The following is a 922,746-nucleotide window of genomic DNA, read 5'->3' as shown; positions in this document are numbered from 1 at the left end:
GCGTGGCGTCGGGCAAGGATCCGGTCGGCCAGCTGGTACTGTCAGCGGCCCATCAGGGCGGAAACATCGTCATCGAGGTGAGCGACGACGGCGCCGGCCTGCGTCGCGAGAAAATTCTCGCCAAGGCGCTGCAGCAAGGCATGAACGTGTCCGACTCGATGCCGGACGAGGAAGTCTGGCAACTGATCTTCGCACCGGGCTTCTCGACCGCCGAAGCCGTGACCGATGTGTCGGGCCGCGGCGTGGGCATGGACGTCGTGAAGCGAAACATCCAGCAAATGGGTGGCCACGTGGAGATTCTGTCCACGCGCGGCAAGGGCACCACGATCCGTATCGTGCTCCCGCTCACGCTCGCGATTCTCGACGGCATGTCCGTCAAGGTCGGCCCGGAGATCTTCATTCTGCCGCTGAACTTCGTGATGGAGTCGCTGCAACCGCGTCGCGACGACATTCGCGCCGTGACCGGCGAGGGGCAGGTCGTGCTGGTGCGCGGCGAGTACCTGCCGCTCGTGGAGTTGTATCGCGCCTTCGACGTACCCGACGCACGTCTCGACCCGACGCAGGGCATCATCGTGATCCTTCAGGCCGAAGGCCGTCGTTTCGCGTTGCTCGTCGACGAGCTGGTCGGTCAGCAGCAGGTCGTGGTGAAGAACCTCGAAACCAATTACCGCCGTATTCACGGTATTTCCGCCGCCACCATCATGGGTGACGGCAGTGTGGCATTGATCGTCGATGTGGCGGCGCTCCAGCGCGGCCAGCGCTCGGCCGCTGCCACCATCTTCAACTGAAGTCGGAGACGCCTTAGATGGACAACCTTTCGCAAGAGCAGGCCGTGTCGCGCCACGCAGGCGCCATGCAGACCGATGGCGACGGTCAGGAATTTCTCGTCTTCACGCTGGGTGAAGAGGAATACGGCATCGACATTCTGAAGGTGCAGGAAATTCGCGGCTACGACGCCGTCACGCGCATCGCCAACGCGCCCGACTTCATCAAGGGCGTGATCAACCTGCGCGGCATCATCGTGCCCATCGTGGACATGCGCATCAAGTTCCGTCTGGGCCGCGTCGAGTACGACACGCAGACGGTCGTGATCATTCTGAACGTGGCGGGTCGCGTGGTCGGCATGGTGGTCGATGGCGTGTCGGACGTGCTCACGCTCGCGCGCGGCGAAATCAAGCCGGCCCCCGAATTCGGCGCACAACTGGCCACCGAGTACATCACGGGTCTGGGCACGGTCGAAGGCCGCATGCTGATCCTGATGGACATCGAGAAGCTGATGACCAGCGCCGACATGGCGCTCATCGAGCGTCTGGCGAGCTGATCCGACGACTTGACGCCATGACGCAAGACGGCGGGCCGGGACATCCGCCGCGTCGCTAACAGACCATAACCCATCCACCCCAGTCCACGGAGACCGAGCACGTGCGCGATAACCAGCCCGTTACCCAGAACGAATTCGTCATCGGCGAGCATCAGTACCTGATCTCTCGGACGGATCTGAAGGGTCGGATCACGTATGCCAATCCCGCCTTCGTGGAGGTGAGCGGCTATTCGCGTGACGAACTGCTGGGGGCGCCGCACAACATCGTTCGCCATCCGGACATGCCGTCCGAGGCGTTCGGCGATCTGTGGGAGACGATCAAGCGCGGCGACACATGGACCGGACTGGTCAAGAACCGCCGCAAGAACGGCGACTTCTACTGGGTGCTCGCCACCGTCACGCCGACGCTCGAGAACAATGCCGTGGTGGGCTACACGTCGGTGCGCGTGCGTCCGGCTGCCGGCGCCACGGCCCAGGCCGAGGAAATCTACGCGCGCTTGCGTAACGGACAGGCGGGCAACCTGCGCATTCGCGGCGGTCAGGTCGAGCGCGGCGGCATTGCGTCGCTGGCGCGTCGCATGCGTCTGGACACCCTGCGTGCGCGACTCACGGGCATCATCGTGCTCGGCGCGATCCTGCTCGCCATCGTCGGCGGACTCGGTCTGTGGGGCGTGTCGAGCAGCAATACCAAGCTGTTGCAGGTCTATCAGAACGGCATGGTGCCGGTGAGCACGCTGGGTGTCATCGGCCAGAAGCTCGACCGCGACGTGCTGCTCGTCGCCGAAGCCGTGGGCAGTCCCAACCTCGACGCGATGAAGCGGGCGGGTGACGAAATCGCGGGCAGCCTCGACGAGATCAACCGCCAGTGGGCGGAATACATGAAGACGGTCGACGCGAACACGCGCGCGCAAGCCGAGCGGTTCGACGTGATCCGTCAGCGTTTCACGGCCGACGGTCTGCAAAAGACGGTCGAGATGCTGCGTGTGGGCTCCGCCGAGGGCGCACAGCAGACGTACCTCGAAAAAGTGAAGCCGGCCTACGGCCCGATGCGTGACGAGCTCAATGCGCTCACGCGCCTCGAACTCACGCAGGCCACCGAGCTATATCAGCAGTCGCAGAAGGAGCACACGATCGTGCGTGCCGCCACCGTCGCGGCGGTGCTCGGCGGCATCGTGGTGCTGTTCCTGCTGGGCAGCATTCTGCGCCGCGCCATCAACCATCCGCTTCGCGTGGCGCTCGCCATGTCCAAGCAGATCGCGGCGGGCGACCTGACCGGCAAGGCCGAAGGCACCGGTCGCGACGAAATCGGCCAGCTGCTCTTCGGCCTCACGGTGATGAAGAACAGCCTGCTGTCCATCGTCTCCGATGTGCGCGAAGGCATTGAATCGATCAACATCGCCTCGCGTGAAATCGCCGCAGGCAATACCGATCTGTCGGCGCGCACCGAGCAACAGGCCGCGTCGCTCGAACAGACCGCCTCGTCGATGGAAGAGTTGACGGCGACCGTCAAGCAGAACGCCGACAACGCCAAGCAGGCGAGCGTGCTGGCCGTGAACGCCTCGGAGATCGCGGCGCGCGGCGGTCAGGTCGTGGGCAACGTGGTCGACACGATGCAGGGTATTTCGACGAGTTCGCACAAGATCGTCGACATCATCAGCGTGATTGAAGGCATTGCGTTCCAGACGAACATTCTCGCGCTGAACGCCGCCGTGGAAGCCGCGCGCGCAGGCGAACAGGGCCGTGGCTTTGCCGTGGTCGCAGGCGAGGTGCGCACGCTGGCGCAGCGCAGCGCGGCCGCTGCGAAGGAAATCAAGGTCCTCATCGAAGACTCCGTCGGTCGTGTCGAAAACGGCTCCGCGCTTGTGGCGCAGGCCGGCAAGACGATGGACGAGATCGTGCAGGCCGTGCAGCGCGTGACCGACATCATGGGCGAGATCTCGGCGGCGTCTGCCGAGCAGTCGAGCGGCATCGAGCAGGTCAACCGCGCTGTTACGCAGATGGACGAGGTCACGCAGCAGAACGCGGCGCTGGTGGAAGAAGCGGCCGCTGCCGCCGGCTCGCTGGAAGATCAGGCCCATCGCCTGCGCGACGCGGTCTCCGTCTTCCGTGTCGGCGACGCGTTCCAGGCCGCGGGCGCACCGAACGCCCGTCAGGCACACGCTCAGCAGAACACGATGGCCGTGCGTCAGGCAGCTGCGAAGTCCACGATGGCGACGGCGAGTGCCGCGCATGCCGCGCAGGCGTCGATGACGGCGACACCGACGGCGCAAGCCGCGACGGCGGGCGTCGCACCGGCGCGTGCTGCCGCAGGGGGCGCCACGCGCACGGCGACACGTCGCCCGCAGACAGGTGCGCCGGCGGCGGCGCCGAGCGCTCAGGAAGACGCCCGGGTGCTGCAACTTGCGGCGCGTCGTGGCAAGGCGCCGACTGGCGAACCGGCGGGAACCACGGCGGGCGCCAAAACCAGTGACCCGGGCGACTGGGAAGAGTTTTAACGAATCGCCGATGGCGAGCGTGCGATTCACGTCGAATCAACGTCGAGTCAACGTCGCGTCAGCGTCGAGATTGTTGTGATGGCTATACCGGCCGCGTGCCGGTCTTCACGGGGTAGAGGTCGTTATGTTCAAGAATGTCACCATCCGGGCGCGGCTCACGCTGGCGCTTGGACTCTTCATGGTGCTGCTGGTGATCGGCGCTGCCGTGGGGCTCGTTTCGTTGCGCCAGAGCAATGCGTCGTTGCAGGAGATTTACACCAACGACATGGCCTCGGCGCGCTTTCTCGCCCAGACCACGATTTCGACGCAGGCCGCGCGCGTGACGCTGTCGCGTATCGAGTTCATCGCCGATCCGACCGAAATCAAGTCGGCCATCGACAGCGTTCGTAACAACCTGAAAAAGGCCGACGACTCGTGGGCCAGCTACGCCGCCTTGCCGATGAACGACGGCGAGAAAGCGCTGGCCGATGCGGTGATTGCGGCGCGCAGTAAGGTCTCGAACGACGGCATTCTGCCCGCTCTCAAGGCGATCGAATCGGGCGACATTCCCGACTTCCACGCCAAGACGGTGATGGATGTGCCGCGGCTGTTCGCCGACTACACGAAGGCGATGACGGCGCTGGCGGACTTGCAGGTGAAGAACGCCGAAGAACGGTACCTGGCGGCGCAGGCACGCTACACGATGGTGATGTGGATGGTTGGCGTCGGTTTGGCGCTTGGCCTGCTCATCGGCATCGTCACGCAGATCACGCTCACGCGCGCCATCGTCGGCCCGATCAACGACGCCATCAAGCACTTCGAGAAGATTGCCGGCGGCGACCTCACTGCGCGCATCGACGTGTGGAACGACACCGAGACCGGTCGCCTGTTCAAGGGCGTGAAGCACATGCAGGACAGTCTGGTGCGTACCGTCGCCGAAGTGCGCTCGGGTACCGAGTCGATTACGTCGGCCGCGCAACAGATTGCCGCAGGCAACACCGATCTGTCGGCGCGTACGGAACAGCAGGCCGCGTCGCTGGAAGAAACCGCGTCGTCGATGGAGCAGCTCACGGCGACCGTGCGCCAGAACGCGGACAACGCGCGTCAGGCCAGCCAGCTTGCCGTGAACGCCTCGGAAATCGCCACGCGCGGCGGCCAGGTGTCGAGCCAGGTCGGCGAAACGATGGACGGTATTTCGACGAGTTCGAACAAGATCGTCGACATCATCAGCGTGATCGACGGTATTGCCTTCCAGACGAACATTCTCGCGCTGAACGCTGCAGTGGAAGCCGCGCGTGCCGGTGAACAGGGTCGCGGCTTCGCGGTGGTGGCGGGCGAAGTGCGTACGTTGGCACAGCGCAGTGCGGCGGCCGCCAAGGAAATCAAGGCGTTGATCGAAGACTCGTCGCGCCGTGTGCAGGACGGCACGGCGCTCGTGGCGCAGCAAGGCCACACGATGAACGAAATCGTACAGGCGGTAAAGCGTGTGACGGACATCATGGGCGAGATCTCGGCGGCATCGGCCGAGCAGTCGAGCGGCATCGAGCAGGTCAACCGCGCGATCACGCAGATGGACGAAGTCACGCAGCAGAACGCGGCGCTGGTCGAAGAAGCGGCGGCCGCGGCCGGTTCGCTCGAAGAGCAGGCCAACCGTCTGAAGTCGACCGTCTCGGTGTTCCGCGTAGAGGCCAGTCAGGCTGCCGCAGGGTACGCGGCGCCTGCGCTGGCAGCAGTGCCAGCGGCACGTCCGGCCGTCGCAAAGCGCACGGCTTCACCGTCCGCGTCGGCCCCCGCTGCGGCGCCGAAGGCATCGACGCCCGCAGCGCCTGCAGCATCTGCAGCGAGCGCAGCGGCGTTACGCAAGCCCGCACCGGCCGCCACGGCACCGGCCGCTTCGCGCACCGGCACCGACGACGCGAATGGTGATTGGGAAACGTTTTGAGCGTGCGTCGGAAATGAAGCAGGACGCATGACGCGCGGGTGGCGCGCTCGACACGAGCACCGCGACCGCTCGCGATAGCAGTACGGCAGCAACCTACAGGAACGGAGCACGCGCCTTTCCCGGCGAAAGCTTTACCGCCGGGAATTCAGGGCCGCGTGTCGGCAAGTCGCAACAATCGGTAAGACAAAAGTCGTCGCGCACACTGTCTCTCATGACAACGCCGCGTACGGCAGGTGGTGGAGGGCCCACGTCATGAAGCAGTTGAGTCTCAAGGCAAAACTCTGGTCGGCGCTTGCGCTGATGTGGCTGGGACTGTTGATCCTCGGCGGATGGGCTGCCTGGCACGAGCGCGGCACGATGATGTCGGAGCGGCGCGCGGCAGTGGAGAATGTCGTGAGCAGCGCGGACGGCATCGTGCGCGACTATGCAGCCCAGGCTGCCGCCGGCAAGATCGGCGTCGACGAAGCAAAGCAGCAGGCCATGGCGCGCCTGAAGGCCATGCGCTACGGCGACAACGGCTATGTCGTCATCTTCGACACCCGGCCGTTCGTGCTCATGCACCCCACGCTTGCCGATCTGGTGAACAAGGACGTCTCCACCTACAAGGACCCGACCGGCAAGGCGCACTTTGTCGAAATGGCCCGCGTGGTCAAGGACCAGGGATCGGGCTTCGTCGACTACTACGGGCGTGTGCCTGGCAGCGACAAGCGTCTGGCAAAGGTCTCGTACGTGAAGTACTTCGCCCCGTGGGACTGGGGCATGATGAGCGGCGTCTATGTGCAGGACGTCGACGACGCCTTCTACGCCTCGCTCGTGCGCATCGGCATTGCATTGCTGCTCGTCGGCGGCGTGGTGACGGTCGCTATGCTCATGATCATCCGCAACGTTCAGCGCAGCCTTGGCGGCGAGCCGGGGTACGCCTCCGACATCGCCCATCGCATCGCCAGCGGCGACTTGCACAGCCCGGTGAATCTCGCGCCCGGCGACACGCACAGCCTGCTGTATGCCATGCAGCGCATGCAGCACACGCTGGCCGGGACCATCTCGCAAATTCGTCAGGGCACCGAGTCCATCACCACGGCTGCCCATGAAATCGCAGCGGGGAATACCGATTTGTCGGCGCGCACCGAACAGCAGGCGGCGTCGCTCGAAGAGACGGCCTCGTCGATGGAGCAGCTCACGGCGACCGTGCGCCAGAACGCGGATAACGCGCGTCAGGCCAGTCAGCTTGCCGTGAATGCGTCCGAGATCGCCACGCGGGGTGGCGAGGTATCGGGGCAGGTGGGCGAGACCATGGACGGCATTTCGGCCAGTTCGACCAAGATCGTCGACATCATCGGCGTGATCGACGGCATCGCTTTCCAGACGAACATCCTCGCCCTGAACGCTGCGGTCGAAGCCGCGCGTGCCGGCGAGCAGGGCCGCGGCTTCGCCGTGGTCGCCGGCGAGGTGCGCACGCTGGCGCAACGCAGTGCGGCGGCCGCCAAGGAAATCAAGGCGCTCATCGAAGATTCGTCGCGCCGCGTGCAGGACGGCACGGCACTGGTGGCGCGTCAGCGACAGACGATGGACGAAATCGTGCAGGCCGTGAAGCGCGTGACGGACATCATGGGCGAGATCTCGGCGGCGTCTGCCGAGCAGTCGAGCGGCATCGAGCAGGTCAACCGCGCTGTTACGCAGATGGACGAAGTCACGCAGCAGAACGCGGCGCTGGTGGAAGAAGCGGCCGCAGCCGCAGGCGCGCTGGAGTCGCAGGCGCATGAGTTGCGCGCTGCGGTGTCGGTGTTCCAGACGGGCGAGGCGGGAACGATTGGCAACCCGAGCGCAGTGCCGGCCACGCGTCGCGAGCCGACGCCGCAGCCGCTCGCGCGCGCGGCATGAGCCCGGCAGCACGTTCGGCAATGGGTCTGGCAGTTGGGATGTCGGCAGTTGAGTAGTGGAATGGGGATCGGCAGGCAATGTGCGCCGTGACAAAGTGAGAAACCATGACTGATTCGCGCAACACCTCGCATCTGACGCGTCGCGGAGCCTCGGGCTCCGACGGCGACGCTGGCTCGCGCAGCGCGGATTTCGCGCGCGCAAGCGGAGCCGCCCTCTCCGGCGAGCGCGACTTTGCCTTCTCGCTGGCCGACTTCGGCCGCATTCGCAACCTGATCTATCAGCGTGCGGGCATCGCGCTGGCCGAACACAAGCGCGAGATGGTGTACAGCCGCATCGCGCGCCGCCTTCGTGCGCTTGGCATGACGAGCTTCACCGAATACCTCGACATGCTCGAAGCCGACACCGGCGACAGCGAATGGGAGTCGTTCACCAACGCGCTGACGACGAACCTCACGTCGTTCTTCCGCGAGTCGCATCATTTCCCGTTGCTTGCCGACTTCGTGCGCCATCGCGCCAAACCGATCTCGGTCTGGTGCTGTGCCGCATCGACCGGCGAAGAGCCCTATTCGATAGCGATGACGCTCGTCGACACACTCGGCTCGCGGCCCAATGCCACGGTGCTGGCGACCGACGTCGACACCCAGGTGCTCGCGCGCGCGTCGGCCGCCGTCTACAACGGCGAACAGACCGGCAAGCTCACACAGGAACAACTGCGCAAGCACTTCCTGCGCGGCACGGGCGCCAACTCGGGGAAGATCAAGGTGAGGCCCGAGCTGCAGCAACTGGTCACGTTCGAGCCGCTGAACCTGCTCGCGCCGTCGTGGCAGATCGGCGGCCCGTTCGACGTCATCTTCTGTCGCAACGTGATGATCTATTTCGACAAGGCCACGCAGGCGCGCATTCTGGAGCGTTTCGTCCCCTTGCTCAAACCGGATGGCCTGCTGTTCGCCGGTCACTCGGAGAACTTCACCTATGTGAGCCGGGCATTCCGGCTGCGCGGGCAGACCGTGTACGAACTGGCCAGTGCCGGTGCGCGGGGAGCGTGACATGACACAGCCACTGGCCGAAGCGCTGGCCACGAATCACTACTTCGACAATGCGTTCAACACGCAGGCGGTGAAGCTGCTGCCGTCCGAGTATTTCGTCACGACCGAAGACATCATGCTCGTGACGGTACTCGGCTCGTGCGTTGCCGCCTGCGTGCGCGACAACGTGACCGGCATCGGCGGCATGAACCACTTCATGCTGCCCGACGATGGCGAGAGTGAGCGCGATCGGCTACTCTCGGCGTCCATGCGCTACGGCGCCTATGCGATGGAAATGCTCATCAACGAGCTGATCAAGCTCGGCGCGCGTCGCGAGCGTCTGGAGGCGAAGGTCTTCGGCGGCGGCGCGGTGCTCGCGGGCATGACCACACTGAATATCGGCGATCGCAACGCGAACTTCGTGTTGCGTTATCTCGAGATGGAGCAGATTCGCGTGACGGCGCAGGATCTGCTCGGACCGCATCCGCGCAAGGTGTGCTTTTTACCGCGCACCGGGCGGGTGATGGTCAAGAAGCTGGGCGACCGGGGAGATCCGGCCATCGTTCAGCGGGAACAGGCGTACGCGCAGCGTTTGCGCGCACGCGAAGTACGGGGCTCCGTAGAACTCTTTGCGCCACCGGCCAGAAATGCCAAGCCTCGGCCGGGGCCTGACAACCGAAAAATGGAGGAGGCTTGAGCGAACCAATCAAAGTCCTGTGCGTGGACGATTCCGCACTCGTGCGCAGCCTGATGACCGAGATCATCAATGCGCATCCGGACATGACCGTAGTGGCGACCGCACCCGACCCGCTCGTGGCGCGCGACCTGATCAAGCAACACAACCCCGACGTGCTCACGCTGGACGTCGAAATGCCGCGCATGGACGGGCTGGACTTCCTCGAGAAGCTCATGCGTCTGCGTCCGATGCCGGTGCTCATGGTGTCGTCGCTGACCGAGCGCGGCTCGGAAGTCACGATGCGTGCGCTAGAACTCGGCGCGGTCGACTTCGTGACGAAGCCGCGCCTGGGGATTCGGGACGGCATGCTCGAATATGGCGAGATGATCGCCGACAAGATTCGGGCGGCTGCACGCGCCCGGGTGCGCAGCGCCCCGCCCAAGAGCGCCGCGCCAGCACCGGTCGAAGCCGCGCCGATGCTGCGCAACCCGCTCGTGTCGACGGAAAAGCTGATCATCATCGGGGCTTCCACGGGCGGCACCGAAGCGATTCGCGAAGTGCTCGTGCCGATGCCGCCGGACGCGCCGGCCATTCTGATTACGCAGCACATGCCGGCGGGCTTCACCAAATCGTTTGCGCAACGCCTGAACGGGCTTTGCCGCATTACGGTCAAGGAAGCCGAGCATGGTGAGCGCGTGTTGCCGGGGCACGCCTACATTGCGCCGGGCGGCGACACCCACTTGCAGCTCTCGCGCAGTGGCGCGAACTACGTGGCGGTGCTCGATCCCGCGCCGCCCGTGAATCGACATCGGCCGTCGGTCGATGTATTGTTTCGCTCCGCAGCCGTGCACGCCGGACGCAACGCCATTGGCGTGATCCTCACGGGCATGGGCCGCGACGGTGCGGCGGGTCTGGTCGAGATGCGCCGTGCGGGGGCGCACACGTTCGCCCAGGACGAGGCGAGCTGCATCGTGTTCGGCATGCCGCGCGAGGCCATTGCGATGGGCGGCGCTGAGGAAGTGGTGCCGTTGCACGAGATGGCCCGAAAAGTGCTTCATCAGGTCGCGAAATTCGGCGAACGCACGCAACGGGTATAGTTCGGTTTTTGGCGTTTTTTCGCCGTATGGTCCGCGACGGTTTGCGTCCACACTCAGGGCACTGAGTGACGGCGGAATTTGCCCCTGAATAGCGTCGGCCCCCTGCGGGGGGCCGGCAGAATTGGAGTGATGATGGTTGATAAGAACATGAAATTCCTCGTCGTCGACGATTTTCCGACGATGCGCCGCATTGTGCGAAATCTGCTCAAGGAGCTGGGTTTCTCCAATGTGGACGAAGCGGAAGACGGAGCGGCGGCGCTGGCCAAGCTGCGCGGCGGCAGTTTCGAGTTCGTGGTGTCCGACTGGAACATGCCGAACATGGACGGTCTGACGATGCTCCAGCAGATTCGTGCCGATCCGAACCTGAAGCACCTGCCGGTGCTGATGGTGACGGCCGAAGCCAAGAAGGAGAACATCATCGCCGCCGCTCAGGCCGGTGCGAGCGGGTATGTGGTCAAGCCGTTCACGGCCGCGACCCTCGATGAGAAGCTGGGCAAGATTTTCGAGAAAATGGAAAAAACGGGGGCCTGAACGTGACCCACGAGTCGAGCACGGAATGGCCGGATGAGCCCAACGGCGCTTATGTGACCGGCGAGGCGGATCCTGCAGAGCGCATGCTCATGCGCATCGGGCAGTTGACCCGCATGTTGCGCGACAACTTGCGCGAACTCGGTCTGGACAAGCAACTGGAACAGGCCGCCACCGCCATTCCGGATGCGCGCGATCGCCTGAACTACGTCGCTACCATGACCGAACAGGCGGCGGTGCGGGCATTGACGGCCATTGAACTGGCCAAGCCGATTCAGGATCGTCTCGAAGCGGACGCCACCGCCCTCGATGCGCGCTGGGCCAAGTGGTTCGACCAGCCGCTCGAACTCGAAGACGCGCGCCAGCTCGTCACCGAGACCCGCACTTACCTGCGCCGCGTGCCGGACGATACCCGCGCGACCAACAACCATCTGATGGAAATCATGATGGCGCAGGACTTCCAGGATCTGACCGGTCAGGTCATCAAGAAGGTCATGGATGTGGTGCAGGAGATCGAGAAGCATCTGCTCCAGACGCTGCTCGAGAACATCCCGCCCGAAAAGCGCAAGGAAGCCGAAGATTCCCTGCTCAATGGGCCGCAGATCAACAAGGAAGGCCGCACCGATATCGTGGCCGATCAGGGACAGGTCGACGACCTGCTCGCGAGCCTCGGTTTCTGACGTCTGGCCGAGTCGCGCAGCGTCCGTGCGACGCCGCTGTTTTCCCGCCGCCAGCTGCGAATGTCGGCTGGCGGTGTGCCGTTCGGCGAGGGCTTTTCCCCACGGCCACGGCCTGGCGGCGCACGCTGTCATGAATTACCGCCCAATCCCGCCTCTATTCCCCCCTTTGTGACTTGACGGTTACGGCCATAATCGGTCGCGATAGGGTGGGTTCGTCCGCCCGCTGTGGATAGGGCATGGCTGAGGAAAGCGATCTCGAAAAGTCGGAATCACCGACCCCCCGGCGCCTTGAAAAGGCGCGCGAGGAGGGTCAGGTCGCGCGTTCGCGCGAGCTTTCGACGTTCGCTTTGCTGGCTGCAGGCGTGGCCGGCATGTGGATGACGGCCGACCGTATCTCGCAAGGCTTTGCTCAGTTGATGCGCCACGGCATGCAGTTCGAGCCGGGCACGGCGCTCGATACGCATCGCATGCTCTCCTACGCCGCGCATTCGGGCGCCGACGCGCTCATGGTCGTCGCCCCGTTGTTCGGTGTGCTGGTGATCGCCGCGATCGTCGCGCCCATGGCGCTCGGCGGGTGGCTGTTCACGACCAAGTCGCTCGCGCCCAACTTCGGCCGCCTGAACCCGCTCAAGGGGCTGGGCCGCATGTTCTCGACGCAGGGCCTGATCGAGCTGGTCAAGGCGGTTGCCAAGACGGTGCTCGTGGGGGCGGTGGCCTACTGGGCCATTGCGCGCGACAAAGACGCCGTGATGGGGTTGATGACTCAGCCGCCGCGCGCGGCGTTGCCGTACGTCGGCGAGATGATCGTGGTGTGCTGCGCGTTCATTGTGGCGTCGCTGTTGCTGGTCGCGGCCATCGACATCCCGTTCCAGCTCTGGCAACACTACAAGAAGCTGCGCATGACCAAGGAGGAAGTGCGTCAGGAAAATAAGGAAACCGAGGGCGATCCGCACGTCAAGGCGCACATTCGTCAGTTGCAGCGTCAGGCGGCGCGCCGTCGCATGATGCAGGACGTGCCCAAGGCCGATGTGATCGTGACGAACCCGACGCACTTTGCCGTCGCCCTCGAATACAAGGACAACATGCGCGCGCCGCGTGTGCTCGCCAAGGGCACCGATCTGGTCGCGCAGCGTATCCGTGAGATGGCGGCGGAGCATCGCATTCCCATTCTCGAGGCCCCGCCGCTTGCACGCGCGCTGCACCGTCACGTGGAAATCGGGCATGAAATCCCGGCTACGTTGTACACGGCCGTGGCCGAAGTGCTGGCGTGGGTCTTCCAGCTTCGCCGCTGGCGTACCGAGGGCGGCGTCGAGCCGATGACCCCGTCGGATCTCCCGGTGCCGGCCGAGCTCGATGCGCCCAGGCGCCTCGGGCCGAAACGAGTGTAACGAATGAACCTGAACCCACGCGCGAACCAGCTGCTGCGCACCTCGCAGATGCTCCTTGGGGGCAATCTGAAGTCGCTCGCCGCGCCGGTGCTGATCATCATGATTCTGGGCATGATGATCCTTCCGCTGCCGCCGTTCATCCTGGATCTGTTGTTCACGTTCAACATTGCGCTGGCCGTGATGGTGCTGCTCGTGAGCATGTACACGCAAAAGCCGCTCGACTTCGCGGCGTTCCCGAGCGTGCTGCTGTTCTCCACGCTGTTGCGCCTGTCGCTGAACGTCGCCTCCACCCGTGTGGTCCTGCTCGAAGGGCACACCGGCCCGGACGCCGCAGGCAAGGTGATCGAGGCCTTCGGGCACTTCCTGGTGGGCGGCAACTACGCCGTCGGTATCGTGGTGTTCATCATCCTCGTGGTCATCAACTTCATGGTGATCACGAAGGGCGCCGGCCGTATCGCCGAAGTGGGGGCGCGTTTTACGCTCGACGCCATGCCCGGCAAGCAGATGGCCATCGACGCCGACCTGAACGCCGGTCTCATCGGTGAAGAGGAGGCGCGTAAGCGCCGCGCCGTGATCGCCCAGGAAGCCGACTTCTACGGGTCGATGGACGGCGCCTCGAAGTTCGTGCGCGGCGACGCCGTCGCGGGCCTGCTGATCATGCTGATCAACATCATCGGCGGGCTGATCGTCGGGGTGGTCCAGCACAATCTGGACCTCGGCACGGCCGCCAAGAACTACACGCTGCTGACCATCGGTGACGGGCTGGTGGCGCAAATTCCGGCGCTGGTGATCTCGACGGCCGCCGGTGTGGTCGTCTCGCGGGTGGCGACGGACGAAGACGTCGGCCAGCAAGTCGTCTCGCAACTGTTCAGCAACCCGCAAGTGCTCGGCATTACCGCCGCGATTCTCGGCCTCATGGGTCTGATTCCCGGCATGCCGCATTTCGCCTTCCTGGTGCTCGCGCTGGGCCTGGGCGCGCTGGCCCGTTGGCAGTTCCGGAAGGCCGCCGCCGCCAAGGTGCAGGCGGTGCGCCCCACGCCGGTCGCCGCAGCCGCGCCCGCCGAAGTGGCCGAAGCGTCGTGGGACGACGTGGCGCTGGTCGACCCGCTCGGACTGGAAGTCGGCTACCGCCTGATCCCGCTGGTCGACCGCAATCAGGACGGCGAGCTGCTCAAGCGTATCAAGGGCATCCGGAAGAAATTCGCACAGGAAATCGGCTTCCTCGCGCCAGTGGTGCACATTCGCGACAATCTGGAGCTCCGACCCAATCAATATCGCATCACGCTCAAGGGCGTGATCATCGGCGAGGGCGAGGCGTATCCGGGCCAATTGCTGGCGATCGACCCGGGGCAGGTGAGTGCGCCGTTGCAAGGCACGCCGACGCGCGACCCGGCGTTCGGGCTGCCCGCAACGTGGATCGACGTGGGCCAGCGCGATCAGGCGCAGGCTTACGGTTACACGGTGGTCGATGCGGGCACGGTGGTGGCGACCCACCTGAATCACCTGATCAACGCCCACGCGCACGAGTTGCTCGGGCGTCAGGAAGTGCAGCAGCTCATCGAGCGCATCGGCAAGGACGCGCCGAAGCTCATCGAAGACCTCGTGCCGAAGACCGTCGCGCTCACCACCTTGCAGAAGGTGCTGCAGAACCTGCTCGAAGAGCAGGTGCCGATTCGCGACATGCGTACCATCATCGACACCATCGCCGAGCATGGCGCGCGCGTGCAGGATCCGTACGATCTCACGGCGCTGGTGCGCCTGTCGCTCGGTCGGGCCATCACGCAGAGCGTGTTCCCGGGCAGTGGCGATCTGGAGGTGGTGGGGCTCGACGCCAATCTCGAAAGAATTCTTACGCAGGCGTTGTCCGCCGGCGGCGGCACCGGTCTGGAGCCGGGCCTCGCGGACACGTTGTTGCGTGAAACCCAGGCAGCGGTGGCGCGTCAGGAGCGCCAGGGCTTGCCGGCGGTATTGCTGGTTCAACATCCGCTGCGTTCGCTGCTCTCGCGCTTCCTGCGCCGCAGCCTGCCGCAGCTCAAGGTTTTGTCGTATGCGGAAGTGCCAGATACCCGTAACGTGAAAATGACGGCACTCATCGGAGGTCAAGCGTGAAGATTCGGAAATTCTTTGCGGGCACGTGCCGCGATGCACTGCGCCAGATTCGCGAGGAAATCGGACCCGATGCGGTCGTGTTGTCCAACCGTTCGGTCGCCAACGGCGTCGAAATCGTGGCGTTGGCGGAAGAGGATCTCGATGCGCTCGCCGGCGGCGACATGCCGACGCACCGTCCGCGCCCTCGTCCCGCCGCCACCGTGCCGACAGCGGTGCCGACGGCGGCTGCGCAGACGACGGCCGCCAACGACATGGCGGCGGCAAGCGCATTCGCACAGTCGATGATGGGCGAGCTGCAAAGCATGCGCGGATTGCTCGAAGAGCAGGTGGCAGGGCTGGTGTGGAACGACAAGCAGCGTCGTTCTCCCGCGCAGGGCGAAATCCTGCGCACGTTGCTCGCGGCGGGCTTCTCGGCGCAACTGGGTCGCGCGTTGCTCGAACATCTGCCCGAGGGCAGCGACCGTGACAGCGGACTCGACTGGGTCAGGAGTGCGCTCAAGCGCAACCTGCCCATCATGCCGAACGAAGACGAACTGATGGATCGCGGCGGCGTGTACGCCCTCATGGGCCCGACCGGCGTGGGCAAGACGACCACTACGGCCAAGCTCGCAGCGCGTTGCGTGATGCGTCATGGCGCGGAGAAGCTCGCGTTGCTCACGACCGACAGCTATCGTATTGGCGGTCATGAACAATTGCGCATCTACGGCAAGATTCTCGGGGTCACGGTGCACGCGGTGAAGGATGCGACGGACCTGCGTCTGGCGCTCACGGAGCTGCGCAACAAGCACATGGTGCTCATCGACACGGTCGGCATGAGCCAGCGCGATCGCACGGTGCCGGAGCAGGTCGCGATGCTGTGTGGCGCCGAGACACCGGTGCAGCGTTTGCTGTTGCTCAACGCGACTAGCCATGGCGACACGCTCAATGAAGTGGTGCATGCCTACCGCAGTGCCAGCGCCGAGGGCGGTGGCGATCTGGCCGGATGTATTCTGACGAAACTCGACGAGACGACCAATCTCGGGTCGGTGCTCGATACGGTGATTCGCCACCGTCTGCCGGTGCATTACGTTTCCACGGGACAGCGCGTGCCGGAGAATCTGCACGTGGCGGACCGGCAATTCCTGATCGACACGGCGCTGTCTGCGCCGGTGACGGGGTCGCCGTTCGTGCCATCCGAGGAAGATTTGCCGGCCGTGGTGCGCGGGGTCGATCCCAACTACAGCGGGCTGTTCGCGCCCGCTCAACCTTCAGGCGAGGCCTGCTTTGGTTAAACTCGTACTCGATCAAGCGGAAGGACTGCGCCGACTGGTGGCGCGCCATACCACGCGTATCGTCGCGGTGGTGGGGAGTGCGCCTGAAGCCGGTCAGACGAGTGTTGCCCTGAATCTTGCCAGTGCGCTGGCCCATCAGGGTCAGGATGTCGTGCTGGCCGACGAGAGCGGCCATGCGGCGCCGGCGCTCGGCCTGCCGCTGCGCGGCGACATTCACGACGTGATTGCCGGGCGCGTTTCGTCTGACATGGTGCGTGTGCAAACACGCGAGAACGTGGTGCTGGTGCCGGTGGCGCATCGCCATCCCGAGCGGATCGATCCGCAGCGTTCGTTGCCGTTGTTGACGGCGGGCGAGCCCGACGTCGTGATCGTCGACTGCACGCATGCGGGTGGCGTGTTGAGTCCGTTGGCAGCCCATGCGCACGACGTGCTGGTCGTGCTGGGTCGCGAGCCGGCGACGATTACGGGGGCGTACTCGTGGATCAAGCAGGCGCATTTCGAATATGCGCTGGCCCAGTTCCGGGTGGTCGTGAACCGGGCAGAGGATATGGAGGCACGTGTGGTGTGCCGCAATCTTGCCACGACGGCGAGCCGTTATCTGGCGGTGTCGCTGGAGCTGGCGGGTCATGTGCCGTCGGATCGTCAGGTCATGCGGGCGCGGCAACTGACGCGCACGGTGGTCGATGCCTTCCCGATGGCGCCGGCGGCAGTGGCGTATCGTCAATTGGCCGCGCAGGTAACACACTGGCCATTGGCGATTCGCGAGACGGGACCGTCGGGGATCGGCGATATCGGCGGTGATCGCGGTGGTGAGATGGCGCACGGCGTGAGCGCGATGAGCGCGCACACGGCCTGAGCGGCACGGTGCGCGTCCAGAGGAAGCGGAGGGAAACATGTATACCGCGCGCGGGAAGGTCGACACGAACGACACGCTGACCCAATACGCGCCGTTGGTGCGCCGCCTGGCGCTGCAATTGATGGCAAAGCTGCCGGCCAGCGTGGAGCTGGAAGACCTGATTCAGGCCGGCATGCTGGGGCTGCTCGATGCGGCGAACCGGTATCAGGAGACGCAGGGCGCGCAGTTCGAAACGTACGCGAGCCAGCGCATTCGCGGGGCGATGCTCGACGAATTGCGCGAGCTGGACTGGGCTTCGCGGGGTATTCGCAAAACGGCGCGCGAGATCGAGAAGGCGGTGCAGCGGCTGGAGCAGCGACTGGGGCGTGGACCGACTGAGAGCGAGATTGCGGGCGAGATGTCCATCGGGCTGACCGAATATCAGCAGATGCTGCAGGACGTGCACGGCTGCCAGCTGATCTATTACGAAGATTTCGAAGCGGCTGACGAAGAGCCGTTCATCGACCGCATCTGCGCGGATCCGGGCGCCGATCCCCTCACGATGTTGCTCGACGAGGGCCTGCGTGGCGGTGTGGTCGATGCCATCGATCATCTGCCGGAGCGAGAGAAGCTCCTGATGAGCCTGTACTACGAGCAGGGTCTGAACCTGCGCGAAATCGGCGCGGTGCTCGAAGTCAGCGAGTCGCGTGTATGCCAGTTGCACAGCCAGGCGATTTCACGCCTGCGTGCGACGTTGCGTGAGAAGGCTTGGACGTCGGCGAATTGAATATGCGCAGACGTCAGCGCACGACCGGCGACACGAGCCCTCGCTTCTTGTTGAGTTTTCTGTAAGCCTCTAAGCGCTTCGCGTATTTGGCTCTATATTCGTCCAACGGGGGCAGCATCATTCCGCCCCTTCCCAGTGCTTTATCCAAAGCTCATTTTCGAATCTGCGACGTAATGAATGAGCAGTTGGGTCGTTGTGGTGCCAAAATCAATCCGTGAAAAGTCCTACCACCGATCGGATTTTTCACGGAGTCCGCGGAATTCGAGAATCCTCTGCCTAGTCTTTTCCGTGGTTTCCATTGGCAGGCGGTCAAACGAGAACCACCCGATTTCGGCAATCTCCGCAGGATCGCCTACTTCAGCATTTCCCAAATAGTCTCTTGCGATGAAAAGAACGGGAAAATCATCCAAATTTTTCCACTTATTGAGGTAAATGTTGAATAGTTGTATTTCTCCGGAAAGTCTGAGTTTTGTTTCTTCGTAGACTTCCCTTCGAATGGCCTCAACTAAAGTTTCTCCGGAGTTGACGCCACCTCCGGGCGTATGCCATCCATTTCTATAAGTGTGCTTTACTAAAAGAACTCGGTTTGATTTATCGAGAATTAGCGCTCTTACGCCCACCGTTTTGGCACGCAAAAGTCGCTTCGCAAGATTGTCCAATCGGTCCAAAGTTCGCGAAAAATAGTTCATATTCCCTTTTAGTTGTTCTGGGTGGCGGGGCTCGTGGGAGTACAAGAGCCAGGTGCGTTACGACAACCACAACTGTAAGGAATGTCGGTCGAACTTCGTTTGGGCTAATTCTGAGAAAGTTCGCTGGGGCTGAACCGAGGGGGACATCTTAGATGAGGTCGTGACAGAAATAGATATGATCCGCGTCTCCGGATACGTGCCAATTGACCCGTGGCCGATTACCGAGGAGCAGACGCTAGACGCAAACGTAGGGATGAGTTTGGGTGAGTGCCCGCTCAAGGTGCGGGCTGCGGAGGGGATAGGCTCGTTATGACCCTGACTTGCCGATTCTCGGGAGGCGCTGCTTATTTGGTGGATCGATCGTTGCCCGAGCGCCAGTGGTGTCTGACGCGGTAAGCCTCATGTGCCCGATTATTCAAATTGGTGGCTAAGATGCGGCGGGTGAGACCGCAACATCATGCCCGCGCGCAGGCTCTGCCAATAGGTTCGAAGCGAGGAGCGGCGATTCGTTCGAAAGCGGGAGTGCTGACTTCGTTGGGTGGAGGCGTATGTTGCCAACCCACTGAATGAGGCTTAAGCCGTCACACTTCCACCACTGGAGCGCGGCGTGGTACGGCCGTCGGGACCGTAGAGCGGGGCGTTGTTGCCCGGGCCGTAGAGCACGTTCAAGGCTTGTTGCGTGTAGGTCAGACGCGTATTGATGAGCAGGCCGTTCGTGTCGTTCGCTCGCTTGGCTTCGCCGGCCGCCGCAAGGAGTGCCTTCCACGCGGTATCGATGCGGGAATCGGTCGCCGCGGCGGCCGCTGCACCCGCTTCGTCCGGGGTGAAGCCCAGCGCCTGCAACTGCGCATCGCGGTCGCGACCGAGTGCAGAAAGTTCGGCGACCGCGCGCCCCTTGCGCTCGGTCAGCTCCGGCAATGCATCCAGCGTGCCGCTCACCAAAGCCTGCTGTTCTTCCCCGAGCAATGCCGAAAACGTGCCAATGGCAGTCGTTTCCGCAGACAGGGCGTTCAACAGGGCTTCAGTGGTCATGGCTTACTTTGATTGCGCAGAGAGCAGATCGCGCGCGGTCGCAATGAGGCCGTCCGCAATCTTGGAGGGGTCGATCAGCAATTGGCGGTTGGCAATGGCCGCCTTGATCGACTCCACCTTGGCAAGGTCGATATCTGCCGCGCCCGTCTGTGCCAGCGCTTCCTGCAACGCGCGCATCTCCGACGACAGCGCGCTCGTGCTCACGCTCGCACCGCCGCCGACATTCGCAGTCGTTGCAGCATTCGAGTCGGCATTCACAGCGCCGGAAGTCGCGCGATCGGTCGCCGCCTTGCCCGCGCCGACGCCACTCAACGGATTGGCGGGTGGTTCGATTTTCATGTGCTTTCCCCAGAAACCTGTCTGTGTAACGGCATTATTCGCCATAACTTTAGGCAAGTAACATCCTGTTACCAGTTCAAGTGCCGGGTGATTTTAGCGGATATTTAACGATAGTGAGTAATCACTCATAGCGCAACTTCGACTTCGACGTTGCCATTTTTTCCTGTCTTCACCGTGCCGCTGACGACCTGTCCGGCGCGGGTGCGCACCTGCACGGGATCGCCCGCGCTCGCGCGCGTGAGCACCTGGCCTTCCGTGCTCACCTCGAATCCGGATCCGCGCGAGACGACCCGCACGGTTTGTCCCTGTTGCACGGCAATCGCGCTGCGCAGCAAGTCGGAGCGGATCGGCAGGCCGGAGGTAATGCGGTTGACCGCCACCGTGCCGACGATCTGGCCGGCATCGGTGGCCACCGTGCGCGGCAGCAGCGTGAGATCGCCCTGACGCGGCGACAGATCGGTCGCCGAAATTGTCTCGCCCGGATTGATCTGGCGGGCGGCGACGAAGTAGGTCGCGTTGATGCTCACGCGTGCTTGTAGATACAGCGTCCACGGCCGCTCGCCCGCACAACGCACGCCGACGCTCGTCGAGCCCCAGAGGCGCGCCCCCGGGGGCAGGAACGGTTCGAGCGCCGTACAGGCCGGCATGTGGTCGGAGACCGATTCGCCGACGGTAATGTTGACCTGTCCGGGCAGGCCGGTCGTCTGCTCGCGCAGGAAACGCTCGGCCGTCTGGCGGATGATCTGGGGATTCTGGTACTGGGAATTCTGAGCGCCGGCGCTCTGCAGGACCGGGGCGGCGGCCTGCTGTGAAGACGGCTGCGCCGACGCGTTCACCGTCGCTGCCGGACGCACCAGGTTCGGAACATTCGACGCGACACCGCCGGCGGCGGCATGGTTGCCGGGAATGACAATGGCGCTGGGGCCAAGCGTATTGCCGAGGTTCTGCGCGGCGGGATCGGTGGCGACGCCGGCATTCTGGGCGGCCGCCGAAGCCGACGGGGTAGAGACGAGCGTCAGACTCAAACCCAGGCCGAGGGTTGCGAAGGTGGCCGCCAGCAGTCCGGATCGAAGGCGCGCGCGCACGCCATGCCGCTGCACGCCATGCGTGCGCGGGGCATCGACGAGTCGGTCGCCGGATTTGCCTGCCATGCTCACTCTCCTTGCGGCCGTTGCCCGGGGGAACCACGGGGTAGCCGGCACTCAACCCACTTCAAGCTGTGAAGCCGACGACACCGGGCAGTGTTCCTTTGCCTGGGGGGCAAACCCCGCCCGATGCCGTCAGGAAGCCATTCTAGAGATGTCCGCGACAGGGCATGGCCCGAAATGGCGGTCAATCTCCTGCCTATTCCTCCGATTGAATCGTGGGGGGTACGCATACGATGCGAAGCATGCCAAAAGGTCCCTATTTTTTCCGGACCCGGCAGGAGATCCCGTCTGCGCACAGCGCGACGCCCGTCAGTCAAGGCGCCTCAGGGCGCCACGAGACTGAGCCGGGCACGGCGCGCGACCGCACGGGGCACAGCTTCTTGTGCATCACCCAAGTACCGGCATCAAGGCAAGCATCAGGCGAGACGAGATCATGGACAAACTGGACGCGGCATTGCGATTTTCTCAGCAGGCGCTGTCGATGCGCGCCTATCGCCAGGAAGTGATCTCGTCGAACATCGCCAACGCGGACACGCCGGGATACAAGGCGCGCGATCTCGACTTCAACAATGCCTTGAATCAGGCCGTCGAGCGCGGCACGCAGCCGCAGATCGCCAGCGAGTCGGGTGTATCGCTCTCACGTACCTCCTCGCGTCACATCGCCGCGCGCGCCGTGACTACGGCGCCGCCGATGGGCGGCCCGGAACTGCTTTACCGCGTGCCTTATCAGCAAAGCGTCGACGGCAACACCGTCGAGCTCGACGCCGAGCGTGTGAACTTCGCCGATAACGCCGTGCATTACCAGACGGGCCTCACGGTCCTGAGCAGCCAGATCAAGACGATGCTGACAGCCATCACGAATCAAGGGTAAGCGCCATGCCACTCATGAGCATTTTCGACGTCGCCGGCTCCGCCATGACTGCCCAGTCGCAGCGCATGAACGTGACGGCGAGCAACCTGGCCAACGCCGAATCGGTGACCGGTCCGGATGGTCAGCCGTACCGCGCCAAGCAAGTCGTGTTTCAGGTCAACCCGGTCACGGGCACCGACGTGGGCGGCGTGAAGGTCGCCGGCGTGGTGGAAGACCCGTCCCCGCTCAAGACGGTGTACGACCCGAAGAACCCGGCAGCGAACGCGCAGGGTTACGTCACCATGCCCAACGTGAATCCGGTGGAAGAGATGGTCAACATGATCTCCGCCTCCCGTTCCTATCAAGCCAACGTCGAGGCGCTCAACACCGCCAAGACGCTCATGCTCAAAACCCTCACGGTCGGCCAGTAAGGGGCCGCGCGGAGACCAGACAGATGGCCAGCATCAATACGTCGAACGCTGCGAACTTCTCGCAGAACTTCCTCGACTCGATCAACGGAACTGCCAACAGCAGCAGTTCGAAGTCGTCCGCCGGTAGCGCAGACGATCTGCAAAACAGCTTCCTCAAGTTGCTCGTCGCCCAGATGAACAACCAGGATCCGCTCAACCCGATGGACAACTCGCAGGTGACCTCGCAGCTCGCGCAGATCAGCACGGTCTCGGGCATCACCCAATTGAACACGACGCTCTCGTCCGTCACCTCGCAACTGAACTCGACGCAAAGCCTGCAGGCGGCGGCGCTGGTCGGCAAGGGCGTGCTGATCCCGGGCACCAACATCGGCGTGGGCAGCACCAAGGCCGACGACGGCACCGTCACGAAGACGGCCACGCCGTTCGGCTTCGAGCTGCCGAGCGATGCGGACACCGTGAAGATCGAGATCAAGGACAGCACCGGCAAGACGATTCGCACCGTCAACGCGGGCGCGCTGGATGCCGGCGTGCAGGCCCTTACCTGGGACGCCAAGGACGACGCGGGTGTCGACGTGGCCGATGGCAAGTACACGCTGAGCGTGACCGCAACGGCCAATGGCAAAGCCATCACGCCGACGCTGCTCTCTTACGCACAGGTGCAGAGCGTGGTGGCCAGCACGACTGGCTCGCCGTTGCTCAACGTCGGCACCGGCTCGAACATCAAGCTCTCCGACGTGCGCGAAATTCTCTGACCCGACACGACGCAAGCCCTTCTCGTTTTTGAATCGTTTTCGTCGCGACAGGTGTCGTCGACAACCGAATTTCAGGAGTAACACATGGCCTTTTCGACCGGATTGAGCGGCCTGAACGCCGCTTCCAAGGACCTGGACGTCGTCGGCAACAACGTTGCCAACGCGGCCACCGTCGGCTTCAAGCAGGGTCAGGCGCAGTTCGCCGACATTTACGCGAACTCGCTGTTCGGCGCAGGCAACAACACCGTCGGTATCGGCACGCGTGTGGCCGCCGTCGCCCAGCAGTTCACGCAGGGCGACATCACGGTCACGAACCGCCAGCTCGACCTGGCGATCTCGGGCAACGGCTTCTTCCGCGTCTCGAACAACGGCACCATTGCTTACTCGCGCAACGGCCAGTTCTCGCTCGACAAGAACGGTTACATCGTCAACTCGAACGGCGATCACCTGACCGGTTACCTGGCGGGCCCGAACGGCATCATCAACAGCGTCTCGCCGGTCGACCTCCAGATCCCGACGGGCGACCTGGCCCCCACGGCGACCTCGAAGATCACGGGTCAGTTCAATCTCGATTCGCGCAGCGCGGTGAACACCACCCCGTTCTCGATCACCGATCCGAACTCGTACACCAACGCCACGTCGCTCAAGGTCTACGACTCGCTGGGCAATTCCCACGACGTCAACCTGTACTTCAAGAAGACCAGCGTCGACACCACCACCAACAACGCCACGTGGACCGTGTACGCCTCGGTGGACGGTACCACCCAGGTCGGCGCCGGCCCGATCGGCACGCTCACGTTCAACTCGTCGGGCAGCCTCGTGTCGCAAACGGACTCGACCGGCGCCGCCGTGACCGGCCCGATCACGCTGCCGACGATCGCGTACGGTAACGGCGCGGCCTCCGGCAACATGACGCTGAACCTGACCGGCACCACGCAGTTCGGCAACAGCTACACGCCGAACACGCTCACGCAGGACGGTTACTCGTCGGGCCGCCTGACGGGCTTCACGTTCAACGCCGACGGCACGATCGTCGGCACGTACTCGAACACGCAGTCGATGGTGCTGGGACAGGTCGCGCTCGCCAACTTCAACAACGTGAACGGACTGATCCCGCTGGGCAACAACCTCTGGGCGGAATCGGCAGCCTCGGGCATTCCGATCGTCGGCGTGCCGGGCGGCACGAACCTCGGCAAGCTCCAGGCGGGCGCCGTCGAAGCGTCGAACGTCGACCTGACCGCCGAACTGGTCCACATGATCACCGCGCAGCGCAACTATCAGGCCAACGCGCAGACGATCAAGACGGAAGACCAGCTGATGCAGACGATGGTCAACCTGTAAGCACACGGGAGCGGCGCGTATGCGTAACTTGCAGGAGGGGCGTCGATGGATCGCGTGATCTATGTGGCCATGACCGGCGCGAAGCAGGCGATGGAGCAGCAATCGACCACCGCCAACAATCTGGCGAACGTCTCCACGCCGGGCTTTCGGGCCCAGCTCTCGGCGTTCCGTCAGGCGCCGGTGCGCGCCGCCGACGGCACGACCGGCACGCGTACGTTCGTCGCCACCTCGACGCCGGGCACGGACTTCACGCCCGGCGCGATGCAGCAAACCGGCCGTGCGCTCGATGTGGCCATTCAGGGACAAGGCTGGCTGGCCGTGCGCGACGCGCAGGGCCGCGAAGCCTATACCCGTGGCGGCAATCTCGAAATGACGGCCGACGGCCAGATCACGCTGCACGGTCTGCCCGTCATGACCGACGCCGGTCCGGCTGCCGTGCCGCCGGGGGCTGCGGTGACGATCGGCACCGATGGCACGATCTCCGCGCTGGGGCAGGGCGATCCGCCGAACTCCATCGCGGTGATGGGGCAGTTGAAGCTGGTCAATCCGCCCGAAGGCAATCTGGTGCGTGGCGACGACGGCCTGTTCCGTCGGGCCAACAACGCCCCCGCGCAGGTCGATCCGAATGTCGTAGTCGTGGCCGGTTCCATCGAGATGAGCAACGTCAACCCGGTGAGCGGCCTCGTGAACATGATTTCGCAATCGCGTGCCTTCGAGATGCAGATGAAGATGCTGCAAACCGCCGATACCAACGAACAAACCGCCAACCAGTTGCTGAACTTCAGCTAACGGGCGCCGGCTGCGGCGCTCCCGAAAGCGAGCACGCACCGCCACCGAACACGGGGAGAAACATCCAATGATCCGTTCGCTCTACATCGCTGCCACCGGCATGAACGCCCAGCAGACGAACATGGACGTGATTTCGAACAACCTGGCCAACACCAGTACGAACGGCTTCAAGAAGGGCCGTGCGGTGTTCTCGGATCTGCTGTACCAGACGCTGCGCCAGCCGGGCGCGCAGTCGTCGCAGCAAACGCTGCTGCCTTCGGGTCTGCAACTGGGCACGGGTGTGCGCCCTGCAGCCACCGAGCGCATCTTCACGCAGGGCAATCTGACGTCGACCGCCAACGCCAAGGACGTGGCCATCAACGGCGATGGCTTCTTCCAGGTCCTCATGCCGGACGGCACGACGGCCTACACCCGCGACGGCTCGTTCCAGGTGGATAACAACGGCCAGCTCGTGACCGCCTCGGGTTACCCGATCCAGCCGGCGATTACGATTCCGGCCAACGCGCTGTCGCTGACCATCGCGCGCGACGGCACGGTGTCGGTCACGCAGCCGGGCAATACCGCGAACGTGCAGATCGGCACGTTCCAGCTCGCCACGTTCATCAACAACGCCGGCCTGCAAAGCATGGGCGAGAACCTGTACGCCGAGACGGCCGCCTCGGGCGCGCCGAACGTCGCGCAGCCGGGCACCAATGGCGCGGGCGTGCTCAACCAGAACTACGTCGAAACGTCGAACGTGAACGTGGTCGAAGAGCTCGTGAACATGATTTCCGCGCAGCGCGCCTATGAAATCAACTCGAAGGCCGTGACCGCATCCGACCAGATGCTGCAACGTCTGACGCAGATGTAAGGCGCGGTTCGCCGCGAATGCCTCCAGTACTACGCACTTGGGAATGAACGTCGATATGTCCGCACGCAAGACCGAAACGCACCGCAGCGCAGGCCTCGCGCAGTTTCTGGCGCTCGTGGCCGCCGCTGCGCTGAGCGGTCTCGCAGGTTGCGCGTACGTGCCGCAGGAACCGGTCGTGAACGGGCCGACGACCACGCGTCCGCCGCCCCCGCCGGTGGCGGCTGACCCGGAAGGCTCGATTTACCGTCCGCTGTACTCGAATCGGCCGCTGTTCGAAGACCGCCGTCCGCGCAACGTGGGCGACATCCTCACGATCGTCATCAACGAAAACACGGCGGCGAGCAAGAACTCGGCGGCCAATACCACACGCTCGGGCAGCGGCAATCTGACGCTGAACCAGACGCCGGGCGTGATCGGCGGTGTGCTCAACAACCAGGCGCTCGATGCGAGCGGCGCGAACAAGTTCGACGCCAAGGGCGCGGCCAATGCCAACAACGTGTTCTCGGGGCAGATCACCGTGACCGTGATGGAAGTGCTCTCGAACGGCAACCTGGCGGTCGCGGGAGAGAAGCAGATCGCCATCAACCAGGGCACGGAATACATCAAGTTCTCGGGCATCGTGAGCCCGCAAACGATTTCGGGCGCGAACACCGTGCCCTCGACGCAGGTGGCCGATGCGCGCATCGAATACCGTGGCAAAGGCTATATCAACGAAGCCGAAACCATGGGCTGGCTGCAGCGCTTCTTCCTTAACGTTTCGCCATTCTGATGTCGATCATGCCGTTCCCGTCGCGCCGCGCGCCTTACCCCAGCTTCCTCCGCCAGCACATCGGCCGCGCGGTCTCCACGTTTGCCGTGGCCGTCGCGACGAGCGTGGCAGGCGCTGCCATGCTGCTCGCGCCCGGCGTGGCGCATGCCGAGCGTCTGAAGGAACTGGCGTCGATCCAGGGCGTGCGCGACAACCAGCTGATCGGCTACGGCCTTGTGGCCGGTCTCGACAACTCGGGTGACCAGACGACGCAGACGCCGTTCACCGTGCAGAGCATGACCAACATGCTCTCGCAACTGGGCATCACCGTCGCGCCCGGCACCAACATGCAGTTGAAGAACGTGGCCGCCGTGATGGTCACGGCCACGCTGCCGGCGTTCACGCGACCCGGTCAGGCCATCGACGTCGTGGTGTCGTCGATGGGTAACGCCAAGAGCCTGCGCGGCGGCACGCTGCTGATGACCCCGCTCAAGGGGCCGGACGGACAGGTCTACGCGCTGGCGCAGGGCAACCTGCTGATCGGCGGCGCAGGGGCTTCGGCCAACGGGTCGAGCGTGACCATCAACCAGCTGGCGTCGGGCCGGATTCCGAGCGGGGCCATCGTCGAGCGCGCCGTGCCGACCGCCATGGGCGGCCAGCCGGGGACCGTGCAGATGGAACTGAACGCCACGGACTTCTCCACCGCGCAGCGCGTGGTCGACGCGGTGAATCGCCGCTTCGGCTTCGGCACTGCGCAGGCGCTCGATGGCCGTGTGATTCTGTTGCGCACGCCGACCGATCCGGCCTCGCGCGTGCAGTTCCTCGCGCAACTCGAAAGTCTGGAAGTGCGCCCGGACAACACGGCCGCACGCGTCATCATCAATGCCCGCACGGGCTCCGTGGTGATGAACCAGAACGTGACGATCCAGCAGTGCGCCGTGGCGCACGGCAACCTGTCGGTCGTCATCGATACGCAGAACAATGTCAGCCAGCCGGCGCCGTTCTCGGGCGGTCAGACGGTCGTGGCGCCGAATTCGCAGATCTCCGTTCAACAGGAGAACAACGCGCTCAAGATGGTCAAAGCGGGCGCCAACCTCGCCGATGTCGTCAAGGCGCTGAACTCGCTGGGTGCGAGTCCGGCGGACCTGATGTCGATTCTGCAGGCCATGAAGGCCTCGGGCGCCTTGCGCGCCGATCTGGAGATCATCTGATATGGCCGACGGCAACCGCCTGACCGGTGCGGCGGGCAACCACCTGCCCGATCTGACGCAACGCGCTGCCTACGACACGCAAGGCCTCACGGCCCTGCGCGCGGCCGCACACCAGCAAACGCCGCAGGCCACGCAGCAGGCGGCCAAGCAGTTCGAGGCTGTCTTCACGCAGATGATGCTCAAGAGCATGCGCGAGGCCACGATGTCCGGCGGCCTGCTTGGCAGCGATCAGGAAAAGATGTTCAACGGCATGCTCGACGACCAGCTCGCCCAGCAAATGGCTTCGAACAAGGGCATTGGTCTGGCGGACCTGATGCTCAAGCAACTCGCCAAAACCGGGACGACCTTGCCGCCGGCGGCCATGGGGCGCCAGCAGCCGCTCGCCGGCCGCGCGTACAACGCGGCGGACGGCATCGGTGTGGCGGACGGCGCACCCGCCGCAGCGGGTGAATTCGTCGAGCGCATGGCCAACGCGGCGCAGAGCGCCAGCGCGAACAGCGGCATTCCGGCGCGCTTCATGCTGAGTCAGGCGGCGCTGGAATCGGGCTGGGGCAAGCGTGAGATCCGTCGCGCGGATGGCAGCACCAGCCACAACGTGTTCGGCATCAAGGCCGGCAAGAACTGGAATGGTCCGACCGTGGAAGTGGCGACCACCGAGTACGTCAACGGTCAACCGCGCAAGGTGATGGCGAAGTTCCGCGCCTACGGCTCGTACGACGAGGCATTCGCCGACTACGCCAAGCTGATTTCGAACAACCCGCGCTATTCGTCGGTCGTGGCCAGCGCCAACGACGCGGCCAGCTTTGCCAACAATCTGCAACGCGCGGGCTACGCGACGGATCCGCAGTACGCCAGCAAGCTCATGAAGGTCATGAAGCACTTCACCTGACGGGGAAGGCTCGCCGCCACCGGGTTTGCCGGGGGCCGCGACGGCGGGGTACGGGACGAAAACAAGCGCAGCGACGGCCTCAATTTTGTCGCCGGACTGCCGTAAACACATCGGTAACGGTGCGCGAGCGGGTTTTCGCCGCGGGGCGCGCCTCCAACATAAGCCGCGAGATCATGAGCCTAATCAATATTGGCATGAGCGGGCTGAACGCCGCCCAGTTCGCCCTCAGCACCACCGGCAATAACGTCGCCAACTCGGGCACGGCCGGTTACAACCGTCAGATCGTCGATTACGCCCAGGCCGCCAGCCAATACGCCGGTGTGGGCTATCTGGGCACCGGCGTGCTGGTCAACGACGTCTCGCGCGTGTACAGCCAGTTCCTGTCGAACCAGACGAATCAGGCGCAGACCCAGTACAGCCAGCTCGATACGTACTACCAGCAGATCTCGCAGATCAACAATGCGCTGGGCAGCTCCACGACCGGTCTGTCGGCCACGATGAGCCAGTTCTTCACGAACTTGCAGAACATCGTTTCGGCGCCGGCCAACTCCGCCACGCGCGCCACGGTCGTGTCCTCGGCGCAAACGCTCGCGAGCATGTTCCAGTCGCTCTCGGGCACGCTGTCCACGCTGCGCAGCAGCACGAACGCCAGCATTTCGCAGTCGACCGACCAGATCAACGTCTACGCCAAGCAGATCGCGGAACTGAACGACGCCATCGTGCAGGCGCAGGCCAACGGCGGCGGCGCGACCCCGAACGACCTGCTCGACCAGCGCGACCTCGCCGTCTCGCAGCTCAACGCCATCATTCAGACGAACGTGGTCAAGGCGTCGGACGGCTCGTACAGCGTCTTCGTCGGCAATGGCCAGTCGCTCGTGACGGGCAATTCGGCGTATCAGCTCACGACCGTGGCGTCGACCAACGACCCCTCCGAGCTGACCATCGCCTATGTGACGCCCAACGGCACCAAGGTGCCGGTGCCGGAATCGTCGATCACCGGCGGCTCGCTCGCCGGTCTGCTGTCGTTTCGCAGCGGCGCGCTGACGCAGGCGCAGAACGCGCTGGGCCAGATCGGTCTGTCGCTCGCGGGCACCTTCAACGCGCAGAACAAACTGGGTCTGGACCTGTACGGCCAGCTCGGCGGCAATATTTTCACCGTCCCGCAGCCGACCATCGTCGCCAATACGAAGAACTCCAACGGCGCGGTGCTCAATTCGACGATCACCGACGCCTCGAAGGTCACGGCCAGCGACTATAACGTGACGTTCGACGGCACGACCTACACCATGACCCGTTCGTCGGACGGTGCGAAGTGGACCGCCCCTGCGCCTGCCACCGCTGGCGCGCCGCTGGCGTTCACGGACAGCACCGGCGCGGCGTTCGATGACGGCTTCAACGTCACGGTCGGCACCAACGTCGCGGGCGACAGCTTCACGATCGAACCGACCCGCAATGCAGCGGGCAACATCGGCGTGGCGATCACCGACCCGGGCAAGATTGCGCTGGCCGCTCCGATCCTGGCGTCCACACCGTCGACCAACACCGGCTCGCTCAAGACCGACCAGGGTTCGGTCGATGCGAACTACCTGACGAATGTGCTGACCTCGCCGGTCAGTTTCACGTTCAGCAAGGATCCCACGACCGGGGCCATCACCCTGGTCGCGCCGTCGCCGATGACGGTGACGGTCAACGGCACGACCACCACGTATGCCGCAGGCGACACGGTGCCTTACGACGCCACGAGCGGCGCGAAGATGACGCTGGGCGGCATGACGGTCAACATCAGCGGCACGCCCGCCAATGGCGACAAGCTGACGATCGCGCCGAACAACGCCGGCGCCACCACGGATAACCGCAACGGTCTGGCCCTCTCGGCCCTGCAAAACGACAAGACCAAGGTCGGCGGCAAGGATTCGTACGCCTCCGCCTACGCCAATCTGGTCTCCTACGTCGGCTCGACCACGAACACCTACAAGGCGACGAGCGCCGCGCAGCAAACGTTGCTCAAGCAGGCGCAGACCGCCCAGCAGTCCAATTCCGGCGTGAGCCTCGACGAAGAGGCCGCCAACCTGATCAAGTTCCAACAGCTCTATCAGGCCAACTCGAAGGTCATCCAGACCGCGTCGCAGTTGTTCGACACGATCTTGCAGATGGTCAACTAAGGCTGAGGAGACGACACGATGCGCATCAGCACCAGCATGATTTTCGATCAGGGGTCGTCGGCCATGAGCCGTAACGTCGCCGATCTGCTCAACACGCAAGCGCAGCTCTCCTCGGGCAAGCGCGTGACCACGCCGAGCGACGATCCGCTCGCGTCTGCGCAAGCCGTGGCCATTTCGCAGGCCAAGGACATGAACGGCCAGTACGCGACGAACCGCGGGGCGGCCACAACGGCGCTCCAGCTCGAAGACCAGACCTTCGGCAGCATCATCAATACGCTGCAACACGTCATGTCGCAGGTGGTGGCGGCGGGCAGCGCCTCGCTCAACGACAACGATCGCTCGGCCATTGCGACCGATCTGCAATCGAGCTACCAGCAACTGCTCTCGCTGGCGAACACGACGGATGCGAACGGCCAGTACCTGTTCTCGGGGTTCATGGGCAACTCGGCTGCGTATGTCTCCACGCCGACCGGCGCCAGCTACGCGGGCGACACCGGCATTCGCTACGTGCAGGTCTCTGCCGGCCGTCAGATCGCGATCAACGACATCGGCTCGAACATTTTTCAGGCGATCCAGCCTGCCACGGCCAGCACGGTGATCAGCGGTAGCCTGTCGAACACCGGCACGGCCACGTTCACGCCCGTCTCGACGACGGACGTGACCAACCCCGGGGCGAATCACCAGTTCTCGATCGGTTTCGCGATCGACAACACGACCACGCCGCCGACCACGAACTACACGATCAAGGACCTGACGGACACCACGGTGCCGGACGTCACGGGCGTGTACACGTCGGGCCAGCCGATTGCGTTTGCGGGCAAGTCGGTAACGTTTACGGGCACGCCGGCCACGGGCGACGCCTACACGGTCGCTCCCGCGGGCAATTCGAATACGAACGTGTTCGACAACCTGCAAGCGCTGATCAATACGCTCAAGACCCCGGTGGGGTTGCAGGGACCGTCCGGCACGGCCAACCTGAGCAATGCGCTCACCACGTTCAACCAGATGTTCAGCAACACCTACGATAACGTGACCACTGTGCGCACGACCGTCGGCTCGCGCCTGAACGAATTGACGACGCTTGGCGACATCGGCAGCGCCAACGCTCTCGCGTATTCGTCCCAGTTGCAGGACTTGCTGGACGTGGACATCATCTCGGCGACGAGCCAGTTCGCGCAGCAACAGGCATCGCTGCAGGCCTCGCAGCAGACCTTCATTCAGACGCAGAAGCTCTCGCTGTTCAGCCTGCTCTGATATCGGCAGATGCAACGACGAACGGGCCACCTCGGGTGGCCTGTTTCGTTTTGGGCGCGTGATCTCGCGGGCAAGCCCGCGAGAATGTTGGCGAATTGATCGACAAAGCCGTCGTCGAAACCGGAAAAATACGACGAAGCGGCGTCGCTCAGGGCTTCGGCGCGAAAGCCGCAGTTGCCCGGACCATCATGTCGATGCCGATGGCGTTGAAATGGTCCATGACCGGTGCGATGCGCGGCATCATCAGTTCGAGCACCACCAGACCGACGCCCAGCGTCAGCGGAAAACCCACGGCGAAGATGTTCAGCTGCGGGGCCGCGCGATTCAGAATGCCCAGCGCCAGATTGCAGATCAGCAGGGCGGCAACGAGCGGCAATGACAACATGAGCGCCAGCGTGAACAACTGGCCGCCCAGCATGGCCAGATAATGCCATCCACCCACGGACAGCGGCGTGCTCGATATCGGCAACACGGCGAAGCTCTGGACCAGCGTGGCGTACATGACCAGATGCCCGTTGGTCGCGAGGAACACGAGCATGATGACCACGTTGAGCAGCATGCCGAGCACGGCGGTGCTGCCGTCGGCGTTGGGGTTGAGCAGCGTGGCGAAGGACAGACCCATTTGCAGACCTACGAAGTCGCCCGCCATGCTCACGGCGGAGAACACGATCTGCATGCACCAGCCGAGCGCTGCGCCGATCATCATCTGCTGCGTGAGGATCCACAGCCCCTCCCACGAGAAGGGGGAGACGGCGGGCGCCGGCGCGATCACCGGTGCGAGGGTGAGCGCGACGATCCCCGCGAGCCCGATCTTCACCGTGCCGGGCACACGCGAGTCGCCGAAAAGCGGGGCGGTCATCGACAGCGCGAGCAGACGCACGAACGGGTAGAGGAACGTCGCAATGACGCCGGAGAGCTGATCGTAGGTGAAACTGATCAAGGTCGAGACGGCTTACCCGACGAGGCCGGGAATGCCGGTGAGCAACTGACGCATGTAGTCGACCATGAGATTGAGCATCCACGGACCGGCGACCACCAGCGTAATGAACACGGCGAGCAGCTTGGGGATGAACGACAGCGTCATTTCGTTGATCTGCGTGGCGGCCTGAAACAGGCTCACCAACAGGCCGGACACGAGCGCGACGATCAGCAGCGGTGCGGCGAGCAGCAGGCAGACCTGCATTGCCTGATGCGCCAGCGCCATGACGGTTTCCGGAGTCATGTCGGTCGCCTCCGCGCTACATCGTGAAGCTCTGGGCGAGCGAGCCCAGCAGCAATTGCCAGCCGTCGACCACCACGAACAACATGAGCTTGAAGGGCAGCGAGACCGTGGACGGCGACACCATCATCATGCCCATGGCCATCAGCACGCTGGCGACCACCAGATCGATGATGAGGAACGGAATGAAGATCGTGAAGCCGATCTGGAACGCGGTTTTCAGCTCGCTCGTCGCAAAGGCCGGCACGAGAATGCGCATTGGCACATCTTCGGGGCCATTCATGGGCGGCGTCTTGGCGAGCTTGGCGAAGAGGGCGAGGTCGGCTTCGCGCGTCTGCTTGAGCATGAACGCGTGGAACGGCTTGGCGCCGGTATCGACGGCCTGCTCGAAACTGATCTTGTTCGCAGCGAACGGCTGGTAGGCGTTGGCGTAGACCTGATCGAACACGGGCGACATGACGAAGAACGTCAGAAACAGCGCCAGCCCGATCAGGATCTGGTTCGGCGGCGAGGTCGTCACGCCGATGGCATGACGCAGCAGCGAGAGCACGATGATGATGCGCGTGAAGGCGGTCATCATGAGCAACATCGCGGGCAGGAAGCCCAGCGACGTGAGCAGCAGCATCGTCTGCACGGACAGCGAATAGGTCTGTCCGCCGCCGGGCGCCGGTGTCGTGGTGAAGGCGGGCAGCGTCGCCTGCGCCAGGGCGGTGCCGGGCAATGCCAGACAGACGAGGCATGCAAGCGCCAGACCGAGGGCCAGGCTCAGGGACAGACCGGCCTTGCGTGCAGCAAAGCGGGCAGACGACACACCGCCGCGCGACATCAGGAATCCTTCTTCATGGACTCGCGCAACTTTTGCGCAAAAGCTTGCGCGGCGCGATTGGCCTGCGCACCCGGCTGGGCGACGGTCGGCGCGGCAGGCAGGTCGGCGACCCGGTCCGCGTCGATGACATGCAGGCTGCGCACCTGGCCGGGCGCCACGCCGAGCACCACCCAGTCGCCGGCGACCTCCACCACCACCACACGTTCGCGCTGGCCGACGGCCGCGCTTCCCACGATGCGCACGTTGCCCCCGCCAAGCGGGCGTTGCAGGCCGAAGCGCTTCGCGAGCCAGGCCAGCCCGAACAGCAGCGCGAGCACCAGAACCAGGCCGAAGCCCGTCTGGACGATGCCTGCGCCGCCAAGACTCGGGACCGCCGCGGCCTGCGAGGCCGCGCCTTGGGCGTAGGCACTGGACGCGCAAAGCCAGCCAAGCGCCACGCCGGTCACGCCAGCCAGACTGGTCGGGCGGATCGGTGCGGAGATCGGGGAGATCGGCGAACGGGACAGACGATGCGCCACGCAGTGCATGGCGCGAGCAGAGGCGGGCGCCGTGGCGGCGCTTGCCGCAGCACGCCGCACGGGCATGCCGCGGACTTTCGTTGCAATCATCGGTTGAGCTTACGGATGCGTTCGGATGGCGTGATGATATCAGTCAGGCGGATGCCGAACTTGTCGTTCACGACCACGACTTCCCCCTGCGCGATGAGGCAACCGTTGACCAGCACGTCCATCGGCTCGCCAGCCATGCCGTCGAGTTCCACCACGGAGCCCTGAGCGAGTTGCAGCAGGTTCTTGATGGCGATCTTGGTGCGGCCCAGCTCCACGGTCATCTGGACCGGGATGTCGAGAATCAGATCGATGTCGTTGTGCGTGGCCGTTGCGGGATTGCCGGCCGTGGCCGCGAGCGGCTGAAACACGGGGGCGGCCGGGGCCGTCTGGGCGAAAGCGGGTTGCGGTGCGGCAGCCGCCGGCTCGGCAGCGGTCTGCTCTGCCATGGCACTGGCCCACTCGTCCGCCATGGCCTGGGCGTCGTCACCGGGCGTTTGAGGGGTATCGCTCATCACTCGTTGTCCTTCGTGTAATCGCTGTGCGAATGGTTGATCATCTGGTTCACGCGCAGCGCGTATTGACCGTTGAAGACGCCGTAATTGCAGTGCATCACGGGCACGCCGTCGACCTTGGCTTCGAGCACCTCGGGCACGTCGAGCGGAATCACGTCGCCCACGCGCATGTTGAGCAACTGCGAGAGCGTCATGTCGACCTGCGCGAGGTTCGTCACGATCTCCACGTCGGCGGCCTGCACTTGCTGCGAGAGCAGCCGCACCCAGCGCTTGTCGACTTCCAGCGTCTCGCCCTGCAACGGGCTCGAGAGCTGGTCGCGCATGGGCTCGATCATCGAGTACGGCATGCAGATGTGGAATTCGCCGCCGACCGAGCCGAACTCGATGTCGAACGTGGTCGTGACCACGACCTCGTTGGGCGTGGCAACGTTCGCGAACTGCGTGTGCATTTCGGCGCGCACGTATTCGAATTCGACCGGATACACCGGTTTCCACGACGCGCCGTAGTTCTCGAACACCAGATCGAGCAGGCGCGCAATGATGCGCTGTTCGGTCTGCGTGAAGTCGCGTCCTTCGACGCGGGTATGGAACCGGCCGTCGCCGCCGAACAGGTTGTCCACCACGAGAAACACGAGGTTCGGATCGAACACGAACAGCGCCGTGCCGCGCAGCGGTTTGATGTGGACCAGATTGAGGTTGGTCGGGACGGGCAGATTGCGAATGAACTCGCTGTACTTCTGCACGCGCACCGGGCTCACCGAGATTTCGGCGCTGCGGCGCATGAAGTTGAACAGCGCAATACGGAATAGTCGCGAGAAGCGGTCGTTGATGATTTCGAGCGTGGGCATGCGCCCGCGCACGATGCGCTCTTGCGTCGCGATGTTGTATGGCCGGATGCCGGAATGATCTTCCGAATCGGACCGGTCATCCTGTTCGCCGGTGACACCCTTCAGAAGGGCATCGACTTCTTCCTGCGACAGGAACTCCTCATGCGCCATGAATCACTCACTGAATTACAAACGCGGTGAACAGGACGTCGCCCACGGCTTGCTGCGGCATGTTGGCGGCGAACGGCTGCGCGACCAACGAACGGATCTCGCTTGCCAGACGGCGCTTGCCATCGATGGAGGCGAGGTCCTGCGGCTGCTTCGACGACAGCAACAACAACACTCGACTACGCACTTCGGGCATGTGCTGCGTAATGCGGGCCTGCGTTTCGGCATCCGCCACCTTGAGCGAGAGGCCGATGTGCAGGTAGCGCTCGCCATCTTCGCCCGAAAGATTCACCGTGAACGCGTCCATGCTCACGAACACGGGCGGCGGGGGCGGCGGCGGTGCTTTTGCCGTTTCGTGACGTCCGGTCAGCAAATACACGGCCGTTGCGGCGCCGGCCGCTGCCATGAGCGCCACCGCCACGATCAACAGAATCCATTTGCGCATGCCCCCTCCGGGGGGAGCCGCGGCTTGTGTCGGTGCGGGATTTGCCATGTATTCGCCTGCTATTGGGTAGTGATTGTCGGCCAACCCGCCAACGGGTGATCGACCGAAAAGAAGGGACAATCGCGTCTAACTCGCGTCTTTGTCTTAACGGCAGAAAAACCCGCTTGCTTTAGGGTGCCGCGACCGGCGCCGCGACGGGTGTCGCGACTTCAGGCATCTCAGGCTGACTTACGCAAACGTGTCCACGAAGCCGTTGCTCGCGCGCACAGGCACGGTCACGGTGGCGGCAATGGCGCCCTCGTCGGCGCTCTGGCCGAAGCCTGGCGTGCCGCGTGCATTGCCATTGCCGGTACCGTTCCCGGCGCCGTTGCCGTTCGCGCCTTGTTGAGCGAAGGCTTGTTGCTGCGAGCTGTCGCTGCTCACGGTGGCGTTGCCCAGCGCGATGCCGTTATTGGCCAGGCTTTCGCGCAACTGCGGCAGCGCGGCCTGCACCGCGTCGCGCACGGCGGCGTGTTGCGAGACGAACATCGCCTGCGCCGAATCGTTCGCCACGTTCAGCACCACGTGCAGCGGGCCGAGATCCGGCGGGTTCAGGCTCAGCTGCGCCGTTTGGGCATGAGCGCTGGACAGCCACACCACTTGTTGCGAGAGCTGATGGTTCCAGTCCTGCGTACCCACGCGCGCGTTCAGGGCGAGCGCGGCGGGCAGATTGACCTGCGCTTGCAGTTGCGGCGAGGCGTCGACGGCAGGCGTTGACGTTTGCGCTGCCTGTGCAGCGGCCTGGGCCGCCTGTGTCGCTGTGGCAGCGGCTTGCGAGACCGCGTCGCGCTGGCCCTGCGCCTGTGCGAGCGCATCGGCCATGCGTTGTGCGTTCTGCGCGTCGGTGGCTGCGACCGGCGGGGTGGCCTTCGCGTCCGTCGCCACCGGTTGAGCGGTTGTGGGTGACGGGGTCGCGGCGGCATGCTTGGCCAGCGCGTCGAGCGAGATGCCACCCGTCGGGGTGGTCGTCGATGCGGCCGGCGTGACCGTGCCCTTGACCGGCGTACCCGCCGTGGCGGTGGTCGTTCCCTTGGCGTCGGCTTCGGCGGTGCCGGCGCCGACCGGCGGCTGCCCCGTCAGTTGTGCTGCGCCTGCGGCCTGCATGGCTCCCGTTACTGCGGCCGTGATGGCGGCGCCGACGCCGGGCTTGCCGTCGGTGACGGTCGCGTCCGCGTTCGCCGTGGTCGGGGCGGGTGCCGTGACCTGGAGCGGTGCGTTGTTCATGGCGGCGAGCGCGACGGCAAGCGCTGCGGCCGGATCGCCCGGGGCGGCAGCTGCCTGCGTTTCCTCCTCGTCGTCCTTGCCGTCGTCGGCGTTCGACTTCGAGGAGGTTTTCGAAGCGTTCGTTTGGTTGGTCTGGCCGCTTTGGCTGTTTTGGGCGCTTTGACCGCTTTGGCCCGCCTGCGTCGTCTGGCTCGTCGACGCGCTATCGGTCGATTTGGTCGATTTGGTGCTGTTCGAAGCGTCGGACGAACTCGTCTGGGTGCCCTGCGCGGCGTTGTTGTTCGTGGCGGCGGCGGGCTGCGCGGTCTGACGCGTTTGCTGCGAGAGCACGGCGGCGAAGGGCAGTGCGCTGCTGTCGTCGCCGTTCGACGAACCGGCGCGATTGTTGCCGCTCACGGCCTGTGTGGCAGCGCCGGCAGCACCGGCGGCATCGGTCAGGAAGCTCAGAATCGACATAGTGGGCTCACCTATTCCTTTAAATCGGGGACTCGGCACGACGGCGCAGACTGCGCGCGGCGTACTCGTCGTTTTCCTTCTGCTCGCGACGTGCGACGCGCACGGCGGTGCGAGCGGCGTCGCGCGAGGCGAGCGTGCCGAAGGAGTTCAGGCGGCGCTGCTGGGCCTGCCATTCGCGGCGCGCGGCCGCCAGGCGCTCTTCCGCTTGCTGGAGCAGCATGGCCTGCTGTCCGATGGCAGTGTCGAGCGTATCGATGAATTGCTGGAAGTTGCGCCAGTCGCACCCTGCCATGCCCTGAACCGTCGCCGTCTGCATGCGCGTGCGGTACTCGTGGCGATACTGGCGCAGCGCTTCGAGCTGACGCTCGACTTCGGCGCGTTGCGTCTGACGCTCGCCAAGCAGGCGCGCGGCTTCGTCCACGTCCTTTTGCGCGAGTTCGATGAGCAACTTGAGGGGCAGGGTGGAATTCATGGCCGCCTCCGGTTAGTGGAACAGCCCGCGCAACTGCTGCACGGCGTCCGGATAACTGGCCCGCTCGCGCATGCCCTGCTGCAGGAACGCTTCGAGACGGGGATAGAGCTCGATCGCCTGATCGAGCATCGGGTCGCTGCCCGGGGCGTACGCGCCCACATTGATGAGGTCGCGATTGCGCTGGTATCGGGAGAGCATTTGCTTGAAGCGGCGCACCGTATCGAACTGGCCGTCGTCGATGAGCGCGGCCATCGCACGGCTGATCGATTGCTCGATGTCGATGGCGGGGTAGTGACCCGACTCGGCGAGCTGACGCGAGAGCACGATGTGGCCGTCGAGAATGGCGCGTGCCGAGTCGGCAATGGGGTCCTGCTGGTCGTCGCCTTCCGTGAGCACGGTGTAGAACGCCGTGATCGAGCCGCCGCCGTCCGGGCCGTTGCCGGCGCGCTCGACGAGCGCCGGGAGCTTGGCAAACACCGACGGCGGATAGCCCTTCGTGGCAGGCGGCTCGCCGATGGCCAGCGCGATTTCGCGTTGTGCCATGGCGTAGCGCGTGAGCGAATCCATGATCAGCAGCACGTCCTTGCCCTGATCGCGAAAGTACTCGGCGAGCGTGGTGGCGTAGGCCGCGCCTTGCAGGCGCAGCAGTGGCGAGACGTCGGCCGGCGCCGCCACGACGACGGAGCGCGCCAGACCGTCCGGCCCGAGAATGTTCTCGATGAAGTCCTTCACTTCGCGGCCACGCTCGCCGATCAGCCCGACGACGATGACTTCGGCTTGCGTGAAGCGGGCCATCATGCCGAGCAGCACGCTCTTGCCCACGCCGGAGCCGGCGAACAGACCCATGCGCTGGCCGCGTCCCACGGTGAGCAGCGAGTTGATGGCGCGCACACCGACGTCGAGTACGGATTCGATCGGTGCGCGACCCAGCGGGTTGATCGGCACCGAGGCGAGCGAGGCGCTGTCGGTCATGCCGAGCGGGCCGAAGTCGTCCAGCGGGCGACCGGCGGCGTCCACCACACGGCCGAGCAGCGCTTCGCCCACGGGCAGGCGCTTGCCATTGTGACGTTGCGACGGCAGCGGGCCGTCGGCCGCAGGTTCCATCGGAAACACGCGTGCGCCGGGCAGCAGGCCCGCCACCTCGGTCTGCGGCATGAGGAACAGGCGGTCGCCCCCGAAGCCGACGACTTCGGCTTCCGCGGTAGCGGGTTCGCGCGACGCGTCATGCACGGGTAATTCGATCAGGCAACCGGCGCCGACCGGCAAACGCAGGCCCACGGCTTCGAGGACCAGACCGGCCGCGCGCGTGAGACGACCGCAGCGGCGCGTTGGTTCGACGGCATGCACGTGCGCAATGCGCTCGCGCAGCGTGTTCTGCCAACGGCGCAGATGCGCGTCACGCGAAATTTCGCGCGCATTCAGTGCATTGTGCGCGGCGTGGCCGGTGGGCTTGGGCGCGCTGGCAGCGCTTTCGGCGCCTTCGTTGCCTCCGTCACCGCCGTTGGCATGCTGCGTTTGACGGGCCGCGTCGTCGTCGCCGGAGGCAACGGGCGCTTCGTCTTGATCGTCATGATCGTCGGGCTGCAACGCCCCGGCCTGCGCCGTGTGCGCGTTCGTGTCGATCTCATCCCACAGCCGCACCGAAGGCGTGGTGCCGTCGTTGGCCGGCGCCGGTGTGGCCGGCGCTGCCGGCGCATGCGTGTTCTCGGTGCTGTGCAGCACCGGCGCATGTGCGGTGAGGGGAGTGAGTTCGGCGTTCACCACGGCAGATCCTTGCCGAGGGCGGCCATCACGCGCTGCCAGCGGGTGGCGACGGTGGCGTCGACTTCGCCGCTGGCGGCTTCGGCCTTGCACCCGCCGCGCCCGATCGACGGGTCGGCACGCACGGTCCAGCCAGCGGCGCGTAACTCCGCACCGACATGGGACTCGACGAGTTCGACGTCTTCCGGATTGAGCAGCAGGCGCGGGGAGCCCGTGAGCGGATCGTTGGTCAGCAGGTCGCGCACGATCGGCAGCAGCGTTTCCGGGTGGATCGAGAGCGTCTGGTGCAAGGCCTGACGTGCGATGTCGAGCGCGAGGCCGAGCAGCGGTTCGGCGACCTCGCGGTCGATGGCGTTCACCGCGTCGCCGAAACCATGTGCGATGTCGGCGAGTTGCGCAGCGCGCGTATCGACTTCGTGTTTTCCGGCGGCCTGACCGGCGGCATAACCTTCGGCATGTCCGGCAGCGTAGCCTTGTGCATGCCCTTCGGCGCGCGCTTCTTCGCGCCATTTGGCGATCTGCTGCACCAGCGCGGGATCGTCGAGCGGGTTGGGCGGTGCAGGTTCCGGCGGTGGCGGGGGCGGCGGCGGATCGAACGACGCCATCTCCCAGCGTTGCCAGGCGGAGAGGCGTTCTTTCGGAATGATGGTCGACATGCGCGCGGGCCCCGTTTCGTTACACGTACGCGTCGTCGCCGCGGCCGCCGATCATGATGGCGCCCTGATCGGCCAGGCGCCGCACCACTTGCAGCACCTTCTTCTGTTCGGCTTCCACTTCCGAGACACGTACCGGGCCGCGCGACTCCAGGTCTTCGCGCAACAGTTCGGCCGCGCGGGCCGACATGTTCTTGAAGAACTTTTCGCGCAGTTCGGAGGGGGCGCCCTTGAGCGCGATGATGAGCGACTCGGACTCGATTTCCTTGAGCAACACCTGGATGCTGCGGTCTTCCACGTCGAGCAGGTTCTCGAACACGAACATTTCTTCGACGATTTTCGCCGCGAGGTCCGAGTCGTAATTGCGCACGGCTTCGATGACCGATTCTTCGTGCACGCCGCCCAGATAATTGAGAATTTCCGCCGCCGTGCGCACGCCGCCCATCGGGCTGCGCTTGATGTTCTCGCTGCCCGAGAGGAGCTTGGTCAGCACGTCGTTCAATTCGCGAAGCGCGGCGGGCTGAATGCCGTCGAGCGTGGCGATACGCAACACCACGTCGTTACGCAGACGTTCGGTGAAGAGCGCGAGCACTTCCGACGCCTGATCGCGGTCGAGGTGCACGAGGATCGTCGCAATGATCTGCGGGTGTTCGTGGCGAATCAGTTCGGCGACGGCCGTGGAATCCATCCACTTCAGGCCCTCGATGCCGCTGGTGTCGCCGCCCTGCAGAATGCGCTCGATCAGGCCGGCGGCCTTGTCGTTGCCCAGCGCCTTGTTGAGTACCGAGCGGATGTATTCGGACGAATCGAGCGAGAGCGCCGAGTGCTGTTCGGCTTCGAGCACGAAGTCCTGCAGCACGTCGGCGATCTGGTCGCGCGTGACTTGCCGCAGCGAGGCCATGGCCGCGCCGAGCTTCTGCACTTCGCGTGGCGCGAGGTACTTGAAGACCTCGGCCGCTTCGTCTTCGCCCAGCGACATCAGGAGGATGGCGCTGCGTTGGAGTCCCTCAGCCGCGCTCATCGCCACCACCCACCCATGCTTTGACTACCGTTGCCACGATCTTCGGATCCTGTCGCGCCACTTGGCGTGCGTACTGCAAATTACGTTCGTAGGCGCTCAGTTCGCCTCGCTTGCCGGCTTCGCCGTCGGCATCTTCGCCTTCGGCGCCCTCGGTACCTGCGGCGGCGCCGGCAGCGCCCCCTGCACTCGCCAGCGACGGTTCGGCCGGCGGGGGCGGTGTCAGGTGCTTGCGAATGGCCGGACGAATCACACCGAACCACAGATACAGACCGATCAGGCCGATAAGCGCCCACTTGCCGACTTGCTTGGCCAGTTCGATGTTCTGACGCTGACGCCACCACGGCAGGTTGGCTTCCGGATCGGTTTCGACTGTGAACGCGCTGTTGACGATGTTGATCGTGTCGCCGCGCTGCCCGGAGAAGCCGATGGCTTCCTTGGACAGGTTCTGAATCTGGTCGAGTTGCGCCTGCGTGAGCGCCACCATGGCGGGCTTGCCCTTCGCGTCGGTGCCAGGACGATAGTTCACGACAATGGCTGCCGACAGGCGCTTGAGGCCACCGGTGGCTTGCTGCACGTGGCGGATCGTGCGATCGACTTCGTAGTTGACCGTGGCGTCCTTGCGATCGCTGCGCGGACCTTGCGGTGCGCTCGCCGCCCCCGGCGTCGCGGCGCCTTGCTGGGCGAACTGCTGCTGCTGCGTGATCGGCGCGGTGGCCTGTCCCGGCGGCTGGTTCGACAGCGCGCCCGGCACGCCGCCTGCGGCGTTGGCGCCGATCTGCGACGCTTCGCTGCTTTGCTGGCTGCGCACCGCCTGCTCGCCCGCGTTCGGCTTGTAGTTCTCCGAGGTCTGTTCGACCTGGTTGAAATCCACGTCGGCCGTCACCTGCGCGTGCACGTTACCGGGGCCGACGATCGGATTCAGGATCGCTTCGATGCGGCGTGCGTACGACTGTTCGAGCTCGCGAACGTATTTGAGCTGGCTGGCGTCGAGCCCCAGGGCATTGCCGCTTTGGGCGGAGAGCAGATTGCCGTTCTGATCGAGGACGGTCACGTTCTTGACCGGCAGCTCCGGCACGCTCGACGCGACCATATGCACGATGGCGCTGACCTGTGCGTCATCGAGCACGCGGCCCGGATAGAGCGTGACGAGCACCGAGGCGCTCGGCTTTTGCTGTTCGCGCACGAACACCGAGGGCTTCGGAATGGCCAGATGCACGCGTGCGGCCTGCACGGCGGAGAGCGATTCGACCGAGCGCGCGAGTTCCCCTTCGAGGGCGCGCTGGTAGTTGACCTGTTCGGCGAACTGGCTGATGCCGAACTTCTGGTTGTCCATCAGTTCGAAGCCGACCAGACCGCCCTTGGGCAGGCCTTGGGACGCCAGACGCAGACGCACGTCGTGCACCTGTTCGGCGGGCACCAGAATGGCGCCGCCGCCCTCGGCGAACTTGTACGGCACGTTCATCTGCTGGAGCGAGGTGATGATGGCGCCACCATCGCGATCGCCCAGGTTGCTGTACAGCACCTTGTAATCGGGGGCGCGGCTCCACAGGAAGACGGCGATCAGCAATGCGACGATGGCCGCGCCGCCAATGAGCAATGGCAGGCGCTCGCGGGAGCGCAACTGCGCGAGCAGGGGCGGCTTGGCGGCGACGTCAGCCGTCTGGGTGGCGGCATTCATGCGCGGCTCCACGCCAGAGGCATTGACATGACGGTCATCGCGGTGGAAGTGCTCACTAACATGCGACAGAATTCTCCGGATACGCGTGGCGTCGTGCGCGCATCCTTGGGGTATTAAGGATTGGTAAGACACTCGGTCATGGTGCGCACGATGCCGATGGTCCTGATTATTCGTTGGCGAATGTGGAATCGTTTCGAGGATTAGGCGGGTCTTTTACCGTTAATTAGGCTATTGAGGGCTTGTCAGGCGGTGGTAAGCTCCGACGTGACTGATAAAAGGCAAACCGGCGTGCCTCGTGCGAATGCATAGGGGGCCGGTGGCGTCATCGACACGAGCAAGGACAAGCATCATGGCCATTCCGGGAATCGAATCGGTACTGCAAAAGCTGGGCGGCGTTGCGGCGCAGGCGGCGGGCTCGATCATTGGCACGACCAGTGCCGGCGCGGGCGCCATGTCGAAGACAGGCGGGTTCGCCGCCGAACTCGAAGCGTCGCTCAAGCGTGTATCGGCGTCGCAAAACGGTGCGGAAGCACAGGCCCGCGCGTTCGAAATGGGCGAGCCGGGAGTGGCGCTCAACGATGTCATGGTCGACCTGCAGAAAGCCAACATCGGCTTCCAGATGAGTGTTCAGGTGCGCAACAAGCTCGTTTCGGCCTACACCACCGTGATGAATATGCAGGTCTGATGCCGAGTCGTTCGTCGACTGCATCGGTTCTGCGAGAAGCCCCGTCCGACGACGGGGCTTTTTTGTGGTTCATCGTGGATTGCCGGGGAAAGCTGCGCGGATTTTGAGGAAGAAATATTCCTCGTCACGGTAGCCGTATGCCCGGCGCTTGATGACCTTGATGGTGTTGTTGATGCCTTCAACGACGCTGGTGTTAAGTGGGTGTCGGCAGCGGGCCAGGATGCCGTGCCAATAGCCTTGCAGGCGCTGCGCAAATAGTTTCAGCGCAGCGATACCGCTGTCGTTGGCTTGAGTAATCCACTGCTCCCATGCCTTTTGCGCCCAAGCTGGCTTTCGGTAGAACCACAGTCGCTTGAGTTCGTCTCGTAGCAAATAGACGCACAACAGAGGCTGGTTGGCTTGCAGCAGCTCACTCAGGTGCACGGACTGTTCCGGCCGTAGATTCTTTTGATTGCGTAAGAGCAGCCAGCGGCTTGATTTGAGGACTTTGCGTGCTGGCCGGTCATCTCGGAGTCGGTTGGCCTGATCGACTCGGACCCGGTCGATCACTTCGCGTCCGTATTTGGCAACGACATGGAACAAGTCGTAGACGATTTCGGCTTGCGGGCAGTTCGCCTTGATTTCCAACTCGTAGGCCGTTGTCATATCGATGGCAACAGCCTCGATATGCTCTGCAACGCCCTCGGGAAGCTGGTCAAAGAAGGCTCGGGCAGTTTCACGCGAACGGCCATTCCCAATCCATAGCACCTGCCGACTGAGCGGCTCGACCACCACCGTGGCGTAACGGTGGCCCTTGTGCAGAGCGAATTCGTCCATCGCCAAATATCGAACCTGTGTCCAATCCGGCTCGGCGATGCTTGCTCGCAAACTCGCTTTGTCGATCGCTTTAACGGTATGCCAATCCAAACCGTAGAACGCTGCAACGGCCTGGACATTGGTCGACTTGAGCAGAATTTCACAGGCCTTGGCAAAGCGCGCTGTGACCCGTTGGTAGCGCCCGAGCCAGTCCAATTTCTCCAGCCTCGGGCCACCACAGTGCTCGCACCAAAGCCGACGACGCGGCACATGCAGCACCACTCGATATTCAAACAAGGGAAGATCCCGAACCCGGCGCACCGTCGTCTCGTGGATCTGCGAGCAACGCTTGCCGCATTGCTCGCACAGCATCACTCGGCTTAATGGCTTCAGATACAACGACAGTGTCCGACTGTCCTGCGAAGGCCACTCCACTCGCTCAACTCGGTATCCCGTCCAGCAACCGAGGGCTTCCAGCGCTTTTCGATCTAGCAATTGCTCCTCCGAACACCGTCTCTATTGGCGTCAGATTATCAATTGCCTTGAAAACCTCCACGGTTTTCCACGATGAACCTTTTTTGTACCTGCTGTGTTTGGTGCGCTGCGTGAATCCACTAGGCCGCGTCCGCTGGCGTCAACTCAGGCATGATTCGCTTCAGAAATTCATGGAAGCGCGGCACGCTGAATTCCGTTTCTCCAATCAGTGACTCGTGGAGCATGCCCTTGGCCACCAATGCTTCCCGGATGGGTTCCGTGACCTCCGCTGGTTCACCGAACTGCTTCGCAACGGTGTTCACGTCGTGAGGGCCCGCCCCAATTTCTGCCATAACACGTAGATAGCGCCGCTCCAGGAATGTCAGACGTTGGAAGCGAAGTCGGTAGAAATTCTTGTCCAGCGCCTCAATCGCAGAAGTCGATATCTGTCTGACGTGCTCATACGTAATCGGGCTTTCGTTGGCGGCCCTCCATGCAAGCTTCCCCCATTGCTGAAGGAAGTACGGATAGGCACCGGTCTGTGCAACGATTTCGTCCAGTGCGTCAGATGAAATCAGGACGCCTTCCCGCTCGGCGGGGATTGCGATGGCGTTCCGGGCATCGATGTCGGCGAGCGGGCCGATGTCGTGAATCTCGAACATGCGTTCCGCGTAAGACTTGGCGTCGCCGACTTTCTTGATCAACGGCGGCAAACCAGCGGCGACAAGCATGATGGGCAATTGATGCTGAGTACAACGATGAAGCGCGTAAAGCAGTGACGACAACTGCTGCTGGGGCATCCCCTGGAACTCGTCAATGAAGATCACGAGGGCAGTGCGCGCCAAACGCGCCGCACGTCCGGCCTCGACAAGGAGGGTGCACAGGTCAAGCTCAAGGTCGCCACAATCTGCCAGCCCCGGCTCCGGCGGGTAATCCAGACCCACCTCAATGTCGCCATATTTGACTCTCAGTCCGGCGACGAAGCCGGAAAGTGCGCGCAGTCCGCGAACTACCGCGTCTTTCGCCATTTGAACTTGGTTTATACGTAGTAAAGCGATTCGTATGGCGGGTGCGATGGAGGCCGGCAGCGACTTCACCTCCGGGGCTTCGAGATGAACCGTAATCGCGCCTTGCTGCTCAGCGTCATATAGCAACCGCTCAAGAAGTACTGTCTTACCCACGCCTCGGAGGCCAACGAGCAATTGCCCGTTGGCGTGACGTCCGTTTAGAAGCCGATCGATGCAGATTCGCACTTCCTCTCGTGTGTCATTGCGTCCGGATAGGACCGGAGGCACAGTGCCTGCGCCGGGATTGAATGGGCTTAGTTTTCCGTCCATTTTTTGACGAGATCGAAAGGGTAAGCAAGGGACGTGCGCGGATGTACGCTGCAACACGTGGCGAAAGAAGACATGCTATTGGCATCCCTTGCTTCGTGCGCGAGGCGAGCGGATGCGTCGCCGCGAGAACCGCCGCAGATACTTTCAATGGTGGGCTTCCGACGAATCAGGCGAGCGAACGACCAATCACGGAAATCGGACGGTTCACGCGATACACGCGTCTCGCGTGCATTGCATGACCTAGCGTCTGCGGTGTCAGGCGGACGGCGTTGGGGAGGGAGGGGTGGCGGGGCCGGCGGCGTCGGTCGGCGCTTCCGGTGCAACGATGCCCGGCGGCAGTGGTGGCGGGTTGCCGCCGCGACCCGCTTCGAGTTTGTAAAGCCAGGCCAGCAGTTCGGCGACCGCCTGATACAACTGCGCCGGAATGCGCTGGTCGAGATCGACCTGCATCAGCAGACTCACCAGTTCCGGCGACTCGTGCACGTACAGGCCATGCTCGCGCGCGGTGCGCACGATAGTCTCGGCGAGCAGGCCGTAACCCTTGGCCACTACGCGAGGCGCCGAGTCCTTCGCGCCATAGGCCAATGCGACCGCCGTGCGGCGCTCCGGTGGCAACGTCATGCGTCACCCCCGGTCGTCGGCGTGGGTCCATTCACAGGCGCGGGCAGTTCGGCAGTCTCGGTGTCGGACGAGGGTGAATTTAGCGCACCCTCGCTCCCGACCTGCGGCATCGGGGCGGCGCCTGCGAAGGCGCCTCCTTCATCCAGCGAACCCAGCGCACCGAACGACAACTGACTCGCAATGAGGCCGACCGCCGCCAGCCGCTGACGCAAATCCTCGCCCTCGTTGGACAGCGCTTGCGTGGCGTCGGTCGAGTCGGCCAGCAAACGGGCCTGCAATTGCTGCCCCGACAAGCCGAGCGTGACGTCGACAGTGCCCAGCGACGGCAGGGTCAAACGCAAATGCGTATGCCAGGTCGTTGGCGCCGCAGCCTCTCCCGGGGCCGGCTGCCCGGGGCGTTCCTCGACCTGCCACTCCATGGGTGCACCGGGCCACGCCATGCCGTTCCACTGAAACTGGGGATTGACGAGCATGTCGAGCTGCTGACGCACCAGCGTCACGCTCTCCGCCGGGGTGTTCGCCACGGCCGCCATCGCAGCGGCGGCGCCATGCGGCTGCGCCGCCGTTGCTGTCCCGCCTGCCGCCAGCGAGCCGTCGCCGCCGTCATGACCGGACGGCAGCACGTTGCTCGTCGTATGCGCCACGCTCGCCGCATGGGCCAGTGCATTTGCGGTATTCGGAAGGTTCGCGCTTGCCCGAAGTCCGCCATCGGCGCCGTCCGTCGTTCCGAGCTGCGCCGGTGTGCCGGACTGGGCGGTCGGGGCGGCTGACGGAGTGGGCGTTGCCGTCGGCAATGTCGAAGCCGCCAGAGCCGACGGCGTGAGCGTTGGCCAGCCCGTCGCCAGTGCGGCTTCGCCCCCGGCCGGGCCGAGCAGACGGGCGAGCGGCCCGGGCCCGGGTAGCGTGGCGTCGGCGCCGGCTGCACGCAATTGCGCAGCGAGATTGGCAGACGCCGGCCAGCGCAACTGTGGCTCCGCCTGCAATTGCTCGAACGAACGACTGCCCGAGGCCCATTGCGACAGATGCGATTCGTAGAAAAGCCCGCTCGTGGACAAGGCTTCCTTGAGCGCAGCGGCGACGAGCGGCGCCAACGCCGGCGCGCCGGTGCCGGGCGCAGCGGGCCACACCGGCGCGCTGGCCTGTACGGGACCGGGCGATTCGGGGGCGATACGCAGGATCGTGTCGATGGTGCGCGCAGCAGCGGAGAGCGTTGCCTGCTGAATCGGCGTGGGTGTCCGGGCGGCGCTTTGCGGTGTTGCGTTGCCGGGCGCTGCGGCCGTCGGCGACGTTCGGGTCGCGAGATCGCCAAGCGCGGCGGTCGCGTCGCCGGCAGGTTGCGAACCGGCTATCGCGGTGGGCGCGGTCGTCGAAGCGACACCTTGCCCAATGCCGAGCAACGAGTCGAGCCGCCGGGCGAGTGTCGTGGCCAGAACCGAGTCGAGACCGGCCATGCCTTACTCCGAGATGCGGACGATGTGACGCGCAGCGCGCGTCAGGCGCCCAGGTTCAGGCCGTAGACTTCGTGCAGGGCACGTTGACGGCGCGTGCTGTTGATCATGGCGTCGAGGTGCGCCAGATGAGGAACCGCGAGATCGCGAATGGCAGCGTCGTCGGCCAGAATGCGGCGAATGATGGCGTGCTTGCGCGAGCGCTCGTCTTCCGAGAGCGGCAGATCGGCGTCGAGCTGCTTGATCGCATCGACCTGCGCACGATACTGCGACTCAAGGTCGATCAGGGCATCCCAGTCGCCGTCGCGCGCCACGCCGAGCATGCGCTCCGTGAGGCCGGCAATACTTTCGTAGCAGTTCAGCAAGGTCGTCGCTTCATTCATAGCGCACTCCGGTGCCCGCCTGAACGGCGGGGGCACCCGTGCCGGTGCTCGGCGCGATCGCTCGCCAGGCCGATGCAATGGTGTCGAGCAGGGTGTCGACTTCTTGTACCTTGGCCACGTCGTTCTCAAGATTCGCTTCGAGCAGACGTCGCCCCATGTAGTCGTAGAGATCACGCAAATTGCGAGACAGTTCCCCACCGACTTCCATATTCAGGCCATCGCGCAACCCACCGATGATCTCGATGGCTTTCGAGATGGCCTGACCGCGTTCGGCGATGCGGCCGTCTTCGAAATGCACGCGCGCCTTGGTGAGCGCGGCCTTCGCGCCGTCGAAGAGCATCACGATGAGCTGATGCGGGCTGGCGGCGATCACGCCCGTTTCGAGACCGACCTTGCGATACGCGTTGGCGGCGTTTTGACCGTACATGACTTTCTCCGAAGCGCGTGGCCGATGTGCGTTGCGTACCTGCTGCGATTACTTCGACGACGAAGACGACGAAGACGATCCGCCCAGCACCTGCTTGAGGTAGTCGCTCGTGTTCTGCAGCTTGGCCATGGTCGCGTCGAGTGCCGTGAACTGCGCGAGATAGCGGCTCTGCATCTGCGTCATCTGGTCCTGCCAGTCGCTCTCCTGTTGCTGGATCTGCTTGATCGTGCTGTTCAGACTCGTCTTCGCGCTCGAAATGGCGCCCGTGGCGCCGAGGAAATCCGTCACCTGGTTATTGAGCAGCGACGCATAGCCCTGTGAGAACGCCACCGTGCCGCGACTGCCCGTGGCCGTGCCGCCGATCGTGAGCTTCAGGCCGTCGACGGCCGTCCCGGCGCCGCCCGTGAGCGTTTGACCGGAGCCGACGGCCAGCATGCCGCCGATCGTACCTTGGACATCGACGCCCGTCTTGAGCGTGTTGGTGCCGAACACCGCATCGAAAGCGGAGCCGCCGGTGACCTGAACGCGCGAGGCCGACCCGTAGCGGTTGGACGTGATGGTCAGAATGCCGCTTTTCTGGGCGACGCCCACGGCCGACCCTGCGGCAGAGAACACGCTGTTGCCGTTGATCGCCGACTGAATGGCCGTGGCGAGCTGGTCCGCCGTGTAAGTGCCGGCAGGGATCACCACGCTGGCATTGTTGCCGTCGAGCGTGATGTTCAGTTGATTGTTCCCGGCCGTGATCGTGGTGCTCGCAGGCAACGTGACGGAGCCGGTCGCGGTGCCCTGCGTGGCCGCCTGCGTGATGTTCACGGCGTAGTTGCCCGGCTGCGTCTTGCTCGACGAGCCGTTGTACGTCACCAGACTGTCGCTGCTGATGCCGTTGGTCGCGAGCAGCGAGGCCAGTTGCTGGAAGCCGTTGCCCGTCGTCATCGCCTTGTTCAGCGCGGTGGTGTCGACCGTCAGCGTGCCGTCGTTCTGGAAGTTCACGCCAATCTGGGCGAGCGACGTCAGGCCGTTGCCCTGCACACCCGGCAGGCGGCCGTTCAGAATCGTTTGCAGCTGCGTTTGCACCAGGTTCACCGTCGAGTCGCCGATCAGTGCGCCGGTCGCCTGACCCGTCGGATCGTACTTGGTGAGCGAGCTCATCGTGCTTTGCAGCGTGTTGTACGCCGTGGCAAAGCTTTGTACCGCCGAGGTGACCGCGCTGGTGTTGTTGCTCAGGGTGACGGTGGTCGTGCCTGCCTTGGCGAGCGACAGCGTCAGACCCTGCACGGCATTCTGGACGGTGTTCGTGGCGCTGGTGATCGCAAGACCGTTGACGGTGAGCTTGGCGTTTTGCCCGGCCGCCGTCTGCGTCAGGTTCTGCGTGCCGGTCGCGTCGTAGGTCAGCATGTTGGCGACCGTTGCATCGCCGCCGGCGGCCGCGCTGATGTTCATGCTCATCGCCTCGCCCGTCGTCTTCGACGTAAGCACGAGGCGGTACGGCGTGTTACTGCCGTCGTTGACGATCGTGGCATTGACCGGCGCGCCGGACGCGTTGATCGCGTCGCGAATGCCTTGCAGCGAGTTGTTGCTGCTGTCGATGGTGATCGTCACCGGTTGTTGCGAGGCGTTGGCCGTGAAGCCTGCGCCGGAATAGACACCGTCGGTGAGCGTGCCGCCGGTGATGGTGCCGAACGAGAAGGTCAGTTTGGTCGCCGTGCCGGAGCCGATGGCGCTCGTCTGATTGGTCACGCCGCTTGTCGTCAGGCTCTGTGCCTGCGCCAGTTGCGAAACGTTGACGCTGTACGAGCCGGCTGCCGCGCTCGTGCCGCTCGATGCGGTAAGAATCGTGTTGTCGCCGACGTTGGCCGACATTTGCAGATACTGCGACGCGCTCGACAGGGTCAGCAGCGACGCCTGGAACGCGGAGAGCGAGGATTGCAACTGACCGAGTGCGGAGAGCTTGGTCTGGTAGCTCGTTTCCTGGTTCTTCAGCAGCGTGAGCTTGTTGTTCGCTGGCTGCATCAGGCTCGTGACAAGCGCATTGACGTCCAGCCCCGAGCCGATGCCGGGAGAGGAAATGCTGCCAGTCGAAGACGTTGAAGTTGCCATGTTTTCTGCTCTCGCTTTGTTGAACTCGGGCTTCCTTGCCGACATGCCGCAACAGGTCGGTCTGTAAAGCTTAAGGCGGCGGCACCGCTTGATGCAGTGACGCCGCCGGCGGACCGCACGCTCGCGCGTGCGGTTTGACTTCAGTGCAGCTCCGGAATTACTGGAGGAGCTTGAGCACTTGCTGCGGCAGCTGGTTGGCTTGCGACAGCATCGAGATACCGGCTTGTTGCAGGATCTGCGAGCGGGTCAGGTTAGCCGTTTCCGCTGCGTAGTCCGTGTCTTGCACGCCCGAACGCGCCTGCGTCAGGTTTTGCGTCGTGGTCGACAGGCTCGAGATCGTCGACTGGAAGCGGTTTTGCGTAGCACCCAGCTTTGCGTTGAACGAGTCGACCGTGTTGATGGCTGCGTCGATCTGCGACAGCATCAACGTGGCGCTGTTGACCGACGTCACGTCTGCGGTCGCCAGGCTGCCCGACGTCGTGTACGTGCCGGCGGTCAGGCCGAGCTGCGTCAGGGTGCTCGGCGTGGCAGCGTTGGTCGACGAGATCTTGAACGACTGGCCCGAGCTGATGTGCATTGCGCCGGTCGTATCGATGAACGCGTTGATGCCGATGTTCGCCGAGTTGATCGCGGTGGCCAGGTCCGACGAGTTCTTGAACGTGCCGGTGATGTCGTGGGCAACGCCGTTGACCGTGAAGGTCAGGTCGCCGGTCGACAGCGTGGTCTGGAACTGCGAAGCCACACCGGTCGACGTGACCGCTGCACCGCCTGCGGCGATCGTAGCCGGCAGACCCAGGGTCGTTTGTGCCGTACCGCCGACGGTCAGGCCAGCGCCCGGATCCGTGTTGGCGATGACCAGCTGACCCGACGAGTTCACCGAAGCGATGTTCGCCGTGAAGCCTGCCTTGGCGCCGGCCGTGTTGATGGCGGCAGCCAGTTCGTTGGCGTTGTTGTACGTGCCGGCGGCAACGTTCTGTGCTGTGCCCGTACCGTCTTGAATCGTCAGGTCGCCAGCAGCGATCGTGAACGACAGCGGGTTGGTCGTCGAGTTGGCTTGAGCCACGGCGCCGATGCTTTGCGTGGTCATGCTTTGCGACAGGTCGACCGAGATGGTCTGGCCGGCGTTGGCGCCAACCTGGAAGTTCGCCACGCCCATCGTGCCGTTGAGCACCGACAGACCGTTGAACTGGGTTTGCGAAGCCGTACGGTTGATTTCAGCCAGACGCTGTTGGACTTCCTGGTCCAGTGCGGCACGGTCCGAATCCGAGTTCGTGGCGTTGGTTGCCTGAACGGCCAGCGTGCGGATGCGTTGCAGGTTGTCGGTGATCGACGACAGGGCGCCCGCAGCGGTTTGCACCAGCGAGATACCGTCGTTGGCGTTGCGCTGGGCTTGCGTCAGACCGTTGACCTGTGCCGACATACGGTCGGTAATGGCCAGACCGGCAGCATCGTCAGCAGCGCTGTTGATGCGCAGACCCGACGACAGACGCGTGATCGAGGTTTGCAGCGCGCCTTGCGACGAGCTCAGGTTACGTTGAGCAACCAGCGAGAAGATATTGGTATTGATGACAGATGCCATTTAGCAACTCCTTTCCCAAATTATTTGGCTCCGGCTTAAGCGCCGTAACTTTGGCTCACCAGCCAATCGCCGAAAGCCGCCGTTGTAGGGGATATCGGACGCGCTTTGGGAAAATTTAGGGTGGCTTTGCAAAATGCTTTCGCCACTTCCGTCGACTTGGCAGGTCGATGTCGGAAAAACGCTAGAAAGCCAGTCTACAAATTTCCTCCACGGTTGATCGGTCAAGGAAAGGGGCAATGTGCCGCCTATTCTTGTCCTGTAAGGCTCGGAGAGGTGCCGGGGTGGGGATGATCTGTGGCGTGCCGGACCGCAATTCTCAAGTCGTGGGGGCGGCCGCCGAGCACAGAAAAAAATTTTCCGGCGCCGTGAAAATTCTTCTCAATGACGTCGGTCGAGCTCAAAAATGCGCGTGGCCCGCATTGGCGGGCCACGAAGTGAGTACTTAGTTCTGATGATTCCCGAGGGAATCTTGCAGGAAATGTGGTGACGGTATCCGTGCCGAACGCGCTCAGGCGCAGACCGGCCCCATCTCGGCGCTGACCAGTCCGTGCTGCATCACGTAATACGTCAGCTCGGCGTTATTGTTAAGGCGCATCTTTTCCAGCAAACGGGTGCGATACACGCTTACGGTTTTCACCGAGAGGGACAGTGCGTTGGCGATATCCGTCAGGCGCTTGCCCGAGCCGATCATGCACAGCGTTTGGTATTCGCGGTCCGACAGGCGCTCGTGCGGCGGCTGGTCGGCGTCCGGGCCGAGATAGTCGGCCAGGGTTTCGGCGACCATCGGGCTCACGTACTTGCGGCCCGCGGCCACCTGCCGTACGGCCGAGACCAGTTGCTGGGCGTTCGAGCGCTTGCTCAGATAACCGGCGGCGCCGGCCTTGAGGGCACGCAGCGCGAACTGACCTTCGCCATACATGCTGAAGATCATGATCGGCAGACGCGGATGTTTGCGCCGCAACGTCTTGAGAATTTCCAGACCGTTCGTGTCCGGCAACGAGATGTCGAGCAGAACGATGTCCCATTGCGCGGCGTCGGTCATCTCCAGCGCTTCCGCGCCGCAGTCGGCTTCGCCAATGACGGCGATACTCCCGCTATCGGAGAGCAATTGCCGGACGCCCTGGCGCACGATGGCGTGGTCGTCGACGATGAGCACTCTAAGCGTCATGATGCGTATCCGTGAAGAGCAAGCGATTCCGGACCATGGTGGCCGGTCGGGGCAGACAGGATCTGATGCCAGGGAAGCCGTGCACTCACGAGCGTTCCCGATCCCTGAACACTGCCGATTCGTAATGTGCCGCCGAGCGCCGTGCAGCGCTCGCGCATGCCAACCAATCCGAAATGTCCCGGCTTGCGACGTGCGCCGCGGGCCAGCCCGCAACCGTCGTCGGAAATCGTGAGTTTGAGTGAGCGATGGCCGCCATCGAGCGCCACGACCACGCGCGTGGCGCGTGCGTGACGGGCGACGTTGGCGAGGGCTTCCTGCGCAATGCGGTACAAGGCCAGCACGGCGTCGGGTGTCAGGTTCGCAACGCGCTCGCGCGTCACGTCGTCGCAGCGCCAGATGCACGTGAGCCCGCTTTGCTCGCCGAAGCCGCGCACCCACGCGCGCAGCGATACGGCCAGGCCGGCGTCGAGCGCAGGCGGGCGGTTGCGGCCGACGAGCTGGTCGGCGGCGTCTCGCGCTGCGTTGGCTGCGTTTTGGATCTGGGCGCAGAAGGACTGCCATTCGGCGGCGCTCGTCGGCGCGCGATCGGCCAGGCGCGCCACCACCAGCTGCAACGCCGTGAGATGTGCGCCGAGCCCGTCGTGTATTTCCTGGGCGAGTCGCGTGCGTTCGGCTTCGCGAGCGGCGTCAATCCTGCGTGCGACGGACTGGGCGATCGATCGTGTCGACGCCGTGGCGGCGGTCCGCGCCGGGCGTGAGGCCGGCTCCACCGGGGGCACGTTCTCGCAGGCGGGCTGAACCATGTCCGAAGTCTGTGGCGTCGTGGCGCGCGCGTGCAACGCGTCGTCAATGGACGCGCGACGTCTCGCAGCCTGTGCGGCAGGATCGACGAGAAACGGCATGGAGGCAAATCCCTGAGAGAAAAAGTCCCGTGCCGCAACCCACGCGGCGAGACCCACATTCAATTTAACAAACTTTACATTTCGTCACAATTACACGCGGCGGGCACTCGCGTGGTTGACAGCGATGCGTAACTATTTGATTTGGATCAAGAAGTTTTCGCCTGCTTGAGGGGATTTCTGCGAAGACCCCGAATATATCAGGGTTTGTCCTAGCGCATCCAGTCGAGCGTATGTTTCAAACGACATTCTTGACCCAAGACAAGCATAACGCCTAAGTTCACGACGTTATTTCATACGGTTGTGATTTTCTTTCAGGCGGCGACACGGGTATACCACGCGCCCGCCAGCGGCTTATCGGTAACGTGCACCGCTTGACGCGACTCATAGGGCGTTGCTTTCGGTCTCCAAATCGACAGGGAGCGTGACAGTGACGATCAGGCCTCGACCGTCGTCGCCGGGCGCGAGCGTCACCGACCCATGGCTGGCCGTCGCGATCTCCCTGACGATGGCCAGGCCCAGACCGGTGCCGGGCTGCCCTGGCGGCGCATTGCGATAGAAGCGCTCGAACACGCGCTGACGCGCCTCGGCCTGAATGCCGGGCCCGTCGTCGATGACGCGCAGGCGGGCAGTGCCGTCGGGACAGTCGATCGCGACCGTCACGCGTCCACCCTCATGGATGTAGCGGATCGCATTGTCGACAAGATTCATGACCATCGCATGAAACAGTTCGCCGTTGCCCGCGACCCACACATGCGCTTCGGCGGTCTCCAGCCCCAGGTCGATGTCGCGTCGCTGCGCCAGCGCCACGAGTTCTTCCAGGACGCCGGCTGCCACGCTCACCAGATCCACACGCGTTCGCGAGAAGGCCGGGGTGTCCGCGGCCTCTGCCTGAGAGAGCAGCAACAACTTGTTGGTCAGGTCCGCGAGCCCCCGACTGCTGGTCTGCATCGCGGCGAGCACATCGGCAAGGGCCGCACGGTCGTCGAGCTGAGCGGCGAACTGCAACTGCGTATCGAGCAACGTGAGCGGCGTGCGCAACTGGTGTGCGGCGTCGGCCACGAAGCGGCGCTGTTGCTGCGCTTGCGCCGAGAGCCGCTGAATGCACAGGTTGATCGCATCGACGATGGGGCGCAGTTCCGTTTGCAACTGCCCGGCACGAATCGGCACCAGTTCCTGCGGCGCGCGTCCGGCGACCTCGTCCTTGAGCCGGATGAGCGGGTGGAGCTCGACCGTCAGGCCGATGAGCACCAGTACGGCGGCCAATGCGGCCATTGCGATCTGGCGGTGCAGCGACGGCTCCCACAACTTCGCCAGCATGTCGTCGCGCGCATGCATCGTCTCGGCCACCACGACCGCCACCCGGTGCGGCACGCCGGAGTCGTACATCGTGCGCACGAAGCTGATCGCGCGCAGCGGCTCGCCGTTCACGGTGACGTTCGAATAGGTGGGCACCGTCTGAGGAAACAGCGGCGGATGCGGAAAGTCGGGTGGCCCGGCGAGCAGCCGGCCGTCTTCCGTGATGACCTGATAGAACACCCGGTCGCGCGCGGGGGACGCGAACAACTCCAGCGCCGAGGGCGGCACACTCGCGCGCAGCGTGCCGTCGACCCAGGTCAGTTCGCCCGCAATCACCTGAGCGGACGTGAGCAGCGCGCGGTCCTGCACGAGTTCTGCCGTGTCGTGCGCGCTGCGATAGGACAGCCAGCCGCTCGCGCCGATGTACAGCGAGAGCGGCAGCATCAGCCACATCAGCAGCCGCACGCGCAGGCTAAGAAGCTCTAACAAAATGATTTCCTGAGATGGCGCCAGCAGATGATGCAACCAGCCATTTTCAGGAAGGCTTCGTGAATGATTGCGAGGCGCTCGAAGCGGACTCGCAATCGCTTGAAGTTGTGCAGCCACGCGATGGTTCGCTCGACAACCCAACGCGTCTTGCCAAGACCGCTGCCGTGAGGCTCGCCGCGGCGAGCAATCTCGGTGGCGATGCCGACGGCGTGCAGGGGCTTGCGGTACTTGTCGTGGTCGTAGCCGCGATCACCCTGAACGATGTGCGGTTTAGACAAGGGGCGACCGCGCTTGCCTCGAATCGGAGGAATCGCCTCGATCAGTGGCAGCAGTTGGGTAATGTCGTTGCGGTTGGCGCCCGTGAGTATCAGCGACAGTGGAATGCCTTGGGCGTCGGTCAGGACGTGGTGCTTTGAACCTGGTCGCGCGCGATCTGTGGGGTTAGGTCCTGTTTTTGACCCGACCCCACTGCCCGGATAGAAGAGGAATCGACGACTACACGAGACCAGTCGATGCGATCGGCCGCACGGAGCTTGGCCAGAAGTACCTCGTGCAGACGATCCCAGACGCCAGCCTTCTGCCAGGCATGTAGCCGTCGCCAGCAACTCATGCCTGAGCCGCAGCCCATTTCCTGCGGCAGCATTTCCCAAGGGATGCCGGATTGCAGAACGAACAGGATGCCCGTGAGCACGGCACGATCGTCCAGCGGCTTGCGCCCGGGATAGCGGGCGCGCCGAGGCTTCGGTGGCGGCAGCAGTGGCTGGATGATTGCCCACAGTTCGTCGTCGAGTATTGGTTTGGCCATGTCCTTTGCGCAGCGATGACTGCGCAAAGGTTAACAAAAATCACTTTGAGTTAACAGCCCCCGTAAACTCATTTTGTTAGAGATTCTAAGCATCTTTTTCGCGCAGCAAATAGCCGAGCCCGCGCAGGGTCATGATCGCCGCGCGGCTGGTCTCGAGTTTCTTGCGAAGACGATGGATGTAGATCTCGATGGCGTCCGCGCTGGGCTCGTCATCGAGACCGAAGACGCCATCGACGAGCGCGCTCTTGGCGACGGTCTTGCCCTGCTTGCGCATGAGAATTTCGAGCACGGCATGCTCGCGCGAAGGCAGCGCGAGCGGCGCGCCCCCAATGGTGAACTGGCGCGTGCCGGAGTGATATGTCAAATCGGCGCACACCAGATCGGCGCTTTGCTCCGGTGCGTGGCGGCGTGCGAGCGCTTTCACGCGGGCGATCAGCTCGCGCACTTCGAAGGGCTTTACGAGGTAATCGTCGGCCCCGGCCCCAAGGCAATCGACCTTCTCGTCGACCGAGCCACTGGCCGTGAGAATGATGACGGGCACGTTGTTGCGCCGCTCGCGCAGCCGTCGCAGCACGTGTTTGCCGCCGAGCTTGGGCAGCATCAGGTCGAGCAGCACGACGTCGTACGTTTCCGTTTGCAGCAGACGGTCGGCGGCGTCGCCGTCGCGCGCGGCATCGACAGTGAAGTTGTCGTCGCGCAGCATGCGGGCGAGCCAGTGGGCCAGCGTCTCGTTGTCTTCGATGAGCAGCAGTTTCATGACAGGAAAGCAGAATGCGACGCGAGTGTGCCCGGGGAACGACGGCGAGCCAACAGCGGGTAAACACCCATGAGGCGCCGCCGAAAACCTGCATATGGCGAAAGCTTGATGAAAGCTTCGGTTTTCTACAATTTGCGGCAAGGCAGGGCGAACGCATCGCAGGACCGCTGCCGTGGCCGCGTGAGACGCATCGAGTCCACGCCAGGCCGGCTGGCGCCGACCGACGATTCGGGCGGCCCGGGCCATTATCCCTAAAAACGATGGAGACACCACAATGCGAGCAAGCCCTGGCGTGCGTGCGCCGAAAGCCTTCGTGAAACCCATTCTGGCGGCCGTCCTCGGCGCGTCGCTGGCGTTGGCTGCGGCCCCCGGGTTCGCCGCCGACAGCGGCAAGGTCACGATCATGGTGGGCGGCATCACCAAGATGATCTATCTGCCGGCCAAGCTGGCCGAGCAGCTCGGCTACTTCAAGGAAGAGGGGCTGAACGTCGAGTTGCTGTCGCAGCCCGCTGGCGTCGACGCCGAAAACGAATTGCTCGCCGGCGCCGTTCAGGCCGTGGTCGGCTTCTACGATCACTCCATCGACTTGCAGAGCAAGGGCAAGGAAATCCAGGCGATCGTCATCTTCGGACAGGTGCCGGGTGAAGTGGAACTGGTTAACGCCAAGAGCAAGGACACCATCAAGAGCATGGCCGACGTCAAGGGCAAGACCCTTGGCGTGACCGGTCTCGGCTCGTCCACGAACTTTCTTACGCAGTACCTCGCGGCCAAGCACGGCCTGAAGTCGTCCGACTACTCGGTGCTGCCGGTCGGCGCCGACAACACCTTCATCGCCGCCATCAAGCAGAACCGTATCGATGCCGGCATGACGACCGAGCCGACCGCCTCGCAGCTCATCAAGACCGGCGACGCCGCCGTGCTCGTGGACATGCGCACGATGGAAGGCACAGTCGCCGCATTGGGCGGCGCGTACCCGGCGTCGAGCCTGTACGTGCAGCGCGCTTGGCTGGACAAGCACAAGCCCGAAGCCGCCAAGCTGGCCCGCGCGTTCGTGAAGACGCTCAAGTACATCAACACGCACTCGGCAGCCGAGATTACCGAGAAGATGCCGAAGGACTACTACGGCAACAACAAGGCGCTGTACGTACAGGCCCTGCAGAATTCGCTGCCGATGTATTCGCCGGATGGCCGCATGCCGAAGGGCGGGCCGGAAACGGTGCTCAAGGTCCTCTCCGCGTTCAATCCGAACGTCAAGGGCAAGCACATCGACCTGTCGAAGACGTACACCAACGAGTTCGTCGATCAGGTGAAGTAAGCCGGGTCGGGGGCGCGCTGCCGATGACGCGTGCACCCGTAGACCCTGCAGTCCCGCCGCACGGTCCCGACGACGCGCGGCCCATTTCCGCTTTTCGATGCAATGCCGAGCGCCCCTGACGAAAGTCCGGTGTGTGGGGGCGCTCAGCCAAAAGCAACCGTAACAACCGTTCCGACGCTACCAGGAGCCGGGCATGACCCAGACCCTTACCCCCACGGCACCGGCACGCGCAGCAAGCGCCGTGTCCCGCGATACGCCTGCCATCGAGTTCGACAATGTGTCGTGCCGCTTCATCTCGCCGGACGGCAAAGCCACCGTCGCGCTGCGCAACTTCAGCATGTCGGTGGCGCGCGGCGAGTTCGTCGCCATCGTCGGACCGACGGGTTGCGGCAAGTCGACCACGCTCTCGATGATTACCGGCTTGCTGCGCCCGACCGCTGGCAGCGTGCGGGTGATGGGCCAGCCCGTGAACGGCATCGACCCGCGCATCGGCTTCGTCTTTCAGAACGACGCCGTCTTCCCGTGGCGCAGTGTGCGCGAGAACGTGGCCGCCGGGCCGCTGTTCCGTGGCCAGTCGAAAGACGCCGCCTATGCGCTGGCGGACGAATGGATTCGCCGCGTGGGGCTCGACAAGTTCGGCAGCCACTATCCGCACCAACTCTCCGGCGGCATGCGCAAACGCGTGGCGCTGGCGCAGACGTTCATCAACAACCCCGAAATCCTGTTGATGGACGAACCGTTCTCCGCGCTCGACATGCAAACGCGCACGCTGATGCAGGACGAACTGCTGCAACTGTGGTCGTCGACCTCCGGCTCGGTGGTGTTCGTCACCCACGATCTGGAAGAAGCGATCGCGCTGGCCGACCGGGTGTTCGTGCTCACTGCGCGCCCGGCCACATTGAAGAACACGTACACGATCGATCTGCCGCGTCCGCGCGTGATGTCCGAGATTCGCTACGAACAGCGCTTCATCGACATCTCCCGCGAAATCTGGGCGGACCTGCGTGAAGAAGTGAAGATCGGCTGAGCAAGGACGAACAAGGAGTCATGGACATGAGCGAACAAGCTGTGGTGGCAGCAATGGCGGGCATCGGCGACGCCGATCTCGCCCGTGAGGAAGCGGCGGCGCAACGCCGTATCAAACAACGTCGCGCGCTGGTGGTGTTTCTGCGCGTGGCGATTCTGGTGCTCGGGCTGGGCGGCTGGGAATTGGCCGCGCGCCTGGGCTGGATCGATCCCTTCTTCTTCTCGCAGCCGACGCTGATCGTGCAGCAGATCTACGACTGGTGTGTCGAAGGCACGTCGCAGGGACCGCTGTGGACGCAGGTGCTCGTCACGCTCGAAGAGACGGTGCTGGGCTTTCTCATCGGCGGCGTGGCCGGCGTGATCTGCGGCATCGTGCTCGGGCGCAACAAGTTGCTTTCCGATGTTTTCAGTCTCTACATTCAGATCGCCAACTCGATTCCGCGTGTGGTGCTCGGCTCGATCTTCGTGATCGCGTTCGGTCTGGGCATGGCGTCGAAAGTCGCGCTGGCCGTCGTGATGGTGTTCTTCGTGGTGTTCGCTAACGCCTTCCAGGGCGTGCGCGAAGCCGATCGCTACATGATCGCGAATGCGCAGATTCTGGGGGCGTCGCGCCGTCAGGTGACGATGTCGGTCGTGATTCCGTCGGCGTTGTCGTGGATTCTCGCGAGTCTGCACGTGAGCTTCGGCTTCGCGCTCGTGGGTGCGGTCGTCGGCGAATTCCTCGGGTCGAAGCAGGGCATCGGGTTGCTGATCTCGACGGCGCAGGGGGCGTTCAACGCGAGCGGCGTGTTCGCGGCCATGATCGTGCTGGCGGTCGTGGCGCTGGGTGCGGATTGGCTGCTCACCTCGCTCGAGAAGCGTTTGCTGAAGTGGCGTCCGGCCGCCTTCTCGAACGAGTAAGCGCGTCGGATCGCTTTGCCGCCGGCATCGACAAAGCGGCGCCCCCTGTGAAGGGTGGCGCCGCTTTTTCCTTTGGAGACGACCCGGGTGGTCAGTCGTCAAACGTCAGTACGTCAGATCTTGAGCTTCGTGACCTTCGTGCCTTCGATGTTCAGGTTGGCCATGAGACCGGCGTTGGTCATCACGATCACCTCCACCGGCGAGGTGGCGGTGTTCAGATCGACCGCACCGTTCGCGCCGATCTTGACCACGGCCACCGAGGCGTCGGCACCTGCCGTCCAGCCGTCCGTGCGCTGGAATTTGTCGAGGGCGTCTTGTGTCATGAACAGGAAGATGACGGCCTTCGACTGGGCGCCGATTTGCAGGCCGAACGAGGCGGTCACGGTGTTGTAGTAACCCTTGGTGGCGCCGCCGACACGCAGCGCGCCTTCGCCGTATTCGCCACCCACGACGAAGCCGGCTTGCAGCACGGACGGGAACACCAGTACGCCATGCGCCTTGTTGACCAGCTCGCGCGAACCCTTCACGGACGCGTACATCTTGTCGAGCGCACCGCTCACGGCGGAATCGATTTCGCGACGCTTGTTGGTGTTGGCGCCGGCGGAGCTGTCGCTCTTGTCGGCTTGCGACGGCGTGGTGGTCGTGCAACCGGCCAGCGCAAATGCGGCGGCGGCGAGCGCGACGGAAGATTTCATCAGGAATTCGCGTTTTTGCATTTTCTCCCTCCGGAAAGCGTGTGCCGCGCGCAGAGCGTGACGGCGTGGATGCGGATAAAACGTCAGACCGATGAGGATGCTCCTGACGGAGCGAAGCCCAACGGCAATGAAGCGGATGATGAGGACGGTCGTTTTGGCATCCGTCGGATGCCGGTGACACCTTTCGAACCTTTACCGCAATCCGCGTGGATGCGGGTGACCGGCCAGAGAGCGTCGCGTGCCATCCGCTTTCATGATCGAGCCTCTTTCGAGCTTTTCGAGCATGGATGGCAATGCATCGGCGTGACGTCGATTATGCGGTCTCTGCCGGTATTGTCAAGAAAATCGCGCGATAAGTTCCGCTAACGTGCTGCTAACTTTCGCTAACTTGTAGGCGCCCGCCTACGTGCACTCGCGCATGTATTGCTCTTTGAGCGCTTTGCGCGGGTTCGTGCGTGTAGGAATGTCGACGCGATTGCCTGCGGGCGAGTCCACCCGTTGATCGCGGGTGTACACCGGCTTGTCCGGCGTGTTGGCGATCTTGTCGGCAAGTGCGCGGCAATGCTCGCGACGATTGGGTTCGGCAGCTGCGGCGGTCGCCGACTGCGCTGCGGCCTGATCGCGTGCGGCCTGGGAGCATTGCTCGGCGGGCAGTGCGCGACCGACGCTGTCGAAGCATACGGGCGTTTGTGCGAACGCAAAACCGCTGGCGCCGAGCAAGGCGGTGGCGGCGGCGATTTTCCACCGCGCGTGCAGGGACCGCCGAGCGGTTGGTTTGCCGTCAAACTCGGGACTGCCAAGTAAAGCGGGCGTGGCGCCGGAGGTTGCGCCGGCAGGTTTCGATGGCTCGGAACACAGGAACATCGGGGACAGCGTGGCGGTGCGGCGTGGCATCGACATTCTCCTCAATGGATCCCGCTTTGGCGCGGGTGCGCCTATTCTGGCATCGCCGCGCCCGGGTTGTCGATAGCCGCGACGTCACGTCGCGTCGCGAGCGCACCCGCACGGTCCGTGCGCAATTCGAGCCGGTACCCCACGCCGTAGATCGAGCGCACGATTTCTTCGTCCGGGCGGATCGCCTGCAACTTGCGACGAAGATTCTTGATGTGGCTGTCGACGGTGCGGTCCGCGACCACGCGATGGTCGTCGTACATGCGATCGAGCAGGTGGGCGCGTGGAAAGGTCTTGTCGGGATGGCTCGCCAGCGTGGCGAGCAGGCGTAATTCGACCGGGGTAAGGGGCAGTTCGTGTCCGTCGAGTCGGGCGTGATGGCGCACGGCGTCGATGACGAGCGCCGGCGTTTGCGGCGCGGTGCTGCTCGCGGCGGCGCCGGCCAGCACGGCGTTGCCCCGCACCCGACGCAGAATGGCCTTGACGCGCGCCACAACTTCCCGCGGGCTGAAAGGCTTGCAGATATAGTCGTCGGCGCCCAGTTCGAGCCCCAGCAGGCGGTCGGTCTCGGCCGCGCGGGCGGTGAGCATCACGATGGGCACCTCGGAGACCTCGCGCACTGCGCGGCACACCTCCAGGCCGTCCATACCCGGCAACATCAGATCGAGCAGCACCAGTCGTGGCTCGGTGACGCGCACGGCGGGCAGCACGTCCCGTCCGTCCGTCAGAATCCGACAGGGCATGCCGGCCACACGAAGGTACTCGGCGAGCAATGCCGCGAGCTTCGGTTCGTCTTCGACGATCAGGATCGGGGCGCTGTCGGCGAGCGTTGCCGCAGTGGGCGGCGCCGCGACGCCCGCCGGAGAAGAGGGAAGCGCAAGTGTGGACGAAATGCTCTGCGAGGATGTCGACGAATGCGTGTGCATGGCGGGTGAGCTCAACTCAGGGTCGTCAGGGTTTGCGTGCCGAAGCACGCGGTGGCCGCGCTCAGTGCACAGACCGATGAAGGGGAGATGAGGGCGGCCTCGTTCTGACGCGGCAGCGTGATCGACAGCGCCAGCCCCCCCAGCGGCGAATGCCGCGCGACGATCTGGCCGCCGTGCGCTTCCACGATGTGTTTGCACAGCGCCAGTCCAAGGCCGGCGCCGCCGCTGCGCCGACTGCGCGAGGCCTCCACACGGAAGAGTCGCTCGAACAGGCGGGGCAGCGCGTCGTTCGGCACGCCGGGCTCGGAGTCTTCGATTTCGAGACGCAAATGCGCGTCAGTTGCCGACAGATAAACGCTAACCGCGCCACCGCCGTCGGTGTAGCGCAACGAATTCTCAAGCAGGTTGCCGATCAGTTGGGTGAGACGGTGCAGGTCGCCGTCGACGACGAGCGTCTCGTCAGGCAGATGGACGTTCAGCGAAATGCCCTTCGCGTCGAACCAGTCGCGAAACGCGCTCACGGAGGTCGCCACACGTTCGGTCATGTCGACCGGCGCAAATTCGTAGGTAAGCGCGCCCACATCCGAGAGCGACAACTCGTACAGATCGTCGATCAGCTTCGATAGCTGGGAGATTTCCACGCGCAGCGAGGCGAGCGCGTCCTGCGTGAGCGGTCGCACGCCGTCCTCCATCGCTTCGATTTCACCCCGCAGGATCGAGAGCGGCGTGCGCAGCTCGTGCGAGATGTCGGCGAGCAGGTTGCGACGCAAGCGGTCGTTTTGCGCCAGCGTGTCGGCCAGCCGGTTCAGGTCGACGGCCAGCCGGGCAAGCTCGTCGGCGCCGGCGGTGGGCACGCGTACGCTGTAGTCGCCCGTGGCCATGCGGTGCGTGGCGTCGAGCAAGGGGGTGACGGGCACGAGCAGGCGCTGCGCGACGCGCAACGCGATGGCGCCCAGCAACGCGACGCCGAGGATCGCCAGATACATCAGGTTGTCGCCACGCAGCCAGTCATGCCCGCTCACGGCCGCGCGCACGACGACCGTGGTGGCCGCCATCGTGACGAGACCCGTCGCGAAGATCGCGAGGAACAGCTTGCGGGCGATGCCTGAGTTCATGCGTTGCGTGCGTCCGACTCAATGGATGGGAGAACCGGCTCGACGGGGACAAAGCCACGCGAGCGAAATGACTCGACCCAGTCTGGCGCGAAGGCGGCCTGGCCCGGGTCGGCGCGCCATTCTCTCAGCTTCGGCGGGCGGCGCGTCGGGCCTCCACAAATTTTCCTCTATTTGTGCGCAGTGGCTCCACCGGCGCTTCTTACTATGCCTCTCGAGGGCGGTAGCCGCGCCGTCGTCGTCGTGTTTTCGGGCGGTATCGCCGCCCATCGTTTCTCTCATTCTCGAAAGACATCCGGATGCGGTATCCGGGAACGGCGCGGGGGCGCCTCACCATGTCGAAACTCTCGATGCTGGCGCACATGGCTGCGCGTGTTCTGCGGCGCGCACCGGCGCGGGCGGCAATGTTTGCGGTGCTCACCATGACGGGCGGCGCGCTGGGCGGGTGTTCCAGTGCCCAGGTGACGACAACGCCCATGGCCGTGATGCCGATGCCGCGCGTGGCGAACGTGCAGACCGCAGGATCCATCTATCAGCCGACGACGGCGACGAACTGGTTCGAGACGCCGGTGGCGCACCGTGTCGGCGACCTGCTGACGATCGCCGTGTCCGAGAATTCGACCGGCGCGAGCAAATCGCAGAGCGATACCACGCGCAATGCGAGCGCGACGGCCAAGAGCGCCAAGGCCGACGGGGCCGATTCGGTGCTGGAGCGGTGGTTCAACATCGGTCAGCAGGCCAGCAGTTTCAAGGGAAATGGCAGCAATACGTCGAGCTCGGCGCTGACCGGCACCATCGCTGTGGCCATCGTGGAGGTGTTGCCCAACGGCGCCTATGTGGTGGGCGGTGAAAAGCAGGTCATGCAGGGACGCAACATGGAGACGTTCCGCTTCACCGGCGTGGTGAATAAATTCGATATTTCTCCGGCCAACGTGGTGGCCTCGAGCAAGGTCGGACAGGCCAGGGTCGCGCGTGTGGACGACGGCCAGGTCGCCAGCGGCGCCAGCGGCGGTTGGTTGCAATCGATTCTGCTCGACGTGTCGCCCTTCTGATGAAGCGCCTCGCGACGGTGCTGGCGCTGGCAGCGACGGCCAGCATGAGTCTGGGCGGTTGTTTCTTTGCGACGCCCGCACCTGTGATCGCGGCGCAGGTGGCGGCCACGATGGTGTCCACCGGCGTAGTACTCTCCGATCAGTTGCCGTCGGTGGCGCCGCCCACGCAGCCGGCTGCGCCCGAACTGCTCTCGCGCGGCATGTGCATCGAACTCTCGCCGGACGGCATTTCCGATCTGTTACCCGCGATTCAGGGTCGGCTGCGGGCGTATGGCATCGTCAGCACGATCTACAGCCCTGGCACCTGGCCAACGGGCTGTGTCGTCCTCAATTACACGGTGCGGCGCGCGTGGCGCAATTCGCTTTGGGGAAACTCGCCAAGCGAGTATCTGGCGTACGCCACGCTCACGCTCAGTCAGAACGGGGCCGTTATCAATACGGTGTACTTCGACGGGCGGTCGTCGACCGTGCAATCGTGGGCGGCGTCGAATTCGCGGATGGCGCAACTGGTGGATCGGCTGGTCGTTTTTTGACGTCGCCGGGACGGGACGGCGAGACCAGGCTGGCGTAAAGCCGATGCCGATGCGGCATGACATAGACGTTCACGTTCGATGGCTTCATGCGAGACAGCAGGGCGATGTCCTTCGCCGTGAGCTCGGGCCATCGCAACAGGTAAATGGCATGTTGCGTCTTGGTCGTGAAACGCTCGGCGGGGGCGAGCGCGAGAATCTCCTTCAACTTCGCGGGCAATTCCACGAAGTCCGTATCCGTACGCAGAACGTCCAGTCTGGCGCCCGACAGTCTGGCGAGGGCGTTCGTCGAAAGGGCGGGGTACAGCGCGTGAAGGCGACGTGCGTACGCCATGGTGCTTTCCCCCCGGTGCGGGGGGCGGCTTCGGGCGATATCGAGCAACGGGCCATATTGGTTGTCGCTTCCGATGCGCGGAATTCTGCATCGCAGGCTCGAATGCTGGACGTACGTACGTTCCCGAGTGGATAGCGATGGGTATGCCTGAAGGATTCGGCGTCGGTAAGCAGGGGTGAACTCGCCCTTTTCCCGCGGCAAGTCGTTAAGAATGCAGGCGATCGCCTGCGGTATCGGCCCGATGCGGTCGTGTCTGATCTGCGACAGCGAGGCCCCCGACGCCTGCGCGATCGCCGCTTCGTCGTACCACGGGTGCTGCAGGCGAAGTTGTCTGGCGATTCGGATCTTGAAGTGTCCCGCGTTGGGACGGTGGATGTGTTGACTCGACACGCTTTGGGTCGCTGCCTTGGCTGACAACGCATGTGCACGCAACGTCGACACGTTCGGGGGCGACAAGTGCGGCACCGGCCTGCCGGGCTGCCAGTCAGGATGCGCGTTCGGCGTCGTTTGCGTCAGCGCGAAGTCCGAGACGGGCGCTTGCCGGGCGACGCTCAGGTCCAGTGCCATCGCCTGCGCGGCAAGACAGTTGTCGGGGGGCGGCACGGGAGACGGAGGCCGAAGTTCCGACGGGGGCTGATACGGCAGCCAGTGGCGCGACGCATCCGTGCTGTGAGAGTGTCCGTTGATACACATGTTTCACGCTCCGACACAGCGGATGGCGCGCCGCATCTCATCAGTTTCGTCCCCAACGAATCGAATCGCCGGACCACCGACCTGTCGGCAAATCGTGGCACCCAAGGGGCGGGTCGACCTTCGAGATTCGCCCAATGGCCCGGACCGGCGGGAAAACGGGAAAAAGGAAGCGGGACCGAAGGGAAACGGAACGGCGAAAACCGGGGGGATGCTGTGCCGACGGAGGGCGACGCGGCGTGAACGGTGCTGATTGCAATTGGCGCGCCCGACTGGAATCGAACCAGTGACCCTCGGCTTCGGAGGCCGATACTCTATCCCCTGAGCTACGGGCGCTGTGCTGACCACCGGTAAAGAAGAATGCGCGAGCGCGCGACCGGCAGGCAAAGAGGTAGAAGCATAGCGGTTTTGCCGCGTGGCGTCCATGCCCCGTGCATTCGCGCGCCCCACAATGCGGCAATTCGCTGCCGGACGCCCGTCCCGCGCGGAATTGACGTGCATGCAGTGCGTCCGCACTTTGCGCACGAAGCACGCGGAACACCGCTTTGCCTTTCGCGTAAGTTAGGGAAAATACGGGACTTTTTGCGGCGTCTGCGCACTGCCTTGGCGTGTCATCGCCTGAAGGTTTGTTGCTACAATGGTTCGTTATTTTGACTGGATCATGCCAGCTTCTGGTGCGGGCTATCCGGTGTGATGCACTCGGTTTCCACAAAAACTATTGAGAGATCCGCATGAGTGAAGCACATAACGAGCACGAGTCCCTGATCAAAACACCCAAGCAGCTCATCGCCGCCGTCATTGCCGGCTTCCTCGTTCCCATCGTCATCATCGTCTTGCTGGTCAACTATGTGGGCAACAATGCCCTGACCGGTGCGGGCAGTTCCGCCATGACCGAAAAAGCCATCGCCGAGCGCATTGCGCCCGTGGCGCACGTCGAGGTCAAGGACGCCAACGCGCCGCGTGTCTACCAGACCGGCGAACAACTCTACAAGGCCGTTTGCGCAGCTTGCCACGCGTCCGGCGCCGCAGGCGCGCCGAAGCTCGGCTCGACGGAAGACTGGGCGCCGCGCATCAAACCCGGTTACGACGAAATGCTCAAGATCGCGCTGGCCGGCAAGGGCGCCATGCCCGCACGCGGCGGCACCAGCCCCGACGATGTGACGGATTACGAAATCGGTCGCGCCATCGTCTACATGGCCAACGCCTCGGGCGGCAAGCTGCAAGAGCCAGCCGAACCGGCGAAGCCGGCCGCGGGTGCTGCCGCCCCGGCGTCTGCGCCGGCTGCCGCGTCGGGCGCCGACGCCGGAAGCGCTGCCGCAGCGGCGGCGGCCATGGCCTCGCTCAAGACCGCCGCACCGGCTGCCGCCAGCGCCGGCGGTAACCTTGAGGCAGGCAAGAAGCTCTACGACACCGTCTGCATGGCTTGCCACGCCAGCGGCGTGATGAACGCACCGAAGTTCGGCGACAAGGCGGCATGGGCGCCGCGCATTGCCACGGGCATCGACACGCTGCACAATGCCGCCATCAAGGGGCTGAACGCCATGCCGCCGAAGGGCGGAGCCGCCAACGCGTCGGACGACGACGTCAAGGCCGCCGTCGACTATATGGTGAGCGCGGCCAAGTAAGCGCCTCGCACGCTCGGACGCTCCCATGAAAAAATCCCCGCTTCGGCGGGGATTTTGCTTTCTGCTCTCGGCCGCTGCGCTCGGCCATTTCGTCCTGCCGATGGCGACGAGGGGATCACACCTTCACCACCTTCTGCGGATCGAACGCCGGGTTCTCGACCCGCCCCTCGAAACAGTAGCCGCGCGGATTGCACAGCACCCGCGTGTGCCCGACGCGATAGTCGAACGAATCGTGCGTATGGCCATGGACCCACAACGCGGCGTCCGACGGCTCGATGAGCGAGGTCAAATCCGAAATGAACGCCGGATTGACGAGCGAGCCCGCAAAGCGCGGATGAATGCTCTGCGGTGTCGGCGCGTGATGAGTGACGACGACAGTCGGGCCGTCGTGCGGCGTGGCGAGCACGCGCGCGAGCCAGGCCACGTTCTCGCGACACAGCGCGGCGCAATCGTTGGGCGTGAAGAACGGCAAATCCGACCAGGGGGCGGCGGGGTCCCCGACGCGTATGCGCGTGAAGTCCCGAACGAACTTCTGCGATTCCTCGATCACTGCGTCATGCTTGCCTTCGGCGTCGTACAACGCGAAGTCGCTCCACAAGGTGGTGCCGACGAAGCGCACGCCGCCGATCACCGCGGCGCCGCGCTCCAGCAGATGGACGTTGCTACCGGCGGTGAGGCGTCGCAATTCGGCCAGTGTGCCGGCAAGCGTCGCGCCGTAAAACTCGTGGTTGCCGGGGACATAAATGACCGGGCGCGGCAATTGCTTCGCCCATTCGATGGCCTGAGCCGGACGGCCGATGTCGCCGGCAAGAATCGTGACATCGGCGTCCACGTCGGGAATGGCCAGCGGGGCCACGGACAAATGCAGGTCGGACAGGATATGCAGTCTCACGCACCACGCTCCACAAAGACTTGAGGCCGGTGCCGCACACGCGTCGCTGCGGTGTGCGTCGGAGATGACGCCTGACGTTGCAGGAGGGTGTGGGCATTGGACCGAAATCAACGCATTTCACGTATTGTTTCGCCCATTTTTTACCGACTATCGCCCGCGCAGCAGCGATGGTCAAGATATCTTTGTCTTCGAAAGGATGGGGTTCTATAGTGAAACCTCACCTGATTCCACCTGACGAGAGGAGGCGAGCCTATGCGGAAATTGATGGTTGCAGTCCTGCTTTGTTTGACCGGTCTGGCGGGAGTCGTCGTGGCGTCGAGCCCGGCCGCCGCATGTGACCAGACGTCTTCGGGTAGTGGCAAGTAGCAGTTCGAGCAGCAAGCCAGCATTGGCTTCCCGGCGAGCCTGCCGCCGCCGACAGCCCCGGTAAGGACGTCGCCGTTCCTCAGACCAGCCCCCGCCCGCGGGGGCTCTTCGTTTCAGGCGCCAGATCATTAGGCGCCAGATGCGCCCGGCGTCTTGTTCGCGCCGCCGGCGAGCATCGCCTTGAGGCTGGCGAGCCGGTCCTTGGGCGACATGGGGGCGTCTTCGGGCGGCGGAGGCGGCGCTTCGTCGAGTTGCATCTCCGGCACGAAACGCGACACTTCGCACGAATAGGTTTCCCGTGCGCGCTTACGCTTTTTGCACCACGACAATTGCAGCGTTCGCTGCGCGCGCGTGATGCCCACATACATCAGGCGACGTTCTTCCTCGATCTTCTCGGCGGTAACTTCCTCGTCTTCGCGGATGTGCGGCAGGATGCCTTCTTCCACGCCGACGAGAAACACGTGCGGATATTCCAGTCCCTTGGACGCGTGCAGTGTCGACAGCCGCACGGCGTCGGGGTCGTCGCCGTCGCGACCTTCGAGCATCGACATCAGCGCGATGGTCTGCGTCAGTTCCATCAGACTCTTGGCATCGTCGTCCTGCGCGTCGAGCGAATCGAGGCCCTCGGCCGTGGCGGACACCTCGCTGCGCGTGCCCTTGCGCTTCATCCATTCGAGAAATTCCAGCACGGTGGTCCAGCGCGATTGCGCCTGACGCTCGTCGAACGTGTCGTACAGATAGGCTTCGTAGTGGATGCCTTCCATGAGATCGTCGATGACCTCGTTGGCGGGGTCGCGCGCCGCGCGCGCCGCAATGCGCTGGATGAAGTCGCAGAACGCGCGCAGCGGGTCCAGCTGACGCGGTTGCAAGCGGGCTTCGACCGCGCCCATGTAGACCGCCTCGAAAAGCGACACCTTGGCCTGCCCCGCAAAGCTGCCCAGCACTTCGAGCGTGGTGCTGCCCACCCCGCGTCGCGGCGTGGTGACCGCGCGAATGAAGGCGGGATCGTCGTCGGGGTTGGCAAGCAGGCGCAGATAGGCGCAAAGGTCCTTGATTTCCGCCTTGTCGAAGAAGGACTGGCCACCGGAGAGCACATAAGGAATGCGTTCTCGACGCAGCACCTGTTCGAAGATGCGCGCCTGATGGTTGCCGCGATACAGGATCGCGTAGTCGCGAAATTCCGCGCGGCGCTCGAACTTGTGCGCGGACAGACGGAAGACGACGGACTCGGCCTCGTGCTCTTCGTCGTTCATGGCGGTCACCGTGATCGGATCGCCGAGACCGTGTTCGCTCCACAGCTTCTTCTCGAAGATTTTCGGATTCTTGGCGATGACGTTGTTTGCCGCTGTCAGAATGCGCGACGTCGAGCGGTAGTTCTGTTCGAGCTTGATGACCTTGAGCGTCGGGAAGTCGACCTGCAATTGCTTGAGGTTTTCCAGCGTCGCGCCACGCCATCCGTAGATCGCCTGATCGTCGTCGCCCACCGCCGTGAAGGCGGCGCGCGGGCCCGCAAGCAGCTTGAGCAGGAGGTACTGGCAGGTGTTGGTGTCCTGATACTCGTCAATGAGCAGATAGCGCAACTTGTTCTGCCAGCGGTCGCGCACTTCCTCGTCGCGCTCGAAGAGCTCTGCCGGCAGACGGATCAGATCGTCGAAATCGACAGCCTGATAGGCCTGCAACGTCGCCATGTAATTGCGATAGACGACGGCGGCCTGATGCTCGTCGGCGGTTTCAGCGGCGGCCAGCGCCACTTCGGGCGTGACCAGACCGTTCTTCCAGAGCGAGATGGCCGTTTGCACGCCGCGAATCATCGCCTTGTCGGTCGTGCCGAGCTGTTCCTGAATCAGGCCGAAGCAGTCGTCGGCATCGAGAATCGAGAATTGCGGCTTGAGGCCGACGTTCTCCGCCTCGCGCCGAAGAATCTGCACGCCAAGCGAGTGGAAGGTACAGATCGTGAGCTGATTGACGGGGACCTTGCGGCCTTCCTTGCCGGGCGTGGTCAGCGTTTTGCCTTCGAGCTGCTTGGCCACCCGCTCGCGCATTTCGGCAGCGGCCTTGTTGGTGAAGGTCACCGCCGCGATATGTTTCGGCTCGAAACCCTTCGCCTCGATGAGCCATGCGATCTTCTGCGTAATGACGCGCGTCTTGCCGCTGCCCGCACCGGCCAGCACGAGACAGGGGCCATCGAAATAATGCGTGGCTTCGTTCTGGGCAGGATTGAGCGGGAAGGACGACATGGTGTGAAGCGATGGGGATGAAGAGTGAAGACGAAAGCAATGGCCGCGTGCCGCCTGTCGGAAGGGGTTGCCATTCGCCCGGTCGATGCGTTGAGCGCGAGGGCGCATGCGTCGGGTGGTGGGCAAGTCTATCACGCACGAGGCGCGGGGCCGTGACACCCCGAGGGCGTTGCCAACGCCTGCGGCACACACTGTGGGGTCGACGCGACGCGTCGCCCCGCATGGGCGGGGACACGCTGGCGTCGACATCGAGCGGGTGCCTATAATGAAAAACATTGCCATCGTGGTGAGGTCGCCGTGCAATGTCCAACCTGTGGGACGAACAATGCGACGCGTGCTCTGCGCTGTGTGAAGTGCGGGGCGCCCCTCGCGGATGCCGAACCGGGTTTCCGGGATGACGCGCTGGCCGCTACGGCCGCTACGGCCGCTACGGCGGCCATGGCGGCCACCCCTGCCGCCGCATCGGACCCCGGCGTGGCCAATGCCGACGGCGCAGCCGCTGGGCTCGGGACACCTTCGTCCAATACGACGTCGTCGTCGGGAAAGCGCGCACGACGTGAGCGCAGGGGCGAGCCCGGGTGGCTCAACAGTGCGCTGGTGATCGGCACGGCGTTGTTCGCCGCCATTGCCCTGCTCGGCATCTGGTGGAATCTGCGCGCGCCGTACGTCGATCCGGTGCCCAAGCCGCCTGGCGGTCTTGCCGTCACGCCCTTTAACGCCGGCAACAGTCTCCCGCTGGCATCGACGCCATCGACGGCGGCCAATCCCGCCAATGAGGCGTCGGCCGCGCTTGCACGGGCACAGGCGCTCGCGGCGGTGGACGCTGCGGCGTCCGGTGCAGCCGCCGAAATCGCCGCCACCACGAACCCGGTCCCTGCACCGCTGAGCGCGTCGGCCGCAACGGCGGCGCTGACCGCTGCCGCGACGACGCTGCCGTCTTCTTCATCGGCTCCGACCTCCTCCACTACGCAGGCGACGACAAAGGCCGCGCCGGACGAAATGATGCAACTACTCAGTCGGCAAGGCAGCGCGGCGGCCAACGGCGGGGCGACGCGCCCGAGCGCCAACGCCGATCTGCCCGCGCATTACGATGGCAACGACATCGGCCCGCTTGCGGCCGGGGAGGCGCCGCAGCACCCGGGGTCTGCGCCGGTGGCGTCCTCGCCGGCGGCGGCCACCACGATTGCGGCGGCGCTCGCTCAGTGCGAGCGCTATCGCTGGTTCGAAGTGATACCGAAGCAGCGCTGTATCTGGGCCGTGTGCAACGGAAGATGGGGCAAGGACGGGTGTCCGGCGGGCACGAATCCGGGGGAGTCGCGCTAAGGCGCCAAGGGACTGAGCGGCGTGCGGCCGATATCGAAAAACGAGCCGGATTTACGTCAAATTGACAGCCCCCGGCTTTCCCCGTAAAGTGCGCGAGCGTGGTCGGGAGAGCGCACCGGGAAGCACATGCCGGCGCCGCCGAAGGGGTAATACCCACAAACTCTCAGGCATCAAGGACCGTCCGCGCCGAAGGCATTGCCTTCGATCTCTGGAGAGCGGTTGCAGCGTGCAAGGCGCGCGGGCAGCCCACCGAAGGGGCCGGTCACCACGTACCGGGCAATCTCTCAGGTACCAAGGACAGAGGGGTCATCTCGCCAACTGGCATTGCGCCGGGCAAGTGCATCAGCACGTGCCGCATGCGCCAAGTGCCGGTCGTCGAGATGACCCCTTTTTGCATTTTCGGACACAGCGCACGCGATGCGGCGACGTCGTCCGGAATTCACGAACCTTGACGCCTGACGGCCAGATGCCCCGATGACCGAACTCAAACGCACTCCGCTCAACGATACGCACCGCGCCGCCGGCGCTCGCATGGTCGATTTCGGCGGCTGGGACATGCCCGTGAACTACGGCTCCCAGATCGAAGAGCACAACGCCGTTCGCACCGACGCCGGCATGTTCGACGTCTCGCACATGTGTGTGGTCGACCTGCACGGTCCGAGCTGCCGCGAATTCCTGCGCTTCGCCGTCGCGAACAACGTCGACAAGCTCCAAACCCCGGGCAAGGCGCTCTACACCTGCATGCTCAACCCGGGCGGCGGTGTGATCGACGACCTCATCATCTACTTCATCGCCGAAGACTGGTTCCGCATCGTCGTGAACGCCGGTACCGCCGACAAGGATCTGGCGTGGATCGGTCAGCTCAACGCGCACGGCGACTACAGCCTGACGATCACGCCGCGTCGCGATCTGTCGATCGTCGCCGTGCAGGGCCCGAACGCACGCACCAAGGTGTGGCAGGCGGTGCCGGGTGCGCAGGCGGCGAGCGTTGCGCTCAAGCCGTTCAATGCTGCGTTCGCCAAGGACACCCCCTTCGGCGAGCTGATGATTGCGCGCACCGGTTACACGGGCGAAGACGGCTTCGAAGTTATCGTGAACGCCGACCACGTGGTGGCGCTCTGGAGCGCACTGGCCGCGGTCGGCGTGCGTCCGGCCGGTCTGGGCGCGCGTGACACGCTGCGCCTGGAAGCGGGCATGAATCTCTACGGGCAGGACATGGACGACGACGTATCGCCGCTCGACGCCGGCCTGGGCTGGACTGTCGAGAAGGACAGCGATCGCACGTTCGTCGGCAAGGATTCGCTGCTCTCGCGCGGCCAGACGTGGCGCTTCGCCGGTCTCGTGCTCGACGGCAAGGGCGGCGTGCTGCGCGCGCATCAGGTCGTGGTGACGGACGCGGGCGACGGCGAAATCACCAGCGGAACGTTCAGCCCGAGCCTCCAGCAATCCATCGCTTTCGCCCGTTTGCCCAAGGGCGTGCCGGACGGCGCCATCGTCCATGTGCAAATTCGCGACAAGCAATTGCCCGCACGTGTGGTCAAATTACCGTTCGTGCGTCACGGCAAGGCCGTGGTGGCCTGAGATCGGCGCCACGGTGCGGCGACACGAATTACCGAAAACCGAATACCCCAAACACTGAATCCCGGAGCGTCAACATGGCGAACATCCCCGATAACCTGAAGTACACCCAGTCCGACGAATGGGCCCGCCTCGAAGCCGATGGCACCGTGACGGTCGGCATTACCGACTTCGCACAGGAATCCCTGGGCGACATCGTGTTCGTGGAGCTGCCGGACGTCGGCCGCACGGTGGCGGCCGACGAAGCGTCGACCGTGATCGAGTCGGTCAAGGCGGCGGCTGACGTGCACTCGCCGGTCAGCGGCGAAATCATCGAGGTCAACGAAGAAGTGCCGGGCTCGCCGGACCTGATCAACGGCGATGCGTACGGCAACTGGTTGTTCCGCGTGAAGCCGTCGAACACGGCTGAGCTGGACAAGCTGCTCGACGCCGCGGGATACGCGACGAAGATCGGCGCCTGACGCCGATGTGCGACGTCGCGAGGGCTTCGGTCCTCACGGCGTCGTGTGCCCCCGGGGCGACCTTGTGCGCGCCGGGGAGCCGTACCTCCCCCGCCGTCACTTGCCGTGAACGAACGAGAGATCTGACCCATGAATGCCTTGACTGACCTGCAAGCCCCGCGCCGCTCGCTCGCCGAGCTGGAGCAGCGCGAGAACTTCTCCGCGCGCCACATCGGCCCGGACACCCCCGAACAACAGGCCATGCTCTCCGAGCTTGGCTACGCCTCGCGCGCCGCGCTGATCGACGCCGTCGTGCCCGCCTCGATCCGCCGTAACGGCGAGCAGTTTGCCGCGTCGCTCGGCCAGTTCGCCGCGGCCAAGACCGAATCGCAGGCGCTGGCCCAACTGCGCGCGCTCGCCGACCAGAATCAGGTATTCAAGTCGTTCATCGGTCAGGGCTACTTCAATACGTTCACGCCCGGCGTAATTCTGCGCAACGTGCTCGAGAACCCCGCCTGGTACACGGCCTACACGCCGTACCAGCCGGAAATTTCGCAGGGCCGACTCGAAGCGCTGCTCAACTACCAGCAGATGATCATCGACATGACGGGGCTGGCGATCGCCAACGCGTCGATGCTCGACGAGGCGACCGCCGCTGCCGAAGCGATGACGCTGGTCAAGCGCACCGGCAAGTCGAAGTCGAACACGTTCTTCGTGGCTGACGACGTGCTGCCGCAGACCATCGAGGTGGTGCAAACGCGTGCCAAACCGCTGGGCATCGAAGTGCAGGTCGGCCCTGTGGCCGCTGCCGCCGAAGTCGATGCGTTTGGCGTGCTGGTGCAATACCCGGGCGTGGGCGGCGATGTGCGCGACTACCGTGCACTGGCGGACGCGATCCACGCCAAGGGCGGCATGCTGATTGCCGCCGCCGATCTGCTCTCGCTCACGCTGCTCACGCCGCCGGGCGAGTGGGGCGCGGACGTGGCCGTCGGCAACAGCCAGCGCTTCGGCGTGCCGATGGGCTTCGGCGGTCCGCACGCGGCTTATCTGGCCACGCGCGACGAACTCAAGCGTTCGATGCCGGGCCGCCTGGTCGGCGTGTCGGTCGACTCGCAGGGCAAGCCGGCGCTGCGTCTGGCGCTGCAAACGCGCGAACAGCACATCCGTCGCGAGAAGGCGACCTCGAACATCTGCACCGCGCAGGCGCTGCTCGCCATTATGGCCAGCATGTACGCCGCGTATCACGGCCCGCAGGGGCTGCGCGTCATCGCCGAGCGAGTGCACCGTCTCACGGCCGTGCTGGCCGCCGGTCTTGCCGCCCTGGGCGCCGCACCGCGCAACGCCACCTTCTTCGATACGCTGACGGTGCCCGTCGCCGGCCGTGCCGACGCCGTGCACACCGTGGCTGCCGCGCGCCGCTTCAACCTGCGTCGTGAAGACGCCGACACCGTGGGCATGTCGCTCGACGAGACCAGCACGCGCGACGATGTGATCGCGCTTTGGGAAGTCGTCGCCGAGGGCCTGGGCAAGAGCGCCGTATCGCTCGACTTCGACGCGATCGAGGCCACCGTCTCGAACGGTTTCCCGGCGGCGCTCGCGCGCCAGAGCGCGTACCTCACGCACCCGGTGTTCAACCGCTACCACTCCGAGCACGAAATGCTGCGCTATCTGCGCAGTCTGTCCGACAAGGATCTGGCGCTCGATCGCACGATGATCCCGCTGGGCTCGTGCACGATGAAGCTCAATGCCACGTCGGAAATGCTGCCGGTCACGTGGCCGGAATTCGGTCAGATCCACCCGTTCGCGCCAACGGAGCAGACCGTGGGTTATCGCACGATGATCGACCAGCTGGAACAGATGCTTGTGGCGGCCACCGGCTACGCCGCCGTGTCGTTGCAACCGAACGCCGGTTCGCAGGGCGAGTACGCCGGTCTGCTGATCATTCAGGCGTATCACGCCTCGCGCGGCGAAGCGCACCGTGACATCTGCCTGATTCCGGCCTCGGCGCACGGCACGAACCCCGCATCGGCGCAGATGGCCGGCATGCAGGTCGTCGTCGTCGCCTGCGACGCCAACGGCAACGTCGATCTGGCCGACCTGCAAGCGAAGGCCGAGCAGCATCGCGACCGTCTGGCTGCGATCATGATGACCTACCCGTCCACGCACGGCGTGTTCGAAGCGGGGGCGCGTCAAATCTGCGAGATCGTGCATGCGAACGGCGGTCAGGTGTATGTCGATGGCGCGAACATGAATGCCATGGTCGGCCTGTGCGCACCGGGCGAGTTCGGCGGCGACGTCTCGCACCTGAACTTGCACAAGACGTTCTGCATTCCGCACGGCGGTGGCGGCCCGGGCGTCGGTCCGGTGGCGGTGGGCGCGCACCTCGCGCAATTCCTGCCGAACCAGCGCTCGACCGGTTATTCGCGCACGGGTAACGAAGGCGACGGCATCGGCGCCGTCTCGGCCGCGCCGTACGGTTCGGCGTCGATTCTGCCGATCTCGTGGATGTACGTCGCCATGATGGGCGCGCAGGGCCTGACGGCGGCGACCGAGACCGCGATCCTGAATGCCAACTACCTCGCCAAGAAGCTCGCGCCGCATTATCCGGTGCTCTACACGGGCCCGGGCGGGCTGGTCGCGCACGAGTGCATTCTGGACCTGCGTCCGCTCAAGGACACCAGTGGCATTACGGTCGACGACGTCGCCAAGCGCCTGATGGATTTCGGCTTCCACGCGCCGACGATGAGCTTCCCGGTGCCGGGCACGCTGATGGTCGAGCCGACCGAGTCGGAGTCGAAGCACGAACTGGACCGCTTCATTGAAGCGATGGTCACGATCCGCGAAGAAATCCGTGCGGTCGAAGAGGGCCGTGCCGATCGTGAAGACAACCCGCTCAAGCACGCGCCGCACACGGCCGACGTCGTGACGGCCGACGAATGGACGCACGCTTACGCACGCAGCCAGGCGGCCTATCCCGTCAAGGCCCTGCGCGAGCGCAAGTACTGGCCGCCGGTCGGACGTGCCGATAACGTCTACGGCGACCGGAACCTGTTCTGCGCCTGTGTGCCGATGAGCGACTACGAGTAACCAGCGTCGCGAAGTCTTGGCAAACGGGGGCCGGCAGAAACATTGCTGGCCCCTTTTTGTCTCTATGGATGTCACGCGAATGCGCCGGATCGGTCGCATTCGATACGTCACAAATACGTTTCAGAACTTCAGGAAAGTGCCATGGCCGTTTCAGTTTTCGATTTGTTCAAGATCGGTATCGGACCGTCGAGTTCGCATACCGTGGGGCCAATGCGTGCAGCGCTGATGTTCGTGCAGGGATTGGATCGCGACGGGCTGCTGCCGCAGGTGGCGACGCTGCGCGCCGAGTTGTACGGCTCGCTGGGCGCCACGGGCAAGGGACACGGCACCGACAAGGGCGTGCTGCTCGGTTTCATGGGCGAGGCGCCGGATACGGTCGATCCGTCGACGATCGGCGCACGTCTCGCGACGATGCGCAAGGACAAGGTGCTGTCGGTGCTCGGCAAGCACGAAGTGCCCTTCATCGAGAAGGAGCACATGGTGTTCTACCGTCGCGAGGCGATGGCCGAGCATCCGAACGGCATGAAATTCCACGCCTTCGATGCGACGGGCAACAAGCTTCGCGAAGGGCGTTACCTGTCCGTCGGTGGCGGCTTCGTGGTGACGGCCGGGGCGTCGAACGCCCAGGTGCTCTCGGCGCACGACCAATTGCCGTATCCGTTCCGCACCGGAAAGGAACTGCTGGAGATGTGCCGTGCGAGCGGCAAGACGATTGCGCAGTTGATGTGGGAGAACGAGCGCGTGTGGCATCACGGCGAGCATGCGGAAGAAGACATTCGCCGCGGCCTGCTCAATATCTGGAGCGTGATGCAGTCGTGCGTGACACGCGGTTGCGGCATCGGCAACGACGAAGCCGACGGCGAACTGCCCGGCCCCCTGCACGTGCGCCGCCGTGCGCCGGAACTGTATCGTCAGCTGACGCAACGTGCGGAGCGCACGCTGTCCGATCCGCTGTCGGTAATGGACTGGGTGAACCTCTACGCGATTGCCGTCAACGAAGAGAACGCTGCGGGCGGACGCGTCGTAACCGCGCCGACGAACGGTGCGGCGGGCATCATCCCCTCCGTACTGCATTATTACGACCGCTTCGTGCATGGCGCGAACGAGCAGGGCGTGATCGACTTCCTGCTCACCGCAGGCGCCATCGGTATTCTGTACAAGCTCAACGCGTCGATCTCCGGGGCGGAGGTGGGTTGTCAAGGCGAAGTGGGCGTGGCGTGTTCGATGGCGGCAGGTGCGCTCGCGGCGGTGCTGGGCGGCACGGTCGAGCAGGTGGAAAACGCTGCCGAGATCGGCATGGAACACAACCTCGGTCTGACATGCGATCCGGTCGGCGGCCTCGTGCAGATTCCGTGCATCGAGCGCAACGCCATGGCGTCGGTCAAGGCGGTGAATGCCGCACGCATGGCGCTGCGCGGCGACGGCGCGCACTATGTGTCGCTCGACTCCGTCATCAAGACGATGCGCGAGACCGGCGCCGACATGAAGACGAAGTACAAGGAAACGGCACGCGGCGGATTGGCGGTGAATATCGTCGAGTGCTGATGACCTGATCGTTTGATCGTTGCGTCTTTCCCTGAATCCACACGGTTCGCGCCGTGTGGATTTTTTGCTTTTTGTCACGCGCTTTCTGATTCCGCAAACACCGCTGCGCAAACTCGGGCGAATCCCAACCTCTTCGCTGACGCAACCGCCGAGAATGGCGAGTTTTGATGCTTTTGCTGCCACGCGCGATGCGGCGCAGGGCGGTGAGGCAAGACGAGGAAAAAGGGGGCGACGATGCGGAAGGCGCAATCTGGGATGTTCCTGATCTCGGCGGCGGTCGCGGTAGCGGTCGTGAGTCTGTTGATTTCGTTTTGGGGGCTCAATTATTCGAGACAACTGCGCGTCGAGAAGGCTGAGCGCGTCGGTGAAGCGCTGAAGGTGATGGGCGACCGGGTCCAGAGCTTCGTCGTGGAACATCACGACAAGATCGATGCGGTGCTACGCGATTCGACGAAGCCGTTCGCCGTGCAAGGTGTCGACTTCGGCGCGGCGACGGATGTGAACGGCAAGCCCTATCTGACGAATCTGTCTGCGAGTACGTTGATCAAGGCGACCCGTGCCACCGGGATCGGCGAGCGACCGCCGGGCAACGTCGGGGACTACGTCATTCGGGTGTACCACGAGTGCGGCGGCAGTCCATCCGTATGCAACGTCGAAACGCTGACGTATATCGACAAGCCGATGCCCCGGCGCTATTCCACCGACCCCGACATGGACGCCGCTGCGATCGCGGCGCGCCGGATTGGCGTGCTGGGGGGGGTGTCGACGACCGACAGCGGTCATCCGTTTCGGTTTATCGACGCGGCGGGAAGTGCCGCCACGGTGCCTAACCCGCATCCCGTGGCCGGACTCGTTGCCGTGCGGGGAGGATATGCGACGAGCGCCATGGACGTGTACGTTCGGCGCGACGGCTCACTTGGCATGACGGGGCCGCTGAACTTCAGACAGACGGATGGCCGCGCCGCGACGCGTCATAACATTGTGGGTGTGGGGGAGCTCGATGCGAGCAACGTTGGGGCGGATTCCGTCGTGGCGAGCGCCGTCACCGTTAACGGCGAACTCAAGGCCAGTAAAGTGGTGGCCGCAGATGGCCTGACGGCAGGCGACGCGACCATTACCGGCAAGCTTGAGCTGCGTTCGGACCTTGTCGGCGCCAGGGACATCGAGGGCACCGGGGAACTGCGTATGCCGAAAATAGACATCGCGAGCAAAGCCAAGGTGGGCCAGTTGGATGTGACGGGCAGCACCAGGCTCGGCGGCACGCTCGATATGAACAAGAAGGACATCGAGAATGCCGGCCGCGTGAAGGGAAAGACGTTGACGGCCGAGGAGGGCATCGTCGAGTTGAAGGAAGGGACTGTGCGAGGCCGAACATGTGACGTCTGGGGCGTGGCCCGGGACAGCGACGGCCGCTTGCTTTCGTGTCAGCGAGAAAAACCCGGCAGCAACAACTGGATATGGAAGCTCGCCAGCACACCCGGCAGCGTGAAGGAAGTGCCCGTCGAAATCGTCAAGGAGATCGTCAGGGAAATCAAAATCGGTGAGCAGTGGAAGGTGTCGACGTTCTCTTTGCTACCCACGCCGAGCGGGGTATCGCATGGGTCCGCGCTGTATTTTTACGTGGCGTCACATCGCGACGCCAAAGTCCTTGCGTGCACGATCACGAACACGAGATCGTCCGGTGCGGAGATGCGGGCCGCCAACAGGCAGGGGGACTACATCGTCACGCAGTCGGCGGACGGCAGCGAGGAATTGATGTGCTTGTCCAAGGGAAGCGGGAGTCCGACGGTCACCGAAAACGCCTGGTACTGGTGGGGCTGGCCCACCTTCGACGAACACGGCGGTTACCGGCGCCCGACGGCGAAAGCGGGCTGGGACGATATCTGGTATCAAAACGATACGGATAACAATACGATGCCGGACATCCATCATGCGGTGCGATATCCGGTTCGTGTCACCGACGACACGCAGGCGAGGTTCAACAACGAACTTCAACGTCTGTTTCTCACGTTCGGCATGTCGCGTCATGGGCCCAATCTGAATCACAGCGTGCTCATGGCGACATTCTCCGGAAGCCGTCGCACGATGGGCGCGGCATGGGGAATCGCCTACCGCCCCAAGAGCCTCATTTCATGCAAGTTCACTTCGAATATCTTTCGCGCCAGCATCGGATACGCCGCCGACAATGTTCGATGGTACTTGCCGGGGGGCGATTCGACCTACACCGTGCAGTGTTCGTTCAGCTTTCGGGGCGATCTGACCGGACACGGTTTCAGGATATGCCTCAAGGACTGCCCGTTCAAATAGTCCCCCCGCAAGACCCTCTCCCGCCATGCGACACCGAGACCCGTTACGTCGCTCGCTGCAACGCGCAGCGTCATATGACAGTCACATTCCCCGGTTACTCTACGTCCCGATGTCTCCTTGCCTTGTCTTTGAGCCGCCCGGCGAATGCCGTGCGGCTTTTTTATTTGCCGGTTTCCTTTGCGTCACGCGCGCATAGGAATAGACGCAAAACACAGCGACTTTCTGTCGAATTCGCCGAATCCTTGCGATTCTCCGTCCCTTGCCGCTCATTCCCGAGGGGCAGTCAGTGGTTCGATGATTGCGACAGGAGACGCTATCCATGGAGAGTTGGCTCAAATCGGCGGTCGACGCCATCGGCGGGGTGCTGGGCGGTTATCCCCTCGTGATTGCCCTGCTCGGCGCCGGGTTGTATTTCACACTTCGATTCGGCGGAATTCAGTGTCGTGCATTTGCACATAGCGTTGCGTTGTTGCGCACGTCCGGCGCCGCGTCCGGTATTTCGCCGTTTCAGGCGTTTGCGACAGGGCTGGCGAGCCGCATCGGAACCGGCAACATCGCCGGTGTCGCCATGGCGCTGACCATCGGCGGGCCGGGGGCGATTTTCTGGATGTGGATGACGGCGTTGCTCGGCATGGCGTCTGCGTTCGTCGAATCGACGCTCGCCCAGATCTTCAAGATCGCGCATCGGGACGACACGTTCCGGGGAGGCCCCGCGTACTACATTCAGCTCGGCCTCGGGTCGCGCAAATTCGGTGCAGTGTTCGCCGTCGCGTTGCTGTACACCTTCGGCTTCGCCCTGAACTCGGTGCAGTCGCACTCGATTGCGGAGGCGCTCGAAGCGTCGTTCGGCTGGGATCGTCAGTGGATCGGCATCATGCTGGTGATCGTCACCGCGCCGATCATCTACGGCGGTGTGCGGCGCGTGGCGCGGGTCGCGCAATGGATCGTACCGGTCATGGCGCTGGCTTATCTCAGCCTCGCCGCATTCGTTTGCATCGCTCACATGGACCAGATCCCCGGCATGATCTCGATGATATGGCGTCACGCTTTCGGACTGGAACCGGCGGCAGGCGGGATCGCCGGGTATGCCGTGAGTCAGGCGGTGCTCATGGGCGTGAAGCGCGGCCTGTTCTCGAACGAAGCGGGCATGGGCAGTGCGCCGAATGCGGCCGCGGTAGCGACGACGAAGCATCCGGTCCAGCAAGGGCTGATGCAGATGCTGGGGGTGTTTTTCGACACGGTCGTCGTTTGTTCGGCCACCGCGTTCATGATTCTGCTCTCGGGACAGATGACCCCCGGCGCGACGCCCGAGGGCGCGGTGCTCACCATGCATTTCGGCGACTGGGCCATCGTTTTCACCGGCATTACCGTGTTCGTTCTCGCGTATTCCAGTGTGCTTGGCAACTACGCTTACGCCGAAGTGAACATGGACTACATGACAAAGCGCCCGTGGTTGCTTCACATCTTTCGTGCGCTGGTATTGCTGGCGGTCATGCTCGGCGCGGTGGCGAGCTTGCCGCTGGTGTGGAGTCTGGCGGATGTCGGCACGGCATTGATGGCGTTCATCAACCTGACCGCCATTGGCCTGCTGACGAAATATGCGCTGGTCGCGTGGCGTGACTACCAACGTCAGCGCAAAGCGGGGGTGGCAGAACCTGTCTTCACGCGGGACGTGATGCCGCCCGAACTGCGCGAGCGGCTGCCCAAGGACGTATGGTGATGTGGCGGCACCGCGGTCCCTGCTGACCTTGCAAGTCGCGTCACGCCTGTCAGGCTGGCGCGGCTCGCCAACGCCGGGTGGCGATCGGGTTCCAAAAACAGAGGCACAAAACGCAAAGGCCGGTGAGCTACCTCACCGGCCTTTGTCGTTTGTGCCAGGGTTGCGGAAGCTATCGAAGGCTTACTTGCCGCCGACGGTCTCCAGCACGGTCCACTTGCCATCGGCCACCTTGTACAGCGTGATCGAGCCGTACTTCAGGTCGCCCGCCGCGTCGTAGGCGAGCTCACGCGTGGTGACGCCCGGCATGCTCGTCTTGGCCAGCACCGGCAGGTACTTTGCCGGATCGGTCGAGTTGGCCTTCTTCATGGCCGACATCATGGCCATGGCGCCGTCATAGGCGTAGGGCGAGTAGGTCTCCGGCGCGGCCCCGAACTTGGCCTTGTAGCGCGACTCGTACGCAGCCCCGCCCGGCATCTTGTCGAGCGGCAGACCGGCCAGCGAGACGACCGAACCGTTGGCGGCGTCGCCGGCGATCTTCAGGAAGGCGTCCGACTTGACCATTTCGCCGGCCATCAGCGTGGCCTTGATGCCCAGTTCGCGCATCTGCTTGGCGAGCGGGCCGGCTTGTGCGTCGGCACCGCCGTAGAACACGACATCCGGGTTGGAGCGCTTGAGGTTGGTCAGAATGGCGCGGAAGTCCACGGCCTTGTCGTTGGCGAACTCACGACGCACGATCTTGCCGCCGGCGGCCTTGGCGGCCTTTTCGAACTCGTCTGCCAGACCCTGACCGTAAGCGGTGCGATCGTCGACGATGGCGATGTTCTTGAAGCCCAGCTTCTTCACGGCGAACGTGCCGACGACCGAACCCTGCTGGATGTCCGACGTCATCATGCGGAAGGTCGTCTTGAAGCCTTGCTTGGTGTACTCCGGCGCCGTCGCCATGGCGATTTCGGGGATGCCGGCCTGTGCATAGATACGCGACGCCGGGATCGTGGTGCCCGAGTTGAAGTGACCGAGCATGCCCTTGATGCCGTTGTCGACCAGCTTCTGGGCGACGAGCGAACCCTGACGCGGGTCGGCCTGATCGTCTTCGGCTTGCAACACGAACTTCACCGGCTTGCCTTCGATGGTCGGCTTGGTGGCGTTGTACTCATCGACGGCGAGTTGAATGCCGTTCTGCATGTCTTTGCCGTAGTGGGCCTGTGCGCCCGTGAGCGGTGCGGCAAAGCCCAGCTTCACTTCCTGCGCCTGTTGCGCGTTGGCCGCGCCAAACGCGAGCAGCCCGGCGACTGCGACGGCGCTAGCCGTAAGCTTCGATTGCATCAACCCTCTCCTTGCATGTGTTTGTCGTTGAGTGGCGTGTCTGCGGGATCGCCGCAGCACGCCTATCTTGAAACGCCGTCTGGACCCGGCTGGTTGACCGGGGCGGCATTTATCATGTTCAAACGCAAAATGCGTCCGACGCGGCAGTATTGGATGGCTGCACGCGCCGGTCAAGAGGGAGAAATTCCGATAGGAGGTGCTACTCGCTTATGGCGAAGGTTGCGCCGTCGGCGTGTCGGTGTCACCGGTGGCCTCGGCGCCGGGCGTCTTGCCTGCCTGGATCTCCTTCAGGCGGGTCTCGGCGGCGGCGTAGCGGGCCAGTACTCCCGCGCTCGGCGCGCGATCCAGACGGCTCACGACATACAGCGCCAGTCCGCCCAGAGCGAAGCCCGGGACGATTTCATACAGATCGAACCAGCCGAACTGCTTCCAGATCAGCACGGTGGCTGCGCCGACCACGATACCGGCGAGCGCCCCGTTGCGCGTGACACGCGGCCACAGCAAGGTGGCGAGCACCAGCGGGCCGAAAGCGGCGCCGAACCCGGCCCACGCATAGCTCACCATGCCGAGCACGCGGCTTTCCGGATCGAGGGCGAGCAGCACGGCGACGACGGCCACGGCGAGCACCATGGCGCGACCGATCCATACGAGGCGACGCTGACTCACCGGGCCGCGAGCGAACGTCTTGTAGAGGTCTTCGGTCAACGCGCTGGAGCACACGAGCAACTGGCACGACAGCGTGCTCATCACGGCCGCGAGAATGGCGGCGAGCAAAACACCGGCGAGCCAGGGCGTGAAGAGTTGTGTGGTGAGCGCAATGAAGATCGTCTCCGAATTGGCATTGACGCCCGCGCCCAACTCAGGCCGTGCGCTGTAGTACGCCAGTCCGAAGAATCCGACAGCGACTGCACCGGTCAGGCACAGCACCATCCACGACATGCAGATGCGGCGCGCCTGCGGAATCGCGGCTGCCGAGCGCGCGGCCATGAAGCGCACGAGAATGTGCGGCTGACCGAAGTATCCGAGACCCCAGGCAAGCAACGACAGTACCCCGATCGGGGCAAGATCGCCGAACCAGTCGGTGTGAGCCGGGTGCAGGGCGGTGACGGCATCGATCGCCGTCGTCGGGCCGCCGTCGATGCTGATCACGGCAATCGGCGTGACGACCAGCGCCGCGAACATCAGCGAGGCCTGCACGGTGTCCGTCCAGCTCACGGCAAGGAATCCGCCGATGAATACGTACGCAATGGTGGCGACTGCGCCGATCCACAACGCCGTGTGGTAATCGAGACCGAACATCGTCTCGAACAGCCGCGCGCCCGCCACGACCCCCGATGCGCAATAGATGGTGAAAAAGATCAGGATCACGAGCGCCGTGACGATGCGCAACACGTGACTGCGGTCGTCGAACCGCTGCGTGAGGTATTCGGGCAGGGTGAGCGCGTTGCCGCAGACTTCCGTGTGAACACGCAGCCGCGCTGCCACCAGCCGCCAGTTGGCCCACGCGCCGAGCGCCAGTCCGATGGCGATCCAGACGCCCGACAATCCGCCCACGTAGATGGCGCCCGGCAGGCCGAGCAGCAGCCAGCCGCTCATGTCGGAGGCGCCTGCGGAGAGCGCTGTGACGAAGCTGCCGAGACGGCGTCCGCCGAGAATGTAGTCGGAAAGATTGTTGGTTTGCCGGTAGCCGAGCCAGCCGATGACCAGCATCAATAGCAAGTAGACGGTGAACGACACCGCCGTAGGGTTCCATACGGACATGTTGCCTCCTTGTGCGGCGCCCTCGTGCGTCGTGCGTGCTTTCGGCATGACGAAAGCGGTGCAACGCGTGCAGACGTCCGCGATGGCCAGCGATGCATGTCGCCGGCGCGGGTTAACCGCTCTATGACGGTGAGACGCGTTATATGTCGGGGGAGGGCGCGAAGATACTCCGAAATCGCTCAAATTGCGCATGTACGCATTTAGCGGTGCGGCAGCGGATCGGCGATTGGAGAAATGCTGCGCAGGTGTCGCAATGTGCGCTGAACACGCCCCTAACACGTCCCTAACACGCCTTGAACGCGCGCGGGACGTGAGGCGAGCCGCTCACCTGAAGGGGCGGACAACGTCCAAGCGCGGCAAGGGCGCGAGCGGGAGACGCGTGGAGCGAACCAGGAGAGAGGGCGAGAGAGAAGCGCAGAGAGGGGGCAGGGAGGAGAGACGATGGCGCTCGGCGCTTCGGCCGAGGAGGCGCCGTCGCCATCGCAATATGCGCCTCGAAGCGTGTGCTACGGGACCGCCGGATTTAGGACGATTCCGGGAGGAAACGTCGCCAAACCCGGCGAATGACCTCGAATCGCGAATCAGCCGATGGTCATGAGGTTGGCGTTACCGCCGGCTGCCGCCGTATTGACGGACACCGAGCGCTCGCACAGCAGACGCTCCAGCGCATAGTCGTCACCGGCCGCCAACGCTTCGGGCGAGAGGCCCTGCATCGACAGGATCGGGCCGTTGCGCGTGGCAATGCGGCGGTTCAGGGCACGCAACTCGTCGCTGTCGCCCTCGAACAGCACCGCAGCGAGCGACGGCTCGGCGGCCGCGTCCACACCTGCAGCGAGGACCGTGGCGCGACCCTTGAGCGACGCGGGCAACGCGCCCACCAGATCACGCGCGGCGACGCTATCCATGAAGACGGCATTGTTGCCGGTGGCCAGCACCGCAGCCAGTTGCGTGCGCGCGCCGAGGGTCGAGGCCGCTACGCACAGCACCGGGCCGCGCGGCTCGAGACCGTAAGTGTTGCGCTCGCCGGTCGGGCCGGGCAGCACTGCCGTCGCATCGAGGGCGGATGTCGCCAGATACCGGTCGACGCGATCGATCGCGGCGGCGCTATCCGGTTGCTGGCGCAGCCAGTCGCGATAGTTCGCGAGCGGCGAGAGTGCCGCCTCGTTGCGATTGAGTTCCGGCGCCAGCGCCGCCGGACGCGTCGCGAGCAGGCGCGGCAGATACATCGGCCCCCCCGCTTTCGGACCCGTCCCAGACAGACCCTCCCCGCCGAACGGCTGCACGCCGACCACGGCGCCGATCACGTTCCGATTCACGTAGACGTTACCGACATGCGCCCGCTCCGTCACGTAAGCGATGGTCTCGTCGATACGCGTATGCACACCGAACGTCAGGCCATAGCCGGTGCCGTTGATCTGATCGAGCAGCTTGTCGAGCTGCGCGCGCTTGAAGCGGATCACGTGCAGCACCGGGCCGAACACTTCGCGTTGCAGCGCCTTCAGGTCCGTCAGTTCGATGAGCGTCGGCGGCACGAAGGTGCCGTGACGGGCGGCGTCCGGCAGCGTGAGTTGCTCCACCGGGAAGCCCTTGCCGCGCATTTGCTCGATGTGACGATTGATGCCGTTCTGCGCTTCGGCGTCGATGACCGGGCCGACGTCGATGGACAACCGATCCGGGTTGCCGATGGCGAGTTCCTGCATCGCGCCCTTGAGCATGTGCAGCGTCTTGTCGGCGATATCGTCCTGCAGGCACAACACGCGCAGTGCCGAGCAACGCTGACCGGCGGAATCGAAGGCCGACGCGAGTACGTCGTACACGACCTGTTCGGGCAGCGCCGACGAGTCGACGATCATGGCGTTCTGACCGCCGGTCTCGGCGATGAGCGGAATCGGACGCCCGTTGGCGTCCAGCCGGTCGGCCAGCGTACGCGCAATGATGCGGGCGACTTCGGTCGAACCGGTGAACATGACCGCCTTGGTGCGCGCGTCGGCGACCAGCGCCGCGCCGACCGTCTCGCCCGTACCCGGGAGCAATTGCAGCGCACCGGCCGGAATCCCGGCGGCTTGCATCAGACGCACGGCTTCGGTGGCGATGAGCGGCGTTTGCTCTGCCGGTTTGGCGATGACCGGGTTGCCGGCAGCCAGTGCGGCGGCGACCTGACCGACGAAAATCGCGAGCGGGAAGTTCCACGGGCTGATGCACAGCACCGGACCGAGCGGGCGGTGCGTGTCGTTCGAGAAGCCCTGGCGAATCTGCGCGGCGTAGTAGCGCAGGAAGTCGACGGCTTCGCGCACCTCGGCCACGGCGTTGGGCAGCGATTTGCCCGCTTCACGAACGCACAGGCCCATGAGCGTGGGCATATGCGCTTCGAGCAGGTCGGCAGAGCGCATCAGGCAGTCGGCGCGCGCCTCGACCGGCGTGGCTTGCCAGATCGGTGCGGCGGCAACGGCGTGCGCCAGCGCGGCCTCCACGTCGGCCGACGTCGCTTCGATGACCTGACCGACCACGTCGCGCAGATCGGCCGGGTTGCGCACGGCACGGGGCGTGCCCGTAGTGCGCTCGCCGTCGGCCAGCATCGGCGCGGCGCGCCACGGCGTACCCGCGCTCGCGAGCAGGGCGGACGACAGCGAGGCGAGGCGGTGTTCGTTCGAGAGATCGAAACCGGACGAGTTGGCGCGCGACGTGCCATACAGATCGCGCGGCAGCGGAATCTTGGCGTGCGGCGCACCGAGCGGTTGCACCTTCTCGGCTTCCGAGACCGGGTCGGCGATCAGTTCGTCGACGCTGACGGTCTCGTCCGCAATGCGGTTCACGAACGACGTGTTGGCCCCGTTTTCCAGCAGACGGCGCACCAGATAGGCGAGCAGCGTTTCATGCGTGCCGACCGGCGCGTAGACGCGGCACGGCCGCGCCAGCTTGCCGGCGGCGATCGGCCCCACGACTTCCTCGTACAGCGGCTCGCCCATGCCGTGCAGGCATTGGAACTCGTACTGGCCGGGATAGTAGTTGTTGCCCGCGAGGTGATAGATCGCCGAGAGCGTGTAGGCGTTGTGGGTGGCGAACTGCGGATAGATCGCGTCCGGCACCGCGAGCAGCTTTTTCGCGCAGGCGAGATACGAGACGTCCGTATAGATCTTGCGCGTGTAGACCGGATAACCTTCCAGGCCGTCGACCTGTGCGCGCTTGATTTCCGTATCCCAGTAGGCGCCCTTAACCAGTCGCACCATGATGCGGTGACGGCTGCGGCGCGCCAGATCGATGATGAAGTCGATCACGAACGGGCAGCGCTTCTGATACGCCTGCACCACGAAGCCGATGCCGTTCCAGCCGGCCAGTTCCGGATCGAAGCACAGGGCTTCGAGCAGATCGAGCGAGATTTCGAGGCGGTCGGCTTCTTCGGCGTCGATATTCAGGCCGATGTCGTAAGTGCGCGCCAGCTTGGCGAGCGCCTGCACGCGCGGCAGCAATTCGGCGACGGTGCGCTCGTACTGGCTACGTGAATAACGCGGATGCAGCGCGGAGAGCTTGATCGAGATGCCCGGGCCTTCGTAGATGCCGCGTCCGGCCGAAGCCTTGCCGATGGCATGAATGGCTTGTTCGTAGCTTGCGTAGTAACGCTGGGCGTCTTCTTCGGTCGTCGCGGCCTCGCCGAGCATGTCGTACGAGTAGCGGAAGCCCTGCGCTTCGTACTTGCGGCTGTTGGCCAGTGCTTCGGAAATGGTCTCGCCGGTGACGAACTGTTCCCCCATCAGACGCATGGCGATGTCCACGCCCTTGCGGATGAGCGGTTCGCCGCCACGGCCAATCAGGCGGGTCAGCGCCTTGGTGAGGCCGGCTTCGCTGGTCGTCGTGACGAGCTTGCCGGTGATCATCAGGCCCCAGGTGGCGGCATTGACGAACATCGACGGCGAATTGCCCATGTGCGCGTGCCAGTCGCCCTTGCTGATCTTGTCGCGGATCAGGGCGTCACGCGTGGCCTTGTCGGGAATGCGCAGCAGCGCTTCGGCCAGACACATCAGCGCCACGCCTTCCTGGCTCGACAGCGAGAATTCGTGGATCAGGCCTTCCACGCCACCGCCGGTGCTCTTGCCGCGCAGCGCGACGACGAGCTTGCGCGCCAGATCGGAGGCTTGCGTGGCCGTGGCCGGGGCCAGCTTGGCCTGGCCGAGAAGCACCGGCACGCATTCCGGCTCGGGACGACGGTACGCGGCCGTGATTGCAGCGCGCAGCACCGATTGCGGTTGCACGTTCTGCGCGAATTCGAGGAACGGATGCGGGACGGTGTCGTCGCTGGCATGGCCATCGATGACCTCGGTGCCCGACTGGGTTGCACCGCTCAGTTCCGGCGGCAGTGCGCCGCTCTCGATGCGCTCCAGGTAGGCAAAGATCGCCTGTTTGATGAGCCAGTGCGGAGTGCGCTCGATTTGCTGGGCGGCCGTCTTGAGCCGGGTGCGCAGGACGTCGTCGACTTTGACGCCGAGAGTGGTGTTAGCCATGAGAAGGTTATCCGATGACGCGAAACGTGACACCCATAGCGGGTGAATTGTGCGGCATCGTAACCGGGTTTCAAAAGAGGTGCAACCAGAGTCAAAAATGCGGTTGCACCGTCGGTATCACTCCCGGCATTCCTTCCGATATTCCTCCCGGCGTCCCTTTACTTCGGGTCGGTCCCGTAAGTCATGTCGAGGGCGTAGGCCAGCACAGCGGCGAGGGTGCCCGACAGCCCGAGCACGAACGCGAGCGTTTTGCAGCGCGTGAATTTCGGATGATTCATGATCGTTCCCCCGCCTTATGCCGCTACCACACGCACGGATTCGACACCGTTGCGCATATAGCCGGCCGGATTCCACAAGGATTGCAGCGGCTGCGTCACGCCCGCGCGATTCGTTGCCCGAACTGATGCGCGGCAACGAGTTCTACGCTCGGGCCGAAGTCCTTCTTGAGCGAGGCAAGCGAGATATCAAGCGGTTTGGCGACGCTGCCGCCCACACGGGTTCATATTTCGAGTGGATCGACTTCCAGATGCCAGCGCACGGGCGCCTTAAGCGCGCGAAGTTCGCTCATCCATTGGGTGAGAAAGCGCTGAAGCGCGCCGCGATGCGGACTCTCGACGACGAGTTGAGCCCGGTCCGTCCCCGCGATGCGCACCATCGTCATGGGAACGGGGTCCCACAGGGAGATGCGCGGGTCGTGCAACGCCGGTTCGGCGGCGATTTCGCGGGCCTGCCGCAGGAACGTCATGGCGTCGTCAAGCTTGCGGGCTTCGGCGCGAAGCAACGCCTGATGTGTGTATGGCGGCAACAATGCCACACGCCGCTCTTCGAGTTGCTGGGCTGCGAAGCCCGCGTAGTCGTGGCGCATGAGCGACGCGAACAGCGGATGCGATGCGTAGCGTGTCTGGATCAGCACGTCGCCGGGGCCATCGGCACGGGCGGCACGTCCGGCGCGGCCCGCGACCTGCATCAGTTGGGCGAAGAGGCGTTCGGCCGCCCGGAAGTCATGCGAGAAGAGGGCGCTGTCGGCGTTCACCACGCCGACGAGCGTGACATTTCGGAAGTCATGCCCCTTGGCCACCATCTGCGTCCCGATGAGGATGTCGACCTCGCCGGCGTGTACCTGCGCGAACAACGCCTGCGCGCTGCCTTTACGGCGCGTGCTGTCGGCGTCGATGCGGGCGAGCCGCGCGTCGGGGAAGTGTTCGGCGAGCGCCTCTTCGATACGCTGCGTGCCACGCCCAAGCGGGGCGAGATCGAGGTTGCCGCAGTCGGGGCAGGCGTGCGGAATGCGCGATTCGGCGCCGCAGTGGTGGCAGCGCAGGCGTCGCTCGGGCTTGTGCAGCACCATGTGCGCGCTGCACCGGCGGCAGTCGCTGATCCAGCCGCAGGCGTCGCAGTTGAGCACCGGGGCGTAGCCACGACGATTCAAAAACAGCAGGCTCTGCTCACCGGCTTCGAGGCGCGCACGGATGGCTGCGAGAAGCGGTTGCGAAAGTCCTTCGTGCACGACGCGCTGACGTTTGCGCTCGATGTCCATGTCGATGAGCGACACGCGCGGCAGCACGGCGTCCGGTGTTGCGCGCTCCGGCATGGCCAGACGCACATAACGGCCTTGTTCAGCGCGATTCCAGCTATCGAGCGACGGCGTGGCCGAGCCGAGCACGACCGGGATACGCAGGCGGTTCGCCCGCCAGATCGCCAGATCGCGCGCCGAATATCGCAGGCCTTCCTGCTGTTTGTAGGACGGATCGTGTTCTTCGTCGACGACGATGAGCCGCAGGTGCGGCAACGACGCCATGACGGCCAGTCGCGTGCCGAGCACGATGCGCGCCTCGCCGCGATGCGCGGCAAGCCAGTGTCTGGCGCGCTCACCCTCGGCCAGGCCGCTGTGCAGCGTGACGAGTGTCTCGCGCGGAAACCGTGCACGGAAGACGCCTTCGAGTTGCGGCGTCAGGTTGATTTCCGGCACGAGCACGAGCACTTGTGCGTGCGCCGACTCGCGCGCATGCAGCGCTTCGGCCACCGCACGCAAATAGACTTCCGTTTTGCCACTGCCCGTCACGCCGTAGAGCAGGAAGGGCGGGCAGGCGGGAGAGGGCGGCGTGGCGGGAGCGGCGGAAGCGTGGGACGCGGCGGCCATTGCATCGCTCGCCCGCGCAGGTTCGAGACGTCGCGCGCCCGCGGCGATCAGGGCGTCGTGAATGGCCGCGACCGCATCGGCCTGTCCGGCGGTGAGTGTTTTCGTGCCGCCGTCGGCGTCGTCGAGTATGTCGGCCAGTGTGGCGGGCAACGCGTCGTTGCGCCCAGCGGTAGGGCGCTCGACGCCATCGTGTGCGTCATGCGTGGCCGCCGGGGCGCGCGGTTCATCCGCCTTCTCACCTTCGTGGCCTTCGTCGGCCCCATCGGATTCAAGCACCGCCTCGTGATACGGCACCGTCTCCACAACCACCCAGCCGGCGGCGGCCCACTGCTTGAGTACGTCGGCCGCTTTCGAGCATAGGGCGCGGGCTTCATCGGCGTCGAGTGTGCCGGCCTGGGCGAGACCTTCGGCCAATCGTCGCTGGGCGCGAAGACGGGACGGGACATTGTCCATCAGCGTGCTGAGCGCGCCCTGTGCGATGCGGTAGCGCTGTACACCGCGCTCGGCAAGCAGGCGCGGCCACCGCATCGGCGTGCGCAGGTGTGCGGGAAGCGCGGGGAGCGCGACTTCCCCGATACCGCGCTGGTAATAGCGCGCCGCGAACTGCATCAGGTCGCGCCAGTCGTCGGCGAGCGGGGGCAATTCATGCCACACGGACGTCACGTCGCGCAGCTTTTTCGGGTCGACTTCGCTGCGCTGCGTCAATTCCCAGACGATGCCCACGACCTGTCGTCGTCCGAACGGAACCTGCACCAGTTGACCAAGGCTTGCGGCTTGATCGAGACGGTAGTCGAACAGGGTGAGGAGCGGCGTGTCGAGTGCGACGCGAGCGATGGCGGGCACACCGGTGCGAGGCTCGGTCGCCGGAAAAAGCGCATCGTCGTTCGATGCGTTGGACAGGTCGGACGGATCGTCGGCTCGGGTCAAACTTAAAGTGAATCCTGAGAAGTGCCGGTAAACCCCGGATTTGAGTCGGCTTTCCGCCGACGTCGAATCGCTTGTGGATAACTATGTTGAGAACTGTGGGGATTATGGCTCGCGAGCCTCACCACACGGTCCTCGCGTCGCTCGTCGTCCTGACTTTTATCAGTTCAAAAATGCTTTTTGATCAATAGCTTATGAATGACGTCGACGGTACCCCCGCTTCGTCTCTCACTTGCGGCGGCGCAGCGAGAATTTGTGCATAAGTCTTCGGGACAACTCCGTAAATTGGAGGGGTTATTCGAACGCTAGTCCCTTGACATTCACCGTGTCGAACGACGGTTGGGTTTGCAGGGCGAAATGCCCCGCGAACCCGCATCGCTGCGTACGTGCGCGATAAATATTGTTGCTTTTGTCGTGCCTTTGCCTTGCTTATGCCGCGCGCCGAAGCGTTCGACTGTAGCTATGCACCTCATCCACGAGTGCTGCCACGTGTTCCGGGTTGGTGAATTGCGAGATGCCGTGCCCCAGATTAAAGACGTGTCCCGGCGCATTACCGTAGGCGTCGAGCAGGCGGCGGACCTCCGTGCGGATGGCGTCGGGCGCCGCGAACAGGGCTGTCGGATCGAAATTGCCTTGCAGTGCACAACGATCGCCTACGCGACGACGCGCGGCGGCGAGGTCGACGGTCCAGTCGAGACCGATGGCGTCCGGGCCGGTGTCGGCAATGGCTTCAAGCCACTGACCGCCGCCCTTGGTGAAGACGATGTGCGGAATGCGCACGCCGTCCCACTCGCGATGCACGCTGGCCAGCGCCTGCTTCATATAGGCAAGCGAGAAGCGTTGGTAGAGCCCGTCGGCCAGCGCGCCGCCCCAGGTGTCGAACACCATGATCGCCTGCGCACCGGCTTCGATCTGCGCGTTGAGATAGGCGGCGACGGCGCGCGCATTGGTCTCGAGGATGTGCGTCATCAGGTCGGGACGCTCGTACGCCATCGTCTTGACGGTGCGGAAGTCGGCCGAGCCGGCGCCTTCGACCATGTAGCAGGCGAGCGTCCACGGACTGCCGGAGAAGCCGATGAGCGGCACGCGACCGTTGAGCGCGCGACGGATTTCGCTCACCGCGTCGAAGACGTAGCGCAGGCTGTCGAGATCCGGCGCCTGAAGACGACGCACGTCGTCTTCGGTGCGCAGCGGATGCGCGAAGCGCGGGCCTTCGCCGGTTTCGAACGACAGCCCCAGACCCATTGCGTCGGGAATGGTCAGAATGTCCGAGAACAGGATCGCGGCGTCGAGCGCAAAGCGTTCGAGCGGCTGAAGCGTGACCTCGGTGGCATAGGCGGGATTCTTGGCCAGCGCCAGGAAACTGCCGGCCTTTGCGCGGGTGGCGTTGTATTCGGGCAGGTACCGGCCCGCCTGGCGCATCAGCCAGATCGGCGTGTACTCGGTCGGCTGGCGCAACAGGGCGCGCAGGAAAGTATCGTTTTGCAGAGCTTGGGACACGTCGCAGCGGGATGGGGTGGTTTTGGGCAAGCCGCCATTTTACTCGGGTATCCGGGGGGTGGTCGCGTGGCGGGCGGTTATGCCGCACATAAACGTCGGACATCAGGGTGACGGCCGCGCGCGGGGCGCTATTTTTGCGCGGGTTGGCGCGGACGCGGCCGATCAGTAGTATGAAGTCCCGCGTGCCGCCTCAGATGGCACAGGGCGTCGGTGCGTTGGTCGCGCCGACGACGCATTCATCAGCACGTCGATAGCACAACACGGAGACAAGCATGACAGTCATGAAGACGGCCGCGCGCGCGGCCTTCATGGCGGGGGCGGCGCTCGCCGTCACTCTCGCCACCGGCTTTTCGGCCAACGTCGCCCTGGCGCAGTCCGCCACGCCTGCGGTCCACTCGCGCCTCGACGACATCGTGAAGTCCGGCACCCTGCGCGCCTGCGCCACGGGCGACTACAAGCCGTACTCGTATCGCCGCCCGGACAGCCAGTTCGAAGGCATCGACGTGGATCTGGTCGCCTCGCTCGCCAAGTCGCTCGGCGTAAAACCGGTGATTGTGCCCACGACCTGGAAAGGACTGATGGACGATTTCACCGCCGGTAAATGCGATATCGCCGTCGGCGGCATTTCCGTGACCCTGGATCGCGCCGCTCGCGCCTATTACAGCAAGGTCGTCATGATCGACGGCAAGTCGCCCATCGTGCGATGCGCGGACGTGGCGAAGTACCAGACACTCGCCGACCTGAACAAACCCAGCACACGCGCCATCGCCAACCCGGGCGGCACCAACGAACGCTTCGCCCGCCAGTACCTGCCTAACGCCTCGCTCACGATCTACCCGGATAACGTCACGATCTTTCAGCAAATCGCCGACGGGAAAGCCGATGTCATGGTGACGGATTCCTCCGAAACGCTGCTTCAGCACAAAATCAACCCCACCCTCTGCCCGGTCAATCCCGACAAGCCGCTTCAGTTCGGCGAGAAGGCCTATCTGCTTCCCCGGGGAGACGATGTCTTCAAGCACTACGTCGATCAGTGGCTCAATCTCGCCCAGAAAACCGGGGAATATCAGGCGGTTGTCGATAAATGGCTGAAGTGATCCTGACGTGATCGTCGGCTAGCGCTGTCTGTTCGAGTCGTTCACGTAGTCCACGTCGCTCGCCTCGTTCTCCCACAACGCAACGACACCGAAACAAGGGGGGCGCTTCCCTCCGCTCCAACTTAAAGTCGCTGCGGTAAGCGCCCCCCTTGTTCCGGCCTGCTTTGCCCAGGGTTTCACCCCCTCGCTCTCTTCAGGTCGACTTCTTGACTTTCGCTCCCGTCATCCCAGCCACTCTCTGAGGCGCTGCGCTGCGTCGTGCATCACCATCCTCGCTTGCGGCACGAACGGCTGCAACCGCGCAAAGCTGTGCGTCAAACCCGTCGCCTCGATCACTTCCGCGCGCGCACCCGTCTGTGCGACGAACTTCGCATATTCCACCGCTTCGTCATGCAACGGGTCGTACTCCGCTGCGATGACCAGACTGTTCGGCAACGGATGACGCGGCGCCTCCGCCGTCAGATTCACCCGCACGTCGTTCGCCGCCGGCTCCACACCCGCCAGGAATTCCTTCCAGTACCAACGCATCTCATCGCGCGTGAGGCCAACGCCGTGCGCCAGGCGCTCGTAACTCGGCGTGTCGAAGCGGTACTGCACCACCGGATAGATCAGCAACTGCGCACCGACGATGCCCGGGTGCTGGTCGTTGAACCACGCCGCCGCCTGCGCCGCCAGATGGCCACCGGCACTGTCGCCGGCGACGCCAAGGCGATCCGGACTCAGGCCGAGGCGGGCGCGCTGCTCCGCCGCCCAGGCCAGGGCGTCACGGGCATCGTCGACCGGCGCCGGAAACGGATGCTCCGGCGCCAACCGGTAATCCACGCTCAACACGGCAACGTCGGCGTCCTGCGCCAGGAAGGCCGCCACGGTGCCATGCGTGTCGACATCCCCCACGACCCAACCCCCGCCGTGGAAGTACACGACCAGCGGCACCGTGCGACCGATCGGACGATAGAGTCGCGCGCGCAAAGTGCGACCGGGCAGCGGAATGTCGAACGTCTCGCTTCGCAACCCCGCCGGCAACGGACGCAAGGCCTCCACCGCCACGGTGGCGAATTGCGCCCGGACCTGCTGCGGGGTGGGCGCAGTAGCGTTTTCGGGAGTGGGGTACTTGCGCGCCATCAGGTCGTAATAGGCGAGCAGATCGGCGTCGATGGTCATGGCGGCGTCGGAGGTTATCGTTAGCGAGAGAAGAAGGTGTATTCGTGTTTCGGGACGTGGCGAAGCGGGGCCTTATTGCCCTTTATCGTCCTATATCGTCCTTTGTTGCTCTTTATCGTTCTTTAGCCGTCTTTGCATGTTTTCACTGGTCGTTGACCGGCTTCGGCAAGCCGCCGCCCTGCAGCAACCAGCGCTGATGCTCGATCTTGACGCACCGGTCCATCACGACGTCGAGCCCCGCAGCCAATGCCACGGCAGCCGCATCGTCGTTTTCGATGCCCAACTGCATCCACAAACTCGTCGCGCCAATGGCCACGGCCTCATCGGCGACCGGCGGAATGTCGGCGCTGCGGCGAAAGCAGTCGACCATCTGAATGCGCACGCCCTCCGCTCGGAGGGCGTCGGCAGCCTCGGTCAGGCTCGCGTAGACGGTCTCGCCCAATATTGTCTCGCCGGAGTCGGTAGCCTGCGGATTGATCGGCACGATCCGATACCCGTGCTGCTGCATGTAGCGCGATGTGGTGAAACTCGGCCGCTCAGGCCGGGGCGACAGGCCCACGACCGCAATCACCCGGTCGCGCGAAAGTATCCGACCCAAACGTTCAATGGTGTCCATTGCTCACTTTGTGTTCACTTTGTTGCCACGCACAAAGAATGAAGTTAGCACATTGCCGGGCGGTACGTTTGAGACGGGGGAAGTCTTGCCGGGCTTGGCGGCGACCTGCAACCGGATAGCGTGGGGCGAGCCACGGAGAGGTTTGGGCAGGGACCGACTAAGGCGAGCGCATCCATGGGCGACTGGGAGTCGCTGTTGAATTGTCGACCCCGCGTTGGCATGGCCATCGGCGAAGCGGGTCGCATTGACGCTCGGAAATGCTTCGTGCGGCGAGTTATTCAGGATGACGAATCAAATGACGATCGGCATCACCCGTCCGAAGTCCTTGCCGCACAAGGCGTGAAAGCGCTTCGAGAGGGCCGTGTGACACGCCAGGTGTTACAACCTGAAACACTTTGTTACCCCTCCGTCCATACGTTTCCACCACAATGCATCTCAACGCTGAAGTGCTTATCCCCCGGTAACGCGACAGCGCGGCTGTATCAGCAAAAGACGTCCCCCGGCGTCGTTTGCAAGCTGGTTCGATACAGTGCTCCGAATCTGGTCTCCTCGCGCTAACCCCGTAGCGTGTGGTTTTGGCGGGCCCGTGTGTCCCGCCATTTTTTTTGCCTGCTTCGTCCTACATCTTTCCTAAGCCTTTCTCCGACGCGCGCCTATTTGAAGGCCGAATTGTTTCGACGTCCGATTGAATTTCGGGCAACGATTCACGTGTGCGTAACTCCGTTCCGCAACGCGCGCTCACGTCGCATCTTCTCGTTTTGCTATTGGGTCGCTGTCGCCCTGAGCCACGGTTTGAGCCACCCCAGCCCCGAGCGCGTTGCGCCCTGAGGGCGATACTCGCACCCGACCCATCCGGCATACCCCAATTCGTCGAGCAGGCGAAACAGGAAGGGGTAATTGACTTCGCCCGTATCCGGTTCGTGACGTGCGGGCACGCCCGCGACCTGCACGTGACCGATGTTGGCAATGGACTGGCGCAATTTCATTGCCAGATCGCCCTCGACGATCTGGCAGTGGTAGGCGTCGAACTGAACCTTCAGATTGCTCGCGCCCACTGCTTGTCGAATGGCGTGCGCCTGATCCTGGCGCGTGAGGAAATAGCGCGGAAAGTCGCGCGGATTGATGGGTTCGATCAGGATGGTGACACCGTGAGCCGCTGCCTGCTCGGCCGCATACGCCAGATTCTCGAGGTACGTGGCGCGGCATTGTTCAGGCGACGCTGCGGCCTCGGGACAACCGGCCATCACATGCAACTGACGACAACCGAGCGCATCGGCGTAGTCGAGGGCAAGTTCGATGCCGTCGCGAAACTGCGCCTGCCTCCCGGGGAGTGCCGCAATGCCTCGCTCCCCGCTCGCCCAGTCGCCCGCCGGCGCGTTGAAGAGGACTTGTGTCATGCCCGTGTCGTCCAGCCGCTTGCGGATCTCCTGTGCCGGGTGCTCGTACGGGAATAGAAATTCGACGCCCCGGAAGCCATCGCTCGCCGCTTCGCGGAACCGGTCGAGAAACGGCACTTCCTGATAGAGCAGGGTCAGATTCGCAGCAAATCGCGGCATGGGAGTCTCCGTCGCCCAACGCGGGCCGATGCCCTCACGATATCACTGCCCGTCGATCTGCGGCGCGGCCACGCTGCGCAACTGGAATCGTCCGTCGTTGTTGAAGAGCCAGGTCTCGATGGCGCGCACGCGGCCGCTGCTGTCGACCAGCGCCCGGCTGGGCGCCGGTAATGGGCTGGCACGTCGCAGGCTGGCGATCGCAATGCGTTCGGCCTCGTGGTCGCCGTTGCTTCGGTAGAGCGCGACAGCCGTGATGTTGCCGTTGCGATCCACCCAGTATTCGAGCGACACGACCGAGCGCAGCATGGGTTGCGGGTTGCCCGGCGTGATCTGGCGGGCGTTGACCTCGGTCACGCGTTGCGCGGCCGCAATCTTGTATTGATCCAGCCCCGAGAGCGGTGGCTGGCCAGCCGGGAAATTGAGGAGGAGCGGTTTTTTGGGCTCGAAGTCCGGATTGGCGCAGCCGCTCACCATCAAGGTGCCGACGAGGCCGAGCGTGGCGGCGGCAATCGCCGCCGTGGCACGGGCGCCAGCGCAGGATGCGTGGACGGCATGCCTGCGCGGAGAAAGTTGCGTCTTCATGACGGGTCTCCCGCAACGTTTGCGACACGTCTTCTTGTTTTGACGGCTGGTTCTGGCCGGACCGTGCGATCGACGGGGCATCGTGCGCCGCCGCCCGGTCCGGTAGGTGGCGCGGGACTACTGCGCCCGGGTCCCGAACGACCAGTTCGGCATCAGGGTGTTGGACGCCAGATTCTCGTCCTGCAATTTGCGTGCGGTTTCGACGCCGGCTACCGGCAATCCTGTCGGGTCGAGCAAACCGATCTGCACGAGCACGCTCGCCTGATCCCAATATATGTGTTCGTGCTCCAGTTTGTCGCCCCGGAATCGCACGATGGCTACCAGAGGAATCTCGACGCGGCGTCCCGTTGGCGCCACGCCCGGCAACATCCAGTCCACGGGCGTCGTATGCGTGAAGCAGAACAGCAGTTCGTCAACCAGTTGGGTCGCGCCGATCGTGCGCGAAATGGGAATCAGTCGGGTGTCGGGCGGATTGCTGTTGACGAAGTGATTGCGATAGAAGTGCGCCAGTTGCTGATGCCCGACGCCGCCAGTCATCGTGGGGATGTGATTGACGTAGGGCTCGGCCACCATCGTCTTCATCAACGGATCGATTTCGCGAATGGCGAATTCGTAAGCGCAATGCGTCTCCCAAAGCGACGCGAAGTCGAAGTGCGGACCGACGACGCGGCGCAGGGCGCCGATGGTGCGCTGATGGGCGAGCTGGGTCGCGGCACGATTGAAGTGGTCGCCGGGGCGTGCGAAGGCGTGATCGGCGTCCGGGTACGTATACAGAGTGACGCTCGGATGCTTGCCGAGTCGTTCGGTCAGGGTGTCGCGCACTTCGGGCGGCGCGTACTTGTCGAGTTCGGCCACGTGCAGCACGAGCGGCGCGTGCTCGCCGGCGATCTCGTCGATATGCTGCTCCAGTCCCACGCCGTAATAGCCGATCGCTACGTCTGCGCTCGTGCGCGTGACCGATAGTGCCGCCAGCTTGCCGCCGAGGCAGTAACCGACCACCCCCACGCCGCCCACGCACTCGGGTAGCGCGCGCAACGCGTCGACGCTCGCGCCCACGTCTTCCATGCCCAGATCGACGTCGAAGCTCTGGAACAACGCAAATGCACGCTGCCAGTCGCCCGGCGAATAGCCCAGTTCGATGCCGGGCTCGATACGCCAGAACAGATCTGGCGCAAGCACGACGTAACCTTCTTCGGCATAGCGGTCGGCCAGTTCGCGAATGTAGGCGTTCACACCGAAGATTTCCTGACACAACACCAGTCCGGGCCCTTTGCCTTCGCTTGCGCCCTTGCTGTCCGGCGTTGCCAGATAGGCCTGAAAGGTTTTGCCGTCGCGCGACTTGATGCTGATGAAGCGTCCTGCCATGTCACTGTCTCCTGAGGGGGGAAGCGGATATCCGAGGATGTCCGAGGATGTCTGTGGGTAGCGGCTTCCGACGATACCATGCATACTCGGAGCGCACGTTCCAGCGGTGACGGGGCAGTCCGGTTATCGGCACGTCCTTTCCTGCCGGACGCTTTTTGAACGCATTGGAGTGACCATGATTACCGTGTATCACAACCCGCGCTGCTCGAAGTCGCGCGAAGCGCTGGCGCTGGTCGAGGGTTCCCCGGCCGGTGGCGATCTGCAAATCATCGAATATCTGAAGACACCGCCCACGCTGGCCGACCTCAAAGCGCTGCACAAGCTGCTGGGCGTGCCGGTGCGCGAGATGATCCGTAGCAACGAGACGGAATTTTCCGAACTGGGACTGGCCGACGCGACGCTCAGCGACGACGCGTTGCTCGCCGCAGTCGCCAAGCATCCGAAGCTGTTGCAACGGCCGATCGTGGTGAACGGCAAGAAGGCCGTGATCGCGCGTCCGCCTGAGTTGGCAAGCGACGTGTTGTAAGCCGGTCCGGGAGATCGGGTTGAGGCGGAATCGGCTCGAGACAAGGGCAGACAAGGGGCAGACAAGGGGCAGACAAGGGGCAGACAAGGGGGCGCGACGTCGAATACGTCGCGCCCTTGTCGTTTTGTCTGCCGTCGTTCGGGATCAGCCGTGTGCCGGGCTGTCCTTGCCGGGGCCGGTCTCGGGCGATTCGGCATCCGCTGCGCTGTCGGCGGCTGTGTTGATTCCGTCTGCCGCGGCTTTGGCTGCCGCCGTGCCGAACACCGGGGCATCGGCATTGGCCGTGAGCCCGGCGCCACGCCAGCCGGGCAAATCGGAGAGCGTCTGCTGTTGTTCGCGCAACTCGGCGAGCATGTTGCAGAAGAGGGCGCCTTGTTCGAGGGCGTCATCGAGCGCCACGTGCGTGTGCGGCAGCGGGTCGAGCCAGACTTGCGGCAGCCGCGGTTTGATGCACTTGCGGTAAGGCATGCCGGTCATGGCGAACGCGAGCGTCTTGATATCGAGCGCCGACCACGAGAAGGGGCAGCGACCCACGAAACGCATCATGTACCAGAACATGAACGTGAAATCGAAGCCCGCGGGGTACGCGACGAACACCGGCTTGCCGGGCAGCTTCTCCACCCACTTTACGTAGGCCTTGAGCGCCTTGGCCGGGTCTTCCGGATCGACACGGCAGGCGGCCCACGCCTCCGGCTCCGTCTTCCACCACTTCATCGTGAGCGGATGGCCCTTTGCGTCCGGCAGACATTCGAGATTGGCGCTGAAGGTGCCGATCAGCTCCTTGTTCGCCGTGTAAGCGGCCGAGGCAAAGCTGAGCATCGAGTGCGGGCCGGGAATCGGGCCGTCGGCCTCGACATCGGTACTGACGAAAATTTCCTCGTCGACGGGAATGATGCGCGACGGGGTCCGGGACATCGCCTCGCTCATGAGGCGCTCCGGGCGAGCACGGCATCGGCGACGTACGGGTTCGTCTGACGTTCCTGACCGAAGGTCGACACCGGTCCGTGGCCCGGAATGAACGTGACGTCGTCGCCCAGCGGCCAGAGTTTGTCACGAATCGATGCGATCAGGTCGGCGTGGTTGCCGCGCGGAAAGTCGGTGCGGCCGATGGAGCCGGCGAACAGCACGTCGCCCACGCTCGCCAGACGTTCGTCCTTCGAGAAGAACACCACGTGGCCCGGCGTGTGGCCAGGGCAGTGATAGACGTCGAGCGTGACGTCGCCGAACGAGACGGTGTCGCCGTCTCCCAGCCACCGATCGGGCGTGAACGGCTCGGGCTTGGGAAAGCCAAAGCGCGCGCTCTGCGCTTCGAGCTGGTCGATCCAGAAGGCGTCGTCGGGGTGGGGGCCCTCGATGGGAACGTTGTACTTTGCCGCCAGGGCGCCCGAACCACCGCAATGGTCCAGATGGCCGTGCGTGAGGAAAATCTTCTCGAGCGTGACCCCCTGGCGTTCGATCTCGCCCGCGATCCGGTCGATGTCGCCACCGGGATCGACCACGGCAGCGCGCTTCGTGGCATCGCATACGAGGAGGGTGCAGTTTTGCTGGAAAGGCGTAACAGGAATCAGGGTGACGTTCATGAGTGACCGGGGACGCAATTTTTGTCTATTGTATTCGGCCCGGCATGTCGCCGCCCGTAGCGCTGCATCAGGCGTTGCCGTACGCATTCGCGCACGCTTTCGGCAAACGCTCGTTGGACGCCAGCCCCTAAAGCGGGGTAACGCTTTGTAATCAAGTCCTGGCACGTAAGTGAACGCTCGCTGATAGGTGGACTTTGGCGTCGTGTTAGACTTGCAGGCTATGCGAACACGCGACATGCTCACACGGTTCGCGGTCTGCTGCGCCCTCGCCCTGACGTTGACAGCCTGCACAACGCCGCTCGAACCCCCCAGCCAGACGGCTGCCGCCACTTCGGCGACAGGCGCGCGCGCCCGTGCGCGCGAGGCCAATTCGCCGGTCGGATCCAGTTTCGATCTGCAATGGCCGGGCCGCTCCTTCCGCAATGAAGGCCTCAATCCCGGCGATCCGGATGCCCCGGAACGCGACGGTGAAGCGCGCTTGCGCGCCGACGCGGGTACCTTCTTCCAGACCGGCATGGCCTCGTGGTACGGCAAGAACTTCCATGGCCGGCGCACCGCCACCGGCGAAGCGTTCGACATGAACGAGCCGACGGCCGCGCATCCCACGTTGCCGCTGGGCAGCTTCGCGCTGGTGCGCAACATCAACAACAACAAGAGCGTCGTGGTGAAGATCAACGACCGGGGTCCCTACACGCGCAATCGCATCATCGATCTGTCCTTTGGCGCGGCCAAACAACTCGATTTCGTGCGCGCCGGGCACGCCAAGGTGGAAATCCGCCGCCTCTCGCGCAGCGAAGTCGCCGCCCTCGGGCTCGACGAGAGCCATAACGCGCCATAGCGCTCCATCACGTTTCGTGATTGCCCCCCGATAGGTCCCTGATCCTCTCTGACGGACATCTCGTCGTCCGCTGACGGTGCGACGACACCCGGCATGTACGCCGTTGCATGCACCATCATCACCGGTTCGATTTCCGAATTGCATTCGCTATTCGCGCCTGTACCCGCGTGAAAAATGGGACGCCGATCGCCCCATTTGTTGTGCAAAAAACGCTCATTCGGGGCGAATAACAAATGATTATTTCAGTTTTTGATGAATCTCATGGGTTGAACGCCACGCATGAACGTGCGCGGTTCGCCGCAATGAAGACCGAATCGACTATTTTTTTTCCGATTGCCGCATCAATCTGCCAGCCTTTGGGCGCAATCCGATGTTCGGCGGGCCTCGGCGGAAGTTGCGTTGGCAACCGTTGTTCGCCGACGGGGATGTGGGTAGACTGTGCCCCACGCGCAGGTGCACGCTTTGTGTGCATCCAAAGAACGCCCGCTGAGACCCGGGCTGGCGCACCAATCGCACCTGCTCACACCTAATTACACCTATTAAGCAACATTCCTGGAGGAGTTTCGATGTCGACGATGGGCAAATACGCCAAGCGCACCCTGTTGTGCGCGGTGGCCGCAACGTTGTTGGGGACGACCGGCGCGGCATTCGCGGCGGATACGAAGTCGGTGGCGGTGGTGGCGATCGTGGAGCACCCGGCACTCGATGCCATCCGCGATGGCGCACGCGACGAACTCAAGGCAGAAGGCTACGAGGTCGGCAAGAACCTCAAGTGGGAATATCAGAGCGCCCAGGGCAACACGGGGACCGCTGCGCAGATCGCGCGCAAGTTCGTCGGCGACAAGCCGGACGCGATCATCGGTATCGCGACCCCGACGGCACAAGCCGTGGCCGCCGCGACCAAGTCGGTGCCGCTCGTGTACTCGGGCGTGACCGATCCGGTCGCCGCGCAACTGGTCAAGAGCTGGGACGCCTCGGGCACCAACGTCACGGGCGTGTCGGACAAGCTGCCGCTGGACAAGCAGGTGGCACTCATCAAGCGTGTCGTGCCGAACGCAAAGACCGTGGGCATGGTGTACAACCCGGGTGAAGCCAACTCGGTCGTGGTCGTCAAGGAACTCGAGAAGCTGCTGCCGGCCGCCGGCCTGAAGCTCCAGACCGCCGCCGCGCCGCGCACCGTCGACATCAGCTCGGCAGCCAACAGCCTGGTTGGCAAGGTCGACGTGATCTACACCAACACGGACAACAACGTCGTGTCGGCGTACGAGTCGCTGGTCAAGGTGGCCAACGATCGCAAGATCCCGCTGGTCGCCTCGGATACGGACAGTGTGAAGCGCGGCGCCATCGCGGCGCTGGGCATCAACTACTACGACCTTGGCCGTCAGACCGGCAAGGTGGTCGGCCGCATCCTCAAGGGTGAGAAGCCGGGCGCCATTGCTTCGCAGACCAGCTCGAATCTGGAACTGTTCGTCAACACGGCCGCTGCCGCCAAGCAAGGCGTGAAGCTGTCGGACGATCTGGTGAAGGAAGCCAAGACGGTCATCAAAGAGTAACGAGAAGCCAGCACGCGAATCATGTGTGCGATGCGGGTGAAGCGGGCGACGCTCGCTTCGCCGGCAAGCGATAGGGCGGCGCCCGGACACGATCTGTCCCCGCCGCTCTTTTCCTATCGAACGGGCGAGATGGCTCCCCCCGGAAACGCGGTTGTACAACGACCGGTTATGACCTGAACTGGCCGACTCGGCCGTGCGGGCGCCGATGCCGAAACCCGGCATGGGCCGACTTGCGCAGTGGAATTACGAACATGTCCTTTTTCTCTCTGATGGGCGCACTGGAGATCGGCCTGATCTTCAGCCTCGTGGCGCTCGGGGTGCTGATCTCCTTTCGCATCCTCAATTTTCCCGACCTGACCGTCGACGGCAGTTTCGCGCTGGGTGGCGCCACCGCGGCCATTCTGATCGCGAACGGCGCCAATCCGTTTGCGGCGACACTCGCTGCCATGGCTGCCGGTGCGGTGGCGGGGTTCATTACCGGGTGGCTGAACGTGCGTCTGAAGATCATGGATCTGCTTGCCAGTATCCTGATGATGATCGCGCTCTACTCGGTGAACCTGCGCGTGATGGGCGCACCGAACGTGCCGCTGATCACGTCGCCCACCGTCTTCACGATGCTCCTGCCGGAGAATGCGCCGGCGTGGCTGCCGGATTATGTGCTGCGTCCGCTGATGTTGCTGGTGGTGGTCGTCGTGGCGAAGCTCGGTCTCGATTACTTCTTCTCGTCGCAGCAAGGTCTCGCCATGCGCTCGACCGGGGCGAACCCGCGCATGGCACGTGCGCAGGGCGTGAATACCGGTCGTGAGATTCTGGCGGGCATGGCGCTGTCCAACGCGCTGGTGGCGCTCGCTGGCGCATTGTTCGCACAGTCGCAGGGAGGCGCCGACATCTCGATGGGTATCGGTACCATCGTGATCGGTCTGGCGGCGGTCATCATCGGCGAGACGATCCTGCCGGCGCGACGCCTCATTCTCACGACGCTGGCCGTGGTGATCGGTGCGGTGCTGTACCGCTTCTTCATCGCGCTTGCGCTCAATAGCGATTTCATCGGTCTGAAGGCGCAGGACCTCAATCTGGTGACGGCATTGCTCGTGGCAGTGGCACTCGTGCTGCCTGCGACCCGACGCAAGCTGTTCGCCCGCAAGAACGGAGGTGCCTGATCATGTTGAGCGCAAAAGACCTCAAAATCACTTTCAACCCGGGCACGCCCATCGAGAATCGTGCCCTGCGCGGCATGTCGCTGGACATCCCGACGGGCCAGTTCGTGACCGTGATCGGCTCGAATGGCGCGGGAAAATCGACGTTCTTGAACGCCATTAGCGGTGACCTGTCGGTCGACTCGGGCACGATTTCCATCGACGGCAACGACGTGACGAAGAAGACCGCGTGGCAGCGTGCCAATCAGGTCGCGCGTGTGTTCCAGGATCCGATGGCGGGCACCTGCGAAGCGTTGACGATCGAGGAGAACATGGCGCTGGCGGTCAAACGCGGCGAGCGCCGCAGCTTCCGTTTCGCGCTGAACAAGGAACTGCGCGAGCGTTTTCGCGAGAAGCTGAGCCTGCTCAATCTTGGGCTGGAGAACCGTCTGTCAGACCGTATCGGCCTGCTCTCGGGCGGTCAGCGTCAGGCGGTGAGTTTGCTCATGGCGTCGTTGCAACCGTCGCGCATTCTGCTGCTCGACGAGCATACGGCGGCGCTCGATCCGAAGACGGCGTCGTTCGTGCTGGAGTTGACGGCGCGCATCGTCGAGGAGAGCAAGCTCACGGCGATGATGGTCACGCACAGCATGCGTCAGGCACTCGATTACGGCGAGCGTACGGTGATGCTGCACCAGGGCAAGGTCGTGCTCGACGTGGCAGGCGACGCCCGCAAGGGGCTGGATGTGCCGGACCTGTTGCAGATGTTCGAACGCACGCGTGGCGAGCAACTCGACGACGACGCACTCCTGCTGAGTTGAGCGACGTCGCAGCCATCTGAAGTACCGTTCGCATTTTTGGCGAAAGCGAAACCCCCGGCCTGCCGGGGGTTTTCTTTTTTGGGGCGCCTCCCGAAAAGTGAAAAGTGACGGGGCGCGCAGGCGCTTCCCGCAAGTCGCGATGCCGCTGCGCGCGAAAGAATGGGTTTGATGCCTCACACAGGAGCGCGCGATGCCCAGTATTTCCCCGTTCGTTAGCGCTGCGCCGCTAACGGTGCCGCCAATCGACACGGTGACCACGCACCATGACGCCGGCGTGGACGCCGCCGTCGACCGGTCGCTCGATCCGCCCGGCCTGCCGTGGCCGACAATAGCGCACGACGTGCTTGCGTGCCTTTCGGCACAGACGGGGACTGTCCAAGCCACGCTTGCCAATGCGTCGGTGGTCGGTTGCGCGATGGCCCTTGGCGGCCAGTTCTCGGGGTGGCTGCGCTGGGGGACACAATCGGCGCCGGCGCGCGATGCCACATTCCGCAAAGCCGTCGCCGAGCTGCGATTGGCCGGAGTGTCGCAAGAGGTGATCGACAAGTTGGCGAACATCAACGACGATGCCGTGGCGCAAGCTGCGCTGTTCCGGCAGTTCTTTCCGGAGATCTCCGATCGCGCGATGCTGGCGTGGCTACGTCATCGCGACCATCTCGACCCTCAGCGGCACATCGATTTCAGTCGGTTCGCCATCGCGCTCAGAGGGCGGCTGAATGCCGCGCCGCTCACCGCGCCCGATGAAGTCTTGCGCGCGTTGCAGGTCGACGAACTGTTGCGCGCCCTGGGGTGCGACGCCTGTCGCGCGTCGGACTCCCGGCGCGCCGATGGACCGATGTCCCTCTCCCGGGCGATTCGCGATATGAGCGCGTGGTTGCGCGGCAGCCGACCGGACGCGCTCGTGGATGCGCCGCCTGCACCGCCCCGGCGCTGCGAGCCCGGGCGTTGCGATGTGTTCGGCGCAGATGCGACGCTGCACTGGCCCGACAAGGCGAGCGAGAAGAAAAAGGTATGGAAGACGCTCATGCGCGAGGGCTTTTCGCCTGAGCAGGCGCTCGCCGCGCTGCGCGTGTTCCGCTTCGACAGGGCGGCTGCCGAGTATCTGGATAACTTCGTGTGCGCGGCGCCGGTGTCCGATGCCACACGAAGATGGATCGCCCGGGAGCGTTGGCTCACAGGTTTCACCTCGGAGCTTGCGCTGAAGTTCGTGCGCGATGCCGCTCGCCTGAAGGCTCGGGTGGCCGGCGCGCTGGAAAATACCGCGCTCTTCGGTCCGCCGCTGGCCGGTGGATTTCGTCTGGCATCGTTTCATCTGGACCCTTCCGGTCCGAAAGCGCGACGTCTGGCGCAAGCGTTCGTCCTCGAGCGTCAGGCGCCCGCATGGGCATTCGATCATGTGTCGCCCTCGTCGGTGCTCAAGTGGTACGGCCCGGATCGCGTTCCCGCCGATACGAAGCGGATACACGTTCTCGGACGCGCCGGGCGGCTGGTACTCCCGGAGCACATGCCGAATCTGGAGAGCCTGACCATCGAAGGCGACCTGGATATCACGTTGCCGAAGTGGATGCCAAGGCTCCGATCGTTCCACATCAAGTGTGTGAGGCTGGGCGATACGGTCGAGCTCCCGGCGATGCCCGCACTGAAAACGCTGCTGATCTACGGCGCCGACATGACGGCGTTGCGTCTGCATGGCGAATGCGCCGCGCTCGACGAGATACGGATCTATGGGAATCCGTCGCTGCGCAGCGTGGTGTTCGAACCGGGCGCCGACGATATGTCGCCGAACGAGCGACACAGCCCGTTGCGGACCATCACCGTCAGGGAAAACGTCCGCCTTCGGCATATTGCGTTGCCTCTCGATTTGCGCGCGTGCGAGCGGATCGACCTGACGCACAACGACCTCACCCGTGTGCCTCTAGGGCCAGCGCACCGCGTGGATAACCTCAGAAGGCTGTACCTCGCGAAGAATCGTCTCTCGACACTGAGCGACTTGCCGGAAATGCCGCGAATCGACTTCGTATCGCTCATCGCGAACGAGTTCCGTCATGTGCCGAACTGGGTGTTGCGCCTGCCGCCGAGCCGAGGGGGCGGGCCGGCAGGCGCGGCCGGCGTGATGGTGAACATCGAGGACAATCCGATTCCGGAGGCCATGGTGCGGGAGATCATGACGCTGGCGCAGCGCGAGCGCTGTGCATTGATCTTCTTTTCCATCTGGTGCGGCGAGCATGTGCCCGTGCGTGCGCTCCCCGACGCCGTTGCGGACTGGTTCGAGCTAAAGGATCAGCCTGCACGGGCGGCCGCGTGGGCGAAGTTCTCGAACGAGGATTGCGCCGAAGAGTTCTCCGCATTTCTGGACTACCTGCGTCGCACGGTGAATTACGGGAGCCAGACATTTCGCGAAGGCGTTGGACAGTGGCTTATGCGGCTGGAAGGCGACGACGCGCTTCGTGGCGACACACTGCCGCATAGCTACGGCTCGACACGCCGATGCGAGGACCGCGTGACATGGGCCTACGAGCAAATGAGACAACGGGCGTTGTGCGCCGATATTGCACGAGGCGACTACGACGATGATCTACCCGCCTTGAAAGCATTGATGCAGGGATGCTACCGGCGCTCCGTTCTCGCGCAAATTGCCTACGAGAAGGCGCGCACGCTCAAGTTCGTCGACGAGATCGAGGTGTACCTGGCGTACCAGATCAAATTGCGCAATGTACTGGGGCTGCCGTTGGACGCCGAGGACATGAGATTCTTCGGCGCGGCAGGCGTGACCGAGGAAGACCTCTCGAATGCGACGGTCCGGGTCTTGCGCGAAGAGCGCGAAGCGTTGGCGCCGTATCTCTCCAACGCCGCACCGGTGCAGGCGGCATTGCGGCGCGCGTTACCGCAAGCGTTCGCCGTGGCCGAGGCAAAGCTGCAAGCGATGTCGGACGTCGATGCTTTCAACGCGCTTGTGAAAACCTCCTTGCAACAGCGCCGCCTGGAGGTCAACGACACCATGATTCGCGAAGCCGGGCGTAGTGTTCTCCACGATCTGGTCCACGACTGCTACGGGCCGCTCGTCAAGGAATTGCTGGGTAGCGTGTGAGGGAGGGCGGGCGCTCTCGATTTGCCGAGAGCGTCCGATGGCGCCGCTGAGCGCTTCAGTCCGTTGGGGAATCGCCGAGAATCCCACCGGACTTTTCTGATTTTCAGTGCGTCGAATTGGCGGTGTCCGTCGAGCGATGCTCAGCCGTTCTTGAGGGCCAGCGCGCGTTCGTAAAGGGCGTTTTTCGGTGCGCCGGTGATGGCTGCCGCGAGTTTGGCGGCGCTCTTCGTCGGCAACTCGGCCGCGAGCAGGGCGAGCACGCGCTGTGCGTGTGCGTCCACACCATCGTCGCTCCCGGCGGACACCGCCCCGGAGATCGCCAGCACGAATTCACCGCGCTGCCGGTTGGCGTCCGCCTTCAGCCACGCCACACCTTCGCCCAGCGCGCACTCGTGAATGTCTTCGAAACGCTTGGTCAACTCACGTCCGATCAGCAGGCGCCGCTCGTTGCCCAGTCCCTCGGCCAGTGCCTCGACCGTCTCGACGATCCGGTGCGGCGCTTCGTAGAAGACCTGTGCAGACGTCGCGCCGGACAGCGCCGTGATCGCCTGCGCGCGCTGCTGTGCCTTCGACGGCAGAAAGCCCACGAACGTGAACGTCTCCACCCAAGCGCCCGCAGCCGAGAGCAACGTGGTCACCGCGCTCGCGCCCGGCACCGGCACCACGCCCAGGCCCGCCGCGCGTACCGCGTCCACCAGTCTCGCGCCGGGATCGGAAATGCCGGGGGTGCCGGCGTCGGAGATATAGGCGACTCGCTCGCCGCCGCGCAGACGCTCGACAAGGCGTGCGGCCGCTTCGTTCTCGTTATGCTGGTGGGCCGCAATCAGCGGCTTGTCGATGCCATACCGCTGCAACAACAAGGCGCTGTTGCGCGTATCTTCGCAGGCGATGGCGTCGACCATGCCGAGAACGTGCAACGCGCGCACGGTGATGTCGGCGGTGTTGCCCAACGGCGTGGCGACGACGTAAAGCGTACCGGTCGGGTAGTGCTGCCCCTCGGCGAGCGACATCAGACGATCATCCATCGCAGCGGGCTCCTGCAATCGAGGGCGTCGCGTGGCGGGGCGCGATGCACGTCGGGTCTGGAACGATGCCGGCATTGCCGGTCACGGAAAACTTCGGAACAACCATGTCGAATCAGCTAGGAGTGTCCTTCGAGAGCCGCGCGCAGATGTTGCTGGAGCGGCGCGGCTGGCGGCTCGTCGCCCGCAACTATCGGTGCCGGGGCGGCGAAATCGACCTCATTATGCGGGATCGGACCGGGGTACTGGTATTCGTCGAGGTGCGAGCGAGGCTGCGCAGCGACTTCGGCGGCGCGGCGCAGAGCATCACGCATGCCAAGCGGCGGCGACTCATGCTGGCTGCGCGGCACTATCTGCTGCGGCGTCCGGCGGCACGCTGTCGCTTCGATGTCGTGACCTTCGACGGACGTCCGCCCGTGGTGAACTGGCTGCCCGACGCCTTTCAGGCCGACGATCTCTGACGAAACCCGTGTCGGGCCACCCTGTTACACTTGCGAAATTGCCGTCCATTCATGTTGACGGCATCCGAGCGTCGGCCGGAAACTGCGTGTCCCCGGGGCATCAAGCGCCCCAGGACCCCCGCGAGGCCGGCAGCTTTGGCAATACCCTGGCAAACGACCATGAACGACCATGTCGATCGAACGAATTCAGAAACACTTCACGGATAGCGTCGAGACCAAGCTGGCGGCGCGCGACGCGCTTGCCGACCCCATCGCCGCCGCAGCGGATGTCATGGTCGAAGCACTGGCCAACGGCAACAAGATTCTCGCCTGCGGCAACGGTGGGTCCGCCGCCGACTGCCAGCATTTCGCAGCGGAGCTCGTCGGCCGGTTCGAGCGTGAACGCCCGGAACTGCCGGCCATTGCGCTGACCACCGATTCTTCCATCCTGACGGCCGTCGGCAACGACTACAACTTCGACGTCATCTTCTCGAAGCAGGTCCGTGCACTCGGACAGGAAGGCGACGTCCTGCTCGCCATCACGACGTCCGGCAACTCCGGCAACGTGCTTCAGGCCATCGAAGCGGCGCATGAGCGCGGCATGCACGTGATCGCCCTGACCGGCAAAGGCGGCGGCAAGGTCAATGCCGCCCTGGGCGAGCTGGACGTGCACATCTGCGTGCCGGCCGAGCGCACCGCCCGCATTCAGGAAGTTCACCTGCTCACCATTCACTGTCTGTGCGACCTGATCGACTCGATGCTGCTGGGCGACGAGTGAACCTATTGTCATCTTGAAGCGTCAAGATCATGTGACGGGCACCGGGTCGCGGGGGCGAGCGGTGCCGATTCGGCGCGGCGGGGGCCGTCCCGTTCGAATATCCAGGAAGGAGAAAGCCCGATGAGTTTCCGACGCGTCCAAGGCGTTGTTAAGCCGCTTGCTGCGGCAGCGTTGATTGCTGCAACCCTGGCCGGTTGCGCCCCCATCATTCTTGGCGGTGCCGCGACAGGCGCGCTCGTCGCCACCGACCGGCGCTCGGTCGGTGCGCAGACGGAAGACCGCGAGATTCAGGTCAAGGCCGAAGCCAACATCGCCAATACGCTGACCGACGACGCGGTGCACGTGAACGTGACCGTCTTCAACCGTCGCGTGCTGCTGACCGGCGAGGTTCCGAACGATGCCACCAAGCAGGCGGCCGTGAACATCGTCAAGCAGATCAGCAACGTGCGCGGCATCGTCGACGAACTGGCCATCGGGCCGAAGAGCTCCTTCGGCTCACGCTCGAACGACGCGTGGATCACCAGCAAGGTCAAGGCCAACCTGATCAACACCAAGGAGATCTCGGCCAACGTCTTCAAGGTGGTCACCGAACGCGGCGACGTCTATCTGATGGGACTGGTCTCCCAGGAAGAGGGCACCATCGGCGCCAATGTGGCGAGCCGGGTCGACGGCGTGCAGAAGGTCGTCAAACTCTACGAATACGTGAAGCCTGAAGAGGCGCAGCGCCTGTCGACGGAAGCCCAGAAGAATCCGGCGCCCGCACAGCCTGACGACCCCAACGCGGCAACGGTGACGACGACGCCGATCGGCAACGAGACGGTGACGGCGAAGCCGCTATCCTCGCCGGCGCCGATCAGCGAAGGCCCGGTCAAGCCGGGACCGTCGAACAAGACCGGTAACTGATCCACCCGGCGCCTCGGAATTTTCCTTGCGTACGCGCCAGGGCGATGGCCCCACAACGCACCGCCGCGATCGTTTGCGTCACCCCAAGGTGAGGCAGCCGTTCGCGGCGGTGTTCGTTTCCGTCACCGGGTCCATGGCCATCGGTATGGCCGCTGCGCAAACTTCCGAAGCCTCGGGCGTTCATGCGGCTTCACCCGTCTATCTTGCAAGGCCCCCGGCCGAATCGTCGCCGTCTCCCGGCTCGGACGCGCGGCCCCGTCACCCACCCGGCTTGCCGTCTGGCGGGCAAACGGACTGGCAGGCGCGCGACTGGGCGATGGCCTGCATGACTTGCCACAATGCGGCGGCGCCGGTCACGGCGGGCAAGCAGACGTTGTCGGTACTGGAAGGGCGGGCGGCAGCGCCACTGATGGCGTCGCTTGCCGCCATGCGCGACGGGCGACAGCCCGCCACGTTGATGCCGCAGTTGCTCAAGGGCTATCGCGAGGACGAACTGCAACGTATTGCTGCCTACTTCGCTTCGCAGCCCGGCGCCGGCGCGTCATCGTCTTCGAGAGCCGCACCGATGCCATCGGCCGTCGCGGTTCCCTCGGCACGACCGGACGCGTCACCCTCCGCGCAGCCGCCCGCTTCGCCATAGGCCGGACAGCATGCATCGTCGCCAATTTCTCCTCGGTCTGCGTTCGACGGCCGCGCTGTTCGGGATGTCTGGCATCTCGGGCATCTCCACGACCATGGCCGCCGCGCTCTGGCCGACGCCGGTCAAAGGGCGCGCGCGCGTTGTCGTGATCGGCGGGGGATTCGGCGGCGCCACGGCCGCGAAGGCGCTGCGTGTGCTCTCGGGCAACACCATCGAGGTCACGCTCGTCGAGCCGAACCCGGCGTTCGTGTCCCAGCCCTTATCGAATCTCGTGGTCGGCGGCAACCTGCGGGTGAGCGATCTGACGGTGTCGTATGACCGGCTCGTCGCCCGTCACGGCGTCGTCTGGCGGCGTACGCGCGCCGAGGCCATCGACGCCGAGCGCAAGCAAGTCCGCCTCGCTGACGGAGCGCGCCTTGCCTATGACAAGCTGATCGTCTCGCCGGGCGTGTCGTTGCACCGCGAGGCCATTGCTGGCCTGAACGATCCCAAAATTCGCGAGGCGCTTCCCGTTGGCTGGACCGACGCACGTGAGAGCGCCTTGCTGCATGCCCGGCTCAAGGCGATGCCCGAAGGCGGGGTGTTCGCCATCACGATTCCCGAGGCGCCATTTCGCTGCCCGCCTGCGCCCTACGAGCGGGCTTGTCAGGCGGCGGCGTGGGTGAAGCGGCACAATCCCCGGGCGAAAGTCCTTATCTTCGATGCCAACGCGCAGGTGCTGGCCGAGGCGGACCAGTTCCACGACGTGTGGCGCACGCAATTCGCCGGCATCGTGGAGTATCACCCGCAATTCAACTGCACGGCGGTCGCCATCGACGGCGCGCAGTCGATGGCGCATTTCGAATTGGGGGAGGAGGTGCGCGCCGACGTGCTGAACGTCATTGCGCCGATGCGTGCCGGTGATATCGCCGTACAGAGCGGTCTCGCAACGGCCAACGGGCGTTGGTGCGACGTCGACTTCCTGAGCTTCGCCTCACGCGCCCAGCGCGACATTCATATTCTTGGCGATGCCATCCAGATCGCCCCGCAGATGCCGAAGTCCGGCCACATGGCCAATCAGCACGGCAAGGTCTGCGCTGCGGCGATCGTGGCGACCCTGTCCGGTCGGCCGGTCAATCCCGAGCCGCTGTACAGCAACACCTGCTACACGTTCGTTTCGGCTACCGAAGCGATGCACGTGGCGAGCGTGCATCGCTTCGACGCATCGCAACGCACCATGATGCCGGTGCCGGGCACGGGCGGCGCGTCGCCACGCGCTACCCGGGACGAATTCGCCCTGGGGCTCGCGTGGGCGCAAGGTATCTGGGCCGACATGCTGGCGTAATGCGCATTTCGGCGACGCTTGCCGTCGTCGAATGGCGTTTGGAGGGGGCTCTCTAAGCGCGGCAACCTACGTGGGTCCGACACGCTTGTTCGCGGTGTTGTCAACGCGCTGCAAACCCCCGCTTTCCCCCGTTGACGGGGCATTACCCCTCGCGGTTACACTGGCTCAACGAAAAAATAAGCGTTGGGGGGCATGGGATGGCGCATCGCCAGGGAGAGTCCCGTCTTGCGTCACGCGTCGCGCGTGAGGGCTCGGTCAAGTCTGTTCGTAATCGCAGTGTCGTACGCGTAGTCGAGGTCGTCGCCGTATCGCTTTGTTCCCTGAGCCTGTTCGGCACGCAATACGCCTGGGCCGACGCCAGTCCGGTGCGGGGCGATCCGATGCAAAGCATTCCGAAGATCGAGGCGCCCAAGGCGCCGGCGCCAACGATTCATATTCAGCCGCCGACGCAGGAAGACGCTCTCAAGGCCCTGCTGGCTCGCAAGATTACACCCCAGCGTTTCGGTATCGAGGGCGTGAAATCATTACCGTTCGAGGAAATTGCGGGGCTGTTCGCGCCATTGGCCGGCAAGGAAGTGACCATCGGCGATCTGGTCGAGAAGGCCAATCAGGTCACGAAGATGTATCAGGATGCGGGTTATCTGCTGTCCTTCGCCTTCGTGCCCGCGCAGGATTTCGCCGATGGCTTCGTGCGCGTGACCGTCGTCGAAGGGTATATCTCCAGCACGAAGATCACCGGCACGCCCGGGCCGTCCGAGCAGCGCCTGCATGACATCGCTGCGCACATCGAGGCGGAGCGGCCTCTGAAGCGCGCGACGTTCGAGCGCTATCTGAACCTGCTCACGCTCGTGCCCGGCATGAAGATCAAGGCCGATGTGCAGCCGCCCACGCAGACCGATGGCGCGACCGAACTCTCGCTCGATGTGGCGCGTCAACCGGTTGCGTTGGGCACTTCGCTCTCCTATAACAATCCGGGCATCCGCGGCGTCTTTACGGTAACGAGCAATGCGCTCACGCCACTGGGCGAGCAGATTCAACTGACCGCTATCGCGCCCAAGGGGCATAACGACGAAGAGTTTTACGCGGCGTCGTATGTTCAGCCGCTCGGCTCCGACGGATTGCAGGCGCGCCTCGATGCGTCGCACTACCGCGGACAGCCGGACGATCAGGCGCTTGCCGGCCTCACGCGCCACCTCGACACCAAACGTGTGGCAGTGAGCGTGTCGTACCCGATCCTGCTCAACAATCAGCGTAGCCTGACCGTCAGCGGCGGCATGTACGGTGTGAATTCACGCGATCGCTATGAGGTGCCGAATTCGCCGAACAACATCAGTTCGAAAACGAACGTGCGCGCCGGGCAAGTGCAACTGGCGTACAACGAGGTCACCGAGAAGCAGACCCGCAGCGCCACGCTGGGCGTCTTCAAGGGTTTCAACGGAATGGGCGCGAGCCAGTCGTATACGACGCAACCGGCAGGCATTCAGCAGATTCTGGGACCGTACGATCTGTCGTTCTGGCGTTTCAATCTGGATGCGAAGCAGGGGGTGGTGCTGCCGTGGGAGTTCGGCGTCGTCGTCTCTGCCGGTGCGCAGTACAGCGGCAACACGCTGCCGACCTCCGAGCAGGCGACGTTCGGCGGTCAGCGCTTCGGTCTGGGCTACCCTGCCGGGGAAATTGCCGGGGACAAGGGCTGGGGCGCGTCCATCGAACTGAACCGGATGTTCCGCGCCGACTTCCGATATCTGAAGACGATCCAGCCGTATCTGATGCTCGATACGGCCAAGGTCTACCTGAACTACGGGCGGCTGTTTCACAACCAACTGGCCTCCGTAGGGCTGGGCGTGCGGATCTCCGACAGCAAGTATTATTCGCTCGACCTCTCCATCGCGAAGCCGATGGCCGATGCGCCGACCAATTCGCCGAACCGTCCGTTGCGGTTCAATGCCAACTGGTCTTATCAGTTCGAGTAACGTCGTGCGAGCAATCGGTATGCATCAAGCGATGCCATTGGCCTGAGGCGAGCACGATGGTCGCAATGCAGGGTTGAGGACGGCGGCCGTCGCGTTTGCCGTCCGCCCGTTTTCCACTCGCCGCCTGCGGCTCCTTCGCTGACTCAACGTTTGTTCGCTTTCCGCTTTCCCCCTTTCCGGGGCAAACTTGGCGATCAGCGCTTTGCAGAAATGCCGTCCTACCGTCATTTTTCTTATCAGGTTTTTCCCTGATGCCTCAAACCGCTTTGCGTTCATGCATGCCAACGGATTCGTTGACGCAGGTGCAGACTTGCACCGCGCAAGTGCATGACACGTGGTGCGCTATATCTCACGGTATACATGGGTTTGGCCATTTGCATGCCGCGCGGTGGCGCCGATCCGACGAAAGATCGGTCTCCGACGTGTTGCAGTGCAGCTTGATTCCGTCGCCCGTTATTTCGATTATCCGTATATGCGTATGTAGGCATATACGGAACTCTCTGTGCCTTCGCACGAACTTGAAGACTGACCGTCATGGAAGAACTCGATCGCGTATTCGAAAAGGTGTCGCACTACTTCAGCCTGCTCTCCGAGCCGACGCGGCTGCGGATCCTGCACGCGCTGTGCGGGGGCGAGCGTTCGGTGAACGAGGTGGTGACGGAGGTCGGTTCATCGCAGACGAACGTGTCCCGGCATTTGGGCGCGATGTACCAGGCGGGCGTGTTGTCCCGCCGCCGCGACGGGAATCAGGTGTATTACACGATCGCGGATACCGGCGTGGTCGAGATCTGTCGGGCGGTGTGCGTGCAGGTCGCGGGTCGCATCGAGGAGGAAGCGTTGCCGGAGCGTGCCGTCGACGGGTTCATGCCGCGCACGAACTAATACAAAAGCCGTAAGCCGCCAGTGTCCTCGCGATGCTGGCGAACGCCGCAAAACGCGAGGAGACAGGGGTGAGCGACAACGTATCGCCAGCCGGCCAATCAGGCCGATTGCGCCGGGCGCCGGAGCATTTCATCGACGGCACACTCGCCGCCGACATTACGCGCGACGGGCTGAATCCCTCGCGACGCGGATTCCTGCAACGCAGCTTTCTTGCCGCCGGCGCTGCCCTCGCGGGTGGCGCGGCGTTCGCCGCCGATGCGCCGCATGCCTCGAATGCCTCGAATGGGCTCGGCGCTGGCGACCCGATGATCCTCGAACCGCGCCCGTGGGCAACCTCGCTGGGTCAACCCGTGGCCGCGCGCCCGTACGGCATGCCCTCGAAGTTCGAGGCGAATCTGCAACGACGCCAGTCCCCGGGACTCACCCAGACCGCGCAAGCCTCGGTCGCGTTCACGCCGTTGCAAGGGCTCTTCGGCATCATCACGCCCAGCGGCCTGCACTTCGAGCGCCACCATCAGGGCTGGCAGGAAGTCGACCCGACGCAGCATCGTCTGATGGTGCACGGCCTCGTGCGTCAGTCGAAGGTGTACACGATGGACGACATCATGCGACTGCCATCGGTCTCGCGCATGCACTTCATCGAATGCGGTGCGAACACCGGCATGGAATGGGGTAATGCAGCCGTGCCGACCGTCCAGTACACCCACGGCATGCTCTCATGCTGCGAGTTCACGGGTGTGCCGTTGTCGGTGCTGCTCGACGATGTGGGCGCCGACACCCGGCGTGGCCAGTTCGTGCTCGCCGAAGGCGGCGACGGCTCCGGCATGACGCGCACGATCTCCATGGAAGCGGCCCTCTCCGACGTGCTGGTCGCCTGGGCAATGAACGGCGAGATGCTGCGCCCGGAGAACGGTTATCCGTTGCGTCTGGTGGTGCCCGGCGTGCAGGGCGTTTCGTGGGTGAAATGGCTGCGTCGCATCAAAGTGGGCGACGCACCGTGGAATACCAAGGATGAAACGAGCCACTACGTCGATCTGATGCCGGACGGCCAGCACCGTCAGTACACATCGATTCAGGAGTGCAAGTCGGTCATCACCTCGCCGTCGGGCGGCCAGGCGTTGCTCGATCGCGGCTACTTCAATGTGACGGGCCTTGCCTGGTCGGGACGTGGGCGCATCAAGCGGGTCGACGTGTCCACCGATGGCGGCAGGTCCTGGCGCGCGGCGCGGCTCGAATCGCCGGTGCTGCCCAAGTGCCTCACGCGTTTCAATTTCGACTGGCAATGGGACGGCTCGCCCGCCCTGCTGCAAAGCCGCGCCGTGGACGAGACCGGCTTCGTGCAGCCGCGCTACCGGCAACTGCGAGAGGTGCGCGGCACCAGGTCGATCTATCACAACAACGCGATTCAGACGTGGCAAGTGGCACAGAGCGGAGAGGTGACCAATGTCCACGTCGACTGAACGCAAGCTGATTCACAAGCCGATTCACAAGCCGAAGGCCGTGCGGCGGCATCGGACGCAGTCCGCAGTGATCGCCGGATTGTGGGCGGCGGCATTGGCCGTTGTCGGGCTGACGGTCGCGGCGTGGTTGGCGCCGACGGCGCTCGCTGCGCCTGCCACAAAAGCGGCGCAGCCAACCATGTCCACCGCATCCGCCATCAAGGCCCCGTCGGGCATTGGCCGTGACGCGAGCGCTGCGGAACTGAGCGCGTGGGACATCGACGTGCGGCCCGATTTCAAGGGCCTGCCCAGGGGGCAAGGTTCCGTGGCCGACGGGCAGAAGCTCTACGATGCGCGCTGCGCCTCGTGTCACGGCACGTTCGGCGAGAGTAACGAAGTCTTCAATCCACTGGTGGGCGGCACCACGGCAGACGACATCAGGACCGGCCACGTGGCGTCGCTGCGCGGCAATAACCAGCCGGTGCGCACCACGCTCATGAAGATCGACACGGTCTCGACGATGTGGGACTACATCCGTCGCGCCATGCCGTGGAACGCGCCTCGTTCGCTCACGCCGGACGAGGTGTACGCGGTGACCGCCTATATCCTCAACCTCGGCGAAATCGTGCCGGCGGACTTCGTGCTGTCCGACAGGAACATCGCCGAGGTACAGCAGCGCATGCCCAATCGCAACGGCATGACGCGCGCGCACGGCATGTGGCGCGTGGGCGACAAACCGGATACCCATAACAAGGCGTGTATGCAGGATTGCCCCGAGGCTGGTATCGTGACGTCCGCACTCCCTGCGTACGCCCGCGACGCACACGGAGATCTGGCTGCGCAAAACCGGGTCATCGGCCCGGTGCGTGGTATCGATACGAAGCTGCCGCCGCTGTCGGGCACCGCCGCGCAAAATGCGTCGGTGCGCAGGACCGCGGCCCTCGCCACGTTAGGCATGGCGAGTCCGGACGCGCCGGCCCAAACCGCCGCTGCGACGTCACCGGCAGCAACGCTTGCGGATAAGAACGGTTGTCTGGCCTGTCACGGCGTTACCGACAAGAAGATCGGGCCCGCCTTCTCGGAGGTCGCCGCCAAGTACCATGGGCAGTCGGATGCGACTGAAATACTGGTGGCGAAGATACGTGCCGGAGGTGCCGGTAATTGGGGCAGCATGCCAATGCCGCCGCAATCACAGGTTGCAGAAGCCGATATCCGTACGATGGTCGACTGGATGCTTCGTGGTGCACGTTGAGCGGGCAAGGGTGTCCGACGGATGCGCCGACGACAATGTCCGCGGCCGCCGCAGGACCCCGTCCCCTACATAAACCGAAGGAGCAACAATGAAGAAGATGCTGATCGCTGCGGCCATGCTGGCCGGCACCTCGCTGGCGCATGCCGGTGTCGACGTCGCCGCTGCGACCAAACTCGCCGGCGCCAACGCCTGTATGGGTTGCCACGCAGTGGACAAGAAGCTCGTTGGCCCGTCGTATCAGGAAGTCGCCGCCAAGTACAAGGGCGACAAGGATGCCGTGGCCAAGCTGGTCAAGAAAGTGAAGGGCGGCGGCTCGGGCGTCTGGGGTCCGATCCCGATGCCGGCGCACCCGAACTTGTCGGATGCCGACGCCAAGATCCTGGTGGACTGGGTGCTGGCCGGCGCCCCGGCGAAGTAAGTCCGGGGCAGGGGGCTCGCCGCAACATGGGGCGAGCGAACGGCGGCCGGTATCCGTCATGAAAGCAGCGCACGCGTACCGGCGGCCTTCAGGGAAGAGGAAACACACAGAGATGAACCAACAGCGACGCGACATGCTGCGGTTTTCCGCGGTAATGGGACTGGCGGTGGCCGCCGGGCTGATCAAGCCCGAAGAGGCCCGCGCGGCACAGGTGGAATGGAACAAGGCGGCGTTTGCCACCAAGAGCGTTGACGATACGGTCAAGGCGCTCGGCGGCACGAAAGCCAGCCCCAGCGACCTCGTCGTGCTGACGGCTCCCGACATCGCCGAGAACGGCGCGGTCGTGCCGGTGGCGGTTACCAGCAAGGCGCCCAATACGCAATCGATCGCCATCCTGATCGAGAAGAATCCGAATACGCTTGCGGCCGCGTTCGATATTCCGGACGGCACGGAGCCGTCGGTGACCACGCGCGTGAAGATGGGGCAGACCTCGAAGGTCTATGCGCTCGTCAAGGCGGACAACAAGTACCTCGTGGCCGAGAAGGAAATCAAGGTCACGCTGGGTGGCTGCGGCGGTTGAGCGACACATCGTATAAGGCTAGAGGAGCACAACATGGGTAATCCGATGCGCATTCGCGCAACCGAGGCCGGCGGTGTCGTCGAAGTCAAGGCGCTGATGAGTCACATCATGGAAACCGGCCAGCGCAAGGACGCTTCCGGTAACATCGTCCCCGCACACTTCATCCAGACGGTCACGGTCACCTGCAACGGCAAGACGGTGCTGACGGCCGAATGGGGTCCGGCAGTGTCGAAGGATCCGTTCATGTCGTTCAAGTTCAAGGGCGGCAAGAAGGGCGACAAGGTCGCCGTGACGTGGACCGACAACAAGGGCGACTCGCGCACCGACGAGGCCACCGTCGCCTGAGGGGCGATGCCGGGAAGCAGTGTGGCGGCGCTTGCAGGGGAGTTCTCTTGCCAGCGCCGATCAACCCACAACGAGGAGAGTCAGATGCTAGAGGCGCAACATAGCGCACGGGTGAGCCCCCCACGACAGGCGGCGTGGCTGCGTCGTTCCGTACTGGGCGGCTTGCTCGCCATCGCGGGCGCGAGCGCCCCCGTCGCCACGGCGCTTGCCGCCGACAATTCGACCGCGGACGCCATCGCGCAGTATCGCGAAATGCTTGCCGACGGCAATCCGGCAGAACTGATCGAGATGCGCGGCGAAGCACTCTGGAAGACGCCGCGCGGCCCGAACAACGTGTCGCTCGCGCAGTGCGACCTGGGACTCGGCCCCGGCGTGCTCAAAGATGCCTACGCACAACTGCCGCGCTACTTCCCGGATGCGAAACGTGTGCTCGACGCCGAGTCGCGCATCGTCGAATGCATGGTGAATCTGCAAGGCTTCAAGCGTGCGGATGTCATCAAGCAGCCTTTCTCGAAGGAAGGCCAGGACCCGACCGATCTCGAATCGCTCACCGCCTATGTGGCGGGTCAGTCGCGCGGTGCGCAGATTCGCGTGCCGCAGTCGCACAAGGAAGAGAAGGAAGCCTATGCGCGCGGCCAGAAGATTTTCTATTACCGCGCCGGCCCGTATGACTTTTCATGCGCGTCCTGCCACGGGTCGGACGACAAGCGCATTCGTTTGCAGGATCTGCCGAACCTGACCAAGCCCGCGGCTGCACGTCAGGCTTTCGCGACGTGGCCGGGCTATCGTGTCTCGCAAGGCGCGTTGCGCACGATTCAGTGGCGCATGTACGACTGCTTCCGTCAGCAGCGCATGCCCGAGCTGAATTATGGCTCGCAGGCGTCTGTCGATCTGATTACTTTCCTCGGTGTGATGGCCAACGGCGGCAAGATGGACGCCCCGGGCCTGAAGCGCTGATCGATCACGAGGCACACCCATGACATCATTCGCATTGCGCGCGACCGGGGTCGCGCTGAGCGCGGCCGGGGCTCTCGTCGTCGGCGCAGCGTTTGCTCAAGGTGAGGGCGCGAAGCCCGCCACCGGGACCACCGACGCGGCCGTCGTGCAGGAATTGCGCGACTCGTTCCGCGGTTCGGGCATCGCACAGCTCGATCGCATCGACCAGAGCGAATTGCAGAAGCTGTGCACGCAGTACGCGACCAAGCCGATGCCGGCCAAGATCGCGGAGCGTCTGCAAAAGGCCGAACTGGTGAGCGTGAAGGCGCCTGCCGACGGCAAGTATCTCGGCGACTGGAAGGAAGGCGAGAAAGTGGCGCAGAACGGGCGCGGCATGCAGTTCACCGACAAGGCCGATACCGTGAACGGCGGCAACTGCTACGCGTGCCATCAGCTGACCAAGAGCGAAATCTCGTTCGGCAACATCGGTCCGTCGCTGTACAACTACGGCAAGTTGCGTGGCGATTCGCCCGAAGTGGTCAAGTACACCTGGGCGAAGGTCTACGACTCGCACAGCTACATGGCCTGCTCCAATATGCCGCGCTTCGGTGCGGCAGGCATCCTGACGGAACAGCAGTTGAAGGACGTCATGGCACTGCTGCTCGACCCGGCCTCGCCGGTCAATCAGTAAGCGACAGCGAATGGTCCTGTGCGGCCAATGGCGGGTGAGCATTGGCCGTTCGTCCAACCGGGATCATCGTCGACATCCGGAGTGATTCAATGAATGCCGAGATCGGTGGGATGCGTCACGTCAGCACGCAGGCCTTGCGGGCCTTGCGAGCGTTGCGAGTGTTGGGCGTGTGGCGTGCTGCAATCAGCGTCGCGATGAGCGCGACGGCGCTGCTGGCGAGTGCGCCTGCGCCGGCCGTCGAGGTCGGAGATACCGTGACGTTGCCGCCGCTCACCCTGCTCGACGGCAAGACCCTGCCTGCAAGCGCATTCAAGGATCGTACGGTCATCGTCGAGTATTGGGCGTCGTGGTGTCCGTTCTGTGCGCAGCAGAACCCGCACCTGCAAAAGCTCTACGACGCCACGCGCGGCAAACCGATCCAGATCGTCACGCTGTCCATCGACAAGACGCCGCAGGAGGCCGTCGATTACGTCAAGGCACACAAGTACACGTTCCCGGCGGGCATGGAGACCGAAGCGTGGCGGGCGGCGCTGGGCAAGCGTCGCGGTTTGCCCGAACTGTACGTGATCGGACGCGACGGCAAGGTCCTTCGCAAGGAAGTCGGCGAGATGTTCGGCGAGGACGTGGCGGCGCTTGCCGATTACGCGGGACGGTGACCGCGTGCGCATTCATGCGCGGGCGTGAAGGCGCCGGGCAGGCGGGCGTGCGAATCGCCCGCGGTCAGGCAAGGTCATCGTGATATCCGATCGACGTATCAAGTCGACATATCAGGTCGACGTATAGGGTCGCTGTATAGGATCGAAGAATAAGGTCGACGAATAAGGCCAGTGTATAAGGCCGATGTCGTGCAGCGGCATCGGTGCGCAACCGAGAGAACATTGAGGCGGTGCGTCGCCAGATGCATGTGCCACGGAGACGAAATGAATCGACGCGAGTTCATGCAGGTGTTGGCAGTGGCGGCCGCCGGGGGGATGACGCTCTCGCATCACGAGACGGCGGCGGCCAAGGCGGCTGCGGCATTCTACGATCTGCCGGCGTTCGGCAACGTCCATCTGCTGCATTTCACCGACTGCCATGCGCAGCTGCTGCCGATTTACTTCCGCGAGCCGAGCGTCAATCTCGGGATCGGCGAGCAGGCGAACCGACCGCCGCATCTGGTGGGCGAGGCGTTTCTCAAGGCCTACGGTCTGCGTCCCGGCACGCAGGATGCCTATGCCTTCACCTATCTCGATTTCGCGGCGGCGGCACGCACGTACGGCAAGGTCGGCGGATTCGCGCATCTGGCGACGTTGGTCAAGCGCATGAAGGCGTCGCGCCCCGGTGCGTTGCTGCTCGATGGCGGCGACACGTGGCAGGGCTCGGGCACGGCCATGTGGACGAAGGGCCAGGACATGGTCGACGCCACGCTGGCGCTCGGCGTGGACGTCATGACGGCGCACTGGGAGTTCACGTATGGCGCCGAGCGTGTGAAGTCGGTGGTCGAGGAGCAATTCAAGGGCAAGATCGACTTCGTCGCGCAGAACGTGCAGACGAACGACTTCGGCGACCCGGTGTTCGCGCCGTACACGATCCGCACGATGAACGGCGTGCCGGTGGCGATCATCGGGCAGGCGTTCCCGTACACGCCGATTGCGAACCCGCGTTACTTCGTACCGGACTGGACCTTCGGCATTCAGGAGGACCGCTTGCAGTCGATGGTCGACGAGGTGCGCGGCAAGGGTGCGCAGGTCGTGGTCGTGCTGTCGCACAACGGCATGGACGTCGATCTGAAACTGGCGTCGCGCGTGCGTGGTATCGACGCGATACTCGGCGGTCATACGCACGACGGCGTACCGAAACCCGTGCTCGTGGAGAATGCCGGGGGCAAAACGCTCGTCACCAATGCCGGTTCGAACGGCAAGTTCCTTGCGGTGCTGGACTTTGACGTGAAGGGCGGCAAGCCGGTGGACTTCCGCTACAAGCTGTTGCCGGTGTTTGCGAATCTGCTGCCGGCGGATGCCCAGATGCAGGCGCTCATCGAGCGCGTGCGCGCGCCGTTTGCGGCGAAGCTGGCCGAGCCGCTGGCGGTCACCGAAGGCGTGCTGTACCGCCGGGGCAACTTCAACGGCACCTTCGATCAGTTGCTGCTCGACGCGGTGATGGCCGAAAAGGATGCCGAGATCGGTTTCTCGCCGGGTTTCCGGTGGGGGACATCGTTGTTGCCGGGCCAGGCGATCACCATGGAGCAGTTGCTCGATCAGACGGCGATCACGTATCCGTACACGACGCTCACGCCGATGACGGGCGAGACGATCAAGACGGTGCTCGAAGACGTGGCCGACAACCTGTTCAACCCGGATCCGTACTATCAGCAGGGCGGGGACATGGTGCGCGTGGGCGGCATGGATTACACGATCGATCCGATGGCGCCGATGGGGCAGCGCATCACGGAGATGCGCCTGAACGGCAAGCTCATCGAAGCGGGCAAGACCTACAAGGTGGCAGGTTGGGCACCGGTGGCCGAAGGCGCGCAGGGCGAGCCGGTGTGGGATGTCGTGGCCCGTTATCTCAGGGCGCAGAAAACCATCGTCGCGAAGGCCCCCAAGGTCCCGGCCATCAAGGGAATGAAGGGGAATCGGGGGGCGGTTTGAGACACACGGCGGCGCGCAAAGGTGGCATTCCCGAGCAATTTTGTCGGCTGCTCGCCCCGCCGGGAAAAATCGATATAATCAAAGCTTCGTGTGGGGCGGTAGCTCAGCTGGGAGAGCGTCGCGTTCGCAATGCGAAGGTCGGGAGTTCGATCCTCCTCCGCTCCACCAGAGAATATATGGGGCCCGCGGTGTCCATAAAAAAACCTCGACAGGATTACCCTGGCGAGGTTTTTTGCTTTCTGTGGGGCGGGGTGTTCCACCGCGATGGTGGACCTCGCCGGAGCATAGGAACAGCGCTTACGGTCGTTTGCTGTCCCATGCGGCCGGATAGTTACACCCTTGGCACTTGGCTTGTGCGATCTGCTCAAGATGGAACGAGATGCAGAAGAGCAATGCCAGCACCCAGAAACGCAGTGCAACCGGCGGGCGTTCACATGCGAATGTGAGCACAATCGCGATGAATACCGGTCCCAGCAACAGGTAATCGTACAAATAGGGATGAATGGCAACGGCCTGCGGCCACAGCAGGCTGGTCATCACATACTGAGCAAACAGCAGGTGATAGAACAGGCTGATGCCTGCGAGCGCGGGGGGAGTCGCGTGCGGCGTGGCGCCCGCCTGTGAATCCCGGCGCTCGGTCAGACGGAAATACGCCAGCTGTGTCAGCAGGAACAGAAGCGGTACGGCAATGGTGGGGAATGGTCGCGGGAAATAAGGAGCCAGCACCGATTTCAGCACGTTGCTGAAATACGTGGTGTCGCCGTCCAGACCGGCGCGCATTAGCCACCCACTATTGGACGAAGTGAACCCGAGCGCCTTCGACACAAGCGGCGACGGGAGGTAGAAGACGATACCGGCACCGATGGCCAGCACCGCCAGACGGCACATCCGCGCGTCGAGACCGTCGTTTCGGCATGCGCATACCAACAAAGCGAGTCCAAGTACGGCGGCGTAGATCGGACAAAACACGGCAAAAAGCACAATCCCGACGGCAAGCATGCCGGACCGCGCCGGATGCTTCCAGACGCAGAACGCGATCAGTGCCTGGAAGGCGAACACCAAAGGAAACGTATTGTCGACGTTGAATCTGGCCGAAGAGATCCAGAATCCGGGCATCGATAGCATGAACGCGACCGAAAGAAGCACCAGAAGCCCCTTGCCGAAGGACAGGCGCGTCTTGATCAATTGGGACAGGAAAAAGAACGTCACGCCTGCCAGCGAGACAATATTCGCGATGGCGCCGGTCACTCGCATCGGCAACAAATGCACGTGCATTTCCACCTTGTACAGAACGTACATGTAGAGCAGGTAGGCTGTGGAGTGGTTCGAATACGCAACCTTCTTTGCGAAGTCCTCCATCGAATAGAAGACGAGAAAACCGTGTTGCGAAAGGGGGTGCGAGTCCCAGATCGGGAAGGTGATGTCTCGCAGGCGCTCCGGAAATCCCGCCGTCTGGCGTGCGGCCTCGCCGAAACCCAGGGCGTACGCCATGCCGATGGTGACGAGGACCGTCAGGAAGTACAGGCAGGAGAACAGCTTGTAATTTCTTATAAAAGTCATCTTTGCCGGTATTGACAATGCGTTGGGTGAGACGAATGCCCCGGTAAGCGCTCCAACGCGTCTTTCGCTGCCAAACAAGGCAATACTAGGCAATTTTCCGCAAATCGGGCGCTAGTATAGTGCATCGACGCTTCCTCTTTTCTCGTTCAGGAAATCCTCGGAGCGGCATGGAACTCGCGTCCGGGCACCGACGGTCGAAAGGTATATTGATGCCGGAATCGGAACAATGTCGAACGGCCCGGTCCGTTGGTATATCAGGAGGCCGTGCTACTGCGGTGCCGCCATTAGCCTGCGATGGCAAACGGCCGTTTGCCGAGGTTTCTGTCGGCGGAAATTTGTAACGAAATAATTCGGTCAAGGTTGTGTCGGATTCGCTCGTGCGCGCCACTAGGCAAAATGCGCTGAACCACGTTCCCGGATTAAAAGCGTTACAAAATGAATCACCGATGTCTGCGCTGTTGCCATAACGTGAGCAAATGCGTCCAATTTGCTCTGGAAGGTGGTGTCGAGCGCGTATAATCGCTCTCCTTGTCGTTTATCCATCGCTTTAAATTATGGTCGAGACGACGGCCGCCAAGATAATGACGACTAATATTCTGGTCACCGGTGCAAGCGGGCTGGTGGGCGGGGCGCTCCTGTCCCATCTGAGCGCCCTGCGCGACGTTCGCGCATTTGGCGCGTATCGTACGAAACAGACGAACGACGAATTTTCCCGCGTTGCGGGAGACCTCGGTGCGGACACGGACTGGTCTGCAGCGCTGTCCGGCATCGATGTGGTCGTGCATTGCGCCGCGCGGGTGCACGTAATGAACGAAGCGGGAAACGACGTCGCCTTGGCGAAATTTCGGGATGTCAACGTGGCGGGTACAGCGCGTCTTGCGCGGGAATGCTTGCGTGCTGGCGTCCGGCGCCTGGTCTTTGTCAGCTCCGTCAAGGTAAACGGCGAGAGCACGACCGCGCGGGCGCCGTATCGCTATGATGACCCCCCCGCGCCACAAGATCCTTATGGCGTATCCAAATGGGAGGCAGAGGAAGCACTTTGGGAAATTGCTCGGGACGGACTTGAGGTGGTGGTCGTTCGCCCGCCCTTAGTCTATGGGCCCGGCGTGAAAGCCAATTTTCTGCGCCTGATGCAGGCGGTGGCAAACGGCAGGCCGTTACCATTCGGCGCGGTCAGAAACGGCCGCAGCATGGTGTACGTGGGGAATCTCGTCGACTTGCTGTCGACCTGTGCCACGCACCCGGCGGCTGCGGGTCAAACGTTCCTCGTCTCGGACGGCGCGGATCTGAGCACCGGAGACCTCGTCGGCGCGATTGCCGCCGCGTTGGGTTCGCGCCCGCGTCTGCTACGCGTGCCCCCGTGGTTGATGGAGTGTGCCGCCGGGCTGATCGGTAAGAAGGCGACGGCGGACCGGGTACTGGGTTCGTTGCAGGTCGATATTGCTCACACCTGCGACACGCTCGGATGGCGTCCGCCGTTCTCGGTGCAGGAGGGCATGCGTGCGACGGTGAGCGCGTGGCGCTCCCGTGACGCAATTGCATCATGATCGTCGGACCGCGAGTCTGACGGTAGTGAAATCCCGCGCTGTGTTTGTTCAATACCAATCATATGAAGCGATTTTTCGATTTTTCGTTCGCGCTGGTCGCTGCTGTCGTCTTTCTCATTCCGATCGCGATCGTTGCATTGGCAGTGAAGCTCACGTCGCCGGGTCCAGCCCTTTATTGGTCGGATCGCGTGGGCCGGGGCAATCGCATTTTCCGGATGCCCAAGTTCCGTTCGATGCGCGTTGATACGCCTGCGGTTGCGACTCACCTGCTTTCGGATCCGAAGTCCCATTTGACACCCATCGGCGGCTTTCTGCGCAAATCGAGTCTCGACGAGCTGCCGCAGATCTGGAGCATTTTGTGTGGTGATATGAGCCTCGTCGGACCTCGGCCGGCGCTGTTCAACCAACAGGACCTTATCGAATTGCGGACGCAATATGGCGTGCACGAACTGCGCCCCGGACTGACAGGCTGGGCGCAGATCAATGGACGCGACGAGTTGCCCATTCCCATCAAGGTCAAATTCGATACGGAATACGCGCAACGCAGATCTTTCCTGTTCGACCTGGAAATTCTGTTCAAGACGTTCGCGCGAGTGATGCGTCGCGATGGCGTGTCGCATTGATGGCGGAGGCCCGTGGAACCATGTTCAAGTTTGTGACCAATTTGTCGCGTACGGCAAAAAGCCTCGTGCTTCTGAGCATGGACGCAGTGCTGCTCCCATTTGCGTTATGGGCGGCCATTGGGTTGCGTCTGGACGTCTGGCATTTTCCGCAAATGCACGCGTGGTGGGTCTATTTCCTGACTTCCGTGGTGGCGATTCCGATCTTCATTCGCATTGGGTTATATCGTGCCGTCATTCGCTACATTGAAGCCCGCGCGCTCGTGATTGTCGTCGTGGGGGTCACGATCGCAGTGGGACTGTTTGCCGCCGTGCTGGTATTTTTGACGCAACCGCCGGTGCCGCGCGGCGCGATGCTGATCTACTGGATGATGGCCATTCTTTTCATCGGAGGGAGCCGTTTCCTCGCGCGCGCCTTGCTCCAGAAGGTGACGCAACCCGAGGCGCGCCATACGCGTCACGCCGTCGCTATCTACGGTGCGGGCAGCTCGGGCAGGCAATTGGCCGTGGCGCTGCGCGCCGGGCGCGATTTTCAGCCGGTGGTCTTCGTTGACGACGCGCAGGCCTTGCACGGCATGGAGATTCTCGGCCTGAAGACCCATTCTCCGGACGATCTTCCCGCGCTGATCGAACGCCTCGCGATTCGGCAGGTGTTGCTCGCCATACCGTCGGTTAGCCGGGCGCGACGACTTGAGATCATCGACCGACTCGAATCCCTCAAGGTCGAAGTGCGCGTGATTCCGGGAATGTCCGATCTGGTCGACGGCGTCGTCAAGGCAGAGGACATTCGCGAGGTCGAAATCGACGATCTGCTCGGCCGCGATATCGTGCCGCCTAATGGCGCGTTGCTCGATGCCAACATTCGTCACAAATGTGTGATGGTGACCGGCGCCGGTGGCTCGATCGGCTCGGAACTTTGTCGTCAGATTGTCATGGTACAGCCGCGCACTCTGGTGTTGTTCGAGCAGTCGGAGTACGCGCTGTACTCCATCGAGCAGGAACTTGAGCAGGTCATTCGCTCCAAACACCTCGCGGTGCAACTGGTGCCAGTGCTGGGGTCGGTACGCGACGAAACCCGCGTGCGACGGGTCATGGAGCGCTGCAATATTCAAACCGTTTATCACGCGGCGGCCTACAAGCACGTGCCGATTGTCGAGTTCAACCTGACCGAAGGGGTGTTGAACAATGCATTCGGCACATTGAGCACCGCGCGCGCGGCGATTGCCGCATCGGTTGAAACGATGGTGCTGATCTCGACGGACAAGGCCGTACGGCCGACAAATATTATGGGCGCGAGCAAGCGGTTCGCCGAGCTCACGCTGCAGGCGTTCGCGAACGACAGCAACGTTCATACCAAGTTCTGCATGGTCCGTTTCGGCAACGTGCTGGGTTCGTCGGGTTCGGTCGTGCCGCTGTTTCGCAAGCAGATCGTCGCTGGCGGGCCGGTAACCGTGACGCATCCCGACATTACCCGCTATTTCATGACGATCCCGGAGGCTGCACAGCTGGTCATCCAGGCCGGCGCAATGGGCAAGGGCGGCGAGGTATTCGTGCTCGATATGGGCGAGCCCGTCAAGATCTGGGACCTGGCGCGCCGCATGATACACCTGAGCGGCTTCTCCGTACGAGACGAAAGCACGCCGGACGGTGACATCGAGATCCGCTTCACTGGCCTGCGCCCGGGTGAGAAGCTTTATGAAGAATTGCTAATCGGTGAAGACGTCTCGGGGACGATGCACCCCAAGATCATGATGGCCACCGAGGATTTCTACACGCGCGAAGAGCTGTCGCCGATCATTGATCGCCTCGCGCGTGCATGCGAGCGCAACGATCACGACGCGATCGTAACGATATTGCGCGAGTGCGTGTCGGGCTTCCGAATGGTGACCAAAATTCAGGATCACCTGTATGGTCGGCCGTCGGGCCTTACTGGTGGCCCGGATCATCCGACGGTAGTTCATTGAGTGGCCGCGGTTCGAATCCCTCCATGAGTTACCATAACCGGTTTCCGGTGTTGGCCGGTGTGGCAAATACGCGCACGAGGCGTGTTTTCGTCAGACAGCTTCTCGACCCAATTCGATATGAATACCCTGATATTGCCAGTCGTACTGTCCGGCGGCGCCGGAACGCGGCTCTGGCCACTGTCCCGCAAGGCCCTGCCGAAGCAGTTCGTACCGCTGATTCCGTCCAGCGACGCAACGCGGACGAGCCTTCTCGCGACGACGCTTTCTCGCGCAAAGGCGCTCAGCGAAGACGTCATGGTGGTGGCATCGGACGAGCACAGATTTCTGGTTCAGGAGGCCGTAGAGGCCGCAGGGGTCAATGCAACGACGCTTCTTGAGCCGATGGGACGCGATACGGCAGCCGCCATTGCGGTCGCCGCGTTGAACGCCGAATCGGCACAGGTGCTTCTTTTCATGCCTGCGGATCACCATATCCCCGACGTTCAGGTATTTGCGCGTGCCATGAACAAGGGCGTGGAAGCGGCCCGCAACGGTTTCGTCGTCACGTTCGGCGTGGTGCCGAGCCATCCGAGCACTGCCTACGGATACATCCAGCGAGGTGAAGCGCTGCCCGGCGATGTGGCGAGCGTCAGCCGGTTTATCGAAAAGCCGCCGCTCGCCGACGCGCAGAAGATGCTTATGCAGGGCGGCTTTTTCTGGAATGCGGGCATCTTCATGGTGAAGGCTTCGGTCATGATCGAAGCGCTCGGCCGATTCGAACCCGACGTGCTCGCAGCGTGCCGAAACGCGGTTGCCGCGCAGAAAACGGATCGCAATTTCATTCGTCTGGGAAAGGACGAATTCGCGGCATGTCCGCGCATCAGTATCGACTACGCGGTGCTCGAGCGCCATGATCGCGTGGCCGTCGTGCCGTTCGAGGGGCAATGGAGCGATGTCGGTAGCTGGCGTGAAGTCGCCCGCCTGACCGAAGCCGACGAGGATGGTAATCGCTTCACCGGCGAAGTCGTCGGCATCGGGGCCACGAACACCTTCGTGCATGCGCCGTCGCGCCCGGTTGTCGCACTCGGCACGGACGGATTGCTGATCGTCGATACCAAAGATGCTCTGCTCGTCGCTCACGAGAGCCACAGCGAGCAGGTCAAGCAGGCCGTAGCGCAACTTGAGCAGAGGGGGGTGCCGCAGGCTGTCCAGCACCGGCACGTGGCGCGTCCGTGGGGCAGTTACGACAGCGTGGATATGGGGCCGCGCTTCCAGGTCAAGCGCATTACGGTCAAACCTGGCGCCGCGCTCAGTCTTCAGATGCATCATCATCGCGCCGAGCACTGGATCGTGGTCTCCGGCACGGCGAAGGTCACGCGGGGCACGGAGACGTTCCTGCTCACGGAGAACCAGTCGACTTACATTCCGCTCGGCGAGACGCATCGGTTGGAGAACTGTGGCAAGACGCCCCTGGAGATCATTGAAGTACAGTCCGGTAGTTATCTCGGCGAAGACGATATCGTTCGCTTCGACGATAACTACGATCGCGAAACTATTAATTTGACGGGTAGTGAGAATTCATGAACGACCGAAAAGTAGCTCTGATCACTGGCGTTACCGGGCAGGATGGCGCATACCTTGCTGAGTTCCTGCTGGGCAAGGGATATGAAGTACACGGCATCAAGCGCCGCACGTCGCTGTTCAATACCGATCGTATCGACCACCTTTTCCACGATCCGCACGAGACGGATGTGAAGTTCCATCTGCACCATGGCGACATGACGGATTCGTCGTCGCTGGTGCGCATCATCCAGCAAGTTCAGCCCGACGAAATTTACAACCTTGCCGCGCAAAGTCATGTGGCCGTGAGCTTTGAGGAGCCGGAATATACCGCCAACAGCGACGGTCTCGGCGCACTGCGTATCCTGGAAGCCATCCGGATTCTGGGCCTCGAGAAGAAGACCCGCTTCTATCAGGCATCGACGTCCGAGCTGTACGGCCTCGTGCAGGAAACTCCGCAAAAGGAGAGCACGCCGTTTTACCCGCGCAGCCCGTATGCCGTGGCAAAGCTGTATGCCTACTGGATCACGGTGAACTATCGCGAAGCGTATGGCATGTACGCCTGTAACGGCATTTTGTTCAACCACGAATCGCCGATTCGGGGCGAGACGTTCGTGACCCGCAAGATTACGCGTGCCCTCGCCCGAATCAAGCTTGGCATGCAGCCGCGGCTGTATCTGGGCAATCTCGACGCGCTGCGCGATTGGGGACACGCCCGTGACTACGTCGAAATGCAATGGCTGATGCTCCAGCAGGAAAAGCCGGAGGATTTCGTTATCGCGACCGGCGTGCAGTACAGCGTTCGTCAATTCGTCGACGCCGCGGCCAAGGAGCTTGGCATGTCCGTGACGTGGAAGGGCACGGGCGTGGAAGAAAAGGGCTACGACGAAACCGGCAACTGCATCGTCGAAGTCGATCCGCGCTATTTCCGCCCCACGGAAGTGGAGACCCTGTTGGGCGACGCCTCCAAGGCCAAGCGACTGCTGGGTTGGACGCCGAAGGTTTCGTTCGATGAACTGGTCGCCGAAATGGCGCGTGCCGACCTCGTGCAGGCCGAGTTTGACCTGAAGGTCAAGGCGCACGGCCACAAGGCGCTGCGTAACCAGAACTGATCGACATGGCCAAAGGACGCATCCTTCTTACCGGCGCACGGGGGATGGTGGGCAGAAATCTGCTCGACCACCCCGCAGCATCCGAGTGGGAATTCATCGCACCGGCGAGCACCGAACTGGATCTCACCGATTTCGACGCCGTGTCGACATTCATGCGCGAGGTGCGCCCGGACGTCGTCGTGCACGCGGCAGGCCGCGTGGGCGGCATTCAGGCGAACATTGCCAACCCGGTCGACTTTTTCTGGATCAACACGGTGTTGGGGCGCAATGTCGTGATCGCGGCGCGCGACGCGGGCGTCAAGCGATTGCTCAACCTCGGCAGCTCGTGCATGTATCCGCGCAACGCGCCGAACCCGCTGGCAGAGCCACAAATTCTCCAGGGCGAGCTCGAACCGACGAATGAAGGGTATGCGCTGGCAAAAATCGCCACACAGCGGCTGTGCGCCTACGTGCATCAGGAAGACGCGTCGTTCGACTACAAAACCTTCGTTCCGTGCAATCTGTACGGTCCCTACGATAAATTCGATCCTGCGAAGTCACACCTGATTCCCGCCATCATCCATAAGGTGCATATGGCCAGGGAGCAGGGAGACAGCGAGATCGAGATCTGGGGCGACGGTACCGCTCGACGCGAGTTCATGTATGCGGGCGACCTGGCGGACAGCATCATGATGGCCGTCGGGAAATGGGACGACACGCCCGCGCTGTTAAATATCGGGGTGGGCGCCGATCACTCGGTCAACGATTACTACGCGAGCGTGGCGCGCGTGATCGGCTGGCAAGGAACGTTCGTTCACGACCTGAGCCGACCGGCCGGGATGAAGCAAAAACTGCTGGACGTTACCCGTCAGACGGCGTGGGGCTGGCAGCCTAAAGTGAGTCTGGACGAAGGTATCGCCAGAACGTACGAGTTTTATTTGCGCAAGGGGCTCGCATGAAGTTCAAGTTTCCGTTGGCTACGACAACCTGGGATCAGGCGGAATACGCCGCAATGCAGGCGGTCATCGAATCGGGCATGTTCACAATGGGCCCGAAGGTTGCCGAGTTCGAAAAGCGCTTTGCGGAGTACCAAGGCAGCAAGTATGCCGTGATGGTGAATTCGGGGTCGTCGGCCAACCTGATCATGGTGGCGGCGTTGATGTACACGCGCGACGAGGCGCTGAAATTGTCGCCCGGCGACGAGGTCATCGTGCCGGCCGTGTCCTGGAGCACGACGTACTATCCGCTGTACCAGTACGGGCTGTCGATCAAGTTCGTCGACATCGATCTGAATACGCTGAATTACGATCTCGATGCGCTGGCCGGCGCCATCAGCGATCGCACGCGCGCGATCATGGCCGTCAACCTGCTGGGCAACCCGAACGATTTTGCCGCCATTCGTCACCTGATCGGCGAGCGCAACATCGTTCTGATGGAAGACAACTGCGAATCGATGGGTGCCGAGTTCGAAGGCCGCAAAGCCGGTTCGTTCGGTGTCATGGGCACGTTCAGTTCTTTCTTCTCGCACCACATCTCGACGATGGAAGGCGGGCTCATCGTAACGGACAACGAGGAGCTGTATCACATTCTGCTTTCGTTGCGCGCGCACGGCTGGACACGAAACCTGCCCAAGCATAACCACGTTTGTGGCGAGAAGAGTGACGATCCGTTCAAGGAGTCGTTCCGCTTCGTGTTGCCGGGCTTCAACCTGCGTCCATTGGAAATGTCGGGTGCCATCGGCATCGAGCAGGTGCGCAAGCTGCCGGAGCTCATTTCGCTGCGCCGCGTGAACGGCGCACACTTTCAGGAAGCGATGAGCCATCACCCGGACCTGCTGATTCAGCGCGAAACCGGTGCGAGCAGTTGGTTCGGCTTCAGCCTCGTGATCCGTCCGGGTTCGTCGCTCACGCGCGAGAAGTTGCTGGCGCGCCTGAACGATCTCGGTTTCGAAAGCCGCCCGATCGTCACGGGGAATTTTGCCAAGAACGAAGTGATCAAGTATTTCGACTACTCGATTCACGGACAACTGTCGAACGCGGACCATATCGACGCCAACGGCGTGTTCGTCGGCAATCATCACTACTCCATTCGCGAAGCCATCGACACTTTGCGAACGATCTGAGCCTGATGGCCACGCGCAAAATGTGCGTTGGCCAGCCCAGACGTCGGGATGCCGCGCGAGAACCCTCGCACGGCATCGTCGTTGGGTATCGCCCCGTTGGGCCGGTCGTGTGGCAAGGCCCGCTCCGGTGACGGCAGATCGTTGAATTCGGATCCGGGATCAAGATGCGCATTATCTATTCATTCAATAAACGCGGCTGGGAGGCTGACTACTGGCAGCGGGAAATCAGTGCAGCCTCGACGGACGACATCCAGTTCATTCCGTTCAATCACGAGCCGTACCAAAGCCCGTCCACATATGTGCGCGCGCAGCTCCTCGACAACCTCTACTACCAGCGCAACGAAGGCCTCATGCGCATGTATGAGGATGTTCGGGAGCTTATTCGCATGCATCGGGCCGATGTTCTGCTGGTGGACAACTGCCCGCCGTATCATCCGGAGTTTCTGCGCACGCTCGACATCTACAAGGCTCTGCGCATTTGCGATGGTCCTACGGCCGCCTATGATCGCGATTTCGCGTACGTCCACGCGTACGATCACATGCTCTATCACAGCCCGGCTTACAGCCGGGATCTGACGATGCCGGAGAAGCTGGCCTATTGTGGCGCGAAGCGCACGACGTTCTGGCCGCTGGCGCTGTTCGATGCGCTCTGCGATCCGACGTTGACCGAGGAGCAGGTCTTTTCGCGCGATCGTGACCTCGACGTCATATTCGTTGGTGCGCTATATGTCGACAAGATGCCGCTGCTCGGGGCGGTTAAGAAAGCCTTCGGGCGCCGCTTCAAGATCTATGGCCTCGCCAACTGGAAGCGCAACGCGTACTTCAACGTGAAGTACGGGTTCCCCGGCTGGGTGAAGCCGATCGCGTTCGATCAGTATGTGCCGCTATACCTGCGTTCCAAGATCGGCATCAACTCGCACTTGCGCGGCAAATACACCGTGGGCAGTTACCGAATGTTCGATCTGCCCGGTAACGGTGTCATGCAAATCACTGACGGGTCGGAGTTCGTCAAGGACTTCTACATTCCCGGCAAGGAAACGCAGACTTATGAGAACCATGACGAGCTGATCGAAAAGATCGACTACTACCTGACGCATCCGGCGGAGCGTGAGGCGATGGCGCGTGAAGGTTACCGTCGGGTGATGAACGGTCATCGCATTTCGCAGCGTCTTCAGCAACTGCGCGATGTTTTCGCGCCGGCGCTCGGCCGCTAAGGAGACGAGGCGTCGTGGCAATACTGAGCACGTTCAGGAAATACCTGTTTCGCGATCTCGTCTGGAGCATTTTGGCGGCGGTCTCGATGCAGGGATCTGTGCTGGTTTCCGGCATGCTCGCCGCACGTGTGCTCGGGCTTCCGGTATTTGGTAAGTACGCGTTGCTCGTCACGACCGTGACGACGGCGGCTGCCATCGCGCAAAGCGGTGCCGGATCTGTCGTCGCGAAGTTTGTGGCGGAGTATCGGGTATCCGATCCGGAGCGCATCGGGACTGTACTCTGGTTTTGCCGACGCGTGACCGTTGTCATGGGACTCATTGCTGTCGCTGCACTGCTGTTTGGCGCACCGGTATTTGCAAACTCGGTCTTCAAGCAGCCCGATCTGGAGCCGGTCATCCGGCTCGTGGCACCCGCCATCTTCTTTCAGGTGATGGTGACGTATCAGCAAGGGGCGCTGCAAGGATTTGCCGCTTTCAAGGCATTGGGGCGAATCAGCACCGTATCCGGCCTGGCGTTTCTGGTGCTCCCCCCGCTTGGCGCAAAGCTCGGCGGCCTGGACGGTGCCGCGCTTGGCTTCGTGGTCGCAAGTCTGGCGCGGGCGGTGTTCTTCTACGTTGCGCTGCGCACCACGGCACGAGACATGCTCGCCGGTGTTGCACTAACGGTGCGACGTGACGACATCGGGCGCCTGCTTCACTTCGGTATTCCCGCCGGCCTGTCGAGTCTGGTGACGCTGCCGTGCATCTGGCTGGTCAGCGTCTTTCTGGCACGCGCACCGAACGGCCTGGAGATGGTGGCCATCTTTTCCGTGGCCACGCAGTTGCGCATGGCCACGCTTCAGTTGCCCACCTTGCTCAACGGTGTGACGCTCTCGGTCATGAACACCCTGTTCGGGCAACGCTCGGCGCAGGAGTTTCGCAACGTCTTTCGCACCACACTCATCGCCAACGGCGTGTTTTCGACACTGGTTGTCGGGGTATTGGTGATGTGTTCCTCGTGGATTCTGGGGCTCTATGGCCACCGGTTCACCGACGGACGCGAGACGCTCATCTTGCTGTTGCTTTCGGTCATTCCCGAGATCCTCGCGGCGACCGTATATCACGTGATCAATACATTTGGCCGGATGTGGATGTCGTTGTTCTTCATCATCACCCCCGTAAATCTGTCGTACATGCTGATCGCCGCCTGGCTCATCCCGACGATGGGTGCGCAGGGCGCGGCGCTGGCTTACGTCGTCGCGCAGGTCCTGAATCTGATCACGACGGTCGCGATCGCCAGGCTGGCCGCCCGCGATCGGGTTTTACAAGATCGTCATCCGGGAGGCGCGGCGAACGGATGACATCGGATAACGTCGATATGAAACGGAGCACGACTGTCACGCGGGTATTGCATTTGATCCCGTCGTTCGGATCGGGGGGGGCGGAGCGCCAGCTGTCGCTGCTGGCGCCCGAACTGGCGCGCCAGGGCGTGGAATGCCACGTCGGCTACTTTTCCGAAGGGCCGAACCTTGATCGGCTACGCAATCAGCCCGGTGTCACGCTGCACCGGTTGGCGGCCAGCAGTACGCACGATCCCGCGATGTTTCTTCGCGTGCTGCGTCTGATTCGGCAGGTGCGTCCCCAACTCGTTCAGACTTGGGTGATCCAGATGGACGTGGTGGGCGGCGCCATGGCCTATCTGGCGGGCGTGCCCTATATCGTCAGTGAACGGTCTGCCGCCCAGTTGTACCAGCAAGGGTGGAAGTCTCGCGTACGTGCGTGGTTGGGTCGCCGAGCCGCGGCGGTCATTGCCAATTCGCAAGGTGGCATCGACTACTGGCATACCGAGCTCGATCACACGGTGCGGACGTACGTGATTCGCAATTGCGTCACGCCGACCGTGCCCGGATTGGTTTGGACCGGATCGAGTCGCCGCTACGAGGCCGGTGCCCGTGTGTTGTTTGCGGGCCGTCTGAGCGACGAGAAGAATGTGAACAAGTTGATCGAGGCACTCATTCGTGTCGTGGCCTCGCGAGCCGAGGTGAGCGTCGATATGTTCGGGGAGGGCCCGCTACGCGAACGACTGCGAACGCGTATCGACGCCGCAGGGTTTGCAAAGCGGATCGTGATGCATGGGTTTTCGACGAATCTGGCGGCAGAGATGGCGCGCGCCGATATCGTCATTTCGGTGAGCAGCTTCGAAGGCAATCCCAACGTCGTACTCGAAGCGGCAGCGATCGGATGCCCGCTCGTCATATCGGATATTCCAGCGCATCGCGAATTCCTCGGGGACGACGACGCGTGGTATGTCGATCACACTGACGTGACGAGCATCGAAGCCGGCCTGAGCGCGGCGCTTGACGATAGGGACCGAAGTGCAGCCAAAGCGGCGAGCGCAGCATCGAAGCTCAAGGGCGCCAGTGTAGAGGCGCTGGCCGCGCATTACCGGGCGGCCTATGAGGAAGTCCTGTCGACAGGGCCTGCGTGCCATGGCACCACATTGGCCGATGAACGCCACCATAACTGACGACATATGCGCCTACTGGTAGTGACTCAATATTTTCATCCCGAAGAATTTCCGATCAACCACGTATGCGAGGCGCTGGCCGCTCGCGTGACGTCGGTGACGGTGCTCACGGGGCAGCCGAACTACCCTGGCGGAACGGTTTTCGAGGGGTTTCGCGCGGCAGGATTCGGTGACCAGACTCTCGGCAAGGTATCGATTCTGCGGGTGCCGTTGATGCCGCGAGGCAAGGGCGGCGGCTTGCGCCTGATGCTCAACTACCTGTCCTTCATTGCGTCGGCCAGTCTGTTCGGGCCGTTGCGCTTGCGAGGCCAGTCGTTCGACGCCGTTCTTGTCTATGCGCCGTCGCCGCTGCTTCAGGCGATTCCCGCCGTTTTCATCAAATGGCTCAAACGTGCACCACTGTCAGTGTGGGTGCAGGACTTGTGGCCTGAGAGCCTGAGCGCAACCGGGTTCGTAAAGAACCGGACGATTCTCAGCGCAGTCGAGCGGTGCGTTCGCTGGATTTACCGCCACACGGATCTGGTGCTTGCGCAATCCGAGGAATTTGTGGCGGGCATTGCGCGCTACGCCCCTGGGCGTCCGATCGAGGTGCACTACAATTCGGTAGCGCCGGCGCTCATTGCAAATCCCCAGGCCGATGTCGGGGGATGCCCTGTGCCAGCGCTGACGGAATCGACGTTCAACGTGGTGTTTGCCGGCAATCTCGGCAAAGCGCAGGGGCTTGATGTCGTGCTGGACGCTGCGGCGCGGCTCAGGGACAACGCAGCGATTCGCATTTTCCTGATCGGGTCGGGCTCCGATAGTGACCGACTGGCCGCTCGCATTCGCGATGAAGGCCTGACGAATGTCGTGATGCCGGGCCGCTTCCCGTACCCGTCGATGCCGGCGATTTTTCAGCATGCGGATGCATTGCTCGTCGTATTGCGCAGTGACCCCGTGCTGGACTTGACGATCCCAAGCAAATTGGGCGTCTATCTGGCAACGGGCCGCCCGATCATTGCGTCGCTCAACGGTGCGGGGGCCAGAGTTGTGGCCGAGTCCGGTGGCGGTAGGGTGTGCGCCGCCCAGGACGCAGACGGTCTGGAAAAGGCCATATCGGACATGGCCTCTATGGCGCCGGATGAGCGCGCACAAATGGGAGTGCGGGGCCGCGATTACTATGCGCGTCGCTTCGAAGCAGGCAAACTCGCAGACGATCTGAGCCTCCGCCTGAGCAAATTGTCGGCGGACTATCGTGTTCGTGGCCCCGGAAAGTGAAGCAACGAGGATAACGATGAAAGTAATGATATTAGGCGCCTCGGGCATGCTGGGCAGCGCGGTGCTGCGGTTGGCAAACACGTGGCCGGACGTTGAGGCATGGGGAACGCTGCGTGGCGCAGGTGCAAAGCGCTATTTCGATACGGGGCTGCATGACCGGTTGCTTACCGGTGTGGATGCCGATCAGCCGGATACGTTGACCGAAGCGCTGAGCCAGGTTCGTCCCGATCTCGTGGTCAATTGCGTGGGCCTCATCAAGCAACTCGGCAACGCCAAGGATCCGCTTGCGGCCATTCCGCTGAACGCGGTGTTGCCGCATCGTCTCGCACGTTTGTGCGAGCTTGCCGGTGCGCGTCTGGTCCATGTCAGCACGGACTGCGTCTTTTCCGGGAGCAAGGGCGGATATGTCGAATCCGACCTTCCCGATGCAACCGATGTCTACGGGCGAACCAAGTTGTTAGGCGAAGTCGACTATCCGCACGCCATCACGTTGCGCACCTCGATCATCGGACGCGAATTGAGCGGTGCGAACGCGCTGGTCGATTGGTTCCTCTCACAGACGGGACCGATCCGCGGATTCCGGCGTGCCGTGTTTTCCGGCCTGCCGACGGTTGAGCTGGCACGCGTGATTCTTGAGTACGTCGCGCCTCGTCCCGAGTTGCACGGCCTTTACCACGTGTCGGCGGCGCCGATCAACAAGTTCGATCTGCTGAAGTTGGTCGGGAAGACGTTCGGCAAGGACATCGAAATCAACCCTGATGATGCGTTCGTGATCGACCGTTCGCTTTGCAGCACCCGCTTCTCGGAAGCGACCGGTTACGTAGCGCCAGATTGGCCGACGCTAATTGAGCGCTTGCACACATTTGGATAATTGAAGGAATCGAGCATGTTCGACGATAAGGTTTTAATGATTACGGGCGGCACCGGGTCGTTCGGCAACGCGGTTCTGAACCGTTTCCTGAGCAGCGGCGTTCGGGAAATCCGTATCTTCAGCCGTGACGAAAAGAAGCAGGAAGATATGCGCATCGCGCTTGCGCATCCGAAGCTCAAGTTCTACATCGGTGACGTGCGTAACCGCGATGCGGTGCGAGGTGCGATGAAAGGCGTCGACTATGTCTTTCACGCGGCCGCCCTCAAGCAAGTGCCGTCGTGCGAGTTCTATCCGATGGAGGCCGTTCAAACCAACGTGCTTGGTGCCGAAAATGTGCTCGATGCGGCGTCCTCCAGCGGCGTGTCTCGCGTTGTGATGCTCAGCACGGACAAGGCCGTCTATCCGATCAATGCCATGGGGCTGTCCAAGGCGATGATGGAAAAAGTCACCGTCGCGCGTTCGCGACTTCAGCAAGAAGGCGACACCGTGATGTGCTCGACACGCTATGGCAACGTCATGGCATCGCGCGGTTCGGTCATCCCGCTGTTCATCGGGCAGATCAAGGAAGGAAAGGACCTGACGGTGACCGATCCGACGATGACGCGCTTTCTGATGTCGCTGGACGAGTCGGTGGATCTCGTGCTGCACGCCTTCGAGCACGGTGAGCAAGGCGATATCTTTGTACAGAAGGCCCCGGCGTGTACTGTGGCGGTTCTGGCTCAGGCGTTGATCGAACTCTTCAACAGCAAGTCGAAGATCCGTGAGATCGGGACTCGTCACGGTGAAAAGCTCTATGAGTCCCTCGTTTCGCGCGAAGAGATGGCGCGCGTCGACGACATGGGCCGTTACTTCCGCGTGCCTGCGGACAACCGCGACTTGAACTACAACAAGTACTTCGTGCAGGGAGAGACGCGTATTTCGGCGTCCGAGGACTACACCTCGCACAACACGGAGCGCCTGGACGTGGAGGCCGTGAAGAAGCTGCTGTTGACGCTGGAATACGTCCGGGAGCAACTGAATGCGTAAAGTCATGACGCTCGTGGGAACGCGCCCCGAGCTAATCAAGATGAGCCGGGTCATCGCCCAGCTCGAGAAGCACACGCACCATGTGTTGGTACACACGGGGCAGAACTTCGACTACGAACTCAACCAGGTATTTTTCGACGATCTCGGTATTCGAAAGCCGGACTATTTCCTGGACGCAGCGGGAACGAATGCCGCCGAAACCATTGCCAGGGTTATTGAACGTTCGGACGAGGTGTTCGAGAAGGAGCGCCCGGATGCCTTGATGTTGTACGGCGACACGAACTCCTGTCTTGCCGTCATTTCCGCCAAGCGGCGCAAGATTCCGGTCTTCCATATGGAGGCCGGCAATCGCTGTTTCGACCAGCGCGTTCCCGAAGAGCTGAACCGCAAGGTGCTCGATCACCTGTCGGATATCAACATGGTGCTGACCGAGCATGCCCGTCGGTACCTGCTCGCGGAGGGAATCCGCCCCGAGACGATCATCAAGACCGGTTCGCACATGCGCGAAGTGCTTGATCATTACGCCGATGCATTCGAGGCGTCCGATGTGTTGGCACGTCAGCAGCTCAAGCCGCGGCAGTACGTGTTGGTGAGCGCTCATCGCGAAGAGAACGTGGATTCCCCCGAAGCGCTTCACGACCTGCTCGATACGCTCGAAGCGATTGTTCAGACGTACGGCATGCCGGTGCTCGTTTCCACGCATCCGCGTACGCGCAAGCGTCTGGACGCCCTCGGTCGTGCGATGCCGGAAACCGGCGTGACGTTTTCCAAGCCGTTCGGATTCATCGACTACATCAAGCTTCAGAAAGAGGCGTTTTGCATTCTCTCGGATAGTGGCACGATCACCGAGGAAGCGTCATTGCTTAACCTGCCCGCAGTTACGATTCGTAATGCACATGAACGTCCGGAAGGGATGGACGTCGGTACGTTGATCATGTCGGGATTGCGCCGTGAACCGGTGCTGGATGCGATGCGCGCGGTGACCGAGAATTTCGATCCGAATGTGCGCCGTACGCTGGCTGTGCCGGATTACGAGAACCCGTTCGTTTCGACGCAAGTGCTTCGGGTGGTGTTGAGCTACATTGATTACATTAACCGTACGGTCTGGCATAAGGGGGCGTAAGGCCCCGTCGCTGTATGCCTTCGTCGGGCGTTACGCAGCGGCCGCCAGTGGGCGGACCGCTGCGATGTCCTGTCCTAAGTGGTTGGCGTCAGCGATTCGCCAGCCAGGCTTGAAACATCAGCACGTTCCACAGATACGGGCTGCGGTCGTAGCTGCCTGACAGATGCTGTTGCCAGGTGCGTTCGACCTTCGTGGCGTCCAGGTAGCCTTGCGCGCGCAATTGAGACGTGGCGAGCAATGATTCGGCCCACTCGCGCAACGGTCCGCGCAGCCACTCTCCCAACGGAATTGAGAAGCCGGTTTTCGGTCGATCGATCAATTCGCGCGGCACGTAACGGTCCAGCACGCGCCGGAGTACCCATTTACCCACGCCGTCACGCTGGAGTACGCGATTAGGCATGGCGAACGCGAGTTCAGCGATGTGATGATCGAGCAGCGGCGCCCGTGACTCCAGACTTGCGCTCATGGCGGCGCGGTCGACCTTGACCAGCAGATCGTCTGGCAGATATTGACGCAGATCCCAGCGGCGCATTGCGTGCTGCAAGTCTGGCGATGTTGCCCAGACGTCCATCGGTGCGTCGCCATTCGAGGACGCTCCCAGGACCAGCCCATCTTCCGGCTGCCATTGCGACATCAGACGCGGATAGAGTTCGCCGATGGAGGGCGATGTGATCAGCCCGGCCAGGCGGTGCAACCGACGGCCGTTGACTTGCTGACGAAGATTTTGTGGTGCGAGGCGCAGCATGGCGTCCCACCCGCCGGGTGACGGAGCTCGCAACGCGCATGCCATGAGGCGGCGCAGCACGGCGGGTTGACCGTCGATGCGCTCCCATAGGCGCGACGTGATGTCATAGCGGGGATAGCCCGAGAACATTTCGTCGCCGCCGTCGCCGGACAGGGCCACGGTTACGTGCTTGCGAGTGAGATGAGATACGAGCGTCGTGGGAATTTGGGACGAGTCCGCGAACGGCTCGTCGTAAATCTGCGGCAGCGACGGTATCAGATCGGACGCCTGCTTAGCCGTAATGTAAAGCTCGGTGTGCGAGGTGCCGAGGTGCTTCGCGACAGCCGCCGCATACGGTGCTTCGTTGAATGCTTCTTCGTTGAAGCCGATGGTGAACGTGCGCACCGGTTGCGACGATTGGGCCTGCATCAGCGCCACGACGGTGCTCGAGTCCACGCCGCCGGAGAGGAATGCACCCAGCGGCACATCGGAGAGCATTTGGCCGGCGATCACCGCCTTGAGCTGGTCGTGCAACCGGTCGACGAGTACCGTATCGCTTTCGTCGACCAGCGAGCGGCGCAGTTCAGTTTGTTCAGGTGTATCGAGTGACCAGTACGCTTCAGGCACAGCGTCGCGATCGTTGGCCGACCGGAAGACGATGCGATGGGCTGCCGGCAATTTCCACACATTCTTGAAGATACTGCGCGGTGCCGGAATGTAGGCGAAGCGCATCATGGTGTCGAGGGCGTCGCGGTCGATTTCCAGCGGACGGTCAGCGCCGGCCTCGAGCGCTTTGAGTTCGGAGGCGAAGAGTAGCTTGTCGCCGACCCAGCCGTAATACAGTGGCTTCTCGCCGATTCGGTCGCGCGCGAGCGTCAACGTTCGTTCCTGGCGGTCCCAGAGTGCGATCGCGAACATGCCGGTCGCCCGCTTCAGCGTCGCTTCGATCCCCCAAGCTTCGAAACCTGCCAGGAGAATCTCGGTATCGGAGTGACCTCGCCAGACCGGTGCCTTGCCTTCACGCTCAAGCGCTTCGCGCAACGCCGGGAAGTTATATACCTCGCCGTTGTATGCGATGACGTAGCGGCCGCTTGCGGACGCCATCGGCTGATGACCGTGTTCGGACAGATCGACAATGGCCAGACGTCGGTGGCCGAACGCAATGCCGTTCTCCGCGTCCGCCCATGCGCCGCCATCGTCCGGCCCGCGGTGCAGAATTTTCTCCGCCATGCGTTCGGCCACAGGAATCAGCGAGCCCATCGAACGCCAATAGGCGATTCCGGCAATGCCACACATATTCAGTTTCCTTGAATCATGTTCCGGGGGCGCGGCCGGCGAGCGCCGTGCGCGATCCCAAATGAAGAATGCGCGCCGCAAGGCAGCGCAGTCTGCATCTCAGGTGCTTAAGATTTCCTTCCAAGTCGCCTGTGCGGTCTTCGACCATGCGAAGTCCAGACTGCGCTCGGCGGCGCGTTTGGCCAACGTCTCGGCCAACGCCGGCTCCCGTGCCATCCGCGCAATCGCCGCGGCGATGCTACCCGGATCGCCCGGCGCAAAGTAAAGCGCGGCGTCGGCAGCAAACTCGGGCATGGGTTCGATATCCGACGTGAGTGTCGGACGCCCCGCTCCGAGCGCTTCGAGCAGAATATTCGGGCAATTCTCGCACGATGAGGCAAACAGGATCATATCGGAATTGCGATAAGCGCCCGGCAGCGTTCCGTACTCGACACCGCCGATCACCCGGATCCGGTCACTCAGGCCTCGTTCGCGAATTTCACGCGCTACCCGTTCAGACTGAGGCGAGAGCGGTTCGCCCACCAGTATCAGGCGATATTCCTCTTGCAGCGCCTCCGGCAGCTGTGCATAACCCTGAACGACTTCGAGGTGATGTTTGTAAGGCTCGAAACGCGACACGTACAGAATGTACTTGCCTTCGGGGAGATAGGCCGGCTTCGGAAGTTCGATGCCTGCCGTCTTGAATATTTCGGGTACGCCGTGGGGGATCGTCACGCCGCGCGAAATGGGGATGAGCGATTCAACAACGCTCCGTGCGAAATGCGAGATAAAGATCACCAGATCTGCCCCGCGCATGCTGCGCAGCATCGCTCCCTTGAGCAGCAGGGTTCGCAATCGCAACAGCCCCCATGGAATGACCTTGACAGCCTCCGGGTCGAACGGCTGCATGTTGCGGAACATTGTGACGACCCGGCAGCCGGCCGGAACACGCGTGTTGACCAGTCCGCCGGGGCAGAACAGCAAATCGACGTGCTCGCGCTCGAGGACCCCGGGCAAGGTCAATCGCTCCCACACGAGCCGACGCAGCGGATTATTGGCCTCGGCATCAAGATTCCGACGCTCGATGCGCGGATCGAGCGGCAGATCGAGCGAAGATGGCGCGTAGATCAGGAGTTGCAGCGACGGATCGTCCGGCAGGTTGCGCAGCAGATTGATCAGGTAGGTTTTCCCTCCGCCGACTCGGGCGGAGAGCGCATTGATCAGTATTTTCATACGCTGGTGCGAGATGACCGTGACATGACGCCGAGATCAGCGCCGTGCAAGGGACATGTACCACGAGCAGGCGATTTCCAGGCCGGCATCAACGCGGTGCGTCGGCGCATAGCCAAGCAGCGACGTCGCCTTGCCGATGTCCGCTTGCGAGTGACGCACGTCACCCGCGCGGAAGTCGCGATACGTTGGCGTCGCATCGGCCACTTCAGGCATTTCGCGTGCGATCAGTGCGCGAATGTTGGCAAACAGTTCGTTGAGCGTCGTGCGGTCGCCGAGCGCAACGTTGTACACCTGGTTCGTGGCTTCCCGACTTTCCGGGAGGGACGCGAGGATGTTGGCCTGAACGACGTTCTGGACGAAACAGAAGTCGCGGCTGGTTTCGCCGTCGCCGTTGATGAACACGGTCTCGCCGTTGAGTAGCGCGTCGAACCACTTCGGAATCACCGCGGCATAAGCGCCCTTGGGGTCCTGGCGCGGACCGAATACATTGAAATACCGCAGTCCGACGCTGTTGAATCCGTAGCATCGCGCGAAGACGTCGGCGTACAGCTCGTTGACGTATTTCGTGACCGCATACGGCGAGAGCGGCTTGCCGATACGGTCCTCCACTTTGGGCAGCCCGGGATGATCGCCATACGTCGAGCTTGACGCGGCATAGACGAAGCTCTCGACCCCGGCGTCGCGTGCGGCGACGAGCATATTAAGGAAACCCGAGAGATTGGTCTCGTTGGTACGAATCGGATTTTCAATCGAGCGCGGCACGCTGCCGAGCGCTGCTTCGTGGAGCACGTGTCGCACGCCCTGCGTGGCGCGTTGGCATGTCTCGAGATCGCAGATGTCGCCTTCGATGAAGGAGAAACGCGCCCACTGTTCCGGGCTGACGAAAGACTTTACGAGATCGAGGTTGGCACGGTGGCCGGTAGCAAAGTTGTCCAGCCCCACGACCTGCTGATCGAGCCCGAGCAGCGTTTCTAGTAGGTTGGAGCCGATGAAGCCTGCAACCCCGGTAATCAACCACTTACGAGGCGTTTGTTGCAGCGATCGTTGGACATCGAGATACCGCGTCACTTTACTTTCCTTGGAGTTGCCGGCCACGAATCGACTGTGGCAAGTGAAGATATTGCCGGGCGGCGGGGAAGCCCCGCCTGTCCCGTGATGGTTGTCGCTGTTCGGGGCTGGCGGCTCAAAGGCGCCAGAGGTCCACGCCGGCGGCGGCGAATGCCGCACGGTCGTACATGCTCTTGACGTCGACGACGACGGGGTTTTCGGTGAGCAGCCCGAGAAGATCGCGCGGCGCCATCTGACGGAATTTGCTGTGCGCCACGGCCGCGACGAGCGCCTGAGCGGGTTTGAGCGAGCTGAGTTCGCAAAGCGCCACGCCATACTCGTGACGCGCTTCGTCCGGATCCGCTTCCGGATCGCACACTTGCACGTTCACACCGAACGATTCCAGCTCGCGAATGACGTCCACGACGCGCGAGTTGCGCAGGTCGGGACAGTCCTCCTTGAACGTGAGACCAAAGACGGTCACCGTTGCGTTGGCGACGTGATGCCCGGCCCGAATCATCTGCTTGATCGTTTGTTGTGCAATGTAGGCGCCCATGCCATCGTTGATGCGGCGACCCGAGAGAATGACCTGCGGGATGTAGCCGAGACGCTCGGCAATGTGCGTCAGATAGTAAGGGTCGACGCCGATGCAATGGCCGCCGACGAGGCCGGGCGAGAACTTGAGGAAGTTCCATTTCGTGCCTGCGGCTTCGAGCACTTCGCGCGTGTCGATGCCGATGCGATTGAAAATGATCGCCAGTTCGTTCATCAACGCGATGTTCAGGTCGCGCTGCGTGTTTTCGATCACCTTTGCGGCCTCTGCCACCTTGATCGAGGATGCGGCATATACGCCGGCCGTGACCACCGAGCTATAGACGTCGGCGACGATCTTGCTGGTCGCTTCGTCGCTGCCCGACACCACCTTGGTAATCTTGGTGAAGGTGTGTTCCTTGTCACCAGGATTAATGCGCTCCGGGCTGTAGCCGACGGTGAAATCGGTGCCGAACGTCAAACCGGACACCCGCTCGAGAATCGGCACACAGACGTCTTCGGTCACCCCCGGGTAGACGGTCGATTCATAGACGACGATGTCGCCACGCTTGAGCGCGCGGCCAACGGTTTCCGATGCTTTGATGACCGGCGTGAGATCCGGCTGATGTGCGTCGTCGACCGGCGTCGGCACTGCCACGATGTGAAAGTCGGCCTGGGCCAGTTCGGTCGTTTGGGCCGTCAGCAACAGATCGGCTTGTTTGAGATCTTCGGTCGCAACTTCGTTCGTGCGGTCGTGGCCCTGACGCAACTCTTCGAGGCGCGAAAGATTAATATCGAATGCAACGGTACGAGCGGATTTGCCAAATGCAACTGCAACGGGCAAACCCACATACCCGAGACCGACCACAGAAATTTTTCGCGTATGCATCAATTTAATAACCTAGTGTATCGACGTAACGTATTGCGACCCGCACTGAGAATTCCCGATGTCGAGAGCACAGCCATGATCGCCATAGACCATTTCATTAAGCCAATGAGACGGAAATGCGCATCGGGGCGCCAAAGCGACGGAATGCAGGCCAGATGAGCCCTTTGCCAGGATCAGGATTGTATCACTGAGCCCCACCGGGCAACCCGTTTGCGGCGATGGGCGTCAACGGTGCCGTCGCCGCCGAAATGTCGGCGCAGCCCCGTGATCAGGCGCTTTTGGGGCGCTCAGGTCGCCGACGTTTCGGCCAGGGAATGCTCGGGCGGCACTGATTTTACAAAACGTAAATTCCGATACGTTTTGTGTCGAAGCCGCGATGCCATGAAATGCAGGTAGATTGCCATCGGCAATACCTGAAACACATAACGGCCAAATAAAGTGAATGTCGTGTCGCGAACCGATTGATAGGACATGGCGAAAAGCCAGATGTAAGCGACGATTCGCATCGGCGTCACGCGCTCGCGCAGCAGGTGGTTCACCACGAACGCCGCCACCAGTCCGAGCAACATGCCGCGTACCAGCGCTTCCACGACACCGAATCCAACAAAGGACTCCGCGATGGCGCCGAAGGCAAGCCCGCCGCCCGCCTTCGCGAAGTCTGGATAGAACGTGGAGACGTACCAGACCGAGGGGTCCAGTTTGTCGAACCAGAGTAGTTGCTGCGGGATTACACGTGCGAGGTCCAGCGTATAAAGCGGGACGTCGAAGCTGCCTAATTCCTGCTTGCGTTTGATGATGTCCAGTGCGTTGATGAAGACGGACGTGAATTCGCCCGACTGGAGGCCGGCGATCGCTGCGGTGTCGGACACGCCGCCGCGAATCTGGCCTGCAAGCAGGAACAACGCGATGCCGACGAGGGACATCGTCACCCACGTCGACGGTTTGATGCGTCGCACCAAAATTGTGTAGCAAAGCAAATAGCTCACGGCACACAGCGCGGCGCCAGACCGGCTGCCGCCTACGGCGGCGGACTGCGCCAGAATCACGGCGACCACCACGATCCAAAGGCGGTGCGTGCTCGGCGCTCTGGCAATGCTAAATACCATCAGCGCCAGGAAGAACGTGAATTGCAGCCTTTCGGCGGTAGCGATGAGCTGCTGAAGGATCAGTGGCAGATCGCGCAGCACTGTGTAACTCTCGATGTAGGACGAGGCCACCGGCACGTTTGCCACGGTTCGTACGACGAAGTCGGTAAGAAAAACAAAGGCCAGGCCATAGCCGAGCGCGCGAATTTCCTTCTTTTCGGGGACACGGATGGTCTGGACCGCGACGCGATAGCGACGCGTCATACGGTAGGCGAAGGCAAAGCCGAGCAGGAACAGAAAGTACGCCAGTCCAACAGAGAACACTTCGTCGTCCGTATAGCCGCCGAATTCGTACCGGGTGTCCAGTATGTCGCCGATCCCCTGCCTGTGCAGATAAATGCCGAGAAACGGTAGCCATCCGTATAGTAGGACGAAGAATCCCAAAAAGACGCCCATATCGGGAATCGGGGTCGAACGATTCTTACGGCCGATCCACAGCGCAATCCATGGCAATGGGAACACTAGGAGCAGCAGTTCTGTCATTGGAGCTTCCCTTTTTACACTTTCGCTATAGCAGGACTCGATAATACCGCACTCACCTGGCGCCGAACGTGGTGTGGCGCGGCGGCGTTGCGCCGCGCGGGGCGAGCGCCTTGACTCTATTCCGACAGCGACTAGGCTTGATAAAGCGCCCTCGGCGCTGGAAGCCGGCTCCTGAGCCGGGTCATGTCATCGGAAATGGCCCTCCCGATCCTCCTGATCGTCGTTGTCGCCGCTGCGCTCGCGTTTCATTTCTGGAGTCCGTGGTGGCTGACCCCGCTGGCGTCGAACTGGCGTCAGATGGACGACACCCTCACCATTACGCTGGTGATCACCGGCGTGGCTTTCGTTGTCGTCAATCTTTTCGTCGCGTGGGCGATTTTTCGTTACCGGCATCGCGAGGGGCGCCGGGCGGCCTACGAGCCTCATAACCGACGCCTCGAAGCCTGGCTGATCGGCGTCACCACGGTCGGCATCGCCGCCATGCTCGCCCCCGGTCTTTTCGTCTACGCCAAACTGATCGATCCGCCGGACAACGCGCATGTCGTGGAAGTCGTCGGCCAGCAGTGGCAATGGCGCTTTCGCTTGCCCGGGCCGGACGGGCGTCTGGGAACGTCCGATCCGCGCTACGTGAGTGCCGACAACCCGCTTGGCCTGAACCCCAGGGATCCCGCGAATCAGGACAACCGGATCGTCGACGCCCCCGAGTTGCATCTTCTGGTCGGTCAACCCGTCAAATTGCTGCTGCGCGCGAAAGACGTGCTGCACGACTTCTACGTCCCGCCATTTCGCACCCGTATGAACATGGTGCCGGGGATGGTGACCCAAATGTGGCTCACGCCCACCCGTACCGGCCGCTTCGACATTCTGTGCGCGCAGCTCTGCGGCGTGGGACACGCCAACATGCGCGGCGTCGTGGTCGTCGACGACAAGCCGGCCTACGACGCCTGGGTCGCGAAGCTGCCGACCTTCGCCGCCTTGCAGGCGCAGCACGCCGGCGCGGCCGCCTCAGACCCGCTCGCGGCCAAGGGCAAACTGCTCGCACAGGCCAAGGGTTGCGCCGGATGCCACACAGTGGATGGCTCGCCCGGCGTCGGACCCACCTGGCACGGCCTTTACGGTAAGACGGAAACCTTCCAGGACGGCAGCTCCGCGCATGTCGACGATGCCTACCTTGCCTCGTTCATCCGCAATCCGACCGCACGCGTGCCCAAAGGCTTTGCGCCGATCATGCCCGTCGTGGAACTCAGCGACGACGAACTGAAGGCGCTGATCGCCTACATCCGGACGCTCGGCGGCAAGCCGGGTGTCCCGCCGCCGTCCACGCCATCTGTGCCATCTGCGCAATCCGCACGACGCATACCGTCGGCGCCATCAGCGCGCGCCGCACCCTCAGCCCAACGTTTTCCCCCCGAAACCGAAACCTTTCACCCGGCCGATATGACCCGCACCCTCCAACAAACCGCAGCGAGCGCCACGCTCGCGCTCGTTGCCGCAGCCGCCCCGTCAGCCGCATCGGCCGCACCGCAGCTCGCAACTCAGACGCGGGCGAGTGACGTCCTGCTCGCACAGAATTCGCTCCAGACGCCGCGTCCGCCCGCTCAGTACGCGCCGCTCGCCCCGTCGGCGCCAATGAATCAGGGAGTTCAGCCACCGTCCCAACCTTCGCGCAGATCCGGCGGCGCCCCCGGATTGCCGTTGCAGAATGACCCCCGGACGACCGCGCCGCCGCTGGCGATACCGCCCAGGCCATCCACTGGCCCGCAAGCGCCGGGGCCGGCGCAACCGAGCGTGCCGATGATTCGGCCCACGCCATAGCCCTGCATTGCATGCTGTGCGCGTCCGGCGTCGATCGGACCATGCGCGGCGCAGGCCGGGCAGACATAAAGGGAGACACGTCATGACAGGCAATGCCGGAAGCGACAGTTCCGCCCCAACAGGCGCGCATGGTCCCGATGGCCCCGATGGTCCTGATGGTCCGCATGGCCTTTATGGACACTCCGGCGCGCACGGCCCGCAAAGCTTCTGGACGAAGTACGTCTGGAGCCAGGACCACAAGGTGATCGCCGTGCAATACACCTGCACGGCCATCGCGGTGGGGCTGGTCGGTCTGGCGCTCTCGAACCTGATGCGCATGCAGCTCGGCTTTCCCGGCAAGTTCTCCTTCATCGACGCCAATCACTATTACCAGTACGTCACCATGCACGGCATGATCATGGTGATCTACCTGCTCACCGCATTGTTTCTCGGCGGCTTCGGCAATTACCTGATTCCGCTGATGGTCGGCGCGCGCGACATGGTCTTCCCGTTCCTGAACATGCTCAGTTACTGGGTATACCTGCTGGCCGTCATCGTGCTCATGGCGAGCTTCTTCGTGCCAGGCGGGCCGACCGGCGCGGGCTGGACCCTCTACCCGCCGCAGGCCATCCTGCCGGGCACGCCGGGCACCGAGTGGGGCATCGTGCTGATGCTCGTCTCGTTGCTGATCTTCATCGTCGCGGCGACGATGGGCGGGCTGAACTACGTTACGACGGTCCTGCAAGCCCGCACCGAAGGCATGACGCTGCTGCGCATGCCGCTGACCGTGTGGGGCATCGTGATGGCGACGGTGCTGGCGCTGCTCGCGTTTCCGGCGTTGTTCGTCTCCGGCGTAATGATGCTGCTCGACAAGACGCTGCACACGAGCTTCTTCATGCCCGCGCTCGTCTCGATGGGGCAGCCGCTCGACTATCGCGGCGGCAGCCCGTTGCTCTTCCAGCATCTGTTCTGGTTCTTCGGTCACCCTGAGGTCTACATCGTGGCGTTGCCCGCCTTCGGGATCGTGTCCGATCTCATCAGCGTGCACGCACGCAAGAACATCTTCGGCTACCGCATGATGGTCTGGGCGATTCTCGCCATCGGCGCGCTGTCGTTCGTGGTCTGGGCGCACCACATGTTCATCAGCGGCATGAATCCCTACTTCGGCTTTCTCTTCGCGACGACCACGCTCATCATCGCCATCCCCACCGCCATCAAGGTTTACAACTGGGTGCTCACGCTGTGGCGAGGCGACATTCATCTGACGGTGCCGATGCTCTTCGCCATCGGTTTCATCAGCACCTTCGTCATCGGCGGGCTGACAGGGCTGTTCCTCGGCAACGTGAGCGTGGACATGCCGCTGTCGAACACGTACTTCGTCGTGGCGCACTTCCACATGGTGATGGGCGTGGCGCCGCTGTTGACCATCTTCGGCGGAATCTACCACTGGTATCCGCTGGTCACCGGCAGACGTCTGGACGACCGGCTGGGACAGTGGCATTTCTGGATCACGTTTCTCGGCACCTACGCCATCTTCTTTCCGATGCATTACCTCGGCGTGCTCGGTATGCCACGACGCTACTACGAGTTCCAGAACTACAGCTTCATCCCGGACTCCGCGCATGCGATGAATGCCTACATTTCGGTCGCGGCGTTCATCGTGGCGATGGGACAGTTGCTGTTTCTGTTCAACCTCGCGTGGAGCGTGCGCCACGGCAGACCGGCGGGCGCGAACCCGTGGCGGGCGGCGTCGCTCGAATGGCAGACGCCCGACGTGCCACCCGCGCACGGCAATTGGGGACCGGTGTTGCCGATTGCGTATCGCTGGCCATATGAATACAGCGTGCCGGGCGACGTCGACGATGTCGTGCCGCAGAACCTCATGCCCGACCCGCGCCGCCCCGCTACGCTGGTCAATGGCGATTCGGCGGCGCTGCACCGGCAGGCCGCGCCACCGGCGCCGCCCAAGGCGCCACCCAACTCGCCGTCCTCCGGCGCACCCGAAGGATCAGCACCGGGAGCCACGCCATGAGACCCGTTCCGACCTGGCCACCCATGCCTCCCGGCGGCGCGCCCGTCGCCCAGCCGCGTCGGCGCGAAGCTTCACAGATTGCGCTGTGGTGGCTCATGGGCGTCATCGGCATGCTTTTCTCCCTCATGCTCGTCGCCTATGTGATGCGCATGAGCCTCGGCGACTGGCGCGCGTTGCCGCCGGTCAACGCGCTGTGGTTCAACACGGGAATCCTTGCGGCGGCGTGCATCGTGATGCAGTCCTCGGCATCGCAGGCAAGACGGGGCGAGTTGCGGCGCTCACGACGCGAGTGGCTTCTGGCGGGCGCCTTTGCGCTGGCGTTCGTGGCCGGACAACTCTGGGTATGGCGCGACCTGAGCGCGCAGCGCTACGATGTGAGCGGCAATCCCGCGAACAGCTTCTTCTTCCTGCTGACCGGGTTGCATGCGCTGCATTTGCTTGGCGGGGTGGTGGCGTGGGCGTTACTCGCGCCGCACCGCATGACCCATGCGACGCGTGCGAGACGCCTCTCGCTCACGGCGCAGTACTGGCACTTTCTGTTCGCCTTGTGGGTGGTGCTGTTCGCGGCCATCGTCAATCTCACGCCGGAGATCGCACAACGCCTGTGCGGCACCGGCGTCGGTCCCTGAGCGCCGCGTCGGCAAGCGAGGAGTCGCATCGTGAATACGTCATCGTCAGCCGCTGTCACCGCAACCCCTGTGCCCACGGCCACCGATCCGCCCGACGGATGGCGCGGCGTCGTTACCGACTGGGCCGGAGATCGCGCCACGTTCCGCGTGCCGTGGGGCAAGGCGATGATGTGGATCTTCCTGCTCTCGGACACCTTCGTGTTCAGCAGCTTCCTGATCGGCTACATGACCGTGCGCATGTCGACGACGGCGACATGGCCGAACCCGGCGGAGATCTTCGCGCTCAGTGTGAACGGCCATCCGGTGCCACTGTTGCTCATCGCCATCATGACGTTCGTGCTCATCACGAGCAGCGGCACCATGGCGATGGCGGTGAACTATGCGTATCGACGCGAGCGCGACAAGACTGCCGCCTGCATTCTCGCGACGGCCTACTTCGGTATCGCATTTGTGGGCATGCAGGCTTTCGAATGGACGAATCTGATCGTGCACGAGGGCATTCGTCCGTGGGGCAATGCCATGGGCGCGGCGCAGTTCGGCGCCTGCTTTTTCATGATCACCGGCTTTCACGGGCTGCATGTGAGCGCAGGCGTGATCTATCTGCTGACGGTCATGCGTCAGGTGCTCAACGGCACGCTGAAGCGTCACAACAAGTACGAACGTGTCGAGATCGCGGGCCTGTACTGGCACTTCGTGGATCTCGTGTGGGTGTTCATCTTCGCCTTGTTCTATCTCTGGTAAGGAGGCGTCATGGAAATGGAACCTTCCACGACCCCGATGGGGGCGCACTCGCCTGTCTCGTCGACGCGTCCCGATCACACCGGACAACAACACTCGGTGGGGCTATATCTGAAGGTTTGGGGCCTATTGTTCGTGCTCTCGACGTTCTCCTACCTCGTCGACTACGCGAATCTGCAAGGCTACCTGCGATGGGGACTGATTCTTGTGTTGATGGTCGCGAAGGCCGGACTGATCGTGGCGATTTTCATGCACATGCGCTGGGAGCGGCTCGCGCTCGTCTACGCCATTCTGGTCCCGCCGCTCGCGCTGCTCGTGCTGATGTCGTTGATGGCGTCGGAAGCCGACTTCACGTTCGTCACACGGCTGGCGCACTTCCGGTAAGGCGCTGCGGACTTCACAACAATTCCACCAGGCGGCGATCGCTCTTCTGGCAATACTCCGTGCATGCCATACGTGCGGCGGTCGCCGCGCCGTGAACGAAGAGCGGCGCATCGGCGCGCCGCGACATCGATACGACGATGGACGGCGGCGCTGGCTGCAAGGGCAGTTCCACGACCTCGCCGTTGGCGATCAACGTGTCGACGAACAGGCGCGGAATCGCGGCGACACCGAAACCGTCGCGCACCAACTGCACGATCACGGCAATCGACGGCGAACCGGTCACGCGCGTTTCCGACAGCGGCACGCCGTGCACGCCCGCGAGCTTCGCCACGATGTCTTCCAGCGCGCGATGCGGCGCGGTGCCGCGACCATATGTCAGGATCGGATGCTGAAGCACTTGCTTGGCGAGTCCGCTGCGCGTGTTCGGAAACATGCCCTTGCGCGCAATCCAATGCACGGGGTAGTTGGCCAGCGCGTTGCATACCACGCTGCTGTCGTCGCTGCCTTCCACGCGAATGATGAGATCGAGTTCATCTGCCATGAGACGCCGTTGCAACTGCACCGAGACGTCGACCGTCAACTCGACTTCGAGCGTGGGGTAGTCGGCAGCGAGGCGTCGCAGATAGTTCGGCAGCCAGCTGTGCACCACCGTCTCGATGACACCGAGGCGCAGGCGACCCCGCATGGTGCTCTCGCCGTCCGCCGCCGCTTGCAGACGCCGTGCCGCTTCCACCACGGCTTTCGCATAACCCAGCAAGTACTCGCCATTCGGCGTGAGGCGAAACTCCCGGCTTTCGCGATCCACGAGTTCGGTCTTCAACTCCTCTTCGAGCACCTTGAGCCGTTGCGAAATCGCAGCCGGCGTGGCGTGCAATGCCGCCGCTGTCGCACGAAAGTTGCGCAGCATGGCCAGCGTGACGAAGGTTTCGAGAAAGCGCGTATTCATGAGGGCGGGGTGGCTGGCCTGGCAGCGGGAGACTGCCCAAAATCGCTAACTTACCGTGAACGAGGCATGGACGGGGCAGTGAAAATTAATGCAACGAACCTCGGGAAAACCCGGGAAGTCGTTAAGAAATTCTATACGGCGGTGCGAACAAAAACTCGTTAGCGATAACTTTTTTTTCTTCCTATTCTTCTGGCTATCCGATGTCGCAATGGCATCTCACCCAAACGCCGGATCTGTCATGAACCATCGAGCCACCCCGCACGACTTCACTTCGCAGCGCGAGACCATCACGCCTTACGAATTTCGTCAGGCCGTGCGCTCGGCGCAGTTCCGGGGGCCGACCGCCGGCTACTGCGGCGACTTCGCGCAGGCCAACCTCGCGATTCTGCCGGTGGCCCATGCCCACGATTTCCTGCGGTTCTGTCAAAGCAATCCGAAGGCCTGCCCGCTGCTGGGTGTTGGCGAACCGGGCCAATGGCATGTGCCTTCGTTGGGCCGCGAGGTGGACATCCGCACCGACGTGCCAGGCTATAACGTCTATCGCGACGGCAAGCTCGCAGCGCAGGTCGATAACCTTGCCGAGTTCTGGCAAAGCGACTTCGTGGTGTTCGCGATCGGTTGCTCGTTCTCGTTCGAAGATATGCTCGCCAAGGCCGGTATCGGGTTGCGCCACGTGGAAGAGGGCTGCAATGTGCCGATGTACCGCACGAATATCGCGAATCAGCGCGCCGGCAAGTTCGGCGGTGAGCTGGTCGTGTCGATGCGTCCCATGAAGGGGGCCGACGCGATTCGCGCGGTGCAGATCACGTCGCGTTTTCCGGGCGTGCACGGCGCACCGATTCATATCGGCGACCCGTCGGAATTGGGCATCGCAGACCTGTCGAAGCCGGACTTCGGCGATGCCGTGACGATTCGCGACGGCGAACTGCCCGTGTACTGGGCTTGTGGCGTGACGCCGCAAACGGCGCTCATGGGCGCCAGGCTGCCGTTGGCCATCGGGCATCGCCCCGGCTACATGCTGATGACCGACATTCCGAACGCCACGCTGGCCGTCTTCTGAGACCAGCACGGCGTGCATTGACACGACGTATTCGACGCGCTGCTTTCACTTCGGGACATTCGTCTTCGCATCGCGCCAACCCCGCAGCACCCGCATCAACCCGTATCACGCAGTCAGAAAAGAAACCGCGCCATTGACGGCCGCGGCGGGCGTTCTATCGCCCGCCGGTGACCTCTCACGCCTGTTGGGAGCGCGCGGTCCCAGTGCACCACACGGCAAGACAGGACATCACCGGAGCCTTTTTCTCATGGAAAGCAAAACCCCACTCGCGGCCCCCGCAGCGACGAACTCCTCCGCCTCCGACGAGGCAGGCGGTAGCCTGTTCGGCTGGTACGGCGAGGCCACCCCGCGCGAGAAACGCGCGTTCTGGAGCTGCAAGGTCGGCTACATGCTCGACGGCATGGATACCCAGATGCTGAGCTTCGTCATTCCGACGCTGATCGCCACGTGGGGCATCAGCCTCGCCGACGCGGGCTTCATCGGTACGCTCACCCTGCTCGCCTCGGCGCTCGGCGGTTGGGTCGCCGGCATTTTGTCGGACCGCATCGGCCGCGTGCGCACGCTGCAACTCACCGTGCTGTGGTTCGCCCTGTTCACGGGGCTGTGCGGTCTCGCTCAGAACTACCACCAGCTGCTCGCGGCACGCGCTCTGATGGGTTTCGGCTTCGGCGGCGAATGGACGGCCGGCGCCGTGCTCATCGGTGAAGTGATCCGCGCCCGCGATCGCGGCAAGGCGGTCGGTCTCGTGCAGTCCGGCTGGGCCATCGGCTGGGGGCTGACGGCGATTCTCTACGCCGTGCTGTTCTCCCTGCTGCCGGGCGACATGGCGTGGCGCGCGCTGTTCCTCATCGGCTTGCTGCCTGCGCTGCTGGTGCTGTTCATTCGCCGGTACGTGCAAGAGCCGGAGGTGTATCAGAAAGAAAAGGCCAAGCAAGTGAAGTCCGAGGACGCACCGGGTCTGGCCGCCATCTTCAGTCCGGCACTGCTCTCGACGACGATTCGCGCTGCCCTGCTGACGACGGGCGCTCAAGGCGGCTACTACGCCATCACGACCTGGCTGCCCACGTATCTGAAAACCGAGCGTCACCTGACGGTCATGGGCACCGGCGGATATCTCGCGATGATCATCTTCGGCTCGTGGGTGGGCTATCTGGCCAGCTCGTATCTGACGGACCGTCTCGGTCGCAAGCCGAACTTCATTCTGTTCGCCGTGGGCTCGATGGTGATCGCCTTCTCGTACACGTCGCTGCCGTTGACCGACAGCGCCATGTTCTGGCTCGGCTTCCCGCTCGGGTTCTTCGCCTCGGGCATCTTCAGCGGCATGGGCGCATTCCTCACCGAGCTGTTCCCCACGCGGGTTCGCGGCTCCGGCCAGGGATTTTGCTACAACGTCGGCCGTGCCGTCGGGGCCCTGTTCCCGTTCCTGATCGGCATGCTCTCCAAGCAATATGGTCTGGGCACGACCATCGGTATCTTCGCCGGTGTGGCGTATGGGGTGCTGATTCTCGCCGCGCTCACGTTGCCCGAAACGCGTGGTCGCGAACTCGAATCGCTCGAGACGCGCACGGCCTGACGCCTTGCCTGCGAATGGCGCCCGGACTGCGACAGGCAGGACACGCAGGAACGGGCGCCCGCGAAACACCGCGGCAGCCGTCGCTGCCGCGCCCGACGACTCCGAACTTACAACTCCCGTTAGCCAAACCACCAGTGTGCGAACCGATCCGATCCTGTTCGGAAGGTCCGCGCCGGGATTCGTGCGTCCATCGGTTTGGACGACGAATTGATGCGACAAGCCGATGCATCGTGCGTCGTCCCATTCTTGATTCTCGTTTGACTATTGCTTTGCGAGTGACACCATGACGAACGCTCTCACGCCTTCCGCCCAACACCGCGCACCCGCGCATCAGACCGCTTCGCGCTGGCAGTTCTGGATCGACCGTGGCGGCACCTTCACCGATATCGTGGCGCGCCGCCCGGACGGCTCGCTCGTCACGCACAAGCTGCTCTCGGAGAATCCCGAGCAGTATCGCGACGCCGCGGTCGCCGGCATCCGCCACCTGCTGGGGCTGGCTGCCGGGGAGCCGATCACGCCCGATCGGGTCGACATGGTGAAAATGGGCACGACCGTGGCGACCAACGCGTTGCTCGAACGCAAGGGGGAACCGCTGGCGCTCGTCACCACGCAGGGTTTTCGCGATGCACTGCGTATCGCGTATCAGAACCGCCCGCGACTGTTCGATCTCGACATTGCGTTGCCGGAAGCGTTGTACGCCGAGGTGGTCGAAGTGGACGAGCGCATGGGCGCGCATGGCGAAGTCGTGCGCGAACTGGATATCGACGCCGCACGCGCGGCGCTCGAAGCGGTCTACGCCAGGGGCATTCGTGCGCTGGCCATCGTGCTGATGCACGGCTATCGATATCAACAGCATGAGAAGGCGCTCGCCGGGATCGCCGAGGATATCGGCTTCACGCAGATTTCCGTGTCGCATCAGGTCTCGCCGCTGATGAAGCTGGTCTCGCGCGGCGACACCACCGTGGTGGACGCGTACCTCTCACCCATCCTGCGACGCTATGTGGAGCAGGTCGCCAGCGAAATGCCCGGTGTGAATCTGCAATTCATGCAGAGCAGCGGGGGGCTCACGCGCGCCGATAACTTTCAGGGCAAGGACGCGATCCTGTCGGGCCCTGCGGGCGGCATTGTCGGGATGGTCCGGGCGTCGAGCGCTGCGGGCTTCGAGCGCGTGATCGGCTTCGACATGGGCGGCACGTCGACAGACGTCTCGCACTACAACGGCGAGTTCGAGCGTGTTTTCGAGACGCAGGTCGCCGGGGTGCGCATGCGTGCGCCGATGATGAGCATTCATACGGTCGCGGCGGGGGGCGGCTCGGTGTTGTCGTTCGACGGTACGCGCTTGCGGGTCGGCCCGGACTCGGCGGGGGCCAATCCGGGACCGGCCGCCTATCGCCGTGGCGGACCACTCGCCGTGACGGACTGCAACGTCATGCTCGGCAAGATTCAACCGGCGCATTTCCCGAAGGTGTTCGGCCCGAACGCCAACGAACCGCTCGATCGGGACGTCGTTGTCGCGAAATTCACCGCGCTGGCGGCCGAGATCGAGAAGGCGACGGGGCGTCGGCAGACGCCCGAAGCCCTGGCCGAAGGGTTCCTCGAAATCGCGATCGGGGCGATGGCCAACGCGATCAAGAAAATCTCGGTGCAACGTGGCCACGACGTGAGCCGTTACGTGCTGACGACGTTCGGCGGCGCGGGCGGTCAGCACGCCTGCGGTGTGGCCGACGCGCTGGGCATGACCCAGGTCTTCGCGCATCCGTTGGCAGGTGTTCTGTCGGCGTATGGCATGGGACTCGCCGACCAGACGGCGATGCGCGAGCGAATGATCGAAGCGCCGCTGTCGAACGACGGACTCGTGGCGCTCGAGGACACGCTTGGCGCGCTTGCCGACGAAGCCGTCAACGCGTTGTTGTCGCAGGGCGTACCGCCATCGCGTATCGAGACGGTGCGTCGCGTGCATGTGCGCTACGCGGGGACCGATTCGGCGATTGCCGTGCCGTTCGGCACCGTCGAGCAAATGCGCGCGGCCTTTGAAGCCGCCTATCGCCAGCGCTACTCGTTCCTGATGGACGGCGCGGCGCTGATCGTCGAAGTTGCGTCGGTCGAAGCCGTCGGTCTGTCGGATGCGCCGGTCGACATCGCCCCGCTTGCGCTGCGCACATCGGGTGTCCCGCAGGCCGTGGATCGGGTCAAGCTCTACGCCGCCGGCGTGTGGCATGACGCCTCGCTGTTCGAGCGCGACACGCTGCTCGCAGGCGACGCCATCGACGGGCCGGCCATCGTCGCGGAGAAGAGCGGCACCACGGTGATCGAGCCCGGTTGGCAGGCGAAAATGACGGCGCAAGGCAACCTGGTGCTCACGCGCGTGGCGCCCCGGCAAACGCAGCGCGGCCTTGGCACGCAGGCCGATCCGGTGCGCCTGGAGATCTTCAACAACCTGTTCATGTCGATTGCCGAACAGATGGGATTGCGTCTGCAAAATACGGCGTACTCGGTGAACATCAAGGAGCGGCTCGACTTCTCGTGCGCGCTGTTCGACCGGGACGGCAACCTCATCGCCAATGCACCGCACATGCCGGTGCACCTCGGGTCGATGGGCGAGAGCATCAAGACGGTGATCGAGCGCAATCGCGGCAAGATGCGCGATGGCGACGTCTTCATGCTCAACGATCCGTATCACGGCGGCACGCATTTGCCGGACGTCACGGTGATTACGCCCGTCTTCGTGGCGGGCGAGAGCGACGCCGATAGGTCGAACACGTCAACGATGGAGGCGCCGCTGTTCTACGTCGGCTCGCGCGGCCACCATGCGGATATCGGCGGCATCACGCCGGGTTCGATGCCCCCGGATTCGACCCACGTCGAGGAAGAGGGCGTGCTCATCGACAACTGGCAACTCGTGGCGGCCGGGGAATTGCGTGATTGCGAGACGCGTGAGCTGCTGGGCGGCGCGCGCTATCCGGCGCGCAACATCGACCAGAACATGGCCGATCTGCGTGCGCAGGTGGCCGCGAACCAGAAGGGCGTGGACGAACTGCGCCGCATGGTTGGCGCGTTCGGTCGCGACGTCGTGCTCGCCTACATGGGGCACGTGCAGGACAACGCCGAGTCCGCCGTGCGTCGTGTGATCGGGGCGCTGGCCGACGGTCACTACCGCTACCCGCTGGATAACGGCGCCGCGATCGAAGTGAAGATCCGTGTCGACAAGGCAACGCGCAGCGCGACGATCGATTTCACCGGCACGTCTGCGCAGTTGCCGAACAACTTCAACGCACCGCGCGCAGTCTGCATGGCGGCGGTGCTCTACGTCTTCCGCACACTCGTGGACGACGACATTCCGCTCAACGCCGGCTGCCTCAAGCCATTGACGGTGATCGTGCCGGAGGGATCGATGCTCAATCCGGTGTTCCCGGCAGCGGTGGTGTCGGGCAACGTGGAGACGTCGTCGGCGATCACCAACGCGCTTTACGGGGCGCTGGGGTGCGTCGCATCGAGCCAGGGCACGATGAACAACTTCACGTTCGGCAACGAGACGTACCAGTACTACGAAACGATCTCCGGTGGCAGCGGTGCGGGTCACGGGTTCCATGGCGCCGATGCCGTACAGACGCACATGACGAACTCGCGTCTGACCGATCCCGAAGTGCTGGAGTGGCGCTACCCGGTGCGGCTGGAAAGCCACCGCATTCGCGCGGGGTCGGGCGGCGAGGGCCGGTGGCAGGGCGGAAATGGCGCCGTGCGCCGCATTCGCTTCCTTACGCCGATGACGGCATCCATCCTTTCGAACAACCGTGTATACGCGCCGTTCGGCGCCCAGGGCGGCGGTGCGGGCGCGCTCGGTGTGAACTACGTTGAACGCGTAGATGGATCGCGTGAGGCGCTGGCGCATATCGGTCGCACGCAAATGCAACCGGGCGACATCTTCGTCGTCGAGACGCCGGGAGGGGGCGGTTTCGGTCGGGCATAAGCGACATCGTCCACACACGCTGGGAAATCCCTGAAGCGAGGCCGGTTCCCGGAAGGGATTGCGGACTTTGCAAAGGTGGCCGTGCAGCGCCTCCGTACGATGCGACATGTCTTGAATGACTGACCGCAACGTACGGAGGCGTTTTCATGTCTGACATGTCTGATTCGTCGCAACAGCCCGCACCGGCCGCACAGGCCGCACAGGCCACATCCACATCGGCCGGGCCGGAAGACATTCGCGCGCAATACGAACGCGCCTGTGCCGAAATGCGCGGTATTGGCCAGAAGCTGCACCGGCAAATGCAGGAGTATCAGGCGGTGCTCGAAGAGATTGCCCGGCTCGAAGCGAGCGACACGCCGCAAGCCGACGAGACGTTACGGCGACTCGAATCGCTGGTGCAAAGTGAAGCGTTTCGTCGGGACGAGCGGGAAATTCGCCGGATGTCCGCGGCCCTCGCGCATAGCCTCGAGCGCATGATGGCCGACGCGCCGCTCGCCAGCGCCGACGCCACGACCGGCTCACCCGCCAAGCGCTCGGCGGGCGTGCGCCGCACCTGCGCCTGAGGGGAGGTGACCATGAACTTCCGGTTGTCTTCACACGCGGCCCATACGTCTTTGCACGCACTGGGCGGCGTCGGACACAAGGCGGGAAACACGACGCAGAATGCGGCGAGCCTCGCCAACGCGCCCGTCTCTCCTTCGCCGTCATCCGACAATCCGATGCTCGCCACCATCGCCGTCGCCGATGCGCAACTGAGCGCGCTGCAGCGGCAAGCCGATGCGTGGCTTGCGAACGCGCAGGCGCGCATGAGCGTGGCTCGCGAGGCGAGCGACTTCGGCGCGCTGGTGGACACCCTGTCGAAGGACGCGTCCGAGGGTGGCATGTCTCGGACGTTGCCGTCGTCGCTGCAAGACTTTGCCGTTCGTCACGGACTATTGTCCGCACATGCGGCGCGCGCGCCGTTCGACGTCGCCGGTCTTCAGGCGCTCGGTGCAAGACTCCAGTCGCTCGCGATGAACGATGGGGCGTCGAGCACGAGCGAGCAGATCCAGCTCAAGCGTTTCGTCACGCGCTACGACAACACGCTCACGCTGTACAACGCGGTCATCTCCCGACTGGGCGAAATGATGAAACGACTCGTGAGCAGTCTTTGATACGCACTGCACTACGCCGGCGCAATCCGGCGCGTTCAGTGCAACGCCGCACCCATCCGTTCAATGAATGACAGGAACCCAACCCCATGACCACTCTTTACGGTGCCGGCGCCCCGTCGGGCGCTGCTTCGTTCCATAGCCCGCTGCGCGGCGGCCTGATCCGCGACGTATCCATTGGCGGCGTCATCGAGAAGCTCGATTTCCACGGGACGCTCGCCGCTTATGCCATGTTGATGATGGAGATGAACAACGGCGAAGCCCAGAACATGATTCAGGAGATGCAGAGCCGCCAGAAGGAAGGGCAGGAGGCGCGCGATGCGGCCAATCAGATCGAGTCGCTGATCAACGAGATCGGTTCCGACACGTCGAAGAAAGTCGCCCTCGGTGATGGCATCCGGGGTTTCTTCGACAAGCACAACCTCGAGATTTCCGTCGATCAGAACGGCACGAAGAAGACGCTGATGGAGTGGGAGGGGCGGGACAAGCGTGTCGGCGAGAGCGGTTACACGTCTCGCACGACGGCCGACTACACGGCCGCCAACCTTCGCTCGCTCAAGGCGGCTGCGGAAGGTTTCGTGGAGAAGGCGTCCGACAGCCGCACCGTCGACCAGATCAGGATCAACAAGAAGCTTCAGGAATACAACGGTGCATCGACCCTCGTGAATACGATTTATAGCTCGCAAGGCTCGCAGCTCAATCAGATCAACGGGTCGATGCGCACATGAGCGCGACGATGGTCCAGGACACCGGGGCGGCCGCAACTGCCGCGACATCCGTCGCTACGACGCAAGACGAGCCGGCCATTCTTTCGCGATTCTTCGAGCGTGGCGGCGCACTTCGCATGCTGGCCGACCTGTGCGAAACCGATCTCGAGATCGTGCGCGCCTATGCGGCCGAGCGATTCTCGCAGGGGCATGTCGCAGGGGCGCAGCGCGTCTACTTCCTGCTCGCGACGCTCGACCAATGGTCGTTCGAGGACTGGTACGGACTCGGGCTTTGTTATCAGCGACTCGGTCAGCACCGCGAAGCGTTGCCGTGTTTCGCGAAGGCGGGCGTGATTCGCGCATCGGACCCGCGCCCGCCGTATCTCGCCGGGATCAGCTACGAGCACATCGGCAACGTGGAATTCGCGGGCCGGTCGTACCGCGCCACGCTGCGTCTGTGCGCACAACTGCCGCAGCACGCATCGCTGGCTCGCTCGGCGCGGGCGCGGTGCGATGCCCTCCTTCGAAACTCGGAACGAAGAAAAACACCATGACCCTTATCGCATCCCGGGTGCAAGCCTACTCACCGCCCATGGGCGGTGTCGATGCCGCATCGATGGCGCGCATGCAGAGCGACGCACTCGAATCTGCCAACGCCACGCGTGCGGATCGCCAGCGTCGTCAACGCGCGGATTGGCTTCGCACCGAAGACTTTGTGCCGGACGCACCGGCCGGCGCCGACTGGCGCGAGGCGGACAGCGCCTTCTCACGTCTGCTCGATCGCCTGTTCGAGGTCGGCGCAGGGATGGCGGCGAAGGCCCTGCGATCGTCGAATACGGCAGGTGACGCGAATCTCGCCGCGCTGGAAAACGTCGATCCGTCGACGCTCGCGATGATGGCCTCGATGACCGCCATGGACTCGCTCGGCGACACGGCGAAGTCGACGCAACGTGCGCTGGAACTCCTCGCCGAGCGGCAGGACAAGCTGCGCCAGCAGGACATTCAGAAGTACCGCGAGCAGATGGACGCCAAGGCGGAGGATGCCAACAAAGCCCGTAAGGGCGGCATCTTCGGCGTGATTTTCGACTGGATCATCGCGGCGGTGGATGTCGTGGTCGGCGCCGTCAAGGTCGTCACCGGCGTGCTCACCATGAATCCGATGATGATCGCGGGCGGCGTGGCGGACGTCGGGGCGGGCATTGCGGGAATGGGGGCCGCGTATCACAAGACCATGGCGCTGGCCGATCCAAAGCACGCGGCGTATCACGAGAAGGAGGCCGCCAAGTGGGGACACGCCCAACTCGCGTTCCAGATGCTGGGCATGGTGGTCGGCTTTGGCTCGTCGGTAAAGGGGTTTCTCGCCAAGCGGGCAACGACCAAAGCTGCGAGCCGGGTGTTTAAGGCCGGGGCCGCCGAAGCACTGGAGCAGGCGGTGAAGTCTGGCGACAAGGCCGCCGTGAGCGCGATCAAGACGCGCGTCGTCTCCGAAATCGGTTACGTGGTCGGCAACGAAGTCGGCAAACGCGTGGGCCGATCATTGCTTCAGAGCGGCACGCAAAGCGCCCGCCGTTTGGTCAAGGCGGGCTTTAACCGCATGGCCGAGCAATTTACCCAGCAGATGATCGAGAAGATGGCTTCACGGGCATTCGACAAGGTAGCGAAGACGGCGGCCAAACAGGTCGCGCGCGGTAAGGCGGTCACGGCCAAAGGACTGACGAAGTCGTTCACGTCACGCATGAATACGCAGGGCTATTTCGCGCTGGCGCGCGGCAGCTGGTCACTGTCGCACGCCATTCGTGCAACGTTCGCAGGGGCCAATGGGCTGGGGCAGGGCATCGTGGGGGTGCAGCGCGCGAAGTTGCAGAACGAGGCCCGCGATCTTTCCGTCGACATGCTGTGGCTGCAGTTGCTGCTGGACATGAACGGCGACGACAAGAAGCGCACCGCCAAGCGGATGGAAACGCTCGTGGGGCAGCAAAACGACATCGCGCTCAGCGCCGGCGAACAGGTACAGAAGACTGGCGAGATGCGTATCCGGATGGCGGCATCGGCGGCGCGCGCCTGATGGCGCAGCACGATCCGAGTCCAACGGCACGGCGCAAGTCGTGCCACTTATTTTGGGAGCATATATGACGATGACACTGGGTATGGCCCACACAAGCCGCACGCTGGCGCAGCGCGCGGCAATCGGCGCGTCGCGCGATAGCGCACAGGCGCAGACGACGCGAAGCGCGCGCATCACCGAACAAATGGACGGCCTTCAGTCGGCGCAGACGCTCATCGCGCTGTTCCTCGCGATGCGCGTTGCCGAGCGCAATACCGACCAGGCATACCGCACCCGTCACGACGCGATGGTCTTCGAGCGCGGCGTGACGGCGCGCACCGAAAAGTACAACGCCAACCGGTCGCACTACAACGCCGGTCTGATGTCGGCGATTGGCGGCATCGTCTCGGGCAGCTTCTCGCTGGTCGGAGGTGTGGGCTCGGGCGCTGCGGGGTTTGGCGGTGAACTGGGCAAGCTGCGCATGGTAGGCACGGCGGTTGGCGAGACGACCAAGGGCGTGAGCCAGTTCGTGAAGTCGCCGTTCGACGTGGTCTCCAACGACGATTCGCTCGCGGGTCGCGACAACGATGTGCTGGGGGAGTTCGAAATGTCGCTCACGGAGGAGACGCGTCGGACCAACGAGCGCCTGCGTCAGCGCATCGACGCCACGAGTGCCGACATTCGCGACGTCTCGCGCTCGATGTACGGCATGATCGGCCAACAGGTCACGAAGATGTACGACGTGATTCGCTGACCCCATGACAGTCTGCGAGCGCGCCGTTGCGGCATTTTTTCGGACTCACCGTTTCACGGCGCGCACGGAAGTCTGCGAGCGCATGCATGTCGAAATGGGGCAGCGCGTCGAGAACGGCGAGTTGTCCCTGTGTCATCGTCTGGAAAAGCTGACGGCAGGCTACGTGCTGACGATCACCGATTTCCGGCTCGATGACGGCGCGCGTTCGAGTGAGCATGCCGTGCGGCGTTTTTGCCAACTCATACGGACGCTGTTGCGCACCGTCCCGCATCTGAGCTATGTACGAGGCATGATTCTGCCTGGCGTGAGCGATCCGAAGCTGCGCGAGATGCGTGTGCGCCTGGGGGCGATTCTCGAGCGCGAAGGCGCGTTCTGGCGCGACGAAGACGGCGATCGCTGGCTCGTGTTCTGTCGCGTGCAACACGGCGTGCCCACGCGGCGCATGAGCGGCCTCGGCACGTCGTCATCTGCTTCGTCAGCTTCGTCCGCCTCGGCTGCCTCCGTCTCCCGAGCATCCGCCTCGCCGGGTCACGGCAACATGCCGAGCCCCCGCCACCACAGATAATCCAGCGGAAACAAGAGCACGAGCGTGATGGCCGTCATGACGACGGTCAATCGCGTGCCATCGCGCATACCGACACCCCCCAGATGCATGGCGATCATCATCGGCGGGCTCTGATACGGCAGCAGAACGGTCGAGAACACCGGCACTTGGAGCATCAGCACCGTATATAGGGGAAGGCCGCTCGCTGCGGAGAGCTGGCCGGCGAGCGGCGTGAGTACCGCCGGCAGTCCCGGCAGCGTGGCAACGAGCCCGATGGCCGCGCCGATGGCGATGAGCCAGGCCGCGTTGATGACCGGCGTGCCGGGCGCCATGCCTACGGCGTCCAGGCAAAGGCGCGCCACCTTTTCTCCCAGTCCCGTATCCGCCACGACGGCACCGACCCCCAGAAAGCCGGCAACGTAAATCAGTGGCGTGATCTGCATCTGATCCGCGAAGGTCTTCGGTGAGACGATGTGAATCGCCGGCAACAGGCAGAGGATGGCCGCCGCGACCGAGATCCATGCCGGAGAGATGCCATGCCACGCGTCGGTCGCGAAGCTGGCGAGGGCTAGCGCGAGCAGGATGGCCAGACGCCGGCCATCGGCCGTCAGCGGCGGTGGCGTTGTGGAGGCCGGGCTCGTGAGTGGGCCGTCGTCCGGGAACAGACGACAGATGACCCAGACGAGAATTGCCGCCTTGAGCGCCCCGAGCACAGGGAAGTGCAGCAGCAGGTATGGCGCGTAATGCAGCTTCACGCCGTAGAACGAATCGGCCGCGCCCATCAGCACGCTGTTCGGAATGTTGGCGGGAAGGATTGTGGTCGGCGGCATGTAGCTGCCCGCAGCGACCGTCATCACAAGTCCGGTGCGCCCGCGCCGTCCCTCGGCGAGTCCGATGCGATCTGCCAGCGCGAGCACGATGGGGATGAGCAACAGGATACGCCCGGTCGTGGAGGGCATGACGAACGCGAGGCCGACGCTGGCGATCATCACCGACATGACGTATCGGGGGTAGGTCGGACGCCTGAGCGCGAACACGGTCGATGCGAGCCGTGTGCCGAGCCCTGTCGTGCGCACGGCAAGTCCGGTGACGGCGCCGCCGAAGACCAGCCACCACGCCGCCGAGTGAAACCCCGCAAAGACGACTTCGGGCTTCGCCACATGAAGCAACACAGCGAGCAGGAAGAAGGTGAGCGTGGTCACGGGCTCCGGGAACAGCCCGAACGCCCACGCACCGATCGTGAACAGCACGAGCACGGCGGCTTGCGCGGCCATGGGCGACAAGCCGAGGGCGGGACTGCCATGGCTCGCCCCCCACAACGCGAGCGCGAGCACGACATAGGCAGCGTAACCGCCTAGCGCTTTCAGACGTGAGCGCAACCGCTCGCGACGCGCGACGTCCGACGGCTGTGATGAATGTGGGGCCTGCGGTGCAGCAGATTCGGTCATGGCGCTTGTGGTTTTGGTGTTGGGCCAGAACCAAGATCTTACATGGTCCGCTGCGGCGACTTTCGTCCTGTCGGCAATGACGGACTGCAGGAACAACATTTCGCTCGTCGCGTCCGGTGAAATGCGAAAAAGCCGCGAGGCTACAATGTTTGTCGACCTCATGCGGCATTCCACCAGTCACTTTACGGACGATCAACGCGTTGGAAGCGAATTACGAAGCCAGCCAAACCACTCGGATCACGGCCCCAAAACCCTGGCATCTCTACCTGCTGGAATGTGCGGGCGGGCGCATTTATACCGGCATTGCGATCGATGTCGACGCGCGCTATGCGGCGCATGTGGCGGGCAAGGGGGCGCGCTTCACGCGGGCGTATCCCCCGTCGCGCATTCTCTTATCGCTGCCGTTTGCCGATCGCGCGGCAGCCTCGCGCGCAGAGTACCGCGTCAAGCAACTGAGCGCGTCGCAAAAACGTGCACTCGTCGCCGGAACGTTCGTGTGCGACTTCGGTGACAGCAGTGACAGCGGTGACAGCAGTGACAGCAGTGACATCAAGGCACCAGACGCGCCTGACGAATGATCCGCCGCACGTCGCGCTGAAGCGCCCCGAACTGACTGCGCGACGGAATCGGTGACACCACCATCGCCCAGCTGTCGCCCGGCACTGTTTTCTCCACCACCGTGTAATAAGTCGACTGCGTGCGGAAAAAGTCTGCGATGCCGTCGTGGCTGACGCGGTAGCTGCGATCCCCCGCACCCGCGAGCAGGAACACGCCAAGCGTGTAAAACACGTCGCGATCCGAATTCACCGGACCGGCCTGCTTGTCGAGCAGTAATGACCGAAGCGTTTTCTCCGTGAGTAGCGTCGGGCGCCGAATGTCGAACACACGCCACACCTTGAGCAGCGCCCCCGTTGACATCTGCCAGCCGGCGAACGGCGCGAGCAGACGCCAGTTGTCGGGCAGCTTCGCGTCGGTGACGCCCAGCGGCGCGAAGATGGAGGTTTCGCAAAAATCCTTGTAGTCCTCGCCGGATACCGCCTCGATCACCATGCCGAGCAGCAGGTACGAGACGTTCGAGTAGACGAAGTCGGACTTGCCGCTCGAGTGGCTCGCGTCGCCCGCGTCGAGATAGTTGAAGAAGTCGGCGCTGCCCCCCACCCGTCGAATCGCCAGGCCGCTGAACAGGCCGTTGACCGGATCGTTGAACCCATTGGTCGCGAGCCCCGCCCGATGGGCGAGCAGGCGTCGCACCGTGAGTTCGCGCAACGACGGATCGAGCGGCTTGCCATGTTGCCTCGCATAGGCGTCGAGCAAGTCGCCGAGTCTGGCGTCGAGCGATAACTTGCCCTGCTGCACGAGCAACGCAATCCCGATGGCCGTGACCGATTTCGACAAGCTCGCCACCGGCAGCAATTGCTGCACATCGTCGCCCGGCGTGGCGGCTTCGAGCGCCACGCCGTTGTCAGACTCCGTACGCAACCAGACATGCGAGAGGTTGTAGCGCTCCTTGATCTGCGCCACGCCCTGCGCAACGGTCGACTGCCCGATCGGCACGGCCGGGCGAATTGCCGTGGCCGGACCCACCGAGGGCAGCGCGACAACCGCACCGTTAGCGCTCGTCGCGGCGGCAGCCCCCGACGCGTTGGCCGGCGTCTGGGCGAGCGCAAGGCTCGCGCTCGCCAGCGCGGTGGTGCTCAGCAGGATAGTCAGGACAACGCGGCGTGCAGACCCGACGTATTGCCCCATAGCCCCCGCAATGGCATGCGAATGGCGATGCATGGCCAACTGCGTGGTGAAACGTGCCCCTACCGGACGGCGATGCCGTTCGACGTTCATTGATTCACTCCCCCCGTGCACTCACTTCGAACCGCGAAGCGTCTCGCTTCAGGACTCTCTTCGGAGTCGGAAGGGTTCGGAGTGCGCACGTGCCGCACTGCGGCGATATTCGAGATCGAAGTTTAGGAAAACTTCGGGTAAATACCCAATAAAACCCGCGCATTTTACATTAAGTTGCATATATCGTGCCAATTGCTCAATAGGCGAATGCAATCGCCACAGCGTATCCCGCCTAGCGCGGGCGTCGACAGGTGACGTTACTGCCGTTGCGACGCCGAAATTGCCTCATATCGTGAGAGACCGGCCTCGGAGGCCCGCTGCTCAAGGCTTTGCTGCCGTTGGAAGGTCGCGGACGACGCGCTTGTCAGCGGCGCACCGACAAGACCTGTCACGCATCGCGGTGTAAGCTATCTCCCAAGACAGACAGGCTCCGACTCGCCCACAGGCCGCAGGGGCGGCGTCCCGCAGGCGACGTCGTGCCGGCCGAAGGATCGACCGAAACATGACTGAACCGCCCGGTGCGCGCCCGAGCCGGCCCGCCGATGCTTCCTCACCCGCTGCCCCTTCTACGGGCATCTCCGGGTCCACTGCTGCCCCCCACGCCGCCGGCGCAGGCGATGCCGGCGCCGCAGGGCCGACCGCTCTGCCGTCGCCCGTCGAGGCTGCCTGGCTCTCGCTGCCCGCCCCTTTGCGCCTGATCCGACGTTTCCCCTGGAGCGCCGCACGTCCGTGGCTGATCGTCACCGGCGTGCTGCTGCTCGGGCTGTTTGTTTTCGACGCGCTTCACCACATGCTGCGACACGTGCATTACGACAACGTGATCGCGGCCATCCACGACACGCCTGTCACGCGTCTGGTGCTTGCGATGCTGGCAACCCTTGCGAGCTACGCCGCGTTGACCGGCTACGACATCTCCGGTCTCGCATTTGCGAGCGCCAGGGTGAAGCGCTCGACGGTCGTACTCACATCGTTCATTGCCTACGCGCTGGGCAACTCGGTCGGGCTGGGCGTGCTCACGGGCGGCACCGTGCGCATGCGGATGTACGCTGCCGCCGGGATCGACGCCTCGAAGGTCGCGCAGGCCGTAGCGTTCAACGCCGGCGCGTTCGGCCTCGGCATGACGGTGTTCGGCTCGCTCGGGATGTTATGGGGCGCGTCGCGCGTGTCCGCACTGGTACCGATTCCGGCGTGGATGTTGCAACTCTTCGCCGTGCTGCTCCTCGCTGGCGCCGCCGCCTTTCTCGTGCTGTGTGCGCGCAAGCGCAGCGTCGTCGTCTTCGGCCGTTGGTCGATGCCGTTGCCGCCGTTGCGTCTGGCGTTGCGCCAGTTGCTCATCTCTGCGGCCGATCTCGGTATGGCGGCCGCCGCCCTATGGTGTCTGCTGCCAGCGGGCGTGGTCGATCTGCCGACCTTCGTCGTCTTCTACGCCATTGCGATGGCGCTGGGCGTGCTCAGTCACGTGCCGGGGGGCGTGGGGGTATTCGAGGCGGTGATCTTGCTGGCGACGAACGGGCATGCACCGATCAGTCATGTCGCCGGCGCGCTGGTGCTCTATCGCGGCATCTATTACCTGCTGCCGCTGATGCTCGCGGCCTGCCTGCTCGCCGGATTCGAACTGCGGCAGGGGCCCGCAGCCCCCATCGGTCGTGCCGCCGTTCGCCTTTTCCCCGGCATTCTGGCTGCGCTCACGCTCGTCGCGGGCGTCATGCTGCTGATCTCGGGCGTCACGCCGGCCACGCGCGACGCCGAAGAATTCCTGCGCCGCCATGTGCCGCTGTTCCTTGTCGAGGTCTCGCACTTGCTGGGCAGCGTCGCCGGCCTGTCGATGCTGTTCCTTGCGCGCGGCCTGCTGCACCGCCTCGACGCCGCGTGGTGGGGCTCGCTCGCCCTGACCGTCGTCGCCGCAGTACTGGCGATCCCGAAAGGCATCGCATGGTCGGAGTTTTTTGTGCTGGCGGTGCTTGCGACCTTGCTGCTGGTCTCGCGCAAGCAATTCGACCGCCGCTCCTCGCTCTTCACGCAGTCGTTCGAGCCGGGCTGGATCATCGCGGTGCTGTCCGTCCTGGGCGCGTGCACGTGGCTGATGTTCATGTCGTACCGACGAGTCGGATACGCCAATCAACTCTGGTGGCAATTCACGTTCGATGGCGATGCCCCGCGCTCGATGCGTGCGCTGATGGTCGTTGCCGTCATCGGGCTGGGCCTCTCGCTATGGCAACTGCTGCGGCAATCGCCGGGCGCGATGGTGCCCGCCACTGAAGAGGAACTGGCGCGGGCCGAGGCCGTCATCCGCAAGCAACCCGCTGCCGACGCGTGCCTCGCGCTCATGGGCGACAAGAGTTTCCTGTTCTCGCCGTCCGGCAATGCTTTCATCATGTTTGCTAAGCATCGCCGCTCGTGGGTCTCGCTCTCGGACCCGGTCGGGGACCAGAAGGAATGGCCCGAACTGATCTGGCGCTTCATCGAACTGGCCGACGCCCACGGCGGGCGCGCCGCCTTCTACAAGACACGCCCGCAGGCCCTGCCGCTCTACGTCGACGCGGGGCTTCGCGCGTTCAAGCTCGGCGAGGAGGCGTTCGTTTCCTTGCCGGAATTCGGATTGCAGGGCTCGCGTCGCGCGAACCTGCGGCACGGCGTGACACGTGGCGAGCGTGAAGGTCTCACGCTGGAGATCGTGCCGCCCGAAGGCGTTGCGCCGCATCTTGCGGAAATGCGTGCGGTATCGAACGCATGGCTCGCTCGCCAGCACACGCGTGAAAAGGGCTTCTCGCTAGGCGCATTCGATGACGCCTACGTTCTGCGCCAACCCGTGGCGCTCGTGCGTCGCGAGGACCGGCTCGTGGCGTTCGCCACGCTCATGTGCCCCGACGTGCTGCGCATCGAGGCGAGCATTGACCTCATGCGGCAGGTGCCCGATGCGCCGCCGGGCACGATGGACTTCCTCTTTGCGAAGCTGATGCTCCACTTCAAGGCGCAGGGCTACCAGCGCTTCGGCCTCGGCATGGCGCCGATGTCCGGCATGCAGACGCATCAGCTCGCGCCGCGCTGGCATCGTTTCGGACGAATGATGTTCGCGCACGGTGCGCGCTTCTATAACTTCCGGGGATTGCGCAGTTTCAAGGAGAAGTTCGATCCGCAATGGGAGACGCGTTACCTGATGACGCCCGGCGGCATCGCGCCGATGCTCACGCTGGCCGACGTGGCGTCGCTCGTCGGCGGCGGCTGGAAAGGAATGATTGCAAAATGATGGGGAACACGATGGCACAGCACGGGAAGGCAGATGATGGTCGGACGGGGTCGCCAGGGGGACCGCACCGCTTGTGCGCCACGTCCTTCGCGTTCTTCATGTTCCTCGTGTCGCTCGTGTCCCTCGTGTCCCTCACACCCCGGCTTCGCCGCGCGGCGGTGCGCGTGACGCTCGGTGCCGCTGCCACCGCTGCCACAGCTGCCACCGCAATCGCTGCCGCACTGAGCCCACTGGTCCTGATGGTGTCACCGTCCTCGGTATCGGCGCAGACGTCGAGCTCCACGCAGGCGCGCAGCAACCCCCTCAACGTGCTCAAGCCGGCGCCCAAGGCGGGACCCGTGGCGCAGTCGCCCGCCGCCGACACCAGCGCCCCGGCGCCCGTCATGCCGCAGGCCGCCGCGGCGGCTGCGAGCGCTGCGGCATTTCGTAGCGCGGCCACCGGCGCAAATGCCGCGCCCGAAATCATGTCCCATGGCCGCTTCGAGAGCGTGCCGATCTTCCGCCCGCAAGGCGAGCCGAATGCCACGGTGCTGTTTTTCTCCGACGACGACGGCTGGACGCCGCGTGCCGAGCGCATGGCTCGAGCACTGGCCGACACCGGGGCGTTGGTGGCCGGTATCGACACCGCGCGCCTGATGGCGAACTACACGAAGGACAACATCGCGTGCGTCTACGCGGCGGGCGACCTCGACAACTTTGGACGATGGGTCGAGGCGTCGGTCCGGCTGCCCGGCTATACGCCGCCCATTCTCGTTGGCGACGGCGTGGGCGGTACGTTCGCCTACGCGATGCTCGCGCAGGCCGGCAGCGACACGTTCTCCGGTGCGCTGTCGGTCGACTTCTGCCCGGTGTTGCCGATGGCGCGCCCGCTGTGTCAGGGCGAAGGCGTGCATTTCGCACGCGGCATTACGCACACGGCAGGGGGCGCGCCGATGCGCCTGCTGCCCGCGCCGGTCATGAGCGCCCCCTGGCTGGCAATGGGCGGGCCGGCCGCCGGTCCCGGCAGCCCGGGGCGTGCACCGCGTTGCCCGGATCACGTCGCGCAGGCGTTCGCCGCACGCACCCCGAATTCGAGCTGGCTCGTGGGCGGGCTGGCGGGCAGCCTCGGCGCCATGGATACCAGCGGCGCGGCTGACACTTCGAACGCTTCGAATGCCTCTGGCGCCTCCGCCACGCCTGTGCTGGCGGATTGGGTGACGCAGTACAAGAACGCGTTCCGACGCATGAACGCGCACCATGTGGCCGGCACCGCGCGCCCACCCGCCGCCGTGGCCGATCTGCCGGTCATCGAGGTCCCGGCAACCGCCAAACCCGCTGCTAACCTGGCCGACACCTTTGCCATTCTGCTCTCCGGCGACGGCGGGTGGGCCGGGCTGGACCGCGATGTCGCCGCGGCACTCGCGGCGCACGGCATTCCGGTCGTGGGGGTCGATTCGCTGCGTTACTTCTGGTCGGCGCGTACACCGGCGTCCGGCGCGCTCGACATCGACCGTCTCATGCGCTTCTATCAGACGCGCTGGAACAAGAAGCGCGCGATCCTCATCGGCTATTCGCAAGGGGCCGACGTGCTGCCGTTCATGGTCAATCGCCTGCCGCCGGTGGCCCGTGAGCGCGTCGGGTTGCTCGTGCTCATGGGCCTCGGGCAAAAGGCGGACTTCGAATTCCGCATGACCAACTGGGTGATGTCGAGCCAGAACGGGCTGCCGATCCGGCCCGAAGTCGAACGGCTGCCCGACGGCATGGCGATGTGCGTCTACGGCGCCGACGAGGACGACAGCAACTGTCCGGGGCTCGATCCCCGGCGGGTGCAGATCGTGAAGATGCCCGGCGGGCATCATTTCGACGGGAATTACACCGCGCTTGCCGACGTGATTCTCCAGGGGCTCGCCAAACGCTGAAGTTCTGAAGTTCTGAAGTTCTCAAGTCCGCTGATCGGGTCAACGTCTGACCCATGCGCGCTTTCTCGCCTTGCCTTCCGTGCGGGCGCTCCGTACACTGCGGCCAGCTTTTTTCCCGAATTTTTCCCGTATCGCCCGTCCGGCCATGGCGCCGGACGCGGCAGCGCGGGACCCACGAGACGTCACGACAGACAGGAGAAGATCGAAAATGGCAGAGGGTTACTTCCCGAAGTGGCGGCAACAGGACACGGCCTCCGGGCGCGTGATCGCGCCCGATGAGCGTCTGGCCTGGCCGCAGACCATCGCGATGGGCGTGCAGCACGTGGTCGCCATGTTCGGCTCGACCGTGCTCGCGCCACTGCTCATGGGCTTCGACCCGAACCTCGCGATCTTCATGTCGGGCATCGGCACGTTGCTGTTCTTCGTGCTCGTCGGCGGCCGCGTGCCCAGCTACCTCGGCTCCAGCTTTGCCTTCATCGGCCTGGTCATTTCCGTGACGGGCTACGCGGGCAGTGGACCGAACATGAATATTCCGGTGGCGCTCGGCGGGATCATCGCCTGCGGTGTGCTGTACGCGATCATCGGGCTGATTGTGATGGCCGTCGGCACGCGTTGGATCGAGGCGCTCATGCCGCCGGTCGTGACCGGCGCCGTGGTCGCGGTCATCGGTCTGAACCTCGCCCCGGTGGCGGTCAAGGGCGTGTCCGCCACCAGCTTCGACACGTGGATGGCGCTCGCGACCGTGCTGTGCGTGGGGCTCGTGGCGGTGTTCGCGCGCGGGATGGTGCAGCGCCTGCTGATTCTCGTCGGCCTGCTGCTCGCCTATGTGCTCTACGCCGTGCTGACGAACGGCATGGGGCTGGGCAAGCCGATCGACTTCTCCATCGTGGCCAACGCCGCGTGGTTCGGTCTGCCGCACTTCGCGGCGCCCGTGTTCAAGCCGGAAGCCATGGTGCTGCTCGCGCCGATCGCCATCATTCTGGTGGCCGAGAACCTGGGCCATATCAAGGCCGTGAGCGCCATGACGGGGCAGAACCTCGACCCTTACATGGGCCGCGCGTTCCTCGGCGACGGGCTGGCGACCATCGTGTCGGGCAGCGTCGGCGGCACGGGCGTGACCACGTACGCCGAGAACATTGGCGTGATGGCCGTCACGAAGATCTATTCGACGCTGGTGTTCGCGGTGGCCGCCGTCATTGCGCTGGTGCTCGGCTTCTCGCCGAAGTTCGGCGCGATCATCCAGACAATTCCCGGCCCGGTGCTCGGCGGCGTGTCGATCGTGGTATTCGGCCTGATTACGGTGGCGGGCGCGCGTATCTGGGTGCAGAACAAGGTGGACTTCTCGGACAACCGCAACCTGATCGTGGCGGCCGTGACGCTGGTGCTGGGCGCGGGCGACTTTACGCTGAAGTTCGGCAGCTTCTCGCTTGGCGGCATCGGGTGCGCGACATTCGGCGCGATCATTCTGTATGCGCTGCTGCGGGGTCGTGGCGCGTCGCGACCGGCGGCGATGTAACCGCGAGCGTCAACGCGACGCGCAGCACTACGGCACGGCGATGACGTCGTGCCGTTTTTATTTGGGGCGCTGCGGGTGGGGGCGCGGGTGGCGCCATCGCCATCGTGATGGGCGTCAGTCACTTTGCGCGGGCGCGGCTTGCAGGCAGTCGAGAAGTTGCCGCGCGTAGACGGGCAGCGCGTCGCGCTCGCGTACGCACAGCACCAAGGTACGCAGCGCCCACGGATCGGCGAGCGGCACAATGCCGATGCTCCGCGTTGCGGCACAGCGTCGGGCGGCGCTCAGGGGTACGATGCCCAGCGCCGCGCCCGCCGCCACGGCGCGACACAGGCTGTCGAAGTCGCGCAGTCGCAGGCGATAGCGCAATGCACGCCCCGCGCGCCTGGCGTGCCCGTCGAGATGTTCGGCCAGCGCGCTTTGTTCGGGCAAGCCGATGAACTCGGCGTCCAGCACGTCGATGAAAGGCACGGCCGCGCCTGAAGCACGCATGGCGAGGGGATGGTCCGGCGGCGTAACGACGACCAGCCGGTCCTGCCGGAACGGCACCGTCTCCAGTCCCGCCAGTTCGATCCAGTCCGACACCACGCCGATGTCCGCGGCGCCTTCGAGCACCGCCTGCACCACGGCGGGGCTCGTCTGCTCGCGCAGCGCGATCTCGACATTCGGATGCTCGGCCAGAAACGCGCCGAGCAGGTCGGGCAGAAATTCCGACATCGCGACCGTGTTGGAGGCAATGCGCACGTTGCCTTTGAGACCTGCCGCGTATTCGCCCAACTCGCCGCGCAGTTGTTCGATCTGCGCGAGTACGCGGCGGGCGTGAGCGAGCAGGGCGCGCCCAGCGGGCGTGGGAATGACACCCTGGCGATGGCGCATGAACAGGGCGACGCCCAGCGTCTCTTCGAGTCCGCGAATGCGCGCGCTCGCGGAAGCCAGCGTCAGGTGGGCGCGCTCGGCGCCGGCGGTAATGCTGCCCGCATCGGCCACCAGCAGGCACAGGCGCAGATCGATCAGGTCGAATTTCACGGGATGCGTGTCTCCGGGCGAACGCAGATGACGTCGGAGTAAAGACGTCAGTGTATAGCGGGCGGGTGATGCATCCTTACCGGCATATAAGAGGCAGTGCCCATGCAATGTCGACTGACTTGGGCAGGTGCGCATGGTAAACTACGCGCTTTCAAGACACGGCCGTACCCGCGACGGTCTGCCCCGCCAAGCCGCAGAGTTTCATTCGCCGGCGGGTCGTCTTGCTGGCGTCTTCAGACGCGTCGCCCGGATGAGCGCGATGCGCGTCGCACGCCCGACGCGGGCATTCCATCAAGAACAAACAACATCGATACGCGCGGGGACACACATCGTGGAGTCCGCGCATTGGTCTTTATATGTCTTTTGAAAAGCTCGGCCTGTCGGCCGACATCCTGCGTGCGGTAGCCGATCTCGGTTACACGCAGCCGACTCCGATTCAACTGCAAGCGATTCCCGCTGTCCTGCAGGGCGGCGATCTTCTCGCCGGCGCACAAACCGGCACGGGCAAGACGGCAGGCTTTACGCTGCCGATCCTGCAAATGCTGTCCGCGCGTGCCCGTCCGGCCGCCGCCAACGGCAAGCGCCCGATACGCGCGCTGGTGCTCACGCCCACGCGCGAGCTGGCCGCACAGGTCGAGGAAAGCGTCACGCAATACGGCAAGTATCTGCGCCTCACGTCCATGACCGTGTTCGGCGGGGTGTCGATGGTGCCGCAGGTCAAGCAACTCTCGCGTGGCGTCGACATTCTCGTCGCCACACCGGGTCGCCTGCTCGATCACATGCAGCAGAAGACCGTGGATCTGTCCGGCGTCGAGATTCTCGTGCTCGACGAAGCGGATCGCATGCTCGACATGGGGTTCATTCGCGATATCCGTCGCGTGCTGGCGGCGCTGCCCGCCCAGCGTCAGAACCTGCTGTTCTCGGCCACCTTCTCCGACGAAATCAAGCAACTGGCCGACGGCCTGCTCAAGTCGCCCGCGCTGATCGAAGTCGCCCGCCGCAATACGACGGCCGAGACCGTCGCGCAGAAGATCCACCCGGTCGATCGTGACCGCAAGCGCGAGTTGCTCGAACACCTTGTGCGCGAGCACAACTGGTTCCAGGTGCTCGTGTTCACGCGCACCAAGCATGGCGCGAATCGTCTGGCGGAACAATTGACGAAGGGCGGCATTCCGGCGCTGGCAATTCACGGTAACAAGAGCCAGGGGGCGCGTACCCGTGCGCTTGCCGAGTTCAAGAGCGGTACGCTGCAAGTGCTGGTCGCGACCGATATCGCGGCGCGCGGCATCGACATCGACCAACTGCCGCACGTGGTGAACTTCGATCTGCCGGAAGTGGCGGAGGACTACGTGCACCGTATCGGTCGTACCGGCCGCGCCGGGGCGAACGGGGAAGCCGTCTCGCTCGTGTGCGTCGACGAGCATCAACTGCTTCAGCAAATCGAGCGTCTCATCAAGCGCACCATCGATCGCGAAGTGATTCCGGGTTTCGAACCGGATCCCCATGCCGTCGCGCAGCCGATTCGCAAGAATCAGCAAGGCGGTGGCCGTGGCGCCGGCGGCGGCCGTGGCGCTCGCACCGGGGGTGGCGACGAGGGTCGTCAATCCACGCGTGCGCCACGTGATGCGCGCCAACCCCGTGACGACGGCCGCTCGCCGCGTCAGGGCGGTGAGGCGAAGCCGCGTCGGGAAGGCGATCGCGCGGGTGGCCGTCAGGGCGGCAATGGCGGCAATGGTGGCAATGGTGGCGGCAATGCCATCAACGTCGGCAATAGCGTCAATGTCGGCAACGTCGGCGGCGGTCATCGTCAACCGGCCAAGCGCCAGGGCGACGCGCAGCGCGCACCTGCGCGCACCACGCAGGGCGCGCCCGCGCCGCGTCAGGGCCAAGGGCAGGGCGCCTCGCGCGGGCAGGGTGGCGGTGGCGAGCGCGGTGACTTCGGTCAGCGCGGGCCGCGCCCGGCGCGTCGCGACGGTGCGGGCGGTGCCTTGCTGATGGGCAAATCGAAGCGCGACTGAGCGCTTCGTCAAGGAGTCGACGATGTGCGCGCCGCTCAATATTCCAATGAATTTGAGCGGCGGCATGGGACTGAGGGAAGCGGCGAAGCGACTTCGTACAGCCGGCTGTGCGTCGCATTCGCCCGCCCCCGGGAATGCCTCGGAGACCGCCCGCACGGGCGGTCAGCGCAAAATAAGTAAAATATTAACTTTTTGCGCCCGAGATTCTCATGATCGCCCGAGTTACCCGGTTATTCCCCCTTTGGGCAGCACTGCTGTCCGTCTTCGCTTTCTTCTCGCCGGGCAGCTTCACCGGTATTACCCCGCACGTCACGGCACTGCTCACTGTCGTGATGTTTGCGATGGGGGTGACGCTGACGTTCGACGACTTCAAGCGCGTGTTCACGCGTCCCGCCCCCATCGTTGCGGGTGTGGTGCTGCACTATCTGGTCATGCCGCTGGCAGCGTGGATCATTGCACGCGTGCTGCACATGCCCCCCGATCTGACTGCGGGCATGGTGCTTGTGGGCAGCGTAGCGAGCGGCACGGCGTCGAACGTCATGATCTATCTCGCCCGAGGCGACGTGGCGCTTTCGGTCACGATCAGCGCTATGTCGACCCTCGTCGGCGTGTTTGCCACGCCGCTGCTCACGCGCCTGTACGTCGATGCCTCGATTGCGGTGGACGTCGAGGGCATGCTGATGTCGATTCTTCAGATCGTGGCGTTGCCGATCGGCGCCGGTCTGCTGATCAATCACTTCTTCGGTCGCGCGGTGCGCGCCATCGAGGGCTATCTTCCGCTGGTGTCGATGGTGGCGATCGTGCTCATCATCGGCGCGGTGGTCGGCGCGAATCAGGGCAATATTGCGACGGTCGGTCCGCTGGTCATGGTCGGCGTGATTTTGCACAACGGGCTGGGTCTGCTCGGTGGCTACTGGGGCGGGCGCCTGCTCGGCTTCGACGAATCGATCTGCCGCACGCTTGCCATCGAGGTCGGCATGCAGAACTCGGGTCTGGCCGCCACGCTCGGCAAGATCTACTTCACGCCGCTGGCGGCGCTGCCGGGTGCGCTCTTCTCCGTCTGGCACAACCTGTCGGGCTCGCTTCTCGCCGGGTACTGGCGCGGTCGTCCGACGGGCACCGCCAACGATTCACAGGCGACGGCAACACGTCCGACGCACTGAGTTTTTCCCGCGCCGCACACCGGTGTGTGCGGCACGCAACGGGAGTTCGCACCGTCATCGCGGACATTTGCGTTTCTGTCTCCCATCGCCTACAACATCGATATACCGTTTGCGGCGGTGGGAGAGAGTCTGTATCACGGCGCCCGTCCGTGTTCCCTTCCCCCGCTCGCCCACAGGGCGTATTCCGACGTGGCCAGTATCGGCACGGACATCGCGTTGCGCGATGCCGAGTCGTGGCTCGGCGTACGAGCGAGCGGTCTGGAGTCACTCAAGCATGTTGCGAAAGAATCCGCGCGGGGATTACCCCGTGGTGCACGAGACCTCGTTTGTCGATCCCACGGCCATTTTGTGCGGCCAGATCGTCGTCGGCGAGAACGTCTTCATCGGACCTTATGCGGTGCTGCGCGCCGACGAGGTCGATGAGCACGGCAAGATGGAGCCGATCGTGATCGGCGCCAATTCCAACATTCAGGACGGGGTCGTGATCCATTCGAAAGACGGTGCACGCGTTTCCATCGGCGAGAACACGTCCATCGCGCATCGCTCCATCGTGCATGGACCGTGTGTCATCGGCAACAACGTCTTCATCGGTTTCAACTCGGTGCTGTTCAACTGCGTCGTTCACGACGGCGTGGTGGTACGGCACAACAGCGTCGTCGACGGGCGCGACATTCCCGAGAATTTTTACATCCCCTCGACCACGCACATCAGCCGCGAGACCGATCTCGCGACCATTCCGAAAGTGACTGTCGACGCGCGCGAATTTTCCGAATCGGTGAGTCGCACGAACGTGCAGCTCGCGCGCGCTTATCGTCGTATTCAGAACGCGTTCTGACGATGGCACGCTCGCCGGCCGATGCCCGGCGAGCGGCACGAGCGCCGTAGCCGTGAACGTTTTTGGTGGAGTTCGTCATGTCTTTGAGGGTCAACGGGATTGTCATCGACGCACGCCGCGTCGCCGATGAGATCGATCAACATCGAGACGCGGCCGATCCGCAAGCCGCAGCGCAACATGCGCTCGTGAGCCGGGAGTTGTTGCGTCAGCGCGCGCGCGATTTGCGATTGCTGTCCGATGACGCGGCCGCGAGCGACGACGCCGTCGTCGATGCACTCTTCACGCGCGACGTGCAGGTCCGCCGTCCGACCGAAGCCGAGTGTCGCGCCTATTTCCACGACCACGCCGGGCAATTCCGCATCGGCGACAAGGTGCAGGCGAGTCACATCCTGTTCGCGTTGACGAACGGTGTGCCACTGTCGAGCACGTTGGCGCGCGCGCAGTCCGCCCTCGATGCGGTGCTGGCCGAGCCGTCCTCGTTCGAAACGGTGGCGCGCACGATGTCCGACTGTCCGTCGGCACGCGATGGCGGTAGTCTGGGCATGCTCGCACGCGGCAGCGGCGCGCCGGAGTTCGAACTGGTATTGTTTTGCGGCGACCGACTCGGCGTGCTGCCGCGTCTCGTGAACACGCGCTACGGATTTCACGTCGTGCGTATCGAGCGGCGGGTAAAGGGGCGCATGCCGCCGTTCGAGCGCGTGGCAGAACGGATCGCAGCGCAGCTCTACGAACAGGCGCGTGCAAGGGCGTTGCGTCACTATGTCGCGTTGCTCGCCGACGCCGCCGAGATCAGCGGCGCGAACGACAGCGCAGGACCGACACGCGTGCAATAAGCGTGCTGTCGATACAGGAAGGGCGTTACCTGAACCGACCTCGCCCGTCATGTTCAGGTAACGCCCTTTTTTTGCCGCGCGCAGGTTTTCCCAGGGGGACGGGAATCAACCCGCAATCAGTTCGAGCGTCATCGTGTCGAGCGTGAACGAGCCGTCCTCCTGAATCCGGAAGTGTTCGCGAACACTGTCCGCCATGGCCGTTTGCAATGCGCGGATGGCGACCTGCATCGGCTCGGGCGTGCGCATGCGCGTCGTCCATGTCTTGAAGTCGAGTTCGAGGGTGCGCGGCGTGAGCGACGCCACTGAGAACCCTGCATTCGCCGCCATCGTCAGCCATTCGCCATTCGAGTAATCGCGCACGTGCGACGTGTCGCGCAGCACTTCGACGGCCTGGAGATACGTATCGAACAACGGCTGCCCGGTGGAGGCGACATCGCAGATCACGACACGCCCGCCCGGTTTGAGCACGCGGCGCATTTCGCGCAGCGCAGCGCCGACGTCCGACCAATGGTGGGCGCTGTAACGGCTGAAGACGAGATCGAATGTGGCCCTGTCGAACGGCAGCGATTCGGCGGCGCCCAGTTGCGTGTCGATGTTTGCCAGGCCACGCTTGGCGGCTTCGCCGGCCACCACGCCGAGCATGTCGGCGGAAAGGTCGTAGGCGACGACACGGGCGACGTGCGGTGCGGTAAAGAAGCTCACGTGACCGGCGCCGCAACCGAGATCGAGCACTTGCGCATCGGGGTACGTGCGGGCGATCGTCGCAAGTTGCTCAAGATCGGCGCCCTGTGCGTGGTTGGCGCTCGTCAGATACGCCGACGCCTGCGGACCGAACTGGCCGGTGACGACGGCGTTATGAGAATGACGGGCATCTTGGGCGGTGGGGGCTGGGGCGGATGCAGTGCGCTGGTGATCGCTCACGGGTGTCTCCTTCGTTCGTAGCGCAAGGACTCGCGCTTGCAGATTGAGTTTATGTCGGCGGGGACTTGCGCGACATCGATGGCTCTCACGATAATGGCTCGTCGATACCGGTACAAGTTGCCTATTTATCCTGGTATGAAAACTACCCCCATGCCCTCGCCTGTCCCGACACCGAATGAGGCGGCGCCGACCCATTCGTCGCAGGCCGACGACGCTCGTCAGCGTCGCGCGCTTGGGGACTTTCTGCGGGCGCACCGTGAGCGTCTGACACCTGCGGCCGTTGGTCTGCCGCCGATGGGCCGACGCCGTACGCCGGGACTGCGTCGCGAGGAAGTCGCGCAGCTGTGCGGTCTGTCGTCGACCTGGTACACGTGGATCGAACAGGCGCGAGAGGTGTCGATTTCGGCAGGCGCGCTGGCGGCCGTGGCCGGTGCGCTGCGGTTGTCCCGTGCCGAGCGGGCGTATCTGTTCGATCTCGCAGGAAAGCGCGATCCGGGGCGCGGCGCCGAACCGCTGCCGCATCATGCGACGGCACAGGTGCAGGCCGCTGTCGCGGCGGTGGCGGCGCCGGCCTATGCGCTCGACCGCTGTTGGGACGTGCTCGCGTGGAACGAGGCTGCCGCCGACCTCTTTCGTGGCTGGCTCGATGTGCCACCCGCATCGGGGACCACGGGCACGAAGAACCTGTTGCGCTACATCTTCCTCGACGCCGGTGCGCGGGCGTTGATTCAGGATTGGGAGCGTCGCGCCCGACGCGTTGTCGCCGAGTTTCGTGCCGAGTGCAGCGCCTATCTGGACGATACGCCCGTGCGTGCGCTCACCGACGCGTTACAACGCGAGAGTCCGGTATTCGCGTCGCTGTGGTCGCAGCAGGATGTCGTCGAGCGTGAAGGCGGACGGCGCGGATTCCATCATCCCGAGCGCGGCGACATCGACTTCGCCCAGGTGACGTTCCGACTCTCGGGACATGACGATGTGAAGCTCGTGATGCTGCTTGCCTGAATCCGGCGCCGTAGTTCTCGCCCGGCGTGGCTAGCCGTGGCCGTGACGTGCCGGTATCAGAGGGCTGGGCGCAACCATTGCACGAGCCACGTGGCGGTGGCGATGCCGAGGAGCGTCATGATGAGCGAACCCCCTACGTGAACCACGACGATCAGCGAGGCCCACCCGATCTGGCCTTCGCGCAGCAATGTCGTGACTTCCGCCGAAAACGTGGAGAAGGTGGTGAGGCCACCGAGAAAGCCGGTGACGATGAACAGTCGCCACTCGACCGGTATCGACGGGATGTGACTGAACAGCGCGACGGCCACGCCGATGAGATAGCCGCCGCCGAGGTTGGCGGTGAGGGTGCCCAGGGGCAGTGTCGGCAGAATGGTGTTGAGCTGTACGCTCAGCGCCCAGCGCAGCAGCGCGCCGAGCGCAGCGCCGACGCTGATGGCGACGACCGAAGCCAGCATGGGGTCCTCCCGTGCGTTCCGAAATCGGAGATCAGGTAAATGGCCAGCCCGCAAAGAGAGCGGCCAGCCCGCAACAAAAAAAGCCAGCCCGCAATAAAAAAAACGGCCAGCCGTTTTGGGGGCTGACCGTCCTCGCCTCTCAAGCGAATACTGCGCGCGTTGCCACTGGCATGGCCAAGGGACTTAGTCCTTCGGGAACGACGTAGCGCCGCCGTGCGCGCCCGACCACTCGGCCGGTGCGTGCAGGAATTTCTCGACTTCGTCCAGCGTCTTCGTGTCGAAGTGGTTCTGCTGCTTGGCCACACGCAGCACATCCCACCACGTCGCGAGCGAGTGCAGTTGGACGTCGATGTCCTTGAGCACCTGACGGCTCTCCGGGAAGATGTCGTAGTGGAAGATCACGAACACGTGATTCACGTTCGCACCGGCTTCGCGCAGCGCCTTGCAGAAGTTGATCTTGCTGCGACCGTCGGTCGTCAGATCTTCGACGAGCAGCACGCGCGAGCCTTCCGGCAGATCGCCTTCGATCTGTGCATTGCGGCCAAAACCCTTCGGCTTCTTGCGCACGTACTGCATCGGCAGCATCAGCTTGTCGGCGATCCAGGCAGCGAACGGGATACCCGCGGTTTCACCGCCGGCGACCGTGTCGAACTGCTCGCAACCCACGTCCTGAATGATCACGGCTTCTGCGAAATCCATCAGCGTACGGCGCACGCGCGGGTACGAGATCAGCTTGCGGCAGTCGGTGTAGACCGGGCTGGCCCAGCCCGAAGTGAAGATGTACGGCTTTTCGGCGTTGAAATGCACCGCGCCCACTTCGAGCAGAATCTTTGCGGTGATGTCGGAAATCGCCTGGCGGTCGATGCCAATCATGATGCGGTTCCTCAGCGTTGCTGTCCGCCGTGCGGCGTGCAGCCAGGAGTCATGGGTGAGTCAGCGGCGCGCCGCGAGCCGGAATGAACGACAACTCACTGCGGCAAGGCACCGTCTGAGGCGGCAAGCGGCGCGTTTTGCAACGAGCGGCCTGCGCTTAAACGCGAATTATGCCACAAGTTTCAGCAAATGCGAGGGCAATTATGCACTGAGCGTATATTTTCGAATGGCGAGGTACGCGCAGTGTGCGCGCATCGCGCATATGAAAAAAGAACGACGATAGATGAGTCCAAAAAAAGAGACAGTTGCCGAGCCTTTATGACAGGCATACACTCTCGCCGAAATTCAGACCCGACCAGACGCCATCATGCCTCACGACTCCTCGCCTTCCCATGCCACGCCGGGCGCTTCCGCTGCCGCCGCGACGAAGCACGACAGTGCTTATGCCAATCGCGCCCTCTGGGCTTCGGCCATCGGTTACGCCATGGATGGCTTCGACCTGCTGATCCTGGGGTTCATCCTGCCGGCCATCGCCGCCGATCTGGCCCTCTCCAGCGCGCAATCGGGTGCGCTCGTGACCTGGACGCTCATTGGCGCGGTCATCGGCGGCATCGTCTTCGGCATGCTCTCGGACCGCTACGGCCGCGTGCGCGTGCTCTCGTGGACCATTCTGTTGTTCGCAGTCTTCACCGGCCTGTGCTCGCTGGCGCAAGGCTACTGGGATCTGCTCGCCTACCGGACGATTGCCGGTATCGGCCTGGGCGGGGAGTTCGGCATCGGCATGGCGCTCGCCGCTGAAGCCTGCGCACCGGAGCGTCGTGCACGGGCATCGTCGTTCGTGGGGCTCGGCTGGCAGGCCGGGGTGCTCGCCGCCGCGCTGCTCACCCCGTTGCTGCTCCCGGTGATCGGCTGGCGCGGCATGTTCGCCGTGGGCCTGCTGCCCGCCGTCGTGTCGTTCGTCATGCGCCGCACCCTCGGCGAGCCCGAGATGTTTCTCGCGCAACAGCAGCAACCGCGCGAGCACGCGCCGCTCAAGCTGCTCGTCAAGGATTGCGCGACCACGCGCGCGAGCCTCGGTGTGGCGATTCTGTGCTCGGTGCAGAACTTCGGTTACTACGGCCTGATGATCTGGATGCCCTCGTATCTGTCGAAGACGTTCGGCTACTCGCTCACCAAGTCGGCCTTGTGGACGGCGGTGACGGTGCTCGGCATGGCATTTGGCATCTGGCTCTTCGGTCGTCTGGCGGACCGTTTCGGACGTCGTCCGACATTCATCGGCTATCAGATCGGCGCCGTCGTGATGGTATTCGTCTACGCGCAACTTCAGTCGCAGTTCTCGCTGCTCGTCGGCGGCGCGGTCATGGGCATGTTCGTGAACGGCATGATCGGCGGCTATGGCGCACTGATCTCCGAACTGTATCCGACGGCAGCGCGTGCAACGGCGCAAAACGTGCTGTTCAACATTGGACGCGCGGTCGGCGGGTTCGGGCCGCTGACGGTGGGGGCGCTGGCCGCGGCGTTCTCGTTCAAGATCGCGCTCGTGTTCCTCGCCGGTATCTACGTGCTCGACATTCTGGCGACGCTGTTCCTGATTCCGGAGCGTCGCGGCGAGGCGCTGCGGTAAGGCGAATTTCGTATTGCGCTGCACGCGTAGGCAGGCGGCGGGCAGGCGACAGATCGGCGACAGGCAGGTGAAAGCCAGGGCGGCGAGCACGCTGCCCGCCGCCCGCGCCTGCGGCATCAAGGTTTCATCGCAAGGTGTACACTTTGCGTCCTGCGGTGCGCACCGGCCACCGCAAGTCCCACGGTCCGACGCGCGCGAGCGCGATTTCCAGGATCGGGGAGCGATGGTCATCACGCCATCGCGATGAGAAGAACCCCGTCGACGACACAATCGTCGAATCCCTCCGGTTGGCTCTTCCCCCCCGCCGTGATCCGTCAAAAGACGGTCGAGCCCACTCGCTGCCCGCATGCGGCAGGGCCCGGTCGTCGCCCTCAGGTATTGAAAATGGATGAACAACTGAAGCAAAGCGCCCTGGCGTACCACGAGAATCCGCGTCCGGGCAAAATCTCGGTCACGCCGACCAAGCCGCTGTCGAACCAGATCGATCTGTCCCTGGCTTACTCCCCCGGCGTGGCCTACGCCTGCGAAGCCATCGCGGAAGACCCCCTCGCCGCCAACCGTTACACGTCGCGCAGCAACCTCGTCGGTGTGATTACCAACGGCACCGCCGTGCTGGGTCTGGGCAATATCGGCCCGCTCGCCGCCAAGCCGGTCATGGAAGGCAAGGGCTGCCTGTTCAAGAAGTTCGCCGGTATCGACGTGTTCGACATCGAACTCGCCGAGCACGACCCGGACAAGCTGGTCGAAGCCATTGCCATGCTCGAGCCGACGCTGGGGGGGATCAACCTCGAAGACATCAAGGCGCCGGAGTGCTTCTACATCGAGAAGAAGCTGCGTGAGCGCATGAAGATTCCGGTCTTCCACGACGATCAGCACGGCACTGCCATCATCGCTTCGGCCGCGATCCTCAACGGCCTGAAGGTCGTGGGCAAGGACATCGGCAAGGTCAAGCTGGTTTGCTCGGGCGCCGGCGCGGCCGCGATCGCCTGTCTCGACCTGCTGGTGAACCTCGGCCTCAAGAAGGAGAACATCCTCGTTCTCGACTCGAAGGGCGTGATCCACAGCGGCCGCGACAAGCTCGACGAGAGCAAGGCGCGTTACGCCGTGGCGACCGAAGCCCGTACGCTCGCCGACGCCAGCAACGGCGCCGACGTGTTCCTCGGCTGCTCGACCGCCGGCGTGTTGACTGCCGACATGGTCAAGACCATGGGCACGAAGCCGCTCATCCTGGCGCTCGCCAACCCGGAACCGGAAATCCGCCCGGAAATCGCAAAGGCCGCGCGTCCGGACTGCATCATTGCCACGGGCCGTTCGGACTATCCGAACCAGGTCAACAACGTGCTGTGCTTCCCGTTCATCTTCCGTGGCGCGCTCGACGTCGGTGCGACCACCATCACCGAAGAGATGAAGCTCGCCACCGTGCGTGCGATCGCCGAACTGGCGCAGGAAGAAGAGCAGAGCGAAGAAGTGGCGCGTGCCTACGAAGGCCAGTCGCTCGAATTCGGCCCGGAGTACATTATTCCGAAGCCGTTCGATCCGCGTCTGATCATCAAGATCGCGCCGGCCGTGGCGCAGGCCGCCATGGACTCCGGCGTGGCCACGCGCCCGATCGAGGACATGGACGCCTATCGCGAACAACTCGGCACGACCGTGTATCGCACCGGCTTCATCATGCGTCCGGTATTCGCCGCGGCGCGCGCACGCTTCGGTAACGACGCGGCCCGCATCGTGTTCGCAGAAGGGGAAGACGAGCGCGTGCTGCGCGCGGCGCAGTTCGTGCTGGCCGAGCGCATCGCCAAGCCGATCATCATCGGTCGTCCGGCTGTCGTGGAAATGCGTCTGCAAAAGATCGGCTCGAAACTCAAGCCGGGCGTCGACTTCGAGATCGTGAATCCGGAAGACGACTCGCGTTATCAGCGCTGCTGGCAGGCGTATCACAACCTCGGCGCGCGCCATGGTGTGACGCCCGAAGTCGCCAAGGCCGCCATGCGCAAGGACAACACCCTGATCGGTGCGATCCTCGTGCATCTGGGCGAAGCCGACGGCATGGTCTGCGGCATGATCGATACGTATCACCGCCATCTGGATGTGATCGATCAGGTGCTGGGCCGTGCGGCCGGCGTGGAAAACTACGCGGCGATGAACCTGCTGATGCTGGCCAATCGCAACCTGTTCATCAGCGACACTTACGTCAACGAAGTGCCGACGTCGGAGCAGCTTGCCGAGATGACGGTGCTGGCCTCGAAGGAAATCGAGCGCTTCGGTATCGCGCCGAAGGTGGCGCTGCTGTCGAACTCGAACTTCGGCAGCGTGAAGTCGGCATCGGCGCAACGTATGGCTCGCGCCGCCGAGTTGCTGGCCGAGCGGGCGCCGGAACTGGAAGTCGATGGCGAGATGCACGGCGACGCGGCGCTCTCGGAGACAATCCGTCGCGCGGCCTATCCGGCATCGCGTCTGGCTGGCGAAGCGAACCTGCTCGTCATGCCGAACGTGGAAGCGGCCAACATCACGTACAACCTGCTCAAGATGACGGGCGGCGAAGGCGTGACGGTCGGTCCGTTCCTGCTGGGCTGCGCCAAGCCGGTTCACATCCTGACGCCGGCGGCTACCGTGCGCCGCATCATCAACATGACGGCCGTCGCTGCGGCGAACGTTACGCGTTGATGGGTCGATGATGGGCCGATGATGCATCGATGATGCGTCGGCCGATACGGCAAAAAAGAATCCCGCCAGACGCTCACGCGCTGGCGGGATTTTTTGATGGACGGCGGTTTCGGTACGCCTCGCGGAATTACGCCGCTACGCGGTGCGAGCCGCCGTCGCGGAACTGCGCGAGCAGCTTCGTCCACTTGATGCGCGTGGCCGCAAGGTTCTGCTCCTTCACGTGTCCGTAGCCGCGAATCTCCTGCGGCAGTTCCGCGAGTTGCACGGCCAGCGCGACGTTATGCTCGTTCAGGCCCGACACCAGTTCGTTCACCAGCGTCTCGTACTCCCCGATCAGCGCGCGCTCCGTGCGACGCTCTTGCGTCTTGCCGAAGATGTCGAACGCACCGCCACGCAGTCCCTTGAACTTCGCCAGCACGCCGAACGCCTTCATCATCCAGGGGCCGTAGGTTTTTTTGACGAGATGCCCCTTGTCGTCGTGCTTGGCGAGCGAGGGCGGCGCGAGGTGGAAGCGTAGCGAGAAGTTGCCTTCGAACTGCTCGTTGATCTTCTGCATGAAGGCCGGATCGGTGTACAGACGCGCGACTTCGTACTCGTCCTTGTACGCCATGAGCTTGTACAGCGCGCGGGCGACGGCTTCGGTCAACGGCATTTGCGACGCATCGTTGGGCAGCGCCGATTCAGCGGCGCGCACGCGATCCACCGTCTGCTTGAAGCGCTCCGCATAAGCGCGATCCTGATACGCGACGAGCTGGTCGTAGCGGCGCTGAATCAGCGCGTCGAGCGCGCGCGGCGAGTGCAGCGTGATCAGCTTGCCGCCCGAGGCCGACGACGGCGCTTCGTTCTGCTGCGCGAGCTTGCGCACCGTCGCGAGATCGTGCGCGGCGCGGCGGCCCCATTCGAACGCCTGCTTGTTCTTCTCGATGGCCACGCCGTTGAGTTCGATGGCACGAATGAGCGCCGCGTACGACAGCGGTACCCAACCCTTTTGCCACGCGTAACCCAGCACGAACGGGTTGGTGTAGATGGTGTCGCCGAGCAGACGCAGCGCGAGATGATTGGCGTCGACGAAGTCGACGTTCTCACCGGCGGCCGCGCGAATATCGTTCTCAGTGCTCGCGCCGGGGAAGCGCCAGTTCGGATTGCGGATGAACTCGGCCGTTGGCGTATGCGCGCTGTTCACGACGATGTTCGTCACACCTTGCTGCACGCGCGAGAGCGTGTCGTCGCTGGCGGTGGTGATGGCGTCGCAACCGATCACCACGCGCGCATCGCCCATGGCAATGCGCGTGGCGTGAATGTCTTCCGGTTGCAGCGCAATCTGCACGTGGCTCGTCACCGCGCCGCCCTTCTGGGCGAGGCCGGTCACGTCGAGCGTCGTCACGCCCTTGTTCTCGAGGTGCGCAGCCATGCCGAGCAGACCGCCGATGGTGACGACCCCCGTGCCGCCCACACCGGTCACAAGAATGCCGTACGGACGTGCGATGTTGGGTAGCGCCGGCTCCGGCAGCGGCGGTAGGCCGCTGCTGTCGACCTGGGCGGTTTTCGGCTTGCGAAGCTGACCGCCTTCGACGGTCACAAAGCTCGGACAGAAGCCGTTCAGGCACGAGAAGTCCTTGTTGCACGTGGACTGGTTGATCTGGCGCTTCGTGCCGAACTCCGTCTCCAGCGGCTCGACCGACAGACAGTTCGACTTCACCGAGCAGTCGCCGCAGCCCTCGCAAACCGATTCGTTAATGACGACACGCTTGGCCGGATCGGGGTACGCACCGCGCTTGCGGCGGCGGCGCTTCTCGGTGGCGCATGTCTGGTCGTAGACCAGAATCGACGTCCCTTTCACCAGACGCAGTTCGCGTTGCACGCGGTCGAGTTCGCTGCGGTGATAGATGGGGATGTCGCCCACGAGCTTCACGCCGTCGTACTTCTGGGGCTCGTCCGTCACGATGACGATTTTCTGCGCGCCTTCGGCGGCGACCTGCGCCACGATCTGCGGCACGGTGAGCGTACCGTCGACCGGCTGGCCGCCGGTCATGGCGACCGCATCGTTGTACAGAATCTTGTAGGTGATATTGACCTTCGACGAGATCGCGGCACGAATCGCGAGGAGCCCCGAGTGGAAGTAAGTGCCGTCACCGAGGTTGGCGAAAATGTGTTCGTCGCACGAGAACGGCGCCTGGCCGATCCACGGCACGCCTTCGCCACCCATCTGCGAGAACGTGTCCGTCTTGCGATCCATCCACACGGTCATGTAGTGACAGCCGATCCCCGCGATGGCGCGCGAGCCTTCGGGCACATTCGTCGACGTATTGTGCGGGCAGCCCGAGCAGAACCACGGCTTGCGCTCCACGGCAATGCGCGGCTTCGACAGCGCCTGCTCCTTCGCCTCGATCACGCGCAGGCGCGCGGCGATGCGCTCGCGTACGTCGCTCGGCAATTCGAACTTTTCCAGACGCGTAGCGATGGCCTTGGCGATCAGCGCCGGCGAGAGTTCATAGTGGGCGGGCAGCAGCCAGTTGGCCATCGGCACGGACCATTCGCCACCGGCGCCGTCCTTTTCGTCGAACTTGCCGTACACACGCGGGCGCACGTCGTCACGCCAGTTGTACAGCTCTTCCTTGATCTGGTATTCGAGGATCTGACGCTTTTCCTCGACCACCAGAATTTCCTGGAGCCCTTGTGCGAACGCGCGCGCGCCCTGCGCTTCAAGCGGCCACACACAGCCCACCTTGTACAGACGAATGCCGATGCGGGCGCACGTGTCGTCGTCCAGACCGAGATCGGCCAGCGCCTGACACACGTCGAGATAGGCCTTGCCGCCGGTCATGATGCCGAAGCGCGCATTGGGCGAGTCGACGGTGACGCGATCGAGCTTGTTGGCGCGGATATACGCGAGCGCGGCATACCACTTGTAGTCGATCATCCGCGCTTCCTGCACGAGCGGCGGATCGGGCCAGCGGATGTTCAGGCCGTCGGGCGGCATGACGAAGTCGTCCGGCAAGCGGATGTCGACGTTGTGCGGGTCGATCATCACCGAGGCCGACGATTCGACCACGTCCGTCACGCACTTCATGGCGACCCACAGGCCGGAATAGCGGCTCATCGCCCAGCCGTGCAGACCGTAATCGAGATACTCCTGCACGTTCGAGGGGAACAGCACCGGGATACCCGCCGCCTTGAAGACGTGTTCGGACTGGTGCGCGAGCGTTGAGGATTTCGCGGCGTGGTCGTCGCCAGCGAGGACCAGCACGCCGCCGTGCTTGGACGAGCCGGCGGAGTTGCCATGCTTGAGCACGTCCATCGAGCGATCGACGCCGGGTCCCTTGCCGTACCACATGGAGAACACGCCATCGAACTTGGCGGGATACAGATTGACTTGCTGTGAGCCCCACACGGCTGTGGCGGCAAGGTCTTCGTTCAGGCCGGGCTGAAAGACGATGTGATGACCGGCGAGGTGCTGCTTGGCCTTCCATAGCGACAGGTCCAGAGCGCCGAGCGGCGAGCCGCGATAGCCCGAAATGAAACCTGCCGTGTTGAGCCCGGCGGCGGCATCGCGCGCCTGCTGCAACATCGGTAGTCGGACTAGCGCCTGAATGCCGCTCATGTAGGCGCGACCGCGCTCGAGCGTGTATTTGTCGTCGAGCGTGACCGACTCCAGTGCGGCCAGCAAGCTCGGATTGACGGGGGCGTTCATGGGGTGTGCTCCTCACTCTCACTGATTTTGGGATCGCCAAAACTTCCTGCCCCTCCCGCTCTTGTGAAGCAGGACGGCAGCGTGAATGCCGGCCTTTTTGTCGCGTTTTTCGAAGGACTCACGCATGTGATGTCACTCGGTGGGCGGGGCCTTTTTTCGTAGTGCTGATGCCAGTCGGACCTATGGTAGCACCGGTGTCATGGCGTTGCCTGACGGTGGTGGTCACGTCTTATCGGTTACCGAACGCGGGCAGTATAGCGAGGATTATGACGTTTACGTAAACGTAAAGCGTCTGGCGTAAACCCTGTCAGAGACACTTATCGGACGCTCCCCTGTGCCGGGTGCCGGGTGGCGGGTGCGGCACCGGGCCGCACATTTGCTTTGGGAATTTGCTTCAAAATGACGGCATTGTGTCGCCATTATGTCGGCAACCGTACGTTTGTCGGTGCCTTCTGACATGCGGGTAACAACGTGTAACGGTGCGGGGCATCTGGGAACGGAGCGGGCAGAATGCCCACTAATGCGTTACCCGATGCGTCACATTTTCGATATTGTCACGTTCGGTACATTCATGGCGTGCCTGGAAAGCGCGCAGCAACAACAAAGCGATACGTAAGAAGGAGTCACTGTGAATCAACGAAACATCGCCAAATTCCTGCTGGTTTCCGCTTCGTTCCTGACCCTGGAAGTGAGCGTCGCACGTGCCGATGAACTGGCGCGCGACAAGACGGCCGAACCTACCCCCATCACGCAGCAGCGCACCACGCCAACGCCGCAGCGTTACGAAGGCCCGCTCGACCAGCGCACGATCGATCCGCGAGAATTCCAGCGCCGTTAATCTGACGTTGCCGTCAGAGACTTCGGCCCGATCCACCTGCGTGCAACGCTGTCGCGGCCATACCCGACGAACCGCGTGACACGCCCGAACCGCAAGGCGCCGCCTGGACAGGCGAGCGCCTTTTTCTTTTCCCTGGCGTGGGCCGGTTAGCCGGTCGACGCGATGCCACCTCCGCTGTAATCTCTTGTAACCACGTTTTTTTGGCTTACACTTCCTTATATGTGGCGTTTTGCGCAATAATATTGCGCATAAATACCAATAACAGGGAGAGATATGTCAAAGCTGGAACTGGACAAGATCGATCGGCGGATTCTTGCCTTGCTGCAAAGCAACGGCCGCCTGTCCAACCTGGAAATCGCCGAGCAGGTAAGACTCTCGCCGAGTCCCTGTCTGCGCCGGATTCGCCGCCTGGAGGAGGCTGGGGTGATCCGTGGCTACGTTGCGTTGCTGGAGCCCACGCGTCTCGGCCTTGGCCTGCTGGCTTACGTCAACGTGCGACTCGACAAGCGGCATCCCGGCGACGGCGAGGGGGGCTCGGTCATCGAACATTTTCGTAGCGTGGTCGAATCCTGGCCGGAAGTCGTTGGCTGCTACGCAATGGCCGGCGACATGGATTACCTGCTGCGTGTTCACGTGCGCGACATGGCGCACTTCTCACGCTTCATGCAGAACCATCTGCTCGTGCATCCGAGCGTGGTGGACGTCAAAACCAGCTTCGTTCTCGATCAACTGAAAGAGACGACCGCCTTGCCGCTGCCGTAACTCGCGTAAGCGCTATTTTGACGAAGACAAAAAACCCGGCCAAGGCCGGGTTTTTCATGGGGCGCGCAATGTTGCGGATGTCGAGGATGTCGTCTCGATCACTGGGACTGCCGTCGAGGCAGCCTTCATTCAGGCGGCGCGCTGATTCGGCAGCAGGGCGCCGACCAGACGGCGCGCATTGCGAAGCTGGCGCTTGAGCGCGTAATCGAAGGCAGCGATCTGCTCCTGCATCATTTCCGAGAGCATCGAGTGCGTGTCGGCCGGGGGCAAGCTCAGGTAGCCGTCCGCTTCGCCGTACGCGAAGTTGATCTGCATGCCGGCCTTCTTCGCAATACGCATCATGCGAGCGTTGCGCGAGAGGCAATGCATATACAGCGTGTCGACACGCTTGTTGCGGCAATGGATGGCCGCGCGTTCGAACAGGCGCGAACCGATGCCGCGGCCACGGGCCGATTCGAGCACCGAGACGCCGAACTCCGCGACACGGCCGTTCTTGCCTTCCGGCAATTGCGCGACGTGCGCGACGGCGACGAGCGCGAGGTTGTCGTCGTACACGCCGAACACGCTGTCACGGGAGAAATCGATGCTGGCGACGTAACGCGTGATCACGTCGTCGGAGACGGCCTGGCCGAAACGCAGCAGGCGGTCTTCTTCACCGAGCGTCAGAAAATGGCGCTGGAGCCGATGGATGTCGCCGGACGTCAGCTCGCGAATCAGCACGCTCGACCGCTCGTTGGCGGCAACCGTCGCGCGTGCGACGTCGGGCGTGTGATTGGGGGCAGTCATGGCGTAATCCTTAGGTATTCTTTAGTGCGTCGACCCAATTGTGCGACGCAAAAGAATTATACCTGATCGGATAGGTAAAAACCCTAGGAAATTAATTGCCGGTCGTGGAGGGAAGCATCTAAGTGCCTGAAGACCGGCGTCTTTTCAGGAGATGGATGCGCAGGGGCGAGATCGCGTCGTTGCTGCGAGGCAACAATAAAGGGCGAATCGACGCCCTTTGTTTGTAAGTGATTACTAGCCAACTAAGCGAAAAAATCAGACTTGGGAAGGCGCTGTCGGTGCCGGGATCGCGGCATCGGCGCCGTCCGGCAGTGGCGTCGCCAGACCGTGTTCTAGCACGGCGATCACCTCGTTGGCGAAGTCCCGATAGCGCATGCGGCCACCGGGTTTGAGCCAGGTAAACGTCCAGTTGATCATGCCGAACAGCATCATCGTGAGGGCGGTCTGGTTGTGTTTCGCGACCCGCTCGGGGAAGGCGCGGGAGAGTTGACGGGCAAAGGCCGCCACGACATCGCGCTGGCGGTTGAGCACGATCTCGCGCTGCTCGTCATTGAGAAACTTCACGTCGTTGAGCAGCGCGATGTGACGGGTCTGGGATGTCTCGTACTCGTCGAGAAAGGCGCGGATCAGTTCGTGGAACGTGTCGCGCTCCGACAGGCCGCGTCGCTGACCCAGCGCTTCGACCTCGGTGACGATCAGCATCAGGCGCTTGGTGTAGCGCTCGAGCAGATCGAAGAGGATGGCGTCCTTGCTGGCGTAGTAGTGATACAGGCGCGCCTTGGACGTGCCGCAGGCAGCGGCCAATTCGGACATGGACGTGCTCGGGTAGCTCGCGCGCGCAAAGGCGTCGGCGGCGACATCGAGAATCTGTTCGCGCTGCGATTCGTGATCGGGCGCTTTGGTACGTGCCATAAACGGGGGTTACTCCAGTCGTAAATCGCACGCGGCGGCGGCCGTGGTGTCGCCGCGCAGCGCTAGCCGGCCTGCCGCACCGAGTTCGCGGCAGCGCCACAAAAGAAAACTGTCGGTGGCGAAAAACCCTTCGATGCGCGGCATCAACTCACCGAGAAACGCGGCCATCGGCGTCCAGACGACCGGCGCGCGCGTCAGAATCTGGTCGTCGATTTCGGCAAACGTCGCGCCTTCGAACGTGTTGTGGACCCAACGACGTACCTGCGTATTCACTTGCTTGAGCGCCCGCCATTCCAGAGACAGCCGGCCGATGCGCAACAAGGAAATCGGCGCGACACGCCCGAACCGGGCGGCGAGCACCTCCGGCGCATACATGCCGACGCTCGTGCGCCGATGGGCGTCGGCCGGACTGCCTGCGCCGCCGCTCAGATCGCTGCTGCGCAGCAGGACTTCGTTGAGTCGCGCCGGCGTGCTGCGCAGCATGAAGGCCACACGCCGCAATGTCAGTTGATCCGACGCGCTGTCGCCGTGCCAGCAAACCACCGGGTTGTCGCCTTCGGCCAGCCGTTGCAGGGAAGCCAGTTCCTCGCGCAACTCACCGGCGTAATCGCGACCGGCGGACGGCATGACGCGCTGCCAGAAAGCGGCGCGTTGCCGTTCGTTCTCGTCGATCTCGCGCAACGGGCCGACGGCCAGATCGTCACGCAGGACAAGGACGGGGTCGGCGCGTTGCGCTTGCGCCATCGCCGCGCGCAACTGCTGCGCGGCGATATCGCCACAGACGACATGGATGGTATTCATGCCCGGTAGTTTACGGTATTCCCGCTACCTCGGGTTGACGCTCCCGTAATGCCGGAAATAATCAGGGCATTGCCGTGAATTCGCGCCTGTTTCGCCTGCGATGACGTGACGTTCGCACATTACGGCAAACACGCGTTCGACATTGGGCGCCGTCGCTTGTCAGCGCTCGTCAGCGCTTGTCAGCCCTTGCCATTGTCCAACATCGTCCGACGCTGCGCCCCCGAACCCCGACATCCCGAACATGGCGGATGTCGCGGGCCCAGGCCACGCACGATCAACGCTCGTCGTAGCTCACCACCACGCGCTGCGTGAGCGGTCGCGCCTGACACGTCAGCACGAAGCCCTGTTCGACTTCGTAGTCTTCCAGCGTGTAGTTCTTGTCCATGGCGACTTCGCCTTCGAGCACCTTGGCGCGGCACGTGCAGCACACGCCGCCCTTGCAGGCGTACGGCAGCGACAGACCGGCGGCAAGCCCCGTATCGAGAATGCTCTGGCCTTCGTACGGCTGGCGCAGACGACGTTCCTTGCCGTCCATGACGACCACCAGCTCGGCCATCGGCGTGTCGTCGGTGATGACAACCGGCTTCACGCCGGCTTGCGGCGACGGCACGCCGAAGCGCTCGACGTGGATCTTTTCCTTGGCGACGCCGGCCGCCGTCAGGGCCGCTTCGGCGGCGTCCATCATCGGGCCGGGGCCGCAGATGAAGGCCTCGTCGATGCTCGCCGCCGGGATCAGCGTCTCGAGGAAGGCGGCGCACTTTTCTTCGTTGAGCAGGCCGTTGAACAACTCGACTTCCTGCGCTTCGTCGGACAGCACGTGATACAGGCGCAAACGGCCCAGATACGTGTTCTTCAGGTCTTCGAGCGCTTCGGCGAACATGATCGCCGGCACGGAGCGGTTGCCGTACACGAGCGTGAACTGGCTATTGGGCTCGGTCGCCAGCGTGGTCTTGATGAGCGCGAGCATGGGCGTAATGCCCGAGCCGCCGGCAAAGCCGACGTAATGTTTGGCGTTGTCGGCCGACAGGCGCGTGAAGAAACGGCCGTCCGGGGTCATCACGTCGATCTGCTGGCCCGGCTTCAACTGGTCGTTCGCGAAGTTCGAGAACTTGCCGCCCGGCACGCGCTTGATGCCCACGCGCAGTTCGCCCGAGGCTTCATATTCGGGCACGCCGACGCAGATCGAATAAGAGCGACGCGCTTCTTCGCCGTCGATCTCGGTCTTGAGCGTGAGGAACTGGCCTTGCGTGAAGCGATAGGCGTCGCGCAGCGTTTCCGGCACCGTGAAGGCGATGGAGATGGCGTCGGCCGTCTCGGGCCGGATTTCGCGAATCGTCAGCGAATGGAATTGCGGGGTCGTCATCGTGGGCTTCCCAATCGGGTCAATCTGGCCAATCAATATGGCTTGAAGTAGTCGAACGGCTCTTGGCACGTGCGGCAACGGTAATGCGCCTTGCAGGCGGTCGAGCCGAAGGCGGACACGACTTCCGTGTCGACCGAACCGCAATGCGGGCAAGGCACGCCGTCTTTCGGACGGCCATAGAACGTGATCTTGCGCGGGGCGTCGGCCGATACCGCTTGCGCGCCGGTGGGCGGCGCGATGCCGTAGCCGCGCAGCTTCTCACGAGCTTCCGGGCTGATCCAGTCGGTCGTCCAGGCGGGCGCGAGCACCGTCGTGACGTGCCAGGGGCCGAGCCCGGCGCGCGTCATGGCCGCAGCGATGTCCTCGGCGATCTGCTGCATCGCCGGGCAGCCGGAGTACGTCGGCGTGATCACGATCTCGAATGCCGTGGCCCCTTCGTCGTTCGTGACGACGCGCACGTCGCGCAGAATGCCGAGCTCGCGAATCGACACGACCGGAATCTCCGGGTCGGGCACGGCTTCGAGCGTTTGCCACGCGAGCGGCAGCGACGCCTCCGAGGCCGGCGTCAGCACATCGGGCGCAACGGCAGGGGTGAGCGGCAGATTCGTCATCGCGTCGGCAAACGGGTTCGTCATGTGCATGAGGCGCGCGCCTGGCTTACCAGCTGGCGCCGGGGTGCTGGCGTGCCAGTCCCTGCATCTCGCCAAGCAGGTAGCTCATGTGCTCGGAGTGACGCCCGAACTTGCCCGTGCTCTCGAACGCACCGCCGAGCGGCGCGGTGAGCGTCGCTTCGGTGAGGGCATCGTCGACGGTGGCTTGCCAGGCGTCCTTCAGGTCGGCCATCGTGACACCCGTGCCCGCAGCGGCGACGGCATCTTCGAGGGCGTCGCGCTTGAAGATCTCGTTCATGTACGGCACGAGATAGTCGAGGGCCGCCTGCGCGCGGCGATGCGATTCTTCCGTGCCGTCGCCGAAGCGCACGAGCCAGTCGCGCGCGTGGTGCAAGTGGTAATGCGCTTCCTTGACCGACTTCGCGGCGATGGCGGCAAGTTCCTCGTCCGCCGACTGGGCGAGCGCTTGCCAGACTTCGACCATCAGGGCGGAGTACAGGAAGTTGCGCACGATGGTGACGGCGTAGTCGCGCTCGGCGGCCGTGGTGCCTGCCGTCGGGCCATAGTGAGGCAGTTCGACGAGCGTCCAGTTGCGGAAGGCGAATTCGTCGCGCCAGAAAGCGTAGTCGTCTTCCTGCTTCGCGAAGCCGGTGAGCGCCGTCTCCAGCTTGGCGGCGTGCTGATAGAGCATGCGCGCCTGGCCGATCAGATCGAGGCTCAGGTTCGTGAGCGCGATGTCTTCTTCGAGCACGGGGCCGTGACCACACCATTCCGCGTTGCGCTGACCGAGGATCAGCGCGTTGTCGGCGAGGCGCAGCAGATAGGACAGATGTTCCTGCGTCGGTTTCATGTTCTGGGGTCTCGCTTGGGGCGCGCCGTCGATGTGCGGATATCGCACGACGGCGCGCAGCCGCTTACATGTGGTTCACTTCTTCCGGCAACTGGTAGAAGGTCGGGTGACGGTAGATCTTGTCGGCGGCCGGATCGAAGAGTTCGGCCTTGTCTTCCGGTGCCGACGCCGTGATGGCGCTCGAGGGCACGACCCAGATGCTCACGCCTTCCTGGCGGCGCGTGTAGACGTCGCGCGCCATGCGCAGCGCCATCTCGGCATCGGCGGCGTGCAGGCTGCCGCTGTGCTTGTGTTCGAGGCCCATCTTGCTGCGCACGAACACTTCCCAGAGGGGCCATTCCTTGTTGCTTGCTTGCGTCATGATCGTTCCTGATGTCTTGTGAGGGGGTGTCCGCGCACCTTGCGCCCGGACGTTGACCCTGATCTCGTCGTTGTCCGTTCGCCTCAGGCGGCTTGCTTTTCGGCGCGCTGGCGCTGTTTGGCGGCGTAGGCGAGCGCGGCTTCCCGCACCCAGGCGCCCTTTTCGTGGGCGGCCACGCGGGTGCCCACGCGTTCCTTGTTGCACGGACCGTCACCGCCGACCACGCGCCAGAATTCGCTCCAGTCGATCTCGCCGTAATCGTGCGCCTTGCGGGCTTCGTTCCACTTCAGGTCGGGATCGGGGAAGGTCACGCCGAGCACCTTGGCCTGTTCGACGGCCGCATCGACGAACTTCTGACGCAGGTCGTCGTTCGAGATGCGCTTGATGCCCCACTTCATGGTCTGCGTGCTGTGGATGGATTCCTTGTCGCTCGGACCGAACATCATCAGCACCGGCCACCACCAGCGGTTCACGGCTTCCTGCACCATGTCGCGCTGGGCCTGCGTGCCGCTCATCATCGCGAGCAGGGCGTCGAAGCCCTGACGCTGGTGGAACGACTCTTCCTTGCACACGCGGATCATGGCGCGCGCGTATGGACCGTACGAGCAGCGGCACAGCGGCACCTGGTTCATGATGGCGGCGCCGTCGACGAGCCAGCCGATCACGCCGACGTCGGCCCATGTGAGCGTGGGGTAATTGAAGATGCTGGAGTACTTGGCCTTGCCCGAGTGCAGGGCGTCGATCATCTGGTCGCGCGACGTGCCGAGCGTCTCGGCGGCGGAATACAGATAGAGACCGTGACCGGCTTCGTCCTGAACCTTGGCGAGCAGAATCGCCTTGCGCTTGAGGCTGGGCGCGCGCGAGATCCAGTTGCCCTCCGGCAGCATGCCGACGACTTCCGAGTGTGCGTGCTGCGAGATCTGGCGCACGAGCGTCTTGCGGTACTCGGCGGGCATGTAGTCCTGCGGCTCGATCTTCTGTTCGGCGGCAACGCGCGCGTCGAAGCGAGCCTGCTGTGCCTGCTCGGCCTCACTCAGGGCACGAACGCCCTTGGGGCTGTTGCCGGCCAGGTCGATGGCTTGCGTATACATAGAGGAAGGCCTCCGCGGCATGTGGGGATATGGAACGCATTATAAACCGACCGGCCGGTCGGTCAATAAATGTTTTCCATTAGGCCGAGGAGGGGGAAGACGAGAACCTTCCTACGATGGGAGGTCGGTGTCGATCAGCGCGCGCGGGGTGGCCACCTTGCCCAGGGGGGGCAAATTCTGAATGCCTCCGGGAAGTTTGCGATATACCCGTTGCCGATCGATGCCCTCGAAGCAGAGTCGACGGTTCACTGGCATCGGGCGTTCGATGCCGACGAGGGGATACGCCGGTTTTGTGAGTTCGTCGTATCCGTAGTCCGTGCCAACGTTAGCCCCGTGTTGTGTCTACGCACGTTATCCCCACGCTATGACTGCGGCTGCCCGAAGTGCTCGCGGTACTGCTGTGGCGACACGCCGAAGCGCCGCTGAAACACCTTGCGCATGTTGTGCGGATCGCCGAAGCCGCATTCCCACGCCACGGTCTTGAGCGGCGCGTTGCCGTTCTCCAGCATCACGCGTGCCGCGTCCACACGGGCGGCGCTGACGAAATCGGCGGGGGTGACGCCGGCATCGCGCGCGAAGACACGTGAGAAGTTGCGCACGCTCATCTTCGCTACGGCGGCCAGATCGCCGACCGATAGCGGCTCGGCCAGATGCGCCAGCACGTACTGCTGCACTTGCGCGACGGGCGAGGTCGGCGGCGCGTAGGGTGTGAGGTACGGACTGAACTGAGATTGCCCGCCCGCACGTTGCGTGAAGACAACCAGACGCTTCGCCACGTTCAATGCCACTTCCTGTCCGTGATCCTGTGCGAGCAGATGCAGCGAGAGATCGATTCCCGCCGTCACGCCCGCCGACGTGTACAGATGCCCATCCTGAATGAACAGCCGGTCGGCTTCGATGTGCGCCAGCGGGGCGCGCTCGGCGAGCACGTCGACGTCGTTCCAGTGCGTCGTCACGCGCTTGCCGTCCAGCAAGCCCGCCGCCGCCAGTATCAGCGCACCGTTGCAGATCGAGCCGTAGCGCCGGGCGCGCGGCGCCATGTCGTGGAGCCAGCGACAGACGTTCGGTCCGAGATCGTCGGTCAACAACGACGGGCCGCCCGCGACCAGCAAGAGATCGACGTGCCCACCCACCGCCTGATAGTGCCGGTTCGGCAACAGCGCCATGCCGTTCGAGCAGGCGATAGCGCCGTGCTGCGTGCCGATGATCTCGGTCTGATAGTGATCGCCGGGCAGCAGGAAGCGGTTGGCTTCCGCGAAGACATCGAGCGGACCGCTCACATCGAGTGACTGCACGCCGGGAAAAACCAGCAGGGCGACGTTACGGATCATGGCGATTTTGTGGGACGCAGTGAGTGGGGCCGGACCACGGTGGGCGCGGGGTTGGAGTTGGGGTGCAGCGATGGCAGCGATGGCCGTGGTGTGGGGCCATTTTGGCAGAAAGCGGCGTATCGGCGGCGCTGCGGCCGGGCGCTGGCGCGAAGATGCCGCGGGTTGGCGCAAATGGGCCGTTCGCCTCACGCGACGAAAGGCGGCGGCGCTTCGACAATCCTGACATTCAGCGACGGCAACGGCTGTCGCCGCATCTACCCCGACCCTTCGCCCCAACCTTTGCGTCTCCATTTCCCCATGAGGTCATCGATGTCGAATTCAGCCAATTTCTCCGCCGTCCGTTACCCGGATGAAGCCTCGCTGGCCGAGCGTGTCGGTCCGGCATTCTCTGTCGACGGTATGCTCGCCGCGCGCAACAAGACCCGAGCCGCGATCGCCGAGATCGCACGCCACGTGCATCCCGGCATGATCGAGGAAGACGCCGTCGTCATGGCGAAGCGCGTGCTTGCTGAGGCGGGTCTGGAACTGAGCTGGCACCCGACGCGCGTGCGCTTCGGCACGAACACCCTCAAGCCGATGCGGCAGCCATCCGAACTGGGAGTCGTGCTCCGGGAAAACGACCTGTTTTTCATCGATATCGCACCGCGCTTCGAAGCATGGGAGGGCGACGGCGGTGCGAGTTTCGTCGTCGGTGAGCACGCCGAATACGAGCGTTGCGCGCGCGACGCCGAAACGCTGTTCCACGACGTGCGCGCGAAATGGCAACGCGAAGGCGCCACAGGACAGGTGCTGTACGCCTACGCCGACGACGTGGCGCGTCGCATGGGCTGGACGCTGAACTTCGACTTGCCGGGGCATCGCGTATCGGACTTCCCGCACGCCGCCATCCATACCGGCTCGCTGGCCGACTTCGACTCGACGCCTTCGCCGATGCGCTGGATTCTGGAAATCCATCTGCGCGATCCGCAACAGCGCTTCGGCGCATTCTTCGAGGACATGCTGCTCGAAGACGCCTACTACTGACCGCTCACCGAATGACCCCGTGACCGAACCCATGGTTGGATGGCCGTCGCCGGACGCTGTGGCATACGCGCTACGCGTAGCGGCAACGGCCATCATCTCCGTCGTATCCCCCCGGCGCTTGTTTGCTATACTGCAAACGATTCTCATTTGCAAAACGGTGCCTGAGCCTTGCGGCCACACTTGGCCCGGGGACAGGAGGGGCGCATGCCCGCCGACGACACGCTGCAACGCGAGACCACGTTGCGCAGACTCTACAGCGATCATCACGGCTGGCTTCATGGCTGGCTGCATCGCAAGACTGGCTGCTCACATCGCGCGGCCGACCTCGCGCATGACACTTTCCTGCGCCTGCTCGAGCGCGATCCGCCGGGCAGGCTCGCGTCGCCCCGCGCGTTTCTGACGACGCTCGCCCAGCGTGTTCTCTATAACCACTGGCGACGCGAACACATCGAGCGGGCCTATCTCGAAGCCCTTTCCCAACAGCCTGAAGCGTTCGCTCCCTCGCCGGAGGAGCGCGCCATCGTGCTCGAAACGCTGTTCGAGATCGATCGTTGCCTCGATGGCCTGCCGCCTCTCGTCAAACGCGCCTTCCTGCTCGCGCAACTCGACGGCCTTACGCATGCCGAGATCGCCGCAGCGCTCGGCATTTCGCTCGCGACGGTGAAGCGCCATCTGGTTCGCGCAGGCACGCAGTGTTTCTTCGCGATGGAGACGCCGTGACGCGCGCGGCCTCCGGAATGCCCTTCGACGCGGGCATTGCGCGGCAAGCGGTCGAGTGGTGGGTCACGCTGCAAAGCGACGATGCCAGCGACGCGCTGCGCGCGGCCTGCGTGCGTTGGCGTGAGGTGCACCCCGAGCACGAGCGCGCGTGGCGTCATATCGAAGGGGCGGACTCACGAATGCGTCATGTGTCGGACGCACTGGGCGCGGCGGTGGCCCGGGCAGCGTTGCGCGCACCGCGCTCACGCGAGCGTCGCATGGCTGTCAAGGCCATTGCGGGGGCCGTCTTCCTCGGTACCGGGGCGTGGGTGGCGAGCGATCCGGGGGCGGTCCAGTGGCTGCGTGCCGACGCGCGTACCGGCGCAGGCGAGCGTCGTACATTGTCTCTGGCCGACGGCACTACGCTCTCGCTCAATACGCGCACGGCCGTGCGCTTGTCGATGGATGGCGACGTGCGGGGCATCGCGCTCATCGAGGGCGAAATCATGGTCACCACCGGACAGGACGCTGGCCACGTGCCGCCGCGAGCACTGATCGTATCGACGATGCACGGAACGCTCCAGCCGGTGGGCACGCGCTTTGCGGTACGTCGGACGGACGAGGGCGGCGACACCTCCGTACAAGTTTTCGAGGGGGCGGTGCGGGTCACGCCGAAAGCGGTGGCGGGGGCAGGCGCGACGCTTGAGCGAATCGTCCATGCCGGCGAGCAGGCGCGACTTACCGCCGACAACGTTGGGCCGGTACTGCCGCTTGCCCAGGGCGACGGCGCTTGGACGGACGGGATCTTCGTGGCCGCCGATATGCGTCTGGATGTATTTCTCGCCGAACTCTCGCGCTACCGTCGCGGGTATCTGCGCTGCGACCCGATGGTGGCCTCGCTGCGCGTGTCAGGCACGTATCCACTTGCGGATATCGACGCCATCCTGGGGGTGCTCCCGCATGCGCTGCCGGTCGCGGTCACCGCGGTGACCCGCTATTGGGTGACGGTCGGGCCGCGCGGCTGAGCGCGATGAGAGTGATCAGTGGCGTCAGTGACGCTCAGTGAGCTGTTTTGTCGGTCTCGCGTGACAAGGGAAGTGAAACCTTTTCTCTTTAGCCAGTACGAGACTGACATCATGGCCGTCGCTTTGCCCGAATTCCTGTTCTTGTTGCGTGGCCGCGCTGGGTCGGTGGCCATCGGCTCCGCCAGTACCGCCGACTTCCCCCGTTGGCATCGCCGTAGTATCTGCGCGGGCGTCGCGCTGACGTTCGCGTCGCTCGGATCGACCTTCATGGCCGGAGGCGTTTATGCGCAACCGCCCTCACCGTCAGACGTGGCGGCAAGTGCGGCCTCCGTTGCACGTATCTATGACATTCCGCCCGGTTCGCTCGACACCGTGCTCACGCGCTTCGGCCGGGAGTCGGGCATTCTGCTGACGTATGCCCCCGCCCTGACGGCTGGCCGCCAAAGCCCGGGCGTGCACGGTCGCTTCGATGTGCCCGCGGCGTTCGGCCAGTTGCTTGCGGGCACGGGGTTGACGGCGTCGCCGCAAGGCGCGGGCTATACGCTGGCGCCGCAGACGGCGCCAGCTGTGGCGACGCTCGCGCCCGCCGGCGGCTCGGGCGATGTGGCGTTGCCCGCCACCCACGTGCAGGCGCAGGCGTGGAGCGACGCCTACCGCATGCCGGTGGACGCCAACGTCACCCGCTCCGACACGCCCATCCTCGACATCCCCCAGGCCATCAACGTGGTGCCTCATCAGGTACTCGCCGACCAGCGCGCCCGCACGCTCGACGACGCGCTGGTCAATGTCAGCGGCATCGTGCAGGGCAACACGCTGGCAAGCACGCAGGACACGCTGCTCAAGCGCGGCTTCGGCGGTAATCGCGACGGCTCGATCATGCACAACGGCATGCCGCTCGTGCAGGGGCGCGGGTTCAACGCGAACGCGGATTCGGTGGAGGTGCTCAAGGGCCCGACATCGCTGCTGTACGGGATCATGGACCCAGGGGGCGTGATCAACGTGGTGAGCAAGCGTCCGTTGCTCAAACCCTATACGGCGGTAAGCGTGGCGGGCACGACATACGGTCATGGCAAGAACGGCGTGGAGGAGACGCTCGATACCACGGGGCCCATTGGCGATATTGGCGATTCGCGGCTCGCCTACCGTCTGGTCGTCGACCAGAACAACCAGCAGTACTGGCGATATTTCGGCTCGCAACGCGAGACGCTCGTCGCGCCGACACTGGCCTATTACGGACGCGATACGCAGGTCGTCGTGTCGTACGAGTACCGCAATTTCCTCACGCCGTTCGACCGCGGCACAGCGCTCGATCCGAAGACGAACCGGCCGCTGGCGATTGCGGCGCGTGAGCGTCTGGATGACGTGCACAACGAGATGGCCGGACAGTCGCATCTGGCGCAGATCACGCTCGACCATCAGTTCAATGCCAACTGGAAGGCGCACGTGGGTTACAGCTACAACACCGAGACCTACGACGCCGGACAGTTGCGCATTACCGGTGTGAATTCGACGACGGGCATCGTCTCGCGCAGTAACGACGGTACACGCGGCTCGGACAGCACCGACAGTTTCGGCACCGCGTATCTCGACGGGAAGGTCACGCTTGCGGGGATGCGTCACGACCTGCAATTCGGCGGCGACTGGGAATATCGGCGTATCTACCGGCGCGATTTGCTTCGTCAGGCGGCGAAGTGCACGTTCTCCTATCTGAATCCGGTCTACGGCTGCGAGGTGATCCCGACGACGGTGTCGGCCAGCGACAGCGACCAGACCGACACGCTGCACGATGCGTCGCTCTTTTTCCAGGACGCGATCCATGTCACCGACCGCTGGATTCTGGTCGGCGGGGTGCGTTTGCTGACCTACAGTCAGTTCGCAGGCAAGGGGCGCCCGTTCAAGGCCAATACCGATATCAGCGACGCGAAGTGGCTGCCGCGTGCGGGCGTCGTCTACAAGGTGCGGGACGACCTGTCGTTGTATGGCAGCTATTCGGAGTCGCTCAAGCCGACGTCCACCATCGCGCCGCTGTCGACGGGCGTAGTCATCGACTCGAACGTGGCGCCCGAGCATGCGCGATCGTATGAGGTCGGGGCGAAGCTCGATGTGCCCGGCGGGCTGAGCGGCACGCTCGCGTTGTTCAATATCGACAAGCGCAATGTGCTCGTGTCGCAGGCCGTGCCAGGCCGTAGTACGCTGGATTGGCGTACGTCGGGTGCGGCACGCTCGCGAGGTGTCGAGCTCGATGTGTCCGGTCGGATCGGGCAGCGCTGGAATGTGATCGCGAGCTACGCATTCATCGATGCGAAGACGACGGACGATCCGCTGTACGCGGGCAACACGCTGGTCAATGCGGCCCGGCATACGGCGTCGCTCGCCGGGGTGTACGACTGGGGGCCCGTGCTGGGCGACGGCGGCGGCAATCTGCGTCTCGGGGCCGTCGGCCGGTATGTTGGATCGCGTCCCGGTGACTCGGCGAACAGCTTTACGCTACCGGCGTACTTCGTTGCCGACGTGTTCGCCACGTACGACACGAAGATCGGACGGCATCCCGTGCACTATCAGTTCAACGTCAGGAACGTCTTCAACAAGATGTACTACCCGTCCAGCGTCAGTCAGACCGTGGTGGCGATCGGCGATGCGCGCGCCGCGACGTTGTCGGCGACGTTCGAGTTCTGATGGTCGCGACGGGGGCGTCTGCGCCATGGAGAACCGCCGTTCCCGGGTTGCCGGGGCGGCGGCTTTTTTTGCGCGGTGCTGAAGGTTCGAGGCGATGGGCGGCGCTGAGGGATGTGGCGTCGCGCTCAGAGCAGGTCGTCGCTCGGGAGCAGGGTGAACGCGCCTGCGACGGCATTACGTCCGAAAGTGGCGTAGGGCTCGACGTCGAAAATTCGAGGTTGCCCATTTTCCTCACCGACCCAGCGCAGGCTCGGCATGGTGGGCGGCGTCGGCGTAGGCGGGGCGGTGCCAGCCGCGGCTAGCTCCACGCGGAAGCTGGTGCGGGGGGACGTCGCGCGCTCGAAGATTCCGGCCATCCGCTCGGCAAACTCCGGGCTGTGGATCACGATCGCCAGCTCGGTATTCAGGCGTACCGAGCGGGGGTCCAGATTAAACGAACCGAGAACGACGTCGCGTCGGTCGATCACGTAAGCCTTGCCGTGCAGACTCGCGCGCGATGAACCGCCGAACGTCACGCGTCGGGATTGACGTTCGCCGTCGTCCGTTCGGATCGGCTTGAATTCGTACAACGCGATGCCTGCCTGTAACAGTGCCGGTCGATAGCGGGCATAACCGGCGTGGACGGGCACGACGTCGGTTGCGGCCAGCGAGTTCGTCAATACGCGTACATTGACGCCGCGTTGCGTGAGCGCGGACAGGAACCGGACGCCGCCATCGAGAGGGACGAAGTAGGGGGAGATGATGAGGACTTCGCTTTGCGCGTGCGCGGCGAGCTGGCGAAGCTTTTCCCCGGGTTTGCTTTGGGTTTCGGCGACGGGGGCGTCGAGCTTGTCGGGCGAGTCGGCCGCGAGTTCGGCGGGGGCCCAGAAGAGCGGGACGGCGCCGTTGCGCAGGCTGGCGGCCAGCGGCGGTTGATGGAGCGCTTCATGGCCGGCGGGGACGTTCTCGGCGTCGCGCCAATGCTGGGCCAGCGCTTTGCGGGTGGCGTCGAGCGTCTCATCGTCGATCTTCGACTGGACTTGTTTGAGCGGGTAGGACTGCGGGCTCGTCCAGAAATGGTCGAAGCTGTGGGAAATGGCGTCCACGACCGGACCGGCGCACAGCAGATCGAAGTCCCGGAAAGAGAGGTCGGGATTCGCGTCGAAGTATTCGTCTCCAAGATTGCGCCCGCCCACGATCGCCACCTGGTTGTCCGCGACGAGCGCCTTGTTATGCATGCGGCGGTTCAACTGGTCGAAGCGCGTGAGCAGATTGCCGGCGCGCTGGAGCAGCGTGGTGTCCCGGGTGCCGAACGGATTGAAAACGCGAATCTCGATGTTGGGGCTCTCATCGAGCGCAGCGAAGGCGGGGTCGGTGTGGCGGCGATTGATATCGTCGACCAGCATACGAATGCGCACGCCCCGCTGGGCGGCGTCGAGCAGGGACTGGAGCAGCAGGCGGCCTGTGATGTCTTCGCCGGCGCTGTAGTACTGGACGTCCAGGCTATGTTGCGCCGATTGCACCAGCGCCAACCGGGTCGTGAAGGCGGCGGATCCCGTTGCCAGCAGCTGGAAGCCTGACTGCCCGGGGTGCGAGCGCACGGCCGGGGAGAGGGCGGAGGCCAGCGCGCCGGGTGTCGCCGCGGGCGTATGGGCCGTCCATTGCGATGGCTCGGCTGGCGGGCGCACCGACGAGCAGGCGGTAACGAGCAGGGCAAGCGGTATGAGTCGCAGCAGGTGGCCAGGCGCGAACGCGCGCCGTCGGCGCGACGGGCCGGGTTGGTCGAAGGGGACGGCGTTATGCGGCCGGAAGGATGATCGGAAGGCGCGCAAAAGAAGCATCTCAAACGCTCTTATATATAGAGAGGTGGGTGCGGACATTGATGCTGCGACGCTGGCACTGCCTTTCCATATAGGCAAGCTTTCAGGAAGCATATGCGATTTCATTCGTTGCGTCGTCGGGGGAGGCCCGGATACAGTGAACCCGTCTCCTCCATGTGTCCTGTCCCATGGATCTTGGCCCGCCCACGACGCGGGCCTTTTTTTGCCCTTTTTTGCGCTTTTCAAATTATTTTCACAAAGTGCTTGCCAGGGTCCCGGGTTTTCACTAATATCTCGTCTCTCGCAACGACAGCGACGCAGCGAAAGCGGCGACGAGGTTGAAGCGAGGGGCTGAAAAGCCCGGTGGTTAGTGGTTTTGGAGCTTGCGAGTCGCTACGGCGACGAGCGAAGAAAGCGAAAAAAACTGTTGACGACGACGAGAAGCTGCGACATAATCTCACTTCTCTGCTGCTGATGCAGCGACGCAGAAAACGAAGCGACGGCGCGGTAAGTGAGCGACGAAGCGAAGTCGGATGCGATTGATCTTTAAAAATTAAACAACCGATAAGTGTGGGCACTCGATGAATGGTGCGTCTGCTTCGGCAGATAAGCTTTAAATTTATTGAGGCTCACATAGTAATAGGTAAGTTAAGTAATTAACTTGTCAGCATACTTTGAGAGCGACCGGTTCTAGCGATTTATCGCGAAAAACCGAAAACAGTAACAGGTTTAAACTGAAGAGTTTGATCCTGGCTCAGATTGAACGCTGGCGGCATGCCTTACACATGCAAGTCGAACGGCAGCACGGGTGCTTGCACCTGGTGGCGAGTGGCGAACGGGTGAGTAATATATCGGAACGTACCTTGTAGTGGGGGATAGCTCGGCGAAAGCCGGATTAATACCGCATACGCTCTGAGGAGGAAAGCGGGGGACCTTCGGGCCTCGCGCTACAAGAGCGGCCGATATCAGATTAGCTAGTTGGTGAGGTAAAAGCTCACCAAGGCGACGATCTGTAGCTGGTCTGAGAGGACGACCAGCCACACTGGGACTGAGACACGGCCCAGACTCCTACGGGAGGCAGCAGTGGGGAATTTTGGACAATGGGCGAAAGCCTGATCCAGCAATGCCGCGTGTGTGAAGAAGGCCTTCGGGTTGTAAAGCACTTTTGTCCGGAAAGAAATCCTCTGGGTTAATACCTCGGGGGGATGACGGTACCGGAAGAATAAGCACCGGCTAACTACGTGCCAGCAGCCGCGGTAATACGTAGGGTGCAAGCGTTAATCGGAATTACTGGGCGTAAAGCGTGCGCAGGCGGTTTTGTAAGACGGATGTGAAATCCCCGGGCTCAACCTGGGAACTGCATTCGTGACTGCAAGGCTAGAGTATGGCAGAGGGGGGTAGAATTCCACGTGTAGCAGTGAAATGCGTAGAGATGTGGAGGAATACCGATGGCGAAGGCAGCCCCCTGGGCCAATACTGACGCTCATGCACGAAAGCGTGGGGAGCAAACAGGATTAGATACCCTGGTAGTCCACGCCCTAAACGATGTCAACTAGTTGTTGGGGATTCATTTCCTTAGTAACGTAGCTAACGCGTGAAGTTGACCGCCTGGGGAGTACGGTCGCAAGATTAAAACTCAAAGGAATTGACGGGGACCCGCACAAGCGGTGGATGATGTGGATTAATTCGATGCAACGCGAAAAACCTTACCTACCCTTGACATGTACGGAATCCTGCTGAGAGGTGGGAGTGCTCGAAAGAGAACCGTAACACAGGTGCTGCATGGCTGTCGTCAGCTCGTGTCGTGAGATGTTGGGTTAAGTCCCGCAACGAGCGCAACCCTTGTCCTTAGTTGCTACGCAAGAGCACTCTAAGGAGACTGCCGGTGACAAACCGGAGGAAGGTGGGGATGACGTCAAGTCCTCATGGCCCTTATGGGTAGGGCTTCACACGTCATACAATGGTCGGTACAGAGGGCTGCCAAACCGCGAGGTGGAGCTAACCCCAGAAAACCGATCGTAGTCCGGATCGCAGTCTGCAACTCGACTGCGTGAAGCTGGAATCGCTAGTAATCGCGGATCAGCATGTCGCGGTGAATACGTTCCCGGGTCTTGTACACACCGCCCGTCACACCATGGGAGTGGGTTTTGCCAGAAGTAGGTAGCCTAACCGCAAGGAGGGCGCTTACCACGGCAGGATTCATGACTGGGGTGAAGTCGTAACAAGGTAGCCGTAGGGGAACCTGCGGCTGGATCACCTCCTTTCTAGAGCATGCACTGGAAGTTGAGTGTTCACGCTTATCGGTTGTTGACTGCGTAGATCTAAGTCGGGTCTGTAGCTCAGGTGGTTAGAGCACCGTCTTGATAAGGCGGGGGTCGAAGGTTCAAGTCCTTCCAGACCCACCAACTCTTTCCACTGACGTCCGGTAGAAAGAAATCTGGCTGAGGCAAGGCACAAAGAGCCGCTGCATACATGGGTATGCAAGGTTTTTTGTAACGCTGAATCAGGCTGATTTTGGGGGATTAGCTCAGCTGGGAGAGCACCTGCTTTGCAAGCAGGGGGTCGTCGGTTCGATCCCGTCATCCTCCACCACTTCTTAGATCACATCGATGTCAGTCAAAAGCAAGTTATCTCAGTGGTACTTCTGAAGTAAATCCCTGAATGTGAATGCTTTTGAATGACAGCAATGTCATGCAGTATTTGTTCTTTAACAATTTGGAAGAAGAAGTAGTACAACGGAAGCGCGTTAGAGATGGCGCGTGGAAATTGTACGGGTTGTGATTGTATCAACCAGTATTTAAAGTGATCGAAAGATGACTTGGAATACGGCACAACGCTAATACTCAACCTATAAAGGATGTGTCGAGAGACGCACTCGTTATAGGGTCAAGCGAATAAGTGCATGTGGTGGATGCCTTGGCGATTACAGGCGATGAAGGACGCGATAGCCTGCGAAAAGTTGTGGGGAGCTGGCAAATAAGCATTGATCCACAAATGTCCGAATGGGGAAACCCGGCCTTTTAGGTCATCCTAGACTGAATACATAGGTCTAGCGAAGCGAACGCGGCGAACTGAAACATCTAAGTAGCTGCAGGAAAAGAAATCAACCGAGATTCCCAAAGTAGTGGCGAGCGAAATGGGACCAGCCTTCAAGATTTAGCACCGGTGTTATCAAAACGGAATGGAAAGTCCGGCCATAGTGGGTGATAGCCCCGTATGAGAAAACCCTGGTGTGGAACTAAGCTTGAGAAAAGTAGGGCGGGACACGTGAAATCCTGTCTGAAGATGGGGGGACCATCCTCCAAGGCTAAATACTCGTAATCGACCGATAGTGAACCAGTACCGTGAGGGAAAGGCGAAAAGAACCCCGGGAGGGGAGTGAAATAGATCCTGAAACCGCATGCATACAAACAGTCGGAGCCTCGTAAGGGGTGACGGCGTACCTTTTGTATAATGGGTCAGCGACTTACATTCAGTGGCAAGCTTAACCGAATAGGGAAGGCGTAGCGAAAGCGAGTCCGAATAGGGCGTTCAGTCGCTGGGTGTAGACCCGAAACCAAGTGATCTATCCATGGCCAGGTTGAAGGTGCGGTAACACGTACTGGAGGACCGAACCCACTAACGTTGAAAAGTTAGGGGATGAGCTGTGGATAGGGGTGAAAGGCTAAACAAACTTGGAAATAGCTGGTTCTCTCCGAAAACTATTTAGGTAGTGCCTCGTGTATCACCTTCGGGGGTAGAGCACTGTCATGGTTGAGGGGTCCATTGCGGATTACCTCGCCATAGCAAACTCCGAATACCGAAGAGTGCAATCACGGGAGACAGACATCGGGTGCTAACGTCCGGTGTCAAGAGGGAAACAACCCAGACCGCCAGCTAAGGTCCCTAAATATTGCTAAGTGGGAAACGAAGTGGGAAGGCTAAAACAGTCAGGAGGTTGGCTTAGAAGCAGCCACCCTTTAAAGAAAGCGTAATAGCTCACTGATCGAGTCGTCCTGCGCGGAAGATGTAACGGGGCTAAGCAATATACCGAAGCTGCGGATGCGAGCTTGCTCGCATGGTAGGAGAGCGTTCTGTAAGCCTGTGAAGGTGTCTTGTAAAGGATGCTGGAGGTATCAGAAGTGCGAATGCTGACATGAGTAGCGATAAAGGGGGTGAAAGGCCCCCTCGCCGTAAGCCCAAGGTTTCCTACGCAACGTTCATCGGCGTAGGGTGAGTCGGCCCCTAAGGCGAGGCAGAGATGCGTAGCTGATGGGAAGCAGGTTAATATTCCTGCACCGTCGTATGATGCGATGGGGGGACGGATCGCGGAAGGTTGTCCGGGTGTTGGAAGTCCCGGTCCCTGCAGTGGAGAAGGCGCTTAGGCAAATCCGGGCGCGTAATTCAAGGCTGTGGGGCGAGCGAACTTGTTCGCGAAGCAATTGGAAGTGGTTCCAAGAAAAGCCTCTAAGCTTCAGTCATACGAGACCGTACCGCAAACCGACACAGGTGGGCGAGATGAGTATTCTAAGGCGCTTGAGAGAACTCGGGAGAAGGAACTCGGCAAATTGGTACCGTAACTTCGGGATAAGGTACGCCCTTGTAGCTTGACTGGCCTGCGCCAGGAGGGTGAAGGGGTTGCAATAAACTGGTGGCTGCGACTGTTTAATAAAAACACAGCACTCTGCAAACACGAAAGTGGACGTATAGGGTGTGACGCCTGCCCGGTGCCGGAAGATTAAATGATGGGGTGCAAGCTCTTGATTGAAGTCCCGGTAAACGGCGGCCGTAACTATAACGGTCCTAAGGTAGCGAAATTCCTTGTCGGGTAAGTTCCGACCTGCACGAATGGCGTAACGATGGCCACACTGTCTCCTCCCGAGACTCAGCGAAGTTGAAGTGTTTGTGATGATGCAATCTACCCGCGGCTAGACGGAAAGACCCCATGAACCTTTACTGTAGCTTTGCATTGGACTTTGAACCGGTCTGTGTAGGATAGGTGGGAGGCTTTGAAGCAGGAACGCTAGTTTCTGTGGAGCCGTCCTTGAAATACCACCCTGGCTTGTTTGAGGTTCTAACCTAGGTCCGTAATCCGGATCGGGGACAGTGCATGGTAGGCAGTTTGACTGGGGCGGTCTCCTCCCAAAGTGTAACGGAGGAGTACGAAGGTACGCTAGGTACGGTCGGAAATCGTGCTGATAGTGCAATGGCAAAAGCGTGCTTAACTGCGAGACTGACAAGTCGAGCAGGTGCGAAAGCAGGTCATAGTGATCCGGTGGTTCTGTATGGAAGGGCCATCGCTCAACGGATAAAAGGTACTCTGGGGATAACAGGCTGATACCGCCCAAGAGTTCATATCGACGGCGGTGTTTGGCACCTCGATGTCGGCTCATCTCATCCTGGGGCTGTAGCCGGTCCCAAGGGTATGGCTGTTCGCCATTTAAAGAGGTACGTGAGCTGGGTTTAAAACGTCGTGAGACAGTTTGGTCCCTATCTGCCGTGGGCGTTGGAAGTTTGAAGGGGGCTGCTCCTAGTACGAGAGGACCGGAGTGGACGAACCTCTGGTGTACCGGTTGTCACGCCAGTGGCATCGCCGGGTAGCTATGTTCGGAAGAGATAACCGCTGAAAGCATCTAAGCGGGAAACTCGCCTTAAGATGAGACTTCCCTGGGAACTCGATTCCCCTTAAGGGTCGTTCAAGACCAGGACGTTGATAGGTCAGGTGTGGAAGCGCAGTAATGCGTTAAGCTAACTGATACTAATTGCCCGTGAGGCTTGATCCTATAACCAGTGTGTTTTTCCTGGTGTGAGTATCGCTGTGCCGATACACTCACAACCCACAAGTTGTTGTACTACGCTTCTTCCGAATTGGTTTTGTTGGGATACCCTCCCAGCAGAACATACAAGTTATGCCTGATGACCATAGCGAGTTGGAACCACCCCTTCCCATCCCGAACAGGACCGTGAAACGACTCCACGCCGATGATAGTGCGGATACCCGTGTGAAAGTAGGTAATCGTCAGGCTCCCCTTAAAAACCCCTTGCTACCCGGTAGCGAGGGGTTTTTGCTTTTGGGCGCGCATTCTTTGCGTAATCCGCGACCGCAGCCGCAAGCTGCGCCAAGGTTGATCTCGCGTCCACGCGCAGCGTAACGGTACTTCTAGGCTTCCGCTCTGCCCGCTCGACAGACTCGGACTGATCACGTCTCTAGACGCCAGACGCCAGACGCCAGACTCCAGACGCCAGACGCCAGACTCCAGACTCCAGACGCCAGACGCCAGACGCCAGACGCCAGACTCCAGACGCCAGACTCCAGACTCCAGACTCCAGACGCCACACGCCACACGCCACACGCCACACGCCACACGCAGGGCGATGCCGCGAGTAATGTCGGCAACGTCCGCCGTTCGCGCTGGTGCGAGGGCTGAGGAGCGACGATTCTTTTGTGCGCCCATCCATTTTCTACAGTGCAGTGCCCACAAACTCCGGTCCGTTGTCCATCAGGCTCGCAGCCCTGCGATGCTGGGGGCGGGCGAAGACCTCCTCAAGCAGCGCCCACGTGCTGGCTTAATCCCGGTTTGGTGCTCGTGGTTGAACTCGATCGGTAGCCTGGCGGAGAGCTCGCAGGCTGAGAAATAGCGTTCTCAGTGTGCTTATTCGCTGAGACTGGTGCTGGTCGACGTACGCTGATACGGCGCTCGTTGCAGCGCTTCAGCTTAAGAACTGCTGTGCAAACCGGTGTTTAGTCGCTGATGCTGTCGGCGCAACTTCCGTCCATCGCGTGCCGAGCATGCCAGAAACAAGCCTTCTCGAGAAACGCGCATTATCCGTTGGTGTCACGTCGATTAGAGATACGACTTCCCGCAGAGAATCGCTGAATGGCTTGCGTTGCGGCGACTGACTTCCCACCTTGGGAATTTCGACCTGCGCGCCTTTGTCGTTACATGGCGCCGGGTCGGTTCTGTTACGCCTCGCCTTGAAGCGTCCGGGGATATACGCGCATCCAGACGAAGGAATGGCCCCGGCTGAGGTCGGCGTATTCCGTCTGGTGGAGCGCCACGCGATTGAACGAAGGAATGGGATGACCGCGAGTCGTTGCTGAGCTACGGAATGGAAGCAGCCCGGATCCGTATCTGAGGCCCCGGTTCGGGGAGCGGCCACTTTTCCTCACCCTAATAACACCGTGGGATCCATGGAATATGAGCCTGGGCTGCTGCGGTCGATGGGGTGGATGAATGCGTGCTTGGAATCGAAAGCGTGGCCGGAGAGCGGCGTAATGGCTGCCTAGTGGCGCCGACACCTATCGCGGCAGATAGCCGCAAAGACCCAGGCATGGCTATTCCGATCCGGGGCGCAGGAAGCTGAAGTCAGCTGTCAGCCGGGCGCCGGCGTACTTCTGCCGGGCCCGGCGTTAATCGCCCCACCGCAAAGCCGATACCGTCCGCAGAGCTCCTCTCGGTAGCATCGCGGTTGCCGGTCGGCCGGGATGTCTGGCAAATCTGCACATATCGCGAAAAATCAACAACTTGCCGCATGCGGCGAAATTTTGATGAGATGCAGGCATAGAAACTGCATATTTAATGCGTCGAAGGTGTTGACAAGGCGAGGGGACATCTCCATAATTGCAAATTCTCTGCGGAGGGGTGCCCGAGTGGCTAAAGGGGGCAGACTGTAAATCTGTTGGCTTACGCCTACGTTGGTTCGAATCCAACCTCCTCCACCAGAATGCGGAAGTAATAAGCGCCGGAAGCATGAGTCTCCGGCGCTTGTTACCAAGTGGCGAGAGTCAGAATCCAAGCGGGTGTAGCTCAATGGTAGAGCAGAAGCCTTCCAAGCTTATGACGAGGGTTCGATTCCCTTCACCCGCTCCAGGTGACGCGCAGACGAAGTAGCAGTACAGGATTCGCCCATGTGGCTCAGTGGTAGAGCACTCCCTTGGTAAGGGAGAGGTCGGCAGTTCGATCCTGCCCATGGGCACCAAAAGATAGTGAAGCGCGGCAATCAACATGCCGAGCAACCTCGGCAATAGATAACCCGTTAGGAGTCGGAAATGGCAAAGGAAAAATTCGAGCGGACTAAGCCGCACGTGAACGTCGGCACCATCGGTCACGTTGACCATGGCAAGACCACCCTGACGGCCGCTATCGCAACGGTCCTGTCGTCGAAGTTCGGCGGCCAGGCCAAGAAGTACGACGAAATCGACGCAGCGCCGGAAGAAAAGGCACGCGGTATTACCATCAACACCGCGCACATCGAGTACGAAACGGCTAACCGCCACTACGCACACGTTGACTGCCCGGGCCACGCCGACTACGTCAAGAACATGATTACCGGTGCTGCCCAGATGGACGGCGCTATCCTGGTTTGCTCGGCAGCTGACGGCCCGATGCCGCAAACGCGCGAGCACATCCTGCTGGCCCGTCAGGTTGGCGTGCCGTACATCATCGTGTTCCTGAACAAGTGCGACATGGTCGACGACGCCGAGCTGCTCGAGCTGGTCGAAATGGAAGTTCGCGAACTCCTGACCAAGTACGAATTCCCGGGCGACGATCTGCCGATCATCAAGGGTTCGGCCAAGCTGGCGCTGGAAGGCGACAAGGGCGAACTGGGCGAAGTGGCCATCATGGCTCTGGCCGACGCACTGGACTCGTACATCCCGACGCCGGAACGTGCTATCGACAAGACGTTCCTGATGCCGGTCGAAGACGTGTTCTCGATCTCGGGTCGCGGTACGGTGGTGACGGGCCGCGTTGAGTCGGGCGTGATCAAGGTCGGCGAAGAAATCGAAATCGTCGGTATCGTTCCGACGGTCAAGACGATTTGCACGGGCGTTGAAATGTTCCGCAAGCTGCTCGACCAAGGTCAGGCAGGCGACAACGTCGGTATTCTGCTGCGTGGTACGAAGCGTGAAGAAGTTCAGCGTGGTCAAGTTCTGGCCAAGCCGGGCTCGATCAAGCCGCACACGGACTTCACGGGCGAGGTCTACATTCTGTCGAAGGATGAAGGTGGTCGTCACACCCCGTTCTTCAACAACTACCGTCCGCAGTTCTACTTCCGTACGACGGACGTGACGGGTTCGATCAGCCTGCCGGAAGGCAAGGAAATGGTCATGCCTGGCGACAACGTTTCGATCACGGTCAAGCTGATCGCTCCGATCGCCATGACCGAAGGTCTGCGTTTCGCAATCCGCGAAGGTGGCCGTACTGTCGGCGCCGGCGTGGTTGCAACGATCGTAGCTTAAGCCGGTACCTTAACGGTCCGCGCTTACGGGGTCAGCTTTTGGCGGTTGGCCCCTCTGCTGTTTTAGGGGTATAGCTCAACTGGCAGAGCGTCGGTCTCCAAAACCGAAGGTTGGGGGTTCGATTCCCTCTGCCCCTGCCAAACAACTGTCTGCAAGCTGGAAATGGCGAATTCTCCTGTAGAAACTGTACGTACGACTGGCGACAAGCTGCTGCTGGCCGTGGCCGGGCTGCTGGTCGTTGCCGGCGTCGTCGCGTTCTACACTTTGGAGCAACAAGCGCTGTACGTGCGCGTTGCCGCCATCGTTGTCATTCTGGTGATCGCAGCTTTTGTGGCATTGATGTCGCAAACCGGCAAAGGCTTCCTGGCTTTTGCTAAGGATGCGTACAAAGAAGTGGGTAAGGTCGTTTGGCCGACCCGTAAAGAGGCCGCTCAAACGACTGCGATTGTCTTCGCGTTCGTCGTCGTGATGGCGCTGTATCTGTGGATCAGCGACAAGACGATTGAATGGGCGGTGTTCTCTTTGATTCTAGGCTGGAAGTGATATGTCTGATACCGGAGCTGCACCGAGCAAGAAGCGCTGGTACGTCATTCATGCCTACTCCGGCATGGAAAAAAGCGTAGCCAAAGCGCTTCAAGAGCGTATTACGCGTGGCGGTATGCAAGATTACTTCGGTCAGATTCTTGTCCCGACCGAAGAAGTTGTTGAAACCACGGCTGGTCATAAGAAAGTTACCGAACGTCGTTTCTTCCCCGGCTATGTGCTGTGCGAGATGGAAATGACCGACGAATCGTGGCACTTGGTGAAGAACACACCCAAGGTCACGGGCTTCATCGGCGGCACGGGTAACCGTCCGACGCCGATTCGCCAGGCAGAAGTCGACAAGATCATGTCGCAAATCAAGGATGGGGTTGAAAAGCCGCGTCCCAAGACGTTGTTCGAAGTGGGAGAGCTGGTTCGAGTCAAGGATGGTCCTTTCACGGACTTCAACGGCTCGGTCGAAGAAGTGAACTACGAAAAAGCCCGCCTCCGCGTATCCGTTACCATCTTTGGACGGGCAACTCCGGTAGAACTGGAGTTCGGACAAGTCGAAAAGATCTAAGAATAAAATGCGCCGGCGCGACGTCCGGCGCGTTTTTGCGTTGGTGACACCCGTCGCCGAGGAGCGTCAGTAGCCAGGTTTCCGGTGAAAGCGCGCTATGACTCAACCCCGAATATGCGCCACATATTCGTTCCGGAGTAAACCATGGCAAAGAAAATCATCGGCTTTATCAAGCTGCAGATTCCTGCAGGTAAAGCCAATCCGTCGCCCCCCGTGGGCCCGGCCCTGGGTCAGCGTGGCCTGAACATTATGGAGTTCTGCAAGGCGTTCAACGCGCAAACGCAGAGCCTCGAACCGGGTCTGCCGATTCCGGTGGTGATCACCGCTTTCGCGGACAAGAGCTTCACGTTCGTCCTGAAGACCCCGCCGGCAACGGTGCTGATCAAGAAGGCTGCCAACCTGCAAAAGGGTTCGGCCAAGCCGCACACCGATAAGGTGGGCAAGATCACCCGCGCACAAGCGGAAGAAATCGCGAAGACCAAGATGCCTGACCTTACCGCCTCCGATCTGGACGCCGCGGTTCGCACCATCGCTGGCAGCGCACGTTCGATGGGCATCACGGTGGAGGGTCTGTAATGGCTAAGATCTCTAAGCGTCAACAAGCACTGGCCGCCAAGGTCGACCGTAACAAGCTGTACCCGGTCGGCGACGCTCTGGCTCTGGTCAAGGAATGCGCAAGCGCCAAGTTCGACGAGTCGATCGACGTCGCCGTTCAGCTCGGCGTGGATGCGAAGAAGTCGGACCAAGTGGTTCGCGGTTCGGTCGTTCTGCCGGCAGGTACCGGTAAGTCGGTTCGCGTGGCTGTTTTCGCCCAGGGCGAAAAGGCCGAGCAAGCCAAGGCTGCCGGCGCTGAAATCGTGGGTATGGAAGACCTCGCCGAGCAGATCAAGGCCGGCAACATGGACTTCGACATCGTGATCGCTTCGCCGGACACGATGCGTATCGTCGGTACGCTGGGCCAGATTCTCGGCCCGCGCGGCCTGATGCCGAACCCGAAGGTTGGCACGGTGACCCCGGACGTGGCCACGGCAGTGAAGAACGCCAAGGCTGGTCAGGTGCAATTCCGCGTCGACAAGGCCGGTATCATCCACGCCACGATCGGTCGCGCGTCGTTCGAACCGGCAGCTCTGCAACAGAACCTTTCGGCCCTGCTGGAAGCCCTGACGAAGTCGAAGCCGGCTTCGAGCAAGGGTGTCTACCTGCGCAAGATCGCCCTGTCGAGCACGATGGGCGTTGGCGTGCGTGTGGACCAGGCCAGCCTGACGGCCTAAGCGAGACATCGCAATCGCAGGGTGATGGCGTCCCCTGCGATGGCTGAGATCCTTGTGATCGACAGCCTGCAGCAAAAGACTTTGGGCGGAAGCGGCATCTTCGGAGATCGCTTCCGGTTATCAAAGACCGTTGGCGGGAATGGGCATTCACTGACAGTCCCTTAATACGCCAGCCAACGCAGATGGCGAACCCGAACAAGTTATGCAGTCAAGCCGTCGCACGCGGGCAACCGTTGCGGGGGTTGAAACTCCAGACATGTCGGTAAGCCGTTAGTGGAACGGCATCACCATGAGGTGATGTCAATTTTGGAGGTTAACCGTGGCACTTAATCTTGATGATAAGAAAGCCGTCGTGGCAGAAGTTTCGGCGCAAGTCGCCGCCGCTTCGACCATCGTTGTGGCTGAATATCGCGGAATCACGGTTGGCGATCTGACGAAGCTTCGCGCCAATGCGCGTCAGCAAGGCGTCTACCTGCGCGTTCTGAAGAACACGCTGGCACGTCGTGCAGTGGAAAACACTGCATTTGCTGACCTGGCTGAGCAGATGACCGGTCCTCTGATCTACGGTATCTCGACGGATCCCGTAGCCGCTGCGAAAGTCTTGAATGACTTTTCGAAGGGCAACGACAAGTTGATCTTGAAGGCCGGCTCGTACGACGGCAAGGTGATGGACAAGGCAGGCGTGCAAGCGCTGGCCTCGATCCCGAGCCGCGACGAACTGCTCGCGAAGTTGCTGGGTGTCATGCAAGCGCCGGTTTCCGGCTTTGCTCGCGTCCTGGCTGCCGTGGCAGAGAAGAAGCAAGCGGAAGCTGCTTAAGTCTCTCTTCGGTTACACGATCGCTGACTTCGGTCCGAACACAATCTAGGAGTTTTACAAATGGCAATCACGAAAGACGAAATCATCGAAGCCGTAGGCGCGATGTCGGTTATGGAACTGAACGACCTGGTCAAGGCGTTCGAAGAGAAGTTCGGCGTGTCGGCTGCTGCCCTGGCAGTTGCTGGCCCGGCTGGCGCTGGCGGCGGTGCTGCTGCTGCTGAAGAGCAAACCGAATTCAACGTCATCCTGGCAGAAGTCGGTGCAAACAAGGTCGGCGTCATTAAGGCCGTCCGCGAAATCACCGGCCTGGGCCTGAAGGAAGCCAAGGATCTGGTTGATGGCGCTCCGAAGGCTGTCAAGGAAGGCGTCGACAAGGCTGCTGCTGACGAAGCCAAGAAGAAGCTGGAAGAAGCCGGCGCCAAGGTCGAAGTCAAGTAATTCGACTCTGCGCGTAGGGAAGGCTGGCGACGAAATGTCGTCAGCCTTTTTGTGCTTTCAGGAGATGCAAATCCCAAAATCGGGATTCCAAATTCGAAAGCCGGCGTGAGTCTGCGCCAAGTGTTTGAAAAACAAGTGATTTCGTCGAGCAAGGGGTTGCTCGCAACGTTTCAAACGCATGTTCCACCCTGAGTGGCACGCAATGACGGCTGTTGTGCCGCATTGAAGAAGTGACCGAGAGGCCAAAGAAAAAATCGCGATGGAACATGCTCGGCATGCGATCCATGACGGTTTTCTCTTTGTCTTCTGAAGCGACTGCAGAAGGCAAGTTTGGTCGGGCGACGGGCAACACAGGCATCCGTCGCCGTCAGCCAGCGGTTGGTAGCGGCCAACCACCAAGCTCGTTGCTCCGCGGCAAGCCCGCCGTGGGGGACGTCTGGTCTCAGTCGATGAACACCCGTTGACGATGCCTGCCGTCGTCGTCAGCGTAGTGATTCGGAGATCGTAATGCACTATTCCTTCACCGAGAAGAAACGCATTCGCAAGAGTTTTGCGAAGCGTCCGACCGTGCACAAGGTGCCGTTTTTGCTGGCCACCCAGCTCGCCTCGTACACATCGTTCTTGCAAGCCGATACGCTTGCATCGGAGCGGAAGCCGGAGGGTCTGCAAGCAGCCTTCTCCTCCATTTTCCCGATCGTTTCTCACAACGGGTTCGCACGCCTCGAGTTCGTCAGCTATCTGCTCGGCACTCCCGCGTTCGATGTCAAGGAATGTCAACAGCGCGGCCTGACCTTCTGCTCGGCCCTGCGCGCCAAGGTTCGTCTGGTGATTCTCGACAAGGAATCGCCGAACAAGCCGGTAGTGAAGGAAGTCAAGGAACAGGAAGTGTACATGGGCGAAATTCCGCTCATGACCTCGACGGGTTCCTTCGTCATCAATGGCACGGAACGTGTCATCGTCTCGCAGCTGCACCGCTCGCCCGGCGTGTTCTTCGAACACGACAAGGGCAAGACGCACAGCTCGGGCAAACTGCTGTTCTCCGCGCGTATCATTCCGTACCGCGGCTCGTGGCTCGACTTCGAATTCGATCCGAAGGACATCCTGTACTTCCGCGTTGACCGCCGTCGCAAGATGCCGGTCACGATCCTGCTCAAGGCTATCGGCCTGACGCCGGAACAGATCCTCGCGAACTTCTTCGTGTTCGACAACTTCAAGCTGATGCCGGAAGGCGCACAGATGGAGTTCGTGCCGGAGCGTCTGCGCGGTGAAGTCGCGCGTTTCGACATTACGGATCGCGAAGGCAAGGTCATCGTCCAGAAGGACAAGCGCGTCAACGCGAAGCACATTCGCGATCTGGAGAACGCCAACACCAAGTTCATCTCGGTGCCGGAAGACTATCTCCTCGGCCGTGTGCTCGCCAAGAACGTGATCGATGGCGATACCGGTGAAGTTATCGCCAACGCCAACGACGAAATCACCGAAAGCGTGCTGGTCAAGCTGCGCGAGTCGGGCGTGTCGGACATCCAGACGCTGTACACGAACGATCTGGATCAGGGTTCGTACATCTCGGCCACGCTGCGTATCGACGAAACCGCCGACCAGACGGCAGCGCGTATCGCGATTTATCGCATGATGCGCCCGGGCGAGCCGCCGACCGAAGATGCGGTCGAGGCCCTGTTCAACCGTCTGTTCTACAGCGAAGAAGCGTACGACCTGTCGAAGGTGGGTCGTATGAAGTTCAACCGCCGTGTCGGCCGCGACGAAGTGCTCGGCCCGATGACGCTGGAAGACGACGACATTCTCGCGACCATCAAGATCCTCGTGGATCTGCGTAACGGCCGCGGCGAAGTCGACGACATCGACCACCTGGGTAACCGTCGTGTGCGTTGTGTCGGCGAACTGGCGGAAAACCAGTTCCGCGCCGGTCTGGTGCGTGTCGAGCGTGCTGTGAAGGAACGTCTGGGTCAGGCCGAATCGGAAAACCTGATGCCGCACGACCTGATCAACAGCAAGCCGATTTCGTCGGCCATTCGCGAGTTCTTCGGTTCGTCGCAGCTGTCGCAGTTCATGGACCAGACCAACCCGCTGTCGGAAATCACGCACAAGCGTCGTGTGTCCGCACTGGGCCCGGGCGGTCTGACGCGCGAGCGCGCAGGCTTTGAAGTTCGTGACGTGCACCCGACCCACTATGGCCGCGTGTGCCCGATCGAAACGCCGGAAGGTCCGAACATCGGTCTGATCAACTCGCTGGCACTGTACGCCCGCCTGAACGAATACGGCTTCCTGGAAACGCCGTATCGCAAGGTGGTGGACGGCAAGGTCACCGACCAGATCGACTACCTGTCGGCCATTGAAGAAGGTCGCTACGTGATCGCTCAGGCGAACGCGTCGATCGGCGCCAACGGCGAACTCACCGACGAACTGGTGTCGTCGCGTGAAGCCGGCGAAACGCTGATGGTCACCCCGGACCGCATCCAGTACATGGACGTGGCGCCGTCGCAGATCGTCTCGGTCGCAGCTTCGCTGATCCCGTTCCTCGAGCACGATGACGCGAACCGCGCATTGATGGGCTCGAACATGCAGCGCCAGGCCGTGCCTTGCCTGCGCCCGGAAAAGGCGGTCGTCGGTACGGGTATCGAACGTACGGTGGCTGTCGACTCGGGTACGACCGTGCAGGCGTTCCGTGGCGGTGTGGTCGATTACGTCGACGCCGGCCGTGTGGTGATTCGCGTGAACGACGATGAAGCCGTTGCCGGTGAAGTCGGCGTGGACATCTACAACCTGATCAAGTACACGCGTTCGAACCAGAACACCAACATCAACCAGCGCCCGATCGTGGAAGTGGGCGACAAGGTGGCGCGCGGCGATGTGATCGCCGACGGCGCGTCGACCGACCTGGGTGAGCTGGCGCTGGGTCAGAACATGCTGATCGCGTTCATGCCGTGGAACGGCTACAACTTCGAGGACTCGATCCTGATCTCGGAGCGTGTCGTTGCGGAAGACCGTTATACGTCGATCCACATCGAAGAGCTGAACGTGGTCGCTCGCGACACGAAGCTCGGACCGGAAGAAATCACGCGCGACATCTCGAACCTGGCGGAAGTGCAACTGAGCCGTCTGGACGAGTCGGGCATCGTGTACATCGGTGCGGAAGTCGAAGCGGGCGACGTGCTGGTGGGCAAGGTCACGCCGAAGGGCGAAACCCAGCTCACGCCGGAAGAAAAGCTGCTGCGCGCGATCTTCGGCGAGAAGGCGTCGGACGTGAAGGACACCTCGCTGCGCGTGCCGTCGGGCATGAGCGGCACCGTCATCGACGTGCAGGTGTTCACGCGTGAAGGCATTCAGCGCGACAAGCGTGCTCAGCAGATCATCGACGATGAGCTGAAGGGCTATCGCCTGGACCTGAACGACCAGCTGCGTATCGTGGAAGGCGACGCATTCCAGCGTCTGGAGCGTTTCCTGGTCGGCAAGACGGCCAACGGCGGCCCGAAGAAGCTGGCCAAGGGCACCAAGATCACCAAGGAATACCTGGCCGATCTGGATCGCTACCACTGGTTCGACATTCGTCTGGCGGACGACGAAGGTGCGCAACAGCTCGAGCAGATCAAGGAATCGATCGAGCAGAAACGTCACTCGTTCGACCTCGCCTTCGAAGAGAAGCGCAAGAAGCTCACGCAAGGCGACGAACTGCCGCCGGGCGTGCTGAAGATGGTCAAGGTGTACCTGGCGGTCAAGCGTCGTCTGCAACCCGGCGACAAGATGGCCGGCCGTCACGGTAACAAGGGTGTGGTCTCGAAGATCGTGCCGATCGAGGATATGCCGTACATGGCCGACGGCCGTCCGGCGGACATCGTGCTCAACCCGCTCGGCGTGCCGTCGCGGATGAACGTGGGTCAGATTCTCGAATCGCACCTCGGCTGGGCAGCGAAGGGGCTGGGCTGGCGCATCGGCGAAATGCTGCAAGCGCACACCAAGGTCCAGGAAATTCGCAAGTTCCTGACGAAGATCTACAACGAGAGCGGTCAGCAAGAAGATATCGACAGCCTGTCGGACGACGAAGTCATGTCGCTCGCACGCAACCTGCAGAACGGCGTTCCGTTCGCGACGCCGGTGTTCGACGGTGCGCATGAAGAGGAAATCCGTCGCATGCTGGATCTGGCGTTCCCGGATCACATCGCGAAGGAACTCGGCATGACCAAGTCGAAGAACCAGGTCACGCTGTACGACGGTCGCACGGGCGAAGCCTTCGAGCGTACGGTCACGTGCGGCTTCATGCACATGCTCAAGCTGCACCACCTGGTCGACGACAAGATGCACGCACGTTCGACCGGTCCGTACTCGCTGGTGACGCAACAGCCGTTGGGCGGTAAGGCTCAGTTCGGTGGTCAGCGCTTCGGTGAAATGGAAGTGTGGGCACTGGAAGCCTACGGCGCATCGTATGTGCTGCAGGAAATGCTGACGGTGAAGTCGGATGACGTGACGGGTCGTACGAAGGTGTACGAGAACCTCGTGAAGGGCGATCACGTGATCGATGCCGGTATGCCGGAGTCGTTCAACGTGCTGGTCAAGGAAATCCGTTCGCTCGGTATCGATATCGACCTGGAGCGCGGTTAATCGCGTTCAGGCAACAGGAGAAAGCAATGAAAGCTTTGCTCGATCTATTCAAGCAAGTCCAGCAGGACGAACAGTTCGACGCGATCAAGATCGGTCTGGCTTCGCCGGACAAGATCCGCTCGTGGTCGTTCGGTGAAGTGAAGAAGCCGGAGACGATCAACTACCGGACCTTCAAGCCCGAGCGCGACGGTTTGTTCTGCGCAAAGATCTTCGGTCCGATCAAGGACTACGAATGCCTTTGCGGCAAGTACAAGCGCCTGAAGCACCGTGGCGTGATCTGCGAGAAGTGCGGCGTGGAAGTGACGCTGGCCAAGGTGCGCCGTGAGCGCATGGGCCACATCGAACTGGCCTCGCCGGTTGCGCACATCTGGTTCCTGAAGTCGCTCCCGTCGCGTCTGGGCATGGTGCTCGACATGACGCTGCGCGACATCGAACGCGTGCTGTACTTCGAAGCTTACGTGGTCCTCGAACCGGGCATGACGCCGCTCAAGCGTTGCCAGATCATGACCGAGGAGGATTACTACAACAAGGTCGAGGAATACGGCGACGAATTCCGTGCCGAGATGGGCGCGGAAGGCGTGCGCGAGCTGCTGCGCTCGATCGACATCGACCAGCAGGTCGAGCATCTGCGCGCCGAGCTGCAGGCCACGGGCTCGGAAGCCAAGATCAAGAAGTACGCCAAGCGCCTGAAGGTGCTCGAGGCATTCCAGCGCTCGGGCATCAAGCCCGAGTGGATGGTGCTCGAAGTGCTGCCGGTGCTCCCGCCCGAGCTGCGCCCGCTGGTGCCGCTCGACGGTGGCCGCTTCGCGACCTCGGACCTGAACGATCTGTATCGCCGCGTCATCAACCGTAACAACCGTCTGAAGCGTCTGCTCGAGCTCAAGGCCCCGGACATCATCGTGCGCAACGAAAAGCGCATGCTGCAGGAGTCCGTGGACTCGCTGCTCGACAACGGTCGCCGCGGCAAGGCGATGACCGGTGCGAACAAGCGTCCGCTCAAGTCGCTGGCCGACATGATCAAGGGCAAGAGCGGTCGTTTCCGTCAGAACCTGCTGGGCAAGCGCGTCGACTACTCGGGCCGTTCGGTGATTACCGTGGGCCCGACGCTCAAGCTGCATCAGTGCGGTCTGCCGAAGCTGATGGCGCTCGAACTCTTCAAGCCGTTCATCTTCCACAAGCTGGAAGTGATGGGCGTGGCCACGACGATCAAGGCTGCGAAGAAGGAAGTCGAGAACCAGACGCCGGTGGTGTGGGACATCCTCGAAGATGTGATCCGCGAACACCCGATCATGCTCAACCGCGCACCGACGCTGCACCGCCTGGGTATTCAGGCGTTCGAGCCGGTGCTGATCGAAGGCAAGGCAATTCAGCTTCACCCGCTGGTTTGCGCGGCGTTCAACGCCGACTTCGACGGTGACCAGATGGCCGTTCACGTGCCGCTGTCGCTCGAAGCGCAGATGGAAGCGCGTACCCTGATGCTGGCCTCGAACAACGTGTTGTTCCCGGCCAACGGCGATCCGTCGATCGTGCCGTCGCAGGATATCGTGCTGGGTCTGTACTATGCGACCCGCGACAAGATCAACGGCAAGGGCGAAGGCCTGTCGTTCATCGATGTCTCGGAAGTGCTGCGTGCGTACGACAACAAGGAAGTCGAACTGGCTTCGCGCGTGAACGTGCGTATCACGGAGTACACGGTCGATCCGGAAACCGGCGAGAAGACGCCGAAGATCACGCTGTACCCGACGACCGTCGGCCGCGCGATCCTGTCGGAAATTCTGCCCCCGGGCCTGCCGTTCTCGGTGCTGAACAAGTCGCTCAAGAAGAAGGAAATCTCGAAGCTGATCAACACGGCGTTCCGTCGTTGCGGTCTGCGCGAGACGGTGATTTTCGTCGACAAGCTGATGCAGTCGGGCTTCCGCCTGGCAACGCGTGCCGGTATCTCGATCTGCGTCGACGACATGCTCGTGCCGACGAAGAAGGAAGAGCTGATCGGCGAAGCATCGAAGAAGGTCAAGGAATACGACCGTCAGTACATGTCGGGTCTGGTCACGGCGCAAGAGCGTTACAACAACGTCGTGGACATTTGGGGTGCTACCGGTGACGCCGTGGGTAAGGCGATGATGGAGCAGCTCTCGAAGGAGAAGACGACCGACCGCGATGGCAACGTCGTGGAGCAGGAGTCGTTCAACTCGATTTACATGATGGCCGACTCCGGTGCTCGCGGTTCGAGCGCCCAGATTCGCCAGCTCGCCGGTATGCGTGGCCTGATGGCCAAGCCGGACGGCTCGATTATCGAGACGCCGATTACCGCGAACTTCCGCGAAGGCCTGAACGTGTTGCAGTACTTCATCTCGACCCACGGTGCACGTAAGGGTCTGGCCGATACGGCATTGAAGACGGCAAACTCGGGTTACCTGACGCGTCGTCTGGTCGACGTGACGCAGGATCTGGTCGTGGTCGAAGACGATTGCGGCACGAGCAACGGCGTGGCGATGAAGGCGCTGGTCGAGGGCGGTGAAGTGGTCGAAGCCCTGCGTGACCGTATCCTGGGTCGTGTGGCTGTGGCCGATGTCGTGAATCCGGAAACGCAGGAAACGGTGTACGAGGCGGGCACGCTGCTCGACGAAGACGTCGTCGAAATGATCGAGACGCTGGGTATCGACGAAGTGCGTGTGCGCACGCCGCTGACCTGCGATACGCGTTTCGGTCTGTGTGCCGCATGCTATGGCCGCGATCTGGGCCGTGGTACGCGCGTGAACGTCGGCGAAGCGGTGGGTGTGATCGCCGCGCAGTCGATCGGTGAACCGGGCACGCAGCTCACGATGCGTACGTTCCACATCGGTGGTGCGGCGTCGCGTGCGGCAGTGGCCTCGTCGATCGAAGCCAAGTCGAACGGTACGGTTCGCTTCACGGCAACCATGCGTTACGTGACGAACGGCAAGGGTGAGCAGATCGCGATCTCGCGTTCGGGCGAAGTCCTGATCACGGACGATCACGGTCGCGAGCGCGAGCGTCACAAGGTGCCGTACGGCGCCACGTTGCTGCAACTGGATGGCGCACAGGTCAAGGCCGGCGCCCAACTGGCCACGTGGGATCCGCTGACGCGCCCGATCATTACCGAACACGGCGGCTTCGCCAAGTTCGAGAACGTCGAGGAAGGTGTCACGGTCGCCAAGCAGATCGACGATGTGACGGGTCTGTCCACGCTGGTCGTGATCGATCCGAAGCGTCGTGGTCCGGCGTCGAAGAACGTGCGTCCGCAGGTCAAGCTGCTCGACGAGAATGGCGTGGAAGTGAAGATCCCGGGCACCGATCATCCTGTGACGATCGGCTTCCAGGTGGGCGCACTGATCACCATCAAGGACGGTCAGCACGTGCCGGTGGGCGAAGTGCTTGCACGTATCCCGACCGAAGCGCAGAAGACCCGCGACATTACCGGGGGTCTGCCGCGTGTGGCCGAGCTGTTCGAAGCGCGTGCACCGAAGGACGCCGGTATTCTGGCCGAAGTCACGGGCACCACGTCGTTCGGTAAGGACACCAAGGGCAAGCAGCGTCTGGTCATTACCGATCTGGACGGCAACCAGCACGAATTCCTGATTCCGAAGGAAAAGCAGGTGCTGGTGCACGACGGTCAGGTGGTGAACAAGGGCGAAATGATCGTGGACGGCCCGGCCGACCCGCACGACATCCTGCGTTTGCAGGGTATCGAAGCGCTGTCGCGCTACATCGTCGATGAAGTGCAGGACGTGTACCGTTTGCAGGGTGTGAAGATCAACGACAAGCACATCGAGGTGATCGTTCGCCAGATGCTGCGTCGTGTGCAGATCACCGACAACGGCGATACGCGCTTCATCATCGGCGAGCAGGTCGAGCGTTCGGACATGCTCTACGAGAACGACGCCATGATTGCCGCGGACAAGCGCCCGGCGCAGTACGAGAACGTGCTGCTGGGTATTACCAAGGCATCGCTGTCGACGGACTCGTTCATCTCGGCTGCATCGTTCCAGGAAACGACGCGCGTGCTGACCGAAGCCGCCATCATGGGCAAGAAGGACGACCTGCGTGGCCTGAAGGAAAACGTCATCGTCGGCCGTCTGATCCCGGCAGGTACGGGTCTGGCGTATCACAAGGCCCGCAAGGCCCGCGAAACGTCGGATCGCGAGCGTCACGACCAGATCGCTCTGGAAGAGGCGTTTGCCCCGATGCCCACGTCGGTGGAAGAACCGACCGCAGAGTAAGCGGTATGACATCAGGGCGGGGAGCGCCGGCGAGCGCCGGGACTTCCCACCTGATGTGAAGCGACAAGGAAACGGCACCCTTTGCGGGGTGCCGTTTTTCTTTTGCGCGACGGCAAATCAGCGGCGGGCGTCATCGCAATGTCGTTTTAAGTACTTGAAACAACGATATAATTTTCGCTCCCTCCCAGCGATGTGGCGTAGCCTCCTACGAACCGGAATATGGCGATAACTCCTGTAATTCTGTGCGGCGGTAGTGGTACCCGTTTATGGCCCCTGTCGCGGGCCAGCTATCCCAAGCAATATCTCGCGTTGGCCGGCTCCGACACATTGCTCCAGCAGACGGTCAGGCGCGTGCGCGCGCTCGACGGCGCCGTGGCGCCGCTGATCATCTCCCACAACGAACAACGCTTTCTCGTGGCCGAGCAGTTGCGCGCCATCGATACGGCGCCGAGCGCTATCGTGCTCGAACCCGTCGCGCGCAATACGGCGCCGGCCGTCGCCGTGGCGGCGCTGATCGCCCAGCGTCAGGACGCCGACGCCACGCTGCTCGTGCTGCCGTCGGATCACGCCATCGCACACGAGGCCAAATTCCTCGAAGCGGTGCGCGCGGCCCGCACACTCGCCGACGACGGCTATCTCGTCACCTTTGGCATTCCCCCGACATCGCCGCATACCGGCTATGGGTATATCCGTCGTGGCAGCGCCACGCAGGTGTGCGCGAGCGGTTTCAACATCGACCAGTTCGTCGAGAAACCGGACGCCGCCAAAGCGGCCGAGTTGATCGCCGCGGGCGACTGCTACTGGAACAGCGGCATGTTCATGTTCAAGGCGTCCTCCTATCTGGACGAGCTCGAACGCCTCGCGCCGGAGATGCTTCGACAGGCCAAAGCTGCTGTCGAACTCGGCGCAGTGGACATTGATTTCTTCCGTCTCGACAAGGCAAGTCTGGAAGCCTGTCCGTCGGACTCCATCGACTACGCCGTCATGGAAAAGGCGCGCCGCGCTGCCGTGGTGGATGCCGAAGGTCTCGGATGGAACGATATCGGTTCATGGTCGGCGGTCGCGGAGATTGCCGAACGGGACGAAGACGGCAACAGTCTCATCGGCGACGTTGTCGTGCACGGCGTCAAGAACAGCTACGTGCGCAGCGAAAGCCGGATGGTGGCTGCCATCGGTGTGGACAATCTCGTCATTGTCGAGACGCCGGACGTCGTCATGGTCACCTCGAAGGACCATGTGCAGGATGTGAAACGCATGGTCGAGAAGCTCGTCGCCGACGGCCGTTCGGAGTCGGTGTTCCACCAGCGTGTTTTCCGTCCCTGGGGCGACTATGAAGGCATTTGCGTGGGCGACCGGTTCCAGGTGAAGAAGATCGTCGTGAAGCCGGGCGCGTCGCTGAGCTTGCAAATGCACTTCCATCGCTCCGAGCATTGGGTGGTGGTCAAGGGCACCGCACGCGTGGTGAATGGCGAGCACACGGTACTGCTCACGGAGAATCAATCGACGTATATCCCGGTGGGCACCACGCATCGTCTCGAGAACCCGGGCAAAGTGCCGCTGGAGCTCATCGAAGTCCAGTCGGGCGCCTATCTGGGCGAAGACGACATCGTGCGTTTCCAGGACGACTACGGCCGCACGAAGTAGGTGCGCTTCGTCGACGGCAAAGAAAAAAACGGCTCACGTCATGAACTGACCCCCAAGAGTTGGACATAAATCCAACCCTTGGGGGTTTTTGCATGACGAAGTACGACGAGGCGTTCAAGCGCCGTGCAGTTCGCGAATATCTAGACGGTGGGCGTGGCAGCCGGCATGTAAGCCAGAAGTACGGTGTTGGTTGTACGGTGCTACGGCGTTGGGTGAATGCTTATCGTGAGCATGGCGACGCAGGGCTTCGCAAGAAGCACGAAACCTATAGTGCCGAGTTCAAGATGTCGGTGCTCCAGCACATGTGGCATCACGAGCTGTCGTACCAGCGCACATGCGCGGTGTTCGATTTACGCGAAGGCAATAGTGTCAGCCGTTGGGAGCGCCAGTATCATGAGGGTGGTTTCGAAGCTCTCAAGCCTCGCCGTAAAGGCCGGCCACCCAAGATGTCCCAACCCAAACAGCCACCCCAGCCGACGACGCCCGGCGACGAGCGTGCGCGTGAAGACCTGCTCAAAGAAATCGAATACCTGCGCGCGGAGGTGGCGTACCTAAAAAAGTTGGACGAACTGCTCCGGGCCAAGGAGCAGACAGCGCCAAAGAAAAAGCGCAAGCGGTGAGCACATTGCGTGAGCGTCACCCGCTCGGGGCACTGTTAAAGATTGCTGGCTTAGCGCGTAGCACGTTCTATTACCAGATGACGGTGGCTAAGGCCGGAGATCGTCATAGCGAGCTCAAGGCGAAGATCGCGCAGGTCTTTGCGTACCACAAGGGTCGCTACGGCTACCGCCGCGTGACGGCCGCGCTGCGCCAGAACGGTACTCCCGTGAATCACAAGACGGTGCAACGCTTGATGGCACTACTGCGGCTCAAGTCGCTTGTGCGCCCTAAGAAGTACCGCTCCTATCGGGGAGAGATCGGGCGTATCGCGCCGAATCTACTGGCTCGTCAGTTCGAGGCCAAACGACCCAACGAGAAATGGGTGACGGATGTCACGGAATTCAACGTTGACGGTAAGAAGCTATATTTGTCCCCGGTTTTAGATCTCTACAACGGCGAGATCGTGGCTTGGCAGACCAGTGAGCGGCCTGATTTTGCACTCATCCAAGGCATGCTGGACAAGGCCTTTGTGCGTTTGGCCGAGGGCCAAGCGCCAATGCTTCATTCCGACCAGGGCTGGGCTTATCAAATGCGGGCATATCGCGAACGGCTTGCCGCACGGGGCATCTCACAGAGCATGTCTCGCAAAGGCAATTGTCTGGATAATGCCGCCATGGAGAGCTTTTTCGGCACGCTCAAATCCGAGTGCTTTCGCCTGGCGCACTTTGACAGCGTTGATCAACTACGCCGAGCGATTGCCGAGTACATCCGTTATTACAACCACGATCGCATCAAGCTCAAGCTAAAAGGGCTGAGTCCTGTGCAGTACAGAACCCAGCCCTTAACCACATAACTTTCCCGTCCAACTTTACGGGGTCAGTTCATCACGTAAGCCGTTTTTTTATGGGCGGGCGATCGAGCCGGATCGGTCCCGATCAGAACCCGAAGTGGCCTTGTACGTAGACCATACGCGGTGCGCCGACCATGATGCCGCCATTCTGGTCCGTGTTGCGCGTGTAGAAGCGCTTGTCGAACACGTTGTTCAGACCCACGGTGATATCGGCGTTCTTGTAGAACGGCAACTTGTACATGGCCTGCAGATTCCACACGCGATAGCCCGGCACCTTGCCGTTCGTGCCGTCCGCCGACTGCGCTTCGGTGTTGGCGAGGTCGGCATACTGCGAGCTCTGGTGTGTCGTCGAGACGTTGAACGTCCACTGACCGATCTCGTAGCGTGCGCCGAGCGTGTCGGTAAAGCGCGAATAGAACGGCACGTCCAGACCCGCCGTCGTGCCAGACTTCTGGATGGCGCGCACGTACGTGAAGTTTGCGTACAGGTTCAGGCCGCGCAACACGCTGTCGCGGTCGAAGGTGTAATCGAGGGCCGTTTCGATGCCGTCGTGGTTCGTTGCGCCAATGTTCTGGAAGGTCGCCGGGCTGACGTTCGGCACCTGCAGAATCTGGTTGTCGAACTTCATCTTGAAGGCGGTAAGTTCGGCCTTCCAGCGCGCGTCCGTCCAGCGGGTGCCGATTTCGAAGGTACGGGCGACTTCCGGTTGCAGCGGATTCGTGGCGGACATCGAGTTCAGCTGCGTGTTCTGCACCGGCCCGAACGACGTGCTGTAGTCCGCGAAGATCGTCCACGCACTGTTGACCAGATACGACAGGTTCACCGAGGGCAGCGGCTTGTTGTTATCCGTGCGGAAGGTGCTGCCGGACGCTTTGTCGACACGCTGAGACGAGATGAATTCATAACGCACGCCGGGGGTGAAACGCCAGTTGCCCCATGCCATGCGGTCGTCGATGTAGAACGCGTTGGCGCTCGTGTAGTTGTAGAACGTGGTGGTTGCCGACGTCTTGCCGTTGGCGACATTGACGTTGAAGTTGTTGTCGTCGCCGCGTTCATGAACGTAGCGGTAACCCACCGTCACGTCGTGGGCCGTGGGGCCGAAGAACAGGCGCTGCGTGTAACGCGGTTCGATGCCGAACGTTTCATAGTTGCGCGGCTGGTGAACGCTCACGAGCGGCAGCACCGACAGGTTCGTGAGCGAGCTTTGACGATAGCTTTCGTTGTAGAACGTACGGATCTCGAATTCCTGCGTATCTGAGATCGTATTCAGGTAGCCGAAGTCGAGCCCGGTGCGGTTACCGCTCCAATAGTCGTTCGGACGCGTGTTCTGAAACGGATCGGCGTTGTACTGGGCGGCGCTCAGACCGCCCGGTGTCATCGACTTGGCGTCGTAGTACGAGAGCTTGCCGTACACCTGCTGACTCGGCGTGATGTCGTAGCGCCACTTCAATGCCACGTCGTTCACGTTCTCGTTACTGCCCGTGCGCCAGTCGCGCCCGACCATGCCGGAATACAGCAGGGCGAGACCGAGACCGTTATCCATCTGCGTGCCGAGGAACAGGCCGTACTGCGTGTTGGCGCCGCCGCCGGTCGTGTACATGTTCTCGCGAACGGTCGCGTCCGCGCTCAAGCCCGGCGTGTTCGGAATCGAGCGGGTCTTGAAGTTGATCACGCCGCCGACGTTCTGCGGACCATAGCGCACCGCGCCACCGCTGCGAACCACGTCGATGCTCTCGATGTTGAACAGGCTCACCGGCGCGAACGACAGTTGCGGCTGACCGTAGGGCGCCACGGCCAGCGGGATGCCGTCGAGCAGCACCGTTGAGCGCGGGCTGAAACGGCCCGCGAGACCCCGAACGCCAATGTTCAGCGAGATGGCGCTACCGGCGCTACTGGAGTTGTCGGTGGCCTGCACGCCGGGAATACGGCGCATGACATCGCCAATGCTCGCCGCGCCGGACGCCTCGATCTGCTCCTTCTTGACGACCGTGCGAGCGCCCGGAAATGTCTTCGCGCTGGTGTCCAGCCCCGTGCCGAGCCAGTCGCCGGACACGTTGACCGTGCCCAGTTCGACGTCGGCCCTGGCTTCGGCGGCCGCCGTGGCTTGCTGCGCGTGCGCCGCACCGAGCGTCGCCACGAACAGCGCCGCAGCGCATGCGGTTGCGCGAGCGGCGGCGTGGGGCAGACGGGTTTGGAGAGTGAGGCGGCGGGGACCTTGCACGCGAGCGGCGTGGGCGGCGCGTGCGCGGCGACTGACGGACATCTTCATCTTGGCTGACCTTCGTAACTGCGAGAGTGTGTGGCGAGTGTGGCGTGCAAGGCCGTGCGACACGGTGCGGGCGCGGCGACGGCGAAGCGGATCGTTATCGGTAATGCGTTGTAATAAAGCGTCGCGAATTATAAATGCAAATCACTCTCATTTTTGATGGGTGTCGCTGAATTCCGGTGCGTGTTGCGTCGCCCCGACGCGGCGAGGGCAAAACCGGGCGGCGCGCGATCGCGGGAATGAGGACTTTGCAGACAAAAGTCGCGCTATGGGATGGAGAAGCCCGAAGAAGTCGCGATAGGGCGTGATGCTGCGCTGCCGCCTCGCAGGCGCGCATCCGGCTCAACGGTCAGTTGAAGGTGTGGCGAACGTGCGACATCCGGCAAATTGGCGAGCACTTCGGGCACCGTGGAGCGCCAATGCAGTGTCATGGGGCGCAGGCGCGTCGCTCGCATGCCCGAATGCCCGAATGCCCGAATGCCCGAATGCCCGAATGATCGGGTCGTTCGGATTATCCAGTTTTGCTTATCAATCGCCCAAAATCGATTGATTGTTTGCGGCGCGGCGCGCCGCAAGAATAGGGGCTTACCGAACCCGCCGAACGAACCGACGCCCCGCCGCCTTTGCCGTGCAGGCGTGCGCGTCGACGAACCCCCACGGAGACCCCGCGATGCCGACGCTCGACGCCGCGACCCATCAGGCCCTTGCCCGCGAATTACACGAGGCCGAACGCACCTGCACGCCGGTGATGCAGTTCTCGCGCCGCTATCCCGAGATGACGATTGCCGACAGCTACGCGATATCGCAGGCGTGGCTCGCGCTGAAGTTTGCCGAAGGCCGTCGCGTGATCGGTCACAAGATCGGGCTGACATCGCGCGCGATGCAGCTGGCCGCACAGATTACCGAACCCGATCACGGCACGCTGCTCGACGACATGCTCGTCGCCGACGGCGCCACGCTGCAAGCCTCGCGATTTATCGTGCCGCGTCTGGAGGTAGAACTGGCGTTCATCCTTGCGAAGCCGCTCAAGGGGCCCGGCGTCACGCTGTTCGACGTGCTCGACGCCACCGCCTGGGTGACACCCGCGCTCGAACTCATCGACGGTCGCATCGAACTGTTCGATCGCGACACGAAAGCGCCGCGCAAGGTCTTCGACACGATTGCCGACAACGCGGCGAACGCGGCCGTGATTCTCGGCGGGCGTCCCGTGAAGCCGGACGCCATCGACCTGCGCTGGGCCGGTGCGCTGCTCTGTCGCAACGGCGTCATCGAAGAGTCCGGCCTGAGCGCGGCCGTGCTCAATCACCCGGGCAATGGCATTGCGTGGCTCGCCAACAAGCTTGGCGCGTTCGATGAAGGGCTGCAGGCCGGTGAGATCGTGCTGGCCGGCTCGTTCACGCGCCCTGTGGCATGTGCCGCGGGCGATGTCTTTCATGCGGACTACGGCCCGCTCGGGGCGATCGGTGTGCGCTTCGTCTGAGCGCCCCGGCCGCAAGTGCGAAGACAAGAATCTCAGGAGGCGATGTCATGAAAACACCCCCGAATTCCTTTAAACAGGCGCTCGCTCGAGGCGAACGTCAGATCGGCATGTGGATGGGGCTCGCCACGCCTTACGCCGCCGAGTTGTGCGCGGGCAGCGGCTTCGACTGGCTCGTGATCGACGGCGAACACGCGCCCAACGATCTGCGCACCATGCTCGCAACGCTGCAGGCGATAGCCCCGTATCCCACGCATCCGGTCGTGCGTTTGCCGCATGGCGATGCAGCGCTCATCAAGCAGGTGCTCGAAATCGGCGCGACCACGTTGCTCGTGCCGATGGTCGCGTCCGCCGCCATGGCGCGCGATCTCGCGAGCGCCACGCGCTATCCGCCCCAGGGCACGCGCGGCGTGGGCAGCGGGCTGGCGCGCTCCTCGCGATGGAATCGCTACGAAGACTATCTGCACGCCGCGAACGACGCCACCTGTCTGCTTGTGCAGGTCGAGACAGCCGACGCCCTGGCGCAGGTCGAAGAGATTGCATCGGTCGACGGCGTGCACGGCGTTTTCATCGGACCCGCCGATCTCGCGGCGTCGATGGGCTATCTCGGTCAGGCCGCGCATCCGGAAGTGCGCAAGGCCATCGAGGACGGCCTTGCCCGGATCCGCAGCACCGGCAAGGCGGCCGGCATTCTGTGCGTCGACGAAACGCTCGCGCGCCACTACCTCGACCTCGGCGTGACGTTCGTCGCCGTGGGCATCGACACGACGTTGCTGGCGACGGCGAGCCGTGCGCTGGCCGCCAAGTTCGCCGTTCCAAGTGATGACAGCAGCAACGACAGCGACCGCCCGCGCTGACCGTCTGCCTCCGAATTCCTCCCTCAAGAGATATGGCATGAGTGCTACCCGTTTAGCGATCGCCGGCGTACCGGTGTCGCCGGATCATTACATCGACGGCCGTCGCGTGGCGTCGGACGAGACGTTCGCGTGCGTTTCCCCTATCGATCAAACCGCGCTTGGCGACATCGCAAGCGGCAATCAGGCGCATGTGGATGCGGCGGTGACGTCGGCTTGCGCGGCGTTTCCCGCGTGGGCGGCGCTCAGCGCTGCACAGCGCCAGCCATATCTTCGGCGATTCGCCGAGGCCATCGGGCGCCGCGCCGACGCTTTCGCCTCGTTGGAGAGCGCCGACGCCGGTGTGCTGCGCTCGCGCATGGCGCACGGTGTCGTGCCGCGCGCCATGCAGAACATCACCTGGTTTGCCGAGCACGCGCTGACGTTGCAGGACCGCGAGATCGACACGCCGCAGGCGCGACATCTGGTGCGTCACGACCCGGCGGGCGTGGTTGCCGTGATCACGCCGTGGAACTCCCCGCTCATGCTGGCCACCTGGAAGATCGGACCCGCGCTCGCCGCCGGGAACACGGTCGTGCTCAAGGCGCCCGAGTGGGCGCCGCTGACCTCGTCGTTGCTGGCCGATTGCGCGCACGAAGCGGGTTTGCCGCCGGGTGTTTTCAACCTGTTGCAAGGCTCCGGTGCACAGACCGGGGCGGCGCTGGTGAGCGATGCCCGGCTCGCCCGCATCTCGTTCACCGGATCGGTCGCCACCGCCAAATGGATCGCAACGAGCGCTGCGGCGAACCTCGTGCCGTGCAGCCTGGAACTCGGTGGCAAGTCGGCTTTCATCGTGCTGGCGGACGCCGATCTCGACGCCGCTGCCGCCACCGCCGCGCTGATGTATCGCAACGCGGGGCAGGTATGTCTTGCCGGTACGCGCTTGCTCGTGCACGCCGACGTCGTCGCCACATTCACCCAGAAGCTGCGGGACATTGTCTCGCGCCTTGTCGTGGGCGATCCGCGCGACGCGGCAACGGAGGTCGGCCCAATCATTCACATGCGCCAGCTCGAACGGGTACAGGGGTTCGTGGAGCGCGCCGTGGCCGGCGGGGCGCGCGTGTTGTGGGGCGGCACGCGTCACGCGTTCGGCGCGCAGTACTTTGCGCCCACGTTACTCACGAACCTGCACCAGCACGACGAGATCGTGCAGCAGGAAGTCTTCGGCCCGGTGCTGACCTTGCAGACATTCGCGAGCGATGACGAGGTCGTCGACATGGCCAATGGCACCGACTACGGACTGGGCGGAGTCTGCTACGGCGACGAGGCTCATGCCGTTGCCATTGCCGCTCGCGTGCGCACGGGCTTTATCTGGATCAACAGTTTCGGCATCCGCGATCTCGCCGCGCCGTTCGGTGGCATCAAGCGCTCCGGTGTGGGCCGCGAAGGGGGCGACTGGAGCTTCGAATTCTTTTGCGACGTGAAGGATATCGTCGTACCGAAACAGCCGTTCAAGGCCAGCTTCAGCCACCGCTAAGGGCGCTGAACACCATAAAACAAGCAAAGGAGGAGAGCACGATGGGACAGATTGTCGGCGCGGCATTGGTGTCGCATCACCCCGGCCTGATGCAGTGCGAGGAGTTCCGCGTATTGCAGGGGGCGGGGGCGGATTCGGATCTGATTCCGGGCTACGCGCGCGTGCGTGAGCGCATCGCGGCGGTGCGCCCGGATGTCGTGATGATTTTCGATTCGCACTGGTTCACCACGGGCTATCACCTGATCGACGGCGGCGCGCGGTATTCGGGCATGTACGTCTCGGACGAGATGCCGTGGTACCTGCACGGCGTGCCGTACGACTACCGGGGGCATCCCGAGCTGGCGCTGAGCGTCGAGGCCGTGGCGCGCGAGCGGGGCGTACGCGCGCGGGCGGTGCAGCATCCCGATCTGCCGCGCCATTACCCGACGATCAACGTCATCAAGCAGATGCGGCTCGAGGCGTGGCCCATCGTCACCGTCAGCTCATGCCAGAACTGCGAGACGCAGCACTTCCTGCAATCGGGCGAAGTGATCGGCGAGGCGATTCGCCGCAGCGATCTGCGGGTCGTGATGCTGGCGTCCGGCGCGCTGAGCCACAAGTTCAACGGCATTGACTGGAAGCCCAATCACCCACGCATTTTTCATGAGAGCAATGTGTCGCGTCCGGAAAACCTCGAGAGCGACAAGCGCGCCATCGACGCGTTTCGCGAAGGACGGCACGACCGGATTCTGGCGGACTGGGAGACGGACTACCGGAAACGCCCATGGGAAGCGCACGGCGCGCATTACTTGCAGATGGTCGGTGCGCTGGGCGGCCCGCAGTGCCGAAGCGCGGGCACCGTACTGTCCGATTACGAGAACGCGCGCGGCACGGGCAACGTGCATATCTGGTTCGATACTATCTGACGAGACGAGACCATGGATTTCGAATTTCCCTTGCGCGAATTGCCCGCCGTAATGCGCGGTCCGCGCGTGGAGCGTCGCCACGTGTTGCTGGGCGGCAGCGCATTCTGGGGCACCCTCGTCGAGTCCGGCGACGATCGGGGCATGCTGCGCCTGGACGACGGACGTCTGGTCGATCCGGACGATTCGCAAACGCTCACGCATCTGCCGCCGGTCAATCCCTCGAAAATCATTGCGGTGCACATCTCCTATCGCTCGCGTAGCATGGAGACGCGTAACCGGCCGAAGCCCACCGATACCCCGACGTATTTCACCAAGCCGCCCACGTCGCTCAACGGACATGGCGGCCAGATTCTGAAGCCGGCGGATTGCCGGTATCTGAACTACGAGAGCGAATACGCGGTGGTGATCGGGAGAACGTGTCGCAATGTGCTGCCCGACGAGGCGTGGGATTACATCGAAGGTTTCTGTGCGGCGCTGGATATGGGATTGCAGGACTTTCGCGATACGGATCAGGGATCGATGCTGCGGGTCAAAGGGGCGGATACGCTGCTGCCCATCGGACCGGGTATCGTGCGCGGCGTGAACCTGTTCGAGCAGACGCTGCGGACCTATCGCAACGGGCGCGTGGTGCAGGAAGCCCATATCGGCGACGAAACGATTTGGGGCCCGCATTATGTGATTGCGGATATTGCCCGCCATATCACGCTGCTGCCGGGCGACGTGATATTGATGGGCACGCCCTGCCATTCGCGTTCGGTGGAAGCGGGCGATCTGGTCGAGTGCGAGATTACGGGGGTGGGGCGTCTTGCCGGGCGCGTGGTGCAGATCGACGCGCCGCGTGCGGCGGCGCTCGGTGTGGGGCACTCGCCGGGCGACAGTCCTGAAGTGCGCCGTGTGGCGCTGGGTGTCGATGAACGTGTGCCGGAGCGGTTCAGGGAAAACTATCGTCTCGCGGCACAGCAACCAGAGCAACGGATCAAGGGAAAAAGCGCATGAAGGTGACGATCATTGGTGCGGGCGCCATCGGTGGCCTGATCGGGCAGAAGCTGGCTGCTGCGGGCGAGGCGCAGGTCAGCGCGCTCGCGCGCGGGGCAACGCTCGCGGCGCTGCGCGAGCGCGGCTGGCGGGTCAAGCAGGGCGAGGCGCTGGCCACGGCGCCAGTGGCTGCCGCGCATCCGTTGGAAGACGCCGCCAAACTTGGCCAGCAGGATCTGGTCGTGATCGCGGTGAAGGGACCCGCGCTGTCGCAGGTCGCCTCGGCGGTCGTGCCGTTGCTCGGCCCGCAAACGCTGGTCTTGCCTGCGATGAACGGCGTGCCCTGGTGGTTCTGCAAGGGCGTGGCGCCGTTCGGCGACGCGCCGCTCGCGAGCGTCGATCCGCAGGGCGCCATCGGTGCGGCGATCCCGCTGGCGAACGTGATCGGTTGCGTGGTGCACGCAAGCGCCTCCACGCCCGAGCCGGGACTGGTGGATCACAAGATGGGACGGGGCCTCATCATCGGTGAGCCGTCAGGGGGCACGAGCGAGCGTGTGCAACGTCTGGCGGGATTGCTCGAGCGCGCGGGGTTCGAGGCGAAGGCCTCGGAGAATGTCCGGCTGGATATCTGGTACAAGCTCTGGGGCAACCTGACGATGAACCCGGTATCCGCCATGACGGGCGCGACCATCGACCGCTTGCTGGACGACCCGCTGGTGCGCGAGTTTTGCTCGGCGGCCATGCGCGAAGCGGCGACGATCGGTGCGAAGATCGGTTGCGTGATCGACCAGTCGCCGGAAGACCGGCATCGGGTAACAGCGAAGCTGGGCGCGTTCAAAACGTCGATGTTGCAAGACGTGGAAGCCAACCGCCCGATCGAACTCGACGCGCTGGTGAGCGTGGTGCGCGAGATCGGTCAGCGCGTGGCCGTGCCGACACCGAACATCGATGCGCTGCTCGGACTGACCCGCCTCTTCGGGCGGGTGCACGGGTTGTATCTGCAGTGAGCCGTAGCGAGTTATCGTAGGTCGCCGCAATACGCCAATACGCCAATACGCCAATACTCAATACGCGCAGTACGCAGCAGTCTGGTCGTGCGGAAAAATGAAACGGGGCGCCCTCGCGGCGCCCCGTTTTTGTTGGACGTTCGACCGTCGTTCGATGCCGGATCAGCGCACGCCGGTGCGCCGATACATCTGGCTGAGCGCGATCAGTCCTGCGGCGGCGGCCGCCATCATATAGAAGCTCGGCGCGAGTTTGCTGCCCGTCGCGTTGATCAGCCACGTCAGGATGAACGGGGCGAAGCCGCCGAAGCACGTGACCGACAGGTTGTACGAGAGCGACAGGCCCGTCGTGCGCGTCTTCACCGGAAAGATCTCGGATGCCAGCGCCGGCAGCGGGGCGAAGTAGATCGTCATCAGCACGCCCAGCAACGTTTGCAGCGCAAGCATCATGCCGAAGCTCGGATACGTCGACAGCAGCCAGAACATCGGCCAGATCGAGACGAGCAACAAGGCGGCGGCAATCATCATCGGCCGCGCCCGTCCCACCCGATCCGACCACGCACCCACGATGGGCGACAGGAACATCTGCACGATGCCGGTCGCCACGGTGGCGGCAAAGGCGACCGATGCGGGCAGTCCCAATTGCTTGATCGCGTACGTCGGCATGTACAGCACCAGATAGGTCGACACCGTGGCAACGACGACGGCGCCGACCGCCAGCAGCAGACGCATCTTCTGATGCTCCAGCGTGTCTCGCAGCGGCGTTTGCGTGGGTTCGGCTTCCAGAAACTCGGGCGTCTCGCTCACATGGCGACGAATGTAATACGCCACCGGGCCGATCAGCAGACCGAACAGGAACGGCACGCGCCACCCCCAGCTCTGCATCTGCTCCGGGGACAACGTGCTCGTGAGGACCGCGCCGAAACCGGCGGCGAGCAAGGTCGTCAGTCCCTGACTGGCGACCTGAAAGCTCGCGAAGAAACCACGCCGCTGCGGCGCATGTTCGGCGAGAAACGCTGTGGCGCTGCCGAATTCCCCGCCCGCCGAGAAGCCCTGAATCATGCGCGCGAGCACAATGCCCATGGGGGCGAGCACGCCGATGGTTTCATACGTCGGCATGAACGCGATGATGGCGGTGCCCGCCATCATCAGCAAAATGGTCAGTGTCAGGGCTTCGCGACGCCCGCGTCGGTCCGCGTAGACACCAATCACGATGGCGCCCAGGGGGCGCATGAAGAACGACACGCCGAAGGTGCCCAGCGTCAGCAGCAGCGAGGTCGTGTCGTCGTGCGCCGGGAAAAACAGCTTCGCGATCGTGACGGCGAAAAAGCCGTACACGACCAGATCGAACCATTCGAGCGCGTTGCCGATCGACGCCGATATCACCGCGCGCCAGGTGTGTGAGGGGGCGTCCCGTTCGATGCGAACGCCGGCAGCCGAGGCAGTGTTCATGTTGTCTCCAGTCGTTGTTTTATCGGTGTTGCATGCACCTTGCGGCGGGCATGGTCGCCGGTTTGCTTGCGGTGTTGTGTGACGCCTTACTGTGTCAGCACCCGGGCGATGGCCTGCGCGACGGTGTCGACGTTGCGCGTGTTCAAACCGGCCACACACATGCGGCCCGAGCGCAGCAGATATACGCCGTGCGACTCGCGCAGCGTGTCGGCCTGTGCCGGGGACAGCCCCGTGTAGGTGAACATGCCGCGCTGCGCGATATACCGAGACAGTGCTTCGCCGTCGACATGCGGGGCGAGCCGCGCGTGGATCTGCGAGCGCATCGTGGCGATGCGCTCGCGCATGCCGTCGAGTTCGGTTTCCCACGCACGTCGCAGCGAAGGCGTGGTGAGGACTTGCGCGACGAGCCGCGCGCCGTGCGTGGGCGGATTGCTGTAGTTCGCTCGCACGGTGCCGGTGAGTTGGCCGAATACGCGCGAGGCCTCGTCCGCCGTGGCACACACCACCGACAGCGCGCCGCAACGCTCGCCATACAGGGAGAAGTTCTTCGAGAAGGAGTTGGCCACGATCGTTGGCACCCCGGCGTCGGTCAGCACGCGTACGGCGAAGGCGTCCGCATCGAGGCCGTCGCCGAATCCCTGATACGCCATGTCGACGAAGGCGATCAGACCACGCTCGTGCAGCACGGGCACAAGCGCCTGCCACTGTGCGTGCGAGAGATCGACGCCCGTCGGGTTGTGGCAGCAGGCATGCAGCAGCACGATGCTGTGCGGCGGCAGTGCGGCGAGGGTCTGCAGCATGGCGTCGAAGCGCAGGCCGCCGGTGGCGTCGTCGTAATAGGGGTAGGACTGAACCGGAAAACCGGCGCTCTCGAACACCACGCGATGGTTGTCCCAGCTCGGGTCGCTGATCCACACGGTGCTCGCGGGGAAGTAGCGCTTCAGGAAGTCCGCGCCCACGCGCAGTGCACCGCCGCCGCCCAACGTTTGCAGCGTCGCAATGCGTTGTTCGCGTCGCGCGTCGCTGTCCTCGCCGAAGACGAGGGCCTGCACGGCGTTGCGGTACAGCGCGCTGCCCGCCATCGGCAGGTAGGGGCGTGGGCCGATATCGGAGAGCACCGCCGCTTCCGCCTCGCGCACGGCCTGCATGACCGGCAGGCGACCCTCGTCGTCGAAATAGATGCCGATCGACAGATTGACCTTGTGCGGCCGGGGATCGTGGCCGAAGGCTTCGTTCAGACTGAGGATGGGGTCGCCGGGGTAGGCGTCGACGTGAGAAAACAGGGGGCGCGTTGCGGCTCGATGCATGCGGCTGGCTCCGTCTCGATGCTGAATGGATTCATTGGGGGAATTTTGAAAATCGATTGTGGGCGACGTCCCTTTGCGGAACAATCAATCGATTCTGGTCCATTCGTAAGTGAAACTTGATAATCGAAACGCTATGCCCCTGACCCGCGTTACGCTGCGCCAGTTCGAAGCCCTGGTGGCCATCGCCGAATTACACAGCTTCGCCGAGGCGGGCAATCGCCTGGGCCTGACATCCTCCGCAGTGAGCCAGTTGGTGGCGGAACTGGAGTCGGTGCTCGGCTTTCGTATCTTCGATCGCACCACGCGACGTGTGGCGCTCTCGAGTGCGGGCCGGGATTTCCTCGCGTCGGCCGAATCGGTGTTGCGGCATGTGCAGGCCGCCGAGAAGACCGCCGACGATCTGCGCAATCGTGCCGCCGGTATCGTGCGCGTCGGGGCGCCGCTCGTGCTGGCGAGCATGGCGTTGCCCGCCGCGATTCGGGCGTACACGGCGTCGCGTCCGAAGGTGGTGGTGCGCGTGGTCGATACGCCGGTCGATGCGCTTATCGATCATGTCGCCAACGGCGATCTCGACATTGCCATTGGCCCGAATCGCGCGACGGGCGCGCATGTGGCCGGTACGCCGGCGTTCGACAGTCCGTGGGTGTTGTGGTGTGCGCCGCAGCATCCGCTCGCGCGCCGCCGACGTGTGAAGTGGACGGACCTGCGCGACACGCCGCTCGTCGCCGCCGGGCGCGATCACGAGCGCAGCGTCGCACAGATGCGCGTGTCCGCGCCGCCCGATGCGCGCATCACGTCCATCGATGTCGTCGATAACGTGACGACGGCGCTCGGCGTGGCGTCGCAAGGACTCGCCGCGACGCTCACGCCGGGCTACGTGGCGGCGCTGGCGAATGCGTTCGGGCTGGAAATGCGCCGGGTGATCGCGCCGGAGACGATTCGTCAGGTGTGCGTGTACCGCCCGCTCTCGCGTGCGGCGTCGCCGGCCGCGGAAGGTTTCGCGGCGTTTCTGCTCGACTGGTTGCCGAAGTGGAACGAGAACGTCATGCGCGCGGCCTAGCGAGCGCAGCGTAGATGCTTCGGCGCATTGCGCAGAGGCCGATAAAATAGGCGATAAAGCAACGCTTCGGTAATTAAAATTACGATAAGCATGCCGAAACTAACAATTTAAATTCCTGAATCTCGGCAATCCCTGCATCCGCGGCGTTTCGAGATGCCATTGCGCTGTGATTTTCATGGCGATTGGTTTAGTGTTTACCAACGCGCGGACATTAATCCGTCAGCAACGCCATTCGATATTTCGATGGCAGATTCGTAGTACTTCGTATTGCTTCGTTTGACTTCGTACGGCTTTCGTTGTGTCCGCTTGTCTCCCTTTCCCAAGGAGCTACAGTGACTCACGCCATGCGCGAACGCACCCCGCGTCTTCACCCCCTTGCGGTGGCAGTCTCTCTGGTGTTCTTCTCTGTGACTGATGTCAGGGCGCAGCAGTATCCGGATCCGGTCATTACCTCGGGTAGCAACCTGAAGGACGAGCAGTTTTACGATGGCAGTGTCGTGCCCGTAGGCGTGATTCAGGGCAGCGTGACGATTCATCCTGAGCCGCCGTATCCGACGCACCTCGGCGGGGCAGGCGTTTCGGTGTTTCGCGGCGCGAGCGTCACGATCAATCCGAATCTCGGCACGCCGGGGCAAGTGGCGATCACCTCCGACTACCAGTTCGGTGCGCCCAATGACGCACTCTATATTGCCCACGGCACTGTCGACATCGTCGCCAGTTCGGCGGGCGTGCTGCTAAAGGGCAATGGCGCCGGGGTGCATGGCGTCTATATGCCGCAGGCGGCTTCAGGCAGTTCCCTGCTCACAGGGGCGAATGTCACCATCGAAACCAACGGCGCCGGCGCGGACGGCATGCGACCGTACGGGGCCACCTCGACGATCATTCTGCGTGACACCTCGATCACGGTGAACGGTCAGGACAGCTGGGGCGTGCGTTCCTGGGGCGGCAGCAACATTACGCTCACGGATTCCACGATCACCGCCAACGGGGCCAAGGTGTCGGGGGCGGGCGGCGTGCAGGTCTACAACGGATCGACCGCCACCATCAACGGCAACTCGCTGATCCAGACCGGCGTGGCCGGTGCGCTCGGGCTCAATGCCGAGTCGGGCGGCACGCTCAATACGAATACGGATACGGCAACGGCCGGGACCGTGACGGTCCGGACGACCGGTGCGGGCAGCCACGCGGTGCGCATTGGCACGGCATTCGGCAATCTCAATCGGCTGAGCCTGTCGACGACGCAGAATGCCACCTACGGTTTGCTCGTGAATGGCACGTCCACTGTCACCGGTTCGCAGGTCGCCGTGAGCACGCTCGGCACGCAGGCCTACGGCATGTGGATCTCCGGAAGCACGACGGCCACGCTCAGCGGGGGCTCCATCACGACGCAGGGGCAGGCGGCATACGGCCTGCTCTCGGGCAGCGGCGCCGCCACCGTGAACCTGTCGGACTTCGCCATCGCGACGCATGGCACACAGGCCTATGGCATCTATGGATGGACGGGGAGCACGACCAATTTCGCCGGCGGCTCGATCACGACGGATCAGGCCAGCACATATGGCATTTACGCCAATGCCGGCACGGTCAATTTGCTGAGAAGCACGGCGACCGGGGCAGGCACGTCGATCACCACGTCGGGCACCAACGCGTACGCCGTGCGCATTCAGAACGGCGGGCAATTCAATGCCACGGGGGCAACGATTCGTGCGTCGGGCACGAACACCGCCGCCATCGTGTTCGACGCGCCGGCATCCATTACCGGCGTGACAGTGTCCGCCCCGACGCCGGGGTTGCCGTCCATGCCCCCTACGACACCGCTGCTGCCGTCGGGCGACCCGCCGCCGCCACTTGCCATCGATACGCCGATTCCTGCGGCGCCGACCGAACTCGGCAGCGACATCCCCGCACCGTCCCTCGCGCTGGTATCGGGCAGCCGTGCGGCGCCGTTGCGTGCCGGTGGCTACAACATGACGTTGCAGGACACGACGGTGACGTCGGACACCGGTGTCGCGCTGTGGGCCTATGGGGGCATCGCCAACGTCAACCTCGTCAATTCGACGCTCAGCGGCGGCGGCGGTGCGATCAATGCGACCACCCGCTCGGGACTCGGCGCCACCCTGAATCTGGACGCAAGCCACTCCACGCTGACCGGTCGAATCTATACCGACGCCAACAGCACGTCCGTCGTGAATCTGAGCAATAACAGCGTCTGGCACGTGATGGCAACATCCAACGTGACCGAGCTGAACAACTCGAACAGCCTGATCGATTTCCCGGTCACGTCGCAGCTCACTTCGGCGCCGACGAGCCAGGGCTCGTACCGCAACGTGAGCATCGGTAACAGCTATGCGGGCAATAACGGTACGGTGGCGCTCAACACGTATCTGAACGAAGGCGGCGCGCTGTCGAATCAGTACAGTGACCGGTTGCTCATTCAGGGCTCGGCCAGCGGCACGACGCTGCTGCAAATCAAACCGACCTCGGGCAGCCCCGGGAGCCTGACCTCGCCCAGCGGCGTGATCACGAACGACGAGGGGATTTCGGTGGTGCAGGTGGCGGGGGCTTCGACGTTCAACGCCTTCCGGCTCGCAGGCGGCTATGTCGTTGGACCGAACTCGCCCTATGAATACCGCCTGTATGCCTACGGCCCAGGATCGGCCCACGGGACTGCCGAGGGCTCGCAGAATCTCGTGAGTACGGGAACCGGACATTGGGACTATCGACTGCAAAGCGCCTATGTGGAACCGGAAGGGCCGGTCGATCCGGAGGAGCCCGGCAATCCGGGCGGGGAAATCGACGACCCGGTGCCGCCGGACGCGCGCCGTCAGGTGGCGCCGCAAGTGGCGTCATATCTGAGCGCGCCGGTGGCGTTTCTGCAGGCCGGGTTGATGGACATCGACTCCTTGCACCGACGTCTGGGCGAAGTGCGCGACGATCGCGAACTGGGCCGTGACCGTGGCTCCGGCGAGATGTTCCTGCGCGGCTACGGCGGCGGCTTCAAATATCGTTCCAACCAGAGCTTTCAGGCTTTCGGTTACGACATGAGCGCCGACTACGGGGCCATTCAGGTGGGCGGCAATTTGTTCAAGCGCTTCACCGAGGACGGCACGTGGCGCTTTGGTGCCGCAGGCTCGATGGGGTGGCTGCACTACGACCCGAACGCCATCGACGGGCCGAGTTCCACGCGCGCGAGCACTTATCGGCTCTATGGATATGGCACTTATCAGAGCCAGAAGGGATGGTACGTCGACGGCATCGTCTCGGTCGGCTGGTTCAATGGCCGCACCACGACCGACGCGCGGGGCGACGTGGCGCCGATGCGCGGGAACAGTTATGCGGCGTCCATCGAGGGCGGCTATCCGCTGGCACTCCCGTACGGGATGAGTCTCGAGCCGCAGTTGCAGTTCGTGGGGCAGCATCTCGGCTTCGATAACGTTGTCGACGCCGATGGGCTTGCCGTGAACATCGGCGCGCAAAACCAGGTGACCGGGCGACTCGGCGTGCGGCTCACGCGTGCGTTCGACATCAGCACCGGACGCGTGACGCCGTACTTCGGCTTCGACGTCGTTCACGCCTTCGTCGGCGGTACCAACGTGCAGGTGTCGAACGCGACGTTCACGTCAGGGAAGTACGGCGATGCGATGCTGTTCTCGCTCGGCGTGAACAGCACGCAAGGCCCCAGTTTCTCGCTTTATGGCCGCGTGTCCTACCAAAAGAGTTTCGGCACCGGCGGCGCGCGCGGCGTGCTTGTCAACGCAGGCGCGAAGTACACCTTCTGATGCGATGGGGCTGCGTTGAACACCCGACGGTCTTCCACTTGGCATGGGGGCGTGCGTGACGACGATGTCCTAACGACGTCTGGTTTCGGCGGGCGTTAGCGCGGCGAGATCTTCGTTTAGCTGCGCGCGCAGCGTGGTAATCGCCGCCGTGGTGTCGGCAGGCTTCAATGCCTCCCGTGCGATGGCTTCGCGCAAGTGGCGGCGCAGCATGGGGTCGCGCGTCTGCGAGAGCGTTTCCCGGTAGAACGGCAATACGGACTCGGGATGCCCGCCGACCCGGTAGAGATGCGCGATCTCCTCGATGGTGCGCGCCGCAGCGAAGCCGGGACCGAAGCCGGGACCACGCGCGCCCATCGGCCCAGCTGACCCCAACGGGCAATGCTCTTGCGGACCACCAAAGCGCGGGCCGGTCGGCGGCGGTGGCATCTCGTCGGGGTGACGATCGATGCGCGTTGCCGTGGCAGGCGGCGCAGCGGGGGGGAGGGCGTCGGCGCTCGCTGTGGCGGCGCCGGCGTTCGTCACTGCCGCCGTCATCGCGACGAACAGGGAAAGGCCGCTCGCCATCTTTCGCCAGGACATCTTTATCATATGGACTCCGTATCAATTGGGTTCGTTGCAGGTATCGAACGACGGGGTCAAGCGTAACGCGCAACGTGTCGCGCACCGGCGGGAAGTAACGGCTTGTAAGGCGGGATGCGAGGCCGTCGTGCCGGCGCCTGCGGGTGTCGTTGCGCATGCGGGTATCGGTGCGGCGTTACACTGGCGAGGTTGCCGCGCAGAACTCGGCGCGGGCGTCGCCGTCTATCCTCCCTCAGTGTTCGAGGAGCCCTCATGACATCCGATGCAACGCAAATGCGTGAGCCTTCCGGCTTCGCGCATCCCGCCACCGTCACGTCGTTGCGAAGCCCGGTGGATTTCTACGCCACGCTTGCGCGCGTGATCGATGCGCTCAGGCAGCATGGCATGACGATTTTCGCCGACATCGACCAAAGTGCTGCGGCCAGCGCCGCAGGGACGTCGTTGCGGCCGACGCGGCTCGTGCTTTTCGGTAATCCCAAAGGGGGCACGCCGGTCATGCAGGCGAACCCGCACGCGGGGCTGGAGTTGCCATTGAAGGTGATGGTGTGGGCGGCGTCGGCGGATGACGTGCGCGTGGACTTCCTTAATCCGGGGCCATCGCTAAGCGCGCTGTATGGCATCGATTCATCGCAGGTCGCCGGATTCGGTGGCGTGGCAAAGGTGCTCGAAGCCGCACTGGTCGGCTGACGTCGACGGATTGTGCAAGCGCGCAAGGGGCGCGATCCCGCTCGGGTTCGGTTGCTGAAACGACGGGCAAGGACTTCACGCCCACGCCATACGCGGCGGGCGCCGCGGCCGGGCCGCTTGTCCGAACGAGCGTCGCGCAGCTTTACGTGGCGGGCCTTTTCGCTGGCTGTGCATCCGAAGAAAAATCCCTATACTGAACCGGCGTTTTCGTGTCGGGCCGTCTCCCGATGTTGCGCCCCCCGGGTGATGCAGGACGGCAAGACGCAGGCATTTCCCCCCAATTGATGGAGCAATTTCCGTGTCGAACAGTCAATGGATCAAAGTCGAAACCGTGGACGGCGCCTTCGATGCCTATCTGGCATTGCCACCGACGGGTAAGACGGCAAACGCGCAAGGCGTTGTGCTGGTGCAGGAAATTTTCGGTGTGAACGAACACATTCGTGGAGTGGCCGACCAGTATGCGATGGACGGCTATGTGGTGCTGGCGCCGGACATCTTCTGGCGCGCGGCTCCGCGTATCGAACTGGGCTATGCGGGCGAGGACTTGAGCCGCGCGATGGAGCTGCGCAAGTCTGTGGACGTCGAGAAGGCCGTGAAAGACGTCGGTGCGACGGTCAAGGCGCTTCGCAGCAAGCTCGATGCCGGCGCCAAAGTCGCCGCCATCGGTTACTGCTTCGGTGGTCTGCTCTCGTATCTGAGCGCTGCACGCGGGCAGGTCGACGCCGCTGTGCCGTACTACGGCGGAGGCATCCACAACTATCTGAGCGAAGCGGCCAATCTGAACGTGCCGACACAATTTCACTACGGCGCGCTCGATTCGCACATCACGCCGGATATCGTCACCCAGGTCAGCGACGCGGTGAAGTCGCGCCCGAACACCGAAGTGTTCGTGTATCCGCAGGCCGATCACGGCTTCAACTGCTGGGCCCGCGGGGCGTATCACCAGCCGTCGGCGGCGCTGGCGCACGGCCGCGCGCTCGAATTCCTCGTCAAGTCGTTTGCCAAGTCATCTTTGTAAACGGCGCGACGCAAAACAAGGAAGCCCGCTTCGGCGGGCTTCTGTCTTTGACGCGGGGCAATGCGCGACGAACTGGCGCTCGTACCTGCCTGCCGCTAAAAAAGCCCGTCACCGAGGCGACGGGCAAAGTCCTGTGCGTCAAACCGCTACGCACAGCGACAGGAGTCTTAGGTCGGGAAAGACCGGAGATCACACTGTGCACCGGACAGCCGGTGCGTCGTTATGCGCAGAACGCGCGTCGCGCCGCGGTCTCTCGTCAAAGAAGAGACGCGCGGCGCGACGAGTTACATTACGAACCGAAGTAGGTCGCGCCAGCGCGCGGCAGACCGCCAACCGAACCCGCGGTCACTGCGGCGCTAGTTACAGCCGGTTGGGCGCTCGGGGCCGCCTTCGGGTACACGGCGTCGTGCTGAACCACGAGACCGGCTTGCTGAGCCTGAACGAGTGCTTCACGGACCTGGGCACGGCTCAGGGCGCTGGTCTGGGGCACCCACGAGAATTCCGAGGGGCCGTCGAATGCGTCGCTGGCGAATGCGGAGCCAGCCGAGACTGCCAGCATTGCGGAAACCAGAGCCGAGGTAATCAGGGTGCGCTTCATGATGTTTTCTCCTGTCTTTTGAAGGGGGCGATGTGTTATTCATCGTCGACAGTTGCAGTGTATTAATGTGACTCTTCGTGATAAAGGCGACTAATCACAAGCAACTCTTGCTTAGATGGAAATAATCATTCGCGGCCTTCAGGAGACGGGCGATGCTCTATCTATGGATCAAGGCGCTGCATCTGATCGCCGTCATCGTGTTTATCGCAGGCTTGGTGACGATGGCGTTTGGCGCTCGCCTCGCGCAAACGGAATGGCGTCGCGTTGCGCGGCGCGCAGATTACGCCATGGCATCTCCGGCGTTGGGCGTGGTCTGGATCACAGGGCCCGTGCTTGCCATCATGGGCAACTGGTGGCATGCCCCATGGTTCATGGCCAAGCTGGTGCTGGTCATCGTTGTGTCCGCGTTGCACGGACGCTTGTCGGCGACGCTGCGTCGCATGGATCGTCAGGGCCTGAACACTGATTCGGCGCCGTCGAACGTGTTTGCGCGCGCGTTGCCCGTGGGGTTGGCGGCCATGGCGGGGATCGTTGCGCTGGTCGTCGTCAAACCGTTTTGAGCGGTGCGCGCCGGGTGGAGACTTCGGGTTTGCGCATGCCCGTCGTTTCGACGGTGGCGCCGTAAGGGACTCGGGGCCGGATTCAGCCTGGTTCAGCCTGGTTCGGCTTGGTGGGTGCGCGGGCGCGATGTTACGCTTGTGGCGTCGTCGCCTGTTCGTTCTGTCGTCCTGCCGTTTTTTGCTCCCTTGTGCCTATTGAGAGACCTGGTTCCCATGCCGATCACCGGTGAGATACCCCTGGCGTTTCAGGCTCACGACCGTCCGGTCGACGTGTTGGCGAAAGACTACCCGGATGGCCACGTGGTACGGCCGCACAGCCATCGACGCGCACAATTGATGTATGCCAGCGCCGGGATTCTCGAAGTCCGCACGGATACGTCGTTCTGGGTCATTCCCCCGCAGCGGGCGCTGTGGATTCCTGCGGATGTTACGCATGAAGTGCGCATGCGCGGCAAAGTCGAGATGCGCACGGTGTATGTCGACGCGGCGCGCTGCGGCATGTCGGCACCCGATACCCCTGTGGCCATTCGTGTCTCGGCGCTATTGCGAGAGCTGATTCTGCGGGCGATGACACTGCCGCCTGACGGGTCGCCGCATGGCAAGGATGCGCTCGTGATCGCGCTGCTGCTTCAGGAGGTGGAGTGGAAAAGCGACTCGCCGCTTCACTTGCAGGTGCCCCGCGACGCGCGTTTGCGCAAGATCTTCGACACCTACCTGAGTACCCCCGCAGACGCGCGCAGTCTTCAGGACTGGGCGGTCGAGGTCGGGGCGTCGAGCCGCACGCTCGAGCGTCGCTTCATGACGGAGTTCGGGTTGCCGTTCCGGGAGTGGCGTCAACAGATGCGTTTGCTGGGCGCGTTGCCGTTGCTGGGCGCGGGACGACCCATTACGCAGGTCGCGCTGGAAGTGGGCTACGACACCCCCAGCGCGTTTTCCACCATGTTCCGTCGGTTTATGGGCGTGACGCCAAGCGAATACCTGACGCGCGCCCGCGGCCCGGGTTGAGCCAGTGCATGGCGTCCCACATGTCGTCGTAGACCGGTACGCCCTCGTCGAGCAACGGTGAGCGCTGGCGCTTCGAGCCGATGCCGACGAATTCGATGCCGAGCTGGCGCGCGACTTTCAAATCCCACATGCCGTCGCCGATCGAAACCACGGCGCGCGGACGCGTGATGCCATAGCCGGCCTGCGCACGCTTGATCGCTTCGGCCACGAGCTGCTCGCGCGAACTGTACTCGGACGCCGTGATCAGCATCGCGTCGGTGTAGTCGATGGCAACCGAGCGCAGCTTGCGGTGACTCACCTGACGAATGCCGCCGGTGGCGAACACCACGCCCCATCGCGAACGGTGGGCTGCCTCGACGAACGCGCGTGCGCCGGGAATTTCGGCCAGACCGTGAGCATTGAGCAAGGCGGTGAAACGTTCGTCGATTTCGTGCTCGAAACGGGCCAGGTCGTGCGGCAGCGGCAATGCGCGGCCATTCTCCACGTGTGCGTGGATCAGAATGCCGGTGTCGGTGTGGTGCGGGTAGCTGCCCCAGTCCGTATTCAGTGCCTCGAATGCCAGGGACTCCATGGCGCCGAGCAGTGCGCGCTGGTGGATACGTACCGAATCGGTCAGCGTGCCGTCGACATCGAGCACCAGAATGCTGTCTTTCTCGAAACTTGCCTGCATGGCGGGGAGGGAACTCGTGTCTGGACGAATGGCGTCAATGCTACCGCCGAAATGTGGGAGTGTACGAATTCGCCGCGCCGCGCAAAACGTGGCGAGTGACAGCGGCTACGCCTGACACGACAGAAACGGCTAGCGGAATTGATAGCTTGACTCGCAGGCTCGTCCGTTTTCCTGTCCGCCATCCCCGTTCGCGGTTCATCCAGCGTTCATCGGGCGTTCATCGGGCGTGCATCGGGCGTTCATCGGGCGTGCATCGGGCGCTAATCGGAGGTTCATCCGGTCGTTGCGACGGGGCGCCCCGGTTCGCGTTGACCGGACCGCATCAGCCGTAGCGCGGGCGACCCTGCACCGTGTATAGCGTGTCGAGCCGCTCCAGCTCGGCGATCGCCCATTCGAGTTCCCGCAACGACGGATTGTCGTGTCGCGACGGGCGTCGACGTGGCGGCGCCAGCGCGCCCTCGGCCGCGCTCGCGGTCGATGTCGGCGCGGGCTTCGGCGTCGAGGTCGATGGGGCGACGGCGGGAAAGTCGGGGGCGACCGGGCTCGGCGTAGATGTCCCGGTCCGTAGCGGCGACGGGCAGAGGCGCTGGCGAGCTTGCGAATGCGATGCCGGCGTCAGGGATTCACGCGTCGCGCCATAGGCGAACTCGCGATAACGTTGGTGACCCAGGTGGAGATGCTCGGCAAGTGCCTGAACGAGATTGTCGCACGGCGCCACGGTGCGCATTCGCAGGTTCGACGTCTGAAAGTGCGCCGGGATATCGCCAAACAGGTCGCCAAACCGTGCCGCGGCATGCGCTTGCGGCGTCTGCCCGGTCAATTCGAGGGTCTGTGGGACGGATAACGAGACGAACAACGTATGGGTCACGCCATCGGCCGGAATTCGCAGGTACGCGCCGAGCATGGCGTCGTGCACCACGGGTTCGCCGACGGGCACATGGAGTTCCGGGTGAGTGAACGGCACCCGAATGCCGTGGCGGCGGGCTTCCTGCTCGCTGGTGATCACGCGTTGGAACGTGAGTTGCGGCACTTCGAGGTACGCGTTCGTCCTGCGCAGCAGTCGTTGCCACCCCGGCAATAGCTGATTCAGACGCTTGTTCAGACGACGCACCAGTGCGGGTACGGCGTACGGACCTTGCGATTCGGCGGCGTGCGCCTCGAAGAAGCGCTGCTCGAGTGAGCGGGTGTTGCGGCCGTCTTCGGTCAGCGCCTCGCGCAATCCGGCGGGCAGCGACGCTTCGCAGCCCGCCAGCATGAGGCGTGTCGCGCTCACATCGAGGTGCACGTCCGCCGGGAGGTCGAGCAGGCAATTCTCCCCGTCGTCCCGACTACCCACCACGCATATCGGCCGTACGTCCGACAGTCGCTCGGCGAAAACCCGGGCGCGCGTGACGGGTGGGCGGTGCGAAGGCTGGACCCAATCGAGCGACGGCCTGCTCGTCGGGGCACTCGTCAAACCGAGGCGACTCGGTGCCGAGGCGACGCGCGTGAGCGTCGTCGCGAGATTCCAGGTGTGCCCGGTGGGCACAGTCCACCCGTTTGTGAACGTCAGGGCGGTCGTCAACCATTCTCCAAGCGAAACATGCATCGTCGTCACTCCAGTTGGGGCACGGGGCGTTGCCCGTGGTGGCCGGAGTATTCCCGCTGTCCGGATTCGGGCTGTCGTGTCGGGACGCCTTCGTTTGCAATCCCGACGCGCGTGCCCGAGCCGTCAGACGATGGCGGCGCGCACGCTCGGCGGCGCTTCGCGTAGCAACGAGCGCAAGCGCCGGAGCGCGCTTGCCAGACGTTCGGGGTCGCGCACCCCGCCCAGCGAGATGCGGATGGCGTTAGGGGCATCGGATGTGAGGCAAAAGGCGTCGGCAGGGGTGACGGCCAATCCCTCGGCGCGCGCGGCGATGGTCAGCTCGCGGGCGGTCCAGGGCGCTGGCAGGGCGTGCCAGAGATGAATGCCCTGAACCGGTGAGGTGAGGCCGTCCCCGAGAATGTCGGCGGCGATCGCCTGACGTTGCGCGGCGGCTTCCTTCACGCCGTTCATGATGCGATCTGCCGTCCCGTCATGAATCCACTGGGTGGCCAGCCCCGCCATCAGGGGCGGGGCCATCAGCGCGAAGGAATGCAGCGTGCTCAGGAAGGGGTCGCGTGCGCGTCCGTTGGCAAGCCTGACATAGGCGGTGCGCAGGCCGGGGGTGAGGCATTTCGACAGCGTCGAAATATAGTGAACGCGATGCGGCGCGAGACGGGCCAGGGGCGGTGGGGCATCCGGGCTGAGGCGCCAGTACGGATCGTCCTCGATAAATGTCAGATCGAGTTGCTCGGCAAGCGCGATCAGCTCGTGGCGGCGGCGCTCGGGCATGGTGCGTGTGGTGGGGTTCTGAAGCGTCGGGTTCAGATAGACGAGGCGCGCGCGGTGCTGTCGGGCGGACGCGGCAAGGGCGTCGGGTAGCATGCCGTCGTCGTCGACGGCGACGCTTACCAGGGGGCGTCCGAGCGAGCGGGCCGCACTGCGAACGCCCGGATAAATGATCGGCTCGCACAGGAGGGTTTCATCGCGTGCAGTATCCATGAGCAGCAACGCGGCCAACGTGGCCTGGGCGCCGGGACAGACGAGCACGTCGACAGGGTCGAGCTCACCGAGCATCGGTGTGAGCCACAGCGCGCCCGCCTGGCGGTCCGCCACACCGCCATCACCTAACTGATAGGCCATGAGCCTGGAAGCGTCGGTGTGACGCAGCACGTCGTCCATGCCCTTTTGCAACAGTTCGCCGAGGAACAGCCCGGCGGGCGCGGGCGGAATGTTCATGCCCAGGTCCAGCACCTGATCGAGGGCCACGCGCGGCGTGCTCACGAATGTGCCGAGCGGGCCGCGGCCTTCGATGGCGTTACGGTCGCGCGCACGATTGTAGGCGCGCGTGACCGTCGTGAAATCGATACCCAGCCACGACGCCAGTTCCCGCTGGGCCGGCAACCGGTCACCGGGGCGCAGACGCCCGTCGGCGACGGACTGCTCGATGAAGCTCGCCAGACGCAGATATCGGGGCCCTTTGCCCGCCGAGAGGGCGGGCTTCCAGAAGGCGGCGCGCAGGGTGTCGTGGGAGCTTTCCATAGCGATGTCGGTATTATGTATGGATATTTGCGCGTGAATTCGCAGTGTATGCAGTGTAGTTTGCATACATGTGGGTCGCAAGACTTGAATTTGACAGGCGCCATCCCGACTTCGGATCGATGCGTGAACCTGTGTTTGGGCCTGTGTTTGGACGTTAACAATCAACGACTTACGAGGCAAACACACGCGAAAGTGCGTTGACACTTGCGCGGGGCGCAGGTATAGTCGCAGGCTCCGGTTTTTCCGGCGGCATGGCCGTGCCTAATGCAAAGTGCTTATGCATCAAGCGTTTAGGTGCGGATGATCCGCAGGGGTAGCCGGGAGTATGCAGTAAGGTCGCATGACGGCCCGCCTTGGCTTTCATGCTTTTGACACGTTTAGGAAATCACAATGCCAACGATTAACCAATTGGTCCGCAAGCCGCGCACCTCTGCTCAAATCAAGAGCAAGAGCCCGGCACTGCAGGACTGCCCGCAGCGTCGCGGCGTGTGCACTCGTGTGTACACCACGACGCCGAAGAAGCCGAACTCCGCTCTGCGTAAGGTTGCCAAGGTGCGCCTGACGAACGGTTTCGAAGTCATTTCGTACATCGGTGGTGAAGGCCACAACCTGCAGGAACACTCGGTCGTGCTGATTCGCGGCGGTCGTGTGAAGGACTTGCCGGGTGTGCGTTACCACATGGTGCGCGGTAGCCTCGACACGCAAGGCGTCAAGGACCGTAAGCAGGCCCGTTCGAAGTACGGCGCGAAGCGTCCGAAGGCCTAAGCGGCTTAGCGGATATACGTTCGGTGATGGTGGTGCATCGTCACTGAGTAAGTGGTCACTCGGCCAGCGAATGGCTAGTAGGTGGCCTGGAGCCTGGCTCCAACTGAATCAATTAAGGAAGAAATCATGCCGCGTCGTCGCGAAGTCCCCAAGCGCGAAGTGTTGCCCGATCCGAAGTTCGGCAACGTTGAAGTCGCTAAATTCATGAACGTGCTCATGCTTGCCGGCAAGAAGTCGGTGGCAGAGCGCATCGTTTATGGTGCTTTCGAGCAGATCCAAACCAAGGCGGGCAAGGATCCGCTGGAAGTCTTCAACACCGCTCTCGGTAACGTGAAGCCGGTGGTTGAAGTCAAGAGCCGCCGTGTTGGCGGTGCAAACTATCAGGTTCCGGTCGAAGTGCGTCCGTCGCGTCGTATGGCATTGGCGATGCGTTGGTTGCGTGAGGCCGCGAAAAAGCGTAGCGAGAAGTCGATGGCCCTGCGCCTGGCAGGTGAGCTGATCGAGGCCTCGGAAGGCCGTGGCGGCGCCATGAAGAAGCGTGACGAAGTTCACCGCATGGCCGAAGCCAACAAGGCATTCTCGCACTTCCGCTTCTGACGCTGGCAAGCAGTACCTAGAGCAGAAACCGGGGCGGGTGCGCATGAGAAATTGCGCCTCGCCCGTTTGTGTTAGTAGCCCCCTCAAAAATGGCGGCTACATTGAAAGAGGCTTAAAGTGGCTCGTACAACCCCTATCGAGCGCTACCGCAACATCGGTATTAGCGCTCACATCGACGCAGGTAAGACCACGACGACCGAGCGCATTTTGTTCTACACCGGTGTGAACCACAAAATCGGTGAAGTGCACGATGGCGCGGCGACGATGGACTGGATGGAGCAGGAACAAGAGCGTGGCATTACGATTACGTCGGCTGCCACGACCTGCTTCTGGTCCGGCATGGCCAACAACTATCAAAAGCACCGCATCAACATCATCGACACCCCGGGGCACGTCGACTTCACGATTGAAGTCGAGCGCTCGATGCGTGTTCTCGATGGCGCGTGCATGGTGTATTGCGCCGTGGGTGGCGTGCAGCCCCAGTCGGAAACCGTTTGGCGTCAGGCCAACAAGTACGGCGTGCCGCGTCTGGCGTTCGTCAACAAGATGGACCGCACCGGCGCGAACTTCTTCAAGGTCTATGACCAGTTGAAGAACCGTCTGAAGGCAAACCCGGTGCCGGTGGTGGTGCCGATCGGCGCTGAAGAAAACTTCAAGGGCGTGGTCGACCTCATCAAGATGAAGGCGATCATTTGGGACGAAGCGTCCCAGGGCATGAAGTTCGACTACACCGACATTCCGGCCGAACTCCAAGCTGAAGCCAAGAAGTGGCGTGAAGGCATGGTCGAAGCCGCTGCCGAGTCGAGCGAAGAGATGATGAACAAGTACCTGGAAGAGGGCGACCTCTCCGAGGCTGACATCATCGAAGGCCTGCGCCTGCGTACCATCGCCTGCGAAATTCAGCCGATGCTGTGCGGTACCGCGTTCAAGAACAAGGGTGTGCAGCGTATGCTGGACGCCGTGATCGACTTCCTGCCGTCGCCGGTCGACATTCCGCCGGTCAAGGGCACGGACGACAAGGAACAGCCGGCCGAGCGTAAGGCTTCGGACGACGAGAAGTTCTCGTCGCTGGCGTTCAAGATCATGACGGACCCGTTCGTTGGTCAGCTGATCTTCTTCCGCGTGTACTCGGGTGTTGTGAACAAGGGCGACACGCTGCTCAATTCGGTCAAGGGCAAGAAGGAACGCCTGGGCCGTATCGTGCAGATGCACGCGAACCAGCGTGAAGAAATCGACGAAGTGCGCGCTGGCGACATCGCCGCTGCCGTCGGCCTGAAGGACGCAACGACCGGTGACACGCTGTGCGACCCGTCGGCCCCGATCGTGCTCGAGCGCATGGTGTTCCCGGAGCCGGTGATTTCGCAGGCTGTCGAGCCGAAGACCAAGGTCGACCAGGAAAAGATGGGCCTCGCCCTGAACCGCCTGGCGCAGGAAGATCCGTCGTTCCGCGTGCAAACCGATGAAGAATCGGGTCAGACCATCATTTCGGGTATGGGCGAGCTCCACCTCGAAATTCTGGTGGACCGCATGAAGCGCGAATTCGGCGTGGAAGCCAACATCGGCGCTCCGCAGGTTGCCTACCGCGAAACCATTCGCAAGTCGGCAGCCGATGTGGAAGGCAAGTTCGTCAAGCAGTCGGGCGGTCGCGGCCAGTTCGGTCACGCTGTCATTACGCTTGAGCCGAGCGAGCAGGGCGCGGGTTACAAGTTCATCGACGAGATCAAGGGTGGTGTGATTCCGCGTGAATACATCCCGGCCGTTGACAAGGGTATCCAGGACACCCTGAAGAGCGGTGTTCTCGCCGGCTTCCCGGTGGTCGACGTCACGGTTCACCTGACGTTCGGTTCGTACCACGATGTGGACTCGAACGAAAACGCGTTCCGCATGGCCGGTTCGATGGCTTTCAAGGAAGCCATGCGCCGCGCCAGCCCGGTCATTCTCGAGCCGATGATGGCTGTGGAAGTGGAAACGCCGGAAGACTACATGGGTAACGTGATGGGCGACTTGTCGAGCCGTCGCGGCATTATCCAGGGCATGGACGACATGGTCGGCGGCGGCAAGATCGTGCGCGCTGAAGTTCCGCTGTCGGAAATGTTTGGTTATTCGACCGCGCTGCGTTCGGCCACGCAAGGCCGCGCCACGTACACGATGGAGTTCAAGCACTACGCTGAAGCTCCGAAGAACGTGAGCGAAGCCATCATCAGCGCCAAGAGCAAGTAATTGAATTGAGGGGTGTCTGCATCATGCGATGCAGCGCCCGTCACACTGTTTAATCGTCTATTCAGTATCTGAGGATTCGGAAATGGCAAAGGAAAAATTCGAGCGGACCAAGCCGCACGTGAACGTCGGTACCATCGGTCACGTTGACCACGGCAAGACCACCCTGACGGCTGCTATCGCAACGGTTCTGTCGGCCAAGTTCGGCGGCGAAGCCAAGAAGTACGACGAAATCGACGCAGCGCCGGAAGAAAAGGCACGCGGCATTACCATCAACACGGCACACATCGAGTACGAAACGGCGACGCGCCACTACGCACACGTTGACTGCCCGGGCCACGCCGACTACGTCAAGAACATGATTACCGGTGCTGCCCAGATGGACGGCGCTATCCTGGTTTGCTCGGCAGCTGACGGCCCGATGCCGCAAACGCGCGAGCACATCCTGCTGGCCCGTCAGGTTGGCGTGCCGTACATCATCGTGTTCCTGAACAAGTGCGACATGGTCGACGACGCCGAGCTGCTCGAGCTGGTCGAAATGGAAGTTCGCGAACTCCTCTCGAAGTACGAGTTCCCGGGCGACGACACCCCGATCATCAAGGGTTCGGCCAAGCTGGCGCTGGAAGGCGACAAGGGCGAACTGGGCGAAGTGGCCATCATGAACCTGGCCGACGCACTGGATTCGTACATCCCGACGCCGGAGCGCGCTGTCGACAAGCCGTTCCTGATGCCGGTCGAAGACGTGTTCTCGATCTCGGGTCGCGGCACGGTGGTGACGGGCCGCGTTGAGTCGGGCATCGTCAAGGTCGGCGAAGAAATCGAAATCGTCGGTATCAAGATGGACGGCGACAAGCCGCACATCGACAAGACGACCTGCACGGGCGTTGAAATGTTCCGCAAGCTGCTCGACCAAGGTCAGGCAGGCGACAACGTCGGTATTCTGCTGCGCGGCACGAAGCGTGAAGACGTTCAGCGTGGTCAGGTTCTGGCCAAGCCGGGCTCGATCAAGCCGCACATGGAATTCACGGCCGAAGTGTACGTGCTGTCGAAGGATGAAGGTGGTCGTCACACCCCGTTCTTCAACAACTACCGTCCGCAGTTCTACTTCCGTACGACGGACGTGACGGGCTCGATCAGCCTGCCGGCCGACAAGGAAATGGTCATGCCGGGCGACAACGTTTCGATCTCCGTCAAGCTGATCGCTCCGATCGCCATGACCGAAGGTCTGCGCTTCGCTATCCGCGAAGGTGGCCGTACGGTGGGTTCGGGCGTCGTTGCCAAGATCGTCGCCTAATACGGATCGATGGGTGGCGAGGGGTTTCGGCCCTTCGCCATCGTCATTCTGTTCGCTCTTTGTGATTTACCCGGCGCCCGAACGAGGGTTGCCACGCTCTTTGGAGAATTTCCATGCAGAACCAAAAGATTCGTATCCGCCTGAAGGCTTTCGACTACCGCCTGATCGACCAGTCGGCCGCCGAAATCGTTGAGACCGCCAAGCGCACCGGCGCCATCGTCAAGGGCCCGGTGCCCCTGCCGACGCGCATCGAGCGTTTCGACATCCTGCGCTCGCCGCACGTCAACAAGACGTCGCGCGACCAGCTCGAAATCCGCACGCACCAGCGCCTGATGGACATCGTCGATCCGACGGACAAGACGGTTGACGCGCTGATGAAGCTGGACCTGCCGGCTGGCGTCGACGTCGAAATCAAGCTGCAGTAAGGCTTGCGAGCGGTTTCGCTCTCGAAAGCCCCGCCAATGCTGGACCCGGCGGGGCTTTTGTTATGTGATTTAGCAACACTTGTCAAGCGATAAAAGTCCGCCTATAATGGCGGGCTCAAGTGTAGTTTTGAAAAGATGGCCCACGTCCGTGGACCATCCTTTTGTCATTTAGCCCCGGCCAATCGCAGTCGGGAATGGAGAAAATCATGAGCCTTGGCCTTGTCGGTCGCAAGGTTGGCATGACGCGTATTTTCACGGACGACGGCGATTCGATTCCCGTCACCGTGCTCGACGTGTCTAACAACCGTGTGACGCAAATCAAGACGGATGAAACGGACGGCTATACCGCCGTTCAAGTCACTTTCGGCAATCGTCGCGCTACGCGCGTGACCAAAGCCGCCGCCGGTCACTACGCGAAAGCGGGTGTCGAAGCCGGTGAAATCCTCAAGGAATTCCGCATCGATGCTGCCAAAGCTGCTGAACTGCAGCCGGGCGCAGTGGTCGGTGTCGACCTGTTCCAGGTGGGCCAGAAGGTCGACGTGCAAGGCGTGTCGATCGGTAAGGGCTACGCCGGTACCATCAAGCGTTACAACTTCGCTTCGGGTCGCGCATCGCACGGTAACTCGCGTTCGCACAACGTTCCGGGTTCGATCGGTATGGCGCAGGATCCGGGTCGTGTGTTCCCGGGTAAGCGCATGACGGGTCACCTGGGTGACGTCACGACGACGGTGCAGAATCTCGAAATCGCGCGCATTGACGCTGAACGTGGCCTGATCTTCGTGAAGGGTGCCGTTCCGGGCGCCAACGAAGGCAAGGTTTTCGTGACCTCGGCCGTCAAAGCCAAACTCGCGAAGGGAGCGTAACAATGGAACTGAAGCTCCTGGATGAGCAAGGTCAGGAAGGCGCTGCGGTCAACGCGTCGGACGTCGTGTTCGGCCGTGACTACAACGAAGCGCTGATCCATCAGGTTGTGGTGGCTTATCAAGCCAACGCCCGCAGCGGCAATCGTGCGCAGAAAGACCGTGAACAGGTCAAGCACACGACGAAGAAGCCGTGGCGTCAGAAGGGTACGGGCCGTGCTCGTGCCGGTATGTCGTCGAGCCCGCTGTGGCGCGGCGGTGGCCGTATCTTCCCGAATTCGCCGGAAGAGAACTTCACCCACAAGGTCAACAAGAAGATGTACCGCGCCGGTGTGTGCTCGATTCTGTCGCAGCTCGCCCGTGAAGGTCGTCTGTCGGTCGTCGAAGACATCAAGCTTGATGCCCCGAAGACCAAACTGCTCGCTGAAAAGATCAAGGCCATGGGCCTTGAGTCGGTGCTGCTGATCACGGATAGCGTGGACGAGAACCTGTTCCTGGCCTCGCGCAATCTGGCTCACGTTGCCGTCACCGAGCCGCGTTTCGCCGACCCGCTGTCGCTCATCTACTTCAAGAAGGTGCTGCTGACGAAGGGCGCGATCGCCAAGATTGAGGAGATGCTGTCATGAGCGACGTGCGTAAAAACGACCATCGTCTGTACCAGGTCTTGCTCGCGCCGGTGATCTCCGAGAAGGCGACGCTGGTGGCTGACAAGAATGAACAAGTGGTGTTCCAAGTTGCACGCGACGCGAACAAGCAAGAAGTGAAGGCTGCTGTTGAGCTTCTCTTCAAGGTTGAAGTCGAGTCGGTGCAAATCCTGAACCGTAAGGGCAAGCAAAAGCGCTTTGGCCGCTTCATGGGTCGTCGTGACCACGAGAAGAAGGCTTACGTGAGCTTGAAGCCGGGTCAGGAAATCAATTTTGAAGCGGAGGCCAAGTAATCATGGCACTCGTCAAAACGAAACCGACGTCGCCGGGCCGCCGTTCGCTGGTCAAGGTCGTCAACAAGGATCTGCATAAGGGCAAGCCGTTCGCCCCGCTGCTCGATACCAAGAGCAAGACCGCTGGCCGTAACAACAACGGTCACATCACCACCCGTCATATGGGTGGCGGTCACAAGCAGCACTACCGTATCGTCGACTTCCGTCGTAACAAGGACGGCATCACGGCGAAGGTTGAGCGTCTTGAGTATGACCCGAACCGCAGCGCGAACATCGCACTGCTGTGCTACGCCGACGGCGAGCGTCGTTACATCCTTGCACCGAAGGGCATGACCGTCGGCCAGCAAGTGGTGAGCGGCTCTGAAGCGCCGATCAAGGCTGGCAACACGCTGCCGATCCGTAACATTCCGGTCGGTACGACGATTCACGGCATCGAACTGCTGCCGGGCAAGGGTGCGCAAATCGCCCGTGCCGCTGGCACGTCCGCCATGCTGCTGGCTCGCGAAGGCACGTACGCTCAAGTGCGTCTGCGTTCGGGCGAAGTCCGTCGCGTGCACATCGAGTGCCGCGCCACCATCGGTGAAGTCGGTAACGAAGAGCACAGCCTGCGCCAATTGGGCAAGGCCGGTGCAAAGCGTTGGCGCGGTATTCGCCCGACCGTTCGCGGTGTGGCGATGAACCCGGTGGATCACCCGCACGGTGGTGGTGAAGGTCGTACGGCTGCTGGTCGTCATCCGGTCAGCCCGTGGGGTCAGCATACCAAGGGTAAGCGTACCCGCTCGACCAAGCGCACCGACAGCATGATCGTTCAGCGTCGCAAGAAGCGTTAATTGGAGCTAGCAAATGACTCGTTCTGTTAAAAAAGGTCCGTTTTGCGACGCTCATCTGCTGAAGAAGGTGGAAGCAGCAGCCGCATCGCGTGACAAGAAGCCGATCAAGACCTGGTCGCGCCGTTCGACCGTCCTGCCCGATTTCATCGGTCTGACGATCGCTGTGCACAATGGCCGTCAACACGTGCCGGTGTACGTGACGGAAAACATGGTCGGCCACAAGCTGGGTGAGTTCGCTCTCACCCGTACCTTCAAGGGCCATGCGGCCGACAAGAAGGCGAAGAAATAAGGGGCCGATCATGGAAGTGAAAGCAATTCATCGCGGTGCCCGTATCTCGGCGCAGAAGACGCGTCTGGTCGCTGACCAGATTCGCGGCCTGCCGCTGGAGCGTGCGCTCAATGTTCTGACCTTCTCGCCGAAGAAGGCCGCGGTCATCATCAAGAAGGTGCTCGAGTCGGCAATCGCCAACGCCGAGCACAATGAAGGTGCTGACATCGACGAGCTGCGCGTTAAGGGCATCTACGTTGACAAGGCGACCTCGCTCAAGCGTTTCACCGCGCGCGCCAAGGGCCGTGGTAACCGCATCGAGAAGCAAACCTGTCACATCACTGTGACGCTGGGCAACTAAGGGGTCACGATGGGACAGAAAATTCATCCGACTGGCTTCCGTCTGGCTGTCAGTCGTAACTGGGCTTCGCGTTGGTACGCGAACAACCAGGATTTCGCGAAAATGCTGCAGGAAGACATCGGCGTTCGCGATTACCTGAAGAAGAAGCTGAAGAACGCTTCGGTTGGCCGCGTGGTCATCGAACGTCCGGCCAAGAATGCACGTATCACGATTTTCAGCTCGCGTCCGGGCGTTGTGATCGGCAAGAAGGGCGAGGACATCGAAATCCTCAAGGCTGAGCTGCAAAAGCGCATGGGCGTGCCCGTGCACGTGAACATCGAAGAAATCCGCAAGCCGGAGACCGATGCGCAGCTGATCGCCGACTCGATCGCTCAGCAGCTCGAGCGCCGTATCATGTTCCGTCGCGCAATGAAGCGCGCGATGCAGAACGCGATGCGTCTGGGTGCCCAGGGCATCAAGATCATGAGCGCTGGCCGTCTGAACGGCATCGAAATCGCTCGTACCGAGTGGTACCGCGAAGGTCGTGTGCCCCTGCACACCCTGCGCGCTGACATCGACTACGCAACCTCGGAAGCGAAGACGACGTACGGCATCATCGGTATCAAGGTGTGGGTGTACAAGGGTGACACGCTGGGCCGCAACGACGCTCCGGTGGCTGAAGAGCCGGCCGAAGAAAAGCGTCCGCGCCGCAACGCGCGTCCGGGCGACCGTCGCCCCCGTCGTGACGACGCTGGCGACAAGGCCGGTGCGAAGCGCGGTGGTGCACGCCGTCCGGCTGGCAAGCCTGAAGGCGACGCCAAGACTGGAGAATAATCATGCTGCAACCGAAACGCAGAAAGTATCGCAAAGAGCAGAAGGGCCGTAACACTGGCGTCGCCACCCGTGGCAACGAAGTGTCGTTCGGCGAATTCGGCCTGAAGGCGGTCGGTCGTGGTCGTCTGACGGCTCGTCAAATCGAAGCTGCTCGTCGCGCTATGACCCGCCACATCAAGCGTGGTGGCCGTATCTGGATCCGTATCTTCCCGGACAAGCCGATCTCGCAAAAGCCGGCAGAAGTGCGTATGGGTAACGGTAAGGGTAACCCGGAGTACTACGTCGCCGAGATTCAGCCGGGCAAGATGCTGTACGAAATGGACGGTGTGGATGAAGCGCTGGCGCGCGAGGCGTTCCGCCTGGCCGCAGCCAAGCTGCCGATTCAGACGACGTTCTTCGTACGTCGCCTTGGCGCCTGAAGGGAGAATTTGAAATGAAAGCATCCGAACTTCGTGCCAAGGATGTCGACGGCCTGAACAAGGAACTGTCGGATCTGTTGAAGGCCCAATTCGGTCTTCGCATGCAAGCGGGCACCCAACAGCTGAGCAACACCAGCCAGCTGAAGAAGGTGCGCAAGGACATCGCGCGTGTGCGTACCGTGTTGACTGAGAAGGCGAGCCAGAAATGAACGATACCGCTAAGACTTCGCTGAAGCGCACCCTCGTGGGTCGCGTTGTCAGCGATAAGATGGACAAGACGGTTACCGTGCTGATCGAGCGTCAAATGAAGCACCCGCTCTACGGCAAGTACATCGTGCGCTCGAAGAAGTACCACGCGCACGACGAAACCAACCAGTACAAGGAAGGCGACCTGGTCGAGATTCAAGAATCCCGTCCGCTGTCGAAGACCAAGGCCTGGACGGTTGCCCGTCTCGTGGAAGCTGCCCGTATCATCTAAGGCAGTCTGAAGCGAAGGCTTGACTTGCAAGTCCGGAATTATCATTGTATAATTCCGGACTTTCCGCTTCTTTCGCCAAAACCGGTCTTTGGTTTCGCAAGGAAGTGGATGGCTTCCGAGGCCGATCCGTATCCTCTACGGGTCTGGATGAGGTAGCAAGGTTGTCCACTTTTGAACGACTCAACCCAAACGGCACCCTTTGGTGCTGACGGGGACCAAGACTGACCGACGCTTATGTGTCGGATTAAGTTGGGAAGATAACACCATGATTCAAACTGAAACCCGGCTCGAAGTAGCCGACAACACCGGTGCGCGCGAAGTGATGTGCATCAAGGTGCTGGGCGGCTCCAAGCGTCGCTACGCCGGCATTGGCGACATCATCAAGGTCAGCGTCAAGGATGCTGCCCCGCGTGGTCGCGTCAAGAAGGGCGAAATCTACAACGCAGTGGTCGTGCGCACCGCCAAGGGCGTGCGTCGCCAGGACGGCTCGCTGGTCAAATTCGACGGCAATGCCGCCGTGCTGCTTAACACCAAGCTCGAGCCGATCGGCACCCGTATCTTCGGACCGGTTACGCGTGAACTGCGTACCGAACGCTTCATGAAGATCGTGTCGCTGGCCCCGGAAGTGCTGTAAGGAGCCGACACATGAACAAGATTCGCAAGGGTGACCAAGTCATCGTTCTGACGGGTAAGGACAAGGCCAAGCGTGGCACGGTTCTGGCCGTTGATGGTGACAAGCTGGTCGTCGAGGGCGTGAACGTTGCCAAGAAGCACGTCAAGCCGAACCCGATGAAGGGCACGCAAGGTGGCGTGGTCGACAAGACGATGCCGATCCACGTTTCGAACGTGGCGCTGGTGGATGCCAATGGCAAGCCGTCGCGCGTGGGCATCAAGGTCGAAGACGGCAAGAAGGTCCGCTTCCTCAAGACGACCGGTGCGGTCGTCGGTGCCTAAGTCGCAGGGAGTATAGATAATGGCCCGTTTGCAAGAATTCTATAAGGACAAGATTGTCGCCGAGCTCACGAAGCAGTTCGGTTACAAGTCCGTCATGGAAGTGCCGCGCATCACCAAGATCACCCTGAACATGGGCCTTGGTCAAGCCGTCGCTGACAAGAAGATCATTGAGCACGCCGTTGGCGACCTGACGAAGATCGCCGGCCAGAAGCCGGTGGTGACGAAGGCTCGCAAGGCTATCGCCGGTTTCAAGATCCGCGAAGGTTACCCGATCGGTACGATGGTGACGCTGCGCGGCGAGCGTATGTTCGAATTCCTGGATCGTTTCATCACCGTGGCTCTGCCGCGCGTGCGTGACTTCCGTGGTATTTCGGGTCGTGCGTTCGACGGTCGTGGCAACTACAACATCGGTGTGAAGGAACAGATCATCTTCCCCGAAATCGAGTACGACAAAATCGACGCACTGCGTGGTCTGAACATCAGCATCACCACGACTGCGAAGACTGACGAAGAAGCCAAGGCTCTTCTGTCGGCGTTCAAATTCCCGTTCCGTAACTGAGGTAATCGTGGCTAAACTGGCACTTATCGAACGCGAAAAGAAGCGCGCCCGTCTGGCGGCGAAGTACGCTGGCAAGCGTGCTGACCTCAAAGCGATCATCGAAGACACCAGCAAGTCGGAAGACGAGCGTTATGAAGCACGTCTGGCGCTGCAACAGCTGCCGCGTAACGCCAACCCGACGCGTCAACGCAATCGTTGCGAGCTGACCGGTCGTCCGCGCGGCACGTTCCGCAAATTCGGCCTGGCCCGTAACAAGATCCGTGAAATCGCCTTCCGTGGCGAAATCCCGGGCGTGACCAAAGCAAGCTGGTAATAGGAGAAGCACCATGAGCATGAGCGATCCTATCGCCGATATGCTGACTCGCATCCGCAACGCTCAGATGGTTGAGAAGGCATCGGTGAAGATGCCCTCGTCCAAGCTGAAGGTCTCGATCGCCAAGGTCCTGAAGGACGAAGGCTACATCGAAGATTTCGCGGTTGAAGCAGAAGAAACCAAGCCGGTGCTGAACATCGCACTGAAGTACTACGCTGGCCGTCCGGTGATCGAGCGCCTCGAGCGCGTTTCGCGCCCGGGTCTGCGTGTGTACAAGAGCCGCAACGACATCCCGCAGGTCATGAATGGCCTGGGCGTTGCAATCGTCTCGACCCCGAAGGGCGTGATGACGGATCGCAAGGCACGCGCCACCGGCGTGGGCGGCGAAGTCATCTGCTACGTGGCCTAACCGAGGAGAGTTGAAATGTCTCGAGTAGGTAAGAGTCCCATTGCGCTGCCGAAGGGCGTTGAAGCAACGCTGGCTGGCAATGTGCTGACGGTCAAGGGTGCCCTGGGTTCGCTGACCCGCGGCGTGAACGCCCTCGTGAACGTCAAGATCGAAGACGGCACCATCACCTTCGCCCCGGCCGACGAAAGCCGTGAAGCGAACGCGCTGTATGGTACGGAACGTGCACTGGTCAACAACATGGTGACCGGTGTGAGCAAGGGTTTCGAAAAGAAGCTGCAACTCGTTGGCGTGGGTTACCGTGCCAAGGCTGAAGGTAACAACCTGAAGCTCGAGCTGGGTTTCTCGCACGATGTCGTGCATGCCATGCCGGAAGGCGTGAAGGCAGAGACCCCGACGCAGACGGAGATCATCATCAAGGGCGTTGATAAGCAACGCATCGGACAAGTGGCTGCGGAAGTTCGCGGTTACCGTCCGCCCGAGCCCTACAAGGGTAAGGGCGTCCGCTATGCGGACGAGGTGGTGATCCTCAAGGAAACCAAGAAGAAGTAAGGGTGCGAAACATGGACAAGAAACAATCTCGTGTGCGCCGTGCTCGCCAGACTCGTATCAAGCTGGCAGCTCAAAAGGTGCATCGCCTTTCCGTGCATCGCACCAACGTGCACATTTACGCGCAAGTTTTCTCGGAAGACGGCACGCAAGTGCTGGCCAGCGCTTCGACGCTGGAAGCCGAAGTGCGCAAGGAACTGGGCGACAAGGAAGGCAAGGGTGGCAACGCTGCCGCTGCTGCATTGATCGGTCGTCGTATCGCCGAAAAGGCGAAGGCTGCCGGCATCGAAAGCGTGGCTTTCGACCGCTCGGGCTTCCGCTATCACGGTCGCGTCAAGGCTCTGGCCGACGCTGCCCGTGAAGCCGGCCTCAAGTTCTAAGTAAGGATCCGTCATGGCAAAGATGCAAGCGAAAGTTCAGGCTGACGAACGCGACGACGGCCTTCGCGAGAAGATGATCGCGGTCAACCGTGTCACGAAGGTTGTGAAGGGTGGCCGTATTCTCGGTTTTGCCGCGTTGACCGTGGTTGGTGACGGCGATGGCCGCATCGGCATGGGCAAGGGCAAGGCGAAGGAAGTCCCGGTTGCCGTTCAAAAGGCAATGGAACAAGCCCGCCGCAACATGTTCAAGGTTGCTCTGAAGAATGGCACCCTTCAACACAACGTTCTCGGCCAGCATGGCGCCTCGCGCGTCCTGATGTCGCCGGCGAAGGACGGTACTGGCGTGATCGCTGGTGGCCCGATGCGTGCGGTGTTCGAGGTGATGGGCGTGACCAACGTGGTGACGAAGAGCCTCGGCTCGACGAACCCGTACAACCTGGTCCGCGCCACGCTCGATGGCCTGAAGAAACAATCGACTCCTGCTGACATCGCCGCTAAGCGTGGCAAGTCGGTGGAAGAGATCCTCGGCTAAGGGTGATCAATATGTCGCAGCAAACTGTGAAAGTTAAGCTGGTCAAGAGCCTGATCGGTACGCGCGAAGACCATCGCGCCACCGTCAAGGGTCTGGGCCTGCGTCGCCTCAATTCGGTCAGCGAGTTGCAGGATACGCCCGCTGTGCGGGGCATGATCAACAAGGTCTCGTACCTTGTGAAGATCGTCGACTGAGCGAGGGCAAAATGGAATTGAATTCGATTAAGCCGGCAGAAGGCGCCAAGCACGCCAAGCGCCGCGTTGGCCGTGGCATCGGTTCGGGTCTGGGTAAAACCGCCGGCCGTGGTCACAAGGGTCAGAAGTCGCGTTCGGGTGGCTTCCACAAGGTGGGCTTCGAAGGCGGTCAAATGCCGCTGCAACGTCGTCTGCCGAAGCGTGGTTTCAAGTCGCTGACGCGTCGTTTCGTGGGCGAAGTTCGCCTGTCGGACCTGAACAACCTGCCGGTCGACGAGATCGATCTGCTGGTTCTGAAGCAGGCCGGTCTGGTGAGCGAGCTGTCGCTGTCGGCCAAGATCATCGCCGCAGGCGAGATCACCCGCAAGGTCGTTGTGAAGGGTCTGGGCGTCACCAAGGGTGCGCTCACGGCAATTCAGGCGGCCGGCGGTTCGGTCGCAGAGTAAGTTAGGACACCCCGGAGCCAGCATTGGCCAAGTCTCCTAATCTCGCTAAGCCTGGTACGCAGGGCCCGAAGTATGCGGATCTGCGCCGGCGGCTGGTTTTTCTGCTGCTGGCGTTGATCGTCTACCGTATTGGTGCGCATATCCCGGTGCCGGGCATCGACCCCGATCAGCTGGCGCAGTTGTTCCAGCGCCAGTCGGGCGGGATCCTGGGCATGTTCAACATGTTCTCTGGCGGTGCGTTGTCGCGTTTCACGATCTTCGCGCTGGGGATCATGCCGTACATTTCAGCGTCGATCATCATGCAGTTGCTGGCGATGGTATCGCCGCAATTGGAAGCTTTGCGTAAGGAAGGCCAGGCCGGACAACGCAAGATCACGCAGTACACCCGGTATTTCACGGTGGTGCTTGCGCTCTTCCAGGCAGCTGCGATTGCGGTGACGTTGGAGAGCGAGCCGGGGCTCGTCGTCGATCCGGGCATGTTGTTCCGCCTGACGACGGTGATCACGCTCGTGACCGGCACGATGTTCCTGATGTGGCTGGGTGAGCAAATCACCGAACGCGGCCTCGGTAACGGTATCTCGATCATCATCTTCGGTGGTATCGCGGCCGGTTTGCCGAACGCAGTAGGCGGCTTGTTCGAGCTCGTCAGCACGGGTTCGATCGGTCCGTTCTCGGCGATCGTGATCTGTGTCCTGGTGGTGCTGGTGACGTTCTTCGTCGTTTTCGTCGAACGTGGTCAGCGCAAGATCCTGGTGAACTACGCCAAACGTCAGGTCGGCAACAAGGTGTACGGTGGTCAGGCTTCGCACCTGCCGCTCAAGCTGAACATGGCAGGCGTGATTCCGCCGATCTTTGCATCGTCGATCATCCTGTTCCCGGCAACGATCGCGAATTGGTTCGGCGCAGGTGATAACGCGCGCTGGCTCAAGGATATCGCGGCGAAGTTGTCGCCGGGTCAGCCGATCTACGTGATGCTCTACGCACTGGCGATCGTGTTCTTCTGCTTCTTCTACACCGCACTGGTGTTCAACAGCAAGGAGACCGCCGAGAACCTGAAGAAGAGCGGAGCGTTTGTCCCGGGGATTCGTCCGGGCGACCAGACGGCGCGGTATATCGACAAGATCCTGACGCGTCTGACACTGGCCGGCGCAGCTTATGTCACCCTGGTGTGTTTGCTGCCTGAGTTTCTGGTGTTGCGTTGGAATGTCCCGTTCTACTTCGGTGGAACCTCACTGCTGATTATCGTGGTGGTGACGATGGACTTCATGGCGCAAGTGCAGTCGTATGTGATGTCGCAACAGTATGAGTCGCTGCTCCGCAAAGCGAATTTCAAGGGCGGCAATAACATGACGCTTCGCTGATCCGGGATCATGTCGAAAGACGACGTTATTCAAATGCAGGGTGAGGTCCTTGAAAACCTCCCCAATGCCACCTTCCGGGTAAAGCTGGAAAATGGCCATGTAGTACTCGGACATATTTCCGGCAAGATGCGGATGCACTACATCCGTATCCTTCCTGGGGATAAGGTGACGGTAGAGTTGACGCCCTACGATCTGTCGCGTGCGCGGATCGTCTTCCGGGCGAAGTGATTAGAGAGAGGGAATTGTCATGAAAGTTTTGGCATCTGTTAAGTGCATCTGCCGCAATTGCAAGTTTGTGAAGCGCAAAGGCGTGCTGCGCGTGATCTGCAGTTCGGATCCGCGCCACAAGCAACGTCAGGGCTAATCGGCCTTTAACGCTATTTAGTTGGGGAATTACGAATGGCTCGTATCGCAGGGGTTAACATCCCGAACCACCAGCACACCGCTATTGGCCTGACGGCTATTTACGGTGTCGGCCGCACGCGCGCTCGCCAGATTTGCGACGCCGCCGGCGTGGCGTACTCGAAGAAGGTCAAGGACCTCGACGACGCCGATCTCGAAAAGCTGCGTGACCAAGTGGGTCAACTGACGGTCGAAGGCGACCTGCGCCGTGAAGTGACCATGAGCATCAAGCGCCTGATGGACCTGGGCTGCTATCGTGGTATGCGTCACCGCAAGGGCTTGCCGCTTCGTGGTCAGCGTACCCGTACCAATGCGCGTACCCGCAAGGGCCCGCGTAAGGCCGGCGTCTCGCTGAAGAAGTAACCAGAGGATAGGAACTCATGGCTAAGCAACAGAACAACGCCGCTTCGCAGCGCGTTCGCAAGAAGGTCAAGAAGAGCGTTGCCGAAGGCGTCGTGCACGTCCACGCTTCGTTCAACAACACCATCATCACGATCACTGATCGTCAGGGCAATGCGCTGGCATGGGCGACGTCGGGTGGCCAGGGCTTCAAGGGTTCGCGTAAGTCGACCCCGTTTGCTGCCCAGGTTGCTGCAGAGTCGGCTGGCCGCGTCGCGCTGGAATACGGTGTGAAGAACCTCGAAGTTCGCATCAAGGGCCCGGGCCCGGGTCGCGAATCGGCGGTTCGTGCACTGAATGCGCTGGGTATCAAGATCACGGCCATTTCGGACGTGACGCCGGTCCCGCACAACGGCTGCCGTCCGCCGAAGCGTCGTCGTATCTAAGACGCTTCAGAAAATCCTGCTATAATCGCGGGTTCGCGCACGGTCTCGGCCGTGCGCGTAGTAATTTCTAAGACCACCGTCCGGTACATTGGTACCGGACTTGCGTAGTGGACAAAGTTCGCTGCGTCAAATTTTGAGATAAAGGAACAACCGTGGCACGTTATATCGGCCCGAAGGCCAAACTCTCCCGTCGTGAAGGTACTGACCTCTTCCTGAAGAGCGCACGCCGCTCGCTCGCCGACAAGTGCAAGCTGGATAGCAAGCCGGGTCAGCATGGCCGCACGTCGGGTGCTCGTACGTCGGACTACGGCAACCAGCTGCGCGAAAAGCAGAAGGTCAAGCGTATTTACGGCGTGCTTGAGCGTCAGTTCCGTCGTTATTTCGCGGAAGCCGACCGCGTCAAGGGCAACACGGGTGAAAACCTGCTGCAACTGCTCGAGTCGCGCCTGGACAACGTCGTGTACCGCATGGGCTTTGGTTCGACCCGCGCTGAAGCGCGCCAACTCGTTGGCCACAAGGCAATCGTGGTAAACGGCGTTGTGTCGAACATCCCGTCGATCAAGGTCAAGGCCGGCGACGTTATCGCCGTGCGCGAAAAGGCCAAGAAGCAAGTGCGTATTCAAGAAGCACTGACGCTGGCTGAGCAAGTCGGTTTCCCGATCTGGGTTTCGGTTGACGCCAAGAAGATGGAAGGCACTTTCAAGGCACTGCCGGAACGTAGCGATATCGCGGGCGACATCAACGAAAGCCTGATCGTCGAATTGTATTCGCGTTAATCCGTATGATGCTGACGCGCCTCACGGCGCGTTTTGCGTTCCGTGCAGGTTGTCACCCATCAGCCTTATCGGTGTAACGAGCCGAGGGTATTGAAAAGGAAACCTATGCAAACCAGTTTGTTGAAGCCCAAGATCATTGCGGTTGAGCCGGTCGGTGAGCATCACGCCAAAGTCGTGATGGAGCCGTTCGAACGTGGCTATGGCCACACCTTGGGCAACGCGCTTCGCCGCGTGCTGCTGTCGTCGATGGTGGGCTATGCGCCGACCGAAGTGACGATCGCCGGCGTTGTGCATGAATATTCCACCATCGACGGTGTCCAGGAAGACGTTGTCAACTTCCTGTTGAACCTCAAGGGTGTCGTGTTCAAGCTGCATAACCGTGACGAAGTCACCGTTACGCTGCGCAAGGATGGTGAAGGTGTGGTGCGCGCTTCGGATATTGAAGTGCCGCACGATGTGGAACTGATCAACCCCGATCACGTGATCGCGCATCTGGCCAAGGGCGGCAAGCTCGACGTTCAGATCAAGATCGAAAAGGGTCGTGGTTATGTCCCGGGTAACGTTCGCCGTTATGGTGACGAGTCGGCCAAGGTTATCGGCCGTATCGTTCTCGACGCGTCGTTCTCGCCGGTCAAGCGTGTGAGCTATGCGGTCGAATCGGCCCGTGTGGAACAGCGTACGGACCTGGACAAGCTCGTGATGAACATCGAAACCAACGGTGTGGTGTCGCCGGAAGAAGCGATCCGTCAATCGGCTCGCATTCTCGTCGACCAACTGTCGGTGTTTGCTGCGCTGGAAGGCACGGAAGCCGCCAGCGAAGCGCCGTCGCGTGCGCCGCAGATCGATCCGATTCTGCTGCGTCCGGTGGACGATCTCGAGTTGACGGTGCGTTCGGCCAACTGCCTGAAGGCCGAAAACATCTACTACATCGGCGACCTGATCCAGCGTACCGAGAACGAATTGCTCAAGACCCCGAACCTGGGTCGCAAGTCGCTCAACGAAATCAAGGAAGTCCTTGCCTCGCGTGGTCTCACGCTGGGCATGAAGCTCGAAAACTGGCCGCCGGCTGGTCTCGAAAAGTAAGTGGTAAGACATGGCCGCCTTCGGGCGGCCGTGTCGCTACGTAAGTGCGGCGCGTCGGAAATATCCGATACGGCCGAATGCGAAGGTACCGGCCCGCGGTGTTTGTCACCGATAGAAGAGCTTGGTCGAAAACTCTGTTTAAAGGAAAGTTGAAATGCGTCACCGTCATGGTTTGCGTAAACTGAATCGTACGAGCAGCCACCGCCTGGCAATGCTGCGTAACATGTCGAACTCGCTGCTGCAGCACGAAGCGATCAAGACCACGCTGCCGAAGGCCAAGGAACTGCGTAAGGTCGTCGAGCCCCTCATCACGCTGGGCAAGAAGGACTCCGTTGCCAACCGTCGTCTGGCGTTCAACCGCCTGCGCGATCGTGAAATGGTCACCAAGCTGTTCAACGAACTGGGTCCGCGTTTCGCCAACCGTCCGGGCGGCTACCTGCGTATCCTGAAGATGGGTTTCCGCGTGGGCGACAACGCGCCGATGGCTTTCGTCGAACTGCTGGATCGTCCGGAAGTCGACACGGAAGCGCCGGAAGTCGCTGAGTAAGCGATTTGCGCGACGGTCTCTAGTGGGCCGTTAGCCGTTAAAAAAGCCAGGTCTTCGACCTGGCTTTTTGTTTTGTGCTTTGTCCGAGCGGGCATTAGTGCCTGTCTGGAATTGCGGGGGCACACGTACATGTTTCGCCATGTCGGTGTACAGTGAACAACCTCACACCCGCATGGTCTACCGCACATCATGGATGCCCTTCTTATCGTCATGACGACGTTTCCCGACGAAGCCAGTGCGGAAGCAGCCATCGACGGCATGCTCGTCGCCCGGCTGGCGGCGTGTGTGCAGCAGATGGCGCCGGTGCGTTCGAGCTATCGCTGGCAAGGCAAGCGTGAGACGAGCCTTGAAGTGCCGCTCATGATCAAAACAACTGCCGCGCGCTACGGCGCATTGGAGCAGTACATCAAGGAACACCATCCTTACGACGTACCGGAGATCGTTGCCTGGCCCGCCACGGCGGCACTTCCGGCTTATGCGCGTTGGGTGGAAGACGAGACGCGGGGGCAACTGCATGTTTGACGTGAAGAAGAGCGGCGCGCAGTCGTTGTGGGCAGCAGATCATGTGACGGGACAAGCCAGGCGGCACCGTCCGTTGCAAGGCGCGTCGCTCGCGTTAATGGTGTTAATGGCATTGACGATCCTGTTTGCCCTCGCGGCAGGACGCGCGCACGCCGCAGACGATTTCCTGGATCCGGACGTCGCATTCAAGGTGTCGAAGACGGAGCAACCCGGTGCCGTGTTGCTCCATTTCGAGGTCGCCAAAGGTTACTACCTTTATCGCGAGCGATTTGCATTTGCTGCGGATAGCGCTGCCACCATGCTCGGCGAACCGGCGTTCCCCAAGGGGGAGATCAAGCACGATGAAACCTTCGGCAAGGACATGGAGGTGTATCACGAGCCCATCGACGTTCGTATTCCCGTCAGTCGCACGGGCGGTCCCTTCACGTTGAATGTCACGATGCAGGGATGTGCGGACAAGGGGCTATGCTACCCGCCGATGGACAAGCCGTTGAAGATCGCCGGAGCGGCGATCGGCGGTGCCGGGTCAGGAGGCCCAAGCCCGGCGTCGGCCACAGCCCCGGGAAATCAGACATTGTTGGGAGGCAGCGCACAGCAGACGAGCCGCCCACAGTCAGCCACGGCGGCGGCGCCGGCAGTGCCGGCCAATGCGTCGAACGGATGGCTGTCCGCGCGCGACGACTATAGCGAGGCTGAGCGCATCCTCTCGGGAGGGAGTTTCGCGCTCGCATTGGCAATCTTCTTTGCGTTGGGTGTTGGTCTTGCGTTCACGCCTTGCGTGCTTCCTATGGTGCCAATTCTGCTCTCCATCGTGGCGGGCCAGGAAGCGAGCCGGGCAAAGGCAATACGTCTGGCGATTGCCTACGTCCTGGGTATGGCCATCGTCAACACGGTCATCGGGGTCGCGGCCGGACTGCTCGGCCAGGGCCTGATCGCTTTCCTGCAAGCCCCGTGGGTGCTCGTGCTCTTCGCGTTACTGATGGTGGTTTTGTCGCTGTCGATGTTCGGCATGTACGAGATTCAATTGCCTGCAGCGTTGCGTGATCGAATCGACGACGCTGCGCGCAAGCAGAAGTCGGGGCAGTGGATCGGTGCTGCGATGATGGGCGTGCTGTCGGGGCTGATCGTCAGCCCGTGTGTCACGGCGCCGCTGGCGGCAGCGCTCGCGTTCATTGCCAAGACGGGGGACGCTGTTTTTGGCGGTTCGGCACTCTTTGCCTTGTCGCTGGGAATGGGGTTGCCGCTCGTGATTCTCGCGGGTGGCGGCGGCACGTTGCTGCCGCGCGCAGGGGCCTGGATGGACGGTGTGAAACGCTTCTTCGGGTTCCTGCTGCTCGGTGTGGCGCTGTGGATTGTGCGTCCGCTGCTGAGTACGCCTGTGCTCCTGCTCGGTTGGGGCGTGCTCCTGCTGGTGGCGGCAACATTCATGCGCGTATTCGACAGCTTGCCGGACGGTGTCAGCAGCGCCCGCCGTTTGCTCAAGGGATTGGGCGTCGTTGCCGCGCTGCTGGGGGCCGTGGCGCTCGTCGGGGCGGCGGCGGGAGCGCGTGATCCGCTCACGCCATTGGCTGGTCTATCGGCCATGACGTCGGGAGGTGCCAACGCCGGGGCGGCCGTGACGGAGGGCGTCAAATTTCAGCGGGTGCGCAGTTTGGCCGAACTCGATCAGATGGTCGCAACGGCGGGACGTCCGGTGATGTTCGATTTCTATGCGGACTGGTGCATCAGTTGCAAGGAGATGGAGCGCTTCGTCTTCACGGATCCGCGTGTGAAGGGACGTCTGGACCAGATGGTGCTCGTACAGGCCGATGTCACGGCCAACAATGCTGACGATCAGGCGCTGCTCAAGCGATTTGGCTTGTTTGGACCGCCGGGGATCATCTTCTTCGATGAGAGCGGAAAAGAGGTGACGGGAACACGCGTCATCGGCGCGCAATCTGCCGACCAGTTCCTGCGCAGTCTGGATAAGGCGTTCGGGCCGGCGAGTTGAGCTGCCGACCCGAAGGCCCGAAGGCCCGAAGGCCCGAAGGCAGTTTATGCTTGCGCGCGAATAAGGCGTGCGGCGTCGAGGGCGAAGTACGTCAAAATGCCATCCGCACCAGCGCGCTTGAACGCAAGCAATGACTCCATCATTACCTTGTCGTGATCAAGCCAGCCGTTCTGAGCCGCCGCTTTGAGCATCGCGTACTCGCCGCTGACCTGATAGGCATAGGTAGGGAAGCGGAATTCATCCTTCACGCGACGCACGATGTCGAGATACGGCATGCCCGGCTTGACCATCACCATGTCTGCCCCCTCTTCGATATCGAGCGCGACCTCCCGGAGCGCCTCGTCCGAATTGGCGGGATCCATCTGGTACGTCATCTTGTTGCTCTTGCCGAGGTTGGCTGCCGAGCCGACGGCGTCACGGAACGGGCCATAGAACGCCGACGCGTACTTGGCGGCATAGGCCATGATGCGCGTATGGATGTGGCCGCCCGCTTCAAGTGCTTCACGGATGGCGCCAATGCGGCCGTCCATCATGTCGGACGGCGCCACGATGTCCACACCGGCTTCGGCCTGGGTGATGGCTTGCTGCACCAGAATCCGCGTCGTCACGTCATTGATGACATAGCCATTTTCGTCGAGTACACCGTCCTGGCCGTGGCTCGTGTATGGATCGAGCGCAACGTCCGTCAGTACCCCCAGATCCGGGAAGTGACGTTTGAGCTCGCGCACGGCGCGCGGAATCAGGCCCTCGGGATTCGTCGCCTCGATGCCATCGGGCGTCTTGAGCGACGACTCGATGTTCGGGAACAGCGAGATAACCGGCACGCCGAGCGTCACGCAGGTATCGGCGACGCGCATGAGTTCGTCGACAGAAACGCGCTCGACGCCAGGCATCGAGTCGACGGCCTCACGGCGTTTTTCACCTTCGAGCACGAACACCGGGTAGATGAGGTCGTCGCAGGTCAGGTGGTTTTCGCGCATCAGACGGCGCGAGAAGTCGTCGCGTCGCATGCGGCGCGGGCGAAGCAGGGGGTAGGAACTCATGCGATCGGTCCTTTGGACGAAGAATGGCGCGTCGGAAATTCCCGCGGTTCGGTCGCTTTGACGTGTCCCGAAATCAGAGCCGTCGTTGCGGTTGGCTCAACGATTCCGTAAGAGGGAAGGCGCGCAAAAAAGGGCGCTTGCCGGGAAACTTTCGAACGCATGGTATATCATACCAACCGGATGTTCGCACTGCGTGTGACGTCCCCCGCTTCTCCTCCCTGAGCGGGCGCCTGTCGTTCTACGATAAGGCTTATTTAAACCCGCCGTGCCTACACGGCGGTTTTTTTATGTGCGCCCGAATCGTTGCCGAACTTCCCGGTAACCTCCCCGATCACCCCACGTTCCGACAGCTTCTGACGGCTAACGTCCGTTCAGCCGATGGGCGACAGCCGCACCTCCCGGCCATCGGTATTTCCCGGAATCCGGCAGGTACGAGATGATTCGCCGCGACGATTTGTCGCGCTTGGGCGTGTCGTTCAACGGCGACTTTACGATGACGAAGCTGCGACTCGAATGGGCGTTTAAAACGGGGCGTCACATTGCGAGCCAACTGACTGTCGACAGCGCGAAGCCTTGTCGGCACGAGCGCCGCACGGACGGAGGCCGTCAAGGCGCTACTTCTTCGCGGCGTCGCGTGCCGGGATCGCCAGCCAGTCTTCGAGCACACGCTGAGCGGCATCGACGCCAGTACGCTTGAGGGAAGAGAACAACTGTGCGGTGAATTGCGGCGCGATGCTCGGATCCCCGGACGGCAGGCCGTCGGTGCGGGGAATTGCGGCCAGACGCTTCTGCGTCTCGCGCAGGACATTCGTGGATTCCTGACGCGTGAGCTTGTCGGCTTTGGTCAGTAGCGCGTGGATGGGGCGTCCCGTCGGCAAAAACCAGTCGATCAGTTCGCAGTCGAGGTCGGTGAACGGACGGCGAGAGTCCATGACGAGCACGAGTCCGCGCAACTGGGGGCGCTGCACCAGATAGTCGCCAAGCAACTGTTGCCAGTGCACTTTCACGCCCCCGCCGACCTCGGCGTAACCGTAACCCGGCAGGTCGACGAGGTAGCCGTACAGATGCTCGAGGTGGGCAATCTCGAAATAGTTGATGTGCTGGGTGCGGCCCGGCGTCTTGCTCGAGAAGGCCAGACGCTTCTGATTGCACAGAATGTTCAGCGCGCTGGACTTGCCCGCATTCGAGCGGCCCGCGAAGGCGACCTCGGGCACGGCCGTGGGCGGTAGGTCGCGCAGATGATTGACGGTCGTGAAGAAGCGGGCTTGATGAAGTAAGGACATGACGGAAACCGGGGGAGCGCCGCAGCCACCGGAATCGGGCCACAACGCGGGAGCAGGCACGCAAAACGGCGAGTTGGCGACTCACCGGCGAGAGGCCGGGAAGCCCCGCACTGCGGCCTTCTACATGGAAATCCCCTAAAGCCGGGGAAAGTCTTTATTGTACAATATGAAAGTTAACCTTGGCCTTGCCAAGGCTTGCCCGAACGTCTCGCGCGCCGTGAGGTTGGAGGAGAAACACGGCGTCGGACGGTGAGTTCGAACGACCGATTTCCCGACAAAACAGATATAAGGTGTGCGAATGAACCGAGGAGTGTGGAAGTCTCTCGCTGCAACACCGTTGGCGCTGGCATGCATTCTTCTGAGCGGCGCCGCACAGGCCGCCGAGCCGCAGACGCCCGCCAAACCCGACCTGGCCCGTGGGCAGGCCATTGCCAGTCAGGTCTGTGCCTCCTGCCATGCGCCGGACGGCAATAGCACCGGTGGGGCTTATCCGAAGTTAGCCGGTCAGCATTCCGAATATCTTTACAAGCAGCTCGTCGACTTCAAGGCGCAGCCCGGCAAGACCGCCGCGCGCAACAACCCCATCATGGCCGGCATGGTCGCGGCATTGTCCGATCAGGACATGCGCAATGTGTCAGCGTACTTTGCCTCGCAGACGCCGAAGCCGGGCGCCGCCCGCAACAAAGACACCGTGCCGCTCGGCGAGAAGATCTACCGGGGCGGTATCGCCGAGAAAGGCGTGCCGGCCTGTGCCGCGTGTCACGGCCCGACGGGCGCCGGCATGCCGGCGCAATACCCGCGTCTGTCCGGGCAGTGGGCGGAGTACACCGCAGCCCAACTCGTGGCTTTCCGCGACGAGACGCGCGGCAATAACGCCCCGATGCACACCATCGGCGGTCGTTTGTCCGACAAGGAAATCAAAGCCGTGGCGGATTACGTCGCCGGTTTGCGCTGATGGTGACGTTCGGGAGCCCTGCCCTGACACCATGTGAATGTCAGGGTATATTCGCTGACTTATAACGAAACCGGCTGCGGCGCCGCAAGGCGAGCGGATCGAACTGGTTTAGCATACACAGGGTGGCGGGCGCGTGAGACACGCGTCCCCGCCCTTTTTTGTTGTCGGAAACAGGATGAGCATCAGTACCTCGGGAATGCAGATCAAGGGAGCGCAACGATGGGTGCGCGATGGCGTTGAGCTTGTCAGCTCGATGCGTTTCGCCATCAGTTTGCTCACCGTGCTCGCGATTGCCAGCATCGTCGGCACTGTGCTCAAGCAGGGCGACCCCTACCCTAACTACGTCAATCAGTTCGGTCCGTTCTGGGCCGATGTCTTCCGCTCGCTCGGTCTGTACACTGTGTACAGTTCGTGGTGGTTCCTGCTGATCCTGTTCTTCCTGATGGCGTCGACGACGTTATGCATTGTGCGTAACGCGCCGAAGATGATCGCCGACATTCGTAGCTGGCGCGACCACGTACGCGAAGGGAGCCTTCGCGCTTTCGGACACAAGGCCGAGTTCAGCGGCGCAGCGCCGCGCGCCGACATACTCACGCGCCTGACCGGCTATCTCGGGCACCGGGGTTATCGCTTCGTCGTACGCGAGCGCGACGGCGCGACGCTCGTCGCGGCCAAGGCCGGCGCGATCAACAAGATCGGCTATATCTTTGCGCACAGTGCGATCGTCATCATCTGTCTGGGGGGGCTGGTCGACAGCGACCTGCTCATCCGCGCTCAGATGGCGCTCTTCGGTAAGTCGCCGCTTCAGGGCAACGCCGTCATTGCGCAAATCCCCGAGACGCACCGTCTTTCGCCAAATAATCCCGCGTTTCGCGGCTACGCATTCGTACCGGAAGGCGGCAAGTCGACGACGGCGATTCTGAATTTTCAGGACGGCTCGGTCGTGCAGGACCTGCCGTTCTCCATCGAGCTAAAGAAATTTCACGTCGACTATTACTCGACGGGCATGCCCAAGCTGTTCGCGAGCGATATCGTCGTGACCGACCCCGAGACCGGCAAGACGATGAACGCCACGGTGAAGGTCAACGAGCCGTTCATTTACAAGGGCGTCGCGATCTATCAGTCGAGCTTCGAGGATGGTGGCAGCAAGCTGAAACTGACCGGCTACCCGATGCGCGGCGCGACCGATCGCGCCTTCGCGTTCTCCGGTGACATCGGCGGCTCGACGCAACTGCGCGGCGGCGCAGCGGGCAAGGACGAATACACGGTCGAGTTCAGCGATTTTCGCGCCATCAACGTCGAGAACATCAGTAACGGCCGTGGTGAGCGCGATGCGCGCGGCGTCGCCCGCAAGTCGATGCGTGACGAATTGAGCGCGCAACTCGGTTCCGGAGCGCGCACGGATCTGGGCAAGGACCTGCGCAACGTCGGTCCGTCGGTGCAGTACAAGGTGCGAGATCGCAGCGGCCAGGCGAAGGAGTACCGCAACTACATGCTGCCGATTCTCGTGGAAGACGGTGAACGCGTGTTCATGACGGGCGTGCGCGATACCCCGGACGGGCCGTTCCAGTATCTGCGCATTCCGGCGGATGCCGAAGGTTCCGTCAAACAGTGGATGTTGTTGCGCGCCGCACTTCAGGATGACGGTGCCCGTGCCGAGGCTGCTCGTCGCTTCGCGGCGCAATCGTTGCCGTCGCAGACGTCGGCCGAATTGCGGGGGCAGTTGCAGGAAAGCGCCAAGCGCGAGCTCGATTTGTTCTCGGGCGCGATGCCGGCAAGCAAGAGTGGTCACGCGACGGGCGGCTTGCAGGCCATTGCGGAATTCGTGAACGAGAAAGTGCCGCCGGATCAGCAATCGAGCGCGGCGGACATGTTCCGACGGATTCTCGACGGGACAATTTGGCAACTGTGGCAGGTGGCCCGCGAACAGGCGGGACTGCCGGCCGTCGCGCCGTCGCCCGAGACCGAACGATTCGTGCATACGGCCACCAACGCGTTGTCCGACAACTTTCTGTATGACGCACCGGTGTTCCTGCAACTCGACTCGTTCGACCAGATCCAGGCAAGCGTCTTCCAGCTCACGCGCTCTCCGGGCAAGAAGATCGTGTATCTTGGCAGCTTGCTGCTCGTGCTTGGCATCTTCTCGATGTTCTACGTGCGCGAGCGGCGGTTGTGGCTGTGGGTCAAGGACACGCCCGAAGGCGGCAGTTCGGTGTTGATGGCCGTGTCGACCACGCGTCGCACGCTGGATTTCGAAAAGGAATTCGCCCGCACGAAGGCGGAGATGGACGAGATCGTCACAAAACGATGAAGGTGAGACAGATGGAGCTATCCCAGGGCTATTCAGAGATCTCGTGGCTGCGACGCCGCAGCATCGGCGACTGGCTGTTCGCGCTGGCGCTCGCGCTCGGCGCGGGCTTCGCGCTCAATCGCTACGGCCATCACATGGATTATTACGAGCACACGATTCTGGTGCTCTCGGTGCCGACCTTTGCATTGCTCGGCTGGCACTGGCGGTCGGTGCGTTGGCTGATGGCGGGGATCGCGATTCTCGCGCTCGCGGGCATTGGCATGTATCACCACGACCTGGCGCGCGCCGATCAGGCGTTCTTTCTCAAGTATTTCCTGTCGAGTCAGTCCGCCATCCTGTGGATGAGCGCACTGTTCTTCCTCGCGACGCTCTTCTATTGGGGCGGTCTGCTCGCCCGCTCGCCGTTCGGCGCGAGCGTCGGCTCGTCGCTGTGCTGGGCGGCCGTGCTGCTGGGCTTCACCGGCATGATGGTGCGATGGTACGAGTCGTATCTCGTCGGGTCGGATGTGGGGCATATCCCCATCTCCAATCTGTACGAAGTGTTCGTGCTCTTCTGCCTGATCACCGCGCTGTTCTATCTGTATTACGAGCAACGCTACGAAACGCGCTCGCTCGGCCCGTTCGTCCTGCTCGTGATCAGCGCGGCCGTCGGTTTCAACCTGTGGTACAGCGTGGCGCGAAGCGCGTATGAAATTCAGCCGCTCGTGCCCGCGCTGCAAAGCTGGTGGATGAAGATCCACGTGCCGGCCAACTTTATCGGCTACGGCACGTTTGCGCTCGCTGCGATGGTCGCTGTCGCGTATCTGCTCAAGTCAGGCGAGAACAAGCGCCTGGTCGCAAGCGGCAAGCAAGCCGACAGCGGGTTCTTCTCGTCGCGTCTGCCGTCGCTCGAATTGCTCGACGACGTGATGTACAAGGCCATCGCCGTCGGGTTCGCCTTCTTCACGATCGCCACGATTCTCGGTGCGCTGTGGGCCGCAGACGCCTGGGGCGGCTATTGGAGCTGGGACCCGAAGGAGACGTGGGCGCTGATTGTCTGGCTGAACTATGCGGCCTGGCTTCACATGCGTTTGATGAAGGGACTGCGCGGCGTTGTCGCGGCGTGGTGGTCGTTGACCGGATTGCTGATCACGACGTTCGCATTCCTTGGCGTGAACATGTTCCTGTCGGGTTTGCATAGCTACGGACAACTCTGACCCCCCCCCGGTTGCCCGCAGCACAGGCTTGAGAAGCCGCCGCACGCGAGTGTCGGCGGCTTTTTTCGTCGTGTCGTATGATTTGCCGCACTGTGCCCGGCGGAACAGCCCCACGCGCGAGCCGGTCTCAGCGGGTATCGCGCTGGTATCGCGCCGGTATCGCGCCGGTATCGGCTGGCGGTGACTGATCGTCGGTGCCGGCATCGGCGAGCGCAGGCCGCAGGGGGGGGGCCGCGACAGTCGCGGCAACAATGGCAAGGCGAGCACGTCCGGAGGGCATCATGAGTACGAACAAGTCGACACTGCGCGGCACGGATATCCCGGCGAGCAGCATTACGCCGCGAGAGGTGGCGACGGGACGGCGGCGCTTTTTGCAGGCGTCCGGTCTCGGGCTGACAGGCCTTGGCGGCGCTGCGCTGGGTGTTCTGCCATCGGGCGTGCTTGCGGCCGACAGCCCGGGTACCGGCTTGGCCAGGCTTTCAGCCACACGCAATACCCGCTACGTCGTGACGGACAAGCCGACCGACGTCAAAGATGTCACCACCTACAACAATTTCTACGAATTCGGCACGGACAAGTCCGACCCGTCGCGCTATGCGGGCACGCTCAGGCCGCGTCCGTGGCAGGTGGCAATCGAGGGCGAGGTGAAGCAGCCGAAGGTCTACGATCTCGATGCGCTGCTCAAGCTCGCACCGCTCGAAGAGCGGGTATACCGGCACCGTTGTGTCGAGGGCTGGTCGATGGTCATTCCCTGGATCGGCTATTCCTTGTCCGAACTGATCAGGCAGGTGCAGCCAACGGGCAACGCGAAGTACGTTGAATTCGTCACGCTGGCCGATCCCAAGCAGATGCCCGGCCTGTCATACCCGGTGTTGAGCTGGCCGTACGTGGAGGGCCTGCGCATGGACGAGGCCATGCATCCGCTGTCGTTGCTGACGTTCGGCCTGTACGGCGAGGTGCTGCCGAATCAGAATGGCGCGCCGGTGCGCATGGCGGTGCCCTGGAAATACGGATTCAAGAGTGCGAAGTCCATTGTGAAGATCCGTTTTGTCGAGAGGATGCCGTTGACGAGTTGGAATCGCGCCGCCTCGCACGAGTACGGCTTCTACTCGAACGTGAATCCCGACGTGGATCATCCGCGCTGGAGCCAGGCCACTGAGCGTCGTATCGGCGAAGGCGGCATTTTCACGCCCAAACGAAAGACGTTGATGTTCAATGGCTATGGCGACCAGGTGGCGAGCCTGTATCAGGGTATGGACCTGCGTAAGTTTTTCTGAGCCGACACACTGTGCCGACATCCCCCTCCGAGCCTCCTGCAAAATTGCCCCGTGCCGGCACTGCGACTGCGAATGCATCGGCAGGGCAGCGGCCTGCACAACGCTGGGTCGCGTGGACGAAGGTCGTCGTCTTCAGCGTGGCGCTGTTGCCGTTGCTGCGGCTCGTGCTCTACGGATTCACGGACCAGCTGGGTGCGAACCCCGTCGAATTCATCACGCGCTCGACGGGAACGTGGACGCTGGTAATGCTCTGCATCACCCTTGCCGTGACGCCCCTGCGGCGATTGACCGGCTTCGCGTGGTGGCTACGTTTTCGTCGCATGCTCGGCCTCTTCGCGTTCTTTTACGGCGCTCTGCATTTCGCCACGTACTTCTGGCTGGACCAGTGGTTCGACTGGATCAGCATCCTGCGTGACGTCACGGGGAAACGGCCATTCATTACGGTGGGATTTGCGGCGTTCGTCCTGATGGTGCCATTGGCACTGACATCCCCACACGCGATGGTCAGACGTCTGGGCGGGCGGCGCTGGCAACGGCTGCACCGCGCAATTTACGCGGTCGCTGTGCTGGCGATCCTGCACTACTGGTGGATGAAGGCGGGCAAAAACGATCTTGCCCAGCCGGCGATCTATGCGATCGTGGTGGCGGGCCTGCTCGGCACCCGTTTGTTCTGGGCGCTTCGCAGGTGGCGAACGGCGAGCGGCAGGCGCTAGGTAGAGACCGGCGGATCAGGCGCCAGTGGGCAACAGGCGTTCGCCGGCGAACAGCGATTCGACCGTTTCACGTTCGCGTACGAGGTGGGCTTCGTTACCGTCGACCATGACTTCGGCGGCGCGCGGACGCGTGTTGTAGTTCGAGCTCATCGTGAAGCCATAGGCGCCGGCGGAGCGAATGGCGAGCAGATCGCCGGGCACAATGGCGAGTTCGCGGTCCCGGCCGAGCCAGTCGCCGCTCTCGCATACGGGGCCGACGACGTCATACGTAGCGACCTCACCGGTGCGGCGCTCGACCGGATCGATGCCGTGATATGCCTCGTACATGGCGGGGCGCGCCAAATCGTTCATTGCCGCATCGACGATGGCGAAGTTCTTCGTCTCGCCGGGCTTCAGGAATTCGACACGTGTGAGCAGCACGCCGGCGTTGCCGACCAGCGAGCGACCCGGCTCAAACAGCACCCGACGATGGCCGTGACCGCGCTGGGCGATGTGATCGAGCAGCGTGGTCGCGAACGCCGTGATGTCCGGGGGCGTTTCGTCCGTATAGGTGATACCCAGTCCGCCGCCCACATCGATGTGATGCAGCGAGATGCCTGCGGACTCGAGCTTTTCGACCAGATCGAGCACTTTGTCGGTAGCGTCGAGATACGGCGAGATTTCGGTGATTTGCGAGCCGATATGGCAGTCGATGCCAACCACCTCCAGGTTCGGCATCGCGGCCGCCGCGCGGTAGGCGTCAAACGCTTCTTCGTACGCCACCCCGAACTTGTTGCCGCGCAGCCCCGTCGAGATGTAGGGGTGTGTCTTGGCGTCGACATTCGGATTCACACGTAGCGACACGCGCGCGCGTTTGCCGACTTGCCCCGCCACTTCATTGAGCCGGTCGAGTTCCGGACGCGACTCCACGTTGAAGCAGAAGACGTCCTTTTCCAGCGCGTAGCGCATTTCGTCGGCATGCTTTCCCACGCCCGAAAACACGGCGCGCCTCGGGTCGCCGCCAGCGGCGATCACGCGGGCCAGTTCTCCGGCCGATACGATGTCGAAGCCGGCGCCCAGCTTGGCGAACACGCCGAGTACCGCAAGGTTCGAGTTGGCCTTGGCGGCGTAATGCACCGCTGCATTGCGGCCTTCGCATGCCTTGGCGTAGGCCTGATAAGCATTCGTCAGGGCGGCCTTCGAATAGACGTAAAGCGGCGTGCCGAAGCGCTCCGCGAGGGCGGGCAGGGCTACGCCTTCGGCATGGAGTACGTCGTCGCGGTAGGAAAAGATGGCGTCGGACATCGCAAAAACTCGGTAAACAAGTGGGGCAACGGAGACGACGGGAGCCCATGGCTCAACAACGGGTGCCGGTGATGCCGAAGTCGTCTCGCTTCGACAATTCATGATCGACCTAGCGTGACGTCGGTCAAACGCGGCGCAATGTCGATCAATGTCGGCTAATTTCGCTTATTCCGGTTTTGCGGCCGGCAGCGACGCAGCGGGCGGCACCTCGACCGACGGTCCACGTTGCGGCTCGGGCACGAGCGGCGGCGGCGGAACCGGCGCTCCCACAGGCGGGGTCGGTTTCACCGGACGCGCCGGCAGGTACAACGGGCCGGCCTGGCCACAGCCCGCCAATACGCTCAAAAGGGCAATCGACGCTACAATCGCGCAGGTTCGAATAGGTGCAGTCATGGGGGTATCGCCGCGTGGTGCGGCATGCAAGCGATGACGCAAACCGTGGAGTTTAGCATGACGGAAAGTGAATTCCTGGCGCTCGCAGAGGCAGTGCTGGCGCAGGTCGAGGCGGCTGTCGAGGCGGTCGTCGACGACAGTGACGTAGACATCGATTGCGAGCGCACTGGCAACGTGCTGACGCTCGAATTCGACGACGGTAGCAAGATCATCGTCAATGTTCAGACACCGATGAGCGAGATCTGGATCGCCGCCCGTTCAGGTGGCTTCCACTTCCGCCTGAAGGGCGACAAGTGGCGCGATACGCGCGACGACTCCGAACTGTTCGAAGCCTTGTCGCGCTTTGCATCGCAGCAGGCCGGCGAGACCGTGACGCTTCAGGCCGGCTGATTCACGGGCGCGTCAAGGCTTGCTGTTAAACATATCCAGGATACGCTGACGTTCCTGTCGGTCGACCGGGGCAGGTGCTGGCGCCGGTCCCGACTGCGCCGGCATCTGACCGGGCAGTGCACCCGATGGCCCTGGCGACGCCGAGCCGTCCGGCGCCGGTTCTGCGCTCAGTCCCACCGTGCTGACGGCACGTCCCGGCGGATAGTCGTCATAGAAGTAGTCGCCGTTCGCCTGAATGATGCCCGGCGGCATCGGGCGCGTTGCCTCCGGTACGCCACGCAGCGCCTTCGACATGTAGTCGATCCAGATCGGCAGCGCCAAGCCGCCACCGGTTTCCCGATCCCCCAGGTTTCGCGGCTGATCGAAGCCAATCCAGGCCACACCCACCAACTGAGACTGATAGCCCGCGAACCACGCGTCGTGCGAGTCGTTCGTCGTGCCAGTCTTGCCCGCGAGATCGCTGCGCTTGAGCGCATTGGTTTTGGCCGCCGTACCGCGCGTTGCTACGTCGTGCAGCATCGAATTCATGAGGAACGCATTGCGCGCCGGAATGGCGCGGATCGACTCGTCCCCGGCCGTGGTCGGCTTTTCTTCCATGATGACGCTGCCCTTCGAGTCCGTGATGCGGGCTACGATAAACGGATTTACCCGGAAGCCGCCGTTCGCGAACACCGCATAGCCGCTAGCCATCTGCAATGGTGTGACCATGCCGGCACCCAGCGCCATCGGCAGGTAGGCGGGATGCTTGTCCGCTTCGAACCCGAATCGGCCGATGAACTTCTGCGCGTACCCGGGCGTAATGCTCTGAAGAATACGAATCGAGACGAGGTTGCGCGAGCGCATCAACGCGACGCGCATCGGTTCAGGTCCATCGAAGCCGCCGCCGTAATTCTTCGGCTCCCATGGCTGTCCACCGGTTTGCGCCGCCGTGAAATACAGCGGTGCGTCATTGATGATGGTTGCCGGTGCGAATCCCTTTTCAAGCGCAGCCGAGTAGATGAACGGCTTGAAGCTCGACCCCGGCTGCCGCCATGCCTGCGTGACGTGATTGAACTTGTTCCGGTTGAAGTCGAAGCCGCCGACGAGCGAACGGATCGCGCCATTCTGCGGATCGAGCGAGACGAACGCCGCTTCGATGTCGGGCATCTGCACGATGCGCCAGTTCTCCTTGGCGTCCTTCGTCACGCGAATCACCGAGCCTGCGCGAATCTTCTGCTTGGGCTGCGCCTTGGCACTCAGGCCAGCGGCGGCAAAGCGCAGTCCGTCCCCGGTAACGGTGACATCGTCGCCGTTGAGCAGTACCGCTTTCACTTGCTGCGGCGTTGCCGACAGGACCACGGCCGCGACCATGTCGCCGCTGTCGGGGTGCTCCACCAGGGTGTCGTCGATCAGTTGCTCGCGTTCGTCCTTGCCGTCCGGCAGATCGATATTGGCTTCGGGGCCGCGATAGCCATGGCGCAATTCGTACGCCATGACGCCGGCGCGTAGCGCTTCGTACGCCGCTTCCTGATCCGCCGAATTAATGGTCGTGTAGACGTTGAAGCCACGCGTGTAAATCTCGTCCTTGAACTGTGCGTAGAGCAGTTGGCGCACCATTTCCGCAACGTATCCGGCATGCACGCTGAACTCGCTGCCCAGCCCCCGCACGACCATCTCTTGCGCAATCGCCTGGTCGTACTCGGCTTTCGACACGTACCCAAGGTCGTACATGCGCTTCAGGATGTATTCCTGGCGCACACGCGCGCGCTTGTAATTGACGATCGGGTTGTACGCCGAAGGCGCCTTCGGCAGTCCGGCGAGCATGGCGGCTTCCGCGAGCGTGATGTCCTTCAGGTCCTTGCCGAAATACACGCGTGCCGCACTGGCGAAGCCATATGCCCGCTCGCCGAGGTAGATCTGATTCATGTAGAGCTCAAGAATCTGATCTTTCGACAGGCGCGATTCGATCTTGTAGGCAAGCAGAGCTTCATAGATCTTGCGCGTGTACGTCTTCTCGCTAGACAGGAAGAAGTTGCGCGCGACCTGCATCGTGATCGTGCTGGCGCCCTGTGAGGAACCGCCACGCGTGAAGTTCGCCACGCCTGCACGGAAGATGCCGATGAAATCCACGCCGCCGTGCTGATAGAAACGGTCGTCCTCGATGGCAAGCACGGCTTTCTTCATGACGTCGGGAATGTCGGCAAAGCGCACGAGATTTCGGCGCTCCTCGCCGAACTCACCGATCTGGATCTCATCAGCGGTGTAAATGCGCAACGGAATCTTCGGCCGGTAATCGACGATGGTGTCCAGTGACGGCAACTGCGGCGTCATGACGACCAGAACGTACCCCGCGAGCAACGCGCCACATACGACCATCGCAGCGATAAGGCCGACGAACCAAAGGGCGAGGCGCAGCCAGATGGAGCGGCGCGGTTTGGGCGGACGCTTGTCGCGGGGTGTCTCGGTTTGGGGTGTGCTTGCCATGGGGAAACCGGAAAAAACGATGGGCCGATTATAACGAACGACCCGTGGCCACCCTCGACGGCCCCTCGAAATCGGAGTTTGCGCCTATGGAGGCTAGGAATCGGCCGAGTCGAAAACGGCATGAATTCCGAAACGCTATATCGCCGACCGTCATGCTTCAAAAACTCGGAATCGTCCGATTGGACCGTCGTGCCACGACCGATAGCATCGATCACATCGATACGAAGAGGGAAGGGAGGCGGTCATGGTTACGGCGGTGTTGCGAAGTGTGCGTCACATGGGTCATCGGCTGGCGGCAATGTTGCCGCGCAAGGCAGGCGGTGGTTGCGGCATTCACTTTGACGCGGGGAGCATCCAATTCGTTCGCATGACGCGCGTGGCAGGAAGCGCGCGGTTGCGTGTCGACGCCTATGGAAGCGCGGCGCTCGACGATGGCATGCTGCGTGGTCCACAGATTGCAAAGCCTGAAGCCGTCGCGCGTCGGTTGGTCGAAATGCTGGAGCGCTCGGACACGCGCGTCGAGGATTTGCAGGACGATATCGTGGTGTTGGCGCTACCGGCGCAGGGTCTGAAGACGCGGATTGTCGATTGTCCGTTGGGTTTGCCCCCGCGCGCGTTGCGCGCGTGGTGCGAGCGGCGCGCGGCGCTGCTCTTGCCCGGAGACGGGGAGCCCGACCTACGAAGTCGGGTGGGGGTCACATGGGCGGACCCCGGTAGCCATCGGCTTAGGCTATACGCCTGTGAAGCAACGCTCGTCGATGAACGCGTTGCGGTCATGGAGATGTCGGGTTTGCGCCCTCACGCAATCGATGCGGCGCATAAGGCCGGGCGCCGAGCCTTTCTGAACGCCCGGTCGCAGGCCTGTGAGCGGTCACGCAAGGCGTCGGTGACCGACACGCCTCGAATGGAGTATCCGGTAGCGCTGCTGCAAGTCGATGCCTATGACATCGATCTGGCGGTTTTTGACGGACAACGGTGCCTCGCCGACATCAGCGAGCGTTTCGATGGCGTCAACGGTCATCCCGAAGCCTTGGCAAGTGCGATTCGGGACCTGTCGAAGAAGCTGCCGGTGGTTCCGCAGGCGATCTACATCGTGGTGCAGGAAGCAACGCCGGGCGAACTCGCTGCGATCCGGGAGGCCGTAGCGGTGGCGTGCGGCATCGCGGTCCATCCATTTGCGCCATTAGATCGCGTCGATGCCCTCGACGCGTTAGATAACGCGGATCCCTTCGACGTGGCAGATGGCGAGCGAACCGCGGAGCCCGCCGGTTCGCGTTATCAGCCGACGGCGCAGGGCACGACGCTTGCGGTGCCGTACGGATTGGCGTTGCGCGCCATGTCCATGCAGGGGATGTCATGCGAGTGAGCGCCGCATTACCCCCGCTCGATTTTCTGCCGACGTTGGCCGAACGGCGCCGCCGGGATTTTCGACACCAGTTTCGGATCTGGATGGGAATCGCCGCGTGTGGCGCTGTGATGTCGATTGTGCCGATCGCGTGGGACTTGCATCAGCGTCAGCAAGCGCGTGCGCAGGGGGCTGCATGGCGCGAAGCGAGTCAAAACCTGCGTGCCGAGTCCGTGGCGTTTGACGTGACACGACGTCGACTGGCCGAAATGAGTGCGCACCGCCGCGCGGCGGTGACGCTGGTGGAGCGTCGGCAGCCCGCGGCATATCGCATACTGGACGTGATGCGTGCGTGCGCCGATGGCGTTCGACTGACGCTCGTGAGAACTGTCGACGAGCATCTTCGAATCGAGGGGTATGCGACGACGCAATCGCGGGTGCGGGAGACCCAGAAGCGGCTGCGAGCACTGCCGTGGGTGCGCAAGGTCGCCGAGGTCGAGTCGAGTGTGGTGCCCGAGAGCATACGACGTCAGTGGACGGGGGGCGACACATCGGTCGCCGTGCCGAATATTCGTCGTTTCACTTTGCGGATCGAGATCCGACAGCCGCAGACGTCACGCGTGCTCACCGGCATTGCCGACACCGAGCGTGTGATCACGGAGGTGCCCGATGTACGGTGAGAATCATCCGCCGGATGACGTGCGCGACATGTTTCACGACGTGAAGGAGCGCTGGCGTTCGAGATGGGCGGCATGGCTGTCGGTGTCGCCGGCGGAGTGGGCGCGCTCCATACGTGGGGGTGTTGCGATCGCCGTCGGCGTGACGGGATTCCTCGTGGCATGGTCGATCTGGTGGCTGGCCGGATTGCCCGCGTGGGCGGCGCTGAAAAATGACCTGGACGCGGAGCGGCATGCGCTGGATCGTGCGAACGACGCTGCGCGCCAGTTGCCGCAGCTAGCGACACGCCTTCGAGAGGCCGAGGCCGAAACCATGGCGTGGCAGCGCCTATTGCCGATTGCCGGGCCGCCCGTAAGGGACTCGGTCGGCGCATCGTCGGAGGCGCCGACACCGCCGCCGACATCGTTGCCGATATCGCCACCGATATTGCCATTCGAGCCGGAGGATGACGCTCACAATGCATGGCGCACGGACCTTGAGCGGCTGGTCGCGCGCGCGGGGCTGGTGCTGGAGTTTGCACGTCCCGGGCCATCCGAGATGTCCGACGAACTGGAGGTGGAGCGTGCCGAGATACGTGTTCGTGGACGCGTCGCGAACCTGCTTCGCTGGCTCGCCGAAATCGATCGCATTCCCCGTCATTTGGCGGTGGAGCAACTCACCATGCAGGGACCTCGCATGGCAGCCGGATCGGCGAGCGCCGATGCGCAGGACCGGGATCACGCCGACGCCACGCTGACCGTTATGGTGTCGGCGTACCGTTGGCGGCGTCCCGCCGAGCCCGCCAATGGGGTCTCTGCCGTGGATGACCTCTCCGCAGTGCCCCGTCCGGTATTGCCGGAACCCTCTGCGCCCTGGCAAACACCCGCCGAAACCGTCGATGTTTTTCGCACACCATTGACGCGCCGCGCCGCACAGGACGCCGTGACAATGTCCGCAGCGTCCCCGAGTGCACCTGTCGACGATACGACGCCTGTCGGTTCCATGCGGGCCGGCACGCGCTACGTCGTGCTGCGTCGTCGCGCGTCGGCCGGTTTGACGGCAACGTGGACTGATCGAGGCAATGGCAACGGAAATGGCAATGGCGTTGCGAAAGACGACGGTGGTCCGCACGGCGCCGCCGATACGGCGGCCCGTCCGGACGCCACAACGGTCGACGTGACCCTTAACGGTGCAGACGCCGCCGATGCGCTGCGCGCATTCGCGCGGCTGACCGGACGTAGCGTGGTGATCGGAGAGGGCGTCACGAAACGTCTCGACGTGGACGTGCAAGGCGTATCCGTTGCGACCGCGTTCGACATCATGGTGAGAAGTGCGGGGCTTGGCGTGCGCTCCGTCAATGGTGTTGACTGGATCGCGCCGCGCGCCGATCTGCTGGCCGACGAGCAGTCGCAGTTGGAGGCAGCGGCCAAACGTGAGGCATTGCTACCGTTGTCGGGGCGTCGCTTTACCCTGAACTACCCCCGCGCTCAGGCGCTCAAGGAGATCATCCTCGGAGAGAAAGGCAGCAAGGGACAGCGACTATTGTCGTCCCGCGGTAGTGTGATTGCCGATCCGCGTACGAATCAATTGTTCGTGACCGACTTGCCGGAACGGCTGGATGCTCTGGCATCGTTTATTGCGCGAATCGACGTACCCGTGCGGCAGGTACTGATCGAGGCTCGCATCGTCGAGGCGGATGATCGGTTCAGCGAGTCGCTCGGTGTCAGGCTGGCAGGTGCTCACGGTGAGCCGGGGGCCAGAGGCGCCGAGCGGCCCACGACGAGCGACGCGGGGGACTTCGGCGGTGAGCTTCAGGCGAATGGGACCGATCGTACCCGTGGCGCCGGTCCTCCTCCGGAGAGCGCCGTGGGTGTTGGGCTTCCGGCGGCAGCGCTCTCGGGACTGACGCCGCCGAGCCTCGCCATCACGTTATTTGGGCGGTCCGCAAGCCGTTTCCTGCAATTGGAGCTTTCCGCGTTGGAGACGAGCGGGCGCGGCCGGGTCGTGTCGCGTCCCCGAGTCGTCACGGCGGACAAGGTACAGGCGCTGATCGAGCAGGGCACGGAATTGCCCTATCAGATCCGCAGCGGGCGTCGCAACACCGCTTCCATTCAGTTCCGCAAAGCCACACTGCGACTCGAAGTCACGCCGCTGATCACGCCGGACGGCCAGGTGATTCTGGACGTGGACGTGCGCAAGGACGGCGTCGGGCAAGCCGTTGGGGAAGGTTTTGCGGTCGACACGCGCCACGTGCGGACACAGGTCCAGGTGGAGGACGGCGGTACGGTGGCCATCGGCGGGATCTACCAGGAAGTGCGCCGCGACAATCGGGCGCAGGTGCCCTGGCTGGGTGAGGTGCCGGTGCTCGGCGCGCTCTTCCGAAATCGCGCCAATGAGGACAGCCGTACGGAATTGCTGGTGTTCCTGACGCCAAGTGTCGTGCCGGAGGGGGCGGAGGCGTCGGACTCGCAAGGTTCGAGCACGTCCGGCGGCGCCGCGACACCGGAATCGCCAAATTCGGCGCCGCTTAAGCCCCTCGCTAGAGCCCTTGATACGCCCCTTGATACGCTCCTTGATATGCCCCTCGTTAAGCCCCTCGATTGGCCTGAATCCGCGGCAAGGGCCCTGTCGCGGCCTCGAGCGGCGCCCCGTTCGGACGACCTTCTGCGCGAACATCCCCGTCTCATCGGGGTGTTCCCCGAGGCGACGCGGTCCGCACGCCCGACGCAGATACCGGTATCATCAGGGATTGGAACCCAAATATCAGCGATTTATGCTGGAAAACGTAATACTTGTCGGACTGATGGGGGCGGGCAAGACCACGGTCGGACGCGCAGTGGCGCGACGTCTCGGACGGCAGTTCTATGACTCCGACCACGAAATCGAGGCGCGCACCGGCGTGCGCATTCCGGTCATCTTCGAGCACGAAGGCGAGGAAGGCTTTCGTCAGCGCGAAACCCAGACCATCGACGAACTCACACAACGCAACGGCATCGTCCTCGCCACAGGCGGGGGCGCCGTGTTGCGCGCGGAAAACCGCGAATACATCAAATCGCGTGGCACGGTGGTGTATCTGCGCGCCAATCCGCACGATCTCTGGTTGCGCACGCGTCGGGACAAGAATCGTCCGTTGCTGCAAACGGCGGATCCGCGTGCCCGGCTCGAACAGTTGTTTCAGGAGCGCGACGCACTCTATCGCGAGTGCGCGACGTTCATCATCGAGACGGGGCGTCCGAGCGTCAATGCCCTGGTCAACATGGTGCTGATGCAGTTGGAAGTCGCAGGTATCGTGCCGGCCAGCCCCGCCGTGTCGGAGCAGACCTCGGACGCGCGCGATGCAACGGCCCCGACCGACGCTGCCGCTTCAACTGATGGTGAGGGCGGTCAACGTCCCGAGGCGGCTCATGAGGCCAACGAGGGGAAGGACCCCGCCGATGTGCACTACGAGCACAGCGAACGCAACGAGCAGAATGCGTGCGATGCCGATAACGTTGGCGGCCCCGACGTCGCGGGTCGCGATGTGCCGGCGGCGTTAGACGCGCAGACGGCACAAAGCGTCGGGGCGGAAGACAGTGTGCGTTCTGATGCCAGCGGCGTCTCCCGCGCGGCCAGCACGTCTGGCACGTTGGGTTCGCCGCGGCCTGTCGGTAGCGACGAGGCGATGGAAGCCGAACCCGCGCGACCGCCCCGTGATACCTTTGCACGCTGATATCGACCGACGTGATCCATTGACGCAATCGACCAACGCAATCGACCCACGTAATGGACTGGTGCGACCAACTCGACTAACGCGATCGACTAACGCGGTCGACCAACGCGGAGCGATTCGCTGAACATGACAACAAGCCAACTCGCGGCATGAAAGCGGCATGATTACCCTGAAACTCGACCTTGGCGATCGCGCCTATCCCATCCACATCGGCACGGAACTGCTGAGGCAGGACGCGCTGTTCGCGCCACATGTGCGCGGCACGCACGCCGTGATCGTCACGAACACGACCGTCGCGCCGCTATACGCCGAGCAGGTCGCACAGACGCTGCAACGTCTGGGCAAGCGCGTCGTGCTCGCCGTGTTGCCCGATGGCGAGGCGCACAAGAACTGGCAGACGCTCAACCTCATCTTCGACGAGTTGCTCGGCGCTCAGGCCGATCGCAAAGCCACACTGATTGCGCTGGGAGGCGGCGTCGTCGGCGACATGACCGGTTTCGCCGCAGCTTGCTACATGCGCGGCGTGCCCTTCGTGCAGGTGCCGACAACCCTGCTCGCGCAGGTCGACTCGTCCGTCGGCGGCAAGACGGGTATTAACCATCCGCTCGGCAAGAACATGATCGGCGCGTTCTGGCAACCCAGCGCCGTGCTGGCCGACATCGGCACCCTGTCCACCTTGCCCGATCGGGAACTTGCCGCCGGCATGGCGGAAGTCATCAAGCATGGCGCCATTGCCGACGAGACGTTCTTTGACTGGATCGAAGCCAATATCGACGCACTCAATGGTCGTGACACGGCGGCGCTGACCCACGCAGTGCAGCGCTCATGCGAAATCAAGGCCGCCGTGGTGGCTAGCGACGAGCGCGAGCAGGGCCTGCGCGCCACGCTCAATTTTGGCCACACGTTCGGACACGCCATCGAGGCCGGACTGGGTTATGGCGAATGGTTGCACGGGGAAGCCGTTGGCTGCGGTATGGTGATGGCCGCTGATCTCTCCGCGCGCCTGGGGTTCATCGACGAAGCCATGGTGCCGCGCATCAAGGCGCTGGTGGCCACGGCCAGGTTGCCGGTCACCGGACCGGACCTGGGCGAAGATCGCTACATCGATTTGATGCGCGTCGACAAGAAGGCCGAGGGCGGCGACATCCGCTTCGTGCTACTCAATCGGTTGGGGCAAGCGTTCATGACGAGCGTGCCCGATGCCGAACTGCGCGCTACGCTGCGCGCCAACGTTTGAGATGAGGGGCTGGCGATGATCGATTACGAAGCGTCGCTTGCCCCTTACGCGGCGCGCTCCGGCGCGTCACGTGGACGGCGATTCTCGGAAGCCGCGTCAACCACACGTACCGAGTTTCAGCGCGATCGCGACCGCATCATTCATTCAACGGCGTTCCGTCGCCTTGAATACAAGACGCAAGTCTTTGTGAACCACGAAGGCGATCTGTTTCGCACCCGCCTGACGCACAGCCTTGAGGTCGCGCAGATAGGCCGCTCCATTGCGCGCAACCTGCGCGTGAATGAGGATCTCGTCGAAGCGATCGCGCTGGCGCATGACCTCGGGCATACGCCCTTCGGTCACGCCGGGCAGGACGCGCTTAACGGTTGCATGCAGGCGTATGGGGGCTTCGAGCACAATCTGCAAAGCCTCATCGTCGTCGATGAACTCGAGGAGCATTACGGTGGCTTCAACGGGTTGAATCTCTGCTTTGAAACGCGCGAAGGGATCCTCAAGCATTGTTCGCGGGCAAATGCTCGCGGACTCGGCGAGTTGGGCGAACGCTTTCTCAAGGGGCGTCAACCCGGCATCGAAGCCCAGATTGCCAACCTGGCCGACGAGATCGCCTACAACAATCACGACATCGACGATGGTGTACGCTCCGGCCTGTTGACGCTCGAACAGCTCGACGATGTGCCGCTTTGGAAGCGCTATTGCGCAGAGGCCAAGCTCGCGTGGCCCGATATCTCGGGGCGACGGCTGGTGCATGAGACGACGCGCCGCATCATCAACGCCCTGATCGTCGATCTCATTGCCACGACCCGACAGCGAGTGGCAGACGCGTCCCCATGCTCGATGGACGATGTGCGCGCCTCTGGGCCGCTGGTCGCGTTCAGCGCGGAGATGCGTGAACAAGCGGGCGGTCTCAAGCGATTCCTGTTCGATAACCTGTACCGGCACTACCTCGTGATGCGTATGGCAGCGAAGGCGCAGCGAATCGTGCAGGAGTTGTTCGAAGCCTTCCTGTCCGATCCGCGACTATTGCCGCCGAATTACCGTCCGGAGAATCCGGAGGATCAACCGCGCTGGATCGCGCACTATGTGGCCGGAATGACGGACCGGTATGCGATCAAGGAATACCGCCGACTGTTTGCCGTCGAGCCGACGCTTTGAGTGGCGACGCCGGTAGCAGCGGATTATCCTTACGGCGTTTTGATCCTCGGAACGCGACGCCGCGATGGGCGATGGCGGGCGTTTGGAGATTCATTGCACGCGCTGCATTCCACCATGCCGGGGGCTTGGAGGCAGCGAGTGGTCCGCATAGGGGGACCCGCCGTTCGGGACCAGCGCTAACAACGTAGTGCAAAAGAAACAGCCGGCATGCGCCGGCTGTTTTCATCTGCCTTCTCGCGTGACCCTGCGATCACGTCATGAGGCGTCGGAAGTCATCGGACGCTGGATTTAGCTGCGGCCAGCAATAAAGCCGAGCACCAGTGCGACGGCAGCGACGGTGCCGATGGTTTGCCATGGACGCTCGTGCACATAGCCATCGGCTTCGTCCCAGACTTCGTTGGCGCGTCGACGCAGATTTGCGCGGGCGTCGTCGAAGTCGCTGCGGGCCTGGCGCAGTTTGTCGCCGATCTCGGCGCGCAAGGCTTCGACGTCGGAGGCCGACTTGGCGTTGGACAGGGCGTGATCCAGATCGTCGAGCAAGTCACGGACACGGGAGGACACATCGCCACTCGCCAGCCGTGCTGCGCGCGCCGTACGGCGTCCTGCAAAGCGTGCGTCTTCCAGACTACTGTTGAGGGCCGTTTCCGCTTTCGAGGCAATTCCCATTTTCAGACTCCCATAAGGTGGTATTGAAATGCGGCGCTCGGTAGAACCAGGGAGGAGACCGACGCCGGTGGAACCCTGAGGCGAGCGGCCATTATGGCGCGGCCCGCTTGCGTGCGTACACATCAAGAGACCGTTCTCGAAAAAAGAAAGTTGCAGCCTGCTGGCTGAAGATGTTGTGGGAATGCGCCGACGTTACGCGAGCGCCGGGCAAAAATGCGAAAACGCCGCACGAGGCGGCGTTTTCGGTGCGGCTTGATGCGACTTTTGTCACATCGCGGCGACTTAGAAGCGGTAGCCGAGCGACAGGAACGTCACCACCGGGTTCAGCTTGACCTTGGCTTCGCTGGTGGTCGTGATCGGACCACGCGTGGTCGTCAGCTTTGCCGTCGTGCTCACCGGGATGTACGACACCGAGAATGCGAGGGTCCAGTGCTTGTCGACGTTCCAGTTAAGGCCGGCATTGAACACCGGCGCCCACGAGTTCGTCAGTGAGGCCGTGGTGTTTCCACCCGGGCCACCGGTCAGGGCATTGCTTGCGAGCGACTGGAAGCCCGGCGTCAGTTCAATGTTCGAGTACCAGAAGTAGCTCGCACCGATACCGACAAACGGACGCCACGTGTCGTTGGCCTTGCCGAAGTAGTACTTCAGCAAAATGGCCGGGCTCCATTGCTTGGCCGAAGCCAGCGATCCTCCGCCCGGCAGCGCCAGACTGCCCGTGCCATACAGACGGAACTTCGGCGGCACACCGAACACACCTTCGACGGCGATGTTGTCAGTGAAGAAATGGGTCAGCGTGAGGCCGAGCGTGTCAGCGTCGTCGACATTTGCGCCCGTATTCCCCAGGCGGCTGTTCACCAGCGTTGCCAGCCCCGGAACATTCGACCCGGTGACGTGCAGCGGGTCACTCGAAACCTGGGGCGAGAGATGGAACCAGCCCGCGCTGACCATCGTATCCCCGGCTTGCTGTGCGAAGGCGGCCCCCGATGCCGTCAGCATAGCCGCGGCAGCAATCGTCAAATGCTTCAACTTCATCGATTCGTCTCCTGCTCAAGATTCTTTATTGTCGAGAATTTCGGTAAATGAAATTCAGGGCCATTATGCCGACCGTGCATATCCACGGATAGCAAGAGACTGGAGGCCACGCTCTAATGGTGTTGTATCCGCGCATCGACCTATGGAATGCCCTTAGAAAAAAGGGCTGGACGAAAGAAAAGCGTGCCCTTTATATGTCAGGCACGCTTTAGGAATTCACTGCGGAGTCCAATATTCTGGCCGCGACCTGCGTAACGCAATTTGCGTCCCGCAGGCTGGGTTTAGAACTTGTAGCCGACGGAGACGAACGTCACAATCGGATTCAGCTTGATTTCGGCGTCCGAGGACGAGAGCACGGTGCCGTCCTGCGCCTTGATCTTGATGTTCGCCGTGGTCTTGAGCGGCAGGTAGGAAACCGACGCGCTTGCGACCCAATGCTTGTCGAACGCATAGGACAGACCGGCATTGAAAACCGGCTGCCACGATGCCGACGATTTGGCTTCGACCGACGTGGGTCCATTGTGGCCGGAAGTGAAGGCCAGCACGCTGCCGAAATTCTGATTCAGCGCCGATTCAAAATTCGGATTGAGATTGACGTTGGTAAAGAACGTATAACTCACGCCGATGCCGAGAAAAGGGCGAATCGTCGAATTGGCCTGTCCGAAGTAATACTGCAACACGAGCGCCGGGCTCCACTGGCGCACGCTTTGCACGATCGGGTTGTTTTGTGGCGCGCCGAGGTCGATACTCGTGAGCGCACCGGCCAGTCCCGGGGGGGCAATCACGCCCTGACCCGTGAGCTTGAACTTGGCGGGAACGCCGGCCACGGTCTGGAGCGCGATGTTATCGGTGAAAAAGTGGGTGATGACCAGCCCGAGCGTGTCGGCGTTGCTGACTTTGGCGCCGCTGCCGGGTGACGTGAAGTTCGAAGGCACGAGGGCGGGCGTGATGCCTTCCTGCGTGACGCTCGTGGTCATCGGTTTGCTGGAGTCCTGCGGGGCGATGTGGAACCAGCCGAGGTTGACGACGTTGTCGCCTGCCTGTTGTGCACTGGCGCCGGTGGACGCCAGGGAAATGCCGAGTCCGAGCGCGCACAAGCACGCCGCGGACCGATAGGTCCGAGTTGCCATTTGTCTTTCCTCCCAAGATTATTTATTTATTTTTCGATGCATTATGCGCTTGGGATTTCGCGGCGCAATCGTCGAATCTAGAACTTTTGTACGAATCAACGGGGTTTAGCTAGATATCAGTATTTAAAGAGATTTTTCATGATGAATCTCTCTCGAGAATCGTGATGTCGAGCTTTAAAGCATTACATTTGAATCAGCATGGCCCGATTACCGAGACTCTTTATTCCGCGTCAGCCGCAGCACGTGATTCTGCGCGGCAATAACCGTCAGGCAATCTTCGTCGACGACGAGGACCGACGCGTTTTCCACGACCGCCTTCGCGACGCTGCGCGCGCCAATGGGCTGGCCATCCATGCCTGGTGCATGATGCCCAACCATCTGCATCTGGTCGCAACGCCTACGGACGAACGTAGCTTGCCCGCGACCCTGCAGGCCGTGGGGCGCTATTACGTCCTCTATTTCAATCGGCGCCATCAGCGCACAGGCACCCTCTGGGAGGGGCGCTATCGGGCGACGGTGATCGAGGCAGAGCACTATTTGTTACTGGCGAGCCGCTACGTCGAGCTCAATCCCGTGCGCGCCGGGCTGGTCGACGCGCCGGGTAATTACGTGTGGTCAAGTTACAACCATCACGTCGGTCTCACGGTCGACAGTCTGGTGACGGACCATGCACTTTACTGGGCGCTCGGCAACACACCGTTCGAGCGTCAACGCGCTTACGCCGAGGGGTTTTCGGTCCCGCTTCCCGCGCATGAAATCGACGCATTGCGTACAGCAACACAAAAGGGCTGGCTGCTGGGCGGACCCGAATATCAGGCGCGCATGTCGTTGGCGGCAAACCGTCGGGTGAGTCCGCTCACGCGCGGGCGCCCGCGCAAATCGGCCCCCGAGACCCTCTGAAGTCCTTTCCGCACAGGCCGGTTTCGGCCTGTCGCGCGCCGCTTCCCTGCCTCCAAGCATTTGAAATTACGGCTCTTTTGATGGGTGCTGCGTTCGATGAAATTAATCTGACCCCAATAAAAACAAGCCTTCTTTTGGTGCGGTTTTTAATTAGAATCTGACCCCTTTAAATTCTTTTGTCAATGTGAATTTCATGGCGTATATTCCAACTTCGGCCGATTGGTGCGATGCGGAAAACCGTGCGCGCTGAGTCGGTCGCTGTGGCAACGCACGAGAACGACCTGGAAAGCCCTTCGACGCGCGCGAATCCGCAGCCCTGGCCCGCCCGGCCAACCCCACTTAACCCGGTCGACCGCGACGAGCATGCGCGCGGCGGCCTCGCCAAGAGACGGTGTAACTCGTGGAAAAGAAACAGCAACCGATTGCGACGGCAGCAGCGCTGCCGGGTGAGGCGTACTTGGCGCCGGACGCACAGGGCATGTACGACCCGGCCAACGAACACGATGCCTGTGGCGTCGGCTTCGTGGCGCATATCAAAGGCGTGAAGAGCCACGCCATCGTCGAGCAGGGTCTGAAGATCCTCGAAAACCTCGATCACCGGGGCGCCGTCGGTGCCGACCCGCTGATGGGGGACGGCGCCGGTATCCTGCTCCAGATTCCCGACCAGTTCTTCCGCGAAGAGATGGCCAAACAGGGCGTTACCCTGCCGCCGGCCGGCGAATATGGCGTGGGCATGATTTTCCTGCCGAAGGAGCACGCGTCGCGTCTGGCCTGCGAGCAGGAACTGGAACGCACGGTAAAGGCGGAAGGTCAGGTCGTGCTGGGCTGGCGCGATGTCGCGATCGATCGCGACATGCCGATGTCGCCCAACGTGAAGGCGACCGAGCCGGTTATCCGCCAGATCTTCATCGGTCGCGGTCAGGACATCATGGTGACGGACGCCCTCGAGCGTAAGCTGTACGTCATCCGCAAGACCGCGAGCCACCGCATTCAGGCGCTCAAGCTCAAGCACGGCAAGGAATACTTCGTGCCGTCGATGTCGGCACGCACCATCGTCTACAAGGGCCTGCTGCTGTGCGATCAGGTCGGTCGCTACTACCGCGATCTGGCCGATCCGCGCACCGTCTCGGCACTCGCCCTCGTTCACCAGCGCTTCTCGACGAACACGTTCCCCGCATGGGAGCTGGCGCACCCGTATCGCATGGTCGCGCACAACGGTGAAATCAACACCGTGAAGGGCAACGTCAACTGGATCAACGCCCGCACGGGTGCGATCTCGTCGGCCGTGCTCGGCAGCGACCTGCAAAAGCTCTGGCCGCTGATCTACCCGGGCCAGTCGGACACCGCATCGTTCGACAACTGCCTCGAAATGCTCACGATGGCCGGCTACCCGCTCGCCCACGCCGTGATGATGATGATCCCGGAGGCCTGGGAGCAGCACACGCTGATGGACGAGAACCGCCGCGCCTTCTACGAATACCACGCGGCCATGATGGAGCCGTGGGACGGTCCCGCGGCCATCGCGTTCACCGACGGCCGTCAGATCGGCGCGACGCTCGACCGTAACGGTCTGCGTCCGGCACGTTTCGTGATCACCGACGACGACATCGTCATCCTCGCATCGGAGTCCGGCGTGCTGCCGATTCCCGAGTCGAAGATCGTCAAGAAGTGGCGCCTGCAACCGGGCAAGATGTTCCTGATTGACATGGATCAGGGCCGCATCATCGACGACAAGGAACTCAAGGACAACCTCGCTAACGCGAAGCCTTACAAGAGCTGGATCGACGCCGTGCGCATCAAGCTCGACGAGATCGAGCCGAAGGTCGAGGAAGCCGGTGTGCATCACGACACGGCCACGCCGCTGCTCGACTTGCAGCAGGCGTTCGGCTACACCCAGGAAGAAGTGAAGCTGCTGATGACGCCGATGGCGATCAACGGCGAAGAAGCCGTGGGCTCGATGGGCAACGACAGCCCACTCGCGGTCATGAGCAACAAGAACAAGACGCTCTATCACTACTTCCGCCAGTTGTTCGCGCAGGTGACGAACCCGCCGATCGACCCGATCCGCGAAAACATGGTGATGTCGCTGGTGTCGTTCATCGGTCCGAAGCCGAACCTGCTCGACACGAACAACATCAACCCGCCGATGCGCCTCGAAGTGTCGCAGCCGGTGCTGGACTTCAAGGAAATCTCGAAGATCCGTCACATCGACAAGTACACCGGCGGCAAATTTCGCTCGTACGAGTTGAACATCTGCTATCCGGTCGCGTGGGGCAAGGAAGGGATCGAAGCGCGTCTGGCATCGCTGTGCGCGGAAGCCGTCGATGCCGTGAAGTCGGGCTACAACATCCTGATCGTCTCGGATCGTCTGACGAATCGCGAGCAGGTGGCGATCCCCGCACTGCTCGCCACGTCGGCCGTGCACCAGCATCTGGTCGCGCAGGGGCTGCGTACGAGTACGGGTCTGGTGGTCGAAACCGGTTCGGCGCGTGAAGTGCACCACTTTGCGCTGCTCGCGGGCTACGGTGCGGAAGCCGTCCACCCGTACCTCGCCATGGAAACGCTCGCGCAGATCGCGCGCAAGCAGGGCGGCGATCTCACGCCAGAGAAGGCGGTGAAGCACTTCGTGAAGGCCATCGGCAAGGGCCTGCACAAGGTCATGTCGAAGATGGGCATCTCGACCTACATGTCGTACACGGGCGCGCAGATCTTCGAAGCCATCGGCCTGTCGCGCGAACTGATCCAGAAGTACTTCCAGGGCACGGCGTCGAACGTCGGCGGTATCGGCATCTTCGAAGTGGCGGAGGAGGCCGTGCGTCTGCATCGCGACGCGTTCGGCGACAACCCGGTGCTCTCGAACATGCTCGACGCCGGCGGCGAGTACGCGTTCCGCATTCGTGGCGAAGACCACATGTGGACGCCGGACGCGATCGCCAAGCTGCAGCACTCGACCCGTTCGAACTCGTATCAGACGTACAAGGAATACGCGAACCTCATCAACGACCAGAGCAAGCGTCACATGACGCTGCGCGGTCTGTTCGAATTCCGCGTCGATCCGCAGCGCGCGATCCCGCTCGATCAGGTGGAGCCGGCCAAGGACATCGTGAAGCGTTTCGCGACCGGCGCCATGTCGCTCGGCTCGATCTCGACCGAAGCGCATGCCACGCTGGCCGTCGCCATGAACCGTATCGGCGGCAAGTCGAACACGGGCGAAGGCGGTGAAGATCCGCGTCGTTATCGCAACGAACTCAAGGGCATTCCGATCAAGAAGGGCGAATCGCTCGCCTCGATCGTGGGCCGTGATGTCATCGAGACCGACATCGAACTGCAAGACGGCGACTCGCTGCGCTCGAAGATCAAGCAGGTCGCGTCGGGCCGCTTCGGCGTGACGGCCGACTATCTGGTCTCCGCAGACCAGATCCAGATCAAGATGGCGCAAGGTGCGAAGCCGGGCGAAGGCGGTCAGTTGCCGGGTCACAAGGTGACGGACTACATCGGCAAGCTGCGTTATTCGGTGCCGGGCGTGGGCCTGATTTCGCCGCCGCCGCACCATGACATCTACTCGATCGAAGATCTGGCACAGCTCATTCACGATCTGAAGAACGTGAACGCGTCGTCGTCGATTTCGGTGAAGCTCGTGTCGGAAGTCGGCGTGGGCACGGTGGCTGCCGGTGTTGCCAAGGCCAAGGCCGATCACGTGGTGATCGCCGGTCACGACGGCGGCACGGGGGCTTCGCCGCTGTCGTCGGTGAAGTACGCGGGCACGCCGTGGGAGCTGGGCCTGGCCGAGACGCAACAGACGCTGGTGCTCAACCGCCTGCGCGGTCGTATCCGCGTGCAGGCCGACGGTCAGATGAAGACCGGCCGCGACGTCGTGATCGGTGCACTGCTGGGCGCGGACGAATTCGGCTTCGCAACGGCGCCGCTCGTCGTCGAGGGCTGCATCATGATGCGCAAGTGCCATCTGAACACCTGCCCGGTCGGCGTCGCGACGCAAGATCCGGTGCTGCGCAAGAAGTTCCAGGGCAAGCCGGAGCACGTCGTCAATTACTTCTTCTTCGTGGCCGAGGAAGTGCGCGAAATCATGGCGCAACTGGGCATCGCGAAGTTCGACGACCTGATCGGCCGTGCCGACCTTCTCAACACCAAGTCGGGTGTGGAGCACTGGAAGGCGAAGGGCCTCGACTTCAGCCGTATCTTCCACCTGCCGGAAGTGGAAGCCGACGTGCCGCGTCTGCATGTCGAGACGCAGGACCACGGTCTGGCCGGCGCCCTCGATCACGCGCTGATCGAGAAGGCAATGCCGGCGCTCGAGAAGGGCGAGCATGTCTCGTTCATTCAGCCGGTGCGCAACCGTAACCGCACGGTCGGCGCCATGCTCTCGGGCGAGGTGGCCAAACGTTACGGCCACGAAGGTCTGCCGCAAGACACGATCCACGTGCAACTCAAGGGCACGGCGGGCCAGAGCTTCGGCGCGTTCCTCGCTCGCGGCATCACGCTGGATCTGGTGGGCGACGGTAACGACTATGTCGGCAAGGGCCTGTCGGGCGGTCGCATCATCGTGCGTCCGACCAACGACTTCCGTGGCAACGCCGAAGACAACATCATCGTGGGCAATACCGTGATGATCGGCGCCATCGAAGGCGAAGCCTTCTTCAACGGCGTGGCCGGTGAGCGCTTCTGCGTGCGTAACTCGGGCGCCACGGCGGTCGTCGAAGGCACGGGCGATCACGGTTGCGAATACATGACGGGCGGCACGGTGGTGGTGCTGGGCGAGACCGGCCGTAACTTCGCTGCCGGTATGTCGGGTGGCGTGGCTTACGTCTACGACGCCGATGGTTCGTTCGCGGCCAAGTGCAACACGGCGATGGTCGCGCTCGACCCGGTGTTGCCGCACGGCGAGCAGGAGCGTACGGTGAGCCAGGGGCTGTGGCACCGTGGCCAGACGGACGAGGCGCAACTGCGCGAGCTCATCGAGCGTCACTTCCAGTACACGGGCTCCACGCGCGCCAAGGCGCTGCTCGAAGATTGGGACGGCGCACGCCGCAAGTTCGTGAAGGTGTTCCCGAGCGAATACAAGCGCGCATTGGGCGACATGGCCAAGGCGGGCGACAAACAAGCACTGGCGGCCTGAAACCGCTGGCGCGGCAACGCCACGCGGGGTGAGGGCCCCGCAGGCGTGCCGCGCGCGGGTGAGGCACGGTAACCACAAAACTTTCCGACTGAAGAAACATGGGCAAGGTCACAGGTTTTCTCGAATTCGAGCGCCAGAGCGAGTCTTACGAAGCACCGCTGGCACGCGTGAAGCATTACAAGGAGTTCGTGCTCGCGCTCTCCGACGATCAGGCAAAGGTCCAGGGCGCACGCTGCATGGATTGCGGCATCCCGTTCTGCAACAACGGTTGCCCGGTCAACAACATCATTCCCGACTTCAACGATCTGGTGTATCGCCAGGACTGGAAGTCGGCGATCTCGGTGCTGCACTCGACCAACAACTTCCCGGAATTCACGGGACGTATCTGCCCGGCGCCGTGTGAAGCCGCCTGTACGCTGAACATCAACAGCGACGCCGTGGGCATCAAGTCGATCGAACACGCGATCATCGACAAGGCATGGAGCGAGGGCTGGGTCGAGCCGCAACCGGCTCGCCACAAGACCGGCAAGACGGTGGCCGTCGTCGGCTCGGGCCCCGCGGGCATGGCGGTGGCGCAGCAACTCGCGCGCGCCGGCCACGACGTTACCGTGTTCGAGAAGAACGATCGCGTGGGCGGCCTGCTGCGCTACGGTATCCCCGACTTCAAGCTGGAGAAGTGGCTGATCGATCGCCGTATGCGCCAGATGGAAGCCGAGGGCGTGACCTTCCGCACCGGTGTCTATGTGGGCAAGGACGCCCCTGACGCGCACATCAACAATTTCTCCAAAGAGACGATCTCGCCCGAGCAGTTGCAGGCGCAGTTCGACGCCGTCGTCATTGCGGGCGGCGCCGAGCAGCCGCGCGATCTGCCGGTGCCGGGGCGTGAACTGGACGGCATCCATTTCGCGATGGAATTCCTGCCGCAGCAAAACAAGGTCAACGCAGGCGACAAGCTGGCGGACCAGTTGCTGGCCACGGGCAAGAACGTGATCGTGATCGGCGGTGGCGATACCGGATCGGACTGCGTGGGCACGTCGAATCGTCATGGCGCCAAGGCCGTGACGCAGTTCGAACTGCTGCCGCAGCCGCCGGAGCAAGAGAACAAGCCGATGGTGTGGCCGTACTGGCCGACCAAGCTGCGCACGTCGTCGAGCCACGAAGAGGGCTGCGAGCGTGACTGGTCGGTAGCGACGAAGCGCTTCGAAGGCAAAAACGGCAAGGTCGAGAAGCTGATCGCCGTGCGCCTCGAATGGAAGGACGGCAAGATGCAGGAAGTGCCGGGCTCGGAGTTCGAGCTCAAGGCCGACCTGGTGCTGCTGGCCATGGGCTTCGTCTCGCCGCTGCAAACGGTGCTCGACGCGTTCGGCGTGGACAAGGATGCGCGCGGCAATGTGCGTGCCTCGACCGAAGGCGAGCGCGCTTATACGACCAACCTGCCGAAGGTGTTCGCGGCCGGCGACGTGCGTCGCGGCCAGTCGCTGGTGGTCTGGGCGATTCGCGAAGGCCGTCAGTGCGCGCGTGCCGTCGACGAGTTCCTGATGGGCCATTCGGAACTGCCGCGCTAAGTCGCGAAACGCACCTTCGGGTGCGTGGCGCGCACGGGTTGTGCCTGCCAAAACCACAAATACGGGGTGGTTGTCAGTTGAGAGGAGGGGCGCGGAGGTAGGCATCTGCGTCACTGTGAAGAAGCCGTCCGGATGGTAACGTCCGGGCGGTTTTTTCTTGGCGCCACGCCGCGTCGCTGCCGAGCCAGTCGGCCCATCGCAATGCTTCGAGTTCTGTAGATTTATAAATATAAGACGTCATACAACAAAACTCGATCGGTCATTATTCATATGCTGGAAAACTCTCCCAACGTGTGCAAACTTCAATGTGAATAAGGGTTGAGCGCCAGATGCCGTGAATCGCTGTAAAGACTAGGGATTATCCGTAAACCCCCCATTTTTGCGTTGTCATCGTACATCGTCTCACGTAGGATGCCTCTCCAGACGAGCCAAACGCTCGGCACAAAAATACTCACGGAGAGAGACGACCATCATGGCACTGAAGATCAAGGGCCTGCGCTGGTGGATGATCGGGCTGCTGACGCTTGGCACCGTCATGAACTATCTGGCTCGCAGCTCGCTTGCCGTTGCCGCCCCCACGGTGATGAAGGACCTCCACATCACGACCCAGCAGTACGGCTGGATCACGGGCGCATTTCTGGTGTTGTATCCGATTGGCGCGCCGGTCACCGGCTATCTGATGGACCGCATCGGTCTGCGTCTGGGCTTTCTGATTTGCGGCGTGGTGTGGTCCATCGTGTGCATGTTGCACGGGCTGGCGAACGGATGGGTCGGGCTGTTCGTGCTGCGCGGGTTGCTGGGCCTGGCGGAAGCCTCGTTCATTCCGGCGGGCATGCGTGCCGCCGCCTTCTGGTTTCCGACGAAAGAGCGGGCGCTCGCGGCAGGCGTCTTCAATATCGGCACGTCCATCGGGGCCATTCTCGCGCCACCGCTCATTGCATGGTCGATCCTTCGTTACAACTGGGAGACGGCGTTCGTCATTGCCGGAGGCCTCGGTCTCGTGTGGGGCGTGCTGTGGTACGCGTTTTACCGTCATCCGACCGATCATCCGGCGCTGACATCGGCCGAATCGGACTACATCAATGAGGGGCGCGTCGTCGACACCGCAGCCGACGCGCGCAAGCCGAACCTCGTCTCGATTCTGCGTCAGCGCAACTTCTGGGGCATCGCGCTGCCGCGCTTCTTCGCCGATCCGGTCTGGGGCACGATCGTGTTCTGGATGCCGCTGTACCTCAATCAGGCGCGCGGCTTCGATCTGAAGACGATTGCCGCGACGGCATGGCTGCCGTTCGTGGCGGCGGATATCGGCTGTCTGATGGGCGGCACGATTTCGGTGTGGCTGAACAAGCATTTCAAGATCACCATCTTCAACGGCAAGCGGGTCGTGTTCACCCTCGGCGCGATCATCATGACCGGCATGTGCGGCGTGGGCTTCGTTCAGGACCCGATGACGGCAATCTTCCTGCTGTGCCTTGGCGGTTTCGCGCACCAGACGCTTTCGGTCACCGTGATCTCGATGTCCGCCGACCTGTTTCCGCGCAACGAAGTGGCCACGGTCACGGGCCTGGCGGGGTTGTCCGCCGGTATCGGCAATCTGCTGTTCACGCTGGTGATCGGCACGTTCGTGACGGCCGTCGGTTACGCCCCGTTCTTCGTGGCGTTGGGCCTGGGCGATCTGATCGGCGCGGTGATTCTGTGGACGTTGGTCAAACCGCACGTCACCGGAACGGCCACGCCCTCACCGGTCGGCAAAGGCGCCCGGGTCGAGGTGAGCCGCACCGCCAGTGCTTGACCGGCATCGGCAGACGCATCGGTCTGGCGCGCCGGTGCTGTCCGGTTCGATCCCGTCCGACGATGCCACAAGTCGTCCGATGATTTGACGCACGACGCGCCGCACGCTCCCCCTCGGGTGTGTGGCGCGACGTCGGTTTTTGTTTAAGCGACGCCGCACGCGGACCGTGTGCGCATTGTGATTTACCGATGAATCAGGAGCCATAAGAATCCTATGAGTCAGACTTCCGGCAAACCCTTCCGCCGTCTTCTGCTGACCGGCGCCGCAGGCAATCTTGGCAAGCAACTGCGCGGCAAGCTCGCCGAGTGGGCGGACATCGTGCGCGTGAGCGACATCGTGCCGATCACCGACGCCGCGCCGCATGAAGAGTCCATGCAGGTCGATCTCGCCGATCGCGCAGCCGTTCACGCACTGCTCGAAGGTGTCGACGCCCTGGTGCATCTCGGGGGCGTATCCGTCGAAGCCCCGTTCGACGACATCCTGCAGGCCAACATCCTGGGTCTGTACAACGTCTACAGCGCCGCGCAGAAGCAGGGGGTGAAGCGTATCGTCTACGCCAGCTCGAACCATGCGGTGGGCTTCCATCCGGTGACGCAGGTGCTCGACATCGATGCACCGCACCGTCCGGACGGCATGTACGGCATCTCCAAGTGCTTCGGCGAAGACCTCTCGCGTTACTACTTCGATCGCTGCGGTCTGGAGACGGTGTGTCTGCGCATCGGCTCGTCGTTCGAGCAACCGAAGAATCCGCGCATGATGGTGACGTACCTGAGCTATCGCGATTTCGTCGAACTCGTGCGCTGCTCGCTGTTCACGAACCGTGTCGGCCACGCGATCATCTACGGCGTGTCCAACAACCCGACGTTGTGGGTCGATAACACCAAAGCGGCCTTCCTCGGCTTCCGGCCGCAGGACAGCTCCGCCGAATTTGCGGACCTGTTCCCGCCGAAAGCGCCGGATCCGCAGATGGACGACTGGACGCAGCGCTTCCAGGGCGGCCCGTTCGTGTTGCTGGGGCCGATGGAGCCGAAGGCATGAGCGGGTCAGGCGTGTCGCGCGTGTCGGTGGAGCGGCTCGAACCCTCTCGCGAGGCGCCGCACGCTGTGGGGGAAAGCCCGCTATGGCGTGCCGACGAACAGGCGCTTTACTGGGTCGATATTCCCGCACGGCAGTTGCATCGGGTGACGCCTGCCGATGGCGAGCATCGTCAATGGACGTTCCCCGAACAACTCGCCTGTTTCTCGTTCGATGCTTCGGGCACGCTGCTTGCCGCCTGCGAGACGGGGCTTTTTGCGGTGCGCCTCGGCGCGCCCGGCGAGGTGCGCGCCGAGGCATGGACGCGTCTGGCCGCGCCGGTATTTCCCGCGTCGGGCATGCGCTTTAACGATGGGCGTTGCGACCGCCAGGGGCGATTCTGGGCGGGCACGATGGTCGCCGACATGTCGCTCGCGAGCGACGCCGGGTCGCTCTTTCGCTTCGACGAAACGCAATGGCTGTCCGCGCCGCTCGTCGATGGGCTCGTGACACAAAACGGTCTGGGTTTCTCGCCGGACAGCCGCACCCTGTATCTGAGCGACTCGCACCCGACGGTGCGTCGCGTGTGGGCGTTCGACTTCGACGCGCAGCACGGCGCCATCGGCAACCGGCGTCTGTTCGTCGACATGACTCAGTATCCGGGGCGCCCCGATGGTGCGGCGGTCGATGCGGACGGGTGCTACTGGACGTGCGCCAACGACGGCGGCCGTCTCCTGCGATTTACCCCGGCGGGTGTGCTCGATCGCGAGATCGTATTGCCCGTGTCGAAACCGTCGATGTGCGCATTCGGAGGCCGCGACTTCGATACGTTGTTCGTCACGTCGATTCGCCCGGGCGCGAACGCGAACGAGCACGACGGTCACGTATTCGCCGTTCGGTGCGGCGTGCAGGGATTGCCGGAAGCGCCCTATGCAGGGACGCTGCCGGTAGCAAGTGTGTAGGCGGGGGTACGAAGGTCGCGACGTCGCGTGGCATCACACAAGCGGCGCGCACTGAAGCGGTTCCGGATTGGCTGGCTTACACAAAGGCTATCCGGTGAGGCGGCGGGACGTCGGATCGATCGTGGTGTTCGATCCGGCGTCCCGTTTTGCCATGTCGGTGGGCGATTCGTGTGCGAAATCAGTGCACGAAATCCGTGGTGACGAGCGACTTGCCGCGCGTCTCCGGCAGCAGCAGCGCGCACACGACAACCAGCAGATAACCGCCCCCCGCCACCATGCCGATCGCTTTGACGAGCGACCCGGTTTGCGCAAGCGTGCCCACGGCAATCGGGAAGAACGAGCCGATGCCGCGCCCGAGGTTGTAGCAGAAGCCCTGCCCCGAGCCGCGAATGTGGTTTGGATACAGTTCCGTCAGATATGCGCCGATGCCCGCGAAAATGCCTTGCACGACGATGCCCAGCGGGAAGCCGAGCAACAGCATGGCGCTGTCGGTAATCGGCAGCATCGTGTAGACCATGCCGAGCACGAACGAGGCGACGGCGAAGAAGATGAACGCGCCACGGCGACCGAGTTTGTCGGAGAGCATCGCGCCGACGATGTAGCCGACGAACGAGCCGACGATCAGCACGATCAGATAGGCGCTGGTGTTGAACACCGACAGTCCGCGCACCGTCTTCAGGTACGTCGGCAACCATGTGGTGATCGCGTAATAGCCGCCCAGCATGCCGGTGCACAGCAGGCTGCCGAGAATGGTCGTCTTCAGATGATCGCGCGAGAAGATCTGCGTGAAGTTGCCTTGCAACTGGCCTTCGGCGATCTTGCGGCGCGTTTGCGTGAAGATCTCCGGATCCGACACGTTGCGGCGCACATAGATGATCCACACCGCCGGCAGAATGCCGATCCAGAAGCACGCACGCCATGCGTAGCCTTCATCGAGCACGGCGAAGAAGAACCAGTACAACAATGCCGCCGCCGCCCAGCCGACCGACCAGCTGCTTTGCACCGTGCCGACCGCCTTCGCGCGATGCTGCGGCGAACGGATCATCTCACCCATCATCATGGTGACGACGGTCCACTCGCCGCCGAAGCCAATGCCCTGCAACGTGCGCGTGATCAGCAGTTGCCAGAATGAGTTCGTGAAGCCCGAGAGGAAGGTGAACAGGCAGAACGTGGCGATGGTCCATTGCAGCACGCGCACGCGACCGAAGCGGTCCGCGAGAATGCCGGCGAGCCACCCGCCGATCGCCGACGAGATCAGCGAACTGGTCGCGATCATGCCGGCTTCGCCCTTGGTCATGCCCCAGGCGGCAATGAGCGTGGGAATGAGAAACGAATAAATCATGAAGTCGAACGCATCGACGGCGTAGCCGCCGAAGCCCGCATACAGGGCCTTGCGCTCCTTCGTGTTGAGTTCGTTGAACCAGGAAAAAAATGCCATGAAGACTCCTCGGTGGATCGTGTGCTTGTCGTTATGTGTGCGACGTGTGGTTCTTGTCATTCAATGCGTGGCATCGATGCTTGAGTCCACGTCTGACTCGGGAAATCGGGCAATGCGCAAATCGGGAAGGCGCCGCACGCCTCACAGCGTCAGTCCGCCGTCGACATGAATGACCTGGCCCGTGATCTGCCGGGCGTGCGGGCCGAGCAGGAAGACGGCCAGCGCGGCGATGTCGTCCGGCTCGCACAGACGGCCGGTCGGCGTGGCGTCGGCGGCGCGCTGCCACGCGCTCGGGTCGATGGCCGAGTGGCCGCTGTCCTTGCGGGTATAGCCGGGCGCCACGCAGTTGATCGTCACGCCCGTGCGCGCATATTCGGCGGCGGCGCTTTTCGCCAGGGCTTCGATCGCGGCTTTCGCGGCGGCCGTGGCGGGAAATCCCGGCTGGTTCGGGGCAAAGCGGTGCGCGACGAACGAGCTCACGGCAACGACGCTGCCGTGCGGCGAGCATTGCAGATCCGGCAGCGCACAGCGCAACAGGGCGGCGAACGCGCCGGGCATGGCGGCGAGTGTGCGCGCGAAGGCCTCGTCGTCGATGTCGGCCACGCGCTGGCGCGTGGCGAATCCCGCGTTGCTCACGAACTGGTCGACAGGGCCGAAGGCATCGTGCGCGGCGTCGACGAGTCGCGCCGCGGCGCTCGTGTGCGTCAGGTCGCCGAACCAGATGGCGCACTGTGCGCCGAAGCGCTCACACGTATGACGCACCTCGGCCAGCCGTGCCTGACTGGCGTCCGACGCGCCGCGGGTGTGCAGCAGCAAACGAGTATCGGGAGACGCCAGACGACGGGCGATGGCCGCGCCAATACCGGAGGCGGCGCCAGTGACGATGATGGTGCGGCCCGGGCGGTGCACTGCGGGTTGCATGGGCGCCGACTGGCTGGACGAGGAGGCTGGGGTGGTCACGATGGGCCCGGATAGCGCGTAGGGGTGCTCGTGATTATGCCAAACGCCCTGCGCGCCGGGCCAGAGGCGTCAATATTATTTATGAAGTGAACGAATCGGGGCGTGAGAATACGGCGCCCCCGTGCCACCCCGACGTGCGAAGCGATACCGGGCGCTATACCGCCCCCGCCATTGGCGAGGCTTGCACATGGGTCGTCGCGGGCAACGTCATGGTGTGCTGATGAAAGCGTCCGAGCGTGTCGCGATGCGCCACGCTGACGATGGCGGTGCCCGGCAAGCGGGCGTGCAGCGCTTCGTATACGGCTTCTTCGGTTTCGACATCGAGCGCGCTGGTCGCTTCGTCGAGGAACAGATAGTCCGGTTTTTGGAGCAATGCGCGCGCTGCCGCGAGACGCTGTTGTTCGCCGCCCGACAGACGCCGCGCCCAATGCGCGGAGGTTTGCAGTTCGTCGCCGTATTGCGCGAGACCTACGGCGCCCAGTGCGTCGCGGCAAGCGGCGTCGGTGAAGGTATCGGGCGAGGAGGGGAAGGCGAGCGCGGCCTTGAGCGTATCGATGGGCAGATAGCTTTGCTGCGAGAGAAACAGCACGCGCGCGTTGGCGGGGACTTCGATGCGTCCGCTGCCAAACGGCCACAGCCCGGCGAGCGCGCGAAGCATGGTGCTCTTGCCGCAGCCCGAGCGTCCGCGCACGAGCCAGCGCGAGCCGGGGGCAAAGGCGAACGACCCGGCGAGTGCGAGCGGTGTGCCGTCGGGCAGTGACAGCTGCAGATCCGCTGCCATGTAGGCGGGGCTGTCGGGCGACTTGACGACGGCGATGCCGCCCTCGTGGGGGACGTCGTCGATGACACGGGTGAATTCGCGCAGACGGTTGATGGTCGCCTTCCAGTCGGCCAGCGTCTGGAAGCTGTTCACGAACCACGAAAAGCCGTCGCTCACCTGCCCGAAGGCGTCGATGATTCGCATCAGCACGCCTAGTGTGAAAGCGCCTGCGAAGTAGCGCGGGGCGGCGGCCATGATCGGGAAGACGATGGCGATCTGTGCGTAAATCGAGTTGGCAAAGATCAGACGCTTGGTCACCACCATGATTTGCCACCAGTTCTCGCGCACCGCGCCGAACGCCGCTTTCAGGCGCGAGAGCTCCGCGCCTTCGCCGCGATAGAGCGCGACTTGCTCGGCCGACTCGCGCAATCGCACCAGCAGGAAACGGAAGTCGGCTTCCACCTGCTGCTGTCGATAGCTCAGGCCGACGAGCGGACGGCCGACCTTGAAGATGAAGAACGAACCCACGATGGCGTACAGCGCCGCGACCCAGACCATGTAGCCCGGAATCGTGATGTTCATGCCGCCGAGCGCGAACGACAACGCGCCCGAGATCGTCCAGAGAATGGTGGTGAACGAGAACAGCGAGACCACTGTCGTCAACAGGTCGAGCGAGAGCGCGAGCGACGAATTGACGAGCGAGCGGATGTCTTCGGAGACACGCTGGTCCGGGTTGTCGGCGAGATGATCGCGCTCGATCCGGTAATACGCCTGATGCGCGAACCACCGGGTCAGGTGGGTGTCGGTGACCCACTGACGCCAGCGGATTTCGAGCATCTGGCGAAAGTACGTGCGAAACGTCGCGATGATGATGAAGCTGAACGCCAGCACCGCGAACTCGGCGAGCGACGACTTGAAGACTGGCCAGTCGCGTTTGTCGAGTGCGTCGTAAAAGCCGGCATTCCACGCGTTCAGGCGCACGTTGATGAACACGACCGCGAGGTTCAGCGCGATGACGAGGCCGAGCAGCCGACGACCCTCCCAGCGCTTCTCCGAGACCCAGTACGGCCGGATCAGTTGCCAGGCGCTCGGATGCTTCGGCGGCCTCGGCGCGGGTGCGGCACTATCGTTAGCCGGACCGGCGGCGGGCGGGGTGGGCGGGGTGGGGGACTTCGGCGTGAGGGCCATGATCGTCGGGCGGCGTGGCCGCAGCGGAGCTATGCTTTTTGTTGACTCATTGGACCGCAGGCCCCGATGGTGCGTTGCACGATTTCGGCCCTCAGGCGCTTGCCGTGGGGATTTCCAGTTTACGTCCCGTTACAAGCGACGGGAGATTCGTCAAAAAACGAGACGCAACGAGCGTGCAACCGGCCGGGAAGCCAGCTTGCACGGGCGTTGGCATCTATGTTGTAATGGCTTCGGGCGAAACAGGGGTGCTCCGTAATTGGCGTAGTCACGTCATAGAGATCGCGGGGCTGAGAGAGACCCTTTGCACCCGACCCGGGTAATACCGGCGTGGGAAGTTTCCGACTCCTCCAGTGGGGTAAGGTGTCCAACACCGTTTCGTCCTTTTGCTTTCATGAGGAAAGGACCCCATGCGTTGCCTTGCGCGACATCCCTCGAATACTTCTGAATGCCTGCGCGCCGTGATGGCCCGCGCGGCTACGTGCGTATGAGCGCGACCGCATCGCGTGTCGCCTCCCGTGCGGACGTCGCCGTGCTGGGCGGCGGGCTGTCCGGCCGTCTGCTCGCATGGCAACTGATTCGCGCCGGGGCGCGTGTGGCGCTGTACGAGCGCGGCGACGCCGACGGCTCGTCGGCGGCGGGCTGGGTGGCCGCCGCCATGCTGGCGCCCCTGGCTGAGGCGGCGGTGGCCGAGCCGAGCATCGTCGAGATGGGCGCTGTTGGCCTGGAGCGCTGGCCCGGCCTGATCGACGGCCTTCCCGAACACGTGTTTTTCCAACGCAACGGCACGCTGGTCGTGTGGCATCAGCCCGACCGCGCCGAAGCCGTCATGTTCGAGCGCCGGATGCGCGCCAATGCGCCGCCGGCGTTGCTGCGTGGCGGCGTCGAGCGAATTGCCGGTGCGCAGCTTGGCGACGTCGAACCGGCGCTCGCCGGACGTTTTCAGGAAGGATGGCTGCTGCCGAACGAGGGGCAACTGGATAACCGTCAACTGCTGCGCGCCTTGGCGGCCGGCCTCGCGAAGGCGGGGGCGGAATTGCACTGGCATACGGCAATCGCCGAGGGACAGTATCCGGACGCCGGTCTCGTGATCGACTGCCGCGGGTTGGGCGCGCGCGAGGCGCTCACGCGGTTGCGTGGCGTGCGTGGCGAAGTGGTGCGCATTCACGCGCCGGGCATCGGACTGCGTCGGCCGGTACGATTGCTGCATCCGCGCTATCCGATCTACATCGCGCCCAAGGAAGACGATCTCTATGTGATCGGCGCGACCGAACTCGAGTCGGAGGACATGTCGCCGGTGACGGTGCGCTCGGCGCTCGAACTGCTCTCGGCGGCGCACTCCCTGAACCCGGCGTTCGGCGAAGCGCGCATCGTCGAGTTGAACGTCAACTGTCGTCCGGCGCTGCCCGACCATCTGCCTCGTGTGCAGTGGGACGGGGCGCGACTGCTGCGCGTGAACGGGCTCTACCGTCACGGGTATCTGCTTGCGCCAGCGGTCACGGGCGAAGCTTGCGCGCTGGCGCAGGCACTGATGCAAACGACGGGCGCAACACGGGATGCGTTCGACTGGGAGACATGGCGAGCGAGCCGGCCGTGGCCGGATCTGTTCCGTCAGGCATGAGAGGAAGCGGTACGCGATGGACATCCATATCAATCAACAGACACTGAACGTGGCCGAGACGGCGACGTTGGCCGAGGCGCTCGCCGCCTTCGGCGCCAAGCCGCCGTTCGCGGCGGCGATCAATGGGCAGTTCGTGCCCAAGACGCAATACGCCGCGCGTACGCTCGCGCAGGGCGACAAGATCGATGTCGTGCAACCGGTGGCCGGAGGCTGAAATGAACGCATTCACCGAATCGAACAACGTGGCCGCCAGCGGCACGCGCGACGCGCTGACGCTCTACGACACCCGTTTCGGCAGCCGTTTCCTGCTTGGCACGGCGCGGTATCCGTCGCTGCAAGCGCTCAACGACGCCATCGACGCGGCGCGTCCCGGCATGGTGACGGTGGCATTGCGCCGCCAACTGTCGGGCACGGGGGCGCAGGCATCCGAGGGCCACTTCTGGGAGACATTGCGCCGCCTGGCAGTGCCGGTGCTGCCCAATACGGCGGGCTGCCATTCGGTGCAGGAAGCGGTGACAACCGCGCAAATGGCGCGCGAAGTCTTCGAGACCGACTGGATCAAGCTCGAACTGATCGGCGACGACTACACGCTTCAGCCCGATCCGTTCGGTCTGGTGACGGCCGCCGAACAACTGATTCGCGAGGGTTTCAAGGTACTGCCGTACTGCACGGAAGATCTGGTGCTGTGCCGCCGACTGCTGGACGTCGGCTGTCAGGCGCTCATGCCGTGGGGCGCACCGATCGGCACCGGCAAAGGCGTGATCAACCCTTACGGACTGCGCTTGCTGCGCGATCGCCTGCCGGATACGCCGCTCATCGTCGACGCCGGTCTGGGTTTGCCGTCGCATGCCTGCCAGGTGATGGAGTGGGGCTACGACGGTGTGCTGCTCAATACGGCCGTCGCACTCGCTGCGCAACCGGTGGAAATGGCGGGTGCGTTCGCCGGGGCGATCAAGGCTGGCCGGGCGGCTTGGCTTGCGGGCCCGATGGCCGAGCGCGAGAGCGCGCAGGCCAGTACGGCGGTCGTTGGCGTGCCGTTCTGGCATCAGACGGGCGCATAAGCGCATAGACACTTGGAGCGGATTCCGTCCGCCCGATTGCCCACACGGCAGACGGGCCAGGGCGGGCCGGCTCGCCGACTTATCAAGGCGTGCGCGCACAGGTTCGCGCACCGCCGGTTCAACGAGGAATCTTCATGACGACGCACGCCGGTGCCGCGGGGCTCTCGCACGTCGAATGCGTGCCCGCAGACGAGCCGCTTGCCCATGCATGGCGGCAGGCGGCCGACGAGATCCGCGCGCGGCTTGCGCCGTGGCCCGCAGGCCCGGGAACGTCGACATGGCGGTTGCATGCCAGAACGCCGGGCGCTGCGGCCAAGGGCGACATCGTCTGGTTGCCGCTGGCGCCGGCGCAGGGGCTGGGCACGGCGATGTCGGTACAACGCGATGCGTGGCGCGCGAGCGGCGCTGTCGTTCTGTGTACAGCGGCCACCGCGCAGGGGCACGTGCAAGACACGCTTTACACGAACGAGGGTGTCTACCGTATCGCGGGCGTGGACGATCCCGCCTTCATGCCCGCGTTTGCGGCGTTCCTCGACTGCGGGTTCGAACCGCACGACGCGCTTGTGCTCGCCCGTGCGTGGCGCACCGACGGCAGCCATGCACGCGCGCAGGACATCGGCACGCTCGGCGCGTGGCCGACCGTGCTCGAAACATTCCCCGTCGTGCTGGGACAGGCGCCGTCGCCGGGACCATTCGCGGCGTGCCCCGCGCGGCTCGGTCTCTACCCGGTGTTGCCAAGCGCCGAGTGGTGCGAGCGCATGGCGGACCTTCAGGTCGGCACCGTGCAATTGCGCATCAAGGACCCGGCGCATCCGAACCTGCGATCCGAGATCGAACGAACCGTTGCTGCGGGCCGTCGCGTCATGCACGACAGTGCGTGGTTCATCAACGACCATTGGCGCGAAGCGATTGCGGCGAGGGCGTACGGCGTGCATCTGGGGCAGGAAGACATGGCGGCGCTCTCGGCCGACGAGGTGGCGGCGCTGCACGCAAGCGGCGCGCGATTGGGCATCAGCACGCATGGCTATTACGAGATTCTCGCGGCGCATCACTTTCGGCCGAGTTACCTGGCCGTGGGAGCGGTGTTCCCCACGACAACCAAGGTCATCGCGACGGCGCCGCAAGGTCTGGCGAAGCTCGCGCGTTACGTGAAGCTCATTGCGCCTCACTACCCGCTCGTGGCGATCGGCGGCATCGATGCGGCCAATTTGTCGCAGGTGCTCGATACCGGCGTGGGGTGCGCGGCGGTCGTGCGCGCCGTGACGCAAGCCACCGACGTGGCGTCGGCAGTCAGGGGCATGCAGCGCGAGTTCGCGCGGCGGGCTTGATCAGGCTTAATTGGGTGTGATTACAACGTGCGGGTCATGAACACCGCACCATTGCCGTATCCGGCGAGCTTAGCTGCGATCTGCGGCGAGACGTCCAACACGGCCGCGTAGCCGAAGCGCGCCCAAAACCCTTGCGATCGCTGCACGGCCACGAGCGCAGACGCCGACAATCCGAGCGCCTGTGCGGCCGTGAGCGCCGCTGCGTACAGGCGGTCGGCAACGCCCGCGCCGCGCGTGCGGGGCGCGAGCGCCATGTCGTGTACGTACCAGCAGTCCGGGGCTTCGGGCAGCGTGTGGAGAACGGTGTCGAGCGGCGGCGGCGCAGCCAGATGCCACGGATGGGTGAACAGATAGCCCGCTACGCAGGCCTCGTGCTCCGGTGCCTGCGCGTCCACCGCGACCCAGCAGGTGGACGGTGAGAGCGTCAGGCGGGAGGCCAGCGTTGCTTCCGATTCGAGCATGACCTCCCCGTAGGCCTGTGCCTGCACCTCCAATACGTGGGGAAGGTCGCCGATTCGCATCGGACGAATCCGAAAACCGGGCCGGGCGGAAGGCTGTGGAGCAATGGGGCGCGAAGGCGTTGGGGTGGGAGATGACATCCCGGTCAATGGTGTCGGGCAGAAAACGCCATATTGTAGCAACGGCGCAACAACGGCGCCCCGGCGCCTGGGGATAAGTCCTTGCCGCCGTTAGGTTTTTGCATCGTTGCGCCCTTTGGAACGAGGTCGCGCGAAGACGCACAAGGCCTGTAAAATCCCGCCGGGCTGCGTCGTTCCTTGCTTTCGCCGACCTTGCTTGGACGGCATCGATTGGCAAACCCCCCTATAATTGGCGTTTTGCGCCGCACTATAAGACCCGAAACGTGCCTATCCCGAATCCGGAAAATTTGCTCGAATTGCGCGACGTCAGCTTTGGTTATGGCGAACGGCTCGTGCTTTCCGGGTTGAATATGCGGTTTCCCCGCGGTAAGGTCATTGCCGTCATGGGAGGCTCGGGCTGCGGCAAAACCACGGTGCTGCGTCTGATCGGCGGCCTCGTGCATGCGAGCCGTGGGCAAGTGGATTTCGACGGCACCGATGTCTCGACGCTCGATCGCGATGGCTGGTATCGGCTGCGTCGTCGCATGGGCATGCTGTTCCAGTTCGGCGCGCTCTTCACAGACATGACGGTGTTCGACAATGTGGCGTTTCCGTTGCGCGAGCACACCCGTCTCGACGAAGACCTGATTCGCGATCTTGTGCTCATGAAGCTCAATGCCGTGGGCCTGCGCGGTGCGCGCGACATGAAACCGGCCGAGATTTCGGGCGGCATGGCCCGCCGGGTGGCGCTTGCGCGCACGATTGCGCTGGACCCGGACCTCGTCATGTACGACGAGCCGTTCACCGGCCTCGACCCGATTTCGATGGGCATTACCGCCAACCTGATTCGCAAGCTCAATGACGCACTGGGCGCAACGTCGATCATCGTGTCGCACGACGTGGCCGAGACGTTCGCCATCGCCGATTACATCTATTTCATCAGTGAAGGCCGGATCGCCGCCGAAGGCTCGCCCGAGGCGCTGCGTGCTTCGAACGATCCCACCGTGCGTCAGTTCATCGATGCCCAGCCGGACGGCCCCGTGAAATTCCAGTACCCTGCGCCGCCGCTCGCGGACGACTTCGGCATCGGAGCGCGTGCATGATTACTACCATCGGCAGTTTCGTTCGCGCTCACGTCGAGCGCCTGGGCTACGGCGCCCGCATGTTCTTGCGCATGCTTTCGTCGAGCAGCGCCTTGCTGCGTCGCCCGCGTCTGGTGACGGACCAGATTCATTTCGTCGGGAATTATTCGTTCGTCATCATTGCCGTGTCGGGGCTGTTCGTGGGCTTCGTGCTCGGCCTGCAAGGCTATTACACGCTCAACAAGTACGGCTCGGAGCAGGCGCTTGGCCTGCTCGTCGCGCTCTCGCTGGTGCGTGAGCTGGGCCCGGTGGTGACGGCGCTGCTGTTCGCGGGACGCGCGGGCACGTCGCTCACCGCCGAGATCGGGTTGATGAAGGCCGGCGAGCAGCTGACCGCCATGGAAATGATGGCGATCGATCCGATCGCGCGCGTGGTCGCACCGCGATTCTGGGCGGGGGTGATCGCCATGCCGATCCTTGCGGCGATCTTCTCGGCCGTGGGCATTTTCGGGGGTTACCTCGTCGGCGTGCAGCTCATCGGCGTGGATTCCGGCGCGTTCTGGTCGCAGATGCAAGGCGGCGTGGACGTGTGGTCCGACGTCGCGAACGGCGTCGTCAAGAGCATCGTGTTCGGCATTGCCGTCACATTCATCGCGCTGTATCAGGGCTTCGAGGCACAACCGACGCCGGAAGGCGTGTCGCGTGCCACGACGCGGACCGTCGTGCAGGCGTCGCTGGCCGTTCTCGGCCTCGACTTCCTGCTCACGGCCCTCATGTTCAGCTAACGGGCCGGCTTGCCTGCCAAGACATAGACAGACAGTTTGCGCACACTGACACAATGAAAAAACACCCCCTCGACTTCTGGGTTGGCCTGTTCGTGGTCCTCGGCTTTGCAGCGCTGCTGTTCCTCGCGCTCAAGGCGGGCAACATGAGTTCCCTGTCGTTCTCGAACACGTATCCGGTCACGGTGCGATTCGACAACATCGGCGGCCTGAAGCCGCGCGCGGCGGTCAAGAGCGCCGGCGTGGTGGTCGGTCGGGTGGCGTCGATCAAGTTCGACGACAAGCGTTATCTGGCCGACGTCACGCTCAACATCGATTCGCAGTATCAGTTCCCGAAGGACTCGTCGGCGAAGATCCTGACGTCCGGTCTGCTCGGGGAGCAATACATCGGGCTGGAACCCGGTGGCGACGATCAGATGCTCAAGGGCGGTGATACGATCACGCTCACGCAATCTGCCATCGTGCTGGAAAACCTGATTGGCCAGTTCCTGTACAACAAGGCGGCAGATGCCGGTGGCGCCCAGTCGGGCGGCGCATCGGCGGCACCGGCGGCAGCGCCTGCTGCGGCGCCGGCGTCCGGGGCGGCAACGGTAAACCAAGGAAAATAAGAGAAATGACCACCTTCCGTACTTCGGCGGTGCTGGCCGCCGGCGCGTTGGCCCTGGCAGGATGCGCGACCGTCACGAACCCCAATCCCGCGGACCCCGTCGAAGGTTTCAACCGTTCGATGTACAAGTTCAACGACACGCTCGACAAGGCCGTGCTCGTGCCGGTCGCGAAGGGTTACCGCTTCACGGTGCCAGAGCCGGCCCGTGACATGGTCACGAACTTCTTTTCGAACGTGGGCGACGTGTACAACTTCGCCAATAACCTGCTTCAGCTCGAAATCACGGCTGCCGTGCAGGATCTGATGCGTTTGACGATCAACACGGTGTTCGGTGTCGGCGGTCTGGTCGACTTCGCCACACCGGCAGGTCTGCCCAAGCACAGCCAGGATTTCGGCGTGACGCTGGGCAAGTGGGGCGTGCCTGACGGTCCGTACCTCGTGCTGCCGCTGCTCGGCCCGAGCACGGCGCGCGACACCGTGGGCATGGCGGGCAACATGTTCATCGACCCGACGTCGTACATCAAGCCGGATTGGGTGAGCTACTCGCTGTATGGCGTGCGTCTCATCAATACCCGCGCCAATCTGCTCGACGCGTCGAACCTGCTCGAAGCCGCCGCGCTCGATCCGTATTCGTTCACGCGCGATGCCTATCTGGCGCGCCGCAAATACCTGATCAACGGTGGGGCGTCGAACAACGCTTCGCTGCCGAATTACGAAGACGAAGACGGCGCCGCGGGTGCGGCTGCCGGGGCAGCGGGTGCTGCGGCTGGCGGCACGAGCGGTCAGCCGATGCCCGCCAAGCCCGCTTCGGGCGCGAGCGCACCGGCGCCCGCCTCGGGGGCGCAAGGGGAAGAAGCGCCGCAGGGCTCGCCCGTGCCGGGCAAGATGGTGCCGGGCGGCCTGCCGTTCCGTCGGTGAACTCTGTCTGATCGACGGGGTTCAGCGCTGATCGCGAGGTCGATTTCGCAGTGATGGCAAGACGTCAGGCGCTGGATCACCACAACGACGCAGCGCCCCGCCAGTCGGGGCGAAGTCGGCAGCGAATGCGGGACTCACCCGAGACGAAACGAGACCAAGCAAGACGAGCCCGGGGTGAATCCCGGGCAACAGTTTGTTACACGACGCTGCCGTCATTCCGAGAACTCAAGACGCGACGCGGGTATCCAAACCCGCAACACTCGTCACTCGAAAGAGGAAGTCCACAATGAAGAAGTTCTGGCTCATTCCCGTCATGGCTTTCATGACTTACACCGCCGCCGGGTCGGCAATGGCTCAGGCGCAGTCTCCCGACGCCCTCGTCAAGCAGACCGTGACCGAAGTGATGGCTGCCGCCAAGAGCGATCCGAACATTCAGAAGGGCGATCTGAACAGCATTACCCGTCTGGTCGAGCAGAAGATCCTGCCGCATGCCGACTTCACGAAGACCACGCAACTGGCGACCGGCGCCGCATGGCGCAAGGCGACGCCCGAGCAGCAAAAGCAATTGACCGAACAGTTCAAGACGCTGCTGCTTCGCACGTACGCCGGCGCCATCGCGCAGATCCGCGATCAGCAGGTCAATTACAAGCCGTATCGTGGCCAGCCGGGCGATACCGATGCCGTGGTGTACACGGACGTCATCAACAACGGTCAGCCGATCGAACTCGACTACCGTCTGTACAAGACGTCGAGCGGCGAATGGAAGCTGTACGACCTGAACGTGCTGGGGGCATGGCTGGTGCAGACGTATCGCAATCAATTCTCGGAAAAGGTCAATCAATCGGGCGTCGAAGGCCTGATCCAGTTCCTGACCGAGCGCAACAAGCAACTCGCGGGCGGCAAGTAAGTCCATGCTTGCGTTGCAGACCGACCTGACTCACGACACCGCCGGCGACGTCCTCGCGCAGGCCATCGATCGCATCGACGCGGGCGAGACCCAGATCGATTGCGCCGGGCTCACGCATTTCGACTCGTCGGCACTCGCCGTGCTGCTGGCCCTGCGCCGACACGCGAGTCGGCGTGGTGCGACGTTGGCGTTCACTAACCTGCCGAGCGGCCTGGCCAGTCTCGCGCTGGTGTACGGCGTCGACCATCTGCTCTCGAGCTGATTCGACCGGCCGGACTGCCGCCTGAGAAAGAAGCGCCGTCTCCGAACGGCGCTTTTTTTATGCTCGCGCCAGCAGACCGGTGACGCGCCCGGTGCAGGCCACGCGTTACCGGGATTACGGGGACGGACACAGGGCGTGAGCACGGGCGCCATCGGCTTCCTTTATAATCAGGGGTTTTCTGCCGACTTTTGGGCAGTGACCCCCCCGCCGGGCATCGACGCTGTCATCATGGCGGCAACCGCGATCCGGAAAACACAATAACGGCGCACCCGCCAAGACGGGTGCGTGCAGTCCATGGCCGCCATCGAAATCCGTAACGTCAAAAAACGCTATCAGGCGTTGCAGGCGCTCAAAGGCGTCAGCTTCTCGATCGAAGAAGGTGAATTCTTCGGTCTGCTCGGCCCCAACGGCGCCGGCAAGACAACGCTGATCAGCATTCTCGCGGGCCTAGCGCGCGCGGATTCGGGCAACATCAGCGTGCTCGGACACGACGTGGTGCGTGATTACCGCAACGCCCGCCGCAAGCTCGGCGTGGTGCCGCAAGAGCTCGTCTTCGATCCGTTCTTTTCGGTACGTGAAACGCTGCGTATTCAATCCGGCTATTTCGGATTGACACGTAACGACGACTGGATCGACGAAGTGATGGCTAACCTCGATCTGACCGACAAGGCTGACGCGAACATGCGCCAGCTCTCGGGCGGCATGAAGCGACGCGTGCTCGTGGCGCAGGCGCTGGTACACCGCCCGCCGGTCATCGTGCTCGACGAGCCGACCGCGGGCGTCGACGTCGAATTGCGCCAGACGCTGTGGAAGTTCATCTCGCGCCTGAATCGCGAAGGTCACACGATCGTGCTGACCACGCACTATCTGGAAGAAGCCGAAACGCTGTGCGACCGTATCGCCATGCTCAAGCGCGGCGAAGTCGTGGCGCTCGAGCGCACGGCGTCGCTGTTGCAGCGGTTCGCGGGCACGCGCCTCGTGCTGCGCTTCCGACAGGGTACGCTCCCGGTCGAGTTGCGCCCGCTGCTCGTCGACGGCCAGGACACCGGCGGGCATCAGTTCGCGCTGCGCCTGTCGGGCTGCGACGAAGTGGAATCCATTCTCGCCACCTGCCGCGCGGCTGGCGGTATCGTCGAGGACATCGACATTCAGAAGGCCGATCTCGAGGACGTATTCGTGCAGATCATGTCGGGTTCGCGCGCGCAGGAGGTGGCAGCATGATCGGCTTTCGCACGCTGTTCTACAAGGAAGTGCTGCGTTTCTGGAAGGTGAGCTTCCAGACCGTGGCCGCGCCGGTGCTCACCGCGCTGCTGTATCTGATGATCTTTGGCCACGTGCTCGAAGACCGCGTGAAGGTCTACGACCAGATCAACTACACCTCATTCCTGGTGCCGGGGCTGGTCATGATGAGCGTGTTGCAAAACGCGTTCGCCAACAGTTCGTCGTCGCTGATCCAGTCGAAGATCACGGGCAACCTCGTGTTCGTGCTGCTGCCGCCGCTCTCGCATTGGGAGATGTACGGCGCTTACGTGCTCGCGGCGGTCGTGCGAGGGTTGTGCGTCGGTCTCGGCGTCTTCCTCGTGACGGTCGCGTTCACGCATCTGACGTTCGCCGCACCGCTGTGGATCGTCGGCTTCGCCTTTTTCGGCGCAGCCATTCTCGGCACGCTGGGGCTGATTGCGGGTATCTGGGCCGAGAAATTCGATCAGCTTGCGGCGTTCCAGAACTTCCTGATCATGCCTGCGACGTTCCTCGCGGGCGTGTTTTACTCGATTCAATCGCTGCCGCCGTTGTGGCAGGCTGTCTCGCATTTCAACCCGTTCTTCTACATGATCGACGGCTTCCGGTACGGCTTCTTCGGCGTGTCCGACGTAGCCCCGACGACGAGTCTCGCGGTTGTCGGTGCGACCTTTCTGATACTCGCATCCGTGGCGCTGAACATGCTGCGCCGTGGTTACAAACTGCGTCACTGAACATCTCCAGGATCAGCAATGCTGCCTACCCCCGAACAAATCAAACAGTACATCGAAGCCGGTCTGGCTTGCGAGCACGTGGCCGTCGAAGGTGATGGCCAGCACTTCTTTGCGACCATCGTGAGCGCGCAGTTCGAAGGCAAGCGCCTCATTGCGCGCCATCAACTCGTGTACGGCGCGCTGGGCGATCGCATGAAAGCCGAGATCCACGCGCTTTCGATGAAGACGCTCACGCCGGCGGAGTATCAGGCGCAATGAGGATTACGCAAGAAAGCGCCGGCGCAGCCGGCAACGGTGGCGAGGTCGCTGCCGGTGAGCGTGTGGCCGCGGACCACCTGGAAATCGAAGGCGGCGAGCGGCTCGCAGGAGAGATTACGGTCTCGGGCGCGAAGAACGCGGCCCTGCCCATTCTGTGCGCGAGCCTGTTGACGGCCGAGCCGCTGGTGCTGGGTAACGTGCCGGATCTGCACGACGTGCGCACCATGCTCACGTTGCTCGCGCGCATGGGCGTGAAGGTCGAGCGTCATGGCGAATCGGTGACGCTGGATGCGTCGCAGATTGCAGAGCCCGCCGCGCCGTATGAACTGGTGAAGACCATGCGGGCATCGATTCTGGTGCTTGGCCCGCTGCTTGCCCGTTGCGGCGAAGCGCGTGTGTCGCTGCCGGGCGGATGCGCCATTGGTGCGCGCCCCGTCGACCAGCACATTAAGGGCCTGCAAAAGATGGGCGCCGAGATCACGCTCACGCACGGCGATATCGTTGCGCATGCGTCGCGCCTGCGGGGCGAAACGCTCGTGACCGACATGATTACCGTCACGGGCACGGAAAACCTGCTCATGGCGGCAACGCTCGCCGATGGCGTGACCGTGTTGGCCAACGCGGCGCGTGAACCGGAAGTGACCGATCTGGCGAATCTGCTCGTGAAGATGGGCGCGAAGATCGACGGCATCGGCACCGATCGTCTCGTGGTGACCGGCGTGGCCCGCTTGCATGGTGCAACGCACGACGTCGTGCCCGATCGGATCGAAGCCGGCACGTTCCTTTGTGCGGCCGTGGCGACGCGCGGCGACATTACGCTGCGTCGCGTCGTGCCCGGCACCCTCGACGCCGTGATCGAGAAGCTGCGCGAAACCGGCGCGAAGGTCACCGGCGGCGCGGACTGGCTGCGCGTGCAGATGGATCGGCGCGCGCAGGCCGTCAGTTTCCGCACGTCGGAGTACCCGGCATTCCCGACCGACATGCAGGCGCAGTTCATGGCGCTGAACTGCATTGCCGAGGGAGCATCGCAGGTCGTCGAGACGATCTTCGAGAACCGCTTCATGCATGTGCAGGAATTGGTGCGTCTGGGCGCGAATATCGGCATCGAAGGGAACACGGCGCGGATTTCCGGCGTGGATCGTCTGTCCGGCGCGCACGTCATGGCCACGGACCTGCGCGCCTCCGCCAGTCTGATCGTCGCGGGATTGACGGCCGAAGGCCGTACCCTTGTCGACCGTATTCATCACCTCGATCGCGGCTATCATCGTATCGAGGCCAAGCTGTGCGCCGTGGGCGCGCGAATCCGGCGTGTGCAAGCGCGCCAGGGAGAGATTGCATGAGTTCCGCCAAGTCGGCTACGTCGGCCAAGCCGCTAGCCCAACCGTTGACGCTGGCGCTCTCGAAAGGGCGTATCTTTACGGAGACGCTGCCATTGCTGGCCGCAGCCGGTATCGAAGTCACGGAAGACCCGGAGACCTCGCGCAAGCTGATCCTGCCGACGACCGATCCGAACCTGCGCGTGATCATCGTGCGGGCGACGGACGTGCCGACGTATGTGCAGTACGGCGCCGCGGACTTCGGTGTGGCCGGCAAGGACGTGCTCATCGAGCACGGCGGCGGTGGCCTGTATCAGCCGATCGATTTGAACATTGCCCGTTGCCGCATGTCTGTGGCTGTACCGAACGGCTTCGATTATGCGAACGCGGTACGTCAGGGCGCGCGCCTGCGTGTGGCGACCAAATACGTGCACGTGGCGCGTGAGCACTTCGCGGCCAAGGGCGTGCACGTCGACCTGATCAAGCTGTATGGCTCGATGGAGTTGGGCCCGCTCGTGGGTCTGGCCGACGCGATTGTCGACCTGGTGAGCACCGGCGGCACGCTGCGGGCCAACAATCTGGTGGAAGTGGAGGAGATCATGGATATCTCGTCCCGCCTCGTGATCAACCAGGCTGCGCTCAAGTTGAAGCGTGAGTCTTTGCAGCCTATTCTGGATGCCTTCGAGCAGGCGTCCCGGCAAACAGCATGAAACTCGATATTCGCAAACTCGATTCGACCGCCGAAGGTTTCGCGACGCAGTTGCGCGATGTCCTCGCGTTCGAGGCGAGCGAAGACGCCGCCATCGACCGTGCGGCCGCTGAAATTCTCGCCGACGTGAAGACGCGCGGGGACGCCGCCGTCATCGAATACACCAACAAGTTCGACCGCCTGAGCGCGCCCGACATGGCGGCGCTGGAGTTGTCCGCCGACGTGCTGGGCGCCGCGCTCGAAGGTCTCGAGCCGAAGCGTCGCGCCGCCCTGGAAGCGGCCGCGGCCCGCGTGCGCGCCTATCACGAGAAGCAACGCATCGAATGCGGCAGCCATAGCTGGCAGTACACGGAGTCGGACGGCACGGTGCTGGGCCAGAAGGTCACGCCACTCGATCGCGTGGGCATTTACGTGCCGGGCGGCAAAGCGGCGTATCCGTCGTCGGTGCTGATGAATGCGATTCCGGCGCGCGTGGCTGGCGTCAAGGAAATCGTCATGGTCGTGCCCACGCCGGACGGTGTACAGAATCCGCTGGTGCTCGCCGCTGCGCATATCGCCGGTGTGGACCGCGTGTTCACCATTGGCGGCGCGCAGGCCGTTGGTGCGCTGGCGTACGGCACGCAAACGGTGCCGGCCGTCGACAAGATCGTCGGCCCGGGCAACGCTTTCGTGGCGGCGGCCAAGCGTCGCGTGTTCGGTACCGTGGGCATCGACATGATCGCCGGCCCGTCGGAAATTCTCGTGATTTGCGACGGTACGACGGACCCCGACTGGGTCGCGATGGACCTGTTCTCGCAGGCCGAGCACGACGAACTCGCGCAATCGATTCTGTTGTGCCCGGACGCCGAGTACATCGCTCGCGTCTACGCGTCGCTGGAGCGTCAGATCGACGACATGCCGCGTCGGGACGTGATCGCCGCGTCGCTGCAAGGCCGTGGCGCCCTGATCAAGGTGCGGGATATGGCGGAAGCCTGCGAGATCGCCAACGTGATCGCGCCCGAGCACCTCGAGATCTCGGCCGAGACGCCGCAGCAATGGGGCGACAGGATCCGCCACGCCGGTGCGATTTTCCTCGGCAAGTTCACGAGCGAGAGCCTCGGCGACTATTGCGCTGGTCCGAACCACGTGCTGCCGACGTCGCGCACCGCGCGTTTCTCGTCGCCGCTGGGCGTGTACGACTTCATCAAGCGTTCGAGCCTGATCGAAGTGAGCGAGGGCGGTGCCCGCATGCTCGGCGAGATCGCTGCCGAACTGGCGTACGGCGAAGGCCTGCAAGCGCACGCGCGCAGCGCCGAATACCGTCTGCATCACGAGTCCTGACATGCGCGACGACGCCCTGCGGCCCGCGTATTGTCAAACGACGCCGGCCACTGCCCGGCGTCGGATCCGCGCAAACGCTTTCCCCGCTTTTCTGTCGCTGCCAGCCCGCCTCGTGCGGGCTGTGCCTGCGTCTGCGCCCGCATTTGTGCGTTCGTCCGCGCGCTCGGCGCACTCGGTGCGCACGGCGCTATTGCGTGCGGCCGTCCTGTTCGGCCTCGGGCTAACGGCGTGCGCGGCGGCCCACGCCGCCGGCGCCGAGTGCCAGCACGCCACGTTCGAGGGGGCGTCCGTCCAGAAGATGACGGTATGCGTGCGGCGTCAGGCGTTCGATAACGACGTGTACGTGTTGCGTCTGAATGGCAAGACCGCGCTGCGCGGCACCGACGACGAAGTCGCGCGCGGCGTGTTCGGTCGCGTCGGCAACCGGCTCGTCGCCATGCGCTGCGAAGCCGAGGAGTCGCCCGCCCGGGTGAGCCCGGCGGTGGCGCAAGCCCTGTCGTGGCAAACGGGGGTGCGCGTGCAGCGCATCACCGACGCGCTCGGCAGCGTGGAGACCGGCCGGCGTTGCACCGTCAAGATCGACGGGGCGGACGCGGGCCTGCTGACATTCGCCTTCAACTGATTTTTCCTCCCTATCGCCATGTCCGTCGATCAAGTGATCCGCCCCGATGTGCTTGCCATGAGCACCTATCCCGTGCCCGATGCCAGCGGCTTCCTGAAGCTCGATGCCATGGAGAACCCCTACGGACTGCCGGACACGTTGCGCACCGCGCTGGGGCAGCGTCTGGCGGATGTGGCGCTTAACCGCTACCCGGCGCCGCGCCCGCAGGCGTTGCTCGAAAAACTCGCCCGAACGATGGGCGTGCCTGCCGGGGCCAGGTTGTTGCTGGGCAACGGCTCGGACGAGATCATCAGCATGATCGCCATGGCGACGGCGCGACCTGGCGCGGCCGTCATCGCCCCGATGCCGGGCTTCGTGATGTACGAGATGTCGTCGCGCTTTGCGGGCATCGAGTTCGTGGGGGTGCCGCTGCGCGCCGATTTCTCGCTGGACATGCCCGCCATGCTCAATGCCATTGCGGCGCATCCGGGCGCGGTCGTCTATCTGGCGTATCCGAACAATCCGACCGGCAATCTGTTTGCCGACGAGGATATCGAGACGCTCGTGCGCGCTGCGGGCAAGGGGCTCGTAGTGATCGACGAGGCTTACCAGCCGTTCGCCGGCAGGACGTGGATGCCGCGTCTGCCCGAGTTTCCGAACCTGCTGGTGATGCGTACGGTCTCGAAGCTCGGTCTGGCGGGCATCCGACTGGGATATGTGGCGGGCGCGGCCGAGTGGCTCGACCAGCTCGACAAGGTTCGCCCGCCCTACAACGTCAACGTGCTGACGCAGGCGTGCGCCGCGTTCATGCTCGATCATCTGGACGTACTCGATGCCCAGGCGGCCGAGCTGCGGGCCGAGCGTTCGCGGCTGGCGGCCGCCGTGGCGGCGCTTCCCGGGGTGACGGTATTCCCGAGCGACGCGAATTTTCTGCTCGTTCGCGTGCCGGACGCCGACAAAACCCACGCCGGACTGCTCGCGCACAAGGTGTTGATCAAAAACGTGGGTAAAATGCACATATTGCTGGCCAATTGCCTCAGATTGACGGTCGGCACCCCCACGGAGAATGCGACGATGGTCCAAGCCCTGGCCGCATCACTCTAACAAGCTATACGACGAGAACTCACCATCATGCGCATTGCGGAAGTCGTTCGCGATACCAGCGAAACGCAAATACGCGTCAAGATCGACCTGGACGGCGCCGGCCGTAAGACCCTCGATACCGGCGTGCCGTTTCTGGACCACATGCTCGACCAGATCGCGCGCCACGGTCTCATCGATATGGATATCGAGGCCAAGGGCGATACGTACATCGACGATCACCATACGGTCGAAGATGTCGGTATCACGCTGGGCATGGCGGTGGCCAAGGCCATCGGCGACAAGAAAGGCATCGTGCGTTACGGCCATAGCTATGTGCCCCTCGACGAAGCGCTTTCGCGCGTGGTGATCGACTTCTCGGGCCGTCCCGGTCTCGAATTCCATGTGCCTTTCACGCGCGCTCGCGTGGGTAACTTCGACGTCGACCTGCTCATCGAATTTTTCCGCGGCTTCGTGAATCACGCGGGCGTCACGCTTCATATCGACAACCTGCGCGGCATCAACGCTCACCACCAGTGCGAAACGGTGTTCAAGGCGTTCGGTCGTGCGTTGCGCATGGCGGTCGAGATCGATCCGCGTGCGGCGGGTGTGGTGCCGTCCACGAAGGGCAGCCTGTAAGGCCTGCGCTTTGCGGGCACGTATAGTGCGAGCCCGCTCGACGCGGAGCGCCAACTGGCTCGAATAGCTCGAATAGCCCGCCGGACCGTGGTCCGGCGCCCCTGCGAAGGAATCATCGACCGGCCGCACGCCGGCGCCGTGTGCCCCTTATGACGCTCGACGCCTTCAAGTTCTTCATCTCGCTGCTGGCCCTGATCAATCCGCTCGGGGCGATTCCGCTGTTCATCAGCCTGACGTCCACGCAGACGCGCGAAGAGAAGCGTCATACGATCAAGGTTGCGGCCATTGCCGTGGCGCTGGTGGTGGCCGGTTCGGGACTGTTCGGTGAAGCCATCATCCGCTTCTTCGGTATCTCGATCGCGTCGCTGGAAGTCGGCGGCGGAGTGATCATGCTGCTCATGGCGGTGAACATGATCAACGCCCAGACCGGCAATACGCGGGCGACGGCCGAAGAGCGTCACGAAGCGGAGGAGCGGCCGAACATTGCCGTGGTGCCGCTCGCAATCCCGCTGCTGACCGGCCCGGGCACGATCAGTACCGTGATCATCTACTCGGGACGCGCCCATGGCTGGGCGCAGATTCTGGCGCTCATGGCGATCGGCGTGGGCGTGGGGGCGGTGTGCTGGGTGGCGTTGCGCAGTGCGGGGCGGATCGAAGGCTGGCTCGGGCGTACGGGCATCAACATCGGCACGCGCCTGATGGGGTTGATCCTCTCGGCGCTGGCCGTGGAATTCATTATCGATGGTTTGAAAATACTGCTGCCGGGTTTGAGATGAATAAGATTGCGATTGTCGACTACGGAATGGGCAACCTGCGCTCGGTCTATCAGGCGCTGCGTGCCGCAGCCCCGGAGGCCGACGTGAGCATCAGCAGCGACGCCGCCGAAATTCGCGCCGCCGACCGCGTGGTGCTGCCGGGACAGGGCGCGATGCGCGACTGCATGGGCTGCCTGAACGAATCGGGTTTGCGCGAGGCGGTCGTGCAAGCCGCCGCCACCAAGCCGATGTTCGGCGTGTGCGTGGGCGAGCAGATGCTGTTCGACATGTCGGACGAGGGCAACACGCCCGCGCTCGGCCTGCTGCCGGGCCGCGTGGTGCGCTTCGATCTCGAAGGTCAGGTGCAGGACGACGGCTCGCGCTTCAAGGTGCCGCAAATGGGGTGGAATCGCGTGCGCCAGACGCAAGGCAACCACCCGATCTGGGCCGGCGTGCCCGACGACAGTTATTTTTACTTCGTACACAGCTACTACGTAGTGCCCGCGAAGCCCGAACTGACGGCTGGCGAGACGGTCTACGGTGTGCCCTTTACCTGTGCGGTGGCCCAAGATAATATCTTCGCCACCCAGTTTCACCCGGAAAAGAGCGCCCAGGCCGGCCTTGCGCTTTATCGCAATTTTGCGCAGTGGAAGCCCTGATGAATACCTGTGCGGTGCGCCGTCTCCCGGTTTCCTCCCAGAGCGTGCGCTCCATCACGGCTTATACTGTGTCATGTTGACGAAACCGATCCCGCCAAGCCGCTGTCCGGCACGTCCGGGGTCGGTTTCGTGTTGTCCGCGTAATTTGCGAATTCCTTTTACTTCCCACTAGCGACGTTTCACGATTGCCTATGCTGCTCATCCCGGCCATCGACCTTAAAGACGGTCAATGTGTTCGCCTCAAACAAGGCGACATGGATCAAGCCACCGTATTCTCGGAGGACCCCGCCGCCATGGCCCGACATTGGGTCGATCAGGGCGCGCGCCGTCTCCATCTGGTGGACTTGAATGGCGCATTCGCTGGCAAGCCGCGTAACGAAGCGGCCATCCGCGCCATCATTCAGGAAGTCGGCGCCGATATTCCCGTGCAACTGGGCGGCGGCATTCGCGACCTCGGCACCATCGAGCGCTATCTGGACGACGGGCTGTCGTACGTCATCATCGGAACGGCGGCGGTGAAGAACCCGGGTTTCCTGCGTGACGCGTGCAGCGCGTTCGGCGGCCACATCATCGTCGGCCTCGACGCCAAGGACGGCAAAGTCGCCACCGACGGCTGGAGCAAGCTCACCGGTCACGAGGTGGTCGACCTGGCGCGCAAGTTCGAGGATTACGGCGTGGAGTCGATCATCTACACCGACATCGGCCGCGACGGCATGCTCCAGGGCATCAACATCGACGCGACGGTGCGCCTCGCACAAGCGGTCACCGTGCCGGTGATCGCCAGCGGCGGCCTGTCGAATCTGGGCGATATCGATGCGCTGTGCAAGGTCGAAGGCGAGGGCGTCGAAGGCGTCATCTGCGGCCGTGCCATTTACTCGGGCGACCTGAATTTCTCGGCGGCGCAAACGCGTGCCGACGAGCTTTCCGAAGGAGCGGCATAAGCGAGCTTGCGGCTGCGGCCGCCTCGCGTGCCAATATCATGGCTCTCGCTAAACGCATCATCCCGTGTCTGGACGTGACGGCCGGCCGCGTGGTCAAGGGCGTCAACTTCGTCGAACTTCGCGACGCGGGCGACCCGGTCGAGATCGCCCGTCGCTATGACGAGCAGGGCGCCGACGAACTCACGTTCCTGGACATCACCGCGACCTCCGACGGGCGCGACCTCATTTTGCCGATCATCGAAGCGGTGGCCGCACAGGTCTTCATTCCGCTGACCGTGGGCGGTGGCGTGCGCGAAGTGGCAGATGTGCGACGTCTGCTCAACGCCGGCGCCGACAAGGTCAGCATGAACTCCTCGGCCGTGGCGAATCCGCAACTGGTGGCCGACGCGGCGGCCAAGTACGGCTCGCAGTGCATTGTCGTGGCCATCGACGCCAAGCGTGTCTCGGCCGACGGCGAAGCGCCGCGCTGGGAAGTCTTCACGCATGGCGGGCGCAAGAACACCGGCCTTGACGCCGTGGCCTGGGCCCGGCAGATCGAAGCGCTGGGCGCGGGCGAAATCCTGCTCACGAGCATGGACCGCGACGGCACGAAGAGCGGCTTCGATCTGGCGCTCACGCGCGCCGTGTCGGATGCCGTGAGCATTCCGGTGATCGCCTCGGGTGGCGTGGGTTCGCTGGCGGATCTGGCCAACGGCGTGACCGAAGGTCATGCGGACGCCGTGCTCGCCGCGAGCATCTTCCACTACGGCGAGCATACGGTCGGCGAAGCGAAGCGCTTCATGGCCGACAAGGGCATTTCCGTACGCCTTTGACGGCATACGCCTATCACGCGCTCACCCTCTCACGCCTCTAAGGGAAATCGACGCATCATGACCCAGGATTGGCTGGACAAGGTTAGTTGGGACGCACAGGGCCTCGTGCCCGTGATTGCCCAGGAAGTTGGCACCAACGACGTGCTGATGTTCGCCTGGATGAACCGCGAAGCGCTCGCGCGCACGGTGGAAATCGGCGAGGCCGTCTACTACTCGCGCTCGCGCAAGCGCCTGTGGCACAAGGGCGAGGAGTCGGGCCACGTGCAGAAGGTGCACGAGATTCGTCTCGATTGCGACGAAGACGTGGTGCTGCTCAAGGTGACGCAGAACGACGGGATCGCGTGCCATACCGGCCGTCATTCCTGCTTCTTCCAGAAGTTCGAGGGCAACGTCGAAGCGGGGCAGTGGACCACCGTCGAACCGGTGCTCAAGGACCCCAACAAGATCTACAAGTGACTGCCATGAACGATACGCTTGAGCGTGTTGCCGAAGTGATCGCCTCGCGCAAGGGCGGCGATCCCGACAAGTCGTATGTCGCGCGTCTGTTCCACAAGGGCGACGACGCCATCTGCAAGAAAATCGGCGAAGAGGCCACGGAGGTGGTGCTCGCCGCCAAGGACATCCGTATTGGCGGCGCCGACAAGGCCAGCGATTCGCGCCAGAAGCTGGTCAACGAAACCGCCGATCTGTGGTTCCACTGCATGGTGCTGCTCGCCCATCACGACCTGAGTCCGAACGAAGTGCTCGCCGAACTGGCGCGCCGCGAAGGGCTGTCGGGACTCGTCGAGAAGGCGCAGCGCAGCACGCGCGGCGAACACGCGGACTGAACGCGTTTTTGCCGCGCGCGACTGGCGCCCGCCACTCCCGTCCGCTAATGCCGCCCGTCGAAACATGGCGCGCAGACTCTCAGAAGGAGACATCCCATGAACGATCCGCATAGCGCCGGCAGCACGGGCCACCCCTATACCGTCAACACGCCGAATATCGTGAACGCCCCCACCGAGGAACAGGAGCGCGCGCTGCGCAAGCTCACGCATGTGCTCTACGCGCTTTATGCGCTCTTCTGGCTGACGGGCGGCGTGACGGCGATCGTGGCCATCATCATCAACTACGTCAAACGCGATGACACGATCGGCACGCTCTATGCCTCGCACTTCACGTGGCAGATCCGCACCTTCTGGTGGTCGGTGGTCTGGGCGGTGTTGGGCGTGGCGCTCGCTGTCGTGTTCATCGGCTTTGCGATTCTCTGGGTGCTCGGCATCTGGACGCTGTACCGAATCGTCAAGGGCTGGCTCTATCTGAACGACAGCAAACCCATGTACGCGACGCGCGCCTGAGCGTTTCGGGCGAGGCTTCGATTCATCCAGGAATTCGAGAGGAAGACACACGCATGACGCACGATAACTGTATCTTCTGCAAAATCATCGCCGGGCAGATCCCGAGCGCGCAGGTCTACGCCGACGACGATGTCGTGGTGTTCAAGGACATCAATCCCGCCGCCGATCTGCATCTGCTCATGGTGCCGCGCAAGCATATCGCCACGCTGCAGGATTGCCAGCCGGAAGACCAGGCGCTGCTGGGCAAGATGATGCTGCTCGCCCCGAAGCTCGCCGCCGAACAGGGCTATCGCTTCGATGGCGATGCGTCGAACATCGAAGGCAACGGCTTTCGTGTGGTGATGAACACGGGGCCCGGCGGCGGCCAGGAGGTTTATCATCTTCACATGCACATTCTGGCCGGACCGCGGCCGTGGAAGCGCATGTAAGGGTTCGCGAGGCGCGCGACTGGGGGGCGTATCGCGATGGATTGCCGCGTTATCCCGACGAGGCGTGCAACGCTCCCGCATCGGGAAAGGTTTCACGAAACATTTATTTCTACCCGGTGTCGTGCCCGGTTACGATGCTGGACGTGACGCGCGATGTGCCACAATGGGGCACAGGGTCGCGGAACACGGGGCAAACATGGCGCGCTGCGCCGCAGGCCTGAGAGCCGTGGGCAGTATCGCTGGACGAAACCTCGTCGCGAGGCGGCAGAGGTAGGTAAACGCAAGGAGAGTGGTCATGGGTTCGTTGAGTATTTGGCACTGGCTGATCGTGCTGGTGATCGTGATGATGGTTTTCGGCACCAAGAAGCTGCGCAATATGGGGAGCGATCTCGGTGGCGCAGTCAAGGGCTTCAAGGACGGCATGAAGGAAGGCGAAACCTCCTCCAGCGCCAAGGAAGACCCGGCGGCTGCCAAGGAACTGCGCGATTCGACCACCATCGACGTGCAGGCCAAGGACGCGAGCAATCACAAGCAAGGCTAAGCCGGCGTCGACATGATCGATCTCGGTCTTTCCAAACTGATGCTGATCGGCGTGGTTGCGCTGGTCGTGATCGGTCCTGAGCGTCTGCCCAAGGTTGCCCGCACGGCGGGCGCCCTTTTTGGACGCGCACAACGCTATATCAACGATGTGAAGGCCGAAGTGAGTCGCGAGATGGAGCTCGATGAGCTGCGCAATATGCGCACGCAGTTCGAGGACGCGGCGCGCACTGCCCAGAACACCGTGCAGAAGCAGTTGCATGAGCAGGAGGCGTCGCTCAACGACGCCTGGGCGAGTGCGACGGGCGCCTCGTCGAGCGAGATCGCCGGCGGTGGCACCGATGCCGCGACCGGATACTCCGACAGCTATCTCGCCGAACCGGTCGTGACGTCGAGCATCCGCGCGTCGACCAAGCGCCGCAACTGGCGTGTGCGCCGGGCCGCGACGCCCATCTGGTTCAAGCAAGCCAGCACGACGCGAACGCGCGTGCAGTCGGGGGCGGCACGCGTGGCGCGTCACACACCGGCGAAGCTGCGTCGACCCGTCAAGTTCTTCTGAGGCCCGTCTTCGGGGGACGTTGAGGGCCCTGGAGACGCTTCTGGACATAACCGCGCCGAACTTCCCGCCATCTGGCACTGTGCCGGCTTCATTCCTGGATAAGTCGACGTGAGCGACGAGAAACAAATCCCCGAAGGGGGCGCCGAAGAGACCTTCATCTCGCATCTGGTCGAGCTGCGCAACCGCATTATCCGCGCGGGTACGGCAGTGATCGTGGTGTTCCTGTCACTGGTCTACTGGGCGCCGGACATCTTCCGGCTGCTGGCCCGCCCGCTAACCCAATCGTTGCCTGCCGACGGCAAGCTGATCGTCACCGACATCACCGGGTCGTTCTTCGTCCCGATGAAGGTCACGCTGATGGTCGCGTTCGTGATTGCGCTGCCCATCGTGCTGTATCAGGTCTGGGCGTTCATCGCGCCGGGACTGTATCAGCACGAGAAGAAACTGGTCATGCCGCTGGTCGTGAGCAGCTACACGCTGTTCCTGATCGGGATGGCCTTCGCCTATTTCCTCGTCTTCCCGACGGTGTTCCACTTCATTGCGCATTACAACGCGCCGCTGGGCGCGGAGATGAACACCGATATCGACAATTACCTGAGCTTCGTTCTCACGATGTTCATGGCGTTCGGGGTGACGTTCGAGGTGCCGGTGGTCGTGGTGGTGCTCGCGCGCATGGGGGTGGTGAGTCTGGCGAAGCTCAAGCAGATTCGACCGTACGTGGTGGTGGGCGCCTTTGTGCTCGCGGCCGTGGTGACGCCGCCGGATATTCTTTCGCAGTTGTTGCTGGCCGTGCCGCTGTGCATTCTTTATGAACTGGGGCTGATCGCCGCGCGCTTGTTCGTCAAGCAAGGGGAACAGTCGGACGCGCAGAAGGATGCGAAAGACGGGAAGGGGGATAGCGAGAACGGACAGGCAACGTCCTGATTCTGTGGACGCTCCGGACGCTTCGGACGCCCTGGATTCGCAAGCCGCCGGGAAAACAAAAAGCACGGGATGAAACCCGTGCTTTTTTGTTGCCTGTTGCGGCTCAGGACATCGATCAGTCGGCGTTGTTCTCGTCGCCGTCGTCCTCGTCCTGTGCGGGACGCTTTGGCGGTGGCGGACGCTTGCCGATCGTCACCGTCAGATCCAGCTCCTTCTTCTTGCGCGTGACGTGCAATTTGGCCTGCGTGCCCGGCTTGATCTGGGCGATGACGTTGAGCAGTTCGGTCGTATCGCGAATCGACTCGTCATTCACCTTCGTCAGAATGTCGCCCGGCTGCACGCCGGCCTTGTCGGCCGGACCGCCTTGCACGACACCCGCAATGATCACGCCCGAGTCCTGCTGAAGACCGAACGACTCGGCGATGTCCGACGTAATGTCCTGCGGCTCCACGCCCACCCAGCCGCGCGTGACACCGCCGGTCGTGATGATGCTCTCGAGCACCGAGCGTGCCGTCGACACGGGAATCGCGAAACCGATGCCCATGTTGCCGCCGCTGCGCGAGTAGATGGCGGTGTTGATGCCCAGCAGGTTGCCGTTCACGTCCACGAGTGCGCCGCCTGAATTGCCGGGGTTAATGGCCGCGTCCGTCTGGATGAAGTTCTCGAACGTGCTGATGTCGAGGTGGTTACGCCCCAGCGCGCTGATGATCCCCATGGTGACCGTCTGGCCCACCCCGAACGGGTTGCCGATGGCGAGCACCACATCGCCCACGCGCACCTGGTCCATCCGCCCGAGGGTGATGGCCGGCAGGTTGTCCAGGGTGATCTTGAGCACGGCCAGATCGGTCTCGGGGTCGCTGCCGACCAGCTTGGCGCGTGCCTTGCGGCCGTCGGCGAGGGCGACCTCGATCTCGTCGGCCCCATCCACCACGTGGTGATTCGTGAGAATATAGCCCTCGCTGCTCACGATCACGCCGGAACCGAGGCTGGACACCGGATCCTGACGCACCGTGCCGCCGCCGTCCCCGAAGAAATAGCGGAACAGCGGATCATCCAGGCGCGGATCGCGATTCTGCTTTTGTTCCTTGCTGGAGAAGATGCTGACGACCGCGGGCATGGCCTTTTGCGCGCCGTCCGCGTACGAGCCGGCCGCCGGTTTGTCGGACAGGCTGGGTGCGACTTCCTGCAAGGCGATGATCGGATTGGCCAGTTGCTTGCCGAACGAACCCTGGCGTTGCAGCCACTGAGGCTTGAGCGTGGCGATGATGAAGAGCAACGCAAGCAGCACGGTGACCGCTTGCGCGAACAGTAGCCAGAAGCGTCTGAGCATGAAAGAGCGAGACCTTATATGAATCGTGTTGAACTGGAATTGTATCTGAACGATACCCTGCAAATCGCGCAATTTCGCGATTACTGCCCGAACGGCCTACAGGTCGAGGGGCGCAGCGAGATCAGGAAAATCGCCTCCGGCGTGACCGCCAGCCTGGCCTTTCTCGAAGCCGCCCGCGACTGGGGAGCGGATGCCGTGCTCGTCCACCATGGCTACTTCTGGAAGAACGAAGATGCGCGCATTACCGGGATGAAGCGCAAACGTCTCGGCCTGCTGATCGGCAATGACATCAGCCTGTTCGCCTACCACCTGCCGCTCGACGCCCATCCCGAGCTCGGCAACAACGCCCAACTCGGAAAACGGCTCGGATTTGCCGACGATGGCGGCCGTTTCGGCCCCGATCAGCTCGGTTGGCTCGGCGCGCCGTCACAACCGACGACGCTCGGCGCACTCGCGACCGACGTCGAACGCCAATTGGGACGCAAGCCCCTCCTGCTGGGAGATCCGAACCGGCAGGTGCGCCGCGTGGCGTGGTGTACCGGCGGGGCGCAGGGTTTCTTCGAAGCGGCGATCGCCGCCGGCGCGGACGTGTACATCAGCGGTGAAGTGTCCGAACCCACCCAGCATCTCGCGCTCGAGAGCGGGGTGGGATACCTGGCGGCAGGACATCATGCGACCGAGCGCGGGGGCGCCAGCGCCGTTGGCGAGCATGTCGCCGCGCGCTTCGGGCTCGAACACCGGTTCTTCGATATGCCGAACCCCGCCTGAGCGGGGTTGCCGGGGTATCTCGGTACCTGGGGTATTCGGGGCGCTCTTCGGACTTACCCGTTCTGCTTCTTCAGACTGTCGCGAATTTCACGCAGCAGAACGATATCTTCCGGGGTGGGGGCCGGCGCGGCGGGCGCTTCCGGCGCCGGGCGCTTGAGGCGGTTGATCTGCTTGACCATCAGAAAGATGATGAACGCGAGAATCAGGAAGTTCAGCGCGACCGTAATGAAGTTGCCATAGCCGAATACGGCAACGCCGGCCTTGGTCAGGTCGGCGTAGGACGTCGGGTTGCCCTTGAAGTCCGGCGGGATCGCGCCGAGCAGGATGAATTTGCTCGAGAAGTCGAGGCCGCCGAAGATAGCGCCGACGATCGGCATGATGAGGTCCTTGACGACCGAATCGACGATCTTGCCGAAGGCCCCGCCGATGATCACACCGACGGCCAGATCGATCACGTTGCCTTTGACGGCAAATTCCTTGAATTCCGACATGAAGCTCATGCCATTCCTCCGCTGTTTTAGTGAGTGGCCGGGCGGAGCGTGGCTGCACCGGCCCTCTCGAATTGGCATTGATTGACCGGTTTTCTCATGCGGGTCTCGGGGCGACGGCATCGGTAACGTCGATCAACGACCGTCGATGTCACGCGATTGCCACAGGCCGCGCACGATGTCACCGGAGCGAGACAGGGAAAATGATGACTAAATGTCGTGCACGCGTCAACGAAAGCGGCGATCATAGCGGTTCTCGTGCAGCATCCCAATAGCGAAACCCCGGGTGGGCGGTAGCCACCCGCAGGGTACGTTAATCCTTTGAAAATACGCGAAAACCACTAGGAGACTGAGGCGTTTTGCCGTTGTTTCAGGCATTTGCGCTCGCGTATGATTTAAGGTTGACGGAAATACAAATTCAACCGTGTGGGGCTTGTGATGAGTAACAATCAGAAACGTGCCGTCGACAGCAACCGCCGGAACCTGCTGATTGCAACGTCCGTAGCTGGAGGCGTAGGCGGCGTTGCAACACTCGTTCCTTTCGTCAGTTCCCTCGAACCCTCAGAGCGCGCCAAGGCTGGCGGAGCGCCGGTCGAAGCCGACATCAGCGGCCTGAAGCCGGGCGAGAAGATGACCGTGTCCTGGCGCGGCCTTCCCGTGTGGATCGTACGCCGCACGCCGGAGGAATTGGCTTCGCTGTCCAAAGTGACCGCCGAGCTGGCCGATCCGGACTCCAAGGAAACGTTTTCCTATCCGATGCCCGACTACGCCAAGAACGAGTTTCGTACGCGTGTCGAGCATAAGGACCTGCTGGTGGTGGTGGGCGTCTGCACCCACCTGGGCTGCATTCCTTCCGGGCCTTATCAGGCGAAGACGTTGCCTGCGCTCGGCAACGATCCGGGCTTCCTGTGCCCGTGCCACGGCTCGACCTACGATATGTCCGGTCGCGTCTTCAAGAACAAGCCGGCGCCAAAGAATCTCGACGTTCCTCGTTTCATGTTCGTGAGCGACACCAAGATCGTGATCGGTAAAGACGAAAAAGGAGAAGCGTAACCATGGCCGCCGACAAACAGGTCGACACGACGGGCTTGCTGGGCTGGATCGATCGCCGGTTTCCGCTCACACAGCTCTGGAAGGACCACGCTTCCGAGTATTACGCACCCAAGAATTTCAATTTCTGGTACTTCTTCGGCTCGCTGGCCATGCTGGTGCTGGTGATCCAGATTCTCACCGGCATCTTCCTGGTGATGAACTACAAGCCCGACGCCAACCTCGCGTTCGCGTCGGTCGAGTACATCATGCGCGAAGTGCCCTGGGGCTGGCTCATCCGCTACATGCACTCGACGGGCGCCTCGATGTTCTTCGTCGTGGTGTATCTGCACATGTTCCGCGGGCTGCTGTACGGGTCGTATCGCAAGCCGCGCGAGCTCGTTTGGGTGTTCGGCTGTCTGATCTTCCTGTGCCTGATGGCCGAAGCGTTCATGGGCTATCTGTTGCCGTGGGGCCAGATGTCCTACTGGGGCGCGCAGGTGATCGTGAACCTGTTCTCGGCGATTCCGTTCATCGGGCCGGACCTGTCGCTGTGGATTCGTGGCGACTACGTTGTCTCGGACGCCACGCTCAACCGCTTCTTTGCGTTCCACGTGATCGCGATCCCGCTGGTGCTGATCGGCCTGATCGTCGCGCACATCATCGCGCTGCACGAAGTCGGGTCGAACAATCCGGACGGCATCGAGATCAAGGACAAGAAAGACGCCAATGGCCGCCCGCTCGACGGCATTCCGTTCCATCCGTATTACACCGTGCACGACATCATGGGCGTGGGTGTGTTCCTGATGGTCTTCTCGGCAATCGTGTTCTTTGCGCCGACGATGGGCGGTTACTTCCTCGAAGCGAATAACTTCATTCCGTCCGATCCGCTCAAGACGCCGCCGCACATCGCCCCGGTCTGGTATTTCACGCCGTTCTACTCGATGCTGCGCGCCACGACCGACGATTTCAAGCATCTGCTCATGGGCGTAGCGGTGCTGGTCGCGGCGGTCTGGTGGATCAAGGGCCGTGCTGCGGTGACGACCAAGGTGGCGGCGTCCGGCGGCGTGGTTCTGCTGCTGCTGTTCATGTTCCTGACGGAAGCCAAGTTCTGGGGCGTGGTGGTGATGGGCGGCGCGGTGGTAACGCTGTTCTTCCTGCCGTGGCTGGACCATAGCCCGGTGAAGTCGATCCGTTACCGTCCGGGTTTCCACAAGGTGTTGCTGGGTATTCTCGTCGTCGTTTTCGCGGTGCTGGGCTATCTGGGAATTCAGGAGCCGACGCCCGTGAAGACCGCCATTTCGCAGATCGGCGCGCTGTATTACTTCGGATTCTTCTGGCTGATGCCGCTGTGGAGCAAGCGCGGCACGTTCAAGCCGGTGCCGGATCGCGTGACTTTCGCGGCGCATTGAGCGCACTCAAACGACGACTAGGAATATCAAGATGAGAAAACTGTTGCTTATCCTGGCGCTCCTGAGTGGCTTCGCGGCGCCGGCCTTGGCCGAAGAGGGCGGTGCGCTGGACACGGCGCCCAGCCGGATCGACGATCTGGCGTCGCTGCAACGCGGCGCCAAGCTGTTCGTGAACTACTGCCTGAACTGCCATTCGGCGGCATCGATGCGGTATTCGCGCCTCAAGGATCTGGGGCTGTCGGAAGCGGAGATCAAGAACAATCTGCTCTTCACGACCGACAAGATCGGCGAGACCATGACCGTGGCTATGCGCACGGCAGACGCCAAGGAGTGGTTCGGCTCCGCCCCGCCTGACCTGTCGGTCGAGGCGCGGGCCCGCGGCACGGACTGGCTGTACACATACTTGCGTACCTTCTACCGGGACGACGCGCGTCCGACCGGCTGGAACAATCTGGCGTTTCCCAATGTGGGCATGCCGAACCCGTTCTGGCAGTTGCAGGGGCAGCGGGGTCTGAAGCATGCGCAGGGCGGGGAGCATGGCCCGGCGCAGTTCGTGCAAATCACTCAGGGGACGATGAAGCCAGTGGAATTTGATTCTGCCATGGCGGATTTGGTATCTTATCTGGATTGGATGTCGGAACCGGCGCAGCGCACGCGTCGGCAGTTGGGCGTATGGGTTTTGTTGTTCCTGGGACTCTTTACGGTACTTGCCTGGCGCCTGAATTCGGCCTATTGGAAGGACGTGAAGTAAAATAACGTCTGTACGACGGGGCCAGGGCTCGGGAAGCGTCGGTTTCCCGCCCCGGCCCCGTTGGTTTTTAAGGAAGACGCGCTATGATGGTTTTGTACTCGGGCACGACGTGCCCCTTCTCCCAGCGTTGCCGGCTGGTTCTGTTCGAAAAAGGCATGGATTTCGAAATCCGTGACGTCGATCTGTTCAACAAGCCGGAAGACATTGCGGTGATGAACCCGTACGGTCAGGTGCCGATTCTTGTCGAGCGCGATCTGATTCTGTACGAATCGAACATCATCAATGAGTACATTGACGAACGTTTCCCGCATCCGCAGCTGATGCCGGCCGACCCGGTGCAGCGTGCGCGGGCGCGTCTGTTCCTGTTCAATTTCGAGAAAGAGTTGTTCGTTCACGTGAGCGCGCTCGAAAACGAGAAGGGCAAGGCTGCGGAGAAGAATCACGAGAAGGCACGTCTGTCGATTCGTGATCGTCTGACGCAGTTGGCGCCGATCTTTGTGAAGAACAAGTACATGTTGGGCGAAGAGTTTTCGATGCTCGACGTGGCGATTGCGCCGTTGTTGTGGCGTCTGGATCACTACGGCATTGAGTTGTCGAAGAATGCTGCGCCGTTGATGAAGTATGCCGAGCGGATTTTCAGCCGTCCGGCTTACATTGAAGCACTGACGCCGTCCGAAAAGGTCATGCGTCGCTAATGGGTTGATTTGCCCGCCGGTGAGGCCGGCCTGTCGAGGGTGACGGGCGGGTTTCGTGGCGGGATACGTTGGTCATATGCCTGAAACGTCTACGAAGCCTTATTTACTGCGCGCGCTGTACGAGTGGTGTACCGACAACGGTTACACGCCGTACCTGGCCGTGCATGTCGATGCCAAGACGCGCGTTCCGCGCGAGTTTGTGAAAGATGGCGAGATTGTGCTGAACATCAGCTTCGACGCCACGAGCGGATTGCAGATGGGCAACGACTGGATCGAATTCAGCGCTCGCTTCGGCGGTATCTCACAGAAGGTGGAAGTGCAGGTACCGAACGTGCTGGCGATTTACGCTCGCGAGAACGGCCAGGGGATGGCGTTCCCGGTCGACAAGCAGGCGTCTGCGGATGAGAGTCCCGAGTTGGAAGCGGTGCCGTCGGTGCAGGAAACGGGGGAAGACGATCCGGATCCGACCCGCCCGGGCGGTAACGGCGCGGCTGGCGGCAACGCTGGACGTGCTCGCTTGAAGGTGGTGAAGTAAGTCGAAGCGAAGGCGGTGTTCGCGCGATGCTTTTCGAGGCCTTGCGTCGGGACACAGCCAAAGCGGATGACGTCACACCAATATTTCGCACCAACAGGTAGTCGCAGTAACCGGTGAATCGGTTACAATACACGACTTCGCCGGCTTAGCTCATCTGGTAGAGCAGTTGATTTGTAATCATCAGGTGGCGGGTTCGAGTCCTGCAGCCGGCACCAAATAAACAAAGGGGTTACGTGGTTTCCACGTGACCCCTTTGCGTTTCTAAAACCGCCGGCACGTTCGCAATCACCCCAACTCACCGCCGCAACGCCTCCACCGACAGCCTCCCGACATCCGCCGCCAGTTGCAAGCGCGCCGTGTGCAACGCCGTGTACGCCGCGATGTGCTGCTGTTCGGCATCGGTCAGATCGTTCTGCGCCTTGAGCAATTCCAGCAAGGTGCCCACGCCTGCCTTGTATCGCCCGAGTGCGACATCGGTCGTTTCGCGTGCGCGCGTCACCAGCGTTCCCGCCAACTGCAATGTGTCGGCGCTCGATGAAAACACCTCGTAGTGACGCCAGACATCCGCTGCAATCCGGCGCTTCACCAGATTGAGCGTCTCGCGGCGTCGGTCCACTTCCGACTGCGCGTCGCGCACGCGATATTGACGCGAGAAGCCTTCGAACAGCGGAATCGAGATCTGAATCCCGACGCTCCGGTTGTTGATCACCTGACGCGTCGTGACCTGCGTGATCGGCGTGTCGCCCCGGTCCGCCCACGCGGTCAGCGAGATCGTTGGGCGTCCCTGACTTTGCATGACGTCGACATTGGCCTGCGCGGCCTCCAGCTCGGCTTGCGCGGCAAGCACATCCGGATGCTGCGCCAGCGCCTGGTCGAGCATCGGGCCAACTGCACGCCGCTCGTCGAGTGTCTCGCTGCCCAATGGCGGCAGTGGCGTTAGCGTCAGCGCGGCGTCCGCGCGTGCGCCGATGGCCAGCGCAAGCTCACCGATCGCCAGACGCGCCGCACTCTCGGCCTGCAACGTCGCCAGACGCATGCGCGACCATGTCGTCTCCGCCTGAAGCTGGTCCGCGCGTGCGCCGATTCCCGCGGTCAGACGCGCCGCAGCGGCATCGAAACTCTCACGCGCGATTCGCTCGGCTTCGCGTGCCGAGCGCAACACGCTACGACGCGCCTGCGCCTCGTAGTAAGCCTTCACCGTGTCGAGAAAAACCGTCTGCAAGCTCGCATTCCTGGACGAAACGGCAGCATTGACCAGCGCCGTATCGCGCGTGACGGTCGCCGAGCGCTGGCCGAAGTCGTACAGCACCCACGTTAGATTCAGCGCAATGTCCGTGCTGCGGCTGTTCAGCGACGAATCGAATTCCGGCGAATCATCGTAAGTCACACGCTGACCGACCCGCGCGACACTGCCGGTCGCCGTCACGTTGGGCAGGTAGGCCGAGCGCGCCACGCCCAAACGCGCCTGCCTGCCCTGTATCTCTGCCCACGCCTGCCGCGTCCGAGGGTCCGTGGTCAGGGCCATGGCGACGGCATCCGGCAAGGAAAGCGGCGCGTCCGTGCTGGCGAGCGTATTCGCTGCCACTGGCGACGAGGTCGATGACGCCAACGCCGCTGAAGCAACCGACGCTTGCCACGAAGGCGTATCCAGCGCAGCCGGAGGGGGCGGCACCATCGTGTGCAGCGGGTCGTTCCAGCCCCAGCCAGCGGCTGTCGGAGAGAAGAGCGCCGCGCCCAGTGCAAGCAGGGCAGGCAGCAGGTGCCGAGTGCGCAATACGAAAGACGCCATGGGCACCGCAGGCGCAGCAGGTATCAAAGGCAAGGAGGGCGCGAAAGGTGCCGAAGGTGCGGGAGTCCGTGACGATGATGTCGGGTCTAGCCGCACGCGCGCGACGAGGCGTTGCACGAGGTTCATGCTGACGCCGCACCCGCCGCATCAATTGTGCCCACTGCTTCGACCACACCTGTCGCGTCAACTGAACCCGCGACTTCCACCACACCTGTCGCACCGACTGAGTCCACAGCCTCCACCACAGCAGCTGAAACCGTGACACCCACCGTTCCCGCCGGCCCCGTCTCACCCGCGACATGCGCGCCACCCACGGCACCCGAGGCATCCACGGAATCGACGGCACCCACAGCACCCACAGCACCCACAGCACCCACAGCACCCACAGCACCCACAGCACCCACAGCACCCACAGCACCCACAGCACCCACGACCCCTGAGACACCTACTGCATCCCCGCCACCCGCTCCACCACCGTTACCCCCACCCCCCGAACGCCGCGTCGTTTCTGCATGCCGGACATCGCGCACGATGCGCCCGGCGGCGAGCATCAGTTCGCGCGACGCGGTGACGATCGTCTCCGGGCGATGCGCGACGATCACGCGAGTGATTGGCAGCGTGGCGATGGCGGCGTTCACTTCCCTTTCCCGTTCGACGTCGAGATGACTCGTCGCCTCGTCCAGAAACAGCACGCTGGGCCGCTTGTAGAGCGCACGCGCGAGCAGCACGCGCTGCTTCTGTCCGCCGGAGAGCACCGTGCCCATGTCGCCGACGAGCGTGTTATACCCCATCGGCATCGCCGCAATGTCGTCGTGTATGGCCGCCACATGCGCGCATTCGCCCACCCACGAAAGGTCGGCATGCGGGTCGAAAAAGCTGATGTTCTCGGCGATGGTGCCTGCGAATAGCGTGTCGTCCTGCAACACGGTCCCGGCAAGCTGACGAAGTTTGTCCAGCCCCACGTGCCCCACCGGCACCCCGTCGAGCAAGACCTCGCCCTCGGTGGGAGGCAGAATGCCAAGCAGCACGTTGATGAGCGTGGACTTGCCGCCGCCGGAAACCCCGGTGATCGCCACCGATTCCCCCGCCTCGATGCGGAAGTTCACGCCGTCCAGCACGTAGGGCTCGTGCTCGCTGTAACGAAAACGAAGATTGCGCACCTCGATGACCGGCACCGACGGCGTGTCGCTCAGCTCGGCCGCATCTCGCCAGGTCGCGGGCGACGCGGGCTCGGGCGCATGCAGCACGATGTCCGCCAGACGCTCGCCCTGCAATTGCATCATCTTGACGTCCACCCATTTGTCGAGCAACGCACTCACACGCGTGTCGAACATCAACTTGAACGCCATGAACGCGATCAGCGCGCCCACGGTAAACGTGCCCCCAAGCACGAACCGGGCGCCGAGCCAGATGATGATGATCGTCTCGAGACCGAACAGCACCCCACTGAGCGCCCGGTAACCGAGCGCCATTTTCTGGATCGTCAGGTCCGCGTTGATCTGGTTGACGAGCAGCGTGAGCCAGCGCGAGCGTCGTTCGTCCTGCTGACGGAAGAGCTTGATGGTCTTGACGCCGCGTACCGTTTCGAGAAAGTGCGTCTGCTGCTTCGCGGTGTGCACGATCTGGGCTTCGGTCGCATCGCGCAGCGGCACGAACCACAGCCATCGGCCAAACGCGTAGAGCGCCATCGTGCCCACGGCAATCCACGCGAGCGGCGCGCTGAAGACGAACATCATGGCGAGCGTGATGCTCATGACCAGGCCGTCAAGCATCGCTTCGAGAAACGAGGTCGTGAGCGTGCGCTGGATGGCGTCGATCGCCCCGAAGCGCGAGACCACGTCGCCCAAGTGCCGCTTCTCGAAATAGGTCACAGGCAGGCGCAGCAAATGCATGAAGACGTTGCTGCGCCATTGCAGGCTCAACGTCGTGCCCAGAAACATCAGCACCCAGCCACGCGCCACGGTAGTCACCTGTTGCATCAGCAATAGCAGCGTGAACCCGATGGCGAGCGTCGTGAGCAGGTCCAGATCCGCGCTGGGCAGCACGTGATCGATCACCCACTGCATGAGGAACGGCTGCAGCACCATCAGGACTTCGAGCACCAGCGCCAGCGTGACCACGTGCGCAATGGACGCGCCGAGCCCCGTGATGCGCCCGATCAGTCGCTGCAAGCGCACAGGGCGCCGCTCGCGCAGCGGAGAGAATTGGGCCGTGGGCCACAGCTCCAGCGCCACGCCCGTGAAACTTCGCGAGATCTCGTCGAACGAGCATTTCCGAATGCCCATCGCCGGATCGAAGATCGTGACCGTGCGGCTGCTCACTTCGCGCAAGACCACGAAGTGATTGAACTCCCAATGCAGAATGCACGGCAGGCGCAGTTTGGACAGCGCGTCGATGTCGAGTTTGACCGGGCGCGACGCCAGTTCCATGCGCGCGGCGAGTTGCACGAGCGCCCCGAGCGTGAGCCCTTTGAGCGAGACCGGAAAGCGCCCACGAAGCGTCGCCAGATCCGTCTCGTGACCGTGGTAGCCGGCGATCATGCCCAGACAGGCAAGCCCGCACTCGGCGGCCTCGGTCTGAAGCATGAGCGGCATGCGTTGGCGAAAGCCCAGTGCCAGACGTTCAAGCATGATTACAGTTTCCCCGACAGACTCTGGACGGGATCGAACGCCCATTGATACAAACGGCGGCGCTGTTGCAGCAGATCGGCTTCGACCTGCATGCCCGAGCGCAGTACCCACGGTTGACCCAATGGCGACGTCGGCGTGGCGTCGAACGAGACGATGATGCGATACAGCGGCTCGCCGGCGCTTTCCCGCTGCGCGCGGGCGGCGTCGCCAAGCTGGTCTGCGGGCAGCGCCGTTCGTGCGACGGCGTCCACCACGCCGGGCTGTTGCCCGAAGCGCTCATACGGGTAGGCCTGATAGCGCAGCAGGACCTTGTCGCCCGGTTTGACGGCCCCGACGGATCGGCTCGGGGCATAGAGTTCGGCCTGAAGGCGCGAGCCCGCGGGCACGATGGCGGCGAGCGGGCGTTGGGCATCGACGACCTGACCGACTTCGGCCACCGCTGCGGTGACGATGCCCGCCTGCGGCGCCACGATCACCGCGCTGCGTTTGGCTTCGCTCTGACTCAGTGCTTCGGCGTTGCCCGAGATTTCACGATCGATCGCGGCCAGTTGTTTTGCCTGCTTCACCGCGAGTTCGGTCAGCGCATTTTGTTGGGCGGCCAGATCGGCGCCCACGCGAAGCCGCTCGCGCATGAGGGACTGGAGCTGACCGCGTTGATCGAGGGCGTCCGCCCGTTTCTGGTCAGCCTGCTCCTGCGAAATGTAGCCCTGACCGACCAGCCCGCGATAGCGCTCGGCAGTTTGTTCCGCGAGCGACACACGCTCACGCTGGCCCGCGATCTGCGCGTCCAGTGCGCCGGCTTGCCCGCGCAGACCCTTGACGGTGGCCTCAAGACTGTCGCGCTCGCTTGTCTGCATGACACGCGTCTTGTCGCGCGAATCGCGCAGGCTTTCGTCACGCTGGCGCACCTGCGCGCTGATGGCGGCCTGCGTGGCGCCCAGGGCGCTCTGGCGTTCGCCGGAGATGACGTAAAGCACGTCGCCGGTTTTCACCACCTGCTCGTCGCGCACGCGTCGCTCGACCACGATGCCGCTCTCGGGCGCGTAGAGCTTGATCAGCCCCTGTGCCGGCGCCAATTGCCCACGCACCGTGGCGCGTTGGGTATAGCTGCCAAAGGTCAGAAAGAGGATTACCGCAACGGCGAACGTCGTGAGCACGACGCTCAGCAAGCGCATGGATAGCGGCTGAACGAGAACGATCTCCCCGAGGGACGTCGTTTTTTGCGCAGCAAGCGCTTCTTCACGGAATAGGGGCACGGTGCAGGGGGCGGGGCAGCGCGATAGGTCGCGTCAGACGATGCGGGAGGGAGTAATGAAGTGTCGGCGCGTGATGTCGTACTCGAAGCAGGGCACTCGCGGCGGCTGCTGCGAGCGCCCTACGTATGACGTCAGCCCGCGACACCCCGGCCGCCTGAGAGCGGCGTCGTTGCGCCGGCGCTAGTCGTCGACGGCACGCTCAACCCGATGTTGAATCGGTTCGGGCCCACGCCGCCGCCGACCTGAGCGATTTCTTCTGCCGAGAGTTCGGCGGGCTGCACAGACTCGGTGCGTTGTGTGGTGTTTTCAGCTTTGGTTGTCATGGAGATTGCCTCTAGTAGGGTGGCTGGAATGACCGCGTGTATTAGCGCGCGATCCTGTAACCGGACAGCCCTTGGGCCGCGACAGACGTCTTGCGTAGACCCACGCCACCGCTGACCTCACTGATCTCCTGATCGCTCAGCTCCGTCACTTCCGTCGGCCGGGGCGTGGCCGTGCCCGAGACCGAGACCGACATGCGGGGCGTCTCAGCAATTTGTTCGTTATCGCGCTTCATATTGAGTAAGCGCGAATTAACCCACACCGCCGAGTGATCAGACTGAAGCGGAAGCGCCATGCGACTTGGCGAAGTTGAACGGCAAGAGATCGCTGATATCGGCATTGGCCGGGCGCTGCGGCAGCTCAGTGAGCACATGTAGCAGATACGCATACGGCTCGACATCACAGGCACGACACGTCAGCATCAAGCTATAGACGATCGCGCTGGCCTTGGCACCGGCAACGGTATCGCTGAACAGCCAGGCCTTTCGTCCCGTGGTAAACGGCCGGATATCCCGCTCGATCACGTTGTTGTCGATCGGCGCGTCACCGTCCTCGACGTAGCGTCGCAGATAATCCCATTGGTTGCGCGCATAGTTGATCGCCTTGCCAGTCAGGCTTTCTGGCAGAACTTGCGGAGCCTGTTTATCGAGCCAGACGCCGAATGCATCGAGCAACGGCACACTGTGGGCCTGGCGCAATCGGTATGTATAGCCCGTCCGGGTTTCTCCCTCAGGTAGCTCGCCACGCGCGAGCGTTTCGACCTGGTACAGCGATTTAAAGAATTCCAGCGCCTGACGCGCACGACCGTCCGGTTGCTTGTGCGCCTTGTATGCCTCGTCGAACGCCCGGCGCGCATGGGCCATGCAACCGAGCTGCGTCACGCTGCCGAGCGTGCGCCATGCGCTATAACCATCGGTCATCAGCGTGCCGGCATAGCCCTTCAGGAAGGCTTGAGGATACTGCTGGCCTCGCCCAGGCTGATACTCGAACAGCACCACCGGCTCGGCGCAGGTTTCGGCGCTGCGGTAGACCCACATGTAGGACTGGCTCTGCGCGTTCTTGCCCGCCTCTTTGAGCACCTGCACGGTGGTCTCGTCGCCATGGATCAGCGATTGCGAGAGCAGTGTGCCGCGTAAGGCGTCGTACAGCCGGGACAGATGTCGTTCGGCGGGTCGGATGACCCAGTGCGCGAGCGTGCCGCGGCTGATCTCGATGTTCGAGCGTCCCAGTGCCTCGGTCATGCGGTACAGCGGCGTGCCGTCCGCGTACTTGGCGGTCATCACCGTGGCGATCATCGCTGGACTGGCGTTGCTGCCCGGCAGCGGTTGCGCCGGCATGGGCGCAATCACGATGGGCGTGAGCTCGGCGTGCCGCTCGCAATGGCGACATGCATACTTGAGGCGCACATGCTGCACTACCGACGCCTTGACCTCGATATGCAGTTGCTCGCAGGTCTGTTCGCCCATCCGATGTAGCGCATGTTGGCAGCACGGGCAAACCTTCTGGTCATCCGGCAGATCGTATTCGATGCGCGTGCGCGGCAGGTCGGCCGGCAGAGGCTTGCGGCCTCGTTTGCCGGGGCTCGGTGCGCCGCTGGCCGGCAGCCCGGTATTGGGCAACGCGAATACGCCGTTCGGATCATCCTCGACAGGCTCGGCGACTGCCGCCTGTTCCGCCTCATCGAACACGCGATCCTTGAGCTTCTCGCTGCTGGGGGCAAAGCGCTTGAGCTGCGCGAGGCGGAACAACTCCTCGAGCTGCTCGACGCGGGCCTTGAGTTCGCGGTTGCTCGCTTCGAGCTTGCGGATATAGGCCAGCACTTCTGGCGGCAGATCGGCGGTAGGGTCTTGGGCTGACATGACGCTCACGATAGCGAAATGTCAGCATCCATGGGTTTACCGAATTTGTAACAGCCGAGCCCCTGCCTTAGCCCGCGTGCCGATACTGCCGTGCGGGGTGACGACGTACCGCCTCGATATCAATCCCGTCAAGCAGCCAGTGCAGTTGTTCGGGGGTGAGTGCCACGACAGCCTGCGCTCGGCGTGGCCAGACGAAACGGTCTTCTTCGAGTCGCTTCATCAACAGCCAGAAACCATTGCCACCCCAGCCGAGTAGCTTGATGCGATTCCGGTGCCGATTGCTGAAGGCGTAGAGCGCCGGGCCAAACGGGTCCATTCCGCCGGCCTCGACCAGGGCCGCCAGACCATTGATGGACTTGCGGAAGTCGATGGCGTCGCGATGGAGGTAGACCGCAAGCTTAGCGTCGAGCTTGAACATCGCAACGCCCCAGGCTCTCGATCATGGCCGACACCAGCGAGGCATCGTGTTCGGTGCAATCCAGACGCAGTGTGACCCCGTTGGGCATCTCGACGCTCAACTGTGCGCGCATCGGCGTGCACGGCGACAGGGGGGGCGATGCTGAAGCAGGTACGTTGGCCGGCGCTGAGCCGTGGGGGATCTCGAGGACGGGGATAAAGCTCGATGGGATGGTCGGCACCGGCGCGATTCGCTGGCCTGACAGGCCGACCCGCCCGCCACGTTCTTGATACAGCCGGATCCATCGGCGCAGCTGGTTCGCGTTCACGCCGGCCTTGAGGGCCAGCCCCGCCACCGACACGCCGCGTTGCAGGCTGGCTTCGATCAGGCGCTGCTTCGACTCCGCATCGTAGCGACGTTTGCCGTTGCGACCGACGCAGGTGACGGTCAGGGTGAGGTCTGAATTGAATTCTGTCATGGGCTGTGTCCACAATTATTTCTGCGGACACAGCTTGCCCTGACCGTCGGCTAGATACTACGTGCGGAAAAATTCGCGCTTACCATATTGATTCCTTATCGTATTGACACCTTACTTAGAATCTCTAACAAAATGAGTTTACGGGGGCTGTTAACTCAAAGTGATTTTTGTTAACCTTTGCGCAGTCATCGCTGCGCAAAGGACATGGCCAAACCAATACTCGACGACGAACTGTGGGCAATCATCCAGCCACTGCTGCCGCCACCGAAGCCTCGGCGCGCCCGCTATCCCGGGCGCAAGCCGCTGGACGATCGTGCCGTGCTCACGGGCATCCTGTTCGTTCTGCAATCCGGCATCCCTTGGGAAATGCTGCCGCAGGAAATGGGCTGCGGCTCAGGCATGAGTTGCTGGCGACGGCTACATGCCTGGCAGAAGGCTGGCGTCTGGGATCGTCTGCACGAGGTACTTCTGGCCAAGCTCCGTGCGGCCGATCGCATCGACTGGTCTCGTGTAGTCGTCGATTCCTCTTCTATCCGGGCAGTGGGGTCGGGTCAAAAACAGGACCTAACCCCACAGATCGCGCGCGACCAGGTTCAAAGCACCACGTCCTGACCGACGCCCAAGGCATTCCACTGTCGCTGATACTCACGGGCGCCAACCGCAACGACATTACCCAACTGCTGCCACTGATCGAGGCGATTCCTCCGATTCGAGGCAAGCGCGGTCGCCCCTTGTCTAAACCGCACATCGTTCAGGGTGATCGCGGCTACGACCACGACAAGTACCGCAAGCCCCTGCACGCCGTCGGCATCGCCACCGAGATTGCTCGCCGCGGCGAGCCTCACGGCAGCGGTCTTGGCAAGACGCGTTGGGTTGTCGAGCGAACCATCGCGTGGCTGCACAACTTCAAGCGATTGCGAGTCCGCTTCGAGCGCCTCGCAATCATTCACGAAGCCTTCCTGAAAATGGCTGGTTGCATCATCTGCTGGCGCCATCTCAGGAAATCATTTTGTTAGAGCTTCTTAGACCGGATCAGCTCGCCTGATAGTATTGATTGGATTTTCTGGGCAATGTCGCCGACGGGTTAGTAAGGCTAAACACCCCCCCGGGCTTCACATAGCCAGCGCCACCGCTTACCTGATCGACTTCGTGCGTCTTGAGTTCGGTGACGCCCGCCTCGGTGCTCGATTGCGCCACCGAATCGCTTTGCGTCACTGCCTTCGTCTTCATCTTCATACAGGTCTCCTGCTAGTCATGAGAAGCGGCGCGAGATCGCCGACTTCTCACGGAATTGACGTACGATCCGCGTCAATAACGGTACGGCCCCGGGTATTGGACGGGCGCTGTACCCACAACGGTTTGAAGGAAGAGAGACCCGACCTGCCCAGTTCCCGCTCAATTCCCGCGCACGACCAAAACGTGATCTTCGAAAGGAATGCTAACCACCGAGGGGCGGGGATGCATTGGACTTTAGTCGTATACGCACTGCGGTTCGGGACCACTTCGGCGGGACTGGGCTAAGGGGCATCCGAGGCTCGACGCCGCAGGATTTCGATGTCCGCAACGGGCGGAAAAATGACAAGGGGTTACGCGGTCCTCACGTAACCCCTTGTCTTGCCTGCGGAAACCACAGCGCCAGGGCGCTGTCGCCTCCGCCCTCAATGCTTCAAAAAGTCCAGAACCATCCGATTGAACGCATCCGCATGCTCCCATTGCACCCAGTGGCCGCAACGGTTGAACACATGCAATTGCGCGTTGGGCAGACCGGCCAGCAGACGCAGGCCGACGTCCATCGGCACGAAGCGATCTTCCCGGCCCCAGACGATCAGCGTCGGTGCGGCGATTTCACCAAGTCGCGTGCCATAGTCCGTGAACTGCTTCGGGTTCGCGGCGAGGCTTTTCACGAAGTTTTCGAGATGTTCGCGGTTGGCGAGCATGTTGTCGAGCCGTGCCTGCATCAGATCGTCCGTGATCGAACTGGCGTCGAAGACGAACACGTTCATCATGCGCTTCAGGTTCTCGATGGTCGGGTCCTTGTACAGACCGTTGAGCAACTTGATCCCCTCGGTCGGCATCGCCACGAACTGGCTCGGGCCACCGGTCCCACCCCCCATCAGAATCAACTTGCCCACGCGCGTCGGATTCGCCAGCGCGAACGCCACCGTGCTATGCCCACCCATCGAGTTCCCGATGATGTGCACGCGTTCGATATCGAGTGCGTCGAGCACTGCCTTCAGAACACGTCCGTTCAGCTCCGAACGGGACCCCGTGTTGACCACTGACGAGCTCTTGCCCCAACCGGGGCAATCCACCAGCAACACACGATATCCCGCCTCGACCAGCGGCGCGACGTTGCGGTTGAAGTTCGCCCATCCCGTCGCGCCCGGTCCCGAGCCGTGAAGCATCACCACGGTCTCGGCGCCGCTGCCGACATCGTTGTAATGAATGCGGAATTCGGTGTCCGCGTCGCGAATGGTGACGAAACGGCTTGTCGACGCTTCCGTGAACGGCGTGCCGGTCGATTGGGTTGCAGTCATGATGACTTCCTCTGCGAGTGTTGCCGACATAATGGCAACGATGAGAATGAAAACGAGGGCAGCAGCGATGCCGTGCGCATCTCGCTGCCCAATCCGGTGCTGTTATCGAATGCGCCGAATGGCGCCGTCGCGCGACGCCGCATCAACGTCCCGACTGGGCCATACCTCCCACAAGGCGCGGCGCGAACGTGCCCACGACCGTCAGTGCAGCCATCGCGGCGATCACGATCAGCGGAATGCTCGACGACACCAGCATCGACGCGCTCTGTCCCAGTGCGAAAAGCTGCCCGGCAATCAACGGCCCGAGAATCGACCCGAGACGTCCGATCGCCACCGCGGCGCCGACACCCGTGCCGCGCACTTCCGTCGGATAAGCCTGACCCGCCATCGAATAGAGCACCGACTGACCGCCCACGAGAAACAGCCCGCAAAAGAACGCCCCGGCGGCCATCGTCAGCGCACCGATGGCGCTCGACAGTCCCGCCAGCGACAGCGCAATACCGATATACATGCCGATCACCGTCAGGCGCGGCGAGAAGCGATCCATTACGTTGGCGATACCGATAGCGCCAATGCCCCCACCGATGTTGAACATCATGATGGCGACGCCGGCCTGCGCGCGCGACAGGCCATTGGCCACGACCATCGACGGCAGCCAGTTCATCAGGAAATAGAGCACGATGAGCGTGCCCAGATAGCTGATCCACAGCGCAATGGTCGTGCGCGTGCGCCCCTCTTTCCACAGCGCGTGCATGACGCTGGGGGTGGCCTGCGCCGTGAGTTGTGCGCTTGGGCCGGTCGTCGCGGAGCGCGCCACGCGGCTCGCCACGAACTGCGCCGATTCACGCAGGCACAGACCCAGCAGCGGCACCATCAACAGCGGACCGAATCCACCGACGTAAAACACGTGACGCCAGCCTTCTTCGCTGGGACTGACGATGCCGATCACCGCCGCCAGCGCAGCGCCGAACGGCATGCCGCAATACATCGCGCCCACGGCGGTGTTTCGGTGGCCGTGCGGGGCGGCTTCTGCGCAAAGGGCGATCAGGTTCGGCATGGCGGCCCCGAGACCCAGCCCGGTCAGAAAGCGCGCCGCGAGCAGCGACTCGAAGTTCCAGACATGCGCCGTGGCAAGTGAAAAGATGCCGAACAACGCAACGGACATCATCAATACGCGCTTGCGTCCCCACCGGTCGGCAAGCCGCCCGCCGAGCGCCGCGCCCGGCAACAGGCCAATGGCGCCGGCGCTGAAGGCCCATCCCATCTGCGCGACCGAGAGTCCGAATTCCTTGGCGATGCGCGGTGCGGCCACGCCTGCGGATTGCAGGTCGAGGCCTTCGAGCAGTGCGATGGCCAGGCACAGCCCGATCGTCGCGAAGCTGCCCCTGGCGCGGTTCGCTTCCTGCGGTGTTGATGCGTTCATTGCGTTGTCTCCATAGTCAGGGAATGTTTCCCTTGTCTGCTTATCCGTCCGCTCTTGCTGGCGGATCGTTCGATTCGGGTAATGCCTGTGTAATGCCTGTGTAACGCCTGTGTAATGCCAGTCCTCAGGCAAATACGGCCCGTACGCTGCCCAGGCCTTCGATATCGGCGACGAACGTTCCCGCTTCGGTCACGGGCGCCATGGGCCCGAGCGCACCGGTGAGTACGACGTCGCCTGCGCGAAGGGGCGTTCCCAACTGCGCCATGCGATCGGCGAGCCAGACGGCCGCGTTCAGCGGGTTGCCCAGACACGCCGCGCCGTTGCCGCGCGAGAGCACTTCGCCGTCGCGCGAGAGCGTCATGGCGCAGGCCGTCAGGTCGACGTCGGAGAGCTTCACCGGTCGACTCCCCAGCACGAACAGCGCGCTCGACGCGTTGTCGGCCACGGTGTCGACGAAGCGGATGTTCCATTGCTCGATGCGGCTGTCGACGACTTCGATGGCGGCCACGGCATACGCGCTCGCGCGCAGGATGTCGGCAAAGGTGTGCTTCTCGTGGGTGAGATCGTGCTCAAGGACGAGCGCGATTTCGGCTTCGGCCTTGGGCTGAATGAGGCGGGTCAGCGGCATCGGCTGCGCGTCGCCATACGCCATGCTGGCGAACAGCGCGCCGAAGTCGGGCTGATCCACGCCGAGTTGTTTCTGAACGGCGAGCGACGTCAGTCCGATCTTACGGCCGACAACGCGCTCGCCTGCGGCGACACGAAGGTCGACGTTGTGCTGCTGCACGGCATAGGCGCTTGCCATGTCGTCGAGTGCGATTTCGCCGCGCACCGGGGCGATGGGCTGACGCGACGTCTCGGCCTGACGAAGGCGCTCGGCGAGCGTTTGGATCAATGATGAATTCGGCATGGAGGGTTCCGTGTGCATTCAGGCCGCAGCCGCGAGGGTTTTCCGGGGGGCGGCGTGCATGGCAGCGAATCCGGCGATCCACTCGGGAATGGCGCGGTAATAGTTGACCGATGCGCGATACTCGCCATAGGCGGCGAGCGCGGCGAATGCGGCGACCCAGGTGCGGATTTCGTGGGCCGACTTCCCGCCCTCGCGCGTGATCGTGTCGTTGTCGATGAGATCCAGCGCGCTCAGGTGGCCGCTCGCCAGCAGTTCGAGGAATGCCCGGTCCCACTGCGGATTGAGCGGATGCATATGACTCTCACCCGAGGTGAACGCCTTCGCCGCCGCGACCGTGCGGGCCTGACGCGCCGCACGCGACTCGGGCGACGGATTGCGTCCGGCGATCAGACGCTCCGCGACTTCCTCGCTCGCGCCGATCAACTCGGGCACCGGCGGCTCGTGCGAAATGCCGCCCGAGCCCACGACCAGCACGCGCTTGTCCGTCTGCGCAAAGTGACGGCCAATGGCGTCGCCCATCAGGCGCGCGCGGCGCAGCGTCGCCATCGGTGGGGCGACGCAGTTGATGAACACCGGCACGACGGGATAGACGTCGAGCCCGCCCGTGAGCACTTCCAGCGCGTAGGCAAAGCCGTGATCAACCTGCATGCGATAGGACAGCGCGACATCGACGTCCGACGCCAGCACGTCTTCGGTGAGCGCATGGGCTGTGGCCGACGGCACCGGCAGCGTGCCGGCCAGACTCTTGAAGTCACCAATGGCGGTGGCAGCGGCGCCGATGCAGAACTGCGGCATGACGTCGTAGAAGAAGCCGTTGAAGTGGTCCGGCGCGAACAGCACGACGAGTTCCGGGTCGAACGCGCGCACGCGCTCGCGCGCCTGTTCCTGAATGCGCTTCACTTCGGACACGACGTCGTCGGCGGGATCGAAGTAGCCGTGCAGCGGCGTGTGCGAAATACATTCGAGATGGATCGGCATGTTCAGGCTCCGGCGACTTTTTGCAGGGTGACGGGGGCGTCGGTGGGTACGTTTGCGGCGGGCGTCGTTACAAGACGGACCGGCGCTTCGGAAAGGCTCACCTTGCTGGCAAGTTCAATGAGCATGTCCGAGACTTCCTGCGGTGCGCAGACCCCGGCAACGAAGCGATCGGGGCGCAGCAGCGCGACGGATTGGGGGCGTGCCGCGAACCAGTTCTTCAGGCGGTTGAGCGGGTCACCGATCGCAATCACGCCCGCCGGGACATCGTCGGTGTGCGCCATCTGGACGTCGGGTTTGGCGAGCACGAAACGCACGCCGAGCCTGTCGGCCACGGCCCGCGCCTGGGCCGTCAGACCGAAGGTCGGATCGGCGCCCCAGCCCAGCACGGCGAAATGGTTGCCGATGACGTCGTCGAGCCGCTGAATCTCGCCCTGGCTCGTACGGACCTTCGGCTGAATGAACAGACGGCCTACCGGCGAGCTGGCGAGCGGATCGCGGCCGTAGGCGAGCCGGCCCAGCCACGAATCCCGTTTCTGACTCATCAGACCGAGCAAACGCCCCGGCGCCGAATTACCCGAGCGCTCCAGCACGCGGGCGAGCCATCCGCCCGTATGCTGCGCGGGCGGAAGCAGAACAACGCCTTCCTCGTAGCGCGGCATCGGTTTGAAGCGCATTTCGACGAAGTAGCGCTTGACCGCGGGAAACAGGTTGAAGCTGCGCACGAAGGCATCGCGAAACCGCACACCGAAGCGTGTGGTCGGCGCGAAGAGGTCGCCCGCGACTTCCGAGAGATGGATCATCGAGCGCGCGTGCGGGCGGCGCTCGGCCGTATAGGTGTCGAGCAGGCGCGCCGAGCATTGCCCCTTGACGACCATCGCGAGCTTCCAGCCGAGGTTGTTGGCGTCGCGAATCCCGCTGTTGTAGCCTTGCCCTTGCCACACCGGCATGATGTGCGCGGCGTCGCCCGCGAGCAGCACGCGCTCCACGCGGAAGGTGCGTGCAAGGCGGGCGTTGTGCGTATAGACGCGCTTGCGGATGTAATCCACCTTGTCCGGGTGCGCGACCACCTTGCGAATGAGCGCGGCCATGTTCTCCGGCTTCGAGAGTTCTTCTTCCGTCTCGCCGGGCATCACCATGAATTCGAAGCGGCGAATGCCGTGCGGCAACGCGGCCGAGACGTACGGGCGCTTGTGGTCGCAATGCAGATAGACGTGTGGCGCGCCGACCGGATCGTTACGCACGTCGACGACGATCCACTGGTTGGGCTTCGTGCGTCCCTCGAACGGCACCTCCAGCATGCGCCGGATCAGGCTGTTTCCGCCATCCGCACCCACGACATAGGCGGCGCGCAGCGTACGGAGCGCACCGTCGTTCGTGCGCGTCGTCAGCGTCACCCCCAGGGCGTCCTGCGTGAGGGCTTCGACACTGTGGCCGAACAGCACGTTGACGTGCGCGAACCGGTCGAGTCCCTCGAACAGCACGCGGTCCGCCAGTGGCTGGATGAAGGCGTTGCGACGCGACCAGCCGAATTCGTCGGTCTGGGGTTCGATGGACGCGAAGCAGTGTCCGTCGCTCGTCAGGAAGCGCATCCAGTGGTCGGGTGTCGTGTGGGGAAGCAACGCGTCGGTGAGACCAACGGCCTGGAAGACCCGCAGGGCTTCGTCGTCGAGGCCGATGGCGCGGGGATAGTCGATGAGCTGGTCGAGCTTCTCGACGATGGTGACGCGCACGCCTTGCAGGCCAAGGATGTTGGCGATCATCAATCCGACCGGACCGGCGCCGACGATCGCGACGTCCGTGGTGATGTCGGCTGCCGTGTCTGCGGCATTGACGGATGCAGTCATGTGTCTCGCTCCTACGTTTTTTCAGCGCGAGCGCGCCCCCGCGCGGATTCGGCGCGTTTCATCGGCGTGCTGCGTTCGGTGATTCCATGGCGGCTCGTGTCGGCCGCTAATCGTTGGGCTGGGTTCGGCTGTCGAGCGACTCGCGTCGCGAACGTCGCTCGTGCACAAAGGAGGGTGTCTCCGCTAGCTCTCTGATTTTTCGATGAGTCTAGGCAGGGGAAGCAAAGTGCTCAACAAATTCGCCGAAATGTGCATAGAATGCACATGATTGATTTGAAAGGTATTTTTGTGAGCAAATACCCGAATGTGCGCGGTCTGTCGCGCGGCCTGCTGGTACTGCGGGCGCTCAATGCGATGGAGCGCGGACGCGCCACGGCGCAGCAGTTGAGCGAAGCGACGGGACTGCATCGCACAACGGTACGCAGGCTGCTGGAAACGTTGCTGGAGGAGGGGTTCGTGCGCCGCAGTACCTCGGATGACACCTTTCGGCTGGCGCTCGCGGTGCGATCGCTGAGCGAGGGGTTCACGGACGACGAGCGCATTGCGACGGTGGCGCCGCCGATCATGGGGCAACTGATGCAGCGAGTCGTGTGGCCGTCGGATCTGACGACGCCGGACGGCGACGCCATGATCATTCGCGAGACGACACATCGTTTCAGTCCGCTGTCGTTTCACCGCGCCATGGTGGGGCGACGTTTGCCCATGCTGTTCACCGCTGCCGGTCGCGCTTACTTCTGTATGTGTCCGGACGCCGAGCGTGAGGACATTCTCGATTTGTTGCGCACGGGCGCGGGAGGCGAGTTGCAGCAGCGCTTTGCGAACGACGATGCGTTCATCCGCAATCTTGTGCGTCAGACACGAGAGGACGGCTTCGGCTCGAATCATGGCGACTGGCTCGACCAGCGAAAGATCGGCGCGGTGGCGGTGGCGATTCAGACAGAGGGCCGCGTGCTCGCGAGCCTGAACGTCATTTATCTGGATCAGGCGGTCAGTCGTGCGGAAGCCGAACGACGCTTCGTCCCCGCCTTGCAGGCCGCCGCTGCGGAGATGGCGGCGGCGTGCGCGGGGTTGACGTGACGTGAGCTGGTTTCATTCCTAAAAACGACGGAATCCGAATAGTTTGAAGCGAATTCCGAAGCGTGCGGCTTCTCGACTTCATAGATGCCGCGCAATCCATATGGATACCTGATGTTTCCTGATTCACTGAAAGTCATTCAAAGAAATCAACGACCTACGTAATTAAACGTAGATTCTCTGTATTCGACGATTCTAATGATTGCAACTGAATGAGATTGTTTCGCAATACGACAGAAGGCCACGAAAAATATCAAAAAAAATCTGTCGGTAGTCTAAAGATTCGTTGAAGTCTTTCCGTAATGCTCTGTCTGGGCCGGTTCTCATCGGCTAGGAATTCGAGGGGCGCGGGACTTCGCGCGAAGCTGGCACGACACGATAGCCGGCGCGCGGAGTGCCGTTCGGGGAACACCGACGATGCGGCGCACAGCCGCGTCAGACGTGGCCTTCGGATGTATGAGCAGTATGACAACTAAAAAACGAAAGATCAGATGCCTAGGCAATCAACGCGCGAAGTCTCGCCGTTGGCCGGCGAGATTGGCGGGCACAACAATCGTAGTTCGGGGAATCAGCGGTTTCAGACATTCCGAGGGGTAGCGAAGTACGGCCTGGCGACGATGCTCGCTGCGGTTGCGGCTGCGCATTGCCATGCCGCAGGCATCGTGCCTGATGGCGGCACGGCCACATCGGTTAGCGTCGGCGCCGATGGCCGTCAGAACGTCGCCATCGCCCCGCCTGTTTACGGGGTGTCCCACAACACCTACACCAGCTTCAACGTCGATCGTGCCGGCGCCACTCTCAACAACGCCGGGGTGAACGCGCGGACCATCGTCAATGAAGTGACCGGCACTGCTCCCAGCCTGATTCAGGGCCAGATTGCCGTTGCCGGCCCGCGGGCGAACGTCGTCCTGGCGAACCCCAACGGCATCACGGTGAACGGAGGCTCGTTCGTCAACACCGGCCACGTCGCGCTCTCCACCGGTCAGGTGTCGTTCAGCGACGTGCTCGTCGCCCCCGGTCTCTACCAGCGTAACGTCGTGCTCAATACCGGGCAGGGCACCATCGAAGTCGCAGGCGGCGGGCTCGCGGGCACGCTCATCGGGCTGGAGCTCATCGCCAAGTCGGTCAAGGTCAGTGCGCCGATGACCAACGACTTCTCCTCACCGACGGCCTACGTTCGCGTGATCGCGGGCAGCAGCAAAGTCTCGCTCAACACGCGTTTCTCGCCCGACGACAACAACAACGACTGGGTCACGCTCGCCAATCAGCAGCAGGCGAACCCGAATGCCATTGCGCTCGACGTCGAGCCGAACGGCAGCATCACCTCAGGCCGAATCCAGTTGCTCACGACCGATCTTGGCGCTGGCGTGCGCCACGCGGGCGCCATGATGGCGAACGCCGGGGATTTTTCGCTGACGTCCGCAGGCGACGTGATGCTGGCGCCGTCGAGCAAGATCAACGTTGCGAATAACCTGTCGTGGCAAGCAGCGGGACAAACGACGCTGCGTGGCGCGGCGATGCTTGCAGGCGGTTCGATCAACCTCTCGAGCCATGGCGTATTGATGGCCAACGCCGGGACCCTTCAGTCGACGCTGGTGTCGTCGCGCAGCGCCGTCGTGATCGACAGTCAGGGCGACATCACGAACGTCAGCAGCCTGATTCAGGGCGTTGCGCGCGATACCGCACTCGCGTCGTCGGCGGGCGCCATCACATTGAACGCGACCGGCGCCATTACCAACACGTCCGATCCGACGAATCCGGGCGGCGCGTTCGGCGTGATCTTCGGCGTGAACGACGACGTCGTCATGCGCGCTGCACGCGACATCGTCAACCTCAACGCGCGCGTGGAATCGAACCAGTCGGTGTCGATGCAAGCGCAGGGCGATCTCAGCAACGCAATTTCCCACGTTGAGGGCGCGAACGGCGGCGTCGCCACGGCCTACGCCAACAGCGGCCGGCGTTGGCTGCTTTTTTCGACGCGGGACGAAGGTTTCTCCGTCGACTACGGCTCGATTCCCGCGCCGGGCCAACTCGCTTACATCATTGCGGACGCAGGCAACGTCTCGCTCTCCGGGCGTAACGTCTACAACAACGGCGGCACGGTGCTCACCAACGGCGGCAACATTCGCGTCACCGCGACGAACGACCTCGTCAATCAGGCGGTCATGGCCGGTCAGGCGTCGTACCAGCGGTCGTGCTTCATTTTCTGCAAGGCGGTGGCGTCGAGCACGACGGCCTCGTATGGCGGACAGATGCAGGCGGCGGGCAGTGTCACCCTTCGGGCGGGGCAAAGCGCCAGCAACGTGGGCGGCAACGTCATTGCGTGGAGCGGCGACCTGACGGTGGACGCGCCGCTCGTCACCGCCCAGGGGTTGATGGGTTACACCGCCTACAACGGCACTCGGGGCCTTAAAGCATGGTTCGGCAACCACTGGGCGGCCATCTATGCGCAGAACGACGGGGGCCTGTTTTCCGCCGCCTCGGGGGAAGTGGTGCTGACCGGGCGAGGCGTCATCAAGGGCGGCGTCATCACGGGCGCCAGGGGCGTGCGTGCGGCGCAGGGCATCGAGACGGCTTACGTGCCTTATCGTGAACCCGCGCGCATCGGCACACACCTCGGTCTGACAACGTGGTTCGGCCTATGACGATGCGTATCGGAATCCTCTCGCGCATCTTTGGCGTGTCGCTCGCGTTGTGCTGGACGACGAACGCTGCGTTCGCACAAACCCCGCCGGGACTGCCGCCGCTGCCCACGTTGCCCTCCGGCATCGTGCCGCAGCAGGACCCGGGGCAACGGCTGCTCGACGAGCAACGCAATCGCGAATTGCAGCGCGAACTCGATCGTCAGCCCGCGCAGATCGAAGTGGCGCCTTCTGCGGCGTCCCGGGTTCCCGATCTTCCGGTGGATGCCGACGTCGAAACGCTCGCCGATCCGGAGCCAACGTTTCGCATCGACCGGATCGTCTTCAAGGGCGACACGGTGCTGAGCCAGTCGCGCCTCGAGCGCATTACCGCGCCGTTCCTGCATAAAGCGCTCGGTCGTCGGCGCATCGACCTGCTGCTGCGTCGTCTGACGGAAGCCTTCGTGGCGGACGGTCTCATTACCACGCGGGCCTATCTTGCAACGCCGCAGAACCTGTCGTCGGGCACGTTGGCCATCACCATCGTTGCGGGCCGCATCAGCGGCTTCACGCTGAATGGCGGGGCGTTGCGCCCCTCGGGCGAAGGCAAGCCGGGCGACGGTGGTGGCTTGCTGACGGAGGCTGGCACCGCCTGGGCCTTTCCGGCATCGGTCGGCGACGTGCTGGCATTGCCCGCACTCGAACAGGGCGTCGATCAGATCAATCGGTTGCGTCGCAACCAGGCGCAGATCCAGATACTGCCGGGGCAGGCGGCAGGCGAGTCCATCGTCGCCATTCAGAATCCGTTCGGCAGCCGTTTGAACTACAACGTCGGCCTCGACAACTACGGCAGCACGGCGACCGGACGCTGGCGCACGCGGGCGTCGGTCGAGGCAGGCAACGTCATCGGCTTGCAGGAGTCGCTGAGCCTGGCCTATACCGGCACGCGCGACAGCAATGCGCTCGTCGTGTCTGCCGCCGTCCCTTACGGATATCAGACGTTCAGCTACACCGCCGCGCTTTCCGAATACCAGCAGATCATCGGTGGCACAGCGCTGCTTTACGGCCGCACGCTCAGTCAGATCTTCGGATGGAACACCGTGCTCACGCGCTCGTCGTCGGGCCGCGTGAGTCTCGACGCCACACTCACCAAGCTCTCTACCGAGCGCGACGTCAACGACATACCCCTCTCACCGCAGGACCTCACGATCTTGCGCGTCGGCGTCTCGGGACTGTGGCGCTTCACGCGCAACGGTCAGCCTGGGGCGCTCACGGCGTCGCTCGGCATCTCGCAAGGCTTGCCATGGCTCGACGCCACGCGCGACTTCGACGGCATCCAGAAGCAGGATGCCCACGCACAGTTCACCAAACTCGACGCCAGCACGACGGTGCAAATGCCGCTCGCCCAGCTTGGCCCGACGTACTGGACGTGGCGTACCACGCTCACCGGACAGTACAGCGGCGTGGCGCTCTTCGGCAACGCACAGATCTTCCTTGGCGGGACCGATTCCGTTCGCGGTTTCCTGCAAGGCGGTATCGCGGGCGACAGCGGCTTCTATGTCCGCAACGAGGCCGTATGGGCCAACGCGCCCGTCTGGCAGGGCCTGCGATGGGAGCCGTATCTGTTTCTCGACGGCGGCAAGGCGCATCTGGTGGCCGAGTCGGGCTGGCCGACGCTCGTCGGCGCCGGTGTCGGGGTGCGTGCGCAGTGGCAGTTCCGGGGGCAGACGTTCTCGGGTGAGTTGATGGCGGGGCGCGCGTTGGTGCAGCCATCGTCGCTGGGGCCGAAGGGAAGTGTCGTTCTCGTCACGCTCAACTGGGCGGGATGAATTCTGAAGATGCGGGCTTGCGGGCACTCGGCTCGCAGCGCCCGCCAACGTTGCGGGAGAGGAATCGATGAAGGTGAAGTTCAGCCGTGTGTGCGTGGCTGCGAGCGTGTTCGCAGCGCTGAGCGTGACGCTGCCGAGTGCGATGGCGGCGAAGCAGGTGACCAAATCGGACAACAAGGCGGACGCCAAGGTCGACAGCAAGACCGACAGCAAGACTGACGGCAAGGGCACGGCATCGAAGCCGCTGCCCGCCGACGCCGTCGCCAGCGTGAACGGCGTGACGATCTCGAGGGCGTCGGTCGACGCAATGGTCAAGGCGAGCGGACAGCCCGACAGTGCGCAACTGCGTGAACTGTTCAAAGGGCAATTGATCGCCAACGAACTGCTCAAGCAGGCTGCGCTCAAGCAGCACTACGAGACGCGCCCGGAAGTGCAGGCGGCGCTCGAAGCGGCGAAGACGATGATCGTCACGCGCACGTACATGACCGAGCATCTGAACGCCGCTCCGGTGAGCGATGCCGACGTGAAGGCCAAGTACGACGCCGTGGTCGCAACGCTGGGCGAAAACGAGTATCACGCCAGCGCCATTGCGGTACGTGACGCCGCCACCGCGCAGACGGTGCTCGACGAGATCAAGAAAGGCAGCGATTTCGCGGCGCTGGCGCGTCAGTACAGCCAGGGTCCCAACGCCGCGCAGGGCGGCCAACTGAACTGGGTCTCGTTCAAGACGCCGATCACGGCGGGCAATACGCAGAACTGGCCGCAACCGATTGCCGAAGCCCTGGTGAAGTTGCCCAAGGGCGCGGTATCTGCCGAGCCACTGAAGATCGGCGAGCAGTTCTGGATTCTGCGCATGGACGACAAGCGCGCCACGCAGATTCCGAAGTTCGAAGACAGCGCACCGCTGCTGCGCAAGCAACTTGAGCAAGTGGCGATGGAGAAGGCGACTGCGCAGGTCATCGGCGACCTCGTCAAGAACGCACGGATTCAGCAGTAACCGCAGTCGCTCTACCGCACGCACCGCAATCTGCAGGTCGCAAGGCCGCTGTGTCCACCACAGCAGCCCCGGGGCAACGCACGTCATAGAAACGGACAAGGCACGTCATGAAGGAAACTTCGCGAGAGTTCATCGAAGCCGGGAAAACCGCTCGTCAATCGGCACGCGCCGACGACGCAGGCGATCTCGTCCTCAACGAGACGCCGACGATTCGTTTGTGGCAACGCGCGATTGCGGCCTGCGTCGCCCTCACGCTGCTCGTGAGTCCAATCTCCGTGACGTTCGAGCTGAGCCAGTCCGCGGCGCGCGAACTTGCCGCCAATCGCGGGGGCTTTGACGACACTGCGTTGACGGTGATGCGTTCGCTCGCCACGCTACGCGTACACGTGGGCATGCGTGAAGCCTTTGCGGCCCCCATCACCGATCCGACGGCCCCTGTCGTTTTCGCGCCGAAGATCATAACGAGCGGCAACGGCGTACCGGTGGTGAACATCACCGCCCCCAATGCGGCGGGTATCTCGCTCAACCAGTACCAGACCTTCAACGTCGACGCTGCGGGCCTGATCCTCAACAACAGCCTGCTCAACGGGACGTCGCTCAACGGCGGCGCCATCGCCGCTAACCCCAATCTGTCGGGGCGCACGGCGAGCACCATCGTCAATCAGGTCACGTCGTCCGGCAGCGCGTACGCGAGCGCGCTGAACGGTCCGCTGGAGGTGTTCGGCGCACCTGCGACGGTCATCATCGCGAATCCGAACGGCATTTCGGTGCGCGGCGCGGGGTTCACCAACACCATCGGCGTGACGCTTACCACGGGCACGCCCCAATTTCTGAGCGCGCCCGGCGGCACGCCGACCGATTTCGCCAACGCCGGCGCGCTCGGCTACAACGTCACCAGTGGCCACATTCAACTGGAAGGCAACGCGGGCGCGAACGGTCCCGGCAGCGGCATCGAGGGCACGGTCGGCGCCATCGACCTGATCGGCCAGACAGTCGGTGTCAATGCACCGCTGTATGCCGGTACGCGAATCAACGTCATCACCGGCAATCAGCAAGTCTCGACCGGCGCCGTGGACGGCACGGGCACACGCTACATCACGGGCGCCAACGGCGCGGCGAATACGGCGCAGGCCGTGCAGCGCGCCACGGGCAACGCGCAGGTCCTCGCGATTGACGCTACCCGCTTCGGCGCGATGACTGCCGGGCAGATCCAGGTGATCGGCACGACGGCGGGCCTTGGCGTGCGCATGGCGGGCGATCTTGCGGCCACCGCCGGGGACCTGACGCTCTCGTCCGGCGGCGATCTCACGGTGGCGAACCACGCCGCGCAGCAACAGGTGCAGATGAGCAGCGCGGGCAACGTTGCGCTCACAGGTACCGGACTTGGCGAGACGGGCTATCGCCTGACGGCGACCGGCGACATCTCGGCGGCAGGCTCGCTTCAGTCGGGCAAGGCACTGGACGTGCGCGCAGGCGGCGATCTCACGCTCGCCAACATCCAGTCCAACGACAGTGCCACGCTAAGCGCGGCCAAAGCGCTGACGCTGCGCGAAGCGCAAGTCGGTGGCGACTTGTCGCTTGCGACGCAGGATGTCGCGCAAGGCGACATTCGTCTCACGGGACCGGTGACCGTCGCGGGCGCACTGGTCGCGAATGCCGCGCGCGGTATGTTCGTCACCGATAGCACCGGTGCGACGGGCAACGTGTCGATTACGACCGGCGGCGACTTGCAGATCGCCCAGGGCGCGCGATTGACGGGGCACGGTGGCGTAGCGACGCAATCGGCGGGCGACACGCGCGTCGACGGCACGCTCGCTTCCGGCGGGCAGTTGGACATGACCTCGCGAGGCGGCCTCGACGTTCAGGGCGATATCGCTTCGACGCAAACCGCGCGATTGCGCGCCGACGGCGCGCTGAATATCGACGGTACGCTGCTCGGACAAACCGATGCGACGCTGCGCGCAGGCGCCGACCTCACCGGCAAGGGAAAGCTCGCCTTCGGAACGAACGCGACATTGCGCGCGGCTCGTGACGTCTCGCTGACCGGTACCTTGCTGGCGGGTGCGCTGAACATGGAAGCGGGGAAGAGCCTGTCGCTCAATGACGCGCAAAGCACCGGCATGGCAGCGCTTAGTGCACTGGGTAGCGCGGGGGGCGCGGGTGGGGGCGACATCGCGCTGCAAGGCAAGGTCTCGTTCTATGGCGCGGCGGCGCTCACGGCGGCGCGCGATGTGCTCGTGAACGGCACGACGGCCGGTGGGGACGCCCTGACGCTCGCCGCTTCGCGCAACGTGACCGTCACCGGGACACTTCAAACCGCGGGCACGAACCAGACGCTGTCGGTGAGCGCGGCCAATGCCGTGTCGGTGCCGGGCTCCATCGAGGCCAGCGCAGACCTGAAGGCGAATGCGGGTACGACGCTCGACATCGCGGGCACTGCTACAGCGGCGGGCGACGTCCGCCTCCAATCCGATGGCGACATGCGCGTGTCGGGCAATGTCTCCGGACAACGCACAGCCACCCTCGACGCGGGCGGGAACCTCGACATTGGCGGCGGTGCGCATTTCCTCGGCAATACGTTGCTCACGTCAGGCGCAAACGCCACGCTCGGCGGCAAGTTGCAGACGGCAAATCTGGTCGTCACGAGTCGCAACGATGTGACGCTCGGCGACATTCAGGCCAGCGGCACATTGGACGTCACGGCAAACGGTCTCGGCGGTGGTGGCGATATTCGCGTCATGGGGCCGCTCGCGTCGTTCGGCGTTGCCACACTGAATGCGGCACGCGACGTGCGCATCACCCCGACGGGAAAGATCGCGGCGAACGACAGGCTCACCGTGACCGGGCAGCGAGACATTCAGCTCGACGGCGCTGTGACGGCTGTCGGCGATGTCGCCATGACGGCGTCATCCGGCAATCTGACGACGACGGCCGATCTGAGCACCAACAGCACGCTTGCCTTGAGCGCGGGGCAGACGGTGACGTTGGGCGCACCCCAGACGAGTGCCATCGGCAACGCATCGGTGACGGCCGGTCAGGACATCGTGCTCAATGGCGCACTGGTCGGGCTGGCGGGCGTGCTGCAAGCGGGGCGCGATCTCGTCGGGGCGGGCGCATCGGCGTTCTCCGATGCCGCAAGGCTCACTGCGAATCGGGACATCAATCTGTCCGGCGTGTTGCAGGGCAATGGTGTGAGCGTGGCTGCGGGCAACAGCGCAACGGTGTCCAGCGTCACGTCGAATGGCCTGTTCTCAGTATCGGCCAACGGCAATGCGGGCGGTGGCGACGTTATCGTCAATGGCGAATCGAGTGCGGTCGGTGCAGTCGCGCTGAAGGGCGCGCGCGACGTCACCGTCGCAGGCACCTTGCAAACGGGCGACGACGCCACGCTCGCCGGCGCACGCGACGTCAACATGACGGGCACGGTCCACACGGTGAAAGACGCCACGCTGACGGCCACACAAGGCAGTGTCAACGTCGACGCGCAGGGCAAACTCGGCGTCGGCGGGCAACTGACCGCGTTGGCGGGGACGGACGTCGTCATGGGCGGGCAGACGGCGGTTGCGGGCAACACGACGCTCGCCTCGGGGCGCGACACGGTCGTCCAGGGCGCGTTGAACGGTCAGGGCGCCGGACGCATCGATGCCGGACGCGACGTGAGCGGCACAGGTTCGGCGTCGTTCACCGGCGCGCTTGACGTCAGCGCAGCGCGAGACGTCGACCAGAACGGCCTGTTGCAGGGCGGCGGTCTGACGGTCGTCGCGGGCAATAGCGTGACCGTCAAAAACGCGCAGTCGACCGGCGCATTGACGCTGACCGCCAAGGGGCTTGCCGGCGGTGGCGACGTGATCGTCAATGGCGAATCCGGCGCACCGGGCGCCGTGTCGTTGCAGGCCGCGCGCGACATCATCGTGGCGGGCGCGCTCGGCGGTGGTGCGGGCACTACGCTCGACGCGCAACGCGACATCGTCGTGGACGGCGCGATCCAGTCGGTAGGCGACGCCAACCTGACGGCACGTGGCGGTAGCATCCGCGCGACGGGCGGTGTCAGCGGCGCGGCGAATCTCTTCTTCGACGCCGCACAAGACGTCACGCTTGGTCAGTCGACGAGTGCGTTGCGCGACGTCACGATCAACGCCGGACGCGATCTGCAAATCGGCGCGGTGTTGGTCGGCGTGAACGCGAACCTGACGGCGGGCCGCACGTTGCTCGATACCGGCGACGGCAGCAGCAAGGCCGTCTTCACGGGCAATGCCACGCTCGCGTCGGCAGGCGACACGCGAATCACGGGCGGCGTGCAGGCAAATGCCATCGACGTGACGGCCGGTGGCAATGCGATGCTCGGCATCCTCAACTCGGCCACCGGCATCAAGGTCACGACGACCGGCACGGCGGGCGCGCTGGGTGGTCCGGGCGACATCGTCTTTAACGGCGCAGTGTCGTCGCCGAATGCGTTCTCGGCGAGCGCCGCGCGCGACATCCTCCTTGCCGGCAGCGTGGCGTGCGGTGCGGCATGCGAACTGATCGCACAACGCCATCTGTCGGTGACGGGGACGGCGCTCACGATGGGCGATCTCTCGTTGATGACGCGCACGGGCGACCTCGCCATCAGTGGGGATGTGACGACAGCCGGTGCGCTGCTGGCGACGAGCGCGGGGAATGCGACGCTTGGCGGCAAGCTGAGCGTGCAGAGCGACTTGCGTGCGTCCGCCGTCAACGATCTCACGCTGACTGGACAAACGAACGTGCAGGGGATCGGCGCGTTGAGCGCCGGTCGCGACATCCTCGGTGACGGTACCGCCTTGTTCGGCGCAGACGTCACGCTCGATGCGAGGCGCAGCATTGCGCTCACGGGCGCGCTTTCCGGCCAGAACGTCGACGTCCACGCCGCAAACAACGCAGGTCTGCATAACGTGCAGGCGACCCAGGCGCTGACGGTGACAGCGGGCGGCGGCGATGTCGCCATTACCGGCGACGCCGTCGCACTTGGCACGGTAACGCTCTCCGGTGCACGCGACGTCGCCGTGACCGGCAAGACCGTCGGTGGCGACAACGTCACGGTGAGCGCCGCGACGGGCGACATTCGTCTGCAAGGCGACACGGCTTCCGAGCGCCACCTCACGCTGACGGCGGCGAACGGCGCGATCACCACGGGCAACGCGGGCGCGCAGGGCGACGTGAGCGTCAATGCGGGCAAGTCGCTCACGATGCAAGGCGACACGACGGCCAACGGTCTGGTGCGTCTGAGCTCCGGCGGCGACATGACGCTGGGCAACGTACGTAGCGTCGTGGCAGACGCCGTCGCCGGTCTGCTGACGGCAGGCGGCAAGCTCAGCGCTACGTCGCTCACGTTTGGCAATGGTGGCCTCACCACGGTGTCAGGTGGTGCAACGCAAGTCACGGGAGCCATCGTTGCGGGCGATGCGCTGGCGATGACCACGACAGGCGATCTGACTACGGGCGCTATCCAGGCGGGCAAGTCGGCCACGCTCACGGCGGGCGGTACGGGTGACGTTCGCGTTGCAGGAGATGTCGGCACAGGCGCCCGCCTGAGCGTCAATGCCGGACGCGACGTGACGCTCGGCGGTGCAGTGACGGCGGGTGAGGGTCTGACCGTCACGGCCGCGCGGGACCTGACGGTGACCGGCGCGCTGTCGGCGAATCAGGACATCGCACTGACCGCGATGCAGGGCAACGTCACGCTGACCGGCCCCGTCACCGCGATTCAGAACTTCACGGCGAAGGCGGGCAGTGCGTTGGCGATGGGGGCCGCGCAGGTCAACGGCGACACGTTGCTGACGTCCGGCACGACGATGGCGCTGAGCGGCCATCTGCTCGGCAAGGGCACTGCAACATTGCAATCGGGTGGCGACATCAATGGAAGCAATGGCGCCCTGACGTTCGGCAAGGACGTGGCGGTCACTTCCGGCGGCAAGCTGACGCTGGGCGGTGTGGATACGGCGGGTGACGTCAGGATCACATCCGCCAGCGACGCGTTGCTCGATGCCTTGACCTCGATGGGCAAGGCATCGCTCACCAGCACGTCGGGCAGCCTGACGCTGGACAAGGTGCTCGTGGGTGGCACACTCGATGCGACGGCTGCGACGCATCTGACGGCACTGCAAGGCGTGTCGAGCATGGGTGCGATGACGTTGACCGCGCAGAGCGGAAACCTCGGCGTAGCGAACGTCTCGGGCAACGACACCATCGCCCTGCGTGCGGGGCAGACGCTCACGCTGGGAGGCACCAACACCGTCGTCGGCGACATGACGCTCGATGGCGGGAACGTCGTCATCAACGGCGCTACGACCGCGTCCAAATCCTTCACGGTCACAGCAATCGGCGCACTTGATGCCAGCGGCGGGCAACTCTTCGTCACCCAAGACGCGAAGCTGAGTGGCGCGCGCATCGACACCGGCGCGATGATCGTCGGCGGTGCGTTGGATGTGACTGCGACGCAATGGATCAGGACGCACGGCCTCGCGCTCATCAACGGCGCGACGACCTTCAATGCAGGCGCAGGAACGTTTACGAACTCGGCAGGCGCGTCGGTGCTTAGCGCGGGCGCTTTGACGATCAACGCCGGTGGCATCGTCAATCAGACGGGCGGGCAACTGGCGTCGACGAAGGCGCTGACGATGACGTCGACCGGCGACGTGACCAATGCCGGTTTGCTCAACGGCAGCACGACGTCCGTCACGGCGGGGGGCACGCTGACCAATAGCGGCACGCTGCTCGGCGCGGGCGGCGTGTCGCTCAACGTCAACGGATTGAACAACAACGGCGGCATGATCCTTGCGGGCGACGTGACGAGTGCAACGCCAACGAGCGCGGATCTCTCGCTGACGGTCAATGGCGCGGGTACGGTCACGACCGCCGGCGGCGAACTGGCCGCGACGCGCAATCTGGCGGCGTCGATGAACGCCGCGACGTTCGACGTGACGGGCGGCGCGTTGCAGGCTGGCGGCACGATGTCGATCACGGCCAACGTCATCAATAACGCAGGCATGTTGCAGTTGGGCGGCGCGAGCACGTCGCTCACGGGCCTGTCGTCGTTCATCAACAGCGGCACGATTCAGAGCAACGGTGCACTGACGCTGGCGAGCAACGGCTGGTTCACTAACAGCGGCAGTGTGGTGGGCGGCAGCGATGTGACGATCAACGCGGCGACGATCAACGGCGTGGGCGCGACGATTCACGCTGACCGCGATCTGTCGTTGACCCGCGACGTCATCAACAGTGGCCTCATCGAAGCGAACCGCAACCTGAACGTGAGTGGTGGAAACTTCACGAACGCCGGCGCCACGACGCAGGCGGCGGGCGACATCACGTTCAACATGCCCGGCACGCTGAACAACATCGGCGGCACCATCATCGCGGGGAACAACCTGACGGTGACGGCGGGAGCGGTGGTGAATGATCAGGCGGCGGGGTCGGGGTCGGTGACGACTACGACGACGGTCGTTGATCCGAGTCTGATCTGGAGCGCGATTATCGGAACGCGCGGTTCGAAGCTCAGCCTGGGTGCCGGTGGAGGCGAAGGCGACATGAACGTGCGGTGGCTCGACGTGACGTCCACGGCAACGCTCGGTGATCTCCTGTCGCCCACGGGCGTAACGCTGGAAAGCAAACCTGAGAATATCAACCCCTGGACGGGCGACCGCTGCGATGTCTTTCTGTCGCGACCGTGTAATCCTGGGACCGCCGAGCCGGTGGCTGGCTCCGGAACGTTCTACATGAACAAGTTCCGCGGCAGTCGGATGGTGGGCGACTATCCAGTCGACTACGACTATTGGCAAATGAGCGCTGCGCCGGTGCCGGGTGCGCAGGCGTCAATCGCCATTGTGTTGCCAACGGTCAACCAAACATCGACTGTGACTCAGATGGGTGCGTCGGGTGTCATGATCGCAGGTGGAGATGTTTCGCTGACAACTGCGAATCTTTCCAATAGGGGCGGGCAGATCGCGGCAGGTCGGAATGTCACACTCAATGTCGGCACGCTTTCCAACGGTGCGGTAGCGCCGACGGCGACAAGTACTGTTCTCAATGCGGTGGATCAGGGGCAGTATTCTGCGTTTCTTGCGCAATTGGCTTCTCTCGGTGAGATCGAGGTTCCGGCTGCTCACTATGAAACGATCGCCGATATTCAGAAGGAGCACGAACTCGTCGCTTTCAAGATTTCGACGGACGCTGCAGCCCCAACGTCGACTTCCACGATTTCGTGGTCGACATCGCTCGGACTGATCACCGCTGCGAATACGCTAAACCTCTACGGCGGCAACCTCGTGAACGAGGGCATGATCTACGCCCAGAACAACGTCAACATTTACGCTGCGAGCGTCACGAATCAGGGCGGGAATACCCAGCAATTCACGTCACAGGCCGGATGCGCGGCGGGAACGAGCAACGTTGCCTGCTACCGGGGTAACGACGTTCGCGGGCAGAACCCGAACACCACCTCATTCACCTTCGCGCAGAACAACGCCGCCATCATCGCGGGCAACAACCTCACGATTGCGGCGGGCACGATCAACAACAAGTATGGCGATCTGATCGCCGGTCACGATCTTGTGATCGGCGGTGTGGGTTCGTCGGCGACGGGCACGACCGCAGCTGACTCGCTCACCAACACATCAGGCAACATCCTCGCGGGCAACAACCTGACCTTGAACGTCGCAGGCGGCATCACCAACACGTTGCCGCCGCCGGTTCAGGTGCACGAGAACTACGGCAAGCTCGAAAAGTACTCGGGTTGTATGACGGCGGGTGGCTATAAGGAAAGCTACTGCGAGGCGTACGTCGATCAGCAGTCGGGCAACTCGTCGATCATCGGTGCGGGGAAAAATCTCACGATCAATGCCGGGTCGCTGACGAACGTCGGCAGTCTGATCACGGCGGGGCTTAACGCAACGATCAACGTCAGCGGCCCGGTGGTCAACAGTGCGCAGACGCTCAATGCCTACTGGCACTCGCACTGGGTGCAAGAGACGGGCATGTTCGAGTCGGACAAGCGTCACGATGTGTGGAGTTGCGGCAGTGCGGCGGAATGTACGTCGCTGTATGGGGATGCTTACACGAGCGTAGGCGGCGTCATCAACCCGCCGACGCCGGTGGGTAACATCGCTGCGGCGATTCAGGCGCCGAATTTGACGCTCACGTCGGGCGGTCAGATCGTCAACGTCGGTAACGTGGTGGGCCAGTCGGTGTCGCTCACCGGCACGAGCTTGGTCAACGGCATCACGACGGCCAACACCTACACCCCGCAAGTCGGCAACCCACCGCAGGTAATTAGCCTGGCACCGGCGAACGGTGGTCTGAACCTGACGATCCCGGCGAGCTTGGGCGGCACGGGATCATCGATCCTCACGGGCGCGGTCGGCCAGCAGAACGGCCCAAGCTATGTCGTGGGCGGGTTGGGCGCAACGCTCGATCCTGTCTCCCCGCAAGTGCTGATCTCGAACTTGCCCGCGTCGCTGCAACCGAGCACGACGACGTTCTACTTTTCTCCCCAGCAAGAAGCCATCCAACTCCAGCAAGCCGCCCTAATGCAGACGGGCAAGGCGAGCTTCATCAATGGGTTGTCGACGGACAGCACGTCGCAGTTGAGCGTGAACGACCAGCAGAAGCTGGTGCTGTACGGCAACGCGGTGGAGTACGCGAAGACGAACAACATCCAACTGGGTCAGGCCCTGACACCTGAGCAGGTTGCAGGGTTGTCTCAACCGATGCTGTGGTACGTCGAGCAGACGGTGCCGGAGCCGGGGTGTGCTGCGACGGGCAACGCGGCGTGCCCGACCGTCACAGCGCTGATGCCGCAGGTGTACCTGCCGGAGAACTTCTCGGCGCTCTCGGCTGGCGGCCAGATTCTGGCGAGCAACGACCTGTCGTTGAACTTCGGCAGCACGGCCACAGGCGGCAGCATTCTGAACACGGGTTCCATCACCTCAGGCGGGACGCTGACGGTAAACACCGGCACGCTGACAAACCGCGCGAACGTGGTCGACGTTGGCGAGATCTGGAGCTACATCAAAGACTCGGGTTACCTGAAGACCACCGGCACGATGGTGCAGCCCGGTGGCTTCATGAGCGCAGCCGCAGGTGGCCTGACGCTGAACGTCGACCAGTTCAACCAGATCGGTGGTGCGCTTCAACTCTTAGACCCGAACGGTCAAGTTGACCAAGCGGCGACGCAAGCCTTCATCGCAGGCGTCGCTGCACAGTTGGGCGACAACTTCCTCCAGCAGACAATGCAGAACGACCTGCACACGGATTTCGTGAAGCAGGGCGGGAACTTCGGGATTCAGCAGGTTGGGATGATCGTCGCAGCAGTGGCGATGTCGATGGTGCTGGGTCCGATGTTCTCCGTGATGGTGGGACAACTCGCAGGTGTGGAAGCTGGCGCGGCGACGCTGATGGCGGCAGCAGGAACCACCGCGGAAGGTGTGGCCATCGGTGCTGGCATCGGCAACATTGCGTTGAGTGCCGGACTAACGGCGATGACGAGTTCGGCCTTCACGCAGTTGGCAATGACGGGGTCGATGAATTTCGGTTCGGTCATCACGAGCGGACTCGCAAGTGCGATCACGGCCGGATTGCTGAACGGCATTACTTACTCCGGTGACGGAGGACTCGGTTATACGACGCTGGGAGGTTCAAGCAGCAGCTTAAGCAGTTTGGCTGGCGTCAACCCGAGCTATGTGGGCGGCACGGCAGCAAATGCCGCAGCGACGACCGCGGACAAACTTCTGTCGCAAGGCATAGCAATCCTTGGGCAGTCGGTGATCCAAGCAGGCGTGCAGTCGACGATTCAGGGAGGGAGCTTCCTTGAGGCGTTGAAGGGCAGTGGGGTTAGCAATTTGAGCGCTGCGCTTGCATATCAAATTGGTTCGCTTGGCCCGGACGCCCTTGGACAGTTGGGATATGTGGGAGCGCATGCGGCACTGGGGTGTGCTAGCTCGTCCGCGTTGGGAACCGGATGTGGTGGCGGCGCTATCGGCGCAGCTACCAGCGCCGTGCTCACTCCATTGTTGCGCGACGCGTTATACAACGGATCGGAAACCGTTACGTACACGGATAACGGTGATGGTACGGTCACGAAGACCACGAGTTACGACAATTCTGCAATTAACGCGAGCATCGCGTTAATTGCAGGACTTTCTGGTGCTGGCCTATCGGGAGTGCTTGGTCAGAATCCGAATGGAGGTGTGACGGCGGCGCAGAACGAAGCGACGAACAACGCGTTGAGCGAGAAGTACCAGTACCTGACTGCACAGAAGCTAGCCTGCAGTGGGCAGGCAATGAGTTGCTATCGAGACGCGTTGACTGCGACCCAAGCTGCCTACATCCAGGCGAAGGTCGAAGTGGCGACCCAATGCGCGACGGGTGGTGACAATGCGGCTTGCCAAATCGCGCGCAATGACGTTGCACAGCTATATCTGAACGGTCAAAGCTTGCAGCAGTTTGTGCAGGGTACGCCGGATTGCCAGACGGCCGGTTGTGTGGCGGCAACTACAGCGGGTTACGGCATTCTTGGGCTCCTAACCGGGTGGGCGTTAGGACGGTTCGTTGGGGCGGCGCGCGGAATCTTCAGTCGTCCTTCCGGACCAACCGTAGGCCCTTCGGCATCGAGTGATATGTTGACGGCGGGGGATACCGAACTTTCCAGCAGATTCGGGAGCGGAGGATTAACACCCGGTATGGACAACGGTGTGACCCCTAACGCAAACCTAGCTGATCCCCTAGCGAGCCTGAAAAGTTCGCGCGCACCTTTGGGGGAAGTGTCACTCACGATTTCGGGGAAGGTGGGGACATTTGACATTGCCGGGATTCGATATCCTCTGCAAGTAAATCCTTCGGGGACCACCGCGGCGATGCGCGTGGTGGATCCTGAGACGTCAGCATTCTCATTGCTAAGAAAATTAAGTGACGGAGCACCTGTTGTTAGAAGGGAGGTCCCAGGGGGAACAATTTATCAAGCAACCAACGCGGCTGGTCAAACCTACACCCTTCGGCCGTTTTCTTCGACGTCGGCCCAGACGGGAGTGTTTGAATGGACTTTGCAGGGTGCGCGTGGTTCTCTGCCGGGCGGCTTGAAAGAAATTAAATTTAGAGGTGAATGATATGTTGATGACGGCTGATGAGCTTGACTTGGTAGCCTTCCGGTGCGATGGACTGCAATCGATCGCGCACTTATATGAGGAGTTGAACGTCCTCCGGCCGAATTTCGACCCCATCGAAATGAAGAACCTGTTTCTGTGGTGTGTTCGCGAGTTAATGAGAAGAGGGCGTTTGAAATTTTTGGGAGAGGGGTGGGTGCGGGACGGAGTCGGCCCGGACGCTCCGCTCATGTTCGAAGACCAACCGTTTGAACCCCACGATCTCGTCAAAAATGGCCTTCGCCAACCTGTTGATCCAAGTCCAGAAGGAGTCATGCGATTAATTGAGAGCAAATGGCCCAGCCAAGTCCGCCCTGCGTTCAATGTGAAGGAGCGTGGGTTCGACCCTCTATGGTTTGAAAAGTGGTACTTCGTGTGGGAAGGTGAGGTCGATGAAAATCGGGCTTGAAGAACCGCATGACTTCAAGAATTTCGCTTTTTAGGTAACTCTGATCTGAGTGCTCAAAGTGTCCCCGGCGTCGGCCCGTTATAGAAAGGGTCGGTGGCGCGACGGTCAATCGGCGCGGGGCTCTCGCGACTCACAAACGGAGTTCGTGAAGCAGGGCGGGAACTTCGGAATTCCGCTTTGGGGGATGAGATTCCAATCTGGGTTGCGCATGGCTCGAGGTACATGTGAGCGGGTTGGGCGCAACGTTTGATCCCGTGTCCCCGCAAGTGCTGATCTCGAACTTGCCAGCGTCGCTGCAACCAAGCACGACGACGTTCTACGTCTCTCCTAAGCAGGAAGCGATTCAGCTCCAGCAAGCCGCCCTGATGCAGACGGGCAAGGCAAGCTTCATCAATGAGTTGTCGACGGATAGCACGTCGCAGTTGAGCGTCAATGATCAGCAGAAGATGGTGCTGTACGGCAACGCGGTGGAGTACGCGAAGACGAACAACATCCAACTGGGTCAGGCACTGACACCTGAGCAGGTTGCAGGCTTGTCGCAACCGATACCGTGGTACGTCGAGCAGACGGTGCGGGAGCCGGGATGTGCTGGGACGGGCACTTCGGCCGCTGGCCTCCAGCATGTAATCGAAGAGCATGGACCGGAATTTGCTTCCATGGGCGTCTCCCAGTCGCAGATTCCAGAGGTTCTCATTCAAGCTGTGACCAAAGGGCGTATTGTTGGCTACCAAGGGGCGGGAACAGGTCGTCCTATCTATGAAGTCTCAATTAACGGAAAAGAACAGCGTATTGCAATTACAGTTGGTTCGAATGGGTATATTGTTGGGGAAAATCCGCGAGGAAGTGAAAGATGAAAATTATAAAGATTTTAGCTGACTATCATTGTTATCCACTTTGGGATATGCCGCCTGGAATGTATGGGGATATAAATCCGGAGAATCTTCCGATATCGCGCGAGCTAAAGGAAATGCTATTTAAGTGGGCATTGGATTTTGATTTAACGTTAAATAATGAAGACCCTTCGGCTTCCGGATTTAAAAGTCGAGAAGAGGAGGAAGATTTTAATAGGCGGGGAAAGGTCATGGCTAATCGGCTTCAACTTGAGTTGGGCGGTGATTTTAAGGTAATAACGAATTGGAAAAATATTTAGGGTCGTCGAGGAGTGCGTGTTTGGGTGGCGAGGGTGGAGTCGCGAACCAGAGTCTGAATTTCACGACCTAGGCGAGCTTGGGCGGCGCAGGTTCGTCAATCCTGACGGGAGCGACAGGCCAGTGGAACGGCCCGAGCTATGTCGTAGGCGGGTTGGGCGCAACGCTCGATCCCGTCTCCCCGCAAGTGCTGATCTCGAACTTGCCCGCATCGCTGCAACCGAGCACGACGACGTTTTACCTCTCTCCGCAGCAAGAAGCCATCCAACTCCAGCAAGCAGCCCTGATGCAAACGGGCAAGGCGAGCTTCATCAATGGTTTGTCGACGGACAGCGCGTCGCAGCCGATGCTGTGGTACGTCGAGCAGACGGTGCCGGAACTGGGGTGTGCGGCAACGGGCAATGCGAAGTGCCCGACCGTCACAGCGCTGATACCACAGGTGTACCTGCCAGAGAACTTCTCGGCGCTCTTGGCTGGCGGCCAGATTCTGGCGAGCAACGACCTGTCGCTGAACTTCGGTAGCACGGCGACGGGCCGCAGCATTCTGAACACGGGATCAATCGCCTCAGGCGGGACGCTGACGGAGGCTGTTTTGGAGCGACTGAAATTCACTTGGCACGGAATTGGCGCACTTGTTAACGAATTCGAAAAGGGTTTCACGGGCATTTCATTTGAATTCGCGGCTCATGGGAAACCGGTCTCAGTTACCCTATGGCGAGCAGACAGAACCGGAATCGAAGTGACAAGCAAGATGCATGACACGGATGAAAGGGCAGAATACGGAACATTGGAGTTTGCACCATCGAATAGGCGCGTTGCGGATGAAGCGTTTGTTTCGCTGAGTTGCGATTTGGGTGCGCAGCCTTTTGTTGAAATGTTGGTCCTGAAGGACGGTGACGTTGTCTGTGAGTCCGGATTCACGATCAGGGGTGGGAATGGCTCCGCGCTTTTTGTAGTCGCTGGTGTCTATCCTTATACGTTAGCAGTGAGGGTGACTGGATACATGGGACCGTTCGATCCCGCGTTTCCCATTGAACGATATGAACGCGTCCCGATGAATTGAGGAGGCAACACTTGCGATGTTGCCGAGGTTAGGTAATGCGGCAATATTCGGTAGCGCCAAGTGCAGCAGTTTTTCGTTCAATTATTCTAGGGGTATCTTCGCGGTCTGAGCCAATACCTTTACATATTCGCGGCGTTTGTCGTCGAAACGCCGTCCCACAGCTCTGCATTCAGATATGAACCCATGGCCGTTTTCCGATCCACCCAACGTCGCAGTTATCGCAAACCGACGCACCATGGAGGGAAAGGACCGGATTGGAGTTGCCCCTGTAACTCAGGACAGGCGGACACTGTTAGGTTGATGACACCGCATTACGCCTGAACTCGCGAGGCGAGCGGTATTTCAAGGCTTTGTGCGGGTGGCGCTCATTGTAGTGTTCAAACGCGATTGCCAGACGCGAGAGCGCTGTTGGTGCGTCAGGCTTGTCCATATAGGCGACGTAATCGTGCTTCATGGTCTTCACGAACGATTCGGCCATGCCATTGCTCTGCGGCGAACGGACCGGCGTGGTCAGCGGCTCAAGACCCAGTTCGCGAGCGAAGCTGCGCGTGCGGTAGTCGATGTAGGCCGAGCCGTTGTCCGTCAGCCATTCGATGGGGTGCGCGGCCTGCGTGGTGCCGAAGCGCTGTTCGACGGCGGCCAGCATCACGTCTCGCACCACATCACCGCTATGCCCGCCGGTCGTTGCGGCCCAGCTAATCGCCTCGCGGTCGCAGCAGTCCAACGCAAACGTCACGCGCAGCGGCGTACCATCGTCGCACCGGAACTCGAAGCCATCGGAGCACCAGCGGGTGTTGCTGCGCTCCACGGCAACGCGACCGTCATGCCGCCGCTTGTCTTGCCGCACGCCGGGGCGGCGCAGCAGCAACTGATGCTCCCGCATGACCCGATACACGCGCTTGACGTTGATGCACGGCGCACCGCTCTGCTCCCGACTGCGGCGCAGCAGCGCCCAGACACGCCGGTAGCCATAGGTAGGAAGGTGCGCCACATGGGCCTGAATCTCCTCGACCAGCCCGGCATCGTTGGTCACGCGGGCACGGCGACCATCGCGCCAGTCGGACGAGCGAGCTCGCTTGACCGCCACGGCAGAGCGCGCCACGCCGAGAACTTCGCAGACCGTCTTCATCGGTCGTCCCCCGGCAGCAAGGGCGAGCGCGCAATCAGGTTTTTTGACCGGCCCCATTCCACGGCTTCTTTCAGGATTTCGACCTCCAACGTCTTCTTCCCGAGTAGCCGTTGCAACTCCTTGATTTCCTTGATGGCGGCGGCTAGCTCAGATGCCGGTACAACGGTTTCACCCGCCTTCACCGCCGCCAGACTGCCTTCCTGGTATTGCTTGCGCCAGCCGAACACCTGGTTGGCATTGACGCCGTGCCGACGTGCAACGGCCGACACCGACGCTCCCGGCTCCAATGTTTCCTGCACGATGGCGATTTTTTCCTGCGCCGTGCGCCGACGACGGCGCTCCGGCTCGGTCAGAATTTCGATGCTTTCCACGTAATGACTAGGCTTACTGATAGGCACAAGACTATCCCTTATTTTAAGAGAGTCCTCGTGTCCTCAGATACGTGGGGCCGCTCCACGGATTGCCTATGTATCACATGACCTTGATGACGGTGCTTGGCAGTTTCATATTGTCGCGCCTGAGGTGCATGAGGACGACATGATTGTCGTGAGCTTAGAGAGCGTTATGCGACTTGATCCAAGTGTTCAGGACTTGGCTGAGCTACCGTTGGGTTGGCATGCACGGCGAGAGTCATTCGACGCTCCTTGGAAAATGGCTGTAAGAGCGGACTAACTCTCTGTTAGGGGCGATCAAACTGACGTTGATAACGCCGCACCTGCCGGGACCTGTCACAGACCAATACGTCGGGCAACATCCTCGCAGGGAACAACCTGACGCTGAACGTAGCGGGCGGCATCACCAACACGTTGCCGCCGCCGGTTCAGGTGCACGAGAACTACGGCAAGCTCGAAAAGTACTCGGGTTGCATGACGGCGGGTGGCTACAAGGAAAGCTACTGCGAGGCGTACGTCGATCATCGGTGCGGGGAACAATCTCACGATCAATGCCGGGTCGCTCACGAACGTCGGCAGTCTGATCACGGCGGCGCTTAACGCAACGATCAACGTCAGCGGCCCGGTGGTCAACAGCGCGCAGACGCTCAATGCCTGCTGGCACTCGCATTGGGTGCAAGAGACGGGCATGTTCGAGTCGGACAAGCGTCACGATGTGTGGAGTTGCGGCAGTGCTGCGGAGTGTACGTCGCTGTATGGGGATGCTTACACGAGCGTAGGCGGTGTGATCAACCCGCCGACGCCAGTGGGTAACATCGCTGCGACGATTCAGGCGCCGAATTTGACGCTCACCTCGGGCGGTCAGATCGTCAACGTCGGTAACGTGGTGGGCCAGTCGGTGTCGCTCACCGGCACGAGCTTGGTCAACGGCATCACGACGGCCAACACCTACACGCCGCAAGTCGGCAACCCGCCGCAGGTGATTAGCCTGGCACCGGCGAACGGTGGTCTGAACCTGACGATCCCGGCGAGCTTGGGCGGCACGGGATCATCGATCCTCACTGGCGCGGTCGGCCAGCAGAACGGCCCGAACTATGTCGTAGGCGGGTTCGGCGCAACGCTCGATCCCGTCTCCCCGCAAGTGCTGATTTCAAACTTGCCAGCGTCGCTGCAACTGAGCACGACGACGTTCTACTTCTCTCCGCAACAAGAAGCGATCCAACTCCAACAAGCCGCCCTGATGCATATTCGCTTACTACGGCGGCTTTGACGGGGGCTACGATATCTGGGGGGAGCTATACGGCGGCGGCTGCATTCGGTGCTGCATTAGCCAACCAAAAGGCGGGCCAGAGCTTCGCGAGTGGATTCGATCAACGATTCTCCACAGCTGGATTGCTCGCGGCGGCAACAGTTGGAGCATACGGAGCAGTATTCGGAACATCGATGTTTAATTGGGCGGGACTTCCAAACGGAATTGCCAACATACTCACGATACCGGGGATTGTCATACGTCTAAATGGATTTGTTCTGGGGCAATTCGCAGGTAAGGCTGCTCAGGCTGCAGTTAATAATAAGTAAGGGCACTTGGGAATTTAATTATGCAAGACGATATTTTTCTGGGGATTCTAAGTGGGCTGTTTGGTCCTGTAGTTGCTCGTATTCTTTCCAGGTATCGGTATAGGTTCGTGTTCGCTCTGGGTTTCTTGTCTCTCTATGTGTTCGTGTTCGTTGGGTTGGTAGTTGACATGGGGTGGCAGGCGGGGTGGGAGCGCTTCATAAGTGGGATTTTTTCGGCCACCATGATTCTCGTAGCGTTGGGTGCCGGATTGATGGCCATGTTTTGTGTCTTTGTCAGTTCTATCGGTTCGAAGGGTGGTCTGTAGTGGTCATCCCACCCCGGCCACTGCGTTAAGTTTGCCTTCTTTTACTGCAAGAGCTACCCCATCATTAAAATAGGTAGGGCGTGATAGATCCCATTTCCCGCCCCCGCGCCATTACTCTCTCTTAACGCGACGATCAACGTCAGCGGCCCGGTGGTCAACAGCGCGCAGACGCTCAACGCCTACTGGCACTCGCACTGGGTGCAAGAGACGGGCATGTTCGAGTCGGACAAGCGTCACGATGTGTGGAGTTGCGGCAGTGCGGCGGAATGTACGTCGCTGTATGGGGATGCTTACACGAGCGTAGGCGGCGTCATCAACCCGCCGACGCCGGTGGGTAACATCGCTGCGGCGATTCAGGCGCCGAATTTGACGCTTACGTCGGGCGGGTCAAATCGTCAACGTGGGCAATGTGGTGGGCCACCGGTGTCAAGCAAAGCTAGAGGCCTTCTCACCACACTTGAACGGCCCGCTTGAGCGCCCATAAATAACCTCACCCCTGCGCCATCACCTGTTGCGCAATGGCCGCAGTCATCCCCATCTTGTCGTGACGGGTTCGTTCCAGCAGTCCGATGCTGCGTTGCTCGGTCACGCCGGGTAGGGGCATCACGCGCAGCGAATCTTCCTGTGCCCAGGACGCGCTTCTCAGCATCGGGACAACCGCGATCCCGACACGTTGGCGCACTAACGCCACGATCCCTTCTATTGACGTCAATTCCAGAAAGTCGCTGACTTTCACGTGCTGACGTTTCACTGCCCGGTCGATCAGCGCCCCGGTGCGTTGCGTCCGGTCAAACCGCAGAAACCGCTCCGTCTCCAGCAACTTCGTCACCGACGCCGACTTCAGCGCCGACGATGCCAGCAGTACCAACGGCTCCCGATACAACGGCGTCCATCGCACGCCGGCGGGGCGCCTGCCCGAAGCCTCCACCAGCACCGCGCAATCGATCTCGCCAGCATCGAGCTTCGCCGTCAGTTCGATGGACCGGGCCGTCTGAATCAATATCTCAAGATGCGGCCGCGCCTGCTTGATTTGCGACACCGCCCGGGCCAACGCACTCACCGCCGACTCCACCGCGCCAATCGTGACCGGCCCCGCCGTCGATTCAATCCCTGCGGCCAACATCCGCATCGTCTGATACTGCGCCAGCAGTTGCTCCGCGTGAGGCAGTAAAACGCGTCCCATTGCGTTGAGCGCGACCGAGCGTCCCACGCGGTCAAACAAGGGATGCCCGAATTCTTCCTCCAGCGCCCGCATTTGCATGCTCACCGCTGACTGCGTCATCGCAAGATGTTCGGCGGCCGAAGCGAACGAGCCATATCTCGCGACCGTCGCGAATGTCTTCATAAATCGCAAATTGCTCATGATTCGCTCGCTAATGGTTACTGAGAACGCGATGGGATTCGGAATGCGAATGCGTGACGAAACACGCTCAATTCCCACCGAAAGGCCCCCCCGAATCCCGTTCGACGCCAAGAAAACATCTCGAAACTCACCCGACAATTCATCAAAAAAATTGCGATGAAAGACCACAAATTCTAGCTTTTATTGGTTTTTTGGCACAAGCAGAATGGGGCGAAGCGAGTGCGGTCGGCTTGCCGCGAAAACCCTTCATAGAAGAGGAGTCTCCCCATGGAAGTTTCGGTTGGGCGCGACAGCGCCGCAAACCCTGCGGTTACCGAACGATCAGGTAAGCGCATCGACGTCGGCGTCATTGCGGTGTCCACCATCGGCAATGCGCTCGAATGGTTCGATTTCACCGTCTTCACGTTTTTCGCCGCGAACATCGCCCGTCAGTTTTTCCCCAGCGATAACCCGACCGCCGCGCTGCTCGCCGCATGGACGACCTTCGGTGTCGGCTTCCTCACGCGCCCGCTGGGCGGTATCGTCCTCGGCGCCTATGCCGACAGGCACGGCCGTAAATCCGCCTTGCTGGTGACGATCTCCGTCATGGCGCTCGGCGTCGCCGTCATCGCTTTCGCGCCGACATACGCACAGATCGGCATGGCTGCGCCCGTGCTGATGCTCATCGGCCGGTTCCTTCAAGGTTTCTCCGCAGGCGGAGAAGTCGGTAGCGCCACGGCATTTCTCGTCGAACACGCGCCCGTCGAGCGCCGGGGCGTGTACGGCAGCTTCCAGATGATTGCGCAGGCGTGCAGCATGCTGCTCGGCGCGATCGTGTCGGTCGGCATCACGCAAACGCTGACACCCGAACAGATCGATGCATTCGGCTGGCGTATCCCGTTTGTGATCGGTCTGCTGATCGTACCGGTCGGTCTGTACGTGCGCTCGCGTCTGGACGAGTCGCCCGTCTTCAAGGACGCGCGCAACAAGCCCGTCGTGAAACGCTCGCCCTTCATCGAATCGATCACGAAGCACTGGCGCCAGGTCGTCGCCGGTTTCGGCCTGACGGTCTACGGCACCATCGGCACGTATATCTTCTACTACTACATGCCGAGCTACGCGACGAAGTCGCTGGGCATTCCGTTCAAGAGCAGCGTGATCGCGTCGCTGTGCGCCGCCGTGGCCTACATCGTGGGGACGTTTGCCTCCGGCCGCATCTCCGACTCAATTGGCCGCAAGAAACCGATGGCAGCTTCTGCGCTCATCAGCCTGATCATCGCGTATCCGCTGTTCCTGGCCGTGAGCCACATGCCGACGCTGCCGATGCTGATCTTCGTGCAGTGCTGCCTGATGCTCACGCTCGGTCTGTTCCAAGGTTCTTACTGCGCATTCGTGTGCGAACTCTTCCCGTCCCATGTGCGTGCGACGTCGATGGCCATCGGTTACAACTTCGCCGTGATGATCTTCGGTGGCTTTGCAGGCGCCATCGCCACGCTGCTCATCGGCTGGACGGGAGATAAACTCGCCGTCGTGTACTACGGGCTGTTCGGCGCGGCCGTGGGGTTCGTCACCATCCTGTTGCTCCAGGACCGCTCGCGCCAGCCGCTGCGCTAACGCACGCGTCACGAGCCATGCATCGCGCATCAGGGCCGTCGGCGAATGCCGTCGACGCGCCCACCGAATTTCTCCCAACCTGCCTCCTGTCCAATGGTGCGAGCCGCCGACCTTGCCGATGCAAGCGTCGCGTCGAGCGCCATTCGAGGCATCTTTTAAGAGACGACTCCCATGTCCATCATTCCCGAAATCGCCGAACGCTCGGCCGAACTGCAAGCCATCCGACGCGACATCCACGCTCACCCGGAACTGCGCTACGAGGAGGCACGAACGTCGGATATCGTGGCGCAGCGACTCGAATCGTGGGGCATCGAAGTCACGCGCGGACTGGGTAAGACGGGCGTGGTCGGCGTATTGCGCAACGGCGCCGGCAAGAAGGTGATCGGGCTGCGTGCCGACATGGACGCCCTGCCCATTCAGGAACTCAACACGTTCGCGCACGCGTCGACCTACCCGGGAAAGATGCACGCTTGCGGACACGACGGCCATACCGCCATGCTGCTGGGCGCCGCGCAGCATCTCGCCGGACATCGCACCTTCGACGGCACTGTCGTCTTCATCTTCCAACCGGCAGAAGAGGGCGGCGGTGGCGCGAAAGCCATGCTCGAAGACGGCCTGTTCGAGAAGTTTCCGGTCGACGCCGTATTTGCCCTGCATAACTGGCCGGGCCTCGCCGCCGGTAGCTTCGGAGCGCGTATCGGCGCCACGCAGGCATCGAGCAACGAGTTTCGCATCGTCGTCAAAGGCACCGGCGCCCACGCGGCCATGCCGCACGACGGCATCGACCCGGTACTCACCGCCATGCAGATCGGCACCGGCCTGCAAAGCATCATGACGCGTAACAAGCGCCCCATCGATGCCGCAGTCCTGTCCATCACGCAGATGCAGGCTGGCGAGGCGATCAACGTCATTCCGAACACGGCGACGCTCGCGGGCACGGTGCGCACGTTCTCGCTCGAAGTCCTCGATCTGGTGGAGACACGCATGCGCGAGTTCTGCGAATCCACCGCCGCCGCCTACGGCTGCACGGTCGAGTTCTCGTTTCTGCGCAACTACCCGCCAACGGTCAACACGGCGGCCGAGACGCAGTTCGCGCTGGGCGTGATGAAGGAGATCGTGGGTCGCGATCACGTCGTCGACCCGATCGACCCGACGATGGGCGCGGAGGATTTTTCGTTCTTCCTGCTGGAGCGTCCGGGATGCTATGCCTATATCGGCAACGGTACGGGGGATCATCGCGCACACGGTCACGGTCTGGGGCCGTGCATGCTGCACAACACCAGCTACGATTTCAACGACGATGTGCTCACGCTCGGGTCGACCTACTGGGTGCGGCTCACTGAAGCCTTCCTCGCGGAGTGATGGCCGATGCGCACCCCTCCGTTTTCGAATAGCTATCTCCAGGCGCGCGAGCGTTTCGCCGCGGCCGCTGCGCAGGCGGGTGTCGAGGTCTCACGCTACGTCATTCCGGACATCGTCGGCCGTGAAGGCGAGACGCTTGCCACCGATGTCGTGCGGCTCGGTGGGGCCGACGCACGACGGCTGTTGATACTCACCTCCGGCACGCATGGCGTGGAGGGTTTTTGCGGCAGCGCGGCGCAGATCGCGCTGCTGGAGGACGAAGGGCTAAGAGGGGTAAGAGGGGTAAGAGGGCGACTCGATGCCGCCGACGTCGCAATTCTCGTGGTACACGCCATCAATCCCTACGGCTTCTCGTGGCTGTCGCGCACGAACGAGGACAACGTCGATCTGAATCGCAACAGCATCGACTTCACGCAGCCGTTGCCCGTCAACGAAGCGTATGCCGATCTGCATGCGCTCCTGGTGCCACCGGCATGGCCACCGTCCGATGACAACAGGCGAGCGATTGCGGATTACATCGCCACGCACGGCGAGGCCGCCTATCAACGAGCGCTGACGATCGGACAATACGCCTTTGCGGATGGATTGTTCTACGGCGGTCGCGAACCCGTGTGGAGCACGCGGCTGATGCGCACCCTGATCGAGACGCATGCGACGGCCTGCGACGCCATCGGCTGGATCGACTTTCATACGGGGCTCGGTCCGCCCGGGCACGGGGAAAAGATCTGCGTGGGCGCCCTCGATGCCGATGAACTGGCCCGAGCCCGCGCGTGGTGGGGCGCGGACCTCGCCAGTCCGTTCGACGGCACGACGGTGGCGTCGAACGTCGGAGGCCCCTTGCTAGACACGCTACGCACGACACGCCCGGAGGCGAGCGTGACGGCGATGGCCATCGAATACGGCACGGTGCCGCTCATCGACATGCTGCATACGCTGCGTGCCGACGCGTGGCTGAGGCAGCATCCCGACGCCCCGGACGCGCTGGCGTCGTCGATTCGCAAGTCGGTGCAAGGCGCGTTCTGTTTCGACGACCCCATATGGCAGGGGCAAATTCTCGGACAGGCGCGTGTGGCGATCTTGCAGGCGGTAACAGGGCTGGAGCGGACCGGCGCTTGAGCGACGGAAGGGTTCCGGCGACGGACTCAAGCGGCTGACTTCAAGCGACGGGTGCGTACGGAGGCGTGCGGGCGGGTACAGGCAATGAATTTAAGCGACAATAGCCAGCCGCAGTCGCCCGCCACCACCCAGCAAACGCTCATGGCATCTCATGTGAAGAAGTCTTTCGTCGGACGCATCCGGGACCAACTCGACCAGCTCTCGCCTTCGGAGCGGCGGCTGGCGGAATTCGCGCTGGATCTGCCCGGCGATCTGGCTGGCTACTCCGCGTCTGAGCTTGCCGCGCTCGCGCAAGTCTCGAACGCCACCGTCACGCGTTTCGTTCGACGTCTGGGCTACGAATCGTTCGACGAAGCCCGCAAGCACGTTCGCTCCGAGCAGCGCGCAGGGTCCCCGCTGGCGATGGCCGCGACCACTGCGGTGAGCGAGGCCGCCGCAGACGATCTCGTCGGCGCACAACGCCAGCAAAGCCTCGCCAACATCGACGCCACCTACCGCCGTCTCTCGTCCAACGAAATCGAACAGATTGCCGCTGCCATTCTCGCGGCACGCAAGGTGTGGGTCGTTGGCTTTCGCTCCAGTCATCCGCTGGCGATGTACCTGCGCTGGCAATTGCTGCAAATCGTCCCGAGCGCGCAGGTGATTCCGGGCGCCGGGGAGACGTTGGGCGAGCACCTTGCGGGCATTGGCGCGGACGATGTGGTTATCGTTTTCGCGTTGCGCCGTCGTGTGCGTCAGATGCCGACCGTAGTGGCGCAACTCGCGAAAGCTTGTCCCAACCTGGTCTACGTCACCGAACGGGCGGCTTCCTCGAAACCGTCCCCCAGGGCTGCCGCGCTTGCGCCCGCGAAGTGGACGTTGCAGTGCGACGTTCAGGGGCCGGGGGTGCTCGACAACCACACCGCCGTCATCGGCCTGTGCCATCTGATCGTCACGCAGGTCATGACGATGGCGGGCAATCCCGGGCGTCGTCATCTCGGTCTCGTGGAAGCGTTCCACGACTCGCTCGACGAAATCTGACGCGAGCCTCCGGCGCGGGGACACACGTGTCGTGACTATCCCCGCCGCTCCGCTCCTGCGCTCCTGTCCCGTCCCACGCCGCTCCCGCCTCAGCCTCGCTCAACACCCGTCAGCGTTCTCCGCACCCCTCAGCACCCCTCAGCGCGCGCTGTCTCCTGGTCATCGGCATTTCCATGCCAGGGACGCTGCATGCCCGCGGCATCCGCAGGGTCAGGTAAAACCCTCATATGAAAAAGAATTTTCAAAAACAAATAATTTGAAAAAATATTAACCGAACAGGTTCATCAGAGGGCGAGGCAATCGGTCGCAAAGGCGCCAGATGTGGCGCAGGGAGTTTTACGATGGGCGCAGAAGTGGTCGTATCCTCGTCGGAACCCAGGTTGCAGCAGCTCGAAAGGGCGCTCGACGACATTGGGGTGACGCCGTCACACAAGAAGATCCTTGCCTTGATCCTGTTCGGCGTGCTGTTCGACGTTTTCGAGCAGAATGCCGTGGGCCTCGTCGGGCCGTTACTGCGCGAGTACTGGGGCATCTCCGCCGCACAGATCGGTTTCCTCAATACGCTGACGTTCGGTGCGGCGGCGTTCGGTCGGCTCGGGTCGGGCTACATCGCGGACCGCTACGGACGCCGCACGATGCTGAGCATCAACCTGATGCTCTTCACGCTGGGTGCGCTGATCTGCGCCCTTGCCACCAACTACACCATGCTCGCGGCGGGACGTTTCATCGTCGGCTTCGGTCTGGGCGGTGAAATCTCGATTGCCGTCACCATGCTCGCCGAGTTTTGTTCGTCGCGCTTCCGGGGCGTGGCGGTGGGGGCCATCAACGTTGCGGGCGGGGGGTTGGGGAACATGCTGGCGCCGGCGTTCGGGCTGACCGTGTTCGCATTCTTTCCCGGTCCCGATAGCTGGCGCTGGCTGTTCGGCTGTCTGGTGCTGCCCGCGTTCTTCGTGTTGCTCTATCGCCGCTTCATTCCGGAAACGCCGCGTTTCCTCGTCTCCAAAGGACGCGTGGAAGAGGCCAACCGCGTGCTCAATGTTCTCGCGTCGGGCAAGCTTGGCAAGGGCGCGGGCAGCGCGACGAAACGCTATCTCAGCGAAGCCGCGCACGGCGCGCATCGGGCCGAGAAGGTGCGTCTGCGCGAGGTGTTCGTCGGACCGCTGGCGCGACGTACCATCGCCGTAGGCATCGCGGTGTGCATGACATACGGCGCGCAGATCTCCGTGCTCACGCTCATGCCGACGATCCTCATGGCGCAGGGCTACACGCTGAGCAAGAGCTTTGCTTTCACCATCGTGATGCAGTCGGGCAGCTTGCTCGGTGCGATCACGGCGTCTTACTTCGGTTTCCGGTTCCCGCGCAAGCGCGTGCTGACGCTCGGCGCCATTGCGGCCTGCGTCATCGGTCTGTGCTTCGGCTTTCTGTCGAAATCGCAGCCGCTGATTCTCGCCTTTGGCGCGGCGTTCCAGTTCTGCGTGCTGCTGCTCAACACGTCCATCTGGATCTACGCGCCTGAGCTCTATCCGACACGCGTGCGCGCTTTCGGCACGGCGTTCATTCTCGCGCTGGGCACGTTGGCGGGGGCAGCCATGCCGCTGGTCGCCGGGCGCGTGTTCGATCAGTACGGCATCGGTGGCATGTTCGGGATGATGGCCGCGATGTACGCCGTATTCGCCATCGCACTGACCTTCGCACCGGAGACGTTCGGCAAACCGATTGATGGACCCGATGCGCCGGGGGAATCCGATCCCTGCACGGCCGCACGCGCGTCCTCGGAGGCGACAGCTTCTGCTGCCTCCTGATTTCCGAAATTTTTCGACTTGGCATTTCCATGACTCAGATCCTGCTCATCAATCCCAATACATCGACGGCAACGACGCAAATGATGGTCGACATTGCCCGTTCGTATCTCGCCAGCGCGATGGCGTCGCCGCCGACCGTTGTCGGTGCGACGGTGGCGCGCGGCGCGCCGATGATCGTCAATGAGCAGGATCTGGCAGGCGCGGCGGACGCCGTGAACGATCCGCAAATCGTGGCGCTCGCGGCGCAGGCAGACGGCGTGATCGTCGGCGCGTTCGGCGATCCGGGCATCGAGGCGCTGCGCGCGCGCCTGGACGTGCCAGTCGTGGGGATCGGCGCGACATCCGTGCGCGAGGCGGGCGCAGGCGGTCGACGGTTCGGTATCGCCACGACGACGCCCCGGCTCGCGAACTCGATTGCGTCGAACGTGCGCAAGCTCGGTCTCGGTGCAACCTTTACCGGCGCGCGTTTCACGACGGGCGATCCGATTGCGTTGGGTGATGTGCCGTCGCAGTTGGAAAACCGTCTCGCCGATGCTGTGCAGGCGTGTATTCGACAGGACGGTGCGCAAGCCGTCGTGATCGGCGGTGGACCGCTCGGGGAGGCGGCGCAGGCGCTATGCGAGCGCTTCTCGATTCCCGTGATCGGGCCCGTGCCGGCAGCATGTCGCGCGCTGCTTCAGGCGATGCGTCTCGGTGAAGCCGCCTGAAGTCAATTCAGGTCGATCGCGTCGGCGCTCGCGCACTGTCGTTGTCGGCCTTGCTAATCGTTTCAGTATCAGTCCCCGTACCAATACCTACGTCAACACCGACGTCAATATCGACATCGAAGTCAGAACGACCATGACGTATGCCGACCCACGTCACTCCGGGAGGAGTTGAAATGCAACAATCGCCACCCTCGCTCGCTGGTGATGCGAGCCACGCGTTCGCCAATCCGTCCGAGCAAATGCTCGATCCGATCTACCGGAAGATCATGTGGCGGATTATTCCGTTCATCTTCATCTTGTGGATGCTCGCGTGGATCGACCGCGTCAACGTCGGCTTCGCGAAGCTGCAAATGCAGCAGGATCTGGGCTTTAGCGAGACCGTCTACGGCATCGGCGCGGGCATCTTCTTTCTTGGCTACTTCTTTCTGGAAATTCCGAGCAACTGGTTGCTGCTGCGCATTGGCGCACGTCGCACGCTCGCGCGTATCACACTGGGCTGGGGGACGATCTGCGTGTTGATGATGTTCACGCACTCGCCGGCCTACTTCTATGTCATGCGTTTCCTGTTGGGCGCGTTCGAGGCGGGTTTTCAGCCGGGCGTGCTGCTCTATCTGACGTTCTGGTTTCCGGCGCACCGACGCGCCAAGGCGTTCGCGTGGTTCATCTCCGCGTCGGCGGTCTCTTCCGTGGTGGGTGCGCCGCTGGCAGGCGCGATCCTTAACGGCATGCACGGCGTGAACGGCTGGGCGGGGTGGCAGTGGCTGTTCCTGCTCGAAGGCGGGCCGACCGTGCTCGCCGGCGTGCTGGCCGTGTGGTTCCTCGTCGACAAGCCGGAGCAGGCGAGCTGGTTGTCGGCGCAGGAGAAGCGTTTGCTGCAAGCCGACCTGGATGCCGATCGCAAGAGCGCGGGAAAGCGCGAGCACAGTTTCCTGCTGGCGGTGCGCAGCCCGAAGCTCTGGCTGCTCACGGGGATCTATTTCGGGATCGTGGCCGCGAACGCGACACTCTCGTTCTTTGCGCCGACCATCGTTCGTGCTCTGGGGCCGACCAACCCGCTGCATATCGGGTTGCTGGTCGGGGTGATGTACGTATTCGGCGCGATCTTCCAGATCGCCATCGGCTACAGCGCGGACAAGCGACGCGAGGCGCGCGTGCACTGCGCCATTCCGGTGTTCGTGGGGGCGTGCGGGCTCGCGGGTGTGGGTCTCTTTGCCGGAAACAACGGCGTGGCGGCGTTTCTTTGTCTTGCTGTTGCCGTCTCGGGCACGATGGGCGCCATTCCGGTGTTCTGGCAGTTGCCGAATGCCTACCTCGCAGGCGGTGCCGCAGCGATGGGCGTCGCGTTCATCAACTCGGTGGCGAATCTGGCCGGATTCGGCTCGCCCTACCTGCTCGGTCTCGTGAAGGACGCCACGGGCAGCTTCAACGGCGGCCTGTGGATCGTGGCGGCGCTCGAAGCCTTCGTCGCCGTGCTGATCTGGTGGCGAATCCGTCGCCGGGAAGCACCGTCAGGCGCGCAGGCGATGGCTTGATCGGCGCGTTGCGTGAATGGCCGGAGGGCCGCGTGATTTACGCGGCCCTTTTGCATTTCACTCCTTTCGTCCTTATTACCTCGAGAATTCCGGAATTAGCGAAAAAGTGTGTCGGTAACCTAAAGAAAACTCTTCCCCTTTCCGTAATGCTTGTCTCGACCGTTTCTCAATGGTCGGGAATTCCGGTGGTGCCGCCACCGCTTCCAAAGTCGCGCGTTCGTGCGGTCTTCCGGGGAGTACAAGACCGAATTGCACTGCGCCGTATGTTTCGGTGGCTGCCAACCGGCACTCTTATAAATCCAGAAAAGGGGTAACAGCATGAACGTACGTAATTTCTCACGCTCGGCGGTGGTGAGCATGATTCTCGCATTGACCGGGTGCGCTTCGACGTCTTCGGGGCCGGATTCCTCGCGTGGCGTCGATCCGGCTCTTGCTGCAACCCTGAAACAAGGGGTTGCGCTGCCGACCATCGAATCGAACGGTCACACTATCGACGACGAGGTGAAGTCAGGGGTAATCGACGCGTTCAAGAAGCAGGCTGACAAAAACGGTATGCTGGTCTCCGCCAATGGGGTCCCGGTGAAAATTACCGTCGAGGAATACAGCACCCGTTCAGCCGTCGCCCGCGTCATGCTGGGTTTTCTAGCGGGTGGAGACCACATCAAGGCTCGCGTGGATGTGTCGGGCAAGACCTACACCGTGGAAGATACCGCGCGCTCGTCCATCAACGGTATTAGTCTGGTCGCGGAAAACGTCGGCTCCGACGTTGCGAACGGTATCGCCACGCTTGCAGGTGTGACGGTGAATACGATTCAACGTCAACAACCGCCTGTCGGCATGACGACGCGCTGATCGGCACATCGTCGTAAAAAAAGGGGTTACGGAGCGATATCTCTCCGTAACCCCTTGACCTCTTGACCTCTTGACCTCTTAACCTCCAGGCGCTTCGACGCGACTAAAGACCATTAGTCGCACCGATGCCGCACCTCATCAAAACGCCCGACGGAAAATCGCTTCGATTTCCGCCTGTTCGGCGCGGCGCGGGTTCGTGAGGCCACACGCGTCCTGCATCGCGTTCGCCGCAAGCGTGGGCACGTCGGCTTCCTTCGCACCCAGTTCGGCCAGTCCCGACGGAATACCGATATCCTTCGACAACCGGCGGATCGCCGCAATCGCGACCTTTGCGCCTTCCTCGTCGCTCAAGCCCTCGACCTTCTCGCCCATCGCCTGTGCAATGTCCTTCAGGCGTCCGGCACTCGTGCTTGCGTTGAACTCCTCGACATGCGGCAGCAGGACGGCATTGCACACACCGTGCGGCAAGTCATAGAACCCGCCGAGCTGATGCGCCATGGCATGGACGTAACCCAGCGATGCGTTGTTGAACGCCATGCCCGCCAGGAATTGCGCATACGCCATGTTCTCGCGCGCCGTCATGTCGTCGCCATGCGAAACCGCCCGACGCAGGTTCTGCGAGATCAGCGTTACCGCCTTGAGCGCGCACGCATCGGTGATGGGCGTCGCCGCCGTCGACACATACGCTTCGGTGGCGTGCGTGAGGGCGTCCATGCCGGTCGCGGCGGTCAGGCCCTTCGGCATGGCAGCCATGAGTGCCGGATCGTTGACCGACAGCAACGGCGTGACGTTCCGGTCGACGATGGCCATCTTCACATGACGTTTTTCGTCCGTGATGATGCAAAAACGCGTCATTTCGCTCGCGGTGCCGGCCGTCGTGTTGATGGCGACGAGCGGCAATTGCGGCTTCTTCGACTGATCGACGCCTTCGTAATCGGAGATGTGACCGCCGTTGGTCGCACACAAGGCAATGCCCTTCGCGCAGTCATGCGGAGATCCGCCACCGAGGGAAATCACGAAGTCGCAGTCGCTTTGCCTGAGGATTGCGAGGCCCGCTTCGACGTTGGCCACCGTCGGGTTCGGCTTGGCGCCGTCGAACACTACCGATTGAATGTCTTGCTGCGCCAGCAGCCTGGTCACCTTCTCGGCGACACCTGCCTTGGCAAGTCCCGCGTCGGTCACGATCAGCGCGCGGCGGAAATGGTATTGACGCAGGGCGGCAATCGCTTCGTCGAGACTGCCAATGCCCATCATGTTGACGGCGGGGATGAAGAAAGTCGTGCTCATGGTCATGCTCCTTATCTGTTCTGTCGGGGGCGCTCCGCGCGCGCGGGATGCGCAGCAGCGGGGCCTCAGAAACATCTTTTGCATGCATCAAAGACAGCATCGCACTCGCCGTGCGACGCGTCTTTGATCTGCCACAAGGTCTCGCAGGTCTAGAGTAAGGACTCGACAAGCGAGGCGCGTCGGTCTCGCTTGCCGGACGCGCTCGCCTTCTGGCGGCAAGCGCTCAGAAGAAGCCCAGCGGGTTGACGTCGTAGCTCACCAGCAGGTTCTTCGTCTGCTGATAGTGGCCGAGCATCATCTTGTGGGTCTCGCGCCCGATCCCCGACTTTTTGTAGCCGCCGAACGCCGCGTGGGCCGGATAGAGGTGATAGCAGTTGGTCCAGACGCGCCCGGCCTGAATCCCACGGCCCATGCGATAGGCGCGATTGATGTCGCGTGTCCAGACACCAGCCCCCAGGCCGAACTCGGTATCGTTGGCGATGGCGAGCGCTTCGGCTTCATCCTTGAAGGTCGTGACGCCGACCACCGGCCCGAAGATTTCTTCCTGGAACACGCGCATGCTGTTCTCGCCCTTGAGCAGGGTCGGCTGGATGTAATAGCCGGAGGCGAGCGGCCCGTCCAGCATTTCGATGCCACCGCCTGTCAGCACTTGTGCGCCTTCGCGGCGCGCCAGATCGAGGTACGTCAGGATCTTGTCGAACTGCTGTTGCGACGCCTGCGCGCCGACCGCCGTCTCGGTATCGAGCGGGTCGCCGCGCTTGATACGCTCGACACGCTTCATTACCACTTCCATGAACGGCGCGTAGATCGACTCCTGCACGAGCGCGCGTGACGGACACGTGCAAACCTCGCCCTGATTCAGAAAGCCCAACACAAGGCCCTCGGCGGCCTTTTCGATGAACTCGGGCTCGCCGTGCATGATGTCCTCGAAGAAGAGGTTCGGCGACTTGCCGCCCAGTTCGACGGTGCTCGGAATCAGGTTGGCGGCGGCCCGCGTGAGGATGTGATTGCCCACAGGCGTTGATCCCGTGAAGGCGATCTTGGCGATGCGCTTGCTGGTCGCGAGGGCTTCCCCCGCCTCCTTGCCGAAGCCCTGCACGACGTTGAGCACGCCCGGTGGGAGCAGGTCGGCCACGAGTTCGGCGAACAGCGTGATCGACAACGGCGTTTGCTCGGCGGGCTTGAGCACCACGCAATTGCCTGCGGCGAGCGCCGGCGCCAGCTTCCACGCGGCCATCAGCAGCGGGAAGTTCCACGGAATGATCTGGCCGACGACGCCCAGCGGTTCATGGAAGTGATAGGCGGCGGTGTGCTCGTCGATCTCTGCGGCCGTGCCTTCCTGCGCGCGAATGCATCCGGCGAAATAGCGGAAATGGTCGACGGCCAGCGGCAGATCGGCGGCAAGCGTCTCGCGTACGGGTTTGCCGTTGTCCCACGTCTCCGCCACGGCGAAGCGTTCCAGTTGCGATTCGAGACGCTCGGCAATCTGCAGCAGAATGCGCGAACGCGCCTGCACGGAGGTTCTTCCCCACTTGGGCGCTGCGGCATGCGCGGCGTTCAGCGCCAGTTCGATGTCCGCGCCGTTCGAGCGCGGGAATTCACCGATGATCGCGCCGGTGACCGGCGAGGTGTTGATGAAATAGCGTCCCTCGACCGGCGGCACGAACTTGCCGTCGATGAAGTTCTCGTAACGGGATTGCAGGGACAGCAGGGCGCCGGGCGTGCCGGGTGGGGCGTATCGCATGTCGTGTCTCCGGGTATTGTTGTGACGGTGGCGGGTCGTTTGCCAGCCACGCATGAGACACCAAGCAATTCGCGGGCCACCCCGACCGAAACGCGTCGCCATGCGCATTCCCGCCCGATGGGGCAGCGCGTCGTGTACCGGATTCGTGACACGGGTGTCTCACACGATGACACCTTTTGTCTCACGGACGTGACACGATTCGGGTATCGCCAATCGCTTCGCTTCTTCCGATTGACACAGCGCATTGCAAACGATCCCGCCATGGGAGATGCTTCGGGAACGACCACGAGATCAACGAACATCCGGCACGGGGGAGACGACCAATGCCACCCATTACTGAGTCCGCGCACGCGCGTCGCGTGCTGAACGTCGTGCAGGGCCATGCGTCCTCCGGCGCGGGCGCGACGGACCCGAATATCGCCAGTTCATGGCGACGTTGTCTGGACACTCACGCACTCGATCCGGGCGCACACATGGCGCCGCGCGTTCTGGCGTCCTCACAGTTGCGCGATCGCCGTCATGCCATGGAGCGGTTGCGTACGGTGTCGCTGCCGGTATTGGAGCGCTTGCAGCGTCAGTTGATGAATCCGCGTCAGGCGGTATTGCTCACAGCGCCGGACGGCGTGATCGTGGATTCGCGTTTGCACGACGGCACGCGAGACGACTTCCATCGTGCCGGTTTGTGGCCGGGCGCCGACTGGAGCGAATCGTGCGAGGGCACGAATGGCATCGGCACATGCGCTGTCGAGCGCGCGCCCGTCATCATCTGTCAGCAGGATCACTTTCGTGCGCGTCATACGCCGCTGACCTGTACTGCAAGCCCGGTGTTTGCGCCGCAGGGCGAACTGCTTGCCGTCATCGATGTGTCGTCGACAACCGCCGACGTCACCCGTCAAAGCCAATTCCACACGCTCGCGCTCGTCAATCTGACGGCGAAGGTCGTGGAGAGCGAGTATTTCTTTCAGCACTATCGCGACGAGTGGTTGCTGCAATTGCAGGAGCAGGCCGATCATCTTGGCGGTTTCGCGCAAGCCTTGATCGCGTTCGACGATACGGGGCGCGTGCTGGCGGCGAATCAAAGTGCGCTGAATTGTCTTGGCGCAACGCGCGATGAGATCGTCGGCACGCGCGTGGACCAATGGTTTGCACAGACGCTCGACACGCTGCTCGCGCAAGCGCATCCCGCGCCGAGCGCTTGCTGGCCGATTCGCACGAGCGCAGGTGATTCGCTGCTGGCCATGTTGCGGGCGCCGGCGCGTGCTGCACGCCGCACGCGCGATCTGCCTACGCCGTCGAAGGCGCCGCCGGCGTCGGTGGCCGCACCTTTCGCCGATCCGGCGTTATCGCGCGAATTCTCCCGGGCGTGCCGCGTGTTCGCGCACGATGTGCCCGTGCTGATTCGCGGCGAAACGGGCAGCGGCAAAGAGGTCTTTGCGCGCGCGGTGCATGCGTCGAGCGCGCGGTCGGGCGGGCCGTTCGTGGCGTTGAATTGCGCCGCCATACCCGAGTCGCTGATCGAGAGCGAACTGTTCGGCTACGTTGGCGGCAGTTTCACGGGTGCACGCAAGGAAGGGATGACCGGCAAGCTATGGCAGGCGAACGGCGGCACGTTGTTCCTGGACGAGATCGGCGACATGCCGTTCGCCATGCAGACGCGTTTGTTGCGCGTGCTCGAGGAGCGCAGGGTGTCGCCGCTGGGCGGCGGGGAATCCGTGCCGCTCGATATTCGCGTGCTCAGCGCCACGCACCGCGATCTGTCGGCGCGCATCGCCGAGCGCCAGTTTCGCGAGGATCTGTTTTATCGTCTGAGCGGGCTGGAGGTGACGGTGCCACCGTTGCGCGAGCGCGAGGACAAGGTCGACCTTATCGAGCGGCTACTGGCGCAAGCGTGCGCGCAGGGGGCAGGCGGTGCGGTCCACGTGACGGAGGCTGCACAGGCACGTCTGTGCAATTACGCGTGGCCGGGGAACGTGCGTCAGATGCGCAGCGTGATCCGAACGCTGGTGGCGCTCAGCGAGAACGGTATCGTCACCGTCGACGAGTTGCCTGACGCACTGCGCGACGCGCCGACCGTGATGGAGACGGGCGAGCTTGCGCGGGTGGGGGCAACGAATGAGGCGGATGCGCCGCCCGAAGCGCCGCTGGAAGCCGCGGAGCGGCAGGCGTTGCGCGCCGCGCTGGACGCCTGCCATGGACAGGTCAGTGCGGCGGCGCGACGTCTCGGCGTGAGCCGTAACACGCTGTACCGAAAGCTCAGGCGATTCGGGTTGCAGCGCGCCTGAGGGCGGGTGCGCAGCCCGCGCCTTATTTGGTCGGAATCGGCGTTGCGCGATCGACCGGCACGGCGGTCACGCTGTTTTGCGGCGAGCCGTCGATCAGCTTGTCGGAGTATGTGAGGTAGACGAGGGTGTTGCGCGTCTTGTCGACCATTCGCACGATACGCAGTTTCTTGAAAAGCGGAGACAGTCCCTCGGAGAAGACTTCCTCTTCCTTGGGCAGCGGCCCGGAAAACGAGAGCGGGCCGACGGGACGGCAGGCGATGGAGGCTTCGGCCTTGTCTTCGGCGAGTCCGACCATGCCCTTGAGTCCACCGGTCTTGGCGCGCGAGACGTAACACGTCACGCCGTGTACCTTCGGATCGTCATAGGCATCGACGACGATCTTGTGATCCGGCCCCAGAAACTTGAATGCGGTGCTGACATCGCCGATCTTCTCGGCATGCGCCCAACTCGCGGCGAGCATCAGCGCCAGCGCGGCTGCTTTCTTCATGAGAGTGTCCCGTCAATTGCTACGGCGGCGACGATCGCCAGCCGTATGCGTTGCGGATTCTACTCGCGTCGGGCGACACTTCCGGCAACAAAGTTGCGGCTTGCCGCCAAATACGCTATAGTCACGCCTCTTCGCGCGGGGGTATAGCTCAGCTGGGAGAGCGCTTGCATGGCATGCAAGAGGTCAGCGGTTCGATCCCGCTTACCTCCACCAAACGAATGACGATTTTTGTCCCCTTCGTCTAGAGGCCTAGGACATCACCCTTTCACGGTGAGTACAGGGGTTCGAATCCCCTAGGGGACGCCACATAACGGCAGCGGTGTCGTATTTGCACCGAAGTCGGCCGGCGTCAGGTTCGGCAACGCAAAAAAAGCCGGATGTCTTCATGACATCCGGCTTTTTGCGTTTACCTCGTTTGCGCCGGGTTGCCTGCGACCCGCCCATGACAATCCAGCGCCAGCGGGCGCACGGCCTGTGCCGGTACAATACCGCTTTTGCGCCGACGGCCCCGCGTCGAGCGCCGTATCATGGATTGCCGATGAGCCGACCCGCCCTGACACTCAAGTTCAAGTGCACCAAGTGCGCCAAACCCGTCACGCTGTATCTGCAGAAGACGACCGCCTGTTCACATATCACGCCGTATCAGGGCTGGTGCAAGTGCGGCCAGTTGATGCGCCACGCCACAGGTGACAAGGACGCCGTCGCGTCTTTCGTCGACTCGATGGACCCGCTCTGGTCGCATCACCACCATCACCATCATTGAACGGCATGACCGCCACGTCCCGACGATGTGGCGGCACAGGGTTCCGCACGGCGTCAACCGAACTTCGGCAACGTGCCAACCGTCAATTCGCGGCGCCGCGCTGCGAGCGCCCGCCGATCCAGGCCAGACGTCGCCGCAGGAATGTCTGCGCCGGTGCCTCCAGCGCCTGATAGACCCACCGCGCAAGCACGAACACCGCGATCAGATAGGCCAGCAGGAACCATGGACTCATGGCCAGGGTCGCGCTCGACATGCCCAGACGCTGCAACACGATCACCGTCGTGAGTTGCAGCGGAAAGTGAATCAGATAGCTGGAATACGTCGTGTTGCCGAGCTTGGCAATGGGCGACGCGAACCGTTCCGGAATCCACGGCTCGATGGCGTGCAGCAACACGATCGAGATCGGCGCAATCACCGTCGCTGCCAGATATTTCGTCCCGCCGAACACCGCGCACACCGCGAACAACGCCGCATACCCCGCACAGCACAGCAACACCGTTGCGCGACGGTGTGCCTCGATGACGTCGCGCAACCGCTCGTAAATCAGGTGTACCGCGCCGCCCATGAAAAAGTAGAAGGCGCAGAAGACGATGTTCGACTCGCTACCCTTGACGTGCTGATGAATCAGCAGCCCCCCTGCGGCCGCGGCCAGGCACATGATGAGCAACGTCCACCCGAGTCCGATGCGGAAAAATCGCGCCAGCAGGAAGAACGCTACGTAAATCACGATTTCCGTCGACACGCTCCATACCGGACCGTTGAACGAGTCTGTGTAAGGCGTGAGCCAACCGGACGCGAAGATCACATTGACGAAGAAGTCGTAGGGCGTGTTGTACGGATAAACGAAGAACGCATGGTTTTCGCGTACGTAATACGCCTGCAACAGCGCCACGGCCACGAGCGTGACGATATGCAGCGGATACAGCCGGGAAAAGCGGTTCAGAAAGAACAGGCCGCCGGAAACCTGGCGGGCGACGATCTTCGACAGGTAGCGGTTGAAGAAGATGAAGCCGGAGATCGTCCAGAAGACGTTCACGCCGAGCCATCCGAAATCGTAGAACGGATGCAACCACCCGTAGAGCGGCTGCGTGTCGCGCACGACGTCGATGGAAGCCGTTTCGGGCCGGAAGAAGAAATGCTGGTAATGCCAGACGAGTACCGCGAAAGCACTGAAAAATCGCAGAATCTCGATGCCGACCATCCGGCCACGCGTGTTGCCGGTGTTGCCTGTGCTGCCCGTACCGCCCCTACTGCTCATCGAATCGGGTCCTGTCTTATTTGATACCCGCGCCGTTGCCCAGCAACTTCTTGACCATCTTGAGCCCCTTGCGCACGACCGCCGAGTATAACTCTGCGCCCTTGAGCGCAGGGTCCACGTGACGCTCGTACGGCTGAATGTCAATGGGGAAATACGGCGAGAGTTTGGCCACGACCTGATCGAGCGGGATCTTCGTATTGCTTTGCACCACGGCGAACAATCCGTCGCTCTCGGGGGCGAAGTAGTGCGCGGCGTCCCACTCCTGCATCTTGTCCGCAAACCACACGCTCTCGTCGGCGTGCAGCGTGCGCTGCGGGGGCACGGCCTGCGTGTGGTACTTGTCGAGCAGACCGGCTCGCTCGGCATTGAGCCAGTACAGCGTGTATTCCGTCCAGTCGATGGCGTAGTTCGCGAGCAGCACACGCTTCCAGTCCGTGCCGTGCACGGCTTCGAGCCGCGCCTGCAGCGACAGGCACAGCGAGCGCGAGAGCGTTGCGGGCGTCCACCACACGCCTTCGCGATCCAGATGCGGATCGACGTCGAGCAGTTTGGCCGACGCTTCCCAATAGTACGGCTCGACGCTTCGTCCCTTGAGATGCGTGATTGCCCGGCCGTCGACGACGAGCGAGTCGTAGTCGAAGGCGTGGGTGGCGAAACAGTCGGGATCGAAGATCAGGAAGTACTCGGTCTCGATCCACTCCGGCGCGTTGATCTTGATGATCTGCTGACGATGCCAGTTACGGATCTGGTGGCGCTGCGAGAATTCGTTGAACGCGCCCATGTACAGCGACTCGTCGATCACTTCGATGGGAAAGTCGGACCACGCCTTGGCATAGCCACGCACTTCCTCGACTTCGTCGTGCGGCACGATGATCACGAAGCGATGGAACAGGTCCGGCGTCGTGAAGTGTCGCAGCGACGAGAAGAGGATATCGCACCGGCCAATGTTGTCGGCGTAGTGTCGTCCGCGGGTCTTGATCGGCAGGATCGCGCTGATTTGTGGCATGAGGTCTGCACCGAGGCCTTAGAAGAACCGGTAGATGAAGCTCGGAATGTAGCCGCGGCGATGCGTGAGCGCCACGCCGATCAGGCGGCCGCCGGCGTCTTCGACCTGCGCCTTGAGTCCGGCAATGACCGGCTTGCGCGTGGCTTCTGCGCGCACCACGAGCACCGTGGCGTCCGCCAGGGACGCGTTTTCGATGCCGCTGAACGACTGACTCGACGGCGGCGCATGCACGACGATGTAGTCGTGCGATTCGCGCAGCCCGTCGAACAGCCGCGTGACCTGCTGCCACGACGACGGAATGGCGCCGCTGCGCGGTTGCGCCACGACGATGTTGTGGCAATCGACGCGCGTGAACGTCAGGTCCGCGAGCGCCCCAGCGGCGTCTGCATTGACCGGGACGCGGGTCTCCACCCCAGCAGTGCGGCTGTTGCCGTTCGACGGCCATTCCAGCAGACCTTGCGCGTTCGGCTTGCCATACACCGGCGAGTCGGGCGTCGAGGCGATGTCCAGGATCAGAATCGGTTTGTCGGAGCGGTGTTCGAGTTCGCTCGTGAGCCCCTGAATGACGGAGGACTGGCCGTCGTTCTTCCCGGTCGACAACACCATTACCACCTTGGCATGCGCGTCGGTACTGCTATTGATCGCGGCGATCATGCGACCGTAGGCCAGATGTGCGGGGCGCGCATAGGCGGGCTCGGCATTCGCACCGCCTGCCGTCGCACCGCCGGAGCCGGCAATATCGGCAGCGCCGGCACCGGCACGTGCGCCACCGAGCAGGACCGGGGCGTTCACCACCGGCAGCAGCAGCGCGCGTTCGACTTGTTCCGGGCTGAGGAACGTTTCGCGCAGGCTCGACAGAATCAGCACCGTGAGCGCAGAGATCAACAGACCGGCGGCAATCGACGCGGCGATCAGCAGGCTGGCCGACACGCTGCGTTGCGACGGCGGGAAAGGCGCCTGGATAACGCGCACGTTGGTGCCGTTGATCTGACTGACCTGGCCCTGCTGCACGCGGGCAAGTTCCACCTGACGCGAACGGTCCTTGAAGCTGTCGGCGAGAATGTCGCGACGCGCCTGCAACTGACTCAACTGGCTCGACACGTCGCTCATGCCTTGCAGCTTGTTGCGCGTGTCCTTGATCTGCGCTTCGAGCTCTGCCTGCTGCGCAACGCCGCCGGCAATGCTCGCATTGAGCACGGCCAGACGTTCCTGTACCACGTCGTAATAGTTGTTATGACCCAGACGCGTGGCGGTCATCATCTCCTGACGCTGCTTGGCGATGTTCGCGCGCATGTCGGCAATCTGCTTGTCGAGCTGCACCACGAACGGCGAGGTCGCCATGTAACGCGACGCGAAGTCGGCGCGCTTGTTCTCGAGCTCGCTGAGCGAGCCCTGCAGGGTGTTGATCGCGCGGCTGGTCTCGGAGTCGTCCGTATAGATCGGGATCGTCGAGCGCACGTCCTTGGTCGAACTTTGCAGCGACTTCAGTTCGCTGCGGTCCTGGGCGAGCTTCGCATCGGTTTCGAGCTTGCGCTGCACGAGCTGCGCTTCGAGCATCACGGCGCGCGACGTCTGATCGTCGATTTTCACGATGCCGTGTTTTTTCTGGAACGCGAGCAGATCGGCGTCTGCCTTGTCGAGTTGCTTGCCCACGTCGTCGCGCTGGCTGACCAGCAGGTTGACGCGTCCCTGCGTGAAGATCGATGCGCGCTGACGGAAGTACTTGTCGAGCAGGCGAGCCAGCGCATCGGCCGCCGCCTTCGGATCGGCATCCGAATACGTCAGCGTGATGGTGTTGGCCAGATCGTTCTGCTCGATGTGCAGACGCTTCTCGAAATTCTGCAACTCGCGGTCAATCTCGCTTGCCGTCGCACTCGGGCCGAGCTTCGAGAGGATGACGTCGCGGTGCAGCTCGGGACTGGAGAGAATCTGCGCTTCCACACCGTTCAACTGTCCGGGCGGCGGTTGCAGCGACACGCCGCCGTTCGGGTTGTTGGTCTGGTCGTAGTACCCCGCGTTGAGCACGAGCAGCGTGGCCTGCGCACGATACGGAATCGGCACGAAGAGGGCGACGAGGATGCCGAGCGCCACAATGGCGAGGAACACCGTCGTGGCGATCTTGCGGTAGTAAAAAAGGGTGTTGAGATAATCCCGGATCGTCACGTCGACGACCGCGGCGTGCCGGTCAGGCCTTGTTCTAGTCGAAATTGCCATAGCGATGCAAGAAGCGTAAAGGTTGCCCGGCCATTTGGAATGGTTTCAAGGCGCATATCTTACGCAAGAAAGTCCCCGTAAAGTCCCCCTAAAACCGCCATTATCCTAAATCCGACGCTGATTTATCGTGCTTGGCGAGACGGCAGAAGTGCACTAGAGTACGGTCCAAACTCCGTGTAACTACCCCGGCCTCGTGCCATCTGTCTCATGAACATGCTCCGCCCGGCCTGCGTACTGGCGCTGATGACGCTGACGGCCTGCACCCAAACCTGGGTCGACACCAAATACCAGCAACCCGATCGTTTCGCGACGTGGGTCGATGCGACGCCGAGTCCGTACCGGCTGTTGCCTGGCGACGACATTTCCGTGGTGTTGCCATTCAACATCGAGCTCAATTACAAGGGCCGCGTCGCACCCGACGGCACCGTTGCCATGCCGTTCGCAGGCAACCTGCCGGCAGCCGGCCAGACGCTCGCGCAATTCGGCGATACGGTCAACCGCGCACTCGCGGCCAACCACATGACCGCGAATGCGATGGCCATGGTCGCCGTGACGCAGACCGCCGCGCACGTTTTCGTCGGCGGCGAAGTCGGCAAGCCCGGCGAGCTCGCACTCACGCCCGGTATGAGCGTGATGCAGGCAATCATCACGGCGCAGGGCCTGCTCGACACCGCACGCACCGGCGAAATCGTGCTGATTCGCCGCAGCCCCGACGGTCGTCCGATGCTTCGCACGGTCGACGTGAAGGCGCTCACGCAGCAAGGCGACCCCGCGCAGGACATCGTGCTGCAATCGAACGACACGATCTTCGTGCCGAAGTCGTCGATCGCCGAAGTCGATCTCTGGGTCGACCAGTACATCAACAAGGCGCTGCCGTTCAACAAGAACGTCAACTACGACATCAACGGCGCGCGTAGCTTCTGATCGCCTGACGCCACGCCGGACGACGCACGCGAAGTGCGGCTTCCGGCGACGTCCGACTCGATCCGGCAAATTCGCCCCAGTCTAACTACCGATTTCCACCGCTTCGTGACAGCCGCGCAGCCATCCTTCGAAACGAGACCCACCGCACCGGACGCGGCCGAACATCCCGCCGACGACTTGCCGGCCGTGTTCGCGGGCGGCTTGCCACGTACGGCCGTCGTTGCCGTGCTGGTCGTGCTGTTGCCATTGTTCGGCCAGACGTTCCACTACATCGCGACGCTCTATCCGCTGTGGGCGCTCTCGAAGGCGTTTCCGATTCTCACGCTGCCGCTGGTGTTGCGCCTGGGTAGCCAGCCGCGCTTTCCGATGACGCGGCAGGTATTGCTCAGCTTTGCCTGGCTGGTGCTGGTGCCGAGCTTCGCGGCCGTGATTTACTTTCACGAAAGCGTGTTCACCAGCATTACGGCGCAGGTGAAGCTGCTGCCGATTCTGTATTTCTTTTCCTTTCTTGCCCTGCTACTCATGCTCAAGCCCACGCTGCATGAGTTGGGGCGCAGCTTCGTCATTCTCGGGGCCATCGTCGTCGGCGCGCTGATTCTCATGTGGCTGCTGGTGCCCGCGGACTGGTACAAGGAAACCTACGTTTTCGGACAAGCGCCGTTCTTCACCAGCGACAGTCGCGGACATCGCATTCGCATGTCGATGTACTTTCCGTTCATTCTGTTGTTTTTCTGTTATCGCCGCGCGTTCTTCGAGCGTCACGTCGGCTATTTCGTGAGCGTGCTGATCGGACTGGCGGTGGCGTTGCTGATCGTCAAATCGCGCGCGATGGCCATCGGCATCATGGGTGTGCTGGTGATCAACACGTTCGTGTGGGCACGCCCGCGTGCGCGCATCGGTCTGATGCTCGTTGCGCCCATCGTGCTCGCCGGCGTCTTCTCGATGGGGTATCTGGCGACGATCTTCAGCGCCAATGCGGAAACCGGCTTCGATACGCGTCGCATCTCGGCACTGCTCGCAACGCGTTTTCTCGGTAACGACTCGCTGCGCTGGCTTTTCGGCGTGGGAACCATCAGCCCCGCGAGCGGCGACACGCTCACGACGTATTTCCACCACTTCTTCTTCCTGGCCGATATTACGTGGCTCGGGATCGTGTTCGAGTACGGCCTGATCGGCGCGTTCGTCATTCTGTGCTTCCAGCTGCGCGGCCTTTTTTTCTATCGGCGCCTGCGTGCGGAAGTCGAAGACGATTTCCTCGGGGCGCTGTACGACTATCTGGTTTTCGTACTGCTCGTTTCCTTCTTCTATCCGCCAACGCTGGCACCGGGCGAGACGGCCGTCATTCTGGCGGTCTTCGTCTACGTCTGGCGTGCCGGCGGATTCGATTATCGTGCCGCTCCCCGGAGTTTCCATGCGCGTGTTGCCGCGCCGTAGTGCGTATTCCAGACTGACCCGACTCGTGGGCGCTGCCGTGTTGCTATCGTGCGCCGCATGTACCGAGGCGACGCCCGGCGGCGCGTTACCCGTGACCATCGCCGTGGACGCGGCAGCCAACCGGCATCCGATCAATCCGCTGATCTACGGTATCAATTTCGGCACGACGGCGATGTTGCAGGACCTGCGCGCGCCGCTCAACCGTTCGGGCGGCAACAGTGCGTCGGCCTACAACTGGCGGCTCGACGCCCGCAACGCCGGGCGCGACTGGTACTACGAAAGCCTGCCGGTCAACCCGACGGACATCAACGATCAGTTCGGCGAGCGCTTCGTCGCGCTCACACAGGCCGCGGGCGCGCAGCCGATCGTGACGATCTCCATGCTCGGACGCGTGGCCACGCTCTCGCGCTCACGCGACCGGCTCGCGAGCTTCTCCATTGCCAAATACGGCCCGCAGCAGAACCACGACGTGGACGGCATGACGGATGCGGGCAACGGCATTCTGCGCGACGGCACGCCGGTCAGGAACGATCCGGACGACGCCACCGTACCCGACGATCCCGCAAGCCAGCACGCGCGTGTCGCCGCATTGGTGCAGCAGTTCGGCCCGGCGCGCGCGGGCGGGGTGAAGTACTACGCGATGGATAACGAGCCCAGTCTCTGGCAACTGATCCACAACAATTCGCATCCGAGCGGCGCTCACGCGAGCGAGATCGCCGCGAAAGTCATCGCGTATTCGCGCGCCGTGAAGGCGGCGGATCCAGGTGCGAAAGTGCTCGCGCCGGAGGAGTGGGGCTGGAACGGTTACCTGTACAGCGGCTTCGATCAGCAGCACTCGATCACCCATGGCTATGCACAGGCGCCGGACCGGTTGAACGAAACGGGCGGCATGCCGTACATCCCGTGGTTGCTCACGCAGTGGAAGCGGGCAGGTCGGCCGGTCGACATCTTCAGTCTGCACTTTTATCCGCAGAGCAAGGAGTACGAAGAGCCGGCCGACGCGCATTCGACCGACGTCGCGCTCATGCGCAACCGCTCGACGCGCAATCTGTGGGACCCGAATTACAAGGATCCGACGTGGATCAACAGCGTAGTCGCGCTGATTCCGATGATGCGCCAGTGGGTCGATACGTACTATTACCCCGGCACCCCCATCGCGCTCACCGAGTACAACTGGGGGGCGGACACGCGCATGAACGGGGCGACCGCGCAGGCCGACATTCTCGGCATTTTCGGACGTGAAAAGCTGGACATGGCCACCCGCTGGGGCACGCTCGATCCGTCGATGCCGGTGTACAAGGCGATCAAGCTGTATCGCAATTACGACGACCACGGCGGTGAATTCGGCTCGACGAGCGTGGCGGCGAGCACCCCCGATCCGGATACGGTGTCGGCGTTCGCTGCGTTGCGCGACAAGGACGGCGCGATGACCCTCGTCGTCATCAACAAGCAACTCGAGCGCGCCGCGCAGGCGACGATTTCGCTCGCCAATTTTGCCCAGGCGGGCACGGGCGAAGTCTGGCAACTGGTGGACAACCAGCTGACGCGGGCGCCGGACACCACGTTTTCCGGCAGTGAACTGCGCGCGGCGCTGCCGCCGCAAAGCATCAAGCTTTTCGTGCTGCGCAAGCCGGCGAACCGGGTGAAATGAGATGAGCGAGACGCAAACCCCGGCAGGCAAATCCGGTGCCTCGATGATTCGCGGCAGCGTGATCAGCCTCGGCGTGCGTTTGCTGGATCTGCCGAGCCGCTATGGCTTCCATTTGCTGATTGCGGCGGCGCTCGGTGTCGAGCAGACCGGCAACTTCTACATCGTGTTCAGTACGATGGTCGCGCTCGCGGGGTTCGGGCGTCTCGGCATGGATCAGGCGCTGACACGGCAATTGGCCATGGATGTCGCTTCCGGGCGTTCGGGGGCCGTGCGCCCGACGATCCGGCGTGCGCTGGGGCATGTTTTTCTTGCCTCGGCCGTCGTATCGATGCTGCTCGCAGGCGGCGCGGCGCTTTTCGCCAACGACATTCTCCGGAAGCCGGAACTCGTGGCGCCGCTCATGTTGGGCGCGCTCTCCTTCATTCCGCAGAACATGGGCGCGGCCATTGCCGGGGCGCTCGCCGGATTGCAGCGCGTGGGTTTCAGCCAGATGATTTATTCGTGGCTGTGGCCCGCGATCTTTTGTCTGGCAGCGATTCCGCTGGTGGCGACCGGCAAACTGACGGTCGCCAATACGCTGGTGCTGACGGCGGCAAGTTTCACTCTGGCGGCGATCGTCGGGGCGGTGTTGTTGAGACGGTTTGTGCGTGAGGTGCCGTCGGGCGATGCCTCCGATACGATCCCCGGGCTGCTCAAGCCGGGGCTGTCCTTGTTCTCGCTCGAACTCACCAAGTTGCTGATTACCTCCGCACCGGCCATCGTGCTGGGGATCGTGGCCTCGTCGCGAGAGACCGGGTTGTTTGCACTGGCGTGGCGTCTCGCGCTCGTGGTGAACATTCTGATCAGCGGCGTAACGGGCATGGCCGCACCGCGTTTCGCAAGCCTGTATGCGCGTCAGGACATGCGCGGGCTGGAGCGTAGCGCGGCGCAGGCCATCGGCCTGGTGCTGTGTCTGGCATTGCCGGTGACGCTCGGCATGCTGGTTGTGCCGCAGTTCCTGCTGGGACTGTTCGGGCATGGCTTCGACGACGGCGCTGGCGCGTTGCGCGTGCTGGCGCTCGGGCAGATCGCCGCCGCCTGCTTCACGGCGATGCCCGAACTGCTGGGGATGACGGCGCATACACGCTCGCTCATGCGCATCAACGTGGTGTCGGTCGTGGTGTTGCTCGCCGGACTCGCGGCGCTCACGCCGCTGGGCGGTAGCGTGGGCGCGTCGGTGGCAGCGTCGCTGGCGATCGCCGTGAACGGTGCCGCCGCCGCGTGGGCGGCACGTCGCTTGCTGGGCGTGTCGCCGTACTCCGCGCTGTGGCGCTGGACGGCAGGTCGTCTGGCAGGGCGCTAGGCAGGCGCCGGGGGCAGCCGGTGAACGGGCTTGCCTCGACGCGCACCGCATCGCACGGATTTGGCCACACGCCAGCGTCTCTCGCGCCTGCCGTTGCGTCGACAATCAGCGGCGCACAGCTTCGGCTTCGGCGCTGAGTGCGTCGCGCCACGGGGTCCACGTCAGACCGAACGTGCTTTGCGCCCGGCCGGCGTCCAGACAGATGTCTTGCTGCCACAGTCGCGCGAGCGATGGGGGCAATGGCGGCGGCAGTCCTGTCAACCCGATCTTGCCACCCAGAATCTCGGCAACCTTGAGCGCAGGCGCGACGAGTTTCGTCTCGATCTTCAGGCGTCGCGCGCCGATGCGCCTGACCGGCGTCGCGCCTAACGCCATGGCGTAAGCGACGAAATACTCGTTCCAGCGAGGGGCATCAGCCATGGCGAGGTTGTACGCGCGTCCTGCCGCCTCGGGGCGACGCAGTGCTTCGAGGGCCGCCTGCACAACGTCGTCGACATGCACGAGATTGCTATGGGCGTCGCCTGCGGCACCGAGGTCGCCGAGGCGGCCGGCACGCAGCAACTGCGCAATGCGCTCTGACCACTGAGGGCTGCCGCGCCCGTACACGCATCCGGGACGCAGCACGGTGAGCCCCGGCAAGCCTGCCAGCATCTGCTCCGCTTCGACTTTCGCCACGCCGTAAGGACTGGCGCCGACGAGGGGGGCCGATTCGTCGATATGACCTTCGGCAGTGCCGTAGACCGCCATCGAGCTGAAGTAGACGACGGGTAGCGGCTTGCCGAGGGCATCGAGGGCTTCGCGCAAGGCGCGGGCATTCGCCACGATGGTTTCCGGTGACCCCGCGACACAGTTCACGATGCCGTCGACGTTGGCCAGGGCGGCGCCGAGCGACGCGGAGGATAGCGCGTCGACAGCGAGCAGGCCCGCTTGCGCGCGGCGCGAGGCCGCGACGGGTTCGGCCCAATCGCTGGCGGCGAGCGCCGCGACGATGTGCCGACCGATAAACCCGGTCGCGCCGGTAACGAGGATGCGAGCTTTCATGAGGCGGATGGGATCACTGGGAAAGAGAAAGCGGGGACGGGGAGGTGGCGGTGGCGGCTGGCAAGGGTAGCGCGGCCACGTTTGCCGGTCCCTGCAAATGTGCGGCCATGCGCAAGGCGAGCGCCACGATGCTCAGCGTCGGATTGGCCTGCCCGGACGTGGGGAAGACCGCCGCACCGGCGATGAACACGTTCTCGGCCTCATGCAGTCGGCCATTGGCATCGACCACGCTGGTCGCCGGATCGGCGCCCATGCGTGCGGTGCCGATGTGGTGACCGCCATAAGCGCCGTAGCGCGTCATTTCGGCTTCCACTTCAGCGGGGTCGTACGAAAAGCGGCCGACGCCGGTGCGTTCGATTTCCTGTGCGAGCGCTGCGAGGGCACGCGTGACCGAGCTCACGTCTTGCGAGGTGTAGCGCCAGTCGATGTGAATGCGGCGCATGCCTAGCGCATCGCGCTCGTCGCCCAGCGTCACGCGACTGTTTTCGTACGGCACCTGTTCGGCGTGAAAGTCGAGACTGAAGCGAAGGTTGGCCGGACGCACGATCACCGACGGGAATTTGCGCGTGGCCAGCGTGCGATGCATCGCCCAATGGGTGAGAAAGCGCACGGTGTTGGGCGCATCCACGATCACATTGCGCGCGTGTGCGAGCCAGTTGCCGAGTCCGCCCGGCGCATCGCCATAAAGCCGTTTTGCGTATTCGTACGGCACGATCGGACGCGCCAGATAGAGCGCCGAGAGAATGCCGTTGCCATGTCCGGCGTCGGGAATGCGCGGGTGATGCAAACGTGCGATGAAGTTGCCCGCGCGAAGCGCGTGCTGCGCACTTGGGCGCAGGGCCAGCCGACGACGGCAGTAGATCCCATCGTCCGAGACGTCGTAGCCATGCCAGACGGATGTTGCCCCGGAAAGATCGAGCGTGCCGATCGTGCCCGCGAGGTGGCTCATGTAATAGCGACCGACGACATCGTGCGCATTGCCAAGCCCGCGCCCACTGACGCCGGGACTGTTGAGCAGCAGACGCGGAATTTCGAGGCCCCCGGCGGCCAGTACGTAGGCGCGCGCAGCGACCGTGAAGGTCTTGCCGTCGAGTGTCTTCACCTGTGCCGGGCCGACGAGACGCGGCGCGCCGTGCTGCATCGGCAGATGGCAAAGGTTGGCGTGCTGGACGACACGCACGCGGCCTTTCGCGAGCCGGGCGCGATAACGGTCGCCGAAATTCGTCGGACAGCTGAACCGCTCGAGCGTATTCGTCGAGAACACATCGCTGTCGAAATTGCCGATCATCGGGCGCGACGGGTTCGACGCGCTCGGAAAGGCCTGCTCTGCGGTGTATGCAAACTCGCCGGCCTCGCAAAGCGCATTCGCTTGCGAATACCAGGGGGTCAAGGCATCCAGCCCGATGGGCCAGCCGCTGTGCGGGATGTAGTCGCGGGGTTCGAAATCGATGGGGTCGAGCGGCATGCAGCGCCCGCCCCACAGCGTGGTGGAGCCGCCGAAACGGCGCACGCGGTAGCTCTCGGCGGGCGGATGCAGGCGTGCGTCCTCCACGGTGCCGGTGTAGAGCCGCTGGATGGCGGGCTCCGCGATGTCGCTGCCGCTCTCGAGCAGGATCACGTCGAGCCCGCTCGCTTCGAGGGCGAGCGCCAACGTTATGCCGGCGGCGCCGGCACCTGCGATGCAAAGATCGGCTTGCAGCTCAGTGCCGGAGGGAAGGTCGTGAGCGTCGAGGATCATGGGTGGCAGCCACCCGCTGCGCTCGCGCGGCGGGTGAATCGATGGATGAGTGGGTGGACAGTGTCGGGCGGCGCGTTCGGCCGATGCGATGGTAGCGGAATGGCGACGTCGCCATGCGAACTTTCGCCGCCGCGTTGACTATTGCGTTGTCTATCGCGTTGTTCGCGGCGTTGTTCGCGGCGTTGTTCGTCGCGATGACGTCGCGATGACGTCGCGAAATCCGCGACATCGCCGGAAAAGTGTCACTGACGCAGGGCGTGCGCGCTGCTACTATCGTGCCTGCCATGAAACGTCGCCGGTACGACTGGACGACGAAGGCGTGCGGGATCGGTTGGATTTGCAGGATAAGGGGAACACGATAGGTCATGAGCCATGACACTGAACGGAAAGCTGCATCGCAAACTGCCGCTCGCGAAGTCTTCGAGCCCAACGTCGCGCTGTTCGGTCTGAACATCGCTGCCGTGCCGTTCGAGCAGGCCGTCGACGTGCTCACGCACGCCGCCGCACTTCGCGATGGACGCTCGCGCATCGTGGTGACACCGAACGTCGACCACATCGTGCGGCTCGACGTGCTGCCCGAATTCAAACAGGAATATCGCAATGCCGATTTTCTCTTCGCCGACGGCATGCCGATCATCTGGGCGAGCCGTCTGTTCGGCCGTCCGCTGCCGGGGCGCGTGACCGGCGCCGACTTGCTGCCTGCCTTGTGCGATCGCGCGCGTGCGTCGGGGCGCAAAGTGGTGTTCGTCGGTGGACGCCCCGGGCAGGAGGCGCAACTCAAGGCCGGACTCTCAGAGCGGTTTCCCGGGTTGGATTTCACGCTGCTGATCCCCTCGATGACGTTCGATCCGACCGGGGCCGAAGGCCAGGACATCGCGCAACGCGTTCGCGAGCTTGCGCCCGATCTCATCTTCGTCTGTCTGGGTATGCCCAAGCAGGAGCGTTGGGCGATGGCATATGCGAGCACCATGCCCGGTGGCGTCATGCTGTGTGTGGGCGCCGCCATCGAGTTCGCCGCCGGCATGCAGAAGCGCGCACCGAAGTGGATGCAACGCACCGGGTGCGAGTGGATGTACCGCATCTTGCAGGACCCGGGTCGCATGTGGCGTCGTTACCTCGTCGAAGACCGGCGGTTTATCGGCATTTGCTGGCGGCAGTGGCGTGCGCTCGGTCGCGAATGAGCTGAAGTCAATGTGTTTTGTCGTCCTTAGCGATTGTCCTCGGGAGGTGTTCCGAAGAGAAAATGCCGCGAAGGACGACACGTACGACTGGCGCAGCTTGCACGTCGCGATACAGGTTCAGACGGCGTTGCGTCCCGTGACCATCACGGGAATCGTCTTGAGCAGGATCTTGATGTCGAGCCACAACGACCAGTGCGTGATGTAGTAGCGGTCGTATTCCACGCGGCGCTGCATCTTGTCCGGTGTGTCGGTCTCGCCTCGCAGGCCGTTGATCTGCGCCCATCCCGTAATGCCCGGCTTCACACTGTGACGCAACATGTAGCCGGGAATCATGCGCCGATACATTTCGTTGTGCTCTTCCGCATGCGGACGCGGACCGACAAGGCTCATCGAGCCGGCAAGCACGTCGAACAACTGCGGCAGTTCATCCAGCGAGGTGCGTCGCAGATACCTGCCGACCAGCGTGATCCGGCTGTCGCCCGCATGCGCCTGACGCAGACCGCCGGTCGCGGCGGCGGCGGCGTCTTCCGGCTGAATCACGCGCATCGAACGGAATTTGTGAATGACGATCGGCTCGCCGCGCTCGCCGTAACGGCGCTGACGGAACAGGATCGGGCCGGGTGAGTCGAGTCGCACGGCAATCGCGACGGCGACCATGACGGGGCTGAGCAGCACCAGAATGAGCGATGCGCCCACCAGATCGATGCCGCGCTTGATCATGCGCAGCAGACCCTGGACGGCGATGTCGTGCAACGCCAGGAGCGGCACACCGGCAAGGTCGGTGCTCGTCATGGGCATGTCGCCGGGAAAGCTGAATTCAGGCAGCAGATAAATGGAGGCCGTCGAATCGTACAGGCGGTTCACGATTTCGCTGGTGAGTTCCTTGTTGTCCTGTTGACCGATGGCGATGAAGACGATTTCGTACTCGTTCGCCTGAATGCGCGCGGTGGCGTCGGCATAACGGCCGAGGTAGGGCGGCAGGACTTCGCCGTCTTCCGGCGTGACCGGCGTTTCGTTGTAGTAGCCCGCGACCTGAATGCCGAGAATCGGCGAGCGTTGCAGACGTAGATTCAGCTTGCGCGCTTCAGGGCCCAGGCCGAAGAACGCGGCACGACGTTGGTTGCCGGGGGCGTTGTTGATGCTGTGAGCCATGCCGCGGGATACGGCCAGACCGACCATTTGCAGCGGCAACGCGAGCAAGGTCCACTGGACCACCATCATGCGCACGCTTTCGGTGCTCTCGTACGTGAGAAACAGCAAAACGATGACGGCGATCAGCACCCGGCACCAGCGCATGGCGCCGCGACCGAGCATCCAGCTGAGATTGCGCGCGCTTGCGATCAGATGAAAGCGCGCGAACACGACGAATGCCGTGGCGCCGAGCGCACACACCAGTGTCAGACCGTAAGGGGTGTACGGGTTATGACCGTTGATCCGCAGGACAGTGAAGAAGGCGCCCGCGTTGAGTACTGCACTGAAGCCGCCGACCATCGCCATGAAAAGCCGATGGTGGTAGGTCGTCTGAGTCGACATGACGGATTTCGAAGGGTAGCGGTAACTGACGGACTCGACAAAGTTCCGGAACGGCGAGGGCCCTCCGATGGTCGCACCGATTTTCGCGCGTATCTTAGCAGGTCAATTTCGCTTTGCGTATGACGCGCGTTGCGGCGCCAATTATGGCTTGCCGCCGTCCCCCGGGCGTCCCCCCGCTGTCCGATTCGTTATTTTCTTCGCGATTTCCTTCGCCGTGTTGCGCCGGTGTCCTCCCGCCATTCCTTCGCGCGTAAACGACAACGCCCGCCGGAGGGAACTGCCGGCGGGCGTTGGTGTTGACGGTTGATGCTGCCGTGACAATCAGTACGGGTACACCACGTCGTTCGAGATGGCGGCACGCTGGCCTTGCTGTACGCGCAGCGGCGGCGCTTGCGTGACCGTGGCGACACGGCCATCGTCCAGGCGCACGGTAATGCGGTAGAGCACGTTCGGCTCGCCCATGCTGTTCTCGATACGGTTGCCGGCAATGCCGCCGAGGGCAGCGCCCGCGATGGTGGTTGCGGTGCGACCGCGTCCGCCGCCCATGGTGTTGCCGAGCAGACCGCCGGCGGCCGCACCCAGCACCGTCCCGAGAATGTTCGGGCTGTTGTTCGGGCCATTGAGCTGCTCGATCGACTGGACCGTACCGTACAGCGCGCCTTGTTGCTGCGGTTGTTGGTAGCCTTGCTGGTAACCCTGTTGATAGCCGGGTTGCTGGTATCCCTGCTGATAGCCCTGTTGGTAACCCGGTTGCTGATAGCCACCATATTGCTGGCCCGGAGCCACGCAACCGGCCAACATGACAGCGGCCATGGCCGCGCTGATTCCCGTAAGTGCTTTCATCTTCATTTTGGATCGTCCTCGTGAGCGTGAGGTGTTGATTCTTCTCAGTACGCCCCGACCGCGAGCCTGCGGCGGTTGGCGCACCATGTGGCACATCTATTGCGACCACGATGCGGAATGTAGGGTTCCGCAGACCTTTTTGCTGTAAGAAAAGGTAAGCGTCTGTAAAGACGACCGTTACGACTTCGGCAGGCGCAATCTCCCGCAACGACGCGGGTTTGCGGCGCGATGCGCCCGATTTGAAACATCCCTCGATGATATTCCCGTCCGGTGAGACGTGGGGCCATGCTCTGCGATTGCTTAACGCGTGAGCGGGATTCGCTCATATTTTGGGATTCCGGCGCGGCTTATTGGTGCTTAATCACGTGCCCATGGCGGGCGGCGGGGGATTCGTCTAAGCATATAACCAGAAAGCACTTGGGGGAGGTCAGTACCAAGCGGTAACATCGCGACCTTTGGTGTCTGTATTTCCCGGTTCCGCTCATGTCAGTCGACGTCTCCCTCTCCTCCCCCGCCTCGGCAGCTTCGGGCGCCAAGTCCGCGTCTGCCTCCGCCGCTTCCGGCACTTCTGCCGGTGGCCCTGCCGTCATCCGCTGCGCTGCCGATGTCGCCCAACTCGTCAACGAGGGCGGCGCCCGCGTATCGAATGCCCGCTGGATCGTGGCCATCGCCCTTGGCGGGGTGTTCCTCGACGCGTATGACCTCGGCGCTCTCGCCTTCGGTCTGAAAGACGTTGCCCGCGAATTCCAGCTCACTCCGGCGGGCACGGGCATGGTGGCGTCCGCGATCACGTTCGGTGCGATCGTGGGGGCGTTCCTCGGTGGCTACTTCACTGACCGGATTGGCCGCTATCGGGTGTTCATGGCCGACATGCTGTGCTTCGTGTTCGCGGCCATCGCCTGCGCACTGGCGCCGAACGAGTATGTGCTGGCGGGAGCACGCTTTGTGATGGGGCTGGGCGTGGGCATCGACTTGCCTGTCGCCATGGCGTTTCTTGCCGAATTCTCGAAGCTCAAAGGACGTGGCAACAAGGCGGCGCGGGTGGCGATGTGGTGCCCGACGTGGTACGCGGCGATCTGCGGGTCTTATTTGCTCGTGCTGCTTTGCTACTCGGTGCTGCCGGCGTCGCATAGCGGTCTGCTCTGGCGCATCATTCTCGGATTCGGCGCGATTCCGGCGCTGGCGATCATCGCCGTTCGCAGTCGTTACATGAGCGAATCGCCGGTCTGGGCCGCCAATCAGGGCGACCTGGAAGCCGCCGCCAAAATCCTCAAGCGTTCGTACGGCATCGATGCTGTTGTGGCCAGCGATGCCGAGCGGGCCGCACCGAAACGTCCGGCGGCGTGGAGCAATTACGGCAAGCTGCTCAAGGGCGTTTACCTGCGTCGCACGACCCTCGCGACTGTTATCGCCGTCGCCTCGTCGTTCGCGTACAACGCGGTCGCGTTCGGTTTGCCGGTGATCATCGCCAGTTTCCTTGCGCAATCGATGCTCACCACGATCCTGATGTCGCTGGCGCTGAATCTGCTGTTCGCATTCACGGGCGGGCTGCTGGGCGTGCGTCTCGTGCCGAAGGTCGGCGCGTGGAAGTTGACGGTGCTCGGCTATGCGTTCCAGTTGACGGCGCTCGTCGGCCTGGCGCTCGTGGGCAAGCCCGCCGGCGCCGCGCAGGTGGCGTGGGCGCTGGGCTTTCTCGCATTGTTCCTGCTGGGGCAGGGTTTTGGGCCGGGGGCGCATTCGATGACGTTCGCGTCGCTGAGCTATCCGACATCGCTGCGTGGCGTGGGCGTGGGCTTTAACCAGACGCTCATGCGCGCCAGTTCCACCGTCTCGCTGTTCCTGTTCCCGGTGCTGGCCGCGGCACTGTCGACGAAGGTCTTCTGGGTGATCGCCGCGGCGCCTGCCGTCGGCTTGCTGGCGTTGCTGGCCATTCGGTGGGAGCCGTCGAACTACGACGTCGACGCGGAAGATTTCTGAAGCCGACCCACCGTCGGTCCGTCGCGTCGGCATAAAAAACGGCGCTTCCGAACGAAGCGCCGTATCCCTGATTACGCTGTCGGCGTTATGTCCGGCGATGGCGTGGGCGGCTGGCTCGACCGATCAGCTTGGCCGGGAGGGCGATGTGCCGATCAGGGCGGCGCTGCCGCCCATGATGTAGTTCTCGAGCTGGTCGATGGTGAATTGCTGCTCGGTGATGATGGCTTTGACCAGATCGCCAATGGAGAGCAGGCCGACCAGCTCGCCGTCTTTCATGACCGGCAGGTGGCGGATACGATGCTGGGTCATGAGCGACATGCACTCTTCGTTGGTCTGCTCCGGGCTCACGTAGCGCACGGCGGCGGTCATGACGTCACGCACCGGTGTGTTGACCGAGGTCCGGCCCATGAGCGCGACTTTTCGGGCGTAATCCCGTTCGGTGAAGATGCCGACGATGGCGCGGTCGTCCTCGCTTACCAGCACCGCGCCGATCCGCGCTTCGGCCATCAGGGTCAAGGCATCGAGTACCGAATCGGTCGGACGCACTTTGTATACCGTGTCGACCGGTTTGGACTTCAGGATCTGAGCGACTGTTTTCATGGTCTTTCCTCCTGCGGGCTACGGGTACTTACAGCATAGATGAGTGCGCGCTGCGCGTCACATTCGCGTTCACCCCGAGTCAACTGCGTGTCCGAGCGACGCCCGACGGGGGCGAGCGGGGCGTCAGGCCTGCCGGTTGATGCATTGCGTCACAAAAGGGCGACAAAATCGCGCAAATGGACGTCTCGGAGCCATTTTTTCCACACGAGCAACGGAGAAAGGCGTATCCTAGCGGGATCGGCGAAAATTCGCCGATCATCGCCTGACGATCGCGAAATGCTTTATCGGCGCCGCTGACAGCCCTGTCCTGCGAGCCGGATCACTCGCTGTGCCGATGACGCAGACCGACCCGGTCTTCGCCCTCCCGACACGCACTGCTCGTCGTTGCGGCACTGCCGCAATGTGCCTTGCTCCTTCGAACCATCGCCGCTTTTCGGTGCACCGCATGCCTTGATGGCCGGTCCACCGGGTAGGCTCCTTTTGGCGTTCGATGTGCACCCCCGCAACATTCAGGGTGCGGGGACGGTATTGGCGAACGAACTTTCAGTAACACGGGTGCTGCGCCCCTCGCGAGCGGCCCCCTCAAGAGGACACGATATTGGCCAAGGAAGAACTGATCGAATTCAGCGGACACGTCTCGGATGTGCTGCCGGACAATCGCTTTCGCGTCACGCTCGAAAACGGCGTGGAAGTGGTGGCATATGCGAGCGGTCGCATGCAAAAGAACCGCATCCGCATTCTGGCGGGTGACCGCGTGACGCTGGAAATGTCGCCCTATGATCTGAGCAAGGGCCGCATCAACTACCGTCACAAGAATTAAGTCAGCGTCGACGTCTGGCTTTTGCGCGCAAGGCGCTGCCCATCGCGGGCATAGCCGTGGCGCGCATAGAAGCGATGTGCGGCGACCCGATGGTCGCTGCTCGTCACTTCGAACTTCTCGCACTGCTTTCTTCGTACGATTGCTCGTTGAATTTCACGCGTGAGCGGCCGCCATCAGCGCGTGCCCGACGCCCGAGCCTCGCCATTTTCCTCCACCACCAGCGCCGTAATGCGCCCAAGGCGCCCCGCCAGACGGAACATGGTGAGTGCGTGCAACCCGATACATCCCACGATTTCCGCGTTTTCGTCGATGGCCACGAAGGCCGCGTCGTCGCCGTCCAATGCCGATAGGGCGATGTTGCGACGAACGATGTCGATCGGCGTTTCGTAGCCCGGTTGCGCGAGTCGCGCGACGATGCGCGGTGCGTCCTCGTCGTTCGCGCGGCGGGTGATGGGCGTAGGCGTCGGCATGGGCATGGTCGAAGGCGGGAAGGCTCTCCCCGCGCGTGGCGTCAGAGTTGCTGGAACCGGTCGAAGCGTCGGCTGGTGTACTCCACTTCGCTTTCGAACGCTGTCACGCGCGCGCCCGGTGGCCCGTGACGCATCCATTCGAGCATTTTGTCGACCTGATCCGGCGTGCCCTGGACCATCGCGAGGATGTCTCCTTCCGGCAGCGCCTGCACCCAGCCGCGTACACCGATCAAATGGCCTTCGCGTACGGCCGCCTGGCGGTAACCCACACCTTGAATGTTGCCGCGCAGTCGCACGGACACGGTTTCCAGCGATGGGCTGGTCGAAAGCGTTTTCATGGCGTCAGGCCTTGCCCGGCACGAGCCGGATGCGAGTGATTTCCGAGGGTGCCCCGAATCGTTTCGGAGGTCCCCAGTACCCTGTGCCCCGGCTCACGTAGATGGCCAGACGGCCGAGCCGATGAAGCCCGTGTACGAAGGGCTGTTGCAGAGGCACGAAATACATCCACGGCCAGAATTGTCCGCCGTGCGTATGTCCGGAGAGTTGCAGATCGAAGCCGGCGGCCTGTGCCGCCGGCGCGCTGCGCGGTTGGTGCGCGAGCAGCACGCGCGGTACGCCTTCGGGCGCCCCGGCGACGGCGGCGGCCGGATCGCTGCGCTTTGCCTCATCGAAGTGATGGGCGGTGAAGTCGGTGACACCGGCCACCGTAAGCGACGCCCCTTCATGTTCGAGCACCACATGCTCGTTTTCGAGCACGGTCAGGCCGATGCGGCGCAATTCCGCCACCCAAGCCGGTGCGCCCGAGTAGTACTCGTGGTTGCCGGTGCAAACGTACGTGCCATGACGGGACACGAGTTGGCCCAGCGGCGCGATGTGATCTCGCAATGCCGGTACGCCGCCATCGACCAGATCGCCGGTGATGGCGACGAGATCCGGCTTGAGCGCATTCGATGCTTCGACGATGGCTTCGATATAACGGCGTCGAATCGTCGAACTCACGTGAATGTCGCTTAACTGCACAATGGTGAAGCCTGTGAGCGCTGTCGGCAGGCCCGCGATGGGGACGTCGATCTCGACCACGCGCGCAAGGCGCCGTGCATTGTAGAAGCCCAATATCGTCGAGGCGGCGGTGAGCAGCAGCACGATCACGGCCGAGCGCGCGACGAGTTGTGCATCGAGCGCCGAGAAGGCCATTGCCACGCCAAGCACGACGTCGCGCAGCAAGGTGAGCACGAAAAGCGACGAAAAGACGCCGATGGCCGTCATGCCGGCCCACGTCAGCAATGTCGCCAACGGCTCTTTCTGGATGGCGCGACTCATCAGGCCCAGCGGAATGAGCACGGTCGAGGCGACGAGCCACAGCCCGCCAAGGACCTTCCAGCCGACGGCGACCGGCAGTGGCGTGAGCAGGCGCCAGCCGATATAGGCATGCAACAGCGCGATGATGGCGAGCATCAACCAGCGCGGTCGTGCGGGCAATGTGCGCTTCGACGGCTTGCCATGCGCGTGTCCCGTGCCGGGCGGCGTCCGGGGAGCCTGCGAAGCTTGAGAGGATTGAGACATAAGGGTGTCTGATCGGAATTCGGGGGCGGACGTTGGCGGTTATGCGGGCGCGTCGCCCGATTGCAAGGGGCGCACGTGCAATTCGCTGCATCGTTGCCGTTCGCCGTGGCGTTTTATGTCTTCGGCGCCGGATACTTCTGCGCGTTCATGACAAGCTTGTCGGCCACCGCACGGTTCAGATCGATGCCGAGCACCGTCGCCAGACGCACGAGGTACATCGTGATGTCGGCAAGCTCCTGCTCGACGTGACGCGCCTCGCTCGATTGCATGACGGCCTTGGCCTGCGCGTCCGTATGCCACTGAAAAATCTCGACAAGCTCGGCGACTTCGACCGACAGCGCCATCGCGAGGTTCTTGGGCGTATGGTACTGATGCCAGTCGCGGGCATCGGCGAACGCTTGCAGTTCGGCGCGCAGCCCGGCGGTATCGACGAGATGCGCGGCGGGACCTGATGATGCGTCGGTGGCCGCATCGACCTTCGGGGCTTCGGACATGGGATTCGGGACTCGAAAGTGGGTTATGGTAGCGCGTTGGCGCAAGATGCGCCGTGTAGCGATCCGATTCCCGTAGCGCATTGCCTGCCGTGCCCCGTTCCCATTCAGACGTTCCCCAATCCGACGCTTCGGCCCACGTTTCGACCCACGTTTCGGCCAAGCCCGTGGACGCCGCGTCGAGCGACGCGACCGCTGCGGTGCGCAACGTTTCGACTTACCGCGTCACGCTCATGCCGTCCGGATGGCAGTTCGAGGCGCCGCTCGACACCCCGATCCTGCTCGCTGCACAGGCGGCGGGCATCAAATTGCCGAGTCTGTGCCGAAATGGGACGTGTCGCGCATGCCTGTGCCAGGCGCATCCGGGGGGCGCGAGTGCACCGGTAACGTATCGGATCGAGTGGCCGGGTCTGTCTCGCGACGAAAAGCGCGACGGATGGTTGCTGCCATGCTGCGCGTATGCGGGCGCGGACCTCGTCATCGATGCGCCCGATGCTGCACGTGCTGCGCTTTGATAAACTTGCCGCTATCTGGCGCTCGCCCGTGAGTCGTCATAACCGTTTCAGGATCAGGAAAGCCGAATGGCACAGTACGTATTCAGCATGAACCGCGTGGGCAAGATCGTGCCGCCCAAGCGTCACATCCTCAAGGACATCTCCCTGTCGTTCTTCCCGGGGGCCAAGATCGGCGTGCTGGGTCTGAACGGCTCGGGCAAATCGACGCTGCTCAAGATCATGGCGGGCGTCGACAAGGAGATCGAGGGCGAAGCGATTCCGATGGCGAACCTGAACATCGGTTATCTGCCGCAGGAGCCGCAACTCGATCCCGAGCAGACCGTGCGCGAAGCCGTGGAAGGCGGCATGGGCGAAATCATGGAGGCCCGCACGAAGCTCGACGAAATCTATGCCGCCTACGCCGAGCCGGATGCCGACTTCGACGCGTTGGCGGCCGAGCAGGCCAAGTACGAAGCCATCCTCGCGGCAAGCGACGGCAACAATATCGAGCAGACGCTGGAAGTGGCCGCCGACGCCCTGCGCCTGCCGCCGTGGGACGCCAAGATCGGCGTGCTCTCCGGTGGTGAGAAGCGTCGCGTGGCGCTCGCCCGCTTGCTGCTCTCCAAGCCGGACATGCTCCTGCTCGACGAACCGACGAACCACCTGGACGCCGAATCGGTCGATTGGCTCGAACAGTTCCTCACGCGCTTCCCTGGCACGGTCGTTGCCGTGACCCACGATCGCTATTTCCTCGATAACGCCGCCGAGTGGATTCTCGAACTCGACCGGGGCCACGGCATTCCCTGGAAGGGCAACTACAGCTCGTGGCTCGATCAGAAGGAGCAACGCCTGAAGCAGGAAGAGGCGAGCGAGTCGGCCCGTCAGAAGGCGCTCAAGAAGGAACTCGAGTGGGTGCGTCAGAACCCGAAGGGTCGTCAGGCGAAGTCGAAGGCGCGTCTCGCCCGTTTCGACGAACTGAACAGCCAGGAATACCAGAAGCGCAACGAGACCCAGGAGATCTTCATCCCGGTGGGTGAGCGTCTGGGTAACGAAGTGATCGAGTTCAAGAACGTCTCGAAGGCTTTCGGCGACCGTTTGCTGATCGACGATCTGAGCTTCACGGTGCCGCCGGGCGCGATCGTCGGCATCATCGGCCCGAACGGTGCCGGTAAGTCGACCTTCTTCAAGATGCTCACGGGCCGCGAGCAGCCGGACAGCGGTGAGATCAAGGTCGGGCCGACGGTCAAGATGGCATACGTCGATCAGAGCCGCGATGCGCTCGACGGCACCAAGACCGTGTTCGAAGAGATCTCGGGCGGCGCCGACGTGCTGACGGTGGGCAAGTACGAAACGCCGTCGCGGGCCTATATCGGCCGCTTCAACTTCAAGGGTTCGGACCAGCAGAAGCAGGTCGGATCGCTCTCCGGTGGTGAGCGTGGTCGTCTGCACATGGCCAAGACGTTGATCTCCGGCGGCAACGTGTTGCTGCTCGACGAACCGTCGAACGATCTGGACGTCGAAACCCTGCGTGCGCTCGAGGACGCGCTGCTGGAGTTCGCCGGTTGTGTGATGGTCATCTCTCACGATCGCTGGTTCCTCGATCGTATCGCGACGCACATTCTGGCCTTCGAAGGCGACTCGCACGTCGAGTTCTTCCCGGGCAACTATCAGGAGTACGAGGCGGACAAGAAGAAGCGCCTCGGCGAGGAGGCAGCAAAACCGAAGCGAATCCGCTACAAGCCGATCGCGCGGTAATGCAGGAAAAGGCGCCGCAAGGCGCCTTTTCTGTTTGTGCGGCGGCAAGGGCAGACCAGTGCAGTTTGCCCGGCTGCCTCAGCCAATGTCCGACGAGCCATGCGTGCGTTCGTGCATGTCGCATGACCCGCCATTTTGATGAATCAGGAGTGTGCAAATGAGCCAGTCAGTGAATCAGTTGAATGGAAAGGTCGCCGTGGTGACCGGCGCCGCAAGCGGCATCGGCAAGGAAATTGCGCTTACGCTCGCGCGTGCCGGGGCGGCCATCGCGATTGCCGATCTGAACCAGCAGGGGGCGGACGCGGTTGCCGAAGAAATCAGGGCGGCCGGCGGCAAGGCCATCGGTGTGGCCATGGACGTCACGAACGAAGAGGCGGTCAACAGCGGCATCGACAAGGTGGCGGACACGTTCGGCTCAATCGACATCCTGATCTCGAACGCGGGCATCCAGATCGTCAATCCCATCGAGAACTACGCGTTCTCCGACTGGAAGAAGATGCAGGCGATTCACGTGGACGGCGCGTTCCTGACGACCAAGGCGGCGCTCAAGCACATGTACAAGGACGATCGCGGCGGCATCGTCATCTACATGGGCTCGGTGCACTCGCACGAGGCGTCGCCGCTGAAATCGGCTTATGTTGCGGCCAAACACGCACTGCTGGGGCTGGCCCGCGTGCTGGCGAAGGAGGGCGCCAAGCACAACGTGCGCTCGCATGTGATTTGCCCGGGCTTCGTGCGCACGCCGCTGGTCGACAAGCAGATTCCGGAGCAGGCGAAGGAGCTTGGGATTTCGGAAGACGAAGTCATCAAGAAGGTGATGCTGGGCGGCACGGTCGACGGCGTATTCACGACTGTGGACGATGTCGCGCAGACGGCGCTCTTTCTCGCCACGTTCCCGAGCGCGGCCTTCACTGGTCAGTCGTTCGTGGTAAGCCACGGCTGGTTCATGCAGTAACGCTGGCGTTGCGCCGACGGGAACGAGCCGTTTTTCCGCCCCGGCATCGGCCGCAACGGTCGTATCGAATGCGGTGATCGCGCCGAGCCGATCGGGCCTATCGAGCCCATTGGACCCGCGTCGGGGCGGTTTCCGCACTTACATTGCAAGCAGTCAGCTTCAGGAGAACGGTCATGACGGCCAACCCGCCCAACGTCCCGAAACGCGCCATCGAGCTTCCGCCATATGAGACGGTCGCACTCGTCTTGCAGGGCGGCGGTGCGCTTGGGGCTTATCAGGCGGGGGTGTACGCGGGCTTGTACGAGGCGGGCATCGCGCCGAACTGGATCGCGGGCATTTCCATCGGGGCGCTCAATACGGCGATCATCGCGGGCAATGCGCCAGAGCGCCGCGTGGCGCAGCTCGAAGCCTTCTGGCGCACGATCTGTGAGCCGGGGGTCTTCCCGCCGTTGCCGGCCCCGCTGGAGGCCGCCATTCTCAACGGTCCCGAGTCGGGGCGTGTCGCCTACAGTGCCTGGCAGGCGTGGCGCGCGCTGACCGAGGGGCAGAAGGGTTTCTTCACGCCGCGCTGGCCGCAGCCGTTGCCCACGGCGATGGGCGATCCGGCGCACGCGAGTTACTACGACACGACGGCGCTGCGCGACACGCTGGAGCGCTTCGTCGACTTCGACCGGATCAATGCGCGCGAGATTCGCGTGTCGGTCGGTGCCGTCAATGTGCACACGGGCAATTTCGTCTACTTCGACAACACGCGTGAGACATTGCGCGCGGCGCATTTCATGGCGTCGGGCGCGTTGCCGCCGGGGTTTCCCGCAGTGGAGATCGACGGACAGTATTTCTGGGACGGCGGTCTCGTGTCGAACACGCCGCTCTCGGAGGTGTTGGGGACATCGCCGCGTCGTGACACGCTCGCCTTCCAGGTGGACCTCTGGAGTGCGCGTGGGCCGTTGCCGGACAATCTCAATGACGTGGCGGGGCGGCAAAAGGACATTCAGTTCTCGAGCCGAACGCGTTTGGTGACGGACAATCTGCAGCGTGCGCAGCACTATCGGCGTGTCCTGCGGGAAGTGCTCGATCGCGTGCCGGCCGATGTACGTGCGCGGGACCCGTGGTGCCACGCGGCGCAGGAGATCGCGTGCAGCAAGCGTTACAACGTCATCCAGCTCATCTACCGGAACAAGGAGTACGAGGGGCACTACAAGGACTACCAGTTTGGTCTGGCGACGATGCTGGACCACTGGGCGAGCGGCCTCGACGATGTTCGCCGCACACTGGCAAATCCGGAATGGCTGGCAATGCCGAGCGATGCGCGAGGCTTCATCACGCACGACATTCATCGTCATGAAGTGATTTGATGCGCTTGCTCCGTGTGCGTCATACCACCCCTGCGGCGTGCCCCCCGACACGCCGCAGGGCCCTGCAGCCGGCGCTCGCGAATCGCCGGCACTTCATGACCTTCACGCTAACGTCCTTCGCGTCCGCCCGGTCTTCGTCATACTCCCTCGCTTAAAGCGCCAACGCGGTTTCCAGCCGCAGCTTGAGCGGTTGCAAATCGAGCAGCATCGCCGTGCGTGCCGCCCCATCGGACGCCGGCAACTCCACCGCCTCACGCATGTCGTTGCGCATCTCGTGCGTAGCGCGCCCCAACAGCACGGCGGGCACGGGCAGCTTGTCCGCATCGTCGAGCGTCACAATGTTCTCGATGGCATCGACCAGCAGTCCGAACTTGTCCTTGCCGTGCTCGATCACCAGAATCTTGCGCGTGTTCGCGTCGTCCTGCGCCGGCATGCCGTAGAGCGCACGCAGATCGACGACCATCACGAGTTCGCGCCGCAGATTCAGCATGCCGCGAATGAACGACGGGGCGCCCGGGGCGGGCATCACGTCCGGGGAATCGTGGATGATTTCTCGCAACTGATCCAGACGCACCGCGAGCATATGTTGCAGCCGGAACGACACGTAAGCGTGCCGCGTGCCACGCGACGACTTCGCCCCCGCCGCGCTGCGCCCCGCGCCGCCCGCGCTCGTGCGCTGCGCGGGGTCCGACTCACGATACAACTCGCGATGCCCGCGCGTGAGATCGAGGACCTGCGCGTGCGTGAAGAGCTCGTCGGCATTGAGCAGCACGATGTCGTTTGTCGACTCGCGGGCGATGCATCCCGAGAACAACTGAGCATGCGATGCGCTGAACGAAGGCATCGCGAGCACTTCGTCGGCGTAATACGTCACGATGCTGTCAACGGCATCGACCATCAGGCCGAAGTGCACATCCTCCTGTTTGACGATCAGAATGCGCCGCGGGTCGGAGGCGGTGCCCGCCACGTCCGGATCCGGGCGGCACGCCTGCAAACCGAGGAAGTGAGCGAAATCGATCACCGGCACGACCGTGCCGCGCAAATTGAGCATGCCGACACAAAACACGCTCGCGAGCGCCGAGTTCTGCAATTCGGGAATGCGGATGATTTCCCGGATGGCGCCCATCGGCAAGGCAAGACGCGAGTGCTCGACGGTGAACGACACGCATTGCAGCCGCTGACGCTGCTGGCGGCGCTGCGGCGCCGTGAGCGATTGTCGCGCGAGCAATTGCGGCATGTTCTCGATGCGCACGAGCGCAGCGGGCGCGAGAATCTGGAGAATGCGGTCGCCACCGTCGAGCTTGATCGCCCCCGACACCACTTGCGCCGTAGCGTGTGACGGATCGTATTCGAAGCCGGTGCGCTGCGAGGCGCGAACGCGCAGAATCTCGCCCGTGCCGTCGAACAGCAAGCCGACGCGCACGCCGTCGACATCCACGATAGCAATCTTCTCCGTCACCGGTAACGGACGACCTGCGCCATTTCCGGCGATCGACAGCAAGGGCTTGAGGTCGACGATGGGAATGAGCGTGCCGCGCAAATTGAACAGCCCGAGCAGAAACGACGGCGAGAGCGGCACCGGCGTCACCCGTTCGGGGTAATTCACCACTTCCTGCAACGCCGCGATCGGCAGCGCGAACTCGATATCGCCCAGATGAAACGAGCCGAAGACTTCGATGTCGTCCGCTGTGGCCTTCGGCGGTTGGGGAGCCGCAGCCGCAGTCGCCGCGGGTGTGGCGAGCGCGGATGCATCGACGGCCAGCGGCGCCGGGAGGGGATCGGCCTCGGGCGAAGGTGATGGCGGTGCATGGCGTAGCTGCGTCGTCATCCCGGGCAGCGGGCCATACCCTGTGCCGTAGCCCTGGAAAGCTTGATATCCCTGATATCCGTGACAGGGGGATCCCGTCGCCGGCAGAACGGTCGAGCCTGCGACAGCGTCGCGATGCAAAAACGGAAATCCTGGTGTGCGCGCGTTCATGATTCACGTCCCACGAGTCTGAGTGCGGGGCGGCGCGGCATCGCGGCGCCCCCGTTCGTGCCAATGGCGCGCACCAGAAAGGCGTGGTGCGTGCAGTCGATCGTCAGTTGACGACCGACTTCGCCGCCGACCTCCACATGCACGATCGGAATGCCGGCTTCCGTAATCAGCGCCTGCGCCATCTTGGCGTTGGCCACGCCGATCAGGCCGTGTTTCGCCGGTGGCTGATGCGGCATCATGTTGCCTCCGCCGGCGATGACGGCTTCGATTTCGCCGCGGCGCGCACCGTCCGCTTTCATGAGCGCGAGCAATGAAGGCACGGCCTGCGTCACGTACTTGGCGCCAATCGCAAGCGTCGGATGCGGCGATTCCGGCAACAGGCAGTGGGCGAGCCCGTACAGGCCGCGCGCACGCCACATCAGACCGATGCCCACACACGAACCGAGGGTCGCGCGCAGGACATCTGCGCCGCGCCCGATGCGCACTTCGCCCATCAACACCTGAATGTCATGCGACGGCCCCATTCGATGCTCCCTGATTGCGGTAAATGAGCGGTTGCTCAAACCGATAGCCGGTCGAGAGTCGTGAGAGCGACTCCGATTCCCCGACAATCAGCACGCCTTCGGGGGTAAGCGTGCGACGTACGTTCTCCAACACCCGTTCCTGGTCCGATGTCTCGAAATAGATCAGCACATTGCGCAGCATGACGAGATCGAACGCCTCGCGGCGCGCCATGCGTTGATACAGGTTGTGCTCCGCAAACGTGATATGCGCCCGCAGTTCCGGCGCGACGGTGAAGCCACCCGCACTCGCGCGAAAGTACTTGGCCAGCATGGCGGGGCGTTGCTGCTTCAACCCATCGATGCTCCGTCCGCCGTAGTTGCCCGCCATGGCGATGGCCAGCACGTGGCTGGAGATATCAGTGGCGTGAATCTGATACTGGAAACCCGGATGCCGAGCGCGGAATTCCTCGCAGATCATTGCGGCGGAGTAAGACTCCTCGCCGGAGGAGGCAGCCGCGGACCACATCCGGAACGTCTGTCCGGGATGTGCCGCCTGCCAGCGCGGCAGGTAGTGCTGTGCGAAGTAGTCCCACACGCGCGGGGTGCGGAAAAACGTCGTCTCGTTCGTGGTGACGAGATTCACAAAATTGCGAATCTCGTCTGGGGTGTTCTCCAGCAGCGCCAGATAATCACGATAGCAACGCAGCGATAGCGTACGAAGGCGGGGGCGAAGACGGCCCTGCAACATCGTCCATTTTTTCTCGTTCATCGAGATGCCGGTGTGCCGGTGAACAGCGCGCAGGAGCGCTTGCTGGGTGACAACATCGGCTTCGGCTTCGATTTCCATATCGGGCCCTTTGGGCGAACGTTGAGGCTGGCGACGACCGGGGGGCGTCCTCGGCCGGCGTCGGCAGTGACTGACGCGCGGCGTCGATGCTCGTCGGGGGAAGCCGGGCACGTGACTCGGGAGGTGACAGCGCCCGTTGCTCATGCCGCCACCCGCGCGTCGCACCCGCACTCGTATCCGTTACACCTTGAAGCGCGAGACGGTGCGGTCAAGTTCCTCCGCGCCCTGATTGAGGCCGGTTGTCGCGTGCGCGATGGTTTCGCACGCTCCGGCCGATTTCTCGGTCTCCTCTGCCACGTGCTGAATCGCGAGACTGACCTCCCGCGCTGCGACGAGCTGTTCCTCGGCGGCGCACGAAATTTCGGAGATCGCCTGCGTCGTCCGCGACACGCCGTTCACGATCTTCTCGAACGCTTCCCCGGCCTGACGCGACACGTCGCTGCCTTGCGCCACGCGCTTGGTCGACTCGTTGATCAGTTTCGAGATTTCCTTGGTCGCTTGCGACGAGCGCTCGGCGAGCTTGCGCACTTCGTCGGCCACCACGGAGAAACCCAGCCCATGCTCGCCCGCCCGAGCGGCTTCGATGGCCGCGTTGAACGCGAGGAGGTTGGTCTGTCCGGCGATCTCGCCAATCACCTTCACGATCTCGCCGATGTCTTCCGAAGACTTGTTGATCAACTCCATCGCCTCGATGGAGCGGGCAATGGCCCGCGAGCCCGTCTCGGCTTCCTGCTGCGTGGATTTGGCCAGTTGATCGGCACCCTTCGTGTTGTCGGCAATCGAGTTGATCGACGCCGTCAGTTCCTCGATGGACGCGTTCATTTCCTCCACCGTCGCGCCTAGCGCCTGCGCACCCGTCGCCACCGTGTTGGCGCGATCGGCAATGTCGCGCGATGCGCCCGAAAATTCGCCCGCCGAGTTGACGACCTTGCCGATCACACTGCGCAGGTCGTCCATCATGTGGCGAATGCCGTCGGCCAGCTGATCAATGGGTTCGGCGCCCGAGACGGCGATGTCGCCGGTCAGGTCGCCCGCCGCCGCGCGATTAACGGTGTCGAGCAGCAGCGCGACCTTGCGCTGGTCCTCCTCGGCACGGCGCTTCACGCTCGCTTCGAGCTCCACTTGCTGCGTGATGTCCGTAGCGAACTTCACGACCTTGTATGGGCGACCGTTCGCGTCGAGGATCGGGTTGTACGTCGCCTGAATCCAGACTTCGCGCCCGCCGCTGCCCACGCGCTTGTAGCGTCCGGCATCGAACTCGCCACGGTTGAGTTTGGCCCAGAAGTCCCGGTAGGCGGGCGATGCGACGTAGTCGGCCTGGCAGAACATGCGGTGATGCTTGCCGCGGACTTCGTCGAGTGAATACCCGAGCGTTTTCAGAAAGTTGTCGTTGGCCGTGATCACGGTGCCGTCGAGATGAAATTCGGTGACGGCCTGTGCGATGTCCATGGCGCGGACTTTGCCTTCGAACTCGGCTTGCCGTGTGCGCTCGGCCGTGACGTCGGTGGCGAACTTGATGACCTTGTACGGTGCACCGTTGGCGTCGAATACCGGGTTATACGAGGCGTGGATCCACACTTCGCGTCCGCCCTTGCCGATGCGCTTGTATTCGCCGGTGTCGAAATCCCCTCGGCCGAGTTTGGCCCAAAAGTCGCGGTACGCCGCGGAGGCCGTGTATTCGGGCTCGCAAAACATGCGGTGGTGCTGCCCCTGAACTTCGTCGAGACGGTAGCCGAGCGTTTGCAGGAAATTCTCGTTAGCGTGAAGCACGCGTCCCTGCAAGTCGAATTCGATGACGGCCTGCACGCGATTGAGTGCGGCAGTGACCGCTTGTAGTTCCTGCTGTTCCATCTGGAATTCAGGCGTGGCGATTTCCATGAATTTTCCCCTGATACGTTTGCCCCGGCACGTGTCGTGCGGCCGTCACGAAAGGGATGCTGCGTTCCCCCCAATTGAGCGCGCAGTCCTCTATAGACGCGATTACGACAGCGAATCAGGCAACTTGAGATTGGTGCCAACCCGCATCTGGTTCATGCCAATAGGGCATAAATCGCTTCAAAAGCCGCGTCCAATAAGGATTTAAAGATAAAGGAAAGAAATAAGAAGTCGACGCTCATGTAGCGTCAATACATTTCAAACGCACACCTGAAATGAAGATACGAGAAGTGCCTGCACATGCACGGTGCAGGAGAGTGACGCAATCCTGTGTCGGAGGCTGCCCGACGAGGATGGGCGAGATGGGAAAAAAAGCCTCCCCCCGCGTCTGCAACGGGAGGAGGGTTTGAGTCAAAGCCGCACTTTTCGGGGCAATTGAAAGGGCGACGCAAATGACTATGCAATCGCCGTGCCAACCCACGGGGGCGCCGCCAACCCGCATGGATATTGAGTTCCGGTGTCTCGGCCGAGCGCCGCGGTGAGCGATGTTACGGCCACACACCACGCATGTTACGTAACAAAGTGCGACACGTTCCCCGTTTGGCAACCTTCGCTTACACGGCTTACAGACACGTGATGGGCTTCGTGCAGACGCGACGATATAAAGAAAGCGAACGAATTGGCGTTCGTCCTTGTGGAGTCAGATCATGAAGTTAGTCGTCGCTGCGTTGCTTGCCGTTACGCTTGCCGGATGTGTCGTGGTGCCTGAGCGGCCGTATTACGGGGGTTATTACGGAGGAGGCTATTACGGACATCGTTGCTGTTATCGCTATTAACACGCGATGCTCCGAATTGCAGGCAATGAGATTCATTTCGGTCGCTGCGTGTACGAGGGATTCGACTTTTAATGCGAATCCGTCGTCCTTCAAGATTGGATCGATCCGTTTGTGAGCGATGACGCATAAAGTCGCGATAAATCGCCAGGGATTTATTACGGCGCATGAATAAAGCCCCGCAGGTCGGTGGACCTTGCGGGGCTTGTTATGGAGAGCGTGTCGCAGGTTATCGGCGATGGTGCCAGTCGCGGCGATCCCAGTCGCGGCGTTCCCACCCGCGCTCGTGATGCCAGTGGCGCGGCGGCGGCCCGCGCCAGTAGCGAGGCGGCGGGCCGTAGACGACCGGCGGTGGTGCGACGACCACCGGTGCCGGGCCGTAGACGACCGGCGGCGGCGCATACATGGGGGCCGGTGCCACGAAGGCGGGGCCGGGAATCCCGATGTTGACCGAAACGTCGGTACGCGCAAACGCGCTACTTGTGGTGAAGGCGGCGGCCAGGCCTGCCACGGCCGCCGTCGCGATCCAGAAATGACGTTGCATCTGTTCTCCTTTTTCGACTTGTCGCTCCCGTGTCCGCGGTGCCCTGACGTATGTCGTATGGCACGGCGGCGCGCGATCCGTGAATCGAATTTTACGGATGACCCGCGAAGCGCGGTGCTACGGCGGCACTACAGATGTAACAAGGCGTAAGGAACCGGAAGGCGATTAACGTCAACGATTAACGGCAACGATTTACGCCAACGATTAACGGGACAGCGATCACCGGCGGCAGCCAACGGCAGCGTTTAACCCGATTGGCCGGTATCGACGAGGAGGTCGTCTTGCGATTGCGGGGGGAGGAGACGGCAGATGCGCCGAGCGCGTTCGCGCCCGGGCAGCTCGCATGAACGCCTGGCAGGGACCTTCAGCGACGTTCGTGATCGCGCGGTGCGAGGAAGCTGGCCGGACGACGACCGCGACGCGCGGAGGTCGCGAAATACGACGGACGCCGCAAATCCTGCGTGTCGTTCGGCGAGCGCCAATAGGGCGTGCGTGGGGTGCCGAGCAAGTCCCCGGGACGATGCGGCGAGAGCGGCGGCATGGCGGCCGGCCAGGCGACATTGCGCCATCGGGCGCCGGCGGGGACCACAAGCACGAGCATGACGAACACGAGCGTCACGACGGCGTAGACGACAACAGGCGAAAGGGAGAAGAGGGCGGTCTCCATGTCAAACTCCGGTCGCAAACCTGTCACACCACTGGGGGGATGCGTGCGGGCATGCGGCCCGCCACGCAAAGTGTGGCGTTTTCACTATAGTCCATGCGGCTCTCGCTGGCACTCGGTTGATGCCACGCGGGTTGCAGGACTACACTACAAACGCAGTTTCCCGAATGCCGTCGCCACTTTGCAATCCGGGGGATCGTGATGAACCAGGCCGTTTTGGACCCCAGCCCCGCCGTCGAATCTGCGGCACGCGTCACTCCTGTGTCCCCTGTGGCGATCGATCATGTCGCGTATCCGAGTTACGACGCGACACTCACACACCGATTCTACGTCGAGGTCATGGGTTTCACGCTGGCAGGGGCGCAGAGCGGCATGAGCCGTCTGTGGGGCAAGCCCTATCTGCTCGTGAGCTATCAGATCGCGCCCGGACAGGCGCTGGCCTTTTTCAATTGCGACGGACTCGCGCCCGAACCCCATCCCCATCCCGATACGCCGGCCACGCAGATCCACCATGTGGCGTTGCGTGTGTCCGAGCGCGAGGCGCTCGATCGCTGGAAGTCCCGCCTGAATGCCCATGAGGTGCCGTTCGCCGTGGAGCGTCATGACGACGGCGAACATCTCTATCTGCTGGATCCGAACGACGTCATGCTGGAATTGTGCGTGCAAACGCCGGCGTCCGCCGCCGGGCAGACGCACGGGGCGCTCGATACGTTGCAGCGCTGGGTGGATGGCGTGCGATGAAAAGTGCGCGCGGTGGGATGAGGCGGTAAGGCGTAGCGGTGCAGTGCCGAAGGCGTACAGGCGAAAGCCCGGGACATGGACCCGGTGACTCGCAAAACCGGCGGATCTCAGGCTTCCGCGTCCTTGCCGAGGCCGTCCCAGCTCGAGGCGACGGGCGGCGCAATCGCGAACAGGTCGATGACGCGCGCGACAGTGTCGTCGACCATCGCATCGAGCGAAGCCGGACGGTTGTAGAACGCAGGTAGCGGTGGGTAGACGATGCCGCCCATCTCGGTGACGGCCGTCATGTTGCGCAGATGGGCGAGGTTGAAGGGCGTTTCGCGCACCATCAGCACGAGGCGACGGCGCTCCTTCAGGGTGACGTCGGCGGCGCGCGCGATCAGGTTATCCGAGAGGCCGTGCGCCACGCTCGCGAGTGTCTTCATCGAACAGGGGGCGACGACCATTCCCGCCGTGGCGAAGGAGCCGCTGGCGATGTTCGCGCCGATTTCGCGCACGCTGTGATACTGATCGGCCAGCGCCTGCACCTCGGCGCGATCCATCCCCAGTTCGTGGCGCAGCGTGAGCCAGCCCGCGCCCGACACCATCAAATGCGTTTCGACGCCGCCCATCGCGCGCAGGCGCTGGAGCAGACGCACGCCGTACACGGCGCCTGTTGCCCCCGTTATGGCGACGATCAGACGCACCGGCGTGCGCGCGCCGGGAACTTGCGTCGAAACGTTCGAAACGTTTGAGACAGTCATTGGACGCGGCGCCCTCGCTGCGAAAGCCGGAACGACCGAGAGATCAGGCGAGTTCGGCGATGATCTGCTTGAGTTCGCCGCTTTGGTACATCTCCATCATGATGTCCGAGCCGCCGATGAATTCGCCGTTGATGTAGAGCTGCGGAATGGTCGGCCAGTTGGCGAATTCCTTCACGCCCTGACGGATTTCGTCGTCTTGCAGCACGTCGACCGTGAAGAGATCGTTGACTTCGCAAGCCTTCAGAATCTGCACGGCACGGCCCGAGAAGCCGCACATCGGAAATTGCGCGTTGCCCTTCATGAACAGGACGACGGGATGCTCGGAGACGATTTGCTGGATACGTTGCTGGGTAGTCATGATCGGAAGCTCGTGGGGATGCCGGAAAGTCGGCGTATCCGGCATTTTAGCGGTTTTCGGGCGCGTTCGTCGGATGCCGCTCAGACGTGTCGACCACCGGTGGTGCGCTCAATCCCGGCAAGGTCGCGCTCGGACATCACGTCCACGAACCCCGCTGCCGTGCATAGCGCCCTGACGTCCGGCGCCTGATGGTAGCCGTGCTCGCACAGCAGCCAGCTATCGGGCAGCAGTCGCGACGGCGCCCCTGCCACGATAACGCGCAAGGCCGCCAGCCCGTCGGCATGGTCGGTCAGGGCATCGACCGGCTCGAAGCGCAGGTCGCCCTGCGAGAGGTGTTCGTCGCCCGAGACGATGTAGGGTGGATTGGAGACGATGATGTCGAACGGGGCGGTCTCGGCAGGCAGCGCGCCATACCAGTCGCTTTCGAGGAACCGGACGCGAGCCTCCAGCCCCAATTGGCGAGCGTTCTCCCGGGCGACATCGAGGGCGTTCGCCGAACGATCCAGGGCGGTCACCTCTGCGTCGGGACGCCCATGCGCAATAGCCAACGCGATGGCGCCGCTGCCGGTGCCCAGATCGAGCACGCGCGGCATGCGGCGTCCTTCGAGTCGAGCCAGCGCCAGTTCCACAAGCAGTTCCGTCTCGGGACGGGGGATGAGCACCGAGGGGCTCACCTTGAGCGTCAGGCCGAAGAATTCGCGGGTGCCGGTCAGATAGGCGATAGGCTCGCCTGCCGCGCGCCGCGCATGAAGCGACCGGTAGGCGGCGAGCGTCTCCGGCGCCAGGGGCTCACGGTCGCGGGTAATCAGTTGGGTGCGGGTCCAGCCGAGTATGTGGGCGAGCAGAATGCGCGACTCCGCGGGCGGCAAGCCGGGCTCGCGCAGCAGTGTCGCCACGGTGGCGGCATCGGTCTTCTTCGCATTGTCCCCATGCACGCCCGATGTCATCAGACGGCCTCGCCCAGCGACGCGAGCAGTTCCGCCTGATGCTCGGTCACCAGCGCGTTGATCATCTCGTCGAGATCGCCGTCCATGATGTATTCGAGCTTGTAAAGCGTGAGGTTGATGCGGTGATCCGTCATCCGCCCCTGCGGGAAGTTGTATGTGCGAATGCGCTCCGAGCGATCGCCGGAGCCGATCAGACTCTTGCGGGTGGCCGCTTCCTTGGCTTGCTGAGCACGCAACTGGGCGTCCTTGATGCGAGCGGCCAGTACCTTGAGCGCCTTGTCCTTGTTGCGATGCTGCGAGCGGTCGTCCTGACACTCCACGACGATACCCGTGGGCAGGTGCGTGATGCGCACGGCCGAATCCGTCTTGTTGACGTGCTGGCCGCCGGCGCCCGAGGCGCGGAACGTATCGATGCGAATGTCGGCCGGATTGATTTCGACATCGGCCACGTCGTCGGCTTCCGGCATGACGGCCACGGTGCAGGCGGAGGTATGAATGCGCCCCTGCGTTTCGGTCGCGGGCACACGTTGCACCCGATGGCCGCCCGACTCGAACTTCAGACGCGAATACGCACCCTGACCGACCAAACGGACGATCACTTCCTTGTACCCGCCCAGATCCGATTCGCTCGCCGACATGATTTCAACCTGCCAGCGCTGCCGTTCGGCGTAGCGCGTGTACATCCGCAGCAGATCGCCCGCGAACAGCGCCGATTCGTCTCCCCCGGTGCCGGCGCGAATTTCCAGATAGATGTTGCGGTCGTCGTTGGGGTCGCGCGGCAGCAGCATGCGTTGCAGCGTGCCCTCCATATCTTCCATGCGGGCGCGGGCGGTGGCGGCCTCGTCTTCGGCGAACTCGCGCATTTCCGGATCGGACGCCATTTCCTGCGCCGCCGCCACATCGTTGTGCGCCTGGCGGTATTGCTGATATTGCGCGACGACAGGTGCCAGCTCGGCATGTTCGCGCGTGAGCTTGCGGTAGTTGTCCAGGTCGCGGGTGACATCGCCCTGGCTCAATAGGCCATCAAGCTCGACCAGACGTTGCGTCAATTGGTCGAGCTTGGCTTGCATGCTCGCTTTCATCTATTTGTCGGCGGTTCCCGAGGTGCGGAACAGTTCGGGAATGAGGTGAATGATTTGCTCGCGCGAATCGCCGCGCGCCGTATTGAGCGCGTGGGTCGGGCCGTGCAGGAATTTCTTGGTGAGGGACTGGGACAGGGCTTCGAGCACGGCGGCAGGGTCGTCGCCACGCGCGAGCATGCGCTGGGCACGCTCGAGTTCCGCCACGCGCATGGCCTCGGCAGAGCCGTGGATGTCGCGAATGACCGGCACGACGCTGCGTGCGTCGAGCCACTGCATGAAGTTCTGCACACGGGTCTCGATGATCGCCTCGGCTTGCGCGACGGCAGCCTGACGCAGCGCATTCCCTTCACGTACGACCGCGCCGAGATCGTCGACGGTGTACAGGAAGACGTCGGCCAGACGGCCCACTTCCGGTTCGATGTCGCGTGGCACGGCCAGATCGACCATGAACATCGGCTTGTGCTTGCGCGCCTTGATGGCGCGCTCGACCGCACCGAGGCCGATCAGCGGCAGGGTACTCGCCGTGCACGACACGACGATATCGAACTCGTGCAACCGCTGTGGCAACTCCGACAAGCGGATGGCCGTGCCGCCCAGGCGTTCGGCGAGCTTTTCGCCACGCTCGGCAGTCCGGTTTGCGATGTATAGGGCTTTCGGGTTTTGCGCAGCGAAGTGCGTGGCGCACAGATCGATCATCTCGCCCGCGCCGATGAACAGTACCTTTTGCGTACTGATGCTCTCGAAGATGCGCTGCGCGAGACGTACCGCAGCGGCGGCCATCGACACCGAATGTGCCCCGATCTCGGTCTGGCCACGGACTTCCTTGGCCACGGCGAACGTGCGCTGGAAAAGCTGATTCAGATACGTCCCCAGGGCGCCGGCCTCGGAGGCGGTGCGCACCGCGTCTTTCAACTGCCCCAGGATCTGTGTCTCGCCGAGCACCATCGAGTCCAGACCGCTGGCGACGCGAAAGGCGTGGCGAACTGCGTCGGATTGGGGCAGGGCGTATAGATGGGGAGCGAGATCGCCGGCGGGAATGTTGTGGAACTGGGAAAGCCAGTGCACCGCGCGCTCGCGGGCCGCGGCGTCGTCCGTCACGCAATAGATCTCGGTGCGGTTGCACGTCGACAGGATGGCGGCCTCGGGGGCGCTCAACTTGCCGCTGCTCGTCCACAGGCTCTTGAGACCCGCCAGCGCCGGTTCGATCCGCTCGAACGGAAACGCCACCCGTTCGCGCAGCGAGACGGGCGCCGTGTGGTGGTTCAGGCCGAGAGCGAGCAGTTGCATGATGTGGGGGATCTGATAGCCCCTGATTATAGCGCGTCGACGCGATGCCCGTTTCCGTGGCGCCACGCCGCCCGCGCATTCTGAATTGCGTGCTCCATCATCGCGCAGACGCCCATTTTTGACAAATAGGCATCCCTTATACCCGGCATAGCGATGTCCGGCGTCCCGGCGGCCGCATGGGCTTTCTCTTGATATATCAGATGTCGGCCGGCGCCGTCGGGCGAATACAACAGGCGGACCGGCGGGGTGTGGGGATCCGGCGCGAGCCTTCGGAAATCGGGGCTATACTGCGTTCGGGTTCCCGTCCTTGGAGGTACGTCATGGGCATTATCGGCACCATCGTCGTCGGTCTGATCGTTGGTCTCATCGCGCGCGCCCTGCATCCCGGGCGGGACAGCATGGGCATCATCATGACCATCATCCTCGGCATTGCTGGCGCGCTGCTCGCCAGGTATGTCGGCCAGTTCCTCCACCTCTATACCGAAGGCGAGTCGGCCGGCTGGATCGCTTCGATCATCGGCGCGATCGTACTGCTGGCGATCTACGGCGTGATCAAGCGCAATCGCGGCACTGCATGAGGCCGTTCACGGTGCGGTTCCCGTGCTCGCGTGGATCGCGAGCCGGATTCTCGCGCCGTGATAATCGCGCGAATCGATGCGCCGATGAGCCGGTAAGCCGTCGGAGAGCGCTGCGACGATAAGCCGCAAGGCCGTGTCGGATTTCGGGACGCCAAACGTCGTCATCCCGCAACGGTGTAACGCTTTCGGCTTTCGGCGCTCGCCTTCGGCATCGGCATCGGCATCGCGCGGGTATTTCGTCGTCCAAAACCTTCCAAAACCTGAGGGTGAGCAGGGGCTTGTCGGAACGAACCGGCACTTGCCCGCACCGTGCAAGGCTTTCGGGAGGAACCGCGAGGCAGTTCGGCGAGCGTCATACGCGTTTTGCTGCATTGGGCTATGCTTGTCGCCATCGCCAGGCCCAAGTCGTCTTGACTACGCGTGCGGCATCGCCGCCACGTTCGATCCCCGTCTTCCGCCATCTGGCGTGGCTGCTGCGCCCGACAGGGGTGTCGCGCCTTTCTCGCAAGTTGTTACGCACCCCCACTTCACAAAAAAACATGTCTGCGACACGCAATTCCGTGCGGCCATTGATTGTGGCATCCGTCATGGCGGCAACGTCTATGGTGGCCATCGAAGCCACGATCATCTCGACGGCCATGCCGCAAATCGTCGCCCAACTGGGTGGCCTGAATCTCTACAGCTGGGTCTTTTCCGCCTTTCTGCTCGCGCAGACGGCCATGACGGTGGTGTTCGGCAAACTCGCCGACCTCTATGGTCGCAAGCCGGTCATTCTCGTGGGCATTGCCGTTTTTCTCATCGCCTCGCTCGGCGGCGGGCTCGCGTGGTCCATGCCCGCGATGATCGCATTCCGTCTGTTGCAGGGCGTAGGCGCCGCGTGCATTCAGCCGGTCAGCCTCGTGATCATTGCCGATTACTACCCGATCAGCGAGCGCGGCAAGGTACAGGGCTGGCTCGCCAGCGTCTGGGCCATCTCGGCAGTGCTTGGCCCGATGCTCGGCGGTCTCATCATTCGCGATCTGTCGTGGGCGTGGATTTTCTGGATCAACATTCCCATCGGCCTGCTTGCCGCTGCCGGTTTCGTGGCTTATCTGCATGAAGACGCGCCGCGTCAGCGACCAAGCATCGACGTGATGGGCGCCGTGTTCTTCACGATCGCGGTGGCCGGGCTGATGATTGCCCTGACCGACGCAAATGCGTTCACCGACACGCATGTCTGGGGCGGCATACTCGTATGTGCTGTCGCCGTCGTCCTCTTCGTCTGGCAGGAGCGCCGCGCGAAGGACCCGATGATCTCGTTTGCCCTGTGGAGTCGCCGCCCGATTGCGGCGGCCAATGCGGCGACGTTGCTCTCCGGCATGGTGCTCATGGGACTGACCACCTTCCTGCCAATGTATGCGCAGGGCGTGCTGCGTCAGACACCGGTCGTCGCCGGCATGGCGCTCACGATGATCATGGTCGGCTGGCCCATCGGCGCCACGTTCGCCGCGAAGACGTTCACGCGCTTCGGCCTGCGGCGCATTCTTGTCGGCGGCAGTCTGCTCATGCCGCTTGGCGGGCTCGTTTTTGCGTTGCTCGGCCCGAGCAGTTCGCCGTTGCTCGCCGGTTTTGGCTCGTTGCTGATGGGTTTCTCGATGGGCACGGGCAGTGTGAGCGCACTGGTGCTGATTCAGGAAATCGTCGATCCGTCGCAGCGCGGCAGCGCCACGGCGTCGAACATCTTCTCGCGAAATCTTGGCAGCACGCTGGGCGCGACGCTTTTCGGCGCCGTGCTCAACTTCGGGTTGACGCATTCGAGTGGCCTCGCGCCTGTGACCTCCGATCAACTGCGCCACGTGCTGGAGGATCGCGGCGTGTCGTCGGTGGCCGACGAGGCGATCCGCGCCGTGTTGCAACACTCGCTGCACCTCACGTTCCTGTCGATCCTCGCGATTTCGATCGGCGTCATGCTCTTGCTGCTGCTGGTGCCGACCAACGCGGTCGACTCGCGCAGCATCAAACGCGACAAATCGGAGTTTGTACCCGGCGGGCACTGATGCGCGCTCCACCGACCCTCAGGCGACGCGCCAGGAGCGCTCGCTAAGGGGTTAGGTGGTCGATTGGCGCTCGATCTGCGCTCGATAAGCGTCCGCGGGACGTTATCGAGCGCTGCTCCATTCATGTCGCCGCGCGTATCGCGCGCGGTGACACGTCAACGTGCCGTCGCCGGCACCAGATGCAAACGTGACTCCGTCGCCGCTTCCACCGCCTCGCGCGAATACGGCAGCTTGAAATACTCGCCGTCGAGCCACTTTTGCGCCAGATCGCGGTAGTGCGGGCTGTCCGGGTTGCCCGACTCGCCCGGCAGGTTCATCGCGCGCGTGTTGTCCCAGTTGCCCACGTCGACCACGATCCGGAACGACGGGCCGTTCGTCTGACGGAAGTCGCTCACGCGGTAGGTCGACTGGTTCGGCGTGAACGGACTGCCTCCTTTCGCCAGCGGACCGACGTTGAGTTTGGCGCGCATCTCGGCGTCCACGGCGTCTGCGAGCGGATGGGCATTGAGGTTCGTATGGAGCTTGCCCCATTGCCAGGTGCCCGGATCGGTACCTTGCAGCCTCATCATTTCCCCCCACGCCTCACCGAGACTCGTAAGCAACACGGCGTCGCGCTTGGCGTTGGCGTTCGCACCGAAACGCGCCGCAGGCTGCTCAAGCGCGTCGAGCATGGCCGCCGGGTCGGGAGCGCCGAAGGTGTCTGCCGCGGACTTCGGCAGCACGGCGTTCTTGTACGCGCGTCCCAGGTGTCGGCTGAACCAGACTTCTTCGAGCGCGGCTTGCGCCGAGTCGGCCCCCATGTGGGCGTCCCACCCCTTGAGAAGTGTAAGCGCCGCTGACGTTTGCGGATCGTCGCTGGACAGCGGTGCGAGCAGCGCCACCAGACGCCGCGCCGGTATCGACACGATATCGTTCTGCAACCGCTCGGAGTCCTCCAGCGACACCTTGTCCTTCGCCTTGAGGACTTCGTCGATACGTGCGTGACGCGAGCCGTTCGTCCACTCGAAGCCGAGCTTGCGCTGCGCGTACGGATAGCCCGCCGGCATGTTCATTTCGTTGGATGTCGTGAAATAACCGCTCGCCGGGTTATAGGCCGACGGCAGCTGATCGCGTCGCCAGAAGCCCGCCCATTCGTAGCGGCCGTCTCCTGGCACCGGCATCAGGCCGTCCCAGTTAGGACGAATCGGGGCCATGCCGCTCGGGACCCAGCCGATATTGCCCGACGTATCTGCATAGACCTGGTTGACCGTTGGCGCCCCCCACGTATCGAGCGCCGTCTGGAACTGGGCGAAAGTCTTCGCGCGCATGTAGCGCATGGCGTCGAAGTAGGGCGACATGCCCGGCTCCAGCCACGCGGTACGCACGGCATACGCATGATGCCGGGCCGCGTCGACATAGATCACCGGACCGTGCTTCGTGAACTTGAGATCGGTCTGCACCGGTGCACCGTCGCGCACATCGATGGTCTCGTGCACCGTTCGCATCGGCACCCACTTCCCTCGGTATCGGTATTGATCGGGGTTCGCCGGGTTCAGGTCGTAGACGTACAGATCCTCCTGGTCGATATTGAAAATCGTGAGTCCGAACGCGATGGTGCCGTTATGCCCGATGGCGACGCCGGGGATCGCGGGCTCGCCCGCGCCGATGAGATTGAGGGTCGGGGTGCTGACCTGCACGATGTAGCGCAGGCTCGGCGCGGCGAAGGCACGGTGCGGGTCGTTCGCCATGATGGGGCGGCCGGTGGCCGACTTCTGCGGCGAGACGACCCAGTTGTTGCTGCCTTCGGCCGATTCCGTGGAAACGTCGTAAGGGCCGTTTTCCGCCAATTGCACGACGTCGGCATTGGCGTGCTGCAGCGATTCCTTCGTGATCTTCACGCCTTGCGTGGCGAGGTCGAAGACCTTGAGCAAGTCGTCGGGCAGGCACGGGTCCAGCCCGTCGGGCACCTGCGTCTTCCATGCGGGCTGGAGGCCGACACGCACGCCGTCTGCATCGAGCGACGCCTTGCAAACCACTTTCGCGCGGGCGACTTCGCTCTTCAGGTTGCGGGTCAGGCCGTGGCTGCGAATGCGAACGATGTCCTCGGCAGACCACTTCGCGGGCCAGTAGCCCACCTTTTTGAATTCGTACGGCATCTGATCGGGATGCCGGGCGAGCCAGTCGATGTAGGCGTTCACGCCAGCGGCGAACGCCTCGGCGGCCGGCTTGGCATCCGGGCCATATCGACGCCATTCGGTCGCCATGTCGCCGCGATAGACGAAGCGGCGCGCGGCGTCGTCCTGCGCCACATAGGCGCGCCCGAACACTTCGGACAACTGGCCCAGCCCCCGGCGTCGCCAGAGGTCGATCTGAAACAGACGATCGCGCGCCGCATTGAAACCCTGCACGAAAAAGCCGTCGCGCTCGTTTGCGGCGAAGATGTGCGGCACGCCGTTGCGATCGATCAGGATATCGGCGGGTTGCGACAGCCCCTCGACCTGCATGGTTTGCGAAGTAACGGGCGCCGCGGAAGCGAGGAGAGATGCGGGGGGAGTTGCGGTGGCGTCGGCTGCGTGCGAAGCGGCGCTCCACGTCGTGACGGCAAAGGCCAGAACACTGGCGGCGTGGATGGCGTTGGGGCGTTGCATTGTCTTCCTCCTGTCGTTGTCGGACGTCGTCTTTTCATTACGGAGTACCTCGCAATCCTAGACGTCTCGTACAGGCATGCAACCCATGTTCCGCGAAAATGGCATAAATTCTTATTCGTCCAACCCTGACGGGGCCGTGCCTCCATGTTGCATTGCAAACATTTCGTGGCAACTCGCGCGTGTGCTGGTATCGTCAGGTGAACCAACGCCGAACTCACTTGCCAGCGTGACCGAAACGATGCCGGACTCGCGTCAGATATCTGCTCAAGAAGGCGCCACGCGCCTGCAACGCCTGCGCGCGTCGCCGCATGTGCGCACGCTGGTGGTGCCATTGATGCGGTTCGGAGTGTCCGGCGCGATTTCAACGGCCGTGCATGTGATCGTGGCGATCACGCTGATCGAGGCGTTCGGCGCGGGTTCGGTACTCGCCAATGCCGTCGCATTCTGCGTCGCGACGCCGTGCTCCTATCTGCTTAATACGCTATGGAGCTTTTCTGCGCGCGTACACCGCACGAGCCTCGCGCGATTCCTGCCGGTGTCGGTGTTCGGACTGATGCTCACGACAGTCGTCGCACGAACGGTCGAGCATCTGGGAGGCAACCATTGGAGCGGGATCGCGGCGGTCGTGCTGATCGTGCCGCCGACGACTTTCCTGCTCCATCGTTACTGGACATATCGGCGCGTGTGACGGGGCGCGGCTGTACGCGCATGCCGGCGCGCGACGGCAGGTGACTGATCTTTACGCCCGTCTGATAACGCCAGCGTACGAGATACAGCGGACGTCCCTTCGATTCGTAATAGATGCGTCCGACATACTCGCCGATCACGCCGATGCCCACGAGTTGAATTCCGCCAAGGAACAGAACCCCGACAAGCAGCGATGCGTAGCCGGGCACGTCTACCCCGTGAATGATCGTGCGCAGGGCGATGTAGCTGCCGTAAGCGAGCGAGAGCAGGGCGAGCGAGACGCCGATGTAAGTCCAGCAGCGAAGCGGCACGGTGCTGAAGCTGGTAATGCCTTCGAGTGCGAAGTTCCACAGGCGCCATCCGGAGAACTTCGACTCGCCCGCGCTGCGTGGCTCGCGCACGTATTCCACGATTTGGGTGCGAAACCCCACCCATGCGAACAGGCCCTTCATGAAGCGGCGGCGCTCGGGCAGTCGCCGGATCGCATTCACGACTCGCCGGTCCATCAGGCGAAAATCACCGACGTTCTCCGGCAGCTTTACCTCCGAGAGCCGATTGTGCACGCGGTAATAGAGTCCCGCCGCCACGCGCTTGGCGACGCTGTCGCTCGCGCGATTGGTGCGCTTGGCCAGCACGACCTCGGCGCCGTCGCGCCAGCGTTCGATCATCACGGGGATGAGCGCCGGTGGGTCCTGAAGGTCGGCGTCGATGGGGATGACGGCGTCGCCCACCGCCTCGTCGATGCCCGCGCTCAAGGCCGCCTCCTTACCGAAGTTGCGCGTGAAATCGATGACGCGGATGCGCGGGTCTTCGCGCCTGAGCGCAAGCAATGCGCCCAGCGTGTCGTCGGTGCTGCCGTCGTTCACGCAGATGATCTCGAAGCGCGCGTTGGCGACGCCGTCGAGCACCGGGGCCACGGCGCGATAGAACGCGTCGAGTGCCGGCGCTTCGTTGTGACAGGGCACGACGAGCGAGATGAGCGGCGCGCGAAACTGTGTCGATGACGACGCTGATGATGACATTGACGCGCGGGAGGTATCGGTACGGGCAGCGGCGCGGGGCATGGCGATTACCTCGTGAACGCGGGCGTGGAGTCAGTGCGGCGCAGCGGTGCGACGGCACGATCGCCGTCGGTGTGTGCGGGGTGGCTGGCATCGGCAACATGTGCGAGGCGACGGCGACGTCGCCACAACATGACGAGCGTACCCAGCGTGATGAACGGCAGGAACTGGACGCCGATCTGCATCGATCCCAGCAGGCCGAGCATCGGCGTAATCCACAACAGCACGAGCCATTCCCGTTCGCCGCGCAGCCATCCCCGTGCGACGCCGTCTCGCACATACCAGGCGATGACGACGGCGAGCAGCGCGAGATCGTAGTCGTAGAGGTAGGGACTGACGAGTGTCGTGGCGCATACGAGCGTGGCGGCGCGCAGGGCAAACACCCCGGGGCGCCGCCAGAAGTCGATCAGGACCGCGACGGCGCCTAGCGCGATGACCGCATGAATCGCTGCTGCCACGCCGACTGGCGCCCCCAGCATGCGCGCCGTGATGAAGAAGGTCGGCACGCGCGCGATCTGTGCCGCCCCGTTGGAGATGCTCTCGCGAGCGAAGGTCGAGGCGTGCAGGAAGGCGGCATAGACGTCGACGCCGAAGAGCGTAGCGGCGAGCAACGTCGTGCCGACGACGGTGACGATGCACGCGGCGAGCGCGCGCCACTCGCGTGCGCAAAGAAAGGCGAGGGGAAAGAGCAGGGCGACGTGCGGCTTGACGAAAAGCAGTCCGGCGAATACCCCGGCCCATACGGGCCGTTTGCGCAGCATGGCGAGCGAGAAGCCCGCAAGCGCCGTGGTATAGAGGGCGATCTGGCCGGTCACGATCACGAGCATGACGCCGGGAAACCCGAGCGTCGGCACGCGCGCGTCGGGCCAGCGGAGCGTGCGTCGCAATGCGGCGTAATAGAGGCTCAGACCGATCAACGCATACAAGACGTAAGCGTAGACGTAAGGCAACAGCGCGAACGGCGTGACAAAGACCATCATCACCGGCGGATACAACCACGGCAGGTAGCCACCGAGGTTTGCCGCCCACGGTTGTTCTGCAATCTGGAGCTTCGACATCAGCTCGACGTCATAGGCGTCGATCGCGTGGCCGTGCAGCACGAAGTGCGCGGCCCCCCAGAACGGCAGGAAGTCGACAGCGGCGGGGCTGATGGTCGGCGTGCCCGACAGAAAGTACCGATACGCCCACACGCACAGCACCGCGAGCGTCATGAAGATTCCGGCGCCGCCATAAAAGCGCAGCCGCGCGCTGTCCTCGGACCAGTGCCGACGCGCACCAGGCCCGCATGGCGTGGACGGCGCTGGAGGTGTGGCTTCGGTGACAGCCGACGGCTTCGATGTCATGCAAGACTCCCCTTGGCTGCATGAAACGGCTTGGTTCGACTACGGTGACTGCCTTCGGAGTTTCGGTATGGCGGGCGGCGCTCGTTGTTGCTCGTTGTTGCTCGTCGTTGCTTGTTGTGGCTCGTTGTCGCTTGTCGCCGCTTGTTTTCCTGGCTGATGAGCGATTGTGGCGGCATGCGGGCGAGTCCCTCAAGCAGGGCATTCCCCATGCGATTTCATAGTAGACGAGATGGTCTGCGAAACGATTGACATCCACCGTATCGGTGTCCGTCCGATGGTAGCTCCGTGTTCGTCTCGCAAACCAGCGTTTGAAATGAAAGCTCGACAGTGGCGTATTCAGGTCAGCGAAGCGACAGCAAACCCATGACGTGCCACCACACGGCGGTCAGTGGCACGACACTCAGCAGCGCGACAAGCGCGGTGGCAATGCAGTAGCGCGTTGCGTCCCGGATGCCAATGCCGGCGAGCGCCATGGCGAGCACGAGCGGCGGAGCCTGATAGGGAAGCGCGATGGTCGAGATGCCGACTGCCTGCGTGAGCAAAATGGCCGTTGCGCCAAGCGGGGCGCCGACGGCGAGGGCCGGTACCAGTGGCGTGTAGAGCGCGGGCGCGGCGTTGGACGTGACAAGGAACGTGAGGACGATCGACAGGACAACCAGCCCCAGATAAGCGAGCATCGTCGACAGTTGTGCCAGATCGAGATGGGCCAGCAAGGGGCGCAATGCGTTGGCGAGTCCTGCGTGATCGACGGCTGCCGTCAGGCCGATGATGGCGGCGACGAACCACAGCGGGGCAAGTTTGACCTGCTTGAGGAAGGCGTCGGCATTCACGAGACGCAGCGGGCCCAGACACAGCAATGCAATGCCCAGCCCGACCCAACCCGCGGCAACGTGGTGCCACGGTTCGGTAAGCCAGAGCGCAAGCATGAGCGTGAGCGCGGCGAGAAGCCGCTTTTCGTGTGCGCTCATGGGGGTGTCGCGCGCCGTGGCGTCAGACCCGTTCTCTGCGCGGGGTGTCGTCAGACGATCCGGGAATAGCCGTTTTGCCACGACGACGAGCACGATGCCCCGAACGATGGCGAGTGTGGGCACGAGCGCGATTGCGTACTCGCCATAACCGAGATGCAGGCCGAGGACCGTTTCGGCGGTACCCGCCATGACGAGGTTGGGCAGATTGGCGGGCAAGATCGCGGTGGACAGTTCGCAACTGGCCAGGGCCGTGGCGAGCATCAGGCCGATACGCCCCGGGCGGCCCGGCGTGAGGCCGACGCGGTCGCAGAAGCTCAGCACGATGGGCGTGAGAATGGCGATGCGACCGAGTGTCGAGGGCATCACGATCGACAGCGCGAATGCGATGGCAACGAACCCGGTGAGTGCGAGCCCGTACGCTCGGCCGCAATGGTCGGCCAGCCGCGAGGCGACACGTTCGCCCAGCCCGGTGACGTTCAGCGCCATGCCGATCACCGCGCCGCTGAACACCAGCCAGAACGCGCTCGATGTGAAGCCGGAGAAGACGACGTTCGCGCCCAGCGACGTGCACGTGGCGAGCAGAAACATCAACAGCAGCGATACGACGAAGTCCGGCAGCCAGCCCGTGGCCCAGTAACTGAGGCAGAGCAAAAGGACGACCGCCACAGCGAGCGGATCGCCGCGCAACCCTGCCGCGTGCAGCGCGACGCCCGCCACAGCACACAGGCCGGCGAGCAGCGCATGCTGCCAGAGGCGTTCGGGGTGGAAGGCGTCGGGAGTCGATGTCGACGAAGGCGATGGTGAGGGTGGTGAGGACGGGCTGGGTACAGACATGGACGTCACCTTTTCTAAATAATATATAATTTGATGTGATTATATATTGTTAACCGAAAGAGGCGAACGATGCGTCAGGAGTCGGGCACGGGAACCGCAGTCGAGCGGGCATACGAAGCGCTGAGGGAGCAGATCGGCCGTGGTGAGTTGAAGCCGGGCGAGGCCTTGCGGCAGGACCATCTGGCTGCTGCGCTGGGGGTGAGTCACGTGCCGGTGCGCGAGGCGTTGACCATGCTCGCGTCGGACGGACTTGCGGTGAGTCGCATGAATCGCGGCACGGTGGTGACGTCGCTCACCGAGGACGACGCGCTGGAACTGGCGGATTTTCGGGCGTTGCTGGAGGGGCGCCTGATGGCGCTGGCCATGCCGAATCTTTCACGCGCGGATCTCGCCCGCGCCAGAGCGGCGCTGGACGCGCTGGAGGCCGCCACGGACCTGGCGGACATTGTGACGCGCAATGCCGCGTTCCACGGCATGCTCTACGCGAAGGCGGAGCGTCCGTACTTCCAGCGGGCGATCGCCACGGCGCGTCTGAATCTCGGCCGTTATCTCTTTCTGACCTGGCAAAAGCCGCGCAATGCTGCGCGCTCGCATGAGGAACATCGCGAATTGCTGCGCTTGTGCGAGGCCGGGGACGACGCGGGCGCTGTCGCGCTGGTGCAGGCGCACAACCGTGCGACGGGCGAGCAAATCGCGCAGATCATTCGGGAAGGATGGCAATCTTGAGGTGAGACTACAAAAAGACTATATTTAGTCCTATTCGGGAATCGGACATATGGAAATGCGCTATTCGACGCAAGTGAAGCCCATCAGCTACCTGAAGGCCAACGCGGCCGAGGTGCTGGCAACGTTGGCTGAGCAACGCACGCCAATGGTCATCACGCAAAATGGTGAAGCCAAGGCGGTTCTGCAAGATGTGGCGTCCTACGAGGAGACTCAGGAAGCATTGGCGCTTCTGAAGGTGCTCGCATTGGGAAATCAGGACGTGGCAGCAGGTAAAGTCAAACCCGTCGCCGAGGTCGTCGCACGGCTGCGCAAGAAGCGAAGCGGTGGGGTGTGACGCGGACCATGGTCGAATTTGACGTGTTGTTGACCGACGGTGCAGAGGGTGATCTCGAAGCGATTTACGACTACATCTCCGAATTCGATGGCTTGCAGAACGCGGAGTATGTGCTGGACCAATTGATGGAAGCGGTGACCGGGCTGGCGCGATGGCCCGAGAGAGGCAATTTCCCGCGGGAGTTGATCTCTCTGGGCATCAAAGAGTATCGGCAAGTATCGTTCAAGCCGTATCGGATCATTTATCGGGTCACCGGAAAACAAGTCATCGTTTATCTGATCGCCGACGGTCGTCGCGATATGCAGACCGTTCTCGAAAACCGACTGTTGACGCGCTGAACGGTGCCGGGCGCAGTCATCAGGCCACGCCGCCAGGCGTTGCGTAACGGACTAACTCCCCTGCAGCACTGCCCCAAATGCCGCCTCGAAGCGCGGATCGAGCATGGCGCCCACATTGCAGCGCGACCAGGGGGACACCCGGCTCGAATCGAGGGTGAAAACGTGTCCCGGCGCCATGGTGACCTTGTGGGTGAGCAACCGCTCCGCCAGACGCATCGCGTCGGGATTGCCGGGAAACTTGACCCAGAGATAAAGCGACTGAGGATTGCGCGCGAAGACTTCGCAGTCGTGCTTCTCCAACCACGCCAACGCCTGCTCGGTCGCCTTGCCCAAGCGTTGGCGCAAGCGCACCAGATGCCGCTCGTAGTGGCCTTCGCGAAGCATCACGTCGACCATGCGTTCGCAGTACTCCGATCCACTCACGTGGATGAGCGATCGCAAATCCGCCAGATCGCTGGCCAACGATTCGCTGCATGCAATGAATCCCACGCGAAGCGCGGCAGAAAACGACTTGGAAAAGCTGCCGATATAAATCGTGCGTTCCAACTGATCCAGTGTGGACAAACGCACCGACGAGGTCGGCTTGAAATCGGCCAACGGGTCGTTCTCCACCAGCAAGAGATTGTGACGTTCCGCAAGCTGCAGCACACGATAAGCCTTGGCGGCGCTGATGTCCGAGCCCGTGGGGTTATGCGCCAGCGACTGGGTAAAGAACAAGCGAGGGCGCTCGTTGAGCAGCAACTGCTCCAACGCGTGGACATCGGGACCATCGGCCTGCCTCGGGACGCCCAATACACGCGCGCCGGCCAGCTTGAGTTTGCCGAACAGCAGGTAGTAACCAGGGTCGTCCACCAGCACCGTTGCGCCGGGCGGGACAAAGTAGCGAATGACCAGATCCATGGCTTCGTTCGCGCCCTGGGTCAGCACGAGTTGCTGAGGTGTCACCCCGATGCCAAACACGCCCAGCTTGCGCACCAGACTATCGCGCAGCGGCGCATATCCGAAGCGGCTCCCATAGCGGAACAAGGCGCCGAGCCCGGTTCGTACCACTTTCTGGTGATAGCGATCCATGCGCATATCGGCCAGCCACTCGACAGGCGGGAAGCCATCGCCCACGGCGACCGCATCCGGCTGGGTCTTGAGCTGCTCGCGCATCAGCCAGACCACATCCATCGCACGGTTGAGCTGCCCGGCGTCTTCCTCCGGCGTGGCGCGGCGTGCCTGAGGCTGGACATAGAAACCGGCGCCGCGCCGGGACTCCACCAACCCGCGCGACACCAGAAGATCGAACGCTGCCACCACGGTGTTCTTGGCGTAACTGTGCAAATGCGCCAACTCACGCAATGACGGTAGTTTGTCCCCTGCGCGATACACGCCATTGGTGATTTGCTGCCCTATCAAATCGGCCAAACGCTCCGCAATCGGGGCCTGACGCTCACGACCACCGGCCATTCAAGTCTCCTGAATCATGCGTTAGCAGTACGCATTCAGTGGGGTGGGATGCTGCGTTGCAGCAGTACTGTTCTCCCGAACTGTACCTGTATTTAACGGTACAGTTTGCATAAATTCACGGCCAACCGTCCCCTTGTATTGATATCCATATCTGGATGAGTAGGAGTTTTCATGGCCGTCGATTCGCGTCTTCCCAATTTCCGTGCGCTCACCCCCGCTCAACGCTGGGCGCATGTCGCCACCGCGTGCAATCTCAGCGATGATGAGCGCGCACTGCTGACCCAGGCCGGTGCGCTTCCCACCGCATTGGCTGACGGCATGATCGAAAACGTGGTGGGCACGTTCGAGTTGCCCATGGGCGTGGCGGGTAACTTCCGCGTCAATGGCCGCGACGTTCTGATTCCGCTGGCAGTGGAAGAACCCTCGATCATTGCCGCCGCCTCGTATATGGCCAAGCTGGCGCGTGAAGACGGCGGCTTTGAAACGTCGAGCACCTTGCCGCTGATGCGCGCGCAGGTGCAGATCGTGGGCATCAGCGATCCTTACGGGGCACGACTGGCCTTGTTCAAGGCCCGCGACGAGATCCTCGCGCAAGCCAATAGCCGGGACAAAGTGCTGATCAGTCTGGGCGGCGGTTGCAAGGACATCGAAGTCCATGTCTTCCCCGATTCGCCCCGTGGCCCGATGGTCGTGATGCACCTGATCGTCGACGTGCGCGACGCCATGGGGGCGAACACCGTCAACACCATGGCCGAATCGGTCTCGCCACTGATAGAGAAAATTACGGGCGGTTCGGTGCGCCTGCGCATTCTGTCGAACCTGGCAGACCTGCGCCTTGCGCGTGCCCGCGTGCGCCTGACGCCCCAAACGCTCGCGACCAAGGAGCGCAAGGGGGAAGACATCATCGAAGGGGTGCTCGACGCGTACACGTTCGCCGCCATCGACCCCTACCGCGCCGCCACCCATAACAAGGGCATCATGAACGGCATCGACCCTGTCATCGTCGCCACGGGCAACGACTGGCGCGCGGTCGAGGCCGGTGCTCACGCCTACGCCAGCCGCAACGGGCGCTACACCTCGCTCACGCACTGGGAAAAGGACAATACCGGTGCGCTGGTGGGAACGATCGAATTGCCGATGCCCGTCGGACTCGTGGGGGGCGCGACCAAGACCCATCCGCTGGCACGTCTGGCGCTCAAGATCATGGACGTGAAGTCTGCGCAGGAGCTGGGCGAGATTGCCGCTGCCGTGGGGCTGGCCCAAAACCTGGGGGCGTTGCGTGCACTGGCCACCGAAGGGATTCAGCGCGGCCACATGGCGCTTCACGCTCGTAATATCGCGCTGGTTGCCGGCGCCGTCGGTGAGGAAGTGGAACTCGTTGCGAAGCGTCTGGCCGCCGAGCACGACGTACGCACCGACCGCGCGTTGGAAATACTGCAGGACATTCGCGCCAAGCGCTAAGCCTCTTGCGCCTCGTCTGGCGCCGCCGGGCGAGGCTTTTTTATCCAAAACAGGCATAACTACAAGCAAGGAGACAAGACGATGCGTTCCGACAAGCAAGCGTCGAACTGGCAACTCGCGGAGGTGTGGGGGGATACCGTTGACCTCAGGCACCTGAGCTGGTCCATCCTGATCGGCATCGGCATCAGCGTGGTCGGTTTTTTTGCCGCCAGCCGTTGGCTGAGCTCCGTGGTCGAATCGAAGCAACTGGCTCATGCCTACGCCATGCTCGCCGGTCTGGCCGGCTGTGTGCTCGCCGGCGTCATTTGCGCCCGCATGTTCCCGCCCAAACGTGTGGTGACCGAAGAAGACATCTCGAGCAACCCCGAGTGGCGTGCCGAAGTGCTGCGTGAGCTGGAGCAGCAACCCGGCGGTCTGGGCGCGGTGTCCGACCTTCCCCCCGTTGTGGTGCAGGAGCTCAAGGAGCTCAGGCTCTACGAACTCTTCGTCACGCCCGGCACATCCCAAAGCCGCGATGGCCAATAACCCGAGGAGTACACGGCATGGATGCACTTCTGATTGAACAAATCGCCGTCGCCGCGGGCATGGGCCTGATCGGCGCCATCGTCTTCGCGGCCATCGGACTGGTTTCCGGCACCGATGAAACCACGACGCTCGCACCGCTCACTCTGCTTGTCGTCTTGCTCGGCGTACCACCCGCCGGTGTCTTCACGTTCTTTCTGGCCGGGGCCATCGCCAAGCACATGACGCACGCCGTTCCGACCGCGTTGCTAGGCATCCCGGGCGATACGCTCGCTACGCCTTTGCTGCAGGACGCAGACTTGCTGCGCAAGCTTGGCGTGCCGCATATCGCGTTACGCAAAATGGTCTCTGGCGCCATTGTCGCGGCATTCATTGCCGTGCCGCTGGCGGTGCTGTTCGCCGTGATGCTGGCGCCGTTTGGCGCGACCATCACCAAGACGGCTCCGTGGATCTTTCTGGCCGCAGCCGCGCTGATTGCTTATTTCTCCAAGGGCCGCTGGGGAGCGGTCGCGTTGCTCGTGCCGTTTGTGGTGGTGATTCTGGCGCTGCAGACACTGACTGCCAAGTACGACACCAAGCTCAGCATCAGCTACTTCCTCGGTATCGCCATTGGGCCGTTGGTCGCCGACCTCTTTACCGTCATGGCGCCGGCAGGTCGCAAAAGCATGTTGCGCGAGAAGGTTCGTCAGTTCAACCTGGCGCCTGACGTCAAAGGCTGGTCGGGCTATTTCCCCAACCCGTTCAAAGTGCTGGATCGGACGCAAACCCGCTGGACTTTGGCGACCGCCGCCATTTCCAGCGCCACGTTCGTGTTCAGTCCCGTGGCCATGACCGTGGTGCTGGGCGAGTTGGTGGGCGCTCGCGTGAAACACGCTTATCACCGTCTGACCACGGTGCTGAGCGCCCGTAATGGTGTGACGGAAGCCACGTACATCGCCGAAGCGCTGATCCCGCTGATTGCCTTTGGTTTGCCCCTGAGCCCGGTGGCTGCCGGCCCTGCGGCGCCGTTGTTCAATGCACCGCCCCGCTTTACGGTAGATGCGGCGACGGGCCAGACCCACAATCTGCATAACCTGCTCAGCCACTGGGAGTTTTTCGGCTACGGCATGTTGTCCGTGGTGCTGGCTGCGCTGGTGTCGTATCCGTTTGCGATGAACTATGCACGTCGCGCTGCGATGTTCGTCTCGCGCAAGGTCAGCCATGAAGCCATCATTGCCACCTTTGTCGGCCTGATCATCGTGATCAGCGTCTGGGAGGGCGGCCTGCTGGGCCTGCTGGTGATCCTGACGATGGGTCTCATGGGCGGATTGCTCTCGCGCAACTTCGGCTTTAACACCGGGGTGCAGTTCATGGGTTACTACACGGCGGTGCTCAGCGTTCCCGCGCTGCTCAAGCTGTTCTGAAAGGGGAGGGCAGCGATGTCGCATCTGTTGGACCGCCGGGTCAAGATCGTGGAAGTCGGCCCACGCGATGGCCTGCAAAATGAAAAGCTGCCCGTGCCGCTGAGCGCCAAGGTCGAGCTGATCGATCAGCTTAGCCGCGCAGGCCTGCGTTTTATCGAAGCCGCTTCGTTCGTGTCGCCCAAATGGGTGCCGCAAATGGCGGGCAGCACCGAAGTCATGGCCTCGATCGAACGTCTCCCGGGCGTTTGCTACAGCGCACTCACGCCCAACCTGCAAGGACTGGAAGCCGCGCTGGCGGCGCGCTGTGACGAAGTCGCCGTGTTTGGCGCGGCGTCGGAGACCTTCTCGCAGCGCAATATCAATTGCAGCATTGCGCAGAGTCTGGATCGCTTCGGACCTGTCGTGCAAAGGGCGCGGGAGGCGGGTGTTCCCGTGCGTGGCTATGTGTCCTGCGTGCTGGGCTGCCCGTATGAAGGCGAGGTTGCGGCGCAGGCGGTCCTGGAGGTTGCGCAGGCGCTGCTGGCCATGGGATGCCACGAGATTTCCCTGGGCGACACGATCGGGCGCGGGTCACCCGAGTCCACGCGTCGGCTCCTGGAGGTTTGTCTGAGGGACATCCCTGCCGAGCGTCTGGCGGGCCATTTTCACGATACGTACGGCATGGCGCTGGCGAACGTTCGCACCTCGTTGGAGATGGGACTACGCACGTTCGACAGTTCGGTCGCGGGGCTGGGCGGATGCCCGTATGCCGAGGGCGCATCGGGGAATCTGGCCACCGAGACACTGCTCGCGGACCTGCATGCCCTGGGCTATGAAACCGGCGTCGACATGTCCGGCGTGCAAGCCGCAGGACATTACATCCGGCAAGTGCTGGGCGATTTGCAACGCCAGCAGGCGGCGTGATGCCGGGGGCCCGGCGCCAAATCGCATTCCCATGTAAAAAGGCCCGGAGATCTGAAATCTCCGGGCCTTCCCCTTGATGGCGCGTGCAAGAACCGCCGGAGCACGTTGGCGCTGTTTCGCGCCGCATGCGTCGTTTGCTTATCTCGGTGCACTGTCGGTTTTGCGCTGGAAACACTTCCAGCACAAGTCCCGTGTCGCTACCGTAGTCCTGCGTCAGACGTTGAACAGGAAGTTCATCACGTCGCCATCGTGCACGACGTATTCCTTGCCTTCGGCGCGCATCTTGCCCGCTTCCTTGGCGCCTTGCTCACCCTTGTACTGGATGTAGTCGTCGAACGCGATGGTTTGCGCGCGAATGAAGCCGCGCTCGAAGTCGGTGTGGATCACGCCAGCGGCTTGCGGGGCGGTGTCGCCCACGTGGATCGTCCAGGCACGCACTTCCTTCACGCCCGCCGTGAAGTAGGTCTGCAAGCCGAGCAGCTTGAAGCCCGCGCGGATCACCCGGTCCAGGCCCGGCTCGTCCATGCCCATGTCGGCCAGGAATTCCGCCTTGTCGGCGTCTTCCATGTCCGCGATCTCCGCTTCGATGGCCGCGCACACGGCCACGACCGGCGCGTTCTCGGCTTCGGCGTACTTGCGCACGGCGTCCAGATGCGGGTTGTGCTCGAAGCCGTCATCCTTCACATTCGCGACGTACATCGTCGGCTTGGCCGTAATCAGGCAGAACGGCTTGATCAGCGCCAGTTCGTCTTCGGAGAGCTTGAGCGAGCGCACCGGACGTGCTTCGTTGAGCACCGGCACCACCTTCTCCAGCACGGCCACCAGCTTCGCCGCTTCCTTGTCGTTGCCCGAGCGGGCCGCCTTCGTGTAGCGTTGCAGCGCCTTTTCGACAGTGCCCAGATCGGCGAGCGCCAGTTCGGTGTTGATGACTTCGATGTCCGAAATCGGATTCACCTTGCCGGCCACGTGAATGACGTTCTCGTCTTCGAAGCAACGCACCACGTGCGTAATGGCGTCCGTTTCGCGGATGTTGGCGAGGAACTGATTACCCAGACCTTCGCCCTTCGAGGCGCCCGCCACGAGACCGGCAATGTCCACGAATTCGACGGTTGCCGGCAGGATGCGCTCAGGCTTGACGATCTCGGCGAGCTTGGCCAGACGCGGGTCCGGCACTTCCACCACGCCGACGTTCGGCTCGATGGTGCAGAACGGGTAGTTCTCGGCAGCGATGCCCGCTTTGGTCAGCGCGTTGAAAAGGGTCGACTTGCCGACGTTGGGCAAACCGACGATGCCGCATTTGAGGCTCATGCTAAATCCTGTCTGGCTTGAAAAGTGCGCGCCGACAAAGGCGCCGAGGGCACCGATGAATGGGCCGGTGAGTCGGCCAGTGATTGCGTCGCGGAAAAGTCCGCTATTGTACCCGTTCTGCCCCCAACAGCGCCTTTTGTCGCTCGTGCCACCCGTCTCGGGGCGTGCCCGGTTTGCGGGCTCGGATCAACTCAGTTGCTTCGCCGAGAAAGTGTCGCACTTGCGCATGTCGCCCGATTGCAACCCCTGACGCAACCAGTACACCCGCTGGGCGCTGGTGCCATGCGTGAACGACTCCGGCACCACGCGTCCCTGAGACTGCTGCTGCAACCGGTCGTCGCCGATGGCCGCCGCCGTTTTGAGCCCCTGCTCGACGTCGCCCGGTTCCAGCAACTGCTCGTTCGCCTTGGCCGCGTTGCTCGCCCAGACCCCCGCGAAGCAGTCCGCCTGCAACTCCAGACGCACCGACAGGGCATTCGCCTGGGCTTCGCTCACACGACGTCGCGTTTCGTCGAACTTTTCGGAAATGCCAAGGAGATTCTGGATGTGATGGCCGACTTCGTGAGCGATGACGTACGCTTGCGCGAAGTCGCCGCCCGCGCCGAAGCGTTGGCGCAGTTCGTCGTAGAACTGCAAGTCGATGTAGACCTTGCTGTCGCCCGGGCAGTAGAACGGGCCCATTGCCGTTTGCCCGGTGCCGCATGCGGTCGGCGTCGCCCCGGAGAACAGCACCAGCTTCGGCGGGACATACTGACGATTGAGCTGCTGGGGGAACACCGTCGCCCAGGTGCGCTCGATGTTGCCGAGGACCTTGCGGGTGAAGACCGCCTTCGGGTCGTTGGCGGGGGCGGCGTTGGGATTGGCGGGGGGCTGCGACTGCGTCTGCCCCTGAATCATCTGCGAGCCCTGGATGATGACGCGCGGGTCGATCCCGAAGAAGTACGAGGCGGCCAGCGCCACGACGATCGTGCCAAGGCCGATGGTCGTGCGTCCCCCGAAACCGCCTCCCCGGCGGTCTTCCACATTCTGACTTTCCTGTTCGTTGTCGAGGCGCACGGCGTTGGCTCCGCTGGAGAGGTGACTGGACCGGCGCAGGCGGCAAGGCGTCGCCGCGCGTTGGCTTGAAGTATAGCAACGCCCGAGGCGCGATTCCGGGTCCAGCCGACGCGTGAGCGCCGAGCGTGCGCCGTGCGACCGACGGTCTCGTCGTGCCCCCGCCGCCACGACGCATGCGACAATACCGGCTTCTCGACATGAATATGGATCGCGCGCGCCCGTCGTCGCCGATTGCTTCGCATGCCCCAAACTATGACCCACGACATCGTCGTCGTCGGTGGCGGTCTGGTCGGAAAGGCCGCCGCCTTGCTCCTTTCACAGGCCCGCCTGTCCGTTGCATTGCTCGCCCAGCCGGCCGCCGCCACGCCGTCTGGCGGTGACCGGTGGGACACCCGTATCTACTCCCTGTCGTCCAGTTCGCAAGCGCTTTTCGAGCGCATGCGCGTCTGGCAGGCCGTCGATCCGGCGCGTGTGAATCCTGTCTACGACATGGAGGTGTTCGGCGACGAGCGCGGCAGCCTTCATTTCTCCGCGTATCAGGCAGCCGTGCCGCAACTCGCCTGGATCGCGGAGTCGTCGAACCTGGAGCGCGCGCTCGACGCCGCTCTACGTTTTTCCCCGCAAGTCCAATGGCTCGACGCCCGCGCCGAAACGCTCGATGTCGACGCCGCTGCCGCGTGTGTGCGCCTGTCGGACGGCAAGACGCTGCGCGCCTCGCTCGTGGTCGGCGCCGATGGCGCGAACTCCTGGGTGCGCAGCACGGCTGGGCTGGATGGTTCGGTGCGTCCCTATGAGCAGCTCGGCGTGGTGTGCAACTTCCGCGCGGAACGCCCGCACCGCGACACCGCCTTCCAGTGGTTCCACGAGGGGGAAATCATCGCACTGCTGCCGCTGCCCGACCAGCACGTCTCGCTGGTGTGGTCCGCCGCCGCCGATCATGCAAAACACCTGCTTGCGCTGGATCCCAAAGATCTCGCGGAGCGCATCGGAGCGTTCTCTCATGGTGAACTTGGGCGCCTCACGCCGGTCTCAGCGCGCGCCCAGGGATTCCCGCTCGTGCTCGCGCAGGCCAAACGCCTGATCGCGCAGCGCGTGGCGCTCGTCGGTGACGCCGCGCATGTCGTGCATCCGCTCGCCGGTCAAGGCATGAATCTCGGTCTGCGCGACGTGGCGGCGCTTGGCGACGCCCTCGCGGGCCGCGAATCGTTCCGCGATTGTGGCGACGCTGCGGTGCTGCGTCGTTACGAGCGTGCGCGCAAGGAAGATATCGGCAGCATGGCATTCACGACGGATGGCCTGCACAAGCTGTTCTCGACGAGCAGCCCGCTTGCGAAGTTCGTTCGCAACGCGGGTCTCGACAGCGTGAACATGCTGCCCTTCGTCAAGAAATTCCTGATCGGCCGCGCCCTGGGCTGACCCCTTCGGGCGTCTGAGGGCGGCACAGGGCCGGTGAAGACCGACGAGACGGTCTTCACCGCCCACGCCGCCCACGCCTCTCGATCGATACACTTCTGGAGATATTCGATGTTGCAACGTTATCGCGCCGCGGCGTTTGCCGGATTTGCACTCGCCGCCGTTTGCGCCGCGACCTTTACGATGTCCGCCGTCGCGCAGAACAAGGCCGACGCAACGCTCGAGCGCGTGAAGACCGCCGTGCAAAAGACGCTGGGCGCAGATGCCCCGGTCAAGTCGGTCGCCCGTACGCCGATTCCCGGGCTCTTCGAAGTGTCCGTCGGCGGCGAGATCATGTATGCCGACGAAAAGGCGCAATACGTGATTCTGGGCGGTAATCTGATCGATACGAAAACGCGCCAGAACCTGACCGAAGCGCGTCAGTCCGAACTCAACAAGGTCGACTTCTCCAAGCTGCCGCTCGATCGCTCGTTCAAGTACGTGAAAGGCAACGGCAGCCGCAAGATCGCCGTCTTCTCCGATCCGAACTGCCCATACTGCAAGCGCTTCGAAGAGACGTTGAAGTCCTCGAAGATCGACAACATTACCGTCTACACCTTCCTCTACCCCGTGCTTGGCCCGGACTCGGACGCCAAGTCGAAGGCCATCTGGTGTGCGCCGGACCCGCTCAAGGCGTGGCACGACTGGATGATCGACAAGAAGGCGCCGCCGGTCGCAGGCGCCAAGTGCGACGACAAGCCGGTCAAGGACAACTTCGCACTGGGTCACCAGCTCAACATTACGGGCACGCCGACGATCATCCTGTCCGACGGCCGCCGTTTGCCGGGCGCCGTGCCTGCCGAAGAACTCGAAAAGGCGCTGGCCACGGTCCGGTAATCGTTCGGCAGACGCCGTATTTTTCAGACAACAAGAAGCCGCCATCTCATGAAAGCCACGTCCGCTCAACCCGCCGTCCGGTATGCGATCGTTCCGAAGTCGCCCGCCGCTCATCTGTTCGAAGTGACCGTCACGGTGTCGAATCCCGCGCCGGAGGGGCAGCGCTTCACGCTACCCGCGTGGATTCCGGGCAGCTACATGGTGCGCGAGTTCGCCCGCAATATCGTGACGATCGGCGCGACCTGTCGTGGCCGCAAGATCGCGCTCGACAAGCTCGACAAGCACACGTGGCAGGCGAGTCCCTGCAAGGGCACGCTGATCGTCACGTATGAGGTGTACGCGTGGGATCTGTCGGTGCGTGCGGCGCACCTGGACGACACGCACGGCTTCTTCAACGGCACCAGCGTCTTCCTGCGCGTCGAGGGGCAGGAGCACGCGCCTTGCGAAGTGGACATCCTGCGCCCGCGCGGCGCCGCGTTCCGGACGTGGCGCGTGGCCACGGCGCTCGAACCCGCGCATGGCACGGCGGCGCTCGACTTCGGGCGCTATGTCGCGCTCGACTACGACGAGCTGATCGATTCGCCCGTCGAGATCGGAACGTTCGTCCACGGCACGTTCAAGGCGTGCGGTGTCACGCATGAGGTGGCGATCACCGGACCGGTGCCCAACCTCGATCTGGACCGCTTGCTGCGCGATATGAAGAAGATCTGCGAGGCGCAGATCCGTCTGTTCGAACCGGGCGCCAGTTCGCGCTCGCGCGTACCGATGTCGCGTTACGTCTTCCTGCTCATGACGGTCGGCGATGGGTACGGCGGCCTTGAGCACCGCGCGTCGACCGCGTTGCTCGCGAGCCGCAACGACTTGCCGGCGCAGGGGCAGGCGCGCATGAGCGACGCCTATCGTGGCTTTCTCGGTCTGGTGAGCCACGAGTACTTCCACACGTGGAACGTCAAACGCATCAAACCGGCCGCGTTCGCGCCTTACGCGCTCGACCAGGAGAACTACACGCGGTTGCTGTGGTTGTTCGAGGGCTTCACGTCCTACTACGACGACCTGATGCTCGTGCGCAGCGGCGTGATCGCACCGGCCGCGTATTACGAGCTCGTGGCCAAGACGGTCGCGAACGTCCTGCGCGGCAGCGGCCGCCTCAAGCAGAGCGTGGCCGAGAGTTCGTTCGACGCGTGGACGAAGTATTACCGTCAGGACGAGAACGCGCCCAACGCCATCGTCAGCTATTACACGAAGGGCTCGCTCGTGGCGCTCGCGCTGGATTTGACGATTCGTTCGCAAACGCGAGGCCAGAAGTCGCTCGACGATGTCATGCGTGCGCTTTGGCAGCGCTACGGTCGCGACTTCTATCGCGGCACGCCCGTGGGCATTGCGGAAGACGCGGTCCAGCCGCTGTTCGAAGCGGTTTCCGGACTGGACCTGTCGGATTTCTTCGCGACGGCCATCAATGGCACGCGCGATTTGCCGCTGGCATCGCTGTTGACGCGCGTGGGCCTGACGCTCGAACCGGTGACGCCGGACAACGCTCGCCCGTCGCTCGGCGTGAAGACCGGAAAGCGGGGCGACGAAGCCACGCTCACCCAGGTGCTCGATGGCGGCGCCGCGCAGGCGGCCGGATTGTCGGCAGGCGACTCGCTCGTCGCCATCGACGGCCTGCGGGTGACGTCAGGCAATCTCGACAAGTTGTTGGAGCGCTACCGCGCGGGCGACAAGGTGACCGTGCATGCATTCCGTCGCGACGAACTGCGTGAGACCGTGCTCACGCTCGACGCGCCCGAAGTCTCGCAATACCGCATTGCCGAGACACGCGATCGCGTTGCGGCGCAGCGCCGCGAGAAGTGGCTGACGGCCAAGTGACGGCCAAGTGACCCCATGACAGCCAGATGACGGCCTGAATGGTGGGTTTGCCTCACGTGCGAGCCGCGCGCGAGGCACCGGGTGTTCAGCCCTGTGCCGGACCCGGTACCGACGGGTCGCGGTTTTCTTCCGGACAGGTGCGTGCGACGGCGAGCATATGCTCGATGAAGGCCTGCGTCTTGCGTGGCAGGAAGCGTCGCGATGGCGTGACCAGATGCACCGGACTCTGCGGCAGCGACCAGTCGGGCAGCACCTTCACGAGACGCCCTGCGCGCAGCGCGTCTTCCGCGAGAATGTCCGTGAGCGCGGCGATACCGCTGCCCGCGAGCGCCATCTCCTTGACCATCCCCATGCTGTTGACCTGAATCGCGCCGTGCATGGTGACATCCACACGCTGGCGGCCCTTGTGCAGCGTGTCGGTGTTGAACAGGCGACGCGCACCTTGCAGGATCACGAAGCGATGGCCTGCGAGTTCGTCGGGCGTCGCGGGCAAGCCCGTTGCACTCAGGTACAGCGGGCTCGCATAAAGACTGCGCGTGAGCTTGAGCAGCGGCCTTGCGACGAGGGTCGAATCGGAGAGTTGCCCGGCGCGGATGGCGACGTCCACCCGCTCGGCGATCAGGTCGACGTGACGCGAACTCAGGTCGACGTCGACGGTAATTTCCGGATACGCCGCGCAGAAGGTCGCCAGCGGCACGGCCAGCCATTGTGCGGCGAAGTCGGCAGGCGCCGTAATGCGCAGACGGCCGCGCGGCTTGCTCGACATCTGCGAGGCGAAGTCTCGCGTTTCTTCCACCTCTTCGAGAATCGGCAGACAACGCTCGTAATACGCCTCGCCGACTTCCGTGAGTTCCAGGCGCCGGGTCGTCTTGTGCAGCAGCTTCGTGCCGAGACGGGACTCCAGACGCGAGAGCCGTCGGCTGACGGTCGCCTTGGGCAGATCCAGACGCTCGCCCGCGCGTGTGATGCTGCCCGAGCGCACGACTTCCGCGAAGATCAGCATGTCGTTCAGATCGTCAATCATCGCGCGCGCTCCTCGGTGACGCGGTCATTCAGCCAAATTGCCGTTCAGGGCAAGAGTCATTGTTCCAAAAAGGGAACAAACAATTCGATTTTACCGGCTTGTTTCATTTTTGTGGGTAACTAGAATTCATCCCAAGCCGACGCACAATTCAAGGCGCTCCCGACACGGGGCCCGGGTGCGAACGGATTTTCGAACCTTTCGGGACTACCCCGGCTCTGGAGCCAGCGACATGACCACCATTCTGCAAATCAATTCCGCCGCCCGTTCGCAAGGCGCCAACTCGACCACGCTCGCCAATGAAGCGGTCGCTCAACTCGTCGCCAAGAACGCCGGCGCCAAGGTTGTCGTGCGCGATCTGCTGACCGATGGCGTGCCGCACCTCGATGAAGCGGTGATTGGCGCGTTCTTCACGCCGGAAGAGCAGCGCACCGACGCGCAGAAGGCCATCATCGCCCGCAGCGACGAACTGATCGCCGAAATTCAGGCCGCCGATTACATCGTGTTCGGCGTGCCGCTGTACAACTTCCAGGTGCCTACGCAACTGAAGTCGTACTTCGACTGGATCGCCCGTGCCCGCGTGACTTTCCGTTACCGTGAAGACGGCAGCGTGGAAGGCCTGATTCAGGGCAAGAAGGTGATCGTGGCGTTCGCCCGCGGCGGCAACTACAAAGACACGCCGGCCGACAGCCAGACGCCGTACATCAAGACGATTCTCGGCTTTCTCGGCATGACGGACGTGACGTTCATCTTCGCCGAAGGTCTGGCACGGGGTCCGGAGTCGGCGGCGGCGGCCTTCGCCGGTGCTCGCGAAGCCATCGCGGCGCTGTAAGCGACCCGACGTCTTCCCGTAACGTCTGAAGCACGCGCAGGAATCCCCCATGGCCAGCTCGACGCCGCTGCATCCGCGTTCGATCAAGCGCCCGGCGACAGCCGCCGACGCGTTGGCTATCCCGCGCGTGCTTCCCGTGTCCCGTCCCGGCCGTTGTGCGGCTGCGGCGGGCGCGGGTGTTTTCGATCAGGTCGAAGACACCGACCCGTTCCTGTCGGTCGACATCTTCCGGCGTCAGGGCGCGTGCATTCCGCCGCATCCGCATGCCGGGTGTGTCGTGGCGACCTACCTTTTTCCGGATTCGACGACTTCGCTGCGCTGCCGTCACGCGCACGGCGGCGACGATGCGCTGCGTCCCGGCGATCTGCTCTGGCTCGAAACCAACTGCGGCACCGTGCATGAAGAGGCGCCCGACAGTGGCCGTGCCTCGGTGCGGGGTGTGCGCATGGTCGTGAGTCGCGCCGGCCGCCATCCGCACGGCGCGCCCGCCCAGACGGTCGTGCGTGCCGAGTCCATGTCGCGCTGGCGTGAGGGCGATGTCGATTTGACGCTGGTGTGCGGTGACTGGGGCGAACGTGACGTGGCGCGCGCCGAAGGCGGGCGCACCACGTTGCTGCAACTCGACTGGCAGGCGGACGCGTTGCGCACGTTGGAGATCCCGTGTGACGGACGCCGCTGGCTTGCGCTGATTGCGCAAGGCGAAGCCGCCGTCGCCGGGTATGCGTTACGCGCAGAGGGGGGCGGCACGGAAGCGTTGTCGCTGCCGCCTGGCGTATGGCAACTCGCCGGGCGCAAGGGCGCGCGCCTGATGCTCGCCGGCGGTGAACCGCTGGGTGAGTCCGTCGTGTATCGCGGCAATTTCGCCGCGCGCGACGAAGGTGATCTCGTCGCCCTGACGCGTCGCTACCAGCAAGGGGCAATGGGCACGTTGGCGCCGGTTTGCGACGAACCCCGGCCGTGACGACTTGTCCGGTGACCGGGCGCCCTCGCTGGAGAAGGGCGTTTGGCGCCAGAAAGAAAGCAAAAGGGGATCCGGCCACGATGACCGGATCCCCTTTCGTTCATTTCGCACAGCGGTGCTTACCGACGCGCCCTCACTGATGGAAGTTGAGCGTCAACATGGCGGTGCGACCCGGCGCCCACGTGGCGTAGATCGGGTAGGCGCTCGAGTAATACTTCTTGTCGAAAATATTCTGCACGTTCAGTTGCAGATCGACCGAGCGCGATACGCGATAGGTGGCCATCGCATCGAAGCGGGCATAGCCCGGCGTCCACTTGCGCACCGACGGCGACACCGACGCGTATGTGAGGCTCGAAAGCGTCATGCCCGCGCCGAGCGTGAGCTTCGGCATCACTTCATAGTCCGTCCACAGCGTCAGGTTGTGCTTGGGCACCATCACCATCGGCAAGCCGTTCGATCCCGGAGCGGCGGCAGGGCCCGCGTCGGTCGTCACGGCGTTCAGATACGAATACCCGCCGAACACGCGCCAATGACTCGTCAGGCTGCCCGCCCAACCGAGTTCGGCCCCGCGCACGCGCTGGCTTCCCGCGTTGATCGTGCCGCCCAGTCCATCGGACACGCGCGCGTTCGTCTTGTCGGTCTGGAAGAGGGCCGCCGTCAACGACAGACGCTGGTCGATCACGTCCCACTTCGCGCCGATTTCAATGTTGCGGCTGCGCTCGGGCGAGAGGTTGTTGTTGGTCGACGTGAGCTGGTCGGTACCGCCACCCAGGCCGCTGTTCGCGCCCGGCGGGTTCGCCGACGTGCCATACGACGCGTAAAGACTCAGCGACGGCAGCACCTTGTAGACCAGACCCAACTGGAAGCTGAACAGGTTCGAGAGGTTCTTCAGGTCGGGGGCGCCGGCCTGCACGGCGTTGACGTCGAAGCGATCGAAGCGCGCGCCGGCATTAAGGAGCCAGCGCTCGGAGAGCTTCACACTGTCGAACAGATATGCCGACGCGACGTTGGTTCGCGTGTTGGTCGCTGCACCCGGGAACCCCTTGTCGCCATTGAGCGCGATACTGCCCGTCCACGGATTGTCCGGGTTCCAGTTGCCGATCGTCGTGCAGTTGTACCGCACGGCACATAGTGCCGCCGAATTCGTCGAGCGAATGTTGTTGCCCGCGCTGTCCGTGACGAGATAGCCCTCGTAGCGACTTTGTTCGTTGCTGAATTCCAGACCCGCGGTGAGCGTGTGCTCGAAGCCGAACAAGGTTGCCTTGCCGGTGAGCTCGGTCTGGTTGGCGATGCTGTTCGTGGCGTATTTGCCGCTCTTGGCCTGCAGCGCGATGATGTTCGACGTCGCGTTAAGGAACTGCGGGTTCGTTGCGATGTAATCGAGCGTCGAGCGGCCGACCATCGTGGTGTTCTTGATCTTCCACGTGTCGTCGATCCGATGTTCGACCTTGATCTCGCCGGTATCGGTCTGGCCGCGCCGGTAATCACGACTGTTCAGACCGTAGAACTGGTTGCGCTGGAAGCCGCCGTCGGGCGTGCCGCCCGCGGCGCGGAACGGCGCGCTGAAGTCCGGCATGTCGTACGAATTCAGGTGGTAGTAGCTCACCGTGACGGTGGTGGGGCTGTTCAGCCCGAACGCCACCGACGGTGCGACACCCCAACGCTTGCTGTACACGTTGTTGCGCCCGGCCTGATCCGCGTCATGTCCCATGACGTTCAGGCGCACGGCGGTCTGATCGTTGATCTCGCGGTTGACGTCGAGCGTCAGGCGCTTGTAGCTGTCGGTGCCCAGACCGAGGCTGGCGTTGGTGAAGTCTTCCAGGCGCGCGGTCTTGGTCGTGATGTCGATACTGCCGCCGACGGCGCCGCGTCCCGCATACACCGAGTCCGGTCCCTTGATGACGCTGATGTTCTCGATGGCGAACGTTTCGCGATTCTGCACGCCGGAGTCGCGCATGCCGTCGACGAAGATCGAGTTGCGCGATTCGAAGCCGCGAATGACGGGGCGGTCGGCAGATGGGTTTGCCGCGGCGTCGCCGCCGAGGAACGTAATCCCGGGCACGGTCTTGAGGGCTTCGGCAAACGTCGTGGCATTGGTCTGCTTGATCAGCTCCTCGGGAATGACGGTGATCGAGCGCGGCGTATCGCGCAGCGGTGCGACGAACTTGTACGACGGCAGGGTCTTCGTCTGCATGGGCGACGAGACGGCGCTGTCGCTCACCTGCGTGGTCGGCAGGGCGACGGCGGGCGCAGCATTGCCGCCGGTCTGTGCCGTGCCCGACGTGTTTGACGCTCCCGACGAGGCATCTGGCGCGCCCGGCGGCATTTGCCGAGACGTTTGCGCGTGGGCGGGAAGGGCTGGGAGAGCGAAACTGCCTGCCGCGACAAGGGCACAGGCAGAGGCGAGCAGACGCTGACGCGTCTGAATAGCGGTAGACATACGTGTGTTTCCGGCGACTGCGCCACCGTCGACGCTTCACAGGCCGGGTAACGCGCGATTTAGTTATTGGTAATGAGATTGATATGAATTCTCATTACGGACCGGAGTTTAATGGCTTTCACATCCTTGTGTAAACGCGTGAAACGTATGCAAATGGATATATTCTCGCGAGGCGACACGCCGTGAGCGGGGCGCAAACGCCCCGGTATTTTTCGTTTTAGCTGACAAATATCCGGAAATGATCGGGAACGTCAGCTAAAACACGGGTTGCGTGCGGCCCTCGTCGCCGTATTCGGCCTATCCGGCCTATGGGGCCTATGCAGGCACGCGCCAGTCGATCGGGGATTTGCCGTGTTGCGTCAGAAACACGTTGGCGGCGCTGAAGTGGCCGCAGCCGAGGAAGCCGCGATGGGCTGACAAGGGCGACGGATGCGGCGCTTCGAGCAGCAAGTGTCCGTGACCTGAGAGCAGCGGTGCTTTCGCCTGTGCATGGCTACCCCACAACATGAACACGAGGGGACCTTGTTGCGCTGCGAGCCCGCAGAGCAATGTATCCGTGCATGCTTGCCATCCCCCCTTTTTGAACGGCTTCGCATGGCTCGCAGCGTTGCCTGCCTCCACCGTCAGTGTCGTATTGAGCAGCAACACGCCTTGTTTCGCCCACGCGTCGAGATTGCCATGTGCGGGCGGTGCAATCCCCAGATCGCGCTCGATTTCTTTGTAGATGTTGCGCAATGACGGGGGGACCCGCACACCGTGCTGCACCGAGAACGCCATGCCGTGCGCCTGGGCAATGCCATGATCGTCGCCGTGATAGGGGTCCTGACCCAGGATGACGACCTTGACGTCCTGCGGCGAGGTCATGCGCAACGCGTGGAAAATGTCCGCCGGATAGACGGTCTTGCCCGCGGCGACTTCGGCGTCGACGTACTGGCACAACGGCGCGTAGGCCTCGCTTTGCACGAAGGGCGCAACGAGCGCTTTCCAAGCGTGGGGCAGTGCCTCGAACTGGTCTTCGACCCGCCCCTTGAGCGGACCGGCAACGCTGTGATCGTTTGCCTTCTCGACGCCAGCGGCGTCCTTGCCGTCCTTGTCGTCATTGCCGCCGTTACCAATGTCGCTCGCGGCGCGCTTCCGGACGTCATCTGCCGTGAGACGTTCCGATGCGTCGAGCGTATCGAACAGAGAACGCTGACGTTCGCCGTCAGCCGACGGTTGCGTTGCCTTGGTGGTGCGGGGTGATCGTGATGCCATGCGTAGGATCGGTTGGAGATGCGAGGTATCGGATTCGAAATACGAGGCCGGGAATGTCCGGCCGCCCGGGCGCTGTCAGGAAGCGTGAGCGGGCGCGCTCAGCCCAGCACTTGCTGTCGCAGGCGATAGCCGCGCTGCGCTTTGCTCACGTTGTCGGCGTGCAACTCCGGGAGCACGGCGCGCAGGTCCTGCGCCAGCGCTTGCAGAATGCGCTCGCCCTGACTCTGGCGGTCGTCGTCCGGCGCGTCGAGCAACTCCAGTTCCACTTCGACGAGCGGTTCGGTGTGACGTATGCCGTTGGTCTGCACGGCCACGTCGCCGCGATCGAACGCGATCTCCACGGTCGTACCGTCGCCGGCGACATAGCGCCACAGACGTCGCACGAAGTTTGTCTCGAATTGCGCGACAACGTTCTCGCCTTCGTTGCGCAGTAATGCCGCCGTCGCCGGCATATCGCACGCCGCGATCAACGCCGCGAGGTCGAGCGCTTCACCCGGCACGGCCAGTTCCCACTCGTGGCGCACGTGCAATCCGTCACGCGCCTCGCCAACCGACTTGAGCGTTTGCAGCCACTGTCCGGGGTGGCCGTCACGTGCGACAAAGCGCAGACGCAATGCAGCCTTGGCGCGTGCGAGCGCGAGATCCGGCGTGTCGAAATAGCGATTGACGAGATGACGCTCGCCCCGGGCGTCGGCCCCGGGCAGTCGGTCGAGATGGGAAATCAGCGCGTCGGCGCGCGCGGCGGGTAGATCGCCCGGCAGGGCAAGTTTGAGTTCGCGTTCGATGGCCATGGGCCGCTCCTGTCTGGGGGACGCCGACCCGCCCGGCGCCGCCACCCGATGCAGGAACGATGCGTCTTGCCGCAAAGCGGGCGGAGCCCGTTCGGGGCGCCGCGCCATCGTTCGTTCAACGCGCATGAGCGCGTTGGCAGATCAGCGGGGCATGTCGAACAGTTCGGCGAGCGCATCGCCCGGCTCGGGCGCGCGCATGAAGGCTTCGCCGACGAGAAAGGCATTGACGTTGGCCGCGCGCAGGCGCGTCACGTCGTCACGCGACAGGATACCCGACTCCGTCACGACAAGACGATCCTGCGGAATGTGTTTCAACAGGCCGAGGGTCGTATCGATGGTGACTTCGAAGGTGTGCAGGTTTCGGTTGTTGATGCCCAGCAGCGGCGTGCGCAGTTCGAGGCCGGCATCGAGTTCCTTGCCGTTGTGAACTTCCACGAGCACCGCCATGCCCAGCTCGTGCGCCAGCGCTTCGAGATCGCGCATCTGCGAGAGCTCCAGGGCGGCGGCGATCAGCAAAATGCAGTCGGCCCCCATGTCGCGCGCTTCATAGACCTGATAGGCATCGATCATGAAGTCCTTGCGCAGCACCGGCAGATCGCATGCCGCACGCGCGGCTTTCAGATACTCGGTCGCCCCCTGAAAGAATTGCACGTCGGTGAGCACCGACAGGCACGCTGCGCCGCCTTGCTGATACGACTCGGCGATTTGCGGCGGAACGAAGTGCTCGCGAATCACGCCCTTGGACGGGCTGGCCTTCTTGATTTCGGCGATCACGCCGCACAGGCCGGCGTCGACCTTCGTGCGCAGCGCACCTACGAAATCGCGCGTGCGCAGCGCGCTGTCGCCCACGGTGGCTTCCGCGTCGCGGCGCAGGCCGGCCAGGTCGCGCGCGCGTTTGGCGGCAGCGACTTCTTCGGCCTTCACGGCCAGGATCTTGTCGAGAACGGTAGACATATCGATAAACGATTCGGAGAGAACTTACGCCTTGAAGCGTTGCGTGAACGTGACGAATTCCTGGAGCTTTTCGCGTGCCGCGCCGCTGGTGATCGACTCGCGCGCCATCGCGATGCCGTCGGCAATCGTCGCCGCGCGGTTCGACGCATACAGCGCTGTGCCGGCGTTGAGCGTGACGATCTCGCGCGCCGTGCCCGGCGTGTTGTCGAGCGCTTCGATGAGCATCGTCTTCGATTCCTCGGCGCTGCCGACCTTCAGGCTGCGGTTGCTGACCATCTGCAAACCGAAATCCTCCGGATGAATTTCGTACTCCGTGACCTTGCCGTCCTTCAGTTCGCCGACGAGCGTCGCGGCCCCGAGCGACACTTCGTCCATGCCGTCCTTTCCGTAGACCACGAGCACGTGCTCGGCGCCCAGACGCTCCATCACGCGCACCTGAATCCCGACCAGATCGGGGTGAAAAACCCCCATCAACTGGTTCGGCGCACCGGCCGGATTCGTGAGCGGGCCGAGAATGTTGAAGATCGTGCGCACGCCCATCTCCTTGCGAATGGCGGCCACGTTCTTCATCGCGGGGTGGTGGTTCGGGGCGAACATGAAGCCGATGCCGACTTCGCCAAGACACTCGGCCACCTGCTCCGGGGTGAGCATGATGTTCACGCCGAGCGCTTCGAGCACGTCGGCGCTGCCCGACTTCGAGCTCACGCCACGGTTGCCGTGTTTGGCGACCTTCGCGCCGGCGCCAGCTGCGACGAACATCGATGCGGTGGAAATATTGAACGTGTGCGAAACATCGCCGCCGGTGCCCACGATGTCGACGAAGTGCTCGTCGGAAGGCGCCACGACATGATTGGCAAATTCGCGCATGACCTGTGCGGCGGCGGCGATCTCGCCGATGGTTTCCTTCTTCACGCGCAGGCCGGTGATGATAGCGGCCGACATGACCGGCGAGATCTCGCCCTTCATGATGAGGCGCATCAGATGCAGCATCTCGTCGTGGAAGATTTCGCGGTGTTCGATGGTGCGCTGAAGCGCTTCTTGCGGGGTGATCATTTTATTGTCCTCTGCTGCGTCGATTGTCCGATGTGTCGATGTGCCGCGATATCAGGCAGCGATGGCTGTGCGCGGCGCAGCTTGCAGGAAGTTGCGCAGCACGGCGTGGCCATGCTCGGACAGAATCGACTCCGGGTGGAACTGCACGCCTTCGACGTCGAGCGTCTTGTGACGCACGCCCATGATCTCGCCATCGTCCGTCCATGCCGTCACTTCGAGGCAGTCGGGCAACGAGGCGCGCTCGATGGCGAGCGAGTGATAGCGGGTGACGGTGAAGCGCTTGGGCAGATTCGCGAACACGCCCTGTTGCGTGGTTTCGATCTCGCTCACCTTGCCGTGCATGATTTGCCGGGCGCGAACGACATTGCCGCCGAACGCTTCGCCGATGGCCTGATGACCGAGGCAGACGCCAAGAATGGGGATTTCGCCGGAGAAGCGCTTGAGCACGTCGAGCGTGATCCCCGCGTTGGCCGGGCAGCTCGGACCGGGTGAGAGGCAGATCCGCTCGGGGGCGAGTTCGGCGATCGCGTCGAGCGTGATTTCGTCGTTGCGGAAGACCCGGACATCTTCGCCCAGCTCACCGAAGTACTGGACGATGTTGTAGGTAAACGAGTCGTAGTTGTCGATCATCAGCAGCATGATGGTCCCTGTTTGTCTGGTGACAAAGCGTGTCGAACGCGTGGAATTTGCGATGGTCCCCTGAGCGTGCCCCCATATGGAATTCGCGGTCCGCGGGGGAGGGCGCTATGGGGATGAGATAGACGTGGCGGGTTACCGCCACCAGCGCAGGGCAGCGGTCAGGGGCGACCAGAGGAGGGAGACAGACTGATGCGACTTCATAGTGAGGCGATTGTAGCAGCATCTCCGGCACGCCGTGGGCGGGTGTCGCAAAAAGCGGTCATTCGGCAGATTTCGCGCGCGATCCGCCCATTTTTCGCAAGAATGTGCACCGGAGGGCGTGGGGCGATCGATGATTCTGCCACGTGAGTTCCTGACCGGATCGCGTAAAGGGGGTCCGGCGGTCCGGCAGGACCGCCGGCTGTTGCCAGCCCCTGGGCGCTCAGCGTGCGCCCAGGATGGTGGTCAGTGCGTCCGCCGGCGGCATGCCGTTGGCACGCTCCACGACGCCCTTGTCGTTACGGTAGACGACGCCGGGCGTGCCGCGAAAGCCGAACTCGGCCATCAGTTGCTGGTTGGTCTGGAGCTTTTCCGCGATGGCCTTGGTGACGTTGCGCACGGGCTTGATACCGCCCTGTCCGAACTTCTGTTCGTTCTGCGCGAGCGCGGCAGACGGATTCTGCGCACCGAAAATGGCGGCCGCCTTGGTCACGCTGTCGGCTTTGATGACTGCCACGAGCACATGTCGCAATTGCACCTTGCCGGCGTCGACCCATGGCCGTGCCGCCTCCCAGAAGCGATGGCAGTAAGGGCAGTTCGGGTCGCTGAAGGTGTAGACGACGCGCGGCGCGTCCTTCTTGCCGTCCTGAATCCAGCTGGACGCCGCGAGCTTCGACCACATCGCGTCGCTCAGCGGTTTTTCGATGCGCTTCGTCACGCGCTCGACGTCGAGCGGTTTGCCATCTGCCCCGATTCGCGTGCCGACGATCCCGTTGCCGTCCGGGAGCAGATAGACCGCGATTGGCTGCTGACCGGCCAGCCCGGCGTAGGCTGGCAGGTCCTTGACGCCCGTGTCGAACGGCTGCAATGCGCTCACGCCCTCGCGCGCCAATGCCTGCACGATGGGCGGCGTGGGAGTGGACTGCGCCGTGGAGGACGCCAACGGCGCCGGTGGCGCCGGTGACGCGATGGGTGCGGCATTCACGGGCGAAGCCGCGTCCGCCGCGACGCCCGACGTCGAGATCGAGAGCGCAGCCAGTGAACCGAAGGTGAAGGCGAGAGTCTTGCGAACCGACATGAGTGACTCCTTTGATGGGGAAGACGTCGGGGACAGCGGAGGATGCTTGAGGTTTCGATGAAGCACGTCGCGCAGGAGTCTGCGGTGAGCTCGCCCGGAGGCAGCGCGGCGCGATAAGGCGTCCGTGCCGCGCTGCCCGTATCGCGAGACGAGCCACGCGAGGCGTGGGGCGGCCGCAAGGGCCGCGGTCTTCACCGGAAAGAGACGCAGGCCGATCATTTCGCCCCCGTCGCCGGCACGGGGTTGCCTGACGACGCGGCGCGGGCCAGTTTTGCCACCTGTGCGGACCGGGCGGCATCGAGACGGGCCAGGAAGGTCGTCGCGTTTATTTCGCCGACCATACGGTGCTCTCGCGCTTCCTTGCCGGTGGCGTCGACCAGAATGAGTGTCGGCGGGCCGAGCACGCCCCAGCGCTTCATCAGCGTCTGGTCGACGGCGTCATGTTTCGTGACGTCCGGTCGCAGCACCTGCATCTGCGCCAGACGTGCGGCGACTGCGGGATCGCCGAACACGTTGCGTTCGATGACATGACAACTTGTGCACCAGTCGGCGTAGAAGTCGATGAGCGTCCATTGCCCCCTGTCTGCGGCCTGCGCGATGCGCGTGTCAACGTCGTCGGCCGATTTGACACCGACGAAATCGACCGGCTTGCCACCGCCCGTTCCGGTCTCGCCGAGGCTCGCCACGACGCCCGCCCGTGCGTGCGCGAGCGGTTGCACCACGGACGCGCCGCCGGACGCCGCGCCCACGAGCAGCAGCACCGACCAGAGCGCGGCCAATGCCGACGCGAACGCCAGTGGCCAGCACGCGGTCCGGGCGCGCATGGCCCACGCCCAACTGGCCAACCCCACGGACAGGCCAAGACCGAGGGCGCCCCACAGTGCAAGGCCGATGTAACCCGGAAGGAAGCGACCGAGCATCATGTTCGCCATGCCCACCATCACATAGGCGAACGCGAGACGCACGCGCACCATCCAGGCGCCCGGGCGCGGCAGAATGCGCGCCCCGAACAACGCAATGGCGAGCAGGGGTGTGCCCATGCCGAGGCCCATTGCGAAGAGGGCGCCGCCTCCCATCCATGCGTTGCCCGTCTGGCCGATATATAGCAGTGCGCCTGCGAGAGGCGCTGTCATGCACGGTCCCACGAGCAAGGCGGACAGCAGCCCAAGCACCGCTGCGCCAGCGAGACTGCCCCCCGTGCGATGGCGTCCGGCGGCGTCCAGCCGATTGGCAATGAACGAAGGCAAGCGAATCTCGAACATGCCGAAAAGCGATGCCGCCAGTACCAGAAAGAGGGCAGCGAACGTGCTCAGCAACCATGGCGATTGCAGTGTCGCTTGCAGGTTCGCCCCCGCGAGCGCCGCGGCAACGCCGATGCTTGCGTAAGTGAGCGCCATGGCCAGTACGTACGCGCACGACAGCCCCAGCGCGCGCATCGGCGTGGGTCGATTGCCCACGATCATCGTCGAGACGATAGGCACCATCGGTAGCGCGCAGGGGGTGAACGCTAGCATCAGGCCGAGGCCGAAGAACAAGAGCTTGGCCGCCACGGGGTCGAGCGTGGCGAGCTGATTGGCGGCTTCCTGGTCTGCTGCGAGCGCATCCGTTGCGTTGGCGGCAGGCGCGGTGGGGATCGCCGTCGCACCGCTTGCGTGTGCGGACTCCGCGGACTCCGTGGACGCCGTGGGCTCGGTGGCCTCGCCGGACGACGCGATGGTCGCAAGTGCGGACGACGCATCGCCATACTCCGCCGGCGGGAAGGCGTTCGATAGCGCAATCCGGACGGTTTGCGGCGGATAGCAGATGCCCGCCTGCGCACATCCCTGCCAGTGCAGCACGACGTGGTCCGTGCGCAGCGCAGGCAAGTTCAGTCGAAGCTCGTCGTCACGGTAGATCTCCGATTTGCCGAAGAACTCGTCGACGTGGTGCGTGCCGTCGGAGAGCGTGAAGCTGACCGGATGCCCTGAAGCATCCTCGATTCGCAGAGAGTGACGATAAACGTAGTGATCCTTAGCAATTTTGCTGCCAACCACGATGCTGCCATTGTCGTGAAGCGGTGCGTCCATTCGCAATACCTGCGAGGCTTCGAGCGCCTGAACGTTCGACTGCCAGGGCGGCGCGGCAATGGCCGGGGTCGTGCGAAGCGTACCGAGTGCCGCAAGTGCACTAAGGGTGCCGAGCAAAATCACAAAGATGAAATCGATTCGACGTAGCAATCTGTCCTCCCTGAGTCAGTCGAAGCAAGACAGAGCGTGGCCGAAGACGATTAATTGAAAGTTAACCTGCGCCAGTGTGCGACGCGCTGCATTTCGCGCACGCGCGTTATACGTAACATGTTGGGGTGCCGGATGAGGCTTGAGAGAGGCGTGATTCAATGCGAGTACTGCTGGTAGAGGACGATCGTCTGGTGGCGAGCGGCATCGTTGCGGGGCTCTCGACTTTGGGAATTCACGTCGAAGCCAGTGCCTGTGGCGAAGCGGCGATTGCGGCGCATGCCGAGAACACGTTCGATGCGGTGGTGCTCGATCTCGGCCTGCCCGATGACGACGGTCTCGATGTGATCGCCAGCGTGCGCGGCGTCGAGCCGGACGTGCCGGTGCTCATTCTGACTGCGCGCGACGGCATCGAGCATCGCGTTGCGGGGCTGAATGCCGGTGCCGACGACTATATGGTCAAACCCTTCGATCTGCGCGAACTGGCGGCACGATTACACGCGTTGGTGCGTCGTGCGCAGGGGCGCGCCGCACAGATCATCCAGGCCGGTCCGCTGCGGCTCGACCCGGCAAGCGGCCTGGCCTGGCTCGACGGCGAACCTGTCGAACTCTCGCGCCGTGAGATCGATTTGCTCGCATATCTTGCCAGCAGCCGGGGCCGATGGCTCTCACCCGACATGCTTCATGTGCGCCTGTATGGCATGACGGAGCGGGTCAACAGCAATGTGCTGAATGTTCATATCCACAACGTGCGCCGCAAGCTCGGGGGCGACGCGATTCAGACCGCACGCGGCCTGGGCTATCGGTTGGGATGGAGCCTGTCATGAGGCTTCGATTGCGCGCGAGCCGCGATCAGGTTGCCTTCTTTGCCTTCGTGGTCTTCATTGCCTTCGCTGGCGTTGCCGCCCCTTGCCTGGCTGCCGCCGCACGCTTGCGCGGCGCCGTCGCGGGCGTTGCCGACCTGACGCTTGCGCTCGCCTTTGGCTTGCGCGCCGCGCGAGGCTTCGCATTGCCGCCGACTTTGGTGTCTCGCTGTTGCGCCGCGCGCTCGAATACCTCAAGTACGCGTTCCAGATCGTTTCGCTCGCCGTCTTCGAGCGGCACGGCGAAACTCAGGTCCCTCACGGCGTTGGCCACCAGGCGAATGTGTTCGGGGGAAGCCTTCGCCAGCATGCCCGGAATCGCCGCCATCGCTGCGTTCGGGGCCATGCGCAGCAGCCCGGCCTGACGGCGGATGATCTCGCGAAAGTGCTCGATGGAAATCTCGGTGTCCCCGCGCGGCAACGATCGCGCAAGGTTGAACTGCCGCTCATCCGCTTCCCCGTGCAGACGATGCACCCAGAGCAGCGCGCGAATCCCGGCTTCGAGCACGCCCCCCTCGCGCACCTCGTGACGGCGCAATGCCAGCGCCTCCTTGACGAAAGCCACATGCTCGGGCGACGTGCCGGGATGCACGCGCACGGCGGCGCCGTCGCTGCCATGCAACCCCGCCAGCGCCTGCACCCACGGCTGGCCGTAGATCCATTCGAACGTCTTCTCATAGCCATCGTCGCGCACGTCCCGATAGAGGTTCAACGACTGTTCGATGGCGCTCGATATCGCCGTCTCCAGCGCGAGAAACGGATTGTCGGGGGACACCGGGCGCCGGGTGTCGCGCACACGCCCGGCCTTTTCGGCAAACGGCACGGCGAACGGATTGCGATCGGACCAAAGTTCGTAGCTCACGCGCAGCGGATGCAGCAACCGCATCCAGTAGGCGGAGGTCGGAGTCACCATCGCCCGCACCCACGGCTGCACGAGACTACGGTACAGGCCCAGATGGATGTCCGACAGATGCGCGACCGCGGCAAATCGTCGATCGCTCTGCGGGTCGGGCTGCACGATGGCGCGCACATCCTCCACGCTGCGACGCTGAATCGACATCACATAGTCGCCTTCGGCCAGTTCGCCATGCAGCGTGTCGTCCGTTTTGTCGGCGATCTGCGCCTGATAGATCCCGGCGGGCAGCACGTCGATCAGATCGATGTTGTTGACGAACTTGCGATGCTCCTTGCGGCCGGTGCTGCTCGACACGAAGATACCCAGGTGTCCGATGCTGTCGTGCGTGGCGTACACGATGGTCTGATCGTGGCTCAGCACTTCCTCGTCGTCGCGATACATGTCGGTCACGAACCCGAGCGCCTGCGGCGGCGGCGTGATGTTGTCGCCGTACGAGCAGAACACCACGATGGGCGAGCGGATGTTGCGCAAGTCGAGACGTATGCCGTCGCTCGTAATCAACTCGGCGCTGGTGAGCCGGTTGCCGACGAACAGGTTGTCGACGATGTACTGCATCTCCTGCGCGTTCAGAAAGACGTGGCCGCCCCAGTACTTCTCGAAGCCGAGATAGCGCGGCGCTTCCGTGTCGACGTTCGCGTACAGGTGATACTTCTTGCGCCATAGCGTGTTCGCCGGATCGAGATTCTCGAAGTTCTCCACGAGCCATGCGCCGTCGAAGCGCCCATCGCCGAGATCGCTCGTGAGCGCGGTGAGCCAGCTGCCGCCGAGCAGACCGCCCGAATACCGCATCGGGTTGCGCCCGCGCCAGCCGGCCCAGTACGACACCGGCGCGCCTGCCACGATGATCGGGCCGAACAGTTCCGGGCGCATCGCTGCGGTCATCAGCACTTGCCATCCGGCCTGACAGTTGCCGATCACGGCCGGCTTGCCGGCGCTCTCCGGATGCAGCGAAATGACCTTTTCCAGAAAGGCGGCTTCGGCGCGCATCACGTCTTCCACGGTCTGACCCGGCACCGGGTCGGGCAGGAAGCCCACGAAGTAGCACGGATGTCCGGCGCGCAACGCCGCGCCGATTTCGCTGTCGGGCTTGAAGCCGCCGATGCCCGGGCCGTGGCCCGCACGTGGGTCGACCACGACGAATGGGCGAGCATTGGGTAGTGTGGGCGTGTCCTTCGGGGGGACGATGCGCATCAGGCAGTAGTTGCATGGGCGCGGCAGCGTGTGCGCATCGAGAATCACTTCCGAGGCGAAGTCCAGCACGTTCGGCGCCGACTCGGCCAGGTGCGCCTGATACTGGTTGCCGCGCTGACGCATCACGTCGGCAAACAGCACGCTGCGTTGCCAGGCATCGACCGCGTATTCGGCGGCGGCGGCCATCCATGGCAGGTTCGCCATCCACGGGTTGGTCGCCAGCCAGGGGGCGTCGCTGCCTGCGATGGCGGAAGTGTCGGCAGACGTACCGGCGGAAGTACTGGTAGAAGCACTGGCGGAAGGTGCCGCGGCGGTGCGACGCGAAGCGTGACGGGAGGTGCGGCGCTCCAGTGCAGCAGACGACTTGGCAGGCATGGCAATGACCTCACAAATCCGGCATGACAGGATTGGCGAACGTCGCGGCGGCGGGCAACAGGGAGGCTGTCGGGCTGCGCGCGTTACGCCATCGAACTGAGCGTGCGGCGAAAGCGCCGCAGCGAGATGGTGAAGAACACGGCGCCAATGACCACGAGCGCCAGGCACTGCACCCACACGACGCCGATCCCGGCGCCGCGGAACAGAATCGCCTGCCCGAGTTCGACGAAGTGCGTCGTGGGCGCGGCGAGCATGACGTCCTGCACAATCTTCGGCATGCTCTCGCGCGGGGTGTTCCCGCCCGAGAGCATTTGCAGCGGCAACAGCACCAGAATCAGCAACATGCCGAACTGCGGCATCGAGCGCGCGAGCGTGGCGAGAAAGATACCCATCGACGTGGTCGCGAACAGATGCAGCGTGGCCCCCAGCAGGAACAACGCCACCGAGCCGCCGATGGGCACGTGCAGGGCGCCGCTCACGATCAGCCACAACGACATGGCCGCCGCGATGAGCACCACCAGCCCCATCGACCACACCTTCGCCAGCATGATCTCCGTCGGTGTCACCGGCATGACGAGCAAATGCTCGATGGTGCCGTGCTCGCGCTCACGAATGAGCGCGGCGCCGGTGAGGATGATCGACAGCATCGTGATGTTGTTGATGATCTGCATGAGCGCGCCGAACCAGGCGCGCTCCAGCGTCGGATTGAAGCGAACGCGCAACGCGAGATCGACCGGCAGTTCAGGCGTCGAGCGGTATCGCTGGAGAAACTCGCGCACTTCCGAGGACACGATCTGCTGCACGTAACCGCTGCCCGAGAACGCCTGACTCATGCGCGTGGCGTCGACATTGAGCTGAACCTCGGCGGCGCGCCCGGCCAGTACGTCGCGCTGGAAGTTCGGCGGAATGTTCAGCGCAAACGTGTACTGGCCCGCGTCCATGCCCCGGTCGACGGCGTCCGCTGTGATCATCTGCGGCATGGTGAACTGTGGGGGATAGAAGGCGGACACGATGCGCTGCGACAACGGCGAGGCGTCTTCGTCGACGATGGCGATGGGCGCCAGATGCAGGGTGTCGGGCTGCGCGGTCGCCGATGAATACACCGAGGCCGTGAACGTGTAGATGATGAGCACCAGCATCATCGGGTCGCGCACGAGGCTCCACAACTCCTTCACCCCGAGCCGGTAGATGTTCGCGATATGGCGCAGCCACGGGTGCCCGCGTCGCGGCGGCGCGACGCGCGCGCCCGGCGTGGCCGGCGTTGGCTCGGGGGAGGCTTGGGGTGTGCTCGGGCTGGCCATCACTTGTCCTGTTTCTTGAGCAGCAGGATCGTGGCGCCCAGAATGATGGGCACGGCAACGAGCATCGGCCAGAAGGCGTTGCCGAGGTCGCCGAAACCGAGCGCCTTGTTGAACACCCCCCGGCTGATGATCAGCATGTAGGTCGCCGGATAGATTTCGCCGATGAATCGGCCCGACCCTTCCATCGACGGCACCGGTGTGATCATGCCGGAGAACTGGATCGCCGGAATCATCGTGCCGATCATCGTGAAGAATAAGGCCGCGATCTGACTGCGGGTAAAGGTGGACGCGAGCAGGCCGATGCCCGTGGCGACCACGTTGAAAATGAAGACGGCGGTAATGAGCGTGAGGAAGCTTCCCTTGATGGGAACGCCGAACAGCGTCACCGCGATGAGCGTCATGAGCAGGAAGTTGAGCATGGCGAGCGCGACGTACGGAATCTGTTTGCCGATGAGGAATTCGGTGCGCGTCACAGGCGTGACGTACAGATTCAGAATCGAGCCCAATTCCTTCTCGCGCACGACGGACAGGGCCGTGAGCATGGCGGGCAGCATCAGCAAGAGCAGCGGAATCACCGCGGGCACCATGGCGGGCAGGCTCTTCACGTCGGGGTTGTAGCGAAACCGTGTCTCGATGTCGAGCGACGATGTCGGACTCACGCCGAGCCGCCGCAACGACTGATCGGCGAGCCAGTTCTGATGCATGCCCTGCACATAGCCCTGCACCGTTTCCGCGCGCATGGGCATCGCGCCGTCGATCCATGCGCCGATCTGTACGGCCTTGCCGCGCGAGACATCGCGTGCGAACCCTGGCGGGATCTCGATGGCGAGCGACAGTTCGCCGTTGCGCAGACGGCGGTCCATGTCGTCGTAATCGGTGAGGGGCGGTTGTTCGATGAAATAGCGCGAGCCCGCGATATTGAGTGCGTAGTTCTGACTCAGTGTGGTCTGGTCCCGGTCGAGCACGGCGTAGCGCAGGTCCTCCACGTCCATGCTGATGCCGTAGCCCATCACGAGCATCAGGACCAGTGAGCCGACGAGCGCAAGCGTGGCGCGTACGGGGTCGCGCTGGAGTTCCAGCGTTTCGCGCCAGAGGTAGCTGATCATGCGGCCCAGTGAGAAGCCCTTTTGCTTGGCGTGTGCCGCCGGCTCTGGTGAGGGGGCCGCGTCGGACGTCGGGGTCCGGGGGGCTTCCGGGGTGCCGCCGCCCGCCTCCACGAGATATTCGATGAACGCCTGTTCGAGCGTGTCGGCCCCTTTGTCTTTCGTGATCTTCGCGGGCGGATCGGAGATGAGCACCTTGCCCGCATGCATGAGCGAGATGCGATCGCAGCGCTCGGCCTCGTTCATGAAGTGGGTCGAGATGAAGATCGTCACATGGTCGCGGCGCGACAGTTCGACCAGCAAGCGCCAGAAGTTGTCGCGCGCCACGGGGTCCACGCCGGAGGTCGGTTCGTCGAGGATGAGCAGCTCGGGCTTGTGCACCATCGCTACCGCGAGCGACAGACGCTGGCGCATGCCGAGCGGAATGCTGTCGGGCAACGCGTCGACGACGTCCGCCAGATCGAAGCGCTGTACCATCTCGGCAACACGCGTTTCGACGTCCGCTTCGGGCACGTGGAACAGGCGCGCGTGCAGCACGAGGTTCTGGTGCACCGTGAGTTCGGTGTAGAGCGAGAACGCCTGCGACATGTAGCCCACGCGGCGTCGCGTATCGATGTCCTTCGGGTCGACTTCGTGCCCGAACAGCCACGCTTGTCCGTCGCTGGCCTGAAGCAGGCCGGTGAGCATCTTCATCGTGGTCGACTTGCCACAGCCGTTGGAGCCCAGGAAGCCGAAGATTTCCCCGCGACGAATGCGGAAGTCCACGTGATCGACGGCGACGAAATCGCCGAAGCGCATTGTCAGACCTTTTGCCTCGATGGCGATCTCAGTGTGTTCGTCGATGTGCAGCGGCGGAATCACGACCGGCTCGTACCCGCGCTTCTTCTCTTCCGGGAGCAGGTCGATGAACGCCGCTTCCAGGGTCTCGCGCTTCGTGCGGGCGAGCAGTTCGGCCGGCGTGCCGGTGGCGAGCACCTTGCCCGCGTCCATGGCGACGAGCCAGTCGAAGCCCTGCGCCTCGTCCATGTATGCCGTGGCGACGATCACGCTCATCGTCGGACGCTCGCGACGGATTCGGCCGATCAGATCCCAGAATTGGGCGCGCGCAAGCGGGTCCACGCCGGTGGTCGGCTCATCGAGAATCAGCAGATCGGGATCGTGGATCAGCGCGCAACACAGGCCGAGCTTTTGCTTCATGCCGCCGGAGAGCTTGCCGGCGGGCCGTTCGAGAAACGGATGCAGGCCGGTGCTGCGGGTGAGGTCATCGATACGGCGACGGCGTTCGGCAGCGTCGTGGCCGAAAAGGCGCGCGAAAAATTGCAGGTTTTCCTCGACCGAGAGCGTCGGATAGAGGTTCTTGCCCAGCCCCTGCGGCATGTAGGCGATTCGCGGGCAGACGAGATCGCGGTGCGCCTTGCTCGCCATGTCGCCGCCCAGCGCCTCGACCGTGCCCGTCTGCACGGCGCGCGCCCCGGCGATCAGCGAGAGCAATGTCGACTTGCCGACGCCGTCCGGGCCGATCATGCCGACCATGCAATTGGCGGGGATATCGATGGAGACGTTGTCGAGCGCGACGGTCTTGCTGCCGTATTTCAGGGTGACGTCCACCACGTGCACCACGGGGGGCACGCCATGCCCCGGCGGTGATGCCGGGCCGGGCGGCGTGGGTGGGAGGGACCAGTCCGTCATGGCGCGCGGCTCATTGCGGCAGTTTGGTCTGCAACTGCGCCGGCCATTCGACCTTGCTGTCGGTCTTCACCCACGCGACACCGGGCAGGCCCGTCTTCACAAGTTTCAGATGCTGTTGCAGCAGTTCGGGGGCGATCTGCGCGCGCACACGGAACATGAGTTTCTGACGCTCGCTCTCCGTCTCCACGGTCTTCGGGGTGAATTGCGCAGTGCTGGAGACGAACGAGATGCTGGCGGGAATGACGAACTGCGGTGCGGCGTCGAGCACGATGCGCGCTTCGGCGCCCATGGCAAGGCGGCCTGCCACGGCTTCGGGCAGGAAGAAGGTCATGTACACGTCGGACAGATCGACGAGGTTGAGGACCTTGCCGCCGGCGCCGAGCACTTCACCGGGTTGCGCCACCCGGTACTGCACGCGGCCGTCGCGCGGCGCCTTGAGTTCGCTGTCGGCAATGTCGGCCTCGATTCGGGTGATGGTGGCCTGTGCGGCTTCGACCGTCGATTTCGACCCGGTGACCTGCGCGTTGGCGGCCTCGACGGCGGACTGGGCCGCTGAGACCTGCGCCTTCGCGGCGGTGACGGCGGCGCGGGTGCTGCGCACGCGTGCGCGGTCGTCGTCCAGTTCCTGCACCGACGAAGCGCCTTCCTTCGAGAGCGTTTCGGAGCGCGAGAGTCGGCGTTGCGCGGCGTCGAGTTCGGCTTCACGTGCGGCAACATTGGCTTCTGCCGTCGCCTTGTCCGACAAGCGTGCGGCGGCTTGCGCCTGAATGGCAGCCACGTTCGTCACGGCTTGCTGGTACTGCGCTCGCGCTTCGTCGCGCTGGGCGTTGAGCGTGTCGATCTGCATCTTGGCGAGCACCTGCCCGGCCTTTACGAAGTCGCCTTCGCGCACGTAGATGGCTTCGACACGTCCGGCCATTTTCGTCGCCACGTCGACTTCGGTCGCTTCGATGCGGCCATTGCCGCTGGCAAAGCCCTCACCCGGGCCGGTGTGGCTGTAGGTCTTCCATCCGAACCAACCCAGTCCGATCACGACGAGCACGATCAGCGCTGGAACCAGTTTCTTGGCGTTGGGAAGCGTCATTGTTTTGACCTCTTGAATTTATCGGACGGTCTGTGCGGTGTTCGCTGTGCCCGGCGCGGAAGTCGCGGCGGCCGACCCGGGAGCGACCGGCGGCACTGTCGACGTTGGCGGCGGTGGCGGCACTGCCTGCGTTGGCGGTGTGGGCGCCACGACGCGGGGCGTGCGTGCAAAGGGGCCGGCAGGCGTGTCGGCCGCAGGCATGAGCCGACTGCCGCCGCCGAGCGCCGTGTAGAGCGAGACGCGCGCGGACAGCAGTGCGCGACGTGTCTGGACCGTTTGTTGTTCGATGGCGAGCAGGTCGCGTTGCGCGTCGAGCACTTCGAGGAAGGCGGCCGCGCCGTGGTCGTAGCGCAGTTTCGCCAGGCGTGCGCGCTCGGCCTGCGCGTCCTGCGTGGCCTGCAGGATCGTGACCTGATCGGCCAGCCAGCGGCGCGCGCTCAACGCATCTGCCACGTCGCGGAATGCGCCCTGAATCGTCTTCTCGTAATTTGCGACGGACTCGACGCGACGCGCCTCGGCCAGATCGAGGTTGTTGACGAGGCGCCCGCCCTGGAAGATCGGAAGATTGATGCTCGGGGTGAAGGCCCATGCGGCACTGCCGGCCTTGAACAGACCATCGAGCGCGCTGCTCGCAGTGCCTACGGAGCCGGTCAGCGTGATCTGAGGAAAGAATGCGGCGCGCGCCGCGCCGATATTGGCATGAGCGGCGCGCAGCTGATACTCCGCGGCGATGATGTCGGGGCGGTCTTCAAGCAGCGACGAAGGCAGACCGGGCTCGAGGTCGCGCATGAGGCTGGCGTCGTCCGCCATCCGGTCGAGCGCCTGCGGCGAGGTATCGATGGGAATGCCCACGAGCACCTGCAGCGCATGCGCCTGGGCGGCGCGTTGCTGCTCAAGCTGGGTGACGAGCGCGCGCGCCTGCTGCCACAGCGTGGTGACTTCGGTGAGATCGAGTTTCGAGGTCGAGCCGACCTGCTCGCGCCGCGTAAAGATGCGCAGCGACTCGGCGCGGCTGTCGACGGTCTGTTGCGCCAGGGCGATGCGTTCGTCGTACTCGCGAAGACTGAGCCATGTTTGCGCCACTTGCGAAATCAGACTCAGTTGCAGGGCCCGGCGAGACGCATCCGACGCCAGATAATCGTCGAGCGCGGCGTCCTTCAGGTTGCGAATGCGACCCCAGAAGTCGAGCTCCCACGTCGATAATCCCAGCCCGACCTGATATTGGCTGCTGATGTACGGATTGCCGGTGAGGCTCAGGTCGCCGGGCAGACGCTGACGCGTGCCGCTCGCGCCAAGGCCCGCCGACGGGAAGAGGTCGGCCCGTTGAATGCCGTACACGGCGCGGGCCTGTTCGACACGCGCAAGCGCCACGCGCAAGTCACGGTTGTTGGCGAGCGCGGTTTCGATGAGGCTGCGAAGCTGCGGATCGGCGAAGTACTCGCGCCAGTCGAGTGCGGACGCCGGCTGTGCGGCGGCGGTGGCGGGCGCAGTGCTGACATCCGCCGTCCATACATCGGCTACCGGGGCCGCAGGGCGCTCGTAAGTGGGCGCCATCGAAATGCAGCCACCCAGCACGACGGAAGTCGCGACAGTAATCGCCGCGGCCGTGATGGACCGGACTGACGCCAGGGAGGCCGCATGAAAACGTGCGACGCCGCGACGCATACGTGGATTGCATGGTTTCGCCATAGAAGCTTCGACCTCCCGACGGACACCTAACTATATCCCGGGTGACGTCAATCGGCGTATACCGGAGGAGACGAAAAAAGCGAACGGTTGTGCTAAATCAACAAAGGCCTCGAATCGACTCATGCATCGATTCGAGGCCTTCGGGGGATCTTGTCACTCGCATGCAATATATGTGAGTGCGCTGCGCTTTAAACGGCAGCGTGCTTCACGTTGGTGCAGCCGAACGGCGATGCGCTCGGGCGAGCCCTCGCCCGGTCGGTCAGTACTCGGCGTCGAGTCCGTCCTGAACCTGCTCGGCAGCACGCAGTACCGCGCGGGCCTTGTTTTCCGTCTCTTGCCATTCGGACTCGGGGACCGAGTCGGCAACGATGCCGGCGGCGGCCTGCACATACAGATTGCCGTCCTTGATGACGCCGGTGCGAATGGCGATCGCCACGTCCATTTCGCCGCCGAACGACAGATAACCCACGGCGCCGCCGTACAGACCACGTTTGACCGGTTCGAGTTCGTCGATCAGCTCCATTGCACGAACCTTCGGGGCGCCGGTGAGCGTGCCCGCCGGGAATGTGGCGCGCAGCACGTCGATGTTCGACAGGCCGGGTTGCAGACGGCCTTCCACCGAACTCACGATGTGCTGCACGTGCGAGTACTTTTCGATGATCATCTTGTCGGTCACTTCGACCGTGCCCGTCTGCGCAATGCGGCCCACGTCGTTACGTGCCAGATCGATGAGCATGACATGCTCGGCGATTTCCTTCGGATCACCAAGCAACTCCCTGGCCAGCTCGGCGTCGCGTTCGGGCGTGGCGCCACGCGGGCGTGTGCCTGCCAGCGGACGAATCGTCACGATTTCCTGCTCGCCGTCCGGCGTCTGGCGACGCTCCTGACGCACCAGAATTTCCGGCGATGCGCCAACCACCTGGAAGTCGCCGAAGTTGTAGAAGTACATGTACGGCGACGGATTGAGCGAGCGCAGCGCGCGATACAGCGAGAGCGGGGCGTCGCGATACGGCTTGATGAGACGCTGGCCGACCTGCACCTGCATCAGTTCACCGGCGGCAATGGCTTCCTTGGCCTTGGCGACGGCCGCCAGATAGTCCGGCTTGGCGAATTCGCGGAAGGTCTCGGTGCGAACGCTGCCCGAGGTGACCGGTGCGTCGACCGGGGCCTTGAGGCGAGCGCGCAGTTCGCGCAGACGCAGACGTGCCTTCGAGTACGCCTCGGGCTGGGTCGGGTCGGCGTAAATGATGAGGTACAGCTTGCCGGTCAGGTTGTCGATCACGGCAAGTTCTTCCGTGAGCAGCAATTGGATGTCCGGCAGATTCAGATCGTCGCGCGGCGTGCTGTGCGCGAGTTTCTTCTCGATGTAGCGCACGGCGTCGTAGCCGAAGTAGCCGGCCAGCCCGCCGCAAAAGCGCGGCATGCCCGGGCGCAGCGCCACTTTGAAGCGGGCCTGGAACTGGGTGATGAATTCGAGCGGATCGCCTTCATGCGTTTCCACGACCGTACCGTCGCGCACAACTTCGGTTTTGGGGCCGAAGCTTCGCAACAACGTGTGGGCCGAGAGGCCGATGAACGAATACCGGCCGAAGCGCTCGCCCCCGACCACGGATTCCAGCAAGAAGGTGTTGGCCCCGCGGCGGTCGCCCAGCGCCAGCTTCAGATAGAGCGAGAGCGGTGTGTCGAGATCGGCAAAGGCTTCGGCGATCAGCGGAATGCGGTTGAAGCCCTGGTTGGCCAGCGATTTAAATTCGAGTTCGGTCATGTTGCACTCTGCCTGCAAGTTTGTTGCCGGCGGGCGGTCCCGCGGATTCGGCGTGGATTAGCGTTGAGAATACCTGAGTCGTGTCGGGGAGGCAGGTGTGCTGACCCACGTCGAGGCGCTGCGAGTGCGCACGCACCGGCGATGCCAGCCATGCGAACGTCGCAATGCGTCTGAACGAATCCGCGCGCCATGCGAACCGTTCGAAACGGTGAAGACGACGCGCCGATCAATGACTTCTTGGGAACAACAACGATGCAAGAAACGGGTTGCCGGAGACGAACTCCGACGGTCCCGGCCACCCCTTGGAAGGGTTCAGCAGGACCAGCGTCGCCAGGGCCAGGCCCCCCGGTCGATCACGCTAAGACTCCGTTTCTTGTTCAGGAACATGCGCTTGAATGCAGTGTGGAAGACGGCGAATTCAGCTCGCCAGTGTGGGCGTTGCGGCGGGCAGAATCGCCCGGGCAGCGCCCAGAATTGAGGCGACTATACCATCCGTGTCGATCGTTTGTATAGATTCGCCATGGTTGTAGCCATACGGCACCGTGAGCGAGCGGCAGCCTGCCGCGCGGGCCGCCTGGGCGTCGTTGCCGGAGTCGCCGACGAGCACCGTTTGCGCCGGCGAGACGCCGAACGCTTCGCAGGCTTTGATGAGCGGCATCGGGTCCGGTTTGCGCTGGGGCCACGAGTCGCCGCCGTACACCAGATCGAACTGATCCGACAGGCCGTAGTGTTCGAGCAGCGCGAGCGCAAAGCGATGTTGCTTGTTAGTGATGCACGCCACCGGCAGACCGGCTTCACGCAAGGCGGCGAGGCCTTCGCGCACTTCCGGGTACAGCACCGTGTTTTCGCCGTTGATCGCCGTGTAGACGGCCTCGTACTTCGCCTGCGCTCGCTCGAACAGCGTGTCGATGTCGGTGGCCGGGAAGCGTTCGGCAAGCGTCTTGCGCACCAGATTGGCGGTGCCCTTGCCCACGAACGTCATCAGGCGCTCGACCGGCACCGGCTGGGCGCCGAGGTCGGCCAGCATGGCGTTGAGCGCGACCCCGAAGTCGCCTGCGGTGTCGACCAGCGTGCCGTCGAGGTCGATCAGCACCGCGCGGATGCCGTCGAGATGAAGGTGCGGATTCTGGATCATGCGACGCTCGCGAGCTGGGCGCGCATCTGGTCGATTACCGCCTTGTAGTCGGGTTTGCCGAAGATCGCCGAGCCGGCCACGAAGGTGTCGGCGCCGGCGGCGGCGATTTCCGCAATGTTCTCGACCTTCACCCCGCCGTCGATTTCGAGACGGATCTCGCGGCCGGTCTCGGCCGTATAGGCATCGATGCGTGCGCGTACCGCGCGCAGCTTGTTGAGCGCTTCCGGAATGAACGACTGGCCGCCGAAGCCCGGGTTGACCGACATGATGAGCACCATGTCCAGACGGTCCATCACGTGATCGAGGTAATGCAGCGGGGTGCCCGGGTTGAAGACGAGGCCGGCCTTGCAGCCGTTGTCGCGAATCAGGCCCAGCGTGCGGTCCACGTGTTCCGACGCTTCCGGGTGGAACGTAATCAGGTTGGCGCCCGCCTTAGCGAAGTCGGGCACGATGCGATCGACCGGGCGCACCATCAGGTGCACGTCGATGGGCACGTCCACGTGGGGACGGATCGCTTCGCAGACCATCGGGCCGATCGTCAGATTGGGAACGTAATGGTTGTCCATCACGTCGAAGTGAATCCAGTCGGCGCCTGCCGCCACGACGTTACGGACTTCTTCGCCCAGCCGGGCAAAGTCGGCGGACAGGATGCTGGGGGCGATACAGAATTGCGTCATGGCGGGGCAGGGGGAAAGCGTCAAAAGCGCTATTTTAAAGCTTTCACATGACGCTTGCCCGCAGTGTGTCGGATTAACCGGTTGGGAAGCCTTGCCGCGCGCTGGGGCCAGGGCGCCGCTCGCGCGGCGCGGGGCAGACGCCGACGCGACGTTTCAGGGAGGTTTCCGGGGCGTTTGCCGGTTGCGACCCGCGACGACTTGCCGCAGAATGCCTTGCAAAACGGGACAGCGCTTGCGATTTGCGCCTGTCACGATGCATGAACCGATCGTCGTCCTGCAAGACACATGGGGCTTAGACGATACCGACGACATCGACCACATAGACCAGAACGACATCAGAGAGCACGCATGCGCTACAGGAACACCCGATGAGCCAGTACGAATTTACCGTCACCGTGCGCCCGCAATACCTCCCGGAACAATCGGAACCGGACCGGCGGCAGTTTGCTTTCGCCTACACGATCACCATCCGCAATAGCGGCGAAGTGCCGGCGCAGTTGATTTCGCGCCACTGGGTGATCACCGATGGCGACAATAAGGTGCAGGAAGTGAATGGCCTGGGCGTAGTCGGCCATCAGCCGTTCCTCCAGCCGGGCGAGCAGTTCGAGTACACGAGCTGGGCGATGGTGGCCACGCCCGTGGGCACTATGCGCGGCGAGTACTTCTGTGTGGCCGAGGACGGCACGCGCTTCGAGGCGCCCATCGCCGAATTCGCGCTCACCATGCCGCGCACGTTGCACTGAAGCGGGCATGCGCGCAACGAGTGGGCGTCAGCGACGGTCGTCGGACCAGTCCTCGCGTTTGAGCGGATCGTCCGCCGCATCAGGATTGTGCGGATCGGCCGGACCGCTGGAACCGAGGGGACCAATGGGATCCACGGTATCGCTCGGCATGGGCCGCGTCGCGCGCATGCGGCGAACCCGGCGTCCGGGCGGCGGCTTGCGCCGCAAAACCACGATGGCGGCAACGATCACGATTGCCAGCAACACCTCCGGCAACACCAGCAACGCCGGATACTCATCGAACAGATTACTCATGACGCTTTTCCTGAATGTGTTCGGGCGGTGGCGCGTCGGCCGGGGCCTGGCGCTCGCCGCGTTTGCCGTCTTGCTCTATGGTTGTTCGAGTGTGCCTCCGTCGACCCCGTCACGTCCAGGCGTGCCGCCGTCGAATGTGGCAACGCCGCCTTCCGGCGCGGGACGCATGCAGGCCGTGACGTGGGGCGACGTCGATGGCTGGCAGGACGATTCGCTCATCGGCGCACGTCTCGCGCTTGCGCAGACCTGCGTGAAGCTGGGGCGCCAGACGAAATGGCAGCCGGCCTGTCGGGCGTCCGAGCAACTCGACGATCTCGACGCCGCCGCCGTTCGTCAGTTCTTCGAACAATACTTTACGCCGTTCCGGATCGCGAACGCCGACGGCACGCAGACCGGCCTGATCACGGGCTACTACGAACCGCTGCTGCACGGCTCGCGTGTGCGCGGCGGTGCCTATCAGACCCCGCTCTACAAGTGGCCCGCCGGGCGCAAGGCGGGTTCGCTGCCCGCACGCGCCGAGTTGATGCGCAGCGGCATGTTGCGCGGCAATGAGCTGGTCTATGTGGACGACCCGATCGAGGCATTTTTCCTGCAAGTGCAGGGCTCGGGGCAGATCCTGCTCGATGACGGGACGGTCATGCGCGTGGGCTACGCCGGCAACAACGACCAGCCGTACAAGTCGATCGGCCGATGGTTGATCGACCGAGGCGAAATCACGGCGGCCCAGGCGACGATGCAGGGCATTCGTGCGTGGGCCCGCGCCAATCCGTCGCGTGTGGACGCGTTGCTCGATGTGAACCCGCGCTTCGTCTTCTTCCGCGAGATGCCGAATCATGGCGTGGGCGGTATCGAAGGGCCGATCGGCGCACTGGGTGTGCCGCTCACGGCGGAGCGCTCCATTGCCGTTGACCCTGCCTCGATCCCGCTGGGCAGCCCGGTGTTCCTGTCGACGACGCGCCCGCCGTTCGGCCCGCAGGCCAATTTGCCGATCAATCGCCTGATGTTCGCGCAGGACACGGGCAGCGCCATCAAAGGCGGTGTGCGCGCCGACTTCTTCTGGGGACTCGGCGACGATGCAGGCGACCTGGCCGGCCGCATGCGACAGAGCGGCAGGATGTGGGTGTTTCTGCCGAACCAGTAAAGTTGGCCATTCCGTCCGGTCGACGGGGCGATCCCAAAGAAAAAGCCCGCGAACTCGCGGGCTTTTTCATGCGGACGTGACTTCCGGCCTGTGCTGTCGCGACGGCTCAGCGCGGACGCTTGTCCACCACGCGACGCGCCTTGCCGACCGAGCGCTCGATGCCGCCGACCGGCTTCACGCGCACCGCGCACGACACGCCGATGAGCGTCTTGATGTCGCGCTTGAGTTCGCTGCCCGCCGCTTGCAGGGCGGTGGCGTCGTCGCAACCGACAGCGGCCTCGACATCCACGGCCATCGTGTCCATCGGGCCTTCCTTGTCCAGAATGATCTGGTAGTGCGGCGAGAGCACCGGCTGACGCAGCAGCAATTCCTCGATTTGCGACGGGAAAACGTTCACGCCGCGAATGATCATCATGTCGTCGGAACGCCCGGTGATCTTCTCCATGCGACGCATGGTGCGCGCCGTACCCGGCAGCAGACGTGTCAGGTCACGGGTGCGGTAGCGAATGATCGGCAGCGCTTCTTTCGTGAGCGAGGTGAAGACCAGTTCGCCGAACTCGCCGTCGGGCAGCACTTCGCCGGTTTCCGGGTCGATGATTTCGGGATAGAAGTGATCTTCCCAGATGGTCGGACCGTCCTTCGTCTCGGCGCATTCGCACGCGACGCCCGGGCCCATCACTTCCGACAGACCGTAAATGTCGACGGCGTCGATGCCCATGCGCTTCTCGATGGCCGTGCGCATGTCGTTCGTCCATGGCTCCGCGCCGAAAATGCCGATGCGCAGCGACGACTCGGCGGCCACGATGCCCTGACGCTCGAGTTCGTCGGCAATCGCGAGCATATAGCTCGGCGTGACCATGATGATGTCCGGCTTGAAGTCCTGAATCAGCTGCACCTGCTTCTCGGTCTGACCGCCGCCAAACGGAATCACGGTCAGGCCTGCACGCTCGGCGCCATAATGTGCGCCCAGACCGCCGGTAAACAGGCCATAGCCGTAGCTGATATGCACCTTGTCGCCGCGACGTGCGCCGGAAGCGCGGATCGAACGCGCGACCAGATCGGCCCACGTGCTGATGTCGTTCGCCGTGTAACCCACGACCGTCGGCTTGCCCGTTGTGCCCGAAGACGCATGCACGCGCGAGACCTGTTCCATCGGGACCGCGAACATACCGAACGGATAGCTGTCGCGCAGATCCTTCTTCGTCGTGAACGGGAATTTGGCCAGATCGGCCAGCGAGCTCAGATCGTCCGGGTGGACGCCGGCCTCCTCAAACTTGCGGCGATACACCGGCGAGTTCTCATAGGCATGCCGCAGCGTCGTCTTCAGACGGTCGAGCTGAAGGGCGCGCAGTTCGTCGAGGCTCGCTTTCTCGATCGGCTCGAGCGGCAAGGCGGTGGTCATGACTGTCTCCTTGGGACTTGCTTCTAACGCTTGTTACGCTTCTGTCTCGCGCGGCCATGCCCGGTCGCGCGTGTTGCCGGGGCGCGTCAGACGACGTTGCCCTTGATCTGTGCGGATTTGCCGCGGAACATCGCCACGACTTCCCCCGCGCTGTTCGTCAAACGAATGTCGTAGATGCCATGACGGCCGGAGAGCACCTGCTCCTGCGCCTCGGCAGTGAGTGTGTCGCCCCCCGAGACCGGCTTCAGGAATTCGATGCTGCAACCGGCCGCGACCGTCACCACGTTGTAGCTGTTGCAGGCGAACGCAAACGTGGAATCCGCCAGGGTGAACATCAGACCGCCGTGACAGATGGCATGACCGTTGAGGAACTCGTCGCGAATGCGCATCGTCATGCGCGCATAACCGGGACGCACTTCCTGCAACTCCATGCCAAGCCATTGGCTCGCACGGTCCGTGCTGTACATGGCCACGCCCGTGGCATGCGCGAGTTCGTCCGGCGTCATGTCGCTGACGGCCTTCGGGGTGCCGGCGGCGCTGGCAGCGGTGGAAGTCTGGCTCATTGGGGGCTCCTCGGTGTCTCTTGTCTAGTTATGTCGTCGGTCTCTCGCGCGGCGCGTGGTTTTTGGCGTTGGCGTTGGCGGTGCGTCGCGGCGTTGTTTTGCTTTTTTGCTTTGGGGTTACCGTCCTTCAGCGACCCTCAAAATTCGGCGCGCGCTTCTCCAGAAACGCATTCACGCCTTCGGCATAGTCGTACGACGCGCCCAGCGAGCGCTGACCATCACGTTCAAGGTCGAGTTGCTGATCGAGCGTGTTGGTCGTCGAAGCGTAGAGCGCGTGCTTGATGGTCGCGAGCGCTTTGGTCGGCTGCGTCGCCAATTGTGCGGCGAGCTTCTGCGCTTCGGGCAGCAGCGCGGCGTCGTCGACGCAACGCCAGATCAGCCCCCACTGCTCGGCCTGCTCGGCCGACAGCTTGTCGCCGAGCATGGCCAGCCCCATCGCGCGGGCCATGCCGACGCGTTGTGGCAGGAACCACGTACCGCCCGTATCGGGCACCAGACCGATCTTCACGAAGGCCTGAACGAAATTGACCGATGCGCCGGCGAGCACGATGTCGCAGGCCAGCGCCAGATTGGCGCCTGCGCCGGCGGCGATGCCGTTCACGGCAGCGATCACCGGCAGCGGCATTGCGCGCAGCTTGCGCACGAGCGGGTTGAAGTTTTCGTCGATCAGCGCGCCAAGATCCGTCGAGGCGCCCGGCGTGAAGTCGAGATCCGCCAGATCCTGACCGGCGCAGAAACCGCGTCCGGCGCCGGTCAGCACGATGGCGCGTGCCCCTTGCGCTTGCGCGGCATCCAGGGCGTCGCGCAGTTCCGCATGCATTTGCCGCGTGAAGCTGTTGAGCTTCTCGGGGCGGTTGAGCGTGATCGTCGCGACGTTGTCCGTCAGCGTCAGTTGAACCGTGGCGGTCATCGGGGCTTCCTCCGAGGTGATGTGCGTCAGACGCGTTCGATGGCGATGGCGATACCCTGGCCCACGCCGATGCACATCGTGCACAGCGCGAAGCGGCCGCCCGTGCGATGCAACTGATACATCGCGGTGGTGACCAGACGGGCGCCCGAGGCACCCAGCGGGTGACCGAGTGCAATCGCGCCGCCATTCGGGTTGACGCGGGCGTCGTCGTCGGCCACGCCGAGTTGACGCAACACCGCCAGACCCTGACTGGCGAAGGCTTCGTTGAGCTCGATGACATCGAACTGATCGAGTGTCATGTTCAATTGCTTGAGCAGCTTGAGCGTTGCCGGTGCCGGGCCGATGCCCATGATGCGCGGGGCGACGCCGGCCGTGGCCATGCCGAGCACGCGCGCACGCGGCGTGAGGCCATGCAGCTTCGCCGCGCTCTCGCTGGCGAGCAGCAGGGCGCACGAGCCGTCGTTCACGCCCGACGCATTGCCAGCGGTGACGGTGCCGTCCGGGCGGACCACGCCCTTGAGCTTGCCCAGCGCTTCCATGCTCGTGGCGCGCGGGTGTTCGTCGTGCTCGACGACGATGGGGTCGCCCTTCTTCTGGGCGATCGACACTGGCGTGATTTCCTGCGCGAGCGTGCCGTCGGCCTGCGCACGGGCGGCCTTCTCCTGGCTGCGCAGCGCAAATCGATTCTGATCTTCGCGGTTGATCTTGAAGTCGTCGGCGACGTTCTCTGCCGTCTCCGGCATCGAATCGACACCGTATTGAGCCTTCATCAGCGGGTTGACGAAACGCCAGCCGATGGTCGTATCGAAGATGGCGGCCTGGCGCGCGAATGCGCTATCGGCCTTGCCCATCACGAACGGTGCACGCGTCATCGATTCGACGCCGCCGGCGATCATCAGCCCCGCTTCGCCCGCCTTGATAGCGCGAGCGGCGGTGCCGATGGCGTCCATGCCCGAGCCGCACAGGCGGTTGAGCGTTGCCCCTGGCACGTCGATGGGCAACTCGGCGAGCAGCGATGCCATGCGGGCGACGTTACGGTTGTCTTCGCCTGCCTGATTGGCGCACCCGTAGATGACGTCATCGATCAGCGTCCAGTCGACGTTGGGGTTGCGCGCCATGAGCGCCTTGAGGGGAATCGCGCCGAGGTTGTCGGCGCGAACGTCCTTCAGTGCGCCGCCGTAACGGCCGATAGGGGTGCGAATCGCGTCGCAGATGAAGGCTTCGGTCATGGTGTCTCGTTCCTGTCTTGGCGTTGAGGCGGGAGGGGTGCGCACAGCGATCGCATCACGATCGCATGACGGTCGCACCGGGCTGCGGCGACCGTCGTGCGACGGTGAGTGACTATGGTAGTGACTTACCGTCGTATGCGCGTAAGGAGTTTCCCGTCCTCTTTATATATAGATGTGGCTCAGGCGGATGTAAGTCAGGCGGCGCCCGCTTCGGACTTCGCCGGCACGTGGTGACGGCTTTGCACGACGCGGAAGCGATTCGCGACGAAGGCGGCGTCGGCCAGGCTGGCGTTGGCGGCCGGGTTACCTCCGGTGCCGTGGTAATCCGAATAGGCCGCCGACTGGTTGACGAACACGCCGCCCGTCAGATTGAGCGACAGGGCGACACGACCTTCGATGGCGGCGTCGAGCGCTTGGGCTTCGCCTTCGGCGGACGTGGTGTATGCCGACAACGTGAGCGCGCCGTGTTCGGCGGCAGTCCGTCCCGCCAGGGCGAAGGCTTGCGCTGCGCTATCGACGGCGATCACGAACGTGATCGGGCCAAACCATTCACGGGTGTATGTGGCTTCGTCGGCAACGTCGAGCGCGACGATCAGCGGCGTGCGCACGCGGGCATCGGCGAACGCCGGGTGCTGGAGCGTCTGGCTGTCGAGCACGACACGGCCGACCTTGCGCGCCTCGTCGATACGGGCGAGTACGCCCTCGTTTTGAATCGCGCCGAGCAGTTCGACGGCCTTGGCCGGATCGCTGCACGTTTTCTGAACGCTGCCGGCGATGGCGGCGACGACTTCGTCGAACGACACCTTGCCGTCCGGCGTCTGAATGCCGTCACGCGGAATGTAGATGTTCTGCGGCGCCGTGCACATCTGGCCGGAATACAGCGCCAGCGAGAAGCCGATGTTGCGGGCCATGCCCTTCAGATCGTCCGTCGAGTCGATCACGATCTGGTTCACGCCGGCTTTCTCGGTGTACACCTGCGCCTGACGGGCGTTGGTTTCCAGCCAGTCGCCGTTGGCGGTGCTGCCGGTGAAGTCGATCACGCGCACTTCGCCGCGCTTGGCCAGTTGCTGGACGATGGCGCCATCGTTCGGGTTTGTGGCGGCGAGGGTGACCACGTCCGGGTCGAAACCGGCTTCTTTGAGCACCTCACGGGCGATCTTCACTGTGATGGCGAGCGGCAGGATGGCGCCCGGGTGCGGTTTGACGATGACGGCGTTGCCGGTGGCGAGGCTGGCGAACAGGCCCGGGTAGCCGTTCCACGTCGGGAACGTGCAGCAGCCGAGCACGAGCGCCACGCCGCGCGGCACGACGGTGTAACGCTTTTCCATCGCAAGCGGTGGGTTCTTGCCTTGCGGCTTTTCCCAGTAAGCATCGGCCGGGATACGGCGCAGCTCGTCCCAAGCGTAGGCCACGGCTTCGAGGCCGCGATCCTGGGCGTGCGGGCCACCGGCCTGGAAGGCCATCATGAACGCCTGTCCCGTCGTGTGCATCACCGCGTTGGCCATCTCGAAGCTGCGGGCGTTCAGACGCTTGAGGATTTCGAGCGAGACACCAACCCAGGCGTCCGGCGCGGCAGCGCGCCACGATTTGTGAGCGTCGCTCACGCGGGCGAGCAGGGTGTCGATTTCGAAACCGGGGTAAGTCGTGCCCAGCGCGAAGCCAAACGGCGAGGCTTCCTGCCCGACGCTGCCCGTGCTGCCACGCTGCTCCAGCGGGAACGCGGCGTTCAGGTACTGTTTGAAAGCGGCTTCGCCGTCGGCGGCGGCCGTCTCGCCATAAGCGCGCGGGCTCGGCATTTCCGTGAACGGGCTCCAGTACCCACGCGTGGCGATGGCCTGAAGGGCGCGCTCGAGAGTCTCTTGGTGTTTGGCGAAGAGGGGATGAGTCATGGTTGTGGATCTGTCCGTGTCGGGATGCGGCTGGCGGATTCGCTGTCTGTGCCTGCGGGCAAGTTTGTGGCTCGCGCGGCAAGACGCAGGAACGGCACCGGATCGTCTCAATTCAGTTTGTCGCGAACATTAATTGACCGACCGGTTGGTTTGTTAATATAGCACCAAATCTTCTGGGCGTGGCGTGCGATGACGCCGGGTTTTCCCCGACGGTTTTTGATGCGGTGGGTCGGCGCGGGACGAGGCGGCCGTACGTCTCTCCTTATATAAGAATGCTCAGCATGTTTCGATGGTCCATCCCGTGCGCTGCGTTGGACGATCTGCTTGGCGGAACGAAAGGTGCGTGCCTTGGGGATCGATGGCATCATGCCTAACCACTACAGTCGACGCCCGGCAGGCCACGTACCCGTGCTGCCATGTGCGCCGCAGCGCCGTTGCGAACCAGCGGCACGCCCATCGCCTTATCTGTTTTCGGCGTTCGCGCGGTTGTGATGTTCGCGAAGACGTCACGTTCGCGCGAAGGCCTGCCCCCGAATCACAAGACGAGACTTTGACTGGAGGAACAAGAGGATGACGTACGAGAACATTCTGGTGGAGACGCGTGGTCGCGTCGGTCTGATCACGCTGAATCGTCCGAAAGCGCTCAATGCGCTCAACGACGCGCTGATGGACGAACTGGGCGCAGCGCTCACCGCATTCGATGCGGACGAAGCCATCGGTTGCATGGTGATCACCGGAAGCGAGAAGGCGTTTGCGGCAGGGGCGGACATCGGCATGATGTCGAAGTACACCTTCGCCGACGTGTTCAAGGGTGACTACATCACGCGCAACTGGGAGACGGTACGTCGTATCCGTAAACCGGTAATTGCCGCTGTGTCGGGCTTTGCCCTGGGCGGCGGGTGCGAGCTGGCGATGATGTGCGACTTCATCATTGCTGCCGACAACGCGAAATTCGGTCAGCCTGAAATCAAGCTCGGCGTGATTCCTGGTGCGGGCGGCACGCAGCGTCTGACGCGTGCAGTCTCGAAGGCCAAGGCGATGGACATGTGCCTGACGGCGCGTTTCATGGACGCCACGGAGGCCGAGCGCGCGGGCCTCGTGTCGCGCATCGTGCCGTTCGACAAACTGCTCGATGAGGCGATTGGTGCAGCCAACACCATCTGCGAATTTTCGTTGCCGGTCGTCATGGCCGCGAAGGAATCCGTCAATCGGGCTTTCGAATCGACGCTGGACGAGGGTGTTCAGTTCGAGCGTCGCATGTTCCATTCGCTCTTCGCGCTGGAAGATCAGAAGGAAGGCATGGCGGCGTTCGTCGAGAAGCGCAAGCCGGTTTTCAAGCATCGCTGAGCTGTTGTGAAAAACCCGGGACGGCCCTCTCGAACGAAGGTCGTCCTATGATAGTCTGCCGGTTTTTTCAGCAAGGGACGAAACGATGTCGATGAAACGACGTGCATTTGCGCTGGCCGTGGTCGTGGCCTCGGGGCTGCTGTTGAGTGCCTGCGGGAAGAAGGAGGATACGGCTGCGGGGCGCTCGGTCGGGCCTGACGGCTCGCAACCGGTGTACGTCGTCGGTTCGGACGCTGCCTATGCGCCGTTCGAGTTTGAAACCGATAACCGGCAGATCGCGGGTTTCGATATCGATGTGATGAAGGCCGTCGCCGACAAGGCGGGCATTTCCATCCGCTTCATCAATACGCCTTTTGAGGGCATCTTCAATTCTCTCGTACAGGGCGATCGCGACATCCTGATCTCGGCGATCACGATCACCGATGAGCGAAGCAAGCAGATGGACTTCTCGACGCCTTACTTCGAGGCATCGCAATTGATTGCAGTGCCGGCGAATTCGACGGTGCAGAAATTCGCCGATCTGAAATCGATGAAAGTGGGCGTGCAAACGGCAACGACGGGCGACGAGGTGGTTCAGAAGCTGATGGGCAAGAACAATCCGTCGGTCAAACGCTTCGAAGGTACGCCGCTTGCGATGAAGGAACTTGAGGCTGGCGGCGTGGATGCGGTGGTCGCAGATAACGGCGTGGTAGTGAACTTCATTGCGAATAATCCGAATGCCAAGCTTCGCACGGTGGCGGATGACAGCTTCCCGAAGGAGTATTACGGCATCGCAGTGCGCAAGGGGGACGCGGCATTGCTGGCCAAGATCAACAAGGGCATCGATGCGATCAAGGCGGATGGCACATATGACGCGATCTATGAGCGCTACTTCGGCAAGAAGAAGTCCTGATCGTGAGCAGGAGGAGGCATCTCCTGAAGCCGTGTGAAATGAAGAAGCCCCGTCGCGACGGGGCTTCTTCATGGGTTTTCAAATTATTTTCACAAAGTGCTTGCCAGGGCCCCGGGTTTTCACTAATATCTCGTCTCTCGCAACGACAGAGACGCAGCGAAAGCGGCGGCGAGGTTGAAGCGAGGGGCTGAAAAGCCCGGTGGTTAGTGGTTTTGGAGCTTGCGAGTCGCTACGGCGACGAACGAAGAAAGCGAAAAAAACTGTTGACGACGACGAGAAGCTGCGACATAATCTCACTTCTCTGCTGCTGATGCAGCGACGCAGAAAACGAAGCGACGGCGCGGTAAGTAAGCGACGAAGCGAAGTTGGATGCGATTGATCTTTAAAAATTAAACAACCGATAAGTGTGGGCACTCGATGAATGGTGCGTCTGCTTCGGCAGATAAGCTTTAAATTTATTGAGGCTCACATAGTAATAGGTAAGTTAAGTAATTAACTTGTCAGCATACTTTGAGAGCGACCGGTTCTAGCGATTTATCGCGAAAAACCGAAAACAGTAACAGGTTTAAACTGAAGAGTTTGATCCTGGCTCAGATTGAACGCTGGCGGCATGCCTTACACATGCAAGTCGAACGGCAGCACGGGTGCTTGCACCTGGTGGCGAGTGGCGAACGGGTGAGTAATATATCGGAACGTACCTTGTAGTGGGGGATAGCTCGGCGAAAGCCGGATTAATACCGCATACGCTCTGAGGAGGAAAGCGGGGGACCTTCGGGCCTCGCGCTACAAGAGCGGCCGATATCAGATTAGCTAGTTGGTGAGGTAAAAGCTCACCAAGGCGACGATCTGTAGCTGGTCTGAGAGGACGACCAGCCACACTGGGACTGAGACACGGCCCAGACTCCTACGGGAGGCAGCAGTGGGGAATTTTGGACAATGGGCGAAAGCCTGATCCAGCAATGCCGCGTGTGTGAAGAAGGCCTTCGGGTTGTAAAGCACTTTTGTCCGGAAAGAAATCCTCTGGGTTAATACCTCGGGGGGATGACGGTACCGGAAGAATAAGCACCGGCTAACTACGTGCCAGCAGCCGCGGTAATACGTAGGGTGCAAGCGTTAATCGGAATTACTGGGCGTAAAGCGTGCGCAGGCGGTTTTGTAAGACGGATGTGAAATCCCCGGGCTCAACCTGGGAACTGCATTCGTGACTGCAAGGCTAGAGTATGGCAGAGGGGGGTAGAATTCCACGTGTAGCAGTGAAATGCGTAGAGATGTGGAGGAATACCGATGGCGAAGGCAGCCCCCTGGGCCAATACTGACGCTCATGCACGAAAGCGTGGGGAGCAAACAGGATTAGATACCCTGGTAGTCCACGCCCTAAACGATGTCAACTAGTTGTTGGGGATTCATTTCCTTAGTAACGTAGCTAACGCGTGAAGTTGACCGCCTGGGGAGTACGGTCGCAAGATTAAAACTCAAAGGAATTGACGGGGACCCGCACAAGCGGTGGATGATGTGGATTAATTCGATGCAACGCGAAAAACCTTACCTACCCTTGACATGTACGGAATCCTGCTGAGAGGTGGGAGTGCTCGAAAGAGAACCGTAACACAGGTGCTGCATGGCTGTCGTCAGCTCGTGTCGTGAGATGTTGGGTTAAGTCCCGCAACGAGCGCAACCCTTGTCCTTAGTTGCTACGCAAGAGCACTCTAAGGAGACTGCCGGTGACAAACCGGAGGAAGGTGGGGATGACGTCAAGTCCTCATGGCCCTTATGGGTAGGGCTTCACACGTCATACAATGGTCGGTACAGAGGGCTGCCAAACCGCGAGGTGGAGCTAACCCCAGAAAACCGATCGTAGTCCGGATCGCAGTCTGCAACTCGACTGCGTGAAGCTGGAATCGCTAGTAATCGCGGATCAGCATGTCGCGGTGAATACGTTCCCGGGTCTTGTACACACCGCCCGTCACACCATGGGAGTGGGTTTTGCCAGAAGTAGGTAGCCTAACCGCAAGGAGGGCGCTTACCACGGCAGGATTCATGACTGGGGTGAAGTCGTAACAAGGTAGCCGTAGGGGAACCTGCGGCTGGATCACCTCCTTTCTAGAGCATGCACTGGAAGTTGAGTGTTCACGCTTATCGGTTGTTGACTGCGTAGATCTAAGTCGGGTCTGTAGCTCAGGTGGTTAGAGCACCGTCTTGATAAGGCGGGGGTCGAAGGTTCAAGTCCTTCCAGACCCACCAACTCTTTCCACTGACGTCCGGTAGAAAGAAATCTGGCTGAGGCAAGGCACAAAGAGCCGCTGCATACATGGGTATGCAAGGTTTTTTGTAACGCTGAATCAGGCTGATTTTGGGGGATTAGCTCAGCTGGGAGAGCACCTGCTTTGCAAGCAGGGGGTCGTCGGTTCGATCCCGTCATCCTCCACCACTTCTTAGATCACATCGATGTCAGTCAAAAGCAAGTTATCTCAGTGGTACTTCTGAAGTAAATCCCTGAATGTGAATGCTTTTGAATGACAGCAATGTCATGCAGTATTTGTTCTTTAACAATTTGGAAGAAGAAGTAGTACAACGGAAGCGCGTTAGAGATGGCGCGTGGAAATTGTACGGGTTGTGATTGTATCAACCAGTATTTAAAGTGATCGAAAGATGACTTGGAATACGGCACAACGCTAATACTCAACCTATAAAGGATGTGTCGAGAGACGCACTCGTTATAGGGTCAAGCGAATAAGTGCATGTGGTGGATGCCTTGGCGATTACAGGCGATGAAGGACGCGATAGCCTGCGAAAAGTTGTGGGGAGCTGGCAAATAAGCATTGATCCACAAATGTCCGAATGGGGAAACCCGGCCTTTTAGGTCATCCTAGACTGAATACATAGGTCTAGCGAAGCGAACGCGGCGAACTGAAACATCTAAGTAGCTGCAGGAAAAGAAATCAACCGAGATTCCCAAAGTAGTGGCGAGCGAAATGGGACCAGCCTTCAAGATTTAGCACCGGTGTTATCAAAACGGAATGGAAAGTCCGGCCATAGTGGGTGATAGCCCCGTATGAGAAAACCCTGGTGTGGAACTAAGCTTGAGAAAAGTAGGGCGGGACACGTGAAATCCTGTCTGAAGATGGGGGGACCATCCTCCAAGGCTAAATACTCGTAATCGACCGATAGTGAACCAGTACCGTGAGGGAAAGGCGAAAAGAACCCCGGGAGGGGAGTGAAATAGATCCTGAAACCGCATGCATACAAACAGTCGGAGCCTCGTAAGGGGTGACGGCGTACCTTTTGTATAATGGGTCAGCGACTTACATTCAGTGGCAAGCTTAACCGAATAGGGAAGGCGTAGCGAAAGCGAGTCCGAATAGGGCGTTCAGTCGCTGGGTGTAGACCCGAAACCAAGTGATCTATCCATGGCCAGGTTGAAGGTGCGGTAACACGTACTGGAGGACCGAACCCACTAACGTTGAAAAGTTAGGGGATGAGCTGTGGATAGGGGTGAAAGGCTAAACAAACTTGGAAATAGCTGGTTCTCTCCGAAAACTATTTAGGTAGTGCCTCGTGTATCACCTTCGGGGGTAGAGCACTGTCATGGTTGAGGGGTCCATTGCGGATTACCTCGCCATAGCAAACTCCGAATACCGAAGAGTGCAATCACGGGAGACAGACATCGGGTGCTAACGTCCGGTGTCAAGAGGGAAACAACCCAGACCGCCAGCTAAGGTCCCTAAATATTGCTAAGTGGGAAACGAAGTGGGAAGGCTAAAACAGTCAGGAGGTTGGCTTAGAAGCAGCCACCCTTTAAAGAAAGCGTAATAGCTCACTGATCGAGTCGTCCTGCGCGGAAGATGTAACGGGGCTAAGCAATATACCGAAGCTGCGGATGCGAGCTTGCTCGCATGGTAGGAGAGCGTTCTGTAAGCCTGTGAAGGTGTCTTGTAAAGGATGCTGGAGGTATCAGAAGTGCGAATGCTGACATGAGTAGCGATAAAGGGGGTGAAAGGCCCCCTCGCCGTAAGCCCAAGGTTTCCTACGCAACGTTCATCGGCGTAGGGTGAGTCGGCCCCTAAGGCGAGGCAGAGATGCGTAGCTGATGGGAAGCAGGTTAATATTCCTGCACCGTCGTATGATGCGATGGGGGGACGGATCGCGGAAGGTTGTCCGGGTGTTGGAAGTCCCGGTCCCTGCAGTGGAGAAGGCGCTTAGGCAAATCCGGGCGCGTAATTCAAGGCTGTGGGGCGAGCGAACTTGTTCGCGAAGCAATTGGAAGTGGTTCCAAGAAAAGCCTCTAAGCTTCAGTCATACGAGACCGTACCGCAAACCGACACAGGTGGGCGAGATGAGTATTCTAAGGCGCTTGAGAGAACTCGGGAGAAGGAACTCGGCAAATTGGTACCGTAACTTCGGGATAAGGTACGCCCTTGTAGCTTGACTGGCCTGCGCCAGGAGGGTGAAGGGGTTGCAATAAACTGGTGGCTGCGACTGTTTAATAAAAACACAGCACTCTGCAAACACGAAAGTGGACGTATAGGGTGTGACGCCTGCCCGGTGCCGGAAGATTAAATGATGGGGTGCAAGCTCTTGATTGAAGTCCCGGTAAACGGCGGCCGTAACTATAACGGTCCTAAGGTAGCGAAATTCCTTGTCGGGTAAGTTCCGACCTGCACGAATGGCGTAACGATGGCCACACTGTCTCCTCCCGAGACTCAGCGAAGTTGAAGTGTTTGTGATGATGCAATCTACCCGCGGCTAGACGGAAAGACCCCATGAACCTTTACTGTAGCTTTGCATTGGACTTTGAACCGGTCTGTGTAGGATAGGTGGGAGGCTTTGAAGCAGGAACGCTAGTTTCTGTGGAGCCGTCCTTGAAATACCACCCTGGCTTGTTTGAGGTTCTAACCTAGGTCCGTAATCCGGATCGGGGACAGTGCATGGTAGGCAGTTTGACTGGGGCGGTCTCCTCCCAAAGTGTAACGGAGGAGTACGAAGGTACGCTAGGTACGGTCGGAAATCGTGCTGATAGTGCAATGGCAAAAGCGTGCTTAACTGCGAGACTGACAAGTCGAGCAGGTGCGAAAGCAGGTCATAGTGATCCGGTGGTTCTGTATGGAAGGGCCATCGCTCAACGGATAAAAGGTACTCTGGGGATAACAGGCTGATACCGCCCAAGAGTTCATATCGACGGCGGTGTTTGGCACCTCGATGTCGGCTCATCTCATCCTGGGGCTGTAGCCGGTCCCAAGGGTATGGCTGTTCGCCATTTAAAGAGGTACGTGAGCTGGGTTTAAAACGTCGTGAGACAGTTTGGTCCCTATCTGCCGTGGGCGTTGGAAGTTTGAAGGGGGCTGCTCCTAGTACGAGAGGACCGGAGTGGACGAACCTCTGGTGTACCGGTTGTCACGCCAGTGGCATCGCCGGGTAGCTATGTTCGGAAGAGATAACCGCTGAAAGCATCTAAGCGGGAAACTCGCCTTAAGATGAGACTTCCCTGGGAACTCGATTCCCCTTAAGGGTCGTTCAAGACCAGGACGTTGATAGGTCAGGTGTGGAAGCGCAGTAATGCGTTAAGCTAACTGATACTAATTGCCCGTGAGGCTTGATCCTATAACCAGTGTGTTTTTCCTGGTGTGAGTATCGCTGTGCCGATACACTCACAACCCACAAGTTGTTGTACTACGCTTCTTCCGAATTGGTTTTGTTGGGATACCCTCCCAGCAGAACATACAAGTTATGCCTGATGACCATAGCGAGTTGGAACCACCCCTTCCCATCCCGAACAGGACCGTGAAACGACTCCACGCCGATGATAGTGCGGATACCCGTGTGAAAGTAGGTAATCGTCAGGCTCCCCTTAAAAACCCCTTGCTACTCCGTAGCGAGGGGTTTTTGCTTTTGGGCACCCGTACGTCGCTCAAACGCCAACGCTACAGCGTTCCCCGTCACTTGCCTCATGTCCGGTGGGCTCTCGTTTTCGCCTTGTCGGGCTTGCTGCGATCAGTGGCCTCGCATCGACTATGCAGATCCGCGCCGTCTCGATCTGCCCCTTCACGGCCCATTGAAAGATTCGATCTCGGGAGACATCGCCGCGTCGTTTGTGGAGTCGGGATCCGCTTCCTGCCTTGAGGCTTCCGGCTACGCTCAATTCGACGTCGGCCGCGACCATCTGCGGTAATCACTCAATGATGCAAAGAGCGCGCTGCCAAGACGGACAGCGCGTTTTTTCGTGAAGCGTCACGTTGCTTACCAGAAGCGCTGATTTCCATGACTCGCGGTGGCGCGATTGCCCAGCCGTGGTGTATGTCGGATCGCTCGGAACGAGGGCATCATCCTATTAGGCTGGTCTTCGAATCACAGTCGACCGTCGGTGACATGTTTCACCCGCTTGCGGCGCGTTAATCCGTAAGCCCCACCGCGCTTGAACACCTCGAATACTGTTGCATTGCCATCACGAAGTGAAATCCCGGGTAGATCGACACTTGATTTCTCGCTTAGCATTCCGCCACGGGGTTAGTGGTAGTTCGGGGAGTGAAACAAGTGGTGAGACGGTATTGGAAGGAGCGCCTTAAGCAGTGGCGTGTTGTTGCAATGGTCTGCCTGAGCGGGACATTTGTGACTTGGGGGCTCAGCGGATGTGCATTTTCCGGATCGCCACCGACGCCGCAAACGCAATCCCTGGCGTCTGCATCTCATGGGGAGATTGCGCCACTCTCGGCTTCGGTAGACACCCAGGGGCTGCCACCCCATTGGGAAACCTATCTCGTCACGCGGAATAAGCGACTGACACGCTATGAGCAAACCGCTGACGCAGACGGTGTCGCCGTCGTTCGTGCGACAGTGCAAGGATCGGCATCGGGACTTGCGCAGAAACTCGATATTCCGGTCTATGTAGGCAGCCGGTTGACTTGGCGTTGGCGAGCAGACGCCTTGCCGGCCAACGCCGATATCCGTACCAAGCGCTCCGACGATGCCCCCGTGCGCATCGCGCTCGCCTTCGACGGGGATCCCGCGAAACTGACCATGCAGGACCATATGCACCGGGAGTTGGCACGTATGGTCAGCGGACGTGAGCTGCCCTTCGCTACGTTGATGTACACCTGGGGCGATGACAAATTAGCGACCAACGAACTGGTGCCTAATCCCTATACGGGACGCATTCGGTCTATCGTTGTCGAACGCGGTAGCGAACATCTGGGAACGTGGCAGACGTATTCGCGCGATATTGCGAAGGATTACGAGAGGGCGTTCGGCGAGCGCCCCGGGCGCCTGATCGGCATCGCCATCATGAGCGACGGCGACAATACACAGTCCGACTTCACTGCATGGTACGGGGATATTCGTCTGGATACGGACGGTATTCCCACGACAACTGCAGCCAAATAGCGCAGTTCCCACGTTGAAGCGAAAAAGCCGGCAACTTGAAATTGCCGGCTTTTTGCTTGTTGCCGAATCTCAGCGAGACGAACGGTTACTTGTTCCGCTCAAAATACGTTTCGACCAGTTTGACCCAGTAAGTCCCGCCAAGTGGCAGCAAATCATCGTTGAAATCGTAGCTGGCGTTATGGAGGTTGCAGGGGCCCAGGCCGTGGCCAGTGTCACGGTGCGTCCCGTCACCATTGCCGATAAAGACATATGCGCCCGGCTTTTCGAGCAGCATGAACGAGAAGTCCTCGGCCCCCATCGTCGGTTCGACCTTGTCGTTGACGTTCTCGTCGCTCACGATCTGGCGCATCACGTCGGCGCACAGTGCGGCCATGGCAGGATCATTAATGGTCGGCGGATAGTTGCGCTGGAATTCGATTTCCGCCGAGCATCCGAGACCTTTGGCGACGAACTCGGAGACTTCGCGCAGTCGGCTCTCGATCAGGTCGAGAACTTCGATCGAAAAGGTGCGAATCGTGCCGCCAAGCCATGCCACGTCAGGAACCACGTTAGTCGTGTCACCGGCATGGATTTGGGTAATGGAGAGCACCGCTGCATCGATGGGGCGCTTGTTGCGGGTAATGATGCTTTGCAGCGCCTGCGCAACCTGAACGGCGGCAATGACCGGATCGATCCCGGCGTTAGGAATGCCCGCATGGGTGCCCTTGCCTCGAATCGTGATCTTGAATTCGTTGCTGGACGCCATCATGGGGCCCGGCGTTACGGCAAACGTGCCGGTCGGGACCCCCGGCCAGTTGTGCATGCCGAACACCGCGTCCATCGGGAAGCGCGTGAACAGGCCGTCCTTGATCATTTCGCGTGCGCCGCCACCGCCTTCCTCGGCGGGCTGGAAAATCAGATAGACGGTGCCGTCGAAATTGCGATGCTTCTGAAGGTATTGCGCCGCAGCAAGCAACATGGCCGTGTGACCGTCATGTCCGCAGGCGTGCATTTTGCCTTCATGCTTCGAGGCATGTTCGAACGTATTGGCTTCGTGGATCGGCAAGGCATCCATATCGGCGCGCAGACCGATGGCACGGTCGCTGCTGCCATTTTTGATGATGCCGACGACACCGGTCGTGCCGAGTCCCCGGTGAATGGGGATTCCCCATTGGGTCAAGGTTTCCGCGACAACGTCGGACGTGCGTTTTTCTTCGAAGCAGAGTTCCGGATGGGCGTGAATGTCACGTCGGATGGTCTGGATTTCGCCGCGGGCGGCGTCGATTTCTGGGATGAGCTTCATGACGGGTTCCTGCTGAGCGCAATGGCTCATCTTACCCCGAATGGTTGGGTCTGGCACCTTGCCCAGAAATGTCCGAATGGCGAGTCGGACAAGGCCGAAAAACGGCCGAACGCCCCGTGCGGCGGGGCACCGCCCGAACGAACGTAATACAATGTCGTCAGCGTCCCAATGTCGTGCGGCGCAGTAATCCGGTAGAGAGAGGAGTAGTTTGATGACGACCAATACCCACGTCGTTCGGGCCGCATGTCCGCATGACTGTCCCGATACGTGCGCACTGCATGTGACGGTGGAGAATGGCGTCGCGATCAAGGTGCAGGGCGATCCTGATCATCCGACGACCAATGGTGTCTTGTGTACGAAAGTCTCTCGCTATACCGAGCGGACCTATCACCCTGACCGCCTGCTGCATCCGCTCAAGCGAGTCGGTCCCAAGGGCAGTGGTCAATTCGTTCGGGTCAGTTGGGACGAAGCCCTCGATGAGATCGCGTCCCGGCTCGGCGCCATTGCAGCACGTGAGCCGGAGGCGATTTTGCCCTACAGCTATGCCGGCACGATGGGATTCGTGCAAGGCGAGTCGATGGCCGCACGCTTCTTCAACAAGATCGGGGCCTCCGATCTCGATCGCACCATCTGCGCAAGTGCAGGCGCGGCGGGCATGCGGTACACATACGGCGCCGGCGTCGGAATGCATGTCGAGCACTTTGCCGATAGCAAACTGATCCTGATCTGGGGAAGTAACCCCATCACGTCGAGCGTGCATTTCTGGGCCATCGCTCAGGAGGCAAAGCGCCGTGGTGCGAAGCTGATCGCCATCGATCCCTATCGCTCGCTCACCGCCGAAAAATGCCATCAGCACATTGCGCTGTTGCCTGGCACGGACGCCGCCCTCGCGTTGGGCATGATGCATGTCCTCATCGACGAAGATCTGGTCGATCACGAATACATCGCACGACATACGATCGGATACAACGAACTCAAGGAGCGCGTGCGACGTTATACGCCAGCACGCGTCGCAGAGATTTGCGGTATTACGGCTGACACCATCGTGAGTCTGGCCCGCGAGTACGCGAGTGCGAAGCCCGCTGCGATCCGACTGAACTATGGCATGCAGCGTGCCAAGGGCGGTGGACAGGCGACGCGGGCGGTAGCCTGCCTCCCTGCGCTCATCGGTGCCTGGCGGGATCCGGCGGGTGGATTGCTGATGTCGTCGTCCGGCTACGCGCCGGTGGACGTGCTGGCGCAAGCGCGTCCCGATCTTCGCTCACGACAGGACCGCGCGCCGCGTCTGATCAACATGAGCGCGATCGGAGACGCGCTTTGTCATCCGGGCGACGAGACATTCGGTCCCAAAATCGAGGCGCTGGTGGTGTACAACAGCAATCCAGTGGCTGTCGCGCCGGAATCCGGCAAGGTCGCGAGCGGCTTCGCTCGCGAGGATCTCTTTACTGTGGTGCTGGAGCATTTCCAGACGGACACAGCGGACTATGCGGACTTCGTGCTTCCCGCGACGACCCAGCTCGAACACCTCGACATTCACAAGGCTTACGGCCACACCTATTTGCTGGCGAACAACCCTGCGATTGCACCGCTTGGGGAGGCGAAACCGAATTCCGAAATATTCCGACTGTTAGCCAAGCGTATGGGCTGGCAGGACGCCTGCTTCTCCGACACCGACGACGAGTTGGCGGCGCAATCGATTCGCTGGAGCGACCCGCGCATGGCCGGCAGCGATTGGGAGACGCTCAAGCGTGATGGATGGATTCGCTACGATCTGCCGGAAGCGCCGTTTGCCAACGGCCAGTTCTATACACCATCCGGCAAGTGCGAGTTCTACTCTGAGCGCATGTTGCAAGAAGGCTTCGACCCGCTGCCGGATTGGGTGCCGCCGTATGAGTCGGTTGCCAGCAATCCGCAGTTGGCGTCGCGTTACCCGCTGGCCATGATTTCGCCGCCGGCCCGTAACTTCCTGAATTCGAGCTTCGTCAACGTCGACAGTCTGCGCTCATCGGTCGGTGAACCGACGCTGGATATTCATCCGTCGGATGCGGCCCCGCGAGGCATTGCCGATGGTGCTGGGGTTCGCATCTTCAATGATCGCGGCACGCTGAATGCCAAGGCGCGCGTCACGGACAAGGCGCGCGAAGGGGTTGTCGTGGGTCTGTCGATCTGGTGGAAGAAACTTGCGCCGGATGGGAAGAATGCCAACGAAGTCACGAGCCAGAACCTCACCGACCTTGGACGGGCGCCGACTTTCTACGATTGTCTGGTGGAGGTCGCACCGGTTTAAGAACCGGTGTCGTTCGACTGCAGCCCGGGGGAGCCTAGCCATGTCGATTGCGTTTTTGATGCGCATGCGCCAGACGTGGCGGACGATCAGCATTATCGTCGTGTGCGGGATGGGTCTCGCGCTCTCCGGCTGCGGGCAGGTCGGCTATTACGCCCAGTCGATTAACGGGCATTTTACGGTCTTGCATACGGCGAAGCCGGTGTCTGATCTGCTGGCCGACCCGGCGATCGACCCTCGCCTTCGTACGCGTCTGATCGAGGCTGAGCAAATCAGAAGCTATGCGGTCTCGGTGCTGGGCGAGCCCGACAATGGAAGCTATCGTAGCTACGCCGACCTGAAGCGGCCATTTGTCGTCTACAACGTCTTTGCTGCTCCGGCGCTATCGCTGAAACTTCACGAGTCTTGTCTTCTTGTCGTTGGATGCGTTGAGTATCGTGGCTATTACTCTCGCGAATCCGCCGAGGCTTATGCCGCAGCACTGCATCGAGAGGGCTGGGAGACTTTTGTGGCGGGGATTCCCGCCTATTCGACGCTGGGCTATTTCGATGACCCGCTCCTAAACACGTTCATCTATCTCCCGCGGGCCGAAGTGGCACGCATGATCTTCCATGAGCTCGCGCATCAGATACTGTTCGTCCGCGGCGATACGGCGTTCAATGAGTCCTTTGCCGTGACAGTGGAAACGGTGGGCGTGCGCCGCTGGCTGGCTGCGCATCCGGATGCCGCGATCGAATATGAGCGTTATGATTTGCACCGTCGTGAGTTTCGGAAGTTGGTGGACGGGTATCGGAAGCGTCTCGAGTTGCTGTATGGAGGCCCGGAGTCTGATGCCCAAAAGATGGCGAGCAAGGAAGCGTTGTTCGCTCGCATGCGTGCCGACTATGAAGCGCTCAAGGCATCGTGGGGTGGCTACCGGGGATTCGACTTATGGTTTGCCAGCGATCTGAACAATGCGAAGATCGGGTCCTTCGCCACCTATAACCAATGGGTGCCGGCGTTCATGGCGCTACTGGCTCAGAAGGACGACGATTTGCCAAAGTTCTATGCGGCGGTCAAGGCGATGTCGAAGCGGTCGGAGCCCGAGCGCAACGCGGTGCTGACTGCGCTGGACGCGACGCCCGGAGCGGCTGCGGCAAGGGTCCTGCTAGATGCGCCGGCACGAGCGAGCCGGTAGGTCGCGTGAGACGACAGCCCGGCTGTCTTATGACCTTCACCGGCATCACGGGTGGCAAGCCTCGGCTTCTGGCGGGGCGAGACCGGTCGCAAGCACGTCTTGCGCTGATCTCACGCGACGCGCCTTGCCGATATCAGGGTTTGCTGCATGAGACGACCTCGCCGGGCAATCACACCTTCGAACGCCGCGGCGTATCCCAACGCAGGCAAGCCAGGCGCAGGTTTGCCGCCAAGCGCGGCGTGGTGCCTCGCGCAGACAGCAAGACCTGACGCATGAGATGCCCCCGTCAGGCGATCACCGCCTTCAAATCCCCGAGCAACAGATAAAGCTGCTGCCGCTGTTCCTCCGGCAATCGGCCCAGGCGTTGCTCGATCCATTGCTCGTGGGCACGTGCCATGTTGGAAAAGGCCTTTTTCCCGCGTGGCGTGAGCTTGATCAGGAAAGCACGCCGGTCGTTGACCACGGTTTCACGCGTCACCCAGCCCTCTTTCTCCAATTGATCGGTAATGCCGGTGACGTTTCCCCCGGTGACCATCATCCGTTTGCTCAGCTCGCCCATCTTGAGTCCTTCGGGATGTCGGTCCAACTGGGCAAGCAAGTCGAAGCGCGGCAGCGTGCAGTCGAACTCCTGACGCAGGCGCGAGCGGATATCCGTCTCTATCAGGTTGGCGCACGTGAGCAGGCGCAGCCAGAGACGCAGCGCATCATGCTCGCGGTCGTGGGCTCGCGTTTCGAGATCGAGAGAGTCGGATTCGGCGAGGCTCATGGTCACGAGAAGAGAAATTTACAATGTGGAAATTTTAGGTTTGAAATAAACGTGCGGTCAAGCTAGGGGCGACACGAGGACACTGCGCTCGCGCGAGTTGTTGTTTCGAAACGCTGCGAGACAATAAAAAAAGGGCACCCGAAGGTGCCCTTTCGTCAAAGCCTAAGTGACAGAAACTGTCAGCTTAGAACTTGTGACGGATACCGGCCGTAACAGCGAACTGGTTCGAGCTGTTCGAGAAGCCCAGGCCGTTCAACGATGCGCCGCCAGGAGCGTCGTTGTTGGCGTGTTGCCACAGACCAACCAGGTACGTGTCCGTGCGCTTCGACAGGAAGTAGTCGACGCCCAGGTTGACTTGGTGGTACTTCGGCGAACCGCTGTTGCCTGCCAGAGCGATCGTCGACCACGTGTACGTGTACGATGCGCCCAGTTGCAGTGCCGGGGTCAGCATGTACTTGGCGTTCAGTTCGGCGTTGTCGAACTTCCAGCTGCCGCCACCAACGTATTGGTACACGCTGTGTGCGTAGACCAGACCCAGCGTGGCCGGACCGAAGGCGTACGAACCGCCTGCCGATGCGATCCATGCCTTGTCGCTGGCAACCAGGCCGCCGAGCGTCATCGGGGTCGTAGCATCGCCACCGTTGTTGATCACACCGGTCGAGTTGCTAGCCGGCGAACCGAGGTACAAGTAGCCTGCACCGAACGACACCGGGCCGTTAGCGTAGCCCAGACCGAACGAGTAAGCACGGTTGTTGGCGAAGCCCGAACCGGTCGAACCGTTGTTAGCCGAGTTCGAGAAGCCATACATACCGCCGGCGCTGAAGCCGTTGTAGTTGACCGTCGTGTACTTGACCGAGTTGTTGACGCGGAACGAGTTGTTCAGGTTGTCGTTGTCGAACGGGTGAGCACCCGCGAACGTCGACCACTGGCTACCCGAAGCGTACGGACCAACGAAGTCAACCACGGAGTCGTACTGACGACCGATGGTCAGCGTACCAGCCGTTGCGCTGCTCAGACCAACGTAGGCTTGACGACCGAACATGCGGCCGTTTTGACCCAGCGTGCCCGAACCCAGGTTGAAGCCGTTTTCCAAGACGAAGATCGCCTTCAGGCCGCCACCGAGGTCTTCAGCACCCTTCAGGCCCCAACGCGAACCTTGCAGGTTGCCGTTAGCGAACTGGAAGTTCTTCGAGGTGTTGCCCGTGCCAGCCAGGTTACCACCGGTCTTGCTGACGTATTGCAGGCCAGCGTCGATGATACCGTACAGGGTCACGCTGCTTTGTGCGTGAGCAGCGCCAGCGAATGCGCCGAGCACACCCAGAGCGAGAAGCGACTTTTTCATTGAGTGATCTCCAAAGGATTGTGAGATTTGTTTAACAAGGTCACTAGTGATAACGTCCTTGCTAATCAACTTCGCGAGAAGTTGGACGTAATGTAACAAATTCACTTTGGGCGGCAAAGGAAAAGGCCGGTTTTACGCGGGTTTGCGACGGGTTTTGTTTCGTTTACGCAACATCGTGGAAACCGGCGTCCGGCGGGGATTTCGCGCGTTTGCGCCCGCGCAAGGCGCGCCGGATAAAGGGGCGTATCATCGGCGGCAGACGCGAAAGAATCGTCCAACGTTCCACATAGTGAAAGATTGAAGCGAGTTGAAAGTACGATGTTCTCCGATAGCCTGATTTCCGAACTTGACCGTGGCCTGCGCGCGATCGCAGGCGTCACGCAAGCTTCCCGTCCGACTCCCGCGGCCGTACCCGCTACCCGTAGCGATCCCGCCGATGACGCGCTGACGTCGGAGGAGCGTCGCCACGTGGCCGGACTGATGCGGGTCAACCATGTCGGTGAGGTCTGTGCGCAGGCGTTGTACCAGGCACAGAAACTGGCAACGAAGCGTCCTGAACTACGGCGCGCCTTCGAGCATGCCGGCAAGGAGGAAGAAGACCATCTGGCCTGGACGGCGCACCGCCTGACCGAATTGGGTTCGCGCCCAAGCCTGCTCAATCCGCTGTGGTACGCCGGCGCGTTTGCGATCGGCTTTGTCGCCGGCAAGTGCGGTGACAAAGTGAGCCTTGGCTTCATGTCGGAGACGGAGCGCCAGGTGGAGCACCATCTGGACAGTCATCTGGACGCGCTGCCGCCGCACGATTTACGCTCCCGCGCCATCGTCGATCAGATGCGCGCCGACGAGATCGAGCACGGTCAGGCCGCGCGCGACGCGGGTGGCGTGGAATTGCCGGTCCCCGTGCAGCGCGTGATGCGTGCCGCCGCCAAAGTCATGACGACGACGGCCTACTATATATAGTGTGTTCGGAACGTCCCCCCGAAAGACCCCTACCTCCTGAGTCGACCTCCTCGCGTTTCGCGCAACGGCCAACGACGGCATCGTTTTGGCTCGGCGTGAGCGCGCACTACCCGGTATCGATAGTGATGGCGGGCCTCCCGCGAGGCGATGCCTGAAATATGAGGTTCCACTTTCACTATCGCACTTATGTCTTTAATTTTCCTGACAAAATTCCGTTTTCTCGCTTTAGGAAAGTGAGCTAAGTCATTGTTCTGACTACCAAATTCCCTTCGAAAAACGGGCGAAACGCTTGACCGGCCATACACTCTCCTCTAAAGTGGGAAATAGTGTGAGAAAGTGTATTTTTGTGTGGCGTAGGGCACAAAATCTTTCTCTTTCGGCATGACGGGCAGGCGGACGAAACCTCACAGGAGCGCATGTGTTTCAGGGAGCCTCGGCACTTTCACTGGATGCAAAGGGACGGATGTCGATTCCGGCCCGGCACCGTGACGTGCTTCAGGGCGACGCTGAAGGCAAGGTGACGATCACCAAGCATCCGGATGGCTGTCTGCTGCTGTTCCCGCGTCCCGAATGGGAGATCTTCCGCGGCAAGATCGCCGCACTGCCGATGGACGCGCACTGGTGGCGACGCATTTTTCTGGGCAACGCGGCCGATGTCGAGATGGATTCGGCGGGCCGTGTCCTGGTGGCGCCGGAGTTGCGTGCGGCCGCGGGCATGGACAAGGAAGTCATGCTGCTGGGCATGGGCAGTCATTTCGAACTCTGGGATGCCGCGACATATGCCGCCAAGGAACAGGCGGCGATGGCGCAGGGCATGCCGGAGGCACTGAGGAACTTCACTTTTTGACAGATCAGGTGGTCCGACGAGCATGGCGCAAGCGGTGGAAACGGTAATGCAGCACCGCACGGTCCTGCTGGAGGAGGCCGTGGATGCCTTGCTGTGGCGCGACGATGGCGTATACGTCGACGGCACGTTCGGCCGCGGCGGGCACAGTCGCAGGCTGCTCGAACGGCTGGGCCCCAAGGGCAGACTGATCGCGTTCGACAAGGACCCTCAAGCGATCGCGGAGGCGGCAAAGATTGCCGATCCGCGATTTTCGATTGAGCACGACAGCTTCGCGACGTTGCGCGAAGCGATGGCCCGGCAAGGCATTGAGAAGGTGTCGGGCGTTTTGCTGGATCTGGGCGTTTCGTCGCCGCAGTTCGACGACCCCGCGCGCGGATTCAGTTTCCGTTTCGACGGCCCGCTCGACATGCGCATGGATCCCACGCGCGGCGAGTCGGCCGCCGACTGGCTGGCTCGGGCAACGCTGGAAGAAATGACGGAGGTCATCAAGGACTATGGGGAAGAACGGTTTGCTTTTCAGATTGCAAAGGCGCTTGTTGCTCGCCGGGCAGACGCCGACCGCCTCGGGCCTCTCGTCAGTACACGCGAGCTTGCCGCGATCGTGGCGGGCGCCGTCAAAACCCGTGAGAAGGGCAAGGACCCGGCAACACGTACCTTTCAGGCTTTACGGATTCACGTCAATCAAGAGCTTGCGGACTTGCAGATAGCACTGGATGTGGCGGCCGATGTCCTCGAAACGGGAGGCAGACTCGTGGCGATCAGCTTTCATTCGCTGGAAGACCGTATCGTGAAGCGCTTCATGCAAGCGCGCTCGAGCGCGCCGGCGGTGGATCGCCGCGTGCCTTTGCGCGCCCACGAGATTCCCGAGCCGCCGTTCAAGGCCAGTCGAAAGATCAAGCCGTCGGACGCCGAGATCGAAGCGAACCCGCGTTCGCGCTCGGCAATCATGCGTGTGATGGAGCGGGTGTCGTCATGAGCCGGCTCAATATCCTCCTGCTCGCGCTGCTCATCGGCTGTGCGCTCTCACTGATCAATGCGCAGTACCGCGCACGCGGCACGTTCGTCGAACTGAACCGCGAGCAGGCGCTCGAGCATCAGTTGCTGCAGGACTGGGACCGTCTCCAGTACGAACAGAGTGCACAGAGCAAGAGCGCCCGTATCGAGAGCGTGGCTCGCAGCGACCTGAAGATGCAGGCCGTCTCGCCGGGTCGTACGCAGTATCTGTCCGCCCCCGCCGGTGGCTCCGGCGCGATGGTCGATGTGCCGGTGCCCACGGCGAGCGCCGCGTCGGCGCCTGCCAGCGGAGGCAAGCGATGATTCGCCGCAAAGACGCCAAGGCCAAGACCAAGGATGTGCAGTTCTCTGCCAGCCCGGTCCTGTCCGTGCGTCTGCCGATGTGGCGCTCCAAGATGCTCGTCTTCGTGATCTTCGGTGCCTTTGCATCGCTGGTCGCGCGCGCATTCTGGATTCAGGGGCCTGGCAACGCCTTCTATCAGCGTCAGGGCGAGAGCCGTTACGAACGCACACTGGAGATGTCCGCCACGCGCGGGAAAGTGTTCGACCGTAACGGACAGGTGCTTGCCACGAGCCTGCCGGTCAAGGCCATCTGGGCAATTCCGGAAGATGTGCCCGACGATGTTTCGGCCGATCAGGTGCGCAAGCTTGCCCGCCTGCTCGAGATGAGCGAGCCGGATCTGCGTCGCAAGTTCAATCAGGAAAAGAGCTTCGTCTATGTGAAGCGGCAAGTCTTGCCGGACGTCGCCAAGCAGGTCGCGGATCTCGATATTCCGGGCGTGTATCAGCGCAAGGAGTACAAGCGCTTCTACCCCGAGGGCGAAATCGCCGCGCACGTGGTCGGCTTTACGAACGTCGAGGATATCGGTCAGGAAGGTGTCGAGCTTTCGATGCAGAAGGACCTGGCCGCCACGCCGGGTAGCCGCCGCGTGATCAAGGATCGTCTCGGTCGTGTGGTCGAGGACCTCGACATTCTGGCGCAGCCGCGCGACGGCCACGATATTACCCTTTCGATCGACAGCAAGATCCAGTTCCTCGCCTACAGCGAACTCAAGGACGCCATCGAGCGCACGGGCGCGAAGGCTGGCAGCGCCGTGGTGCTCGACGTGCGCACGGGCGAAGTGCTCGCGCTCGTCAATTTGCCGACCTACAACCCGAACAACCGTACGAACCTGACGGGCGCGCAGTTGCGCAATCGCGTCATTACCGACACCTTCGAGCCTGGCTCGATCATGAAGCCGATCACCATCGCGGCGGCCATCGAGAACGGTTACGTGAAGCCGACGTCGACGGTGATGACCACGGGACGTGCCAATTTCTTCGGCGCCAACATTACCGACACGCACGATTACGGCTTGCTGACGGTGGCCGGCGTCATCCAGAAGTCGAGCAACATCGGCACCGCCAAGATTGCGTTGCAGATGAAGCCGCAGGAAATGTGGGACATGTTCACCAGCGTCGGTCTCGGACAGGCGCCGAAACTCGGTTTCCCGGGCGCGGTGGCGGGACGTTTGCGTCCGGCCAAGAGCTGGCGTCCGATCGAGCAGGCGACGATGGGGTATGGCTACGGCCTGTCGGCGTCGCTGATTCAGTTGGCCCGCGCGTACACCGTCTTCGCACATGACGGCGAATTGCTTCCCATCTCCATCTACAAGACGGACGGCAGCGTCGTGAAGGGAACCCAGGTGATCTCGCCGGCCACCGCGCGCGAAGTGCGCAAGATGCTGGAAATGGTGACGTCGCCGGGCGGCACGGCCACGCGTGCACAGGTCATCGGCTATCGCGTCGGCGGCAAGACCGGTACGGCGTACAAGCAATCGGGTCGGGGATACGACAAGAGCAAGTACCGCGCATCGTTCGTCGGCATGGCGCCGATGTCCGAGCCGCGCATCATCGTGGCGGTCACGCTCGACGAGCCGGGGCGCGGATCGCACTACGGTGGCGTGGCCGCGGGCCCGGTGTTCGCGTCGATCGTGGGCGGTACGCTGCGTGCATTGAATGTGGTGCCGGATTCGCCGGTGACCAAGCTCGTCGTGAGCGACAAGGTGGAGGAGAGCGAGCCATGGGCACCGTGACGCCGACGCCGCAAAATCCCGCCACGTTCGCGATGATCGCGGATGCCGCCGATCGTGCCTCGCTCGCGCAGGCATGGGATTGGCTGCGCCGCACGGTGCCGGCCACGGCAACGCTGCATGCCGATAGCCGTCGCGTCGCGCCGGGGGACGTGTTCGTCGCCTACGCGGTCAAGGGCGCCGACAGCCGGGGGTTCATTGCCGACGCCGTGGAACGTGGCGCCGCCGCCGTACTCTGGCAGACGGACGACTTCACGTGGCCCGCATCGCTCAGCAGCCTCGCAGGCGTGCCGCAGTTCGGCGTGCCGCGTCTGGACTGGCTTGCAGGCCCGCTCGCGGCGCTGTGGTACGGCGAGCCGAGTGTCGGCATGACGATGCTGGGCGTGACGGGGACCAACGGCAAGACATCGTGCAGCCAATGGCTGGCGCAACTGCTGACCAAAATGAGTGTGCGCAGCGCCGTAATCGGTACGCTGGGCAGCGGATTCCCGGGGCATCTCACGGTGACGGGGTTTACGACGCCCGATGCCGTCCAGCTCCAGCGAAGCCTGGACGATCTGCGCGCGCAAGGCGCTGCGGCGATCGCGATGGAGGTGTCGTCGCACGGTCTGTATCAGGGGCGAGTCAACGGCGTCGCGTTCGATGTCGCCATTTTCACCAATCTGACGCAGGACCACCTCGACTACCACGGCACGATGGCCGAATACGAGGCAGCCAAGGCGCGCCTGTTCGACTGGCCGGGGCTGAAGGCCGCGGTCATCAATCGCGACGACGCGATGGGGCAACGTTTGCTCGCGCGTCTGGCGGGCAAGACGCCAGTCTTCGAGTACGGTCTGCACGGTAGCGCGACGTCGTCGCACGGCAACCGCGTATTGCGCGCCGAGGATATTCGCGCGACGACTGCCGGTACGCGTTTCACGCTGCATATCGACGACCAGAGTCAGCAGGTCACCGTGCCGCTGATCGGCGAGTTCAACATCAGCAATGCGCTGGCCGTGCTGGGCGCGGCACTTGCTGCGGGTGTCGCACAGGACGCCGCCATTGCCGGTCTCGCCACGCTCGAACCCGTCTCCGGTCGCATGGAGCAGATCGGGCAGCCGGGGCAGCCACTGGTGGTCATCGACTACGCGCACACACCCGATGCGCTGGACAAGACGCTTGCCGCGTTGCGCCCCGTGACGCAGGCGCGTGGCGGCAAGCTCGTGTGCGTGTTCGGCTGCGGTGGAGATCGCGATGCGGGCAAGCGTCCGCAAATGGGCGCGGTGGCCGAGCGTCTGGCGGATGCCGTCGTGCTCACGAGCGACAACCCGCGCACCGAGGTGCCGACAGACATCATGGCGCAGATCGCCGCCGGTCTGACTCGCCCCGACGCGGCACGTCGCATCGAAGATCGCGCCAGCGCGATTCTTCAGGCCGTGCGCGGTGCGCAGCCGGCAGATGTCGTGCTCGTTGCGGGCAAAGGGCACGAAAGTACACAGGAAATCATGGGCAAGAAGCGGCCGTTCTCCGATCAGGAGCACGCGCGTCTGGCACTCGCTGCACGTGCGACGACGGTGCGCGGAGGTGGCGAATGACGCAAACGATCATGTGGCAACTGAGCGACGCCAAAGCCGCCGTCGCCGATTCGCAGGTGCTTGGCGAGCCGTCGACGGCGTTCTCGCGCATCGTGACGGACAGCCGCTCGGTCCAGCCCGGCGATCTCTTCGTGGCGCTCAAGGGTGAGCGTTTCGATGCGCACGACTTCCTGGCCGACGTGGCGCGCGCAGGCGCGGCTGCCGTGGTGGCGACGCACGTGCCGGAAGCTTTCGCAACGCCGGCGCTGATCGTGCCTGACACGCGCATCGCGCTGGGCGAGATGGCCGCGGCGTGGCGGCGGCGCTTTGCCATTCCCGTGGTCGCGGTGACCGGCAGCAACGGCAAGACGACCGTCAAGGAAATGATCTCGGCCATCTTTGCCGAGGCGGTGGGCGCGCAGGCGCGTCTGGCGACGGCGGGCAACTTCAACAACGACATCGGTCTGCCGTTGACCGTGTTTCGTCTGAACGACGGCGACAAGCTGGCCGTGCTCGAACTCGGCATGAACCATCCGGGCGAGACGGCGTACCTCGCGAAGATCGCCCAGCCGACGGTGGCCGTCATCAATAACGCGCAGCGCGAACATCAGGAGTTCATGGTGAGCGTGGCCGCCGTGGCCGAAGAACATTCGGCCGTGCTCGCGGCGCTGTCCGACGACGGTGTGGCCGTTTTCCCCGCGGACAGTGAATTCGCCCCGATGTGGCGCGAAGTCGCGAATCAGCGGACAAATCAGCGCCGCGTGCTCGACTTCGCGCTGGACATGCGTGCGGCCGTCTCGGGCCGTTACGACGTGGCGACCCGCGTGTTGCGCGTGGCCTCGCCCGCCGGCGAGTTTTCGCTCACATTGCCGTTGCTCGGAGAGCACAACGCGCGCAATGCCCTGGCGGCAATTGCCTGTGCGTTGGGGGCGCATGTCGATATCGGCTCGATTGTGCGGGCACTCGAAGCGTTTTCCGCCGTCAAAGGCCGTCTCCAGGTGTCCACGCTGTCAAAGGGACCTCTGGCAGGTGTCACGTTGATCGACGACACCTATAATGCGAACCCCGATTCCGTACGGGCCGCAATCGACGTACTCGCGCAAACGCCTGCACCGCGCGTTCTGGTGTTGGGCGACATGGGTGAAGTCGGTGACAACGGGCCCGCATTTCATCGCGAGGTGGGCGAATACGCCGCACAGCGCGGTATCGATCGTCTGCTGGCCATGGGCGAGCAAACGCCGGCGAGCGTTGCCGCTTTCGGCGACGGCGGCGAACATTTTTCGGATGTGACCAATGTGGCGCCGCTGGTGGCGGCGTTGAACGCCACGTTAAGTGCGCCAGCGACGGTGTTGGTGAAGGGAAGCCGCTTCATGCGGATGGAGCGCGTGCTCGAACAGTTGCGCGCGACGAGTGAAGGCGGGGGCGGCGACGCCCCGGCCAAGTGATAAAGGATTGATGGAATGCTGCTGACGTTGGCGCAATGGCTGCAAGCGGATGCGAGCTATTTGCGCGTGTTCAACTACCTGACGTTTCGGGCCGTGATGGCAAGCCTCACGGCGCTGGTGATCGGGCTCTCGTTCGGGCCGATGGTCATTCGCAAGCTCGCCGAAATGAAGGTGGGACAAGCCGTGCGTACCGACGGCCCGCAGACCCACCTGGTGAAGTCGGGTACGCCCACCATGGGCGGCGTGCTCATCCTGATTGGCATTACCGTCGCCACGCTGCTCTGGGCGGATCTGAGCAATCGTTTCATCTGGATCGTGCTGCTCGTCACGCTCGGTTTCGGCATCATCGGCTGGATCGACGACTACCGGAAGGTGGTCTACAAGGATCCGCGCGGCATGTCGTCGCGCGAAAAGTATTTCTGGCAGTCGATCATCGGCCTGTTCGCGGCGATCTATCTGGCGTTCTCGGTCTCGGAGACGAGCAACCTCAAGGTGTTCGAGTTGTTCATCAGCTGGGTGCGCAACGGTTTCCCGCTCGATCTGCCGCCCAAGGCGGACTTCATCGTGCCGTTCTTCAAGACGATGAGCTACCCGCTGGGCGTGTTCGGCTTCATCGCGCTCACTTACTTTGTCATCGTAGGCTCGTCCAACGCCGTTAACCTCACCGACGGTCTCGATGGGCTGGTGATCATGCCGGTCGTGCTCGTGGGCGCGGCGCTCGGCGTGTTCGCCTATGTCATGGGCAACGTCGTCTACTCGAAGTACCTGTTGTTCCCCCACATTCCGGGCGCGGGCGAGTTGCTCGTGTTCTGTTCGGCGATGTCGGGTGCGGGGCTCGCGTTCCTCTGGTTCAACACGCACCCGGCGCAGGTTTTCATGGGCGACGTGGGGGCACTGGCACTCGGCGGCGCGCTCGGCACAGTGGCTGTCATCGTGCGTCAGGAAGTCGTGCTTTTCGTGATGGGCGGCGTGTTCGTCGCCGAAACGATTTCCGTGATGCTGCAGGTGACCTGGTTCAAGTACACCAAGAAGCGATTCGGCGAAGGGCGCCGCATCTTCAAGATGGCGCCGCTGCATCACCACTTCGAATTGTCGGGATGGAAGGAAACACAGGTGGTGGTCCGCTTCTGGATCATCACGCTGATGCTGGTGCTCATCGGTCTGTCGACGCTGAAGCTGCGTTGACGACACGATAGGGACACGGCAGGCAACGGACGTAGAAGACGAGACGGCGACGTCGCAGAGATGCGAAGTCGCTTTCGCGCAAAGTTGGACCGAAGCAAAGTAGGACTAAAGGTAAGGCCGCTCGCGCCGATAGCAGGAGATCGGTGTCGTTGAAGCGATGCATTCGTAGGTTGTTTGAATCGATTAAAAGGAAAGAGCGACGTGTTCGGCGAGAAGTTTGGTGAATCCTGGCAACCGCGTGTCCTGATCCTGGGTCTGGGAGAGTCCGGCCTGGCGATGGCGCGTTGGTGCGCGCGTTACGGCTGCCGAGTGCGCGCGGCCGACACGCGCTTTGCGTCGTCGGAGACACCGCCGAACGTTGCGACCCTGCGCGCGGAAGCGCCGCAGGCGGAGTTCGTCGGCGGGGCGTTTGCGGACCAGATCGACGCATTGCTCGCCGATATCGACCTCATTGGCATCAGCCCAGGGTTGTCGCCGCTGGCCGCAGACGTGGCGGCGCTACTGGCGGTGGCCGCCGAGCGTGGCATTGCGGTGTGGGGCGAAATCGAGTTCTTCGCACAGGCGCTGCGTCACATGCAGTCGACGAGCGGATACGCGCCGAAGGTACTCGCCATTACCGGCACGAACGGCAAGACCACGACCACGAGCCTGACCGGGCTGCTGTGCCGTCGCGCCGGAAAGCGCACGGCGGTGGCCGGCAATATCAGTCCGACCGCGCTCGACCGTCTCAGCGAATGCATCGCCGATGCGTCGCTGCCCGACGTCTGGGTGCTCGAACTCTCCAGCTTCCAGTTGGAGACGACGTACTCTCTCGCGCCCGACGCGGCGGCGATTCTCAATATCACGCAGGACCATCTGGACTGGCATGGCGACATGGACGCCTACGCCAACGCCAAGGCGCGCATTTTCGGTGAGCACACGGTGCGCGTGCTCAATCGCGACGATGCCCGCGTGATCGCCTTCGCCTCGCCCGAGGCCAATGTCGTGACGTTCGGCACGGGCAAGCCCGATGCGGTGGGCGACTTCGGACTCGAGATGGAAGGCGGCATGTCGTGGCTGGTCGAAGGCTTCACGCGCGACGACGCGCCGCCCGCCCCGAAACGCCGCAGCAAGGCCGGCGCCGCAGCCGAAGCGACGGTCGAAGTGCTGGGCAAGCGACTGATGCCGGCCGACGCGCTGCGCATTCGCGGCCAGCACAACGCGGCGAACGCGCTGGCGGCGCTCGCCCTCACGCGCGCGATCGACCTGCCGCTGGCCAAGCTGCTGCATGGTCTGCGTGAGTACCCGGGCGAGCCGCACCGCGTGCAACTCGTCGCCACCATCAACGAAGTCGAGTTCTACGACGATAGCAAGGGCACCAACGTCGGTGCGACCGTCGCGGCCATCACCGGGCTGGAGAAGACGTTGCTGCTGATCCTCGGCGGCGACGGCAAGGGACAGGACTTCTCGCCGTTGGCCAACCCGGTCGCGCATCATGCGCGCGCCGTGCTGCTGATCGGCCGCGACGCACCGCTGCTGCGCGAAGCCCTCACGGATACCGGCGTGGACCTGATCGACGCACCGACACTCGAAGACGCTACTCGCGAAGCGGCGAAGCTGGCGCAGCCCGGCGACGCCGTGCTGCTCTCGCCGGCCTGCGCGAGCTTCGACATGTTCCGCAACTACGAGCATCGCGCGCAAGTGTTTCGCGACACCGTGGTTGATCTGGCCGCCGACGCGGGGGTGATGCTATGAACCGTATCAAGTCGTTCTTCAGCAAGAAGCGTCAGGCCGGCTTCGCCGGTGCGGGCACGGCCACCGCGCCGGGCGCGGCGACGTCCGCCGCCAATCGCACGCTCGGCAGTATCAAGCCGACGCGCTCGCGCATGCTCGAATACGATCATGCGCTGGTGTGGGTGGTGATTTCGTTGTTGTCGCTGGGACTGATCATGGTGTATTCGGCATCGGTCGCGCTGCCGGACTCACCGAAGTACAGCGGCTACTCCACCTATCACTTCCTCGGCCGTCACGTGATCTCGCTCACGATCGGGCTGGTCGCGGCAGTGGTCACGTTCCGGATTCCCGTCAAGACGATGGATCGGCTCGCGCCAAAGCTCTTCCTGCTGGCATTGCTGTTGCTGGTGATCGTGCTGATCCCGCACGTGGGCAAGGGGGTGAACGGCTCGAAGCGCTGGATTCCGTTCGGCGTGCTCAACCTGCAGCCGTCGGAGATCATGAAGCTCGCCGTCACGCTGTACGCCGCGAATTACACGGTGCGCAAACAGGAATTCATGCAGAGCTTCGGCAAGGGCTTCCTGCCGATGGGCATTGCGGTCGTCTTCGTCGGCATGTTGCTGCTGCTCGAACCGGACATGGGCGCCTTCATGGTCGTGGCGGCCATCGCAATGGGCATTCTGTTCCTCGGCGGCGTGAACGGCCGGTTGTTCGGCGGGCTGGCGCTCACGGCGGTGGGGACCTTTGCGATGCTGATCTGGCTGTCGCCATGGCGTCGGGAGCGGATCTTCGCGTACCTCGATCCGTGGCGCGAAGACTATGCGCTGGGCAAGGCTTACCAGCTCACGCACTCGCTGATCGCATTCGGGCGTGGCGAGTGGACGGGCGTCGGGCTTGGCGGAAGCATTGAAAAACTGCACTACCTGCCCGAAGCGCATACCGACTTCATTCTCGCAGTGATTGGCGAGGAGTTCGGCTTCGTGGGCGTGCTGGTCGTGATCCTGCTGTTCTACTGGCTGGTGCGCCGCGCCTTCGAGATCGGTCGTCAGGCACTCGCGCTCGAGCGCACCTTCGCCGGCTTGCTCGCCAAGGGTGTCGGCGTGTGGCTGGGGGCGCAGACCTTCATCAACATGGGCGTGAATCTGGGCTTGCTGCCGACCAAGGGGCTGACCTTGCCGCTGGTCAGTTACGGCGGCTCGGGCATCTTGCTCAACTGTGTGGCCGTGGCGATTTTGCTGCGGGTGGATTACGAAAACCGCGTGCTGATGCGGGGAGGAAAAGTATGACCGAGCGCGCTACCGCGATGCCGGCGCCGCAGACGAAGACACGCACGCTGCTGGTCATGGCCGGCGGCACGGGCGGTCACGTCTTCCCGGGGCTCGCGGTCGCCAACTTCCTGCGTGTGCAGGGGTGGCGCGTGGTCTGGCTTGGCAATCCCACCGGCATGGAAGCGACGCTCGTGCCGAAGTACGACATCCCCATGGAGTTCGTGAAGTTCGGCGGGCTGCGCGGCAAGGGAATGATGACGAAGCTGCTGCTGCCGCTGAACCTGCTGCGTGCGTTCTGGCAGAGCATCGGTGCGGTGCGCCGCGCCAGGCCGAACGTGGTGCTCGGCATGGGCGGGTACATCACGTTTCCGGCAGGGATGATGGCGTCGCTGCTGGGGCGTCCGCTCGTGCTCCATGAGCAGAACTCAGTGGCCGGCATGGCGAACAAGGTGCTTGCGCGCGTGGCGGACAAGGTGCTCCTCGCCTTCCCCGACACCATTGCGGGCGGCGAGTGGGTGGGTAACCCGATCCGGGCGGACTTCGACGAGATGGCGCCGCCGGCCGAGCGCTACAGCGCGCGCACTGGCCCGCTGCGCATTCTGGTCGTGGGCGGGAGTCTCGGCGCCACGGTGCTCAACGAGATCGTGCCGAAGGCGCTGGCGAAGCTGCCGCGCGACGTGCGTCCGCAAGTCACGCATCAGGCGGGCGTCAAGCACATTCAGACGTTGCAGGCGAACTACGCCGCAGCGGGGGTGACGGTTGACGCGGTGCCGTTCATCGACAACATGGTCGAGGCTTATGCCGGGGCGGATCTGGTGATCTGCCGGGCGGGGGCCATGACGGTGGCCGAAGTGGCTGCCGCCGGCGTGGCGGCGCTGTTTGTGCCATTCCCGCATGCGGTCGACGACCACCAGACAACGAATGCGCGTTTCCTCGCCGACAAGGGCGCGGCAACGCTGATCGATCAGCGCGAGCTGTCGGTCGAGACCCTGGCCGAGTGGCTGCGCCGTCAGACGCGCGAATCGCTGCTCGCGATGGGAGAGAAAGCCAGGGCGCTCGCCAAGCCGGACGCCACCGAACAGGTGGCGCGCGTGTGCGCGGCTCTGGCCAAGGATTGAAATGAAACACATCGTCAAACATATTCACTTCGTCGGCATTGGCGGCTCGGGCATGAGCGGCATTGCCGAGGTGTTGCTCAACCTGGGATATCAGGTGAGCGGCTCCGATCTCGGCGACAACGCGGTCACGCAGCGTCTCGCCAGCCTTGGCGCGCGCATCGCTCGCGGCCATGCGGCGCAAAACATCGACGGCGCCGACGCCATCGTCGTCTCCACCGCCATCACGGCAGACAATCCCGAAGTGCTCGCGGGGCGTGCACGTCAGATTCCCATCGTGCCGCGCGCGCTGATGCTCGCGGAACTCATGCGCCTGAAGCAGGGGGTCGCGATTGCGGGCACCCACGGCAAAACGACGACGACGAGTCTCGTGGCAAGCGTGCTGGCGCAGGGTGGACTGGACCCGACATTCGTGATCGGTGGCCGTCTGAACAGTGCGGGGGCGAACGCGAAACTCGGCACCGGCGATTTCATCGTGGTCGAGGCCGACGAGTCGGATGCCTCCTTCCTGAACCTGAATCCGGTCATCGAAGTCATTACGAACATCGATGCCGACCACATGGATACGTACGGTCACGACTTCGCCCGCCTGAAGCAGTCGTTCGTGGCGTTCACGCAGCGTCTGCCCTTCTACGGAATCGCCGTGCTGTGCGTGGACGATCCGAACGTGCGCGAGATTCTGCCGTTCGTCTCGAAGCCGATCGTGCGTTATGGCCTGTCGGAAGACGCGCAGGTACGCGCCATCGACGTGCGCGCCGATGCGGGGCAGATGCGCTTCACGGTGCTGCGTCAGTTCGGTGCGGGTGCGGCGCCGCTCGACATCGCGCTCAATTTGCCGGGCGAGCACAACGTGCGCAATGCGCTGGCGGCGATTGCGATTGCGACGGAACTCGAAGTGCCGGACGCCGCCATTCAGCAGGCGCTGGCGGAATTCAACGGCGTGGGCCGACGCTTTCAGCGATATGGCGACATCGCCGTACCGAAGTCGGGGGGCGAAGGGACGTTTACGCTCATCGACGACTACGGCCATCATCCGGTCGAGATGGCGGCCACGCTCGCCGCCGCACGCGGGGCATTCCCGGGGCGTCGCATCGTACTGGCCTTCCAGCCGCATCGCTACACGCGCACGCGTGACTGCTTCGAGGACTTCGTGAAGGTGCTCTCGGATGCCGATGCGGTGGTGCTCGGCGAGGTGTATTCGGCCGGTGAGGCGCCCATCGTGGCGGCCGACGGCCGCGCGCTGGCGCGCGCATTGCGTGTCGCCGGCAAGGTAGAACCCGTTTTCGTGGAAGACGTCGCCCAACTACCCGACGCCATTCTGCAAGTCGCCCGTGCGGGCGACGTCGTTATCACCATGGGTGCCGGCTCCATCGGCGCGGTGCCCGGCAAGTTGCAAGTTCAGCAAGGAGTCTGACGTGAGTGCTTTCGATCCGAAACGTTTCGGCAAGGTTGGCGTCCTGATGGGCGGGCGCTCGGCCGAGCGTCAGATCTCGCTGATTTCGGGCAATGGTGTGCTCGAAGCGTTGCGCAATCGCGGCGTGGATGCGCATGCCTTCGATACCGGTATGAACGACCTGACCGTGCTCGCCGCGCAGAAGTTCGACCGCGTGTTCATCGCGCTGCATGGGCGTTATGGCGAAGACGGCACGCTCCAGGGTGCGCTGGAGCATCTGGGCATTCCCTACACCGGCAGCGGTGTGTTGGCTTCCGCGCTGGCGATGGACAAGGAAATGACCAAGCGCATCTGGATCAACGAAGGGTTGCCCACGCCGCGCTTCACGATGCTGCATGCCGATACCGATTTCGACGCCGTCGCGCGCGATCTGGGTCTGCCGCTCATCGTCAAGCCGTCGCGTGAAGGCTCGACGATCGGTCTGACGAAAGTCACCGAAGCGTCGCAATTGAAGGCGGCGTTCGAGAAAGCCGTGGCGCTCGATCCGGACGTGCTGGCCGAAGAGTTCATCGATGGCGACGAGCTGACCGTGCCGGTACTGGGTGTGGGTACCAAGGGGGCGAACGCGGCGCGCTCGCTGCCGGTGATCCGTATCGTTGCCCCGGATGCGAACTACGACTACCAGAACAAGTACTTCAAGGACGACACGCGCTACGAATGCCCGCCGCCGTTGTCGGTGTCCTTGCAGGAGGAAGTGCAGCGCCTGGTGCTGCGCGCCTACCTCGTGCTCGGTTGCCGTGGCTGGGCGCGCGCCGACGTGATGCTGCGCAAGCGCGACAACAAGCCGTATCTGTTGGAGATCAATACGTCGCCGGGTATGACCGGCCACTCGCTGGTGCCGATTTCGGCGCGGGCGGCGGGCCTGTCGTATGAAGACCTGGTGGTTGAAATTCTGGCGACTGCGACGCTCGATCTGCATCCGAACGCGCAGTGGAAGCCCGAGTGAGTCGAGTTAAACATTGAACGCGTTGAAGAACGCCCTGATACGGAAAGCAAATCGCCATGTGGCACAACGTACGCCTGCTCAACGCCATCGCGAGTGCGCTCGTCGCACTTGTCGTGCTGGCGGCGCTCGCGGCGGGCGGCCATTGGCTGATCCAGCGGCCGGTCTTCACGCTCAAGGCGATTCAGATCGACGGGGATGTGGCGCATATCAACGGGCCGACGCTGCGTGCCAACGCAGTCTCACGCCTGAAGGGCAACTTCTTCACGATCGATCTGGACGCGACGCGAGCGGCGTTCGAGGCCGTGCCCTGGGTGCGTCACGCGAGCGTTCGGCGCGTCTGGCCGAACCAGTTGGCGGTGACGATCGAGGAATACAAGCCGCTGGCCACGTGGAACGACGGCCGTCTGGTGAGTGTGGACGGCGAACTGTTCGCGGCCAATCTGGCGGAAGCGGAGGACGACGGCAAGTTGCCGGAGTTCGCGGGGCCGCCGGGCAGCGAGAAGGATGTGACGGCGCGGTACTACGACTTCGTAAAGTGGTTCGCGCCGCTGAATATGAAACCCGAGGCGGTCACGCTGTCGAATCGCTACGCATGGGGCGTGCGACTCGCAGGGGGCGTGCAACTGGCGCTGGGACGGGAGCGGACCCCCGAGACCCTCGCCACGCGCAGTCGACGCTTCGTACAGGCGTATCCGCAGGTAGCGGCGCGCTGGGGAAATCAGATCGAGTATGCCGATCTGCGTTACCCGAACGGTTTTGCAGTGCGTGCCGCGGGCATGCGTTTCTTGAGCGAAGAACAAGCCAAGAAGCTTGCCACGACACCCGTGCAAAAGCGGGATTCGCAGAAGCCGGCAGCGAAACCTGCCGCGCCGGTAAAGCGAAGCCAGTGAGACTTCAGGACTTACACACGCTATGAGCAAAGATTACAAGGATCTGTTGGTCGCCCTCGATATCGGCACGTCGAAAGTCGTGGCGGTGGTGGCCGAACTGCGCCCTGAAGGCCGCTATGAAGTGATCGGCCTTGGCCAGAGTGAATCGCGCGGCCTGAAAAAGGGCGTCGTGGTGAACATCGAGGCCACGGTGCAGTCCATTCAGCGTGCGCTCGAAGAAGCGGAGCTGATGGCCGACTGCAAGATCACCAACGTCTTCACCGGCATCGCCGGCAGCCATATCCGCAGCTTCAATTCGAGCGGCATGGTGGCGATCAAGGACAAGGAAGTGACGCAGGCCGATGTGGCGCGCGTCATCGAGACGGCCAAGGCGATCAACATTCCGACCGACCAGCAGGTGCTGCATATCCTCACGCAGGAATTCATCATCGACGGGCAGGAGGATGTGCGCGAGCCGATCGGCATGAGCGGTATCCGCCTCGAAGTGAAGGTGCATATCGTGACCGGCGCCGTGTCGGCGGCACAGAACATCGTCAAGTGCGTGCGTCGTTGCGGCCTCGAAGTCAACGATCTGATTCTGCAACCGCTCGCGTCGAGCATCTCGGTGCTCACGGAAGACGAGAAGGAACTGGGCGTGGTGCTGATCGATATCGGTGGCGGCACGACCGATATCGCGATCTTCAGCGAAGGGGCGATCCGTCATACGGCCGTGATTCCGATCGCGGGCGACCAGATCACGAGCGACATCGCGATGGCCGTTCGCACGCCGACGCCGGATGCGGAAGACATCAAGATCCAGCATGGCATCGCCAAGCAGTCGCTGGCCGATCCGGATGAAATGATCGAAGTGCCGGGGCTCGGCGAGCGCGGCCCGCGCACGCTGTCGCGTCAGGCGCTGGCTGCGGTGATCGAACCGCGTGTCGAAGAGTTGTTCTCGCTCGTGCAGCAGGTCGTGCGCGAGTCGGGTTACGAAGAGTTGCTGTCCTCGGGCATCGTGCTCACCGGCGGCGCGGCAATGATGCCGGGCATGGTCGAGCTGGGCGAGGACATCTTCCTCAAGCCGGTGCGCATTGGCGTGCCGGAGTACGCAGGCGGCCTGGCCGACGTGGTGCGCAGCCCGCGCTACGCCACGGCGATGGGCCTGCTGCTCGAAGGACGCTCCCAACGCATGCGTGGCCGCAAGGTCGCGGTGCAGTCGGGGCAGGCGAACCAGGTCTGGACGCGCATGCGTGACTGGTTCTTCAGCAATTTCTAAGGTGTTTTTTGCAGTTTTTGAGGGGTGTGGATCCGGTGTTGAAAACACGCGCGGCTTACCCGAGCCGCACGTGACCCGCAGGACCGGATCTGCTTTTAATTCACTGGAGGCGCTATGAACTTCGAAATGTTGGAAACGGAAACCAACGGCACCATCATCAAGGTGGTGGGTGTTGGTGGCGCTGGCGGCAATGCCGTCCAGCACATGATCAACCGTGGTGTGCAAGGCGTGGAATTTATCGCCATGAACACCGACGCTCAGGCTCTGGGCCGCTCGCAGGCCAGCGTGAACATTCAGCTCGGCAAGACCGGTCTGGGTGCTGGCGCAAAGCCGGAAATGGGCCGTGCCGCCGCGGAAGAAGCGCGCGAGCGAGTCGCTGACGCCTTGCGTGGCGCCCACATGGTGTTCATCACCGCCGGTATGGGTGGCGGCACGGGAACGGGCGCGGCGCCGGTGGTTGCGCAGATCGCCAAGGAAATGGGCATTCTGACCGTTGGCGTCGTCTCGAAGCCGTTCGAGTTCGAAGGCGGCAAGCGTATGCGTGTGGCCGAGACGGGCGCGCAGGAACTCGAAGACAACGTCGATTCGCTGATCGTCGTGCTCAATGACAAGCTGTTCGAAGTCATGGGCGACGATGCCGAAATGGACAAGTGCTTCCAGTGCGCCGATGACGTGCTGCATAACGCCGTCGCAGGCATCGCCGAAATCATCAATGTCGACGGTCTCGTGAACGTCGACTTTGAAGACGTGAAGACGGTGATGGGCGAGCAGGGCAAGGCGATGATGGGGACGGCGACCGTGGCAGGTGTCGATCGTGCGCGTCTGGCGGCCGAACAAGCCGTGGCAAGCCCGCTGCTCGAAGGCGTGGACCTGTCGGGTGCGCGTGGCGTGCTGGTGAACATCACGGCATCGCGTTCGCTGCGTCTGTCGGAAACGCGCGAAGTGATGAACACCATCAAGAGCTACGCCGCCGAAGACGCGACCGTGATTTTCGGTACCGTCTACGACGACAAGATGGGCGATGCACTGCGCGTGACCGTTGTGGCAACCGGCCTGGGCCGTGCGGTGGCAAAGAAGGCTGCTGCACCGATGACGCTGCTCAAGACCGGTACCGACAACATGCCGATCGCCACCGGCCACGTGCCGAACGTCGGTCAGGCCGCCGGTACGGACTACGGCGCGCTCGATACGCCGGCCGTGTGGCGCAGCACGCGCGAGACCGCAGCCTCGCACGTCGCCGCGTTGCAGGAAAAGGGTGTCGACACGTACGACATTCCGGCCTTCCTGCGCAAGCAAGCCGACTGACAGGGTTGCGCGCGGGCCGGGTGCCAGTGCTCGGCGCCGCCGCACCTTGGGAATCGCGAGACCTACGCGGGTCGTCGTGAGGATTCGCCGTCGCTCCGACTACCATGCCATGTGGCGTGGGGAAGGCGCGCCTCGGTAGGCATCCGACGGACGATACGGCAAGGTTGTGACACGTGCCGATGCCTTGTGGCTGCGACAACCAGAGTCGCAAGAGGTATCGACGCTTCACAGATGACGAACGTTACGGGTAAGCGTTCGTGATCCCTGACCCGGTCTCGCGAGTCTGTCCCCCCGACCGCTGCGGCATGCCTCCGTCGCAGTGGCCGGGGTGCCCCGAACCAGATTCGACGCGCAGGTCCAGGACCTGACGTCTAAGATGAAGCAAGGCCATTTTCGCGAAGACGTTGTTTCATGACGCGGTATGGGCGGAGATAGTCCGATGAGGCAACATTCGGAATGTTTAGTAACGAAGCGTTGTGTTTGTGGCACAGCGATGAAGGCGCCGATCTGATATAATTCGATCTATGATCATTAGCGTCTGATAGTTTTAATAAATAGCATGCTTAAGCAGCGCACTCTCAAATCCATCGCCAAGACAGTCGGCATCGGCTTGCACTCCGGTCGCAAGGTCGAGTTGTCGTTGCGTCCGGCGCCGCCCGACACGGGTATCGTCTTTTGCCGTACCGATCTGAATCCTCCCGTGGAGATTCCGGCGTCGGCGATGGCGATCGGCGACACGCGGCTGGCTTCGGTGCTGCAAAAGGATGGTGCGCGGGTGTCCACGGTGGAACACCTGATGTCGGCATGCGCGGGCCTGGGCATCGACAACCTGTATGTCGATGTGACGGCCGAAGAAATTCCGATCATGGACGGCAGCGCCGCGACGTTCGTCTTTCTGATCCAGTCGGCGGGTATCGAAGAGCAGCCTGCCGCGAAGAAGTTCATTCGGGTGACGACGCCGGTCGAGATCCGCGAAGGCGACAAGCTGGCCCGTCTCGATCCGTTCGATGGCTTCAAGCTCAAGTTCACCATCGACTTCCGTCATCCGGCAGTCGATCGCACCGGTCAGGCGCTCGAGATCGACTTCGCCCAGACGTCCTACGCCAAAGAGATCGCGCGTGCTCGCACGTTCGGCTTCGCGCACGAAGTCGAGATGCTGCGTGAGCTGGGTCTGGCGCGCGGCGGCAGCATGGATAACGCGATCGTGCTCGACGAATACCGAATTCTGAACAACGATGGTCTGCGTTACGACGACGAGTTCGTGAAACACAAGATGCTCGACGCTATCGGTGACCTGTATGTGATTGGTCATCCGTTGCTCGCGTCTTACACCGCATACAAGTCCGGGCACGGACTGAACAACCAGCTGCTGCGCGAACTTCTCGCACAGCAAGCCTACGAAATCGTGACGTTCGAGCGCGCGGAGGACGCCCCGCGCGGCTTCCAGTTCGAACCGCAGACCCAGTTCGCATAAGTCGCGCAAACGTCGTGGTCCGCAGCATTGGGCCACGCGGATGTAACAAAAGGAAAGCGCCGGAAATCCGGCGCTTTTTTATTTGACGCGCATACGTTTTCGGTGGCCGGATTCCGTGGCGGTGCGAGTCGTACCACGTGTGGCGAGGGGCAAGGTATCCAGTGAGGCGGGCGCGAACCAAACCGCTTTCGTCCTGACGCCGGCGCCAGGCGCGAACCGTTACGGCTTGCGCGTGCCGCCGTAGGAATGGCGGGAGACCAGCCGGGCGAGCGCGTCGCGCAGCGGAGAGGGCTCCAGCGAGTCGCGCAGGTCTCGAAGGCTGACCAGGCCCTGACGGGACAGACGCGCCTCCTTGGGCGGTTTCTGCGGCTCCGGCGCGGCGATGCTCACGCGGATCCGGATCGTGCGGATCAGCCACCCGCGCGTGGCAAGACCTTCGATCAACGATGGCGTTTGCTGACGCAAACGCGCGGCCAGCGCGTTGTTTGACACCAGGAAAACGAGTGCGCCTTCGCGCGGCGGTGCGAGCCGCACACTTCCGGCAAGGGCAGGGGGAAGCAAGGCGTGAACGTCCCGCTCCAGCCGCCCCAGTTGTTCGGCGGCGACCAGCAGCGAACCGGCACCGTCGGATGCGGATAGCAGATCGGTGAGCGGGCGGGCAACGCGGGGTGCTTTGGGTCGTTTCATATGATGAGACAGATGTCGCCGCATATTTTACCCCGCGATCGGGCGTCACCTCCTGCCATCGCCTGAAAACACCGGATTGTCGACCTTAGCCGCTGCCGGGGCGTGCCACGACAGCATGCTAGAATCCATTTTTCAGTACATATATCGAACCGGCGTGCGGCCAGAGTGCCAAACACGGTGACCCGCAGCGCGCAGACGCCGCGGGCGGATCGTTACTCATGGGGGACAACTCCGGGGGTGAGCTTCCGCCCAAGCAACGGCTGCGCGGGTGCGAACGACATTTGCCGCCCTAACCAGTGATCCGATGATTCCCGGTCTTCTTAAAAAAGTATTTGGCAGCCGCAACCAGCGGCTCATCAAGCAGTACCAGAAAACCGTCGCGGCGATTAACGCCCTCGAGCCGCAAATCGCCCAGCTGAGCGATGAGCAACTGCGCGGCAAGACCGAGGAATTCAAGCAACGTATCGCCCAGGGGGCGAGCGTGGATTCGTTGCTCGTCGAAGCCTTTGCCGTATGCCGTGAGGCCGGTAAGCGCGTGCTTAAGATGCGTCACTTCGACGTTCAGCTCATCGGCGGTATGGTGCTGCACTTCGGCAAGATCGCCGAAATGCGCACGGGTGAAGGCAAGACGCTTGTCGCCACGCTGCCCGCCTATCTGAACGCGCTCTCGGGCAAGGGCGTGCACGTCGTGACCGTCAACGATTATCTGGCGCAACGCGACGCCGAGTGGATGGCGCGTCTGTATAACTTCCTCGGCCTGACGGTGGGTATCAACCTCTCGCAGATGCCGCACGATCAGAAGCAGGCCGCCTACGCCGCCGACATCACGTACGGGACGAACAACGAGTTCGGTTTCGACTACCTGCGCGACAACATGGTCTACGAGACCGAGCAGCGGGTGCAACGTACGCTCAACTACGCCATCGTCGACGAAGTGGACTCGATCCTGATCGACGAAGCGCGCACGCCGCTGATCATCTCCGGTCAGGCCGAAGATCACACCGAACTGTATGTGAAGATGGATCGCCTGCCGGCGATGCTCGAGCGTCAGATCGGCGAAGAAAAGGCCGATGGCACGGGTGTCGAAGTGCCGGGCGATTACACGCTCGATGAGAAGGGCCGTCAGGTATTCCTGACCGAGCGCGGCCACGAGAAGGCCGAGCAACTGCTCGCCGAGTGGGGCATGATCGCCGAGGGCGACAGCCTTTACGCGCCGCAGAACATCACCCTCATGCACCACGTGTACGCCGCGCTGCGCGCACACACGCTGTTCCACAAGGATCAGCATTACGTGGTGCAAAACGACGAGATCGTCATCGTCGACGAATTCACCGGCCGTCTGATGGCCGGTCGCCGCTGGTCCGAAGGCCTGCATCAGGCGGTGGAAGCGAAGGAGCGCGTGAAGATTCAGCACGAGAACCAGACGCTCGCCTCGATCACGTTCCAGAATTACTTCCGCATGTACGCCAAGCTTTCGGGCATGACGGGCACGGCGGATACGGAAGCATTCGAATTCAACGAAATCTATCGTCTCGAGACGGTGGTGATTCCAACGAATCGCGTGCCCAAGCGCATCGACCGTCAGGATCAGATCTACAAGACGGCCAAGGAAAAGTACGACGCCGTCATCAAGGACATTCGCGGGTGTGTGGAGCGTGGCCAGCCGGTGCTGGTCGGCACGACGTCGATCGAAACGTCGGAGTATCTCTCTCAGTTGCTTACGCGCGAGAAGCTGCCGCATCAGGTGCTCAACGCCAAGCAGCATCAGCGCGAAGCCGAGATCGTGGCGCAGGCGGGCCGTCCGGGCGTGATCACCATTGCGACCAACATGGCCGGTCGCGGTACCGACATCGTGCTGGGTGGCAACGTCGAGAAGCAATCGGCGTTCATCGAAGCCGACGCTTCGCTCTCCGACGCCGACAAGCAAGCCCGCATCAAGCAGTTGCAGGACGAGTGGCAAGGCCTGCACGAGCAGGTGAAGACCGCCGGAGGTCTGCACATCATCGGTACCGAGCGCCACGAGTCACGCCGTATCGACAACCAGCTGCGTGGCCGTTCCGGCCGTCAGGGCGACCCGGGCTCGTCGCGCTTCTATCTGTCGCTGGAAGATCCGCTGCTGCGCATTTTTGCCGGCGATCGCGTGCGCGCGATCATGGATCGTCTGAAGATGCCGGAAGGCGAAGCGATCGAAGCGGGTATCGTCACTCGCTCGATCGAGTCGGCACAGCGCAAGGTCGAGGCCCGTAACTTCGACGTGCGCAAGCAATTGCTCGAGTATGACGACGTTGCCAACGATCAGCGCAAGGTGATCTACCAGCAGCGCAACGAACTGCTCGAAGCGCAAGACGTCTCGGAGACGATTGCGGGCATGCGCCAGAGCGTGTTCGAGGATCTGGTGCGTAACTACGTGCCGGCCGGCACCGTGGAAGAGCAGTGGGACCTGAAGGGCCTGGAGACGGTGCTGCGCGAAGAGTGGCAGCTCGACTTGCCGCTGCAATCGCGCATCGAAGGCACGGAAGAGATCGACGACGAGGACATCCTCAAGGAAGTCATGGATGCCGCCGAAGCGTCGTACAACGCCAAGGTCGATCTGGTCGGACGCGAGTCGTTCTCCGGGTTCGAGCGCTCGGTCATGCTGCAAAGCGTGGATTCGAACTGGCGCGAGCATCTGGCGGCGCTGGATCACCTGCGTCAGGGGATTCATCTGCGCGGCTATGCGCAGAAAAATCCGAAGCAGGAATACAAGCGCGAAGCGTTCGAACTGTTCGCGCAGTTGCTCGAGACGATCAAGCTGGAAGTCACGCGCGTCATCATGAACGTGCGCATCCAGTCGCAGGAAGAACTCGAACAGGCCACGGAATCGCTCGACGACAACGCCGGCGGTCTGGTCAACATCGAGTTCAAGCATGACGAACTCGAGACGGTGGGCGGCGAAGGCGAGGTCGACGAGGACGCGGGCCGTCCGGTCGTGGCAGCGCTCGCGCAGGCGGCAGCGGGCGCGGGCGCAGCGGCATCGGCCGGCGGCGATTTCCTGCCGAAGGTCGGACGTAACGATCCGTGCCCGTGCGGCAGTGGCAAGAAATTCAAGCACTGCCACGGCAAACTGTCTTAAGATGTGAACCGATCGACGCGGCGCCGACTCTTTATCGGCGCCGCGTCGTTTGTAGCGCCGGTTTTTGCCACCGGCCGCACCGATCAACCGCCGCCCCGGCGGGCTGTCGTGCCGACATCGCCAGGGCGGGAGCTGCAACCTTATCTCTCGCGGGCGAACCCTCATGGCCGTCAATTTCCCCTCGATCGAAGCCTCCCAACTGCACGCCGTTCCGGGTGTGGAACTGGGCTGGGCCGAAGCCAATATCCGCAAACCGAACCGCAAGGACGTGCTCGTCATGCGACTGGCCCCCGGCAGCACGGTGTCAGGCGTTTTCACGACGAATCGCTTCTGCGCCGCGCCGGTGACGGTGTGCAAGGAGCATCTCGCGGCCAACGCGGGCATTCGGGCGCTCGTCGTCAACACGGGAAACGCCAATGCCGGTACCGGCGAGCCCGGCATGCTGGCCACGCGCGCCACGTGCGATGCGCTCGCCAAGCTGCTGAACGTGTCGTCGAACCAGATTCTGCCGTTCTCGACGGGCGTGATTCTGGAGCCGCTGCCGGTGGACCGCCTCGTCGCGGGGCTCCCGCAGGCTATTGGCAATCTGGCGCCCGCACACTGGTACGAAGCCGCGCAGTCGATCATGACGACCGATACGTTGCCCAAGGCGGCGTCGCGTCAGATCGTGATCGACGGTCACACGATCGTACTCACGGGCGTGAGCAAGGGCGCAGGCATGATCAAGCCGAACATGGCGACCATGCTCGGTTTCGTCGGCACCAACGCCCGCGTGGCGCAGCCGGTGCTCGATGCCCTGGTGAAGTTCGTGGCCGACCGCTCGTTCAACGCCATTACGATCGACGGCGATACGTCCACCAACGATTCGTTTATCGTCGCGGCGACCGGCCAGACCGAATTGCCGGAAATCGCAAGCACGGATACGGCGGCATTCGCGGCGTTCCGTGAAGCGCTGCTCTCGATCTCGCAAGAACTCGCGCAACTGATTGTGCGCGATGGCGAGGGCGCGACCAAGTTCATCACCGTGACGGTCGAAGGCGGTCGTGATGTGGCCGAGTGCCGTCAGATCGCGTACGCCATCGGCCATTCGCCGCTGGTGAAGACCGCGTTCTTTGCGTCGGATCCGAATCTGGGCCGCATTCTGGCCGCGATCGGCTATGCCGGCGTGAACGATCTGGACGTCAGCAAGATCGATCTTTATCTGGACGACGTGCTCGTTGCGCGTGCCGGTGGCCGTAATGCCGACTACCGGGAAGAAGATGGCCAGCGCGTGATGAAGCAAAGTGAAATTACGGTACGTGTGGTGCTGGGTCGTGGCGACGCCGCGGCAACGCTGTGGACGTGCGACCTGTCGCACGACTATGTGAGCATCAACGCGGACTACCGCTCTTGAGACCTGACGCGACGGCCTGAATCGCATTCGGCTTCCCACAGGAGGCGAGGGCCGTCGGCGCGGGCAGCCGATGCCTGACCGGCATCGGCGCTGCGCCGGTGAGATGGCGCGTTCGATACCTCGGGTATTTCGGCATCGGACGCATCGTCGGTTGGTGGCACAAGCACCGTGGCGCACAGCGAAGGGAAACGACAACACCTGGCAGCATCGACACGAGCGCCCGTGAGCGGCGCGGGGATTTCGAAGCATGGACAAACTGGAACAATTCCTGACGCGCGCCGAAGGCGTGCTGGCACGGCTGGAGGCGATGCTGCCTCCGGCTACCCCCGAGATCGACTGGAGCGTCGCCACGGCGTTTCGCTGGCGCAAGAAGCAGGGGCGTGGCTTCCTGCAACCGGTCGCACACGTCTCGGCCATCACGCTGGACGATTTGCAGAACATCGAGCGTCAGAAGGCGCTGATTGAGCAGAACACCCGCCAGTTCGTGCGCGGCGAGCCGGCCAATAACGTGTTGCTCACCGGTGCGCGTGGCACGGGCAAGTCGTCGCTCATCAAGGCGTGTCTGAATCAGTACGCCTCCGAGGGGCTGCGTCTGATTGAAGTCGACAAGGACGACCTGACGGACCTGGGCGACATCGTCGATCTGATTTCGCAGCGCCCCGAGCGCTTTGTCGTCTTCTGCGACGACCTGTCGTTCGAAGACGGCGAATCGGGCTACAAGGCACTCAAGGTCGCGCTGGACGGGTCCGTGGCTGCCCAATCGGATAACGTGCTGATCTACGCGACGTCCAACCGCCGTCACTTGCTGCCGGAGTACATGAAGGACAACGAGAGCTATCGCCACACCGACGACGGTGAGATTCATCCGGGTGAAGTGATCGAGGAAAAGATTTCGCTGTCCGAGCGCTTCGGGCTGTGGGTCAGTTTCTATCCGTTCAAGCAGGACGACTATCTGACGATCGTCGGCCATTGGTTGCAGCACTTCGGTGTGCCGGCCGAGCAAACGGAAAGTGCGCGTCAGGAGGCATTGATCTGGGCGCTTGAGCGCGGTTCGCGCTCAGGGCGTGTGGCGTTCCAGTTTGCGCGCGACTGGGCGGGCAAGCAGCGTGGGGCGTCGCAAGCGTCTTAGGCGTCTCAGGCGTCTCAGACGCCATGCAACTGAGCGGAATTTGGGTGGCGAGGCGTCGCATTGCGCTGACCTGCAAGTCGGTGCGCTCGGCGTGCCACCCGTCCAGGCAAGAGATACGGTAGGTGTCGCAATATGACAGACATGAAGCAAACTGCGCCCGATGGGCGTCCCGTCACGGAAGTGGCCGTCGGTGTGATGGTGCGCCCGGACGGGGCGGTGCTGCTCGGGCAGCGTCCGGCCGGCAAGCCTTATGCCGGCTACTGGGAATTCCCCGGCGGCAAGCTCGAAGTGGGTGAGTCGGTAGCTGCCGCATTGGCGCGCGAACTGCACGAAGAGCTTGGCGTGACGGTCGAGCGCTGCGCCCCGTGGCGCGTGCTGGAGCACGATTACCCGCATGCGTACGTGCGGCTGCACTTCTGCAAGGTGACGGCGTGGCAGGGCGAGCCTCACGGCAAGGAAGGGCAGGCACTCGCGTGGGAACACCCGCCGGTGAGCGTCGAGCCGTTGCTGCCCGCTGCATTGCCTCCGCTGACCTGGCTTGCTGAAGAACTGGCGCAGCGGTCCTGATTGATGACGACCCATGTCAGTCACCCATGTCGCAGGCCGGAAAGGTCGTGACGGTCGTGACGGTCGTGGCGGTCACAATGGTCGCAACGGTCGCTGGATGGGTTGATCGCCATCGATGTGACGAAGGCGGGCAACATTGAAGTACAGAAATACAAAAAAGGCACCGTCAGGTGCCTTTTTCTTTGGTGCTGACGATGCCCATTAGCGCATCACGGCGTTGCCGTGCAGCTCGATATCAGCGCTGGGTCGGGTCGAGCGGTGATTCCTGCGGCGGATCTTCGGGCGACTCGGCGGGGATCGTGTATTTCTCGGCGGCCCATGCGCCCATATCGATCTGCTTGCAGCGCTCGGAGCAGAAGGGGCGGAATTTGGACTGCGGCTCCCAAACGACCTTCTTGCCGCAGGTCGGACAGTTCACGACGCTCGTCATGGCTTACAGATTGCAAAGGGTCAGCAGGAACGGCACATCGCTGTCGACCGGACGCGGTTTCAGATCGCCGTCCTGTGTCGTAAAGCGCACCCACAGCATGTACTTGTTGGCGCTGGCTTCCGGAATCACGCGAAGGTCTGCCGCAACGCGCACCTGCATCAGTTGATACACGCGTCCCGTGAGCATCTGCTGATAGCTGCCCTGCTGCGCCATGGCCTTGCTGGCATGGCCGGATTCGCGCGCGAGGCCCAGTACGATACCGATGGCGTCGCGAATCGGGAACAGCGGACCAATCCACTTATCGATGTCGTGACGGCGCTGTTCGGCATCGTTATGACGCCATGCGTAATACGAGGGCAGGTCGAAACGGCAGGTACCGCCAGGAATCACCGAGCGGCTGCGAATGCTGGCAAGCCATTCGTTGTCGTTCAGATGCTGGCCGGGCTTGCCGGGAATCTGGTTGAGGTTCGCAATCGCGAGCTCGACTTCGCCGATGAATTGTTCGAGCGCGTCGGAGGCGATATCGGGGTTGCCGCGGTAGGTCTGCAGCGTCTGACGTTGCCGGTCGAGTTCCTTGACCAGTTCGTTCTTCAGATCGGTGCGACCGGCGATGTCGGCAATCTCGAACATCGTGATCAGGGCCGCATGATGATCGAGCGGCTGATCCTGTCCGACGAAAAAGGCAAAGCGCCCGAACAGCTCTTCTAGCCGAAGCAGCGTGCGAATGCGTTCGTTGAGCGGATATTCGTACAGGATCAAGCGCGTTGGCCCAAAAGTTGGCGCTTTTCAGCGTAATGGCGACATTCTAATGCGGGAAACTGTCGCGTTGCAACGCGAGTCGGCGCTCAATCGAGGGCAAACGGCGAGACTTCTGCACGAAATGCTCATCAAACTCGATTTGCCGCTGAGTCGCGCCATGCCCCCATACCCTGCACCTGCCCCCGTACCCCTCATCGACAGCCACACCAGCGTCCCCGCTTCGCCCCCGCTTCACACCCGCTTCACACCCACTTCGCTTCCCTATTCGCGCCCACCTCGGACCCTATTCGCCGCCGGTCAGTTTCGCGAGCTGAAGGTAGGTGGCATGCAAGCGGTCGACCTGTGGCGCGAGCGGCGCATGCTGGACATCGTTGTCGATGATGTCGTCCGCCGCAGCGAGCCGCTGGGCGCGCGAGGCCTGACGCGCCATGATCGCCTGCACCTGCTCGCGGGTGAAGCGATTGCGCGACATGACGCGCGCGATCTGCGTCTCCTCTGTGCAGTCGACGACGAGAACGCGCTGCACGCGCTCGCGCCACGTTCCCGATTCGACCAACAGCGGTACGACGAAAATCAGATACGGCCCGTCGGCTTCGGCCGCCGCCCGCTCGCACTCCGTACGAATCAGCGGATGGGTGATGGCTTCCAAACGGGCTTTTGCCGCATCGTCGGAAAAGACCGCCTCGCGCATGCGCGCACGGTCGAGCGAGCCGTCCGGTGCGACGAAGGTGTCGCCGAACGCGCGACGAATCGCCGGCATCGCGGCGCCCCCGGGCGCGGTAATGCTGTGCGCGATCGCATCGGTGTCGATGATCGCGATACCGTGAGTGGCGAACAGATTGGCGACAGTGGTCTTGCCGCTGCCGATGCCGCCGGTCAGGCCGATGGCGTAAGTCATGGAGCTCCTCCGATCCAAAGCATCAGGCCGTCGCCGCCAAAGAGCGTGACAACGCCTGCGGCAGCAAGAAACGCGCCGAAAGGAAACATCTGATCACTACGCAGGCGCCCCATCAGCCAGGCGCTCCCGGCGAAGACGATGGCGAGCAGGCAGGCGACCAGCAGGATTTGGGGCAGCGCCGTCCAGCCGAACCAGGCGCCGAGCGCCGCGAAAAGTTTGAAGTCGCCGAAGCCCATGCCTTCGCGTCGACGCACGCACCAGTACACCCAGTACATGGCCCACAGACTCAGGTATCCGGCGGCAGCGCCGATCACAGCCGACGGCAAGGCGGCAAACCAGTGACCGAGATTGCAGAGTAGTCCGGCCCAGAGGAGCGGCAGCGTGAGAATGTCCGGCAACAGCTGTGTGTCGTGATCGATATAAGCGAGCGCGATGAGCGTCCACACCAGTCCGAGCGCACCGATGCTCTGCCACGTGGGGCCGAAGCGCCAGGATATGGCGGCGCTGAGCGCACCGCTGAGCAGCGCGAGTTGCCAGCGGCGCGACGGTGCGGCGTCTGTTGATGCGGTGGGAAGCGCCGCCGCGCCGATTTCCGGGAGTTTCGCGCCCGGCGCGAGCGCAAGCGGTGTCGTTGGAACGGATGGTGCGGATGGTGCGGATGGTGCGGATGGTGCTGAGGCCGCCGCAGCGGCTGGCGCGCCGTCGGTGGTCTCCGCGGCCTGAAGTTCTTCCAACCATGCGCGCTCGATCGCCGCCGGTACGCGACGCACGACGACGTTCAGCAGCAGTCCGGCAATGGCGCCGGCGATCGCGAAGATCGCGAGACGCCAGTGAGGCGCGAGTTGGGCGAGCCAGTCGACGAGAAGCAGCTCAGCGTAGCCATCGAGGGCGTTCATGCGACACCATATCCGAGTTGGAACATCGGCAGGTACATGGCAAGGACCATGCCGCCGATCAGCAGGCCGAGAAACGTAATCATCATGGGTTCGAGCGTGGCGCAGGTACTGACCAGCGCATGCGACGCTTCTTCGTCGAGCAAGCCGGCGGCCTGGTTGAGCATGCGCCCGAGTGTACCCGATTCCTCCCCGATCACGACCAGTTGCGCTATCGCCAGCGGCCAACGGGCATCCGCCTCCAGGCACGTCGCCAACCGGGCGCCACGCGCGACCTTTCGATGCACTTCGTGTGCGGCGTGCTGCATGACGAGATTGCCGCAGGCGCTGGCGGCGGCGTCCATGGCGTCGGGCAGCGCGACGCCTGCATCGAGCAGCGTGCCCAAGGTTCTGGCCCAGCGCGCGGCGCTCATCATATGGATGATCCTGCCCGCACCCGGCAAGTGCAGCAGGCAGCGGTCTCGCTGCCGTCGCATTCGGGGACTGCGCCGCACGGCAGCAGCAAGGATCAACCCCGCCGCACCCGCACATGCGAGCACCCAAGGTCCGTTGTTCAGTGATGCCCGGGAGAGATCGATCAGCCAGCGAGTCAGGAGCGGTAAGGGCAAGCCGCCGCCGGCCGCACTCGCGAACAGACGCTCGAACTCCGGGATCACCCATTGCAGCAGCGCGGCGATAACGGCGAGCGCTACCGCTAGCACGGTGAGGGGGTACGTGAGCGCGCGTTGCAGTTTGTCGCGTATGCCTTTCGCATGATCGTAGTGTGCGCTCAGGCGCGCCAGCGTCGGGCCAAGTTGTCCGCTCAGCTCGGCCGCCGCGATCAACTGACAATCGACGCTGCCGAACCGATGGCTCGCCCGCGCCATGGCCAGCGCCAGCGGATGTCCCTGTGCGACATCCTGCGCAATGCGGGACGCCAGGCGCTTGAGCCCCCGGGTGTGCGCGCCGCGCGCCAGTACATCGAGCGCGGCGCTCAGTGGCACGCCTGCACCGATCAGCGTAGCGAGGCGCCGCACGAGATCGGACGCATCCGCCGATCGGGTGCGTGCCGAAGGAGTCTGTCGACGTCCCGGCGCTACGTGCGTAATCGTCATCTGCGGATATTGCCGACGCAACGCCAGACGCACCGCCGCCTCGCCGTGCGCGACCCATTCCCCGCGTCGGCGTTGGCCATCGGCCTCGCGCCCCTGCCAGTGCCACTGGCGTGGCCGGATCATTCGAGACATGAGGCATCTCCGGCAGATGTGCGCCCGAGTTGCGTGCGGCAATTGCCGTTCGATTTCGGGTTCGATTCCGGTTCAGGCAGGCGTCGTGGCATCGACATCCTCCTGGCTAACGGTTCCCGCCTCGACGTGCCATAGTCCCGACTCGCGCAACGTCATCACGCCTTCGCTTTGGGCTTGCGCCGCCAGTTCGTGCGGGCTGCGTGCCTGCGAGATGTTGATGGCTTGCGTGGCGCTGATGGGCATCACCTGAAACGCGCCCACGCGTCCTGCAAAGCCGCTGCCGCGGCACCGCATGCACGCGTGGGTGCTGCGTTGGCCATCCCCCGTTGCGTTGCCCGGCGCGCACCCGGCAGGACATCGGCGCCTGAGCAAGCGCTGCGCACTGATGAGCAGCAGCGTCGACGAGAGATTGAAAGGCGCGACACCGAGGTCGAAGAGCCGTGCGAGCGTGCTTGGCGCGTCGTTTGCGTGCACCGTGGCGAATACGAGATGGCCCGTCTGGGCCGCCTGCACGGCAATCTCCGCGGTCTGCGCATCGCGAATCTCCCCGACGACGAGCACGTCGGGATCTTGCCGGAGAAAGGCGCGCAACGCCGTTGCGAAGTCGAGTCCGGCGCGCTCGTTGAGATTGACCTGCGTGACGCCCGGCAGGCGAATTTCCACGGGGTCCTCGATGGTGACGATATTGCGCGAGGCGTCGTTCAGACGTCGCAGGCAGCTGTACAGCGAGACGGTCTTGCCGCTACCGGTCGGACCGGTGAGCAGGATCATCCCGTGTGGACACGCGATCGCCCGTGTCAAGGCGAGGTACTGCGTCGGTGTATAGCCCAGACCCTCGAGTGAGAGCGGTACCTTTGCGCCATCGAGTAACCGCACCACGAGTTTTTCACCGTGCAGTGTCGGCAGCGCGCTCACGCGGCACTCGACCGGCTCTCCGGCCTCACGCCAGAGCATGCGTCCATCTTGCGGCAAACGCTTCTGCGCAATGTCCAGATTCGCGAGCACCTTCAGGCGTGAGACGAGCATGTCGCGCCACGGCAAGGGAACGTCACGGTATTCCTGCAGGCGCCCATCGATACGCAGGCGCACGCGAAAGCGTTGCGCCATCGGCTCGAAATGCACGTCCGACGCACCGGCGCGCACCGCGTCGCTCAATATCTCTTCAAGGCATTGCAGCGGCGTGGTGGCCTTGGGTGCGCCAGGGTCGAAGGGGTGGGGGATGGCAGGGTTTGAGGCCGATGCGCGATGATTTACCGACGGCGTGGTGTCGTTCGAGAGAGCGGCTGAGTGCGACATGACAGGGTCCGGCGAGAGCTGCGTGAAGCTTCAGTCTCGACGCAACCCTGCGACGACTCAATCGGAAAAAACCGAAAAATGCCCTCGTGTGACGTGCAGTGAGCGAAGGTGACGCGATCGATTCACGCAGTTCGCAAGTCGATACGCTTCATCGCACGCTCACGACTCAGTCGTGGTGCGCAGGACGCGGTCCCGGTTTGAACAGGCGCACGGTCTTGATCGCCTGATTGTCGATCTGCACGATTTCCATGCGAAGGCCATCGATCTCCAGACTGACGGATGCTTCCGGAATCTCGCGCAGCACTTCGAGAATCAAGCCGTTGAGCGTTTTGGGGCCATCGGTCGGCAGGTGCAGTCCCAGTCGGCGGTTCAGATCGCGCAGTCCGACGCCGCCGCCAACCAGACACTCCCCTTCGGCCGTCCAGCCCGAGCGGCTGCCGCCGGCGCCGGGCACGCTCGTCGTGAATTCGCCGATGAGTTCTTCGATGATGTCTTCGGTCGTGACGAGCCCCTCGACCTCGCCGTATTCGTTGACGACCAGCCCCACACGACGCTGGTTCTCCTGGAAATACTGCAACTGACGCAACGCCGGCGTATCGCTCGGAATGAAGTACGGATCGACGAGCAATGCGCGCAACGTGTCGACGGTGATGTCGTCCGGGTGGCGCAGTGCGGAAAGGGTGCGGCGCACGGGAAGAATGCCGACGATGCGATCGATGTCGCCGTCATAGACCGGCAGCTTGTTGTGGTAGCAAGTCTCGAGTTGCGAGAGGATCGTGTCGAGGGGGGCTGAGATATCCAGGGCCTCGATACGCGCGCGCGGCACCATCACGTCGTCGACCGCGATATTCTCCAGGTCGAGCAGGTTGAGCAGCACGCTGCGCGGTTTGGTCGGCATGTAGTTGCCGGCCTCAAGCACAATGGTGCGCAATTCCTCGGTCGTCAGGCGCGTTTCTCCGGCCGCGCGACGTGTGTCGATCCGCAGCACACGGAGCATGCCGCGCACGAAACTGTTCAGCACCCAAACCAGCGGCCTGGCGGCGGCGACGATGGGCTTGAGCGGTGTGCTGACAGACAGGGCGATGCGATCCGGATACGTTGCGCCGACGATCTTCGGGGCGATCTCGGCGAAGATGATGATCAGCAACGCAATGACCGCCGTGGCGATGGACAGCGTGATGGCATCGTTGCCGAAGTAGCGCACCGCAATCGAGGTGGTGAGCACCGGCACGACGGTATTGATGACGTTGTTGCCGACCAGAATCGTCGAGAGAAGATCTTCGGTGCGCGAGAGCAGTCCCTGCGTCGACCGGGCGCCGTGCACGTTCATGCGCACGAGGTGCTTCAGGCGATGGCGGTTGAGCGCCATCATGCTGGTCTCGGAAATGGAAAAGAATCCCGAGCAGACGATCAGGAAGGCGACGGCGCAAATCTGCGCCCATAAGGGCAAGGCGTCCAAGCTGTTAGATGCGCGACAAGCGCTGGGGGGTGGCAATGAGTTGCCACTATATCAGAGGGGATAACGGCGCCAGTGATGAGGCTTTTTTCGAATCGCCGCGAGGTTGCCGGTGGCGACCGGATTGCGATGGACTGCCAAGTGTCCATCGAGGACGTAGTGTCCGGCTGCTGTTCTCGACGCAGAAATAAAAAAAACCGACGGACAATGCCGTCGGTTTTTTTGCTTTGCATAAAGCAAAGTAAATCCTGGTCGGGGTGAGAGGATTCGAACCTCCGGCCTCTACGTCCCGAACGTAGCGCTCTACCAGGCTAAGCTACACCCCGCTTCGATACTGCTACTTCGCTAAGTGCGTCGCGCTATCGAGTAAGAGCATAATTCTAGCAGGCTATTTTTGTAATGGGAAGAGGGAAGTGCAGAAATTATTTGCGCGGCCGCATCGGCCTCTTCCTTGGCGCGCGCCAGCGTGTAGTCGAGTGCTCCCGTGCGCGTGATCGCGGCGAGAATCGGCTCGAACTTGTCGGTGCCGCCATTCTCGATCGCTTCGCGCACGAGGGCGCGTTCTTCGTCGGTGCCGTGCTGAAGCACGTGGATCAGCGGCAGCGTGGGCTTGCCTTCGCGCAAATCATCGCCCGCGTTCTTGCCCATCGCGTCGGTGTCGCCGGCGTAGTCGAGCCAGTCGTCCATCAACTGGAAGGCGGTGCCCAGGCGGCCGCCATACTCGCGCACGGCGGCTTCGGTCTGCGCGTCGGCGTTGGCCAGCACGGCGGCGAGCTGCGTGGCCGCCTCGAACAGCGTGGCCGTCTTGTACTTGATGACCTGCAGGTAACGAGCCTCGTCCACGTCCGGGTCGTGCATGTTCAGCAATTGCAGCACTTCGCCTTCGGCGATCACGTTGGTGGCGCGCGCCAGAATCTGCATTACGCGCATGTTGTCCACGCTCACCATCATCTCGAAGGAGCGCGAATACAGAAAGTCGCCGACCAGGACCGAGGCGGCATTGCCGAACAGGGCGTTGGCCGTCTGCTTGCCGCGGCGCAAGTCCGATTCGTCGACGACATCGTCATGCAGCAGCGTGGACGTATGAATGAATTCGATGACTGCGGCGAGCTCGTAACGAGCCGGCGAGGTCACGCCGAGTGCGCCTGAGACGAGCAGCAGCAATGCCGGGCGCAGTCGCTTGCCGCCCGAATTGATGATGTACTCCGAGATCTGATTGATCAGGACCACCTCGGAGGCCAGCCGGTGGCGGATAAGCTGGTCGACGGCACGCATGTCGTCGGCGATGGCGGCCAGTACGTTCTGGGAAGAAGTCGAAGCAGTCAAGACAAGGCTCGGGTGAGGAAAAATTCGCCCCAAATTATATAGTGGGTGCGGCCACTTTCGGGCACCAGAGCCGCGGAATGACTGGCGTCATGGAAGTCTTTGACGCAAAAGGAGAAAGTCTGTATAATTCCCCGTTTTCGTGCGCGCATTCGCTGCGCAAGGTCCGAAAATACTTCGGTATGACGGGCTGCGGCAGTGCGATCGACCGGTAAGTCGAGTCCTTTCGGGACCCTCGGTCTGCACGGAAATTCTCTTGTTTATGAGTGAGGTTCAACAATGTACGCGGTCATAAAAACCGGCGGTAAGCAATATAAGGTTGCTGCTGGCGAAAAGCTCAAAGTAGAACAGATACCGGCTGACATTGGCGCTGAAATCACCATCGACCAGGTTCTCGCCGTCGGCGAGGGTGAATCGATTAAGTTCGGTGCGCCGTTGGTCAGTGGGGCTTCCGTCAAGGCTACCGTTATCGCCCAGGGTCGTCACCCCAAGGTGAAGATTTTCAAGATGCGCCGTCGCAAGCACTACCAAAAGCGTCAAGGCCATCGCCAAAACTACACCGAGCTGCGCATCGACAGCATCAACGGCTAATCGATCGAGCTAGGTAAGGAGTTAAGTCATGGCACACAAAAAAGCAGGCGGATCGTCCCGTAACGGCCGCGATTCCGAGTCGAAGCGCCTTGGCGTGAAGGTGTACGGCGGTCAGGCGATCCTGGCTGGCGGCATCATCGTTCGCCAACGTGGTACTCGTATGCATGCTGGCGAAAACGTCGGCATCGGTAAGGACCACACGCTGTTTGCACTGGCCGACGGCCACGTGCAATTCGCCATCAAGGGCGCAGCGAAGAAGCAAGTGGTTAGCGTGGTGCCGGCAGCGTAAGCTAAGCCTTTTGCCACCAAAAGGCTCCGCTCTCATGCGGAGCCTTTTTTGTTTGTCCCGCAGGCGTGCAGCGAACTTGTCGCGCCCGAAGCGGGTCATTGAACAGTATTCAGGATCGTCTGCGGACGGTCGTTAAGCGGGGCGGACCCACATGAAATTCATAGACGCAGCGCGAATCGAGGTGATCGCCGGAAACGGCGGCAACGGCTCGGCATCGATGCGCCGTGAGAAATTCGTGCCGTTCGGCGGACCTGACGGCGGCGACGGCGGTCGCGGCGGCAGTGTGTTTGCCGTAGCGGATCGCAATATCAATACGCTGATCGATTACCGTTATTCGAAGAAGCATCTGGCGAAGAACGGCGAATCCGGTCGCGGCTCGGACTGTTACGGCAAGGGCGGGGACGACATCTTCCTGCGCATGCCGGTCGGCACGATCATCACCGACATGGACACCGGCGAGACCATTGCCGACCTGACCGAGCACGGTCAGGAAGTCGTGCTCGCACAAGGCGGCGCGGGCGGTCTGGGCAACCTCCACTTCAAGTCGAGCACGAACCGGGCGCCGCGCCAGAAGACCGACGGCAAACCTGGCGAGCGCCGCATGCTCCAGCTTGAGCTCAAGGTGCTCGCGGACGTCGGTTTGCTCGGCATGCCCAACGCGGGCAAGTCGACGTTTATCGCGTCGGTGTCGAATGCGCGTCCGAAAATCGCGGATTATCCGTTTACGACACTGCATCCGAACCTGGGCGTCGTGCGCACCGCGCCGGGCAAGAGCTTCGTGATCGCCGACATTCCGGGATTGATCGAAGGTGCGGCGGAAGGCGCCGGCCTCGGTCACCAGTTCCTGCGTCACTTGCAGCGCACCGGTCTGTTGCTGCATATCGTGGACATTGCACCGTTCGACGAAGGCGTCGATCCGGTCGCGGATGCCAAGGCCATCGTTCTCGAACTGCAAAAGTACGACGAGCAACTGTTCCAGAAGCCGCGTTGGCTCGTGCTCAACAAGGTCGATATGGTGCCTGAAGCGGAGCGCGTCGAGCGCGTGGCCGACTTCAAGAAGCGTTTCGGCTGGGACGGCCCGACCTTCGAGATCTCCGCGTTGACCGGTGAGGGCTGCGAGAAGTTGTGCCTCGCGGTGCAGGAGTACCTGTATCAGCAACGTGGCGCCGTCGAAGAGGCGATCGAAGACGCCGCTGCCGATCCGCGTTTTCGCGCAGGCAGCGCAGCGCCGGAAGCTGCCGTGGCGCCACAAAGCCCAACGGACGACACGCCAAAGGCGTAAACTCCACATCACTCAAACGCTGGCGCTGACGTTCCGGATATCGAGCGCCGACGCCAGCGATCCGGCTGCTGTGGCCCGATGAGAGATGACCGGTGCGCCGCGTCATTCCGGCCTCCCGGCCTCGGCAGTCCCGTCTTCCCAATACATCCGCAGGAGAATCCAGTTCCATGCGTTCGGTCATCGCCGATGCCAAGCGGCTCGTGGTGAAAGTGGGCTCCAGTCTCGTGACCAACGACGGTCGCGGTCTGGATGATGTCGCCATTGCGCGCTGGGCGCAGCAGATCGCCGCTTTGCGGCACGGGGGCGACGGTCGTCTGCCAAAGCAGGTCGTGCTTGTGAGTTCGGGCGCGATCGCCGAGGGCATGCAGCGTCTGGGCTGGGCGCGACGTCCAAAGGCCATCGACGAGTTGCAAGCCGCGGCCGCCGTGGGCCAGATGGGCCTCGCGCAGGTCTACGAGACGCGTTTCGCCGAACATGGCGTGCGTACGGCGCAGATTCTGCTCACCCATGCCGACCTGGCCGATCGCGAACGCTACCTGAACGCGCGCACGACCTTGCTCACGCTGTTGCGCCTCGGTGTGGTGCCGATCATCAATGAGAACGACACCGTCGTGACGGACGAAATCAAGTTCGGCGACAACGACACGCTGGGCGCGCTCGTCACGAACCTGATCGACGGCGACGCGCTCGTCATCCTCACCGACCAGTCGGGCCTATATACCGCCGATCCGCGAAAGCATCCGGACGCCGAATTCGTGCATGAGGCCGAGGCGGGGGACGAACGTCTCGAGGCGATGGCGGGCGGCGCGGGCACCAATATCGGCCGCGGCGGCATGCTGACCAAGATCCTGGCGGCCAAGCGCGCCGCGACGAGTGGCGCACACACCGTGATCGCCTCGGGTCGCGAGGCCGACGTGCTCGTGCGGCTGGCCGGCGGCGAAGCCATCGGTACGCAACTGGTGGCGCGCACGGCGGTACTCACCGCCCGGAAGCAGTGGATGGCCGATCATCTGCAGGTGCGTGGCCGAGTCGTGATCGACGCGGGCGCATGCAAGAAACTGATGGAAGAGGGCAAGAGCCTGCTGCCGATCGGTGTGATCGACGTGGAAGGCACGTTCGCGCGCGGCGAGGTCATTTCCTGCGTGGATGAAGCCGGTCATGAGGTCGCGCGGGGATTGTCGAACTACAGCGCCTCGGAGGCGCGCCTCATTCGCCGTCACCCAAGCAGCGATATCGAGCAGGTGCTGGGTTTCGCGAACGAGCCGGAATTGATTCATCGCGACAACCTGATCTTGCGCTGAGCCTCTCGCACCGAGTCAGCGGCGCGACCCTGAACAAAAAACGCTGGCACGAGATCGTGACCAGCGTTTTTTTATGGCGGCGTTCTGGCGAAGACGTAGAAGATACGTCTTGGCCGGTCGGCTATCAGCGGATTTCAATGCCCGTGAGCACCGGCCGGCGCCGGTAAGCGCCAGTCAGAGTGCCGTTTAGCGTCGATTAGCGCCGATTACCGATATGCGGCGGGTGTCGTCGGATAGCGCAGGTTCTGCACGATGTCCTTGGCGGTGCCATACGGCGTCTTGTCCTGGCAGAGGAAATCGCGATAAAGAATGCCCTGATAGGCGGTCGAACCGTACGGCTTGATGGGACGCCATTCGCTGTTGCGCGCTGCGACCCAGGTGCCGTCAGGGCGACCGGTGGCGTAAAGGCGCGATTCGAACGTTGCGCAATGCATGCCTTCGTACGAGACGTTACGTGCGCCTTCCTTGCTGCGAATGACGGCGATGTAGCGAACCACGCCGTCTTCGCGCGTCACTTCGATGGACTTCGCGTCGATGGCGTAGTCGAGCGACGAATTCGGCAGCGTGGGGAAACTGATGAGATCGGCGTCCTGCGGCGCAGTGGTCGGCAGCTTGAATTCCGCTTCCTTCCATTTGCCCTTGTTGGCCTCCTGCTGAGCCAGGTACTCGTCAAAGTCCTGGACGGGCTGCGACGTGCTGCTGCATGCGGCCACCAACGCAAGGGCGGCCAAAGAGACGAGCGTGGCCAGGCGCGGGGCGCGGCGGGCGAGGAAAGGGCGCATGGAAATGTGGTTGAGAGATCAGAAAAAAAGCGGGCGCGGGCATGGTGCCCGCGTCCGGTATTGAGACAGGTCGACAGCCGCGCGGTTCAGTGCTCCCGGCGGTGTCGGGCGTCGACACTGTCCGCGTTGGCGGTGTTGGCAGCGGGCTCCACCGTACCGCCACAGTCAGCGGTGCCGAAACCGTCGTCTTGCCCGTGCGAAGCGTCCGTGGCGCCCGGCGGCATCTCGCCGACCCGCGCCCCGGCGCGCGGAAACCGTCGCCGGTCCTGCTGGGCGCGTGCGGCCGAGCGTCGCAGATAGCGCGAGAGTTCGTTCAGCGCGAGCTGATAGACCTCGCGCTTGAACTCGATCACCGCGTCGAGCGGCACCCAGTATTCGTTCCAGCGCCAGGCGTCGAACTCCGGATGATCGGTCGCGCGAAGGCAAATATCGCAGTCGCGTCCGACCATGCGCAGCAGGAACCAGATCTGCTTCTGGCCCCGGTAATGTCCGCGCACTTCGCGTTTGATGAATTTGTCCGGCACCTCATAACGCAGCCAGTCGCGTGTGCGACCGATGATTTTGACGTGTTCTGGCTTTAGCCCGGTTTCCTCGTGCAATTCTCGGAACATGGCCTGTTCTGGCGTTTCGCCGTACTTGATGCCGCCTTGCGGGAATTGCCAGGAGTGCTCGCCCAGCCGCTTGCCCCAGAACACTTCATTGCGTGCGTTTAAGAGGATGATGCCGACGTTCGGGCGAAAGCCTTCACGGTCCAGCATACAACCACCCTTGAATCCTTTAAAATTGCTTCGATTATAAACAGATAATCACCGGCGCGGCGGCCGGCGGCGGCTCGGGCAACCGGGGCGGCGCGTACGGCCGGCGGGAGTCTCAGGGGCTGCGAAGCCAGCGTCCTGACGCCGCGGCCCCCGCTTCCGTGCAACAGACCGAACCGCCGCGTGCGCCGCTGACCCTATTTTTTCCCGGAAATCTGCATGAAAGCCTCTCGTTTCTTCATCGGCACCCTCAAGGAAGCCCCCGCCGACGCCGAAATCGTCAGCCACAAGCTGATGATGCGCGCCGGCATGATTCGCCGCGTCGCCGGCGGTATCTACGATTACCTGCCGATCGGGCTGCGCTCGATCCGCAAGGTCGAAGCCATCGTCCGTGAAGAAATGAATCGCGCCGGTGCGCTCGAGTTGCTCATGCCAGCCGTACAGCCGGCAGAACTGTGGCAGGAATCGGGCCGCTGGGAGAAGTACGGCCCGGAACTGCTGCGCCTGAAGGACCGCAACGATCGCGAATTCGTCGTCGGCCCGACCCACGAAGAAGTGGTGACGGACATCGCACGTCGCGAAATCAAGAGCTATCGTCAGTTGCCGGTGAACTTCTATCAGGTGCAGACGAAGTTCCGTGACGAAATCCGCCCGCGTTTCGGCGTGATGCGCGGTCGCGAATTCATCATGAAGGACGCCTACTCCTTCGACAAGGATCGTGCCGGCCTGCAAGTGTCGTACCAGAAGATGTTCGACGCCTACGTGCGCATCTTCACCCGCCTGGGCCTGGAATTCCGCGCCGTGGTGGCAGACAACGGCTCCATCGGCGGCTCGGGTTCGCACGAATTCCACGTGATCGCCGAGACCGGTGAAGACGCCATCGCCTACTGCCCGACGTCGGACTATGCCGCGAACGTCGAGATGGCCGAAGCGCTGCCCCCGCAGGGCGAGCGCGCCGCGCCTGCCGAAGCCATGACCAAGACGGCAACGCCGGGCAAGGCAAAGTGCGAGGCAGTGGCCGAACTGCTTTCGATCCCGCTGCAACGCACGGTCAAGTCGATCGTGCTCGCCACGGACAGCGACGCAGGCACCACCGTCTGGCTGCTGTTGCTGCGTGGCGATCACGAACTCAACGAAATCAAGGCGAGCAAGGTGCCCGGGCTGTCGGACCTGCGTTTTGCCACTGAAGCCGAAATCGTCGAATGGTTCGGCACGCCCCCGGGCTACCTCGGCCCGATCGGCACGAAGAAGCCGGTGAAGCTCGTGGTCGACCGCAGCGTTGCGCACATGAGCGATTTCGTCGTGGGCGCGAACGAGAAGGACTTCCACATTACGGGCGTGAACTGGGGCCGCGATCTGCCGGAACCGGAAATCGTGGCCGATCTGCGCAACATCGTGCCGGGCGACGCTTCGCCGGACGGCAAGGGTGAAATCGCGCTGTGCCGCGGTATCGAAGTCGGTCACGTGTTCCAACTCGGCACGAAGTATTCGGACGCCATGAATGCCACGTTCCTCGACGAAACGGGCAAGCCCGCGCCGATGGAGATGGGTTGCTACGGTATCGGCATTACGCGCATTCTCGGTGCGGCCATCGAACAGAACTTCGACGAGCGCGGCATCATCTGGCCGGAATCGATCGCGCCGTTCGAAGTGGTGCTGTGCCCGATGGGCTACGACCGCAGCGAGGCCGTGCGTGCGGCTGCCGACAAGCTGTATGAAGATCTGCTGGCCGCCGGTATCGACGTGATTCTGGACGACCGCGGCGAGCGCCCGGGTGTGATGTTTGCCGACTGGGAACTGATCGGTGTGCCGCACCGCGTGGTGATCGGTGACCGGGGTCTGAAGGAAGGCAAGATCGAGTATCAGGGCCGTCGCGACACGGAAGCCCAACTCCTCGACGCAGCAAGCGTCGCGGACGTCGTCACCGGCAAGGTGCGCGCCGCCAAGGGCGTTTGAGCGACGCGGCATGACGCCGCGCCAATGCGTTACGCATTGAGCGTTACGCGCATTGGCGACGGCGGTCTTCCCGTCTCGCTCGGAACGGCATCACCTGACGGCAGTCGCTTGGGCGGCTGCCGTTTTTTTCGTGCGTCGTCCCTGAATCTCCAAACTCTCTGAAAAATCGGAAAGCGTCGTTCGTATGGAATACACGTTCGCGTCGGCCACCGTGCTGCTGCTGCTCATCACTGATCCGTTCGGCAACATCCCCATCTTCGTGAACGCACTGAAGAACGTGCCGGCCAGCCGACGGCCGCGGGTGATCTTGCGAGAGGTGTTGATTGCGTTTGCGATCCTGCTGATTTTCATGCTGGTCGGCGAGCGCTTTTTGCGCATGATGAGCCTCACCGACCTCTCGCTGCAACTGGCAGGCGGGATCGTGCTGTTCCTGATCGCACTGCGCATGATCTTTCCGCGCCCGGACAATGGCAGCTTGCCGGATGCTGGCGAGCCGCTCATCGTGCCGCTTGCGATTCCGGCATTGGCGGGCCCGTCGGCGCTCGCGACGGTCATGCTGCTCGTGTCTCAGCAACCGGGGCGCATGCTCGAGTGGGTCACTGCGCTGAGCGTGACGATGCTCGTGTGTGCGGTCGTGCTGCTGCTGGCCGACCGAATCGAGCGCTGGGTCGGGTCGCGTGTGGTCGCGGCGTTCGAGCGCCTGATGGGACTGATTCTGGTGGCGATCTCGGTCGAGATGATCCTCAAGGGCGTGAAAGTGTTCGTCCACCAGTTCTGATTGGATGTCTCGCTAACGGCCGCTTTCGGGCCCGCCGGCTTATGCAGAGGCGCGAGGCAACACGCGCCAAAAAAGAAAAGGGACCTGGTGAAGGTCCCTTTCTGTTCCTGCCGTCCGCTGAGGTTCCGTCCGCTGAGGCGCCGTCAAGGCCCAGACGCCTCGCCGGCCATCGTTCGGAAATCAGCGCGGCGTCGTCAGCGCGCGGATCGCCGGCAGATTGCGCCAGTAACCCCTGGCGTCCATGCCGCAGCCGAAGACGTAGCGATCCGGCACGGTGAAGCCGCAGAAATCCGGATGCGAGGGCTTTTCCTTGGTCAACAGCTTCTCGCACAGTACGGCGCTGTAGAACTTCGATGCGCCCATCTCCAGAATGCGGTCGCGAATCGCGGCCATGGTGGCGCCTTCGTCGAGAATATCGTCGAGCACGAGCACGACGCGGTCACGGACCGAGTCGCGCGGCGCCACGCGCCACTGCATTGCGCCGCCGGTGGTCGTGTTGTTGTAGCGCGAGAGATGGATGTAGTCGAACTCGAGCGGGAAGTCGAGGCGCGGCAACAGCATGCCGGTGAAGACGGCGGCGCCGCCCATGACCGACAGCACCATCGGAAATTCGTCGCCAACGGCTGCCTTGATGGCCTTGGCCATCGTGTCGACGGAGCGGCTGACCTCGTCGGCGGAGACGATTTCTTCGGAATTACGGAATACTTCGAGGGCTTCTTCGCGGTTCATATGGGGCGACCCTGTGGAACGGTGTTGCGGGGGATTCGCTAAGTGCGGCCCGGAGTATATCGGGAAAACACGGCGCAGACTTCCCGAGCGTAATCCCTGCCGCCGGCGCGCGACCGGATGAGACCTGATCAGCGCATGCCGGGCATCATGCCCTTCATGCTGCGCATCATCTTCATCATGCCACCGCCTTTGAGTTTCTTCATCATGGTGCGCATCTGATCGTACTGATTGAGCATGCGGTTGACTTCCTGCACCTGAACGCCCGCGCCGGCGGCGATGCGGCGCTTGCGACTTGCCTTGATCAGCTCGGGCTTGGCACGCTCGGCAGGCGTCATCGAATTGATGATGCCCTCCATGCGGCGCACCTGTTTTTCCGCCTGATCCATGTTCGTCTGGCTGGCGGCCGCCTGAAACTGCGCCGGCAGCTTGTCCATGAGCGACGACAGGCCGCCCATCTTCTTCATCTGGCCGATTTGCGCCTTGAAGTCGTTCAGATCGAAGTCGCCGCCTTTCTTGACCTTGTCCGCGAGTTTCTGGGCGGCCTGGACGTCGACGCCACGTTGCGCTTCTTCGACGAGGGCGAGAATGTCGCCCATGCCGAGAATCCGGTTGGCCATGCGGTCCGGATGGAAGACTTCGAGGCCGTCGAGCTTTTCGCCCACGCCCACGAACTTGATCGGCTTGCCCGTAATGTGGCGCACGGACAGCGCGGCGCCGCCGCGCGAGTCGCCGTCGAGCTTGGTGAGCACCACGCCGGTGAGCGGCAGCGCGTCATTGAAGGCGCGGGCGGTGTTCACGGCGTCCTGACCGAGCATGGCGTCGACGACGAAGAGCGTTTCGATCGGTTTCAGTTCGGCATGCAGGGCGCTGATTTCCTGCATCATCGCTTCGTCGATACCGAGACGGCCGGCCGTGTCCACGAGCAGCACTTCGTGGTGATGGCGACGTGCCCAGTCGACGGCCGCGCGGGCGATGTCGACCGGCTTTTGGTCAGGCTGCGACGGGAAGAAGTCGGCGTCGACCTGCTTCGTGACCGTCTCCAACTGCGCGATAGCGGCCGGACGGTAGACGTCGGTGGAAACCGTCAGGACTTTCTTCTTCTGGGCGCGCAGCAGCCTGGCGAGCTTGCCGACGGTGGTGGTCTTGCCTGCCCCCTGCAAACCGGCCATCAGAATGATGGCGGGCGGCGTGGTGGCGAGATTGAGTTCGGCGGCGCGGCCTTCGTAATCGCCGCCCATGAGTGCCGTGAGTTCGCGCTGAACCACGCCGACGAGGGCCTGGCCGGGCGAAAGGCTGGAAATGACTTCTTCGCCGAGGGCCTTTTCCTTCACCTTGGCGATGAAATCGCGCACCACCGGCAGGGCGACGTCGGCCTCGAGCAGGGCGAGGCGCACTTCGCGCAGCATTTCCTGCGTATTGGCCTCGGTCAGCCGGGCTTCGCCGCGCAGCGTCTTGACGACTTTGGCAAGCCGCGTAGTGAGATTGTCGAGCATGAAACGTATCCTGTAAGACCAACAGCGGCCTCGTTTGCCTGTCCTCCGGCCGATTAACCGTGCGGTCAATTGGGATTCATGGCGGTGACAAGCACGGCAGCGCGCCCCTCATGGGCTGGTGTAAACTTCAAACATGACTATTTTACTGTATGCGCTGACCGCCATCCTCTACGCCGGGTTGGCGGTTTGTTCGTGGCAGGGTTACCGGCGCGACGCCGCGCTCGCTCTCGCGGGCGGCCAGGTCGCGCCTGCGCCTGTCACGGGCACGCCCTCGCGCTGGCCGATGCAGCTCTCGCTGTTCGCGGCGCTCATGCTGCACGGGGTGCTGCTGCATCAGACCATCTTCCGCGCAGACAGCATGCACTTCGGTTTTGCGTACATGCTCTCGGCCATGTTGTGGCTCTCGGTCGGGATTTACTGGATCGAGAGTTTCTTCTTCCCGCTCGACAGCCTGCGACTGATGGTCACACCCGTGGCTGCCGTCGCGTGCCTGTTGCCGATGATCTTCCCGGACGTGCGGATTCTCGGCTTTGCGGCGGATCCGATTTTCAAGGCGCACTTCATCATCGCGAACATGGCCTATGGGCTGTTCGCGCTCGCGGCGCTGCATGCGTTGCTCATGCTCTATGCCGAGCGACAACTGCATCCGTCCCGTGGCCTTGAGGCGACCGGCTGGCTGTCTCGCTGGCTTGAGACACTGCCGCCGCTGCTCACGATGGAGAAGCTGTTGTTCCGCCTGATCGGCGCGGGGTTTGTCCTGCTCACGCTGACATTGATTTCGGGGGTGATGTTCTCCGAGGCGCTGTTCGGGCGTGCGGTGCGCATCGATCACAAAACCGTGTTCGCGGTGGTGTCGTGGCTGATGTTCGGCGCGGTGCTCCTCGGGCGGCATTTTTACGGGTGGCGCGGCAAGGTCGCGCTGCGTTGGGTTCTGGCGTCATTCGTGGCGCTGTTGCTGGCGTATGTCGGTTCTCGCTTCGTGCTTGAGGTGGTGCTGCATCGCATGACGGAGACTTGAAGCGCGATGCGCAATATCCTGCTGTTACTGTTGCTCTTGATTGCCGGGACGTGGTGGATGCGTCACAACGAACGCAAGCGCAATGCCGGGCGTCCCGGGCAGAACGAACGCATGCGCACGCCGCCGGGCGGAGAAGGGCGCACGAGCGCGCGTCAGTCGTTGCCGCCCGCGGAGCGCATGGTGCGTTGCAGCGAGTGCGATACCTATCTTCCCGAGAGCGAGTCGCTGGCCGGCGCCGGCGGCACGCACTTTTGCAGCGCCGCGCATCGCGACGCGTATGGGGCGCGTGGGTGACGCGTGGGTGACGCGCGAACACCGCGTCTGAACCTCGCGGCGCGAGCCGCTCGCGCAGCGTTTCCGTCACATGGCGCTGCGTCTCGCATCGCCGCCCCTCTCCTGTCTGTCATCGTGCGACATCAGCCGACGCCCATTCGGATGCAGCGGCTTGCGCATGCGTGTCGCATGCACTAAAACACAGTTACCGACCCCGTCCATAACAGCCATAACGAAGGGGCGCGACGACAGGAGGGCGCAATATGCTAATGCGCAGACGGATGTATTTCCTTCTTCCCGATCTGGCGAGTGCCCAGCGCACGATGAGCGACTTGTTGCTCGCCCGCATCGAGGAGCGTCACATCCACTTCATGGCACGTGACGAAATGGACCTGGAGGGACTGCACGAGGCTAACCTGCTACAGACTTCCGACATCGTGCACGGCGCAGAGGCCGGGCTCGTGATCGGCGGCTTCTGTGGGCTGGCAGTCGGTGCAGTCGCCGCGTTTTTCCCCATCGTGGGCACGCGTCCCCAGTGGGAACTGATGATCGTGACGGCCCCCCTCGGTGCCCTGTTCGGGGCCTGGGTGTCGAGCATGATCGGGGTTTCCGTGCCGAATTCGCGGCTCAAGGCATTTCGTGAGCCGATGGAGCGCGGCATGATCCTGCTCATGGTCGATGTGCGCGAGAGCCGTGTGGACGAGATTCGCGACATGCTCAAGGAGCATCACCCCGAGGCGCATATGGAAGGCGTCGAGGCAGCCATTCCGGCGTTCCCGTGACCGGGAGCGAGGTCGGGGTTGATGTCGGGGGCAGTGCGGGAGAGGTTGGCGATGTGGCGGCCGCCATGCGAAAGCGTCGGCCACAGTGCGAACGAAGGTGTTTTACCGGCCGGCAACGGCCATTGGCGTCGCCCCTGTGAGCGGCGCGGGATGGTGTGCGTGTCTTGCAGGCGATGCCGGACACGAGCGCAGCGCCATCCCCGGGCGTGGACACGCCCACGGAAGCCTCTCGGCCCGGTTTGGCGAGAGGCTTCTTCTTTGGGAATTCTCCTTTTATTTTTCGACTTGTTTCAGACGATGACCCGCGTGACACTGGCCCGCGGGCACCTTGCCGAACGGACCGCGCCCCGACTCGGTCACCGGCGGGGTCACGCCAAGTGGGCTACAATGCCACCCCTCGCTCTACGGGAGTTCGCTGTGCCCGTCATGCTCCAGTCATCTGCGTCCCCTAACGTTGCGCACCGAAGGAAGGGCCTGTCCGGTCAGGTCCGTGAGTCGGCTTTGCTGCGAGGCGACGCATGAACGCGTCGGACAACTTGCCGGTCTTCACGCTCGACACCGAAGGCTGGATCAGGCAAGCCGAGCGTCTGCCGTCGCCGAATTTCGATGGCCGTCCGCAGAACATGCCCATTGGCTTGCTCGTGGTGCACAACATTTCGCTGCCGCCCGGGCAATTCGGCGGCGACGAAATTCCTGCGTTCTTCCAGAATCGGCTCGATCACGATGCGCATCCGTTCTTCGACGAGATTCGTGGCGTGCACGTCTCATCGCACTTTCTGGTGCGGCGCGATGGTGCGTTGCAGCAGTTCGTGTCGTGCGATGCGCGGGCGTGGCACGCCGGGGCGTCGTCGTTCGAAGGACGCACGCGCTGCAATGATTTTTCCATCGGCGTTGAACTGGAAGGGACAGACGACCTGCCATTTACCGCCGCGCAATACGTGACGCTGGCGGCGCTCACCCGCGTTTTGCGCGAGCGTTATCCGATTCAAGCCGTGGCCGGGCATGCCGATATAGCACCTGGCCGCAAGACGGATCCGGGGCCGCATTTCGAATGGCAGCGACTGCGTCGAATGGCGGCATTGACGCCCGAGGCGTTGCCGTTCCAGCCCAAGGATTAACCCTCACCGGGGGACAGGTTTTGCTTGACACGAAGACGGCGCGGGCCTTCCCGGGACACAAATTTTTGATTTTGCGGAGTGCGTCATCTCCACTATACTTAGTGCCAATCCGGCCGCTGACCACTACATATAGTGGTCGGTGACGGGAAGCAGGATCCATCAATACCGTGCTTGCCCCGCGGCGTTTTATGGGGCAGTACAGCAGCAAAGCCGTGCAGCGGACACCTCGAACCCTTGGCCGTCCGTCGGTCGTGCGGTGTTCAGCACTTCGCTCCATCGGCGCCCCCAGGGCGCATTTTTGCCGACTTGGTACTTCGTATTAGCTGGTGGAAGTGCGCTAACAGCACCATCTCATTGGAACGGGAGTTTTTACATGCAGACTAACGAAAACCTCACCCGCCCGAACCCGACGCCCGCCACGAACGCTGGCAGCGGCACGGGTGCGTCGGCGCCCCAGACGACGGGCGCATTCGAGCCGGCAACCAATGCCGACTTCAAAGTGATTCGACGCAACGGCGCGGTGGTGGGTTTCGAGCCGTCGAAGATCGCGATCGCCGTGACCAAGGCGTTCCTCGCCGTGAACGGCGGTCAGGGTGCGGCTTCGGCGCGCGTACGCGAACTTGTGGAACAGTTGACGCAGAACGTCGTGCGCGCGCTGGTGCGCAGCCGCCCGAACGGCGGTACGTTCCACATCGAAGACATTCAGGATCAGGTCGAACTCGCGCTCATGCGCGAAGGCGAGCACAACGTGGCGCGCGCTTACGTGCTGTACCGCGAGAAGCGCTCGCAAGAGCGCGCGAGCGCGGGCGAGGCCACGCAAGAGGCGGCGACGCCCGACACCCCGGTGCTGCATGTCACCGATAACGGTGTGACGCGCCCGCTCGACATGGCGGCGCTGCGTAACGTGGTGAAGGCGGCCTGCGAAAACCTCGGCAGTGAAGTCACCGCCGAGCCGATCCTGACCGAAACCATCAAGAACCTGTACGACGGCGTGCCGCTGTCGCAGGTCTACGATTCGGCGATCCTCGCCTCGCGTACCCTCATCGAGAAGGAACCGGCTTACAGCCAGGTCACCGCGCGTATCCTGATGCACACGATCCGCCGCGAAATCCTGGGCGAAGAGGTGCCGCAGGCCGAGATGGCCGCGCGTTACATCGAATACTTCCCGCGCTTCATCAAGCAAGGCGTCGACGCCGAACTGCTCGACGAGCAACTGCTCTCGTACGACCTCGGCAAGCTGGCTGCCGCGCTCGATGCGAACCGCGACCTGCAATTCAACTACCTTGGCTTGCAGACGCTGTACGACCGTTACTTCCTGCACATCGAAAACCATCGCATCGAAATGCCGCAGGCCTTCTATATGCGTGTGGCGATGGGGCTGGCCCTGAACGAAGTCGAACGCGAAGCGCGTGCGATCGAGTTCTACCAGATCCTGTCGAGTTTCGACTTCATGAGCTCCACGCCGACGCTGTTCAACTCGGGCACGCGTCGCTCGCAGCTCTCGTCGTGCTACCTGACGACCGTCTCGGATGATCTGGAAGGCATTTACGAAGCGCTCAAGGAAAACGCACTGCTCTCGAAGTTCGCCGGCGGTTTGGGCAACGACTGGACCCAGGTTCGCGCGCTTGGCTCGCATATCAAGGGCACGAACGGCAAGAGCCAGGGCGTGGTCCCGTTCCTGAAGGTAGTCAACGACACGGCCGTGGCCGTGAACCAGGGTGGCAAGCGCAAGGGCGCGGTCTGCGCCTATCTGGAAACGTGGCACCTGGATATCGAAGAATTCCTGGAACTGCGCAAGAACACGGGTGACGATCGTCGCCGCACGCACGACATGAACACGGCGAACTGGATTCCCGATCTGTTCATGAAGCGCGTGATGGAAGGCGGTGAATGGACGCTGTTCTCGCCGTCGACCTGCCCGGATCTGCACGACAAGTTCGGCAAGGCGTTCGAGCAGGCCTACACGGCCTACGAAGAGAAGGCCGCGCGCGGTGAAATCAAGCTGTTCAAGAAGGTGCCGGCGCAAGCGCTGTGGCGCAAGATGCTGGGCATGCTGTTCGAGACCGGCCATCCGTGGATCACGTTCAAGGATCCGTGCAACATCCGCTCGCCGCAGCAACACGTTGGCGTGGTGCACTCGTCGAACCTGTGCACGGAAATCACGCTCAATACGAGCGAGACGGAAATCGCCGTGTGTAACCTCGGCTCGGTGAACCTCGTGGCTCACCTGAAGCAGACGGCCAACGGCTACGAGCTGGATCACGAGAAGCTGCAACGCACCATCCGTGTGGCGATGCGCATGCTCGACAACGTCATCGACATCAATTACTACGCGGTGGCGAAGGCGCGCAATTCGAACCTGCATCACCGTCCGGTGGGCCTGGGCATCATGGGCTTCCAGGACTGCCTGCACCTGCTGCGCACGCCGTACGCGTCGAACGCCGCCGTCGAGTTCGCCGACCGTTCGATGGAAGCGGTTTGCTACTACGCTTACTGGGCATCGACCGAGCTCGCGAAGGAACGTGGTCAGTACTCGTCGTACAAGGGCTCGCTGTGGGATCGTGGCATCCTGCCGCAAGACTCGCTCAAGCTGCTCATGGAAGAGCGCGGCGGTTACGTCGACGTCGACCTGTCGAGCACGCTCGACTGGGACAGCCTGCGCAAGCACATCGCTTCGCACGGCATGCGCAACTCAAACTGCGTGGCGATTGCCCCGACAGCGACCATCTCGAACATCATCGGCGTCTCGGCCTGTATCGAGCCGACGTTCCAGAACCTGTACGTGAAGTCGAACCTGTCGGGCGAATTCACGGTGGTCAACGAGTATCTGGTGCGTGACCTGAAGGCCCGCGGTCTGTGGGACGAAGTGATGGTCGCCGACCTGAAGTACTTCGACGGTTCGCTCGCGCGCATCGACCGCGTGCCGGCCGATCTGCGCGAGATCTACGCCACGGCGTTCGAAGTTGAGCCGAAGTGGCTGGTCGAGGCGGCGTCGCGTCGTCAGAAGTGGATCGATCAGGCGCAGTCGCTCAATATCTATATGGCGGGCGCCTCGGGCAAGAAGCTCGACGAGACGTACAAGCTGGCCTGGACGCGTGCGCTGAAGACCACGTACTACCTCCGTACGATGGCGGCCACGCACGTCGAGAAGTCGACGGTGAGCCATGGCGCGCTTAACGCGGTGCCGAGCTCGGGCGGTGTGTCGGGCGGCTTCTCGGCCGAACCGACCTCGCCGCTGGCCCAGCCGATGCCGGAAGCCGAAGGCGCGGTCTGCACGATGCGTCCGGGCGATCCGGGCTTCGAAGAGTGCGAGGCTTGCCAGTAAGCCGGGTGTGATGCCGTGCCGCATTCGACATGCGGCACGCCCCATCGGGAAAACCCCGCCGGTCCGAAAGGACGGCGGGGTTTTGTTTTGCATGGACACTCAGGTTGGATTCCTGTGGGTCCTGTGGGATTCCCGGCCGAATGAGGTCAGACCGGACCACGCCAGATCACGCCAAATCAATCCGCATCGACAGATCGAGCGTCTGGCCGTGACCGAGCACGACGTGATCGTTGTCGAACTCGCCGACACGATGCGTGGAGGGTTCGAGGCAGAGGTAGGGGCGTCCGGCGGGGGAGTGCAGCACGAGCCATGTGGCGTTGTCGCTGCGCACCGTGGCGGCGCGCAGGCCGCCGGCATAGTCGATGCGCGCTTCGAAGCGCCCCGACTCGGCGGGCACTTCGGCAAACCAGGTCGAACGTCCGCCCGTATCGAGGCCGCCGCCGACCGACACCACCTCCATCGGCCCCACGTGCACGCGTTGCTCGCTGGGCCAGCGAATCGCTTCCGAAGGGGAGCGCCAGAGCGCTTCGGACTCGAAGGTCAGGCGCGCGCCTGCCGGCCAGCGAAAGTACGGATGCAGTCCGAGTCCGGCAGGCATTTCCTGCGCCGAGAGGTTCGTCAGCGAGAGTTGCATATCGAGGCCATGCTCGTCGAGCGTGACCGACAGATACGCCTGATAGTGCCAGGGCCACGCGGGCTGCGCCGGGCAGTTGAGTTGCAGCACGCAGCAGTGTGGACTTTCGTCGACGACCTCCCATTCGCGCCGCAGTCCCCAGCCGTGCAGCGAACTGGATGCGACCGGCGCTTCGTGAACGGCGATCGTGCGCCCGCGCCAGTGCAGCGTGTCGTCGCGCAACATATTGGTATACGGCAGCATGGGAAACGCACCGGCCTTCGGCCATTCGTCGGAGGAAAATGGCGCATCGCCAAGCGGCACGAGGTAGTCGAACAGATCGCCGCGCGTGTCGCGCCGCGCGAGTCGCGAGAGGCGAGCGCCGCAACCGGGCTGCACCTCGGCGATCAGGGCGCCGCTGGCGAGACGAACCGGTTTGCCGGGGGTGAGGGTGGTTGGGGTGAGCGGTGGCGAATCCGGTTGGCCAGCCCGGTGCTGTGCGCCTTCGGCGCCTGTGGATGTCATCGTCGGTATCTCCTTCATCGGCGTCGAGAGATGGTGAGGTGGCGCGGGCCGGAATCTATCGCTGCGGTCTCGCGTCGTGACGCCTGCCGCACAGCATACGCCAATGCGAGGGCGTATCATTTTGATGCAGTGCAAACGCTGTCGCGCGCGGCGGTTTCATGGCAAGATGCCGATCCCGCAAGGCGGGAGGCCCGCCGTATGCGGAATGATCGAAAACACTAGGTATTGTGGTGACGGCATAATCCACCACAATATATGGTGTCGATGGGCTGGAATGAGTGACAGTATTGTGCTAAATTGGAGTCATTCGATTGACGTCGGGAGGTCATGATGTTGCAAGACAACGTTTGCAGCTCCCGCACCGGCGTCATCGGTCAAATTAGCGCGAAAGCGAATCTGCTTCACCCCCAACACCAAGCGTTACCATCAGCGGATTTTTCGTCGTCATCGTCAAGTTGACGGCTGCACTATCGGCAATTTTTTCGTCGGCCCTTCGTTACCGAACGGCTGATCTGTCAATTCGGCGATGCGCGTCACGCGGCGTGTATCGCATCAACCTGAACGGACCGAGACCCTATGCTTAATTGGGAAGAAGACACCACTACCGCCAAGCCCGCTGCGCCCGCCGCTCCGGTGGCTCCGGCTGCACCTGCTCCGAACATTCTGGGCACGCAAGACGATACCCCGCACACGATCGCCTCGCAGTCGACGCGCCGCGTGAGCGCCTCGGACAAGCGCGTGATCAACGGCACGACAGACGTGAACCAGCTGGTGCCGTTCAAGTACAAGTGGGCATGGGAAAAGTATCTGGCCGGTTGCGCCAACCACTGGATGCCGCAGGAAATCAACATGTCGCGCGACATCGCCCTTTGGAAAGACCCGAACGGTCTGACCGAAGACGAGCGCCGCATCATCAAGCGTAACCTCGGCTTCTTCGTGACGGCAGACTCGCTCGCCGCCAACAACATCGTGCTGGGCACGTACCGCCACATCACCGCGCCCGAGTGCCGCCAGTTCCTGCTGCGCCAGGCGTTCGAAGAGGCGATCCACACGCACGCTTATCAGTACATCGTCGAGAGCCTCGGGCTGGACGAGGCCGAGATCTTCAACGCATATCACGAAGTGGCGTCGATTCGCGACAAGGATGAATTCCTGCTGCCGTTCATCGAAGTCGTGGCCGATCCGTCGTTCAAGACGGGTACGCAGGAAGCCGACCAGAAGCTGCTGCGTTCGCTGATCGTGTTCGCGTGCATCATGGAAGGCCTGTTCTTCTACGTCGGCTTCACGCAGATTCTGGCGCTGGGTCGTCAGAACAAGATGACCGGTGCTGCGGAGCAATATCAGTACATCCTGCGCGACGAGTCGATGCACTGCAACTTCGGCATCGACCTGATCAACCAGGTGAAGCTGGAAAACCCGAACCTCTGGACGCCGGAGTTCCGCGAAGAGATTCGCGAGCTGTTCAAGAAGGCCGTCGAGCTTGAGTATCGCTACGCTGAAGACACGATGCCGCGCGGCGTGCTGGGTCTGAACGCAGGCATGTTCAAGAGCTATCTGCGCTTCATCGCGAATCGTCGCTGCGCGCAAATCGGTCTCGAAGCGCTCTACCCGAACGAAGAAAATCCGTTCCCGTGGATGAGCGAGATGATCGACTTGAAGAAGGAACGTAACTTCTTCGAAACGCGAGTGATCGAGTACCAGACCGGTGGCGCACTGAGCTGGGACTAAGTGTTGACCCGGTGCTCGCTCATGAAGGCGCGAGCACCGAATGAAAAATGGATGTGTCGCGCAACGCGAGTATCCATGCGGGTTTCGAGAGGGTGGTGTGTGCGTGCGTTGCACGCGTGACTGACGCAATGAGCAGTCGAAGACGTGGCGTAGCTCACGCACATCATCCTCACTCGCACGTTGAAGTTGCCTCTCGACAAACGCATCGCGCGCATCGACATGCGAGTGTGATGTGCATCAAATACAACAGATTGACTTCTTCGTTACGATTGATGTGCGCTTTTTTTTGCACAAAGTATTAACATCGCATCACAAAAGAATTATTATTCGCTCAAATAAATTGCAGTCTCGATGAACACACGAAAGCACTCACTGCTTTCCTCCCGCGACAGAGAGCTGGTAGTTACGGAGCGTAAAAACCTTGGTGCATAGCAAGCAGTATCGCTTATCCGCTATCGCAAACTCCTCCATCCCGATGACGGGACAGGCAAGCTACCCCCCGAAGAATCTGGCGAACTCCCTTTCTCAAGACAATCGAATTGCTGGCGGCAATGTCGCCGGCAATTTTTTTGCGCGCGTGACCACACACGGTCAGCGTCATGCGTGCAGCGCCGAATTCATTAGCGTAAGCCGTCGAAGTCCGATGCGTACGCCGATGAATAGCCCGCTCGCCGGCGGTTCCCGCACGGTGGTCGGGTTTCCTTCTCAGGTAGTTTCGTTTGAGTGATCTTTCACGTTAAGGAGTCATGTGATGGCTACTACTGCTAAGAAAAAACCCGCAGCAAAGAAGGCTGTTGCCAAGAAGCCGGTAGCGAAGAAGGCTGCTGCTGCCAAGAAGCCTGTCGCCAAGAAGGCTGTGGCTGCTAAGAAGCCGGCAGCGAAGAAGGCCGTTGCCGCCAAGAAGCCGGCAGCCAAGAAGGTCGCCGCCAAGAAGCCGGCAGCCAAAAAGGTTGCAGTGAAGAAGGTTGCCGCCAAGAAGCCGGTCGCCAAGAAGGCAGCAGTGAAGAAGGTCGCCGCCAAGAAGCCGGTCGCGAAGAAGGCAGCAGCGAAGAAGGTTGTCGCCAAGAAGCCGGCAGCCAAGAAGGCCGTCGCCAAGAAGGCAGCCGCTAAGAAGCCGGCCGCCAAGAAGGCTGTCGCTGCCAAGAAGCCGGCTGCGAAGAAGGCCGCTGCCAAGCCTGCTGCGAAGAAGGCTGCTGCGAAGAAGCCGGCTGCCAAGAAGGCTGCCGCCAAGCCTGCTGCGAAGCCTGCCGCTGCGAAGAAGCCTGCTGCCAAGAAGCCGGCCGCGAAGAAGGTTGCCGCCAAGCCTGCTGCTGCTCCTGCAGCACCGGCCGCTGCACCCGCAGCTGCAAAGACGACGCTGAACCCGGCGGCGGCATGGCCGTTCCCGACCGGCAGCCGTCCGTAATTCGAGTGCCGATGCAGGAACCAAGGCACTTAGGTGTCTTTTGATCGAGTAGGCCTACTCGATCCGAAACCCGCTGTGATGAGCGATCGTCACAGCGGGTTTTTTCATGCGGAAACGAAAACGGGCGGCCGAAGCCGCCCGCAACGCCAGGACATCGACGCGAGTCAGTGCGTCACACGTGTCACGCCGCCACTCGAGAGCAGACGCACGCGCTGACCCGGCTGAAACGCCTCGTCGGCATCTTGCGTAATGGCCCGCAACTCGCCGTTGTCGAGGCGCACGGTGATTTCCAGCCCGGCCTTCTTGCTCACGCGACTCTCGATCGCCTGACCTGCCACTGCGCCGAGCAGACCACCGACGATCCCCGTCGCAATCGAACCACGGCCGCCACCGATAGCGCTACCGCCGATGGCGCCGAGCGCACCGCCACCGGCGATGCCGAGAATGCCGGGGTCGCCATTGCTGCTGTCGATCGTGACCGGACGCACCGATTCGACCGTGCCCATACGCACAACCTGTTCGCGTTGTGCCTGACGGCTGCTGTAGACGCTTGCCGAGTTGCTCGGACCGAACGCCGTGCAGGCGGACAGAGAGAGCGACGCGGCTGCGGCGATGAGAATGAGCGGTGTGGTGAATCGTGCCATCGTTGTGCCTTTCCTTAAATCACTCGAAGCGGTGGCCGAACGCTTCTTCATATTGCGCTTCGATTTCCGAGCGTGTGGGTGCATAGGTCTGCGGGCCCTGCTCGGCGATCTTGAGCGAACCCATCAGGCTGGCCAAGCGGCCAGTGGTCGGCCAGTCGAGGCCCTTCTCGATGCCATAGAGCAAACCACCACGGAAGGCGTCGCCGCACCCGGTGGGGTCGACGACACGCTTGGCGGTCACGGCAGGAATGTCGTGTTGCTTGCCGCCGGCGAAGATCTGGGCCCCGTGCTCTCCGCGCGTGACGACAAGTGCCTCGACACGCGACTGGAGGTCTTCCATCGACAGTCCAGTCTTCGTGCTGAGGAGCTTGGCTTCGTAGTCGTTGACCGCAAGATACGTTGCGAGTTCCACCATGCGACGCAGTGCCTCAGGGGTGAGCAACGGCAGGCCCTGCCCCGGATCGAAGACGAAGGGCACGCCGGCTTCGGCGAAGCCTTCGGCGTGGGTGAGCATGGCGTCCGGGGCGTCCGGGGCGACGATGCCTAGCGTGGCGCCCTTGGCATCGGCCACGCGGTTGCGCGCGGAGAACATCATCGCGCCAGGATGGAAGGCGGTGATCTGGTTGTTGTCCAGATCGGTCGTGATCATCGCATTGGCCGTCATGCTGTCCGTGACCGTGCGCACGAATTCCGTGGTCATGCCGAGCGACTGGAAACGCTCCAGGTATGCCGCGCCATCTTCGCCGACTGTGGCCATGACGACGGGCGTGCCGCCGAGCAGTTTCAGGCTGTAGCCGATATTGCCGGCGCAGCCGCCGAAGTTGCGGCGCATTGTCGGCACGAGGAAGCTGACGTTCAGGATGTGCACCTGATCAGGCAGGATGTGTTCGCCGAAGCGGCCTTCGAACGTCATGATGTTGTCGTAGGCCAGCGAGCCGCAGATCACGGTAGTCACGGGAATTTCCTTGCGAAAAGTAAGCGGGGGAGAGGCCAACGGAAGATGGCTGACGGTGATCCGTCATGCTGTTCTGGGCCGCTGGACAAAAAACGAGCCGGTACATGTCGTGCATCGGCGCGGGAATTACGGGCCTGCGAATGCTGGCGTTTGCGCGATCCGACGGATGCCGCGCGGGCGGCATGCGTCAGATCGCAGCAGCGCGTGATCGCGTCACGCGCTCGCGAAATTACGAAATCACGAGAGCGCGGCGAGCGCGGCGTCGTAATTCGGTTCGTTCTTGATTTCCGGTACCAGCTCGGCGTGCACGACACGGTTCTCGGCATCGAGCACGACCACGGCACGTGCGGCCACACCGGCGAGCGGGCCGGTCTTGATCTCGACGCCATAGTTATTGAGCAACTCGCGGCCGCGCATGGTCGAGAGCGTGACGACATTGTTCAGACCTTCCGTGGCGCAGAAGCGGCTCATGGCGAACGGCAGGTCGGCCGAGATCACGAGCACCACGGTGTTCTCCAGCTTGCCCGCGGCTTCGTTGAACTTGCGGGTCGACGTAGCGCACGTCGGCGTGTCGAGGCTCGGCACGATATTGAGGACCTTGCGCTTACCCGCGAAGTCGTCGAGCGTGACGTCCTGCAACTTGGCGTTGACCAGCTTCAGTGCCGGTGCGGTTTGACCCTTCTGCGGGAATTGACCGCCGACTTCGATGGGGTTGCCCCCGAGCGTGACTTGGGACATCTATCTCTCCTAGGTTGAGTGCAACAGCGCTATCAGGGATAGAACGCGAGCACCCGGTAATTACTGGCTAGCGCTGCCTGCGCCGACAATCGTAACCGAATCGTGCGTTCGCTGCGTGGCGCCAGACCCGCTTCGCGCATGCTTGCCCCGGCGACGTATTCATTCGCTGAAAAAACGCGACGCACCACGGGCTTGCCGTCGAGGTCCGAGAGCGTGAGTTCGAGCGACGGCCACGCCAGCGCGTAGTCGGCCTGATTGCGCACGAAGACGGTCAGCGTCATCGGGACTGCGTCGGTGGGGGCAAGCGCATCGGGCGCCGCCACCGCATCGCTGGCCGTTGCTTCGACGGCGGACGCCGACGCATCGCCGCTATCCGCGGCTCCCACCGATTCCGCCGCTCCCGCAGTGTCGGTCACGAGCGTCACGCTGGAAATCTGGATCTGATCCGGCACACGCGGCAAGCCGATCGTCACATGCAGAGGCTGGCCAATCGCCGCGAACACGCCGCGCAATGCCGGTACGCGATCCACGAGGGCGGCGCGCTCGATCCATGCCCACTGACCGAGCAGGCCGATGACGGCGAGCGCCATCAACACGCGCCAGATCGCGCGCGCGGCGCCCGGGTGCCGTTGGGCTTCACTGCGATCGGGCGATGACGTTTCGATGCGAGACGGCGTTGCCGTCGGCGCACTCAGCACGGTGGGATCGTCGTCCACATCGTCCATATAACGGCCCGGCCCGTGCTGCATCTGCGCACGGCTCTCGTCGGGCGTGCCAAGCAGGGCGGCGATGGCCGTGGGCGTGAGCATTTCCGGGATCGGCTTGTCACCGCCGGCCGCGGTTCCCGCCGACGGGGCAGGCGTCGTATTCGATACGCCGGGCTGGCTCCCATGCGCTGCGGTGTCGGGTGGCGCGACAAGGTCGGGGTTCGCCGGCGCTTCCTGTTCCTCGGCGGGCGGATCGCAGAGATAGGCGCGGCCGTCGAACACCTCACGGCAATGGCCGCAACGCACGAGGCCGTCGCGCAGCTTGAGCTGATCCGCGACGACGCGAAAGACCGTGTGACAGTGAGGGCAGCGGGTGGCGAGAACGCGCGAGGACTGGGTCATGGATGGAAGACTCGGGAGACTCGGCGCGCGTTGCGCTGTTTAGCCTGAGGCCTGCCCGTGCAGGCAGACCCAGCCGTCGTGAGCGCGCCAGACCGACATCTTCATATAGGGCGCGTAAGCCGCGATCACTTCGTCAGCCTGCCGCTCCAGCACGCCGGACAGTGCAAGCCGGCCGCCCGGTGCGACGCGCGACGTCAGCATCGACGCGAGCAACTTGAGCGGGTTCGACAGAATGTTCGCGACCACGATATTGAACTGGCCATCGCGCAAGTCGTCGGGCAGACCGTATTCGACCGGGGCGTGGTTGCGTTCACTGTTGTAACGGGCGGATTCCACGGCTTGCGGGTCGATGTCGATGCCGATGACCGGGTCGGCGCCGCACTTGCGCGCGAGAATTGCCAGAATGCCCGAGCCGCAACCATAGTCGAGCAGCGACTCGCCGGCCTGCACGTGCTGTTCGAGCCATTCCATGCAAAGGCGCGTGGTCGGATGGCTACCGGTGCCGAAAGCCAGGCCGGGATCGAGTTCGAGAATGAGGGCGTCGGTGTCCGGGGCGTCGTGCCACGACGGCACGACCCAGATCCGCTGGCCGATCTGCATCGGCTCGAACTGCGATTGCGTCAGGCGTACCCAATCCTGCTCCTCCACGTCACGCAATGTGAAGGCAGGGGACTCGGCAAGCCCCAGTTCGTTGACCGCCGCCGCGAGCAACACGGCGGCGTCCTGATCTTCGCCCACCAGCGCCACCACGCGCGAGCGCTGCCACGCGGTGTCGGGCGGGGTCAGACCCGGCTCGCCGAACATCGGTTGCTCGTCGGGCGTGTCGGCGTCCGCGTCTTCCACCGAGACCGACAGCACGCCCAGATCGAGCAGGGCGTCCGACAGGGCCTCGGCCTGCGCGCGGGCAACTTCTACGACGAGTTCGCGATACATGGCGAGTGTTTCCTGCTAAATAGCTCAATTACCGCCGACGGCAGACTTCTGCGCCAGCTTGTGTTCCAGATAGTGGATGCTCGTGCCGCCTTCGACAAACTTGGCGTCGAGCATCAATTCGCGGTGCAGCGGAATGTTCGTCTGGATACCTTCGACCACGATTTCCGACAGCGCCACACGCATGCGGCGAATCGCCTGCTCACGCGTTGCACCGTAGGCGATCAGCTTGCCGATCATCGAGTCGTAGTTGGGCGGCACGAAGTAGCCGTTGTAAGCGTGCGTGTCGACGCGAATGCCGGGGCCACCCGGCATGTGCCAGGCGGTGATGCGGCCCGGCGACGGCGTGAACTTGAACGGGTCTTCGGCGTTGATGCGGCACTCGATGGCGTGCCCCTGGAACTGGATGTCGCGCTGGCGGTAGGCGAGCTTCTCGCCCGCCGCGATGCGGATCTGTTCCTGCACGATGTCGACACCGGTAATCATTTCCGTGACCGGGTGTTCGACCTGCACGCGCGTGTTCATTTCGATGAAGTAGAACTCGCCGTTCTCGTACAGGAACTCGAACGTACCGGCCCCGAGGTAACCCATCTTCTTGCACGCGTCAGCGCAGCGGTCGCCGATGCGCTCGATCAGACGACGCGGAATCAGCGGTGCGGTCGCTTCTTCGATCACCTTCTGGTGACGACGCTGCATCGAGCAGTCGCGCTCACCCAGCCAGATCGCTTGCTTGTGCTTGTCGGCGAGCACCTGGATTTCGATATGGCGCGGGTTCTCGAGGAACTTCTCCATATAGACTTCCGGGTTGCCGAAGGCACGGCCGGCTTCTTCACGCGTCATGTTGACCGCGTTCACGAGCGCCGCTTCCGTGTGCACCACGCGCATGCCGCGACCACCGCCGCCACCTGCGGCCTTGATGATCACCGGATAGCCGACCTGGCGTGCAATTCGCACGATTTCCTTCGGATCTTCGGGCAACGCGCCTTCCGAACCGGGCACGCACGGCACGCCGGTCTTGATCATGGTCTGCTTGGCCGAGACCTTGTCGCCCATCAGGCGAATGGTTTCGGGGCGCGGGCCAATGAACGTGAAGCCCGATTGTTCGACGCGCTCGGCGAAATCGGCATTCTCCGACAGGAAGCCGTAACCCGGGTGGATCGCCTGGGCGTCGGTCACTTCGGCCGCGCTGATGAGCGCAGGCATGTTCAGATAGCTCAGCGGCGACGGGGCCGGGCCGATACAGACCGCTTCGTCGGCGAGCTTGACGTACTTCGCTTCCTTGTCGGCTTCGGAATAGACCACGACGGTCTTGATGCCCATCTCGCGGCACGCGCGCTGGATGCGCAGGGCGATTTCGCCGCGATTGGCGATGAGAATTTTTTCAAACATTATGTGCAGTCCTGCCCGTATGGGGAGAGGAGCGGGGCCGGACGCCCGATGCCGCGCAGATGGCGCAAGGCCGTGCGGGCGAGGCGTCCGACAACCGGCATTAGCCGATCACGAACAGCGGTTGACCGTATTCCACGGCCTGACCGTTCTCGACGAGGATTTCCTTGATCACGCCGGCCTTGTCCGACTCGATCTCGTTGAGCAGCTTCATCGCTTCGATGATGCACAGGGTCTGGCCTTCCTTGACCGAGTCGCCGACTTGCGCGAACGGATCGGCGCCCGGCGACGGGGCGCGGTAGAACGTGCCAACCATCGGCGATGTCACGATATGGCCTTGCGGCACGGCCGGTGCCGCGGGCGCTGCGGCCGCTTGCGTGGCGGCGGGCGCTTGCGCGGCGACCTGCGGCATGGCGGCCGGCATGGCCATCTGCATCGGGGCGGCGATGACTTGCGGGGGCGCCTTGACGATACGGACCTTGCCTTCGCCTTCGGTGACTTCGAGCTCGGAAATACCCGATTCGGCCACGAGGTCGATCAACGTCTTGAGTTTGCGCAAATCCATGAAGGAAGCTCCTTGATTCTGTATCGACGCGGGCGCAACGTCCCGCGAGAGGAAATGGGGATAAGAGAGGACTACCCGCCGGCGAGTCGCCGCAGGGCAAAATCGAGTGCGTAGGTATACCCGCGCCAGCCCAGGCCGCAGATGACACCTTGCGCGATATCGGAAAAGTACGAGTGATGCCGGAAGGCTTCGCGCGCATGAACGTTCGAGAGGTGAACCTCGACGAACGGGATGCCTACCCCGGTCAACGCGTCGCGAATTGCCACGCTGGTGTGGGTATAGGCCGCAGGGTTGATGACGATGAAGTCGATCGACTCGCCGCGTGCCGCCTGAATCCGGTCAACCAGTGCCCCTTCGTGATTGCTTTGGAATGTCGCCACCTCGGCACCCGCCGTCTGGGCCTGCGCCACAAGGGCGGAGTCGATGTCGGCCAACGTCGTGCGACCGTACACCTCCGGCTCGCGAGTACCGAGCAGGTTCAGGTTGGGGCCGTGGAGCACGAGAATGCGGTGAGGCATCGGCGAATCAAATTTCACGAAATTGGGCGCAATTAAACGCCAGTTGGTGGATTTTGTCCAGTGGGGCGAAAATGGAGCCCCCGCCGGTCACGCCCGGCGGGGCTTCCCAAGGCGGGGCGCTTTCCGACCTGGGGTCAGATGAGCGGCTTGAGTGCCGAGCGGACCTCGTCCGACGTGATGCGGCCCAGCTTCTCGTAGTGCATTCGCCCCTGCGGATCGATCACGACGGTAAACGGCAACGCACCGGCCTTGTTCCCGAGCGCGCGTGCGAGGTCGGTGCCCGCATAGCCTGCCACCAGCAACGGGTAATCGACTTTCACCTTTTGCTCAAAGGCGATCATGTTTTGCGCCGTATCGATGCCGATACCGACGAATTGGACGTTTTTGGTGCCGAATTCAGTGGAAAGCGCCTGCAAATCGGGCATTTCCTCCACGCACGGCCCGCACCAGGGCGCCCAGAAATTCACAACGAGCGTCTTGCCTTTCCATTGCGATACGGCCTGATCATTGCCTTTGAGGTCGGGCAGGCGGGTGGCGAGGAGTTGGGCGACGGCGGCGTCCGACGCGTTGGGCGTTGGCTGGTTGCGGTGGCCGAGCCAGAAACCGGCCGCCAATCCCGCCAATGCCAGAATCACGAGAATAGCGATGCGTTTTGCCATGATGTGTACGGGGCGGAAGATTCGGGAATCAACGGTAAACGAAATATGAACGTCAATTGCGAAGAATTAGTGGCGATCTGGCGGTGATCTGGCGGTGATCTGGCCGCGATTTCGCTGTGAACCGATGGCGACTCGCTACGGCGTCATTGGCTGTGTTCATGACGCGAGGCTTCTGCCTCGGCCATCAGGGCGCGCAGTCCCTGAGCGTCGGTCCGCACCGGGCGGCCGTTCCCGTCGGAGGCCTTGAGCGCGCCGCGCATATCGTCCGTGCCATACAGCGCGAGGTGCACCCCCGCCGGTTCGCCGCGCTGGCCGCGCTCGCGCCACAGGAAACTCAGCGTCTCCACCATGCCTCGACCATTAAAATGACGGCTCTCCGAGACTTCGTAGTCGATCCCTCGATTGAGCATGTCGATCGCGACTTCCTTGGGGTTGTCGCAAAAAGCCTGCAAGTAGATATCCGATAGCGCCGTGGCTGTGCCGTTGTACACCGCACCGGTAATGTACGGGCGATAGCGCTCGAACGCTGTCATGACCGTCAGCGCGACCTGGCGCAGATGCGCGAGTTCATCGGGCTGGGTGTCCGAGAGGAACGTCTGCACGTATTCGCGCACTTCCGCCTCGATCTGGTCATTATCCGGCAGCAATTCCCCTGCAATTCGCGTCTCTCCGGTGACCTGTTTCGCTGCCTTGCGCTTCGCGCTCGCGTAGTCGGCCCCCTCTTCGGCGATAAGGCGAGCAGCGGCCAGCGCGATCTCGTCGCGCAGGCGTTGGGCGTCGGTCCAGGATTTGCGTGTCATGCGGACGATGATACCCGAAACGCATTGGGGTTCGCGCCACAGGTACAATGGAGCCCTTGGCTTCTGGCACTCCCATTTCCCGCACGGGCTCGACCCGTTCTCACCACGCTCCCCATCCATGCATATTCATATTCTTGGTATCTGCGGCACGTTCATGGGCGGTCTGGCAGTCCTCGCACGTCAGGCCGGTCACACCGTCACGGGTTGCGACGCCAACGTCTATCCGCCAATGAGCACCCAGCTCGAAGCGCAGGGCATTCGTCTGATCGAGGGTTTCGACGCCGATCAGGTGTCGCTGGAGCCGGACCTGTTCGTGGTCGGTAACGTCGTGTCGCGCGGCAATCCGCTCATGGAAGAAATCCTGAACCGGAATCTGCCGTATACGTCCGGGCCCCAATGGCTCGGCGAGCATGTCCTGTCCAAGAAATGGGTGCTGGCAGTGGCCGGCACGCACGGCAAGACGACCACGACCTCGATGCTCACCTGGATTCTCGAAGACGCCGGATACCACCCGGGGTTTCTCGTTGGCGGCGTGCCGATGAACTTCGGTATTTCGGCGCGGCTGACCGACAGCGATTTCTTCGTGATCGAGGCGGACGAGTACGACACGGCGTTCTTCGACAAGCGTTCGAAATTCGTTCACTACCATCCGCGTACGGCCATTCTGAATAACCTCGAATTCGATCACGCGGATATCTTCCCGGATCTCGCCGCAATCGAGACGCAATTTCATCATCTCGTGCGAACGGTCCCGGGGCAGGGACGCCTGATCGTCAATGGTCGCGAACCGGCGCTCGAGCGTGTGTTGGCGCGCGGATACTGGAGCGAGATCGAGCGCTTCGGTGTGGCCGATGGCTGGCATGTCGCGCAGGCAAACGAGGCGCTTGCCTCCGGACAGGAAGCGTTCTGGGTGCACCAGGGGCCGAAGGCTGCGGGTGAGGTGAAATGGGCGCTTCAGGGGGAGCACAACCGGATGAATGCGCTGGCCGCCCTCGCTGCCGCGCGTCACGTGGGCGTGCCGCCGGAACAGGGCGCTGCGTCGCTGGGCAAGTTCCAGAATGTGAAGCGTCGCATGGAAGTGCGCGGCGAAGCCGGCGGAGTGACCGTCTATGACGATTTTGCGCATCATCCGACGGCGATTCAGACGACGCTTGCCGGATTGCGTCGGCGTGTCGGCCAGGCCCGCATCCTTGCGGTGCTGGAGCCGCGCTCGAACACCATGAAGCTCGGGGTCATGAAGGCACAATTGCCCGCCAGTCTGGCCGACGCCGATCTGGTGTTCGGTTATGGCGCGCCGTCCGGCAAGGACGCCCTGGGCTGGAATCTTGCGGAAGCGCTGGCGCCTCTGGGGACCCGTGCACAAGCGTTCAGCGACATCGACGGTCTGGTGCGCGCCGTCGGCGCCGCAGCGCAGCCGGGCGACCAGATCGTGGTGATGAGCAATGGCGGCTTCGGCGGGATCCACCAGAAACTACTGGATGCGCTGGCTGCGCGCGGGTGAGCGGGCCACAGTGGGTAAATTGCCCGGACTTGGCGCGTATGCGCATACTGACTCGGCTCTCTCGGGACTGACATGATTCTTTATTTGCACGGCTTTCGTTCGTCGCCGCGTTCCTTCAAGGCGCAATTGATGGCCGCACGCATGCATCGGCTGGGGCATGGCCGGCATTGGGCGTGTCCGCAACTGCCGCCGTCGCCGTTGGCTGCAGTTGTCGATGCGCAGCGGTTGCTCACCGGCGTGAGCGCCGACGAGCTGACCATCGTGGGCAGCTCGCTCGGTGGGTACTACGCCACATATCTGGCGGAAAAACTGGGTTGCCGTGCCGTGCTGCTCAATCCCGCCACGCGCCCGTACGACGACTTGGGGAAGTGGCTCGGCGAACAACCGCTGTGGCACGGCGGTGGAACGATTGTCGTCGAACCCCGTCACCTGGACGAACTGCGCATGATCGACGTCGCCCGCATCACGCGTCCCGAGCGCTACCACCTTGTGGCGGCCACGGGCGACCAGACGCTGGACTACCGCGACATGGTGGCGAAGTTTCCGGGCGCGAAGCTCACGCTGATCGAGGGCAGTGACCACGGGATTTCCGATTTCGAGAACTACATGGACGACGTACTGCGCTTTGCCGGCGTCGGCATTTCTGCAGCGCCAGACGCAGCAAGCCCTTGCGCGGGCGACTGACGCGTTTGCCCGTTCTGCCCTAAACCGCCGTACATTGGCGGGCTACAATATCGCCTATTGCGATCGATGGCTGTTTCATGAACATTTTTTTTGAGGAATCCGGCGGCTTCAAGGCTGGCACGGTGTTGTCGCAGCAGGGCGAGTCGTATCAGGTGGAGTTGCCTGGCGGACGTCGCAGCAAGATCAAGGGACGTGATGTCCTGTTGCGTTTCGAGTCGCCCACCCCCGCCGAGTTGATCGCGCAGGCGCAGGCTGCCGCACAGGACATCGACATGAGTTTCCTGTGGGAATGCGCGCCGGCCGACGAGTTCGCGTTTCCGGTGCTGGCCGCCGAATACTTCGGTGAAGGCGCGAGCGTTGCGCAGCAGGCGGGTCTGGCGCTGGCCTTGCAGGCCTCGCCGATCTATTTCCGTCGCAAGGGCCGGGGTCAGTACCAGCGTGCGGGACAAGAGCAGCTCGAAGCTGCGCTTGCCGGTCTCGCGCGCAAGCAGCAACAAGCCGAGTTGCAGGCGTCGTACGTCGATCAGATGATTGCGGGTACGCTGCCGGACGCGCTCAAGGGCAAGGAACTCCAACTGCTGTTCCGTCCTGACAAGAACACCATCGAATGGAAGGCGCTCGAAGCGGCCGCCATTGCCATGGGCAAGACGCACGCCGAGGTGATGCTGGCTTGCGGCGGCATCGCGTCGCCGCGCGCCTATCACGAAGCGGCGTTCCTCTACGAACACTTTCCGCGGGGCACCGGCTTTCCCGATGTGGGACCGACGCCGCTGCCGGGGGACGATCTGCCGATTGCCGACGTGCAGGCGTTCTCCATCGACGATTCGACGACGACGGAAATCGACGATGCGCTTTCGGTACAGGTGCTGCCCGACGGCCTGCTGCGCGTAGGGATCCACATCGCGGCGCCGGCGCTGGGCATCACGCGGGGTGACGCCATCGACGAGATTGCGCGCGCGCGCATGTCCACGGTATATGCCCCGGGCGAAAAGATCACGATGCTGCCCGATTCGGTGGTCGAGGCTTATACGCTCGCCGAAGGCGGCGCACGTCCCGCGTTGTCGCTGTACGTCGTGGTCAAGGCGGATACGTATGACATCGTGACCACTGAGACGCGCGCCGAGCGCGTGCCCATCGCCGCGAACCTGCGCCACGACGAGCTCGATTCGGTCATTACGGCACAAACGCTGGCTGACGGCACCGGCGACTATCCGCACAAGGAAGCGCTGCGTTTGCTGTGGCCGTTCGCGCAGTCGCTGTATGAGAAGCGCCAGGCCGCGCGCGTGGGCTATGGCTTGCGCCCTGAGGTGCAAAACAAGACCGACTTCAATTTCTACGTCGACGGCGAGCACATCACGATCAGGCAGCGTCTGCGGGGTGCGCCGCTCGATCTGATCGTTGCCGAAATGGCGATCCTTGCGAACAGTCGCTGGGGGCGTTTGCTGGCCGAATGCGGCGTGCCGGGCATTTACCGCGCACAGCGGGCCTACGGCGTGAACCGCACGCGTATGCAGACATCGCCCGCGCCGCACGAAGGGCTAGGTGTCGAGCAATACGCATGGAGCACCTCGCCGCTGCGTCGCTATGTCGATCTGGTGAATCAGTGGCAATTGATCGCCTGTGTGCGCCACGGCGTGACGGCGAAGCTGGCAGCGCCCTTCAAGCCGAAAGACGCCGATCTGTACGCCACCGTGTCGAGCTTCGAAGCTGCGTACGCGGCATATGCCGAGCATCAGAGCCGCATGGAGCGGTACTGGTGCATGCGCTGGCTGATTCAGGAAAACAAGTCGCAAGTGCAGGCGAGCGTGCTCAAGGGCGACACCGTTCGTCTGAACGACATTCCGCTCACGTTGATCGTGCCCGGGCTCAGTCCGCATGCGCGGGGCACGCAGATCATGCTCGACGTGCTGTCGTTCGATGTCGTCACGCTCAGTATCTCGGTGCGTGTCGCGCAAGTGCTCGGCGCGAGCCAGAGCGCGCTGGCGGACGACGACGACGAGGGCGACGGCGGCGCGGGTCATGGTGGAGAGGGCGGTGACGGCGGCCAGGGCACTGACGGCACCGATGGTGCTGAAGGTACGGAGGGTGCCGACGGGGCCGATGATGGCGATGACGGCATGGACACGGACGAAGCCCGTGGCGACATCCGCACCGCACAGGGCGATGCCGACGACCATTCGACGATGGGGCGAGTCGATGCTCCCGCCGATGCCGACGATTCGGCGCAGACGCTGACCACTGGCGCCGCTCACGGGGCATCGCCACGCTCGGCGGCGCTGATGGCGGCGGGCGCCCACGACGCGCCGGCCGGTCCCGCGTGCTGAAACCCGCACTGCCTTCCGGCAATCTGGTCGCGGCGCGTCGCCGCGGCTGGTCCCTCATGCGCGAGCATCCGCTTGCCACCGGCCTTCTCTTCTCGGCCGTGGTGCATTTGCTCGCGTTGGCGGTGCACTTCGTTGCGCCGGACAGCTTCCGCCTGCACAGTGCGGATACCCCGCTCGAAGTGGTGCTCGTGAACGCCAAATCGGCCGTCGCACCGGAGAAGGCCACCGCGCTTGCGCAGGCTAATCTCGTAGGCGGCGGCGAACACGACGGCGAACGTGCGACCTCGCCGTTGCCGTCACGCGAATTGGAGCGCGACGGGGCGCCGGTCGCGCAGATTCAGCGCAATGTGAGCGATCTGGAAGCCATGCAGGAGAAGTTGCTCTCGCAGCTTCGCAGTCAGTACGCAACCTCGCCAGAGGCACAGCGTAACCGCATCGACTCGCCGCAGCGAGGCCAGGGCCTCGACGATCAGACCGTCGACCAGCAGATCGCACGTTTGCAAGCCGAAATCGACAAGCAGTTGCGTGCGTATCAGACGCGCCCGAAACGCGGTCAGGTGACGGCAAATACGCGTGAAGTTGCGTACGCACGCTATTTCGACGCACTGCGTCATCGAGTCGAGCGCTACGGCACCGAGCACTTTCCGCAGATGGGCAACGAGCGCCTCTATGGCGAACTGATCGTCACGCTCAATGTGAATCAGCGCGGTGGTCTCGGATATCACAAAGACGGTTGGAATGTCGCGGGTGTGGAGGTGACGCGTAGCTCGGGTAATCGCGATCTGGACCGGCGAGCCGTCGCCATCGTGCAGGCCAGCGCGCCATTCGGCGATTTCTCGCAGGAAATGAAGCAACGTTACGACATTCTGGAGATCGTCACGCGCATGACCTTCACGCGACAGGGTGTGCAGGCACAAACGCTCGGCGCTCCCGCGAGCGGCAACGTTCAATAGACCGCTCGCATTCTCGAACCCGGCATCGTCGCGCACTTTATCGGGAACGCCGCGCCCACCTCCCCACCGCCGACCCGTCGTCAGGCCGTCACCCGATGGCCAGACATCGCGTGGAAATGCCTCTCGCAGACCGACCTGATCTGTCCGTACGCAGGGATCGTGCACGGTAAAACTTTCCAAAGATTTTTATAATTGCGAGGTTTGCCTCGATTTGGAAAGTCCGCCATGAAATGGATTGTTCTGGCGATCATTGCTGCTTGTTCTGTGTACGTGCATTTCCGCGGTAAGGTTCGCCATAAATTCTTCCGCCAGCTCTCGGATCATTCGACATTTCTGTCGCCGCTGAACGTGTTCATGTACGCGTTCTCCCGCGTGCCGACGACGCCCTATCTCAAACCCGAGCACTTCCCGGAGCTCGAGCCGTTGCGCCAGAACTGGGAAGCGATCCGCGACGAAGCGATGGCGCTGCTCGATGCCCGCCGCATCAAAGCCTCCGATCAGTACAACGATGTCGGTTTCAATTCGTTTTTCAAGAGCGGCTGGAAGCGCTTCTACCTGAAGTGGTATGACGATGCGCATCCGTCGGCGAGCGATCTGTGCCCGGTGACGACGGAGCTCGTGCGCAAGATCCCGACGATCAAGGCCGCTATGTTCGCCGAATTGCCGCACGGCAGTCGGCTGGTACGTCATCGCGATCCGTATGCGGGATCGCTGCGTTATCACCTCGGACTCGTTACGCCGAACGACGACCGGTGTTATCTCGACGTGGATGGACAGCGATACAGTTGGCGCGACGGTGAAGGCGTCGTGTTCGACGAAACCTATATTCATTACGCCGAGAACCAGAGCGGTCGGAACCGTATCATCCTGTTCTGTGACATTGAGCGGCCAATGGCGTATCGCTGGACCCAGCGTGTCAATCACTGGTTCGGCCGCCATCTGATGGGGGCGGCTGCATCGCCGAACGAGGCGGGGGACCGCACCGGCGGGCTGAACCGGGCATTCAAGTATATTTACTCGATCCGCCTCGTCGGCAAACGCCTCAAGGCGTGGAACCGCTACGTGTACTATGCGGTGAAATGGGCGTTGTTCGGCGGCATCCTGCTATGGATCCTCTGGTGATCGACGCCTGCTAGATCGGGGCCACCGGCCCGCCCCCCCAATTTGCTGTGAGACATCGCGGCGCCTGAGCACAATGCCAGGCGCCGCGTCTTTGAAAAAAGATGACAAACCAAACGCCTGCCGGGGAATCGCCCACCGATCGTTACGCCGTGATCGGCCATCCTGTCGAACATAGCCAGTCGCCGTTCATTCATGCGGAGTTTGCGCGCGAGACGGGACAGCGGCTGACCTATGAACGGCTGCTCGCACCGCTCGATGCGTTCGCCGCTACGGTGCGTAGCTTCATCGAACAAGGGGCGCGTGGCGCCAACGTCACTGTCCCTTTCAAACTGGAAGCGCATGCACTGGCCGACCGTCTGACCGAGCGAGCCCAGGCGGCGGGCGCCGTCAACACGTTGGTGTTCGATGCGCAGGGTATTGCCGGCGACAACACCGATGGTGTCGGGCTGGTGCGCGATATCGAAGGACCGCTCGGGGTATCGATCGCAGGGCGCCGCGTGTTGCTGCTCGGCGCCGGTGGCGCCTCGCGCGGCGCTATGCTGCCGCTGATCGAAGCGACGCCCGCCTCGCTCTTCGTTGCCAATCGAACGGCAGCGCGGGCGGAAGAACTCGTCGCGCGCTTTGCCGACGCGGCCAAGCGTCACAATGTGGCGCTCGCGGGTGGCGGCTGGGCTGCGGTGCCACAGGGATTCGACGTCGTGATCAATGCCACGGCCGGGAGCCTTCAGGGCGAAGTTCCGCCATTGCCGGCGGGCACGTATGCCGCCGGTTCGCTCGCATACGACATGATGTACGGCGCGCAGCCGACCGTTTTCATGTCGCACGCGCTGTCAGCCGGCGCCGCCCGCACGGCAGACGGTCTGGGCATGCTCGTCGAGCAGGCAGCGGAGGCGTTCGCCGTGTGGCGTGGCGTGCGCCCGTCGACCGACGGCGTGCGTGCGGCGCTGCGCGCGCGCCTGAGCGCCAAAGGCTGAGCTTCGGCGATGGCGGCGCAGCGACGCACTTCACGTACCTCCCGAGCTGCGCGCAAGCGCACCTGGGGGCCGTGGCGATGGGCGGGTTACTTCGTCACATTGCTGATCGCAGGGGTGCTTGCGACACAGCTCTATTACTTCCTGCAAATCGGCTGGTGGGTGCGCTTCGATCCGCAATCGACCGCGTTCATGCGTGCGGCCGAAGCGCGTCTGCGCGAGACCGATCGGAACGCGACCCTCAAGCATCAATGGGTGCCGTACGACCAGATCTCGCGCAATCTGAAGCGCGCGATCATTGCGAGCGAAGACGCGAATTTCGTGAACCACGATGGTTACGAGATCGACGCGATGCTCGGGGCGTGGGAAAAAAATCAGAAGAAGGGGCGTATCGTCGCCGGGGGATCGACCCTCTCGCAGCAACTCGCGAAGAACCTCTTCCTGTCCAGCGAAAAGAGCTATCTGCGCAAGGCCGAAGAGTTCACCATCACGTGGATGCTCGAATTCTGGATGGACAAGCAGCGCATCTTCGAGATCTACCTCAACTCGGTGGAGTGGGGCGAGGGCGTGTTCGGCGCCGAGGCGGCCGCGCGTTACTACTATGGCATTCCGGCGTCGAAGCTCTCGCCCTGGCAGGCCGCGCGGCTCGCGGTCATGTTGCCGCGCCCGCGCTATTTCGACACACACCGCAATTCGCCGTACCTCGCACAACGCGCAGGCGTCATTGCGCGACGTATGGGCGCGGCGGAGTTGCCGCAGTAGTCGTTTCGATCGGCAGCGAACCGGCGATCAGTGGCGCGGTTGCGCCGAGTCGGGGACGACCTGCGGCGGCACCTGCACAACGGTCCGCGTCGGGTAGGGCAGTGAGCAACCGACGCCCTCCACGGTTTCCTTCACGTTACGTTGCAGATCCCAGTACAGGCCCCAGTAGTTGCCCAGCAGCGACCAGACACGCACGTTCAGGATGATGGCGCTGTCGCTGACTTGCTTGACCATGATTTCCGGGGCGGGATTGTCGAGAACGCGTTCGTCGTCGGCGACATGTTGGCGCAGCGCCTGCATGGCGGCGTCGAGATCGTCGTCGAGCGCGATGCCGACCGTGACCTCCATGCGACGCGTCGCGTTACGGCTGTAGTTCGTGATCGGCTGGCCCCAGATCTGGTTGTTCGGCACGCAGACATAGATGCCGTCGGCATTCGTGAGTGTAGTGGTGAACAGGCCGATTTCCTCCACCGTGCCGGCAACCGCCGAGCCTGCCGTCACATAGTCGCCGTTTCGGAACGGGCGCAACACCAGCAGCATGGTGCCGGCGGCGATGTTCTGCAACGTGCCCTGCAAGGCGAGGCCGATGGCCAGACCGGCGGCGCCCAATACCGCGATGATGCTGGCGGTCTGTACGCCGAATTGCGCAAGCACCGCGATGATCGTGATGATGCGCACCGACCACAACACGACCGACTCGATGAGCGGTTTGAGCGTGGCGTCGAAATGCTGCGAGCGGCTAAGTGTCTTGTGAATCAGGCGGGACAGTCGTTTGGCAATCCAGAAACCCACCAGCAGGATCAGCACCGCCTGCAGGAATGTCAGGCCGTAGCGAACGGCGTTGGCCGCGAGGAAACCCATCACAGCGTCAAAAGACGTGAGCGGCGTGGTGACTTCCGTCATGGATCATTTCTCCCTATTGGTTGGGTTTGCATGGTTGGCGCGATTGGCGTGGCTCGAATGTTTGAGCAAGGCTGGTGTGACAGCATATGGTGCGAGCGTTGGTCCTGTCGGACAATGCGCGGCTGTGTCAGGTATCTCGCGCCATGGCTAAACGATGTCGACCTTGATTGCCGACATCAAGGTTGACGCAAAGTGCGTCCATTGGTTCGACGCGCCAGCGACGGCGGCTTGCCGAAACCTGTAAATTCACCCCATTTAGGACTATTCCTACGAACGATTCCGGCGGCGGCCGACAAGGGAAGCCATGCGGGCGCTGTGCCGCGGCGTGCCGCCATTGGCGTGACTGTGGCGCGGCTGCTACACTTGGCGTCGCCTTGAAGCAGGGAGAACCTCGTTTGATCAACGCTTTCGTCATCCACCACGGCCGCCTGCAACAGGTGACTTGTGACCATCCCAGTGATCTGGCCAGTGTTACGCCGGTCTGGGTCGACCTGCACAGCGAATCCGAAGAGGAGCGCCGCTGGGTCGAAGACGCCTACAAGGTCAAACTGCCGTCACGGGACGAAGTGACCGACATCGAAGCGTCCGCGCGTTATTACGAGGACGATGACGGCGTGCTGCATATCCGCACCGATTTTCTGCTCGACGATGAAGAGCAGTCGCGTAACGTGCCGGTGGCTTTCGTCGTGGTCAAGGATCTGCTGATTTCGGTGCACGACGAAGATTTGCCGGTGTTCCGTCTGGTGCGCATGCGCGCACGGATTCGTCCTGGCTCCGTGCGCGACGCGATGGATGTCCTGCTCGATCTATATTCGACCGACGCCGAGTACTCGGCCGATTCGCTCGAGGGCGTGTACGCCGCGCTCGAGGAGGTGAGCAAGCGGGTGCTCGGCAAGAACCTTACCGATGCCGACGCTGCCAAGGCGCTCGAGAGCATTGCGGCACAGGAAGACTTGAACGGGCGTATCCGGCGCAACGTTATGGATACGCGACGTGCGGTCTCGTTTCTGATGCGCGCCCGCATGCTCAAGGATGAGCAGTACCAGGAAGGCAAACAGATCATGCGCGATATCGAGTCGCTCGATAACCATACGGCGTATCTGTTCGACAAGATCAACTTCCTGATGGACGCCACCATCGGCTTCATCAACATCAACCAGAACAAGATCATCAAGATTTTCTCGGTGGCGGCGGTTGCGTTTTTGCCGCCGACGCTCATTGCCAGTATCTACGGCATGAACTTCCAGATGATGCCGGAACTGCGCTGGGAGGCCGGGTACCCGTTTGCGATCGGTCTGATGATCCTCTCGGCGATCGCGCCATTCCTGTATTTCCGCCATCGCGGCTGGCTTGACTGAGTCGCTTGAGCGCGTCGACATGACGTTGTGTCAACGACGGTTTCCGACGCGAGCGACGCGAACCTCACGAAGCAAACCGGCCGAGCAGGTAAAATGTCGGCCTTGCTGGATTGGCCCCGTCTCGAATCATTGCCGCCGGCTTACCACCGTTGGAACCCCGCTGGAATACCGTCATGACATTCACCCAAGTTCTCAACGCCGCCTGGACGCGCAACAATTCGCTGTTGTGCGTGGGGCTCGACCCCGAGCCGTCGCGTATTCCCGCACATCTGCAAGGCAAATCGGATACGATTTTCGAGTTTTGCCGACAGATCGTGGATGCCACCGCACCCTACACCAGTGCGTTCAAACCGCAGATTGCCTACTTCGCGGCGCATCGCGCCGAAGACCAGCTCGAACAATTGATCGCGCACATCCACGCCAATCATCCGGGCTTGCCCGTGATTCTGGATGCCAAGCGCGGCGACATTGGCAGCACTGCCGAGCAATATGCCCGTGAGGCATTCGAGAGATATCGCGCGGACGCGGTGACGGTGAACCCGTATATGGGTTTCGATTCGCTCGAACCGTATCTGGCGCACTCGGAAAAAGGGGTGATCGTGTTGTGCCGCACGTCCAACCCAGGCGGCAGCGACCTGCAATTTCTGGATGTCGACGGCAAGCCGCTGTATCAGACAGTGGCGCGACTGGCGGCAGGGCCGTGGAACACCAGCGGCCAGATCGGTCTGGTCGTCGGCGCTACGTTCCCGGCGGAAATCGCGACGGTGCGCGGCATCGTCGGCGATATGCCCCTGCTGATTCCGGGCGTCGGGGCGCAAGGCGGGGATGTCGAGGCGACGGTGACCGCCGGGCGTACGGCCAACGGCACGGGCATGATGATCAATTCATCGCGCGCCATCATCTATGCCGGGCGCGACGAGAACTTTGCGCAAGCTGCCGCAGAAGCCGCGAAAAAGACGCGCGATAGCATCAACGCCTATCGCTGATCGTCGACGGAGGCTTCGGCGCGCGCGTGTCCCCTTGGCGCAATGCCGGGACGTGACGAGCCCCCAAAAAAACAGCGCTTCGCATTCTGAACTGACCCCGTAAAGTTGGACGGGAAAGTTATGTGGTTAAGGGCTGGGTTCTGTACTGCACAGGACTCAGCCCTTTTAGCTTGAGCTTGATGCGATCGTGGTTGTAATAACGGATGTACTCGGCAATCGCTCGGCGTAGTTGATCAACGCTGTCAAAGTGCGCCAGGCGAAAGCACTCGGATTTGAGCGTGCCGAAAAAGCTCTCCATGGCGGCATTATCCAGACAATTGCCTTTGCGAGACATGCTCTGTGACATGCCCCGTGCGGCAAGCCGTTCGCGATATGCCCGCATTTGATAAGCCCAGCCCTGATCGGAATGAAGCATTGGCGCTTGGCCCTCGGCCAAACGCACAAAGGCCTTGTCCAGCATGCCTTGGATGAGTGCAAAGTCAGGCCGCTCACTGGTCTGCCAAGCTACGATCTCGCCGTTGTAGAGATCTAAAACCGGCGACAAATATAGCTTCTTACCGTCAACGTTGAATTCCGTGACATCCGTCACCCATTTCTCGTTGGGTCGTTTGGCCTCGAACTGACGAGCCAGTAGATTAGGCGCGATACGCCCGACCTCTCCCCGATAGGAGCGGTACTTCTTAGGGCGCACAAGCGACTTGAGCCGCAGCAGTGCCATCAAGCGTTGCACCGTCTTGTGATTCACGAGAGTACCGTTCTGGCGCAGCGTGGCCGTCACGCGGCGGTAGCCGTAGCGACCCTTGTGGTACGCAAAGACCTGCGCGATCTTCGCCTTGAGCACGCTATGACGATCTCCGGCCTTGGCCACCGTCATCTGGTAATAGAACGTGCTACGCGCTAAGCCAGCAATCTTTAACAGTGCCCCGAGCGGGTGACGCTCACGCAATGTGCTCACCGCTTGCGCTTTTTCTTTGGCGCTGTCTGCTCCTTGGCCCGGAGCAGTTCGTCCAACTTTTTTAGGTACGCCACCTCCGCGCGCAGGTATTCGATTTCTTTGAGCAGGTCTTCACGCGCACGCTCGTCGCCGGGCGTCGTCGGCTGGGGTGGCTGTTTGGGTTGGGACATCTTGGGTGGCCGGCCTTTACGGCGAGGCTTGAGAGCTTCGAAACCACCCTCATGATACTGGCGCTCCCAACGGCTGACACTATTGCCTTCGCGTAAATCGAACACCGCGCATGTGCGCTGGTACGACAGCTCGTGATGCCACATGTGCTGGAGCACCGACATCTTGAACTCGGCACTATAGGTTTCGTGCTTCTTGCGAAGCCCTGCGTCGCCATGCTCCCGATAAGCATTCACCCAACGCCGTAGCACCGTACAACCAACACCGTACTTCTGGCTTACATGCCGGCTGCCACGCCCACCGTCTAGATATTCACGAACTGCGCGGCGCTTGAACGCCTCGTCGTACTTCGTCATGCAAAAACCCCCAAGGGTTGGATTTATGTCCAACTCTTGGGGGTCAGTTCATTCCGCGGGCGCTGTTTTTTTATGGTGGGGTCCGATGCATCCGCCGACGTGCTCGACGTCTTTGCGCGCGGCTTGACGTCTCAGGCTTCCTTGTCCAACAGTTCGATGACACCGCGTAAGGCGTGCTGCGCGGCCTGGCTGCGAACCTGCGTGCGATCGCCCTTGAAGTGTTTCGTCTCGACGATCGTCGTGATGCGATTGCTCCACCCGAAGCACACCATGCCGACCGGCTTGTCTGCGGTGCCGCCGCCGGGACCGGCGACGCCGGTGATCGACAGGGAGATTTGCGCGCGACTATTGAGCAGGGCGCCCTCGGCCATGGCGCGCGCCACGGGTTCGCTGACCGCGCCATGCTTTTCGATCAGTTCGGGCGGCACGCCGATCATCTCCGACTTGGCCTGATTCGAGTAGGTGACGAACCCGCGCTCGAACCAGTTGCTGCTGCCGGAAATATCCGTAATCGCGGCGGCCACGAGGCCACCTGTGCACGACTCGGCCGTTGCCAGCAGCAGGCGTTCGTCACGCAGACGGTTGCCGACTTTCACCGACAGTTGGGCCAAAAGATTTTGTTCGGAGACCACGGGACGACGCCTTCAAGAAGTCGATGCAACGAATACCGGAACGAATACGGAACGAATACGGAACGAATACGGAACGAATACGGAACGAACGCGAAACCAGCAGAAAACGGGTAAATCCGCACGGAATGGTGTACCACCGACGCTCATATGCCGCTCGGCGTGCAGGCGCCGCGCGGCGAACGGCGTCATCGCGCGGCACCACGTAATGCCGCGTGCTACTACGTAATACCACGTAACGCCACGCTCAGATCGAGCGCCACAGCGCAATGACGAGCAACGTGCAGAATGCGGCCACGAGGTCGTCCAGCATGATGCCCAGGCCGCCTTTGACGGTGCGATCAAAATAGCTGATCGGCGGCGGTTTGACCGCATCGAAGAAGCGGAACAGCACGAAGGCAACGAGTTGCCCGACGAAGCTCGCCGGCGTTATCAACAGCAGCACGATCCAGAACGCGACGATCTCGTCCCAGACGACGGCGCTGGGATCCTGAATGCCGAGCTTGCGTGCCGTGAAACCGCAAATCCAGATGCCGCCGACGATTGATACGGCGATCAATGCTGCCCAGTCCGTGACCGTGAGATACAGATTGAGCACCAGATACGACGCCCAGCCGAAAAGCGTGCCCACTGTGCCGGGCGCGAACGACGACAAGCCCGTGCCGAAGCCAAGGGAAAACAGATGCGCGGGATGCGACAGCAGGAACCGCGAGTTCGGCCGGCGCGGGCCGCTGCCCGGATTGACGGCGGCCGTTTGATCAGTGCTCATTGGAAATGGTCGAAACTTTTGAAGTCGGCAACGACGCTCGCGCCAGTCTTGTCATGGAGATGCAGCATCGTTCGGCGCGCGTCGGGAAGCGCTATTGTACCGATACGCGTGACCCGTATGCCGAGTTCGTTGCCAATGGCCTCGATTCGCCCGCGCTGTGCGGCATCGGCACTGAAACAAAGCTGGTAATCGTCTCCCCCCGCGAGTGTGCAAAGGCGCTGAACGTCGAGCGACTGCGCAGCCAGCAGCGATGAGCGGGGGACGGCATCGACGTTGATGCGCGCGCTCATCGCCGAGCGCTCGAGAATGTGACCGAGATCGCCGAGCAGACCGTCCGAGATGTCCAGTGCGGCACGCGCTACGCCTCGAAGCGCCAGACCAAGCGCCACCTGCGGTTCCGGCAGATCCATCGCACGCCGCGCGAGTGCGAGATCTTCGTCTGCGAGTGTCCATTCGCTGCGCAGGCCGCCGAGTGCCAGTCGCGCATCGCCCAATGTGCCGGAGACCCAGATGTCGTCGCCCGCTTGCGCCGCGTCGCGCCGCAACGCCTGTGCCGTCGGCACGCTACCGAAGACCGTCACGCAGAGATTTCGCGGGCCACGGGTCGTGTCGCCGCCCACCAGCGGACAGGCGTATCGGTCTGCCAGTTCGGTGAGTCCTTGCGCGAACGGCGCCAGCCATGCGGGGTCGCTTTCGGGTAGGGCGAGCGCCAGCGTGAACCCCAACGGGCGCGCCCCCATGGCGGCGAGATCCGAGAGATTGACGGCGAGCGTCTTGTGACCGAGCGAGCGTGGATCGACGTCCGCAAAAAAATGCCTGCCCTCCACGAGCATGTCGGTCGATATCGCCAGTTGCTCTCCCGCAGGCGGGCGCAGCAGCGCGCAGTCATCTCCGATGCCGAGCGTAACGTGCTCGCCCTGACGCGTCGCCCCCGCGAAGAAGCGGTCGATCAGCGAGAACTCGGACAATGATGACGAACCGGTTGGGGATGTCGTGGTCATGGGCAGCAAGAAGTCAGACGAACGGCCAGAAGACGGGGGAACGAAGCATCGAAGCATTGGATGTGTCGAATGCGCCGAATGCGGCTTAGCGAGAGGCAATTTCGGTCAGATGCGAATCGGGTCTGGCCCGGGATGGCATGCGATGCCATGCAAGCCCCTATTCTAAGAGGCAGTTCGTGCTTTCCCAAGCAGACAAACGGTGCAAATCCCGTTTTCAGGCGCGTCCGATGCCGGTCTCGGACAACCCCTCAAACAAAACGCGGCCCTTGTCTGAAAATCCAGTCGATGGTGCGATGCAGCGTTGAATTCGACAATTTTTTTCGCCACTATCGGCTTGGAATTGCGTCAGCGTGGGTGTGGCCCTTATCCGTTTTTTGCATAAATGGCATGAATAAATAGGGCTACAATTCGCACTGAAAATTTGATCTTTTCTGTTCGCCAAGAGCTTCCCCTCATGCCCACGCCGATCGATCCGAAACTGCGCGAAGCTGCGCTCGAGTATCACGAATTTCCCACTCCCGGCAAAATCGCCATCGCGCCGACCAAGCAGTTGCTGAACCAGCGCGACCTGGCGCTGGCTTACTCGCCGGGCGTCGCCGCCGCGTGTGAGGAAATCGTCGTCGATCCGCTCAACGCGTCGCGCTACACAGCGCGCGGCAACCTTGTCGGCGTGATCACTAACGGCACGGCGGTGCTCGGGCTCGGCGATATCGGTCCGCTGGCCTCCAAGCCGGTGATGGAAGGCAAGGGCGTGCTGTTCAAGAAGTTCGCCAATATCGATGTGTTCGATATCGAGATCGCCGAGAAAGACCCGGAGAAGCTGGTCGACATCATTGCCGCGCTCGAACCGACGTTCGGCGCAATCAATCTGGAGGACATCAAGGCCCCGGAGTGCTTCATCGTTGAGCGCAAGCTGCGCGAACGCATGAAGATCCCGGTCTTCCATGACGATCAGCACGGCACGGCCATTGTGGTGGCGGCGGCGCTCATCAATGGTCTGAAGGTGGTGGGCAAGGATCTGTCGTCGGTCAAAGTCGTCACGTCGGGCGCCGGCGCTGCGGCGCTTGCCTGTCTCGACCTGCTCGTCGACATGGGACTGCCCATCGAGAATATCTGGGTGACGGACCTTGCCGGCGTGGTCTACGAGGGCCGTACAGAGCTGATGGATCCGGAGAAGATCCGTTTCTCCCAGAAGACGGACGCGCGTGGGCTTGCCGAGGTCATCGGCGGTGCCGACGTTTTCCTCGGGCTGTCGGCGGCCGGTGTGCTCAAGCCGGAGATGGTCAAGACGATGGCGGATAAGCCATTGATCTTCGCGCTGGCCAATCCGAACCCGGAAATCACGCCCGAACTGGCCAAGGAGGTGCGTCCGGATTGCGTCATGGCGACGGGCCGCACGGACTATCCGAATCAGGTCAATAACGTGCTGTGCTTCCCGTTCATCTTCCGCGGCGCCATCGACGTGGGCGCCACGACCATCACGCGTTCGATGGAAATCGCTGCCGTGAACGCGCTCGCGGAATTGGCTCGTCAGGAGCAGAGCGACATCGTTGCGTCGGCCTACGGCATCAAGAATTTGTCGTTCGGGCCGGAGTATCTGATTCCGAAACCTTTCGATCCGCGCCTGCTGGTCAAAGTGGCGACAGCGGTGGCGGAAGCCGCAATGGCCGCAGGCGTGGCAACGCGTCCGCTTGCCGATATCGACGCTTATTCGCAATCGCTCCAGCAGTTCGTCTACCACAGCGGTGGACTGATGAAGCCGCTGTTCTCGGTCGCACGCAGCGTGCCGGCCGACAAGAAGCGCATCGCGTTCGCGGAAGGTGAGGAAGAGCGCGTATTGCGCGCCGTGCAGGTGCTCGTGGACGAACGTGTGGCCACGCCGATTCTGGTGGGGCGTCCGGCCGTGATCGAGCATCGCATTCAGCAGTACGGCCTGCGTCTGACGCCGGGCGTCGATTTCACCATCGTCAACCCCGAGCACGACGAGCGTTATCGCGACTACTGGGAGACATATCACCGTTTGACAAACCGCAAGGGGGTGACGGCTTCGTATGCGCGCGTCGAAATGCGCCGCCGTACGACGCTGATCGCGGCCATGTTGGTGAGCAAGGGCGAAGCGGACGGTATGATTTGCGGTACGGTGTCGACGCCGGGCCGCCATCTGCACTTCATCGATCGCGTCATCGGCAAGCGCGAGGGTGGGAACGTCTATGCAGCGATGAACGCGCTGGTGCTGCCGAATCGCCAGATTTTCCTCGTCGACACACACCTCAACCAGGATCCCACGGCCGAACAGCTGGCGGAAATCACGCTGATGGCCGCTGAAGAAATCCGTCGCTTCGGCATTCAGCCGAAGGTCGCGCTGTTGTCGCACTCGAACTTTGGTACGAGTGATGCGAACTGCGCACGCAAGATGCGCGATACGCTGGCGATTTTGCAGGAGCGTGCGCCGGAACTCGAAGTGGACGGCGAAATGCACGGCGATTGCGCGCTGGACCCGGAGCTCCGTGCGCGCATCATGCCGGACTCGACGCTGACTGGCGCGGCCAATCTGCTGGTGATGCCCAACATCGACGCCGCCAATATTGCCTACAATCTGCTCAAAACGGCGGCGGGCAACAACGTGGCGATCGGGCCGATCCTGCTGGGCGCGGCCAAGCCGGTGCACATCCTGACCGAATCGGCCACGGTGCGCCGAATCATCAATATGGCAGCGCTCGTCGTGGCCGACGCGGCGGCGCAGCAACCAGTGCGCTGATTTTTTGGCTGCCGCGCTGCGGTAAGCCGACGTTGTTCACCTGGCGTTTGCTCGGGTTCACCGACGGTGCCGATGGTTTGTCGGTATTTAGTCGGCAATTGGCCGATGAAACGCGTAAAACGCCGCCCCAATTCGGGGCGGCGTTTTGCTATTTTGGCGACGCTTTTTTGCATCGTATATCTTCATGTGGGTGCTTACTGTCGTGAAAAACCTTGTGTTTTCATGAATTTGTTGAGTCGTTTGGTTGCAAAATGTAAGCCGACATTGATTCTCGTGAGCAATAGCGATAACCTTACGGCTTCACCCACCAGAACGGGCCCGCAGCGCAAACCGACGCCGGGCGACAGCTAGCTATGACAATGGCACGTTGGCTTCACCGGAGCATCGTGGCACTGACTGCGGCGAGTAGCGTGTTTCTGGGGGCCAACGCGACGGCGCGTGAAACCGCGCCTTCCGTCACGGATCAAATGGCAACGGTTTCCGTTGCCGAATTGCCACGTGAAGCGCAGCGCACGCTGACGCTGATTGCTCAGGGCGGGCCGTTTCCTTATGCCAAAGATGGCATCACGTTCGGAAACTACGAGAAGCGCCTGCCCAAAATGCCGCGTGGCTATTACCATGAATATACGGTGCCAACTCCCGGTGCCCGCAATAGAGGTGCCAGACGCATCATCTGCGGGGGCAACCAACGTGCGGTGGATCCGTGTTACTACACCCAAGACCACTACAACAGCTTTGAACGCATAAGGGAATGACAGCAGTATGAGTGAGCCGGTTTTCGCACAAGAACGCGGGAAAGATCTTATGGCAGATCCATTCGGTGCGGGCGAGGGTAACTTGTTCAAGCAGGTGCTGGGCCTGCATGCTGTCGCGCGGGCCGGCCATCGCCGTAGCCTATCGGAAGAGGGAGATATGAGTCTTTTCCAGGCCGTCAGGCCCAATATCGTGCAGTCGATCCGTGCATTCCGCGTGCCGGAACTGGCGGCGGAGGCCGAGCGACTCGGGCAACACTTCCTGTACGCCAACTGTTCGCAGGCGCAAAGCAAGGCCGAAGTGCTGGAAACGATCGCCACATCGTTCCTGTTCCCTAAGCATTTCGGGAAGAACTACGACGCCTTGCACGATTGTCTGACGGATCTCGTGAGCCACTGTGGACCGCAGCCGGGGTTTGTGGTTGTGCTCGAAGGTCTGCCGATCGCCACGAAGTTCGACAAGGACGGGCGTGAAACGCTGCTGGAAGTCTTTCGCGATGCCGCCGAATTCTGGGCGGAGCGGCGTGTGAGCTTCCGCGTTTTCTATTCCTTCGCTTGAATCGATGCCGTCGCTCGAGACGGCGGAAACGATGTGACGTCCAGCAACGCGACAGGCAAAGACATTGAATTCGCGCCTATCCGCTGATCGCGTCGAGTAAAAAAGGTCCGCCATGCGGACCTTTTTCGTTGGCAGGCGCGGATTGCTCAGCCAGCCCGTCCACCCCCGAGAAACTGTTGAGCCAGTGACGCCAGATCGAGTGGCTGATCCTGCGCGACTGCGCCATTCGGCGTGAGGTGGTTGACGACCTGAGTAAGCGCTCGATGTGTACCGTAGATCGGGTTGTTGACGCGGCGGTAAATGGCGGTTAGCGAATGGGTTCGATCTTGGCGATGTCAGGCAGTTGCTGCGCCACGTTCCATGGCAGCAACTCGTCGATCCGATTGACCGGGTGATCGGCGATGCGCTCGAGCACGTAGGCGAGGTAGGCTTCGGGGTTGATGCCGTTCAAGCGTGCCGTGCCGATCAGGCTGTACATCGCCGCAGCACGCTCACCGCCCGAGTCGGCGCCGGCAAACAGATAATTGCGGCGGCCAATCGCCACGCCGCGCAGCGCACGCTCGGCAATCAGGTTATCGATCTCCGCCTGCCCGTCCTCGCAGTAATAGGCGAGCGCGGGCCAGCGGTTCAGGGAGTACTGAATCGCGCGGGTGGTGTCGGACTTCGCAGAGAGTGTTGGCAGCACTGATTCGTACCACTGCCGTAACGCTTCGAGCCGAGGTACAGCCTGTGCCTGTCGCACTTGCCGTCGCTCGTCCGGTGGTTTGCCCCGGATTTCGGCTTCTATGCGATATAGCTCGCCGATGCGGTGCAGAGCTTCTTCTGTAATGGCGTTGGGGCGTACCGCATGCAGGTCGTAGATCTTGCGTCGCGCGTGCGCCATGCACGCCGCTTCGCGGATGCTGTCGTTTTCATAAAGTGGCGCGTAACCGGCAAACGCATCGGCTTGCAGCACCCCGTTAAAGCTTGCCAGATGTCGCTGTGGGTGCTCGCCCCGTCGATCAGGCGTGTAAGCAAACCAAACGGCAGGTGCCTCATGGGAGCCGCACGGCCGGTCATCACGCACGTACACCCAGAGCCGTCCAGTCTTGGTGCTACCTCGCCCGGGCTCTAACACCGGCAATGGTGTGTCATCGCCGTGGACCTTGGTGCCGCCCAGCGCGTAGGCACGCACAGCATCCACCAGCGGATTTAACAACCAGCTCACGCGCCCCAGCCAATGCCCCATCTGCCCGGCCTCGAGTTCCACACCGTCACGGGCATAGATCGCCTGCTGGCGGTACAGCGGTTGGTGATCGAGGAATTTGCTGGTAATGATGTGCGCGAGCAGATGGGGGCCAGCCACGCCACGCTCAATCGGGCGACTCGGTGCCGGCTGCTGCACAATCGTGTCGCAGCACGCACAAGCGAGCTTGGGGCGGCGGTGGCGAATCACACGGAAGTGCGCTCGCACGTATTCGAGCTGCTCCGAGACGTCTTCTCCCAGCGGCTTGAGTTTGCCGCCACAGGCCGGGCAATCTTCGGCCTCGGGTAGGTAGACGCGCTCTTCACGCGCAAGGTGTTCTGGCAGCGCCTGGCGCTCGGATCGGACTTTTACTTGGGACTTAATCGGCGTGGCAGCCTCGGTGGCACCTTCGGCGGCTTGCAAGTCCTCCAGACGCAGCTCGAGTTGTTCGATCTGGCGTGCGAGCTTCTCGGATTTTCGTCCAAACTGCATGCGCTTGAGCTTGTCGATGAGCAGCTTCAAATGCGCAATCTCTTGCTCGCGCGATGTGAGGCGCGTTTGCAGCGCGGCGAGCTGTATTTCGCGCTCGTGCAAAACCTGCTGGCTAGCCAACACCAACGCCTTGAGGGCATCGATGTCGTCAGGCAGATTGGCGCGGGAGAAGCTCATGACGTAAGCCTATCGTCCAGTGCGCCCGCTGCCTATCGGATATCTCCCAAAAAATACGTTATCTCGCACTGCGTGGGCGAGCCGCGTCGATGGGCTCGCGCCAATCGAACCCTTCAAGCAAGAGTGAGAGCTGCGCAGTGGTGAGTGCCACGACACCACCATCGGCCCGTGGCCACGCGAAGCGACCTTTCTCCAGCCGCTTGGCCAGCAAGCACAATCCGCCATCGCTCCAGCACAGCGCTTTGAGCAAATCACCACGACGACCACGAAACAGGAAGATGTGCCCCGAGAACGGATCCTTATGCAGCACCGACTCGACCTTGGCAGCTAAACCATTGAAGCCGCAGCGCATATCTGTCACGCCAGCGGCGATCCACACACGCGTGTTCGAGGGCAACCCGATCATGTGCGTAGCTCCGAAATCAACTCGCGCAGTAACTCCAAACTCAGCGGACCATCGAAGCGCATTGTGCCGCCACGCATCACCAACTCGATCTTCCCCTCGTGCCTCGATGAACATCGTGAGGTCGGGACTGCTTGGTCTGCCGTCGGCGTGGCGATGCCAACGAGAGCCTTCGTGATCGTCACGGGAACAAACTCGGTCACCGAAGCCGCGGAACTCTGGCGAGTAACAAGCTCAGGTGTGACATCACCGTAAGCGCCAGCCAGATAATGCCGGCGCCATTTGAATAACAAGTTGGCGTTGATGCCTGCCTTGCGCGCTGTCAAAGCAACCGACGCACCTGGCCTTAACGTTGCCTCGACCGTCGCGCGCTTGAACTCCATTGGGAAATTCGCTCGTCGGTAAGGTACCGCTTCCACAGCCACACTCAAAACCTTGTCCACTTTTGTGCCCACCATTTCATTTGGTGGACGCAAAAGTACCCACATACTCTCCTCGCATCAAGACGGTACTCCTCGAGCCTTTACCGACCTGAGGCAGAAGGGCCGACAACTCCTGTGCCGCCTCGCTCTCGGAAATGCCTGCGGTGCCTGCCAATTGCTGCAGTTGCCCGCCCGGACCGAGCGCCTGAGTGACCTGATCTGCCGTCACGGGCTGATTGGCGCCGGTGCCGACCCACGAGTTCACGGCCTCGCCCAGTCCGCCCTGGCTGAGAATCTGCGTCAGACCGCCGAGTCCGCCGAGCGAGCCGATCAGATCGCCGGGAGACGTCGTCGGCGTGCCCGCACCGGCCGCAGGCGATTGCGCACCGCCGAGGAGTCCACCCAACAGGTCGCCCAGACCACCCGCCGCACCGCCCGCCGTTGCGCCGCCACCCAGCATGCCGCCAAGGGCGCCGCCCAACGAGCCGAGCAAACCACCGCCTTCGCCGTTCTGTCCCTGTGCGTTGCCTGAACGGCTCGCAATCATTGCGAGCAAGCCCATGAGAAGTAATGTCTTCGTGTCGAACCCGCCACCACCGGCCTGAGCGCCGGGCCTACTACCGAGAATGTTATCGAGGATACCCATGACGATTACTCCTTTAGGCTTGTGAGGCCATTTTCTGAATCATCGATGCTTACCAGCCGCCCCAGCGGGCAGCCAACGCGGCGAGCACTGCAATGCCCGCCGTTTCGGTCCGAAGAATACGCTCCCCAAGGCGAATCGCCGTGAATCCGGCTTGCCGCGCGAGCGCTTCCTCGTTAGGCGCCAGCCCGCCTTCCGGGCCGAAGAGCAGCACGCCGGGTTGCGATGGCGCTTCCCGCGGTAGCGAATCGAATCCGCTGTCTGCTCTAGGTGACAATAGCACACGCCATACGTCCCCTTTTATGGCATCCCGCTCACCGCCCTGATCGGACTTTCGGCCCACTTCCGGATCGCTTAGCCACGCCCCGATAGAACGGATGGGCAGCACGCGCGGTACGCGGTTGCGACCGCATTGTTCGCACGCTGCCTGGACGAGCGCCTGCCAGTGGGCAACGCGTTTCGCGGCGCGCTCACCATCGAGCCGAATGACCGAGCGCTCGGTCGCCAGCGGCTGAATTTCCGCCACACCAAGCTCAATGGCTTTCTCGATCAGCCAGTCCATCTTGTCGCCGCCGGCGATGCCTTGTGCCAGCGTCACGTGATACGGCGGCTCGGCTTCCCGAGTATCGTGATCCCCGAGTTGCGCTGTGGCATGGCGCTTCTCCAGCGTTGTCAGGACTGCCGGATATTCACCGCCTGTGCCGTTGAACACCGTGAGGGCATCGCCCGCCTTCAGGCGCAATACCTGCACGTGACGGACAACGGTATCGGGAAGATCGAGCAGAGCGCCGGCGTGCAGCGGCGCATCGATGAAAAAGCGAGGCATTGGGGCAAGGAGGAAGAGGGTTTGCCGTGGGTGACGCGGGGACTTCGGGGACGAAGCATACCGCAACGCCCCGAAGGCTCATACCGGAAGGCGTCTAGCTGCGTGGCGTGACCGGTCGGGCGAAGCCCCATCGATAGCCGTCCGGGTCTTCCAACTGGCAGAAACGATCACCCCAGAATTGGTCGCTCGGAGGCATGAGTCCCTTGGCGCCAGCCGCTGTCGCGCGGGCGTAGAGCGCGTCGACGTCTTCCGTATAGACGTAAAAACTCTGGGGCGCCTCAATGCCGGAGGTGCGTGGGGTACGTGCCGTCGTCGCGAATGCGCCCTCGGGCGCGAACATCAGGATCAGTTGTCCTTGATAGAACATTTCGACATGCATGACGGCGCCATCGTCGTCCACCATGTCGTGAACGGTAAAGCCGAACGCCTGTTCATAGAACGCCGCAGAGGCTTTGGCGTCACGCACGGTCAGGTAGGGCGTGAGCCATGGCACGTGGGATGGACGGGGATCGGACATGTCGGTGCTCCGGTGAAGTCGCCGGCCGGGCGGATCGAGGGGTAGGCCGATGAGTCGAGACGAGTTCCCAATATACAAGGAACGCGTAGGCACTTCACCCATGTCGCGGTCATGCGCGGCGGGATGCCAAAGCACGCCGCTCCCCGATACGCTAACGTGCTGCTGCCATGGCCGCTGCCGTCACCGCTTTCGTCGTCTCTTCCGTTGTCTCCTCCGTCGTATCTTCCGTCACCCTTGCCCGAGGACGTCGCGTAATTCCGGCGCGATGTCGAAGAGCACCGCGTGGCGCAACGGTGAGTAATGCCGCAACCTTTGAAGTGGAGCGGGCAGCGGGGTGGACGCGAGTGCGCCAAGTTCGCGCATGCCGAGCGTGTCGCTGGCCAGTGCGAGCGCCCATTGCGTGCCGTATAGCGGCACGTAGGCAGTCATCGGCAGGACATGGACGAACACCGAGCGCAACGCGTCGAGCATGCGGCGTACCCGAGCGCCTTCGAGCCACGGGCCCCCGAGTTGCAGCGCGATGCCGCCGCGTGGCGTGAGCAGGGAGCGGGCGTTGCTGAAGAACGGCGCGTCGTGCAGGGAGGCGGCGTCGCCATCGGCTTCGGTAAGGTCGAAGACCACGGCGTCGAATCGGTCGCCCTTCGCCATGGCGGCCTCCACGAGATCCCGTGCGTCCCCGACGACGAGTGTCGTACGCGGATCGTCGAACGCGCCATCGGGCAGCGTCGGCATGTGCTGCAGGATGGCTGCGGGCACCTGTGCGTCGAGCTCCGCAACGACGACTTCCTTTACGCTGGCGTGACGCAGGACTTCCCGCGCCGAGCCGCCATCGCCCCCGCCGAGGATGAGCACGCGTTGCGCGTCGCCATGCGCAAGCAGGAGCGGGTGCACCATGCATTCATGGCAGATGTGAGCGTCCGCCAGCGACGCCATGAAACGGCCGTCGAGCCGATATGCTCGCCCAAGATCGCCGAACGCCGGTAAATCCACGATCTCGATGTGCTGATGCGCCGATGTCGCCGCGTAGACGGTGTGCCCTGCGAACGTATAGCCTGCCCACGGCCCGAGTGGTGCGGCAAACGACGTGCCCGCAAGCGGCGTACCGGGCATTTCATGGCTGGAATCGGCGGTGAGGGTGTCGCGTTTGGTGGGCATTGCTAAGACAACTTCCTCTAATTTGTGTCGATCACGTCACTTCTTCGCATGATTCCACGTTCCCGTGCTTTGAGGAAGTTCGCCGTGATCGACCCGGGCAAGGGTCGATTCTGGTAAAATCTTGGTCTTTTCCTGCATTTGAATTTCGCGCGGCAGCTCGCGGCAACGGGGCACGCCCGCTCTTCCGGCTGGTCACCATGACGAACTCCTCTCCTGCAACGGCTGCGCTGATGGCCTCTGCCATTCGCGTCCTTTCCATGGACGCGGTCCAACAGGCCAACTCCGGTCACCCTGGCGCGCCGATGGGCATGGCCGATATCGCGGTCGCTCTCTGGGGCCGCCATCTCAAGCACAACCCGGTCAATCCGCACTGGGCCGATCGCGACCGCTTCGTCCTGTCGAACGGCCACGGCTCGATGTTGATTTACTCGTTGTTGCATCTCACGGGTTACGACCTGCCGATCGAAGAACTCAAGCACTTCCGTCAATTGCACAGCAAGACGCCGGGCCACCCGGAAGTGGGTATCACCCCGGGCGTCGAGACGACCACGGGGCCGTTGGGCCAGGGCATTACCAACGCCGTGGGCTTCGCACTCGCCGAAGCGCTGCTCGCCAAGGAATTCAACCGTCCGGGCAACAATATCGTTGACCACTATACGTATGCATTCCTCGGCGATGGCTGCCTGATGGAAGGTATCTCGCACGAGGCTTGTTCGCTGGCCGGTACGCTGCGTCTGAACAAGCTCATCGCACTGTACGACGATAACGGCATCTCGATCGACGGTGACGTCGAGTACTGGTTTGCCGACGATACGCCGAAGCGCTTCGAGGCATATGGCTGGAACGTGATTCGCGGTATCGATGGTCACGATGCCGACGCGGTCGACGCTGCCATTGCGCAAGCCAAGACGTCGGATCGTCCGACGCTGATTTGCTGCAAGACGCTGATCGGCAAGGGCGCGCCGAACAAGGAAGGCGGTCACGACGTGCACGGCGCGCCGCTGGGCGCCGACGAAATCGCGGCGACGCGTGCTGCGCTGGGCTGGAATCTGCCGCCGTTCGAAGTGCCGGCCGAAGTGTACGCTGCGTGGGATGCGAAGGCCGCCGGTCAACAAGCCGAAGCCGCCTGGAACGAGCGTTTTGCCGCCTATCGCAGCCAATTCCCTGAGCAAGCTGCCGAATTCGAGCGCCGTATGAAGGGCGAACTGCCGGGCGACTTCAAGTCGGCGGCGGCGGCGCTCATTGCCAAGACCAACGAAAAGGCAGAGACGGTGGCGACGCGCAAGGCGTCGCAACTGGCCATCGAAGGTCTCGCGGCGGTGCTGCCGGAGTTCCTGGGCGGCTCGGCAGATCTGACCGGCTCGAACCTCACGAACTGGAAGGCCAGCAAGGCCGTTCGCGCCAATGCGCAAGGCGTGCAATTCGGCAACCACATCAACTATGGTGTGCGCGAATTCGGCATGAGCGCGATCATGAACGGCATTGCACTGCACGGCGGCTACATCCCGTTCGGCGGCACCTTCCTGACGTTCTCCGATTACAGCCGCAATGCGCTGCGCATGGCGGCGCTCATGAAGTTGCGCTCGATCTTCGTGTTCACGCACGACTCGATCGGTCTGGGCGAAGACGGCCCGACGCACCAGTCGATCGAGCATGTCTCGAGCCTGCGCCTGATTCCGCAAATGGACGTGTGGCGTCCGTGCGATACGACGGAAACGGCGGCCGCCTGGGTGGCCGCAGTGGAACGTCACGACGGTCCGTCGAGCCTGGTGCTCAGCCGTCAGAATCTGCCGTTCGTGTCGCGCAGCGATGCGCAGATCGCGGATATCCGTCGTGGCGGCTATGTGCTGCGTGACGCCGCCAACGCGCAGATCGTTCTGATCGCGACCGGCTCGGAAATGGATCTGGCCCTCAAGGGCGCCGACGTGCTGGCTGCCGAGGGAATCGCCGCGCGGGTGGTGTCCATGCCGTCGACCAACGTGTTCGACCGTCAGGACAAGGCGTACCGCGAGAGCGTGCTGCCGCGCGGTGTGCCGCGTGTGGCCATCGAAGCCGGCGTGACGGCGTTCTGGCACAAGTACGTCGGCCTGGAAGGCGGCGTGGTTGGCATCGATACCTTCGGCGAGTCGGCCCCGGCCGGCGTGCTGTTCAAACACTTCGGCTTCACCGTCGACCATGTGGTCGCGACGGTCAAGTCCGTGCTTGGCTGATTTCGTTAGACCCTACGGAGATACCCCCATGACCATTCGCGTCGCTATTAACGGCTACGGCCGTATCGGCCGCAACGTACTGCGTGCCCACTATGAAGGCGGTAAGAAGCACGACATCGAAATCGTTGCCATCAACGACCTCGGTAACGCGCAGACGAACGCTCACCTCACGCAATACGACACGGCGCACGGCAAATTCCCGGGCACCGTGACGGTCGATGGCGACTACATGGTCGTCAACGGCGACAAGATCCGCGTGCTGGCCAACCGCAACCCGGCCGAACTGCCGTGGGGCGAACTGGGCGTGGACGTCGTGCTCGAGTGCACGGGCTTTTTCACCACGAAGGAAAAGGCCAGCGCCCACCTGAAGGGCGGCGCGAAGAAGGTCATCATCTCGGCACCGGGCGGCAAGGATGTGGACGCCACCGTGGTGTTCGGTGTGAACGAAGGTGTGCTCAAGTCGACCGACACGGTCATCTCGAACGCCTCGTGCACCACGAACTGCCTGGCGCCGCTGGTCAAGCCGCTGCATGACAAGATCGGTCTGGAAACGGGTCTGATGACGACCGTTCACGCTTACACGAACGATCAAGTGCTGACCGACGTCTACCACGAAGACCTGCGTCGCGCCCGCTCGGCCACGATGAGCATGATCCCGACGAAGACGGGCGCTGCTTCGGCTGTCGGTCTGGTGCTGCCGGAACTCAATGGCAAGCTCGACGGCTACGCCATCCGCGTTCCGACGATCAACGTGTCGATCGTCGATCTGTCGTTCATCGCCAAGCGCGATACGACGGTGGACGAAGTCAACGCGATCCTGAAGGAAGCCGCTGAAGGTTCGCTCAAGGCCATCGCAACGTACAACACGGCGCCGCTGGTGTCGGTCGACTTCAACCACAACCCGGCATCGTCGAACTTCGACGGCACGCTGACGAAGGTTTCGGGTCGTCTGGTGAAGGTCAGCTCCTGGTACGACAACGAGTGGGGCTTCTCGAACCGTATGCTCGACACCACTGTCGCGCTGATGGCTGCGAAGTAATCGCCGGTACCGAAGCAAAAAAGCCGCTGTCTCTCGACAGCGGCTTTTTTATTTTGGCGGGTTCGCGCCAGACGTGTCCGGCACGACGCCTCTTGTAGCGATGCGGAATCAGGCCGAGCGTGTACGGGTCTTGCGCAGCAAGCCCAGCAGAACACCCGAGATGGCGCCAACGACCAGACCGCCGATGCCGAAGTACAACTTGCGCGGAAACACCGGGCTCGCGTCGATTTGAATATTGCTCACAACACGAGTGTTGTATGACTGATCCGGCGCGAGGAGCTGAGAGACCCGATAGCGGCTGTCGTTCAATGCCGCCCGCTCGGTGCGGCTACTTTGCACTGCGCCCAGTGCCAGCAGAGAATCCGTATTCTTGGAGTGCGCAAGCGCCGCGTTCAACTGCTCCTGCGCTTTGGTGTTGGATTCGATGGCAGCGTCGATCACGCTTAGTTGTTGCTTGGGCAACGCGCGAGCGCGCTCGAGAATGGCGGCGTGTTCGGTTTCAACATGTTGTGCGGCTACCGTCAGCACTTGTTGTGCTTCTTCAGGCGAGCGTCCGCGTGTGGTTATCTCGACGTAGGCCGTGCCCGGCATGGTGCGCGCTTTCAGTGCGCCCCACGCCGTCATGCGACGCAAAGCGTCCACGTCGCCTTGCTTCTCCGGGAATACGTCAGCCATGACCTTGTCGCGGAATGTGCTGAGCTGAATTCGACCGACGGTTTGCTGAAGCGATTCGATCAATGGGCCGTCGGGACCCACGACGGGCGAGCCAGCGGCGCGGCCGATTTGTAGGGTCACCGTGCCCTGCCACTGCTTGTGAATCGCAAAAGTGCCGGCAATACCGATCACAGCACCTAATACAGCCAGGCCAGCGATCCTTTTCAGATTTTCGCGAATGAATCCGAGAACATCTGCGAACGTAATTTCGTCTACGTCATTCTGTGCCATGTCGTTGGGCAAATCGTCGTGGGTCATAGAGGGGCCAAGCGTTAATGCGGTCCCGTGAAGACGCAAATTGCGTCTATACGTGGTTGACGGAGGAATATTGTAGACGATGCGCTACGGCGCTCAGTTCACCTGGATCGCACGGGACATGAAAAATCCCAGAATGCCTTCTCGGGAAAGCGCTCTGGCAAAGTCTCTTTTAGTTTTTCTGGCGATGCGGGCAAGGGTCCTTCGTGCAGCTGCCGTACATGGCGAGCGAGTGCTCCTGGAGCGCGAAACCGCGTTCCTTGGCAATCAACTTCTGGCGGCGTTCGATTTCCGCGTCGAAGAATTCCTCGACACGGCCGCAGTCCATACACACGAGATGGTCGTGGTGGTGGCCTTCGTTGAGCTCGAAAACGGCCTTGCCGGATTCAAAGTTGCTGCGCGACAATAGCCCGGCCTGCTCGAATTGCGTCAGCACACGGTAGACCGTGGCCAGACCAATGTCGAGATTTTCGCCGAGCAGATGACGATATACGTCTTCAGCGGTCAAGTGGCGCACCTCACTGTTCTGGAAGATTTCCAGAATCTTGAGGCGCGGAAGCGTGGCTTTCAGTCCGATATTTTTCAGATCGGCGGGATTCGGCATCGCTCTACGTCCCTAGAGTACAATACAGCCCCAATAATAATGCCTTTTTGCCTTGCCCGGGCGCAAACCGGGGCAAACGGGACGGTTGTGCCGTCAACGGGGGCGATGTGGCGGCGCGCCCGGCGTGCCGGATTCAAGTTCGATTTTTTTGAAAGCGAGTCAGATTTGCGTCGTTATCTCTCCCTTCCGTTCTCCGTGTGCGCTGCCGCGGCCTTTCTGGCATTGGCTGGCTGCTCGACGTACGACAGCGTGACCGACAAAGTGATCGGCGTCGTCACGCCGTATCGAATCAACATCGTTCAGGGCAACTTCGTCTCGAAGGAAGCCTATGAGCAGCTCAAGGCCGGCATGACGCGCGATCAGGTCCGTCAACTGCTCGGCACGCCGCTGCTCACCGATATCTTCCACGCGAATCGCTGGGATTACGTCTTCTACTTCAAGCGCGGTAACGCGTCGGTGGTGCAGGAACGTCACCTGAAAGTGTACTTCGAAGGTGACGCGCTGACTCGCTGGGAAGGTGGCGAGAACCTGCCGACCGAATATCAGTTGGTGCAGGAAATCGACGGCCAGAAGGGCAAGACCGTGAAGACCGAAGCGCCGGCCCCGTCGACCGCCAGCGCTGCGGCGGCTGAAGGTGCTGCGCCGTCGCCCGATGCGAGCGCTGTCGCGCCGACCGGCGTCGCCACCGTGTCGACGGACGCTGCGGCGGCCAACGTCGCTGATGCCGCCAAGCCGGCCCCGCAATCGGCGCCCTCCGCAACGCCGACGGCGCCCATGACCGGTGCCGCCGGTGCCGGGATGGGCTCCGGCCTCGTTCCCTCGCCGCGCGTGACGTCCGGCGGTGGCCTGTTCTCTGCCCCGCAATAAGTCGCGTCAGCGCGTAACGGCTTGCCGGCATACGTGCATAAAGTGCATCACGTGCATCACGGCTGCGGTAAGCCCCGGTAAGCCGCAGAACGACTGTAGAAAGTAGACGAAAGACTCACCATGATGAAGATTGCGATTGCTGGCGCCTCCGGCCGTATGGGCCGGATGCTGATCGAAACCGTACTCGCGGCGGACGATGCCGAACTCGTTGGCGCGCTCGACCGCGAAGGCAGCCCCGCACTCGGCATCGATGCCGGGGCATTCCTGGGGCGCGACACGGGGGTGAAGATCACGTCGGACCTCAACGCCGCGCTGGCCAATGCCGAATACCTGATCGATTTCACGCGCCCCGAGGGCACGCTGGCCCATCTGGCCGCCGCCGAGAAGCACGGCGTGAAGATGATCGTCGGCACGACCGGTTTCTCCGACGCCGACAAGGCGCTGCTGGCCAAGGGCGCAGAGCGTGTTGCGGTCGTCTTTGCGCCGAACATGAGCGTGGGCGTGAACGCCACGTTCAAGCTGCTCGAAATCGCCGCCAAGATCCTGAACACGGGGTACGACATCGAGATCATCGAGGCGCACCACCGTCACAAGGTCGATGCCCCGTCGGGCACGGCGTTGCGCATGGGCGAAGTCGTGGCGCAGGCGCTGGGCCGAGACCTGAAGGAATGCGCCATTTACGGCCGCGAGGGCGTCACCGGCGAGCGCGACCCGTCCACCATCGGTTTCGCCACCGTGCGCGGCGGCGATATCGTGGGCGATCACACGGTCCTGTTTGCCGGCATTGGCGAGCGTATCGAGATCACGCACAAGTCGTCGAGCCGCCTGTCGTACGCTCAGGGCTCGCTGCGCGCCGCTCGCTTTCTCGCGCAACACAAGACCGGTCTGTTCGACATGCAGGACGTGCTGGGCCTACGTTGATCCAGCGCGGGCATCGCACCGGGCTTCACCAGGCAATCGGTGGTGCCGCAGCGCGTCGGGTGACGCATTGTCGGCGCCATCGGTAGCATCTTCCGGTGAACGGTACCTTGCGTACCCAGCGGAAAACCCGGCGGCCACGCCCTTGGCCGACTTCATGTCAGGTGTCGGCACCCCGCTCACCAACGGGAAGCCAAAGTGACGCAAACGTCACGCCCCCTCGCCAACGTCACGCCGAATCGACCTCCGGCGGCGTTATAATCATCGTTTTCCCCGGATCCGCCCCGTAAATTCTGCGTACCGCGCACCTGTTGCCGCGTACCAACGGGGTCGAAGCCGAGCCGAATCCTATCCGCCGACCCATCATGCAAGAAAAATACGTTCCCGCCGACGTCGAAGCCACCGCCCAGTCACACTGGCAGGCCATCGATGCCTACAAGACCACCGAGCGCGCGGACAAACCGAAATTCTATTGCGTCTCGATGCTGCCGTATCCGTCGGGCAAGCTGCATATGGGGCACGTGCGCAACTACACCATCAACGACGTGATGTACCGTCAGATGCGCATGCGCGGCTACAACGTGCTGATGCCGATGGGTTGGGACGCCTTCGGCATGCCCGCCGAGAACGCCGCGATGGCCAACGGCGTGCCGCCGGCCAAGTGGACGTACGACAACATCGACTACATGAAGAAGCAGATGCAGGCGATGGGGCTGGCGATCGACTGGTCGCGCGAAGTCGCCACCTGCAAGCCGGAGTACTACCGCTGGAACCAGTGGCTGTTCCTGAAGATGCTCGAAAAGGGCGTGGTGTATCTGAAGACGGGCACCGTCAACTGGGACCCGATCGATCAGACCGTGCTCGCCAACGAGCAGGTGATCGACGGTCGCGGCTGGCGCTCGGGCGCGCTGGTGGAAAAGCGCGAAATTCCGATGTACTACATGCGTATCACCGAGTACGCCGACGAACTGCTCGGCGACCTGGACGACCTCGGCTGGCCCGAGCGCGTGAAGGTGATGCAGCAGAACTGGATCGGCAAGAGCTTCGGCGTGAACTTCGGCTTCCCGTACGAACTCGACGGCGAGCAAAAACTGCTTCGTGTATTCACCACGCGTGCCGATACGATCATGGGCGTGACGTTCGCCGCCATCGCAGCGGAGCACCCGCTGGCAACGCGTCTGGCTGCGGATCGCCCGGATTTGCAGGCGTTCATCGCCGAGTGCAAGCAGGGCGGCGTGGCTGAGGCCGACATCGCCACGATGGAAAAGAAGGGCATGCCCACGGGCTTCTTCGTGACGCATCCGCTCACGGGCGACAAGGTCGAAGTCTGGATCGGCAACTACGTGTTGATGGGCTACGGCGAAGGCGCCGTGATGGGCGTGCCGGCCCACGACGAGCGCGATTTCGCGTTCGCCCGCAAGTACGATCTGCCGATTCGTCAGGTGGTGGCCGTCGAAGGCCAGACGTACTCCACGGATGCCTGGCAAGCCTGGTACGGCGAGAAGGAAGGCACGCTGATCAACAGCGGCAAGTACGATGGCCTGAGCTTTGCGGCCGCCGTCGACGCCATCGCTGCCGACCTCAAGGCGCAAGGCGTGGGCGACAAGCAGGTCACGTTCCGCCTGCGCGACTGGGGTATTTCGCGTCAGCGCTACTGGGGCACGCCGATCCCCATTATTCACTGCGATACGTGCGGCGCCGTGCCGGTCCCCGAAAAGGACCTGCCGGTTGTGCTGCCCGAAGACCTCGTGCCGGACGGTACCGGCAACCCGCTGGCCAAGTCCGAAGCGTTTCTCAAGTGCGATTGCCCGAAGTGCGGCAAGCCGGCGCGCCGTGAGACGGACACGATGGACACGTTCGTGGATTCGTCGTGGTACTTCTCGCGCTACGCCTGCCCGGACGCCAAGACCATGGTCGACGAGCGCACCGATTACTGGATGCCGATGGATCAGTACATCGGCGGTATCGAGCACGCGATCCTGCACTTGCTCTACTCGCGCTTCTGGACCAAGGTCATGCGCGACCTGGGACTGGTGAGCTTCAAGGAGCCGGCGCAGAACCTGCTCACGCAGGGCATGGTGCTCAACGAGACTTTCTATCGCGAGGATGCGGCGGGCAAGAAGACCTGGTTCAACCCGCTCGACGTGCAGGTTCAGTTCGACGACAAGGGCCGCCCGGTCGGTGCGACCTCGAAGGCCGACGGCGCAGACGTGACGCTCGGTGGCATCGAAAAGATGTCGAAGTCGAAGAACAATGGCGTCGATCCGCAGTCGCTGATCGATTCGTACGGTGCGGACACGGCGCGTTTGTTCGTGATGTTCGCCGCCCCGCCGGAGCAACAGCTCGAATGGTCGGGCGCCGGTGTGGAAGGGGCCAGCCGCTTCCTGCGTCGTCTGTGGGGCTTCGGTCAGTCGCACGCTGCGTTGCTGCGTCAGGCAGATGCGGCCATCGACACCGCGAATCCGGCGGCACAGGCGCTGCGTCTCGAAATTCACAGTGTGCTCAAGCAAGCCAACTACGACTACCAGCGTGTGCAGTACAACACGGTCGTGTCGGCGGCGATGAAGATGCTCAACGCCATCGAGAGCGACAAGGGGGCGGCCGGTGCCGGCGCGGTGCGTGAGTGCTACGGCATTCTGCTGCGCGTGCTGTACCCCGTGGTGCCGCACGTCACGCATGGTCTGTGGGTGGAACTGGGTTACGCCGCACAATCGGGCGACTTGCTCGACGCCGCGTGGCCGGAAGTCGACGAAGCGGCGCTGGTGCAGGACGAAATCGAACTCGTGCTGCAAGTGGCCGGCAAGGTGCGCGGCGCGGTGCGCGTGGCGAAGGACGCCTCGCGTGAAGCCATCGAACAGGCGGCACTCGCACACGAAATGACCGCCAAGTTCGGTGAAGGCAAGCCGGTGAAGAAAGTCATCGTCGTGCCGGGCCGTCTTGTGAACGTCGTGGTCTGATCCGCCGGTATTCATTGATTCGCGTAGTTGCGCAGTCGCGTATTCGCAAGCGCCGGGGCGGCGACCGCCGCCACCGGTGAAGTTCAAGTTTGGCCAGAAGAGGGCACATTCCGTGCAAATGACATTCGGGCAACGAGGCGTCGGTGTGACGCGCAGGGTTTTCGGCTGGATCGCGTTGCTGGCGACCGCATTGACGCTGAGCGCTTGCGGCTTCCAGTTGCGCGGGGCGAGCGAGTATGCGTTTCATCGTCTGTACATTTCGGGCGGTGGACAGATGGCGACCGATATCTCGCGATACATCCGCTACGGTAGCAAGGGCACCGTGGTCGTCACCGATCCGAAAGATGCGGACGCGCGGCTGGAGATCGTGGGCATTAGCAACACCCGTACGGCGGTCAGTCTGGATTCGAACGGTCAGGCGCGCGAGTATGAAATGCGCAGCGCATTCACGTTTCAGCTTGTGACACCGGACGGCAGACCCATCATTCCGTTGACGACCATCCGCCTGGTGCGCAATTTGCCGTACAGCGACAACGAGACGACGGCGCGCGACACGGAAGCGGCGCTGCTCAATCGCGATATGCAAAAGGATGCCGTCGATCAGATCATTCGACGCATGGAAGCGGTGAAGTCCATGCCGGAAATCAAGCGCGAAGAGTAATTTCCGAACCGTTCGCAGGCACATACCGACAGTCATCATGCAATTGCGGCCCGACGCGCTCGACGCGCACCTCGCCAAAACCCTCTCGCCGGTCTACACGATTTACGGCGACGAGAGCCTGCTCGTCCAGGAGGCGGTGGATCGCGTGCGTGCGGCGGCGCGTGCGGGCGGGTACACCGAGCGCGACGTGCTGAGTGTCGAGCGCAGCTTCGATTGGGGCGCGCTTGCCAATGCCGGACAATCGATGTCGCTCTTCGGCGACCGCAAGCTCATCGAACTGCGCATTCCCGGCGGCAAGCCGGGCAAGGACGGCGGTGCGGCGCTCAAGGCGCATGCCGATGCGGCCAATAGCGATGTGCTGACCATCATCACGCTTCCCCGACTCGACGCGGCAGCCAGCAAGTCCGATTGGTTCACGTCGCTCGATCGCGTGGGCGTGACGGTGAAGGTCGATCCGGTCGACCGTGTGCGTTTGCCGGACTGGATCGCCCAGCGCCTCGGTATGCAGGGGCAGCGGGTCGAAGCGGGTGAGCCGGGGCGGCGCGTATTGCAGTTCATCGCCGATCGCGTCGAAGGCAACCTGCTTGCCGCGCATCAGGAAATTCAGAAACTGGGCCTGCTGTATCCGTCGGGCACCCTGACATTCGAGCAAGTGCAGGATGCCGTGCTCAACGTTGCCCGCTACGATGTCTTCAAGCTCAGCGAAGCCGTGCTCTCGGGCGACGTGGCGCGTCTGGTGCGCATGCTCGACGGCCTGCGCGGGGAGGGCGAGGCCGCACCGCTTGTCCTGTGGGCACTGACGGAAGAGGTCCGTACGCTCGCCAAGATCACGCGCGGCATGGCGTCGGGCAAACCGCTTGCCATGCTGCTGCGGGAGTACCGTGTCTGGGGCCCGCGCGAGCGTCTGATGGAACAGGCGGCCAATCGCGTCACCGCGCCCATGCTCGCACAAGCGCTGCAACTGGCTGCTCGTCTGGACCGGCAGGTCAAGGGCTTGCGCGCCGAAGGCCTGCCGGGCGACCCGTGGGACGGCATGCTGCAACTCGGCTTGCTGCTCGCCGGCGAGCGAGCGCCGATGGCGCGCTCCGTTCGTGCGCCTCGCCCGGCGCACGCGTAGAGCGCGCCCGACATTCCCTCCTGAGCGTCTTGCCGTCTTGGGCGGTCCTGGACCGTCATGGGTCGTCATGGCTCCCGAGACACGGGAGACGCGCGAGCAAGGCCTGCGTAATTGACGGACAATCTTGCGCAACACAGGCGACATGCCAGCGGCGCTCTCCGCGTTTATCGAACGCGGCGCGCGCCGAGAGTCAATAGAACAAGAGTCAACAGAACCCATCGGCGAGACGATCGCCAACATTGAAGCCGACGATATGGATATCAACGTGGATATCAAAGCCTACATGCAGTCGCTGGGCCAACGCGCGCGCGAAGCGTCGCGTGCGATGGCGCGCGCCGATACCGCTGCCAAGAACCGCGCCCTGCTCGCGATTGCCGACGCCATCGAGCGTGAAGGCGCGAGCTTGCAGGAAGTGAACCGCCGCGACCTCGAGCGCGCACGGGCCAACGGTCAGGATGCAGCGTTCATCGACCGTCTCACGCTGTCCGACAAAGCCCTGCGCACGATGATCGAAGGGTTGCGCCAGATCGCGAGCCTGGCCGACCCCATCGGTGAAATCGGCAACGTGCGTGTGCAGCCGAGCGGCATTCAGGTCGGCCAGATGCGTGTGCCGCTGGGCGTGATCGGCATCATTTACGAATCGCGTCCCAATGTGACCATCGACGCCGCGGCGCTTTGTCTCAAGTCGGGCAACGCCACGATTCTGCGCGGCGGCTCGGAGGCCATCGAGAGCAATACGGCGCTGGCGGCGCTCATCGCCGATGCGCTGGCTGCCACCGGCCTGCCCGGGGACGCCGTGCAAGTCGTGAGCACACCGGATCGCGCGGCGGTCGGCGAGCTCATCACCATGACGGAATACGTGGACGTGATCGTGCCGCGTGGCGGCAAGAGCCTGATCGCGCGTCTGATGCAGGACGCCCGCGTGCCGATGATCAAGCACCTCGACGGCATCTGTCACGTCTATGTCGACGCGCAGGCCGACCCGGCCAAGGCGCTCGCAATTTGCGAGAACGCGAAGACGCATCGCTACGGCACCTGCAACACGATGGAGACGTTGCTCATCGATCAGCAGGCCATCGGTCAGTTGCCCGCCATCGCGCGCATGTTCCAGAGCAAGCAGGTCGAATTGCGGGGGTGCGAGCGCACGCTGGCCGCCCTGGCGCAAGCCGGCGTAAGCGGCGCCATCGCCGCAACCGAGGAAGACTGGTCGACGGAGTACCTCGCGCCGGTGCTGGCCATCCGGATCGTCGACGGCATGGCGGCGGCCATCGCCCACATCAACCATTACGGCTCGCATCACACCGACGCCATCGTGACCGAGAACTACACCGACGCCATGCAGTTCCTGCGCGAAGTGGACTCGGCCAGCGTGATGATCAACGCGAGCACGCGTTTCGCCGACGGGTTCGAGTTCGGTCTGGGCGCGGAAATCGGTATCTCGAACGACAAGCTGCACGCGCGTGGCCCCGTGGGTCTCGAAGGACTCACGAGCCTGAAGTATGTCGTGTTCGGTCACGGTGAAGTCCGCCAATGAAACGACAAGTGCTCGGCCCGGCCGACTTTCTGACAATGCCGTGGAAGAACGGTCAGGGTGTCACGACTGAACTCGCCGTGGCGCGTCGACCCGGCGAAGACGGTTTCGACTGGCGTATCAGCACGGCCACGGTGGCTGCACCCGGCCCGTTCTCGGTATTCGCCGGCATTGACCGGTCGCTCGCTATCGTCCGGGGCGGCACGCTTACGCTCAACGTGCAGGGGCGTCCGGATGTCACGTTGACGACGCACACGCCGCCCTACGCCTTCGCCGGGGAACTGGCCGTGAGCAGCACGCCGGTACTCGATGTGCCCGGCGTGCCGATTGACGACTTCAACGTCATGACACGTCGCGGCGAATGGCGGCACACGTTGACGCAACACCGTCTCGAAGGGCAGACGCTGACCTGGCCGCTGCCGGTGCATACCGCCGTGGCGTTTCTCTACTGCGCACACGGCGAGGTGCGTGTCGCCTTCGGCGATGCGCAGACGACCCTTGCGGCGGGTCATGCGCTGCTGATCAACGAGATGAACGAGATCGACCGTACCGAAGGTGGACTCAATTGCGAATTGCAGGCCGTCGACGCGGCTACAGACGTCTTCCTCACCACTCTCGCGCGCCACTGAAGTCGCTCCGACGCCACTGACGCCACTGGCGTCGCCAACGTCACTGATCCGCAAGCGCCACATCGCACCTGTGTCCTGCCCCGCCGGACACAGGCTCGCACTTCAGCATCCCGCCCACGCGGCGCGCCATCGCGCGCAGGATTCCGCGCCCGCTTCCGCCGCAGCGCTCACACGCGTGTGTCCCGGCGACCCCGCCAACCTTCCTGTCGCGCCCTCAGGACAATCCCAATACTTTTCCGGTCAGCAAAACGGCATACTTCGGTTATCCATAAGTAAATCAAGGTTCCACCCATGAAACAAAAGTGCGGCTGTGGGGCGCAAAGTGGAGCGCAAGGCGGGACGCGATGGACCCGCTGAGCGACGTGCTGAGCGATTTGCGCGCGGATGCCGTCGTCACGGGCCGCTTCACGTTCGGCGCCCCCTGGTCGTTACGCAAACCGGCGCTCGACGGTGCGCCGTTTCGCACGGCAATGGGCGAACCGTTCTATCTCGTCGTGGCGGGCATGGCGCCGGTGCGTGTCGAGCCGGGAGATTGCGTGCTGCTCCCGCATGGGCACGAGCACGTGATGTGCTCATCGCTGGACGAGGTGCCGATCGTCTTCGAAGCGATGATGTCGGCGCAGGGCATCGAGCCTCGCCTCGACACGCCGCTGGCGTTTCGCGCCGGGGGCGACGGTCCGGTAAGCGATCTGTACACCGGTGTCGTGATGTTCCGTGACCGCGTTCGTAATCCGCTGCTCGCGTCGCTGCCGCCGCTCATTCACATTCGTGCCGGCGATCCCGCCGTCCCTGCCTTGCTCACCACTACCATTGCGGGGTTCATCGAGGAATCGATGCAGAGGGGGGCGGGATGGCGTGTCGCCGTCGCACGTCTGGCCGACGTGTTGTTCGTGCAGATTCTGCGCGCCTATCTGAGCAAGCACGGTGGCGCCAGCACGCATTGGTTGCGCGGCATGACCGATCCGCAGCTGGGGCGCGCCATCGCGTCCATGCACGAAGCACCGCAGCGGCCGTGGACCGTGGAGCAACTCGCCGTGATCGCAGGCATGTCCCGCTCGAAGTTCTGTCTGCGTTTTCGCGAACTCGTCGGCGAGTCGCCGATGACGTACCTCACCACGCATCGCATGTATCTGGCGGCCGAGCGTCTCGCGGGGGCGGGCGCACGCATCGGCGACGTGGCGGATGCCGTCGGCTATGCGTCCGAAAAGGCCTTCACCCGCGCGTTTCGTCGCTGCTACGGCCTGCCACCTCGCGAATACCTGCGAAGCTGCGAACTCGGCGGCTGAGTCGGGCCGCACATACGCCTTACGTTCACCAAAGCGGCAAAGCGGCCACCGCCACCACAGTCGCGACCCCCGCGACACCCACCGCACCCGCGACAACCGTCACCCGTGAGGGTTTTCCCGTCTCTGGACGAATGGCATCCTTTTCGGGCCGCGCGGCCGTTGTCCGGCAATTTCCTCGTTGTGAGAATTCACTCGCCGTCTGCCGGTGCCCCTGGAGGCGCACCGCGGCAGCGCGCAGACACAACGGGAGAGTCAATGGAATTCCAACTCAACGGGCGGCCCTTCGTCTTCGATGGCGAAGACGACACGCCTTTGCTCTGGGTCATTCGCGATGCCGCGGGCCTGACCGGCACCAAATACGGTTGCGGCATCGGCGCGTGCGGCGCTTGCACGGTGCATATCGACGGCGTGGCCACACGCACGTGCGTGATGCCCGTCTCGGCGGTGGCCGGCAAACGCATCACGACCATCGAAGCGCTCTCGAGCGCGCGCTCGCATCCGATTCAACAGGCATGGATCGCCAAGGACGTGCCGCAATGCGGCTACTGCCAGTCCGGCATGGTCATGGCTGCCGCCGCACTGCTCGACAAGCATCCGCATCCGACCGACGCGCAAATCGACGAGGCGATGACCAATCTCTGCCGCTGCGCTACTTATCACCGTATCCGGGAGGCGATCCATGACGCGGCAAAACGCTGACACGACGACGCCCGCCACGACGCCCACCGCGCTCGCCACAACCACCAGCCCCATGGACTCACCGACCTCGCACTCACGCCGCCAGTGGCTCAAAGGCATGTCGCTGGCCGCAGGCAGTCTCATGATTCCGCTCTCGGCATCGTGGCTGGCCAGTCCCGAGGCACATGCCGCCGGGGACAACCTTGTCGAAATCAACGACTGGATTCGCATCGATCCCGACGGCACGACCGTTCTCGGCCTCTCGCAGTGTGAAGTGGGCCAGGGCGTGTACACCGGCTTGCCGCAGGTACTGGCCGACGAACTCGACGCCGACTGGCGGCGCGTGCGCGTGGAATTTGTGACGGGGCGCGACGCGTACCGGACCGCTGCGGCGAACGAAGCGTTGCAGCAGTTCGTCGGCGCGTCGATGTCCGCCACGTTGTTCTACGAGCGCCTGCGCATTGCCGGGGCACAGGCGCGCGAAGCGCTCGTGAGCGTCGCTGCCCGCCGCTTCGGCGTTCGCACGACCAATTGCGTCACGCGCGATGGCCGCGTCATGCATCCGCAATCGGGTCGTTCGTTCGGATACGGCGAGCTCGTCGCTGAAGCGGCGAATTGGCCGCTTAACCCGCATCCCCGTCTCAAGAACGAGGCGGCACATGCGTTGATCGGCAAATCGGTCGCGCGCCTCGATACGCCGTCGAAAGTGGATGGCTCGGCGATCTTCGGCGTCGACGTGAAAGTGCCGGACATGCTCGTCGGCGCGGTCCGAATGGCGCCGACCTCCGGCGGTACGCCGCTGTCCGTGCGCAATCGCGACGAGATCAAGGCACGCAAAGGCGTGCACGACGTGGTGCTCGCCAAGGACGCCGTGATCGTCGTGGCCGAAGACTACTGGCGCGCGAAGAAGGCCTGCGACGCACTCGACGTGGAATGGAAGGCCGGGCCTGCCGCCGACAGCGCGACGATTCTCTCGCAACGTCGCGAGGCGTTGCTGCACGCAAAGGGCGGCGTCGCCACCCACATCGGCGACGCGAAGGGATTGATCGCAGCGGGCGGCAAGGTCGTCACCGGGGAATACCACTCGCCCTACATCGTCCACGCGACGATGGAGCCCGTGAACGCCACCGTGCATGTGCGAAAGGACAAGGGCGAGATCGAAGTCTGGGGGCCGATTCAGGGGCAGGACAAGGTACGCTGGGCGCTCGGGGGCTTTTTCAAATTGCCGCCGGAGAAGGTCATCGTGCACACCACGTTCCTCGGCGGCAGCTTCGGGCGCAAGTATGTGCCGGACTTCGTTATTCATGCGGCCGTGGCGTCGGCTGCCGTGGGACGTCCCGTCAAGGTGATTCGCTCGCGAGAAGACGACATTCGTCACGGCTTTTATCGCCCGTGCGCGTCGGGTCGCTTCCAGGCGGTGCTCGGCAACGACGGATTGCCCAGGGCCATGCATATGCGCGTGGCCGGGCAGTCGATGTACAACGTCATCAAGAAGGACCACTACGAGAAGGCCGGTTACGACGAGACCATGCTCGATGGTCTCTACGACCTGGTCTATGCGGTGCCGAACCTGCTCGTCGAAGGCATCGACGTGCCGCAGCCGAACATTCCCGTGAGCTTCATGCGCTCAGTCGGGTCGACCTCCAGCGTGTTCTTTCTCGAGAGTTTCATCGACGAGATGGCGGAAGCGGCGGGCGTCGATCCCATCGACTATCGCAGGCGACTGCTCCGGCACGACCCGCTTGCCATACGTGTGATCGACACCACGGTGAGCTCGGCAGGATGGCAGGCGAAGGCGAAACCCGGTGTGCATCGCGGCTTCGGCTATTGCACCTACACGGGGCGCGGCGCGGCTTTCTCGACGTATGTTGCGCTCGCGGTGGAGATGCGTGTCGTGAACGATCGCTTCAAGATCGAACGCGTGGTGTGCGGCGTGGATTGCGGCCGTGCGATCAACCCGAACCTCATCCGGGCGAACATCGAAGGCGGCATTGGCTTCGCGCTGACCAACACCTTCAAGAGTCAGATCACGTTCGCCAACGGAAGCGTCGAGCAAAGCAACTTTGGCGATTATCCGCTGCTGTATCTCGCGGAGATGCCGAAAGTCGAAACGGTGATCCTGCCCAGCGACCGTCCGCCGCAGGGCTGCGGGGAAGTCTCGCTGCCGCCGATGGCGCCGGCCGTGGCGCAGGCGATTCGTCGCGCCACGGGCGTGCGGGCGCGCACCATGCCGTTGCCGCAGACGGTGACCGAGGCGCGTGCGCTGGCGACGGCGGCGTCCTCGCCCTCGTCCTCTGGAAAGGGCCACGTGTAATGGACGGGCTCGACGCCGAGGTGCTGGACGCCGTCGCACGCTGGCAGTCGCAGGGCGACGATGTCCTGCTCGCGAGTGTTGCCCGCACCTGGGGTTCGGCGCCGCGCCCGGTCGGCGCCCTGATGGCGCTGACCACGCGTGGCCGGGTGGCTGGCTCGGTGTCGGGCGGATGCATCGAGGACGACTTGCTCGCCAAGGTCGCCGCCGGCTTTCGCCCGGGCTTGCGTCCGCATGTGCAGACGTATGGCATGAGCGCCGACGAAGCCCACAGATTCGGCCTGCCCTGCGGCGGAACGCTCGAACTCGTCATCGAGCACGTGACACCGCGCAGCGAACTCGACGCCATGCGCAAAGCCATTGCCGCCGGACATCTCGGGGTGCGCGAGCTCGACTTGCGCACCGGGCAGGCGCGTGTGCGAACGGCCTCGCAACCGGTGGCGTTCGCGTACACGCCTGCGCGCCTGAGCGTGCCGTTCGGCCCGCGCTGGCGAATCATCGTGATCGGCGACGGACAACTGACCCGTCACCTTGTGAGCATGGCCGTGCCGCTCGGCTATCAGATCGTGATCTGCGATCCGCGCGATATCCACGACATGGCGATCGAGCCGACGCAGACACCGCACGTCACACGCTCGACAGAGATGCCCGACGACCTGATCGTGCGCCTGCGTCCGGACGGCAATACAGCCATCGTCGCGCTCACGCACGATCCCAAGCTCGACGACATGGCGTTGCTCGAAGCGCTCAAGTCCGATGCGTTCTATGTCGGCGCGATCGGTTCGCGGCGCAATCAGGCGTCGCGCCGCGAACGGCTGGCGATGTTCGATCTGAGCGCCGCGCAAATCGACCGCCTGCATGGCCCCGTCGGTTTGCCGCTCGGTGCGCGCACGCCGCCGGAGATCGCGCTGGCCATCCTCGCCGAGATGACGGCATTGAGAAACGGCGTCGACCTCTCTGTCGACCTTTCGTCGGGTAGCCAGTCGGCGCGTCGCGCCGATCCCTCGCCACGGATATGCGCGGCCTGAGATCGTAACGCTCCCCCCAGCGGCCGCGTGCCGAAGCGCCCGCATGAGGCGTAAGGCGCGGCCGTCTCGCAGTGCATGACGGCGGTGTAATTCGTAGTCCAATATAAACAAGGGAATGTCATGAAACACAGCAAGCGCAAGATCTGGATGGCGATGGCGTTGGCGTTGGCGTTCGCAGCGGGTGGCGCCAAGGCTGACGGGTTGCAGATCTACGGGATTCTGGATAACAGCGTGGAGTACCTGAGCAACGCGGGTGTCAACGCCAACGGAAGCAAGTCGTCGTTGCTGCGCGCCAGTAACGGCTCGCAGGCACCGAATCGCTTCGGCTTCAAGGGTTCCGAAGACCTCGGCGGTGGTCTCAAGGCCATCATGCAACTCGAAGCGGGTATCAACCTCAACACGGGGCAGTTGCAGCAAGGCGGACGGATGTTCGGCCGTCAGGCCTACGTCGGTTTGCAGAACGAATGGGGCGCGTTGACGCTTGGCCGTCAGAAGAATCTGATCTACGACGCCTTTCTCGAACTGGATCCGATGAGCTACTACAGCTACGCGCTCCCGGCGCTCGATCCGCAGTTCGTCGGCAAGGCGGACAACTCGATCAAGTACGCGGGCAACTTCAGTGGCGTGAAGATCGCCGGGCTGTTCTCGACGGGTTATGACGCGAGCATTGCCAATGGCGGACAGGTGCCGGGCGAATGGCGCGTCGGCAAGGAGTATGGCGTGTCGCTGGGTTACGCCAACGGACCGCTCAATGTTTCGGTGGCTTACGATCAGCAACAGGGTACGTCCGTCGCGACGCAGGGCGCCACGACGCAGCGCGTGGCAGCGGGTGCGAGTTATGCCATCGGCAACTGGAAGCCTTACATCGGCTATCAGTGGTACCTGAGCAAAGTGCCGGGCGTGGCCGGGCGCAACGAGTTGTACTTCGCGGGCCTGCAATACCGGCCGGTGACCGAAGTGATTCTCTCGGGCGCGATCTACTACAACAACATCACCTCGGCGAACCAGCATCCCTACCTGCTGGCGGCCAACGCGGCGTATTTGCTCTCCAAGCGCACGCAGCTGTTTGCGGAAGTCGGCTTCTCGCGCAACCAGAACGGCTCGAACCTCGGCGTGACCGGCTACGGCATGACTATCGTGCCGGGCAGCAATCAGGTGGGCGTGGCCGTGGGTCTCGCGCACTACTTCTGAGCGCAACTCACGCAAGGCTTCAGAGGCGGAACCGTCACCGCTTCGTCGTGCGACGTCGACCCGGGGGGGCAGCGTCGCCGGAAGTGTCGGACGCGCCCGGTGCCGGTTCGGCGCCGGGCGCAAGCCCGATGCGGGTTGTCATCACATGCGTCGCGCGCCACACAAAAAGGACATCCGAGGATGTCCTTTTTGCGTTTCGGTCTTCCGTCTGCGCGCATGGCCGGATGAGGGCCAGCGCGGGGAAGTCCGGCAGGGCGTGGTGGTCGCTTAGTGGCGGAAGTGACGCGTGCCCGTCATCAGCATGGCGACATTGCGCTCGTCGGCCGCGGCGATGACTTCGTCGTCGCGCATCGAACCGCCCGGGTGAATCACGCACGTCGCGCCGGCATCGACCACCACATCGAGGCCGTCACGGAACGGGAAGAAGGCGTCGGAGGCCACGGCCGAGCCGTTGAGCGACAGACCGGCGTTTTGCGCCTTGATGCTTGCGATACGGGCCGAGTCGACGCGGCTCATCTGGCCTGCGCCCACGCCCAGCGTCATGCCGCCGGCGCAGAACACGATGGCGTTCGACTTGACGTACTTCGCCACACGCCATGCGAACAGCAGGTCTTCCATTTCCTTCGGCGTCGGGTGACGCTTCGTGACCACACGCAGTTCGTGCGGCGCCACGTTCTTCGCATCCGGCGACTGCACGAGCAGGCCGCCGCCAACGCGCTTGAAGTCGTACTGGTTCACGCCATTGCCCAGCGGCACTTCCAGCAGACGCACGTTCTGCTTGGCGGCGAAGACCTGCTTCGCGGCTTCGCTGAATGACGGCGCGAGCAGCACTTCCACGAACTGCTTCGCCACGGCTTGCGCTGCGGCTTCGTCGACTTCGCGGTTAAAGGCGATGATGCCGCCGAACGCCGAGGTCGGATCCGTCTGGAATGCCTTGGCGTACGCTTCGGCGGGCGATGCTGCCACGGCCACGCCGCACGGGTTCGCGTGCTTGATGATCACGCAGGCCGGCGCTTCGAACGTCTTCACGCATTCCCAGGCGGCGTCGGCATCGGCAATGTTGTTGTACGACAGTTCCTTGCCCTGCAACTGACGATAGTTCGCCAGGGCGCCTTCGGGTGTGGTGATGTCGCGGTAGAACGCGGCGCTCTGATGCGGATTCTCGCCGTAACGCATGTCCTGCACCTTGGTATAGGCGAGGTTCAGCGTTGCCGGGTAGGCCGAGCGCTCGCTGTGACGCAGCGACTCGCCCAGGCTTGTCAGGTAATTGGTGATCGCGCCGTCGTATTGCGCGGTGTGCGCGAACACCTTGGTCGCCAGACGGAAGTTCGTCGCGTAGCCGACGGTGTTGCCGTTCGCCTTCATTTCGTCGAGCACCACGCCGTAGTCGGCCGGGTCGACGATCACGGTGACGTCACGATGGTTCTTGGCCGCCGAGCGCAGCATGGTCGGGCCGCCGATGTCGATGTTCTCGATGGCGTCTTCGAGCGAGCAGTCGTCCTTGGCCACCGTCTGCACGAACGGGTACAGGTTCACCACGAGCAGGTCGATCGTCGGAATGCCGTGCTGATCGAGCGCAGCCATGTGTTCGGGCAGATCGCGGCGCGCCAGGATGCCGCCGTGCACCTTCGGGTGCAGCGTCTTCACGCGCCCGTCGAGCATTTCCGGGAAGCCGGTGTAGTCGGCCACTTCGGTCACTTTCAGGCCAGCGTCGGCCAGCAGTTTGGCGGTGCCGCCGGTGGAGAGAATCGACACACCCTGGGCGGCGAGCGACTTGGCGAAGTCGACGATGCCGGTCTTGTCGGAGACGGAGATGAGAGCTTGCTTGATCATGACGGACGGTAGTGAAGCGGCAAAAACGGGCGGGTGAACGCTCGCGGGCGAGACCGGCCGGGCCGGCAGCCCGGGCGGGGGCTGCCTTTACAGCAGGCCGTGCTGCTGCAACTTCTTGCGCAGCGTGTTGCGGTTGATCCCCAGATACTCCGCAGCGAGCGACTGGTTGCCGTCGGCCTTGCCGAGGACGAACTCGAGCAGGGGCTTTTCGACGACGGAAACGACCATGTCGTAGACATCATGGGGGCGTGCGCCGTCCAGATCCCGGAAGTACATATCCAGACTGTCGCGCACCGATTGTTCTATGTTTGCTTTGCTCATGCGGCTAATAGCTCCCTCGGAGATTCTTGTTCATAGCAGAGGCGGTCCGAGTGCACCTTCTGCTCTTCGAAAAACGCGTTGACCGCAGCCAACTGTTCCTGCGTGGTGTCCAGCGTATTCATCCGCTGACGGAATGTGGCTGCCCCCGGCAGGCCACGCGAGTACCACGCAATATGCTTGCGCGCGGTACGTACACCGGTGTACTCCCCGTAGAACTCGTAATGGTCCTCGAGGTGTTCGTTCATGATTTGCTGGATTTCGTCGACGCGCGGCGGCAATGCGATCTCGCCCGTCGTGAGAAAGAGCTCGATGTCGCGGAACAGCCATGGCCGCCCCTGCGCGGCCCGGCCGATCATGATGGCGTCGGCGCCCGTGACGTCGAGCACGTGCTTGGCCTTTTGCGCGGACGTGATGTCGCCGTTGGCCACGACCGGAATGCGCGCCGCCGCCTTCACGGCGGCGATGGTTTCGTACTCCGCGTCGCCATGGTAGAGGTCGGCACGCGTGCGGCCGTGCACCGTGAGCATGCTGATGCCGCACTCTTCGGCAATCCGCGCGACGGTGAGTGCATTCTTGTGCTCGCGGTCCCAGCCCGTGCGAATCTTCAGCGTGACCGGCACCACGTCGCCCACGGCGCCGACGACGGCGGACACGATACGGGCGACGAGCGGTTCGTTCTGCAATAGCGCCGAACCTGCGGCCACGTTACAGACCTTCTTGGCCGGACATCCCATGTTGATGTCGATGATCTGGGCGCCACGCTCGACGTTGTAGCGGGCGGCCTCGGCCATCATCGCCGGGTCTGCGCCCGCGATCTGCACCGAGATCGGCGCGACTTCGCCCGCGTGGTTGGCGCGGCGCATCGTCTTCTCGCTTTTCCACAACTGGGCGTTGGACGCCACCATCTCCGAGACGGCATAGCCCGCGCCCAGTCGTTTGCACAACTGGCGGAAAGGCCGGTCCGTCACACCCGCCATGGGGGCGACGAACAGGTTATTGCGGAGTTCGTGTGGACCGATACGCACGATGTCTGGGGAACAGCCGGGAAAAAGATCGCTATTTTACGGCGAAAACCCGTCCTTGTCGCCTAAAAATTGTGCAATCTTCCTGGGGATCCCTTCGGAAATGTCCCGGACTCAGCCCCGCTGGCCGAACATCATCTGACGGGCAAAGGCCGTTTTGAGCGGCGGGACGAGGTCCAGACCGGCGAGCGCGATGCCGCGCAGCAGGGCGACCGGTGTGGCGTCGATGCCGAAGATGCGCGGCAGTGCATCCGTGATACGAATCGTGAGTCCCCGGTCGGTGCGACGGCGGCGGGCGAAGGCTCGCAGTGCGGCGGGGCCAGGCACGGCACGCGGCGTCGTGGCCGTGCGGGCGTGCCGAACGAGCGTGTCGGCGAGGTCGAAGGCGTCGCGCAGACCGAGGTTCAGCCCCTGGCCGGCGACCGGATGCAGCGTTTGCGCGGCATTGCCGATGGCCGCGACGCGTGCGTCGACCACCTGTCCCAGGGCGTTCAGCCCGAGCGGGAAACCTGCGCGCGCACTGATCGATGTGAATCGGCCCATTCTGTCGCCAAACGCCTCGTGCAACTCGGCGAGGAACGAGGCGTCGTCGAGTTCACGGCGCCGTTTGGCCTCGTCGTGAGCGCAACACCACACGAGCGCATAGCCGTTTTCCTGCGGCAGAAGGGCGAGCGGGCCGTCCGGCGTGAAACGCTCCCAGGCCCAGCCGATACGCGGGCGCTCGCAGTTCACGAAACCGACGAGCGCGGTCTGACCGTAATCCCGGGCGCGAGGGCGCGAGGCCTGTCCTTCGAACAGACCGCCTTCGGCGTTGACGGCGAGCGTGGCGTGCAGCGTGCAGGCATGATCGTCGCCGGACGTGCCGAGCGTGATCGTGACCTGTTGCGAGTCCTGGCGCAGCGCAATGGCACGGAACCCCCGGAAATGATGCAGGCCTGGGGCGCCGTCATCGAGCACCGTCAGCGAGGTGTCGACCGGCAGGCGCTCGACGCGGGAGGCGAGTTGCGCCGTCGTGTCGTCGAGCGCGTGCATCAGAGCGCCATATCGCACGACATAGCCGAGGGCTGGCACGTTGTGTTCGCGCGCGTCGATTTCGGTGCTGCCGAAGCGTTGCGCCTGCGAAACGTGGATGTGCTCGATGGGTGTGGCCTCAAGCGCTGTCCGGTCGTGCAGCCACGCGCCTGCGCGCGCGAGAATTTCCCGGCTACCGTGCGAGAGGGCGAGCGTGCGCGGATCGTCGTACCCGGTTTGGGGGCCGCGCGCGTCTATGAGCGCAACACGCAGGTGCGGTGCGCGTTGCGCGAGCAGCAGGGCGAGCGTCGTGCCGACGGGGCCTGCGCCCACGATCGCGAGGTCGAAGCGCCCGGCCGGACGCGGGTCCGGTGGGCACGTGTCGAGTGCGTCGACTGTGTCGAGCTTGCCGGAAGTCTGGGCGTTCGTCATCGGTGGCGGGGCGCCCGGCGTCAACCGCGCATGAGCGCTTCGATTTCGTCGGCGTCGACCGGCACGTCGCGCGTGAGCAGCGTGCAGCCCTGCGCGGTGACGACCGCATCGTCCTCGATCCGGATGCCGATGTTCCAGTACCGCTCATCGATATCCGGCGCGGGACGTACGTAAATGCCCGGCTCGATGGTCGTGACCATATTCGCCGCCAGCGTTCGCCACGGGCGTTCGCCGTTCGGCCCGTCTTCGCGGTATTCGCCGCAGTCGTGCACGTCCATGCCGATCCAGTGGCCCGTACGGTGCATGTAGAAGCGGCTGAATGACTTGTTGGCGATGACATCGTCAAGGCTGCCCACGGTGTCTCGCTTGAGCAGGCCCGTATCGAGCATGCCCTGCGCGAGCACGCGTACGGCGGCGTCATGCGGGGCGTCGAAGCGCGCGCCCGCACGGGTGGCGTCGATGGCTGCCTGCTGCGATGCCAGCACGATGTCGTACAGCTCGCGCTGCGCGGGGGTGAACTTGCCGTTGGCCGGGAAGGTACGGGTGATGTCCGAGGCATAGCCGTCGAGTTCGCAGGCCGCGTCGATCAGCACGAGGTCGCCGTCGCGCAGTTCTGCGTCGCCCGCGCGGTAGTGCAGGATGGTCGCGTTCGCGCCGGTGGCGACGATCGAACCGTACGCCGGGAACTGGGAACCGTGGCGACGGAATTCGTACAGCAATTCGGCCTCGAGATGGTACTCGCGCAGCCCGACGCGCGACGCCTTCATCGCGCGCACGTGGGCGTCGGCCGAAATCTTGCCGGCGCGGGCCATGATGTCGAGCTCGCTGCTGTCCTTGATCAGCCGCATCTCGTCGAGAATCGCGCGGATGTCGTGGGCCGCCGACGGGGCGCTCACGCCGGTGCGGCTCTGCGCGCGCACGGCGTTCAGCCAGTGACGCACCTGACGGTCCTGCTGTGCCGAGGCGCCGAGCGCGTAGAAGAGGGCGGGGGCATCGGCGAGCAGTTGCGGCAAGCGCGTGTCGATGTCGTCGATGGCGTAAGCGGCGTCGAAACCGAAGGCCTCGCGCGCGGCTTCCGGGCCATAACGGTACCCGTCCCAGATCTCCCGCTCTTCGTTCTTCGCACGGCAGAACAGGATCGATTGACCCGTACGGCTATCGAGCACGACGACGGCTTCGGGCTCCGTGAAGCCCGACAGGTAATAGAAGTAGCTGTCGTGACGATAGGGGTAGTCGCTGTCGCGGTTGCGCGGCACTTCGGGGGCCGTCGGCACAATGGCGACGCCGCCGCCGGCCTTGCGCATCTGTTCGATGACTCGCTCGCGGCGGGCACGGTACGGGGAATCAGACATCGCGGGCTCCATTGTCGGGGATGGGTTGTAGTTCTTTCGGCGTTCGAGCGAGGATCGTTCAAAGATCGTCCAACGATCGTATTAGGGTCGTTTGACCTGTCGCGTATTCAGGCGATTCTACTGCCGGGAACGAGGTCGTGCCGGGCGCGCACTTCGGCGTCCAGCGCGGCCAGTTGTGCCGGCGTGCCGACGTTCTCCCAGACGCCGTCGAAGCGCTCGCCACTGGCTTGCCCGGCGGCGACCGCACGCTGGTACAGCGGTGTGAGCGCCATGCGTGTGCCGGGGGCGATGCCGTCGAACAGCCGCAGGTCGTAGAGCGCAATGTTGCCGAACGTCAGCGGTACGCCGGTGGCGGGCGCAGCCTCGCGTGCGTACAGACGGCCCGAGGCGTCAAGAGCGAAGTCGCCGGTCGGATGAAACGCCGGGTTGGGCACCATCACCAGATGCATGCCGGGTACCGGCTGTGCCGCCAGGCGCTGCGCTGGCGCCGCAAGCGTCGCGTAATCGAAGGTGGTGAAGACGTCGCCGGAGACCGCCAGGACGATGTTGCCGTCGCCTTCGAGCAGGTCCCGGGCCTTCGCAATGCCGCCGGCCGTCTCGAGGGCTTGCGCTTCGGCCGAATAGGCGAGACGCACGCCGAAGGCGCTGCCGTCGCCAAGCGCGGCCTCGATCTGTGCGCCGAGCCAGGCGTGATTGATGACGATATCGGTGAAGCCTGCGCGGGCCAGCGCCTCGATCTGCCAGACCACGATCGGCTTGTCGCCGACGCACAGCAGCGGCTTTGGGGTCGTGTCCGTGAGCGGACGCATGCGCTCGCCGCGTCCGGCGGCGAAGATCATCGCCTTCATGTTGCGGGCCTCAGAACGTGTAACCGACGTCGACCTGCTGGCCGGTCAGTTCGTCGAGCAGTTTGGCCAGCGGACGCAACGGCGCGTAACGGTCCGCGACCTTGCGGGCGTATTCGATGAAGCGCGGGGTGTCGGCCAGATAGCGCGGCTTGCCGTCGCGGTAGTTGATGCGCGCGAAGATGCCGAGCACCTTGAGGTGACGTTGCAGCCCCATCCACTCGGCCTGGCGATAGAACTCGCCGAAGTCGGCGTCGACCGGCAGCCCGGCCTTGCGCGCCCGTTCCCAGTAGTACGCAAGCCAGTCGAGCTGACGCTCCTCGTCCCAACTGAGGAACGCATCGCGCATGAGCGAGATGACATCGTAGGTGAGCGGGCCGTAGACCGCATCCTGAAAGTCGAGAATGCCGGGTCCCGTGGTGCCGGGCAGGCCCGGCATCAGGTTGCGCGGCATGTAGTCGCGATGCACGAACACCCTGGGCTGCGCGAGCGCACTCTCGATGAGCAACTGGTTGACGCGATCGAGCGTGGCGCGCTGCGCCTCGCTCAGCTCCACCTTCAGGTGCTTGCCGATGTACCAGTCGGGGAACAGATCCAGTTCGCGCTGGAGCAGCGCCGTGTCGTAGGCCGGCAGGACGTCGGCGCGGGAACTCTTCTGCCAGACGATCAGCGCGTCGAGCGCGGCGCGCATGAGCGCTCGCGCGTTATCGTCGTTGAGCACGTCGAGATAGGTCTCGCGGCCCAGATCCGTGAGCAGCAGGAATCCCTGCGCGAGATCTTCCGCCAGCACTTTCGGCGCTTGCAGGCCCGCCTCGTCGAGCAAACCGGCAACGTGCACGAACGGGCGGCAATCCTCTTGTGGCGGCGGCGCGTCCATCACGATCAGGCTCGGATGCGCCGGGTCGAAGCTGCCGATGCGGAAGTAGCGCCGGAAGCTCGCGTCGGCGGAGGCCGGCGACCAATTGGCCATGTCGAGCGAGAAGGGAGCGGACAGGCCGGAGAGCCAGTGCGACAGCGCTTGCAGGCGGGGATCGGTCGTGTCGGCGAGGGCGCTGGAAGCGTTCGAAACACTCGCGGAAGCGGTGGGATGTGCAGTCATGATGGGGGCGGTAAACGTCTTGCCATATAATACCCGATCATGTTTTCCAGACGCCCTGTTTCTCGACCTCGATCGACCGTCCCGAATGTCCCGGCAAAGCCTTGCGGGCAGGCGGGATTGGCTGCCCGCAAGCGGCGCCACGATTGTCACGCTGTTTGCGTACATGCCGGATAAACAAGTCCTTACGAATGAAGTCTCTTCGCTGCGTCGCGTGATGCGCACGCGACGCAAGCCACTGGCGCTCCTGCTCTCCTTGCCGGGGGTGTGGTGTTCGCTCGCCGGTGCGCAGGAAGCTCCCCCTCCCGATATTGCAAAGAGCGATGGTCTCGTGCTGCGTACGGTGCCCGCCCTTGTCGACAACCCGCTCGCGAACGGTGAAGACGTACCGATGTACGTGCGCGGCATGAGCCTCACCGGTCGGACCAATGTCGACGCTACCGTCGACGGCGATGCCGAAGCGCGCAAGTACCGTTCGTTCGTGAAGGGCGATCGCCTGACGTACGACCAGGACACCGACGAGGTGGTAGCGCACGGCAACGCGCGTTTGTCGCAGGGCGGCAATATGTTCGTCGGCCCCGAAGCGCATATGTATACGAGCGCTGGCGACGGTTACATGTTGACGCCGACCTACCGGCTCGTGTCGGGCGGCGGCGGGAAGTCCGAGCGTGCGGATATCGAGGCGAACAATGTCGTCACGCTCCAGCGTGGCACATACTCCGCCTGCGAATGTTCGGAAGAGGGAAAAACACCCGCCTGGTACATCAAGGCGTCCGAGTTCGAGTTCGATCAGGAGCAGCAGGAGGGCACGGCCTATAACGGCATTCTGTTCTTCCAGGGTGTACCGATCCTCGCCAGCCCTTATTTGTCGTTTCCGACGTCGAACGAGCGGCGCTCCGGCTTTCTGGCGCCGACGTTCACGCAGTCGAGTCGCACGGGTTTCGAGCTGGCCACGCCGTACTATTTCAACATTGCACCGAACCGCGATCTGACGATCACGCCGCGCATCATGACCAAGCGCGGGGTGATGGGTGTGGCCGATTTTCGTTATCTCGAGCCGACGTACGCAGGGCTGTTTCACATCGAATACCTGCCGAAGGACCGCGTCACGGGCGACGCACGTTACACATTTACGTTCCAGCATAGCCAGGCGCTAGGCTATGGCGTGAATGGCTACGTCAATTTCACCAAAGTGTCGGACGACACTTACCCGGACGACTTCGGCGCAGGCACCAATTTTCAGACCGGGGTGCAACGCGTATACAGTCGCGAAGCTGGACTGACGTGGAGCTACGGCGACTGGGCGTTCCTTGCACGTGTTCTCAAGTATCAGACGCTTGCGCCCAGCGTGCCGCAATACGAGTCGGTGCCGGAACTGTCGGCGACGTATAACAAGCTCGATTTCCACGGCTTCGATTTCACCATGCCGATCCGGTACAACCGTTTCCAGATCGCGTCATGGACGGGGCAGCCGAACGGCGAGCGGATTTACGCCCAGCCGACGTTGAGCTATCCGATTCTGACGCCCGGCTATTTCATCGTCCCGAAGGTCATATTCAACGCGGCGGCGTACAACGTCAATTATCCGAACGGTTCGACGATGCAGTCGTCGATCACGCGCACGTTGCCGACGGTCAGTCTCGATACGGGGCTGACGTTCGAGCGCCCGTTGACGCTGTTCGGCACGGCGATGAAGCAGACGTTGGAGCCGCGCCTGTTTTATGTCTATACGCCGTATCGCGATCAGAGCTCGATTCCGATTTTCGATAGCGCGGTGGCGGACTTCAACCTCGCGGAAATCTTCAGCGAGAACTCGTTCATCGGGGTCGATCGCATTCAGGATGCGAACCGTGTCACCGCTGCGCTGACGTCGCGTCTGATCGATGCAGATACGGGGGTGGAGCGTGGACGTGTCTGGTACGCCCAGCGGTACAACATTCAGCAGTCGCGCGTGACGATGCCGGGCGGCGTGCCGGAAGACGCGGGCGTGTCCGACTTTCTGGTGGGCGGCTCGGCATTGCTGTACAGCAACATCACCTTCAGCTCGGCGGTCCAGTACAGCCCGAGTACTTCGCAATTCAACCGATCGGACGTTGGTGTGACTTGGCGCCCGGGCGAGCGCAAGGTCTTCAATCTGTATTACCGCTACTTGCGAAACCCTGCGCCGGTGGTGGGACAAACCACACTTGGCGTCACTCCGATCAACCAGATCGAACTTTCCGGTCAGTGGCCGATCACACCGCGATTCGGCGTCGTCGGCCGCCTGAACTACAGCATTACGGACAAGACGTTCATCGATGCCCTGGCGGGTTTCGAGTATGATGCCGACTGCTGGGCCTTCCGGGTGGGGCTTCAGCGCTACGCGACCAACGCCACGACGACAACTTCGCGTATCTTCGCGCAGTTGGAGTTGAAGGGCTTGACCAAGTCCGGCAACAGCGCCACAGAAGCCTTCAAGGTCGGGGTGCCGGGCTATCAGCCGCCGCCGACGAACCAGATTCCTTCTCGATTCAGCAACTATGAATGACATGTTTGTGAAGCGTGCCTCGCTGCTGGCGAGCCTGTGTCTCGCCGCCGGGGTGGCGGTGGCTCAGCCCGCGCCGGTCAGTGCCCGCGCGGCAGGCGCGCCTGCGTCTTCCGCACGTCCGGTCGATTCCATCGTTGCCGTGGTCAACGACAGCGTGATCACCCGCAAGGAACTCGACACGCGTATCGAGGAAGCGAAACATCAACTGACGCTCGCCAAGCGCCCGATACCGGACGCCGACCTGTTGCAGCGTCAGGTGCTCGAACAGATGATCGTCACGCAGGTGCAACTCCAGCGCGCCAAGGAAGTCGGCATCGTCGTGAAGGACGCCGACGTCGAACAGGCCTTGCAGCGTATCGCGGCCGACAACCGTCTGAGCGTCGCTCAGTACAAGGCGCGTCTCGCACAGGCCGGTGTGCCCTGGGATGCCTTCCGCAAGGAAGTGCGCGAACAGATCATCATGGCGCGACTGCGCGATCGCGAGGTCGACAGCCAGGTGCAGGTGAGCGACTCGGAAATCAATTCGTATCTCGCCGCACAGCGCGGCGCCACGGCTGCGCCGACGGAGACGGAATACCGTCTGAGCGAGATTCTGGTAAAGGTGCCGGACGGTGCGTCCGCCGATCAGGTCAGCGCCGCGCAGAAGAAGGCTGCCGAGGCGCTGGACAAGGCGAAGGCCGGTGGTGATTTCGCCGCGCTGGCCAAACAGTATTCGGACGCTTCGGATGCCGCGAACGGTGGCGACATGGGCTTCCGTATTCCCGAGCGTATTCCCGACCTGTACCTGAACCAGATTCAGAAGTTGCAGCCGGGCACTGTCGTGCCGCAGGTGCTTCGCAGCAACAACGGTTTCCACGTCATCAAGCTGGTCGAATCCCGCAAACAGGGCGGCGATCAGGGCATGACGGTGCCGCAGATCCATGCGCGTCACATCCTGATCCCCGTGGGTGACGGTGTCTCGGAAGAGGCTGCACGCAAGAAGCTGCTCGATCTCAAGACGAAGATCGAAGCGGGTCAGCTCGACTTCGCTGTCGCGGCCCGTGAGAACTCGAAGGACGGTTCGGCGTCGCAGGGTGGCGATCTGGGCTGGATTTCGCCCGGCGAGACGGTGCCCGCGTTCGAGCGCGCCATGTCCGAACTCAAGGACGGTCAGATCAGCGATCCGGTGCGCTCGGAGTACGGCTATCACCTGATTCAGGCACTGGGCCATCGCGAGTCGCAGGTTTCCGGCGATCAGGAACGCAACCTCGCCATGCAGGAGCTGCGCGGGCGCAAGGCCGATCAGCAATACCGCGACTGGTTGCAGCAACTGCGCGACAGCGCCTATGTCGACTATCGTCTGAGCAACGCGCAGCAGTAAGCGCCGCGCCAGCCGTGACTCCGTGACTCGATCCTTCGTCCCATTTCAAGCATGACTTCCGACCGGCCCTTCGTTCTTGCCATCACCACGGGTGAGCCGGCGGGTGTCGGGCCGGAGTTGACGGTGCAGGCACTCGTGAAGTGCCTCGCCGCTTCGCCTGATTCCCCTTCCGATGCTTCCTCGCTCGCCGGCTGCCGGTTTGCCGTGCTCGGCGATGCGTCGTTGCTTGCGGCGCGGGCACAGGCCGTCGGGCTGGGCGATGCGTGGCAGGACCTGCTCGCAAGCGGTGCGGTGCGCGTCGTGCATCATCCGCTTGCCGCGCCGGTGACGCCCGGAAGTCTCGACGCCGCCAATGGCCGCTACGTGCTGGCCATGCTCGACGACGCCATCGACGGGGCGCTCGCAGGAACGTACGACGCCATTGTCACGGCGCCTTTGCAAAAGAGCACGATCAACGACAGTGGCGTTGCCTTTACCGGACATACCGAGTATCTCGCCGAGCGCACGGGTACGCCGCGCGTGGTGATGATGCTCGCGGGCGGAGGACTGCGCGTTGCGCTGGCGACCACGCACCTGCCGCTGGCGCAGGTGCCCGGTGCGATCCGTCGCGACGAACTGCTGCGAACGCTCGTCATTCTCAATCAGGATCTGATGCGTCATTTCGGTGTGACGCGCCCGCGCATTCTCGTGACCGGCCTGAACCCGCATGCGGGCGAATCGGGTTATCTCGGGCGCGAGGAGATCGACGTCATCACCCCCGCATTGGCGGACGCCAATGCGGTCGGTATCGATGCGCGCGGACCCTATCCGGCCGACACGCTGTTTCAGCCGCGTCACCTCGAAGGCGCGGACGCGGTTCTGGCCATGTACCACGATCAGGGCCTGCCGGTGCTCAAATATGCGAGCTTCGGCGCAGGCGTGAACGTCACGCTGGGCTTGCCGATCATCCGGACCTCGGTCGATCACGGCACGGCGCTCGATCTCGCGGGGACGGGCCAGGCCGACAGCGGCAGCCTGCTTGAAGCGTTGCGCACCGCAGCGACGATGGCCGCCAATGCGGCAACGCACGCACAACTGAGCGCAGGCACGAGCAGCGATTCGCCCGCCGCCCAACCGCGTTCATAAGGAATTTCACATGAGTAGCGCATCGAAGCGCACGGGCGTCCAACAGGGCCACGTGGCGCGCAAACGTTTTGGCCAGAATTTTCTCGTCGACATGGGGGTGATCGACGCGATCATCAGCGCGATCTCGCCGCGTACCGACGACCTGATGGTTGAAATCGGACCGGGACTCGGCGCGCTGACCACGCCGCTGACCGAATGGCTCGCGCATCTGCACGTCGTCGAACTCGACCGCGATCTGGTCGCACGGCTCACGCGCAAGTTCGGCGAGCGCGTCACCGTACATGCTGGCGATGCGCTGGATTTCGACTTCGGTGCGCTTGTGCCGGGCGATCGTCGCGACGAAGCGCCGCTGCGCATCGTCGGCAACTTGCCGTACAACATCTCCAGCCCGCTACTCTTCCATCTGATGCGCTACGCCGCGCTCGTGCGCGACCAGCACTTCATGTTGCAGGACGAAGTGGTCGAGCGTATGGTCGCGCCCGCCGGGTCAAGCAACTACAGCCGACTGTCGGTCATGCTCCAGTACCGTTACTGGATGGACAAGGTGCTCGATGTGCCGCCGGACGCTTTCAATCCCCCGCCGAAGGTCGACTCGGCCGTGGTGCGCATGATTCCGCGCGCCGTGGCCGATTTGCCCGAGGTGGACCTCGATGTGTTCGAAGCGGTCGTGGCGCAGGCGTTTTCCCAACGTCGCAAGATGCTGCGCAATACGCTGCACAGCTATCGCGACCGGATCGATTTCGACGCGCTCGGCTTCGACCTCACGCGTCGCGCCGAAGATGTGCCGGTCGACGAATATGTGAATTTGTCACGCGCGATCAGCGGCGCCGGTTCACAAGGCTGATACCCACGAACACCAGCACGACGGCGCAACCGAAGCGCCAGCCGACCGATTCGCCGAGAATCAGCACGCCGAACGTCACGCCGAAAAGCGGACTGAGAAACGAGAACGAGGCCAGACGCGCGGCGCTGTAGCGGGTGAGCAGCCAGAACCAGATCAGGTAACTGGCGAACGCCACACCAATGGACTGGTAGACGAGACTGATCCAGACCGTGGGCGTCATCGGCTCGATCTGCACCTTCCCCGTCGCGAGCGCCAGCGCGCACAACAGGACCGCCGAGACCGCGAGCTGGTAGAGCAGTGTCTTCGAGGCGGCGGCCGCGGCCAGACGCGATGCGCGTACGACGACCGTCGTCATCCCCCAGAATGCCCCGGCGAGGATCCCCAACAGGTCACCGGGCCAGGTCTTCGCGAGGTCCGTGTTGCTGCCGTCCGAGAATGCCACCACGATGCCGCAGAACGCGAGCGCCATGCCAAGCCATTGCATGGGACGCAACCGCTCGCTGGGCACGGTCCAGTGCAGGCCGATGGCAGTGAAGCAGGGAGCCGAGTACAGAAAAACGGCCATGCGCGAGGCGGTCGTGTGCGTGAGGCCGACGAAGATGCACAGGAATTCCAGCGAGAACAGCGCACCGGCGAGCAAGCCCGCACCGAGGGTGCCGTCGCCGCTGATCAGGCGTTGCCGCCGCCATAGCATCCAGGCGCCGACGAGCACGGTGGCGACGACGGAGCGAAGCCCCGCTTGCAAGACGGCAGGGACCACGGGCACCGCCAGTTTGACGGCGACCTGCTGGCCGCCCCAGATCATGCACAAGCCCAACATGATGGCCAGTGCCGTGGCGTCGAGCGGACGCGGAGTGGTTTTCATGAGATTGATTCGGATGACGATGTATCGCGCACGCGCTGCGCAGTGACGGCAATTGTCACCGATCCTGACATCGTGTGCATCATACTGGTGCAGTTAGTGCGGGTAATGGCGCCGTCAGTGCGCGCTCATTGTTGCGCCATGCGGCACAATGTCTCCCCGAATCGCTGATTTATTCCATGAACGGGCGCCGATACCATGCTCCGCGAGGAGGGCGCTTGCCCTTTCGATCGTGCCCATCATCACCAGCATCAACGCGTATGTACAAGAAAGGCTCTGCCGTCGAATTGCAGTTTTCCCCGTCGCGGCTCAATGACGGCGCAGGCGATCCGTTCTGGATCGACCTGACCCGCGACGAAGCGCAGGCGCTTCTCGAATCCCTCCAATCGCATCTGGCCAGATCGACGACCGACACCTCGGGTACCGAGCCGCCGATGATCTTCACATTGCTCGATCCGGGCGCCGTGCAAGGAGCGCACGCGCGCGCGCAGACACAGGATGAGGCTGGGAAAGCGGGGGAGGCAACAGCGACGGCCTCCGATGACGCCGACGCGCACGCCGCAACGGCATCGCGTCAATGGGTTTGCGTGATTTGCGGGTGGATCTACGACGAAGCCGCCGGCTATCCCGAAGACGGCATTGCGCCCGGCACGCGCTGGGAAGATGTCCCGACCGACTGGCGCTGCCCGCTATGCGACGTCGGCAAGGAAGATTTCGCGATGGTGGAATTCTGACAGCGTCGGGTACCGCGACGCAGGTCGATCCGAGCACCAATGCAAACGAGCCACCCGAAGGTGGCTCGCAGACGTAGCGCCAGTCGATATCGGCTTACAGGCCGCCCTTTGTCGAGTGTTTCTGGATCAGCTCGATCTTGTAGCCGTCCGGATCTTCCACGAAAGCGATGACGGTCGTGCCGCCCTTGACCGGACCGGCTTCGCGCGAAACCTTGCCGCCCGCGGCGCGGATCATGTCGCAGGCCTTGTACGCGTCGTCGACTTCCACGGCCAGATGGCCGAAGGCCGTGCCCATCTCGTACTTGTCCACGCCCCAGTTGTAGGTCAGTTCGAGCACGGTGTTCTCCGACTCGGCACCGTAGCCGACGAACGCCAGCGTGTACTTGTACTCGGGGTTCTCGCTCTGACGCAGCAATTGCATGCCGAGCACGCGCGTGTAGAAATCGATCGAGCGCTGCAGGTCGCCGACGCGCAGCATGGTATGGAGCATTCGCATGGTGTTTTCAGTGTGGGGACGACGAAAGCTCAATTGTACTCGTCACCATGAAAATGAACATCATTCATGGTGCGTTGAGCCATTCTTAACTTGAAACGTGAGGCCGGCCACCGCCATTCGCCGGTGCGGCGGGGGCTGGCCGCTCAGAACTCCGGCAGCCACTCGGGCGCATGTGACTTGAGCGTGTCGCGTGCCGCTTCGAATTCCGGGAAGATCGACGCCACGGCCTGCCAGAAGCGCGGCCCGTGGTTCATTTCCTTGAGATGGGCCAGTTCGTGGGCCACCACGTAGTCGATAACGCCAAGCGGGAAGTGGATGAGACGCCAGTTCAGCCGGATACGACCGTCTGCGCTGCAGCTGCCCCAGCGCGTGGTGGCCGAGGATAATCCCAGCGCGGTGTAGCGCACGCCAAGGCGTTCGCCATAGACTTCCAGTCGCGTTGTAAAGAGCTTGCGCGCTTCCTGTTGGAGCCAGCCCTGTACGCGGTCACGCATCTGTTCCGGCGCCGCTTGCGGCGGCAGGTCCAGCCATAGCGTATGCGTGTGGATATCGTACTGGGCGACCCCCGCCCGCCCGCCGAGCCGCAGGGTTAGCGTATGGCCGAGATAGGGCAGCGTTGCGCCGTCGATCCACGTGACACGAGGAATCACGCGTCGCGCGGCGCGCTCGCGGAATTCGGCGATCTTGCTGAAGATCCAGCGCTTCTTTTCGGTGACGGCGGCTTCCACGTCCGCGATGGTGACCCAGCGCGGCGCCGTGACCGCGAGGCCCGATTCGTCGATCATGAAGCCGATGGTCCGGCGCGAGGAACGTTTGAAGCGGTAGTAGAGCGCGTGACCGTCGAGCACGATGACGCGCTCTCCGGCGGCCGGTGCGCGTCGCGGACCGGCGCCGGGCGTTGTGGCCACGGTGGAGGGGGATGTGTCGGCGGCAGATGGCGATGCCGAAGGGGCGACCAGCGGTACGGCCGCGCCGGGCGCGTCCGTCGCTACGCCGTTGGCTTCTGCCGCCGGGCTGCCGAACAGATCGAGTTCCATTTGTGGTGCAGGCGTCTCATGCCGGGGGGCGCGGGTGTCGCGGGGATCGCGAGTGGCGGGCTGAACTTTCGACATGAGACGGTCTCGCGTGATTGCGCGCTCAGGTCCGGGGCGCAGTGTCGGACGCATCCGATGTATCCGACGCGCCCGTCCTCGGCTTCGACGTATAGGCGGCGGGGTCGATGCGTATCATCTCGCGCTCGATCCACTCGGCGACATCGGCGTTGACCGCCTCGGCCGTGCGGCCCGCCGTCTCGATGACCGGACCGATCGAGACGATCACTTCCCCGGGAAATTTCAGGAACGAATTGCGTGGCCAGACGCGTCCGGCATTGTGCGCGATCGGCACGACGGGGGTGCCCGTTGCCGTCGCCAGACGTGCGCCACCCGACTTGTACTTGTTGCGCGAGCCGGTCTTCGTACGCGTGCCCTCCGGGAACATGATGATCCAGTTCCCCTCGGCCAGACGCTCACGCCCCTGCGTCACGACCGACGCAAACGCGTCGGTGCCCTTGCGGCGGTCGATGTGGATCATGCTCAGCAGACCCAGCGCCCAGCCGAAGAACGGTACATACAACAGTTCGCGCTTGAAAACGTAGCAAAGCGGTCGCGGCATCAGCGCCGGCAACGCCACCGTCTCCCAGGCCGACTGATGCTTAGAGAGCAGAATCGCGGACGTCTTGGGCAGATTCTCCCAGCCAATGACGCGATACCGCATGCCGCACAGCTTGTCGCCTACGCGAATCACCACCTTGCACCAGCCCACCGCAAACCAGTAACGCTGCACGCGCGACAGGAACGGAAACGACACGATGCACGCGATGGCGTATGGAATCGTCCAGACGATCTGGAAGATGAAGAAAAGGATCGAGCGAAGTTGCTGCATCGGTTCTGGCCTGAAAGCGTTCGTCGCGATGTGCGAGGCAGGGCGACGTACGCCGTAGTTAAGCGTCCTCGTCGGCGAGCAGATCGTTGACGAAGGCCGCCAGACTGTCATGTACGCGCGTGCCTTCGGGCAGGTCGCCGGCCGCGAGCGTTTTCTTGCCCTTGCCAGTGAGCACCAGATGCGGCAACGCCCCCACGGCCGCCGCGGCCTGTAAATCGCGCAACGAGTCGCCCACGGCCGGCACGCCGGTCAGGTCGACTTCGTAGCGTCGCGCGATTTCCTGGAACAGTCCGGGCTTCGGCTTGCGGCAATCGCAGGCGTCGACAGACGTATGCGGGCAGAAGAACACCGCGTCGATGCGTCCACCGGCGGCGGCCGCCAGCTTCGACATCTTCGCGTGCATGGCGCCGAGCGTCGCCATATCGAAAAGACCGCGCCCCACCCCCGACTGATTCGTCGCGACGACCACGCGATACCCGGCCTGATTCAACCGGCCGATGGCCTCCAGACTGCCGGGCAGCGGTACCCACTCATCCGTGGACTTGATGAATTGATCCGAGTCGACGTTGATGACGCCGTCCCGGTCGAGAATCACGAGTTTGCGGGCGGCGGGGCCGGGCGTGCGATCTTTGCGCGAATCCATGAGGAGCTCAGTTGACTCGTGGGAACATCAGGCGGCGAGCTTCGAGAGATCGGCCACGCGGTTCATCTGGAAGTGCAGGTTCTTGAGCAACGCGAGGCGATTGTTGCGCAGCGCCTGCTCGTCGGCCATCACCATCACATCGTTGAAGAAGGCGTCGACCGCGTCGCGCAGTTCGGCAAGCGCGGAGAGCGCCTGGGCGTACTCGCGTGCCTCGAACTTCTGCTCGACCACCGGGGTGACTTTCTCGAGCGCGGCGGCAAGCGCCTTCTCGGCCGGTTCCAGCAACAGATCCGGCGAGATCGTGCCGTCGGCCGGCGGCGCCGTCTTCTTGAGGATGTTACCGATACGCTTGTTGGCCGCGGCGAGGGCCTCGGCTTGCGGCAGTGCCGAGAACGCGCGCACGGCGTCCAGACGCTCGATCAGATCGCCCAGGTATTTCGGCTGCTCTGCCAGCACGGCTTCGATCTCGTTGGCGGCGTAGCCACGCTCGCGCAGATAGCCGCGCAGACGATCGAGCACGAACTGATACACGTCGCCCAGATAACCGGCGTCGGCCACGCCTGTCGTGAATTGCTGGTACGTAACGTGCAGCAGTTCCGTCAGCAGTACCGGCAGACGCTTCTCGATAAGCATGCGCACGATGCCCAGGGCATGGCGCCGCAGTGCGAACGGGTCCTTCTCGCCGGTCGGTTGCAGGCCGATGCCCCAGATGCCGACGAGCGTTTCCAGCTTGTCGGCCAGCGCGACCACGGTGCCGGTCGGGCTGGCGGGCAGGGCGTCGCCCGCAAAGCGCGGCTGATAGTGTTCTGAACAGGCTTGCGCGACATCGGCGGCTTCACCGTCGTTGCGCGCGTAGTACGTGCCCATGGTGCCTTGCAGTTCGGGGAACTCGCCGACCATGTCGGTCAGCAGGTCCGCCTTGGCAAGCAGCGCGCCACGTTCGGCCAGTTTCACGCCGTCAGCGTCTGCGCCGATCATGTGCGAGATCGCACCGGCGAGCTTCACCAGACGCTGCGTGCGCTCGAACTGCGAACCCAGCTTGTTGTGATAGACGACGTTCGCGAGCAGCGGCACGCGATCGGCCAGCGGCTTCTTCTTGTCCTGCTCGAAGAAGAACTTCGCATCGGCCAGACGCGGACGCACCACACGTTCGTTACCCGTGACGATCTGTTCGGGCTTGTCCGTCGCGATGTTGGAGACGATCAGGAAGCGGTTCGTGAGGCGCCCCCCGTCGGCGAGCGGCTTGTCGGTGAGCGCGAAGTACTTCTGGTTCGTCTGCATCGTCAGAATCAGACATTCCTGCGGCACGGCCAGGAATTCCGGCTCGAAGTGGCAAGCGTAGATCGCGGGCCATTCGACGAGCGCGGTCACTTCGTCGAGCAGCGCGTCCGGCATCACGACGTGGTCGTCGCCGGCGGCGGCGAGCAGTTGCGCGCGGATCGCGTCGCGACGGCCCGCGAAGCTCGGGAGCACCTTGCCTTCGCGCTCGAGCGTGGCGGCGTAGGCGTCGGCGTTGGCGACGGTGACTTCACCCGCCGACAGGAAGCGGTGTCCCTGGGTTTTGTTGCCGGAGGCCAGGCCGATGGCCGTGGCCGGCACGAGCGTGTCGCCATGCAGGGCGATCAGGCCATGCACCGGGCGCACGAACTGCACCGTCTCGCCATCCGGGCGCTGATAGCTCATGACCTTCGGAATCGGCAGCTTGCCCAGCGTTTCGTCGAGCGAGGCCTGCAATGCGTCGGCCAGTTGGGCGCCCGGGGCCGTATAGGTATGGAAGAAGGCTTCGGCCTTGCCGTCCATGGCACGCTCGAGGCTCGCGACCGGCAGGTCGGCAAAGCCCATCGCGGCGAGTTTCTTCGCGAGCGGCGGCGTGGGGTTGCCGTTGGCGTCGAGCGCGACGGACACCGGCAGCACCTTGGCGCGAATGGTGGCGTCCGGAGCGCGATCGAGCACGTTCGTGATCGAGACGGCCAGACGGCGCGGCGTGGCGTACGGGGTGATGACGCTGGTGTCGGTCACGAGCCCGCGCGCGCGCAGGCCGTTGGCGATGCCGTCGGCGAACGCGTCACCCAGACGCGCCAGCGCCTTCGGCGGCAGTTCTTCGGTCAGCAGTTCGACCAGCAGGGTGCGTTGTGCGGTGCTCATCATGCGGCTTGCGTTTGGGCGGATGTTGGGTTCGGGGCGGCCGGCGCGTTCAGCATCGGGAAGCCGAGCTTTTCGCGCGAAGCGTAGTAGGCCTGTGCGATCAGACGCGACAGCGCGCGGATACGGCCAATGTACGCCGCGCGCTCGGTCACCGAGATGGCGCCGCGCGCATCGAGCAGGTTGAAGGTGTGCGCGGCCTTGAGAATCATCTCGTATGCCGGCAGCGCCAGTTCGGCTTCGATCAGACGCTTCGCTTCGCTCTCGTAGTTATCGAAGAAGCTGAACAGCATCGGCTGATTCGAATGCTCGAAGTTGTAGGTCGACTGCTCGACTTCGTTCTGATGGAACACGTCGCCGTAGGTCAGGCGACGCTTGACCGGGCCGTCGGCCGTTTGCTCTTCCCATTCCGTCCACACCAGGTCGTAGACGTTCTCGACCTGTTGCAGATACATGGCCAGACGCTCGATGCCGTATGTGATTTCGCCAAGCACGGGCTTGCAATCGAGGCCGCCGACCTGCTGGAAGTAGGTGAACTGCGTGACTTCCATGCCGTTGAGCCACACTTCCCAACCGAGACCCCAGGCGCCGAGCGTCGGGTTTTCCCAATCGTCTTCCACGAAGCGCACGTCGTTCTCGGTCAGGTCGAGCCCGAGCGCGCGCAGCGAACCCAGATACAGATCGAGAATGTTCTCCGGCGCCGGCTTGAGCACCACCTGATACTGGTAGTAGTGCTGCATGCGGTTCGGGTTCTCACCGTAACGGCCATCCTTGGGACGGCGCGACGGCTGCACATAGGCGGCGCGCCACGGCTCGGGGCCGATCGCGCGCAGGAACGTAGCGGTGTGCGAGGTACCGGCGCCGACCTCCATGTCGTAAGGCTGGAGCAACGCACAGCCTTGCTTGTCCCAGTAATCCTGCAACGTCAGGATGACTTGTTGAAAGGTAAGCATGATGAATTCGCGCGGACGAACAGGAAAAAATGCGGATTTTGCGCAGTCTTTCGGCCCGGCCGCGAGCGCGGCCGAAAGACTAAAACGTTGAATTTTAGCGGGAATTCGACTCGCGCGGGGCGCTGATGGCCGCAGGCGGGTGCGACAGGGGGATTTTGGCGTCCCCCGGTGTCGTTTTGATACGTCGAAGCGTGTCGGCGAGCGACGCTTTCGCACTCAGCGCGAGCGGCGCGTCATCGCCAGACCGAACCCCAGCGCCACGAGCGCGAGCCCTAGTGCGGGCAGGTTGCCGAAGCGAACGTAAGGCGTGAGGCCGCTGTACGGCTGGACGTTGCCGGTGAGCGCGCCGACGGTCATCGCCGGCAGGCGGGCCTGCACCTTGCCGTGAGCGTCGATGATGGCGGTCGCGCCGGTGTTCGTGGCGCGCAGCATCGGACGCCCCGTCTCCAGCGTGCGCATGCGGGCGATCTGCAAGTGCTGATCGAGCGCGATGGTATCGCCGAACCACGCGAGGTTGGTCGAGTTGGCAAGTACCGTCGCGGGCACCGGCATGTTGCGAAGCGCCTGCGCGATTTCCTCGCCGAACAAGTCCTCGTAGCAGATGTTGAGCGCCACGCGCTGGTCCCGGATGGGGAAGCCGCCCGGCGTGGCGGTGCCACGCAGGAAGTCGCCCAGCGGGATGTGCATCATGTCGACGAACCAGCGAAAGCCCCACGGCACGAATTCACCGAAGGGCACGAGATGGTGTTTGTCGTAACGGTAAAGCGTCTGGTCGCGCGGCGTCACGCCGAACAGACTGTTCGTCAGATCGGTCGGGCCGCGATCGGTGATCGTTGCCCCGACCGCGCCGAGCACCACGTGCGAGCCGGTGCGATCCGCGAACTCGCGAATCGGCGCGGCAACCTCGGGCGGAATGCCTTGCAGCAGCACCGGAAACGCGGTTTCAGGCGTGATGATGAGGTCGGCGGGGGCCGCCACGATCATGTCGCGATACATCGCCATCGCATGGTCGATGCCCGCGCGCTCGAACTTCATGTCTTGCGGCACGTTGCCTTGCAGCAGGCGCACCGAGATCGGCTGGCCGGACGGCGCCGTCCAGGCATGCCGCGCCAGGCCCGCGCCGGCCCCCATGAGCGCAAGTACGCCGGCGACAACGCCCAGGCGTCGTGCGATCGGTGCGTTCGCGGCCACCGGTAGCACCGCACGAGCGAACCATGCCGCGGCCAGTGCGGCGAGCCCCGTGATGCCGTACACGCCGAGCAGCGGTGCGAAGCCCGCGAGCGGGCCGTCCACATGCGCGTAGCCGGGCGAGAGCCAGGGAAAGCCGGTGAAGACGGTGCCGCGCAGCCATTCGGCCAGCGTCCACGCCCCGGCGAATGCAAGGGCGCGCCACGGCCCGGTGGCCGGGACGGCTCGCGTGATGAACGCCGCGAGCGCGGGATAAATCGCGAGATAGAGCGAGAACAGGACGACCGCCGCGCCCGCCATGACGCCGGGCATGCCGCCGTAGGTGTGCATGCTGATGTAGAGCCACCAGATGCCGCTTGCGAACGACATGACGCCGAAGCTGCCGCCGAGCCAGAGTGCCTGACGTGGCGAGGCGCTGCGCTCGACGAGCGCGAACAGCCCCGCCATCGCGAGCAGTTGCAGCCACCAGAGCTCGCGTGGCGCGAACGCCAGGGTTTGCGCGATGCCGGCCAGACCGGCGAGCGCTCGGGCACGCCAGGCCGGCCACGAGCGCCGCTCGGGCGCGTGGACGGTCATTTCCTGCATGGATCGTTGAGTTGAGTGACGCGGGCGTTATTCAGGCTGAACGGCCGGCGCCGGTTCCACGCGCCGCAACAGCAGCATGTGAACCTGACGGCCATCGGCGCGCAGCACTTCGAACACGAGATTGCCGATGCGCATGCGCTCACCCCGGCGCGGCACACGGCCGAACTGGTGCGTGATCATACCGCCGATGGTGTCGTTTTCGTCGTCGTGGAACTGCGTGCCGAACGCTTCGTTGAACTGTTCGATTTCCGTGAGCGCGCGAATGCGATACGTACCGTCGGGCGCTGCGATGATGTTGTCCTCTTCTTCGTCGAAGTCGTACTCATCTTCGATGTCGCCGACGATTTGCTCCAGCACGTCTTCAATCGTGATGAGCCCGGCCACGCCGCCGTACTCGTCCACGACGATGGCGATGTGGTTGCGATTGACGCGGAAGTCGTGCAGCAGCACGTTCAGACGCTTCGATTCCGGAATGAACACGGCCGGGCGCAGCATGTCGCGCACGTCGAAGTCGTGATTGGCGTAGTAACGCAGCAGATCCTTCGCGAGCAGAATGCCGATGATGTTGTCGCGATTGCCTTCGTAGACCGGATAGCGCGAGTGCGCCTGCTCCAGCACGAAGGGGACAAATGCTTCGGGAGTCTGTTCGATGTTGATGGCGTCCATTTGCGCGCGCGGCACCATGATGTCGCGGGCGCACAGGTCGGCCACCTGGAATACGCCCTCGATCATCGCCAGCGAATCGGCGTCCATCAGGTTACGGGCGTGAGCGTCTTGCAGAATTTCGAGCAACTCTGCGCGCGACTCCGGCTCCGGGGAAATCAGATCGGTGAGGCGTTCGAGCAGAGAGCGAGGTTTTTCGGTGTTTTTTCGACCGGGTCGACTGGGATAAGGGTCGTTCATGACGGCGCGTCCAAGTTGGGCGGACGCCGAGCTGTTACAGGAAGCTCAAGGATACACCAGATGTGCGGCATCTCCGCGTCAGACGGCCCGCATTCCGGCGCCGACGATGTGCGTATTTCAGGACATTTCAGTCGCCCCGCCCACGAAATCACTTTGCACCGCAGCGGTGCAGCAAGGCTTCGAGCGCCGGATCGGGCATGCCGGCTTCGCGCAGCGCCTTGACCGTGCGGGCGACGTAATCGTGCGTGGTGCCGTAGCGTCCCTGCGCCTGATCGAAGACCTGACGGATGATGGCATCGGGCAGACGCCCGGCGTAGCTCACGGCTTCGCGCCGCATGACGAAGGCCAGCCCGGGTTTCGTCCGGCCGTCCGCCAACTGGCAGTTGAGCCACATCGGACGATACGAGCCCATCGCCATCTCCCGATACCAGAGCGTTTCGAGTTCCGCACGCGCGTGCCTGGCCGCGAGTCGCATCGCCACGCCCGCACACGAACCGCCGCGATCGAGCGCCAGCACGAGTCCCGGCTGCTCGGGCGTGCCGCGATTGACGCGAGACCACAGATACAACCCCCGGTGGTAGCCATGCACGCGAGCGCGATGGCTTTCCTCGACCGGCATGCCGGGATTCCAGATGAGCGAGCCGTAAGCGAAGATCCACAGATCCTCACGGCCGTCCCAGTCGATGAGCGCGGCGTCCAGCGATGCGCTCATCTCTTCCTGCGTCAGGTGACGCGATACGCCGAGGTCGGGCGGATATCGGGTGCATCCGGGGCCGCTCGAGAGGCTGTCCCGTGCGGTATCGCTAGCGTCAGGGGCGGTCGGTCGATCGGGGATACGGTCCATGGGCGATTGTCAGGCGCGGCGCGATTTGGCCGGCTTGCGGGCGTCGGGCGGTTGGGGGGATGGCGCGGCTTGTGTCGGTGTCGGCGACTTCTCCGCTGCGTAGGGATCGGCATAGCCCAGACCGGCGAGAATCTCGGTTTCCAGGCTTTCCATTTCCTGCGCTTCGTCGTCTTCCTCGTGATCGTAGCCTTGTGCGTGCAGCACACCGTGCACGATCAGGTGCGCGTAATGCGCTTCGAGCGAAATGCCCTGTTCGTTCGCTTCGCGCTCGACCACCGGGCAGCACAGCACGATGTCGCCCGTGACCGGATCGTTTTCGTCCTGCGCGTAAGCGAACGTCAGCACGTTCGTGGCGTAATCCTTGCCGCGATAGCCGCGATTGAGCGTCTGGCCTTCTTCGGCGTCGACGAAGCGCAGCGTGAGTTCGGCGTCGGCCAGCAGGGCGGCCTGCACCCAGCGGCGCACGGCGGTGCGCGTGAGCAGGGCCTTGTGCGACGCGAATGCGGCGCCCGCCACGAACTGGTTCGTCAGCGTGAGCGCATGGCGTGGCGCACGGGGACTCCCGCTGCTCATGCCTTGCCTCCGGCGGCGCGCGACGCGCGGGCAGGGCGCTCCGACGCCGGCAGGTCGAGTCCGGCTTCCACATGCTGCGCGTGCTCGTCGTAGGCTTCGACGATGCGTGCGACAAGCGGGTGACGCACGACGTCCACGCTCGTGAAGCGTGTCATGGCGATCCCGCGCACGTTCTTCAGAATGACCTGCGCCTCCATCAGACCGCTCTTCTGGCCGCGCGGCAAGTCGACCTGTGTCGTGTCGCCGGTCACCACCGCCTTGCTGCCGAAGCCGATTCGCGTGAGGAACATCTTCATCTGTTCGGGCGTGGTGTTTTGCGCCTCGTCCAGAATGATGAACGCATGATTGAGCGTGCGGCCGCGCATATACGCGAGCGGCGCGATCTCGATCATCTGCTTCTCGAAATACTTCTGCGTCTTGTCGAAGCCAAGCAGGTCGTACAGCGCGTCGTAAAGGGGGCGCAGATACGGATCGACCTTCTGCGCCAGATCGCCGGGCAGAAAGCCCAGGCGCTCGCCGGCTTCCACTGCCGGGCGCGTGAGCACGATGCGTTTGACGGCGTCGCGCTCGAGCGCATCGACGGCACATGCCACCGCGAGATACGTCTTGCCGGTACCGGCCGGGCCGATGCCGAACGTCACGTCGTGCGAGAGGATCTGCTTGAGGTAGTCGCGCTGCGCCGGCGTGCGTCCGTGCAGGTCGCTGCGGCGCGTGTGCAACACCGGCGAGCCGTCTTCCGTCTCGCCGGCGGCGAACGGGTTGTCGTCGCCGTGACGCACGGTCGGCGCGAGGCCCTGGCGCGTTTCCACGAGACCCAACTGGATGTCGTCGACGGATAACGCCTCGGTGGCACGGTTGTAGAAGCTCTCGAGCGCCTGGGTGGCGACAGCGGCGCTCTTGCCGCGAACGGAGAAGCGATGGCCGCGACGGGTGATCGAGACGTCGAGCGCCTGTTCGATCTGACGCAGGTTTTCGTCGAGCGGGCCGCAGAGGTTGGCCAGACGGCGATTGTCGTCGCGCGGGGCGGTGAATTCTTGGACGGGTGCTTTCAAGATGATCCGGTCGGTTGCCTGTTCAGGTCGTTCGATGGAGCCGGGGTGGCGGGCAGGCATGCCTGTCTCCCGCCGGTCCATTCATGTTCGCGCTGCTTTTCTGTCTTTCCGTCGTTCAGTGCGTGGTGACCAGTTCGCCGCGCAGCGAGTGCGGGTAGGCGAAAGTGATCACGACATCGGTCATCTGGCCGATCAGCCCTGCGCGTTGCGCCTCGGGCGCCGGGAAGTTGACCACGCGGTTGTTCTCCGTGCGGCCTTGCAGCTCGTTCGGGTCCTTGCGCGAGACACCTTCGACCAGAATACGCTGACGCGAGCCCACCATGCTCTGGCTGATGCGCGCGGCGTTCTCCTCGATCACGGCCTGCAGGTGTTGCAAACGGCGCAGCTTCACTTCGCGCGGCGTGTCGTCCGGCAGGTTCGCGGCCGGGGTGCCCGGGCGAGGGCTGTAAATGAACGAGAAGCTGGTGTCGTAACCGATCTCGTGGATCATCGCCATGAGCTTGTCGAAATCCTCTTCCGTCTCGCCGGGGAAGCCGACGATGAAGTCCGACGACATCGACATGTCCGGGCGCACCTGGCGCAAGCGGCGGATGATCGACTTGTATTCCAGCACCGTGTAGCCGCGCTTCATGGCGGAGAGCACGCGATCGGCCCCGTGCTGCACCGGCAGGTGCAGATGACTCACGAGTTTAGGCACCTTGGCGTAGGTGTCGATCAGACGCTGCGTGAATTCCTTCGGATGACTGGTCGTGTAGCGAATGCGCTCGATGCCTGGCACTTCGGCCACATACTCGATGAGCAGCGCGAAGTCGGCAATTTCGCCGTCCGCCATCAGGCCGCGATAGGCGTTCACGTTCTGACCAAGCAGCGTGATTTCACGCACGCCCTGTTCCGCGAGGCCGGCAATTTCGGTGAGCACGTCCTCGAACGGGCGCGAGACTTCGTCGCCGCGGGTGTAGGGCACCACGCAGTAGCTGCAATACTTCGAGCAGCCTTCCATGATCGAGACGAACGCCGTGGCGCCTTCGACCTTGGCGGGCGGCAGGTGGTCGAACTTTTCGATTTCCGGGAAGGAGATGTCCACCTGCGAGCGGCCCGTCGAGCGGCGCGCTTCGAGCATCTGCGGCAGTCGGTGCAGGGTTTGCGGTCCGAACACGACGTCCACGTACGGGGCGCGCTGCACGATGGCCGCGCCTTCCTGACTGGCCACGCAGCCACCGACACCAATCACCAGATCCGGCTTGATTTCCTTGAGGGCGCGCATGCGGCCCAGATCCGAGAACACCTTCTCCTGCGCCTTTTCGCGCACAGAGCAGGTGTTAAAGAGAATGACGTCGGCGTCTTCGGGGGTATCCGTCTTTTCGAGGCCTTCGGCGGCCCCGAGCACGTCCGCCATCTTGTCGGAGTCGTACTCGTTCATCTGACAGCCGAACGTCTTGATGTAAATCTTCTTTGCCATTGAGTGTGCGCCGTTCGCAGTGGTTGACCTGGGGGCGTCCGTATTGAGTGTTTCAGGGGTTCAGTCTCGGGTCATGCGAGAAATGGGATGACCCAAACGCAAAAGCCGGCATGGCCGGCCTGTCCGGACCTCCGTAGCGGGGCCGGTGTGTGGTGCACGCATTATACCGCGTGCACCGTGCGGGAGCGGGAGAGCCTGCGGCCCGATCAGCGGTTGTCCTTCATGGCCGTGGCCAGCGCCCGGATGTTGTATTGGAACAACTGAAGATAGGTCGTCGCTTCCGGGTTCTTCGACAGGGCGTCGGAGTAAAGCTTGCCGTCGACCGTGACCTTGGCATCGTGCGCAATGCGTTGCACCAGACGCGGATTGGAAATGTTTTCCATGAATACCGCCCGGATGCCCGTGCGGCGGATCACGCGAATCAGGTTCGCCACGTCCTTGGCGCTCGCTTCGCTCTGCGTCGACACGCCTTCCGGTGCAAGGAACTTGATGCTGAAGCGCTGGCCGAGATAGCCGAAAGCGTCATGCGAGGTCAGGACCACGCGCCGCGAGGGCGGAATGGCCGCCAACTGCTTGTCGGCCCACTTGATCAGGTCGTCCAGCGCGCCCCGATAGTTTTTGGCGCGCTCGGCGTAGTAGCTGGCGCCCGCCGGGTCGGCCTGCGAGAGCGCGGCGGCAATGTTGTCCACCATCGTCTTCACGCGCTCGGGGTCCTGAAACATGTGCGGATCGGTCACGGTCTTGCCGTCGTCGACCATCGTACGGGGTTTCAGGCCCTTGGTGACGGTGACGAGCTGGCCGGGATAGTGGCTCGACTTCATCAGGCGAGGCAACCAGCCTTCGAAGCCCAGACCGTTGACGAAGAACAGCTTGGTGCCCGACAGCTTGGCGACGTCGGCCGGGGTCGGTTCATAGGTGTGGGTGTCCTGATCCGGGCCGACGAGCGTGGTGACGTCGATCCGGTCGCCGCCGACGGATTTCACGATGTCGGCCAGAATGCTGAAGCTCACGCCGACCGGCAGCCGTGTGTCCTGCGCGCGCGCCGGCGCGGCGAACGTCATCGCCAGCGCGAACATGGCGGCAAAAACACCGACGAGCGCGGCAGAAAATCGTGCGCCGGGCCGCGATGTGTTCTGCGGCTTGCCCCGTTGACTCAATCCGAACATTGTTTCCCTCTCTTAAAGCGCCGAAGCCTTGGCAGTATTGGTCGTGCCCGGCGAAACCAGCAGCGCGCTCAAATAGGCGACACCTGCCGTCAAAACGATGGCCGGCCCTGACGGGCAGGCCAGATAGTACGAAACCAGCAACCCGATCACACTCGAGGCGCTGGCGACCAGCCATGCGGCCAGCAGCATGCCGGGCAGCGTGCGCGCGATGAGGCGCGCCGTCGCGGCCGGGAGCATCATCAGGCCCACGGCCATGAGCGTGCCCATGGCCTGAAAGCCGGCGACGAGATTCATCACCGTCAGCACGGTAAAGCCGAGGTGATAACGCATCACCCCCTTGCCCTGGCCCTGCCCGAGGAACGTGGGATCCGCGCTGTCGAGCACCAGACCGCGATAATGCCAACCGAACCAGAGCAGCGTCACCGTGGTGATCGCCGCCACGAGAATCAGCGACGGGTCGTCCACGGCCAGGACCGAGCCGAACAGCAGATTCATCAGGTCGACGCTGTTCCCCCACTTCGACACGATGACCACGCCGCCCGCGAGCGCCAGTAGATAGAAACCGGCAAACGACGCCCCTTCGTCGAGTCGGGTGCGTCGGCTCGACAACCCGGCAAGCAGGGCGACGAGCAGGCCAGCGATCATGCCGCCCCCGGCCATCCAGGGCAGCGACAAGCCACCGATCAGATAACCGACGGCCGCGCCCGGCAGCACCGCGTGCGAGAGCGAGTCGCCCATCAGGCTCATGCGGCGCAGCAGCAAGAACACCCCGACAGGCGTGCAGCCCAGCGATAGCGCCAGACTGCCCACGAGGGCATGCCGCATGAAGTCGAATTCCGCGAACGGACCGACGATCAGGCCGAGCAGTGCGCTCATTGACGACCTCCCGGCAACGGAAGGGCGGCGCCGACCGCCTGCGACGACTGGGAGGGCCGCACGGGTTGCAAGGGCTGGTTTGGCGCGAACGCGGTGTAACCTCCCGCGCCCGACAGCCCGCCGAGGGCGCCCCCGCCTGCGCCGTTCGCTGACGCAAATCCGCTGTGCAGGCAGTCCGCCGGGGCGCCCGAGGACACCAGCCGTCCTGCCATCACCGCCACGTGCGCAAAGCGTTCGAGCACCAGCGGCAGGTCGTGGAGAACCGTCACGACGGTACGACCCTCGCTGCGCCATTGATCCAGCAGGGCCAGCAACAGTTCCGCCGAAGGCACGTCGATGCCGGTCAGGGGTTCATCCAGCAAAACGATGGGCGCGTCTTCGACAATCAGGCGCGCGAAGCGGGCGCGCTGCCATTGACCGCCGGACAAGACTTCCAGCGCCTGCGCGCGCTTGTCGGCGAGGCCAACGCGCTCGAGCGCATCGATGGCGCGCGCGAACTCGTCGTGCCCGAGGCGGCCGGCATCGCCTGTGCGGCGCCACGTGCCTGTGAGCACGTACTCCTCCACGCACATCGGGAAACGGTGATCCGTCTCGGGGCGTTGCGACAGATAGGCCACCGGCCCGTCGCGCACGACTTTGCCGTGTGACGTCTTTTGCAGCCCGGCAAGCGCGCGCAGCAACGTGGTCTTGCCGCCCCCATTGGGGCCGACGACCGCCGAAAGCACGCCCGGCGCAAAGGTGGCGCTCACGCCCTCCAGCGCGACGTTCGGTCCGAACCGGACCGAAAGATCCTGGCAACCGATCACGAAGCGACCCCTTTCAGTGCCCAGAAAACGAGCGCCCAAAGGGGGACAAGCACGAGCAGCGTTAGTGCCGTGCGTTCCCAACCAGCGAGACGGTAGAGCCAAACAGAGAAGCGAATCATGAATAAGTCGGGTGACGCCCGGACACGCTGGGCAACTGTGTCTCAGATATGCCCCAAATGCAACAAGGTTGCATTATGGCATGAATCGGTCAGGCGCCACTTGCCGTCTACCGATCAGGGCGGCGATGACCGTGAACCGGGGGTGGGGGCGACTCACAACACGTTACATATTCCGCACAGCAGATTTCGGTGAACCGGCGTAACATGCTTTCAAGGCCGCTCGTCTGGCACGTTGTTCGCTTCATTCCAGAGATCGGCGATTTGCAAGGAGGAGGTAGTCCGTTCAGGCAACCATCCATCGTCGACTTTCCGCCGGCGACGAACATGTGCAGCCGCATGTCGATCGCACGACCTTCGCGACTTTGCGCAGCCGCGACGCCTCGACAGGAAAGCACTCATCTCGCGCCCACGTCTTCGGCTTCGTCGACGTCGTCGGGCCTCCCACTTTTTTTCCCGAAAACTTCGCACGCCGTGCTTCGAATTCGTGCGCGTCATTTTTTAGATAAATAGGATTCCTTAATAAATGCTCGGCGAGTCAAAAGGGTTTTCGATGCAGGCAAACCCGAGTGCGCTTTGCGTGGGTGAACGCGCCAAAACTCGCTCGATTTCTGACCTATCTTGCTCGACGTGCGCATTGCGTAGAGTGTGCGGAAACCCTTGTGGCATGCGGGTTATCGCGAATGCTTAGCGCTGCGGAAAATATGTAGCGACAGTTTTTTTGTTTGTGCATATGATGAGTTAACGGTTGCAATTTTTACTGACAAGTTTAAAGTCAACCTAAACCGATTTTGAGTCGTTCATGTAAGGGAGGAGACAGTGCGAAAGGTTTCGCGTCAGTCGCTCCGGCATGCAGTGAGCCAGGTCGAAACCATCGCGCAGTCATCCGGGTCTTAGGCAACAGAGCGGACATCGCGTCGCGATGTTTTCCGATGAAGCGGGGGTGAGGCATATGGATATTTTCAGCCACTACACGACACGTTTCGAAGCACGCAGGGAAGAGGAATACAGCATCCAGGAATATCTGGAGATCTGTAAGAAGGACTCGACTGCGTATGCGACGGCAGCCGAGCGCATGTTGCGCGCGATCGGCGAACCTGAGCTGATCGATACGCATCACGACCCGCGACTCTCGCGGCTGTTCTCCAACAAGATCATCAAGATCTATCCTGCCTTCCGTGACTTCTACGGCATGGAAGACACGATCGAGCAAATCGTCTCGTTCTTCAAACACGCGGCGCAGGGGCTCGAAGAGCGCAAACAGATTCTGTATCTGCTCGGGCCCCCGGGCGGCGGCAAGTCGTCGCTGGCCGAGAAGCTCAAGGCGTTGATGGAAGATGTGCCCATCTATTGCCTGAAGGGATCGCCGGTGCACGAGTCGCCTCTGGGTCTGTTCTCGCCCGAGGAAGACGGCAAGATTCTGGAAGAGGACTTCGGCATCCCGATACGGTATCTGAATACGATTCCGTCACCGTGGGCCACCAAGCGGCTTAACGAATTCAACGGCGACATCACGAAGTTCCGTGTGGTGAAGGTGCGGCCCTCCGTGCTGCAACAAATCGCCATCGCCAAAACCGAGCCGGGAGACGAAAACAACCAGGACATCTCGTCGCTGGTCGGCAAGGTCGATATTCGCAAACTGGAGGAATATCCGCAGGACGATCCGGACGCTTATTCCTATTCGGGCGGTTTGTGCCTGGCCAACCGTGGTCTGCTCGAATTCGTCGAAATGTTCAAGGCGCCGATCAAGGTGCTCCACCCGTTGCTCACTGCCACCCAGGAAGGCAACTACAAGGGTACGGAGGGCTTCGGCGCGATTCCGTTCGACGGTATCGTGCTCGCTCACTCGAACGAAGCGGAGTGGCAAAGCTTCAAGGGCAACCGCAATAACGAGGCTTTCCTCGACCGTATTTACATCGTGAAGGTGCCGTATTGCCTGCGCGTGACCGACGAGGTGAAGATCTACGAGAAGCTGGTCAAGAACAGTTCGCTCGCCAATGCCCCGCGCGCCCCGAACGTGCTCAAGATGCTGGCGCAATTCGCCGTGCTCACGCGTCTGAAAGAGCCCGAGAATTCCAACATCTTCTCCAAGGTCCGTGTCTACGACGGTGAAAACCTCAAGGACATCGACCCGAAGGCCAAGTCGTACCAGGAGTATCGCGACTATGCCGGGGTGGACGAGGGGATGACCGGGATGTCCACGCGTTTCGCTTTCAAGGTGCTCTCGAAGGTCTTCAACTTCGACAACACCGAAGTCGCGGCCAACCCGGTGCACATGCTGTACGTGCTTGAGCAGCAGATCGAGCGCGAACAGTATCCGGGTGAAGTCGAGAAGCGCTATCTGGCCTACATCAAGGAGTATCTGACCGCGCCGTTCGTGGAGTTCATCGGCAAGGAAATTCAGACGGCTTACCTGGAGTCGTATTCCGAGTACGGCCAGAATATCTTCGATCGCTACGTGAACTTCGCCGACCTGTGGATTCAGGATCAGGAGTACCGGGATCCGAACACCGGCGAAATTCTGGACCGCACCGCGCTCAACGACGAATTGGAAAAAGTCGAGAAGCCGGCCGGGATCACCAACCCGAAGGACTTCCGCAACGAGATCGTCAACTTCGTGCTGCGTGCGCGCGCCAACAACGCGGGCAAGAATCCGCTCTGGACGAGTTACGAAAAGTTGCGTGCGGTCATCGAAAAACGCATGTTCTCGACCACCGAGGATCTGCTGCCGGTGATTTCCTTCAACGCGAAGTCTTCGAAGGAGGATCAGGAAAAGCACGCGAATTTCGTCAATCGCATGGTGGAAAAGGGCTATACGCCCAAGCAGGTCCGCCTGCTGGTGGAATGGTACCTGCGCGTGCGCAAATCCTCGTAACGACCGTAGCAACCGTTGCAACCAATCGGGGCCACTATGTCAGCAATCATCGACAGACGGCAAAACGGCAAGAACAAAAGCGCCATCAATCAGCAGCGCTTTATCAAACGCTACCGCGACCAGATTCGTCGCGCGGTAGCGAAGGCGGTGGCTGGGCGCAAGATTACCGATATCGATGGCAGCGGACAGGTCTCGATCCCGGTGAAGGACATTTCGGAACCGTTGTTCCACCACGGGCCCGGCGGGCGGCGGGAGATGGTGCATCCCGGCAATCGCGAGTTCGTGGTGGGCGACAATTTCGAGCGTCCGCCGTCGGGCGCGGGTGGCGGCGGCAGCCGCGCCAGCGACTCGGGAGAGGGAGAGGACGACTTCGTCTTCAACCTCTCGCGAGAGGAGTTCCTGAAGTTCTTCTTCGAGGACATGGCCCTGCCGGACCTCGCGAAACGCCGGCTCGCGCAGATACCGGAATTCCGCAAGGTTCGCGCAGGCTACTCGATCGACGGTACGCCGTCGAACCTCAACGTCATTCGCACGATGCGCAGCTCGCTGGGCCGGCGCATCGCGCTTACCGCGCCCTATCGCAAACAATTGCGTGAGCTCGAAGCCGAGTACGAGGACATCGTCTCGCGCGAGGGCGACACGTCCCCCCGTGCGCTGGCGCTCGCGCACGAGATCACGCATTTGCGCACGCGCGTCGAGGCGATTCCGTACATCGAAAAACTCGATTTGCGGTATTCGAACCGGATCATGCAGCCGCGTCCGCAGGCGCAGGCCGTCATGTTCTGCCTGATGGACGTCTCGGGTTCCATGGACCAGAGCCGCAAGGATCTGGCCAAGCGGTTCTTCATGCTGCTCTACTTGTTCCTGCGGCATAACTACGAACGCATCGATCTCGTGCTCATTCGGCACCACACCACGGCCAAGGAGGTCAACGAAGACGACTTCTTTTACGCGCGCGAATCGGGCGGCACCGTGGTCTCCAGTGCGCTCAAGCTGATGAACGAGATCATCGCGGACCGGTACTCGCCAAGCGACTGGAACATCTACGGCGCGCAGGTCTCCGACGGCGACAACTGGGACGGGGATTCGCCCATCTGCCGCGACATTCTGATGCAATCGATCATGCCGGCCGTGCAGTACTTCGCCTACGTGGAGGTGGCGAGCGCCGAGCCGCAGAATCTGTGGAACGAGTATCTGTCGGTCAAGCAGCAACATCCGAATTTCGCGATGCAACGCATCATGGAAGCGGCGGAAATCTACCCGGTGCTGCACGACCTGTTCAAGAAGAAGGCGGCCTGAAAACCGTCCCGCCGGTACTACAACGAGGACGCATCATGGCGTATATCTCCACCGGATCGGAATGGACGTTCGAGCTGATCCAGCGATACGAGCACGAGATCGCGCGCATCGCGTCGGACTTCAAGCTCGACACGTACCCGAATCAGATCGAGATCATTACCGCCGAGCAGATGCTCGACGCTTACGCAACCGTCGGCCTGCCCATCGGCTACCACCACTGGTCTTACGGCAAGCATTTTCTGTCGTCCGAGCGTGGCTACAAGCGCGGACAGATGGGGCTGGCGTACGAGATCGTCATCAACTCGAACCCCTGCATCGCGTATCTGATGGAAGAGAACAGCATGACCATGCAGGCGCTCACCATCGCGCATGCCAGCTACGGTCACAACTCGTTCTTCAAGGGGAATTACCTCTTTCGCACGTGGACCAGTGCCGACGCCATCGTCGACTATCTGCTGTTCGCGCGAAACTACATCACCGAGTGCGAGCAACGCTACGGCGAACAGTCCGTGGAACTGTTGCTCGATTCCTGCCACGCGCTCATGAACTACGGCGTGGACCGGTACAAGCGACCCAAGCGTTTGTCGCTCGCGCAGGAACAGGCGCGGCAAAAGGAGCGCGAGAACTATCTGCAAATGCAGATCAACGATCTGTGGCGCACGCTGCCGAACCACGCCCTGCATGACGACGACGAGGACGACGGCCTCGATCCCACCGACTCGGACGAACCGCCGTTCCCGGGCGAGCCGCAGGAAAACCTGCTGTATTTCTTCGAGAAGAATGCGCCGAAGCTCGCGCCGTGGCAGCGCGAAATCGTGCGCATCGTGCGCAAGCTCGCGCAGTACTTCTATCCGCAGCGCCAGACGAAAGTGATGAACGAAGGTTGGGCCACGTTCTGGCACTACACGATTCTCCAGCAGCTCTACAAGGAGAAGCTGGTCAACGACGCGTTCATGATGGAGTTCCTGCACGCGCACACCAACGTGGTGTATCAGCCGTCGTTCGACAGCCCGTATTACAGCGGTCTGAACCCCTATGCCCTCGGCTTCGCCATGTTCCAGGACATTCGCCGCATGTGCGAGGAACCCACCGACGAGGACCGCCAGTGGGCGCCCGATATTGCCGGCTCGGACTGGTTGAAGACGCTCGACTTCGCCATGCGCAACTTCAAGGACGAGAGCTTCATCCAGCAATTTCTCTCGCCCAAGGTCATTCGCGATCTGAAGCTGTTCTCCGTGCTCGACGACGATCGCGACAGCCGGTTGCGCGTGACCGCCATCCATAACGATGCGGGTTATCGGGAGATCCGCGAGATGCTCGCGCAGCAGTACAACCTGAGCCAGCTTGAACCGAACATTCAGGTCGCTCACGTCGACTTGCATGGCGACCGCTCGCTCACGCTGCGTCACGTGCAAAGCGAGCGCAAGCCGCTTGACGACAGCTTCGAGGAGGTGCTCAAGCACGTGGCGCGTCTGTGGGGCTTCACGGTGCGGCTGGAGACCGTGTTCGAAGACGGTCGTAGCGAAATGACGCACGAGACCAAGGTCGAGAAGCGGCGGCGCTACGCGCTGAGTGCGTGAGTGCAAGTGAGGGCCTGGATGAAGATTCCGTTCGTCGCGCTCGATCACGTGGTTCTACGAACGGCCGACGTCGCGCGCCTTCAGCACTTCTATGTCGACGTGCTGGGCTGCACGCTGGAAAAGGTGCAGCCCGAGCTTGGACTGGTGCAGTTGCGCGCCGGCGATTCGCTCATCGATCTGGTGGACGTATCCGGGACGATTGGCCGCCAGGGCGGCGCCGCTCCGGGGCCCGAGGGGCATAACCTCGACCATTTTTGCCTGCGTGTCGAGCCATTCGACGATGAGGCGATACGCCACGCGCTGGCCTCGCACGGGGTGACGTTGGGGGAGGCAGTGCAGCGCTATGGCGCCCATGGGGAAGGGCCGTCGTGCTATCTCGACGATCCCGACGGCAACACCGTCGAACTCAAGGGGCCGCCATCCCGCTAGCGCGAGCTCAGGCGGCCATCTGTCCCAGCACGCTCTGATCCCGCCCCTTGTGTTTGGCCTGGTAGAGCGCCTTGTCCGCGCGATCGAGCATGGCGCTGATCACGAGCGGCTCCCCCGGCTGCCATGACGCAATCCCCACGCTGATCGTAATCGCTTCGCCTTCGTCGCGCGCGGCTTGCGGCAGCAGATCCGAACTGGCGCGCTTGACCGACTCGCGGATACGGTCGGCGACGCGAAGCGCCGCGTGCTGATCGATCTCCGGCAGCACCACCGCGAACTCCTCCCCACCCAGACGCACCGCAAAATCGCTCGGCAGACGAATGCAGTGCTGGATCGTCGTGGCGATGCGTTGCAGCACGGCGTCGCCGAATGGATGTCCGTAGCGGTCGTTCACCTGCTTGAAGAAGTCGATGTCGATGAGCAGGACGGATAGCGGAATGGCGCGTTGCTGCACCCGCTCGGCGACGAGGCGAATGCGGTTGTCGAAATAGCGCCGGTTGTAGATATGCGTGAGGGGATCGATGAATACCTTCTCTACGAGATCGGTATTCGTGAGCGCGAGCGACTGGTATTGACGCGTGATTTCCCACACGAGCGCGAGCGTCGCAACTCCCGGCGAAGCGAGCGCGAGCAGGCGTGCGGCATACCATTGATAAGACGCCTCGCTCGGTGCGGTCAGCGAAAGCAGCAACTGACACAGCGAAATCGTGACGACGACCCACACCAGAAGAAACAGCTTGTGCGACAGGCGCGTGACGGCGGCAATACGCCACCACAGCGCGACATACGCGACGAAGAGCGCGCCCAACGCGAGCGTTTCGACGTCGATGCCACCGGCCAGGTGCGGCGTGACGAGCGTGCGTCCCGCCCCGACAAGCGACAGTGAGACCGTCACCCAGATGACAAGCACGGTCGCGCCGTAACGTGCCGCTTCCGAGTATCCGGGGCGCGTATGCGGGTCCATGCGCGTTCGCGAGTAACTGCGCACGCTGAGCATGACGTAGGCAGCGAAGCTTGCTTCAGCGACCAGCCAGAGCCAGAACGGCGCGCGAGTCACGTGCGCCGAGATGCCGGCGAGCTGGTTTGCGAGCAACACGCCCTCGGTGAACATGAAAAGTCCACGCAACAAGAAGGCGCAGCCGAACTGGGCGAAGTAACGCTTGCCGTTGTAGAGATACTGAACGCCGAGCAGGCACGCGGTCGACAAGTTCAGAATGCCGCCGGCCGAGACGAGAAAGAAGGTGAGCAACGGATTCACCTCGCCTTCGAGCGCGCGCGCAAGAAACCCTGCGAGTGTGAGCGCGGCGCACGCAACCAGAATGGTGGTCGCGGCAACGCGATTGCCCTGTTCGGTACGGCTGATGGTACTTTTCATAGTTGTTATTCGCCATTCAACGACCTCGTGCCCGCGCACGATCGCTTTCTTACCGTTCAATCGCCGCGCCCGCGAATCGCCGCCAAGGTCATAGCCCGACGTGACGCTCGCGTTTCCCCGATTTTGCGCTAAATGATTGATAACTAAGATAAACCTCGGAGAATACACGAGTTTTTCCGGGTTCGCACCCGTTTCCGTATACCCCCTTCAAATTCGGGTTCGCAACACGTTGCCATGCGGATTTCGAGCACTTTTTCCGACGCTTCGGACGTGCCGCTGCGCCTCGCGCTCTGGATCGAAAAACAATTCCCGCGGTACGTCGGTACGCTGGTCCGCTGTGCGAAACACGCAAATAGCGGATTTCGGGACGGAAAAAAGAAGCGCTGCGTATACATCTTTTTTCCTCCCCGCGATGCCAGTACTGACGCGGCGTTTCCGTGCGTACAATTAATCAGTAATCCTATGCAAATGAAAAATATCGCATGTAATTACGTGTAAAAGTGCCGTATTCCCCACGAAAAACGTGCTACGGGTTGGCATCGACGCACTATCTGTACTAGAATAAAAAAAGCCAATCGCTGCGGTTGGCCCATAGAATCAAAAGCGTTGCCGGTGTTCCTCGTTGCGCCGGCGTCCTTACCACCACGCAATGAGTTTCAGCAGTAAAACTTTCGCGCGCTTTCAATAAGCGTGCACCGAGAGGCCCAGGCGCCCACGGCGTCGAAAGCTCGTCTCTCAAGTCGCATTCCGCGACGCCTGGTTCGTCACCGTTGTCTTTCACAGACCTTCGGAATCGAACACATCACAATTCGCAAGGCAGCTAACAGTTGTCATGCTTGATTGACCGCGTTGTCACGCGGGGCGATTGCTATTGCCTCGCGCGCAGCGCTGCCAACCCATTCAAAGGGAGCATGAACGTGGCGAAGCAGTATCGCATTCTCTATCTGGCCGGCTTCGGACTGCTCGGTGTTGCCGCCGCAGTCACCGGTCTGGTGTATTGGCTGGGCGTCGATTCGCTCGTCAAATACCGGGGCGACCTGGTGTATTACACCCAGCAGCATCTCAAGCTCGTGGCGATATCGATGACATTGGCCATCGTGGTCGGCGTGCCTGCAGGCGTGCTGATCTCGCGGCCGATGTTCGAGAAACACGCCGAGCGCGCGGTGCAGGTTTTCAACATCGGCAATACGTTGCCCTCGCTTGCCGTGCTGGCATTGTCGATGGCGGTGCTCGGTATTGGCGACCGTCCGGCCATTCTGGCGCTGTGGCTCGCGTCGCTGCTGCCTATCGTGCGTAACGCGTACGAAGGACTGCGTCAGGTGCCGCCTGCTCTGCGAGAGTCGGCGCGCGGCATGGGCATGACGCCTGCACAAGTGTTGTTCCGCGTCGATCTGCCCAACGCCATGCCGGTCATCGTCGGCGGCATTCGCACCGCGCTCGCGATCAATGTCGGCACCGCGCCGCTGGCATTCCTGATCGGCGCGGACAGTCTGGGACAACTGATTTTCCCGGGCATCTACCTCAACGACCCGACCAAGCTGTTGCTCGGCGCTGCCGGCACTGCACTGCTTGCCCTCGTGCTCGACGGCATCGTCGCCTTTGCCAGCGGGCTCTGGTTCGCGCGTCACGGCGCGCCGGCGCGCTGAGACTTCAGGAGACCCACACCTATGCAAATTTCGTTTTCACACATGATGCCGCGCTGGATGCGCCTGATCGGCGCCGCCATTCTGGCGCTGGGCATGGCGGCAGCGAGCGTCACCGCACAGGCCGCCACGCTCACCATCGGCGGCAAGAACTTCACCGAGCAACTGATTCTCTCCGAGATGACGGCGCAATACCTGCGCAGCAAGGGCTACGACGTCGAGCTCAAGAACGGGCTGGGCAGCGTGGTGATGCGTCAGGGCATGCAGAGCAATCAGCTCGACGTGGTCTGGGAGTACACGGGCACGTCGCTCATCGTCTACAACAAGGTCACCGAAAAGCTCGACCCCGAACAGACCTACGAACGCGTGAAGGCGCTCGACGCCAACCTCGGCCTCGTCTGGCTGAATCCGGCGGCGCTGAACAACACCTATGCGTTCGCCATGCCGGGCAAGATCGCGCGAGAGGAAGGTATCGAGACGGTCTCTCAGCTTGTAGAGAAATTCCACGCGAATCCGAAAATGCAGTTCGCCTTCGATATGGAGTTTGTCGGCCGCTCCGACGGTCTCGGTCCGATGGAGCAACTCTACGACTTCCATCTCGAGCGCAGCAACATCAAGCAAATGGATCCGGGCCTGGTCTACACGGCGCTCAGAAACGAGCAGATCGATGCGGGGCTCGTCTACACGAGCGATGGCCGCAACAAGGGTTTCGATCTCAAGGTGCTGACCGACGACAAGGGCTTCTTCCCGGCATACGCGGCCACCCCGGTGGTGCGAAAGGAAGTGCTCGATGCCAATCCCAGGCTCGCCGACGAACTCAACGCGCTGTCCGCGAAGATCAACGACGACAACATGCGCGACATGAACGCACAGGTCGACATCGATCATCGTGCGGTGTCGCGCGTGGCGAGCGACTTCCTCAAGCAGGAAGGGCTGGTGCAGTGACGACGCAAGTCCGTCGTTGCCCCAATGAATACTGATTGAGGAGTCTCATGATTGAATTTCTGACGCATAACTGGCACCGCATTCTGACCCTCACCGGTCAGCATGCGTGGCTGGTGGCCGCTTCGGTCGGGGCGGCCATCGTGGTCGGTGTGCCGCTGGGCGTGCTGGTCACGCGTTTTCGCTGGTTGTCCGGCGCCGTGCTGGGGTTGGCGACCGTCGTGCTCACGATCCCGTCGATTGCCCTGTTCGGCCTGATGATCCCGGCCCTGTCCGTCTATGGCATGGGCATCGGCCCCGCGCCGGCGGTGGCCGCCGTCTTCCTGTACTCGCTGCTGCCGATCATGCGCAACACGAGCCTCGCATTGCGACAGATCGACCCGAGCATTCGTGAAGCCGGGATCGGCATCGGCATGACGTTCTGGCAGCGTCTGCGCCTCGTGGAGTTGCCGCTGGCCGTGCCCGTGGTGCTCGGCGGCGTGCGCACTGCCGTTGTGATGAATATTGGCGTGATGGCCATTGGCGCCATCGTCGGGGCGGGCGGTCTCGGGGTGCTGATCACCCAGGGGATCAGCCAGAGCGATACCCGTCAGCTTGTCGTGGGTGCGGTCATGGTGAGCTTGCTCGCCATCGTTGCCGACACCCTGTTGCACCGCCTTCAGCGTGTGCTGACACCGAAAGGAATCCGAACCGTATGATCAAACTCGAAAATCTCACCAAAAGCTTCGTTCAGAAGGACGGCACGCGCGTCACCGCCGTGAACTCGGTCAGCCTCGAGGTGCCGCCGGGCGAAATCTGCGTCTTCCTCGGTCCGTCGGGCTGCGGCAAGACGACCACGCTCAAGATGATCAACCGACTGATCAAACCGACGTCCGGACACATTTTGCTCAACGGTCAGGACACCGGCAACATCAACGAGATCGAGCTGCGTCGTCATATCGGTTATGTGATCCAGCAGATCGGCCTGTTCCCGAACATGACCATCGAGGAAAACATCACAGTGGTGCCGCGCCTGCTTGGTTGGGACAAAAAGCGCTGCCGGGAACGCGCTACCGAACTAATGGGGATGGTCGCGCTCGATCCGAAGCGCTATCTCTCGCGTTATCCGCGTGAGCTCTCAGGGGGCCAGCAGCAGCGTATCGGCGTGATTCGTGCGCTTGCCGCCGATCCGCCGGTATTGCTCATGGACGAGCCATTTGGCGCCGTCGACCCGATCAACCGCGAATCGATCCAGAACGAGTTTTTGCAGATGCAACGCCAGTTGGGCAAGACCGTCATCATGGTCAGCCACGATATCGACGAGGCGATCAAGCTGGCGGATCGCATCGCGATCTTCCGTCAGGGCAGTCTGGTGCAGTACGCCCAGCCGGACGCACTGCTGGCCCGCCCGGTCGACGAATTCGTGGCGAGCTTCGTGGGACATGACCGAATTCTCAAACGTCTGCTGCTGGTGCGCGCCGAGGACGCGGCCACCCCGCAACCGACCGTCAAACCGCAGACCACACTGGCCGAGGCGTATGGGTTGATGGACGAACTCGATACGCGCTCGCTCGTGGTCGTGGATGAAAATGCCCGTGCGCTCGGTTACATTGCTCGGCGCGATACGCGTCACGCACACGGGACGTGCGGCGAGCGGGTGCGAGACTTCAAGGCCTCGGCGGTGGCGGGTGACAACCTGCGCGTGCTGCTCTCGCGCATGTATGAGCACAACCTGGCATCGCTGCCGGTGCTCGGAGATGACAATCAGTATCTCGGCGAAGTCACGCAGGATTCCATCGCCGACTATCTGAGTTCGGGCAAGTCGCGCGGCAACGGCGGCGGCACGATCATTGCGCCGTCATTGCCGGGCGCGCCGAGCGTGGTGGCCAGCGTGCCGTTCGGGGCGTCGCTATAGGCGATGCAGGCGATGCGCGCGATCGGTGCGTCGGGGGATACCGGATGCCTGAGCCATGGTGACGGCATTTGAAATGGCATGATGCCGCGTGAGTTTCGATGCGTGCGCGGAACGACCGCTGCGCATCGGATCAAAGAATGACGGCCCCTCGCGGCCGTCATTTTTGCGTTCGGCATGCGCTTTCCGGCATTGTCGTTTGTGTCCGACCGTGCATTGGCCGCGTACGGTGGGAGGCGCCGCGGGTAGGGGAGTCGGTGAAATCGTTGATGTCGATGAATCAAGGAGTGGCGGGATGACGTGGGAAGCGGTAATGACGTGGTTTGGCCATGCGCCCTGGGCGCGCATGGCCGTGTCGCTGGCGACGCTGGTTGTCGCGGCGGTCGTGGTGCAGGCCGCTGCGCAGTTGGTGATCGTGCGTGTGGTGCGCATCGTGGTGCAGCGCACGGCGAATCGCTGGGACGATGCGTTGCTCGCGCATCGCGTGTTCCAGCGTGCCGCGCGCGTCCTGCCGTATCTGGTTGTGCAGTTCGGTATCGATCTGGTGCCGGACTTGCCGGCGAAGGCGGCGCTCGTCGTCGGCAATGTTGCGCTTGCCACGACATTGCTTTACGCCACGCTCGCCATCGCGGGCATTCTGGACGCCGCGCAGACCGTCTACGCGATGTCGGAGCACGCACGTACCCGTTCGATCAAGGGATACGTTCAACTGGGCAAGATCGCGCTGTACGTAGTGGCGGCGATCGCCATCGTCGCAACGATCATCGACCGGTCACCATGGCTGCTGCTCTCGGGGTTGGGCGCGATGTCTGCGGTGCTGTTGCTGGTGTTCAAGGACACGATCATGTCGTTCGTTGCAAGCGTGCAACTGACCTCCAACGACATGCTGCGCGTGGGCGACTGGATCGAGATGCCGCAGGTGGGCGCCGATGGCGACGTGGTGGATATCGCGTTGCACACGGTCAAAGTGCAGAACTGGGACAAGACGATCACCACGATTCCGACATGGCGTCTGATTTCGGAGAGTTTTCGCAACTGGCGCGGGATGCAGCAGTCGGGCGGGCGTCGCATCAAACGCACGCTATGCATCGACGCTGGCAGCGTCGGCTTTCTGGACGAGGCGGAGATCGCGCGTCTGTCGAAGCTGCATTTGCTGGGCGAATACCTGTCGGAGAAACAACGCTCGCTGGCGGATGCGAATGCCGCGTTGGGCATTGCGGCGGGCGTGCCCGCGAATACGCGCCGCCTGACGAACATCGGTACGTTTCGCGCCTATGCATTGGCGTATCTGACGGCGCATCCGAACATTCATGACGGCATGACGTGCATGGTGCGTTCGCTGCAGCCGTCCGCTACCGGTATCCCGGTGGAGCTTTACTGCTTCACCAACACGATCGTGTGGGCCGAGTATGAGCGCGTGCAGGGCGATGTGTTCGACCATCTGCTGGCGATCCTGCCGGAGTTCGGTCTGCGCATGTACCAGACCCCTGCTGGCGCCGATCTGATGCGATGGCATGGGCAGCTTGCGGCCTGACACGGGCGCGATTGAGCGCTGATTGAGCGCTGATTTGGCGCTTCAGGAAAAGTCCGGAAAGCTTTGGTGTCTGTTTACTTCGATGTGTCGCGCTGCGACGATATCTCGGAATCCACGGAAGAGGGAGAGCGGGGTGACGATTTGGAGTGCAGGATGGACGAAGGAACAGCGGTGTATTCGATGGTCGACGCCAGTCACGATGCGGTCGCCATCGAGTGGTGGGACATGGACAAGGAGGAGGATATCGCGCTGTGGAACAGCGTGGACGACGTTGAGGAGGAGGCGTGGCTGTGGTGAGGCGAGGCGAGGTTTGGGTTGCGTCGTTCGACCCGGCAGTCGGGAGCGAAATCAAGAAAACGCGGCCATGTGTGATCGTTTCGCCATCGGCAATGCATAAGGGCTTGCAGACGGTGATCGTGGTGCCGCTCACGTCGTCCATGGCGTCCCGATATAGCGTTCCGACCATGTTCGCGGGGCGCCCGGGTGCGATGCAGCTAAGTCATCTCAAGTCGCTTGATCGGAGGCGATTGGTCAGACGCTCGGGTGCTTTGGACCGGGGCGTAATGCGAGACGCCATGGCGCAACTGCGCGACGTATTCACGGAAGCGGCGGACGAAGCCGGCGAGTGAATGGCCATTGCCGTCACAGCGAAGCGGACAGCGCAAGGAAAAGGGCTCCCGCAGGAGCCCTTCGTCGTTCAGTGCTGGCGCAAGACGCTATTGCTATCCAGCGTCAGCAGCGCGAGCCCAGCGAACTACCAAGCTACCATCAAGCTACCCAAGCGTCAGGCGACCGAAGCGTCGAGTGTCGGGTAGTCGACATAACCCCGGGCGTCGCCACCGTAAAGCGTGTCGCGATCCAGCGCGTTGAACGGACCACCGCGCTTGAGGCGTTCGACCAGATCCGGGTTGGCGATGAACGGCTTGCCGAAGGCGATCAGGTCTGCCAGATTTTCCTTGCGTGCCTTGATCGCAAGGGCGAGGTCATAGCCGTTGTTGGCCATGAACGTGCCCTTGAAGACGTGGCGCAGCTTCTGCAGATCGAAGCCGCCTTCGACTTCACGCGGGCCGCCCGTCGCACCTTCGACCACGTGCAGATAGACGAGACCGAAACGGTTGAGTTGCTCGACGGCATACGTGAACACCGGTTCCGGATTGCTGTCGCCGCAATCATTCGCCGGGCTGATCGGGGACAGGCGAATACCCACACGGTCGGCCCCCCACACGTCGACGACGGCTTGTGTGACTTCGAGCACGATGCGCACGCGGTTCTCGATGCTGCCGCCGTATTGGTCGGTGCGATGGTTCGTCTTGTCGCGCATGAACTGGTCAAGCAGATAGCCGTTCGCTGCGTGAATTTCCACGCCGTCGAACCCCGCACGCTTCGCGCATTGCGCAGCGTGACGATACTGTTCGATGATGCCGGGAATCTCGGACGTCTCCAGCGCGCGCGGCACCGGGTGCGGTTCGAAGCCATGCTCCGTGAACGCCTTACCCGCTGGCTGGATGGCCGACGGGGCCACCGGCAGGTCGCCGTTCGGTTGCAGCGACGGATGCGAGATGCGGCCGACATGCCAAAGCTGGCAGAAGATCTTGCCGCCCTTGGCGTGCAGCGCGTCGGTCACCTGCTTCCACCCGGCGACCTGTTCGTCCGTGTAGATGCCAGGCGTGAAGGCGTAGCCTTTGCCCTGCTGCGAGATGTTGGTGGCTTCACTGATGATGAGGCCGGCGGATGCGCGCTGCGCGTAGTATTCGACGACCAGCGGGCCGGGCACGTCGCCCTTGCCCGCGCGGCTGCGCGTGAGTGGCGCCATCACGATGCGATTGTTCAGTTCGAGCGGGCCGAGTCGATACGACGAAAACAGGTCGGTATCGAGCGCGGCGAGATGCGTTTGCGAGTCCGTCATTGCTGAAGGTCCTGTGAAAGTGGGGGGATGCTGTGCTGCACAAAACCCGCTCAGGTTACGGCAATTCTCATGGCCTTGCTGAGCACCGCTTCGGTGTTTCGGCCAACGGGGCTACGCCGCACATTTCACGCGTTCGCGACCGTAGGGCGCTTCGGTGCGTGCGGCGCAATGCGCAACACCATGATCGCGCCGATGATGCACACACCGCCCGACAGCATCGAGGCCATCGTGTAGTTGCCCAGCGTTGCGCGCAGCGAACCGGCCACAAGGGCAGCGGTCGCGGCGCCTAGCTGGTGGCCGGCAACGATCCAGCCGAACACGATCGGGGCCATCGTCTTGCCAAATACGTCTGTCGTAAGGCGCACCGTCGGCGGCACCGTCGCGATCCAGTCCAGGCCGTAGAACAGCGCGAAGAGCGGCAAGCCGAAGAAGTCCAGACCGAAGGCGTACGGCAGATAGATCAGCGACAACCCGCGCAGGCCGTAATACCAGAACAGCAGCACGCGGCTGTTGTAACGATCCGAGAGCCAGCCGGACGCCGTGGTGCCCACGAGATCGAGAATGCCCATCGCCGCCAGGATGCCCGCCCCCTTGACTTCGGACAGGCCGTAATCGCCGCACATCGCGATGAAGTGCGTGCCGATGTAACCGTTGGTGCTCGCACCGCAGATGAAAAAGCTGAAGAACAGCAGCCAGAAGTCGCGCTTTCCTGCGGCCATGCGCAGGGCAGACAACGCTGCCGTGAGCGGATTGCCTTGCGTGAGCGGGACGTCCGGGGCGTCTTCAGGGGCGCCGACCGGACGCAGCCCCACCGAGCCGGGCCGCTCCGGCAAGAGAAATGCCACCAGCGGCAACACAATCGCCGCGACCAGCGCCACGATCAGCACCACCGGACGCCATCCGTGATGCTCGGTGATCGCTGCCATGACAGGCAGGAACACCATCTGACCGGTCGCCGAGCTTGCTGTGAGAATCCCCATGGCCAGGCCGCGATGCGTATGGAACCAGCGGTTCGACACCGTTGCCGCAAGCGTCACCGCCGCCACGCCAGTCCCGCCGCCGACCATCACGCCCCAGATCAGCACCATTTGCCAGGGCGCGGTCATCAACGACGAAAGCGCCGTGCCCGATGCCAGCAGCAGCAAGGCCACCATGACCGTCGGACGAATGCCGAAACGCTGCATCGCGGCGGCGGCGAACGGGCCGGTGAGGCCGTAAAGTGCAAGATTGACGGAAATCGCCAGCGAGATCGTCGCCCGACTCCAGCCGAAGTCCTGCTCCAGCGGCACCATCATGACGCTGGGCGTCGCGCGAATGCCCGCAGAGGCGAGCAGGACCAGGAAAATGACGCCGACGACGATCCACCCGTAGTGGAAGCGTCCGTCGATGCGCTTGGCAAGTGCAGCCTTCATGGCGGAAATCCTTGCTGAGGCTCGGTGTTGTGGCCGATGCGGGAACGTTTGCGGGAACCGGGCGGTCTACGTTCATCGATAGACTTGTGACAGCTCGGTAACATTAGGTTGCCATGTTATGAACCGATCGGTAACATGTCAAGTATTCCTTTGCGACGATAGGGCTTTGGCATGGCCCGCGTGCAACGCAAAACCACAGTTCAGGGAGTGCCGGATCATGGCCAAATCGACAACGTCTTCTCTGCCCGTCACCGCACCTGAGGCACCTGTTGCGGGTGATGCGGCTGATGCGGCTGACGCATCCGTTGCACGTGCCGCGCCCCGGCGGAGTGCGACGCCGCGTGCGGGCAAGACGGCGCGTCATGTGACACCCGCACCCATCGCCCAACAGCATCTTCTCGACGCCGCGGTCGAGCTGTTTCACACCGAAGGCGTGCGCGCCGTGGGGGTGGATGCGGTCGTCAAGCGTGCCGGTGTGAACAAGATGAGCCTGTATCGTCAGTTTGCGTCGAAGGACGACCTGATTCTGGCGTATCTCGATCACATGCAGACGGCGAGTCTTGCACGCATCGACGAGAGCATCGCGAAGCACCCCGGCGAGCCGCGGGCGCAGATGCTGCAAATTTTCGTGGATCTGGCCGAGCGCGCGAGTCGGCCCGGCTATCGTGGCTGTCCGTTCGTGAACGTGGCGGCGGAATTTCCGGACCCGGCGCATGCCGCACGGGTGTCGGTGGTGAATTACAAGGCGGAAGTGGTGCGGCGCTTTACGGCGCTCGTCACGGCCGCTGGCCTGAAGGCGCCGGCGCCGCTGGTCGACGCGCTATCGCTGATTCTCGAAGGAGCTTACGCCGCGAGCCAGACCTTCGGGCCCGGCTCGCCGCCGCTGCGCATCTTGCCGAGCGTTGCGCGTCGGATCATCGAAGCGGGAATGGCCGGAGAACTGACCGATTAAACGTGTCCGGCGATCGGATCCCAGGATCCTCGAATCCTGGGGCCCTCGGACTCTCAGTCCTAGGCCTTTCGGCCCGTCCGGACCGCTGCCTGTCTGTCCCTCGGTCTTTCTATCCCGTGTATCCCGTGCGCTCGGTCAGGTTTCCCCGGCTGTGGTCTTCCGCGATTAGGCGGCAAGCCGCTGAAGCGCGACGGCTGCGGTAGCCTGCGTCAGCGGCGCCTGCGCGCCCGGGGCGCCATTCATGCGGAACGCAGCGACAGCCTGATCGAGCAGTCGGGCCTGATCTTCCATCGACGCGGCTGCGGCGGCGGCTTGCTCGACCAGCGCGGCGTTCTGCTGCGTCACCTCGTCCATCTGCGTGACGGCCCGCCCGACCTGCTCGATACCGTGGCTCTGCTCCTCCGATGCGGCGGAAATCTCTCCCATGATGTCGGTCACGCGTCGCACCGCCTGCACCACGTCGTGCATCGTCTGACCGGCTTGCGCAACGAGCACGGAGCCGTCCTGGACCCGGCTGTTCGACGACTCGATCAGTTCCTTGATTTCCTTGGCCGCCGCAGCGCTGCGTTGGGCAAGCGTGCGCACTTCGCCTGCGACGACCGCAAACCCGCGCCCCTGCTCGCCTGCTCGCGCGGCTTCCACAGCCGCATTGAGCGCGAGGATGTTCGTCTGGAAGGCAATGCCGTCGATCACGCTGATGATATCGACGACCTTGCTCGAACTGTGCGAGATGCCTTCCATCGTGGCAACCACCTGATCCACGACCTGCCCGCCGCGTACGGCAATGGCGGACGCGTTCTCCGCCAGTTGGCTCGCCTGCCGCGCGTTGTCGGCGTTCTGGCGTACCGTCGAGGTGAGTTGCTCCATGGACGACGCCGTCTCTTCGAGCGCGGCGGCTTGCTGTTCGGTGCGCGCCGACAGATCGGTATTGCCTTCGGCGATCTCGCGTGAGGCCAGGGTAATGGCGCTCGTGCCGCTGCGAATGCGTCCGATCATTTGCTGAAGATTGCCCTGCATGCGTTGCATGGCGTAGAGCAGGCTCGCACCGTCGCCCGCGCGCAGGCGCACTTGCGTGAGCAGATCCCCGTCGGCGATGCGCGTGGCGATATCGGCGGCGTACTCGGGTTCGCCCCCCAGGCTGTGCTGGACGTTGCGAATGATGAGCAGCATGACGCCCGAGACCGCCAGGCCGATGACGGCGAGCATCGCTCCCCAGCGGGCCAGGGCGCCGAGGAAGGCGGCATTGATGTCGTCGACGTAGACGCCAGTGGTCAGATACCAGTCCCAGGGCGAGAACACGCCCACGCGGCTGATCTTCTCGACAGGCTTGTCCGAGCCGGGCTTCGGCCAGAGATAGGTGACGAACGGATTGTCCGTGCGGGCGGCGGCGACGATATCGGAGAACATGAGCTTGCCCGACGGGTCGCGGAACTGGCTCATGTCCTTACCTTCGAGCTTCGGATTGACCGAGTTCAGCACGATGACACGCTGCGAGTTCAAGATGCCGAAATAGTTGTCGCCATCGTAGCGAATCGCGCCGATCTGTTCGCGCGCCAGTTTTTGCGCGTCCGTCACGCTCATCTCGCCGCGCTCGGCGCGGGCGGCGTAGTGCTGCGCCAGGCTCAGGCCGGCGTCGACCACGTGGGTGAGCCCGGCCCGGCGCTCGGCGAGCATCGTGTCGCGCTGCGCCCACGCGCCCCAGATCGCCATCGCCAGCAGGCTGACCCACATCAATGCGACCGCAGACCACAACTTCGCTTTCAAACTCAATCGCTGCATTCCTTCGTCATCCTCACTGATTCCGCGTTGGTGTTGCGCTTGCGGCGGCCGCGCGTGACGTGCAGGCACGTCCGGGCGGTCCGATTATCGAGTCGTCGGCGTCTTCGCATGAAGACACGGACCAAACGTGTGCTAACGGCAGTCTTGCGGAGGACTTGAGCTTTGCCCGAGGCGGCAGGCGTCCCGCCGGCATGCCGGGGCGGCCGTGCGGGCGATTGAGGATGCCGCGCGGTGAGTCGGTGAGTCGGTGAGGTGACGAAGTGGCGAGGGGGTGAGCGCGTGGCCGTTCAGCCGTGAATCACGACCATCAGACCGCGCGCGACCGATTTGCCGACATTGCGGATGGCGTGGGCCCGGTCGGCGGGATAACGCGCCGTTTCCCCCGGCTTGGCGCGCCGCGCGATGTGCTCGACCTCGATGTCGACCTGTCCGTCGAACACCGTGAAATGCTCGCGCGTGCCGGGGTCGTGGGGCTCGGAGACGAGCGCCGCGCCCGGCTGCAGCGTCAATTCGTACCACTCGAACTTGCCGGCGAGTTCCATCGGGCCAAGGATCTTCAACTGATACGCCTGTTCGGCGCCGGCGAGTGTCGGCGTCTCGTGCTTGCCGAAGATGCGCACCGGCTCCGGATCACCCGACGGCGCGCCGAGCAACTGGTCGAGACGCACGCCCAGGGCGTTGGCCAGACGCCACGCCACGGCAATCGTCGGATTGGCCTTGTCGCGCTCGATCTGCGAGAGCATCGACTTCGAGACGCCGGACGCGCGGGAGAGCGTCTCCAGCGTCATGCCGCGTTCCTTGCGTAGCTGCTGAATCATGTCGCCGACCGGCGGCGGCGCAATCGGGGACATCGGGGCGGCTGCGGGAGTACTTGCCATATGAATTCCGGGATATTAGAATTTTTCAATATATTGAAACTAGTTCAATATAAAGTATAGTTTCCGATAAGCTGTATGCCGTGATGGTAGCAGAGCCCCAAGGATCGACATTCTGGAGATGCACCCGATGACCGCACAAACCCCGGAGGCCCGCGAGGGCTTCTACCGTCAACTGACCGAACGACTCGAAGACACGCGCCGTCAGGGCCTTTTCAAGCAGGAGCGCGTGCTCATGTCGCGGCAGGGGCCGGAGGTCATGTGCGACGACGGGCAAACGCGCATCAACCTGTGCGCCAACAACTACCTGGGCCTGTCCGGCAGCGAAGCGCTGGTGAAGGCGGGGCAGAAGGCGTTGGAAGACTTCGGTTTCGGCCTGTCGTCGGTGCGCTTCATCTGCGGTACTCAGGGACCCCACAAAGAACTCGAAGCGCGCATCGCGGCATTTCTCGGCACGGAGGATGCGATCCTTTACGCCGCCGCGTTCGACGCCAACGGCGGCGTGTTCGAGCCGTTGTTCGACGAGCAGGACGCCATCATTTCGGACGCCCTGAACCACGCCTCGATCATCGACGGCGTGCGCCTGTGCAAGGCGCAGCGCCTGCGCTACGCCCATAACGACATGGAAGATCTGGAGCGCCAGCTGCAGGCCGCCGCCGGGGCGCGGCACCGCATCATCGTCACGGACGGTGTGTTCTCCATGGACGGCACGATTGCGCAGCTCGACCGTATCGTGGCGCTGGCCGAACAGTATGGCGCGCTCATCATGATCGACGAATGTCACGCGTCCGGCTTCATGGGGCCGACGGGGCGCGGCACGCACGAGCATCACGGCGTGCTGGGCAAGATCGACATCATCACCGGCACGCTGGGCAAAGCGCTCGGCGGGGCGATGGGCGGCTTCACGGCGGGACGGCGCGAAGTGATCGAGACGCTGCGTCAGCGCTCACGTCCCTATCTGTTCTCCAATAGTCTGGCGCCCGCCATCGTGGGCACGTCGCTCGCCGTGTTCGACGAACTGGCGCATTCGTCGGCGCGCCGGGAGCAATTGCATGAGAACACCGCGTTTTTCCGTCAGGAAGTGGCGGCGCTCGGCTTCACGATCAAACCGGGCACGCATCCGATTGTCCCCGTCATGCTCTTTGACGCCACTCTGGCGCAACGTTTTGCGCAGCGCCTTTATGAACTTGGCGTGATCGCCACCGGTTTCTTCTATCCGGTCGTGCCGCAAGGCCAGGCGCGCGTGCGCGTGCAACTCTCGGCGGCGCATACCCGCGAACATCTCACCCGTGCGCTGGCCGCGTTCGCCCAGGCCGGCAATGAACTCGGCATTCTCAAGCAAGGTTGATCATGGAACGCATTCTCATCATCGGCGCCAACGGGCAGATCGGCAGCGAACTCGTCGAGGCGCTCGCGGCACAGTACGGCAAGGAAAACGTGATCGCGACGGATATTGCGCCGGGACCGTCGCGCCATCCGGTGCATTACGAGTCGCTCGACGTGCTCGATGCCGCGCGCCTGGCAGCGCTGGTCGAGCGCTTCGGCATCACGCAGATCTTCCATCTCGCGGCGCTGCTCTCGGCCACGGGCGAAACCCGTCCGCTGCAAGCCTGGACTCTCAACATGAACGGCCTGCTCAACGTGCTCGAACTGGCGCGCGAGCATCAGGCCCGAGGCAAGGGCCTGCGCGTATTCTGGCCGTCTTCGATCGCCGCGTTCGGCCCGCACACGCCGGCCGTCGAAACGCCGCAACTCGCGATCATGGACCCGACCACGATGTACGGCATCAGCAAGCAAGCGGGCGAGCGGCTGTGCGAGTACTACTTCGCGAAGTTCGGAGTGGACGTGCGCAGCTTGCGCTACCCCGGCGTGATCAGCTACAAGACGCCGCCCGGCGGCGGCACGACCGACTACGCCATCGACATCTTTCAGGCGGCGCGCCGTGGCGAGACGTACACCTGCTTTCTGAAGGAAGACGCCACGCTGCCGATGATCTACATGCCCGACGCTGTGCGCGCCACGCTCGAACTGATGAATGCCGACGCCTCGAAGCTGCGGGTGCGATCGTCATACAACGTGGCCGGTGTGAGTTTCGATCCCAAAACGCTGGCCGAGGCGATTGCGCGTCGCGTGCCGGGCTTCACGGTGAAGTACGCACCGGACTTCCGTCAGGCGATTGCCGAGACGTGGCCGCACACGCTCGACGACACGCATGCGCGCTACGACTGGGGGTGGAAGCCGGCGTACGATCTGGACGCCATGGTCGACGACATGCTCGCCAACGTGCCACTCGACTGGCATAAGCCTGCGTTGGAAAACGCGGCCTGAAGGGCAAAGCCCGGCAAAGTCGAAGGATGCGTGGAAGGCGCAGGCCGTTCGGGAACGGCCTGCTGCGAACTTACTTTGGATGGTGCATCGCGTAGTAGGCCATGGCGGCAAGTACCGCACACGTCACGGCGAGCGCGCGGCGGCGCCAACGGTAGGCCGGGGTGAAACTGATGGCTCGCGTGCGGCCTTCTTCTTTCGAATGGTAGTAGCTCATATTGCGCCTTCTGGATCTGGTACACGGTCTTCGCCGCAAAGAGAACCTGCGCAAGCCATGGTCGTGATGCCCCCCGGCACACGACACACAGGTTCTGAATCGATTATGCGACTGCACAAAAGCGACCACGAATCAGTATCTACACCGATAGGTGTGGTCTTTTTGACACGGTCCTGCGTCCCTCGAATCGTTTCGACGAAGGGTTCCAAAGCGGCTTGCAGCACCCGCCAGCGCCCTTGACCTGGGCGCGCTGCCCAATTGCGACGGCCCGCCTGCGGCCATTCCCCGTTCCGGTGCCCGACCGTGCAGATATCTTGATCGTCGAGAGACGCAAAGAATCCACATTTGCCCGCTTGCGTGGCGTCGTAGGCGCTGAAACAATGCCGGAAAACGGTGGCCACGCGGATGGCCGCTTCCAAGTCGTCGTTGCGATCACGCCTGGGGAGGGACGTGCCATGACGCCGAACACGCGCCGCACCATCGCTTGCGGCCTTCGCGGAGTTGCCTTCAGGCGCACCGCGCTTCTCGTCGCCGTCGCCGGTGTTACCGGTTTGCTCGCATTGTCTGCGGCCAATGTCCACGCGCAGGAAGCCATGCTGCGAGCCAACAATCAGGTCTGGCTCGGGGTGGGGGCACAGCACCTGGACTACTGGGAGTCCATCGGGCCGGGCAAGAGCGATTCCGAGAAAGGGACGACCGCCGCCTTCGCGCTCACGGCCTCCACACAACGCCAGTTGTTCGGCATCTCGAATCTGTATTTCAGCGGATCGGTGCGCGTCGCGCATGGCAACGTGGACTATGGCGGCTATTTGCAGGACGCCGCCGGTCGTGTGTTGCAGCCCGACTACCAGATGAAAACCCGTTCGACGGCCACCGACCTCACGCTCAAGGCCGGCAAGGCCATCCCGTTCCATCTGGGCACCTGGAATGCGCAACTGATTCCTTACGTGAGCTACAGTTACCGCGACTGGATTCGCGACAGTAGCCGCGATCCGTATGGCTTCTACGAACGCTATCGTCACCACGTGGTCGGCGGCGGGCTGATGGGACAGATGGAATTGACGCCGAAACTGGTGGCCACCGCCGACATTCGTGCCGGGGCAATGGTCGGTGCGTCGATGACGCTGGCCGGCTCGCAGAACACCTTCTCGTTGGGCAACAAGCCGGTCGTCGTCGCGGGTTTCGGGCTCGACTATGCCGTCGCGCGCAATTTTCACATCAATGCGAGCTACGAATGGTCGCGCTTCCAGTATGGCCGCTCCAGCGTGACGCAGGTCGGCCCCGGCGTCACCGCTTACGAGCCCGATTCGAAGACCATCAACCAGACGTGGATGATCGGCGCGGGCTACGCGTTCTGATCGCGATCAGGACGCGCCTTCCATGTCTTCCAGACTGAACGTTTCCGTGTGGTCGTTGTACGAGAAAATCTCGGCGTAACGCCCCCAGTTGATGGCGGTATCGAGCGTTTCCTGCGCCAGATCGTCCGACATCGAATCTTCCAGTTCCTGCTCGAAACGCACGCGCGGCGCGCGCTGGCCACGGCGTTCCTGCAATACCGCCCGAATTTTCGCCGCGAGCGGCACATGCCGCAGCAAATGCTCGGCGAACAGCACCTTGCGCTCCTGCGTGCTTACGTCCACAAACCGTTTGCCCGCCGGCGTGAGCAGAATGTCGCCTTCCTTGAGTTCGGCAAAACCCAACTGATCGAGAATTTCGGCAACGGGGAAGAGATCGTCGACTTCCAGCAGCAGCGTTTGCGCGATATCCGGCAAGTCGGCGCGTCCGTTGTAGGGCGGCACCGCGAGCGCTTCGAGCAGACCGGCCATCAGGTTGGTCGAGACTTCGTGCAGCGGGCTGGACAACTCCAGCGGCATTTTCTGCGTCGTGTGCGCGTTACGGCGCGAGGTCATCAGCGCGTAGATATCGTCGACCATCTTGCGGAAGGCCGGATCGAGACGATTGCGGCGATGCGGGAACGGCACCTTGATTTCAGCGACCACGCGGCCCGGATTCGACGACAGCACGAGAATCCGGTCGCACATGAACACGGCCTCTTCGATGTTGTGCGTGACGATCAGGATCGACTTGATGGGTAACTGACGCTGGCTCCACAGGTCCAGCAAGTCGGTGCGCAGCGTTTCGGCAGTCAGCACGTCGAGGGCGGAGAACGGCTCGTCCATGAGCAGCAGCGTGGGGTTGACCACCAACGCCCGCGCGAAGCCCACGCGCTGACGCATGCCGCCCGAAAGCTCACGCGGGTAGGCGTTCTCGAAGCCGTCCAGACCGATCAGGTCGATCGCGGCGAGCGCGCGCTTGCGGCGCTCCTTGGGCTCCACGCCCAGCGCTTCGAGGCCGGCTTCCACGTTCTGCAGCACTGTCAGCCACGGGAACAGCGCAAAGGTCTGGAACACCATCGCCACGCCTTCGGGCGGGCCTTCGAGCGGCTGCCCCAGATATCGGATGTCGCCCGAGCTGGGCTGGATCAGGCCGGCGATGATGCGCAACAGCGTCGACTTGCCCGAGCCCGAGCGGCCCAGCAGACCGACGATTTCACCTTCGTGCAGTTGCAGGTTGACGCCGTCGAGCACCTGGCGCTCGTCGCTGCCCTTGCGAAACCCACGGCTGACATTGGCGAGCGAGAAGATCTCTTTTCCGGCGATCGGTTGGCCTGTGTTCGTATCGTTCGGCATCACGGTCCCTTCAATTCAGACGAAGCTTGTTTTCAGCGATGGCGTACATCGGCCGCCACAGCAAACGGTTGAACAGCACGACGAACAGCGCCATCACCGCGATGCCGAGCAGAATGCGCGGGTAGTCGCCGGCGGCCGTCATTTGTGCGATGTAGGCGCCCAGACCATGCGCGGCAACCTTGTCGTCGCCCCACTGCACGTATTCCGAGACGATCGACGCGTTCCATGCGCCGCCGGAGGCCGTAATCGCGCCCGTCACGTAATAGGGGAAGATGCCGGGCAGCATGACCTGTCGCCACCACTGCCAGCCGCGAATGCGGAAGTTGGTCGCGGCTTCCTTGAAATCGTTCGGAAACGCCGTGGCGCCGGCAATCACGTTGAACAGGATGTACCACTGCGTGCCGAGCACGATCAGCGGTGAGAGCCAGATGTCCGCATTCAGTTGGAAGTGGACGATCAGCACCACGAAGATCGGGAACAGCAGGTTTGCCGGGAAGGCGGCGAGGAATTGCGCGAGCGGCTGGATGCGCTCGGCGAGCTTTGGTCGCAAGCCGATCAGTACGCCCAGCGGCACCCAGATCACCGAGGCAATCGCGATGAGCACAACGACACGCACGAGCGTGATGAGCCCGAGGCCGAACACGCGCAGGATCTCCGGGCCGCCGACTTCGGCCAGCACGAAGGTGCAGATCTTCCACGCGGTGACGACGCCCAGCACGACGAGCAGCGCTGCCCACGCCCAGTCGATCACGCGCGAGAGCGGGGTGTTGGATTCGGAGTGAATCGCGGCCGGCAGCGAGACCGGCATGCGCAGGCGGGCCACCGTGCGCAGCAGCTTGCCCAGCGGGCGCAGCAGCAACTGAATGGCACGCGTGCGTTGAATCACGTTGAGCACCCATGATTCGGGGGCGGCCTGCGAGACAGTGTCTTCCAGACGGAATTTGTCCGACCACGCGACCATCGGGCGAAACAGGAACTGGTCGTAAATGACGATCACGACGACCATCGCCAGGATCACCCAGCCCACCGCACCGAGATCGCGCTGAAGAATGGCGGTGGCGAGATACGCCCCGATGCCCGGCAGCGTGACCGTCTTGTCGCCCACGGTGATTGCTTCGGAGGCCACCACGAAGAACCAGCCGCCCGACATGCTCATCATCATGTTCCAGACGAGCCCCGGCATCGAATACGGCACGTCGAGCTTCCAGAAGCGCTGCCACGCTGACAGGCGCAGATTGACGGCGACTTCGGACAGGTCGCGCGGCTGCGTGCGCATCGACTGGTAGAACGAGAACGTCATGTTCCACGCCTGGCTCGTGAAGATCGCGAAGATGGCGGCGCATTCGGCGCCGAGCACGCGTCCCGGAAAGAGGGCAAGGAAGAACGTGACGGTAAACGAGATGTAGCCCAGCACCGGCACCGACTGGAGAATGTCCAGCATCGGCACGAGCAACTTCTCCGCACGGCGGCTCTTGGCGGCAAGCGTGCCGTAGACGAGTGTGAAGACGAGCGAGGCGAGCATGGCGGCAAGCATCCGCAATGTCGTGCGCAGCGCATACTCGGGCAGGTTTGCCGGGTCCAGCGAAATGACGTCGGTATGCAGGTCGGCCAGCGGCGCCCAGGTCTGACGAATGCCCGACGAGCTGACCATCAGAAAGCCGATGATGATCGGGAATGCAATGAAGTCCCAGCGGTTGGGCAGCAGGCGTCGCGCGGTGGCGGGGATGAACGGACGGGCTACGCGCGTCATCAGGACCTCGTTCGGATGAGGGTTCGGACGGACAACAGGATTGAAGCGTCAAAATGCAGCGCAGCAGCGACGATGCGCGCGCGCAATGACGGCAGCGGATGCTACCAGATTGCCCCGTAAAAAGATGTTAAAGCGCGTGCCACACGTTGGCAAACGGCGCTGCGGATACGTGAATGTGGTTTTTATGCTGCACCGCGCAATCGTGCGGTTTCATGCAGCGATACCGAAGGCAAAAGGCGACGCCCGCGCTTCCGTAAATCGCCTGTCGAAGCGGGCGATCCGCGCGGCAAATTCATCCAGGCAGCGGCGCAACGATTCGCGGCGTACGACAGGGAAACCGGCACATTGAATGTGTGAACTTTATTCGCGTTGCGCAGACCAATTCCCGCGGCTTGCTTCGCGCCGTGCGGTCGTGTAGTGTGCACCGCTTGCTCGGGCTACGGTGCCTGTCGGTGGGGGATGCTTGCATGCTCCGGCGAACAAGTGGCTTGCCGGCCCGTCTCCCTCCCATTCCAAGACAAGCAAGGATGCGCCGCATGACGACGCCATTAGACGCGCGTTGCGAGCGTGCACGACAACTGAGTGCCGCCGGCCGGCTCGACGAGGCGATCGCCGAGTTACGACAAGTTCTGAAACAATCCCCTGAATTTCTTCCTGCCCTTGAAGGGCTTGCGTACGTCTCGCTGCGCATGAGCGCATTCGAGGCGGCAGCCGACGCGTTCGACCGTCTGCTCGCGCTCGGGCCTAATCCCGGCGCGCAGGCGAGCTTCGATGCTGCGATGGCGAGCCTGCAGGCCGGGCGTCCGATGCGGGCCGAGGCGCTGTTCGAAGCGACGGTCCACCAATCGCCGGACGTCATCGGCACGCTGCATACCATCGGTCTGACCTGGGCGCAGGCGGGCGACAACGCCCGTGCGCTGGCCTGGTTCGAGCGTACCGCCGCCAAGGCGCCTGCGTTGTGGCAGGCGCATTTCAACAAGGGGCGCGCCCTCGGTGCGCTGGGGCGTTTCGACGAAGAGATCGCCGCTTACCGGGTCGCCCACGCCATCGCCCCGCAGCAGCCCGACCCGCTGGTCAATCTCGGCGTGGCGCTGCGTGAGCAGCATGCGTTCGAGGACTCGCTGAAATGCCTGCACGAAGCGGTGAGACTGTCGCCCGATCACGCGGGTGCGCGGACCAACCGGGCCCAGACGAATCTGCTGCTGGGCGAGTTTGCGCATGGCTGGCATGACTACGAATGGCGCTGGCAGGATGGGGCGCAGACGCGACGCTTTAGCGACCGCCTGTGGGACGGCAAGGCGCCGCTCGCGGGCAAGACGGTGTTCGTCTATAGCGAGCAGGGCTTCGGCGATACATTGCAGTTCGTGCGCTTCGTGCCGCGTCTGGTGGAGATGGGCGCAACGGTCGTGCTCTCTGTACAAGCCCCGCTCGTGACGTTGCTGGGCGGCTTTGCGCGCGGTGTGACGGTGCTCGGCGAGCATATGCCGGTGCCCTCGTTGGACTGGCAGATGCCGCTGCTCAGTCTGCCGCATCTGCTCAGGATTGGGGGCAACGTGGCGACGACGTCCCCTTATTTGCGGGCGAGCCCGGGGCGCGAGATGATCTGGCGCTCGATGCTCGGTGAGAAACCCGATGGGGCGCTGCGCGTCGGGTTTGCATGGCGCACGCGTCCGTTCCCGCCGAATCGCGACGTTGCGCTCAAGCACTGGGCGCCGCTGTTTGCGACGAACGCACAGTGGTATTCGTTGCAGGTCGACGCGACCGACGACGAGCACGCCGAACTGGCGAGTTACCGCAAGGCGCGCGGCAACATACACGATATTGGCGCGAAGCTGAGCGATTTCGCCGAGACGGCGGCCGTCATTGCGCAGATGGATCTGGTGATTGCCGTCGACACGGCGGTCGTGCATCTTGCCGGCGCGTTGGGCAAGCCGGTATGGGTGCCGCTGAACTACACGCCGGACTGGCGCTGGCAACTGGCGCGTCGCGACAGCGACTGGTATCCGTCGGTGACCTTGTACCGTCAGCCGACGCGCGGCGACTGGGATGCGGTCATGACACAGATCGGCGAAGACCTTGCGGCGATGGTGTGCCGCCAATCGGACGTCGAGGCGGTGCAGTAAACAGTCGTCAGTGCCGACGAATGTTCTCTCGCGAGCCCTGGCATTGCCGGGCACGGGCGGAGGCCGCCCGTCCGACCGAAATAATGAGGAATAACGACGCCGTTCGGAGGAACGGCGTCGGCGGACGCTGGGTGAGAGACCGAGCAAATGCGGGGCACGTCACCCGGCATCGGCGGCATCGTCGTCGTCGCGCAGGCGCGTATAGATGTTCCAGCTCGCAATGAACAGGGCGGCGATGAGCGGCCCGATGACGAAACCCGTCAGTCCCAAAAGCGACATGCCGCCGAGCGTGGAGATCAGCACGACCCAGTCGGGCAGCTTGGTGTCCTTGCCCACGAGAATCGGGCGCAGCACGTTGTCCACCAGACTGACGATGGTGCCGCAGAACACGAACAGAATCACCGCTTTCCAGACGTGCCCGGCGAGCAGCAGCCAGATACCCACGGGCACCCATACCACTGCGGCGCCCACCGCCGGCAGCAGTGACAGAAACGCCATCACGACGGCGGCGAGCACATATCCCTGAATCCCGAGCACCGCGAAGATGAAGCCGCCGAGCACCCCCTGAGCTACGGCGACCGCGATGTTGCCCTTGACCGTGGCACGCACGACCGTGGTGAACTGTCGGATCAACAGGCTCTTGTGCCGCTCGTCGAGCGGCAGCGCACGGCGCACCATCGCGCCGAGCACCGTACCGTCGCGCAGCAGGAAGAACAGCAGATAGAGCATCACGCCGAAGCTCACGACCAGTTGGGCCGTGTTCTGGCCGATGCTCACGAGGTAGACGGCGACCAGACGCCCGATCTGCGCCGCGCCGTCTCCCAGGCGCTGCTGGATGGCGTTGACGTCCTGCACGCCGGCCAGATCCATGATGCGGTGAACGCTGGCCGGCAAGCGGTCGAGCAGTTGCTGGAACGAGACAGTCAGTTGCGGCAGATCGGTCTTGAAGCGCACGAGCGCTGTGCTGATCTCCTGCGTGAGCATGCCCACAACGAGCGTGAGGGGCAGGATCACGATCAGGAGAATCAGGGCGAGCGTGGTGAGGGCAGCGAGGTTGGGGCGCCCGCGCATACGGGCGAGCATGCGGCGCTGCACCGGCTGGAACAGCACGGCGAGGATCGTTCCCCAGAACACGGCGCCGAACAGCGGGAACAGAATCCATCCGAAGACGACCGTCACCACGAACAACATGAGGTGGAAGAATTTGCGCTGGTCGCTACGACTCGACATGAGGTTTCCTCGCAGATGACGACGCACGGGAAGGCGCGTCAGTCGTTCTTATAGCAGATGTGGATGGCGCCTCGGTCGGCGCGGATGGATTGTCGCTCGTCTACGGCGTCTCGCTGACGGCTTTCCGGTCCCCGAGAATGCGGTTGACGAGCGGGTGGCCTTCGCCGCGTCGCGAGCGAATGGCATGAATGTCCTCTTGGACCCCGTGCGGCCGACCCAGCCAGCGCAGACCGCGCAGCAGCGACACATCGCCCGCACCGGCCTCGCTCAGCGCAAACACCCCCAGGCCGCGCGTGGCGAACACCGCCATCAACGCGCTGTCTTCGAACTCCCCGACAATATTCGGGCGAATGCTCTGCGCCTCGAACCACTGATCGAGTCGGGCTCGCAGCGCGGAATGGCCGGTCGGCAATAATATGGGCAGCGCCGCGAGACATTGCGGGAAGGTGTCGCGCGCGGTGTTGCGCACGAGCGAGGCGGGTCCATACCAGTCGACCGGCGACTCGACCAGCCGTTCGCTCGCCAACCGCAAGGTCGGGTTGTACGGCGCGGGCTGGCTCGCGAGCACGAGGTCCAGCTTATGCAGCGCGAGTTCGCCAAGGAGTTGCTCGTGTTCGCCTTCGTGACAAACGAGCCGCAACGACGGCGTGTCGAGTATGGGTGCGAGAATGGCGTGAGCGGCGAGTTTCGAGATGCCGTCTGCAAGGCCGACGGCCAGACGCGCCACCCGACCGCTCGCCGCCTCGCGGACTTCGTCGGGAATCGATTGACCGAGGCGGAAGATTTCCTCCGCACGACGGAACGCCGCCTGACCGGGGTCGGTCATGGCGACGCCGCGTCCGGCGGGCTTGAGCAGTTGATGGCCGAGCGACTTTTCCAGCTCGCGCACCTGCGCGCTGATCGTCTGCACGGCCATGTCGAGGCGCTCGGCGGCACGCGCGAAGCCGCCCTCCTTGACGACCACCCAGAAGTAATAGAGATGGCGGTAATTCAGCATGTTGGTTAAGGCTTCGGAAAAACCGAACTAAGCTGAAGTATATAGCTGGTTTTTACGAAGCGAGCGTTCGACGATGATGCTGTCCTGAGCCCGGCACTACGTTGTGTGCGGGTTATGAAGGGGAGAGGTCCGCCACCTGAAGGTCGCGGACGCATCAAAAAACCTACGGAAACTCTGGCGCACATATGGACTATCTACTTGCTTTGGCGGCCGACCCTGCGGTGTGGGCTGCGCTGGTTACGCTGGTGGTCATGGAGGTCGTGCTCGGCATCGACAACCTGATCTTCATCTCGATTCTCACGAACAAGTTGCCGTTGGCGATGCGCTCGCGTACGCAGCGCATGGGTATCGCGCTGGCGCTGGTCATGCGCCTGGCGCTGCTGGGCACAGTTGCCTGGATCGCCAAGCTCACCACGCCGCTGTTCGAGCTGTTCAACCATGGCTTCTCGTGGCGCGATCTGATTCTGATCGCGGGCGGTCTGTTCCTCGTGTGGAAGGCGACGAAGGAGATGCATCACCACGTGGCAACCGGCATCGAGGACGAGGCGCACGGTGACGGCGCGTCGGGCGCGGGCACGTTGGCGACGATCACGGCGCGTGCGGCCGTCATGCAGATTCTGGTGCTGGATCTGGTGTTCTCGATCGACAGTATCGTGACGGCGGTGGGCATGACCGAGCACATCCCGATCATGTTCGTGGCCGTGATCGCGGCGGTGACAGCGATGTTGTTCATGGCCGGGCCCCTCTCGCGCTTCATTGCGGCGAATCCGACGGTGGTGATGTTGGCGCTGGGCTTCCTGCTCGTGATCGGGATGACGCTGATCGCGGAAGGTTTCGGCTCACACATCCCGAAGGGTTACATCTACGCGGCGATGGCATTCTCGGCGTTCGTCGAGGGGCTGAACATGCTTACGCGCCGGGCGAAAACCCGTCGTGAGGCGGAGAAGGCGCGCGTGTTGCACTAATTTGTAGCGCCGTCGGGAGACATGCAAGGTGCAAGCGGCGCCGGTGAGAGCCGGCGCCGTTTTTTTCGTCGTGCGTCGCATGTCGGCAAAGATCGCATGGACGGTGAGGACAGGCGGGAGCCGACAGCAGGTGAGTTCGTATTTTTCGAAGTCTGATGAATGTAAATGCAGGTTTTTCCGTTTTGCCGTGCCCGATACATTGAGGGCGTTGTCTTTTACGTGACGGAGCGAAACGATGAAATGTCCTGTGTGCGGCACCCCGGATTTGCTGATGACCGAGCGTCAGGGGGTGGAGATCGATTACTGCCCGAACTGTCGCGGCGTGTGGCTGGACCGGGGGGAACTGGACAAGCTGATCGAGCGAACCGACGGCATGCAGGGTGCATCGCGGCAGGTGGCGCAAGGCGGGTTCGGGCGGTCGGGATACGATTCACGCGATACGCATGGTATGCACGGCACGCATGGCATGCACGATAAGCGTCGGTACGCCCACGATGACGACCGACGTGACGGCCGTGAATATCGCGAGCCTGGCGATCAGCGAAGCGCGCACCACGGCCATGATGACCGCCGACGGCAGCACGACCGCCCGCGCAAGAAGAAGTCGCTGTTCGAGATGTTCGACTTCGACTGAGTGTCTCGAGACGAACGAAATCGCCCACGCTGTTGCAAGAGCGAACGAACAATAGAAAAAGCCGCTGAACCTTTCGGAACAGCGGCTTTTTGCATTTGGTGGCGAATCAGGGACTCGAACCCCGGACCTGCGGATTATGATTCCGTCGCTCTAACCGACTGAGCTAATTCGCCGTAGAAGAAAGATTATAGGTAGGCCCCTATAGGCTGTCAACAGGTATTTTGCGAAAACTATGAAAATGTTTGCGCACCGGCTGACGCGCATCGTCTGCATCAGCGCTTTCGCCCCCATCGGCTTCCCTCGCCCGCCTCCTTCCCCCACAAACGACAACGCCGGCGCCCGAAGGCTCCGGCGTCTTCCGACGTGTCTTACGCCCAGCGACTTATTGCGGCTCAGTCGTTGGCGTAGATGTCGACATCCTTCGTTTCCTTGATGAAGAGCATGCCGATTACGAAGGTGATCAACGCGATCACGATCGGATACCAGAGGCCGGAGTAGATGTCGCCCTTGGCTGCCACGATTGCGAAGGCCGTGGCCGGCAGGAAGCCGCCGAACCAGCCGTTACCGATGTGATACGGCAGCGACATCGACGTGTAGCGAATGCGCGTCGGGAACAGTTCGACCAGCATCGCCGCGATCGGGCCGTACACCATCGTCACGAAGATCACGAGAATCGCCAGCAGGATCACGACCATCGGCTTGTTCATCTGGGCCGGGTCGGCCTTCGCCGGATAGCCGTCTGCCTTGAGCGTAGCCGACATGTCCGTCTCGAACGCCTTGGTCTTGTCCTTGGCGTCCGCTGCCTTGCCGTCGACCGACTGGATCACCTTGTCACCGATCTTCACCGATGCCATCGTGCCCGCCGGCGCCGCTTCGTTCTGATAGTTCAGACCGGCGCGCGACAGGTAGCTCTTCGCGATATCGCACGAACTCGTGAACTTCGAGGTGCCCACCGGGTTGAACTGGAACGAGCACTCGTTCGGATCGGCGATGACCGTGATCGGCGAACGTGCCGTTGCCGCTTCGAGCGCCGGGTTGGCGTAGTGCGTGAGCGCCTTGAAGATTGGGAAGTACAGCAACGCAGCCAGCAGACAGCCCGCCATGATGATCGGCTTGCGGCCGATCTTGTCCGACAGGGCGCCAAAGAACACGAAGAACGGGCTGCCGATCAGCAGGCCGAGCGCGACCATGATGTTCGCGGTGTTGCCGTCGACCTTGAGCACCTGCGTCATGAAGAACAGCGAGTAGAACTGGCCCGTGTACCACACGACGGCCTGACCTGCCGTGAGGCCGACCAGCGCCAGAATCACGATCTTCAGGTTCTTCCACTGACCGAACGACTCCTTGAGCGGCGCCTTCGAAGCCTTGCCTTCCGCCTTCATGCGCTGGAATGCCGGCGATTCGCTCAGTTGCAGACGAATCCACAGCGAGACCAGCAGCAGCACGATCGACAGAATGAACGGGATACGCCAGCCCCAGTCGCCGAATGCCTCTTCACCCATCGCCATGCGGGTGCCGAGAATCACGAGCAGCGAGAGGAAGAGACCCAGCGTTGCGGTCGTCTGAATCCACGACGTGTAGAAACCGCGACGGCCATGCGGCGCGTGCTCGGCAACGTACGTGGCCGCACCGCCGTATTCGCCGCCCAGGGCCAGACCCTGGAGCAGACGCATGGCGATGAAGATCACCGGTGCCGCAATGCCCCAGGAGGCATAGCCCGGCAGCAAACCGACGACCAGCGTCGACAGACCCATCAGGGTGATGGTCACGAGGAACGTGTACTTGCGGCCCACCAGGTCGCCGATGCGACCGAACACGATGGCGCCGAACGGGCGCACCGCGAAGCCGGCGGCAAACGACAACAGCGTGAAGATGAAGGCTGCCGTCGGATTGATCCCCGAGAAGAAGTGACGGCTGATGAAAGCGGCCAACGAACCGGCCAGGTAAAAGTCATACCACTCGAACACCGTGCCCAGCGACGACGCGAAAATGACCTTGCGTTCTTCCTTGGTCATCGGCGCATGGGTGGTGGCTGCCGTTGTAGTAGCCATGCGGTTGTCTCCTGTAATGTAAGCACGCCCCTGGGACGCACCCGGGCCGTTGCAACTGATTATTGGAGCGCAACCTTACCGCCGTCTGACGCCAAACTGACTCGAACCTTACGCTGCTAGGGACTTACCCTCGACTTTGGCCCGAAATGGGTCGTATTTTGCGTGATTCCGTCACGCATGAGGGTTTTCGATAGGCGCCTCGGCGAGCGGTAACGTCACTCGAATGAGGGTGCCGGTTGCTTCGGGGTGCTGCGCGTCGACATGGTCGAGCACGCTCACATCGCCGCGATGAATCTGCACGATTTCACGCACGATCGCGAGCCCGAGTCCGCTGCCGTCGCTGTCGCTGCCGAGAATGCGATAGAAGCGCTCGAACACGCGTGGGCGCTCCGCAACGGGAATGCCGGGGCCGGTGTCTTCGACTTCGAGATGGACGAATCCGTCGGACGCCTCATGACGCAGGCGCACCGTCACCTTACCGCCGGCAGGCGTGTAACGGATCGCGTTGTCGATCAGGTTATTGAGCAACTCGCGCAGCATCACCGGCTGGCCGGACAGATGCACCGGGAACGGCGGCTCCTCGAAGCCAAGGTCGATGCGCTTGGCGAACGCGGCCTGGAACCAGTCCTGCATGGCGCTGCGTGCGAGCAGGCTGAGGTTGAGCGGCGTGAATGCGGCGGCGTCGTTCGCGCTGTTCTCCGCGCGCGCCAACGCGAGCAACTGGTTGACCAGACGCGCTGCCTGCTCGGAGCTCACGGCGATCTGCGAGAGCGAGCGCCGCAACTCGTCTGGCGAGGTCTGACGCAACGCGAGTTCGGCCTGCATGCGCAGACCGGCAAGCGGCGTCTTGAGCTGATGCGCCGCGTCGGCGATGAAGCGTTGCTGGAGCTTCATGTTTTGTTCGAGGCGTCCGAGCAGATCGTTCAGCGAGTTGACGAGCGGCGCGATCTCCGGCGGCGCCTGACGGGCTTCGAGCGGCGACAGGTCGTCGGGACGCCGGGCGCGAATGTGCTCCTGCAGCGCATGCAGCGGCGCCAGACCGCGCGACAGACCGAACCACACGAGCACGATGGCCAGCGGCAGGATCACGAACTGCGGCAGGATTACGCCCTTGATGATCTCGTTGGCCAGTTGACTGCGCTTGTCTAGCGTTTCGGCGACCTGAACGAGCGCCATGCTGCCGGGGGGCGTCATGCGCGGCAGATCGACATAGGTGAAGGCGACGCGAATGTCGTTGCCGCCGAGCGTCTCGTCGCGGAACTGGACGACGCCTGGCTGCGGCCGGTCGTCTTCATGCGGCAAGGGCAGTTCGGCCGTGCCGCCGACGAGTTCCCCCTTCGCGCCAAGGACCTGAAAATAGATGTTGTCGGTGGCGTCCGCACGCAGCAGGTCCCGGGCGGGCATCGGCAAGGCGAGCGTGACTTGCCCGCGATCGGAGTGGACCTGCTGGGCGAGGACATAGGTATTGGTTTCCAGCGCCCGGTCGAAGGGGCCGTTGGCGATCGACTTCGCGACCAGATACGTCACGGCAATGCTCATCGGCCAGAGCAGCAGCAACGGGGCGAGCATCCAGTCGAGGATTTCGCCGAACAGCGAGCGTGGCGGCGGCTCCGCCTCGCGCTCCAGCGGCGCGCCGAAGCCCGGGCGTACGAAGGGATCCGCGTAAGGGTCGAACGGATCGGCGGCGTCTGCCGGATGGGGCGATGCGTCGGGATCCGCAAGCGTGGCGCGATGAGGAGGGCGAAAGCTCAGACGCATCGGGTAGCAAGTCTAAAGAGGCTGAGGCGGCCGGGGTCACCGAACTGGCCGAAGTGGCCGCAGTGGCCGGGTGGCGGGATACGTCTGCACACCTGCACGTGCAAGACCCTTAAGCGAGGCGTGCGCCGACGTCGCAAGCGCGTCGCTCATTCCGCCTATCCCGTACATCCCGCCTGCGAGGGTCCTCAGGCAGCATTGGCGGGCGTTGCCGCCGGCTTTTCCAGACAATACCCCAAGCCGCGAATCGTGGCGATGCGTACGCCGCTGGGCTCGATCTTCTTGCGCAGCCGGTGCATGTACACCTCGATGGCGTTGTTGCTGACTTCCTCGCCCCAGCCACACAGGTGATCGACGAGTTGTTCTTTCGAGACGAGGCGCCCGGTACGCAGCAGCAGCACTTCGAGCAATTCGAGTTCGCGTGCGGACAAATCGAGCATCTGCTCATGAATATAGGCGGTGCGCCCGACCTGATCGAAGCTGAGCGGGCCATGACGGATGACGGTCGAACCGCCGCCTGCGCCGCGCCGGGTCAGGGCGCGCACGCGCGCTTCGAGTTCGGCGAGCGCGAACGGCTTGGCCATGTAGTCGTCCGCGCCGAGATCGAGACCTTTCACGCGCGCATCGACGCTGTCGGAGGCCGTCAGAATCAGCACGGGCAGATGGGAGTTGCGGGCGCGCAGTCGGCGTAACACTTCGTGACCGGGCAGGCGCGGCAGACCGAGGTCGAGAATCAGCAGGTCGAACGTCTGGGCAGAAAGTGCGGAATCCGCTTCGAGTCCCGTCTTGACGTGGTCGACGGCGTAGCCCCCCTGACGCAGGGAGCGGGTCAGGGCGTCGGCCAGAATGCTGTCATCCTCTGCGATGAGAATTCGCATGGGCGTGATAGGCTTGTGTAGGCACCGATGCCTGACGGCGGCGGTGTGTCTCCTGTGATGTTGCGGCGCGTGGTTCGCGGCTTTTTTTGTCGTTTCGGCGCTTTCGGACAACAGGCACTTGCAAAGAGCACTGGTTTTTTATACAGTACCGGCAGTCACGCCTCACTCGAGCCGTCTCGCTCATCATATCAAAGGACGATTCATGGAAGAAAGCAAGAAAGGGTCTGCCAATCTGTCGGCCGAGAAAGGCAAGGCGCTCGCCGCCGCCCTCGCGCAGATCGAGAAGCAATTCGGCAAGGGCTCGATCATGCGTCTTGGCGACGGCGAGGTCGAAGCGGACATCCAGGTCGTCTCCACGGGCTCGCTGGGGCTGGACATCGCACTCGGTGTCGGTGGTCTGCCGCGCGGCCGTGTGATCGAGATCTACGGTCCGGAATCGTCGGGTAAGACCACGCTCACGCTGCAAGTCGTGGCGGAAATGCAGAAGATCGGCGGCACGTGCGCGTTTATCGACGCGGAGCATGCTCTCGACGTCGGCTACGCGAGCAAGCTTGGCGTTTCGGTGCCGGAACTGCTGATCTCGCAGCCGGACACGGGCGAACAGGCGCTGGAAATCGCCGATGCGCTGGTGCGTTCGGGCTCGATCGACCTCATCATCATCGACTCGGTCGCGGCCCTGGTGCCGAAGGCCGAAATCGAAGGGGAAATGGGCGACTCGCTGCCGGGTCTGCAAGCGCGTCTGATGTCGCAGGCGCTGCGTAAGCTGACCGGCACGATCAAGCGCACGAACTGCACGGTGATCTTCATCAACCAGATTCGCATGAAGATCGGTGTGATGTTCGGCAACCCGGAAACGACGACCGGCGGTAACGCACTGAAGTTCTATTCGTCGGTGCGCCTGGACATCCGCCGTATCGGTTCGATCAAGAAGGGCGACGAGGTGGTCGGTAACGAGACCCGCGTCAAGGTCGTGAAGAACAAGGTGTCCCCGCCGTTCCGCGAAGCGATTTTCGACATCCTCTACGGCCAGGGGATTTCGCGCGAAGGCGAAATCATCGATCTGGGCGTCAACGCGAAGATCGTCGAGAAGGCCGGCGCATGGTACAGCTACAACGGCGAGAAGATCGGTCAGGGCAAGGACAACGCGCGTGAGTTCCTGCGCGAAAATCCGGACATCGCCCACGAAATCGAGAACAAGGTGCGTGCATCGCTGGGTGTTACGGCGATCAACGAAACCGGCGAGATCGAAGAAGACGACGAGGCGTAATCGCCTGTGTTGTCGGTGCGGCAGCGCGAGGCCTTATGGCATCGTGCTGCCGTTTTTGCTTTGTGGACCTGCGGTCTCGGTGTCTTCGCTTGATTTCGACGCCGACTCCGACGCCGACTTTGACGCTTATGCCGATGCCGATGCCGATGCCGATGCCGATGCCGATGCCGATGCCGGCTCGTGCTGGCATTCGTCGGGTGTCATGGTTTTTTCGCTCATGGGACTGCCGCTGATGGCGCTACGATGAAGTCATGATCAATCGCCGTCCTCCTCGCGCACCGAATGTGCCGCCACCCCCGCCCGGGGATGAGGCCGTCGCGGTCAAACCCTCCCGCAAACCCACGCTGAGCCTGAAAGGTCGCGCGTTGTCGTATCTTGCGCGTCGCGAATACAGTCGTGCGGAGTTGCGTCGCAAGCTGGCGTCCTACGCCGACGCCGAGGACCCCGAAGCGCTCGATCGGTTGCTCGACAGTCTGGAACGGGAGCGCTGGCTGTCCAACGAGCGGTTCGCCGAAAGCGTGGTGAATCGTCGCGCATCGCGCATGGGGACCACGCGTATCGTTGGCGAACTCAAGCAGCATCAGGTCGATGCTGAAACCGTCGCCGCGATTTCGGAGCAACTGCGCGAGACCGAACTGGCGCGGGCACATGCTGTCTGGCAGAAGAAGTTCGGCGAGGTCGCCACGACCCCTGAAGCACGCGCCAAACAGATGCGTTTTCTTGCGGCCCGGGGCTTCTCGCGTACCGTTATCAGCAAAATCGTACGGGGCGCCGACGAATTTTCGGACGACATCTGACGTCGGTCCCATCGTTTTCCTTATGGATGCGTGTCCATTTATCCGTGTGCGGCTAACGGCGCGTATCGTCGCGCAACCTGCGCCAATGCTCGCGTGACACGACGCCGTATCTCGCGTGACACGTCAATCGTCACTTATCGCGTTATGGCGTCGCACCATACCGGCGGGCAGAGGCGATAATCTGATTGACCGACCGATGGGTCGGGCAATTCCGCCTTATGCGGCGGGCTTCTGCTGCGCTGCGGCAGACGGGGCTGCCGCCTATGCTAGAATCAAGGTCTTTCTGCGTTCATGCATTGCACACTTCCGCATGCCGCTCTCCGCGCCTGCCTCTCGTACCTTGCGTCACCGTCGCACGATCGCTGTTGAAGCGTATTCGCGCGACGATGGCCTATGGGACATCGAAGCCCGACTGACCGATCACAAGGATCGGGATTTTGCATTGGCCACCGGCCTTCGCAAGGAGGGCACGCCGATTCACGAACTATGGCTGCGGCTGACGATCGACGAAGCGTTCGAAGTCCATGATGCCGAGGCTGTGTCCGACTGGGTGCCTTATCCCGGCATTTGCGACCAGATCGGCCCGCGATACCGTCAGTTGATTGGTCTTAACCTGCGGCGCGGCTTCCGGCGCGGGGTTCGCGAGCGCCTTGGCGGCGCGGCGGGCTGTACCCACCTGACAGAACTGTGTAGCGTCCTGCCGACGGCAGCGATTCAGGCTTTCGCCGGGGTGGTGATCGACACACCCGATACGGCGCTGGCGAGCAACGATGCCGAAGATTCGGCACCTCCTTTCCAACTCGGACATTGTCACGCCCTGCGGTTTGATGGCGAGGCGGTGCGCCGGTTTTACCCGCGCTGGTTCAACGGCCGCGCAAACGATCGAGCGAACGAGCCCACGACGCCCGTCACATCAGAAGCGGTGCGCGATGCGGCCTCGACTCGCGAGCTCGAACCCAAACTTCCAACTCAGCAAGAAGGGAATCACGCATGAAGATTCATGAGTATCAAGGCAAGGAAATCCTCCGGAAATTCGGAGTCGCGGTGCCCCGCGGCATTCCGGCGTTTTCCGTGGACGAGGCCGTGAAGGCAGCCGAAGAACTCGGCGGTCCGGTTTGGGTGGTCAAGGCCCAGATTCACGCAGGCGGTCGCGGCAAGGGCGGCGGCGTGAAGGTTGCCAAGTCGATCGAGCAAGTGCGCGAATACGCCGGCCAGATCCTCGGCATGCAACTGGTCACGCACCAGACGGGCCCGGAAGGCCAGAAGGTCAATCGCCTGTTGATCGAAGAAGGCGCCGACATCCACAACGAACTGTACGTCAGCCTGGTGGTTGACCGCGTCACGCAGAAGATCGTGATGATGGGTTCGAGCGAAGGCGGCATGGACATCGAAGAAGTCGCCGAAAAGCACCCGGAATTGATCCACCACGTCGTGATCGATCCGTCGGTGGGCCTGACGGACGCGCAAGCCGACGACTTCGCCAAGAAGATCAGCGTGCCGGAAGGTTCGATCTCGCAAGCCCGCACGATTCTGCAAGGTCTGTACAAGGCCTTCTGGGAAACGGACGCATCGCTGGCCGAAATCAACCCGCTGAACGTGAGCAAGAACGGCACGGTCACGGCGCTGGACGCCAAGTTCAACTTCGATTCGAACGCCCTGTTCCGTCATCCGGAAATCGTGGCTTACCGCGATCTGGACGAAGAAGATCCGGCGGAAGTCGAAGCCTCGAAGTTCGATCTGGCTTACATCTCGCTCGACGGCAACATCGGCTGTCTGGTCAACGGCGCCGGTCTGGCCATGGCCACGATGGACACCATCAAGCTGTTCGGCGGCGAGCCGGCCAACTTCCTGGACGTGGGCGGTGGCGCCACGGCTGAGAAGGTGACCGAAGCGTTCAAGATCATGCTGAAGAACCCGAACCTGACGGCCATTCTGGTCAACATCTTCGGCGGCATCATGCGCTGCGACGTGATCGCCGAAGGCGTGATCACGGCGTCGAAGGCTGTGTCGCTGAAGGTGCCGCTCGTCGTGCGCATGAAGGGCACGAACGAAGACCTGGGCAAGAAGATGCTCGCCGAGTCCGGCCTGCCGATCATCTCTGCGGACAGCATGGAAGAAGCTGCCCAGAAGGTTGTCGCGGCTGCCGCAGGCAAGTAACCAGAACAGTCGAAGCCGTCGCGGCGTGCGGCTCCCGAAAGGCTGAGCGCATACCGCCAGGCAACAGGACGAAGGAAATCAAGCAATGTCGATTCTGATCAACAAAGACACCAAGGTCATCACCCAGGGTATCACTGGCAAGACCGGCCAGTTCCATACCCGCATGTGCCGCGAATACGCGAACGGCAAGAACGCGTTCGTCGCCGGCGTGAACCCGAAGAAGGCTGGCGAAGACTTCGAAGGGATTCCGATTTACGGTTCGGTGAAGGACGCGAAGGAACAAACCGGCGCGACCGTCTCCGTGATCTATGTGCCGCCCGCAGGCGCTGCTGCCGCCATCTGGGAAGCTGTCGAAGCCGACCTGGATCTGGCGATCTGTATCACGGAAGGTATTCCGGTTCGTGACATGATCGAAGTGAAGGACCGTATGCGTCGCGAAGGTCGCAAGACCCTGCTGCTCGGCCCGAACTGCCCGGGCGTGATCACGCCGGACGAACTGAAGATCGGCATCATGCCGGGTCACATCCACAAGAAGGGTCGCATCGGCGTGGTGTCGCGCTCGGGCACCCTGACGTACGAAGCCGTGGGCCAGCTGACCGCATTGGGTCTGGGCCAGTCGAGCGCCGTCGGTATCGGTGGCGACCCGATCAACGGTCTGAAGCACATCGACGTCATGAAGATGTTCAACGACGATCCGGAAACGGACGCCGTGATCATGATCGGTGAAATCGGCGGTCCGGACGAAGCTGCCGCCGCCGAGTGGATCAAGGGCAACATGAAGAAGCCGGTCGTCGGCTTCATCGCAGGCGTGACGGCGCCTCCGGGCAAGCGCATGGGCCACGCCGGCGCGCTGATCTCGGGCGGCGCCGACACGGCCGAAGCCAAGCTGGCCATCATGGATGCCTGTGGCATCAAGGTGACCAAGAACCCGTCGGAAATGGGCCGCCTGCTCAAGTCGGTGCTGTAATTCCCGCCGGACGACTTCGTTGCGGCCGCCGGAACCGGCGGCGGTATCGCGAGTCATGAAAGAGGGAGCCCGGGACATCGGGCTCCCTCTTTTGCTATGGCGTTTGCGCCATCCTTGGTTGCATTCGTCTCACCCCTTCAGTCGTTTCAGCGTCTGAACCGTCTTTACTGTCTTTACCGTCTCAATCGTTGCCGAGGATATCCGCGCCATGCTTGCGTTTTTTGCCGAGCTAAACTGGGCCGCCGTGGCTCAGATCATCATGATCGACATCCTGCTGGGTGGCGACAATGCCGTGGTGATCGCGCTCGCGTGCCGAAATCTGCCGGCCAAGCAACGGTTGCAAGGCATCGTCTGGGGCACGATCGGGGCCATCGTACTGCGCGTGATCCTGATTGCGTTTGCCGTGACGCTGCTCGCCGTGCCTTATCTCAAGGCGGTTGGCGGGCTGCTGCTGCTCTGGATCGGCACCAAGCTGCTGGTGCCCGACCACGACGCGCACGACAGCGTGAAGCCGGCCGACAAGCTCTGGACTGCCGTCAAAACCATCATCATTGCCGATCTGGTGATGAGCATCGACAACGTGATCGCGATCGCCGGTGCCGCGGAAGGCGCGGCCGATCATCACCAACTGCCGCTCGTTATCTTCGGCTTGCTCGTGAGCATTCCGTTGATCGTCTGGGGCTCGCAACTCGTGCTCAAGGCGCTCGACCGTTTCCCCGTCATCGTGATGGCGGGCGCGGCACTGCTCGGATGGATCGCCGGCGGCCTGATCGTGACCGATCCGGGTATCGGCCATTTGCTGCACTTGCCCGGCGATGCCGCGAAATACACCCACTATGTGGCCTCGGCGATCGGTGCGGTGTTCGTTCTGGCCGTGGGGCTCGCGCTCAAGCGTCGTAGCGAAGCACGACAAATGCGTGCAACCTCTTCGAAATAATCGGGTCCATTGCCGGGACTGGGAACTTTGGCGCGACAGGATCCAGGCGCTCGGTCGGCCTGATCATGCCGATGTGTCATGCGGTGGTGGTGGCGTTGCCTGACGTCTCATCGACGTTGGGACCGGCCGGCGCCAGACCGTTTGTCTCGCGCTACCTCGGACGATTCCGATGACCCCATGCGACGCCGGCCGATTTTGATCTGCGGCAGGGCATTCGCGATGGGGGGTATGGCATACTCCGCCCACTTCCCCCCGATGTCCCCTTTGTTTTCATTGCTTTTGCAGGGAGTTACACAATGCGTCGTTTCGGCCACCGGACTACCGGTCTCGCCAAATCCCGGGGTTTCACCCTGATCGAACTGATGATCGTGCTGGCAATCATCGGCGTGCTGGTCACAGCCGGGGTTCCGTATCTGCAAAATTATCTGGTCCGCGCGCGCGTCGTCGAAGGGCTCGGCGCCGCGGCGTCGGCCAAGGCGCTCGTGAGCGAGAATGCCATGCACGGCGCACCGTTCAACAGCGGCTGGCAAGCACCGAGCGCAACGGATAACGTCAGCGGCGTGAGCATTGATTCCGTGAGCGGCAACGTTACGGTGGCTTACACCCAGCGCGCAGGCGACGGTGCGATCGTGCTGGTGCCAACCAGCGCCGGCGCCACCGGCAAGCCGGAAACGCTGACGGTCGGCAAGGCCCCCGAAGGTCAGATCGTCTGGACCTGCTATGCGCAGGGCCGCGAGGGGGCGCCCAACGGTGCCACGTTGCCGGGTAAGCTGGCGCCGCCGGAGTGCCGTGGCGACGCCGCGACCAAGGGGGCCTGAGTCCGCTTGGCGTTAGACCGAATGACGTCACGTTGCATCGCATCAGGGTGCATCGGTTTGCGTCAAGCAACAGGGCGTCCGGTCTGGCAGCCACTGCGGATTTGCGGACGGCGTCAATACGCGCGTCAGGCATGAAATGGCTGCCCCTTGGGCGGCCATTTTTCGTTATGCTTGCGCATCTTTCAACCGGTGCATTGCACGGCGGCGACCTTGTTTCCTCCTTTGCTTCTCTCGATGATCGGGCTTGTGCTCGCCCTGATCTGGGCTTTGCCCTACAACCTCGTCAAGCACACCTATCCGATTTCGACGTTCTATTCGGAGGCGCTGGCGTTTTCGCTATTCGCATTACTGGGGGTGTTCTCGATGATCGCCGTGTGGCAACGCGACGCGCGCGCGCTGCGCATGCCGCGCGTCACGTGGATGCCGCTCGCTTTCATGGCGATCGTCCTGATTCAGCGCGCAACGATGCCGACCGAGTTGCCGCAGTTGATGATGACGGCGCTGCTCTATGGTGTTGCGATGATCGTGGCGGTCAACACGGGCTATTGGCTCGCGCAATTGGGTTGGCGCGGCGTGCTCATGCGCTGGAGTGCGGTTGCGCTCACGCTCGGCGGCTTGTACGCCGTGGGCGCGCAGATTGTGCAGGCGTTTCACCTCGAAGCCCAGGTACCGTGGCTGGTCGCCAAATACACGGTCACGGTGGCTCGCCGTTTGTTCGGCAACATGTATCAGCCCAATCATCTGGCGACGTATCTCTCACTCGCAAGCGCCGGCGCGTTTTACCTCTGGTATCAGCGCAAGTTGCCGGCATGGGGGTTGCTCATCGCGTGCGCCGCGTTCGACATCGGCATCTGCCTGACGGGCTCGCGCACGCCGTGGCTGCAACTCGCGCTGCTTTCGGCCTTCGGACTGTGGCTCGTGTGGATGGAGCGCAGGGAACCGACGCGTAACATGCGTCGCTCGATGCGCTGGTTCGTGCCGGTCGCACTCCTGCCACTACTCGGTCTTGCGACGGTTTTCGTCGGCTGGGCGAACGTGGCCTGGGGGTTGCAGCTTGATGGCAGCGCCGTCGCCCGCATGCAGCAGGCAGGGCAGGTCACGGGGCGCCTGAACCTGTGGGAGTACGGACTGGCGATCTTCCGCGAGCATTGGTTCTTCGGTGCCGGCTGGTCGAACTACATCGACGCGCAGTTCGCGCTGGTCGACAAACTCGGCCCGGTGGAAATGGCGGACAACGCGCACAATGTGTTGCTCGATCTGCTGGCGAAGACGGGCGTTGTCGGCACGCTGGCGGTGTTGCTTCCGTTGGCATTCTGGTTCGTCCGCGCGGTGCGGGGGATTCAGACGGCACCGATTGCGCTCGCCTTCGTCATACTCGGCATGCTCGCGATTCACGCCTTGCTGGAGTATCCGCAGCACTACGCATTCTTCCTGCTCCCGGCGATGTTCCTGCTCGGGTTGTGCGAGACGAAGCCCATCGAAAGTGTGTCGCCGACGGCCACCGGGGCGATCAACGGCGTCATCGTGCTGTTCGCGTGCGTGGCGATCCCATGGCTATATCACGACTATCAGCGCGTCGAGGTGGCGTATCGCGCAGGCAAGATCGAAACGTATCGCACCGACCCGGCGTTGTTCTTTGCGCCGTACGGCGATTACGCAGTCACAGGCGCGCTCTATCTCAATCGCGATCAGCTCGACGAGAAGCTGGCTGCGCATCGCGAGGCGTTGGCGCTGGGCGCCGGCCCGACGATGATCAAGCGCTACATCGTGCTGCTGGCCCTCGCGGGCCGTGACGACGAGGCGTTGCAGGACATTCAGCGGTTGAAAAACTACAACTCGCGAATCTTCGAAGGGCAGTACGCGGCGCTGGTGCGCCTGCTGCGAGAGCAAGGCGACGAGCTCAAGCCGTTCGTCAAGCGAGTTATCGAAGCATGGGGCCGACCGAAGGGGGAGCCGGAGGTGGATGCGGACGCGATGATTGCGCCGCCCAAGGGCACGTATGCGTTGGCATAACGTTTGATACAGTGTGCCGACAGGCAAGATCCACACAACAACGCCCGCGAATTCGCGGGCGTTGTTGTGTGTGGGATGCGATTTTGCGTGACGCCTTCAACCGGTTTGGGAAAGACTTACGCGTCAGGCGGCGTGTCGTCCTGTTCGGTATCTTCCGTGCGCGCCCAGAAGAAGCGGTCGGGAAAGTGGCGTCCCATGCCCGGGCGGAACGCATTTTCGAGCACCTGTTGCAGGTATTCCTGCGCCTCGCGAACGGCTTCCGGCACCGCAAGGCCATTGGCCAGCATAGCGGTGACCGCAGACGCCAGGGTATCCATGGCGCCGGCGACGTTATGCGCAGGACGGTCCCAGGCGTCTTCGCGGACGACGCCCCCGTCGCTGTACAACGTGTGGGTGAACTGCGGCGCGTTGCCGTCGCTCACCAGCACGAATTCGCAGCCGTTCTCCAGTAGGGCGGAGACAGCTTCGTCTTGCGAGAGATTTTCGTTTTCGGTGATCGTTTGCGCGAGCGCGATCGCGCTTGCGGGGCTGACGACGAGCACGCTTGCCTGCGGAACGAGCAGGCTGGCCGTCGCTTCGCGCAATTCGTCCGCCGAAAGCAGGTGCTCGCCCGCAAGTCCGAAGTCGGGGGCGACGACGAGCGGCGTTTCGTCGTAATCGGCCACGATCTCGGCGATGGCGGCGACGTTATCGGCATTCACGGCGCTACCGACCTTGAAGGCGGCGACCGGCATGTCTTCGAGCAGCATGCGCGCCTGGTCGGCAATCCAGTCGGGGTCGATGGGCTGCACCTCATCGCAGGCGCGGGAGTCCTGCGAGGAGTAGCCGGTGAGCACCGACACGCCGTAGCCGCCCATGCTCGCGAACGTGAGCAGGTCGGCCTGAACGCCGGTTGCCGAAGTGGGGTCGGAGAGTCCGAAGGTCAGGAGAATGGGTGGGGATTCAGTTTGCATGGAAGCAGGATAGACGGCGATCTGGTCAGGCTTTGGGTTCGTTGGTACCATCACGCCTTAAATGCCCGTTTCGGAGCGCTTGAAAGCGCCGTGGGCAGTGCCCGCCGGACAATGCACCGGCAGGGTTCCCACAAGACCGTCCGGCATCTCTGCCGACGGGACCCGAAGCGGTTGACAAGCCATTGTAACGGAACGCTCGTCGCCTAAGAAAGCATGGAATACAAGAGCTGGATGTGCCTCATTTGCGGTTGGATCTATGACGAAGAGGCAGGTTTGCCCGACGAGGGCATTGCACCCGGCACGCGCTGGGAAGACGTGCCCATCAACTGGACATGCCCGGAGTGCGGCGCCCGTAAGGAAGACTTCGAGATGGTGCAGATCTGAGGCCGCACGGCCAGGAGATGGCCTATGGTGATGTCTGAATCGTCTGGCTTGTCCGGCGCTGCCGGCGTGCCCGGTATGGCCGGGTCGCCTCAACCGTCCCCCGATTCCGCTGCCGTTGCCGCTGCCGGCACCGCAGCCAACGCCACGCCTGCCGGGCGTGAGATTCGTGATGTCCGCGACGGTCGCGATGCCCGCGACACGCGCGACGCGCCGTTGTGGCGTCTGCCGGAAGTCGCTGACGCGCTGACCGAGGCATCCGACGCCTGGTCGAGCGGTCCAGCGGCGGCGCTCGGACCGCTGCGTCGCGCCAATCGTCTGCTTCAGACCAGCGGTCACGCCGATTGGGCGTTGCATGGCGAGCGTCTGGTACAGGCGATTGCCGAGGCGGCATATGGCGAACCGGGCAGCCAGGACACGCAGCGCAATGCCCTGCGCCAGTTCGAGCGCGATATCTGGCAGGCGGGCGCCGTGGCCCCCGCCGCTCAGGCGCCGTCCCCCACCGATGGTTGGACCGGAGGCCCCACGCCGGGCGAGCTACGCATGGCGGGATGGGTGATCGCGCAGCCGCGTCTGCATGGCCTTCCGGCAGGCACCGCACCGCTGCGCGCCGACGTTGAACGCGTGTTGCTGCGCTTGCTGCGCCCCGACGCCGATGCGCTCGACACCACGGCCGCCCTCGGCCAACTCGCCGATCTGGCGGCCGATCTGCATCGCGCAGGGGCGACGGCTCCGCTCGACTACTGGCGTCTGGCGGCCGCCTGGCTGCGCTTTGCCCGTGCGCCGCTGAGCCTGGCCGACAAACGCCAGATCGGACGCATGAACCTGGCCCTGCGCAAGCAGCTCACCCGTCCCGGTAACCCGGCCGACACGGGGACGACACCCGTCGCCCCCGCAGCATCGGCGGGCGGCGCGAGGCCGTCGGGCGATGCTGTCCCCGGTCACGACCTGATCGAGGCGCTGGCGACCTGGCATGCGCAGGCGCCGGACACATGGCTCGGCGCGTTGTTGGCCGATTTCGGCGTGTTGCGCCGTCCCGGCCATTTGCCCGAGCCGCTGGCCGACGCTGCGCAAGCCGGGCAGAAGCAGGGCGCGGGCAGCAGTTCGCGCGACTGGTTGCGTATCGGCCCACTGGCTGTACGTCAGGACGTTTGCCAGACCTTCCTCAGTCTCGCCGATGAGGCGCTTCCGAACCTGAACGACCCGGGCGTCGCTGCGCAGGTCGCGCAATACTCGGCTGCCATTGGTCTGGCGCCGGTTGCGAGGCTTGCGGCGGCTGTCGCGGCCACCGGGGAGCGTCTGGCGGCGTCTCCGCCGGCGGAGCCGGGCGGGCCGGCGGCGTTGGCGATGACCGTCAAGGCGCTGCGTGGCATGCTCCATCAGTTTGCGGCGGACACTTATCCCGAGTCGCGCCCCGATCTGATCGCGGAGATGGCCGTGTGGCGCGAGCGCGCACTGGATGCCAGCGTGTTCGGGCAGCGGCTAGTCACCGCTCGCGACGTTCCGTGATACAGTCGGCCCAAAGGCTGCCCTTGGCAGCCGTTGGCCGTATCACGATGCGGAAAAAGTTCGTCCGCTGACCGGCCGCCAGCAGGCGACGCGAGCCCTTCCGGGGACGCGGCGCCTCGTGGTGGCGCGATACCGGACGGCAGACCGTCAAACAGGTTCCGACAAACTCTGGCCCTATGCCGAACGACCGTATCAATCTTACGAATCAGTTCCTCATCGCCATGCCCGGCATGGCCGATCCCACCTTTTCGGGCACCGTCGTCTATCTGTGCGAGCACAGCGAGAAAGGCGCGATCGGGCTGGTGATCAATCGTCCCACGGACATCGATCTCGCATCGCTTTTCGAGCGGCTCGACCTCAAGCTCGAAATCGATCCGCTCGCCCATCAACCGGTTTTCTTCGGTGGCCCGGTGCAGACGGAGCGCGGCTTCGTGCTGCACGAAGCGACGGGAACGTCATACAGCTCTTCGCTGTCGGTGCCGGGTGGTCTTGAGATGACCACGTCCAAGGATGTGCTCGAAGCCGTCGCCAACGGTCAGGGGCCGAACCGCTTCCTGCTCACGCTGGGGCATTCGGGGTGGAGCGCCGGTCAACTGGAAGACGAAATCAGCCGCAACGGCTGGCTCACGGTGGCTGCGGATCCCGGCATCGTGTTCGATGTGCCGCCGGCCGAGCGCTTCGACGCGGCGCTGGCGTTGCTCGGCGTGACGTCGTCCATGCTCTCCGCCGACGCAGGTCACGCATGACCGCTGGCAGTCGCACGGTGCTCGCTTTCGATTACGGCGAGCGCCGCATCGGCGTTGCGATGGGCAATCTGATGCTGCGCGAAGCGCGTGCGCTGACCGTTGTCGCCAATCTCAATCGTGACGTTCGCTTTGCCGAGATGGGCAAGCTCATCGCCGAATGGCAGCCTGAGCTGATCGTCGTCGGCCTGCCGTGTCATCCGGATGGCACGCCGCACGAAATGACGCAACAGGCGAAGCGCTTCGGCAATCAGCTCAACGGCCGGTTCAACGTACCGGTGGTCTGGGTCGACGAACGTTACTCGTCGGTGGCCGCCGCGGCGGCGCTGGCCGAAGCCGGCGTCAAGGTCTCGCAGAAGACATCGCTCGACGCTGAAGCCGCCCGCATCATCCTCCAGCAGTATTTCGACGAGCATGTGCCTGCCTGACATCTTCCCCCAGCGCGCGACGCCGCCCGCCACGGAGCCCTGGCATGGCTAACGGCATGCTCGGCCGACGCGGTCATCCCCAGCTCAATCGCAACGGCGAGCTCAAGCATCTGCTGACGGTCGAAGGCTTGCCGCGCGCCGTGCTCATGCACATTCTCGATACCGCCACGCAGTTCGTGAGCGTGAACGATGCCGACGTGAAGACGATGCCGCTGCTACGCGGCAAATCCGTCTTCAATCTGTTCTTCGAGAACTCCACGCGTACGCGAACGACGTTCGAGATCGCCGCCGCGCGACTGTCTGCCGATGTGTTGAATCTGAATATCAACGCGTCGTCGACGAGCAAGGGCGAAACGCTGCTCGACACCATCGGCAACCTGTCGGCCATGCACGCCGATCTGTTCGTGGTGCGCCATGCGCAATCGGGCGCGCCATACCTGATCGCGCAGCATTGCGCGCCGCATGTGCACGTCATCAATGCCGGCGACGGACGCCACGCGCATCCCACCCAGGGCTTGCTCGACATGTACACGATTCGCCACCACAAAGGCGAATTCCAGAATCTGACGGTCGCGATCGTCGGCGACATTCTGCACTCCCGCGTGGCCCGCTCCGACATTCACGCGCTCACGACGCTGGGTGTGCCGGAAGTGCGCGCCATCGGCCCGCGCACGCTCTTGCCTGCGGGACTCGAACACCTCGGCGTTCGTGTGTTCCACGACATGGACGAAGGGCTGCGCGATGTCGACGTGATCATCATGCTGCGCTTGCAGAACGAGCGCATGAATGGCGCGCTGCTGCCTTCGGCGAGCGAGTATTTCAAGTATTACGGTCTGACGCCGCAGCGGCTTGCGCTCGCGAAGCCGGACGCCATCGTCATGCATCCCGGCCCGATGAACCGGGGCGTGGAGATCGACTCCGCCGTAGCAGACGGCCCGCAGTCGGTCATTCTCGAGCAAGTGTCGTTCGGCATTGCCGTGCGCATGGCGGTGATGAGTATCGTCGCCGCGAACAACGGATAAGCGCGCCATGAAATTGCATCTGATGGGGGGCCGCGTCATCGATCCCGCAACCCGCACTGACCGCGTGCAGGATGTATTCGTCGCCGACGGCCATATCGTCGCGCTTGGCGCTCCGCCTGCCGACTTTACGGCGGACCGGGCCGTCGACACGACGGGACTGCTTGTCGTGCCGGGGCTGGTCGATCTGTCGGCGCGACGCGTGACGCACGCGAGCGAAGTGTCGGCTGCGCTGGCCGGCGGTGTGACGCGCGTGGTGTGCCCGCCGGACACCGATCCGGTGCTCGACGAACCCGATCTCGTCGAGATGCTGCAATGGCGCGCCCGCGCGACGCATCATGCGCAGGTGCATCCGCTCGGGGCATTGACCGTGGGTCTTGCCGGGCGCGAACTGACGGAGATGGCACAACTCGCGCAGGCCGGGTGCATCGGTCTGTCGCAGGCGAATGCCGCCATGGCCGATAACCGCACGCTGCTGCGCGCATTGCAATATGCGGGCACGTTCGGGCTCACGGTCTGGTTGCGCGCACAGGACGCCGCGCTCGCGGCAGGCGGCGTTGCCGCGAGTGGTGCGGTCGCGTCGCGGCTTGGACTGGCGGGCATTCCGGTCGTGGCGGAAACCATCGCGCTGCATACCATTTTCGAGCTGGTGCGGGTCACGGGCACGCGCGTGCACCTTTGCCGTCTGTCCTCGGCCGCAGGTCTCGCACTCGTGAGGGCGGCGAAGGCGGAAGGCCTGCCGATCACCTGCGACGTGGCCGCGCATCACCTCCATCTCACCGACATGGACATCGGGTACTTTGACGCCCAGTATCGGCTCGACCCGCCGTTGCGCGCCCAGCGTGACCGTGAGGCTGTGCGCGATGCAGCGCGCGACGGTACGATCGACGCCATTTGCTCGGACCACACGCCGCTGGCGGCCGATGCCCGCCTCGTGCCTTTCGCCGAGGCCGAGCCGGGGGCCACGGGAATCGAGCTGCTGCTGTCGCTAGTACTCAAGTGGGCAGAGGAGTCGCGGGTACCGCTCGTCGATGCACTCGCACGAGTGACGTCCGGGCCGGGGCAGCGTCTGGCCCCGGTTGCCTCCGGAGCCGGCCAGCTCTCGCCGGGGCAACCGGCGGACGTCTGTGTGTTGGCGCCGTCGACATACTGGACCGTGTCCGCGCAAAAGTTGCGCAGTGCCGGCCACAACACCCCGTTTCTGGGATATGAACTGCCGGGGCAGGTGCGGCTCACGCTGGTCGGTGGCCACGTGGCGTACGAAGCCTTGACCGCATAGGATGCGACTACCGTGTTGTTGATCAAAAAGCTCCGTCTGGGTCTGCATCTCGCGCGTGGCATGGTGACCGCCGCAGTGCTTTTCCCGTTTCTGTCGCAACCGCAGAAAGACCGTCGTATTCGCGCGTGGTCGCAGAAACTGCTGAAGCTGTGCGGCATGCGTCTCGAAGTCGAGCAGCACGCGCCGGTGCCCGAAGGCGGTGTCATGCTGCTGTGCAATCACGTGTCGTGGATCGACATCTTCGCGCTCAATGCGTGGCAACCGGTGCGCTTCGTCGCAAAGGCAGAGATTCGTCACTGGCCGCTCGTGGGCTGGTTATGCGTGCAGACGCGCACGATCTTCCTGCAACGCGAGCGACGTGCCGATGCGCGCCGCATCATGCACTACCTTTCGGATTGTCTGCGCGATGGCGACATCATTACCGTTTTCCCGGAGGGTACGACGACCGATGGACGCAGTCTGTTGCCATTCCACGCGAACCTTCTGCAAGCGCCGGTCACCACGGGCAAACCGGTGCAGCCGATGTGTCTGTTCTATACGGACGAAGCGAGCGGACGCCACACGATGGCACCCGCATATATCGGCGAGACGAGCCTGATCGAGTCCATCGACATGATTCTGAAAGCGCCCCCGATGACGGTGCGCCTGTCGATCGGTGCGCCCCAGTATCCGCAGCAAGGGCAGCATCGCCGAGCGTTTACGCTGGGGGCGCAGCAGGCTGTGGGCGCGGCGTTGCAGGGTTTCCTGCCCGAAGCCGTGCTGCCGGAGAATGGTTCGGTCGGCTCGCGCACGTCGTCATTGGACGACGAAGCGGATGATGCGGCGCAGGCCGTTCAGGTGTGAGCGTCGCGTCGCCGTCACGACCGGGTACCGTCAGGCGGGTTTGAGCGCGTTCGGGTCGGGAAAGCACAACGGCGCCTGCGGGGCGCCGTTATTTCCGGGAGGCTGCGCATGACGCGGGCGATGTTCTGCACGCTGCCGGGAATCACTCGGCTTTGCGCTTTGTCCCCCTATCCGCCTTATCTGCCTTTTCGGTCTTATCCATCTTCTCTGCCTTCGCGGTTTTCTCCAGCTTTTCGGCCTTGGCGGCCTTGAACGCGTCTTCGGCCTTCTCCGCCGTTTTGATCTTGTTGCGCTTCTTGTCGCTTGCGGCGAGCGGGTCGCGCATCTGAGGGCAGTCGATCTGTATCAGCTCGCGCGATGCAGGCGAATCCGCGAGCTTCACGGCGGTGAGCTTGCCGCCCCACACGCATCCGGTGTCGAGGCCGAGCAGGTTCTCGCGCATCACCAGTCCGAGTGCCGACCAGTGTCCGAACACCATCGTCACATTCGCCGTACGGCGAGCGGGCGCATCGAACCACGGCTTGAGGGTATCGGTCGCTGCATCGGCGCCTTCCTTGATCTTGAAGTCGATGCGACCGTCGGCGCTGCAAAAACGCATGCGAGTCAGCGCATTGATCGTAAGACGCCTGCGGTCTTCATCGCTCAGCCCCTCGTGCCACTGATCGGGCTGATTGCCGAACATGCGTGAGAGAAACGCCTGCCAGTCGGGACCGCGCAATTGCGATTCCACGTCGCGCGCAAGGGTGAGCACCTGTTCGGCATCCCACTGCGGCAATACGCCGGCGTGCACCATCAGGTGCCCATGCGCGAAGTGCGCCAGCGGCTGGCGACGCACCCAGTCGACGAGCGCATCGCGGTCCGGGGCATTGAGGATATCGTCCAGCGTATCGCTGCCGTGCGCCTGACGCACGCCCGCAGCGACCGCCAGCAGGTGCAGGTCGTGATTGCCGAGCACGGCAGTGACGCGATCGCCCAGCGCAATGACCTGACGCAGCGTATCGAGCGAGCGCGGGCCACGATTGATGAGATCGCCGGCGAGCCAGAGATCTGCGTCGCCGGGCAGGCGCGAGAGCAGTTGTTCAAACGACGTCTGGCAACCTTGCAGGTCGCCGATGGCATAGATGTCACGCATCGCGTTGGTGGCGCTGTCTTGTCTTGTTGTCCCGACCGGGGGGATTCCGTGTGCCGCGGCCGCGCACGCTTGGTGCGACGCCCCCCGTGGTCATTCATTTTTTGTAGATCAGCCAGCGCGGCGCTTTGAAGCGAACGATGCTCAGGTACAGCCACACATACGTCACCATGAAGGCGACGCAGCACAGGGCCAGCACCACGCTATGTCGCCAGAAGACCGTCGCCGGGATCACTGCCAGCAAGCATAGCAGCCAAAGGTACGGGGAGGTCAAGGAATTGCGTTGCGTGAGGGCGCTGGCCGTACGCGCGCCTGCCGCCCAGCGCATCAACCGCTTGTAGACCAGCATGTGCAGGTGTACGCCGTCGGGAATGCCGGGCGAAATGCCGCGCACGAAACGCTTGCGATAGATGGAGAAGCAGACTTCGAACGCCGGGTAAATCACCATCAACGCGGGATACCAGGGCGAGACCTGCGGATTACGCATCACGAGCAGGACGGCGACTTCGGCAAGCATGAAGCCGAGGAAGTACGCGCCCCCATCCCCGAGGAAAATCAGCCCGCCGGGGAAGTTGAAGATGAAAAAGCCGAGAATGGCGCCCACCATGATCATCGACGTGGTCAGCACGATCGGGTCCTGCACCTGAAACCCGACGTAGCCGAGCGAGGCGAACATGATCATCGCGACCATGGCCGCGAGACCGTTGAAGCCGTCGATGATATTCACGGCATTGGCCATGCCGGCGACGCACAGCACCGTGAGGGGCACCGACACGGCAGCGACGACCAGGGCGCGATCCACCACGCCGATATCGACGCGGGTAATGTGAATATCGAGCACCAGCCACGCCAGCAGCGCGGCGAACATCGTGCACACGAGGCGAACCGTTGGCGTGACCTTCTTCGTCAGATCTTCGATGAAGCCGGACAAAAATGCGGGCAAGCCGCATGCGACGAGCAGCAGAATGTCGCGCGATACGGTGGGATAGGACAGGCAGAGCGCCGTTGCCGAGACGAGCAGTCCGGCCAGAATGCCGACACCGCCCACACGCGGGACCGGACGCACGTGAAATTTCTGCACGCCGGCGACATCGCTATCGCCGGAGAAGCGGGCATGAACGTGCGCGTAGCGAACGATCAACAGCGTCGCAATGAACGACACCACGAGGGCGATGGCAAGACTCAGCATGATGCGCGAAGGGATCCGAGAATCCGAAAGTACTCTGCAATGACGACATGTTCGTCGAATTCGCGCGCTACTTTAGCACGCCCGGCATCGCCCATTCGGACGAGCGTGGTCAGGGGTTTGCGTGCCACGTCGCGCAGGCGGGCGGTCAACGCCGCGGCGTCGCGTGCGGGCACGAGATAGCCAGTGACGCCATCGTCGATTACGTCGCGGCACCCCGGCACGTCGGTCGCGACCAGGGGGCGCCCCATGGCCGCCGCTTCGAGCAACGTACGCGAGAGTCCTTCGCGGTAGGAGGGCAGCACCACACAGTGTGCGTTCGCGATGAAGGGGCGCACGTCGCCGGTCGTCCCGAGATAGTCGATCACGCCTTCTCGCTGCCAGTCGTCGACTTCGGCGCGGGAAATCGCCGTCGGGTTTTCCACGTCGGCCGCGCCGAGGATCTGAAACACGACATGCGGCATCTCGGCCCGAATCGCGCGCGCGGCGTCCACGTATTCCAACACGCCCTTGTCGCGCAGCAAACGTGCGATCAGGAGGAAGCGAAAGGGCGACGCGGCCTCACCCGCAACATCGGCAACATCGGGGACTTGGCTGTTGGCGGCCGCTGCCTTCGTCGGCCACGCGGCCTTGGCGAAATGCGACAGATCGACGCCTTCGCCCGGCAGCAACCGTGTCTTGTCAAGGGCGACGAGCCCCCCCTCGACAAACGCACGATGATCTTCGGCATTCAGGAACCAGTTCTCCAGCGTGTGCCGGAAAGCCACGCGATACAACTGTCGTGCCAATCGCGTGGTTAGCGACTCGCGAATGAACACGTAGCCAAGGCCAGTCGTCATCGAGACCGCAGGAATGCGGGCAAAGCGAGCCGCTATGGCACCGTAGATATTGGGCTTGATCGTGTAGTGAAAGATCACGGCGGGGCGCACTTGCCGGTAGAGACGGTAGAGTCGCCACATCAGCCCGAGGTCCTGGAGCGGGTTCTGGCCCTTGGCCGCCATCGGCACCCGGTGCACGACGCAGCCCATTGCGGTGAGCTTGCTGGCGAACTCGTCGTCCGGCGCGGCAACGTGTACCGGATGACCTGCCGCGAGCAAAGCGGCAATCGGGCCACGCCGGAAGTTGTAGATCGACCAGAAGGTGTTGGAGCAGAGCAGGACCGGAGCTGTCATTGACGGTGTGCAGTGAAAGTCAGGCGTTTGCGCAGGCGTCATCGCGCAAACGGGCATACGTCTCGAGCCAGCGCGTCACGATGGCGTCGAGTGAATAGCGGGTGACGATACGTTCGCGATTGGCAGCCCCGAGCGCCTCGCGGTCCTCAGGCGAGGCCTGAAGATGGCGAATCAGGGCGTCGCCGAGGGCGGTGGCATCGCCGACCGGCACGAGCGTATTGTGCTGCGTGGTCGTACCGACATCGCCGAGTAGTTCGCGAACGCCGCCGCAGTCGGTCGATACGATGGGCAGGCCACTGGCCATCGCCTCGCCGATCACGAGCGGCAATCCCTCCCATGCGGACGACATTGCGTACACGTCTGCCGCACACATCAGTTGGGCAATGTCGTTGCGGCGTCCGAGCAAGGTCGCCGCGTGTGCGAGTCCCTTCCCTTCGATGAGCGTCTGCATCGACGCGCGCAACGGGCCATCGCCCGCGATGAACAGTTTCGCGTCCGGCATCGCCTTGACCACCCGCGTGAAGGCGTCGATCAGCGTTGGGTAGTCCTTCGCTTCGACCATGCGGCCCGCCGCGAAGACGATGGGCGTGCGCTCGGCGCCGACCGTGGGCAAGCCGGGCAACTGTCGGCGACACGCTGAGCGCGCCTGCGCATCGGGACGATAGCGTCCCGTGTCGATACCGTTGGGCATGCTGACGATGCGCGCGGCAGGTGCGGCGCCCTGCGCAATGAACGCCGCCACGGCGTCGTCGCTCACGTTGGTCGTCAGGTCTGTCCAGCGGTCGGTCAGGCGATACGCCAGCATGCGCGCCCGTCCGCCTTCGTTGCGGCTGTGAGCGCTCGTGACCAGCACCGGCATCGACACGAACCAACGCGCCACGCGTGCGATCAGATTCGCATGGACCATGTGCGCGTGAACGACGTCGGGCCGCCATGCGCGCAAGTCGGCAACGAGGCGTCGCATGGCGCGCATCAACGACAGCGGCGATTTGCCCGCGCCCAGTTCGATACACGTGAAGCGCGGCGATTGCGGCAGGGCAATCGCGCAGGCGCCCGTGAGCGAGATCAGGGCGACGTCATGGCCGCGCGCGAGAAATCCCCGGGCGAGGTCGGCCACTTGCGTCTCTGCGCCGCCGAGTTGCAGGCCGGTGACAAACAGGGCAATCCTCATCTTCCGTATCTCGTTCCTTATCTCGTCTGCGTTGTCATTGGCGCGTCGTTTTCCCATAACGCTTCCCAACGCGCCGCGATGACATCGGCGCGCAACGTCTGCGCATGCGCGTAACCGGCCAACCCAAGCTTGCGTCGCAGCGCATCGTCGTCGATCAGACGGCGCAGTGCGCCGGCCATGGCCGCAATGTCGCCATCCTCGACGACGAGACTGTCGACTTCATGGTGAAGCAGCGCGCGCGGTCCGGCGTCGGCAGCGTAGGCGACAATGGGCACCGCGTAGGCCTTCGCTTCGATGAGCACCAGCCCGAAGCTCTCGCGGCGCGATGGCAGGCAGTAAATGGCTGCCTGTGCGTAATGCCGCACGATATCAGCCACGGCAGGCAGCAACTGCACCGTATCGGCAACGCCGGCGTCGCGCGCTTGCGCGAGCAGGTCGTCGCGCAGCGGTCCGTCGCCTACGATACGCACGTGCCAGCCTGTCGCATCATGGGCGATGCGCGCCCAGGCGTCGATCAGACGGTCGAAGCCCTTCTCGGGCACGAGACGTCCGACGGCAAGAATGCAGCGTGCGTCGCTCGGCTCGGGCGCAGTGTCCGGCATCGGAAGACCGAGCGCGTTGGGCAAGGTCACGAACTTCGCACGGGCGCGGGGATGATGGGCTTGCCACGCCTGACGATCGGCGTGCGTGAGCACCGCCACGGCATCGTATCGATTGGCCGCCAGTGTGCGCGCCCAGCGACGTGCGCGCCGCCCGAGGTCGCTGGCATATGTGCTGTGTTCCCACGCGATGCGCCGCAGCGATAAACCGAACGTGGCGGGCAGGGTGTAGAGCGCGAGCATCGGATCGACATCGATCATCACCTCGATGCCGTGTGCGCGCACATAAGCCCGTACCTGTCGCACGATCGACGGATAGTGACGTTTGAACGCCACGCGCTCGGTGAACATCGCATGATGCTCGACGCCGGCAGACAATGCGAACACCGGCGTGTGTCCCCACAGCGACAGCACGTGAACGCGATGCCCGCGCGCGGCGAGCGCGTTGGCAAGCGTGGCAGTGGCGCGCTCCGCACCGGCGAAGGCGGCCAGCGTGCCGGTGAACAGGCAGATCGTGCGGACCGGTGAAGCCTGCGGCGACTTGCGCGAATCGATCATCGTCATCGCCTCAATCTCGCCGCAACAGCCAGACGCCGAGCACCAGCGCCGCGGCGTAACCCGCACCGTAGCCCAGCGCCCCGGCGAATGCGCCGAGCTGCGGCGCCAGTCCGCGCACGACCACGAAAGCCACGACGGCCGCACACAGCCATTTCGCGATGACCCAGCGGCCCGCGCCGCGCCGGATGAGCGTCAGGTTCAGCGCCGCGTCGGCGAACACGAGAATTCCCATCAGTGCGGAGATACGCAGGATTTGTGCCGACTCGGCGAATCCCGCCCCGTAGATCAGATGGACGATCCACGGCGCGAGGCAGGCGATCGGCACCGCCAGACTCGCGCCGGCAGCCACCATCAGCCAGACGGCCCGCACGGTGTTGCGTCGCGCGGTGGCATTGTCCGTCGTCTGGAAAATCAACTGCGGCGCCAGCGAATTCGCAATGATCGGTGCGACCAATACGAAGTTCTCCGTGATTTGCATGGCAGCGGCATAGGCACCGAGTTCAGACAGCGGGATGATCGGTTTGAGCACGAGCTGGTCGATGCGCTTGAACAGGATCATCAGCATCAGCCCGCCCCAGAACATGGCGCCGCTGCGCAACAGTTCCAGTAGCAGCGAACGACGCCAGACGATTGCGGTCTTCGGCGAATGCGTCAGGTAATAGCGAACGAGCAGCGCAGCCGCGACGATGGCTTCCACGACGTAGACGACGGCGAACGCCGTCACATCCGCGTGCGTGACGAAGAGCACCGCCACGAGCGCGAGTTTGACCGCCAGCCCGCACAGGTTCGCCGTCACGCTGGGACGGTTGAACGTGCGGGCTTGCAGCCACGCGATCACGATGCCCGACGGCTCACGGAACCACAACGCGACCCCGAGCCAGAGCGTGACGGCAACGAGGTTCGACTCCGCGAAGCCGACGACATAGATCGTGAGGAGGGTGTAGGCGACGGCTGCGGCGGCCAGACGCAACACGGAAGCATGTGCGATGACGGTGCGCTGCTCGGCCTCGGGCTTGCCGACCAGGCGCGGCACCACGACCTCGCTGCCGCATAGCAGGGTGAGCGACGCCGCAAGAAACACGAGTGATTGTGCGTACTGAAACAGGCCGAACTGGGCGGCGCCGAGGCTGCGCGCGAGCAGGCCGGAGACCGCAATGCCGCCGGCGATCTGCGCGCCGCGCTCGGTCAGCATCCAGAGGATGTTGCGGAAAATGTTCCGGTACGTTCGGTAGGGCATGGGGCGCTCGCGCGTCTCACTCGTTCTCAGGATAAGCAAAACCGGCCTTGCGAGGGCCGGTGCGTGTGGGCCGAACTGGATTGTCGGCGCGGGTCGGGTCGCTCGACGGCGCTTCGTAGAACCGAATGTAGGTGCTGGCTGACAAGGGTTTGGAGAAATGCCGCGGTGCGGCGAAGTCTCGTATAATTTTAGCGTAATGCAGCCGCTCCCGGCCGGGCCTTCCGCTGGGATTCGATGTCTGTGGCGTCCATGCAAACACGCCGTACGCCCGGACATTTTCTGTGCAACTTCTTCTCCTCGTTTCCGAGAGACTCTTTCCCATGACGCAAACCACGCAAGTTTCGCCTGCGATTTTCAAGGCTTACGACATTCGCGGCATCGTCGGCAAGACGCTGGATGCCAACGTCGCACACCTGATCGGACGCGCCTTCGGTACGGCACTGCGTCGCGAGGGCGGCAATGCCGTCGTCGTCGGCCGCGACGGCCGCCTCTCCGGCCCGGAACTGGTCGGTGCACTCTCCGACGGTCTGCGCGCAGCGGGTGTCGATGTGGTCGATATCGGCGTCGTCGTCACGCCCATGGTGTATTTCGCGACGAACGTGACCCTGCACGGGCGTATCGTCGACTCCGGCATCATGGTCACGGGCAGCCACAATCCGCCCGACTACAACGGCTTCAAGATGGTGCTGCGCGGCCGGGCGATCTACGGCGACGCCATTCAGGGCCTTGCCAAACTGATCGAGGCACAGGACTTCGAATCCGGTCAGGGCAGCTACACGGCCGACGAGATCGGCGAGTCGTATCGCGCACGCATTGCCAACGACGTGCATCTGGCACGCCCGATGAAGATTGCCGTCGATTGCGGCAACGGTGTGGCCGGCGCGTACGCCCCGGCGCTGTTTCAGGCGTTGGGCTGCGAAGTCATCGAACTGTTCTGCGAAGTCGACGGCACGTTCCCGAATCATCACCCGGATCCGGCGCATCCCGAGAATCTTCAGGACCTTATCCACACGCTGCAAACGACCGATGCCGAAATCGGTCTGGCGTTCGATGGCGACGGCGACCGTCTCGGCGTGGTCACCAAGGACGGCCAGATCATCTATCCGGATCGTCAGCTGATGCTTTTCGCGGCCGACGTGCTGAGCCGCAATCCGGGCGAGAAGATCATCTACGATGTGAAGTGCACGCGTAACCTGGCTAGCTGGGTGCGCAAGCACGGCGGCGAGCCGCTCATGTGGAAGACGGGCCACTCGCTGGTCAAGGCCAAGCTCAAGGAAACCGGCGCACCGCTGGCGGGTGAAATGAGCGGCCACGTGTTCTTCAAGGACCGCTGGTACGGCTTCGACGACGGCCTTTATACGGGCGCACGTCTGCTCGAAATCCTCTCGAAGACGGCCGACCCGAGCGCCGTGCTCAATGCGTTGCCTAATTCGATCTCGACGCCGGAGCTCCAGATTCCGTTGGCAGAGGGCGAAAATTTCGCGCTGATCGACACGCTGCGCGAGACCGCCAAGTTCGACGGTGCGCAGGATATCGTCAAGATCGATGGCGTCCGCGTGGAATATGCCGACGGCTTCGGACTGGCGCGTTCGTCGAACACCACGCCGGTCGTCGTGCTGCGTTTCGAAGCCGACAGCGACGCTGCGATCCGGCGCATTCAGGACGACTTCCGTCGCGCAATCCTGGCCGTCAAGCCGGACGCCAAGCTGCCGTTCTGATGTTGCCCGGGGGCCCCGGCCCCTGCGATGATGGGGACGATTGCAGCCGCCCCGCACGCCCGGCGCATCGGGCAAGGCGGGGCCGTTCTCCCGGCGCGGGCAACATTCATGATTGACGGGCCGGGACGGGGTAAAATCGCGGTTTTGCTCACGAGGCCCGGCCGAACCGCCGGGGCGTTCGGTTGCAGGTTCTGATCGTCAAAGTCTCGTCGCTCGGCGACGTCGTCCATAACATGCCCGTGGTGCAGGACATCCTGCGCCAGTATCCCGATGCCCAGATCGACTGGGTCGTCGAAGAGGGCTTCGTCGACCTCGTCAAACTCGTGCGCGGCGTGCGCCGGGTCATTCCCTTTGCGTTGCGCCGCTGGCGCAAGAAGCCCTTTGCGGCGCGTACCTGGCAGGAAATCGGTGCGTTTCGCCGTGCATTGCGCGAAACGCCTTATGACTACGTGATCGATACGCAAGGTCTGGTCAAGACCGGCTGGATCGCGCGCACCGCACGCGGGGCCGTGTGGGGGCTGGGCAATCGCACAGAGGGCGCGAGTTACGAATGGCCGGTGCGCTATCTCTATCGCCACATGGTGCGCATCGAGCCGCACACGCACGTCGTCACGCGTTCGCGTTTGCTCGTGGCCGAAGCGCTGGGCTTCAAGGTGCCGGGCGAGATCGATTTCGGCATTGCGACCGAGCGTGCCGATCATAGCCAGTGTCCGGATCGTCCGTACGCCGTGTTCGTCCATGCGACCTCGCGTGACGACAAGACCTGGCCGGAAGACCACTGGATCGCGCTGGGGCGTGATCTGGCGGCGCAGGGATTCCTGATCGTCCTGCCTTGGGGCAGCGCTGCGGAGCGCGAGGTGTCGCTGCGCCTGGCAGCCGTATTGGGCGACGCGGCCTGGGTGCCGCCGAAGATGAATCTGTCTCAGGTCGTTGGCCTCATCGATCGCGGCGCGATCACCGTCGGCGTGGATACCGGCCTGGTCCATATCGCCGCAGCGCTGAACCGCCCGACCATCGAGCTATACAATTTCAGCACCGCGTGGCGCACCGGGGGTTTCTGGTCGCCGCGCATCGTCAATCTCGGCGACGCCGAACACAAGCCCACGCTCGCCCAGGTGCGCGAGGCCGTGCGCGAACTCGCCCCGTCGCTCACACCGGTGCCGAGTGGCGCTGCCGTGCCTGAGGAGGATCGATCCGCATGAACCCAACGAACCCGCCGACCGATTTGAACGAGCCGACCGATTTGAGCGATTCGAACGAGAGCAGTCAGATTGTCACCGTCGCCTCGGGTGACTGGCAGGGCGGCCAGTTGCCGGTTTCGCGCGAGACACTGGTGGCCGACGTCGAAGCCGGCAAAGTGCTCTACTTTCCGCATCTGGCCTTCGCCCTCGACGCCGCCGAGCAGCGGCTGCTCGACCCGACGATCGCCGACCCGAAGCGCAAGAACATCAGCCTCGATCCGAAAACCGACGTGCTCGTAGGCGTGGCCGCCGACGACGCGACGCAGCGCGCCGTGCATGCGCTGGTCAAGCGCTACTACACGCAGGCGTGCAGCCTGATCGACGGCCTGATGCCGGAGTATCGCGGCAAGCTGCGTGCCGCGCCGACCAGCCTGCGTCTGCATCAGGTGGAGACGCGCCAGACATCGTGGCGCAAGGACGACAGCCGTCTGCACGTGGACGCATTCCCGTCTCGCCCCAACTACGGCGAGCGCATCTTGCGCGTGTTCACCAATATCAACCCGGCGGGCCAGCCGCGCGTGTGGCGCGTGGGCGAGCCGTTCGAAGCCGTGGCGAAGCGCTTCCTGCCAAAAGTGCCGACACAGTGGCCCGGTTTCGCATGGCTGCAAAACGCCGTGGGCATCACCAAGCGCCCGCGCAGCGGCTACGACCACATCATGCTGCATCTGCACGACGGCATGAAGGCCGACATGGATTATCAGCGTGAGGCCGACCAGCAGACCATGCCGTTCCCGCCGGGCAGCGTCTGGATCTGCTTCTCGGATCAGACGTCGCACGCCGTGATGTCGGGCCAGTTCATGATGGAGCAGACCTTCTTCCTGCCCGCCGAATCGATGGTGCACCCCGAGTGCTCGCCGCTGGCGGTGTTGCAACGTCTCACGCACCGGGCGCTGATCTGAATGTTGCTGCGTCTCGTCTATCGCGCGCTCTGGTGGATCGTCGCGCCGCTCGCCGTGGCGCGACTGTGGTGGCGTGGCCGCTTTGAACCCGGTTATCGCCGTCATATCGGCGAGCGCTTCGGGTTCTACGGCACACCGCCGTACACCGGTCGACCGCTGATCTGGGTGCACGCTGTCTCCGTGGGCGAAACGCGTGCCGCGCAGCCGCTCATCGATGCGCTGCTCGAGCGATATCCATCGCACGGCGTGTTGCTCACGCATATGACACCCACCGGGCGTGCGACCGGCGAAGGGCTGTTCGGCGATCGTGTGTTGCGCTGCTATCTGCCTTACGACATGGTCGGTCCGATCCGTCGTTTCCTCAAGCACTGGCGCCCGAGCGTCGGGGTGGTGATGGAAACGGAGGTCTGGCCGAACCTCATCTTCACGTGCCGTGAGGATGGCGTGCCGCTCGTGCTGACCAACGCGCGCATGTCGGCGCGCTCGTTCCGACGGGCTGCGCGCTTCGGCGGTGCAACGCAGCCGGTCTTCGGCGGCTTTAGCCGCGTGCTGGCGCAAAGCGATGCCGATGCCGAGCGCCTGCGCATGCTGGGCGCTGCCGATGTCGACGTGATGGGCAACCTCAAGTTCGACATGACGCCGCCGCCCGCGCTGCTCGCGCTGGGCGCACGGTGGCGCGCACGCTTCGGCGATCGCAAGGTGTGGCTCGCGGCGAGCACGCGCGACGGCGAGGAAGCGCTGGTGCTTCAGGCGCGGGCGATGCTCTCGGCGGCCTCCGACGTGGGGCGGCGTTCGTTGCTGGTGCTCGTGCCTCGCCATCCCCAGCGTTTCGACGAAGTGGCCGCCATGCTCGACAAGGTGCGTCTGAACTACGTGCGCCGCAGCGCATGGCCGGATGACGACACGCCGCTTCCCGCCGACGTCGATGTCGTGCTTGGCGATTCGATGGGCGAGATGGCCGCGTACTTTTCTGCGGTCGACGTCGCGTTCATCGGCGGCAGTCTGTTGCCACTGGGGGGGCAGAATCTGATCGAGGCCTGCGCCGCGGGCACCCCGGTCGTCTTTGGGCCGCACATGTTCAACTTCACGCAGGCCAGCGAGAATGCCTTGAGCGCGGGCGCGGCGCGACGGGTGAGCGACGCAGGCGAGCTTGCGTCGGCGCTGGCCGATTTGCTGATCCACGACGACAAGCGGCTTGCCATGCGTACGGCGGCGTTGTTGTTCGCCCGTCAACATCAGGGGGCGACCGCACGCACCGTCACTGCGCTCGGCCGCTGGCTGGACACGGGATTCGTTGCGCCACAGGAGTGAAATCCAGGGGACCTCCGGCGAGGTATTCGGACGTCGCCATGCAAAAAAGCCTCGCATTGCCATGTCGGCATGCGAGGCTTTTTTTGCTTTAGTGCACAGGCGCGAACGGGGCGCGCGTCAGTTTCCGTTGGCGAATGCCAGCACCTGTCATCGGCGCAGGGGCGCCGTCGTGCCCGGGCGGACACCGCGCGCCGGCAGCCCGGCGCCGGCGTTGGCCGGTACCGTGTCGCGAGCGCCCGCCATGGCGGCGGAGGCATCCGGATTCTCGGTGAGCAGTGCGTTGAGCAGTTGCAGGTCGGTGTCGACCAGCGTGGCGGCGCTGGCCTTCAGTTGAAGGCTCGAGAGCAGCGTGCTGTAACGCGCCTTGGCGAGATCGCGTCGCGTGGTGAAAAGTTTGTCTTCGGCGTTGAGCACGTCGGCATTGATGCGGACACCGACCTGATAGCCGAGCTTGTTCGACGCCACCGACGATTGTGCCGATTGCTCGGCAGCTTCCAGCGCTTTGACCTGGGCCAGCCCGCTGGACACGCCAAGGTAGGACGTGCGCGCTCCCAGCACGGCGAGTCGCTTCGCATCGTCCAGATCGCTCTGCGCCTTGTCTTCGAGCGCGAGCGTCTGGCGCATCTTGCTTTGCACCGAGCCGCCCGAGAAAATCGGAATGCTGATCTGAATGCCGATCTGACCTGCGGAGCTGGGGCCGGTGCCCTGACTCGACGGACTGGACACGGCGGACGTCAGCAGGCTGTTGGCGTTGCCGACATTCGAATGCGCCCCGGCGGCAACCAGATCGACCGACGGCATGTAACCCGACCTGGCCTTTGACGTTTCACGCCGCGCGGTCTCCAGCGCGAGCGTTTGCAACTGCACGCCGTAGTTCGATTGCTCGGCCTGCGCGACCCAGTCCGCGACGTTGTTCGGCTCGGGGGAGGGCAACGTCGAGCCGGCACGCAGCGTCGCGAGCGAGCCGATCGGATGACCGACGATGCGCGCAAATGCGGCGCGACGCACGTCGAGCGTGTTCTGCGCGGCGATTACCTGGGCAGTGGCCTGATCGAAGCTTGCCTGCGCTTCGTTCGAGTCGACGATGGTGGCGTTGCCGACCTCGAAGTTGCGTTTGGCGGACGCCAGTTGTTCGGCGATGGCCTGCTTGTGCGTACCGGCGAGCGCGAGATCGTCCTGCGCGGCGAGCACGTCGAAGTAGGCGCTCGCCACACGCAGTATCAGGTCCTGCTGCGCCTGGGCGAATGCGGCCTCGGCGCTGGCGACCGTCAGCTTGCCCTGCTGGTACGACTGCCAGCTATCCCAATGGAAGATGGGCTGGGTGAGCGCGAGGCTGTAGCCGCTGCTGCCAAACGTATTCGAGACGTTGCCGGAACCGTAGTGCGTATTGACGGCCCCCCAGCGCGCGGTGACTTGCGGCAGGAGGGCGGCGCGCGCCTGCGGCAGCGCTTCGATGTTCGCGAGATAGGCCGAACGGGCGCTGGCGATCAGCGCGTCGCGATTCTGCGCTTCGCCGTAAAGCTGGAGGAGATCGGTCGCGCCCGCGCATGTGGCGTGACCCATGAGGGCCAGAAAGGCGGAGAGCGCCGTCGCGGTGACGAAGGCGCTCGCGCGGCCGGTGCGCAGAGCAGGCGCACGCCTGGCCGCGCGCAGCCGCGCGGCAAGCCTCGGGGGGCGCACGGCCCTGGCTCAGTAAGTCGGCATCGACGGATCGACCTGGCGAGCCCAGGCATCGATTCCGCCGTCCAGATTGAACAGCTGGGTAAAGCCTTGTTGTTCCAGAAACATTGCGGCGCGGGCGCTGCGCATGCCGTGATGGCAGATGCACACGATGGGCGCGTCGGCGTCGAGTTCCGTCAGACGGGCGGGCACGTCGCCGAGCGGCACGTTCTTGCTCTGGGCGATGTGGCAGGTCTGGACTTCCCAATCCTCACGCACGTCGAGGAGCGTGGGTTGGCCGCGTTCCCCATCCGCGAGCCACTGGGCCAATTGCGCCGGTGTAATGTTTTGCATGATGTTCTACGTGTGTCGAATCGATGGCGTCCGGTCCTCGTTCTGCCGCCTGTTTGTCCCCAAACAAACAGGCGCGGGACCGGTCCGCTCACGGCATCCGGGGACAGGCACGGTTCGCGAATGAACCGAACGTCGTCCCGGTCGCCGGGCTCAGAACTTGAAGCTCGACGGTTGCGGCGCGACCAGATAGGCCACTTGCGTCTCGAACAGATTTTCGCGACGGTACTCGGTCTCGGACACGCGCGTGATGAGCACGGCTTCCATAACCGGGCTGCCGCCCACGAACGCGGCCAGACGGCCGCCGACCTTCAGTTGATTCAGAAACGCTTGCGGCAGTTCGGCCAGACCGCCCGAGATGGCGATCACGTCGTACGGCGCGGCGGCGCTCCAGCCCTGGGCGCCGTCGGCGTTCACGACTTCCACGTTCGTCACGCCGTTCGCGCGCAGCGTCTGCTGAGCGCTCTGCGCGAGGTTGGCGTCGAATTCGACGGTGGTGACGTGGTGCGCGTTATAGGCGAGCAGTGCGGCCATGTAGCCCGAACCCGTGCCGATTTCGAGCACATTCTCGTTCTTCTTCGGCGCGAGCGCTTGCAGAATGCGCGCTTCGACGCGCGGGAACATCATGTGCTGGCTCTTGTTGGCGATCGCAGCGCCCGAGAGCGGCAACTCCACGTCCGTGAACGCGATATCGCGCAGTGCCGCCGGCACGAAATCTTCGCGCTTGACGACTTCGAGCAGCTTGAGCACGTCCTGATCGAGCACGTCCCAGGGACGGATTTGCTGCTCGATCATGTTAAAGCGGGCCTGTTCGTAATTCATTTCGATTACTCGTGGGTAGTAGGCAAACACAACCCGGCATTTTACCAGTTCCGGGCGGCAGCCATCATGATGCGTGAACTTTTGCCGCAAATCGGCACAATCGCCGCATGCCGAGCGGTCCGGCTCAGGTTGCCTTCGCAGGTGGTTTTCGCAGATCGCCTTTACAGGTCACCCGTTCAGGCCGCCTTCTCGGGCGGCCGCACCGCGGCGTGCGAAACGTCCGTGCCGCACTGCGCGACACACTGGAGATAGGCGCCGCACATCGTCGCCATCTGGTCGGCAATCTGCCCGGAGAGTGTCTCGTGGCAGACGCCGGACGGCGCTCGGTTCTCGAGGATGGCCTTGATCGGCCCCGACATCGAATTCAGGAAGACGAAGGCGACCGTCTCGGGGTCGTCGAAGCGCGCGTTGTGCGCCGTGCGCAGCATGGCGAGGACGGCCGCATGCATGCGCGACGACGCGCTGGCAAACACCTCGCGTCCGTCCAGATCCTCCGAGAGCCGGTACAGCGCCTGCGCTTCCTCGATGTCGCGCATCTTCGCGCCGACATAAGCCCTCGCCAACTCGCGCGCCATGACCTCCAGCGATTGGCCATGCGCGGCAAGACACGTTTGCTCCACCGTCCCGACGATGCGGTCGATGTGACGCTCCAGCACTGCATACAGCAGCACCTGCTTGTTCTGAAAGTACTGATAGAGCGTGCCGACGGACACGCCCGCACGTTCGGCGACGCGGGTCGTCGTCAACTGGCGCCCGCCGTCGAGGAGCAAAACCTGAAGCGCCGCTTCGAAAATGGCGTCGATCGTGACGCGCGAACGCGCCTGCTGCGGCGATTTACGGGGCGTTGCGGGGGATCGGGCGGCGGGTTTCATATGCGAATAGAAAATCTGAAGGATTCTTCATAAACTCGATGCTAACAAATTTGCGCGCAGTCGGGCGCAGAACAACAGGTAAGACGACGGGAGCAGTGATGAAACGGGACGCTATCGAGAGTGCGGTGCGCGACGATGCCGAACGCCATGTGGGAAAAGTGGCGCTGGTGACCGGCGCGACCCGGGGAATCGGACTGGAAGTGGCGCGCGAACTGGCCGAGGCGGGCATGACGGTGCTCGTGGGCGCGCGCGAGGAAGCGAAGGGCGACGAGGTCGTCGCGCCCTTGCGCAAAGCGGGTTTTCAGGCGGAGACGCTCGTCATCGACTTGCTGCGCCCGGAAACGTTGCACGCCGCAGCCTATCGCATCGGCCGCTATCACGCGAGACTGGACGTGCTGGTGAACAACGCCGGTGTCACCGATCCGCGCGACGACACGCCGGAGAAGGCCTCCATCGAAGCCGTGGAGCGTGTGTTTCAGACCAACTTCTTTGGCACCTTGCGTGTGACGCAGGCGATGTTGCCGTGGCTGGCGCGCGCCGAGGCTGCGCGAATCGTGAACGTGTCGAGCGGCCTGGGGTCGCTGGCCCACAACAACGATCCGGCGTGGGAGCACGCGGCGTTTCGGCAGATCGGTTTCAACGCGTCGAAGGCGGCACTGAACATGCTGACGGTGCAACTGTCGCAGACGCTGCGCGACACGTCGATCACGGTGAATTCGGTCGATCCCGGCGCACCCGCCGATCTGAGCGTCGACGCAAACGGCAAGCGTGGCCGTCAGGGGCTGGCGGACGGCACGCGCAGCGTAGTGATGCTCGCACTCGGTGAGCGGGGACCGGTCACAGGCGGATTCTTCGACCTCAAGGGCAATCTGCCCTGGTGAGGTGTGCGCTGCCGGGACGTTCGAATTGCCTTGAACGTCAACAGCGACACCCGCGGTAAAATGCGCAGCCCGAGACGGTGCCGTTCCGAGTGGACGGCGCCATGCGTCCAACACCGGCGGGCCAGCAACTTCCCAGTCACGTCCATGAATTGCCGACCTCATTGCGCGGCCTGCTGCATCGCGCCCTCCATCTCGACGCCCATTCCCGGCATGCCAAACGGCAAGCCGGCGAATACCCGCTGCGTGCAACTCGACGAGGACGACCGCTGCCAGATCTTCGGCAGCCCGCAGCGCCCGGCCGTATGCGGGTCGTTGCAGCCTTCGCGCGAGATGTGCGGCAACGATCGCGTGCAGGCGATTGCATGGTTGTCGGCGCTGGAAGCGATGACCGCCCCGGTCATGGTCTGACGCGCCGAACCGATATCGACCTGTCCTTCACTGCGCGCATCGAATGCACCGCACGGACCGCACGGACCGAACGGACCGCACGGACGGTAGGGCAGACGTAGGGCCGTGTCGCGGGCGAATGCTATAGTCGCGCGTGTCGGGCGCCTGGCGCCCTGAAGCGGAACGTCTCATGCCGGGAAACACCTATTCCTGTCCAGGTTCTCATCAGCCGTCCGAGGGGCTTGCAACGCAAACGCCGTCATCGCGGCTCGATCGCGTGTCGCGTCGCCGCTGGCTGGCGATGACGGGCGCAGCCGCCCTCGCCACAGGACTCGCCGCCTGCGCGGGCCTGCCGTTCGGTAACGATTACACGTTTTCCGAGAGCCAGTTGCAGCGCGCGCTGGAGCGCAAGTTTCCGTTTGACCGCCGCGTGCTGGCCGTACTCGACGTCAACCTCTCGCACCCGCGCCTCACGCTGCTGCCCGATCGCAACCGTCTGGCGGTCGCGGTCGACGCCACGGTGACGCATCCGCTCGGTGGCGCGCCGCTCACGGGTACGCTCGCCATCGACAGCGCACTCGCCTACGACCCGGCGACGCTGTCGGTGGTGCTGAGAGACCCCGAAGTCGAAACCTTCACCATCGACGGATTGCCCGAGCGCTGGTCGCGTCAGTTGAATGCGGCCGGTGCGCTGATCGCGACGCAGTTGTTGCAAGGCGCGCCGATCTACACGTTCAAGCCGGAGCAGCTCAATATCGGCGGCGCGATACGCCAGCCCGGCGCGATTACCGTGTTGGCGCATGGGGTGAACGTGAAGTTCGACACCCGATGAGTTCACGCGGCCGAAGCCGGGAGTCCCATCGCCGGCGCTATCGGCCATTGCCTTGATTCCCAATTCCGATTTCATCAACCTCTTCAGGAACGCATTGCATGGACTTGTTGCTGGCGCTCAAAGCCGTCATTCTCGGTGTGGTCGAAGGTCTGACCGAGTTTCTGCCGATCTCCTCGACGGGACACCTGATTCTCGTGGGCAGTCTGCTGAACTTCAACGACGAGAAGGGCAAGATCTTCGACATCGTGATTCAGTTCGGCGCCATTCTGGCCGTGTGCTGGGAGTTTCGCGCGAAGATTGCGCAGGTCGTACTGGGGTTGGGTAACGACAGCAAAGCGCGGCGCTTTGCCGTGAACGTGATCATCGCGTGCCTGCCCGCCATCGTGCTGGGGTTGCTGTTCGGCAAGCACATCAAGGCGGTGCTGTTCAACCCGATAGTCGTGGCGACGGCGTTCATCGTCGGTGGTGTGATCATTCTGATCGTGGAGCGTCACAATCGTCGCAATGCGGCAGCGGGCAACTTGCCGCGCGTCACCTCGCTCGACGACCTGAGCGCACTCGACGCACTGAAGGTCGGCTTCGCGCAATGCCTCGCGCTGGTGCCGGGCACGTCGCGCTCGGGGGCGACGATCATCGGCGGCATGATGTTCGGACTGGAGCGTCGCGTAGCCACCGAGTTTTCGTTCTTCCTCGCGATTCCGATTCTGTTCGGCGCGACGATCTACGAACTCTACAAGTCGCGCTCGATGCTGGCCGTCGAGGACTTCGGCCTGTTCGGCATCGGCTTTGTCTTCGCGTTCATCAGTGCCTTCATCTGCGTGCGGTGGCTGTTGCGTTATATCGCGTCGCACGATTTCACGGCGTTCGCCTGGTACCGGATCGTGTTCGGTCTGATCGTGCTGGCGTCGGCGTACAGCGGGCTGGTCGTCTGGGCGGACTGAGTGAGTCGTCCGTTATCCGGACACCGTATGAAAAAAGGGCACCGCAGGGTGCCCTTCGTCTTTGCGCGGCGACGTTGCGCAACCGTCGCTCAGATGCCGCTTAGCCGCGTTTGCGAAACACCAGATCCCATACGCCATGACCGAGGCGCAAGCCGCGGTTTTCGAATTTCGTCACGGGACGATAGTCGGGACGCGGCGCGTAATCGGCCGCCGTGTTCTCCAGCGAGGCTTCGCCACCGAGCACTTCGAGCATCTGCTCGGCGTACTCCTGCCAGTCCGTCGCGCAGTGCAGATAGCCGCCCGGCTTCAGACGCGACGCGAGCAGCGCGACGAACGGCGGTTGCAGCAAACGTCGCTTGTGATGGCGCTTCTTGTGCCACGGATCGGGGAAGAACACATGCACGCCGTCGAGCGAGGCTTCCGGCAGCATGTGCTGGACGACTTCCACCGCGTCGTGCTGGATGATGCGCACGTTCGCGAGCGGGGTCGTGCCGATGAGCTTGAGAAGCGCGCCGACGCCCGGTTCGTGAACTTCCACCCCGAGGAAATCGTCGTTGGGACGCAACTTCGCGATATGCGCAGTCCCGTCGCCCATGCCGAAGCCGATCTCGAGGATGCGCGGCGCGTTGGCCCGCCCGAAGGCCGCTGGCCAGTCGAGCGTCTCGGGCGAGTAGGGCAGCACGAACTTCGGGCCGAGTTCGTCGAAGGCGCGCTTCTGCGCTTCCGAGCTGCGCCCCGCGCGACGCACGAAACTGCGAATGCGGCGCGGGTGCGCCACGCCATCGGGGCCGACGTACGAATCGTCGTCGCCTTCGGCGTGAGTGGGCGACGTACCGATATCGTCGTCGTCGTGAGCCGGTTGCGCGTCGTCAGCCGGCGGATGTCCGTGGTTCGTCATGGAAGCAAAAAGCCGTCTGGACGACGGCTTGTCGAGGAATGCTGCGGCGGGCGGCAGCGTAGGCGGTAAGCCCGAGTCGGCGCCCAACACGATGATTTTCAATGGAAAATTCCCGCGCTTCGGCAGCGGGAACGGGCTCGATTATCTACCGGAACGCCCTCCACTGGCAAGCCGACGCCCGCGCGGGCGCCCGCATCGACGTCGGTCCCGTCCCGTGCGACGGCGTCGTGGCGCGTTTCGCTATGTTCAGTCGCGATTTGCCACGTTCAGTCGCCATCTGCCACCGCCTGATCCGTGACCGAGCGCTAGCGTGGGCGGACGACCTGCGTCTGTTCCGGTGCGACGGGTTGCCCGCTGGCGGACCTCGGCTGTAACTCGGCCAGCGGCTCGCCGGTGCGGGTGTCAACCAGTGTCGAGTGCCGCTCCTGTTCGCCGAACCGGTATTTCTCGCCCCACTGGCGCAGCGCCACGATCAGCGTAAAGAGTTCGCGGCCTTTCGGCGTGAGCACGTATTCCTGATACGACGTGCCGTCCGACGCTGGCTGCACCGACAGAATGCCCGCATCTACCAGCGCGCGCAGGCGTGTCGTGAGCATGCTGCGTGCGACGCCCAGACTGCGCAGAAAGTCGCCGAAGCGGCGCACGCCGTCGAAGGCGTCGCGCACGATGAGCAAGCTCCAGCGATCGCCAATCACGTCGACGGTGCGTGCGACGGGACAGGTGTCAGGCGGCGACGGGCGCGTAGCAGAGCGGGTCTCGGTCATGAGGGTTCGGCTTCCCGAAGAGGACATCAGCAAAATTAAGTTTCATTTTAAGACTTGTTTGGTTATGATCCAACAGGTCTTAATTTGAAACTGGTTTGGGTGGATGTCGATCTGCCCGGGGAGCCGCTATGTCATCGAATTCGTCCACGACCGCCGCGTGCCCATTGAAGGGTTCGGCAACTTCGCCCGGCGTCGCCCGTCGCATGCCGCGCACGCTCGTATCGATTTTCGCGTGCGCAGCGGGCCTGAGCGTCGCAAATGTGTACTACGCCCAGCCGCTGCTCGACGCGCTCACCAACGACTTCGGCATCTCGCAGGGCGCGGCGGGCGGCGTCATTACGGCCACACAGGTCGGTTGCGCGCTGGCGCTGCTGTTTCTCGTGCCACTGGGTGACCAATGGGAGCGACGTCGTCTGATGCTGGTGCAACTCGCCCTGCTCACGGTGAGCTTGCTGGCGGTGTCGGCGTCAACCTCGGCGGTGGCACTGCTCGCGGGCATGACGTTCGTCGGCATGTTGGGCACGGCGATGACGCAGGGCTTGATTGCGTACGCGTCGAGTGCAGCGGGCGAGCATGAGCGGGGGCGGGTCGTCGGCGCGACGCAGGGCGGCGTCGTGGTCGGCCTGCTGCTCGCGCGTGTGATGTCGGGGGCGATCGCGGACATCGCCGGGTGGCGCGGTGTGTACGTCGCTTCGGCGCTGGCGATGCTCGGGCTTGGCGGGGTGCTGTGGCGCGCGCTGCCGCGTCAGGCCGTTCCGGGGATATCGGCCGCATCGGCCGCATCGGGTGCATCGGGTGCATCGGGCGCGCGACAGCGTTACCCCGTGTTGCTGATGTCGATGTTCGGTCTTCTGCGTACGGAGCGCACATTGCAGATTCGCGGTGCGATTGCCCTGTTGATGTTCATGGCGTTCAGCATTTTCTGGAGTGCACTGGTGTTGCCGCTGTCCGCCGCGCCGTTCCATTTCTCGCATACGACGGTGGGCGCGTTCGGCCTTGTCGGTGCAGCGGGCGCGCTGGCAGCGGCGCGCGCGGGACATTGGGCGGACCGGGGATGGGCGCAACGCACGACGGGTGTCTCGCTCGTGGTGCTTACGCTCTCGTGGCTGCCGTTGGCGGGCCTGCATGCGTCGCTGGTCTGGCTGGTGCTGGGTGTGTTGTTGCTGGATCTGGCGGGACAGGCGATTCACGTCACCAATCAGAGCCTGATTTTCGCGGCACGCACGGATGCCCCGAGCCGACTTGTGGGGGCGTACATGCTGTTCTATGCCATGGGCAGCGGGCTGGGCGCGGTCGCGGCGACAGCGACTTATGCGGCCTATGGCTGGATCGGCGTATGCGTGCTCGGGGCGGGCGTGAGCGTCACTGCGTTGATGTTCTGGGCCGCAACGTTGCACGCGATGCCGCGCGGGTCAGCGAGCCTTGGTACGTGATGGTCTGGACGGCGTGGCTGGCTTGGCGGGCTTGGCCGACTTGGCCGGCGCGGGCGCGCGTGCTGCGGCCTTCACGCCGAAGACGCCCGTCGTCTCCATGTCTTCGAGCCACGAAAGGGCATCGGCGTGGCGCAGAAAGTGACGCAGATAGTCGGGCGAGACATCGTGCATGAGCGAGAGCGCGCGGTGCACGAGATGGCTCGAATTGAGCGGTCCGGCATTCTCGGGCACTTGCGCGAGCGACTGGCGCAGGTTGCCGTCCGTGCTCAGCTTGGACCACGTCTCGCGGAAATATTCGAGGACGTCGAGGTCTTCGAAGGCGTCATCCGTCGCGATGACCGTCGGCGTGATGGCGAGGGTCGGCGGCACGGACGGCCCACGTTGCGTGAGCGGGCGCTTCGGTAGCGTGTCGTCGTCGTTCGCCATTGCTGGGCTGGCCGACGGACTGCCTGGCGTCGATGTGCGACCCGGGGCTGGGGCGCGAGGGCTGTTGGACGTCGCGGCGCGCTCGCTCACACCGACGCGTTGCGTCATGTCGCGCGCGAGCGCGGCCAGAGGTGACGCCGCGGGTGACGCCGCGGTCGTCGTCTGACGTGAAGCGGCGCTCGGTCGGTCAGCGGCGTCGGACGTTACTGGTGCGACGTTCGCATCGGCACATAGCGTGCCGCGGAATTCGCGTGTGAGTGCCGCGAGGCGTTCGTCGAGCACGCGTCGCACGTCGCCGCTGAACGCGCGTGCACGACGCGAGAGCGCCTCGATGCGATGAAAGCGGACCGGGGCGCGTTTGTGGAGTCCCTGCTCGCGCCATGCATCGAGCTGTGCCGCGACGGCGTGCGCGTTGTCGCGCGGCTCGGCGGTGTCTGCCAGTGCTTCGCGAGGCGTGTCGTCCGTCCGATTGCGCATCGCATCCGACTCGTCACGCATTCGGTTTCCCCGCGTTGCTTGCGCTGCTGCGCGGCATCGGCGCGATTTCCACGCGACGGTTTCTGGCGCGTCCGGCTTCGTCTGCGTTCGACGTCACGGGCTGCTCTGCGCCAAAGGCGGCGGAGAAGACGGACGAGGGCGGCACGCCTGCTGCGATCAGCTCGCGCGTGACGGTCAGCGCACGCTGTGCGGAGAGTTCCCAGTTGTCCGCGAATCGACGGTTCGTCTCGCGCACTTGCTGGTCGTCGGTAAAGCCGCTGACCATCAGGATCTCGTCGCTTGCGCGCAGATAGGCGGCGAGCGGCGCGGCAAGGCTGCGCAGCACCTCGCGGCCCTGCGGCTGCAACTGATCCGAGTTCAGCGCGAAAAGCACGTTGCCGCTAATGCCGATGCGCCCGTTCACCAGCGTGACGCGGCCGCCCGCGAGCGGGCCGGCAAGCGCTTTTTCCAGCGTCTCGCGGCGCTGCGTCTCGACCTGGCGCTCCTTCACCTCGCGCGCCAGCTTGGCCGACAGTTCGATCTGCACGCCGATCACGCCGAGCATGATGAGCACGAACGCCCCGAGCATCACCGACATCAGATCGCCGAAGACGGCCCACGTCGGCGCGGCGGCGCCGACGTCGCCGTCCGAGATATCTGCGTCGAAATCGTCTTTCATGCTGCCACGCTACCCGGTTGCGCGCCGGCCTGCGCACGCGTCTTGGCCAGTTCCTGAAGGTTCTCGAGAATCTGCTTCTGCGACATCACGCTCAGCTCCACCACTTCGCGCGCTTGCGCGACGTAATAGCCGAGTTGTTCGTCGCTGCGCGCCATTGACTTGTCGAGCGCCGTTTCAATGCGTTGCAGGTGTTCGAGCAATTGCGTGTTCGATTCGCCGAAGGACTGCACGGCGGCGCCGAAGGCGTCGCCCAGGCTGGCGATTTCGATGACGCTGCCGGCGGCCTGCGCGGAGGCTTGCGCGAGTTTTTCGGTTTGTGCCGCAATCGCGTCGCCGAGATTCGTGCCCGCGCGTTCGAGCAGTTGCGCGGAGGTCGTCACCAGTTCGTCGACGGCCGCGCGTTGTTCGTTGCCCGCATGCTTCACAGTGTCGAGCAGCGTGCCGAGTGTGTCGAGCAGTCGCGAGCGCTCTTCGAGCATAGCGTTGTCGCGCACCATGCTGTCCGAGAGCTTCTGGCGCAGCTCCCCGATGATCTCGGCGGCGGCCTTCGGCGCTTCCGAGGCGGTTTGCACCAGGCGCGAGATTTCCGCGATGGTGTCGCTCGCGTTGGCGCGCGTTTGCTCGGACATCTCCAGGGCGGTGCGCGCGAGCGTGTCGCAGATCGCCTGTTGCTGGCTGGCCGTTTGCGCGCCGACCTGCTGCCATTCCGAGCGAAGCATGGCGAGCGTGCCTTCGAGCGTGTCCGTCCAGGCGGACAGTCGTTGCGTTTCACGCTCGGCCGTGGCGTCGTGGTGCGCCTGATTGGCGGCGCTCAGTGCGTGCAGCAAGGAGGCGCTGTGCTCGGTGAAGGCTTGTGTCGTGGCAGCGACGAGCTGTTGATTGCCGTCGGCCAGACGCTCGTTCGTGCGTGCGTGTTCGGCAACGGCATCGCGCCACGTTTGCGCGACATGGGTCGATGTCGAATCCAGTTGTGCCGAGACGTCCTGCAACAGTTGCGACGCTCGCGCCTCGAAGGTGTCGGCGAAGCGGCCGAGCGCGGCGCCGAGATCGCGGGCGAGGGCATCGTTCGCCGACTGCTGCGCCGTGATCGCCTGCTTCCATTCGCCGGACACCACCGCGGCCGTCTCCGACACGCTGTGCATGGCGCCTTCCGTACGTTGGCTGACGCCATCGATCAGATGCGCGGCGCGCTGCTCGAAGGTGTCTGTGAAACGTGTGAGCGCGGCAGCGAGTTCGGCGTTCAGTGTGGCGTTCGCGTGCTGCTGCAACGCGATCGACTGGTCCCATGCCTGCGCGACGCGCTCGTGGGCGCTGCTCATGTTGCCGCTTGCGGCATCGAGCTTCGCGGCAACGTCACCCAGCAACGCATGGGAACGCGCTTCGAACGTCTGCGCGAAGCGCTCCAGCGCGGCGCCGAGCGATTGGGTGTGCGCGTCGTGCGATTGCTGCTGCTGGCCCAGCGCCCGTTCCCATGCCTCGGCAACCGTGGTCTGCGCCGTGGCGATGCTGCCGGTAGCGTTGTCCAGCCGCGCGGTGACGTCAGCGAGCAAACCGGCCGAGCGGGTCTGGAACGACTCGGTGAACTGGGCAAGCGTTGCGCCGAGCGCCTTGGCGAGGGCGTCGCTGGTCTGCTGCTGCGCGGCCAGCGAGGTTTCCCACGTCTGTGCGATACCGGCATGTGCAGCGCTGACCTGACCCGTTGTCGCTTCGAGGCGAGCGGCGACCTCGTCCACCAGACGAGTCGAACGCGTCTCGAAGGTCTGCGCGAATTGCGTGAGCGCGGTGCTCAGATGCTCGGCGAGCGAATCGTTGGCGCGCTGCTGCGTGGCAAGCGACGTCTCCCAGGTCTGTGCGACACCGGCCTGCGCGCGACTCACATTCTCCGTTGCACTCTCGAGGCGTGTGGCGACATCGTCGACGAGTCGCGTCGAACGCGATTCGAAGGTTTGCGTGAAATCGCCCAGCGCCGTGCGCAGATCGGTTGCGAGCAATTCATTGGTGCGCAATTGAGCGTCAAGGGAATCCTTCCAGACGTCGGCGACACGCGCCGTCGTCGCTTCGAAGCGATCGGACAGACCGTCCATGCGGTCTTGCACGGCGGCGGACACGGTCTGATGCCAGGTGGCCGTCTCGCGTGCGAGGCTGGCCATCGTGGCCTCCACTTCCGGACGAATTGCCGCACCGGCCGCGCTCGCCGTGGTCGCGACGCTCTCCTTCAGATACTGCTGCATGGCGCTGGTGAGCTGTGCATACGAGGCATCCGTTTTCGCGTGGAGCGCGTCCTGATTCGCCGCGAGACGTTCGCCGAGCGCCTGACTCTGGCGCTCCATCGCCGCCATCATGTCCTGCAGGCGGTCGACGAGCGTGGGCATGAGCGTCGCTTGTTGCTGAAGCAGTTGCAGCGTGGTTTCGCGTTGATGCTGCTGGGAGAAGCCGCGCAGCGTGGTCACGATGCGCGCGTCGAGCGACTGGACCACCTGCGCGCGTTCCTTGCGCGCGAGGGCGGCGAGCAGGCCGAGCATGGCCGACGTTGCGACGCCGGCGACGGATGTCCCGAAGGCGAAGCCCAGGCCCCTGACCGGCGAGGCGAGCGAGGCGCGGATGGCTTGCAGGTCCGTGGCGCCTTCGAGGGCGATGCCGGTGCCGCGCAACGTGGCGGCCATACCGAGGAAGGTGCCAAGCATACCGAGCAGCACCAGCAGGCCGACGAGGTAAGGCGTGAGCGCCGGACCGGGCAGGCCCACACGTTCGCCTTCGACGCGCAGTCGCACGGCAGTGCGCAGACCGGGCGGCAGCGTGTCGAGCCACGACGGCAGCGAGGCGGGCGCAGCGTTCAGGCCGGCGACAGCGTTGGCAAGGGCGTTCGTCGACTGATGGAAGCGCTTGAGTTCGAGCGCACCGATGAGGTAGACGGCGGCGATCAGCAGCGCGACGGCGAGCGCGAGGGTATTGGTACCGGCATAGCCGATGGCGATCCAGCCGACGACGGCCAGCCCTGCGACAAAGGCAACGAGATCAACGAGGTAGCGGGTCATGTTGTCCGGGTTCACTCATGTGTTCGCCGTGGGGAACCGAGGCGAGGGCGGCGATCAGCCCTTCGATCGGTTCCAGGCGGATATCCAGTTCTGCGAGCAAAACGCTCTGCATGTCCCGGTGGAAGGTGTCGAGCCAGGTGCCGGCCGGTGCGAGCGGCGGCGCGCCGGGCACGCGCGGGGCGGCCATCGTTGCCTGTTCCGTATCGCGCAGCCGAACGAAATGCCCTTCGAGCAAATTCGGTACGCTCGCGAGCAGTGTGCGCTCACGTGCGCCCATCACGCGTTCCATGACGGCATCCACGCTGGCGAGGCGAGCCCCGGCCGACGACTGCGTGGACAACTGGGCACGCAGGCGGGTGCGCAGGGCGCTGATCGCCGTGTCCATCGTCTGCTGCGAGGTCGCGTAACGCTGTCGATACGCCGGAAATTCGGCGAAGGACGCGGCGCGCTGTCGCTCGGCGGCGCTCAGGGCGCGGATCTGCCCGCCCGGCGCGGCGGCCAGACCGCAATCGCGGGCGATGGCGGCCGCCAGGTCGACGCGAATCCGCGCAAGTTCGCTTGCCGGGTCGTGCGCAGCCGAACGCGCGCCGGGCGTTGCCGCCGACGGGTTGGCTTTGAGGGCCGACGACAAAGCGATGGCGTCGGTCCAGCCCAACCACTGGCTCAGTCGGTCCGAGAGCGACGGCGCGGCCTCAGGGGGCACGAACGCGCTCAGACGGGCCAGCGAGCGTATGAGTGTTGGGGCGCTGATAACGGGACGCCGGGACACTTGCACCATTCCACTGGGGGGTCGAAAACCCAGCAGTTTACACTGCGCGCGCCATTCGACCCCCGACCGACCGGTGCGGCGAGGCTGGGCGGGCACGAGGGCGGTGCGCAAAGGCACATTCAGGCACGAATTCCGGGGCCGGCTAACCCAACTCGCCGCAAGCGCGAAACAAACGAAACCGGAGGTGTGACATGGCGGCAGTTGGACCGATCTGCGACGCACTGGTGACCGTTGGCACGTGGGCGTGCCGGGCAGTGCTGGCGGCCAAGTGCTTTTCGGACGCCGCCGACCTGTTCATGTGATCGGCGACGCGCGACATCGAATTCAATCGACCTTGACGTGAGGTTCGACGTCCGTTCAGGACGCGGAGCAAGCCGTCTCGGGCGCTTGCGCAAGACCCGAGCGCAGGTAAGGCAACAGACTGGCGAGACCCACGGCGGCCATGGCGGCGCCGATCCACAGTGGTGCACGCATGCTATAACCGGCATCGATGGCGGCGCCCCCGGCCCACGTCCCGAAGGCGAGCCCCGCCGTGATCACCGACGTGTGCATCGTATTGACGAGCGGCCCCGGTGCTGCGGCACGCATGACACGGGCCACCATGGCCGGATTGAGCGACACGCCCGTCAGGCCGATGGCGGCGAACGCGACGACACCGACCGGCGTGAACTGCGCCCAAAGCGCGAAGCTGATTAGCGCGAGTGCGAGCACTGACAAACCCACAACGAGCACCGTCAGCGTATGTCGGTCGGCGAAACGTCCCACCACGGCGTTGCCAATGATGTTGGCGATGCCGTACATGGCCAGCAGATTCGGAATCGACGTGGCCGACACCCCGGCGACATTCAAAAAGATCGGCGAGAAGTAGCTGAAGGCAGCGAACGTTGCGCCGATGATCAATCCGCTGGTGGCAAACGCGGCCCACAGCGGACGATTGAGCAGCGATCGAAATTCCGCCGACAGGCTGATGGCCTCTGCGTCCTGCTTTTCCCCCTTCGGCGCCCAGAGCGCGACGGCGATGGAACAGAGCGCAGCGAGCACGGCGACGAGCCAGAAACTGGCGCGCCAGCCGTAGTGTTGTTCGATGAAGGCGGTGAGCGGCACGCCGACCACGGGCGAGAACATCAGGCCGCCGAGCACGAACGATGCGGCGCGTCCGCGAACCGACGGTGCAACGAGATCGGCGCAGAGCGTGAGCGCCACACCGAACGTCGCCGAACTGGCCACGCCCATGATGATTCGGGCGAGCGCCATCACTTCATAGCGGGTCGACATGGCGGCAAGCACGCCGCCGGCAACGTTGATCGTCAGCAGCCAGACGAGCGCGCGCTTGTGCGGCGTGCGCAGCGCGAGCAGCAAGGCGGTAAGGACCGGGCCGCCGATGGTCATGCCCAGGGCGTAAAGCGAGATCAGATTGCCGATGTCGCCGATACCGACGTTCATTGCGCGGGCAAGCGCGGGCATCATCCCGGCGACCATGAATTCCGCCGTGGTCATGGCAAAAACGGTGAGCCCTAATAGATAGACCACCGGTGGCATTGTGGATTTTTGCGTCATATTTTTAACGATCATTCCATATTTGCGGATGCGTAGGCGACCCGCGGGGGGTGAATGGGGTTATCCGTTGTTTTGGGTGGCTTGCTGCGCGAGAAGGAATTCGTTGCGGTGTTGGCGCGGGGCCGATGCGTCGGCAGGCCTTGCGTCACAACTGGTCGAGCGTGCCTTGCATGATGCCTTCGAGGAATGCGCGGTCGCAGACCGTGCGTCCCAGGGCGCGCAGACCGTAGTAGCTCGACAGGAACGTGCGAGCGACCACGACGGGCGAGCGCTCGGTGGAGAGTTCGCCGTTATGCTGGCCGACGGCGATCAGGTGCACGAGCACTTGTTCGATGCGGATGAAGTAAGCCTGACTGATCTGCCGGACTTTCTCGTCCTTGGCGCCACGCTCGAACGCTGCGAAAAGGGACATGCAGCCGCGTTGCTTGGCGGGATCGAGGTCTTCGTCGATGCCGGATTGCAGCAGCGTGCGCAGCCGATCCTTGACGAGGCCGGGGGCATTGAGAATGTCGACTTGCTTCTGCAGCCCCAGCGTCTGATAGCGTTCGAGCGCTTCGTGGTACAGATTGAGCTTGCTGCCGAAGGCGTTGTAGAGGCTGCCGCGCCCGAGTCCGGTGCATTCGACGAGCGCCTGAGCAGACGTCCCTTCGTACCCGTTCGTCCAGAAGACGTCCATGGCGGCGTCGATGACGGCAGCATCGTCGAATTCTCTGGGTCGTCCGCTCATGAAGGGCCTCTTGGGTCTGGAGGAATGGAAATGGGGTTGCGTGTCATACAACCGTCCATGCAACCGTCCGATGGCGTGACTATAGGTTATTTTTGACCGAATGTTCAAATAACCGGATGTCGGTTGTGGAATTGAGGGACGTCCAGGGCGAAGGGACAAGACGGGCGACGCCGGAAAACGAAAAAGCCGTCGCAAGGACGGCTTCTTCAGGAATTCTTGGAGCGGGCGATGGGAATCGAACCCACGGCTCTAGCTTGGGAAGCTAGGGTATTACCATTATACGACGCCCGCTCTGGCGCACTGAGTCGAGAAGTTTAGCATAGCTTCGGGGCGTCGAGTTCGATGGACGAGCGCGTTTTTTCCTCCCGGACGTGTGCCCGAATTGCGGCGGCGGCTTCGCGCCGCGCCCCATTCGGCCCGCGCGCGACTGGAAGGGTGGGAACAATGTGGCGGGGAATCCGCCGACGTCTGTCGTCACGCACAAGCCTGTGGATATCGAAAGTCACCGGGCGTTTGCGTCGCAACTGCGGCACATCGCCCCGCAGAACCGTTAACCCGGCATCGGCTTCCTGCGGGAGCCGACGATTTGCGCGGCGACAAATCACAGAAAGTTCGCAACCTCAGCCAACATTTTCGCGACAGGGGCGGCACGTCATTTACGAGGCACGTCTTCCGGCCAGCCGAAATCACACGTTCGGAAGCCTTTCGACGTGCACGTGTCGGTCGTCGTCTTCGCGGGCGCCGCGCTTGGCGATGCGACCACCGCAGCAGGCACATTCGCGCTTCGTCCGACCGTCGCCTGGAGTTGCTGCATGCTCTGCATCACGCTCATCATTGCCGCCATGTTGGCGCCATCCACCGCGCCGGCATTGCCTGCCAGACGCTGGAACGCCTCATCCTTGCTGTACGGATTGAAGTCGTTTCTCTCCAGCGCAGCATCGAACAGCATTTCCGCTTCGTTGCGCGTTTGTCCCGCCGATTTCTCCGCAGCATTGGACGCACCTGCCTTGCAGACGCGACAACTTTGATAGGTCACGCGGTCCGCCGTCATCGGCGATTCGCTGGTTCCCATCACGCGGTCCGTTCCCGAACGTCCGTTGACCAGAATCGTGAACGCCGGTGTGTTGTCGACGAAGTACTCGACCCTGGCGCACTGCTGTGCATTGGCGCTGATGGTGAGATCGGCCCCGTACAGCCCCTTTTGGCTTCCAGTGGGCGTCATTGCCACCGAGCCGGTGCATGAACTCACAATCTGCGTGCAGTCGCAGCTTTGCGCGTACACCGATGGTGTGCCTGCAAAGCAAAGCATCGCCGTTATCAGGCCGTGGCGCCGAAGGCTCGTCAGGAGAGGTCGCATGGATGACTCGATGGCGTTGACGGAAGGGTTGAAACGCGCAAGGGCGGCGCGGGGCAAAAGCGAATTTCGATCACTTCGCCGACACGCTTTGCTTGCCCGCAGTTCTGTCGGGCGACGCGGACCGGTCCACGACGGATGGCAGGTTCGCGTCGAACTCTGAGAGCGCGTCGATCAGCGGGCGTTGCTGCTTACGGGTGAGTGCAATGACTTCGGCATAGGTCCAGCAGCAAAATCCGCTGTCCACCTTGTACTCACGGCTTCCCGCTACGCCGACGTAGCGGCCTTGCGCGTCGTAGAACGCCACAGTGACGCGAGACGTCGTCTCGGAGATGCCTTTTGCATAGGGCTCGTAGAGGATGTCTACCAAGGCCAGTCCGTCGAAGCTCCCGCTACGAAGCTCGGCGAGCGTCGAGATTTGCTTGACGGTGCCGAACTGCTTTTTCAGCGAGTTGGCGACCCACGACAATGGAAACGACGCATCGAGCAGGACGCCGTAAGGCTGCATCCACGCATTGCCGGTCCATCGCGCTTCGTAATCGACCCGGCGCTCGAGAATGTAGCGGGTATTGGTCCCGGTATTGCGCGTGAGCATGACGGCAAGCCTCGCATTGGGGCCGCCGCGCAGCTTCGCCTGCGGCGATTGCTCGGGCTTCTGGTCGAAGATGCCCGAACCGAGCGGCTGCTGTGCCGGAAGTCTTGGGGCGAACGAGCAGCCACTGAGCAGCAGCGTCGCAACGACACAAGACAAGACCGACGTGCGCGGAGAGATTCGCATAGGAACGCGTCATTGGCGACGCGCGCTACGCGCCACCGAGTTTTCAGGTGAAAAAAGTATAGGAAGGGCTACTGCGCAACGACATCCTGCAAATGAAGGATGGCGGAAATGAAAAAGCCGGATATAACGTAACGGTCACGGCGGGACAGCGCTTGGATGGACGATGTCCAAGCCCCGCCGCAGTCGTCGCAGCGCGCTTTCACCTTATTGCGCGCAATGAATCTGGCATCCGGTCGAGACGCTTTTGCCGCGCCGCGACGGATGGATCGAAGATGCCAAAGGCCTTTTACTGTGACTTGTCGCGCCAAACTCGCCCGCGTTGCGCTATCGCTTGGCCTCGCCGCCATGCTCTCCGTGTCGAGCGCGCATGCGCAACTCACGGAATCTGAATACCTGCTCGCCGGCCTAAAGATTGCCAAGACGCCGGCGGATCTACCTGCACAACTGTTTGTTCCTGCCGAGTGGACTACAGGTCTGAAGCGTCTGGGCGCGACGACGCTAGCCAACAATAGAGAGGCCGGCGCCTGTCTGGGCATCAAGGCGCAGGCGCGGTCCGAGGATCGGGACGTACTGATGAACCGATATGCGACGCTGGTAGCGGGCAAGGCGCAGATGGACCCCGCCGCCTATGCCGCACAGGAAAAGGCACTTCGGGATCAGATCGAAGGCAAGGGGAGCCTGGAAAGCAGTGGGATCAACTGGGTGGTCGGGAAGATACAGGACGGTGAAGACATGTCTGTCCGGATCGAAGTCAACGGACTGAAATGCGAAGGGGAGAGCGTATCCAGTGCGCACACGCATCCCAAGCCGAGTGCGGCGTTGCCGTCTGATGGAGATTTTAGATATCTGATGCACGTCCGGCAGGCATACAGCATGATGGTCGTCTACGAGGGCACGAACGTATGCGCTGTTCTGAAAACGGCACAGGCAAGCCGAGAGAACCCAGACCACGCCATGGCAATTTATATTGCTCACCAGAATGCCGTGGGTTTCGATGCGCTCCGTAATGGTAAGGGCAAACCCGGCTCACTGATGGAGAAGATCTACGCGGGTGTCGCCTCGGCGGCCGAGACGCTCGGCATGGGCTTGTACTGCGGCATCCTCGATGGGCCGCTAAAGCGGATCAAACCGGATGCACCAAACGTCAACGATGAAATGTTCATTCTGCAAGCCAAGAACTTGCTTTTGTCGCTCAAACTAGCAAACACGCAGCAGCATCATGAAGCGCTCACCTACCCTTTCACACCCACTATAGATCCGGCATTCCGCCGTGCCATTGCCCAGTACGGCATTGACGAGACAATGGTCTCGCGGCTCACACCGTTTGCGCTTTATGTGACGCTGCTCGAACGAGCCCTCCAGGAGCAGTTCATTACGGGCGACGTGTTTGGCTTTTTCCTTCCTGATTTTCGGTCCTCCGTTCCAACGCCGATTACCGTGGCACGAAGTCGTTGTTATCGATCCGACACAACGAAGGAATATGCATGCTCGCTTGCGCAAACTGAGGTCAGGGGCTCGGTCGACATGACAGCGGGGCGGCGGTACTCGCTTTTCGACAGTGTGGACAAGACAGCGGTCCTCGTGGATCCAGCCGCAGGCCTGAGTCGTGGTGTCCTGCTCCGAGATACCAGCAAGCAAACGTATCAGGGGACTTGCCGTTTCAACGGCAATGTCTGTGTGCCGGAAGGCAAAGGCGAAGTGACGTTCAAGGGCGTCATGCGCGTACAAGGCACATTCGTCGACGGAGATTTGATTGGCGAGGCGATTCAGACGCGCGAAGACTCCGGCGAAACGTGGAAGGTGAACTATGAGGCAGACGGCTATCGGGAGATCGAACGCCTGAAGTGACGCCAATCCGTGACGCTAACCTGGCCCCTATCTCGTGATTTCAACCTCGTCATCTCGTACGCCATGAGAATCCCGCTCCTCCTATCGTTATGCTGTGTTGCGTCGTCCGTGAACGCACTGGGTGTCGGTGTGAATATGGAGAATCTCGAAATGCACTACGAGATCGTTGCCATGTCGCCCGCGTGGGGCTCGGTCGTGCACCAGTACAAATCACGCAACACCTATAAGAACGCGCTCGGGGTGGGTTGGTGCAATGCGATTCACCTCAAGACGGCGAAGGAGGAAAAGCACATAGATATCGAGACGCGAGCCGTCGTTGCGAAGGATTCGGTGACTATCGAAAACTGTGGCATGCGTCAGCAATTCGGTGATGCGATTCGCTTCGAACCCGACCGTGCGACGCGAACGAAGCTTGTCGGGACGACGTTGCAAACGCTGGCCCGGAACGGCGCCGATATCCTCCTGAGCAGCCCGGAGACTTTCGCTACGGTCAAGATATCCCGCACGGGGATCGACGTCTGGCACCCCGGCTTCTCCGTGGGCGTGCAGACCTACGACTGGAGCGGCAAGCTGGTCTCCGTCGCTGGCATGGCGGTCGAAACAGACGCTGCGGGGCGTGTGGTCAAGCTTTTGGCGCCCGACGCACAGGGCGTGACGTTCATCTACGATGGTGCGCATCTCGCCAAAATTCAGGGGCCGGGAGGGAGTGCTGCCAATTATGCGTTCGAGGGTGATCAGTTGTCTGAGCTCGACAATGCATGGCGCAAACGCTACGCCTTCGCCTACAGCGATCGTTTCAATCTTCAGAGCATCGTCTATCCCGACCAGACTCGATTCACATTCTTCTACGACGAAACGCGCGATGTCATTACGGGTTTTCTGAACCGGAACGGTTGCATGGAAACCTACAGTCAGATCGCCGGCCAGGATGCCGATCACTACAAGGCACAATCGACACTCGTATGCGATGGCAAGAAGATGCAGGAACGCACGGTCACGCTGGTTTTCGGGAAAAACGGATATCTGACTGACAGAAGGGACGTCACGCTTGACGATAAGGGCGAAGTGCTCAATAACATCAGTTACCCGGCTCACTGAGCGCGAACCGGGTTACCGCTGGGGCATTACCTGACGCCGACTATTCATCAGTGACGGGCGCCGCGCCGGCCCTCGTTCCCGGAGCGTGCCACAGCAGGTGCTTGAGCATCAGTGTTCCGGCGGCGCCGCTCGCCAGACCGACAACCCACCAGATGGCAGGCAGGTCGAATACGTTCGGGGTCTTCCCTCCGGCGGGCAGGTTCACCGTGATGACGACCACTGCCGTGTTGTAAAACATGTGAAGCAAAATACCCGGGACCAGCGAACGCGTACGTTCGTACAGCTTTCCAAGGACCAGACCGATAATGAGCGCCCCGACGAACTGATACACATTCAGATGCGCGAGCCCGAACACTGCGGCCGAGTGGGCGATGGCGGTGCCGCTCGGATACTGACGCAGAAAACTGCGCAACAGGATGCCGCGATACAGCATCTCTTCCACAAATGGCGCAATCAGACAAATCAAGATGAACGAGCCGAGCCCCGCTTGCGCGAACATGTCCGAAGCGTCCTGTGTCAACCCGCCCGTCGGGAACAACTTTTCCACGCCAACGTTGATCACGCCGCACACGAGCAGCATGCCGGGTGTCAGCAACGCAATCGGAAGCGTGAACAGCCCGAGCGTCGCGCGTACCGAGCCGCGACCCTGAAACAGCTCCCGGTAGCTGAGTTTGCTGTGATGTAACACCACGCAAAAGACGAGCCCGTAAGCCAGCACGCGCCCAATGCTGTAGGCCGCCATGGGGCGTATGTGGACGAGGTAGCTCAACTGCACGACGATCGCGTTGACGATCATCTCTACGAAATAAAGTGCGACGACGACAAAAAAAGCTTCCAGCAAATTCGGGAAGCAGTATTTCCCCGGTTTGGCTCTCATTTTTTTATTAGCCTTCTGATCCGCTTTATCGTTATGACGCATTGCGATGCCGGCATCTCCGCAACGATTCGCCGGAATATCGCGCCCCGCCCGCATATGTGACGTCAATGAACCCCCGCTCATCGGCGTCCTGCGGCAAACCTGAAAGACAAGATGCGCTTCGTTGTTCCGAAGTTTGTTAGGCATTTGAAGCAAATCGGATTATCGCAGGGACGTGCGAATCTTTAAAGCTCGACGTTTTCCCCTGCGCACCGATTTGCTGCCCAAAAGCAGAAAGGCGCCCGAAGGCGCCTTTCTGAGACTCAGTACAAGCCAGCCAGGGTGTTCTTCTCCAGGTCCCGGTCATAAGCCTGAGCGTCGAACGTGCCGCCGGACAGGCGGCGGTGCATGGCCCCGGGACTCGGCAGCGATTCGCGAGGCACCTGAGATTCCTTATCCCAAAGCCGTGAGCGAACGATGGCCTTTGCGCAGTGGTAATAAACGCGGTCGATCGACACGACGATGACGGTCTTGGGCAATTTGCCGTTGACTTCGAAGCGCGAGAGCAACGCCGGGTCCACCGAAACGCGGGCGTGACCGTTCACGCGCAGCGTCTCGCCGACGCCGGGAATCAGGAACAGAATCGACACGCGCGGATCGTTGACGATATTGCGAAGATTGTCGATCCGATTGTTGCCCGGTCGGTCGGGAAGGACCAGCGTGCGCTCGTCCAGAATCTGCACGAACCCTGCGGGGTCGCCCTTTGGCGAGCAGTCGGTGCCTCCTTCGCCAACGGATGCCAACACGACGAACGGGCAGGCTTTCACGAATGCCTGATAGTCCTCGTTGAGATATGTCAGTTCCTTCCAGATGGCACGCTCGCTCGGTTCGCCGTAAATCGCTTCGAGTTGTTCGACGCTGGTCACATCGTGTGTCATGTCACGCCCTTGTCAACGCAATGGTGAGGCTGGATGTCGTTCGCTGCGGGCAGTATAGGGTTTGCCCGGTCGGGCGTAAATCGTCGCCTCGCGGCAGTGTTGTCGCGCCTGTGCCGTGCACCGGGAACGTGCGGCGATGATCATGTGGCGCCGGTTTCGGAAAACCGCAACCCCGCGATACCCACGATCGTCAGCGCCAGAAAGCCGACGCGCGTCCACGGCAGCGAATCGCCGAACCAGATCACACCGGCCACCACGAGACCCACCGTGCCGATGCCGGTCCAGATGGCGTAAGCCATACCCACCGGCAGCGAACGCAGTGCGAGCGCGAGCAAATATATGCTCGCCAGCGCGGCCGCGATGGCGACGGCGCTGGGCACCACACGTGTCCATCCCTGGTTGAACTTCAGCGCCAATCCCATGGCGATTTCCAGCACGGCAGCAAGTAGCAGATAGATCCAGGCCATGGCATCAAACCTCCTCCGACCGGGCCTCGCCCCGGTTGGCGACAATGGCGGCCTGTACCGCCGGACGCGCCTCGATCTGCGCCAGCCAACGACGCACGTGCGGGAACGCCGTCAGATCGAGGTAGAGCTCGTCATGCGTGCGCAGCCACGCAAACGCGGCGATGTCGGCGATGGAATAGTCGTCCGTGGCGAGATAGGGCGAGCGCGCCAGACGCGTATCGACGACGTCGATCAGCCGCAGCGACTCCTTGCGATATCGGGCGATCGCCTCGGCATTGCCCGTCTTCGCGCCGTGCAGGAACCACCACAACTGCCCGAGCATCGGGCCGATCCCTCCGATCTGAAAGTGAAGCCACTGGTTCACGGCAAGGGCTTTCGTCTGCGACACGGGTTGCAGCACGCCTGTGCGTGACGCGAGATACGTGAGGATCGCGCCGGATTCGAAGACAGTCACGTCGCGCTCGTGATCGACGATAACCGGGATCTTGCCATTCGGGTTGCGTTGCAGAAATGCCGGCTGTTTCTGCTCGCCCGCAGACAGATCGACGTTGATCTGCTCATGCGCGAGTCCGGCTTCGTGAAGATACACACTGACCTTCAGGCCGTTAGGGGTATTGGCCGTATAGAACGTCAGGGGCGGCGTGGTGAGTGTCGGTGTCATGAGTGCCTCGAGATGTTGTCCGGATTTACGATTGCAAATGCAATGATTGCAATTACAATCGTAAGAGTTTCCCAGGCGGATCGCAAGATGTTTGGAAACACGCGCGAACATGAAGGAGGCGCCATGAGGGCGATGTCGGATCGGAGTTCCCCATCGGTGGAGAACGCAACGCGACGGGCGGCGCTGGCCTGCATCGGGAAGTTGCGGGCTTTCGGCACGCTGGGCGGTGACAAGCGGTGACAAGCGGTGACAAGCGGGAAGAGGATGTGGGATGTAGCGAGCGCCGGAGACGGTCGGGACGCGCCCCTGTCAGGCATCGCGACATCGCCCGCCGATGTCCTCGCGCATATTGCGAACGCGTTGTCTCACGGCGATATGTCCCGATCAGGTGTGGATGGTCGACTCGGCGCGTGGGACGCAGGGAATGCGTGCAGCGAGAGCCTCGGAAGCGGCGTTTCGCTATCGCGGCTTCGTCTGCGCCAGGAACTCGCGCGCTGCCGTACTGGCGCGGTCGAGCGCCTCGGCCACCGGCGCGATGTCCTTCTCACGGAACTGGCTGAGGAACAACTCCGCCACGGCGGATTGATAGACCCTCCACATCTTCTTGCGAAGCGTGCGCCCCTTGTCGGTGATGGTCGCGTACGCGGCACGGCCATCGTCCGGGTCCCGCATGCGCATGACCAGCCCTTCCTGCTCCAGGCGGTCGATCAGCCGCGTCAGGTTATAGCGCTCGATGGCGAGCACGTCGGCGAGTTCGTGCATGCGTCGCGTGCCCTGCGGGCCGCTTTCCAGGCCCCACAGCGTGTCATACCACGCGTAGGCAGGCAGGCCGGCGGCCGCCAGACGGCGCTCGATCTCGCGAATCATGGTGCGGTGCGCACGCACGAACGAGAACCAGAGATCGGGTTCGGGGGTACTCATGAATGTCCTTGTCGTGTTCATGGATGAATTGCAGTTGCAATTGTACATCGCTAGAATGGCAGGCGAGACGATTGCAAATGCAACTAATGGCTGGTGATCGCGCTGTCGCGTCAGCCGACACGCCGCGCGTACAACTCACGGGCAGCGGCGCGATCCTGCGCGAAATGATCTCGGCGCGTTGGCGAGGCCATCCGAAAGTACGGCATCGATCCCGAAAAGCGCGATCCGACGACGGTCTGAGGCGTTTTGGCGCAGCGTCAGCTACCGCTCTTGCGGTACAGCGCAAGCCCGCCTGCGAGCGAGAACATGACGACGGCACATACACGGTTCAGCCGCTTGAGTCCGCGGGCGGTCATCAGCCGAGCGGCCTGCACACCGCCGGTCGCGTAAAGCGTCATCACGACGATGTCGATCGCTGCCGAGACGACGGCCAGCACGGCATATTGGGGTGCAAGCGGCATGGACGTATCGACGAACTGCGGCAGGAACGCCGAGAAGAACAGCAGAATTTTCGGATTGGTCAGGGCAACGCCAAAGCTGCGCAGGAACACGCGTCGCGCGCTCAGGTCGGACTTGACACGCACGCGGCTCAGATCTTGCGGCTGAGCGCGCCACAGCTGGATCGCCAGCCATACCAGGTAGGCCACACCGATCCATTTGATCGTGGCGAACAACGACGCCGACGCCATGAGCAAGGCGCCAAGTCCGGCGCCGACGGCCGCCACGACGATCACGTCCGAGAGCGCCGCACCGCACATCCCGACAAACACCACGCGCCAGTTGCCGGAGACGCCGTTTGCCAGCGCAAGCAGCGTGTTGGGACCGGGGATCAGGCCGCCGATCAGTGCGGCCGTGGCGTAAATCGCAAGCGTGGCGTGTTGCATGACGAGACACCGTTAGCGGCGCCATGACGGCGCGAAGTCGCCAGTCTTGCAGATGCCGTCGCCGGTAGCAACCCGGCACGCCGTCGGCCCGGCAAAGGCCGACGCACCGGGATTTCGGGCCCGCTCCGAACGCGCTAACCGTTCCACCGGTGATGACGGCGGCCTCACCGCTTCAGGCGATATGGGCCGCGAAACCGGTCTTTCCGTCGGCGATTCCGTCCTTGAGCGTGAGGGCCGGGATGTCGTAGTCCCCCTGGTTCTGTCGACGATAGGGAATCGGCGCGGTCGTGGCGAGCGTATCGAGCCGGGCGCCCAGCGCCCGCGTCATCGTCTCGAACATCGCCCCATCGACACGCGACGTGCGATACGCAACGAATGGCGGCAACACGTCGAAACCGGGATAGAACAGCATGCCGTGCTGAATCGGGAACAGCACGTCGTCGATGGGGCCGTTGATTCCCCGGGCGCTGTAGTGCGATTCCCAGCCACCGGTGGTCACGACCAGCATCGCGCGCTTGCCCGAGAGGCTGCCTTCCCCATAGCGGTCCCCCCAGTGCGTATCCGAATGCTCGCCTACGCCATAGGCGAAACCATAGGCATACACCCGGTCGACCCAGCCTTTCAGAATGGCGGGCATGGAAAACCACCACAACGGGAACTGGAAGATGACCGTATCGGCCCATCGCAGCTTTTCCTGCTCGCACGCGATGTCGGGGCTCTGGGTGCCGCTCTGGTAGGCCTTCATGGAGTCGAGCGACGCATGGAAGGGTTCGGACGTGTCGCGTTGCGGCGCGTCGTGCTCGTCGATGGTGGTCTTCCATTGCATCGCATACAGATCCGAGACCTGCACATGGTGGCCGGCCGCTTGCAGATGTTGCACGGCGAAGTCGCGTAGCGCGCCGTTGAGCGAGCGCGGTTGCGGGTGGGCATAAACGATCAGCACATTCATTTTCAAGCTCCGTCGCCATTCGGCGCAGTCGATACCTTTTGCGTGGTCTGCTGCGGCGGTTCGCGCAACAGCAGGGAGAACGCATGCAGCTTAGGGCGTCAGGAGGTATATTGGAAATGAATTCCCAATATGTCAGGTATAACGATGGTTAATTTAAGACGCCTCGATCTGAACCTGCTCGTCACGCTCGACATGCTGCTCGCCGAGTTGAATGTCACGCGTGCAGCCGAGCGGTTGCACATCTCTCAACCTGCGGTGAGTGTGCATCTGGCGAAGTTGCGCGAGCTGCTTGACGACCCGCTGCTGTTGCCGGGCCCGCGCGGCATGCGCGCGACAGCGCGTGCCGAGGCGTTGCGCGAACCGCTGCGCGAGGCGCTCGAATCGCTCTCGCGCGCGGTGGCGCCCGCGGCGCCCTTCGACCCCGCGAATGCCGATTTGACCTGGCGAATTGCCGCGACCGACTACACCGAATCGACCATCGTGTTGCCGTTGCTCCGGCAATTGCGCGTGCAGGCGCCCGAGGCGCGTCTGGCGGTGCTCGATCTGATGCCATCCCGGATGGCGCGTCAGGCGGAGCAGGGAAGTGTCGACGTCATGTTTCATACGACGGAGGACGCACCGCAAGGGCTGCATCGCAAGGCGCTGTTCACCGAGCAATATGTGCTCGTTGGGCGTCGGGGACATCCGAAGCTGCGGCGTCGCCCTACGCTCAGGCAGTTCTGCGAGCTCGATCACACCATCGTTTCACAAGATGGTGGCGGCTTCCGGGCAAGCACCGACGATGTGCTCGCGGCGCAGGGCATGTCGCGACGTGTCGTGTTTTCGGTGCCGCACTTTCTGTTTCTGCGCTCGGCGCTGGCGAATACCGATCTGGTCGCGATGGCCCCCGAGCGTCTCGTGCGGGACGATCCGTCTCTGCAAATCACGTCGGCACCGATCGACCTGCCCGGGTTCGAAATCTCCATGTACTGGCACGAGCGTGTGCATCGCGACCCGGCGCACCGCTGGCTACGCGAGCAAATCGCAAACGTGGTGTAGTCCCGCGAAGCACGTTTAGCGAGCGGGAATCAGCGTTCGGCGCTCGTAATCGCGAGATCCCATCTCGGCCAGACGGCTGATCGTGCGCGAGAGATCGCGCCAGTCGCGCAGCGCGTCAAGGGCCGCAATGAGGGGCGCGTCCGACGCGATCAGCAAGGTGCACTGCCGGTCGTAGGAAATGTCGATCAGCCAGAGCAGGCGTTGCAGCGTATCGGGGCGGCGCAGTTGTTCGACGTGCAATTCGTCGACGAACAGTGCCCGCCATTGCTCGCAAAGGCCGAGGTAATCCAGATGCGAGCGATGCGCCACGCACAGCGCATCGAAGTCGGCCCACAACACCCGCGCACCGGCACTGCGCGCGGCAAGCGATCGCCCGGCCATCGTCACCTGCGTCGGTCCCGACGCGAGGCTGCCTTCCAGTTCCGCATATCGTGCGGGGAAGACGTCGTGCGCTGCGGCCAATGGAGAAATCCACCGCGCCATCTGCGCCGTCTCTCCGCCCAGGCGGTAATCGGTCGCGCCGTCGAAATGGATGATCGCGAAGCGCTGCACGATCACGGCGATGGTCGGCTCGAACCGCTCGTGAAACTCCGGGTCGGGCAGCAACTGCTGCGGCGCGTAATTCGACGTCAGTACCAGCCGTACCCCGCGCGAGAGCGCAATGTCGAGGAAGCGGCCGATGAGGAACGCATCGGCGATATCGTGAACGTGGAACTCGTCGAAACATAGCAGTTCGACGCCGTCGAGCCATCGATGCGCGACGGCGGCCAGCCGGTCGTCGCACTTCGGCTCGCGCACGAGTTGACGATGGATGTCGCGCAGGAACTCGTGGAAGTGCACGCGGCGTTTTTCGCCGGTCGCCACGGCGAAGGCGGCGTCGACGACGAGGCTTTTGCCGCGTCCGGGCAAGCCGTAGCAGTACACGCCGTCGTACGCGCGGTCGTTGGGTGAGGCCCCGGCCGTCGTCGGGACTGTCAACCGTGTCAGGGCCGCGATGGCGTCGCGCTGGCGCAGGTCGGGGGTGATGTGGCGCTCGGCCAGCGCTTGCGTAATGCGCGCGGCGTCGATCATGAAAGACGTACTCCGAAAAAGCGAATGCCGACGATGTCGCGCCGGCCAACGAGCGCCACTATACCGGCGCGCTGCGATGCCGGCCAATATGGAATTCGGCAGTCGGCCATCGCATTTCGGCATTGCATGGGCGGCGGCGGACAGCGGTGGATAGCGGGTGGATAGCGGCGGACGGCGACAGGCAAGGTGACGCCGCACGACGGTTCGCGCTACCGGGCCAGGGTTCCCGCCGGATGGCAGGCGGCCCGGCGTTGCTGCTAGAATGGCCGCCAAGGCCGATGCTGCCTGCCGCTCGCTCCCGTCAGGGAATGGTGAAAGCATCGCAGGCAACGCATGTCCGTCCCGTTCCTCAGGCGGCGCGCATCAGCAACGCGAGCACTGATCGAATGCGCCGCTATCGAACGACACAAGGATGGCAAACATGCGAACCTATCTCGACGCCAAAGTCATGGCCCGTTCCCTGCGCGAACGTCTTGCGCGCGAGGGCATCGATATCTCCCACGCACAGTCACTCGAATCCGTCGCCGCGCAGTTCGGCTTTGCCGACTGGAATGTGCTCGCCGCCAAGGTGGCGTCGGCGGCCGAGGACGGCATCGTGTTCGATACCGTCGCGCCGATCCACCGGATCTTCGACGAAGCCAGGGCGCGCGAATTTTATGTCGACTTTCTGGGCTTCCGGCTGGATTGGGAACATCGCTTTGCCGATGGCATGCCTCTGTACTGTCAGGTCTCTCGCGCCGGCATGACGCTGCACCTGTCAGGCCATTACGGCGACGCCAGCCCGGGAGCGACGACCTTCGTCTTCATGCGCGGCGTGCAGGCGTATCAACGCGAACTGTCGGCCAAACGCTATCCGAACATGAACCCCGGCATCGAAGCGCTCGACTGGGGGCAGCAGATGAGCGTGACGGATCCGTTCAACAACCATATTCGCTTCTGCGAATCGAGCGACTGAAAAGGCGGTCAGGTATGTCTCAAGCTTTCGATCCGGAACGCTATTTCCGGCGCATCGGTTACACCGGCCCGCGTGAGGCTTCGCTTGCCGTGCTACGCGCCATTCATGCGCTGCACCCGCAGGTCATTCCTTTCGAAAATCTCGATCCGATTCGCGGCAAGCCGGTCAACGTCGATCTGGCATCGGTCGCCGACAAGCTCATCGACGCGAAGCGCGGCGGCTATTGCTTCGAGCAAAACGCGCTCTTTGCCAGTGCGCTCACCCATTTGGGATTCGCTGTCACGCCATTGATCGGTCGTGTCGCCTGGGGCCGCAAGTTCACGGACGAGGCGCCGCTCACACACATGCTGCTGCGCGTGGAACTGGACGGCGAATCCTGGTTGGCGGACGTGGGTTTCGGGTCGGTCACGCTGACCGCGCCGCTGCGTCTGAATACGACGCAAGCGCAATCGACGCCGCTCGAAACCTTTCAGTTGGAAAACGTACGGGCGAACCACGATGACGCGATTGCCGAATACCGCCTGAGCGTGAAATCGGCGCAGACGTGGCTGCCGACTTATCGTTTTACGCCGCGACCGGCCGAGTGGATCGACTACAAGCTTGGCAACTGGTACACGTCGAGCGCGCCGGAGTCCATCTTCACCAACCATCTGATGGCATGCCGGGTGCTGCCGCACGGGCGATTGGCGCTGCTCGACACCAAGCTCGTCGAGCGCGACCCGAACGGCGATGTGCTCGACGAGACGCGAATTGCCGGTGCCTCTCACCTCGTCGACGTGCTGCAAGGGCGGTTCGGGCTCGACATCTCGGATGTGGACGCCGACGAGTTGTTCGAACGTGCGCTGGCAGGGGCGGCAAAGCCGGTCGTACGCTAAGCGCCTTCGTCATGGGTCGGTGGCGAAAACGCGTCGGCGCCAACGCAAAGGGCCTTGCAGACGGTGAGTCGTCTGCAAGGCCCTTGTTACCTGTCTACCGCCAAGTCACTAAGTCGCTAAGTCACTAAGTCGCTCAGTGAGCCGACGTCGTGCCCGGCCACATCCGAACGGCCAGCGCCCCGAGGGCGGCCAGCGTGGCGAGCGAGGCCACGCCCGTCCATCCGAAGTAAGCCAGCGCCTGCGAACCGAGCACTGAGCCGAGCGACATGCCGATGAACACGCAGACGAACAACACGGCGTTCAGGCGGCTGCGTGCTGCCGGTTCGATCCCGTACACGATCGTCTGATGCGAGATCAGCGCGACTTGCACCCCGAGATCGAAGCCGATGGCGCCCAGGCCGATCAGCCACAGTTGCGCATGCGGGCTGAGCATCGGTGCGAACAACATGGCGGCGAACGAGACGGCCACCATGGCGGCCCCCAGACGCGTGACGACCTGCGGTCCCTTCTTGTCGGCGATGCGACCGGCAATCGGCGCACCGAGCGCACCGGCGGCGCCCGCCAGACCGAACGCGCCGGCCGCAGCGGCGCCCAGATGGAACGGCGCTTCATGAAGCATCACGGCCAGCGTCGACCAGAAGGCGCTGAAGCCGACCGACAGCAGACCCTGCGCGAACGCGGCCCGGCGCAATGCCGGATGACGGCGCCAAAGCCCCACCACCGAGCCGATCAGTTGACGATAGGTCAGTTGCGTCGTCGGATGGAACGACGGCAGACCCCGCCATGCCACCAGACCGAAACCCGCCACGCTGATGGCCGCGACGACGTACATCGCCCGCCAGCCGAAGTTCTGCGCGACGAAGCCTGACACGACGCGAGAGAGCAGAATGCCAAGCAGCAGACCGGTCATGACCGTGCCCACGACGCGTCCCCGAATCGACTCGGGTGCGAGCGCTGCGGCCGCCGGCACGATGTCCTGCGCCATGGTCGCCGTCAGCCCGATGGCGAGACTGGCGACGAGCAGCGTGCCGATGCCCGGGGCGAAGGCGGCCAGCAGCAGGGCGAGCGTGAGAATCACGCCCTTGGTCAGCACGATACGGCGGCGGTCGATGCGATCGCCAAGCGGCACCAGCAGCAGAATGCCCAGCGCGTAACCCAGTTGGGTGAGCGTCGGCACCCAGCCGACGGTCGTATTGGCCGCGTGGATGTCGTCGGTCATGATGCCGAGCATTGGCTGCGCGTAGTACAGCGAGGCCACGGTAAGGCCGGTACCCGTGGCAAGCAACAGAATCAGCCGGGCGGAGAGCTCGGGCTGCGGGCGGGCAGCCGGCGCGGTGTTCGAAAGCTGAGCGGAACTCATGAGTGAGGCTCCAGTGGATTAGGCACGGGGCGTAGTGTCTCGCTTGGTGCGGTGCAGCGGTAGGCCTATAATCCGTACAACCTTTATACGTGCGACGTATGACAGAATCTCTCGATTCCCCACATCCGGCGGTTGGCGCAGCGACGGTGCGGCCCAGTGGCGCCGACCGTGTCGAGCTGATGCAGACCTTCGTGCGCATCGTCGAATCCGGCAGCCTATCGGCTGCAGCCGCCTTGCTCGGCACGACCCAACCGACCGTCAGCCGGCGTCTGCAAATGCTCGAACGTTCGCTCGGTCTGCGACTGCTTCAGCGCTCCACCCACCGGATGAAACTCACGGAAGACGGGGAGCGCTGCTTCGCGCGAGCGAAGGAACTGGTGACGAGCTGGGAAGCGTTCGAAGCCGATTTGCGCGGCACGGGCGACGAGCCCGAGGGGACGCTGCGTGTATTCGTGCCGCATGCGTTCGGGCAGGACATGATGATCGGGCCGCTGGTCGACTTCCTTGAGCGTTACACGCGCATGAAGGTCCACTGGTTCCTGCAGGACAGGGAGCCCGACTTCATTGCCGAAGGCGTCGATTGCGCCATTCATGTGGGCGAGTTGCGCGATCCCTCGAACGTGGCGATTCTGTTGACCGACGTGCCGCGCATCGTCGTGGCGTCGCCCGAACTGGTGCGCGGACGCACGCCCCCGGGGCGGCCGTCCGACCTGATGGCGCTGCCATGGCTGGCCCTCACCACGTTTTACCGCACCGAGCTTACGTTGGCGCATCGGCAGACGCACGAATCGGAGCGCATTACATTCGATCCGCGCATGAGTACCGACAATCTGTTCGCGTTGCGCAGTGCCGCATTGCGGGGCCTTGGGGTCGGGGTGGCATCGGCCTGGGTGATGGCCGAGGACATCTCTCAGGGGCGCCTGATCCAGTTGGTCCCGCAGTGGCGCTCAACGCCGTTGCCGATGTACCTCATCTATCCGTATGCGAAGTACTACCCCGCACGACTGCGCCGCTTCATCGAGGTCATGCGTGCGGTCGTGCCCGGCGTCATCGAGGAAGAACAACGCAAGATTCGCTGACGCCAGCCGGATACCAACCCGACACCAACCCGACACCAACAAACGTTAGGCCGCCCTCAAACGAGCTGCAACTGCCCCGCCGTGCCTTGCAGCAGCGCGTCGTTGCGTTGGGCGGCGTCGCGCAGATAGTCCCACAGCACCGTAATGCGCTTGAGCGTGCGCAACTCTTCGTGGCAGTAAATCCAGAAGCTGCGCGTGACGACCACGTCCTCGACGAGCAGCGGCACGAGGCGCGGGTCCTGTGCCGCCATGAAGCACGGCAGGATCGCCAGCGCCTCACCTTGCAGTGCCGCCTGATATTGCGCAATGACGCTGGTGCTGCGCAGCACCACGTTGCCCCCGGGCACGATGTCCTCCAGATAGCGCAACTCGTTGCTGAACGTCAGTTCATTGACATAGCTGATAAAGCGGCGACCCACGAGGTCGGCGAACGTCTTTACGTCGCCGTATCGCGCGAGGTACCCGGGGGTGGCGTACAACTGCAAGCGGTAATCGCATAGCTTGCTGCACACATACGGCCCGCGCTGCGGCCGCTCGATGGTGATGGCCAGATCGGCCTCGCGTTTGGACAGACTCACGAAGCGCGGCACGGGCAGCACGTCGAAATCGATCGCGGGATATTCGCGCTGAAATCGCGAGAGCACCGGTGTCACGAAATAGGTGCCGAAAGCTTCGGTCGAGCCGATGCGCACGTGGCCCGAGAGCGTCTGTCCCAGACCGGCTACCTGTTCGCACGCCGATTGCAGCGCCGTCTCCATCTGTTCGGCGTACACGAGCAATTGCTGCCCTTCGGGCGTCAGGGCAAAGCCCGCATTGCGCGACTTGTCGAACAGCAGCGTGCCCAGCGCCTGCTCCAGCGCGCGCACGCGTCGCGAGACGGTCGTGTGATCCACGCCCAGGCGCAGCGCCGCAGCGCTGACCCGCTGGGTTCGCGCAACTTCCAGAAAGTACCGAAGGTCGTCCCAGTCCGGGCGCGGCTCGGCACCCGGGGCGCCGAAGGGGCCGGAGAGGCCGGTCGATCGCATCGCGCCGGTACGTGCCATTGCGTTGTCTCCTATGTGTATTTCTGCACAAAGTAGATGCAGCGATGCGCTATGTAAAGCAAATTCGCACAAATACAATTTATGAGCGCCACGCATAGACGTCGGCGGCAAAAGCATAAGAGACCAAGAAGAGATCGATAAAGACCTCAAGGAGACAAAAAGCGATGAAGATCAAGCCGTGGCTGCTCGCGCTGGGACTCGGTGCGGGTTTGGGATTGTCGTGCGTCGGTTCGTTTGCGCAGTTGCCGGATCGTCCCGTGAAAGTTGGGGTGCTGACCGATATGTCGGGCACGTATTCCGCGATGGGCGGCGCCGGGTCGGTCGTGGCGGCGCAAATGGCCATCGACGACTGTCTGGCCGCCGAATGCAAAGGCATGAAGGTCGAACTGGTCTCGGCCGATAACCAGAACAAGGCGGACGTGGCCGCCAACAAGGCGCGGGAATGGTTCGACCGGGACAACGTCGATGCGATTGCCGATCTGACCAACTCCGCTGCCGCGCTCGCCGTGCAAAAGCTGGCGATGGACAAGCAGCGCGTCGTCCTGTTCTCCGGCCCGGCGACCACGCGTCTGACGAACGAAGACTGCTCGCCCACGGGCTTTCACTGGATGTTCGACACCTATTCGCAGTCGGCTGCCACCGCGCGCGCCGTGGTGGGTGACGGCGGCAAGTCCTGGTACTTCATCACCGTCGATTACGCCTTCGGGCATTCGCTGGAGAAAGACGCCGCCGATATCGTGAAGACGCTCGGCGGCACGGTCGTCGGTCAGTCACGTCATCCGCTCAATGCGTCCGACTACGCGTCGTTCCTGTTGCAGGCGCAAAGCTCGAAGGCGCAGGTCGTGGCGTTGGCGAATGGCGGTCAGGACACCGTCAACGTGCTCAAGCAAGCGCGCGAATTCGGCATCGTGCAGCGCGGGCAGAAGCTCGCGGCGCTGTTGGTGTTCCTGTCGGACGTTCACGCTTTGGGACTCAACACCGCACAGGGCCTGTTGTTTACCGACGGGTTCTACTGGGATTTCGACGACGCCTCGCGCAAGTGGTCCGACCGTTTCCAGAAAAAGTACAAGAACCTGAAGCCGACGATGGTGCAGGCCGGTGTGTATTCGAGCGTGCTGCACTACCTGCGCTCGGTGGCGGCTGCCAAGAGCGTTGACGCGAAGGTCGTTGCGCAGAAAATGCGTGAATTGCCGATTCGCGATCCAATCATGCACAACGCGTCGATTCGTCCCGACGGTCGCGTGATTCACGACATGTACCTGTTCAAGGTGAAGTCTCCCGGCGAGTCCAAAGGACCGTGGGATTACTACACTAAAGTGGCCACCGTCCCGGCGACGGAAGCCTTCCAGCCGCTGTCGAAATCGACTTGCTCGCTCGTGAAGACAAGCACGGCAGCGAAGTAATTTCCCCCGAATTCTTTCATCCGTATTCGTTTCGATCTGGAGAGCGTGTCATGTCCCTACCCACCATTCCGCTGCTCATCGATGGCAAGCGTGTTGAATCGAAGACGTCGCAATGGCGTGACGTCGTGAACCCGGCGACGCAGGAAGTCGTCGCGCGCGTGCCGTTTGCGACCCCCGAAGAACTCGACGCGGCAGTGGCCTCCGCCAAGGCAGCTTACAAGGGCTGGCGCAATACGTCGCAGGCCAATCGCATGCGTGTCATGTTGCGCTTTCAGCAACTGCTGCGCGATCACACGAGCGAGCTGGCCGAACTGATCACGCGCGAGCACGGCAAGACGCTGCCCGACGCGGAAGGTGAAGTGGGGCGTGGACTCGAAGTCGTGGAGCACGCGTGCTCGATTGCCTCCCTGCAACTGGGCGAGTATGCGCAGAATGCGGCCGGTGGCGTGGACGTCTACACGCTCATCGAACCGCTCGGTGTCTGTGCCGGTATTACCGCGTTCAACTTCCCGGTGATGCTCCCTTGCTTCATGTTTCCGCTGGCCGTCGCCACCGGCAACACCTTCGTGCTCAAGCCGTCGGAACAGGATCCGAGCGCATCGCTGCGTCTCGCGGAACTCGCGCTGGAGGCCGGGTTGCCGCCGGGCGTGCTCAACGTGGTGCATGGCGGGCCGGACATTGCCAACGCCATTTGCGATCACCCGGATATCAAGGCCGTGTCGTTCATCGGCTCGACGCATGTCGGCACGCACATCTACCGTCGCGCGTCGGAGGCGGGCAAGCGTTGTCAGGCCATGATGGGCGCAAAAAATCACTGCGTGATCCTGCCGGACGCCGACCGCGAGCAGGCGATCAACCATTTGCTGGGCGCGGCATTCGGCGCCGCAGGACAGCGCTGCATGGCTACGTCCGTCGCGGTGCTCGTGGGCGAAGCGCGCGAGTGGGTGCCGGAGCTGGTCGAACGTGCGCGAGCGCTCAAGGTCGGACCGGGCACGGATCGCAAGGCGGACGTGGGGCCGCTCGTCTCGAAGCAGGCGCGTGCGCGTGTGGAGAAACTCATCGGCGCCGGGGTGGAAGAGGGCGCGAAGCTGCTGCTCGACGGACGCGGCCACGCGGTCGGCGAAGCGCCGCAGGGCAACTTCGTCGGCCCGACGATCTTCGACGGGGTGACGGCCGACATGTCGATCTATCGCGAGGAAATTTTCGGGCCGGTCCTGTGCATGACGGGCGTGGATACGCTCGATGAGGCGATCGCCTTCGTCAACGCCAACCCGAACGGCAACGGCGTGGCGCTGTTCACCCAGGACGGCGGCGCGGCGCGTCAGTTCCAGAATGAGATCGACGTCGGTCAGGTCGGCATCAACCTGCCGATTCCGGTGCCGGTCGCGTGGTTCAGCTTCACGGGGTCGCGGGCGTCGAAGCTGGGCGATCTGGGGCCGAACGGCAAGCAGGCGATCCTGTTCTGGACGCAGACGAAGACCGTCACGGCGCGCTGGCAAGCGCGCGGCACCGGCCCGGCGGGCGTCAACACCACGATTACGCTGAAGTAATTCGCGTGCCCCCTGAACACATCGAAGATGTCGGAGACAGACGATGGCTACGGAAATTCAGCAAGGGACTGGGCAGGAGACTCGGGCGACGCTACGCGTGGCCTTCATCGGCCTGGGCAACATGGGCGGGCCGATGGCGGCCAATCTGGTGAGCGCCGGGCATGCGGTGCGCGGCTTCGATCTGTCGGGCGCAGCGGTGGAGCGACTGGTGGCCGCTGGCGGAAAAGCGGCGCAGTCGATTCCCGATGCCGTGCGCGATGCGCAGGTCGTCATCACGATGCTGCCCGCCGGTGAGCACGTGCTCGCCGCATACGACGGTCCGCAAGGCGTGCTGGCCAACGCACCGCAGGATGCCGTGCTAATCGACAGCAGTACGGTGCCGCCGGAGATCCCACGTCAGCTGGCGAAAATTGCCCGCTCGGGCACACAACTGCTAGACGCCCCGGTCTCGGGCGGCACGGCGGGGGCTGCTGCGGGCACGCTGACGTTCATGGTCGGCGGCGACGCAGCGCTCGTCGAGCGCATGCGCCCATTGCTCGGCAACATGGGCAAGGCCATTCACCACGGCGGCCCGCTCGGCGCCGGCCAGACCCTCAAGCTGTGCAACAACATGCTGCTGGGCATTCTGATGGCGGGAACGAGCGAGGCACTGCGTCTGGGCATCGCCAACGGCCTCGACCCGAAAGTGCTCTCGGCCGTGATGCAGCAAAGCTCCGGACGCAACTGGACGCTGGAGGTCTATAACCCGTGTCCCGGTGTGATGGAGAATGCCGCGTCGTCACGTGGTTATACAGGCGGTTTCGCGACCGATCTGATGGCGAAGGATTTGCGTCTCGCGCATGGCGCTGCGGAGTCCAGCAACGTGGCGACGCCATTGGGCGATCTGGCCCGGCGCATCTTCGAAGTCCATCGCGCGAACGGCCATGGGGGACTCGACTTCTCGAGCATCTTCCAGGACCCGGTGACGCTCGCCCAGGCGCTGGAGGTGAAGTAACGTCCGACCCGATGAAGTGCAGGACGATGCAAACGCCCGTCGAAGGTTCGCCCGACGGGCGTTTTACCGTCGGTCGGTCATTGCGACGATTCGGTGAGGACGTCCCGCGCCATGGGCCGAAATCATTTCAATGCCGCGAATATGGGCGTATCATCCGGGCCCAACGGCTACCCCCACGGCCGGTTTCCCAGCGCTTGCGAGCGCCTTCGTCGCCATGATCGTCCGTCCCAACCTGCATTGGCTGCGCATGCTGTTCGTCGTGCGTGGCTCGATCTTGCCCAAGATCGCACCGCAGCTCATTTTCACCACGATCATCTCGATTGCCGTCACGCTCGCCCATGGGCGCATCTTCGAATGGAAGATCCCGCTCACGTTCATCCCGTTCTCGCTGATCGGTATTACGCTCGCGATCTTTCTCGGCTTTCGCAACACCACGAGTTACGCCCGGTATTGGGAGGCCCGCATGCTCTGGGGCAGCGTGCTCAATGAAACGCGGGCGCTCTCGCGTCAGTCGATGACGCTCGTGTCCGACACGTCGGATTCGCCCCGCTTCGTTGCCTATCTGATCGCCTTCGTGCATGGCATGCGTCATCAATTGCGTGGCACGGACCCGCGCGCCGACTTCGAGCGTTTGCTGAGCCAGGAAGATGTCGCTTGCCTGGCGCGCAAGCAATTCAAGCCGATCACGATTCTGCTGATGGCCGGCGAATGGTTGCGCGAGCGCCGTCTGCGCGGGCAGATCGAAGCGCCGCTCGCGCAAGTCATGGAGATGCATCTGGACCGCCTGGGCGAAGCGATCGGCGGCTGCGAGCGGATTGCCACCACGCCGATCCCGTTCACGTATGGCGTGATCCTGCATCGCGTGACCTATCTGTACAGCGTGCTCCTGCCGTTTGGCCTGATCGACTCCATCGGTCCCATGACGCCGGTCATCGTCGCCTTCATTTCGTATACGTTCTTTGCGCTCGAAGCCGTGAGCGCGGAGATCGAGGAGCCGTTCGGGCTGGAGCCGAACGATCTGGCGCTCGACGCCATGTCCGAGACCATCGAGCAGTCACTGCGAGAAATCCTGCATCGCCAGCACACGGCCCAGGTACGCGCACGCGAGCATCACATCATCACCTGAGCGCGCAGCGCGACGCTTTCCAAATTTTTAATACTAAAGTCCTTGCTTTAGTTTATGACGCGACTATACTCAAGTACATGCTTGACCATGACAACACCCTCGATCTGACTTTTCAGGCACTGGCCGACGCGTCTCGCCGGGCCATGCTCGTGCGGCTGGCGCAGGGGCCGGCGTCGGTGAGTGCGCTTGCGCAACCGCTGGCGATGTCGTTGCAGGCGGTCATGCAGCATCTGTCCGTGCTGGAGAGCGCGGGTCTGGTGCGAACGGAAAAGGCCGGTCGTGTGCGCACGTGCCGGATCGAACCTCAGGCGCTGAGCCTCGCCGAGCGATGGATCAACCAGCGCCGTCACGAGTGGGAGGGCCATCTCGACCGATTGGGCGAGTATCTGGCCAGCCTGCCGCCCGAAGGAGACCTTCATGACGACAGCAAGTGAAGCAAAAGCGACGACGCAGCCCCGGCCGTTGACGGTTGGCCGGACTTACGCGGTGACCCGCGACACGGTGTTCGGTGCGTGGACGACGACCGAGGCCGTCAAACGCTGGTTTTGCCCTGCCGGTTACACGATTCCCGAGGCGCAGATCGAGGCGCGCGAGGGCGGCGCTTTCGACTTGCGCATGCAGTCGCCCGAAGGCGAGTCGCACTGGATTCGCGGTCGCTTCGTCGAAGTCGACGCGCCGAAGCGCCTCGTGATCGACATGAAGGTGACCGACGAGAAGGGCCACGAACTGTTCGGTGCGCTCACGCAGGCAACGTTTACCGATGTCGCGCAGGGCACACGGCTGGACGTGGAGCAGCGATATACGGTCCTCGACCCCGCATTCGCTTGGATGCCCGAAGGCGCAGGACAGGGCTGGACGCAGACGCTCGACAAACTCGGGCGCGAAGTCATGCGCGAGGCCGAAGCGCCGACGGCCCGCAGCGTCGTGCACGCGACATTCCGCATCGAGCGTCAGTACCCCGCATCTCCCGCGCGCGTGTTCCGCGCACTGGTCGAGCGCGAGGCCAAGGACCGCTGGTTCGCGCGCGGCGAAGGACTGACGTTGATCGAGCGCTCCATGGACGTTCGCCCCGGCGGACGCGAGGTGGCCAAGGGTAAATGGCAGAGCGGCATGGTGTCGACGTTCGACGCGTTGTACTACGACGTCGTGCCGGATACACGCCTGGTGTATGCCTACGAAATGCATCTGGATACGCGCAAGATTTCGGTGTCGCTCGCGACCATCGATATCAAGGCGCGCGACGGTGGCACGCACCTCGTCATGACGGAGCAAGGCGCGTTTCTGGACGGCTACGACGATGCGGGTTCGCGAGAGCGTGGCACGAATTTCCTGCTCGATGCCCTCGGCGCCTCGCTCGACGACTGACGGCGTTGCCGAGTACTTCCAATGAACTGCGACGCCGCTGCAGGTCGGTGCCACCGACGCCAGCGGCGTTTTCACATGCGCGAATGCACCGAAATGGTGCGTTAATTCCCGTTAAAACACGCAATAGTTCCTGAACAAATTTCGCGTTTTTCATCGCGATGCCGAGTTCTAGACTTCCTTCCATCGACGGCGCAATTCAAAACAAAGTCGTCGCAACTGACAGGAGTCTGAAAATGAACCGCAAGAACTTCGCTATCGCCCTTATCGCCGCTGTCGCCTCGCTGGGTGCTGTTGCCAGCAATGCTGCCGAGAACGGTAACAACTACCCCAACGTCGCTTCGCAAGGTCAACCGCTGACCCGCGCCGCCGTGCTGGCCGATCTGGCGCAAGCGCGCGCCAATGGTCTGATCCCGCAAGGCGACGCCGACTATCCGGTGTACGTCGCGTCGGGCCCGAGCAAGACCCGCGCCGATGTGACGACGGAATTGGCTCAGGCACGTGCTCAAGGCTTGCTCGCGGAGACCGACGTCGACTACCCCATCCTTGCGTCGCAAGGTCAGAGCGTGTCGCGCGCCGAAGTCAAGCAAGACCTCGCTCGCGCCCGCGCTGCCGGTCAACTGAACGAATTCCAGGGCAGCTGATCGCCGACCGGCTGGCAAGGCCGGTGCCGTAGCACACAAAAAAAGGTTCATCGTGGAAAACCGTGGAGGTTTTCAAGGCAATTGATAATCTGACGCCAATAGAGACGGTGTTCGGAGGAGCAATTGCTAGATCGAAAAGCGCTGGAAGCCCTCGGTTGCTGGACGGGATACCGAGTTGAGCGAGTGGAGTGGCCTTCGCAGGACAGTCGGACACTGTCGTTGTATCTGAAGCCATTAAGCCGAGTGATGCTGTGCGAGCAATGCGGCAAGCGTTGCTCGCAGATCCACGAGACGACGGTGCGCCGGGTTCGGGATCTTCCCTTGTTTGAATATCGAGTGGTGCTGCATGTGCCGCGTCGTCGGCTTTGGTGCGAGCACTGTGGTGGCCCGAGGCTGGAGAAATTGGACTGGCTCGGGCGCTACCAACGGGTCACAGCGCGCTTTGCCAAGGCCTGTGAAATTCTGCTCAAGTCGACCAATGTCCAGGCCGTTGCAGCGTTCTACGGTTTGGATTGGCATACCGTTAAAGCGATCGACAAAGCGAGTTTGCGAGCAAGCATCGCCGAGCCGGATTGGACACAGGTTCGATATTTGGCGATGGACGAATTCGCTCTGCACAAGGGCCACCGTTACGCCACGGTGGTGGTCGAGCCGCTCAGTCGGCAGGTGCTATGGATTGGGAATGGCCGTTCGCGTGAAACTGCCCGAGCCTTCTTTGACCAGCTTCCCGAGGGCGTTGCAGAGCATATCGAGGCTGTTGCCATCGATATGACAACGGCCTACGAGTTGGAAATCAAGGCGAACTGCCCGCAAGCCGAAATCGTCTACGACTTGTTCCATGTCGTTGCCAAATACGGACGCGAAGTGATCGACCGGGTCCGAGTCGATCAGGCCAACCGACTCCGAGATGACCGGCCAGCACGCAAAGTCCTCAAATCAAGCCGCTGGCTGCTCTTACGCAATCAAAAGAATCTACGGCCGGAACAGTCCGTGCACCTGAGTGAGCTGCTGCAAGCCAACCAGCCTCTGTTGTGCGTCTATTTGCTACGAGACGAACTCAAGCGACTGTGGTTCTACCGAAAGCCAGCTTGGGCGCAAAAGGCATGGGAGCAGTGGATTACTCAAGCCAACGACAGCGGTATCGCTGCGCTGAAACTATTTGCGCAGCGCCTGCAAGGCTATTGGCACGGCATCCTGGCCCGCTGCCGACACCCACTTAACACCAGCGTCGTTGAAGGCATCAACAACACCATCAAGGTCATCAAGCGCCGGGCATACGGCTACCGTGACGAGGAATATTTCTTCCTCAAAATCCGCGCAGCTTTCCCCGGCAATCCACGATGAACCCAAAAAAAGCCGTTCCGAGTACGACACTCGGAACGGCTTTTTTCGTTCTTGCTTTGTCCTTGCTTCGTTCTTGCGCCAGGGCGATCGGACCGGAAACACCTACGCTCCGGTCACCTTCAGGCCTTCATGAAGCGCAGTGCGAGGCGAGCGAGCTTCGGCACGAACGTCGGGCGCAGCAGGCGCTTGTCATAGCCTGCCATGCGTCGCGCATCTTCCTCCAGACACAGCGCAATCAGATCGCGCGGCTTGAGCGATTCGCCGATATCGGCGGTGCCGGTGGCGGGGAAGTTGGCGTCGCGCGCCACGCCGTCGGTGTCGATGCCGCGCGCAATCGCCATGCGGTCCCAAATCAGCGTCGCCCACACGGCGGCCACTCGCGCGTAAAACCACGGCCGCTTCCAGAAAGGCAGCGTGCGTCGATACCATGCGACCCAGTTCGCGAAGAACAGAATGTGGCGCGCTTCCTCCTGAATGACCGGTTCGAACGTCTCGACCAACGCTTCGGGAAAGTAGCCTGAGCGCTGCGCCGAACGGAACAGACCGAACGCGACGAAGCTGTCGATACACTCGCTGAAGCCCGTCTTCATCCACGCCCATTCGGGGTCTTTGGGCGGCGGGTAGGGCGGCTCCGGCGCCAGTTCGATGCCGTAGGCTTCGACCAGTCGGGACAGCACGACCTTGTGACGCGCTTCTTCGTCGCCGTCCATGACGAGCGCCTCGCGCAGCAACGGGTCCTCAATCGTGGCGGCGTAGGTCGCCACACGAATGGACGCGCGGCCTTCCGTCTGTACGGCAATGTCCCAGATGGGCAGGGCGGTCAGGCGCCTGAGCGCATCGGGCGGCAGCTTCGGCCATTCGATGACGGCCGGCTTATAGGGATTATGAGACTCCAGCAGCATGCGGCAGAACATGCGTTTATGGGAGTCCGAACCAATTTTCACGGGCCCCTCGGCATCGTATTGCCAATGGCGCATGACATGGTCGGCCTCAGCCACGGCTGCCGCTAACGTGTCGGACATCTGATCGGGATATCGCATCGGTATGAGTCCTGTCGGCGTCGGCAAAAATCATACCATCAGCGATACGCACGTGCCGTACAGGCGGGCCGCTTTTGTTGGCGCCAGCGGCATGATGCGGCGTCGAAATATTTCGTAATTGTTGCGGCGCGTGCAACGCAGGTATTCGCGCCATACGCTATATCGCGCGGGAAGACGTGACTAGACTGTAGAACCGCTGTCGCAGTTTTTGCAGCTTCCTTGCCATGGACACATCATGTCGCTGACCCTTGAGCAACTCTTTCCGCAGCATCGTCCCGAAGGTGACGCCGTGGCCACGGCGCTCGATAGTCACGCTGTCGTACAGGCGCTGTCGCTCGCCGTCGCCGATCATCCGCTTGTCCTGCTGCGAATGATGTACCCGGCCACCGATGCCAACACGCATCGCAGCCGCGACGAACTCACCGAGGTATTGCATCGCCACGGACTGCATCAGGTCGCGAGCCTGATCGAAGAAGAATCGCCGTATCTGATGTTCACGTCCGCCGAGCATGCGCATCTCACGCTCGTCGAGATCCGCCGCTATTCGGCGGCCATTGCCGTGCATCTTTACTATCGCGGGCTGGCCGGTGTAGACGCCGAAACGCGCCTTCGCGCCGATGCGCGTGCGCCGACCGACGGCCACTTCAAGCCGTTCGACTGACGCCAGCCAGTCGCCGCGCGCGATGACGAATCTTCCTGCCGACACGACAGGAGGATTCCATGGTCATCGGGCTACCGGATGTCGGGTCCCCTCAGGTCCCCTCAGGTCGCCTCAGGCGCGACGGTTTTCCGTCCCGTCTGCCGTCTGCCGGGTTTCGTCCTTGGGCTTGTCTGATGCGGCGGCATCGTCGGGGGCATGCTCACCGTCCCAGCCGAACGTCACCTGGCGCTGTGCACGACGTATCGCGCGCTCGCGCGCCATCTGCTCCTCGAACTGCCGGCGCCCTTCCTTCGCGGTGGCGATGATCTTGTTGCGATCCTGATAGGAGGGATACATGTCGTCCGTCAATTGCACATTGGCGCGCCTGAACGCCATGGTGGCCTCGCGGGCTTCGGCCGCCGGCCATCCGAGCGCTTCGAGCACCGAGCGTGCGCTGCGCAGCGACGACTCGAAGACTTCGCGCTCGACATGCTGCACGCCGCGCTCGCGAAGCTGGAACAAATGGCCGACGTTGCGGGCTCTCGCGACGACCGGTACGTCCGGGAAGTGTTCTCGCATCAGATCGGCGATTTCGAGCGACTGATCGACGTCGTCCACGGCAATCACGACGGCGCGCGCATTCGCCACGCCGGCAATGCGCAACAGATCGAGACGTGTCGCATCGCCATAGAACACGCGGAAGCCGAACTGCCGCAGACTTTCGATGGTGTCGGGGTCGTGGTCGAGCACGGTGACCGACACCCCTTGCGGCATCAGCGCACGACCTACGATCTGCCCGTAACGTCCGAAACCGCAAATCACGACGTTCGCCGTCTGCGGCTCCGAGATCTCTTCCATGCGCGGTGAGCCCTTCATGCTGTAGCGCGGCAACAACCACTTGTCGATGGCGACGAGCAGCAGCGGCGAGATCAGCATCGAGAGTGCCACGGCGCCGATCAGGAACGACGACACGGCCGGGGGCAGCACCTGTGGACCGGCGGACTGGAAGACGACGAACGCGAACTCGCCGCCCTGTGCGAGCAGCAGCGTGAAGATCGGCCGCTCCTGATACGGCAGTTGCATCAGCCGCGACAGACTGTAGATTGCGACGCCCTTGAGCGCGAGGAAACCGACGACGACCGCGATCATGCGCAGCGGCTGCGCGAGCAGCACACCGAAGTCGATGCTCATGCCCACGGCGATGAAGAACAGGCCCAGCAACAATCCCTTGAACGGTTCGATGTCGGTTTCGAGTTCGCGACGATATTCACTCTCGGCCAGCAGGACGCCGGCGAGGAAAGCGCCCAGCGCCATCGACAGCCCGACGACTTGCATCAGTGTCGCGATGGCGACGACGAGCAGGAGCGCCGCTGCCGTGAAGATCTCCGGGGTCTTGCTGTTGGCGATCCAGCGCAGTAACGGACGCAGCGCCAGTCGTCCGCCGAGGATGATGGCGGCGATCACGCCGACGATCTTCAACGCTTCGAGGGCGCGCGTCGTGCCCGTCATGGCGTGACTGTCGACGGAATTCGCGAGCAGCGGCAGCAGGGCCAGAATCGGAATGGCGGCGACGTCCTGAAACAGCAGGATGGAGAAGCCCGCCTGACCGCTGGCGGTGGCGAGCATGTTGCGCTCGGCCATCACCTGCAACGCAATGGCGGTGGACGACAGCGCAAGGCCCAGGGCGGCGACGAGTGCAATGCGCCACGGGGCGCCCAGCGCGATGCCTGCGACGAAGAGCAGCACGGCGCAGCCGATGACCTGCGCCGAGCCCCAGCCGAAAATCGGCCGTCGCAGGCTCCACAAACGCCGCGGTTCCAGTTCGAGGCCAACGAGGAACAGCATCAGCACCACGCCGAATTCGGCGAAGTGCAGGACATCTTCCACGCGCGAGACGAGGCCGAGTCCCCATGGGCCGATGGCGATCCCGGCAGCGAGATAGCCGATGATGGCGCCCAGACCGAGGGCGCGCGACAACGGCACGACGATGACGGCGGCCGCGAGATAAATCAGGCTGGCCAGCAGCCAGGCAGGCACATGTTCCATCAGGCGGCGCTCCCGGTGTCGCTGGCGCTTGTGTTCGCGTCGGCACCCGTCAGCCCGCTCGCGCAGCGCGGGCGATCGGTTGCCGGAATTGCCTGGCACTCGGCGGCGTCCGCCATCGAGACGAGTTCCGGCCACTGCGGGTACGTTGCAAGACGCCCGGCGAATGCGCTGACGTGCGCATCGAGCGCGGCGGTGTCGCAGCGACGCGCCCCATACAGCACGTGCGGCGGCAGGAAACGCATGCCGCACAGGTGCGAGGTCTGTTCGTACGGGGGCAGGAAGGCGGAGAATTCATGCTGGTTATAACCGTCGGGCCGATAGCTGTCCTCCGGACCGCCGGTGCTGGCGACCAGCCAAAGATCCTTGTTCGCCAGCGCGTGACCGTTCTGACCGTAGGCCCAGCCCCACGACAGCACTTCGTCGAACCAGAGCTTTTGCAACGGCGGCATGCTGTACCAGTAGATCGGATGGACCAGCACGATCAGATCGGCACGCGTGAGACGTTGCTGCTCGGCGGCGACGTCGATGCTGAAGTCGGGATACGTCGAATAGAGATCGTTGACGTCGACGCCTTCGATGCCGCGTGCGGCGTCGAGAAGGCGGCGATTCACGCGCGAATCGCGCCAGCGCGGATGCGCCACGATGACATAGACGGCACGCTTCGGGGCACGCTCGCGGGTGTCCTGAGTGGCATGCTGGAGACGGGTGGAGGCGGGGGCTGTCATGCGGGGGAGGATACCCCATTCGTATGACGTGCTCCACGGGCACGACGGGCGATGAGGCGGAGGCGGGGTGCCGGATATGAAGCACCCATGCCAGCGCCGATGAAGCACCCATGAAGGGCGCACCGGTCTAAAGACTCGGCTGGCAAACGCCGTTAGGACTGGATAAGCTCTGCTCAGCTTCTCAAGGGCCGCGACGCCCCACGACACACTGTGTGGCGCCGCAGGTCAAAACGACAAAAACAACACTTTTTGCGCAGGCGGTGCATCCGTGCACGCGTCAGTGCTTTTCCGACATGTCGCCGCAAGCCTTTCGCAATACCGTCAATCTGATCTATCACGGACGCAACGTGGCGCTCACGTTGCTGCTCATCGCATTGCTTTACAACCAGACCTTCTGGGTGTTTGCGAGTGCGGTGGCGGCGGCGCTGTGCACGGGCGCGCTGCATGAGGCCGGACGTGTGCCGCAGGAGGAGGCGTTGCCGCCGCGTCCGCTCGTCATTCAGATCATTCGCATCTCCGTGCCGCTGCTGCTCACGATGTTCGCGCTCGGCTACGGCGCCGTCTGGCTCAATCGCAATTTCGGCTGAATGCCGCGCCAGGGGCGAGGCACGCGAACGAGTGCGCGCGCCGCCCCTCCTTGCCGGCGCCTCGACGTCGTTACTTTACCCACTGAATAGTGGTGCGAGTGCAGCGAGGGCGGGTGAAGCAACGGCGGGGGCAACAACATCGAAGGCGTATGTGGAAGGGGGGCGGGGACACTTATGTGTCACCCGAGCCCCAACGTCACCAAGCCCCTGAGTGCATGAGCGGACTATACGCTCAGTCGCGTATGCGCGCGAGACGCATCAATCCGTGCGATCGGTGCCGTCTGAGGCAGCGTCACGGCGCATGGTTCTGCGTTCAGCCGTGCTTGTGCAGCAGGGCGTTGCGACGGGCATACGTGAAGTAGATCACCATGCCGATGGCCAGCCAGACCACGAAGGCGATCCATGTGGCGGCTTGCAGGTGCGCCATCAGGAACAGGCACAGACCGGCGGAGATGAGCGGCACGACCGGCGCACCCGGCACGCGAAACGCGCGCGGCAGGTCGGGGCGCGTGCGACGCAGCACGAGTACGGCCACGGACACGAGTGCGAACGCCGACAAGGTGCCGATGTTGATCAGTTCTGCGAGCACGCCCAGCGGCACGAAGCCCGCAATGACAGCGAAGATCGCCCCGATGATCCAGGTGCCCGCGAACGGCGTCTTGTGCGTGGGATGGATGCGCGAGAGCAGCGGCGGCAGCAGGCCGTCGCGCGACATAGCGTAGGTAATGCGCGTCTGACCATACGTCATCACGAGAATGACGGTCGTCATGCCGAGAATCGCCCCGAGATCGACAAACCCGGCGACCCAGTTCTGTCCGGCGTATTGCAGGGCCAGCGACACCGGATGATCGACCCCGGCGAACTGCGCGAACGGCACGATGCCGGTCATGATCGCGGCCACGGCCACGTACAGCAGGGTGCATACGATGAGCGAGCCGATGATGCCGATGGGCAGGTCGCGTCCCGGGTTACGAACTTCTTCGGCGGCGGAGGTCACGGCGTCGAAGCCGATGAACGCGAAGAAGACGAGGGCCGCCGCATTGAACATGCCGCTGGTGCCGAAGGGCATGAACGGTGTCCAGTTGGCGGGTTTGACGTGCCACACGCCCACGGCGATGAACAGCAGCACCACGCCGATCTTGATCGCCACCATGAGGTTGTTGATGCGCGCCGATTCACGCACGCCGTACGACAGCACCCACGTGATGAGCAGCATGATGACGACGGCGGGCAGGTTGATGAAGGTCGTCACGCCGGGCACGCTGCCGGGCGCTGCGGTGATCGCCGCAGGCAGGTGCATGCCGAACCCGGCTGCGAGCGACTGGAAATACCCCGACCACCCTACGGACACGGCGGAGGAAGCGAGGCCGTATTCGAGCATCAGGTCCCAGCCGATGATCCACGCGACGATTTCCCCGAGCGTGGCATAGCTATAGGTGTAGATGGAGCCGGAGACGGGGATGGTGGACGCGAACTCGGCATAGCACAGCGCGGCAAAGCCGCAGGCCATGGCCGCGATGATGAAGGAGAGGGTAAGCGCCGGGCCGGCGGTCAGTGCGCCCGTGCCGGTGAGCACGAAGATGCCCGTGCCGATGATGGCCCCGATGCCCATGAGCACCAGGTCGACGGGGCCCAGCACTTTCTTGAGACTGCCGGTGCGGCCGGCGGCCAGCATGTTCTCGATGTTCTTGGTTCGAAAAAGACTCATTGCCTGCAAAAGGTTCCTGCAACGTATGTCCCTGGTGCACGCACGACGCGCGCCATCGGGAAATCCACGGGAGACGTGTCCCGCGACCTGGCTGCAAGGGCGCCCCGGGCTTGTGGCCGCTCGTTCCCATGCGTGGCGGACGGCCACAGGGTTTAACGAACCACGTCGATGCGCTAACGCTGCCGGTGGCTCGCCATTCGGGCGACGCAACGGCAATCAGCCGTCACCGGCGGGCGCGGGTGGCGCGTGTCGGTGACGGCAAGGCGATAGGCATGCCACGACGCGCCGTTGAGCACGCCGGGGCGGGACGAACACGATCGAGACTTACCGAGGATCCTGCCGGACTGCCGTGACCGCCGCGGTCTTCGCGACGGCACACCGGAGATAGGTCTGCTGAAGGGTCTGCAATGTTGACTGCACGTCGACGTCGAAAGACATCATGTGTGCAAGGGCTCGCTGTCCTGCGGTCCGGCCATCGGCGCCAGTTCGGCACCTCCGCCTGGCCGGAATTGCTCACATTTTAAGCGTTTTTCCCGAAGTGGGTGCAGCGGTTGCTGAATTTGCTGCCGCGATTCGTTCGTGGGGGCGTTTTCTGTTCCGGTTCCTGTGGTGATGAAAACCACATCCCGGTATCTCCGCCTCGCTCCGGCATCCGCCCGGGCCGCGGGGGTTACCGGTACCCTGACTGCGCTCCACCTGAAAGTCGCTCCCTCAGGGCACCGATAACCCCCGCCCTCACACACCCGATGCCTCGCTCCGGCATCCGCCCGGGCCGCGGAGGTTACCGGTACCCTGACTGCGCTCCACCTGAAAGTCGCTCCGTCAGGGCACCGGCAACCCCCGCCCTCAAACACCCGAGTCCAACCCCTGGTCCTCTCCCGCTATCGGTTTTGCCCCTGACCGCCCCCCGGCGGTCGGCCACCGTTGCCATGGCCTCCCCCAGGTCCACCCCCATGGTCGCCTCCATGGCCGCCTCCACCTCCGCCACCCGGCGGACGCGGCCCCGGACCGCCCCCCTGTCCCGGCGGACGAGGACCCGGACCCGCACCATGGCCCGGGGGCCGAGGACCCGGTCCGGCGCCATGCCCCGGCGGTCGTGGACCCGGTCCGGCGCCATGCCCCGGCGGTCGTGGACCCGGCCCAGGCCCCGCACCATGTCCCGGCGGACGCGGACGATTCCCCGGGTAGTAGCCGCCCGGCGGGCGTGGCGGCGGCCCTGGGTTCCAGTGCGGCGGCCGGGGTCCCGGCGGCGGACGATGCCAGTAGCGCTGATCGTTGTACCACGGCCGATTCCGGTAATAGTTGCCCCAGTACGTGCCGATCGAGAAGGTGATGATCGGCAACCCGATCATCGTCCCGTAGTTGAGCACGGGCACCGGATTGCCCTGGTACGGATAACTCAGGAGCGCCGCATAAATCCAGCCGCGTGTCCCGGGCAAACCGATGTCGCACCACGAATAACCGGAGATGCAGCCGTACACCGTCACGGGCATACCCGCCGCCGCTTGCGCAACGACAGGGTAGTCGGTGGCCGGCCCGGCGCGCACGTTGGCCGACGCATTGATGACGGCCTGTCCCGACTGCGCCGACGCCGCTTCGGGCAGCGTCGCGAGCGTGGCGAGCATCGCAGTGCCCGCGAGAACGAGCGGCAAGGTTCGTTTATTCATGGTCGTCTCCCTGTTGTGACGATGCAGCGCGGTAAGCCCGTTCGTGCTTTCTGCTTCATGCCAACCCTCGTCAGGCGCTGTGCTCTGCATGTCCATTCGACCTGTCGCGTCGCCTGAGGGTTTGCGCTATCGCGTAACGAAACGTTGCAGCGACGTGCCTGCGTGTTACAAGTGCATGGCGCGTATGCGCGATGCCGGTGCCGGGGGATTACGACACCCGGCGCGCCCGGAAACGACAACGGCGGCGACATGCGCTTCCGAAGCTTCCGAAGCATGCCGCCGCCGCTGTTTTCCGTCAGCCGGGGTACGGCAACCACACGCATGCGTGCAGTTGCGCGCGATCAGTACAGCACGACGGAGCGGATCGACTCGCCACGCTTCATCAGGTCGAAGCCTTCGTTGATCTGGTCAAGGCGCAGGGTGTGCGTGATGAGATCGTCGATGTTGATCTTGCCTTCCATGTACCAGTCGACGATCTTCGGCACGTCGGTGCGGCCGCGCGCGCCACCGAACGCCGACCCCTTCCACTCGCGGCCCGTCACCAGTTGGAAAGGACGCGTGCTGATTTCCTGGCCTGCCGCCGCCACGCCGATGATGAACGACTGGCCCCAGCCCTTGTGGCAGCATTCCAGCGCCTGACGCATGGTCGTGACGTTGCCGATGCATTCGAACGAATAGTCTGCGCCGCCGTCGGTGAGTTGCACGATGGTGTCGACGACGTTCTCGACGTCATTGGGATTGATGAAGTGCGTCATGCCGAACTTCTTCGCGAGTTCGACGCGGCCCGGGTTGATATCGACGCCAATGATCTTGTCGGCGCCGACCATCTTCGCGCCCTGAATCACGTTCAGGCCGATACCGCCCAGACCGAAGACGACGACGTTCGCGCCCGCCTCGACCTTCGCCGAGTATACGACCGCGCCCACGCCGGTCGTCACGCCGCAACCGATGTAGCAAACCTTGTCGAACGGGGCGTCGGAGCGAACCTTCGCCACGGCGATCTCGGGCACGACGATGTAGTTCGAGAAGGTGGAAGTGCCCATGTAGTGGAAGATGGGCTTGCCGTCGAGCGAGAAGCGCGAGGTGGCATCGGGCATGAGGCCGCGCCCCTGCGTGCTGCGGATCGCCTGGCACAGGTTGGTCTTGCGCGACAGGCAGAATTTGCACTGACGGCATTCCGGCGTGTACAGGGGAATGACGTGGTCGTCCTTCTTGAGCGTGGTGACGCCCGGGCCGACGTCGACGATCACGCCCGCACCCTCATGGCCGAGGATGGCGGGGAAGATGCCTTCCGGGTCGGCGCCCGAGAGTGTGTAGTAGTCCGTATGGCAGATGCCGGTGGCCTTGACCTCGATCAGCACCTCGCCGGCGCGCGGCCCCTCCAGATCGACTTCTTCGATGGTCAGGGGCTTGCCCGCTTCCCAGGCAATGGCGGCTTTGGTTTTCATGGCGTTATTCCTCGTTGCAACGTCGTTCGGGGGAATCCCTTCGCGACGTACCATACCGCGTTCTAAAGTCACGCGCGAGTCTTGACAGGCCATCTCGACAAAAAAGGCGGGGCCGGATGCACGATTTGCCAGGCATTCCCGGGCGCTATCCGACACTGACCGGCGCGCTCAGCGCCGCGCCCCGCTGCCCAGCGGCGCCAGGAGGTGATAGAAGCCCTGGGCGTCGACCGGGCGGGCGAACCAGAATCCCTGGGCTTCGTCGCAGCCCAGTTCGGTGAGCCGCTGCGCCTGCGCCTTCGTCTCCACGCCCTCGGCCGTGACGCGCAGTCCGAGCGAGTGGGCCATGGCGATGACCGCGCTGACGATGGCGTGGCTGGGCGCATGCGTGAGCATGTCGCGCACGAAGCTCTGGTCGATCTTGAGCCGATGCACGGGAAAGCGGGTGAGATAGGCCAGACTTGCATAGCCGGTGCCGAAGTCGTCGACGGCGATCTCCACGCCCATCTCGTGCAGCGAACGCAGGCAGCCCACAGCGGCGCTGGAGTCGCCCAGCAACACGGTCTCCGTGATCTCGATTTCGAGATGGCGTGGCTCCAGCGCATTCGCGCTCAGCGCCCGCTCGACCATGCCCACGACATCCTGACGCGCGAACTGCTGGGCCGAGACGTTCACGGAGATACGCGGCAAGTGACCGCATCGGCGCAGCAAGCGGCTGGCTTCCCGGCAGGCGGTTTGCATGACCCATTCGCCCAACGGCAGGATGAGGCCGGAGGTCTCGGCCACCGGCACGAACTCGGCCGGGCCGACCGCACCCAGTGTCGGATGACGCCAGCGCAAGAGGGTTTCCGCGCTGCGAATCTCTCCGCTCGTGAGGGTGACCTGGGGCTGGTAGACAAGATGAAGCTGCGAATGCGCGTGCTCGTGCACCGCCACGCGCAGCAATCCCTCCAGTTCGTTGCGACGCCGCGTCTGCGCGTCCATCTCGCTGCTGAAAAAGCGCATACCGCCGCCACTGGCGCTGGCGATGCCGAGCGCCAGGTGGGCACGACGCAACAACGTTTCGGGCGTGTTGCCGTGGTCGGGATAACTCACCGCGCCGATGCTGGCGTCGAGCGCGACGGCGCTCTGATCGACGTCGACCCATTGGGCAAGCCGCGATTGGATTCGCGACGCCAGCAACCGCGCGCCGTCGCCGGTCTCGTTGGTGACGATGACGAACTGGCTGCCTCCGAGACAGGCGAGCGCGTCCTCGGGGCCACTCGCTTCCCGCAGACGTTCTGCGGCGATGCGCAGCGCCAGTTCGGCAGTCGGCGGCCCGAAGGTGCTTCGCAGCTTGCGCAGATGATCGAGCTCCAGGAGCAACACCGTCAGCCCGACGCCCTGATGGGCGCATCGGTGGATGGCGAGTTCGAGTCGCTCGTTGAGCAAGGTTTGATTGGGCAGACGCGTGACCGGGTCGTGGTGCGTGACGTACCACAGGCGGGACGCGACCTGGACTTGCTGCGAGAGATCGAGCACGATGCCGACCCAACGGCGCTCGCCCGGGGCGTGTTCGACACATGAGAGCGCAAGGCGGATCGGCAGCCAGCTTCGGGTGTGCGTGAGCAGATGCCACTCGTCGTCGTACGGCACCGGCTCGATGGCCGACAGACTGGCGAGCGCGGGCGGGCGTCGGCGGGCGAGTTCGGCGGGGTCGAGCAGGGAGAGGAAGCTGCGCCTGCCAAGCAGGTCGTCCGGCCGATAGCCGGTCAGGCGCGTAAAGGCGGTATTCATGCGCTCCAGCATGCCGTCGTCCGTACACACGAACATGGCATACGGCGCGCTGTCGAGCGCGGCGCGGCTCAGTTCCGCCTGGACGTCGGGCACCGGGCGAGGTACGGGATCATTCATATGCGTACCTCCCGAAGACCCGTCCGGCCGGCGTTCAGGAACGTCATGCAACACCTCCCTGGCGTCGCGATTTTTATCTCGATAATCGAGCGATCGGCGCGCTCGATTCCTTTTGTTTTTCAATCAGTTATGCGCACCATTCTGCCACGTTGCAAACGCTCGCGGGCAAGGGAAAACACGAGGTCGGAAGGGGTTCCGAAAACGCGCCGGTACGCGCATGCTGTCGACTGGGGACGCCTGTGACACGGATATCCGGCAGCGCGGTGTATGGCTGGAACCCAAGCCCTTCGGTATGATGCGGCCTGGTTCCGGCAGGCGATACTCATAAAGCGTCGATTGCACAGGAAACGACGTTCCGGTGACCACGGACATTTCGGCAAAGAGGGAAGGCGGCATTGCATAGCGTCTGGACAAAGACGAGCAGCGTGACACGGGGCCCGCGGCGCGATTGCCGCGCGGTTCTGTTTTTCCGTGCGCGTCTGATGCTCTTTTGTCTGGTACTGAGCGCCGTCCCGTTCGGTCAGGCTCGGGCGCAGACGCCCGCCAGCGGCGGCGCGGGAGCGTCGGTCGCCCCTGCGAGCGTGCGCGACGCCAACGTGCGGCAGGTCGTGCTGGGTATCGTCAGTTTCACGCGCTGGCCGACACCGCCCGCCCGGGTGCGTTTGTGCGTCGTCGGCCACACCGACTATGCCCGTGAGTTGCTTGCGCCGCAGGGCGCATCAGCGAGCGCGTCCTCGGGTGCCTCAGCGAGTACCTCAGCGAATACCTCAGCGAATGCGTCGGCAAGTGCCGCATCGAACAGTACGCCGCCGGTCGACGCGCACCGGTTATCGGCGGCGGAGCCTGCCATCGGTTCGTTGTGCGATGCGTTGTATCTCGGCGCCGTAAGCGACGCAGAGCGTCGTCAGGTCCTGGCGTCACTCGCCGGTCATGCCGTGCTCACGATCAGCGAGCGCAATGATTCGTGCACCCTTGGCACGATGTTCTGCCTGAACGTCGATGCCGAGCGGGTGACATTCGATATCAACCTCGACACCGTCGCGCGCAGCGGCGTACGTGTCCACCCGAACGTGCTGAAGCTGGCGCGAAAACCGGGGACACCATGACAACCCAATTCCCCCCCGCCCATCCCCCCCCTGGCCCCGTCGCCGGACTCCTGCCGAAGCAGGTCCAGGGCGATGCAGCCCCCGGCGGCGGCGCTCGCGAACCGACGCCGGACGCGTCGACGGCCCCGACAGCCTCTAGCGCTCCGACCTCGCCCTCGCGCGGCGCTTGCGCTGCTACCGAACCTTCGAGCGCGTCTGCGCTCATGCGCTCGCGTCGGCCGTCGCTGCAACGCGTGCTGCGACGCACGCACCTGCGACTGGCTGTCTCCGCTGTCGTGCTCGCGGCACTCTCGCTCTCGCTGGTGGCATGGATCGCGTTACGCGCCTACGCTGAAAACAATCTGCTGCTTGTCGGTCGCTCGCTCGCCTACACGGCCGAGGCGGCGGTCGTGTTCGGTGATCGCGTGGCCGCGCAGGAGGCGATTGCGCTCATCGCCAACGACGAAGACGTGGTGCAAGTGCGAGTGGTCGATGCCCGCAACGCCCAGTTCGCCATGTGGCGGCGTGCAGACGGCGGCACGCTGGCCAAGATCGAGCGCACCGTCGCCGATATTGCGTTGCCAGGGCCAGTGACGTTGCCCATTCGCCATGACGGCAACGTCGTCGGACAGATCGAAGTGCAGGGGCAGGGCAAGCAGTTCTTCGTCTTTCTCGTGAGCGGCATCGGCGGGGTGCTGGCGTGCCTGCTGGTGACGTTTGCCGTGGCGAACGTGCTTGCCAAACGCATGCATCGCGATATCGTCAAGCCGTTGCGTGCGCTGGCGGAAGTCGCACATGCGGTGCGCCGCGAGCGGGCATTTCATCAGCGTGTGGCCGCCACGCCGATTGCCGAGCTCAAGGAACTGGGCGATGACTTCAATGCGCTGCTCGACGAGTTCGAAGGCTGGCAGAACCACTTGCGCGCACAGAACGCCACGCTCGCGCATCAGGCGAATCACGATCCGCTCACGGGATTGCCGAATCGTGCCTACTTCGAGTCGCGCCTCACGCAGGCGCTTGGCGAAGCGCGCGAATTGGGCACGCATGTCGCGCTGCTGTACCTCGATAGCAATCGATTCAAGGACATCAACGATCAGCTCGGCCACGATGCCGGCGATGCCGTTCTCGTGGCGATTGCGCAGCGTTTGCGGCAGCCGCTGCGCGAGGGCGATCTGGTGGCGCGTCTGGGCGGCGACGAGTTCGCCGTGATGCTGCCGGGCGTGCGCCAGACGTCGAACGCCGTGCGGCTCGCACAGACGCTGCTCTCATCGATGGAGAAGCCCATTGCGTTGCCGGGGGGCGACGATTTGGTCACGTCGATGAGCATCGGCGTTGCGTTGTACCCGACGCATGCGCACGACGCGTCCACGCTGCTGCGTGCCGCGGATGCGGCGATGTATCAGGCCAAGCGTGCCGGCCTGGGCACCTGGCATGTTGCGCAAAGCGCCAAGGAATAAGGCGGCGAGCAGCGTCTGGCAGTATTCATAACAAGTAAGAACGACGACCGGATTTCACACTGCAATGGGGAATGGTTTTGAGCTCTCATCACATACGTGAGCGCGCGTTGCGCGGCGCTCCCATCTTGGCACTGGTTATCGCCATCGCGCGCACGCTCGCGCTGTTGAAGTTTTCCGCCCGGCGTGCCATGCTGCTCGCCTGCCTGCTCGGCGTTGGCGTGCTGGCCGGCTGCCAGACCACGCCGGTGCACGGCCTCACGCCCGAGCAGATCGCGGCGCTCAAGTCCGAGGGCTTTACGCAGACGGACGAGGGTTGGGAGTTCGGCATGTCGGACACCGTGTTGTTCGATACCGACAAGTTCGTAGTGCGCGACCCGGCGCGCGAGACCGTACTGCGCATCGGACGCACGCTCGTGAAGGTCGGACTCAACACGGTGCGCGTCTACGGATACACGGACTCGGTCGGCAGCGACGCCTACAACGAGCAACTCTCCGCTCGTCGCGCCGACGCCGTGGCGGGGGTGCTCGTGGACGCAGGCATGCAGCGCGCCGGGATCCAGACCATTGGCGCGGGCAAGCGCAATCCGGTCGCGGATAACAGCACGCCCGCCGGACGCGCGCAGAATCGTCGCGTTGCCATCGTGATTTCGACACGCTGATTTTGGCTTGCCGATTTCGGCATTTCGGACGCACCACGTTGCGCAGCGCCCGAACGAGGCGTGGGAGCGCACAGAGACAAAGGGCGTCGGCCCGAAAGGCAATGTAAGTCCTTGCCAACGGCCACAATCAGGCACAATGGCGACTGCTGCCTCGATTGCCCATGTTGCCGACGTTGTTTCGATGCCCCCGACGTTCCTGAATTACCGGTTCCTCGCTGCCGAGGGCTTGCCCTGCATGCACCGTGCCCTGCGTGTCGTCTCTAGTCGCGCGTTGAAGGTCGCCGCTGCCGCTATCGTGACGGCGGCAATCGGCGTTGCGTCGCCCGCCTTCGCCCAAGGCGCGACCGGTACGGCGACCCCTTCGAGCGTTCGGGAAGCGCGTCGCGTGCCCGATGTCCCTAACCCGCACAGCACGCGCGTCGGCGCATGGGCGACGGCGCCGCAGGCCGTGGCGCAACATCCCGCCGCGCCCTCGTTCAATCGGGCACCGGCGGTCGGCGGGCGTACCGTGCGTCAGATCGTTTTTCCGACACTCTCCGGCAATGAAGTGCGCGTGCGCTTCTCGAACGCGTACGGCACGCAACCGCTTGTCATCGACCGCGCCAGCCTGGCGATCTCGGTGCGCGGCGCGGCGATCGATGCCGCGAGCCTGCGCGAGCTGACCTTCGGCACGCAGCCGACAGTGCGTATTGCGCCGGGGGCGTCGATGGAGAGTGATCCGTTGCCGTTCGCCGTACGCGCCGGCACGCCGTTGGCCATCAGCCTTTTCACGCGCGAGTCGAAAACGCCGACGACGTGGCACAAGATCGCCCAGCAGACGGCGTTTCTGAGCGGCGCCGGCGACTTCGTCGGTGACGCTCAGGCGGCGTCGTTCCCGTCGCGGTTCACGAACACCTTGTGGCTTGCCGGGCTAAGCGTGGTGCCGGATGCGCCCTCGCACGCCATCGTCGCCATCGGCGATTCGATTACCGACGGCATGCGTAGCTCGCTCAACGCCAACCGTCGCTGGCCGGACGGGCTGGCGCGGCGTCTGGAGAGCGCCGGGCGACGCGATGTCGCCGTGCTCAATCTCGGCATCAGCGGCAATCGTCTGCTGAACGATTCCGCTTGCTACGGCGAACGGCTGGTCGCGCGTTTTCGTCGCGACGCGCTGGAGCAACCGGGCGTGAAGACGGTCGTCGTGCAGATCGGCATCAACGACATCAATTTCGGCTATGTGCCACCCCACGCGGGTCTGGATTGCGACGTCCCGCATGTGATTGTGACCGCCCCCGAGATGATCGCGGGGTATCAGTCGCTGATCGCCGCCGCGCGCGCGCACAACGTGCGCATCATCGGCACCACGATCCCGCCCGGCAAGTTGCCGCCGGAGCGAGAAGCGGTGCGTGAAGCCGTGAATCAGTGGGTGCGTACGGCGGGGGCGTTCGACGGCGTGGTCGACTTCGACGCTGCGCTGCGCGATCCGTCGCAGCCCACCCGCATGTTGCCGCGCCTGGACAGTGGCGACGGCACGCACCCGAGCGACGCCGGTTATGCCGCCATGGCCGACGCCGTGTCGTTGCCGCTGGTGCTCGGCGCCGGAAAATAACCGGTCTGTCCGCGGCAGGCGCTTCAGCGTTCGCGTCGCACGCCCACAGTCACCTGTTGTAATCGTTTGACGTCCGGCGATTGCAGCCACTCCGGATGCGCCAGGCAATGGCGGAACAGTGCCGTGGCGTCGTCGCCCCAATACAACTCCCCGTCATAGGCAAACGTCGGCACGCCGAACACGCCGGCGGCAATGGCCGCTTCAGTGTTCTCGCGCAACGCGGCCTTGACCTCCGGCATTTCGGCCCGCGCGGTCGCTTCATGGGCCGACAGGCCGAGGCGCTCGCTCAGGTCTGCCCAGCCTCGCTCATCGGTGACGTCGCGCCCCTGCGCCCAGATGAAACGAAAGATCGTGCGCACGACCTCATGCGTCGCGCCAAGCGACACGGCCAGCCGCAGCACGCGGATCGGGTGGAAGGGATGCACCGGCGGCATCTTGAAGGCAATGCCGTCCTGCTCCGCCCGAAATTGCGCCATCCGGTAGGTGAAGATGCGTTTGTGCGGCGTTTCCGCGGGTCCCTGCGTCTGCAGGTGCACGAGAATTGCGCCGAGCACGATCGGCTTCAGGTCGATGGGAAGCGTGCGCGGGAGCGTGTCGAAACGTTCGAATTGCAGATACGCGAACGGCGAGGCGAAATCGAAATACCACTGTGCCCGGCGGGCAGGGGTGTCGGCGGTTTGCGACATGAGGCGCGGTCTCCTTTGTTGGCATCGTGTCCGGCTGATGGCGCCGGTAGGCGCTCAGACAGTGTAACGGCGCGTGAGCGCGTCCGGAATGGCACAGAGCGGGCACAGAGCGGGCACAGAGTTGGGCACAGAACGGGCACAAAAACGGCAAACGAATCAGGACGTTAGGACGCAGTTCCGGATTTATCGGAAATTCGAATATTTTGTATCCGATATAACGATTTTTATTATTGATGCGGCGTTCTTAGACTTGCAGTCATTCGAAAGGAGTGCCTGCAATGACCACAAAAACCCACGCTGCATCGACCCGCGCTTCGGCTTCGGCCGCGCGTCCCGATACGCTGGTGCCGGATCAGCACAATCCGTGGGCGGGGCTGGTTCTCTCGACCGTCATCGCTTTCGTGGCCTTGCTGCTCGGGCGTCAGATGCCGCTCGTCGGCGGCCCCGTGTTCGGTATTTTGCTGGGCATTCTCGTTCGCAATATTTTCCCGCCGGGCGCGCGTTACGAAGCCGGTATCAAGTTCGCCTCGAAGTACGTGCTCCAGTGGTCGATCATTGCGCTTGGCTTCGGTCTGAGCCTGTCGCAGGTGGCGCATACCGGACTGGAGTCTCTGGCGGTCACGGCCGTGACGATCACTGCCGCAGGGTTGTCGGCCTGGGGGCTGGGGCGCCTGCTTGGCGTGCCTGACAAACTCAAGCTGCTCATCGGTGTGGGTACGGCGATCTGCGGCGGGTCGGCCATTGCTGCCGTCACGCCCATCGTCAAGCCAGACGATCATGAGACGGCGTTCGCCATCTCGACCATCTTCCTGTTCAACATTGCCGCCGTGCTGCTGTTCCCGGTGCTCGGTCACGCGCTTCACCTCTCGGACCTCGGCTTCGGCATGTGGGCGGGGACGGCGATCAACGATACGTCGTCGGTGGTGGCCGCAGGTTACAGCTACAGCAAGGCTGCCGGCGATTACGCCACCATCGTGAAGCTCACCCGCGCGACGCTGATCATTCCGATCTGTCTGACGCTGGCGGCCATCGTCGCCTATCGCGCCAAGCGTGCCGGCGCCGGTAACTTCAGCCTTGCCCGCATCTTCCCGTGGTTCATCCTCGGCTTTCTGATCGCGTCGGGTATTCGTACCGCCGGGCTGGTCCCCGCGAGTCTGCAGCCGTGGATTCACGACGCCGCCGAATTCCTGATCATCGTGGCACTGACCGCCATTGGCCTGTCGTCGAACCTGCGCCGCATGGCCTCGACGGGCGTGCGTCCCATCCTGCTGGGCCTTGGCGTGTGGGCCGCAGTGTCGGTCAGCAGTCTGGTGGTGCAATTGGGCATGGGGCAGCTCTGAGCGACGCGCCGATCCTCACGCCTTAGGGCAGACCCGGCGGGCAAGCCGGGTTTCGTCGCCTAGAATGCAATCACGGACGGCCGTCGGCCGCCCGTGACGCATTTTCGGGAGGCCGCGATGACAAGCTCATTCGGTGAGATCTGGTACACGATCGGCGCACTCGTGGTGATCGCGGTACTGGCGGGCATGGTCTGGGAACTGGGGGTGTGGTGGACGCGTCACCCGGAGAGTCCCGCCGTGAAGCGGGTCGAGCATGCGTGGGCGCGAATCCGCCACCCACGGCACTGATGCGAATCTGAACAGACAGCGTGACCAGACAGCGCGGGCCGGACGCTCAGTCCAGCTTCAGGTGACGAGGTACGTTGGCGTCCCAGCGCGCGAGGTCTTCGAGCGGGTAGGGTTTGCTGCCGTGCAGCGCGCGCTTGATGCGGCTCTTGCCGCTGGGCGTGGGCACGTTCGGCAGCGTGTCGCCTTCGGGCGTGCCCGCCAGGTCGAGGTAGTGGCGCTTGAATTCCGCCTGCGTCATCCCCCACTTCATCAGAAACTCGCGGCTACCGCGGTTCTTCACCACGCGCCCGGTCGAGCGGCATCCGAAGTGATAAACGACACTCTTGCCGACGATGCGAAACGTGCGGCATCCGACCAGCCACAGCTTCATCAGGAAGTCGTCGTCGCTGCTCATGCCCGGTCCGAACTCGATGCTGTACCCCCCGACGAGGTGCCACAAGCTGCGGCTCACGAGCGTCGGCTGCGTGGGCACGCCGTTCACATCGCTGCGACCCAACGACGCGGCAAAGGCGAGCAGACCGGCCTCGTCGAATGTCTCGGCGGTCGTGCCGAAATCCTTCGACACGACCTGCTTGCTGACGCCAGCGTTCGGCTCGATCATCACTGACGACAGATAGTAGACGGGCGTGTCGAGCGCGCGGGCGGCGTCGATCAGTGCCGTGTCCCAGCCGGGCGTGACGAACATGTCGTCGTTCAGGAAGAGCAACTGGTCGTGCGACGCGAGCGGCGCGAGTTGGTTAAGCGCCAGGCACACGCCCACATTGCCGCTGCTGTGCGTGTGGCGCAGACCTTGCTCGCGAACCCATTCCAGGGTGCCATCGCTGCCATCGTTCACATGAACGAGGATTTCATGCGCTTGGCCGGAATGTCGGCGAACGCTGTCGATGCACAGCTTGAGGAACGGAAGGTTGTTCCAGGTCGGGATGAGAATACTTAGCATGTCGGGAACGCCGCGTTCATCGGCCGGTGGGCGCTTCGTTTTCTGGAGAGTCGACAGGATAGGCGATCGCGGCAAACAGGGCCAGCATCGTCGCGTAGAAGGCGACCGTCACCTTGAGGTTGAACGTCTCGACTGTCAGGCCGAACGCTGCGAACGCCACGGTCGTCATCAGACCCATCAACGCCGCGCGATTTTCGACGCGACCGCGCCGCAACTGTGCGGAGCGGACAAAGAAGATGGCCGGGCCGATGTAGACGCCCAGAATACTGAGCAGTCCGAGAATCCCGTAATCGACGGCATACGCCAGAATCTGGTTATGCACTTCACCCTTGCCCAGTTCGGCGGCCTGGGGCGTCAGTTGCCCGGACGCAGCCATCGCCGGCATGGCGTCGCGATAGCCGTGGGCTCCCTGGCCGAGCGCGGGCCGCTCGGCGATAAGCGTGCCGGCGACTTTCCAGAGTTCTAACCGAATGCCTGTGGACGTGTCGGCATTGCCGTCGGACAGGCTGACCAGATCCGAGCGAATCGACTCGAACCGATCGCGCACGACCTGGGAGGAGAAACTGCTCGCCAGCAGCACAAGCGCGACGACGGCGATCGCGGCGCGACGTGCCCGGCTTACCGGTTGATAGCGCCACAGCAGCCACACGATCAGCAGGCATGGCAGCACGATCCAGCCGCCTCTGGACTGACTCGCCCAGGAAGCATAGCAGCCCGAAGCGGCCCCAAGAATCTTCAGGGCGACGATCCACGGCTTGTCATGCTTGAACCAGTGAATGGAGACAACGGACAGAATGCCGAGCAGCACGGCGATGTCGCCGAAATGGATCGGGTTCAGAAATGAGCTTTCCGCTCTGGCCGCCATCAGATCGGTGGTCGAATACCACGCCATGAGCGCCGCGCACAGGGCGCCGACGCCAAAGGTGAGATCCACCCATCGCGGCAGGATATCGACGATTCTGCGCAGTCCTAGAAACACGATGATCGCCAGGACGAACCGAACCGGCGAATCGAGCGTGTTGGCGACGACGTTGCCGTGCAGCGCCTCCACGACCAGAACGGCCAGAACCGGCAGCAGCAGCGAGCCGAGCAGGACCCGGACGTGGGCATTGGTCTTGACCAGGGCGCACGTTTGCCCCGGTTGCCGGTAGGAAAAGAGGACGATCGCGCCGAGCGCGACGGTCAGGAACATGACCGTGTTCCCGCCGCGCGGCACGACGAGCGAAACGGCGGGAAACAGCAGGATCAGTGTGCCGAAAAGCTTGGCGAGGAGGTGCCGGCGGAAAGTTCGTGCCGGCGCGGCGGACATGCTCATTGGATACCAGGCAACTGCGGGAATTTACTTTGCACGAAGTATGCCAGAAATGCCCGCCGCGCCGCGTTATCCGTCTGCGTGGCGCAACGCCGGGGGGCGTTTGCGCCAAAAATCCACCACTACAGGTTCATCGCCCCCAACACGCCGCACAGGTGCAACGCCACGTGGGTCCAGGCGGCCTCGTCGTAACTGTCCCCCTGCCGAGCCAGTTGTTGCGCCTCGTGAAATGCTCGCCACATCGCGGCGGCGCTCGACGGCGTGCCGCCAGCCAACCGGTATTGACGTTGCAGCGCCTCGGCCAGCCACGGCTGGTCCTGCGCGCACGCCTCGGCGTACGCCTCGACGGCGACACGGGCGTAGGGGTCGACGGTCGGGTCCAGCACAACCGGCTGACGTGAGGACGGGCGGGCCAGCGATGCCGCCATCGCGTGACGCTCGGCGGCGTTGTGACGTGTGTGGTGATGTTTCATTTCGGTCTCGTCTCGTTGGCCGCGCCGGGGCGCCAGCGCGGGATCACTTTCGTGGACTCACTCGTTTTCCATGTCGCGGATGAACAGCATGGCCGCATGCTTGGCCTGATCGATGCTGGCAAACGTGCGGCCGTCCATCGGCCAGATATCGACCAGCACCGCATAGCTGCCGGGGCGCTCGGCCTGCATGATGCGGATGTAATGCTGCCGGAACACGCAGCGCGCGAGTTCCACGGTCGGATGCGGTCGGCGGAAATGGGCGGTTGACATGACAGTCTCCAGAGAGTCGGCCCTCCGGCCTCGACGGGCCGTTGCCTGAATTCAGCAAATCCCGTGCCAAACCTCATGCTTCGCTTAACCCTTTGATTTTCAAAGAACTCGCCCGTTCTCTCGAATCGTCGACCTGGAAAAACGTTACGAAAACGAAACGTCGGGAAACGTGATGGGAACGTCGCGCCGTAACATGTCGCGGCTGGGACGGTCCGCAGATTGCGGCCAATGACGCGATTTGAGTTGCCGCTAAAATGGGTTAATTCCCAGAACTACGTTGGTCCGCTCGCATGAATCTGCGTTTTCTCGAAACTTTCGTCTGGCTGGCCAAGCTCCGTAATTTCCGGCTGACGGCCGAGCGTTTGCATACGACGCAGGCGGGGGTGTCGAGCCGTATCGCGTCGCTGGAGCAGAGCTTTGGGGTGCGTTTGTTCGACCGCAGCGCACGCGAGGTGACGCTCACGGCGGCCGGACAGAAGGCGCTGGCGTACGCGGAGCGCATCGTCATGCTCGGGCAGGAGATGAAACGCGAGCTGAGCGACCCCGACATGCCGCCGGGCGTGCTCAAGATCGGCGTGGTCGAATCGATCGTGCATAGCTGGTTCCCGGATCTTGCGTCGCGCATTCACCGCGAGTACCCGCAGCTCGAAATCGAAGTCACGAGCGAGACGACCATCAATTTGTGCAAACAACTTGAAGCCGGCACGCTCGATCTCGTCTTGCAGACCGACGTTCAGCATGCCGCCGGGGTGGAAAATCTCCCGCTGGCCGAGTTCCCCATGCGCTGGGTGGCGAGCCCCAAGCTCAATCTCGAAGGCGAGACGCTGGACGTGGCCGATCTCGCGGCGTACCCGCTGGTGAGTTTTTCGCGCAATTCGGGGCCGCACAAGACACTGGAGCGCATGTTTTCGGTGGCTGCCGAACGGCCGGTGCGGGTCAACTGCATGACGTCGGTGGCGGCGATCATCCGTCTGGTCGCCGACGGTTTCGGTGTGGCCATGCTGCCGCCCGCGATCATCCAGCGCGAGCTTGGCGAGCACAGCCTGCACCTGCTGCGCGTCAATGCCAACTTCCCCAATCTGCCGCTCGTCGGGTCGTTTCGCACGGGCGCGCTGCTCGCAGAGAACGTCGCTCGTCTGGCGCAACGCACCGCCAGCGAGTTTGCCCTGAACATGGGCCCCGACATCGCCATTCCGCCCGCGGCCGCCATGACGGCGCCCGCCTGGGGCGCGAACGACGCCTGAGCGTCCGCGCTCGGCGGGGCTCCCCCCATCTGCCTCCGCGCAGGGCCACGGGTCACGGGCAGTCATAAGAATTTGCTGTCACGGCGAATTTGATTTCTTGTTGGACGCGTTTTCCGTCGTTTTGCACACTCGGTGCAACGCTCGACCCGTGCGTGCTCCTCGCCGAGCCGTGCCAGTCGCTCCCGATTGTCGAAACCGATGGATGCCCCATGACCGTGACTGCCCCCCGCGCCCAACTTTGTATCTGGACGAATATCGATCCGGCCTTCGAAGCGGATTTCAACCGCTGGTATGACCGCGAACACATGCAGGAGCGTGTCGCAATTCCGGGTTTTCAATTCGCCCGCCGCTTCAAGGCGCTGCACGACTGCGCCCGTCCGTATCTCGCCCTGTATTGCACGCGTGACGCGGCCGTTTTCACCAGCGAGCCGTATGCGCAGGCCTTTCAACACCAGACCGAGTGGTCGTTGCGCAACTTCGCGCGCATGCAAGGCACGCAGCGCCGTGTCGGCACGCTCGACGTCGAAGCCGGTCAGGGGCAGGGCGGCATGCTCGCCGCATTCGTGCTGACGGCAGCGACGGTGGCGCAGGCCCGTGCGCGTCTGGACGCACAGCTTGCCGAGTTGGTGCAGGGTGACGGCATCGTGCGTGCCACGTTGCAAGTGACCGTGCCGACGCTGTCCGTCTCGCTCACCGCCAAAGACGCGCCGCTACCGCCGGCCGACGCCGTGGTGCTCGTCGAAGGCACCGATCCCGACGCCGTGCGCGCGGCCGCCGAGACGCTGGCCGCCGCATATGGTGTACCCGCCGCGCAAGTGACCCGCTTTGCCATGCTGTGGCGCCTCGGCGCCAACGACGACTGACGTCGTGCCCCCCACGCGCGAGACCGTCCGCACCGGTTGCACTATCCGGCGGCCCTCGCGCCCTCTCTGGAGACATCCATGACAACGTATTCGAATACCCGCGACGTTCACGACAAGCGCAGCGACGCTGCTCCCGCGCAAGCGGCGACGGGCAGACACGGGGCCAACAAGGGCCGTCTGGCGACTGCCAGCATGGTCGGCACGACACTTGAGTGGTACGACTTCACCGTCTACAACACGCTCGCTGCGCTGGTCTTCAACCATCTCTTCTTTCCCTCGGTCGATCCGCTGGCGGGCACCATTCTCGCGTTATCGACGTACGCCGTCGGTTACGTCTCGCGACCGCTTGGCGGCTTCGTGTTCGGCAATCTCGGCGACAAGATCGGACGACGTGCCGTACTGGTGCTCACGCTCGTGGTGATGGGCCTGACCACAGGGTTGATGGGCTTGCTCCCGACCTATGCATCGATCGGCATCTGGAGTCCGGTGCTGCTCGTGGCGCTGCGGTTCGTGCAGGGCGTGGCGCTCGGTGGCGAATGGGCCGGCGCGGTGTTGCTCTCCGTTGAGCACGGCGATCAGAAAAAGCGCGGGTTGAATGCGTCGTGGACGCAGGTCGGGCCATCGTTCGGCACCTTGCTCGCGACCGGACTGATCGCGCTCATCACGCTGGCGATTTCACCCGACGACTTTCTCGCGTGGGGCTGGCGTGTGCCGTTCCTCCTGAGTCTCGTGCTCGTGGCGTTCGGCCTGTGGGTGCGTCGCGGCGTGGAGGAAACGCCGATGTTCGAACAGATGCAGCATTCGGACCGTCAGGCGGAAATGCCGATTGCAGACGTCTTTCGCAAGCACTGGCGCAATCTGCTGGTCGCCGGCGGCTCGCGTATCGGCTCGGATGTGCTGTATGCGCTGATGGTCGTCTTCACGTTGACCTACGTCACCGGCACCCTGCATCTGTCGCGGCCGCTCGCACTGACCGCCGTGCTCGTGGGCACCGCCTTCAACGCGCTCACCGTGCCGTTGTTCGGCGCGCTCTCCGACAAGCTGGGCCGCCGCCCGGTGTATGGCTTCGGCGTGTTGTGCGCCGTGATATGGGCATACGGCTTCTTCGTGCTGCTGGACACGTCGAGCCCGGCGCTGATCGTATTGTCGGTGGTGGTCGGTCTGGTGATCCACGCGATCATGTATGGCCCGCAGGCGGCGTTCGTCACTGAGCAGTTTCCAACACGCGTGCGTTACGCCGGCTCGTCGCTGGCCTACACGCTGGCGGGCATTCTCGGCGGCGGCTTTGCCCCGTTGATCATCGTGAGTCTGTACAAGCAGTACGGCACGACATTGTCGGTGTCGCTGTACGTGACGGCGGCGCTCGCGGTCACCGCCATTGCGTTGTTCGCGGCGCGCGAGACAGCCCACAAGCCGCTGCGCGACTGAGGCAGAACGCTCGCCCGCTTCACCGACGTTCGGCGCGATGGCCCGGACAGACGACGGCACGCCTTGGCGCGTGCCGTCGTCGTTTCAAGACGGCACAGGCGACGCACACAGCTCGGCCAGCCCGGCGAGGTCGCCGCGCTGCGCAAGCTGGTGCACGTGCCGCGCGAAAAGCTCGTATTGGGGCGAGAGCGTGCTCAGATTGCGCGCCCAGTCCATCAGGTCGGTGATCGCGCCCATGGCGATGAGCTGACGCGCTTCGACGAGCAATTCGCGTGAGGGACGCACGAGTGCCGTGCGGCCGTGATCGGCATCGGGGCCGGGGACCGAAAGGGCGACGGTCTCGTCACGTTGGAGCTCGAGCAGACGCGCCAGCGTATTGCGCAGGTCGACGAGCTCGACGGGCTTGAGCAGGCACGCGTCGTAGCCGCCGGCTTCGGCGCCGGCCACGGCTTGCGGCGAGGCGGAGACCGCCAGCACGGGGACGTCCGGCCAGCGCCGCCGCGTGGCGCGCGCCACGTCGAGACCGTCGGCATTGGGCATCATGTGGTCGGTCAGCACCAGATCCGGCGGCGCCTGATCGGGCTCGCTCAGTGCCGCGATGAGCGCGACGCCATCGCCGAAGGTGCGCACCGAGAAGCCCAGACTCGCGAGTTCGTCATGCAGGAACTGCCGGATTTCGGGCGAGTCCTCGGCGAGCCAGATGCGATGGCCGGCGCCGTCGAGCGGCGGCAACGCGTGCGTGGCGCCTGCGAACGATTGCGGCACGAGATCGGCTTCGCGCGCCACGCGCAATGGCAGGGTGAATGTCACCCGTGTGCCGACGTCGGGCGTGCTGTGAATGGCGATCGTGCCGTCCATGCGCTCGATCCATTGCTTGACGATGGCAAGCCCGAGTCCTACGCCCGGCAGGCGTCGCGCGCGATCGAATCGCGCGAACGGTTCGAACACGCGCGGCAGATCGTCTCTCGCGATACCGCAGCCGGAATCCTCCACCGTGAAGCTCACGTGCACGATGTCGGCGAGCGTCGCGTCGGGCGTGGCCGACAGCGACAGCATGATGGTGCCGTCCGCCGTGTACTTCGCCGCGTTGTCGAGCAGATTGCCCAGGACCTGGCGTACGCGCTTGGCGTCGAATGCCAGCAATGGCGGGAACGGTGCGCGTACGTCGAGCAGGAACGCATTGTCGTGCTTGCGCGCAAGGCTCATGCCTTCGTGCGCAATGCCCTCGATGAAGGCGTGCGTGTAGACGGGGGTGACATGCAGCGAGTCGGCCGCCCCGCCGCCCGCGTATTCGATCAGGTCGTTGACCATCGCGAGCATGTGATGCGCGCTGCGGCGAATGATGCGGCCCCGGTCGGCGTCTTCGCGCCCGCCCGACTGCACCAGATCGGCGAAGCCGATGATCGACGTGAGCGGCGTACGCAGGTCGTGACTGATGCGCGCGAGAAAGTCGCTTTTCGCGCTGTTCGCCTCATCGGCGGCGATAAGTGCGGCTTGCAGTTCGCGGGTGCGGGTGTCGACGGCGTTGGCCAGGCGCGCCTGCTCTTCACGACGCGTTTGCAGCACTTCGCGCTGCGCCGCGCGTTGCTCGCGCACGAGTTCGCGCGAGCGTCCGGCCATGAGGATGGTGAGCATCAACAGCACGGAAATGTTGGTGCTCCAGCCCATTGCCGTGTTGGCCAGCCAGTCTTCGGGCAGCAGGCCATTGATGATCGCCAGTCGCCAGAACAGCACGAGGCAACCGGGGGAGAAAGACATCAGACTCAGGCGCGCGTTGGAGAAGCCGCGTCGCCAGCCGTCGGCCAGCGAAACGACCCAGATCACGTTGAAGAGCGTGAGCAATTGCACATGCGTATTGGCCGCCACACGATGATCGCCGAACAGCGCCCACATTGCCATGAAACCCATGAGTCCGATCATCGCACGGTAAGTCCGGCGCCACAGCGTCACCCCGTTCAGGCCTGAGAAGATCAGCAGCATCGCGCTGAAAAACCCGGCGGTCAGCGTCGAGAAGACGCTGGGGGCCCTCACGATGAACTCGCCGCCCTGCGTGAGCAGGTAGCGATACAGGAAGCCCTGGAACGCCATGTCCTGGGCGACCTGCGTGAGGGTGGTGAGCGCGAGCAGCACGAAGACCGGATCGCGACGCGCCACGCCCAGCACGGACGCATACAGGCCGATGGAAATCATGGAGCCGACGAGCAGCATGGCGACCATCGCGTTGTGGGCTTCGGCCACGCGGAAGTCATCCGGCAGCCACAACTGCGGCACAAGGCTGACCGTTGAGCGCGTCTGCACGCGCACGAGAAACGTGAGCCGCTCGCCTGGCGCCAGCGTGATCGGAAAGACCGAGGTCTCCGAGCGGACCGGATGCTGGGCAAGCGGCACGGTATGGCCGGCGCGCCACGTGATGTGTGGCTGGGTGGCCCCGGGCGGCACGGCGTAAAAGCGAACGTCCTCCAGTCGCACGATACCGACGCTCAGCCAGCGCGTGACAGGGGTTGTCCCCGAATTCACGACGCTGCCCGTGAGCCAGAAGGCGGAGCGACGGTAGCCCGGATTGAGCATGCGCGGGGTGATCGCTTGCCAGCCCGGGGCGGACAGCGCCTGCATGGCGTCGAGACTTCGTGTCGGGTCTTCGAGCATGCGCAATTGCGCATGGAGCTTGAGCGGGGACGGCGCGTCGGCGAGATCGATCGCGGCTGTCGATGACGACTGTGCTGGCTGCGTGGGAAGCGACGCCGCGATGGCGTCCTTGCCCGGCATCAGGCGCGCGATGGGCGCGAAAGGCCCGGTCAGCGGCGCGTCAGGACCGCGGAGGCCGGAAATGCCGAAAACCCCGCAAAGCCAGAAAAGCCCGATGAATGCGAGTGCGGCCACCGTCAGCCGCACAGCGGCGGTCCGGCGCACGTCTTGCGCCCGAATGCCCGACGGCGCATCGCTCATGGCGTTCCGGGCGTTCCGGGCGTTCCGGGGGCCCCGGGGGCCCCGGGGGCGCGCTCGACCTGAGCGCCCTGTTCGCGAAAGCCGCTGGGCGGCATGCCGAAGCGCTCGCGAAACGCGGTAGCGAAGTTGGCGGCGCTGGCGAATCCGACGGCACCGGCGATGTCCTGCACGTCGAGTGAGGTTTCCGAGAGCAGGCGCCGCGCCTCTTTCATGCGCTCTTCGCGAAGGAAGTCGAAAACCGTCACCCCCACGCAGCGCCGGAACGCCAGATTGAGGCGGCGGGTGTTCGTGCCGACCGCACTTGCCAGTCCGGCGAGCTCGGGCGTGGTGCTCAACTGGTCGAGCAGCAGCGCGCGCGTGGCGCGAAACAGCACGGCGTCCAGCGTGTGTGCCTGCACCGGGAGCGGGGCGAGCTTGCCGTGCTCGCCGTGCGAAGCGGGGGCCGTCGTCTTCAGATGGATGGACAGACGTAGCCGCACTTCCTCGAAGTCGTAAGGTTTGGTGACGTAATCGACCGCACCGGCCGTGAGTCCGGCGACCCGCTCGCCGGGCAGGGCGGCGGCCGTGAGAAAGATGAGCGGGATGTGGCGCGTGCCCGGATCGGCCTTGAGCAGACGGCAAGCGCCGAGACCGTCGCAGACCGGCATGCGGATGTCCATCAGGATCAAGTCGGGTTGCACCGTGCGCGCCTTGGTGTAGCCGTCGCGGCCATCTTGCGCGATGTAGACCCGGCAGCCTTGCTGGCTGAGAAAGTCCATCAGCAGCATGCGGTCTTCCTGGTTGTCGTCGACGACGAGCACCCGCACGCCCGATAACTGACGGGCATGCGGTGAGGCAGGCCATGGGCTGGCCACGCCGGAAGATGTCGTGGCGGGGGCGGCAAACGACTGCGGGGGCAGGTGACGATCGCTCATGATGGTCGTCATTCTTTCACATTCCCTTTGTGCCGCCGCGCCGATAAGGTGCGAATACCGACATGCGGGAAATAATTTTCCGCCGGGCAAACGTCGCATGCCGTCGGGCAAAGGTGGCGTCCTCGCGCGTCGGGTCGGCTCGGGTAAGGTCAACCGTCGGGTTCGCAGTGGCTGCGACCGGCGCGCAGGGGATCGGGGGGTCGCTTGCCGTCGGCGCGCGCCGCAACGCGAGCCCGGCCCCCCCGGGGGGGGCCGTCGGTCAGCTTATTCCGGCGTCGTCCAGACGACGTTCGCCCCCACCGAGCACAGGTTTTCGACGAAATGAGGATGCGCGCGGCGAATCGGCTGCGCGTTCTTGATCGTCGACTGGCCGTCGATGCTCGCGGCCACCATCAGCAGCGCAATCGCCACACGAATGATGTACGGGCTCTCGACCACCGCCGGCGAGAGCGGCACGCCACCGAACGTGATCAGCCGATGCGGATCGGACTGGAACACGTGCGCGCCGAACTTCGAGAGTTCCGTCGACCAGCCCATTGCGCCGTCGTACACCTTGTTCCAGAACATGGCGCTACCTTCGGCCTTCACGCCCAGCGCGATGAAAATCGGCAGCAGGTCCACCGGGAAGTAGGGCCACGGCGCGGCCTCGACCTTCGTCAGAATGTTCTGCGTGAATGGCGTCTGCACCTTGAGCTTGCCCTGCGCGGTGGCGGTGGACCAGCCGTCGCGATGCTCGACCTTGATGCCGAATTTGGCGAAGGTGCGATCGATCAGCGGGAACTGCTCGGGGGCCGAATTCTTGACGGTGATTTCCCCGCCCGTGATCGCACCCAGCGCGAGGAACGTGGTGATCTCGTGGAAGTCTTCGGCGAAGCGGAATTCGCCGCCGCCAAAGCGCTCGACACCCTCGATGGCGAGCTGCGAGGTGCCCACGCCTTCGATCGGCACGCCGAGCATCTGCATGAAGCGGCAGAACTCCTGTACGTGCGGCTCGGAGGCCGCGTTGTTCAGTTGCGAGCGACCGTTGGCGGTCGACGCGCACAGCACGAAGTTCTCCGTGGTCGTCACCGACGCGTAGTCGAGCCAGTGATGGATCGCGGGGCGCGCCTCGTCGGCGTGGATCAGCAGCGAGCCGGAGGTGCGCTCCACGCGCCCGCCGAAATGACGCAGCACTTCGATGTGCGGGTCGATCTCGCGCACGCCGAGGGTGCAGCCCTTGATGTTGTCCTCGATGCGGGCGACGCCGAAACGCGCGAGCAGCGGCGGCACGAGCATGATCGACGAGCGCATCTCTTCGGGCAGATGGTCCGTGCGCGGATCGAACTTCGTGTTCAGGTGGTGCACGTCGAGAATGCCCGCGTCGAAGTCGACGCTGACGTCGCTGCCGAGCTGACGGAAGATGTCGAGGATCTTGCGAACGTCGGTGATCTCGGGCACGCCGATGAGGCGCACGGGCTGATCGGTCAGCAGCGTGGCGCAAAGAATCGGCAGAACGGCGTTCTTGTTGGCGGAGGGGGTGATGCGACCGCGCAGCGGCTGGCCGCCGTGGACTACCAGATGGGACATGGGCTTCCTTCGGGCTTCATGCTTGCGTCAAGCGCTCGGAACGGCTGTCTGCGCAAGCGGGGGCAAAAAACGGCAGGCGGGCCGCTAGCCCGTCGCGAACAGGCGAAATATACCCCGATTTAGGTCGCGGCACCGGCAAAGGCTTCGGCAAATATCGCGCGAAAGTCCGGCGTCTCGGCGGCCGCGGCGCGAGTGAGCACCCGCGCTTCGAGTTCGTCCAGATGCGCGGTCGCAAGCGCAATCGCCGCCTGCGTCTTGCCGTCACGCAACTGGCCCACGAGCAGGGCATGCTCGGTCGGCGCGCAGTGCATGAATTCGGCCGGGTCGTAAAGGGCCTTGTACAGCTCCGTCTTGGCAACGAGTTGACGGGCGAACGCATCGAGCTCGGCGCTCTCGGCCATACCGATCAATTTCAGATGGAACTCGCCCGCGAGGCGAATGGAGCGCTCGTGCGTGCCGTCGGCGTGCGAGCGGGCTTCGGTCGCGACGTGCGCGTCGAGCACCGCGAGTTGAGCATCGCCCAACCGGCCGCAAACGCTCGCGATCACGCCGGTCTCCAGCACACGTCGCGCACGATACGTCTGACGGATGTCATCGAGCGAGGGCTGCGGCACGAACGCGCCACGGTTCGGTTCGAGCACCAGCTTGCCCTCGAAGCCCAGCCGCGCGAGCACCTTGCGCACGGCGCCGCGCGTGCAACCGAATGCCTGCGCCAGATTCCGCTCGCGCAATGGCATGCCGGGACGCAGCTTGCCCGAGAGCAACGCCTGCGAGATTGCCGCGTAGACCCGGGCCTCGATCTGCTGACCTGCGCTGCCCGGCGTGTCGTCGCCCGCCGTCGTCGATGTTGCCTCAGTCACCGAAGTTGCCGATGCCGCCGACCTCGCGGTGGCGGCATGCGTGTTGCGAGCGGCGCGGGGCGCGGCGCCTTGCGGCGTGTCGCCTGCCGTAGGGGATGGCAATGGCGACGGCGAGGGCGGTGCGGTGCGGCTCAAGCCGGATCTCCTTGAAGGTGGTGGATCGCGTGGATGTGGGGCGCATTGTACCTGCGGCGCCGAGTCCGCCGGTCACGTCAAACGTTCCCACGGCGTCAATCCTGACTCACGACGTGTAAACCCTCGATTCGGGGCTTCAGGCCAAACGCGATCTTGCATTTCGGCAATTCGTTACCGATAATGGTCAACAAAAATGGTTAACCATTTCGACGTGTCTGGTTGATGATATGTCAATTCGAAACGGCGTGCCATGCCCACCGGACACAGGCGAAGTGGCACGAAACCATGGCGCCGCGCGCATCTGCCCCCAACGCCGACGCGCGGCCGACCGACAAATCCCCCTTTGGTCTGGAGACATCATGAAACCCGTGTATTGCCTGGCCGCGCTTCCCGTCGCGGCGTTTTACAGCGGCGGCTGGCTCGCCGAACATGTGGGAACCCGGCTCGCCGGTCTGCCCTTTCTGATGACGTGGAACATCGTCTGGCTGCTGCTCACGTCGGTCGTGATGGTGGTGATGTTCCAGTTCGATGGCTCGCGCGACGCTGCCCGCACGCCGAGCGCCGGCACGGCGTGCCGCGATCACGACGGAGCCGCATCATGAATGCCGCGCTTGCCGTCATCGCGGCGTTTCTGGCGTTTGCGCTCTTTATCGGGATTCGCGCCCGGCGCGGGCGCACGATGAGTCTGGAGCAGTGGGCCGTGGGCGGCCGTGGCTTCGGCACGCTGCTCGTGTTCCTGCTCATGGCCGGGGAGGCGTTCTCGACCTTCACGTTCCTGGGCGCAAGCGGATGGGCATACAGCAAGGGGCCGCCCGCGTTTTACATCCTCGCCTACGGTGCGCTCGCCTATCTGCTCGGCTACTGGATGTTGCCGGCCGCATGGCGTCACGCCACGAAGCACCACTGCGTGTCGTTCTCCGACTTCTTTGCGACGGCGTACCGCTCGCGTGCATTGGGCGTGGTGGTGTCGGTGGTGGCCGTGCTGGGCATGAGCGCCTTGCTCATCATTCAACTGCGCGGCCTGGGCATCATCGTGTCCGAAGCTTCGTATGGCACGATTCCGCCGGCCGTGGCGATCTGGTGCGGCGCCATCGCGATGGTGCTCTACATTACGGTGTCGGGCATTCATGGGTCCGCGAGCATCGCGATCTACAAGGACATTCTGATTCTCGTGATCGCCGTGTTCCTCGGCATCTATCTGCCGCTGCATTACTTCGGCGGGTTCGGTGAAATGTTCGACAGGATCGAGGCGGCGCGTCCCGGCTTCCTGCAAATGCCGACGAACGGCCTGACGCTGTCCTGGTACAACTCGACGATTCTGCTCACGTCGCTCGGTTACTACCTGTATCCGTACGTCTTCACGTCGGTATATGCGGCCAAGACCGAGAGCGCGGTGCGCAAGAACACGATTCTGATGCCGCTGTACCAGATGGTCATCGCGTTCATGTTCTTCGTCGGCTTCGCGGCGATTCTGCAAGTGCCGGGACTGAGCGGCGCAGACTCGGACCTGGCGCTGCTGCGCATCGTGAAGCAGACCTTCTCGCCGTGGTTCGTGGGCGTGATCGGCGGGGTAGGGGTGTTGACCGCGCTGGTGCCGGGTTCGATGATTCTGCTCAATGCGTCGACGTTGATCGCCAAGAACATCTATCGCGACGGCTTCGCGCCGCAGGCGAGCGAAGCGTTCGTCGGCAAGCTGGCCAAGCGCGTGTTGCCGGTGTTCGGGCTGGTCGCGGTGTTCTTCGTGTTGCGCGGCGGGGCGACGTTCGTGGCGCTGGCGCTGTTCGCGTCGAGTCTGCTCACGCAGTTGTTCCCATCGTTCGTGGCGAGTTTGCTGCCCCGGCCGTTCGGCAACAAGTACGGGGCGTTTGCGGGCATTGGTGCGGGCGCGCTCGTGTTGCTCGCCGCCGTTGGCTTCGACGTCAATCTGCGCACGCTGTTGCCGGGGGCGTCGGACACGGTGGCGTCGATCAACATGGGGCTGGTTGCGCTGGCGGTCAATGCGGTGACGTTCGTGGCGGTGAGCATACTGACCCGCTCACGTCATGTGGAAGCAGGCATTTTGAGAAAAGTATGACGACACTGGAAATTCGCAACGCGCGTGCGCTGGACGGCAAGCCGGTCGAGGTGCGCGTGGAGCACGGAAAGATCGCGGCGATCGGGCCGTCGCTGCCGGGGCTTCCTTCGCCCCGGACATCTGCGGCGCAGGCGGCAGACGGGACACCCGCGCACGACGCCGTGCGCCGGATCGACGCGCGCGGCGCGTTGCTCATGCCGGGACTGGTCGAAGCGCACACCCATCTGGACAAAACGACGTGGGGCATGCCCTGGTACGTGAACGAGTGCGGCTCGCGACTCATCGATCGCATCGATAACGAGCGCGCATGGCGCGCCGCCAGCGGACATGATGCAGGCGCCGCGTCGCTGGCGCTCGGCCGTGCGTTTCTCGCGGCAGGCACCACGCGTTTGCGCACGCACGTGGACATCGACACCGAGGCGGGCCTGCGTCATCTCGACCGCGTGCTCGCCACGCGCGAGACACTGGGCGATACGCTCGACATGCAGATCGTGGCGTTTCCGCAGTCGGGGGTGCTCGATCGCACGGGCACCGTCGAATGGCTCGATGCCTCGCTCGCGCGCGGGGCCGACGTGCTGGGGTGGCTCGATCCCTGCGCCATCGATCGTGATCCGAGGGCGTCGCTCGACGCCATGTTTGCGCTGGCGGACAAACATGGTTGCCCCGTCGATATCCATTTGCACGAGCCGGGCGAGATGGGCGTGTTCTCGTTCGAGTTGATGCTCGAGCGCATTCTGGCGCTGGGCATGCAGGGCAAGGTCGTCGTCTCGCACGCGTTCTGTCTGGGTGAGCTCGACGCGGCGCGGGCCGACGCGTTGCTCGCGCGACTGGCCGATGCCGGTGTCGCGCTGGTCACGACCGCGCCCCCGTCGCGCATCGTGCCGCCGCTCATGGCATGTCGCCGTGCAGGTGTGCCGCTCGCGGGGGGCAACGACGGCATTCGCGATACCTGGACGCCGTATGGCTCGCCCGACATGCTGGAGCGCGCGATGATGATCGGCCTGCGCTACAACCTGCGGCGCGACGACGAACTCGACATCGCGCTCGATTGCGTCACGCATCAGGGCGCGCGTGCGTGCTGGTTCGAGGACTATGGCCTGCATGTGGGCGCGCGCGCCGATCTGGTGCTCGTCGATGCCCTGAATGCCGCGCAGGCCATCGTGACGCGCGCGCCGCGTCGCTGGGTGGTGGCGAACGGGCATGTCGTGGTCAGCGAGGGCGTCGCGGTATGACGCTTTGGCTGGCCATTGTGGCCGTCGGACTGACGCTGCGCCCGACGCTCACTTCCATCAGTCCGCTATTGCCCCAGATCCGCGAAGCGACGGGCATGACGTATCCGGTCGCGGCGCTGCTCACGTCGCTGCCGGTGTTGGCGATGGGCGCGGGCGCGTTCGCCGCGAGCGGGCTGACGCGTCGCTTCGGCGAGCGTCGCGGCGTGCTGCTCGGTCTGGCCGCGCTGGCGCTGGCCTGCGGGGCGCGCTTCGTTGCCGACGATACCGTCACGATGATTGTGACGGCGCTGGCCTCTGGGGTCGGCATCGCGGTGATTCAGGCGTTGTTGCCGGGTGTGGTGAAGGCCAACTACAGCGCGGGGCGAATGACGTCGATGATGGGGCTGTATTCCGCGGCGCTCATGGGCGGGGGCGGACTGGGCGCGGCGATGAGTCCGTGGGCGGCGGCCGAGGCGGGTGACTGGCGCGTCGGTCTGGGGATGTGGCTCGCAGTCGTCGGTGCGGCGGCCTTCGCGTGGTGGCGAGCACCGTTGGCGCGCGCTGCGTCATCGATTGCGGTTGCGGTTGCGGGGGCGGCGTCGCAGCGGCGTGCTGCCGGTAATGTCGACGGCAACGATGTCGACAGCAGCGCCCAAGCGTTGCGCGATGCGTGTCAGGCTGCGAGCGCACGGGTTGCCGCCAAGGCGCCGTCGATGCTCGACTTGTTGCGCAAACGTCGCGCATGGACGCTGGCGATCTATTTCGGTCTCATTAATTGCACCTACACGACGATGGTCGCATGGCTGCCGCCGTTCTATCAGCAGCGCGGCATGAGCGCGAAGCAAAGCGGCGCGCTGCTCGCCGGGCTGACGGCATGTCAGGTGGTCGCTGCACTGGTGCTGCCGTGGCTGGCGCGACGCAACGTCGATCGCCGTCGCTGGTTGACGCTCGCACTCGCGGCGACGCTGGGCGGTCTGGCGGGACTGGTCATCGCCCCCGACACGGCGCCGTGGTGGTGGATCGGCGGGATCGGCTTCGGTCTCGGCGGCACGTTCTCGCTCGGCCTGGTGCTCGCACTCGACCATCATGCACACCCGCCTCACGCGGCAGCGCTGGCGGCCTTCATGCAAGGGGTCGGGTTTTGCATCGCGGCAACGGCGCCGTTTGCCGCCGGCGCCGTGATGGCGACGGCGGGCAGCTTCATGCCCTCGTGGATCGGGCTCATCGTGCTCAACGTGGCGCTGATCGCGCTGACCTGGCGCTTCGACCCGCAGGGGTACGCGTCGGCACTGGGGCGCTCACGCGTTGCGCACGCGAGACACGTAGGAATGACGCAAAATTCATGCGAGCAAGAGACGCAATCCGCGCTAAGATGACCCATCGTGTGACATCGCAGCGGAGTGTCGTCGCGAGACCCTCGCTCCCGGCCTGACCTGTTTTCTCGGTCGTCTCGGACTCGCCCGTTCGGGCTCAGGTTGGCTGCGCGCTGCCGGATACCAGAGGAGAACGGATGCTCGGAAAGTCGCGCAGGGCCGTGGGACGATCGTTCGGGACGTTACTCGTCGCGCTCGGTGCCTGCGGCGTCGGCGCGTCCCTGCTTGCGACGTTCTCGCCATCTGTTTTCGCTGCCGACACCGTGGCGCCAACGCCTTCGGCGCCCGCAGCGGCCACGGGCACGGCGACCAAAGCGGCACCCGCCTCCGCCCCCGGCGCATCCACGACGTCGAGCAGCGCGTCCATGGCAACCGGCGTCGACCAGCGCGTGCTACGCAGCGATGGCGCCTACGTCACTCTCCACGTTTTTCGTCCTCCGGCCGCCTGCAACGGCGTGGCCGTGCTCAGCCCCGGCGCGGGCGATGACCGCGACGCGCTGTCGTGGCTCGGCCGTGCCCTCTCGAAGTCCGGCTGGCTCACGGTGACGATGGCGCACAAGGAGGGCGGGCGCGAATCGCTGCGCGAGCGGGTGCGCACCGGGGGACTGCGAGACGGTTTGCTGGCACTCACTACGGATCCCGAAACGTATGACGACCGGCTCGAAGATGCGGGAGCCGCCCTGCATTGGGCGAGGGGGCAATGCCGCGCGGGGCCGGCGGTGCTTGCGGGGCATTCCATGGGCGCGGTCACGGTCATGATCGAGGCCGGCGCCCGAAACAAACTTGGCCTCGAAGGCGACGACCGCTTCGACGGCTATATCGCACTGTCCCCGCAGGGCAAGGGATCGATTTTCCCGAGCGGGGCGTGGCATGACATCCATAAGCCCGCGCTGCTGGTGACGGGCACGCGCGACGATCCGCTCGACGGCAAATGGCAGACACGTACCGAGCCGTTCGCCGACATGCCGCCCGGCTGTCACTGGCTGGCGGTCGTCGACGGCGCGACGCACTTCAACTTTGCGGGCTTCGGCTATGGCCATGGCGAGATCGAGGCCAAGGTGCTGCCGTTGATCCAGCGATTTCTCGATAACGTACGCGGACATCGATGCACAGTGCCGACGCCCGCCGCTGGCGTCAAGTTCGAGGCGAAATAAGGCAAATCATGGCCGAAAAGGACCTTACGCGCGGCCCCATCGGTAAAACCTTGTTCTGGTTTTCGTTGCCGGTGCTTGGCAGCAATGTGCTTCAATCGCTCAATGCGTCGATCAACGCCATGTGGATCGGCCATTATCTGGGCGAGTCGGCGCTCACGGCGGCGTCCAACGCCAACATCCTGCTGTTCTTCCTGCTCGGTGTCGTGTTTGGCATCAGCATGGCCAACACCATTCTCATCGGCCAGTCCATCGGCGCGAAGAACCCTGTGCTCACGCGGCGTATCGTCGGTACGAGCGCAACGTTCTTCATCCTGATGTCGGTAGCCGTCTCCGCATTCGGCTATGTCTTCACGCCGGAGTTGCTCCAGGCGCTCGGCACGCCGGCTGATGCGCGCGAGTTCGCCATTGCGTATCTGCGCATCATCTTCGTGGCGTTGCCGGTCATGTATTTCTACAACTTCGTCATGATGGCCTTGCGCGGCGCGGGCGATGCGCGCACGCCGTTTCGCTTCATGCTGCTCTCGGTGGGGCTCGACGTCGCCCTCAACCCGCTGCTCATCTTCGGCTGGGGGCCGATCCCGCCGTTCGGTATCGCCGGGTCGGCGGGGGCCACGCTCATCGCGCAAACGCTGAGCCTCGCCGCGCTCATGTACACGTTGTATCGACGCCGCGATCCGCTATGGCTGCAACGCAAGGACTGGAAGTATCTGCGCATCGACATGGGGCTGTTGCGGCTGATCGTCGTGAAGGGCTTGCCGATGGGGTTGCAGATGGTCGTGATCTCGTCGTCTGCAATGGTCATGATGGGCTTCGTCAACGGCTACGGATCGCAGACGACGGCGGCTTATGGCGTGGCGTCGCAATTGTGGACGTATGTGCAGATGCCGGCGTTGGCCATTGGCGCGGGCGTGTCGTCCATGACGGCGCAGAACGTCGGCGCGGGGTTATGGGACCGCGTGTCGAAGATCGGGCGCGTGGGCGTCGGGCTGAACTTCGTGATGACCGGCGCGCTGGTCATCGCCATTCTCCTGTTCAACAAGCAGTTCATGAATGCCTTCCTGCCCGGCGATGGCTATGCCATTTCGGTGGCAAAGCACATCAACGCCATCGTCGCGTGGTCGTTCGTCCTGTTCGGCGTGACCATCGTGTTGTTCGGTGTCGTGCGGGCGACGGGGGCGGTCACGGCGCCGCTCGTCATTCTATTCGTCTCGCAATGGGTAATCCGGCTGCCGTTCGCGTGGCAGATGCAGAAGACGTGGGGCGCCGAAGCGATCTGGTGGAGCTTCCCGCTGGGATTTGCCGTATCGCTCGTCATGGCGCTTGCGTACTACAAGTGGTTCAACTGGCGCGGTGTGCGCATGCTGCCTAAGGGCCCGCCCGTCGTGGCGCAGACCGAAGACGCCGCGAGCGCCGCGGCAGGACCGGCGCCGGTCCCCCTGCCGCTGTCGGTGCCGCCGACGGATGTGTCTCGCGAGGAGCCTCGCGCGTGATCGTCGTCCCGAGACATTTTCCGGGGCTCCGCACGATGCCGAACCCGGCGCCTCAACGTGCCTCAACGCGCCTTAGCGCGCCTCAGTGCGCCTCAACGCGGATTGACGATCCACGGCGCTGCCGCCTCGGCCAGCGCGTCGCGCAGCCATTCCAGCAACGCCTGCCTGGCCGGATCTGCGGCGAACGGTTCGCGCGACAGCGCGACATAGCCCGAGCCGTCGCGTACGAACCCATAGGGCGCCACAAGGCGCCCGGCGCGCAACTCGTCGCTCACCATGTAGACCGATCCGATCGCCGCGCCGAGTCCGGCCCCCGCCGCTTGCAAGCTCAGATAGAAGTGCTCGAACGCCGGTGTGGTCGCGCTCGTCTCCCGGACCGGCGGCGGTAACGCCGAAGACATGCGCGTGGTTGTCTGCATCGCCCGCTGCCAGTCCTGCCATGCATGAGGGCGCGTGCGCGTGTTTAGCAGGGATAGGCGAGGGACGTCGAAGACGTGGGGAAGACCGACGGGGCCGATCCATTCGTCGGCCAGCGGTTCGGCCGTGAGCGAATGCCCCCAGAAAAAGTCGTTGCGCCGGATGGCAACGTCGACGCGCGCGCCCTCGAAGTCGAGCGGCCCGCCGGCAGAGTGCAGGTGCAATGCGACGTCGGGGTGTGCCTGAGCGAAGACGCCCAGCCGCGGAATGAGCCATCGCATGGCAAGGGTCGGTTCGCAAGAGACGACGAGCGTGGTCGAGGTGGCGAGCGGCTGGAGGCTCGCGACGGTCGTGGCCAGGTGTTCGAACATCTGTCGCGTGGTCGCATGAAGTCGAACGCCGGCGGGGGTGAGAAAGACGGCGCGATTGCGACGCTCGAACAAGGGCAGGCCAAGCGCGAGTTCGAGGGTGCGAATCTGGCGGCTGACCGCGCCATGGGTAACAAAGAGGCGCTCGGCGGCACGCGCGAAACTGAGTTCGCTGGCGGCAACGTCGAAGACGTGGAGGGCGTTCAGGGGCAGGGGGCGCTTCATGCGTGAGAAATTATCACGGATGACGTGTCGAAAACATCGTTTTTCTTGCGATGAATCCTCACGGAGAATGTGTTTCCGGAAATGAATCTGTGAGAAATCATCATGCAAGAGATGTTGGCGGTCATGACCATCACCGTACTCGCGGTGATCAGCCCGGGCGCCGATTTCGCCATGGTGACGCGCGAAAGCTGGCGTCACGGCAGGCGGGCGGGATTATGGGCCGCGCTGGGCATTGCGGCGGGCGTGCAGGTGCATGTGGCATACACCCTGGTGGGCGTGGGGCTGTTGATCGTGCAACTGCCGTGGTTATTTACCGGCATCAAGTGGGTCGGCGCGGCGTACCTGATCTACATTGGCTGGCGCACGCTGCAGGATCGCTCGCCGGTGGTGGACGTCACCCAGGAACGCGCCGAGTTGCCGCTCCCGGCGGGGACCGCCAGACAGTCCCGATGGCGCGAGCCCATGCAGGCGTTGCGTACCGGCTTTCTGACCAACGCATTGAACCCGAAATGCACGCTGTTTGTGGTGAGTACCTTCACGCAGGTCGTGCACCCGGGCACGGGATGGGGGCTGGGACTGGCCTACGGGGCGTTCATGTCGTTCGCCCATTGGGCATGGTTCAGCCTGGTGGCGCTGGGTTTCTCGGCCGGATGGATGCGCGCGGCCATGGTTCGGCGGCAACAGTTGGTCAGGCGCACGATCGGCGGCGCGCTGATGACGCTGGGCGGATTGCTCGCGATGGCCAGTCGATAGGGGAGGTAAGCCGTGAAGTAGCGGCGAAGTAAGCGACGAAGCAAGCGACGAAGCAAGCGGTGAAATTTGCGATAAATCGGCCATAAATCGGCAGGAAAGGCGACGAAATCCTTTCCAATGGCCCATTGGTCACAAATAGTCACAAATTTGTGAGTCGCCGGAAGCGCCGTCACAGCAGACGATTGAGGTAATGTGAGTGCCCGCTTCGAAGGTTTTGCCGATGCATCTTTAGTCAATCGGTGAATGAACGGGTAAAATTGCGCGTTCGGCGCACGCTGGCTACGGTCGGCACGCGCGTTACATGCCCTTTCCACTGCCGATGGATTTCCTGCCCAACGCCGTTTACCGCATGATTTCCCACCGTGCCCTGCGCGTGGCGATCGCCAGCGCGCTCAGCGTCTGCGCGCTCGTCTCGGGGGCGGCGCATGCTTTCTCGCTCGACGACGTTGCCAAACAGGCCCGCACGCTTGCGAACAGCCGCTATAAGCCCAAGGACCCGAACCTCCCCAAAGAGCTTCAGAACCTGACGTACGACCGCTACCGCAACATTCGCTTCAAGCCCGACAAGGCGCTGTGGCGTGCGCAAAAGTTGCCGTTCGAGCTGATGTTCTTCCACGAAGGTTCGTACTACGACCGTCCCGTGAAGATCAACGAGCTCGCGGGCAATAGCGTGCGCGAAATCCGCTACAGCTCCGACATGTTCGACTTCGGTGCGATCAAGGTCGATCCGAAACAACTGCGTGGCCTCGGCTTCGCGGGGTTCCGCATCCACTTCCCGGTCAACACGCCGAAGTACAAGGACGAAGTCATGGTCTTTCTCGGCGCGAGCTATTTCCGCGCGCTGGGCAAGAACCAGACCTACGGCCTGTCCGCTCGCGGCCTGGCGCTCGACACGGCGCTGAACTCGGGTGAAGAATTTCCGCGCTTCACCGAATTCTGGATCCAGCGTCCCGCGCCCGGTGCCAAAGAACTCATCATCTACGCACTGCTCGATTCGCCGCGCGCGACCGGCGCGTACCGCTTCACGCTGCGCCCGGGTGTCGACACGACCGTCGACGTCAAATCCGAGTTGTTCCTGCGCGAGAACGTCACCAAGCTCGGGATCGCGCCGCTCACCAGCATGTTCTTCTTCGGCGAAAATCAGCCGGCGTCCGTGCCCGACTATCGCCCCGAAGTGCATGACTCCGACGGCCTTTCCATTCAGTCCGGTACCGGCGAATGGATCTGGCGCCCGCTCGTCAATCCCAAGCGTCTGCTGGTGTCCTCCTTCTCGTTGTCCAACCCGGGCGGTTTCGGGCTGGTGCAGCGCGATCGGGACTTCAGTAACTACCAGGACCTTGAGGACCATTATGAGTTACGTCCGAGCGCCTGGGTCGAACCGAAGGGCAAATGGGGACAAGGCCGCGTAGAGTTGGTACAAATTCCCACGCCGGACGAAACGAACGACAACATCGTCGCCTACTGGGTGCCCGATGCGCCGCCCAAGCCCAAGCAATCCTATTCGCTTGAGTATCGTCTGACGTGGCAAAAGGATAACGAGAAGCGCCCGCCGCTGGCGTGGGTGACGCAGAGCCGCCGGGGGCACGGCTACCGGGGAAAACCAGACGACAGTCTGCTGTTCGCGCTCGACTTCGAGGGCCCGGCGCTCAAGAAGCTGCCGGACGATGCCAAGGTCGAAGGCAATGTGTCCATCGACGGCAACGGCAAGATCCTCGAAGTGCAGACGCAGCGCAATGACGTCACGGGAGGCTATCGCGTCATGCTTCGCATGCGCCGCCTCGATTCCGAGAAACCCGTCGAAATGCGCGCTTACCTGCGCAACGGCAGTAACACCCTATCCGAAACGTGGAGCTACCTGTTACCCCCCGAGTGAGCGAGCGCTCCGATATTCCGGTCGACGAGCTTTACGTCGACCGGTTGCCCCTGCCCGCCGAGAAGCGTCGCGCCCTGCTCGCGCAGGCCAAGCGTGACGGCGGCGATTCGCTCGACGTCCTCACGCGTTTGCAGCGTTTGCTCGCGCGTGTGACGAACGTCGCTGGCGAGGGAGCGTCGTCTGCGGACGAAGTCCCGGCGGCGCTCTCCGATTCCGTCGCCGACGTCGCTGCCGATGCCGCGCACGGGCAGACCGAAAGCGCCGGCGTGGCCACTACGGTGGCGACGGCGGCGTGGCACGCCCACGACCTCGCCGAGATCGAATCCGACAGCGACGCCGTGCTCGCGTCGCAGCCGGTGCGCCTTGCGCTCACCGAGGGCGGCTCGCTGGCCGCTGCGGCCGGATTGGACGAGGTGCACGGCGTGCAGACGTTGCGCGTCGCGCCGCCGGTGCGCCGCACGTCGCTCATTCCGCGTCCGTGGTCGCTCAATCCGCTCGCGCGCCTGTGGCGCAAGCTCACGGGCCGCAAGGACCCCGATCCGCTCGTGCGCGACGCGCCCGATCCCAAGGGCAAATGGTCCCAAGCGGGACGCCGTCGCCGCTGGATGCTGCTCGCGCTGATGATCGCGCAAACGGCGCTCGCCACGCATTTCATGGCGTCGGTGTTGCCGTATCACGGCGCCGATCCGCTCGAATTTGCCGTGCTGGTGCTGTTCGTGCTGCTCTTCGGCTGGGTCTCGGCGGGATTCTGGACGGCGATCTTCGGTTTCTTCGTCCTGCTCGTCGGCGGCGAACGTCACATGATCTCGAAGATGGCGGCGGGCGACGCGCCCATCGCGCCCGACGCGCGCACCGCCATCGTCATGCCGATTTGCAACGAAGACGTCGGCCGCGTGTTCGCCGGCCTGCGCGCGACCTACGAATCGCTCGCCAAGACCGATTCGCTGGACCGCTTCGACTTCTTCATCCTGTCCGATTCCAACGAAGCGGATAACTGCACCGCCGAAGTCGATGCGTGGCAGGCGCTGTGCCGTGAGGTCGGCGGCTTCGGTCGCATCTTCTATCGCCGCCGTCAGCGGCGCGTCAAGCGCAAGAGCGGCAACCTCGACGACTTCTGCCGTCGCTGGGGTAGCGACTACCGCTACATGATCGTGCTCGACGCGGACAGCGTCATGAGCGGCGAATGCCTGACCAAGCTCGCGCGCATGATGGAAGCGCATCCGAGCGCGGGTCTGATTCAGACGGCGCCGCTTGCGGCCGGGCGCGAGACGTTTTACGCGCGTCTGCAACAGTTCGCGGGGCGCGTCTACGGACCGCTCTTCACGGCTGGCCTGCATTACTGGCAACTCGGCGAATCGCACTACTGGGGCCACAACGCCATCATTCGTCTGAAGCCCTTCATGGAGCACTGCGCGCTCGCGCCGTTGCCGGGCAAGGGGGCGATGTCGGGCGCCATTCTGTCGCATGACTTCGTCGAGGCTGCGCTGATGCGCCGTGCGGGCTGGGGGGTGTGGATCGCCTACGATCTGCCGGGCAGCTATGAAGAGATGCCGCCGAACCTGCTCGACGAGCTCAAACGCGATCGTCGCTGGTGTCAAGGCAACCTGATGAACTTCCGCCTGTTCCTTGCGGAAGGCATGCACCCAGTGCACCGTGCCGTGTTCGTCACCGGCGCCATGGCATACGTGTCGGCGCCGCTGTGGTTCATCTTCCTGATCCTCTCGACCTGCCTGCTGGCCAAGCACACACTGGTCGTACCGGAGTACTTCACCGCACCGCGTCAGTTGTTCCCGGTGTGGCCGGAGTGGCACCCGGAGCGCGCATTGGCGCTCTTCTCCGCGACGGCCACGCTGCTCTTCCTGCCGAAGATCCTGGCAGTGCTGCTCATCTGGGTGAAGGGCGCGAAGCGCTTCGGCGGCTGGTTTGCCGTGACGCTCAGCATGTTCATCGAGATGGTGTTCTCGGCCGTGCTCGCGCCGGTGCGCATGCTCTTTCACACGCAATTCGTGCTGGCAGCGCTCACCGGTATCGCCATCCAGTGGAAGTCGCCGCCGCGTGAGGACGCGCAGACGCATTGGGGCGAAGCGATTCGCCGCCACGGGTTGCAAACGCTGATCGGCATGGGCTGGGGCGGTGTCGTCTACTGGCTCAATCCGGACTTCATCTGGTGGCTGATGCCGATCGTCGGATCGATGATGATCTCGATTCCGGTGTCGGTGTTTTCCAGTCGCGTCTCGCTCGGCCGTGGTCTGAAGCGCGCTCGCCTGTTTCTCATCCCCGAGGAATCGTGGCCGCCGAAGGAACTGCGCATGACCGAGAAGTACACGAGCGAGACGGGCAAGCATGTCGATTTCGTCGACGCCGTGGTCGATCCGATGGCCAACGCGTTGATCGCATCGAGCGTGAAGCCGACGCTCGACGATGCGAAGCGCGACGCGGTGCGCGCCGGTCGCGTGGAGACGGCGCTACTCAGGGGACCGACCAAGCTGAGCAACACGCAAAAGTGGGAATTGCTCAATGATCCGCGCGCCCTTGCCGCGCTGCATCTGCTGGTATGGACCGACCCGAGGGCTCACCCGGAGTGGTGCGACGCGCGCGCCAACGGCCTGTCGCAAGGGTTTCTGGCGTCGGCTTGAATGTGGGCCTGAACGTCAAGCTCAACGTCGGTCCGATCACGCTTCGAACGATGAATGAAAAACGGCAAGGCATCGCGCCTTGCCGTTTTTCTTTTGTGACGGACGGGGTAGGTGCGCGTTGCTCAGCGTGACGGCAGGAACTCGTTCGGATTGAACGGGGTGCCCTTCTGACGCACTTCGAAGTGCAGTTTCACGACGCCGTGCGAGTCGGTGTCGCCCATTCTCGCAATCGTCTGGCCCTTCGAGACCGATACGCCTTCCTTGACCAGCAATTCCCGATTGTGGGCGTACGCCGTGAGATAGCCGTTTTCGTGCTGAATCATCACGAGATTGCCGTAGCCACGCAAACCGTTGCCAGCGTAGACCACCTTGCCGGCGGCTGCGGCGTAGATCGGGTCGCCGGACTGGCCGCCGATGTCGATGCCTTTGTTGCTGCTGCCGTTGTAGTTCGCGAGGATCTTGCCTGTGGCGGGCCAGGTCATCGGAATCTTGTTCGTCGCCGTGCGGGGGGCTGCGGGCGCCGGTGCGGGCTTCGCGGCAGGTTTCGATGGCTTGGCCTGCGGGCGGGGCCGCGTCGCCGCACTGCCGCCTGACGAGGCCACCGGCGCGGGCGTGTTCGTCGCACCGGGCGGCGGCACCACGCGCAATACCTGACCGACTTCGATCTTGTCGGCGTCGGGCAAACTGTTCCAGCGCACCAGATCGGCCGTGCTCGCGTTGTTGGCCCGTGCAATGCCGTAGAGCGTGTCGCCGGATTGCACCCGATAGCTGCCTGCGGGCACCGGACCATAGGTCGGCGAACCGGCGCAGGCGGCCAGTGTGGCGCAAACGGCCAGACTGATCAGATGCGTACGGCACCGGGCGAGCCAGTGGGGCTGGCCGGGCATGCGAATTTCGGTTTGCGATCGCAAGAATCGCGCGAGACGATTAGGCTCCATCCGTGGGCAAATAAAAAAACTTGGGGGTGGAGGCCCGCCGACGGTCGCAAATCTCTTCCGCCCGGCCACTTTGAGGGAATGTGCGCCCGATAGGGGAAAAACGTTCGAAAACGATTTCAGACAGCACAAAACACGGGCCGGACGCGCGACAACGGCATGGGCGCGGGACAAAACGCCCATTGTACGGGCTGCAACGGCGGGTCGGACACCCAAAGAGCGCCCAAATTCCCCGCTATTTGCGGAAATTGTTACTTATTTTGCGGTATTTCCCCTGTTGACAAGCGTCGGCGTGACACGTATAAAACCAACTGCAGATTGTCAAGCCGCGAAGTTGTTGTCAGACGTAGTTTTCCTGCTTCTCGCTGGTTTCTAGTCCTTCATTTTCCCTTGATTGTCAGCGCATCACGAGGTCATTCCGACCTCAAGCTATTGTTTTATTAGGAAAAAACATGGAAACCGGTACTGTTAAGTGGTTCAACGACGCAAAGGGCTTCGGCTTCATTACCCCGGACGCCGGCGGTGAAGACCTGTTCGCTCACTTCTCGGAAGTGAAGGTTGACGGCTTCAAGTCGCTGCAAGAGAACCAAAAGGTCTCGTTCGAAGTTAAGGTTGGCCCGAAGGGCAAGCAAGCTGCGAACATCAAGCCCATCTAAGGGCTGAGCGCTTCTCGCGATGTTGCCTCGGCCTTCGGGCGAGGCGATATCTCGTGATCAACAGGCTCGATGACGAAAGTCATCGGGCCTGTTTGTTTTTTGTGTCGCGCCCTCCGAACGGTGTGCCATCGTAGTGAATCGTGCAGGACGTGCACGCGGACGATGCTACCGTCACGGTTCGACGCTACAATGCCAAATCGATTTCGCGACACGCTTTTTTCGAGGCAATCATGAGCCTGCAAACGTGGTGGCTGTATGTGGTCACCGTTTTTTTCGTCTCGGCGACGCCGGGGCCGAACATGTTGCTCGTCATGACGCATGGCGCGCGCCATGGTTTGCGCCCGTCGCTCGGCACGATGGCGGGTTGCATGACGGCGCTCATCGCCATGATGTCGATTTCCGCCGCAGGGCTGGGCGCGGTACTCAAGGCCTGGCCGATGCTGTTCGATACCCTGCGCTACGCGGGCGCGGCGTACCTCATTTATCTCGGTTACAAGAGCTGGCGCTCGCCGGTGGATACCCAGGGTGAAGCGGCCACGCTGGCGACGCCGGCCCTGGCGGCCGATGCCAGCTTCGGCAAGCTCTTCAAGGCGGGCTTCCTCGTCGCCGCCAGCAATCCGAAGGCCATTCTCTTCGCGGCGGCATTTCTACCGCAATTCATCGATCCGACGGCCGCCAAGGTGCCGCAGTTCGCCATCCTGCTCGGCACGTTCGCCATCATCGAGGTGAGTTGGTACCTGGTCTACGCGACCGGTGGCCTGCGCATTGCCCCTTACCTGCGCGAAGCGCGCGTGCTCAAGGCGTTCAACCGCATCAGCGGCGGCGTGTTCATGGGCTTTGGGGCGTTGATGGCGGCGGTACATCGCTGATCCGGCGACGGGGGTCGTCGGGTAGCGAAGGCAAGCGTATGAAAGCGTGGTAGGCGGGCTTTGGAAGGCCCGGGCGTGGTGCACGATACGGGGAGTGGTAAGTTCGTGCGCTGAAGCACTCAATATTTTCGGCCAGTGACCGTTAACGTCCATGACTCAACGTCCCTGACCCGATGCATGAGACGGCAGGCGTGTGCCGACGGGCACTCCCTCACGTCGCGATGCCGGCGCCAGGATATGCGGCATGGCGCGTCGCAACGGCTTTATTACGTACGGATCGTGCGCTCGCGCTCGGGCCGTCACGGGGACAAATAGAAGATCAGGTATGGAAACGACAGAACCGCAGGTGACACCGGCGCCCACGGACGAAGAGTCTCAACTGCATGACACCTTTCGCATCAGCAATCCGCTGGAGATCGGCGGCGTGCTGCGTCATCTGGCGACGCGCGGGGACTTCATGACGGTGTACTTCGCGAACGGCCAGCGGCAACTCGTGACGCGATTGCTCAAGGTCGAACCGCAAGCGCGCGGTTTCTACTTCGATTGGGGCGGCATCGAGACGGAGAACCGCGCACTGCTCGCCAACAAGCGTGCCCTGTTCGTGGGCGTGCCCGAAGGCATCCAGGTGCATTTCCCGATCGGCGACGTGGAGGAGCGTGAGTACGAAGGGTATCCGGCGTTCTATTCGTCGTATCCGGAAACGCTCGTGCGCCTGCAACGCCGCGACTATTTCCGCGTGAAGACGCCGATCCTCGATCCGTATCAGTGCACGGTCAAATTCCCCGACGAGACGCCGATGCGTCTGGCCGTGTTCGATCTGTCGCTCGGCGGTGTCGGCCTGCGCACGAAGGCCGAGGCGGCCGCAGAAATTCCCAAGGGCTCGATGCTCATGCAGGTCGACATGGAACTGCGCGACTACGGGACGGTGCAGGTGGATCTGGAGGTCTGTGCGGTGCGCGCCGTGCCGCTGGCGAAGGACATCGAATATCACATCGGCTGCCGCTTCATTGCGCTCTCGCGCACGGCCGAGTCGCGTCTGCAAAAGCTCATTACGCAGCTCGAACTCAATCGCAAGGCGTTCGCACGCGGATAACTCGCCGCCGGGCTAAATCGTCGACGGGTCCGGGCGGTCAACGCTCAGCCCGGCGCGTCGATTCGCAGCGCCGGTATCGCGTGCAGCAGGCGCAGCAGATCCGCTTGCCGGCGGCATCCGGTCTTGTCGAAAATGTGCCGTAGCTGCGCGCGCGCGGTGTTGACGGCAATGTTGACGTCCTGCGCGTATTGCGCCACCTCGCGCCCCTCGGCCAGCGCCTGCGCGAGCCGCGCTTCCGCCGGCGACAGGCCGAACAGCACCTTCAACGTGTAAGGACCGACCGTCACGCGCCGGTCCAGTTCACCGATCGTGAGCATCGCCATCGGCCGTTGCCACGGCGCGGCGCACACGTGCGATTCGCGCAGCGGCAGCACCGTGACGACCCAATGGCGCTGATTGTCACCGTGAAGACGATGACTGCCGGCTACGGGCATTGGCGCCGTGGCCCCCGCAATCAGCCGCCGCATCGCCTGCTCGTCGCTCGGCTGCAGCGCGGCGAACTTCCCGCCTCGAATCCCGACGTTGCGCGTGTCGCCCAGAATCTGGTGAGCGGCCACGTTCAGGTAGTGCACATGGCTCGTTGCATCGGCAATGACGATGGCCATGTCGAGATGGTCGAGCACCGCCATGCCGATTGCCGCCTGCGCCTGCAAATGACGCGTACCGGCACGCAGACGCGCCGCTCGCGCAATGTGCTTCGTCAGTGTCTCCAGTTCGGGGGCGGCGTCGGCGTCTTCGAACGGCGCGTGGTCCGGGCTGCGCAGAATCGCCAGCAATTCGCTGGCGCCGTCGGCGCCGTCCAGATGCAGGCCGTACGTGTAGCGAACACCGTTGGGAATGAGGAATTCGTTGAAGAGCTCGCTACGGGCGACGTAGCGATCGCTCAGGTGATGGTGGCACCGCATGGCATGGCCGACGGGCTGACGTAGCATGAGCGCCACGCGCGGGTCGGTCGGCGCCAGCTTCTCGACGAACTCGCGAATGAGGTCGGGCGAGGCATTCAGCGACGTCGAGTCGCGTGTGGCGCAGTGACGCTCGCGATCCCACGTCACCGAGTGAAATCCCATGCCACCGACCCACTCGTTGAAATCGCGCAGCGCGCGATCCCACGAGGCTTCGTCAAGCACGCCGTCGTAGCAGGTGCTGATCAGCGCGTCGAGAGACAACTTCCCCATGTCGTCTTCCCCATGTCGTCCAACGTCGCCTCGGCGTTGTTGTGACGAACTGATGTGCTGCCTTGCCCCGCACGCCCGCGTGACCCATCGTTTTGCCTCTATCGGGCGGGGTCACGCATAGTGCGTATTCTGGCAAGGGAATGCGACGGGCATCAACCGGCGGATCAGTGCTCGCGTTGCTGTGTCGCCACATCGGGCGGTTCGCCGCGGGCTTCGCGAATTCCGTCGGGGTAGATGCGCACGAGCACAATGCGTGGGCCCTGCATCTTCTTGACGACTACGGAGAAGCCGTCGAAGTCCACCTTCTGGCCTTCGCGCGGGAGGTAACCGAGCGCATTCATGATCAGCCCACCGACCGATTCCGCGTGCTCACTCGGGATGTCGATGCCCAGTGCCCGCTCCAGCGTCAGGATCGGAAGGCTGCCGCGTCCGATGAGCGTGCCGTCTTCCATGCGGGTCCAGTCGTCTTCCGTCTGACGGAATTCGTCGCGGATCTTGCCGACCAGCGCGGAGAGCAGGTTGTCGAGCGTCAGGAAGCCGATCGGCTTCTGATCCGGCCATCCCACGATGGCAAAGTGCGGAGCGCCCCGACGAAAGCGGCTGAACAGTTCGCGTGCCGGCATGTCGGGCTTCACGCGCTCGACCGGGCGCGCCATGCTGCCCAGGTCCTCGATGGGCTGACCGTGATGTTCTGCGAGGAACAGGTCCTTGAGGTGGACGACGCCGAGCACGGTTTCGCCATCGTTGTCGAAGAACGGATAGCGGCTGTAGCGGTGGCGGTATGCCGTGTCCATGTTCTGCTTGAACGTGGCGTTTCGGCGAAACGCGGCGACTTCGCTCATCGGCCGCATCAGGTCGGACACGGTCAGATCGCTGAAATCGATGGCGTAAGCGACCACGTTCCAGTCGTCTCGCGAGAGCTTTTCGCTCGACGCGCCGCGGCGCAGGATCAATTTGATTTCGTCGGCCGAATAATGGGCGTCGGCGCCGTGCGAGGGGTCGAGGCCGGTCCAGCGCAGCAGACGGTTGGCGCTGTGGTTCAGGATCCAGATGGCCGGGTACATGAGCCAGTAGAAGCCGTACAACGGCGCCGCCGTCCACACGGACACGGCTTCCGGCATACGCAGGGCCATCGATTTCGGTGCGAGTTCGCCCACGACGATGTGCAGATACGAAATCGTGAAGAACGCGATGAAGAACGCCAGCGCGTGGATCAGTTCCGGGGAGCTGACGCCGACGAGTTCGAACAGCGGCGTGAGAATGCGCGCGAAGGCGGGTTCACCGATCCAGCCAAGCCCGAGCGAGGCGAGCGTGATGCCCAGTTGGCACGCAGAGAGGTAAGTATCGAGTTGGCCATGGACTTTGGCCAGGATACGACCGCGCCAACCCCGTTGGCGGGCAATGACATGAACGCGCGTCTGGCGCAGTTTGACGAGGCCGAATTCCGCCGCCACGAAAAAGCCGTTGAGGAACACCAGCAGGATCGCAGCGACGATCAGTAAAAAGTTTTCCAAAATAAAAGTAATGGGACGACAGGCCTAACAGTATAAGTGACAAATACCGTTGCCAATAAATGTCCGTGGCGTTGCGGTGTTTTGCCGACCGTTGATGTGGGGTTCAGGGGGCTTTCGCGGCGGATGCCAGCACATTTAACGCGCTGCGCGAACGCCGCCGACGCACCGGCGGGCGAGCGGCGACAGCCCGCGCAACCTTGCCCCGGAAGGCTTTGACGTCGACGGTGCGCTCTGCCGAAGCTCACCGGTTGTCGAGGACGCGCCAGCCTGGCATGGCGAATGCCTCGACGAGGAAGTCGATCATGGCGCGCACCTTGGCGCTCAGGTATTTGCGCGACGGGTACACGACATAGATGCCGCGCTCGCCCTGGGTGTATTCGGACAGGAATTCGACGAGACGACCGTCGCGCAGCGCGTCCTGCACAAGAAACGCCGGTTGCAGAATGATGCCGCTGCCCGCCACGGCGGCCGCCACACAGGTGTCGCCATTGTCGGCGATCAGTCGCGCATGTGTCTGAACGGACACGGGACCGTCGGGGCCATCGAAATGCCATTCACGACGATGAAGGAAATAGCTGTAGCCCACCGTGTCATGGCGGGTGAGTTCGCTCGGGTGCGTCGGCGTGCCGTGTTGCGCGAGGTATCCGGGCGAGGCGCATAGCACCAGGCGCGTGCCGGCCAGCCGTCGATGGACGAGCGAGGAGTCGGGCAAGCGGGAGATGCGAATCGCGAGGTCGTACCCTTCGTCGACGATATCGACGAGCCGGTCGCTTAGCGTGATGTCGAGGGAAACCTGGGGAAACTGCGCGAGAAACGTGGGCCATAGCGGCGCGAGGTGCAGCACGCCGAACGTATGCGGCGCGTTGATGCGCAGCGGCCCGGTCGGTTCGCCATCCTGCTCGCCGGCCATGGAGTCGGCCTCGTCGAGCTCCGCCAGAATCTGGCGGCAACGCTCGACGTAGCGTTGCCCGGGCTCGGTCAGCGACAGGCGACGCGTGGTGCGCTGAAGCAATCGCGTGCCCAGGCGCGCTTCCAGATCGGCGACGTAGCGCGAGGCGGCCGTCTTCGAGATGCCCAGCGTGTCGGCGGCCTTCACGAAGCTGCCCGACTCGACCACGGCGATGAAGCATTCGATCTCGCGAAGTTTGTTCATGCCGGGGCAAAGCTCCTCAAACGGGGGGCGACGGGTCGTGGGAGGCGGCGTCCGGGCGCAGCGGCGAGCGCAAGCCCGAACGTCGACGCCGCTATTGTGCCAGCGCGTTCACCTCGGCGAGCGACGGCGCGGCGTTGCCGAATGCAAAGGCATCCATGCGCAGCGCGCCGTAGGTCGCGCCGGTATCGAAGTGCGTCTGGTGCAGAGCGTTGTCGGCTGCCCCCATCGCGACGAAGATCGGCAGCAGATGCTCGTCCGTGGGATGGGCACGCTCGGCATGGGGGGCGCGAGCGCGGTAATCGAACAGCGCGTCGAGATCCATCGTGCCCAGACGTTGCGTGAACCACTCGACGAACTCGGCGAGATACGGCGCCTCGGCACGGTCTTCCGTCGGGGCGCGGAACACCTCGTGAAGATTGTGCGTGAAGCTGCCGGACGCCACGATCAACACCCCTTCGCGGGCCAGCGGGGCGAGCGTTTGCCCGAGACGGTACTGATATTCCGGACGCATCTGGCGTTGCAGCGACAACTGCGTCACCGGGATGTCGGCCACGGGGTACAGATAGCTCAGCGGCACCCACGCACCGTGATCGAGGCCCCACTGGTCGTCGGTGAGCGCGGGTAGCCCGGCGTCCCGCAGGCGCTGGACAGTGCGCTCGGCAAGCGCAGGCGCGCCGGGCGCCGGGTACTCCAGTTCATACAGTTCGCGCGGGAAGCCGCCGAAATCGTGAATCGTGCGTTGTTGCGCCAGGCTCCCCACGCGCGGTGCGGGCGTCGACCAGTGAGGCGAAATCACGAGGATCTCGCGCGGACGCGGCACCGCACGCCCCAGCGCCGTCAACAACGGGCCGGTGCGGCCGGGATCGACCGCGAGCAGCGGTGAACCGTGGGAGACGAAGAGGGTGGGAAGGGCTGACATGGCAATCACTCCGGCAACACTACGCTAAACAAATCACGATTTCGAGCCGACGACGCCGGCCATCAGGCCGCGTGCGAGCGGCGAAGGGCGAATGCGCCGTCACCGAGCAGCGCCACGACCAGCAATGCCGCCAGCCAGAACGCCGGAAATTCCCAGCCGCCGCCCTTGTTGGCGAACATCCAGCCATTGTGGCCGTGCACGGAGACGATGGTGCCGAGCATCAGCGCGGCGAGCGGCAGGGCCGCCCAGCGTGCATAAAAACCGGTAATCAGCATCAGACCGCCGACGAGCTCCAGCGCCATCGTGACATAGGCGACGACAGGCGGCAGGCCAAGCGAGCCCATGAAGCCGACGAAGCCGGGCACCGTGAAGACGAACACCTTGAGCGACAGGTGGGCAAGAAACAGGATACCCAGCGAGACGCGCAGCAGCAGCGCAGCGTACGGGGCGGTTTTGACATCGATCATGACAGGCTCCGGTGAAGGAATCGGGATGACTGGCCAAATGTACGGGATGGACAAATGGACCTCATTGGACGGTCGTGTCGGTCATGGCGCTCCGCTCGTGAGAGCGACGGCGATATGACGTCGACTGACTTAGCCCCGATTCTAGGGAGCGCAATCGTGCAGATAAATGAGCGGCAAGGGGATTGATTGTCCCGATCGACGGGACAATCAATCGTGAGGACCGCTCAGGCGGTGGCGATCAGACGGTCGAGCAACTCGATCCAGTGCTGCACCGGCGCGTGGTTGCGGGCATGTTCGCCTTTGGCCGTGCCTTGCAGATGGCAGATGCAGCCGACATTGGCCGAGACGACGAGCTCGGGCTCGAGCGCGTCGAGCGACTTCCATTTGGCGTCGCGCAATTGATGCGACAGTTCGGGTTGGGTCACGGAGTAGGTGCCGGCCGAGCCGCAGCAGATGTGGCTGTCCTGCGGCAGCATGACCGCGACACCCACGCCGGCGAGCACCTTCTCCACCACCCCTTTGAGTTGCTGGCCATGTTGCAGCGTGCAAGGCGGGTGGTAGGCAATCTTGCCGTTCTTGCCCGTGAGCCGCTGCGGCACGCGCTTTTGCAGGGCTTCGAGATTGTCGAGCAGCACTTCCGAGAGATCGCGCGCGAGTTCCGAGACCCGTTGCGCCTTGCCCGCGTATTGCGGGTCATGGCGCAGCAAATGCCCGTACTCCTTGACCGTCGCCCCGCACCCGGAAGCGTTGATCACGATCGCTTGCGCGCCCGCTTCGATCTCGGGCCACCAAGCGTCGATATTGCGGCGAATGTCGTTCAGGCCATCGTCGTGATAGTTCAGGTGCAGACGAATCGCGCCGCAGCACCCGGCTGAAGACGGGCGGACCATTTCGATACCGAGGGCGTCGAGCACGCGCGCCGTGGCTTTGTTGACGTTAGGCAACATGGCCGGTTGCACGCAGCCTTCGAGCATCAGCATGCGCCGCGCGTGTTTGGCCTGCGGCCAGCTTCCCGAGCGCTGACGATGCGGCACCTTCTCGCGCAACGCGCGCGGCAGCAGGCCGCGAAACTGCTGGCCGAGGCGCAGCGCGGGCGAGAACAGCGTACGGTTGGGCAGCACACGCGCGAGCGTCCAGCGAAGGGCGCGCTCGCTCGCCGGACGACCGACTTTGGCATCGACGTGACGGCGGCCGATATCGGCAAGACGTCCGTACTGCACGCCGGAAGGACACGTCGACTCGCAACTGCGGCACGTCAGACAGCGGTCCAGATGGCGCTGGGTTTCGCGCGTCACGGGCTGGCCCTCGACCATCTGCTTGATCAGGTAGATGCGCCCGCGCGGGCCGTCGAGTTCATCGCCCAGCAATTGGTAGGTCGGGCAGGTCGCGGTACAGAATCCGCAATGCACGCATTTGCGGAGAATGGCTTCGGCTTCGTCACCGTCCGGTGTTTGACGGAGGAATTCTGCGAGGTTGGTTTGCATCGTTCTGAAATTAGCGATTTACCGGTACAACCGATGACGGTTGAAGATGCGGCTCGGATCGAATGCTTGTTGAAGACGCTCGCCGATCGCCTGCAGTGCCGCCGGTTGCGGTGTGAAAACGCTTGCCGCACCCGCCGACTTGTTGCCGTGGCGAAACAGCGTAGCATGCCCGCCGAGCGCTGCGGCGATTGCGCGGATGTCGGCAGCAGGGCGCTGTGTGATCCACCAGCGCTGCGCGCCGCCCCATTCGATCAGATGCTCGTCGCCATGCGCCAGCGGGGGTGTCGTGGGCGGTACCGACAGGCGCCACAGCGGCTCGCCGTCTCCCTGCACGGGCGCGCTGGCGAAGAACGGATGCGTCTGTTCGCGCAGCGACGCCCAGAACGCATGCGCTTCGATGGCGTCGACGTGATGACCGCCCATCGTCGCCCGGGCCGCATCGATGGCGGCCGCCGCGCCCCCAAGACGTACGCTCAGTACACCGTCATGCCATGCCGAACCCATCAGCGGCAGCGGCTGACCGCCCCAGCGGTTGAGCTGATCGATCGCCTGGGTCTGTGTCATTGCGAAGCGCAGCGTGGCTTCGGCGACCGGGCACGGCAACACCTTGATCGAGAGTTCGAGCAGCACGCCAAGCGTGCCCAGGGCGCCGGCGAGAACACGCGAGACGTCGTAACCCGCGACGTTTTTCATCACCTGTCCGCCAAAATGCAGGACTTGTCCGTGACCGTTCATGACGACAGCGCCGAGCACGAAGTCGCGCGGCGCGCCCACGTGCGGGCGGCGCGGCCCGGCGAGTCCGGCGGCAATGCAGCCGCCGAGCGTGGCGCCGGCGCCGAAATGCGGCGGCTCGAACGGCAGCATCTGCGAGCGCTCGGCCAGTGCGGCTTCGATCTCGGCGAGCGGCGTGCCCGCGCGCGCGGTGATGACGAGCTCGGCCGGGTCGTACGACACGATGCCGCGATAGGCGCGCATGTCGAGCGGCTCGCCGCTCGGCGTCTCGCCGTACCAGCGCTTCGTATTGCCGCCGTGAATGTCGAGCGGCGTGCCGCTGGCCGTGGCGGCGAGCACACGCTCGCGAATCGCCGCAAGGGCCTGGGCGGCGGCGCTCGCTTGCATGTCTGACGATGTGATGGGGGGGACTTGCGACATCAGAACCTCGGCAAATCGGGGTGGGGCAACAGTCCGCCGCGCACATGCAGCTTGCCGTATTCGGCACAGCGCGCGCGCGTGGGGATCGCCTTGTCGGCGTTAAGCAATCCGGCGGGGTCGAAGGCACGCTTCACGGCGAAGAATGCGTCGCGCTCTTCCGGCGAGAACTGCACGCACATCGAGTTGATCTTCTCGATGCCCACACCGTGCTCGCCCGTCACCGTGCCGCCCAGCTCCACACAGGCCTCGAGAATGTCGCTGCCAAAGGCTTCGGCGCGGTGCCATTCGTCGAGGTCGTTGCCGTTGAAGAGAATCAGCGGATGCATGTTGCCGTCGCCCGCATGAAAGACGTTGATGCAGCGCAGCCCGTATTGCACCTCCATCGCTTCGATGCGCTTGAGTAGCGTGCCGATCGTGCGGCGCGGGATGGTGCCGTCCATGCAGTAATAGTCGGGCGAGATGCGCCCGGCGGCGGGGAAGGCGTTCTTGCGACCGGACCAGAAGCGCAGCCGTTCGGCCTCGGAGGTCGAGACCTGAATGCGGGTGGCGCCGGACGCGCGCAGCACGGCCGATACGCGAGCGATCTCTTCGGCGACCTCCTCCGGCGTGCCGTCGGACTCGCACAGCAGGATGGCCGCGGCGTCGAGGTCGTAGCCGGCGTGCACGAACTCTTCCACGGCTTGCGTGGCCGGTTTGTCCATCATTTCCAGACCCGCCGGGATGATGCCCGCCGCGATGATCGCCGCGACGGCGTCGCCACCGGCTTGCACGTCGTCGAAGCTCGCCATGATGACTTGCTGGACTTGCGGCTTGGGCACGAGCTTCACAGTGACCTCGGTCACGACGCAGAACATGCCCTCGCTGCCGATGAAGACCGAAAGCAGATCGAGGCCGGGCGAATCCAGCGCATGGGAGCCGAACTCGACGATCTCGCCGTCCATCGTCACCGCGCGCACACGCAGCACGTTGTGCACGGTGAGCCCGTACTTCAGGCAGTGCACGCCGCCCGAATTCTCGGAGACGTTGCCGCCGATGGTGCAGGCGATCTGGGACGAAGGGTCGGGGGCGTAATAGAGGCCATACGGCGCGGCGGCTTCGGAGACGGCGAGGTTGCGCACGCCCGGCTGCACGGTCGCGGTGCGGGCATAGGCGTCGACGTCGAGAATGCGCTTGAACTTCGCCAGCGAGAGCACGATGCCGTCGGTAATCGGCATGGCGCCGCCGGACAGGCCCGTGCCCGCCCCACGTGGCACAACAGGAACGCCGTGTGCGTGGCACGCTCGCAAGATGCGGCAGACTTGGTCTTCGTCGGCGGGCAGCACCACCGCGAGCGGAAGCTTGCGGTAAGCGGCCAGACCATCGCACTCGTACGGCGTGATCTGCTCGCGATCGGTGAGCCACTGGGCGTCGGGCACTGCGGCGCGCAAGGCGGCGAGACGGGCCGCGCGGGTGGCGTCGGTCAACGCGTCGAATACAGGTTCGGCAGCGGATTCGGCGGCGGGTGTGTGGGGCGCGGTGGCCGTGACTGCGGACGACGCTGACGGGGTAACCGTCTGCGGATGGCGCGCCGGATCTGACTCGCCGTCCAACTCGCGGGTGTGACTATCGGGGTGATGACGCTGACTGGCAGCGGACGACACATTCGATCCCATTGGGCTTGCTCTCGGACGATCGTTGACGTGTAATGACAGTTCACTGTCGTTGGTCTACTGGTAGACTGGTCGACCAGTTGTCGGATGACGTCATCGTAAAGGGAATGATCCGATTTCGACTACCGGGTTAACCCTAAATTTGAGGAAGATCCTCTAGTCACGCCTGGGCAGGGCGGTGGGGCGGGCACACCCGAAGCCGAACCGCATCCTGTATCGTGGCGTCTGTGATTTTTCTGTTGAGAACCGAAGCCGACATGCCGTCCAACGAGTCGTCCTTGCCTATGTCTACGCTTTCCGCCAGTGAATCCAACGGGGCGTCGGGGGCCACCGCCAGTTTTGCGCCGGTCACGCCGCCCCCACGCCTGCGTCTGTCCGACATGGTCTACGAGCAACTGGAGACGATGGTCGTCGAAGGTCGGCTCGCGCCGGGCTCCGCGTTGCCGTCCGAGCGCGATCTGGCGCAGCAGATGGGCGTGTCGCGTCCGTCGCTGCGCGAAGCGCTGTTGCGGCTGGAGTCGCGCGGGCTGATCGTCGGCCGCGCAGGCGGCGGTTATCTGGTCGCCAATGCCAGTCAGCCGCTGCTCGCCGAGCCGCTGTCGCAGTTGATGTCCCGTCACAGCAAGACTGTGGACGATGTACTGGAAATGCGCGAAGTGCTCGAAGCCAAAGCCGTGGAACTGGCTGCCGAACGTGCCACGCCCGAGGATATTGCACGTCTGTCGCAGGCGCTCGAAGCGCTGGAAACCGCCTACGCGGCCGGGCGCGACGGACTCGACGGCGAGGGAGATGCCCGGGGGCAGTCGCTCCTGACCCGTGTGCCCGAACTCGACGCGCACTTTCATCTGGCGCTCGCGGAGGCCACGCACAACCTCGTGCTGGTGCATCTGATGCACGCGATCTTCGAGTTGCTGCGCGGATCGGTCGTCGACAATTACCGCGCGATTGTCGGACATGGGGCAGATCTGGCGGAACTTATCGACCAGCACCGCCGCATTTTTCATGCTGTCGCGTCGCACGATGTCGGCAGCGCGCAGCGGTCGCTGCATGAGCATCTGACGTTCATCCGGAACAATTCCGGCGATCCGACTGAATCGGCCTGATCGGCTGGAGCGGCCTGGTCGCCTGGATCGACGTTGCCCGAGGGCGGTCAAGACCCGTCAAACTCTCATCGTTTTCCCTGACCTCGCTACCCGGTGGCATTCATCCGCCACGGGTAGCCCGACTGTCGATCTGAAGCATCCCCCCTCGCAACAGCGCGGTCTGTCTTGGTTTGCGGGTTATCGAGCGCTTACCTCCGGGGCATTTCAAGCGACGCCTCCGAGGCTGGCCTGACACGTCCGGCACGCCCATGAGGGCGCTCTCGGGTTGACAGTGCTCCGGCCATCGACTAATTTTGGAACCATAAAAAATACTTAATTCGATATATTGAATCTTGTATATCAGATTCAGAGTGTCGAAACGACCCGTCGTGCTCCCGTGACATCGCCGGGGGAAAACTCGATCGGGTCGAGGCGGCACGGCATTCATCGGAGACATCAGTTGGGTAAGCACGCATTTCCTTTCGGGCAGTCTTCGTGCGACGTTTGTCGCGCACCGGCTGCCTTGTCGTATCCGCCTTCAGTGTTCACGGAAGTTGTTCGTGTGCTGGGGCGTTCCTCATCTCCCCGCTGCCAGCCGTGGGCGGGCGATCCGGCGATTACGCGTCCGCGAGGCGCGCCCGCCTGAGTGATAGGGCCAGGCTTGCGATGCGATCCATGCGGTCCATCGTGATACGCCGACAGCGCAAGCCGGTCCGCACTCGAATTTGCATCACCAGTCTCCCTTCGGCAGTCGGCAACTTGCCGGCGTGGGCTTCCCAAAAAGTCTGCGTCGCCGCGCCGAAGTGGGGGCCGGAAGTGTCCCTTGGCACTTCCGAGTGTCAGTCAGCCGGGGCACAAGCCCTGCGAGCCTGCCGCCAGGCAGCGCTCCGCGATCAAGCGGCCACGCATGAGCCGCACGCAACGCCAGGAGGCGTGCCGTCTGCGCGAATCCCTTTGTGGGGCGCGCGGCCGCACGCGATGGCGTCGGGCACCGCACAACGAATCGCGGGCCGACGTCAATCGTCTGACAGGAACAGGAGGCAAGTCATGCAAGCAGCTGCGCAACCGGAGGAGAAGACCTCTTTTCTGGGAGGGCGCTGGTCACAACTGGTGATCGGCATTATCTGTATGGGCCTTGTGGCCAATCTGCAATATTCGTGGACATTGTTCGTCGAACCGATGGAGGCAAAGCACCATTGGGGCGTGGCGGCCATTCAGGTGGCGTTCTCGATCTTCATCGTGGTGGAAACGTGGCTGGTGCCGATCGAGGGCTGGCTGGTGGATCGCTTCGGTCCGCGTCCCGTGGTCGCGGGCGGCGCGGTTTGCGTGGGCCTGTCGTGGATCATGTATTCCTACGCCGAATCGCTGACCGTGCTGTACACGGCGGCGGTCATCGCAGGGATCGGTGCGGGTTGCGTGTATGGCACCTGCGTGGGTAATGCGCTGAAGTGGTTTCCGGACAAGCGCGGTCTCGCAGCGGGGCTGACCGCCGCGGGCTTCGGCGCCGGCGCGGCCATCACGGTGATTCCGATTGCGAACATGATTCGTTCGTCGGGGTACGAGGCGGCGTTCTTCAACTTCGGTATCGTGCAGGGCGTGGCGATCTTCATCCTTGCGCTGCTGCTGGTCAAGCCGCGTGCGCCGAAGGGGGCGACCGTGTCGCGACGCAATCTGGCGACCAAGCAGGATTACACGTCGGGCCAGATGATTCGCACGCCGGTGTTCTGGGTGATCTACATCTGCTTCGTTGCCGTGGCCGCCGGCGGTCTGATGGCGACGGCCCAGATCGGCCCGATCGCGAAGGACTACGGCATTGCGTCGATGCCCATGACGCTGTTCGGCGCCACACTGCCGCTGCTGACGATGACCCTGTCGATCGACAACCTGTGCAACGGCTTTACGCGTCCGCTGTGCGGCTTCGTCTCCGACAAGATCGGTCGCGAGAATGCCATGTTCATCATCTTCCTTGGGGAAGGTGTGGCGATGCTCGGCCTGATGCACTTCGGTCAGAACCCGTACATGTTCGTGTTCTTCGCAGCGATGACCTTCCTGTGCTGGGGCGAAATTTTCTCGATCTTCCCGGCGCTGTGCGCGGACACATTTGGCAGCAAAAATGCGGCGTCCAATGCCGGTACGCTGTACACCGCCAAGGGCACGGCTGCCTTGCTGGTGCCGCTGGCTTCGGTGCTGGCGGTCGGCGGTCACTGGGATCGCGTATTCATTGCGGCGGCGAGCATCAGCATCGTGGCGGCTGTGGGGGCGAAGTTCGTGCTCGCCCCGATGCGTCGCCGTTGGATCGAAGCCGAGAACAGCCACAGCACGAAGACTTCGCCGAGCCCGTCGGTTGCCATCGGTGCGCCCGCGAGCGAGTGAGTTTTCGGCTGCGGACGGTGAAGACGTTCGGTGGGTCTCGATGTGAACGCGGGGCGCCTGAGTGCGCCCCGTTTTCTTTGGCGCGTCGGTAGGTGAGCGCGTTGGTGCGGTGCGCGGCAAGGCGCGGGCGGAATACGGGGTCGCTTATGTCGCAGACAACAAAAAAGCCCGTCAAAGACGGGCTTTTTCGTGTTTTGGCTCCTCGACCTGGGCTCGAACCAGGGACCTACGGATTAACAGTCCGGCGCTCTACCGACTGAGCTATCGAGGATCAAACTTGGCAGTCACGCACCGCTGTTACGGCGCATCGACTAAAACAAAAGCCTCGCGGGAGCGAGGCCATCGCTTCGGTATTCTTGGCTCCCCGACCTGGGCTCGAACCAGGGACCTACGGATTAACAGTCCGGCGCTCTACCAACTGAGCTATCGGGGATCAAAAGAGAAAGCGATTATAGTGGCGGTTTTTACACACTGTCAACACTCTGAGCGCACTTTTTCTGCGTTCACAGTGCGAAAGCCGCCAGAGTCACGCTTGCGGCCCGGCGTTCGGTCCGACGTCGATTAGCGCTCGAGCAGATGCAGCTTTTCCTTGACGTCCTTCCAGTCGTCGGCGTCCGGCAGCGACGGCTTCGTCTTGGTGATGCTCGGCCAGTTCGGCGAGAGCTCGGCGTTCAGTGCAATGAATTGCTGCTGGTCGCCCGGCACGTCCTCTTCGGCATAAATGGCATTCACCGGGCATTCGGCCACGCAGACCGCGCAATCGATGCACTCGTCCGGATCGATGGACAGAAAGTTCGGGCCTTCGCGGAAGCAGTCCACGGGGCAAACGTCCACACAGTCGGTGAATTTACACTTGATGCAGCTTTCGGTGACAACGTGCGTCATGCCAACAACTCCAGAGTAGGGCGCGAAACGGCTTCGACCGGCCGTTAAAACGCGTATTGTAACGCAGCCCGCCGTCACAGGTGCGAGAGCCGAATGGCGTTGAAAACGGCACGACCCATCCCCGTCGGGAGGCGGGCGTCTGCGTCGCGAATCGGGTTGCGATGTCATGCGTGACATCGCTTTGCGGTACGATGTTCGATGTTCCTGTGCGCTGCCTGGCGAATGTGCGAATGCACCCGTGCGTGGCAGCGTTCGATGCTTTCTCGTGAGTGCTCCTAGCGGAGCCTGTCGTCATGATCATCACGTCGCTGCTCGATACCGATCTCTACAAGTTCACGATGATGCAGGTGGTCCTGCATCACTTCCCCGCCGCACAGGTCGAATACCGCTTCAAGTGTCGCACCGAGGGCGTGGACCTCACACCCTATGTCGACGAAATCCGCGACGAGATTCGTCTGCTGTGCGGCTTGCGCTTTACCGAGTCGGAACTGCACTATCTCGGCGCGATGCGCTTCATCAAGAGTGATTTCATCGACTTTCTCGACCTGTTCCATCTGAACGAGAAGTACATTACCGTGCAGCCGTCGCCCAAAGGCAATGGCGAGATCGACATCACGATTCGGGGGCCATGGCTTCACACGATTCTTTTCGAGATTCCGGTCCTTGCCATCGTCAACGAGGTGTACTTCCGCAACACGCAGCGCACCCCGGCGTATGAGGAAGGGCGCCAGCGCCTGAAGGACAAGATCTGCATGCTCGCCGAGCGCGTGGATTATCGCGATTGCAAAATCGCCGATTACGGGACGCGCCGCCGTTTCTCGAAGGAGTGGCACGAGGAAGTGATCCACACGTTGCGCGACGAGCTTGGCGAGCAGTTCGCGGGCACGAGCAACGTGTACTACGCCTCGAAGCTCGGTCTGACGCCGCTTGGCACCATGGCGCATGAATATCTTCAGGCGTGTCAGGCGCTCGGACCGCGTCTGCGCGACTCGCAGATCTTCGGCTTCGAGACCTGGGCGAAGGAGTACCGGGGCGACCTGGGCATTGCGCTCTCGGACGTCTACGGCATGTCCGCCTTCCTGCGCGACTTCGATATGTACTTCTGCAAGTTGTTCGACGGGGCGCGTCACGATTCCGGCGATCCGTTCGCCTGGGGCGAACGCCTGCTGGAGCATTACGCGCAGAACCGTGTCGACGCGCACACCAAGACCATGATCTTCTCGGACGGCCTCGATATTCCGAAGGTGCTGCAACTGTTCGAACGCTTTCGCGATCGCTGCAAGCTGGCTTTCGGCGTCGGCACGAACCTGACCAATGACCTCGGTTATCAGCCGCTGCAAATCGTCATCAAGATGGTGCGCTGCAACGGGCAGCCGGTGGCGAAGCTCTCGGACTCGCCGGGCAAGAACATGTGCGACGACGACGCCTATCTGGCTTATCTGCGTCAGGTCTTCGAGATTGCGCCCGAGCCGGTGAAAGTGCGCTGATGTCGGCATGCGCTGCGGCGACGTCCGAGCGCAGGGGCAGACGATTCCGATAGTGCGCGAACGCCCGTCGCGCGCTCGGGGCCACCCGCTATAATTGCGCAACGCCCGCCGGACTTTGCGCCGGCGCCCTCGAGAGACGACACGTGACGACGCCGGCCTTAGACCGGCGCGTTGGCTTCACAGGACAGTTCATGGATACCTCCGACGCCCGCAATCGCATTTTTGCCCGCATTCGCAACGCGCAGCATCGTCCCGATGTCGCTCGCGCGAATGAGCAGGCAGCGGCCGAGGACTATCTCGCGCGGCACCCGCAGGGACCGCGTCCGGCCATGTCCGCCGACCTCATCGCAACCTTCATTGCCAAGGCTGAAGCCCTGTCGACGACGATCACGCGTGTGCCCGCCATGCAGGACGTGCCGGCGGCAGCGGCAACCTACCTGCAAGCCAATGCGCTGACAACGCAGGCGGTTGCGTGGCCGACATTGCGAGAACTCGACTGGGCCAATGCGGGATGCCAGGTGGAATTCCGCAAGCCGCATGGCGACGACCTCGTCGGCATTACCGGCTGCTTCTGCGCCATTGCCGAGACCGGTGCGCTGATGATGATGTCGGGCCCCGAAACCTTTGCATCTGCCACATTGCTGCCGGAAACGCATATTGCGATCGTGCCGGCGTCGCGCGTCGTGGCAGGGCATGAAGACGGCTTCGCGCTGATGCGCAGCGAGCGCGGCCAGCTCTCGCGCGCGACCAATTTCATTGCGGGGCCGTCGCGCACCGCCGATATCGAACAAACGCTGGTGCTGGGGGCGCATGGCCCGTACCGCGTTCATCTCATCATCGTCGACGGCGCCTGAGCGGCGCGACGTCGGGGCATCGCTGCGCGACGACATCGACGCAACGCCATGACCCGATGCCATGACGACGCCACGACGACGCGACGCGACGTCATAACGACGTCATAGCGACGCCACAACGACGTGATAACGACGCCATAACGACGCCATAACGACGCCATAACGACGCCGAGCAAGCCACGTTGACTCGACCCTGTCTTTCATCCGTCCGAAGCGCGGCGGCGGGACGCCTTGCTTGCGCAAAGCGACCGGACGTCGGCGGCATCGGTGTTATCGCCGGATACATCGGATTAATTTGGGATATATCCCAAGCTGATGCCGCTATGGGCACTCCGACGCTGATGTCGACTCGTACCCAGTCGACCATCAATCACTAGGAACCAGAAACAATGCATAAGGGGATTTGGGGAGCATTGGCCGCGGCGGGGCTCGCAATGGCAAGCCCGGCGGCGTTCGCTGCCGGACCGGATGGCGCGCAACTCATCGCCTGGTGGGGGGTGCCGTTTGCCGGATTGCTGCTCTCGATCGCGCTCGGGCCGCTGCTCGCGCCCGCTTTCTGGCATCACCATTTCGGCAAGATCGCCGCGTTCTGGGGGGCTGCGTTCCTGCTGCCTTTCGCGCTGGCGTACGGCGCGGGCGCCGCGTGGCATGGCGCGGTCCATGCCGTTGTCGCGGAGTACATTCCGTTCGTCGTCCTGCTGACGGCGCTTTTCACGACGGCCGGCGGCATCTGTGTACACGGCAACCTGCGTGGCGGGCCGTGGCTCAATACCGGGCTGCTGGCGTTGGGCACCGTGCTTGCAAGCATCATGGGCACGACCGGGGCGGCCATGCTGCTGATTCGTCCGCTCATTCGCGCCAATGACAACCGCAAGCACAACGTGCACGTCGTTGTGTTCTTCATTTTCCTGGTGGCGAACGCCGGGGGCTCACTCACGCCGCTGGGCGATCCGCCGCTCTTCCTCGGCTTCCTGCAAGGGGTGGACTTCTTCTGGACGACCGCGCACATCTGGCCGGAAACGCTCTTCGTCTGCGCGGTGCTGCTCGGACTGTTCTTCCTGATCGACGCTTATTACTTTCGCCAGAAGACCGAACGTCAGATCGACGAACTGGATCCGACACCGCATGCCGCACCGTTGCGACTCGAAGGCAAGCGCAATTTCCTCCTGCTCGGTGCCGCCATCGGGCTGGTGCTGATGAGTGGCATCTGGAAGCCTGGCGTCGAATTCAACGTGTTCGGCACGCCGGTGGCGTTGCAGAACCTCGCGCGCGATGCGGGCCTCGTCGTCGTGACGCTGATCTCGCTGGCGATCACGCCACGCACCGCGCGTGAGGGAAACGGTTTCAATTGGGAGCCTATGAAGGAAGTCGCGAAACTGTTCGCAGGCATCTTCCTCACGATCATTCCGGTCGTGGCGATTCTGCGAGCGGGCGAGGCCGGGGCGCTGGGTTGGGTGATTCGTCTGGTGACGGGGCCCGGCGGTGCGCCGGACAATGTGATGTACTTCTGGGCGACGGGGTTGCTGTCGTCGTTCCTCGACAACGCGCCGACCTACCTGGTCTTCTTCAACACGGCCGGTGGTGACGCGGCCACGTTAATGACGACCGGCGCCGCCACGCTCGCGGCCATTTCGGCGGGGGCGGTATTCATGGGGGCCAACACGTACATCGGCAATGCACCGAACTTCATGGTGAAAGCGATTGCGGAGCAACGCGGCATTCGCATGCCGAGCTTCTTTGGCTATATGCTGTGGTCGGGCGCGATTCTGCTGCCGCTGTTCGTTGTGATGACCCTGATATTCTTCTGAGCCGCGGCATTACCACGCGGCCAATCTCTGCGAGACAACTGGTGAAACCGAAGATTCTGGTAGCCCGAGCCATTTTCCCGGACGTTATCGAGCGTCTGGCGCAGTATTTCGATGTCGAGCGCAACGACGCCGACACGGTGTTTTCGAGCGACGAACTACGCGCTCGCCTGGCCGACAAGGTCGGTGCGATTACCACGGCGAGCGAGCGCATCGACGCCTCGGTGCTCGCCGGTGCGCCGAATCTGCGGGTGGTGGCCAATATGGCGGTGGGCTACAACAACTTCGATATCGAGGCGATGACGGCTGCGGGCGTCATGGCGACGAATACGCCGGACGTGCTCAACGAAACCACGGCCGATTTCGGTTGGGCGTTGCTGATGGCGACCGCGCGTCGTATTACGGAATCGGAGCGCTGGCTGCGCGAGGGGCACTGGGACAAGTGGGCGTACGACATGTTCCTCGGCGTTGATTTGCACGGCAGCACGCTGGGCATCATCGGCATGGGACGAATCGGACAGGCGATCGCACGTCGGGCCATCGGTTTCAACATGCGGGTGGTCTATCACAACCGCTCGCGCCTGGATGCCGCCACGGAAGCCGCGTGCAAAGCCAGCTACGCCGACAAGGACACGTTGCTGCGCACGGCCGATCACGTGATCCTCGTGCTGCCGTACTCAAGCGCGACGCATCACACGATTGGCGCTGACGAACTCGCGCGCATGAAGCCGACGGCCACGCTGGTGAATCTGGCGCGAGGCGGCATTGTTGACGACGCGGCGCTGGCGACGGCGCTCGCGAAGCGACAGATTGCGGCGGCCGGACTCGACGTTTTCGAAGGTGAGCCGAGCGTGCACCCCGAGTTGTTGAAGGTGCCGAACGTCGTGCTCACGCCGCATATCGCGAGTGCATCGGCGGCCACCCGCCGCGGCATGGCGAGTCTCGCAGCCGACAATCTCATCGCGGCACTGGGCTTCGGTGCGGCAGCGGGCAAGCCGCCGTGTCTGCTCAATCCGGCGGCACGTCGCTCGTGAAATTTCCGGGGCCGAACGGCCGCTAACGATGAGCGGCGCTCGGGCCCGGTTTGTTGCAAAACCGGCAGGATAAAGCGTGGGTCAATGGGAGTCGTAACGCGATGGTCGAGATGGTGTTGGTAGCGCTGGCAGCGCTGAATCTGTTGGTGATGATTGCGATTGCGGTGAAGGTGTGGCAGCGCGGCGGCGAGGCGTCGCTGCATGCCTCAATCGTCGACTCGCTGGCCCACGTTCGCGACGATTTGCTGCAGGCGGCGGATCGTAGCGAGCGCGGTTTGCGCCAGGAGTTCGCGGAGACAGCACGTGCCGGTCGAGGGGAACAAAGTGCGCAAATGGCGCAGTTCCAGCAGACGCTCGCCGCGCAAATGACGAGTGTCGCCACCGTGCAGAACAACCAGATCGACGGCTTCGCGCAACAGCTCGCCAAGCTTACCGAGTCGAATGCTGCGCAGATCGAGGCGGTACGTCAGAGTCTGGTGCAAAGCGGTCAGCTCATGCGCGAGGAGCAGGCGTCGACGCTGCGTCGCTTCGGAGAATCGCAGCATCAACAACTGACGCAACTGGCCGAAGGCAACGAGCGTCGTCTGGCAGAGGTGCGCGCCACGCTTGAACAGAAACTCAAGGACATTGAAGTCAATAACGCGGCCAAGCTCGAAGAGATGCGCCGTACGGTCGACGAGAAGCTGCACGCCACGCTCGAGCAGCGTCTCGGCGAGTCCTTCAAGCTGGTCTCGGATCGACTGGAGCAGGTGCATCGCGGTCTGGGCGAGATGCAGACGCTGGCCGCCGGTGTTGGCGATCTCAAGCGTGTGCTGACCAACGTGAAGACGCGAGGTATCTGGGGCGAAGTGCAATTGCAGGCGTTGCTCGAGCAGTTGCTCGCACCGGAGCAGTTCGCGAAAAACGTCGCCACGCGTCCGGGTAGCACGGAGCGCGTGGAATTCGCCATTGCGTTGCCGGGACAAAACGGCGACAGCAACAAGCCGGTCTGGCTGCCCATCGACGCCAAGTTCCCACGCGAAGATTACGAACGTCTATTGGACGCACAGGAGCGTGCCGACCCGGTCGCGGTCGAGGAGGCGTCGAAGGCGTTGGAAACGCGCATCCGTCTTGAGGCCAAGACCATTGCCGACAAGTACCTTGCCCCGCCGCATACCACCGACTTCGCGCTGCTCTTCTTGCCGACCGAAGGTCTGTACGCCGAAGTATTGCGTCGTCCGGGTCTCTCCGATCTTCTGCAACGCGAATACCGTGTAACCGTCGCCGGGCCCACGACACTCACGGCATTGCTCAACAGTCTCCAGATGGGCTTCCGTACGCTGGCAATTGAGCGTCGGTCCAGTGAAGTCTGGCAGGTGCTCGGCGCCGTCAAGACCGAATTCACCAAGTTCGGCGACGTACTCGCCAAGACGAAGTCTCAACTGGAGACGGTGACGCGCTCGATCGACAAGGCCGAAGTGCGCACGCGCGCGATGGCGCGTCAGCTCAAGGCGGTTGAGGCGTTGCCAGGCGAGCAGGCCGTCGAACTGCTCGGCGTCGAGTTGGAAAGCGACGAGGACGCTTAAGGATGCTTAAGGTCGCTTAAGGTCGCTTAAGGTCGCTTAAGCGCCCTCAGCGTTGGCGAACCGCGTAAGCGCATCGCCCGTCATGCGCACGACGCGCCAGTCGGGCAATACCGTGGCGCCTTGCGACGCGTAGAAGTCGATGGCCGGCTGATTCCAGTCGAGCACCGTCCACTCGAAGCGTCCGCAGTTGCGTTCGATGGCGATTCGCGCGAGTTGGCGCAGCAGCTTCTGCCCCACGCCACGTCCGCGCATGGTCGGCTGCACGTAGACATCTTCCAGATACAGACCACGCCGACCAAGGAAGGTCGAGAAGTTGTGGAAGTACAGCGCGTAGCCGACCGGCTTGCCCTCCCATACCGCCATCAAACATTCGGCCGCCGGGCGACTCCCGAACAAGGCTTCATGCACGCTCTCGGGCGTGGCTTCGAAAATGTCCAGCAGCTTTTCGAAGACGGCCAGCTCTCGCATCAGGCTGTGGATAGCGCCGACGTCGTCGGCGGTGGCAGCGCGTAGGGTCAGGGACATGGGGGAGGGTCTCCAAAACAGAAAAAGCGGCACTGCGACGGGAATGCCCCGCCGTCAGTCGCCGCCAGTGCGAGGGGAAGGGAGGCGCGTTAGTACTCGTCTTCCGGTGCGTCGCTCAGCGCGATTTCGATACCACCGAATCGGACCGCCACCCAGTTATACAGATGGCAGGCGATCCAGAGGAGCACGAAACCCACTATGGCATTGAGCACCAGCGCGGAGATGATCGCCAGGCCCGGCAGTTCACCGTAACGGATGAAGGCTGCCAGGAAGGCCAGCAATACCAGCGGAATGCTGAAGGTCAGGTAGACCAGCACCAGCGCTTTGGCCGTTTGGCCCGGACTGATGTACGTGATCTGTTTTTTTGTTGTCATTGCCGTGTGCTTTCAGTTTGTGTGGTGCCAACGTCGTCGAAGCGCCGACGCCGGCGATGCTTTGCTGATTCGTTGCTTCGTTTTTTCGGGTAGCTGCGGTGACGTCCTGGCTAAGACTTTCATGCGGTGAATCATCAGACCAGACCGTCGAACGCAATAACGTCGACCAACTCGCCCGCAGCGACGTCACCACGTTCGGTGCCCAGCGTCACAAAGCAATTGGCCTCGCTCATCGTGCGCAGGATCCCGGCGCTCTGCGCATCGGCGACGGTGACGTGCCAGCGGCCATTGGCATCGGCGGCGAGAATTCCGCGAAGGAATTCCGTACGCCCGGGGCGTTTGGCAATGGCCGTCGTCGTCGGCACCGGCAAGCTCGGTGTGACCTGCGGCTCCGCGCCCATCAGCACGAACAGACCGTCGCGCACCAGATGGTAGAACGATGCCATCACGGCGGCCGGGTTGCCCGGCAGGCCAAAGAGCAAGGCGCGCTTGCCTTCGCTTTCCAACTCACCGAAGGCGAAAGGGCGACCGGGGCGCATGGCCATCTTCCAGAACGCGACGTTGCCCAGTCGGGTCATCATCTCGCGCGTGAAATCGGCTTCGCCAACCGACACGCCCCCGGACGTCATCACGGCATCGGCCTCGCGGCAAGCCGTTCGCAACGTATCTTCAATTGCCTGCGGGTCGTCGCGCACCACGCCCAGGTCCAGCACGTCGGCGCCCAGGCGTTGCAGCATGCCAAAGAGCGTATAGCGGTTGCTGTCGTACAGATTGCCCGGCGCGAGCGGCTCACCCACCGAACGAAGTTCGTCGCCGGTCGAGAAGAAGGCAACCCGGATACGGCGGCGCACGGGCACTTCGGCAATGCCGAGCGAAGCCAGCAAACCCAGCGCGGCCGGACGAAGCCGCTTGCCCGCATGCAACGCCGCATGCCCGGCGGCAAGGTCTTCACCGACATGGCGGACATGTCGGCCGGGTGTCACGGCGCTCGCGTCGAACGTCACGATATCGGAATCGCTTTCGCGCTGCACGTGTTCTTGCGGGATGACGGTGTCGCAACCGGCAGGTAACAGCGCGCCGGTCATGATGCGTACGCACTCTCCCGCAGCGGCCACGCCGTCGAACGGGTGACCGGCGAACGAGCGGCCTGCGACACGCAGACGCACCTGACCCCCGGCGCTCAGCGCGCTGCCGGCGAATGCGTAGCCATCCATGGCCGCATTGTCGAAGGCGGGCACGTCCAGCGGGGAAATGACATCGCGCCCGAGCACGCGACCCAGTGCGCTGCGTACGGCAACTTGCTCGATCGCGGATACCGGGCTCGCGGTACGCGCGATGACGGCGCGTGCCGCCTCGACCGTCATGTGGTTGGGGTCGTAGTCCGGCAAGCCGGCCAGGGCTTCGTCTAGTGTTGTCATCGGTGTGGCGTCGTCATCCGGCACGTATGCGGTATGGATCCCGCATGAATTCCGCATGAATCCCAATTAAAGCGGCGACGACGGATCGGGCCGCGTCGATGCCCGGCATGTCAAGGGGCGTGCGGCGAATCGGTATGGAGGTCGTCCAGCGTGTTGATATTGTAAAACGGACGCTCGTCGCCGAAGTTAACTTGTACGGCCTTGTGGCGTGACAGCCACGCTCGCACGCGATGCTCGCCCGCCGACAACGTCGCGGCGAGATCGTCCGCGAGCGAGCGGTGGAGCAGGGCGAACACCGGGTGCGGGCCCTGTGCCGTCGCGGCGTAAGCCGCCAGCGGACGCCCGGCGGCAGGGACTGCCGGGCGTCCGCCGGCGGCGCTCAGTGCGGCACCCAAGCGTTCGCCGAGGTCGGAGGGGAAATAGGGGGAGTCGCAGGGCACAGTGAGGACATACTCCGTACATGCCGCGCGTAAGCCTGCGAGCATCCCCGCGAGCGGTCCGGCAAAGTCCTGCGTCTCGTCGCTTACGACGTCGGCGCCAAGCGCAGCATAGGCGTCGAGATTCCGATTGGCGCTGATGAGCAATGCGCCGACCTGCGGGCGCAGGCGTTCGACGGCGTGTGCCGCCAGCGCGCGCCCGGCAAACGGCTGAAGCCCCTTGTCGCGCCCGCCCATGCGCTGCGCGCGCCCGCCCGCGAGAATCAGGCCGGTCATGTCGCCGCGGTGAATCGTCGGGAGGGCCGGGGGCGCTGCGCTCGTCATGGACGTTGAACTCCTGATGTTGAAATAACCGCTGCGTTTGCCGGATTTGCCGGATTTGCTATGAGCGATTGAGTGCAATGACCCGGCCCGCGGCATCGAACCAGACAGCGCCATCGCCAAGCATCACGCCCTGATCGCGCGCGAACATCAGGCGGGGCACTGCGGCACCGATCGTACGGACGAAACCGTCGGTAAAGATCTCGTTGTAGCGTGCCAGCAACGACTTGGGGTTCCGAAGAATGATCGTCTTGCCGCGCAACGATACGTGCAGCGGATAACGGATCGATTGTGCGACGACATCGCGCCGATCGTCGAGCACGCCCTTTCGGAACTGTGTGGCTGCACGATTGACGGCTTCATCGTCGTTCACACCGGCAACGCCGTACAGATGATCGATCTTGCCGGTCTGGATGCTGGTCAGCACCAACTCGAACGGCACCGAGCGCCCGTTGCGCAGATCCTTCCACTGGCCGGAAATGACCTCGCATGAGGACGACGCACCTTGCTGACGATTGACATTGTCCGCCGAGCTGAAGTCGCCTTCGAACGTCGCGCGCGGCATGCCGCCGGCGTCGAATTCGGTCAGGTGCAGATGCGACTTGCTTTCGAGCTTGCCGGTGAGTTGCGTGTCGCTTTGTGACGACGCATTCGCATAACGCCCTTCGAGCTTGCCGCCGGATGTCGGGCGCAGCACGAGACGCAATGGATTGCGCTCACCGAGCTGACCGCTGTAGGTCATGACGTGGTTGGCGATGTTGCGGTCCGAGGGATCGCAGTCCGCGTGCGCCATCGTTGGCATGACGACCGTGAACAGCAACGCCAGACAACTCAGGCCGGTCGCGCTTCGTTGTCGGACACGGCGCGTGGCGATGCGCATTGCGGCGCGTGTATCGTGTGCGGTGGCGCGTCCGGCACCAGGTTCGGCGCAGGCTGCGGCGCAAGCGCGGAAGGGCGCCGCGGACAACATCGTGAACGAAGCCGCAAAAGTGGTTGCAAAAGTGGCTGCGAAAGACGCTGCGAGAGACGTTGCAACGCGCACAGCGCGGGAGTCTCGGACGCGACTAGCGTCCGGGGCATCAAGAATCATGTGGCGAGAAGGAATTCGATAAAGCGAAAGCGGCGCGGACCGCGGCGGGACGACGACGTGGCAGATCATGCCTGGAACGTTTATCCGCCGATGTAGGACATCTCCACTTTCGGTGGTGCGTTCTCCGGCAGGCCAGTGGCCGCCGTACGCAAAGCCGAGTACCGGTCGGTGCGTCCGTGCCAGATATCGCCGATGACGGTCGAGATCTGCGCGTCGCTCGCGCCGTTACGCAGCAGCGTGCGCAAGTCGTACCCCGAGCTCGCGAAAAGGCACAGGTACAACTTGCCTTCCGTAGACAATCGGGCACGGGAACAAGTGCCGCAAAAAGCGCGGGTGACGGACGAAATGACGCCGACTTCACCGCCGCCGTCACGGTACCGCCAGCGCTGCGCAGTCTCGCCCGGGTAGTTCGGTTCCAGCGGTTCCACAGGCAGAGCATTGCCCACGCGGGCGATGACATCGGCTGACGGCAGCACTTCGTCCATACGCCAGCCGTTCGACGTGCCGACATCCATATATTCGATGAAGCGCAAAACGACACCGCTGCCATGGAAATGCCGTGCCATCGGCACGATATCGGTGTCATTCGTGCCGCGTTTGACGACCATGTTGACTTTGACCGGGCCCAGGCCGACACGCTGGGCTTCGGCGATCCCCTCGAGCACTTTCGTGACAGGGAAGTCGACGTCGTTCATCCGCCGGAAAATCGTATCGTCGAGGCTATCGAGGCTGACCGTAACGCGGGTCAGGCCCGCATCCTTGAGCGATTGCGCCCGGCGCGCCAAAAGCGAACCGTTTGTCGTCAGCGTGATGTCGATCGGCTTGCCGGACGGCGTACGCAGTCGCGCCAGCATCTCGATCAGGCGTTCGATGTGCTTGCGCAGCAACGGCTCACCGCCCGTCAGGCGCAGCTTCTCCACACCATGTTCGACGAACAGGCGTGCAGTACGCTCGATTTCTTCGAAAGACAGCAGGGAGGATTGCGGGAGGAAGGCGTAATCCTTGTCGAAGACGTCCTTCGGCATGCAATAGACGCAGCGAAAGTTGCAACGATCGGTCACCGAAATCCGCAGGTCGTGCAAGGGCCGCACCAGCGCATCTTCGAGATGGCCGGTCGCTGCGCGCACTTGTGCGGGAATCTGCGGGGCATGCGTCGCATATCGCGCGTCGCTACGCAGATCGGTGAGTCTGATGATCGTTTCAGTCATGGTGGGGCCTTAGCTTGCGTCTCCATTCTAACGAATTGACCTGAATGCCGCCGACGCGGGCCATTCACGCATCGGATATCGGTACCGAGGTATTCGCGGCGAGACGTCAAACTTGTACTCAGGGCAACGATACGGGCAGCGCCGGGCGGGCACAAGTCGGGACAACGCGGGGTTGTAAGGCGCGAAGTTGCCCCAAAGCCTATCGGCCGGGGAGGGCCGTTGAGCAGGAAGCAAAAAATGGAAAAGGAGGCCGAAGCCTCCTTTTCTGACATCACATCGATGATCTCGTATCGGATGACGTCGGGTGAGCCGTCGCCACCCGGACATCATCTGCGGCACCTGTGAGTTCGAGGTGTCACGAAATCACTCTCAGGCGACGTGATTCGTCGAGCGCGTTTCCACTTGCTCCATCGGACCGCTGTTGAGCGGTGTCGACGGGCGACGCTCGCGTTGCACGCGCGGTGCCGGGACGACCTGGGCGGCGGCTTCCTTGGCGGCGCGGTGCTTGTCGGCATCCGTGTGGACCCAGACCAGCCCCACACTTGCCAGCGTCGATTCGAGCGAGCTGCGTTCGAGCGTCGGCGTAACGACCACCGGGGCAACCTTTTGCGTCACGACTTCCGTCGCGGCCGCTGCGGCTTCCGGGGCGACCGGTACTGCCGTTGCAGTTTGCACCGGTGCCGCCGGGGCGGTTTGCTCCGGCGCGGCTGCCTCGACGGCAACCGGCGGCTGGACAACTTCGGCAACCTGCGGTGCTTGCTCGGCCGGCGTCGGGGCGCTGGCCGTCGCTGCCGTGGCGGCAATTTCCGTCAGGGCGTCGGCCGGCACCGTCTGCTGAGCGGGCGCCTGAGTGGCAACCGGCAGTGGCGCATGGACCGGCGGTACGACCGGCGTGCTCGTCACGTCTGCCGCGGCCAGCGGCGCAACGTTGACCGGCGCGATCGGCGCAGGTGCCGTTGCGGGCGCCTGTGCGACCGGCTCAGAGACCACGTGCGACGGCACTTCCGGCGTTGCGGCCGGTGCAGATTCCGTGACCGTGGCGACGGGGGCCGCGAAGGGCTCCACCGGCTCGGCACGAACCGGTGCCGGGGCCGGTTCGGCCTGGACTGCCTGAACCGCCGGCGCAACGGCTGCGGGTGCCGGAATGGCCGGGGCAGCGGCGTGCACCGGTACCTCAGTTGCAACGTTCTGTGCAGACGCGTTCGAGAGCACCGGAGCGTGCGTGCTTTCGTCGGCTTCCGACGCTTCGATGTCAGCGTGTTCGCCATCGGCGTTCACTTGCTGCTCGCCGGCCTCGCGCTCGCGACGCCCACCACGACGGCCGCGACGGCGGCTGCGACGGCGCTCTTCGCCCGCCTGCTCACCTTCCTCGCCGGTCACCTGTGGAGCGCCTTCGACCTGCGCGGCCTGAGTGGCCAGAAGGTCCTGATCGAGCACTTCCTGCTCAGCGTTCAAAGGCGCTGCCGCGGCGCGTTGCGGTGCGGCTTGCTGAGCGTCGGCACCTTCCGTCTGGCGGCGCTCACGACGCTCGCCACGTTCACGACGGCTGCCGCGTTCGCGCGGCTCACGGCCTTCCTCGGCACGCACGTCCTGCGACGGCTGACGCTGGGCGTCATCTCGCTCGCGCTTGTCGCGGCCTTCCTGACGGTCGTTGCGGTCGCCGCGCTCATTACGCTCATTACGGTCGTTGCGATCACCGCGCTCGTTACGTTCATTGCGCTCGCCACGCTCCGCACGTTCGGCGCGTTCCGGACGGGCGCCACGGCCTTCGCGTGCCGGTTGCCCTGCGTTGTCCTTGCCCGACTTGCTGTCGTCGCGCGCATTGCCGCGACGATTGCGGTTTTGCTGATGCGGACGGTCGTGACGCTCACGCGGCGGGCGTGCCGTCGGTTTGACCGGCTCTTCTGCCTTGACCGGTGCCGGTGCGGCAGCACCGATACCGAACAGGCGCTTGATGAAGCCGAAGATACCGCCGCCGCTTGCCGGTGCGGCAGCGGCCGGCGCCGTCGCTGCGACCGGTTCCGGACGCGGTTGAGCCGCCGGCGCCGGCTGCTCGGGCGTGATGCCCTTGACGGCAGCTTCCTGACGCGGACGCGCATCTTCCTTCTTCTTGCTGTAGCCCGCCGGATCTTCTTCCAGCGAACGCGCCGCTTCCTCGGCAAGCGCGTAGCTGGCTTTCGGAGCATCCAGACGCGGATCGTCGAAGCGCAAGCGCTCGAGCTTGTAGTGCGGCGTTTCGAGATGCTTGTTCGGGATCAGCAGCACGCCAACCTTGAAGCGTGCTTCGATCTTGTTGATTTCCTGACGCTTTTCGTTGAGCAGGAACGCGGAGACTTCGACCGGCACCTGGCAGTGGATCGCTGCCGTGTGCTCCTTCATCGCCTCTTCCTGAATGATGCGCAGGACTTGCAGCGCCGACGACTCGGCATCGCGGATATGGCCGGTGCCGTTGCAGCGCGGGCAGGTCACGTGCGTGCCTTCGGACAGCGACGGGCGCAGGCGCTGACGTGACAGTTCCATCAGGCCGAAGCGCGAAATCTTGCCCATCTGGACGCGGGCCCGGTCGTGCTTGAGCGCATCCTTGACACGTTGTTCGACTTCACGCTGGCTCTTGGCCGACTCCATGTCGATGAAGTCGATCACGATCAGGCCGCCGAGGTCGCGCAGACGCAACTGGCGTGCGACTTCATCTGCCGCTTCCAGGTTGGTGCGCAGCGCGGTTTCTTCGATGTCGGCGCCCTTGGTGGCACGTGCCGAGTTCACGTCGATCGAGACGAGCGCTTCGGTGTGATCGATCACGATCGCGCCGCCCGAAGGCAGCGGCACCTGGCGCGAGTAAGCCGTCTCGATCTGGTGTTCGATCTGGAAACGGGAGAACAGCGGCACGTCGTCACGATACTGCTTCACGCGGTTGAGGTGATCGGGCATGACCACCTGCATGAAGTTGCGGGCTTGTTCGGAAATTTCTTCCGTATCGATGAGGATTTCACCGATATCCGGCTGGAAGTAATCGCGGATCGCGCGAATGACGAGGCTCGACTCGAGATAGATCAGGGCCGAGTCGCGCGGCAGTTCGATGTTGTGGGCAGCGCCTTCGATGGCGTGCCAGAGTTGCAGCAGGTAGTTCAGGTCCCACTGGAGTTCTTCGGCCGAGCGACCGATACCGGCAGTGCGGGCAATGATGCTCATGCCTTCCGGCAGTTCGAGCTGACCCATCGTCTCGCGCAGTTCCTGACGGTCTTCGCCTTCGATGCGACGCGAGACACCGCCGCCGCGCGGGTTGTTCGGCATCAGCACCAGGTAGCGGCCTGCCAGCGAAATGAACGTCGTGAGGGCTGCGCCCTTGTTGCCGCGTTCTTCCTTTTCTACCTGAACGATGAGTTCCTGGCCTTCGGAGAGGGCGTCCTGAATGCGCGCATTGCGCACATCGGCACCTTCGCGGAAGTACGCACGGGCGACTTCCTTGAACGGCAGGAACCCGTGGCGACCTTCGCCGTAATTGACGAAGCAGGCTTCGAGAGAGGGTTCGATACGGGTGATGACACCCTTGTAGATATTGCCTTTACGCTGTTCGCGTCCGGCCGTCTCGATATCGATGTCGATGAGTTTCTGTCCATCGACGATTGCCACGCGCAGTTCTTCCTGCTGCGTGGCATTGAACAACATGCGTTTCATGAAAACGACTCCCACCCGCCGCAGTTGCCAATGTGCAGTGCGTCGGGCACGTATCACTCGAGTTATCCAACACGCGAGGTTCGAGCCGGGAGTGGAAGAATTGCCGGGGGGTCCGGGCGATGAGGCCGACGGACGCTATGGCGCCAGGAATACGTTTTCGCGCTCACCCGGATCCGCCGGGCCACCGGAAAACCCCGGCTCGGCGCGGATCACTTCGGGCTTGCAGTCCATACCAATAGAAACTGGACGAGAAACTTCATCAGTGTTTTCTCGGGGCGCCTGCCGACACTTATTCTTCTTGTGACGGCGCCTCATTTCGACTTTTTGCGCGAACGATATTCACAAAGCGATCAGCTCGGGCAGTGTCGTCCGGGCTGATCGCCAAAAAATTCTATAACCACCAACTCTATCCGCGTCCCGCGCGCTGCGACCGAAGCGGCCTATGGGCCCACTTCCTGCCGTCGCTGCGTGACGTGCGTGCGCTCGCTGCTCCAGGGTCACCGGACGAGCAGCCTGCCCGGGGTGCAAGTAAAATACCGTTTTGGGGTATGCACCGGACAGAGGTGGGGATTTGGCATGATTCCCGCTACCACCATCTCTGTCGGACAAATTATATTCATAATGAATGAGTTAGGCAAAAGTCGGCAGAAAATGGTTGCGCCGGCGTCCGCACCGCAGGTCAAGCTGGTCGAAGTCGACGATGGCTCGGCGGGCCAGCGTATCGATAATTTTCTCCTGCGCGAATGCAAAGGTGTGCCGAAAAGCCACGTATACCGCATCCTGCGTAGCGGCGAAGTCCGCGTCAACAAAGGGAGAGTAGACGCAGCCTATCGACTTGTCCTTGGCGATATCGTGCGGATTCCGCCGGTTCGCATGGCGACGCCCGATCCCGACGCAAAGGCCCACGTTCCGGCCGCCAGTTTCCCTGTCCTGTTCGAGGACGATTACCTCATGGCTATCGACAAACCCGCCGGTGTCGCCGTGCACGGGGGGAGTGGGGTGTCATTCGGCGTGATCGAACAGTTGCGACGGTCGCTGCCGCATCTGAAGTTTCTGGAGCTGGTGCACCGGCTGGATCGCGAAACGTCCGGCATCCTGCTGCTTGCGAAAAAGCGTGCGGCATTGGTTGGAATGCACGAGCAGATCCGCCATAACCGCATGGACAAGCGGTATCTGGCCTGTGTGACGGGGGAGTGGCGTGATCGTCAGCGCTCGGTCAAAGCGCCGCTATATAAATATGTCACGGCGGAAGGCGAGCGTCGCGTTCGTGTGCAGGAGGACGGACAAGCTTCCCACACCGTATTTCGCATGGTGGAATCTCACCCGCCTTATACGTTGCTCGAAGCGGAACTCAAAACGGGGCGAACCCATCAGATCCGCGTGCATCTGGCGCATTGCGGCACGCCCATCGTCGGCGACGACAAATATGGCGACTTTACGCTGAACAAGCACCTGGCGCGTCCGGGCAGCCGTCCCGGCATCAAACGCATGTTCCTGCACGCCTACCGGTTGAAGTTCACACACCCGGTACTGGATACGCCGATTGCGCTGGAAGCCGCGTTACCGCCAGAATGTGAGCAATTCCTGAATCAACTTCGAACTTCCACCGCCGATGCCAAGCCCTGAATTTGACCTGGTCGTATTCGACTGGGACGGGACGTTGATGGACTCGACGCCCACGATTACCCGCTGCATCCAGGCGGCTTGCCGTGATCTCGGTCTGCCGGTCCCGACGGACGAGCTCGCAAGCCACGTGATCGGCCTCGGGCTGCGCGACGCCCTGCAAATGGCTGTCCCGTCGCTCGATCCGGCGCATTATCCGCGCTTGTCGGAACGTTATCGCTTTCACTATCTGGTCGGCGACAAGGAGACGGTCCTCTTCGCCGGTGTGCGCGAATTGCTCGAAGAACTGCGCTCGCGCGGCCGTTTCCTCGCCGTGGCGACAGGCAAGTCGCGTGTCGGTCTGAACCGGGCGCTCGAATCGGCTGGCCTGATGCGGATGTTCGACGCCACCCGTTGCGCGGATGAGACATTTTCGAAGCCGCACCCGGCCATGCTCCAGGAACTGACGCGTGAACTCGGTCAGGACCTGCGCCGAACCGTCATGATCGGCGACACTACGCACGACTTGCAGATGGCGCGTAGCGCCGGTGCGGCCGGCGTGGGCGTGGCATACGGCGGCGCGCATCCTCGCGACCAGTTGGTGGCCCTGGAACCCGCCTATTGCGCCGCAAGCGTGGCCGAACTGCGCGAATGGCTGCTGGAGCGCGTGTGACCGACACTGCCGCGCCGCTGCCCATCTGTGCGGGCGACGCCCTTGAAGACGGCGGGCGCGGCGTGCGCTTCGAGGTGCTCGTGAGCGGGCGTCCAACGCCAGCGTTCGTGATTCGCTACGACGGACAGGTCTATGGCTATCTGAATCAATGCGCGCACGTACCGATGGAGTTGGACTGGTCGGAGGGGCAGTTCTTCGAGACGGGCGGCTTATACTTGATATGCGCCACACATGGCGCGACCTACGAGCCGGATACGGGCTTGTGCGTCGGCGGTCCCTGTCGTGGCGGTGCCTTGCAGCCGGTGCGAGTTGAGGAGGTGCCGTCGGCCGATTGCCGGACGACCGTCGTCTGGTGGCCCGACGCCTATATCGCCGCGCCGGGGTCTTCCGCGCCCTGAGCATGCGGCATCGGCCTTATTTGACTCAAACGTCACTCTAACGTCACTCTAACGTCCCTTAAAGTCCTGGATAACGTATGGCCGATTCCTTGCCGCCCGATTCGCCTCGCACCGAACCCGGCTTCCCGCCGCCGGGCGCCCGGACCCCATCCGGCGCCGTGCGCGATCCGCATGAGGTCAAGCCGTGGGAGCGCGAGATGCTGGAAAAGGTGCTGATGGCGGGCATTCGCGAACAACGGGCCGCGCGCCGCTGGAAGATTTTCTTCCGCCTGCTGATTCTGGCGATCATTGCCTTCGCCGTCTGGTCGATTTTCGATTTCGATAGCGGCAGCACGACGTCCGCCGGCGTCGGTTCGGGCAAGCACACGGCGCTCGTGACCCTGAACGGAGAGATCTCTGCAGACGGACAGGCGAGCGCGCAGAAAATCAATTCGGCGCTTGAGTCGGCGTTCGAGGACAAGTCGGCGGCGGGCGTGATCCTGCGAATCAACAGTCCTGGCGGCAGTCCGGTGCAGGCCGGCATGATTTACGACGACATCGCGCGGTTGCGCGCGAAATATCCGAAGAAGCCGCTCTATGTCGTCGTCGAGGAAATGTGCGCCTCCGGTGGCTATTACGTGGCGGCGGCCGCAGACAAGATCTACGTCGACAAAGCCAGCATTGTGGGGTCCATCGGCGTGTTGATGGACGGCTTCGGCTTCACGGGGCTCATGGACAAGGTCGGCGTCGAGCGCCGTTTGCTGACGGCAGGCCGTAACAAGGGCTTCCTGGATCCGTTTTCCCCGCAGACCGAACAGCAGAAGGCTTACGCACTCGATATGCTGGAGCAGGTGCATCAGCAGTTCATCGTGGCCGTCAAGAAAGGTCGTGGCAACCGGCTGAAGGACGATCCGGATCTGTTCAGCGGTCTGTTCTGGACGGGGCAGCGTTCCGTCGAACTGGGGTTGGCCGACGGGCTGGGGACGGTCGATTCCGTGGCCCGCGATGTACTCAAGGCCCCCGATCTGGTGGACTATACCGTCAAGGAAAATCTGCCCGAGCGCATGGCGCGGCGCTTCGGCGCGGCTGTCGGCGCCGCGGCGATGAAGACCATGCTGATGGGATCGGCGCTGACAATGAAGTAACGCGGTGGCTTGCCGACGGTGTCTGCACCGGCGCGTCAACAAACAAAACCCCACGGAAATTCGAAATTCCCGTGGGGTTTTGCTTTGTTGCCGGTGAATTAAGCGGCGTTCCAGGCGTTATTGACCCAAAAACAGAAAAATCGCGGGCCGCTTGTGGAGATCGACGCTGGCGTGGGGCCATCCCTTGATCCGGTGTGTCACGATTTGCTCGCCGTCCTGCGTGACATCGACGGCGACGCACAACAGCGTGGAAGCGTCGCAACTTTGCAACAACGCGTCGAGCATCGCCTTGTTGCGGTAGGGAGTCTCGATGAAGATCTGCGTCTGCTTTTCCTTGCGCGAACGTTGTTCGAGCTCGCGCAACCGCTTTGCGCGCTCGGCCGCATCGGTCGGCAGATAGCCGTGAAAGGCGAAGCTTTGCCCGTTCAGGCCGCTCGCCATGAGCGCGAGCAGAATCGAACTGGGGCCAACAAACGGCACCACGCGCACGCCTTTTTCGTGAGCGCGTCGTACCAGCAATGCGCCAGGATCCGCGACGGCCGGGCATCCCGCTTCGGAGACGAGGCCGCCATCCGCACCGGCAAGCATCGGGGCGAGCAGTTCATCGATCGCCGCTGCGGGCGTATTGACGTTCAGCTCCCGGATCTCGATTTCCTGGATGGGCGTGTTGACCCCGATCAGCTTGAGGAAGGCCCGGGTGCTCTTCGCTTGCTCCCCCACGAAATACGTCAAGCCTGCGGTCACCGCGCGGACCTCTTCCGGCAACACCGCCGGCAAGCCGCCACGGGTGTTCGTCCCCAGCGTATTAGGGATGAGATATAGGGTGCCGCTCATGCCGTCGCTCCTTTGTCGCCGCTCGCGCCAGGGCCCGGCAGCGCAATGCCCGCGTGCGTGAGCATGGTGGTCAGGGCGATCAGTGGCAAGCCGATGAGTGCCGTGGGATCGTCACTTTCGATGGTTTCGAGCAGCATGATCCCGAGCCCTTCCGATTTGGCGCTGCCGGCGCAGTCGTAGGGCGTTTCGGCGTGAAGGTATGCGGCCAGCACATCGTCGTGCAGGTCGCGGAACTTCACTCGCGTTACGACGTCTGTGGCCTGGGCCGCGTCGGTGCGGGCGTCATGCAGGCACAGGGCGGAGTGGAATTCGACGACCTTGCCGCGCATGTCGCGCAGTTGCGCCATGGCGTTGTCGAAGTTACCGGGTTTGCCGATCTGGCGCCCTTCGAAGGTCGCGACCTGATCGGAACCGATGATGAGGGCTCCGGGGTGGCGAGTGGCGACCGCCCGGGCTTTCTGGCGGGCGAGCCGTAGCGAGGTTTCGTGCGGCGTTTCGCCGCTCAGGGGTGTTTCGTCGATGTCCGGGACGTCGACCGAAAACGGCAGGCGCAGACGCTCGAGCAGTTCACGGCGATAGCGCGATCCGGAGGCCAGGATCAGCGGTGGCAGGGGCTGTGCGGTCATCGGGTTTAAGTGTTTGACGAGAAACGAAAAACTATTTAGAATTCACGGCTTTTGCAATCTGGCGCTCGGTCCCGCCAGTCCGCGCGATACCGGTTCGAACGCTCGAAAGTGGCGTCGGATCAAGGCGCTGCGAGTGACAGGGGACGTTGAGATGCAGCCAGATGCGCCAAGGCAAGGATGAGCGTGATGAGCGAATATATCGTCGATCTGTTCGAATTCGCGCGTACCGGCCGGGTGGCGGAAGGTGACGTGCAACTTGCGGCATTGCCGCGCATGGTAACCGAAGTGCCTGCCGAAGTCTCGGCGACGGGGCGTGCGCAGGCGGCGTTCCACTGGCGCGCGCAAGGCGCAGAGAAGCAGGTGCTGCGCGCGGATGGCAAGCCGGCCGTGGTGCAGTTCCTGACATTGTCGGTCGAAGGTCCGATGTGGCTTGAATGCCAGCGTTGCCTGACACCGTATGAGGCGCCCCTCGCGTCGGAAACGACTTTCGAGATCGTGCATGACGAGGCCGCTGCGGAAGACCGCCCGCTCGACGAGGACGAACTCGAAGCGCTGGTTGGCTCCAGGCATTTCGATCTGCTCGAGTTGATCGAAGAAGAATTGCTGTTGGCTTTGCCTATCGTACCGAAGCATGACGTTTGTCCGACGGTTCACGATAGCCTTGCCACGGGTAGCGACGGATTGGCCGAACCGGCCCCGGCGCCCGAAGAAGAGGATAAGCCGTCTCCGTTCGCGGCGCTGGCAGCGCTCAAGCGCTCGCCGGACAAGGACGGAAAGTAATGTGCGGCCGGATTTCCGGCTCACCAAAGTACATGTTTGCGTTAGTCGCACAGGTCGGGCCGACAGGCCGACACCGTAGGGCGGCGCTCGAACTGTGTTAAAATTTCGCGATATTTTGAGGAGTTATCATGGCCGTTCAACAGAACAAGAAGTCGCCGTCGAAGCGCGGCATGCACCGTTCGCACGATTTCCTGACCGCACCGTCGACCGCCGTCGAACCGACGTCGGGTGAGACGCACCTGCGTCACCACATCTCGCCGAACGGTTTCTACCGTGGTCGCAAGGTCATCAAGACCAAGAACGACTAATTCGGCCCTCCAGGCGACACGCGCCCATCATGGCGCTGTTTGATCGTCCGATGTGGCAAAAGCGGCACTCATCCTGCCGCTTTTTTTGTTACCTGTACCGCAAGCCAATCACGTCGACATGACAGTCACCCTGACGATCGATTGTATGGGCGGAGATCACGGCCCATCGGTGACGGTGCCGGCTGCGGTTCGCTTCGTGCAATCTACCGACGATGTCGAACTTGTGCTGGTCGGGCAGCAGGAGATCATCAACGCGCAGCTCGCAAAGCTGCGCGCGACGGATCACCCGCGCCTGTCCGTCGTGAATGCGAGCGAAGTCGTCGCCATGGACGACTCGGTCGAGACCGCACTGCGCAAGAAGAAAGACTCTTCGATGCGCGTGGCGCTCAATCTGGTCAAGGAAGCGCGCGCGCAAGCCTGCGTGTCTGCCGGCAATACCGGCGCGCTCATGGCCGTTTCCCGCTACGTGCTCAAGACGTTGCCTGGTATCGAGCGCCCGGCCATCGCCACGGTGCTGCCGAACCAGTTGGGCGGCTACACCACGATGCTCGATCTGGGCGCCAACGTGGACTGCGAGCCGACGCACCTGCTCCAATTCGCCGAAATGGGCCATGCGCTCGTGGCGGCCGTTGACGGTAAGGAACGTCCGTCGATCGGCTTGCTCAACATCGGCGAAGAAGTCATCAAAGGCAACGACGTCATCAAGCAGGCCGGCGAACTGCTGCGAGGCTCCACGCTGAACTTCTACGGCAACGTGGAAGGCAACGACATTTATCGTGGTACGACGGATATCGTCGTATGCGATGGTTTCGTCGGCAACGTCGCTCTCAAAACCTCCGAAGGCCTGGCGCAAATGCTCGGCGACATGATCCGCGAAGAGTTCACCCGCACCTGGTGGACAAAGGTGATTGCCGTCATTGCGCTGCCGATTCTCACCCGCTTCAAGAACCGCGTCGACCATCGCCGTTACAACGGTGCTGCATTGCTTGGATTGCGTGCGCTCGTCATCAAGAGTCACGGTTCCGCCGATGCCTACTCGTTTGAATGGGCCATCAAACGCGGCTATGATGCAGTTCGCAATGGCGTGCTCGACCGTCTGTCGCATGCCATGCAAGAGAATCAGACCCAGCTCCAGGACACCAAGCCGGTGAGCGCCATCCCGGCGCTTTGAAGCCGGTGCCCGCCCCGGTGCGATAACCGATCATAAGATGACCCAGTCCGCGATTTATTCCCGTGTCGTCGGTACCGGCAGCTACCTGCCGGCACGACGCGTGACCAATCAGCAGTTGGCAGATGAGCTTGCCACCCGAGGCATCGAGACGAGCGACGAGTGGATCGTCGAGCGTACCGGCATCAAGGCACGTCACTTTGCTGCGCCCGACCAGACGACCAGCGACATGGCGGTGGAAGCCGCCAAGCGCGCGCTCGAAATGGCCAATCTTAGCGCCGACCAGATCGACCTGATCATGGTCGCCACGTCGACGCCGGACTTCGTGTTCCCGAGCACTGCCTGCCTCGTACAGAGCAAGCTGGGCGTCACCAACGGTTGCGCGGCGTTCGATATTCAGGCGGTTTGCTCGGGCTTCGCCTACGCGATGGCGACGGCCGACAACTTCATTCGCTCGGGCGCCTATCGCAACGTTCTCGTGATCGGTGCCGAGACGTTCTCGCGAATCCTCGATTTCAACGATCGCACGACGTGCGTGCTGTTTGGCGACGGCGCGGGCGCGGTTGTGCTGCAGGCGTCCAGCGAGACGGGCATCCTGTCGAGCGCCCTGCATGCGGACGGCAGCTATTCGAACATCCTCTGTGTGCCGGGCAATGTGAACGCCGGCGCGGTGCAGGGCGAGGCGTTCCTCTATATGGACGGGCAGGCGGTGTTCAAGCTGGCCGTCAAGGTTCTCGAAAAGGTGGCTCACGAGGCCCTCGAGAAGGCTGGACTGGAAGCATCGGCAATCGACTGGCTGATTCCGCACCAGGCCAATCTGCGCATCATGACCAGCACTGCCCGCAAACTCGACGCCGTAGAGAAGATGGTGGTGACCGTCGACCAGCACGGTAATACTTCCGCCGCTTCGATCCCGCTCGCCCTGGATGTCGCAGTTCGCGACGGTCGTATCCAGAAGGGGCAGACCGTCATGATCGAAGGTGTCGGTGGCGGCTTTACCTGGGGGGCGGTGCTCTTTCGCATGTAAACGTCCTGGCGCCGAGGCGTCGCGTAACCGGCTGCGCTCTGTCGTGCGCGCCGGGCGTGGCGACGCCCTCAAGCGCGTCATATCGGCGCGCGAGAATGCGCCGCAATGTTTCTGAATCTGACAGCAAGAACCAGCGCTATGACATTCGCTTTCGTTTTCCCGGGACAAGGGTCCCAATCGGTAGGCATGCTCGACGCGTTCGCGGACAACGCGGTGGTGCGCGAAGTGCTCGCCGAAGCTTCGGACGCCCTCGGGCAGGACATGGCCAAGCTGATCGCAGCCGGTCCCGCCGAAGATCTCAACCTCACGACCAACACGCAGCCGGTCATGCTGAGCGCGGCCTACGCAATGTATCGCGCGTGGCTGGCCGACGGCGGCGCGAAGCCAGCGTTCGTCGCCGGTCACAGCCTCGGTGAATACACCGCGCTGGTCGCAGCCGGCGTCATCGCGTTCAAGGACGCCGTGCCGCTCGTGCGCTTTCGTGCGCAAGCCATGCAGGAAGCCGTGCCGGTCGGGCAGGGCGGCATGGCTGCTATTCTGGGATTGGACGACGACACCGTTCGCAGCGTCTGTGCCGACGCGTCGGCGGCGGGTGTGGTCGAGGCCGTCAACTTCAATGCCCCGGCGCAAGTCGTGATTGCGGGCGCCAAGGCTGGCGTGGAAAAGGCCTGCGAACTGGCCAAAGCCGCTGGCGCCAAGCGTGCGCTCGTGCTGCCGGTGTCGGCGCCGTTCCACTCGTCGCTGCTCAAGCCGGCCTCGGACCGTCTGCGCGAATATCTGGCGAATGTGACGTTTAACGCGCCGCAGGTCCCGCTCGTCAATAACGTTGATGTGGCCGTCGAAACCGACGTGGCCCGCATCAAGGACGCATTGGTGCGTCAGGCCGCCGCGCCGGTGCGCTGGGTCGAATCGGTCAAATGGCTCGCCGCTCAGGGGGTGACGCAGGTGGTCGAGTGCGGTCCGGGCAAGGTGCTCACGGGGCTGACCAAGCGTATCGACGGCAACCTCACGGGTTTGGCGATCACGGATCCGGCATCGCTCGCCGATGTGCGCGCCCAACTCTCGTAAGCCAAAGGCAAAGGTATTTCTTCGATGAGCAAGCAACTCGACAATCTCGTGGCGCTGGTGACCGGCGCTTCGCGCGGTATTGGCCGTGCCATCGCCCTCGAACTCGCTCGCCAGGGGGCGACGGTTGTGGGCACCGCCACCAGCGAGGCTGGTGCGCAAGGCATTGACGCCTATTTCGCCGAAGCGGGCGTTGCGGGCAAGGGCATTGTCCTGAATGTGACCGACGCCGAGGGCGTGGCCGCTGCGCTGGACGACATTCTCAAGCAGCACGGCAAACTCGACATCCTCGTCAATAACGCCGGTATCACGCGCGATAATCTCGCGATGCGGATGAAGGACGACGAGTGGGATGACGTGATCGATACCAACCTCAAGGCGATCTTCCGTCTCTCGCGTGCTGTGATCAAGCCGATGATGAAGGCGCGTAGCGGTCGCATCATCAACGTGACCTCGGTGGTCGGCTCTGCCGGTAACCCCGGTCAGGCCAACTATGCGGCAGCCAAGGCGGGTGTCGCCGGGATGTCGCGTTCGCTGGCCGCCGAGATTGGCAGCCGAAACATTACCGTCAATTGCGTCGCACCGGGTTTCATCGACACGGATATGACCAAGGCGCTGGGTGAGGCGCAGCATGAGGCGCTCAAGGCGCGCATTCCGCTGGGACGTCTGGGCGCACCGCAGGACATTGCCAACGCGGTGGCGTTCCTTGCGTCCCCGCAGGCTGGCTACATCACCGGCACCACGCTCCACGTGAATGGCGGCATGTTTATGAATTGAGGGAGATGTGCGCAGATATCATGAAATTGTTTGTATTTGCGCGACATTGAACATTATTTGGCGCATGCTAACTTTGGTTGGCAAACCTGTTAAAATGCGCGCACTTGTCTGAACTAAATACCCCGGAGGGTTGAATGGCTAGCATTGAAGAACGTGTCAAAAAGATCGTCGCGGAACAACTTGGCGTGGCAGAAGCCGAGGTCAAGAACGAATCCAGCTTTGTGAACGATCTTGGCGCAGACTCGCTCGACACGGTTGAGCTGGTGATGGCGCTGGAAGAGGAGTTCGGGATCGAGATTCCGGACGAGGACGCTGAAAAGATCACGACTGTTCAGCAAGCCATCGAGTTCGCTGAGAAAGAGGCCAACAAGAAGGCCTAATACGCCTTCGGATCGCCTGATTGGCCGGGAAGCCGACCGGCTCCTGGCGTCAGGCATGCCTGTCAGCCGCAGGGAGCGCAGGGTCGGACCTTGTCGCCTCTGTGGCTTTTGTTTTGTATGACCCAGCAGAAGAAGGGGAGTATCGTGAGTCGTCGTCGCGTCGTCATTACCGGTCTGGGCCTGATCTCGCCGGTCGGCAACACTGTTGCCGAAGGTTGGGAAAATCTGGTCGCGGGCCGTTCGGGCATCGCCAACATCACGAAGTTCGATGCGAGCAGCCATAAGGTTCGCTTCGCAGGCGAAGTCAAAAACTTCGAGACCGAGAAATATCTGTCGGCCAAGGATGCGCGCCGCATGGATACGTTCATCCATTACGGTCTCGCCGCCGGCATTCAGGCGTTCGAAGACAGCGGCTTGCAAGTCACCGCGGAAAACGCCGAACGCGTGGGCGTGCTGGTCGGTTCCGGTATCGGCGGCCTGCCGATGATCGAAGACACGCAGACCGACCTGCTCAATGGCGGTCCGCGCAAGATTTCCCCATTTTTCGTGCCTGGCTCGATCATCAACATGATCTCCGGCCATCTGTCGATCAAGTACGGTCTGAAGGGGCCGAACCTCGCCATCGTGACGGCCTGCACGACCGGTCTGCACTGTATCGGCCAGGCAGCGCGCATGATTCAGTATGGCGACGCGGATGCCGTGCTCGCAGGCGGCGCCGAATCGACGGTGTCCCCGCTGGGTATCGGCGGATTCGCCGCGATGACCGCGCTGTCCACGCGCAATGACGATCCGGCAACGGCGAGCCGTCCGTGGGACCGGGATCGCGACGGTTTCGTGCTGGGCGAAGGCGCCGGCGTGATGATGGTCGAAGAGTACGAGCACGCCAAGGCGCGCGGCGCAAAGATCTATGCGGAGATCAAGGGCTTCGGCATGAGCGCCGACGCGTATCACATGACCGCCCCGTGCGAAGACGGCGACGGCGCTCTGCGCGCCATGACGAACGCATTGCGCGATGCCGGTCTGAACGCCGACACCGTCAATTACGTGAACGCACATGGCACCTCGACGCCGCTGGGCGACATCGCCGAGACGGTCGCGGTCAAGCGACTGATGGGCGACGCGGCCAAGCACGTCGTCGTGAACTCGACAAAGTCGATGACCGGCCATTTGCTGGGCGGTGCGGGCGGCTTGGAATCGGTGTTTACCGTGCTGGCCGTTCACCACCAGAAATCGCCGCCGACGATCAATATCTTCAATCAAGATCCCGCTTGCGACCTCGATTACTGCGCAAACGTGGCTCGCGACATGAAAATTGATGTCGCGTTGAAGAACTCTTTCGGATTTGGCGGGACTAACGGCACGCTGGTCTTCCAGCGCGTCTAAGTTCGCGGGACGCCGCGCAGGCGTCCCGTCCCGCTAACCCACGCTCCGGTGAGTGTGCCCGGGCGTGCGGCGTCAAAGACATTTCCAGCCATGGCGGCAACTGCCGCCGTGGTGCAATCGGGCCCGACCGGGGCCTGGCAGCCAGAGAAAATACGGATCCATATCAGGTGAGTGAACGAGAAATCGACCAGGCGCTCGTAGAGCGCGTGCAAAAGGGCGACAAAGCCGCCTTCGAGCTGTTGGTCGCGAAATATCACCGCAAGATCATCCGCCTCGTATCGCGGCTCGTGCGCGACGCTGCCGAGGTCGAGGATGTGACGCAGGAGGCCTTTATCAAGGCCTACCGCGCCTTGCCGCAGTTTCGTGGCGAGTCGGCGTTCTATACCTGGTTGTATCGTATTGCTGTCAACACGGCGAAAAACCACCTTGCAACGCAAGGGCGCCGTGCACCGACTTCGACTGAAGCGAACGCTGAAGAAGCGGAAACTTTTGCCGAGGCCGATCAACTAAGGGATATCAACACGCCTGAGTCGATGCTGATGAGCAAGCAGATTGCTCAAACGGTCAACACAGCGATGGAGGCTTTGCCCGATGAACTTCGGACGGCGATCACCCTGCGAGAAATCGAGGGGCTTAGCTACGAAGAGATCGCAGAAGCCATGGGGTGCCCGATCGGAACGGTCCGTTCGCGAATTTTCCGGGCGCGTGAAGCGATTGCCAGCCGGCTGAGGCCGCTGCTGGACACGCCTGACGGTAAGCGCTGGTGAGCGCGCCGCCGGGGAAGTTATTTTCGTTGGGGGATATCATGGGATCAGCGACGGTGCAAACGCAGCGGGGGCTGCAAGCCGAGCGGATTTCCGCGTTGATGGACGGGGAATTCGATCCGGACGAACTGGCCGCCCTGCTGGACGAGGCCGACACCTCGGGCCGGCCTCTGTGGGACGACTACCATCTGATCGGCGACGCACTGCGTTCCGATGAACTGACGTTGCCGCGTTCGGAGTCCGCCTTCATGGCGTCCTTTGCGGCACGTCTGGACGCTGAGCCGCATCTGCTTGCGCCGGCCGCGCTGGCTGACGCTCAGGCTGCAACCGCGCCGGGCGCAAAGGCCGCGGGTTCGCGAGTCACCCGTATCAATCCGTTCCTGCGTGTACGCCGCGTGTTGCCGACGGCCGCTGCGGCGGCCGCAGTGGCTGCGCTGTCGTGGGTCGTGGTGCCGCGTCTGCAGGACCATCCGACAGGGGCGACCCAGACGCAGGTGCTCGCTCAGAGCGCAGCGCCGGCAACTTCGGGTTCGAGCCTTACGCGCGTAGCGCTCTCTCAGCAACCGCAAGCGGCTGTGGCTGCCAACGGTGCGGGCGCCGGTGCCCCGAACGACCTGATCGTGCTGCGTGATGCACGTCTCGATCAATATCTGGCGGCCCACCAGCAATACGCACCGGCCCCCATCGGCCAGAGCGTTTCCCCTTACATGCGAGCCTCGGCGCAAGCGGACGAATAAATGCAGCGCCTGAGTATCGAATCCTTGCCGCGTGCGCCCATCGGGCGCACTTTCTTCCTGTTCGCTTTCCTGCTGGCGACCACCCTGCAAACGCAGGCGTGGGCGCAGGCTTCTGCGCCTTCCACCGATCCGTTGATCGAGAAGCGCGAAGTCAGCGCGTGGCTCAACAAGATTCATCGCGCGGCGCAGACGCAAAACTACATTGGTACGTTCGTCTACCAGCGTGGGTCGACCATGCGTTCGTCGAAGATCAGTCACTTCGCGGACAAAGGTAATGAATACGAAGAACTCGAGACGCTCGATGGACGTCAGCGTCGCATTCTTCGCCAGAATGACGATGTCTACACGCTCATCCCGGAGCAGAAGACCGTCTTCCAGGAAAAGCGCGAGAGCAAGGACTCGTTCCCCGCGTTGCTTGCCACGCCGAACCGCGATGTGCTTGATAACTACGCACCGAAGCTGCTGCCGAACGAACGCATGGCTGGCTTCGACTGCATGGTGATCGAACTTTCGCCGAAGGACGATTATCGTTTCGGGTACCGGCTGTGGGCCGACCGCAACACAGGTCTGCTGTTGAGAGCCCAAACGCTCGATGCGGAAGGGCATTTGCTTGAGCAGGCGGCGTTCTCTCAAATCTCGATTGGCGTGCCGAGTGAGAAGGCGCGAATCCTGCACGCGATCCAGGCGACGCACGGCTGGCATGTCGTGAAGCCGCAAATTGCCGCGACCCGACTGTCCGACGCGGGCTGGAGCATCGACGTCGACAAGAAGGTGCCCGGGTTCAAGGCGGTTCGTGAGGTGCGTCGTACGATGCGCTCGACCGCAGATGGCAAACCGCTTGAAGTCCAGCAGGTGGTATATTCCGACGGCATGGCCGGACTTTCGGTGTTCATCGAACCGGCAACGCGTGATCGCAAGGAAGGCCACGGCAGTGCGGGGGCGACGAACATCCTCATCAAGCGCCATGGCGACTTCTGGCTGACCTTGCTAGGCGAAGTGCCGCAGGCCACCCTGCAGCAGTTTGCTTCCAGTATCGAGTTTAAGCAGCCGGCGAAGTGACCGGCTGTCGGGTGGGCCGCGACCGGCAACGGCGTGGTCCGGGCAGCGAGGCGCTGGCAAGACGCGACGGTGCGTCGGGTGTCAGGCTGCCCTCAGGGATTCCGAGACTTTCGCGCACCACGATCTTCCAATGAAGAAGACTCTCCTGCTTCGTGTCATCCTCGGCGGCGCCATGGCCGCCCATCTGGCGGGAGCCCCCGCCGCGTTTGCCGCCCCTGCCTCTGCGACGAGCAGCGCAACGGCGTCGTCGAACGCACCGCTAGTCAGCAATCTTCCCGATTTCACCCAACTCGTCGATCGCGTCGGCCCTGCCGTCGTCAATATTCGGACGACCGAGCGCGTTAGCCGCAATCAGCGTGGCTTGCCGCCGGGCATGGACGACGACATGGCCGAATTGTTCCGTCGTTTCTTCGGTGTGCCCATGCCGCAGCAGCCTGGGCCGAAGGGGGGCACGCCGCGACGCGGTCAGCCACAGCCCGATGAGGAGCAGAACAGCGGCGTGGGGTCGGGGTTCATCGTCTCGAATGACGGCTACATTCTGACGAACGCCCACGTTGTCGACGGGGCGGACAGCATCTACGTCACCCTGACCGACAAGCGCGAGTTCAAGGCCAAGCTGGTGGGCGCGGACAAACGCACCGACGTTGCCGTCGTCAAGGTCGAGGCCAAGGATCTGCCGACCGTGCCGGTAGGCGATTCGAACCGGCTTCGCGTAGGCGAATGGGTGGTCGCGATCGGGTCGCCGTTCGGACTCGAAAATACGGTAACGTCGGGCATCGTGTCGGCCAAGGGGCGCGATACGGGGGATTACCTGCCGTTCATCCAGACGGACGTTGCCGTGAATCCGGGCAATTCCGGTGGTCCGCTGATCAACATGCGCGGTGAGGTGGTGGGCATCAATTCGATGATCTACAGCCAGACCGGTGGCTTCATGGGCATTTCGTTCGCGATTCCGATCGATGAAGTCATGCGTGTGGTCGACCAGCTCAAGAAGACGGGCAAGGTCGTGCGCGGGCGCATCGGTGTGGCGATCAGCGAAGTCAGCAAGGACGTGGCCGATTCGCTGGGCCTGCCGCGTGCGCAAGGCGCGCTCGTGCGTAGCGTCGAGCCGGGCAGCCCGGCCGAGAAGGCGGGGGTGCAGCCGGGCGACATCATCATGAAGTTCGAGGGTCGCCCCGTCGATCACGCGACCGATCTGCCGCGTATGGTGGGCGAAACCAAGCCGGGTTCCAGCGCCACGCTGCAGGTATTGCGCAAGGGCAAGAATCAGGATCTGAAGATCGCCATCGCCGAAGCCGATACCGACACGCCCAAGGCGTCGAAGGCGCAGGGTGGCAGTGCCGACACGCCGCATCCGAACGCGCTTGGGCTGGTCGTCTCCGATCTGACCGATGCGCAGAAGAAGGACATGAAGCTGCGTGGCGGGGTGCAGGTCGAGCTGGCGGAAGGGCCGGCCGGTCGGGCGGGGCTCCAGCAGGGCGACATCATTCTGCGAGTGGGCGACGCCGACATCGCCAATGCCAAGCAGTTCGAGGAAGTGGTCAAGGCGCTCGACCCCAAGCGTCTGGTGCCGATCCTGGTGCGACGTGGCGATGCGACGCAGTTCGTGCCGCTGCGCCCGCGTGCCCCGAGCGGCAAGTAAGCTCGCCTCATGACCGCGCCGGCGTTCACGCTGTACGGCCGCAAGTGGTGTCATCTATGCGATGACATGCTTGCGGCGCTCGAAGCGATGCGCCCGGCGTGGGATTTCTCGGTGACCGTCGTCGATGTCGACAGCGATCCGGCGCTGGAAGCCAAATACGACGAGATCGTGCCGGTGCTTGCACTGGGGGATCGCGAGCTGTGCCGGTATCATTTCGACGCCAATGCCGTGGCTGCCGTCTTTCTATCGGACTGAAGCCGCGCGTCTCCCGCTCAAGAACGACGCCAGGACCTTCCCGTCATTGCCGATGTATCGCCGAGATATGCGCGATTCCGGACGGAATCGCTGCGCTTTCGGCTAAAATGTCGTGTTTGCCGATTCTCTCGAAAGCCGCTGCCGAGCCGAATCCGATGGCACCGACTTTTCTATAGCCCGCCTCATGGACCATATTCGCAATTTTTCGATCATCGCCCACATCGACCACGGGAAATCGACCCTGGCCGATCGCATCATCCAGCTGAGCGGCGGTTTGTCCGATCGTGAAATGGAATCGCGCGTCCTCGACTCGATGGACCTCGAGCGCGAGCGTGGCATCACCATCAAGGCGCAGACGGCCGCGCTGCAATACAAGGCGCGCGACGGCAAGGTCTATAACCTCAACCTCATCGATACACCGGGACACGTCGACTTTTCGTACGAAGTGAGCCGTTCGCTGTCCGCGTGCGAAGGTGCGCTGCTCGTGGTCGACGCTTCGCAGGGCGTCGAAGCGCAGACGGTGGCGAACTGCTACACGGCGATCGAACTGGGTGTGGAAGTGGTTCCGGTGCTCAACAAGATCGATTTGCCGTCTGCCGAGCCCGAGAACGCGATCCAGGAGATCGAAGACGTTATCGGCATCGAAGCGACCGACGCCGTGCGCTGCTCGGCGAAGACCGGCCTCGGTGTGGAAGACGTGCTTGAAGCGCTGATCGCCAAGGTGCCGCCGCCCAAGGGCGATGCGAATGCCCCGTTGCAGGCGTTGATCATCGACTCGTGGTTCGATAGCTACGTGGGCGTGGTCATGCTCGTGCGCGTCGTGAACGGAACGCTCAAGCCGAAGGAAAAGATTCACCTGATGGCCACGGGGTCGAGCCATCTGGTCGAGCAGGTCGGCGTGTTCACGCCCAAGTCGAAGCAGCTCGCGGCACTCTCGGCGGGGCAGGTCGGCTTCATCATCTCGGGCATCAAGGAACTCGGTGCTGCGAAGGTGGGCGATACGGTCACGCACGCCGTGACCACGACGACCAAACCGGCCGATGCGCCGCTGCCGGGCTTCAAGGAAGTCAAACCGCAGGTGTTCGCCGGGCTTTATCCCGTTGAAGCCAACCAGTACGACGCGCTGCGTGAGTCGCTTGAAAAGCTCAAGCTCAACGATGCGTCGCTGCAATACGAGCCTGAAGTCTCGCAGGCGCTGGGCTTCGGCTTCCGCTGCGGCTTCCTGGGGTTGCTGCACATGGAAATCGTGCAGGAGCGTCTGGAGCGCGAGTTCGACATGGACCTCATTACCACGGCACCGACCGTGATTTATGAGGTGACGGAGCGCGACGGCACCGTGGTGTCCGTCGAAAACCCGTCGAAGATGCCGGATCCGGGCCGTATCGAGGAAGTTCGCGAGCCGATCGTCACGGTGAATTTGTACATGCCGCAGGAGTATGTCGGCTCGGTCGTCACGTTGTGTCAGCAAAAACGTGGTATTCAGATCGACATGCAGTACCACGGCCGTCAGGTCCGTCTGATCTACGAAATTCCGATGGCCGAAATCGTGCTCGATTTCTTCGATCGTCTGAAGTCGGTGTCGCGCGGTTACGCGTCGATGGACTACGAGTTCAAGGAGTATCGCGCGTCGGATGTCGTCACGGTCGACATGCTCATCAACAGTGACAAGGTCGACGCCCTGTCGATCATCGTTCACCGTTCCGAGAGTCGCCGTCGCGGCGCGCAAGTCGCGGCGAAGATGCGGGAAATCATTCCGCGTCAGATGTACGACGTGGCGATTCAGGCGGCGATCGGTGCGAACATCATTGCCCGTGAAAACATCAAGGCCTTGCGCAAGAACGTTCTGGCGAAGTGCTATGGTGGCGACATCACGCGTAAGAAGAAGCTGCTTGAGAAACAGAAGGAAGGTAAGAAGCGCATGAAGCAGGTGGGGAGCGTTGAAATTCCTCAGGAAGCGTTCCTTGCCATTTTGCAAGTCGAAGACAAATAACGTAGCGACAGGTCCCGCATGAATTTCGCCCTGATTCTTTTGATCCTGGTGCTGGTGACCGGGGTGGCCTGGGTGGCCGACAAGTTGGTGTTTCAACCGGCGCGCCGCCGGGCAGCACAGAACGCTGTGGCGCAATTCGATCAGCAGCAACTGGCGTTGCAGGGTTCCGGTGTTCAGGGCTCTGGTTCGCAGGAAGGCAGCGCACTTGCGAGTGCACGTGCGAAATTGCGTGACGAGAAGCTGCGTCAACCTTGGTGGCTCGAATATTCCGCGAGCTTCTTCCCGGTGATTCTGGCGGTGTTCGTGCTGCGCTCGTTCGTGGTCGAACCGTTCAAGATTCCGTCCGGATCGATGATCCCGACCCTGCTCGTCGGCGATTTCATTCTCGTCAACAAGTTCGACTACGGTATCCGTCTGCCGGTGATCAACAAGAAGATCATCCCGCTGGGTGAACCGAAGCGCGGCGACGTTGTAGTGTTCCGTTATCCGAAAGATGAGTCCATGGACTACATCAAGCGTGTGATCGGTGTGCCGGGCGACGTGGTGGCCTACCAGAACAAGAAGCTGACGATCAATGGGCAACCTGTGCCCGAAACGGCGTTGCCGGATTATTTCGACGACGAGCATATCGCCTACTTCAAGCAGTTCGAAGAGACGGTGGGCGGGGTCAAGAATCGTATTCTGAACGATCCGAACGTGCCGCCGTACATCATGGGCGCCGACGACTTTCCGAACAAGCAGAACTGCCAGTACAACAGTCAGGGCGTGATCTGCAAGGTGCCGCCAGGTAACTACTTCATGATGGGCGACAACCGCGATAACAGCGCGGATAGTCGATACTGGGGTTTTGTCCCGGAAGAAAACATCGTCGGTCGTGCATTCTTCATCTGGATGAACTTCTCGAATCTGAAGCGTTTGGGCAGCTTCCAGTAAAGACTGCGGCCACGGTGGGATATCCCGCCGGCAATGTTAAATTGATGCGGAAATTGGCGTAATTCGTCATTTTCCGCATTATTGTTTTTGAAAAAGAAATAAAAGAAGCGACGAGTGAGGACTGCCGAAGGGACCGATCCGTCCCGAGTTCGGAAATGTCCGGTTCACCGCCCTCACGCGAGTCCGAAAAGCCCGCCACACGGCGGTAAAGCCCGTCGTTTCTTGGCGACGACGCGCGCTGGGGCGGGAGCGTCGCGCTATACTTGCGCCATGCCTCAATCTCTCAACCAACTGGAAGAACGCCTCCAGTATCGTTTCCACGATGCGGAATTGCTTTGCCAAGCACTGACGCACCGTAGCCACAGTGCCGCCAATAATGAGCGGTTGGAGTTTCTCGGCGATTCCATTCTGAACTGTTCGGTCGCAGCGATTCTGTTCCGTCGCTACGGCAAGCTCGACGAAGGCGACCTCTCTCGTGTGCGTGCCAATCTCGTGAAGCAGCAGTCGCTGTATGAGATCGCGCAGACGCTTGGCGTTTCCGATTTCCTGCGCTTAGGCGAGGGCGAGCTCAAGAGCGGCGGTTTCCGTCGTCCGTCGATTCTGGCCGACACGCTCGAAGCGTTGTTCGGGGCGATGTACCTCGACGGCGGTTTCGAAGCGGCCTACGCGGTAATCGAGCGTCTTTACACGCCGGTGCTCGAACACGTCGATCCGAAAACGCTCGGTAAAGACGCCAAGACGCTGCTGCAGGAATATCTGCAAGGTCACAAGATTGCGCTGCCGCAGTACACGGTGATCGCCACCCACGGCGCTGCGCACAACCAGCAGTTCGAGGTTGAGTGTACGGTGCCGAAGCTCGACATCAAGGTCGGTGGCTCGGGGGCGAGCCGTCGTGCTGCGGAACAAGCGGCGGCAAAGAAGGCGCTCGAAGAGGTGCAGAAGATGCCTGCGCTGGCCAAGCCCAAGGCGGAGAAGAGCGCCAAGGCGGCAAAGAAGCGGGCGGCGAAAGCGGCGGCGTCCGAAGCGAAAAAGGCGGAGAAGGCCGGGCAGGCGGCGTCCACTGCATCGGTGGAGTCGAAAGAGGCGAAGGAGCCGAGGGACGCAAAGGAGCCTCGTGAACCGAAGGACGCGCGCGATACCGGCGCCGGTTCGACGATGGCGCCTGCAATGACGGCCTCGAGTCATGGCGCGCCACGCGGTACGGCTGCACTGGCGGAGAAGGCGACCGAGAAGCCCGTTGAGAAGTCCGCCGAGAAGCCTGCCGAGAAGGCGACGGATAAAGCAGCGGATAAAGCGACGGACAAGTCGACTGACAAGGCGGCTGATAAAGCCGACGTCGCGAAGCAACCTCCGGCGGCTGCCTGAGTTCCATTTGGGGGGCGAGCGCGAGGCGCTTCCCCCGTTTCAAGAGAGTTTCCAATCATGAACGATAAGACGGATTTTCGCTGCGGCACCGTGGCGATCGTCGGGCGTCCGAACGTCGGCAAATCGACGCTGCTCAACGCCCTCGTCGGTCAGAAGATCAGTATTACGTCGCGCAAGGCGCAGACGACGCGACACCGCATCACCGGCATCAACACGACGCAAGACGCGCAGTACATCTTCGTCGACACCCCGGGTTTTCAGACACGCCACGCGACCGCACTGAACCGTTCGCTCAATCGCGCCGTGACGTCTACGCTGTCGAGCGTCGACGTTGTGATGTTCGTCATCGAAGCCGGCAATTTCGGCCCGGACGACGAGAAGGTGCTCAACCTGCTGCCTGAGACGACGCCCGTACTGCTCATCGTCAACAAACGCGATCGCATGAACAGCGCTGAGGAGATGCTGCTGTTCCTGCGCAAGGTCAGTGAGGTGCGCGATTTCCGCGAAATCGTGCCGCTGTCGGCCAAGCGCGCAGACGACATCAAGCACTTGCTCGGCGTGCTTCGCCCGTACCTGCTCGAAGGCGAGCCGATCTATGGTGAAGACGACCTGACCGATCGCAGCGAGCGCTTCATGGCGGCGGAGATTCTGCGTGAAAAGGTGTTTCGCTGGACGGGTGACGAAATCCCGTACACCAGCACCGTCATCATCGACAAGTACGAGCAGGAAGGCCGTTTGCGCCGCATTTTTGCGAGCGTGCTGGTCGAGCGTGACAACCACAAGGCGATGATCATCGGTAGCAAGGGCGCGAAGCTCAAGCAAATTTCCACCGATGCGCGTCACGACATGGAAAAGCTTTTCGACGGTCCGGTCTACCTGGAAGTCTTCATCAAAGTGAAGAGCGGCTGGGCCGACAACGACGCCGGCCTGCGGGCATATGGCTACGAGTGAGCTGGACACGCCACGCGACGACACGGCAACGGCAGCCGAGGTAACCCCGGCGGGCGGTGCTTCGCGAGCATCACGTGGGACTTCCTCGTCGGCGACGGGGACCCGTCCCGCGCGTCAGACCCGCAGCACACGCACCCGCGCCATTGACGATGCGGCGTCGGAGGCGTTTCACCATGCCGAAGCCAACACCGAGGGCGCCGGTCGCGGGACGCGGCACGACGCTCAGGGCGAAACCAAAAGGGTGCGGCGTACACCGTCGTCAGCGCGCTCGGCCGAGCGCGAGCAAAGCCGCGTGACCGAACAACCTGGTTTTGTCCTTCATAGCTACCCCTACCGCGAAACCAGTCTGATCATCGACGTGCTCACACGCGACCATGGGCGTATTGCCCTTGTTGCGAAAGGCGCAAAGCGGCCGCACTCTGCGCTGCGTGGCGTACTTCAGACGTTTCAGCCGCTCTCGCTCGCGTGGCTGGGCAAGGGCGAACTGCGTACGCTGACGAAGGCCGAGTGGGTGGGGGGGCTGCGTCCGCTCGAAGGCGACGCGCTGCTCTCCGGCTTCTATCTGAACGAATTGCTCGTGAAGTTTTGCGCGCGGGACGACCCGCACGACAAGCTCTTCCAGCATTACCTGACGACCCTGCATCATCTCGCGCATGGCGAGCCCGCGGGCATCATTTTGCGCGCCTTCGAGCGCGTGCTGTTGCGCGAGACCGGCTACGCCGTGGCTTTCGACCGATGCACGCAAACGCGCGGCAAGGTCACAGCCGATCGCCGTTACGTATTTCATCCGGACTGGGGCGTGCGTCCGGCACGCGGCGACGAACCGACGGATTGGCCTGTCGTCATCGGGCAAACGCTGCTCGACATGGAGCAAGACGACTACTCGCGGGCGCAGACCGTGCAGCAAAGCAAGCTGCTCATGCGCTTTCTTCTCAACCACCATTTGGGCGGCGTTCCGCTCAATACCCGGCAGATCCTGCTCGACCTGCAAAAACTATGAGCCTCTTCTTCCAAGGCAACCCCATCGACCTCGGGGTGAACATCGATCACGTCGCGACAGTGCGTAACGCGCGAGGTACGGCCTATCCCGACCCGATCAAGGCCGCCTTGCTGGCCGAAGAGGCCGGGGCCGACGTGATTACGTTGCACCTGCGTGAAGACCGTCGCCATATTCGCGACGAGGACGTCGCCAATCTGCGCGACAAGCTGATCACGCGGATGAATCTCGAATGCGCGGTGACCGAAGAGATGCTGGCGATTGCGTGCCGCGTGAAGCCGCACGATGTCTGTCTGGTGCCGGAGAGCCGTCAGGAGTTGACGACGGAGGGCGGGCTGGATGTCGTCGGGTTGTACGACCGAATCGCCGCTGCGACACAACGGCTCGGCGAGGCGGGCAGCCGCGTGTCGCTATTCATCGATCCGGATGAAGCCGCCATTCGTGCGGCAGCGCGCATGGGGGCGCCGGTCGTCGAATTGCACACCGGCCGGTATGCGGAAGCGCACGACGACGCCACGCGCGAGGCCGAGTTTGCGCGTATCGAGCGTGCGGTGGCGCTCGGGTTGTCGCTCGGGTTGCGAGTCAATGCCGGGCACGGTCTGCATTACGAAAACGTACAACCCATCGCGGCGATCGAAGGCATCTCCGAACTCAATATCGGACACGCCATCGTCGCGCATGCACTGTTCGCCGGTTGGGAGAATGCAGTGCGCGAGATGAAGGCGATCATGGTCGCGAGCCGTATTGCTGCGCGCGGCTGAGCTGCGCCACGTTGGCCCGCCTCTCGCCGCTACCGCCCGCTACCGTCGACACGTCACACCACGCCCTGTCCATACGCCACTCCATGAGCGATACCACGCCATCCGCTTCCTCGACCGCTGAGGCTTCCTCCGCGCGCGCAATCGTCGCGACCCCTGTCTCGGGGGCGACGACGCTTTACGGTGTGGGGACGGACATTCTGCAAATCAGCCGGGTCGTCGGCGTGATGGAGCGCACGCAGGGACGATTCGCCGAGCGCGTGCTCGGACCGGAGGAACTCAAGGTCTACCACGCTCGTCAGAAGCGCTCGGAGGTACGTGGATTGGCGTATCTGTGCACCCGATTCGCGGCGAAGGAAGCCGTGTCGAAGGCCATTGGCCTGGGCATGCGCTGGCCCATGACGTGGCGCGCGGTGCAGACGCTCAACGAGCCGTCGGGCAAGCCGGTCGTGGTAGCGACCGGGGAATTGGTGCAATGGCTCGCCGAGCGGCAACTGTCGATCGAGATCTCGATCACGGACGAGAAGGAATATGCGGTCGCGTTTGCGATCGCCTCTCGAAACTTAGGGAAAAGTTAAGCAACATGGGCAATATTGCATCGGAGAAAACGCAATGACGAAGCGCAGGCCTGGCCCGGTGATGCTGGACGTCGTCGGGCTGACTCTCAGCGAAGACGACATCCGTCGCATCGAGCATCCGTTGACCGGGGGCGTCATTCTGTTCGCCCGCAACTTTGATGACCGTGCACAGCTGTGTTCGCTCACCAAGCAGATTCGCGATGTGCGCGACGACATTCTGATTGCGGTCGACCACGAAGGCGGGCGGGTGCAACGCTTCCGTACCGACGGCTTCACGCATCTGCCCGCCATGGGCAAGCTCGGCAAGCTCTGGCACGAAGACGTGTTCAAGGCGACGCGCGTGACCACGGCCGTGGGCTACGTGCTGGCGTCCGAGCTGCGCGCGTGCGACATCGACCTGAGCTTTACGCCTGTGCTGGATCTCGATTACGGCACGTCCACGGTCATCGGCGACCGGGCGTTCGATGCCGACCCGCGCGTTGTCGCGATGCTCGCGAAGAGCCTGAATCATGGGCTGCTGCTCGCGGGTATGGCGAACTGCGGCAAGCATTTCCCGGGACATGGTTTCGTCGCGGCCGATTCGCATCACGAGATTCCCGTGGATGAGCGTTCGCTCGACGAGATTCTGTCCGTGGATGCGCAGCCGTACGACTGGCTCGGCATGTCGTTGTCGGCGGTGATGCCTGCGCACGTGATTTATCCGCAAGTCGATCCGAACCCCGCGGGCTTCTCGGCCAAATGGCTCAAGGAAATTCTGCGTGGGAAGTATGGTTTCGACGGCGTGATTTTCAGTGACGATCTGTCGATGCAGGGCGCGAGTGCGGCCGGAGATGTCGTGACGGCAGCGCATGCCGCGCTCGATGCCGGTTGCGACATGGTGCTCATCTGCAACAGCCCGGAGAAGGCCGATCGGTTGCTGCGCGAAATGAAACCGGCGCTCGACACCGTATCGCAGCGCCGTATCAAGCATCTTCAGGGCCGCGGCAAGGTGCATGGCTGGGAAAAGATGCAGGCGCAGCCGGAGTATCAGGCGGCGAAACGTCTGATCGCCGAGACATTCGGCGGATAAGCCGGCTGACGCGAGCGGCGTATGCACGCTGCCGCTCGCCGATGGCTCTGGCTAAGGTGACAGGGCTGGCGCGGCGGATGTCGATGCTCGCGTCGACGAGATCCCTGCGTTTCGCGGTCCACTGACGTCGGGACCCCGCAAACAAAAAGCGCTCGACCCCGAAGGGTGGAGCGCTTTTTTGCCTGACGTGTTACCTGACGACTCGCAGCGCCTCAACCTCAGGGCACTGCGCTCGCAAGCCGGCGCTTAGGCGCGGCTCTTGTATTCGTCGGTACGCGTGTCGATTTCGATCTTGTCGCCGGTGTTGACGAACAGCGGAACCTGAATTTCCAGCAGATCGTTGATCTTGGCGTTCTTCTGCACCTTGCCCGACGACGTATCGCCCTTGACGGCCGGTTCCGTGTATTCGACAACGCGCACGAGGGTCGTCGGCAGTTCGACCGAGATCGCCTTGTCGTTGTAGAAAACGACTTCGCACGGCATACCGTCTTCGAGGTACTTGATGGCGTTGTCCATGTTCTCGGCTTCGACTTCGTACTGGTTGTAGTCGGCGTCCATGAACACGTACATCGGGTCGGCGAAGTACGAGTAGGTCACTTCCTTCTTGTCGAGCACCACGACGTCGAACTTGTCGTCGGCCTTGTACGCGAATTCGCCGCGGCCTTCCGACAGCAGCTTCTTGTACTTCATCTTCACGACGCTGGAGTTACGGCCCGACTTGACGTATTCGGTGCGAAGCACGACGTTCGGCTCGCCATCGATCATGACGACGTTGCCGACGCGGAGTTCTTGAGCGGTTTTCATAAAAAACGAGATCCTGTGACGAAATAAGCGATTTGCCGCTTGTTGAGCGCTTCCATACGCCCATTCGCCGCTTGATTCCCGCGTCCGCCCAAAGCGACTCGGAGCAGCAGGTTCAGCAGCAAAGCGTTGAAAAACCAGCTATTTTACCTGATTTTCTGCGAAGCTTGCCAACTGTCGCGCGAGGTCGGGCAAGCCCGCCTGAGCCCTTGCCCAGTCCTGGGCGTGACGATTGAGCTCGGGCAATGCGGATAACAACGCCGGCCAGTTCGGCGGTGTGCTCGCGTAGCCGTTCCAGAGATGCCAGAAGGTCCTGAGTGCTTCGCGCGCGGCGCTTCCCGATGGGGCATTCGCCGTCGGCATGTTGTCGAGATAGCGCTCGAGAAAGGCGTCGAGTTTCACGTGATGGGCATTTTCGCTTTGCGGATAAATGTGCCAGACGAACGGTTTTGCCGCCCATTGCGCACGCACGAACGAATCTTCCCCACGCACGAAATTCACGTCGCAGGCCCACAACAGCGCATCGAAGTCGCTTTGCGGCACGAACGGCAGGCCGTAAGCCGTGAGTGCGCCGCACGTCGCCGATTCGCGCGGCGCAAGACGCTGGCGCCCGAACCATTCGCCCACGGCGGGCGAGATGCGGCCTTGCGGGACCAGGCAGACAATGGGTCTGTCGCTGCTCGACCATTGTGTGAGCAGGGCCGGCAGCGCCGCGTTCTCGTAGGCGAACAGTGACACGATCAGCGCGTCCTGCGGCGCGGCGCACAGCCCGACGGTTCGTTGCCACCACGCGTCGCGCAGTTCGGGGGAGGCGAGAAACGCGTCGCGCCGCGAAAAGAGTTCGCGCTCGCGAATCAGCCCACCGGTGCGCGGCGTGAATCCGGGCAGGAAAAACGTTTTGACGAGGCCCAATTGCGGATGGACTGACTTTTGCAGATGGACCTCGTCGACCCAATCTTCCGCGCTCAGATATTCAAGGTTGATCCACACCGGCGCATTGCCCGCCTGCTTGCGCGCGTGCATGGCCATGACGTAGGCGTGCGGAATTTCGCAGGCAAATGCCTCGATCACGATGTCGCCGGGGGCGATGTCATCGGTTTCGTGGGTTTCGCCGGTCATGTCGGACACTGGGCCAAATTCGGTCGCCCAGCGGCGCACGTCGACGCCATCGCAGCGCTGCCGGGCGAGCGACGGATCGACATCGGGGCGCAGGTAACGGAAGCTTGCGAGGTCGTCGACCCACAGCCGCACCGACCAGCCATGCTCGCGCACGAGTTGCCGCGCGAGCCGCCAGCACACGCCGATATCGCCGAAATTGTCGACGACGGTGCAGAAGAGATCGCAACGCGGCACCAGGGGAAAGGGCGCCGGGATCGGGGGGGCGGAGGGGGACGCGGCGGACAGGGACATTGAGAAGCGCAGACGCGGATTGGTCTAAACTTCTGATTTTAGTCCCTGTGACGCGTGACGACGGTGTCGCGCGGCGACGCGATCGGCGCGACCGACATTCGACCGATGCCGTTGGCTGGCTTGATCGCTTCAACCGCCTCGTCGCTTCGCCGCTTTGCCCCACGTCGCCGCGCTTCACTTTGGGGACACTCCGATCGCTTGAGTTCATGACCGAAGACGCCCACGACGTCACGCCGCCGCGCAAGTCCCGCAAAGCCAGATCCGCTGCATCCGAACCGGCTGAGGGCGTTGCGCAACCATCGACTTCGCAGGCGAAGGTCGCGACACCGGGCGAGTCTGCCGGTGCCGCCGGATCCGCTGAATCCAATGCCCCCGTCACTGAATCCGCCGGTGCTGTGGCTGCCGCCAAGTTGCAGAAACCGTCCAAGGCCGCGCCGTCGAAGCGTTCTCGCAAAGCCAATCGTCCGGAGGCAGACGCAGACACAGCCGCAGACGCAGATGCAGCCACCGACGACGACGCCAACGATGCCCCCCTGTTCGACGCGCGCAAAGTGCTTGCGCAGTTGCCGAACCTGCCGGGCGTCTACCGCTACTACGATGCAGCGGGCAACGTCCTCTACGTGGGCAAAGCGCGCAACCTGAAGAAGCGGGTGTCGAGCTACTTCAACAAGACGCAATTGTCGCCGCGCATTGCGCTGATGGTCGCGCGTATCGCGAAGCTTGAGACGACCGTCACCCGCTCGGAAACCGAGGCGCTGCTGCTCGAGAACAATCTGATCAAGGCGCTGCATCCGCGTTACAACATCCTGTTTCGCGACGACAAGTCGTATCCGTTCCTCAAGCTCACGCAGCATAAGTACCCACGCATGGCGTATTACCGCGGCTCGGTGGATCGCCGTGGGCAGTATTTCGGACCGTTCCCGAGCGCATGGGCGGTTCGCGAAAGCATCCAGATTCTGCAAAAGGTCTTCCAGTTACGGACCTGCGAGGACTCCGTTTTTGCCAATCGCACGCGCCCGTGCCTGCTCAATCAGATCGAGCGATGCAGCGCACCGTGCGTTGGTGCGATTACCGACGAGGACTACGCTCGCGACGTGAACAATGCGGCGGCCTTTCTCTCGGGGCGGCAGAACGAAGTGCTCAGCGCGCTCGAAGAAAAGATGATGACGTACGCCGAGGCGCTCCAGTTCGAGCAGGCCGCGGTTGTGCGCAATCAGATGCAGGCGTTGTCCGGGGTGCTGCAGCAGCAGTCCGTCGAGACGGCGGGCGATGTCGACGCCGACATTCTGGCGGTGGCCTACGCCGGTGGACGCGCCTGCGTGAACCTCGCGATGGTGCGCGGCGGACGGCATCTTGGCGACAAGGCTTACTTCCCGGCGCACGTCGAGCGCGGCGTGGAGGGCGGTATTGCCGACGAATTCGAGGAAGACGAAGTGGTGGCCCTCGGAGGCCGGGAGGACACGGACGAGGCGAGCGCCCTTTCCGGAGAGATCGCCGGCGACATGCCGTCGGATACGCCATCGGCCTCGCTCGAATCGCGCCTGCTCGAAGCTTTCGTTGCGCAGCACTATCTGGGGCAGTCGGTCCCGCCGGTGCTCGTCGTGAGCCACGCATTGCCCAGCGATGAATTGCTGGCGGCGCTGTCCGAGCAGGCCGGGCGTCGCATAGCGATGGTGCGGCAACCGCAGGGACAACGTCGCGCGTGGCTCGACATGGCGTTGCAAGGCGCGCAGCTTGCCCTGACCCGACTGTTGACGGAGCAGGGCAGTCAGCAGGCGCGTACGCGAGAGCTTGTACAGACGATCGGACTCGATATCGACGATCCGGCGTTGTTGCGTGTCGAGTGTTTCGACATCAGTCATACGCAGGGGGAGGCTACCCAGGCGTCATGCGTGGTTTTCCATCATCACAAGATGCAGACGAGCGAATACCGGCGGTACAACATCGCGGGGATAACGCCGGGCGACGATTACGCCGCAATGCGTCAGGTACTCACGCGCCGCTACGGGCGTCTGATGGAGGCGGCCGCGTCGAGCGTCACCGATGCTGCGGACCCATCATCCGTCGCCGCTGACGTCGCGCGTGCCGAAGCCGATACCGCCGTGCTTGCGGATGGCGAGTCGGGCGACGTCACTGAGACCAACACGCCAGACCCCATGACTACGCCGAGCGCGTCTGTCGCGCCGAACGCTTCGGACGTGGAGGCCAACCTACCGCAACTCGTGCTGATCGACGGTGGCAAGGGGCAGGTGGAGGTGGCGCGTCAGGTGTTTGTCGAGCTGGGCATCGACATTGGCCGGTTGGTTGGCGTGGCCAAGGGCGAGGGCCGCAAAGTGGGACTCGAGACGCTGATTTTCGCTGACGGTCGTGCGCCGCTGGAACTCGGGCGCGAGAGTGCCGTGCTGATGCTGATCGCGCAGATTCGTGACGAAGCGCACCGTTTTGCGATTACCGGCATGCGCGCCAGGCGTGCGAAGGCGCGTCAGACCTCACGGCTCGAAGAGATCGAAGGTATCGGAGCGAAGCGCCGTCAGCGTCTGCTCATGCGCTTCGGCGGCTTGCAGGGGGTGGCGTCAGCGAGCGTCGATGAGTTGGCGAGTGTCGAGGGTATTTCGACAACGCTCGCCGAGCAGATCTATCGACAGCTGCATTGAAGGGGGAGCGATGCGCCCGCTGTGCATCCCGAAGACGCATGACGCTAAGACATCGCCAAAACATCGCTGAAACTTCGCTGAAACTTCGTCTGAACGCCGTGCAAACGTTGCCTCGTCGGCCTTTGCCCCGAAGCTCACGTATCGCCGTGAAACAGCAGCCGCATGACGGTCTCGTTATCGACCGTCTCCCCGGAAAGCGTGCGGGCGAGCAGTTCGCCGCCGACCACGGGCGGCGCAAAAATCATGTCCGGCTGAACACGCTTGAGCTTGCTCAGGTGTTTGCTGTCGTTCACTGACGCAATCGTACGCACCGCAGGCGCGATTTCCTTGGCCGCAAGCACGATGAAAGCGTTCTCCGAATCGTCCGCTCGCAACGCCAGCACCGCCTTGGCGTGACCGATACCGGCTTGCGTGAGCACGGCGTTGTCGCTCGCGTCGCCATGCATCACATCGGCGCCTTCCGGATAGGGATTGTCTGCACCGCTGGCGATGATGACCGTCACTGGCCAGCCGCGTCGGGTGAGTTCGTGATGAACATTGATGGCAAGCGGCGATGCGCCCGCCACGATGAAGTGGTTCTTTCGTATCACGTGCGTGAATCTCCCCGCGAGAATTTTCTTGAGGTTGCCCCCGACCAGCGGCCCGATGACGACGGTCAGCGATGTCGCGAATGCGCTGATCCCAAAGATGATGACCGATGCGGTGAACAGACGCGCATCGGTGGTGACCGGCACGATATCCCCATAGCCGACGGTCGTCATCGTCACGATCGAGAAGTAGAACGCGGTAGGCAGATCGACGACGTTGGGCTTGAACTCATGGCCGAGGTACATCGTACCGAATGTCGCGTACACCACCAGCGCGAAGACGGCCACGAGCGTGTAGAGCGTGGCGGCGGCGAAGCTCGCCCGGTCGAATTCTCGCCAGTACCAGAGCAACAGGCCGAGACAGACGAGCGAGAGCACGAATGTCAGATCGAAGCGAATGTCGAGATGGAAATTGATGACGGCGGCAAGCGTGAGCATCACCAGCGTGAAGGCCCACGCCGTGCGTGCGCGAATGACGAGTCCGCACGCCAGCGCGAGCAGCGCGAAGCCGACGAGGGCGCGCGGCAGATGCGAGAAGTCGATACGCTCGATGGCGTTCAGCCCGAAGAGAAAACGCGGCAGATGCATCGCATCGATACGCTCGAGCGCGCGCATGTCGCCGCGCACGAAAAGATCGATCAGGAGCGAGCCGGGCACGCGCAGGAGGACGGAGGCGAGGAGCAGCAGTCCGTCGATGCCGACGAGCACGGCGATGATCACGTGCGCGGGAAGTCGTGTCCGGCGCAGTGCACCACGCGCAGTTTGACTCAGGGTGGTCTGGGGCCGGGGCGGTTTCACGAGATCGGCGCTATTGGCGGGATGTTGCGAGCAAGATAGGGGCACACCGACGCACATGTCAACAGGCGTGAGGTGCCGCGGCCTTGTCGCTACGGGGCAGACACGGCACAATGCGGGTCTGGTACGGCTGCCGAGCGCGCCGTGTGTCGACTGCCGTTTGCCGAACTCATGCTGCCATGCCTTTCAATGTCCCCATATTCCTGACCTGGCTTCGGATCGTGCTGATCCCGCTGGTGGTCGGCGTCTACTACTTGCCGAGCACGTGGTTATCGTCGGTCGAAATGAACTGGGTGGCGTGCGCGATCTTCGTGCTCGCGGCGCTGACGGACTGGTTCGACGGATTTCTGGCGCGGCGATGGAATCAGACGTCGGCCTTCGGGGCGTTTCTGGACCCGGTGGCGGACAAGCTGATGGTGGCGGCGGCGCTGCTGATGTTGTTGCAGATGGGCCGGATCAATGCGTTGGTGGCGTTGATCATCATTGGCCGGGAGATCACGATTTCCGCGCTGCGCGAGTGGATGGCGCATATTGGCGCGTCGCGTAGCGTGGCGGTGCACCAGTTGGGCAAGATCAAGACGGCTGCGCAGATGGTGGCGATTCCGCTGTTGTTGTTCAACGGCACGCTGGTGTGGAACGGGTTGCGATTCGACTCGCGATTCTGGGGAACGTGGCTGATTTACGTGGCGGCGGTTCTCACATTGTGGTCGATGTTGTATTATCTGCGCCGCGCGTGGCCACAGATTCGCGAGCGTGGTGGCGCGCAGATGTGAGCGTAAGTCTCTGAAAGTGGGAGATGTATGCGGCAACGGCGCAGTGAAGGAGAAAAAACTTCACAAATTTTCGGTGCAGGTGCTTGACACTGAATCGCTGTTTAGACATAATCTCCTTCTCGCTGCTACGGCGTTAGCCCGGCAGCGAAGTTTTAAGAAGTTGATGGATTGGTAGTACGCATGAAAATGCGGGAGTAGCTCAGTTGGTAGAGCGCAACCTTGCCAAGGTTGAGGTCGCGAGTTCGAGACTCGTCTCCCGCTCCAGTTTTCACACTGGACATTAAGTGAGTTGATCCTTGGTGTTCGGTGTCATGCGGGAGTAGCTCAGTTGGTAGAGCGCAACCTTGCCAAGGTTGAGGTCGCGAGTTCGAGACTCGTCTCCCGCTCCAAATCCAGAGGGAAGCCTGGCTTCCCTTTTTATTTGCCGAAAAGCCCACGGCGATCGATCCGACGGGCGCCCTCGATGGCAACAGCGAGCGGTTACAATGCGGCAGCATATCCCGATGGCGGGATGGCAGAGTGGTCATGCAGCGGCCTGCAAAGCCGTGTACGCCGGTTCGATTCCGACTCCCGCCTCCAAATTTAAAAGCCCTGACATGTCAGGGCTTTTTCTTTTCCAGCGTCGTTCCTGCGCCGTTTTCACGGCGCGCTATCCTCAAAAGCGTTGCTGCAATCGCAGGCTCGCCGTTTGCGAAACGAAACGCGAACCGACCTGAAGTTCGTAACGCGCGGTGAGCGACAGGTTGTTGCTACGCACGAGCGTCGCGCCCAGCGTGAGGTCGGCGAGGTCGCGCACCGGCGATGGCCCAACCGCTGTGAACGCCGTCTCTCCCGTAAAGTCGCCCGCGTAGCTCGCCCCGGTGACGGCACGTGAATTCACGAATTCGTGAATCCATTGCGCTTGCGCGAACGGCACGATGTCGCCGTAGCGTGTCGCGAATGCGCGTTCCAGTCGTGCGCCCAGCGCGCTGCGCAAAGAACTCGCGTGCGAGGTTCCCACTGATAGCGCGGCCCCATTGCCACCGGTCTCCGTATAGCTGCCTTGATGCAAATAGCTGTAGGTCAGGCTCGCGAGCGGCGTGAGCGTGCTGCTGCCCAGCGCCAGCGGATACCCGAACTCGGTGCGCGCAACATATTGCTGTCCCGAGAACGCACCACTCGCCACGCCGGAGAATCCCGTGAAGTTGACCACGCGCGTGGTGTTGTAGCGCTGTTGCACGATACCGCCCGACAGATTCACGTACCACGGTGATCCGAGATAGCTGGCGTAAGCGAGCAAGCCATAGCCGTTGACCTGCGTTGAACTGCCCGAGTTGTCGTCTGAACCGTTGATTTTCGTGTGACTGAAAGAGAATGCGCCGCCCGCGAGCCATTTGTCGCCAATCGCCCGATCGACACCGAACATCAGGCCGCCATAGTTCGCGCTGTAGCCTGCGATGTCGTCGACCATGCCCTGGCTGGCGTGCCCACCGAACGCTTGCCCCCACACACCGAACGACGGTCCGCCATCACCGGTGGCAACGCCGCTGAGCCCGGCTTGCGCCAGCCGCAACGCATCGGCACGAGCGCCGGTGAGTGCAAGAGCGTTGAACGTCGGTGCGGCTGCGGCCCTCGAGGCGGCGAGTTGCTGCGCCGGTGAAAGCTGCGCCCCGGCGCGATTCGCTTCGCTCACGCTACCGATGGCAAGCGACGCGTTGTAGAGACCCAGCAGCCCCGGATCGCTGATCCCGGTGTAGCTTTGCAGGCCACCGAACGAGGCGAGGGCGTTGCGTGTGGTCGGCCGGATCGGTGCCGGGGCGGAGGGGGGTGTTGGCGTCAGGGTGGGCGTCGAGGTTTGAGGTGGATTCGACGGTGTCGTGCCGGTCCCGGGGTCGGGCGGCGTCGGATCCGGAAGCTTCTCGCCGACAGTGACGACCAGATTGTCGGTGTTGGTTGCTGCATCTCGGACCTCTGCGCCGGTCAGGGCATAGCGGGCACCAAGAATGCCGTAGTTGAGCGAACTGGCGTTGTAATTCACGGCGGCCGCGGTCGTCGCCTGCATCACCACGAACCGTTGACCCTTGGCGAAACCGTATGCGGCGCTGGTGCTGGCACTGGTCAACTGGACGCTCGCGCCGCGATCGATCGTCACATCGCCGGAGACGACCAACCTGCCATAGCCGGTGTCGGTCGTCAGGCCATTGGCGCTTGCACCATTCGCCACCCCGATACGTAAGGTGGCATCCGAATATTGGTGGTAGTTGCCGGTGATGGTGATCGGGTTATTGACCTGAAGGACCCCGGCAGTATTGACCAGCGTTCCGGTCATGACATTGTCGTTAAGCAGCAGACTGCCCGAGAGCGTCAGATTACTGGCTCCGTTGTCGATCAGACCAATGGGGGCGAGCGTGCCTGGGCTACCGCCATATCCGGTCAGCGTGCCGAATATCGAAGTGCCGCCGCTGATGGTGAGGTCATTGTGGCTGCTATTCAAGATCCGTCCAGCAATGACTCCTGTGTTGACAACGGTGCCGAGCAATGCCCCGCTCAGAGAGCCAACGACGACGATCGCCGCATCGGAGCCGGAGATCAGACCGGAATTGATCAGTGTGCCGATCGTTCCCGGGGCTGGTGCAGGTCCCGGCGCGTCTACATCGACAGCGATGTTGGCGCTGATCGTACCGCTATTGGTCAACGTACCGATAACTCCACCGGTAGCCACCCCAAATCCATACGGTCCCGTCTGAGTGATTATTCCAGTGTTGGTCACCGAGGTGATGGAACCGCCGCTCCAGTTAGCAATTCCCCCCCAGCCCGCTGTGATAGTCCCGTCATTCGAGATAGCGCCAATGGTGCCGTAGTTCCGAATAGCGCTAGCGGTACCGTTGTTCGGATTGCCTGCGATCCCACCGGAGATTGTTCCGGTATTTGTCAGCGTACCGATAATCCCGGTGGGAGCCACGGAAATGGCGGCGTCATCGCCGTGAATCAATCCTGAGTTGGTGATGGTCCCGATGTATCCGCTATTGTCAATGCCGTTGGTGGTTCCTGAGATCAAGCTGAGGTTTTCGACGGAGCCGATAGTGGAGACGTTATAGATGCCTGACACCGTTCCGGAGATGGTGCCTAAGTTTTTAAAGTAGTCTATCGTGCCGGGATAGCTGGTGCCCAAGGAGCCTAAGACACCGTTCTGCAGCCCGTACCGCCCTTCAATAGTAGTGTTAGGCTCGTTACGTACCACATCAATAGAGCCGATATTGAGAACGCCGGATTGGTCGCTGCTTACATTGGCGCCGTTGAACAACGCATAAAGCATGCCTTGGTTCACCACTGCCGAAAAACCTCGGGATATGAGGTAGCCGCTATAGAGGTTAACAGTCAGATTATTCACGTTCGCGGCAATACCGATTGAATATTCGTTATTTATTGCAAGGTTTGAGCTAGCGCCGAGTACGAAGCTATTTGCCGCGTTAGTGACGACGTGTAGGCACTGAGATGACACTCCCATCACCGTGCAGGGGCCTGCCACCGCCGAATTCGGCACGCCATTCACCGCCATCGCAGACAGTGCGATGACCAGTGCTTTTCGCTTGGGTAGGTATTGGGAGTGCGGCATTGCGGTATCGTGGTCTTGTTGTTTTGCGGGATGATGGGTCGGTGTGGCGCTTCGTAAGCAGCCCGTGGGAGGCAACCGAAGACTGAAGCGGCAAACTCCCGTCCATGCCCCGATTTTCCCGGCAATACGAAATCTGCCCCACACGCGCCTGCGGCGCATTGGACTAAAGTCCTAGTCGGACGAGTTTATTTGCCACGCGAGGGAGATCAGCGCCGAAGCGGAAGCGCTGTTCGTGGCTGACGAGTTGCATCCTTGATCGAAAGCGAACGCTTGCCCATCTACTGAAAGATGGTCGCCAGGGTGGTTTTGCTTTCGGCGCGAGTCAAGGTAGTTGTCGCCTCGATCATGCGGCCAATGACTGCATTTGGAGGGATTCCGAATGCGTTTTTACGACGGAGTCGCGTTCGGGGTTCAGGGTCACCGCACCGATCGGTTCCCAGTTCCGTGTGCTGCCCGACCAGCGCCGGGGATTGCGTTCACGGGCCTGGAGATATACCTCGTGGCGAGCGGCGAGGATCGCGACGTCTTGCCCCGCATGACGCTGCGCAGGGCTGACGTATTGGATGCCGCTGTGCCGGTGATCGTGGTTATACCAGTGCACGAAGCTCGAAGCCCAGGCGCGAGCCTCGTCGAGGCTGGCGAACCCCTTGTCCGGGAACTCCGGGCGGTACTTTGCCGTGCGAAACAGGCTTTCGACGAAGGCGTTATCGTCGCTCACTCGCGGGCGCGAGTACGATGGCTTGACGCCCAGCCAATTCAACATTGCCAGCACGGTCGTGGCCTTGAGGGTCGAACCGTTGTCGCCGTGCAGTACCGGCTTGGCTGTCATGGCATGGATGCTTTCGGCCAGCGCCGTGCGCTTGACCAGATGTGCGGCGTGATCGGAGTCGTCGGTGTCGTGAACCTCGAAGCCCACGATCTTGCGGCTGTACACGTCGAGAATCAGGTACAGGTAGAACCAGCGCCCGACGATTTCGGCCGGCAAGTACGTCATGTCCCAACACCACAGCTGGCGCGGCGCAGTGGCTATGTGCGTGGTCGGCGGGCGACTCTTGCGCGGGGACTTGGCGCGGCCTCGGTGCTGGTTCTGCCCATGCTCGCGCAGCACACGCTGGAAGCTCGATTCGCTGGCCAGATACACACCTTCGTCGGCCAGCATCGGGACGATGCGCGCCGGCGGCATGTCGGCAAAGCGCGGCTCGTTGGCCACTTGCAGGATCTGCTCGCGCTCTGCTGGCGTCAGCGCATGGGCCGGTGTCAGCCGCACCGCGTTGGACCTTCCATCACCCGATACGAGCCCTTGGCTGGCCTTCCAGCGCTGCAGGCTGCGCTCGTCGATGCCAGCGATCTCGCAGGCCTGCTCCAGCCGCGCGCCGGCCTGTTGAGCGGCTTCGATGTCGTGGGCCAGGGTCTGGCGATCTTCGAGCCCGATCATTCGTCCTCGCTTCTGTTTTTGTTGAAGATCGCCTCGACTTTTTTTGATAGCACCAGCAGAGCTGCTGCCTCAGCCAGAGCTTTTTCCTTGCGGCGCAGTTCTCGCTCGAGCTCTTTGATGCGACGACGGTCGTCCTTGGTCTGCTGGGGACTGGCGCGCTTCTGCGCAGGCCCGGCAAGTGCTTGCGTTGCGCTGTCGCGCCATTGCTGTAGTTCCTGCGGGTACACGCCGTGTTCGCGACACCAGCCACCGCGGGCAGCCTCGTCCATGGCTGCCGTGGCAATCACCGCTTCCAGGCGCGCCGCGGCCGTCCAGTTGCGCTCGCGTGCGGGCCCGGCCAACTCCTCACTGCGCCAGCGCTCCAGCGTACTTGTGCTCACCCCGGTCTCACGCGCCACCACCTCCAGCGGGGCGCTCTCCGGCGGCAGCAACCGAGCTACCGCTCTGTCCTTAAATTCTTGTCCGTATCGAGCCAACTTGTTCTCTCATCATCACCCCCTTGCTGTGGGAAACCGCAGGAGGAAGGCCGCCGCCTACGGCGCCGGCCTTCCTCCTACATCTACGAAACTTGAATCGGTCGAAGATCCAAGTTCTATCGGGGCGACAACTATTCTGCCTCGGGGGGCTTTTAACTTATTGATTTCATAGTGTGCATCGGCCTGCAAAGCCGCGTACGCCGGTTCGATTCCGACTCCCGCATCCAAATTCCAAAACCCTGATTCCCATGGTCGCGACCACCACCCCCCAACTGCCGTTCGCCGCGTCATCCGCATTGCGACGCTGGCGCACGTTGCGGCGTATCAAGCAATCGCACGCGGCCCAGTTGCTGGGCGTCTCGCAATCCACAGTGTCGCGGTGGGAGGCGGGCACGCTGACGATTGGCGGGGACGAACTCGCCCGCATCGAGCCTTTGCTGGCGGCGCATCTCGACTCGCCAGCGGACGGCGCGCTGGCGCGTCTCGTCAATTTCAACGCGTTGCCGATGCATCTCGTTTGTGACCTGACACATCGATTGCTCGCATGTTCGCCCTCACGGGCGGTCGAATTTTCCGCGCCTGTGTCCACGCTGCTCGGCAGGTCGTTGTGGCCTTTTGCGACCGAAGCCATTCAAACCCAGGAAGCTTTCCTCAGATCTGCCGGATGGGGCGAGCGCGCCGCACAGTCCGTCGAGTTCGAGACAGGTAGCAATGCGTCGACACTCGTGCCGATTCGGGACAGCCGCTGCCGATGGACCCGCTTCACACTCTCCGACGGAACTGTCGCGCGCCTTGTGGAAACGCTTTGATGGCCGTATCGGCGGCGTCGAGACGCGCTCGCCGCCGCATAATTTATGCGTGGATTTCGTCAAGCGCAGATCCTAGACTAACCGGTCAAAAGTCGAGGGCGAGAGGTGCGCGATGAATGCAGCGACGATGGATGGCCGGTTGAATTTCCTGCGAACCTGCGAGCGGTTGAAGGACGTGCTGCGAAGTGCGCGTACCTCGTCGGGACGTCGCGAAAGCACCGCCGAGCACAGTTGGCGACTCGCGCTCATGGCGACCGTCTTCATGGACCAGTTGGGCGACGTCGACCGGCTGCGGATCCTGGAGCTCTGCCTCGTTCACGATCTCGGTGAAGCGCTCCACGGCGACGTGCCCGCCCCCGAACAGACCCGAGACACCGACAAAGACGCCATCGAGCGCCGCGATCTTCTCGAAGTTTGCGCGCCGCTCGATTCGCCACTGCGAGAGAAGATCGTCGCGTTGTGGGACGAGTACTCGCAAGCCAAAACGCCGGAGGCCCGGGCCGTCAAGGCATTGGACAAGCTCGAAACCCTGCTGCAACACACGCAAGGCGATAACCCGCCGGATTTCGACTACACGTTCAATCTCGACTACGGACGAAAGTACACCGACGCGATGCCGCCGCTTCGCGCGATACGCGCACGGATCGACGAGGCGACGCGCGAGCGCAGGGAACGTCAGGCACACGCCGAGCCGGCGCGCGCGGTGAATTCCGGGCAGAACCAATCGCAGTGATGTCTGATCTCACGTGTCTCATCTGACGTGGCGAGCCGCCCCGTGCATGCCACGATAGGCGTCAGGCGCGCTCGCAGTCGTGCGCGTCGCTGCCCTCGCACAGGGTGTCGTCTCCCTGCGGATCGGCCATGCGCAAGATGCCCACCGAATGTCGTCTTCAGAATCCCAACTGCCTGAGAAACGCATTTACCGGCGCCGACCACAGCGTCCCGCCGTAGGTCAGCAACAGGTGACCGTCATGGCCGGGGATGTCTTCCGTCTGAACGAACTGCGCCGGGCTGCCCGACGCGGCGAACGCGTTGAACCATTGCTTCGGCGCGTCGGGGCCCCAGTACTGATCGTTGTGGGCATACAGCCAGAGGCCCGGGATTCGGGTCGTCTTGCCGAACTCGCCGTAGACCGCCTGCATCTGGTCGGGGTCGCAGCTATGTTGAGGGGCACGCTCCGGTGAGCCACCCGCGCCGCCCGAGAAATTGAGGTAGGCGATCACGCCGGGCGGATTTGCGGCCGCCGTGGCGACGGTGGTGAAGCCGCCGACCGAGCGCCCTTCCAGCACGATGCGATGCTTATCCGCCCAGGACTGCGCTTGTACCCACTGCAACACCACCAGATTGGTTTGTGCCGTCACCTTGCCCAGCGTCGCGAAATCTGGACGACGCGTGCACTGACCATTCTGATTGAACGACGCCCCCGAATTCTCGCGATCCGGCCCCCCTGTCAACCCATAGCCGACGCGAATCGGTGCGACGACGGCAAAACCCTTGGCAAGCCAGAATCGCACGTGTCCCGGTGAGATCGGCTCGGCGAGTTTGCCGCGTGTCAGCGCATCGCCCGCGCGCCCGTGCTGGAAGATCAGCACGGGGAAAGGACCGTCACCGCCGGGCTTGTAGACTTCCGTATGCATGGGGACGTCACCGCCGAAGGTGCCGACCCCTGGCATGACGATGGAGGCGATGTCGGGCTTGATCTCGGCCGCAGCGATGTGCCTTGTCGCCCCTGGGTCGTCGGTCGCCGCGAAAGCCATCGGCGCCGCGACAAGCGCTGAAGCAAGCACGGCAACGCCTAGACGGAGGGCGGACAGGGCAGGGCGCGCTGAACGATGTTTCGGGAGACGGTGCATCAGGGACATGGTCGTCGCGCTATCGGGAGAGGTCACGGAACGATGCTCATCCTACTTCGTGACGTGCGCTTGCAACACTCCGTCGAACGATCGATACGCCCACCTCGATCCGCTTTAGTTCCGCGCACTCCAAAACCTTCCTAATTCCTCCGGATCCCTCCCAATCCCGACTGGCTTGCAAAACCGACTTCCCGTGCCATGGAGGCGCGCCGCGTTAACGCATTTCGTTGTCGGTCACGCTGACATCCACAATCTTCGGCAGGTCGGTCTCAAAGTAGCGCCTGGGCGTTGTATGGAACGTGCGCTTGAACACTGCGATGAACGCACTGGCGTTGTCGTAGCCGAGATCGAGTGCGACGGACCCCACCGGTTGTCCCGTGGCCAGTAGTTCCAGTCCACGCAGCAGTCGCGCGCGCTGGCGCCACGCGGTAAACGTCAGGCCGGTCTCGAGAACAAAGCGGCGACTCACCGTACGTGCGGTAGTGCTCGCCCAGTCGGCCCACGCGTCGAGCGAGCGCGAATCCGCCGGATGGTCGACGAGCGCCGCGGCGATGCGCCGCAACCGGGCGTCGCGTGGCATCGGCAGGCTGAACGTGTCGGCGCGGCTGGCGGCGATCTCGTCAAGGATCACGTCCATGACGTGCGTTTGCGCCCGGTCCGGCGCCACCATGTCCCATTGCGCGGCACGGACCACCGCCTCGCGCAGCAAGCCGGACACTTCAATGGCGCGAGGTTGCTCGGGCAGGCCCGCGCATCGATTCGGTCGCACGTACACCGCCCAGCCGTTGAACGGACCATGCGAGAACGCCGCATGCGGACAGTTCGGCGGCACCCAGACGGCGCGGGACGTCGGTACGACCCACGTGCCGAGGGTCGTGCGAACGGAAATCAGTCCGCTGAAAAGTCCGAGCAGTTGGCCCGCCGCATGCTGATGCGTCTGCGACACGCGGGACGTGCTTTCCCGACCGACGAGCGCAATGAGCGGTGGATCGCTCGCGTCCATATGCTGCACGCGCGCCATCTTCGCTTTGAGGTGCTCCGGCAGATTCATGGCGTCAAATCACTATTGAATGGCATCAATAGTCTATCAGCGCCAAGAATTGGGGCGCTATGCTCGACCTGTGTTCTCTAAGGAGCGTCGCCATGTCGTTGCCCACTCATTCCGCTGCCGCCGATGCCGGTATTGATGCTGATATCGAGGCAGATATCGACACTACGGGGCCTGTCGTGTCAGGCGTCGACCTCGACCGACTTTACGATCCGCCCTCGGAGACGATCGTCAAAGGCGTGCTGTCCCACTTGCTGCCCTTTCACATCGCTTATCTCGACATTGCCACTTTCTTCTGCGTGGCGACCGGCAGCGCGCAGGGGCTCGATGCCTCGCCGCGCGGCGGCGAACCCGGCTTCGTCAAGGTGCTCGACGAGAAGACGGTGGCGTTCGCCGACTGGCCGGGCAACAACCGCATCGCCTCGCTGCGCAATCTGACGGAAGACGACCGTATTGGCATGCTGTTTCTCTTCCCGGGGCTCGAAGTCTTCATGCGTATCAACGGCCATGCGCGCATCGCGCTCGACCCGGTGTTGCTCGCGCGTTGCAGGCAAGGAGAGCGCACACCGAAGACAGTCATCGTGGTGACGATCGACGAAGTCCTGTTCCACTGCGGCAAGGCAATCAACCGCGCGAAGCTCTGGCAGACCGAGTCGCACATCGACCGAACGGCGGTGCCGTCGATGGGCGACGATGTCGAGCGTTGTCGATAGCGTCCGGACAAAAAGAAAGGCGCCTGAGCGCCTTCGTTGCCTGTCTTATGATCTCGTGCCTCGTGATCTCGTGCCTCAGCTCTCAGCTCTGCGAGCCGGCCGATTCCTGCGCGCGGCGCAGGCGCTCCCGACTGTTGGTCAGATGTGTGCGCATCGCGGCGCGCGCCGCTTCCGGGTCGCGTCGTGCGATGGCGTTGTAGATGTCTTCATGCTCGCGATTCACGCGATTCAGATACGACACCTGATCGTCGTCGGCCAGCGCAGCCGAATTCACCCGCGTGCGCGGGATGATCGTGTTGCCGAGTTGTTCGAGGATGTCGTGAAAGTAGCGGTTCCCCGTCGCACTGGCCACTTGCAGGTGGAACGCCACGTCGGCCGTCACTGCATTGCCCGTGCGCTCTCGCACGTGCATCTCGAAATCGTCCAGCGCCTGACGCATGGCCTTGAGCTGCGCGTCCGTACGACGGTTCGCGGCAAGCCCCGCCGCTTCCGTTTCCAGCGAAATACGCAGTTCCAGAATCGCCATGACGTCGAGCATCGTGAGAATGCTGTTGGTGTCGACTTGCAGGGCATTCTCTCGCGGCGCTTCCAGCACGAAGGTGCCGATGCCGTGGCGCGTCTCGACCAGTTGCGCCGCTTGCAGACGCGAAATCGCTTCGCGCACGACCGTACGGCTCACGCCCAGACTCTCCATGATGGCCGACTCGGTCGGCAACTTGTCGCCCGGGCGGAACGTGCCGGCGCGAATCTGCTCGGACAAGGCGCTCACCACCTCCTCCGTGAGGCTGCGAGACTTGCGGCGAGGACGTGCGGGCAACGGGCTGGTCATGGACATGGCGTCGGTGAAATAGGGGTGACGATAACGACGTAACGACAAAAGGCGCCCCCAGTTTACCTTATCGACCGTCGCATACATACGACAACCGATAAGGATCGACCGCCGGCGCCACAACCTCGGAAATACCGGGCGCCGACGGCCGACAAGACTTCATTGTGCGACTTCTCGCGACCACTCATGACCGCCCGGACCGGCGCGCGCACGGCGTCGGTCCGGACAGCTTGCTACACACGGGCGCGCATCAGAAATCGACGCGAATCCCGAGCATGCCGACGAACTGCGAACTCGTCGCCGACGGCGTGCTGTTCTGCGAATCGCCCACCACCGGACCCGCATTGATGATGCTCACGCCATTGGCCGACAGCGACTTGCCGTTGGCGTGCTGCCAGGCTTCGAGCGCATAGAGCGACGTGCGCTTCGAGAGCGAGTAGACCTGGGCCAGCGACACCTGGTGATACGTGGCGGCGTCGGTGATGCCGTTGGCCTTCGATGCCGCGGTGTAGCTGTACGCGGCGGCCAGGCGCCACTGCGGCGACACGGTCCATGACGCATGCACGCCCGCCGTGTTGAAGATCGCGCTGTCATGGAACAGCGACGCCGCGCCCGGCTTGTATTGCACGTTGCTGTAGCTGGCCCCCAGCGTCACGCTGCCCAGGGTGTAGATACCGGCCACGGCAATGTGTTGCAGCGAGTCGGCCGTCACGTAGCCCTGGTTGACGGCGGAGGTGCCCGGCACGCCCGTCGATGTGCTGTTCCACGTTGTGCCGCCGCCGATGTTGTTCAGGCGCAGGTAACCTGCTGCCAGCGACAACGGGCCGCCGTCGTAGCGCAGCGCGCCGGAGAACGTGTTGCCCTTGCCCATCGCGCCGGGCTGACCGCCGAAGCCGTATTGCAGGCTTGCCGTCACGCCCCACAGCACGGGCGACGTGTAGGTAACCGAATTGTTGATGCGAATGGTCGTATCGAGGCCGTCGATATCGCCCGGGTGCGCACCGGTCGCGCCCGTCACGTAGGCGACCGGCCCGATGGTGCCGACCAAGAGGTAGTACGGCGAGTACTGACGCCCGATCGTGAACGTGCCGGCGCTGTCGTTCTTCAGGCTGACGAACGCCTGACGGTTGAACATCACGCCCGACGAACTGAACGCGCCGTTGTTGACGTCGAAACCGTTCTCCAGCTGGAAGAGCGCTTTGGTGCCCCCACCGAGGTCTTCCGTGCCGCGCAGACCCCAGCGGCTGCCCGCGAGGTTGCCGTTACGCAGATACGTGTTCGACTTGCCGTTCTGATTGCTGCTGTAAGTCAGCGCGTCGTCGACGATCCCGTACAGCGTCACGTTCGACTGCGCAAACGCCGGCATGGCGCCGGCGGCGACACCGGCCAAAACCAGGCCGGCAAACAGTTTCGAATGTCTCACGACTTCTCCTCTTTTGATGTGTTTTCTTTCTTGGACTTCGCCTATCGGGGTGATGCAGGCTGATGCGTGCTGCCGGTCTGTGTTGGCAGTACATGCAGCCGGTGCTGAAGGTGCTGCTGTGGTGTCCGGTGGTGTTCGTCGGTCTTCTCTCATGCGGCGCGGCGTTCAGAATCGCGGCGCCTTGCCGCTCCAGTCGGGCCGGTACTTGCGCATCTGCACCGCGTCGTTGCGTGTGCGCAGTCCGCAGCGCAGATATTGCTCATGGAGCTTCGCCAACTGGTCCTGATCGATGTCGAGGCCGAGACCCGGGGCTTTCGTGATGGCGACAGCGCCGTTGCGAATCGCGATCTTTCCGCCGCGCACGACTTCTTCGTCCGCCTCCTGCCACGGGTAGTGCGTATCGCACGCATAGGACAGACGCGGCACGCTCGCGGCCAGATGCGTCATCGCCATCAGGCTGATGCCGAGATGCGAGTTGGAATGCATCGACAGTCCCAGGTCGAAGGTCTCGCACATGCGCGCGAGAAGCTGGGTGTCGCGCAGGCCGCCCCAGTAGTGGTGATCGGAGAGGATGATCTGTGCGCCGTTCAGACGCACGTTCTCGCGGAACTGACGGAGATCGGTGACGACCATGTTCGTGGCGAGCGGCATGCCGGTCGCCTCATGCAACGCCGCCATGCCTTCGAGCGTGGGCGTGGGGTCTTCGTAGTATTCGAGGTCGCCGGCGAGCTCGCGGCCCATGGCAATCGCGGTGGCGAGCGACCAGTTGCCGTTCGGGTCGATGCGCAGCGGCTTGTCGGGGAATGCCCGCTTGAGCGCCTTGAGGCACTTCACCTCTTGCGTCGGTTCGAGCACGCCGGCCTTGAGCTTGATGCTGCCAAAGCCATAGGTGTCGATCATGAAGCGCGCCTGCGCGACGAGTTGCTCGGCGTTGAGCGTCTCGCCCCAGCTGTCGGGGGGATACGGCGAATCGATGTGCTGCGCGTACTTGAAGAACAGATACGCGCTGTACTGCACTTCCTGACGCACCGCGCCGCCGAGCAACTCGACGAGCGGCACGCCCAGATGCCGCGCCTGCAAATCGAGAAACGGCACTTCGAACGCGGAATAGATCTTCTCGGCGTCCTTGCGGGGATCGGTGCCCGGCGCCAGTTCGTATTCGACGCGCTCGCCGCCCACCCCCTGACGCACGACTGCCGCAACGCGTGCGCGCAGCCCGTTCGTGTCGAAAGGATCCATGCCGATCAGGTGGGGGCGGGCGTTTTCGAGCAGGGCGAGCACCGGCTCGTCGCCGTAAGTCTCGCCCAGTCCGACATGCCCGTTGTCGGTCTCGATCTCGATGATCGAGCGCAGCGCATACGGTTCATGGATACCCGCTGCGTTGAGCAGCGGCGGGTCGCGAAATGCAATCGGGGTGATCTTGATGCGCTGGATTTTCACGGCAACTTTTCCTCGGTCCCCACCGCACGCGTGGCGTCGATGGCGACGTTATCTCCGTCTTCTATCTCGTGGTTCGTGTCACTTTTACGTCATCGTATGACTGGCCGTAATTTAGGTGACGCACCGGACGTCTCTCCATCGGTGAAATCCCTGAGAAAATGCTCGGATTCCTGATGAGACTGCCTCGTTGAGCCAGATGAAACAAGGATTTCTCGATTTCTTAGGGAAACCTCTGAGGCGATTTGGCATGTCTCCTAATTGCAAAATCGAAAACTCAGTCATATGATGACTTACGAGAAATCTAACCAAAGGAGACAGCATGACCTTCAGTCGCAGGGGATTCTGGCAGCGCACACTTGGCGCCGTGGCATGTGCCGCAGTACTGGGAAGCATCGCAAGCACCGCAAGCGCTGCGCCGGTCGCGCTTAACGTTGTCGATGTCGCGGGCAATCTGGCGCTCACGCAAAAGGGCTTCGAGGCTTTCCGCGACAAGTACCCGGATCTGGTCTCCAAGATCACCTTCACCAACGCCCCCGCGCCGCAACTGCCGGGCAAGATCAAGGCCATGCAGGCCGCCGGGCGTTCCGACATCGATATCGTGCTGACCGGCACCGACGCGCTTGCCGCCGGTATCCAGCAAAACCTCTGGCAGCGTCTGCTGCCCGACTACAGCGCGAAGCTGCCGGGCGTGCTGGACAAGTACGCGCCCAATGTGCGCGCAATGCAGGAGCTCTCGAAGGGCTATGGCTTGACGGTGACGTTCATGCCGGCCGGCCCGCTCGTCGAATACAACCCGGCGAAGGTCGCGAATGCGCCGAAGACGCCCGCCGAGTTGCTCGCGTGGTGCAAGGCGAATCCGGGCAAGCTGATTTACGCGCGTCCGGCCAATTCCGGTCCGGGCCGCACCTTCCTGATGGGGCTGCCGTATCTGCTCGGCGACAAGGACCCGCATGACCCGATCAAGGGCTGGGACAAGACGTGGGCGTTCCTCAAGGAACTCGACACGTGCATTCCTTATTATCCGGGCGGCACCTCGGCCGTGATGAAGGAACTGGGCGAGGGCAGTCGCGACATGACGGTCACCGTCACGGGCTGGGACATCAACCCACGCGCGCTGGGCATCGTGCCCGCCAGCTTCAAGGTGCAGTCGTTCGACAAGTTCACCTGGGTCAACGATGCGCACTACATGGTCGTGCCCAAGGGCGTCTCGAAAGAGAAGATGGAAGTGATCATCAAGCTGATCAACTTCATGCTGGAGCCGGCACAACAGGCGCTCACGTACGACGACGGCTATTTCTATCCGGGCCCGGCGGTCAAGGACGTGCCGCTGTCTGCCGCACCTGCGAAGAGCCAGGAAACCATCGCGAAGTATGGCCGTCCGGAATACGCGAAGCTCATCGCCGACTTCCCGCACGCGGTGCCGCTCGACGCGACGGCGATGGTGGCTGCGTTCCAGAAGTGGGATGCCGAGATCGGTTCGCAGAAGTCGAAATAAGGGTTTCGTCATGAAGCACAACTTTCAGCAATTGCGCCTCGACAATGTGGCGCGCAGCTTCACCAACGCCGAGGGGCAGTCGGTGGCCGCTCTGAACGGCCTCGATCTGTGCATCGAGCGTGGCGAGTTCATCGCCCTGCTGGGGCCGTCCGGTTGCGGTAAATCCACGGCGCTCAACTGTATTGCCGGACTCACGCCGCTCACCGGCGGCGCGATCTGGCTCGACGACGAGCGAATCGACGTGCTGCCCAGCGAGAAGCGCGGCTTCGGCATGGTGTTCCAGAACTACGCCCTGTTCCCGCATATGAGCGTGCTCGATAACGTGGGCTTCGGCCTTCGCATGCGTGGCGTGCCGCGCGCCGAGATCGAGAAACGTGCGCGCGAAGCGCTGCAACTCGTGCAACTCGTGGGGCATGAGCGCAAGCTGCCCGGGCAGTTGTCCGGCGGCCAGCAGCAGCGTGTGGCGATTGCGCGCGCCATCGTGATCGAACCGCCGGTGGTGCTCATGGACGAACCGCTGTCGAACCTCGACGCGAAGCTGCGTATCGAGATGCGCGCCGAGATTCGTCGCATTCACGGCAAGCTCGATCGCGCTACGATTTACGTCACGCACGATCAGGACGAAGCGCTGTCGATGGCGGACCGCATCGTCGTGATGAAAGAGGGTGTCGTGCAGCAGATCGGTGCGCCGCGCGAGGTGTACGCACGCCCGCGCAATCTGCACGTGGCGCGTTTCATGGGCTATCGCAACGTGCTCGACGTGTCGATCACGTCGGCGCAGGGCGAGCACGCGCGGGTGTCGTGCGGCGGTGCGTCGTTCGACGGCGTGCTCATGGAACCGCCGGCGAGCGGCGGCAAGGTCGAAGGTCAGGTGAGCGTGGCGATTCGTCCCGACGACTTCGAGCGCGCGCCGGCCGCGAACGACAATGCGTTCGAAGTGGTCGTCGAGACGGTGGAATACGGCGGTCGCGATTCGTTGCTGAAGGTGGCCTCGCCGTTCGGTCCGCTCTACGCGCGCTTGCCGGGCGACTATGCCGTGGGCGAGCGTGTCCCGCTGCGTGTGCCTGCCGAGCGCACACTCGTCTACGCAGGGGAACGTGCATGAGCGCCACCGCTTCCGCTTTCGCTTCTGCTTCCGCCCCCGTCTCGATGACGCCGGCGCCGCGCGCCGACGGGCGTGGCTGGCTCGTTGCACCGGCGCTCGTGTGTCTGGTCGCGATGTTCGTCTATCCGTTCGCGTATGGCCTGTTCCTGTCATTCCAGCCGATGGAGGGCGGCGGCGTCTTCGCGAACTACCTCAAGTTCTTCAGCGAGCCGACGCTGTGGCCGACGGTCATCATCACGCTCAAGCTCGCCGTGCCTGCAACGCTGATCAACGTGGGGGCGTCGATTCCGGCGGCCTTCGCGTTGCGCAAAAGCACGCGTGCATCGAAGTTCGTGACGATGCTGCTCGTGATTCCCGTCACGCTCGGCACGGTGCTGATCGCCGACGGCATGCTGACCTATTACGGCCCGAATGGCTGGTTCCCGCAGGCGCTGCACGCCCTGGGGCTGTATCACGACGAAGTGCGTCTGACGCACAACTTCTGGGGCGTGCTGATCTCCCTGGTGATCTCGGGCTTTCCGTTCGCGTTTCTCCTGATCCTGTCATACGTGACGGGTATCGACCCGACGCTCGCGCGCGCCGCAGGTACGCTCGGCGCCGGACCGTGGCAGCAATTTCGGCTGATTTATCTGCCGCTGCTGGTGCCGGGGCTGACGATGGCGGCGTGCCTGTCGTTCGTGCAGGCATTTTCCGTGTTTCCGTCGGCGGTGCTGCTCGGGGTGCCTGCGGGCGCCACACGTGTGGTGTCGATTGCCGCATACGAAGCCGCCTTCGAGAGCTATGACTATTCGCTCGCATCGTGTGTGGCCATTGTGATGGGGTTCGTTCAGTTGCTGATCGTGGCAGGCATGCTCGGCGCACGCCGGGCGTTCTATAGCGGTCCGACCACGGGAGGGAAGGGATGAATCGGGCAAACAAGACGTCGGTTGCAACACCGGCCGCAGCGATGGCCGCGCATAACGGAGATTTCATGGCAACGCAGGCGTCGCAACGTCAGTCGGCGGCGGCCCCCGAAGCACGGCGCAAGATGCGTCGCGAAGGGCCCGGGTCTCGCCTGTGGCGCGTGCTGGTGTGGGGCGCGATGATCTTCTTCCTCGTGAACGTGGCGTTGATGATCGCCACCGTCACGATGAATTCGTTCGCCACCCGATGGTTCGGCACACCGCTGCCTGAGGGCTTCACATTGCATTGGTACGCACAGGCGTGGCGCGACTTCCAGCTCGCCGACGTGTTGTGGGTGACCGTCGAAGTCGTGGGCGCGGTCGTGCTGCTGTCGATTGCGCTGGGAGTGCCCGCAGCCTATGCGCTGGCGCGAGCGCAGTTCCCCGGCAAGAAGCTGGCCATGCTGGTGTTCCTGCTGCCGTTGATGGTGCCGCCGGTGACGTACGGCATTCCGATGGCGACCGTGCTGTACAAGGTCGGGCTGGGCGGCACGCTCACGGGCGTGATTCTCGCGAACCTCGTGCCGTCGCTGCCCTTCGTGATTCTGGTGATGACGCCGTTCATCGAGCAGATCGACCCGAATCTCGAATCGGCCGCGCGCATCTTCGGGGCCAACACGTTCAAGTATTTCCGTCACGTGTTGCTGCCGTTGCTGGTGCCGGGCATTCTCGCGGCGGGGCTGCTCGTGCTGGTGCGCACGATCGGCATGTTCGAACTGACGTTCTTCACCGCGGGGCCGGACACGCAGACGCTGGTGGTCGCGTTGTATTACGCCGTGTTCTCGACCGGGGTGCGGGCGCCGCAGTCCATCGATGCGATGGCCATGATCTACATGGCGATCACGCTGCTGTGGGTGCTCATCGCCCTCCAGTTCGTGAGCCCGACGCAGCTGGTCAGCCGCGTGAAAGAGGCGCCGAAGGGCGAGTAGTCGGCGGCGCGGGAGCGCAGAAAAACGCAGAAAAAAACGCAGCACATGTCTTGGCTGGCGCCGGAAGGAACGGCGCCAGCGTCGTTTTGGGCGCGCCACGTAGCAGGCCACGCAGCGACAGGCAATCGCCGGGAAAGCCACCGGGACTGTGCATGCTGCGTCGCAGCACAAAATATCGATGATTGGGTGTGGAATAAGGCGTCGGCGCCAGACGTTCAGAGAGTGTCGACAACGACATTTCACTCAGGAGCCCAAGTCATGAAACCACGTCAATCGATGTCCGCTATGCTCATCAGTCTCGCCGCTGCCGCCGGGTTGTTATCCGTTGCCGCAGCCCACGCGGAAGTGCCGCTCAAGACCACCGACGGCGTGCTGGTCGACGCGCAGGGCCGCACCGTCTACACGTTCGACAACGACGTGGCCAACAGCGGCAAGAGCGCCTGCAACGACCAGTGTGCCGCCGCCTGGCCGCCGGTCATGGCCGACGCCGGCGCCAAAGCCGAAGGCAACTATTCCATCGTGACGCGCAACGACGGGACGAAGCAGTGGGCGTACAAGGGCAAGCCGCTGTACCTGTTCGTGAAGGACACCGCCGCCGGCGACAAGAAGGGCGATGGCGTCAAGGACGTGTGGCACGTCGTCAAGCCCTGAGCGCGCGTGAACGGTGCGATGGCACCGTCCTGACGGGGCGGAGGGTGCTGGCATACCGGCCTGCCGGGACGGCGCGAACAAAGTCGCGCCGGCTCAGTATAATTTTGCGGCAAGCGCCGGCGGCGGTCGTCGGCGATGCTTCGGACTGGCTTGCCGCCAGGCACCCTCCGCCAGGAAATTCGCCGATGATCGGTCAGGACGGTCAGGACCTACCCAGTTTGCTCCCGGGCTTGCTACCGCGCCTTTGGGCGTTCGCATTGCGCGTGACAGGCGATCGCCATGACGCCGAGGATCTCGTGCAGCGCGCCTGCGTGCATGCGCTGGAGCGCGTGCATCAGTGGCAGCGAGGCACGTCGGCCCTGAGCTGGATGTTCAGCATCGTGCATACGACGTGGATCAACGAGATCCGCGCGCGCCGCGTGCGCTCGCGCGGAAGCCTTGCGTGGGACGAGGCGGATATCGAGGGGGTGCCCGATCTTCAGGCGTCCACGCCCGAGGACCTCGCCAGCTATCGCCAGGTCTTCTGCGCCGTCGACCGTCTGCCCGAAGCGCAACGGCTCGTGTTGCTGCTCGTGGCCGTGGAGGGAATGAGTTATCAGGAGGCTGCCGACGTGCTCGACGTGCCGATCGGTACGGTGATGAGCCGCCTGTCGCGCGCACGCCGAACCGTCGGCGACCAGTTTCGGAACCCGCAGGCGCAACCCCGCCTCGCAGAGCGCCCGGCTCGTGAGCATCGGGCCGGTCCCGCCGTTGGCGCACGTGAGGAGGACGCGTGATGAACGAAGACGATATCCGCCTGCTCGCTTACGTCGACGGCACGCTCCCCGCTGCGCAGCGTGCGGAAGTGGAAGCCGCCATTGCCGCGGCGCCCGAACTGGCCGACGCGCTCGAGTCGTTGCGGGCGTCACGTCTGCCGTATCGCGAGACGTTCGCCGCGCAAGTTCTCCCTCCCGTGCCTGAGCGTCTGACGGCGAGCCTCGACGCGCTCCTGCGTGCGCATGCGCAGCGTCAGGCGCCCCAAATGTCGGTGATACAGGACACGCCAGCGCCGGTCGCGGTCAAACCGGCGGACGCCGCCATGCCCGTTCGCGTGGGCGAGCCGCACAAGGCGCCGGCGGCCAACGACGCCCCGGCAGGCACGCGCGTGCGTTCGTGGTGGCTCGTAGCGGCTTTCGCAGCAGGCGTGGCGGCCACGGCCGTGACGCTGCCGTTGTTCTCGGGCGCGCTGACCCGGGCGGGCGGCGGCTTCATGAGCGCGTCGGCACCCGCCGGGCAGGCGCCGGCCCGGACATGGGTGCGTGCGGCTGCCGAGTATCAGCAACTGTACGCGCGAGACACGGTTGCCTCGATTCATGTGGACGATAGCGACACCGAGCGCACCGTCAGCGATATTCGTCAGAACGACAAGCTCGACATCAGCGTGCCGGACTTGCGCGCGCAAGGGCTCACGTTCAAGCGCGTGCAGCGTTTGCGATGGAAGGACCGCACGTTGGTGCAGATGGTGTATCTCCCGGCGAAGGGCGATCCCGTGGCGCTGTGCGTGGTGCACGATGCGCGCCCCGATCAGGGGCTCGCCGAGCAGCAGGTCGACACCATGGGCGTGGTGACGTGGCGCAAGGGCGAAATCGGCTATGCGCTCATCGGCGCGCCCGGCTCGACCGACCTGAAGGCGGTCGCCAGCGTGCTCGCGGCAGGGGCTGTCACGCCGCTGTACAGCATGTCGACGAAAAGGGAGATTGCGCCGCTTTATGGCGCTTCATGAGCGAGCTTCATGAACGTGCTTCTAAGCGTGCTTTGTAGGCGCGCTTCATGAGCGGACTTCATAGGCACGCCGCATGACTGCGGTTTCTTCGCCACCGTTGCGTATCGAAAACGAACGCCCTCGAGATCGAGGGCGTTCGTCATTGCGTCAGGCGCGCCGCGTGGCGTTCGTCATCGCAGGGCTTATCGCTGAGCGAGCGCGCCGTCGCGAAGTCGCCAAAGGCCGAGCGGATTGCCTTCCTGGAGCGCTTCGGGCAAAAGCGCATCGGGCAGGTCCTGGTAGCAAACCGGGCGCAGGAAACGATCGATGGCCGATGCGCCGACCGACGTGAACATGGCGTTCGACGTGGCGGGGAACGGACCGCCGTGCACCATCGCGTGACACACCTCGACGCCGGTCGGGAACCCATTCGCGAGAATGCGGCCCGCACGCCGTTCGAGGCTCGGCAGCAAACGGCGCGCCGTTGCCGTGTCGCGGGCGTCCAGTTGCAGCGTCGCAGTGAGTTGGCCTTCCAGACGTTCGGTGATGGCGATCATCTCGTCGACCGTATCGCACGCGATCACGACCGATGCCGGACCGAACATCTCGTCATGCAGCGCCGGTGTCGCGAGGAACTGCGCCGCTGTCGTACGGAACAACGCCGCCTGCCCCTGGCACGCGCCGCCCGCCTGACCGCGCGCAACGAGAGTCACGTTCGGTTCGTCGCTCAGGCGCGCGACACCTTTGTCGTACGCCTGTTGGATGCCGGGCGTGAGCATGGTGCCCGCAGCCTTCGCTGCGAGGGCCTCGGCAGCGCTGCGACAGAAGCGTTCGAGCACGTCGCCCGCGATACCCAGCACCAAACCCGGATTCGTGCAGAACTGACCGACACCCAGGGTCAGGGATTCGACGAACCCCTTCGCGATTGCGTCGCCGCGCGCGGCCAGCGCCTCGGGCAGCAGGTACACCGGGTTGATGCTGCTCATCTCGGCGTAGACGGGAATCGGCACGGTGCGCGACTGTGCAATGCGTTGCAGCGCAAGGCCACCGGTGCGAGAGCCGGTAAAGCCGACCGCAGCGATCGCCGGATGCGCCACCAGCGCCTCGCCCACGGCACGCTCGCCGACGAGCAGCGAGAACACGCCTTCGGGCAAGTCGAGTTTCTGCACCGCCGAGCGGACGGCGCGAGCCACGAGTTCCGACGTGCCGAGGTGCGCCGAATGCGCCTTGACGATCACCGGACAGCCTGCCGCAAATGCGGAGGCAGTGTCGCCGCCCGCCACCGAAAAGGCCAGCGGGAAGTTGCTCGCGCCGAACACTGCCACGGGACCGAGACCGATCTTCGCCAGACGCAGGTCGCTGCGCGGTAGCGGTTCGCGTGCCGGTTGCGCCGGGTCGATGGTGGCGTCGAGGAAATGACCGTCGCGCACCACACGGGCGAACATCCGCAATTGACCGACGGTACGCCCGCGCTCGCCTTGCAGGCGCGCAACGGGCAGGCCCGTCTCCGCGTGCGCCCGTTCGATGAGCGCGTCGCCGAGATCAAGAATCGCCTGAGCGACGGCTTCCAGAAATTCGGCGCGTCTGGCGAGGGGCAACGAACGGAACGCATCGAAAGCATCGCGCGCCAGCTCGCACGCCCGAGCCACGTCCTGCACGGTCCCCGCGCCGAACGGCGGCGTCAGACGCTCGCCGCGCGATGGGTCGAACGCCTCGAGCGTACCCGCGCTGCCGCGCACGTCGGCGCGGCCGATCAACATCTCACCGGTAATCTGCATGGCGCGGCTCCTTAGCCTTCGACTGTCTTGATGAGGGCATCGAGCGCGGCGAGTTCGTCCGGCAGCAGGTCGGTCAGCGGCGCGCGTACCGGACCCGCGTCGTGGCCGACCAGCTTCGCACCGGCCTTGACGATGCTCACGGCGTATCCGGCGCGACGGTTGCGAATCTCCAGATACGGCAGGAAGAACGTGTCGAGCAGGCGCCCCATCGTCTCCTGATCGTTATTGCATACCGCGTGATAGAACTTCATGGCCGTTTTCGGGATGAAGTTGAACACGGCAGACGAATACACCGGCACACCCAGCGCGCGATAAGCCGCTGCGTAGACTTCGGCCGTCGGCAGGCCGCCCAGATACGAGAAGCGATCGCCCATGCGGCGGCGGATCTGCACCATGCGCTCGATATCGCCCACGCCGTCCTTAAAGCCGATCAGGTTGGGACATTTTTCGGCAAGACGCTCCAACTGGTCGGCGCCGAGCTTCGAATTCGCGCGGTTGTACACGATCACGCCGATGTTGACCGCCTTGCAGACCTGTTCCACGTGCGCGGCAATGCCGTCGAGACTGGCTTCGGTCAGGTAGTGCGGCATGAGCAGCACGCCCTTGGCGCCGAGCCGTTCGGCTTCCCTCGCATAGTCGATGGCCAGGCGTGTCGGGCCGCCGGCGCCCGCCAGGATCGGCACCTTGCCGGCGCACGTGTCGACCGCCGTCTTGATCACGGCGCTGTAGTCCTGCGGCGTGAGCGAGAAGAACTCGCCGGTGCCGCCCGCCGCGAAGAGCGCCGTCGCGCCGAACGGGGCGAGCCACTCCAGACGCGCGGCATAACTGCGCGCGTTGAAGTCGCCGTTCGCGTCGAAGTCGGTCACGGGGAAAGACAACAAGCCGTCCGAGACGATTTGCTTGAGTTCCTGAGGTGCAGTCATTTCAAGAGTTCCTGTCGGCTGTGGGGCCGGATTCGATGAATAAAGAGGCGCTCAACCAGCGCTCGGCGCTGAGTTATATGTCATCGTATAACATGTGTTGAAGTCGAACAAGAGGTAGTCCGTGCGAAAGGCAGTGGGATAAACCCGGAAAAGCGTCGTAGAAGACTCGGGGAGGGTTTTTCCCGAGTCGGTCGACCACCCGGGCAGCCACGCAGAGCGACACATATAGATGTATGATGACGCATAAGTGACGGGTGGTTGAGCCAATATCAACGACTGCCGTCGAATTTTGTGCGGTGTCGAATCGGCACGACAGGCTGCGCGCTGCGGCGAATGCATGTGGCATCTTCGGTCGGCACGCAAGATCAGGGGGAGGAGCGAGCAACATGGCATCGACGAAGGACATGGGCGGCGCTGCGAAAGACGCGAAAGACGCGCCGCGCTATATCAGGATGCAGGCGCAGGACAATGTCGCCATCGTGGTCAACGACGGCGGGTTGCCTGCGGGCAGCCGGTTCGCCGACGGGCTCACGCTCGTCGACGCCGTGCCGCAAGGCCACAAGGTCGCATTGGCGGATCTGGCCGAAGGCGCGGCTGTCATTCGCTACGGCGTGGTGATCGGCTACGCGGCGCAGCCGTTACCGGCGGGAAGCTGGGTCAACGAGCGCAACCTGGCAATGCCGGGCGCGCCGTCGCTCGATCGTCTGCCGATCAGCACGCAGGTGCCCGCCGAGCTGCCACCGCTCGACGGCTTTACGTTTCAGGGATATCGCAACGCGGACGGCTCCGTCGGCACGCGCAACATTCTGGCGATCACGACGACGGTCCAATGCGTGGCGGGGGTGGTCGAGTTCGCCGTCAAGCGGATCAAGGAGACGTTGCTCGCGCAGTACCCCAATGTCGACGACGTCGTCGCGCTTGAGCACACGTACGGCTGCGGTGTGGCCATCGATGCGCCCGACGCCATCGTGCCCATCCGCACGTTGCGCAACATCGCCACGAATCCCAACTTCGGCGGCGAGGTCATGGTCGTGAGTCTCGGATGCGAGAAGTTGCAGCCCGAGCGCCTGCTTCCTGCCGGCAGCATTCCCATCGGCAGTGCCGGGGCGGACGGCAAGCCCGATACCGTCTGCTTGCAGGACGAGGCGCACGTCGGTTTTCTGTCGATGATCGAATCGATTCTGACGACGGCGCGCGCGCATCTCGAACGATTGAATGCGCGACGACGCGAGACGGTGCCGGCGTCCGAGCTGATCGTCGGCGTGCAGTGCGGCGGCAGCGACGCCTTCTCCGGCGTCACGGCCAATCCCGCCGTGGGGTTCGCCACCGACTTGCTGGTGCGCGCGGGCGCGACCGTGCTGTTCTCCGAAGTCACCGAGGTGCGCGACGGTATCGATCAACTCACGTCACGCGCGGCCACGCCGGAAGTGGCCGAAGCGATGATTCGCGAAATGGCCTGGTACGACGCCTATCTGGAGCGCGGTCGTGTCGATCGCAGCGCCAACACGACGCCGGGCAACAAGCGAGGCGGCCTGTCGAACATCGTCGAGAAAGCCATGGGATCGATCGTGAAGTCGGGAAGCGGTCCGATTCACGGGGTGATCGCGCCCGGCGCGAAACTGGATCGCGCGCGCCAGCGTGGACTGATTTACGCCGCGACACCGGCCAGCGATTTCATCTGCGGCACGTTGCAGTTGGCGGCCGGGATCAACCTGCACGTGTTCACCACGGGGCGCGGCACGCCCTACGGCCTCGCGGAAGTTCCCGTGATCAAGGTGGCGACGCGCTCGGATCTCGCGCGTCGGTGGCACGATCTGATGGACGTGGATGCGGGACGTATCGCGACGGGGGAGGCCACCATCGAGGACGTGGGCTGGCAGTTGTTCCACCTCATGCTGGCGGTCGCGAGCGGCGAAAAGACATGGGCCGAGCGGTGGGGACTGCACAACGCGCTAACGCTATTCAACCCGGCGCCGGTGACCTGAGCCTTGCCTAGAGTTCGACTTGCGTTTGCGCAAGTCCGAATTCGAGCATGGCGGGGACAAAGCAGTGATTGAGCGTGTCGCGACGCGACAG

The 922,746-nt window shown here is 63.2% G+C and carries 791 protein-coding genes, 21 tRNA genes, 6 rRNA genes, 9 pseudogenes and 3 riboswitches (2 of these 830 cut by a window edge); of the genes and pseudogenes, 492 read left to right on the top strand and 335 right to left on the bottom strand.

Annotated elements, in window-relative coordinates; all coding sequences use genetic code 11:
• From cheA to UC34_RS24065, 15 genes are all read left to right on the top strand, one after another.
• Positions 1-788: the 3' portion of a chemotaxis protein CheA gene (gene cheA, locus UC34_RS24135; RefSeq protein ID WP_237165366.1), read on the top strand. It extends 1,405 nt beyond the left edge of the window; the window shows 788 of its 2,193 coding nt (coding positions 1,406-2,193); the start codon falls outside the window, past its left edge; its stop codon occupies positions 786-788.
• A 17-nt stretch (positions 789-805) separates the two neighbouring features.
• On the top strand, positions 806-1,321 hold the full coding sequence (locus tag UC34_RS24130) for a chemotaxis protein CheW (protein WP_044457480.1): 516 nt from the start codon (positions 806-808) through the stop codon (positions 1,319-1,321).
• 101 nt (positions 1,322-1,422) lie between these two features.
• A complete protein-coding gene (locus tag UC34_RS26075; protein WP_052811228.1) occupies positions 1,423-3,816 on the top strand; it encodes a methyl-accepting chemotaxis protein in 2,394 nt (797 codons plus the stop codon).
• Positions 3,817-3,940: 124 nt separating this feature from the next.
• Positions 3,941-5,737, top strand: coding sequence for a methyl-accepting chemotaxis protein (locus tag UC34_RS26070; RefSeq protein ID WP_044457479.1), 1,797 nt, complete (start codon positions 3,941-3,943; stop codon positions 5,735-5,737).
• A 252-nt stretch (positions 5,738-5,989) separates the two neighbouring features.
• Positions 5,990-7,618, top strand: coding sequence for a methyl-accepting chemotaxis protein (locus UC34_RS24115; protein ID WP_044457478.1), 1,629 nt, complete (start codon positions 5,990-5,992; stop codon positions 7,616-7,618).
• A 104-nt stretch (positions 7,619-7,722) separates the two neighbouring features.
• Positions 7,723-8,664: a CheR family methyltransferase gene (locus UC34_RS24110; RefSeq protein WP_157123290.1), complete on the top strand. Its 942-nt coding sequence runs from the start codon at positions 7,723-7,725 to the stop codon at positions 8,662-8,664.
• Between the two features lies 1 nt (position 8,665).
• Complete coding sequence (gene cheD / locus UC34_RS24105; protein WP_044458632.1) at positions 8,666-9,340, top strand: chemoreceptor glutamine deamidase CheD; 675 nt, start codon at positions 8,666-8,668, stop codon at positions 9,338-9,340.
• Positions 9,341-9,393: 53 nt separating this feature from the next.
• On the top strand, positions 9,394-10,416 hold the full coding sequence (locus UC34_RS24100) for a protein-glutamate methylesterase/protein-glutamine glutaminase (RefSeq protein ID WP_044458631.1): 1,023 nt from the start codon (positions 9,394-9,396) through the stop codon (positions 10,414-10,416).
• A gap of 132 nt (positions 10,417-10,548) precedes the next feature.
• Positions 10,549-10,947 (top strand): chemotaxis response regulator CheY, encoded by a 399-nt coding sequence (gene cheY / locus UC34_RS24095; protein ID WP_044457477.1) that lies wholly within the window; start codon positions 10,549-10,551, stop codon positions 10,945-10,947.
• Between the two features lie 83 nt (positions 10,948-11,030).
• Positions 11,031-11,624 (top strand): protein phosphatase CheZ, encoded by a 594-nt coding sequence (cheZ, locus tag UC34_RS24090; RefSeq protein WP_044458630.1) that lies wholly within the window; start codon positions 11,031-11,033, stop codon positions 11,622-11,624.
• A gap of 236 nt (positions 11,625-11,860) precedes the next feature.
• Positions 11,861-13,012 (top strand): flagellar biosynthesis protein FlhB, encoded by a 1,152-nt coding sequence (gene flhB, locus UC34_RS24085; protein ID WP_044457476.1) that lies wholly within the window; start codon positions 11,861-11,863, stop codon positions 13,010-13,012.
• A gap of 48 nt (positions 13,013-13,060) precedes the next feature.
• Positions 13,061-15,121 carry a flagellar biosynthesis protein FlhA gene (flhA, locus tag UC34_RS24080; RefSeq protein WP_418303955.1) on the top strand — a complete coding sequence of 687 codons (2,061 nt, stop codon included), beginning with the start codon at positions 13,061-13,063 and terminating at the stop codon, positions 15,119-15,121.
• Positions 15,118-16,392 (top strand): flagellar biosynthesis protein FlhF, encoded by a 1,275-nt coding sequence (gene flhF / locus UC34_RS24075; protein WP_044457474.1) that lies wholly within the window; start codon positions 15,118-15,120, stop codon positions 16,390-16,392. The genes flhA and flhF overlap by 4 nt, the downstream gene beginning before the upstream one ends.
• Positions 16,385-17,248 (top strand): MinD/ParA family ATP-binding protein, encoded by an 864-nt coding sequence (locus tag UC34_RS24070; RefSeq protein WP_052811226.1) that lies wholly within the window; start codon positions 16,385-16,387, stop codon positions 17,246-17,248. Before flhF ends, UC34_RS24070 begins: the two co-directional genes overlap by 8 nt.
• Positions 17,249-17,285: 37 nt before the next feature.
• A complete protein-coding gene (locus tag UC34_RS24065) occupies positions 17,286-18,014 on the top strand; it encodes an RNA polymerase sigma factor FliA (protein ID WP_044457473.1) in 729 nt (242 codons plus the stop codon).
• 224 nt (positions 18,015-18,238) lie between these two features.
• Here UC34_RS24065 and UC34_RS24060 read toward each other — a convergent pair whose 3' ends face one another.
• The 4 genes from UC34_RS24060 to flgA form a co-directional block, all read right to left on the bottom strand.
• The gene (locus UC34_RS24060) at positions 18,239-18,703 is read right to left on the bottom strand and encodes an NUDIX domain-containing protein (protein ID WP_072617534.1); all 465 of its coding nucleotides are present in this window, start codon (positions 18,701-18,703) and stop codon (positions 18,239-18,241) included.
• 573 nt (positions 18,704-19,276) lie between these two features.
• On the bottom strand, positions 19,277-19,735 hold the full coding sequence (locus tag UC34_RS24055) for a flagella synthesis protein FlgN (protein ID WP_044457472.1): 459 nt from the start codon (positions 19,733-19,735) through the stop codon (positions 19,277-19,279).
• A 3-nt stretch (positions 19,736-19,738) separates the two neighbouring features.
• Positions 19,739-20,074, bottom strand: coding sequence for a flagellar biosynthesis anti-sigma factor FlgM (gene flgM / locus UC34_RS24050; RefSeq protein WP_044457471.1), 336 nt, complete (start codon positions 20,072-20,074; stop codon positions 19,739-19,741).
• A 125-nt stretch (positions 20,075-20,199) separates the two neighbouring features.
• Positions 20,200-21,225, bottom strand: a complete 1,026-nt coding sequence (gene flgA, locus UC34_RS24045) for a flagellar basal body P-ring formation chaperone FlgA (RefSeq protein WP_084070926.1) — start codon at positions 21,223-21,225, stop codon at positions 20,200-20,202.
• Between the two features lie 427 nt (positions 21,226-21,652).
• Between flgA and flgB the strand changes: the two genes are divergently transcribed.
• The 11 genes from flgB to flgL all read left to right on the top strand — a co-directional run bounded on the left by flgB (position 21,653) and on the right by flgL (position 32,499).
• Positions 21,653-22,093, top strand: coding sequence for a flagellar basal body rod protein FlgB (gene flgB, locus UC34_RS24040; protein WP_044458627.1), 441 nt, complete (start codon positions 21,653-21,655; stop codon positions 22,091-22,093).
• Between the two features lie 5 nt (positions 22,094-22,098).
• A complete protein-coding gene (flgC, locus tag UC34_RS24035) occupies positions 22,099-22,503 on the top strand; it encodes a flagellar basal body rod protein FlgC (protein WP_039394038.1) in 405 nt (134 codons plus the stop codon).
• A 23-nt stretch (positions 22,504-22,526) separates the two neighbouring features.
• Positions 22,527-23,255, top strand: coding sequence for a flagellar hook assembly protein FlgD (gene flgD, locus UC34_RS24030; RefSeq protein ID WP_044457470.1), 729 nt, complete (start codon positions 22,527-22,529; stop codon positions 23,253-23,255).
• Between the two features lie 84 nt (positions 23,256-23,339).
• Entirely contained in the window at positions 23,340-24,596 is a 1,257-nt protein-coding gene (gene flgE, locus UC34_RS24025) for a flagellar hook protein FlgE (protein ID WP_044457469.1), read from the top strand.
• A gap of 45 nt (positions 24,597-24,641) precedes the next feature.
• Positions 24,642-25,385 carry a flagellar basal body rod protein FlgF gene (locus tag UC34_RS24020; RefSeq protein WP_044457468.1) on the top strand — a complete coding sequence of 248 codons (744 nt, stop codon included), beginning with the start codon at positions 24,642-24,644 and terminating at the stop codon, positions 25,383-25,385.
• 67 nt (positions 25,386-25,452) lie between these two features.
• A complete protein-coding gene (gene flgG, locus UC34_RS24015) occupies positions 25,453-26,235 on the top strand; it encodes a flagellar basal-body rod protein FlgG (RefSeq protein ID WP_044457467.1) in 783 nt (260 codons plus the stop codon).
• Positions 26,236-26,290: 55 nt separating this feature from the next.
• Positions 26,291-27,004, top strand: a complete 714-nt coding sequence (locus UC34_RS24010) for a flagellar basal body L-ring protein FlgH (protein WP_044458626.1) — start codon at positions 26,291-26,293, stop codon at positions 27,002-27,004.
• Between the two features lie 8 nt (positions 27,005-27,012).
• Positions 27,013-28,194, top strand: coding sequence for a flagellar basal body P-ring protein FlgI (locus UC34_RS24005; RefSeq protein ID WP_418303954.1), 1,182 nt, complete (start codon positions 27,013-27,015; stop codon positions 28,192-28,194).
• 1 nt (position 28,195) lies between these two features.
• Positions 28,196-29,083 carry a flagellar assembly peptidoglycan hydrolase FlgJ gene (gene flgJ / locus UC34_RS24000; protein ID WP_044457466.1) on the top strand — a complete coding sequence of 296 codons (888 nt, stop codon included), beginning with the start codon at positions 28,196-28,198 and terminating at the stop codon, positions 29,081-29,083.
• 173 nt (positions 29,084-29,256) lie between these two features.
• On the top strand, positions 29,257-31,245 hold the full coding sequence (flgK, locus tag UC34_RS23995) for a flagellar hook-associated protein FlgK (RefSeq protein WP_044457465.1): 1,989 nt from the start codon (positions 29,257-29,259) through the stop codon (positions 31,243-31,245).
• Positions 31,246-31,263: 18 nt separating this feature from the next.
• The gene (gene flgL / locus UC34_RS23990; RefSeq protein ID WP_044457464.1) at positions 31,264-32,499 is read left to right on the top strand and encodes a flagellar hook-associated protein FlgL; all 1,236 of its coding nucleotides are present in this window, start codon (positions 31,264-31,266) and stop codon (positions 32,497-32,499) included.
• Between the two features lie 148 nt (positions 32,500-32,647).
• On the opposite strand, the gene fliR is transcribed toward flgL, so the two are convergent.
• The 13 genes from fliR to fliF form a co-directional block, all read right to left on the bottom strand.
• The gene (gene fliR / locus UC34_RS23985) at positions 32,648-33,439 is read right to left on the bottom strand and encodes a flagellar biosynthetic protein FliR (RefSeq protein WP_044457463.1); all 792 of its coding nucleotides are present in this window, start codon (positions 33,437-33,439) and stop codon (positions 32,648-32,650) included.
• A gap of 12 nt (positions 33,440-33,451) precedes the next feature.
• On the bottom strand, positions 33,452-33,721 hold the full coding sequence (gene fliQ / locus UC34_RS23980) for a flagellar biosynthesis protein FliQ (protein WP_039394013.1): 270 nt from the start codon (positions 33,719-33,721) through the stop codon (positions 33,452-33,454).
• Between the two features lie 16 nt (positions 33,722-33,737).
• Positions 33,738-34,544 carry a flagellar type III secretion system pore protein FliP gene (gene fliP / locus UC34_RS23975; RefSeq protein WP_072617533.1) on the bottom strand — a complete coding sequence of 269 codons (807 nt, stop codon included), beginning with the start codon at positions 34,542-34,544 and terminating at the stop codon, positions 33,738-33,740.
• Positions 34,544-35,128: a flagellar biosynthetic protein FliO gene (gene fliO / locus UC34_RS23970; RefSeq protein WP_237165190.1), complete on the bottom strand. Its 585-nt coding sequence runs from the start codon at positions 35,126-35,128 to the stop codon at positions 34,544-34,546. The genes fliP and fliO overlap by 1 nt, the downstream gene beginning before the upstream one ends.
• 20 nt (positions 35,129-35,148) lie before the next feature.
• The gene (gene fliN, locus UC34_RS23965; RefSeq protein WP_044457462.1) at positions 35,149-35,604 is read right to left on the bottom strand and encodes a flagellar motor switch protein FliN; all 456 of its coding nucleotides are present in this window, start codon (positions 35,602-35,604) and stop codon (positions 35,149-35,151) included.
• Positions 35,604-36,602, bottom strand: coding sequence for a flagellar motor switch protein FliM (fliM, locus tag UC34_RS23960; protein ID WP_044457461.1), 999 nt, complete (start codon positions 36,600-36,602; stop codon positions 35,604-35,606). Before fliM ends, fliN begins: the two co-directional genes overlap by 1 nt.
• Positions 36,603-36,609: 7 nt before the next feature.
• Positions 36,610-37,044, bottom strand: a complete 435-nt coding sequence (gene fliL, locus UC34_RS23955; RefSeq protein WP_237165189.1) for a flagellar basal body-associated protein FliL — start codon at positions 37,042-37,044, stop codon at positions 36,610-36,612.
• Positions 37,045-37,272: 228 nt separating this feature from the next.
• On the bottom strand, positions 37,273-38,763 hold the full coding sequence (locus UC34_RS23950; protein ID WP_052811224.1) for a flagellar hook-length control protein FliK: 1,491 nt from the start codon (positions 38,761-38,763) through the stop codon (positions 37,273-37,275).
• A 19-nt stretch (positions 38,764-38,782) separates the two neighbouring features.
• Complete coding sequence (fliJ, locus tag UC34_RS23945) at positions 38,783-39,235, bottom strand: flagellar export protein FliJ (RefSeq protein WP_044457459.1); 453 nt, start codon at positions 39,233-39,235, stop codon at positions 38,783-38,785.
• A 12-nt stretch (positions 39,236-39,247) separates the two neighbouring features.
• Positions 39,248-40,624, bottom strand: coding sequence for a flagellar protein export ATPase FliI (gene fliI / locus UC34_RS23940; RefSeq protein ID WP_269466248.1), 1,377 nt, complete (start codon positions 40,622-40,624; stop codon positions 39,248-39,250).
• A gap of 368 nt (positions 40,625-40,992) precedes the next feature.
• The gene (gene fliH / locus UC34_RS23935) at positions 40,993-41,652 is read right to left on the bottom strand and encodes a flagellar assembly protein FliH (RefSeq protein ID WP_044457458.1); all 660 of its coding nucleotides are present in this window, start codon (positions 41,650-41,652) and stop codon (positions 40,993-40,995) included.
• A gap of 19 nt (positions 41,653-41,671) precedes the next feature.
• Entirely contained in the window at positions 41,672-42,670 is a 999-nt protein-coding gene (fliG, locus tag UC34_RS23930) for a flagellar motor switch protein FliG (RefSeq protein ID WP_072617532.1), read from the bottom strand.
• Positions 42,657-44,348 (bottom strand): flagellar basal-body MS-ring/collar protein FliF, encoded by a 1,692-nt coding sequence (gene fliF / locus UC34_RS23925; RefSeq protein ID WP_044457457.1) that lies wholly within the window; start codon positions 44,346-44,348, stop codon positions 42,657-42,659. The genes fliG and fliF overlap by 14 nt, the downstream gene beginning before the upstream one ends.
• Positions 44,349-44,697: 349 nt before the next feature.
• Between fliF and fliE the strand changes: the two genes are divergently transcribed.
• Entirely contained in the window at positions 44,698-45,033 is a 336-nt protein-coding gene (gene fliE / locus UC34_RS23920; protein ID WP_044457456.1) for a flagellar hook-basal body complex protein FliE, read from the top strand.
• A gap of 69 nt (positions 45,034-45,102) precedes the next feature.
• Here fliE and UC34_RS23915 read toward each other — a convergent pair whose 3' ends face one another.
• The 13 genes from UC34_RS23915 to UC34_RS23855 form a co-directional block, all read right to left on the bottom strand.
• Positions 45,103-46,323 carry an ISL3 family transposase gene (locus UC34_RS23915; protein ID WP_044453341.1) on the bottom strand — a complete coding sequence of 407 codons (1,221 nt, stop codon included), beginning with the start codon at positions 46,321-46,323 and terminating at the stop codon, positions 45,103-45,105.
• Positions 46,324-46,442: 119 nt separating this feature from the next.
• The gene (locus UC34_RS23910) at positions 46,443-47,639 is read right to left on the bottom strand and encodes an ATP-binding protein (RefSeq protein WP_044457455.1); all 1,197 of its coding nucleotides are present in this window, start codon (positions 47,637-47,639) and stop codon (positions 46,443-46,445) included.
• A 255-nt stretch (positions 47,640-47,894) separates the two neighbouring features.
• Positions 47,895-48,260 carry an EscU/YscU/HrcU family type III secretion system export apparatus switch protein gene (locus UC34_RS23905; RefSeq protein ID WP_044457454.1) on the bottom strand — a complete coding sequence of 122 codons (366 nt, stop codon included), beginning with the start codon at positions 48,258-48,260 and terminating at the stop codon, positions 47,895-47,897.
• Positions 48,257-49,711, bottom strand: coding sequence for a flagellar hook-length control protein FliK (gene fliK / locus UC34_RS23900; RefSeq protein WP_044457453.1), 1,455 nt, complete (start codon positions 49,709-49,711; stop codon positions 48,257-48,259). The genes UC34_RS23905 and fliK overlap by 4 nt, the downstream gene beginning before the upstream one ends.
• Positions 49,712-49,752: 41 nt before the next feature.
• Positions 49,753-50,091: a flagellar protein FliT gene (locus tag UC34_RS23895; protein WP_044457452.1), complete on the bottom strand. Its 339-nt coding sequence runs from the start codon at positions 50,089-50,091 to the stop codon at positions 49,753-49,755.
• Positions 50,084-50,518 (bottom strand): flagellar export chaperone FliS, encoded by a 435-nt coding sequence (gene fliS, locus UC34_RS23890; protein WP_044457451.1) that lies wholly within the window; start codon positions 50,516-50,518, stop codon positions 50,084-50,086. The genes UC34_RS23895 and fliS overlap by 8 nt, the downstream gene beginning before the upstream one ends.
• Positions 50,519-50,566: 48 nt before the next feature.
• Positions 50,567-52,615, bottom strand: a complete 2,049-nt coding sequence (gene fliD / locus UC34_RS23885) for a flagellar filament capping protein FliD (RefSeq protein WP_044457450.1) — start codon at positions 52,613-52,615, stop codon at positions 50,567-50,569.
• A gap of 157 nt (positions 52,616-52,772) precedes the next feature.
• Positions 52,773-54,194, bottom strand: coding sequence for a flagellin N-terminal helical domain-containing protein (locus UC34_RS23880; protein ID WP_044457449.1), 1,422 nt, complete (start codon positions 54,192-54,194; stop codon positions 52,773-52,775).
• A 508-nt stretch (positions 54,195-54,702) separates the two neighbouring features.
• Positions 54,703-55,362, bottom strand: a complete 660-nt coding sequence (locus UC34_RS23875; protein WP_010807699.1) for a response regulator — start codon at positions 55,360-55,362, stop codon at positions 54,703-54,705.
• The gene (locus UC34_RS23870; protein ID WP_052811222.1) at positions 55,359-56,264 is read right to left on the bottom strand and encodes a sensor histidine kinase; all 906 of its coding nucleotides are present in this window, start codon (positions 56,262-56,264) and stop codon (positions 55,359-55,361) included. The genes UC34_RS23875 and UC34_RS23870 overlap by 4 nt, the downstream gene beginning before the upstream one ends.
• A 381-nt stretch (positions 56,265-56,645) precedes the next feature.
• Entirely contained in the window at positions 56,646-58,013 is a 1,368-nt protein-coding gene (locus tag UC34_RS23865; RefSeq protein WP_044458618.1) for a sensor histidine kinase, read from the bottom strand.
• A 29-nt stretch (positions 58,014-58,042) separates the two neighbouring features.
• Positions 58,043-58,854, bottom strand: a protein-coding gene (locus UC34_RS23860; protein ID WP_157122994.1) for an IS5 family transposase whose coding sequence is annotated in 2 segments (ribosomal slippage) — positions 58,043-58,506 and positions 58,506-58,854 — 813 coding nt in all. Because the reading frame shifts where the segments join, the coding sequence is not laid out codon by codon here.
• A gap of 85 nt (positions 58,855-58,939) precedes the next feature.
• Complete coding sequence (locus tag UC34_RS23855; protein WP_044457448.1) at positions 58,940-59,611, bottom strand: response regulator transcription factor; 672 nt, start codon at positions 59,609-59,611, stop codon at positions 58,940-58,942.
• Positions 59,612-59,885: 274 nt separating this feature from the next.
• Between UC34_RS23855 and UC34_RS23850 the strand changes: the two genes are divergently transcribed.
• The 3 genes from UC34_RS23850 (at position 59,886) to UC34_RS23840 (ending at position 62,852) form a co-directional block, all read left to right on the top strand.
• The gene (locus tag UC34_RS23850) at positions 59,886-60,926 is read left to right on the top strand and encodes an ABC transporter substrate-binding protein (RefSeq protein WP_418303917.1); all 1,041 of its coding nucleotides are present in this window, start codon (positions 59,886-59,888) and stop codon (positions 60,924-60,926) included.
• A gap of 193 nt (positions 60,927-61,119) precedes the next feature.
• Entirely contained in the window at positions 61,120-61,953 is an 834-nt protein-coding gene (locus UC34_RS23845) for an ABC transporter ATP-binding protein (RefSeq protein WP_044457447.1), read from the top strand.
• Positions 61,954-62,006: 53 nt separating this feature from the next.
• Complete coding sequence (locus UC34_RS23840; RefSeq protein WP_157123384.1) at positions 62,007-62,852, top strand: ABC transporter permease; 846 nt, start codon at positions 62,007-62,009, stop codon at positions 62,850-62,852.
• A 113-nt stretch (positions 62,853-62,965) separates the two neighbouring features.
• Here UC34_RS23840 and UC34_RS23835 read toward each other — a convergent pair whose 3' ends face one another.
• The gene (locus tag UC34_RS23835) at positions 62,966-63,568 is read right to left on the bottom strand and encodes a BPSL1445 family SYLF domain-containing lipoprotein (RefSeq protein ID WP_044457445.1); all 603 of its coding nucleotides are present in this window, start codon (positions 63,566-63,568) and stop codon (positions 62,966-62,968) included.
• Between UC34_RS23835 and UC34_RS25550 the strand changes: the two genes are divergently transcribed.
• The gene (locus tag UC34_RS25550) at positions 63,563-63,913 is read left to right on the top strand and encodes a hypothetical protein (protein ID WP_157123287.1); all 351 of its coding nucleotides are present in this window, start codon (positions 63,563-63,565) and stop codon (positions 63,911-63,913) included. The genes UC34_RS23835 and UC34_RS25550 overlap by 6 nt on opposite strands.
• A 36-nt stretch (positions 63,914-63,949) precedes the next feature.
• On the opposite strand, the gene UC34_RS25545 is transcribed toward UC34_RS25550, so the two are convergent.
• From UC34_RS25545 to UC34_RS23820, 3 genes are read right to left on the bottom strand one after another with little or no spacing between them, the layout of a single operon-like run.
• Entirely contained in the window at positions 63,950-64,441 is a 492-nt protein-coding gene (locus UC34_RS25545; RefSeq protein WP_157123286.1) for a hypothetical protein, read from the bottom strand.
• 41 nt (positions 64,442-64,482) lie between these two features.
• Positions 64,483-65,364 (bottom strand): response regulator, encoded by an 882-nt coding sequence (locus UC34_RS23825; protein WP_052811221.1) that lies wholly within the window; start codon positions 65,362-65,364, stop codon positions 64,483-64,485.
• Positions 65,365-65,375: 11 nt separating this feature from the next.
• On the bottom strand, positions 65,376-66,479 hold the full coding sequence (locus tag UC34_RS23820) for an ATP-binding protein (RefSeq protein ID WP_052811219.1): 1,104 nt from the start codon (positions 66,477-66,479) through the stop codon (positions 65,376-65,378).
• A gap of 332 nt (positions 66,480-66,811) precedes the next feature.
• On the opposite strand from UC34_RS23820, the gene UC34_RS23815 reads away from it, so the two are divergent.
• Both UC34_RS23815 and UC34_RS23810 read left to right on the top strand, forming a co-directional pair.
• Positions 66,812-67,528 carry a flagellar basal body L-ring protein FlgH gene (locus tag UC34_RS23815; RefSeq protein ID WP_167370681.1) on the top strand — a complete coding sequence of 239 codons (717 nt, stop codon included), beginning with the start codon at positions 66,812-66,814 and terminating at the stop codon, positions 67,526-67,528.
• Positions 67,528-68,061, top strand: a complete 534-nt coding sequence (locus tag UC34_RS23810) for a hypothetical protein (protein ID WP_052811216.1) — start codon at positions 67,528-67,530, stop codon at positions 68,059-68,061. Before UC34_RS23815 ends, UC34_RS23810 begins: the two co-directional genes overlap by 1 nt.
• Here UC34_RS23810 and UC34_RS25540 read toward each other — a convergent pair.
• Positions 67,961-69,085 (bottom strand): hypothetical protein, encoded by a 1,125-nt coding sequence (locus tag UC34_RS25540; protein ID WP_157123285.1) that lies wholly within the window; start codon positions 69,083-69,085, stop codon positions 67,961-67,963. The genes UC34_RS23810 and UC34_RS25540 overlap by 101 nt on opposite strands.
• Positions 69,086-69,342: 257 nt before the next feature.
• Positions 69,343-69,418 (bottom strand) — tRNA-Arg (locus tag UC34_RS23805).
• Positions 69,419-69,813: 395 nt separating this feature from the next.
• Here UC34_RS23805 and UC34_RS23800 point away from each other — a divergent pair.
• Positions 69,814-70,707, top strand: coding sequence for a c-type cytochrome (locus UC34_RS23800; RefSeq protein WP_044457442.1), 894 nt, complete (start codon positions 69,814-69,816; stop codon positions 70,705-70,707).
• 115 nt (positions 70,708-70,822) lie between these two features.
• Here UC34_RS23800 and UC34_RS23795 read toward each other — a convergent pair whose 3' ends face one another.
• Together UC34_RS23795 and UC34_RS23790 are read right to left on the bottom strand one after the other, a co-directional pair.
• On the bottom strand, positions 70,823-71,599 hold the full coding sequence (locus tag UC34_RS23795) for a metallophosphoesterase (RefSeq protein WP_044457441.1): 777 nt from the start codon (positions 71,597-71,599) through the stop codon (positions 70,823-70,825).
• Positions 71,600-72,093: 494 nt separating this feature from the next.
• Entirely contained in the window at positions 72,094-74,202 is a 2,109-nt protein-coding gene (locus tag UC34_RS23790; RefSeq protein ID WP_044457440.1) for a UvrD-helicase domain-containing protein, read from the bottom strand.
• Positions 74,203-74,640: 438 nt separating this feature from the next.
• On the opposite strand from UC34_RS23790, the gene UC34_RS23785 reads away from it, so the two are divergent.
• The 7 genes from UC34_RS23785 to UC34_RS23755 all read left to right on the top strand — a co-directional run bounded on the left by UC34_RS23785 (position 74,641) and on the right by UC34_RS23755 (position 86,202).
• Entirely contained in the window at positions 74,641-75,525 is an 885-nt protein-coding gene (locus UC34_RS23785) for a hypothetical protein (RefSeq protein ID WP_044457439.1), read from the top strand.
• A 93-nt stretch (positions 75,526-75,618) separates the two neighbouring features.
• Positions 75,619-75,715, top strand: a riboswitch (glycine riboswitch).
• Positions 75,716-75,723: 8 nt separating this feature from the next.
• Positions 75,724-75,836, top strand: a riboswitch (glycine riboswitch).
• 163 nt (positions 75,837-75,999) lie between these two features.
• A complete protein-coding gene (gene gcvT, locus UC34_RS23780) occupies positions 76,000-77,106 on the top strand; it encodes a glycine cleavage system aminomethyltransferase GcvT (protein ID WP_044457438.1) in 1,107 nt (368 codons plus the stop codon).
• 74 nt (positions 77,107-77,180) lie between these two features.
• Entirely contained in the window at positions 77,181-77,564 is a 384-nt protein-coding gene (gene gcvH / locus UC34_RS23775; protein ID WP_044457437.1) for a glycine cleavage system protein GcvH, read from the top strand.
• Between the two features lie 129 nt (positions 77,565-77,693).
• Positions 77,694-80,630, top strand: coding sequence for an aminomethyl-transferring glycine dehydrogenase (gcvP, locus tag UC34_RS23770; RefSeq protein WP_044457436.1), 2,937 nt, complete (start codon positions 77,694-77,696; stop codon positions 80,628-80,630).
• Between the two features lie 141 nt (positions 80,631-80,771).
• On the top strand, positions 80,772-82,175 hold the full coding sequence (locus UC34_RS23765) for an L-serine ammonia-lyase (protein ID WP_044457435.1): 1,404 nt from the start codon (positions 80,772-80,774) through the stop codon (positions 82,173-82,175).
• 255 nt (positions 82,176-82,430) lie between these two features.
• Complete coding sequence (locus tag UC34_RS23760) at positions 82,431-84,482, top strand: hypothetical protein (RefSeq protein WP_044457434.1); 2,052 nt, start codon at positions 82,431-82,433, stop codon at positions 84,480-84,482.
• Between the two features lie 319 nt (positions 84,483-84,801).
• On the top strand, positions 84,802-86,202 hold the full coding sequence (locus UC34_RS23755) for an alanine/glycine:cation symporter family protein (RefSeq protein WP_044457433.1): 1,401 nt from the start codon (positions 84,802-84,804) through the stop codon (positions 86,200-86,202).
• Positions 86,203-86,382: 180 nt separating this feature from the next.
• On the opposite strand, the gene UC34_RS23750 is transcribed toward UC34_RS23755, so the two are convergent.
• The 6 genes and pseudogenes from UC34_RS23750 to hemE all read right to left on the bottom strand — a co-directional run bounded on the left by UC34_RS23750 (position 86,383) and on the right by hemE (position 98,346).
• Positions 86,383-87,525, bottom strand: a complete 1,143-nt coding sequence (locus UC34_RS23750) for a branched-chain amino acid ABC transporter substrate-binding protein (RefSeq protein WP_044457432.1) — start codon at positions 87,523-87,525, stop codon at positions 86,383-86,385.
• A 207-nt stretch (positions 87,526-87,732) separates the two neighbouring features.
• Positions 87,733-89,286: a sodium/proline symporter PutP gene (putP, locus tag UC34_RS23745; protein ID WP_044458613.1), complete on the bottom strand. Its 1,554-nt coding sequence runs from the start codon at positions 89,284-89,286 to the stop codon at positions 87,733-87,735.
• 581 nt (positions 89,287-89,867) lie between these two features.
• The gene (gene putA, locus UC34_RS23740; protein ID WP_044457431.1) at positions 89,868-93,782 is read right to left on the bottom strand and encodes a trifunctional transcriptional regulator/proline dehydrogenase/L-glutamate gamma-semialdehyde dehydrogenase; all 3,915 of its coding nucleotides are present in this window, start codon (positions 93,780-93,782) and stop codon (positions 89,868-89,870) included.
• A 293-nt stretch (positions 93,783-94,075) separates the two neighbouring features.
• Positions 94,076-94,189 (bottom strand): annotated as a pseudogene (locus UC34_RS25950) (oxidoreductase, molybdopterin binding protein); the annotation flags it as partial.
• Positions 94,190-94,281: 92 nt separating this feature from the next.
• The gene (locus tag UC34_RS23735) at positions 94,282-96,849 is read right to left on the bottom strand and encodes a primosomal protein N' (RefSeq protein WP_063389864.1); all 2,568 of its coding nucleotides are present in this window, start codon (positions 96,847-96,849) and stop codon (positions 94,282-94,284) included.
• Between the two features lie 426 nt (positions 96,850-97,275).
• Entirely contained in the window at positions 97,276-98,346 is a 1,071-nt protein-coding gene (hemE, locus tag UC34_RS23730; protein WP_044457430.1) for a uroporphyrinogen decarboxylase, read from the bottom strand.
• A gap of 281 nt (positions 98,347-98,627) precedes the next feature.
• Between hemE and UC34_RS23725 the strand changes: the two genes are divergently transcribed.
• Positions 98,628-99,443, top strand: a complete 816-nt coding sequence (locus UC34_RS23725; RefSeq protein ID WP_044458611.1) for a transporter substrate-binding domain-containing protein — start codon at positions 98,628-98,630, stop codon at positions 99,441-99,443.
• A 222-nt stretch (positions 99,444-99,665) separates the two neighbouring features.
• Here the strand turns inward: UC34_RS23725 and UC34_RS23720 are convergent, their stop codons facing one another.
• From UC34_RS23720 to UC34_RS23700, 5 genes are all read right to left on the bottom strand, one after another.
• The gene (locus UC34_RS23720; protein ID WP_044457429.1) at positions 99,666-100,604 is read right to left on the bottom strand and encodes an alpha/beta hydrolase; all 939 of its coding nucleotides are present in this window, start codon (positions 100,602-100,604) and stop codon (positions 99,666-99,668) included.
• A 142-nt stretch (positions 100,605-100,746) separates the two neighbouring features.
• Entirely contained in the window at positions 100,747-101,220 is a 474-nt protein-coding gene (locus UC34_RS23715) for a CoA-binding protein (protein WP_044457428.1), read from the bottom strand.
• Positions 101,221-101,981: 761 nt separating this feature from the next.
• Entirely contained in the window at positions 101,982-102,776 is a 795-nt protein-coding gene (gene otnI / locus UC34_RS23710; protein ID WP_044457427.1) for a 2-oxo-tetronate isomerase, read from the bottom strand.
• Between the two features lie 42 nt (positions 102,777-102,818).
• Entirely contained in the window at positions 102,819-103,358 is a 540-nt protein-coding gene (locus UC34_RS25535; protein ID WP_044457426.1) for an energy transducer TonB family protein, read from the bottom strand.
• A gap of 117 nt (positions 103,359-103,475) precedes the next feature.
• Positions 103,476-104,723, bottom strand: a complete 1,248-nt coding sequence (locus UC34_RS23700) for a dienelactone hydrolase family protein (protein WP_044457425.1) — start codon at positions 104,721-104,723, stop codon at positions 103,476-103,478.
• Between the two features lie 175 nt (positions 104,724-104,898).
• Here UC34_RS23700 and arsC point away from each other — a divergent pair, with 175 nt between their 5' ends.
• Positions 104,899-105,249 carry an arsenate reductase (glutaredoxin) gene (arsC, locus tag UC34_RS23695; protein ID WP_044457424.1) on the top strand — a complete coding sequence of 117 codons (351 nt, stop codon included), beginning with the start codon at positions 104,899-104,901 and terminating at the stop codon, positions 105,247-105,249.
• A gap of 264 nt (positions 105,250-105,513) precedes the next feature.
• On the opposite strand, the pseudogene UC34_RS23690 reads toward arsC, so the two are convergent.
• Positions 105,514-106,164 (bottom strand): annotated as a pseudogene (locus UC34_RS23690) (3'-5' exonuclease family protein); the annotation flags it as partial.
• A gap of 8 nt (positions 106,165-106,172) precedes the next feature.
• Positions 106,173-106,829, bottom strand: coding sequence for an MBL fold metallo-hydrolase (locus UC34_RS23685; protein WP_044457423.1), 657 nt, complete (start codon positions 106,827-106,829; stop codon positions 106,173-106,175).
• Positions 106,830-107,064: 235 nt separating this feature from the next.
• Here UC34_RS23685 and UC34_RS23680 point away from each other — a divergent pair, with 235 nt between their 5' ends.
• The 5 genes from UC34_RS23680 (at position 107,065) to UC34_RS23660 (ending at position 114,265) form a co-directional block, all read left to right on the top strand.
• Positions 107,065-107,667, top strand: a complete 603-nt coding sequence (locus tag UC34_RS23680; RefSeq protein WP_052811212.1) for a septal ring lytic transglycosylase RlpA family protein — start codon at positions 107,065-107,067, stop codon at positions 107,665-107,667.
• A 566-nt stretch (positions 107,668-108,233) separates the two neighbouring features.
• Positions 108,234-109,220, top strand: a complete 987-nt coding sequence (locus UC34_RS23675) for an ABC transporter substrate-binding protein (protein WP_044457422.1) — start codon at positions 108,234-108,236, stop codon at positions 109,218-109,220.
• Between the two features lie 251 nt (positions 109,221-109,471).
• Complete coding sequence (locus UC34_RS23670) at positions 109,472-110,380, top strand: ABC transporter permease (protein ID WP_044457421.1); 909 nt, start codon at positions 109,472-109,474, stop codon at positions 110,378-110,380.
• A 2-nt stretch (positions 110,381-110,382) separates the two neighbouring features.
• Positions 110,383-111,177, top strand: coding sequence for an ABC transporter ATP-binding protein (locus UC34_RS23665; protein WP_044457420.1), 795 nt, complete (start codon positions 110,383-110,385; stop codon positions 111,175-111,177).
• A gap of 190 nt (positions 111,178-111,367) precedes the next feature.
• On the top strand, positions 111,368-114,265 hold the full coding sequence (locus UC34_RS23660) for an NEL-type E3 ubiquitin ligase domain-containing protein (protein WP_052811210.1): 2,898 nt from the start codon (positions 111,368-111,370) through the stop codon (positions 114,263-114,265).
• 140 nt (positions 114,266-114,405) lie between these two features.
• Here the strand turns inward: UC34_RS23660 and rsmI are convergent, their stop codons facing one another.
• Positions 114,406-115,290 carry a 16S rRNA (cytidine(1402)-2'-O)-methyltransferase gene (gene rsmI / locus UC34_RS23655; RefSeq protein WP_044457419.1) on the bottom strand — a complete coding sequence of 295 codons (885 nt, stop codon included), beginning with the start codon at positions 115,288-115,290 and terminating at the stop codon, positions 114,406-114,408.
• A gap of 44 nt (positions 115,291-115,334) precedes the next feature.
• Here rsmI and UC34_RS23650 point away from each other — a divergent pair, with 44 nt between their 5' ends.
• From UC34_RS23650 to UC34_RS23570, 17 genes are all read left to right on the top strand, one after another.
• Positions 115,335-115,748, top strand: coding sequence for a YraN family protein (locus tag UC34_RS23650; RefSeq protein WP_044457418.1), 414 nt, complete (start codon positions 115,335-115,337; stop codon positions 115,746-115,748).
• Positions 115,749-115,917: 169 nt separating this feature from the next.
• Positions 115,918-116,505: a phosphoheptose isomerase gene (locus UC34_RS23645; RefSeq protein ID WP_044457417.1), complete on the top strand. Its 588-nt coding sequence runs from the start codon at positions 115,918-115,920 to the stop codon at positions 116,503-116,505.
• 120 nt (positions 116,506-116,625) lie between these two features.
• Positions 116,626-117,408 carry a BON domain-containing protein gene (locus tag UC34_RS23640; RefSeq protein WP_044457416.1) on the top strand — a complete coding sequence of 261 codons (783 nt, stop codon included), beginning with the start codon at positions 116,626-116,628 and terminating at the stop codon, positions 117,406-117,408.
• Between the two features lie 25 nt (positions 117,409-117,433).
• Entirely contained in the window at positions 117,434-118,048 is a 615-nt protein-coding gene (locus UC34_RS23635; RefSeq protein WP_052811208.1) for a c-type cytochrome, read from the top strand.
• A 10-nt stretch (positions 118,049-118,058) separates the two neighbouring features.
• Positions 118,059-119,372: an NAD(P)/FAD-dependent oxidoreductase gene (locus UC34_RS23630; RefSeq protein WP_044457415.1), complete on the top strand. Its 1,314-nt coding sequence runs from the start codon at positions 118,059-118,061 to the stop codon at positions 119,370-119,372.
• A gap of 380 nt (positions 119,373-119,752) precedes the next feature.
• Positions 119,753-121,342, top strand: a complete 1,590-nt coding sequence (locus UC34_RS23625; protein ID WP_237165187.1) for a ShlB/FhaC/HecB family hemolysin secretion/activation protein — start codon at positions 119,753-119,755, stop codon at positions 121,340-121,342.
• 534 nt (positions 121,343-121,876) lie between these two features.
• Positions 121,877-122,224 (top strand): ArsR/SmtB family transcription factor, encoded by a 348-nt coding sequence (locus tag UC34_RS23620; RefSeq protein WP_044457414.1) that lies wholly within the window; start codon positions 121,877-121,879, stop codon positions 122,222-122,224.
• Between the two features lie 68 nt (positions 122,225-122,292).
• Entirely contained in the window at positions 122,293-123,684 is a 1,392-nt protein-coding gene (gene soxC / locus UC34_RS23615; protein WP_044457413.1) for a sulfite dehydrogenase, read from the top strand.
• Positions 123,668-124,915 (top strand): c-type cytochrome, encoded by a 1,248-nt coding sequence (locus UC34_RS23610; RefSeq protein WP_237165186.1) that lies wholly within the window; start codon positions 123,668-123,670, stop codon positions 124,913-124,915. Before soxC ends, UC34_RS23610 begins: the two co-directional genes overlap by 17 nt.
• Before the next feature lie 88 nt (positions 124,916-125,003).
• Entirely contained in the window at positions 125,004-125,333 is a 330-nt protein-coding gene (locus tag UC34_RS23605; protein WP_044457412.1) for a c-type cytochrome, read from the top strand.
• Positions 125,334-125,445: 112 nt separating this feature from the next.
• Entirely contained in the window at positions 125,446-125,913 is a 468-nt protein-coding gene (gene soxY, locus UC34_RS23600; RefSeq protein ID WP_044457411.1) for a thiosulfate oxidation carrier protein SoxY, read from the top strand.
• 33 nt (positions 125,914-125,946) lie between these two features.
• Complete coding sequence (gene soxZ, locus UC34_RS23595; protein ID WP_044457410.1) at positions 125,947-126,258, top strand: thiosulfate oxidation carrier complex protein SoxZ; 312 nt, start codon at positions 125,947-125,949, stop codon at positions 126,256-126,258.
• An 84-nt stretch (positions 126,259-126,342) separates the two neighbouring features.
• On the top strand, positions 126,343-127,215 hold the full coding sequence (gene soxA / locus UC34_RS23590; RefSeq protein ID WP_084070920.1) for a sulfur oxidation c-type cytochrome SoxA: 873 nt from the start codon (positions 126,343-126,345) through the stop codon (positions 127,213-127,215).
• A 19-nt stretch (positions 127,216-127,234) separates the two neighbouring features.
• A complete protein-coding gene (gene soxX / locus UC34_RS23585) occupies positions 127,235-127,885 on the top strand; it encodes a sulfur oxidation c-type cytochrome SoxX (RefSeq protein ID WP_044457409.1) in 651 nt (216 codons plus the stop codon).
• Between the two features lie 89 nt (positions 127,886-127,974).
• Positions 127,975-128,541, top strand: coding sequence for a TlpA family protein disulfide reductase (locus UC34_RS23580; RefSeq protein WP_418303916.1), 567 nt, complete (start codon positions 127,975-127,977; stop codon positions 128,539-128,541).
• 264 nt (positions 128,542-128,805) lie between these two features.
• Positions 128,806-130,515: a thiosulfohydrolase SoxB gene (gene soxB, locus UC34_RS23575; RefSeq protein ID WP_044457408.1), complete on the top strand. Its 1,710-nt coding sequence runs from the start codon at positions 128,806-128,808 to the stop codon at positions 130,513-130,515.
• A 92-nt stretch (positions 130,516-130,607) separates the two neighbouring features.
• A tRNA-Ala gene (locus UC34_RS23570) sits at positions 130,608-130,683 on the top strand.
• Between the two features lie 129 nt (positions 130,684-130,812).
• Here UC34_RS23570 and UC34_RS23565 read toward each other — a convergent pair.
• Positions 130,813-132,168 carry a hypothetical protein gene (locus UC34_RS23565; RefSeq protein ID WP_157123283.1) on the bottom strand — a complete coding sequence of 452 codons (1,356 nt, stop codon included), beginning with the start codon at positions 132,166-132,168 and terminating at the stop codon, positions 130,813-130,815.
• A 461-nt stretch (positions 132,169-132,629) separates the two neighbouring features.
• Here UC34_RS23565 and UC34_RS23560 point away from each other — a divergent pair, with 461 nt between their 5' ends.
• From UC34_RS23560 to wecB, 14 genes are all read left to right on the top strand, one after another.
• Entirely contained in the window at positions 132,630-133,622 is a 993-nt protein-coding gene (locus UC34_RS23560) for a UDP-glucose 4-epimerase family protein (RefSeq protein ID WP_237165185.1), read from the top strand.
• Between the two features lie 62 nt (positions 133,623-133,684).
• Entirely contained in the window at positions 133,685-134,245 is a 561-nt protein-coding gene (locus UC34_RS23555; protein WP_044457406.1) for a sugar transferase, read from the top strand.
• A complete protein-coding gene (locus UC34_RS23550; protein WP_335645751.1) occupies positions 134,245-136,206 on the top strand; it encodes a polysaccharide biosynthesis protein in 1,962 nt (653 codons plus the stop codon). The genes UC34_RS23555 and UC34_RS23550 overlap by 1 nt, the downstream gene beginning before the upstream one ends.
• A 117-nt stretch (positions 136,207-136,323) precedes the next feature.
• A complete protein-coding gene (locus UC34_RS23545; RefSeq protein WP_044457405.1) occupies positions 136,324-137,769 on the top strand; it encodes a mannose-1-phosphate guanylyltransferase/mannose-6-phosphate isomerase in 1,446 nt (481 codons plus the stop codon).
• Positions 137,766-138,857, top strand: coding sequence for a GDP-mannose 4,6-dehydratase (gmd, locus tag UC34_RS23540; protein WP_044457404.1), 1,092 nt, complete (start codon positions 137,766-137,768; stop codon positions 138,855-138,857). The genes UC34_RS23545 and gmd overlap by 4 nt, the downstream gene beginning before the upstream one ends.
• 5 nt (positions 138,858-138,862) lie before the next feature.
• Positions 138,863-139,795, top strand: a complete 933-nt coding sequence (locus UC34_RS23535; RefSeq protein WP_072617531.1) for a GDP-L-fucose synthase family protein — start codon at positions 138,863-138,865, stop codon at positions 139,793-139,795.
• A complete protein-coding gene (locus UC34_RS23530; protein WP_044457402.1) occupies positions 139,792-140,958 on the top strand; it encodes a DegT/DnrJ/EryC1/StrS family aminotransferase in 1,167 nt (388 codons plus the stop codon). The genes UC34_RS23535 and UC34_RS23530 overlap by 4 nt, the downstream gene beginning before the upstream one ends.
• Positions 140,959-141,122: 164 nt before the next feature.
• On the top strand, positions 141,123-142,172 hold the full coding sequence (locus tag UC34_RS23525; RefSeq protein ID WP_044457401.1) for a glycosyltransferase family protein: 1,050 nt from the start codon (positions 141,123-141,125) through the stop codon (positions 142,170-142,172).
• Positions 142,173-142,186: 14 nt separating this feature from the next.
• On the top strand, positions 142,187-143,512 hold the full coding sequence (locus UC34_RS23520; protein WP_044457400.1) for an oligosaccharide flippase family protein: 1,326 nt from the start codon (positions 142,187-142,189) through the stop codon (positions 143,510-143,512).
• A gap of 17 nt (positions 143,513-143,529) precedes the next feature.
• On the top strand, positions 143,530-144,678 hold the full coding sequence (locus UC34_RS23515) for a glycosyltransferase (protein WP_167370680.1): 1,149 nt from the start codon (positions 143,530-143,532) through the stop codon (positions 144,676-144,678).
• A gap of 6 nt (positions 144,679-144,684) precedes the next feature.
• Positions 144,685-145,935, top strand: a complete 1,251-nt coding sequence (locus tag UC34_RS23510; protein ID WP_044457398.1) for a glycosyltransferase family 4 protein — start codon at positions 144,685-144,687, stop codon at positions 145,933-145,935.
• A gap of 16 nt (positions 145,936-145,951) precedes the next feature.
• Positions 145,952-146,806 (top strand): dTDP-4-dehydrorhamnose reductase family protein, encoded by an 855-nt coding sequence (locus UC34_RS23505; RefSeq protein WP_044457397.1) that lies wholly within the window; start codon positions 145,952-145,954, stop codon positions 146,804-146,806.
• A 15-nt stretch (positions 146,807-146,821) separates the two neighbouring features.
• Positions 146,822-147,832 (top strand): polysaccharide biosynthesis protein, encoded by a 1,011-nt coding sequence (locus UC34_RS23500; protein ID WP_044457396.1) that lies wholly within the window; start codon positions 146,822-146,824, stop codon positions 147,830-147,832.
• Entirely contained in the window at positions 147,825-148,955 is a 1,131-nt protein-coding gene (gene wecB, locus UC34_RS23495; RefSeq protein ID WP_044457395.1) for a non-hydrolyzing UDP-N-acetylglucosamine 2-epimerase, read from the top strand. Before UC34_RS23500 ends, wecB begins: the two co-directional genes overlap by 8 nt.
• An 88-nt stretch (positions 148,956-149,043) precedes the next feature.
• Here wecB and asnB read toward each other — a convergent pair whose 3' ends face one another.
• From asnB to UC34_RS23470, 5 genes are all read right to left on the bottom strand, one after another.
• Positions 149,044-150,975 (bottom strand): asparagine synthase (glutamine-hydrolyzing), encoded by a 1,932-nt coding sequence (asnB, locus tag UC34_RS23490; RefSeq protein WP_044457394.1) that lies wholly within the window; start codon positions 150,973-150,975, stop codon positions 149,044-149,046.
• A 99-nt stretch (positions 150,976-151,074) separates the two neighbouring features.
• A complete protein-coding gene (locus tag UC34_RS23485) occupies positions 151,075-152,187 on the bottom strand; it encodes a glycosyltransferase family 4 protein (protein WP_044457393.1) in 1,113 nt (370 codons plus the stop codon).
• A gap of 36 nt (positions 152,188-152,223) precedes the next feature.
• A complete protein-coding gene (locus UC34_RS23480; RefSeq protein WP_044457392.1) occupies positions 152,224-153,255 on the bottom strand; it encodes an SDR family oxidoreductase in 1,032 nt (343 codons plus the stop codon).
• A 115-nt stretch (positions 153,256-153,370) separates the two neighbouring features.
• Positions 153,371-154,654 carry a nucleotide sugar dehydrogenase gene (locus tag UC34_RS23475; protein ID WP_044457391.1) on the bottom strand — a complete coding sequence of 428 codons (1,284 nt, stop codon included), beginning with the start codon at positions 154,652-154,654 and terminating at the stop codon, positions 153,371-153,373.
• Positions 154,655-154,941: 287 nt separating this feature from the next.
• A complete protein-coding gene (locus UC34_RS23470; RefSeq protein ID WP_044457390.1) occupies positions 154,942-156,282 on the bottom strand; it encodes an O-antigen polysaccharide polymerase Wzy in 1,341 nt (446 codons plus the stop codon).
• Between the two features lie 195 nt (positions 156,283-156,477).
• Here UC34_RS23470 and UC34_RS23465 point away from each other — a divergent pair.
• The 5 genes and pseudogenes from UC34_RS23465 to UC34_RS23445 form a co-directional block, all read left to right on the top strand.
• Positions 156,478-157,578 (top strand): annotated as a pseudogene (locus UC34_RS23465) (cytochrome c oxidase subunit II); the annotation flags it as partial.
• Between the two features lie 601 nt (positions 157,579-158,179).
• Positions 158,180-160,108 carry a cytochrome c oxidase subunit I gene (gene ctaD, locus UC34_RS23460; RefSeq protein WP_072617530.1) on the top strand — a complete coding sequence of 643 codons (1,929 nt, stop codon included), beginning with the start codon at positions 158,180-158,182 and terminating at the stop codon, positions 160,106-160,108.
• Positions 160,105-160,737: a cytochrome c oxidase subunit 3 gene (locus UC34_RS23455; protein ID WP_157123282.1), complete on the top strand. Its 633-nt coding sequence runs from the start codon at positions 160,105-160,107 to the stop codon at positions 160,735-160,737. Before ctaD ends, UC34_RS23455 begins: the two co-directional genes overlap by 4 nt.
• 30 nt (positions 160,738-160,767) lie before the next feature.
• Positions 160,768-161,478: a heme-copper oxidase subunit III family protein gene (locus UC34_RS23450; RefSeq protein WP_044457388.1), complete on the top strand. Its 711-nt coding sequence runs from the start codon at positions 160,768-160,770 to the stop codon at positions 161,476-161,478.
• A 36-nt stretch (positions 161,479-161,514) separates the two neighbouring features.
• On the top strand, positions 161,515-161,859 hold the full coding sequence (locus UC34_RS23445) for a cytochrome C oxidase subunit IV family protein (RefSeq protein WP_044457387.1): 345 nt from the start codon (positions 161,515-161,517) through the stop codon (positions 161,857-161,859).
• 13 nt (positions 161,860-161,872) lie between these two features.
• Here UC34_RS23445 and UC34_RS23440 read toward each other — a convergent pair whose 3' ends face one another.
• Positions 161,873-162,805, bottom strand: coding sequence for a LysR family transcriptional regulator (locus tag UC34_RS23440; protein WP_044457386.1), 933 nt, complete (start codon positions 162,803-162,805; stop codon positions 161,873-161,875).
• A 286-nt stretch (positions 162,806-163,091) separates the two neighbouring features.
• On the opposite strand from UC34_RS23440, the gene UC34_RS23435 reads away from it, so the two are divergent.
• The 10 genes from UC34_RS23435 to UC34_RS23390 all read left to right on the top strand — a co-directional run bounded on the left by UC34_RS23435 (position 163,092) and on the right by UC34_RS23390 (position 174,626).
• Complete coding sequence (locus UC34_RS23435; protein ID WP_044458598.1) at positions 163,092-163,865, top strand: putative hydro-lyase; 774 nt, start codon at positions 163,092-163,094, stop codon at positions 163,863-163,865.
• Between the two features lie 247 nt (positions 163,866-164,112).
• Positions 164,113-165,438, top strand: a complete 1,326-nt coding sequence (locus UC34_RS23430; protein ID WP_044457385.1) for an MFS transporter — start codon at positions 164,113-164,115, stop codon at positions 165,436-165,438.
• A 283-nt stretch (positions 165,439-165,721) separates the two neighbouring features.
• The gene (locus UC34_RS23425; protein ID WP_044457384.1) at positions 165,722-169,405 is read left to right on the top strand and encodes a hydantoinase B/oxoprolinase family protein; all 3,684 of its coding nucleotides are present in this window, start codon (positions 165,722-165,724) and stop codon (positions 169,403-169,405) included.
• Between the two features lie 146 nt (positions 169,406-169,551).
• A complete protein-coding gene (locus tag UC34_RS23420) occupies positions 169,552-169,968 on the top strand; it encodes a hypothetical protein (RefSeq protein WP_044457383.1) in 417 nt (138 codons plus the stop codon).
• Positions 169,969-169,980: 12 nt separating this feature from the next.
• Positions 169,981-170,559 (top strand): hypothetical protein, encoded by a 579-nt coding sequence (locus UC34_RS23415; protein WP_157123281.1) that lies wholly within the window; start codon positions 169,981-169,983, stop codon positions 170,557-170,559.
• 86 nt (positions 170,560-170,645) lie between these two features.
• The gene (locus tag UC34_RS23410) at positions 170,646-171,284 is read left to right on the top strand and encodes a hypothetical protein (protein WP_044457381.1); all 639 of its coding nucleotides are present in this window, start codon (positions 170,646-170,648) and stop codon (positions 171,282-171,284) included.
• Positions 171,281-171,817 carry a tetratricopeptide repeat protein gene (locus UC34_RS23405; protein ID WP_237165184.1) on the top strand — a complete coding sequence of 179 codons (537 nt, stop codon included), beginning with the start codon at positions 171,281-171,283 and terminating at the stop codon, positions 171,815-171,817. The genes UC34_RS23410 and UC34_RS23405 overlap by 4 nt, the downstream gene beginning before the upstream one ends.
• Positions 171,814-173,328 (top strand): type III secretion system translocon subunit SseC family protein, encoded by a 1,515-nt coding sequence (gene sctE / locus UC34_RS23400; protein ID WP_084070918.1) that lies wholly within the window; start codon positions 171,814-171,816, stop codon positions 173,326-173,328. Before UC34_RS23405 ends, sctE begins: the two co-directional genes overlap by 4 nt.
• A gap of 82 nt (positions 173,329-173,410) precedes the next feature.
• Entirely contained in the window at positions 173,411-174,061 is a 651-nt protein-coding gene (locus tag UC34_RS23395) for a hypothetical protein (RefSeq protein ID WP_044457379.1), read from the top strand.
• Positions 174,062-174,065: 4 nt separating this feature from the next.
• Positions 174,066-174,626 carry a hypothetical protein gene (locus UC34_RS23390; RefSeq protein WP_052811205.1) on the top strand — a complete coding sequence of 187 codons (561 nt, stop codon included), beginning with the start codon at positions 174,066-174,068 and terminating at the stop codon, positions 174,624-174,626.
• Here the strand turns inward: UC34_RS23390 and UC34_RS23385 are convergent.
• Positions 174,590-176,053 (bottom strand): SLC13 family permease, encoded by a 1,464-nt coding sequence (locus UC34_RS23385; RefSeq protein ID WP_044458595.1) that lies wholly within the window; start codon positions 176,051-176,053, stop codon positions 174,590-174,592. The two genes, UC34_RS23390 and UC34_RS23385, sit on opposite strands and share 37 nt — an antisense overlap.
• A 116-nt stretch (positions 176,054-176,169) precedes the next feature.
• Between UC34_RS23385 and UC34_RS23380 the strand changes: the two genes are divergently transcribed.
• Entirely contained in the window at positions 176,170-176,631 is a 462-nt protein-coding gene (locus tag UC34_RS23380) for a GIY-YIG nuclease family protein (protein ID WP_237165183.1), read from the top strand.
• On the opposite strand, the gene UC34_RS23375 is transcribed toward UC34_RS23380, so the two are convergent.
• Positions 176,603-177,889 (bottom strand): serine hydrolase domain-containing protein, encoded by a 1,287-nt coding sequence (locus UC34_RS23375; RefSeq protein ID WP_044457378.1) that lies wholly within the window; start codon positions 177,887-177,889, stop codon positions 176,603-176,605. The genes UC34_RS23380 and UC34_RS23375 overlap by 29 nt on opposite strands.
• Positions 177,890-178,391: 502 nt before the next feature.
• Here UC34_RS23375 and mprF point away from each other — a divergent pair.
• The 3 genes from mprF to UC34_RS23360 all read left to right on the top strand — a co-directional run bounded on the left by mprF (position 178,392) and on the right by UC34_RS23360 (position 184,550).
• A complete protein-coding gene (gene mprF, locus UC34_RS23370) occupies positions 178,392-181,136 on the top strand; it encodes a bifunctional lysylphosphatidylglycerol flippase/synthetase MprF (protein WP_084070917.1) in 2,745 nt (914 codons plus the stop codon).
• Positions 181,137-181,207: 71 nt separating this feature from the next.
• Positions 181,208-183,034, top strand: a complete 1,827-nt coding sequence (locus tag UC34_RS23365; protein ID WP_218919550.1) for a virulence factor family protein — start codon at positions 181,208-181,210, stop codon at positions 183,032-183,034.
• A 208-nt stretch (positions 183,035-183,242) separates the two neighbouring features.
• Complete coding sequence (locus tag UC34_RS23360; protein ID WP_044457377.1) at positions 183,243-184,550, top strand: solute carrier family 23 protein; 1,308 nt, start codon at positions 183,243-183,245, stop codon at positions 184,548-184,550.
• A 114-nt stretch (positions 184,551-184,664) separates the two neighbouring features.
• Here the strand turns inward: UC34_RS23360 and UC34_RS23355 are convergent, their stop codons facing one another.
• Positions 184,665-185,573: a LysR substrate-binding domain-containing protein gene (locus UC34_RS23355; protein WP_044457376.1), complete on the bottom strand. Its 909-nt coding sequence runs from the start codon at positions 185,571-185,573 to the stop codon at positions 184,665-184,667.
• A gap of 356 nt (positions 185,574-185,929) precedes the next feature.
• On the opposite strand from UC34_RS23355, the gene UC34_RS23350 reads away from it, so the two are divergent.
• The 4 genes from UC34_RS23350 to UC34_RS23335 all read left to right on the top strand — a co-directional run bounded on the left by UC34_RS23350 (position 185,930) and on the right by UC34_RS23335 (position 190,422).
• On the top strand, positions 185,930-187,591 hold the full coding sequence (locus UC34_RS23350) for a DEAD/DEAH box helicase (RefSeq protein WP_044457375.1): 1,662 nt from the start codon (positions 185,930-185,932) through the stop codon (positions 187,589-187,591).
• A 209-nt stretch (positions 187,592-187,800) separates the two neighbouring features.
• Positions 187,801-188,754 (top strand): ketopantoate/pantoate/pantothenate transporter PanS, encoded by a 954-nt coding sequence (gene panS, locus UC34_RS23345; RefSeq protein WP_044457374.1) that lies wholly within the window; start codon positions 187,801-187,803, stop codon positions 188,752-188,754.
• A gap of 274 nt (positions 188,755-189,028) precedes the next feature.
• On the top strand, positions 189,029-189,589 hold the full coding sequence (locus UC34_RS23340) for an LbetaH domain-containing protein (RefSeq protein ID WP_044457373.1): 561 nt from the start codon (positions 189,029-189,031) through the stop codon (positions 189,587-189,589).
• Between the two features lie 77 nt (positions 189,590-189,666).
• Entirely contained in the window at positions 189,667-190,422 is a 756-nt protein-coding gene (locus UC34_RS23335) for a peptidylprolyl isomerase (RefSeq protein WP_044457372.1), read from the top strand.
• Between the two features lie 105 nt (positions 190,423-190,527).
• Here the strand turns inward: UC34_RS23335 and UC34_RS23330 are convergent, their stop codons facing one another.
• Positions 190,528-191,343, bottom strand: a complete 816-nt coding sequence (locus UC34_RS23330; RefSeq protein WP_044457371.1) for a class I SAM-dependent methyltransferase — start codon at positions 191,341-191,343, stop codon at positions 190,528-190,530.
• Positions 191,344-191,493: 150 nt separating this feature from the next.
• Between UC34_RS23330 and UC34_RS23325 the strand changes: the two genes are divergently transcribed.
• A complete protein-coding gene (locus UC34_RS23325) occupies positions 191,494-192,345 on the top strand; it encodes a helix-turn-helix transcriptional regulator (RefSeq protein ID WP_044457370.1) in 852 nt (283 codons plus the stop codon).
• 56 nt (positions 192,346-192,401) lie between these two features.
• Here UC34_RS23325 and crcB read toward each other — a convergent pair whose 3' ends face one another.
• Together crcB and UC34_RS23315 are read right to left on the bottom strand one after the other, a co-directional pair.
• A complete protein-coding gene (crcB, locus tag UC34_RS23320; protein WP_044457369.1) occupies positions 192,402-192,800 on the bottom strand; it encodes a fluoride efflux transporter CrcB in 399 nt (132 codons plus the stop codon).
• 183 nt (positions 192,801-192,983) lie between these two features.
• Positions 192,984-193,673, bottom strand: a complete 690-nt coding sequence (locus UC34_RS23315; RefSeq protein WP_042113471.1) for an orotate phosphoribosyltransferase — start codon at positions 193,671-193,673, stop codon at positions 192,984-192,986.
• A gap of 367 nt (positions 193,674-194,040) precedes the next feature.
• Here UC34_RS23315 and UC34_RS23310 point away from each other — a divergent pair, with 367 nt between their 5' ends.
• Together UC34_RS23310 and UC34_RS23305 are read left to right on the top strand one after the other, a co-directional pair.
• Entirely contained in the window at positions 194,041-195,297 is a 1,257-nt protein-coding gene (locus UC34_RS23310) for an MFS transporter (RefSeq protein WP_044457368.1), read from the top strand.
• A gap of 384 nt (positions 195,298-195,681) precedes the next feature.
• Positions 195,682-197,961 (top strand): NADP-dependent malic enzyme, encoded by a 2,280-nt coding sequence (locus UC34_RS23305; RefSeq protein ID WP_044457367.1) that lies wholly within the window; start codon positions 195,682-195,684, stop codon positions 197,959-197,961.
• A gap of 127 nt (positions 197,962-198,088) precedes the next feature.
• On the opposite strand, the gene UC34_RS23300 is transcribed toward UC34_RS23305, so the two are convergent.
• The gene (locus UC34_RS23300; protein ID WP_044457366.1) at positions 198,089-201,652 is read right to left on the bottom strand and encodes an indolepyruvate ferredoxin oxidoreductase family protein; all 3,564 of its coding nucleotides are present in this window, start codon (positions 201,650-201,652) and stop codon (positions 198,089-198,091) included.
• Positions 201,653-202,280: 628 nt separating this feature from the next.
• Between UC34_RS23300 and UC34_RS23295 the strand changes: the two genes are divergently transcribed.
• Complete coding sequence (locus tag UC34_RS23295; RefSeq protein WP_044457365.1) at positions 202,281-202,490, top strand: hypothetical protein; 210 nt, start codon at positions 202,281-202,283, stop codon at positions 202,488-202,490.
• Positions 202,491-202,763: 273 nt separating this feature from the next.
• A complete protein-coding gene (locus tag UC34_RS23290; RefSeq protein WP_044457364.1) occupies positions 202,764-203,252 on the top strand; it encodes an Lrp/AsnC family transcriptional regulator in 489 nt (162 codons plus the stop codon).
• Between the two features lie 129 nt (positions 203,253-203,381).
• Here UC34_RS23290 and UC34_RS23285 read toward each other — a convergent pair whose 3' ends face one another.
• From UC34_RS23285 to UC34_RS23245, 9 genes are all read right to left on the bottom strand, one after another.
• Complete coding sequence (locus UC34_RS23285; RefSeq protein ID WP_044457363.1) at positions 203,382-204,038, bottom strand: GNAT family N-acetyltransferase; 657 nt, start codon at positions 204,036-204,038, stop codon at positions 203,382-203,384.
• 255 nt (positions 204,039-204,293) lie between these two features.
• Positions 204,294-204,950: a TetR/AcrR family transcriptional regulator gene (locus UC34_RS23280; protein WP_044457362.1), complete on the bottom strand. Its 657-nt coding sequence runs from the start codon at positions 204,948-204,950 to the stop codon at positions 204,294-204,296.
• A 9-nt stretch (positions 204,951-204,959) separates the two neighbouring features.
• Positions 204,960-205,751: a DUF1835 domain-containing protein gene (locus UC34_RS23275; RefSeq protein ID WP_044457361.1), complete on the bottom strand. Its 792-nt coding sequence runs from the start codon at positions 205,749-205,751 to the stop codon at positions 204,960-204,962.
• A 274-nt stretch (positions 205,752-206,025) separates the two neighbouring features.
• On the bottom strand, positions 206,026-207,114 hold the full coding sequence (paaE, locus tag UC34_RS23270) for a 1,2-phenylacetyl-CoA epoxidase subunit PaaE (protein WP_044457360.1): 1,089 nt from the start codon (positions 207,112-207,114) through the stop codon (positions 206,026-206,028).
• 32 nt (positions 207,115-207,146) lie between these two features.
• The gene (gene paaD, locus UC34_RS23265; protein WP_044458591.1) at positions 207,147-207,725 is read right to left on the bottom strand and encodes a 1,2-phenylacetyl-CoA epoxidase subunit PaaD; all 579 of its coding nucleotides are present in this window, start codon (positions 207,723-207,725) and stop codon (positions 207,147-207,149) included.
• A 46-nt stretch (positions 207,726-207,771) separates the two neighbouring features.
• Entirely contained in the window at positions 207,772-208,575 is an 804-nt protein-coding gene (gene paaC, locus UC34_RS23260; protein WP_044457359.1) for a 1,2-phenylacetyl-CoA epoxidase subunit PaaC, read from the bottom strand.
• Between the two features lie 64 nt (positions 208,576-208,639).
• Positions 208,640-208,936, bottom strand: coding sequence for a 1,2-phenylacetyl-CoA epoxidase subunit PaaB (gene paaB / locus UC34_RS23255; protein WP_044457358.1), 297 nt, complete (start codon positions 208,934-208,936; stop codon positions 208,640-208,642).
• An 83-nt stretch (positions 208,937-209,019) separates the two neighbouring features.
• On the bottom strand, positions 209,020-210,027 hold the full coding sequence (gene paaA / locus UC34_RS23250) for a 1,2-phenylacetyl-CoA epoxidase subunit PaaA (RefSeq protein ID WP_044457357.1): 1,008 nt from the start codon (positions 210,025-210,027) through the stop codon (positions 209,020-209,022).
• A 362-nt stretch (positions 210,028-210,389) separates the two neighbouring features.
• Positions 210,390-211,358, bottom strand: coding sequence for a GlxA family transcriptional regulator (locus tag UC34_RS23245; RefSeq protein WP_044457356.1), 969 nt, complete (start codon positions 211,356-211,358; stop codon positions 210,390-210,392).
• A 309-nt stretch (positions 211,359-211,667) separates the two neighbouring features.
• Between UC34_RS23245 and UC34_RS23240 the strand changes: the two genes are divergently transcribed.
• From UC34_RS23240 to UC34_RS23225, 4 genes are all read left to right on the top strand, one after another.
• A complete protein-coding gene (locus UC34_RS23240; protein ID WP_044457355.1) occupies positions 211,668-212,381 on the top strand; it encodes a M24 family metallopeptidase in 714 nt (237 codons plus the stop codon).
• Between the two features lie 204 nt (positions 212,382-212,585).
• Positions 212,586-213,101, top strand: coding sequence for a sigma-70 family RNA polymerase sigma factor (locus UC34_RS23235; protein WP_044457354.1), 516 nt, complete (start codon positions 212,586-212,588; stop codon positions 213,099-213,101).
• Positions 213,098-214,105, top strand: coding sequence for a FecR domain-containing protein (locus tag UC34_RS23230; RefSeq protein ID WP_418303915.1), 1,008 nt, complete (start codon positions 213,098-213,100; stop codon positions 214,103-214,105). The genes UC34_RS23235 and UC34_RS23230 overlap by 4 nt, the downstream gene beginning before the upstream one ends.
• Before the next feature lie 267 nt (positions 214,106-214,372).
• Positions 214,373-216,781 (top strand): TonB-dependent siderophore receptor, encoded by a 2,409-nt coding sequence (locus UC34_RS23225; protein ID WP_167370703.1) that lies wholly within the window; start codon positions 214,373-214,375, stop codon positions 216,779-216,781.
• A gap of 125 nt (positions 216,782-216,906) precedes the next feature.
• Here the strand turns inward: UC34_RS23225 and UC34_RS23220 are convergent, their stop codons facing one another.
• Complete coding sequence (locus tag UC34_RS23220; protein ID WP_237165182.1) at positions 216,907-218,640, bottom strand: phospholipase D-like domain-containing protein; 1,734 nt, start codon at positions 218,638-218,640, stop codon at positions 216,907-216,909.
• Positions 218,641-219,311: 671 nt separating this feature from the next.
• Between UC34_RS23220 and UC34_RS23215 the strand changes: the two genes are divergently transcribed.
• The 16 genes from UC34_RS23215 to rplL all read left to right on the top strand — a co-directional run bounded on the left by UC34_RS23215 (position 219,312) and on the right by rplL (position 231,428).
• Positions 219,312-220,844 (top strand): 16S ribosomal RNA (locus tag UC34_RS23215).
• Positions 220,845-220,908: 64 nt separating this feature from the next.
• Positions 220,909-220,985 (top strand) — tRNA-Ile (locus UC34_RS23210).
• Positions 220,986-221,096: 111 nt separating this feature from the next.
• A tRNA-Ala gene (locus tag UC34_RS23205) sits at positions 221,097-221,172 on the top strand.
• 292 nt (positions 221,173-221,464) lie between these two features.
• A 23S ribosomal RNA gene (locus UC34_RS23200) occupies positions 221,465-224,342 on the top strand.
• A 129-nt stretch (positions 224,343-224,471) separates the two neighbouring features.
• Positions 224,472-224,584, top strand: a 5S ribosomal RNA gene (gene rrf, locus UC34_RS23195).
• Together the 16S, 23S and 5S rRNA genes with 2 tRNA genes alongside form the textbook arrangement of a ribosomal RNA operon.
• A gap of 1,612 nt (positions 224,585-226,196) precedes the next feature.
• Positions 226,197-226,282: transfer RNA gene (locus tag UC34_RS23185), tRNA-Tyr, on the top strand.
• Positions 226,283-226,356: 74 nt separating this feature from the next.
• Positions 226,357-226,430, top strand: a tRNA-Gly gene (locus UC34_RS23180).
• Between the two features lie 34 nt (positions 226,431-226,464).
• Positions 226,465-226,539 (top strand) — tRNA-Thr (locus tag UC34_RS23175).
• A 70-nt stretch (positions 226,540-226,609) separates the two neighbouring features.
• Entirely contained in the window at positions 226,610-227,800 is a 1,191-nt protein-coding gene (gene tuf / locus UC34_RS23170) for an elongation factor Tu (RefSeq protein ID WP_044457352.1), read from the top strand.
• Positions 227,801-227,864: 64 nt separating this feature from the next.
• Positions 227,865-227,940: transfer RNA gene (locus tag UC34_RS23165), tRNA-Trp, on the top strand.
• A gap of 22 nt (positions 227,941-227,962) precedes the next feature.
• Positions 227,963-228,343, top strand: a complete 381-nt coding sequence (secE, locus tag UC34_RS23160) for a preprotein translocase subunit SecE (protein WP_044457351.1) — start codon at positions 227,963-227,965, stop codon at positions 228,341-228,343.
• 1 nt (position 228,344) lies between these two features.
• Positions 228,345-228,902, top strand: coding sequence for a transcription termination/antitermination protein NusG (gene nusG, locus UC34_RS23155; protein WP_044457350.1), 558 nt, complete (start codon positions 228,345-228,347; stop codon positions 228,900-228,902).
• 144 nt (positions 228,903-229,046) lie between these two features.
• On the top strand, positions 229,047-229,478 hold the full coding sequence (gene rplK / locus UC34_RS23150; RefSeq protein ID WP_039393782.1) for a 50S ribosomal protein L11: 432 nt from the start codon (positions 229,047-229,049) through the stop codon (positions 229,476-229,478).
• Complete coding sequence (rplA, locus tag UC34_RS23145; protein WP_044457349.1) at positions 229,478-230,173, top strand: 50S ribosomal protein L1; 696 nt, start codon at positions 229,478-229,480, stop codon at positions 230,171-230,173. Before rplK ends, rplA begins: the two co-directional genes overlap by 1 nt.
• 319 nt (positions 230,174-230,492) lie before the next feature.
• The gene (gene rplJ / locus UC34_RS23140) at positions 230,493-230,990 is read left to right on the top strand and encodes a 50S ribosomal protein L10 (protein WP_039393778.1); all 498 of its coding nucleotides are present in this window, start codon (positions 230,493-230,495) and stop codon (positions 230,988-230,990) included.
• A 60-nt stretch (positions 230,991-231,050) separates the two neighbouring features.
• Positions 231,051-231,428 (top strand): 50S ribosomal protein L7/L12, encoded by a 378-nt coding sequence (gene rplL / locus UC34_RS23135; protein WP_023593799.1) that lies wholly within the window; start codon positions 231,051-231,053, stop codon positions 231,426-231,428.
• A 40-nt stretch (positions 231,429-231,468) separates the two neighbouring features.
• On the opposite strand, the gene UC34_RS25530 is transcribed toward rplL, so the two are convergent.
• On the bottom strand, positions 231,469-231,714 hold the full coding sequence (locus tag UC34_RS25530; protein WP_157123280.1) for a hypothetical protein: 246 nt from the start codon (positions 231,712-231,714) through the stop codon (positions 231,469-231,471).
• A gap of 221 nt (positions 231,715-231,935) precedes the next feature.
• On the opposite strand from UC34_RS25530, the gene rpoB reads away from it, so the two are divergent.
• The 4 genes from rpoB (at position 231,936) to UC34_RS25525 (ending at position 243,377) form a co-directional block, all read left to right on the top strand.
• Positions 231,936-236,042: a DNA-directed RNA polymerase subunit beta gene (rpoB, locus tag UC34_RS23130; protein WP_044457348.1), complete on the top strand. Its 4,107-nt coding sequence runs from the start codon at positions 231,936-231,938 to the stop codon at positions 236,040-236,042.
• Positions 236,043-236,068: 26 nt separating this feature from the next.
• Positions 236,069-240,280 (top strand): DNA-directed RNA polymerase subunit beta', encoded by a 4,212-nt coding sequence (rpoC, locus tag UC34_RS23125; protein ID WP_044457347.1) that lies wholly within the window; start codon positions 236,069-236,071, stop codon positions 240,278-240,280.
• A 219-nt stretch (positions 240,281-240,499) separates the two neighbouring features.
• The gene (locus tag UC34_RS23120) at positions 240,500-241,924 is read left to right on the top strand and encodes a mannose-1-phosphate guanylyltransferase/mannose-6-phosphate isomerase (RefSeq protein WP_044457346.1); all 1,425 of its coding nucleotides are present in this window, start codon (positions 240,500-240,502) and stop codon (positions 241,922-241,924) included.
• Between the two features lie 92 nt (positions 241,925-242,016).
• Positions 242,017-243,377, top strand: a protein-coding gene (locus UC34_RS25525) for an IS3 family transposase (protein ID WP_418303908.1) whose coding sequence is annotated in 2 segments (ribosomal slippage) — positions 242,017-242,491 and positions 242,491-243,377 — 1,362 coding nt in all. Because the reading frame shifts where the segments join, the coding sequence is not laid out codon by codon here.
• Between the two features lie 82 nt (positions 243,378-243,459).
• Here UC34_RS25525 and UC34_RS23105 read toward each other — a convergent pair.
• On the bottom strand, positions 243,460-245,643 hold the full coding sequence (locus UC34_RS23105) for a TonB-dependent receptor family protein (protein ID WP_084070912.1): 2,184 nt from the start codon (positions 245,641-245,643) through the stop codon (positions 243,460-243,462).
• Positions 245,644-246,310: 667 nt separating this feature from the next.
• Between UC34_RS23105 and hpaH the strand changes: the two genes are divergently transcribed.
• Genes hpaH through UC34_RS23075 form a run of 6 tightly spaced genes read left to right on the top strand, consistent with a single transcriptional unit; the run spans position 246,311 to position 252,374 of the window.
• Positions 246,311-247,120 carry a 2-oxo-hept-4-ene-1,7-dioate hydratase gene (hpaH, locus tag UC34_RS23100; protein ID WP_044457345.1) on the top strand — a complete coding sequence of 270 codons (810 nt, stop codon included), beginning with the start codon at positions 246,311-246,313 and terminating at the stop codon, positions 247,118-247,120.
• Between the two features lie 47 nt (positions 247,121-247,167).
• Positions 247,168-247,974 (top strand): 4-hydroxy-2-oxoheptanedioate aldolase, encoded by an 807-nt coding sequence (gene hpaI, locus UC34_RS23095; RefSeq protein WP_044457344.1) that lies wholly within the window; start codon positions 247,168-247,170, stop codon positions 247,972-247,974.
• A gap of 37 nt (positions 247,975-248,011) precedes the next feature.
• The gene (locus tag UC34_RS23090; RefSeq protein WP_044457343.1) at positions 248,012-249,487 is read left to right on the top strand and encodes an aldehyde dehydrogenase family protein; all 1,476 of its coding nucleotides are present in this window, start codon (positions 248,012-248,014) and stop codon (positions 249,485-249,487) included.
• 41 nt (positions 249,488-249,528) lie between these two features.
• Complete coding sequence (locus UC34_RS23085; RefSeq protein WP_044457342.1) at positions 249,529-250,392, top strand: DODA-type extradiol aromatic ring-opening family dioxygenase; 864 nt, start codon at positions 249,529-249,531, stop codon at positions 250,390-250,392.
• 12 nt (positions 250,393-250,404) lie between these two features.
• A complete protein-coding gene (locus tag UC34_RS23080) occupies positions 250,405-251,388 on the top strand; it encodes a fumarylacetoacetate hydrolase family protein (protein ID WP_044457341.1) in 984 nt (327 codons plus the stop codon).
• A complete protein-coding gene (locus UC34_RS23075; RefSeq protein ID WP_044457340.1) occupies positions 251,385-252,374 on the top strand; it encodes a 2-dehydropantoate 2-reductase in 990 nt (329 codons plus the stop codon). The genes UC34_RS23080 and UC34_RS23075 overlap by 4 nt, the downstream gene beginning before the upstream one ends.
• A 162-nt stretch (positions 252,375-252,536) precedes the next feature.
• Here UC34_RS23075 and UC34_RS23070 read toward each other — a convergent pair whose 3' ends face one another.
• Both UC34_RS23070 and UC34_RS23065 read right to left on the bottom strand, forming a co-directional pair.
• Complete coding sequence (locus UC34_RS23070) at positions 252,537-253,823, bottom strand: MFS transporter (RefSeq protein WP_044457339.1); 1,287 nt, start codon at positions 253,821-253,823, stop codon at positions 252,537-252,539.
• 86 nt (positions 253,824-253,909) lie between these two features.
• Positions 253,910-255,106, bottom strand: a complete 1,197-nt coding sequence (locus tag UC34_RS23065) for an amino acid aminotransferase (RefSeq protein WP_044458587.1) — start codon at positions 255,104-255,106, stop codon at positions 253,910-253,912.
• A 157-nt stretch (positions 255,107-255,263) separates the two neighbouring features.
• Here UC34_RS23065 and UC34_RS23060 point away from each other — a divergent pair, with 157 nt between their 5' ends.
• Positions 255,264-256,190: a LysR family transcriptional regulator gene (locus UC34_RS23060; protein WP_044457338.1), complete on the top strand. Its 927-nt coding sequence runs from the start codon at positions 255,264-255,266 to the stop codon at positions 256,188-256,190.
• Between the two features lie 332 nt (positions 256,191-256,522).
• Positions 256,523-259,969 (top strand): autotransporter outer membrane beta-barrel domain-containing protein, encoded by a 3,447-nt coding sequence (locus UC34_RS23055; protein ID WP_157123279.1) that lies wholly within the window; start codon positions 256,523-256,525, stop codon positions 259,967-259,969.
• Positions 259,970-260,038: 69 nt separating this feature from the next.
• Here UC34_RS23055 and UC34_RS23050 read toward each other — a convergent pair whose 3' ends face one another.
• Positions 260,039-260,557, bottom strand: a complete 519-nt coding sequence (locus UC34_RS23050) for a hypothetical protein (RefSeq protein WP_157123278.1) — start codon at positions 260,555-260,557, stop codon at positions 260,039-260,041.
• Between the two features lie 243 nt (positions 260,558-260,800).
• Between UC34_RS23050 and UC34_RS23045 the strand changes: the two genes are divergently transcribed.
• Together UC34_RS23045 and UC34_RS23040 are read left to right on the top strand one after the other, a co-directional pair.
• Positions 260,801-261,235, top strand: a complete 435-nt coding sequence (locus tag UC34_RS23045; RefSeq protein ID WP_237165181.1) for a DUF302 domain-containing protein — start codon at positions 260,801-260,803, stop codon at positions 261,233-261,235.
• A 298-nt stretch (positions 261,236-261,533) separates the two neighbouring features.
• The gene (locus UC34_RS23040) at positions 261,534-262,253 is read left to right on the top strand and encodes a dienelactone hydrolase family protein (protein WP_084070911.1); all 720 of its coding nucleotides are present in this window, start codon (positions 261,534-261,536) and stop codon (positions 262,251-262,253) included.
• A 289-nt stretch (positions 262,254-262,542) separates the two neighbouring features.
• Here UC34_RS23040 and UC34_RS23035 read toward each other — a convergent pair whose 3' ends face one another.
• A complete protein-coding gene (locus UC34_RS23035) occupies positions 262,543-262,851 on the bottom strand; it encodes a DUF4148 domain-containing protein (RefSeq protein ID WP_044457335.1) in 309 nt (102 codons plus the stop codon).
• Between the two features lie 152 nt (positions 262,852-263,003).
• Between UC34_RS23035 and UC34_RS23030 the strand changes: the two genes are divergently transcribed.
• Both UC34_RS23030 and UC34_RS23025 read left to right on the top strand, forming a co-directional pair.
• The gene (locus UC34_RS23030) at positions 263,004-263,411 is read left to right on the top strand and encodes a CopD family protein (protein WP_044457334.1); all 408 of its coding nucleotides are present in this window, start codon (positions 263,004-263,006) and stop codon (positions 263,409-263,411) included.
• Positions 263,412-263,624: 213 nt separating this feature from the next.
• Positions 263,625-264,416: an AraC family transcriptional regulator gene (locus UC34_RS23025; RefSeq protein WP_044457333.1), complete on the top strand. Its 792-nt coding sequence runs from the start codon at positions 263,625-263,627 to the stop codon at positions 264,414-264,416.
• On the opposite strand, the gene UC34_RS23020 is transcribed toward UC34_RS23025, so the two are convergent.
• From UC34_RS23020 to UC34_RS23010, 3 genes are all read right to left on the bottom strand, one after another.
• Positions 264,364-265,086: an HAD family hydrolase gene (locus UC34_RS23020; protein ID WP_044457332.1), complete on the bottom strand. Its 723-nt coding sequence runs from the start codon at positions 265,084-265,086 to the stop codon at positions 264,364-264,366. The genes UC34_RS23025 and UC34_RS23020 overlap by 53 nt on opposite strands.
• Positions 265,087-265,408: 322 nt before the next feature.
• The gene (locus UC34_RS23015) at positions 265,409-266,422 is read right to left on the bottom strand and encodes a hypothetical protein (protein ID WP_157123277.1); all 1,014 of its coding nucleotides are present in this window, start codon (positions 266,420-266,422) and stop codon (positions 265,409-265,411) included.
• A 375-nt stretch (positions 266,423-266,797) separates the two neighbouring features.
• On the bottom strand, positions 266,798-268,192 hold the full coding sequence (locus tag UC34_RS23010) for an aminotransferase-like domain-containing protein (protein WP_174556774.1): 1,395 nt from the start codon (positions 268,190-268,192) through the stop codon (positions 266,798-266,800).
• 390 nt (positions 268,193-268,582) lie between these two features.
• Between UC34_RS23010 and rpsL the strand changes: the two genes are divergently transcribed.
• The 35 genes from rpsL to dsbD (UC34_RS22835) all read left to right on the top strand — a co-directional run bounded on the left by rpsL (position 268,583) and on the right by dsbD (UC34_RS22835) (position 290,255).
• Positions 268,583-268,957, top strand: coding sequence for a 30S ribosomal protein S12 (gene rpsL, locus UC34_RS23005; RefSeq protein ID WP_010804142.1), 375 nt, complete (start codon positions 268,583-268,585; stop codon positions 268,955-268,957).
• A gap of 126 nt (positions 268,958-269,083) precedes the next feature.
• Complete coding sequence (gene rpsG, locus UC34_RS23000; RefSeq protein WP_023593821.1) at positions 269,084-269,554, top strand: 30S ribosomal protein S7; 471 nt, start codon at positions 269,084-269,086, stop codon at positions 269,552-269,554.
• Between the two features lie 117 nt (positions 269,555-269,671).
• Positions 269,672-271,774, top strand: coding sequence for an elongation factor G (gene fusA / locus UC34_RS22995; protein WP_044457330.1), 2,103 nt, complete (start codon positions 269,672-269,674; stop codon positions 271,772-271,774).
• Between the two features lie 82 nt (positions 271,775-271,856).
• Positions 271,857-273,065, top strand: coding sequence for an elongation factor Tu (gene tuf, locus UC34_RS22990; RefSeq protein ID WP_044457329.1), 1,209 nt, complete (start codon positions 271,857-271,859; stop codon positions 273,063-273,065).
• Positions 273,066-273,178: 113 nt separating this feature from the next.
• Entirely contained in the window at positions 273,179-273,490 is a 312-nt protein-coding gene (rpsJ, locus tag UC34_RS22985) for a 30S ribosomal protein S10 (protein WP_010804138.1), read from the top strand.
• 206 nt (positions 273,491-273,696) lie between these two features.
• The gene (gene rplC, locus UC34_RS22980; protein ID WP_052811201.1) at positions 273,697-274,353 is read left to right on the top strand and encodes a 50S ribosomal protein L3; all 657 of its coding nucleotides are present in this window, start codon (positions 273,697-273,699) and stop codon (positions 274,351-274,353) included.
• A 2-nt stretch (positions 274,354-274,355) separates the two neighbouring features.
• Complete coding sequence (rplD, locus tag UC34_RS22975; protein WP_044457327.1) at positions 274,356-274,976, top strand: 50S ribosomal protein L4; 621 nt, start codon at positions 274,356-274,358, stop codon at positions 274,974-274,976.
• Positions 274,973-275,287 carry a 50S ribosomal protein L23 gene (rplW, locus tag UC34_RS22970; protein WP_010804135.1) on the top strand — a complete coding sequence of 105 codons (315 nt, stop codon included), beginning with the start codon at positions 274,973-274,975 and terminating at the stop codon, positions 275,285-275,287. Before rplD ends, rplW begins: the two co-directional genes overlap by 4 nt.
• Before the next feature lie 2 nt (positions 275,288-275,289).
• Positions 275,290-276,117, top strand: coding sequence for a 50S ribosomal protein L2 (gene rplB, locus UC34_RS22965; RefSeq protein WP_044457326.1), 828 nt, complete (start codon positions 275,290-275,292; stop codon positions 276,115-276,117).
• Positions 276,118-276,130: 13 nt separating this feature from the next.
• Positions 276,131-276,406, top strand: a complete 276-nt coding sequence (rpsS, locus tag UC34_RS22960; protein ID WP_010804133.1) for a 30S ribosomal protein S19 — start codon at positions 276,131-276,133, stop codon at positions 276,404-276,406.
• A gap of 10 nt (positions 276,407-276,416) precedes the next feature.
• Positions 276,417-276,746 (top strand): 50S ribosomal protein L22, encoded by a 330-nt coding sequence (gene rplV / locus UC34_RS22955; protein ID WP_023593826.1) that lies wholly within the window; start codon positions 276,417-276,419, stop codon positions 276,744-276,746.
• Positions 276,747-276,755: 9 nt separating this feature from the next.
• The gene (gene rpsC, locus UC34_RS22950) at positions 276,756-277,559 is read left to right on the top strand and encodes a 30S ribosomal protein S3 (protein WP_039393724.1); all 804 of its coding nucleotides are present in this window, start codon (positions 276,756-276,758) and stop codon (positions 277,557-277,559) included.
• Between the two features lie 2 nt (positions 277,560-277,561).
• Positions 277,562-277,978, top strand: coding sequence for a 50S ribosomal protein L16 (gene rplP / locus UC34_RS22945; protein ID WP_010804130.1), 417 nt, complete (start codon positions 277,562-277,564; stop codon positions 277,976-277,978).
• 14 nt (positions 277,979-277,992) lie between these two features.
• Positions 277,993-278,187: a 50S ribosomal protein L29 gene (gene rpmC / locus UC34_RS22940; RefSeq protein WP_010804129.1), complete on the top strand. Its 195-nt coding sequence runs from the start codon at positions 277,993-277,995 to the stop codon at positions 278,185-278,187.
• Positions 278,184-278,456, top strand: a complete 273-nt coding sequence (rpsQ, locus tag UC34_RS22935) for a 30S ribosomal protein S17 (RefSeq protein ID WP_039393722.1) — start codon at positions 278,184-278,186, stop codon at positions 278,454-278,456. Before rpmC ends, rpsQ begins: the two co-directional genes overlap by 4 nt.
• 265 nt (positions 278,457-278,721) lie before the next feature.
• Complete coding sequence (gene rplN, locus UC34_RS22930; RefSeq protein ID WP_010804127.1) at positions 278,722-279,090, top strand: 50S ribosomal protein L14; 369 nt, start codon at positions 278,722-278,724, stop codon at positions 279,088-279,090.
• Between the two features lie 11 nt (positions 279,091-279,101).
• Positions 279,102-279,410 (top strand): 50S ribosomal protein L24, encoded by a 309-nt coding sequence (gene rplX, locus UC34_RS22925; protein WP_023593828.1) that lies wholly within the window; start codon positions 279,102-279,104, stop codon positions 279,408-279,410.
• A 19-nt stretch (positions 279,411-279,429) separates the two neighbouring features.
• Positions 279,430-279,969, top strand: a complete 540-nt coding sequence (rplE, locus tag UC34_RS22920) for a 50S ribosomal protein L5 (RefSeq protein WP_023593829.1) — start codon at positions 279,430-279,432, stop codon at positions 279,967-279,969.
• Positions 279,970-279,976: 7 nt separating this feature from the next.
• On the top strand, positions 279,977-280,282 hold the full coding sequence (rpsN, locus tag UC34_RS22915) for a 30S ribosomal protein S14 (RefSeq protein ID WP_039393717.1): 306 nt from the start codon (positions 279,977-279,979) through the stop codon (positions 280,280-280,282).
• A gap of 13 nt (positions 280,283-280,295) precedes the next feature.
• The gene (gene rpsH, locus UC34_RS22910) at positions 280,296-280,691 is read left to right on the top strand and encodes a 30S ribosomal protein S8 (protein ID WP_010804123.1); all 396 of its coding nucleotides are present in this window, start codon (positions 280,296-280,298) and stop codon (positions 280,689-280,691) included.
• A 15-nt stretch (positions 280,692-280,706) separates the two neighbouring features.
• Positions 280,707-281,240 carry a 50S ribosomal protein L6 gene (rplF, locus tag UC34_RS22905; protein ID WP_023593831.1) on the top strand — a complete coding sequence of 178 codons (534 nt, stop codon included), beginning with the start codon at positions 280,707-280,709 and terminating at the stop codon, positions 281,238-281,240.
• A gap of 11 nt (positions 281,241-281,251) precedes the next feature.
• On the top strand, positions 281,252-281,617 hold the full coding sequence (gene rplR / locus UC34_RS22900; RefSeq protein WP_010804121.1) for a 50S ribosomal protein L18: 366 nt from the start codon (positions 281,252-281,254) through the stop codon (positions 281,615-281,617).
• 13 nt (positions 281,618-281,630) lie between these two features.
• Positions 281,631-282,149, top strand: a complete 519-nt coding sequence (gene rpsE / locus UC34_RS22895) for a 30S ribosomal protein S5 (protein ID WP_039393711.1) — start codon at positions 281,631-281,633, stop codon at positions 282,147-282,149.
• Between the two features lie 11 nt (positions 282,150-282,160).
• Positions 282,161-282,343 (top strand): 50S ribosomal protein L30, encoded by a 183-nt coding sequence (gene rpmD / locus UC34_RS22890; protein WP_023593832.1) that lies wholly within the window; start codon positions 282,161-282,163, stop codon positions 282,341-282,343.
• Between the two features lie 11 nt (positions 282,344-282,354).
• Positions 282,355-282,789, top strand: coding sequence for a 50S ribosomal protein L15 (gene rplO, locus UC34_RS22885; RefSeq protein ID WP_039393709.1), 435 nt, complete (start codon positions 282,355-282,357; stop codon positions 282,787-282,789).
• A gap of 23 nt (positions 282,790-282,812) precedes the next feature.
• Positions 282,813-284,150: a preprotein translocase subunit SecY gene (gene secY, locus UC34_RS22880; RefSeq protein WP_039406340.1), complete on the top strand. Its 1,338-nt coding sequence runs from the start codon at positions 282,813-282,815 to the stop codon at positions 284,148-284,150.
• 9 nt (positions 284,151-284,159) lie between these two features.
• On the top strand, positions 284,160-284,378 hold the full coding sequence (gene infA, locus UC34_RS22875; protein ID WP_010804116.1) for a translation initiation factor IF-1: 219 nt from the start codon (positions 284,160-284,162) through the stop codon (positions 284,376-284,378).
• A 19-nt stretch (positions 284,379-284,397) separates the two neighbouring features.
• On the top strand, positions 284,398-284,514 hold the full coding sequence (rpmJ, locus tag UC34_RS22870) for a 50S ribosomal protein L36 (RefSeq protein ID WP_010804115.1): 117 nt from the start codon (positions 284,398-284,400) through the stop codon (positions 284,512-284,514).
• Between the two features lie 35 nt (positions 284,515-284,549).
• Positions 284,550-284,915: a 30S ribosomal protein S13 gene (gene rpsM / locus UC34_RS22865; RefSeq protein WP_044457325.1), complete on the top strand. Its 366-nt coding sequence runs from the start codon at positions 284,550-284,552 to the stop codon at positions 284,913-284,915.
• Between the two features lie 17 nt (positions 284,916-284,932).
• A complete protein-coding gene (gene rpsK / locus UC34_RS22860) occupies positions 284,933-285,337 on the top strand; it encodes a 30S ribosomal protein S11 (RefSeq protein WP_010804113.1) in 405 nt (134 codons plus the stop codon).
• Positions 285,338-285,489: 152 nt separating this feature from the next.
• The gene (rpsD, locus tag UC34_RS22855) at positions 285,490-286,113 is read left to right on the top strand and encodes a 30S ribosomal protein S4 (RefSeq protein WP_044457324.1); all 624 of its coding nucleotides are present in this window, start codon (positions 285,490-285,492) and stop codon (positions 286,111-286,113) included.
• Between the two features lie 105 nt (positions 286,114-286,218).
• Positions 286,219-287,196 carry a DNA-directed RNA polymerase subunit alpha gene (locus tag UC34_RS22850; protein ID WP_039393697.1) on the top strand — a complete coding sequence of 326 codons (978 nt, stop codon included), beginning with the start codon at positions 286,219-286,221 and terminating at the stop codon, positions 287,194-287,196.
• Positions 287,197-287,350: 154 nt separating this feature from the next.
• Positions 287,351-287,743: a 50S ribosomal protein L17 gene (rplQ, locus tag UC34_RS22845; protein ID WP_039393695.1), complete on the top strand. Its 393-nt coding sequence runs from the start codon at positions 287,351-287,353 to the stop codon at positions 287,741-287,743.
• Between the two features lie 189 nt (positions 287,744-287,932).
• On the top strand, positions 287,933-288,265 hold the full coding sequence (gene cutA / locus UC34_RS22840; RefSeq protein ID WP_044457323.1) for a divalent-cation tolerance protein CutA: 333 nt from the start codon (positions 287,933-287,935) through the stop codon (positions 288,263-288,265).
• A gap of 97 nt (positions 288,266-288,362) precedes the next feature.
• A complete protein-coding gene (gene dsbD / locus UC34_RS22835) occupies positions 288,363-290,255 on the top strand; it encodes a protein-disulfide reductase DsbD (RefSeq protein ID WP_044458583.1) in 1,893 nt (630 codons plus the stop codon).
• Positions 290,256-290,299: 44 nt separating this feature from the next.
• Here the strand turns inward: dsbD (UC34_RS22835) and hemB are convergent, their stop codons facing one another.
• Together hemB and yihA are read right to left on the bottom strand one after the other, a co-directional pair.
• Positions 290,300-291,298, bottom strand: coding sequence for a porphobilinogen synthase (gene hemB, locus UC34_RS22830; RefSeq protein ID WP_044457322.1), 999 nt, complete (start codon positions 291,296-291,298; stop codon positions 290,300-290,302).
• A 614-nt stretch (positions 291,299-291,912) separates the two neighbouring features.
• Positions 291,913-292,581 (bottom strand): ribosome biogenesis GTP-binding protein YihA/YsxC, encoded by a 669-nt coding sequence (yihA, locus tag UC34_RS22825; protein ID WP_044457321.1) that lies wholly within the window; start codon positions 292,579-292,581, stop codon positions 291,913-291,915.
• A gap of 298 nt (positions 292,582-292,879) precedes the next feature.
• Here yihA and UC34_RS22820 point away from each other — a divergent pair, with 298 nt between their 5' ends.
• The 5 genes from UC34_RS22820 to msrQ all read left to right on the top strand — a co-directional run bounded on the left by UC34_RS22820 (position 292,880) and on the right by msrQ (position 299,033).
• The gene (locus UC34_RS22820) at positions 292,880-293,536 is read left to right on the top strand and encodes a c-type cytochrome (RefSeq protein WP_044457320.1); all 657 of its coding nucleotides are present in this window, start codon (positions 292,880-292,882) and stop codon (positions 293,534-293,536) included.
• A gap of 175 nt (positions 293,537-293,711) precedes the next feature.
• Positions 293,712-295,847, top strand: a complete 2,136-nt coding sequence (locus UC34_RS22815; protein ID WP_044457319.1) for a cytochrome c biogenesis protein ResB — start codon at positions 293,712-293,714, stop codon at positions 295,845-295,847.
• An 11-nt stretch (positions 295,848-295,858) separates the two neighbouring features.
• Positions 295,859-297,043 carry a c-type cytochrome biogenesis protein CcsB gene (ccsB, locus tag UC34_RS22810; RefSeq protein WP_044458582.1) on the top strand — a complete coding sequence of 395 codons (1,185 nt, stop codon included), beginning with the start codon at positions 295,859-295,861 and terminating at the stop codon, positions 297,041-297,043.
• Between the two features lie 281 nt (positions 297,044-297,324).
• On the top strand, positions 297,325-298,320 hold the full coding sequence (msrP, locus tag UC34_RS22805) for a protein-methionine-sulfoxide reductase catalytic subunit MsrP (protein WP_044457318.1): 996 nt from the start codon (positions 297,325-297,327) through the stop codon (positions 298,318-298,320).
• Between the two features lie 11 nt (positions 298,321-298,331).
• The gene (msrQ, locus tag UC34_RS22800) at positions 298,332-299,033 is read left to right on the top strand and encodes a protein-methionine-sulfoxide reductase heme-binding subunit MsrQ (RefSeq protein ID WP_084070909.1); all 702 of its coding nucleotides are present in this window, start codon (positions 298,332-298,334) and stop codon (positions 299,031-299,033) included.
• A gap of 15 nt (positions 299,034-299,048) precedes the next feature.
• Here the strand turns inward: msrQ and lysA are convergent, their stop codons facing one another.
• Both lysA and lptM read right to left on the bottom strand, forming a co-directional pair.
• Entirely contained in the window at positions 299,049-300,317 is a 1,269-nt protein-coding gene (lysA, locus tag UC34_RS22795) for a diaminopimelate decarboxylase (RefSeq protein ID WP_044457316.1), read from the bottom strand.
• Positions 300,318-300,482: 165 nt separating this feature from the next.
• A complete protein-coding gene (gene lptM / locus UC34_RS25945; protein WP_072617528.1) occupies positions 300,483-300,710 on the bottom strand; it encodes an LPS translocon maturation chaperone LptM in 228 nt (75 codons plus the stop codon).
• A 57-nt stretch (positions 300,711-300,767) separates the two neighbouring features.
• Here lptM and cyaY point away from each other — a divergent pair, with 57 nt between their 5' ends.
• Positions 300,768-301,100: an iron donor protein CyaY gene (cyaY, locus tag UC34_RS22785; RefSeq protein WP_044458581.1), complete on the top strand. Its 333-nt coding sequence runs from the start codon at positions 300,768-300,770 to the stop codon at positions 301,098-301,100.
• A 12-nt stretch (positions 301,101-301,112) separates the two neighbouring features.
• On the opposite strand, the gene UC34_RS22780 is transcribed toward cyaY, so the two are convergent.
• Complete coding sequence (locus UC34_RS22780) at positions 301,113-303,563, bottom strand: penicillin-binding protein 1A (RefSeq protein ID WP_044457314.1); 2,451 nt, start codon at positions 303,561-303,563, stop codon at positions 301,113-301,115.
• Between the two features lie 244 nt (positions 303,564-303,807).
• Here UC34_RS22780 and pilM point away from each other — a divergent pair, with 244 nt between their 5' ends.
• The 6 genes and pseudogenes from pilM to UC34_RS22750 all read left to right on the top strand — a co-directional run bounded on the left by pilM (position 303,808) and on the right by UC34_RS22750 (position 311,663).
• On the top strand, positions 303,808-304,929 hold the full coding sequence (pilM, locus tag UC34_RS22775; RefSeq protein WP_044457313.1) for a pilus assembly protein PilM: 1,122 nt from the start codon (positions 303,808-303,810) through the stop codon (positions 304,927-304,929).
• 110 nt (positions 304,930-305,039) lie between these two features.
• A complete protein-coding gene (locus UC34_RS22770; protein WP_157123276.1) occupies positions 305,040-305,588 on the top strand; it encodes a PilN domain-containing protein in 549 nt (182 codons plus the stop codon).
• Positions 305,578-308,433 carry a type IV pilus secretin PilQ gene (gene pilQ, locus UC34_RS22765; RefSeq protein ID WP_052811199.1) on the top strand — a complete coding sequence of 952 codons (2,856 nt, stop codon included), beginning with the start codon at positions 305,578-305,580 and terminating at the stop codon, positions 308,431-308,433. Before UC34_RS22770 ends, pilQ begins: the two co-directional genes overlap by 11 nt.
• Positions 308,339-308,857: pseudogene (locus tag UC34_RS22760) on the top strand (shikimate kinase); the annotation flags it as partial. The gene pilQ and the pseudogene UC34_RS22760, both read left to right, overlap by 95 nt.
• A gap of 577 nt (positions 308,858-309,434) precedes the next feature.
• Positions 309,435-310,511, top strand: a complete 1,077-nt coding sequence (gene aroB / locus UC34_RS22755; RefSeq protein WP_044457311.1) for a 3-dehydroquinate synthase — start codon at positions 309,435-309,437, stop codon at positions 310,509-310,511.
• A gap of 15 nt (positions 310,512-310,526) precedes the next feature.
• A complete protein-coding gene (locus UC34_RS22750) occupies positions 310,527-311,663 on the top strand; it encodes a deoxyguanosinetriphosphate triphosphohydrolase (RefSeq protein WP_044457310.1) in 1,137 nt (378 codons plus the stop codon).
• A gap of 288 nt (positions 311,664-311,951) precedes the next feature.
• Here the strand turns inward: UC34_RS22750 and UC34_RS22745 are convergent, their stop codons facing one another.
• The 3 genes from UC34_RS22745 to UC34_RS22735 all read right to left on the bottom strand — a co-directional run bounded on the left by UC34_RS22745 (position 311,952) and on the right by UC34_RS22735 (position 314,491).
• A complete protein-coding gene (locus UC34_RS22745) occupies positions 311,952-312,329 on the bottom strand; it encodes an ElaB/YgaM/YqjD family protein (protein WP_052811197.1) in 378 nt (125 codons plus the stop codon).
• Positions 312,330-312,611: 282 nt separating this feature from the next.
• Positions 312,612-313,361 carry an OmpW/AlkL family protein gene (locus UC34_RS22740; RefSeq protein WP_044457309.1) on the bottom strand — a complete coding sequence of 250 codons (750 nt, stop codon included), beginning with the start codon at positions 313,359-313,361 and terminating at the stop codon, positions 312,612-312,614.
• 281 nt (positions 313,362-313,642) lie between these two features.
• Positions 313,643-314,491, bottom strand: a complete 849-nt coding sequence (locus UC34_RS22735) for an OmpW/AlkL family protein (RefSeq protein ID WP_044457308.1) — start codon at positions 314,489-314,491, stop codon at positions 313,643-313,645.
• A gap of 198 nt (positions 314,492-314,689) precedes the next feature.
• On the opposite strand from UC34_RS22735, the gene UC34_RS22730 reads away from it, so the two are divergent.
• From UC34_RS22730 to UC34_RS22705, 6 genes are all read left to right on the top strand, one after another.
• Positions 314,690-315,391 carry a transposase gene (locus UC34_RS22730; RefSeq protein ID WP_044457307.1) on the top strand — a complete coding sequence of 234 codons (702 nt, stop codon included), beginning with the start codon at positions 314,690-314,692 and terminating at the stop codon, positions 315,389-315,391.
• Positions 315,392-315,791: 400 nt separating this feature from the next.
• Positions 315,792-320,525: a glutamate synthase-related protein gene (locus UC34_RS22725; RefSeq protein WP_418303914.1), complete on the top strand. Its 4,734-nt coding sequence runs from the start codon at positions 315,792-315,794 to the stop codon at positions 320,523-320,525.
• Positions 320,526-320,623: 98 nt separating this feature from the next.
• Positions 320,624-322,090: a glutamate synthase subunit beta gene (locus tag UC34_RS22720; RefSeq protein ID WP_044457306.1), complete on the top strand. Its 1,467-nt coding sequence runs from the start codon at positions 320,624-320,626 to the stop codon at positions 322,088-322,090.
• 472 nt (positions 322,091-322,562) lie between these two features.
• Positions 322,563-323,882, top strand: a complete 1,320-nt coding sequence (locus tag UC34_RS22715; protein ID WP_044457305.1) for an MFS transporter — start codon at positions 322,563-322,565, stop codon at positions 323,880-323,882.
• A gap of 213 nt (positions 323,883-324,095) precedes the next feature.
• A complete protein-coding gene (locus tag UC34_RS22710; protein WP_044457304.1) occupies positions 324,096-324,920 on the top strand; it encodes an NAD-dependent epimerase/dehydratase family protein in 825 nt (274 codons plus the stop codon).
• Entirely contained in the window at positions 324,917-325,858 is a 942-nt protein-coding gene (locus UC34_RS22705; protein ID WP_044457303.1) for an SMP-30/gluconolactonase/LRE family protein, read from the top strand. Before UC34_RS22710 ends, UC34_RS22705 begins: the two co-directional genes overlap by 4 nt.
• Positions 325,859-326,036: 178 nt before the next feature.
• On the opposite strand, the gene UC34_RS22700 is transcribed toward UC34_RS22705, so the two are convergent.
• The 3 genes from UC34_RS22700 to UC34_RS22690 all read right to left on the bottom strand — a co-directional run bounded on the left by UC34_RS22700 (position 326,037) and on the right by UC34_RS22690 (position 330,204).
• Positions 326,037-327,296: an MFS transporter gene (locus UC34_RS22700; protein ID WP_044457302.1), complete on the bottom strand. Its 1,260-nt coding sequence runs from the start codon at positions 327,294-327,296 to the stop codon at positions 326,037-326,039.
• A gap of 141 nt (positions 327,297-327,437) precedes the next feature.
• Positions 327,438-328,217 (bottom strand): SDR family NAD(P)-dependent oxidoreductase, encoded by a 780-nt coding sequence (locus UC34_RS22695; protein ID WP_044457301.1) that lies wholly within the window; start codon positions 328,215-328,217, stop codon positions 327,438-327,440.
• A 193-nt stretch (positions 328,218-328,410) separates the two neighbouring features.
• Positions 328,411-330,204, bottom strand: coding sequence for an ABC transporter ATP-binding protein/permease (locus UC34_RS22690; protein ID WP_044457300.1), 1,794 nt, complete (start codon positions 330,202-330,204; stop codon positions 328,411-328,413).
• A gap of 231 nt (positions 330,205-330,435) precedes the next feature.
• Positions 330,436-330,555, top strand: a riboswitch (TPP riboswitch).
• 133 nt (positions 330,556-330,688) lie between these two features.
• Between UC34_RS22690 and UC34_RS22685 the strand changes: the two genes are divergently transcribed.
• From UC34_RS22685 to UC34_RS22670, 4 genes are all read left to right on the top strand, one after another.
• On the top strand, positions 330,689-331,822 hold the full coding sequence (locus tag UC34_RS22685; RefSeq protein WP_044458576.1) for an FAD-dependent oxidoreductase: 1,134 nt from the start codon (positions 330,689-330,691) through the stop codon (positions 331,820-331,822).
• 16 nt (positions 331,823-331,838) lie between these two features.
• Positions 331,839-332,036, top strand: coding sequence for a sulfur carrier protein ThiS (thiS, locus tag UC34_RS22680; protein ID WP_044457299.1), 198 nt, complete (start codon positions 331,839-331,841; stop codon positions 332,034-332,036).
• Between the two features lies 1 nt (position 332,037).
• A complete protein-coding gene (locus tag UC34_RS22675) occupies positions 332,038-332,883 on the top strand; it encodes a thiazole synthase (protein ID WP_044457298.1) in 846 nt (281 codons plus the stop codon).
• 134 nt (positions 332,884-333,017) lie between these two features.
• Complete coding sequence (locus UC34_RS22670) at positions 333,018-334,211, top strand: thiamine phosphate synthase (RefSeq protein WP_072617527.1); 1,194 nt, start codon at positions 333,018-333,020, stop codon at positions 334,209-334,211.
• A gap of 20 nt (positions 334,212-334,231) precedes the next feature.
• Here the strand turns inward: UC34_RS22670 and UC34_RS22665 are convergent, their stop codons facing one another.
• The gene (locus tag UC34_RS22665) at positions 334,232-334,732 is read right to left on the bottom strand and encodes a GNAT family N-acetyltransferase (RefSeq protein WP_044457297.1); all 501 of its coding nucleotides are present in this window, start codon (positions 334,730-334,732) and stop codon (positions 334,232-334,234) included.
• 347 nt (positions 334,733-335,079) lie between these two features.
• Between UC34_RS22665 and UC34_RS22660 the strand changes: the two genes are divergently transcribed.
• The 26 genes from UC34_RS22660 (at position 335,080) to tatC (ending at position 354,195) form a co-directional block, all read left to right on the top strand.
• The gene (locus tag UC34_RS22660) at positions 335,080-335,892 is read left to right on the top strand and encodes an ABC transporter ATP-binding protein (protein WP_044458574.1); all 813 of its coding nucleotides are present in this window, start codon (positions 335,080-335,082) and stop codon (positions 335,890-335,892) included.
• Entirely contained in the window at positions 335,889-336,656 is a 768-nt protein-coding gene (gene mlaE, locus UC34_RS22655; protein ID WP_044457296.1) for a lipid asymmetry maintenance ABC transporter permease subunit MlaE, read from the top strand. Before UC34_RS22660 ends, mlaE begins: the two co-directional genes overlap by 4 nt.
• Positions 336,657-336,709: 53 nt before the next feature.
• A complete protein-coding gene (gene mlaD, locus UC34_RS22650; RefSeq protein ID WP_044457295.1) occupies positions 336,710-337,261 on the top strand; it encodes an outer membrane lipid asymmetry maintenance protein MlaD in 552 nt (183 codons plus the stop codon).
• A gap of 5 nt (positions 337,262-337,266) precedes the next feature.
• Positions 337,267-338,178, top strand: coding sequence for an MlaA family lipoprotein (locus UC34_RS22645; RefSeq protein WP_044457294.1), 912 nt, complete (start codon positions 337,267-337,269; stop codon positions 338,176-338,178).
• A gap of 286 nt (positions 338,179-338,464) precedes the next feature.
• Positions 338,465-339,085, top strand: coding sequence for an MlaC/ttg2D family ABC transporter substrate-binding protein (locus UC34_RS22640; protein WP_044457293.1), 621 nt, complete (start codon positions 338,465-338,467; stop codon positions 339,083-339,085).
• Between the two features lie 4 nt (positions 339,086-339,089).
• Complete coding sequence (locus UC34_RS22635) at positions 339,090-339,347, top strand: STAS domain-containing protein (protein WP_044457292.1); 258 nt, start codon at positions 339,090-339,092, stop codon at positions 339,345-339,347.
• A gap of 294 nt (positions 339,348-339,641) precedes the next feature.
• The gene (locus UC34_RS22630; RefSeq protein ID WP_044458573.1) at positions 339,642-340,568 is read left to right on the top strand and encodes an ABC transporter ATP-binding protein; all 927 of its coding nucleotides are present in this window, start codon (positions 339,642-339,644) and stop codon (positions 340,566-340,568) included.
• Entirely contained in the window at positions 340,565-341,320 is a 756-nt protein-coding gene (locus UC34_RS22625) for an ABC transporter permease (RefSeq protein WP_157123274.1), read from the top strand. Before UC34_RS22630 ends, UC34_RS22625 begins: the two co-directional genes overlap by 4 nt.
• An 18-nt stretch (positions 341,321-341,338) precedes the next feature.
• Positions 341,339-341,578 (top strand): BolA family protein, encoded by a 240-nt coding sequence (locus UC34_RS22620; RefSeq protein ID WP_044457291.1) that lies wholly within the window; start codon positions 341,339-341,341, stop codon positions 341,576-341,578.
• Positions 341,575-342,918, top strand: a complete 1,344-nt coding sequence (gene murA / locus UC34_RS22615; protein WP_044457290.1) for a UDP-N-acetylglucosamine 1-carboxyvinyltransferase — start codon at positions 341,575-341,577, stop codon at positions 342,916-342,918. The genes UC34_RS22620 and murA overlap by 4 nt, the downstream gene beginning before the upstream one ends.
• Positions 342,915-343,604: an ATP phosphoribosyltransferase gene (gene hisG, locus UC34_RS22610; protein ID WP_044457289.1), complete on the top strand. Its 690-nt coding sequence runs from the start codon at positions 342,915-342,917 to the stop codon at positions 343,602-343,604. Before murA ends, hisG begins: the two co-directional genes overlap by 4 nt.
• Complete coding sequence (gene hisD / locus UC34_RS22605; RefSeq protein WP_044457288.1) at positions 343,601-344,923, top strand: histidinol dehydrogenase; 1,323 nt, start codon at positions 343,601-343,603, stop codon at positions 344,921-344,923. Before hisG ends, hisD begins: the two co-directional genes overlap by 4 nt.
• Before the next feature lie 145 nt (positions 344,924-345,068).
• A complete protein-coding gene (locus tag UC34_RS22600; protein WP_157123273.1) occupies positions 345,069-345,545 on the top strand; it encodes a hypothetical protein in 477 nt (158 codons plus the stop codon).
• An 18-nt stretch (positions 345,546-345,563) separates the two neighbouring features.
• Positions 345,564-346,628 (top strand): histidinol-phosphate transaminase, encoded by a 1,065-nt coding sequence (gene hisC / locus UC34_RS22595; protein ID WP_044457286.1) that lies wholly within the window; start codon positions 345,564-345,566, stop codon positions 346,626-346,628.
• Positions 346,629-346,655: 27 nt separating this feature from the next.
• Positions 346,656-347,243: an imidazoleglycerol-phosphate dehydratase HisB gene (gene hisB, locus UC34_RS22590; RefSeq protein WP_044457285.1), complete on the top strand. Its 588-nt coding sequence runs from the start codon at positions 346,656-346,658 to the stop codon at positions 347,241-347,243.
• 149 nt (positions 347,244-347,392) lie between these two features.
• Positions 347,393-348,019: a MarC family protein gene (locus UC34_RS22585; protein WP_044457284.1), complete on the top strand. Its 627-nt coding sequence runs from the start codon at positions 347,393-347,395 to the stop codon at positions 348,017-348,019.
• Positions 348,016-348,657, top strand: a complete 642-nt coding sequence (hisH, locus tag UC34_RS22580) for an imidazole glycerol phosphate synthase subunit HisH (RefSeq protein ID WP_044457283.1) — start codon at positions 348,016-348,018, stop codon at positions 348,655-348,657. Before UC34_RS22585 ends, hisH begins: the two co-directional genes overlap by 4 nt.
• A 191-nt stretch (positions 348,658-348,848) precedes the next feature.
• Complete coding sequence (gene hisA, locus UC34_RS22575) at positions 348,849-349,598, top strand: 1-(5-phosphoribosyl)-5-[(5-phosphoribosylamino)methylideneamino]imidazole-4-carboxamide isomerase (protein ID WP_044457282.1); 750 nt, start codon at positions 348,849-348,851, stop codon at positions 349,596-349,598.
• A gap of 38 nt (positions 349,599-349,636) precedes the next feature.
• On the top strand, positions 349,637-350,410 hold the full coding sequence (gene hisF, locus UC34_RS22570; protein WP_044457281.1) for an imidazole glycerol phosphate synthase subunit HisF: 774 nt from the start codon (positions 349,637-349,639) through the stop codon (positions 350,408-350,410).
• Positions 350,411-350,467: 57 nt separating this feature from the next.
• Positions 350,468-350,866, top strand: a complete 399-nt coding sequence (gene hisI, locus UC34_RS22565; RefSeq protein WP_044457280.1) for a phosphoribosyl-AMP cyclohydrolase — start codon at positions 350,468-350,470, stop codon at positions 350,864-350,866.
• Positions 350,867-350,871: 5 nt separating this feature from the next.
• The gene (locus UC34_RS22560) at positions 350,872-351,237 is read left to right on the top strand and encodes a phosphoribosyl-ATP diphosphatase (protein WP_044457279.1); all 366 of its coding nucleotides are present in this window, start codon (positions 350,872-350,874) and stop codon (positions 351,235-351,237) included.
• 96 nt (positions 351,238-351,333) lie between these two features.
• Complete coding sequence (locus UC34_RS22555; protein WP_237165179.1) at positions 351,334-351,747, top strand: DUF4870 family protein; 414 nt, start codon at positions 351,334-351,336, stop codon at positions 351,745-351,747.
• Between the two features lie 53 nt (positions 351,748-351,800).
• Positions 351,801-352,175: a histidine triad nucleotide-binding protein gene (locus tag UC34_RS22550; protein ID WP_044457278.1), complete on the top strand. Its 375-nt coding sequence runs from the start codon at positions 351,801-351,803 to the stop codon at positions 352,173-352,175.
• Positions 352,176-352,470: 295 nt separating this feature from the next.
• Complete coding sequence (gene tatA, locus UC34_RS22545; protein ID WP_044457277.1) at positions 352,471-352,716, top strand: Sec-independent protein translocase subunit TatA; 246 nt, start codon at positions 352,471-352,473, stop codon at positions 352,714-352,716.
• A gap of 12 nt (positions 352,717-352,728) precedes the next feature.
• The gene (gene tatB, locus UC34_RS22540) at positions 352,729-353,271 is read left to right on the top strand and encodes a Sec-independent protein translocase protein TatB (RefSeq protein ID WP_044457276.1); all 543 of its coding nucleotides are present in this window, start codon (positions 352,729-352,731) and stop codon (positions 353,269-353,271) included.
• Between the two features lie 108 nt (positions 353,272-353,379).
• The gene (tatC, locus tag UC34_RS22535) at positions 353,380-354,195 is read left to right on the top strand and encodes a twin-arginine translocase subunit TatC (protein ID WP_044457275.1); all 816 of its coding nucleotides are present in this window, start codon (positions 353,380-353,382) and stop codon (positions 354,193-354,195) included.
• Positions 354,196-354,310: 115 nt separating this feature from the next.
• Here the strand turns inward: tatC and UC34_RS22530 are convergent, their stop codons facing one another.
• The gene (locus tag UC34_RS22530; RefSeq protein WP_044457274.1) at positions 354,311-355,525 is read right to left on the bottom strand and encodes a Do family serine endopeptidase; all 1,215 of its coding nucleotides are present in this window, start codon (positions 355,523-355,525) and stop codon (positions 354,311-354,313) included.
• Between the two features lie 18 nt (positions 355,526-355,543).
• On the opposite strand from UC34_RS22530, the gene UC34_RS22525 reads away from it, so the two are divergent.
• Positions 355,544-356,293: a Nif3-like dinuclear metal center hexameric protein gene (locus UC34_RS22525; protein ID WP_044457273.1), complete on the top strand. Its 750-nt coding sequence runs from the start codon at positions 355,544-355,546 to the stop codon at positions 356,291-356,293.
• Positions 356,294-356,346: 53 nt separating this feature from the next.
• Here UC34_RS22525 and mscL read toward each other — a convergent pair whose 3' ends face one another.
• Positions 356,347-356,793: a large conductance mechanosensitive channel protein MscL gene (gene mscL / locus UC34_RS22520; protein ID WP_044457272.1), complete on the bottom strand. Its 447-nt coding sequence runs from the start codon at positions 356,791-356,793 to the stop codon at positions 356,347-356,349.
• Between the two features lie 426 nt (positions 356,794-357,219).
• Here mscL and petA point away from each other — a divergent pair, with 426 nt between their 5' ends.
• The 6 genes from petA (at position 357,220) to UC34_RS22490 (ending at position 361,418) form a co-directional block, all read left to right on the top strand.
• Entirely contained in the window at positions 357,220-357,834 is a 615-nt protein-coding gene (petA, locus tag UC34_RS22515; RefSeq protein WP_044457271.1) for a ubiquinol-cytochrome c reductase iron-sulfur subunit, read from the top strand.
• Positions 357,835-357,836: 2 nt separating this feature from the next.
• Entirely contained in the window at positions 357,837-359,222 is a 1,386-nt protein-coding gene (locus tag UC34_RS22510) for a cytochrome b (RefSeq protein ID WP_044457270.1), read from the top strand.
• Between the two features lie 31 nt (positions 359,223-359,253).
• Positions 359,254-359,973, top strand: coding sequence for a cytochrome c1 (locus UC34_RS22505; protein ID WP_044457269.1), 720 nt, complete (start codon positions 359,254-359,256; stop codon positions 359,971-359,973).
• 83 nt (positions 359,974-360,056) lie between these two features.
• Positions 360,057-360,668, top strand: a complete 612-nt coding sequence (locus UC34_RS22500; protein WP_044457268.1) for a glutathione S-transferase N-terminal domain-containing protein — start codon at positions 360,057-360,059, stop codon at positions 360,666-360,668.
• Positions 360,669-360,744: 76 nt separating this feature from the next.
• Positions 360,745-361,203, top strand: coding sequence for a ClpXP protease specificity-enhancing factor (locus UC34_RS22495; RefSeq protein ID WP_044457267.1), 459 nt, complete (start codon positions 360,745-360,747; stop codon positions 361,201-361,203).
• A gap of 139 nt (positions 361,204-361,342) precedes the next feature.
• Positions 361,343-361,418, top strand: a tRNA-Thr gene (locus UC34_RS22490).
• 80 nt (positions 361,419-361,498) lie between these two features.
• Here UC34_RS22490 and UC34_RS22485 read toward each other — a convergent pair.
• The 8 genes from UC34_RS22485 to tnpA (UC34_RS22450) form a co-directional block, all read right to left on the bottom strand.
• Positions 361,499-362,992, bottom strand: a complete 1,494-nt coding sequence (locus tag UC34_RS22485; protein WP_052811195.1) for a TolC family protein — start codon at positions 362,990-362,992, stop codon at positions 361,499-361,501.
• A gap of 122 nt (positions 362,993-363,114) precedes the next feature.
• A complete protein-coding gene (locus UC34_RS22480; protein ID WP_063389862.1) occupies positions 363,115-365,622 on the bottom strand; it encodes a peptidase domain-containing ABC transporter in 2,508 nt (835 codons plus the stop codon).
• Positions 365,623-365,624: 2 nt separating this feature from the next.
• Complete coding sequence (locus UC34_RS22475) at positions 365,625-366,797, bottom strand: HlyD family secretion protein (RefSeq protein ID WP_084070904.1); 1,173 nt, start codon at positions 366,795-366,797, stop codon at positions 365,625-365,627.
• Positions 366,798-367,009: 212 nt separating this feature from the next.
• Positions 367,010-367,201 (bottom strand): hypothetical protein, encoded by a 192-nt coding sequence (locus tag UC34_RS22470; protein WP_044457265.1) that lies wholly within the window; start codon positions 367,199-367,201, stop codon positions 367,010-367,012.
• Positions 367,202-367,242: 41 nt separating this feature from the next.
• A complete protein-coding gene (locus UC34_RS22465; protein WP_157123272.1) occupies positions 367,243-367,395 on the bottom strand; it encodes a hypothetical protein in 153 nt (50 codons plus the stop codon).
• 76 nt (positions 367,396-367,471) lie between these two features.
• Entirely contained in the window at positions 367,472-369,058 is a 1,587-nt protein-coding gene (gene tnpC / locus UC34_RS22460; RefSeq protein WP_044457263.1) for an IS66 family transposase, read from the bottom strand.
• Positions 369,059-369,125: 67 nt separating this feature from the next.
• Positions 369,126-369,476 carry an IS66 family insertion sequence element accessory protein TnpB gene (gene tnpB / locus UC34_RS22455; RefSeq protein ID WP_044457262.1) on the bottom strand — a complete coding sequence of 117 codons (351 nt, stop codon included), beginning with the start codon at positions 369,474-369,476 and terminating at the stop codon, positions 369,126-369,128.
• Positions 369,457-369,933 (bottom strand): IS66-like element accessory protein TnpA, encoded by a 477-nt coding sequence (tnpA, locus tag UC34_RS22450; protein ID WP_044457261.1) that lies wholly within the window; start codon positions 369,931-369,933, stop codon positions 369,457-369,459. Before tnpA (UC34_RS22450) ends, tnpB (UC34_RS22455) begins: the two co-directional genes overlap by 20 nt.
• A gap of 204 nt (positions 369,934-370,137) precedes the next feature.
• On the opposite strand from tnpA (UC34_RS22450), the gene UC34_RS22445 reads away from it, so the two are divergent.
• Positions 370,138-370,949 (top strand): IS5 family transposase gene (locus UC34_RS22445; RefSeq protein ID WP_418303913.1). Its coding sequence is split into 2 segments (ribosomal slippage): positions 370,138-370,465 and positions 370,465-370,949, totalling 813 coding nucleotides; the frame shifts between segments, so codons are not numbered across the junction.
• A 16-nt stretch (positions 370,950-370,965) separates the two neighbouring features.
• Here UC34_RS22445 and UC34_RS22440 read toward each other — a convergent pair.
• From UC34_RS22440 to UC34_RS22415, 6 genes are all read right to left on the bottom strand, one after another.
• Entirely contained in the window at positions 370,966-371,169 is a 204-nt protein-coding gene (locus UC34_RS22440) for a hypothetical protein (RefSeq protein WP_044457260.1), read from the bottom strand.
• 422 nt (positions 371,170-371,591) lie between these two features.
• Entirely contained in the window at positions 371,592-372,470 is an 879-nt protein-coding gene (locus UC34_RS22435) for an alpha/beta fold hydrolase (RefSeq protein ID WP_044457259.1), read from the bottom strand.
• A gap of 142 nt (positions 372,471-372,612) precedes the next feature.
• Positions 372,613-373,893, bottom strand: a complete 1,281-nt coding sequence (gene mhpT / locus UC34_RS22430; protein ID WP_044457258.1) for a 3-(3-hydroxy-phenyl)propionate transporter MhpT — start codon at positions 373,891-373,893, stop codon at positions 372,613-372,615.
• Positions 373,894-374,017: 124 nt separating this feature from the next.
• Positions 374,018-374,803 (bottom strand): 2-keto-4-pentenoate hydratase, encoded by a 786-nt coding sequence (mhpD, locus tag UC34_RS22425; protein WP_044458568.1) that lies wholly within the window; start codon positions 374,801-374,803, stop codon positions 374,018-374,020.
• Between the two features lie 18 nt (positions 374,804-374,821).
• Complete coding sequence (locus UC34_RS22420) at positions 374,822-375,781, bottom strand: 3-carboxyethylcatechol 2,3-dioxygenase (RefSeq protein WP_044457257.1); 960 nt, start codon at positions 375,779-375,781, stop codon at positions 374,822-374,824.
• A 2-nt stretch (positions 375,782-375,783) separates the two neighbouring features.
• Positions 375,784-377,625: a bifunctional 3-(3-hydroxy-phenyl)propionate/3-hydroxycinnamic acid hydroxylase gene (locus UC34_RS22415; RefSeq protein ID WP_044457256.1), complete on the bottom strand. Its 1,842-nt coding sequence runs from the start codon at positions 377,623-377,625 to the stop codon at positions 375,784-375,786.
• A 288-nt stretch (positions 377,626-377,913) separates the two neighbouring features.
• Here UC34_RS22415 and UC34_RS22410 point away from each other — a divergent pair, with 288 nt between their 5' ends.
• The 9 genes from UC34_RS22410 to UC34_RS22370 all read left to right on the top strand — a co-directional run bounded on the left by UC34_RS22410 (position 377,914) and on the right by UC34_RS22370 (position 398,921).
• Positions 377,914-378,702 carry a DNA-binding transcriptional regulator gene (locus UC34_RS22410; protein ID WP_044458567.1) on the top strand — a complete coding sequence of 263 codons (789 nt, stop codon included), beginning with the start codon at positions 377,914-377,916 and terminating at the stop codon, positions 378,700-378,702.
• A gap of 488 nt (positions 378,703-379,190) precedes the next feature.
• On the top strand, positions 379,191-381,344 hold the full coding sequence (locus UC34_RS22405; protein ID WP_237165178.1) for a filamentous hemagglutinin N-terminal domain-containing protein: 2,154 nt from the start codon (positions 379,191-379,193) through the stop codon (positions 381,342-381,344).
• 2 nt (positions 381,345-381,346) lie between these two features.
• A complete protein-coding gene (locus UC34_RS22400) occupies positions 381,347-383,149 on the top strand; it encodes a ShlB/FhaC/HecB family hemolysin secretion/activation protein (RefSeq protein WP_044458565.1) in 1,803 nt (600 codons plus the stop codon).
• A gap of 67 nt (positions 383,150-383,216) precedes the next feature.
• The gene (locus UC34_RS22395; protein ID WP_044457255.1) at positions 383,217-384,146 is read left to right on the top strand and encodes a peptidylprolyl isomerase; all 930 of its coding nucleotides are present in this window, start codon (positions 383,217-383,219) and stop codon (positions 384,144-384,146) included.
• Positions 384,147-384,253: 107 nt separating this feature from the next.
• Positions 384,254-396,265: a two-partner secretion domain-containing protein gene (locus UC34_RS22390; RefSeq protein ID WP_052811193.1), complete on the top strand. Its 12,012-nt coding sequence runs from the start codon at positions 384,254-384,256 to the stop codon at positions 396,263-396,265.
• A gap of 1 nt (position 396,266) precedes the next feature.
• Positions 396,267-396,710 (top strand): hypothetical protein, encoded by a 444-nt coding sequence (locus UC34_RS22385; RefSeq protein WP_044457254.1) that lies wholly within the window; start codon positions 396,267-396,269, stop codon positions 396,708-396,710.
• A 224-nt stretch (positions 396,711-396,934) separates the two neighbouring features.
• Entirely contained in the window at positions 396,935-397,564 is a 630-nt protein-coding gene (locus tag UC34_RS22380; protein WP_044457253.1) for a hypothetical protein, read from the top strand.
• Positions 397,561-397,860, top strand: coding sequence for a hypothetical protein (locus UC34_RS22375; protein WP_072617525.1), 300 nt, complete (start codon positions 397,561-397,563; stop codon positions 397,858-397,860). Before UC34_RS22380 ends, UC34_RS22375 begins: the two co-directional genes overlap by 4 nt.
• 77 nt (positions 397,861-397,937) lie before the next feature.
• Complete coding sequence (locus tag UC34_RS22370) at positions 397,938-398,921, top strand: hypothetical protein (protein ID WP_044457252.1); 984 nt, start codon at positions 397,938-397,940, stop codon at positions 398,919-398,921.
• Positions 398,922-399,213: 292 nt separating this feature from the next.
• Here the strand turns inward: UC34_RS22370 and UC34_RS22365 are convergent.
• Positions 399,214-400,412 (bottom strand): IS3 family transposase gene (locus tag UC34_RS22365; protein WP_167370682.1). Its coding sequence is split into 2 segments (ribosomal slippage): positions 399,214-400,097 and positions 400,097-400,412, totalling 1,200 coding nucleotides; the frame shifts between segments, so codons are not numbered across the junction.
• 504 nt (positions 400,413-400,916) lie between these two features.
• On the opposite strand from UC34_RS22365, the pseudogene UC34_RS22350 reads away from it, so the two are divergent.
• Positions 400,917-401,682: pseudogene (locus tag UC34_RS22350) on the top strand (hypothetical protein); the annotation flags it as partial.
• A gap of 856 nt (positions 401,683-402,538) precedes the next feature.
• Positions 402,539-402,743: pseudogene (locus tag UC34_RS26205) on the top strand (hypothetical protein); the annotation flags it as partial.
• Between the two features lie 72 nt (positions 402,744-402,815).
• Here the strand turns inward: UC34_RS26205 and UC34_RS22340 are convergent.
• A complete protein-coding gene (locus UC34_RS22340; protein ID WP_237165177.1) occupies positions 402,816-403,856 on the bottom strand; it encodes a LysR family transcriptional regulator in 1,041 nt (346 codons plus the stop codon).
• Positions 403,857-403,955: 99 nt separating this feature from the next.
• Here UC34_RS22340 and UC34_RS22335 point away from each other — a divergent pair, with 99 nt between their 5' ends.
• From UC34_RS22335 to UC34_RS22300, 8 genes are all read left to right on the top strand, one after another.
• Positions 403,956-405,281, top strand: a complete 1,326-nt coding sequence (locus tag UC34_RS22335) for an MFS transporter (RefSeq protein WP_044457248.1) — start codon at positions 403,956-403,958, stop codon at positions 405,279-405,281.
• A 171-nt stretch (positions 405,282-405,452) separates the two neighbouring features.
• On the top strand, positions 405,453-406,643 hold the full coding sequence (locus UC34_RS22330) for a M20 aminoacylase family protein (RefSeq protein WP_044457247.1): 1,191 nt from the start codon (positions 405,453-405,455) through the stop codon (positions 406,641-406,643).
• 6 nt (positions 406,644-406,649) lie between these two features.
• Positions 406,650-407,759 (top strand): M14 family metallopeptidase, encoded by a 1,110-nt coding sequence (locus UC34_RS22325; protein ID WP_044457246.1) that lies wholly within the window; start codon positions 406,650-406,652, stop codon positions 407,757-407,759.
• Between the two features lie 84 nt (positions 407,760-407,843).
• Complete coding sequence (locus tag UC34_RS22320) at positions 407,844-408,779, top strand: MurR/RpiR family transcriptional regulator (protein ID WP_237165176.1); 936 nt, start codon at positions 407,844-407,846, stop codon at positions 408,777-408,779.
• A 341-nt stretch (positions 408,780-409,120) separates the two neighbouring features.
• Positions 409,121-410,581, top strand: a complete 1,461-nt coding sequence (locus tag UC34_RS22315) for an MFS transporter (protein ID WP_044457245.1) — start codon at positions 409,121-409,123, stop codon at positions 410,579-410,581.
• Between the two features lie 29 nt (positions 410,582-410,610).
• A complete protein-coding gene (locus UC34_RS22310) occupies positions 410,611-411,288 on the top strand; it encodes an aspartate/glutamate racemase family protein (protein WP_044457244.1) in 678 nt (225 codons plus the stop codon).
• Positions 411,289-411,461: 173 nt separating this feature from the next.
• Positions 411,462-412,820 (top strand): MFS transporter, encoded by a 1,359-nt coding sequence (locus tag UC34_RS22305; protein WP_052811191.1) that lies wholly within the window; start codon positions 411,462-411,464, stop codon positions 412,818-412,820.
• A 318-nt stretch (positions 412,821-413,138) separates the two neighbouring features.
• The gene (locus tag UC34_RS22300) at positions 413,139-413,672 is read left to right on the top strand and encodes a DUF4410 domain-containing protein (protein ID WP_044457243.1); all 534 of its coding nucleotides are present in this window, start codon (positions 413,139-413,141) and stop codon (positions 413,670-413,672) included.
• A 138-nt stretch (positions 413,673-413,810) separates the two neighbouring features.
• On the opposite strand, the gene yiaY is transcribed toward UC34_RS22300, so the two are convergent.
• Both yiaY and exaC read right to left on the bottom strand, forming a co-directional pair.
• Positions 413,811-414,959, bottom strand: a complete 1,149-nt coding sequence (gene yiaY, locus UC34_RS22295) for an L-threonine dehydrogenase (RefSeq protein ID WP_044457242.1) — start codon at positions 414,957-414,959, stop codon at positions 413,811-413,813.
• Between the two features lie 223 nt (positions 414,960-415,182).
• The gene (gene exaC / locus UC34_RS22290) at positions 415,183-416,703 is read right to left on the bottom strand and encodes an acetaldehyde dehydrogenase ExaC (protein WP_044457241.1); all 1,521 of its coding nucleotides are present in this window, start codon (positions 416,701-416,703) and stop codon (positions 415,183-415,185) included.
• Positions 416,704-417,026: 323 nt separating this feature from the next.
• Between exaC and UC34_RS22285 the strand changes: the two genes are divergently transcribed.
• Positions 417,027-418,985: a sigma-54-dependent Fis family transcriptional regulator gene (locus UC34_RS22285; protein WP_044457240.1), complete on the top strand. Its 1,959-nt coding sequence runs from the start codon at positions 417,027-417,029 to the stop codon at positions 418,983-418,985.
• A gap of 22 nt (positions 418,986-419,007) precedes the next feature.
• On the opposite strand, the gene UC34_RS22280 is transcribed toward UC34_RS22285, so the two are convergent.
• Positions 419,008-419,472: a CreA family protein gene (locus tag UC34_RS22280; protein WP_044457239.1), complete on the bottom strand. Its 465-nt coding sequence runs from the start codon at positions 419,470-419,472 to the stop codon at positions 419,008-419,010.
• A gap of 137 nt (positions 419,473-419,609) precedes the next feature.
• Between UC34_RS22280 and UC34_RS22275 the strand changes: the two genes are divergently transcribed.
• The 3 genes from UC34_RS22275 (at position 419,610) to UC34_RS22265 (ending at position 420,235) form a co-directional block, all read left to right on the top strand.
• Positions 419,610-419,685: transfer RNA gene (locus tag UC34_RS22275), tRNA-Ala, on the top strand.
• 17 nt (positions 419,686-419,702) lie between these two features.
• Positions 419,703-419,778: transfer RNA gene (locus tag UC34_RS22270), tRNA-Glu, on the top strand.
• Between the two features lie 232 nt (positions 419,779-420,010).
• The gene (locus UC34_RS22265) at positions 420,011-420,235 is read left to right on the top strand and encodes a hypothetical protein (protein ID WP_044457238.1); all 225 of its coding nucleotides are present in this window, start codon (positions 420,011-420,013) and stop codon (positions 420,233-420,235) included.
• A gap of 82 nt (positions 420,236-420,317) precedes the next feature.
• Here the strand turns inward: UC34_RS22265 and UC34_RS22260 are convergent, their stop codons facing one another.
• From UC34_RS22260 to UC34_RS22250, 3 genes are read right to left on the bottom strand one after another with little or no spacing between them, the layout of a single operon-like run.
• Positions 420,318-421,493, bottom strand: a complete 1,176-nt coding sequence (locus tag UC34_RS22260) for an acyltransferase family protein (protein WP_084070903.1) — start codon at positions 421,491-421,493, stop codon at positions 420,318-420,320.
• 16 nt (positions 421,494-421,509) lie between these two features.
• Positions 421,510-422,499 (bottom strand): DUF6492 family protein, encoded by a 990-nt coding sequence (locus UC34_RS22255; protein WP_044457237.1) that lies wholly within the window; start codon positions 422,497-422,499, stop codon positions 421,510-421,512.
• Positions 422,500-422,517: 18 nt separating this feature from the next.
• Positions 422,518-424,662, bottom strand: coding sequence for a GumC family protein (locus tag UC34_RS22250; protein ID WP_044457236.1), 2,145 nt, complete (start codon positions 424,660-424,662; stop codon positions 422,518-422,520).
• Positions 424,663-424,920: 258 nt separating this feature from the next.
• Here UC34_RS22250 and UC34_RS22245 point away from each other — a divergent pair, with 258 nt between their 5' ends.
• From UC34_RS22245 to UC34_RS22230, 4 genes are all read left to right on the top strand, one after another.
• The gene (locus tag UC34_RS22245; RefSeq protein WP_052811188.1) at positions 424,921-425,637 is read left to right on the top strand and encodes a polysaccharide biosynthesis/export family protein; all 717 of its coding nucleotides are present in this window, start codon (positions 424,921-424,923) and stop codon (positions 425,635-425,637) included.
• Between the two features lie 105 nt (positions 425,638-425,742).
• Positions 425,743-427,071: a hypothetical protein gene (locus UC34_RS22240; RefSeq protein WP_052811187.1), complete on the top strand. Its 1,329-nt coding sequence runs from the start codon at positions 425,743-425,745 to the stop codon at positions 427,069-427,071.
• The gene (locus tag UC34_RS22235) at positions 427,049-428,722 is read left to right on the top strand and encodes a glycoside hydrolase family 44 protein (RefSeq protein ID WP_044457235.1); all 1,674 of its coding nucleotides are present in this window, start codon (positions 427,049-427,051) and stop codon (positions 428,720-428,722) included. Before UC34_RS22240 ends, UC34_RS22235 begins: the two co-directional genes overlap by 23 nt.
• A 1-nt stretch (position 428,723) precedes the next feature.
• Positions 428,724-430,064: an oligosaccharide flippase family protein gene (locus UC34_RS22230; protein WP_044457234.1), complete on the top strand. Its 1,341-nt coding sequence runs from the start codon at positions 428,724-428,726 to the stop codon at positions 430,062-430,064.
• 105 nt (positions 430,065-430,169) lie between these two features.
• On the opposite strand, the gene UC34_RS22225 is transcribed toward UC34_RS22230, so the two are convergent.
• Genes UC34_RS22225 through UC34_RS25520 form a run of 3 tightly spaced genes read right to left on the bottom strand, consistent with a single transcriptional unit; the run spans position 430,170 to position 433,210 of the window.
• Positions 430,170-431,105 (bottom strand): NAD-dependent epimerase/dehydratase family protein, encoded by a 936-nt coding sequence (locus tag UC34_RS22225; protein WP_044457233.1) that lies wholly within the window; start codon positions 431,103-431,105, stop codon positions 430,170-430,172.
• Between the two features lie 13 nt (positions 431,106-431,118).
• Complete coding sequence (locus tag UC34_RS22220; RefSeq protein WP_044457232.1) at positions 431,119-432,843, bottom strand: FAD-dependent oxidoreductase; 1,725 nt, start codon at positions 432,841-432,843, stop codon at positions 431,119-431,121.
• Positions 432,806-433,210 carry a hypothetical protein gene (locus tag UC34_RS25520; protein WP_157123271.1) on the bottom strand — a complete coding sequence of 135 codons (405 nt, stop codon included), beginning with the start codon at positions 433,208-433,210 and terminating at the stop codon, positions 432,806-432,808. Before UC34_RS25520 ends, UC34_RS22220 begins: the two co-directional genes overlap by 38 nt.
• Between UC34_RS25520 and UC34_RS22215 the strand changes: the two genes are divergently transcribed.
• Entirely contained in the window at positions 433,209-434,024 is an 816-nt protein-coding gene (locus tag UC34_RS22215) for a WecB/TagA/CpsF family glycosyltransferase (protein ID WP_084070900.1), read from the top strand. The genes UC34_RS25520 and UC34_RS22215 overlap by 2 nt on opposite strands.
• A gap of 117 nt (positions 434,025-434,141) precedes the next feature.
• Here UC34_RS22215 and UC34_RS22210 read toward each other — a convergent pair whose 3' ends face one another.
• Together UC34_RS22210 and UC34_RS22205 are read right to left on the bottom strand one after the other, a co-directional pair.
• Entirely contained in the window at positions 434,142-435,557 is a 1,416-nt protein-coding gene (locus UC34_RS22210) for an undecaprenyl-phosphate glucose phosphotransferase (RefSeq protein ID WP_237165175.1), read from the bottom strand.
• 321 nt (positions 435,558-435,878) lie between these two features.
• Complete coding sequence (locus UC34_RS22205; RefSeq protein ID WP_044457231.1) at positions 435,879-436,406, bottom strand: glycine zipper 2TM domain-containing protein; 528 nt, start codon at positions 436,404-436,406, stop codon at positions 435,879-435,881.
• 477 nt (positions 436,407-436,883) lie between these two features.
• Here UC34_RS22205 and UC34_RS22200 point away from each other — a divergent pair, with 477 nt between their 5' ends.
• Positions 436,884-438,377, top strand: coding sequence for an MFS transporter (locus UC34_RS22200; protein WP_044457230.1), 1,494 nt, complete (start codon positions 436,884-436,886; stop codon positions 438,375-438,377).
• Positions 438,378-438,500: 123 nt separating this feature from the next.
• On the opposite strand, the gene UC34_RS22195 is transcribed toward UC34_RS22200, so the two are convergent.
• The gene (locus UC34_RS22195; RefSeq protein WP_044457229.1) at positions 438,501-438,977 is read right to left on the bottom strand and encodes a CBS domain-containing protein; all 477 of its coding nucleotides are present in this window, start codon (positions 438,975-438,977) and stop codon (positions 438,501-438,503) included.
• Between the two features lie 598 nt (positions 438,978-439,575).
• Here UC34_RS22195 and infA (UC34_RS22190) point away from each other — a divergent pair.
• Positions 439,576-439,797, top strand: coding sequence for a translation initiation factor IF-1 (gene infA / locus UC34_RS22190; RefSeq protein WP_039393473.1), 222 nt, complete (start codon positions 439,576-439,578; stop codon positions 439,795-439,797).
• A 173-nt stretch (positions 439,798-439,970) separates the two neighbouring features.
• On the opposite strand, the gene UC34_RS25230 is transcribed toward infA (UC34_RS22190), so the two are convergent.
• From UC34_RS25230 to UC34_RS22170, 4 genes are all read right to left on the bottom strand, one after another.
• Positions 439,971-440,267, bottom strand: a complete 297-nt coding sequence (locus UC34_RS25230; protein WP_052811185.1) for a GNAT family N-acetyltransferase — start codon at positions 440,265-440,267, stop codon at positions 439,971-439,973.
• A 41-nt stretch (positions 440,268-440,308) separates the two neighbouring features.
• On the bottom strand, positions 440,309-440,605 hold the full coding sequence (locus UC34_RS22180) for an acylphosphatase (protein WP_044457228.1): 297 nt from the start codon (positions 440,603-440,605) through the stop codon (positions 440,309-440,311).
• Between the two features lie 4 nt (positions 440,606-440,609).
• Positions 440,610-441,722 (bottom strand): metallophosphoesterase, encoded by a 1,113-nt coding sequence (locus UC34_RS22175; protein WP_044457227.1) that lies wholly within the window; start codon positions 441,720-441,722, stop codon positions 440,610-440,612.
• A 221-nt stretch (positions 441,723-441,943) separates the two neighbouring features.
• On the bottom strand, positions 441,944-442,324 hold the full coding sequence (locus UC34_RS22170; RefSeq protein ID WP_044457226.1) for a nucleotide pyrophosphohydrolase: 381 nt from the start codon (positions 442,322-442,324) through the stop codon (positions 441,944-441,946).
• Between the two features lie 230 nt (positions 442,325-442,554).
• On the opposite strand from UC34_RS22170, the gene UC34_RS22165 reads away from it, so the two are divergent.
• The 4 genes from UC34_RS22165 (at position 442,555) to UC34_RS22150 (ending at position 446,880) form a co-directional block, all read left to right on the top strand.
• Positions 442,555-442,836 carry a 2Fe-2S iron-sulfur cluster-binding protein gene (locus UC34_RS22165; RefSeq protein WP_044458556.1) on the top strand — a complete coding sequence of 94 codons (282 nt, stop codon included), beginning with the start codon at positions 442,555-442,557 and terminating at the stop codon, positions 442,834-442,836.
• Positions 442,837-442,902: 66 nt separating this feature from the next.
• Complete coding sequence (gene ettA, locus UC34_RS22160) at positions 442,903-444,570, top strand: energy-dependent translational throttle protein EttA (protein ID WP_044457225.1); 1,668 nt, start codon at positions 442,903-442,905, stop codon at positions 444,568-444,570.
• 169 nt (positions 444,571-444,739) lie between these two features.
• Complete coding sequence (locus UC34_RS22155) at positions 444,740-445,525, top strand: 3-hydroxybutyrate dehydrogenase (RefSeq protein WP_157123379.1); 786 nt, start codon at positions 444,740-444,742, stop codon at positions 445,523-445,525.
• Positions 445,526-445,698: 173 nt separating this feature from the next.
• On the top strand, positions 445,699-446,880 hold the full coding sequence (locus UC34_RS22150) for a DUF3734 domain-containing protein (protein WP_044457223.1): 1,182 nt from the start codon (positions 445,699-445,701) through the stop codon (positions 446,878-446,880).
• A gap of 151 nt (positions 446,881-447,031) precedes the next feature.
• Here UC34_RS22150 and UC34_RS22145 read toward each other — a convergent pair whose 3' ends face one another.
• The 4 genes from UC34_RS22145 to UC34_RS22130 form a co-directional block, all read right to left on the bottom strand.
• Positions 447,032-448,708 (bottom strand): chemotaxis protein CheW, encoded by a 1,677-nt coding sequence (locus UC34_RS22145; protein ID WP_052811183.1) that lies wholly within the window; start codon positions 448,706-448,708, stop codon positions 447,032-447,034.
• Positions 448,709-448,854: 146 nt separating this feature from the next.
• Positions 448,855-449,382 carry a chemotaxis protein CheD gene (locus tag UC34_RS22140; RefSeq protein ID WP_044457222.1) on the bottom strand — a complete coding sequence of 176 codons (528 nt, stop codon included), beginning with the start codon at positions 449,380-449,382 and terminating at the stop codon, positions 448,855-448,857.
• Positions 449,366-450,208 carry a CheR family methyltransferase gene (locus tag UC34_RS22135; RefSeq protein WP_044457221.1) on the bottom strand — a complete coding sequence of 281 codons (843 nt, stop codon included), beginning with the start codon at positions 450,206-450,208 and terminating at the stop codon, positions 449,366-449,368. The genes UC34_RS22140 and UC34_RS22135 overlap by 17 nt, the downstream gene beginning before the upstream one ends.
• Before the next feature lie 180 nt (positions 450,209-450,388).
• Positions 450,389-452,086, bottom strand: coding sequence for a methyl-accepting chemotaxis protein (locus tag UC34_RS22130; protein ID WP_044457220.1), 1,698 nt, complete (start codon positions 452,084-452,086; stop codon positions 450,389-450,391).
• Between the two features lie 704 nt (positions 452,087-452,790).
• On the opposite strand from UC34_RS22130, the gene UC34_RS26020 reads away from it, so the two are divergent.
• On the top strand, positions 452,791-452,919 hold the full coding sequence (locus UC34_RS26020) for a hypothetical protein (RefSeq protein ID WP_257786673.1): 129 nt from the start codon (positions 452,791-452,793) through the stop codon (positions 452,917-452,919).
• A 226-nt stretch (positions 452,920-453,145) separates the two neighbouring features.
• Here UC34_RS26020 and UC34_RS22125 read toward each other — a convergent pair whose 3' ends face one another.
• Together UC34_RS22125 and UC34_RS22120 are read right to left on the bottom strand one after the other, a co-directional pair.
• The gene (locus UC34_RS22125) at positions 453,146-453,460 is read right to left on the bottom strand and encodes a hypothetical protein (protein ID WP_044457219.1); all 315 of its coding nucleotides are present in this window, start codon (positions 453,458-453,460) and stop codon (positions 453,146-453,148) included.
• Positions 453,461-453,824: 364 nt separating this feature from the next.
• On the bottom strand, positions 453,825-454,127 hold the full coding sequence (locus tag UC34_RS22120; RefSeq protein WP_044457218.1) for a hypothetical protein: 303 nt from the start codon (positions 454,125-454,127) through the stop codon (positions 453,825-453,827).
• 267 nt (positions 454,128-454,394) lie between these two features.
• Between UC34_RS22120 and UC34_RS22115 the strand changes: the two genes are divergently transcribed.
• The gene (locus tag UC34_RS22115) at positions 454,395-454,865 is read left to right on the top strand and encodes a VOC family protein (RefSeq protein ID WP_044457217.1); all 471 of its coding nucleotides are present in this window, start codon (positions 454,395-454,397) and stop codon (positions 454,863-454,865) included.
• 107 nt (positions 454,866-454,972) lie between these two features.
• On the opposite strand, the gene UC34_RS22110 is transcribed toward UC34_RS22115, so the two are convergent.
• The 5 genes from UC34_RS22110 to hemA all read right to left on the bottom strand — a co-directional run bounded on the left by UC34_RS22110 (position 454,973) and on the right by hemA (position 459,282).
• Positions 454,973-455,608 carry a UbiX family flavin prenyltransferase gene (locus UC34_RS22110; protein ID WP_044457216.1) on the bottom strand — a complete coding sequence of 212 codons (636 nt, stop codon included), beginning with the start codon at positions 455,606-455,608 and terminating at the stop codon, positions 454,973-454,975.
• Positions 455,609-455,651: 43 nt separating this feature from the next.
• The gene (gene grxD / locus UC34_RS22105; protein WP_044458554.1) at positions 455,652-455,966 is read right to left on the bottom strand and encodes a Grx4 family monothiol glutaredoxin; all 315 of its coding nucleotides are present in this window, start codon (positions 455,964-455,966) and stop codon (positions 455,652-455,654) included.
• Between the two features lie 80 nt (positions 455,967-456,046).
• On the bottom strand, positions 456,047-456,913 hold the full coding sequence (gene prmC / locus UC34_RS22100; RefSeq protein WP_044457215.1) for a peptide chain release factor N(5)-glutamine methyltransferase: 867 nt from the start codon (positions 456,911-456,913) through the stop codon (positions 456,047-456,049).
• Complete coding sequence (gene prfA / locus UC34_RS22095) at positions 456,913-457,995, bottom strand: peptide chain release factor 1 (protein WP_044457214.1); 1,083 nt, start codon at positions 457,993-457,995, stop codon at positions 456,913-456,915. The genes prmC and prfA overlap by 1 nt, the downstream gene beginning before the upstream one ends.
• Positions 457,996-459,282, bottom strand: coding sequence for a glutamyl-tRNA reductase (hemA, locus tag UC34_RS22090; protein WP_044457213.1), 1,287 nt, complete (start codon positions 459,280-459,282; stop codon positions 457,996-457,998). It lies immediately after the preceding gene.
• Between the two features lie 320 nt (positions 459,283-459,602).
• Between hemA and UC34_RS22085 the strand changes: the two genes are divergently transcribed.
• Both UC34_RS22085 and UC34_RS22080 read left to right on the top strand, forming a co-directional pair.
• The gene (locus UC34_RS22085; protein ID WP_044457212.1) at positions 459,603-459,860 is read left to right on the top strand and encodes a GlsB/YeaQ/YmgE family stress response membrane protein; all 258 of its coding nucleotides are present in this window, start codon (positions 459,603-459,605) and stop codon (positions 459,858-459,860) included.
• 539 nt (positions 459,861-460,399) lie between these two features.
• On the top strand, positions 460,400-461,896 hold the full coding sequence (locus UC34_RS22080) for an MDR family MFS transporter (protein ID WP_044457211.1): 1,497 nt from the start codon (positions 460,400-460,402) through the stop codon (positions 461,894-461,896).
• Between the two features lie 155 nt (positions 461,897-462,051).
• Here the strand turns inward: UC34_RS22080 and UC34_RS22075 are convergent, their stop codons facing one another.
• On the bottom strand, positions 462,052-464,523 hold the full coding sequence (locus UC34_RS22075) for a penicillin acylase family protein (RefSeq protein WP_072617522.1): 2,472 nt from the start codon (positions 464,521-464,523) through the stop codon (positions 462,052-462,054).
• A 76-nt stretch (positions 464,524-464,599) separates the two neighbouring features.
• Here UC34_RS22075 and UC34_RS26145 point away from each other — a divergent pair.
• A pseudogene (locus UC34_RS26145) lies at positions 464,600-465,136 on the top strand (GtrA family protein); the annotation flags it as partial.
• On the opposite strand, the gene UC34_RS22065 reads toward UC34_RS26145, so the two are convergent.
• From UC34_RS22065 to UC34_RS22055, 3 genes are all read right to left on the bottom strand, one after another.
• A complete protein-coding gene (locus UC34_RS22065) occupies positions 465,081-466,232 on the bottom strand; it encodes a glycosyltransferase family 2 protein (protein WP_084070894.1) in 1,152 nt (383 codons plus the stop codon). The pseudogene UC34_RS26145 and the gene UC34_RS22065 overlap by 56 nt on opposite strands.
• 47 nt (positions 466,233-466,279) lie before the next feature.
• The gene (locus UC34_RS22060; protein WP_072617521.1) at positions 466,280-467,614 is read right to left on the bottom strand and encodes a glycosyltransferase family 87 protein; all 1,335 of its coding nucleotides are present in this window, start codon (positions 467,612-467,614) and stop codon (positions 466,280-466,282) included.
• Between the two features lie 341 nt (positions 467,615-467,955).
• Positions 467,956-469,416 carry an SLC13 family permease gene (locus UC34_RS22055; RefSeq protein ID WP_084070892.1) on the bottom strand — a complete coding sequence of 487 codons (1,461 nt, stop codon included), beginning with the start codon at positions 469,414-469,416 and terminating at the stop codon, positions 467,956-467,958.
• 69 nt (positions 469,417-469,485) lie between these two features.
• On the opposite strand from UC34_RS22055, the gene UC34_RS22050 reads away from it, so the two are divergent.
• From UC34_RS22050 to UC34_RS22040, 3 genes are read left to right on the top strand one after another with little or no spacing between them, the layout of a single operon-like run.
• On the top strand, positions 469,486-470,142 hold the full coding sequence (locus UC34_RS22050) for a GntR family transcriptional regulator (protein WP_044457209.1): 657 nt from the start codon (positions 469,486-469,488) through the stop codon (positions 470,140-470,142).
• Between the two features lie 55 nt (positions 470,143-470,197).
• Positions 470,198-470,476, top strand: a complete 279-nt coding sequence (locus UC34_RS22045; RefSeq protein ID WP_044458550.1) for a type II toxin-antitoxin system Phd/YefM family antitoxin — start codon at positions 470,198-470,200, stop codon at positions 470,474-470,476.
• An 8-nt stretch (positions 470,477-470,484) separates the two neighbouring features.
• Positions 470,485-470,814 (top strand): type II toxin-antitoxin system RelE/ParE family toxin, encoded by a 330-nt coding sequence (locus UC34_RS22040; protein WP_044457208.1) that lies wholly within the window; start codon positions 470,485-470,487, stop codon positions 470,812-470,814.
• Positions 470,815-470,865: 51 nt separating this feature from the next.
• On the opposite strand, the gene UC34_RS22035 is transcribed toward UC34_RS22040, so the two are convergent.
• On the bottom strand, positions 470,866-472,266 hold the full coding sequence (locus UC34_RS22035) for an aminotransferase-like domain-containing protein (protein ID WP_044457207.1): 1,401 nt from the start codon (positions 472,264-472,266) through the stop codon (positions 470,866-470,868).
• A 171-nt stretch (positions 472,267-472,437) separates the two neighbouring features.
• Between UC34_RS22035 and UC34_RS22030 the strand changes: the two genes are divergently transcribed.
• The 4 genes from UC34_RS22030 (at position 472,438) to UC34_RS22015 (ending at position 476,555) form a co-directional block, all read left to right on the top strand.
• Positions 472,438-473,727: a hydroxymethylglutaryl-CoA reductase, degradative gene (locus UC34_RS22030; RefSeq protein WP_044457206.1), complete on the top strand. Its 1,290-nt coding sequence runs from the start codon at positions 472,438-472,440 to the stop codon at positions 473,725-473,727.
• Between the two features lie 81 nt (positions 473,728-473,808).
• Positions 473,809-474,252 carry a hypothetical protein gene (locus tag UC34_RS22025; RefSeq protein WP_044457205.1) on the top strand — a complete coding sequence of 148 codons (444 nt, stop codon included), beginning with the start codon at positions 473,809-473,811 and terminating at the stop codon, positions 474,250-474,252.
• A 17-nt stretch (positions 474,253-474,269) separates the two neighbouring features.
• The gene (locus tag UC34_RS22020; RefSeq protein WP_044457204.1) at positions 474,270-475,652 is read left to right on the top strand and encodes a tripartite tricarboxylate transporter permease; all 1,383 of its coding nucleotides are present in this window, start codon (positions 474,270-474,272) and stop codon (positions 475,650-475,652) included.
• Positions 475,653-475,667: 15 nt separating this feature from the next.
• A complete protein-coding gene (locus UC34_RS22015) occupies positions 475,668-476,555 on the top strand; it encodes a hydroxymethylglutaryl-CoA lyase (RefSeq protein WP_044457203.1) in 888 nt (295 codons plus the stop codon).
• A 213-nt stretch (positions 476,556-476,768) separates the two neighbouring features.
• On the opposite strand, the gene ychF is transcribed toward UC34_RS22015, so the two are convergent.
• Both ychF and ypfJ read right to left on the bottom strand, forming a co-directional pair.
• Positions 476,769-477,863: a redox-regulated ATPase YchF gene (gene ychF / locus UC34_RS22010; RefSeq protein ID WP_044457202.1), complete on the bottom strand. Its 1,095-nt coding sequence runs from the start codon at positions 477,861-477,863 to the stop codon at positions 476,769-476,771.
• Between the two features lie 186 nt (positions 477,864-478,049).
• A complete protein-coding gene (ypfJ, locus tag UC34_RS22005) occupies positions 478,050-478,919 on the bottom strand; it encodes a KPN_02809 family neutral zinc metallopeptidase (protein WP_044457201.1) in 870 nt (289 codons plus the stop codon).
• A 240-nt stretch (positions 478,920-479,159) separates the two neighbouring features.
• Here ypfJ and UC34_RS22000 point away from each other — a divergent pair, with 240 nt between their 5' ends.
• From UC34_RS22000 to UC34_RS21990, 3 genes are all read left to right on the top strand, one after another.
• A complete protein-coding gene (locus UC34_RS22000; protein WP_044457200.1) occupies positions 479,160-480,335 on the top strand; it encodes a UbiH/UbiF family hydroxylase in 1,176 nt (391 codons plus the stop codon).
• Positions 480,336-480,443: 108 nt separating this feature from the next.
• Entirely contained in the window at positions 480,444-481,208 is a 765-nt protein-coding gene (locus tag UC34_RS21995) for a DsbC family protein (RefSeq protein ID WP_044457199.1), read from the top strand.
• Positions 481,209-481,256: 48 nt separating this feature from the next.
• Positions 481,257-483,074: a M61 family metallopeptidase gene (locus tag UC34_RS21990; protein ID WP_044457198.1), complete on the top strand. Its 1,818-nt coding sequence runs from the start codon at positions 481,257-481,259 to the stop codon at positions 483,072-483,074.
• 85 nt (positions 483,075-483,159) lie between these two features.
• On the opposite strand, the gene UC34_RS21985 is transcribed toward UC34_RS21990, so the two are convergent.
• A complete protein-coding gene (locus tag UC34_RS21985; protein ID WP_044457197.1) occupies positions 483,160-484,098 on the bottom strand; it encodes a LysR family transcriptional regulator in 939 nt (312 codons plus the stop codon).
• A 229-nt stretch (positions 484,099-484,327) separates the two neighbouring features.
• Here UC34_RS21985 and UC34_RS21980 point away from each other — a divergent pair, with 229 nt between their 5' ends.
• Positions 484,328-484,927 (top strand): FMN-dependent NADH-azoreductase, encoded by a 600-nt coding sequence (locus UC34_RS21980; RefSeq protein WP_044457196.1) that lies wholly within the window; start codon positions 484,328-484,330, stop codon positions 484,925-484,927.
• Between the two features lie 49 nt (positions 484,928-484,976).
• Entirely contained in the window at positions 484,977-485,888 is a 912-nt protein-coding gene (locus UC34_RS21975) for a pirin-like C-terminal cupin domain-containing protein (RefSeq protein WP_052811181.1), read from the top strand.
• Between the two features lie 133 nt (positions 485,889-486,021).
• Here the strand turns inward: UC34_RS21975 and UC34_RS21970 are convergent, their stop codons facing one another.
• The 8 genes from UC34_RS21970 to dsbD (UC34_RS21935) all read right to left on the bottom strand — a co-directional run bounded on the left by UC34_RS21970 (position 486,022) and on the right by dsbD (UC34_RS21935) (position 496,511).
• Positions 486,022-488,328, bottom strand: coding sequence for a TonB-dependent receptor (locus UC34_RS21970; protein WP_044457195.1), 2,307 nt, complete (start codon positions 488,326-488,328; stop codon positions 486,022-486,024).
• 315 nt (positions 488,329-488,643) lie between these two features.
• Positions 488,644-489,582: a uracil-DNA glycosylase gene (locus tag UC34_RS21965; protein ID WP_084070891.1), complete on the bottom strand. Its 939-nt coding sequence runs from the start codon at positions 489,580-489,582 to the stop codon at positions 488,644-488,646.
• A 98-nt stretch (positions 489,583-489,680) separates the two neighbouring features.
• The gene (locus UC34_RS21960; RefSeq protein ID WP_044457194.1) at positions 489,681-490,373 is read right to left on the bottom strand and encodes a CYTH domain-containing protein; all 693 of its coding nucleotides are present in this window, start codon (positions 490,371-490,373) and stop codon (positions 489,681-489,683) included.
• A 141-nt stretch (positions 490,374-490,514) separates the two neighbouring features.
• Entirely contained in the window at positions 490,515-491,327 is an 813-nt protein-coding gene (gene trpC / locus UC34_RS21955; protein ID WP_044457193.1) for an indole-3-glycerol phosphate synthase TrpC, read from the bottom strand.
• Between the two features lie 24 nt (positions 491,328-491,351).
• Positions 491,352-492,380: an anthranilate phosphoribosyltransferase gene (gene trpD, locus UC34_RS21950; protein ID WP_044457192.1), complete on the bottom strand. Its 1,029-nt coding sequence runs from the start codon at positions 492,378-492,380 to the stop codon at positions 491,352-491,354.
• Between the two features lie 51 nt (positions 492,381-492,431).
• Entirely contained in the window at positions 492,432-493,019 is a 588-nt protein-coding gene (locus tag UC34_RS21945; RefSeq protein ID WP_044457191.1) for an anthranilate synthase component II, read from the bottom strand.
• Positions 493,020-493,440: 421 nt separating this feature from the next.
• Positions 493,441-494,295 carry a thiol:disulfide interchange protein DsbG gene (dsbG, locus tag UC34_RS21940; RefSeq protein WP_084070889.1) on the bottom strand — a complete coding sequence of 285 codons (855 nt, stop codon included), beginning with the start codon at positions 494,293-494,295 and terminating at the stop codon, positions 493,441-493,443.
• A gap of 215 nt (positions 494,296-494,510) precedes the next feature.
• Positions 494,511-496,511: a protein-disulfide reductase DsbD gene (gene dsbD / locus UC34_RS21935; RefSeq protein WP_063389861.1), complete on the bottom strand. Its 2,001-nt coding sequence runs from the start codon at positions 496,509-496,511 to the stop codon at positions 494,511-494,513.
• Positions 496,512-496,669: 158 nt separating this feature from the next.
• Between dsbD (UC34_RS21935) and UC34_RS21930 the strand changes: the two genes are divergently transcribed.
• Positions 496,670-497,335: a response regulator gene (locus UC34_RS21930; protein ID WP_044457190.1), complete on the top strand. Its 666-nt coding sequence runs from the start codon at positions 496,670-496,672 to the stop codon at positions 497,333-497,335.
• A gap of 25 nt (positions 497,336-497,360) precedes the next feature.
• On the opposite strand, the gene UC34_RS21925 is transcribed toward UC34_RS21930, so the two are convergent.
• From UC34_RS21925 to rpe, 8 genes are all read right to left on the bottom strand, one after another.
• Positions 497,361-499,682 (bottom strand): DUF3141 domain-containing protein, encoded by a 2,322-nt coding sequence (locus UC34_RS21925; protein WP_052811180.1) that lies wholly within the window; start codon positions 499,680-499,682, stop codon positions 497,361-497,363.
• Between the two features lie 254 nt (positions 499,683-499,936).
• On the bottom strand, positions 499,937-501,061 hold the full coding sequence (locus tag UC34_RS21920; protein ID WP_044458544.1) for an ABC transporter permease: 1,125 nt from the start codon (positions 501,059-501,061) through the stop codon (positions 499,937-499,939).
• Positions 501,062-501,153: 92 nt separating this feature from the next.
• The gene (gene rbbA / locus UC34_RS21915; RefSeq protein ID WP_084070886.1) at positions 501,154-503,946 is read right to left on the bottom strand and encodes a ribosome-associated ATPase/putative transporter RbbA; all 2,793 of its coding nucleotides are present in this window, start codon (positions 503,944-503,946) and stop codon (positions 501,154-501,156) included.
• A 10-nt stretch (positions 503,947-503,956) separates the two neighbouring features.
• Complete coding sequence (locus UC34_RS21910) at positions 503,957-505,030, bottom strand: HlyD family secretion protein (protein ID WP_044457189.1); 1,074 nt, start codon at positions 505,028-505,030, stop codon at positions 503,957-503,959.
• A gap of 18 nt (positions 505,031-505,048) precedes the next feature.
• Positions 505,049-506,695, bottom strand: a complete 1,647-nt coding sequence (locus UC34_RS21905) for an efflux transporter outer membrane subunit (RefSeq protein WP_052811179.1) — start codon at positions 506,693-506,695, stop codon at positions 505,049-505,051.
• 283 nt (positions 506,696-506,978) lie between these two features.
• Positions 506,979-508,484 (bottom strand): anthranilate synthase component I, encoded by a 1,506-nt coding sequence (gene trpE / locus UC34_RS21900; protein WP_044457188.1) that lies wholly within the window; start codon positions 508,482-508,484, stop codon positions 506,979-506,981.
• Positions 508,485-508,902: 418 nt separating this feature from the next.
• Positions 508,903-509,619 (bottom strand): phosphoglycolate phosphatase, encoded by a 717-nt coding sequence (locus tag UC34_RS21895; protein WP_044457187.1) that lies wholly within the window; start codon positions 509,617-509,619, stop codon positions 508,903-508,905.
• Positions 509,616-510,296: a ribulose-phosphate 3-epimerase gene (rpe, locus tag UC34_RS21890; RefSeq protein WP_044457186.1), complete on the bottom strand. Its 681-nt coding sequence runs from the start codon at positions 510,294-510,296 to the stop codon at positions 509,616-509,618. Before rpe ends, UC34_RS21895 begins: the two co-directional genes overlap by 4 nt.
• A gap of 368 nt (positions 510,297-510,664) precedes the next feature.
• Between rpe and apaG the strand changes: the two genes are divergently transcribed.
• On the top strand, positions 510,665-511,039 hold the full coding sequence (gene apaG, locus UC34_RS21885) for a Co2+/Mg2+ efflux protein ApaG (protein WP_039393382.1): 375 nt from the start codon (positions 510,665-510,667) through the stop codon (positions 511,037-511,039).
• A 27-nt stretch (positions 511,040-511,066) separates the two neighbouring features.
• On the opposite strand, the gene UC34_RS25220 is transcribed toward apaG, so the two are convergent.
• The gene (locus tag UC34_RS25220; RefSeq protein ID WP_044457185.1) at positions 511,067-511,333 is read right to left on the bottom strand and encodes a hypothetical protein; all 267 of its coding nucleotides are present in this window, start codon (positions 511,331-511,333) and stop codon (positions 511,067-511,069) included.
• Between UC34_RS25220 and mltA the strand changes: the two genes are divergently transcribed.
• Positions 511,254-512,474, top strand: coding sequence for a murein transglycosylase A (gene mltA / locus UC34_RS21880; protein ID WP_237165358.1), 1,221 nt, complete (start codon positions 511,254-511,256; stop codon positions 512,472-512,474). The two genes, UC34_RS25220 and mltA, sit on opposite strands and share 80 nt — an antisense overlap.
• A gap of 106 nt (positions 512,475-512,580) precedes the next feature.
• Here the strand turns inward: mltA and paaK are convergent, their stop codons facing one another.
• The 5 genes from paaK to paaN form a co-directional block, all read right to left on the bottom strand.
• Entirely contained in the window at positions 512,581-513,876 is a 1,296-nt protein-coding gene (gene paaK / locus UC34_RS21875; RefSeq protein WP_044457183.1) for a phenylacetate--CoA ligase PaaK, read from the bottom strand.
• An 86-nt stretch (positions 513,877-513,962) separates the two neighbouring features.
• The gene (paaI, locus tag UC34_RS21870; RefSeq protein ID WP_044458541.1) at positions 513,963-514,382 is read right to left on the bottom strand and encodes a hydroxyphenylacetyl-CoA thioesterase PaaI; all 420 of its coding nucleotides are present in this window, start codon (positions 514,380-514,382) and stop codon (positions 513,963-513,965) included.
• A 184-nt stretch (positions 514,383-514,566) separates the two neighbouring features.
• On the bottom strand, positions 514,567-515,349 hold the full coding sequence (gene paaG, locus UC34_RS21865; RefSeq protein ID WP_044457182.1) for a 2-(1,2-epoxy-1,2-dihydrophenyl)acetyl-CoA isomerase PaaG: 783 nt from the start codon (positions 515,347-515,349) through the stop codon (positions 514,567-514,569).
• A gap of 26 nt (positions 515,350-515,375) precedes the next feature.
• Positions 515,376-516,578, bottom strand: coding sequence for a 3-oxoadipyl-CoA thiolase (gene pcaF / locus UC34_RS21860; RefSeq protein ID WP_044457181.1), 1,203 nt, complete (start codon positions 516,576-516,578; stop codon positions 515,376-515,378).
• Positions 516,579-516,772: 194 nt separating this feature from the next.
• Positions 516,773-518,467, bottom strand: coding sequence for a phenylacetic acid degradation protein PaaN (gene paaN / locus UC34_RS21855; RefSeq protein WP_044457180.1), 1,695 nt, complete (start codon positions 518,465-518,467; stop codon positions 516,773-516,775).
• Positions 518,468-519,037: 570 nt separating this feature from the next.
• Here paaN and UC34_RS21850 point away from each other — a divergent pair.
• The 8 genes from UC34_RS21850 to UC34_RS21815 all read left to right on the top strand — a co-directional run bounded on the left by UC34_RS21850 (position 519,038) and on the right by UC34_RS21815 (position 528,080).
• Complete coding sequence (locus tag UC34_RS21850) at positions 519,038-519,814, top strand: enoyl-CoA hydratase (RefSeq protein WP_044457179.1); 777 nt, start codon at positions 519,038-519,040, stop codon at positions 519,812-519,814.
• Positions 519,815-519,899: 85 nt separating this feature from the next.
• Complete coding sequence (locus tag UC34_RS21845; protein WP_044457178.1) at positions 519,900-520,706, top strand: basic amino acid ABC transporter substrate-binding protein; 807 nt, start codon at positions 519,900-519,902, stop codon at positions 520,704-520,706.
• A 567-nt stretch (positions 520,707-521,273) separates the two neighbouring features.
• Positions 521,274-522,806, top strand: a 16S ribosomal RNA gene (locus tag UC34_RS21840).
• 64 nt (positions 522,807-522,870) lie between these two features.
• Positions 522,871-522,947 (top strand) — tRNA-Ile (locus UC34_RS21835).
• Positions 522,948-523,058: 111 nt separating this feature from the next.
• A tRNA-Ala gene (locus UC34_RS21830) sits at positions 523,059-523,134 on the top strand.
• A 292-nt stretch (positions 523,135-523,426) separates the two neighbouring features.
• Positions 523,427-526,304: ribosomal RNA gene (locus tag UC34_RS21825) — 23S ribosomal RNA — on the top strand.
• A gap of 129 nt (positions 526,305-526,433) precedes the next feature.
• A 5S ribosomal RNA gene (rrf, locus tag UC34_RS21820) occupies positions 526,434-526,546 on the top strand.
• Between the two features lie 739 nt (positions 526,547-527,285).
• Complete coding sequence (locus UC34_RS21815) at positions 527,286-528,080, top strand: DUF3047 domain-containing protein (RefSeq protein WP_044457177.1); 795 nt, start codon at positions 527,286-527,288, stop codon at positions 528,078-528,080.
• A gap of 85 nt (positions 528,081-528,165) precedes the next feature.
• Here the strand turns inward: UC34_RS21815 and UC34_RS21810 are convergent, their stop codons facing one another.
• The gene (locus UC34_RS21810; protein WP_044457176.1) at positions 528,166-529,362 is read right to left on the bottom strand and encodes a M20 aminoacylase family protein; all 1,197 of its coding nucleotides are present in this window, start codon (positions 529,360-529,362) and stop codon (positions 528,166-528,168) included.
• Between the two features lie 211 nt (positions 529,363-529,573).
• On the opposite strand from UC34_RS21810, the gene UC34_RS21805 reads away from it, so the two are divergent.
• Entirely contained in the window at positions 529,574-531,649 is a 2,076-nt protein-coding gene (locus tag UC34_RS21805) for a molybdopterin-containing oxidoreductase family protein (RefSeq protein ID WP_044457175.1), read from the top strand.
• A gap of 64 nt (positions 531,650-531,713) precedes the next feature.
• Entirely contained in the window at positions 531,714-532,823 is a 1,110-nt protein-coding gene (locus tag UC34_RS21800; protein WP_044458540.1) for an aminopeptidase, read from the top strand.
• Positions 532,824-533,109: 286 nt separating this feature from the next.
• Here UC34_RS21800 and UC34_RS21790 read toward each other — a convergent pair whose 3' ends face one another.
• Together UC34_RS21790 and UC34_RS21785 are read right to left on the bottom strand one after the other, a co-directional pair.
• Positions 533,110-533,589: a MarR family winged helix-turn-helix transcriptional regulator gene (locus UC34_RS21790; RefSeq protein WP_044457173.1), complete on the bottom strand. Its 480-nt coding sequence runs from the start codon at positions 533,587-533,589 to the stop codon at positions 533,110-533,112.
• Between the two features lie 184 nt (positions 533,590-533,773).
• A complete protein-coding gene (locus UC34_RS21785; RefSeq protein ID WP_044457172.1) occupies positions 533,774-534,931 on the bottom strand; it encodes a porin in 1,158 nt (385 codons plus the stop codon).
• A 318-nt stretch (positions 534,932-535,249) separates the two neighbouring features.
• On the opposite strand from UC34_RS21785, the gene coq7 reads away from it, so the two are divergent.
• The 17 genes from coq7 to lpxC all read left to right on the top strand — a co-directional run bounded on the left by coq7 (position 535,250) and on the right by lpxC (position 555,426).
• A complete protein-coding gene (gene coq7 / locus UC34_RS21780) occupies positions 535,250-535,891 on the top strand; it encodes a 2-polyprenyl-3-methyl-6-methoxy-1,4-benzoquinone monooxygenase (protein WP_044457171.1) in 642 nt (213 codons plus the stop codon).
• A 418-nt stretch (positions 535,892-536,309) separates the two neighbouring features.
• Positions 536,310-536,738: a division/cell wall cluster transcriptional repressor MraZ gene (mraZ, locus tag UC34_RS21775; RefSeq protein ID WP_044457170.1), complete on the top strand. Its 429-nt coding sequence runs from the start codon at positions 536,310-536,312 to the stop codon at positions 536,736-536,738.
• 22 nt (positions 536,739-536,760) lie between these two features.
• Entirely contained in the window at positions 536,761-537,714 is a 954-nt protein-coding gene (rsmH, locus tag UC34_RS21770) for a 16S rRNA (cytosine(1402)-N(4))-methyltransferase RsmH (protein ID WP_044457169.1), read from the top strand.
• Positions 537,711-538,055 carry a cell division protein FtsL gene (gene ftsL, locus UC34_RS21765; protein WP_044457168.1) on the top strand — a complete coding sequence of 115 codons (345 nt, stop codon included), beginning with the start codon at positions 537,711-537,713 and terminating at the stop codon, positions 538,053-538,055. The genes rsmH and ftsL overlap by 4 nt, the downstream gene beginning before the upstream one ends.
• Positions 538,052-539,827 (top strand): peptidoglycan D,D-transpeptidase FtsI family protein, encoded by a 1,776-nt coding sequence (locus UC34_RS21760; protein ID WP_044457167.1) that lies wholly within the window; start codon positions 538,052-538,054, stop codon positions 539,825-539,827. The genes ftsL and UC34_RS21760 overlap by 4 nt, the downstream gene beginning before the upstream one ends.
• A 32-nt stretch (positions 539,828-539,859) precedes the next feature.
• Positions 539,860-541,398, top strand: a complete 1,539-nt coding sequence (locus tag UC34_RS21755; protein WP_044458539.1) for a UDP-N-acetylmuramoyl-L-alanyl-D-glutamate--2,6-diaminopimelate ligase — start codon at positions 539,860-539,862, stop codon at positions 541,396-541,398.
• The gene (locus UC34_RS21750; protein WP_157123269.1) at positions 541,395-542,822 is read left to right on the top strand and encodes a UDP-N-acetylmuramoyl-tripeptide--D-alanyl-D-alanine ligase; all 1,428 of its coding nucleotides are present in this window, start codon (positions 541,395-541,397) and stop codon (positions 542,820-542,822) included. The genes UC34_RS21755 and UC34_RS21750 overlap by 4 nt, the downstream gene beginning before the upstream one ends.
• Before the next feature lie 15 nt (positions 542,823-542,837).
• Entirely contained in the window at positions 542,838-544,007 is a 1,170-nt protein-coding gene (mraY, locus tag UC34_RS21745) for a phospho-N-acetylmuramoyl-pentapeptide-transferase (RefSeq protein WP_044457166.1), read from the top strand.
• A gap of 201 nt (positions 544,008-544,208) precedes the next feature.
• The gene (gene murD, locus UC34_RS21740) at positions 544,209-545,741 is read left to right on the top strand and encodes a UDP-N-acetylmuramoyl-L-alanine--D-glutamate ligase (protein WP_044457165.1); all 1,533 of its coding nucleotides are present in this window, start codon (positions 544,209-544,211) and stop codon (positions 545,739-545,741) included.
• Positions 545,738-547,006: a putative lipid II flippase FtsW gene (gene ftsW, locus UC34_RS21735; protein ID WP_044457164.1), complete on the top strand. Its 1,269-nt coding sequence runs from the start codon at positions 545,738-545,740 to the stop codon at positions 547,004-547,006. The genes murD and ftsW overlap by 4 nt, the downstream gene beginning before the upstream one ends.
• Positions 547,003-548,106 (top strand): undecaprenyldiphospho-muramoylpentapeptide beta-N-acetylglucosaminyltransferase, encoded by a 1,104-nt coding sequence (gene murG / locus UC34_RS21730; protein ID WP_084070884.1) that lies wholly within the window; start codon positions 547,003-547,005, stop codon positions 548,104-548,106. The genes ftsW and murG overlap by 4 nt, the downstream gene beginning before the upstream one ends.
• Before the next feature lies 1 nt (position 548,107).
• Entirely contained in the window at positions 548,108-549,517 is a 1,410-nt protein-coding gene (gene murC, locus UC34_RS21725; protein ID WP_044457163.1) for a UDP-N-acetylmuramate--L-alanine ligase, read from the top strand.
• Between the two features lie 46 nt (positions 549,518-549,563).
• Positions 549,564-550,502 carry a D-alanine--D-alanine ligase gene (locus UC34_RS21720; RefSeq protein ID WP_237165357.1) on the top strand — a complete coding sequence of 313 codons (939 nt, stop codon included), beginning with the start codon at positions 549,564-549,566 and terminating at the stop codon, positions 550,500-550,502.
• Positions 550,503-550,558: 56 nt separating this feature from the next.
• Entirely contained in the window at positions 550,559-551,392 is an 834-nt protein-coding gene (locus UC34_RS21715; RefSeq protein WP_044457161.1) for a cell division protein FtsQ/DivIB, read from the top strand.
• A gap of 22 nt (positions 551,393-551,414) precedes the next feature.
• On the top strand, positions 551,415-552,647 hold the full coding sequence (gene ftsA, locus UC34_RS21710; protein WP_010806905.1) for a cell division protein FtsA: 1,233 nt from the start codon (positions 551,415-551,417) through the stop codon (positions 552,645-552,647).
• A 114-nt stretch (positions 552,648-552,761) separates the two neighbouring features.
• The gene (ftsZ, locus tag UC34_RS21705) at positions 552,762-553,952 is read left to right on the top strand and encodes a cell division protein FtsZ (protein ID WP_044457160.1); all 1,191 of its coding nucleotides are present in this window, start codon (positions 552,762-552,764) and stop codon (positions 553,950-553,952) included.
• A gap of 559 nt (positions 553,953-554,511) precedes the next feature.
• Positions 554,512-555,426 carry a UDP-3-O-acyl-N-acetylglucosamine deacetylase gene (lpxC, locus tag UC34_RS21700; protein ID WP_044457159.1) on the top strand — a complete coding sequence of 305 codons (915 nt, stop codon included), beginning with the start codon at positions 554,512-554,514 and terminating at the stop codon, positions 555,424-555,426.
• Positions 555,427-555,645: 219 nt separating this feature from the next.
• Here lpxC and UC34_RS21695 read toward each other — a convergent pair whose 3' ends face one another.
• Positions 555,646-556,113, bottom strand: coding sequence for a DciA family protein (locus UC34_RS21695; protein WP_044457158.1), 468 nt, complete (start codon positions 556,111-556,113; stop codon positions 555,646-555,648).
• A 304-nt stretch (positions 556,114-556,417) separates the two neighbouring features.
• Between UC34_RS21695 and secA the strand changes: the two genes are divergently transcribed.
• The 4 genes from secA to UC34_RS21675 all read left to right on the top strand — a co-directional run bounded on the left by secA (position 556,418) and on the right by UC34_RS21675 (position 562,314).
• Entirely contained in the window at positions 556,418-559,225 is a 2,808-nt protein-coding gene (secA, locus tag UC34_RS21690) for a preprotein translocase subunit SecA (RefSeq protein WP_044457157.1), read from the top strand.
• Positions 559,226-559,388: 163 nt separating this feature from the next.
• A complete protein-coding gene (argJ, locus tag UC34_RS21685) occupies positions 559,389-560,618 on the top strand; it encodes a bifunctional glutamate N-acetyltransferase/amino-acid acetyltransferase ArgJ (protein WP_044457156.1) in 1,230 nt (409 codons plus the stop codon).
• A 247-nt stretch (positions 560,619-560,865) separates the two neighbouring features.
• Positions 560,866-561,747: an ATP-binding protein gene (locus UC34_RS21680; protein WP_044457155.1), complete on the top strand. Its 882-nt coding sequence runs from the start codon at positions 560,866-560,868 to the stop codon at positions 561,745-561,747.
• Positions 561,748-561,879: 132 nt separating this feature from the next.
• Positions 561,880-562,314: an NUDIX domain-containing protein gene (locus UC34_RS21675; RefSeq protein WP_044457154.1), complete on the top strand. Its 435-nt coding sequence runs from the start codon at positions 561,880-561,882 to the stop codon at positions 562,312-562,314.
• A 235-nt stretch (positions 562,315-562,549) separates the two neighbouring features.
• Here the strand turns inward: UC34_RS21675 and yacG are convergent, their stop codons facing one another.
• The 9 genes from yacG to UC34_RS21630 all read right to left on the bottom strand — a co-directional run bounded on the left by yacG (position 562,550) and on the right by UC34_RS21630 (position 570,547).
• Positions 562,550-562,744, bottom strand: a complete 195-nt coding sequence (yacG, locus tag UC34_RS21670; protein ID WP_044457153.1) for a DNA gyrase inhibitor YacG — start codon at positions 562,742-562,744, stop codon at positions 562,550-562,552.
• 3 nt (positions 562,745-562,747) lie between these two features.
• Positions 562,748-563,503, bottom strand: coding sequence for a cell division protein ZapD (gene zapD, locus UC34_RS21665; RefSeq protein ID WP_044457152.1), 756 nt, complete (start codon positions 563,501-563,503; stop codon positions 562,748-562,750).
• A 283-nt stretch (positions 563,504-563,786) separates the two neighbouring features.
• On the bottom strand, positions 563,787-564,401 hold the full coding sequence (gene coaE / locus UC34_RS21660) for a dephospho-CoA kinase (protein WP_044457151.1): 615 nt from the start codon (positions 564,399-564,401) through the stop codon (positions 563,787-563,789).
• Positions 564,398-565,297, bottom strand: a complete 900-nt coding sequence (locus tag UC34_RS21655) for a prepilin peptidase (RefSeq protein WP_044457150.1) — start codon at positions 565,295-565,297, stop codon at positions 564,398-564,400. The genes coaE and UC34_RS21655 overlap by 4 nt, the downstream gene beginning before the upstream one ends.
• On the bottom strand, positions 565,294-566,520 hold the full coding sequence (locus UC34_RS21650; RefSeq protein WP_044457149.1) for a type II secretion system F family protein: 1,227 nt from the start codon (positions 566,518-566,520) through the stop codon (positions 565,294-565,296). Before UC34_RS21650 ends, UC34_RS21655 begins: the two co-directional genes overlap by 4 nt.
• Positions 566,521-566,592: 72 nt before the next feature.
• Entirely contained in the window at positions 566,593-567,816 is a 1,224-nt protein-coding gene (locus UC34_RS21645) for a GspE/PulE family protein (RefSeq protein WP_044457148.1), read from the bottom strand.
• Positions 567,817-567,982: 166 nt separating this feature from the next.
• Positions 567,983-569,275, bottom strand: coding sequence for an HlyC/CorC family transporter (locus UC34_RS21640; protein ID WP_072617520.1), 1,293 nt, complete (start codon positions 569,273-569,275; stop codon positions 567,983-567,985).
• Positions 569,276-569,521: 246 nt separating this feature from the next.
• Positions 569,522-569,598: transfer RNA gene (locus tag UC34_RS21635), tRNA-Pro, on the bottom strand.
• 19 nt (positions 569,599-569,617) lie between these two features.
• A complete protein-coding gene (locus UC34_RS21630) occupies positions 569,618-570,547 on the bottom strand; it encodes a polyprenyl synthetase family protein (protein ID WP_237165355.1) in 930 nt (309 codons plus the stop codon).
• Between the two features lie 327 nt (positions 570,548-570,874).
• Here UC34_RS21630 and rplU point away from each other — a divergent pair, with 327 nt between their 5' ends.
• The 4 genes from rplU to proB all read left to right on the top strand — a co-directional run bounded on the left by rplU (position 570,875) and on the right by proB (position 574,058).
• The gene (gene rplU / locus UC34_RS21625) at positions 570,875-571,186 is read left to right on the top strand and encodes a 50S ribosomal protein L21 (RefSeq protein ID WP_010803930.1); all 312 of its coding nucleotides are present in this window, start codon (positions 570,875-570,877) and stop codon (positions 571,184-571,186) included.
• Between the two features lie 28 nt (positions 571,187-571,214).
• Positions 571,215-571,475: a 50S ribosomal protein L27 gene (gene rpmA, locus UC34_RS21620; RefSeq protein WP_017234735.1), complete on the top strand. Its 261-nt coding sequence runs from the start codon at positions 571,215-571,217 to the stop codon at positions 571,473-571,475.
• A gap of 151 nt (positions 571,476-571,626) precedes the next feature.
• Positions 571,627-572,757, top strand: coding sequence for an Obg family GTPase CgtA (cgtA, locus tag UC34_RS21615; RefSeq protein WP_044457145.1), 1,131 nt, complete (start codon positions 571,627-571,629; stop codon positions 572,755-572,757).
• A 167-nt stretch (positions 572,758-572,924) separates the two neighbouring features.
• Positions 572,925-574,058, top strand: a complete 1,134-nt coding sequence (proB, locus tag UC34_RS21610) for a glutamate 5-kinase (RefSeq protein WP_044457144.1) — start codon at positions 572,925-572,927, stop codon at positions 574,056-574,058.
• A gap of 206 nt (positions 574,059-574,264) precedes the next feature.
• Here the strand turns inward: proB and UC34_RS21605 are convergent, their stop codons facing one another.
• Both UC34_RS21605 and UC34_RS21600 read right to left on the bottom strand, forming a co-directional pair.
• Positions 574,265-574,840 (bottom strand): CNP1-like family protein, encoded by a 576-nt coding sequence (locus tag UC34_RS21605; RefSeq protein WP_044457143.1) that lies wholly within the window; start codon positions 574,838-574,840, stop codon positions 574,265-574,267.
• Between the two features lie 86 nt (positions 574,841-574,926).
• Positions 574,927-575,598, bottom strand: a complete 672-nt coding sequence (locus tag UC34_RS21600) for an RNA pyrophosphohydrolase (RefSeq protein WP_044457142.1) — start codon at positions 575,596-575,598, stop codon at positions 574,927-574,929.
• A gap of 216 nt (positions 575,599-575,814) precedes the next feature.
• Here UC34_RS21600 and UC34_RS21590 point away from each other — a divergent pair, with 216 nt between their 5' ends.
• Positions 575,815-577,551, top strand: coding sequence for a proline--tRNA ligase (locus UC34_RS21590; protein ID WP_044457141.1), 1,737 nt, complete (start codon positions 575,815-575,817; stop codon positions 577,549-577,551).
• 184 nt (positions 577,552-577,735) lie between these two features.
• Positions 577,736-578,329 carry a MarC family protein gene (locus UC34_RS21585; protein WP_044457140.1) on the top strand — a complete coding sequence of 198 codons (594 nt, stop codon included), beginning with the start codon at positions 577,736-577,738 and terminating at the stop codon, positions 578,327-578,329.
• A gap of 180 nt (positions 578,330-578,509) precedes the next feature.
• On the opposite strand, the gene UC34_RS21580 is transcribed toward UC34_RS21585, so the two are convergent.
• Together UC34_RS21580 and ffh are read right to left on the bottom strand one after the other, a co-directional pair.
• On the bottom strand, positions 578,510-579,058 hold the full coding sequence (locus UC34_RS21580) for a hypoxanthine-guanine phosphoribosyltransferase (RefSeq protein ID WP_044457139.1): 549 nt from the start codon (positions 579,056-579,058) through the stop codon (positions 578,510-578,512).
• Positions 579,059-579,186: 128 nt separating this feature from the next.
• Positions 579,187-580,551, bottom strand: coding sequence for a signal recognition particle protein (ffh, locus tag UC34_RS21575; protein ID WP_044457138.1), 1,365 nt, complete (start codon positions 580,549-580,551; stop codon positions 579,187-579,189).
• Positions 580,552-580,684: 133 nt separating this feature from the next.
• Between ffh and UC34_RS21570 the strand changes: the two genes are divergently transcribed.
• The 5 genes from UC34_RS21570 (at position 580,685) to UC34_RS21550 (ending at position 587,067) form a co-directional block, all read left to right on the top strand.
• On the top strand, positions 580,685-581,569 hold the full coding sequence (locus UC34_RS21570; protein ID WP_044457137.1) for a cytochrome C assembly family protein: 885 nt from the start codon (positions 580,685-580,687) through the stop codon (positions 581,567-581,569).
• Between the two features lie 6 nt (positions 581,570-581,575).
• A complete protein-coding gene (locus UC34_RS21565) occupies positions 581,576-581,863 on the top strand; it encodes a PP0621 family protein (RefSeq protein ID WP_044457136.1) in 288 nt (95 codons plus the stop codon).
• 248 nt (positions 581,864-582,111) lie between these two features.
• Complete coding sequence (locus tag UC34_RS21560; protein ID WP_044457135.1) at positions 582,112-582,624, top strand: DUF1269 domain-containing protein; 513 nt, start codon at positions 582,112-582,114, stop codon at positions 582,622-582,624.
• Between the two features lie 518 nt (positions 582,625-583,142).
• Entirely contained in the window at positions 583,143-583,742 is a 600-nt protein-coding gene (gene ampD / locus UC34_RS21555) for a 1,6-anhydro-N-acetylmuramyl-L-alanine amidase AmpD (RefSeq protein WP_044457134.1), read from the top strand.
• A gap of 373 nt (positions 583,743-584,115) precedes the next feature.
• Positions 584,116-587,067, top strand: a complete 2,952-nt coding sequence (locus tag UC34_RS21550; protein ID WP_044457133.1) for a ribonucleoside-diphosphate reductase subunit alpha — start codon at positions 584,116-584,118, stop codon at positions 587,065-587,067.
• Between the two features lie 166 nt (positions 587,068-587,233).
• On the opposite strand, the gene UC34_RS21545 is transcribed toward UC34_RS21550, so the two are convergent.
• The gene (locus tag UC34_RS21545; protein ID WP_044457132.1) at positions 587,234-588,205 is read right to left on the bottom strand and encodes an aldose epimerase family protein; all 972 of its coding nucleotides are present in this window, start codon (positions 588,203-588,205) and stop codon (positions 587,234-587,236) included.
• 576 nt (positions 588,206-588,781) lie between these two features.
• Between UC34_RS21545 and UC34_RS21540 the strand changes: the two genes are divergently transcribed.
• On the top strand, positions 588,782-589,933 hold the full coding sequence (locus UC34_RS21540) for a ribonucleotide-diphosphate reductase subunit beta (RefSeq protein WP_044457131.1): 1,152 nt from the start codon (positions 588,782-588,784) through the stop codon (positions 589,931-589,933).
• Positions 589,934-590,684: 751 nt separating this feature from the next.
• Positions 590,685-591,338: a histone H1-like repetitive region-containing protein gene (locus UC34_RS21535; protein ID WP_044457130.1), complete on the top strand. Its 654-nt coding sequence runs from the start codon at positions 590,685-590,687 to the stop codon at positions 591,336-591,338.
• Positions 591,339-591,502: 164 nt separating this feature from the next.
• Here UC34_RS21535 and UC34_RS21530 read toward each other — a convergent pair whose 3' ends face one another.
• The 10 genes from UC34_RS21530 to UC34_RS21485 form a co-directional block, all read right to left on the bottom strand.
• Complete coding sequence (locus UC34_RS21530; protein WP_044457129.1) at positions 591,503-591,982, bottom strand: outer membrane lipoprotein; 480 nt, start codon at positions 591,980-591,982, stop codon at positions 591,503-591,505.
• Between the two features lie 19 nt (positions 591,983-592,001).
• The gene (locus tag UC34_RS21525) at positions 592,002-592,937 is read right to left on the bottom strand and encodes a carbohydrate kinase family protein (protein WP_044457128.1); all 936 of its coding nucleotides are present in this window, start codon (positions 592,935-592,937) and stop codon (positions 592,002-592,004) included.
• A 237-nt stretch (positions 592,938-593,174) separates the two neighbouring features.
• Positions 593,175-593,675: a thiol peroxidase gene (tpx, locus tag UC34_RS21520; protein ID WP_044457127.1), complete on the bottom strand. Its 501-nt coding sequence runs from the start codon at positions 593,673-593,675 to the stop codon at positions 593,175-593,177.
• Between the two features lie 32 nt (positions 593,676-593,707).
• Positions 593,708-594,784: a DUF3426 domain-containing protein gene (locus tag UC34_RS21515; protein ID WP_044457126.1), complete on the bottom strand. Its 1,077-nt coding sequence runs from the start codon at positions 594,782-594,784 to the stop codon at positions 593,708-593,710.
• Positions 594,785-594,823: 39 nt separating this feature from the next.
• The gene (gene prmA / locus UC34_RS21510; protein ID WP_044457125.1) at positions 594,824-595,717 is read right to left on the bottom strand and encodes a 50S ribosomal protein L11 methyltransferase; all 894 of its coding nucleotides are present in this window, start codon (positions 595,715-595,717) and stop codon (positions 594,824-594,826) included.
• Between the two features lie 24 nt (positions 595,718-595,741).
• Complete coding sequence (accC, locus tag UC34_RS21505) at positions 595,742-597,103, bottom strand: acetyl-CoA carboxylase biotin carboxylase subunit (RefSeq protein ID WP_044457124.1); 1,362 nt, start codon at positions 597,101-597,103, stop codon at positions 595,742-595,744.
• 100 nt (positions 597,104-597,203) lie between these two features.
• Positions 597,204-597,665, bottom strand: a complete 462-nt coding sequence (accB, locus tag UC34_RS21500; RefSeq protein WP_044457123.1) for an acetyl-CoA carboxylase biotin carboxyl carrier protein — start codon at positions 597,663-597,665, stop codon at positions 597,204-597,206.
• Positions 597,666-597,736: 71 nt separating this feature from the next.
• Complete coding sequence (gene aroQ / locus UC34_RS21495) at positions 597,737-598,183, bottom strand: type II 3-dehydroquinate dehydratase (protein ID WP_044457122.1); 447 nt, start codon at positions 598,181-598,183, stop codon at positions 597,737-597,739.
• 134 nt (positions 598,184-598,317) lie between these two features.
• Complete coding sequence (locus UC34_RS21490; RefSeq protein ID WP_044457121.1) at positions 598,318-598,842, bottom strand: TlpA family protein disulfide reductase; 525 nt, start codon at positions 598,840-598,842, stop codon at positions 598,318-598,320.
• Between the two features lie 143 nt (positions 598,843-598,985).
• Positions 598,986-599,642: a hypothetical protein gene (locus UC34_RS21485; RefSeq protein WP_044458536.1), complete on the bottom strand. Its 657-nt coding sequence runs from the start codon at positions 599,640-599,642 to the stop codon at positions 598,986-598,988.
• Between the two features lie 118 nt (positions 599,643-599,760).
• On the opposite strand from UC34_RS21485, the gene mpl reads away from it, so the two are divergent.
• The 7 genes from mpl to mtgA all read left to right on the top strand — a co-directional run bounded on the left by mpl (position 599,761) and on the right by mtgA (position 607,959).
• Complete coding sequence (gene mpl, locus UC34_RS21480) at positions 599,761-601,143, top strand: UDP-N-acetylmuramate:L-alanyl-gamma-D-glutamyl-meso-diaminopimelate ligase (RefSeq protein ID WP_044457120.1); 1,383 nt, start codon at positions 599,761-599,763, stop codon at positions 601,141-601,143.
• Positions 601,144-601,215: 72 nt separating this feature from the next.
• A complete protein-coding gene (locus tag UC34_RS21475) occupies positions 601,216-601,827 on the top strand; it encodes a YqiA/YcfP family alpha/beta fold hydrolase (RefSeq protein ID WP_044457119.1) in 612 nt (203 codons plus the stop codon).
• A 77-nt stretch (positions 601,828-601,904) separates the two neighbouring features.
• A complete protein-coding gene (locus tag UC34_RS21470) occupies positions 601,905-604,151 on the top strand; it encodes a ribonuclease catalytic domain-containing protein (protein WP_044457118.1) in 2,247 nt (748 codons plus the stop codon).
• A complete protein-coding gene (locus tag UC34_RS21465; RefSeq protein WP_052811176.1) occupies positions 604,145-605,104 on the top strand; it encodes an energy transducer TonB in 960 nt (319 codons plus the stop codon). Before UC34_RS21470 ends, UC34_RS21465 begins: the two co-directional genes overlap by 7 nt.
• A gap of 225 nt (positions 605,105-605,329) precedes the next feature.
• Positions 605,330-606,226, top strand: coding sequence for a lipid A hydroxylase LpxO (lpxO, locus tag UC34_RS21460; RefSeq protein WP_044457117.1), 897 nt, complete (start codon positions 605,330-605,332; stop codon positions 606,224-606,226).
• A 101-nt stretch (positions 606,227-606,327) separates the two neighbouring features.
• Positions 606,328-607,200: a shikimate dehydrogenase gene (gene aroE / locus UC34_RS21455; protein WP_044457116.1), complete on the top strand. Its 873-nt coding sequence runs from the start codon at positions 606,328-606,330 to the stop codon at positions 607,198-607,200.
• A 9-nt stretch (positions 607,201-607,209) separates the two neighbouring features.
• Entirely contained in the window at positions 607,210-607,959 is a 750-nt protein-coding gene (mtgA, locus tag UC34_RS21450) for a monofunctional biosynthetic peptidoglycan transglycosylase (protein WP_044457115.1), read from the top strand.
• A 27-nt stretch (positions 607,960-607,986) separates the two neighbouring features.
• Here the strand turns inward: mtgA and UC34_RS21445 are convergent, their stop codons facing one another.
• Positions 607,987-608,862, bottom strand: coding sequence for a mechanosensitive ion channel family protein (locus UC34_RS21445; protein ID WP_052811175.1), 876 nt, complete (start codon positions 608,860-608,862; stop codon positions 607,987-607,989).
• Positions 608,863-609,257: 395 nt separating this feature from the next.
• Between UC34_RS21445 and corA the strand changes: the two genes are divergently transcribed.
• The gene (corA, locus tag UC34_RS21440) at positions 609,258-610,220 is read left to right on the top strand and encodes a magnesium/cobalt transporter CorA (RefSeq protein WP_044457114.1); all 963 of its coding nucleotides are present in this window, start codon (positions 609,258-609,260) and stop codon (positions 610,218-610,220) included.
• A gap of 173 nt (positions 610,221-610,393) precedes the next feature.
• Positions 610,394-611,206, top strand: a complete 813-nt coding sequence (pyrF, locus tag UC34_RS21435) for an orotidine-5'-phosphate decarboxylase (protein WP_044457113.1) — start codon at positions 610,394-610,396, stop codon at positions 611,204-611,206.
• 118 nt (positions 611,207-611,324) lie between these two features.
• On the opposite strand, the gene UC34_RS25515 is transcribed toward pyrF, so the two are convergent.
• The 4 genes from UC34_RS25515 to thiL form a co-directional block, all read right to left on the bottom strand.
• Positions 611,325-612,685 (bottom strand): IS3 family transposase gene (locus tag UC34_RS25515; RefSeq protein WP_418303912.1). Its coding sequence is split into 2 segments (ribosomal slippage): positions 611,325-612,211 and positions 612,211-612,685, totalling 1,362 coding nucleotides; the frame shifts between segments, so codons are not numbered across the junction.
• A 131-nt stretch (positions 612,686-612,816) separates the two neighbouring features.
• Positions 612,817-613,317 (bottom strand): CinA family protein, encoded by a 501-nt coding sequence (locus UC34_RS21420; RefSeq protein ID WP_044457112.1) that lies wholly within the window; start codon positions 613,315-613,317, stop codon positions 612,817-612,819.
• A 244-nt stretch (positions 613,318-613,561) separates the two neighbouring features.
• Entirely contained in the window at positions 613,562-614,083 is a 522-nt protein-coding gene (locus tag UC34_RS21415; RefSeq protein ID WP_044457111.1) for a phosphatidylglycerophosphatase A family protein, read from the bottom strand.
• Positions 614,080-615,084, bottom strand: coding sequence for a thiamine-phosphate kinase (thiL, locus tag UC34_RS21410; RefSeq protein WP_044457110.1), 1,005 nt, complete (start codon positions 615,082-615,084; stop codon positions 614,080-614,082). Before thiL ends, UC34_RS21415 begins: the two co-directional genes overlap by 4 nt.
• 454 nt (positions 615,085-615,538) lie before the next feature.
• Between thiL and UC34_RS21405 the strand changes: the two genes are divergently transcribed.
• From UC34_RS21405 to UC34_RS21395, 3 genes are all read left to right on the top strand, one after another.
• Complete coding sequence (locus UC34_RS21405; protein WP_044457109.1) at positions 615,539-617,842, top strand: NADP-dependent malic enzyme; 2,304 nt, start codon at positions 615,539-615,541, stop codon at positions 617,840-617,842.
• A gap of 353 nt (positions 617,843-618,195) precedes the next feature.
• Positions 618,196-618,597 (top strand): guanyl-specific ribonuclease, encoded by a 402-nt coding sequence (locus UC34_RS21400; RefSeq protein ID WP_418303911.1) that lies wholly within the window; start codon positions 618,196-618,198, stop codon positions 618,595-618,597.
• A gap of 7 nt (positions 618,598-618,604) precedes the next feature.
• Positions 618,605-619,153, top strand: a complete 549-nt coding sequence (locus UC34_RS21395) for a barstar family protein (RefSeq protein WP_044457107.1) — start codon at positions 618,605-618,607, stop codon at positions 619,151-619,153.
• A gap of 307 nt (positions 619,154-619,460) precedes the next feature.
• Here UC34_RS21395 and tnpC (UC34_RS21390) read toward each other — a convergent pair whose 3' ends face one another.
• The 7 genes from tnpC (UC34_RS21390) to UC34_RS21360 all read right to left on the bottom strand — a co-directional run bounded on the left by tnpC (UC34_RS21390) (position 619,461) and on the right by UC34_RS21360 (position 625,013).
• Positions 619,461-621,047: an IS66 family transposase gene (gene tnpC / locus UC34_RS21390; protein WP_044453172.1), complete on the bottom strand. Its 1,587-nt coding sequence runs from the start codon at positions 621,045-621,047 to the stop codon at positions 619,461-619,463.
• Positions 621,048-621,105: 58 nt separating this feature from the next.
• Entirely contained in the window at positions 621,106-621,453 is a 348-nt protein-coding gene (gene tnpB / locus UC34_RS21385; RefSeq protein WP_044453173.1) for an IS66 family insertion sequence element accessory protein TnpB, read from the bottom strand.
• Complete coding sequence (gene tnpA, locus UC34_RS21380; RefSeq protein WP_084070255.1) at positions 621,450-621,938, bottom strand: IS66-like element accessory protein TnpA; 489 nt, start codon at positions 621,936-621,938, stop codon at positions 621,450-621,452. Before tnpA (UC34_RS21380) ends, tnpB (UC34_RS21385) begins: the two co-directional genes overlap by 4 nt.
• A complete protein-coding gene (locus UC34_RS21375; RefSeq protein WP_044457106.1) occupies positions 621,910-622,518 on the bottom strand; it encodes a YidB family protein in 609 nt (202 codons plus the stop codon). The genes tnpA (UC34_RS21380) and UC34_RS21375 overlap by 29 nt, the downstream gene beginning before the upstream one ends.
• A gap of 49 nt (positions 622,519-622,567) precedes the next feature.
• On the bottom strand, positions 622,568-623,341 hold the full coding sequence (locus tag UC34_RS21370) for a 16S rRNA (uracil(1498)-N(3))-methyltransferase (protein WP_044457105.1): 774 nt from the start codon (positions 623,339-623,341) through the stop codon (positions 622,568-622,570).
• 94 nt (positions 623,342-623,435) lie between these two features.
• Positions 623,436-623,858: a VOC family protein gene (locus tag UC34_RS21365; RefSeq protein ID WP_044457104.1), complete on the bottom strand. Its 423-nt coding sequence runs from the start codon at positions 623,856-623,858 to the stop codon at positions 623,436-623,438.
• A gap of 228 nt (positions 623,859-624,086) precedes the next feature.
• Entirely contained in the window at positions 624,087-625,013 is a 927-nt protein-coding gene (locus UC34_RS21360) for a spermine/spermidine synthase domain-containing protein (protein ID WP_052811174.1), read from the bottom strand.
• A gap of 197 nt (positions 625,014-625,210) precedes the next feature.
• On the opposite strand from UC34_RS21360, the gene tkt reads away from it, so the two are divergent.
• Positions 625,211-627,223, top strand: coding sequence for a transketolase (tkt, locus tag UC34_RS21355; RefSeq protein WP_044457103.1), 2,013 nt, complete (start codon positions 625,211-625,213; stop codon positions 627,221-627,223).
• 28 nt (positions 627,224-627,251) lie between these two features.
• Positions 627,252-628,262, top strand: coding sequence for a type I glyceraldehyde-3-phosphate dehydrogenase (gene gap, locus UC34_RS21350; protein ID WP_044457102.1), 1,011 nt, complete (start codon positions 627,252-627,254; stop codon positions 628,260-628,262).
• A 108-nt stretch (positions 628,263-628,370) separates the two neighbouring features.
• Here gap and UC34_RS21345 read toward each other — a convergent pair whose 3' ends face one another.
• Complete coding sequence (locus UC34_RS21345; protein WP_044457101.1) at positions 628,371-629,234, bottom strand: GumC domain-containing protein; 864 nt, start codon at positions 629,232-629,234, stop codon at positions 628,371-628,373.
• A gap of 169 nt (positions 629,235-629,403) precedes the next feature.
• On the bottom strand, positions 629,404-629,835 hold the full coding sequence (fur, locus tag UC34_RS21340) for a ferric iron uptake transcriptional regulator (protein WP_039393197.1): 432 nt from the start codon (positions 629,833-629,835) through the stop codon (positions 629,404-629,406).
• Positions 629,836-630,000: 165 nt separating this feature from the next.
• Here fur and UC34_RS21335 point away from each other — a divergent pair, with 165 nt between their 5' ends.
• The 12 genes from UC34_RS21335 (at position 630,001) to UC34_RS21280 (ending at position 645,009) form a co-directional block, all read left to right on the top strand.
• Positions 630,001-630,702, top strand: coding sequence for an outer membrane protein assembly factor BamE (locus UC34_RS21335; protein WP_237165172.1), 702 nt, complete (start codon positions 630,001-630,003; stop codon positions 630,700-630,702).
• 123 nt (positions 630,703-630,825) lie between these two features.
• Complete coding sequence (gene dapB, locus UC34_RS21330; RefSeq protein ID WP_044458532.1) at positions 630,826-631,623, top strand: 4-hydroxy-tetrahydrodipicolinate reductase; 798 nt, start codon at positions 630,826-630,828, stop codon at positions 631,621-631,623.
• Between the two features lie 362 nt (positions 631,624-631,985).
• Positions 631,986-634,577: a leucine--tRNA ligase gene (leuS, locus tag UC34_RS21325; protein ID WP_044457099.1), complete on the top strand. Its 2,592-nt coding sequence runs from the start codon at positions 631,986-631,988 to the stop codon at positions 634,575-634,577.
• Positions 634,578-634,722: 145 nt separating this feature from the next.
• Complete coding sequence (locus tag UC34_RS21320) at positions 634,723-635,238, top strand: LPS-assembly lipoprotein LptE (protein ID WP_167370677.1); 516 nt, start codon at positions 634,723-634,725, stop codon at positions 635,236-635,238.
• 37 nt (positions 635,239-635,275) lie between these two features.
• Positions 635,276-636,355, top strand: coding sequence for a DNA polymerase III subunit delta (gene holA / locus UC34_RS21315; protein ID WP_044457098.1), 1,080 nt, complete (start codon positions 635,276-635,278; stop codon positions 636,353-636,355).
• A 265-nt stretch (positions 636,356-636,620) separates the two neighbouring features.
• Positions 636,621-637,889: a glutamate-5-semialdehyde dehydrogenase gene (locus UC34_RS21310; protein WP_044458530.1), complete on the top strand. Its 1,269-nt coding sequence runs from the start codon at positions 636,621-636,623 to the stop codon at positions 637,887-637,889.
• Positions 637,886-638,515 carry a HutD/Ves family protein gene (locus UC34_RS21305; protein ID WP_044457097.1) on the top strand — a complete coding sequence of 210 codons (630 nt, stop codon included), beginning with the start codon at positions 637,886-637,888 and terminating at the stop codon, positions 638,513-638,515. Before UC34_RS21310 ends, UC34_RS21305 begins: the two co-directional genes overlap by 4 nt.
• A gap of 344 nt (positions 638,516-638,859) precedes the next feature.
• Entirely contained in the window at positions 638,860-639,801 is a 942-nt protein-coding gene (locus UC34_RS21300) for an AraC family transcriptional regulator (protein ID WP_044457096.1), read from the top strand.
• Positions 639,802-640,056: 255 nt separating this feature from the next.
• Entirely contained in the window at positions 640,057-640,500 is a 444-nt protein-coding gene (locus tag UC34_RS21295) for a (2Fe-2S)-binding protein (protein WP_044457095.1), read from the top strand.
• 52 nt (positions 640,501-640,552) lie between these two features.
• A complete protein-coding gene (locus UC34_RS21290; RefSeq protein WP_084071062.1) occupies positions 640,553-642,793 on the top strand; it encodes a xanthine dehydrogenase family protein molybdopterin-binding subunit in 2,241 nt (746 codons plus the stop codon).
• Positions 642,793-643,818, top strand: a complete 1,026-nt coding sequence (locus UC34_RS21285) for an XdhC family protein (protein WP_044457094.1) — start codon at positions 642,793-642,795, stop codon at positions 643,816-643,818. Before UC34_RS21290 ends, UC34_RS21285 begins: the two co-directional genes overlap by 1 nt.
• A 120-nt stretch (positions 643,819-643,938) precedes the next feature.
• On the top strand, positions 643,939-645,009 hold the full coding sequence (locus tag UC34_RS21280; RefSeq protein ID WP_044457093.1) for a porin: 1,071 nt from the start codon (positions 643,939-643,941) through the stop codon (positions 645,007-645,009).
• A 267-nt stretch (positions 645,010-645,276) separates the two neighbouring features.
• On the opposite strand, the gene purH is transcribed toward UC34_RS21280, so the two are convergent.
• The 7 genes from purH to UC34_RS21245 all read right to left on the bottom strand — a co-directional run bounded on the left by purH (position 645,277) and on the right by UC34_RS21245 (position 652,924).
• Positions 645,277-646,842 (bottom strand): bifunctional phosphoribosylaminoimidazolecarboxamide formyltransferase/IMP cyclohydrolase, encoded by a 1,566-nt coding sequence (gene purH / locus UC34_RS21275; protein WP_044457092.1) that lies wholly within the window; start codon positions 646,840-646,842, stop codon positions 645,277-645,279.
• An 87-nt stretch (positions 646,843-646,929) separates the two neighbouring features.
• Positions 646,930-647,163, bottom strand: coding sequence for a Fis family transcriptional regulator (locus UC34_RS21270; protein ID WP_039393174.1), 234 nt, complete (start codon positions 647,161-647,163; stop codon positions 646,930-646,932).
• A complete protein-coding gene (dusB, locus tag UC34_RS21265; RefSeq protein WP_044457091.1) occupies positions 647,160-648,140 on the bottom strand; it encodes a tRNA dihydrouridine synthase DusB in 981 nt (326 codons plus the stop codon). Before dusB ends, UC34_RS21270 begins: the two co-directional genes overlap by 4 nt.
• Positions 648,141-648,299: 159 nt before the next feature.
• Positions 648,300-649,628, bottom strand: coding sequence for a UbiH/UbiF/VisC/COQ6 family ubiquinone biosynthesis hydroxylase (locus UC34_RS21260; RefSeq protein WP_072617585.1), 1,329 nt, complete (start codon positions 649,626-649,628; stop codon positions 648,300-648,302).
• A 20-nt stretch (positions 649,629-649,648) separates the two neighbouring features.
• A complete protein-coding gene (locus tag UC34_RS21255) occupies positions 649,649-650,992 on the bottom strand; it encodes an aminopeptidase P N-terminal domain-containing protein (RefSeq protein WP_335645750.1) in 1,344 nt (447 codons plus the stop codon).
• A 95-nt stretch (positions 650,993-651,087) separates the two neighbouring features.
• The gene (gene murU, locus UC34_RS21250; protein ID WP_044457090.1) at positions 651,088-651,828 is read right to left on the bottom strand and encodes an N-acetylmuramate alpha-1-phosphate uridylyltransferase MurU; all 741 of its coding nucleotides are present in this window, start codon (positions 651,826-651,828) and stop codon (positions 651,088-651,090) included.
• A gap of 10 nt (positions 651,829-651,838) precedes the next feature.
• Positions 651,839-652,924 (bottom strand): aminoglycoside phosphotransferase family protein, encoded by a 1,086-nt coding sequence (locus tag UC34_RS21245; RefSeq protein WP_044457089.1) that lies wholly within the window; start codon positions 652,922-652,924, stop codon positions 651,839-651,841.
• 85 nt (positions 652,925-653,009) lie between these two features.
• Between UC34_RS21245 and UC34_RS21240 the strand changes: the two genes are divergently transcribed.
• The 4 genes from UC34_RS21240 to rsmA are packed head-to-tail and all read left to right on the top strand — an operon-like array spanning position 653,010 to position 658,777.
• Positions 653,010-655,448: an LPS-assembly protein LptD gene (locus tag UC34_RS21240; RefSeq protein ID WP_052811171.1), complete on the top strand. Its 2,439-nt coding sequence runs from the start codon at positions 653,010-653,012 to the stop codon at positions 655,446-655,448.
• Positions 655,441-656,808, top strand: coding sequence for a peptidylprolyl isomerase (locus tag UC34_RS21235; protein WP_044457088.1), 1,368 nt, complete (start codon positions 655,441-655,443; stop codon positions 656,806-656,808). Before UC34_RS21240 ends, UC34_RS21235 begins: the two co-directional genes overlap by 8 nt.
• A 51-nt stretch (positions 656,809-656,859) precedes the next feature.
• Positions 656,860-657,933 (top strand): 4-hydroxythreonine-4-phosphate dehydrogenase PdxA, encoded by a 1,074-nt coding sequence (pdxA, locus tag UC34_RS21230; RefSeq protein WP_044457087.1) that lies wholly within the window; start codon positions 656,860-656,862, stop codon positions 657,931-657,933.
• A gap of 10 nt (positions 657,934-657,943) precedes the next feature.
• Positions 657,944-658,777, top strand: a complete 834-nt coding sequence (gene rsmA, locus UC34_RS21225) for a 16S rRNA (adenine(1518)-N(6)/adenine(1519)-N(6))-dimethyltransferase RsmA (protein ID WP_044457086.1) — start codon at positions 657,944-657,946, stop codon at positions 658,775-658,777.
• On the opposite strand, the gene UC34_RS21220 is transcribed toward rsmA, so the two are convergent.
• Positions 658,752-659,642: a DMT family transporter gene (locus tag UC34_RS21220; RefSeq protein ID WP_044457085.1), complete on the bottom strand. Its 891-nt coding sequence runs from the start codon at positions 659,640-659,642 to the stop codon at positions 658,752-658,754. The genes rsmA and UC34_RS21220 overlap by 26 nt on opposite strands.
• A 257-nt stretch (positions 659,643-659,899) precedes the next feature.
• On the opposite strand from UC34_RS21220, the gene UC34_RS26065 reads away from it, so the two are divergent.
• Positions 659,900-660,373 carry a rubredoxin gene (locus UC34_RS26065; RefSeq protein WP_072617517.1) on the top strand — a complete coding sequence of 158 codons (474 nt, stop codon included), beginning with the start codon at positions 659,900-659,902 and terminating at the stop codon, positions 660,371-660,373.
• Positions 660,374-660,467: 94 nt separating this feature from the next.
• On the opposite strand, the gene gloA is transcribed toward UC34_RS26065, so the two are convergent.
• From gloA to UC34_RS21140, 15 genes and pseudogenes are all read right to left on the bottom strand, one after another.
• Entirely contained in the window at positions 660,468-660,869 is a 402-nt protein-coding gene (gene gloA, locus UC34_RS21210) for a lactoylglutathione lyase (RefSeq protein ID WP_044457084.1), read from the bottom strand.
• Between the two features lie 143 nt (positions 660,870-661,012).
• Positions 661,013-661,906 carry a YgjP family zinc-dependent metalloprotease gene (locus UC34_RS21205; protein ID WP_044457083.1) on the bottom strand — a complete coding sequence of 298 codons (894 nt, stop codon included), beginning with the start codon at positions 661,904-661,906 and terminating at the stop codon, positions 661,013-661,015.
• 100 nt (positions 661,907-662,006) lie between these two features.
• Complete coding sequence (locus UC34_RS21200; protein WP_044457082.1) at positions 662,007-662,792, bottom strand: lysophospholipid acyltransferase family protein; 786 nt, start codon at positions 662,790-662,792, stop codon at positions 662,007-662,009.
• Between the two features lie 58 nt (positions 662,793-662,850).
• The gene (gene gmhB, locus UC34_RS21195) at positions 662,851-663,435 is read right to left on the bottom strand and encodes a D-glycero-beta-D-manno-heptose 1,7-bisphosphate 7-phosphatase (protein WP_044457081.1); all 585 of its coding nucleotides are present in this window, start codon (positions 663,433-663,435) and stop codon (positions 662,851-662,853) included.
• Between the two features lie 27 nt (positions 663,436-663,462).
• Positions 663,463-665,583: a glycine--tRNA ligase subunit beta gene (gene glyS, locus UC34_RS21190; protein ID WP_044457080.1), complete on the bottom strand. Its 2,121-nt coding sequence runs from the start codon at positions 665,581-665,583 to the stop codon at positions 663,463-663,465.
• Positions 665,580-666,530, bottom strand: coding sequence for a glycine--tRNA ligase subunit alpha (glyQ, locus tag UC34_RS21185; RefSeq protein WP_044457079.1), 951 nt, complete (start codon positions 666,528-666,530; stop codon positions 665,580-665,582). The genes glyS and glyQ overlap by 4 nt, the downstream gene beginning before the upstream one ends.
• 216 nt (positions 666,531-666,746) lie before the next feature.
• Positions 666,747-668,294 carry an apolipoprotein N-acyltransferase gene (gene lnt / locus UC34_RS21180; RefSeq protein ID WP_044458524.1) on the bottom strand — a complete coding sequence of 516 codons (1,548 nt, stop codon included), beginning with the start codon at positions 668,292-668,294 and terminating at the stop codon, positions 666,747-666,749.
• 36 nt (positions 668,295-668,330) lie between these two features.
• Complete coding sequence (locus tag UC34_RS21175) at positions 668,331-669,206, bottom strand: HlyC/CorC family transporter (RefSeq protein WP_044457078.1); 876 nt, start codon at positions 669,204-669,206, stop codon at positions 668,331-668,333.
• Between the two features lie 148 nt (positions 669,207-669,354).
• Positions 669,355-670,050, bottom strand: coding sequence for a gamma-glutamylcyclotransferase (locus UC34_RS21170; protein WP_044457077.1), 696 nt, complete (start codon positions 670,048-670,050; stop codon positions 669,355-669,357).
• Between the two features lie 99 nt (positions 670,051-670,149).
• A pseudogene (ybeY, locus tag UC34_RS21165) lies at positions 670,150-670,623 on the bottom strand (rRNA maturation RNase YbeY); the annotation flags it as partial.
• On the bottom strand, positions 670,620-671,675 hold the full coding sequence (locus UC34_RS21160; RefSeq protein ID WP_044458522.1) for a PhoH family protein: 1,056 nt from the start codon (positions 671,673-671,675) through the stop codon (positions 670,620-670,622). The gene UC34_RS21160 and the pseudogene ybeY, both read right to left, overlap by 4 nt.
• A 115-nt stretch (positions 671,676-671,790) precedes the next feature.
• Positions 671,791-673,134, bottom strand: coding sequence for a tRNA (N6-isopentenyl adenosine(37)-C2)-methylthiotransferase MiaB (miaB, locus tag UC34_RS21155; protein ID WP_044457076.1), 1,344 nt, complete (start codon positions 673,132-673,134; stop codon positions 671,791-671,793).
• 206 nt (positions 673,135-673,340) lie between these two features.
• Positions 673,341-674,300 carry a metal ABC transporter solute-binding protein, Zn/Mn family gene (locus UC34_RS21150; RefSeq protein ID WP_052811170.1) on the bottom strand — a complete coding sequence of 320 codons (960 nt, stop codon included), beginning with the start codon at positions 674,298-674,300 and terminating at the stop codon, positions 673,341-673,343.
• Positions 674,301-674,312: 12 nt separating this feature from the next.
• Entirely contained in the window at positions 674,313-675,176 is an 864-nt protein-coding gene (locus UC34_RS21145; RefSeq protein ID WP_044457075.1) for a metal ABC transporter permease, read from the bottom strand.
• Entirely contained in the window at positions 675,173-675,982 is an 810-nt protein-coding gene (locus UC34_RS21140; protein ID WP_052811169.1) for a metal ABC transporter ATP-binding protein, read from the bottom strand. Before UC34_RS21140 ends, UC34_RS21145 begins: the two co-directional genes overlap by 4 nt.
• Positions 675,983-677,050: 1,068 nt before the next feature.
• On the opposite strand from UC34_RS21140, the gene UC34_RS21135 reads away from it, so the two are divergent.
• The 4 genes from UC34_RS21135 to UC34_RS21120 are packed head-to-tail and all read left to right on the top strand — an operon-like array spanning position 677,051 to position 682,281.
• On the top strand, positions 677,051-678,973 hold the full coding sequence (locus UC34_RS21135; protein ID WP_044457074.1) for a PrkA family serine protein kinase: 1,923 nt from the start codon (positions 677,051-677,053) through the stop codon (positions 678,971-678,973).
• Between the two features lie 36 nt (positions 678,974-679,009).
• Positions 679,010-680,272, top strand: a complete 1,263-nt coding sequence (locus tag UC34_RS21130) for a YeaH/YhbH family protein (RefSeq protein WP_044457073.1) — start codon at positions 679,010-679,012, stop codon at positions 680,270-680,272.
• Between the two features lie 35 nt (positions 680,273-680,307).
• Entirely contained in the window at positions 680,308-681,852 is a 1,545-nt protein-coding gene (locus UC34_RS21125) for a SpoVR family protein (protein WP_044457072.1), read from the top strand.
• An 18-nt stretch (positions 681,853-681,870) separates the two neighbouring features.
• The gene (locus UC34_RS21120) at positions 681,871-682,281 is read left to right on the top strand and encodes a VOC family protein (protein WP_044457071.1); all 411 of its coding nucleotides are present in this window, start codon (positions 681,871-681,873) and stop codon (positions 682,279-682,281) included.
• A 7-nt stretch (positions 682,282-682,288) separates the two neighbouring features.
• Here UC34_RS21120 and UC34_RS21115 read toward each other — a convergent pair whose 3' ends face one another.
• Positions 682,289-683,656: a GGDEF domain-containing protein gene (locus UC34_RS21115; protein WP_044457070.1), complete on the bottom strand. Its 1,368-nt coding sequence runs from the start codon at positions 683,654-683,656 to the stop codon at positions 682,289-682,291.
• A gap of 911 nt (positions 683,657-684,567) precedes the next feature.
• On the opposite strand from UC34_RS21115, the gene UC34_RS21110 reads away from it, so the two are divergent.
• The 7 genes from UC34_RS21110 to UC34_RS21080 all read left to right on the top strand — a co-directional run bounded on the left by UC34_RS21110 (position 684,568) and on the right by UC34_RS21080 (position 690,295).
• Positions 684,568-685,302, top strand: coding sequence for an ABC transporter permease (locus UC34_RS21110; protein ID WP_044457069.1), 735 nt, complete (start codon positions 684,568-684,570; stop codon positions 685,300-685,302).
• 21 nt (positions 685,303-685,323) lie between these two features.
• Complete coding sequence (locus tag UC34_RS21105) at positions 685,324-686,244, top strand: glycine betaine ABC transporter substrate-binding protein (protein WP_084070875.1); 921 nt, start codon at positions 685,324-685,326, stop codon at positions 686,242-686,244.
• 47 nt (positions 686,245-686,291) lie between these two features.
• A complete protein-coding gene (locus UC34_RS21100; protein ID WP_039393117.1) occupies positions 686,292-686,939 on the top strand; it encodes an ABC transporter permease in 648 nt (215 codons plus the stop codon).
• Positions 686,936-688,135 (top strand): osmoprotectant ABC transporter ATP-binding protein OsmV, encoded by a 1,200-nt coding sequence (locus UC34_RS21095; protein WP_044457068.1) that lies wholly within the window; start codon positions 686,936-686,938, stop codon positions 688,133-688,135. The genes UC34_RS21100 and UC34_RS21095 overlap by 4 nt, the downstream gene beginning before the upstream one ends.
• A 292-nt stretch (positions 688,136-688,427) precedes the next feature.
• Positions 688,428-689,666 carry a mechanosensitive ion channel family protein gene (locus UC34_RS21090; RefSeq protein ID WP_044457067.1) on the top strand — a complete coding sequence of 413 codons (1,239 nt, stop codon included), beginning with the start codon at positions 688,428-688,430 and terminating at the stop codon, positions 689,664-689,666.
• 153 nt (positions 689,667-689,819) lie between these two features.
• Positions 689,820-689,963, top strand: a complete 144-nt coding sequence (locus UC34_RS25510; protein ID WP_157123264.1) for a hypothetical protein — start codon at positions 689,820-689,822, stop codon at positions 689,961-689,963.
• Positions 689,951-690,295: a type II toxin-antitoxin system PemK/MazF family toxin gene (locus UC34_RS21080; protein WP_084070873.1), complete on the top strand. Its 345-nt coding sequence runs from the start codon at positions 689,951-689,953 to the stop codon at positions 690,293-690,295. Before UC34_RS25510 ends, UC34_RS21080 begins: the two co-directional genes overlap by 13 nt.
• Before the next feature lie 155 nt (positions 690,296-690,450).
• On the opposite strand, the gene UC34_RS21075 is transcribed toward UC34_RS21080, so the two are convergent.
• Together UC34_RS21075 and UC34_RS21070 are read right to left on the bottom strand one after the other, a co-directional pair.
• Positions 690,451-691,572 (bottom strand): alkene reductase, encoded by a 1,122-nt coding sequence (locus UC34_RS21075; protein ID WP_044457064.1) that lies wholly within the window; start codon positions 691,570-691,572, stop codon positions 690,451-690,453.
• 125 nt (positions 691,573-691,697) lie between these two features.
• Positions 691,698-692,984: an MFS transporter gene (locus tag UC34_RS21070; protein WP_044457063.1), complete on the bottom strand. Its 1,287-nt coding sequence runs from the start codon at positions 692,982-692,984 to the stop codon at positions 691,698-691,700.
• A gap of 217 nt (positions 692,985-693,201) precedes the next feature.
• Between UC34_RS21070 and UC34_RS21065 the strand changes: the two genes are divergently transcribed.
• Complete coding sequence (locus tag UC34_RS21065) at positions 693,202-693,936, top strand: TetR/AcrR family transcriptional regulator (RefSeq protein WP_084070865.1); 735 nt, start codon at positions 693,202-693,204, stop codon at positions 693,934-693,936.
• Positions 693,937-694,101: 165 nt separating this feature from the next.
• On the opposite strand, the gene UC34_RS26060 is transcribed toward UC34_RS21065, so the two are convergent.
• Both UC34_RS26060 and UC34_RS21055 read right to left on the bottom strand, forming a co-directional pair.
• Positions 694,102-695,715: a methyl-accepting chemotaxis protein gene (locus UC34_RS26060; protein ID WP_044457061.1), complete on the bottom strand. Its 1,614-nt coding sequence runs from the start codon at positions 695,713-695,715 to the stop codon at positions 694,102-694,104.
• Between the two features lie 287 nt (positions 695,716-696,002).
• Complete coding sequence (locus UC34_RS21055) at positions 696,003-696,593, bottom strand: helix-turn-helix domain-containing protein (RefSeq protein ID WP_044457060.1); 591 nt, start codon at positions 696,591-696,593, stop codon at positions 696,003-696,005.
• A 127-nt stretch (positions 696,594-696,720) separates the two neighbouring features.
• Between UC34_RS21055 and kbl the strand changes: the two genes are divergently transcribed.
• Both kbl and UC34_RS21045 read left to right on the top strand, forming a co-directional pair.
• Positions 696,721-697,938, top strand: coding sequence for a glycine C-acetyltransferase (gene kbl, locus UC34_RS21050; RefSeq protein ID WP_044457059.1), 1,218 nt, complete (start codon positions 696,721-696,723; stop codon positions 697,936-697,938).
• Between the two features lie 2 nt (positions 697,939-697,940).
• Positions 697,941-698,918, top strand: a complete 978-nt coding sequence (locus tag UC34_RS21045; RefSeq protein ID WP_044457058.1) for an NAD-dependent epimerase/dehydratase family protein — start codon at positions 697,941-697,943, stop codon at positions 698,916-698,918.
• Between the two features lie 70 nt (positions 698,919-698,988).
• On the opposite strand, the gene UC34_RS25505 is transcribed toward UC34_RS21045, so the two are convergent.
• Positions 698,989-699,132 (bottom strand): hypothetical protein, encoded by a 144-nt coding sequence (locus UC34_RS25505; protein ID WP_157123263.1) that lies wholly within the window; start codon positions 699,130-699,132, stop codon positions 698,989-698,991.
• 455 nt (positions 699,133-699,587) lie between these two features.
• Between UC34_RS25505 and UC34_RS21040 the strand changes: the two genes are divergently transcribed.
• Positions 699,588-700,490 (top strand): hypothetical protein, encoded by a 903-nt coding sequence (locus UC34_RS21040; protein WP_157123262.1) that lies wholly within the window; start codon positions 699,588-699,590, stop codon positions 700,488-700,490.
• A 6-nt stretch (positions 700,491-700,496) separates the two neighbouring features.
• On the opposite strand, the gene UC34_RS21035 is transcribed toward UC34_RS21040, so the two are convergent.
• Together UC34_RS21035 and UC34_RS21030 are read right to left on the bottom strand one after the other, a co-directional pair.
• Positions 700,497-701,822 (bottom strand): ABC transporter ATP-binding protein, encoded by a 1,326-nt coding sequence (locus UC34_RS21035; RefSeq protein WP_044457056.1) that lies wholly within the window; start codon positions 701,820-701,822, stop codon positions 700,497-700,499.
• 10 nt (positions 701,823-701,832) lie between these two features.
• The gene (locus tag UC34_RS21030) at positions 701,833-703,572 is read right to left on the bottom strand and encodes an ABC transporter permease (protein WP_044457055.1); all 1,740 of its coding nucleotides are present in this window, start codon (positions 703,570-703,572) and stop codon (positions 701,833-701,835) included.
• 536 nt (positions 703,573-704,108) lie between these two features.
• Between UC34_RS21030 and UC34_RS21025 the strand changes: the two genes are divergently transcribed.
• The gene (locus UC34_RS21025) at positions 704,109-705,695 is read left to right on the top strand and encodes a tetratricopeptide repeat protein (RefSeq protein WP_044457054.1); all 1,587 of its coding nucleotides are present in this window, start codon (positions 704,109-704,111) and stop codon (positions 705,693-705,695) included.
• Positions 705,696-705,854: 159 nt separating this feature from the next.
• Here the strand turns inward: UC34_RS21025 and UC34_RS21020 are convergent, their stop codons facing one another.
• On the bottom strand, positions 705,855-706,925 hold the full coding sequence (locus UC34_RS21020) for an AI-2E family transporter (protein ID WP_044457053.1): 1,071 nt from the start codon (positions 706,923-706,925) through the stop codon (positions 705,855-705,857).
• Between the two features lie 100 nt (positions 706,926-707,025).
• The gene (locus tag UC34_RS21015) at positions 707,026-707,922 is read right to left on the bottom strand and encodes a LysR family transcriptional regulator (protein WP_044457052.1); all 897 of its coding nucleotides are present in this window, start codon (positions 707,920-707,922) and stop codon (positions 707,026-707,028) included.
• A 185-nt stretch (positions 707,923-708,107) separates the two neighbouring features.
• Between UC34_RS21015 and UC34_RS21010 the strand changes: the two genes are divergently transcribed.
• Complete coding sequence (locus UC34_RS21010) at positions 708,108-708,887, top strand: TerC family protein (protein ID WP_044457051.1); 780 nt, start codon at positions 708,108-708,110, stop codon at positions 708,885-708,887.
• Between the two features lie 235 nt (positions 708,888-709,122).
• Positions 709,123-709,521: a TFIIB-type zinc ribbon-containing protein gene (locus tag UC34_RS21005; protein WP_044457050.1), complete on the top strand. Its 399-nt coding sequence runs from the start codon at positions 709,123-709,125 to the stop codon at positions 709,519-709,521.
• Between the two features lie 96 nt (positions 709,522-709,617).
• On the opposite strand, the gene UC34_RS21000 is transcribed toward UC34_RS21005, so the two are convergent.
• The 4 genes from UC34_RS21000 to UC34_RS20985 form a co-directional block, all read right to left on the bottom strand.
• Positions 709,618-709,694 (bottom strand) — tRNA-Met (locus tag UC34_RS21000).
• Between the two features lie 219 nt (positions 709,695-709,913).
• Positions 709,914-711,572, bottom strand: coding sequence for an MFS transporter (locus UC34_RS20995; protein ID WP_044457049.1), 1,659 nt, complete (start codon positions 711,570-711,572; stop codon positions 709,914-709,916).
• A gap of 171 nt (positions 711,573-711,743) precedes the next feature.
• Complete coding sequence (locus UC34_RS20990; RefSeq protein WP_044457048.1) at positions 711,744-713,330, bottom strand: sensor histidine kinase; 1,587 nt, start codon at positions 713,328-713,330, stop codon at positions 711,744-711,746.
• 185 nt (positions 713,331-713,515) lie between these two features.
• The gene (locus UC34_RS20985; protein ID WP_044457047.1) at positions 713,516-714,205 is read right to left on the bottom strand and encodes a response regulator; all 690 of its coding nucleotides are present in this window, start codon (positions 714,203-714,205) and stop codon (positions 713,516-713,518) included.
• Between the two features lie 202 nt (positions 714,206-714,407).
• Between UC34_RS20985 and recA the strand changes: the two genes are divergently transcribed.
• The 9 genes from recA to UC34_RS20940 all read left to right on the top strand — a co-directional run bounded on the left by recA (position 714,408) and on the right by UC34_RS20940 (position 723,161).
• A complete protein-coding gene (gene recA / locus UC34_RS20980) occupies positions 714,408-715,472 on the top strand; it encodes a recombinase RecA (protein WP_044457046.1) in 1,065 nt (354 codons plus the stop codon).
• A gap of 79 nt (positions 715,473-715,551) precedes the next feature.
• Positions 715,552-715,719 carry a hypothetical protein gene (locus UC34_RS20975; RefSeq protein WP_157123261.1) on the top strand — a complete coding sequence of 56 codons (168 nt, stop codon included), beginning with the start codon at positions 715,552-715,554 and terminating at the stop codon, positions 715,717-715,719.
• Between the two features lie 4 nt (positions 715,720-715,723).
• Positions 715,724-716,269, top strand: coding sequence for a recombination regulator RecX (gene recX, locus UC34_RS20970; protein WP_044457044.1), 546 nt, complete (start codon positions 715,724-715,726; stop codon positions 716,267-716,269).
• Between the two features lie 310 nt (positions 716,270-716,579).
• Positions 716,580-717,263 carry a DUF2889 domain-containing protein gene (locus tag UC34_RS20965; RefSeq protein ID WP_044458518.1) on the top strand — a complete coding sequence of 228 codons (684 nt, stop codon included), beginning with the start codon at positions 716,580-716,582 and terminating at the stop codon, positions 717,261-717,263.
• The gene (gene sucC / locus UC34_RS20960; RefSeq protein WP_044457043.1) at positions 717,260-718,426 is read left to right on the top strand and encodes an ADP-forming succinate--CoA ligase subunit beta; all 1,167 of its coding nucleotides are present in this window, start codon (positions 717,260-717,262) and stop codon (positions 718,424-718,426) included. The genes UC34_RS20965 and sucC overlap by 4 nt, the downstream gene beginning before the upstream one ends.
• An 85-nt stretch (positions 718,427-718,511) precedes the next feature.
• Positions 718,512-719,393, top strand: coding sequence for a succinate--CoA ligase subunit alpha (gene sucD, locus UC34_RS20955; protein ID WP_044457042.1), 882 nt, complete (start codon positions 718,512-718,514; stop codon positions 719,391-719,393).
• A 208-nt stretch (positions 719,394-719,601) separates the two neighbouring features.
• Positions 719,602-720,330 carry a TerC family protein gene (locus tag UC34_RS20950; RefSeq protein WP_044457041.1) on the top strand — a complete coding sequence of 243 codons (729 nt, stop codon included), beginning with the start codon at positions 719,602-719,604 and terminating at the stop codon, positions 720,328-720,330.
• Between the two features lie 296 nt (positions 720,331-720,626).
• On the top strand, positions 720,627-721,148 hold the full coding sequence (locus UC34_RS20945) for a pilin (protein WP_044457040.1): 522 nt from the start codon (positions 720,627-720,629) through the stop codon (positions 721,146-721,148).
• Positions 721,149-721,358: 210 nt separating this feature from the next.
• The gene (locus tag UC34_RS20940; protein ID WP_157123260.1) at positions 721,359-723,161 is read left to right on the top strand and encodes an O-antigen ligase family protein; all 1,803 of its coding nucleotides are present in this window, start codon (positions 721,359-721,361) and stop codon (positions 723,159-723,161) included.
• A gap of 116 nt (positions 723,162-723,277) precedes the next feature.
• Here UC34_RS20940 and thiD read toward each other — a convergent pair whose 3' ends face one another.
• Complete coding sequence (thiD, locus tag UC34_RS20935; protein WP_044458516.1) at positions 723,278-724,114, bottom strand: bifunctional hydroxymethylpyrimidine kinase/phosphomethylpyrimidine kinase; 837 nt, start codon at positions 724,112-724,114, stop codon at positions 723,278-723,280.
• 213 nt (positions 724,115-724,327) lie between these two features.
• Between thiD and UC34_RS20930 the strand changes: the two genes are divergently transcribed.
• From UC34_RS20930 to UC34_RS20900, 7 genes are all read left to right on the top strand, one after another.
• Positions 724,328-724,498, top strand: a complete 171-nt coding sequence (locus tag UC34_RS20930) for a rubredoxin (RefSeq protein WP_006400971.1) — start codon at positions 724,328-724,330, stop codon at positions 724,496-724,498.
• A 30-nt stretch (positions 724,499-724,528) separates the two neighbouring features.
• Positions 724,529-726,004 carry a hypothetical protein gene (locus UC34_RS20925; protein ID WP_157123259.1) on the top strand — a complete coding sequence of 492 codons (1,476 nt, stop codon included), beginning with the start codon at positions 724,529-724,531 and terminating at the stop codon, positions 726,002-726,004.
• Between the two features lie 176 nt (positions 726,005-726,180).
• Positions 726,181-726,750 (top strand): YqgE/AlgH family protein, encoded by a 570-nt coding sequence (locus tag UC34_RS20920; RefSeq protein ID WP_044457038.1) that lies wholly within the window; start codon positions 726,181-726,183, stop codon positions 726,748-726,750.
• Entirely contained in the window at positions 726,747-727,175 is a 429-nt protein-coding gene (gene ruvX, locus UC34_RS20915) for a Holliday junction resolvase RuvX (RefSeq protein ID WP_044457037.1), read from the top strand. The genes UC34_RS20920 and ruvX overlap by 4 nt, the downstream gene beginning before the upstream one ends.
• Positions 727,176-727,219: 44 nt before the next feature.
• A complete protein-coding gene (locus tag UC34_RS20910) occupies positions 727,220-728,197 on the top strand; it encodes an aspartate carbamoyltransferase catalytic subunit (RefSeq protein WP_044457036.1) in 978 nt (325 codons plus the stop codon).
• A gap of 7 nt (positions 728,198-728,204) precedes the next feature.
• Complete coding sequence (locus tag UC34_RS20905) at positions 728,205-729,473, top strand: dihydroorotase (protein WP_044457035.1); 1,269 nt, start codon at positions 728,205-728,207, stop codon at positions 729,471-729,473.
• 12 nt (positions 729,474-729,485) lie between these two features.
• A complete protein-coding gene (locus UC34_RS20900; RefSeq protein WP_052811165.1) occupies positions 729,486-730,316 on the top strand; it encodes a lysophospholipid acyltransferase family protein in 831 nt (276 codons plus the stop codon).
• A 142-nt stretch (positions 730,317-730,458) separates the two neighbouring features.
• Here the strand turns inward: UC34_RS20900 and UC34_RS20895 are convergent, their stop codons facing one another.
• The 6 genes from UC34_RS20895 to UC34_RS20870 all read right to left on the bottom strand — a co-directional run bounded on the left by UC34_RS20895 (position 730,459) and on the right by UC34_RS20870 (position 737,368).
• Positions 730,459-731,448, bottom strand: coding sequence for a symmetrical bis(5'-nucleosyl)-tetraphosphatase (locus tag UC34_RS20895; protein WP_044457034.1), 990 nt, complete (start codon positions 731,446-731,448; stop codon positions 730,459-730,461).
• Between the two features lie 94 nt (positions 731,449-731,542).
• Positions 731,543-732,634, bottom strand: coding sequence for an MraY family glycosyltransferase (locus UC34_RS20890; RefSeq protein ID WP_044457033.1), 1,092 nt, complete (start codon positions 732,632-732,634; stop codon positions 731,543-731,545).
• Positions 732,628-733,803, bottom strand: coding sequence for a glycosyltransferase family 4 protein (locus UC34_RS20885; RefSeq protein ID WP_052811315.1), 1,176 nt, complete (start codon positions 733,801-733,803; stop codon positions 732,628-732,630). Before UC34_RS20885 ends, UC34_RS20890 begins: the two co-directional genes overlap by 7 nt.
• 19 nt (positions 733,804-733,822) lie before the next feature.
• A complete protein-coding gene (locus tag UC34_RS20880; RefSeq protein ID WP_044457031.1) occupies positions 733,823-734,974 on the bottom strand; it encodes a glycosyltransferase in 1,152 nt (383 codons plus the stop codon).
• 17 nt (positions 734,975-734,991) lie between these two features.
• Positions 734,992-736,137, bottom strand: a complete 1,146-nt coding sequence (locus UC34_RS20875) for a glycosyltransferase family 4 protein (protein WP_157123258.1) — start codon at positions 736,135-736,137, stop codon at positions 734,992-734,994.
• Between the two features lie 4 nt (positions 736,138-736,141).
• The gene (locus tag UC34_RS20870; protein ID WP_044457030.1) at positions 736,142-737,368 is read right to left on the bottom strand and encodes an oligosaccharide flippase family protein; all 1,227 of its coding nucleotides are present in this window, start codon (positions 737,366-737,368) and stop codon (positions 736,142-736,144) included.
• Between the two features lie 320 nt (positions 737,369-737,688).
• Here UC34_RS20870 and UC34_RS20865 point away from each other — a divergent pair, with 320 nt between their 5' ends.
• The 4 genes from UC34_RS20865 (at position 737,689) to waaA (ending at position 742,537) form a co-directional block, all read left to right on the top strand.
• Positions 737,689-739,086: a phosphomannomutase/phosphoglucomutase gene (locus tag UC34_RS20865; protein WP_044457029.1), complete on the top strand. Its 1,398-nt coding sequence runs from the start codon at positions 737,689-737,691 to the stop codon at positions 739,084-739,086.
• A gap of 233 nt (positions 739,087-739,319) precedes the next feature.
• Complete coding sequence (waaC, locus tag UC34_RS20860) at positions 739,320-740,288, top strand: lipopolysaccharide heptosyltransferase I (protein WP_237165353.1); 969 nt, start codon at positions 739,320-739,322, stop codon at positions 740,286-740,288.
• Positions 740,285-741,226, top strand: a complete 942-nt coding sequence (locus UC34_RS20855) for a Kdo hydroxylase family protein (protein ID WP_237165171.1) — start codon at positions 740,285-740,287, stop codon at positions 741,224-741,226. The genes waaC and UC34_RS20855 overlap by 4 nt, the downstream gene beginning before the upstream one ends.
• A 3-nt stretch (positions 741,227-741,229) precedes the next feature.
• Positions 741,230-742,537, top strand: a complete 1,308-nt coding sequence (gene waaA, locus UC34_RS20850; RefSeq protein ID WP_044458511.1) for a lipid IV(A) 3-deoxy-D-manno-octulosonic acid transferase — start codon at positions 741,230-741,232, stop codon at positions 742,535-742,537.
• A 147-nt stretch (positions 742,538-742,684) separates the two neighbouring features.
• Here waaA and UC34_RS20845 read toward each other — a convergent pair whose 3' ends face one another.
• From UC34_RS20845 to UC34_RS20830, 4 genes are all read right to left on the bottom strand, one after another.
• On the bottom strand, positions 742,685-744,217 hold the full coding sequence (locus UC34_RS20845; RefSeq protein WP_237165170.1) for a TolC family outer membrane protein: 1,533 nt from the start codon (positions 744,215-744,217) through the stop codon (positions 742,685-742,687).
• 9 nt (positions 744,218-744,226) lie between these two features.
• Positions 744,227-744,550: a rhodanese-like domain-containing protein gene (locus tag UC34_RS20840; RefSeq protein ID WP_044457028.1), complete on the bottom strand. Its 324-nt coding sequence runs from the start codon at positions 744,548-744,550 to the stop codon at positions 744,227-744,229.
• A 150-nt stretch (positions 744,551-744,700) separates the two neighbouring features.
• On the bottom strand, positions 744,701-745,369 hold the full coding sequence (locus UC34_RS20835) for a protein-L-isoaspartate O-methyltransferase family protein (RefSeq protein WP_044457027.1): 669 nt from the start codon (positions 745,367-745,369) through the stop codon (positions 744,701-744,703).
• A 176-nt stretch (positions 745,370-745,545) separates the two neighbouring features.
• Positions 745,546-746,241 (bottom strand): TetR/AcrR family transcriptional regulator, encoded by a 696-nt coding sequence (locus UC34_RS20830; protein WP_044457026.1) that lies wholly within the window; start codon positions 746,239-746,241, stop codon positions 745,546-745,548.
• A 98-nt stretch (positions 746,242-746,339) separates the two neighbouring features.
• Here UC34_RS20830 and UC34_RS20825 point away from each other — a divergent pair, with 98 nt between their 5' ends.
• The 4 genes from UC34_RS20825 to UC34_RS20810 all read left to right on the top strand — a co-directional run bounded on the left by UC34_RS20825 (position 746,340) and on the right by UC34_RS20810 (position 749,282).
• Positions 746,340-747,122: an SDR family NAD(P)-dependent oxidoreductase gene (locus tag UC34_RS20825; protein WP_044457025.1), complete on the top strand. Its 783-nt coding sequence runs from the start codon at positions 746,340-746,342 to the stop codon at positions 747,120-747,122.
• 144 nt (positions 747,123-747,266) lie between these two features.
• A complete protein-coding gene (locus UC34_RS25500) occupies positions 747,267-747,530 on the top strand; it encodes a YkgJ family cysteine cluster protein (RefSeq protein WP_157123256.1) in 264 nt (87 codons plus the stop codon).
• A gap of 280 nt (positions 747,531-747,810) precedes the next feature.
• Positions 747,811-748,341: a DUF1439 domain-containing protein gene (locus UC34_RS20815; RefSeq protein WP_044458509.1), complete on the top strand. Its 531-nt coding sequence runs from the start codon at positions 747,811-747,813 to the stop codon at positions 748,339-748,341.
• Between the two features lie 98 nt (positions 748,342-748,439).
• Complete coding sequence (locus UC34_RS20810; RefSeq protein ID WP_044457023.1) at positions 748,440-749,282, top strand: undecaprenyl-diphosphate phosphatase; 843 nt, start codon at positions 748,440-748,442, stop codon at positions 749,280-749,282.
• A 100-nt stretch (positions 749,283-749,382) separates the two neighbouring features.
• Here the strand turns inward: UC34_RS20810 and trmB are convergent, their stop codons facing one another.
• Both trmB and UC34_RS20800 read right to left on the bottom strand, forming a co-directional pair.
• Positions 749,383-750,180 (bottom strand): tRNA (guanosine(46)-N7)-methyltransferase TrmB, encoded by a 798-nt coding sequence (gene trmB / locus UC34_RS20805; protein ID WP_044458508.1) that lies wholly within the window; start codon positions 750,178-750,180, stop codon positions 749,383-749,385.
• A 305-nt stretch (positions 750,181-750,485) separates the two neighbouring features.
• The gene (locus tag UC34_RS20800; RefSeq protein WP_044457022.1) at positions 750,486-750,944 is read right to left on the bottom strand and encodes a winged helix-turn-helix transcriptional regulator; all 459 of its coding nucleotides are present in this window, start codon (positions 750,942-750,944) and stop codon (positions 750,486-750,488) included.
• Between the two features lie 203 nt (positions 750,945-751,147).
• On the opposite strand from UC34_RS20800, the gene UC34_RS20795 reads away from it, so the two are divergent.
• On the top strand, positions 751,148-752,377 hold the full coding sequence (locus UC34_RS20795; protein WP_044457021.1) for an MFS transporter: 1,230 nt from the start codon (positions 751,148-751,150) through the stop codon (positions 752,375-752,377).
• Here UC34_RS20795 and UC34_RS20790 read toward each other — a convergent pair.
• The 7 genes from UC34_RS20790 to UC34_RS20760 form a co-directional block, all read right to left on the bottom strand.
• Positions 752,357-753,280 carry a DUF2894 domain-containing protein gene (locus UC34_RS20790; protein ID WP_167370676.1) on the bottom strand — a complete coding sequence of 308 codons (924 nt, stop codon included), beginning with the start codon at positions 753,278-753,280 and terminating at the stop codon, positions 752,357-752,359. The two genes, UC34_RS20795 and UC34_RS20790, sit on opposite strands and share 21 nt — an antisense overlap.
• 13 nt (positions 753,281-753,293) lie before the next feature.
• On the bottom strand, positions 753,294-753,959 hold the full coding sequence (locus tag UC34_RS20785) for an OmpA family protein (protein ID WP_044457020.1): 666 nt from the start codon (positions 753,957-753,959) through the stop codon (positions 753,294-753,296).
• On the bottom strand, positions 753,956-756,994 hold the full coding sequence (locus UC34_RS20780; protein WP_044457019.1) for a DUF802 domain-containing protein: 3,039 nt from the start codon (positions 756,992-756,994) through the stop codon (positions 753,956-753,958). Before UC34_RS20780 ends, UC34_RS20785 begins: the two co-directional genes overlap by 4 nt.
• Complete coding sequence (locus tag UC34_RS20775) at positions 756,975-757,772, bottom strand: DUF3348 domain-containing protein (protein WP_044457018.1); 798 nt, start codon at positions 757,770-757,772, stop codon at positions 756,975-756,977. The genes UC34_RS20780 and UC34_RS20775 overlap by 20 nt, the downstream gene beginning before the upstream one ends.
• Before the next feature lie 348 nt (positions 757,773-758,120).
• Positions 758,121-759,320 (bottom strand): MFS transporter, encoded by a 1,200-nt coding sequence (locus UC34_RS20770; protein ID WP_044457017.1) that lies wholly within the window; start codon positions 759,318-759,320, stop codon positions 758,121-758,123.
• A 145-nt stretch (positions 759,321-759,465) separates the two neighbouring features.
• Complete coding sequence (locus UC34_RS20765; protein ID WP_044457016.1) at positions 759,466-760,047, bottom strand: TetR/AcrR family transcriptional regulator; 582 nt, start codon at positions 760,045-760,047, stop codon at positions 759,466-759,468.
• 217 nt (positions 760,048-760,264) lie between these two features.
• Positions 760,265-760,338: transfer RNA gene (locus UC34_RS20760), tRNA-Gly, on the bottom strand.
• A gap of 80 nt (positions 760,339-760,418) precedes the next feature.
• Between UC34_RS20760 and UC34_RS26200 the strand changes: the two genes are divergently transcribed.
• Positions 760,419-760,601 (top strand): hypothetical protein, encoded by a 183-nt coding sequence (locus UC34_RS26200; protein ID WP_052811161.1) that lies wholly within the window; start codon positions 760,419-760,421, stop codon positions 760,599-760,601.
• Positions 760,602-760,699: 98 nt separating this feature from the next.
• Here UC34_RS26200 and UC34_RS20750 read toward each other — a convergent pair whose 3' ends face one another.
• Both UC34_RS20750 and UC34_RS20745 read right to left on the bottom strand, forming a co-directional pair.
• Complete coding sequence (locus UC34_RS20750; protein WP_157123255.1) at positions 760,700-761,269, bottom strand: hypothetical protein; 570 nt, start codon at positions 761,267-761,269, stop codon at positions 760,700-760,702.
• 205 nt (positions 761,270-761,474) lie between these two features.
• Positions 761,475-762,179, bottom strand: a complete 705-nt coding sequence (locus UC34_RS20745) for a hypothetical protein (RefSeq protein WP_044457014.1) — start codon at positions 762,177-762,179, stop codon at positions 761,475-761,477.
• A gap of 156 nt (positions 762,180-762,335) precedes the next feature.
• On the opposite strand from UC34_RS20745, the gene UC34_RS20740 reads away from it, so the two are divergent.
• Both UC34_RS20740 and UC34_RS20735 read left to right on the top strand, forming a co-directional pair.
• Entirely contained in the window at positions 762,336-764,027 is a 1,692-nt protein-coding gene (locus UC34_RS20740; RefSeq protein ID WP_157123254.1) for a hypothetical protein, read from the top strand.
• 108 nt (positions 764,028-764,135) lie between these two features.
• Entirely contained in the window at positions 764,136-765,125 is a 990-nt protein-coding gene (locus tag UC34_RS20735; protein WP_044457012.1) for a hypothetical protein, read from the top strand.
• A gap of 40 nt (positions 765,126-765,165) precedes the next feature.
• On the opposite strand, the gene UC34_RS20730 is transcribed toward UC34_RS20735, so the two are convergent.
• From UC34_RS20730 to UC34_RS20695, 7 genes are all read right to left on the bottom strand, one after another.
• The gene (locus UC34_RS20730; protein WP_237165352.1) at positions 765,166-766,188 is read right to left on the bottom strand and encodes a CPBP family intramembrane glutamic endopeptidase; all 1,023 of its coding nucleotides are present in this window, start codon (positions 766,186-766,188) and stop codon (positions 765,166-765,168) included.
• A 116-nt stretch (positions 766,189-766,304) separates the two neighbouring features.
• Positions 766,305-766,919, bottom strand: coding sequence for a pyridoxamine 5'-phosphate oxidase family protein (locus tag UC34_RS20725; protein WP_044457011.1), 615 nt, complete (start codon positions 766,917-766,919; stop codon positions 766,305-766,307).
• A gap of 140 nt (positions 766,920-767,059) precedes the next feature.
• A complete protein-coding gene (locus UC34_RS20720; RefSeq protein WP_044457010.1) occupies positions 767,060-767,386 on the bottom strand; it encodes a DMT family transporter in 327 nt (108 codons plus the stop codon).
• A 4-nt stretch (positions 767,387-767,390) separates the two neighbouring features.
• Entirely contained in the window at positions 767,391-768,047 is a 657-nt protein-coding gene (locus UC34_RS20715; protein WP_044457009.1) for a glutathione S-transferase family protein, read from the bottom strand.
• Between the two features lie 459 nt (positions 768,048-768,506).
• Entirely contained in the window at positions 768,507-768,968 is a 462-nt protein-coding gene (locus tag UC34_RS20705) for a MarR family winged helix-turn-helix transcriptional regulator (protein WP_044457007.1), read from the bottom strand.
• Between the two features lie 257 nt (positions 768,969-769,225).
• Positions 769,226-769,852 (bottom strand): LysE family translocator, encoded by a 627-nt coding sequence (locus UC34_RS20700; protein WP_044457006.1) that lies wholly within the window; start codon positions 769,850-769,852, stop codon positions 769,226-769,228.
• Positions 769,853-770,024: 172 nt separating this feature from the next.
• Complete coding sequence (locus UC34_RS20695; protein WP_044457005.1) at positions 770,025-770,801, bottom strand: NAD(P)H-dependent oxidoreductase; 777 nt, start codon at positions 770,799-770,801, stop codon at positions 770,025-770,027.
• A 129-nt stretch (positions 770,802-770,930) separates the two neighbouring features.
• Between UC34_RS20695 and UC34_RS20690 the strand changes: the two genes are divergently transcribed.
• Positions 770,931-771,839 (top strand): LysR family transcriptional regulator, encoded by a 909-nt coding sequence (locus UC34_RS20690; protein WP_418303910.1) that lies wholly within the window; start codon positions 770,931-770,933, stop codon positions 771,837-771,839.
• Positions 771,840-771,854: 15 nt separating this feature from the next.
• Here UC34_RS20690 and zapE read toward each other — a convergent pair whose 3' ends face one another.
• Positions 771,855-772,910, bottom strand: a complete 1,056-nt coding sequence (gene zapE / locus UC34_RS20685; protein ID WP_044457003.1) for a cell division protein ZapE — start codon at positions 772,908-772,910, stop codon at positions 771,855-771,857.
• 421 nt (positions 772,911-773,331) lie between these two features.
• Between zapE and UC34_RS20680 the strand changes: the two genes are divergently transcribed.
• Both UC34_RS20680 and UC34_RS20675 read left to right on the top strand, forming a co-directional pair.
• Entirely contained in the window at positions 773,332-773,865 is a 534-nt protein-coding gene (locus tag UC34_RS20680) for a glyoxalase superfamily protein (RefSeq protein ID WP_044458504.1), read from the top strand.
• Positions 773,866-773,879: 14 nt separating this feature from the next.
• Entirely contained in the window at positions 773,880-774,740 is an 861-nt protein-coding gene (locus tag UC34_RS20675; protein WP_044457002.1) for an arylamine N-acetyltransferase family protein, read from the top strand.
• Positions 774,741-774,873: 133 nt separating this feature from the next.
• On the opposite strand, the gene UC34_RS20670 is transcribed toward UC34_RS20675, so the two are convergent.
• Entirely contained in the window at positions 774,874-776,100 is a 1,227-nt protein-coding gene (locus UC34_RS20670; protein WP_044457001.1) for an MFS transporter, read from the bottom strand.
• A gap of 98 nt (positions 776,101-776,198) precedes the next feature.
• Between UC34_RS20670 and UC34_RS20665 the strand changes: the two genes are divergently transcribed.
• Entirely contained in the window at positions 776,199-777,179 is a 981-nt protein-coding gene (locus tag UC34_RS20665) for a LysR family transcriptional regulator (protein WP_167370675.1), read from the top strand.
• Positions 777,180-777,235: 56 nt separating this feature from the next.
• Here UC34_RS20665 and UC34_RS20660 read toward each other — a convergent pair whose 3' ends face one another.
• Positions 777,236-778,204, bottom strand: coding sequence for a LysR family transcriptional regulator (locus UC34_RS20660; RefSeq protein WP_044458503.1), 969 nt, complete (start codon positions 778,202-778,204; stop codon positions 777,236-777,238).
• Positions 778,205-778,386: 182 nt separating this feature from the next.
• On the opposite strand from UC34_RS20660, the gene UC34_RS20655 reads away from it, so the two are divergent.
• The 8 genes from UC34_RS20655 to UC34_RS20620 all read left to right on the top strand — a co-directional run bounded on the left by UC34_RS20655 (position 778,387) and on the right by UC34_RS20620 (position 786,645).
• On the top strand, positions 778,387-779,625 hold the full coding sequence (locus UC34_RS20655; protein ID WP_157123253.1) for an ABC transporter substrate-binding protein: 1,239 nt from the start codon (positions 778,387-778,389) through the stop codon (positions 779,623-779,625).
• A 50-nt stretch (positions 779,626-779,675) separates the two neighbouring features.
• Positions 779,676-781,175, top strand: a complete 1,500-nt coding sequence (locus UC34_RS20650; RefSeq protein WP_044456999.1) for a CoA-acylating methylmalonate-semialdehyde dehydrogenase — start codon at positions 779,676-779,678, stop codon at positions 781,173-781,175.
• Positions 781,176-781,218: 43 nt separating this feature from the next.
• Complete coding sequence (mmsB, locus tag UC34_RS20645; protein ID WP_044456998.1) at positions 781,219-782,169, top strand: 3-hydroxyisobutyrate dehydrogenase; 951 nt, start codon at positions 781,219-781,221, stop codon at positions 782,167-782,169.
• Positions 782,170-782,383: 214 nt separating this feature from the next.
• Positions 782,384-783,295: a bestrophin family protein gene (locus UC34_RS20640; RefSeq protein ID WP_044456997.1), complete on the top strand. Its 912-nt coding sequence runs from the start codon at positions 782,384-782,386 to the stop codon at positions 783,293-783,295.
• Positions 783,296-783,372: 77 nt separating this feature from the next.
• Positions 783,373-783,729 carry an ArsR/SmtB family transcription factor gene (locus UC34_RS20635; protein ID WP_044456996.1) on the top strand — a complete coding sequence of 119 codons (357 nt, stop codon included), beginning with the start codon at positions 783,373-783,375 and terminating at the stop codon, positions 783,727-783,729.
• Positions 783,713-784,660 carry an SRPBCC family protein gene (locus tag UC34_RS20630; protein WP_044456995.1) on the top strand — a complete coding sequence of 316 codons (948 nt, stop codon included), beginning with the start codon at positions 783,713-783,715 and terminating at the stop codon, positions 784,658-784,660. Before UC34_RS20635 ends, UC34_RS20630 begins: the two co-directional genes overlap by 17 nt.
• Before the next feature lie 233 nt (positions 784,661-784,893).
• Positions 784,894-785,301: a DUF4148 domain-containing protein gene (locus UC34_RS20625; RefSeq protein WP_052811160.1), complete on the top strand. Its 408-nt coding sequence runs from the start codon at positions 784,894-784,896 to the stop codon at positions 785,299-785,301.
• 123 nt (positions 785,302-785,424) lie between these two features.
• Entirely contained in the window at positions 785,425-786,645 is a 1,221-nt protein-coding gene (locus UC34_RS20620; RefSeq protein ID WP_044453341.1) for an ISL3 family transposase, read from the top strand.
• A 119-nt stretch (positions 786,646-786,764) separates the two neighbouring features.
• Here the strand turns inward: UC34_RS20620 and UC34_RS20615 are convergent, their stop codons facing one another.
• Positions 786,765-787,667, bottom strand: coding sequence for a hypothetical protein (locus UC34_RS20615; protein ID WP_044458500.1), 903 nt, complete (start codon positions 787,665-787,667; stop codon positions 786,765-786,767).
• 253 nt (positions 787,668-787,920) lie between these two features.
• Here UC34_RS20615 and UC34_RS20610 point away from each other — a divergent pair, with 253 nt between their 5' ends.
• Entirely contained in the window at positions 787,921-788,346 is a 426-nt protein-coding gene (locus tag UC34_RS20610; RefSeq protein ID WP_044456994.1) for a hypothetical protein, read from the top strand.
• A gap of 111 nt (positions 788,347-788,457) precedes the next feature.
• On the opposite strand, the gene kefC is transcribed toward UC34_RS20610, so the two are convergent.
• A complete protein-coding gene (gene kefC / locus UC34_RS20605; protein WP_044456993.1) occupies positions 788,458-790,371 on the bottom strand; it encodes a glutathione-regulated potassium-efflux system protein KefC in 1,914 nt (637 codons plus the stop codon).
• Positions 790,371-791,096: a glutathione-regulated potassium-efflux system oxidoreductase KefF gene (kefF, locus tag UC34_RS20600; protein WP_084070853.1), complete on the bottom strand. Its 726-nt coding sequence runs from the start codon at positions 791,094-791,096 to the stop codon at positions 790,371-790,373. Before kefF ends, kefC begins: the two co-directional genes overlap by 1 nt.
• A gap of 293 nt (positions 791,097-791,389) precedes the next feature.
• On the opposite strand from kefF, the gene UC34_RS20595 reads away from it, so the two are divergent.
• Positions 791,390-791,683, top strand: a complete 294-nt coding sequence (locus tag UC34_RS20595; RefSeq protein WP_157123252.1) for a hypothetical protein — start codon at positions 791,390-791,392, stop codon at positions 791,681-791,683.
• 313 nt (positions 791,684-791,996) lie between these two features.
• Here UC34_RS20595 and UC34_RS20590 read toward each other — a convergent pair whose 3' ends face one another.
• The 4 genes from UC34_RS20590 to UC34_RS20575 form a co-directional block, all read right to left on the bottom strand.
• On the bottom strand, positions 791,997-793,391 hold the full coding sequence (locus tag UC34_RS20590; protein WP_044456991.1) for an amino acid permease: 1,395 nt from the start codon (positions 793,389-793,391) through the stop codon (positions 791,997-791,999).
• 881 nt (positions 793,392-794,272) lie between these two features.
• Positions 794,273-795,058: an SH3 domain-containing protein gene (locus UC34_RS20585; protein WP_072617584.1), complete on the bottom strand. Its 786-nt coding sequence runs from the start codon at positions 795,056-795,058 to the stop codon at positions 794,273-794,275.
• Positions 795,059-795,399: 341 nt separating this feature from the next.
• Positions 795,400-796,506 carry an S-(hydroxymethyl)glutathione dehydrogenase/class III alcohol dehydrogenase gene (locus UC34_RS20580; protein WP_044456989.1) on the bottom strand — a complete coding sequence of 369 codons (1,107 nt, stop codon included), beginning with the start codon at positions 796,504-796,506 and terminating at the stop codon, positions 795,400-795,402.
• 168 nt (positions 796,507-796,674) lie between these two features.
• Positions 796,675-798,396: a putative bifunctional diguanylate cyclase/phosphodiesterase gene (locus tag UC34_RS20575; RefSeq protein WP_044456988.1), complete on the bottom strand. Its 1,722-nt coding sequence runs from the start codon at positions 798,394-798,396 to the stop codon at positions 796,675-796,677.
• Positions 798,397-798,878: 482 nt separating this feature from the next.
• Here UC34_RS20575 and yfiR point away from each other — a divergent pair, with 482 nt between their 5' ends.
• From yfiR to UC34_RS20555, 4 genes are all read left to right on the top strand, one after another.
• On the top strand, positions 798,879-799,502 hold the full coding sequence (gene yfiR, locus UC34_RS20570; protein WP_084071059.1) for a regulatory sequestration protein YfiR: 624 nt from the start codon (positions 798,879-798,881) through the stop codon (positions 799,500-799,502).
• A 203-nt stretch (positions 799,503-799,705) separates the two neighbouring features.
• The gene (dgcN, locus tag UC34_RS20565; RefSeq protein ID WP_044456987.1) at positions 799,706-800,938 is read left to right on the top strand and encodes a diguanylate cyclase DgcN/YfiN; all 1,233 of its coding nucleotides are present in this window, start codon (positions 799,706-799,708) and stop codon (positions 800,936-800,938) included.
• Between the two features lie 188 nt (positions 800,939-801,126).
• Positions 801,127-801,597, top strand: a complete 471-nt coding sequence (yfiB, locus tag UC34_RS20560) for an outer membrane lipoprotein YfiB (RefSeq protein ID WP_044458497.1) — start codon at positions 801,127-801,129, stop codon at positions 801,595-801,597.
• Between the two features lie 136 nt (positions 801,598-801,733).
• Positions 801,734-803,185 (top strand): SGNH/GDSL hydrolase family protein, encoded by a 1,452-nt coding sequence (locus UC34_RS20555; RefSeq protein ID WP_237165169.1) that lies wholly within the window; start codon positions 801,734-801,736, stop codon positions 803,183-803,185.
• A gap of 23 nt (positions 803,186-803,208) precedes the next feature.
• Here the strand turns inward: UC34_RS20555 and UC34_RS20550 are convergent, their stop codons facing one another.
• Positions 803,209-803,871, bottom strand: coding sequence for a 2-hydroxychromene-2-carboxylate isomerase (locus UC34_RS20550; RefSeq protein WP_044456986.1), 663 nt, complete (start codon positions 803,869-803,871; stop codon positions 803,209-803,211).
• A 278-nt stretch (positions 803,872-804,149) separates the two neighbouring features.
• Between UC34_RS20550 and UC34_RS20545 the strand changes: the two genes are divergently transcribed.
• Positions 804,150-805,211: a YeiH family protein gene (locus UC34_RS20545; RefSeq protein WP_044456985.1), complete on the top strand. Its 1,062-nt coding sequence runs from the start codon at positions 804,150-804,152 to the stop codon at positions 805,209-805,211.
• Between the two features lie 117 nt (positions 805,212-805,328).
• Entirely contained in the window at positions 805,329-805,499 is a 171-nt protein-coding gene (locus tag UC34_RS25495) for a hypothetical protein (protein ID WP_157123251.1), read from the top strand.
• A 46-nt stretch (positions 805,500-805,545) separates the two neighbouring features.
• Here UC34_RS25495 and UC34_RS20540 read toward each other — a convergent pair whose 3' ends face one another.
• From UC34_RS20540 to UC34_RS20525, 4 genes are all read right to left on the bottom strand, one after another.
• A complete protein-coding gene (locus UC34_RS20540; RefSeq protein ID WP_044456984.1) occupies positions 805,546-806,439 on the bottom strand; it encodes a glycosyltransferase family 2 protein in 894 nt (297 codons plus the stop codon).
• Between the two features lie 16 nt (positions 806,440-806,455).
• A complete protein-coding gene (locus UC34_RS20535) occupies positions 806,456-807,754 on the bottom strand; it encodes an O-antigen ligase family protein (RefSeq protein ID WP_052811159.1) in 1,299 nt (432 codons plus the stop codon).
• A gap of 119 nt (positions 807,755-807,873) precedes the next feature.
• Positions 807,874-808,224 carry a hypothetical protein gene (locus UC34_RS20530; RefSeq protein ID WP_052811158.1) on the bottom strand — a complete coding sequence of 117 codons (351 nt, stop codon included), beginning with the start codon at positions 808,222-808,224 and terminating at the stop codon, positions 807,874-807,876.
• A gap of 57 nt (positions 808,225-808,281) precedes the next feature.
• Positions 808,282-808,494, bottom strand: coding sequence for a hypothetical protein (locus UC34_RS20525; protein ID WP_044456983.1), 213 nt, complete (start codon positions 808,492-808,494; stop codon positions 808,282-808,284).
• Between the two features lie 290 nt (positions 808,495-808,784).
• On the opposite strand from UC34_RS20525, the gene UC34_RS20520 reads away from it, so the two are divergent.
• The 3 genes from UC34_RS20520 to UC34_RS20510 all read left to right on the top strand — a co-directional run bounded on the left by UC34_RS20520 (position 808,785) and on the right by UC34_RS20510 (position 812,029).
• Positions 808,785-809,738, top strand: coding sequence for a LysR family transcriptional regulator (locus tag UC34_RS20520; protein ID WP_044456982.1), 954 nt, complete (start codon positions 808,785-808,787; stop codon positions 809,736-809,738).
• A gap of 209 nt (positions 809,739-809,947) precedes the next feature.
• On the top strand, positions 809,948-810,601 hold the full coding sequence (locus UC34_RS20515) for a DUF4286 family protein (RefSeq protein WP_044456981.1): 654 nt from the start codon (positions 809,948-809,950) through the stop codon (positions 810,599-810,601).
• Positions 810,602-810,679: 78 nt separating this feature from the next.
• On the top strand, positions 810,680-812,029 hold the full coding sequence (locus UC34_RS20510; protein WP_084070851.1) for an MFS transporter: 1,350 nt from the start codon (positions 810,680-810,682) through the stop codon (positions 812,027-812,029).
• A gap of 84 nt (positions 812,030-812,113) precedes the next feature.
• Here UC34_RS20510 and UC34_RS20505 read toward each other — a convergent pair whose 3' ends face one another.
• The 4 genes from UC34_RS20505 to UC34_RS20490 form a co-directional block, all read right to left on the bottom strand.
• On the bottom strand, positions 812,114-814,975 hold the full coding sequence (locus UC34_RS20505) for a hybrid sensor histidine kinase/response regulator (protein ID WP_052811157.1): 2,862 nt from the start codon (positions 814,973-814,975) through the stop codon (positions 812,114-812,116).
• Positions 814,972-815,742: a response regulator transcription factor gene (locus tag UC34_RS20500; RefSeq protein WP_237165351.1), complete on the bottom strand. Its 771-nt coding sequence runs from the start codon at positions 815,740-815,742 to the stop codon at positions 814,972-814,974. The genes UC34_RS20505 and UC34_RS20500 overlap by 4 nt, the downstream gene beginning before the upstream one ends.
• Before the next feature lie 411 nt (positions 815,743-816,153).
• On the bottom strand, positions 816,154-817,455 hold the full coding sequence (locus UC34_RS20495) for a UDP-N-acetylglucosamine 1-carboxyvinyltransferase (RefSeq protein WP_044456980.1): 1,302 nt from the start codon (positions 817,453-817,455) through the stop codon (positions 816,154-816,156).
• A 119-nt stretch (positions 817,456-817,574) separates the two neighbouring features.
• Entirely contained in the window at positions 817,575-818,450 is an 876-nt protein-coding gene (locus UC34_RS20490) for a GntR family transcriptional regulator (protein ID WP_237165168.1), read from the bottom strand.
• 359 nt (positions 818,451-818,809) lie between these two features.
• Between UC34_RS20490 and UC34_RS20485 the strand changes: the two genes are divergently transcribed.
• From UC34_RS20485 to UC34_RS20470, 4 genes are read left to right on the top strand one after another with little or no spacing between them, the layout of a single operon-like run.
• On the top strand, positions 818,810-819,052 hold the full coding sequence (locus tag UC34_RS20485) for a DUF3311 domain-containing protein (RefSeq protein ID WP_044456979.1): 243 nt from the start codon (positions 818,810-818,812) through the stop codon (positions 819,050-819,052).
• Positions 819,049-820,524, top strand: a complete 1,476-nt coding sequence (locus tag UC34_RS20480; protein ID WP_044456978.1) for a sodium:solute symporter family protein — start codon at positions 819,049-819,051, stop codon at positions 820,522-820,524. Before UC34_RS20485 ends, UC34_RS20480 begins: the two co-directional genes overlap by 4 nt.
• A complete protein-coding gene (locus UC34_RS20475; protein WP_052811155.1) occupies positions 820,521-821,756 on the top strand; it encodes an amidohydrolase family protein in 1,236 nt (411 codons plus the stop codon). The genes UC34_RS20480 and UC34_RS20475 overlap by 4 nt, the downstream gene beginning before the upstream one ends.
• Complete coding sequence (locus UC34_RS20470; protein WP_052811154.1) at positions 821,753-823,111, top strand: MFS transporter; 1,359 nt, start codon at positions 821,753-821,755, stop codon at positions 823,109-823,111. The genes UC34_RS20475 and UC34_RS20470 overlap by 4 nt, the downstream gene beginning before the upstream one ends.
• 94 nt (positions 823,112-823,205) lie before the next feature.
• Here UC34_RS20470 and UC34_RS25490 read toward each other — a convergent pair whose 3' ends face one another.
• Positions 823,206-823,475 carry a hypothetical protein gene (locus tag UC34_RS25490; RefSeq protein WP_157123250.1) on the bottom strand — a complete coding sequence of 90 codons (270 nt, stop codon included), beginning with the start codon at positions 823,473-823,475 and terminating at the stop codon, positions 823,206-823,208.
• Here UC34_RS25490 and UC34_RS20465 point away from each other — a divergent pair.
• Both UC34_RS20465 and UC34_RS20460 read left to right on the top strand, forming a co-directional pair.
• On the top strand, positions 823,474-824,262 hold the full coding sequence (locus UC34_RS20465; protein WP_157123249.1) for an alpha/beta hydrolase family protein: 789 nt from the start codon (positions 823,474-823,476) through the stop codon (positions 824,260-824,262). The genes UC34_RS25490 and UC34_RS20465 overlap by 2 nt on opposite strands.
• Positions 824,263-824,267: 5 nt before the next feature.
• Positions 824,268-825,752, top strand: a complete 1,485-nt coding sequence (locus tag UC34_RS20460) for an MATE family efflux transporter (protein ID WP_472462595.1) — start codon at positions 824,268-824,270, stop codon at positions 825,750-825,752.
• A 92-nt stretch (positions 825,753-825,844) separates the two neighbouring features.
• On the opposite strand, the gene UC34_RS20455 is transcribed toward UC34_RS20460, so the two are convergent.
• The gene (locus tag UC34_RS20455; RefSeq protein ID WP_044456976.1) at positions 825,845-826,762 is read right to left on the bottom strand and encodes a LysR family transcriptional regulator; all 918 of its coding nucleotides are present in this window, start codon (positions 826,760-826,762) and stop codon (positions 825,845-825,847) included.
• Positions 826,763-826,864: 102 nt separating this feature from the next.
• Here UC34_RS20455 and UC34_RS20450 point away from each other — a divergent pair, with 102 nt between their 5' ends.
• From UC34_RS20450 to mdoH, 3 genes are all read left to right on the top strand, one after another.
• Positions 826,865-827,515, top strand: coding sequence for a LysE family translocator (locus tag UC34_RS20450; protein WP_044456975.1), 651 nt, complete (start codon positions 826,865-826,867; stop codon positions 827,513-827,515).
• 349 nt (positions 827,516-827,864) lie between these two features.
• A complete protein-coding gene (locus UC34_RS20445) occupies positions 827,865-829,388 on the top strand; it encodes a glucan biosynthesis protein G (protein ID WP_044458487.1) in 1,524 nt (507 codons plus the stop codon).
• Positions 829,389-829,402: 14 nt separating this feature from the next.
• Positions 829,403-832,024, top strand: a complete 2,622-nt coding sequence (gene mdoH / locus UC34_RS20440; protein ID WP_418303953.1) for a glucans biosynthesis glucosyltransferase MdoH — start codon at positions 829,403-829,405, stop codon at positions 832,022-832,024.
• 122 nt (positions 832,025-832,146) lie between these two features.
• Here mdoH and UC34_RS20435 read toward each other — a convergent pair whose 3' ends face one another.
• The gene (locus UC34_RS20435) at positions 832,147-832,911 is read right to left on the bottom strand and encodes a peptidoglycan DD-metalloendopeptidase family protein (protein WP_044456974.1); all 765 of its coding nucleotides are present in this window, start codon (positions 832,909-832,911) and stop codon (positions 832,147-832,149) included.
• Between the two features lie 500 nt (positions 832,912-833,411).
• Here UC34_RS20435 and UC34_RS20430 point away from each other — a divergent pair, with 500 nt between their 5' ends.
• The 3 genes from UC34_RS20430 to UC34_RS20420 all read left to right on the top strand — a co-directional run bounded on the left by UC34_RS20430 (position 833,412) and on the right by UC34_RS20420 (position 835,577).
• The gene (locus UC34_RS20430) at positions 833,412-833,615 is read left to right on the top strand and encodes a cold-shock protein (protein ID WP_044456973.1); all 204 of its coding nucleotides are present in this window, start codon (positions 833,412-833,414) and stop codon (positions 833,613-833,615) included.
• Between the two features lie 230 nt (positions 833,616-833,845).
• Positions 833,846-834,484 carry a LysE family translocator gene (locus tag UC34_RS20425; RefSeq protein WP_044458485.1) on the top strand — a complete coding sequence of 213 codons (639 nt, stop codon included), beginning with the start codon at positions 833,846-833,848 and terminating at the stop codon, positions 834,482-834,484.
• Positions 834,485-834,809: 325 nt separating this feature from the next.
• Positions 834,810-835,577, top strand: coding sequence for a flagellar brake protein (locus UC34_RS20420; protein ID WP_052811151.1), 768 nt, complete (start codon positions 834,810-834,812; stop codon positions 835,575-835,577).
• A gap of 44 nt (positions 835,578-835,621) precedes the next feature.
• On the opposite strand, the gene UC34_RS20415 is transcribed toward UC34_RS20420, so the two are convergent.
• The 8 genes from UC34_RS20415 to UC34_RS20380 all read right to left on the bottom strand — a co-directional run bounded on the left by UC34_RS20415 (position 835,622) and on the right by UC34_RS20380 (position 845,093).
• Complete coding sequence (locus UC34_RS20415; RefSeq protein ID WP_044456972.1) at positions 835,622-836,752, bottom strand: helix-turn-helix transcriptional regulator; 1,131 nt, start codon at positions 836,750-836,752, stop codon at positions 835,622-835,624.
• 164 nt (positions 836,753-836,916) lie between these two features.
• A complete protein-coding gene (locus UC34_RS20410; RefSeq protein WP_044456971.1) occupies positions 836,917-838,266 on the bottom strand; it encodes a hemolysin family protein in 1,350 nt (449 codons plus the stop codon).
• Positions 838,267-838,507: 241 nt separating this feature from the next.
• Positions 838,508-839,419 carry a LysR family transcriptional regulator gene (locus UC34_RS20405; RefSeq protein ID WP_044456970.1) on the bottom strand — a complete coding sequence of 304 codons (912 nt, stop codon included), beginning with the start codon at positions 839,417-839,419 and terminating at the stop codon, positions 838,508-838,510.
• Positions 839,420-839,510: 91 nt separating this feature from the next.
• Complete coding sequence (locus UC34_RS20400) at positions 839,511-840,338, bottom strand: dioxygenase family protein (RefSeq protein WP_044456969.1); 828 nt, start codon at positions 840,336-840,338, stop codon at positions 839,511-839,513.
• A 62-nt stretch (positions 840,339-840,400) separates the two neighbouring features.
• The gene (locus UC34_RS20395) at positions 840,401-840,805 is read right to left on the bottom strand and encodes a DoxX family protein (RefSeq protein ID WP_044456968.1); all 405 of its coding nucleotides are present in this window, start codon (positions 840,803-840,805) and stop codon (positions 840,401-840,403) included.
• Positions 840,806-841,029: 224 nt separating this feature from the next.
• Positions 841,030-842,289 (bottom strand): glycolate oxidase subunit GlcF, encoded by a 1,260-nt coding sequence (gene glcF, locus UC34_RS20390; protein WP_044456967.1) that lies wholly within the window; start codon positions 842,287-842,289, stop codon positions 841,030-841,032.
• Positions 842,290-842,307: 18 nt separating this feature from the next.
• Positions 842,308-843,408, bottom strand: coding sequence for a glycolate oxidase subunit GlcE (gene glcE, locus UC34_RS20385; protein ID WP_044456966.1), 1,101 nt, complete (start codon positions 843,406-843,408; stop codon positions 842,308-842,310).
• 32 nt (positions 843,409-843,440) lie between these two features.
• Positions 843,441-845,093, bottom strand: coding sequence for an FAD-linked oxidase C-terminal domain-containing protein (locus tag UC34_RS20380; RefSeq protein ID WP_237165167.1), 1,653 nt, complete (start codon positions 845,091-845,093; stop codon positions 843,441-843,443).
• A gap of 281 nt (positions 845,094-845,374) precedes the next feature.
• On the opposite strand from UC34_RS20380, the gene UC34_RS20375 reads away from it, so the two are divergent.
• Both UC34_RS20375 and oxlT read left to right on the top strand, forming a co-directional pair.
• Entirely contained in the window at positions 845,375-846,193 is an 819-nt protein-coding gene (locus UC34_RS20375) for a FadR/GntR family transcriptional regulator (RefSeq protein ID WP_167370674.1), read from the top strand.
• A 1,026-nt stretch (positions 846,194-847,219) separates the two neighbouring features.
• Positions 847,220-848,545, top strand: coding sequence for an oxalate/formate MFS antiporter (gene oxlT, locus UC34_RS20370; RefSeq protein ID WP_044456965.1), 1,326 nt, complete (start codon positions 847,220-847,222; stop codon positions 848,543-848,545).
• Positions 848,546-848,740: 195 nt separating this feature from the next.
• Here the strand turns inward: oxlT and UC34_RS20365 are convergent.
• The 3 genes from UC34_RS20365 to fdxA all read right to left on the bottom strand — a co-directional run bounded on the left by UC34_RS20365 (position 848,741) and on the right by fdxA (position 849,430).
• Positions 848,741-848,816, bottom strand: a tRNA-Asn gene (locus tag UC34_RS20365).
• A gap of 86 nt (positions 848,817-848,902) precedes the next feature.
• A tRNA-Asn gene (locus UC34_RS20360) sits at positions 848,903-848,978 on the bottom strand.
• A 128-nt stretch (positions 848,979-849,106) separates the two neighbouring features.
• Positions 849,107-849,430 (bottom strand): ferredoxin FdxA, encoded by a 324-nt coding sequence (fdxA, locus tag UC34_RS20355; protein WP_044456964.1) that lies wholly within the window; start codon positions 849,428-849,430, stop codon positions 849,107-849,109.
• 293 nt (positions 849,431-849,723) lie between these two features.
• Between fdxA and pncB the strand changes: the two genes are divergently transcribed.
• From pncB to UC34_RS20325, 5 genes are all read left to right on the top strand, one after another.
• On the top strand, positions 849,724-850,917 hold the full coding sequence (pncB, locus tag UC34_RS20350) for a nicotinate phosphoribosyltransferase (protein WP_044456963.1): 1,194 nt from the start codon (positions 849,724-849,726) through the stop codon (positions 850,915-850,917).
• A gap of 191 nt (positions 850,918-851,108) precedes the next feature.
• On the top strand, positions 851,109-851,771 hold the full coding sequence (locus UC34_RS20345; protein ID WP_044456962.1) for a LutC/YkgG family protein: 663 nt from the start codon (positions 851,109-851,111) through the stop codon (positions 851,769-851,771).
• Between the two features lie 389 nt (positions 851,772-852,160).
• Positions 852,161-853,579: a sodium:proton antiporter gene (locus tag UC34_RS20335; RefSeq protein WP_044456960.1), complete on the top strand. Its 1,419-nt coding sequence runs from the start codon at positions 852,161-852,163 to the stop codon at positions 853,577-853,579.
• A 38-nt stretch (positions 853,580-853,617) separates the two neighbouring features.
• On the top strand, positions 853,618-854,610 hold the full coding sequence (locus tag UC34_RS20330; RefSeq protein WP_044458481.1) for a 2-hydroxyacid dehydrogenase: 993 nt from the start codon (positions 853,618-853,620) through the stop codon (positions 854,608-854,610).
• A 101-nt stretch (positions 854,611-854,711) separates the two neighbouring features.
• On the top strand, positions 854,712-856,175 hold the full coding sequence (locus UC34_RS20325) for a DNA recombination protein RmuC (protein WP_044456959.1): 1,464 nt from the start codon (positions 854,712-854,714) through the stop codon (positions 856,173-856,175).
• Positions 856,176-856,211: 36 nt separating this feature from the next.
• On the opposite strand, the gene UC34_RS20320 is transcribed toward UC34_RS20325, so the two are convergent.
• The 7 genes from UC34_RS20320 to UC34_RS20290 form a co-directional block, all read right to left on the bottom strand.
• The gene (locus tag UC34_RS20320; RefSeq protein ID WP_044456958.1) at positions 856,212-856,700 is read right to left on the bottom strand and encodes a GNAT family N-acetyltransferase; all 489 of its coding nucleotides are present in this window, start codon (positions 856,698-856,700) and stop codon (positions 856,212-856,214) included.
• 89 nt (positions 856,701-856,789) lie between these two features.
• Positions 856,790-857,074: a hypothetical protein gene (locus tag UC34_RS20315; protein WP_044456957.1), complete on the bottom strand. Its 285-nt coding sequence runs from the start codon at positions 857,072-857,074 to the stop codon at positions 856,790-856,792.
• Positions 857,075-857,208: 134 nt separating this feature from the next.
• Complete coding sequence (moeA, locus tag UC34_RS20310) at positions 857,209-858,492, bottom strand: molybdopterin molybdotransferase MoeA (protein WP_044456956.1); 1,284 nt, start codon at positions 858,490-858,492, stop codon at positions 857,209-857,211.
• A gap of 110 nt (positions 858,493-858,602) precedes the next feature.
• Complete coding sequence (gene mobA / locus UC34_RS20305; protein WP_044456955.1) at positions 858,603-859,253, bottom strand: molybdenum cofactor guanylyltransferase MobA; 651 nt, start codon at positions 859,251-859,253, stop codon at positions 858,603-858,605.
• 58 nt (positions 859,254-859,311) lie between these two features.
• The gene (locus tag UC34_RS20300; RefSeq protein WP_044456954.1) at positions 859,312-860,130 is read right to left on the bottom strand and encodes a hypothetical protein; all 819 of its coding nucleotides are present in this window, start codon (positions 860,128-860,130) and stop codon (positions 859,312-859,314) included.
• Between the two features lie 290 nt (positions 860,131-860,420).
• Positions 860,421-861,548, bottom strand: a complete 1,128-nt coding sequence (moaA, locus tag UC34_RS20295) for a GTP 3',8-cyclase MoaA (RefSeq protein WP_044456953.1) — start codon at positions 861,546-861,548, stop codon at positions 860,421-860,423.
• A gap of 369 nt (positions 861,549-861,917) precedes the next feature.
• Positions 861,918-865,223, bottom strand: a complete 3,306-nt coding sequence (locus tag UC34_RS20290; protein WP_044456952.1) for an Rne/Rng family ribonuclease — start codon at positions 865,221-865,223, stop codon at positions 861,918-861,920.
• A gap of 621 nt (positions 865,224-865,844) precedes the next feature.
• On the opposite strand from UC34_RS20290, the gene UC34_RS20285 reads away from it, so the two are divergent.
• The 4 genes from UC34_RS20285 to UC34_RS20270 all read left to right on the top strand — a co-directional run bounded on the left by UC34_RS20285 (position 865,845) and on the right by UC34_RS20270 (position 869,020).
• Positions 865,845-866,849, top strand: coding sequence for an RluA family pseudouridine synthase (locus UC34_RS20285; RefSeq protein ID WP_044456951.1), 1,005 nt, complete (start codon positions 865,845-865,847; stop codon positions 866,847-866,849).
• Complete coding sequence (locus UC34_RS20280; protein ID WP_044456950.1) at positions 866,836-867,498, top strand: HAD family hydrolase; 663 nt, start codon at positions 866,836-866,838, stop codon at positions 867,496-867,498. The genes UC34_RS20285 and UC34_RS20280 overlap by 14 nt, the downstream gene beginning before the upstream one ends.
• A complete protein-coding gene (locus tag UC34_RS20275) occupies positions 867,477-867,896 on the top strand; it encodes a Rieske (2Fe-2S) protein (protein WP_044456949.1) in 420 nt (139 codons plus the stop codon). Before UC34_RS20280 ends, UC34_RS20275 begins: the two co-directional genes overlap by 22 nt.
• Positions 867,897-867,973: 77 nt before the next feature.
• Positions 867,974-869,020 (top strand): S49 family peptidase, encoded by a 1,047-nt coding sequence (locus UC34_RS20270; protein WP_044456948.1) that lies wholly within the window; start codon positions 867,974-867,976, stop codon positions 869,018-869,020.
• Between the two features lie 117 nt (positions 869,021-869,137).
• Here the strand turns inward: UC34_RS20270 and UC34_RS20265 are convergent, their stop codons facing one another.
• Together UC34_RS20265 and UC34_RS20260 are read right to left on the bottom strand one after the other, a co-directional pair.
• Positions 869,138-869,854, bottom strand: a complete 717-nt coding sequence (locus tag UC34_RS20265) for an SAM-dependent methyltransferase (RefSeq protein WP_044456947.1) — start codon at positions 869,852-869,854, stop codon at positions 869,138-869,140.
• Entirely contained in the window at positions 869,851-870,480 is a 630-nt protein-coding gene (locus tag UC34_RS20260; protein WP_044456946.1) for a Maf family nucleotide pyrophosphatase, read from the bottom strand. The genes UC34_RS20265 and UC34_RS20260 overlap by 4 nt, the downstream gene beginning before the upstream one ends.
• A gap of 177 nt (positions 870,481-870,657) precedes the next feature.
• On the opposite strand from UC34_RS20260, the gene UC34_RS20255 reads away from it, so the two are divergent.
• From UC34_RS20255 to nagZ, 21 genes and pseudogenes are all read left to right on the top strand, one after another.
• Complete coding sequence (locus tag UC34_RS20255; protein ID WP_052811150.1) at positions 870,658-871,260, top strand: DUF177 domain-containing protein; 603 nt, start codon at positions 870,658-870,660, stop codon at positions 871,258-871,260.
• A gap of 128 nt (positions 871,261-871,388) precedes the next feature.
• Positions 871,389-871,568, top strand: coding sequence for a 50S ribosomal protein L32 (gene rpmF, locus UC34_RS20250; RefSeq protein WP_023594409.1), 180 nt, complete (start codon positions 871,389-871,391; stop codon positions 871,566-871,568).
• A 118-nt stretch (positions 871,569-871,686) separates the two neighbouring features.
• A complete protein-coding gene (plsX, locus tag UC34_RS20245) occupies positions 871,687-872,739 on the top strand; it encodes a phosphate acyltransferase PlsX (RefSeq protein ID WP_044458479.1) in 1,053 nt (350 codons plus the stop codon).
• A gap of 37 nt (positions 872,740-872,776) precedes the next feature.
• Positions 872,777-873,763 carry a beta-ketoacyl-ACP synthase III gene (locus UC34_RS20240; RefSeq protein WP_044456945.1) on the top strand — a complete coding sequence of 329 codons (987 nt, stop codon included), beginning with the start codon at positions 872,777-872,779 and terminating at the stop codon, positions 873,761-873,763.
• Positions 873,764-873,901: 138 nt separating this feature from the next.
• Positions 873,902-874,831: an ACP S-malonyltransferase gene (fabD, locus tag UC34_RS20235; protein WP_044456944.1), complete on the top strand. Its 930-nt coding sequence runs from the start codon at positions 873,902-873,904 to the stop codon at positions 874,829-874,831.
• Between the two features lie 24 nt (positions 874,832-874,855).
• Positions 874,856-875,605 (top strand): 3-oxoacyl-ACP reductase FabG, encoded by a 750-nt coding sequence (gene fabG / locus UC34_RS20230; RefSeq protein ID WP_044456943.1) that lies wholly within the window; start codon positions 874,856-874,858, stop codon positions 875,603-875,605.
• 134 nt (positions 875,606-875,739) lie between these two features.
• Positions 875,740-875,985, top strand: coding sequence for an acyl carrier protein (gene acpP / locus UC34_RS20225; RefSeq protein WP_044456942.1), 246 nt, complete (start codon positions 875,740-875,742; stop codon positions 875,983-875,985).
• 144 nt (positions 875,986-876,129) lie between these two features.
• A complete protein-coding gene (gene fabF, locus UC34_RS20220; RefSeq protein ID WP_044458478.1) occupies positions 876,130-877,368 on the top strand; it encodes a beta-ketoacyl-ACP synthase II in 1,239 nt (412 codons plus the stop codon).
• A gap of 167 nt (positions 877,369-877,535) precedes the next feature.
• Positions 877,536-878,135: an RNA polymerase sigma factor RpoE gene (rpoE, locus tag UC34_RS20215; protein WP_010805230.1), complete on the top strand. Its 600-nt coding sequence runs from the start codon at positions 877,536-877,538 to the stop codon at positions 878,133-878,135.
• A 38-nt stretch (positions 878,136-878,173) separates the two neighbouring features.
• Entirely contained in the window at positions 878,174-878,869 is a 696-nt protein-coding gene (locus tag UC34_RS20210) for a sigma-E factor negative regulatory protein (RefSeq protein ID WP_044456941.1), read from the top strand.
• Positions 878,870-879,928 carry a MucB/RseB C-terminal domain-containing protein gene (locus UC34_RS20205; RefSeq protein WP_084070844.1) on the top strand — a complete coding sequence of 353 codons (1,059 nt, stop codon included), beginning with the start codon at positions 878,870-878,872 and terminating at the stop codon, positions 879,926-879,928. It abuts the gene before it with no gap.
• 130 nt (positions 879,929-880,058) lie between these two features.
• On the top strand, positions 880,059-881,570 hold the full coding sequence (locus UC34_RS20200; RefSeq protein WP_052811149.1) for a DegQ family serine endoprotease: 1,512 nt from the start codon (positions 880,059-880,061) through the stop codon (positions 881,568-881,570).
• A gap of 9 nt (positions 881,571-881,579) precedes the next feature.
• Positions 881,580-881,825, top strand: a complete 246-nt coding sequence (locus UC34_RS20195) for a glutaredoxin family protein (RefSeq protein ID WP_044456940.1) — start codon at positions 881,580-881,582, stop codon at positions 881,823-881,825.
• 184 nt (positions 881,826-882,009) lie between these two features.
• Positions 882,010-883,815: a translation elongation factor 4 gene (gene lepA / locus UC34_RS20190; RefSeq protein ID WP_044456939.1), complete on the top strand. Its 1,806-nt coding sequence runs from the start codon at positions 882,010-882,012 to the stop codon at positions 883,813-883,815.
• An 18-nt stretch (positions 883,816-883,833) separates the two neighbouring features.
• Positions 883,834-884,748 carry a signal peptidase I gene (lepB, locus tag UC34_RS20185; RefSeq protein ID WP_044456938.1) on the top strand — a complete coding sequence of 305 codons (915 nt, stop codon included), beginning with the start codon at positions 883,834-883,836 and terminating at the stop codon, positions 884,746-884,748.
• Positions 884,749-885,018: 270 nt separating this feature from the next.
• Positions 885,019-886,104: pseudogene (rnc, locus tag UC34_RS20180) on the top strand (ribonuclease III); the annotation flags it as partial.
• 66 nt (positions 886,105-886,170) lie between these two features.
• The gene (gene era, locus UC34_RS20175) at positions 886,171-887,064 is read left to right on the top strand and encodes a GTPase Era (protein ID WP_044456937.1); all 894 of its coding nucleotides are present in this window, start codon (positions 886,171-886,173) and stop codon (positions 887,062-887,064) included.
• The gene (gene recO / locus UC34_RS20170) at positions 887,051-888,064 is read left to right on the top strand and encodes a DNA repair protein RecO (RefSeq protein ID WP_044456936.1); all 1,014 of its coding nucleotides are present in this window, start codon (positions 887,051-887,053) and stop codon (positions 888,062-888,064) included. The genes era and recO overlap by 14 nt, the downstream gene beginning before the upstream one ends.
• Positions 888,061-888,822 (top strand): pyridoxine 5'-phosphate synthase, encoded by a 762-nt coding sequence (pdxJ, locus tag UC34_RS20165; protein WP_044456935.1) that lies wholly within the window; start codon positions 888,061-888,063, stop codon positions 888,820-888,822. The genes recO and pdxJ overlap by 4 nt, the downstream gene beginning before the upstream one ends.
• A gap of 83 nt (positions 888,823-888,905) precedes the next feature.
• Entirely contained in the window at positions 888,906-889,397 is a 492-nt protein-coding gene (acpS, locus tag UC34_RS20160; RefSeq protein ID WP_044456934.1) for a holo-ACP synthase, read from the top strand.
• Between the two features lie 34 nt (positions 889,398-889,431).
• Entirely contained in the window at positions 889,432-890,466 is a 1,035-nt protein-coding gene (nagZ, locus tag UC34_RS20155; RefSeq protein ID WP_044456933.1) for a beta-N-acetylhexosaminidase, read from the top strand.
• 246 nt (positions 890,467-890,712) lie between these two features.
• Here nagZ and efp read toward each other — a convergent pair whose 3' ends face one another.
• The gene (efp, locus tag UC34_RS20150) at positions 890,713-891,270 is read right to left on the bottom strand and encodes an elongation factor P (RefSeq protein ID WP_044456932.1); all 558 of its coding nucleotides are present in this window, start codon (positions 891,268-891,270) and stop codon (positions 890,713-890,715) included.
• 138 nt (positions 891,271-891,408) lie between these two features.
• Entirely contained in the window at positions 891,409-892,677 is a 1,269-nt protein-coding gene (gene earP / locus UC34_RS20145; RefSeq protein ID WP_044456931.1) for an elongation factor P maturation arginine rhamnosyltransferase EarP, read from the bottom strand.
• Between the two features lie 206 nt (positions 892,678-892,883).
• Here earP and uvrC point away from each other — a divergent pair, with 206 nt between their 5' ends.
• Positions 892,884-895,331, top strand: a complete 2,448-nt coding sequence (gene uvrC / locus UC34_RS20140; protein ID WP_237165166.1) for an excinuclease ABC subunit UvrC — start codon at positions 892,884-892,886, stop codon at positions 895,329-895,331.
• 134 nt (positions 895,332-895,465) lie between these two features.
• Here the strand turns inward: uvrC and kch are convergent, their stop codons facing one another.
• The gene (gene kch, locus UC34_RS20135; protein WP_237165165.1) at positions 895,466-896,638 is read right to left on the bottom strand and encodes a voltage-gated potassium channel protein; all 1,173 of its coding nucleotides are present in this window, start codon (positions 896,636-896,638) and stop codon (positions 895,466-895,468) included.
• A 254-nt stretch (positions 896,639-896,892) separates the two neighbouring features.
• Here kch and pgsA point away from each other — a divergent pair, with 254 nt between their 5' ends.
• From pgsA to UC34_RS20115, 4 genes are all read left to right on the top strand, one after another.
• Entirely contained in the window at positions 896,893-897,486 is a 594-nt protein-coding gene (pgsA, locus tag UC34_RS20130; protein WP_044456930.1) for a CDP-diacylglycerol--glycerol-3-phosphate 3-phosphatidyltransferase, read from the top strand.
• Positions 897,487-897,674: 188 nt separating this feature from the next.
• Positions 897,675-897,750: transfer RNA gene (locus UC34_RS20125), tRNA-Gly, on the top strand.
• Between the two features lie 49 nt (positions 897,751-897,799).
• A tRNA-Gly gene (locus UC34_RS20120) sits at positions 897,800-897,875 on the top strand.
• 116 nt (positions 897,876-897,991) lie between these two features.
• Positions 897,992-898,065, top strand: a tRNA-Cys gene (locus tag UC34_RS20115).
• Between the two features lie 76 nt (positions 898,066-898,141).
• Here the strand turns inward: UC34_RS20115 and UC34_RS20110 are convergent.
• Both UC34_RS20110 and UC34_RS20105 read right to left on the bottom strand, forming a co-directional pair.
• Entirely contained in the window at positions 898,142-901,081 is a 2,940-nt protein-coding gene (locus UC34_RS20110; RefSeq protein ID WP_044456929.1) for an autotransporter outer membrane beta-barrel domain-containing protein, read from the bottom strand.
• Between the two features lie 343 nt (positions 901,082-901,424).
• Positions 901,425-902,992 (bottom strand): IS3 family transposase gene (locus UC34_RS20105; RefSeq protein ID WP_157123100.1). Its coding sequence is split into 2 segments (ribosomal slippage): positions 901,425-902,554 and positions 902,554-902,992, totalling 1,569 coding nucleotides; the frame shifts between segments, so codons are not numbered across the junction.
• 248 nt (positions 902,993-903,240) lie between these two features.
• Between UC34_RS20105 and UC34_RS20095 the strand changes: the two genes are divergently transcribed.
• Positions 903,241-903,801 (top strand): helix-turn-helix domain-containing protein, encoded by a 561-nt coding sequence (locus UC34_RS20095; RefSeq protein WP_044456928.1) that lies wholly within the window; start codon positions 903,241-903,243, stop codon positions 903,799-903,801.
• Positions 903,802-903,913: 112 nt separating this feature from the next.
• On the top strand, positions 903,914-904,534 hold the full coding sequence (locus tag UC34_RS20090; RefSeq protein WP_044456927.1) for an HD domain-containing protein: 621 nt from the start codon (positions 903,914-903,916) through the stop codon (positions 904,532-904,534).
• Between the two features lie 157 nt (positions 904,535-904,691).
• On the opposite strand, the gene UC34_RS20085 is transcribed toward UC34_RS20090, so the two are convergent.
• Positions 904,692-905,588: an alpha/beta hydrolase family protein gene (locus UC34_RS20085; RefSeq protein ID WP_237165164.1), complete on the bottom strand. Its 897-nt coding sequence runs from the start codon at positions 905,586-905,588 to the stop codon at positions 904,692-904,694.
• Between the two features lie 280 nt (positions 905,589-905,868).
• Positions 905,869-906,705: an AraC family transcriptional regulator gene (locus UC34_RS20080; RefSeq protein WP_052811145.1), complete on the bottom strand. Its 837-nt coding sequence runs from the start codon at positions 906,703-906,705 to the stop codon at positions 905,869-905,871.
• Between the two features lie 131 nt (positions 906,706-906,836).
• Here UC34_RS20080 and UC34_RS20075 point away from each other — a divergent pair, with 131 nt between their 5' ends.
• A complete protein-coding gene (locus tag UC34_RS20075) occupies positions 906,837-907,415 on the top strand; it encodes a pyridoxamine 5'-phosphate oxidase family protein (protein WP_418303952.1) in 579 nt (192 codons plus the stop codon).
• Positions 907,416-907,497: 82 nt separating this feature from the next.
• Here UC34_RS20075 and UC34_RS20070 read toward each other — a convergent pair whose 3' ends face one another.
• From UC34_RS20070 to UC34_RS20060, 3 genes are all read right to left on the bottom strand, one after another.
• Entirely contained in the window at positions 907,498-908,244 is a 747-nt protein-coding gene (locus tag UC34_RS20070; protein ID WP_044458469.1) for a FadR/GntR family transcriptional regulator, read from the bottom strand.
• A gap of 250 nt (positions 908,245-908,494) precedes the next feature.
• Entirely contained in the window at positions 908,495-909,610 is a 1,116-nt protein-coding gene (locus UC34_RS20065) for a porin (protein WP_044458468.1), read from the bottom strand.
• 222 nt (positions 909,611-909,832) lie between these two features.
• The gene (locus UC34_RS20060) at positions 909,833-911,107 is read right to left on the bottom strand and encodes a glucarate dehydratase family protein (protein WP_044456926.1); all 1,275 of its coding nucleotides are present in this window, start codon (positions 911,105-911,107) and stop codon (positions 909,833-909,835) included.
• Between the two features lie 319 nt (positions 911,108-911,426).
• On the opposite strand from UC34_RS20060, the gene UC34_RS20055 reads away from it, so the two are divergent.
• From UC34_RS20055 to UC34_RS20025, 7 genes are all read left to right on the top strand, one after another.
• The gene (locus tag UC34_RS20055; RefSeq protein WP_044456925.1) at positions 911,427-912,602 is read left to right on the top strand and encodes an extracellular solute-binding protein; all 1,176 of its coding nucleotides are present in this window, start codon (positions 911,427-911,429) and stop codon (positions 912,600-912,602) included.
• A 10-nt stretch (positions 912,603-912,612) separates the two neighbouring features.
• On the top strand, positions 912,613-913,707 hold the full coding sequence (locus tag UC34_RS20050; protein WP_044456924.1) for an ABC transporter ATP-binding protein: 1,095 nt from the start codon (positions 912,613-912,615) through the stop codon (positions 913,705-913,707).
• Positions 913,708-913,751: 44 nt separating this feature from the next.
• Positions 913,752-914,612 carry an ABC transporter permease gene (locus tag UC34_RS20045; RefSeq protein WP_418303951.1) on the top strand — a complete coding sequence of 287 codons (861 nt, stop codon included), beginning with the start codon at positions 913,752-913,754 and terminating at the stop codon, positions 914,610-914,612.
• Positions 914,609-915,577 carry an ABC transporter permease gene (locus UC34_RS20040; RefSeq protein ID WP_044456922.1) on the top strand — a complete coding sequence of 323 codons (969 nt, stop codon included), beginning with the start codon at positions 914,609-914,611 and terminating at the stop codon, positions 915,575-915,577. Before UC34_RS20045 ends, UC34_RS20040 begins: the two co-directional genes overlap by 4 nt.
• A 258-nt stretch (positions 915,578-915,835) precedes the next feature.
• The gene (locus UC34_RS20035; RefSeq protein WP_044456921.1) at positions 915,836-916,228 is read left to right on the top strand and encodes a COG4315 family predicted lipoprotein; all 393 of its coding nucleotides are present in this window, start codon (positions 915,836-915,838) and stop codon (positions 916,226-916,228) included.
• Positions 916,229-916,413: 185 nt separating this feature from the next.
• Entirely contained in the window at positions 916,414-917,004 is a 591-nt protein-coding gene (locus UC34_RS20030) for an RNA polymerase sigma factor (RefSeq protein ID WP_044456920.1), read from the top strand.
• The gene (locus tag UC34_RS20025; protein ID WP_044456919.1) at positions 917,004-917,990 is read left to right on the top strand and encodes a hypothetical protein; all 987 of its coding nucleotides are present in this window, start codon (positions 917,004-917,006) and stop codon (positions 917,988-917,990) included. The genes UC34_RS20030 and UC34_RS20025 overlap by 1 nt, the downstream gene beginning before the upstream one ends.
• Before the next feature lie 182 nt (positions 917,991-918,172).
• Here the strand turns inward: UC34_RS20025 and UC34_RS20020 are convergent, their stop codons facing one another.
• Both UC34_RS20020 and kdgD read right to left on the bottom strand, forming a co-directional pair.
• Positions 918,173-919,747, bottom strand: a complete 1,575-nt coding sequence (locus tag UC34_RS20020) for an aldehyde dehydrogenase (NADP(+)) (RefSeq protein WP_044456918.1) — start codon at positions 919,745-919,747, stop codon at positions 918,173-918,175.
• 11 nt (positions 919,748-919,758) lie between these two features.
• On the bottom strand, positions 919,759-920,670 hold the full coding sequence (kdgD, locus tag UC34_RS20015; RefSeq protein ID WP_044456917.1) for a 5-dehydro-4-deoxyglucarate dehydratase: 912 nt from the start codon (positions 920,668-920,670) through the stop codon (positions 919,759-919,761).
• A gap of 386 nt (positions 920,671-921,056) precedes the next feature.
• On the opposite strand from kdgD, the gene garD reads away from it, so the two are divergent.
• On the top strand, positions 921,057-922,655 hold the full coding sequence (gene garD / locus UC34_RS20010) for a galactarate dehydratase (RefSeq protein WP_418303909.1): 1,599 nt from the start codon (positions 921,057-921,059) through the stop codon (positions 922,653-922,655).
• A gap of 7 nt (positions 922,656-922,662) precedes the next feature.
• Here garD and UC34_RS20005 read toward each other — a convergent pair whose 3' ends face one another.
• On the bottom strand, positions 922,663-922,746 hold the 3' portion of the coding sequence (locus UC34_RS20005; protein WP_044458466.1) for a nitrate reductase associated protein. The gene runs 393 nt beyond the window's last position; 84 of the gene's 477 nt are visible here — the last part of the coding sequence; the start codon falls outside the window, past its right edge; the stop codon is at positions 922,663-922,665.

The organism is Pandoraea vervacti, assembly GCF_000934605.2.
GTDB classification, from domain to species: domain Bacteria; phylum Pseudomonadota; class Gammaproteobacteria; order Burkholderiales; family Burkholderiaceae; genus Pandoraea; species Pandoraea vervacti.
This window is presented reverse-complemented; position numbering and strand designations above follow the sequence as displayed.

Coding starts and splice junctions, on each gene's coding strand:
- UC34_RS24130 (WP_044457480.1), top strand. CDS start 806: ATGGACAACCTTTCGCAAGAGCAGGCCGTGTCGCGCCACGCAGGCGCC.
- UC34_RS26070 (WP_044457479.1), top strand. CDS start 3,941: ATGTTCAAGAATGTCACCATCCGGGCGCGGCTCACGCTGGCGCTTGGA.
- UC34_RS24115 (WP_044457478.1), top strand. CDS start 5,990: ATGAAGCAGTTGAGTCTCAAGGCAAAACTCTGGTCGGCGCTTGCGCTG.
- UC34_RS24110 (WP_157123290.1), top strand. CDS start 7,723: ATGACTGATTCGCGCAACACCTCGCATCTGACGCGTCGCGGAGCCTCG.
- cheD (WP_044458632.1), top strand. CDS start 8,666: ATGACACAGCCACTGGCCGAAGCGCTGGCCACGAATCACTACTTCGAC.
- UC34_RS24100 (WP_044458631.1), top strand. CDS start 9,394: ATGACCGAGATCATCAATGCGCATCCGGACATGACCGTAGTGGCGACC.
- cheY (WP_044457477.1), top strand. CDS start 10,549: ATGGTTGATAAGAACATGAAATTCCTCGTCGTCGACGATTTTCCGACG.
- cheZ (WP_044458630.1), top strand. CDS start 11,031: ATGCTCATGCGCATCGGGCAGTTGACCCGCATGTTGCGCGACAACTTG.
- flhB (WP_044457476.1), top strand. CDS start 11,861: ATGGCTGAGGAAAGCGATCTCGAAAAGTCGGAATCACCGACCCCCCGG.
- flhA (WP_418303955.1), top strand. CDS start 13,061: ATGCTCCTTGGGGGCAATCTGAAGTCGCTCGCCGCGCCGGTGCTGATC.
- UC34_RS24065 (WP_044457473.1), top strand. CDS start 17,286: ATGTATACCGCGCGCGGGAAGGTCGACACGAACGACACGCTGACCCAA.
- UC34_RS24060 (WP_072617534.1), bottom strand. CDS start 18,703: ATGAACTATTTTTCGCGAACTTTGGACCGATTGGACAATCTTGCGAAG.
- UC34_RS24055 (WP_044457472.1), bottom strand. CDS start 19,735: ATGACCACTGAAGCCCTGTTGAACGCCCTGTCTGCGGAAACGACTGCC.
- flgM (WP_044457471.1), bottom strand. CDS start 20,074: ATGAAAATCGAACCACCCGCCAATCCGTTGAGTGGCGTCGGCGCGGGC.
- flgA (WP_084070926.1), bottom strand. CDS start 21,225: ATGGCAGGCAAATCCGGCGACCGACTCGTCGATGCCCCGCGCACGCAT.
- flgC (WP_039394038.1), top strand. CDS start 22,099: ATGCCACTCATGAGCATTTTCGACGTCGCCGGCTCCGCCATGACTGCC.
- flgD (WP_044457470.1), top strand. CDS start 22,527: ATGGCCAGCATCAATACGTCGAACGCTGCGAACTTCTCGCAGAACTTC.
- flgE (WP_044457469.1), top strand. CDS start 23,340: ATGGCCTTTTCGACCGGATTGAGCGGCCTGAACGCCGCTTCCAAGGAC.
- UC34_RS24020 (WP_044457468.1), top strand. CDS start 24,642: ATGGATCGCGTGATCTATGTGGCCATGACCGGCGCGAAGCAGGCGATG.
- flgG (WP_044457467.1), top strand. CDS start 25,453: ATGATCCGTTCGCTCTACATCGCTGCCACCGGCATGAACGCCCAGCAG.
- UC34_RS24010 (WP_044458626.1), top strand. CDS start 26,291: ATGTCCGCACGCAAGACCGAAACGCACCGCAGCGCAGGCCTCGCGCAG.
- UC34_RS24005 (WP_418303954.1), top strand. CDS start 27,013: ATGCCGTTCCCGTCGCGCCGCGCGCCTTACCCCAGCTTCCTCCGCCAG.
- flgJ (WP_044457466.1), top strand. CDS start 28,196: ATGGCCGACGGCAACCGCCTGACCGGTGCGGCGGGCAACCACCTGCCC.
- flgK (WP_044457465.1), top strand. CDS start 29,257: ATGAGCCTAATCAATATTGGCATGAGCGGGCTGAACGCCGCCCAGTTC.
- flgL (WP_044457464.1), top strand. CDS start 31,264: ATGCGCATCAGCACCAGCATGATTTTCGATCAGGGGTCGTCGGCCATG.
- fliQ (WP_039394013.1), bottom strand. CDS start 33,721: ATGACTCCGGAAACCGTCATGGCGCTGGCGCATCAGGCAATGCAGGTC.
- fliP (WP_072617533.1), bottom strand. CDS start 34,544: ATGTCGCGCGGCGGTGTGTCGTCTGCCCGCTTTGCTGCACGCAAGGCC.
- fliO (WP_237165190.1), bottom strand. CDS start 35,128: ATGCCCGTGCGGCGTGCTGCGGCAAGCGCCGCCACGGCGCCCGCCTCT.
- fliN (WP_044457462.1), bottom strand. CDS start 35,604: ATGAGCGATACCCCTCAAACGCCCGGTGACGACGCCCAGGCCATGGCG.
- fliM (WP_044457461.1), bottom strand. CDS start 36,602: ATGGCGCATGAGGAGTTCCTGTCGCAGGAAGAAGTCGATGCCCTTCTG.
- fliL (WP_237165189.1), bottom strand. CDS start 37,044: ATGCGCAAATGGATTCTGTTGATCGTGGCGGTGGCGCTCATGGCAGCG.
- UC34_RS23950 (WP_052811224.1), bottom strand. CDS start 38,763: ATGTCGATTCTGAGCTTCCTGACCGATGCCGCCGGTGCTGCCGGCGCT.
- fliJ (WP_044457459.1), bottom strand. CDS start 39,235: ATGAATTCCACCCTGCCCCTCAAGTTGCTCATCGAACTCGCGCAAAAG.
- fliH (WP_044457458.1), bottom strand. CDS start 41,652: ATGTCGACCATCATTCCGAAAGAACGCCTCTCCGCCTGGCAACGCTGG.
- fliG (WP_072617532.1), bottom strand. CDS start 42,670: ATGAGCGCGGCTGAGGGACTCCAACGCAGCGCCATCCTCCTGATGTCG.
- fliF (WP_044457457.1), bottom strand. CDS start 44,348: ATGAATGCCGCCACCCAGACGGCTGACGTCGCCGCCAAGCCGCCCCTG.
- fliE (WP_044457456.1), top strand. CDS start 44,698: ATGGCCATTCCGGGAATCGAATCGGTACTGCAAAAGCTGGGCGGCGTT.
- UC34_RS23910 (WP_044457455.1), bottom strand. CDS start 47,639: ATGGACGGAAAACTAAGCCCATTCAATCCCGGCGCAGGCACTGTGCCT.
- UC34_RS23905 (WP_044457454.1), bottom strand. CDS start 48,260: ATGACGTTGCCACCGGAGCGCCGCACGGCGGTCGCATTGGCCTATGGC.
- fliK (WP_044457453.1), bottom strand. CDS start 49,711: ATGGCCGGTCTCGACTCGGTTCTGGCCACGACACTCGCCCGGCGGCTC.
- UC34_RS23895 (WP_044457452.1), bottom strand. CDS start 50,091: ATGAATGAAGCGACGACCTTGCTGAACTGCTACGAAAGTATTGCCGGC.
- fliS (WP_044457451.1), bottom strand. CDS start 50,518: ATGTACGGTCAAAACGCCGCCAACGCGTATCGCAAGGTCGGTCTCGAA.
- fliD (WP_044457450.1), bottom strand. CDS start 52,615: ATGGCAACTTCAACGTCTTCGACTGGCAGCATTTCCTCTCCCGGCATC.
- UC34_RS23880 (WP_044457449.1), bottom strand. CDS start 54,194: ATGGCATCTGTCATCAATACCAATATCTTCTCGCTGGTTGCTCAACGT.
- UC34_RS23875 (WP_010807699.1), bottom strand. CDS start 55,362: ATGACGCTTAGAGTGCTCATCGTCGACGACCACGCCATCGTGCGCCAG.
- UC34_RS23870 (WP_052811222.1), bottom strand. CDS start 56,264: ATGCCGTTTCTCGTCGATCCTGCCGCACAGGCTGCGAGACGTCGCGCG.
- UC34_RS23865 (WP_044458618.1), bottom strand. CDS start 58,013: ATGTGGCTGATGCTGCCGCTCTCGCTGTACATCGGCGCGAGCGGCTGG.
- UC34_RS23855 (WP_044457448.1), bottom strand. CDS start 59,611: ATGAAACTGCTGCTCATCGAAGACAACGAGACGCTGGCCCACTGGCTC.
- UC34_RS23850 (WP_418303917.1), top strand. CDS start 59,886: ATGCGAGCAAGCCCTGGCGTGCGTGCGCCGAAAGCCTTCGTGAAACCC.
- UC34_RS23845 (WP_044457447.1), top strand. CDS start 61,120: ATGACCCAGACCCTTACCCCCACGGCACCGGCACGCGCAGCAAGCGCC.
- UC34_RS23840 (WP_157123384.1), top strand. CDS start 62,007: ATGGCGGGCATCGGCGACGCCGATCTCGCCCGTGAGGAAGCGGCGGCG.
- UC34_RS23835 (WP_044457445.1), bottom strand. CDS start 63,568: ATGCAAAAACGCGAATTCCTGATGAAATCTTCCGTCGCGCTCGCCGCC.
- UC34_RS25545 (WP_157123286.1), bottom strand. CDS start 64,441: ATGCCACGCCGCACCGCCACGCTGTCCCCGATGTTCCTGTGTTCCGAG.
- UC34_RS23825 (WP_052811221.1), bottom strand. CDS start 65,364: ATGCACACGCATTCGTCGACATCCTCGCAGAGCATTTCGTCCACACTT.
- UC34_RS23820 (WP_052811219.1), bottom strand. CDS start 66,479: ATGAACTCAGGCATCGCCCGCAAGCTGTTCCTCGCGATCTTCGCGACG.
- UC34_RS23815 (WP_167370681.1), top strand. CDS start 66,812: ATGTCGAAACTCTCGATGCTGGCGCACATGGCTGCGCGTGTTCTGCGG.
- UC34_RS23810 (WP_052811216.1), top strand. CDS start 67,528: ATGAAGCGCCTCGCGACGGTGCTGGCGCTGGCAGCGACGGCCAGCATG.
- UC34_RS25540 (WP_157123285.1), bottom strand. CDS start 69,085: ATGTGTATCAACGGACACTCTCACAGCACGGATGCGTCGCGCCACTGG.
- UC34_RS23800 (WP_044457442.1), top strand. CDS start 69,814: ATGAGTGAAGCACATAACGAGCACGAGTCCCTGATCAAAACACCCAAG.
- UC34_RS23790 (WP_044457440.1), bottom strand. CDS start 74,202: ATGTCGTCCTTCCCGCTCAATCCTGCCCAGAACGAAGCCACGCATTAT.
- UC34_RS23785 (WP_044457439.1), top strand. CDS start 74,641: ATGGCGGCCACCCCTGCCGCCGCATCGGACCCCGGCGTGGCCAATGCC.
- gcvT (WP_044457438.1), top strand. CDS start 76,000: ATGACCGAACTCAAACGCACTCCGCTCAACGATACGCACCGCGCCGCC.
- gcvH (WP_044457437.1), top strand. CDS start 77,181: ATGGCGAACATCCCCGATAACCTGAAGTACACCCAGTCCGACGAATGG.
- gcvP (WP_044457436.1), top strand. CDS start 77,694: ATGAATGCCTTGACTGACCTGCAAGCCCCGCGCCGCTCGCTCGCCGAG.
- UC34_RS23765 (WP_044457435.1), top strand. CDS start 80,772: ATGGCCGTTTCAGTTTTCGATTTGTTCAAGATCGGTATCGGACCGTCG.
- UC34_RS23760 (WP_044457434.1), top strand. CDS start 82,431: ATGTTCCTGATCTCGGCGGCGGTCGCGGTAGCGGTCGTGAGTCTGTTG.
- UC34_RS23755 (WP_044457433.1), top strand. CDS start 84,802: ATGGAGAGTTGGCTCAAATCGGCGGTCGACGCCATCGGCGGGGTGCTG.
- UC34_RS23750 (WP_044457432.1), bottom strand. CDS start 87,525: ATGCAATCGAAGCTTACGGCTAGCGCCGTCGCAGTCGCCGGGCTGCTC.
- putP (WP_044458613.1), bottom strand. CDS start 89,286: ATGTCCGTATGGAACCCTACGGCGGTGTCGTTCACCGTCTACTTGCTA.
- putA (WP_044457431.1), bottom strand. CDS start 93,782: ATGGCTAACACCACTCTCGGCGTCAAAGTCGACGACGTCCTGCGCACC.
- UC34_RS23725 (WP_044458611.1), top strand. CDS start 98,628: ATGAAGACGGCCGCGCGCGCGGCCTTCATGGCGGGGGCGGCGCTCGCC.
- UC34_RS23720 (WP_044457429.1), bottom strand. CDS start 100,604: ATGACCATCGACGCCGATCTGCTCGCCTATTACGACCTGATGGCGCGC.
- UC34_RS23715 (WP_044457428.1), bottom strand. CDS start 101,220: ATGGACACCATTGAACGTTTGGGTCGGATACTTTCGCGCGACCGGGTG.
- otnI (WP_044457427.1), bottom strand. CDS start 102,776: ATGCCGCGATTTGCTGCGAATCTGACCCTGCTCTATCAGGAAGTGCCG.
- UC34_RS25535 (WP_044457426.1), bottom strand. CDS start 103,358: ATGAAGACGCAACTTTCTCCGCGCAGGCATGCCGTCCACGCATCCTGC.
- UC34_RS23700 (WP_044457425.1), bottom strand. CDS start 104,723: ATGGCAGGACGCTTCATCAGCATCAAGTCGCGCGACGGCAAAACCTTT.
- arsC (WP_044457424.1), top strand. CDS start 104,899: ATGATTACCGTGTATCACAACCCGCGCTGCTCGAAGTCGCGCGAAGCG.
- UC34_RS23685 (WP_044457423.1), bottom strand. CDS start 106,829: ATGAACGTCACCCTGATTCCTGTTACGCCTTTCCAGCAAAACTGCACC.
- UC34_RS23680 (WP_052811212.1), top strand. CDS start 107,065: ATGCTCACACGGTTCGCGGTCTGCTGCGCCCTCGCCCTGACGTTGACA.
- UC34_RS23675 (WP_044457422.1), top strand. CDS start 108,234: ATGTCGACGATGGGCAAATACGCCAAGCGCACCCTGTTGTGCGCGGTG.
- UC34_RS23670 (WP_044457421.1), top strand. CDS start 109,472: ATGTCCTTTTTCTCTCTGATGGGCGCACTGGAGATCGGCCTGATCTTC.
- UC34_RS23665 (WP_044457420.1), top strand. CDS start 110,383: ATGTTGAGCGCAAAAGACCTCAAAATCACTTTCAACCCGGGCACGCCC.
- UC34_RS23660 (WP_052811210.1), top strand. CDS start 111,368: ATGCCCAGTATTTCCCCGTTCGTTAGCGCTGCGCCGCTAACGGTGCCG.
- rsmI (WP_044457419.1), bottom strand. CDS start 115,290: ATGGATGATCGTCTGATGTCGCTCGCCGAGGGGCAGCACTACCCGACC.
- UC34_RS23650 (WP_044457418.1), top strand. CDS start 115,335: ATGCACGTCGGGTCTGGAACGATGCCGGCATTGCCGGTCACGGAAAAC.
- UC34_RS23645 (WP_044457417.1), top strand. CDS start 115,918: ATGTCGATCGAACGAATTCAGAAACACTTCACGGATAGCGTCGAGACC.
- UC34_RS23640 (WP_044457416.1), top strand. CDS start 116,626: ATGAGTTTCCGACGCGTCCAAGGCGTTGTTAAGCCGCTTGCTGCGGCA.
- UC34_RS23630 (WP_044457415.1), top strand. CDS start 118,059: ATGCATCGTCGCCAATTTCTCCTCGGTCTGCGTTCGACGGCCGCGCTG.
- UC34_RS23625 (WP_237165187.1), top strand. CDS start 119,753: ATGCAAAGCATTCCGAAGATCGAGGCGCCCAAGGCGCCGGCGCCAACG.
- UC34_RS23620 (WP_044457414.1), top strand. CDS start 121,877: ATGGAAGAACTCGATCGCGTATTCGAAAAGGTGTCGCACTACTTCAGC.
- UC34_RS23610 (WP_237165186.1), top strand. CDS start 123,668: ATGTCCACGTCGACTGAACGCAAGCTGATTCACAAGCCGATTCACAAG.
- UC34_RS23605 (WP_044457412.1), top strand. CDS start 125,004: ATGAAGAAGATGCTGATCGCTGCGGCCATGCTGGCCGGCACCTCGCTG.
- soxY (WP_044457411.1), top strand. CDS start 125,446: ATGAACCAACAGCGACGCGACATGCTGCGGTTTTCCGCGGTAATGGGA.
- soxZ (WP_044457410.1), top strand. CDS start 125,947: ATGGGTAATCCGATGCGCATTCGCGCAACCGAGGCCGGCGGTGTCGTC.
- soxA (WP_084070920.1), top strand. CDS start 126,343: ATGCTAGAGGCGCAACATAGCGCACGGGTGAGCCCCCCACGACAGGCG.
- soxX (WP_044457409.1), top strand. CDS start 127,235: ATGACATCATTCGCATTGCGCGCGACCGGGGTCGCGCTGAGCGCGGCC.
- UC34_RS23580 (WP_418303916.1), top strand. CDS start 127,975: ATGAATGCCGAGATCGGTGGGATGCGTCACGTCAGCACGCAGGCCTTG.
- soxB (WP_044457408.1), top strand. CDS start 128,806: ATGAATCGACGCGAGTTCATGCAGGTGTTGGCAGTGGCGGCCGCCGGG.
- UC34_RS23560 (WP_237165185.1), top strand. CDS start 132,630: ATGGTCGAGACGACGGCCGCCAAGATAATGACGACTAATATTCTGGTC.
- UC34_RS23555 (WP_044457406.1), top strand. CDS start 133,685: ATGAAGCGATTTTTCGATTTTTCGTTCGCGCTGGTCGCTGCTGTCGTC.
- UC34_RS23550 (WP_335645751.1), top strand. CDS start 134,245: ATGGCGGAGGCCCGTGGAACCATGTTCAAGTTTGTGACCAATTTGTCG.
- UC34_RS23545 (WP_044457405.1), top strand. CDS start 136,324: ATGAATACCCTGATATTGCCAGTCGTACTGTCCGGCGGCGCCGGAACG.
- gmd (WP_044457404.1), top strand. CDS start 137,766: ATGAACGACCGAAAAGTAGCTCTGATCACTGGCGTTACCGGGCAGGAT.
- UC34_RS23535 (WP_072617531.1), top strand. CDS start 138,863: ATGGCCAAAGGACGCATCCTTCTTACCGGCGCACGGGGGATGGTGGGC.
- UC34_RS23530 (WP_044457402.1), top strand. CDS start 139,792: ATGAAGTTCAAGTTTCCGTTGGCTACGACAACCTGGGATCAGGCGGAA.
- UC34_RS23525 (WP_044457401.1), top strand. CDS start 141,123: ATGCGCATTATCTATTCATTCAATAAACGCGGCTGGGAGGCTGACTAC.
- UC34_RS23515 (WP_167370680.1), top strand. CDS start 143,530: ATGAAACGGAGCACGACTGTCACGCGGGTATTGCATTTGATCCCGTCG.
- UC34_RS23510 (WP_044457398.1), top strand. CDS start 144,685: ATGCGCCTACTGGTAGTGACTCAATATTTTCATCCCGAAGAATTTCCG.
- UC34_RS23505 (WP_044457397.1), top strand. CDS start 145,952: ATGAAAGTAATGATATTAGGCGCCTCGGGCATGCTGGGCAGCGCGGTG.
- UC34_RS23500 (WP_044457396.1), top strand. CDS start 146,822: ATGTTCGACGATAAGGTTTTAATGATTACGGGCGGCACCGGGTCGTTC.
- wecB (WP_044457395.1), top strand. CDS start 147,825: ATGCGTAAAGTCATGACGCTCGTGGGAACGCGCCCCGAGCTAATCAAG.
- asnB (WP_044457394.1), bottom strand. CDS start 150,975: ATGTGTGGCATTGCCGGAATCGCCTATTGGCGTTCGATGGGCTCGCTG.
- UC34_RS23485 (WP_044457393.1), bottom strand. CDS start 152,187: ATGAAAATACTGATCAATGCGCTCTCCGCCCGAGTCGGCGGAGGGAAA.
- UC34_RS23475 (WP_044457391.1), bottom strand. CDS start 154,654: ATGCATACGCGAAAAATTTCTGTGGTCGGTCTCGGGTATGTGGGTTTG.
- UC34_RS23470 (WP_044457390.1), bottom strand. CDS start 156,282: ATGACAGAACTGCTGCTCCTAGTGTTCCCATTGCCATGGATTGCGCTG.
- ctaD (WP_072617530.1), top strand. CDS start 158,180: ATGACAGGCAATGCCGGAAGCGACAGTTCCGCCCCAACAGGCGCGCAT.
- UC34_RS23455 (WP_157123282.1), top strand. CDS start 160,105: ATGAGACCCGTTCCGACCTGGCCACCCATGCCTCCCGGCGGCGCGCCC.
- UC34_RS23445 (WP_044457387.1), top strand. CDS start 161,515: ATGGGGGCGCACTCGCCTGTCTCGTCGACGCGTCCCGATCACACCGGA.
- UC34_RS23440 (WP_044457386.1), bottom strand. CDS start 162,805: ATGAATACGCGCTTTCTCGAAACCTTCGTCACGCTGGCCATGCTGCGC.
- UC34_RS23430 (WP_044457385.1), top strand. CDS start 164,113: ATGGAAAGCAAAACCCCACTCGCGGCCCCCGCAGCGACGAACTCCTCC.
- UC34_RS23425 (WP_044457384.1), top strand. CDS start 165,722: ATGACGAACGCTCTCACGCCTTCCGCCCAACACCGCGCACCCGCGCAT.
- UC34_RS23420 (WP_044457383.1), top strand. CDS start 169,552: ATGTCTGACATGTCTGATTCGTCGCAACAGCCCGCACCGGCCGCACAG.
- UC34_RS23415 (WP_157123281.1), top strand. CDS start 169,981: ATGAACTTCCGGTTGTCTTCACACGCGGCCCATACGTCTTTGCACGCA.
- UC34_RS23410 (WP_044457381.1), top strand. CDS start 170,646: ATGACCACTCTTTACGGTGCCGGCGCCCCGTCGGGCGCTGCTTCGTTC.
- UC34_RS23405 (WP_237165184.1), top strand. CDS start 171,281: ATGAGCGCGACGATGGTCCAGGACACCGGGGCGGCCGCAACTGCCGCG.
- sctE (WP_084070918.1), top strand. CDS start 171,814: ATGACCCTTATCGCATCCCGGGTGCAAGCCTACTCACCGCCCATGGGC.
- UC34_RS23395 (WP_044457379.1), top strand. CDS start 173,411: ATGGCCCACACAAGCCGCACGCTGGCGCAGCGCGCGGCAATCGGCGCG.
- UC34_RS23390 (WP_052811205.1), top strand. CDS start 174,066: ATGACAGTCTGCGAGCGCGCCGTTGCGGCATTTTTTCGGACTCACCGT.
- UC34_RS23385 (WP_044458595.1), bottom strand. CDS start 176,053: ATGACCGAATCTGCTGCACCGCAGGCCCCACATTCATCACAGCCGTCG.
- UC34_RS23375 (WP_044457378.1), bottom strand. CDS start 177,889: ATGAACGTCGAACGGCATCGCCGTCCGGTAGGGGCACGTTTCACCACG.
- mprF (WP_084070917.1), top strand. CDS start 178,392: ATGACTGAACCGCCCGGTGCGCGCCCGAGCCGGCCCGCCGATGCTTCC.
- UC34_RS23360 (WP_044457377.1), top strand. CDS start 183,243: ATGGCAGAGGGTTACTTCCCGAAGTGGCGGCAACAGGACACGGCCTCC.
- UC34_RS23350 (WP_044457375.1), top strand. CDS start 185,930: ATGTCTTTTGAAAAGCTCGGCCTGTCGGCCGACATCCTGCGTGCGGTA.
- panS (WP_044457374.1), top strand. CDS start 187,801: ATGATCGCCCGAGTTACCCGGTTATTCCCCCTTTGGGCAGCACTGCTG.
- UC34_RS23340 (WP_044457373.1), top strand. CDS start 189,029: ATGTTGCGAAAGAATCCGCGCGGGGATTACCCCGTGGTGCACGAGACC.
- UC34_RS23335 (WP_044457372.1), top strand. CDS start 189,667: ATGTCTTTGAGGGTCAACGGGATTGTCATCGACGCACGCCGCGTCGCC.
- UC34_RS23325 (WP_044457370.1), top strand. CDS start 191,494: ATGCCCTCGCCTGTCCCGACACCGAATGAGGCGGCGCCGACCCATTCG.
- crcB (WP_044457369.1), bottom strand. CDS start 192,800: ATGCTGGCTTCGGTCGTCGCCATCAGCGTCGGCGCTGCGCTCGGCGCG.
- UC34_RS23315 (WP_042113471.1), bottom strand. CDS start 193,673: ATGATTGGCATCGACCGCCAGGCGATTTCCGACATCACCGCAAAGATT.
- UC34_RS23310 (WP_044457368.1), top strand. CDS start 194,041: ATGCCTCACGACTCCTCGCCTTCCCATGCCACGCCGGGCGCTTCCGCT.
- UC34_RS23305 (WP_044457367.1), top strand. CDS start 195,682: ATGGATGAACAACTGAAGCAAAGCGCCCTGGCGTACCACGAGAATCCG.
- UC34_RS23300 (WP_044457366.1), bottom strand. CDS start 201,652: ATGAACGCCCCCGTCAATCCGAGCTTGCTGGCCGCACTGGAGTCGGTC.
- UC34_RS23290 (WP_044457364.1), top strand. CDS start 202,764: ATGTCAAAGCTGGAACTGGACAAGATCGATCGGCGGATTCTTGCCTTG.
- UC34_RS23285 (WP_044457363.1), bottom strand. CDS start 204,038: ATGACTGCCCCCAATCACACGCCCGACGTCGCACGCGCGACGGTTGCC.
- UC34_RS23280 (WP_044457362.1), bottom strand. CDS start 204,950: ATGGCACGTACCAAAGCGCCCGATCACGAATCGCAGCGCGAACAGATT.
- UC34_RS23275 (WP_044457361.1), bottom strand. CDS start 205,751: ATGAATACCATCCATGTCGTCTGTGGCGATATCGCCGCGCAGCAGTTG.
- paaE (WP_044457360.1), bottom strand. CDS start 207,114: ATGACGACCCCGCAATTCCATTCGCTGACGATTCGCGAAATCCGGCCC.
- paaD (WP_044458591.1), bottom strand. CDS start 207,725: ATGACGAATCTGCCGCTCACCCCTGCCGTTGCGCCCGATGTGCTGACG.
- paaC (WP_044457359.1), bottom strand. CDS start 208,575: ATGAAACCGACGCAGGAACATCTGTCCTATCTGCTGCGCCTCGCCGAC.
- paaB (WP_044457358.1), bottom strand. CDS start 208,936: ATGACGCAAGCAAGCAACAAGGAATGGCCCCTCTGGGAAGTGTTCGTG.
- paaA (WP_044457357.1), bottom strand. CDS start 210,027: ATGTATACGCAAGCCATCGACCTGGCCGGCAACAGCCCCAAGGGCGTT.
- UC34_RS23245 (WP_044457356.1), bottom strand. CDS start 211,358: ATGATCCGTAACGTCGCCCTGCTGGTTTTTCCCGGCGTGCAGTCACTC.
- UC34_RS23240 (WP_044457355.1), top strand. CDS start 211,668: ATGTCGAATTCAGCCAATTTCTCCGCCGTCCGTTACCCGGATGAAGCC.
- UC34_RS23235 (WP_044457354.1), top strand. CDS start 212,586: ATGCCCGCCGACGACACGCTGCAACGCGAGACCACGTTGCGCAGACTC.
- UC34_RS23225 (WP_167370703.1), top strand. CDS start 214,373: ATGGCCGGAGGCGTTTATGCGCAACCGCCCTCACCGTCAGACGTGGCG.
- UC34_RS23220 (WP_237165182.1), bottom strand. CDS start 218,640: ATGTCCGCACCCACCTCTCTATATATAAGAGCGTTTGAGATGCTTCTT.
- tuf (WP_044457352.1), top strand. CDS start 226,610: ATGGCAAAGGAAAAATTCGAGCGGACTAAGCCGCACGTGAACGTCGGC.
- secE (WP_044457351.1), top strand. CDS start 227,963: ATGGCGAATTCTCCTGTAGAAACTGTACGTACGACTGGCGACAAGCTG.
- nusG (WP_044457350.1), top strand. CDS start 228,345: ATGTCTGATACCGGAGCTGCACCGAGCAAGAAGCGCTGGTACGTCATT.
- rplK (WP_039393782.1), top strand. CDS start 229,047: ATGGCAAAGAAAATCATCGGCTTTATCAAGCTGCAGATTCCTGCAGGT.
- rplA (WP_044457349.1), top strand. CDS start 229,478: ATGGCTAAGATCTCTAAGCGTCAACAAGCACTGGCCGCCAAGGTCGAC.
- rplL (WP_023593799.1), top strand. CDS start 231,051: ATGGCAATCACGAAAGACGAAATCATCGAAGCCGTAGGCGCGATGTCG.
- UC34_RS25530 (WP_157123280.1), bottom strand. CDS start 231,714: ATGGATCGCATGCCGAGCATGTTCCATCGCGATTTTTTCTTTGGCCTC.
- rpoB (WP_044457348.1), top strand. CDS start 231,936: ATGCACTATTCCTTCACCGAGAAGAAACGCATTCGCAAGAGTTTTGCG.
- rpoC (WP_044457347.1), top strand. CDS start 236,069: ATGAAAGCTTTGCTCGATCTATTCAAGCAAGTCCAGCAGGACGAACAG.
- UC34_RS23120 (WP_044457346.1), top strand. CDS start 240,500: ATGGCGATAACTCCTGTAATTCTGTGCGGCGGTAGTGGTACCCGTTTA.
- UC34_RS23105 (WP_084070912.1), bottom strand. CDS start 245,643: ATGAAGATGTCCGTCAGTCGCCGCGCACGCGCCGCCCACGCCGCTCGC.
- hpaH (WP_044457345.1), top strand. CDS start 246,311: ATGCCGACGCTCGACGCCGCGACCCATCAGGCCCTTGCCCGCGAATTA.
- hpaI (WP_044457344.1), top strand. CDS start 247,168: ATGAAAACACCCCCGAATTCCTTTAAACAGGCGCTCGCTCGAGGCGAA.
- UC34_RS23090 (WP_044457343.1), top strand. CDS start 248,012: ATGAGTGCTACCCGTTTAGCGATCGCCGGCGTACCGGTGTCGCCGGAT.
- UC34_RS23085 (WP_044457342.1), top strand. CDS start 249,529: ATGGGACAGATTGTCGGCGCGGCATTGGTGTCGCATCACCCCGGCCTG.
- UC34_RS23080 (WP_044457341.1), top strand. CDS start 250,405: ATGGATTTCGAATTTCCCTTGCGCGAATTGCCCGCCGTAATGCGCGGT.
- UC34_RS23075 (WP_044457340.1), top strand. CDS start 251,385: ATGAAGGTGACGATCATTGGTGCGGGCGCCATCGGTGGCCTGATCGGG.
- UC34_RS23070 (WP_044457339.1), bottom strand. CDS start 253,823: ATGAACACTGCCTCGGCTGCCGGCGTTCGCATCGAACGGGACGCCCCC.
- UC34_RS23060 (WP_044457338.1), top strand. CDS start 255,264: ATGCCCCTGACCCGCGTTACGCTGCGCCAGTTCGAAGCCCTGGTGGCC.
- UC34_RS23050 (WP_157123278.1), bottom strand. CDS start 260,557: ATGATAAAGATGTCCTGGCGAAAGATGGCGAGCGGCCTTTCCCTGTTC.
- UC34_RS23045 (WP_237165181.1), top strand. CDS start 260,801: ATGACATCCGATGCAACGCAAATGCGTGAGCCTTCCGGCTTCGCGCAT.
- UC34_RS23035 (WP_044457335.1), bottom strand. CDS start 262,851: ATGAAGCGCACCCTGATTACCTCGGCTCTGGTTTCCGCAATGCTGGCA.
- UC34_RS23030 (WP_044457334.1), top strand. CDS start 263,004: ATGCTCTATCTATGGATCAAGGCGCTGCATCTGATCGCCGTCATCGTG.
- UC34_RS23025 (WP_044457333.1), top strand. CDS start 263,625: ATGCCGATCACCGGTGAGATACCCCTGGCGTTTCAGGCTCACGACCGT.
- UC34_RS23020 (WP_044457332.1), bottom strand. CDS start 265,086: ATGCAGGCAAGTTTCGAGAAAGACAGCATTCTGGTGCTCGATGTCGAC.
- UC34_RS23010 (WP_174556774.1), bottom strand. CDS start 268,192: ATGGAAAGCTCCCACGACACCCTGCGCGCCGCCTTCTGGAAGCCCGCC.
- rpsL (WP_010804142.1), top strand. CDS start 268,583: ATGCCAACGATTAACCAATTGGTCCGCAAGCCGCGCACCTCTGCTCAA.
- rpsG (WP_023593821.1), top strand. CDS start 269,084: ATGCCGCGTCGTCGCGAAGTCCCCAAGCGCGAAGTGTTGCCCGATCCG.
- tuf (WP_044457329.1), top strand. CDS start 271,857: ATGGCAAAGGAAAAATTCGAGCGGACCAAGCCGCACGTGAACGTCGGT.
- rpsJ (WP_010804138.1), top strand. CDS start 273,179: ATGCAGAACCAAAAGATTCGTATCCGCCTGAAGGCTTTCGACTACCGC.
- rplC (WP_052811201.1), top strand. CDS start 273,697: ATGAGCCTTGGCCTTGTCGGTCGCAAGGTTGGCATGACGCGTATTTTC.
- rplD (WP_044457327.1), top strand. CDS start 274,356: ATGGAACTGAAGCTCCTGGATGAGCAAGGTCAGGAAGGCGCTGCGGTC.
- rplW (WP_010804135.1), top strand. CDS start 274,973: ATGAGCGACGTGCGTAAAAACGACCATCGTCTGTACCAGGTCTTGCTC.
- rplB (WP_044457326.1), top strand. CDS start 275,290: ATGGCACTCGTCAAAACGAAACCGACGTCGCCGGGCCGCCGTTCGCTG.
- rpsS (WP_010804133.1), top strand. CDS start 276,131: ATGACTCGTTCTGTTAAAAAAGGTCCGTTTTGCGACGCTCATCTGCTG.
- rplV (WP_023593826.1), top strand. CDS start 276,417: ATGGAAGTGAAAGCAATTCATCGCGGTGCCCGTATCTCGGCGCAGAAG.
- rpsC (WP_039393724.1), top strand. CDS start 276,756: ATGGGACAGAAAATTCATCCGACTGGCTTCCGTCTGGCTGTCAGTCGT.
- rplP (WP_010804130.1), top strand. CDS start 277,562: ATGCTGCAACCGAAACGCAGAAAGTATCGCAAAGAGCAGAAGGGCCGT.
- rpmC (WP_010804129.1), top strand. CDS start 277,993: ATGAAAGCATCCGAACTTCGTGCCAAGGATGTCGACGGCCTGAACAAG.
- rpsQ (WP_039393722.1), top strand. CDS start 278,184: ATGAACGATACCGCTAAGACTTCGCTGAAGCGCACCCTCGTGGGTCGC.
- rplN (WP_010804127.1), top strand. CDS start 278,722: ATGATTCAAACTGAAACCCGGCTCGAAGTAGCCGACAACACCGGTGCG.
- rplX (WP_023593828.1), top strand. CDS start 279,102: ATGAACAAGATTCGCAAGGGTGACCAAGTCATCGTTCTGACGGGTAAG.
- rplE (WP_023593829.1), top strand. CDS start 279,430: ATGGCCCGTTTGCAAGAATTCTATAAGGACAAGATTGTCGCCGAGCTC.
- rpsH (WP_010804123.1), top strand. CDS start 280,296: ATGAGCATGAGCGATCCTATCGCCGATATGCTGACTCGCATCCGCAAC.
- rplF (WP_023593831.1), top strand. CDS start 280,707: ATGTCTCGAGTAGGTAAGAGTCCCATTGCGCTGCCGAAGGGCGTTGAA.
- rplR (WP_010804121.1), top strand. CDS start 281,252: ATGGACAAGAAACAATCTCGTGTGCGCCGTGCTCGCCAGACTCGTATC.
- rpsE (WP_039393711.1), top strand. CDS start 281,631: ATGGCAAAGATGCAAGCGAAAGTTCAGGCTGACGAACGCGACGACGGC.
- rpmD (WP_023593832.1), top strand. CDS start 282,161: ATGTCGCAGCAAACTGTGAAAGTTAAGCTGGTCAAGAGCCTGATCGGT.
- rplO (WP_039393709.1), top strand. CDS start 282,355: ATGGAATTGAATTCGATTAAGCCGGCAGAAGGCGCCAAGCACGCCAAG.
- infA (WP_010804116.1), top strand. CDS start 284,160: ATGTCGAAAGACGACGTTATTCAAATGCAGGGTGAGGTCCTTGAAAAC.
- rpmJ (WP_010804115.1), top strand. CDS start 284,398: ATGAAAGTTTTGGCATCTGTTAAGTGCATCTGCCGCAATTGCAAGTTT.
- rpsM (WP_044457325.1), top strand. CDS start 284,550: ATGGCTCGTATCGCAGGGGTTAACATCCCGAACCACCAGCACACCGCT.
- rpsK (WP_010804113.1), top strand. CDS start 284,933: ATGGCTAAGCAACAGAACAACGCCGCTTCGCAGCGCGTTCGCAAGAAG.
- UC34_RS22850 (WP_039393697.1), top strand. CDS start 286,219: ATGCAAACCAGTTTGTTGAAGCCCAAGATCATTGCGGTTGAGCCGGTC.
- rplQ (WP_039393695.1), top strand. CDS start 287,351: ATGCGTCACCGTCATGGTTTGCGTAAACTGAATCGTACGAGCAGCCAC.
- cutA (WP_044457323.1), top strand. CDS start 287,933: ATGGATGCCCTTCTTATCGTCATGACGACGTTTCCCGACGAAGCCAGT.
- dsbD (WP_044458583.1), top strand. CDS start 288,363: ATGGTGTTAATGGCATTGACGATCCTGTTTGCCCTCGCGGCAGGACGC.
- hemB (WP_044457322.1), bottom strand. CDS start 291,298: ATGAGTTCCTACCCCCTGCTTCGCCCGCGCCGCATGCGACGCGACGAC.
- yihA (WP_044457321.1), bottom strand. CDS start 292,581: ATGTCCTTACTTCATCAAGCCCGCTTCTTCACGACCGTCAATCATCTG.
- UC34_RS22820 (WP_044457320.1), top strand. CDS start 292,880: ATGAACCGAGGAGTGTGGAAGTCTCTCGCTGCAACACCGTTGGCGCTG.
- UC34_RS22815 (WP_044457319.1), top strand. CDS start 293,712: ATGAGCATCAGTACCTCGGGAATGCAGATCAAGGGAGCGCAACGATGG.
- ccsB (WP_044458582.1), top strand. CDS start 295,859: ATGGAGCTATCCCAGGGCTATTCAGAGATCTCGTGGCTGCGACGCCGC.
- msrP (WP_044457318.1), top strand. CDS start 297,325: ATGAGTACGAACAAGTCGACACTGCGCGGCACGGATATCCCGGCGAGC.
- lysA (WP_044457316.1), bottom strand. CDS start 300,317: ATGTCCGACGCCATCTTTTCCTACCGCGACGACGTACTCCATGCCGAA.
- lptM (WP_072617528.1), bottom strand. CDS start 300,710: ATGACTGCACCTATTCGAACCTGCGCGATTGTAGCGTCGATTGCCCTT.
- cyaY (WP_044458581.1), top strand. CDS start 300,768: ATGACGGAAAGTGAATTCCTGGCGCTCGCAGAGGCAGTGCTGGCGCAG.
- UC34_RS22780 (WP_044457314.1), bottom strand. CDS start 303,563: ATGGCAAGCACACCCCAAACCGAGACACCCCGCGACAAGCGTCCGCCC.
- pilM (WP_044457313.1), top strand. CDS start 303,808: ATGGTTACGGCGGTGTTGCGAAGTGTGCGTCACATGGGTCATCGGCTG.
- UC34_RS22770 (WP_157123276.1), top strand. CDS start 305,040: ATGTCGATTGTGCCGATCGCGTGGGACTTGCATCAGCGTCAGCAAGCG.
- pilQ (WP_052811199.1), top strand. CDS start 305,578: ATGTACGGTGAGAATCATCCGCCGGATGACGTGCGCGACATGTTTCAC.
- aroB (WP_044457311.1), top strand. CDS start 309,435: ATGATTACCCTGAAACTCGACCTTGGCGATCGCGCCTATCCCATCCAC.
- UC34_RS22750 (WP_044457310.1), top strand. CDS start 310,527: ATGATCGATTACGAAGCGTCGCTTGCCCCTTACGCGGCGCGCTCCGGC.
- UC34_RS22745 (WP_052811197.1), bottom strand. CDS start 312,329: ATGGGAATTGCCTCGAAAGCGGAAACGGCCCTCAACAGTAGTCTGGAA.
- UC34_RS22740 (WP_044457309.1), bottom strand. CDS start 313,361: ATGAAGTTGAAGCATTTGACGATTGCTGCCGCGGCTATGCTGACGGCA.
- UC34_RS22735 (WP_044457308.1), bottom strand. CDS start 314,491: ATGGCAACTCGGACCTATCGGTCCGCGGCGTGCTTGTGCGCGCTCGGA.
- UC34_RS22730 (WP_044457307.1), top strand. CDS start 314,690: ATGGCCCGATTACCGAGACTCTTTATTCCGCGTCAGCCGCAGCACGTG.
- UC34_RS22720 (WP_044457306.1), top strand. CDS start 320,624: ATGGGCAAGGTCACAGGTTTTCTCGAATTCGAGCGCCAGAGCGAGTCT.
- UC34_RS22715 (WP_044457305.1), top strand. CDS start 322,563: ATGGCACTGAAGATCAAGGGCCTGCGCTGGTGGATGATCGGGCTGCTG.
- UC34_RS22710 (WP_044457304.1), top strand. CDS start 324,096: ATGAGTCAGACTTCCGGCAAACCCTTCCGCCGTCTTCTGCTGACCGGC.
- UC34_RS22705 (WP_044457303.1), top strand. CDS start 324,917: ATGAGCGGGTCAGGCGTGTCGCGCGTGTCGGTGGAGCGGCTCGAACCC.
- UC34_RS22700 (WP_044457302.1), bottom strand. CDS start 327,296: ATGGCATTTTTTTCCTGGTTCAACGAACTCAACACGAAGGAGCGCAAG.
- UC34_RS22695 (WP_044457301.1), bottom strand. CDS start 328,217: ATGCAACCCGCAGTGCACCGCCCGGGCCGCACCATCATCGTCACTGGC.
- UC34_RS22690 (WP_044457300.1), bottom strand. CDS start 330,204: ATGGCCCTCACGCCGAAGTCCCCCACCCCGCCCACCCCGCCCGCCGCC.
- UC34_RS22685 (WP_044458576.1), top strand. CDS start 330,689: ATGAGCGCGACCGCATCGCGTGTCGCCTCCCGTGCGGACGTCGCCGTG.
- thiS (WP_044457299.1), top strand. CDS start 331,839: ATGGACATCCATATCAATCAACAGACACTGAACGTGGCCGAGACGGCG.
- UC34_RS22675 (WP_044457298.1), top strand. CDS start 332,038: ATGAACGCATTCACCGAATCGAACAACGTGGCCGCCAGCGGCACGCGC.
- UC34_RS22670 (WP_072617527.1), top strand. CDS start 333,018: ATGACGACGCACGCCGGTGCCGCGGGGCTCTCGCACGTCGAATGCGTG.
- UC34_RS22665 (WP_044457297.1), bottom strand. CDS start 334,732: ATGCGAATCGGCGACCTTCCCCACGTATTGGAGGTGCAGGCACAGGCC.
- mlaE (WP_044457296.1), top strand. CDS start 335,889: ATGATTACTACCATCGGCAGTTTCGTTCGCGCTCACGTCGAGCGCCTG.
- mlaD (WP_044457295.1), top strand. CDS start 336,710: ATGAAAAAACACCCCCTCGACTTCTGGGTTGGCCTGTTCGTGGTCCTC.
- UC34_RS22645 (WP_044457294.1), top strand. CDS start 337,267: ATGACCACCTTCCGTACTTCGGCGGTGCTGGCCGCCGGCGCGTTGGCC.
- UC34_RS22640 (WP_044457293.1), top strand. CDS start 338,465: ATGAAGAAGTTCTGGCTCATTCCCGTCATGGCTTTCATGACTTACACC.
- UC34_RS22635 (WP_044457292.1), top strand. CDS start 339,090: ATGCTTGCGTTGCAGACCGACCTGACTCACGACACCGCCGGCGACGTC.
- UC34_RS22630 (WP_044458573.1), top strand. CDS start 339,642: ATGGCCGCCATCGAAATCCGTAACGTCAAAAAACGCTATCAGGCGTTG.
- UC34_RS22625 (WP_157123274.1), top strand. CDS start 340,565: ATGATCGGCTTTCGCACGCTGTTCTACAAGGAAGTGCTGCGTTTCTGG.
- UC34_RS22620 (WP_044457291.1), top strand. CDS start 341,339: ATGCTGCCTACCCCCGAACAAATCAAACAGTACATCGAAGCCGGTCTG.
- murA (WP_044457290.1), top strand. CDS start 341,575: ATGAGGATTACGCAAGAAAGCGCCGGCGCAGCCGGCAACGGTGGCGAG.
- hisG (WP_044457289.1), top strand. CDS start 342,915: ATGAGTTCCGCCAAGTCGGCTACGTCGGCCAAGCCGCTAGCCCAACCG.
- hisD (WP_044457288.1), top strand. CDS start 343,601: ATGAAACTCGATATTCGCAAACTCGATTCGACCGCCGAAGGTTTCGCG.
- hisC (WP_044457286.1), top strand. CDS start 345,564: ATGTCCGTCGATCAAGTGATCCGCCCCGATGTGCTTGCCATGAGCACC.
- hisB (WP_044457285.1), top strand. CDS start 346,656: ATGCGCATTGCGGAAGTCGTTCGCGATACCAGCGAAACGCAAATACGC.
- UC34_RS22585 (WP_044457284.1), top strand. CDS start 347,393: ATGACGCTCGACGCCTTCAAGTTCTTCATCTCGCTGCTGGCCCTGATC.
- hisH (WP_044457283.1), top strand. CDS start 348,016: ATGAATAAGATTGCGATTGTCGACTACGGAATGGGCAACCTGCGCTCG.
- hisA (WP_044457282.1), top strand. CDS start 348,849: ATGCTGCTCATCCCGGCCATCGACCTTAAAGACGGTCAATGTGTTCGC.
- hisF (WP_044457281.1), top strand. CDS start 349,637: ATGGCTCTCGCTAAACGCATCATCCCGTGTCTGGACGTGACGGCCGGC.
- hisI (WP_044457280.1), top strand. CDS start 350,468: ATGACCCAGGATTGGCTGGACAAGGTTAGTTGGGACGCACAGGGCCTC.
- UC34_RS22560 (WP_044457279.1), top strand. CDS start 350,872: ATGAACGATACGCTTGAGCGTGTTGCCGAAGTGATCGCCTCGCGCAAG.
- UC34_RS22555 (WP_237165179.1), top strand. CDS start 351,334: ATGAACGATCCGCATAGCGCCGGCAGCACGGGCCACCCCTATACCGTC.
- UC34_RS22550 (WP_044457278.1), top strand. CDS start 351,801: ATGACGCACGATAACTGTATCTTCTGCAAAATCATCGCCGGGCAGATC.
- tatA (WP_044457277.1), top strand. CDS start 352,471: ATGGGTTCGTTGAGTATTTGGCACTGGCTGATCGTGCTGGTGATCGTG.
- tatB (WP_044457276.1), top strand. CDS start 352,729: ATGATCGATCTCGGTCTTTCCAAACTGATGCTGATCGGCGTGGTTGCG.
- UC34_RS22530 (WP_044457274.1), bottom strand. CDS start 355,525: ATGCTCAGACGCTTCTGGCTACTGTTCGCGCAAGCGGTCACCGTGCTG.
- UC34_RS22525 (WP_044457273.1), top strand. CDS start 355,544: ATGAATCGTGTTGAACTGGAATTGTATCTGAACGATACCCTGCAAATC.
- mscL (WP_044457272.1), bottom strand. CDS start 356,793: ATGAGCTTCATGTCGGAATTCAAGGAATTTGCCGTCAAAGGCAACGTG.
- petA (WP_044457271.1), top strand. CDS start 357,220: ATGAGTAACAATCAGAAACGTGCCGTCGACAGCAACCGCCGGAACCTG.
- UC34_RS22510 (WP_044457270.1), top strand. CDS start 357,837: ATGGCCGCCGACAAACAGGTCGACACGACGGGCTTGCTGGGCTGGATC.
- UC34_RS22505 (WP_044457269.1), top strand. CDS start 359,254: ATGAGAAAACTGTTGCTTATCCTGGCGCTCCTGAGTGGCTTCGCGGCG.
- UC34_RS22500 (WP_044457268.1), top strand. CDS start 360,057: ATGATGGTTTTGTACTCGGGCACGACGTGCCCCTTCTCCCAGCGTTGC.
- UC34_RS22495 (WP_044457267.1), top strand. CDS start 360,745: ATGCCTGAAACGTCTACGAAGCCTTATTTACTGCGCGCGCTGTACGAG.
- UC34_RS22485 (WP_052811195.1), bottom strand. CDS start 362,992: ATGGCGTCTTTCGTATTGCGCACTCGGCACCTGCTGCCTGCCCTGCTT.
- UC34_RS22480 (WP_063389862.1), bottom strand. CDS start 365,622: ATGCTTGAACGTCTGGCACTGGGCTTTCGCCAACGCATGCCGCTCATG.
- UC34_RS22475 (WP_084070904.1), bottom strand. CDS start 366,797: ATGCGCTTGCTGAGCGTCGTGCTCACGACGTTCGCCGTTGCGGTAATC.
- UC34_RS22470 (WP_044457265.1), bottom strand. CDS start 367,201: ATGACAACCAAAGCTGAAAACACCACACAACGCACCGAGTCTGTGCAG.
- UC34_RS22465 (WP_157123272.1), bottom strand. CDS start 367,395: ATGTCGGTCTCGGTCTCGGGCACGGCCACGCCCCGGCCGACGGAAGTG.
- tnpC (WP_044457263.1), bottom strand. CDS start 369,058: ATGTCAGCCCAAGACCCTACCGCCGATCTGCCGCCAGAAGTGCTGGCC.
- tnpB (WP_044457262.1), bottom strand. CDS start 369,476: ATGTTCAAGCTCGACGCTAAGCTTGCGGTCTACCTCCATCGCGACGCC.
- tnpA (WP_044457261.1), bottom strand. CDS start 369,933: ATGACAGAATTCAATTCAGACCTCACCCTGACCGTCACCTGCGTCGGT.
- UC34_RS22440 (WP_044457260.1), bottom strand. CDS start 371,169: ATGAAGATGAAGACGAAGGCAGTGACGCAAAGCGATTCGGTGGCGCAA.
- UC34_RS22435 (WP_044457259.1), bottom strand. CDS start 372,470: ATGACTGCAACCCAATCGACCGGCACGCCGTTCACGGAAGCGTCGACA.
- mhpT (WP_044457258.1), bottom strand. CDS start 373,893: ATGAACGCATCAACACCGCAGGAAGCGAACCGCGCCAGGGGCAGCTTC.
- mhpD (WP_044458568.1), bottom strand. CDS start 374,803: ATGCCGAATTCATCATTGATCCAAACGCTCGCCGAGCGCCTTCGTCAG.
- UC34_RS22420 (WP_044457257.1), bottom strand. CDS start 375,781: ATGCCGATCCATCTCGAATGTATTTCGCACACGCCGCTGCACGGCTAC.
- UC34_RS22415 (WP_044457256.1), bottom strand. CDS start 377,625: ATGACTGCATCCGTCAATGCCGCAGACACGGCAGCCGACATCACCACG.
- UC34_RS22405 (WP_237165178.1), top strand. CDS start 379,191: ATGCCTAGGCAATCAACGCGCGAAGTCTCGCCGTTGGCCGGCGAGATT.
- UC34_RS22400 (WP_044458565.1), top strand. CDS start 381,347: ATGCGTATCGGAATCCTCTCGCGCATCTTTGGCGTGTCGCTCGCGTTG.
- UC34_RS22395 (WP_044457255.1), top strand. CDS start 383,217: ATGAAGGTGAAGTTCAGCCGTGTGTGCGTGGCTGCGAGCGTGTTCGCA.
- UC34_RS22390 (WP_052811193.1), top strand. CDS start 384,254: ATGAAGGAAACTTCGCGAGAGTTCATCGAAGCCGGGAAAACCGCTCGT.
- UC34_RS22385 (WP_044457254.1), top strand. CDS start 396,267: ATGTTGATGACGGCTGATGAGCTTGACTTGGTAGCCTTCCGGTGCGAT.
- UC34_RS22375 (WP_072617525.1), top strand. CDS start 397,561: ATGAAAATTATAAAGATTTTAGCTGACTATCATTGTTATCCACTTTGG.
- UC34_RS22335 (WP_044457248.1), top strand. CDS start 403,956: ATGGAAGTTTCGGTTGGGCGCGACAGCGCCGCAAACCCTGCGGTTACC.
- UC34_RS22330 (WP_044457247.1), top strand. CDS start 405,453: ATGTCCATCATTCCCGAAATCGCCGAACGCTCGGCCGAACTGCAAGCC.
- UC34_RS22325 (WP_044457246.1), top strand. CDS start 406,650: ATGCGCACCCCTCCGTTTTCGAATAGCTATCTCCAGGCGCGCGAGCGT.
- UC34_RS22320 (WP_237165176.1), top strand. CDS start 407,844: ATGAATTTAAGCGACAATAGCCAGCCGCAGTCGCCCGCCACCACCCAG.
- UC34_RS22315 (WP_044457245.1), top strand. CDS start 409,121: ATGGGCGCAGAAGTGGTCGTATCCTCGTCGGAACCCAGGTTGCAGCAG.
- UC34_RS22310 (WP_044457244.1), top strand. CDS start 410,611: ATGACTCAGATCCTGCTCATCAATCCCAATACATCGACGGCAACGACG.
- UC34_RS22305 (WP_052811191.1), top strand. CDS start 411,462: ATGCAACAATCGCCACCCTCGCTCGCTGGTGATGCGAGCCACGCGTTC.
- UC34_RS22300 (WP_044457243.1), top strand. CDS start 413,139: ATGAACGTACGTAATTTCTCACGCTCGGCGGTGGTGAGCATGATTCTC.
- yiaY (WP_044457242.1), bottom strand. CDS start 414,959: ATGAGCACGACTTTCTTCATCCCCGCCGTCAACATGATGGGCATTGGC.
- exaC (WP_044457241.1), bottom strand. CDS start 416,703: ATGCGATACGCCCCACCCGGCACGCCCGGCGCCCTGCTGTCCCTGCAA.
- UC34_RS22285 (WP_044457240.1), top strand. CDS start 417,027: ATGCCACCCATTACTGAGTCCGCGCACGCGCGTCGCGTGCTGAACGTC.
- UC34_RS22280 (WP_044457239.1), bottom strand. CDS start 419,472: ATGAAGAAAGCAGCCGCGCTGGCGCTGATGCTCGCCGCGAGTTGGGCG.
- UC34_RS22265 (WP_044457238.1), top strand. CDS start 420,011: ATGAGCCGACCCGCCCTGACACTCAAGTTCAAGTGCACCAAGTGCGCC.
- UC34_RS22260 (WP_084070903.1), bottom strand. CDS start 421,493: ATGAGCAGTAGGGGCGGTACGGGCAGCACAGGCAACACCGGCAACACG.
- UC34_RS22255 (WP_044457237.1), bottom strand. CDS start 422,499: ATGCCACAAATCAGCGCGATCCTGCCGATCAAGACCCGCGGACGACAC.
- UC34_RS22245 (WP_052811188.1), top strand. CDS start 424,921: ATGAACATGCTCCGCCCGGCCTGCGTACTGGCGCTGATGACGCTGACG.
- UC34_RS22235 (WP_044457235.1), top strand. CDS start 427,049: ATGCGCGTGTTGCCGCGCCGTAGTGCGTATTCCAGACTGACCCGACTC.
- UC34_RS22230 (WP_044457234.1), top strand. CDS start 428,724: ATGAGCGAGACGCAAACCCCGGCAGGCAAATCCGGTGCCTCGATGATT.
- UC34_RS22225 (WP_044457233.1), bottom strand. CDS start 431,105: ATGAAAGCTCGCATCCTCGTTACCGGCGCGACCGGGTTTATCGGTCGG.
- UC34_RS22220 (WP_044457232.1), bottom strand. CDS start 432,843: ATGATCCTCGACGCTCACGACCTTCCCTCCGGCACTGAGCTGCAAGCC.
- UC34_RS22215 (WP_084070900.1), top strand. CDS start 433,209: ATGAGCCATGACACTGAACGGAAAGCTGCATCGCAAACTGCCGCTCGC.
- UC34_RS25520 (WP_157123271.1), bottom strand. CDS start 433,210: ATGACCTATCGTGTTCCCCTTATCCTGCAAATCCAACCGATCCCGCAC.
- UC34_RS22210 (WP_237165175.1), bottom strand. CDS start 435,557: ATGTCGACTCAGACGACCTACCACCATCGGCTTTTCATGGCGATGGTC.
- UC34_RS22205 (WP_044457231.1), bottom strand. CDS start 436,406: ATGAAGATGAAAGCACTTACGGGAATCAGCGCGGCCATGGCCGCTGTC.
- UC34_RS22200 (WP_044457230.1), top strand. CDS start 436,884: ATGTCAGTCGACGTCTCCCTCTCCTCCCCCGCCTCGGCAGCTTCGGGC.
- UC34_RS22195 (WP_044457229.1), bottom strand. CDS start 438,977: ATGAAAACAGTCGCTCAGATCCTGAAGTCCAAACCGGTCGACACGGTA.
- UC34_RS25230 (WP_052811185.1), bottom strand. CDS start 440,267: ATGCCGACGCCTACGCCCATCACCCGCCGCGCGAACGACGAGGACGCA.
- UC34_RS22180 (WP_044457228.1), bottom strand. CDS start 440,605: ATGAAAACGCTTTCGACCAGCCCATCGCTGGAAACCGTGTCCGTGCGA.
- UC34_RS22175 (WP_044457227.1), bottom strand. CDS start 441,722: ATGCTCGCCATCATCGCGCTGTTGCATGCCTATATCGGCTGGCGCCTG.
- UC34_RS22170 (WP_044457226.1), bottom strand. CDS start 442,324: ATGTCCGAAGCCCCGAAGGTCGATGCGGCCACCGACGCATCATCAGGT.
- UC34_RS22165 (WP_044458556.1), top strand. CDS start 442,555: ATGCCGTCCGGATGGCAGTTCGAGGCGCCGCTCGACACCCCGATCCTG.
- ettA (WP_044457225.1), top strand. CDS start 442,903: ATGGCACAGTACGTATTCAGCATGAACCGCGTGGGCAAGATCGTGCCG.
- UC34_RS22150 (WP_044457223.1), top strand. CDS start 445,699: ATGACGGCCAACCCGCCCAACGTCCCGAAACGCGCCATCGAGCTTCCG.
- UC34_RS22145 (WP_052811183.1), bottom strand. CDS start 448,708: ATGACGACGCAGCTACGCCATGCACCGCCATCACCTTCGCCCGAGGCC.
- UC34_RS22140 (WP_044457222.1), bottom strand. CDS start 449,382: ATGGGGCCGTCGCATGACATTCAGGTGTTGATGGGCGAAGTGCGCATC.
- UC34_RS22135 (WP_044457221.1), bottom strand. CDS start 450,208: ATGGAAATCGAAGCCGAAGCCGATGTTGTCACCCAGCAAGCGCTCCTG.
- UC34_RS22130 (WP_044457220.1), bottom strand. CDS start 452,086: ATGGAAATCGCCACGCCTGAATTCCAGATGGAACAGCAGGAACTACAA.
- UC34_RS26020 (WP_257786673.1), top strand. CDS start 452,791: ATGAAGTTAGTCGTCGCTGCGTTGCTTGCCGTTACGCTTGCCGGATGT.
- UC34_RS22125 (WP_044457219.1), bottom strand. CDS start 453,460: ATGCAACGTCATTTCTGGATCGCGACGGCGGCCGTGGCAGGCCTGGCC.
- UC34_RS22120 (WP_044457218.1), bottom strand. CDS start 454,127: ATGGAGACCGCCCTCTTCTCCCTTTCGCCTGTTGTCGTCTACGCCGTC.
- UC34_RS22110 (WP_044457216.1), bottom strand. CDS start 455,608: ATGACTGTCTCAAACGTTTCGAACGTTTCGACGCAAGTTCCCGGCGCG.
- grxD (WP_044458554.1), bottom strand. CDS start 455,966: ATGACTACCCAGCAACGTATCCAGCAAATCGTCTCCGAGCATCCCGTC.
- prmC (WP_044457215.1), bottom strand. CDS start 456,913: ATGACATCGGGCGTGCATGGGGACAATGCGAAGAAGACCGATGCCGCC.
- prfA (WP_044457214.1), bottom strand. CDS start 457,995: ATGAAAGCGAGCATGCAAGCCAAGCTCGACCAATTGACGCAACGTCTG.
- hemA (WP_044457213.1), bottom strand. CDS start 459,282: ATGCAACTGCTCGCTCTCGGCCTGAACCACCACACGGCGCCCGTCTCG.
- UC34_RS22085 (WP_044457212.1), top strand. CDS start 459,603: ATGGGCATTATCGGCACCATCGTCGTCGGTCTGATCGTTGGTCTCATC.
- UC34_RS22080 (WP_044457211.1), top strand. CDS start 460,400: ATGTCTGCGACACGCAATTCCGTGCGGCCATTGATTGTGGCATCCGTC.
- UC34_RS22075 (WP_072617522.1), bottom strand. CDS start 464,523: ATGCAACGCCCCAACGCCATCCACGCCGCCAGTGTTCTGGCCTTTGCC.
- UC34_RS22065 (WP_084070894.1), bottom strand. CDS start 466,232: ATGTCATCATCAGCGTCGTCATCGACACAGTTTCGCGCGCCGCTCATC.
- UC34_RS22060 (WP_072617521.1), bottom strand. CDS start 467,614: ATGACATCGAAGCCGTCGGCTGTCACCGAAGCCACACCTCCAGCGCCG.
- UC34_RS22055 (WP_084070892.1), bottom strand. CDS start 469,416: ATGTCTGTACCCAGCCCGTCCTCACCACCCTCACCATCGCCTTCGTCG.
- UC34_RS22050 (WP_044457209.1), top strand. CDS start 469,486: ATGCGTCAGGAGTCGGGCACGGGAACCGCAGTCGAGCGGGCATACGAA.
- UC34_RS22045 (WP_044458550.1), top strand. CDS start 470,198: ATGCGCTATTCGACGCAAGTGAAGCCCATCAGCTACCTGAAGGCCAAC.
- UC34_RS22040 (WP_044457208.1), top strand. CDS start 470,485: ATGGTCGAATTTGACGTGTTGTTGACCGACGGTGCAGAGGGTGATCTC.
- UC34_RS22035 (WP_044457207.1), bottom strand. CDS start 472,266: ATGGCCGGTGGTCGTGAGCGTCAGGCCCCGATTGCGGAGCGTTTGGCC.
- UC34_RS22030 (WP_044457206.1), top strand. CDS start 472,438: ATGGCCGTCGATTCGCGTCTTCCCAATTTCCGTGCGCTCACCCCCGCT.
- UC34_RS22025 (WP_044457205.1), top strand. CDS start 473,809: ATGCGTTCCGACAAGCAAGCGTCGAACTGGCAACTCGCGGAGGTGTGG.
- UC34_RS22020 (WP_044457204.1), top strand. CDS start 474,270: ATGGATGCACTTCTGATTGAACAAATCGCCGTCGCCGCGGGCATGGGC.
- UC34_RS22015 (WP_044457203.1), top strand. CDS start 475,668: ATGTCGCATCTGTTGGACCGCCGGGTCAAGATCGTGGAAGTCGGCCCA.
- ychF (WP_044457202.1), bottom strand. CDS start 477,863: ATGAGCCTCAAATGCGGCATCGTCGGTTTGCCCAACGTCGGCAAGTCG.
- UC34_RS22000 (WP_044457200.1), top strand. CDS start 479,160: ATGCCCCAAACTATGACCCACGACATCGTCGTCGTCGGTGGCGGTCTG.
- UC34_RS21995 (WP_044457199.1), top strand. CDS start 480,444: ATGTTGCAACGTTATCGCGCCGCGGCGTTTGCCGGATTTGCACTCGCC.
- UC34_RS21990 (WP_044457198.1), top strand. CDS start 481,257: ATGAAAGCCACGTCCGCTCAACCCGCCGTCCGGTATGCGATCGTTCCG.
- UC34_RS21985 (WP_044457197.1), bottom strand. CDS start 484,098: ATGATTGACGATCTGAACGACATGCTGATCTTCGCGGAAGTCGTGCGC.
- UC34_RS21980 (WP_044457196.1), top strand. CDS start 484,328: ATGACCACCATTCTGCAAATCAATTCCGCCGCCCGTTCGCAAGGCGCC.
- UC34_RS21975 (WP_052811181.1), top strand. CDS start 484,977: ATGGCCAGCTCGACGCCGCTGCATCCGCGTTCGATCAAGCGCCCGGCG.
- UC34_RS21970 (WP_044457195.1), bottom strand. CDS start 488,328: ATGTCTACCGCTATTCAGACGCGTCAGCGTCTGCTCGCCTCTGCCTGT.
- UC34_RS21965 (WP_084070891.1), bottom strand. CDS start 489,582: ATGGCATCACGATCACCCCGCACCACCAAGGCAACGCAACCGTCGGCT.
- UC34_RS21960 (WP_044457194.1), bottom strand. CDS start 490,373: ATGGCCATCGAACGCGAACTCAAACTTGCCCTGCCGGGCGATCTACCC.
- trpC (WP_044457193.1), bottom strand. CDS start 491,327: ATGTCTACCGTTCTCGACAAGATCCTGGCCGTGAAGGCCGAAGAAGTC.
- trpD (WP_044457192.1), bottom strand. CDS start 492,380: ATGATCACCCCGCAAGAAGCGCTTCAGCGCACCATCGAACACCGCGAA.
- UC34_RS21945 (WP_044457191.1), bottom strand. CDS start 493,019: ATGCTGCTGATGATCGACAACTACGACTCGTTTACCTACAACATCGTC.
- dsbG (WP_084070889.1), bottom strand. CDS start 494,295: ATGTCGGTTCGCAAGACTCTCGCCTTCACCTTCGGTTCACTGGCTGCG.
- UC34_RS21930 (WP_044457190.1), top strand. CDS start 496,670: ATGCGAGTACTGCTGGTAGAGGACGATCGTCTGGTGGCGAGCGGCATC.
- UC34_RS21925 (WP_052811180.1), bottom strand. CDS start 499,682: ATGGCGAACCTGCCATGGATGGCCGCCGCCGCCGAATACGCGGTCGAT.
- rbbA (WP_084070886.1), bottom strand. CDS start 503,946: ATGACGGACTGGTCCCTCCCACCCACGCCGCCCGGCCCGGCATCACCG.
- UC34_RS21910 (WP_044457189.1), bottom strand. CDS start 505,030: ATGACGCTTCCCAACGCCAAGAAACTGGTTCCAGCGCTGATCGTGCTC.
- UC34_RS21905 (WP_052811179.1), bottom strand. CDS start 506,695: ATGCGTCGCGGCGTCGCACGTTTTCATGCGGCCTCCCTGGCGTCAGTC.
- trpE (WP_044457188.1), bottom strand. CDS start 508,484: ATGACCGAACTCGAATTTAAATCGCTGGCCAACCAGGGCTTCAACCGC.
- UC34_RS21895 (WP_044457187.1), bottom strand. CDS start 509,619: ATGATCCAGAATCCGCACCTTCATCTCGACGGCATCCGCGCGGTGCTG.
- rpe (WP_044457186.1), bottom strand. CDS start 510,296: ATGACGCAATTCTGTATCGCCCCCAGCATCCTGTCCGCCGACTTTGCC.
- apaG (WP_039393382.1), top strand. CDS start 510,665: ATGAGCCAGTACGAATTTACCGTCACCGTGCGCCCGCAATACCTCCCG.
- mltA (WP_237165358.1), top strand. CDS start 511,254: ATGGCGGCAACGATCACGATTGCCAGCAACACCTCCGGCAACACCAGC.
- UC34_RS25220 (WP_044457185.1), bottom strand. CDS start 511,333: ATGAGTAATCTGTTCGATGAGTATCCGGCGTTGCTGGTGTTGCCGGAG.
- paaK (WP_044457183.1), bottom strand. CDS start 513,876: ATGACCACCGCCTTGCCGCTCGAGCCGATCGAGAAAGCGAGCCTCGAC.
- paaI (WP_044458541.1), bottom strand. CDS start 514,382: ATGACGCCGGACGAACTCGCGCATGCCACGGGCGTGGCCATGTACAGC.
- paaG (WP_044457182.1), bottom strand. CDS start 515,349: ATGACCGCCACGGTTCAACTGACGCTGACGGACAACGTCGCGACGATC.
- pcaF (WP_044457181.1), bottom strand. CDS start 516,578: ATGACCGAAGCCTTCATCTGCGACGCGATTCGCACCCCTATCGGCCGT.
- paaN (WP_044457180.1), bottom strand. CDS start 518,467: ATGACTCATCCCCTCTTCGCCAAACACCAAGAGACTCTCGAGCGCGCC.
- UC34_RS21850 (WP_044457179.1), top strand. CDS start 519,038: ATGACGTACGAGAACATTCTGGTGGAGACGCGTGGTCGCGTCGGTCTG.
- UC34_RS21845 (WP_044457178.1), top strand. CDS start 519,900: ATGTCGATGAAACGACGTGCATTTGCGCTGGCCGTGGTCGTGGCCTCG.
- UC34_RS21815 (WP_044457177.1), top strand. CDS start 527,286: ATGGTCTGCCTGAGCGGGACATTTGTGACTTGGGGGCTCAGCGGATGT.
- UC34_RS21810 (WP_044457176.1), bottom strand. CDS start 529,362: ATGAAGCTCATCCCAGAAATCGACGCCGCCCGCGGCGAAATCCAGACC.
- UC34_RS21805 (WP_044457175.1), top strand. CDS start 529,574: ATGACGACCAATACCCACGTCGTTCGGGCCGCATGTCCGCATGACTGT.
- UC34_RS21800 (WP_044458540.1), top strand. CDS start 531,714: ATGCGCCAGACGTGGCGGACGATCAGCATTATCGTCGTGTGCGGGATG.
- UC34_RS21790 (WP_044457173.1), bottom strand. CDS start 533,589: ATGAGCCTCGCCGAATCCGACTCTCTCGATCTCGAAACGCGAGCCCAC.
- UC34_RS21785 (WP_044457172.1), bottom strand. CDS start 534,931: ATGAAAAAGTCGCTTCTCGCTCTGGGTGTGCTCGGCGCATTCGCTGGC.
- coq7 (WP_044457171.1), top strand. CDS start 535,250: ATGTTCTCCGATAGCCTGATTTCCGAACTTGACCGTGGCCTGCGCGCG.
- rsmH (WP_044457169.1), top strand. CDS start 536,761: ATGGCGCAAGCGGTGGAAACGGTAATGCAGCACCGCACGGTCCTGCTG.
- ftsL (WP_044457168.1), top strand. CDS start 537,711: ATGAGCCGGCTCAATATCCTCCTGCTCGCGCTGCTCATCGGCTGTGCG.
- UC34_RS21760 (WP_044457167.1), top strand. CDS start 538,052: ATGATTCGCCGCAAAGACGCCAAGGCCAAGACCAAGGATGTGCAGTTC.
- UC34_RS21755 (WP_044458539.1), top strand. CDS start 539,860: ATGATCGCGGATGCCGCCGATCGTGCCTCGCTCGCGCAGGCATGGGAT.
- UC34_RS21750 (WP_157123269.1), top strand. CDS start 541,395: ATGACGCAAACGATCATGTGGCAACTGAGCGACGCCAAAGCCGCCGTC.
- mraY (WP_044457166.1), top strand. CDS start 542,838: ATGCTGCTGACGTTGGCGCAATGGCTGCAAGCGGATGCGAGCTATTTG.
- ftsW (WP_044457164.1), top strand. CDS start 545,738: ATGAACCGTATCAAGTCGTTCTTCAGCAAGAAGCGTCAGGCCGGCTTC.
- murG (WP_084070884.1), top strand. CDS start 547,003: ATGACCGAGCGCGCTACCGCGATGCCGGCGCCGCAGACGAAGACACGC.
- murC (WP_044457163.1), top strand. CDS start 548,108: ATGAAACACATCGTCAAACATATTCACTTCGTCGGCATTGGCGGCTCG.
- UC34_RS21720 (WP_237165357.1), top strand. CDS start 549,564: ATGGGCGGGCGCTCGGCCGAGCGTCAGATCTCGCTGATTTCGGGCAAT.
- UC34_RS21715 (WP_044457161.1), top strand. CDS start 550,559: ATGTGGCACAACGTACGCCTGCTCAACGCCATCGCGAGTGCGCTCGTC.
- ftsA (WP_010806905.1), top strand. CDS start 551,415: ATGAGCAAAGATTACAAGGATCTGTTGGTCGCCCTCGATATCGGCACG.
- ftsZ (WP_044457160.1), top strand. CDS start 552,762: ATGAACTTCGAAATGTTGGAAACGGAAACCAACGGCACCATCATCAAG.
- lpxC (WP_044457159.1), top strand. CDS start 554,512: ATGCTTAAGCAGCGCACTCTCAAATCCATCGCCAAGACAGTCGGCATC.
- UC34_RS21695 (WP_044457158.1), bottom strand. CDS start 556,113: ATGAAACGACCCAAAGCACCCCGCGTTGCCCGCCCGCTCACCGATCTG.
- secA (WP_044457157.1), top strand. CDS start 556,418: ATGATTCCCGGTCTTCTTAAAAAAGTATTTGGCAGCCGCAACCAGCGG.
- argJ (WP_044457156.1), top strand. CDS start 559,389: ATGGCCGTCAATTTCCCCTCGATCGAAGCCTCCCAACTGCACGCCGTT.
- UC34_RS21680 (WP_044457155.1), top strand. CDS start 560,866: ATGGACAAACTGGAACAATTCCTGACGCGCGCCGAAGGCGTGCTGGCA.
- UC34_RS21675 (WP_044457154.1), top strand. CDS start 561,880: ATGACAGACATGAAGCAAACTGCGCCCGATGGGCGTCCCGTCACGGAA.
- yacG (WP_044457153.1), bottom strand. CDS start 562,744: ATGACGAGCGTCGTGAACTGTCCGACCTGCGGCAAGAAGGTCGTTTGG.
- coaE (WP_044457151.1), bottom strand. CDS start 564,401: ATGACTTACGCCATCGGCCTGACCGGCGGCATCGGCAGCGGCAAGACC.
- UC34_RS21655 (WP_044457150.1), bottom strand. CDS start 565,297: ATGAACGCCCTCGATGGCTACGCTGAGCTGCTTCTCGTCGACTGGCTC.
- UC34_RS21650 (WP_044457149.1), bottom strand. CDS start 566,520: ATGTCTCGAATGATCCGGCCACGCCAGTGGCACTGGCAGGGGCGCGAG.
- UC34_RS21645 (WP_044457148.1), bottom strand. CDS start 567,816: ATGTCGCACTCAGCCGCTCTCTCGAACGACACCACGCCGTCGGTAAAT.
- UC34_RS21630 (WP_237165355.1), bottom strand. CDS start 570,547: ATGCGTGCCGTCGACCAGCTTATCCGCCACCGGCTGGCCTCCGAGGTG.
- rplU (WP_010803930.1), top strand. CDS start 570,875: ATGTACGCGGTCATAAAAACCGGCGGTAAGCAATATAAGGTTGCTGCT.
- rpmA (WP_017234735.1), top strand. CDS start 571,215: ATGGCACACAAAAAAGCAGGCGGATCGTCCCGTAACGGCCGCGATTCC.
- cgtA (WP_044457145.1), top strand. CDS start 571,627: ATGAAATTCATAGACGCAGCGCGAATCGAGGTGATCGCCGGAAACGGC.
- proB (WP_044457144.1), top strand. CDS start 572,925: ATGCGTTCGGTCATCGCCGATGCCAAGCGGCTCGTGGTGAAAGTGGGC.
- UC34_RS21605 (WP_044457143.1), bottom strand. CDS start 574,840: ATGCGCCCTTTCCTCGCCCGCCGCGCCCCGCGCCTGGCCACGCTCGTC.
- UC34_RS21600 (WP_044457142.1), bottom strand. CDS start 575,598: ATGCTGGACCGTGAAGGCTTTCGCCCGAACGTCGGCATCATCCTCTTA.
- UC34_RS21590 (WP_044457141.1), top strand. CDS start 575,815: ATGAAAGCCTCTCGTTTCTTCATCGGCACCCTCAAGGAAGCCCCCGCC.
- UC34_RS21585 (WP_044457140.1), top strand. CDS start 577,736: ATGGAATACACGTTCGCGTCGGCCACCGTGCTGCTGCTGCTCATCACT.
- UC34_RS21580 (WP_044457139.1), bottom strand. CDS start 579,058: ATGAACCGCGAAGAAGCCCTCGAAGTATTCCGTAATTCCGAAGAAATC.
- ffh (WP_044457138.1), bottom strand. CDS start 580,551: ATGCTCGACAATCTCACTACGCGGCTTGCCAAAGTCGTCAAGACGCTG.
- UC34_RS21570 (WP_044457137.1), top strand. CDS start 580,685: ATGACTATTTTACTGTATGCGCTGACCGCCATCCTCTACGCCGGGTTG.
- UC34_RS21565 (WP_044457136.1), top strand. CDS start 581,576: ATGCGCAATATCCTGCTGTTACTGTTGCTCTTGATTGCCGGGACGTGG.
- UC34_RS21560 (WP_044457135.1), top strand. CDS start 582,112: ATGCGCAGACGGATGTATTTCCTTCTTCCCGATCTGGCGAGTGCCCAG.
- ampD (WP_044457134.1), top strand. CDS start 583,143: ATGAACGCGTCGGACAACTTGCCGGTCTTCACGCTCGACACCGAAGGC.
- UC34_RS21550 (WP_044457133.1), top strand. CDS start 584,116: ATGCAGACTAACGAAAACCTCACCCGCCCGAACCCGACGCCCGCCACG.
- UC34_RS21545 (WP_044457132.1), bottom strand. CDS start 588,205: ATGACATCCACAGGCGCCGAAGGCGCACAGCACCGGGCTGGCCAACCG.
- UC34_RS21540 (WP_044457131.1), top strand. CDS start 588,782: ATGCTTAATTGGGAAGAAGACACCACTACCGCCAAGCCCGCTGCGCCC.
- UC34_RS21535 (WP_044457130.1), top strand. CDS start 590,685: ATGGCTACTACTGCTAAGAAAAAACCCGCAGCAAAGAAGGCTGTTGCC.
- UC34_RS21530 (WP_044457129.1), bottom strand. CDS start 591,982: ATGGCACGATTCACCACACCGCTCATTCTCATCGCCGCAGCCGCGTCG.
- tpx (WP_044457127.1), bottom strand. CDS start 593,675: ATGTCCCAAGTCACGCTCGGGGGCAACCCCATCGAAGTCGGCGGTCAA.
- UC34_RS21515 (WP_044457126.1), bottom strand. CDS start 594,784: ATGACCCAGTCCTCGCGCGTTCTCGCCACCCGCTGCCCTCACTGTCAC.
- prmA (WP_044457125.1), bottom strand. CDS start 595,717: ATGTATCGCGAACTCGTCGTAGAAGTTGCCCGCGCGCAGGCCGAGGCC.
- accC (WP_044457124.1), bottom strand. CDS start 597,103: ATGTTTGAAAAAATTCTCATCGCCAATCGCGGCGAAATCGCCCTGCGC.
- accB (WP_044457123.1), bottom strand. CDS start 597,665: ATGGATTTGCGCAAACTCAAGACGTTGATCGACCTCGTGGCCGAATCG.
- aroQ (WP_044457122.1), bottom strand. CDS start 598,183: ATGCCTCACCGCATTCTCGTGCTCCACGGCCCCAACCTGAACCTGCTC.
- UC34_RS21490 (WP_044457121.1), bottom strand. CDS start 598,842: ATGGCAAAACGCATCGCTATTCTCGTGATTCTGGCATTGGCGGGATTG.
- UC34_RS21485 (WP_044458536.1), bottom strand. CDS start 599,642: ATGACACGCAAATCCTGGACCGACGCCCAACGCCTGCGCGACGAGATC.
- mpl (WP_044457120.1), top strand. CDS start 599,761: ATGCATATTCATATTCTTGGTATCTGCGGCACGTTCATGGGCGGTCTG.
- UC34_RS21475 (WP_044457119.1), top strand. CDS start 601,216: ATGATTCTTTATTTGCACGGCTTTCGTTCGTCGCCGCGTTCCTTCAAG.
- UC34_RS21470 (WP_044457118.1), top strand. CDS start 601,905: ATGAACATTTTTTTTGAGGAATCCGGCGGCTTCAAGGCTGGCACGGTG.
- lpxO (WP_044457117.1), top strand. CDS start 605,330: ATGAAATGGATTGTTCTGGCGATCATTGCTGCTTGTTCTGTGTACGTG.
- aroE (WP_044457116.1), top strand. CDS start 606,328: ATGACAAACCAAACGCCTGCCGGGGAATCGCCCACCGATCGTTACGCC.
- mtgA (WP_044457115.1), top strand. CDS start 607,210: ATGGCGGCGCAGCGACGCACTTCACGTACCTCCCGAGCTGCGCGCAAG.
- UC34_RS21445 (WP_052811175.1), bottom strand. CDS start 608,862: ATGACGGAAGTCACCACGCCGCTCACGTCTTTTGACGCTGTGATGGGT.
- pyrF (WP_044457113.1), top strand. CDS start 610,394: ATGACATTCACCCAAGTTCTCAACGCCGCCTGGACGCGCAACAATTCG.
- UC34_RS21415 (WP_044457111.1), bottom strand. CDS start 614,083: ATGAGCACTGATCAAACGGCCGCCGTCAATCCGGGCAGCGGCCCGCGC.
- thiL (WP_044457110.1), bottom strand. CDS start 615,084: ATGACCACGACATCCCCAACCGGTTCGTCATCATTGTCCGAGTTCTCG.
- UC34_RS21405 (WP_044457109.1), top strand. CDS start 615,539: ATGCCCACGCCGATCGATCCGAAACTGCGCGAAGCTGCGCTCGAGTAT.
- UC34_RS21400 (WP_418303911.1), top strand. CDS start 618,196: ATGACAATGGCACGTTGGCTTCACCGGAGCATCGTGGCACTGACTGCG.
- UC34_RS21395 (WP_044457107.1), top strand. CDS start 618,605: ATGAGTGAGCCGGTTTTCGCACAAGAACGCGGGAAAGATCTTATGGCA.
- tnpC (WP_044453172.1), bottom strand. CDS start 621,047: ATGAGCTTCTCCCGCGCCAATCTGCCTGACGACATCGATGCCCTCAAG.
- tnpB (WP_044453173.1), bottom strand. CDS start 621,453: ATGATCGGGTTGCCCTCGAACACGCGTGTGTGGATCGCCGCTGGCGTG.
- tnpA (WP_084070255.1), bottom strand. CDS start 621,938: ATGTGGGTACTTTTGCGTCCACCAAATGAAATGGTGGGCACAAAAGTG.
- UC34_RS21375 (WP_044457106.1), bottom strand. CDS start 622,518: ATGGGTATCCTCGATAACATTCTCGGTAGTAGGCCCGGCGCTCAGGCC.
- UC34_RS21370 (WP_044457105.1), bottom strand. CDS start 623,341: ATGCCTCGCTTTTTCATCGATGCGCCGCTGCACGCCGGCGCTCTGCTC.
- UC34_RS21365 (WP_044457104.1), bottom strand. CDS start 623,858: ATGTCCGATCCCCGTCCATCCCACGTGCCATGGCTCACGCCCTACCTG.
- UC34_RS21360 (WP_052811174.1), bottom strand. CDS start 625,013: ATGCCCACCAAACGCGACACCCTCACCGCCGATTCCAGCCATGAAATG.
- tkt (WP_044457103.1), top strand. CDS start 625,211: ATGACGAACTCCTCTCCTGCAACGGCTGCGCTGATGGCCTCTGCCATT.
- gap (WP_044457102.1), top strand. CDS start 627,252: ATGACCATTCGCGTCGCTATTAACGGCTACGGCCGTATCGGCCGCAAC.
- UC34_RS21345 (WP_044457101.1), bottom strand. CDS start 629,234: ATGACCCACGACGATTTGCCCAACGACATGGCACAGAATGACGTAGAC.
- fur (WP_039393197.1), bottom strand. CDS start 629,835: ATGCCGAATCCCGCCGATCTGAAAAATATCGGACTGAAAGCCACGCTT.
- dapB (WP_044458532.1), top strand. CDS start 630,826: ATGAAGATTGCGATTGCTGGCGCCTCCGGCCGTATGGGCCGGATGCTG.
- leuS (WP_044457099.1), top strand. CDS start 631,986: ATGCAAGAAAAATACGTTCCCGCCGACGTCGAAGCCACCGCCCAGTCA.
- holA (WP_044457098.1), top strand. CDS start 635,276: ATGCAATTGCGGCCCGACGCGCTCGACGCGCACCTCGCCAAAACCCTC.
- UC34_RS21305 (WP_044457097.1), top strand. CDS start 637,886: ATGAAACGACAAGTGCTCGGCCCGGCCGACTTTCTGACAATGCCGTGG.
- UC34_RS21300 (WP_044457096.1), top strand. CDS start 638,860: ATGGACCCGCTGAGCGACGTGCTGAGCGATTTGCGCGCGGATGCCGTC.
- UC34_RS21295 (WP_044457095.1), top strand. CDS start 640,057: ATGGAATTCCAACTCAACGGGCGGCCCTTCGTCTTCGATGGCGAAGAC.
- UC34_RS21290 (WP_084071062.1), top strand. CDS start 640,553: ATGGACTCACCGACCTCGCACTCACGCCGCCAGTGGCTCAAAGGCATG.
- UC34_RS21285 (WP_044457094.1), top strand. CDS start 642,793: ATGGACGGGCTCGACGCCGAGGTGCTGGACGCCGTCGCACGCTGGCAG.
- UC34_RS21280 (WP_044457093.1), top strand. CDS start 643,939: ATGAAACACAGCAAGCGCAAGATCTGGATGGCGATGGCGTTGGCGTTG.
- purH (WP_044457092.1), bottom strand. CDS start 646,842: ATGATCAAGCAAGCTCTCATCTCCGTCTCCGACAAGACCGGCATCGTC.
- UC34_RS21270 (WP_039393174.1), bottom strand. CDS start 647,163: ATGAGCAAAGCAAACATAGAACAATCGGTGCGCGACAGTCTGGATATG.
- dusB (WP_044457091.1), bottom strand. CDS start 648,140: ATGGCGGGTGTGACGGACCGGCCTTTCCGCCAGTTGTGCAAACGACTG.
- UC34_RS21260 (WP_072617585.1), bottom strand. CDS start 649,628: ATGACGAACGCCCAGACTTCCGGCAAGCTCGACACAGTCGACGCACTC.
- UC34_RS21255 (WP_335645750.1), bottom strand. CDS start 650,992: ATGGAGCCCGCGATGTCTGATTCCCCGTACCGTGCCCGCCGCGAGCGA.
- murU (WP_044457090.1), bottom strand. CDS start 651,828: ATGAAGGCGATGATCTTCGCCGCCGGACGCGGCGAGCGCATGCGTCCG.
- UC34_RS21245 (WP_044457089.1), bottom strand. CDS start 652,924: ATGACTGCACATCCCACCGCTTCCGCGAGTGTTTCGAACGCTTCCAGC.
- UC34_RS21240 (WP_052811171.1), top strand. CDS start 653,010: ATGTCCCGGCAAAGCCTTGCGGGCAGGCGGGATTGGCTGCCCGCAAGC.
- UC34_RS21235 (WP_044457088.1), top strand. CDS start 655,441: ATGAATGACATGTTTGTGAAGCGTGCCTCGCTGCTGGCGAGCCTGTGT.
- pdxA (WP_044457087.1), top strand. CDS start 656,860: ATGACTTCCGACCGGCCCTTCGTTCTTGCCATCACCACGGGTGAGCCG.
- rsmA (WP_044457086.1), top strand. CDS start 657,944: ATGAGTAGCGCATCGAAGCGCACGGGCGTCCAACAGGGCCACGTGGCG.
- UC34_RS21220 (WP_044457085.1), bottom strand. CDS start 659,642: ATGAAAACCACTCCGCGTCCGCTCGACGCCACGGCACTGGCCATCATG.
- UC34_RS26065 (WP_072617517.1), top strand. CDS start 659,900: ATGTACAAGAAAGGCTCTGCCGTCGAATTGCAGTTTTCCCCGTCGCGG.
- gloA (WP_044457084.1), bottom strand. CDS start 660,869: ATGCGAATGCTCCATACCATGCTGCGCGTCGGCGACCTGCAGCGCTCG.
- UC34_RS21205 (WP_044457083.1), bottom strand. CDS start 661,906: ATGGAACTCGATCTGTTCGGCAGCCCGGCGGCAGAAGCCAACGGCGTA.
- UC34_RS21200 (WP_044457082.1), bottom strand. CDS start 662,792: ATGCAGCAACTTCGCTCGATCCTTTTCTTCATCTTCCAGATCGTCTGG.
- gmhB (WP_044457081.1), bottom strand. CDS start 663,435: ATGGATTCGCGCAAAGATCGCACGCCCGGCCCCGCCGCCCGCAAACTC.
- glyS (WP_044457080.1), bottom strand. CDS start 665,583: ATGATGAGCACCGCACAACGCACCCTGCTGGTCGAACTGCTGACCGAA.
- glyQ (WP_044457079.1), bottom strand. CDS start 666,530: ATGCTTACCTTTCAACAAGTCATCCTGACGTTGCAGGATTACTGGGAC.
- lnt (WP_044458524.1), bottom strand. CDS start 668,294: ATGACCGTCCACGCGCCCGAGCGGCGCTCGTGGCCGGCCTGGCGTGCC.
- UC34_RS21175 (WP_044457078.1), bottom strand. CDS start 669,206: ATGAACGACCCTTATCCCAGTCGACCCGGTCGAAAAAACACCGAAAAA.
- UC34_RS21170 (WP_044457077.1), bottom strand. CDS start 670,050: ATGGACCGTATCCCCGATCGACCGACCGCCCCTGACGCTAGCGATACC.
- miaB (WP_044457076.1), bottom strand. CDS start 673,134: ATGGCAAAGAAGATTTACATCAAGACGTTCGGCTGTCAGATGAACGAG.
- UC34_RS21150 (WP_052811170.1), bottom strand. CDS start 674,300: ATGTTCGGATTGAGTCAACGGGGCAAGCCGCAGAACACATCGCGGCCC.
- UC34_RS21145 (WP_044457075.1), bottom strand. CDS start 675,176: ATGAGCGCACTGCTCGGCCTGATCGTCGGTCCGTTCGCGGAATTCGAC.
- UC34_RS21135 (WP_044457074.1), top strand. CDS start 677,051: ATGGATATTTTCAGCCACTACACGACACGTTTCGAAGCACGCAGGGAA.
- UC34_RS21130 (WP_044457073.1), top strand. CDS start 679,010: ATGTCAGCAATCATCGACAGACGGCAAAACGGCAAGAACAAAAGCGCC.
- UC34_RS21125 (WP_044457072.1), top strand. CDS start 680,308: ATGGCGTATATCTCCACCGGATCGGAATGGACGTTCGAGCTGATCCAG.
- UC34_RS21120 (WP_044457071.1), top strand. CDS start 681,871: ATGAAGATTCCGTTCGTCGCGCTCGATCACGTGGTTCTACGAACGGCC.
- UC34_RS21115 (WP_044457070.1), bottom strand. CDS start 683,656: ATGAAAAGTACCATCAGCCGTACCGAACAGGGCAATCGCGTTGCCGCG.
- UC34_RS21110 (WP_044457069.1), top strand. CDS start 684,568: ATGAACGTGGCGAAGCAGTATCGCATTCTCTATCTGGCCGGCTTCGGA.
- UC34_RS21105 (WP_084070875.1), top strand. CDS start 685,324: ATGCAAATTTCGTTTTCACACATGATGCCGCGCTGGATGCGCCTGATC.
- UC34_RS21100 (WP_039393117.1), top strand. CDS start 686,292: ATGATTGAATTTCTGACGCATAACTGGCACCGCATTCTGACCCTCACC.
- UC34_RS21095 (WP_044457068.1), top strand. CDS start 686,936: ATGATCAAACTCGAAAATCTCACCAAAAGCTTCGTTCAGAAGGACGGC.
- UC34_RS21090 (WP_044457067.1), top strand. CDS start 688,428: ATGACGTGGGAAGCGGTAATGACGTGGTTTGGCCATGCGCCCTGGGCG.
- UC34_RS25510 (WP_157123264.1), top strand. CDS start 689,820: ATGGACGAAGGAACAGCGGTGTATTCGATGGTCGACGCCAGTCACGAT.
- UC34_RS21075 (WP_044457064.1), bottom strand. CDS start 691,572: ATGACGGACTCGCAAACGCATCTCGCCGCGCTCGATACCGACCTGTTT.
- UC34_RS21070 (WP_044457063.1), bottom strand. CDS start 692,984: ATGAAGGCTGCACTTGCCAAGCGCATCGACGGACGCTTCCACTACGGG.
- UC34_RS21065 (WP_084070865.1), top strand. CDS start 693,202: ATGGCCAAATCGACAACGTCTTCTCTGCCCGTCACCGCACCTGAGGCA.
- UC34_RS26060 (WP_044457061.1), bottom strand. CDS start 695,715: ATGCAGCGATTGAGTTTGAAAGCGAAGTTGTGGTCTGCGGTCGCATTG.
- UC34_RS21055 (WP_044457060.1), bottom strand. CDS start 696,593: ATGGCAAGTACTCCCGCAGCCGCCCCGATGTCCCCGATTGCGCCGCCG.
- kbl (WP_044457059.1), top strand. CDS start 696,721: ATGACCGCACAAACCCCGGAGGCCCGCGAGGGCTTCTACCGTCAACTG.
- UC34_RS21045 (WP_044457058.1), top strand. CDS start 697,941: ATGGAACGCATTCTCATCATCGGCGCCAACGGGCAGATCGGCAGCGAA.
- UC34_RS25505 (WP_157123263.1), bottom strand. CDS start 699,132: ATGAGCTACTACCATTCGAAAGAAGAAGGCCGCACGCGAGCCATCAGT.
- UC34_RS21040 (WP_157123262.1), top strand. CDS start 699,588: ATGACGCCGAACACGCGCCGCACCATCGCTTGCGGCCTTCGCGGAGTT.
- UC34_RS21035 (WP_044457056.1), bottom strand. CDS start 701,822: ATGCCGAACGATACGAACACAGGCCAACCGATCGCCGGAAAAGAGATC.
- UC34_RS21030 (WP_044457055.1), bottom strand. CDS start 703,572: ATGACGCGCGTAGCCCGTCCGTTCATCCCCGCCACCGCGCGACGCCTG.
- UC34_RS21025 (WP_044457054.1), top strand. CDS start 704,109: ATGACGACGCCATTAGACGCGCGTTGCGAGCGTGCACGACAACTGAGT.
- UC34_RS21020 (WP_044457053.1), bottom strand. CDS start 706,925: ATGTCGAGTCGTAGCGACCAGCGCAAATTCTTCCACCTCATGTTGTTC.
- UC34_RS21015 (WP_044457052.1), bottom strand. CDS start 707,922: ATGCTGAATTACCGCCATCTCTATTACTTCTGGGTGGTCGTCAAGGAG.
- UC34_RS21010 (WP_044457051.1), top strand. CDS start 708,108: ATGGACTATCTACTTGCTTTGGCGGCCGACCCTGCGGTGTGGGCTGCG.
- UC34_RS21005 (WP_044457050.1), top strand. CDS start 709,123: ATGAAATGTCCTGTGTGCGGCACCCCGGATTTGCTGATGACCGAGCGT.
- UC34_RS20995 (WP_044457049.1), bottom strand. CDS start 711,572: ATGGCTACTACAACGGCAGCCACCACCCATGCGCCGATGACCAAGGAA.
- UC34_RS20990 (WP_044457048.1), bottom strand. CDS start 713,330: ATGCGTCTGAGCTTTCGCCCTCCTCATCGCGCCACGCTTGCGGATCCC.
- UC34_RS20985 (WP_044457047.1), bottom strand. CDS start 714,205: ATGCGAATTCTCATCGCAGAGGATGACAGCATTCTGGCCGACGCCCTG.
- recA (WP_044457046.1), top strand. CDS start 714,408: ATGGAAGAAAGCAAGAAAGGGTCTGCCAATCTGTCGGCCGAGAAAGGC.
- recX (WP_044457044.1), top strand. CDS start 715,724: ATGATCAATCGCCGTCCTCCTCGCGCACCGAATGTGCCGCCACCCCCG.
- UC34_RS20965 (WP_044458518.1), top strand. CDS start 716,580: ATGCCGCTCTCCGCGCCTGCCTCTCGTACCTTGCGTCACCGTCGCACG.
- sucC (WP_044457043.1), top strand. CDS start 717,260: ATGAAGATTCATGAGTATCAAGGCAAGGAAATCCTCCGGAAATTCGGA.
- sucD (WP_044457042.1), top strand. CDS start 718,512: ATGTCGATTCTGATCAACAAAGACACCAAGGTCATCACCCAGGGTATC.
- UC34_RS20950 (WP_044457041.1), top strand. CDS start 719,602: ATGCTTGCGTTTTTTGCCGAGCTAAACTGGGCCGCCGTGGCTCAGATC.
- UC34_RS20945 (WP_044457040.1), top strand. CDS start 720,627: ATGCGTCGTTTCGGCCACCGGACTACCGGTCTCGCCAAATCCCGGGGT.
- thiD (WP_044458516.1), bottom strand. CDS start 724,114: ATGCAAACTGAATCCCCACCCATTCTCCTGACCTTCGGACTCTCCGAC.
- UC34_RS20930 (WP_006400971.1), top strand. CDS start 724,328: ATGGAATACAAGAGCTGGATGTGCCTCATTTGCGGTTGGATCTATGAC.
- UC34_RS20925 (WP_157123259.1), top strand. CDS start 724,529: ATGTCTGAATCGTCTGGCTTGTCCGGCGCTGCCGGCGTGCCCGGTATG.
- UC34_RS20920 (WP_044457038.1), top strand. CDS start 726,181: ATGCCGAACGACCGTATCAATCTTACGAATCAGTTCCTCATCGCCATG.
- ruvX (WP_044457037.1), top strand. CDS start 726,747: ATGACCGCTGGCAGTCGCACGGTGCTCGCTTTCGATTACGGCGAGCGC.
- UC34_RS20910 (WP_044457036.1), top strand. CDS start 727,220: ATGGCTAACGGCATGCTCGGCCGACGCGGTCATCCCCAGCTCAATCGC.
- UC34_RS20905 (WP_044457035.1), top strand. CDS start 728,205: ATGAAATTGCATCTGATGGGGGGCCGCGTCATCGATCCCGCAACCCGC.
- UC34_RS20895 (WP_044457034.1), bottom strand. CDS start 731,448: ATGCGTGACATCTATGCCATCGGCGACCTGCAAGGTTGCCAGACGTCG.
- UC34_RS20890 (WP_044457033.1), bottom strand. CDS start 732,634: ATGCTGAGTCTTGCCATCGCCCTCGTGGTGTCGTTCATTGCGACGCTG.
- UC34_RS20885 (WP_052811315.1), bottom strand. CDS start 733,803: ATGACAGCTCCGGTCCTGCTCTGCTCCAACACCTTCTGGTCGATCTAC.
- UC34_RS20880 (WP_044457031.1), bottom strand. CDS start 734,974: ATGAGGATTGCCCTGTTTGTCACCGGCCTGCAACTCGGCGGCGCAGAG.
- UC34_RS20875 (WP_157123258.1), bottom strand. CDS start 736,137: ATGACGATGATCGATTCGCGCAAGTCGCCGCAGGCTTCACCGGTCCGC.
- UC34_RS20870 (WP_044457030.1), bottom strand. CDS start 737,368: ATGCCCTACCGAACGTACCGGAACATTTTCCGCAACATCCTCTGGATG.
- UC34_RS20865 (WP_044457029.1), top strand. CDS start 737,689: ATGACGCAAACCACGCAAGTTTCGCCTGCGATTTTCAAGGCTTACGAC.
- waaC (WP_237165353.1), top strand. CDS start 739,320: ATGCCCGTGGTGCAGGACATCCTGCGCCAGTATCCCGATGCCCAGATC.
- UC34_RS20855 (WP_237165171.1), top strand. CDS start 740,285: ATGAACCCAACGAACCCGCCGACCGATTTGAACGAGCCGACCGATTTG.
- UC34_RS20840 (WP_044457028.1), bottom strand. CDS start 744,550: ATGCAAAACATTACACCGGCGCAATTGGCCCAGTGGCTCGCGGATGGG.
- UC34_RS20835 (WP_044457027.1), bottom strand. CDS start 745,369: ATGAATTACGAACAGGCCCGCTTTAACATGATCGAGCAGCAAATCCGT.
- UC34_RS20830 (WP_044457026.1), bottom strand. CDS start 746,241: ATGAAACCCGCCGCCCGATCCCCCGCAACGCCCCGTAAATCGCCGCAG.
- UC34_RS20825 (WP_044457025.1), top strand. CDS start 746,340: ATGAAACGGGACGCTATCGAGAGTGCGGTGCGCGACGATGCCGAACGC.
- UC34_RS25500 (WP_157123256.1), top strand. CDS start 747,267: ATGAATTGCCGACCTCATTGCGCGGCCTGCTGCATCGCGCCCTCCATC.
- UC34_RS20815 (WP_044458509.1), top strand. CDS start 747,811: ATGACGGGCGCAGCCGCCCTCGCCACAGGACTCGCCGCCTGCGCGGGC.
- UC34_RS20810 (WP_044457023.1), top strand. CDS start 748,440: ATGGACTTGTTGCTGGCGCTCAAAGCCGTCATTCTCGGTGTGGTCGAA.
- trmB (WP_044458508.1), bottom strand. CDS start 750,180: ATGACGAACCACGGACATCCGCCGGCTGACGACGCGCAACCGGCTCAC.
- UC34_RS20800 (WP_044457022.1), bottom strand. CDS start 750,944: ATGACCGAGACCCGCTCTGCTACGCGCCCGTCGCCGCCTGACACCTGT.
- UC34_RS20795 (WP_044457021.1), top strand. CDS start 751,148: ATGCCGCGCACGCTCGTATCGATTTTCGCGTGCGCAGCGGGCCTGAGC.
- UC34_RS20790 (WP_167370676.1), bottom strand. CDS start 753,280: ATGCGCAATCGGACGGACGACACGCCTCGCGAAGCACTGGCAGACACC.
- UC34_RS20785 (WP_044457020.1), bottom strand. CDS start 753,959: ATGAAAGACGATTTCGACGCAGATATCTCGGACGGCGACGTCGGCGCC.
- UC34_RS20780 (WP_044457019.1), bottom strand. CDS start 756,994: ATGACCCGCTACCTCGTTGATCTCGTTGCCTTTGTCGCAGGGCTGGCC.
- UC34_RS20775 (WP_044457018.1), bottom strand. CDS start 757,772: ATGGTGCAAGTGTCCCGGCGTCCCGTTATCAGCGCCCCAACACTCATA.
- UC34_RS20770 (WP_044457017.1), bottom strand. CDS start 759,320: ATGACGCAAAAATCCACAATGCCACCGGTGGTCTATCTATTAGGGCTC.
- UC34_RS20765 (WP_044457016.1), bottom strand. CDS start 760,047: ATGAGCGGACGACCCAGAGAATTCGACGATGCTGCCGTCATCGACGCC.
- UC34_RS20750 (WP_157123255.1), bottom strand. CDS start 761,269: ATGACGCCCACTGGAAGCCAAAAGGGGCTGTACGGGGCCGATCTCACC.
- UC34_RS20745 (WP_044457014.1), bottom strand. CDS start 762,179: ATGCGAATCTCTCCGCGCACGTCGGTCTTGTCTTGTGTCGTTGCGACG.
- UC34_RS20740 (WP_157123254.1), top strand. CDS start 762,336: ATGGACGATGTCCAAGCCCCGCCGCAGTCGTCGCAGCGCGCTTTCACC.
- UC34_RS20730 (WP_237165352.1), bottom strand. CDS start 766,188: ATGCCTAACAAACTTCGGAACAACGAAGCGCATCTTGTCTTTCAGGTT.
- UC34_RS20725 (WP_044457011.1), bottom strand. CDS start 766,919: ATGACACACGATGTGACCAGCGTCGAACAACTCGAAGCGATTTACGGC.
- UC34_RS20720 (WP_044457010.1), bottom strand. CDS start 767,386: ATGGCCTGGATCTATCTGCTACTTGCTGCCGTGCTGGAAATCGCCATG.
- UC34_RS20715 (WP_044457009.1), bottom strand. CDS start 768,047: ATGACACCGACACTCACCACGCCGCCCCTGACGTTCTATACGGCCAAT.
- UC34_RS20705 (WP_044457007.1), bottom strand. CDS start 768,968: ATGAGTACCCCCGAACCCGATCTCTGGTTCTCGTTCGTGCGTGCGCAC.
- UC34_RS20700 (WP_044457006.1), bottom strand. CDS start 769,852: ATGCAACACGCCACGCTTGCGATTTACGCCACGGCCGCACTGATCGGC.
- UC34_RS20695 (WP_044457005.1), bottom strand. CDS start 770,801: ATGAATGTGCTGATCGTTTATGCCCACCCGCAACCGCGCTCGCTCAAC.
- UC34_RS20690 (WP_418303910.1), top strand. CDS start 770,931: ATGTCAGGTATAACGATGGTTAATTTAAGACGCCTCGATCTGAACCTG.
- zapE (WP_044457003.1), bottom strand. CDS start 772,910: ATGATCGACGCCGCGCGCATTACGCAAGCGCTGGCCGAGCGCCACATC.
- UC34_RS20680 (WP_044458504.1), top strand. CDS start 773,332: ATGCGAACCTATCTCGACGCCAAAGTCATGGCCCGTTCCCTGCGCGAA.
- UC34_RS20675 (WP_044457002.1), top strand. CDS start 773,880: ATGTCTCAAGCTTTCGATCCGGAACGCTATTTCCGGCGCATCGGTTAC.
- UC34_RS20670 (WP_044457001.1), bottom strand. CDS start 776,100: ATGAGTTCCGCTCAGCTTTCGAACACCGCGCCGGCTGCCCGCCCGCAG.
- UC34_RS20665 (WP_167370675.1), top strand. CDS start 776,199: ATGACAGAATCTCTCGATTCCCCACATCCGGCGGTTGGCGCAGCGACG.
- UC34_RS20660 (WP_044458503.1), bottom strand. CDS start 778,204: ATGCGATCGACCGGCCTCTCCGGCCCCTTCGGCGCCCCGGGTGCCGAG.
- UC34_RS20655 (WP_157123253.1), top strand. CDS start 778,387: ATGAAGATCAAGCCGTGGCTGCTCGCGCTGGGACTCGGTGCGGGTTTG.
- UC34_RS20650 (WP_044456999.1), top strand. CDS start 779,676: ATGTCCCTACCCACCATTCCGCTGCTCATCGATGGCAAGCGTGTTGAA.
- mmsB (WP_044456998.1), top strand. CDS start 781,219: ATGGCTACGGAAATTCAGCAAGGGACTGGGCAGGAGACTCGGGCGACG.
- UC34_RS20640 (WP_044456997.1), top strand. CDS start 782,384: ATGATCGTCCGTCCCAACCTGCATTGGCTGCGCATGCTGTTCGTCGTG.
- UC34_RS20635 (WP_044456996.1), top strand. CDS start 783,373: ATGCTTGACCATGACAACACCCTCGATCTGACTTTTCAGGCACTGGCC.
- UC34_RS20630 (WP_044456995.1), top strand. CDS start 783,713: ATGACGACAGCAAGTGAAGCAAAAGCGACGACGCAGCCCCGGCCGTTG.
- UC34_RS20625 (WP_052811160.1), top strand. CDS start 784,894: ATGAACCGCAAGAACTTCGCTATCGCCCTTATCGCCGCTGTCGCCTCG.
- UC34_RS20615 (WP_044458500.1), bottom strand. CDS start 787,667: ATGTCCGACACGTTAGCGGCAGCCGTGGCTGAGGCCGACCATGTCATG.
- UC34_RS20610 (WP_044456994.1), top strand. CDS start 787,921: ATGTCGCTGACCCTTGAGCAACTCTTTCCGCAGCATCGTCCCGAAGGT.
- kefC (WP_044456993.1), bottom strand. CDS start 790,371: ATGGAACATGTGCCTGCCTGGCTGCTGGCCAGCCTGATTTATCTCGCG.
- kefF (WP_084070853.1), bottom strand. CDS start 791,096: ATGACAGCCCCCGCCTCCACCCGTCTCCAGCATGCCACTCAGGACACC.
- UC34_RS20595 (WP_157123252.1), top strand. CDS start 791,390: ATGTCGCCGCAAGCCTTTCGCAATACCGTCAATCTGATCTATCACGGA.
- UC34_RS20590 (WP_044456991.1), bottom strand. CDS start 793,391: ATGAGTCTTTTTCGAACCAAGAACATCGAGAACATGCTGGCCGCCGGC.
- UC34_RS20585 (WP_072617584.1), bottom strand. CDS start 795,058: ATGAATAAACGAACCTTGCCGCTCGTTCTCGCGGGCACTGCGATGCTC.
- UC34_RS20580 (WP_044456989.1), bottom strand. CDS start 796,506: ATGAAAACCAAAGCCGCCATTGCCTGGGAAGCGGGCAAGCCCCTGACC.
- UC34_RS20575 (WP_044456988.1), bottom strand. CDS start 798,396: ATGAATGATCCCGTACCTCGCCCGGTGCCCGACGTCCAGGCGGAACTG.
- yfiR (WP_084071059.1), top strand. CDS start 798,879: ATGCTCTTTTGTCTGGTACTGAGCGCCGTCCCGTTCGGTCAGGCTCGG.
- dgcN (WP_044456987.1), top strand. CDS start 799,706: ATGCGCTCGCGTCGGCCGTCGCTGCAACGCGTGCTGCGACGCACGCAC.
- yfiB (WP_044458497.1), top strand. CDS start 801,127: ATGCTGCTCGCCTGCCTGCTCGGCGTTGGCGTGCTGGCCGGCTGCCAG.
- UC34_RS20555 (WP_237165169.1), top strand. CDS start 801,734: ATGGCGACTGCTGCCTCGATTGCCCATGTTGCCGACGTTGTTTCGATG.
- UC34_RS20550 (WP_044456986.1), bottom strand. CDS start 803,871: ATGTCGCAAACCGCCGACACCCCTGCCCGCCGGGCACAGTGGTATTTC.
- UC34_RS20545 (WP_044456985.1), top strand. CDS start 804,150: ATGACCACAAAAACCCACGCTGCATCGACCCGCGCTTCGGCTTCGGCC.
- UC34_RS25495 (WP_157123251.1), top strand. CDS start 805,329: ATGACAAGCTCATTCGGTGAGATCTGGTACACGATCGGCGCACTCGTG.
- UC34_RS20540 (WP_044456984.1), bottom strand. CDS start 806,439: ATGCTAAGTATTCTCATCCCGACCTGGAACAACCTTCCGTTCCTCAAG.
- UC34_RS20535 (WP_052811159.1), bottom strand. CDS start 807,754: ATGAGCATGTCCGCCGCGCCGGCACGAACTTTCCGCCGGCACCTCCTC.
- UC34_RS20530 (WP_052811158.1), bottom strand. CDS start 808,224: ATGAAACATCACCACACACGTCACAACGCCGCCGAGCGTCACGCGATG.
- UC34_RS20525 (WP_044456983.1), bottom strand. CDS start 808,494: ATGTCAACCGCCCATTTCCGCCGACCGCATCCGACCGTGGAACTCGCG.
- UC34_RS20520 (WP_044456982.1), top strand. CDS start 808,785: ATGAATCTGCGTTTTCTCGAAACTTTCGTCTGGCTGGCCAAGCTCCGT.
- UC34_RS20515 (WP_044456981.1), top strand. CDS start 809,948: ATGACCGTGACTGCCCCCCGCGCCCAACTTTGTATCTGGACGAATATC.
- UC34_RS20510 (WP_084070851.1), top strand. CDS start 810,680: ATGACAACGTATTCGAATACCCGCGACGTTCACGACAAGCGCAGCGAC.
- UC34_RS20505 (WP_052811157.1), bottom strand. CDS start 814,975: ATGAGCGATGCGCCGTCGGGCATTCGGGCGCAAGACGTGCGCCGGACC.
- UC34_RS20500 (WP_237165351.1), bottom strand. CDS start 815,742: ATGCTGCTGATGGACTTTCTCAGCCAGCAAGGCTGCCGGGTCTACATC.
- UC34_RS20495 (WP_044456980.1), bottom strand. CDS start 817,455: ATGTCCCATCTGGTAGTCCACGGCGGCCAGCCGCTGCGCGGTCGCATC.
- UC34_RS20485 (WP_044456979.1), top strand. CDS start 818,810: ATGAAACCCGTGTATTGCCTGGCCGCGCTTCCCGTCGCGGCGTTTTAC.
- UC34_RS20480 (WP_044456978.1), top strand. CDS start 819,049: ATGAATGCCGCGCTTGCCGTCATCGCGGCGTTTCTGGCGTTTGCGCTC.
- UC34_RS20475 (WP_052811155.1), top strand. CDS start 820,521: ATGACGACACTGGAAATTCGCAACGCGCGTGCGCTGGACGGCAAGCCG.
- UC34_RS20470 (WP_052811154.1), top strand. CDS start 821,753: ATGACGCTTTGGCTGGCCATTGTGGCCGTCGGACTGACGCTGCGCCCG.
- UC34_RS20465 (WP_157123249.1), top strand. CDS start 823,474: ATGGCAACCGGCGTCGACCAGCGCGTGCTACGCAGCGATGGCGCCTAC.
- UC34_RS25490 (WP_157123250.1), bottom strand. CDS start 823,475: ATGGACGCGCTGCTCGACGTCGTGGATGCGCCGGGGGCGGAGGCGGGT.
- UC34_RS20455 (WP_044456976.1), bottom strand. CDS start 826,762: ATGAAGCGCCCCCTGCCCCTGAACGCCCTCCACGTCTTCGACGTTGCC.
- UC34_RS20450 (WP_044456975.1), top strand. CDS start 826,865: ATGCAAGAGATGTTGGCGGTCATGACCATCACCGTACTCGCGGTGATC.
- UC34_RS20445 (WP_044458487.1), top strand. CDS start 827,865: ATGATTTCCCACCGTGCCCTGCGCGTGGCGATCGCCAGCGCGCTCAGC.
- UC34_RS20435 (WP_044456974.1), bottom strand. CDS start 832,911: ATGCCCGGCCAGCCCCACTGGCTCGCCCGGTGCCGTACGCATCTGATC.
- UC34_RS20430 (WP_044456973.1), top strand. CDS start 833,412: ATGGAAACCGGTACTGTTAAGTGGTTCAACGACGCAAAGGGCTTCGGC.
- UC34_RS20425 (WP_044458485.1), top strand. CDS start 833,846: ATGAGCCTGCAAACGTGGTGGCTGTATGTGGTCACCGTTTTTTTCGTC.
- UC34_RS20420 (WP_052811151.1), top strand. CDS start 834,810: ATGGAAACGACAGAACCGCAGGTGACACCGGCGCCCACGGACGAAGAG.
- UC34_RS20415 (WP_044456972.1), bottom strand. CDS start 836,752: ATGGGGAAGTTGTCTCTCGACGCGCTGATCAGCACCTGCTACGACGGC.
- UC34_RS20405 (WP_044456970.1), bottom strand. CDS start 839,419: ATGAACAAACTTCGCGAGATCGAATGCTTCATCGCCGTGGTCGAGTCG.
- UC34_RS20400 (WP_044456969.1), bottom strand. CDS start 840,338: ATGTCAGCCCTTCCCACCCTCTTCGTCTCCCACGGTTCACCGCTGCTC.
- UC34_RS20395 (WP_044456968.1), bottom strand. CDS start 840,805: ATGATCGATGTCAAAACCGCCCCGTACGCTGCGCTGCTGCTGCGCGTC.
- glcF (WP_044456967.1), bottom strand. CDS start 842,289: ATGCAAACCAACCTCGCAGAATTCCTCCGTCAAACACCGGACGGTGAC.
- glcE (WP_044456966.1), bottom strand. CDS start 843,408: ATGCAAGCGAGCGCCGCCGCCCAGGCCCTTGCGGCGATTCGCGAGCGT.
- UC34_RS20380 (WP_237165167.1), bottom strand. CDS start 845,093: ATGGGATCGAATGTGTCGTCCGCTGCCAGTCAGCGTCATCACCCCGAT.
- UC34_RS20375 (WP_167370674.1), top strand. CDS start 845,375: ATGTCTACGCTTTCCGCCAGTGAATCCAACGGGGCGTCGGGGGCCACC.
- oxlT (WP_044456965.1), top strand. CDS start 847,220: ATGCAAGCAGCTGCGCAACCGGAGGAGAAGACCTCTTTTCTGGGAGGG.
- fdxA (WP_044456964.1), bottom strand. CDS start 849,430: ATGACGCACGTTGTCACCGAAAGCTGCATCAAGTGTAAATTCACCGAC.
- pncB (WP_044456963.1), top strand. CDS start 849,724: ATGATCATCACGTCGCTGCTCGATACCGATCTCTACAAGTTCACGATG.
- UC34_RS20345 (WP_044456962.1), top strand. CDS start 851,109: ATGGATACCTCCGACGCCCGCAATCGCATTTTTGCCCGCATTCGCAAC.
- UC34_RS20335 (WP_044456960.1), top strand. CDS start 852,161: ATGCATAAGGGGATTTGGGGAGCATTGGCCGCGGCGGGGCTCGCAATG.
- UC34_RS20325 (WP_044456959.1), top strand. CDS start 854,712: ATGGTCGAGATGGTGTTGGTAGCGCTGGCAGCGCTGAATCTGTTGGTG.
- UC34_RS20320 (WP_044456958.1), bottom strand. CDS start 856,700: ATGTCCCTGACCCTACGCGCTGCCACCGCCGACGACGTCGGCGCTATC.
- UC34_RS20315 (WP_044456957.1), bottom strand. CDS start 857,074: ATGACAACAAAAAAACAGATCACGTACATCAGTCCGGGCCAAACGGCC.
- moeA (WP_044456956.1), bottom strand. CDS start 858,492: ATGACAACACTAGACGAAGCCCTGGCCGGCTTGCCGGACTACGACCCC.
- mobA (WP_044456955.1), bottom strand. CDS start 859,253: ATGACGAGCGCAGCGCCCCCGGCCCTCCCGACGATTCACCGCGGCGAC.
- UC34_RS20300 (WP_044456954.1), bottom strand. CDS start 860,130: ATGCGCATCGCCACGCGCCGTGTCCGACAACGAAGCGCGACCGGCCTG.
- moaA (WP_044456953.1), bottom strand. CDS start 861,548: ATGACTGAAACGATCATCAGACTCACCGATCTGCGTAGCGACGCGCGA.
- UC34_RS20290 (WP_044456952.1), bottom strand. CDS start 865,223: ATGAAACGCATGTTGTTCAATGCCACGCAGCAGGAAGAACTGCGCGTG.
- UC34_RS20285 (WP_044456951.1), top strand. CDS start 865,845: ATGAATGAGTTAGGCAAAAGTCGGCAGAAAATGGTTGCGCCGGCGTCC.
- UC34_RS20280 (WP_044456950.1), top strand. CDS start 866,836: ATGCCAAGCCCTGAATTTGACCTGGTCGTATTCGACTGGGACGGGACG.
- UC34_RS20275 (WP_044456949.1), top strand. CDS start 867,477: ATGGCTGCTGGAGCGCGTGTGACCGACACTGCCGCGCCGCTGCCCATC.
- UC34_RS20270 (WP_044456948.1), top strand. CDS start 867,974: ATGGCCGATTCCTTGCCGCCCGATTCGCCTCGCACCGAACCCGGCTTC.
- UC34_RS20265 (WP_044456947.1), bottom strand. CDS start 869,854: ATGAGCGGCACCCTATATCTCATCCCTAATACGCTGGGGACGAACACC.
- UC34_RS20260 (WP_044456946.1), bottom strand. CDS start 870,480: ATGACCGCACAGCCCCTGCCACCGCTGATCCTGGCCTCCGGATCGCGC.
- UC34_RS20255 (WP_052811150.1), top strand. CDS start 870,658: ATGAGCGTGATGAGCGAATATATCGTCGATCTGTTCGAATTCGCGCGT.
- rpmF (WP_023594409.1), top strand. CDS start 871,389: ATGGCCGTTCAACAGAACAAGAAGTCGCCGTCGAAGCGCGGCATGCAC.
- plsX (WP_044458479.1), top strand. CDS start 871,687: ATGACAGTCACCCTGACGATCGATTGTATGGGCGGAGATCACGGCCCA.
- UC34_RS20240 (WP_044456945.1), top strand. CDS start 872,777: ATGACCCAGTCCGCGATTTATTCCCGTGTCGTCGGTACCGGCAGCTAC.
- fabD (WP_044456944.1), top strand. CDS start 873,902: ATGACATTCGCTTTCGTTTTCCCGGGACAAGGGTCCCAATCGGTAGGC.
- fabG (WP_044456943.1), top strand. CDS start 874,856: ATGAGCAAGCAACTCGACAATCTCGTGGCGCTGGTGACCGGCGCTTCG.
- acpP (WP_044456942.1), top strand. CDS start 875,740: ATGGCTAGCATTGAAGAACGTGTCAAAAAGATCGTCGCGGAACAACTT.
- UC34_RS20210 (WP_044456941.1), top strand. CDS start 878,174: ATGGGATCAGCGACGGTGCAAACGCAGCGGGGGCTGCAAGCCGAGCGG.
- UC34_RS20205 (WP_084070844.1), top strand. CDS start 878,870: ATGCAGCGCCTGAGTATCGAATCCTTGCCGCGTGCGCCCATCGGGCGC.
- UC34_RS20200 (WP_052811149.1), top strand. CDS start 880,059: ATGAAGAAGACTCTCCTGCTTCGTGTCATCCTCGGCGGCGCCATGGCC.
- UC34_RS20195 (WP_044456940.1), top strand. CDS start 881,580: ATGACCGCGCCGGCGTTCACGCTGTACGGCCGCAAGTGGTGTCATCTA.
- lepA (WP_044456939.1), top strand. CDS start 882,010: ATGGACCATATTCGCAATTTTTCGATCATCGCCCACATCGACCACGGG.
- lepB (WP_044456938.1), top strand. CDS start 883,834: ATGAATTTCGCCCTGATTCTTTTGATCCTGGTGCTGGTGACCGGGGTG.
- era (WP_044456937.1), top strand. CDS start 886,171: ATGAACGATAAGACGGATTTTCGCTGCGGCACCGTGGCGATCGTCGGG.
- recO (WP_044456936.1), top strand. CDS start 887,051: ATGGCTACGAGTGAGCTGGACACGCCACGCGACGACACGGCAACGGCA.
- pdxJ (WP_044456935.1), top strand. CDS start 888,061: ATGAGCCTCTTCTTCCAAGGCAACCCCATCGACCTCGGGGTGAACATC.
- acpS (WP_044456934.1), top strand. CDS start 888,906: ATGAGCGATACCACGCCATCCGCTTCCTCGACCGCTGAGGCTTCCTCC.
- nagZ (WP_044456933.1), top strand. CDS start 889,432: ATGACGAAGCGCAGGCCTGGCCCGGTGATGCTGGACGTCGTCGGGCTG.
- efp (WP_044456932.1), bottom strand. CDS start 891,270: ATGAAAACCGCTCAAGAACTCCGCGTCGGCAACGTCGTCATGATCGAT.
- earP (WP_044456931.1), bottom strand. CDS start 892,677: ATGTCCCTGTCCGCCGCGTCCCCCTCCGCCCCCCCGATCCCGGCGCCC.
- uvrC (WP_237165166.1), top strand. CDS start 892,884: ATGACCGAAGACGCCCACGACGTCACGCCGCCGCGCAAGTCCCGCAAA.
- pgsA (WP_044456930.1), top strand. CDS start 896,893: ATGCCTTTCAATGTCCCCATATTCCTGACCTGGCTTCGGATCGTGCTG.
- UC34_RS20110 (WP_044456929.1), bottom strand. CDS start 901,081: ATGCCGCACTCCCAATACCTACCCAAGCGAAAAGCACTGGTCATCGCA.
- UC34_RS20095 (WP_044456928.1), top strand. CDS start 903,241: ATGGTCGCGACCACCACCCCCCAACTGCCGTTCGCCGCGTCATCCGCA.
- UC34_RS20090 (WP_044456927.1), top strand. CDS start 903,914: ATGAATGCAGCGACGATGGATGGCCGGTTGAATTTCCTGCGAACCTGC.
- UC34_RS20080 (WP_052811145.1), bottom strand. CDS start 906,705: ATGAATCTGCCGGAGCACCTCAAAGCGAAGATGGCGCGCGTGCAGCAT.
- UC34_RS20070 (WP_044458469.1), bottom strand. CDS start 908,244: ATGACCAGCCCGTTGCCCGCACGTCCTCGCCGCAAGTCTCGCAGCCTC.
- UC34_RS20065 (WP_044458468.1), bottom strand. CDS start 909,610: ATGCCGGCGTTTGCGCAGTCGAACGTGACGCTGTACGGGATCGTCGAC.
- UC34_RS20055 (WP_044456925.1), top strand. CDS start 911,427: ATGACCTTCAGTCGCAGGGGATTCTGGCAGCGCACACTTGGCGCCGTG.
- UC34_RS20050 (WP_044456924.1), top strand. CDS start 912,613: ATGAAGCACAACTTTCAGCAATTGCGCCTCGACAATGTGGCGCGCAGC.
- UC34_RS20045 (WP_418303951.1), top strand. CDS start 913,752: ATGACGCCGGCGCCGCGCGCCGACGGGCGTGGCTGGCTCGTTGCACCG.
- UC34_RS20040 (WP_044456922.1), top strand. CDS start 914,609: ATGAATCGGGCAAACAAGACGTCGGTTGCAACACCGGCCGCAGCGATG.
- UC34_RS20035 (WP_044456921.1), top strand. CDS start 915,836: ATGAAACCACGTCAATCGATGTCCGCTATGCTCATCAGTCTCGCCGCT.
- UC34_RS20030 (WP_044456920.1), top strand. CDS start 916,414: ATGATCGGTCAGGACGGTCAGGACCTACCCAGTTTGCTCCCGGGCTTG.
- UC34_RS20025 (WP_044456919.1), top strand. CDS start 917,004: ATGAACGAAGACGATATCCGCCTGCTCGCTTACGTCGACGGCACGCTC.
- UC34_RS20020 (WP_044456918.1), bottom strand. CDS start 919,747: ATGCAGATTACCGGTGAGATGTTGATCGGCCGCGCCGACGTGCGCGGC.
- kdgD (WP_044456917.1), bottom strand. CDS start 920,670: ATGACTGCACCTCAGGAACTCAAGCAAATCGTCTCGGACGGCTTGTTG.
- garD (WP_418303909.1), top strand. CDS start 921,057: ATGGCATCGACGAAGGACATGGGCGGCGCTGCGAAAGACGCGAAAGAC.